Annotated in this window: 842 protein-coding genes, 9 tRNA genes, 7 rRNA genes, 1 other RNA gene, 3 pseudogenes and 1 riboswitch (2 of these 863 only partly in view); of the genes and pseudogenes, 367 read left to right on the top strand and 495 right to left on the bottom strand. The window is 59.0% G+C overall.

The annotated features are described in order from the left end of the window. Both ACMXYI_RS03275 and ACMXYI_RS03280 read left to right on the top strand, forming a co-directional pair. Window positions 1-1,633 carry the 3' portion of a C13 family peptidase gene (locus ACMXYI_RS03275; protein WP_415771639.1) on the top strand. Its footprint begins 86 nt before the window's first position, so the window shows 1,633 of its 1,719 coding nt (coding positions 87-1,719); its start codon lies beyond the left edge, outside the window; it ends in the stop codon at window positions 1,631-1,633. A 27-nt stretch (window positions 1,634-1,660) separates the two neighbouring features. After that, the gene (locus ACMXYI_RS03280) at window positions 1,661-2,302 is read left to right on the top strand and encodes an oxidoreductase (protein WP_415771640.1); all 642 of its coding nucleotides are present in this window, start codon (window positions 1,661-1,663) and stop codon (window positions 2,300-2,302) included. A 120-nt stretch (window positions 2,303-2,422) separates the two neighbouring features. Here ACMXYI_RS03280 and ACMXYI_RS03285 read toward each other — a convergent pair whose 3' ends face one another. The 4 genes from ACMXYI_RS03285 to ACMXYI_RS03300 form a co-directional block, all read right to left on the bottom strand. Beyond that, window positions 2,423-2,707 carry a YceK/YidQ family lipoprotein gene (locus ACMXYI_RS03285; RefSeq protein WP_046055560.1) on the bottom strand — a complete coding sequence of 95 codons (285 nt, stop codon included), beginning with the start codon at window positions 2,705-2,707 and terminating at the stop codon, window positions 2,423-2,425. After that, window positions 2,700-3,332, bottom strand: coding sequence for a flavin prenyltransferase UbiX (gene ubiX / locus ACMXYI_RS03290; RefSeq protein ID WP_046048695.1), 633 nt, complete (start codon window positions 3,330-3,332; stop codon window positions 2,700-2,702). Before ubiX ends, ACMXYI_RS03285 begins: the two co-directional genes overlap by 8 nt. Beyond that, window positions 3,329-4,678: a UDP-N-acetylmuramate:L-alanyl-gamma-D-glutamyl-meso-diaminopimelate ligase gene (gene mpl, locus ACMXYI_RS03295; protein WP_046055562.1), complete on the bottom strand. Its 1,350-nt coding sequence runs from the start codon at window positions 4,676-4,678 to the stop codon at window positions 3,329-3,331. The genes ubiX and mpl overlap by 4 nt, the downstream gene beginning before the upstream one ends. A gap of 181 nt (window positions 4,679-4,859) precedes the next feature. Then, the gene (locus ACMXYI_RS03300; RefSeq protein ID WP_415771643.1) at window positions 4,860-6,779 is read right to left on the bottom strand and encodes a sigma-54-dependent Fis family transcriptional regulator; all 1,920 of its coding nucleotides are present in this window, start codon (window positions 6,777-6,779) and stop codon (window positions 4,860-4,862) included. Window positions 6,780-7,213: 434 nt separating this feature from the next. Here ACMXYI_RS03300 and exaC point away from each other — a divergent pair, with 434 nt between their 5' ends. From exaC to ACMXYI_RS03355, 11 genes are all read left to right on the top strand, one after another. Then, window positions 7,214-8,734 (top strand): acetaldehyde dehydrogenase ExaC, encoded by a 1,521-nt coding sequence (gene exaC / locus ACMXYI_RS03305; RefSeq protein WP_033054129.1) that lies wholly within the window; start codon window positions 7,214-7,216, stop codon window positions 8,732-8,734. Window positions 8,735-9,000: 266 nt separating this feature from the next. Next, complete coding sequence (gene eat / locus ACMXYI_RS03310; protein ID WP_033054127.1) at window positions 9,001-10,371, top strand: ethanolamine permease; 1,371 nt, start codon at window positions 9,001-9,003, stop codon at window positions 10,369-10,371. A 202-nt stretch (window positions 10,372-10,573) separates the two neighbouring features. Beyond that, a complete protein-coding gene (locus tag ACMXYI_RS03315; protein WP_415771645.1) occupies window positions 10,574-11,968 on the top strand; it encodes an ethanolamine ammonia-lyase subunit EutB in 1,395 nt (464 codons plus the stop codon). A gap of 8 nt (window positions 11,969-11,976) precedes the next feature. Beyond that, a complete protein-coding gene (gene eutC / locus ACMXYI_RS03320; protein WP_415771647.1) occupies window positions 11,977-12,801 on the top strand; it encodes an ethanolamine ammonia-lyase subunit EutC in 825 nt (274 codons plus the stop codon). Between the two features lie 112 nt (window positions 12,802-12,913). Beyond that, entirely contained in the window at window positions 12,914-13,375 is a 462-nt protein-coding gene (locus tag ACMXYI_RS03325; RefSeq protein WP_008153569.1) for a GNAT family N-acetyltransferase, read from the top strand. A gap of 218 nt (window positions 13,376-13,593) precedes the next feature. Beyond that, complete coding sequence (locus ACMXYI_RS03330) at window positions 13,594-14,250, top strand: DedA family protein (protein WP_415771649.1); 657 nt, start codon at window positions 13,594-13,596, stop codon at window positions 14,248-14,250. 6 nt (window positions 14,251-14,256) lie between these two features. Beyond that, window positions 14,257-15,069: a zinc-dependent peptidase gene (locus ACMXYI_RS03335; protein WP_415771651.1), complete on the top strand. Its 813-nt coding sequence runs from the start codon at window positions 14,257-14,259 to the stop codon at window positions 15,067-15,069. A gap of 114 nt (window positions 15,070-15,183) precedes the next feature. Then, a complete protein-coding gene (gene ppa, locus ACMXYI_RS03340) occupies window positions 15,184-15,711 on the top strand; it encodes an inorganic diphosphatase (protein ID WP_028620880.1) in 528 nt (175 codons plus the stop codon). A gap of 223 nt (window positions 15,712-15,934) precedes the next feature. Further along, window positions 15,935-16,687 carry a S24 family peptidase gene (locus ACMXYI_RS03345; RefSeq protein WP_415771653.1) on the top strand — a complete coding sequence of 251 codons (753 nt, stop codon included), beginning with the start codon at window positions 15,935-15,937 and terminating at the stop codon, window positions 16,685-16,687. A gap of 457 nt (window positions 16,688-17,144) precedes the next feature. Then, the gene (locus ACMXYI_RS03350; protein WP_415771655.1) at window positions 17,145-18,359 is read left to right on the top strand and encodes a tyrosine-type recombinase/integrase; all 1,215 of its coding nucleotides are present in this window, start codon (window positions 17,145-17,147) and stop codon (window positions 18,357-18,359) included. A gap of 39 nt (window positions 18,360-18,398) precedes the next feature. Beyond that, a complete protein-coding gene (locus tag ACMXYI_RS03355; RefSeq protein ID WP_415771657.1) occupies window positions 18,399-19,055 on the top strand; it encodes a hypothetical protein in 657 nt (218 codons plus the stop codon). A gap of 1 nt (window position 19,056) precedes the next feature. Here the strand turns inward: ACMXYI_RS03355 and ACMXYI_RS03360 are convergent, their stop codons facing one another. Then, window positions 19,057-20,142 (bottom strand): YagK/YfjJ domain-containing protein, encoded by a 1,086-nt coding sequence (locus ACMXYI_RS03360; RefSeq protein ID WP_415771659.1) that lies wholly within the window; start codon window positions 20,140-20,142, stop codon window positions 19,057-19,059. Between the two features lie 313 nt (window positions 20,143-20,455). After that, a complete protein-coding gene (locus tag ACMXYI_RS03365) occupies window positions 20,456-20,695 on the bottom strand; it encodes a helix-turn-helix transcriptional regulator (RefSeq protein ID WP_415771661.1) in 240 nt (79 codons plus the stop codon). A gap of 329 nt (window positions 20,696-21,024) precedes the next feature. On the opposite strand from ACMXYI_RS03365, the gene ACMXYI_RS03370 reads away from it, so the two are divergent. Continuing rightward, on the top strand, window positions 21,025-21,402 hold the full coding sequence (locus ACMXYI_RS03370; protein ID WP_415771663.1) for a hypothetical protein: 378 nt from the start codon (window positions 21,025-21,027) through the stop codon (window positions 21,400-21,402). 77 nt (window positions 21,403-21,479) lie between these two features. Then, on the top strand, window positions 21,480-22,448 hold the full coding sequence (locus tag ACMXYI_RS03375) for a DUF932 domain-containing protein (protein WP_415771665.1): 969 nt from the start codon (window positions 21,480-21,482) through the stop codon (window positions 22,446-22,448). Between the two features lie 172 nt (window positions 22,449-22,620). Here the strand turns inward: ACMXYI_RS03375 and ACMXYI_RS03380 are convergent, their stop codons facing one another. Then, window positions 22,621-22,866, bottom strand: coding sequence for a helix-turn-helix domain-containing protein (locus tag ACMXYI_RS03380; RefSeq protein WP_083221202.1), 246 nt, complete (start codon window positions 22,864-22,866; stop codon window positions 22,621-22,623). Window positions 22,867-22,991: 125 nt separating this feature from the next. Between ACMXYI_RS03380 and ACMXYI_RS03385 the strand changes: the two genes are divergently transcribed. From ACMXYI_RS03385 to tnpC, 7 genes are all read left to right on the top strand, one after another. Further along, a complete protein-coding gene (locus tag ACMXYI_RS03385; RefSeq protein ID WP_415771667.1) occupies window positions 22,992-23,351 on the top strand; it encodes a hypothetical protein in 360 nt (119 codons plus the stop codon). Window positions 23,352-23,398: 47 nt separating this feature from the next. Next, window positions 23,399-24,175: a hypothetical protein gene (locus tag ACMXYI_RS03390; protein WP_415771668.1), complete on the top strand. Its 777-nt coding sequence runs from the start codon at window positions 23,399-23,401 to the stop codon at window positions 24,173-24,175. A 707-nt stretch (window positions 24,176-24,882) separates the two neighbouring features. Then, window positions 24,883-27,873 carry an HsdM family class I SAM-dependent methyltransferase gene (locus ACMXYI_RS03395; protein ID WP_415771669.1) on the top strand — a complete coding sequence of 997 codons (2,991 nt, stop codon included), beginning with the start codon at window positions 24,883-24,885 and terminating at the stop codon, window positions 27,871-27,873. Beyond that, complete coding sequence (locus ACMXYI_RS03400; protein WP_415771671.1) at window positions 27,870-28,373, top strand: hypothetical protein; 504 nt, start codon at window positions 27,870-27,872, stop codon at window positions 28,371-28,373. The genes ACMXYI_RS03395 and ACMXYI_RS03400 overlap by 4 nt, the downstream gene beginning before the upstream one ends. Window positions 28,374-28,468: 95 nt before the next feature. After that, entirely contained in the window at window positions 28,469-28,786 is a 318-nt protein-coding gene (gene tnpA, locus ACMXYI_RS03405) for an IS66-like element accessory protein TnpA (protein ID WP_140682490.1), read from the top strand. Then, entirely contained in the window at window positions 28,783-29,118 is a 336-nt protein-coding gene (tnpB, locus tag ACMXYI_RS03410; protein WP_140682487.1) for an IS66 family insertion sequence element accessory protein TnpB, read from the top strand. The genes tnpA and tnpB overlap by 4 nt, the downstream gene beginning before the upstream one ends. Before the next feature lie 61 nt (window positions 29,119-29,179). Next, entirely contained in the window at window positions 29,180-30,784 is a 1,605-nt protein-coding gene (gene tnpC / locus ACMXYI_RS03415) for an IS66 family transposase (protein ID WP_415769331.1), read from the top strand. Between the two features lie 789 nt (window positions 30,785-31,573). Here the strand turns inward: tnpC and ACMXYI_RS03420 are convergent. The 10 genes from ACMXYI_RS03420 to ACMXYI_RS03465 all read right to left on the bottom strand — a co-directional run bounded on the left by ACMXYI_RS03420 (window position 31,574) and on the right by ACMXYI_RS03465 (window position 51,351). Then, entirely contained in the window at window positions 31,574-32,755 is a 1,182-nt protein-coding gene (locus ACMXYI_RS03420; RefSeq protein WP_415771672.1) for a GIY-YIG nuclease family protein, read from the bottom strand. Beyond that, a complete protein-coding gene (locus ACMXYI_RS03425) occupies window positions 32,748-34,868 on the bottom strand; it encodes a DEAD/DEAH box helicase (protein ID WP_415771673.1) in 2,121 nt (706 codons plus the stop codon). The genes ACMXYI_RS03420 and ACMXYI_RS03425 overlap by 8 nt, the downstream gene beginning before the upstream one ends. Beyond that, complete coding sequence (locus tag ACMXYI_RS03430; protein ID WP_415771674.1) at window positions 34,865-37,630, bottom strand: class I SAM-dependent DNA methyltransferase; 2,766 nt, start codon at window positions 37,628-37,630, stop codon at window positions 34,865-34,867. The genes ACMXYI_RS03425 and ACMXYI_RS03430 overlap by 4 nt, the downstream gene beginning before the upstream one ends. Before the next feature lie 669 nt (window positions 37,631-38,299). Then, window positions 38,300-40,774, bottom strand: a complete 2,475-nt coding sequence (locus ACMXYI_RS03435; RefSeq protein ID WP_415771675.1) for a DEAD/DEAH box helicase — start codon at window positions 40,772-40,774, stop codon at window positions 38,300-38,302. 389 nt (window positions 40,775-41,163) lie between these two features. Then, entirely contained in the window at window positions 41,164-41,979 is an 816-nt protein-coding gene (locus ACMXYI_RS03440; protein ID WP_415771676.1) for a YfaP family protein, read from the bottom strand. 3 nt (window positions 41,980-41,982) lie between these two features. Beyond that, window positions 41,983-43,602, bottom strand: coding sequence for a DUF2300 domain-containing protein (locus ACMXYI_RS03445; protein WP_415771677.1), 1,620 nt, complete (start codon window positions 43,600-43,602; stop codon window positions 41,983-41,985). A gap of 1 nt (window position 43,603) precedes the next feature. Then, window positions 43,604-48,178 (bottom strand): alpha-2-macroglobulin family protein, encoded by a 4,575-nt coding sequence (locus tag ACMXYI_RS03450; RefSeq protein WP_415773852.1) that lies wholly within the window; start codon window positions 48,176-48,178, stop codon window positions 43,604-43,606. Continuing rightward, complete coding sequence (locus tag ACMXYI_RS03455; protein ID WP_415773853.1) at window positions 48,175-48,777, bottom strand: DUF1175 domain-containing protein; 603 nt, start codon at window positions 48,775-48,777, stop codon at window positions 48,175-48,177. Before ACMXYI_RS03455 ends, ACMXYI_RS03450 begins: the two co-directional genes overlap by 4 nt. A gap of 32 nt (window positions 48,778-48,809) precedes the next feature. After that, the gene (locus ACMXYI_RS03460) at window positions 48,810-50,522 is read right to left on the bottom strand and encodes a DUF2138 domain-containing protein (protein ID WP_415771679.1); all 1,713 of its coding nucleotides are present in this window, start codon (window positions 50,520-50,522) and stop codon (window positions 48,810-48,812) included. A gap of 37 nt (window positions 50,523-50,559) precedes the next feature. Next, a complete protein-coding gene (locus tag ACMXYI_RS03465; RefSeq protein WP_046047362.1) occupies window positions 50,560-51,351 on the bottom strand; it encodes a YfaP family protein in 792 nt (263 codons plus the stop codon). A gap of 278 nt (window positions 51,352-51,629) precedes the next feature. Here ACMXYI_RS03465 and ACMXYI_RS03470 point away from each other — a divergent pair, with 278 nt between their 5' ends. The 5 genes from ACMXYI_RS03470 to ACMXYI_RS03490 all read left to right on the top strand — a co-directional run bounded on the left by ACMXYI_RS03470 (window position 51,630) and on the right by ACMXYI_RS03490 (window position 58,196). After that, window positions 51,630-52,775: a Fic family protein gene (locus ACMXYI_RS03470; RefSeq protein WP_415771680.1), complete on the top strand. Its 1,146-nt coding sequence runs from the start codon at window positions 51,630-51,632 to the stop codon at window positions 52,773-52,775. Between the two features lie 259 nt (window positions 52,776-53,034). Next, entirely contained in the window at window positions 53,035-53,277 is a 243-nt protein-coding gene (locus ACMXYI_RS03475) for an exodeoxyribonuclease VII small subunit (RefSeq protein WP_056743654.1), read from the top strand. Further along, window positions 53,274-54,161: a (2E,6E)-farnesyl diphosphate synthase gene (gene ispA / locus ACMXYI_RS03480; protein WP_415771681.1), complete on the top strand. Its 888-nt coding sequence runs from the start codon at window positions 53,274-53,276 to the stop codon at window positions 54,159-54,161. The genes ACMXYI_RS03475 and ispA overlap by 4 nt, the downstream gene beginning before the upstream one ends. A gap of 91 nt (window positions 54,162-54,252) precedes the next feature. Continuing rightward, window positions 54,253-56,151: a 1-deoxy-D-xylulose-5-phosphate synthase gene (gene dxs, locus ACMXYI_RS03485; protein WP_415771682.1), complete on the top strand. Its 1,899-nt coding sequence runs from the start codon at window positions 54,253-54,255 to the stop codon at window positions 56,149-56,151. A gap of 161 nt (window positions 56,152-56,312) precedes the next feature. Further along, window positions 56,313-58,196, top strand: a complete 1,884-nt coding sequence (locus ACMXYI_RS03490) for a TonB-dependent receptor domain-containing protein (protein WP_415771684.1) — start codon at window positions 56,313-56,315, stop codon at window positions 58,194-58,196. Window positions 58,197-58,335: 139 nt separating this feature from the next. Here ACMXYI_RS03490 and ACMXYI_RS03495 read toward each other — a convergent pair whose 3' ends face one another. The 12 genes from ACMXYI_RS03495 to nrdR form a co-directional block, all read right to left on the bottom strand. After that, the gene (locus ACMXYI_RS03495) at window positions 58,336-59,136 is read right to left on the bottom strand and encodes a cobalamin-binding protein (RefSeq protein WP_415771685.1); all 801 of its coding nucleotides are present in this window, start codon (window positions 59,134-59,136) and stop codon (window positions 58,336-58,338) included. After that, a complete protein-coding gene (locus tag ACMXYI_RS03500) occupies window positions 59,136-59,555 on the bottom strand; it encodes an MFS transporter (RefSeq protein WP_415771686.1) in 420 nt (139 codons plus the stop codon). Before ACMXYI_RS03500 ends, ACMXYI_RS03495 begins: the two co-directional genes overlap by 1 nt. Then, complete coding sequence (ribA, locus tag ACMXYI_RS03505) at window positions 59,552-60,169, bottom strand: GTP cyclohydrolase II (protein ID WP_033059420.1); 618 nt, start codon at window positions 60,167-60,169, stop codon at window positions 59,552-59,554. Before ribA ends, ACMXYI_RS03500 begins: the two co-directional genes overlap by 4 nt. Window positions 60,170-60,457: 288 nt before the next feature. Continuing rightward, window positions 60,458-61,195 (bottom strand): substrate-binding periplasmic protein, encoded by a 738-nt coding sequence (locus ACMXYI_RS03510; RefSeq protein WP_415771688.1) that lies wholly within the window; start codon window positions 61,193-61,195, stop codon window positions 60,458-60,460. Between the two features lie 22 nt (window positions 61,196-61,217). Then, the gene (locus tag ACMXYI_RS03515; protein ID WP_003228639.1) at window positions 61,218-61,721 is read right to left on the bottom strand and encodes a phosphatidylglycerophosphatase A family protein; all 504 of its coding nucleotides are present in this window, start codon (window positions 61,719-61,721) and stop codon (window positions 61,218-61,220) included. After that, a complete protein-coding gene (gene thiL, locus ACMXYI_RS03520; protein WP_415771690.1) occupies window positions 61,718-62,683 on the bottom strand; it encodes a thiamine-phosphate kinase in 966 nt (321 codons plus the stop codon). The genes ACMXYI_RS03515 and thiL overlap by 4 nt, the downstream gene beginning before the upstream one ends. A gap of 18 nt (window positions 62,684-62,701) precedes the next feature. Next, entirely contained in the window at window positions 62,702-63,202 is a 501-nt protein-coding gene (gene nusB / locus ACMXYI_RS03525; RefSeq protein WP_008153530.1) for a transcription antitermination factor NusB, read from the bottom strand. Beyond that, window positions 63,199-63,675, bottom strand: a complete 477-nt coding sequence (gene ribH, locus ACMXYI_RS03530) for a 6,7-dimethyl-8-ribityllumazine synthase (RefSeq protein WP_003185938.1) — start codon at window positions 63,673-63,675, stop codon at window positions 63,199-63,201. Before ribH ends, nusB begins: the two co-directional genes overlap by 4 nt. 91 nt (window positions 63,676-63,766) lie before the next feature. Then, window positions 63,767-64,858: a bifunctional 3,4-dihydroxy-2-butanone-4-phosphate synthase/GTP cyclohydrolase II gene (gene ribBA, locus ACMXYI_RS03535; protein WP_403102729.1), complete on the bottom strand. Its 1,092-nt coding sequence runs from the start codon at window positions 64,856-64,858 to the stop codon at window positions 63,767-63,769. A gap of 16 nt (window positions 64,859-64,874) precedes the next feature. Then, window positions 64,875-65,540, bottom strand: a complete 666-nt coding sequence (locus ACMXYI_RS03540; RefSeq protein ID WP_090179336.1) for a riboflavin synthase — start codon at window positions 65,538-65,540, stop codon at window positions 64,875-64,877. 46 nt (window positions 65,541-65,586) lie between these two features. Further along, complete coding sequence (gene ribD, locus ACMXYI_RS03545) at window positions 65,587-66,720, bottom strand: bifunctional diaminohydroxyphosphoribosylaminopyrimidine deaminase/5-amino-6-(5-phosphoribosylamino)uracil reductase RibD (protein WP_415771693.1); 1,134 nt, start codon at window positions 66,718-66,720, stop codon at window positions 65,587-65,589. Further along, entirely contained in the window at window positions 66,717-67,181 is a 465-nt protein-coding gene (gene nrdR, locus ACMXYI_RS03550) for a transcriptional regulator NrdR (RefSeq protein WP_003228656.1), read from the bottom strand. Before nrdR ends, ribD begins: the two co-directional genes overlap by 4 nt. A 128-nt stretch (window positions 67,182-67,309) precedes the next feature. Between nrdR and ACMXYI_RS03555 the strand changes: the two genes are divergently transcribed. From ACMXYI_RS03555 to trxA (ACMXYI_RS03565), 3 genes are all read left to right on the top strand, one after another. Further along, window positions 67,310-67,774, top strand: coding sequence for a YbaY family lipoprotein (locus ACMXYI_RS03555; RefSeq protein WP_283184638.1), 465 nt, complete (start codon window positions 67,310-67,312; stop codon window positions 67,772-67,774). Then, window positions 67,771-68,427, top strand: a complete 657-nt coding sequence (locus ACMXYI_RS03560; RefSeq protein WP_415771695.1) for a class I SAM-dependent methyltransferase — start codon at window positions 67,771-67,773, stop codon at window positions 68,425-68,427. Before ACMXYI_RS03555 ends, ACMXYI_RS03560 begins: the two co-directional genes overlap by 4 nt. Window positions 68,428-68,614: 187 nt before the next feature. Beyond that, window positions 68,615-69,487 (top strand): thioredoxin, encoded by an 873-nt coding sequence (gene trxA / locus ACMXYI_RS03565; protein ID WP_415771697.1) that lies wholly within the window; start codon window positions 68,615-68,617, stop codon window positions 69,485-69,487. Window positions 69,488-69,501: 14 nt separating this feature from the next. Here the strand turns inward: trxA (ACMXYI_RS03565) and ACMXYI_RS03570 are convergent, their stop codons facing one another. After that, window positions 69,502-69,843 (bottom strand): hypothetical protein, encoded by a 342-nt coding sequence (locus ACMXYI_RS03570; RefSeq protein WP_415771699.1) that lies wholly within the window; start codon window positions 69,841-69,843, stop codon window positions 69,502-69,504. Window positions 69,844-69,978: 135 nt separating this feature from the next. On the opposite strand from ACMXYI_RS03570, the gene ACMXYI_RS03575 reads away from it, so the two are divergent. From ACMXYI_RS03575 to ACMXYI_RS03595, 5 genes are all read left to right on the top strand, one after another. Next, window positions 69,979-70,557: a DUF2796 domain-containing protein gene (locus tag ACMXYI_RS03575; protein ID WP_415771701.1), complete on the top strand. Its 579-nt coding sequence runs from the start codon at window positions 69,979-69,981 to the stop codon at window positions 70,555-70,557. A 23-nt stretch (window positions 70,558-70,580) separates the two neighbouring features. Continuing rightward, entirely contained in the window at window positions 70,581-71,291 is a 711-nt protein-coding gene (locus tag ACMXYI_RS03580; RefSeq protein ID WP_415771703.1) for an ABC transporter ATP-binding protein, read from the top strand. Between the two features lies 1 nt (window position 71,292). Further along, the gene (locus tag ACMXYI_RS03585) at window positions 71,293-72,558 is read left to right on the top strand and encodes an ABC transporter permease (protein WP_415771705.1); all 1,266 of its coding nucleotides are present in this window, start codon (window positions 71,293-71,295) and stop codon (window positions 72,556-72,558) included. 11 nt (window positions 72,559-72,569) lie between these two features. Beyond that, window positions 72,570-73,088 (top strand): DUF3299 domain-containing protein, encoded by a 519-nt coding sequence (locus tag ACMXYI_RS03590; protein ID WP_415771707.1) that lies wholly within the window; start codon window positions 72,570-72,572, stop codon window positions 73,086-73,088. A gap of 103 nt (window positions 73,089-73,191) precedes the next feature. Beyond that, the gene (locus ACMXYI_RS03595; protein WP_415771709.1) at window positions 73,192-73,890 is read left to right on the top strand and encodes an OmpW/AlkL family protein; all 699 of its coding nucleotides are present in this window, start codon (window positions 73,192-73,194) and stop codon (window positions 73,888-73,890) included. Between the two features lie 147 nt (window positions 73,891-74,037). On the opposite strand, the gene ACMXYI_RS03600 is transcribed toward ACMXYI_RS03595, so the two are convergent. Next, window positions 74,038-74,967 carry an NAD-dependent epimerase/dehydratase family protein gene (locus tag ACMXYI_RS03600; RefSeq protein WP_415771711.1) on the bottom strand — a complete coding sequence of 310 codons (930 nt, stop codon included), beginning with the start codon at window positions 74,965-74,967 and terminating at the stop codon, window positions 74,038-74,040. Then, window positions 74,960-75,844, bottom strand: coding sequence for a sugar nucleotide-binding protein (locus tag ACMXYI_RS03605; protein WP_415771713.1), 885 nt, complete (start codon window positions 75,842-75,844; stop codon window positions 74,960-74,962). Before ACMXYI_RS03605 ends, ACMXYI_RS03600 begins: the two co-directional genes overlap by 8 nt. A 295-nt stretch (window positions 75,845-76,139) precedes the next feature. Here ACMXYI_RS03605 and ACMXYI_RS03610 point away from each other — a divergent pair, with 295 nt between their 5' ends. Continuing rightward, window positions 76,140-80,456 carry a DEAD/DEAH box helicase gene (locus tag ACMXYI_RS03610; RefSeq protein ID WP_415771715.1) on the top strand — a complete coding sequence of 1,439 codons (4,317 nt, stop codon included), beginning with the start codon at window positions 76,140-76,142 and terminating at the stop codon, window positions 80,454-80,456. Between the two features lie 129 nt (window positions 80,457-80,585). On the opposite strand, the gene ACMXYI_RS03615 is transcribed toward ACMXYI_RS03610, so the two are convergent. Next, complete coding sequence (locus tag ACMXYI_RS03615) at window positions 80,586-82,715, bottom strand: mechanosensitive ion channel family protein (RefSeq protein ID WP_415771717.1); 2,130 nt, start codon at window positions 82,713-82,715, stop codon at window positions 80,586-80,588. Between the two features lie 299 nt (window positions 82,716-83,014). On the opposite strand from ACMXYI_RS03615, the gene ACMXYI_RS03620 reads away from it, so the two are divergent. From ACMXYI_RS03620 to ACMXYI_RS03640, 5 genes are all read left to right on the top strand, one after another. After that, a complete protein-coding gene (locus ACMXYI_RS03620; RefSeq protein WP_415771718.1) occupies window positions 83,015-84,217 on the top strand; it encodes an MFS transporter in 1,203 nt (400 codons plus the stop codon). 211 nt (window positions 84,218-84,428) lie between these two features. Continuing rightward, window positions 84,429-85,355: a DUF72 domain-containing protein gene (locus ACMXYI_RS03625; protein WP_415771720.1), complete on the top strand. Its 927-nt coding sequence runs from the start codon at window positions 84,429-84,431 to the stop codon at window positions 85,353-85,355. Then, window positions 85,352-86,149, top strand: a complete 798-nt coding sequence (locus ACMXYI_RS03630) for an endonuclease/exonuclease/phosphatase family protein (RefSeq protein WP_415771722.1) — start codon at window positions 85,352-85,354, stop codon at window positions 86,147-86,149. The genes ACMXYI_RS03625 and ACMXYI_RS03630 overlap by 4 nt, the downstream gene beginning before the upstream one ends. Continuing rightward, entirely contained in the window at window positions 86,146-87,429 is a 1,284-nt protein-coding gene (clsB, locus tag ACMXYI_RS03635; RefSeq protein ID WP_415771723.1) for a cardiolipin synthase ClsB, read from the top strand. Before ACMXYI_RS03630 ends, clsB begins: the two co-directional genes overlap by 4 nt. Continuing rightward, window positions 87,429-88,418 (top strand): lysylphosphatidylglycerol synthase domain-containing protein, encoded by a 990-nt coding sequence (locus ACMXYI_RS03640; RefSeq protein ID WP_415771725.1) that lies wholly within the window; start codon window positions 87,429-87,431, stop codon window positions 88,416-88,418. Before clsB ends, ACMXYI_RS03640 begins: the two co-directional genes overlap by 1 nt. Before the next feature lie 12 nt (window positions 88,419-88,430). On the opposite strand, the gene ACMXYI_RS03645 is transcribed toward ACMXYI_RS03640, so the two are convergent. The 3 genes from ACMXYI_RS03645 to ACMXYI_RS03655 form a co-directional block, all read right to left on the bottom strand. Next, on the bottom strand, window positions 88,431-89,189 hold the full coding sequence (locus ACMXYI_RS03645; protein ID WP_415771727.1) for an alpha/beta hydrolase family protein: 759 nt from the start codon (window positions 89,187-89,189) through the stop codon (window positions 88,431-88,433). Continuing rightward, window positions 89,179-90,282, bottom strand: coding sequence for a DUF3182 family protein (locus ACMXYI_RS03650; RefSeq protein ID WP_415771729.1), 1,104 nt, complete (start codon window positions 90,280-90,282; stop codon window positions 89,179-89,181). The genes ACMXYI_RS03645 and ACMXYI_RS03650 overlap by 11 nt, the downstream gene beginning before the upstream one ends. A gap of 177 nt (window positions 90,283-90,459) precedes the next feature. Then, window positions 90,460-91,446 carry a GlxA family transcriptional regulator gene (locus ACMXYI_RS03655; RefSeq protein ID WP_415771731.1) on the bottom strand — a complete coding sequence of 329 codons (987 nt, stop codon included), beginning with the start codon at window positions 91,444-91,446 and terminating at the stop codon, window positions 90,460-90,462. Window positions 91,447-91,547: 101 nt separating this feature from the next. On the opposite strand from ACMXYI_RS03655, the gene ACMXYI_RS03660 reads away from it, so the two are divergent. The 10 genes from ACMXYI_RS03660 to ACMXYI_RS03705 all read left to right on the top strand — a co-directional run bounded on the left by ACMXYI_RS03660 (window position 91,548) and on the right by ACMXYI_RS03705 (window position 100,758). Next, a complete protein-coding gene (locus tag ACMXYI_RS03660; RefSeq protein ID WP_415771733.1) occupies window positions 91,548-92,102 on the top strand; it encodes a cysteine hydrolase family protein in 555 nt (184 codons plus the stop codon). A 270-nt stretch (window positions 92,103-92,372) separates the two neighbouring features. Next, entirely contained in the window at window positions 92,373-92,954 is a 582-nt protein-coding gene (locus ACMXYI_RS03665) for a YjfI family protein (RefSeq protein ID WP_415771734.1), read from the top strand. Between the two features lie 24 nt (window positions 92,955-92,978). Beyond that, a complete protein-coding gene (locus tag ACMXYI_RS03670; protein WP_046047328.1) occupies window positions 92,979-93,677 on the top strand; it encodes a PspA/IM30 family protein in 699 nt (232 codons plus the stop codon). Between the two features lie 72 nt (window positions 93,678-93,749). After that, complete coding sequence (locus ACMXYI_RS03675) at window positions 93,750-94,313, top strand: rhomboid family intramembrane serine protease (protein ID WP_415771736.1); 564 nt, start codon at window positions 93,750-93,752, stop codon at window positions 94,311-94,313. Window positions 94,314-94,386: 73 nt separating this feature from the next. Then, window positions 94,387-95,421, top strand: a complete 1,035-nt coding sequence (locus ACMXYI_RS03680) for an ion channel (RefSeq protein WP_415771738.1) — start codon at window positions 94,387-94,389, stop codon at window positions 95,419-95,421. Continuing rightward, the gene (locus ACMXYI_RS03685) at window positions 95,408-96,082 is read left to right on the top strand and encodes a DUF2491 family protein (protein WP_415771740.1); all 675 of its coding nucleotides are present in this window, start codon (window positions 95,408-95,410) and stop codon (window positions 96,080-96,082) included. The genes ACMXYI_RS03680 and ACMXYI_RS03685 overlap by 14 nt, the downstream gene beginning before the upstream one ends. Before the next feature lie 14 nt (window positions 96,083-96,096). Continuing rightward, complete coding sequence (locus ACMXYI_RS03690) at window positions 96,097-96,525, top strand: DUF350 domain-containing protein (protein WP_415771741.1); 429 nt, start codon at window positions 96,097-96,099, stop codon at window positions 96,523-96,525. Between the two features lie 19 nt (window positions 96,526-96,544). Beyond that, on the top strand, window positions 96,545-97,273 hold the full coding sequence (locus tag ACMXYI_RS03695) for a DUF1190 domain-containing protein (protein WP_415771742.1): 729 nt from the start codon (window positions 96,545-96,547) through the stop codon (window positions 97,271-97,273). 12 nt (window positions 97,274-97,285) lie between these two features. Next, window positions 97,286-98,443, top strand: coding sequence for a glutathionylspermidine synthase family protein (locus ACMXYI_RS03700; protein ID WP_415771744.1), 1,158 nt, complete (start codon window positions 97,286-97,288; stop codon window positions 98,441-98,443). Between the two features lie 110 nt (window positions 98,444-98,553). Next, a complete protein-coding gene (locus ACMXYI_RS03705) occupies window positions 98,554-100,758 on the top strand; it encodes an OsmC domain/YcaO domain-containing protein (RefSeq protein ID WP_415771745.1) in 2,205 nt (734 codons plus the stop codon). A gap of 63 nt (window positions 100,759-100,821) precedes the next feature. Here ACMXYI_RS03705 and ACMXYI_RS03710 read toward each other — a convergent pair whose 3' ends face one another. Both ACMXYI_RS03710 and ACMXYI_RS03715 read right to left on the bottom strand, forming a co-directional pair. Continuing rightward, window positions 100,822-101,352 carry a single-stranded DNA-binding protein gene (locus ACMXYI_RS03710; protein WP_008145505.1) on the bottom strand — a complete coding sequence of 177 codons (531 nt, stop codon included), beginning with the start codon at window positions 101,350-101,352 and terminating at the stop codon, window positions 100,822-100,824. Between the two features lie 9 nt (window positions 101,353-101,361). Next, the gene (locus tag ACMXYI_RS03715; RefSeq protein ID WP_415771747.1) at window positions 101,362-102,759 is read right to left on the bottom strand and encodes an MFS transporter; all 1,398 of its coding nucleotides are present in this window, start codon (window positions 102,757-102,759) and stop codon (window positions 101,362-101,364) included. A 191-nt stretch (window positions 102,760-102,950) separates the two neighbouring features. Between ACMXYI_RS03715 and uvrA the strand changes: the two genes are divergently transcribed. Beyond that, window positions 102,951-105,785 carry an excinuclease ABC subunit UvrA gene (gene uvrA, locus ACMXYI_RS03720; RefSeq protein WP_415771749.1) on the top strand — a complete coding sequence of 945 codons (2,835 nt, stop codon included), beginning with the start codon at window positions 102,951-102,953 and terminating at the stop codon, window positions 105,783-105,785. Between the two features lie 65 nt (window positions 105,786-105,850). Here uvrA and bfr read toward each other — a convergent pair whose 3' ends face one another. The 56 genes from bfr to tyrS form a co-directional block, all read right to left on the bottom strand. Beyond that, complete coding sequence (gene bfr / locus ACMXYI_RS03725) at window positions 105,851-106,315, bottom strand: bacterioferritin (protein ID WP_007943775.1); 465 nt, start codon at window positions 106,313-106,315, stop codon at window positions 105,851-105,853. 149 nt (window positions 106,316-106,464) lie between these two features. Beyond that, window positions 106,465-107,919 carry a catalase gene (locus tag ACMXYI_RS03730; protein ID WP_415771751.1) on the bottom strand — a complete coding sequence of 485 codons (1,455 nt, stop codon included), beginning with the start codon at window positions 107,917-107,919 and terminating at the stop codon, window positions 106,465-106,467. Window positions 107,920-108,158: 239 nt separating this feature from the next. Then, entirely contained in the window at window positions 108,159-108,545 is a 387-nt protein-coding gene (gene rplQ, locus ACMXYI_RS03735; RefSeq protein WP_008145500.1) for a 50S ribosomal protein L17, read from the bottom strand. A gap of 42 nt (window positions 108,546-108,587) precedes the next feature. Then, window positions 108,588-109,589 carry a DNA-directed RNA polymerase subunit alpha gene (locus tag ACMXYI_RS03740; protein WP_003186012.1) on the bottom strand — a complete coding sequence of 334 codons (1,002 nt, stop codon included), beginning with the start codon at window positions 109,587-109,589 and terminating at the stop codon, window positions 108,588-108,590. Between the two features lie 22 nt (window positions 109,590-109,611). Beyond that, entirely contained in the window at window positions 109,612-110,232 is a 621-nt protein-coding gene (gene rpsD, locus ACMXYI_RS03745; RefSeq protein WP_003210056.1) for a 30S ribosomal protein S4, read from the bottom strand. An 18-nt stretch (window positions 110,233-110,250) separates the two neighbouring features. Further along, window positions 110,251-110,640, bottom strand: a complete 390-nt coding sequence (gene rpsK / locus ACMXYI_RS03750) for a 30S ribosomal protein S11 (protein WP_002555466.1) — start codon at window positions 110,638-110,640, stop codon at window positions 110,251-110,253. A gap of 30 nt (window positions 110,641-110,670) precedes the next feature. After that, complete coding sequence (gene rpsM / locus ACMXYI_RS03755) at window positions 110,671-111,027, bottom strand: 30S ribosomal protein S13 (protein WP_003186020.1); 357 nt, start codon at window positions 111,025-111,027, stop codon at window positions 110,671-110,673. Between the two features lie 130 nt (window positions 111,028-111,157). After that, on the bottom strand, window positions 111,158-111,274 hold the full coding sequence (gene rpmJ / locus ACMXYI_RS03760; RefSeq protein ID WP_002555468.1) for a 50S ribosomal protein L36: 117 nt from the start codon (window positions 111,272-111,274) through the stop codon (window positions 111,158-111,160). Between the two features lie 27 nt (window positions 111,275-111,301). Beyond that, window positions 111,302-112,630, bottom strand: a complete 1,329-nt coding sequence (gene secY, locus ACMXYI_RS03765) for a preprotein translocase subunit SecY (protein ID WP_003228718.1) — start codon at window positions 112,628-112,630, stop codon at window positions 111,302-111,304. Continuing rightward, window positions 112,631-113,068: a 50S ribosomal protein L15 gene (gene rplO, locus ACMXYI_RS03770; protein ID WP_007896782.1), complete on the bottom strand. Its 438-nt coding sequence runs from the start codon at window positions 113,066-113,068 to the stop codon at window positions 112,631-112,633. Window positions 113,069-113,071: 3 nt separating this feature from the next. Then, window positions 113,072-113,248 (bottom strand): 50S ribosomal protein L30, encoded by a 177-nt coding sequence (gene rpmD, locus ACMXYI_RS03775; RefSeq protein WP_003186033.1) that lies wholly within the window; start codon window positions 113,246-113,248, stop codon window positions 113,072-113,074. A 2-nt stretch (window positions 113,249-113,250) separates the two neighbouring features. Beyond that, a complete protein-coding gene (rpsE, locus tag ACMXYI_RS03780) occupies window positions 113,251-113,751 on the bottom strand; it encodes a 30S ribosomal protein S5 (protein ID WP_007943782.1) in 501 nt (166 codons plus the stop codon). 3 nt (window positions 113,752-113,754) lie between these two features. Continuing rightward, on the bottom strand, window positions 113,755-114,105 hold the full coding sequence (gene rplR, locus ACMXYI_RS03785; RefSeq protein ID WP_003186037.1) for a 50S ribosomal protein L18: 351 nt from the start codon (window positions 114,103-114,105) through the stop codon (window positions 113,755-113,757). A gap of 10 nt (window positions 114,106-114,115) precedes the next feature. Continuing rightward, the gene (rplF, locus tag ACMXYI_RS03790; protein WP_007896774.1) at window positions 114,116-114,649 is read right to left on the bottom strand and encodes a 50S ribosomal protein L6; all 534 of its coding nucleotides are present in this window, start codon (window positions 114,647-114,649) and stop codon (window positions 114,116-114,118) included. A gap of 12 nt (window positions 114,650-114,661) precedes the next feature. Further along, the gene (gene rpsH, locus ACMXYI_RS03795; RefSeq protein ID WP_003186040.1) at window positions 114,662-115,054 is read right to left on the bottom strand and encodes a 30S ribosomal protein S8; all 393 of its coding nucleotides are present in this window, start codon (window positions 115,052-115,054) and stop codon (window positions 114,662-114,664) included. A gap of 209 nt (window positions 115,055-115,263) precedes the next feature. Further along, entirely contained in the window at window positions 115,264-115,569 is a 306-nt protein-coding gene (gene rpsN / locus ACMXYI_RS03800; RefSeq protein ID WP_003176414.1) for a 30S ribosomal protein S14, read from the bottom strand. Window positions 115,570-115,582: 13 nt separating this feature from the next. Continuing rightward, window positions 115,583-116,122 (bottom strand): 50S ribosomal protein L5, encoded by a 540-nt coding sequence (rplE, locus tag ACMXYI_RS03805; RefSeq protein WP_003176415.1) that lies wholly within the window; start codon window positions 116,120-116,122, stop codon window positions 115,583-115,585. A 20-nt stretch (window positions 116,123-116,142) separates the two neighbouring features. Further along, window positions 116,143-116,457, bottom strand: coding sequence for a 50S ribosomal protein L24 (gene rplX / locus ACMXYI_RS03810; RefSeq protein ID WP_008145498.1), 315 nt, complete (start codon window positions 116,455-116,457; stop codon window positions 116,143-116,145). 11 nt (window positions 116,458-116,468) lie between these two features. After that, entirely contained in the window at window positions 116,469-116,837 is a 369-nt protein-coding gene (rplN, locus tag ACMXYI_RS03815; RefSeq protein ID WP_002555479.1) for a 50S ribosomal protein L14, read from the bottom strand. Window positions 116,838-116,860: 23 nt separating this feature from the next. Further along, the gene (gene rpsQ, locus ACMXYI_RS03820) at window positions 116,861-117,127 is read right to left on the bottom strand and encodes a 30S ribosomal protein S17 (protein WP_003176419.1); all 267 of its coding nucleotides are present in this window, start codon (window positions 117,125-117,127) and stop codon (window positions 116,861-116,863) included. Between the two features lie 2 nt (window positions 117,128-117,129). Continuing rightward, the gene (gene rpmC, locus ACMXYI_RS03825) at window positions 117,130-117,321 is read right to left on the bottom strand and encodes a 50S ribosomal protein L29 (RefSeq protein WP_008030901.1); all 192 of its coding nucleotides are present in this window, start codon (window positions 117,319-117,321) and stop codon (window positions 117,130-117,132) included. After that, window positions 117,321-117,734 carry a 50S ribosomal protein L16 gene (gene rplP / locus ACMXYI_RS03830; protein ID WP_008145497.1) on the bottom strand — a complete coding sequence of 138 codons (414 nt, stop codon included), beginning with the start codon at window positions 117,732-117,734 and terminating at the stop codon, window positions 117,321-117,323. The genes rpmC and rplP overlap by 1 nt, the downstream gene beginning before the upstream one ends. A 12-nt stretch (window positions 117,735-117,746) precedes the next feature. Beyond that, window positions 117,747-118,433 carry a 30S ribosomal protein S3 gene (rpsC, locus tag ACMXYI_RS03835; RefSeq protein WP_003176422.1) on the bottom strand — a complete coding sequence of 229 codons (687 nt, stop codon included), beginning with the start codon at window positions 118,431-118,433 and terminating at the stop codon, window positions 117,747-117,749. 13 nt (window positions 118,434-118,446) lie between these two features. Beyond that, window positions 118,447-118,779, bottom strand: coding sequence for a 50S ribosomal protein L22 (rplV, locus tag ACMXYI_RS03840; RefSeq protein ID WP_003103908.1), 333 nt, complete (start codon window positions 118,777-118,779; stop codon window positions 118,447-118,449). A gap of 13 nt (window positions 118,780-118,792) precedes the next feature. Then, a complete protein-coding gene (rpsS, locus tag ACMXYI_RS03845; protein ID WP_002555486.1) occupies window positions 118,793-119,068 on the bottom strand; it encodes a 30S ribosomal protein S19 in 276 nt (91 codons plus the stop codon). A 16-nt stretch (window positions 119,069-119,084) separates the two neighbouring features. Further along, a complete protein-coding gene (rplB, locus tag ACMXYI_RS03850; RefSeq protein WP_003176423.1) occupies window positions 119,085-119,909 on the bottom strand; it encodes a 50S ribosomal protein L2 in 825 nt (274 codons plus the stop codon). 14 nt (window positions 119,910-119,923) lie between these two features. Then, complete coding sequence (rplW, locus tag ACMXYI_RS03855) at window positions 119,924-120,223, bottom strand: 50S ribosomal protein L23 (protein WP_002555488.1); 300 nt, start codon at window positions 120,221-120,223, stop codon at window positions 119,924-119,926. Beyond that, window positions 120,220-120,822, bottom strand: a complete 603-nt coding sequence (gene rplD / locus ACMXYI_RS03860) for a 50S ribosomal protein L4 (RefSeq protein ID WP_007896707.1) — start codon at window positions 120,820-120,822, stop codon at window positions 120,220-120,222. The genes rplW and rplD overlap by 4 nt, the downstream gene beginning before the upstream one ends. 12 nt (window positions 120,823-120,834) lie before the next feature. After that, window positions 120,835-121,470 carry a 50S ribosomal protein L3 gene (gene rplC, locus ACMXYI_RS03865; RefSeq protein WP_003186059.1) on the bottom strand — a complete coding sequence of 212 codons (636 nt, stop codon included), beginning with the start codon at window positions 121,468-121,470 and terminating at the stop codon, window positions 120,835-120,837. Between the two features lie 80 nt (window positions 121,471-121,550). After that, window positions 121,551-121,862 (bottom strand): 30S ribosomal protein S10, encoded by a 312-nt coding sequence (gene rpsJ, locus ACMXYI_RS03870; protein ID WP_003186070.1) that lies wholly within the window; start codon window positions 121,860-121,862, stop codon window positions 121,551-121,553. A gap of 141 nt (window positions 121,863-122,003) precedes the next feature. Next, complete coding sequence (tuf, locus tag ACMXYI_RS03875) at window positions 122,004-123,197, bottom strand: elongation factor Tu (protein ID WP_008145495.1); 1,194 nt, start codon at window positions 123,195-123,197, stop codon at window positions 122,004-122,006. A gap of 31 nt (window positions 123,198-123,228) precedes the next feature. After that, window positions 123,229-125,334 (bottom strand): elongation factor G, encoded by a 2,106-nt coding sequence (gene fusA / locus ACMXYI_RS03880; protein ID WP_033059466.1) that lies wholly within the window; start codon window positions 125,332-125,334, stop codon window positions 123,229-123,231. A 30-nt stretch (window positions 125,335-125,364) separates the two neighbouring features. After that, complete coding sequence (rpsG, locus tag ACMXYI_RS03885; protein ID WP_002555493.1) at window positions 125,365-125,835, bottom strand: 30S ribosomal protein S7; 471 nt, start codon at window positions 125,833-125,835, stop codon at window positions 125,365-125,367. 118 nt (window positions 125,836-125,953) lie between these two features. Then, window positions 125,954-126,325: a 30S ribosomal protein S12 gene (rpsL, locus tag ACMXYI_RS03890; protein ID WP_002555494.1), complete on the bottom strand. Its 372-nt coding sequence runs from the start codon at window positions 126,323-126,325 to the stop codon at window positions 125,954-125,956. A gap of 216 nt (window positions 126,326-126,541) precedes the next feature. Next, window positions 126,542-130,741 carry a DNA-directed RNA polymerase subunit beta' gene (rpoC, locus tag ACMXYI_RS03895; RefSeq protein WP_007896632.1) on the bottom strand — a complete coding sequence of 1,400 codons (4,200 nt, stop codon included), beginning with the start codon at window positions 130,739-130,741 and terminating at the stop codon, window positions 126,542-126,544. A 64-nt stretch (window positions 130,742-130,805) separates the two neighbouring features. Continuing rightward, complete coding sequence (gene rpoB / locus ACMXYI_RS03900) at window positions 130,806-134,879, bottom strand: DNA-directed RNA polymerase subunit beta (protein WP_095131480.1); 4,074 nt, start codon at window positions 134,877-134,879, stop codon at window positions 130,806-130,808. 221 nt (window positions 134,880-135,100) lie between these two features. After that, the gene (gene rplL, locus ACMXYI_RS03905) at window positions 135,101-135,466 is read right to left on the bottom strand and encodes a 50S ribosomal protein L7/L12 (RefSeq protein ID WP_008145490.1); all 366 of its coding nucleotides are present in this window, start codon (window positions 135,464-135,466) and stop codon (window positions 135,101-135,103) included. An 80-nt stretch (window positions 135,467-135,546) separates the two neighbouring features. Continuing rightward, on the bottom strand, window positions 135,547-136,047 hold the full coding sequence (gene rplJ, locus ACMXYI_RS03910) for a 50S ribosomal protein L10 (RefSeq protein WP_010467255.1): 501 nt from the start codon (window positions 136,045-136,047) through the stop codon (window positions 135,547-135,549). 198 nt (window positions 136,048-136,245) lie between these two features. Continuing rightward, window positions 136,246-136,941, bottom strand: a complete 696-nt coding sequence (gene rplA / locus ACMXYI_RS03915) for a 50S ribosomal protein L1 (RefSeq protein ID WP_415771754.1) — start codon at window positions 136,939-136,941, stop codon at window positions 136,246-136,248. Then, window positions 136,941-137,372: a 50S ribosomal protein L11 gene (rplK, locus tag ACMXYI_RS03920; RefSeq protein WP_003210097.1), complete on the bottom strand. Its 432-nt coding sequence runs from the start codon at window positions 137,370-137,372 to the stop codon at window positions 136,941-136,943. Before rplK ends, rplA begins: the two co-directional genes overlap by 1 nt. Window positions 137,373-137,489: 117 nt before the next feature. After that, entirely contained in the window at window positions 137,490-138,023 is a 534-nt protein-coding gene (nusG, locus tag ACMXYI_RS03925) for a transcription termination/antitermination protein NusG (protein WP_007896622.1), read from the bottom strand. 9 nt (window positions 138,024-138,032) lie between these two features. Beyond that, window positions 138,033-138,401, bottom strand: coding sequence for a preprotein translocase subunit SecE (gene secE / locus ACMXYI_RS03930; protein ID WP_008145488.1), 369 nt, complete (start codon window positions 138,399-138,401; stop codon window positions 138,033-138,035). 45 nt (window positions 138,402-138,446) lie between these two features. Further along, window positions 138,447-138,522: transfer RNA gene (locus ACMXYI_RS03935), tRNA-Trp, on the bottom strand. 53 nt (window positions 138,523-138,575) lie between these two features. Continuing rightward, window positions 138,576-139,769: an elongation factor Tu gene (tuf, locus tag ACMXYI_RS03940; RefSeq protein WP_007896619.1), complete on the bottom strand. Its 1,194-nt coding sequence runs from the start codon at window positions 139,767-139,769 to the stop codon at window positions 138,576-138,578. An 84-nt stretch (window positions 139,770-139,853) separates the two neighbouring features. Then, window positions 139,854-139,929, bottom strand: a tRNA-Thr gene (locus ACMXYI_RS03945). A 26-nt stretch (window positions 139,930-139,955) separates the two neighbouring features. After that, window positions 139,956-140,029: transfer RNA gene (locus ACMXYI_RS03950), tRNA-Gly, on the bottom strand. Between the two features lie 23 nt (window positions 140,030-140,052). Continuing rightward, window positions 140,053-140,137, bottom strand: a tRNA-Tyr gene (locus ACMXYI_RS03955). 142 nt (window positions 140,138-140,279) lie between these two features. Then, entirely contained in the window at window positions 140,280-140,720 is a 441-nt protein-coding gene (locus tag ACMXYI_RS03960) for a hypothetical protein (protein ID WP_415771756.1), read from the bottom strand. A 7-nt stretch (window positions 140,721-140,727) separates the two neighbouring features. Beyond that, complete coding sequence (locus ACMXYI_RS03965) at window positions 140,728-141,477, bottom strand: pantothenate kinase (protein ID WP_415771758.1); 750 nt, start codon at window positions 141,475-141,477, stop codon at window positions 140,728-140,730. Beyond that, the gene (gene birA, locus ACMXYI_RS03970) at window positions 141,467-142,426 is read right to left on the bottom strand and encodes a bifunctional biotin--[acetyl-CoA-carboxylase] ligase/biotin operon repressor BirA (protein ID WP_415771760.1); all 960 of its coding nucleotides are present in this window, start codon (window positions 142,424-142,426) and stop codon (window positions 141,467-141,469) included. Before birA ends, ACMXYI_RS03965 begins: the two co-directional genes overlap by 11 nt. A gap of 135 nt (window positions 142,427-142,561) precedes the next feature. Continuing rightward, a 5S ribosomal RNA gene (gene rrf / locus ACMXYI_RS03975) occupies window positions 142,562-142,677 on the bottom strand. Between the two features lie 156 nt (window positions 142,678-142,833). Beyond that, window positions 142,834-145,725 (bottom strand): 23S ribosomal RNA (locus ACMXYI_RS03980). Between the two features lie 252 nt (window positions 145,726-145,977). Further along, window positions 145,978-146,053, bottom strand: a tRNA-Ala gene (locus ACMXYI_RS03985). 27 nt (window positions 146,054-146,080) lie between these two features. Continuing rightward, window positions 146,081-146,157 (bottom strand) — tRNA-Ile (locus ACMXYI_RS03990). Window positions 146,158-146,318: 161 nt separating this feature from the next. Next, window positions 146,319-147,857 (bottom strand): 16S ribosomal RNA (locus ACMXYI_RS03995). A 495-nt stretch (window positions 147,858-148,352) separates the two neighbouring features. Continuing rightward, entirely contained in the window at window positions 148,353-149,552 is a 1,200-nt protein-coding gene (gene tyrS, locus ACMXYI_RS04000) for a tyrosine--tRNA ligase (RefSeq protein ID WP_056741332.1), read from the bottom strand. A 212-nt stretch (window positions 149,553-149,764) separates the two neighbouring features. Between tyrS and ACMXYI_RS04005 the strand changes: the two genes are divergently transcribed. Continuing rightward, on the top strand, window positions 149,765-151,189 hold the full coding sequence (locus tag ACMXYI_RS04005; protein WP_415771762.1) for a peptidoglycan DD-metalloendopeptidase family protein: 1,425 nt from the start codon (window positions 149,765-149,767) through the stop codon (window positions 151,187-151,189). A 3-nt stretch (window positions 151,190-151,192) separates the two neighbouring features. Further along, entirely contained in the window at window positions 151,193-152,284 is a 1,092-nt protein-coding gene (locus tag ACMXYI_RS04010; protein ID WP_415771764.1) for an anhydro-N-acetylmuramic acid kinase, read from the top strand. 67 nt (window positions 152,285-152,351) lie between these two features. On the opposite strand, the gene erpA is transcribed toward ACMXYI_RS04010, so the two are convergent. Both erpA and argC read right to left on the bottom strand, forming a co-directional pair. Beyond that, complete coding sequence (erpA, locus tag ACMXYI_RS04015) at window positions 152,352-152,702, bottom strand: iron-sulfur cluster insertion protein ErpA (RefSeq protein ID WP_007947969.1); 351 nt, start codon at window positions 152,700-152,702, stop codon at window positions 152,352-152,354. Window positions 152,703-152,870: 168 nt separating this feature from the next. Beyond that, window positions 152,871-153,905: an N-acetyl-gamma-glutamyl-phosphate reductase gene (gene argC / locus ACMXYI_RS04020; RefSeq protein ID WP_415771766.1), complete on the bottom strand. Its 1,035-nt coding sequence runs from the start codon at window positions 153,903-153,905 to the stop codon at window positions 152,871-152,873. Between the two features lie 135 nt (window positions 153,906-154,040). On the opposite strand from argC, the gene hemJ reads away from it, so the two are divergent. The 6 genes from hemJ to coq7 all read left to right on the top strand — a co-directional run bounded on the left by hemJ (window position 154,041) and on the right by coq7 (window position 158,611). Next, window positions 154,041-154,469: a protoporphyrinogen oxidase HemJ gene (gene hemJ / locus ACMXYI_RS04025; RefSeq protein WP_046045400.1), complete on the top strand. Its 429-nt coding sequence runs from the start codon at window positions 154,041-154,043 to the stop codon at window positions 154,467-154,469. 33 nt (window positions 154,470-154,502) lie between these two features. Further along, the gene (locus ACMXYI_RS04030; protein WP_415771768.1) at window positions 154,503-155,471 is read left to right on the top strand and encodes an NAD(P)H-dependent flavin oxidoreductase; all 969 of its coding nucleotides are present in this window, start codon (window positions 154,503-154,505) and stop codon (window positions 155,469-155,471) included. A gap of 87 nt (window positions 155,472-155,558) precedes the next feature. After that, window positions 155,559-156,524: a DUF805 domain-containing protein gene (locus ACMXYI_RS04035; protein ID WP_415771770.1), complete on the top strand. Its 966-nt coding sequence runs from the start codon at window positions 155,559-155,561 to the stop codon at window positions 156,522-156,524. A gap of 62 nt (window positions 156,525-156,586) precedes the next feature. Then, complete coding sequence (locus ACMXYI_RS04040; RefSeq protein ID WP_033056193.1) at window positions 156,587-157,375, top strand: SDR family NAD(P)-dependent oxidoreductase; 789 nt, start codon at window positions 156,587-156,589, stop codon at window positions 157,373-157,375. An 81-nt stretch (window positions 157,376-157,456) separates the two neighbouring features. Further along, window positions 157,457-157,795 (top strand): histidine triad nucleotide-binding protein, encoded by a 339-nt coding sequence (locus ACMXYI_RS04045; RefSeq protein WP_008147240.1) that lies wholly within the window; start codon window positions 157,457-157,459, stop codon window positions 157,793-157,795. A 168-nt stretch (window positions 157,796-157,963) separates the two neighbouring features. Next, on the top strand, window positions 157,964-158,611 hold the full coding sequence (gene coq7 / locus ACMXYI_RS04050; RefSeq protein WP_008147238.1) for a 2-polyprenyl-3-methyl-6-methoxy-1,4-benzoquinone monooxygenase: 648 nt from the start codon (window positions 157,964-157,966) through the stop codon (window positions 158,609-158,611). Between the two features lie 68 nt (window positions 158,612-158,679). Here the strand turns inward: coq7 and speD are convergent, their stop codons facing one another. Together speD and ACMXYI_RS04060 are read right to left on the bottom strand one after the other, a co-directional pair. Then, entirely contained in the window at window positions 158,680-159,474 is a 795-nt protein-coding gene (gene speD, locus ACMXYI_RS04055; protein WP_415771772.1) for an adenosylmethionine decarboxylase, read from the bottom strand. 182 nt (window positions 159,475-159,656) lie between these two features. Further along, the gene (locus ACMXYI_RS04060; RefSeq protein WP_008061600.1) at window positions 159,657-160,079 is read right to left on the bottom strand and encodes an OsmC family protein; all 423 of its coding nucleotides are present in this window, start codon (window positions 160,077-160,079) and stop codon (window positions 159,657-159,659) included. Between the two features lie 231 nt (window positions 160,080-160,310). On the opposite strand from ACMXYI_RS04060, the gene crp reads away from it, so the two are divergent. After that, window positions 160,311-160,955: a cAMP-activated global transcriptional regulator CRP gene (gene crp / locus ACMXYI_RS04065; protein WP_046045393.1), complete on the top strand. Its 645-nt coding sequence runs from the start codon at window positions 160,311-160,313 to the stop codon at window positions 160,953-160,955. Here crp and ACMXYI_RS04070 read toward each other — a convergent pair. From ACMXYI_RS04070 to ACMXYI_RS04085, 4 genes are all read right to left on the bottom strand, one after another. After that, window positions 160,952-161,653, bottom strand: a complete 702-nt coding sequence (locus tag ACMXYI_RS04070; protein ID WP_415771774.1) for a lipoate--protein ligase family protein — start codon at window positions 161,651-161,653, stop codon at window positions 160,952-160,954. The two genes, crp and ACMXYI_RS04070, sit on opposite strands and share 4 nt — an antisense overlap. A 67-nt stretch (window positions 161,654-161,720) precedes the next feature. After that, the gene (trpC, locus tag ACMXYI_RS04075; RefSeq protein WP_415771776.1) at window positions 161,721-162,557 is read right to left on the bottom strand and encodes an indole-3-glycerol phosphate synthase TrpC; all 837 of its coding nucleotides are present in this window, start codon (window positions 162,555-162,557) and stop codon (window positions 161,721-161,723) included. Beyond that, window positions 162,554-163,603: an anthranilate phosphoribosyltransferase gene (gene trpD, locus ACMXYI_RS04080; RefSeq protein WP_056741323.1), complete on the bottom strand. Its 1,050-nt coding sequence runs from the start codon at window positions 163,601-163,603 to the stop codon at window positions 162,554-162,556. Before trpD ends, trpC begins: the two co-directional genes overlap by 4 nt. A gap of 9 nt (window positions 163,604-163,612) precedes the next feature. Beyond that, entirely contained in the window at window positions 163,613-164,206 is a 594-nt protein-coding gene (locus ACMXYI_RS04085) for an aminodeoxychorismate/anthranilate synthase component II (protein ID WP_033056198.1), read from the bottom strand. A gap of 405 nt (window positions 164,207-164,611) precedes the next feature. Here ACMXYI_RS04085 and estP point away from each other — a divergent pair, with 405 nt between their 5' ends. Continuing rightward, window positions 164,612-166,519: an esterase EstP gene (gene estP / locus ACMXYI_RS04090; protein WP_415771778.1), complete on the top strand. Its 1,908-nt coding sequence runs from the start codon at window positions 164,612-164,614 to the stop codon at window positions 166,517-166,519. A gap of 82 nt (window positions 166,520-166,601) precedes the next feature. Here estP and trpE read toward each other — a convergent pair whose 3' ends face one another. From trpE to ACMXYI_RS04140, 10 genes are all read right to left on the bottom strand, one after another. Then, window positions 166,602-168,083 carry an anthranilate synthase component I gene (trpE, locus tag ACMXYI_RS04095; protein WP_415771780.1) on the bottom strand — a complete coding sequence of 494 codons (1,482 nt, stop codon included), beginning with the start codon at window positions 168,081-168,083 and terminating at the stop codon, window positions 166,602-166,604. 71 nt (window positions 168,084-168,154) lie between these two features. Continuing rightward, entirely contained in the window at window positions 168,155-168,973 is an 819-nt protein-coding gene (locus tag ACMXYI_RS04100) for a phosphoglycolate phosphatase (protein ID WP_415771782.1), read from the bottom strand. Then, window positions 168,970-169,644, bottom strand: a complete 675-nt coding sequence (gene rpe / locus ACMXYI_RS04105; RefSeq protein ID WP_008027088.1) for a ribulose-phosphate 3-epimerase — start codon at window positions 169,642-169,644, stop codon at window positions 168,970-168,972. The genes ACMXYI_RS04100 and rpe overlap by 4 nt, the downstream gene beginning before the upstream one ends. A gap of 80 nt (window positions 169,645-169,724) precedes the next feature. Further along, the gene (locus tag ACMXYI_RS04110; RefSeq protein ID WP_415771784.1) at window positions 169,725-170,873 is read right to left on the bottom strand and encodes an iron-containing alcohol dehydrogenase; all 1,149 of its coding nucleotides are present in this window, start codon (window positions 170,871-170,873) and stop codon (window positions 169,725-169,727) included. Between the two features lie 224 nt (window positions 170,874-171,097). Continuing rightward, window positions 171,098-171,922, bottom strand: a complete 825-nt coding sequence (locus tag ACMXYI_RS04115; RefSeq protein ID WP_149629957.1) for an ABC transporter permease — start codon at window positions 171,920-171,922, stop codon at window positions 171,098-171,100. Between the two features lie 12 nt (window positions 171,923-171,934). Continuing rightward, window positions 171,935-173,182 carry an ABC transporter permease gene (locus tag ACMXYI_RS04120; protein WP_150658515.1) on the bottom strand — a complete coding sequence of 416 codons (1,248 nt, stop codon included), beginning with the start codon at window positions 173,180-173,182 and terminating at the stop codon, window positions 171,935-171,937. A gap of 197 nt (window positions 173,183-173,379) precedes the next feature. Further along, window positions 173,380-174,423 carry an ABC transporter substrate-binding protein gene (locus tag ACMXYI_RS04125; RefSeq protein ID WP_095127226.1) on the bottom strand — a complete coding sequence of 348 codons (1,044 nt, stop codon included), beginning with the start codon at window positions 174,421-174,423 and terminating at the stop codon, window positions 173,380-173,382. A 49-nt stretch (window positions 174,424-174,472) separates the two neighbouring features. Beyond that, window positions 174,473-175,597, bottom strand: a complete 1,125-nt coding sequence (locus ACMXYI_RS04130; protein WP_415771786.1) for an ABC transporter ATP-binding protein — start codon at window positions 175,595-175,597, stop codon at window positions 174,473-174,475. Window positions 175,598-175,890: 293 nt separating this feature from the next. Beyond that, complete coding sequence (locus ACMXYI_RS04135) at window positions 175,891-176,520, bottom strand: response regulator (RefSeq protein ID WP_003210977.1); 630 nt, start codon at window positions 176,518-176,520, stop codon at window positions 175,891-175,893. Next, a complete protein-coding gene (locus ACMXYI_RS04140) occupies window positions 176,521-178,920 on the bottom strand; it encodes a PAS domain-containing sensor histidine kinase (protein WP_415771788.1) in 2,400 nt (799 codons plus the stop codon). Between the two features lie 73 nt (window positions 178,921-178,993). Between ACMXYI_RS04140 and ACMXYI_RS04145 the strand changes: the two genes are divergently transcribed. After that, window positions 178,994-179,983, top strand: coding sequence for an alpha/beta hydrolase family protein (locus tag ACMXYI_RS04145; RefSeq protein ID WP_415771790.1), 990 nt, complete (start codon window positions 178,994-178,996; stop codon window positions 179,981-179,983). Between the two features lie 48 nt (window positions 179,984-180,031). Here the strand turns inward: ACMXYI_RS04145 and ACMXYI_RS04150 are convergent, their stop codons facing one another. Genes ACMXYI_RS04150 through ACMXYI_RS04160 form a run of 3 tightly spaced genes read right to left on the bottom strand, consistent with a single transcriptional unit; the run spans window position 180,032 to window position 182,488 of the window. Continuing rightward, window positions 180,032-180,799, bottom strand: coding sequence for a TerB family tellurite resistance protein (locus tag ACMXYI_RS04150; RefSeq protein WP_415771792.1), 768 nt, complete (start codon window positions 180,797-180,799; stop codon window positions 180,032-180,034). 1 nt (window position 180,800) lies between these two features. Next, window positions 180,801-181,472 (bottom strand): N-acetylmuramate alpha-1-phosphate uridylyltransferase MurU, encoded by a 672-nt coding sequence (gene murU, locus ACMXYI_RS04155; RefSeq protein ID WP_415771793.1) that lies wholly within the window; start codon window positions 181,470-181,472, stop codon window positions 180,801-180,803. Then, window positions 181,469-182,488 carry an aminoglycoside phosphotransferase family protein gene (locus tag ACMXYI_RS04160; protein WP_134420442.1) on the bottom strand — a complete coding sequence of 340 codons (1,020 nt, stop codon included), beginning with the start codon at window positions 182,486-182,488 and terminating at the stop codon, window positions 181,469-181,471. The genes murU and ACMXYI_RS04160 overlap by 4 nt, the downstream gene beginning before the upstream one ends. Window positions 182,489-182,618: 130 nt before the next feature. Between ACMXYI_RS04160 and ACMXYI_RS04165 the strand changes: the two genes are divergently transcribed. The 11 genes from ACMXYI_RS04165 to ACMXYI_RS04215 all read left to right on the top strand — a co-directional run bounded on the left by ACMXYI_RS04165 (window position 182,619) and on the right by ACMXYI_RS04215 (window position 196,824). Next, the gene (locus tag ACMXYI_RS04165) at window positions 182,619-185,435 is read left to right on the top strand and encodes an LPS-assembly protein LptD (RefSeq protein ID WP_415771795.1); all 2,817 of its coding nucleotides are present in this window, start codon (window positions 182,619-182,621) and stop codon (window positions 185,433-185,435) included. After that, window positions 185,416-186,732 carry a peptidylprolyl isomerase SurA gene (gene surA / locus ACMXYI_RS04170; RefSeq protein ID WP_415771797.1) on the top strand — a complete coding sequence of 439 codons (1,317 nt, stop codon included), beginning with the start codon at window positions 185,416-185,418 and terminating at the stop codon, window positions 186,730-186,732. Before ACMXYI_RS04165 ends, surA begins: the two co-directional genes overlap by 20 nt. Then, window positions 186,729-187,718, top strand: a complete 990-nt coding sequence (gene pdxA / locus ACMXYI_RS04175; protein WP_415771799.1) for a 4-hydroxythreonine-4-phosphate dehydrogenase PdxA — start codon at window positions 186,729-186,731, stop codon at window positions 187,716-187,718. The genes surA and pdxA overlap by 4 nt, the downstream gene beginning before the upstream one ends. Beyond that, window positions 187,715-188,533: a 16S rRNA (adenine(1518)-N(6)/adenine(1519)-N(6))-dimethyltransferase RsmA gene (gene rsmA / locus ACMXYI_RS04180; protein ID WP_415771800.1), complete on the top strand. Its 819-nt coding sequence runs from the start codon at window positions 187,715-187,717 to the stop codon at window positions 188,531-188,533. The genes pdxA and rsmA overlap by 4 nt, the downstream gene beginning before the upstream one ends. A 121-nt stretch (window positions 188,534-188,654) precedes the next feature. Continuing rightward, window positions 188,655-189,035: a Co2+/Mg2+ efflux protein ApaG gene (gene apaG, locus ACMXYI_RS04185; RefSeq protein ID WP_415771801.1), complete on the top strand. Its 381-nt coding sequence runs from the start codon at window positions 188,655-188,657 to the stop codon at window positions 189,033-189,035. After that, complete coding sequence (locus ACMXYI_RS04190) at window positions 189,035-189,916, top strand: symmetrical bis(5'-nucleosyl)-tetraphosphatase (RefSeq protein ID WP_415771802.1); 882 nt, start codon at window positions 189,035-189,037, stop codon at window positions 189,914-189,916. Before apaG ends, ACMXYI_RS04190 begins: the two co-directional genes overlap by 1 nt. 33 nt (window positions 189,917-189,949) lie before the next feature. After that, entirely contained in the window at window positions 189,950-190,279 is a 330-nt protein-coding gene (gene glpE / locus ACMXYI_RS04195; RefSeq protein WP_415771804.1) for a thiosulfate sulfurtransferase GlpE, read from the top strand. Window positions 190,280-190,575: 296 nt separating this feature from the next. Beyond that, a complete protein-coding gene (locus ACMXYI_RS04200; protein ID WP_033056218.1) occupies window positions 190,576-192,498 on the top strand; it encodes a PrkA family serine protein kinase in 1,923 nt (640 codons plus the stop codon). A 202-nt stretch (window positions 192,499-192,700) separates the two neighbouring features. After that, the gene (locus ACMXYI_RS04205) at window positions 192,701-193,972 is read left to right on the top strand and encodes a YeaH/YhbH family protein (protein ID WP_033056219.1); all 1,272 of its coding nucleotides are present in this window, start codon (window positions 192,701-192,703) and stop codon (window positions 193,970-193,972) included. Then, on the top strand, window positions 193,969-195,531 hold the full coding sequence (locus tag ACMXYI_RS04210; RefSeq protein WP_129440697.1) for a SpoVR family protein: 1,563 nt from the start codon (window positions 193,969-193,971) through the stop codon (window positions 195,529-195,531). The genes ACMXYI_RS04205 and ACMXYI_RS04210 overlap by 4 nt, the downstream gene beginning before the upstream one ends. Before the next feature lie 63 nt (window positions 195,532-195,594). Next, the gene (locus ACMXYI_RS04215) at window positions 195,595-196,824 is read left to right on the top strand and encodes a multifunctional CCA addition/repair protein (RefSeq protein ID WP_415771806.1); all 1,230 of its coding nucleotides are present in this window, start codon (window positions 195,595-195,597) and stop codon (window positions 196,822-196,824) included. Between the two features lie 82 nt (window positions 196,825-196,906). Here the strand turns inward: ACMXYI_RS04215 and folK are convergent, their stop codons facing one another. Together folK and folB are read right to left on the bottom strand one after the other, a co-directional pair. Next, window positions 196,907-197,425, bottom strand: a complete 519-nt coding sequence (gene folK / locus ACMXYI_RS04220) for a 2-amino-4-hydroxy-6-hydroxymethyldihydropteridine diphosphokinase (RefSeq protein ID WP_415771807.1) — start codon at window positions 197,423-197,425, stop codon at window positions 196,907-196,909. Further along, window positions 197,416-197,772 (bottom strand): dihydroneopterin aldolase, encoded by a 357-nt coding sequence (folB, locus tag ACMXYI_RS04225; RefSeq protein WP_008008297.1) that lies wholly within the window; start codon window positions 197,770-197,772, stop codon window positions 197,416-197,418. Before folB ends, folK begins: the two co-directional genes overlap by 10 nt. A gap of 74 nt (window positions 197,773-197,846) precedes the next feature. Here folB and plsY point away from each other — a divergent pair, with 74 nt between their 5' ends. Further along, the gene (gene plsY / locus ACMXYI_RS04230; protein WP_415771809.1) at window positions 197,847-198,416 is read left to right on the top strand and encodes a glycerol-3-phosphate 1-O-acyltransferase PlsY; all 570 of its coding nucleotides are present in this window, start codon (window positions 197,847-197,849) and stop codon (window positions 198,414-198,416) included. Window positions 198,417-198,451: 35 nt separating this feature from the next. On the opposite strand, the gene tsaD is transcribed toward plsY, so the two are convergent. Next, window positions 198,452-199,477, bottom strand: coding sequence for a tRNA (adenosine(37)-N6)-threonylcarbamoyltransferase complex transferase subunit TsaD (tsaD, locus tag ACMXYI_RS04235; RefSeq protein WP_046045367.1), 1,026 nt, complete (start codon window positions 199,475-199,477; stop codon window positions 198,452-198,454). A 199-nt stretch (window positions 199,478-199,676) separates the two neighbouring features. On the opposite strand from tsaD, the gene rpsU reads away from it, so the two are divergent. The 5 genes from rpsU to ACMXYI_RS04260 all read left to right on the top strand — a co-directional run bounded on the left by rpsU (window position 199,677) and on the right by ACMXYI_RS04260 (window position 208,221). Beyond that, entirely contained in the window at window positions 199,677-199,892 is a 216-nt protein-coding gene (rpsU, locus tag ACMXYI_RS04240) for a 30S ribosomal protein S21 (RefSeq protein ID WP_002551877.1), read from the top strand. 482 nt (window positions 199,893-200,374) lie between these two features. Beyond that, window positions 200,375-202,342: a DNA primase gene (dnaG, locus tag ACMXYI_RS04245; RefSeq protein WP_056741298.1), complete on the top strand. Its 1,968-nt coding sequence runs from the start codon at window positions 200,375-200,377 to the stop codon at window positions 202,340-202,342. A gap of 67 nt (window positions 202,343-202,409) precedes the next feature. Continuing rightward, entirely contained in the window at window positions 202,410-204,260 is a 1,851-nt protein-coding gene (rpoD, locus tag ACMXYI_RS04250) for an RNA polymerase sigma factor RpoD (RefSeq protein WP_415771811.1), read from the top strand. A 122-nt stretch (window positions 204,261-204,382) separates the two neighbouring features. After that, window positions 204,383-208,129: a bifunctional diguanylate cyclase/phosphodiesterase gene (locus ACMXYI_RS04255; RefSeq protein ID WP_415771812.1), complete on the top strand. Its 3,747-nt coding sequence runs from the start codon at window positions 204,383-204,385 to the stop codon at window positions 208,127-208,129. Window positions 208,130-208,144: 15 nt separating this feature from the next. Next, window positions 208,145-208,221, top strand: a tRNA-Ile gene (locus tag ACMXYI_RS04260). 219 nt (window positions 208,222-208,440) lie between these two features. Here ACMXYI_RS04260 and ACMXYI_RS04265 read toward each other — a convergent pair. Beyond that, window positions 208,441-208,986, bottom strand: a complete 546-nt coding sequence (locus ACMXYI_RS04265) for a hypothetical protein (protein ID WP_415771814.1) — start codon at window positions 208,984-208,986, stop codon at window positions 208,441-208,443. Window positions 208,987-209,256: 270 nt separating this feature from the next. After that, entirely contained in the window at window positions 209,257-209,937 is a 681-nt protein-coding gene (locus ACMXYI_RS04270; RefSeq protein WP_415773854.1) for a peptidase M41, read from the bottom strand. 242 nt (window positions 209,938-210,179) lie between these two features. Here ACMXYI_RS04270 and ACMXYI_RS04275 point away from each other — a divergent pair, with 242 nt between their 5' ends. The 10 genes from ACMXYI_RS04275 to ACMXYI_RS04320 all read left to right on the top strand — a co-directional run bounded on the left by ACMXYI_RS04275 (window position 210,180) and on the right by ACMXYI_RS04320 (window position 221,076). Next, complete coding sequence (locus ACMXYI_RS04275; RefSeq protein ID WP_415771816.1) at window positions 210,180-210,641, top strand: Lrp/AsnC family transcriptional regulator; 462 nt, start codon at window positions 210,180-210,182, stop codon at window positions 210,639-210,641. Between the two features lie 156 nt (window positions 210,642-210,797). Continuing rightward, on the top strand, window positions 210,798-212,480 hold the full coding sequence (locus ACMXYI_RS04280) for a flavin monoamine oxidase family protein (RefSeq protein WP_415771818.1): 1,683 nt from the start codon (window positions 210,798-210,800) through the stop codon (window positions 212,478-212,480). A 12-nt stretch (window positions 212,481-212,492) separates the two neighbouring features. Then, window positions 212,493-213,287, top strand: a complete 795-nt coding sequence (locus tag ACMXYI_RS04285) for a carbon-nitrogen hydrolase family protein (protein ID WP_415771820.1) — start codon at window positions 212,493-212,495, stop codon at window positions 213,285-213,287. Window positions 213,288-213,335: 48 nt separating this feature from the next. Then, window positions 213,336-215,756, top strand: coding sequence for a pyrroloquinoline quinone biosynthesis protein PqqF (gene pqqF / locus ACMXYI_RS04290; RefSeq protein WP_415771822.1), 2,421 nt, complete (start codon window positions 213,336-213,338; stop codon window positions 215,754-215,756). Window positions 215,757-215,911: 155 nt separating this feature from the next. Beyond that, entirely contained in the window at window positions 215,912-215,986 is a 75-nt protein-coding gene (gene pqqA, locus ACMXYI_RS04295) for a pyrroloquinoline quinone precursor peptide PqqA (RefSeq protein WP_009045898.1), read from the top strand. Window positions 215,987-216,061: 75 nt separating this feature from the next. After that, on the top strand, window positions 216,062-216,973 hold the full coding sequence (gene pqqB / locus ACMXYI_RS04300; protein WP_415771824.1) for a pyrroloquinoline quinone biosynthesis protein PqqB: 912 nt from the start codon (window positions 216,062-216,064) through the stop codon (window positions 216,971-216,973). A 139-nt stretch (window positions 216,974-217,112) separates the two neighbouring features. Further along, window positions 217,113-217,865 (top strand): pyrroloquinoline-quinone synthase PqqC, encoded by a 753-nt coding sequence (pqqC, locus tag ACMXYI_RS04305; protein ID WP_415771826.1) that lies wholly within the window; start codon window positions 217,113-217,115, stop codon window positions 217,863-217,865. Beyond that, window positions 217,862-218,137 carry a pyrroloquinoline quinone biosynthesis peptide chaperone PqqD gene (pqqD, locus tag ACMXYI_RS04310; RefSeq protein ID WP_415771827.1) on the top strand — a complete coding sequence of 92 codons (276 nt, stop codon included), beginning with the start codon at window positions 217,862-217,864 and terminating at the stop codon, window positions 218,135-218,137. Before pqqC ends, pqqD begins: the two co-directional genes overlap by 4 nt. Continuing rightward, window positions 218,130-219,284, top strand: a complete 1,155-nt coding sequence (gene pqqE, locus ACMXYI_RS04315; RefSeq protein ID WP_415773855.1) for a pyrroloquinoline quinone biosynthesis protein PqqE — start codon at window positions 218,130-218,132, stop codon at window positions 219,282-219,284. The genes pqqD and pqqE overlap by 8 nt, the downstream gene beginning before the upstream one ends. Beyond that, on the top strand, window positions 219,250-221,076 hold the full coding sequence (locus tag ACMXYI_RS04320) for a S9 family peptidase (protein WP_415771828.1): 1,827 nt from the start codon (window positions 219,250-219,252) through the stop codon (window positions 221,074-221,076). The genes pqqE and ACMXYI_RS04320 overlap by 35 nt, the downstream gene beginning before the upstream one ends. A 65-nt stretch (window positions 221,077-221,141) precedes the next feature. Here ACMXYI_RS04320 and ACMXYI_RS04325 read toward each other — a convergent pair whose 3' ends face one another. The 4 genes from ACMXYI_RS04325 to ACMXYI_RS04340 all read right to left on the bottom strand — a co-directional run bounded on the left by ACMXYI_RS04325 (window position 221,142) and on the right by ACMXYI_RS04340 (window position 223,590). Beyond that, a complete protein-coding gene (locus tag ACMXYI_RS04325; RefSeq protein ID WP_007904205.1) occupies window positions 221,142-221,300 on the bottom strand; it encodes a YqaE/Pmp3 family membrane protein in 159 nt (52 codons plus the stop codon). A gap of 83 nt (window positions 221,301-221,383) precedes the next feature. Further along, window positions 221,384-221,704: a helix-turn-helix domain-containing protein gene (locus ACMXYI_RS04330; RefSeq protein WP_046052388.1), complete on the bottom strand. Its 321-nt coding sequence runs from the start codon at window positions 221,702-221,704 to the stop codon at window positions 221,384-221,386. Further along, window positions 221,697-222,053: a type II toxin-antitoxin system RelE/ParE family toxin gene (locus ACMXYI_RS04335; protein WP_415773857.1), complete on the bottom strand. Its 357-nt coding sequence runs from the start codon at window positions 222,051-222,053 to the stop codon at window positions 221,697-221,699. The genes ACMXYI_RS04330 and ACMXYI_RS04335 overlap by 8 nt, the downstream gene beginning before the upstream one ends. Before the next feature lie 253 nt (window positions 222,054-222,306). Then, window positions 222,307-223,590, bottom strand: a complete 1,284-nt coding sequence (locus ACMXYI_RS04340) for an aspartate aminotransferase family protein (protein WP_415771830.1) — start codon at window positions 223,588-223,590, stop codon at window positions 222,307-222,309. Window positions 223,591-223,759: 169 nt separating this feature from the next. Between ACMXYI_RS04340 and ACMXYI_RS04345 the strand changes: the two genes are divergently transcribed. Next, window positions 223,760-224,689 (top strand): LysR family transcriptional regulator, encoded by a 930-nt coding sequence (locus ACMXYI_RS04345; RefSeq protein ID WP_415771831.1) that lies wholly within the window; start codon window positions 223,760-223,762, stop codon window positions 224,687-224,689. Window positions 224,690-224,916: 227 nt separating this feature from the next. Here the strand turns inward: ACMXYI_RS04345 and ACMXYI_RS04350 are convergent, their stop codons facing one another. The 10 genes from ACMXYI_RS04350 to bioB all read right to left on the bottom strand — a co-directional run bounded on the left by ACMXYI_RS04350 (window position 224,917) and on the right by bioB (window position 237,367). Continuing rightward, window positions 224,917-226,695, bottom strand: a complete 1,779-nt coding sequence (locus tag ACMXYI_RS04350; protein ID WP_415771833.1) for an acyl-CoA dehydrogenase C-terminal domain-containing protein — start codon at window positions 226,693-226,695, stop codon at window positions 224,917-224,919. 187 nt (window positions 226,696-226,882) lie between these two features. Further along, on the bottom strand, window positions 226,883-228,679 hold the full coding sequence (locus ACMXYI_RS04355) for an acyl-CoA dehydrogenase C-terminal domain-containing protein (RefSeq protein ID WP_415771835.1): 1,797 nt from the start codon (window positions 228,677-228,679) through the stop codon (window positions 226,883-226,885). A 90-nt stretch (window positions 228,680-228,769) separates the two neighbouring features. After that, on the bottom strand, window positions 228,770-230,059 hold the full coding sequence (locus tag ACMXYI_RS04360) for a GGDEF domain-containing protein (protein WP_415771836.1): 1,290 nt from the start codon (window positions 230,057-230,059) through the stop codon (window positions 228,770-228,772). 198 nt (window positions 230,060-230,257) lie between these two features. After that, on the bottom strand, window positions 230,258-232,063 hold the full coding sequence (locus ACMXYI_RS04365) for a phenylacyl-CoA dehydrogenase (RefSeq protein ID WP_415771838.1): 1,806 nt from the start codon (window positions 232,061-232,063) through the stop codon (window positions 230,258-230,260). 277 nt (window positions 232,064-232,340) lie between these two features. Beyond that, window positions 232,341-232,637: a pyrroloquinoline quinone biosynthesis protein PqqE gene (locus ACMXYI_RS04370; protein WP_150658478.1), complete on the bottom strand. Its 297-nt coding sequence runs from the start codon at window positions 232,635-232,637 to the stop codon at window positions 232,341-232,343. Window positions 232,638-232,757: 120 nt separating this feature from the next. After that, complete coding sequence (gene bioD, locus ACMXYI_RS04375; protein ID WP_415771840.1) at window positions 232,758-233,438, bottom strand: dethiobiotin synthase; 681 nt, start codon at window positions 233,436-233,438, stop codon at window positions 232,758-232,760. Beyond that, a complete protein-coding gene (gene bioC, locus ACMXYI_RS04380) occupies window positions 233,435-234,247 on the bottom strand; it encodes a malonyl-ACP O-methyltransferase BioC (protein WP_415771842.1) in 813 nt (270 codons plus the stop codon). Before bioC ends, bioD begins: the two co-directional genes overlap by 4 nt. Further along, a complete protein-coding gene (locus ACMXYI_RS04385; RefSeq protein ID WP_415771844.1) occupies window positions 234,240-234,971 on the bottom strand; it encodes an alpha/beta fold hydrolase in 732 nt (243 codons plus the stop codon). Before ACMXYI_RS04385 ends, bioC begins: the two co-directional genes overlap by 8 nt. Beyond that, window positions 234,964-236,142: an 8-amino-7-oxononanoate synthase gene (bioF, locus tag ACMXYI_RS04390; protein ID WP_415771846.1), complete on the bottom strand. Its 1,179-nt coding sequence runs from the start codon at window positions 236,140-236,142 to the stop codon at window positions 234,964-234,966. The genes ACMXYI_RS04385 and bioF overlap by 8 nt, the downstream gene beginning before the upstream one ends. A 169-nt stretch (window positions 236,143-236,311) precedes the next feature. Further along, window positions 236,312-237,367, bottom strand: coding sequence for a biotin synthase BioB (bioB, locus tag ACMXYI_RS04395; RefSeq protein WP_059407420.1), 1,056 nt, complete (start codon window positions 237,365-237,367; stop codon window positions 236,312-236,314). 92 nt (window positions 237,368-237,459) lie between these two features. Between bioB and ACMXYI_RS04400 the strand changes: the two genes are divergently transcribed. The 5 genes from ACMXYI_RS04400 to rarD all read left to right on the top strand — a co-directional run bounded on the left by ACMXYI_RS04400 (window position 237,460) and on the right by rarD (window position 243,217). After that, window positions 237,460-238,200, top strand: a complete 741-nt coding sequence (locus tag ACMXYI_RS04400; RefSeq protein WP_415771848.1) for a ComF family protein — start codon at window positions 237,460-237,462, stop codon at window positions 238,198-238,200. A 63-nt stretch (window positions 238,201-238,263) separates the two neighbouring features. Beyond that, window positions 238,264-239,028, top strand: coding sequence for a TOBE domain-containing protein (locus tag ACMXYI_RS04405; RefSeq protein WP_415771849.1), 765 nt, complete (start codon window positions 238,264-238,266; stop codon window positions 239,026-239,028). A 58-nt stretch (window positions 239,029-239,086) separates the two neighbouring features. Continuing rightward, window positions 239,087-240,988, top strand: coding sequence for a PhoX family protein (locus ACMXYI_RS04410; RefSeq protein ID WP_415771850.1), 1,902 nt, complete (start codon window positions 239,087-239,089; stop codon window positions 240,986-240,988). A gap of 191 nt (window positions 240,989-241,179) precedes the next feature. Further along, the gene (locus ACMXYI_RS04415) at window positions 241,180-242,154 is read left to right on the top strand and encodes a serine/threonine protein kinase (protein WP_008147144.1); all 975 of its coding nucleotides are present in this window, start codon (window positions 241,180-241,182) and stop codon (window positions 242,152-242,154) included. Window positions 242,155-242,329: 175 nt separating this feature from the next. Continuing rightward, the gene (gene rarD / locus ACMXYI_RS04420) at window positions 242,330-243,217 is read left to right on the top strand and encodes an EamA family transporter RarD (protein WP_129440583.1); all 888 of its coding nucleotides are present in this window, start codon (window positions 242,330-242,332) and stop codon (window positions 243,215-243,217) included. Window positions 243,218-243,432: 215 nt separating this feature from the next. Here the strand turns inward: rarD and ACMXYI_RS04425 are convergent, their stop codons facing one another. Further along, entirely contained in the window at window positions 243,433-243,951 is a 519-nt protein-coding gene (locus tag ACMXYI_RS04425) for a glycine cleavage system protein R (RefSeq protein WP_007947710.1), read from the bottom strand. 479 nt (window positions 243,952-244,430) lie between these two features. Here ACMXYI_RS04425 and ACMXYI_RS04430 point away from each other — a divergent pair, with 479 nt between their 5' ends. Continuing rightward, window positions 244,431-246,608, top strand: a complete 2,178-nt coding sequence (locus ACMXYI_RS04430; protein WP_415771851.1) for a malate synthase G — start codon at window positions 244,431-244,433, stop codon at window positions 246,606-246,608. Window positions 246,609-246,678: 70 nt separating this feature from the next. Here ACMXYI_RS04430 and ACMXYI_RS04435 read toward each other — a convergent pair whose 3' ends face one another. After that, window positions 246,679-247,125, bottom strand: coding sequence for a response regulator (locus tag ACMXYI_RS04435; protein WP_415771853.1), 447 nt, complete (start codon window positions 247,123-247,125; stop codon window positions 246,679-246,681). A 252-nt stretch (window positions 247,126-247,377) separates the two neighbouring features. Between ACMXYI_RS04435 and ACMXYI_RS04440 the strand changes: the two genes are divergently transcribed. From ACMXYI_RS04440 to ACMXYI_RS04475, 8 genes are all read left to right on the top strand, one after another. Then, window positions 247,378-249,318, top strand: a complete 1,941-nt coding sequence (locus ACMXYI_RS04440; protein WP_415773858.1) for a putative nucleotidyltransferase substrate binding domain-containing protein — start codon at window positions 247,378-247,380, stop codon at window positions 249,316-249,318. Next, entirely contained in the window at window positions 249,315-250,022 is a 708-nt protein-coding gene (locus ACMXYI_RS04445) for a 3'-5' exonuclease (RefSeq protein WP_415771855.1), read from the top strand. Before ACMXYI_RS04440 ends, ACMXYI_RS04445 begins: the two co-directional genes overlap by 4 nt. A 277-nt stretch (window positions 250,023-250,299) precedes the next feature. Next, window positions 250,300-250,818, top strand: coding sequence for an RNA polymerase sigma factor (locus ACMXYI_RS04450; protein WP_033053398.1), 519 nt, complete (start codon window positions 250,300-250,302; stop codon window positions 250,816-250,818). Then, window positions 250,815-251,786 (top strand): FecR domain-containing protein, encoded by a 972-nt coding sequence (locus ACMXYI_RS04455; protein ID WP_415771857.1) that lies wholly within the window; start codon window positions 250,815-250,817, stop codon window positions 251,784-251,786. Before ACMXYI_RS04450 ends, ACMXYI_RS04455 begins: the two co-directional genes overlap by 4 nt. Window positions 251,787-252,004: 218 nt before the next feature. Then, the gene (locus tag ACMXYI_RS04460; RefSeq protein ID WP_415771859.1) at window positions 252,005-254,434 is read left to right on the top strand and encodes a TonB-dependent siderophore receptor; all 2,430 of its coding nucleotides are present in this window, start codon (window positions 252,005-252,007) and stop codon (window positions 254,432-254,434) included. Window positions 254,435-254,506: 72 nt separating this feature from the next. Next, window positions 254,507-255,637, top strand: coding sequence for a PepSY-associated TM helix domain-containing protein (locus tag ACMXYI_RS04465; protein ID WP_415771860.1), 1,131 nt, complete (start codon window positions 254,507-254,509; stop codon window positions 255,635-255,637). After that, on the top strand, window positions 255,634-255,813 hold the full coding sequence (locus ACMXYI_RS04470) for a hypothetical protein (protein WP_129440566.1): 180 nt from the start codon (window positions 255,634-255,636) through the stop codon (window positions 255,811-255,813). Before ACMXYI_RS04465 ends, ACMXYI_RS04470 begins: the two co-directional genes overlap by 4 nt. Before the next feature lie 288 nt (window positions 255,814-256,101). Beyond that, on the top strand, window positions 256,102-256,731 hold the full coding sequence (locus tag ACMXYI_RS04475; RefSeq protein WP_415771862.1) for a glutathione S-transferase: 630 nt from the start codon (window positions 256,102-256,104) through the stop codon (window positions 256,729-256,731). 181 nt (window positions 256,732-256,912) lie between these two features. On the opposite strand, the gene creD is transcribed toward ACMXYI_RS04475, so the two are convergent. From creD to ACMXYI_RS04495, 4 genes are all read right to left on the bottom strand, one after another. After that, on the bottom strand, window positions 256,913-258,283 hold the full coding sequence (creD, locus tag ACMXYI_RS04480; protein WP_415771864.1) for a cell envelope integrity protein CreD: 1,371 nt from the start codon (window positions 258,281-258,283) through the stop codon (window positions 256,913-256,915). Between the two features lie 88 nt (window positions 258,284-258,371). Next, window positions 258,372-259,790 (bottom strand): two-component system sensor histidine kinase CreC, encoded by a 1,419-nt coding sequence (gene creC, locus ACMXYI_RS04485; RefSeq protein WP_415771865.1) that lies wholly within the window; start codon window positions 259,788-259,790, stop codon window positions 258,372-258,374. Continuing rightward, entirely contained in the window at window positions 259,790-260,470 is a 681-nt protein-coding gene (gene creB / locus ACMXYI_RS04490; RefSeq protein ID WP_008147111.1) for a two-component system response regulator CreB, read from the bottom strand. Before creB ends, creC begins: the two co-directional genes overlap by 1 nt. 74 nt (window positions 260,471-260,544) lie before the next feature. Continuing rightward, the gene (locus ACMXYI_RS04495; RefSeq protein WP_415771866.1) at window positions 260,545-261,051 is read right to left on the bottom strand and encodes an ATP-dependent zinc protease family protein; all 507 of its coding nucleotides are present in this window, start codon (window positions 261,049-261,051) and stop codon (window positions 260,545-260,547) included. Window positions 261,052-261,320: 269 nt separating this feature from the next. Between ACMXYI_RS04495 and ACMXYI_RS04500 the strand changes: the two genes are divergently transcribed. Continuing rightward, window positions 261,321-262,253, top strand: a complete 933-nt coding sequence (locus tag ACMXYI_RS04500; protein ID WP_415771867.1) for an acyltransferase — start codon at window positions 261,321-261,323, stop codon at window positions 262,251-262,253. Here the strand turns inward: ACMXYI_RS04500 and ACMXYI_RS04505 are convergent. Next, window positions 262,203-262,754, bottom strand: a complete 552-nt coding sequence (locus ACMXYI_RS04505) for a DUF2780 domain-containing protein (RefSeq protein ID WP_415771869.1) — start codon at window positions 262,752-262,754, stop codon at window positions 262,203-262,205. The genes ACMXYI_RS04500 and ACMXYI_RS04505 overlap by 51 nt on opposite strands. Before the next feature lie 214 nt (window positions 262,755-262,968). On the opposite strand from ACMXYI_RS04505, the gene ACMXYI_RS04510 reads away from it, so the two are divergent. From ACMXYI_RS04510 to ACMXYI_RS04520, 3 genes are read left to right on the top strand one after another with little or no spacing between them, the layout of a single operon-like run. After that, on the top strand, window positions 262,969-263,559 hold the full coding sequence (locus ACMXYI_RS04510; protein ID WP_415771871.1) for a fasciclin domain-containing protein: 591 nt from the start codon (window positions 262,969-262,971) through the stop codon (window positions 263,557-263,559). Window positions 263,560-263,613: 54 nt separating this feature from the next. Further along, complete coding sequence (locus tag ACMXYI_RS04515; protein WP_415771872.1) at window positions 263,614-264,249, top strand: sigma-70 family RNA polymerase sigma factor; 636 nt, start codon at window positions 263,614-263,616, stop codon at window positions 264,247-264,249. Further along, the gene (locus tag ACMXYI_RS04520) at window positions 264,246-264,920 is read left to right on the top strand and encodes an anti-sigma factor (RefSeq protein ID WP_415771873.1); all 675 of its coding nucleotides are present in this window, start codon (window positions 264,246-264,248) and stop codon (window positions 264,918-264,920) included. Before ACMXYI_RS04515 ends, ACMXYI_RS04520 begins: the two co-directional genes overlap by 4 nt. Window positions 264,921-265,083: 163 nt before the next feature. Here the strand turns inward: ACMXYI_RS04520 and fdhA are convergent, their stop codons facing one another. The 8 genes from fdhA to ACMXYI_RS04560 form a co-directional block, all read right to left on the bottom strand. After that, window positions 265,084-266,283, bottom strand: a complete 1,200-nt coding sequence (gene fdhA / locus ACMXYI_RS04525; protein WP_415771875.1) for a formaldehyde dehydrogenase, glutathione-independent — start codon at window positions 266,281-266,283, stop codon at window positions 265,084-265,086. Between the two features lie 206 nt (window positions 266,284-266,489). Beyond that, window positions 266,490-267,347 carry a formyltetrahydrofolate deformylase gene (gene purU, locus ACMXYI_RS04530; protein WP_008147101.1) on the bottom strand — a complete coding sequence of 286 codons (858 nt, stop codon included), beginning with the start codon at window positions 267,345-267,347 and terminating at the stop codon, window positions 266,490-266,492. A gap of 244 nt (window positions 267,348-267,591) precedes the next feature. Then, window positions 267,592-268,224 (bottom strand): sarcosine oxidase subunit gamma, encoded by a 633-nt coding sequence (locus ACMXYI_RS04535; RefSeq protein ID WP_129440544.1) that lies wholly within the window; start codon window positions 268,222-268,224, stop codon window positions 267,592-267,594. A 167-nt stretch (window positions 268,225-268,391) separates the two neighbouring features. Beyond that, window positions 268,392-271,409 (bottom strand): sarcosine oxidase subunit alpha, encoded by a 3,018-nt coding sequence (locus tag ACMXYI_RS04540; RefSeq protein ID WP_415771876.1) that lies wholly within the window; start codon window positions 271,407-271,409, stop codon window positions 268,392-268,394. Next, window positions 271,406-271,735 (bottom strand): sarcosine oxidase subunit delta, encoded by a 330-nt coding sequence (locus tag ACMXYI_RS04545; RefSeq protein ID WP_008147095.1) that lies wholly within the window; start codon window positions 271,733-271,735, stop codon window positions 271,406-271,408. Before ACMXYI_RS04545 ends, ACMXYI_RS04540 begins: the two co-directional genes overlap by 4 nt. A gap of 14 nt (window positions 271,736-271,749) precedes the next feature. Further along, complete coding sequence (locus tag ACMXYI_RS04550; RefSeq protein WP_007947735.1) at window positions 271,750-273,000, bottom strand: sarcosine oxidase subunit beta; 1,251 nt, start codon at window positions 272,998-273,000, stop codon at window positions 271,750-271,752. Window positions 273,001-273,023: 23 nt separating this feature from the next. Beyond that, complete coding sequence (gene glyA, locus ACMXYI_RS04555) at window positions 273,024-274,277, bottom strand: serine hydroxymethyltransferase (RefSeq protein ID WP_214379345.1); 1,254 nt, start codon at window positions 274,275-274,277, stop codon at window positions 273,024-273,026. A gap of 284 nt (window positions 274,278-274,561) precedes the next feature. After that, window positions 274,562-275,281 carry a TraX family protein gene (locus ACMXYI_RS04560; protein ID WP_415771878.1) on the bottom strand — a complete coding sequence of 240 codons (720 nt, stop codon included), beginning with the start codon at window positions 275,279-275,281 and terminating at the stop codon, window positions 274,562-274,564. 131 nt (window positions 275,282-275,412) lie between these two features. Here ACMXYI_RS04560 and ACMXYI_RS04565 point away from each other — a divergent pair, with 131 nt between their 5' ends. From ACMXYI_RS04565 to ACMXYI_RS04575, 3 genes are all read left to right on the top strand, one after another. Continuing rightward, window positions 275,413-276,453 (top strand): low specificity L-threonine aldolase, encoded by a 1,041-nt coding sequence (locus ACMXYI_RS04565; RefSeq protein WP_046045314.1) that lies wholly within the window; start codon window positions 275,413-275,415, stop codon window positions 276,451-276,453. Window positions 276,454-276,704: 251 nt separating this feature from the next. Beyond that, window positions 276,705-277,238 (top strand): REP-associated tyrosine transposase, encoded by a 534-nt coding sequence (locus ACMXYI_RS04570; RefSeq protein WP_415771879.1) that lies wholly within the window; start codon window positions 276,705-276,707, stop codon window positions 277,236-277,238. A gap of 214 nt (window positions 277,239-277,452) precedes the next feature. Beyond that, window positions 277,453-278,277, top strand: coding sequence for an SDR family oxidoreductase (locus ACMXYI_RS04575; RefSeq protein WP_415771881.1), 825 nt, complete (start codon window positions 277,453-277,455; stop codon window positions 278,275-278,277). Window positions 278,278-278,320: 43 nt separating this feature from the next. Here ACMXYI_RS04575 and gbcB read toward each other — a convergent pair whose 3' ends face one another. Further along, window positions 278,321-279,421 carry a glycine-betaine demethylase subunit GbcB gene (gene gbcB, locus ACMXYI_RS04580; RefSeq protein ID WP_056739089.1) on the bottom strand — a complete coding sequence of 367 codons (1,101 nt, stop codon included), beginning with the start codon at window positions 279,419-279,421 and terminating at the stop codon, window positions 278,321-278,323. A 282-nt stretch (window positions 279,422-279,703) separates the two neighbouring features. Between gbcB and gbcA the strand changes: the two genes are divergently transcribed. After that, complete coding sequence (gene gbcA / locus ACMXYI_RS04585; RefSeq protein ID WP_415771883.1) at window positions 279,704-280,999, top strand: glycine-betaine demethylase subunit GbcA; 1,296 nt, start codon at window positions 279,704-279,706, stop codon at window positions 280,997-280,999. 118 nt (window positions 281,000-281,117) lie between these two features. On the opposite strand, the gene ACMXYI_RS04590 is transcribed toward gbcA, so the two are convergent. From ACMXYI_RS04590 to ACMXYI_RS04640, 11 genes are all read right to left on the bottom strand, one after another. Beyond that, on the bottom strand, window positions 281,118-282,368 hold the full coding sequence (locus tag ACMXYI_RS04590; RefSeq protein WP_415771885.1) for a metallophosphoesterase family protein: 1,251 nt from the start codon (window positions 282,366-282,368) through the stop codon (window positions 281,118-281,120). 27 nt (window positions 282,369-282,395) lie between these two features. Continuing rightward, window positions 282,396-284,264 carry a hypothetical protein gene (locus ACMXYI_RS04595; protein WP_415771886.1) on the bottom strand — a complete coding sequence of 623 codons (1,869 nt, stop codon included), beginning with the start codon at window positions 284,262-284,264 and terminating at the stop codon, window positions 282,396-282,398. A 155-nt stretch (window positions 284,265-284,419) separates the two neighbouring features. After that, complete coding sequence (locus ACMXYI_RS04600; protein ID WP_415771888.1) at window positions 284,420-287,872, bottom strand: GMC oxidoreductase; 3,453 nt, start codon at window positions 287,870-287,872, stop codon at window positions 284,420-284,422. 978 nt (window positions 287,873-288,850) lie between these two features. Continuing rightward, complete coding sequence (locus tag ACMXYI_RS04605; protein WP_415771890.1) at window positions 288,851-290,050, bottom strand: retropepsin-like aspartic protease; 1,200 nt, start codon at window positions 290,048-290,050, stop codon at window positions 288,851-288,853. Between the two features lie 79 nt (window positions 290,051-290,129). Next, window positions 290,130-290,696, bottom strand: a complete 567-nt coding sequence (locus ACMXYI_RS04610) for a GNAT family N-acetyltransferase (protein WP_415771892.1) — start codon at window positions 290,694-290,696, stop codon at window positions 290,130-290,132. A gap of 114 nt (window positions 290,697-290,810) precedes the next feature. Then, window positions 290,811-291,581, bottom strand: coding sequence for an electron transfer flavoprotein subunit beta (locus ACMXYI_RS04615; RefSeq protein WP_415758825.1), 771 nt, complete (start codon window positions 291,579-291,581; stop codon window positions 290,811-290,813). 15 nt (window positions 291,582-291,596) lie between these two features. After that, on the bottom strand, window positions 291,597-292,817 hold the full coding sequence (locus ACMXYI_RS04620; RefSeq protein ID WP_415771894.1) for an electron transfer flavoprotein subunit alpha/FixB family protein: 1,221 nt from the start codon (window positions 292,815-292,817) through the stop codon (window positions 291,597-291,599). Next, a complete protein-coding gene (gene dgcB, locus ACMXYI_RS04625; protein WP_415771895.1) occupies window positions 292,817-294,766 on the bottom strand; it encodes a dimethylglycine demethylation protein DgcB in 1,950 nt (649 codons plus the stop codon). Before dgcB ends, ACMXYI_RS04620 begins: the two co-directional genes overlap by 1 nt. A 162-nt stretch (window positions 294,767-294,928) precedes the next feature. After that, complete coding sequence (gene dgcA, locus ACMXYI_RS04630; protein ID WP_046052432.1) at window positions 294,929-296,989, bottom strand: dimethylglycine demethylation protein DgcA; 2,061 nt, start codon at window positions 296,987-296,989, stop codon at window positions 294,929-294,931. Between the two features lie 15 nt (window positions 296,990-297,004). Then, window positions 297,005-297,535: a DUF5943 domain-containing protein gene (locus ACMXYI_RS04635; RefSeq protein WP_008033249.1), complete on the bottom strand. Its 531-nt coding sequence runs from the start codon at window positions 297,533-297,535 to the stop codon at window positions 297,005-297,007. A gap of 162 nt (window positions 297,536-297,697) precedes the next feature. After that, complete coding sequence (locus tag ACMXYI_RS04640) at window positions 297,698-298,675, bottom strand: dipeptidase (RefSeq protein WP_008033250.1); 978 nt, start codon at window positions 298,673-298,675, stop codon at window positions 297,698-297,700. A 236-nt stretch (window positions 298,676-298,911) separates the two neighbouring features. On the opposite strand from ACMXYI_RS04640, the gene ACMXYI_RS04645 reads away from it, so the two are divergent. Further along, complete coding sequence (locus tag ACMXYI_RS04645) at window positions 298,912-299,313, top strand: lysozyme inhibitor LprI family protein (protein ID WP_415771897.1); 402 nt, start codon at window positions 298,912-298,914, stop codon at window positions 299,311-299,313. 4 nt (window positions 299,314-299,317) lie between these two features. Here the strand turns inward: ACMXYI_RS04645 and ACMXYI_RS04650 are convergent, their stop codons facing one another. The 3 genes from ACMXYI_RS04650 to ACMXYI_RS04660 form a co-directional block, all read right to left on the bottom strand. Then, complete coding sequence (locus ACMXYI_RS04650) at window positions 299,318-300,556, bottom strand: type II toxin-antitoxin system HipA family toxin (RefSeq protein WP_415771898.1); 1,239 nt, start codon at window positions 300,554-300,556, stop codon at window positions 299,318-299,320. Then, window positions 300,553-300,849 (bottom strand): XRE family transcriptional regulator, encoded by a 297-nt coding sequence (locus tag ACMXYI_RS04655; protein ID WP_415771899.1) that lies wholly within the window; start codon window positions 300,847-300,849, stop codon window positions 300,553-300,555. Before ACMXYI_RS04655 ends, ACMXYI_RS04650 begins: the two co-directional genes overlap by 4 nt. A 256-nt stretch (window positions 300,850-301,105) precedes the next feature. Further along, on the bottom strand, window positions 301,106-302,077 hold the full coding sequence (locus ACMXYI_RS04660) for a tyrosinase family protein (protein ID WP_415771901.1): 972 nt from the start codon (window positions 302,075-302,077) through the stop codon (window positions 301,106-301,108). A gap of 248 nt (window positions 302,078-302,325) precedes the next feature. Between ACMXYI_RS04660 and ACMXYI_RS04665 the strand changes: the two genes are divergently transcribed. Then, window positions 302,326-302,742, top strand: a complete 417-nt coding sequence (locus tag ACMXYI_RS04665; protein ID WP_415771903.1) for a DUF3010 family protein — start codon at window positions 302,326-302,328, stop codon at window positions 302,740-302,742. 137 nt (window positions 302,743-302,879) lie between these two features. Here the strand turns inward: ACMXYI_RS04665 and ACMXYI_RS04670 are convergent, their stop codons facing one another. Next, the gene (locus ACMXYI_RS04670; protein WP_415771905.1) at window positions 302,880-303,839 is read right to left on the bottom strand and encodes a GlxA family transcriptional regulator; all 960 of its coding nucleotides are present in this window, start codon (window positions 303,837-303,839) and stop codon (window positions 302,880-302,882) included. 209 nt (window positions 303,840-304,048) lie between these two features. Here ACMXYI_RS04670 and choX (ACMXYI_RS04675) point away from each other — a divergent pair, with 209 nt between their 5' ends. From choX (ACMXYI_RS04675) to ACMXYI_RS04700, 6 genes are all read left to right on the top strand, one after another. After that, the gene (gene choX / locus ACMXYI_RS04675; protein ID WP_415771907.1) at window positions 304,049-304,993 is read left to right on the top strand and encodes a choline ABC transporter substrate-binding protein; all 945 of its coding nucleotides are present in this window, start codon (window positions 304,049-304,051) and stop codon (window positions 304,991-304,993) included. A gap of 75 nt (window positions 304,994-305,068) precedes the next feature. Continuing rightward, window positions 305,069-305,956 (top strand): 3-keto-5-aminohexanoate cleavage protein, encoded by an 888-nt coding sequence (locus ACMXYI_RS04680; protein ID WP_140674841.1) that lies wholly within the window; start codon window positions 305,069-305,071, stop codon window positions 305,954-305,956. A gap of 27 nt (window positions 305,957-305,983) precedes the next feature. Beyond that, window positions 305,984-306,949 carry an L-carnitine dehydrogenase gene (locus ACMXYI_RS04685; RefSeq protein ID WP_338920995.1) on the top strand — a complete coding sequence of 322 codons (966 nt, stop codon included), beginning with the start codon at window positions 305,984-305,986 and terminating at the stop codon, window positions 306,947-306,949. A gap of 144 nt (window positions 306,950-307,093) precedes the next feature. Next, window positions 307,094-307,570 carry a thioesterase family protein gene (locus ACMXYI_RS04690; protein WP_415771910.1) on the top strand — a complete coding sequence of 159 codons (477 nt, stop codon included), beginning with the start codon at window positions 307,094-307,096 and terminating at the stop codon, window positions 307,568-307,570. A gap of 14 nt (window positions 307,571-307,584) precedes the next feature. Further along, a complete protein-coding gene (locus ACMXYI_RS04695; protein WP_415771912.1) occupies window positions 307,585-308,748 on the top strand; it encodes a gamma-butyrobetaine dioxygenase in 1,164 nt (387 codons plus the stop codon). A 256-nt stretch (window positions 308,749-309,004) separates the two neighbouring features. Further along, the gene (locus ACMXYI_RS04700) at window positions 309,005-309,268 is read left to right on the top strand and encodes a hypothetical protein (RefSeq protein ID WP_415771914.1); all 264 of its coding nucleotides are present in this window, start codon (window positions 309,005-309,007) and stop codon (window positions 309,266-309,268) included. 120 nt (window positions 309,269-309,388) lie between these two features. On the opposite strand, the gene ACMXYI_RS04705 is transcribed toward ACMXYI_RS04700, so the two are convergent. Both ACMXYI_RS04705 and ACMXYI_RS04710 read right to left on the bottom strand, forming a co-directional pair. Beyond that, window positions 309,389-310,492 (bottom strand): GlxA family transcriptional regulator, encoded by a 1,104-nt coding sequence (locus tag ACMXYI_RS04705; protein WP_201198415.1) that lies wholly within the window; start codon window positions 310,490-310,492, stop codon window positions 309,389-309,391. A gap of 515 nt (window positions 310,493-311,007) precedes the next feature. Continuing rightward, complete coding sequence (locus ACMXYI_RS04710) at window positions 311,008-312,384, bottom strand: L-serine ammonia-lyase (RefSeq protein WP_415771916.1); 1,377 nt, start codon at window positions 312,382-312,384, stop codon at window positions 311,008-311,010. A 435-nt stretch (window positions 312,385-312,819) separates the two neighbouring features. On the opposite strand from ACMXYI_RS04710, the gene ACMXYI_RS04715 reads away from it, so the two are divergent. The 3 genes from ACMXYI_RS04715 (at window position 312,820) to choV (ending at window position 315,854) form a co-directional block, all read left to right on the top strand. Next, entirely contained in the window at window positions 312,820-313,767 is a 948-nt protein-coding gene (locus ACMXYI_RS04715) for a choline ABC transporter substrate-binding protein (RefSeq protein WP_415771918.1), read from the top strand. A 66-nt stretch (window positions 313,768-313,833) separates the two neighbouring features. Continuing rightward, window positions 313,834-314,679 (top strand): choline ABC transporter permease subunit, encoded by an 846-nt coding sequence (gene choW / locus ACMXYI_RS04720; protein WP_008151932.1) that lies wholly within the window; start codon window positions 313,834-313,836, stop codon window positions 314,677-314,679. Beyond that, a complete protein-coding gene (gene choV, locus ACMXYI_RS04725) occupies window positions 314,676-315,854 on the top strand; it encodes a choline ABC transporter ATP-binding protein (RefSeq protein ID WP_415771920.1) in 1,179 nt (392 codons plus the stop codon). The genes choW and choV overlap by 4 nt, the downstream gene beginning before the upstream one ends. Window positions 315,855-316,057: 203 nt before the next feature. On the opposite strand, the gene ACMXYI_RS04730 is transcribed toward choV, so the two are convergent. Next, entirely contained in the window at window positions 316,058-318,007 is a 1,950-nt protein-coding gene (locus ACMXYI_RS04730; protein ID WP_415773859.1) for a BCCT family transporter, read from the bottom strand. Window positions 318,008-318,386: 379 nt separating this feature from the next. Here ACMXYI_RS04730 and betI point away from each other — a divergent pair, with 379 nt between their 5' ends. From betI to yccS, 9 genes are all read left to right on the top strand, one after another. Beyond that, the gene (gene betI / locus ACMXYI_RS04735) at window positions 318,387-318,980 is read left to right on the top strand and encodes a transcriptional regulator BetI (protein WP_033060362.1); all 594 of its coding nucleotides are present in this window, start codon (window positions 318,387-318,389) and stop codon (window positions 318,978-318,980) included. A gap of 107 nt (window positions 318,981-319,087) precedes the next feature. After that, the gene (gene betB / locus ACMXYI_RS04740) at window positions 319,088-320,560 is read left to right on the top strand and encodes a betaine-aldehyde dehydrogenase (RefSeq protein ID WP_415771922.1); all 1,473 of its coding nucleotides are present in this window, start codon (window positions 319,088-319,090) and stop codon (window positions 320,558-320,560) included. 155 nt (window positions 320,561-320,715) lie between these two features. Continuing rightward, on the top strand, window positions 320,716-322,419 hold the full coding sequence (gene betA, locus ACMXYI_RS04745) for a choline dehydrogenase (RefSeq protein ID WP_415771924.1): 1,704 nt from the start codon (window positions 320,716-320,718) through the stop codon (window positions 322,417-322,419). A gap of 286 nt (window positions 322,420-322,705) precedes the next feature. Then, the gene (locus ACMXYI_RS04750; RefSeq protein WP_415771926.1) at window positions 322,706-324,148 is read left to right on the top strand and encodes a TldD/PmbA family protein; all 1,443 of its coding nucleotides are present in this window, start codon (window positions 322,706-322,708) and stop codon (window positions 324,146-324,148) included. After that, window positions 324,148-325,485, top strand: a complete 1,338-nt coding sequence (locus ACMXYI_RS04755; protein WP_415771928.1) for a TldD/PmbA family protein — start codon at window positions 324,148-324,150, stop codon at window positions 325,483-325,485. The genes ACMXYI_RS04750 and ACMXYI_RS04755 overlap by 1 nt, the downstream gene beginning before the upstream one ends. Before the next feature lie 144 nt (window positions 325,486-325,629). Next, window positions 325,630-327,057 carry a multidrug transporter subunit MdtD gene (mdtD, locus tag ACMXYI_RS04760; RefSeq protein WP_415771930.1) on the top strand — a complete coding sequence of 476 codons (1,428 nt, stop codon included), beginning with the start codon at window positions 325,630-325,632 and terminating at the stop codon, window positions 327,055-327,057. A 230-nt stretch (window positions 327,058-327,287) separates the two neighbouring features. Beyond that, complete coding sequence (gene dbpA, locus ACMXYI_RS04765; RefSeq protein ID WP_415773860.1) at window positions 327,288-328,625, top strand: ATP-dependent RNA helicase DbpA; 1,338 nt, start codon at window positions 327,288-327,290, stop codon at window positions 328,623-328,625. Between the two features lie 133 nt (window positions 328,626-328,758). Beyond that, window positions 328,759-329,937: an NAD(P)/FAD-dependent oxidoreductase gene (locus ACMXYI_RS04770; RefSeq protein WP_415771932.1), complete on the top strand. Its 1,179-nt coding sequence runs from the start codon at window positions 328,759-328,761 to the stop codon at window positions 329,935-329,937. A gap of 236 nt (window positions 329,938-330,173) precedes the next feature. Next, complete coding sequence (gene yccS / locus ACMXYI_RS04775; RefSeq protein ID WP_415771934.1) at window positions 330,174-332,357, top strand: YccS family putative transporter; 2,184 nt, start codon at window positions 330,174-330,176, stop codon at window positions 332,355-332,357. 143 nt (window positions 332,358-332,500) lie between these two features. On the opposite strand, the gene ACMXYI_RS04780 is transcribed toward yccS, so the two are convergent. Further along, window positions 332,501-333,238, bottom strand: coding sequence for a substrate-binding periplasmic protein (locus ACMXYI_RS04780; protein ID WP_415771936.1), 738 nt, complete (start codon window positions 333,236-333,238; stop codon window positions 332,501-332,503). Window positions 333,239-333,495: 257 nt separating this feature from the next. On the opposite strand from ACMXYI_RS04780, the gene ACMXYI_RS04785 reads away from it, so the two are divergent. After that, the gene (locus ACMXYI_RS04785) at window positions 333,496-333,948 is read left to right on the top strand and encodes a GNAT family N-acetyltransferase (protein ID WP_046045281.1); all 453 of its coding nucleotides are present in this window, start codon (window positions 333,496-333,498) and stop codon (window positions 333,946-333,948) included. A gap of 123 nt (window positions 333,949-334,071) precedes the next feature. Here the strand turns inward: ACMXYI_RS04785 and ACMXYI_RS04790 are convergent, their stop codons facing one another. From ACMXYI_RS04790 to ACMXYI_RS04800, 3 genes are read right to left on the bottom strand one after another with little or no spacing between them, the layout of a single operon-like run. Then, a complete protein-coding gene (locus ACMXYI_RS04790) occupies window positions 334,072-334,368 on the bottom strand; it encodes a winged helix-turn-helix domain-containing protein (protein ID WP_007894945.1) in 297 nt (98 codons plus the stop codon). A 31-nt stretch (window positions 334,369-334,399) separates the two neighbouring features. Then, entirely contained in the window at window positions 334,400-334,891 is a 492-nt protein-coding gene (locus tag ACMXYI_RS04795) for a M48 metallopeptidase family protein (protein ID WP_033060381.1), read from the bottom strand. A 45-nt stretch (window positions 334,892-334,936) separates the two neighbouring features. Continuing rightward, a complete protein-coding gene (locus tag ACMXYI_RS04800) occupies window positions 334,937-337,060 on the bottom strand; it encodes a putative bifunctional diguanylate cyclase/phosphodiesterase (protein ID WP_415771938.1) in 2,124 nt (707 codons plus the stop codon). 322 nt (window positions 337,061-337,382) lie between these two features. Between ACMXYI_RS04800 and ACMXYI_RS04805 the strand changes: the two genes are divergently transcribed. Further along, window positions 337,383-338,051 (top strand): polysaccharide lyase family 7 protein, encoded by a 669-nt coding sequence (locus ACMXYI_RS04805; protein ID WP_415771940.1) that lies wholly within the window; start codon window positions 337,383-337,385, stop codon window positions 338,049-338,051. Window positions 338,052-338,274: 223 nt separating this feature from the next. Here the strand turns inward: ACMXYI_RS04805 and fba are convergent, their stop codons facing one another. The 6 genes from fba to tkt all read right to left on the bottom strand — a co-directional run bounded on the left by fba (window position 338,275) and on the right by tkt (window position 344,493). Then, window positions 338,275-339,339 (bottom strand): class II fructose-bisphosphate aldolase, encoded by a 1,065-nt coding sequence (gene fba, locus ACMXYI_RS04810; RefSeq protein ID WP_219095091.1) that lies wholly within the window; start codon window positions 339,337-339,339, stop codon window positions 338,275-338,277. A gap of 129 nt (window positions 339,340-339,468) precedes the next feature. Further along, window positions 339,469-339,801 (bottom strand): MliC family protein, encoded by a 333-nt coding sequence (locus ACMXYI_RS04815; RefSeq protein WP_008151977.1) that lies wholly within the window; start codon window positions 339,799-339,801, stop codon window positions 339,469-339,471. A gap of 56 nt (window positions 339,802-339,857) precedes the next feature. Next, window positions 339,858-340,079 carry a hypothetical protein gene (locus ACMXYI_RS04820; RefSeq protein ID WP_415771941.1) on the bottom strand — a complete coding sequence of 74 codons (222 nt, stop codon included), beginning with the start codon at window positions 340,077-340,079 and terminating at the stop codon, window positions 339,858-339,860. A gap of 34 nt (window positions 340,080-340,113) precedes the next feature. Further along, window positions 340,114-341,277: a phosphoglycerate kinase gene (locus tag ACMXYI_RS04825; protein WP_415771943.1), complete on the bottom strand. Its 1,164-nt coding sequence runs from the start codon at window positions 341,275-341,277 to the stop codon at window positions 340,114-340,116. Window positions 341,278-341,294: 17 nt separating this feature from the next. Then, complete coding sequence (gene epd / locus ACMXYI_RS04830; RefSeq protein WP_415771944.1) at window positions 341,295-342,344, bottom strand: erythrose-4-phosphate dehydrogenase; 1,050 nt, start codon at window positions 342,342-342,344, stop codon at window positions 341,295-341,297. 151 nt (window positions 342,345-342,495) lie between these two features. Then, the gene (tkt, locus tag ACMXYI_RS04835; RefSeq protein WP_415771946.1) at window positions 342,496-344,493 is read right to left on the bottom strand and encodes a transketolase; all 1,998 of its coding nucleotides are present in this window, start codon (window positions 344,491-344,493) and stop codon (window positions 342,496-342,498) included. A 273-nt stretch (window positions 344,494-344,766) separates the two neighbouring features. On the opposite strand from tkt, the gene ACMXYI_RS04840 reads away from it, so the two are divergent. The 4 genes from ACMXYI_RS04840 (at window position 344,767) to ACMXYI_RS04855 (ending at window position 349,314) form a co-directional block, all read left to right on the top strand. Continuing rightward, window positions 344,767-345,762: an ArsR/SmtB family transcription factor gene (locus ACMXYI_RS04840; protein WP_415771948.1), complete on the top strand. Its 996-nt coding sequence runs from the start codon at window positions 344,767-344,769 to the stop codon at window positions 345,760-345,762. An 18-nt stretch (window positions 345,763-345,780) separates the two neighbouring features. Then, window positions 345,781-346,971: a methionine adenosyltransferase gene (gene metK / locus ACMXYI_RS04845; protein ID WP_192409197.1), complete on the top strand. Its 1,191-nt coding sequence runs from the start codon at window positions 345,781-345,783 to the stop codon at window positions 346,969-346,971. Between the two features lie 159 nt (window positions 346,972-347,130). Further along, the gene (ligB, locus tag ACMXYI_RS04850; protein ID WP_415771950.1) at window positions 347,131-348,810 is read left to right on the top strand and encodes an NAD-dependent DNA ligase LigB; all 1,680 of its coding nucleotides are present in this window, start codon (window positions 347,131-347,133) and stop codon (window positions 348,808-348,810) included. Between the two features lie 108 nt (window positions 348,811-348,918). Beyond that, window positions 348,919-349,314 carry a DUF1090 domain-containing protein gene (locus ACMXYI_RS04855; RefSeq protein WP_415771951.1) on the top strand — a complete coding sequence of 132 codons (396 nt, stop codon included), beginning with the start codon at window positions 348,919-348,921 and terminating at the stop codon, window positions 349,312-349,314. Window positions 349,315-349,329: 15 nt separating this feature from the next. On the opposite strand, the gene ACMXYI_RS04860 is transcribed toward ACMXYI_RS04855, so the two are convergent. After that, window positions 349,330-349,779 carry a c-type cytochrome gene (locus ACMXYI_RS04860; protein WP_415771953.1) on the bottom strand — a complete coding sequence of 150 codons (450 nt, stop codon included), beginning with the start codon at window positions 349,777-349,779 and terminating at the stop codon, window positions 349,330-349,332. A gap of 128 nt (window positions 349,780-349,907) precedes the next feature. On the opposite strand from ACMXYI_RS04860, the gene mltA reads away from it, so the two are divergent. Then, complete coding sequence (gene mltA / locus ACMXYI_RS04865) at window positions 349,908-351,080, top strand: murein transglycosylase A (protein ID WP_415771955.1); 1,173 nt, start codon at window positions 349,908-349,910, stop codon at window positions 351,078-351,080. 45 nt (window positions 351,081-351,125) lie between these two features. Here the strand turns inward: mltA and ACMXYI_RS04870 are convergent, their stop codons facing one another. Both ACMXYI_RS04870 and ACMXYI_RS04875 read right to left on the bottom strand, forming a co-directional pair. After that, window positions 351,126-351,509, bottom strand: a complete 384-nt coding sequence (locus ACMXYI_RS04870; protein ID WP_415771957.1) for an MAPEG family protein — start codon at window positions 351,507-351,509, stop codon at window positions 351,126-351,128. Window positions 351,510-351,549: 40 nt separating this feature from the next. Next, the gene (locus ACMXYI_RS04875) at window positions 351,550-352,383 is read right to left on the bottom strand and encodes an EamA family transporter (protein ID WP_008152002.1); all 834 of its coding nucleotides are present in this window, start codon (window positions 352,381-352,383) and stop codon (window positions 351,550-351,552) included. A gap of 219 nt (window positions 352,384-352,602) precedes the next feature. Here ACMXYI_RS04875 and ACMXYI_RS04880 point away from each other — a divergent pair, with 219 nt between their 5' ends. Together ACMXYI_RS04880 and ACMXYI_RS04885 are read left to right on the top strand one after the other, a co-directional pair. Beyond that, window positions 352,603-353,772: an MFS transporter gene (locus ACMXYI_RS04880; RefSeq protein WP_415771959.1), complete on the top strand. Its 1,170-nt coding sequence runs from the start codon at window positions 352,603-352,605 to the stop codon at window positions 353,770-353,772. Window positions 353,773-353,972: 200 nt separating this feature from the next. Next, the gene (locus tag ACMXYI_RS04885) at window positions 353,973-355,238 is read left to right on the top strand and encodes a cation:proton antiporter (RefSeq protein WP_415771960.1); all 1,266 of its coding nucleotides are present in this window, start codon (window positions 353,973-353,975) and stop codon (window positions 355,236-355,238) included. Here the strand turns inward: ACMXYI_RS04885 and ACMXYI_RS04890 are convergent, their stop codons facing one another. Both ACMXYI_RS04890 and ACMXYI_RS04895 read right to left on the bottom strand, forming a co-directional pair. Continuing rightward, window positions 355,239-356,126, bottom strand: coding sequence for a formate/nitrite transporter family protein (locus ACMXYI_RS04890; protein WP_415771962.1), 888 nt, complete (start codon window positions 356,124-356,126; stop codon window positions 355,239-355,241). Between the two features lie 64 nt (window positions 356,127-356,190). Further along, on the bottom strand, window positions 356,191-356,604 hold the full coding sequence (locus tag ACMXYI_RS04895; RefSeq protein WP_415771963.1) for an acyl-CoA thioesterase: 414 nt from the start codon (window positions 356,602-356,604) through the stop codon (window positions 356,191-356,193). Between the two features lie 198 nt (window positions 356,605-356,802). Then, a riboswitch (S-adenosyl-L-homocysteine riboswitch) is annotated at window positions 356,803-356,905 on the top strand. A 23-nt stretch (window positions 356,906-356,928) separates the two neighbouring features. Between ACMXYI_RS04895 and ahcY the strand changes: the two genes are divergently transcribed. The 4 genes from ahcY to ACMXYI_RS04915 all read left to right on the top strand — a co-directional run bounded on the left by ahcY (window position 356,929) and on the right by ACMXYI_RS04915 (window position 362,393). Beyond that, the gene (gene ahcY, locus ACMXYI_RS04900) at window positions 356,929-358,338 is read left to right on the top strand and encodes an adenosylhomocysteinase (protein ID WP_046045260.1); all 1,410 of its coding nucleotides are present in this window, start codon (window positions 356,929-356,931) and stop codon (window positions 358,336-358,338) included. A gap of 89 nt (window positions 358,339-358,427) precedes the next feature. Continuing rightward, entirely contained in the window at window positions 358,428-359,273 is an 846-nt protein-coding gene (gene metF / locus ACMXYI_RS04905; RefSeq protein ID WP_415771965.1) for a methylenetetrahydrofolate reductase [NAD(P)H], read from the top strand. A 197-nt stretch (window positions 359,274-359,470) separates the two neighbouring features. Further along, window positions 359,471-360,286, top strand: a complete 816-nt coding sequence (locus ACMXYI_RS04910) for a substrate-binding periplasmic protein (RefSeq protein WP_415771967.1) — start codon at window positions 359,471-359,473, stop codon at window positions 360,284-360,286. A 223-nt stretch (window positions 360,287-360,509) separates the two neighbouring features. After that, window positions 360,510-362,393: a DEAD/DEAH box helicase gene (locus ACMXYI_RS04915; RefSeq protein ID WP_415771969.1), complete on the top strand. Its 1,884-nt coding sequence runs from the start codon at window positions 360,510-360,512 to the stop codon at window positions 362,391-362,393. A gap of 249 nt (window positions 362,394-362,642) precedes the next feature. On the opposite strand, the gene ACMXYI_RS04920 is transcribed toward ACMXYI_RS04915, so the two are convergent. The 3 genes from ACMXYI_RS04920 to ACMXYI_RS04930 all read right to left on the bottom strand — a co-directional run bounded on the left by ACMXYI_RS04920 (window position 362,643) and on the right by ACMXYI_RS04930 (window position 365,832). Beyond that, window positions 362,643-363,227, bottom strand: coding sequence for a YceI family protein (locus tag ACMXYI_RS04920; protein WP_415758779.1), 585 nt, complete (start codon window positions 363,225-363,227; stop codon window positions 362,643-362,645). A gap of 32 nt (window positions 363,228-363,259) precedes the next feature. Further along, window positions 363,260-363,811, bottom strand: a complete 552-nt coding sequence (locus tag ACMXYI_RS04925) for a cytochrome b (protein ID WP_415771971.1) — start codon at window positions 363,809-363,811, stop codon at window positions 363,260-363,262. A gap of 263 nt (window positions 363,812-364,074) precedes the next feature. Then, window positions 364,075-365,832: a flavin monoamine oxidase family protein gene (locus tag ACMXYI_RS04930; protein ID WP_415771973.1), complete on the bottom strand. Its 1,758-nt coding sequence runs from the start codon at window positions 365,830-365,832 to the stop codon at window positions 364,075-364,077. A 222-nt stretch (window positions 365,833-366,054) separates the two neighbouring features. On the opposite strand from ACMXYI_RS04930, the gene ACMXYI_RS04935 reads away from it, so the two are divergent. Further along, entirely contained in the window at window positions 366,055-367,461 is a 1,407-nt protein-coding gene (locus ACMXYI_RS04935; protein WP_415771975.1) for an adenosylmethionine--8-amino-7-oxononanoate transaminase, read from the top strand. A 134-nt stretch (window positions 367,462-367,595) separates the two neighbouring features. Continuing rightward, complete coding sequence (locus ACMXYI_RS04940; RefSeq protein ID WP_123369139.1) at window positions 367,596-368,315, top strand: 16S rRNA (uracil(1498)-N(3))-methyltransferase; 720 nt, start codon at window positions 367,596-367,598, stop codon at window positions 368,313-368,315. 115 nt (window positions 368,316-368,430) lie between these two features. On the opposite strand, the gene ACMXYI_RS04945 is transcribed toward ACMXYI_RS04940, so the two are convergent. The 3 genes from ACMXYI_RS04945 to ACMXYI_RS04955 are packed head-to-tail and all read right to left on the bottom strand — an operon-like array spanning window position 368,431 to window position 370,971. Then, on the bottom strand, window positions 368,431-369,333 hold the full coding sequence (locus ACMXYI_RS04945; protein ID WP_111448479.1) for a transporter substrate-binding domain-containing protein: 903 nt from the start codon (window positions 369,331-369,333) through the stop codon (window positions 368,431-368,433). 27 nt (window positions 369,334-369,360) lie between these two features. Then, entirely contained in the window at window positions 369,361-369,711 is a 351-nt protein-coding gene (locus ACMXYI_RS04950; protein ID WP_046053647.1) for a RidA family protein, read from the bottom strand. A gap of 18 nt (window positions 369,712-369,729) precedes the next feature. Beyond that, window positions 369,730-370,971, bottom strand: a complete 1,242-nt coding sequence (locus ACMXYI_RS04955) for a D-amino acid dehydrogenase (protein ID WP_415771977.1) — start codon at window positions 370,969-370,971, stop codon at window positions 369,730-369,732. Between the two features lie 107 nt (window positions 370,972-371,078). On the opposite strand from ACMXYI_RS04955, the gene ACMXYI_RS04960 reads away from it, so the two are divergent. Further along, on the top strand, window positions 371,079-371,987 hold the full coding sequence (locus ACMXYI_RS04960; protein ID WP_415771979.1) for a LysR family transcriptional regulator: 909 nt from the start codon (window positions 371,079-371,081) through the stop codon (window positions 371,985-371,987). Between the two features lie 5 nt (window positions 371,988-371,992). Here the strand turns inward: ACMXYI_RS04960 and trhA are convergent, their stop codons facing one another. Then, on the bottom strand, window positions 371,993-372,610 hold the full coding sequence (trhA, locus tag ACMXYI_RS04965; RefSeq protein ID WP_415771981.1) for a PAQR family membrane homeostasis protein TrhA: 618 nt from the start codon (window positions 372,608-372,610) through the stop codon (window positions 371,993-371,995). 171 nt (window positions 372,611-372,781) lie between these two features. On the opposite strand from trhA, the gene ACMXYI_RS04970 reads away from it, so the two are divergent. Then, window positions 372,782-373,702 carry a LysR family transcriptional regulator gene (locus ACMXYI_RS04970; protein WP_109785615.1) on the top strand — a complete coding sequence of 307 codons (921 nt, stop codon included), beginning with the start codon at window positions 372,782-372,784 and terminating at the stop codon, window positions 373,700-373,702. Window positions 373,703-373,808: 106 nt separating this feature from the next. Here ACMXYI_RS04970 and madM read toward each other — a convergent pair whose 3' ends face one another. The 9 genes from madM to mdcA form a co-directional block, all read right to left on the bottom strand. Beyond that, a complete protein-coding gene (gene madM, locus ACMXYI_RS04975; RefSeq protein ID WP_415771983.1) occupies window positions 373,809-374,573 on the bottom strand; it encodes a malonate transporter subunit MadM in 765 nt (254 codons plus the stop codon). Between the two features lies 1 nt (window position 374,574). Beyond that, entirely contained in the window at window positions 374,575-374,991 is a 417-nt protein-coding gene (gene madL / locus ACMXYI_RS04980; RefSeq protein ID WP_046045246.1) for a malonate transporter subunit MadL, read from the bottom strand. A gap of 65 nt (window positions 374,992-375,056) precedes the next feature. Further along, window positions 375,057-375,968: a malonate decarboxylase subunit epsilon gene (gene mdcH, locus ACMXYI_RS04985; RefSeq protein ID WP_415771985.1), complete on the bottom strand. Its 912-nt coding sequence runs from the start codon at window positions 375,966-375,968 to the stop codon at window positions 375,057-375,059. Then, entirely contained in the window at window positions 375,965-376,585 is a 621-nt protein-coding gene (locus ACMXYI_RS04990) for a malonate decarboxylase holo-ACP synthase (protein WP_415771987.1), read from the bottom strand. Before ACMXYI_RS04990 ends, mdcH begins: the two co-directional genes overlap by 4 nt. Then, a complete protein-coding gene (gene mdcE / locus ACMXYI_RS04995) occupies window positions 376,579-377,382 on the bottom strand; it encodes a biotin-independent malonate decarboxylase subunit gamma (RefSeq protein ID WP_415771988.1) in 804 nt (267 codons plus the stop codon). Before mdcE ends, ACMXYI_RS04990 begins: the two co-directional genes overlap by 7 nt. Then, on the bottom strand, window positions 377,379-378,233 hold the full coding sequence (locus tag ACMXYI_RS05000) for a biotin-independent malonate decarboxylase subunit beta (RefSeq protein ID WP_415771990.1): 855 nt from the start codon (window positions 378,231-378,233) through the stop codon (window positions 377,379-377,381). The genes mdcE and ACMXYI_RS05000 overlap by 4 nt, the downstream gene beginning before the upstream one ends. Next, window positions 378,226-378,525 carry a malonate decarboxylase subunit delta gene (locus ACMXYI_RS05005; protein WP_008026217.1) on the bottom strand — a complete coding sequence of 100 codons (300 nt, stop codon included), beginning with the start codon at window positions 378,523-378,525 and terminating at the stop codon, window positions 378,226-378,228. The genes ACMXYI_RS05000 and ACMXYI_RS05005 overlap by 8 nt, the downstream gene beginning before the upstream one ends. After that, window positions 378,525-379,400 carry a triphosphoribosyl-dephospho-CoA synthase gene (locus ACMXYI_RS05010; protein ID WP_415771991.1) on the bottom strand — a complete coding sequence of 292 codons (876 nt, stop codon included), beginning with the start codon at window positions 379,398-379,400 and terminating at the stop codon, window positions 378,525-378,527. Before ACMXYI_RS05010 ends, ACMXYI_RS05005 begins: the two co-directional genes overlap by 1 nt. Then, window positions 379,400-381,070 carry a malonate decarboxylase subunit alpha gene (gene mdcA, locus ACMXYI_RS05015; protein ID WP_046053657.1) on the bottom strand — a complete coding sequence of 557 codons (1,671 nt, stop codon included), beginning with the start codon at window positions 381,068-381,070 and terminating at the stop codon, window positions 379,400-379,402. Before mdcA ends, ACMXYI_RS05010 begins: the two co-directional genes overlap by 1 nt. 796 nt (window positions 381,071-381,866) lie before the next feature. Between mdcA and ACMXYI_RS05020 the strand changes: the two genes are divergently transcribed. Then, window positions 381,867-382,241, top strand: coding sequence for a DUF6124 family protein (locus tag ACMXYI_RS05020; RefSeq protein ID WP_415771992.1), 375 nt, complete (start codon window positions 381,867-381,869; stop codon window positions 382,239-382,241). A 127-nt stretch (window positions 382,242-382,368) separates the two neighbouring features. Here the strand turns inward: ACMXYI_RS05020 and ACMXYI_RS05025 are convergent, their stop codons facing one another. From ACMXYI_RS05025 to pilG, 6 genes are all read right to left on the bottom strand, one after another. Then, window positions 382,369-382,827 (bottom strand): chemotaxis protein CheW, encoded by a 459-nt coding sequence (locus ACMXYI_RS05025; protein ID WP_415771994.1) that lies wholly within the window; start codon window positions 382,825-382,827, stop codon window positions 382,369-382,371. After that, a complete protein-coding gene (locus ACMXYI_RS05030) occupies window positions 382,820-388,726 on the bottom strand; it encodes an Hpt domain-containing protein (protein ID WP_415771996.1) in 5,907 nt (1,968 codons plus the stop codon). Before ACMXYI_RS05030 ends, ACMXYI_RS05025 begins: the two co-directional genes overlap by 8 nt. 37 nt (window positions 388,727-388,763) lie before the next feature. Then, window positions 388,764-390,821 (bottom strand): methyl-accepting chemotaxis protein, encoded by a 2,058-nt coding sequence (locus tag ACMXYI_RS05035; RefSeq protein ID WP_415771998.1) that lies wholly within the window; start codon window positions 390,819-390,821, stop codon window positions 388,764-388,766. A 210-nt stretch (window positions 390,822-391,031) separates the two neighbouring features. Next, the gene (locus tag ACMXYI_RS05040) at window positions 391,032-391,580 is read right to left on the bottom strand and encodes a chemotaxis protein CheW (protein ID WP_415772000.1); all 549 of its coding nucleotides are present in this window, start codon (window positions 391,578-391,580) and stop codon (window positions 391,032-391,034) included. A gap of 10 nt (window positions 391,581-391,590) precedes the next feature. Beyond that, window positions 391,591-391,956, bottom strand: coding sequence for a twitching motility response regulator PilH (gene pilH / locus ACMXYI_RS05045; RefSeq protein ID WP_033060460.1), 366 nt, complete (start codon window positions 391,954-391,956; stop codon window positions 391,591-391,593). A gap of 57 nt (window positions 391,957-392,013) precedes the next feature. Next, window positions 392,014-392,418, bottom strand: a complete 405-nt coding sequence (gene pilG / locus ACMXYI_RS05050; RefSeq protein WP_415773861.1) for a twitching motility response regulator PilG — start codon at window positions 392,416-392,418, stop codon at window positions 392,014-392,016. Between the two features lie 234 nt (window positions 392,419-392,652). Between pilG and gshB the strand changes: the two genes are divergently transcribed. The 7 genes from gshB (at window position 392,653) to ACMXYI_RS05085 (ending at window position 398,702) form a co-directional block, all read left to right on the top strand. Then, window positions 392,653-393,606, top strand: coding sequence for a glutathione synthase (gene gshB, locus ACMXYI_RS05055; protein WP_008152603.1), 954 nt, complete (start codon window positions 392,653-392,655; stop codon window positions 393,604-393,606). Window positions 393,607-393,683: 77 nt separating this feature from the next. Beyond that, window positions 393,684-394,583 (top strand): TonB family protein, encoded by a 900-nt coding sequence (locus ACMXYI_RS05060; protein ID WP_415772002.1) that lies wholly within the window; start codon window positions 393,684-393,686, stop codon window positions 394,581-394,583. Window positions 394,584-394,804: 221 nt separating this feature from the next. Next, on the top strand, window positions 394,805-395,377 hold the full coding sequence (locus ACMXYI_RS05065; protein ID WP_046045231.1) for a YqgE/AlgH family protein: 573 nt from the start codon (window positions 394,805-394,807) through the stop codon (window positions 395,375-395,377). Next, window positions 395,377-395,814, top strand: a complete 438-nt coding sequence (gene ruvX, locus ACMXYI_RS05070) for a Holliday junction resolvase RuvX (RefSeq protein ID WP_005792259.1) — start codon at window positions 395,377-395,379, stop codon at window positions 395,812-395,814. Before ACMXYI_RS05065 ends, ruvX begins: the two co-directional genes overlap by 1 nt. Window positions 395,815-395,898: 84 nt before the next feature. Continuing rightward, complete coding sequence (gene pyrR / locus ACMXYI_RS05075) at window positions 395,899-396,402, top strand: bifunctional pyr operon transcriptional regulator/uracil phosphoribosyltransferase PyrR (protein ID WP_033060467.1); 504 nt, start codon at window positions 395,899-395,901, stop codon at window positions 396,400-396,402. Between the two features lie 27 nt (window positions 396,403-396,429). Then, on the top strand, window positions 396,430-397,434 hold the full coding sequence (locus tag ACMXYI_RS05080; protein ID WP_007897943.1) for an aspartate carbamoyltransferase catalytic subunit: 1,005 nt from the start codon (window positions 396,430-396,432) through the stop codon (window positions 397,432-397,434). Next, the gene (locus tag ACMXYI_RS05085; protein ID WP_008152614.1) at window positions 397,431-398,702 is read left to right on the top strand and encodes a dihydroorotase; all 1,272 of its coding nucleotides are present in this window, start codon (window positions 397,431-397,433) and stop codon (window positions 398,700-398,702) included. Before ACMXYI_RS05080 ends, ACMXYI_RS05085 begins: the two co-directional genes overlap by 4 nt. A gap of 94 nt (window positions 398,703-398,796) precedes the next feature. On the opposite strand, the gene ACMXYI_RS05090 is transcribed toward ACMXYI_RS05085, so the two are convergent. Continuing rightward, window positions 398,797-399,216, bottom strand: coding sequence for an NINE protein (locus ACMXYI_RS05090; RefSeq protein WP_415772004.1), 420 nt, complete (start codon window positions 399,214-399,216; stop codon window positions 398,797-398,799). Window positions 399,217-399,466: 250 nt separating this feature from the next. On the opposite strand from ACMXYI_RS05090, the gene ACMXYI_RS05095 reads away from it, so the two are divergent. After that, the gene (locus ACMXYI_RS05095; RefSeq protein WP_415772006.1) at window positions 399,467-400,087 is read left to right on the top strand and encodes a C40 family peptidase; all 621 of its coding nucleotides are present in this window, start codon (window positions 399,467-399,469) and stop codon (window positions 400,085-400,087) included. Window positions 400,088-400,214: 127 nt separating this feature from the next. On the opposite strand, the gene ACMXYI_RS05100 is transcribed toward ACMXYI_RS05095, so the two are convergent. Continuing rightward, window positions 400,215-401,249, bottom strand: coding sequence for a type IV pilus twitching motility protein PilT (locus ACMXYI_RS05100; protein ID WP_095127084.1), 1,035 nt, complete (start codon window positions 401,247-401,249; stop codon window positions 400,215-400,217). 55 nt (window positions 401,250-401,304) lie between these two features. Between ACMXYI_RS05100 and ACMXYI_RS05105 the strand changes: the two genes are divergently transcribed. The 10 genes from ACMXYI_RS05105 to ACMXYI_RS05150 all read left to right on the top strand — a co-directional run bounded on the left by ACMXYI_RS05105 (window position 401,305) and on the right by ACMXYI_RS05150 (window position 408,231). Next, window positions 401,305-402,003, top strand: a complete 699-nt coding sequence (locus ACMXYI_RS05105) for a YggS family pyridoxal phosphate-dependent enzyme (RefSeq protein ID WP_415772008.1) — start codon at window positions 401,305-401,307, stop codon at window positions 402,001-402,003. 35 nt (window positions 402,004-402,038) lie between these two features. Further along, window positions 402,039-402,857: a pyrroline-5-carboxylate reductase gene (proC, locus tag ACMXYI_RS05110; RefSeq protein ID WP_415772010.1), complete on the top strand. Its 819-nt coding sequence runs from the start codon at window positions 402,039-402,041 to the stop codon at window positions 402,855-402,857. A gap of 10 nt (window positions 402,858-402,867) precedes the next feature. Continuing rightward, on the top strand, window positions 402,868-403,458 hold the full coding sequence (locus ACMXYI_RS05115) for a YggT family protein (RefSeq protein ID WP_150658372.1): 591 nt from the start codon (window positions 402,868-402,870) through the stop codon (window positions 403,456-403,458). 4 nt (window positions 403,459-403,462) lie between these two features. Next, a complete protein-coding gene (locus ACMXYI_RS05120) occupies window positions 403,463-403,753 on the top strand; it encodes a DUF167 domain-containing protein (protein WP_415772012.1) in 291 nt (96 codons plus the stop codon). A gap of 108 nt (window positions 403,754-403,861) precedes the next feature. Further along, the gene (gene metX, locus ACMXYI_RS05125) at window positions 403,862-405,001 is read left to right on the top strand and encodes a homoserine O-succinyltransferase MetX (protein WP_415758752.1); all 1,140 of its coding nucleotides are present in this window, start codon (window positions 403,862-403,864) and stop codon (window positions 404,999-405,001) included. Window positions 405,002-405,008: 7 nt separating this feature from the next. After that, window positions 405,009-405,629, top strand: coding sequence for a methionine biosynthesis protein MetW (gene metW, locus ACMXYI_RS05130; RefSeq protein ID WP_150658370.1), 621 nt, complete (start codon window positions 405,009-405,011; stop codon window positions 405,627-405,629). A 26-nt stretch (window positions 405,630-405,655) separates the two neighbouring features. After that, window positions 405,656-406,090 (top strand): DUF4426 domain-containing protein, encoded by a 435-nt coding sequence (locus tag ACMXYI_RS05135; protein WP_415772014.1) that lies wholly within the window; start codon window positions 405,656-405,658, stop codon window positions 406,088-406,090. Further along, window positions 406,087-406,683: an RdgB/HAM1 family non-canonical purine NTP pyrophosphatase gene (gene rdgB / locus ACMXYI_RS05140; RefSeq protein ID WP_415772016.1), complete on the top strand. Its 597-nt coding sequence runs from the start codon at window positions 406,087-406,089 to the stop codon at window positions 406,681-406,683. The genes ACMXYI_RS05135 and rdgB overlap by 4 nt, the downstream gene beginning before the upstream one ends. After that, window positions 406,680-407,885 carry a radical SAM family heme chaperone HemW gene (hemW, locus tag ACMXYI_RS05145; RefSeq protein WP_415772018.1) on the top strand — a complete coding sequence of 402 codons (1,206 nt, stop codon included), beginning with the start codon at window positions 406,680-406,682 and terminating at the stop codon, window positions 407,883-407,885. The genes rdgB and hemW overlap by 4 nt, the downstream gene beginning before the upstream one ends. 22 nt (window positions 407,886-407,907) lie before the next feature. Then, window positions 407,908-408,231: a DUF3392 domain-containing protein gene (locus ACMXYI_RS05150; RefSeq protein WP_046045220.1), complete on the top strand. Its 324-nt coding sequence runs from the start codon at window positions 407,908-407,910 to the stop codon at window positions 408,229-408,231. 133 nt (window positions 408,232-408,364) lie between these two features. Here ACMXYI_RS05150 and trmB read toward each other — a convergent pair whose 3' ends face one another. The 4 genes from trmB to ACMXYI_RS05170 form a co-directional block, all read right to left on the bottom strand. Continuing rightward, a complete protein-coding gene (gene trmB / locus ACMXYI_RS05155) occupies window positions 408,365-409,090 on the bottom strand; it encodes a tRNA (guanosine(46)-N7)-methyltransferase TrmB (protein WP_415772020.1) in 726 nt (241 codons plus the stop codon). A gap of 9 nt (window positions 409,091-409,099) precedes the next feature. Continuing rightward, window positions 409,100-409,894 (bottom strand): thiazole synthase, encoded by a 795-nt coding sequence (locus tag ACMXYI_RS05160; protein ID WP_415772021.1) that lies wholly within the window; start codon window positions 409,892-409,894, stop codon window positions 409,100-409,102. A 60-nt stretch (window positions 409,895-409,954) separates the two neighbouring features. After that, the gene (gene thiS / locus ACMXYI_RS05165) at window positions 409,955-410,155 is read right to left on the bottom strand and encodes a sulfur carrier protein ThiS (protein WP_007897898.1); all 201 of its coding nucleotides are present in this window, start codon (window positions 410,153-410,155) and stop codon (window positions 409,955-409,957) included. A 90-nt stretch (window positions 410,156-410,245) separates the two neighbouring features. Continuing rightward, window positions 410,246-410,617 (bottom strand): DUF423 domain-containing protein, encoded by a 372-nt coding sequence (locus ACMXYI_RS05170; protein WP_415772022.1) that lies wholly within the window; start codon window positions 410,615-410,617, stop codon window positions 410,246-410,248. A 74-nt stretch (window positions 410,618-410,691) separates the two neighbouring features. Here ACMXYI_RS05170 and mtgA point away from each other — a divergent pair, with 74 nt between their 5' ends. Beyond that, on the top strand, window positions 410,692-411,414 hold the full coding sequence (gene mtgA / locus ACMXYI_RS05175; protein WP_415758746.1) for a monofunctional biosynthetic peptidoglycan transglycosylase: 723 nt from the start codon (window positions 410,692-410,694) through the stop codon (window positions 411,412-411,414). A gap of 209 nt (window positions 411,415-411,623) precedes the next feature. On the opposite strand, the gene rpoH is transcribed toward mtgA, so the two are convergent. The 4 genes from rpoH to ftsY all read right to left on the bottom strand — a co-directional run bounded on the left by rpoH (window position 411,624) and on the right by ftsY (window position 415,811). Next, window positions 411,624-412,478: an RNA polymerase sigma factor RpoH gene (gene rpoH / locus ACMXYI_RS05180; protein WP_007897890.1), complete on the bottom strand. Its 855-nt coding sequence runs from the start codon at window positions 412,476-412,478 to the stop codon at window positions 411,624-411,626. A gap of 113 nt (window positions 412,479-412,591) precedes the next feature. Then, window positions 412,592-413,614 carry a permease-like cell division protein FtsX gene (gene ftsX, locus ACMXYI_RS05185; RefSeq protein ID WP_008152652.1) on the bottom strand — a complete coding sequence of 341 codons (1,023 nt, stop codon included), beginning with the start codon at window positions 413,612-413,614 and terminating at the stop codon, window positions 412,592-412,594. Further along, complete coding sequence (gene ftsE, locus ACMXYI_RS05190; protein ID WP_008152655.1) at window positions 413,611-414,282, bottom strand: cell division ATP-binding protein FtsE; 672 nt, start codon at window positions 414,280-414,282, stop codon at window positions 413,611-413,613. Before ftsE ends, ftsX begins: the two co-directional genes overlap by 4 nt. Beyond that, the gene (gene ftsY, locus ACMXYI_RS05195) at window positions 414,279-415,811 is read right to left on the bottom strand and encodes a signal recognition particle-docking protein FtsY (protein ID WP_415772024.1); all 1,533 of its coding nucleotides are present in this window, start codon (window positions 415,809-415,811) and stop codon (window positions 414,279-414,281) included. Before ftsY ends, ftsE begins: the two co-directional genes overlap by 4 nt. Window positions 415,812-416,155: 344 nt before the next feature. On the opposite strand from ftsY, the gene ACMXYI_RS05200 reads away from it, so the two are divergent. From ACMXYI_RS05200 to ACMXYI_RS05220, 5 genes are all read left to right on the top strand, one after another. Beyond that, the gene (locus ACMXYI_RS05200) at window positions 416,156-417,511 is read left to right on the top strand and encodes a M16 family metallopeptidase (RefSeq protein WP_415772026.1); all 1,356 of its coding nucleotides are present in this window, start codon (window positions 416,156-416,158) and stop codon (window positions 417,509-417,511) included. Then, window positions 417,504-418,994, top strand: coding sequence for a M16 family metallopeptidase (locus ACMXYI_RS05205; protein WP_415772028.1), 1,491 nt, complete (start codon window positions 417,504-417,506; stop codon window positions 418,992-418,994). The genes ACMXYI_RS05200 and ACMXYI_RS05205 overlap by 8 nt, the downstream gene beginning before the upstream one ends. Then, window positions 418,994-419,605 carry a 16S rRNA (guanine(966)-N(2))-methyltransferase RsmD gene (gene rsmD, locus ACMXYI_RS05210; RefSeq protein WP_415772030.1) on the top strand — a complete coding sequence of 204 codons (612 nt, stop codon included), beginning with the start codon at window positions 418,994-418,996 and terminating at the stop codon, window positions 419,603-419,605. Before ACMXYI_RS05205 ends, rsmD begins: the two co-directional genes overlap by 1 nt. Before the next feature lie 63 nt (window positions 419,606-419,668). After that, window positions 419,669-420,667, top strand: a complete 999-nt coding sequence (locus tag ACMXYI_RS05215) for a hydrolase (protein WP_415772031.1) — start codon at window positions 419,669-419,671, stop codon at window positions 420,665-420,667. A gap of 4 nt (window positions 420,668-420,671) precedes the next feature. Further along, a complete protein-coding gene (locus ACMXYI_RS05220) occupies window positions 420,672-421,502 on the top strand; it encodes an AraC family transcriptional regulator (protein ID WP_415772033.1) in 831 nt (276 codons plus the stop codon). A gap of 5 nt (window positions 421,503-421,507) precedes the next feature. Here the strand turns inward: ACMXYI_RS05220 and ACMXYI_RS05225 are convergent, their stop codons facing one another. Further along, window positions 421,508-422,362, bottom strand: a complete 855-nt coding sequence (locus ACMXYI_RS05225) for a sulfurtransferase (protein WP_415772035.1) — start codon at window positions 422,360-422,362, stop codon at window positions 421,508-421,510. A gap of 33 nt (window positions 422,363-422,395) precedes the next feature. Next, on the bottom strand, window positions 422,396-423,067 hold the full coding sequence (locus ACMXYI_RS05230) for a TetR/AcrR family transcriptional regulator (RefSeq protein ID WP_415772036.1): 672 nt from the start codon (window positions 423,065-423,067) through the stop codon (window positions 422,396-422,398). A gap of 146 nt (window positions 423,068-423,213) precedes the next feature. Here ACMXYI_RS05230 and ACMXYI_RS05235 point away from each other — a divergent pair, with 146 nt between their 5' ends. The 5 genes from ACMXYI_RS05235 (at window position 423,214) to ACMXYI_RS05255 (ending at window position 427,826) form a co-directional block, all read left to right on the top strand. Then, the gene (locus ACMXYI_RS05235; RefSeq protein WP_415772038.1) at window positions 423,214-424,644 is read left to right on the top strand and encodes a coniferyl aldehyde dehydrogenase; all 1,431 of its coding nucleotides are present in this window, start codon (window positions 423,214-423,216) and stop codon (window positions 424,642-424,644) included. A 28-nt stretch (window positions 424,645-424,672) separates the two neighbouring features. After that, the gene (locus tag ACMXYI_RS05240) at window positions 424,673-425,218 is read left to right on the top strand and encodes a twin-arginine translocation pathway signal protein (protein ID WP_415772039.1); all 546 of its coding nucleotides are present in this window, start codon (window positions 424,673-424,675) and stop codon (window positions 425,216-425,218) included. A gap of 43 nt (window positions 425,219-425,261) precedes the next feature. Continuing rightward, on the top strand, window positions 425,262-426,857 hold the full coding sequence (locus ACMXYI_RS05245; RefSeq protein WP_415772041.1) for a GMC family oxidoreductase: 1,596 nt from the start codon (window positions 425,262-425,264) through the stop codon (window positions 426,855-426,857). Window positions 426,858-426,972: 115 nt separating this feature from the next. Beyond that, complete coding sequence (coaD, locus tag ACMXYI_RS05250) at window positions 426,973-427,452, top strand: pantetheine-phosphate adenylyltransferase (RefSeq protein WP_123368514.1); 480 nt, start codon at window positions 426,973-426,975, stop codon at window positions 427,450-427,452. Between the two features lie 122 nt (window positions 427,453-427,574). After that, complete coding sequence (locus ACMXYI_RS05255; protein WP_003195146.1) at window positions 427,575-427,826, top strand: YfhL family 4Fe-4S dicluster ferredoxin; 252 nt, start codon at window positions 427,575-427,577, stop codon at window positions 427,824-427,826. Between the two features lie 93 nt (window positions 427,827-427,919). On the opposite strand, the gene ACMXYI_RS05260 is transcribed toward ACMXYI_RS05255, so the two are convergent. The 3 genes from ACMXYI_RS05260 to ACMXYI_RS05270 are packed head-to-tail and all read right to left on the bottom strand — an operon-like array spanning window position 427,920 to window position 429,953. Then, the gene (locus ACMXYI_RS05260) at window positions 427,920-428,243 is read right to left on the bottom strand and encodes a multidrug transporter (protein WP_415772043.1); all 324 of its coding nucleotides are present in this window, start codon (window positions 428,241-428,243) and stop codon (window positions 427,920-427,922) included. A 53-nt stretch (window positions 428,244-428,296) separates the two neighbouring features. Next, a complete protein-coding gene (gene mutM, locus ACMXYI_RS05265; RefSeq protein WP_415772045.1) occupies window positions 428,297-429,109 on the bottom strand; it encodes a bifunctional DNA-formamidopyrimidine glycosylase/DNA-(apurinic or apyrimidinic site) lyase in 813 nt (270 codons plus the stop codon). Between the two features lie 28 nt (window positions 429,110-429,137). After that, window positions 429,138-429,953 carry an HDOD domain-containing protein gene (locus ACMXYI_RS05270; protein WP_415773862.1) on the bottom strand — a complete coding sequence of 272 codons (816 nt, stop codon included), beginning with the start codon at window positions 429,951-429,953 and terminating at the stop codon, window positions 429,138-429,140. Window positions 429,954-430,186: 233 nt separating this feature from the next. Here ACMXYI_RS05270 and ACMXYI_RS05275 point away from each other — a divergent pair, with 233 nt between their 5' ends. The 5 genes from ACMXYI_RS05275 to ilvD all read left to right on the top strand — a co-directional run bounded on the left by ACMXYI_RS05275 (window position 430,187) and on the right by ilvD (window position 437,159). Then, a complete protein-coding gene (locus tag ACMXYI_RS05275) occupies window positions 430,187-431,383 on the top strand; it encodes a class I SAM-dependent rRNA methyltransferase (protein ID WP_033060516.1) in 1,197 nt (398 codons plus the stop codon). A gap of 424 nt (window positions 431,384-431,807) precedes the next feature. Continuing rightward, window positions 431,808-432,887, top strand: coding sequence for a SagB family peptide dehydrogenase (locus ACMXYI_RS05280; protein WP_415772047.1), 1,080 nt, complete (start codon window positions 431,808-431,810; stop codon window positions 432,885-432,887). Further along, on the top strand, window positions 432,884-433,861 hold the full coding sequence (locus ACMXYI_RS05285) for a diiron oxygenase (RefSeq protein ID WP_415773863.1): 978 nt from the start codon (window positions 432,884-432,886) through the stop codon (window positions 433,859-433,861). The genes ACMXYI_RS05280 and ACMXYI_RS05285 overlap by 4 nt, the downstream gene beginning before the upstream one ends. Continuing rightward, window positions 433,854-435,059 carry a multidrug effflux MFS transporter gene (locus ACMXYI_RS05290; RefSeq protein ID WP_415772049.1) on the top strand — a complete coding sequence of 402 codons (1,206 nt, stop codon included), beginning with the start codon at window positions 433,854-433,856 and terminating at the stop codon, window positions 435,057-435,059. Before ACMXYI_RS05285 ends, ACMXYI_RS05290 begins: the two co-directional genes overlap by 8 nt. Window positions 435,060-435,317: 258 nt before the next feature. Further along, window positions 435,318-437,159: a dihydroxy-acid dehydratase gene (ilvD, locus tag ACMXYI_RS05295; RefSeq protein ID WP_415772051.1), complete on the top strand. Its 1,842-nt coding sequence runs from the start codon at window positions 435,318-435,320 to the stop codon at window positions 437,157-437,159. A 186-nt stretch (window positions 437,160-437,345) separates the two neighbouring features. Here the strand turns inward: ilvD and ACMXYI_RS05300 are convergent, their stop codons facing one another. After that, on the bottom strand, window positions 437,346-438,401 hold the full coding sequence (locus ACMXYI_RS05300; RefSeq protein ID WP_415772052.1) for a haloacid dehalogenase-like hydrolase: 1,056 nt from the start codon (window positions 438,399-438,401) through the stop codon (window positions 437,346-437,348). 241 nt (window positions 438,402-438,642) lie between these two features. Between ACMXYI_RS05300 and ACMXYI_RS05305 the strand changes: the two genes are divergently transcribed. Continuing rightward, a complete protein-coding gene (locus ACMXYI_RS05305; protein ID WP_046045195.1) occupies window positions 438,643-440,034 on the top strand; it encodes an L-cystine transporter in 1,392 nt (463 codons plus the stop codon). Between the two features lie 111 nt (window positions 440,035-440,145). Here the strand turns inward: ACMXYI_RS05305 and ACMXYI_RS05310 are convergent, their stop codons facing one another. Then, window positions 440,146-440,658 carry a dihydrofolate reductase gene (locus ACMXYI_RS05310; protein WP_415772054.1) on the bottom strand — a complete coding sequence of 171 codons (513 nt, stop codon included), beginning with the start codon at window positions 440,656-440,658 and terminating at the stop codon, window positions 440,146-440,148. Between the two features lie 85 nt (window positions 440,659-440,743). On the opposite strand from ACMXYI_RS05310, the gene ACMXYI_RS05315 reads away from it, so the two are divergent. Together ACMXYI_RS05315 and ACMXYI_RS05320 are read left to right on the top strand one after the other, a co-directional pair. Continuing rightward, window positions 440,744-442,123: a DUF2868 domain-containing protein gene (locus ACMXYI_RS05315; RefSeq protein WP_415772055.1), complete on the top strand. Its 1,380-nt coding sequence runs from the start codon at window positions 440,744-440,746 to the stop codon at window positions 442,121-442,123. Next, window positions 442,116-443,492: a GTPase/DUF3482 domain-containing protein gene (locus tag ACMXYI_RS05320; protein ID WP_415772056.1), complete on the top strand. Its 1,377-nt coding sequence runs from the start codon at window positions 442,116-442,118 to the stop codon at window positions 443,490-443,492. The genes ACMXYI_RS05315 and ACMXYI_RS05320 overlap by 8 nt, the downstream gene beginning before the upstream one ends. A gap of 103 nt (window positions 443,493-443,595) precedes the next feature. Here ACMXYI_RS05320 and ACMXYI_RS05325 read toward each other — a convergent pair whose 3' ends face one another. The 7 genes from ACMXYI_RS05325 to ACMXYI_RS05355 all read right to left on the bottom strand — a co-directional run bounded on the left by ACMXYI_RS05325 (window position 443,596) and on the right by ACMXYI_RS05355 (window position 452,580). Next, window positions 443,596-444,153 (bottom strand): phosphonate degradation HD-domain oxygenase, encoded by a 558-nt coding sequence (locus ACMXYI_RS05325; RefSeq protein WP_415772057.1) that lies wholly within the window; start codon window positions 444,151-444,153, stop codon window positions 443,596-443,598. Further along, window positions 444,153-445,286, bottom strand: coding sequence for a TIGR03364 family FAD-dependent oxidoreductase (locus ACMXYI_RS05330; protein ID WP_415772058.1), 1,134 nt, complete (start codon window positions 445,284-445,286; stop codon window positions 444,153-444,155). Before ACMXYI_RS05330 ends, ACMXYI_RS05325 begins: the two co-directional genes overlap by 1 nt. A 61-nt stretch (window positions 445,287-445,347) precedes the next feature. Then, window positions 445,348-446,373, bottom strand: a complete 1,026-nt coding sequence (locus ACMXYI_RS05335; RefSeq protein WP_129440272.1) for a putative 2-aminoethylphosphonate ABC transporter substrate-binding protein — start codon at window positions 446,371-446,373, stop codon at window positions 445,348-445,350. Window positions 446,374-446,404: 31 nt separating this feature from the next. Then, on the bottom strand, window positions 446,405-448,129 hold the full coding sequence (locus ACMXYI_RS05340; protein WP_415772060.1) for a putative 2-aminoethylphosphonate ABC transporter permease subunit: 1,725 nt from the start codon (window positions 448,127-448,129) through the stop codon (window positions 446,405-446,407). Next, complete coding sequence (locus ACMXYI_RS05345) at window positions 448,129-449,205, bottom strand: putative 2-aminoethylphosphonate ABC transporter ATP-binding protein (protein WP_415772062.1); 1,077 nt, start codon at window positions 449,203-449,205, stop codon at window positions 448,129-448,131. Before ACMXYI_RS05345 ends, ACMXYI_RS05340 begins: the two co-directional genes overlap by 1 nt. 221 nt (window positions 449,206-449,426) lie before the next feature. Further along, window positions 449,427-450,290, bottom strand: coding sequence for a LysR family transcriptional regulator (locus tag ACMXYI_RS05350; RefSeq protein ID WP_415772064.1), 864 nt, complete (start codon window positions 450,288-450,290; stop codon window positions 449,427-449,429). Between the two features lie 16 nt (window positions 450,291-450,306). Then, entirely contained in the window at window positions 450,307-452,580 is a 2,274-nt protein-coding gene (locus tag ACMXYI_RS05355) for a heavy metal translocating P-type ATPase (RefSeq protein ID WP_415772065.1), read from the bottom strand. An 85-nt stretch (window positions 452,581-452,665) separates the two neighbouring features. On the opposite strand from ACMXYI_RS05355, the gene cadR reads away from it, so the two are divergent. Further along, complete coding sequence (cadR, locus tag ACMXYI_RS05360) at window positions 452,666-453,115, top strand: Cd(II)/Pb(II)-responsive transcriptional regulator (protein WP_056738877.1); 450 nt, start codon at window positions 452,666-452,668, stop codon at window positions 453,113-453,115. A gap of 123 nt (window positions 453,116-453,238) precedes the next feature. Here cadR and ACMXYI_RS05365 read toward each other — a convergent pair whose 3' ends face one another. The 3 genes from ACMXYI_RS05365 to ACMXYI_RS05375 all read right to left on the bottom strand — a co-directional run bounded on the left by ACMXYI_RS05365 (window position 453,239) and on the right by ACMXYI_RS05375 (window position 455,929). Further along, on the bottom strand, window positions 453,239-454,210 hold the full coding sequence (locus tag ACMXYI_RS05365; protein WP_033060541.1) for a thymidylate synthase: 972 nt from the start codon (window positions 454,208-454,210) through the stop codon (window positions 453,239-453,241). Between the two features lie 48 nt (window positions 454,211-454,258). Continuing rightward, window positions 454,259-455,065, bottom strand: coding sequence for a prolipoprotein diacylglyceryl transferase (gene lgt, locus ACMXYI_RS05370; protein ID WP_415772068.1), 807 nt, complete (start codon window positions 455,063-455,065; stop codon window positions 454,259-454,261). Window positions 455,066-455,146: 81 nt separating this feature from the next. Beyond that, the gene (locus ACMXYI_RS05375) at window positions 455,147-455,929 is read right to left on the bottom strand and encodes a sulfite exporter TauE/SafE family protein (protein WP_415772070.1); all 783 of its coding nucleotides are present in this window, start codon (window positions 455,927-455,929) and stop codon (window positions 455,147-455,149) included. Between the two features lie 120 nt (window positions 455,930-456,049). Between ACMXYI_RS05375 and ACMXYI_RS05380 the strand changes: the two genes are divergently transcribed. Further along, window positions 456,050-456,796, top strand: a complete 747-nt coding sequence (locus tag ACMXYI_RS05380) for an NRDE family protein (RefSeq protein ID WP_415772071.1) — start codon at window positions 456,050-456,052, stop codon at window positions 456,794-456,796. A 212-nt stretch (window positions 456,797-457,008) separates the two neighbouring features. On the opposite strand, the gene ptsP is transcribed toward ACMXYI_RS05380, so the two are convergent. Then, window positions 457,009-459,288, bottom strand: coding sequence for a phosphoenolpyruvate--protein phosphotransferase (gene ptsP, locus ACMXYI_RS05385; RefSeq protein WP_056738869.1), 2,280 nt, complete (start codon window positions 459,286-459,288; stop codon window positions 457,009-457,011). Between the two features lie 22 nt (window positions 459,289-459,310). Next, window positions 459,311-459,790, bottom strand: a complete 480-nt coding sequence (locus ACMXYI_RS05390; protein ID WP_008150514.1) for an RNA pyrophosphohydrolase — start codon at window positions 459,788-459,790, stop codon at window positions 459,311-459,313. A 143-nt stretch (window positions 459,791-459,933) separates the two neighbouring features. On the opposite strand from ACMXYI_RS05390, the gene ACMXYI_RS05395 reads away from it, so the two are divergent. Then, entirely contained in the window at window positions 459,934-460,590 is a 657-nt protein-coding gene (locus tag ACMXYI_RS05395) for an HAD family hydrolase (RefSeq protein ID WP_415772073.1), read from the top strand. A 119-nt stretch (window positions 460,591-460,709) separates the two neighbouring features. Here ACMXYI_RS05395 and ACMXYI_RS05400 read toward each other — a convergent pair whose 3' ends face one another. Together ACMXYI_RS05400 and ilvA are read right to left on the bottom strand one after the other, a co-directional pair. Continuing rightward, complete coding sequence (locus ACMXYI_RS05400; protein ID WP_415772075.1) at window positions 460,710-461,135, bottom strand: DUF2269 domain-containing protein; 426 nt, start codon at window positions 461,133-461,135, stop codon at window positions 460,710-460,712. A gap of 39 nt (window positions 461,136-461,174) precedes the next feature. Further along, window positions 461,175-462,689, bottom strand: a complete 1,515-nt coding sequence (gene ilvA / locus ACMXYI_RS05405) for a threonine ammonia-lyase, biosynthetic (protein ID WP_415772077.1) — start codon at window positions 462,687-462,689, stop codon at window positions 461,175-461,177. 147 nt (window positions 462,690-462,836) lie between these two features. Between ilvA and rpiA the strand changes: the two genes are divergently transcribed. After that, complete coding sequence (gene rpiA / locus ACMXYI_RS05410) at window positions 462,837-463,511, top strand: ribose-5-phosphate isomerase RpiA (protein ID WP_415772079.1); 675 nt, start codon at window positions 462,837-462,839, stop codon at window positions 463,509-463,511. Window positions 463,512-463,638: 127 nt separating this feature from the next. Here the strand turns inward: rpiA and ACMXYI_RS05415 are convergent, their stop codons facing one another. The 4 genes from ACMXYI_RS05415 to ACMXYI_RS05430 form a co-directional block, all read right to left on the bottom strand. Next, entirely contained in the window at window positions 463,639-464,556 is a 918-nt protein-coding gene (locus ACMXYI_RS05415) for an SdiA-regulated domain-containing protein (RefSeq protein ID WP_415772081.1), read from the bottom strand. Between the two features lie 104 nt (window positions 464,557-464,660). Then, window positions 464,661-465,590 carry an SdiA-regulated domain-containing protein gene (locus tag ACMXYI_RS05420; RefSeq protein ID WP_415772083.1) on the bottom strand — a complete coding sequence of 310 codons (930 nt, stop codon included), beginning with the start codon at window positions 465,588-465,590 and terminating at the stop codon, window positions 464,661-464,663. Window positions 465,591-465,758: 168 nt separating this feature from the next. Next, a complete protein-coding gene (locus tag ACMXYI_RS05425; protein ID WP_046053735.1) occupies window positions 465,759-466,424 on the bottom strand; it encodes a fumarylacetoacetate hydrolase family protein in 666 nt (221 codons plus the stop codon). 36 nt (window positions 466,425-466,460) lie between these two features. Continuing rightward, window positions 466,461-467,855, bottom strand: a complete 1,395-nt coding sequence (locus ACMXYI_RS05430) for an FAD-binding oxidoreductase (protein ID WP_415772085.1) — start codon at window positions 467,853-467,855, stop codon at window positions 466,461-466,463. Window positions 467,856-468,059: 204 nt separating this feature from the next. Between ACMXYI_RS05430 and serA the strand changes: the two genes are divergently transcribed. Then, window positions 468,060-469,289, top strand: a complete 1,230-nt coding sequence (gene serA / locus ACMXYI_RS05435) for a phosphoglycerate dehydrogenase (protein WP_008150498.1) — start codon at window positions 468,060-468,062, stop codon at window positions 469,287-469,289. Window positions 469,290-469,352: 63 nt separating this feature from the next. Here serA and ACMXYI_RS05440 read toward each other — a convergent pair whose 3' ends face one another. After that, complete coding sequence (locus ACMXYI_RS05440; RefSeq protein WP_415772087.1) at window positions 469,353-469,778, bottom strand: DUF4399 domain-containing protein; 426 nt, start codon at window positions 469,776-469,778, stop codon at window positions 469,353-469,355. 136 nt (window positions 469,779-469,914) lie between these two features. On the opposite strand from ACMXYI_RS05440, the gene ACMXYI_RS05445 reads away from it, so the two are divergent. Further along, complete coding sequence (locus tag ACMXYI_RS05445; protein ID WP_415772088.1) at window positions 469,915-470,502, top strand: transporter substrate-binding domain-containing protein; 588 nt, start codon at window positions 469,915-469,917, stop codon at window positions 470,500-470,502. Window positions 470,503-470,538: 36 nt separating this feature from the next. On the opposite strand, the gene ACMXYI_RS05450 is transcribed toward ACMXYI_RS05445, so the two are convergent. Together ACMXYI_RS05450 and ACMXYI_RS05455 are read right to left on the bottom strand one after the other, a co-directional pair. After that, on the bottom strand, window positions 470,539-471,024 hold the full coding sequence (locus tag ACMXYI_RS05450; protein WP_415772090.1) for a DUF523 domain-containing protein: 486 nt from the start codon (window positions 471,022-471,024) through the stop codon (window positions 470,539-470,541). A 2-nt stretch (window positions 471,025-471,026) separates the two neighbouring features. Then, a complete protein-coding gene (locus tag ACMXYI_RS05455; protein WP_415772091.1) occupies window positions 471,027-471,659 on the bottom strand; it encodes a 2OG-Fe(II) oxygenase in 633 nt (210 codons plus the stop codon). A gap of 108 nt (window positions 471,660-471,767) precedes the next feature. Here ACMXYI_RS05455 and ACMXYI_RS05460 point away from each other — a divergent pair, with 108 nt between their 5' ends. Next, window positions 471,768-472,520, top strand: coding sequence for a DUF2059 domain-containing protein (locus tag ACMXYI_RS05460; protein ID WP_415772093.1), 753 nt, complete (start codon window positions 471,768-471,770; stop codon window positions 472,518-472,520). A gap of 85 nt (window positions 472,521-472,605) precedes the next feature. Here ACMXYI_RS05460 and ACMXYI_RS05465 read toward each other — a convergent pair whose 3' ends face one another. Continuing rightward, window positions 472,606-473,553, bottom strand: a complete 948-nt coding sequence (locus tag ACMXYI_RS05465; protein WP_415772095.1) for an alpha/beta hydrolase — start codon at window positions 473,551-473,553, stop codon at window positions 472,606-472,608. Window positions 473,554-473,650: 97 nt separating this feature from the next. On the opposite strand from ACMXYI_RS05465, the gene ACMXYI_RS05470 reads away from it, so the two are divergent. From ACMXYI_RS05470 to ACMXYI_RS05480, 3 genes are all read left to right on the top strand, one after another. Next, window positions 473,651-474,232: a DUF6436 domain-containing protein gene (locus ACMXYI_RS05470; RefSeq protein ID WP_415772097.1), complete on the top strand. Its 582-nt coding sequence runs from the start codon at window positions 473,651-473,653 to the stop codon at window positions 474,230-474,232. Between the two features lie 108 nt (window positions 474,233-474,340). Next, complete coding sequence (locus tag ACMXYI_RS05475) at window positions 474,341-476,752, top strand: penicillin acylase family protein (protein ID WP_415772098.1); 2,412 nt, start codon at window positions 474,341-474,343, stop codon at window positions 476,750-476,752. Window positions 476,753-476,871: 119 nt separating this feature from the next. Next, complete coding sequence (locus tag ACMXYI_RS05480) at window positions 476,872-478,041, top strand: IS4 family transposase (protein ID WP_415768078.1); 1,170 nt, start codon at window positions 476,872-476,874, stop codon at window positions 478,039-478,041. A gap of 137 nt (window positions 478,042-478,178) precedes the next feature. On the opposite strand, the gene ACMXYI_RS05485 is transcribed toward ACMXYI_RS05480, so the two are convergent. Next, window positions 478,179-479,144 carry a GlxA family transcriptional regulator gene (locus ACMXYI_RS05485; RefSeq protein ID WP_415772099.1) on the bottom strand — a complete coding sequence of 322 codons (966 nt, stop codon included), beginning with the start codon at window positions 479,142-479,144 and terminating at the stop codon, window positions 478,179-478,181. Window positions 479,145-479,519: 375 nt separating this feature from the next. Here ACMXYI_RS05485 and ACMXYI_RS05490 point away from each other — a divergent pair, with 375 nt between their 5' ends. Next, entirely contained in the window at window positions 479,520-480,161 is a 642-nt protein-coding gene (locus ACMXYI_RS05490) for an HD domain-containing protein (RefSeq protein WP_415772101.1), read from the top strand. 44 nt (window positions 480,162-480,205) lie between these two features. Here ACMXYI_RS05490 and ACMXYI_RS05495 read toward each other — a convergent pair whose 3' ends face one another. The 8 genes from ACMXYI_RS05495 to ACMXYI_RS05530 all read right to left on the bottom strand — a co-directional run bounded on the left by ACMXYI_RS05495 (window position 480,206) and on the right by ACMXYI_RS05530 (window position 489,440). Beyond that, window positions 480,206-481,099 (bottom strand): ABC transporter permease subunit, encoded by an 894-nt coding sequence (locus tag ACMXYI_RS05495; RefSeq protein WP_415772102.1) that lies wholly within the window; start codon window positions 481,097-481,099, stop codon window positions 480,206-480,208. Next, window positions 481,096-481,977 carry an ABC transporter permease subunit gene (locus ACMXYI_RS05500; protein ID WP_415773864.1) on the bottom strand — a complete coding sequence of 294 codons (882 nt, stop codon included), beginning with the start codon at window positions 481,975-481,977 and terminating at the stop codon, window positions 481,096-481,098. The genes ACMXYI_RS05495 and ACMXYI_RS05500 overlap by 4 nt, the downstream gene beginning before the upstream one ends. 35 nt (window positions 481,978-482,012) lie before the next feature. After that, entirely contained in the window at window positions 482,013-483,155 is a 1,143-nt protein-coding gene (locus ACMXYI_RS05505) for an ABC transporter ATP-binding protein (RefSeq protein WP_008150457.1), read from the bottom strand. 73 nt (window positions 483,156-483,228) lie between these two features. After that, window positions 483,229-484,326 carry a polyamine ABC transporter substrate-binding protein gene (locus ACMXYI_RS05510; protein WP_415772105.1) on the bottom strand — a complete coding sequence of 366 codons (1,098 nt, stop codon included), beginning with the start codon at window positions 484,324-484,326 and terminating at the stop codon, window positions 483,229-483,231. Window positions 484,327-484,563: 237 nt separating this feature from the next. Continuing rightward, the gene (locus ACMXYI_RS05515) at window positions 484,564-485,676 is read right to left on the bottom strand and encodes a polyamine ABC transporter substrate-binding protein (protein WP_415772107.1); all 1,113 of its coding nucleotides are present in this window, start codon (window positions 485,674-485,676) and stop codon (window positions 484,564-484,566) included. A gap of 168 nt (window positions 485,677-485,844) precedes the next feature. Beyond that, entirely contained in the window at window positions 485,845-487,209 is a 1,365-nt protein-coding gene (locus tag ACMXYI_RS05520) for an aspartate aminotransferase family protein (protein ID WP_415772109.1), read from the bottom strand. Between the two features lie 58 nt (window positions 487,210-487,267). Continuing rightward, entirely contained in the window at window positions 487,268-488,626 is a 1,359-nt protein-coding gene (locus tag ACMXYI_RS05525; RefSeq protein WP_415772110.1) for a glutamine synthetase family protein, read from the bottom strand. 37 nt (window positions 488,627-488,663) lie between these two features. Beyond that, window positions 488,664-489,440: a gamma-glutamyl-gamma-aminobutyrate hydrolase family protein gene (locus ACMXYI_RS05530; RefSeq protein WP_415772111.1), complete on the bottom strand. Its 777-nt coding sequence runs from the start codon at window positions 489,438-489,440 to the stop codon at window positions 488,664-488,666. Between the two features lie 278 nt (window positions 489,441-489,718). On the opposite strand from ACMXYI_RS05530, the gene ACMXYI_RS05535 reads away from it, so the two are divergent. From ACMXYI_RS05535 to ACMXYI_RS05545, 3 genes are all read left to right on the top strand, one after another. After that, window positions 489,719-491,095, top strand: coding sequence for a glutamine synthetase family protein (locus tag ACMXYI_RS05535; protein WP_008150449.1), 1,377 nt, complete (start codon window positions 489,719-489,721; stop codon window positions 491,093-491,095). Window positions 491,096-491,321: 226 nt separating this feature from the next. Further along, a complete protein-coding gene (locus ACMXYI_RS05540) occupies window positions 491,322-491,954 on the top strand; it encodes a TetR/AcrR family transcriptional regulator (RefSeq protein WP_415772112.1) in 633 nt (210 codons plus the stop codon). Between the two features lie 15 nt (window positions 491,955-491,969). Continuing rightward, window positions 491,970-492,734, top strand: coding sequence for a hypothetical protein (locus ACMXYI_RS05545; protein ID WP_415772113.1), 765 nt, complete (start codon window positions 491,970-491,972; stop codon window positions 492,732-492,734). A 94-nt stretch (window positions 492,735-492,828) separates the two neighbouring features. Here ACMXYI_RS05545 and ACMXYI_RS05550 read toward each other — a convergent pair whose 3' ends face one another. The 9 genes from ACMXYI_RS05550 to ACMXYI_RS05590 all read right to left on the bottom strand — a co-directional run bounded on the left by ACMXYI_RS05550 (window position 492,829) and on the right by ACMXYI_RS05590 (window position 501,801). Then, window positions 492,829-493,044 (bottom strand): TOBE domain-containing protein, encoded by a 216-nt coding sequence (locus ACMXYI_RS05550; protein ID WP_003229256.1) that lies wholly within the window; start codon window positions 493,042-493,044, stop codon window positions 492,829-492,831. Window positions 493,045-493,077: 33 nt separating this feature from the next. Continuing rightward, entirely contained in the window at window positions 493,078-493,884 is an 807-nt protein-coding gene (gene ssuB / locus ACMXYI_RS05555; RefSeq protein ID WP_415772114.1) for an aliphatic sulfonates ABC transporter ATP-binding protein, read from the bottom strand. Next, the gene (ssuC, locus tag ACMXYI_RS05560; RefSeq protein WP_008150441.1) at window positions 493,881-494,663 is read right to left on the bottom strand and encodes an aliphatic sulfonate ABC transporter permease SsuC; all 783 of its coding nucleotides are present in this window, start codon (window positions 494,661-494,663) and stop codon (window positions 493,881-493,883) included. The genes ssuB and ssuC overlap by 4 nt, the downstream gene beginning before the upstream one ends. Window positions 494,664-494,671: 8 nt before the next feature. Further along, window positions 494,672-495,820: an FMNH2-dependent alkanesulfonate monooxygenase gene (ssuD, locus tag ACMXYI_RS05565; RefSeq protein ID WP_154856029.1), complete on the bottom strand. Its 1,149-nt coding sequence runs from the start codon at window positions 495,818-495,820 to the stop codon at window positions 494,672-494,674. Window positions 495,821-495,845: 25 nt separating this feature from the next. Further along, on the bottom strand, window positions 495,846-496,811 hold the full coding sequence (locus tag ACMXYI_RS05570) for a sulfonate ABC transporter substrate-binding protein (protein WP_415772117.1): 966 nt from the start codon (window positions 496,809-496,811) through the stop codon (window positions 495,846-495,848). Window positions 496,812-496,900: 89 nt separating this feature from the next. After that, the gene (gene ssuE, locus ACMXYI_RS05575) at window positions 496,901-497,494 is read right to left on the bottom strand and encodes an NADPH-dependent FMN reductase (protein ID WP_415772118.1); all 594 of its coding nucleotides are present in this window, start codon (window positions 497,492-497,494) and stop codon (window positions 496,901-496,903) included. A 310-nt stretch (window positions 497,495-497,804) separates the two neighbouring features. Further along, on the bottom strand, window positions 497,805-498,443 hold the full coding sequence (locus ACMXYI_RS05580) for a peroxiredoxin (protein WP_129440176.1): 639 nt from the start codon (window positions 498,441-498,443) through the stop codon (window positions 497,805-497,807). A 296-nt stretch (window positions 498,444-498,739) separates the two neighbouring features. Further along, a complete protein-coding gene (locus ACMXYI_RS05585) occupies window positions 498,740-500,101 on the bottom strand; it encodes an OprD family porin (protein WP_415772120.1) in 1,362 nt (453 codons plus the stop codon). A 350-nt stretch (window positions 500,102-500,451) separates the two neighbouring features. Continuing rightward, entirely contained in the window at window positions 500,452-501,801 is a 1,350-nt protein-coding gene (locus tag ACMXYI_RS05590) for an OprD family outer membrane porin (protein ID WP_415772122.1), read from the bottom strand. Between the two features lie 351 nt (window positions 501,802-502,152). Between ACMXYI_RS05590 and tauA the strand changes: the two are divergent. Next, window positions 502,153-503,139 (top strand): annotated as a pseudogene (gene tauA / locus ACMXYI_RS05595) (taurine ABC transporter substrate-binding protein). A gap of 114 nt (window positions 503,140-503,253) precedes the next feature. Here tauA and argA read toward each other — a convergent pair. After that, window positions 503,254-504,552 carry an amino-acid N-acetyltransferase gene (gene argA / locus ACMXYI_RS05600; RefSeq protein ID WP_074871805.1) on the bottom strand — a complete coding sequence of 433 codons (1,299 nt, stop codon included), beginning with the start codon at window positions 504,550-504,552 and terminating at the stop codon, window positions 503,254-503,256. Between the two features lie 136 nt (window positions 504,553-504,688). After that, complete coding sequence (argE, locus tag ACMXYI_RS05605) at window positions 504,689-505,846, bottom strand: acetylornithine deacetylase (protein WP_415772124.1); 1,158 nt, start codon at window positions 505,844-505,846, stop codon at window positions 504,689-504,691. Between the two features lie 157 nt (window positions 505,847-506,003). Here argE and ACMXYI_RS05610 point away from each other — a divergent pair, with 157 nt between their 5' ends. After that, window positions 506,004-507,371, top strand: a complete 1,368-nt coding sequence (locus ACMXYI_RS05610) for an inorganic triphosphatase (RefSeq protein ID WP_415772126.1) — start codon at window positions 506,004-506,006, stop codon at window positions 507,369-507,371. Window positions 507,372-507,491: 120 nt separating this feature from the next. Here the strand turns inward: ACMXYI_RS05610 and ACMXYI_RS05615 are convergent, their stop codons facing one another. Continuing rightward, entirely contained in the window at window positions 507,492-507,962 is a 471-nt protein-coding gene (locus tag ACMXYI_RS05615; RefSeq protein ID WP_415772128.1) for an Lrp/AsnC family transcriptional regulator, read from the bottom strand. Window positions 507,963-508,088: 126 nt separating this feature from the next. Here ACMXYI_RS05615 and ACMXYI_RS05620 point away from each other — a divergent pair, with 126 nt between their 5' ends. The 3 genes from ACMXYI_RS05620 (at window position 508,089) to ACMXYI_RS05630 (ending at window position 510,693) form a co-directional block, all read left to right on the top strand. After that, on the top strand, window positions 508,089-508,427 hold the full coding sequence (locus tag ACMXYI_RS05620; protein WP_415772130.1) for a hypothetical protein: 339 nt from the start codon (window positions 508,089-508,091) through the stop codon (window positions 508,425-508,427). A 90-nt stretch (window positions 508,428-508,517) separates the two neighbouring features. Then, window positions 508,518-510,302, top strand: a complete 1,785-nt coding sequence (locus ACMXYI_RS05625; RefSeq protein ID WP_415772132.1) for a GspE/PulE family protein — start codon at window positions 508,518-508,520, stop codon at window positions 510,300-510,302. 73 nt (window positions 510,303-510,375) lie between these two features. Next, window positions 510,376-510,693, top strand: coding sequence for a DUF2388 domain-containing protein (locus tag ACMXYI_RS05630; protein ID WP_415772133.1), 318 nt, complete (start codon window positions 510,376-510,378; stop codon window positions 510,691-510,693). Between the two features lie 178 nt (window positions 510,694-510,871). Here ACMXYI_RS05630 and gcvP read toward each other — a convergent pair whose 3' ends face one another. From gcvP to ACMXYI_RS05675, 9 genes are all read right to left on the bottom strand, one after another. After that, entirely contained in the window at window positions 510,872-513,745 is a 2,874-nt protein-coding gene (gene gcvP / locus ACMXYI_RS05635; protein WP_415772134.1) for an aminomethyl-transferring glycine dehydrogenase, read from the bottom strand. A 135-nt stretch (window positions 513,746-513,880) separates the two neighbouring features. Beyond that, a complete protein-coding gene (gcvH, locus tag ACMXYI_RS05640) occupies window positions 513,881-514,264 on the bottom strand; it encodes a glycine cleavage system protein GcvH (protein WP_074871817.1) in 384 nt (127 codons plus the stop codon). Between the two features lie 50 nt (window positions 514,265-514,314). Continuing rightward, window positions 514,315-515,397, bottom strand: coding sequence for a glycine cleavage system aminomethyltransferase GcvT (gene gcvT, locus ACMXYI_RS05645; RefSeq protein WP_415772135.1), 1,083 nt, complete (start codon window positions 515,395-515,397; stop codon window positions 514,315-514,317). 156 nt (window positions 515,398-515,553) lie between these two features. Further along, entirely contained in the window at window positions 515,554-517,170 is a 1,617-nt protein-coding gene (locus tag ACMXYI_RS05650) for an ABC transporter permease (RefSeq protein ID WP_415772136.1), read from the bottom strand. 119 nt (window positions 517,171-517,289) lie between these two features. Next, a complete protein-coding gene (locus ACMXYI_RS05655) occupies window positions 517,290-518,294 on the bottom strand; it encodes an extracellular solute-binding protein (protein WP_415772137.1) in 1,005 nt (334 codons plus the stop codon). Between the two features lie 118 nt (window positions 518,295-518,412). Continuing rightward, a complete protein-coding gene (locus tag ACMXYI_RS05660) occupies window positions 518,413-519,630 on the bottom strand; it encodes a 2-octaprenyl-3-methyl-6-methoxy-1,4-benzoquinol hydroxylase (protein ID WP_415773865.1) in 1,218 nt (405 codons plus the stop codon). Between the two features lie 66 nt (window positions 519,631-519,696). Continuing rightward, window positions 519,697-520,884 (bottom strand): 2-octaprenyl-6-methoxyphenyl hydroxylase, encoded by a 1,188-nt coding sequence (gene ubiH / locus ACMXYI_RS05665; RefSeq protein WP_033060622.1) that lies wholly within the window; start codon window positions 520,882-520,884, stop codon window positions 519,697-519,699. Beyond that, window positions 520,881-522,215, bottom strand: a complete 1,335-nt coding sequence (gene pepP / locus ACMXYI_RS05670; RefSeq protein ID WP_415772139.1) for a Xaa-Pro aminopeptidase — start codon at window positions 522,213-522,215, stop codon at window positions 520,881-520,883. The genes ubiH and pepP overlap by 4 nt, the downstream gene beginning before the upstream one ends. A gap of 27 nt (window positions 522,216-522,242) precedes the next feature. Next, on the bottom strand, window positions 522,243-522,803 hold the full coding sequence (locus tag ACMXYI_RS05675) for a YecA family protein (protein ID WP_033060626.1): 561 nt from the start codon (window positions 522,801-522,803) through the stop codon (window positions 522,243-522,245). A 141-nt stretch (window positions 522,804-522,944) separates the two neighbouring features. Here ACMXYI_RS05675 and ACMXYI_RS05680 point away from each other — a divergent pair, with 141 nt between their 5' ends. The 4 genes from ACMXYI_RS05680 to ACMXYI_RS05695 all read left to right on the top strand — a co-directional run bounded on the left by ACMXYI_RS05680 (window position 522,945) and on the right by ACMXYI_RS05695 (window position 524,369). After that, window positions 522,945-523,154, top strand: coding sequence for a TIGR02449 family protein (locus ACMXYI_RS05680; protein ID WP_046053948.1), 210 nt, complete (start codon window positions 522,945-522,947; stop codon window positions 523,152-523,154). Continuing rightward, entirely contained in the window at window positions 523,151-523,468 is a 318-nt protein-coding gene (locus ACMXYI_RS05685) for a cell division protein ZapA (protein ID WP_007942435.1), read from the top strand. The genes ACMXYI_RS05680 and ACMXYI_RS05685 overlap by 4 nt, the downstream gene beginning before the upstream one ends. 30 nt (window positions 523,469-523,498) lie before the next feature. Then, window positions 523,499-523,677, top strand: a non-coding RNA gene (gene ssrS, locus ACMXYI_RS05690) — 6S RNA. Window positions 523,678-523,763: 86 nt separating this feature from the next. Beyond that, window positions 523,764-524,369 (top strand): 5-formyltetrahydrofolate cyclo-ligase, encoded by a 606-nt coding sequence (locus ACMXYI_RS05695; protein ID WP_129440141.1) that lies wholly within the window; start codon window positions 523,764-523,766, stop codon window positions 524,367-524,369. A gap of 34 nt (window positions 524,370-524,403) precedes the next feature. On the opposite strand, the gene ACMXYI_RS05700 is transcribed toward ACMXYI_RS05695, so the two are convergent. Continuing rightward, window positions 524,404-524,556 (bottom strand): hypothetical protein, encoded by a 153-nt coding sequence (locus ACMXYI_RS05700; protein WP_415772141.1) that lies wholly within the window; start codon window positions 524,554-524,556, stop codon window positions 524,404-524,406. Window positions 524,557-524,757: 201 nt separating this feature from the next. Here ACMXYI_RS05700 and ACMXYI_RS05705 point away from each other — a divergent pair, with 201 nt between their 5' ends. Beyond that, the gene (locus ACMXYI_RS05705) at window positions 524,758-525,210 is read left to right on the top strand and encodes an EVE domain-containing protein (RefSeq protein ID WP_415772143.1); all 453 of its coding nucleotides are present in this window, start codon (window positions 524,758-524,760) and stop codon (window positions 525,208-525,210) included. A 140-nt stretch (window positions 525,211-525,350) separates the two neighbouring features. On the opposite strand, the gene ACMXYI_RS05710 is transcribed toward ACMXYI_RS05705, so the two are convergent. Next, window positions 525,351-525,758, bottom strand: coding sequence for a flagellar basal body-associated protein FliL (locus ACMXYI_RS05710; protein WP_033060630.1), 408 nt, complete (start codon window positions 525,756-525,758; stop codon window positions 525,351-525,353). Window positions 525,759-525,908: 150 nt separating this feature from the next. Between ACMXYI_RS05710 and ACMXYI_RS05715 the strand changes: the two genes are divergently transcribed. Then, window positions 525,909-526,886 carry an NADPH:quinone oxidoreductase family protein gene (locus ACMXYI_RS05715; RefSeq protein WP_008150352.1) on the top strand — a complete coding sequence of 326 codons (978 nt, stop codon included), beginning with the start codon at window positions 525,909-525,911 and terminating at the stop codon, window positions 526,884-526,886. Window positions 526,887-526,936: 50 nt separating this feature from the next. Here ACMXYI_RS05715 and ACMXYI_RS05720 read toward each other — a convergent pair whose 3' ends face one another. Then, complete coding sequence (locus ACMXYI_RS05720; protein WP_415772145.1) at window positions 526,937-527,551, bottom strand: energy transducer TonB; 615 nt, start codon at window positions 527,549-527,551, stop codon at window positions 526,937-526,939. 327 nt (window positions 527,552-527,878) lie between these two features. On the opposite strand from ACMXYI_RS05720, the gene glpT reads away from it, so the two are divergent. Then, window positions 527,879-529,228 carry a glycerol-3-phosphate transporter gene (gene glpT / locus ACMXYI_RS05725; RefSeq protein WP_415772147.1) on the top strand — a complete coding sequence of 450 codons (1,350 nt, stop codon included), beginning with the start codon at window positions 527,879-527,881 and terminating at the stop codon, window positions 529,226-529,228. On the opposite strand, the gene ACMXYI_RS05730 is transcribed toward glpT, so the two are convergent. From ACMXYI_RS05730 to ACMXYI_RS05755, 6 genes are all read right to left on the bottom strand, one after another. Beyond that, a complete protein-coding gene (locus tag ACMXYI_RS05730) occupies window positions 529,204-529,872 on the bottom strand; it encodes a gamma-glutamylcyclotransferase (RefSeq protein ID WP_129440131.1) in 669 nt (222 codons plus the stop codon). The two genes, glpT and ACMXYI_RS05730, sit on opposite strands and share 25 nt — an antisense overlap. Before the next feature lie 208 nt (window positions 529,873-530,080). Beyond that, window positions 530,081-531,049 (bottom strand): CDP-6-deoxy-delta-3,4-glucoseen reductase, encoded by a 969-nt coding sequence (locus ACMXYI_RS05735; RefSeq protein ID WP_415772148.1) that lies wholly within the window; start codon window positions 531,047-531,049, stop codon window positions 530,081-530,083. Continuing rightward, on the bottom strand, window positions 531,049-532,515 hold the full coding sequence (gene ubiD, locus ACMXYI_RS05740) for a 4-hydroxy-3-polyprenylbenzoate decarboxylase (RefSeq protein WP_056738783.1): 1,467 nt from the start codon (window positions 532,513-532,515) through the stop codon (window positions 531,049-531,051). The genes ACMXYI_RS05735 and ubiD overlap by 1 nt, the downstream gene beginning before the upstream one ends. Window positions 532,516-532,654: 139 nt before the next feature. Then, window positions 532,655-533,914, bottom strand: coding sequence for a transcription termination factor Rho (gene rho / locus ACMXYI_RS05745; RefSeq protein ID WP_007942421.1), 1,260 nt, complete (start codon window positions 533,912-533,914; stop codon window positions 532,655-532,657). Window positions 533,915-534,162: 248 nt separating this feature from the next. Further along, window positions 534,163-534,492, bottom strand: a complete 330-nt coding sequence (trxA, locus tag ACMXYI_RS05750) for a thioredoxin TrxA (RefSeq protein WP_008150340.1) — start codon at window positions 534,490-534,492, stop codon at window positions 534,163-534,165. A 120-nt stretch (window positions 534,493-534,612) separates the two neighbouring features. Then, window positions 534,613-535,320 (bottom strand): FadR/GntR family transcriptional regulator, encoded by a 708-nt coding sequence (locus ACMXYI_RS05755; protein ID WP_415772150.1) that lies wholly within the window; start codon window positions 535,318-535,320, stop codon window positions 534,613-534,615. A gap of 256 nt (window positions 535,321-535,576) precedes the next feature. Here ACMXYI_RS05755 and ACMXYI_RS05760 point away from each other — a divergent pair, with 256 nt between their 5' ends. The 5 genes from ACMXYI_RS05760 to ppx all read left to right on the top strand — a co-directional run bounded on the left by ACMXYI_RS05760 (window position 535,577) and on the right by ppx (window position 540,134). Next, complete coding sequence (locus tag ACMXYI_RS05760) at window positions 535,577-536,362, top strand: transporter substrate-binding domain-containing protein (RefSeq protein WP_033060641.1); 786 nt, start codon at window positions 535,577-535,579, stop codon at window positions 536,360-536,362. Between the two features lie 21 nt (window positions 536,363-536,383). Then, entirely contained in the window at window positions 536,384-537,052 is a 669-nt protein-coding gene (locus ACMXYI_RS05765) for an amino acid ABC transporter permease (protein ID WP_415772152.1), read from the top strand. Then, window positions 537,049-537,699, top strand: coding sequence for an amino acid ABC transporter permease (locus tag ACMXYI_RS05770; RefSeq protein ID WP_415772154.1), 651 nt, complete (start codon window positions 537,049-537,051; stop codon window positions 537,697-537,699). Before ACMXYI_RS05765 ends, ACMXYI_RS05770 begins: the two co-directional genes overlap by 4 nt. Further along, window positions 537,686-538,423 carry an amino acid ABC transporter ATP-binding protein gene (locus ACMXYI_RS05775; RefSeq protein ID WP_415772156.1) on the top strand — a complete coding sequence of 246 codons (738 nt, stop codon included), beginning with the start codon at window positions 537,686-537,688 and terminating at the stop codon, window positions 538,421-538,423. Before ACMXYI_RS05770 ends, ACMXYI_RS05775 begins: the two co-directional genes overlap by 14 nt. Window positions 538,424-538,631: 208 nt before the next feature. Further along, complete coding sequence (gene ppx, locus ACMXYI_RS05780; protein WP_415772158.1) at window positions 538,632-540,134, top strand: exopolyphosphatase; 1,503 nt, start codon at window positions 538,632-538,634, stop codon at window positions 540,132-540,134. A 146-nt stretch (window positions 540,135-540,280) separates the two neighbouring features. On the opposite strand, the gene ppk1 is transcribed toward ppx, so the two are convergent. Together ppk1 and hemB are read right to left on the bottom strand one after the other, a co-directional pair. Continuing rightward, on the bottom strand, window positions 540,281-542,503 hold the full coding sequence (gene ppk1, locus ACMXYI_RS05785; protein WP_415772160.1) for a polyphosphate kinase 1: 2,223 nt from the start codon (window positions 542,501-542,503) through the stop codon (window positions 540,281-540,283). Window positions 542,504-542,521: 18 nt separating this feature from the next. Continuing rightward, window positions 542,522-543,535, bottom strand: coding sequence for a porphobilinogen synthase (hemB, locus tag ACMXYI_RS05790; protein WP_008150323.1), 1,014 nt, complete (start codon window positions 543,533-543,535; stop codon window positions 542,522-542,524). A gap of 208 nt (window positions 543,536-543,743) precedes the next feature. On the opposite strand from hemB, the gene ACMXYI_RS05795 reads away from it, so the two are divergent. Then, window positions 543,744-544,367: a DedA family protein gene (locus ACMXYI_RS05795; RefSeq protein ID WP_415772161.1), complete on the top strand. Its 624-nt coding sequence runs from the start codon at window positions 543,744-543,746 to the stop codon at window positions 544,365-544,367. On the opposite strand, the gene ACMXYI_RS05800 is transcribed toward ACMXYI_RS05795, so the two are convergent. After that, the gene (locus tag ACMXYI_RS05800) at window positions 544,348-545,583 is read right to left on the bottom strand and encodes a sterol desaturase family protein (RefSeq protein ID WP_415772163.1); all 1,236 of its coding nucleotides are present in this window, start codon (window positions 545,581-545,583) and stop codon (window positions 544,348-544,350) included. The two genes, ACMXYI_RS05795 and ACMXYI_RS05800, sit on opposite strands and share 20 nt — an antisense overlap. Before the next feature lie 115 nt (window positions 545,584-545,698). Between ACMXYI_RS05800 and elbB the strand changes: the two genes are divergently transcribed. After that, entirely contained in the window at window positions 545,699-546,367 is a 669-nt protein-coding gene (elbB, locus tag ACMXYI_RS05805; protein ID WP_033060653.1) for an isoprenoid biosynthesis glyoxalase ElbB, read from the top strand. Between the two features lie 49 nt (window positions 546,368-546,416). On the opposite strand, the gene ACMXYI_RS05810 is transcribed toward elbB, so the two are convergent. From ACMXYI_RS05810 to ACMXYI_RS05820, 3 genes are all read right to left on the bottom strand, one after another. Next, window positions 546,417-547,586 (bottom strand): IS4 family transposase, encoded by a 1,170-nt coding sequence (locus ACMXYI_RS05810; RefSeq protein WP_415768078.1) that lies wholly within the window; start codon window positions 547,584-547,586, stop codon window positions 546,417-546,419. A gap of 192 nt (window positions 547,587-547,778) precedes the next feature. Then, window positions 547,779-548,234 (bottom strand): YaiI/YqxD family protein, encoded by a 456-nt coding sequence (locus tag ACMXYI_RS05815; RefSeq protein ID WP_095126973.1) that lies wholly within the window; start codon window positions 548,232-548,234, stop codon window positions 547,779-547,781. 108 nt (window positions 548,235-548,342) lie between these two features. After that, window positions 548,343-550,241, bottom strand: a complete 1,899-nt coding sequence (locus ACMXYI_RS05820) for an FTR1 family protein (protein ID WP_415772165.1) — start codon at window positions 550,239-550,241, stop codon at window positions 548,343-548,345. Between the two features lie 152 nt (window positions 550,242-550,393). Here ACMXYI_RS05820 and ACMXYI_RS05825 point away from each other — a divergent pair, with 152 nt between their 5' ends. The 5 genes from ACMXYI_RS05825 (at window position 550,394) to ACMXYI_RS05845 (ending at window position 555,154) form a co-directional block, all read left to right on the top strand. Further along, entirely contained in the window at window positions 550,394-551,794 is a 1,401-nt protein-coding gene (locus ACMXYI_RS05825) for a COG3014 family protein (protein WP_415772167.1), read from the top strand. 207 nt (window positions 551,795-552,001) lie between these two features. Beyond that, window positions 552,002-553,393 (top strand): COG3014 family protein, encoded by a 1,392-nt coding sequence (locus ACMXYI_RS05830; protein ID WP_415772168.1) that lies wholly within the window; start codon window positions 552,002-552,004, stop codon window positions 553,391-553,393. Between the two features lie 15 nt (window positions 553,394-553,408). Continuing rightward, window positions 553,409-553,780, top strand: a complete 372-nt coding sequence (locus ACMXYI_RS05835) for a YcfL family protein (RefSeq protein WP_283182138.1) — start codon at window positions 553,409-553,411, stop codon at window positions 553,778-553,780. Window positions 553,781-553,819: 39 nt separating this feature from the next. Beyond that, a complete protein-coding gene (gene lpoB / locus ACMXYI_RS05840) occupies window positions 553,820-554,407 on the top strand; it encodes a penicillin-binding protein activator LpoB (RefSeq protein WP_282376149.1) in 588 nt (195 codons plus the stop codon). A gap of 3 nt (window positions 554,408-554,410) precedes the next feature. After that, window positions 554,411-555,154: a penicillin-binding protein activator LpoB gene (locus tag ACMXYI_RS05845; RefSeq protein ID WP_415772171.1), complete on the top strand. Its 744-nt coding sequence runs from the start codon at window positions 554,411-554,413 to the stop codon at window positions 555,152-555,154. A 53-nt stretch (window positions 555,155-555,207) separates the two neighbouring features. Here ACMXYI_RS05845 and ACMXYI_RS05850 read toward each other — a convergent pair whose 3' ends face one another. The 3 genes from ACMXYI_RS05850 to ACMXYI_RS05860 all read right to left on the bottom strand — a co-directional run bounded on the left by ACMXYI_RS05850 (window position 555,208) and on the right by ACMXYI_RS05860 (window position 558,447). Beyond that, window positions 555,208-555,840 carry a LysE family transporter gene (locus ACMXYI_RS05850; RefSeq protein ID WP_008150302.1) on the bottom strand — a complete coding sequence of 211 codons (633 nt, stop codon included), beginning with the start codon at window positions 555,838-555,840 and terminating at the stop codon, window positions 555,208-555,210. A gap of 115 nt (window positions 555,841-555,955) precedes the next feature. Continuing rightward, window positions 555,956-556,537 (bottom strand): mechanosensitive ion channel domain-containing protein, encoded by a 582-nt coding sequence (locus tag ACMXYI_RS05855; protein ID WP_415772173.1) that lies wholly within the window; start codon window positions 556,535-556,537, stop codon window positions 555,956-555,958. Next, window positions 556,537-558,447, bottom strand: a complete 1,911-nt coding sequence (locus ACMXYI_RS05860) for an ATP-binding cassette domain-containing protein (protein ID WP_046045102.1) — start codon at window positions 558,445-558,447, stop codon at window positions 556,537-556,539. Before ACMXYI_RS05860 ends, ACMXYI_RS05855 begins: the two co-directional genes overlap by 1 nt. Before the next feature lie 50 nt (window positions 558,448-558,497). Between ACMXYI_RS05860 and ACMXYI_RS05865 the strand changes: the two genes are divergently transcribed. Further along, the gene (locus tag ACMXYI_RS05865) at window positions 558,498-558,962 is read left to right on the top strand and encodes a TIGR02444 family protein (RefSeq protein ID WP_415772175.1); all 465 of its coding nucleotides are present in this window, start codon (window positions 558,498-558,500) and stop codon (window positions 558,960-558,962) included. Here ACMXYI_RS05865 and ACMXYI_RS05870 read toward each other — a convergent pair. Further along, entirely contained in the window at window positions 558,959-560,095 is a 1,137-nt protein-coding gene (locus ACMXYI_RS05870) for an AlgP family protein (protein ID WP_415772176.1), read from the bottom strand. The two genes, ACMXYI_RS05865 and ACMXYI_RS05870, sit on opposite strands and share 4 nt — an antisense overlap. 192 nt (window positions 560,096-560,287) lie before the next feature. On the opposite strand from ACMXYI_RS05870, the gene ACMXYI_RS05875 reads away from it, so the two are divergent. Next, complete coding sequence (locus ACMXYI_RS05875) at window positions 560,288-560,953, top strand: FKBP-type peptidyl-prolyl cis-trans isomerase (protein WP_415772178.1); 666 nt, start codon at window positions 560,288-560,290, stop codon at window positions 560,951-560,953. A gap of 63 nt (window positions 560,954-561,016) precedes the next feature. Here the strand turns inward: ACMXYI_RS05875 and ACMXYI_RS05880 are convergent, their stop codons facing one another. From ACMXYI_RS05880 to ACMXYI_RS05915, 8 genes and pseudogenes are all read right to left on the bottom strand, one after another. Next, complete coding sequence (locus ACMXYI_RS05880; protein ID WP_046045098.1) at window positions 561,017-561,475, bottom strand: Rsd/AlgQ family anti-sigma factor; 459 nt, start codon at window positions 561,473-561,475, stop codon at window positions 561,017-561,019. 179 nt (window positions 561,476-561,654) lie between these two features. After that, on the bottom strand, window positions 561,655-562,206 hold the full coding sequence (locus ACMXYI_RS05885; protein WP_415772180.1) for a disulfide bond formation protein B: 552 nt from the start codon (window positions 562,204-562,206) through the stop codon (window positions 561,655-561,657). A 229-nt stretch (window positions 562,207-562,435) separates the two neighbouring features. Then, window positions 562,436-563,674 carry a heme biosynthesis protein HemY gene (locus ACMXYI_RS05890; RefSeq protein WP_415772182.1) on the bottom strand — a complete coding sequence of 413 codons (1,239 nt, stop codon included), beginning with the start codon at window positions 563,672-563,674 and terminating at the stop codon, window positions 562,436-562,438. Further along, window positions 563,671-564,834 carry a uroporphyrinogen-III C-methyltransferase gene (locus ACMXYI_RS05895; protein WP_415772184.1) on the bottom strand — a complete coding sequence of 388 codons (1,164 nt, stop codon included), beginning with the start codon at window positions 564,832-564,834 and terminating at the stop codon, window positions 563,671-563,673. Before ACMXYI_RS05895 ends, ACMXYI_RS05890 begins: the two co-directional genes overlap by 4 nt. 16 nt (window positions 564,835-564,850) lie before the next feature. Next, window positions 564,851-565,618: a uroporphyrinogen-III synthase gene (locus ACMXYI_RS05900; protein ID WP_415772186.1), complete on the bottom strand. Its 768-nt coding sequence runs from the start codon at window positions 565,616-565,618 to the stop codon at window positions 564,851-564,853. Beyond that, complete coding sequence (hemC, locus tag ACMXYI_RS05905) at window positions 565,615-566,556, bottom strand: hydroxymethylbilane synthase (protein WP_415772188.1); 942 nt, start codon at window positions 566,554-566,556, stop codon at window positions 565,615-565,617. Before hemC ends, ACMXYI_RS05900 begins: the two co-directional genes overlap by 4 nt. 136 nt (window positions 566,557-566,692) lie before the next feature. Then, entirely contained in the window at window positions 566,693-567,439 is a 747-nt protein-coding gene (locus tag ACMXYI_RS05910) for a LytR/AlgR family response regulator transcription factor (protein ID WP_033060674.1), read from the bottom strand. Further along, a pseudogene (locus ACMXYI_RS05915) lies at window positions 567,436-567,755 on the bottom strand (sensor histidine kinase); the annotation flags it as partial. The gene ACMXYI_RS05910 and the pseudogene ACMXYI_RS05915, both read right to left, overlap by 4 nt. A gap of 143 nt (window positions 567,756-567,898) precedes the next feature. Here ACMXYI_RS05915 and argH point away from each other — a divergent pair. Beyond that, window positions 567,899-569,293, top strand: coding sequence for an argininosuccinate lyase (gene argH / locus ACMXYI_RS05920; protein WP_010465079.1), 1,395 nt, complete (start codon window positions 567,899-567,901; stop codon window positions 569,291-569,293). A 102-nt stretch (window positions 569,294-569,395) separates the two neighbouring features. On the opposite strand, the gene ACMXYI_RS05925 is transcribed toward argH, so the two are convergent. Further along, entirely contained in the window at window positions 569,396-570,055 is a 660-nt protein-coding gene (locus ACMXYI_RS05925) for a glutathione S-transferase family protein (RefSeq protein ID WP_415772190.1), read from the bottom strand. A gap of 124 nt (window positions 570,056-570,179) precedes the next feature. Between ACMXYI_RS05925 and ACMXYI_RS05930 the strand changes: the two genes are divergently transcribed. The 3 genes from ACMXYI_RS05930 to ACMXYI_RS05940 all read left to right on the top strand — a co-directional run bounded on the left by ACMXYI_RS05930 (window position 570,180) and on the right by ACMXYI_RS05940 (window position 574,087). Further along, the gene (locus tag ACMXYI_RS05930; RefSeq protein ID WP_415772192.1) at window positions 570,180-570,464 is read left to right on the top strand and encodes a hypothetical protein; all 285 of its coding nucleotides are present in this window, start codon (window positions 570,180-570,182) and stop codon (window positions 570,462-570,464) included. 324 nt (window positions 570,465-570,788) lie between these two features. Next, on the top strand, window positions 570,789-571,034 hold the full coding sequence (locus ACMXYI_RS05935; protein ID WP_008150272.1) for a TIGR02647 family protein: 246 nt from the start codon (window positions 570,789-570,791) through the stop codon (window positions 571,032-571,034). A gap of 206 nt (window positions 571,035-571,240) precedes the next feature. Then, window positions 571,241-574,087: a class I adenylate cyclase gene (locus tag ACMXYI_RS05940; RefSeq protein WP_415772194.1), complete on the top strand. Its 2,847-nt coding sequence runs from the start codon at window positions 571,241-571,243 to the stop codon at window positions 574,085-574,087. 5 nt (window positions 574,088-574,092) lie between these two features. On the opposite strand, the gene rnk is transcribed toward ACMXYI_RS05940, so the two are convergent. From rnk to cyaY, 3 genes are all read right to left on the bottom strand, one after another. Then, window positions 574,093-574,503 (bottom strand): nucleoside diphosphate kinase regulator, encoded by a 411-nt coding sequence (rnk, locus tag ACMXYI_RS05945; protein WP_046045088.1) that lies wholly within the window; start codon window positions 574,501-574,503, stop codon window positions 574,093-574,095. Window positions 574,504-574,629: 126 nt separating this feature from the next. After that, the gene (locus ACMXYI_RS05950; RefSeq protein WP_415772196.1) at window positions 574,630-574,854 is read right to left on the bottom strand and encodes a DUF1289 domain-containing protein; all 225 of its coding nucleotides are present in this window, start codon (window positions 574,852-574,854) and stop codon (window positions 574,630-574,632) included. 4 nt (window positions 574,855-574,858) lie between these two features. After that, complete coding sequence (cyaY, locus tag ACMXYI_RS05955; protein ID WP_309676550.1) at window positions 574,859-575,191, bottom strand: iron donor protein CyaY; 333 nt, start codon at window positions 575,189-575,191, stop codon at window positions 574,859-574,861. A 239-nt stretch (window positions 575,192-575,430) separates the two neighbouring features. Between cyaY and lptM the strand changes: the two genes are divergently transcribed. The 6 genes from lptM to ACMXYI_RS05985 are packed head-to-tail and all read left to right on the top strand — an operon-like array spanning window position 575,431 to window position 580,041. After that, window positions 575,431-575,607, top strand: coding sequence for an LPS translocon maturation chaperone LptM (gene lptM / locus ACMXYI_RS05960; RefSeq protein WP_415772197.1), 177 nt, complete (start codon window positions 575,431-575,433; stop codon window positions 575,605-575,607). 9 nt (window positions 575,608-575,616) lie between these two features. Further along, window positions 575,617-576,864: a diaminopimelate decarboxylase gene (gene lysA, locus ACMXYI_RS05965; RefSeq protein ID WP_415772198.1), complete on the top strand. Its 1,248-nt coding sequence runs from the start codon at window positions 575,617-575,619 to the stop codon at window positions 576,862-576,864. A gap of 4 nt (window positions 576,865-576,868) precedes the next feature. Then, window positions 576,869-577,699, top strand: coding sequence for a diaminopimelate epimerase (gene dapF / locus ACMXYI_RS05970; RefSeq protein ID WP_415772200.1), 831 nt, complete (start codon window positions 576,869-576,871; stop codon window positions 577,697-577,699). Between the two features lie 13 nt (window positions 577,700-577,712). After that, on the top strand, window positions 577,713-578,438 hold the full coding sequence (locus tag ACMXYI_RS05975) for a DUF484 family protein (protein ID WP_046045082.1): 726 nt from the start codon (window positions 577,713-577,715) through the stop codon (window positions 578,436-578,438). Window positions 578,439-578,440: 2 nt separating this feature from the next. After that, window positions 578,441-579,340, top strand: coding sequence for a tyrosine recombinase XerC (xerC, locus tag ACMXYI_RS05980; RefSeq protein WP_415773866.1), 900 nt, complete (start codon window positions 578,441-578,443; stop codon window positions 579,338-579,340). Continuing rightward, a complete protein-coding gene (locus ACMXYI_RS05985) occupies window positions 579,337-580,041 on the top strand; it encodes an HAD family hydrolase (protein ID WP_415772202.1) in 705 nt (234 codons plus the stop codon). Before xerC ends, ACMXYI_RS05985 begins: the two co-directional genes overlap by 4 nt. Window positions 580,042-580,237: 196 nt before the next feature. Here ACMXYI_RS05985 and sutA read toward each other — a convergent pair whose 3' ends face one another. From sutA to glnK, 4 genes are all read right to left on the bottom strand, one after another. Then, a complete protein-coding gene (gene sutA, locus ACMXYI_RS05990; protein ID WP_415758644.1) occupies window positions 580,238-580,561 on the bottom strand; it encodes a transcriptional regulator SutA in 324 nt (107 codons plus the stop codon). Window positions 580,562-580,663: 102 nt separating this feature from the next. Next, window positions 580,664-581,089, bottom strand: a complete 426-nt coding sequence (locus ACMXYI_RS05995) for a secondary thiamine-phosphate synthase enzyme YjbQ (RefSeq protein ID WP_111448318.1) — start codon at window positions 581,087-581,089, stop codon at window positions 580,664-580,666. Between the two features lie 215 nt (window positions 581,090-581,304). Continuing rightward, window positions 581,305-582,642: an ammonium transporter gene (locus ACMXYI_RS06000; RefSeq protein ID WP_415772204.1), complete on the bottom strand. Its 1,338-nt coding sequence runs from the start codon at window positions 582,640-582,642 to the stop codon at window positions 581,305-581,307. A 35-nt stretch (window positions 582,643-582,677) separates the two neighbouring features. Next, the gene (gene glnK / locus ACMXYI_RS06005; protein ID WP_002555808.1) at window positions 582,678-583,016 is read right to left on the bottom strand and encodes a P-II family nitrogen regulator; all 339 of its coding nucleotides are present in this window, start codon (window positions 583,014-583,016) and stop codon (window positions 582,678-582,680) included. 418 nt (window positions 583,017-583,434) lie between these two features. Here glnK and ACMXYI_RS06010 point away from each other — a divergent pair, with 418 nt between their 5' ends. Both ACMXYI_RS06010 and ACMXYI_RS06015 read left to right on the top strand, forming a co-directional pair. Then, entirely contained in the window at window positions 583,435-583,695 is a 261-nt protein-coding gene (locus ACMXYI_RS06010) for an accessory factor UbiK family protein (RefSeq protein ID WP_008007559.1), read from the top strand. A gap of 413 nt (window positions 583,696-584,108) precedes the next feature. Next, entirely contained in the window at window positions 584,109-584,636 is a 528-nt protein-coding gene (locus tag ACMXYI_RS06015) for a BRO-N domain-containing protein (RefSeq protein WP_415772206.1), read from the top strand. On the opposite strand, the gene ACMXYI_RS06020 is transcribed toward ACMXYI_RS06015, so the two are convergent. Further along, entirely contained in the window at window positions 584,633-584,911 is a 279-nt protein-coding gene (locus ACMXYI_RS06020; RefSeq protein ID WP_415772208.1) for a HigA family addiction module antitoxin, read from the bottom strand. The genes ACMXYI_RS06015 and ACMXYI_RS06020 overlap by 4 nt on opposite strands. Window positions 584,912-585,204: 293 nt before the next feature. Here ACMXYI_RS06020 and ACMXYI_RS06025 point away from each other — a divergent pair, with 293 nt between their 5' ends. After that, window positions 585,205-586,698: a YifB family Mg chelatase-like AAA ATPase gene (locus tag ACMXYI_RS06025; RefSeq protein ID WP_415772210.1), complete on the top strand. Its 1,494-nt coding sequence runs from the start codon at window positions 585,205-585,207 to the stop codon at window positions 586,696-586,698. 7 nt (window positions 586,699-586,705) lie between these two features. Here the strand turns inward: ACMXYI_RS06025 and ACMXYI_RS06030 are convergent, their stop codons facing one another. The 3 genes from ACMXYI_RS06030 to ACMXYI_RS06040 form a co-directional block, all read right to left on the bottom strand. Beyond that, window positions 586,706-587,920: an aldose 1-epimerase family protein gene (locus ACMXYI_RS06030; protein WP_415772211.1), complete on the bottom strand. Its 1,215-nt coding sequence runs from the start codon at window positions 587,918-587,920 to the stop codon at window positions 586,706-586,708. Between the two features lie 111 nt (window positions 587,921-588,031). Continuing rightward, on the bottom strand, window positions 588,032-590,008 hold the full coding sequence (locus ACMXYI_RS06035) for a methyl-accepting chemotaxis protein (RefSeq protein ID WP_415772212.1): 1,977 nt from the start codon (window positions 590,006-590,008) through the stop codon (window positions 588,032-588,034). A 183-nt stretch (window positions 590,009-590,191) separates the two neighbouring features. After that, entirely contained in the window at window positions 590,192-591,112 is a 921-nt protein-coding gene (locus ACMXYI_RS06040) for a LysR substrate-binding domain-containing protein (protein WP_046053830.1), read from the bottom strand. A gap of 159 nt (window positions 591,113-591,271) precedes the next feature. Here ACMXYI_RS06040 and ACMXYI_RS06045 point away from each other — a divergent pair, with 159 nt between their 5' ends. After that, window positions 591,272-592,669 (top strand): NorM family multidrug efflux MATE transporter, encoded by a 1,398-nt coding sequence (locus ACMXYI_RS06045; protein ID WP_415772214.1) that lies wholly within the window; start codon window positions 591,272-591,274, stop codon window positions 592,667-592,669. A gap of 107 nt (window positions 592,670-592,776) precedes the next feature. Here ACMXYI_RS06045 and ACMXYI_RS06050 read toward each other — a convergent pair whose 3' ends face one another. Continuing rightward, entirely contained in the window at window positions 592,777-594,450 is a 1,674-nt protein-coding gene (locus tag ACMXYI_RS06050; RefSeq protein WP_415772215.1) for a putative bifunctional diguanylate cyclase/phosphodiesterase, read from the bottom strand. Window positions 594,451-594,713: 263 nt separating this feature from the next. Between ACMXYI_RS06050 and rep the strand changes: the two genes are divergently transcribed. Both rep and ACMXYI_RS06060 read left to right on the top strand, forming a co-directional pair. Then, window positions 594,714-596,723, top strand: coding sequence for a DNA helicase Rep (gene rep, locus ACMXYI_RS06055; protein WP_415772217.1), 2,010 nt, complete (start codon window positions 594,714-594,716; stop codon window positions 596,721-596,723). Window positions 596,724-596,778: 55 nt separating this feature from the next. Beyond that, window positions 596,779-597,351, top strand: coding sequence for a xanthine phosphoribosyltransferase (locus ACMXYI_RS06060; RefSeq protein ID WP_020799401.1), 573 nt, complete (start codon window positions 596,779-596,781; stop codon window positions 597,349-597,351). Between the two features lie 127 nt (window positions 597,352-597,478). Here ACMXYI_RS06060 and ACMXYI_RS06065 read toward each other — a convergent pair whose 3' ends face one another. From ACMXYI_RS06065 to dadA, 6 genes are all read right to left on the bottom strand, one after another. Then, on the bottom strand, window positions 597,479-599,401 hold the full coding sequence (locus ACMXYI_RS06065) for an acetyl-CoA hydrolase/transferase C-terminal domain-containing protein (RefSeq protein WP_415772219.1): 1,923 nt from the start codon (window positions 599,399-599,401) through the stop codon (window positions 597,479-597,481). A 134-nt stretch (window positions 599,402-599,535) separates the two neighbouring features. After that, on the bottom strand, window positions 599,536-599,961 hold the full coding sequence (locus tag ACMXYI_RS06070) for a c-type cytochrome (protein ID WP_415772221.1): 426 nt from the start codon (window positions 599,959-599,961) through the stop codon (window positions 599,536-599,538). A 169-nt stretch (window positions 599,962-600,130) separates the two neighbouring features. Next, a complete protein-coding gene (locus ACMXYI_RS06075) occupies window positions 600,131-600,679 on the bottom strand; it encodes a cupin domain-containing protein (RefSeq protein ID WP_008150195.1) in 549 nt (182 codons plus the stop codon). A gap of 127 nt (window positions 600,680-600,806) precedes the next feature. Beyond that, window positions 600,807-601,880, bottom strand: coding sequence for an alanine racemase (gene alr, locus ACMXYI_RS06080; RefSeq protein ID WP_415772223.1), 1,074 nt, complete (start codon window positions 601,878-601,880; stop codon window positions 600,807-600,809). 96 nt (window positions 601,881-601,976) lie between these two features. After that, window positions 601,977-602,330 (bottom strand): RidA family protein, encoded by a 354-nt coding sequence (locus ACMXYI_RS06085; protein ID WP_008150191.1) that lies wholly within the window; start codon window positions 602,328-602,330, stop codon window positions 601,977-601,979. Beyond that, window positions 602,302-603,606, bottom strand: a complete 1,305-nt coding sequence (gene dadA / locus ACMXYI_RS06090; protein ID WP_415772225.1) for a D-amino acid dehydrogenase — start codon at window positions 603,604-603,606, stop codon at window positions 602,302-602,304. The genes ACMXYI_RS06085 and dadA overlap by 29 nt, the downstream gene beginning before the upstream one ends. 157 nt (window positions 603,607-603,763) lie before the next feature. Between dadA and ACMXYI_RS06095 the strand changes: the two genes are divergently transcribed. Beyond that, window positions 603,764-604,252: an Lrp/AsnC ligand binding domain-containing protein gene (locus tag ACMXYI_RS06095; protein ID WP_010465173.1), complete on the top strand. Its 489-nt coding sequence runs from the start codon at window positions 603,764-603,766 to the stop codon at window positions 604,250-604,252. 14 nt (window positions 604,253-604,266) lie between these two features. Here the strand turns inward: ACMXYI_RS06095 and ACMXYI_RS06100 are convergent, their stop codons facing one another. Then, window positions 604,267-604,620 carry a YkgJ family cysteine cluster protein gene (locus ACMXYI_RS06100; protein ID WP_007947437.1) on the bottom strand — a complete coding sequence of 118 codons (354 nt, stop codon included), beginning with the start codon at window positions 604,618-604,620 and terminating at the stop codon, window positions 604,267-604,269. A 147-nt stretch (window positions 604,621-604,767) separates the two neighbouring features. On the opposite strand from ACMXYI_RS06100, the gene ACMXYI_RS06105 reads away from it, so the two are divergent. Beyond that, complete coding sequence (locus ACMXYI_RS06105) at window positions 604,768-606,081, top strand: NAD(P)/FAD-dependent oxidoreductase (protein ID WP_415772227.1); 1,314 nt, start codon at window positions 604,768-604,770, stop codon at window positions 606,079-606,081. Between the two features lie 144 nt (window positions 606,082-606,225). Here ACMXYI_RS06105 and ACMXYI_RS06110 read toward each other — a convergent pair whose 3' ends face one another. Beyond that, window positions 606,226-606,471: a DUF1127 domain-containing protein gene (locus ACMXYI_RS06110; RefSeq protein ID WP_415772229.1), complete on the bottom strand. Its 246-nt coding sequence runs from the start codon at window positions 606,469-606,471 to the stop codon at window positions 606,226-606,228. Window positions 606,472-606,650: 179 nt separating this feature from the next. Here ACMXYI_RS06110 and ACMXYI_RS06115 point away from each other — a divergent pair, with 179 nt between their 5' ends. After that, window positions 606,651-608,072, top strand: a complete 1,422-nt coding sequence (locus ACMXYI_RS06115; protein ID WP_415772231.1) for a PLP-dependent aminotransferase family protein — start codon at window positions 606,651-606,653, stop codon at window positions 608,070-608,072. A 56-nt stretch (window positions 608,073-608,128) separates the two neighbouring features. After that, complete coding sequence (locus tag ACMXYI_RS06120; protein ID WP_415772232.1) at window positions 608,129-609,709, top strand: phospholipase D family protein; 1,581 nt, start codon at window positions 608,129-608,131, stop codon at window positions 609,707-609,709. A gap of 166 nt (window positions 609,710-609,875) precedes the next feature. Here ACMXYI_RS06120 and ACMXYI_RS06125 read toward each other — a convergent pair whose 3' ends face one another. Next, window positions 609,876-611,021 carry an MFS transporter gene (locus ACMXYI_RS06125; protein ID WP_415772234.1) on the bottom strand — a complete coding sequence of 382 codons (1,146 nt, stop codon included), beginning with the start codon at window positions 611,019-611,021 and terminating at the stop codon, window positions 609,876-609,878. 160 nt (window positions 611,022-611,181) lie between these two features. After that, a complete protein-coding gene (locus tag ACMXYI_RS06130; protein ID WP_415772236.1) occupies window positions 611,182-612,675 on the bottom strand; it encodes an aldehyde dehydrogenase in 1,494 nt (497 codons plus the stop codon). A 238-nt stretch (window positions 612,676-612,913) separates the two neighbouring features. On the opposite strand from ACMXYI_RS06130, the gene ACMXYI_RS06135 reads away from it, so the two are divergent. After that, window positions 612,914-613,276, top strand: a complete 363-nt coding sequence (locus ACMXYI_RS06135; RefSeq protein ID WP_415758628.1) for a cupin domain-containing protein — start codon at window positions 612,914-612,916, stop codon at window positions 613,274-613,276. A 163-nt stretch (window positions 613,277-613,439) separates the two neighbouring features. Then, window positions 613,440-613,649, top strand: a complete 210-nt coding sequence (locus ACMXYI_RS06140) for an I78 family peptidase inhibitor (protein WP_415772238.1) — start codon at window positions 613,440-613,442, stop codon at window positions 613,647-613,649. Between the two features lie 73 nt (window positions 613,650-613,722). On the opposite strand, the gene rpmG is transcribed toward ACMXYI_RS06140, so the two are convergent. Together rpmG and rpmB are read right to left on the bottom strand one after the other, a co-directional pair. Then, the gene (gene rpmG / locus ACMXYI_RS06145) at window positions 613,723-613,878 is read right to left on the bottom strand and encodes a 50S ribosomal protein L33 (protein ID WP_007894709.1); all 156 of its coding nucleotides are present in this window, start codon (window positions 613,876-613,878) and stop codon (window positions 613,723-613,725) included. 11 nt (window positions 613,879-613,889) lie between these two features. Beyond that, window positions 613,890-614,123 (bottom strand): 50S ribosomal protein L28, encoded by a 234-nt coding sequence (rpmB, locus tag ACMXYI_RS06150; protein WP_007894701.1) that lies wholly within the window; start codon window positions 614,121-614,123, stop codon window positions 613,890-613,892. Between the two features lie 445 nt (window positions 614,124-614,568). Here rpmB and ACMXYI_RS06155 point away from each other — a divergent pair, with 445 nt between their 5' ends. After that, complete coding sequence (locus tag ACMXYI_RS06155; RefSeq protein ID WP_415772239.1) at window positions 614,569-616,155, top strand: ABC transporter substrate-binding protein; 1,587 nt, start codon at window positions 614,569-614,571, stop codon at window positions 616,153-616,155. Between the two features lie 130 nt (window positions 616,156-616,285). Here ACMXYI_RS06155 and radC read toward each other — a convergent pair whose 3' ends face one another. Beyond that, window positions 616,286-616,960 carry a RadC family protein gene (gene radC, locus ACMXYI_RS06160; RefSeq protein WP_415772240.1) on the bottom strand — a complete coding sequence of 225 codons (675 nt, stop codon included), beginning with the start codon at window positions 616,958-616,960 and terminating at the stop codon, window positions 616,286-616,288. A gap of 136 nt (window positions 616,961-617,096) precedes the next feature. On the opposite strand from radC, the gene coaBC reads away from it, so the two are divergent. The 7 genes and pseudogenes from coaBC (at window position 617,097) to ACMXYI_RS06195 (ending at window position 622,701) form a co-directional block, all read left to right on the top strand. Continuing rightward, entirely contained in the window at window positions 617,097-618,305 is a 1,209-nt protein-coding gene (gene coaBC, locus ACMXYI_RS06165) for a bifunctional phosphopantothenoylcysteine decarboxylase/phosphopantothenate--cysteine ligase CoaBC (RefSeq protein ID WP_008150165.1), read from the top strand. Window positions 618,306-618,310: 5 nt separating this feature from the next. After that, window positions 618,311-618,766 (top strand): dUTP diphosphatase, encoded by a 456-nt coding sequence (dut, locus tag ACMXYI_RS06170; RefSeq protein WP_140675509.1) that lies wholly within the window; start codon window positions 618,311-618,313, stop codon window positions 618,764-618,766. Between the two features lie 267 nt (window positions 618,767-619,033). Then, a pseudogene (locus ACMXYI_RS06175) lies at window positions 619,034-620,410 on the top strand (phosphomannomutase/phosphoglucomutase); the annotation flags it as partial. 25 nt (window positions 620,411-620,435) lie between these two features. Continuing rightward, window positions 620,436-621,341, top strand: a complete 906-nt coding sequence (gene argB / locus ACMXYI_RS06180) for an acetylglutamate kinase (RefSeq protein ID WP_010465204.1) — start codon at window positions 620,436-620,438, stop codon at window positions 621,339-621,341. Window positions 621,342-621,531: 190 nt separating this feature from the next. Then, on the top strand, window positions 621,532-621,741 hold the full coding sequence (locus tag ACMXYI_RS06185) for a hypothetical protein (protein ID WP_415772242.1): 210 nt from the start codon (window positions 621,532-621,534) through the stop codon (window positions 621,739-621,741). Between the two features lie 17 nt (window positions 621,742-621,758). After that, window positions 621,759-622,328, top strand: coding sequence for a hypothetical protein (locus ACMXYI_RS06190; RefSeq protein WP_415772243.1), 570 nt, complete (start codon window positions 621,759-621,761; stop codon window positions 622,326-622,328). After that, window positions 622,318-622,701 (top strand): hypothetical protein, encoded by a 384-nt coding sequence (locus tag ACMXYI_RS06195; protein WP_415772245.1) that lies wholly within the window; start codon window positions 622,318-622,320, stop codon window positions 622,699-622,701. Before ACMXYI_RS06190 ends, ACMXYI_RS06195 begins: the two co-directional genes overlap by 11 nt. Window positions 622,702-622,744: 43 nt before the next feature. On the opposite strand, the gene pyrE is transcribed toward ACMXYI_RS06195, so the two are convergent. Then, entirely contained in the window at window positions 622,745-623,389 is a 645-nt protein-coding gene (pyrE, locus tag ACMXYI_RS06200; RefSeq protein ID WP_007934609.1) for an orotate phosphoribosyltransferase, read from the bottom strand. 82 nt (window positions 623,390-623,471) lie between these two features. On the opposite strand from pyrE, the gene ACMXYI_RS06205 reads away from it, so the two are divergent. Further along, on the top strand, window positions 623,472-624,251 hold the full coding sequence (locus ACMXYI_RS06205; protein WP_007934608.1) for an exodeoxyribonuclease III: 780 nt from the start codon (window positions 623,472-623,474) through the stop codon (window positions 624,249-624,251). 60 nt (window positions 624,252-624,311) lie between these two features. On the opposite strand, the gene ACMXYI_RS06210 is transcribed toward ACMXYI_RS06205, so the two are convergent. Beyond that, window positions 624,312-624,680, bottom strand: coding sequence for a DUF4870 domain-containing protein (locus ACMXYI_RS06210; RefSeq protein ID WP_415772247.1), 369 nt, complete (start codon window positions 624,678-624,680; stop codon window positions 624,312-624,314). A 28-nt stretch (window positions 624,681-624,708) separates the two neighbouring features. Next, the gene (rph, locus tag ACMXYI_RS06215) at window positions 624,709-625,431 is read right to left on the bottom strand and encodes a ribonuclease PH (RefSeq protein WP_046045041.1); all 723 of its coding nucleotides are present in this window, start codon (window positions 625,429-625,431) and stop codon (window positions 624,709-624,711) included. 269 nt (window positions 625,432-625,700) lie between these two features. Between rph and ACMXYI_RS06220 the strand changes: the two genes are divergently transcribed. From ACMXYI_RS06220 to ACMXYI_RS06245, 6 genes are all read left to right on the top strand, one after another. Further along, a complete protein-coding gene (locus ACMXYI_RS06220; RefSeq protein WP_415772249.1) occupies window positions 625,701-626,564 on the top strand; it encodes a YicC/YloC family endoribonuclease in 864 nt (287 codons plus the stop codon). A 12-nt stretch (window positions 626,565-626,576) separates the two neighbouring features. Next, a complete protein-coding gene (gene gmk, locus ACMXYI_RS06225) occupies window positions 626,577-627,197 on the top strand; it encodes a guanylate kinase (protein WP_050681654.1) in 621 nt (206 codons plus the stop codon). A 167-nt stretch (window positions 627,198-627,364) separates the two neighbouring features. Next, on the top strand, window positions 627,365-627,628 hold the full coding sequence (gene rpoZ / locus ACMXYI_RS06230; RefSeq protein WP_007894670.1) for a DNA-directed RNA polymerase subunit omega: 264 nt from the start codon (window positions 627,365-627,367) through the stop codon (window positions 627,626-627,628). Between the two features lie 57 nt (window positions 627,629-627,685). Further along, window positions 627,686-629,791 carry a bifunctional GTP diphosphokinase/guanosine-3',5'-bis pyrophosphate 3'-pyrophosphohydrolase gene (gene spoT / locus ACMXYI_RS06235; protein WP_038980727.1) on the top strand — a complete coding sequence of 702 codons (2,106 nt, stop codon included), beginning with the start codon at window positions 627,686-627,688 and terminating at the stop codon, window positions 629,789-629,791. A 24-nt stretch (window positions 629,792-629,815) separates the two neighbouring features. Continuing rightward, a complete protein-coding gene (locus tag ACMXYI_RS06240; RefSeq protein WP_003229509.1) occupies window positions 629,816-630,196 on the top strand; it encodes a RidA family protein in 381 nt (126 codons plus the stop codon). 57 nt (window positions 630,197-630,253) lie between these two features. After that, window positions 630,254-630,994 (top strand): hypothetical protein, encoded by a 741-nt coding sequence (locus tag ACMXYI_RS06245; protein ID WP_415772252.1) that lies wholly within the window; start codon window positions 630,254-630,256, stop codon window positions 630,992-630,994. 142 nt (window positions 630,995-631,136) lie between these two features. On the opposite strand, the gene ACMXYI_RS06250 is transcribed toward ACMXYI_RS06245, so the two are convergent. Further along, entirely contained in the window at window positions 631,137-631,994 is an 858-nt protein-coding gene (locus tag ACMXYI_RS06250) for an SDR family oxidoreductase (RefSeq protein ID WP_415772254.1), read from the bottom strand. 189 nt (window positions 631,995-632,183) lie between these two features. On the opposite strand from ACMXYI_RS06250, the gene exbB reads away from it, so the two are divergent. The 3 genes from exbB to ACMXYI_RS06265 are packed head-to-tail and all read left to right on the top strand — an operon-like array spanning window position 632,184 to window position 634,339. Beyond that, a complete protein-coding gene (exbB, locus tag ACMXYI_RS06255; protein WP_415772256.1) occupies window positions 632,184-633,158 on the top strand; it encodes a tonB-system energizer ExbB in 975 nt (324 codons plus the stop codon). 6 nt (window positions 633,159-633,164) lie between these two features. Next, window positions 633,165-633,593, top strand: coding sequence for a TonB system transport protein ExbD (exbD, locus tag ACMXYI_RS06260; RefSeq protein ID WP_415772258.1), 429 nt, complete (start codon window positions 633,165-633,167; stop codon window positions 633,591-633,593). Next, window positions 633,590-634,339 (top strand): TonB family protein, encoded by a 750-nt coding sequence (locus ACMXYI_RS06265; protein ID WP_415772260.1) that lies wholly within the window; start codon window positions 633,590-633,592, stop codon window positions 634,337-634,339. Before exbD ends, ACMXYI_RS06265 begins: the two co-directional genes overlap by 4 nt. A 70-nt stretch (window positions 634,340-634,409) precedes the next feature. Here the strand turns inward: ACMXYI_RS06265 and ACMXYI_RS06270 are convergent, their stop codons facing one another. Further along, window positions 634,410-635,246, bottom strand: a complete 837-nt coding sequence (locus tag ACMXYI_RS06270; RefSeq protein WP_415772261.1) for an IS3 family transposase — start codon at window positions 635,244-635,246, stop codon at window positions 634,410-634,412. Then, a complete protein-coding gene (locus tag ACMXYI_RS06275; RefSeq protein ID WP_415772263.1) occupies window positions 635,243-635,548 on the bottom strand; it encodes a transposase in 306 nt (101 codons plus the stop codon). The genes ACMXYI_RS06270 and ACMXYI_RS06275 overlap by 4 nt, the downstream gene beginning before the upstream one ends. 305 nt (window positions 635,549-635,853) lie before the next feature. Between ACMXYI_RS06275 and ACMXYI_RS06280 the strand changes: the two genes are divergently transcribed. The 3 genes from ACMXYI_RS06280 to ACMXYI_RS06290 all read left to right on the top strand — a co-directional run bounded on the left by ACMXYI_RS06280 (window position 635,854) and on the right by ACMXYI_RS06290 (window position 640,347). Further along, window positions 635,854-636,783: a hydrogen peroxide-inducible genes activator gene (locus tag ACMXYI_RS06280; RefSeq protein WP_008150125.1), complete on the top strand. Its 930-nt coding sequence runs from the start codon at window positions 635,854-635,856 to the stop codon at window positions 636,781-636,783. A 9-nt stretch (window positions 636,784-636,792) separates the two neighbouring features. After that, window positions 636,793-638,868 carry an ATP-dependent DNA helicase RecG gene (gene recG, locus ACMXYI_RS06285; protein ID WP_415772265.1) on the top strand — a complete coding sequence of 692 codons (2,076 nt, stop codon included), beginning with the start codon at window positions 636,793-636,795 and terminating at the stop codon, window positions 638,866-638,868. 78 nt (window positions 638,869-638,946) lie between these two features. After that, window positions 638,947-640,347, top strand: a complete 1,401-nt coding sequence (locus ACMXYI_RS06290) for an aminoacyl-tRNA deacylase and HDOD domain-containing protein (protein WP_415772267.1) — start codon at window positions 638,947-638,949, stop codon at window positions 640,345-640,347. A 99-nt stretch (window positions 640,348-640,446) separates the two neighbouring features. On the opposite strand, the gene ACMXYI_RS06295 is transcribed toward ACMXYI_RS06290, so the two are convergent. Beyond that, window positions 640,447-640,836, bottom strand: a complete 390-nt coding sequence (locus ACMXYI_RS06295; protein WP_008150118.1) for a hypothetical protein — start codon at window positions 640,834-640,836, stop codon at window positions 640,447-640,449. A gap of 577 nt (window positions 640,837-641,413) precedes the next feature. On the opposite strand from ACMXYI_RS06295, the gene ACMXYI_RS06300 reads away from it, so the two are divergent. Further along, window positions 641,414-641,812, top strand: a complete 399-nt coding sequence (locus tag ACMXYI_RS06300) for a DUF6124 family protein (RefSeq protein ID WP_415772269.1) — start codon at window positions 641,414-641,416, stop codon at window positions 641,810-641,812. A gap of 74 nt (window positions 641,813-641,886) precedes the next feature. On the opposite strand, the gene ACMXYI_RS06305 is transcribed toward ACMXYI_RS06300, so the two are convergent. From ACMXYI_RS06305 to ACMXYI_RS06465, 33 genes are all read right to left on the bottom strand, one after another. Beyond that, window positions 641,887-642,432, bottom strand: a complete 546-nt coding sequence (locus ACMXYI_RS06305) for a hypothetical protein (protein ID WP_415772270.1) — start codon at window positions 642,430-642,432, stop codon at window positions 641,887-641,889. 13 nt (window positions 642,433-642,445) lie between these two features. Continuing rightward, window positions 642,446-643,021, bottom strand: a complete 576-nt coding sequence (locus ACMXYI_RS06310) for a lysozyme inhibitor LprI family protein (protein ID WP_415773867.1) — start codon at window positions 643,019-643,021, stop codon at window positions 642,446-642,448. A gap of 88 nt (window positions 643,022-643,109) precedes the next feature. Beyond that, window positions 643,110-644,192, bottom strand: coding sequence for a tetratricopeptide repeat protein (locus ACMXYI_RS06315; RefSeq protein ID WP_415772272.1), 1,083 nt, complete (start codon window positions 644,190-644,192; stop codon window positions 643,110-643,112). After that, window positions 644,189-644,650, bottom strand: coding sequence for a hypothetical protein (locus ACMXYI_RS06320; RefSeq protein WP_415772274.1), 462 nt, complete (start codon window positions 644,648-644,650; stop codon window positions 644,189-644,191). Before ACMXYI_RS06320 ends, ACMXYI_RS06315 begins: the two co-directional genes overlap by 4 nt. Further along, window positions 644,626-645,063, bottom strand: a complete 438-nt coding sequence (locus ACMXYI_RS06325; protein ID WP_415772276.1) for a hypothetical protein — start codon at window positions 645,061-645,063, stop codon at window positions 644,626-644,628. Before ACMXYI_RS06325 ends, ACMXYI_RS06320 begins: the two co-directional genes overlap by 25 nt. Window positions 645,064-645,123: 60 nt before the next feature. Continuing rightward, a complete protein-coding gene (locus ACMXYI_RS06330; RefSeq protein WP_415772278.1) occupies window positions 645,124-645,717 on the bottom strand; it encodes a hypothetical protein in 594 nt (197 codons plus the stop codon). Window positions 645,718-645,719: 2 nt separating this feature from the next. After that, complete coding sequence (locus ACMXYI_RS06335) at window positions 645,720-645,869, bottom strand: hypothetical protein (RefSeq protein WP_415772280.1); 150 nt, start codon at window positions 645,867-645,869, stop codon at window positions 645,720-645,722. 163 nt (window positions 645,870-646,032) lie between these two features. Next, complete coding sequence (locus ACMXYI_RS06340; RefSeq protein ID WP_415772282.1) at window positions 646,033-646,554, bottom strand: lysozyme inhibitor LprI family protein; 522 nt, start codon at window positions 646,552-646,554, stop codon at window positions 646,033-646,035. A 108-nt stretch (window positions 646,555-646,662) separates the two neighbouring features. Next, entirely contained in the window at window positions 646,663-648,972 is a 2,310-nt protein-coding gene (locus ACMXYI_RS06345) for a hypothetical protein (RefSeq protein ID WP_415772284.1), read from the bottom strand. A 49-nt stretch (window positions 648,973-649,021) separates the two neighbouring features. After that, complete coding sequence (gene tssI / locus ACMXYI_RS06350; RefSeq protein WP_415772286.1) at window positions 649,022-651,055, bottom strand: type VI secretion system tip protein TssI/VgrG; 2,034 nt, start codon at window positions 651,053-651,055, stop codon at window positions 649,022-649,024. A 28-nt stretch (window positions 651,056-651,083) separates the two neighbouring features. Further along, window positions 651,084-652,085, bottom strand: coding sequence for a serine/threonine-protein kinase (locus ACMXYI_RS06355; protein ID WP_415772288.1), 1,002 nt, complete (start codon window positions 652,083-652,085; stop codon window positions 651,084-651,086). Further along, a complete protein-coding gene (locus ACMXYI_RS06360) occupies window positions 652,082-652,810 on the bottom strand; it encodes a PP2C family protein-serine/threonine phosphatase (RefSeq protein WP_415772290.1) in 729 nt (242 codons plus the stop codon). The genes ACMXYI_RS06355 and ACMXYI_RS06360 overlap by 4 nt, the downstream gene beginning before the upstream one ends. Next, window positions 652,810-656,334, bottom strand: coding sequence for a type VI secretion system membrane subunit TssM (tssM, locus tag ACMXYI_RS06365; RefSeq protein ID WP_415772292.1), 3,525 nt, complete (start codon window positions 656,332-656,334; stop codon window positions 652,810-652,812). Before tssM ends, ACMXYI_RS06360 begins: the two co-directional genes overlap by 1 nt. 13 nt (window positions 656,335-656,347) lie before the next feature. Beyond that, complete coding sequence (icmH, locus tag ACMXYI_RS06370) at window positions 656,348-657,223, bottom strand: type IVB secretion system protein IcmH/DotU (protein WP_149631550.1); 876 nt, start codon at window positions 657,221-657,223, stop codon at window positions 656,348-656,350. Window positions 657,224-657,228: 5 nt separating this feature from the next. Then, window positions 657,229-658,560, bottom strand: coding sequence for a type VI secretion system baseplate subunit TssK (tssK, locus tag ACMXYI_RS06375; protein ID WP_046045022.1), 1,332 nt, complete (start codon window positions 658,558-658,560; stop codon window positions 657,229-657,231). 2 nt (window positions 658,561-658,562) lie between these two features. After that, entirely contained in the window at window positions 658,563-659,063 is a 501-nt protein-coding gene (gene tssJ, locus ACMXYI_RS06380) for a type VI secretion system lipoprotein TssJ (protein WP_090177940.1), read from the bottom strand. Window positions 659,064-659,068: 5 nt separating this feature from the next. Beyond that, window positions 659,069-660,265 carry a type VI secretion system-associated FHA domain protein TagH gene (tagH, locus tag ACMXYI_RS06385; protein WP_415772295.1) on the bottom strand — a complete coding sequence of 399 codons (1,197 nt, stop codon included), beginning with the start codon at window positions 660,263-660,265 and terminating at the stop codon, window positions 659,069-659,071. A gap of 17 nt (window positions 660,266-660,282) precedes the next feature. Next, window positions 660,283-660,423 carry a hypothetical protein gene (locus tag ACMXYI_RS06390; RefSeq protein ID WP_008150087.1) on the bottom strand — a complete coding sequence of 47 codons (141 nt, stop codon included), beginning with the start codon at window positions 660,421-660,423 and terminating at the stop codon, window positions 660,283-660,285. A gap of 93 nt (window positions 660,424-660,516) precedes the next feature. After that, the gene (locus tag ACMXYI_RS06395) at window positions 660,517-662,037 is read right to left on the bottom strand and encodes a sigma-54 interaction domain-containing protein (protein WP_415772297.1); all 1,521 of its coding nucleotides are present in this window, start codon (window positions 662,035-662,037) and stop codon (window positions 660,517-660,519) included. Between the two features lie 10 nt (window positions 662,038-662,047). After that, window positions 662,048-664,696: a type VI secretion system ATPase TssH gene (gene tssH / locus ACMXYI_RS06400; RefSeq protein ID WP_415772299.1), complete on the bottom strand. Its 2,649-nt coding sequence runs from the start codon at window positions 664,694-664,696 to the stop codon at window positions 662,048-662,050. A 13-nt stretch (window positions 664,697-664,709) separates the two neighbouring features. After that, window positions 664,710-665,717: a type VI secretion system baseplate subunit TssG gene (gene tssG / locus ACMXYI_RS06405; protein ID WP_033059313.1), complete on the bottom strand. Its 1,008-nt coding sequence runs from the start codon at window positions 665,715-665,717 to the stop codon at window positions 664,710-664,712. Next, the gene (gene tssF / locus ACMXYI_RS06410) at window positions 665,681-667,468 is read right to left on the bottom strand and encodes a type VI secretion system baseplate subunit TssF (protein ID WP_415772301.1); all 1,788 of its coding nucleotides are present in this window, start codon (window positions 667,466-667,468) and stop codon (window positions 665,681-665,683) included. The genes tssG and tssF overlap by 37 nt, the downstream gene beginning before the upstream one ends. A 24-nt stretch (window positions 667,469-667,492) precedes the next feature. Continuing rightward, window positions 667,493-667,864 carry a hypothetical protein gene (locus ACMXYI_RS06415; protein ID WP_415772303.1) on the bottom strand — a complete coding sequence of 124 codons (372 nt, stop codon included), beginning with the start codon at window positions 667,862-667,864 and terminating at the stop codon, window positions 667,493-667,495. A 136-nt stretch (window positions 667,865-668,000) separates the two neighbouring features. Beyond that, complete coding sequence (locus ACMXYI_RS06420) at window positions 668,001-668,345, bottom strand: hypothetical protein (RefSeq protein ID WP_415772305.1); 345 nt, start codon at window positions 668,343-668,345, stop codon at window positions 668,001-668,003. Then, on the bottom strand, window positions 668,335-669,159 hold the full coding sequence (locus ACMXYI_RS06425; protein ID WP_415772306.1) for a hypothetical protein: 825 nt from the start codon (window positions 669,157-669,159) through the stop codon (window positions 668,335-668,337). Before ACMXYI_RS06425 ends, ACMXYI_RS06420 begins: the two co-directional genes overlap by 11 nt. Window positions 669,160-669,173: 14 nt before the next feature. Beyond that, the gene (locus tag ACMXYI_RS06430) at window positions 669,174-669,674 is read right to left on the bottom strand and encodes a PAAR domain-containing protein (protein WP_415772307.1); all 501 of its coding nucleotides are present in this window, start codon (window positions 669,672-669,674) and stop codon (window positions 669,174-669,176) included. A 10-nt stretch (window positions 669,675-669,684) separates the two neighbouring features. Beyond that, on the bottom strand, window positions 669,685-670,092 hold the full coding sequence (tssE, locus tag ACMXYI_RS06435; protein ID WP_008150080.1) for a type VI secretion system baseplate subunit TssE: 408 nt from the start codon (window positions 670,090-670,092) through the stop codon (window positions 669,685-669,687). Between the two features lie 13 nt (window positions 670,093-670,105). Beyond that, entirely contained in the window at window positions 670,106-671,581 is a 1,476-nt protein-coding gene (tssC, locus tag ACMXYI_RS06440; protein WP_415772309.1) for a type VI secretion system contractile sheath large subunit, read from the bottom strand. 26 nt (window positions 671,582-671,607) lie between these two features. Beyond that, window positions 671,608-672,123, bottom strand: a complete 516-nt coding sequence (gene tssB, locus ACMXYI_RS06445) for a type VI secretion system contractile sheath small subunit (RefSeq protein WP_129439931.1) — start codon at window positions 672,121-672,123, stop codon at window positions 671,608-671,610. A gap of 32 nt (window positions 672,124-672,155) precedes the next feature. Then, complete coding sequence (tssA, locus tag ACMXYI_RS06450) at window positions 672,156-673,712, bottom strand: type VI secretion system protein TssA (RefSeq protein WP_415772310.1); 1,557 nt, start codon at window positions 673,710-673,712, stop codon at window positions 672,156-672,158. A 648-nt stretch (window positions 673,713-674,360) separates the two neighbouring features. Continuing rightward, the gene (locus tag ACMXYI_RS06455) at window positions 674,361-674,636 is read right to left on the bottom strand and encodes an HU family DNA-binding protein (protein WP_003213368.1); all 276 of its coding nucleotides are present in this window, start codon (window positions 674,634-674,636) and stop codon (window positions 674,361-674,363) included. Between the two features lie 192 nt (window positions 674,637-674,828). After that, window positions 674,829-675,977, bottom strand: coding sequence for an NAD(P)/FAD-dependent oxidoreductase (locus ACMXYI_RS06460; protein WP_415772311.1), 1,149 nt, complete (start codon window positions 675,975-675,977; stop codon window positions 674,829-674,831). Between the two features lie 20 nt (window positions 675,978-675,997). Then, window positions 675,998-676,165, bottom strand: coding sequence for a rubredoxin (locus tag ACMXYI_RS06465; protein WP_007954349.1), 168 nt, complete (start codon window positions 676,163-676,165; stop codon window positions 675,998-676,000). 200 nt (window positions 676,166-676,365) lie between these two features. Here ACMXYI_RS06465 and ACMXYI_RS06470 point away from each other — a divergent pair, with 200 nt between their 5' ends. Next, on the top strand, window positions 676,366-676,929 hold the full coding sequence (locus ACMXYI_RS06470; protein ID WP_415772312.1) for a chorismate--pyruvate lyase family protein: 564 nt from the start codon (window positions 676,366-676,368) through the stop codon (window positions 676,927-676,929). Next, the gene (ubiA, locus tag ACMXYI_RS06475; protein WP_415772313.1) at window positions 676,929-677,819 is read left to right on the top strand and encodes a 4-hydroxybenzoate octaprenyltransferase; all 891 of its coding nucleotides are present in this window, start codon (window positions 676,929-676,931) and stop codon (window positions 677,817-677,819) included. Before ACMXYI_RS06470 ends, ubiA begins: the two co-directional genes overlap by 1 nt. A 150-nt stretch (window positions 677,820-677,969) precedes the next feature. Here the strand turns inward: ubiA and ACMXYI_RS06480 are convergent, their stop codons facing one another. After that, complete coding sequence (locus tag ACMXYI_RS06480; RefSeq protein ID WP_415772314.1) at window positions 677,970-678,362, bottom strand: COG4315 family predicted lipoprotein; 393 nt, start codon at window positions 678,360-678,362, stop codon at window positions 677,970-677,972. Window positions 678,363-678,515: 153 nt separating this feature from the next. On the opposite strand from ACMXYI_RS06480, the gene phoB reads away from it, so the two are divergent. From phoB to ACMXYI_RS06495, 3 genes are all read left to right on the top strand, one after another. Continuing rightward, window positions 678,516-679,205 carry a phosphate regulon transcriptional regulator PhoB gene (gene phoB, locus ACMXYI_RS06485; protein ID WP_008150066.1) on the top strand — a complete coding sequence of 230 codons (690 nt, stop codon included), beginning with the start codon at window positions 678,516-678,518 and terminating at the stop codon, window positions 679,203-679,205. 81 nt (window positions 679,206-679,286) lie between these two features. After that, window positions 679,287-680,573 carry a phosphate regulon sensor histidine kinase PhoR gene (gene phoR, locus ACMXYI_RS06490; protein ID WP_415773868.1) on the top strand — a complete coding sequence of 429 codons (1,287 nt, stop codon included), beginning with the start codon at window positions 679,287-679,289 and terminating at the stop codon, window positions 680,571-680,573. A gap of 123 nt (window positions 680,574-680,696) precedes the next feature. After that, a complete protein-coding gene (locus ACMXYI_RS06495; protein ID WP_218536562.1) occupies window positions 680,697-682,037 on the top strand; it encodes a hemolysin family protein in 1,341 nt (446 codons plus the stop codon). A gap of 158 nt (window positions 682,038-682,195) precedes the next feature. Here ACMXYI_RS06495 and ACMXYI_RS06500 read toward each other — a convergent pair whose 3' ends face one another. From ACMXYI_RS06500 to ACMXYI_RS06535, 8 genes are all read right to left on the bottom strand, one after another. Then, window positions 682,196-683,092, bottom strand: a complete 897-nt coding sequence (locus ACMXYI_RS06500) for a peptidoglycan DD-metalloendopeptidase family protein (RefSeq protein ID WP_415772316.1) — start codon at window positions 683,090-683,092, stop codon at window positions 682,196-682,198. A 208-nt stretch (window positions 683,093-683,300) separates the two neighbouring features. Then, a complete protein-coding gene (locus tag ACMXYI_RS06505) occupies window positions 683,301-684,251 on the bottom strand; it encodes a response regulator (RefSeq protein ID WP_123367519.1) in 951 nt (316 codons plus the stop codon). 166 nt (window positions 684,252-684,417) lie between these two features. Continuing rightward, window positions 684,418-685,179: a phosphate signaling complex protein PhoU gene (gene phoU / locus ACMXYI_RS06510; RefSeq protein WP_008150055.1), complete on the bottom strand. Its 762-nt coding sequence runs from the start codon at window positions 685,177-685,179 to the stop codon at window positions 684,418-684,420. A 71-nt stretch (window positions 685,180-685,250) separates the two neighbouring features. Beyond that, the gene (pstB, locus tag ACMXYI_RS06515; RefSeq protein ID WP_033059285.1) at window positions 685,251-686,084 is read right to left on the bottom strand and encodes a phosphate ABC transporter ATP-binding protein PstB; all 834 of its coding nucleotides are present in this window, start codon (window positions 686,082-686,084) and stop codon (window positions 685,251-685,253) included. A gap of 83 nt (window positions 686,085-686,167) precedes the next feature. Beyond that, window positions 686,168-687,838, bottom strand: coding sequence for a phosphate ABC transporter permease PstA (gene pstA / locus ACMXYI_RS06520; protein WP_415772318.1), 1,671 nt, complete (start codon window positions 687,836-687,838; stop codon window positions 686,168-686,170). Window positions 687,839-687,853: 15 nt separating this feature from the next. Continuing rightward, window positions 687,854-689,887: an ABC transporter permease subunit gene (locus ACMXYI_RS06525; protein ID WP_415773869.1), complete on the bottom strand. Its 2,034-nt coding sequence runs from the start codon at window positions 689,885-689,887 to the stop codon at window positions 687,854-687,856. Window positions 689,888-690,360: 473 nt separating this feature from the next. After that, window positions 690,361-691,362: a phosphate ABC transporter substrate-binding protein PstS family protein gene (locus tag ACMXYI_RS06530; RefSeq protein WP_415772319.1), complete on the bottom strand. Its 1,002-nt coding sequence runs from the start codon at window positions 691,360-691,362 to the stop codon at window positions 690,361-690,363. 228 nt (window positions 691,363-691,590) lie between these two features. Then, window positions 691,591-692,889 (bottom strand): MFS transporter, encoded by a 1,299-nt coding sequence (locus tag ACMXYI_RS06535; RefSeq protein ID WP_415772321.1) that lies wholly within the window; start codon window positions 692,887-692,889, stop codon window positions 691,591-691,593. A 363-nt stretch (window positions 692,890-693,252) separates the two neighbouring features. Here ACMXYI_RS06535 and ACMXYI_RS06540 point away from each other — a divergent pair, with 363 nt between their 5' ends. Both ACMXYI_RS06540 and ACMXYI_RS06545 read left to right on the top strand, forming a co-directional pair. After that, window positions 693,253-693,657, top strand: a complete 405-nt coding sequence (locus tag ACMXYI_RS06540) for an acyl-CoA thioesterase (protein WP_003177184.1) — start codon at window positions 693,253-693,255, stop codon at window positions 693,655-693,657. Between the two features lie 57 nt (window positions 693,658-693,714). After that, complete coding sequence (locus tag ACMXYI_RS06545) at window positions 693,715-694,614, top strand: D-hexose-6-phosphate mutarotase (RefSeq protein WP_415772322.1); 900 nt, start codon at window positions 693,715-693,717, stop codon at window positions 694,612-694,614. A 132-nt stretch (window positions 694,615-694,746) separates the two neighbouring features. Here ACMXYI_RS06545 and ACMXYI_RS06550 read toward each other — a convergent pair whose 3' ends face one another. From ACMXYI_RS06550 to ACMXYI_RS06570, 5 genes are all read right to left on the bottom strand, one after another. Next, the gene (locus ACMXYI_RS06550) at window positions 694,747-695,283 is read right to left on the bottom strand and encodes a DUF3299 domain-containing protein (RefSeq protein WP_415772323.1); all 537 of its coding nucleotides are present in this window, start codon (window positions 695,281-695,283) and stop codon (window positions 694,747-694,749) included. An 88-nt stretch (window positions 695,284-695,371) separates the two neighbouring features. After that, entirely contained in the window at window positions 695,372-695,617 is a 246-nt protein-coding gene (locus ACMXYI_RS06555; RefSeq protein WP_033059272.1) for a GlsB/YeaQ/YmgE family stress response membrane protein, read from the bottom strand. 106 nt (window positions 695,618-695,723) lie between these two features. Then, complete coding sequence (locus tag ACMXYI_RS06560) at window positions 695,724-696,806, bottom strand: 5-(carboxyamino)imidazole ribonucleotide synthase (RefSeq protein WP_415772325.1); 1,083 nt, start codon at window positions 696,804-696,806, stop codon at window positions 695,724-695,726. Between the two features lie 11 nt (window positions 696,807-696,817). Further along, window positions 696,818-697,309: a 5-(carboxyamino)imidazole ribonucleotide mutase gene (gene purE, locus ACMXYI_RS06565; protein WP_008150032.1), complete on the bottom strand. Its 492-nt coding sequence runs from the start codon at window positions 697,307-697,309 to the stop codon at window positions 696,818-696,820. 241 nt (window positions 697,310-697,550) lie between these two features. Further along, window positions 697,551-698,468, bottom strand: a complete 918-nt coding sequence (locus ACMXYI_RS06570) for a LysR substrate-binding domain-containing protein (protein WP_415772327.1) — start codon at window positions 698,466-698,468, stop codon at window positions 697,551-697,553. A gap of 180 nt (window positions 698,469-698,648) precedes the next feature. On the opposite strand from ACMXYI_RS06570, the gene aspA reads away from it, so the two are divergent. The 6 genes from aspA to ACMXYI_RS06600 all read left to right on the top strand — a co-directional run bounded on the left by aspA (window position 698,649) and on the right by ACMXYI_RS06600 (window position 706,585). Further along, complete coding sequence (gene aspA / locus ACMXYI_RS06575) at window positions 698,649-700,073, top strand: aspartate ammonia-lyase (RefSeq protein WP_010465341.1); 1,425 nt, start codon at window positions 698,649-698,651, stop codon at window positions 700,071-700,073. Window positions 700,074-700,576: 503 nt separating this feature from the next. After that, window positions 700,577-702,028 carry an alanine/glycine:cation symporter family protein gene (locus tag ACMXYI_RS06580; RefSeq protein WP_415772329.1) on the top strand — a complete coding sequence of 484 codons (1,452 nt, stop codon included), beginning with the start codon at window positions 700,577-700,579 and terminating at the stop codon, window positions 702,026-702,028. A gap of 97 nt (window positions 702,029-702,125) precedes the next feature. Next, window positions 702,126-703,130 (top strand): asparaginase, encoded by a 1,005-nt coding sequence (locus ACMXYI_RS06585; RefSeq protein WP_415772331.1) that lies wholly within the window; start codon window positions 702,126-702,128, stop codon window positions 703,128-703,130. Window positions 703,131-703,294: 164 nt separating this feature from the next. Then, window positions 703,295-704,287, top strand: a complete 993-nt coding sequence (locus ACMXYI_RS06590) for an AraC family transcriptional regulator (RefSeq protein WP_415772333.1) — start codon at window positions 703,295-703,297, stop codon at window positions 704,285-704,287. 138 nt (window positions 704,288-704,425) lie between these two features. Next, window positions 704,426-705,457 carry a histone deacetylase family protein gene (locus ACMXYI_RS06595; protein WP_415772335.1) on the top strand — a complete coding sequence of 344 codons (1,032 nt, stop codon included), beginning with the start codon at window positions 704,426-704,428 and terminating at the stop codon, window positions 705,455-705,457. A gap of 12 nt (window positions 705,458-705,469) precedes the next feature. Continuing rightward, window positions 705,470-706,585: a polyamine ABC transporter substrate-binding protein gene (locus ACMXYI_RS06600; protein ID WP_415772336.1), complete on the top strand. Its 1,116-nt coding sequence runs from the start codon at window positions 705,470-705,472 to the stop codon at window positions 706,583-706,585. A gap of 15 nt (window positions 706,586-706,600) precedes the next feature. On the opposite strand, the gene ACMXYI_RS06605 is transcribed toward ACMXYI_RS06600, so the two are convergent. Beyond that, on the bottom strand, window positions 706,601-708,151 hold the full coding sequence (locus ACMXYI_RS06605; RefSeq protein ID WP_415772337.1) for a PLP-dependent aminotransferase family protein: 1,551 nt from the start codon (window positions 708,149-708,151) through the stop codon (window positions 706,601-706,603). 90 nt (window positions 708,152-708,241) lie between these two features. Here ACMXYI_RS06605 and ACMXYI_RS06610 point away from each other — a divergent pair, with 90 nt between their 5' ends. From ACMXYI_RS06610 to ACMXYI_RS06620, 3 genes are read left to right on the top strand one after another with little or no spacing between them, the layout of a single operon-like run. Further along, window positions 708,242-708,865 carry an FMN-binding negative transcriptional regulator gene (locus tag ACMXYI_RS06610; protein WP_415772338.1) on the top strand — a complete coding sequence of 208 codons (624 nt, stop codon included), beginning with the start codon at window positions 708,242-708,244 and terminating at the stop codon, window positions 708,863-708,865. A gap of 9 nt (window positions 708,866-708,874) precedes the next feature. Then, entirely contained in the window at window positions 708,875-709,321 is a 447-nt protein-coding gene (locus ACMXYI_RS06615) for a GNAT family N-acetyltransferase (RefSeq protein WP_415772340.1), read from the top strand. A gap of 17 nt (window positions 709,322-709,338) precedes the next feature. After that, complete coding sequence (locus ACMXYI_RS06620; RefSeq protein WP_415772342.1) at window positions 709,339-710,010, top strand: GNAT family N-acetyltransferase; 672 nt, start codon at window positions 709,339-709,341, stop codon at window positions 710,008-710,010. 133 nt (window positions 710,011-710,143) lie between these two features. Here the strand turns inward: ACMXYI_RS06620 and ACMXYI_RS06625 are convergent, their stop codons facing one another. Continuing rightward, the gene (locus ACMXYI_RS06625) at window positions 710,144-711,043 is read right to left on the bottom strand and encodes a homocysteine S-methyltransferase family protein (RefSeq protein ID WP_415772344.1); all 900 of its coding nucleotides are present in this window, start codon (window positions 711,041-711,043) and stop codon (window positions 710,144-710,146) included. A gap of 112 nt (window positions 711,044-711,155) precedes the next feature. On the opposite strand from ACMXYI_RS06625, the gene ACMXYI_RS06630 reads away from it, so the two are divergent. The 3 genes from ACMXYI_RS06630 (at window position 711,156) to ACMXYI_RS06640 (ending at window position 715,279) form a co-directional block, all read left to right on the top strand. Next, window positions 711,156-711,977, top strand: coding sequence for an ABC transporter substrate-binding protein (locus tag ACMXYI_RS06630; RefSeq protein ID WP_415772346.1), 822 nt, complete (start codon window positions 711,156-711,158; stop codon window positions 711,975-711,977). Beyond that, window positions 711,974-712,810 (top strand): amino acid ABC transporter permease, encoded by an 837-nt coding sequence (locus ACMXYI_RS06635; RefSeq protein ID WP_415772347.1) that lies wholly within the window; start codon window positions 711,974-711,976, stop codon window positions 712,808-712,810. The genes ACMXYI_RS06630 and ACMXYI_RS06635 overlap by 4 nt, the downstream gene beginning before the upstream one ends. Window positions 712,811-713,032: 222 nt before the next feature. Then, window positions 713,033-715,279 carry an autotransporter outer membrane beta-barrel domain-containing protein gene (locus ACMXYI_RS06640; protein WP_415773871.1) on the top strand — a complete coding sequence of 749 codons (2,247 nt, stop codon included), beginning with the start codon at window positions 713,033-713,035 and terminating at the stop codon, window positions 715,277-715,279. A gap of 78 nt (window positions 715,280-715,357) precedes the next feature. On the opposite strand, the gene oadA is transcribed toward ACMXYI_RS06640, so the two are convergent. Together oadA and ACMXYI_RS06650 are read right to left on the bottom strand one after the other, a co-directional pair. After that, window positions 715,358-717,166, bottom strand: a complete 1,809-nt coding sequence (gene oadA / locus ACMXYI_RS06645; protein ID WP_415772349.1) for a sodium-extruding oxaloacetate decarboxylase subunit alpha — start codon at window positions 717,164-717,166, stop codon at window positions 715,358-715,360. Between the two features lie 11 nt (window positions 717,167-717,177). Next, window positions 717,178-718,593, bottom strand: coding sequence for an acetyl-CoA carboxylase biotin carboxylase subunit (locus ACMXYI_RS06650; protein WP_008156643.1), 1,416 nt, complete (start codon window positions 718,591-718,593; stop codon window positions 717,178-717,180). Between the two features lie 190 nt (window positions 718,594-718,783). Here ACMXYI_RS06650 and ACMXYI_RS06655 point away from each other — a divergent pair, with 190 nt between their 5' ends. Next, window positions 718,784-719,746 carry a LysR family transcriptional regulator gene (locus tag ACMXYI_RS06655; RefSeq protein ID WP_149628534.1) on the top strand — a complete coding sequence of 321 codons (963 nt, stop codon included), beginning with the start codon at window positions 718,784-718,786 and terminating at the stop codon, window positions 719,744-719,746. Here ACMXYI_RS06655 and ACMXYI_RS06660 read toward each other — a convergent pair. Then, on the bottom strand, window positions 719,688-719,897 hold the full coding sequence (locus ACMXYI_RS06660; protein WP_415772350.1) for a PA3496 family putative envelope integrity protein: 210 nt from the start codon (window positions 719,895-719,897) through the stop codon (window positions 719,688-719,690). The two genes, ACMXYI_RS06655 and ACMXYI_RS06660, sit on opposite strands and share 59 nt — an antisense overlap. Window positions 719,898-720,021: 124 nt before the next feature. Then, window positions 720,022-720,888: a transcriptional regulator HexR gene (gene hexR / locus ACMXYI_RS06665; RefSeq protein WP_008156648.1), complete on the bottom strand. Its 867-nt coding sequence runs from the start codon at window positions 720,886-720,888 to the stop codon at window positions 720,022-720,024. 354 nt (window positions 720,889-721,242) lie between these two features. On the opposite strand from hexR, the gene ACMXYI_RS06670 reads away from it, so the two are divergent. Further along, window positions 721,243-721,611, top strand: coding sequence for a hypothetical protein (locus ACMXYI_RS06670; RefSeq protein WP_415772351.1), 369 nt, complete (start codon window positions 721,243-721,245; stop codon window positions 721,609-721,611). Window positions 721,612-721,670: 59 nt separating this feature from the next. Here ACMXYI_RS06670 and ACMXYI_RS06675 read toward each other — a convergent pair whose 3' ends face one another. Beyond that, on the bottom strand, window positions 721,671-724,541 hold the full coding sequence (locus tag ACMXYI_RS06675; RefSeq protein ID WP_415772353.1) for an EAL domain-containing protein: 2,871 nt from the start codon (window positions 724,539-724,541) through the stop codon (window positions 721,671-721,673). 258 nt (window positions 724,542-724,799) lie between these two features. Here ACMXYI_RS06675 and uvrD point away from each other — a divergent pair, with 258 nt between their 5' ends. The 3 genes from uvrD (at window position 724,800) to ACMXYI_RS06690 (ending at window position 728,711) form a co-directional block, all read left to right on the top strand. Next, window positions 724,800-726,983 (top strand): DNA helicase II, encoded by a 2,184-nt coding sequence (gene uvrD, locus ACMXYI_RS06680; protein ID WP_415772354.1) that lies wholly within the window; start codon window positions 724,800-724,802, stop codon window positions 726,981-726,983. 311 nt (window positions 726,984-727,294) lie between these two features. Continuing rightward, on the top strand, window positions 727,295-728,167 hold the full coding sequence (locus ACMXYI_RS06685) for a Tim44 domain-containing protein (protein WP_415772356.1): 873 nt from the start codon (window positions 727,295-727,297) through the stop codon (window positions 728,165-728,167). A 136-nt stretch (window positions 728,168-728,303) separates the two neighbouring features. After that, window positions 728,304-728,711, top strand: a complete 408-nt coding sequence (locus ACMXYI_RS06690) for an SMI1/KNR4 family protein (protein WP_008156656.1) — start codon at window positions 728,304-728,306, stop codon at window positions 728,709-728,711. 150 nt (window positions 728,712-728,861) lie between these two features. On the opposite strand, the gene ACMXYI_RS06695 is transcribed toward ACMXYI_RS06690, so the two are convergent. After that, window positions 728,862-730,625 (bottom strand): cation:proton antiporter, encoded by a 1,764-nt coding sequence (locus ACMXYI_RS06695; RefSeq protein ID WP_415772358.1) that lies wholly within the window; start codon window positions 730,623-730,625, stop codon window positions 728,862-728,864. A gap of 205 nt (window positions 730,626-730,830) precedes the next feature. Here ACMXYI_RS06695 and ACMXYI_RS06700 point away from each other — a divergent pair, with 205 nt between their 5' ends. Then, the gene (locus ACMXYI_RS06700; RefSeq protein WP_074872148.1) at window positions 730,831-731,313 is read left to right on the top strand and encodes an acyl-CoA thioesterase; all 483 of its coding nucleotides are present in this window, start codon (window positions 730,831-730,833) and stop codon (window positions 731,311-731,313) included. A 53-nt stretch (window positions 731,314-731,366) separates the two neighbouring features. Here the strand turns inward: ACMXYI_RS06700 and pdxY are convergent, their stop codons facing one another. Beyond that, entirely contained in the window at window positions 731,367-732,239 is an 873-nt protein-coding gene (pdxY, locus tag ACMXYI_RS06705) for a pyridoxal kinase PdxY (RefSeq protein ID WP_415772360.1), read from the bottom strand. Between the two features lie 120 nt (window positions 732,240-732,359). On the opposite strand from pdxY, the gene ACMXYI_RS06710 reads away from it, so the two are divergent. Next, window positions 732,360-732,773 (top strand): DUF3301 domain-containing protein, encoded by a 414-nt coding sequence (locus ACMXYI_RS06710; RefSeq protein WP_348125050.1) that lies wholly within the window; start codon window positions 732,360-732,362, stop codon window positions 732,771-732,773. Between the two features lies 1 nt (window position 732,774). On the opposite strand, the gene ACMXYI_RS06715 is transcribed toward ACMXYI_RS06710, so the two are convergent. Beyond that, window positions 732,775-733,746: a CobW family GTP-binding protein gene (locus tag ACMXYI_RS06715; RefSeq protein WP_415772362.1), complete on the bottom strand. Its 972-nt coding sequence runs from the start codon at window positions 733,744-733,746 to the stop codon at window positions 732,775-732,777. Window positions 733,747-733,773: 27 nt separating this feature from the next. On the opposite strand from ACMXYI_RS06715, the gene ACMXYI_RS06720 reads away from it, so the two are divergent. Beyond that, on the top strand, window positions 733,774-734,130 hold the full coding sequence (locus ACMXYI_RS06720) for a hypothetical protein (protein WP_008156668.1): 357 nt from the start codon (window positions 733,774-733,776) through the stop codon (window positions 734,128-734,130). A gap of 4 nt (window positions 734,131-734,134) precedes the next feature. Here ACMXYI_RS06720 and ACMXYI_RS06725 read toward each other — a convergent pair whose 3' ends face one another. Then, window positions 734,135-734,785 (bottom strand): DUF1826 domain-containing protein, encoded by a 651-nt coding sequence (locus ACMXYI_RS06725; protein WP_415772363.1) that lies wholly within the window; start codon window positions 734,783-734,785, stop codon window positions 734,135-734,137. Beyond that, complete coding sequence (zigA, locus tag ACMXYI_RS06730; protein WP_415772365.1) at window positions 734,785-735,993, bottom strand: zinc metallochaperone GTPase ZigA; 1,209 nt, start codon at window positions 735,991-735,993, stop codon at window positions 734,785-734,787. Before zigA ends, ACMXYI_RS06725 begins: the two co-directional genes overlap by 1 nt. Window positions 735,994-736,135: 142 nt before the next feature. On the opposite strand from zigA, the gene ACMXYI_RS06735 reads away from it, so the two are divergent. Continuing rightward, window positions 736,136-736,513, top strand: a complete 378-nt coding sequence (locus tag ACMXYI_RS06735) for a glutamine synthetase (protein WP_415765998.1) — start codon at window positions 736,136-736,138, stop codon at window positions 736,511-736,513. Here ACMXYI_RS06735 and ACMXYI_RS06740 read toward each other — a convergent pair. Further along, window positions 736,510-737,706 carry an N-acetylmuramoyl-L-alanine amidase gene (locus ACMXYI_RS06740; protein WP_415772367.1) on the bottom strand — a complete coding sequence of 399 codons (1,197 nt, stop codon included), beginning with the start codon at window positions 737,704-737,706 and terminating at the stop codon, window positions 736,510-736,512. The two genes, ACMXYI_RS06735 and ACMXYI_RS06740, sit on opposite strands and share 4 nt — an antisense overlap. Before the next feature lie 86 nt (window positions 737,707-737,792). Here ACMXYI_RS06740 and folE2 point away from each other — a divergent pair, with 86 nt between their 5' ends. From folE2 to ACMXYI_RS06775, 7 genes are read left to right on the top strand one after another with little or no spacing between them, the layout of a single operon-like run. Then, window positions 737,793-738,689 (top strand): GTP cyclohydrolase FolE2, encoded by an 897-nt coding sequence (folE2, locus tag ACMXYI_RS06745; protein WP_415772368.1) that lies wholly within the window; start codon window positions 737,793-737,795, stop codon window positions 738,687-738,689. Then, window positions 738,686-739,354: a metal ABC transporter ATP-binding protein gene (locus tag ACMXYI_RS06750; protein ID WP_415772370.1), complete on the top strand. Its 669-nt coding sequence runs from the start codon at window positions 738,686-738,688 to the stop codon at window positions 739,352-739,354. The genes folE2 and ACMXYI_RS06750 overlap by 4 nt, the downstream gene beginning before the upstream one ends. Beyond that, window positions 739,354-740,220 (top strand): metal ABC transporter permease, encoded by an 867-nt coding sequence (locus ACMXYI_RS06755; RefSeq protein WP_415772371.1) that lies wholly within the window; start codon window positions 739,354-739,356, stop codon window positions 740,218-740,220. Before ACMXYI_RS06750 ends, ACMXYI_RS06755 begins: the two co-directional genes overlap by 1 nt. An 11-nt stretch (window positions 740,221-740,231) precedes the next feature. Continuing rightward, window positions 740,232-741,107 (top strand): metal ABC transporter substrate-binding protein, encoded by an 876-nt coding sequence (locus ACMXYI_RS06760; protein ID WP_415772372.1) that lies wholly within the window; start codon window positions 740,232-740,234, stop codon window positions 741,105-741,107. After that, window positions 741,104-741,664, top strand: coding sequence for a DapH/DapD/GlmU-related protein (locus tag ACMXYI_RS06765; protein WP_056738548.1), 561 nt, complete (start codon window positions 741,104-741,106; stop codon window positions 741,662-741,664). The genes ACMXYI_RS06760 and ACMXYI_RS06765 overlap by 4 nt, the downstream gene beginning before the upstream one ends. A gap of 2 nt (window positions 741,665-741,666) precedes the next feature. After that, complete coding sequence (locus tag ACMXYI_RS06770) at window positions 741,667-743,004, top strand: dihydroorotase (protein WP_415772374.1); 1,338 nt, start codon at window positions 741,667-741,669, stop codon at window positions 743,002-743,004. Window positions 743,005-743,021: 17 nt separating this feature from the next. After that, the gene (locus tag ACMXYI_RS06775) at window positions 743,022-743,903 is read left to right on the top strand and encodes a His/Gly/Thr/Pro-type tRNA ligase C-terminal domain-containing protein (RefSeq protein ID WP_415772375.1); all 882 of its coding nucleotides are present in this window, start codon (window positions 743,022-743,024) and stop codon (window positions 743,901-743,903) included. A 22-nt stretch (window positions 743,904-743,925) separates the two neighbouring features. Here the strand turns inward: ACMXYI_RS06775 and ACMXYI_RS06780 are convergent, their stop codons facing one another. Beyond that, window positions 743,926-744,447: a DUF3617 domain-containing protein gene (locus tag ACMXYI_RS06780; RefSeq protein WP_415772377.1), complete on the bottom strand. Its 522-nt coding sequence runs from the start codon at window positions 744,445-744,447 to the stop codon at window positions 743,926-743,928. A gap of 132 nt (window positions 744,448-744,579) precedes the next feature. Between ACMXYI_RS06780 and cls the strand changes: the two genes are divergently transcribed. Beyond that, entirely contained in the window at window positions 744,580-746,019 is a 1,440-nt protein-coding gene (gene cls, locus ACMXYI_RS06785; protein ID WP_415772378.1) for a cardiolipin synthase, read from the top strand. Here cls and cfaB read toward each other — a convergent pair. From cfaB to hflK (ACMXYI_RS06810), 5 genes are all read right to left on the bottom strand, one after another. After that, on the bottom strand, window positions 746,016-747,200 hold the full coding sequence (cfaB, locus tag ACMXYI_RS06790) for a C17 cyclopropane fatty acid synthase CfaB (RefSeq protein WP_415772379.1): 1,185 nt from the start codon (window positions 747,198-747,200) through the stop codon (window positions 746,016-746,018). The genes cls and cfaB overlap by 4 nt on opposite strands. A 226-nt stretch (window positions 747,201-747,426) precedes the next feature. Next, complete coding sequence (locus tag ACMXYI_RS06795; protein ID WP_415772380.1) at window positions 747,427-749,337, bottom strand: cation-translocating P-type ATPase; 1,911 nt, start codon at window positions 749,335-749,337, stop codon at window positions 747,427-747,429. After that, a complete protein-coding gene (gene hflK / locus ACMXYI_RS06800; RefSeq protein ID WP_415772381.1) occupies window positions 749,334-750,392 on the bottom strand; it encodes a protease modulator HflK in 1,059 nt (352 codons plus the stop codon). The genes ACMXYI_RS06795 and hflK (ACMXYI_RS06800) overlap by 4 nt, the downstream gene beginning before the upstream one ends. Further along, entirely contained in the window at window positions 750,389-751,423 is a 1,035-nt protein-coding gene (gene hflC, locus ACMXYI_RS06805; protein ID WP_415772382.1) for a protease modulator HflC, read from the bottom strand. Before hflC ends, hflK (ACMXYI_RS06800) begins: the two co-directional genes overlap by 4 nt. Continuing rightward, the gene (gene hflK / locus ACMXYI_RS06810) at window positions 751,420-753,378 is read right to left on the bottom strand and encodes a protease modulator HflK (protein WP_415773872.1); all 1,959 of its coding nucleotides are present in this window, start codon (window positions 753,376-753,378) and stop codon (window positions 751,420-751,422) included. The genes hflC and hflK (ACMXYI_RS06810) overlap by 4 nt, the downstream gene beginning before the upstream one ends. Window positions 753,379-753,595: 217 nt before the next feature. Here hflK (ACMXYI_RS06810) and lpdA point away from each other — a divergent pair, with 217 nt between their 5' ends. Next, window positions 753,596-754,996 (top strand): dihydrolipoyl dehydrogenase, encoded by a 1,401-nt coding sequence (gene lpdA / locus ACMXYI_RS06815; RefSeq protein ID WP_415772383.1) that lies wholly within the window; start codon window positions 753,596-753,598, stop codon window positions 754,994-754,996. A 51-nt stretch (window positions 754,997-755,047) separates the two neighbouring features. Here the strand turns inward: lpdA and ACMXYI_RS06820 are convergent, their stop codons facing one another. Then, window positions 755,048-755,524: an Lrp/AsnC family transcriptional regulator gene (locus ACMXYI_RS06820; protein ID WP_415772385.1), complete on the bottom strand. Its 477-nt coding sequence runs from the start codon at window positions 755,522-755,524 to the stop codon at window positions 755,048-755,050. Window positions 755,525-755,669: 145 nt separating this feature from the next. Between ACMXYI_RS06820 and ACMXYI_RS06825 the strand changes: the two genes are divergently transcribed. Further along, window positions 755,670-756,296, top strand: coding sequence for a LysE family translocator (locus ACMXYI_RS06825; protein WP_415772386.1), 627 nt, complete (start codon window positions 755,670-755,672; stop codon window positions 756,294-756,296). Here ACMXYI_RS06825 and ACMXYI_RS06830 read toward each other — a convergent pair whose 3' ends face one another. The 26 genes from ACMXYI_RS06830 to rpmH all read right to left on the bottom strand — a co-directional run bounded on the left by ACMXYI_RS06830 (window position 756,297) and on the right by rpmH (window position 783,919). After that, the gene (locus ACMXYI_RS06830; protein WP_415772387.1) at window positions 756,297-758,417 is read right to left on the bottom strand and encodes a hypothetical protein; all 2,121 of its coding nucleotides are present in this window, start codon (window positions 758,415-758,417) and stop codon (window positions 756,297-756,299) included. Beyond that, complete coding sequence (locus tag ACMXYI_RS06835; protein WP_415772388.1) at window positions 758,404-759,597, bottom strand: DUF3142 domain-containing protein; 1,194 nt, start codon at window positions 759,595-759,597, stop codon at window positions 758,404-758,406. Before ACMXYI_RS06835 ends, ACMXYI_RS06830 begins: the two co-directional genes overlap by 14 nt. A gap of 184 nt (window positions 759,598-759,781) precedes the next feature. Then, window positions 759,782-761,812 (bottom strand): pyridoxamine 5'-phosphate oxidase family protein, encoded by a 2,031-nt coding sequence (locus tag ACMXYI_RS06840; RefSeq protein WP_415772389.1) that lies wholly within the window; start codon window positions 761,810-761,812, stop codon window positions 759,782-759,784. A 63-nt stretch (window positions 761,813-761,875) separates the two neighbouring features. Next, window positions 761,876-762,502 carry a glutathione S-transferase family protein gene (locus tag ACMXYI_RS06845; protein ID WP_415772391.1) on the bottom strand — a complete coding sequence of 209 codons (627 nt, stop codon included), beginning with the start codon at window positions 762,500-762,502 and terminating at the stop codon, window positions 761,876-761,878. Window positions 762,503-762,633: 131 nt separating this feature from the next. Continuing rightward, window positions 762,634-763,536: a LysR family transcriptional regulator gene (locus ACMXYI_RS06850; RefSeq protein WP_415772393.1), complete on the bottom strand. Its 903-nt coding sequence runs from the start codon at window positions 763,534-763,536 to the stop codon at window positions 762,634-762,636. 78 nt (window positions 763,537-763,614) lie between these two features. Continuing rightward, window positions 763,615-765,447, bottom strand: coding sequence for a glutamine--fructose-6-phosphate transaminase (isomerizing) (gene glmS, locus ACMXYI_RS06855; RefSeq protein WP_415772395.1), 1,833 nt, complete (start codon window positions 765,445-765,447; stop codon window positions 763,615-763,617). Between the two features lies 1 nt (window position 765,448). Beyond that, on the bottom strand, window positions 765,449-766,225 hold the full coding sequence (locus ACMXYI_RS06860; protein ID WP_056738517.1) for a DeoR/GlpR family DNA-binding transcription regulator: 777 nt from the start codon (window positions 766,223-766,225) through the stop codon (window positions 765,449-765,451). A 226-nt stretch (window positions 766,226-766,451) separates the two neighbouring features. Then, complete coding sequence (gene glmU / locus ACMXYI_RS06865) at window positions 766,452-767,819, bottom strand: bifunctional UDP-N-acetylglucosamine diphosphorylase/glucosamine-1-phosphate N-acetyltransferase GlmU (protein ID WP_415772397.1); 1,368 nt, start codon at window positions 767,817-767,819, stop codon at window positions 766,452-766,454. Window positions 767,820-767,936: 117 nt separating this feature from the next. Then, the gene (locus ACMXYI_RS06870; RefSeq protein WP_008155716.1) at window positions 767,937-768,362 is read right to left on the bottom strand and encodes a F0F1 ATP synthase subunit epsilon; all 426 of its coding nucleotides are present in this window, start codon (window positions 768,360-768,362) and stop codon (window positions 767,937-767,939) included. 45 nt (window positions 768,363-768,407) lie between these two features. Continuing rightward, window positions 768,408-769,787, bottom strand: coding sequence for a F0F1 ATP synthase subunit beta (gene atpD / locus ACMXYI_RS06875; protein WP_033059678.1), 1,380 nt, complete (start codon window positions 769,785-769,787; stop codon window positions 768,408-768,410). Between the two features lie 27 nt (window positions 769,788-769,814). Further along, on the bottom strand, window positions 769,815-770,675 hold the full coding sequence (gene atpG, locus ACMXYI_RS06880) for a F0F1 ATP synthase subunit gamma (protein ID WP_033059680.1): 861 nt from the start codon (window positions 770,673-770,675) through the stop codon (window positions 769,815-769,817). 50 nt (window positions 770,676-770,725) lie between these two features. Beyond that, window positions 770,726-772,270 carry a F0F1 ATP synthase subunit alpha gene (gene atpA / locus ACMXYI_RS06885; RefSeq protein WP_033059681.1) on the bottom strand — a complete coding sequence of 515 codons (1,545 nt, stop codon included), beginning with the start codon at window positions 772,268-772,270 and terminating at the stop codon, window positions 770,726-770,728. 21 nt (window positions 772,271-772,291) lie between these two features. After that, window positions 772,292-772,828 carry a F0F1 ATP synthase subunit delta gene (locus ACMXYI_RS06890; protein WP_008155712.1) on the bottom strand — a complete coding sequence of 179 codons (537 nt, stop codon included), beginning with the start codon at window positions 772,826-772,828 and terminating at the stop codon, window positions 772,292-772,294. 12 nt (window positions 772,829-772,840) lie between these two features. After that, the gene (locus ACMXYI_RS06895; protein ID WP_008027535.1) at window positions 772,841-773,311 is read right to left on the bottom strand and encodes a F0F1 ATP synthase subunit B; all 471 of its coding nucleotides are present in this window, start codon (window positions 773,309-773,311) and stop codon (window positions 772,841-772,843) included. Between the two features lie 56 nt (window positions 773,312-773,367). Continuing rightward, entirely contained in the window at window positions 773,368-773,625 is a 258-nt protein-coding gene (gene atpE, locus ACMXYI_RS06900; protein WP_002555987.1) for a F0F1 ATP synthase subunit C, read from the bottom strand. Between the two features lie 133 nt (window positions 773,626-773,758). Then, window positions 773,759-774,628: a F0F1 ATP synthase subunit A gene (gene atpB, locus ACMXYI_RS06905; RefSeq protein WP_347803508.1), complete on the bottom strand. Its 870-nt coding sequence runs from the start codon at window positions 774,626-774,628 to the stop codon at window positions 773,759-773,761. Between the two features lie 16 nt (window positions 774,629-774,644). Then, entirely contained in the window at window positions 774,645-775,052 is a 408-nt protein-coding gene (locus ACMXYI_RS06910; protein WP_007948092.1) for a F0F1 ATP synthase subunit I, read from the bottom strand. 148 nt (window positions 775,053-775,200) lie between these two features. Continuing rightward, window positions 775,201-776,073: a ParB/RepB/Spo0J family partition protein gene (locus ACMXYI_RS06915; protein ID WP_008027541.1), complete on the bottom strand. Its 873-nt coding sequence runs from the start codon at window positions 776,071-776,073 to the stop codon at window positions 775,201-775,203. Between the two features lie 9 nt (window positions 776,074-776,082). Next, a complete protein-coding gene (locus ACMXYI_RS06920) occupies window positions 776,083-776,880 on the bottom strand; it encodes a ParA family protein (protein WP_008155709.1) in 798 nt (265 codons plus the stop codon). Window positions 776,881-776,898: 18 nt separating this feature from the next. Next, window positions 776,899-777,543, bottom strand: a complete 645-nt coding sequence (gene rsmG, locus ACMXYI_RS06925; protein ID WP_129439756.1) for a 16S rRNA (guanine(527)-N(7))-methyltransferase RsmG — start codon at window positions 777,541-777,543, stop codon at window positions 776,899-776,901. Further along, window positions 777,540-779,438: a tRNA uridine-5-carboxymethylaminomethyl(34) synthesis enzyme MnmG gene (gene mnmG, locus ACMXYI_RS06930; RefSeq protein WP_415772399.1), complete on the bottom strand. Its 1,899-nt coding sequence runs from the start codon at window positions 779,436-779,438 to the stop codon at window positions 777,540-777,542. Before mnmG ends, rsmG begins: the two co-directional genes overlap by 4 nt. Before the next feature lie 552 nt (window positions 779,439-779,990). After that, the gene (gene mnmE / locus ACMXYI_RS06935; protein ID WP_415772401.1) at window positions 779,991-781,361 is read right to left on the bottom strand and encodes a tRNA uridine-5-carboxymethylaminomethyl(34) synthesis GTPase MnmE; all 1,371 of its coding nucleotides are present in this window, start codon (window positions 781,359-781,361) and stop codon (window positions 779,991-779,993) included. 79 nt (window positions 781,362-781,440) lie between these two features. Further along, on the bottom strand, window positions 781,441-783,126 hold the full coding sequence (yidC, locus tag ACMXYI_RS06940; protein ID WP_123367459.1) for a membrane protein insertase YidC: 1,686 nt from the start codon (window positions 783,124-783,126) through the stop codon (window positions 781,441-781,443). A gap of 2 nt (window positions 783,127-783,128) precedes the next feature. Then, complete coding sequence (gene yidD, locus ACMXYI_RS06945) at window positions 783,129-783,374, bottom strand: membrane protein insertion efficiency factor YidD (RefSeq protein ID WP_074872215.1); 246 nt, start codon at window positions 783,372-783,374, stop codon at window positions 783,129-783,131. Then, window positions 783,367-783,768 (bottom strand): ribonuclease P protein component, encoded by a 402-nt coding sequence (rnpA, locus tag ACMXYI_RS06950; RefSeq protein WP_031319201.1) that lies wholly within the window; start codon window positions 783,766-783,768, stop codon window positions 783,367-783,369. Before rnpA ends, yidD begins: the two co-directional genes overlap by 8 nt. A 16-nt stretch (window positions 783,769-783,784) precedes the next feature. Then, a complete protein-coding gene (rpmH, locus tag ACMXYI_RS06955) occupies window positions 783,785-783,919 on the bottom strand; it encodes a 50S ribosomal protein L34 (RefSeq protein WP_003213577.1) in 135 nt (44 codons plus the stop codon). Window positions 783,920-784,486: 567 nt separating this feature from the next. Here rpmH and dnaA point away from each other — a divergent pair. The 4 genes from dnaA to gyrB are packed head-to-tail and all read left to right on the top strand — an operon-like array spanning window position 784,487 to window position 790,703. Next, a complete protein-coding gene (gene dnaA / locus ACMXYI_RS06960; protein ID WP_415772402.1) occupies window positions 784,487-786,007 on the top strand; it encodes a chromosomal replication initiator protein DnaA in 1,521 nt (506 codons plus the stop codon). A 39-nt stretch (window positions 786,008-786,046) separates the two neighbouring features. Further along, the gene (gene dnaN, locus ACMXYI_RS06965) at window positions 786,047-787,150 is read left to right on the top strand and encodes a DNA polymerase III subunit beta (protein ID WP_008155702.1); all 1,104 of its coding nucleotides are present in this window, start codon (window positions 786,047-786,049) and stop codon (window positions 787,148-787,150) included. A 20-nt stretch (window positions 787,151-787,170) separates the two neighbouring features. Then, on the top strand, window positions 787,171-788,274 hold the full coding sequence (gene recF / locus ACMXYI_RS06970; RefSeq protein ID WP_415772403.1) for a DNA replication/repair protein RecF: 1,104 nt from the start codon (window positions 787,171-787,173) through the stop codon (window positions 788,272-788,274). Window positions 788,275-788,279: 5 nt separating this feature from the next. Continuing rightward, window positions 788,280-790,703 (top strand): DNA topoisomerase (ATP-hydrolyzing) subunit B, encoded by a 2,424-nt coding sequence (gyrB, locus tag ACMXYI_RS06975; protein WP_415772404.1) that lies wholly within the window; start codon window positions 788,280-788,282, stop codon window positions 790,701-790,703. A gap of 286 nt (window positions 790,704-790,989) precedes the next feature. Here the strand turns inward: gyrB and ACMXYI_RS06980 are convergent, their stop codons facing one another. The 4 genes from ACMXYI_RS06980 to glyQ all read right to left on the bottom strand — a co-directional run bounded on the left by ACMXYI_RS06980 (window position 790,990) and on the right by glyQ (window position 795,399). Then, a complete protein-coding gene (locus ACMXYI_RS06980) occupies window positions 790,990-791,769 on the bottom strand; it encodes a lysophospholipid acyltransferase family protein (protein WP_415772405.1) in 780 nt (259 codons plus the stop codon). 81 nt (window positions 791,770-791,850) lie between these two features. After that, window positions 791,851-792,390: a D-glycero-beta-D-manno-heptose 1,7-bisphosphate 7-phosphatase gene (gene gmhB / locus ACMXYI_RS06985; RefSeq protein WP_197281768.1), complete on the bottom strand. Its 540-nt coding sequence runs from the start codon at window positions 792,388-792,390 to the stop codon at window positions 791,851-791,853. A gap of 4 nt (window positions 792,391-792,394) precedes the next feature. Then, entirely contained in the window at window positions 792,395-794,449 is a 2,055-nt protein-coding gene (gene glyS / locus ACMXYI_RS06990) for a glycine--tRNA ligase subunit beta (RefSeq protein WP_415772407.1), read from the bottom strand. Beyond that, window positions 794,446-795,399, bottom strand: coding sequence for a glycine--tRNA ligase subunit alpha (glyQ, locus tag ACMXYI_RS06995; protein ID WP_003213601.1), 954 nt, complete (start codon window positions 795,397-795,399; stop codon window positions 794,446-794,448). The genes glyS and glyQ overlap by 4 nt, the downstream gene beginning before the upstream one ends. 81 nt (window positions 795,400-795,480) lie before the next feature. On the opposite strand from glyQ, the gene tag reads away from it, so the two are divergent. The 3 genes from tag to ACMXYI_RS07010 all read left to right on the top strand — a co-directional run bounded on the left by tag (window position 795,481) and on the right by ACMXYI_RS07010 (window position 797,278). Beyond that, entirely contained in the window at window positions 795,481-796,038 is a 558-nt protein-coding gene (tag, locus tag ACMXYI_RS07000; RefSeq protein WP_415772409.1) for a DNA-3-methyladenine glycosylase I, read from the top strand. A gap of 40 nt (window positions 796,039-796,078) precedes the next feature. Further along, window positions 796,079-796,966: a lysophospholipid acyltransferase gene (locus ACMXYI_RS07005; protein ID WP_129439735.1), complete on the top strand. Its 888-nt coding sequence runs from the start codon at window positions 796,079-796,081 to the stop codon at window positions 796,964-796,966. A 72-nt stretch (window positions 796,967-797,038) separates the two neighbouring features. After that, a complete protein-coding gene (locus ACMXYI_RS07010; protein ID WP_415772411.1) occupies window positions 797,039-797,278 on the top strand; it encodes a PilZ domain-containing protein in 240 nt (79 codons plus the stop codon). Here ACMXYI_RS07010 and ACMXYI_RS07015 read toward each other — a convergent pair whose 3' ends face one another. The 5 genes from ACMXYI_RS07015 to def form a co-directional block, all read right to left on the bottom strand. Beyond that, window positions 797,279-797,593 (bottom strand): tetratricopeptide repeat protein, encoded by a 315-nt coding sequence (locus tag ACMXYI_RS07015; RefSeq protein WP_223431361.1) that lies wholly within the window; start codon window positions 797,591-797,593, stop codon window positions 797,279-797,281. 104 nt (window positions 797,594-797,697) lie between these two features. Continuing rightward, complete coding sequence (gene trkA / locus ACMXYI_RS07020) at window positions 797,698-799,071, bottom strand: Trk system potassium transporter TrkA (RefSeq protein WP_046044916.1); 1,374 nt, start codon at window positions 799,069-799,071, stop codon at window positions 797,698-797,700. Between the two features lie 22 nt (window positions 799,072-799,093). Beyond that, window positions 799,094-800,404, bottom strand: a complete 1,311-nt coding sequence (gene rsmB / locus ACMXYI_RS07025) for a 16S rRNA (cytosine(967)-C(5))-methyltransferase RsmB (protein ID WP_415772413.1) — start codon at window positions 800,402-800,404, stop codon at window positions 799,094-799,096. Further along, window positions 800,401-801,360: a methionyl-tRNA formyltransferase gene (gene fmt, locus ACMXYI_RS07030; RefSeq protein ID WP_415772415.1), complete on the bottom strand. Its 960-nt coding sequence runs from the start codon at window positions 801,358-801,360 to the stop codon at window positions 800,401-800,403. The genes rsmB and fmt overlap by 4 nt, the downstream gene beginning before the upstream one ends. Before the next feature lie 57 nt (window positions 801,361-801,417). Further along, a complete protein-coding gene (gene def / locus ACMXYI_RS07035; protein WP_008155676.1) occupies window positions 801,418-801,924 on the bottom strand; it encodes a peptide deformylase in 507 nt (168 codons plus the stop codon). A gap of 172 nt (window positions 801,925-802,096) precedes the next feature. Here def and ACMXYI_RS07040 point away from each other — a divergent pair, with 172 nt between their 5' ends. The 3 genes from ACMXYI_RS07040 (at window position 802,097) to ACMXYI_RS07050 (ending at window position 804,915) form a co-directional block, all read left to right on the top strand. Beyond that, a complete protein-coding gene (locus ACMXYI_RS07040) occupies window positions 802,097-803,122 on the top strand; it encodes a LysM peptidoglycan-binding domain-containing protein (RefSeq protein WP_415772417.1) in 1,026 nt (341 codons plus the stop codon). 79 nt (window positions 803,123-803,201) lie between these two features. Then, a complete protein-coding gene (gene dprA, locus ACMXYI_RS07045) occupies window positions 803,202-804,302 on the top strand; it encodes a DNA-processing protein DprA (RefSeq protein ID WP_415772419.1) in 1,101 nt (366 codons plus the stop codon). Between the two features lie 55 nt (window positions 804,303-804,357). After that, complete coding sequence (locus tag ACMXYI_RS07050) at window positions 804,358-804,915, top strand: L-threonylcarbamoyladenylate synthase (RefSeq protein ID WP_046056609.1); 558 nt, start codon at window positions 804,358-804,360, stop codon at window positions 804,913-804,915. 87 nt (window positions 804,916-805,002) lie between these two features. Here ACMXYI_RS07050 and ACMXYI_RS07055 read toward each other — a convergent pair whose 3' ends face one another. Continuing rightward, entirely contained in the window at window positions 805,003-805,980 is a 978-nt protein-coding gene (locus tag ACMXYI_RS07055) for an NADPH:quinone reductase (protein ID WP_415772421.1), read from the bottom strand. A 171-nt stretch (window positions 805,981-806,151) separates the two neighbouring features. On the opposite strand from ACMXYI_RS07055, the gene hemF reads away from it, so the two are divergent. Together hemF and aroE are read left to right on the top strand one after the other, a co-directional pair. Next, on the top strand, window positions 806,152-807,066 hold the full coding sequence (hemF, locus tag ACMXYI_RS07060; protein ID WP_033059730.1) for an oxygen-dependent coproporphyrinogen oxidase: 915 nt from the start codon (window positions 806,152-806,154) through the stop codon (window positions 807,064-807,066). 13 nt (window positions 807,067-807,079) lie between these two features. Further along, the gene (aroE, locus tag ACMXYI_RS07065; protein WP_415772423.1) at window positions 807,080-807,901 is read left to right on the top strand and encodes a shikimate dehydrogenase; all 822 of its coding nucleotides are present in this window, start codon (window positions 807,080-807,082) and stop codon (window positions 807,899-807,901) included. Between the two features lie 127 nt (window positions 807,902-808,028). Here aroE and ACMXYI_RS07070 read toward each other — a convergent pair whose 3' ends face one another. The 3 genes from ACMXYI_RS07070 to betC form a co-directional block, all read right to left on the bottom strand. Next, window positions 808,029-809,597 (bottom strand): SulP family inorganic anion transporter, encoded by a 1,569-nt coding sequence (locus ACMXYI_RS07070; protein ID WP_415772425.1) that lies wholly within the window; start codon window positions 809,595-809,597, stop codon window positions 808,029-808,031. A 171-nt stretch (window positions 809,598-809,768) separates the two neighbouring features. Continuing rightward, complete coding sequence (gene choX / locus ACMXYI_RS07075; RefSeq protein ID WP_415772427.1) at window positions 809,769-810,689, bottom strand: choline ABC transporter substrate-binding protein; 921 nt, start codon at window positions 810,687-810,689, stop codon at window positions 809,769-809,771. 16 nt (window positions 810,690-810,705) lie between these two features. Then, window positions 810,706-812,220: a choline-sulfatase gene (betC, locus tag ACMXYI_RS07080; RefSeq protein WP_415772429.1), complete on the bottom strand. Its 1,515-nt coding sequence runs from the start codon at window positions 812,218-812,220 to the stop codon at window positions 810,706-810,708. 114 nt (window positions 812,221-812,334) lie between these two features. Between betC and ACMXYI_RS07085 the strand changes: the two genes are divergently transcribed. Further along, entirely contained in the window at window positions 812,335-813,285 is a 951-nt protein-coding gene (locus ACMXYI_RS07085) for a choline sulfate utilization transcriptional regulator (RefSeq protein WP_415772431.1), read from the top strand. On the opposite strand, the gene ACMXYI_RS07090 is transcribed toward ACMXYI_RS07085, so the two are convergent. Then, on the bottom strand, window positions 813,272-813,943 hold the full coding sequence (locus ACMXYI_RS07090) for an NAD(P)-dependent oxidoreductase (protein WP_415772433.1): 672 nt from the start codon (window positions 813,941-813,943) through the stop codon (window positions 813,272-813,274). The two genes, ACMXYI_RS07085 and ACMXYI_RS07090, sit on opposite strands and share 14 nt — an antisense overlap. Before the next feature lie 82 nt (window positions 813,944-814,025). Here ACMXYI_RS07090 and ACMXYI_RS07095 point away from each other — a divergent pair, with 82 nt between their 5' ends. After that, window positions 814,026-814,352, top strand: a complete 327-nt coding sequence (locus tag ACMXYI_RS07095; protein ID WP_415772435.1) for a DOPA 4,5-dioxygenase family protein — start codon at window positions 814,026-814,028, stop codon at window positions 814,350-814,352. Between the two features lie 5 nt (window positions 814,353-814,357). Here ACMXYI_RS07095 and ACMXYI_RS07100 read toward each other — a convergent pair whose 3' ends face one another. After that, window positions 814,358-814,759, bottom strand: coding sequence for a GFA family protein (locus ACMXYI_RS07100; RefSeq protein WP_415772436.1), 402 nt, complete (start codon window positions 814,757-814,759; stop codon window positions 814,358-814,360). Window positions 814,760-815,078: 319 nt separating this feature from the next. Here ACMXYI_RS07100 and ACMXYI_RS07105 point away from each other — a divergent pair, with 319 nt between their 5' ends. The 9 genes from ACMXYI_RS07105 (at window position 815,079) to ACMXYI_RS07145 (ending at window position 825,373) form a co-directional block, all read left to right on the top strand. Beyond that, the gene (locus ACMXYI_RS07105; RefSeq protein WP_415772437.1) at window positions 815,079-816,386 is read left to right on the top strand and encodes a CitMHS family transporter; all 1,308 of its coding nucleotides are present in this window, start codon (window positions 815,079-815,081) and stop codon (window positions 816,384-816,386) included. An 84-nt stretch (window positions 816,387-816,470) separates the two neighbouring features. Further along, window positions 816,471-817,238, top strand: coding sequence for a TerC family protein (locus tag ACMXYI_RS07110; protein ID WP_415772439.1), 768 nt, complete (start codon window positions 816,471-816,473; stop codon window positions 817,236-817,238). A 213-nt stretch (window positions 817,239-817,451) separates the two neighbouring features. Continuing rightward, window positions 817,452-819,110 (top strand): Na/Pi cotransporter family protein, encoded by a 1,659-nt coding sequence (locus ACMXYI_RS07115; RefSeq protein WP_415772441.1) that lies wholly within the window; start codon window positions 817,452-817,454, stop codon window positions 819,108-819,110. Between the two features lie 56 nt (window positions 819,111-819,166). Beyond that, window positions 819,167-820,555 carry a M16 family metallopeptidase gene (locus tag ACMXYI_RS07120; RefSeq protein ID WP_415772443.1) on the top strand — a complete coding sequence of 463 codons (1,389 nt, stop codon included), beginning with the start codon at window positions 819,167-819,169 and terminating at the stop codon, window positions 820,553-820,555. A 221-nt stretch (window positions 820,556-820,776) separates the two neighbouring features. After that, window positions 820,777-821,808, top strand: coding sequence for a DUF5924 family protein (locus ACMXYI_RS07125; protein ID WP_415772445.1), 1,032 nt, complete (start codon window positions 820,777-820,779; stop codon window positions 821,806-821,808). Window positions 821,809-821,861: 53 nt separating this feature from the next. Beyond that, the gene (locus ACMXYI_RS07130) at window positions 821,862-823,010 is read left to right on the top strand and encodes an ABC transporter permease (RefSeq protein WP_415772447.1); all 1,149 of its coding nucleotides are present in this window, start codon (window positions 821,862-821,864) and stop codon (window positions 823,008-823,010) included. Further along, window positions 823,007-823,810 carry an ABC transporter ATP-binding protein gene (locus tag ACMXYI_RS07135; protein WP_415772449.1) on the top strand — a complete coding sequence of 268 codons (804 nt, stop codon included), beginning with the start codon at window positions 823,007-823,009 and terminating at the stop codon, window positions 823,808-823,810. Before ACMXYI_RS07130 ends, ACMXYI_RS07135 begins: the two co-directional genes overlap by 4 nt. Before the next feature lies 1 nt (window position 823,811). Then, window positions 823,812-824,750 (top strand): MlaD family protein, encoded by a 939-nt coding sequence (locus ACMXYI_RS07140; protein ID WP_415772451.1) that lies wholly within the window; start codon window positions 823,812-823,814, stop codon window positions 824,748-824,750. Next, the gene (locus ACMXYI_RS07145) at window positions 824,747-825,373 is read left to right on the top strand and encodes an ABC-type transport auxiliary lipoprotein family protein (protein WP_415772453.1); all 627 of its coding nucleotides are present in this window, start codon (window positions 824,747-824,749) and stop codon (window positions 825,371-825,373) included. The genes ACMXYI_RS07140 and ACMXYI_RS07145 overlap by 4 nt, the downstream gene beginning before the upstream one ends. Before the next feature lie 51 nt (window positions 825,374-825,424). On the opposite strand, the gene ACMXYI_RS07150 is transcribed toward ACMXYI_RS07145, so the two are convergent. The 4 genes from ACMXYI_RS07150 to ACMXYI_RS07165 form a co-directional block, all read right to left on the bottom strand. Continuing rightward, window positions 825,425-826,654 (bottom strand): nucleoside recognition domain-containing protein, encoded by a 1,230-nt coding sequence (locus tag ACMXYI_RS07150; RefSeq protein WP_046044891.1) that lies wholly within the window; start codon window positions 826,652-826,654, stop codon window positions 825,425-825,427. A gap of 132 nt (window positions 826,655-826,786) precedes the next feature. Then, on the bottom strand, window positions 826,787-828,118 hold the full coding sequence (gene gltP / locus ACMXYI_RS07155) for a glutamate/aspartate:proton symporter GltP (protein ID WP_008155623.1): 1,332 nt from the start codon (window positions 828,116-828,118) through the stop codon (window positions 826,787-826,789). Between the two features lie 792 nt (window positions 828,119-828,910). Then, entirely contained in the window at window positions 828,911-829,075 is a 165-nt protein-coding gene (locus tag ACMXYI_RS07160) for a DUF1328 domain-containing protein (RefSeq protein WP_003177151.1), read from the bottom strand. An 81-nt stretch (window positions 829,076-829,156) separates the two neighbouring features. Beyond that, entirely contained in the window at window positions 829,157-829,444 is a 288-nt protein-coding gene (locus tag ACMXYI_RS07165) for a hypothetical protein (RefSeq protein ID WP_415772455.1), read from the bottom strand. 432 nt (window positions 829,445-829,876) lie between these two features. Here ACMXYI_RS07165 and algB point away from each other — a divergent pair, with 432 nt between their 5' ends. Continuing rightward, window positions 829,877-831,223: a sigma-54-dependent response regulator transcription factor AlgB gene (gene algB / locus ACMXYI_RS07170; protein WP_415772457.1), complete on the top strand. Its 1,347-nt coding sequence runs from the start codon at window positions 829,877-829,879 to the stop codon at window positions 831,221-831,223. Between the two features lie 10 nt (window positions 831,224-831,233). Next, window positions 831,234-833,024, top strand: a complete 1,791-nt coding sequence (locus tag ACMXYI_RS07175) for a KinB sensor domain-containing domain (protein ID WP_415772459.1) — start codon at window positions 831,234-831,236, stop codon at window positions 833,022-833,024. Window positions 833,025-833,036: 12 nt separating this feature from the next. Here ACMXYI_RS07175 and ACMXYI_RS07180 read toward each other — a convergent pair whose 3' ends face one another. The 7 genes from ACMXYI_RS07180 to ACMXYI_RS07210 form a co-directional block, all read right to left on the bottom strand. Continuing rightward, on the bottom strand, window positions 833,037-834,650 hold the full coding sequence (locus ACMXYI_RS07180) for an EAL domain-containing protein (protein WP_056738443.1): 1,614 nt from the start codon (window positions 834,648-834,650) through the stop codon (window positions 833,037-833,039). 75 nt (window positions 834,651-834,725) lie between these two features. Next, a complete protein-coding gene (locus ACMXYI_RS07185) occupies window positions 834,726-835,505 on the bottom strand; it encodes an N-acetylmuramoyl-L-alanine amidase (RefSeq protein ID WP_415772461.1) in 780 nt (259 codons plus the stop codon). Window positions 835,506-835,608: 103 nt separating this feature from the next. After that, on the bottom strand, window positions 835,609-837,657 hold the full coding sequence (locus ACMXYI_RS07190) for a GGDEF domain-containing protein (protein WP_415772462.1): 2,049 nt from the start codon (window positions 837,655-837,657) through the stop codon (window positions 835,609-835,611). Continuing rightward, window positions 837,654-838,532: an endonuclease/exonuclease/phosphatase family protein gene (locus ACMXYI_RS07195; protein ID WP_033059783.1), complete on the bottom strand. Its 879-nt coding sequence runs from the start codon at window positions 838,530-838,532 to the stop codon at window positions 837,654-837,656. The genes ACMXYI_RS07190 and ACMXYI_RS07195 overlap by 4 nt, the downstream gene beginning before the upstream one ends. A 14-nt stretch (window positions 838,533-838,546) precedes the next feature. Next, on the bottom strand, window positions 838,547-839,188 hold the full coding sequence (locus ACMXYI_RS07200; RefSeq protein ID WP_123367420.1) for a thiol:disulfide interchange protein DsbA/DsbL: 642 nt from the start codon (window positions 839,186-839,188) through the stop codon (window positions 838,547-838,549). Between the two features lie 200 nt (window positions 839,189-839,388). Next, the gene (locus tag ACMXYI_RS07205) at window positions 839,389-840,000 is read right to left on the bottom strand and encodes a c-type cytochrome (RefSeq protein ID WP_008156009.1); all 612 of its coding nucleotides are present in this window, start codon (window positions 839,998-840,000) and stop codon (window positions 839,389-839,391) included. 46 nt (window positions 840,001-840,046) lie between these two features. After that, on the bottom strand, window positions 840,047-840,337 hold the full coding sequence (locus tag ACMXYI_RS07210) for a c-type cytochrome (protein ID WP_129439668.1): 291 nt from the start codon (window positions 840,335-840,337) through the stop codon (window positions 840,047-840,049). Window positions 840,338-840,528: 191 nt separating this feature from the next. Here ACMXYI_RS07210 and yihA point away from each other — a divergent pair, with 191 nt between their 5' ends. Further along, the gene (yihA, locus tag ACMXYI_RS07215; protein ID WP_033059788.1) at window positions 840,529-841,173 is read left to right on the top strand and encodes a ribosome biogenesis GTP-binding protein YihA/YsxC; all 645 of its coding nucleotides are present in this window, start codon (window positions 840,529-840,531) and stop codon (window positions 841,171-841,173) included. Window positions 841,174-841,460: 287 nt separating this feature from the next. On the opposite strand, the gene polA is transcribed toward yihA, so the two are convergent. Further along, window positions 841,461-844,232: a DNA polymerase I gene (gene polA / locus ACMXYI_RS07220; protein ID WP_415772465.1), complete on the bottom strand. Its 2,772-nt coding sequence runs from the start codon at window positions 844,230-844,232 to the stop codon at window positions 841,461-841,463. 74 nt (window positions 844,233-844,306) lie between these two features. Between polA and ACMXYI_RS07225 the strand changes: the two genes are divergently transcribed. Both ACMXYI_RS07225 and ACMXYI_RS07230 read left to right on the top strand, forming a co-directional pair. Next, window positions 844,307-844,597: a DUF2782 domain-containing protein gene (locus tag ACMXYI_RS07225; protein WP_046055305.1), complete on the top strand. Its 291-nt coding sequence runs from the start codon at window positions 844,307-844,309 to the stop codon at window positions 844,595-844,597. Window positions 844,598-844,655: 58 nt separating this feature from the next. Continuing rightward, a complete protein-coding gene (locus ACMXYI_RS07230; RefSeq protein WP_046044879.1) occupies window positions 844,656-845,606 on the top strand; it encodes a homoserine kinase in 951 nt (316 codons plus the stop codon). Between the two features lie 40 nt (window positions 845,607-845,646). Here ACMXYI_RS07230 and znuA read toward each other — a convergent pair whose 3' ends face one another. After that, complete coding sequence (gene znuA, locus ACMXYI_RS07235; RefSeq protein ID WP_415772467.1) at window positions 845,647-846,567, bottom strand: zinc ABC transporter substrate-binding protein ZnuA; 921 nt, start codon at window positions 846,565-846,567, stop codon at window positions 845,647-845,649. A gap of 66 nt (window positions 846,568-846,633) precedes the next feature. Here znuA and zur point away from each other — a divergent pair, with 66 nt between their 5' ends. The 4 genes from zur to ACMXYI_RS07255 are packed head-to-tail and all read left to right on the top strand — an operon-like array spanning window position 846,634 to window position 849,436. After that, window positions 846,634-847,116: a zinc uptake transcriptional repressor Zur gene (zur, locus tag ACMXYI_RS07240; protein WP_033059798.1), complete on the top strand. Its 483-nt coding sequence runs from the start codon at window positions 846,634-846,636 to the stop codon at window positions 847,114-847,116. Continuing rightward, window positions 847,116-847,901: a zinc ABC transporter ATP-binding protein ZnuC gene (gene znuC / locus ACMXYI_RS07245; protein ID WP_095126769.1), complete on the top strand. Its 786-nt coding sequence runs from the start codon at window positions 847,116-847,118 to the stop codon at window positions 847,899-847,901. Before zur ends, znuC begins: the two co-directional genes overlap by 1 nt. Beyond that, a complete protein-coding gene (znuB, locus tag ACMXYI_RS07250; protein WP_056738429.1) occupies window positions 847,894-848,682 on the top strand; it encodes a zinc ABC transporter permease subunit ZnuB in 789 nt (262 codons plus the stop codon). The genes znuC and znuB overlap by 8 nt, the downstream gene beginning before the upstream one ends. 37 nt (window positions 848,683-848,719) lie before the next feature. Then, entirely contained in the window at window positions 848,720-849,436 is a 717-nt protein-coding gene (locus ACMXYI_RS07255) for a PA5502 family lipoprotein (protein ID WP_415772469.1), read from the top strand. A 120-nt stretch (window positions 849,437-849,556) separates the two neighbouring features. On the opposite strand, the gene katE is transcribed toward ACMXYI_RS07255, so the two are convergent. Further along, window positions 849,557-851,695 (bottom strand): catalase HPII, encoded by a 2,139-nt coding sequence (katE, locus tag ACMXYI_RS07260; protein ID WP_415772470.1) that lies wholly within the window; start codon window positions 851,693-851,695, stop codon window positions 849,557-849,559. A gap of 263 nt (window positions 851,696-851,958) precedes the next feature. Here katE and ACMXYI_RS07265 point away from each other — a divergent pair, with 263 nt between their 5' ends. The 3 genes from ACMXYI_RS07265 (at window position 851,959) to ACMXYI_RS07275 (ending at window position 854,512) form a co-directional block, all read left to right on the top strand. Further along, window positions 851,959-852,966 carry a methionine ABC transporter ATP-binding protein gene (locus ACMXYI_RS07265; protein WP_415772472.1) on the top strand — a complete coding sequence of 336 codons (1,008 nt, stop codon included), beginning with the start codon at window positions 851,959-851,961 and terminating at the stop codon, window positions 852,964-852,966. Continuing rightward, a complete protein-coding gene (locus ACMXYI_RS07270; protein ID WP_008152458.1) occupies window positions 852,966-853,661 on the top strand; it encodes a methionine ABC transporter permease in 696 nt (231 codons plus the stop codon). The genes ACMXYI_RS07265 and ACMXYI_RS07270 overlap by 1 nt, the downstream gene beginning before the upstream one ends. Before the next feature lie 77 nt (window positions 853,662-853,738). After that, complete coding sequence (locus ACMXYI_RS07275; RefSeq protein WP_415772474.1) at window positions 853,739-854,512, top strand: MetQ/NlpA family ABC transporter substrate-binding protein; 774 nt, start codon at window positions 853,739-853,741, stop codon at window positions 854,510-854,512. Between the two features lie 177 nt (window positions 854,513-854,689). On the opposite strand, the gene ACMXYI_RS07280 is transcribed toward ACMXYI_RS07275, so the two are convergent. Genes ACMXYI_RS07280 through ACMXYI_RS07300 form a run of 5 tightly spaced genes read right to left on the bottom strand, consistent with a single transcriptional unit; the run spans window position 854,690 to window position 858,598 of the window. After that, window positions 854,690-855,325 carry an SCO family protein gene (locus ACMXYI_RS07280; protein ID WP_415772475.1) on the bottom strand — a complete coding sequence of 212 codons (636 nt, stop codon included), beginning with the start codon at window positions 855,323-855,325 and terminating at the stop codon, window positions 854,690-854,692. Beyond that, a complete protein-coding gene (cyoE, locus tag ACMXYI_RS07285) occupies window positions 855,322-856,221 on the bottom strand; it encodes a heme o synthase (protein ID WP_415772477.1) in 900 nt (299 codons plus the stop codon). The genes ACMXYI_RS07280 and cyoE overlap by 4 nt, the downstream gene beginning before the upstream one ends. Next, window positions 856,209-857,288: a COX15/CtaA family protein gene (locus ACMXYI_RS07290; protein ID WP_415772478.1), complete on the bottom strand. Its 1,080-nt coding sequence runs from the start codon at window positions 857,286-857,288 to the stop codon at window positions 856,209-856,211. The genes cyoE and ACMXYI_RS07290 overlap by 13 nt, the downstream gene beginning before the upstream one ends. Before the next feature lie 10 nt (window positions 857,289-857,298). Next, the gene (locus ACMXYI_RS07295) at window positions 857,299-857,892 is read right to left on the bottom strand and encodes a hypothetical protein (RefSeq protein ID WP_415772480.1); all 594 of its coding nucleotides are present in this window, start codon (window positions 857,890-857,892) and stop codon (window positions 857,299-857,301) included. After that, complete coding sequence (locus ACMXYI_RS07300) at window positions 857,858-858,598, bottom strand: SURF1 family protein (RefSeq protein WP_415772482.1); 741 nt, start codon at window positions 858,596-858,598, stop codon at window positions 857,858-857,860. The genes ACMXYI_RS07295 and ACMXYI_RS07300 overlap by 35 nt, the downstream gene beginning before the upstream one ends. Window positions 858,599-858,668: 70 nt before the next feature. On the opposite strand from ACMXYI_RS07300, the gene ACMXYI_RS07305 reads away from it, so the two are divergent. Beyond that, the gene (locus ACMXYI_RS07305) at window positions 858,669-858,872 is read left to right on the top strand and encodes a twin transmembrane helix small protein (protein WP_008152470.1); all 204 of its coding nucleotides are present in this window, start codon (window positions 858,669-858,671) and stop codon (window positions 858,870-858,872) included. A gap of 3 nt (window positions 858,873-858,875) precedes the next feature. Here ACMXYI_RS07305 and ACMXYI_RS07310 read toward each other — a convergent pair whose 3' ends face one another. From ACMXYI_RS07310 to coxB, 4 genes are all read right to left on the bottom strand, one after another. Then, window positions 858,876-859,763: a cytochrome c oxidase subunit 3 gene (locus ACMXYI_RS07310; protein ID WP_415772484.1), complete on the bottom strand. Its 888-nt coding sequence runs from the start codon at window positions 859,761-859,763 to the stop codon at window positions 858,876-858,878. Window positions 859,764-859,796: 33 nt separating this feature from the next. Then, window positions 859,797-860,354: a cytochrome c oxidase assembly protein gene (locus ACMXYI_RS07315; protein ID WP_415772486.1), complete on the bottom strand. Its 558-nt coding sequence runs from the start codon at window positions 860,352-860,354 to the stop codon at window positions 859,797-859,799. Between the two features lie 27 nt (window positions 860,355-860,381). After that, window positions 860,382-861,974, bottom strand: a complete 1,593-nt coding sequence (gene ctaD, locus ACMXYI_RS07320) for a cytochrome c oxidase subunit I (RefSeq protein ID WP_008152477.1) — start codon at window positions 861,972-861,974, stop codon at window positions 860,382-860,384. Window positions 861,975-862,056: 82 nt separating this feature from the next. Beyond that, window positions 862,057-863,184, bottom strand: a complete 1,128-nt coding sequence (gene coxB / locus ACMXYI_RS07325; protein ID WP_415772488.1) for a cytochrome c oxidase subunit II — start codon at window positions 863,182-863,184, stop codon at window positions 862,057-862,059. Window positions 863,185-863,555: 371 nt separating this feature from the next. Here coxB and ACMXYI_RS07330 point away from each other — a divergent pair, with 371 nt between their 5' ends. Continuing rightward, window positions 863,556-864,206: a hypothetical protein gene (locus tag ACMXYI_RS07330; protein WP_415772489.1), complete on the top strand. Its 651-nt coding sequence runs from the start codon at window positions 863,556-863,558 to the stop codon at window positions 864,204-864,206. A 43-nt stretch (window positions 864,207-864,249) separates the two neighbouring features. Here the strand turns inward: ACMXYI_RS07330 and ACMXYI_RS07335 are convergent, their stop codons facing one another. The 3 genes from ACMXYI_RS07335 to ACMXYI_RS07345 form a co-directional block, all read right to left on the bottom strand. Then, the gene (locus tag ACMXYI_RS07335) at window positions 864,250-865,779 is read right to left on the bottom strand and encodes a SulP family inorganic anion transporter (protein ID WP_415772491.1); all 1,530 of its coding nucleotides are present in this window, start codon (window positions 865,777-865,779) and stop codon (window positions 864,250-864,252) included. A gap of 92 nt (window positions 865,780-865,871) precedes the next feature. Next, entirely contained in the window at window positions 865,872-866,603 is a 732-nt protein-coding gene (locus tag ACMXYI_RS07340; RefSeq protein WP_415772493.1) for a carbonic anhydrase, read from the bottom strand. 243 nt (window positions 866,604-866,846) lie between these two features. Continuing rightward, a complete protein-coding gene (locus ACMXYI_RS07345; protein WP_415772495.1) occupies window positions 866,847-867,905 on the bottom strand; it encodes a PA0069 family radical SAM protein in 1,059 nt (352 codons plus the stop codon). Window positions 867,906-868,136: 231 nt separating this feature from the next. Between ACMXYI_RS07345 and ACMXYI_RS07350 the strand changes: the two genes are divergently transcribed. Next, window positions 868,137-868,442, top strand: coding sequence for a hypothetical protein (locus tag ACMXYI_RS07350; RefSeq protein WP_415772496.1), 306 nt, complete (start codon window positions 868,137-868,139; stop codon window positions 868,440-868,442). 103 nt (window positions 868,443-868,545) lie between these two features. Here the strand turns inward: ACMXYI_RS07350 and ACMXYI_RS07355 are convergent, their stop codons facing one another. From ACMXYI_RS07355 to ACMXYI_RS07365, 3 genes are read right to left on the bottom strand one after another with little or no spacing between them, the layout of a single operon-like run. Next, complete coding sequence (locus ACMXYI_RS07355; protein ID WP_415772498.1) at window positions 868,546-869,847, bottom strand: c-type cytochrome; 1,302 nt, start codon at window positions 869,845-869,847, stop codon at window positions 868,546-868,548. A 12-nt stretch (window positions 869,848-869,859) separates the two neighbouring features. Continuing rightward, window positions 869,860-871,644, bottom strand: a complete 1,785-nt coding sequence (locus ACMXYI_RS07360) for a GMC family oxidoreductase (protein WP_415772500.1) — start codon at window positions 871,642-871,644, stop codon at window positions 869,860-869,862. Between the two features lie 2 nt (window positions 871,645-871,646). Continuing rightward, window positions 871,647-872,387, bottom strand: coding sequence for a gluconate 2-dehydrogenase subunit 3 family protein (locus ACMXYI_RS07365; RefSeq protein WP_415772502.1), 741 nt, complete (start codon window positions 872,385-872,387; stop codon window positions 871,647-871,649). A 298-nt stretch (window positions 872,388-872,685) separates the two neighbouring features. On the opposite strand from ACMXYI_RS07365, the gene ACMXYI_RS07370 reads away from it, so the two are divergent. After that, window positions 872,686-873,330: a phosphatase domain-containing protein gene (locus ACMXYI_RS07370; protein WP_415772504.1), complete on the top strand. Its 645-nt coding sequence runs from the start codon at window positions 872,686-872,688 to the stop codon at window positions 873,328-873,330. A gap of 9 nt (window positions 873,331-873,339) precedes the next feature. Here the strand turns inward: ACMXYI_RS07370 and ACMXYI_RS07375 are convergent, their stop codons facing one another. The 3 genes from ACMXYI_RS07375 to prlC form a co-directional block, all read right to left on the bottom strand. Further along, on the bottom strand, window positions 873,340-875,382 hold the full coding sequence (locus ACMXYI_RS07375) for a M3 family metallopeptidase (RefSeq protein WP_415772506.1): 2,043 nt from the start codon (window positions 875,380-875,382) through the stop codon (window positions 873,340-873,342). A 114-nt stretch (window positions 875,383-875,496) separates the two neighbouring features. Next, a complete protein-coding gene (locus ACMXYI_RS07380; RefSeq protein WP_008152496.1) occupies window positions 875,497-875,784 on the bottom strand; it encodes a YheV family putative zinc ribbon protein in 288 nt (95 codons plus the stop codon). Next, a complete protein-coding gene (gene prlC / locus ACMXYI_RS07385; protein WP_415772508.1) occupies window positions 875,781-877,832 on the bottom strand; it encodes an oligopeptidase A in 2,052 nt (683 codons plus the stop codon). The genes ACMXYI_RS07380 and prlC overlap by 4 nt, the downstream gene beginning before the upstream one ends. A gap of 89 nt (window positions 877,833-877,921) precedes the next feature. Here prlC and ACMXYI_RS07390 point away from each other — a divergent pair, with 89 nt between their 5' ends. Together ACMXYI_RS07390 and ACMXYI_RS07395 are read left to right on the top strand one after the other, a co-directional pair. Then, entirely contained in the window at window positions 877,922-878,467 is a 546-nt protein-coding gene (locus tag ACMXYI_RS07390; protein WP_150657840.1) for a gamma carbonic anhydrase family protein, read from the top strand. 26 nt (window positions 878,468-878,493) lie between these two features. Next, on the top strand, window positions 878,494-879,144 hold the full coding sequence (locus ACMXYI_RS07395; protein WP_415772510.1) for an HAD family hydrolase: 651 nt from the start codon (window positions 878,494-878,496) through the stop codon (window positions 879,142-879,144). 105 nt (window positions 879,145-879,249) lie between these two features. Here the strand turns inward: ACMXYI_RS07395 and ACMXYI_RS07400 are convergent, their stop codons facing one another. Next, window positions 879,250-880,341 (bottom strand): aminopeptidase, encoded by a 1,092-nt coding sequence (locus tag ACMXYI_RS07400; protein WP_415772512.1) that lies wholly within the window; start codon window positions 880,339-880,341, stop codon window positions 879,250-879,252. Between the two features lie 59 nt (window positions 880,342-880,400). Here ACMXYI_RS07400 and ACMXYI_RS07405 point away from each other — a divergent pair, with 59 nt between their 5' ends. Both ACMXYI_RS07405 and ACMXYI_RS07410 read left to right on the top strand, forming a co-directional pair. Then, a complete protein-coding gene (locus ACMXYI_RS07405) occupies window positions 880,401-880,823 on the top strand; it encodes a hypothetical protein (protein ID WP_415772514.1) in 423 nt (140 codons plus the stop codon). 40 nt (window positions 880,824-880,863) lie between these two features. Next, a complete protein-coding gene (locus ACMXYI_RS07410; RefSeq protein WP_415772516.1) occupies window positions 880,864-881,286 on the top strand; it encodes a hypothetical protein in 423 nt (140 codons plus the stop codon). Between the two features lie 6 nt (window positions 881,287-881,292). Here the strand turns inward: ACMXYI_RS07410 and ACMXYI_RS07415 are convergent, their stop codons facing one another. Continuing rightward, window positions 881,293-881,526 carry a DUF1161 domain-containing protein gene (locus ACMXYI_RS07415; protein WP_258698414.1) on the bottom strand — a complete coding sequence of 78 codons (234 nt, stop codon included), beginning with the start codon at window positions 881,524-881,526 and terminating at the stop codon, window positions 881,293-881,295. A 157-nt stretch (window positions 881,527-881,683) separates the two neighbouring features. Beyond that, window positions 881,684-882,115: an OsmC family protein gene (locus ACMXYI_RS07420; RefSeq protein WP_415772518.1), complete on the bottom strand. Its 432-nt coding sequence runs from the start codon at window positions 882,113-882,115 to the stop codon at window positions 881,684-881,686. Between the two features lie 241 nt (window positions 882,116-882,356). Between ACMXYI_RS07420 and ACMXYI_RS07425 the strand changes: the two genes are divergently transcribed. Beyond that, on the top strand, window positions 882,357-883,358 hold the full coding sequence (locus ACMXYI_RS07425) for an LLM class flavin-dependent oxidoreductase (RefSeq protein ID WP_076029117.1): 1,002 nt from the start codon (window positions 882,357-882,359) through the stop codon (window positions 883,356-883,358). 64 nt (window positions 883,359-883,422) lie between these two features. Here the strand turns inward: ACMXYI_RS07425 and ACMXYI_RS07430 are convergent, their stop codons facing one another. Together ACMXYI_RS07430 and ACMXYI_RS07435 are read right to left on the bottom strand one after the other, a co-directional pair. Continuing rightward, complete coding sequence (locus ACMXYI_RS07430) at window positions 883,423-883,647, bottom strand: DUF1161 domain-containing protein (RefSeq protein WP_415772520.1); 225 nt, start codon at window positions 883,645-883,647, stop codon at window positions 883,423-883,425. A 122-nt stretch (window positions 883,648-883,769) separates the two neighbouring features. Further along, window positions 883,770-883,985 carry a dodecin gene (locus ACMXYI_RS07435; protein WP_008027736.1) on the bottom strand — a complete coding sequence of 72 codons (216 nt, stop codon included), beginning with the start codon at window positions 883,983-883,985 and terminating at the stop codon, window positions 883,770-883,772. Between the two features lie 155 nt (window positions 883,986-884,140). On the opposite strand from ACMXYI_RS07435, the gene ACMXYI_RS07440 reads away from it, so the two are divergent. After that, window positions 884,141-884,467: a DUF883 family protein gene (locus tag ACMXYI_RS07440; protein WP_008152522.1), complete on the top strand. Its 327-nt coding sequence runs from the start codon at window positions 884,141-884,143 to the stop codon at window positions 884,465-884,467. Here ACMXYI_RS07440 and ACMXYI_RS07445 read toward each other — a convergent pair. Beyond that, window positions 884,464-885,357, bottom strand: coding sequence for a LysR family transcriptional regulator (locus ACMXYI_RS07445; RefSeq protein WP_415772522.1), 894 nt, complete (start codon window positions 885,355-885,357; stop codon window positions 884,464-884,466). The two genes, ACMXYI_RS07440 and ACMXYI_RS07445, sit on opposite strands and share 4 nt — an antisense overlap. A gap of 112 nt (window positions 885,358-885,469) precedes the next feature. On the opposite strand from ACMXYI_RS07445, the gene trpB reads away from it, so the two are divergent. From trpB to ACMXYI_RS07460, 3 genes are all read left to right on the top strand, one after another. Next, entirely contained in the window at window positions 885,470-886,705 is a 1,236-nt protein-coding gene (gene trpB, locus ACMXYI_RS07450; protein ID WP_134421205.1) for a tryptophan synthase subunit beta, read from the top strand. Continuing rightward, window positions 886,705-887,517, top strand: a complete 813-nt coding sequence (trpA, locus tag ACMXYI_RS07455; RefSeq protein WP_415772524.1) for a tryptophan synthase subunit alpha — start codon at window positions 886,705-886,707, stop codon at window positions 887,515-887,517. Before trpB ends, trpA begins: the two co-directional genes overlap by 1 nt. Before the next feature lie 121 nt (window positions 887,518-887,638). Then, a complete protein-coding gene (locus ACMXYI_RS07460; RefSeq protein WP_415772525.1) occupies window positions 887,639-888,094 on the top strand; it encodes an anti-virulence regulator CigR family protein in 456 nt (151 codons plus the stop codon). Window positions 888,095-888,142: 48 nt separating this feature from the next. Here the strand turns inward: ACMXYI_RS07460 and ACMXYI_RS07465 are convergent, their stop codons facing one another. The 11 genes from ACMXYI_RS07465 to ACMXYI_RS07515 form a co-directional block, all read right to left on the bottom strand. Continuing rightward, window positions 888,143-890,104, bottom strand: coding sequence for a DUF4105 domain-containing protein (locus ACMXYI_RS07465; protein ID WP_415772527.1), 1,962 nt, complete (start codon window positions 890,102-890,104; stop codon window positions 888,143-888,145). Beyond that, on the bottom strand, window positions 890,101-890,421 hold the full coding sequence (locus ACMXYI_RS07470; protein WP_415772529.1) for a DUF2388 domain-containing protein: 321 nt from the start codon (window positions 890,419-890,421) through the stop codon (window positions 890,101-890,103). Before ACMXYI_RS07470 ends, ACMXYI_RS07465 begins: the two co-directional genes overlap by 4 nt. A gap of 27 nt (window positions 890,422-890,448) precedes the next feature. Next, on the bottom strand, window positions 890,449-890,766 hold the full coding sequence (locus ACMXYI_RS07475) for a DUF2388 domain-containing protein (RefSeq protein ID WP_415772531.1): 318 nt from the start codon (window positions 890,764-890,766) through the stop codon (window positions 890,449-890,451). Between the two features lie 107 nt (window positions 890,767-890,873). Continuing rightward, entirely contained in the window at window positions 890,874-891,191 is a 318-nt protein-coding gene (locus ACMXYI_RS07480) for a DUF2388 domain-containing protein (RefSeq protein ID WP_008044656.1), read from the bottom strand. A gap of 145 nt (window positions 891,192-891,336) precedes the next feature. Beyond that, window positions 891,337-891,546, bottom strand: coding sequence for a DUF1127 domain-containing protein (locus tag ACMXYI_RS07485; RefSeq protein ID WP_415772533.1), 210 nt, complete (start codon window positions 891,544-891,546; stop codon window positions 891,337-891,339). Window positions 891,547-891,801: 255 nt separating this feature from the next. Further along, window positions 891,802-892,017, bottom strand: coding sequence for a DUF1127 domain-containing protein (locus ACMXYI_RS07490; RefSeq protein ID WP_008154465.1), 216 nt, complete (start codon window positions 892,015-892,017; stop codon window positions 891,802-891,804). A 319-nt stretch (window positions 892,018-892,336) separates the two neighbouring features. Continuing rightward, on the bottom strand, window positions 892,337-893,830 hold the full coding sequence (locus ACMXYI_RS07495) for an acetyl-CoA hydrolase/transferase family protein (RefSeq protein WP_415772534.1): 1,494 nt from the start codon (window positions 893,828-893,830) through the stop codon (window positions 892,337-892,339). A 181-nt stretch (window positions 893,831-894,011) separates the two neighbouring features. Then, window positions 894,012-895,448 carry an NAD(P)(+) transhydrogenase (Re/Si-specific) subunit beta gene (locus tag ACMXYI_RS07500; protein ID WP_415772536.1) on the bottom strand — a complete coding sequence of 479 codons (1,437 nt, stop codon included), beginning with the start codon at window positions 895,446-895,448 and terminating at the stop codon, window positions 894,012-894,014. After that, the gene (locus ACMXYI_RS07505; protein WP_003187010.1) at window positions 895,448-895,771 is read right to left on the bottom strand and encodes an NAD(P) transhydrogenase subunit alpha; all 324 of its coding nucleotides are present in this window, start codon (window positions 895,769-895,771) and stop codon (window positions 895,448-895,450) included. The genes ACMXYI_RS07500 and ACMXYI_RS07505 overlap by 1 nt, the downstream gene beginning before the upstream one ends. A 15-nt stretch (window positions 895,772-895,786) precedes the next feature. Continuing rightward, window positions 895,787-896,908 carry a Re/Si-specific NAD(P)(+) transhydrogenase subunit alpha gene (locus ACMXYI_RS07510; protein WP_046044834.1) on the bottom strand — a complete coding sequence of 374 codons (1,122 nt, stop codon included), beginning with the start codon at window positions 896,906-896,908 and terminating at the stop codon, window positions 895,787-895,789. 436 nt (window positions 896,909-897,344) lie between these two features. Next, window positions 897,345-898,244, bottom strand: a complete 900-nt coding sequence (locus ACMXYI_RS07515) for a LysR family transcriptional regulator (protein ID WP_415772538.1) — start codon at window positions 898,242-898,244, stop codon at window positions 897,345-897,347. Between the two features lie 157 nt (window positions 898,245-898,401). Here ACMXYI_RS07515 and ACMXYI_RS07520 point away from each other — a divergent pair, with 157 nt between their 5' ends. After that, a complete protein-coding gene (locus ACMXYI_RS07520; RefSeq protein WP_076029106.1) occupies window positions 898,402-899,583 on the top strand; it encodes an acyl-CoA dehydrogenase in 1,182 nt (393 codons plus the stop codon). Between the two features lie 13 nt (window positions 899,584-899,596). Continuing rightward, window positions 899,597-900,817: a CaiB/BaiF CoA transferase family protein gene (locus ACMXYI_RS07525; protein WP_415772540.1), complete on the top strand. Its 1,221-nt coding sequence runs from the start codon at window positions 899,597-899,599 to the stop codon at window positions 900,815-900,817. Window positions 900,818-901,034: 217 nt separating this feature from the next. Here the strand turns inward: ACMXYI_RS07525 and ACMXYI_RS07530 are convergent, their stop codons facing one another. Then, on the bottom strand, window positions 901,035-901,427 hold the full coding sequence (locus tag ACMXYI_RS07530; protein ID WP_415772541.1) for a hypothetical protein: 393 nt from the start codon (window positions 901,425-901,427) through the stop codon (window positions 901,035-901,037). A gap of 32 nt (window positions 901,428-901,459) precedes the next feature. Here ACMXYI_RS07530 and ACMXYI_RS07535 point away from each other — a divergent pair. The 6 genes from ACMXYI_RS07535 (at window position 901,460) to rrf (ACMXYI_RS07560) (ending at window position 906,898) form a co-directional block, all read left to right on the top strand. Then, window positions 901,460-902,998, top strand: a 16S ribosomal RNA gene (locus ACMXYI_RS07535). Between the two features lie 82 nt (window positions 902,999-903,080). Beyond that, window positions 903,081-903,157: transfer RNA gene (locus ACMXYI_RS07540), tRNA-Ile, on the top strand. 27 nt (window positions 903,158-903,184) lie between these two features. After that, window positions 903,185-903,260, top strand: a tRNA-Ala gene (locus ACMXYI_RS07545). A 252-nt stretch (window positions 903,261-903,512) separates the two neighbouring features. Beyond that, window positions 903,513-906,404: ribosomal RNA gene (locus ACMXYI_RS07550) — 23S ribosomal RNA — on the top strand. Between the two features lie 156 nt (window positions 906,405-906,560). Next, a 5S ribosomal RNA gene (gene rrf, locus ACMXYI_RS07555) occupies window positions 906,561-906,676 on the top strand. Window positions 906,677-906,782: 106 nt separating this feature from the next. Beyond that, window positions 906,783-906,898: ribosomal RNA gene (gene rrf, locus ACMXYI_RS07560) — 5S ribosomal RNA — on the top strand. A gap of 162 nt (window positions 906,899-907,060) precedes the next feature. Here rrf (ACMXYI_RS07560) and ACMXYI_RS07565 read toward each other — a convergent pair. The 3 genes from ACMXYI_RS07565 to ACMXYI_RS07575 all read right to left on the bottom strand — a co-directional run bounded on the left by ACMXYI_RS07565 (window position 907,061) and on the right by ACMXYI_RS07575 (window position 911,164). Further along, entirely contained in the window at window positions 907,061-909,562 is a 2,502-nt protein-coding gene (locus ACMXYI_RS07565) for a TonB-dependent siderophore receptor (protein ID WP_415772543.1), read from the bottom strand. A gap of 88 nt (window positions 909,563-909,650) precedes the next feature. Next, complete coding sequence (locus ACMXYI_RS07570) at window positions 909,651-910,664, bottom strand: FecR domain-containing protein (RefSeq protein ID WP_415772545.1); 1,014 nt, start codon at window positions 910,662-910,664, stop codon at window positions 909,651-909,653. Then, window positions 910,664-911,164 (bottom strand): sigma-70 family RNA polymerase sigma factor, encoded by a 501-nt coding sequence (locus ACMXYI_RS07575; protein WP_415772547.1) that lies wholly within the window; start codon window positions 911,162-911,164, stop codon window positions 910,664-910,666. Before ACMXYI_RS07575 ends, ACMXYI_RS07570 begins: the two co-directional genes overlap by 1 nt. 313 nt (window positions 911,165-911,477) lie before the next feature. Here ACMXYI_RS07575 and ACMXYI_RS07580 point away from each other — a divergent pair, with 313 nt between their 5' ends. Next, window positions 911,478-911,786: the beginning of a methyl-accepting chemotaxis protein gene (locus tag ACMXYI_RS07580; RefSeq protein ID WP_415772548.1), read on the top strand. It continues 1,572 nt past the right edge of the window; the window shows 309 of its 1,881 coding nt (coding positions 1-309); its start codon is at window positions 911,478-911,480; its stop codon lies beyond the right edge, outside the window.

Below are 911,786 nucleotides of genomic sequence, written 5' to 3' on the forward strand. Positions count from 1 at the left end.
GCCGGACGGCGGACGCTATCGCGGTGAACTGGTCAACGGATTGCTGCAAGGCCAGGGCCGTATCGATTACCCGAACGGCAGCTGGTACGCCGGCGACTTCGACAAGGGCCAGTGGCATGGCCAGGGCGAATGGCACGGCAGCAACGGCGAAGTCTATCGCGGGGGATTCAATCTAGGGCTGTTCGACGGCAAGGGCACACTGACCACCAGCGGCAGCAGCTTCACCGGCGGATTCAAAGCCGGTCGACGGGACGGCGAAGGCACCCTCAAAGAAAACGGTATGACCTACCGCGGTGAATTCAAGGCCGATCAATATTCAGGGCTCGGTCGTCTCGAGCTCGAAGACGGCAGCTCCTATCAGGGCCAGTTTGCCCACGGCAAACCCAACGGCGAAGGCCAGCGGGGCGACGCCAGCGGCAATCAGTTCACCGGGCATTTCGTCGACGGTCAGCTCGAAGGCAACGGGACTTTCAACAGCGCCGATGGCGATATCTATGTCGGCGGCTTCAAGAACAACCAACTGCACGGTAAGGGCCGTTACGAGAACGCCGACGGTGATGTCTGGCTCGGTCAATTCAAGGAAGGTTCGCTGAACGGCAAGGGCGAGTTGATCGGCGCCGACGGCAGCCATTACATCGGCCAGTTCAGTGACTGGCGTTTCACCGGCCAAGGTCGATTGAACCTGTCCGACGGCAGCTTCTACATCGGCCAGTTCGACGGTGACAGTTACTCGGGGCACGGCACCCTGGTGCTGACTGACGGCACGGTGCAAAGCGGTACGTGGATCAATGGTCAGCGCGTTCGCGATGCCGATGGCAAGCTGCTGCCCGACAGCCTGGAACTCGGTTTGCTGGCCCAGGGCCGTTTGCTCGACGATGCACTGTCCAACGTGCCGGCTTCAACCCCGGCGGTCGAGTTGTATACCTTGACCCTTGGCGGTGACGGCAAGCAAAGCGTGTTCCTGCGCGAGTCCGATTACGTCAGCAACATGCTCAGCAGCCGCTTTGGTGCGTTTGGCCAGATCCGCCTGGTGAACCATCGCGACCACCTCGTCGACCGGCCGATGGCCACCCGGGAAAACCTGCGCCGCGCCGCCGCCGCCCTGGCCGAACGCAGTGGCCCGGAAGACTTGATCTTTATCTACATGACCAGTCACGGCACCAGCGAACACGAACTGGTGCTCGACCAGCCGCGCATGGAACTGTCCGATCTGCCGGCCGACGAACTCGCCGCGGTGCTCTCTCCGCTGAAAAACCGCGACAAGATCATCGTGATTTCGTCCTGTTACTCCGGTGGCTTCATTCCCGCGCTCAAGGATGAACGCACCCTGATCATGACCGCCTCGCGCGCTGACCGCGTGTCCTTCGGCTGCTCGGAAGAAGCCAACTTCACCTACTTCGGCGATGCGCTGTTCGCCCAGGCACTGAACCAGACCGACGATCTGGAGCAAGCCTTCAAACTGGCCAAGGCCACCGTCGCCGAACGTGAACTGGCGGACAGCTTCGAAGCCTCTGAACCGCAGATCTGGGCGCCGAAAACCGTTCTCTCTCACTGGCAGCTGTTACGCAAGCAGCAGGCACGAAAAGCACTACAAAGTGTCTCTATCAGCAACAAGGATGCAAAGAGCAACTAAGCTGAATAGTATCAAGGGGGAAACACTATGTACTTGACGCCTCAGCACGTACTGCTTGCCGGAGCTACCGGTTTGACCGGTGAACATCTTCTTGACCGTCTGCTCAATGAGCCAACGATTTCACGGGTATTGGCACCCTCACGCCGGCCATTGGCCGAGCATCCCCATCTGGAAAACCCGGTCGGCGACCCTGCGGTGTTTCTGCCGCAATTGAATGGTCGCGTCGACATCGCCTACTGCTGCCTGGGCACCACAATCAAGAAAGCCGGCTCGGAACAGGCGTTTCGCGCGGTAGACCTGGACATGGTGGTGGCGTTCGCCAAACGTGCACGGGAGATGGGCGCGCGGCACCTGATCGTGATCAGTGCCCTGGGGGCCGATCGCAGGTCCTCTATTTTCTACAACCGGGTCAAAGGCGAGATGGAATATGCATTGCGTGCACAGGACTGGCCGCAACTGACCATTTGCCGACCTTCGCTGCTGCTGGGCGAGCGCATGGAACCGCGTATGGCTGAGCAATTCGTCGGGCCTTTGTCCCGCTTGATCCCCGGCAAATACCGCGGCATCGAAGCCTGCCAACTGGCCCGCGCCATGTGGCGACTGGCGCTGGAAGAGCAGGATGGGGTGCGGATTGTCGAGTCGGATGAGTTGCGCAAGCTTGGCAAATAATTCCCTCGCACAGATCGTTCCCACGCTCTGCGTGGGAATGCCTCAATGGACGCTCTGCGTCCGCTTTGGGACGCAGAGCGTCCCGGGCCGCATTCCCACGCAGAGCGTGGGAACGATCAGTCAGAGACCACCCGTCGCCTGAAAACTTACCCCGATCACCGTAAGCACCGACAGCGGCAACAGCAGCGTGTCGAGCAACGCACTGGCCGGCAGGTCGACGCCCGGATAGCTCGGAGCTTCTGCGCCGAAGCGGTCCATGGCGCAGCAGCCGCCGTTCATGGCATACAAATCCAGACGCGTCCCCGAATACACCACTGGCGCCCCTGGCTTGGCGGCATCCAGCGTTCGCGCCGTGGCGCAGCCAGCCAATTGCAGCGCCAGCACAATCGCCAGCAGCTTATTCATCGCTGGTCAGATGGTGTTCGCCCCAACGCGGCAGCATGTCCTGGGGAATGTTCAGAAGATTGAGAATTCGCGCCACGACAAAATCGATCAAGTCGTCGATGGTTTGCGGCTGATGATAAAAGCCTGGCGACGCCGGCAAAATCGTCACGCCCATGTTCGACAACTTGAGCATGTTCTCCAGATGGATGCTCGAATACGGCGCCTCACGCGGCACCAGAATCAGCTGACGACGTTCCTTCAAGGTGACGTCGGCGGCACGCTCGATCAGGTTGTTGCAGGCCCCCGTCGCAATAGCCGACAAGGTCCCGGTGGAACACGGCACCACCACCATCGCCGCCGGCGCACCGGAGCCCGAGGCCACCGGCGACATCCAGTCTTCCTTGCCATACACCCGAATCTGTCCGGCGGCAGCGCCGGTGTATTCGGTGAGGAAGGCCTGCATCATCTGGGTTTTCGGCGGCAACGTAACGTCAGTCTCGGTGGCCATCACCAGTTGCGCAGCCTTGGAGATCATGAAGTGCACCTCGCGGTCTTCACGAATCAGACAGTCAAGCAGGCGCAAACCATATTGGGCGCCGGAAGCGCCGGTCATCGCCAGCGTGATGCGTTCCGGGCCGTTGTTCATTGCAGCGCCTCGGCGAGTTTGCCATGCAGGCCGCCGAAGCCGCCGTTGCTCATGATCACCACGTGAGTACCGGGCTGGGCCTGGCTCTTCACGCGCTCGATGATGCCTTCCAGCGAATCACTGACGATCGACGGCACCGTGCACAACGCAGCGGTCGCGCCCAGATCCCAACCGAGGTTGGCCGGCGCGTACCAGATCACCTGATCGGCATCGACCACGCTTTCCGGCAAGCCGTCGCGGTGAGCACCGAGCTTCATGGAGTTGGAGCGCGGCTCGATGATAGCAATCAACGGTGCATCGCCGATGCGCTTGCGCAGACCGTCGAGGGTCGTCGCAATAGCCGTCGGGTGGTGAGCGAAGTCGTCGTAGATGGTGATGCCGCGCACTTCCGCGACTTTCTCCATCCGGCGCTTGACGCTTTTGAATGCGCTCAGCGCAGCGATGCCCATGGACGGCACAACACCGACGTGGCGCGCCGCAGCCAGCGTGGCCAGAGCGTTGGCGACGTTGTGTTGGCCGGTCATGTCCCACTCGACCACACCTTGGGCAACACCTTCGAACATCACTTCAAACTTCGAACCGTCTTCGCTCAGCAGTTTGACCTGCCACTGACCGCCGGCACCGGTGGTTTGCACCGGGGTCCAGCAGCCCATCTCGATCACTCGCTGCAACGCAGGCTCAGTGGTCGGATGGATCACCAGGCCTTCGCTCGGAATAGTCCGCACCAAATGGTGGAACTGCCGCTCGATGGCGGGTAGATCGGGGAAGATGTCGGCGTGATCGTATTCCAGGTTGTTCAGGATCGCCGTGCGCGGGCGGTAGTGAACGAACTTGGAGCGCTTGTCGAAGAACGCGCTGTCGTACTCGTCGGCTTCGATCACGAAGAATGGGGTGTCACCCAGACGAGCGGACACCGAGAAGTTTTGCGGCACGCCGCCGATCAGGAAACCCGGGCTCATGCCCGCGTGTTCCAACACCCAGGCGAGCATGCTGCTGGTGGTGGTTTTGCCGTGAGTACCGGCGACGGCCAGCACCCAGCGACCTTGCAACACGTGATCCGCCAGCCATTGCGGGCCGGAAACGTAGGGCAGGCCTTTATTCAGCACGTATTCGACAGCCGGGTTGCCGCGGGACATGGCGTTGCCGATCACCACTAGATCCGGTGCCGGATCGAGCTGCGCCGGGTCATAGCCTTGGGTCAACTCAATGCCCTGAGCCTCCAGCTGAGTGCTCATCGGCGGATAGACGTTGGCATCAGAGCCCGTCACGTGATGGCCCAGCTCTTTGGCCAGAACCGCCATCGAACCCATGAAAGTGCCGCAGATACCAAGAATGTGAATGTGCATTAGTCGACCTCGTAAAACATGGCCGCAGGTTAGCGTAGGGTGGGAAAATTCGCACTCTTTAGGTGAGACCATAAATCGTTCCCACGCTCCGCGTGGGAATGCAGCAAGGGACGCTCTGCGTCCCAGAAGCGGACGCGGAGCGTCCGGGGAGGCATTCCCACGCGGAGCGTGGGAACGATCATTACGCGGAACGGGCGATGCCGTGTTTACGCAGTTTTCGATAAAGGGTGTTACGGCTGACGCCAAGTTGTTCAGCCGTATGAGTCATATGCCAACGCGTCTGTTCCAGCGCATTCAGCAACGCCAGCCGCTCAGCATCATCCAGCGGATGCTCCGAAGGCTCTTCAACGGCAACAACCGGAACCGGCCGAGCCTGACGAATCATCACCGGCAAATCCTCCAGCCCGATCCTCCCGCCGTCACACAACGCCGCTAACGTGCGCAGCACATTGCGCAACTGCCGCACGTTCCCTGGCCAGGCGAAAGCCAGCAACGCCTGGCGTGCCGGACCGTCGATCAATACGGTTTCCCCGCCCGCCTCTTCGGCCAGCAAAAAGTCGAGCAGCTGGGATTTATCACTGCGATCACGCAACGCCGGCAGCGCAACTTCCAGCCCATTGAGCCGGTAATACAAATCCTCGCGGAAGCTGCCGTCCTGCACCCGCTCCAGCAGATTACGGTGAGTGGCGCTGATGATCCGTACGTTGACCGATTCCGGCTCGCCGCCGATCGGCACCACCTGACGATCTTCCAGCACCCTTAATAGCCGGGTCTGCAAGGCCAAGGGCATGTCGCCGATTTCATCGAGGAACAAAGTCCCGCCATCAGCCTGCTGCAACTTGCCGCGCATGCCTTCCTTGCGAGCACCGGTAAAGCTTCCGCCGCGATAGCCAAACAGTTCGCTCTCGATCAGGCTTTCGGGGATGGCGGCGCAGTTGAGGGCGACGAAGGCTTTTTCTGCTCGCTGGCTGGCCTGGTGGACGGCTTTGGCAAACGCTTCTTTGCCGGATCCGGTTTCGCCGTTGATCAGTAGCGGTACGTCCCGCTCGAACACGCGCAAGGATTTGCGGAAGTCCTCTTGCAACCCCGTGTCGCCCAGACAAATGCCCGACAAGCGCGAAGGTTCGGCGATCACCGGACTTTGCACCACCGGCACCGGAATGCTGCGTGGCTGCCCGCGCAACAGCGCAAACAGACTCCGTCCGTCGCGCGTGCGCAAAGGCCAACTGGCGCTGGCATTGACGCTGGCGCGGCCGAGCAATTCATCCAGCGAGCAGTCGAAAAACGCCTCCACCGGCTTGCCCAGCAGCCCACCGCGAATATGCCCCAGCAGGTTCAGCGCACTCTGGTTGACCGCGCTGATCCGCCCTTCCCCGTCAAACGCCAGTAACCCTTCGCTGAACAGCCCGACGGATTCGGCCTGAAGGTGAAAACGCAGCAACCATTGATTGTCGAAATAACGCAGGAAGTAGCAGCTCTCGATCATCTTCGCCGAAAGATTGACCAGGGCCATGGTGTGGAACTGGCTTTGACGAGAGACCTCATGGCGCGCCGAGGACACGTCGAGCACCGCCAGCAGTTCGCCATGTGGGTCGAACACCGGGCTCGCCGAGCAGGTCAGGCCGGTGTGACGGCCGCGAAAATGCTCGTCCTGATGGATGGTCAGGGACTGACGCTCCACCAGACAGGTGCCGATGCCGTTGGTGCCTTCGCAGGCTTCGCTCCAGTCCGCACCGAGCCAGAGGCCGGCGCGTTCGAAGATTTTGCGTTCGGCAGGTGCGGTAACGCAATTGAGGATCACACCGCGGGCGTCAGTCAGCAGCACCGCGTGGCCGGCACCGGAGAGTTGCTGATGAAGGCTGGTCATTTCGCTGCCGGCGATGTGCAGCACTTGCTGCAAGCGCTCGCGGCTTTCCAGGACGCGGCCATGTTCCAGCACCGTCGGCGCCATGGTCAGGGCCGGGTCGAGGTGATAGTCCTCAAGACAGCGCAGCCAGGAACGGGCAATCGACGGATCGCTGCCGGGGCCGTGCAGATGGGATTTGCCCTGGGTGACGGTCAGGACCTGCTGGGCATGGCGACTCAAATGGTTGTCGTGCATTTCTTATTGTTCTCCCCACAGGATCTGGCTCGCTTCCATGTAGCAGCTGCCGAAGGCTGCGTCCGGCTGCGAAGCGGCCGTAAACCTGAACATCGGATTTGTTGCAGAAACCGAGGCGAGTGCTTCGCCCTCGAACGCAGCCTTCGGCAGCTGCTACAAGGGCAATGCGTTCACACGAACGCCGAGCATCCTCCAGCCTAGCCTTCATTGCAATGCTGGCAAGACCGCCCGGTCACAGGTTGCGCCAGAAGCGGTACAAAGTGTCACGGCGACCGTACCGAAACCGTCACAGACAGAGTCCGTCGGTCCGACAAAAACTGCGTAAGGCCTTGATTTTCCTGACCTGCAAGGCAGTGGCCCGACCTTTGCTCTACGCTTATAGCAAGCGCACATGCGCTCTCCCTTATAAGCACAAAAGCCAAGGAGAAATCACCATGCGTTACGCTCACCCCGGTACTGAAGGCGCTATCGTTTCGTTCAAGAGCAAATACGGTAACTACATCGGCGGCGAGTTCGTCGCGCCTGTTAAAGGTCAGTACTTCACCAATACCTCGCCAGTAAATGGCCAACCGATTGCCGAATTCCCGCGCTCCACGGCCGAAGACATCGAAAAAGCCCTGGACGCTGCCCACGCGGCCGCCGATGCCTGGGGCGCCACGTCCGCCCAGGCTCGCTCGCTGGTGCTGCTGAAAATCGCCGACCGCATCGAACAGAACCTCGAAGTCCTGGCAATCACCGAATCCTGGGACAACGGCAAAGCCGTGCGTGAAACCCTCAACGCCGACATCCCGCTGGCTGCCGACCATTTCCGCTACTTCGCCGGTTGCATCCGCGCTCAGGAAGGCAGCGCCGCCGAGATCGATGGCAACACCGTGGCGTATCACATCCATGAACCACTGGGCGTGGTCGGGCAGATCATCCCGTGGAACTTCCCGATCCTGATGGCCGCCTGGAAACTCGCCCCGGCCCTGGCGGCCGGTAACTGCGTGGTGCTCAAGCCTGCCGAACAAACGCCGCTGGGCATTACCGTGCTGATGGAGCTGATCGGCGACCTGCTGCCGCCGGGCGTGCTGAACGTCGTGCAAGGCTTCGGCAAAGAAGCCGGCGAAGCCCTGGCCACCAGCAAACGCATCGCCAAGATTGCCTTCACCGGCTCGACCCCGGTCGGCTCGCACATCATGAAATGTGCCGCCGAAAACATCATTCCGTCCACCGTGGAGCTGGGTGGCAAGTCGCCGAACATCTTCTTCGCCGACATCATGCAAGCCGAAGAAACCTTCATCGAAAAAGCCGCCGAAGGCCTGGTGCTGGCGTTCTTCAACCAAGGCGAAGTCTGCACCTGCCCTTCCCGCGCATTGGTGCAAGAGTCGATCTACGACGACTTCATGAAAGTCGTGATGAAGAAAGTGTTGTCGATCAAACGTGGCGACCCGCTGGACACCGACACCATGGTCGGCGCCCAGGCGTCCGAGCAGCAATTCGACAAAATCCTTTCGTACCTGGAAATCGCCAAGGGCGAAGGCGCCGAGCTGCTGACCGGCGGCAAGGTGGAAAAACTCGAGGGCAACCTGGCGACCGGGTATTACATCCAGCCGACCCTGCTCAAGGGCACCAACAAAATGCGCGTGTTCCAGGAAGAAATCTTTGGCCCGGTGGTGAGCATCACCACGTTCAAGGACGAAGCCGAAGCCCTGGCCATCGCCAATGACACCGAGTTCGGCCTGGGTGCCGGCCTCTGGACCCGCGACATCAACCGCGCCTATCGCATGGGCCGCGCCATCAAGGCCGGTCGTGTGTGGACCAACTGCTACCACCTGTACCCGGCGCACGCCGCGTTCGGCGGTTACAAAAAATCCGGCGTCGGTCGTGAAACCCACAAGATGATGCTCGACCATTATCAGCAGACCAAAAACCTGCTGGTGAGCTACGACATCAATCCGTTGGGCTTCTTCTAAAAAGCGTGGGCGATGCAGATGTTTCTGCGTCGCCCTTTCAATAGTCATCGCGAGCAAGCTCGCTCCCACAGTGATTTGGGCTAGCCCCAACAAGTGAGCTCACCCCAAAACCCTGTGGGAGCGAGCTTGCTCGCGATGGCATCCTTAGCGACACATCAAAACCATCCCCCTGCCCCTCTGGCACGGGCTTTGCGTGCCCGCTCCACACCTAAATGACGTACCTGAAAGTCCAACAGATCAAAAAATAAAAAAGACAGCGAGGACTTATGACTTCTACTACACAGCTCAAACCCACACTCGGCACCCTGCATTTATGGGGCATTGCCGTCGGCCTGGTGATTTCCGGCGAGTATTTCGGCTGGAGTTACGGCTGGGGCACCGCAGGGACCCTGGGTTTCCTCGTCACCGCATTGATGGTGGCGACGATGTATACCTGTTTCATCTTCAGCTTCACCGAATTGACTACCGCGATTCCCCACGCGGGCGGGCCGTTTGCCTACAGCCGGCGAGCCTTTGGTGAGAAAGGCGGACTGATCGCCGGCATCGCCACCCTGATCGAATTCGTCTTTGCGCCCCCGGCGATTGCGATGGCCATCGGCGCCTACCTCAACGTGCAATACCCGGAACTGGACCCGAAGATCGCCGCCGTTGGCGCGTATTTCGTGTTCATGGGCTTGAATATCCTCGGCGTCAGCATCGCCGCCACTTTCGAACTGGTGGTCACCGTGCTGGCGGTCGCCGAATTGTTGGTGTTCATGGGCGTCGTTGCGCCGGGCTTCAGCTTCAGTAATTTCGCGCTTAACGGCTGGTCGGGCGCCAACGAGTTCACCATGGGCTCGATTCCCGGCATCTTTGCGGCGATCCCCTTCGCGATCTGGTTTTTCCTCGCCATTGAAGGCGCGGCGATGGCGGCCGAAGAAGCCAAGGACCCGAAACGCACGATTCCCAGGGCTTATGTCAGTGGCATTCTGACCTTGGTGTTCCTGGCCATCGGCGTGATGGTGATGGCGGGCGGCGTCGGCGACTGGCGTCAACTGGCGAACATCAACGATCCGTTGCCTCAGGCAATGAAAGCCGTGGTCGGCAACAATTCGAGCTGGATGCACATGCTGGTGTGGATCGGCCTGTTCGGTCTGGTGGCGAGTTTCCACGGGATCATTCTCGGTTACTCGCGGCAATTCTTTGCGCTGGCCCGGGCCGGTTACCTGCCTCGTGGTCTGGCCAAGCTCTCGCGCTTCCAGACTCCGCACCGGGCGATCCTGGCCGGCGGCGTGATCGGCATCGCGGCGATCTACAGCGACGGTCTGGTCAACCTGCAAGGCATGACCCTGACGGCAGCAATGATCACCATGTCGGTATTCGGTGCCATCGTGATGTACATCATCAGTATGCTGAGCCTGTTCAAACTGCGTAAAACCGAGCCGAACCTTGAACGCACCTTCCGCGCGCCGGGCTACCCGATCGTGCCGGGGATTGCGCTGTTTCTGGCGGTGGTGTGCCTGGTGGCGATGGCCTGGTTCAATACGCTGATCGGGTGTGTGTTCCTCGGGTTCATGGCTGCCGGTTACTTGTATTTCCAATTGACCGCCAAGCAGCGCTTCGATGCGCCGGCGGACGCGATGCTCGAAGGCGTCTGAGTTGCACCGGCGCCGGGCTGATTCCCGGCGCCTGCCTTATTGAAGTGCACAACAATCCCCTGTGGGAGCGAGCTTGCTCGCGATAGCGGTGTGTCATTCAGCATATTTGTCGGATGTAAGACCGCTATCGCGAGCAAGCTCGCTCCCACAGTGGTTCGGTGGTGTATTTGAGTTATTTATAGAATCAGGAGGACTCCGTCCCATGGCCGCATTTGCCCATTCCGTCGGCGCCCAGACCTATCGCTTCGAGAGTCTCAAGGACGTCATGGCCAAGGCCAGTCCGGCGCGCTCCGGGGATTTTCTGGCCGGCGTCGCCGCCCTCAACGATGGCGAGCGTGTGGCCGCGCAGATGGCCCTCGCCAACATCCCGCTCAGCCACTTTCTGCAAGAAGTACTCATTCCTTACGAAGCCGATGAAGTCACCCGACTGATCATCGACACTCACGACAAACAAGCCTTCGCCGCCGTCAGCCACCTCACTGTCGGCGGCTTTCGCGACTGGCTGCTCAGCGATGCCGCCGACGAACAGAGCCTGCGCGCCCTCGCGCCAGGCCTGACCCCGGAAATGGTCGCCGCCGTGTCGAAGATCATGCGCGTGCAGGATCTGGTGCTGGTAGCGCAGAAAATTCGCGTGGTCACCCGGTTCCGCGGCACGATGGGCCTGCGCGGTCGGCTATCCACCCGCCTGCAACCCAACCACCCCACCGACGAACCGGCCGGTATCGCCGCGAGCATTCTCGACGGTCTGCTGTACGGCAACGGGGACGCGATGATCGGCATCAACCCGGCCACCGATAGCATCTCCTCGATCTGCGCCATGCTGGAAATGCTCGACGCAATCATTCAGCGCTACGAGATTCCGACCCAGGCCTGCGTGCTGACGCATGTCACCACGTCCATTGAGGCCATAAATCGCGGTGTCCCGCTGGACCTGGTGTTCCAGTCGATCGCCGGTACCGAGGCGGCCAACGCCAGTTTTGGTATCAACCTGAATGTGCTGCAGGAAGGTTACGACGCCGGTTTGAGCCTGAATCGCGGCACGCTGGGCCAGAATCTGATGTATTTCGAGACCGGCCAAGGCAGCGCCCTGTCAGCCAACGCCCACCACGGCATCGATCAACAGACCTGCGAAACCCGCGCCTACGCCGTGGCGCGACATTTCAAACCGTTCCTGGTGAACACGGTCGTAGGATTCATCGGCCCGGAATACCTCTACAACGGTAAACAGATCATCCGCGCCGGCCTCGAAGACCACTTCTGCGGCAAGCTGCTGGGCGTGCCCATGGGTTGCGACATCTGTTACACCAACCACGCCGAAGCCGACCAGGACGACATGGACACCCTGCTGACCCTGTTGGGCGTGGCCGGGATCAACTTCATCATGGGCATCCCCGGCTCCGACGACATCATGCTCAACTATCAGACCACCTCGTTCCACGACGCCCTTTACGCACGCCAGACCCTGGGCCTGAAACCGGCGCCGGAGTTCGAACAATGGCTGGCGAGAATGGGCATTTTCACCCAGGCAGACGGCAAGATTCACTTCGGCGACAGCCTGCCGCCAGCTTTCCGCCAAGCGATGGCGCAACTGGGATGAGTGTTGAAATGGATAAACCACCCGTTGATCCACAGAACCCGTTGCTGGAACTGCGGCGCCTGACGCCGGCGCGGATCGCCTTGGGAAGAACCGGCACCAGCATGCCGACCAGCGCGCAGCTGGATTTCCAGTACGCCCACGCTCAGGCACGGGATGCGGTGCACTTGCCGTTCGACCATGTGGGGCTCAGCTCACAACTGGCTGAACGCGGGCGTGCCAGTTTGCTGCTACACAGCGCCGCTACGGACCGGAACAGTTATTTGCAACGCCCCGATTTGGGGCGAAAGCTGAGTGATGAGTCGGCGCAGACACTGCGCGATTACGCATTGGCCAATCCCGGCGGTGTCGATCTGGCCATTGTCGTTGCCGATGGCTTGTCGGCGTTGGCCGTTCATCGCCATACCCTGCCGTTTCTGGCGCGGATGGAAGATCAGATTGTGAATGACGGCTGGTCCGTCTCACCGGTCATTCTGGTGGAACAGGGTCGAGTCGCCATAGCCGACGAGATCGGCGAACTGCTGGGTGCGAAAATGGTGGTAATCCTGATCGGCGAACGCCCTGGCCTCAGCTCCCCGGACAGCCTGGGGCTGTATTTCACCTACAATCCAAAGGTCGGGCTGACGGATGCCTATCGCAACTGCATCTCCAACGTCCGACTCGAAGGCCTGAGTTACGGCATGGCGGCACACCGTTTGCTGTATTTGATGCGCGAGGCCTGCCGGCGGCAGCTGTCAGGGGTCAATCTGAAGGACGAAGCCCAGGTTCTGACACTGGAGTCGGACGCAGGAGCGGACACGAAAGGTAATTTCCTACTGAGTCAGTCGGATACCTGAACCGTTTCCGCATTGCGTTTCTGATTCAGTTTCAGGCAGGATCGATGCACGGCCGCCAGGGTTTCCCGTCGCCGTCACCATGTAAGACAGCCACTTGAAGACGAGACCTACCATGCGGATTATTCAAGCGACCCTCGAACACCTGGACCTGTTGACCCCGTTGTTCGTTAAATATCGCGAGTTTTATGGCTCCCTGGCTTATCCGGACTCGTCCCGGGCGTTCCTTGAAAAGCGCCTGCGTCGCAAGGAGTCGGTGATCTATCTGGCCCTGGCCGATGACGACAGCAACAAACTGATGGGTTTCTGTCAGTTGTATCCGAGCTTTTCGTCCCTTTCGCTGAAGCGCGTGTGGATCCTCAACGACATCTACGTCGCCGAAGAGGCCCGCCGCCAGCTGGTGGCCGACAACCTCATCCGCACCGCGAAGAAAATGGCCAAGGAAACCAACGCTGTACGCATGCGCGTTTCCACCAGCAGCAACAACGAAGTCGCGCGGAAAACCTACGAATCCATCGGATTCAAGGAAGACACCGAGTTCAAGAACTACGTGTTGCCGATTAGCGACGAGCTATAAGTCGAAAAGATCGCAGCCCTTACGGGTACGGCCAGAGGCTGCGATCTTCTCTCACTGCACGCCGAAATCCCCCGCTACAAACTCAACGCTCTTTTCACCTCTCAGCCCGTATAATGCCGACCTTTCCGGCTTGTAAGAAAAACTACACCCGTCTGTAGCCTTTCGCGAAGTCATCCGCACAGGCCTGCCGAGTCGGGCCGTCACCTCAGGTGCTCTCCATGGATTTCAACCCGCTCGACCTTATCCTGCATCTCGATGTTTACCTCGATTTGCTGGTAAACAACTACGGGCCATGGATTTACGCCATTCTGTTCCTGGTGATCTTCTGCGAAACCGGTCTGGTGGTGATGCCGTTCCTGCCGGGCGATTCCCTGCTGTTCATCGCTGGCGCAGTAGCCGCCGGCGGCGGCATGGACCCGGTGCTGTTGGGCGGCCTGCTGATGCTGGCGGCGATCCTTGGCGACAGCACCAACTATGTGATCGGACGAACGGCGGGTGAGCGTTTGTTCAGCAACCCGAACTCGAAAATCTTCCGACGCGACTACCTGCAGCAAACCCACGACTTCTACGACAAACACGGCGGCAAAACCGTGACCCTGGCGCGTTTCCTGCCCATCATCCGCACCTTTGCACCGTTCGTCGCCGGCGTCGCCAAAATGCCTTACCCGCGTTTCTTCGCCTTCAGCATCCTCGGCACCATCCTGTGGGTCGGTGGCCTGGTGACCCTCGGTTACTTCTTCGGCAACGTACCGTTCATCAAGCAAAACCTGTCGCTGCTGGTCGTAGGCATCATCCTGCTGTCGCTGGTACCGATGATCATCGGCATCATCCGCAGCCGCTTAAGCAACGCCGCGTCCAAAGCTCAATCGCGCTGATTCACCATGTGGTCCCTTAGCGCCTGGCGTCGCCAGCGCATCCTGGCCAAGCATCCGATTGCCGACGACATGTGGCAGCGGGTGCGCCATCACTTGAGTTTTCTCGATGGCCTTAGCGCTGCTGAAGACCAGTGGCTGCGTGAAGCCAGCGTGCTGTTCCTCCAGGACAAACACCTGACCGCCCTGCCCGGTGTTGATCTCCACCAGGAGCAACGCCTGCTACTCGCCGCCCAGGCGCAATTGCCGTTGTTACATCTGGGCGATCTGAACTGGTATCAGGGTTTCCACGAAATCGTCCTCTACCCCGACGACTTCCTCAGCCCCCAGCGCCATCGCGATGCCAGCGGCGTCGAGCACGAATGGGACGGCGAACACAGCGGCGAAGCCTGGCAGCAAGGCCCGATCATCCTCGCGTGGCCCGGCGTGATGGCCAGTGGTGGCTGGGAAGGCTACAACCTGGTGATCCACGAACTCGCGCATAAACTCGACATGCTCAACGGCGACGCCAACGGCCTGCCGCCGCTGCACGCCGACATGCGGGTCAGCGACTGGGCCAAGGTCATGCAAGAGGCCTACGACGACCTTGATCGGCAACTGGAGCGCAATCCCGACGCTGACACAGCCATCGACCCGTACGCTGCGGAAAACCCGGCCGAATTCTTCGCAGTCACCAGCGAATACTTCTTTAGCGCCCCGGATTTGCTGCACGAGGCGTATCCTCAGGTCTATGAACAGCTGAAGTTGTTTTATCGTCAGGACCCTCTGGCCCGGCTGCGGCAACTTCTGGCCGAAGACCCGGTCTATCAGGCACGCGACTAAGGTCTCTACGACCTCTGGTACATAGCAACGGCGGCGGAATATGCCTATAATCGCCGCCACTTTTTGGTCAATCCGGCCAAGTGTTTTTTGGTCAACTAACGGGGGCACCGCCCAATGAGCTACAGCAAGATTCCGGCTGGCAAAGACCTGCCGAACGACATCTACGTCGCGATCGAGATTCCGGCCAACCACGCCCCGATCAAATACGAAATCGACAAAGACAGCGATTGCCTGTTCGTTGACCGTTTCATGGCCACCCCGATGTTCTACCCGGCCAACTACGGTTTCATCCCGAACACCCTGGCTGACGACGGTGACCCCCTCGACGTGCTGGTCGTGACCCCTTACCCGGTTGCTCCAGGTTCGGTCATCCGCGCCCGTCCGGTCGGCATACTGCACATGACCGACGACGGCGGCGGCGATGCCAAAGTCATCGCAGTCCCACACGACAAGCTGTCCCAGCTGTACGTCGACGTGAAGGAATACACCGATCTGCCACCTCTGCTGCTGGAACAGATCAAGCACTTCTTCGAGAACTACAAAGACCTCGAAAAAGGCAAATGGGTGAAGATCGAAGGTTGGGGCGACGCAGAAGCCGCTCGCACCGAGATCATGAAGTCGGTTGCTGCCTATAAAGGCTGATAGCCGCGGATAACGATCAGCTTCAACGAAAAACCCCGGTTGATCCGGGGTTTTTTGTGGGCGCTTGTAAAGCACCTTAAACGTCGCGTTGAACGCTCGGCCGCATTGGTTTTTTCTTGTTTAATTTCCACTAAAAGCGTCTTACATCCGGTCGTAAATTTCCCTCGCAATTTGAACGAGTCGTTTATTCAAAGCCCCGCGCTGCGCCAGTAGACTCGTGTTTATGAAAAAGAACAAAACCTGCGGTTCACGATTCAAAATGCTCCTCGAAGAGGCGAAGATCACGACTACGGAATTTGCCGATTTCCTGAAGATTTCACAGGCACAAAACGTCCACAACTGGTACACCCGCGGCGTGCCCGACTACCGCATAGAAGAAGTCGCCAGAAAACTGTCCGTAAACAGCGAATGGCTGAAAACCGGCGAAGGTCCGAAAGACGCCAGGCACCTGCGCCTGGTCGACGAAACCGGCAACACCTTCGACGCTCAGGCCATTCGCGGCCTTTATACGGTCATCGAGCCTACCGATGTCGAGTTGCCCTTTTTCAAAGAAAAGCCTGTCGCTCCGGGCTCTAATAAAACGCACGTCATCGAGGACACCAGCCACCCCATCCGTCTGCCCCGCAGTCATCTCGACTCCCTGGAAATCAACCATGCGGATGCCATCTGCGCCTACATGATCGGCAACAGCATGGCCGAAAAGATTGAAGACGGCTCAACCATTGCCATCGATCGCGGCCTGACCCAGATTATTGACGGGGAGATTTACGCGATCGAGCATGACGGGATGCTGCGAATCAAATACCTGCACCGGATGCCCGGGAATGGATTGCGGTTGCGTAGCCACAACAGCGCCGAGTACCCGGATGAGATCTTCAGAGCCGCGCAAATCGAAGAGCAGAACATCAGGGTATTGGGCTGGGTGTTCTGGTGCTCCACGCTCAACAAACGCCGCCCGCCCGTGCCGTTCCTGTGAGATCGCAACCCTGTAGCAACCGAACGCAGGCTCCGCCAGCTGCTACACGTAACCGCAATCGCTCTAGGGCGCACGCCAAGCTGGGAATTCCCCCAAAAAATCAGTATGCTGCGCCCCACATTTGCGCATCGACCCGCCCCGCGGCTCTGATCGCACCGACAAGGCAGATGACTTTCTCGCCGAGTCCCACAGCCGGACGCAAGATCCGGGTGTACGTTTTGAAGGCTGGCGCGGTTTACCAAAAATGAACCAAGCCAGTCCCCGAGAAGCCGGCCACAAGCCGGCTTTTTAATTGTCCGAAATAATCCTATCCCATCCAAGAATCTTCCTGATAGCTTAGCTATTCCGGGGGTTTCAGGCATACCCCTGTCCGATGGTGTTCTACGCCATTTGACCTCATCCAACGATGAAGTGGGGGGACAGGTGGGGGGATAAAACGGACGACAGGGGAAATCCAATGAGTAAGCTGAATCCGAAACAAGTCGAAAACCTGACCGACCCCGGCACCTATGAAGATGGTGATGGGCTTCGCTTGGTCGTCAAACCCACCGGGCGTAAATCCTGGCTACTTCGCTTTCAACTGGCGGGGCGTCGTAGGGAGATGGGCTTGGGCTCATTCCCTGAAGTCAGTCTCAAGAAAGCTAGACAAGCAGCCAGCGCCAAACGCAGTCAATTGAACGATGGAATTGATCCCCTGGCAGCCAGAGACGTAGAGCGCGCCGCTCAACGAGAAGCGCAGCGTGCAAATGAAGCCAAGCAACTGAAGTTCGAGACACTCGCAACGGAATACCGTGATGCTCACGGCGCGACATGGTCGGATAAGTGGCGTAAAGGCTGGCTGCGAAAGTTGGAGCTGTATGCGTTTGATCACATAGGCAAGCTGTCTGCCGGAGACATCGGCACCCCCGAAGTGCTAAAGGTTCTGCAACCGATCTGGGCCACCAAGACCAGAACCGCTGACGAGGTACGTGGCCAGATTGAACAAGTTCTGGATGCAGCCAAGTCACACAACCTGCGAGAAGGTGAGAACCCTGCACGGTGGCGTGGTCACTTAGAGAACCTGCTAAGTCGCGCTGAAAAGAAGAAGGCTCGCAAACGCGAGCACTTTGAAGCCATGCGCTGGCAGGATGTGCCAGCGCTCATGGCCAAGCTCAGTACAAACACGACACCGGCCTCCCTTGCAGCTCAATTGCTGATCATGACCAGCGCACGCGCTCACATGGTGAGGTTCGCTCGTTGGGATGAGTTTGATTTGGAAGCTGGTACTTGGTCGCTGCCAGATGAGCGGATGAAGATGCGGGTAGCATTCGTAATTCCACTTGCCGAAGAAGTCGTGACGCTGGTGAAGAGCTTAGAGCGAGGAGAGAGCCCGTTTCTATTTCCAGGTCAGGGCAAGTCAGGAGTCATGCACGCAAACGCCATACGAACGCTCCTACACGGCATGAAATACGAACACATCACACGACACGGCTTTCGTTCATCATTTAGAGACTGGGCCGGGGAATGTACCCATTATCCTCGTGAGGTTTGCGAGATGGCGCTGGCGCATGATGAACGCGATCAGACTGAAGGGGCCTATTCGCGTTCGGACTTTCTCGATAAACGCCGATTGCTCATGAGAGACTGGGCAGGTTTTCTCAAACCAGCGCTCAATAATAATCTCGAAGTCTGAATGCTGATTATATCAAGCCTGCATGACTAAGGAATCGATATGACTAATTCGTCGCAACCTCAAGCTCAAGCCATGTATGAATTAGAGCGTCTGACAGAAGAGCTACGCGCTAATTGGAAGAACGAAAGACTTCGAATAGAAGAGTCCTTGAAACATCTGATAACATACGACCTTCACGACGATTACGACCACATTAAAAACATCATAACAACCCAAATAAAAACTGGAGAAAAGCACAAAGACCAGAAAACCTCGCAATGGGTGATAAGTGAGTCTTCCTCGCAAATCACCCATGAACGAAAGAACACCTTAATCGCATTCACCTATCTCCTGTTGTCCGAAGCCGAATACCGTCAAAATTTAATAGCCAGCGCTTCAAAACTTATATGCCACGCTAGCTACTTCGAGGGATATGCAAGTGGCCTGGTCCAACCCCGAATTAATGAAGGGGCTCGCGGGCGATCAAAGAACAGTCAAGAGAATCAGAATAAAATAGCGGCTTTAATCAGTTCGCATCGTCCGGAAGGGGGCTGGAAGAAAGAGCGAGACGCTGCGAACTGCATTTACGAAGAAGCCGTAAAACTAAATAAAAGTGCGAACATGAATCTTACCTCATCACACCTTGCCAACCTCATGACAGAGTGGATGAAGAAAGACGGTTCCGCATGCCGGGCTGCCTTTCTGGGTAACAAATAGGCTATTCACTTGGTAACGCCTCAGGCTGCTTTCTGGGCCTACCTCGTTTTGTTTCCTTGGGAGATGCCTTCCCTCCCTTCCCGAAGCACCTGCCTCCGTCAGGTGCGATCATCCGGATAAAGTAATCCGGCTTGGTCAGATACGCCGCCACAAGGTTTAGCCCCGCCCTTAGACCGGTCTGATGATGGCTAATCATACCAACCCCTAAGATCCCTTTCTTTTCAAACGCCGCTTTGTTTTTGTTGCAGTTATAATAAATTCCTTTCCCTTCAGTCACCGTCTCTACCCAGTAATCACCCAGGAGCTTGGCAATGACGATATCTTCCCGATGATCAGCCCCATTCAAATACAACAAAAAGTGATAGTGGTAGGATTTATCAAGGCCATACTCCAGTTTCCACGCATACCCTACGACACCTGGTGACTTAGGGCTCCTGAGATACTTCAGCAAGGCTTTGCGATGTCTTTTAGCTTCGGCATGAGTGATGGCCGTATCACCGCGAGGAACACAGTACTGGCTCCTATAGGTGAAATCGACACGAATCACTAGCATCCTGGCATAACGCACGAACAACGCTTCATTATACTCAATCAGACTTTTATAATTCTTATTGGCAGGCCGGCTAAACCCTTTCAAAACCTTTTGGAACTCCACCCCTCGGATTTCCTGTTTGACCGTTTCGGTCAAGTCATGGAGCAGGGACAACTCATCAGGTCGAAGCAACTCAACCTTATACAGATCCGATTTTAGATCCACCCCAACAAAGTACTTCATAAAGACTCTCAGCAGCGGATTAAACTCATGACAGGGATAAACCTCCTTGATCATCCCAAAATCCACCTTTAGCAAGCATAGACAGTCCTGCTCCAGCGTTCTGACCTTCTTCTGTTTAGACATCGCTGTTGTACGAGGAAGAAACAACCCTTTCTCAAAGGCCTTTAGGCGCGCCATTACATCGACAATTGAACGAATATCACTCGCCAATAGCGCTTGATCGGTATATTGCTCAACCGTCTCGCCGTTGATGTCCGCGTGCATGTACGACTCATGCTCAAAATAGAACTCTAACCCATCATCGAACTTCATACACTTACCTTATAAGGGTAAGCGCTCTACTGATCACTCACGTAGAGCACTCACTAACAATACACATGCTGGAACTACCTATAGCTACTGCTCTATTCATCGCAGCATACAACCCCTACAGACCAATGCATCTAGCATGATGTGCATTGGACATGGTTATTAGATGTAGATATTAGGTATATATATTAGATATAACATAGATACCAATATTCAGGATCTCCGCTTCCTCCGGTCACCCCAACGAATCGGGTAGACAATATCAACGCGCGCCGGGAATATTTACAAATTGAAAAGTGAAAGTTAGTGCTTGTGGCTATTTCGGATTAGCACCAGCACAGGAGGAGCTAGCGCACCGATGTAGCCAAGCATTTACGTCTTCCTCCAGCCATCCCACAGCAAAGCTGCCCAATTTAAAAGGCCTAGGAAACGTTGCGTCATATCGCGAAGATCTTGGATTGATACGATCGTAAATGGTTGATCGCGACAGCCCCACCCTAACTGAGAGCTGTTTGAGCCTGATAACACTTGGATGCACTGCCGAAGCTTGCTGCATGGTAGATACCTCGGGTTGTAATGAAACCCAACGGTAAAAGATCTTCTGCCTGTACTCACTCGACTTAACACCCAGTAAAAAATTCCCAGGGGATAAACCAGAATTCCCAACTGACGACCATGACACGGACGGACGGACGCATGCACAAGCCAACCTGCCAGTGCAGAAAGTTGGTTCCCCGCTCTGAAATGTTGGTCCCTCTTTCGCTGGGAACTAACTTTGGCTCTCTTTACTGATGTCATGACTCAACTCGAAACAATTTTGGTCATACATGACACTCAGGAGGCAACAATAGTCTTTGACATATTCAACAACCTGGAAGCTGAAAAATGAATAAATGTCCAAGCTGCGGCTCATCAGCCGTGGCGAAGCAGGCCATAGCCAAGAAAGCAGGTGCCGCAATCGGCGGCGTGAGCGGTGTGCTCAGAGGATTATCCGCCACGTCTATCGGCGCCAGCATCGTCTTGATAACCAGTAGCCCAACTGGTGGGCTGACCACCACAATCGGGCGGTTAGCCTCAGCTATTACAGCGGCATTTGTAAGTGGCGCAGCAGGATGTATTGCAGGAGCGAAGATAGGAACAGTGATTGATCACTATGTCTTCGACGCCTACCAATGCAACCAATGTAATTGCTCTTTCCGCATGCACTTACCCACAACACCCCTACCAGTTCAACGCACATTCGAAGCATCTCAAGAAGACTGACAACTAAATCACTTCTGCACGCTCCCTGCTGATACCTCAGCAGCGCTGCCGTGTGCCTATCGAACGAGAAAAAACCTATGGCTCACTATGTTGAACAAATGGCCTATGTCGGGCAGGCACCTTGGCATGGCCTCGGCTCCGCGCTTTCACCTAAACAACCTATTGAGGTCTGGCAGAAAGAAGCCGGTATGAACTGGCGCATAGAAGACAGCCCCGTCCATTTCAAGGCCAACACGGTAGGTAACCTGGGATCAATTTATACATTCCCAGAACAGAAGGTTCTTTACCGCTCTGACACCAAAGCAGCGCTTTCAGTAGTCTCACAGCGTTACCAAGTAGTGCAGCCTCGCGATGTGCTGGAATTTTACCGCGACCTCACTGAGGTCTCCGGGTATGAACTGGAAACTGCGGGAGTGTTGAAAGGAGGCCGTAAGTTCTGGGCGCTGGCTCGGACAGGGCAAACCGCTGCGTTGGCGGGTAATGATGAAGTGAATGGTTATCTGCTACTGGCAACCTCGTGCGACGGTACGTTAGCTACCACCGCCACACCCACCACCGTTCGAGTCGTCTGCAACAACACACTGACCATTGCCCTGGATGGGGCAAGCCGCGCTATCAAGGTTCCGCACAGTACTCGGTTTGATCCACATGCAGTAAAGAAGCAGCTGGGTATCGCGGTATCGCACTGGGACGAATTCATGCATCGGATGCACATGCTCGCAGAGCGCAGGGTGCAGTGGCCGGAAGCGATGAGTTTCTTCCTCAGCGTGCTGTGCGACACCCCTGCTGACAGCCCCATTCCTGAAGTACTACCGAACGAACGAGCACTACGCAAAGTACAAAGCCTGTATGAAGGACAAGGCCGAGGCTCAACCTTGCAGTCTGCTAAAGGTACCGCATGGGGACTGCTCAACGCCGTGACCGAATATGTCGACCACGAGCGGCGGGCAAGGAGTTCTGAGTACCGGATGGACTCGGCATGGTTTGGACAAGGTGCAGTCATTAAGCAGAGAGCACTGGATGCGGCTCTGCGCCTCGCGGCCTGAACCGTTTCGCACACCAACACCGCCCAGCCAGTGCCTACTGGCTGGGTGCTTTATGCCCGATGGGAACACCATTGAGATCCGGCCAGTCCCTACCCAACTGAACTATGCAAAGGATGGGCAGATCCAGGAATTAAGAACGGCTTACGCAAACAAACCGCTGATTGATGAAAGGTCATAGGCCTGCGTCGATGAGCAAATCTGACGGTTTGCAATGCAAAGCAGTCGCGATCCGAAGGATATTCAAAAAGGTAACGTTCCTCTCCCCTCGCTCTATTTTCCCCATGTGAGAACGGTCGATCCCGGCAGCATCCGCCAAAGCTTCTTGCGACAGCGTATGCCCTAGTCTTCGTGCGCGTACCGCCGCACCAAGCTGTACCAGGTCGCCGTCTTTATCGTGAGTTGCAGAGATTCTTGCCATGGCGGAAATCGTCGCGCTATGATGCTTTAACGGCCACGGTATTTACGACCTATTTAGAAACGCATGGCATCACGCTATTTCAGCGTGAGAGTCACCTCCTACGCTTAGCAAAGAGAACTTTAAACATGCCACTCAAGACAGTTAATGGCCTTAACGAAACTGAAATAGATATTCTTCTACGAGCCAAAGCATCTTTCGTGATTGTAGGTTTACGAGGTCAATTTACGAAGAGCGTACTGAAAGTCGAGAAAAAGATAGAGAGCCTAGGACTTAAATGTCGCGTCAGTAGCGACTTAAAAGGCGTAGTAGCCAAAGGCGGAGTACTAGGGGTATTTGGAGCCGTTGCATCCATATCAACGCTACCACTACTAGCTATCTCCGCAGCTACGATCACGGCTCATAAGCTGGCCACCTATAACCCTGATTACGAAATAATAAAGGACTTTGTAAATAAAAAAATCACAGTCAACTACAAACCTAACTGATTTCTTCCACAGCCCGAAGCCAGCCCCACACCTAAAAAGGACTTCCCATGACACAACTCATTCGCAATTTGGTAGTAGCACTACCGCTTCTTGTATTTGGCACATTAGCAAATGCAGCAGTAGACTATGGTTATACTTACTCACCAATGTTTCCGAGTGAGGTAACAATGGAGGGGCTGCCCTATGCAATCCCTTGTGCCAAAGCGAAAAATCAATATGGTGCTGAATTTTATCGGTGTACCTGGAAAGTATTGCCACGGTTGATCAGGGCATTCGATGCAACCCAACAACAAAACGTCACCTACAACAACCAACTCAGCGGGATATGCCGTCGAGGCAAGTGTATTGTGCAAGGTGCTGATGGTGTATTCGGTTTAATTGACCAAGACATGAGTTTTACGGTATCTCGCCATTACTACATCTATCCGAGCAATGATGGCTTACCTATCGCGTACCGCATGGATGGTGGACCATATCAAAAAGGTAAGGATGTCTCTTATGCCCAAGCTCGTGGATTGCTCTCCGACTTCCTATTAGATCATGGTCAGTTGGAGTCCATCGTGAAAGACGATCTTGCGGCATATACCTTGGACTCAGGTACCAAGCAGTCGGCTGCGACACTCAAGTCGAAAGTAGATGTGAAAGAAGCATGGTGCAATCCCCAAATGGACGACGACTGCCATATAAACAAGAAAAAAGTTGCTATGGCTGATTTGGTCCAATTCCTCCCTAGCGTCAAAGTGGATGATGTGGAACGCTCCGGCGGATACTGTGAATACCCGATTTGCTACGACAAGGAAGATAAACCTATAGGCATTCGGTAATTCTTAGTCGAAAAAGCGTATGGAGACATTTATTCCATACGCTGGCGGAATAATAGAAAATAAAACGACCAAAAGTCGTGCGCAAAGGCATCATAGAGGTCCGTTGCCTACCTTTCAATTTATTCTAGAGAAGCCATTGTTTTTTTTGCTTCCGACCAGCAAATAGTTAGTTTTCAAAGATTGATATTGCTCAGTAAAATTCACTGATCAGGTAGGGCAGGAAGAGCTTTTGTTACTACGAGCAGCGCTTGGTGAATTTCTGGCGTAAGCCAATTATCACCATATTCAGGCTGAGACTTTACCAAGGCAAAACCTTCGCCAGCTAACAACCAGTGCAGATTCACAGGTGTGCCCCGGGCTTTGGACCATGAAGCCAGCAAAGCGAGTCTATTCAAGTCTACCCCACAGCGCCCCGTCATCGCCGATCTCAAGGTAGAAGGATCTTGATACCCCAACGCTGCCGCAACCTCAGCTACGGGCACCTTCAGCTCGGTATCAATCAGTCTTTTCAACCGATTGCCAAATGCCCGTCTAAAGCCACTATCCCGCTGACCTCTACTCACTTTTCCGCTCTTCTTTGGAGGCTCTTTTTCGAGCAATAATCTTTGTATTTTATCCCTACATAAATTATATTATAACTATTACTTTTGCCTGTTGCATCCACATTCAATGGGTTAGGATCAACATTAAAACTGGAGCCGAGTTTCATGGAAGCATCTCTCACTGCCACAGGCGTCGCCACTGCGCTGAGCTTGTCGGCCGAGAATGTGATCGGCCTCCGATCTCCATCCTTGTCTCCAGAGCATCTGGACTTCGTCGGCCTTGTGCGCGCTGGGGAGCTCCGCCAGTTAGTACCTGAAGCAGTGGTCCTGCATGAGGGGCAACCCTTCATCTATATCGTCGACTATCAAGAAGCTCGCGGAATTTCCGAACGAGAACTTCAGAGTGGGATGAGATTTCTTGGCCTGCGAGCGGATGCACCCTATGTGGCTGTGGTGAGACCGGGCACGGTGCAGGTTTATGCTTTAGCCAACATCCGCGAAGGTCGCCCTCCGGTACTTGAAACCGACGAGCTGGAGCCGGGAATACTCGCCCGCTTGATCGCAGGCTCTATACCTGTCAGGAATAATCGGGAAATTGATTGCGGCGCGCATGAGTTAATGCTCGCGTTGCTCAACTCCGTAACAGATCACCTTATAAAAGTAAGAATGAGGGCACCGGAAGAGGCACTTGCCTTGGTCGGTCGTGCGCTTTTTATGCGTTTTTTGGGTGATCGAGGCATCGTGCCCTCCACAAACCCATTACCTGGCGTGGAGGAAGTCACCGAGTGCTTCACTACTCCGAAAGCCTCTGCCGCTACTTGCGCGTGGTTAGATGCCACATTCAACGGCGATTTACTTGAATTGCCTGATGACGGTTCACTCTCTTACTTCGAGGCAATTCACAGCAGTGAGTGCGGTTCGGCACTTCACGACTTAACTGCGATCATGCGACAGGACAAACCCTTAGGGGACGGTGCCTACCAGACGCAGTTTTCGTGGGGAGACCTGCACTTTTCCTACCTTCCCGTAGGGCTACTCAGCCAGGTATATGAAGAGTATGCCCACCGGTTTGACCCTGACTCGGCAAAAGTCCAAAGCGTTTACTACACGCCCAGACACCTTTCGGAGTATATGGTCGACCACGCATTCAAGATGCTCGGTAATGAAGCGCACAAAGCAAGAATTTTGGACCCGGCGTCGGGAGGCGGAGTCTTTTTGCTATCTGCTTTCCGACGACTAGTTAAGGCTCGATGGCAAGCAACTGGCATCAAGCCCAATACTCAGGTGATTCGCAGCATTCTGAATAATCAGATTGTGGGGATGGATATCAACCCAGCGGCGAGACAGCTTTCTGCACTGGCGCTCTATCTCACTGCATTAGAGCTAGATTCCGAAGCCGGCACACTGAAAAACCTATTGTTTACCCCCCTTCAAGGACAAGTCCTAATCCCCGCAGAAAATTGGCGAGACGGGGAGAAACAGATAAAACTCGGAAGCCTTTCTTCGGAAGCGATTAATGCTTACGAAGGCCAGTTCGATTTGGTGATCGGCAACCCACCATGGACATCTGTTCAAAACACTGAACGCTTGAAGGCCATGAATTTACTAGTGGCTGAGCACATGGCTAAACGGGAACTCCCGCCTAGCCCCAATCCTGACGGTGTGCCCGATCTCCCATTTCTTTGGGCGTCAACACGATTAGCCAAACCCGGTGCAGTCTTAGCATTCGCTTTGCATGGTCGCTTGCTGACTAAGATGTCTCCCAGCGGCCATGCCGCTCGGGCGCAGATCTTCCGAGGAGTGGAAGTGAAATATGTACTGAATGGAATGGAACTGCGTAACACACCCGTATGGCCAAACATGAGCGCCCACTTCTGCTTGTTGCTAGCCCATAACAAGCGATCAGACGATACCAGCGAATTTTTCGCTGTGACGCCAGTGCGGGACCTAAGCCTCAATCGCGAAGGCCGTGTTCGCATTGATAGTAAAGACGCCTGGACATCCGATGTTGGCATGGTGGAGCGAAACCCCCATCTATTCAAAACACTCGCAAAGGGCAATGCACTCGACGTTGAGCTGCTTGAGCGCATCGGGGATCTTTCCTATCCGAGCCTAGGGAACTACATAGAAGAACTGAAGCTACCAGCGACTCATGGCTACCAGACTCTTCAGAAGGACACACTAGGCGTTGACGCTGACTTTCTGCGAGGGATGAAGGTCATGCCCGTAGCGCAAAAAGCAACCTGGAGCGTTGTGCCCGTCAATGACCTGGAGACTTTCACGCTGGAACGAGTACATCGTTTGCGAAGGAAGGAAAACTATGAGGCTCCCCTAGTTTTGCTTAGACAATCCCCGAGTTCGAAAGCAAATTGTCCAATGGCTATGCTCGCACTTAGCGACGTGGCTTACAGCCGCTCTTACATTGGATATAGCTGCAAAGGTGCATCAGAGCCTGAACTGCTCGCCACCTACATAACAGTCATATTCAATAGCCCGCTTTATCTCTACTTCGTATTGATGACTAGCAGTTTTTTTGGATGCGAGAGAGAAACCCAACAAAAGGCTGAGGCAGAGCTGTTTCCAGTTCGCCCGCTTGAAAAGCTTACGACTGATCAGAGAGCTGATCTCTGCGACATTCAGCAGAGTTTGGCTAATGGAGATAGCCCATCCACGGAACAAGTTGAAGCGTTCGTTCGCAAGCTCTACCGTCTGCGCATCGCAGACATGAATTTGATTAGGGATCGCTTGGCACTGAGCCTTCCCTTCTCCACGATAAAAACTAACGCTACCAAGCCTGCCGAAAATAAAGTCGTAGAAGCTTACCGTGAGGCCCTTGCGTCCGCGCTATCGCCGTTCGATATGAGCCCGACGCCATCCATAGTCGAAGTGTATGCACAAAGCGCACTCTCCCCATGGCGCTTTCTTCGTGTTGGCCCCGAGCACAATGCCCACCCGCTGAGAGCCGCTGACATGATGGCGATGATCGCGAGCGCGGACCTTCTGGACGCGTCACTGGCTCAACTTCCGCAGGGCGACTCTCTGTACGTAGGGATACTCAATCAGCGTAGATATTGGTCTCGTACCTCCGCTAGGACCCTTGCCATTGACCTCATTAAGAGGGGGCACCCAGTCCTAAGTCGAGGTGACACTGTATGAGTTCACTCGTAGGAAACCCAATTCCCCTAGTAACGACTAAAGCCGGATTTCCTGTCCCACTCCCGGTCAATATCGTCCGCGTCGTTGCAAAAGCTATCAAGCATGCGTGGAAAGAGATTGAGGCAAACCCATCCGCACATCTATTGCAAAAGGGTCCAGCGGCACCAGAAGAGGACGTTTATACCGACGCAATCTGCAACATGCTTGATCAGATGCTGGCTTCGGACGAGCCTATTATCGACGGTTTTACCAGCGACTACTTTCATACCGTCTGTCGTGGGGAGGGTCTTCCCAATTTCAGTGGTGTCGCACTAAACAAACAACCTGACCTGATCATAAGACTTGCCAACAGCCCACTGGTGGATACCAGAAGGCTAGTAGGCGTCTTTATCGAAAGTAAGGTAGTCACAATGTCTAAACCAATCACTAAGTACACAACAGAGGGATTATCGCGCTTTGTTGTAGGTGATTATGGATGGGCTATGCAAGCCGGAATGTAAGGGGCCGGCGAACACACCTTCCGAACTCCAGCATTAAGGGCGATGGTGTCCGCGTATTTTTAAGCGGACGCGATAGCCCTTACGTCAGGATTTCCATGCGCCAACGAAGCTCTTACCCGAAACCCTTCAAGGCCCAGGTTGTGCAGGAATGCCTGCAACCGGGCGCAACCCTATCCAGCGTTGCCATCAGCCACGGCATCAACGCCAACGTTATCCGCAAGTGGCTACCACTTTACCGAGACCAGCCGCCAGCGGCGTTGCCGGCTTTCGTTCCGTTGAGAGCTACGCCCAAACGGCAGGCGGAAGCGTTGGCGATTATTGAGCTGCCGCTTGGCGAGCAATCGATCACAGTGAAATGGCCAACTTCCGATCCTGAAGGCTGCGCCCGCTTTGTCCGTGGACTCGCGCAATGATTCGCGTCGATGCCATCTGGCTCGCCACCGAGCCCATGGATATGCGTGCCGGCACTGAAACTGCGCTGGCCAGGGTGATTGCGGTGTTCGGCGCGGCGAAGCCGCACTGCGCTTATCTGTTCGCGAACCGCCGCGCTACTCGTATGAAAGTGCTGGTGCATGACGGGATTGGCGTCTGGCTGGCTGCTCGCAGGTTGAATCAAGGCAAGTTTCACTGGCCAGGCATTCGACAAGGCTGCGAGATGGAGCTGGATACTGAGCAACTTCAGGCCTTGGTGCTCGGCCTACCTTGGCAACGCGTTGGGGCTGGCGGTGCAATCACACTGCTTTAACACCCGCCATTAGCCCATTAGTCTATCGCCGCGAACGGCCTGCTCTGGCAAAGTTCGCGGCATGACGTCCTCACCCAACCTCGACCAAATGTCCCCCGACCAACTGCGTGCCCTCGCGGTGCAGTTGCTGTCCCAGGTTGATTCTCTTGGGCAGCAAGTCGACAGGATGGGCAAAAAGAACGATCGCGACCAAACCATCATTGAGCAACTCACTCACGAAATCGCCTGGTTCAAACGTAACAAGTTTGCCAAGCGCAGTGAGCAATTGAGCCCTGTTCAAGGCAGCCTGCTCGACGACCTGCTCGACACCGACATCGCAGCCATCGAAGCCGAGCTGAAGGCGTTGAATCCGCCGGCTGCGCCGGCCGAACCACGCAAGCAGCCCAAGCGTGTTTCCTTGCCCGCGCAGTTTCCGCGTACTGTGATTTATCACGAACCCAACAATACCCAGTGCCCCTGCGGCTGCCAGCTCCAGCGCATCGGCGAGGACGTCAGCGAGAAGCTGGATTACACGCCGGGCGTGTTCACCGTTGAGCAACATGTGCGCGGGAAGTGGGTCTGCCGCGAGTGCGAAACGCTGACTCAGGCACCGGTTCCGGCCCAGGTAATCGACAAGGGCATCCCGACCGCAGGGCTGCTCGCTCACGTGATGGTGGCCAAATTCGCCGACCATTTGCCGCTGTATCGGCAAGAGAAAATCTTTGGCCGCGCCGGCCTGGCTATCGCCCGTTCGACACTGGCGCAATGGGTTGGCCAAACCGGTGTGCAGCTCCAGCCCTTGGTCGATGCGCTGCGCGAAACAGTGCTTGCTCAAGGCGTGATCCACGCTGACGAAACGCCGGTGCAGATGCTCGCACCGGGCGAGAGGAAAACCCACCGTGCTTACGTCTGGGCCTACTGCACCACGCCTTTTTCGGCACTCAAAGCTGTGCTTTACGACTTCAGCCCAAGCCGTGCGGGCGAACATGCACGCAACTTTCTTGGCCAGTGGAATGGCAAGCTGGTTTGCGATGATTTCGCAGGTTACAAAGCAAGCTTCCAGCAAGGCATCACTGAAATCGGCTGCATGGCCCACGCCCGCCGCAAGTTTTTCGATCTGCACGCGACGAACAAAAGCCAACTGGCCGAGCAGGCGCTGCACTCAATTGGCGGGTTGTACGAAATTGAACGGCAAGCGCGGGAGATGACCGTTGAAGATCGCTGGCGAATACGGCAGGAAAAAGCGGCGCCCGTTATCGACGCACTGCATACCTGGATGATGGCCCAGCGCGACCTTGTGCCCGAGGGGTCGGCTATCGCCAAAGCTCTGGATTACAGCCTTAAGCGCTGGACGGCACTGACTCGATATCTCGAAGACGGCGCTGTACCCATCGATAACAACGCGGTCGAAAATCAGATAAGGCCGTGGGCACTTGGACGCTCGAATTGGTTGTTCGCAGGTTCGCTGCGCAGTGGCAAACGGGCGGCGGCGATCATGAGTTTGATCCAATCGGCGCGGCTCAACGGGCATGATCCGTATGCTTATCTGAAAGACGTTCTGACGCGCTTGCCGACGCAGCGGGCGAGTGAAATCGAAGAGCTTCTACCTCATAAGTGGAGCGAATCACACTCGGACTGGATTGGTGAGCGCTACGTCTCGAATAGGGCCATTCCAAGCGATGGGTGAGAGTAGGAATACTACGATAAGAAAAGCTACCTGGGACAGGTAGAACGGCTCCAGCCACTGCTGCTTCAATGCGACGTAAAAAGTGTTATGAGTTACGTCGACCAAAATAATCGCTACCGTAAGCACGATTCCGGCTCTTGGTTTGATGAAAAGTAGCAGTGCTGCAAGCGGGTCAAAAAACGTAAGCGCCCCCCAGAAAATACGGCTAGCCAAGTAAGTGCTAGGCCCGTATCCGTAGTCCCAGAGCAATCCATGCGAAACGTCTGCACGGATGTGATTAGCGGTTGCGATGAAAAGGCAGCATGCGAACAAAATTCTGACGGCGAATGACAATCTTGGCATAGCGTTATCTACATTCGTGATCTACGCCCTGCATGATAGCGGGATCGATCAACGGCGCCAGCAGTTGCAATGGGAAGGTGTGATCGCTGAACGCTTACGCCGGAATTATGCTGGCATACCAAAAAAACAAGCATCGGGCCGCCAGTTGCTTGGAAGACCAGCTAGCGGTAGAAACTGGCCTCTTGAGCGTTCCAGGGAGCGGCGCGCATCTCGAATCTCGCCCTGAGTACGCCCCAATTACTGGTGTCAGCTCTCATGATCGGACTTGGCTTTACAAAAATGGCGATAAGCCTGGAGCCATACGTGTGTGGCACATCTGGGACCTACACACTCCAGAGTTGTCTACCCCGTAAACGTCGTAAATCCAACTTGCACTTTGCGCCTGACGACCGAACTCTCGTGTAGAGACATAGGGGCTTTTACACACCTTATGCCTCTACATCTCCCCTAGCTGACCAGGCGAGCAGTTTGTGGATCGTAGATCACTTCGGTAATAGATCCATTTCGAATCCGCTCAACCGCTTCGTCAATCACATGGAGCGGTACTAGGAACCACTCTCTCGGTTTGACCGGATTTCCGAAGCGGTCTTCGATGGTCAGATCAAGCTGTACTGCACCAAATAAGCGGTGGAAAATATTCTCTAACCTAGTCCGATTCAGGTTGTGCAGCGTGTAGGCGGCGACCACCTCCACGCCGGCCAGCATATAGGTGGCGTCTTTTTCCGCACCTGCGATGCGGGCTTCTATCTTGCCGCCTGTCACGCCGATCTTGTGGATCAGCTCGCGGTGCTCGGCTACGAATGGGTGGCTAGACAAGCTCCGCAGTACATAGATAGTCCCGCTCTCAATGTCGTCAGACTCTTGAGCATCGCCAAACAACGGCCCCATGTCCGGGTCGGTCAGTCGGCGACCGGTGTCGTCCTTGTAAAGAGCCCGTTGTAGCGAGCGGCGCAGCAAGTTGCTTTCCGTGCCGTTAGCGTAGATGACGCGCAAGCGTGCATCGCTTTCGCCATTTGGAGCCTTGATGGTTTCTCCAATTTCGGCCACATACGCTAGCTGCCCACCTACGATGAAGTAGTTTCCGGTTTCAACGCTGGTATCGCGTCCAAAACGTAGGGTTTTGCGGACGCCAGATTTCAGATCCCTCTCAGCCAGCTCAAATAACGGTTGGAACTTGTCAAAATCCGCGCAGGGAGCACGGTCGGCGATTTCCTCCGCTGCACGTTTTTCAGTGCTCGAACGTACGTGGCGCAGCACCGTGATGTCGTCCTGGTCGGCGGATTCACCGCCGATACCCAGCTCGGCCAGCAATGCGTCTTCATCCAGCTCATCCACATCTACCGAAGCCACTAAGGCACCAGACAGCAGGCCGGGGCCATCCAACTCAGCCAGCAGGGTCTGCGCTTCCGGCAACTTCCGTAACTGATCCAGGCGCACAGCATACAAACGCTCGAAGATGTCGCGTTCTTCACCATGCAGTGGTGTGCGGCCGTGGATCTGATAAAAGCTCAGGATTTCCTCGAAGCCGGCGATGATACGTTCTTCACGCGGGGTTCGGTTTGCTGCCTTGAGCGGAGTGACTTCTATGCCAAGCGCGTCCAGCAGTTCGTCATCGTTCATATCAGCCATTGTCGGATTCTCTAAGAGCCTGCGCTGCCTTGGCCTGCGCACGGTAACGCGCTAGCACAGCCACTCCTTCAGCCATACGCTTTTCCCACGAATCGGCAGAATTGATGTCTGGCAGGCGACCACGTTCATTCTTGAACTGCAAGGCCCGCCTTGCCAGCTCGCGGGCTTCGTCTTCGGGAATACTCAACTTCTTGGCGGCAATGCTGGCCTGCACCTGGCGTAATGATTTCTCATCCATCGCTTTCGCCAGCACCGCATAAGCGGCATCGAAGGGATTGATACGGTCGATCAGGTCAATGTCCAGTTCGCGCACATTAACGAACTTGCGCACGCCATCCAGCAACGCTGTACTTCCTTGCACGGTGTCACCACCGTTTGCATCGGCCTGCCCCAACACCAACTTGGCCTGCTGGGTAATGTTCATGGCAGCGATGGCGTGCTGGCGGATGGCTTCCTGATCGACTTCGCTCAAGTCTGGGTAACGCTCGCGCACGATCTTGCCCATGCGCAGTTGGGTCAGCTCTTCGGGCAGGGTGTTTTCCTTGTCGAACAAGCCGCGCTCTAACACGGTTTTGTCCTGCAAGAAGTTGGTCACCACTTCATTTAAATCTTCTTTGCAAATGCGCGTAGCTTCTGCGCTTTGCGGCGTGGTCAGGCCGTTGATTTCGACATGAAATTGGCCTGTGGTTTCATTTACGCCCAGGTTAGTGCCGCCTGGCTGGTACCCATCGACGCCATAATTGAAGCCCTCTTTTGGCCCTGTATCTTTTGGGGTGAACTCATATCGGGGAGCCAGCACCTGTTCCATCAGTAAACTGGCGGAAATGGCCTTGAGCATATCGTTAACTGCCTCAGCAACAGCGGCTTGATCGGCTGTGGGTTCTGCGATTAGGTTCGTGAAGCGTGAACGCTCCTTACCCTCAGCATCGCGGGTTGCACGGCCGATGATCTGCACAATTTCGGTCAGGCTCGAACGGTAGCCAATAGTTAGCGCATGTTCGCACCAGATCCAGTCAAAGCCTTCCTTCGCCATGCCCAGTGCGATGATCACGTCCACGTTGTCGCGATTATCCTTCTGCGCTGGGTCTTTCAGCGCGGCGAGCACTTTGGAGCGTCTGGCCGCGTCGCTGTCATCCACCAAGTCGGCTAGTTTCAGCGTGCGACCGTCCTTAGCCTTGATCAGGTGAAAGCCGGTAGCCGGATCGACGCCCTGCCAATCCCCCAGCGAGCTCATTATTTCGTTGACCTCGCGCTCCTTGTCTTTGAGGCTCTCGCGGGCATTCACATTGGGGATATGAATAATGGTTTTCAGCGCCGGATCCAGCACCTTGGCGATAGCATCCACATACTTGCCGGTGTAAAAGAAGTAACCGATGTCTAGAGACTTGAGCCAACGGTATCCGTTGAGCTGCTCGTAATAGGTATAAGTGATCGTCTCAAATTTGGCCTCTTCCGCCGGAGCAAGTACAGCCTCGCTGTCGCCACGAAAATAAGAGCCCGTCATGGCTACAAGATGTACTTTATCGCGTTCGATGAACGCGCTCAGTTGGCCGCCCAGCTTGTTGTCTGGGTTGGCAGAAACGTGATGGAACTCATCTATAGCGATCAGACGGTTGTCGAAGGCTTCGATCCCCAACTCCTCCACCGCAAAGCGGAAGGTGGCATGGGTACAAACCAAAGCCTTATCAGTACTTTCCAAAAACTTGCGCACTGCATCCACCTTGGACTTAGCCACACGAAGCTCGTCGATGCCAGGCGCATTGCAAAGGTTCCATTGCGGAGCCACCTTCCAATCCCAGTAAAAGCCCCCCCTGCTGAGCGGTTCATCGGCAAAGCTGCCACCAATGGAGCGCTCTGGCACCACGACAATGGCCTGCTGCAAACCCTGATTATGGAGCTTGTCCAGTGCAATAAACATCAGCGCGCGGGACTTGCCCGAGGCCGGTGGCGACTTGATCAGTAAGTACTGTTCGCCACGCTTGGTATAGGCTCGCTCCTGCATGGCGCGCATGCCCAGTTCGTTGGCTTTACTAGATGCCCCCGTGCGCGCTGTGCTGATGGACACCGACGGCACGGTGTAGGAGTTAGTTGGATTGCTGGCTAGTTCCGTCACGCTTTCACTTCCCTTTTAGCTTTGGGTGCGGTCTTGCCTACACCTGCCGTCATCTTGGTGTAGAGGTCAAACAGTTTTTCCAACCGTTCGGTGTCGTTCTTGAAGCGGCGTCCGATGTAGATGCGCTCGAGGACTTCGTCGTTGCGCTCATGAGCTCGGCGCAAGTTATCAGGCATTGCGTCCGGGGCGTACAGATCGGCGATGGTGGCGGGATAATGCACTTCTCGGGCTAGCAAGATGTCTTCGGAGCAACGAGTCAAGTCGGCCTTGTTCTGTTCTGTGAGCAGCGGCACAGGAAAGCCGTTGTAGCAAATCCCGGCCGAGTAGCGAAAGTCAGATTTCATCCTTCCGGCGGTGAGGGCTACCCACGATAAATGTAATCGTGAGCAAATGATCGAAAACACGAACAGAGGGGCGTCGTAGATAGCCTGAGCGGCATCTGAAATGACAATGTCGCTCTTCAGTAGGCCAACAGGTATGAAGTCCCGTCTTTCTGAGGAGACTCGCGGAACGATGATTTGAGTTTTCTGCCCCGTGATCGTTCGCTCAAATCTGTGAGGCGTATCAACACCCAGTTTTCCTCGCTCGCTGCCGGACTTGCGGTACTGAACTATTGCATCAAGGCGGCTCTTAACAAATGGAATTGACTGGGCAAGTTCAGCATGGACATCCTCAATCCAAAGACAAGACCTCTCAATTCCGTTGATGAACTCCATTGAGCCCATAATCTTTCTAACAAGTACAGATGCTTCAGGATGGTTTTTTAAAAGGCGATCTCTCTCATCGAAAGTCAACATAAAGTTGCCTTTATCGCGAGGAATGTTACCAGCAACCATCGGTGGGATGGCCGAGATAGCGGTCGGATGTTTGTCGATGATGACGTTAGGACCGCCGACCAGATAGGCGTTGATCCCTTCGACTGTTTGACGCTGCCCCCCCCCGTAAATGTGCTTGGGCCTGCTGCTCCGCTTTGATACGCCAACAACGATACAAATCACATTTGCGTTATGGGTTGCATTGTTCGACCAGTAAAAGTCTTTATGAGCAAAGAAAATCTCTTGATCTCTGGAAAAAATTGGCGGCCAGATGATAGGAACCTGAACACCTTGGCAAATTGAATTTGTAGAGACAAATGCAAATGATCCCTCTCTAGCAATGTATTCGGACGCTTTCCAGAGCCAACCCGCGATGTAGTCCATTGCTTTGTGACTACTGCCTTTAGCTAGCACATTTTTCAGATCGGCCTTCTGATCATCGCTCTGGAACTTATCTCCCACATATGGAGGGTTACCGCAGATGTACGTTTCGCCACCTTCGTTCTGAAAATCGATTTCCGTCTGATTGAGCGGTGTTCCGAATAAGTCATCTGCTATCACCTTTACACCTGTCCCCGCCGGGGGGCAGATACTTAGCCAATCGAGCCGCAGCGCATTGCCACAGATGATCCAGTTCTGCGCATCCAGTGGCAAAAACTCCGCTAACGCATCCTTTTGTCCGCGATACAGAACATCGCACTGGAACTCGGCAATAATCAGCGCGAGGCGAGCGATCTCGGCCGGAAAGTCGCGCAACTCGATGCCCCTGAAATTAGTGAGCGGTATCTCGCTGCCAAGATGTGGTTCGCCCCGGCGAAGATTGATTTCTGCTTCGATCTCACGCATCTGCTTGTAAGCAATGACTAGGAAGTTGCCAGATCCACAAGCCGGATCAAACACGCGGATACGGGCCATGCGCTTACGTAGGTTCAACAGTTTGGCTTTGTTGTCTTCAGCAGCGTCCAACTGCGCGCGAAGGTCGTCCAAAAACAGAGGATTCAACACCTTTAAGATATTGGGCACACTGGTGTAGTGCATACCCAAGGAGCCGCGTTCGTCGTCATCTGCAACAGCCTGGATCATGCTGCCGAAGATATCCGGATTGATCTGTTGCCAGTTGAGATTACCGGCATGTAGCAGGTAGGTGCGCGCCATGCGGGTAAAGCGCGGCACCTCGGTGCTGCCAGAGAACAAGCCCCCGTTTACGTAAGGAAAGCCGCTAACCCATTTTGGCAGCCGAGGCTGAGCACCAGCACGGTCGGTCAGATTGATATTCATGGAGCGGAAAATCTCGGACAACACCTGGTGAGTGTTGGAGCCGTCGCGCTCGCTCATCTGTTCTATGGTCTGGGTAAACAGACCTTCGCCGTTAAAAATGTCGGTGTCTTCGGCGAAAAACGAGAAGATTAGCCGCGCCATGAAGTGGTTCATGTCATGACGTCGCTCGGCGGTCGCCCAGTCAGGATTCTCATTTAGAAGTTCGACGTACAACTTGTTCAGGCGGCTCGTTGCGCGCACATCGATGGGATTGTCCTTGATCTCCTTGATGGTGGAGATTCCGGCCAAAGGCAAGAGGAAACCGAAGTGATTCGGAAAATCCGAATAGGCGCAGGTGATGGTTTCTCCGCTGGAAAGCTCTTCGGCCTCAAGGGTTTGACCATCTGTGGCGAGTATGAACTTAGCTTTCGCTTTTGTGGTGGTCGGGCTGGCGCGCAACGCCTTGAGGGTATCTGCCACAGTGTCAGCGTCGCATGCGGCGATATGAATGTTGTTTCGCAGCAGCACGGCACCGGGTATATCCGATGCATTGTTGTTGCCTGCTCGCAAGCGTTTAAGGGCCGTGTCCTTGCTGCCGAAAGCGGCTAAAAAGGCGAATGGGAATTCCGCCTTGTCAAAGGGATAAAGGGCCAACTCCGAGATTGCGGACTCAATTTCTACAGCATTCATATTTTACCAGTGTCCAAATCACCCATAAGCGAGTGGGGCGACTTCAGCCGTTAATGTTGATGGTTTGGCTAGTCCGACAACCTCGAACGAGGTGGCGTAGCGTGCGACGGAATCAGCCAAAGCTATTGACACGGGCGATTACCGCATCGCAACTGGGACAAAACGCATCGGTTCAATGCAGGGGGGCGCTACCAGCGGCGTCAGAAGAAAAATCGATATCCAGAGTCATTTTCAACCCCTACACGGCGGCACGGATTGTAAAGGAAGGTTCTTCCTTGTGGTAAATAACCGTAGGTCGCACGAACCATCGGCTCAAATCATTAAACCGGAAGAGAGTCAAAGAAACTCAGTGAAAGCGAAGGCTGAGACCCCTTCTCCAGGCATCTGCTGATGCCTCCACTGATTTCTGGAGGAGTATCAAGGCTTGACCTTAGGTCCAGTCGCCCCAACCCATCCGATACATGGGTGGCCATCCGTCCGTCAATGTTGCGGATGGGTTGGGACCGTCTAGAAACTAGCTTGGCGCAGAAAGTCTCCAAACACTGTCACAAGAGCCTATTTTCGAACGCGAGAAAACGCCCCTTTCGGGGCTTTTCTTGCTCTGAATCCACAGTAGAAAACAACCGGCCGCGAACAGCCAGGCTGACACGAAGCGAGTGCTCGGGACTTCTACTTCGCGCCTTGGGCTACGGTACAAAGACCTACAATCGTAGCGACGGAAAGCTTGTGGTATTGAAGCTGCTTTTCGACCGCCCTGGCATCATTGAAACCTCCCGTAGTAGCTAGCGAAACCGAATATGCACGGACTGCATCTCGCAGTTTTTTCAAGCCAGCTCCATTCACGATCCGAATGTCAGCATGCGGGGAAGCCGCATGCTCGAAAACAGTCTTCGGGTGAACCATGATAGGAGTCATAGAGCACGTTTTATCGTACTTCTCAGTGAACCAGACTATCGAGCCATTCAGCTGATTTGTGTCACCTTTTGAGATTTTGGGTGCAGACACTGCCCCGCTCTTACATTCGATTACGAGGTATTGGAGCCCCCCAAGAGCCCAAAGATTGTCCGGACCGCGACCAATCTGATCCTCAGGTCGCTGCGATCCGAATCCCAGGAAGGCACCTAGTTCAGCCATGGCGGCTTCAAACCGCTTTGAACCTTCTTCCCCCCAATCCAAGTCGTCAAGTAGGCCGTTCACCCAGATTACTAGATCATTGCTTTCGAGGAATTTGTCCATGAAGCGCACAGCGGCGGCGGCTTGGCCAGCAACCGGTGCACTGAGTTTTGTATAAGTAGCGCCGGCGATGGGCTTTAAGAGACGCGAGTTATGACTCAAAGCAGCCAATTGCATTGCCTGCGCCCCGGCGGGGTTAGTGAAATTGGTGTACTCAGCAAGTTGCTGCTTCAGATACCCCTTAAACTTGACCTCAGCAGTACCATTCACCGCATCCTGCGTCTTCGCCGTAGCAATGTCGTACCTCTCGATGCGGGCAGCGTCAAATGCCTCCCGAAGCTTCACTTGGTTCCCGTCGAGATGACCGCCATTGATTGGTGGTGCATTCACGACCGCGTTCCGGCCAGCTTGTACCCAATCGTCATCCTGTCTTAGACATAAATCCAGAATCGGTTTCAGTTCTTCGATTGGTTTCCCACGGATCTGTGCGGCGACCTCCTTGCCTAGGGCAATTTGAGCGCGGGTCGCTGTCGAAAACATTTCCTCTGCATCCGGCTGATGTAGTCGTTGGGTTAACCTTCCGCCAAGCAGCAGTACCACACAGTGATCATCGCTTGAACGCACCCCCCGGCCCATGCCTTGCTCGACCCTTTGGATCTGGCGAACCAATTGTCTCTTGGTTCCATCGAGAAGTAGCATCTCAAGTCGCTCGCCCAAACCATAAACTTCCGGAAGGCCATCAATGACGAGCAACTCACATGCCGTTCCCGGCAGATCGATGCCGTCATATTTATTTATCAAAACCGTCAGACCAACATGTCCACGTTTAAGACGCTCCACGCCATCGCGGATGTTGTCTTTATCCAGGACTTGGTCGGCAACGCCTTTCCAAAAATCGACTCGCTGCTTTGAAGGAACGATGACGACGACATTCAGTTCTTCCGATATCTCCGATACCAGAGTCCTGATCTGCTCGACGGAGTAGTCAGGATTTATCTCCTGTGGTGCTAGGATCATTCGATCCCCAATGTCTCCACCACCTTTTGGCCTGATCGGTTCAACAACCTCAGATGCTTCAGCCTGGAAATGATTTACCAAAATTGTGTCGTCGGCGAGGGTCGCCGTCATGTAGATGCGTCTTTTCGCAGAATCGAAGGATGGGATCCGATCGATAGGCACAAAGCGGGGAGCGATTTCGAGCCGACCGCCCCCAAAAACACAGGTACATAATGGAATTGAATCATTCAGTAATGGCCAGTTCCACTCCAGCTCATTGCTATTCCTGTTGGCATGAAGGAGACGTAGAACTTCATCTTGATGAGCCTGCCATGCCCAATACGGAACAGTCATTACGACAGAGAAATCTTCAGCCTTGATGTCAAGTAGCCCTGAAGGCGATTGCACCTTCAAATCTTTCTCGAAAAGCGCTAGCAGGCCGTCGTAGATGGGGCTTCCAGCTTTCGATTTTATACAGAACTGGTCGTGTACAACGCCCAAGCAAGCATGGGCGTCATCGATTACGATGCACCCAATCGGGATCTTCCTCTCGCCAACTCCAAACACCGAGCGTCCGTTAAAGAGTTTGTGGACGTTGGCGACCAAAATGGCGCGTCCGGCAATGAAGTCTGGATCTTTTTCGTCATCAGTAGCGGCGATACCCAGGGCATCGGCTTCTGCAAGCACCTGCGCCACGAGGAAACTATCGGGAGTGATGTAAACGGCGGGTTTGACGTTTTCGTTAAGTGAACTCTGAAGGCACAGTAGGCCGACTACGGTCTTTCCACCCCCGGTATTCATCTTTAAGGTCAAGTCCCGTGCCGACCTCCGGGCATACCAGGCGTCTAGAACGTCAGATTGTTCATCGAGCGGGCGCCGGAAACGCCCATCTCGTTTCAGAGTGGTAAAGATCTTTCGCGGATCCGTTTGCTTCAAAGCGGTTCCAGCGTTCAGCTTTCCGAAATCTAATGCCATTTCCCTCTCCCTAGCGTGCATTCCTCGAATGCGATCTACCTTATTCGAAGGATCAGAGATTCGGTAGTAAGTATCGATCCGAGATAATAATTTCTCTTTCGCCAGGAGCTATGGCAGCATTTTCAGATGCAGGGAAAATAGCTGTTGGCGTCGACCAACTTATTCTCTGCGACCCCACCCTACGCAGGACCCAGGTGGGGGGACAAATGGGGGGACAAAAACATCAACCGCCTTCAAACCCAACAAAACAGGGTAAAAATCAAAAAATAACGCCGCCCACAAGCCGGCTTTTTAATGCCTGCGTTTTGAGTCAAGACCACCCTTTCATGCAATTAGTCGGCAACCTGCTGACCAATTTAATAGTCTCAGCACTGCTGAGACTATTTCCCTCACGGATAACTAAACCCCTTAACCAACGTCAATTCCCCCACCGCCCGCATCGGCACCAGGAACGTCTCCATCTTCTCATTCGGCGTCCCCTCCTCCGTAATCACCGTCACCTGTGCCGTCGTCAGCGGCTGAACCGCATCCTCCTGCCCCTCGTCATCACTGCGATACCCGCCTCCGAAGTAATTCACATAGACGAGGTATTGGCCTTTTATCGGCGCCGGCATGGCGAAGATTTCCGGGCCGTATCCCGTCGTCACGTCAACATCGAGCGCAGCACCATTGGGAACAACGCGGTCGCCGTACCAAATGTGGGCGCCGTCGGGCGTGATGAGGTGCAAGTCGAGGTCGGTGTTGTCGCTGTCCCAGGAAAGCAGTACTCGCAGTTTGGCCGGGGTGGCGCCGCCGCTGGCGTTGAGAAATTGGGTTCGGTGGCGCTGCTGGCCATCGGGGCTGCGAACTTCGACGCTGTTGCTGCCATTGGGGAATGAGAACGGACGATCAAAGCGACCAGCGGCGTCAATCTTCAGTGGCATGCTGACGCCGTTGACGATCAACCGGCCCGGCTCACCGGACTTGGGCGTCGCGTTGATTTGCCCGGTGATGCGTGCAGTGTTGGCCTGCCCCACCGGGGTGTTCACCGAGGAGGCCGGGTAGTTGACGATCTGGCGAAAGTTTTCGCCTTCGCCTTCAGGCGCGCCAGTGCGCCAGCCGCCAACGGGTGTGTCGAGTTTGGCGGAGCTTTCAGCGGCGAACGTCGTCGGCCATACGCAAAAGGAGCAGAGGAACAGGAGGACCTGTGGATAACGGAGTTTCATGGCCTATTCCAGCAAGAGGTGGCGGGCGAGCCCTTCGATGTAGGTTTCATCCTGGCCGTTGGGGTGTGCTTCAAAGGCCAGGTGCAGGTATTCGTGGGTCAGGTCGAGGCGGTCTTGCAGCGACAACACGCCGCGCACGTAGATGCGCTGGCGTTCGCGGTCGACATAGGGGCGGCCGAAGGCCAGGCGGCAGACGGCGAAGGTGCTGACTTCGTTGTAGCCGGTTTCGTTTTCGAGGCGTTGGCGCCAGCCACGACGTTGGTTTTGCAGCCAGTCTTGCGCGGCGGGGAGTGTCTCGCAGGAGGCGACGGGGTTGTCCCAGCGACTAAGGCTGGCGCGCGGGTAAGCGTGGAGCAGGATGGCGTCGTAGCGTTGGCCAGCGTTGGCTTGTTCGACGGCTTGCTGCCAGGAGAGCTTGTCCGGGCCGGGTTGGTCAGAGTGGTAGGTGACGGTGCTGCCGGCGAGGACCAGGTCGCTGGTCCAGGCAGCGATGTTGCGTGATTCGGCGGTGGCCGGGCGTGGTGCGACGCGTTGCCGGCTGCTGCTGTCGTCGATGCTCAGGCAGTCGCCGTTGCGGGTGGCGTTTTGCAGCAGGTACGTGCGGATGGCGACGGCCAGGGCTTTGGCAGCTTCGGCGGGTTCGGATTTGGCTTCGCGCTGGAGGACGCGGGCGACATATTCTTCACGGTCCAGACGGGCGATCAGTTTGTCTTTCACCAAAAACAGTTCGCCGTCGCTGTGGATATCGAGTTGATTGCCGTTGGTGAATTCGACGCGGTAGTCGCCCTGCAAGGGCCCGGGCTCAACAACACGATCCCCCGCCAGAACGCGCCCGACGGGATAGCGTGAAAACAGTCCCACCTCGACACAACGTCCCGCATCCAAAGGCCAATCCACCGGCAACACCGAAGCCAACGCCCCACCATAATTGCGCAAGACCATCTGACTGGTCCCACGCCCACTGGCCCAAATCGGCGTACCGTCCGCCGTCCACCCGGCAAAACCACCCTGACGCGACGAAGGATCCTGATCCCCCAACCAGCTCCAGGTTTTCACCCGCAACCGGCCACCGAGTTCGCCCACGACATTACCGTCAGCCGCATTCAACACCACATCCAGCAATACCCGCCGCGCCGAATCCTGCGCTGGCATCATGGCCAGCACCTTAAGTAATTCAGCCACCGATACTCGCGTAGAAGGCTGCAACGAAGGCAAGTTCAGCAACCACTCCGGTGCCTTACGTGCCTGCCAATACTCCCGCCAACCAGCATCAGAAATACCCAACCGCGCAGGCTCAAAATACAAACCACAAGACTTCACCAAGGCCTGATCGCGCTCAATCTTGCCGCCCGCCGTGCAGCAATAAATTTCCTCTTTCGACTGCCCGCGACATTCGTAAGGCGATTCATGGGCGCCGGTATCCACCAGCCAGCCGTACACAAACAACTTCCACACGCTGCCCAGCGGCGTCTGCAAATCAACAGGCAACGGCTCGCGCGCGATCACCTGAGTCCGGCTCAACGACAGCAACTCACCTTTGAAAGCCAGCCGCAGCGGCTCCTCCTGCGCTGTCGCCAGCGCAGGGATCAAGCACAGCAGCAACCAGACCAGAGGTCGGGTCATGTCAGTTGACCGTGACCTGGCCGAGGGCCGGTTTTTGCTCTTGCGCCTGGTGCTGCGGCGCGTAGACCTGAGTGAAACGCGCCGGCGGCAGGTTGAACTGGCCTTTCTGCGAGAAACGCACCAAATGACGCAGACGCAATTCGCCGCTCAAGGCGTCGACCGGAATCGCGTAAGCCATTTGCCCCGGCTCGAAACGCGCCTTCTCCAACGCGGACGGTTCGGTGCCGGCCTTGCCCATGAGCTTGATGCCCCATGTGGTGCGCTCGACATCGGCACCCGGTGGCAGCGGCACTTCGAGCATGCCGTAGCGTAGCGGTTTGGCCGCTTTGCTGGTGATGATCACTTCGTCCAGATACAGGCTGTCGCTGGACAACGGTTTGTTGCCGACCGCTTCCAGTTTGAAGGTGAAGGCTTCGTCGCCCGGCACCAGACGCGACAGGCGACGGGTGATGGTCACGGCCATCGGATCAACCAGCGGTTGTTTGGTCTGGAAGCTCAAAGCCGCTCGCAATGGACGCTCTTGCGCACCGGTCAGCGACAGCACTGCGGGCACTGGCGAAGCACCCTGCCACGTCCAATAAGTCTCCCCGGTATCACCGTATTTTTTCTTCCAGCCTTCACCCGGTGCCAGTGCGATGGTAGGCGAAGCCTGCTCGATGCTGCGTTGCAACCAGGTCAGCGCCAACGCACGTTCCAGGGTCGATTGCTGTGGCAGCAGACGTTGCAACAACGCTTGCGCGTGAGCCTGATCGAAGGCTTGCAGTGACAGGTTCAAGACTTCGGCAAACGGCTGCGAACTGACCGCCAAACGTTGTTGCGCGTCTGGCAATTGACGATTGAATGCGTCCGGCAGAGTCACCTTCGATTGCTTCGCCAAAGAGGCCGTCAACACACGCGCCGCCGCCAGCCCCAGCGCCGAATCAGGATCGCTCATGACGATGCTGTCTTCGCCATCGTCCATCAGGTTCGCCGCACTGCCCTCGCCCGCTTTCGCCAGATCATCCATCAAACCGCTGAGCAAGGTGTTCACCGGCAATTGCATCTGCTTGGCGAACGACAGGATCAGCGCGCGCTGCAACAGCGGCGTGTTTTTGGCCTGCTTCGAATAGACTTCCAGCACCCGCTGCCAATGCTCCGGCGGCAGGCTCAACTCCAGCGCTTTGCTGGCGTGCCAGTCGGCGTAGTAAGCGTAAGCCGTGAGGAACGCATCCGGTTCACCGTCCATGCCCCACCAGGTGAAACTCGCCGAAGGCCCGGCCATTTGCACCAGCCGCAGACGGCTATTTTGCATGATCAGGCGCAAGCGATCGCGAATCTGCGGATTCGACGACAAGGTCGGATACGCAATGCTCAGCGGCAGCAAACGACTGGCCGTTTGTTCGACGCCGCCGTACGGATAACTCAACAGGTCGTCGAGCGCCGAACGGAACAGCGCTTGCGGACTGTCGTCCAGACGCAGGCGAATATCGCTGGCGTCTGCCGGCAGAGTCAGCGGTGTATCACCACTGGCCACGTCCAGGCTTTGGCTCTGAGTCACCTGCCAACCTTCGCCGCTCGCGGTCAGCCGCACAGCCAACGCATCTGCCGTTTTGCCGTCCTGCACCAGCTCGGCGGTCCACTCGCCACTGGCCAACGCGAACGCCGGCAGCGCGATGTAGTTGATGCCGTTGTTCAGCGTCACGGGGACGCGTTGTTCGGTACCGCCGAAATGAATCACCAACTCAGCCTTGGCCGGTTTTTCCGCTTGGCTGAAAGCAAACACACCCAGATCGGGTTTGTCGCCAGCGCGGAATTTGGTCGGGCCGCTCCACTTCAGGTACAGCGGTTTTTCCGAGCGCACGAATTGCTTTTTCTGCCCGACCTGACCGTCATCGGCGATGGCCCGGGCGGTGATGCGCCAGCGGGTCAGCGAGTCCGGCATCTTGAAGGTGAAGCGGGTTTTGCCGTTGGCGTCGGTGATCAATTCCGGTTGCCACGCGGCAGTGTCGACGTCTTCACGACGCGGCCGCTCCAACACTTTCACGCCCCGCTCGCTGCGATTGGCTTTGCCCGGCGCGCCAGGGCTGCCCGGCAATGCCACGTCGTAGCTGATAAACGACAGACTGGCGCTGGTGCGCACGTTGTTGCGGCGCGGGTGGTAGAAAAACTGGTCGATGGTCGGCGCAACTTCCGGTTGCAGCGCGTAGATCATTTCGTCCACCACGCTGACCGTCAGGTGCGCTGGAATAGGCTTGCCAGCGAACTGCGTGGTCAAGTCCACCGACACGGTATCGCCCGGCTGATACGCCTCTTTATCGGTGGCGATGGCCACGTCGATTTGCGGCGCGATCACCTTGATGCCGGCGTTCTGGAAGCTGTACTGACCGCCTTTGGTGTAGAGCACGGAGAAGGTCAGGTTCGGCGCGAAACTGTCCTTCACCGGAATCCGCGCGCGGTATTGGGTCTCGCTGAGTTTTTCCATCTTCAGCCAGTCACCGCCCTTGGACAGCAGCGCTGTGGCCTCGACCTTGTCGCGCTCCAGCGACAACAGTGCATCGCTGATCGGTTCAGGGAACGTGATCAATGCCAGGGCTTCGTCGCCGGCCTTGTACTCGGGTTTATCGAGGACAATTTCCACGGTGCCCGGCACGGCTTTGACGCCGTCGCCAGTGACCGAATGACCGGTGGCACCCACCACGCGGCCATGGTCATCCTTCAACGTCAGGTTGTAAGTCCCCGGACGGTCGAAGGCCAGGGTGAAGCCTTTGTCTTTCGCGGCGAGTTTGCCTTCGCCAACCGTCTGATCTTCCAGACGCACCCAGCTATAGCTGCTCGGCGTGACCGCTTTGCTTTGCTCACTACCGCCTTCATTCAAATAACTGAACGCAACCTTGTCGCCCACTGCACTGAACCGCTGAGGCGCGCGCAGGCTGAAACTCGCAGCGCCGCGGTCGATGAGGATTTCCTTGGTGGTCTTGACCCGATACGCCGCGCCATCGCTGGCGAATACGGTGAGCATGTAACGGCTCGGCTTCTCGGCCGCCGGCAGATCGAGTGTCGCGTTGCCCTTGGAATCGGTGGTCAGTTCGGTGCTGGTCAGCTCCACCGGGAATTGCCCGAGGTATTGCAGTTCGTTGTCGACCATCGACAGTTGTTGGGCGCGCAGGCTAAGGCTCACCTTGGCGTTGACCACTGGTTTGCCGTCCGGGTACAGCAGCACGAGGCTGCCTTTGACCGGTTCGCCGGTGCGGTAATCCTGCTTGGCCAGGTTCAGCGAAATTTCAAAGTGCGGCTTGATGTATTCGGCCACGCGGAAGGCGCTGCTGTAGGCCTGATCCTTGTAGCTGAAACGCAGCTCATAACCACCAGCCACGGCGTTGTCCGGCAACTGGAAACGGCCTTGAGTACCGGCCTTGGAATCGAGTTTCAGCGCCAACGATCGCAGCGCCGTGCCGGTCGCATCGAGCACAGTCACGTTGACGTCGGCTGCAGTCGGCAATACCGAGTCACGGGCGTTCTTGAACTCACGACCGACGATTTTCAGCGACACCCAATCCCCCGGCCGGTACAGCGGCCGGTCGGTGAAGGCATAGAGTTTGGTGTCGTAGATTTCGCTGTCGTAATAGAAGTTTTCGGAGACAAACACCCCGCCCTCTTCGTCCTCGCCAATCACGAACGAACGCTCAGGGCTGACGTGCTTCAGACGCAGCAAACCATCTGCATCGGTCGCGCCACTGCTCATCACGCCGAGGCCATCGGTCCACAGCACATTCACCTTCGGCACCGAACTGCCTTCGTGTTTGCGCGCGGCCCACACCAGCAATTCATCACCGGCAATCTTGCTCACGGCCACGGTGTTGGAGACGAAGACCATGGTGGTCGCACGGTACTTGCCGATCAGCGCTTCCACCAGGTACAGACCCGGCTTCAGGTTGCCCAACGGGATGTAAACGTTACCCGGCGCAACGCTGACGAATTCGCTGGAAGAGCCGGCCAGGTTCACGCCCTCAGGCGGCTGGATCGGCTTGGCTTGCCACAGCGGATAGCGGAATTGGCTGACCACCGGCAAGCCCGGAATCAAAGCGAATTGCGGCTGGGCGTCGTAGGGCGTTGGCGCGACCATCGCGGTGCCCATCTTCAGTTCCGGCACTTCCTCGGTGACTTGTTTACGCGACTCGTAGGAAAACGCCCGCTGCATCACGCGACGGGATTTGCGGTACCAGTTGTCCCACAGGTACGCGAGGGTATTCGACAGGCCTTCGCCCTTGAACTGGCCGTCGCTGACCACGCGGTGCAGGTTCTTCTGGCGCTTGAGAAAATCCAGCGGTTTGTCGATGCGGTACACGCGAATGTCGGCGCCGCCGTAAGGCTCCATGCGGAACCGACGGTAGTCGCGGCCCGGCGCTTCGAGGCGAACCATGGCCTGTTCGTCGCTGGCAAAACTGCTGTCAGCCAGCAGGAAAAAACTTTCACCGGCCACCGGCGTGTAGCCGCTCGGCTCGACGGTGTCTTCGGCATTCACCGCCGACAGAGGCAGAAGCAGCGCCAGCAACAGAGGCAGTTTTGAACAGATACGCAGCATGCGGGCACCGATCATTGGGAGAGAAAGTTCAGTCGATAGACGCCGATGAAGTTGGGGTTGGCTGCGTCGGGTATCCATCGGGTGTCCTTCCATGTCATGAGTTGCTGCAGGCTTGCGGAGCGCATGCCGTTGTTAGTCGGGGTGGTGGTGCCGGTGTGATAGGCGATGTAGCGGCCCATCCAGATCATCAGGTGCTGGTCGTCGCCCTGATCGAAAAACATCAGGTCGCCGGGCCGGGCTTGCGCCAGATCGCGGCCGACCAGATGGCTGTTGAACTGAATCAGTTTGATCGCGTTGACGTACGGCCCGACCTTGCCGCCGCCCTGCTGCCATTGCTGGGCAAGGCCGCGTTGGGCCTCGCTCAGTTGCAGCTCTGGCGGCAGGTAGCGGTTGGACAGTCCATTGCTGCGCAGCCATTTGTCGTCATGAACTTTCAGCGCTTCGTTGGCGGCGAAACGGACCAGGCCGGCGCAGTCCTGCTGATACCAGCGCGGGCTCGGACCTTGGGTCAGTTGTTCCTGGGCGATGCGCACGAACCAGGCACGGAACACCTGGGATTGCTGCACGTCCAGCGGCGGCGCCTCAGTGGCAAATGCCCGGGTGCCCAGCAACATCGCCAGCAGGCCGAGGCCTCGGATAAGTGCTGTCACAGGGCTTTCCATTCCAGCGGCAACCATTGCCAGTGGCCGTCAGGTTCGCTGCCTTCCGGCAAGGTCAGGGCGTATTTGCCGTAGCCGCCGAGCTTGCGCAGTTTGGGGATCAGGTAGGTTTGCGCGGCGTTGTAGAACACCGGTTCCATGTCCTGCGGCAAGCTGTCGAGGGTTTCCTGTTGCATCAGTTGCGCCATCGAATCCGGGCCGAAGTAGACCGGCATCAGCAAATCTTTTGGTACCACGTCGGCCATCGGCGGGAAGCGTTTGTCGAGGGTGCCGAGGGCCTTGTCCACGAGCTTGTCGTCGAGGGAGAACAGCAGTGTCGAACCGTGGCGCGCCAGGCTGACTTTCATGAACGCCTTGCCGGTGATCGCGTCCGGGTTCTCGGCATCCTTGGCCTTGTAAGGACCGAAGTTGGAGCTGACCTGACGCTGCCACTGATGGGATTGGCCTTCCTGTTTTTCCACGACCAGGAATGCGTGTTCTTCGACGTTGCCTTCGTAGGCACCGACCATCGAGCCGAACAGGTTGCCCAAGTCGCCGTCGAGTTTGGCGCTGTCATCATCGTTCAGGCTGGCCACCAACAGCGGCGTGTACAACCGCGAATCGGCGTACCAGCACAGGCCGGCGGCACCGGCCATGTGTTCGGTCAGGGCCTGGGCCACCGACTCTTCGGCGCCAAGTTTCACCAGCAGCGGTTTTTGTTGTTCGGCAGCGAGGGGTAAGGCGACGCAGGCACTGGCGCCCATCGGCATGGCTTGCCAGATCGGCTTGAAATCGAAGTCCGGCTGGTCGTCCAGTTCGTCCATGGCGAGGAAGCTGTGCCAGCCCTTGTCGTCCATATCGAAACGCAGCCCGGCGAAGTTCGGGATAAAGCGCTGATAACCCATGGCCAGGACGCTGGAATTCACCGAGAGGCGTTGTTTCACTTCAGGGGCGCGGGGTGGCAGGCCGAAGGCTTCGGGGAACAGTTTCTGGCCGCCGAGCAGTGCTTCCAGCGACTCAGTCGACACCATGCCGGGTTCGTCGACCGGACCGTGGCCGGCCTCATACAGCTTGGCAGGGTTGGACAGCACAACCAGTTTGTCGCCATGAGAGGCGAACAGCAGCGCCTTGCTATGGTTGTAGGTGAGTTGATAAAGCGGCACCACATCACCGCCGACCTTGATTTCACTGAGCTGGGTCAGCTGCGAATCATCCAGCGCCACTTTCGCCAGCGGCTCCAGCACCTTGGCCAGTCCACCGCGATCCATCACCAACAAAAAGTCTTTCAGGCGACCATCCGCCCCACGCCACAGCGCCACATCCGCCGGCTGATCAAAAAGCTGCTCGATCAAACTGTCCTGCAACTTCAGGTCATGCTCGTAAATGATCCGCCGCAAACTGCCGATCAAACCGAGGCGATCGGCATGCGCTTCGTAATAGAAGACGAAATCTTCGGTCAGGGTTTCCTTGAGGAACGGCACCGCCAGCAAGTCCTTGGGCAACTGGCTCAAGGAATGGGTTTCGAGCAGACCGTCCGGCCGGCTCATGCCCAGTTTGTCGCTGACCAACGCCGCCGGGGGTGCCTTGGGTTTGTGCATGAACCAACCCAACCCGGCCGCGACACCGGCCACCAGGACCAGCCCGACCAGCAGCGCCGGCCAGCGACGAGGAGTTTTGGCTGCAGGCGTTTCGGCGGCCGGAGAAACAGTGTTATCGCTCATGTTCACAAAACCCGATGTCATCCGTGGAGCGGGATGCTTAATAGTTGAAAGTCTTGACCAGCAGCAGGTCACCGATGGCCCGCAGGGGTACGATGAAGGTCTCGCGTTTTTCGTCGACGGTGTTTTCGTTGAGCACCAGGTTGATCTGCGAGGTGATCACCTCGTTCTGGTTGCTGGTCTCATCGAAGTTATAGCCGCCACTGCCGAAGTTGCCCCAATAGTTCACGTAAACCAGATAGGTGCCATGCATCGGCGCGGTCATGGTGAACATTTCCGGGCCGGGGCCATCGACGCCGTCCGGGTCCAGACCGCCGCCGTTGCTCATCGCCGGGCGAGCCCAGAACGCATGCTGGCCGTCGGGGGTAATGATGTGCAGATCGAGTTCGGCTTTCGGGTCATCCCAGCCCAACACCACGCGAATCCGCGCCGGGGTGCGCAGGTTGTTGGCTTCATAGAATTGAACGCGCTTGAGCGATTGGCCTTCGGAGCTGCGCACTTCGACGCTGTTGGAGCCAGCGCCAAACGCATACGGCCGGGCGAAACGCCCCTGATCGTCGGTATACAGATTCAGCGGGTTGCCGTTGACCGCCAGGGTGTGCGGCCCTCGCTGAGTGCCGATGGCCTTGAGCTGGCCCTGGATCATGGTGCGATTGCGCTGCACACCGCGATCGATGGGTGGCGTGGGATAGGCGACTTGAGGATTTTCACTGCGGTCCAGCAGGCCGGAATAACGCCAGCCACCCACCGGCTCCGACACCTCGGCCGAAGGCTCGGCCAACGCCGCGGTCGCGCAGACGAGCCCCATCAGCAATAGAAGAAATGAACGCATGTGACGCCTCCTGCCATGCATAACGAAACCTTGCGCCCGATCCTCGGCGCGTTACAGATCCAAAAACTGCGTTTCGTCAGAAAGCCCCGTGACTATCGGGCCCTTGAAGGCGCGAAGATTAGCCATTCGGCGGTTTTTTAACAATCGGATACCTCTACATTTGCGGTGGGAATCACGCTGGCAGGTGGACGGTGAGCCGAATAGGCGTCATATTCGGCTCACCATATGAGCCGAATAACGTTTTTATTCGGCTCACCCACTCCAAGAGCACCGAGTTCATGGCACCTCACTGGATCTGGCAACAGCCCGATTGGCCGAATTTCAACTGGCAAGCAGAGCGGTTGGGGCCGCATTTGCGCGAGTGTGTCCAAGCACAAGGGCGATTGATGGGCATGGCTAGCTCAGTGGGCAGTTCGCTGAGCGCTCAAAGCGAACTGGATGCGCTGTTGCAGAACATCGTGACCTCATCCGCCATTGAGGGTGAGCAGCTGAATGTAGGCTCGGTTCGCTCGTCATTGGCGCGACGGCTGGGCCTGGAGCTGGTCGATGGCAATAATGTCAGCCAGCGCAGTGAAGGGTTGGCGCAATTGATGCTCGACGCCACCCAGCATTTCGCTGAACCGCTGACGCTGGAGCGACTACTCGATTGGCACGAATGGCTGTTTCCCGAGCAAGAGACCGATCTCGCTGCCCGGCCGATCCGTGTCGGCGCGTTACGCGGCGATGATCCGATGCAAGTGGTTTCCGGGCGTCTCGACAGACCCACCGTTCACTTCGAAGCTCCGCCTCGTCAGGGCCTTGAGCGACAGCTCGACACCTTCCTCACCTGGTTTACCGCCAGCCGAAATCAGGCGGGGCTCGATCCATTGCTGCGGGCCGGCATCGCGCACTTCTGGTTTGTCACTCTGCACCCTTTCGACGATGGCAACGGGCGCCTGACGCGAACGATCACCGATCTGGCATTGGCTCAGGGCGAAGACCAAGCCATCCGTTTCTATGCCATGTCGGCGAGCATTCTCGAAGACCGGTCCGGCTATTATCGAGTGCTCGAAACCTGCCAGAAAGCCACACTGGATATCACCGAGTGGCTGGAATGGTTTCTGCAAACCCTGCTGCGCAGCTTGCAACAGGCCATGGTTCGGATCGAAAGCGTGCTGGGCAAGGCGCGTTTCTGGCAGACGCACCGGGAATCAGAGCTTTCAACCGAGCAAACCAAGGTGCTGAACCGTTTGCTCGATGGTGGGGAGCGAGGTTTCTCGAAGGGCATCAGTGCGGCGCAGTATCAGGCTGTGGCGAAGGTATCCAAAGCTACCGCAACCCGTCATTTGGCCGAGTTGTTGGAAAAAGGATTCCTCATACGTCTGCCCGGCGGCGGGCGCAGTACTCGATACCAGATCAACTACTCCGATGTCTCACCACTTTAATTGAACCAAACCGCGATCTGTAGCAGCTGGCGAAGCCTGCGTTCGGCTGCGCAGCAGTCGTCAATCCTGCTGCGCGGTATACCTGATGTACCGTGCGCTCTGGTTTTACGACTGCTGCGCAGCCGAACGCAGGCTTCGCCAGCTGCTACATAGAGTGTGTTGCTGCTGAAACCAATGGCCGAAATGCCCCGCTCATTTGCCCATAACCCCCATGTCTGCTAGTGTCGCGCCGGTTTAACGTCAACCGGAAATAGCCGCCATGGCCCGCAAAAAAGCTGCACTGGATTTCGAACAATCTCTCGCTGACCTGCAAACGCTGGTGGAGCGTCTGGAGAACGGCGAATTGTCGCTGGAAGACTCGCTGACGGCTTTCGAGCAAGGCATCGGTCTGACCCGCGATTGCCAGGCGGCGCTGGCCCAGGCCGAGCAAAAGGTTCAGGTGCTGCTCGAGCGTGATGGCGAGCTGGCCGAGGAACCCTTCGAAGCGGATCAGCCAGAATGATTGCAGCGTATTCGGCGACCAGCCAGGCCCGCGTCAATGCTGCACTGGAAACCCTGTTCAACGCGCCGAGCCCTGAGCTCGCGCGTCTGTACGAGGCCATGCGCTACAGCGTGATGAATGGCGGCAAACGGGTCCGCCCGCTGCTGGCCTACGCCGCGTGCGAAGCGCTGGGCGGCAAGGCCGAGCACGCCAACGGCGCGGCTTGCGCGGTGGAGCTGATTCACGCTTATTCCCTGGTGCATGACGATTTGCCGGCCATGGACGACGACGATCTGCGTCGCGGCCAGCCGACCACTCACAAAAAATTCGATGAAGCCTGCGCGATTCTGGCCGGTGACGGTTTGCAGAGCCTGGCCTTCAGCGCCCTGCTCGACCCGCGCCTGAGCACGTCGGACGCTGAAATCCGCCTGCAAATGGTCAGTGCTCTCGCATTGGCCGCAGGCCCGGCAGGTATGGTCGGCGGTCAGGCCATCGACCTCGGTTCGGTCGGTCTGAAACTCGATCAAAAAGCCCTCGAAACCATGCACAGGCACAAGACCGGCGCGCTGATCGAAGTCAGCGTCAAGCTCGGCGCCCTGGCCAGTGGTCGCGCCGAAAAAGACGAACTGAAGTCTTTGCAGACTTATGCACAGGCCATTGGCCTGGCATTCCAGGTGCAGGACGACATTCTCGACGTCGAAAGCGATACCGAAACCCTCGGCAAACGCCAGGGCGCCGACATCGCACGCGACAAGCCAACCTACCCGGCCCTGCTCGGTCTCGACGCTGCCAAGGCCTACGCCCTGGAACTGCGCGATCAAGCCCTGCATGCGCTGCGACCGTTTGACGCGGCGGCCGAGCCGTTGCGCGACCTGGCCCGTTATATCGTCGATCGGCGCAGCTGACGGCGTATCCGCCAAAAAATACCAACGCGTGGGCAGGGGGCGATGCATCAGGTAAACTGCCGCATCTTTTATACCTATAACGATTCGCCTGATGCCCACGACGTTTCATGAGATTCCCCGCAAGCGCCCGACCACGCCCCTGCTCGACCGTGCCAACACGCCGGACGGCCTGCGCCGGTTAGGCGAAGCCGAGCTGGAAACCCTGGCCGATGAGTTGCGCCTGGAATTGCTCTACACGGTCGGTCAGACCGGCGGGCATTTCGGTGCCGGCCTGGGCGTCATCGAGCTGACTATCGCGTTGCATTACGTCTTCGACACCCCGGACGACCGGCTGGTATGGGACGTGGGTCATCAGGCCTATCCGCACAAAATCCTCACCGGCCGTCGCGAGCGCATGGGCACCCTGCGCCAGAAGGACGGTGTCGCAGCCTTCCCGCGTCGTTCCGAGAGCGAGTACGACACCTTTGGCGTCGGCCACTCCAGCACCTCGATCAGCGCAGCGCTGGGCATGGCCATTGCCGCCCGCCTGCAAAACAGTGATCGCAAGGCGATTGCCGTGATCGGCGATGGCGCACTGACCGCCGGCATGGCCTTCGAGGCGCTGAACCATGCGCCGGAAGTGAACGCCAACATGCTGGTGATCCTCAACGACAACGACATGTCGATCTCGCGCAACGTCGGCGGGCTGTCGAACTATCTGGCGAAAATCCTTTCCAGCCGCACTTACGCGAGCATGCGTGAAGGCAGCAAAAAGGTCCTGTCGCGCCTGCCCGGCGCCTGGGAAATCGCCCGTCGCACCGAAGAATACGCAAAAGGCATGCTGGTCCCCGGCACGCTGTTTGAAGAGCTGGGCTGGAACTACATCGGCCCGATCGATGGCCACGACCTGCCGACCCTGATCGCCACCCTGCGCAACATGCGCGATCTCAAAGGTCCGCAGTTCCTGCACGTCGTCACCAAGAAAGGCAAGGGCTTCGCCCCGGCGGAAGTTGACCCGATCGGTTACCACGCGATCACCAAACTCGAACCGCTGGATGCTCCGGCCGCCGCGCCGAAGAAAGCCGGCGGGCCGAAGTATTCCGGTGTGTTCGGTGAATGGCTATGCGACATGGCCGCGTCTGATCCGCGTTTGGTGGGCATCACCCCCGCAATGAAAGAAGGCTCTGATCTGGTGGCCTTCAGCGAGCGTTTCCCGCTGCGCTATTTCGATGTGGCGATTGCCGAACAACACGCCGTGACCCTCGCTGCCGGCATGGCCTGCGAAGGCGCGAAGCCGGTGGTGGCGATTTATTCGACGTTCCTGCAACGTGGCTACGATCAACTGATCCATGACGTCGCGGTGCAAAACCTCGACGTACTGTTCGCCATCGACCGCGCGGGCCTGGTAGGCGAAGACGGCCCGACTCACGCGGGCAGCTTCGATCTGTCGTTCCTGCGCTGCATCCCCGGCATGCTGGTGATGACCCCGAGCGACGAAAACGAACTGCGCAAAATGCTCACGACCGGCCACCTGTTCAACGGCCCGGCGGCGGTGCGTTATCCGCGCGGCTCTGGCCCGAACGCAACGATCGAGAAAAACCTCGAACCGATCGAAATCGGCAAGGGTGTGGTTCGTCGCCAGGGCAGCAAAGTCGCCCTGCTGGTGTTCGGCGTGCAACTGGCCGAGGCGCTGAAAGTCGCCGAGACGCTGGATGCGACTGTGGTCGACATGCGTTTCGTCAAACCGCTCGATGAAGCACTGGTTCGCGACATCGCCGGCAGCCACGAGCTACTGGTGACCATCGAAGAGAACGCGATCATGGGCGGTGCCGGTGGCGCAGTCAGCGAGTTTCTCGCCCGCGAAAACATCCTCAAGTCAATGCTGCACCTGGGCTTGCCGGACAGTTACGTCGAGCACGCCAAGCCTGCGCAAATGCTGGCCGAGTGCGGGCTGGATGAGGCCGGGATCGAAGCTTCGGTGCGTGAGCGCCTGCAACTGCTGAACATCTAAAGACACATACAAAACCCTGTGGGAGCGAGCTTGCTCGCGATAGCGGTCTGACAGTCGACATATTCGTTGACTGACACACCGTCATCGCGAGCAAGCTCGCTCCCACATTGATTTTCATGCCTATCAAAAATGTATTTCGCTCCCAAGTTAATGGACTGCCCGTGAAACTCTCCCCCCTCGCCCTGACGCTGACCCTGCTGCCGGCCGGCCAACTGCTGGCCGACACCTTCGAACGCGATCAGGCCCTGAAGCTTCCCGACGTGCTGATCAGCGCCAACCGTCAGGTCGAAGCGCGCAATGACAGCAGTGCCGCCAACACCGTGTTCACCCGCGAAGACATCGATCGTCTGCAACCGAGCAGTGTCACTGACTTGCTGCGTCGTGTGCCGGGTGTGCAGGTCGGACAAACCGGCGGGCGCGGGAGTCTGCCGGGGATTTACATTCGGGGCACCAAATCAGCCCAAAGTCTGGTGCTGGTCGACGGCCAGCGCATCGGCAACTCCACCTCCGGCGACAGCAACCTGCAACACATCAACATCGAACAGGTCGAGCGCGTGGAAGTGTTGCGTGGTTCCCGCTCGGTGATTTATGGCAGCGATGCGATTGGCGGGGTGATCCAGATCTTCACTCGTCGCAGCGGCGAGCAAGGCCTGCAACCGCGAATGCACGTGGGCTTTGGCAGCAACCAGACCTGGGAACGCAGCCTCGGGCTGTCCGACGGCGACGAGCAGACCCGATTCAATCTCGGCGCCAGCCTCGATGAAACCGCCGGAATCAATCGCACCCGCGAGTCGTATCCCAGCGATGGCGACCATGACGAATACCGCAACAAATCGATGAGCTTGAGCCTGAGTCACGCCCTCACCGATGACCTCGAAATCGGTGCCAACCTGCTGGATAACCGTGGCAAAAGTGAGTTCGACAATCCGTTCGGCCGCTTCGACATGGACACGTTCGAGTCAGTCCAGCAGCAGCCCTACAGCGAATTCGCGGTGAGCAGCGTCAGTAGTTACGTCGATGCGCGTATCAATGACCTGTGGAAAACCCGCATCGAGTTCGGCCACAGCGAAAACCGCGAGAAGACGCTCGACAAGCTCAGCGCTGAGCGCAGTGTGTTCAACACGTATCGCGACTCGCTGAACTGGCAGAACGACCTGACCCTCGACGAGCGCAACAGCCTGATCCTCGGCGGCGACTGGTACGAGGACCGGATCAACAGCAGCACGCCATTCGACGAGGACAGCCGCTGGAACCGTGCTGCGTTCATTCAACATCATTACCAGGCGGACAGCTTCTCCACCGAGCTGGGCCTGCGCCGGGACCAGAACCAGCAGTTCGGCGGCCAGAACAGCTGGAGCGGCACCTTCACCCTGCCGCTGAATCCGGACAACGATGTGCTGCTGACCTACAGCGAAGGTTTCCGCGCGCCGACGTTCAATGACCTGTATTACCCCGATTTCAGTAATCCGGATCTGAAACCCGAAACGTCGAAAAGCTACGAGCTGCAATGGCGCAGTCAACTGACCGACACCGCTCGCCTGGAAGCTTCTCTGTACCGTACAGACCTGGAAGACGCGATTATTTTCGGTAGTAACTCACGGCCGCAGAACGTGGCCTCGGCGAGGATCAACGGGTTCGAAGCGGCATTGAAACAGGAACTGTTCGGCTGGCAGAGCAACCTCGGCGTCGCGATCATCGACCCGCGCGATCGTGACAGCGGTCACACCCTGGCTCGTCGCGCGCGGCGGACGTTGAGTCTGGATCTGGATCGGCAGTTTGACCGGCTAGGACTCGGCGCCAGTTGGCAGGCCGTGAGCAGCAGCTATGACGATGAGAACAATCAGCAGCCGTTGGGCGGGTACGCGTTGCTGGGGCTGCGCAGCAGTTGGGAATTGAATCGCGAGATCAAGCTTGAGCTGAAGGTCGATAACTTGCTGGACAAGGGTTACAGCCGGGCGCTGTACAGCCATGACGGCAGTCAGTATGGGTATCGCGAGGAAGGTCGGGCGTGGATGTTTGGGGTGACCTGGACGCCGGAGCTCTGACCTGAAAACTGTGGTGTTTGAACTGACCTCTTCGCGAGCAAGCCCGCTCCCACATTAAATCGGGTTCAGACATACAGTTTTTTGCACGACACAGATCCAATGTGGGAGCGGGCTTGCTCGCGAAGCAGGCACCTCGGTCTCAGCGATCAGGCGCAATCAACTGGCACAACTTCGCCGTCGCTTCGATCATCTGCCCGCTCGGCCGCTCCAACCCCTTATCCGTTACCAACAGCAAGTGCCCCTGTGCCACTGCTGCAACCTGCGGCCAGGCTTTCCACGCATCGAGTTGCACCTGATCGCTGGCCAGAATCACTTCTGGATTACGCTGCAATACCGCCTCAATACTGACCTGTGGCGCCGGCAGGGCCAGGTCGGCAAACACATTGCGCGCCCCGCACACTTCAAGCGCATCGCTGATGATCTGCCCGCCGCCAACGGTGTACAGCGGCCGATCCCAGACCTGATAAAACACCCGCAATGGCACATCCCGACGATACCGCTGACGCAACGAATCCAGTCGCTGACGCAACTTTTCAGCCAATGAAACGCCACGCTCCGGACGGCCGAGCTGCGAGGCAATCGCCTCAATCTGCGATGTGAGTTGTTCGAGGTTGTGGGGTTCAGCAACGTAGGTCGGGAGGTTCAACCGCTTGAGCTGTTCACGCTGGGCCGGGCCAACGCTGCCGGGCCAGAGCAACAACAGATCAGGCTTGAGACTGAGCAGCTGCTCCATGTCCAGCTGGCCATAGCGGCCAACCGAAGGCAGATCTTTGAGCTCGGCAGGACGCTCACCGGCATCCAGCACACCCGCCAGCAGGTCGGCTGAACCCAGCTCAACAACGATTTCAGAGAGCGATGGCGCGAGGCTGACAACGCGTTCGACCGCAGCCGCCGGGCCACTGACGGCCAGCAGCAAAACCGCCAGCCAGACGGGTCGCATCAGCCGAGTTGACGCGGGATACGGTAGAGGTAAAACAACACCAGGGTCGACAGCGACAGCAGCATCAACGGCACGGCTTCGAGGCCGACGAATACCGCCAGCGCGCCGATCCAGGCTGGCAGGCCGGCAGCCAGGAACGCCGTGCGACGCTTGGCAGCCAGGACGATCCAGGCAGCAGGTTCTTCAGGGGTGTCGAGGGCTTTTTGAGTGGCGATCAACGCGTGCTTGTAGCCGCCAAAGAATTTCAGACTGACAAACATCGACGCCACACCGGCGATGAACAGCGGCATCGCCAGCACCGGCAGGATCGCCTCGCTCTGGCCAAACACGCCATTGATCACGAACAGCGGTACCAAGGCCAGCGCCAGGTATTGCCACCAAATGACGGACAGTCGCCGCCGAACCTGACCGCGGGTCACGCCCGGTCAGCCTCACCCTGGTGCTCGTTGCCCATCATGTGGTCGAGCTTGCTGGCCTTGGTGGCCAGGTAGAGTTTGTTGTGCGGATTGTGGCCAGTGTGCAGCGGCACGCGCTCGGCGACCACGATGCCCATGTCGGTCAAGGCTTTGACCTTGCGTGGGTTATTCGTCATCAAACGCAGGGACTTCACGCCCAGGTGCTCCAGCATCGGCAGGCACATGGCGTAGTCGCGCTGGTCGGCGGCAAAGCCCAGACGTTCGTTGGCTTCAACGGTATCGGCGCCGCCATCCTGCAATTCATAGGCGCGGATCTTGTTCAGCAGGCCAATGCCACGGCCCTCTTGACGCAAGTACAGCAACACGCCACGGCCTTCACGGGCGATGGCCTGCAAGGCGGCCTCGAGCTGCGAGCCGCAGTCGCAACGCTGGCTGAACAAGGCATCGCCGGTCAGGCATTCGGAGTGCAACCGGCCGAGTACCGGGGCACCGTCAACGAACTCACCCAGGCTCAGCACAACGTGCTCGCGCCCGTTTTCTTCATCGAGAAAGCCGTGCATGGTGAATTGCGCAAAAGGCGTTGGCAGCTTGGAAGCGGCGACAAAAACGACAGGCACCGGTGTGCTCCTGATCAATAAGTACTGGAGATTCGCAGACGCGGCATTGTAACAGCACGTTCCGACAGACGCTTAGGCTGAATTATGGGGCATAACAATCAAAAAGTTAGATCACTGGCGCCTAAGGCCCAGCCTACGCACGCCCTGTAGCAGCTGGCGAAGCCTGCGTTCGGCGGCGAAGCCGTCGTGAAACCTGCCGACTTGGTCAGTCTGATACACCGCGGTGCCTGAATTTACGACGGCTTCGCCGCCGAACGCAGGCTTCGCCAGCTGCTACAGGGTTCGCGCTTAGTTTGAGTCGAATGGATAAGGTTGTTTCCAGCGTTCGAAAATCGGTTTCAACTGGCCGCTTTTCACCAACACTTCCATGCGTTGATCGAACAGCGCCATCAGTATCCGGGCCTTGGGGGTCTTGGCAAAGCACAGATACAGCGGTAATTCCGCGATGTGGGTACGACGGAACTGCGACGGATCCTTGGCCCACCTGAGGACATAGTCGACCTCGGTCAGCGCGTCGATGTAAAAGTCGGCGCGGTTGCGAGTCAACATCGACAAAATTCCAGTACGCCGCATGACTTCGTTATAGCGGCGTACGTTGGGCAGGTAATCCTGATAATCGTAGCCGCGGACCCAGGCCAGTCGATAGTTGCCCAGGGTTTCCGGGGTCGGCGCGGGGTTGCTGGCCAGGCCCAAGGCATAGATGTGATCGGTATCGAAGTTCCAGTGCGGATAGAGCAGATCGCTGGACTCATCAAGATAGGAGCCGACACAGGCATCCACTTCGCCGCGCTGGGCCAGGCCCATGGAGCGGACGTAGGGTTCGCTGCGGATGTCCAGTTTGACGCCTGCCGGCTCGAAGACTTCCCGCAACACGTCCCAGCCCAGACCGTGGCCATCGGCGGCGGTGTAGTCTTCCCAGTCTTCGCTGGCCAGATGAATCACCGACGGCGTTGTGCCCTCGTCACTCGCCCGGGCGAGCGAGCAAAACATCGCGAAAATCATCACAGCCAACCAGCGTCGAGCCATCCCTAGTCCCCTGTTTTGCCCGTCAGGCAAAAATCCATACCAGCCCCTGCATCGCCAACCACGCAAACACCCCGGCCAATACGTCATCGAGCATGATCCCGACGCCGCCATGCACATGCCGGTCGATCCAGCGAATCGGCCACGGCTTGAGGATGTCGAAGAAGCGGAACATCAAAAAACCCGCCAGCAACCAGTACCAACCTTCCGGCACCAGCCACAAGGTGATCCACATCCCGACCATTTCATCCCAGACGATGCCTTCGTGGTCGTGCACCCGCAAATCGTCGGCGACCTTGCCGCACAGCCAGAAGCCAAACAGCATGGTGATGCCGAGCATCAGCCAGTAGCCCCAATCGGGCAGCATCTGCCACAACGGGATAAAGGGTAGCGCAACTAACGAACCCCAGGTGCCCGGTGCTTTTGGCAAGGTGCCCGAGCCGAAGCCGAACGCCAGGAAATGCCACGGATTGCGCCAGACCGAAGGCGGTACGAATTCCGCCGGGACCTGTTTGGGATGATCTGTCACGGTGTCTCCCGAAAATGTTGATAGCCCCGGGCTTGCGGGGTGATGTCTTGTCCATCGGCGTCCAGCAGAACCACGCCCTGCCCCATCACAACACGGCCGACCACATGGATCGGCCAGCCATCGGCCACCAGTTTCGGCAACTCGACGGACGGCAAGGTAAAGGCCAGCACGTAATCATCACCGCCGCTCAGGGCCGCGACTTCTGCACCCGATTGGCCGAGGAAGGCGACCAAAGCTTTCGACAATGGCAGCGTGTCCCGGTCAACCTGAATGCCGACCTTTGACGCGAGAGCAATATGCCCGCAGTCCGCGAGCAGGCCGTCGGAGATGTCCAGCGCCGAGGTGGCTTTGCCGCGTAGCGCCTGGCCCAATGCGAGTTGCGGCTGCGGCGACCAATAATGCGCCAGCAGCGGATCGGCGATGGCGGCTTCAGTCGTCCGCTGGCCGAGCACCAGCGGCAATGCCCCCGCCGCGTTGCCAAGCTCACCGCCAACGCACAGCAAATCGCCTGGCTGCGCACCGCTGCGGGTCAACGCCTGACCGGTCGGCACACGCCCAAACACAGTCATCGTCAGGCTCAATGGCCCACGGCTGGTATCACCGCCTACCAGCGCCACACCGCAGCTCTGCGCCATGGTGTTCAAACCACGGGCGTAGGCGTCCAGCCAATCGGCGGTCACCGTCGGCAAGGTCAGGGCAAGGGTAAAGGCAACGGGAGTGGCGCCCATGGCAGCCAGATCGCTGACGGCCACGGCCAGCGAGCGCTGACCGAGCAGAAACGGGTCGCAAGGATCTGCGAAATGCACACCGGCAACCAGTGTGTCGGTGGAAATCGCCAACTGCTCCCCGGGGGGAACAGCCAGCAAGGCGCAGTCATCGCCGATCCCGAGGGCAACGCCTTCGCCGCCCTGCGCACAAGGCGCGGCGGCGAAGAAATTGCGGATCAGCTCAAACTCACCCATAGCGATTGCAAGCGCCGATTAGCGCTTGAACGCCTTCACTTCAGCTTCACGCAGACGCGGGGCCAGCTTGTCGAGTACACCGTTGACGAACTTGTGGCCGTCGGTGGAACCGAAGACTTTCGCCAGCTCGATACCTTCGTTGATCACAACGCGGTACGGCACGTCGACGCGCTTGAGCAGTTCCCAGGTCGACAGACGCAGAACGGCCAGTTCAACCGGGTCCAGCTCTTCGATGGTGATGTCCAGGCACGGCGTCAGTGCAGCGTCGATCTCAGGCTTGTGAGCCGGAACGCCGTGCAGGATGTCGTGAAAGTAAGCGGCATCGACATCGCTGAAATCGTTATCGACCCGAAACTGCGCTTCGATCTCGTTCAAAGATTGCTTGGCCATGTGCCATTGGTACAGCGCCTGAGTCGCGAGCTGACGGGCTTCGCGACGCTTGACGCTTTTCGATGGCTTGCCGGCATCCGCAGGCTTTGGATCGCGCGGGTTGAAACGATCGCTTTCGTCGCTAATCACTTGGCCTCCAACTGCGCCAGCAGGCTGACCATTTCCAGAGCGGACAGGGCAGCTTCAGCACCTTTGTTGCCGGCCTTGGTGCCGGAACGTTCGATGGCTTGCTCGATGGAATCAACGGTCAGCACGCCAAATGCGACTGGAACGCCGAACTCCATGGACACCTGGGCCAGGCCCTTGGTGCATTCGCCAGCCACGTATTCGAAGTGCGGAGTACCGCCACGAATGACCGCGCCCAGGGCGATGATTGCCGCGTATTCGCCCTTCTGAGCGACTTTCTGCGCAACCAGCGGGATTTCGAAGGCGCCAGGTGCGCGGATGATGGTGATGTCGCTTTCGCTCACGCCGTGGCGAACCAGGGCATCAACTGCACCGCTGACCAGGCTTTCAACGACGAAGCTGTTGAAACGGCCTACTACCAAAGCGTAGCGGCCTTTAGGGGCGATGAAGGTACCTTCGATGGTCTTCAGGGTCATTCGTTAGATCTCTTAAAGAGCCGGGACGCGTTTTCTACGCGTCCCTCAGTGATGTGTTAACCGCGAATCAAGGACTGGAAACAACCGGTCATTATTCGGAGGGCACGTATTCTACAACTTCCAGATCGAAACCGGATATCGCATTAAATTTCATTGGCGCACTCATCAGGCGCATTTTGCGCACGCCCAGGTCCCGGAGGATCTGCGAACCGGCACCGACGATGCTGTAGGTGGTCGGTTTTTTCGCCGGAGCGTGCTCCGCGGTTTCGCGGATGTGCGCCAGCAACACGTCGCCATCGAGCGGGTGACCGAGCAACAGCACGACACCGCTGCCAGCCTCGGCAACCGCAGCCATCGCGGCGCGCAGGCTCCAGCGGCCAGGCTGCTTGACCATCAACAGGTCGCGCAGCGGGTCCATGTTGTGCACCCGAACCAGGGTCGGCTCTTCGGCGCACACGGTGCCCAGGGTCAGGGCCATGTGCACGTCGCCTTCCACGGAATCACGATAGGTCACCAGGTTGAATTGGCCCAGTTCGCTGTCCAGCGGCTGCTCGGCAATCCGCTGAACGGTACGTTCGTGAATCATCCGGTAGTGAATAAGGTCAGCGATGGTGCCGATCTTGATGTTGTGTTCGGCGGCAAACGCTTCCAGTTCCGCGCGGCGGGACATGGTGCCGTCGTCGTTCATCACTTCGCAGATCACGCCGCTCGGCTCGAAACCGGCCATGCGCGCCAGGTCGCACGCCGCTTCGGTGTGGCCGGCGCGAGCGAGAGTGCCGCCAGCCTGGGCCATCAGCGGGAAGATGTGGCCGGGGCTGACGATGTCTTCAGCCTTGGCGTCTTTCGCGGCAGCGGCCTGCACGGTACGCGCACGGTCGGCGGCGGAAATGCCGGTGGTCACGCCGGTGGCTGCTTCGATGGACACGGTGAACTTGGTGCCGAAGCCGGAACCGTTGCGCGGCGCCATCAGAGGCAGCTTCAGCAGTTCGCAGCGCTCGCGGCTCATCGGCATGCAGATCAGGCCACGGGCGTGCTTGGCCATGAAGTTGATGTGTTCAGGCTGGCAGCACTCGGCGGCCATGATCAGGTCGCCTTCGTTCTCGCGGTCTTCGTCATCCATGAGGATGACCATCTTGCCTTGGCGGATGTCTTCAACCAGTTCTTCGATGCTATTGAGCGCCACAAGGCACCCCCTTGGGTCAGGATTTGAGGTAGCCGTTGGCGGCCAGAAAGCTTTCGGTAATGTTCCCGGATTTTGTCGGCTCTGCGGCCTTGTCGCCCAACAACAGGCGCTCCAGATAACGTGCCAGCAAGTCGACTTCAAGATTCACCCGGCGACCTGGCTGGTAAGACGCCATGATGGTTTCGCTCAGGGTATGCGGAATGATCGTCAGCAGGAACTCGGCGCCATCGACCGCGTTCACGGTCAGGCTGGTGCCGTCGACGGTGATCGAGCCTTTATGGGCGATGTACTTGGCCAGTTCTTTCGGCGCGCGGATGCGGAACTCCACAGCGCGAGCATTCTCGGTACGGGCAACCACTTCGCCCACGCCATCGACGTGCCCGCTGACCAGATGCCCGCCGAGGCGAGTGGTCGGGGTCAGGGCTTTTTCCAGGTTGACCGGGCTGCCGCTTTTGAGGTCGTTCATCGCGGTGCAGTCGAGGGTTTCGCGACTGACGTCCGCCGCAAAGCCGTTGCCCGGCAATTCAACCGCGGTCAGGCACACGCCGTTGACCGCGATGCTGTCGCCCAGTTTGACGTCGCTCAGGTCGAGCTTGCCGGTTTCTACGTGTACCCGCACATCTCCGCCTTTTGGGGTCAATGCACGAATACTGCCGATGGATTCGATGATGCCGGTAAACATGGAGTCCTCCTCGAGAACAGGGCCGTCGCGTGGCGCAGGCCCGGAATTATACGCTCGCCGCTGGCGAAGGAATGGCGATGACTCGCCAGTCATCGCCAACCGCGCGAATTTCGATGATTTTGAGTTCAGGCGCATCCTTCATTTGCGCGAGCGGCCAATCCAGCAGCGGGCGCGCAGACGAACCTAAAAACTTGCCAGCGATGAAAATCTGAAACTCGTCCACCAGCCCTTGCTGAGCGAAAGCCCCGGCCAGACGCGGCCCCGCTTCGACCAACACTTCGTTGACCCCGCGATTGGCCAGTTCGACCAGCAGTTTGCGCAGGTCGACCAAGCCATCCTCGCCCGCCACAATCAAGCACTCAGGGCCATGGGCGTATTGCTCTTCGATCGCCATGCACGTGGCGACCAGCGCCGGGCCCGCCTTGAAGAACGGCGCGTCCAGCGGCACGCGCAGGCGGCCGTCGATCAGCACGCGAAGCGGCGGACGGCTCATGGCCAGGGCCGTTTGCTCAGGATCCAGGCCCAACTCATCGGCACGCACAGTGAGACGGGCGTTGTCTGCCAGCACCGTGTCGGCGCCGGTCAGCACTACGCTGGCCTGAGCGCGCAGGCGTTGTACCGCCGAACGCGCCGCAGGACCGGTGATCCATTGGCTTTCGCCGCTTTCCATCGCCGTGCGACCGTCGAGGCTCATGGCCAACTTGACCCGCACGAACGGCAAGCCGTGTTCCATGCGCTTGAGGAAACCTTCATTAAGCTTTCGTGCTTCGCCTTCCAGCACGCCGCTTTCGGTAGCGATGCCGGCCTGGGCCAGGCGCTGCATGCCACGACCGGCAACCGACGGATTCGGGTCTTGCATCGCCGCGACGACTCGAGCCACACCCGCATGTACCAGCGCATCGGCGCAGGGCGGCGTCCGTCCGTGGTGGCTGCAAGGTTCGAGGGTCACGTAAGCGGTGGCGCCTCGAGCCTTATCACCGGCGGCGCGCAGGGCGTGGACTTCGGCGTGGGGTTCGCCGGTGCGCACGTGCCAGCCTTCGCCGACAATTTGCCCGTCACGCACGATCAAGCAGCCAACCCGAGGGTTGGGGTGCGTCGTGTAATGACCTTTGCGCGCCAGTTCCAGGGCACGGGCCATGTAATGGGCGTCGAGGATGGCTTGTTCGGAAGAGGTGGTCATTCTTTCACCGGCTCTCTGGCCAGGCGATCGATCTCTTCGCGGAACTCGTTGAGGTCCTGGAAGCGCCGATACACGGAGGCGAAACGAATGTAGGCGACTTCGTCGAGCTTTTGCAGCTCGGCCATCACCAGTTCACCGACGACAAGGGATTTAACCTCTCGCTCACCGGTGGCGCGCAGTTTGTGTTTGATGTGCACCAGCGACGATTCCAGGCGCTCGACACTCACCGGGCGCTTCTCCAGCGCACGCTGCATGCCGGCGCGGAGTTTTTCTTCGTCGAACGGCTGGCGGCTGCCGTCGGTTTTGATCAGGCGCGGCAACACCAGTTCAGCCGTCTCGAACGTCGTGAAACGCTCGCCGCAGGCCAGGCATTCGCGCCGGCGGCGCACCTGTTCGCCCTCGGCGACCAGACGCGAGTCGATGACCTTGGTGTCGTTGGCACCGCAGAAGGGACAGTGCATGGTGGCAGGCAACAAAAAAAGGGAGGGCCATGGTAGCGCATCCCCGTGGCAAGACAAGCCATAGGGTTTGCGGTATACAGACGGGCTATAGAGCTAGATCCATGGATTTCACCTTGCTGGAGCCGAAAATGTCCCTAAGACCGCTCGTTTTGCTCAGTCTTTTCAGCCTGCTGGTGGCCTGCAGCAGCGATGCGCCCAAGCCCCAGCCGCCGACGCCAGGCCCCGCGCCACAACAGGCACAGAAGAAAGCCAGGGAATCGGCCAACCTCGGCCCGCTGCCCGCTTATCAGCGTGAATTGAGCGGCACCCTGCAAGGCGTGCCGGCCGGTGCCGAAGTCGAACTGGCGCTGCTGGTGATCGACGACAAGGACCGCCCGCAACAATTGCTGGCCAGTTCCAGCCTGATCGGCACCAATCAGATTCTGCCGTTTCACCTGCGTTTCAACCCGGAATCCTTCCCGGTCGGTGCCCGCGTTGAACTGCGGGGCCGCGCCAGCCAGTCCGGCCAGTTGATTTTGCATCTGCCGTCGCAAGTCATCAGCCAGCCAACGACGCAAGTGCTGGGTCAGCTGCAATTCGTCAAAGCGCCATGATTGCACCGCTCGACCTGCAACAGGCGTTAGGCGAACTGCTCGGTGATGCGCAGCTTGTGCCTGTCGCATTGCCGGACACCGATCTGAAGCTTTGGCTGATCGACGGAGACAACATGGACCGCGCGTTCAGCCCGGAAGAAACCCGGCGGATTCTGCATGAGCCGCCTTATTGGAGTTTCTGCTGGGCCAGTGGCCTGGCGGTTGCCCGCTATCTCGCCGAATTCCCCGAGTGGGTCATAGGCAAACGGGTGCTGGATTTCGGTGCCGGTTCCGGGGTGGCGGGGATTGCGGCGGTGAAGGCCGGAGCGCTGGAAGTGGTGGCCTGTGATCTCGATCCGCTGGCGATTGCCGCGTGCCGGGCGAATGCCGAACTCAATGACGTACACCTCAACTACTCGACAGATTTTTTCGCCGAAGCGGATCGCTTTGATCTGATTCTGGTGGCCGACGTGCTGTACGACCGGGCGAATCTGCCGTTGCTCGATGAATTCCTGAGTCGCGGCCAGCAAGCCCTGGTGGCCGATTCGCGCGTGAGGGATTTTCGCCACCCGTTATATCAACGCATCGAGATGCTGGAAGCGATGACCTTGCCCGATCTGGCCGAACCCGAAGAGTTTCGGCATGTGAGCCTCTACCACGCGCGGCGCGGCTAGCCTGATCGTTCCCACGCTCCAGCGTGGGAATGCAGCCCGGGACGCTCCGCGTCCCTTGTCGCCGCGTGACGCAGAGCGTCACAAGAGGCATTCCCACGCAGAGCGTGGGAACGATCGGTACTCTGGCTTCCGGCCACCCCCTACCAAGCCGTATAGTTGCTCCATTCACGCTTCCAAGAGATCCCCCATGAGTCAGGAAACGCCGTACATCTTCGACGCCACGACTGCCGATTTCGAGCAGTCGGTGATCGAGAACTCATTCCACAAACCGGTGCTGGTGGATTTCTGGGCCGAATGGTGTGCGCCGTGCAAGGCGTTGATGCCGATGCTGCAAACCATCGCCGAGAGCTATCAGGGCGAGTTGCTGCTGGCCAAGGTCAACTGCGACGTCGAGCCGGACATCGTTTCGCGCTTCGGCATTCGCAGCCTGCCGACGGTGGTGCTGTTCAAGGACGGTCAGCCGGTGGATGGTTTTGCCGGTGCACAGCCGGAATCCGCCGTGCGCGCCATGCTCGAACCTCACGTGCAAATGCCGCCACCGGCTGCTGCCGATCCGTTCGAACAGGCTCAGGCGCTGTTTGATGACAACCGCTTTGCCGACGCCGAAGCCACCCTGAAAGTGCTGCTGGGCGAAGACAACACCAATGCCAAGGCGCTGATTCTCTACGCCCGCTGCCTCACCGAACGTGGCGAGCTGGGTGAAGCGCAAATCGTGCTCGACGCGGTCAAGAGCGACGAGCACAAGGCCGCCCTCGCCGGCGCCAAGGCGCAGATCCAGTTCCTCGGCCAGGCCAAGGATTTGCCGGATGCGGCAGACCTGAAAGCACGCCTGGCAAAAAATCCGCAGGACGATGAAGCGGTTTATCAGTTGGCGATCCAGCAACTGGCCCGTCAGCAGTACGACGCGGCTCTGGATGCGTTGCTCAAGCTGTTCGTGCGCAATCGCAGCTACAACGAAGGCTTGCCGCACAAGACCTTGCTGCAGGTGTTCGAACTGCTGGGCAACGATCACCCGCTGGTGACCATGTACCGCCGCAAGTTGTTTGCTGCGCTTTATTGAAAGATCTTTGCGATTTACTCGATCCAACTGTAGAGCGGCGTATCTCCGCCGCTCGTCACCTTCACACCCGAGCAATGGCGCAAACGCACCAGCAACCGCTTGCCCGACACCGCGCTGCCGGTCAGCCCTTCCAACTGATCCAGCAGATCCGGCCCGCTCAATTGCCCGGCCTTGCGCAGCAAATCCTTGGCGATCTGCCACAGCGCATCATCCTGATTGATCGGTTTTGCCGGTGCAGCACTGGCCTCCGGTTTCACCACCTGCAACTGCGCACCGAGCCGTGCCCAGTCGCCGTCATCCATCTCCAGCGTCAAATCCACCGGCCAGTCGCCGATGCTTCCGCGTATACGCAACATAAGTCTGCTCCTGCACATTTCTGACTTGCATGCTCCCATGGGACTTGTGCAACGCCAAGCAGGCGGTCAAACTCTCGCCACTTACGTTATAAGATTACATTACAAATTCTTCATTTTACTTTTCGGAGACCCGCCATGCGCCGTCTGCTTCTTGCTCTGCCGTTTGCCCTGTTGCCGCTGGCCGTCGCCCACGCCGCTGATGAACACGACCATGAGCACGGCAGCCTCGGCGCCCACGAACATGGTGTCGGTCGCCTGAACGCAGCGCTGGACGGTCAGACCCTGGAGCTGGAACTGGAAAGCCCGGCGATGAACCTGGTGGGTTTCGAACACGCCGCCACCACCGACGCCGACAAGGCCAAAGTCGCCGCCGTTCGTGCGCAGCTTGAGAAACCGCTGGTGCTGTTCAACCTGCCGAAAGCCGCTGGCTGCGTGGTTGCGACTCAGGAACTGGAAAGTCCGTTGTTCGGCGACAAGCCCGATGCCGATGATGATCACGATGAAGAGGCCAAGGACGGGCATCACCATGACCACAGCGAAATCCATGCTCATTACCAGTTCAGCTGCTCGGCACCGGGCGCGCTGAAAAACCTGGACTTGGCGAACATCTTCAACACCTTCCCGGCGACCCAGAAGATTCAGGTACAACTGATCAGCCCGAGCGGGCAGCAAGGGGTCGAAGTGACGGCCAAGGCAGCCGCCCTGAAATTCTGACATTCTCATAGAAATTGGCTCACATGACCCAAGCACTCATCGAACTGTCCGACCTGGGCTTCAGCTGGCCCGGTCATCCGCCGCTGCTGGATATCCCGGCGTTTCGCCTTATGCCTGGCGAAACCCTGTTCCTTAAAGGCCCCAGCGGTAGCGGCAAGACCACCCTGCTCGGTCTGCTCGGCGGTGTGCAGAAGCCCGATCGCGGCAGCATCCGATTGCTGGGCCAGGAGCTGACCGAACTCTCAGCCGGCGCTCGCGACCACTTCCGGGTCGATCACACCGGCTACATCTTCCAGCAGTTCAACTTGCTGCCGTTTCTCTCGGTGCGCGAGAACGTTGAGTTGCCCTGCCACTTTTCCAAACTGCGCGCGGAACGGGCGATCCAGCGTCACGGCAGCGTCGATCAGGCGGCGGCCACCCTTCTCGCCCACTTGGGTTTGAAGGATCAAAACCTGCTCAGCCGTCGCGCCGATTCACTGTCCATTGGTCAGCAGCAACGGGTGGCCGCTGCGCGCGCGTTGATCGGTCAGCCGGAACTGGTGATCGCCGACGAACCGACTTCAGCCCTGGATTACGACGCCCGCGAGAACTTCCTTCGCTTGCTGTTCGCCGAATGCCGCGAAGCCGGATCGAGCCTGTTATTCGTCAGCCATGACCAAAGCCTCGCGCCGCTGTTCGATCGCCACTTGTCGCTGGCCGATCTCAATCGCGCCGCCACTCCGTCCGAGGTCTGAGATGTATTTGTTTCGTCTAGCCATGGCCAGCCTGGCTAACCGCCGCTTCACCGCGATCCTCACTGCGTTCGCCATTGCCCTGTCGGTCTGCCTGCTGCTCGCGGTGGAACGGGTGCGCACCGAAGCCAAGGCCAGTTTCGCCAGCACCATCAGCGGCACCGACTTGATCGTCGGCGCACGTTCCGGTTCGGTGAACCTGCTGCTGTACTCGGTGTTCCGCATCGGCAACGCCACCAACAACATCCGCTGGGACAGCTTCGAACACTTCGCCAACAACCCAAAAGTGAAGTGGGCAATCCCGATGTCCCTCGGCGACTCCCATCGCGGTTATCGGGTGATGGGCACCACCGAGGCGTACTTCGAACACTATCAATACGGTCATCAGCAACACCTGGAACTGGCCGACGGCCGCGCCTTCGCCACCGACCCGTTCGAAGTGGTGCTCGGTGCCGAAGTGGCCGACGCGCTGCACTACAAACTCGGTGACAAACTGGTGCTGGCCCACGGCGTGGCGGTGATCAGTCTGGTCAAGCACGACGACAAGCCGTTCACCGTGGTCGGCATTCTCAAACGCACCGGCACCCCGGTGGACCGCACGCTGCACATCAGCCTCGGTGGCATGGAAGCCATTCACATCGACTGGCACAACGGTGTGCCGGCGCGCGGCAACGGTCGGATCAGTGCCGATCAGGCACGCAACATGGACCTGACGCCGCAAGCGATCACCGCGTTCATGCTCGGCCTCAACAGCAAGATTTCGACCTTCGCGCTACAGCGTGAGATCAATGAATTTCGTGGTGAACCGATGCTGGCGATCCTGCCGGGCGTGGCGTTGCAAGAGCTGTGGAGTTTGATGAGCACGGCGGAAAAAGCCTTGTTCGTGGTGTCGCTGTTCGTGGTGCTGACCGGGTTGATCGGCATGCTCACGGCAATCCTCACCAGCCTCAACGAACGCCGGCGGGAGATGGCGATTCTGCGTTCGGTGGGAGCCCGGCCGTGGCACATCGCGACGTTGTTGGTGCTGGAGGCGTTTGCCTTGGCGCTGTCCGGGGTGATCGCCGGTGTAGCGCTGCTTTACGCGTGCATTGCCGTGGCTCAGGGTTACGTGCAGGCGAATTACGGCTTGTACTTGCCGCTGGCCTGGCCGAGCGAATATGAATGGACGCTGCTCGGTGGCATCCTGATCGCCGCGTTGCTGATGGGCAGCGTGCCGGCATGGCGCGCGTATCGCCAATCCCTGGCCGATGGCCTGTCGATCCGTTTATGAGGACGTTGAACATGCCCCGCGCTGTGCTTGCACTGTTGATGCTGGTCGCCTTGCCCCTGTGGGCAGCCGAGCCGAAAGACCTGACCTGGTCGGAAATGATCCCGCCAGACGCCGCACCGGAAGTGCCGAACATGACGCCGCTGCACGACCTGTCGCAGATGGGCAACGCGTTGGCCGCCGAATCGGCACCCGCGGCCAAGCAAGACATGCCCAATGCGCCGGTGGTGAAAAGTCTCGACGGTCAGAACATTCGACTGCCGGGCTACATCGTGCCGCTGGAAGTCAGTGAAGAAGGTCGCACCACCGAGTTTCTGCTGGTGCCGTATTTCGGCGCCTGCATCCACGTGCCGCCACCGCCGTCGAACCAGATCGTACACGTCAAAAGCGAGGTGGGTGTGAAGCTCGACGAGTTGTATCAGCCGTACTGGATCGAGGGTGCGCTGCAGGTCAAGGCATCCAGCAGCGAATTGGCCGATGCCGGGTATCAGATGCAGGCTGACAAGATTTATGTGTATGAGCTGCCGGAGTGAATGACGTCCCCATCACTGTTTCATTGAGCTGAGTCAAAAGACCGTACCAGACGGCTCCGTACCATTGGACATCGAACATTTTTAACGTCCTTTGGAGCTCTCCATGCACAAGTCTTTGCTCAGCGCTTCGCTGTTTGCCCTCGCGCTCGCAGCACCGCTAGCCTACGCCCACGAAGCCGGCGATATCATCGTTCGTGCCGGTGCAATCACCGTCAACCCGAAAGCCGACAGCTCCAGCGTAAAGGTTGATCAAGGTCCGCTGAAGGGTGCCGATCTGGGTGGCAAGGCCACCATGAGCAGCGACACGCAACTGGGTCTGAACTTCGCTTACATGCTCAACAGCCACTGGGGGATCGAGCTGCTGGCGGCCTCGCCGTTCGAGCATGACGTGAAGCTCAAAGGCACCGCCCTGGGCGCAGCCAACGGCAAACTCGGTACGCTGAAACACCTGCCACCGACGCTCAGCGTTGTGTACTACCCACTGGACTCGAAGTCCGCGTTCCAGCCGTATGTCGGCGCCGGTATCAACTACACCTGGATCTACGACGAGCACGTTGGCAGCGAAGCCAGCGCCAACGGCTTCAGCAACTTCAAAGCGGATAACTCTTGGGGCATGGCGTTCCAGGTCGGCGCCGACTACATGCTGACCGACAACATCATGATCAACGCCCAGGTGCGCTACATCGACATCGACACCACCGCGACAGTGCAAAATAACGCAGTGGCACAGGGCACTCGCGCCAAGGTCGATGTGGACGTAGACCCGTTCATCTACATGGTTGGCCTGGGTTACAAATTCTAAAATTGCCGCACAAAAAAGGCGCCTCGAAAGGCGCCTTGATCGTTCCCACGCTCTGCGTGGGAATGCAGCCAGGGACGCTCCGCGTCCCATGCCGAAGCGGACGCGGAGCGTCCATTGAGGCATTCCCACGCAGAGCGTGGGAACGAACTATCGCCCCAACAACCGCGCCAGGCCGACACTCATCGGTGTCTGCTCCGGGTAGGTAAAGCGCTCCAGCAAACGCTGATTGTTCGCTCGCGAGTGGCGGATGTCACCGGAGCGTGCCGGGCCATAGCTCACCGGCGGCAATTGACCGACCACCGCTTCAAGGGCTTCAAGCATTTGCTTGAGGGTCGTGGCCTGGTTCCAGCCGACGTTGACCGCGCCGACTTCGACCTGCGGTTTCTCGATCGCTTGCACCAGCAAGACGACCAGGTCTTCGACATAGACGAAATCGCGAGTCTGCTCACCGTCACCGAATACCGTGATCGGCAGGCCCTTCTGCGCGCGCTCGCTGAAAATGCTGATCACCCCGGAGTACGGCGAGGACGGATCCTGGCGTGGACCGAAGATGTTGAAGAAACGGAAAATCACCGGTTCCAGACCATGCTGGCGACGATAAAAATCGAAGTAGTGCTCGCCCGCCAACTTGTCCGAAGCATAGGGCGTCAACGGTGCCTTGGGCGTGTCTTCGTCGATCGACTCGCCTTCGCCATTGTTGCCGTAGACCGCTGCGCTGGACGCGTACAGCACCCGTTTGACGCCGGTCTGGCGCATGGCTTCGCAGACATTCAGCGAGCCAATGAAGTTGCTCTGGTGAGTCTTCACCGGATCATCCACCGACGCCTGCACCGATGCCACTGCGGCCAGGTGCGCCACAGCGCTGCATCCGACCATCGCCCGCGTTACCAGCGCGGCATCGGCGACATCGCCCACGATCAGTTCGACGCCGGGATTGTCCAGCGGCAAGTTGCTGCGTTTGCCGGTGGAGAGGTCATCGAGGATGCGCACCGAATGGCCCTTGGCGAGCAAGGCATCGGTGAGGTGCGAGCCGATGAAACCGGCGCCGCCGGTGATTAAAACAGGGCCGTCAGCCATGGCGATAAAACCTATCCAGTAAGCCCGGGAGTGCCGCACGCCAGGCGCGGGGCTTGATCCCGAAAGTGTGCAGAATTTTCTTGCAGGCCAGCACCGCGTGTTGCGGCTCTTCGGCAGCGTCCGGTCGCGAGGCGTGAGCCTGGGCGGTGGGCGCTTCGATGGCCAGCGGATGCAGCGCGCGTGCTTCGGTGAGGATCGCCTGCCCAAGCGCCAGCGGCGTGGTCGCCTCATGCCCGGCGTAATGGTAGGTGCCCCACAGCGGCGCCGAGCAATCGAGTTGCTTGAGGACCGAGATGATCACCCGCGCGGCGTCATCCACCGGCGTCGGATTGCCCCGGCGGTCATCGGCCATCAGCAATTCTTCAGGCAGTTCGGCGCGACCGAGAAAACGCCCGAGGGTGCCGTCAGGGCTGTCATCCAGCAGCCAGCCAAATCGTAGCAACACGTGTTGCGGGCAGGTGGCGCGTACGCTTTGTTCGATCCGCCACAAGGCCTGACCGCGCAGGCCCAAGGGCACCGGTTCGTCTTTTTCGCTGTAGGCCGTCGCCCGGGAACCATCGAACACGCGATAGCTCGACGGTTGAAGCAGCACGATGTTGTGATGCTGGCACAGTTCGGCCAGACGCTCGATCGCCCGCTCCTGCCCGGCCAGACGTTGTTCGCTGACCGTCTCCGCCTGAAACCAGTCGAAGTAATAGGCGAGGTTGATCAACGCGTCCGGACGGGTGTCGTCGAGCAGTTGCGTCAGGGTCGCGGCGTCCCAGCCGTCTTGCGGTGGGCGGGGGGCGAGGAAGCCGATGTCTTCCTCCGCACCGAGGCGAATCAGCGCCTGCCCAAGGGCATTTCCGCCGCCCAGTAACATAAGGCGCATTCGCATAGAGTCAGCAGGCCCAGTCTGATTGATGGCTTTATCGACACCGCTCGCGGGCGATGCCGTCGATAGTTGCCGGAATCGTTGCATTTTGCGGGTTTAGTGCGCAACCGTCATCCGTAAAGTGTAGATACCTGAGATCTGCGGCGCCTGTTCCGGCCCTATCGCGAGCAAGCTCGGCTCCTACAGTTGACGCAAATCCACTGTAGGAGCTGAGCTTGCTCGCGATGGGGCCCTGAAGACCAGCGAAGGTCTTGAGCGGTACTTGCATCTTCAGCCCCCCGCCCGCATAAATTGCTGCATGAATCTGCCAATCCCGACGGACAGCGCCCTGGCAGGCTTCCACCCCGCCGTCAGCGCCTGGTTCAGCAGCACCTTCCCGACGGTCACCGCCGCCCAGGCCCGGGCGTGGCCGTTGATCCGCCAGCACCGCTCGACCCTGGTCGCCGCACCCACCGGCTCCGGCAAGACCCTCACCGCGTTCCTCGCGGTCATCGACGACCTGGTCCACCGCGCAATGGCCAACGGCGGCCATCTGCCGGATGAAACCCTGGTGGTCTACGTTTCGCCGCTAAAGGCCCTGTCCAACGACATCCAGATCAACCTGCAAAACCCGCTGGCCGGCATCACCGAGCAATTACGCGAGATGGGCCTGCCGCAATTGCAGATCAACACCGCCGTGCGCACCGGCGATACCCCGCAAAAAGACCGCTCGGCGATGCGCAAGACCGCGCCGCATATTCTGGTGACCACCCCGGAATCCCTTTACGTGTTGCTCGGTTCCGATTCCGGCCGACAAATGCTCAGCACTGCTCGCACGGTGATCGTCGACGAAATTCACGCGATCGCCGCCAGCAAGCGCGGCAGCCATCTGGCTTTGAGCCTCGAGCGACTGCAAGCGTTGTGTCCGGAACCGCTGATGCGGATCGGCCTGTCTGCCACGCAAAAACCCATCGAAGCCGTCTCGCAGTTTCTGGTTGGCCGTGATCGCGCGTGCGAAATCATCGACATTGGCCACACCCGCCCACGGGATCTGGGCATCGAAGTGCCGCCCGTGCCGTTGTCGGCGGTGATGGCCAACGACATCTGGGAACTGGTCTACGACCGCCTCGCCGCCCTCGCCCGCGAACACCGCACCACGCTGATTTTCGTCAACACCCGACGCCTCGCCGAACGCCTGAGCCGTCACTTGAGCGAACGCCTCGGCAAGGACGCGGTGGCTGCCCACCACGGCAGTCTGGCCAAGGAGTTTCGTCTCGACGCCGAACAGCGCCTCAAGCGCGGCGACCTGCAAGTGCTGATTGCCACGGCATCCCTGGAACTGGGGATCGATATCGGCGATGTCGACCTGGTCTGCCAGATTGCCTCGCCACGTTCGATTGCCGGGTTTCTGCAACGGGTCGGCCGCTCCGGGCACCAGGTCGGCGGCACGCCCAAGGGCCGTTTGTTCGCCACCACCCGCGACGACCTGATCGAGTGCGCCGCCCTGCTCGACTGTGTGCGTCGCGGCGAACTCGACACCTTGCTGATTCCCAAGGCACCGTTGGATGTACTCGCGCAACAAATCATCGCCGAGGTCAGTTGCCAGGAATGGCAGGAGCAGGCGCTGCTGGAGATGTTCCGCAACGCCTCGCCCTACCGCGAACTCGACGAAAAACACTATCAAGCGCTGCTGCAGATGCTCGCCGAAGGCTACAACGGTCGCCTGGGCATCCGCAGCGCTTACCTGCACCGCGACGCCGTGACCCGCACCCTGCGCGGTCGTCGGGGCGCCAAGCTGACGGCCGTGACCAGCGGTGGGACCATCCCGGACAACGCCGACTACAGCGTTTTACTCGAACCCCAAGGGCTGAACATCGGCAGCGTCAACGAAGACTTTGCGGTGGAAAGCATCGCAGGGGATGTCTTCCAGTTGGGCAACACCTCCTACCGAATTCTGCGCGTTGAAACCGGCAAGGTCCGGGTCGAAGACGCTCAGGGCCAACCGCCGACCATTCCATTCTGGCTCGGCGAAGCGCGGGGCCGCAGTGCTGAACTGTCGTTCGCCGTGGCGCGCCTGCAAGCGCAACTCGATGAGCTGCTCGGCGCCACACCCGGTCACTTGCAGCCCGCAATCGACTGGCTGACCGACACCCTCGGTCTGAACCTCTCCAGTGCCGAACAATTGGTCGATTACCTGGCCCGTGCGCGCCTGACCCTCGGCGCCCTGCCGTCACAAGACACGCTGCTGATGGAGCGGTTTTTCGACGAGTCCGGCGGCACGCAATTGATCATTCACACGCCGTTCGGCAGCCGCATCAACCGTGCCTGGGGCCTGGCCCTGCGCAAGCGTTTTTGCCGCACCTTCAACTTCGAATTGCAGGCCGCCGCCAGCGAAGACGCCATCGTGCTGTCGCTGTCCACCAGCCACAGTTTTGAACTCGATGATGTCTGGCGTTATTTGCACAGCAACAGCGCCGAGCACACCCTGATTCAAGCCGTGCTCGATGCGCCGCTGTTCGGCGTGCGTTGGCGCTGGAATGCCGGGGTTGCTCTGGCGCTGCCGCGCTACAGTGGCGGACGCAAAGTCCCGCCGCAGATCCAGCGGATGAAAAGCGAAGACCTGATCGCCAGCGTGTTTCCCGACCAGATGGCCTGCGTGGAAAACCTCGCCGGCGAACGGGAAATTCCCGACCATCCACTGGTGGAACAAACCCTCGACGATTGCCTGCACGAAGCCATGGACAGCGAAGGCTGGCTGGCGTTGTTGCGGCGCATGGAACATGGCGACATCCGCTTGATCAGCCGCGACCTGCCGGCGCCCTCGCCGCTGGCCGCGGAAATTCTCAGCGCCCGACCCTACACCTTTCTCGACGATGCGCCGCTGGAAGAGCGCCGCACTCAAGCGGTACTCAACCGCCGCTGGAGCGATCCGCAGTCCACCGACGACCTCGGCGCGCTGGATGCGGAGGCGATTCAAGCCGTGCGCGAGGAAGCCTGGCCAACACCGACTGGCGTCGATGAAATGCATGAGGCATTGATGAGCCTCGCGTGCATCTCCGACGCCGAGGCCCTGGCTAATCCAGACTGGCTCGATTGGCTGAACGCCCTGGCCGACAGCGGTCGCGCCAGCCGCTTGCAAGTCAATGCCGGGCAAGCGCTGTGGTTGGCACTGGAGCGGCTGACTTGCCTGCAAGCGATTTATCCACAGGCGATTTTGCAGCCACCGCTGGAGGCGTTGCCCGGGTTCGATGAAGTCTGGACGCCGGACGACGCGGTGCTGGAATTGATTCGTGCGCGGCTCAGCGCGTTCGGTCCGCTGCCGCTGAACGCGATTGCCGAACCGCTCGGTTTACCGGCGACTCAAGTCACCCAGGCGTTGGCGCAACTGGAACGCGAAGGCTATGTGTTGCGCGGCCAATTCACGCCCGGCACAGCTGAGGAAGAATGGTGCGAACGGCATTTGCTGGCGCGAATTCACCGCTACACCGTCAAGCGTCTGCGGCGGGAAATCGAGCCCGTGGCGTTGCAGGATTTCATGCGTTTCCTGTTCGACTGGCAGCATCTGTCTGCCGCGACACAAGGCCAGGGCAGCGCAGTGTTGCCAGCAATAGTCGGTCAGTTCGAAGGTTACCCCGCCGCCGCTTCAGCCTGGGACAGCGATATTTTGCCGGCGCGAATAAAAGGCTATTCAGCGAATTGGCTGGATGACCTGTGCCGCAGCGGCAAACTGGTGTGGACTCGCCTGACCGCGCGCAACAAGAGCGCCAGCACGGCATTGCGCAGCACACCGATTCTCCTGCTGCCGCGCAGTCAGGTCGGGCTGTGGAGCGGGTTGACCGAGCAGACGCCTGTCAGCGAACTCTCGCCTAAGACGCAAAAAGTCTACGAAGCCCTGAGCCAACACGGTGCGCTGTTTTTCGATGAGCTGACTCACGAAGCCCACCTGCTGCGCTCGGAACTGGAAATCGCCTTGCAGGAATTAGTCGGAGCCGGGTTGGTGAATGCCGACAGCTTCGCCGGTCTGCGGGCGCTGATCACGCCGGCCAGCAAACGCCAGAATCGCAGCAGCCGACGCGGGCGCGGAGCGTTTGTCGGCGGGATGGACGATGCCGGGCGCTGGGCCTTGCTACGACGCGGCGCGCAAGTTCCGGTTGTGGATAACAAACGTCCGGCACCCACGCCGACCGACACCCTTGAACATATCGCCATGACCTTACTCCGGCGCTACGGCGTGGTGTTCTGGCGCTTGCTGGAACGTGAAGCGGATTGGTTGCCGAGCTGGCGGGAATTGTTGCGCACGTTCCATCGGCTGGAAGCTCGCGGCGAGATTCGCGGCGGGCGGTTTGTCAGTGGTTTGGCCGGTGAACAGTTTGCGTTGCCTGAAGCCATTCCGTTACTGCGCGAGGTGCGACGACGGCCGCATGACGGGAGTTTGATTGCCGTGTGCGGGGTTGATCCGCTGAACCTCGCAGGGACGCTTCTACCGGGAGTAAAAGTGCCGGCACTAGCGAGTAATCGATTGGTGTATCGCGATGGATTACCCGCCGCTGCCGAGATTGCCGGCAAGCAGATTTTCTGGCTGGAGCTGGATCAGCAATCGACTGCCGAGCTACACAACAAACTCACCCGACACTGATCACCTATCACCGATCGTTCCCACGCTCCGCGTGGGAATGCAGCCCGGGACGCTCCGCGTCCCAAGAGCGGACGCTCCGCGTCCGGTGAGGCATTCCCACGCAGAGCGTGGGAACGATCGGTACACAAATCATTGGGTACGCGGCTGATCCGGCAGGAACACCGATGAATGTTCCGATGCAATCCCATCACTTTGCATCGGCTCAACAGCCTGTCTGGGCATCAAGACCTGCTGTGGATAAGTCTGCGCGAAATGCACCCACGGGCTGTTATCCACAAGCTTTTTCAAACGCTGGTTGAACGCCCGACTCACCGCGTATTGCCCTCCCGACACGGTGCGGAACTGTGCCGTCAGCACCACGCCGTTAAGGTCCATCTTGTCGACACCAAACACATCCAGCGGCCCTTGCAGGTTGTACTTGAGGAACGCATCGTCGCGGATGGAATCCCCGGCCTCGCGGATCAACTCGATAGCCTTGTCGACATCGGTGTCGTAAGTGAATTGCACCGAAAAGAACGCATAGGCGAATTGCCGCGATTGATTGGTCACGGCCTTGATCTGACCGAACGGCACCGAGTGCACAAACCCCTTGCCGTCGCGCAGGCGCAAGGTGCGGATCGTCAGGCCTTCGACCGTGCCGGCGTGGCCAGAGTCGAGCACCACCCAATCGCCAATCGACAACGTGTCTTCGATGATGATGAACAACCCGGTGATCACATCCTGCACCAGTTGCTGGGAACCGAAACCGATGGCCAGCCCCACGACACCGGCACCGGCCAGAAAGGGCGCAACGTTGATCCCCAGGTTCGCCATGGTGGTGATGGCGCAGATCACCACCAGGATGATTTTGATCGCGTTGCGCAGCAGCGGCAGGATGGTTTTGGTTCGGGTACTGGGTTGGCGCGCCGAGCGTTTGCTGACTGGTGGTTTCAGGGCTTCCTGAATCGCCGTATCCAACACCACCCAGCCCATCCAGGTCACCAGGAAAATCAAACCGATACGGCTCAGGGAATCACTGATCGCCCGGCCGACCGAATTGCTCACCGCAAACTCAAACAGCGACACGCCCCAGATGCGCCCCAGGATATCGATGAAAACAATCGCCAGGGCGATGCGCAGCAACGCGTGCGAAAGGCTGAGAAAGCGTTCTTTGTAGGCACTGCTGCGGCGCACGGCCAACTCACTGCGCGACTTGAACAGGTGATGAAGCGACGTGCTGAGAAACACCATCGCAATCAGCAACACCGTGGTAAACAGCGCACAGCGCAGTACTTTCTGGTTGTCATCGCCAATGCCGATCAGGTTGATCACCGACACCAGCACCATCAACAGAATCGGCCAGTACCAGAGCCCGGAAAAGACCCGCAGCATTTCACGCACGGCCGGCTGACTGAGGCGCTGGGCCAACGGCAAAATGCGGATCAGATGGGCGACCGGACGGCGCATCTTGATCACCAAAAAGCCAAAGGTGATCGAGGCCGCCACCCCAGTGAACACCGCGACACTGCTGGTGAGATTGCCGCCGAGCAGACGGGCGATCTGCGGACTGGTCAAGGCGTCGCTCAGGGCCACGAGGAAGCCCATCAAAAACAGCGGTCGTGGGCTGTACTGACGAATAATCTGCACTGCCCGGCGCTTGTGGCCGGCGTTGAACAGCACCACCAGCGACAACAGCAACGACGCGGCAAAAATGCCGCTGCTGGTGGCATAGGCGAAACACAATGCCAGCGCCCGGCCGGCGGACACTTGCAAGAAGTGGCTGACATACAGCGTCAGCGGCAGGCTGATCAGCGCCGGAACCGTGTAGGGCAACACATAACCCAGCAAGGCCTGACCGCGCTCGCGAGTGAGCAGCAGGCGGTTCTGGCACAGACGTTTGGCGAGCAGCCCTCCCAGCAGCCAGAGCAGCGCGAAAACACCCATCCACACACCGGACAACAGCAGGAAATCCCCCGCCACGCTCCAGCTCGAGCGGGCCGATGGACGATTGACCAGTTGATCCACCTCAACGGCCGCCCGGTCTGCACGCAGACGCCAAGCGTCGAGCAAGTCTTCGTTGAGATCGAGTTTGCCCTGGACTTCCTCAATGCTCGAACTGATGGCACCCAGCAAACCACCCTGTACCAGCGGTTCGGGGTGTGCCAGTGGTGTCGCGGCGGTGGCTGCCGCCGGCACACCCGGTAGTGCGGCAGCCTCCAGCTCGTTGCTGCCCAGAATCAGCAATGCCCCCAGTAGTATCGCGGTCTTGAACTTGAACAAACGCGGTGCTCCTGCAAATGGGTCTGTAAGGAACTGATCGGGGAATTGCAGGCAAGTTCGGTTATTGGGGTGAAATCAGGGATAGCTTACCGATCGTTCCCACGCTCTGCGTGGTAACGCCTCAACGGACGCTCCGCGTCCGCTTTAGGGACGCGGAGCGTCCCGGGCTGCATTCCCACGCAGAGCGTGGGAACGATCTTTGCGCACAACGCAAATATCAAATGCCCATCCCTGTATTTTTCTACACAACCCAAACCCCGACACTGCGCTCCATCAATCAATCCTCCGGAGTTGCAGCCATGCCCATTGCCTTGCTCGCGCTGACCCTCAGTGCCTTCGCCATCGGGACGACCGAGTTCGTCATCGTTGGCCTGTTACCCACCATCGGCGCCGACCTTGGCGTCAGCCTGCCGTCCGCCGGCCTGCTGGTCAGTCTCTACGCATTGGGCGTTGCCATTGGCGCCCCGGTGCTGACCGCCCTCACCGGCAAGGTCCCGCGCAAAATGCTGCTGTTGTCGCTGATGGTGCTGTTCACCCTCGGCAACCTGCTGGCCTGGAAAGCGCCGAGTTACGAGTCGCTGATCATTGCGCGGATCGTCACCGGCCTGGCCCACGGGGTGTTTTTCTCGATCGGCTCGACCATCGCCACCAGCCTCGTGCCGAAGGAAAAAGCTGCCAGCGCGATCGCCATCATGTTCACCGGCCTGACCGTGGCTCTGGTCACCGGCGTTCCACTGGGGACGTTCATTGGTCAGCATTTCGGCTGGCGTGAAACCTTCCTCGCGGTGTCTGCACTGGGTGTGATCGCGTTCATCGGCAGCCTGCTTTACGTGCCGAAAAACATTGCCCACAGCAAACCGGCTTCACTGTTGCAGCAACTGCAAGTGCTCAAGCAGCCACGTCTGCTGCTGGTGTACGCCATGACCGCGGTCGGTTACGGCGGCTCGTTCATTGCCTTCACCTTCCTGGCACCGATTCTTCAGGACATTTCCGGCTTCAGCGCCAGCACCGTCAGCCTGGTGCTACTGGTCTACGGCATCTCGGTGGCCGTCGGTAACATCTGGGGCGGCAAACTGGCGGACAAACGCGGCCCGATCAGCGCCCTGAAAATCATCTTCGCCCTGCTCGCTGCCGTGTTGTTCGTACTGACCTTTACCGCCGGCAACCCATGGCTGGCCCTGGGCACTGTGCTGGTCTGGGGTGCAGTTGCGTTCGGCAACGTGCCGGGCCTGCAAGTTTACGTGGTGCGTCAGGCCGAGCATCACACCCCGCATGCGGTGGACGTAGCGTCGGGCCTGAACATCGCCGCGTTCAACCTCGGCATTGCTGGTGGTGCGTGGGGCGGTGGCTTGATCGTTGCTCACATGGGCCTGATCCACACCGCGTGGATCGGTGGTCTGGTGGTGTTGGTCGCATTGGCCCTGACCGCGTGGAGCGGTCGTCTTGATCGGTTGGGTCCGGTGTATGCCGAGAGCTCGACCCAGGTTGTTGCCGGTCACTAAACCCTGTGGGAGCGAGCTTGCTCGCGATGACGGCAGCACATCCAGCATTGATGTAACTGACACACCGCTATCGCGAGCAAGCTCGCTCCCACATTTTGATCGGTGGTGTTTTGTCGAGCGTGTGCCGTCCGTAGTCCCGTCGAAACTTTCTCGCCCGCCCCGCAGTCATCAAAAGACAGGGCAGTCCGAGAACCATTAGACGGGAGGCGACATGGCGGCGATCCACATCGGCATTTCAGGCTGGCGCTACACGCCCTGGCGGGGGGATTTCTACCCAAAGGGGCTGACCCATAACCGCGAATTGCAATTCGCCTCACGGGCGGTCAACAGCATCGAAATCAATGGATCGTTTTACGCCCTGCAATGGCCCGAACGTTATGCCCAGTGGTACGCCGAAACCCCGAGGGGCTTCGTTTTCAGCGTCAAGGCCCCGCGTTTCATCACCCACATCAGGCGACTGCGGGACGTCCATAAACCCTTGGCGAATTTCTTTGCGTCCGGGGTGCTGGAACTCAAAGAAAAACTCGGCCCGATCCTCTGGCAATTCCCGCCCAACTTCAAATTCGATGCCGAGCTGTTCGAAACCTTTCTGGAGCAGTTGCCCCACAACACCGAAGAGGCCGCCGCCCTCGCCCGCCAGCATGATTCGCACGTGAACGGTCACGCCAGCATGAAGGCCTACGGGAAAAAGCCTGTGCGCCATGCCGTAGAAATCAGAAACGAGAGCTTCGTCGACCCCGCCTTCATCCGCCTGCTCAAACGCCACAATGCTGCACTGGTTATCGCCGACACCGCCGGTAAATGGCCGTACCGCGAAGACCTCACCAGCGACTTCGTTTACCTGCGCCTGCACGGTGCCGAAGAACTCTATGCCAGCGGTTACACCCCCGAGGCGCTGAAACGCTGGGGCGACCGGATCGAAGCCTGGTACCACGGCCAGCAACCGCCCGACCCGCAGCTGATCGCACCCCGGCAAAAGCCCAAGGCGCGCAAGTCCCGTGAGGTGTTTTGCTACTTCGACAACGACATCAAAGTCCGCGCGCCCTTCGATGCCCGCCGCTTGCTGGAGCGCTTTCATCTGGATAAAGACCTCGCTACCCGTCCCGGTGAACTGGCCGCCGAAGGAGTGCTGTCATGAGCATTTCCGAACCGGTCGGCACCACCGACGAACAGCAACCCATCATCACCTCCGTGCGCCGCTTCACCGTGCTGACGGTCAACACGCACAAGGGGTTCACCGCGCTCAACCGGCGTTTCATCCTGCCCGAATTGCGCGAAGCGGTGCGCAGCGTGTCCGCCGACGTGGTGTTTTTGCAGGAGGTCCACGGCACCCACGAGCAGCACCCCCAGCGCTACAGCAATTGGCCGGCGATGCCGCAATACGAATTCCTCGCCGACACCCTGTGGCCGCAGTTCGCCTATGGGCGTAACGCGGTCTATCCGGCGGGCGATCACGGCAATGCGTTGCTGTCGAAATTCCAGATCATTCGCCACGACAACCTCGACGTTTCCATCAGCGGTCACGAGAACCGCGGCATCCTGCATTGCGTGCTGCGCCTGCCCGGTGACGGCCAGGAAGTGCATGCCATTTGTGTGCACCTGGGCCTTCGCGAAACCCACCGGACCGAACAGCTCAAGTTGCTGGCCCAGCGCCTCGAAGAACTGCCCAGCGATGCCCCGGTGATCGTTGCCGGTGACTTCAACGACTGGCGCCAGCGTGCCGATGCGCTGCTCAAACCCAGCGGTCTACGGGAGGTTTTCGCCGAACTCCACGGCAAACCGGCGCGCAGTTTTCCAGCGCGATTGCCAGCGCTGCGCCTTGACCGCATCTACGTGCGCAACCTCAAGGCCAGCCAGCCGCAAGTGCTGGCCGCGCGACCCTGGTCACACCTTTCCGACCATGCACCGCTGTCGGTGGAGATCGAGCTATGAGCAGCCCGTCGATGGATAAAACCAACGTGGAGCACTTATCCACAACCCCGCCGGTCCGTGAGCCGGGCGTGGTCGACGTCGAATATGGCTGGCAAGGCAACAACCGCGTAGAGCTGCTGGAGAATGGTGAAGATTATTTCCCTCGGGTGTTCGAGGCCATGCGTCAGGCCAAGACTGAAATCCTGCTGGAAACCTTCATTGTGTTCGAGGACAAGGTCGGTAACGAGCTGCAGGAAGTCCTGATCGCCGCCGCTCAACGCGGCGTGCGGATCACCGCCAATCTCGATGGCTTTGGCTGTGGTGAACTGGGCACGGGATACCTCACCGCCCTGAGCGAGGCCGGCGTGCGCATCCAGATCTTCGACCCTGCGCCCAAACATCTGGGCATCCGCACCAACTGGTTCCGCCGCCTGCACCGCAAGATCGTGGTGGTCGACGGCACGATTGCGTTCATCGGCGGCATCAACTTTTCTGCCGACCATCTGGCTGACTTCGGCCCTGAGGCCAAGCAGGATTATTCCGTTGAAGTGCAAGGCCCGGCGGTGGCCGACATCCATCACTTCGCCTTGCTGCAATGCGGTCGCCCGGCTCGCGCCAAATACTGGTGGCAACGACGCAGACAACGGCGCTCGGAACTGGCATTCACCGATCATGACGGCCAGGTTCGCCTGGTGTACCGCGACAACGGCGAGCATCCGACCGACATAGAAGAGGTTTACCGACAGGTGCTGCGCAGTGCCCAGCGCCGGGTGGTGATCGCCAATGCCTACTTCTTTCCGGGCTATCGCCTGCTGCGCGAGATCCGCAACGCGGCACGTCGTGGCGTTGATGTGCGGCTGATCCTGCAAGGTCAGCCCGATATGCTGGCGGCCAAACTCGCCGCGCGCATGACCTATGACTACCTGCTCAAATCCGGCGTGCAGATTTACGAATATTGCGACCGTCCGCTGCACGGCAAAGTCGCGCTGGTGGATGAGGATTGGAGCACGGTCGGTTCGAGCAACCTCGACCCGTTGAGCCTGTCCTTGAACCTGGAAGCCAATGTGTTGATCCGCGATCGCACCTTCAACCGCGACCTGTTCGAGCGCCTCGAAGACCTGAGTAACAACCATTGCAAGGTCATGTCCACAGACAAGTCCCCGCGCGGGCGGGTCTGGCACATGACCGTCGGCTTTCTGGTGTTTCACTTTCTGCGGCACTTCCCGGCCTGGGCCGGTTGGCTGCCGGCGCATAAACCGCGCCTGAAACCTTTTACCCATTCCGCCGGGAGTGACACCTGATGAACCACTCTGATACACAACCGGCGACCCACGCCGAAACGCCGGGCAAATCCCGCTGGAGCCGCTGGAAACGGCCACTGACAATGCTGTTTTTCCTGGCGCTGATCGTGCTGTTCACGATGCTTGCCCAGCGCATCGAATGGGATGAAGTGTTCGACAACCTCGCAGATTTCAAGGTGCGCACGCTGATCATCGCGTCCGGTCTGACCTTGGTGAGTTTTCTGGTCTACGCCTGCTTCGACCTGATCGGCCGTACCTACATTCGCCAGGACCTGACGTGGAAGCAGATCCTGCCGGTAGGGATTATCAGCTATGCCTTCAACCTCAATCTGAGCGCGTGGGTCGGCGGCATTGCCATGCGTTATCGGCTGTATTCGCGACTCGGGGTGAGCAAGGGCAACATCGCGAAAATTCTCGGGTTGAGCCTGGCGACAAACTGGTTCGGTTACATGGTGATTGCCGGTGCCGTGTTCAGCAGCGGGCTGGTGCGAATGCCGCCAGGCTGGAAGCTGAGCAGCGGTGCGCTGCAAGGTGTGGGCGTGTTGTTGCTGCTGGTGAGTGCCGGGTATCTGGCAGCGTGTCAGTTTTCCAAGCGTCGGGAGTGGGCGATACGCGGGGTGGAAATCGACCTGCCGTCCCTGCGCATGGCAGTGCTGCAACTGGCCCTCGGGGCGCTGAACTGGTCGCTGATGGCGGCGGTGATTTTCACCTTGCTGCCGAGCAAGCTGGATTACCCGCTGGTGCTCGGGGTGTTGCTGATCAGCGCGATTGCCGGGGTCATCACGCACATTCCTGCCGGGCTTGGCGTGCTTGAAGCGGTGTTCGTGGCGCTGCTGCAACATGAAGTGTCCCGAGGCAGCCTGGTGGCCGGATTACTGGCCTATCGGGCGATCTATTTCATCCTGCCGCTACTGATTACCCTGGTGATGTACCTGATCGTGGAAGCCAAGGCCAAGTCGTTGCGAATCGAGAAGAAACCGAGACATTAGCAGCCGATGTTTTTACGATGACTGAATAATGCTCAACCGCTCGCCCACCACCATCTCGGTGATCCAGCCCACCAGGATCGAAGTGTATGCCTGTTGCGAAACAGGTTCGCTCAAGGCGTGATCGGCGCCGTCGATAATCCGGTGGGTCAGCGAGTGAGTCTGCTGACACGCAGCGCGGTAACTCATGATGGTTGAGTGGGGCACATGGTCGTCGGTCTCGGACTCCACCAGCAGCACATCCCCGGTAAATTGCGAACAGGCATGCAGCGCACGATTGCTGTCGGCGCGGACTAACGTGCTGCGGTAATCACGTAAATCGAGCTTATCCAGGTCACGCTTGGGTGTGTGCCATTGATCATCGCGATACAGCGCCGGCACCCGCAGCGCCAGCCAACGCACCGGACGCAATGACGTCAGGATCGAGGCCAGATAACCGCCATAACTGGTGCCAACCACGGCAATCGCCGATGTATCGAGCGCCGGGTGCGCGAGTAAGCGGTCATACGCCGCCAGCAAGTCGCGCAGGTTGTCGTCGCGCGTGACTCGACCCAGCGCAATTCCGGCCCCGCCGGTGTGCCCACGCAAGTCGAACGTCAGGCACACGCAACCCAAACCGGCGATGCCTTTGGCCCGCTCCAGGTCCCGCTCCTGACTGCCGCCCCAGCCGTGCACAAAGAGCACGCCGGGCACTTTTGATTTGGGGCTGAGAAAAGTCCCGACCATCTGTTCATCGTCGATGTCGATTTGAATGGTTTCGCTTCTAGCCGTCATAGGATTTAACCGTTACGTACTTGAGAAGAAAGTCACTGTTTTGCGCCGGCCCGCGATACACCTCGATGGCGTCCGCCGGCAGCGGCTGGTCGATGTAGGTCTCGACCGAAGACACGCGAATCGCGCGCATCCCGGGGTCGTTGACGAAGCTCTGCAAGGCGGCGACTTCGGCACTGCTGGCGCCGCCCATCCGCCAGGACTGCTCGAGCACGCCGCTGCGCTGTTTACCGTTACTGTCCACACCTTGGGCGATATCGTAGTTGCGCCGCGAGGCGTAGAAACCGGGATAAGCCTCATCCGCGGCACGGTCGAACACTTGCGCCTGACGGATTGCCAGCCGCACATCGTCCGGCAGTTCCAATTCGAGCAAATCGTCGTAGTGACCCCGTACGACCAGCAAGTTGGACCCTCCATAAACCTGCTCGCCCTCACCGTCTTCAGTCAAGTATTGATCACCGCAATAACTCAGCACCGTGTCGCCGATAAAACTCTGACCGACGCTGTGGGTGATCACTTGGTCCTGCTCCAGCACCACGCCTTCAGTGAACAGCGCTTTGGCCTCGGGTCTGGCGAGGATGGCATCGAACTGGTCGAGGCTTTTGATCACTTCCTGACCGCGTCCGGCGCAGGCATGAATCGGCTTGATGCGGATCGGGCCGCTGTAGAGCAGATGCTCCGCCGCAGGACGCGCATCGTCCATGGAAAAAACACTGAGGCCGTCGAGCACCACGCTGCGCACCCGTTCGGAAAACAACGGTGACCAGCCTTCCGGTGCGTGAGCATCTTTGTTGCGCAGCCCGTGACTGATGGCTTTGGTGCAGATGAAATCATGGTCGACGTAACCGCCCCACAAATCCTCCGGCCCCTTGACGCCCAATTGCCGGGCGGCAGCGACGCCAACAAGCGTCTGGGTCGGCAACAGATAAAGGTCTCGACCGTTGTGCAGTTCGGGGTCGTAACTGCCGCCGTATTTAAGCCCCAGGATCTGCGCCAGCCAACGGGCCAGTGCACGATTGGTTTCTACTTCGTGCAACGGAGCCTCGGGGCGCACCGAGTGGGCGACCACCAGTTTGTTGCGATTTGTTGGGGTCATGCGTCACCCTTCAATCTGCGTTTGATGAATGTAGTAGAAGGGGTGCAGAGATCAGGCCAAGGGGATTCAAAGAAAAACGCATTTAAAATCAGCCAGTTACGAAAAACTTGATGGCACCGTGCCTGTTTGATTCTGCACGACAAGGGTTTCAACTCTGGCATTTTGCACGACTGGCGCTCAGCCCTGACTCGTGCCCACCCCAAACCGTGTCCGGTAATCACTTGGCGCCAACCCGGTAATTTTCTTGAACGTCGCCCGAAAGGCACTCGGATCCTGATAACCCACCGTCCAGGCAATGTAATCGATGGTGCCGTTGGTGAACTCGAGCATTTCCCGGGCCTTGCCGACCCGCAGGTGCTGGCAGTACTCAGTGGGTTTGAGTCCGGTTGCCGCGCGAAATCGACGCAGGAACGTGCGCTCTTCCAGCCCTGCCCGCTCGGCCATCGTTGCCAGCGACACATCGGTCGCTCCGGTGCTCTGCAGCCAATGCTGGACCTTGAGAATCGAAGCATCGCCATGGCTGAAAATGGGCGAAAAATTGCTGCCGCATTCACTCGCGCTGTCGCTGTGTTCCACCACCAGAAACCGCGCGGTACTGGTGGCGATGCTCGGCCCCAGCAGACGGTTGACCAGACGCAAGCCCAGTTCGGACCAGGCCATTAGCCCGGCGGTGGTGATCAGGTCGCCGTCGTCAACGATGGGTGTGTCGGCCTTGAGGTTGATCGCCGGGTAACGCTCGGCGAAGGTTTTGGCAGAGGTCCAGTGGGTGGTGGCGCTGCGACCGTCGAGCAGGCCACTCTCGGCCAACAGAATCGACCCCACACAAACCCCGCCGAGTGTCGCGCCATTGGCGTGTTGCTGACGCAACCAGCGAATCAGCCCCTGCGGTGCCTGGCCTTCGGAAAAACCGGCAATCGACGGCGGGATCAACACCGCCACCAACGCACCATCAGCAGCGGGATGACTGTCGTAGGCCCGCTCGGGCGTCTGATCGCCATCAACCTGCCAATGGCTGACTCGCAGCAGCGGCAACTGCGCCGCCTGATGCTCGGCGGCAATCCGGTTCGCCACCCCGAACAAGTCCGTCAGTCCATGCACCGCCGCCATCTGCGCACCGGGATAGATCAGCACGCCCAACTCGGCGATTGGCCTTTCTGCGTCCATTGTCAGTTTTCCCCCTTCTATTGTCGGTGCGGCCAATCCTCGGACGGCCTGCCAGACCCAATACTTCATTCCACACCAACAAGCTCTTCGAGGAAACAGTCATGGCCAAGCAAGCACTCATCGTAGTTGATATCCAAAACGACTACTTCCCCCAAGGCAAGTGGTCGCTGGTCGGCGCCGATGCCGCGGCGGACAATGCCGTTCGTCTGCTCAAAGCCTTCCGCGATGCCGGTGATTCGGTGGTGCACATCCGCCACGAATTCACCTCCGACGAAGCGCCTTTCTTCACCCCGGGCTCGGAAGGCGCGAAGCTGCACCCCAAAGTCCTGAATCGCGCCGATGAGCCTGTGGTGCTCAAGCATTTCGTCAACTCGTTCCGCGAAACCGATCTGAAATCGATCCTCGACGAACAAGGCATCAAGGAATTGGTGGTCGTCGGCAGCATGAGCCACATGTGTGTCGACGGCATCACCCGCGCCGCCGCCGATCTTGGCTACACCGTCACGGTGATTCACGACGCCTGCGCTACCCGTGATCTGGAGTTCAACGGCGTCACTGTCCCGGCAGCCCACGTTCATGCCGCCTTCATGTCGGCCCTGGGTTTTGCCTACGCCAGCGTGGTGTCTGCCGACGAGTTTCTCGCGGCCAGCCGCTAACGCCCCCCTGAAACAACTCGATAAACAAAAGGCCCGCCGCGCTTTCGCGTTGCGGGCCTTGGCGTTTCCGGTCGCTAAAAATCTCACGCGTGAGCTATTGAGAGGCGTAAAAAATCACTGTAGTGTTTCTCACGCGTGAGATTTCACAACGGAGTCACCAGTATGAAAAGCCGCTCTCCATCAGGTCCGCCTGCCGAGCCTGATACCGATACAGTGAGCCGCAAGGGAGAGCGCTCGAAACCGTCCGCGAAAAAACCGTCGAGCTTCTACATGAAGCAGATGCGCGCGGGCCTGGGTGCCGCCGGTTATGTGAAACACGAGACTTGGGTGCTTCCCGAAAACCGAAGCCTGCTCAAGCAGATGGAGAAACAGCTACGCCAACCGATCCTGGCTGGCTCATTCATGTCGGAGAATTACATGAGCGCAGGTAACAACTGGAACATCGACCGCCTCTTCAGCGCCCTGCAGGCCCTTGATGAAGTGGTTTCGAACGACATCACTCTGTCCCTCGTCCAGGGTTCCGAGTCGAGCATCAAGCTGGAAATGAACGACTTCGGTGGCCTGCCGATTTACATCGCAGTCGTGGGCGAGCAGATCATCGTCGACACCGTACTGGTGGACGTCGAGTCGATCAAGGACGTACCGGCCTTCAACGATGCCGTCCTGCGCAGCCGTGAGTTGTTCCCGCTGTCCTCGATCGGTATCGAGTCGATGCCCAACGGACAGGTTGTCTACAACATGTTCGGCGCACTGAGCTCCGACTCCAGCCTGACCAATGTCGTGACCGAGGTCAAAACCCTCGTCGACAACGTCCAGCGCGCCAGCGAAGCCTTTGAACGTTTCTTCATCTAATTTTTCGGGAACAGGAAATATCCAATGACTCAGTCCATCTGGAGCAAATTGTTCACCGCGCTGCGTGGCGGTGCCAATGAAGTCGGCGAATCAATCGTCGACCAACAGGCCCTGCGCATCCTCGACCAGGAAATCCGCGATGCTGACAGCGCCCTGGCCAATGCCAAGCGTGAGTTGGTCACCATCATGGCCAAGCACAAGCTGTCGGCTGATCGTGTGGCCGAGTACAACGCCAAGATCAAGGACCTCGAATCCAAGGCCATGGCCGCGATCCAGGCCAACCGCGAAGACTTGGCTTTGGAAGTGGCCGAAGCTATTTCGACCCTCACCAATGAGCTTGATGTCGAGCAAAAGCAGGCCACCGAATTCGGCGGTTACGCGGACAACATGCGCAAAGACATCACCAAGGCCGAAAGCCGCATCAAAAGCCTGCGTCAGCAAGTGGACATGGCCAAGGCCCGCGAAAGCGTACAGAAAGCCCAGGTCAGCGCTTCGATCGCCAGTGGCGGCGCCAACGGCAAGCTGGAAACCGCCGTCGGTACACTGAACCGCCTGCAGGCCAAGCAGCAGCAACGCGCCGCTGAACTGGAAGCACAGGATCAACTGGCCGATGCATCGACCGGCACTGATCTGGAACGCAAACTGCGCGAAGCCGGCATTACCCCGGATTCGGGCAGCGCCAACGCAATCCTGGATCGCCTGAAGAAAAAATCAGCCGAGTAACCGGGCCGGGCACAAGCTGAACAGGAAGGGCATTCATTGCCCTTCCTTTTTTTTGTCGAGAAGAGGTCAAGGATGGATGCCCTGAAGGGTTTCAAGACAATTGCCGGCCTGGCAATCTTCATGGTCGCGCTGCAAGTACTCAACACCGCGACTGGCTACAGCCTTGTTGTATTTGGCCTGGTCCCGAGGACATTGCACGGGCTGCTCGGCATCATTACCTCGCCTTTTCTGCACGCGTCCTTTGCGCACCTGAGCGCCAACCTGATTCCCTTTTTGATCCTTGGCACGTTGGTCATTGTCGATGGGCTCAATCGCTTCATCGCCGTGAGCGCGATCATCATTGGTCTGGGCGGCTTGCTGGTCTGGCTGTTCGGGTTTTCCGGGATGCACATCGGTGCCAGCGGATGGGTGTTCGGGCTGTGGGCGTACATTCTGTCGCGAGCCTGGTTCCAGCACAGTTGGGGCAACTTGATCACGGCCGCGGTCGTCGCCCTGCTATATGGCGGCCTGGTGATTGGCTTCCTTCCGCGCCAGGGGGTTTCCTTCGAAGGCCATATCGCCGGGGCATTCGCCGGATTTATTGCAGCCAAGGTACTTCTCTCGGCGTCCGGCAACAGGTTTAATGCCGCCCGGTAAAGGCAATTGAACGTTCAGGGGTTCAGGCCTGCGCATTGCCAGGAACGAGTCATCCCACGGAGTCAGGGACGTCATGTCTATTTTTCTTTTATTACGCGTGTATGCCTCGTCCTTCTTCCACCGTTTCGGCTGGGCGGGACTGGCGATTGCCTTGGGCATCCACCTGAGCACGGCCTGGCTCGGCCTGGTGCTTCTGGGCGAACAACACCTCACCGCCCCCGCCACATTTACCTATTTCTACCTCACCACCACGCTGACGGTCGGTTACGGCGATCTTGCGCCCCAAACCTCGGCGGGACGAATTTTCGTGGCTACCTGGGTCATGCTCGGGGGCATTGCGCTGCTGACGGCAGCCATCGGCAAAACCACCAGCAGCGTCATTGATGTATGGAGAAAAGGCATGAAAGGCAAAGGTGATTTCACCGGCAAGGTCGGTCACACCGTTCTCATCGGCTGGGAAGGCGCGTCCAGCGAGCGAGTCATTGAATTACTGCTGCAGGACGAAACGTCCAATGACAACCTGATCGTCATTTGCGATTGCGACCTCGAAGAAAACCCCATGCCGGGCAAAGCCGATTTTATCAAAGGCGAAAGTCTGTCCTCTGCCGCACTTTTGCTGCGTGCCGGCGTTCGCGGTGCAGAGCGCGTCCTGGTGCGAACCCATTCAGACGATCTGACCCTGGCCACCGTGCTGGCGATCAATCAACTGAGCCCTGCCGGGCATGTGGTCGCCCACTTCAATGACAGTGAAATCGCCGCGCTCGCCAGCGCCTATGCGCCCAGCCTGGAGTGCACCTCAAGCATGGCCATCGAGATGTTGGTGCGCGCCTCTCAGGATCCGGGCTCGTCAGTAGTCATCAATGAGTTGCTGTGCGTGGGTCAAGGCGCCACCCAGTACCTGATGAAACTGCCCGAGGCTTTTGAAGCAACATTCGGCGATCTGTATGCGCAGATGAAAGAGCATCACAACGCGACCCTTATCGGTTACCGCGCCAAAGGCGCCCGACACCCTTCGATCAACCCGCCCGGCGCCACTCGGGTTGAGGGCGGTGAACTCTTCTACATCGCCTCCACTCGCCTCAAGGAAATCTCCAATGGGATGGTTTAAACAGTTGATGGGGCTTGAGGCCCCGAAAGCGAATACGGAATCGAAATGGACAGCCAACGAAACCCTGCCCGCCATCGGTCCGCTGGGTCTGGCATTTGGCAAAGAGGTGATGTTCGACACCTCCCTGAAGTTGTTGCTCGACGGCAACACTAGCGTGGTCATCCCTGGCTCCCACCAGATCTGGAGCGCTGGCGCTGTTGATCTGGGGCAGTCGAACTGGCTGTCGCGTTATTACATGAACGACGAAGACTACTGGCTGCAAGTGCACACCAGCGGTGACATCGCCGGACAGGTCGAGTCGGTGATCCTGTTCAATTACCTCAGTTACGTCACCATCAACAGTGAAGCGGAGTTGCGCCGACTGGCCGGCCCTCAAAGCTTGATCGGCCTGCCGACCTACAACCACAACGGTGTCGAGTACACCCGCGAATGGGGCACCGAGACCGGCCAGACAGAACTGGTGGCGTTGAGCGAGCGCCTGACCAATCCGAATGAGTCCTACAGCATCGAGCACCGTTCGATGCTGTACGCCCGCGAAACCGGTCTGACCGATCGCCGGGAATTCCTGCTGTTTTCCGTCGAAGAGGATGCCGAAGGCACCGTCAGTTTGAGTACTTCGCTGGGCATTTCGCTGTACACCACTGACCTGAACACTTTTTAACAAGGAAGAAGTCCATGCTTGAAGCGCTCTCCATCTCCCTGAACAAAGCCGCCGTGCTCGGGTTTGTTTCGTACATCCTCGGCGCCGCCGTGCTGTTCGCGCTGTTCCAGTTCATCTACACCCGAATCACGCCGCACAGGGAGTTCGAACTGATCCGTTCGGGCAACGTTGCCGCCGCGATCGCGCTGGGAGGCGCCATCATCGGTTTCGCCATCCCGGCCAGCAATGTGATTGCCTACTCGATCAGCATTCTGGACTTCGTCGTCTGGGCAGTGATTGCCGCGTTCGTACAACTGCTGGGGTTTCTGATGACTAGCCTGGTGCTTAAAGGCGCCTCTGAACGCATTAAAAAGGGTGAAATCGCCGCGGCCATCTATGTCGCGGCAGTGGCCATTAGCGTCGGTATGCTGAACGCCGCGTGCATGACCCCTTCCCCGAACTGATTGCGCCACGGAGACTCCGATGAAACGAAGCAAGTACGTTCAGCTCTCGCTGGCCGCATCGGTCGCCATGGCGATCTCAGGCTGCGGGCCGACGGAAGAAACCTACGAGATCCACAAAAAGTACAACTTTCAGTCCGTCCAGCAGTGCGCCGATGAAAAGCTCCCGGTCGATATCTGTTCTGATGCCTACATGAAGGCCATGACTCAGCATCGAAGCATTGCGCCGGTGTATGACAACAAGGCCGATTGCGACGCCGACTTCGTTGCCGACTGGTGTCAGCAGGATTCCGCCGGCAAATTCATCCCCAAGCTCGGCGGTTTCGAGCTGAGCGCCGATGGCGAGGTCACGCAAGCCGAAGTGGACGCGGCCAGGGCCAAACTGCCCGCGTCGGAAGCGAACGCCGCAGGGTCGGGCTTCTCCGGCAATAGCCTGCTGATGGGACTCCTGATCGGCAACATGCTCAGCAACAACCGCAACAGTTACTACTCCGAACCGGTCTACCGCTATCGCGATGATCGCGGCAGCTATTCGTCCTCGACACTCAGCCAACGGGTCTCGTCAGGCTCGACCTTCAACAGGTCCAACCAGGCGCGCTACGGCAGTAGCAGCAGTTACACCGACACCATCGCCCGCAGCAAGCCGGTGTCCGTTGCATCGTCCACCTCCCGTGGCGGCTTCGGCAGCCAGGCCAGCGCACGCAGTGGCTGGGGTGGATCGAGCAAGAGTTCTGGCGGCTCGAGCAGCTAAGGGAACAGAGCCATGAAGAAAATCCTCTGCGCAGAGCGTCATGACTGGAAACAGACCGCCGAAAGTCTCGGCTTTCTGTTCCATACCATCGACGACGAACCCTATTGGGACGAGAGCGCGTATTACCAATTCACGCTCAAGCAAATCGAAAACGATCTGGAAGACCCGACCACCGAGCTTCATGACATGTGCATGGACCTGGTGGCTCGCGTGGTGCAGAGCGAGGAATTGCTGGAGCGACTGAGCATTCCCGAGCCGTTCTTTGACCTGGTTCGCACTTCATGGCTCGAAGGCCATCCGCACCTGTATGGTCGTATGGACTTCTCTTACAACGGCACCGGGCCGGCCAAGTTGCTGGAGCTCAACTACGACACGCCGACCAGCCTCTATGAGGCGGCGGCGTTCCAATGGGGCTGGCTGGAACAATGCATCGAACGTGGCCTGCTGCCCAAGCACGCCGACCAGTTCAATAGCATCGACACCAAACTGCATCAGGCCTTCGCTCAACTGCAGCTCACGCAGCCGTTCTATTTCGCCTCGATGAAAGACTCGGTCGAGGACAAGGGCACCACCGACTATCTGCGCCTTATCGCAGAAAAAGTCGGCATCGAATCACGCCACATCGATCTTGAAGACATTGGCCTCACCAGTGACGGACGCTTCGTCGATCTGGAAGATCGCTGGATTCCTCACCTGTTCAAACTGCACGCCTGGGAGTTCATCTTCCACGAACCGTTCGGAGCAGCGATTGCCCAGAGCGATACGCAGTTTTTTGAGCCCGCGTGGAAATCCATCATTTCCAACAAAGGCATCCTGCCGCTGCTGTGGGAGTTCAACAAAGGCCATCCGAACCTGCTCGCGGCGCACCTGGATACCGAACCTGGCAAAGCCGTGTCGAAAGGCTGGGTGCGCAAGCCGTTCTTCTCCCGGGAGGGGGCCAACATCGAGCTGCAAACTGCCGAAGGTCTGATCGTGAAAGAGGACGGTCCCTACACCGACGCGCCGTTTATCCTTCAGGAATTCGCGCCGCTGCCGCGTTTTGGCGACAGCTTCACGCTGATCGGATCCTGGGTGATCGGCGATCAGGCGGCCGGCATCGGAGTGCGGGAAGACAACAGCTTGATCACCAAGGATTCGAGCCGGTTCCTGCCGCATCTGATACTCGACTGACCACTAAAAAAAGGCCCGTTGGGGACATATCGCAAGACGCCCGCAAGACTTACGGCTGAAATGCCGGATAATGGCGGCCAAATGTCTAGCCGTTATTCTGGTAATCCCCCATGGAAATCAAGGTCAACTTTCTCGACAACCTTCGACTTGAAGCCAAGTTCGACGACTTCACGGTGGTGGCCGATCAACCTATCCGCTACAAGGGCGATGGCTCGGCACCCGGTCCGTTCGACTACTTCCTGGCGTCGTCGGCGTTGTGTGCGGCTTATTTCGTGAAGCTGTACTGCGACACTCGCAGTATTCCCACCGAAAACATCCGCCTGTCGCAGAACAATATTGTTGATCCGGAAAACCGCTACAACCAGATTTTCAAGATCCAGGTCGAGTTGCCGGCGGATATTTCCGACAAGGACCGCCAGGGCATCCTGCGTTCCATCGACCGTTGCACCGTGAAAAAAGTGGTGCAAGCCGGGCCTGAGTTTGTGATCGAAGAAGTGGAAAACCTCGACGCCGATGCCCAGGCGTTGCTGATGCCTGCTTCTAATTCAGAGGCGCACACCTATATCGCGGGCAAGGATCTGCCGCTTGAGCAGACCATCGCCAACATGTCGGCCATTCTGGCGGACCTGGGCATTAAGATTGAAATCGCTTCGTGGCGCAATATCGTTCCCAACGTGTGGTCGCTGCATATCCGCGATGCGCACTCGCCGATGTGTTTTACCAACGGCAAGGGCGCAACCAAGGAAGGCGCGCTGGCGTCGGCGTTGGGCGAGTTTATCGAGCGACTCAACTGCAACTTCTTCTACAACGATCAGTTCTGGGGCGAAGAGATCGCCAACGCGCCGTTTGTGCATTACCCGGACGAACGCTGGTTTAAGCCTGGCCGTAAAGATGAACTGCCGGCCGAAATCCTCGACGCGTATTGCCTGAAGATTTACAACCGCGACGGCGAGTTGCGTGGCTCCCACCTGATCGACACCAACTCGGGCAATGAAGAGCGCGGCATCTGCTCGCTGCCATACGTGCGCCAGTCGGACGGCGAAGTGGTGTATTTCCCGTCCAACCTGATTGAAAACCTGTTCCTGAGCAACGGCATGAGTGCCGGCAACACGCTGGCCGAAGCCCAGGTGCAATGCCTGTCGGAGATCTTCGAGCGTGCGGTGAAACGCGAAATCATCGAAGGTGAATTTGCACTGCCGGATGTGCCCGCCGATGTGCTGGCGAAGTACCCCGGGATACTGGCTGGTATTCAGGCACTGGAAGAGCAAGGGTTCCCCGTATTGGTGAAGGATGCATCCCTGGGCGGTGAATTCCCGGTGATGTGCGTCACGTTGATGAACCCGCGTACCGGCGGTGTGTTCGCCTCGTTCGGCGCGCACCCGAGCCTGGAAGTGGCGCTGGAGCGCAGCCTGACCGAACTGCTCCAGGGCCGCAGCTTCGAAGGCCTCAACGACTTGCCCCAGCCGACGTTTGAAGGCCATGCGGTGACCGAGCCGAATAACTTCGTCGAGCACTTTATCGACTCCAGTGGCGTGGTGTCGTGGCGCTTCTTCAGCTCCAAGTCGGATTACGAATTCGTCGAGTGGGACTTCTCCGGCCAGGGTGAAAACTCGAATACCGATGAAGCCGCGACTTTGTTCGGCATTCTCGAAGGCATGGGCAAAGAAGTGTATATGGCGGTCTACGAGCATATCGGCGCGACGGCCTGCCGCATCCTGGTGCCGGACTACTCGGAGATCTATCCGGTGGACGACCTGATCTGGGATAACACCAACAAAGCGCTGTTCTTCCGCGCCGATATCCTGAACCTGCATCGCCTGGACGAAGAGGAACTGCGAGCGTTGGTTGAGCGTCTGGTGGAAAGTGAGCTGGATGACTACACCGACATCACCTCCCTGATCGGCATCGAATTTGACGACAATACGGCCTGGGGTCAGCTGACGATCCTGGAGTTGAAGCTGCTGATTTATCTCGCCTTGCAGCAATTTGAAGAGGCGAAAGAGGCGGTAGAAATGTTCCTGCAGTACAACGACAACACGGTTGAGCGCGGCTTGTTCTACCAAGCCGTCAACGCGGTGCTGGAGATGAAGCTGGACGAAGACCTGGAACTGGAAGACTACGAGGCCAATTTCCGCCGGATGTTTGGCAACGAACGAATGGATGCAGTGATCGGCTCGGTCGATGGCAGCGTACGCTTCCATGGTTTGACGCCGACCAGCATCAAACTGGAAGGGCTCGATAGACACTTGCGCTTGATCGAGAGCTACAAAAAACTGCATACCGCGCGGGCTAACGTGACTGCTTTATCCAGTTAACCGCGCCCACAAAAAAGCGAAGCCAGATGGCTTCGCTTTTTTTACTGACTGGATTGCTGCTTTTTAGAACGGGATATCGTCATCAAAGCTGTCGAAATCCGGAGCCGGTTGCGGAGCAGCCTGCTGTGGAGCCGGAGCCTGACGCGACTGTTGCGGTGCTGCCGACTGCTGCGGACGCGGAGCCTGTTGGCGCGGGGCCGGGGCGGACTGCTGGTAGTTATTGCCCCCGCCTTGTTGGTCGCCCTGCTGTGGACGGCCGCCCAGCAGTTGCATGGTGCCTTGCATGTCGACCACGATTTCAGTGGTGTAACGCTTGATACCGTCTTTTTCCCACTCGCGGGTCTGCAGCTTGCCTTCGATGTAGACCTGCGAACCTTTACGCAGGTACTCGCCGGCGATTTCGGCAACTTTGCCGAACATCGACACACGGTGCCATTCGGTCTTCTCGACTTTCTGACCGGTTTGCTTGTCGGTCCACTGTTCGCTGGTCGCCAGACTCAGGTTGGTCACGGCGTTACCGTTAGGCAAGTAGCGAACTTCGGGATCCTGGCCGCAAGTGCCGACCAATATGACTTTGTTAACCCCACGGGCCATAACGTTCTCCTAGGCTACGCACGCTGCCCCGGCCGGGTTGTTCACCAGGCGTTCAAGGGTGGTGCGATCCAATAGTTCTGTGTCCAATTTGATGTAAATCGCCGCTTCATCTTCGACGATCACTGCATCTGTTACCCCTACGACGGCCTTCAGGCGCTCGACCAGACCCGCTTCGCGGATCGCCTCGGGCGACAACGGCAAGCGCAGGCTCGTCACGTAGGGAGGTTCGCGCATGGTAACAGCAAAGGCCAGCCAGAGGGCAGCCAGACCGGCGCATCCAAGGAACACAACCGACAGACCGCCATGCTGGAACAACCAGCCGCCGAGGATGCCGCCCAGTGCCGAACCGAGGAACTGGCTGGTGGAATAAACGCCCATCGCCGTGCCCTTGCCGCCTGCCGGTGAAACCTTGCTGATCAGCGATGGCAACGAAGCTTCCAGCAAGTTGAACGCGGTAAAGAACACCACCGTCCCGATCACCAGAGCTCGCAAGCTATCGCCGAACTGCCAGAAGAATAGCTCAGTGAGCATCAGCGTCGCGACGGCGCCGAGTAAAACTCGTTTCATTTTGCGTTTCTTCTCGCCGTAGATAATGAACGGGATCATGGCGAAGAAGGAAATCAGCAGCGCGGTCAGGTACACCCACCAGTGCTGCTCTTTGGGCAATCCGGCTTTTTCGACCAGCGCCAAAGGCAACGCAACGAAGCTCGACATCAACATCGCGTGCAACACAAAAATGCCCAGATCCAGACGCAGCAGGTCTGGATGCTTGAGCGTCGGTATCAGTGCCTGGCGCGCAACGCCGGATTCGCGGTGCTGCAACGGCCCGGTTGAGCGCGGCACCATGAACATCACGATCACGATCCCGAACAAGGCCATGCCACCCGTGGCGAGGAACAACCCGGACAGGCCAAACGCGCGGGTCAGCAACGGTCCTACAACCATCGCGACAGCGAACGACAGACCGATCGTCATGCCGATCATGGCCATGGCTTTGGTCCGATGCTGTTCGCGGGTCAGGTCTGACAGTAACGCCATTACCGCCGCAGAAATCGCCCCGGCGCCTTGCAGGATTCGTCCGGCGATCACGCCCCAGATCGAGTCGGCATTGGCCGCCAGCACGCTACCGAGGGCGAAGACGATCAGCCCCAGGTAAATCACCGGACGACGACCGATACGGTCGGAAATGAAGCCGAAAGGAATTTGAAAGATCGCCTGGGTCAGGCCGTAAGCGCCAATCGCCAGCCCGATGAGGGCCGGGGTCGCTCCTGCCAGATCCATCCCATAGGTCGCCAGTACCGGCAACACCATGAACATGCCAAGCATACGGAAGGCGAACACCAGGGCCAGACCGCTTGCTGCGCGGGTCTCACTGCCACTCATGCGTTCGCTGTGGGGATCGTGCATGGAAAAACCTCATGTGAACCGGCGGCGATTCTACCAGTCCCATCGATTGACGGGGTATATCGCGACGCTTTGACGCGCTCTGCTGACAGACTCTTCATGTAAGGCTGTAACCCGCTCATTCGATAGTGTGCATCCATCCAGTATTTGGCCGTATACTCCTACGTTTTCGACGCCCGCCGAGCGAGGCCACTTTGGACAAGATCCTGATTCGTGGGGCCCGAACCCACAACCTGAAGAACATCGACCTGACCCTGCCACGGGACAAACTGATCGTCATCACCGGCCTGTCCGGCTCCGGAAAATCATCCCTGGCATTCGACACGCTGTACGCCGAAGGCCAGCGTCGCTACGTCGAATCGCTGTCGGCCTATGCCCGGCAATTTTTGTCGATGATGGAAAAGCCTGACGTCGACACCATCGAAGGTTTGTCGCCAGCCATTTCCATCGAGCAGAAATCGACCTCGCACAACCCGCGTTCGACGGTCGGCACCATCACCGAAATCTACGATTACCTGCGCCTGCTTTACGCTCGCGTGGGTATTCCGCGTTGCCCGGATCACGACATTCCGCTGGAAGCCCAGACCGTCAGCCAGATGGTCGACCTGGTCCTCGCCCAACCGGAGGGCAGCAAGCTTATGCTGCTTGCCCCGGTGATCCGCGAGCGTAAAGGCGAACACCTTTCGGTCTTCGAAGAACTGCGCGCCCAAGGTTTTGTGCGAGCCCGGGTCAACGGTCGGCTCTGCGAGCTGGACGAGTTGCCGAAGCTGGACAAGCAGAAGAAGCACACGATCGATGTCGTGGTCGACCGCTTCAAGGTCCGCGCCGACCTGCAACAGCGCCTGGCCGAGTCGTTCGAGACCGCTTTGAAGCTCGCGGACGGCATTGCCCTGGTCGCGCCGATGGACGATGAACCCGGCGAAGAAATCATCTTCTCCGCGCGTTTCGCCTGCCCGATCTGCGGCCATGCCATCAGCGAGCTGGAACCCAAACTGTTCTCCTTCAACAACCCGGCCGGCGCTTGCCCGACTTGCGATGGTCTGGGCGTTAAGCAGTTCTTTGACATCAAGCGACTGGTGAACGGCGAGCTGACGCTGGCCGAGGGCGCGATTCGCGGATGGGACAGGCGCAACGTCTATTACTTCCAGATGCTCGGGTCGTTGGCTTCGCACTACAAGTTCAGCCTGGAAGTGCCGTTCAACGAACTAATGGCCGATCAGCAGAAGTTCATCCTGCACGGCAGCGGTTCGCAGAACGTCGACTTCAAATACCTGAACGACCGTGGCGACATCGTCAAACGTTCGCACCCGTTCGAAGGCATCGTGCCGAATCTGGACCGTCGCTACCGTGAAACCGAGTCCGCCTCGGTGCGTGAAGAGCTGGCCAAGTTCCTCAGCACCCAGCCTTGCCCGGATTGCCGCGGTACTCGCCTGCGTCGTGAGGCGCGGCATGTGTGGGTGGGCGAGAAGACGCTGCCGGCGGTGACCAATCTGCCGATTGGCGATGCCTGTGAATATTTCGGCGTGCTGAAACTCACCGGCCGCCGTGGTGAAATTGCCGACAAGATTCTCAAGGAAATTCGCGAGCGACTGCAGTTCCTGGTCAACGTTGGCCTGGACTATTTGTCGCTGGATCGCAGTGCCGACACGTTGTCTGGTGGTGAGGCTCAGCGTATTCGTCTGGCCAGCCAGATTGGCGCCGGACTGGTTGGCGTTCTGTACATCCTCGACGAACCGTCGATTGGCCTGCACCAACGGGACAACGATCGGCTGCTCGGCACCCTCAAGCACCTGCGGGATATCGGTAATACGGTGATTGTGGTCGAGCACGACGAAGATGCGATTCGCCTGGCTGACTACGTGGTGGATATCGGTCCTGGCGCAGGTGTACACGGCGGGCATATCGTCGCCGAAGGTACGCCGGCCGAGGTCATGGCTCACCCTGATTCGTTGACCGGCAAATACTTGTCGGGCCGGGTGAAAATTGCAGTTCCGGCCAAACGCACGCCGCGTAACAAGAAATTGTCGCTGTCCCTCAAGGGCGCCCGCGGCAACAACTTGCGCGATGTCGATCTGGACATTCCGATCGGCCTGTTGACCTGTGTAACCGGCGTGTCCGGCTCGGGCAAGTCGACGCTGATCAACAACACCCTGTTCCCGCTTAGCGCTACGGCGTTGAACGGAGCGACGACGCTGGAAGCGGCCGCCCACGACAGCATCAAAGGTCTGGAGCATCTGGATAAGGTTGTCGACATCGACCAGAGCCCGATCGGTCGAACGCCACGCTCCAACCCGGCGACCTACACCGGGTTGTTCACACCGATTCGCGAACTGTTCGCCGGCGTGCCGGAGTCCCGCTCACGTGGGTATGGTCCTGGACGTTTCTCCTTCAACGTGAAGGGCGGACGTTGCGAGGCCTGCCAAGGTGATGGCCTGATCAAGGTGGAAATGCACTTCCTGCCGGACATCTATGTCCCGTGCGACGTCTGCAAGAGCAAGCGCTACAACCGCGAGACTCTGGAGATCAAGTACAAGGGCAAGAGCATCCACGAAACACTCGAGATGACCATCGAGGAAGCACGGGTGTTCTTCGATGCGGTTCCGGCGCTGGCGCGCAAGCTGCAGACGTTGATGGATGTGGGGCTGTCCTACATCAAGCTGGGGCAATCGGCCACGACGCTGTCGGGTGGTGAAGCCCAACGGGTCAAGCTGTCCCGCGAACTGTCCAAGCGCGACACCGGCAAGACGCTGTATATCCTCGATGAGCCGACGACCGGCCTGCACTTCGCGGATATTCAGCAACTGCTCGACGTTTTGCATCGATTGCGCGACCACGGCAACACTGTGGTGGTGATCGAGCACAATCTGGATGTGATCAAGACCGCGGACTGGTTGGTCGACCTTGGACCAGAGGGTGGCTCCAAAGGCGGGCAGATCATTGCCGTCGGCACACCGGAAGAAGTGTCCGAGATGAAACAGTCTCATACCGGCTTCTACCTCAAGCCGCTGTTGGCACGCGACAAGGCCTGAATCACGGCCATGAAAAAGCCCCTGTCACTTTCTCGGTGACAGGGGCTTTTTCGTATCCGGTGGAATCAGGCGTGCGATTGCAGGTAATTTTCCAGACCGATCAACTTGATCAGACCCATCTGCTTTTCAAGCCAGTAGGTGTGGTCTTCTTCGGTGTCATGCAATTGAACCCGCAGCATCTCGCGACTGACATAGTCCTTGTGCTGTTCGCAGAGCTTTATGCCCTTGCAGAGCGCGGCGCGGACTTTGTATTCAAGTCGCAGGTCAGCGGCAAGCATGTCCGGCACGGTAGTGCCGACATCAAGGTCGTCCGGACGCATCCGCGGCGTACCTTCGAGCATCAGAATTCGGCGCATTAGGGCATCAGCGTGCCCGGCTTCTTCTTCCATCTCGTGGTTGATACGTTCGTAGAGCTTGGTGAAACCCCAGTCCTCATACATCCGCGAATGGACGAAATATTGATCACGCGCCGCCAGTTCGCCGGTCAGCAACGTGTTGAGGTAATCGATTACGTCTGGGTGGCCTTGCATCGCCCTACATCTCCCTGCTTGAAAGTCTGTAGTTTGAACCAAGCAGACTCTTTGGTCACTCTGCTTGGGCGATAAAAGCGAAGACATTCTGAGAAAAGTGGTTTAAATAACGCAAAAACCGCCCAAATGAGGGCGGTTCTGCTTCTCGTTTAGACTTCGTTAAGCTGTACGTTGAGCAGCTTTGCGATTGCTTCTCCATACGCCGGGTCGGCCTTGAAGAAATGTTGCAATTGGCGATCAACCACGTCGCTGGAAACCCCAGCCATCGCACCCGCAATGTTGTTGATCAGCAGCGTTTTCTGCGCATCGCTCATCAGACGGAACAGCGCCCCCGCGTGGCTGTAGTAGTCAGTATCTTCGCGATGATCGTATCGATCAGCTGCACCACTCAGCGCCAGCGCCGGCTCTGCATAACGAAGTGCTTGTTTCGGCGACTCGATGTAGCTGTTCGGCTCGTAGTTAGGTGTCGCACCGCCATTGCTGCCAAACGCCATCGAACCGTCGCGCTGATAGCTGTTCACCGGGCTGCGAGGCGCGTTCACCGGCAATTGCTGGTGGTTGGTGCCAATACGGTAGCGGTGAGCATCAGCGTAAGCGAACACTCGCCCTTGCAGCATGCGGTCAGGCGACAAACCGACACCCGGGACCATATTGCTCGGACCGAAAGCGGCTTGCTCGACTTCAGCAAAGTAATTCTGCGGGTTGCGGTTAAGCTCCAACTCGCCCACTTCGATCAGCGGAAACTCTTTCTGCGACCAAGTCTTGGTCACGTCAAACGGGTTCTCGTAGTGCGCTGCGGCCTGTGCCTCCGTCATGATCTGGATGCACACGCGCCATTTCGGGAAATCACCGCGCTCGATCGCGCCGAACAAATCACGCTGTGCGTAATCCGGATCGGTACCGGCCAGGCGTGCTGCTTCTGCCGGCGTCAGGTTTTTAATCCCTTGCTTGGTCTTGTAGTGCCATTTCACCCAGTGACGCTCGCCACTGGCGTTGATCAGGCTGTAAGTGTGGCTGCCGAAGCCGTGCATGTGACGGTAGCCATCGGGAATGCCGCGGTCCGAGAACAGAATGGTGACCTGGTGCAACGCCTCAGGTGAGTGCGACCAGAAGTCCCACATCATTTGCGCGCTTTTCAGATTGCTTTGTGGCAGACGTTTTTGGGTGTGAATAAAGTCCGGGAATTTCAAAGGATCGCGGATGAAGAACACTGGCGTGTTGTTGCCGACGATGTCCCAGTTGCCTTCTTCGGTGTAGAACTTCAGGGCGAAACCACGTGGATCGCGCTCGGTGTCGGCCGAACCACGCTCACCACCCACGGTGGAAAACCGCAGGAAGGTTGGGGTTTGCTTGCCGACGGACTCAAACAGTTTGGCGCTTGTGTACTCGGTGATGTCCCGAGTTACGGTGAACGCACCGTAAGCACCCGAACCTTTGGCGTGTACACGGCGCTCAGGGATGTTTTCACGGTTGAAGTGGGCAAGCTTCTCGATCAGGTGAAAGTCGTCGAGCAGCAGCGGGCCACGGGGGCCGGCGGAACGGGAATTCTGGTTATCAGCGACAGGAGCGCCACTGGCGGTGGTCAGTGTTTTATTTTGGCTCATGCGATCTCTTCCTTTGTCAGTTTTTGAACTGCCGGCTAATCGGCTTGGGACGGAGTATTGACCATTGATCAGGAAGGCTACAAATTCATTAATTTGCAGAGATCAATAGAAAAATACTACCAACAATCCCGTTCGCATCATGACGGCATGGACCGCAGGGAAGCTTGTATAAACAGCGCGTTTCTTACGGGCACAAAAAACCGGGCACTAGGCCCGGTTCTTCGTTTCAGACTGACGTCTTACTCAGCGGATACAGCTTCACCACCGGCAGGACGATCAACCAACTCGACGTACGCCATAGGCGCGTTGTCGCCAGTGCGGAAACCGCACTTGAGGATGCGCAGGTAGCCACCCTCACGGGTAGCGTAACGCTTGCCCAGGTCGTTGAAGAGCTTACCAACGATAGCTTTCGAACGAGTACGGTCGAAAGCCAGACGGCGGTTAGCCAGGCTGTCTGTCTTGGCCAAAGTGATCAGCGGCTCAGCAACGCGACGCAGTTCTTTAGCTTTCGGCAGTGTAGTTTTGATCAGCTCGTGCTCGAACAGCGACACTGCCATGTTTTGAAACATGGCCTTGCGGTGCGAGCTAGTGCGGCTCAGGTGACGACCACTTTTACGATGACGCATGGTTCATTCCTTACCAAACACAACGTTCGGTGATTACGACGATCAGGCAGTCGCCTTGTCGTCCTTCTTAAGACTTGCAGGCGGCCAGTTGTCGAGGCGCATGCCGAGGGACAGACCGCGGGAGGCCAGAACGTCCTTGATTTCAGTCAAGGATTTCTTGCCAAGGTTCGGAGTCTTCAACAGCTCTACTTCGGTACGCTGAATCAGGTCACCGATGTAGTAGATGTTTTCCGCCTTAAGGCAGTTAGCCGAACGTACAGTCAGTTCCAGATCGTCAACCGGGCGAAGCAGGATCGGATCGATCTCGTCTTCCTGCTCGACAACCACTGGCTCACTGTCACCTTTGAGGTCGACGAACGCAGCCAACTGCTGTTGCAGAATGGTTGCAGCGCGGCGAATTGCCTCTTCAGGATCCAGAGTACCGTTGGTTTCCAGATCAATAACCAGCTTGTCCAGGTTAGTACGCTGTTCGACACGGGCGTTTTCCACCACGTATGCGATACGGCGAACCGGGCTGAACGAAGAGTCAAGCTGCAAGCGACCGATGCTGCGGCTTTCGTCTTCATCGCTCTGACGCGAGTCTGCCGGTTCATAACCACGACCACGAGCTACGGTGAGCTTCATGTTCAGGGCGCCGTTAGACGCCAGGTTAGCGATTACGTGATCGGGGTTAACGATCTCGACATCATGATCCAGCTGAATATCGGCAGCGGTAACCACCCCCGAACCCTTCTTCGACAAGGTCAGCGTAACTTCGTCACGGCCGTGCAGCTTGATAGCCAGACCTTTAAGGTTCAACAGGATTTCAATTACGTCTTCCTGTACACCTTCGATGGCGCTGTACTCATGGAGCACACCGTCAATCTCGGCCTCGACTACTGCGCAGCCGGGCATTGAGGACAACAGGATGCGGCGCAGCGCGTTGCCCAGGGTGTGGCCAAAACCACGCTCGAGAGGCTCGAGAGTGATCTTGGCGCGGGTTGGACTGACAACCTGCACATCAATATGGCGGGGTGTCAGGAACTCATTTACCGAAATCTGCATGGATGCACCTATTTTCTAGCCCTTACTTGGAGTAGAGCTCGACAATCAGGCTTTCGTTGATGTCGGCGGACAGATCACTGCGAGCAGGAACGTTCTTGAAAACGCCCGACTTCTTCTCAGTGTCTACTTCTACCCATTCTACGCGGCCACGTTGGGCACACAGATCGAGAGCTTGGACAATGCGAAGTTGGTTCTTTGCTTTCTCGCGAATCGCGACCACGTCACCAGCACGAACCTGGTACGACGGCACGTTTACGGTCTGACCGTTAACGCTTACGGATTTGTGCGATACCAGCTGACGGGATTCGGCACGAGTAGAGCCAAAACCCATACGGTATACAACGTTGTCCAGACGGCATTCGAGCAGTTGCAACAGGTTTTCGCCAGTTGCACCTTTCTTGCCAGCAGCTTCTTTGTAGTAGCCGCTGAATTGACGCTCGAGAACGCCGTAGATACGACGGACCTTCTGCTTTTCACGCAGTTGGGTGCCGTAATCGGACTGGCGACCGCGGCGTTGGCCGTGGATACCAGGTGCTGCTTCAATGTTGCACTTCGATTCGATCGCGCGCACGCCGCTCTTCAAGAAGAGATCGGTGCCTTCGCGACGAGCGAGTTTGCATTTTGGACCAATGTAACGAGCCATTCTTTACAATCTCCTGGATTACACGCGGCGCTTCTTCGGCGGACGGCACCCGTTGTGCGGGATTGGCGTCACGTCGGTGATGCTGGCGATCTTGTAGCCACAGCCGTTCAAAGCGCGGACTGCAGATTCACGACCTGGACCTGGACCTTTGACGTTAACGTCGAGGTTTTTCAGGCCGTATTCCAGCGCAGCTTGACCAGCACGTTCAGCAGCTACTTGAGCAGCAAACGGGGTGGACTTGCGGGAACCGCGGAAACCCGAACCACCGGAGGTAGCCCAGGAAAGAGCGTTGCCTTGACGGTCGGTGATGGTCACGATTGTGTTGTTAAAAGATGCATGGATGTGGGCGATGCCATCAACCACTGTCTTTTTAACTTTTTTACGAGGACGAGCAGCAGGTTTAGCCATGATTAATTTCCTGTCGATTCGCTGGGGCGATTACTTGCGGATCGGCTTACGCGGACCTTTACGGGTACGCGCGTTAGTCTTGGTACGCTGACCGCGCACTGGAAGACCACGACGATGACGCAGACCGCGATAGCAACCGAGGTCCATCAAACGCTTGATTTTCATGTTGATTTCGCGACGCAGGTCACCTTCAGTGGTGAACTTCGCCACTTCGCCACGCAGCTGTTCAATCTGCTCGTCGCTCAGATCTTTGATCTTTGCGGCTGGGTTTACCCCAGTCACTGCACAGATCTTCTGTGCAGTAGTGCGACCAACACCATAGATGTAGGTCAGCGAGATAACAGTATGCTTGTTATCTGGAATGTTAACGCCTGCAATACGGGCCATTCAGTGGGACTCCAATTGACAGCTACCTACGCCCCGGAAGCCAAGAAATAGGGCGCGAGATAATATCGCTGTAATAACAAATAATCAACCCGGCAGCGCACTAGCTGCCGGGCTTGAAGCACAATCACACTCAGCCTTGGCGCTGTTTGTGACGCGGTTCCGCGCTGCAAATTACTCGAACAACACCTTCGCGGCGAATAATCTTGCAGTTACGGCACAGCTTTTTCACCGATGCACGAACTTTCATCACCAACTCCTCGAACCTTATGGGTACTCAGCGCAACATGCCGCTGCCGTAACCCTTCAGGTTGGCTTTCTTCATCAGGGATTCGTACTGGTGCGAAACGAGGTGCGATTGTACTTGGGACATGAAGTCCATCACAACCACGACGACGATCAGCAACGAGGTCCCGCCAAGGTAGAACGGTACGTTTGCTGCAACCACCAGGAACTGGGGCAGCAGGCACACGGCCGTCATGTAAAGAGCACCGAACATGGTCAAGCGAGTCAGAACGCCATCAATGTAGCGCGCGGACTGCTCACCTGGACGAATGCCCGGAATAAAGGCACCGGACTTCTTCAGGTTTTCCGCTACGTCTTTCGGATTGAACATCAACGCCGTATAGAAGAAGCAGAAGAAAATAATCCCTGCACTAAACAGCAGAATATTCAACGGCTGACCAGGAGCGATCGACTGCGAGATGTCCTGCAACCAGCCCATACCTTCAGACTGGCCGAACCAGGCACCTAACGAAGCCGGGAACAGCAAAATGCTGCTCGCGAAAATGGCCGGAATAACGCCGGCCATGTTCACCTTCAACGGCAAGTGGCTAGTCTGCGCAGCGAAGACCTTGCGGCCCTGCTGACGCTTGGCGTAGTGAACAGCAATACGACGCTGACCACGCTCAATGAACACCACGAAACCGATAATCGCTACTGCCAGCAAACCGATGGCAACCAGGGCGAAGATGTTGATATCACCCTGACGCGCAGACTCGAAAGACTGCCCGATCGCTCTCGGAAGACCGGCGACGATACCCGAAAAAATCAACATCGAGATACCGTTGCCAACACCACGCTCAGTAATCTGCTCACCCAGCCACATCATGAACATCGCACCAGCCACAAAAGTGGATACCGCGACGAAATGGAAGCCAAAGTCACCAGTGAACGCAACGCCCTGCCCTGCCAGACCAATGGACATGCCAATTGCCTGAACGAGAGCGAGAACGACAGTGCCGTAGCGGGTGTACTGGCTGATCTTGCGACGGCCAGCTTCACCTTCCTTCTTCAACTGCTCCAGCTGCGGGCTGACGGCGGTCATCAGTTGCATGATGATCGATGCCGAAATGTACGGCATGATCCCCAGTGCAAAGATACTCATCCGTTCCAGCGCGCCGCCAGAAAACATGTTGAACAAGCTAAGAATGGTCCCCTCATTCTGTCGAAACAGGTCCGCGAGTCGGTCCGGGTTGATACCTGGAACCGGGATGTGTGCGCCTATTCGGTAGACGATAATCGCCAGGAACAGAAAACGCAGACGAGCCCAGAGTTCAGACATACCGCCTTTGCCGAGCGCAGAGAGAGCACCTTGCTTAGCCATTTATTCCTCGAACTTGCCGCCAGCTGCTTCGATAGCCGCACGCGCACCTTTGGTGGCGCCGATTCCCTTTCCGATGGTAACAGCGCGAGTAACTTCGCCGGACAGCATGATTTTCACACGCTGTACGTTGACGTTGATCACGTTGGCATCTTTCAGGGACTGCACGGTGACGATGTCGCCTTCCACTTTAGCCAGCTCGGACAAACGCACTTCTGCGCGATCCATGGCTTTCAGGGAAACGAAACCGAACTTCGGCAGGCGACGATGCAGCGGCTGTTGACCGCCTTCAAAGCCTGGAGCAATGGTGCCACCGGAGCGGGAGGACTGACCTTTGTGGCCACGGCCACCGGTCTTGCCCAAACCACTACCGATACCACGGCCCGGACGATGCTTTTCGCGACGGGAACCCGGCGCTGGACTCAGATCATTGAGTTTCATCGATTAACCCTCGACACGCAGCATGTAGTAAGCCTTGTTGATCATCCCGCGATTCTCGGGAGTATCAAGTACTTCTACAGTGTGACCGATGCGACGCAGACCCAGACCCTTAACGCACAGTTTGTGGTTAGGGATGCGGCCGGTCATGCTTTTGATCAGCGTAACTTTAACGGTAGCCATGATCAGAAGATCTCCTTGACGCTTTTGCCACGCTTGGCGGCAATGGACTCAGGAGACTGCATAGCTTTCAAACCTTTGAAAGTGGCGTGAACCACGTTTACCGGGTTAGTCGAGCCGTAGCACTTGGCCAGAACGTTCTGAACGCCAGCAACTTCGAGGACAGCACGCATAGCGCCGCCAGCGATGATACCGGTACCTTCAGAAGCAGGCTGCATGTACACCTTCGAAGCGCCGTGACCGGACTTCATTGCGTACTGCAGAGTGGTGCCGTTCAGATCAACTTGGATCATGTTGCGGCGAGCAGCTTCCATTGCCTTCTGGATCGCAGCAGGCACTTCACGTGACTTGCCACGGCCGAAGCCAACACGCCCTTTACCATCACCAACCACGGTCAACGCGGTGAAAGTGAAGATACGGCCGCCTTTTACGGTTTTGGCTACGCGGTTAACTTGAACCAGCTTCTCAATGTAGCCTTCGTCGCGCTTTTGGTCGTTATTTGACATAACTTAGAACTCCAGCCCAGCTTCACGAGCAGCATCAGCCAGCGCCTTGACGCGGCCGTGGTACTTGAAGCCAGAGCGGTCGAAAGCCACCTGCGAGACGCCAGCGGCTTTAGCACGCGTAGCGACCAGCTGGCCAACCTTAGTGGCCGCGTCGATGTTGCCAGTGGCGCCATCACGCAGTTCTTTATCCAAAGTCGAGGCAGATGCCAGGACTTTGTTGCCGTCGGCCGAAATGACCTGGGCGTAGATGTGCTGCGACGAGCGGAACACGCAGAGACGCACGACTTCGAGTTCGTGCATTTTCAGGCGTGCTTTGCGAGCGCGACGCAGTCGAGTAACTTTTTTGTCGGTCATTTGCTATGCCCTACTTCTTCTTGGCTTCTTTACGACGGACGACTTCGTCCGCGTAGCGCACACCTTTGCCTTTGTACGGCTCTGGTGGACGGAAGTCGCGGATCTCGGCGGCCACTTGACCTACCAGCTGCTTATCGATACCCCGGATCAGGATGTCGGTCTGGCTAGGAGTCTCAGCGGTGATGCCTTCCGGCAGTTCATAATCCACTGGGTGCGAGAAGCCAAGAGCCAGGTTCAGCACTGTGCCTTTTGCTTGCGCTTTGTAACCAACACCGACCAGCTGGAGCTTGCGCTCGAAGCCTTGGCTTACGCCTTGGACCATGTTGTTTACCAACGCACGAGTGGTACCAGCCATTGCGCGAGTTTGTTGATCGCCATTGCGAGCAGCGAAACGCAGCTCACCAGCTTCTTCAACGATCTCAACGGACGAATGGATGTTCAGTTCGAGAGTGCCCTTGGCACCCTTCACCGAAAGCTGTTGGCCTGCGAATTTGACTTCGACACCGGCTGGCAGCTTAACGGGGTTCTTAGCGACGCGTGACATGCTTATCCCCCCTTAGAACACAGTGCAAAGAACTTCGCCGCCGACACCGGCAGCGCGCGCAGCACGATCCGTCATCACACCTTTGTTGGTGGAGACGATAGACACACCGAGACCGCCACGAACTTTTGGCAGATCATCGACGGACTTGTACTGACGCAGGCCTGGACGGCTAACGCGCTTCACTTCCTCGATGACCGGACGGCCTTCGAAGTACTTCAGCTCGATGGACAGCAGTGGTTTGATTTCGCTGCTGATCTGATAACCCGCAATGTAACCTTCGTCCTTCAGGACTTTGGCAACAGCTACCTTCAAAGTAGAAGATGGCATGCTTACGACGGACTTTTCAGCCATCTGGGCATTACGGATTCGAGTTAGCATGTCCGCTAACGGGTCCTGCATACTCATGGGCTAGACGCTCCTAATACAAAAAAATTAGCCTTGCGGCTACTACTTGTCGCCGAGCTCATCCATGCGAAAAAAGCACGGGCTCAGGCGAGCCGGGTATTCTAGACACACCCCACAAATGAATCAAGCCCCAATAGGGGCTTGATTCAAGTTCAAGGTCACCGGTGGTCAGGATCTCGCGATCCCGAACACCGAGACTTTGACAGTGCTTACCAGCTGGCTTTAACCAGACCAGGTACGTCACCACGCATTGCAGCTTCACGCAGCTTGTTACGGCCGAGGCCGAACTTGCGGTAAACGCCGTGTGGACGACCGGTCAGGCGGCAGCGGTTACGCATGCGCGAGGCGCTTGCGTCACGTGGCTGCTTCTGCAGAGCTACTGTAGCTTCCCAACGTGCTTCTGGACTTGCGTTCAGATCAACGATGATAGCTTTCAGTGCTGCACGCTTTTTGGCGTACTTGGCAACCGTGAGCTGACGCTTCAGCTCGCGGTTTTTCATGCTCATCTTGGCCATTTTCCTACTCCAATCAGTTGCGGAACGGGAATTTGAAAGCACGCAGCAGCGCGCGACCTTCATCATCGTTCTTGGCAGTGGTGGTCAGGGTAATGTCCAGACCGCGGAGAGCATCGATCTTGTCGTAGTCGATTTCCGGGAAGATGATCTGCTCTTTAACGCCCATGCTGTAGTTACCACGACCATCGAAGGACTTGGCATTCAGGCCGCGGAAGTCGCGGACCCGAGGCAGGGAGATCGACAGCAGACGATCCAGGAACTCGTACATACGCTCACGGCGCAGGGTCACTTTGACGCCGATCGGCCAACCTTCACGGACTTTAAAGCCAGCGATGGATTTCCGAGCGTAAGTCACAACAACTTTCTGACCGGTGATCTTTTCCAGATCGGCAACAGCGTGCTCGATGACTTTTTTGTCACCGACCGCTTCGCCCAGACCCATGTTCAGGGTGATTTTGGTAACGCGTGGAACTTCCATCACGTTCGAAAGCTTAAGTTCTTCCTTAAGCTTCGGTGCGATTTCCTTCCAGTAAATCTCTTTTAGTCGTGCCATGGTCTTCTACCTAGCAGTGTTCAAGCATCAACCGCTTTTTGGGTCGACTTGAAGACACGAATTTTCTTGCCGTCTTCTACTTTGAAACCAACGCGGTCAGCCTTGTTGGTTTCGCCGTTGAAAATGGCGACGTTAGAAGCGTCCAGTGGAGCTTCTTTTTCGACGATACCGCCTTGTACGCCCGACGCCGGGTTAGGCTTGGTATGACGCTTAACCAGGTTCAGACCACCAATAACCAGACGGTTATTAGCGAGAACCTTAAGCACCTTACCGCGCTTACCTTTGTCTTTGCCGGCGATCACGATGATCTCGTCGTCACGACGAATCTTTTGCATGTCGGATCTCCTTACAGCACTTCTGGGGCGAGCGAGACGATCTTCATGAACTTCTCAGTACGAAGTTCACGAGTCACTGGCCCAAAGATACGGGTGCCGATCGGCTCTTGCTTGTTGTTCAGAAGAACAGCAGCGTTGCCATCAAAGCGGATAATGGAGCCATCAGCACGACGTACGCCGTGACGAGTGCGGACTACAACAGCAGTCATCACTTGGCCTTTTTTCACTTTACCGCGAGGAATTGCTTCCTTGACGGTAACTTTGATGATGTCACCGATACCAGCGTAACGACGATGGGAGCCACCCAGCACCTTGATGCACATAACACGGCGAGCGCCGCTGTTATCGGCCACATCGAGCATGGATTGAGTCTGAATCATATAATTTCTCCGACCCCTAGTCCTTAGACTTCCACAGCGCGTTCGAGAACATCAACCAGCGCCCAAGACTTGGTCTTGGCCAAAGGACGAGTTTCACGAATAGTGACTTTGTCGCCGATGTGGCACTGATTGGTTTCGTCGTGCGCGTGCAGCTTAGTCGAACGCTTAACGTATTTACCGTAGATCGGGTGCTTAACGCGACGCTCGATCAGAACGGTGATGGTCTTGTCCATTTTGTCGCTGACAACACGGCCAGTCAGCGTACGGACGGTTTTTTCGGCTTCAGCCATGATTACTTACCTGCCTGCTGTTTGAGCACAGTCTTCACGCGAGCGATGTCACGCTTAACTTGCCGGAGCAGGTGAGACTGCCCCAACTGGCCAGTTGCTTTCTGCATGCGCAGATTGAACTGGTCGCGCAGCAGGCCGAGCAGTTGCTCGTTAAGCTGCGGCGCGTCTTTTTCACGAAGTTCGTTCGCTTTCATCACATCACCGTCCGTTTAACGAAGGCAGTGGCGAGCGGCAGCTTTGCAGCAGCCAAGGCAAAAGCCTCACGCGCCAGCTCTTCAGTAACACCCTCGATTTCATACAGGACTTTGCCTGGCTGAATCTGGGCAACCCAGTACTCCACACTACCCTTACCTTTACCCATCCGAACTTCGAGTGGCTTTTTGGAAATAGGCTTGTCCGGGAATACACGGATCCAGATCTTGCCGCCACGTTTAACGTGACGGGTCAGAGCACGACGCGCTGACTCGATCTGACGAGCGGTGAGACGACCACGAGCTACAGACTTCAGCGCGAACTCGCCGAAGCTGACTTTGCTACCGCGCTGTGCCAGACCACGGTTGTGGCCTGTCATCTGCTTGCGGAACTTCGTACGCTTTGGTTGCAACATTTGGCGTACCCCTTACTTAGCAGCTTTTTTACGAGGCGCTGGTGCTTGTGGTTTCAGTTCTTCTTGGCGACCACCAATTACTTCGCCTTTGAAGATCCAAACCTTTACACCGATCACACCGTAAGTGGTGTGAGCTTCGTAGTTGGCATAGTCGATGTCGGCACGCAGGGTGTGCAGTGGCACACGACCTTCGCGATACCATTCAGTACGTGCGATTTCAGCACCGCCGAGACGACCGCTCACTTGGATTTTGATGCCTTTGGCACCAATGCGCATGGCGTTCTGAACAGCGCGCTTCATAGCGCGACGGAACATTACGCGACGCTCCAGCTGCTGAGCTACGCTCTGCGCAACCAGCATACCGTCGAGTTCCGGCTTGCGGATCTCTTCGATATTGATGTGCACAGGCACACCCATTTGCTTGGTCAGGTCCTGACGCAGTTTCTCAACATCTTCACCTTTCTTCCCGATAACGATACCTGGACGAGCGGTGTGGATGGTGATACGTGCAGTCTGAGCCGGACGATGGATATCGATACGGCTTACGGACGCGCTTTTTAGTTTGTCTTGGAGATACTCACGCACCTTCAGATCAGCGAACAAATAGTCCGCATAAGTCCGACCGTCTGCGTACCAGACGGAGGTGTGCTCCTTGACGATTCCCAGGCGAATGCCAATGGGATGTACTTTCTGACCCATCTCTTCGACTCCGTTACTTGTCAGCAACCTTGACAGTGATATGGCAAGACCGCTTGACGATGCGATCAGCACGGCCTTTGGCACGTGGCATGATTCGCTTCAGCGAACGCCCTTCGTTGACGAAAACGGTGCTGACTTTAAGGTCATCAACGTCTGCGCCTTCGTTATGCTCGGCGTTGGCTACGGCCGACTCCAGCACTTTCTTCATGATCTCGGCGGCTTTCTTACTGCTGAAAGCCAACAGGTTGAGCGCTTCGCCCACCTTCTTCCCGCGGATCTGGTCGGCGACCAAGCGGGCTTTCTGGGCGGAGATTCGAGCGCCCGACAACTTAGCGGCTACTTCCATCGTTCCTTACCCCTTAACGCTTGGCTTTCTTGTCTGCCACGTGCCCACGATATGTGCGGGTACCGGCAAACTCGCCCAGTTTGTGGCCGACCATGTCTTCGTTCACGAGAACTGGAACATGTTGACGACCGTTATGCACTGCAATGGTCAAACCGACCATTTGTGGCAGGATCATCGAACGACGCGACCAGGTTTTAACTGGTTTGCGATCGTTCTTTTCCGCCGCCACTTCGATCTTCTTCAGTAGGTGAAGATCAATAAAAGGACCTTTTTTCAGAGAACGTGGCACTGTCGTATCCCTCTATTTACTTGCGACGACGGACGATCATTTTGTCGGTACGCTTATTACCACGAGTCTTCGCGCCCTTAGTCGGGAAGCCCCATGGCGATACCGGATGACGACCACCAGAGGTACGACCTTCACCACCACCATGTGGGTGGTCAACCGGGTTCATGGCAACACCACGAACGGTTGGGCGAACGCCACGCCAGCGTTTGGCACCAGCTTTACCCAGCGAACGCAGGCTGTGCTCGGAGTTCGAGACTTCACCCAGGGTCGCGCGGCATTCAGCCAGCACTTTACGCATCTCACCAGAACGCAGACGCAGGGTCACGTAGACACCTTCACGAGCGATCAGCTGAGCCGAAGCACCAGCGGAACGAGCGATTTGCGCGCCTTTACCTGGCTTCAATTCGATGCCGTGTACGGTGCTACCAACTGGAATGTTACGCAGTTGCAGAGCGTTGCCCGGCTTGATCGGTGCCAGAGCACCTGCGATCAGCTGGTCGCCAGCACTCACGCCTTTAGGGGCGATGATGTAGCGACGCTCGCCATCTGCGTACAGCAGCAGAGCGATGTGAGCAGTACGGTTTGGATCGTATTCAATACGCTCGACAGTGGCAGAGATGCCATCTTTGTCGTTGCGACGGAAATCGACCAGACGATAATGCTGCTTATGGCCACCACCGATGTGACGAGTGGTAATACGACCATTGTTGTTACGACCACCAGTCTTCGATTTTTTCTCGAGCAGCGGTGCGTGAGGAGCGCCTTTATGCAGCTCCTGGTTGACCACCTTGACCACAAAACGGCGGCCAGGGGAAGTCGGTTTGCATTTAACGATTGCCATGATGCACCCCTTCCTTACTCAGCACTGCTGCTGAAATCGAGATCTTGGCCTGGCTGAAGGGAGATAACTGCCTTCTTCCAGTCATTACGCTTGCCCAGACCGCGAGCAGTGCGCTTGCTCTTACCCAGAACATTCAGGGTAGTAACACGCTCTACTTTCACGCTGAACAGGCTTTCGACGGCCTTCTTGATTTCCAGCTTGGTTGCGTCAGTTGCAACCTTGAAAACGAACTGGCCTTTCTTGTCAGCCAGAACCGTAGCCTTCTCGGAAACGTGCGGGCCAAGCAGAACTTTAAATACGCGTTCCTGGTTCATCCCAGCAGCTCCTCGAATTTCTTCACGGCCGACACGGTGATCAACACCTTGTCGTATGCGATCAGACTAACTGGATCGGAACCTTGCACGTCACGTACATCAACGTGTGGCAGGTTACGAGCAGCCAGGTACAGGTTCTGATCAACTACTTCAGACACGATCAAGACGTCAGTCAGGCCCATGCCGGTCAGTTTGTTCAGCAGATCTTTGGTCTTCGGTGCATCAACAGCGAAGTCCTGAACCACAACCAGACGATCAGTACGCACCAGCTCAGCAAGGATGGAACGCATTGCTGCGCGATACATCTTCTTGTTCAGCTTCTGGGTGTGATCCTGAGGACGAGCTGCGAAAGTGGTACCGCCGCCACGCCAGATTGGGCTACGGATAGTACCAGCACGAGCACGGCCAGTACCTTTCTGACGCCATGGGCGCTTACCGCCACCACGAACGTCGGAACGGGTCTTTTGCTGCTTGCTACCTTGACGGCCGCCGGCCATGTAGGCCACGACTGCTTGGTGAACCAGCGTCTCGTTGAATTCGCCGCCAAATGTCAGTTCGGAAACTTCGATCGCTTGAGCGTCATTTACATTTAATTGCATGTCAGCTTCCCCTTAACCGCGAGCCTTGGCTGCTGGACGTACAACCAAGTTGCCGCCAGTAGCGCCAGGAACAGCGCCCTTGACCAACAACAGATTGCGTTCAGCGTCCACGCGCACTACTTCGAGGGACTGCACGGTCACGCGCTCAGCGCCCATATGACCGGACATTTTTTTGCCCTTGAATACACGACCAGGAGTCTGGCACTGGCCGATAGAGCCTGGAACGCGGTGGGATACGGAGTTACCGTGGGTATTATCTTGCCCGCGGAAATTCCAACGCTTGATCGTACCCTGGAAGCCTTTACCTTTGGACTGACCGGTTACATCAACCAGTTGACCCGCGGCGAAGATTTCAGCGTTGATCAGATCGCCGGCCTGGTACTCGCCTTCTTCAAGACGGAATTCCATTACGGTACGACCAGCGGCAACGTTCGCTTTAGCGAAGTGGCCAGCTTGAGCAGCTGTAACACGCGAAGCACGACGCTCGCCTACAGTGACTTGCACTGCACGATAGCCATCGGTCTCTTCAGTTTTGAACTGGGTGACGCGATTCGGTTCGATCTCAATGACCGTGACCGGAATGGAGACACCTTCTTCGGTGAAAATACGGGTCATACCGCATTTACGACCGACTACACCAATAGTCATGTTGTAAACCTCATGAGTGTACGGGGCTTTCACCCGCTATGGCCGCCCATTTCAGAGCGTTACACGACTAAGACCGAGTCTTAGCCGAGGCTGATCTGCACTTCCACACCGGCCGCAAGATCAAGCTTCATAAGAGCATCAACGGTTTTATCCGTTGGCTGGACGATGTCCAGAACGCGCTTATGAGTACGGATCTCATACTGGTCACGCGCGTCTTTGTTGACGTGCGGGGAGACCAGAACGGTGAACCGCTCTTTACGGGTAGGCAGTGGAATTGGACCACGCACTTGAGCACCAGTACGTTTCGCGGTTTCCACGATTTCCTGGGTGGATTGGTCGATCAGGCGATGGTCAAAAGCCTTCAACCTGATACGGATTTGCTGATTTTGCATTGGATTTCAGACTCCGGCTGCTATTCCCAGCGAGCGCAATACGCCCGTTAAAAGGAGGCGCAATTCTATAGACGGGCTACTACAGTGTCAACCCAATAAAAAAGCCCCCGCTAGGCGGGGGCTTTTTCAAGTCATCACTTATTAAGCGATGATTTTGGCTACGACGCCAGCGCCGACGGTACGACCGCCTTCACGAATAGCGAAACGCAGACCATCTTCCATTGCGATGGTTTTGATCAGGGTGACAACCATTTTGATGTTGTCGCCTGGCATTACCATTTCAACGCCTTCCGGCAGTTCGCAGTTACCGGTCACGTCAGTGGTCCGGAAGTAGAACTGTGGACGGTAGCCTTTGAAGAACGGAGTGTGGCGACCGCCTTCTTCTTTGCTCAACACGTACACTTCAGCTTCGAAGGTAGTGTGCGGCTTAACCGAACCTGGCTTGACCAGAACCTGGCCACGCTCAACGTCGTCACGCTTGGTGCCGCGCAGCAGCACGCCGCAGTTCTCGCCAGCACGACCTTCGTCGAGCAGCTTACGGAACATTTCAACACCGGTGCAGGTGGTGACGGTAGTGTCACGCAGACCAACGATTTCCAGTGGATCCTGAACCTTGACGATACCGCGCTCGATACGGCCAGTTACAACAGTACCGCGACCGGAGATCGAGAATACGTCTTCGATTGGCATCAGGAACGGCTTGTCGATAACACGAACTGGATCCGGGATGTAGCTATCCAGAGTCTCAACCAGTTTACGAACGGCAGTGGTGCCCATTTCGTTGTCGTCTTGGCCATTCAGAGCCATCAGAGCCGAACCGATGATGATCGGAGTGTCGTCGCCCGGGAAGTCGTAAGTGCTCAGCAGATCGCGCACTTCCATCTCAACCAGCTCCAGCAGCTCAGCGTCGTCAACCATGTCAGCCTTGTTCAGGAAGACAACGATGTACGGAACGCCAACCTGACGGGACAGCAGGATGTGCTCACGGGTTTGTGGCATCGGACCATCAGCGGCCGAGCAAACCAGGATAGCGCCGTCCATTTGAGCAGCACCGGTGATCATGTTCTTCACGTAGTCAGCGTGACCTGGGCAGTCAACGTGAGCGTAGTGACGGATCAGCGAGTTGTATTCAACGTGCGCGGTGTTGATGGTGATACCACGAGCCTTTTCTTCTGGAGCGCTGTCGATTTTATCGAAAGCAACAACAGCCGAACCGAAAACTTCGGAGCAGACGCGAGTCAGAGCAGCGGTCAGCGTGGTTTTACCGTGGTCGACGTGACCGATGGTGCCAACGTTGACGTGCGGGAGGGTACGGTCAAATTTTTCTTTAGCCACGACAATTAACTCCTAGCCTAAAGGGGCTGAATCAGCCTTGTTTTTTGGTAACAGTTTCGACGATATGCGACGGAGCTGTATTGTATTTTTTGAATTCCATAGAGTAGCTTGCGCGACCTTGGGACATGGAACGAACGTCGGTTGCGTAACCGAACATCTCACCCAACGGAACCTCGGCGCGAATCACTTTGCCGGAAACCGTGTCTTCCATACCCAGGATCATGCCGCGACGACGGTTAAGGTCGCCCATCACGTCACCCATATAGTCTTCAGGCGTAACAACCTCTACCGCCATGATCGGCTCAAGCAACTCACCACCGCCCTTCTGGGCCAGTTGCTTGGTCGCCATGGAAGCAGCCACCTTAAACGCCATCTCGTTGGAGTCGACGTCGTGGTAGGAACCATCAAACACGGTAGCCTTCAGGCCGATCAGCGGATAGCCGGCAACAACGCCGTTCTTCATCTGCTCTTCGATACCCTTCTGGATAGCCGGGATGTATTCCTTAGGAACCACACCACCCACTACTTCGTTCAGGAATTGCAGACCTTCCTGACCTTCGTCAGCAGGAGCAAAACGAATCCAGCAGTGACCGAACTGGCCACGACCGCCGGATTGGCGAACGAACTTGCCTTCAATTTCGCAGCTCTTCGTGATGCGCTCACGGTACGAAACTTGAGGCTTACCGATGTTGGCTTCGACGTTGAACTCACGGCGCATCCGGTCAACCAGGATGTCCAGGTGCAACTCGCCCATGCCGGAGATGATCGTTTGACCAGTCTCTTCATCAGTCTTGACGCGGAAAGATGGATCTTCCTGAGCGAGTTTGCCCAGAGCGATACCCATTTTTTCCTGGTCGTCCTTGGTCTTAGGCTCTACGGCAACCGAAATAACCGGCTCCGGGAAGTCCATGCGAACCAGGATGATTGGCTTGTCAGCGTTGCACAAAGTCTCACCAGTGGTGACGTCCTTCATGCCGATCAAGGCCGCGATGTCACCAGCGCGTACTTCCTTGATTTCTTCACGGGCGTTTGCGTGCATTTGCACCATACGACCCACGCGCTCTTTCTTGCCTTTAACCGAGTTGATCACGCCGTCGCCGGAGGCCAACACGCCCGAGTAAACTCGAACGAAGGTCAAGGTACCCACGAATGGGTCGGTAGCGATCTTGAACGCCAGAGCCGAGAACGGCTCGCTGTCGTCTGCGTGACGCTCCATTTCCTTGGTCTCGTCATCCGGGTCAGTACCCTTGATGGCAGGAATGTCGGTTGGAGCAGGCAGGTAGTCGATAACGGCGTCGAGAACCAGGGGAACACCCTTGTTCTTGAAGGAAGAACCGCAAACAGCCAGAACGATCTCACCAGCGATAGTACGCTGACGCAGAGCGGCCTTGATTTCCGCGTTGGTGAGCTCTTCACCTTCGAGGTACTTGTTCATCAGCTCTTCGCTGGCCTCGGCCGCAGCCTCAACCATGTTGCCGCGCCACTCGTCAGCCAATTCCTGCAGTTCAGCAGGGATAGGCTTGCGAACTGGAACCATGCCTTTGTCAGCGTCATTCCAGTAAACAGCTTCCATGGCGATCAGATCGATCTGACCCTGGAAGTTGTCTTCGGAACCGATAGCCAACTGGATTGGCACCGGAGTGTGACCCAGACGCTGCTTGATCTGACCGATCACGCGCAGGAAGTTGGCACCAGCACGGTCCATCTTGTTTACGTAAACAAGACGTGGAACGCCGTATTTGTTGGCTTGACGCCATACGGTTTCCGACTGAGGCTCAACACCCGAGGTACCGCAAAACACAACGACCGCGCCGTCGAGAACACGTAGGGAACGCTCAACTTCAATAGTGAAGTCAACGTGGCCCGGGGTGTCGATGACGTTAAAGCGGTATTGATCTTTGTGCTGCTTCTCGGAACCCTGCCAGAAGGCGGTAATAGCAGCAGAAGTAATGGTAATACCACGCTCCTGCTCCTGCACCATCCAGTCTGTGGTCGCGGCGCCGTCATGCACCTCGCCCATTTTGTGACTTTTGCCAGTGTAAAAAAGGACGCGCTCGGTGGTGGTGGTTTTACCAGCATCCACGTGAGCAACGATACCAATGTTACGGTAGCGATTAATCGGTGTAGTACGAGCCATAAAGCCCTCGCAAAATTAGTGACGCTAAAATTAGAAGCGGTAGTGCGAGAAAGCCTTGTTGGCTTCAGCCATACGGTGCACGTCTTCACGCTTCTTAACTGCAGCACCTTTACCTTCGGCAGCGTCCAACAGTTCGCCAGCCAAACGCAGAGCCATAGACTTCTCGCCGCGCTTGCGGGCGAAGTCTACCAACCAGCGCATTGCCAGGGCGTTACGACGGGACGGACGAACTTCAACCGGAACCTGGTAAGTAGCACCGCCTACACGGCGCGACTTTACTTCGACCAGCGGAGCGATGGCGTCGAGAGCTTTCTCGAAGATTTCCAGGGGGTCGCTGTTCTTGCGTTCTTTAACCTTCTCCAGCGCGCCATAAACGATACGCTCGGCAACGGCTTTCTTGCCGCTTTCCATTACGTGGTTCATGAACTTGGCCAGGATTTGGCTTCCGTATTTTGGATCGTCAAGCACTTCGCGCTTGGCTGCTACGCGTCTTCTTGGCATGGATAAGCCCTCAAACGGTCTTCAGGTTCGCTCGGAATCGGTGCCCTTTCGGGACGCCTCCGACCTTACTCTTATCGACTCAGAAAAATAGAAAATCAGTTTTTACAAAAAGCCACTACTACTTAGGCTTCTTGGTACCGTACTTCGAACGACCCTGGTTACGACCTTTAACGCCGGAAGTATCCAAAGAACCGCGTACGGTGTGGTAACGAACACCTGGCAAGTCTTTTACACGACCGCCGCGGATCAGCACCACGCTGTGCTCTTGCAGGTTGTGGCCTTCACCGCCGATGTACGAGGAAACCTCGAAACCGTTGGTCAGACGCACACGGCATACTTTACGCAGTGCCGAGTTAGGTTTTTTCGGCGTGGTGGTATACACACGGGTGCATACGCCACGACGTTGCGGGCAGTTCTGCAGCGCAGGCACGTCGGATTTCTCGACGATACGCTTACGCGGCTGACGTACCAGCTGGTTGATAGTTGCCATCTACTAGCTCCACTGTTGTCTTGCGACGCTATTGTCTTGCAAGAAAAGCAAAATGGCAGGAACGAATTCCCGCCAAATTTAGGGGTACAAGAGTCTAAAGAGGATCTTGCCCCCAGTCAAGGCAAGGCCCCGACCTCCCCACTCATCCAACCTCGACAAATTGTCTCGATTCGATGAACGGAATGGCCAGGGCCTTACGCTCATTTACCGCAGAACTCAGTTACCGCTTGAGTTCAGCGCTTCGGTCAGTGCAGCTTCCACTTCACTGGCGCTTACGCGCAACGGTTTGTCAGCATCACGGCGGCGCTTGCGCTCGCTGTGATAAGCCAGACCGGTACCAGCCGGGATCAGACGACCCACGACCACGTTTTCTTTCAGGCCGCGCAGGTAATCGCGCTTGCCGGTTACCGCCGCTTCGGTCAGTACACGAGTGGTTTCCTGGAAGGAAGCCGCCGAGATGAACGATTCGGTGGACAACGACGCCTTGGTGATACCCAACAGCACGCGAGTGAACTTGGAAACGAATTTCTCGTCGCCAGCCAGACGCTCGTTCTCTACCAGAACGTGAGTCAATTCCATCTGGTCGCCCTTGATGAAACTGGAATCGCCAGATTCAGCGATTTCAACTTTACGCAGCATCTGACGCAGGATGGTCTCGATGTGCTTGTCGTTGATCTTCACGCCTTGCAGACGGTAAACGTCCTGGATCTCGTTCACGATGTACTTGGCCAGCGCACTCACACCCAGTAGACGCAGGATGTCGTGTGGATCGCTCGGGCCGTCGGAGATAACTTCGCCGCGGTTTACCTGTTCGCCTTCGAAGACGTTCAGGTGACGCCACTTCGGAATCAGCTCTTCATACGGATCGCTACCGTCGTTCGGGGTAATGACCAGACGGCGCTTGCCTTTGGTCTCTTTACCGAACGCGATGGTGCCGCTGACTTCAGCCAGAATCGAGGCTTCTTTCGGACGACGGGCTTCGAACAAGTCGGCAACACGCGGCAGACCACCGGTGATGTCACGAGTCTTCGAAGTCTCTTGCGGAATACGAGCGATAACATCACCGATCGCGATTTTCGCACCGTCCGCTACACCGACCAGGGCGTTAGCAGGCAGGAAGTACTGAGCAATTACGTCGGTACCCGGCAGCAAGAGATCCTTGCCGTTGTCATCAACCATCTTCACAGCAGGACGGATATCTTTACCGGCAGCTGGACGGTCTTTGGCGTCGAGTACTTCAATGTTGGTCATACCGGTCAATTCGTCAGTCTGACGCTTGATCGTGATGCCTTCTTCCATGCCCACGTAGGTCACGGTACCTTTCATTTCGGTAACGATTGGGTGAGTGTGCGGATCCCACTTGGCCACGATTGCGCCAGCGTCGACCTTGTCACCTTCTTTAACCGAAATCACAGCACCGTACGGCAGCTTGTAACGCTCGCGCTCACGACCGAAGTCATCAGCGATTGCCAGCTCACCGGAACGGGACACAGCAACCAGGCAACCATCCACTCGCTCAACGTGCTTCAGGTTGTGCAGACGGACTGTACCGCCATTCTTCACCTGAACGCTGTCGGCTGCGGAGGTACGGCTTGCCGCACCACCGATGTGGAACGTACGCATGGTCAGCTGGGTACCCGGCTCACCGATGGACTGGGCAGCGATAACGCCGACCGCTTCACCGATGTTCACCTGGTGACCACGAGCCAAGTCGCGGCCGTAGCACTTGGCGCAAATGCCGTAGCGGGTTTCGCAGCTGATCGGCGAACGCACGATCACTTCGTCGATGCTGTTCAGCTCGATGAACTCGACCCACTTCTCGTCTACCAGCGTACCGGCAGGAACGATGATTTCTTCGGTACCTGGCTTGAACACGTCACGGGCAATGACACGACCCAATACGCGCTCACCCAACGGCTCAACAACGTCACCGCCTTCAATGTGCGGAGTCATTACCAGGCCATGTTCGGTGCCGCAATCGATCTCGGTCACAACCAGATCCTGCGCCACGTCTACCAGACGACGAGTCAGGTAACCGGAGTTCGCAGTTTTCAACGCGGTATCCGCCAAACCTTTACGAGCACCGTGAGTGGAGATGAAGTACTGAAGTACGCTCAAACCTTCACGGAAGTTCGCAGTAATCGGCGTTTCGATGATGGAACCGTCCGGCTTGGCCATCAGGCCACGCATACCGGCAAGCTGACGGATCTGCGCAGCAGAACCCCGTGCGCCCGAGTCGGCCATCATGTACATCGAGTTGAAAGACTCTTGATCGACTTCGACGCCATGACGGTCGATGACTTTCTCTTTCGAGAGGTTGGCCATCATCGCCTTGGATACTTCGTCGTTGGCCTTGGACCAAAGGTCGATCACTTTGTTGTACTTCTCGCCCTGGGTTACCAGGCCGGAGGCGTACTGACTTTCGATCTCTTTCACTTCGTCGGTAGCAGCACCGATGATGCGGGCTTTTTCATCCGGGATAACGAAGTCGTTAACACCGATGGAAACGCCGGAAATGGTCGAATAGGCAAAACCGGTGTACATCAACTGGTCAGCGAAGATCACGGTCTCTTTCAAACCAACCACGCGGTAGCACTGGTTGATCAGCTTGGAGATCGCCTTTTTCTTCATCGGCTGGTTGACGACGTCGTACGACAGGCCAGGTGGAACAACCTGGAACAACAGCGCACGGCCGACAGTGGTGTCGACGATACGGGTGTTCTTGACGCTGCCACCATCACGATCGTTGACGGTTTCGTTGATCCGCACTTTGACTTTAGCGTGCAGTGCGGCTTCGCCAGCACGGAACACACGGTCAACTTCTTGCAGATCCGCGAACACACGACCTTCGCCCTTGGCGTTGATCGCTTCACGAGTCATGTAGTACAGACCCAATACAACGTCCTGCGACGGAACGATGATTGGCTCACCGTTGGCTGGCGACAGAATGTTGTTGGTCGACATCATCAACGCACGCGCTTCCAACTGGGCTTCCAGTGTCAGCGGTACGTGCACGGCCATTTGGTCGCCGTCGAAGTCGGCGTTGTACGCAGCACAGACCAGAGGGTGCAGCTGGATAGCTTTACCTTCGATCAGTACTGGTTCAAACGCCTGGATACCCAGACGGTGAAGGGTCGGTGCACGGTTGAGGAGAACCGGGTGTTCGCGGATTACTTCAGCGAGAACGTCCCAAACCTCTGGCAACTCGCGCTCGACCATCTTCTTGGCAGCTTTGATGGTGGTAGCGAGACCACGCATTTCCAGCTTGCCGAAAATGAACGGCTTGAACAGCTCGAGAGCCATTTTCTTCGGCAGACCGCACTGGTGCAGACGCAGGGTCGGACCTACGGTAATTACCGAACGACCGGAGTAGTCAACACGCTTACCGAGCAAGTTCTGACGGAAACGACCTTGTTTACCCTTGATCATGTCAGCCAGGGATTTCAGAGGACGCTTGTTGGAACCGGTGATAGCGCGGCCACGACGACCGTTATCGAGCAGTGCGTCGACAGCTTCCTGCAACATACGCTTTTCGTTGCGCACGATGATGTCCGGAGCGGACAGATCGAGCAGACGCTTCAAGCGGTTGTTACGGTTGATCACTCGACGATACAGATCGTTGAGGTCGGAAGTCGCGAAGCGACCACCATCCAGCGGGACCAGTGGACGCAGATCTGGCGGCAGAACCGGCAGAACGGTCAGCACCATCCATTCTGGAAGGTTGCCGGAACCCTGGAAGGCTTCCATCAACTTCAGACGCTTGGACAGCTTCTTGATTTTGGTTTCGGAGTTGGTTTGCGGAATTTCTTCACGCAGACGGCCAATCTCGTGTTCCAGGTCGATAGCGTGCAGCAGTTCACGGACAGCTTCGGCACCCATGCGGGCATCGAAATCGTCGCCGAACTCTTCCAGCGCTTCGAAATACTGCTCGTCGTTAAGCAGCTGACCTTTTTCAAGGGTGGTCATGCCCGGGTCGATAACGACATAGCTCTCGAAGTAGAGAACACGTTCGATATCACGCAGGGTCATGTCCATCAGCAAGCCGATACGGGACGGCAGCGATTTCAGGAACCAGATGTGGGCAACTGGCGAGGCCAGTTCGATGTGCGCCATGCGCTCACGACGAACTTTGGCCAGCGCGACTTCAACGCCGCACTTCTCGCAGATCACACCACGGTGCTTCAAGCGCTTGTACTTACCGCACAGGCACTCGTAATCCTTTACCGGGCCAAAGATCTTGGCGCAGAACAGGCCGTCACGCTCAGGTTTGAACGTACGGTAGTTGATGGTTTCCGGCTTTTTAACTTCACCGAACGACCACGAACGGATCATCTCAGGCGATGCCAATCCAATACGGATGGCGTCGAACTCTTCGACTTGACCCTGGTTTTTCAGCAAATTCAGTAGGTCTTTCAAGGCCTTTCCTCCTGGCGGAGCAGAGAGCGGGCAATCCTGCCCCGCTCTCGATTCGCGTCACGTGTTATTCGGTTTCCAGATCGATATCGATGCCGAGGGAACGAATTTCCTTGATCAACACGTTGAAAGACTCGGGCATGCCCGGCTCCATACGGTGATCGCCATCCACGATGTTTTTGTACATCTTGGTACGGCCGTTCACATCGTCCGACTTCACTGTGAGCATTTCTTGCAGAGTGTAAGCAGCACCGTATGCTTCCAGTGCCCAGACCTCCATCTCCCCGAAACGCTGACCACCGAACTGCGCCTTACCACCCAGCGGCTGCTGAGTAACCAGGCTGTACGAACCGGTAGAACGAGCGTGCATCTTGTCGTCTACCAAGTGGTTCAGCTTCAGCATGTACATGTAGCCAACAGTAACCGGGCGCTCGAACTTGTTGCCGGTACGGCCGTCGGTCAGCTGCATCTGGCCGCTTTCTGGCAGGTCTGCCAGTTTCAGCATGGCCTTGATTTCGCTTTCCTTGGCGCCGTCGAACACTGGAGTGGCCATTGGAACGCCGCCACGCAGGTTCTTCGCCAGATCCAGGATTTCCTGGTCGGAGAAGCTATCCAGATCTTCGTTACGACCGCCGATCTGGTTGTAGATCTCGTCCAGGAATTTACGAAGCTCAGCGACTTTGCGCTGCTCTTCGATCATCCGGTTGATCTTCTCGCCCAAGCCTTTAGCCGCGAGGCCCAGGTGGGTTTCAAGGATCTGACCAACGTTCATACGCGAAGGTACGCCCAACGGGTTGAGGACGACGTCGACCGGGGTGCCATTGGCATCGTGCGGCATGTCTTCAACCGGCATGATCACGGAGACCACACCTTTGTTACCGTGACGACCGGCCATCTTGTCGCCCGGCTGGATGCGGCGACGGATTGCCAGGTAAACCTTGACGATTTTCAGCACGCCTGGAGCCAGGTCATCGCCCTGCTGCAGTTTGCGCTTCTTGTCTTCGAACTTGTCGTCCAGCAGACGGCGGCGATCAACGATGTAGGCCTGAGCCTTCTCGAGCTGCTCGTTCAGAGCATCTTCAGCCATGCGCAGTTTGAACCACTGACCATGCTCAAGACCGTCGAGAACTTCGTCGGTGATTTCCTGACCTTTCTTCAGACCGGCGCCGCCTTCGGCTTTGTGGCCGACCAGAGCGGAACGCAGACGTTCGAAAGTTGCGCCTTCAACGATACGGAACTCTTCGTTCAGGTCCTTGCGGATCTCGTCGAGTTGAGTCTTCTCGATCGACAGTGCACGAGCATCACGCTCAACGCCGTCGCGGGTGAAGACCTGTACGTCAATGACGGTACCCTTGGTGCCGGTAGGCACGCGCAGGGAGGTGTCTTTAACGTCGCTGGCTTTTTCACCGAAGATGGCACGCAGCAGTTTTTCTTCCGGAGTCAGCTGGGTCTCGCCTTTCGGAGTGACCTTACCAACCAGGATGTCGCCTGCGCCAACTTCAGCACCTACGTAAACGATACCGGCTTCGTCCAGCTTGTTCAGTGCAGCTTCACCCACGTTCGGGATGTCTGCAGTGATTTCCTCTGGCCCAAGCTTGGTGTCACGTGCCACACAGGTCAGTTCCTGAATGTGGATCGTGGTAAAGCGGTCTTCTTGAACAACTCGTTCCGACAGGCAGATGGAGTCTTCGAAGTTGTAACCGTTCCAGGCCATGAACGCGATGCGCATGTTCTGACCCAGCGCCAGTTCACCCATGTCGGTGGACGGGCCGTCAGCCATGATGTCACTACGCTGAACCCGATCACCTTTACGCACCAGCGGACGCTGGTTGATGCAGGTGTTCTGGTTGGAGCGGGTGTATTTGGTCAGGTTGTAGATGTCGACACCAGCTTCACCGGTTTCAACCTCATCATCAGCAACACGAACCACGATACGGCTGGCGTCTACGGAATCGATAACGCCACCACGACGAGCCACGACGCAAACGCCGGAGTCACGAGCTACGTTACGCTCCATGCCAGTACCGACCAGCGGCTTGTCAGCGCGCAGGGTTGGTACAGCTTGACGCTGCATGTTCGAACCCATCAACGCACGGTTGGCGTCATCGTGCTCGAGGAACGGGATCAGCGACGCTGCAACCGAAACTACCTGCTTCGGCGATACGTCCATCAAGGTGACGTCTTCCGGCGCCTTGACGGTGAACTCGTTCAAGTGACGAACAGCTACCAGCTCGTCGATCAGCATTTTCTTGTCGTTCATCGTGGCCGAAGCCTGAGCGATCACGTGATCAGCTTCTTCGATGGCGGACAGGAACACGATCTCGTCGGTGACCAGAGCGTCTTTCACCACACGGTACGGGCTTTCGAGGAAGCCGTACTGGTTGGTGCGCGCATAAGCAGCCAGGGAGTTGATCAGACCGATGTTCGGACCTTCCGGCGTTTCAATCGGGCATACACGACCGTAGTGAGTCGGGTGTACGTCACGAACTTCAAAGCCAGCACGCTCACGAGTCAAACCGCCAGGGCCGAGTGCAGAAACACGACGCTTGTGGGTGATCTCGGACAGCGGGTTGTTCTGGTCCATGAACTGGGAAAGCTGGCTGGAACCGAAGAACTCTTTCACCGCCGCAGCCACTGGCTTGGCGTTGATCAGGTCTTGCGGCATCAGGCCTTCGCTTTCAGCCATCGACAGACGCTCTTTGACCGCACGCTCAACACGTACCAGGCCAACGCGGAACTGGTTCTCGGCCATTTCGCCTACGCAGCGAACACGACGGTTACCCAGGTGGTCGATGTCATCGACGATGCCTTTACCGTTACGGATGTCGACCAGAGTCTTCAGCACTGCAACGATGTCTTCTTTGCACAGCACGCCCGAACCTTCGATCTCGGTACGACCGATACGACGGTTGAACTTCATCCGGCCGACCGCAGACAGGTCATAGCGCTCAGGGCTGAAGAACAGGTTGTTGAACAGAGTCTCGGCAGCGTCTTTGGTTGGCGGCTCGCCTGGACGCATCATGCGATAGATCTCGACCAGCGCTTCCAATTGGTTGCTGGTGGAGTCGATCTTCAGAGTGTCGGAGACGAACGGACCGCAGTCGATATCGTTGGTGTACAGGGTTTCGATGCGAACAACCTGGGACTTGGCGATTTTTGCCAGGATCTCGGTGTTCAGCTCGGTGTTGCACTCTGCCAGGATTTCGCCGGTTGCCGGATGCACGATGACCTTGGCGGTAGTGCGACCCAGGACGTAGTCCAGAGGCACTTGCAGCTCTTTGATCCCGGCTTTTTCCAGCTGGTTGATGTGGCGAGCAGTGATACGACGACCTTGCTCGACAATAACCTTGCCTTTGTCATCCAGGATATCCAGGACAGCAATTTCACCACGCAGGCGGTGAGGCACCAGTTCCAGGCTGAGGTTTTCACCTTGCACGTGGAAGACGTTGGTGGTGTAGAACGCGTCGAGCACTTCTTCAGTGGTATAGCCGAGCGCGCGCAGCAGCACCGATGCAGGCAGCTTGCGACGACGGTCGATACGCACGAATACGCAGTCTTTCGGGTCGAACTCGAAGTCCAGCCACGAACCGCGGTAAGGAATGATACGAGCCGAGTACAACAGTTTGCCGGAGCTGTGCGTCTTGCCACGGTCGTGGTCGAAGAACACGCCCGGGGAACGGTGCAGCTGGGAAACGATTACACGCTCGGTACCGTTGATTACAAAGGTACCGTTCTCAGTCATCAGGGGGATTTCACCCATGTAGACTTCTTGCTCTTTGATGTCCTTGATCGCTTTGTTCGACGATTCTTTGTCGAAAATGATCAGGCGCACTTTTACCCGCAAAGGTACGGCGTAAGTTACACCGCGCAATACGCATTCTTTGACATCAAATGCCGGTTCGCCCAGGCGATAACCGACGTACTCCAGCGCAGCATTGCCGGAGTAGCTGATGATCGGGAAAACGGATTTGAAGGCCGCATGCAGGCCCACGTCGCGGAACTGATCTTTAGTCGCTCCCGCTTGCAAGAATTCACGATACGAATCCAGCTGGATGGCCAGGAGGTACGGCACATCCATGACGTCCGGCAACTTGCTAAAGTCCTTGCGGATACGTTTTTTCTCAGTATATGAGTAAGCCATCAGCGTTCCCCAGCTTGGTCACCTGCTTGTTTGGCCCCTCCCGACGGGAGCAGCCAGAAAATCGTGCAAACCCCATGGTTTGCGCCACCGCATCGGGTGGTTACAGCTCCGTTATCAACACCGACCCAGTCGGCTGCCAATAACGGAAAAAGGCCGGTGGCAAGAGCCACCAGCCATCAGCCTTTCGCTTAACGCTCGGGCTGGAGACGCAAAGTCGATGCTTACTTCAGCTCGACTTTAGCGCCCGCTTCTTCCAGAGTGGCTTTTGCTTTGTCAGCTGCGTCTTTCGAAACAGCTTCCAGAACAACGCCTGGAGCGCCGTCAACTACAGCCTTGGCTTCTTTCAAGCCCAGACCGGTCAGTTCACGTACTGCCTTGATCACGTTAACTTTCTTCTCGCCAGCTTCCAGCAGCATGACGTTGAATTCAGTTTGTTCTTCAACAACGGCAGCGACAGCAGCTGGACCAGCGGAAGCAGCGGCAGCGGAAACGCCGAACTTCTCTTCCATGGCCTTGATCAGCTCAACGATTTCCAGAACGGATTTTTCGCCGATTGCTTCGATGATTTGGTCGTTAGTCAGAGACATGACTATAAATTCCTGTATTGGGGTGACAGCCTACGCGGCCATCGAAATAAACAATAAACGCTGAAAGGAGTCGCTCAGCCTTAGGCTGCGGCAGCTTCTTTCTGGTCGCGAAGAGCCGCCAGAGTACGAGCCAATTTGCTGGTTGCGCCTTGAATCACGCTCATCAGCTGAGAAATTGCTTCGTCACGGGTCGGCAGGCTTGCCAGTACGTCGATCTGATTAGCTGCGAGGAACTTGCCCTCGAACGCAGCTGCCTTGATCTCGAACTTATCCTGACCTTTAGCGAACTCTTTGAAGATACGAGCAGCAGCGCCCGGATGTTCTTTGGAGAATGCAATCAAGGTCGGGCCGGTGAACACGTCGTTGAGCACGTCATATTGAGTGCCAGCAACGGCGCGCTTGAGCAGGGTGTTACGTACAACACGTACGTAAACGCCAGCTTCACGAGCCTCTTTACGGAGTCCGGTCATAGCGCCTACTGTTACGCCACGGGCATCAGCCACGACAGCGGACAGAGCAACTTGGGCAGCCTTGTTGACTTCAGCGACGATGGCCTTCTTGTCTTCAAGTTTAATTGCCACGGGAAAAACTCCTGCTTGTTACCGTTTCATCCAACCGAGGCCAGATGTCGTTTTGGTGTCTGATTCGGTAAGGAACCGGGAGCACCATCTGCGTAGGCTTGAGGTTTAAGACTTGCGTCGCCTACGGTCTTGGATAGCCCCCGCCAGGCAGGGACCCCAATCTTTCAATTGGCACAATCGCTTGCGCCAACCTGTGTCTTACGCGTCGAGCGAACCTTGGTCGATGACCAGGCCTGGACCCATGGTGGTGCTCAGGGTAACGCGCTTGACGTAAATACCTTTCGAGGAAGCTGGCTTGATACGCTTCAGATCAGCGATCAGGGCTTCAACGTTTTCCTTCAGCTTGACGGCGTCGAAGCCAACCTTGCCAACGGAGGTGTGGATGATGCCGTTTTTGTCGGTGCGATAACGAACCTGACCAGCCTTGGCGTTCTTAACCGCGGTAGCTACGTCCGGTGTTACGGTGCCGACTTTAGGGTTAGGCATCAGGCCACGTGGACCCAGGATCTGACCCAACTGACCAACAACGCGCATTGCATCCGGGGATGCGATAACTACGTCATAGTTCAGGTCGCCGCCTTTCATTTCGGCAGCCAGATCGTCCATACCTACACGGTCAGCGCCGGCAGCCAAAGCGGCCTCAGCAGCTGGACCTTGAGTGAACACAGCAACGCGAACGGTCTTGCCAGTGCCGTGTGGCAGCACAGTAGCGCTACGAACGACCTGGTCGGATTTACGCGGATCAACACCCAAGTTTACAGCAACGTCGAACGACTCGCTGAACTTGACGGTCGACAGCTCAGCCAGCAGAGCAGCAGCGTCTACAAAGCTGTAGGACTTGCCTGCTTCGATTTTGCCGGCGATAGCCTTTTGACGCTTGGTCAACTTAGCCATTACACACCCTCCACGTTAAGGCCCATGCTACGAGCGGAACCGGCGATAGTACGCACGGCCGCATCCATATCAGCTGCAGTCAGATCCGCGTTTTTGGTTTTCGCGATTTCTTCCAGCTGAGCACGGGTAACGGTGCCAACCTTAACGGTGTTCGGACGAGCGGAACCGCTAGTCAGACCAGCAGCTTTCTTCAGCAGAACCGAAGCAGGCGTGGATTTGGTTTCGAAAGTGAAGCTACGGTCGCTGTAGACAGTGATGATCACTGGAGTCGGCAGACCTGGCTCAATACCCTGAGTACGGGCGTTGAAAGCCTTGCAGAATTCCATGATGTTCACGCCGTGCTGACCCAGAGCAGGACCAACAGGTGGGCTTGGGTTAGCCTGAGCGGCCTTCACTTGCAGCTTGATGTAAGCGGTAATCTTCTTGGCCATGAGGCACTCCAATTACGGGTTCGAGCGCCTCGAAAGGCTCCCCGGTTACTTGCGCGTTTATCCCAGTGACGACAAAACCCCACAGCCTAGGGCTGCGGGGTTGGGATGCTTGCTCAGCTAGACTTTTTCGACCTGGCTGAACTCTAGCTCTACCGGAGTAGAGCGACCGAAAATGAGCACTGCCACTTGGATCCGGCTCTTCTCGTAGTTAACTTCTTCGACCGTGCCGGTAAAGTCGGCAAACGGACCGTCATTGACACGTACCGACTCACCTGGCTCGAACAACGTCTTCGGCTTGGGCTTGTCGCTACCATCAGCAACGCGACGCAGAATCGCTTCTGCCTCTTTATCTGTGATAGGTGCAGGCTTATCAGCAGTACCGCCGATAAAACCCATCACCCGAGGAGTATCCTTGACCAAGTGCCAAGTCCCCTCATTCATGTCCATCTGAACCAGCACATAACCTGGAAAGAACTTGCGCTCGCTTTTGCGTTTCTGGCCATTACGCATTTCAACCACTTCTTCAGTGGGAACCAGAATTTCGCCGAAGCCATCTTCCATGCCAGCCAGCTTTACGCGCTCTACCAACGAGCGCATGACATGCTTCTCGTAACCGGAGTAAGCATGCACAACGTACCAACGCTTAGCCACGGGACACCCTTAGCCGACAATCAAGGAAACAAGCCAGCCGAGCAGGGAATCAAGCCCCCACAACAGCAACGCCATAACCAGAACAACAGCCACAACAATCAACGTGGTCTGCGTGGTTTCTTGGCGAGTTGGCCATACGACTTTACGAATCTCGGTGCGAGCTTCCTTAACCAGTACAAAGAAAGACTTGCCCTTGACCGTCTGCAGGCCTACAAAGGCAGCTACAGCAGCAATGGCGAGCAAAGCAAGTACGCGGTACAGGATCGGCGAAGCAGAGTAATACTGATTGCCAACAACGCCAACAACCACCAAAGCAACTACTACTAGCCACTTGAGCAGATCGAAGCGAGAGCCTTGAGCTTCAGCTTTAGGAGTCATCTATGAAGATCCTGTGAAAAGAAAGCCAGACACACCAAGTGAATCTGGCAGGTCAGGAGGGAATCGAACCCCCAACCTACGGTTTTGGAGACCGTCGCTCTGCCAATTGAGCTACTGACCTAAAACAAAATCAGGCCGACCATTATGCCGGCCCGAAAAAGACATTACAACAATTTACTCGATAACCTTAGCAACGACACCAGCACCGACGGTACGACCGCCTTCACGAATGGCGAAACGCAGACCATCTTCCATTGCGATGGTTTTGATCAGAGTAACCGTCATTTGGACGTTATCACCTGGCATCACCATTTCAACGCCTTCCGGCAGCTCGCAGTTACCGGTCACGTCAGTGGTCCGGAAGTAGAACTGTGGACGGTAGCCTTTGAAGAACGGCGTATGACGACCACCCTCTTCCTTGCTCAGAACGTAAACTTCAGCAGTGAACTTGGTATGCGGCTTGACGGTCCCCGGCTTGACCAGAACCTGGCCACGCTCAACATCATCACGCTTGGTACCACGCAGCAACACACCACAGTTCTCGCCAGCACGACCTTCGTCGAGCAGCTTGCGGAACATCTCAACACCAGTGCAAGTAGTTTTGACAGTGTCACGAAGACCAACAATCTCAACTTCTTCCTGAATGCGGACAATGCCACGCTCAACACGACCAGTCACAACAGTACCGCGACCGGAGATCGAGAAAACATCCTCGATCGGCATCAGGAACGGCTTATCAATAGCACGCTCAGGCTGCGGAATGTAGCTATCCAGAGTCTCGACCAACTTCTTGACGGCAGTAGTGCCCATCTCGTTGTCGTCTTGACCATTCAGCGCCATCAGCGCCGAACCAATGATGATCGGAGTGTCATCACCTGGGAAATCGTAAGTGCTCAGCAGGTCGCGCACTTCCATCTCAACCAGTTCCAGCAGCTCCGCATCATCAACCATGTCAGCCTTGTTCAGGAAGACAACGATGTACGGAACGCCAACCTGACGGGACAGAAGAATGTGCTCACGGGTTTGCGGCATCGGACCATCAGCGGCCGAGCAAACCAGAATCGCACCATCCATCTGGGCAGCACCGGTAATCATGTTTTTTACGTAGTCAGCGTGACCTGGACAGTCAACATGCGCGTAGTGACGCACAGCCGAATCGTACTCAACGTGAGCGGTGTTGATGGTAATACCACGAGCTTTTTCTTCAGGGGCGCTATCGATCTTGTCGAAGTCAACCTTTGCCGAACCGAAAACCTCGGAGCAGACACGGGTCAAAGCAGCAGTCAGAGTAGTTTTACCGTGATCGACGTGACCAATGGTACCAACGTTGACGTGCGGCTTATTACGTTCGAACTTTTCCTTAGCCATCAAAATCACCCCTAGGAGAAGAATTGAGCAGGTCAAACAAGCCATTAAAACAAAGGCAGATATTTTCATATCTGCCTTGTTATATGGAGCTCTTGAGCGGATTTGAACCGCTGACCTCACCCTTACCAAGGGTGTGCTCTACCAACTGAGCTACAAGAGCGTAACGCTATGCAGGATCTGCAAACTTGGAGCGGGTAGCGGGAATCGAACCCGCATCATCAGCTTGGAAGGCTGAGGTTCTACCACTAAACTATACCCGCGAGCTTGCAGCTCTCGCTAAAAATGGTGGAGGGGGAAGGATTCGAACCTTCGAAGTCGTAGACGTCAGATTTACAGTCTGATCCCTTTGGCCGCTCGGGAACCCCTCCTAAGCGAGCCGGCATTCTATATCATGCCAGCCTTCTGTCAAGCATTTTCTCATTAAAAACCTGAGGTTAGCTGCGTTGACATCACTTTGCGGTGTTAACCATTAAAGGTCTTCACTGCGAAGCGGGCGCCATTCTATGCAAACTATTCGGCGGGTGCAACCCCCTCGCATGGCATTATTTTATGTTTTAACTCATTGAATTCTCTAGAAAGGTTTTTCAGCTGCGAGTCATCCAGCCAACGGCGGCTTTCTGGTGCCACACGCACCCAATAACCATCAGACCCGGCGGGAGGCCTCAGCAAGGACTCGAACTTGATTTCCATGCCACTCAATCGCCGCTCAACCGCCTGAGCCGCCTCCTGACGAGTAAAACCGCCAAGATAGAGGCATCCCTCGTCTGCCTGGGCAGGCTTTCCTTTATCACGAGCCGCGTCAGTCGTTTCACTCAACAAGCGAATATCCTGCTGCGCCCCCCTATACAAATTCAAAGGGGTTACATCCTTCGCACGCAGAGGAGCCTCCTGTTGGTGCCAGATGTAATAAAACACATTGAGAACAAGCAGCAGCAAAAACAACCAACGCATAAAAACCTCACGACAAGGGACACGCCATAGCCAAACCTACAAACACCAGATCAGGAACCACCCTGGCCTCAGGCACGATCTCGGAAACCAGGTCTGCATCTCCTCCTGTGAGGAACACAGCAAAATCATCCCCCCAATAGCTACGCGCCAACTCCAGCTGTGTCAGGACAAAGCCTCTCAGCATCAACGAGCATCCCCGCTCGACTGCTTCGACAGTTGTCCGACCAGGCACAAGACGCTCCAGAGCGCGCTCAGCTGCTAGATCGCCATAACGAATTCTACGGGTGTGGGTACGCAACTGGTTTCGCATCAGAGGCATTCCCGGGCATATAAATCCTCCGAGGTGCTCTCCATCCCTAGAGATGAAGTCCGCAGTAACAGCCGTACCAAAATCAAGCACAAGGCACGCACCCGAAGCCAGCTGGAACCCCCCAAGCATCGCCAGCCAACGGTCAAGCCCTAACCGCTCGAACTCCTCATAACCATTACGAACCCCGGACATTTCGCGGGACGGCGCTGCACATACCACCGACACACCAAAAGCCTCTGTCAGCAGAGAAATCAGTGCACTGGTTTCTTCGGCAGTCCTGACACTGACCAACCGACAAAACTTGAGAGCGAGACCCTTGAGCGCTTTCAAGCTCTCCAGCAAAGCGAGATCCGAATCAACGACGCCCTCGCCAACCACCCACCGAACATCCGCGTCGAGCACACGCCACTTGATAAAACTGTTTCCGCAGTCGAGCTCAAGAATCATCACGCAACCTCAGACTGAGCTCACCACCACTAAAGACTTTTTCCACACCACCCACCTTCAAGCGCAGAGCACCCTGACTATCAATACCCAGCACTTCGCCATCTATATGGTTAACACCTGCGATCAACGACACGGCCCGGCCCTGCCAGAGATGATTTTGCTCCCACTCTGCCTGGATAGCTGAAAATCCGTCGACTTGATGACGAGACAGATATGCCTGGAGCGTCGCACCCAACGCCCCGACCAAGTGATTTCGATCAAACACCTTGCCCGACTCTAGCCGCATGGACGTCCACTGCTGATCTACCTCATCGGTAATCTGCATGTTCACATTAATTCCCACACCCAGCACAACGTGACACACATCAGCAGGATCCCCCACCAGCTCGAGCAATATCCCGGCTATCTTCTTCTGACCAACCAGTACATCGTTGGGCCACTTCAATCCAGCCCCCGAAATACCGAGCTCTCGCAGGGCCTGCATGACGGCAAGCCCAACAACAAGACTCAAGCCTTCCAGCTGACGCATTCCACCTTCAATACGCAGCACGAGGCTGTAATAGATGTTTTCCGCGAATGGACTCACCCATTTACGTCCGCGCCGCCCACGACCTGCAGTTTGCCGTTCGGCAAGCACCAGAAAGGGTGCCGCCTGCCCCCGCTCTATGGCGCGCAAGGCCTCGGCATTAGTGGAGTCAATTGAATCGAAAACCAGGATGGGCCAATCACAAGAAGGCGCCTGCTCTCTTATCTCGACAGGATCAAGCAGCGTCAATGGCGCAGCCAGTTGATAGCCGCGACCCCGCACCTTATGAATGGATAATCCCAGCTCAGCTTCTAAATGCTGAAGCTGCTTCCAAACGGCACTACGACTGACACCCAAGGCGACGCCCAAGGCCTGACCCGAATGGAATCGGCCATCTTTAAGAAGCTTTAACAATGTCAGCATGCAAGTCTCGCCTCACAATGAGGCCCGCATGATAGCCATGCCCTGCGCCATTGCATAGAAACCCTACAGGTCAGTTTTCCTGCGGACAAAACAAAACCCCTACCTGCATACGCAGATAGGGGTTTCGGAATTTAATCTTGACGATGACCTACTCTCACATGGGGAAACCCCACACTACCATCGGCGATGCATCGTTTCACTGCTGAGTTCGGGATGGGATCAGGTGGTTCCAATGCTCTATGGTCGTCAAGAAATTCGGTAGCCAGGTCGTGAGCCTTTTCAGGTTCACGCTCCAGCGAATGGGTAGGTGATAGATTTGTGTGTTGCCTTGCGAATTTTCGACTGCTGTCGTCTTCACACACCGCAATCTGGTGCCTCTTCAGGTCAGCAAATTGCTTGGGTGTTATATGGTCAAGCCTCACGGGCAATTAGTATTGGTTAGCTCAACGCCTCACAGCGCTTACACACCCAACCTATCAACGTCGTAGTCTTCGACGGCCCTTCAGGGGACTCAAGGTCCCAGTGAGATCTCATCTTGAGGCTAGTTTCCCGCTTAGATGCTTTCAGCGGTTATCTATTCCGAACATAGCTACCCGGCAATGCCACTGGCGTGACAACCGGAACACCAGAGGTTCGTCCACTCCGGTCCTCTCGTACTAGGAGCAGCCCCTCTCAAATCTCAAACGTCCACGGCAGATAGGGACCGAACTGTCTCACGACGTTCTAAACCCAGCTCGCGTACCACTTTAAATGGCGAACAGCCATACCCTTGGGACCGGCTTCAGCCCCAGGATGTGATGAGCCGACATCGAGGTGCCAAACACCGCCGTCGATATGAACTCTTGGGCGGTATCAGCCTGTTATCCCCGGAGTACCTTTTATCCGTTGAGCGATGGCCCTTCCATACAGAACCACCGGATCACTAAGACCTACTTTCGTACCTGCTCGACGTGTCTGTCTCGCAGTCAAGCGCGCTTTTGCCTTTATACTCTACGACCGATTTCCGACCGGTCTGAGCGCACCTTCGTACTCCTCCGTTACTCTTTAGGAGGAGACCGCCCCAGTCAAACTACCCACCATACACTGTCCTCGATCCGGATAACGGACCTGAGTTAGAACCTCAAAGTTGCCAGGGTGGTATTTCAAGGTTGGCTCCACGCGAACTGGCGTCCACGCTTCAAAGCCTCCCACCTATCCTACACAAGCAAATTCAAAGTCCAGTGCAAAGCTATAGTAAAGGTTCACGGGGTCTTTCCGTCTAGCCGCGGATACACTGCATCTTCACAGCGATTTCAATTTCACTGAGTCTCGGGTGGAGACAGCGCCGCCATCGTTACGCCATTCGTGCAGGTCGGAACTTACCCGACAAGGAATTTCGCTACCTTAGGACCGTTATAGTTACGGCCGCCGTTTACCGGGGCTTCGATCAAGAGCTTCGCGTTAGCTAACCCCATCAATTAACCTTCCGGCACCGGGCAGGCGTCACACCCTATACGTCCACTTTCGTGTTTGCAGAGTGCTGTGTTTTTAATAAACAGTCGCAGCGGCCTGGTATCTTCGACCGGCATGGGCTTACGCAGTAAATGCTTCACCCTCACCGGCGCACCTTCTCCCGAAGTTACGGTGCCATTTTGCCTAGTTCCTTCACCCGAGTTCTCTCAAGCGCCTTGGTATTCTCTACCCAACCACCTGTGTCGGTTTGGGGTACGGTTCCTGGTTACCTGAAGCTTAGAAGCTTTTCTTGGAAGCATGGCATCAACCACTTCGTCACCCAAAGGGTAACTCGTCATCAGCTCTCGGCCTTAGAATCCCGGATTTACCTAAGATTCCAGCCTACCACCTTAAACTTGGACAACCAACGCCAAGCTGGCCTAGCCTTCTCCGTCCCTCCATCGCAATAACCAGAAGTACAGGAATATTAACCTGTTTTCCATCGACTACGCTTTTCAGCCTCGCCTTAGGGACCGACTAACCCTGCGTCGATTAACGTTGCGCAGGAAACCTTGGTCTTTCGGCGTGGGTGTTTTTCACACCCATTGTCGTTACTCATGTCAGCATTCGCACTTCTGATACCTCCAGCAAGCTTCTCAACTCACCTTCACAGGCTTACAGAACGCTCCTCTACCGCATCACCTAAGTGATACCCGTAGCTTCGGTGTATGGTTTGAGCCCCGTTACATCTTCCGCGCAGGCCGACTCGACTAGTGAGCTATTACGCTTTCTTTAAAGGGTGGCTGCTTCTAAGCCAACCTCCTAGCTGTCTAAGCCTTCCCACATCGTTTCCCACTTAACCATAACTTTGGGACCTTAGCTGACGGTCTGGGTTGTTTCCCTTTTCACGACGGACGTTAGCACCCGCCGTGTGTCTCCCATGCTCGGCACTTGTAGGTATTCGGAGTTTGCATCGGTTTGGTAAGTCGGGATGACCCCCTAGCCGAAACAGTGCTCTACCCCCTACAGTGATACATGAGGCGCTACCTAAATAGCTTTCGAGGAGAACCAGCTATCTCCGAGCTTGATTAGCCTTTCACTCCGATCCACAGGTCATCCGCTAACTTTTCAACGGTAGTCGGTTCGGTCCTCCAGTTAGTGTTACCCAACCTTCAACCTGCCCATGGATAGATCGCCCGGTTTCGGGTCTATTCCCAGCGACTAGACGCCCTATTAAGACTCGCTTTCGCTACGCCTCCCCTATTCGGTTAAGCTCGCCACTGAAAATAAGTCGCTGACCCATTATACAAAAGGTACGCAGTCACCCAACAAAGTGGGCTCCCACTGCTTGTACGCATACGGTTTCAGGATCTATTTCACTCCCCTCTCCGGGGTTCTTTTCGCCTTTCCCTCACGGTACTAGTTCACTATCGGTCAGTCAGTAGTATTTAGCCTTGGAGGATGGTCCCCCCATATTCAGACAAAGTTTCTCGTGCTCCGTCCTACTCGATTTCATGACTAAGAGATTTTCGCGTACAGGGCTATCACCCACTATGGCCGTACTTTCCAGAACGTTCCGCTAATCTCAAAGCCACTTAAGGGCTAGTCCCCGTTCGCTCGCCACTACTAAGGGAATCTCGGTTGATTTCTTTTCCTCAGGGTACTTAGATGTTTCAGTTCCCCTGGTTCGCCTCTTAAGCCTATGTATTCAGCTTAAGATAACCATCTTATGATGGCTGGGTTCCCCCATTCAGACATCTCCGGATCAAAGTCTGTTTGCCGACTCCCCGAAGCTTTTCGCAGGCTACCACGTCTTTCATCGCCTCTGACTGCCAAGGCATCCACCGTATGCGCTTCTTCACTTGACCATATAACCCCAAGCAATCTGGTTATACTGTGAAGACGACATTCGCCGAAAATTCGCATGCTTGCTCAATTAAGAGCTACTCACAAATTTTACCTTAGCCTGATCCGTTACCAGTGAAAGTAACGTCCAGTCTATCTTTCTATCACATACCCAAATTTTTAAAGAACGATCTAATCCAAAGACTAGAAATCAACATTCACCATCATCACGATGGAATGCTCATTTCTAAGCTTTCAACAAACAGAAGCAGTAGTGGTGGAGCCAAACGGGATCGAACCGTTGACCTCCTGCGTGCAAGGCAGGCGCTCTCCCAGCTGAGCTATGGCCCCGTATTTCTACAGGTTCCCACACAAAATTGGTGGGTCTGGGCAGATTCGAACTGCCGACCTCACCCTTATCAGGGGTGCGCTCTAACCAACTGAGCTACAGACCCAATTTCGAGCTTTAAGGCCGACCTCACCCTGCTCTTTACCACAGAGCATGGGGTGCGCTCCAACCAACTAAGCTACAACCTGTTAGGGCTGCTTCTTATCGTCTTCTTCAATGAATCAAGCAATTCGTGTGGGAGCTTATGGAGCAGCTGATGTCGTCGATTAAGGAGGTGATCCAGCCGCAGGTTCCCCTACGGCTACCTTGTTACGACTTCACCCCAGTCATGAATCACACCGTGGTAACCGTCCTCCCGAAGGTTAGACTAGCTACTTCTGGTGCAACCCACTCCCATGGTGTGACGGGCGGTGTGTACAAGGCCCGGGAACGTATTCACCGCGACATTCTGATTCGCGATTACTAGCGATTCCGACTTCACGCAGTCGAGTTGCAGACTGCGATCCGGACTACGATCGGTTTTCTGGGATTAGCTCCACCTCGCGGCTTGGCAACCCTCTGTACCGACCATTGTAGCACGTGTGTAGCCCAGGCCGTAAGGGCCATGATGACTTGACGTCATCCCCACCTTCCTCCGGTTTGTCACCGGCAGTCTCCTTAGAGTGCCCACCATGACGTGCTGGTAACTAAGGACAAGGGTTGCGCTCGTTACGGGACTTAACCCAACATCTCACGACACGAGCTGACGACAGCCATGCAGCACCTGTCTCAATGTTCCCGAAGGCACCAATCCATCTCTGGAAAGTTCATTGGATGTCAAGGCCTGGTAAGGTTCTTCGCGTTGCTTCGAATTAAACCACATGCTCCACCGCTTGTGCGGGCCCCCGTCAATTCATTTGAGTTTTAACCTTGCGGCCGTACTCCCCAGGCGGTCAACTTAATGCGTTAGCTGCGCCACTAAGAGCTCAAGGCTCCCAACGGCTAGTTGACATCGTTTACGGCGTGGACTACCAGGGTATCTAATCCTGTTTGCTCCCCACGCTTTCGCACCTCAGTGTCAGTATCAGTCCAGGTGGTCGCCTTCGCCACTGGTGTTCCTTCCTATATCTACGCATTTCACCGCTACACAGGAAATTCCACCACCCTCTACCATACTCTAGCTTGTCAGTTTTGAATGCAGTTCCCAGGTTGAGCCCGGGGATTTCACATCCAACTTAACAAACCACCTACGCGCGCTTTACGCCCAGTAATTCCGATTAACGCTTGCACCCTCTGTATTACCGCGGCTGCTGGCACAGAGTTAGCCGGTGCTTATTCTGTCGGTAACGTCAAGACACCAACGTATTAGGTTAATGCCCTTCCTCCCAACTTAAAGTGCTTTACAATCCGAAGACCTTCTTCACACACGCGGCATGGCTGGATCAGGCTTTCGCCCATTGTCCAATATTCCCCACTGCTGCCTCCCGTAGGAGTCTGGACCGTGTCTCAGTTCCAGTGTGACTGATCATCCTCTCAGACCAGTTACGGATCGTCGCCTTGGTGAGCCATTACCTCACCAACTAGCTAATCCGACCTAGGCTCATCTGATAGCGCAAGGCCCGAAGGTCCCCTGCTTTCTCCCGTAGGACGTATGCGGTATTAGCGTCCGTTTCCGAGCGTTATCCCCCACTACCAGGCAGATTCCTAGGCATTACTCACCCGTCCGCCGCTCGCCACCAGGTACAAGTACCCGTGCTGCCGCTCGACTTGCATGTGTTAGGCCTGCCGCCAGCGTTCAATCTGAGCCATGATCAAACTCTTCAGTTCAAACATCTTTGGGTTTTTAAGAAACCCTAAACTTGGCTCAGCAATCGTTGGTTACATCTTTGATTTCTCGCGGAGTAACTTGTGATGCTGATAATCTTGTTGACTATCAGTCTGACTCCACAAGCACCCACACGAATTGCTTGATTCAGTTGTTAAAGAGCGGTTGGTTAAGAGCTTTCGTCTCAACCGAGGCGCGCATTCTACAGCAGCCTCTGTTGCTGTCAAGCGGTTATTTTCCGAAGTTTTCAAAGTTTCCTTTGCAACTTCAACCACTTGCGCTTGCGATCTCTCGTTAGCGGGAGGCGAATTCTACAGCGTTACTCGCTGCTGTCAACACCTCTTTTTCAACCCCTTTCGCGCTTCGATGATCTGAAGCAACTCACTGTCGAAAACTGCGTAACTCATTGTTTACCAAGGAGTTTTCCGTTTCGACTGCGCCGGAAGTGGGGCGAATTATAGACTTCCAGCATCTGCCGTCAACCCCTAATTTGAGCTTTACTCGGATTTGAGCGTAATACGCGCAAATGCCTTCTTCCCGGCCTGGCAAACATGGGTCGCGCCCAGTACGTATATAAAGGTGCGATCGACAACCTCACCATCTATACGTACACCGCCAGAACCTAGAAGGTCCCGCGCGACAGCCGAGTTCTTGACCAAACCTGCCTTATTAAGGACAGCAGCGATCGGCATGTCTTCAGTAGCAGTCAATTCGATCTCCGGCAGATCGTCCGGCAGCTCGCCTTCCTTCATCCGGTTACCCGCCGCACGGTGAGCATTGGCCGCAGCCTCTTCACCATGGAAACGCGCAACGATCTCTTCGGCCAGCTTGATCTTGATATCACGCGGATTGGCACCCGCCTCGACATCGGCACGGAATGCATTGATCTCATCCATGGAGCGGAAACTGAGCAATTCGAAGTAGCGCCACATCAGCGCATCCGGAATTGAAACCAGTTTGCCATACATCACACCCGGCGCTTCCTGAATACCCACATAGTTGCCCAATGACTTGGACATCTTCTTCACACCATCCAGACCTTCGAGCAGCGGCATGGTCAGAATGCACTGAGCCTCTTGACCATATCCACGCTGCAGTTCACGCCCCATCAACAGGTTGAACTTCTGATCAGTACCACCCAGCTCGACATCCGCGCGCAAAGCTACCGAGTCGTAACCCTGAACCAGCGGGTAGAGAAACTCATGAATGGCGATTGGCTGGTTGGTGGTGTAGCGCTTATAGAAGTCGTCGCGCTCGAGCATGCGAGCCACGGTGTACTGAGAAGTCAGGCGAATGAAATCGGCCGGCCCCATCTGATCCATCCAGGTGGAGTTGAACGCAACTTCGGTTTTCGCCGGATCAAGAATCTTGAAAACCTGGGTCTTGTAGGTCTCGGCATTCTCGAGAACCTGCTCGCGGGTAAGAGGAGGACGTGTCGCACTCTTGCCACTCGGATCGCCGATCATCCCGGTGAAGTCACCTATAAGGAAGATCACCTGATGCCCCAGCTCCTGGAACTGGCGCAGCTTATTAATAAGCACGGTGTGACCCAGGTGCAAATCCGGCGCGGTCGGATCGAAGCCTGCCTTAATACGTAGCGGCTGGCCACGCTTGAGCTTTTCGATCAGCTCGGACTCGACCAACAGTTCTTCCGCACCACGTTTAATCAGCGCTAGCTGCTCTTCAACCGACTTCATAACAGACCCGCAAGGCTCGAATTCAAAGGGAACCAACCATACAAGATCGCGCGTCAAATACAAGTTTTGCCCGGCGCACGGACGCCAATCCACGGACACAGCGTTCGCGGACTTGCTTCAGAGATGATTTGGTTATATTTTATACAGTTATTTCATCTTCATCATGTCATTCATCTTTTCCAATTCATCTTTTTCAAAGTCAAAAATTACCTATGACCAAAGAATCGTCTAAAGCGCCGCCGCTTTACCCGAAGACCCACCTGCTCGCAGCAAGTGGCATCGCAGCCCTGCTGAGCCTGGCGCTTCTGGTATTTCCTTCCAGTGATGTTGAAGCCAAAAAGACGACCCTGAGTCTTGAACTGGAAAGCCCTGCTGAACAACTGACACAAGATCAAGACGCTGCCGAAGCGGTCCAAGCCACAAATGAGCCAGCAGCTTCCCCTTTCGCGCAGATCGAAAACAGCGCCGAAGAACCTCAGGAAACCGCTCAGGCCGCGCCAGCGCCGGCGCCCGTGATCGAAGAAAAAAAGTCTCCAAACCACAGGGAAGTGATCGTCTCTAAAGGCGATACCCTCTCCACCCTGTTTGAAAAAGTCGGACTTCCAGCAGCTTCGGTGCATGAAGTGCTGGCCAGTGACAAGCAAGCCAAGCAGTTCAGCCAACTCAAACACGGCCAGAAACTCGAATTCGAACTGGGCCCCGATGGCCAGCTGACCAATCTGCATAGCAAAGTCAGCGACGTTGAAACCATCACCCTGACCAAGAATGACAAGGGTTATGCATTCAACCGCATTACCGCCAAGCCGACCGTGCGCTCTGCCTACGTTCATGGCGTGATCAACAGCTCGCTGTCGCAGTCCGCTGCACGCGCCGGTTTATCCCACAGCCTGACCATGGACATGGCCAGCGTGTTTGGCTATGACGTCGATTTCGCCCAGGATATTCGCCAAGGTGACGAGTTCGATGTCATCTACGAACAGAAAGTCGTCAACGGCAAGGCTGTCGGCAATGGCCCGATCCTTTCCGCTCGCTTCACTAACCGCGGCAAGACCTACACCGCCGTGCGTTACACCAATAAACAGGGCAACAGCAGCTACTACACTGCTGACGGCAACAGCATGCGCAAGGCGTTTATCCGTACCCCGGTAGACTTCGCCCGCATCAGTTCGAAATTCTCCATGGGCCGCAAGCACCCGATCCTGAACAAGATCCGCGCCCACAAAGGCGTCGACTATGCAGCGCCGCGTGGCACTCCAATCAAGGCAGCCGGTGACGGCAAAGTGTTGTTGGCCGGTCGCCGTGGCGGCTACGGCAACACCGTGATCATCCAGCACGGCAATACCTACCGCACGCTGTACGGCCACATGCAGGGCTTTGCCAAAGGTGTGCAGACTGGCAGTAGCGTCAAACAAGGCCAGGTGATCGGCTACATCGGTACCACCGGACTTTCCACCGGACCGCATTTGCATTACGAGTTCCAGGTCAATGGCGTGCACGTCGACCCACTAGGCCAAAAGGTAGCGATGGCCGATCCGATCTCCAAAGCTGAACGCGCACGTTTCCTCGCGCAGAGCCAACCGCTCATGGCGCGCATGGATCAAGAGAAATCCACGCAGCTAGCTTCGAGCAAGCGCTAAGTCATGACGCTCTATATAGGTGTGATGTCCGGGACCAGCCTCGATGGCCTGGACATTGCGCTGGTCGAGCTGGCCCCGACGATCAACCTGATCGCCACGCACTACACCCCAATGCCTGACTCTCTGCGCGCCGAGCTGCTTGGCTTGTGCGCCAGCGGTCCGGACGAGATTGCCCGCTCCGCCATCGCCCAGCAAAACTGGGTGAAATTGGCAGCACAGGGCATTCATACCCTCCTCGACCAACAAAACCTGAAACCCGAAGACATTCGCGCGATTGGCAGCCACGGCCAGACCATTCGCCACGAACCGGCGCGCGGCTTCACCGTGCAGATAGGCAACCCTGCCCTTCTGACCGAGTTGACCGGCATCACCGTGGTCAGCGACTTCCGCAGCCGCGATGTTGCGGCAGGCGGACAAGGCGCCCCACTGGTCCCAGCCTTTCACGAAGCGTTGTTTGAAGAGCGCGCAGGCAATCGTGCGGTATTGAACGTCGGCGGTTTCAGCAACCTCAGCCTGATTGAACCTGGCAAGCCTGTTGCGGGTTTCGACTGTGGCCCGGGCAATGTCTTGCTGGATGCATGGATTCACCAGCAACGCGGCGACAACTTTGATCGCGACGGCCAATGGGCTGCCAGCGGCAAGGTCGAACCGGTTCTGCTGAACGAACTGCTGAGTGATCCATTTTTCGTGACCAAAGGCCCCAAGAGCACCGGCCGCGAAGTGTTCAACCTGCCATGGCTGACACAGCATCTATCGAAACTGCCGACCTTCGCCGCCGACGATGTACAGGCAACCCTGCTCGAACTGACCGCCCTGACCATCGTCGAGTCGCTGCAAAGCGCTCAATCAGATACCCAGGAACTGTTGGTCTGCGGCGGTGGCGCGCACAACGCCACGCTGATGAACCGCCTGGCCAGCTTGCTGCCGAACGCCAAAGTCAGCAGTACCGCGGCTTACGGTGTAGACCCGGACTGGGTTGAAGCCATGGCCTTCGCCTGGCTGGCCCATTGCTGCCTTGAAGGCATCGCTGCCAATCGCCCAAGTGTCACTGGCGCCCGCGGCCTGCGCGTACTCGGCGCCATCTACCCCGCTTAATCTGCACACAACAAAACGCCGCAGAGCCCTGAGGCCATGCGGCGCTTGGTGATGCGGTAACTTGCGATCAGATCGAGAACGAAGAGCCGCAGCCACACGTGGTGCTGGCGTTCGGATTCTTGATCACGAAGCGCGAACCTTCCAGACCTTCCTGATAATCCACTTCGGCACCTGCCAGGTACTGGAAGCTCATCGGATCAACGACCAGACTCACCCCTTCGCGCTCGACAATGGTGTCGTCATCGGCCACTTCCTCATCGAAGGTGAAGCCGTACTGAAAACCTGAACAACCGCCGCCCGTAACGAATACGCGCAGCTTCAAGCGATCATTCCCCTCTTCATCGACCAGGCTCTTCACCTTGTGCGCGGCACCGTGGGTGAATTGCAAAGCCGTGGGGGTGAAGGATTCGACGCTCATGCTAACTATCTCCCGGCGTTACGCCGCCATAATGCGTGATGACGCGCATTATCCGCTTCTCCTAGAAAATCGGTCAACTATTGTTACGGTATATCAATAAACCCGATTGCCGGCTCGAAATGCAAAAAGGCCCGTCAGACGGGCCTTTTTGCTGAGCAGGATAAAGCCTTACGGCAGCATGCCAGCGTGAGACAAGCCCAGGCGCTCATCCAGCCCGAACAGGATGTTCATGTTCTGCACCGCCTGCCCCGACGCGCCTTTGACCAGGTTGTCGATCACCGACAACACCACCACCAGGTCACCATCCTGTGGACGATGCACCGCAATACGGCAAACGTTGGCACCGCGCACACTGCGGGTTTCCGGATGGCTGCCAGCGGGCATGACATCGACGAACGGTTCGCTGGCATAACGCTTTTCAAACAGCGCCTGCAGATCCACCGAGCGATCCACGACGGTCGCATAGAGCGTCGAGTGGATGCCACGAATCATTGGCGTCAGGTGCGGAACGAACGTCAGACCGACGTCCTTGCCCGCTGCGCGACGCAGGCCCTGACGGATTTCCGGCAAGTGACGGTGACCTTTGACGGCGTAAGCCTTCATGCTTTCCGACGTCTCGGAGTACAGCGAACCTACAGACGCGCCACGACCGGCACCACTGACACCGGATTTGCAGTCAGCAATCAAGCGAGTGGTATCGGCCAGACCTGCTTCCAGCAATGGCAGGAAACCCAACTGCGTAGCAGTCGGGTAGCAACCCGGCACGGCGATCAGACGAGCCTGCTTGATTTGCTCGCGATTGACTTCCGGCAAACCGTAAACCGCCTCTTCCAGCAGCTCCGGCGCACCGTGCGGCTGACCGTACCACTTGGCCCACTCATCAGCGTCTTGCAGACGGAAGTCCGCCGACAGGTCAATGACCTTGGTGCCTGCAGCCAACAGTTCACCCGCCAGCGCATGAGCCACACCGTGAGGCGTGGCGAAGAACACCACGTCGCAAGCGCCCAGCGTCTTGATGTCCGGAACACTGAACGCCAGGCCATCGTAATGACCGCGCAGGTTCGGATACATATCAGCCACGGCCAGACCGGCCTCGGATCGGGAAGTGATGACGACCACTTCAGCTTGCGGATGCTGCGCCAACAGACGCAGCAGTTCGACACCGGTGTAACCCGTGCCGCCGACGATACCGACCTTGACCATAAACCTGCCCTCAACGAACCCACTGGAAAGCCGTCGATAATAGGGCCCGTATCGTCCTGCGACAACCGGCAAGGTGACGTGCGGACGCTCAAGCCCCTACTATTCGGGCTACCGTGAACCTGGGAATAACTAAAAATGCTTTATCTGTGGCTCAAAGCGCTTCACATCGTCAGCATGGTCTGTTGGTTTGCCGGCCTGTTCTACCTGCCGCGGCTGTTCGTTTATCACGCCCAAAGCGAGGACACCGTCAGTAAAGAACGCTTCAGCATCATGGAGCGCAAGCTGTACCGCGGCATCATGGGGCCGGCGATGATCGCCACCTTGATTTTCGGCATCGCACTGATTGGCCTGAACCCAAGCATATTCAGTCAGGGTGCGTGGATTCACGCCAAGTTGACCCTGGTGGTCATCCTGATCGGCTACCACCACATGTGCGGCGCCCAGGTGAAACGTTTTGCCCGTGGCGAGAACACCCGCAGCCATGTCTTTTATCGCTGGTTCAATGAAGTGCCGGTTCTGATATTGCTGGCCATTGTAATTCTGGTCGTCGTTCGGCCGTTCTAACTCCAATAAGCACAACTCACCGGGGTACTTCCAATGTCGCTGCCCGCTCTGCTCGAACAACGCTTGCGTCTGCCTGTGGTGGCAGCGCCAATGTTCCTGATCTCCAACCCACAACTGGTCCTCGCCTGCTGCCGTAATGGCGTGGTGGGCAGCTTTCCTGCGCTGAACCAACGCGAGAGCAGCGGCTTCAAGGCCTGGCTGGAAGAGATCGAAGCAGGGTTGGCGGCACTGGAAAACCCGGCACCTTACGCGGTTAATCTGATCGTGCATGACACCAATCCACGACTGCAGGCAGACCTTGCGATCTGCATCGAGCACAAAGTGCCGATCGTGATCACCAGCCTCGGGGCAGTGAAAGAAGTAGTCGACGCCGTCCACAGCTATGGCGGTCTGGTGTTCCATGACGTGACGACTCGTCGCCATGCAGAGAAAGCTGCCGAGGCCGGGGTCGACGGTTTGATCGCCGTGGCAGCTGGCGCCGGTGGACACGCCGGAACCTGGAGCCCGTTCTCGCTGATTGCCGAGATCCGCCAATTCTTCGACAAGACCCTGCTGCTGGCCGGTTGCCTGAACCACGGTCACGAGATTCTCGCGGCACAATTGCTTGGTGCGGATCTGGCCTACTTCGGTACGCGATTTATCGGCACCACCGAAAGTCATGCGCCTGACGCCTATAAAGAGATGCTGCTGACTTCCAGAGCCGCGGACATCGTCCATACTCCAGCGGTGTCGGGAGTACCGGCGAGCTTTATGCGTCAGAGCCTTGAGGCTGCAGGTTTCGACATGAAAGCGCTGCAAGGCAAGGGTGAGGTGGACTTCGGCTCCAAACTCAAGCCCATAAGCGATGAAGCCAAAGCCTGGAAAACCGTCTGGTCCGCAGGCCAGGGTGTTGGCGAGATCGATGACCTGCCGAGTGTCGATCAATTGGTCGCTCGCCTTGATGCCGAGTACCGCAAAGCGCTGGAGCTGGCGGCAGCGCTGCCCAAGCGCTGGCCACGCTGACAAGTAAACGTTGGCCAGCCCATTCCGGCTGGCCTTACACTCCACCCGCAATACTCTCCAACACTCTCGCGACAAGGATGCCTCGCAATGAGCGAAAACCGTTTCAAGATCGTATTCGACGGCGCTCTGTTGCCGGGTGTTGACGTCACTACCGCCAAGCTCAATCTCGCCGAATTGTTCAAAAGCGATGTGGCTGCCATCGAGCAACTGTTCAGTGGCAAGCCGGTTGCACTCAAACGCGACCTGTCACAGGTCGATGCGCAGACTTATCTTCGGGCACTGACCAAAACCGGTATCGATGCCCGGATCGAATCCGAACCCTCGATCGAGCTGAACCTGTCTGACGTTCATGAACACGCCCCTGCCGTCGCGGCAGATCCCGAATCCCCTTACGCACCACCCCAGGCTACCGTCGGCGAAGCCTTGCCTGCGTTTTCCACACTCAAGCCGTTCAGCTTCGAGGGCCGCATCGGCCGCTTGCGTTATCTGGCCTGGACTATGTCCCTGACGCTGGTGACCCTTAGCGTTGGCGCTGTGCTTGCTGTTTTCGGCTTGGCCCTCATCACTACGGACTCGACCGCCGGCCTGATTCTCGGTGGCTTGCTGGCCTTTATTCTCTTCGTGGTGCTCGCGTTCGTCAGCATCCAGTTCAGCGTCCAGCGCCTGCACGATATCGGCTGGTCTGGCTGGCTCTGGCTGCTGACCCTCGTTCCATTCGTGGGCAGCATCTTTCCGTTCGTGATGGTGATTGTGCCGGGTAATAACACCGCCAATCGATACGGTGCGCCACCACCGCCCAACAGCACGGCGGTCAAAGTCCTGTCTTCATTGTGGCTGGTGTTTATCGCGATCCTGTTCATCGGCGGACTGACCGGTGGCCTTACTACCATTCAGAGCGAATACGAAAGCGCCACCCAGAACAGTTATGAAAGTGACTCCGTGACCACCGAAGAGATCGAAGATCAAACCGCCGTGGAAGCAGAGCCAGCGCCAAATTCAGCCGACGATGCAGCCGAAGAAGCCCAGCCCCCTGTAGACTCTGCGAAAGAATGAACAGCGCTCCCCGCCCGTGACACCTGCGTCGCCGGCGCGGAGCTGTTGCGATGGAGAAATGCATGACCCGTTACGCTCTGATCACTGGCGCTTCCAGCGGCATCGGCCTGGCGATGGCCGAAGCGCTGGCCCGGCGCGGCCGCAGCCTGATTCTGGTGGCCCGTCAGCGTGATCAGCTGGAAAGTATTGCGATTGAACTGACTCAACGTTTTGGCGTGGAAGTGCTGTTCCGAGCCTGTGACCTCGGCGAGCCGCTACGGCTGTCCGGTTTTCTGCTGGAACTGGAGGAAGGTGACCGGCAGATCGATTTGCTGGTCAACTGCGCTGGCATCGGCACCTGCGGCCCTTTTCTGGCTCAGGACTGGATGACCGAGCAGGACCTGATCGAAGTGAACATCCTCGCGCTCACTCGCCTGTGTCACGCGATCGGCAACAGCATGGCGCTGCAGGGCGGCGGGCAGATTTTGAATGTCGCCTCGGTGGCCGCGTTCCATCCCGGCCCTTGGATGAGTACTTACTACGCCAGCAAGGCTTATGTGCTGCACTTTTCCGAAGGGTTGCGCGTCGAACTGAAAAAATGCGCGGTCAAGGTGTCGGTGCTCTGCCCCGGCCCTACCCGCACGGCGTTTTTCCGCACCGCGCAATTGGACACCGGCAAACTGATCGACAGCAAAATGCTGATGAGCCCCGAGGAAGTCGCGCTCTACACCGTTCGGGCGCTGGAGAAAAATCGCGCCATCATTATTCCGGGTCGACGCAACCGCTGGCGCGCCTTCCTGCCGCGGCTCGGCTCACGCTGGTTGACCCGGACAATCGCCGGCATGGTCAACAAGGCTTACTGCCCGCGCTGATTGCACCCTCAAGGTAAAAGGCTGGGCTCGGGCATAACCCATGGTTACACTCAGGCCAGCCCAAACAACGGAGAAACAGCTGTGGATACTCTGTTCACCAAGATCATCAACCGGGAAATCCCGGCGAAGATCATTTACGAGGACGACCAGGTACTGGCCTTCCACGACATCGCCCCACAGGCACCGGTGCATTTTCTGGTGATCCCGAAAAAAGCGGTGCGCACGCTTAACGACCTGACCGAGGACGACAAGGCATTGGCTGGGCATATTCTGTTCACCGCCCAGCGTCTGGCCCTGGAACTGGGCTGCGAAGAGGGCTTCCGTGTAGTGATGAACTGCAATCCACTGGGTGGGCAGACCGTCTATCACATTCATATGCACGTGCTGGGTCAGCGCCAGATGCATTGGCCGCCGGGCTGATTCATTACCCGCCCTTGTAGGAGCACAGCTTGCTGGCGATGGCGTCATTGAAATCGCCATCGCCAGCAAGCTGTGCTCCTACAGAAGAAGCCTGCGTCGCAATGACCCGCAAACCTTCCCCGGCCGATTGGGTTAAACTGGCCGCCGAGATTCTTCCCGGAGGTCAGCATGACTACCCAACGTCACTACTCGCCGATTGACCGCCTTCTGCTGCAAGCCGATGCCGCGATGCGTACCTTGTTGCCCTTCAGTGGCCAGCCGTACCGTCCTTCGCCCGCTATCGTTCAGCCGGATGCGCAAATGAGCGACGAAGACACCCGGCACGTCGCCGGTCTGATGCGTATAAACCATACCGGCGAAGTCTGTGCCCAGGCGCTGTATCAGGGTCAGGCCCTGACCGCCAAGCTGCCGCAAGTGCGCGCCGCCATGGAGCATGCCGCCGAAGAAGAAATCGACCATCTGGTCTGGTGCGAACAACGCATAAAACAGTTGGGCAGCCACACCAGCATTCTCAATCCGCTGTTCTATGGCATGTCGTTCGGGATTGGCGCGGTGGCCGGGTTGATCAGCGATAAAGTCAGCCTGGGGTTCGTTGCCGCGACCGAGCATCAGGTGTGCAAACACCTCAACGAGCACCTTGAGCAGCTGCCGGCCGAGGACGAAAAGTCCCGGGCGATCCTCGAGCAGATGCGCATTGATGAAGAACACCACGCCGAAAGCGCGCTGGAGGCTGGAGGTTTCCGCTTTCCGGCGCCGGTAAAGTTCGGCATGAGCCTGATGGCCAAGGTCATGACCAAGAGCACTTACCGGATCTGATCCCCCCAAAAAATCCCGGGCACAAAAAAGGGCGCTTTTCAGCGCCCTTTCTTTTTGCTCGCAGAAAATCAGCTCGACATGTTGCGCGCGTAGAAGATTTCCAGCATTTCGTGTTTCACCCGCTCGGTCACCTGGGCACGCTGCTCAGAAGACAGGTTGCTGGTAGCGTCGCCGAACAGGTAGTTATCCAGTTCGAAGTTCTTCAGCAGCATTTTGGTGTGGAACAGGTTTTCCTGGTACACGTTCACGTCGGTCATCTGGTACGCGTCGCGGGTGTCTTCGGAAAGGTAGTTCTGAATCGAGTTGATCTCGTGGTCGATAAAGTGTTTTTTGCCTTCCACGTCACGGGTGAAGCCGCGCACGCGATAATCCACGGTCACGATGTCCGAATCGAACTGGTGGATCAGGAAGTTGAGCGCCTTGAGCGGTGAAATCACGCCACAGGTCGACACATCAATGTCCACACGGAATGTCGCGATGCCATCGTCCGGATGGATTTCCGGGTAGGTGTGCACCGTGATGTGGCTCTTGTCGAGGTGGGCCAGGATAATTTCAGGCAGCGGGCCCGGGGACTCTTCGATCTGACTGTCGGTCGGGGTCACCGGCTCTTCGGAGATCAGAATCGTGACGCTGGCGCCCTGGGGTTCATAGTCCTGACTGGCGATGTTCAGGATGTTGGCACCAATGATATCGACAACTTCTGTGAGGATCTGCGTCAGGCGCTTCGCGTTGTACTCTTTATTGATGTACTCGACGTAAGCCTGTTGGTCTTGCGGGGTTTGCGCGTAGCAGATGTCATAGATGTTGAAGCTCAAGGTCTTTGTCAGGTTATTGAACCCGTGGAGCTTGAGTTTGCTTTTCACCGTTAGACGCTCTCTGTGTATTGCGGACCGGCCGCGTGATCAAGCATGCCCGTCAGATGCGAACAACGCACCTGCGTAGGACGGATTAACACCTCTTCGCGTTTTTGGTTATCTGTTCGGGTGCAGACGCGAGCTTTAGATCGCCAGAGTCTGCACTGCCTTTATGATAGTTGAATGTCGATTCAACCGAGCTCGATGATCTCGTAGTCGTGGGTGATCTCTACGCCCGCCGCACCGAGCATGATCGACGCCGAGCAATACTTCTCGGCAGACAGCTCGATGGCGCGTTTGACCTGGGCTTCTTTCAAGCCTCGGCCCTTGACCACGAAGTGCATGTGGATCTTGGTGAAAACCTTCGGATCTTCGGTGGCGCGCTCGGCTTCGAGGAAGGCTTCGCAGCTTTCAACAGCCTGACGGGACTTCTTGAGGATGCTGACCACGTCGAAATTGCTGCAACCGCCAACACCCAGCAGGAGCATTTCCATCGGCCGGACACCCAGGTTGCGACCGCCGGCATCGGGCGGACCGTCCATGACCACGACATGACCGCTGCCGGATTCGCCGAGGAACATGGCTTCACCAGCCCATTGGATGCGTGCCTTCATCGCCAAGACTCCACTGTATAAAAAAGGGTCGCCAGCTTAGCACAGGGGCCTTGATTGACGGCGTCTCGCCTTCCTACGACGCAAGCCGCTGCGCTGTAGGTAAATTCTCGAATATTGCAGGAAGTGTCTGTTAAGCTGGCGCCAATTCACTGGCGCATAGCCAGCTTTGTAGCAACCTCAGCGACTCATAAGAAAACCAAACACACCGTGAAGTCTTTTCGGGATACAACCATGGTTGCTATTACCCCAACACCCAAAATCAAGAACCTCGACAAGCTGCTGATGCACTGCCAGCGCCGTCGTTATGCGGCCAAAAGCAACATCATTTGTGCCGGTGATCGCTCGGAAACCCTGTTCTTCATCATCAAGGGTTCGGTCACCATCCTGATCGAGGATGACGATGGCCGCGAAATGATCATCGCCTACCTGAACTCTGGAGACTTTTTCGGCGAGTTGGGCCTGTTCGAACAGGCCGGCCTGGAACAGGAACGCAGCGCCTGGGTGCGCGCCAAGATCGAATGCGAAGTCGCGGAGATCAGCTACGCGAAATTCCGCGAGCTGTCCCAACAGGATCCAGACATTCTTTACGTGCTCAGCGGACAAATCGCACAGCGCTTGCGCAATACCACCCGCAAAGTAGGTGACCTTGCCTTCTTCGACGTTACCGGCCGCGTCGCACGCTGCTTGCTCGAACTGTGCAAACAGCCAGATGCCATGACCCATCCCGATGGCATGCAGATCAAAGTGACCCGTCAGGAAATCGGGCGGATTGTCGGTTGTTCACGTGAGATGGTCGGTCGCGTACTCAAGGACCTGGAAGAACGCAACCTGGTGGACGTCAAAGGCAAGACCATGGTGGTCTTCGGTACGCGCTAAACCCTGAACATGTCTGCCAGCAACTGGCGGTACAACGTGTCGAGGCGCCCCAACGCATCAGGTGCTGCATATTTTTCATGAAGAGCAATGTGGCTTTCGGCGCGAACTCGCTGCTCCAGGCCACAGGCTTCATTGAAACGGTTAACCGCCGCAACCATCGACTCACGCTCGTTATCGAGCAACAAAGCACCGTGCACCAACCCTACCGGACGCGTACCGCCCTTGCTCTGGCGCCAGCGTTGAGCCGTGCCGACCATCTTGCGCCCATCAAGGTTGACGTTGAAACGCCCATCACAGAACGCCCCCTCTATTTCGCCCAAAGACGAAACGCCGCCCAGTTCATCGAGTAACTGACAAATCGGATCGCAAAGCCGGCGATAACCGGTTTCGATGCGGTTCTGGTCACCCTCGCTACGCGGTGGCGCGTAGACCAGTGCGATGTTGATCGTCGACGCCGATTGTGGCACCGGCTCACCGCCGGTCTCACGCAACAACACCGGCCAACCTGCCGCTGCCGACACTTCGCACGCGACCTCGAACCCAGGCAGACGATTCAACCGTCGCGGCATGACCAGCGCCTTATCACTGGGTTGCCAGAACAGCAGGCCAAACTCCGAATCGCCGGTGCACACATGGGCCAACAGATCCTGTTCGGCGAGCAGGCCGGCTTCGACGGTCAAGGCGATGGGCTGGGTCATGGCAGTAGACATCCTTTGTTTGGGGTATAAAAAAGCCGGCATCGCCGGCTTCTTCATTAAGTCACGTTCAGTCGAGTGTAGAACCGCTCACCGCGATACCACGCTCAGGAAAGAACAGACGCTGCAGTTCGGTGCCCGGGCTTTCGGCGCGCATGAATGCTTCGCCAACCAGGAACGCGTACACATCGCTGATTTCCATCAGCTCGACATCGGCCCGGTTGAAAATGCCACTTTCGGTGATCACCAAGCGATCACGCGGGATACGCGGTAACAGATCGAGGGTGGTTTCCAGATTGACGTCGAAGGTGTGCAGGTTGCGGTTGTTCACGCCGACCAACGGAGTGTCGAGGGTTTTCAAGGCCCGCTCCAGTTCGTCGCCATCGTGAACTTCCACCAGCACATCGAGGCCGACACTTTTGGCGACGGCAGCCAGCTCGGCCATTTTCACGTCATCCAGTGCAGAGACGATCAGCAGCACGCAGTCGGCGCCCAACGCACGGGCTTCAATGATCTGGTACGGGTCGATCATGAAATCCTTGCGGATCACCGGCAGTTTGCACGCCGCCCGCGCCTGTTGCAGATACGCATCGGCGCCCTGGAAGTAATCGATATCGGTGAGCACTGACAGACAGGTCGCGCCGCCCTTCTCGTAACTCTTGGCGATGTCGGCGGGAATGAAATTCTCGCGGATAACGCCTTTGCTCGGTGAAGCTTTCTTGATTTCTGCAATGACCGCTGGCTGCTTGAGCTTGGCCTGAGCCAACAATGCCTTGGCAAAACCACGGGGTGCATCGGCCGCCTTGGCCAGACTTTCCAGCTCCGCCAGGCTTACGCGAGCGCTACGCTCGGCGACTTCCTGGACTTTACGGGCCAGTATGTTTTCCAGAACCGTCGGTACACTCATCCCTCATTCTCCACTTTGAATACCGCGGTAAATGCACCCAACTCCTCCAGTTTTTCCCGAGCGAGGCCTGTGTGCAGCGCATCGTGCGCCAGGGCAACGCCTTCTTTCAAACTGCTGGCATGGTCGGCGGCGTACAGCGCGGCACCGGCATTGAGCATAATCATTTCCGCGGCTTTCTGACCGTTCTCGGTCTTGCGCTTGCCCAGGGCATCGCGAATCAGCTCCAGCGAGGCCGCCGGGCTATCCACTGCCAGACCGTGCAGGCTCTGGCTCTTCATCCCCAGGTCTTCTGGCTCGACCCAATACTCAGTGATCTGGTCATCCTTCAATTCCGCCACAAAGGTTGGCGCTGCCAGACTGAATTCGTCCAGGCCATCCTTCGAGTGCACCACCAGCACGTGCTTGCTGCCCATGCGTTGCAAGACTTCAGCCAGCGGCCGGCACAACGCCTGATTGAACACGCCCACCACCTGATGCTTCACGCCGGCCGGATTCGTAAGCGGGCCGAGCATGTTGAACAGCGTGCGCAAACCCAGCTCCCGGCGCGGGCCGGCGGCGTGCTTCATGGCGCTGTGATGGGTCTGGGCGAACATGAAACCGATGCCGACGTTGTCGATGCAGCGTGCGACCTGAACCGGCGTCAGGTTCAGGTAGATACCCGCCGCCTCCAGCAGATCGGCGCTGCCGCTTTTGCCCGAGACCGCACGGTTACCGTGCTTGGCCACCGTGCAACCGGCCGCCGCGACCACGAACGAGGAAGCAGTCGATACGTTGAAGATGTTCGCGCCATCGCCGCCAGTGCCGACCACATCAACAACGCCGTCGAGGGTCTTGAGTTCGACCTTGTCCGCCAGCTCGCGCATGACCGACACGGCACCGACGATTTCGTCGATGCTTTCACTCTTCATACGCATGGCCATCATGAACGCGCCGATCTGCGCATCAGTGCATTGACCGGTCATGATCTCGCGCATCACATCGCGCATCTCATCGGTGCTGAGGTCGAGCTGTTCGACGATACGGCTCAGGGCTGTCTTGATATTCATGAAAAGTCCTTAGCGCGTGCCGCCGGTTTGTTTGAGGAAATTAGCGAACAGCTCGTGGCCCTGTTCGGTGAGGATCGACTCAGGGTGAAACTGGACACCCTCGATGTTCAGTGTCTTGTGGCGCAGGCCCATGATCTCGTCGACCGAGCCGTCTTCAAGCTGGGTCCAGGCGGTCAGCTCCAGGCAATCGGGCAGGGTTTCGCGCTTGACGATCAGTGAATGATAGCGGGTGACTGTCAGCGGATGGTTCAGGCCTTCAAAAACGCCCTTGTCCTCGTGGAACACCGGGCTGGTTTTGCCGTGCATGACCTGACGGGCGCGGACCACATCGCCGCCAAAGGCCTGGCCGATGGACTGATGCCCCAGGCAGACGCCCAGAATCGGCAATTTACCGCCAAAATGTTTGATCACATCAATCGACACGCCGGCTTCGTTCGGCGTGCAAGGGCCGGGGGAAACGACGATCCGCTCAGGGTTGAGGGCTTCGATTTCGGCAATGGTGAGCTCATCGTTGCGCACGACTTTGACCTGGGAGCCAAGCTCACCGAGGTATTGCACAACGTTGTAGGTAAAAGAGTCGTAGTTATCGATCATCAGCAACATGGCGTTAAGAACCTCTTGAATTCACTGACTTTAATACAGCCTTCGAATGATTTACCCGCAGCGTCCTGCACTTTGTCAGTCGCTGGAGTCGCGCTGCAAAGCGGTTTGTCTTACGGGTAAAGAAGGCAAAGCGGTAAAGATCCGGCCGGGCCGGCAGAAGGATTCAGGCGCGCCAACGCCAACGGGCGTGTGCCTTGATGACTTGATCCAGAAGTTTGCTGACGATCAACACGGGGAAGGTCTCATTTATACGTCTTGGCACAGTAACTTAGCTGGGCAGAGCGTGCAATATGGGGCGATGGAAGCTCTTGAAACAATTGACGGGTTCGCGCCGAACGGCAACAGGCTCTATAGTTTTTGGCACTGTCGTTTTGCTCACTACAACAATAACAAACGGACTTGCACATGATCAGACAGACGTTGGCTGTACCGCTTGCCGGCTGCTTGCTCGCCATGGCCTGCACCCAGGCGATCGCGGCGCCCAACCCTTATTCGAATTTCATCGTCTTCGGCGATAGCCTCAACGATGCCGGGCAGTTTACCGACACGGGCGGCCCTCCTGGCTCGACCCTGCGCTTCACCAACCGCACCGGACCGGTTTACCGGGACGGCAGCGGCGAAGTCTATTCCGCCAACTCGACCCAACTGCTGGGTGAAAGGCTCGGGTTTTCACCGGACCAAACGGCCGCTTCAACCTCGGCGGCGCGTGCGAACCTGGGCCTGCCGGACGGTAACAACTGGGCCGTTGGCGGATACCGCACCGACCAGATCCTCACCTCGATCACCAGCGTATCCGCCACGGGTGAACGCACGCGTTCGGGCTACCTGCCTACAAACAACTTCAGCGCCGATCCGAATGCGCTGTATTACATTTCCGGGGGTGGTAACGATTTTCTTCAGGGACGTGTACAAAGTGGCGCTCAAGCGAATGCCGCTGCGGACCGACTGGCCAACAGCGTCCAGGTCCTGCAAACCGCCGGCGCCCGGTACATCGTGGTATGGCTGCTGCCCGACCTGGGTTTGACGCCTGCCATCAATGGCACACCCCAGCAGACACCCACCTCACTACTGAGCTCTGCCTTCAACCGGCAACTGGTCACCCGTCTCGCGGGAATCGATGCCGAAATCATCCCGCTGAACATTCCGTTGCTGTTGCAGGAAACCTTCGCTGATCCGGCTCGATTCGGTTTTGCTACCGGCCAGAACCTGACGGCGACTTGCTTCAGCGGTAACAGCTGCACCGAAAACCCTACGTATGGCATCAACAGTGCCACCCCGGACCCCAGCAAGCTGATTTATAACGATGGGGTTCATCCGACCGAAGCCGGGCAAAAACTGATTTCCGACTACGCCTATTCCTTACTGGCAGCGCCTTGGGAGCTGACGTTGTTGCCGGAAATGGCCCACGCTACCTTGCGTGCGCACCAGGATGAACTGCGCAGCCAATGGCAATCGGACTGGGAGAACTGGCAAGCGATCGGCCAATGGCGCGCGATTGTCGCCGGTGGCGGCCAGCATCTGGATGTCGATAGCCAAAGCAGCGGAGCCAGCGCCGACGGCGGCGGTTACAACCTGAACATCGGCGGCAGCTATCGTCTCAATGACGCCTGGCGCGTCGGTGTGGCGGCGGGTTTCTATCGTCAGAATCTGGAAGCAGGCAATAACGATTCGGACTACAAACTCAACAGCTACCTGGCCACCGCCTTCGCCCAGTTCCAGCAGAATCGCTGGTGGGCCGATGCCGCACTGACCGGCGGCAAGCTGGATTACGACAACCTCAAACGCAAATTCGACCTGGGTGCCGGCCAAGGTGCGGAAAAAGGCGATACCGATGGCGATCTCTGGGCCTTCAGCACTCGCCTTGGCTACGACATTGCCCAACCGGGCAGCGAGTGGCACCTGTCGCCGTTCATCAGCGCCGATTACGCAAAAGTGGAAGTCGACGGCTACTCGGAAAACAGCACTCGTTCCACAGCGCTGACCTTTGATGATCAGACTCGCGATTCAAAACGTCTGGGCGCCGGTCTGCAGGGTAAATACCAGATCACCGCGCAGACTCAAGTGTTCGGCGAATACGCGTATGAGCGTGAATACGAGGATGACACTCAGAAAGTAAACATCGCGCTCAACAGCCTGCCGTCCCTGGACTTCAAACTGGACGGCTATACACCGCAAAGCCACTTGAATCGCGTGAGCCTGGGGGTCAGCCACAAGTTGACGGCCGATCTGGCGCTACGTGGCGGATACACGTTCCGCAAGGATGATGACTTTACCCAGCAAGGGCTTACCGTTGGGGTTGCGCTGGACTTCTGATCCGACAATCAGCAGGCATAAAAAAACGCGGCACCCTCACAGGTGCCGCGTTTTTTTATGGTGGTGAGTTCCCTGTGGGAGCTCAGGCGTCCGGGGTTTGTTCGGCAAGGGCCACTGCACGGAACATCGCGCGGCGCTTGTTCAGGGTTTCTTCCCATTCCAGCGCCGGCACCGAGTCGGCAACGATGCCGCCACCGGCCTGCACATGCAGTTCGCCGTTCTTGATCACCGCGGTGCGGATGGCAATCGCGGTGTCCATGTTGCCGTTCCAGGCGAAGTAGCCGACCGCCCCACCGTAGACACCACGTTTGACCGGTTCCAGTTCGTCGATGATTTCCATCGCGCGAATCTTCGGTGCGCCAGACAAGGTGCCCGCCGGCAGAATCGCGCGCAGTGCGTCCATCGCTGTCAGCCCGGCCTTCAATTGACCGGTGACGTTGGAAACGATGTGCATCACGTTGGAATAACGCTCGATGACCATTTTTTCAGTGAGTTTCACCGAACCGATTTCCGAGACCCGACCGGTGTCGTTACGGCCAAGGTCGATCAGCATCAAGTGCTCGGCGATTTCCTTGTCGTCGGACAGCAGGTCTTTTTCCAGTGCCAGGTCGGCCTCTTCGTTGGCGCCCCGCGGACGGGTGCCGGCGATCGGGCGTACGGTGATCAGGTTGTCTTCGACCCGCACCAGCACTTCCGGCGAACTGCCGACGACGTGGAAGTCGCCGAAGTTGAAGAAGTACATATAAGGCGTCGGGTTGAAGCAGCGCAGCGCCCGGTACAGATCGATCGGTGCGGCCTTGAAGTCGATCGACATGCGCTGGGACGGCACGACCTGCATGCAGTCACCGGCCAGGATGTATTCCTTGATGGTGTCGACGGCTTTTTCGTAATCGTCCTGGGTGAAGCTCGAACGAAACACCGGATCAGCAGACTGTTGCTTGCTGAAATCCAGGCCACGGCGCGGGGTAATCGGCTGACGGAGTTTTTCCAGCAGCTCCTCCAGACGCGCCTGACCCTGCTCGAAAGCATCTTCCTGCGAGGGATCGGCCAGGACAATCGCGTGCATCTTGCCGGCGAGGTTGTCGAACACGACCACCGCGTCAGAAACCATCAGCAGAATGTCCGGCACGCCCAACGGATCCGGGTTCGGGCACTTGCCCAGACGCTTCTCCACATAGCGCACGCAGTCGTAACCGAAGTATCCCACCAGGCCGCCGTTGAAACGCGGCAGGCCAGGGATGGTCGGCACGTTGTAGCGAGCTTTGAATTCTTCGACGAAGGCCAGTGGATCTTCGGCTTCGTGGCTTTCGATCTCGATGCCGTCGTGGGTCACGCTGACGTGATGGTCGTGAACTCGCAGCACGGTGCGGCACGGCAGGCCGATGATCGAGTAACGCCCCCACTTCTCCCCGCCCTGCACCGATTCCAGCAGGTAGGAGTTGGGCTCGTCGGCCAGTTTCAGGTAGATCGACAGCGGTGTGTCGAAGTCGGCCAGGGTTTCACAGGCAAGCGGGATGCGGTTGTAGCCGGCAGCGGCCAAACGCAGGAATTCTTCGCGGATCATGGGGTAGCCTCGTGGCTTGAGGGTCTAACAGTCAGGTATGCAAACGCGCCGGTATGCCGGCCAGGAACAAGTCAGGCGCGCCAACGCCAGCGGGCCAGGGCCTTGATGACTTTCATCCAGAGTTTGCGAGTGACCACCACGATGGCGTTTCCAGAAGGGGGTTGAACAGCGTCGGGCAACGTTATCTCAGCGGCTGGATCCAGGCAACCGCGAATTAACTTGCGCAGATCGTCGATCACCAGCGCCGGCGACTCTTCGGCAATCGGCCGGCCATGGTTATAGCCGTAACTCAGCGCCACGCATTTGACCCCCGCCGCTTTCGCCGCCAGCACATCGCTGCGCGAATCGCCGACGAACAAGGATTGCGACGCCGGGATGTTGGTCATTTTCATCACGAAAAACAGCGCTGCCGGGTCCGGCTTTTTCTGTGGCAGGGTGTCGCCGCCGATGATCAAGCGGAAATAACGACCGATTTTCATCTGATCCAGCAGCGGCGCGACGAAGCGCTCCGGCTTGTTGGTGATCAGCGCCATCTCGACACCCTGCTTGTGCAGCCATTTCAGGGTGTCGCGCACGCCGGGGTAAACCACCGTCAGCTCGTGACCGTCCTCATAAAAACCGTTGAACAACTCCAGGGCATGTTCGGCCTCGACCTCATCGACACCCTCGGCGTCGATGTGGTTGGCCAAGGCCCGGCGTACCAGCGTGTGCACGCCGTTGCCCACCCAATCACGCACCGATTCGATGCCGGCAGGTTGACGCCCGAGTTTGAGCAGCATGTTATCCACAGCCGCTGCGAGGTCGGGGACTGAATCGACCAGCGTGCCATCCAGATCGAACATCACCAGCCGCGGCAGAGACCCCGGGAACAGCTGCTCAAAGCCACTCATGGGCGGGCCAGCGCCAGTTCGGAACGCATCTTTTCAATCACCTCTTGGTAGTTCGGTGCATTGAAGATCGCCGAGCCGGCGACGAAGGTGTCGGCGCCAGCAGCGGCGATTTCACGAATGTTGTTCACGTTCACGCCGCCGTCGATTTCCAGGCGGATGTCACGGCCGGAAGCATCGATCAGCGCCCGCGCCTCACGCAGCTTATCGAGGGTGCCGGGGATGAACTTCTGCCCGCCGAAGCCCGGGTTGACGCTCATCAGCAGGATCATGTCGACCTTGTCCATCACGTACTTGAGCACGTCCAGCGGCGTCGCCGGGTTAAACACCAGGCCCGACTTGCAGCCACCTTCGCGAATCAGTTGCAGGGAGCGATCGACGTGCTGCGAGGCTTCCGGGTGAAACGTGATGTAGGTCGCGCCGGCTTCGATGAAGTCACCGACGATGCGGTCCACCGGGCTGACCATCAGGTGCGCGTCGATCGGCGCGGTCACGCCGTACTTGCGCAGCGCGGCACACACCATCGGGCCGATAGTCAGGTTCGGCACGTAGTGGTTGTCCATGACATCGAAGTGCACGAAGTCGGCGCCAGCGGCCAGGACGTTGTCCACTTCTTCACCCAGGCGGGCGAAGTCGGCGGAGAGAATCGACGGAGCAATTACGAAGGGCTGCATGACGCACCTTTTTTGAGCAGAATCACGATGGCGCGCATTGTATACCTCATGCTTTGACCCGCGCGACGTGGCCGCGATGATCAGTACGCCGCTCGGTAGATCTTCTCGATATCGACGGCACTCAATTTGCGCGGATTGTTGCGCATCAGGCGCTCAATTCCCGCCGCCTCCACGGCCATGGCCGGGATGGCGTCTTCGGGAACGCCGAAGCTGCGCAGGCCCGGCGGGATTTCCACCGCAGCGCACAACTCGGTCATCGCCTCTACGGCCTTGTCCGCCGCGGCGTTGGCGCTCAGATGAGTGGTCTTCACCCCCATGGCCTCGGCGATATCTTGCATGCGCTCCACGCAGGCCATTTTGTTCCAGGTCATGACATACGGCAGCAGCAAAGCGTTGCTGACGCCATGGGCAATGTTGAAACGGCCGCCGAGCGGATACGCCAGCGCGTGCACCGCGCCGACCCCGGCATTACCAAACGCCATACCGGCCATCAGGCTGGCGGTGGCCATGTCTTCGCGGGCCTGGAGATTGGACGGATTGGCATAGGCCTTCGGCAGCGCCTTGGCGATGAGCTTGATGGCGCCGATGGCCAGCGCGTCGGTAATCGGTGAGGCGTTGAGCGACAGATAGGATTCGATGGCGTGCACCAGTGCATCGACGCCACTGGCGGCAGTGACACTGCGCGGACAGGTCAGGGTCATTTGCGGGCTGACCAGCGCCACGTCCGGTAATAGATAGTCGCTGACGATGCCTTTCTTCAGCTGCGCGACCTTGTCGGAGAGGATCGCCACGTTAGTGACTTCCGAGCCGGTACCGGCGGTGGTCGGAATGGCGATCAGCGGCGGGCCTTTGCGCGGCACCTGATCGATGCCGAACAGATCCTCCAGTTCTCCGTGGTAACCGGCGTAGGCCGCGACGCTTTTGGCAATGTCGATCGCACTGCCGCCGCCCAGGCCGATAAGCCCGTCATGCCCGCCCTCGCGGTAGACCCGCATGCAGTCTTCGACGATGGCGATTTCCGGGTCTGGCAACACACGGTCGAAGATTTCGTAGGTTCGGTCGCCCAGCTGCGCCAGCGCCAGCTCGACCGTGCCGGACTTGACCAGTGCGGCATCGGTGACGATCAGCGGGTTGTCGATGTCCAGGCGAGTCAGTTCAGCCGCCAGTTGCTCGATGGCACCGGCGCCGGTGATCAGTTTGTGAGCGATTTTGAAAGAGGAAAGACCCATGTGCGCAGCCTCTTATAGATAGGGGAGCTGGGCACAAGAGTAGCTGGGGATTGGAGTTTGTCTGCTATTCAGGCCATGAATGACCATACCCGTAGCCTACCGATCGTTCCCACGCTCTGCGTGGGAATGCCTCAACGGACGCTCCGCGTTCGGCTCTCGATGGGACGCGGAGCGTCCCGGGCTGCATTCCCACGCGGAGCGTGGGAACGATCATTGCGGGTGGGTCAGACCTGGGCGGTACGCAGTTTCTCGCTACGGCCACGCAGCCATTCCAGGGTCAGCAGCAGGATCACCGAGAAGGCGATCAGCAGCGTTGCGGCGGCGGCGATGGTCGGGCTGAGGTTTTCACGAATCCCGCTGAACATCTGCCGTGGCAATGTCGCTTGTTCAGGTCCGGCGAGGAACAGCGTCACCACCACTTCATCGAACGAAGTGGCGAAGGCAAACAGCGCACCGGAGATCACGCCAGGCGCAATCAGCGGCAGTGTCACCCGACGGAACGCCGTCAGCGGCGAAGCACCCAGGCTCGCAGCAGCACGCACCAGGTTCTGGTTGAACCCCTGCAAGGTCGCCGACACCGTGATGATCACAAACGGCACACCCAACACCGCATGCACCACGATCAGCGAGAAGAAGCTGTTACCCAGACCCAGTGGCGCAAAGAACAGATAGCTGGCCACACCAATGATCACCACCGGTACCACCATCGGCGAAATCACCAGCGCCATCACCAGCGCCTTACCGGGGAAGTCGCCCCGCGTCAGGCCGATGGCCGCCAGCGTACCGAAGATCATCGCCAACACAGTCGCCGCCGGAGCAACGATGATGCTGTTCTTCAGCGAACGCATCCACTCGGCCGAAGCGAAGAAGTCCTGGTACCAGTGCAGCGAAAAGCCTTGCAACGGGTACACCAGAAAGCTCCCGGAGTTGAACGACAGCGGGATGATCACCAGCACCGGCAGAATCAGGAACAACAGGACCAGCCCGCAGAGAATGCGCAAGCTGTAGAACCACACCCGCTCAATGGGCGACATATAAGGACTCAGCATTTCGTTCTCCCCTTAGCTCAGGCGCAGGCGACTGGCGCCCACCAGCCAGCTGTAAATCAGATAAAGCACCACGGTCGCCAACAGCAGCAGCCCACCGAGTGCGGTCGCCATGCCCCAGTTGATGCTGGTGTTGGTGTAGAAGGCGACGAAGTAACTGACCATCTGATCGTTCGGGCTGCCCAGCAAGGCCGGGGTGATGTAGTAGCCAATCGCGAGGATGAACACCAGCAGGCAACCGGCGCCGACACCGGCATAGGTCTGCGGGAAGTACACCCGCCAGAAACTGGCAAACGGATGGCAGCCGAGGGAAATCGCCGCACGCATGTAGGTCGGCGAGATGCCTTTCATCACGCTGTAGATCGGCAGAATCATGAACGGCAGCAGGATGTGCACCATGGAGATGTAAACCCCGGTGCGGTTGAACACCAGCTCCAGCGGTTTATCGATGATGCCCATGGCCATCAGACCGCTGTTGATCAAGCCACCCGATTGCAGCAACACGATCCATGCGGCGACCCGCACCAGAATCGAGGTCCAGAATGGTAGTAGCACCAGGATCATCAGCAGGTTGCTTTGACGTGATGGCAAGTTCGCCAGCAAGTAGGCCAGCGGATACGCCAGCAGCAGGCAGATCACGGTGATGATCAGCCCCATCCAGAAGGTCCGGGCGAAGATGTCGAGGTAGATCGCCTGATCGGGCGTGGCCGGGGCGATTTCGCCGAGGTCGTCGATACGGTGATCGACCGCCGCCAGCAAGTAATAAGGCGTGATGCTGCTGGTGTTGCGGCGCACGGCTTGCCAGTAGGCCGGGTCGCCCCAGCGCTCGTCGAGACCTTCCAGCGCTTCTTTGTAAGAGGCCGGCTCGGTGGCGAACGGTAAGGCACGTGCAGTTTTGGTCAGCAGGCTCCGGTAGCCGGCCAACTCCATGTTCAAGCGCTTGGACAGGTCGCCCAGGGTCTGATTCTTGCGGGCTTCAGCGAGGTCTTCGCTGGCCGCCTTGTAAACCGGTTCAGCGGGCAGGCCTCGGCCATCCCAACTGGCGATAGCCGCCACGGTGCGCGGCATGCCGCCGACCACTTCCGGGTTACCAACGCTTTTGTAGAGCAGCGCCACGATGGGCACCAGGAACACCAGCAACAGAAACAGCACCAACGGCGCGATCAAGGCTTGTGCTTTCCAGCGGTTGATCCGCTCGGCGTGCTTGAGCCGCTGCTTCAAGGTGGGGTCGGTGCCCGCGTTCAGGGGAATGGCGGTGGCCATGGCGTACTCCGGAAATCTTTGGTCATTGCAAAGGTGGCAACGCCACCTCGAACTTTTGGTACTGATCGTTCCCACGCTCTGCGTGGGAACGCATCCAGTGACGCTCTGCGTCACAGGGACGCGGAGCGTCCCGGGCGGCATTCCCACGCAGAGCGTGGGAACGATCATCCGGTGAACCGTCGTCCCGTGTGACTTGCTTACTTCGCAGCCCAGGAATTGAAGCGCTGTTCCAGTTGCTCACCGTTGTCAGCCCAGAAGCTGACGTCGATCTGCACCTGGTTGGCGATGTTTTCCGGGGTGGTTGGCATGTCTTTCAGGACATCCTTGGCCAGCAACGGTACGGCTTGAATGTTGGCCGGGCCGTAGGCGATGTTTTCCGAGTAGGTCTTTTGCTGCTGCGGCGCCACCGAGAACGCGATGAATTTCTTCGCCGCTTCAGCGCGTGCTTTATCCAGACCTTTCGGGATAGCCCATGCGTCAAAGTCGTAGATACCGCCGTTCCACACGACTTTCAGGTTGCTTTCTTTCTGCACGGCAGCGATCCGGCCGTTGTAGGCCGAGCTCATGACCACGTCGCCGGAAGCGAGGTATTGCGGCGGTTGCGCGCCGGCTTCCCACCACTGGATGCTTGGCTTCAGCTCATCAAGCTTCTTGAACGCGCGGTCCTGACCATCCTTGCCGGCCAGTACTTTGTAGACGTCTTTCGGCGCAACGCCGTCGGCCATCAGAGCGAATTCAAGGGTGTATTTGGCGCCTTTACGCAGGCCACGTTTGCCCGGGAATTTCTTGGTGTCCCAGAAATCCACCCAGCTGGTCGGTGCGGAAGCCAGTTTGTCGGCGTTGTAGGCCAGCACGGTCGACCACACGAAGAAGCCCACGCCGCATGGCTGGATGGCGCCTTTGACGTAGTCTTCGGACTTGCCGAACAACTTCGGATCAAGCTGCTCGAACATGTCTTCGTCGCAACCACGGGACAATTCTGGCGATTCAACTTCTACCAGGTCCCAGGACACGCTCTTGGTGTCGACCATGGCTTTGACCTTGGCCATTTCGCCGTTGTACTCGCCCGCCACGATTTTGCCGTTGCCTGCCGCTTCCCACGGTGCATAGAAGGCTTTGACCTGCGCGGCCTTGTTCGCCCCGCCAAAGGACACCACGGTCAGGTCCGGGCCCGCCGCCATTGCGTGTGCCGCGCCGATCATGCCCATGACCAAAGCGGTGAATTTCAGGGATCTCAACATTTATTGTTCTCTCCACGTGCAGGGTTGGTGTTGGTGTAGCAGGGGGCGATCAGTTCGCCTCTAGAAGTGGGTCGAGCGCGCGAACGTGTTCGACCTGCCAGCCAAGCGGTACCACGTCGCCGACGGTCAGCGCGGGATCGAGCTCGGCAATCGGTTGTTTCACAAAAAAATCGGTCTTGCCGCAGACTTCCAGGCGAACCCGGACGTGGTCGCCCAGATAGATGAATTCCTCCACCCGCCCAGAGAAGCGGTTGACGCATTGATCGCTTGCGCCGTTGAGGCTGATGCGCTCGGGGCGAATCGACAGCGTGACGGGTTCGCCGGTCTTGCCGACGTTGACCGCCAGGGCTTCAACCTTTTCACCGCGCCCCAACTCAACCACGCAGCGATCGCCGGTGTGGCTGTGCAAGCGGCCGTTGAGGCGGTTGTTCTCGCCGATAAAGTTGGCGACGAAGGTGTTTTTCGGCTCTTCGTAGAGGGTGCGCGGCGGCGCGATCTGCTGGATCTCGCCCTGGTGGAACACGGCCACGCGATCGGACATGGTCAGGGCTTCGCCCTGGTCGTGGGTCACGTAGACCACGGTCACGCCGAGGCGCTGGTGCAGGTGCTTGATCTCCATCTGCATGTGTTCACGCAGTTGTTTGTCGAGTGCACCGAGGGGTTCGTCCATCAGCACCAGTTGTGGTTCGAACACCAACGCCCGGGCCAGGGCCACACGCTGCTGCTGACCGCCGGACAGTTGCGCCGGATAACGCTGGGCGAAGGTGTCGAGCTGCACCATGCTCAGGACTTTTTTGACCTTGTCGCTGACATCGCTCTTGTTCAGGCCGCGCACGGTCAGCGGGAATGCCAGGTTTTCGGCAACGGTCATGTGCGGGAACAATGCGTAGTTCTGGAACACCATGCCGATGTCGCGCTTGTGCGGCGGCACGTTGTTGATGGAACGCCCGGCCAGCTGGATTTCGCCAGCAGTCGGCGTTTCGAAACCGGCGAGCATCATCAGGCTGGTGGTCTTGCCGGAGCCGGACGGCCCGAGCAAGGTGAGGAATTCGCCTTTGCGAATCTCCAGGTTGAGGTCTTTGACGATCAGGTTCTCGCCGTCGTAGCTTTTTTGTACTCCACGAAAGCTGACCAGAATATCGCTGGCCCCTGCGTTTGAATCGACCTGGCTCATACCCACACCTTTGTTGTGATGACTGCTGTGGACTAAGCCTAGTGGACACTGCTGACCACGCAAATCGGGGCGCAGGAGAGAATGGCCTCAGCAGGATGGAAGGTTGGGGGTAGGGATTGCCCTACAAGGATGGCGGGGATGGATAGGGGCAGCGGCAATCTTGAAGCTGCAAAGCCGCAAGAACGGGCAAAAGCGGCTTTGCAGGATGTCGTAAATGGGCATGCGACCACTATCCCTGTGGGAGCAAGCTCGCTCCCACAGGGGGTTGCAGTGAATCAGCGGAATACGATGTGTTAGAGGAGTTTGTGCTCCATCGCGTACTTCACCAGCTCCGCCAGGGAGGTGATGTTGAGTTTCTGCATCAGCCGCGCTTTGTGGGTGCTGATGGTTTTGCTGCTCAAGGCCAGTTGCTGGGCGATGTCGTTGACGTTGGCGCCCTGGGCCAGGCGTTCGAACACCGAGAATTCGCGCTCAGACAGCAACGAGTGCAACGGCCGCGAATCAGTCAGACCGACTTCAAAGACCATGCGGTCGGCCAGGTCCGGGTCGATGTAGCGCCCGCCCGCCGCGACCTTGCGGATCGCCGTCAACAGCAGCGCCGGATCGCTATCCTTGGTCGCGTAGCCCGCGGCGCCGACCTTCAACGCACGGGCGGCCATTTGCGCTTCGTCGTGCATCGACAACACCAGAATCGCCGGCGGATTGTTCAGCGCGCGAATCCGCGGAATCGCCTCCAGGCCGTTAACCCCAGGCATGGAGATGTCCAGCAAGACCACTTCGCAAGGAACATGGCGCAACGTCTCGAGCAACTGCTCACCATTGCTCGCCTCCCCTACCACCAGCAAATCCTTGGCCAGGCCGATCAATTGCTTGATGCCTTCGCGGACGATGGTGTGGTCTTCAGCTACCAGTACACGGATCACTTACTTCTCCTCATCCAGCGGCACTCGCACGCTCAAGGTCGTGCCTTCACCCGGTTCACTCTCAAGCGACAACTGCCCGCCCATGATCAACACTCGTTCGCGCATGCCGACCACCCCGAAGGATGTTGACCTACCGGTGGCGGGGACAAATCCTACGCCATCATCGCTTACGGTCAGACACAACTCGTCGCCTTCCAGCGCCAATGTCAGCTCGACAGTATGCGCCTGGGCATGGCGCATGACATTGGTCAGCGCTTCCTGAAGGATCCGGAACAGGCCAATCGCCTTGGCATCACTGAGCACTGGCAGATTCTCCGGCACCTGCACCAGACACGGAATCTGCGTGCGCGCCTCGAATCGACGGGCCTGCCACTCGATGGCCGAGGCGATCCCGGCGTCGAGAATCGGTGGCCGCAGTGCCGTGGCGACATCGCGAACCAGTTGGAACAGCTGCGCTATCAGTCGCTTCATGCTGTTCAAGCGTTCATTCAGACCGGGATCGAGCTGGGCGTAAGCCAGTTCACACATGGAGGTTTCCAGCTTCAGCACGGTGAGCATCTGACCCAGTTCGTCGTGAACTTCCCGGGCGATTCGCGCCTTTTCCTCTTCCCGCACGCTCTCCAGGTGCGCGGACAACTCACGCAACTGTTCGCGAGAGCTGGCCAGTTCCAGTTCGATGCGTTTGCTCTCGCTGATGTCCCAAACGATCCCGTCCCAGACATAGGCGCCGTCTTCGAGTCGGCGGGTGATGGCTTTGATTTCGGCCCAGCGCTGTTCGCCGGATCGAGTCAGAATCCGTCCCTGCCACGACCAGTCACTGTCGGTATCCAGCGCATGGTCCTGGGTTTGGTGATAACTGGCCTTGTCGTCCGGGTGCACCAGGCTGCGCAGGCCTTTGTCGCGATGGGCCAGAGTGGCCGGCGAGTAACCGACCAGGCTCTCGCTGCCTTCACTGATGTAGGCAAAGTCGATCTGCCCCGTCACCGGTGCCCGTTCCAGACGAAAGACCAGCCCTGGAACGTTGGCGGCAATCCCTTGCAGGCGCGCCTCGCTTTCCTGCAAGGCGGCCAATGCACGACGGCGCTCGGTGACGTCGTTGAGGTAAACCACCAGGTATTCGCCGTCGCGAAACCGCAAAAAACTCAGCGAAACGTCCACCGGCAGATTGCTGCCATCCGCCCGTATGCAGTTGGTTTCGAAACTTTGCGGGCCTTCCTCGCTGGCCCGGGCGCGTTTCCACAGATTCAGCCAGCGATCCATGTGCAAACCAGGCTCGAAGTCGATCAGCGGCCGATCAATGATCCCGCCCGCCGGATACCCCAGCATGGTTTCGGCAGCGCGATTGGCGTAGCGCACATGGCTGTCCCAGTTGACCCAAAGGATGCCGACGGTGCTCTGGTCGATGGAAAACTGCGTGAGGCTCAAGGCTTCTTCGCTGGCGACACGCAGGGCAATGTCTTCGCGCGCGGCCCGCAAACGATGCTCAAGACTGTGCTGCTGCCGACGCTGCCAGAACACGATGGCCATGCTGCTCAGCATCAGCACCGCCAACAACAGACAGAGGTTTTGCCAGAAACCCGGGGACTCAGTCAGCCGCGGGTATTTGGGTTGAAGCCATTGGTTATGCAGCTGCTCCAGGTCCTTGGCCGGGATCGCCCGCAACGCGCTTTCGACGATGCCGGCCAGTTCCGGCCAATCCCGGCGCGTGGCCACCCGCAACAGTTGCGGCAGGCCGATATCACCGACCACCACCAGCCCGGCGAACTCAGGTTCGGCGGACAAACGTCCCAGCTGCGCTTCGTCGACCACGGCGTAACTGGCCTGCTGACTCAACAACAGTTGCAGTGCCTGGCGCTCGATCGGCACGCCTTGAAGGTTCAAGTGTGGGTAATTGCTGCGCAGGTAATCAGCGGTGGCGCCGGGCATGCGCACGGCGACGCGGGTCTGGCTGTCGAGTTTTTCCAGCTCTACCACGCCGGTGCTTTTCTGGTCGCTGACCACCAATTGCGGCACCCGCATATACGGGTCGGAAAACTGCCAGAGCCGCAGACCGCCGGGGGTTTGGGTCAGCCCCGGAGCGATGTCGATTTCACCCTCGCGCGCGGCGGCTTCCAGCTGCGCCAGGTCGGGAAAGTTGCGCCAGCTCAGCTCGACTTTAAGCGCCTTGGCCAGCCACTTCATCAGCTCGACATTGACCCCGGACAAACGCTGCAAGCGGCGATCGTATTGGGCGTAGGGCACCTGCAACACCAGCCCCACACGCAATTCGCCATGCTGCGCCAGCCATTGCTGCTGGCCCGCGGACAATTGCGCGACATGCGCCGGTGGCGCGGGAGCCGCCCAGCCCATCAAGGGAAACCACAAACAGCCGATAACCCACAGGCAGCGAAAACGCATCATCGAAATCTCACACACTGACAAATACTGACCAACCCATTAGGCTGCCGGAATAACTTCTGGCCTGGAATATCCGATGCCCCCTGTCTACCGCCTGGCACTGCCAGCATTGTGCCTGTCGCTGATCCTGCCTTGCGCCTTTTCTGTCGAGGCCGCCGACCCGGTACCTGCCGCAACGGAAACACCCACCGAAGAAAAACCGGTCGAGCGCCAGCCACTGCTTGAGCGTAGTCAGGAAGAAGCAAACGCCCTTGAGCGACAGATTCCTGCCCAGGAGCAGCAGCAACTGCAAGCGGGCAGCGACACGTTTCTGGCCTTGTGGAAACCGGCCAATACCGGCGACCCCAAAGGCGCGGTGATTATCATCCCGGGCGCCGGCGAAACCGTTGACTGGCCGCAAGCAATAGGTCCATTGCGACGTAAATTGCCGGACGCCGAGTGGAGCAGCCTGAGTATCACCTTGCCGGACCTGCAAAGCGATGCCATTGCGCCGCGTATCGTAGAAGTGGCACCCACACCAAAAGCCCCTGACACCAGCAGCAAAGACTCGACCACCGCCGCGCCCATCGAACAAGCGGCAGGCGGTGAAGCGGAGGTGGCGGACAAGGCGATCACCGAAACCACCGAGGAACAGGCCAAAGCCGACGCCGAACGAATCTTCGCCCGCATCGACGCCGCGATTGCCTACGCCGAACAGCAAAGCGCTCGCCGCATTGTCGTGCTGGGGCATGGCACTGGCGCCTACTGGGCCGCGCGCTACCTGAGCGAGAAGCAGCCCTCGCAAGTGGAGAAGTTTGTGATGGTCGCCGCTCAGATGCCGGCGAAAGCCAAGCCAGAGCTGGTCGAACTGACACCGACCCTGAAGCTGCCCACCGCAGACATCTTCTATATGGACAAGCCGCTGGATCGCAACCTGGCGCTGGAACGCTTGCAAGCCAGCAAACGGTTGAAGACTTCAGGGTTCAGCCAGGTCTCGCTCAAGGCTTTGCCGGGTAATTCCAAGGCTGAGCAAGAGCAGCTGTTCCGTCGGGTACGGGGCTGGTTGAATCCACAGAACGCGAATTAAGCAAAAGCAAAAGACCGCAGCCTGCGATCTTCTGATCTTCCGGGGCCACTACCGAAAATCCCGCCGCTCGCGAATCAATGTGTAGGCGCTATGCAGTTCGCGAGTCTTGTCAGTGGCTTCGCGCACCTGCAGCGCCGTCGCACCGCTGCCAGCGATCTTGTCCGGGTGATGGCGACTCAGCAGGCGTCGATAAGCATGCTTGATCTGCGCCGGCTCGCTGGTCGCCGAAACGCCCAAAAGCCGCAGAGCATCTTGATAGGTCAACGCGCTGCTGGCCTGTGCAAACTTGTGCTGCTCGTAATCGGCCGACAGCGCCTGCACCTGCCGCGACGTCCAGCCCAGCCATTTACCCCACTGCCTGATCAGCTCTCGCTCAGCGCTACCGGCGCGGCCATCCGCCCAGATCATCCGCCAACAGGCGCGCAAGACGCCTTCGGCCGCATGGGGCTGGGCGCTCAAGCGGCGCAAATAACCGCGCAACCGGTCATCTCCCGACTTGCCGCGATTGAACGCGGCAATGGCCCGGAGTTGGGCCGACTCGGTCATGTCCAGAGAACGCATTTCCTGGCGGGCCTGCTGGATGTGGCCTTCCACCACCCGTCCATCGCTCTTGGCCAGCCGTCCCAACAACACAAACAGCAGCTCATCGTTGCGCAGCACCGAGCGGCCACCGAGCTTTTCTCGCAAGTGCGCCCAGCTCTGTATGTGCAAGTGCCGATCCAGCACCTGCCCCAGCAAGGCGCCCAGCATGGCCCCCGGAATGCTGGCGATGTAAAAGCCCGCTCCGGCTCCAATCAGAGTCCCTGGCCACAACATGTCAGCGTCTCGCTTCTAACAGGGTTTCGACTTCAGCCAGACGCTCGTGAGTGCCAACATCCACCCAATGTCCATTCAAGTGCTCGCCGGTGACTTGTCCATCGGCCATGGCCTTGCGCAGCAACGGTGCAAGCTTGAAGGCGCCGGCGGAGCAACCGTCGAACAGCTGCGGGTGCAGGACCGCGATGCCGCTGTAAGTGAGGGTTGCAGTGTCCGGTTGACCGTCGCGGACTTGCCCGTCGATCAGGCTGAAATCGCCGGTCGGATGATGTGCAGGGTTATCCGCCAACACCAAATGCGCCAGCCCGGTGATGGGTTGGTGCAACGCGCTGAAGTCGTAGTCGGTCCAGATGTCACCGTTGACCACCATAAAGGCCTCGTTACCCAGCAACGGCAGCGCGCGGAAAATCCCGCCTCCGGTTTCCAGTGGCTCACCTTCCGGCGAATACTGAATACGCACGCCGTATTGCGAGCCATCACCCAGGTAGTTTTCGATCAACTGGCCGAGCCAGGCATGGTTGATCACCACCTCGGTAAACCCCGCCACCGCCAAGGCTTTCAAGTGATACTCGATCAACGGTATACCGCCCGCGCGAACCAGCGGTTTCGGCGTGGTCAAGGTCAGCGGGCGCATGCGTTCGCCTTTGCCTGCTGCCAGAATCATTGCCTTCATGCATTCGCTCCAGCACGCAGACTCAGCAGCAACACATCCAGCTCGGCCAGTTCAGGACGGCGGGCGATCACGGCGTCTATATAAGCAAAGAAGCGCGGTACATCGCCAAGATAGCGCGGCTTGCCGTCGCGGTGGCAGATGCGGGCAAAGATGCCGATCACCTTCAGGTGGCGCTGCACGCCCATCAAGTCACTGGCACGCAGGAAATCTTCGAAGTCTGGCTGAACCGGGATCCCGAGATCACCCGCTTGCTGCCAGTAAGCTTCCAGCCAACCACGCACACGCTCCTCGGGCCAGCTGAGGAACGCGTCCTTGAACAGGCAGGTCACGTCGTAGGTCACGGGACCATAGACTGCGTCCTGGAAATCCAGCACACCGGGATTTGGCTCGCTGAGCATCAGGTTGCGCGGCATGTAGTCGCGGTGCACCAGCACTTTGGGCTGGGCCAGCGCGCTGTCGATCAATAGCTCAGTCACGTTCTGCCAGAGCATTTGCTGCGCCGAGTCGAACTCGATGCCCAACTCGCGCTTCACGTACCACTCGGGGAACAATTCCAGCTCGCGACGCAGCAGCGCCACGTCATAACTTGGCAGCGGTGCAACCATCGGCAACTGCTGAAAAGCCAGCAGCGCTTGCAGGGCATCCTTGAACAAATCGTCGGCATTTTCGCTGTCGATCACGTCCAGGTAAGTCTTGTTGCCCAGGTCATTGAGCAAAAGAAAACCACGTTCGAGGTCTTCGGCATAAATTTTCGGAACATTTATTCCGGATTTCGCCAGCAAAAAAGCGATATCCACGAAGGGTTTACAGTTTTCCTGGGGGGGTGGCGCGTCCATAACGACGAAGCTTCTGCCCTCGCCTTCCCAGCGGAAATAACGTCGAAAACTCGCATCGCTACTGGCCGCGGTCAACGTGGCCGGGGGTACGGCACCCCAACCCTGTTCTGCAAAGAGGGCAGCCAATTGCTCATCGAGCCAAACTTTCAGGTGTTGCAAACGTACATCTTGGTCAGGCATTGCAAGGGTCTCCGACGGCGCTAGCCGTCAAGCGGGTCATGCTTTATTATCCAGCATCTTTTTCAGACCATCGAGAGGCGTGCGGCCCACACCGCGGGCAGATGGCACGCAGGAAGCCCGGACTAATAAGATGGCATTGAAATCCCCCGCGTTTCGTAAAAAATTTCCGTTGTTGGTTACCGGCAGTCTGCTGGCCCTGCAACCTCTAGCCACTTCGTTCGTGGTCGCCGCGGAACAGTATGACTGCTCAGTCTCTGCTTCGGGTGCCTGGAACTGTGCGCCAAAATCTCCAGCAGCTGCGCTGCCACCGCGTCCCGTCCATGACGGCAGTGCGGCGGTAAGCACGAGCGGTGAGACTCCGGCCGACAGCGGTTCCAGTCAAGACACCGGCGCCAAGCCTGTGCTGGTGACCGAATCCAAGGGCCGTGGCCTGAAGTCGCGTAGCGAAGACTACAGTCACCTCGACTGGGTTCCGCGCGAGAAGCTCACTGCAGCGCAATTGGCCGAAACCGGTCCTTACTGCGCTGGTTCCTATATCGAACCGATTCGTCCTGGCATGAATGACAAGACGAATAAAAGTGACGCTCCGACCTTTCTCGGCGCCAAAGCCTCTCGCTATAAGCAGGATGAGCAGGTCGCGACCCTGGCGGGTGACGTGGTCATGCGTCAGGGCAGCATGCAGGTTGAAGCCGACGAAGCGAACCTCTACCAGGCCGAGAGCCGTGGCGAACTGAGCGGCAACGTCCGAGTTCGCGACAACGGCGCGCTGATCGTGGGCGACCACGCCGACGTGCAGCTCGACACCGGTGAAGCCAAGGTCGACAACGCCGAATACGTCATGCACAAATCCCGTATCCGCGGTAATGCGCTGTACGCCAAACGTGCCGAGAACGCGATCATCCGCCTCAAGGATGGTACGTACACCACGTGCGAACCGGACAGCAACGCCTGGCAGCTCAAGGGCAACAACATCACCTTGAACCCGGCCACCGGTTTCGGTACCGCGACCAACGTGACGCTGCGGGTCAAAGACATTCCGGTTCTGTACACGCCATACATCTATTTCCCGATCGACGACCGTCGCCAGTCCGGCTTCCTGCCGCCGACCATCGGCACCGGCAGCGATACCGGCTTCATGCTGGTCACACCGTATTACTTCAACCTGGCACCGAACTACGATGCCACGTTGTACCCGCGCTACATGAGCAAGCACGGGCTGTTGATGGAAGGCGAATTCCGTTACCTGACCCCGTCCAGCGAAGGTCAGTTCGGCGCCGCGTACCTCAACGACGAAGACACCGATCGCAGTGGTCAGACCGATTACCAAAAAAACCGCTACATGTACAACTGGCAGCACAAGGGCGGTCTCGACTCGCGCGTTCTGACTCAAGTCGATTACACCAAGATCAGCGATCCGTATTACTTCCAGGATCTGGAAACCGACCAGATCGGGGTTAAAAGCTCCGATTATGTGAACCAGCAGGGTTCTGTCACCTACCGTGGCGACAGCTACACCGCTCGTGTGAACGCCCAGGCTTATCAGCTCGCGACCGTTTCGGACATCACGCCGTATGACCGCTTGCCGCAGATCACTTTCAATGGTCAGTTGCCGACTCACCCTGGCGGCTTGAATTTCGACTACGAGACAGAAGTCGTACGATTTGACCGTGATTTGAAGGACGGTAACTTCGTAAACGAAGATGGTAGCGTTGCACCGCGTCTTGATAACAACGTTCAAGGCCTGGCACGTGCCAACGGCGACCGTTTGAATCTCAAGCCAGGTGTCAGCCTGCCGATGGACTGGACTTATGGCTTCCTGAAGCCATCGCTCAAGTACCAGTACACCCAGTACCAACTGGACCTGGACGGCACCGGCAAAAACCAGATCGTGGCCCAGGATCAAGCCGCAGCTGCAGCCGGGACTGAAAATCTCAATGGTCATTTCGGTAGCAACCAGAACCGTGGCGTGCCGATTGCTAGCATCGACAGCGGCCTGTACTTCGATCGCAACACCCAATGGTTCGGCAAAAATTATCGCCAGACCCTCGAACCGCGCCTGTTCTACCTGTACGTCCCTGAAAAGGATCAGGAAGACATTCCGGTCTTCGACACCAGCGAATACACCTTCAACTACGCGTCGCTGTTCCGTGACAACCGCTTCTCCGGCTCCGACCGCGTCGGCGACGAGAACAAACTGTCTCTGGGCATAACCAACCGCTGGATCGAAGACAATGGCTTCGAACGTCAACGCATCAGCGTCGGCCAGGCCATGTATTTCAAGGATCGTGAAGTTCAATTGCCGGGTATTGATGCAAAAACCCGCCAGGACGCGCAGGCTAATGTCTCGCCGTATGCGCTGGAATACGAATATCGCTGGAACCGCGATTGGCGCACCACGGCCGATTACAACTGGGACCCGGACAGCCGCAGCCCTCGCTCGGGCAGCGCGATGTTCCACTACCAACCTGAAGACAACCCGAACAAGGTTATCAACGCCGGCTATCGCTATCGCAATGACCAGGTCCGTTACGACCAGAACACTGGTAAGTGGCAAGTCGGCGGTGGTGACTATGGCACCCCGGGCCAACCTGGCTACGTGAAGGACTACTACAAGATCCAACAGCACGACTTCTCGGTGATCTGGCCGATCGTGCCGCAATGGAACGCCATCAGCCGCTGGCAGTATGACTACAACCGCAACCGTACTCTGGAAGCATTCGGTGGTTTCGAGTACGACAACTGCTGCTGGAAACTGCGCCTGATCAACCGTTACTGGGTTTCGTATGACGAGTTCAGTCAGAACGCCCCGGAAAACGAAAAAGGCGACCACGGCATTTTCCTACAAATTGTTCTGAAGGGACTCGGCGGCCTCACCGGCGCCAAAGTAGAGAGCTTCCTCGACAAAGGCATCCAAGGTTATCGTGAACGTGAAGACCAAGCTTTCTGATTGTCTGCGCCCGCTGATGCTGGGCGCGCTGTTCCTGGGTACCGCGGCGAACGCCGCGGTACAGTCCATCGATAAAGTGGTGGCCATTGTCGATAACGACGTGGTCATGCAGAGCCAACTGGACCAACGGGTTCATGAAGTTCAGCAAACCATCGCCAAACGTGGTGCCTCCGCACCGCCGGCCGGCGTGCTGGATCAGCAGGTGCTCGAGCGTCTGATCGTCGAAAACCTGCAACTGCAGATCGGCGAACGCTCTGGCATCCGCATTACCGATGAAGAGCTGAACCAGGCTGTCGGCACCATTGCCCAGCGCAATAACATGTCGATTGAACAATTCCGCGCCGCCCTGACTCGCGACGGTCTGTCTTATGAAGACGCCCGCGACCAGATTCGCCGCGAGATGGTCATCAGCCGTGTGCGTCAGCGTCGTGTGGCCGAGCGTATTCAGGTTTCCGAACAGGAAGTGAAGAACTTCCTCGCTTCCGACCTTGGCAAAATGCAGCTGTCCGAAGAATTCCGTCTGGCCAACATCCTGATTCCTACGCCGGAAAGCGCCAACTCCGACGCGATTCAGAATGCAGCCAAACAGGCAGACGCGGTTTACCAGCAGCTCAAGCAAGGCGCTGACTTCGGTCAGTTGGCAATCGCCAAATCCGCCAGCGAAACCGCACTGGAAGGTGGCGACATGGGCTGGCGTAAAGCCGGTCAACTGCCACCTCCGTTCGATCGCATGCTGAGCACCATGACTGTCGGCGACATTACCCAGCCAATGCGCACGCCGGGCGGCTTCATCATCCTGAAGATCCTCGACAAGCGTGGCGGCGAGACTCAGACGCGTGACGAAGTTCACGTGCGTCATATCCTGGTCAAACCTAGCCCGATCCGCGACGAAGCAAAAACCAAGGCTCTGGCTGAGTCGCTCTACACCCGTATCGAATCGGGCGAAGATTTCGGTGAACTGGCAAAAAGCTTCTCGGAAGATCCGGGTTCCGCCCTCAACGGCGGCGACCTGAACTGGATCGACCCGAATGCACTGGTTCCCGAGTTCCGCGAAGTGATGGCCAAGACCCCACAAGGTCAGCTGTCCAAGCCGTTCCAGACCCAATATGGCTGGCATGTCCTGGAAGTCCTTGGCCGTCGTGCCACTGACAGCACCACCCAGGCCCGCGAGCAGCAAGCAATGACCGTATTGCGTAACCGCAAATATGACGAAGAGCTGCAAACCTGGCTGCGTCAGATCCGTGACGAAGCGTACGTAGAGATCAAACTCCCTGGTGCAGACCAGGCAGCGCAGTGAAACCAAAACGTTTCGCGCTGACACCCGGCGAACCGGCCGGCATAGGTCCCGACCTGTGCCTGCTGCTCTCCTCGCAAGCCCAGCCACACCCCCTGATTGCCATTACCAGCCGCGACCTGCTCCTCGAGCGGGCCGCGCAGCTGGGGGTGGTTGTCGATTTGCTGCCGGTCACCCCGGACAACTGGCCGGATGTACCCGCGCCAGCCAACAGCCTGTATGTCTGGGATACACCGCTCAACGCCAAGGTCACCGCCGGGCAACTGAACAAGGCCAACGCGGCTTTCGTTCTCGAAACCCTGACCCGAGCTGGCCAAGGCTGCCTGGACGGGCATTTTGCCGGCATGATCACGGCCCCTGTGCACAAGGGTGTGATCAATGAATCCGGGATCGCCTTTTCCGGGCACACCGAATTTCTCGCCGACCTGACCCATACCGCCCAAGTGGTGATGATGCTCGCCACTCGCGGATTGCGCGTGGCGCTGGTCACCACTCACCTGCCTCTTCGCGAGATTGCCGATGCGATCACGCCGGAGCGTCTGGAACGGGTCACGCGCATCCTGCACGCCGATCTACAAGACAAATTCGGCATTGCCCGGCCACGCATCCTCGTGTGTGGGCTCAACCCCCATGCTGGCGAAGGCGGACACCTGGGCCATGAAGAAATCGACATCATCGAACCTACATTAGAGCGCCTGCGCGGCGAAGGAATGGACCTTCGTGGCCCCCTGCCCGCCGACACTCTGTTTACCCCCAAGTATCTGGAGCACTGCGATGCAGTGCTGGCGATGTACCACGACCAGGGCCTGCCTGTGCTGAAGTACAAAGGCTTCGGCGCGGCAGTCAACGTGACCCTCGGCTTGCCGATCATCCGCACATCGGTCGACCACGGCACTGCCCTGGACCTGGCCGGCAGCGGCAAAATCGATACCGGCAGCCTGCAAGTCGCCCTGGAAACCGCCTACCAGATGGCCGAGACCCGTTTATGACCGAGCATTACCAACACCGTGCGCGCAAGCGCTTCGGCCAGAACTTCCTGCACGATGCCGGCGTTATCGACCGCATCCTGCGCGCCATCCACGCCAAGCCCGAAGACCGCCTGCTGGAAATCGGCCCTGGCCAGGGTGCGCTGACTCAAGGCCTGCTTAACAGCGGCGCCCAGTTGGACGTGGTGGAACTGGACAAGGATCTGATCCCGATCCTCAACCAGCAATTTGCCAGCAAGAGCAATTTCAACCTGCATCAGGGCGACGCGCTGAAGTTCGACTTCACCAGCCTGAACGCCGCGCCGAACAGCCTGCGGGTGGTCGGCAACCTGCCGTACAACATCTCTACGCCGCTGATTTTTCACCTGTTGCATAACGCCAGCCTGATTCGCGACATGCACTTCATGCTGCAAAAGGAAGTGGTCGAGCGCCTGGCAGCAGGCCCTGGTGGTGGTGACTGGGGTCGCTTGTCGATCATGGTTCAGTATCACTGCGGGGTTGAACACCTGTTCAACGTTGGCCCGGGCGCGTTCAATCCGCCGCCCAAAGTCGATTCGGCCATCGTGCGCCTGGTGCCTCACGCGGTGCTGCCGCACCCGGCCAAGGATCACAAGCTGTTGGAGCGTGTCGTGCGTGAAGCCTTTAACCAGCGCCGCAAGACCCTGCGCAACACCCTCAAGCTGCTGCTGAGCAACGCTGAAATCGAAGCCGCCGGCGTTGATGGCAGCCTGCGCCCCGAACAGCTCGATCTGGCCGCCTTCGTGCGCCTGGCCGACAAGCTCAGCGAACAAGTCCTACAGACGCCCGCCGCCGACTGACAGGCAATGAGCGTTATCGGGTAGGACACCAGCCTTCATGTCTGGTTTACTACCCGATACTTGGCCTAGACTGAGTTCTATCAGCTACGCCCCGCGTTCCGCTTCGTTTAAGGCCTCTTGCATGTCCGATCCTCGTTACCAGGTCGACGTCAGCGTCGTCACCCGCTATCTGGCAGAACAATCGCAACCCGAGCAAAACCGCTTTGCCTTCGCCTACACCATCACCGTGCACAATAATGGCCAGCTACCGGCCAAGCTGTTGTCGCGGCACTGGGTGATCACCGACGGTGACGGGCATGTCGAAGAGGTTCGCGGCGCGGGCGTGGTTGGCCAGCAGCCGTTGATCGACGTGGGCGAAAGCCACACCTACAGCAGCGGCACCGTCATGACCTCCAAGGTCGGCACGATGCAGGGCACTTATGAAATGGTTGCCGATGACGGCAAACACTTCGACGCCATCATCGCCCCATTCCGTCTGGCGGTGCCCGGAGCCCTGCACTGATGGCAACGTATGCCGTCGGCGATCTGCAAGGCTGCCTTCAAGCATTGCAATGCCTGCTCAAGCAAGTCGCCTTCGACCCGACACGGGATCGTCTGTGGCTGGTCGGCGATCTGGTCAACCGTGGCCCGCAGTCCCTGGACACCTTGCGCTTCCTCTATAGCATCCGCGAATCGCTGGTGTGCGTGCTCGGTAACCATGACCTGCACTTGCTGGCCGCCGGGAAAAACATCGAACGCCTGAAGAAGTCCGACACCCTGCTCGAGATTCTCGCAGCGCCCGATTGCGCGGAACTGCTGGAGTGGCTGCGTCAGCAAAAGCTCATGCACTACGACGAACAGCGCGATGTCGCCCTGGTACATGCCGGCATTCCGCCCCAGTGGTCATTGCGCAAGGCCTTGAAGCATGCCGCTGAAGTCGAGACGGCATTGCGCGATGACAACCTGTTGCCGCCCTACCTCGATGGCATGTACGGCAACGATCCGGCGAAATGGGACAACGACCTCAAAGGCGTGACACGCCTGCGGGTGATCACCAACTATTTCACCCGCATGCGGTTTTGTACCGCTGAGGGCAAGCTTGACCTCAAAAGCAAGGAAGGCCTCGACAATGCGCCACCGGGCTACAAACCCTGGTTTCAGCACAAAGAGCGCAAGACCAAGGGCCTGAAGATCATCTTCGGTCACTGGGCCGCTCTGGAAGGCCGATGCAATGAGCCGGGCATCTCGGCCCTCGACACAGGTTGTGTCTGGGGTGGCGCCCTGACCCTCATGAATGTCGACAGCGGTGAACGCCTGTCTTGCAAATGCGACGAGCATGGCCTTGCACTGCCACCAGTCGCCGCACTTATCCCCGAACCATCGTCAGCAAGCGCCCCGCGCTAGACTGCGCTTTCAGCCGAGCCACAGGAGCCCGCCATGAGCGAATTCAAACGTATCCCCCCGGAACAGGCCCAGGCCCTGCGCGAACAAGGCGCGGTGGTGGTCGATGTCCGCGACCCTGCGACCTTTGCCGCGCTGCACATCGCCGGCTCGAAGCATCTGGACAACCACTCCATCTCGGATTTCATCCGCGCTGCCGACCTCGACGCACCGACAGTGGTGGTCTGCTACCACGGCAATTCCAGTCAGAGTGCCGCTGCGTATCTCATTAGTCAGGGCTTCTCCGACGTCTACAGCATGGATGGCGGTTTTGAGCTGTGGCGTACGACTTATCCTTTGGAAACGGCGCAAGGCACTTCCGAATAATTTTTTTGTAACGCGCAAGCCCCGGCCCCCGCGGGCTCGCGCGGTGGCAGACGAACGGTCTGCCACAACTAATTACGTATCTCGCCTTTACCTGCCGAATAAGCAACTATCCTTAAGCGCAGGCCATCCAAAACAGGGGAGAGCCGGTACACCGGCGCGCGGGTCATCGGGAGTAGCTTTCGGGGTAGTCAGCTTCGAAAGAGTTCTGGGGGGTAAACAGCGACTGCATATTCGGTCGCTGCCAGCATCGACTGAATGATCCGGCGTCGGCTCCACGTATCGAGCGAGGTGACGTCATGAGTATCTTTAGCCACTTCCAACAACGCTTCGAGTCCACACGCCAGGAAGAACTCTCGCTGCAAGAGTATCTGGAGCTGTGCAAAAGCGACCGCAGCGCCTACGCCTCCGCCGCCGAGCGTCTGTTACTGGCCATCGGTGAACCGGAGCTCCTCGACACCTCGGCCAACTCGAGGCTGTCGCGAATCTTTTCCAACAAGGTAATCCGCCGCTATCCGGCCTTTGAAGACTTCCACGGGATGGAAGAATGCATTGACCAGATCGTGTCGTATTTCCGCCATGCCGCTCAGGGCCTGGAAGAGAAGAAACAGATTCTCTATTTGCTCGGCCCTGTGGGTGGCGGTAAATCATCCCTGGCTGAGAAGCTGAAACAGCTGATCGAAAAAGTGCCCTTCTACGCGATCAAGGGCTCGCCGGTATTTGAGTCGCCTCTGGGTCTGTTCAACGCCACCGAAGATGGCGCGATCCTCGAGGAAGACTTCGGCATTCCACGGCGCTACCTCAACACCATCATGTCGCCATGGGCTACCAAACGCCTCGCCGAATTCGGCGGCGACATCAGCCAGTTCCGTGTGGTGAAGCTGTATCCGTCGATCCTCAACCAGATCGCCGTGGCCAAAACCGAGCCGGGAGATGAAAACAACCAGGACATCTCGGCGCTTGTGGGCAAGGTCGATATCCGCAAACTCGAAGAATTCCCGCAGAACGATGCCGATGCCTACAGCTACTCGGGCGCACTGTGCCGGGCCAACCAGGGCCTGATGGAATTCGTCGAAATGTTCAAGGCGCCGATCAAGGTGCTGCACCCACTGCTGACCGCCACCCAGGAAGGCAACTACAACAGTACCGAAGGTCTGGGGGCGATTCCGTTTACCGGGATCCTGCTGGCCCACTCCAACGAATCGGAATGGCACACCTTCCGTAACAACAAGAACAACGAAGCCTTCATCGACCGGATCTACATCGTCAAAGTGCCGTACTGCCTGCGGGTCAGCGACGAAGTGAAGATCTACGACAAGCTCTTGTTCAACAGTTCCCTGGCCAAGGCTCACTGCGCGCCTGACACCCTGAAGATGCTTGCCCAGTTCACCGTACTCTCGCGACTGAAAGAGCCGGAAAACTCCAACATCTACTCCAAAATGCGCGTGTATGACGGCGAAAACCTCAAGGACACTGATCCGAAGGCCAAGTCGATCCAGGAATACCGCGACAACGCGGGTGTCGACGAAGGCATGAACGGCCTGTCGACCCGTTTCGCGTTCAAGATTCTGTCGAAAGTGTTCAACTTTGATCCACACGAAATTGCTGCCAACCCGGTGCACTTGCTTTACGTACTGGAACAACAGATCGAACAGGAACAATTCCAGGCGGAAACCCGCGAACGCTATCTGCGCTTCCTCAAGGAGTACCTGGCACCGCGTTATATCGAGTTCATCGGCAAGGAAATCCAGACCGCCTACCTCGAGTCTTACAGCGAGTACGGCCAAAACATCTTCGATCGCTACGTTCTGTACGCCGACTTCTGGATCCAGGACCAGGAATACCGCGACCCGGAAACCGGCGAGATCCTCAACCGCGTAGCGCTGAACGAAGAACTGGAGAAAATCGAAAAACCGGCCGGCATCAGCAATCCGAAGGATTTCCGCAACGAAATCGTCAACTTCGTACTGCGCGCCCGGGCCAATAACAACGGCAAGAACCCGACCTGGCTCAGCTACGAAAAACTGCGGGTGGTCATCGAGAAGAAAATGTTCTCCAACACCGAGGACCTCCTGCCAGTCATCAGCTTCAATGCCAAGGCCAGCAAAGAGGACCAGCAGAAGCACAACGACTTCGTCACACGGATGGTCGAGCGGGGCTACACCGACAAACAGGTACGACTGCTGTCCGAGTGGTACCTGCGGGTCAGAAAATCACAATAACCCGCTGCCGGTCAGACCGGTTGTCGTCAGCCAGAGGCCTGTGTACGCATTTTCTGTTACACAGACCTCTGGAAGGTGTTCGAAAGTCGGTAGCGAGGTTCAGGCAGCGTCCAAAAGCGCTTGGGGGAGCGTGAACATCCCTTGGCACCGTCGATGCTGCATAACCGCTCGCCCCTTTCAGGACAGCTTCTAAGGAGCAGTCATGAGCTATGTGATCGACCGACGTCTCAATGGCAAGAACAAGAGCACGGTGAACCGTCAGCGGTTTCTGCGGCGTTACCGTGATCACATCAAAAAGGCTGTCGAAGAGGCGGTCAGCCGGCGCTCCATTACCGATATGGAACACGGCGAACAGATCAGTATTCCCGGCCGCGACATTGACGAGCCGGTGCTTCACCACGGTCGCGGTGGCAAGCAGACCGTCGTGCATCCGGGCAACAAGGAATTCACCAGTGGCGAGCACATTGCCCGCCCGCCCGGAGGTGGCGGTGGCAGAGGCCCCGGCAAGGCTGGCAACTCGGGCGAAGGGATGGACGAATTCGTCTTCCAGATCACCCAGGAGGAATTCCTCGAATTCATGTTCGAGGACCTTGAGCTGCCGAACCTGGTCAAGCGTAACCTGACCGGCACCGACACCTTCAAGACCGTTCGTGCCGGGATCAGTAACGAGGGCAATCCGTCGCGGATCAACATCATCCGCACCTTGCGCTCGGCCCATGCACGGCGAATCGCCCTGTCTGGCAGCAGCCGGGCAAAATTACGCGAAGCCAAAGAAGAACTGCTGCGACTCAAGCGTGATGAGCCAGACAACTTCGGCGATATTCAGGAAGTCGAAGCCGAAATCGAAAAACTCAGTGCGCGCATTCATCGCGTACCGTTTCTCGATACCTTCGACCTTAAGTACAACCTGCTCATCAAGCAACCCAACCCCAGTTCCAAGGCGGTGATGTTCTGCCTGATGGACGTGTCCGGCTCCATGACCCAAGCGACCAAGGACATCGCCAAGCGCTTCTTTATCCTGCTGTACCTGTTCCTCAAGCGTAACTACGACAAGATCGACGTCGTGTTCATCCGCCACCACACCAGTGCCAGGGAAGTGGACGAAGAAGAGTTTTTCTATTCTCGCGAAACCGGCGGCACCATCGTTTCCAGCGCCTTGAAACTGATGCAGGAGATCATGGCCGAACGCTATCCGAGCAATGAGTGGAACATCTATGCCGCCCAGGCCTCCGACGGCGACAACTGGAACGACGACTCGCCAATCTGCCGCGACATTCTGATCAACCAGATCATGCCGTTCGTGCAGTACTACACTTACGTTGAGATCACCCCGCGCGAACATCAGGCCTTGTGGTTCGAGTACGAACGCATCGCCGAAGCCTTCTCTGACACTTTTGCCCAGCAACAACTGGTCTCGGCCGGGGATATCTATCCGGTCTTCCGTGAACTCTTCCAGCGCAGGTTAGTGACATGACCGCCAAAGAGCAGAAGCGCCAACCCATTTCCACCGGCTCCGAATGGACGTTCGAGCTGATTCAGGCCTACGACAAAGAAATCAGTCGTCTGGCGGCCCGCTACGCGCTCGATACTTACCCCAACCAGATTGAAGTGATCACCGCCGAGCAGATGATGGACGCCTATGCCTCCGTCGGCATGCCGCTGGGTTATCACCATTGGTCCTACGGCAAACACTTCCTCAGCACCGAAAAATCCTACAGCCGTGGGCAGATGGGGTTGGCCTACGAAATCGTGATCAACTCGGACCCGTGCATCGCCTATCTGATGGAAGAAAACACCATCTGCATGCAGGCTTTGGTCGTCGCCCATGCCTGCTACGGGCATAACAGCTTTTTCAAAGGCAACTACCTGTTCCGCACCTGGACTGACGCCAGCTCGATCATCGATTACCTGGTCTTCGCCAAGCAATACATCATGCAGTGCGAAGAGCGCCACGGTATCGACGCAGTCGAAGACCTGCTGGATTCCTGCCACGCCCTGATGAACTACGGCGTTGACCGCTACAAACGCCCATACCCGATTTCCGCCGAAGAAGAACGTCGCCGGCAAAAGGATCGGGAAGAGCATCTGCAGAAACAGATCAACGATCTGTGGCGGACCATTCCAAAAGGTGCAGACAAGTACAGCGACAAGGACAACGCGCGCTTCCCCGCCGAACCTCAGGAAAATATCCTCTACTTCATCGAAAAACATGCACCACTGCTTGAGCCATGGCAGCGGGAAATCGTGCGGATCGTGCGCAAGATCGCTCAATATTTCTACCCGCAGCGTCAGACTCAGGTGATGAACGAGGGCTGGGCCACGTTCTGGCATTACACCCTGATGAACGACCTGTATGACGAAGGCCTGGTGACCGACGGCTTCATGATGGAGTTTTTGACGTCCCACACCAGCGTGGTCTACCAACCCGGCTTCGACAGCCCCTACTACAACGGCATCAACCCCTACACCCTGGGCTTTGCCATGTACCGCGACATCCGCCGCATGTGTGAACACCCTACCGAAGAGGACTACCGCTGGTTCCCTGAGATTGCCGGCACCGACTGGCTGTCGAGCATCAAGTTCGCCATGAGCAGCTTCAAGGATGAAAGCTTCATCCTGCAGTACCTGTCACCCCAGGTGATCCGTGATCTGAAGCTGTTCAGCATTCTTGATGACGACCAGAAGGACGATCTGCTGGTTCCGGCCATTCATGACGAAGGTGGCTACCGCATCATCCGTGAAACCCTGGCGGCGCAGTACAACCTCGGTAATCGTGAACCCAACGTGCAGATCTACAGCATCGACCGGCGTGGTGACCGCTCGCTGACCTTGCGTCACCAGCAACACGACCGCAAACCGCTGGGCGAGTCCACCGAGGAAGTGCTCAAACACCTGCACCGGCTCTGGGGCTTCGACATTCATCTGGAAACCCTGCAAGGCGACCAGGTGATGAAAGTTCATCATGTCCCACCCAGAGGTGAACACGCCGAGGGGGATTACGGCCGGCTGGACTTGGCTGTCATCCATCTTTGATCCTGTTTCTGCCTCCGGAGGTTCGACGCAAAGGTTATTCTGTCGGGCTAACGGAGGTTTTTTATGCAGATTTATAAAGTCGGCGGCGCGGTACGTGATCGCCTGCTGGGCAAGCCTGTCACCGACATCGACTGGGTTGTGGTTGGCGCTACCACTGAAGAAATGCTCGCCAAGGGTTTTCGCCCGGTAGGTGCGGATTTCCCGGTTTTTCTTCACCCGAAAAGCGGTGAGGAATACGCCCTCGCCCGCACCGAGCGCAAAAGCGGACGCGGTTACGGCGGCTTTACCTTTCACGCCAGCCCCGAAGTCACCCTCGAAGAAGACCTGATCCGTCGCGACCTGACCATCAATGCCATGGCCGAAGACGATCAGCAGAACCTGACCGATCCTTATCATGGCCAACGGGATCTTGAGGCGCGCCTGCTGCGTCACATTTCCCCCGCGTTCGCCGAAGATCCGCTCAGGGTTCTGCGCGTTGCCCGCTTCGCTGCTCGTTATGCGGGGCTCGGTTTCAGCGTTGCGCCGGAGACACTGGAGCTGATGCGCCAACTCAGCGAATCAGGTGAACTTGAAGCCTTGACCGCCGAACGCAGCTGGAAGGAAATTTCCCGCGCCCTGATGGAAGATCAGCCACAGGTGTTCATCGAAGTCCTGCGCGAGTGTGGCGCTCTCAAGGTATTGATGCCGGAAGTCGATGCCCTGTTCGGCGTACCGCAACCGGAAGCCCACCACCCGGAAATCGACACGGGCGTGCACACCCTGAGCGTGCTGGAGCAAGCGGCGAAGCATAAACAACCACTCACCGTGCGCTGGGCCTGCCTACTGCACGACCTCGGCAAGGGACTGACACCTGAGGAGGAGTGGCCCCGACACATTGCCCACGAGCACAAGGGCTTGAAGCTGATCAAAGCGGTCAACGAACGCTTCAAGGCGCCGAAGGACTGTCAGGAACTGGCTCTGCTGGTGGGCGAATATCACACCCACGGCCATCGCGCCCTGGAGCTGAAACCGTCGACATTGCTGGAGCTGCTGCAAAGTTTTGACGTTTACCGTCGGCCGCAGCGATTCGAGGAATTTATCGCGGCGTGCGAAATGGACGCCCGAGGACGCAAAGGCCTGGAACAGCGAAGTTATCCACAGGCGGAATATTTGCGTGGGGCGGCAAATGCTGCCCGGACCGTAGCGGTTCAGCCGTTGCTGGAGAAGGGATTCAAGGGGCCGGAGCTGGGTGAGGCGATCAAGCGTGAGCGGCTCAAGGCATTGAAGGCTTACAAAGAGGCGGCGGCAGCCTAAAAGCTTCACGAGCAAGCACGCTCCAACAGGCCGTACCAAACCCTGTGGGAGCGAGCTTGCTCGCGATGGCGTCAGCAGAGGATCACAGCAAATCTGAGGGCGTCAGCTGCTCTCCACGCCACTCAAACGCCACCGGCGCCAACACCTGATCAATCTGTGCCTCGCCCCACAACGTCGCAAAGCTCTTGCCTACACCCGGATGCACGCGATCCGGCGCAATCAGCGACAACGGCCACAACACGAAGGCATTTTTCAGAATTTCTGCCCGCGGCAAGATCAAGCCATCGAAGTTACCCACCAGATCGCCGAACAGCAGTACGTCGATATCCAGCGGCAAACCCTTGCGGTCCGGCGCATACCGTCCATTGTCCGCCTCGATGAATTTCAGCCGGCGATCGAGCTCCATCAGCGGCAGATCGGTAAAAGCCGACACCACAAAATTGAAGAATGGCCCGCTCTTGATCCCCACCGGCTGGCTTTCGAACACCGCCGAGCAGCGTATATCCACCAGGAAACCTGCCAAGGCTTCCAGGCCAGCCTGCAAATGGGATTCGCGCTCGATATTGCTACCGAGCCCGAGAAACACCTGAGTCAGCGACATCCGCGCTCGATCTCCACGCCCACACCGCCCGTGGCAGCCGGGATGGCGCCTGGCTTGGTCAGCTTGAGGCGCATCCAGGTGATGTTGAATTCGCTCATCAGGACCTCAGCCAGACGCTCGGCGAAGGTCTCGACCAGCTGGAACTGCGCCTGCTCGGCAAAGGCCTGGATTCGCGACGACACACTGGCGTAATCGAGCGCCAGCGTCAGGTCATCCCCGGCGGCGGCCGGGCGATTATCCCAGGCGAAACTCAGATCAAGACGCAAGCACTGTCGGATGCCTCGCTCCCAGTCGTAGGCACCAATCACGGTGTCGACTTCCAGGCCCTCGATAAACACTCTGTCCAAGCACTTTTCTCCGCTGCACGACAAGGGCGCAATGCGCCGTTAGAATCAGGGCGTCCTCGCCCGGAATAGTTAGCATGTTTTGGTTACTGGCGACCCTCGCCTACCTGCTCGGCTCTCTGTCCTTTGCCATTTTGCTCAGCCGCCTGACCGGTAAACCCGATCCGCGAATGAGTGGCTCGGGCAATGCCGGCGCCACCAACATGTTGCGCCTGGCCGGCAAAAAACTCGCCGTCCTGACCTTGATCGGGGACCTCTTCAAAGGCCTGCTACCCGTACTTATCGCCAGCGTTTTAGGCCTTTCGCTTCAGGAACAGGCCTGGATCGGCGTCTGTGCCGTCATCGGTCACCTGTTCCCGTTGTACTTTCGCTTCCGCGGCGGCAAGGGCGTCGCCACCTCGGCCGGCATGCTGCTGGGGCTGTACCCGCCCGCCGCACTGCTGGCGGTCTGCGCCTGGCTGCTGACGTTCTACCTGACTCGCACCAGCTCACTGGCAGCCTTGATCGCCACACCGCTGACCCTGCCGCTGCTGGCCTGGCAAGAACCGGCGGCACTGCTACCCATGAGCGCACTCACGGGAATGATCGTCTGGCGTCATCGGGGCAATCTACGCGACCTGTTTGCCGGGCGCGAACGGCATTTTTAAATACCGGACATGAGCGCGGCTCATCCCGCACATCATCACAGCGCCGACAATTGCTCCATCGGCCAACGCGCCTGCACGCTGATCGCCAGGCTTTCATGCTGACCGGCCTGCAAACGCTGGCAGCCGGCAAAGGCAATCATCGCGCCGTTGTCGGTGCAGAACTCCGGACGGGCATAAAAAACATCGCCCTTCATGTCGCCGAGCATCTTCTCCAGAGAGGTACGCAGTGCCTTGTTGGCGCTGACGCCGCCAGCGATCACCAGACGCTTCATACCGGCCTGTTTCAGGGCACGCTTGCACTTGATGGTCAAAGTCTCCACCACGGCCTGCTGGAACGCCAGCGAGATGTCGCAACGGGCTTGCTCGCTGTCGTCCCCGGCGCTGACGCTCTGCTGCCAGGTGTTCAGGGCGAAGGTTTTCAAGCCACTGAAACTGAAAGCCAGCCCTGGACGGTCGCACATCGGGCGCGGGAAAGTGAAACGTCCTGCAACCCCTTGCTCCGCCAGCCGAGCGATTTCCGGACCACCCGGATAATTGAGGCCCATCATTTTCGCGGTCTTGTCAAAAGCTTCACCGGCGGCATCGTCGAGGGTCTCGCCCAACAACGTGTATTGACCGATCCCGTCGACCTGAACCAGCTGCGTATGACCGCCCGACACCAACAAAGCGACGAACGGGAATTCCGGTGGCTGCGACTCCAGCATCGGCGCCAGCAGGTGACCTTCCATGTGGTGCACACCCAGCGCCGGAATACCCCAGGCGAAGGCCAGCGCCTGAGCGCAGGAAGCGCCCACCAACAAGGCACCGACCAGGCCAGGACCCGCGGTATAAGCAATGGCGTCGATCTCGGTCGGCACGCAGTCAGCTTCGGCCAACACCTGACGAATCAAGGGCAGCATGCGTTTGACGTGGTCACGCGAAGCCAGCTCCGGCACGACCCCGCCATAGGCGCGGTGCAGGTCGATCTGGCTGAACAGCGCGTCGGCCAGCAGGCCGCGCTCACTGTCATATAATGCGACACCGGTTTCGTCGCAGGAGGTTTCTAATCCCAGTACTAGCATGGGTTTGCGCCTTGTTTAGGCTGAATTCGAAGGCGCGCATAATAGTCGCCATGGGATGCCCCGACTAGCGGTTTTCGATCAGAGGCTTTGCATTCCGGTCGATGAGGAGTTAACATCCGCAACCCTTAAAAACCGACGTCTTCAAGTGCTCTTTTGCCACGAGGATGTTGACCCCGGTAATGAATGAAGGTAGCTCTGGATGCCAGCCGTCAAAGTAAAAGAGAACGAACCCTTCGACGTAGCTCTGCGTCGTTTCAAGCGCTCCTGCGAAAAAGCCGGTGTACTGGCTGAAGTTCGTAGCCGCGAATTCTACGAGAAGCCTACTTCTGAGCGTAAGCGCAAAGCAGCAGCCGCTGTTAAGCGTCACGCCAAGAAAGTTCAGCGCGAACAGCGCCGCGCGGTTCGTCTGTACTAATACACAGACGTTCGTAGCAAGCTTCTGCCAAGCCCGGCCCTCAGCCGGGCTAATGGCATTTGCGGACAACGCTTGATGCTTCACCGTCAAAGCCGCACACGCGACCGAGACAAATCTGCTTCACAGCGTCAGACCTGGCTCTTTTGCCAGCGGTGCACGTCTTTTCTGACGAGCCTTCCAAGGCTACTGACGAGCACACCCACTGATTCCTCTCACGACGATCAGCCCAAGGCACCTTCTTGCGTGCCCGCTTATGAGCTATCCGAAGCCACCGACTGGCCGCAGCGGATTTCAGCGCAACACTTTCAAATAGTCGAATACTGATTGGTACTAACGTCAGTGGATTTTCGGCAGATACACTTCCCGACAGCGATTACGCAGACGACACTGGTCGAGCCGCACATTTTGCGCGCCTCAAACAACGACCCGCGCTCAGCCGCTCTTCGTTTCGGATCAATTGCAGCGCAGATGACGAGAACGCCATGGCCGGGCTAATTCCCCAGAGCTTCATTGACGACCTTCTGAACCGCACCGACATCGTCGATGTGGTCAGCTCGCGCCTGCAAATGAAAAAGGCCGGCAAGAATTACACCGCTTGCTGCCCGTTCCACAAAGAGAAAACCCCCTCCTTCAGCGTCAGCCCCGACAAGCAGTTCTATTATTGCTTTGGCTGCGGCGCTGGCGGCAACGCCCTCGGTTTCATGATGGACCACGACAATCTGGATTTTGTCCAGGCTGTCGAAGAACTGGCCAAAGCCGCCGGCATGGAAATCCCCCGCGAAGAAAGCGGACGGCCGCACAAACCGCGGCAGCCGACCGATTCGCCGCTCTACCCGCTACTTACCGCCGCCGCCGACTTTTACCGCCAGGCACTGAAAAGCCATCCATCGCGAAAAGCAGCTGTGGATTACTTGAAAGGTCGCGGACTGACCGGCGAAATCGCCCGAGACTTCGGCCTCGGCTTTGCCCCGCCTGGCTGGGACAACCTGTTCAAGCACTTGAGCAGCGACACTTTGCAACAGAAAGCCATGATCGATGCCGGCCTGCTGATCGAGAACGCCGAAACCGGCAAACGCTATGACCGCTTCCGCGATCGCGTGATGTTCCCGATCCGCGACAGCCGCGGGAGAATCATCGCCTTCGGCGGCCGGGTATTGGGCGACGACAAGCCGAAATACCTGAACTCACCGGAAACCCCGGTATTCCATAAGGGCCAGGAACTCTACGGCCTTTATGAAGCACGCAAGAACAACCGCAACCTCGACGAAATCATCGTCGTCGAAGGCTATATGGATGTTATCGCCCTCGCCCAGCAAGGCCTGCGCAATGCTGTCGCGACCCTGGGCACCGCCACCAGCGAAGAGCACTTGAAGCGCCTGTTCCGCGTCGTGCCCAACGTGCTGTTCTGTTTCGACGGAGATCAGGCAGGTCGAAATGCCGCCTGGCGGGCATTGGAGGCAGCGCTGCCGAGCCTGCAGGACGGGCGGCGCGCACGCTTTCTGTTCCTCCCCGAAGGCGAAGACCCGGATACGCTGGTCCGCTCCGAAGGCACTGATGCCTTCCGCGCACGGATCAACCAGCACGCCCAACCATTAGCAGATTATTTTTTTCAACAGCTGACCGAGGAATCGGACCCACGCTCGCTCGAAGGCAAGGCCCACATGGCCACCCTCGCCGCACCGCTGATCGACAAAGTCCCGGGGGCGAACTTGCGCATCCTGATGCGTCAGCGCCTGACCGAAATTACCGGGCTTAGCGGTGAAGCCGTGAGCCAACTGGTACAAAGCGCACCTCAGGAAGCACCGCCGGCGTACGACCCGGGCATCGATTACGACGCCATGCCGGATTACAGCGACTACCATCAGCCGCAGGCACAAGAGATGTATGTGCCGCAGCAGGAATGGACGCCGAAGAAACCCGGCGCCGGCGGCAAGAAATGGGACAAAAAGCCGTGGGACAAAAATGGCAAACGCGGTGGTGATCACGATCAACCCCGCGCGCCACGGGTGCCGGCCGCTGTAGAGCCGCCGACCCTGGCCGCCTTGCGCACGCTATTGCATCACCCGCAATTGGCCGAGAAAGTCGAGGATGCCGGGCACTTTGCTGCCGAGGATCACACCAACACGCAATTACTGGTGGCCCTTCTCGAAGCCGTACAGAAGAATCCCAAGCTAAACTCATTTCAGTTGATTGCACGCTGGCACGGTACGGAGCAAGGACGTTTGCTCAAGGCGCTGGCGGAAAAGGAATGGCTGATTGACGGAGATAACCTTGAACAACAGTTTTTCGACACCATTACTAGCTTGTCAGCCCGCCAACGCGAGCGAAACCTGGAACAACTTCTCAGGAAAGCACGTCAAAGTGAACTGAGTGCCGAAGAGAAAAATCAACTGCGCGACCTATTAAGTCGCAATGTTTCCGCAACAAGCCCGACCTCAACTGGCGCGTGAGGTCATAGCTCAGGTATAATCCTCGGCTTGTTTTTTGCCCGCCAAGACCTTCAGTGGATAGGGTGTTATGTCCGGAAAAGCGCAACAGCAGTCTCGTATCAAAGAGTTGATCACACTTGGTCGTGAGCAGGGTTACCTGACTTACGCGGAGGTCAACGACCACCTGCCGGAGGATATTTCAGATCCGGAACAGGTGGAAGACATCATCCGCATGATCAATGACATGGGGATCAACGTATTCGAGGTTGCGCCAGATAAGGATTCCCTTATGCTGGCCGACGCCGATACCGACGAAGCCGCGGCCGAAGAGGCAGCAGCAGCGTTGGCAGCGGTCGAGACCGACATTGGTCGCACCACCGACCCAGTGCGCATGTATATGCGTGAAATGGGTACGGTAGAGCTCCTCACACGTGAAGGCGAAATTGAAATCGCCAAGCGTATTGAAGAGGGCATCCGCGAAGTGATGGGCGCAATTGCGCACTTCCCTGGCACGGTTGACCACATTCTGTCCGAATACACTCGCGTCACCACCGAAGGTGGCCGCCTGTCCGACGTCCTGAGCGGTTATATCGACCCGGACGACGGCATTGCGCCGCCTGCTGCAGAAGTGCCGCCGCCTGTCGACCCGAAAGCCGTGAAAGCGGACGACGACACCGACGACGACGACGCTGAAGCCAGCACCGACGACGAAGAAGAAGCCGAAAGCGGTCCGGATCCGGTCATCGCAGCTCAGCGCTTTGGCGCTGTCTCCGATCAGATGGAAATCACCCGCAAGGCGCTGAAAAAGCACGGTCGTGGCAACAAGCTGGCAATTGCCGAGCTGGTGCTTCTGGCTGAGCTGTTCATGCCGATCAAACTGGTTCCGAAGCAATTCGAAGGCCTGGTCGAGCGTGTTCGCAGTGCCCTGGATCGTCTGCGTCAGCAAGAGCGCGCGATCATGCAACTTTGTGTTCGTGATGCCCGCATGCCGCGTGCCGACTTCCTGCGCCAGTTCCCGGGCAACGAAGTCGACGAAAGCTGGTCCGACGCACTCGCCAAAGGCAAAGGCAAATACGCCGAAGCCATTGGTCGCCTGCAACCGGACATCATTCGTTGCCAGCAGAAGCTGATCGCACTGCAAACCGAAACCGGTTTGACGATCGCCGAGATCAAGGACATCAACCGTCGCATGTCGATCGGTGAGGCCAAGGCCCGCCGCGCGAAGAAAGAGATGGTAGAAGCGAACTTGCGTCTGGTGATCTCCATCGCCAAGAAGTACACCAACCGTGGTCTGCAATTCCTCGATCTGATCCAGGAAGGCAACATCGGTTTGATGAAAGCGGTAGACAAATTCGAATACCGCCGCGGCTACAAATTCTCGACTTATGCCACCTGGTGGATCCGTCAGGCGATCACTCGCTCGATCGCCGACCAGGCCCGCACCATCCGTATTCCGGTGCACATGATCGAGACGATCAACAAGCTCAACCGCATTTCCCGCCAGATGTTGCAGGAAATGGGTCGCGAACCGACCCCGGAAGAGCTGGGCGAACGCATGGAAATGCCTGAGGACAAGATCCGCAAGGTATTGAAGATCGCTAAAGAGCCGATCTCCATGGAAACCCCGATCGGTGATGACGAAGACTCCCATCTGGGTGACTTCATCGAAGACTCGACCATGCAGTCGCCAATCGATGTCGCCACTGTTGAGAGCCTTAAAGAAGCGACCCGCGAAGTTCTGTCCGGCCTCACTGCCCGTGAAGCCAAGGTTCTGCGCATGCGCTTCGGTATCGACATGAATACCGACCACACCCTCGAAGAGGTTGGTAAGCAGTTCGACGTGACCCGTGAACGGATTCGTCAGATCGAAGCCAAGGCGCTGCGCAAGCTGCGCCACCCGACGAGAAGCGAGCATTTGCGCTCCTTCCTCGACGAGTAATAACAAAACCCCCGGCCCAGGCCGGGGGTTTTGCTTTTATACAGATTAAATCCCCCGCACCTCCCTCCCTCCGAATTGCCCGTCTACACTCGAAACATTCCCCGAGCCATAACGAGACCGTTATGCCCAGACTGCCGACCGTGCTTTTTTTGCTGTCGCTATTGACCTGGACCGCAACGGCTGGCGCGCTGACTCTGACTGACGAAGAACGTAGCTGGCTGGCGGCTCACCCGGACTTGCGCCTGGGTGTCGATGCGTCATGGCCACCCTTCGAGTTTCGCGACGATCAGGGCCGCTATCAGGGCCTTGCAGCAGACTATATCGACCGGATCCGTCAACGCCTGGCCATCAAGCTCACGCCCATCGAGCCCGTCAGCTGGACCGTCGTACTGGAGCAGGCCAAACAAGCCAAGCTGGACCTGTTGCCCGGCATCATGTCGACCCCGGAGCGCCAGACTTACCTGTCATTCACCCGCCCCTACCTGGACTTTCCGATTGTCATCCTTGCCCATGTCGGAGGCCCCCAGCCACGCAAACTCGAAGAGCTGTACGGTCTGAAAGTCGCCGTGGTGGAAAACTACGCACCCCACGAGCTGTTGCGCACCCACAATCCCGACCTCAATCTGGTAGCGATGCCCAACGTCAGCTCAGCGCTCCAGGCGCTGGCTACCGATGAAGTGGATGCGGTGGTCGGCGATCTCGCCTCCAGCGTCTGGAGCTTGCGTCAGCTCAAGCTCGACGGGCTCTACGTCAGCGGCGAAACCCCCTATCGCTATCAATTGGCGATGGGCGTGCCCCGGGACAACAAAATACTGGTCGGCATTCTGGATAAAGTCCTGGCGGACATGACCCCGGACGAAATCAATGAGATTCAGGAACATTGGGTCGGCAACGTCCTCGATCATCGAACATTCTGGAGCGATCTACTGGTTTACGGTCTGCCGGGATTGCTGCTGCTGATCATCGTGCTGGCGATGGTTATCCGGATCAACCGCCGGCTGAGTTCAGAAATTGCCCGCCGGGTCGACCTGGAACAAGAACTGCGCAGTAGCGAATACCATTACCGTGGGCTGGTGGAGAGCCTTTCGGCCATCGCCTGGGAAGCGCGGATCAGCGATTTCACCTACAGCTATGTGTCGCCCCATGCCGAGGACCTGCTCGGTTACCCCTTGTCTCATTGGCTGATTCCGGGCTTCTGGCGCAACATTATCCACCCGGCCGACCTGACCCGCGCCCAGACCTTCTGCGATCACGAAGTACTGGCCGGACGCGATCACAGCCTCGATTACCGGGTCATCACCGCCGATGGCCGCTGCATTTGGGTACGCGATATCGTCAGCCTGATCGAGCACGGCCATGAACCGGTGATGCGCGGGCTGATGATTGATATCAGCGAAGCCAAGCGCACCGAAGAGGCATTGCGCCTGTCGGAACAGAAGTTCGCCTCGGTGTTCCAGCAATGCCCGGATATTCTTGTCATCGCACGGCTCTCCGACGGCTGCCTGCTGGAGGTCAACGAAGCGTTCGAAGAACAGATCGGTCTCAAGGCCGAAGACGTCATCGGCCAGACGGCCACCGACCTGAACATCTGGGGCATACCCGGCGTCGGGCCGGGCTTGTTGCAACGGTTGCAGGCCGGCAGCATCCGTAACCTGGAGATGCCCTTTCGCCGCAACAATGGCCAAGTGTTTACCGGCCTGATCTCGGCTGAACCGTTTGACCTCGATACCACTCCGGCGCTGGTCGTGGTCGTGCGGGACATCAGCCAGCTCAAGGAAACCCAGAAACAGCTGCAAACCTCCGAAGAGAAATTCGCCAAAGCCTTCCATGCCTCACCCGACGGCTTGCTATTGTCGCGACAAAGCGACGGTTTGCTGCTGGAGGTCAACGAGGGGTTCAGTCGCATTACCGGTTTCAACAGCGCAATGTCCGTGGATCGCTCCGCCCTCGAGCTGGGAATCTGGGTGAATCTCAACGAACGCAAACAGATGCTCGATCTGCTGCACCGGGACGGTTTTGTCCGCGACTTCGGTTGCCATATACGCCGCAGCGACGGGCAGATCCGCCTCTGCGAGGTGTCCAGCCGTCCGCTGCCGATCGGCGATGAAGATTGCATGTTGACCATCGCCCGCGACATCACCGAGCGACACCTGATGCAGGAGAAACTGCAACAGGCTGCCACGGTATTCGAGAGCACCGCCGAAGGTGTATTGATCACCGACACCCAACAGCACATCAGCGCGGTCAACCGTGCGTTTACCGAAATCACCGGCTACAGCGAGAGCGAAGCATTGGGCCATACCCCTCGCCTGCTCGCCTCGGGCCTGCACGACAGCGCGTTCTATGCCGCCATGTGGCATCAACTGACCGCCGAAGGTCATTGGCAGGGTGAAATTTCCAACCGGCGCAAGAATGGCGAACTCTATCCGAGCTGGCTGACCATCAGTGCGGTGCGCAACCGGGACAGATTCGTCACCCACTTTGTCGCGGTGTTCGCGGACATTTCCAGCCTCAAACACGCCCAGGCCAAGCTCGACTACCAGGCACACCACGACCCGCTGACCGGCCTGCCAAATCGCACGCTGTTCGAGAGCCGATTGCTGACTGCGCTCAACAACCAACAGGAAAACGGCGGCCAGGGCGCGGTGCTGTTCCTGGACCTGGACCGTTTCAAACACATCAACGACAGCCTGGGCCACCCGGTCGGCGACCTGCTGCTCAAGGGCATTGCCGTGCGCCTCAAGGAGCAGTTGCGCGACATCGACACCGTGGCGCGGCTGGGCGGCGACGAATTCATCATCCTGCTGCCCGGGCTGCAGCAATCCAGTGACGCCGACAACATCGCGACCAAGTTGCTCAATTGCTTCGGCGCACCGTTCCAGGCTGGCGAACATGAGTTTTTTATCAGCGCCAGTATCGGCACCAGCCTGTATCCCAAAGATGGCTGCGACGTCGCCACGCTGGTCAAGAACGCCGATGCGGCGATGTACCGCTCCAAGGCCAAGGGTCGCAACCGGGTCGAAAGCTACACCCGCGACCTCACCGCTCAAGCCAGCGAGCGAGTCGCACTGGAACATGAGCTGCGACGCGCTATCGAGCGCAACGAGCTGCACCTCCATTATCAACCGAAGATCAGCCTGGTCGACCATCGCCTGGTCGGCGCAGAAGCGCTCATTCGCTGGCGCCACCCGACCTTCGGCGATGTGCCACCGGAGCACTTCATTCCACTGGCCGAAGAAAACGGCATGATCCTGCAAGTCGGCGATTGGGTACTCGAAACCGCCTGCCGGCAGATGTTCGAGTGGAATCAGGTTTACGAACCCGTCGGCCCGCTGTCGGTCAACCTCGCGGGCGCTCAATTGCGCCAGCCGAACCTGCTCGGCCGGATCGAACAATTGCTCAAGGACAACCGCCTCAAACCCGGTTTCCTGCAACTGGAAATTACTGAAAACTTCATCATGAGCCAGGCTGAAGAAGCGCTGGCAGTGCTGCATCAACTCAAGCACCTGGGTGTGCAACTGGCGATCGACGACTTCGGCACCGGTTACTCGTCCCTGAGTTACCTCAAACGTCTGCCGTTGGACATTCTCAAGATCGACCAGTCTTTCGTCCGCGGCCTGCCGGATGATCCCCACGACGCAGCCATCGTTCGCGCCATCATCGCCTTGGGCCGCAGCATGCAATTCACCATCATTGCCGAGGGCGTCGAAACCCTCGCGCAGCAGCAATTCCTCGCGGCCGAAGGCTGTGAACAGATCCAGGGCTACATCGTCAGCCTGCCCTTGCCACCGGAAGAATTTGCCGCGACGTTTCTTCGTATAGCCATTTCAGACTTTTCGGATAGCACAGCCGAGAAACCGTCGCTATAATCCGCGGCCTACTGAGGGCCTATAGCTCAGTTGGTTAGAGCAGAGGACTCATAATCCTTTGGTCCACGGTTCAAGTCCGTGTGGGCCCACCAAACAAGAAAGCCGCGCATTGCGCGGCTTTCGTCAAACATCATGATTGACGTGGATATCAACTTTCATTAGATTTGCCTCATCGAAGCGACTGACCGGATGAGATTGAGCGCTTCCCAGCGGCGAAAGCCGTAACCGCGCAAGGCGGTTCGTAAGTGGTGTCCGGATCTGCTTTACCGAAACGAAGAAGACGCCTATGGCGTCTTTTTTCGTTTCTGCCCCTAGCGTTTGGTCGAGCTCGGTTGCCGCAAGTAGACCTCGCCGCACAGCAACATAAAGCCCATCTTGCCCAGCAACCTCGGCGGCTGCTCGGTTTGGTGATAAGCACTCTCAATCACCAGATTAAGATCCTGCGCCTTTTCATTGGCGGCACGACGTATTTCAAAGAACACGTGGTAAGGCCCGGCCGGGTCCTGAATCGTCATAGAGTATGCCCAATTGCGCCGCGTCGCAGTCTCACGGACCTTGGACTGGGGATGGTTCAGCCCTTGGATCACCGCCGGCAAACCCAATGACAGCCGATAACGAATTGCACAGAAGGTGCGCGGTCGTCCAGCACCGTCGAGAATGATCGGCTCCACAGCCGGGTGCGTCGCCGCGTCATAACCCTGGCTGAAACAGTGGCTCGAAAAAGTGGCATGTACGCGCAAATCACGCTTGGCCAACTGGCTCGCAATCGTGAAATTGAATGGTTCAAGGTGAGCAAAATCGTAGGTCTGATCGCCAATAGTCAGCGCTGGAAAATAGGCGGTCACTTCGATCTCCATTCCGCCAACCTCGAACCAGGGCCCGACGCCACGAGAAAGAATCAATGATCGATTAGAGACCGCCGCTGTGTATGTCAGACGCTTCTGAAAATCATGCTCATCACTCGTCCTGAAATAGATTTACATCTGATTTCAGGACGAGGCAGACCCAACAAGAAAGCCGCGCAATGCGCGGCTTTCGTGTATCTGACGTTTAACTTTGTTTGCTGAAGGTGTCGAAATATCGGATGACGCCCGAGGACCTTGTAGGCAAACTCCTTTGGCCCGTCGCTACTTTCTGTGCTGAGCGGTATCACTGCCACTATTTGCCTGGATACTTAACGCTGGAATGTCCTGCACCGGCCGCAACCGCTCAAGCATTTCCCCCGTCAACACGACCTCATACGTATCCGCCGCCCTACCCCACTGCTCCTTGATGACCATGCCGTCTACCAGCACGCTTCCCAATCCGGTAATCGTATCGGCCAATTCCTCTACGATTTTTTGAGTCCGAAACCACACGCGGTCAGTTATCTCTTTCAGCTCAGCCGTGATGCGGTCAGACGACGCCGGATCCGTATCGGGGTAGGCGATATTGCGCAGCAAATGCCGTAACTCCCTTATTTTTGCGTAATCCTGTTCCGCCCCAAGCTCTCCTTTGAGGATGGCTGTCGCTTTCGACTTATCGACGCGTTTCTCGGGCGAAGGCTTTGAAGCTAATGTCTGCCCCATAGCGCCAGCAAACAGCACCATCATCCGCGCTTGCAGATGTTCCTTCATGTCTTCCATCGACGAAATTGACCGCACCAAGCTAATGGACGCCCCGCCTTGATGCCTTAAATCCATGGTCACTGTCAGGGTCACGCCGCCCGTTGCAAACCCCAAGGCTCGGGCCATGACGTAGTGCCCCATTTCGTGATTGGCAATCTGCAATGCATGGTCCCGTATAGCGGGAGGCATCTTGTTCGTCATTTCCATCGCCTCGCATCCCTCGATTTCGCATTCGACTACGAGTGACTGTTGCTGTCCATCCTATCGTCCTGTTGATGGCGTAGCGCGCAGCTATCGCCAGGGGAAGGACAGACGGGTCAGTTCGCTCAGCCAAAGTGACAGGTGAAAATGTCCCGAACGGTACAGAGGCCAGATCAAACATCCGCTGCGCGAGCCGTGCTGTAACATGCCAACCCATTGATCTGTGCCGCCGGAGACGACCTTTGCCTGACACTCGCCCGCCCATTCTTGACGAAATCGACCGCCTATTGATTGCAGCCCTGCAGATCAATGCCCGCGAAAGCGTGGCCATGCTCGCCCGCCAACTGGGCATCGCCCGCACCACCGTGACTTCGCGGCTGGCACGGCTGGAAAAGGCCAAAGTGATCACCGGCTACGGCGTGCGTTTGGGTCAACGTGTCGTGGATGGCGGCTTACAGGCGTACGTCGGGATCACGGTGCAACCGCGCTCGGGCAAGGAAGTGTTGCGACGTCTCAGCGCGATGGCTCAGGTGCAGCAGTTGTGTGCAGTCAGTGGCGAATTTGATTACGTGGCGTGGCTGCGCACCGACTCACCTGAGCAGCTGGATCAGTTGCTGGATCAGATCGGCAGTGTGGATGGGGTGGAGAAGACCACGACCTCGATCATTCTCAGCAGCAAGATTGATCGCGGCCAGCCGGTTTAATACATTTTGTTCGTCACGCTCGTCAAATTGCAGTATTAACAAGCAAAACGACGACACATTGCGTCTTATTAACGTGTTCTACGCTCTCTAGAATGGCTGCCATCTTTTCCTATACTCAGACGCGCATGCCGCGTCCGGTCGCCAGCAAGGTCAGCCATGAACAAGAACAATCGCCATCCTGCAGACGGTAAAAAACCAGTCACCATTTTCGGGCCGGACTTTCCCTTCGCCTTCGACGACTGGATCGAGCACCCGGCCGGTCTGGGCAGCATCCCTGCGCACAACCATGGCGCCGAGGTAGCGATTGTCGGTGCCGGCATCGCAGGTCTGGTGGCAGCGTACGAATTAATGAAACTGGGCCTCAAACCCGTCGTCTACGAAGCCTCGAGAATGGGTGGCCGTCTGCGCTCCCAGGCATTCAACGGCGCTGAAGGCATCATCGCCGAGCTCGGCGGCATGCGCTTCCCGGTGTCTTCCACCGCGTTTTATCACTACGTCGACAAGCTTGGGCTGCAAACCAAACCTTTCCCGAACCCGCTGACACCTGCCTCGGGCAGCACGGTGATCGACCTCGAAGGCCAGACCCATTACGCACAGAAACTGGCGGATCTTCCTGCACTGTTCCAGGAAGTCGCCGACGCCTGGGCCGATGCGCTGGAAGCCGGTTCTCAGTTCTCTGACATCCAGCAAGCGATCCGCGACCGGGATGTACCGCGCCTCAAAGAGCTGTGGAACACCCTCGTTCCACTGTGGGACGACCGCACGTTCTATGACTTCGTTGCCACTTCCAAAGCCTTCGCCAAGCTCTCGTTCCATCACCGCGAAGTGTTTGGTCAGGTCGGTTTCGGCACCGGCGGCTGGGACTCGGACTTCCCGAACTCGATGCTGGAAATCTTCCGTGTGGTCATGACCAACTGCGACGATCACCAGCATTTGGTGGTCGGCGGCGTGGAGCAAGTACCGTTGGGGATCTGGCGTCATGTGCCGGAACGTTGCGTGCACTGGCCTGAAGGCACCAGCCTCAGCTCCCTGCACAACGGCGCACCGCGTGCCGGCGTGAAAAAAATTGCCCACGCGGCAGACGGGCGCTTTGCCGTCACCGATAACTGGGGCGACACCCGCGAATATGCAGCGGTGCTGACCACGTGCCAGAGCTGGCTGCTGACCACCCAGATCGAATGCGACGAAACCCTGTTCTCGCAAAAGATGTGGATGGCCCTCGACCGCACCCGCTACATGCAATCGTCGAAAACCTTCGTGATGGTCGACCGGCCATTCTGGAAGGACAAGGACCCGGAAACCGGCCGCGACCTGATGAGCATGACCCTCACCGATCGCCTGACCCGCGGCACCTACCTGTTCGACAACGGCGACGACAAGCCCGGCGTGATTTGCCTGTCGTACTCGTGGATGAGCGACGCGCTGAAAATGCTCCCGCAGCCTGTGGAAAAACGCGTGAAACTGGCGCTGGATGCGTTGAAAAAGATCTACCCGAAAGTCGACATTGCGGCGCGGATCATCGGCGATCCGATCACCGTGTCCTGGGAAGCCGACCCGCATTTCCTCGGGGCTTTCAAGGGCGCCCTGCCCGGCCATTACCGCTACAACCAGCGCATGTACGCGCACTTCATGCAGGCTGACATGCCGGCCGAGCAGCGCGGGATTTTCATCGCCGGCGACGATGTTTCGTGGACGCCTGCCTGGGTCGAAGGCGCGGTGCAGACCTCGCTCAATGCGGTGTGGGGCATCATGAAACACTTCGGCGGTGAAACTCACGCTGAGAACCCGGGTCCAGGAGATGTGTTCAACGAGATCGGTCCGATCGCCCTGCCCGAGTAAGAGGAATCCGAAATGCGCGTAGCCCTTTACCAATGTCCACCACTGCCCCTGGATGTCGCAGGCAATCTGCAACGTCTGCATCAATTGGCGCTGGAAGCCAAGGGCGCGGATTTGCTGGTGCTGCCGGAGATGTTTTTGACCGGCTACAACATCGGCCTCGATGCCGTCAGCGTGCTGGCGGAAGTGCACAACGGTGAGTCGGCGCAGCAGATCGCGCGCATCGCCAAGACGGCGGGGATCGCCATTTTGTATGGCTATCCCGAGCGCACCGAGGACGGTCAGATTTACAACGCCGTGCAGTTGATCGATGCCAATGGCGAACGCCTGTGCAACTACCGCAAGACTCACCTGTTCGGCGACCTCGATCACTCGATGTTCAGCGCCGGACCGGATGAGTTTCCGCTGGTTGAACTCAATGGCTGGAAACTCGGCTTCCTGATCTGCTACGACCTGGAGTTCCCGGAAAACGCCCGACGCCTGGCCCTGGCCGGCGCCGAGCTGATCCTGGTGCCGACAGCGAACATGATTCCCTACGACTTCATCGCCGACGTCACCGTTCGCGCCCGGGCCTTCGAAAACCAGTGCTATGTGGCTTACGCCAACTATTGCGGTAACGAAGGCGAGATCCAGTATTGCGGCCAGAGCAGCATCGCCGCGCCGGATGGCAATCGCATCGCCCAAGCCGGCCTCGATGAAGCACTGATTGTCGGCGAGCTGGATCGTCAGTTGATGGTCGACTCCCGCGCCGCCAATCGCTACTTACTCGATCGCCGTCCCGAGCTTTATGGCGAGCTGAACAAGCGCTGATCCATCGTTATCCGCTAGCATTGGCACTTCTCTGCTCTGGAAGTGCTCATGCCTGCGCTGAACCACCCCCACCTTCACACTGAAACCCTGGCCAACGGTCTGCGGGTGACGCTGCGTCATGTTCCCGATTTGAAGCGCAGTGCTGCGGCGTTGCGCGTCGCGGCAGGCAGCCATGACGTGCCGGCAGCCTGGCCTGGGCTGGCGCACTTTCTCGAACACCTGCTGTTTCTCGGCACAGAGCGCTTTCCCGCAGACCAAGCACTGATGGCATACGTCCAGAGTCATGGCGGTCAGGTAAATGCGCGGACCAGCGAACGCACCACGGACTACTTTTTCGAGTTACCGCCTCAGTCGTTTACCGGGGGACTGGAACGTCTGTCGGACATGCTCGCTCATCCGCGTATGAATCCAGACGATCAGCGGCGGGAACGGGAAGTGCTGCACGCAGAGTTTGTCGCATGGTCTCGGGATACGGCCGCTCAGCAGCAATTCGCGCTGTTCGACGGTCTTTCAGCAGCGCATCCGCTGCGGGCGTTTCATGCCGGCAACCGCTACAGCCTGCCGGTGCCGCAACCTGAGTTCCAGCAAGCCTTGCAGGGTTTCTATCAGCGGTTTTATCAGACCGGGCAGATGACCTTGAGCCTGGCCGGGCCGCAGAGTCTCGATGAGTTGAGGGCGATGGCTCAGCGCTTTAGCGCTGCGATTCCCGTAGGGGAAAAAGTCCCGCAACAAGCGCCTACATCGCTGGTGGATTCTTCGGACAAAAGTTATCAACAGGCTGGAGCACGTCGACTGGACCTGCTGTTTGCCTTCGAAGCGTTGCCCGATTCATCGTCCGAGGCGCTGGCGTTCCTGTGTCATTGGCTGAACGCCGCGAAATCCGGTGGTCTACTGGCGCAATTGCGCGAGCGCGGGCTGGCTGACAGCCTGAAAGCTGCGCCGTTGTATCAGTTCGCTGGGCAAGCCTTGTTACACATCGAGTTCACATTGCCCGCCAACGGGATCCGCGAGCAGCTACTGGATTGGCTTGGATTCTTTGCCTCACAGCAACCCTGGACCGGGTTGCGCGATGAATACGCTGCCCTGCTGCAACGTCAGCAGCAAGTCAGCGGCGCTCTGCAACTGGCCCGACTGGACAGCGAACAGCGTGAAACAGGGTTATCCGAATCGGGCGTTGCAGCCCTCAAGGAAGTCCTGAAACAAATCGGCGCTGTGGATAACTTCACCGGCCAATGGCAACTGCCAACACCTAATCCGTTTTTACGCGCTGAGGTTCCGGCCCCGAGCGCCGGACTGATCCGCGGCCAGACCAGCAAACACCGAGGTTTGCGGACCTTTGCCCAGGATCGCTCACGCGGTCGTCGCGAACGTTCGCCCATGCAGTTCAGTCAGGCGTTGCCCGATAGCAGTGCCGAAGGCGCCGTTTACCTGCGCTGGCGTCTGGACGCTGCACCTCATAGCAATCTTCAGGCAAGCCTGGAACACCGCCTTCAGCCGTTGCGTGAAGACGCTCGTCAGGCAGGTGTCGATTTTTCCTTCAGCGCATCGGGCAATGAATGGCTGCTGAAAATGACCGGGCTACAGGAGCCGATGGCGACCGTCCTCGAACATGCGCTGAAAGAACTGACAATACCTGATGCCGGTTTCTCGCAAGAAGAGCCGCCGAGCGTTGCGTTGATGCCGATTCGACAGTTGCTCAAAGCGCTGCCTGATCACTGCCTTGAGCGCAGCGCTGACTCGGACGATTTGATGCAGCTTTGGTCGAGCGCACGCTGGGACGGTCTGGCGACCGGCCTGTCCGCCCAGACACAAGCGGCGATGGGCCTTGCCTTGAGTCGTGTGCCAGGCACTGCGGACAATCAACTGACGCCGCCCTCCCCGATAAACGCGCAGCATCTGTGGAGCGCGGTCGATACCGGGTCCAGCGAACACGCCTTGTTGCTCTTCTGCCCGACCGCAACCGCAGACATCGCTGACGAAGCCGCCTGGCGCTTGCTGGCTCACGTCTGCCAGACGCCGTTTTACCAACGCCTGCGGGTAGAACTGCAGCTCGGCTATGCGGTGTTCAGCGCCCTGCGGCAGATCCATGGGCAGACCGGGCTGCTGTTCGGCGTGCAATCACCCAGCGTCGCCCCTCTGTATCTGCTGGAACACATCGAACACTTCCTGAGCGGATTGGCCGGGATGATCGAAGACATCAATGACGAGACCTTCATCGACCAGCGCCAGGCACTGGCCGATCAATTCGATAGCGCGGCACTGCCCAATGCGCAGGCCGCCGAACTGCTCTGGCAGGGCAAACTGGCCGGCCGCTCGTCGGATTATCTGGAGCTTCTACCTCAGACGATTCTGATGATCGACCGCGAAACGTTACTGGCCGCAGCACAACGACTGAATCAGGCCGAAGGCGGTTGGCGCTGTCTGGCCAGCGGACCGTGCCCGGCCTCGCCTTGGCAAGCGGCAAAATGATCATTACTGGTGCTGCAATTAGCTTTCTCAAAGATTCCCGGCCAATCGCCCTGTAATTTTGAGTAACATAGCCACCTAACTATCTGAACATCTCCGGCTGGAGGTGGACTATATGTATAGATCTCAACTGTCCCATCACCTGAAGGAGCGCTTCTATGTCCTGGTCCAAACCTGCTTACACCGACCTGCGTATCGGCTTTGAAGTCACCATGTACTTCGCAAGCCGCTAATCTTTTTGTAGCGTAGTGCAACGCCTCGGCTCGCCGAGGCGTTTTTATTTTCAGTTTTCGAATGATGGAGCGGCCATGTTTGTCCAGATTCTAGGTTCCGCCGCTGGCGGTGGTTTCCCCCAGTGGAACTGCAACTGCGTGAACTGCGCCGGTTTTCGCGATGGCAGCCTGAACGCCAAAGCGCGGACCCAGTCGTCCATCGCAATTTCCGATAACGGCGTGAACTGGGTGTTGTGCAACGCATCGCCGGACATCCGCGCCCAACTCCAGAGCTTCGCCCCGATGCAACCGGGCCGCGCCCTGCGCGATACCGGCATCAACGCGATCATCCTGATGGACAGCCAGATCGACCACACCACCGGCCTGCTTAGCCTGCGCGAAGGTTGCCCGCACCAGGTCTGGTGCACCGACATGGTCCACGAAGACCTGAGCACCGGTTTCCCGCTGTTCACCATGCTGACCCACTGGAACGGCGGGCTGACCTGGAACCAGATCGAGCTCGACCGCAGCTTCACCATCCCGGCCTGCCCGAGCCTGCGCTTCACCCCGCTGCCGCTGCGCAGCGCCGCCCCGCCGTACTCGCCGCATCGTTTCGACCCGCACCCGGGCGACAACATCGGCCTGATCGTTGAAGACCTCAACACCGGTGGCAAACTGTTCTACGCACCGGGCCTGGGCAAGGTCGACGCACCGCTGCTGGAGATCATGGCCGGCAGCGATTGCCTGCTGGTGGACGGCACGATGTGGGATGACGACGAAATGCAGCGCCGCGGCGTCGGCACCCGCACCGGTCGGGAAATGGGTCACCTGGCGCAGAACGGCCCCGGCGGCATGCTGGAAGTGCTGGAACAACTGCCCAAGCAGCGCAAAGTGCTTATCCACATCAACAACACCAACCCGATTCTTGATGAGGATTCGCCAGAGCGTGCAGAACTGGCTCGGCACAATGTTGAAGTGGCCTACGACGGCATGAGTATTGTGCTGTAGCGGATGGCCCCATCGCGAGCAAGCTCGCTCCCACAGTTGATCGCATACCCATGTGGGAGCAGCCGGTCGACGCTCGATTGCTCGCGATGACGTCCGAACTGACACATCAGAATCCACCGGTCGTACCCGGAGTACCGAAATGACTGACAAAGCAATGTCCCCCGGCGAATTCGAAGCGGCCCTGCGCGCCAAGGGCGCCTATTACCACATCTATCACCCGTATCACGTGGCGATGTATGAAGGCCGGGCGACGCGCGAACAGATCCAGGGCTGGGTGGCCAACCGCTTCTACTATCAAGTGAACATCCCGCTCAAGGACGCCGCGATCCTCGCCAACTGCCCGGACCGCGAGATTCGTCGTGAGTGGATTCAGCGTTTGCTCGACCATGACGGCGCCCCCGGCGAAGACGGCGGCATCGAAGCCTGGCTGCGTCTGGGCCAGGCCGTAGGCCTCGACCCGGATCAGCTGCGCTCGCAGGAATTGGTACTGCCCGGTGTACGTTTTGCCGTCGATGCCTACGTCAACTTCGCCCGCCGTGCCAGTTGGCAGGAAGCCGCCAGTAGCTCGCTGACCGAACTGTTTGCGCCGCAGATCCATCAGTCGCGCCTGGACAGCTGGCCGCAGCATTACCCGTGGATCGACCCGGCTGGTTACGAGTATTTCCGCACGCGTCTGGGTCAGGCACGTCGCGACGTGGAACACGGCTTGGCGATCACTTTGCAGCACTACACGACGCGGGCCGGCCAAGAGCGCATGCTGGAAATTCTCCAGTTCAAACTGGACATTCTTTGGAGCATGCTCGATGCCATGAGCATGGCCTACGAACTGAAACGCCCGCCGTATCACAGCGTGACCGAGCAACGGGTCTGGCATAAAGGAATCACCTTATGAGTTTTGATCGCAGCAAGACCCCGACCTGGCGTCAGGGCTACCGCTACCAGTACGAACCGGCGCAGAAAGGTCATGTGCTGCTCTACCCGGAAGGCATGATCAAACTCAACGAAAGCGCCGCGTTGATCGGTGGTTTGATCGACGGCGAGCGTGACGTCGCGGCGATCATCGCCGAACTGGACGCGCAGTTCCCCGGCGTACCCGAGCTCGGTGACGACATCGAGCAATTCATGGAGGTCGCCCGTGCTCAGCACTGGATCGAACTTGCCTGATTCCGCGACAGACAAGTTACCGCCCAAACCGGAAATCGGCCTGCCCTTGTGGCTGCTGGCCGAGCTGACGTATCGCTGCCCGCTGCAATGCCCGTACTGTTCCAATCCGCTGGACTTCGCCGAGCAAGGCAAAGAGCTGAGTACCGAGCAGTGGATCAAGGTGTTCCGCGAAGCGCGGGAGATGGGCGCGGCGCAATTAGGCTTCTCCGGCGGTGAACCGCTGGTACGCCAGGACCTCGCCGAGCTGATCACCGAGGCGCGCAAGCTGGGTTTCTACACCAACCTGATCACCTCCGGCATCGGCCTGACCGAGCAGAAAATCAGCGACTTCAAGAAGGCCGGCCTGGACCACATTCAGATCAGTTTTCAGGCCAGCGACGAACAAGTGAACAACTTGCTGGCCGGCTCGAAAAAAGCCTTCGCCCAGAAGCTGGAAATGGCCCGCGCGGTGAAAGCCCACGGTTATCCGATGGTGCTGAACTTCGTGACCCATCGGCACAACATCGACAAGATCGACCGGATCATCGAGCTGTGCATCGCCCTTGAGGCAGACTTCGTCGAACTCGCCACGTGCCAGTTCTACGGTTGGGCGCAGCTCAACCGAGTCGGTCTGTTGCCGACCAAGGAACAACTGGTCCGCGCCGAACGCATCACCAACGAATACCGCGCCAAACTGGAAGCCGAAGGGCATCCGTGCAAGCTGATTTTCGTCACCCCGGACTATTACGAAGAACGCCCGAAAGCCTGCATGAATGGCTGGGGCAGTATTTTTCTGACCGTCACACCGGACGGAACCGCCCTGCCCTGTCACGGCGCCCGACAGATGCCTGTGCAGTTTCCCAACGTGCGCGACCACAGTATGCAACACATCTGGTACGACTCGTTCGGCTTCAACCGCTTTCGCGGTTACGACTGGATGCCCGAGCCGTGCCGTTCCTGCGACGAGAAAGAAAAAGACTTCGGCGGCTGTCGCTGCCAGGCATTCATGCTCACGGGTGACGCGAGCAACGCCGACCCGGTGTGCAGCAAGTCGGAACATCACGGCGTGATCCTGAAGGCTCGCGAAGAAGCCGAACACGCGACCCAGACCATTGAACAACTGGCCTTTCGCAATGAACGAAACTCACGACTCATCGCTAAAAGCTGAACCCTTCAGCGCTGCCAAGGCTGTTGCGGCCGGCATCGACTTTGCCGAGTTGCAGGTCGGCCCACATGGCTTGTTCTGGAACGAGTACCGGCCCGAGGACGCCGCCTGCCGGATCTGGCATTGGCGTGACGGCCAGGCGCATTGCCTGACGCCTGCGGGCTTCAGTGTGCGCAGTCGGGTGTACGAATATGGCGGCGGCGCGTTCTGTCTGACCGATGACGGGATAGTGTTCGTCAACGAGGCGGACCAACAGCTGTATCGGCAGTCGCTGGCCGGCGAGACGCCTGAGTTACTGAGCTCAGGCGACTGCCGATACGGCGATTTGCAGTTCGCTAACGGGCAGGTATTGGCGGTTGAAGAAAACCGCGATCGACATCGACTGGTGGCTATCGATGTGGCTGACGGGGTACGTCATCTACTGGCCGAAGGCGCCGACTTCTATGCCGCGCCGACCTTGAGTCCCGACGCACAACGATTGGCGTGGATCGAATGGAGCCGCCCGGATCAGCCATGGACCGCGACTCGCCTGATGGTTGCCGAACGCCAGAACGATGGCCGTTTTGTTCTGCCGCGTTGCGTGGCGGGCGAAGACGCTGAGGAATCGCTGCAACAACCGAGGTTCGATACCAGCGATCGTCTGTTTTGCCTGACTGATCGCGGTGGCTATTGGCAGCCCTGGGTGGAGTCGGCAGACGGTTTGAACCCGCTGCCAAGTGCCGCAGCGGATCATGGACCAGCGCCGTGGCAGCTGGGTGGCTGCACCTGGTTGCCGCTGAGCGAAGGCCGCTATCTGGCGAGCTGGACCGAAGACGGGTTTGGCAAACTGGGCCTTTGTGGTGACGCCTGTGAAGATTTCACGGGCGATTACAGCCGCTTCCGGTCTCTCGCACTGGATGAGCAGTTCATTTACTGCATCGCCGCTTCGCCACTCAGTTCATCGTCAGTCATTGCCATCGACCGCCAGACCCGGCAGGTCAAAACACTGGCTGGCGGTATTGCACCGTTGCCTGCCGAACAGATCAGCGTCCCGCAAACCCTGCGCTACCCGAGCGGGTCGGGCGAGGCGCACGGCTTCTTCTACCCAGCAATGACCGGTGACGCAAAACCGCCTCTGGTGGTGTTCATCCACGGCGGTCCGACTTCGGCCTGCTACCCCATGCTCGATCCGCGTATCCAGTACTGGGCGCAACGTGGCTTCGCCGTGGCCGACCTCAACTACCGCGGCAGCAGCGGCTATGGCCGGGCTTATCGGCAAGCGCTGCATTTGAGCTGGGGTGAAGTAGATGTGGAAGACGCTTGCAACGTCGTCGCTCATCTTGCCGAGCGCGGACTGATCGACGGCGACAAGGCGTTTATTCGCGGTGGCAGTGCCGGTGGTTACACGACCCTGTGCGCATTGGCCTTCCACAACGTCTTTCGCGCCGGCGCCAGCCTGTATGGCGTCAGTGACCCTGCGGCACTGGGCCGGACGACTCACAAGTTCGAAGGCGATTATCTGGATTGGCTGATCGGCGACCCGGTGCAGGATGCCGAACGCTACGCCGCACGAACGCCGGTGCTGCATGCGGGCAACATCCGTGTGCCGGTGATTTTCTTTCAGGGAGAACTGGACGCCGTCGTGGTGCCGCAACAGACCCGCGACATGGTCACGGCGCTACAGGACAAGGGCATTCTGGTTGAAGCGCATTACTACGCCGACGAACGCCATGGCTTTCGCAAGGCAGGCAATCAGGCCCATGCACTGGAGCAGGAGTGGTTGTTTTATCGAAGGGTGATGGCGTTGGCGGACTGAGATCGCAGCGTTCCATTCGCGGGCAAGGCTTGCCCGCGAATGCAATCTATCTGACGCCGCGAAACTCAGCGCTTGGCGATGATGTACACCGCATGCACGATCCCGGGGATGTAACCGCACAGCGTCAGCAGAATATTCAGCCAGAACGCCCCGGCGAAACCGACTTGCAGAAACACACCCAGTGGCGGCAACAGAATGGCGATGATGATGCGAATAAAGTCCATGGGGTCAGCTCCTGATTAAAGTTGGCTCGCGTGAGCCTACAGCTAATCGACCTTTACCGTTCGTCAGGGTTCAGTGCGGTTCTTCAGGCCAGTATCTCAAGACCGTGTTTCTGAACGATGCTCAGCAACTTCAGCGCCATGCCGCTGGGGTGCTTGTCTCCCGCTTCCCATTGTTTAACTGTCGAGGCGCTGGTGTTCAGATAACGCGCAAATACTGGCTGGCTTACGTTGTTGCGTTCGCGTAGCGCTTTGATCTGCTCAGCGGGGATCGCGTCTGGAACCGTTGCAAGACATGATTCATCGAATTCGCGCATGGTTGCTTTGCTGATTGCACCGATTGCAAACAAGGCACTGGCTGACTCGTGTATCGATTCCGACATTTCACTTTTGAATTTTTTACTCATGAGGTATCTCCACAAACTCCTTCATATCCAACAAGCGCTGGATATCCATCTCGGTCAGCCCTCCATATATCTTGGCTAACTCGCGCAAGTCGGCCAACTGCCTCGGACTGATATTGCTCTGGTCTTTCTTGGCATACAGAAACTGATAAATCCAGTAACGGCCACCTCTGGCCAAAACAATCGACCGATGGCGGTTGGCATTCAAACGTTTTTTCCAGACCCCTCCACCGAGATTGTCTGCCTGGCCATCAAGCATTTCAGTGAATGCCTCCCGAAGCTCTTCATCACTGACCCAGGCCTTACCGGCCTGCATCGTAAAACGCTTTGTCTTGAACAACCTTGGTGACATTGGCATCCCTTCCACAAAACATACCACCTAGTGGTATAGAAATCAAAGCCAGCTCCACCAAAATATTGTTTCGCTGGCCGCGGCACTCCTTGCCGATACCCTCTAAAAAGCCATTTATCCCACTAGCGCTCAAGCACTGAAATGCATTTGGCAAAACGCAGAGACAAAAAAACGCCCCACGCCAAAAGAATCAGGCATGGGGCGATGCGCTATACCGCGAGACGGTTCGGGAATTCGTGTAGGGCAGGTCTGATCAGACGGCAATCCCTTTGCGGCACTGCAGTTGCGCAGTGCGCACACGGGAGAAAGCGCGGGCCAGGCGCAGGAGCATTTCGTCGATGTTGGTTTTGCTGACGGTCAGGGCCGGGGTAAAGCGCAGGCAATCAGGCTGCGGAGCGTTGAGCAGCAAGCCTTCGTACAACGCCGCTTTGACGACGGCGTCAGCCGATTCGTCGGGCAAGGTAAGCCCCCAGAACAGACCTCGCCCGCGCAACTCGCCGTGACCATAGCGATGGGATAAACGCCGCAGACCTTCGCCCAGGTGCTGACCGGTTTCCCTGACATGATCGAGAAACCCCTTGTCCTGCACGCTGTCGAGGATGGCAAGACCGGCCGCCGTCATCAGCGCATTGCCATGATGAGTTCCTGTCACTTCACCGACGTCGAAACAGCAGGCTTTACCCCGCGCCAGCAACGCTGCCAATGGCACGCCACCGCCCAGCCCTTTACCCAGAACAACGATATCCGCCCGCACGCCGTAGGATTGTTCGGCAAGCAAAGTGCCGCAACGACCGATACCGGTTTGCACTTCGTCAAAGATCAGCAGAATGCCCAGCTCACGGCACAGGCGCTCGACCCCTTTGAGGTAATGCTCGGTGGCCGGTATCACCCCGGCTTCGCTCTGGATCGGTTCGAGCATGATCGCCACGGTCCGGGCGTCGACAGCCGCATGTAAGGCCGCAAGGTCATTGAACGGCACGTGACTGAAGCCCGGAAGCAGCGGCTCGAATCGGTTAGTCAGATTCGAACTGTCCGACGCCGAAATCGTCCCCAGACTACGACCGTGGCAACCGTTGTGGGCAACGATGATCCGCGAAGCCCCGCCACGATGCCGTTGGCCCCATTTGCGCGCCAGTTTGATCGCCGCTTCACAGGCTTCGCTACCGCTGTTGAGCAGGTACGCCTGATCACTCCCGGTGCCGGAACACAGTCGCTCAGCAAGATTGAGCATGCCGCGGTTATGCAGGCCGAAACCGGGGTTGATCAGCGACTGAGACTGCGCCGCGATGGCGTTGACCAGCACCGAAGGGCTGTGTCCGAGGCTATTGGCCCCGCCACCCTGTGAGAAATCCAGATAAGCGCGGTCATCGCTGTCCCACAACCATGAGCCCTGGCCGCGCACGAATATCTGTTTCGGTCGCTCGACACTGGGCATCAGGCACTCGCTGGAAAGATTGTCGTCTTTGGACGGCCAGGAGGTGCCCACCGCTAGGTCATCAAGACTCGGAGGATTGCGCCGCAAATTAAACAGGTTCATCTGAGCAAACCTCGCGCGAGGTTTTTTGCCTTACCTATGTAAACACCCTCGAAGCAAACGGTATTCATCGCACTCTGTGGCCCTGTAAGCCTTGTGAATGCGGTTAGACTAGGCCCAGCAAAGGCCTTGAGCCATTTCGATTTCCCAGCATTTTCGATAAGCATTACTTATGGATTTCAAGCAACTGCGTTATTTCGTCGCGGTCTACGAAGAAGGTCATGTGGGCCGGGCTGCCGAGCGGCTTTCAATCTCCCAACCGGCGCTGTCCCAGCAGATTCGCCACCTCGAACAAAACCTCGATGTGAGCTTGTTCGAACGCAGCAGCAAACGTCTGCTGCCAACCCTGGCTGCTCATACTTTGTACAACCATGCACTGCCCTTGCTGGATGGATTGCAGCGGGCACGGGAAGCCTTGGGCAATTTCAAGGGACAGGCACTGCGCACGTTGGCCATCGGTGTATTGCAAACCGTCCACACCAGCCTGGTACCGCAGATGCTCGAACGCGTGCGCAAGGCGCAGCCGCATTTGGTGGTGCAGATCTATGAACTGACGGGGCTGGAAATCGAGCGGCGCTTGCTCAATGGCTCGCTGGACATTGGCATCAGCTATCTGCCTCCTCGTCAGCCGGGGTTGCACGGCGTGATGCTGTACGAAGACGAACTGACCCTGGTCATCCCGGCGGATCACCCGTTGCGGGAATTCAAGAAAGTGTCCATGAGTCAGGCCGCCGAGCTACCGATGTTGCTGTTGGGTGAAGAGTTTCAGGTGCGCCAGATGTGGCAGACACAACTGGCCAGCCTGGGTCGACGCCCGCAAGTGCAGGCCGAGCTGAATAACATGGCGGGGATTCTCGACAGCCTGCCGCATACGCGATTGGCAACGGTGCTGCCGGGGCGATCGCAACAGGCTCACGGTAATAAGGAACTGCTGTGGAAGCCGCTGACCGAACCGCGAGTGCCGCTGAAAGTTGGACTGGTGTGTCGCGATGTGCAGCGCCAACAAGCCTCGCTGGGCTTATTGCGGACATTACTCGAGGAAGTGATGAATCGACCGGATGAGCGCTTGAACAACTCGACAACCATCGATGGGCTGAGCTGAACACTTTTCTGCAGACAAAAGAAAACCCCGCCGAAGCGGGGCTTTGCAGACTGTTTCCCTGACATCCATTTCACTCCGCCATCCTGGCAGAATCCTACGTGTCCGTGTTGTTGCTTTGCGCTTCCTGCGCGACGTCCATGTGAAGTAGATTAGCTGTGGATCCAATCTTCATCTATGGGAGAAAAGCAGCACGTTATGTAAGAGAATGCTTACATAACGTTACATCGTCAGAACTGCCCTGCGTCCAGCAGGAACAACGACTCGCTACCGGCCTTCACCGATGCGCTCAACGAGTGAATGCGCGGCAGCAGACGTGCGAAATAGAAGCGCGCCGTGCCCAATTTGCTCGCGTAGAAATCGTCCTGCGCCTCTTTGCCAAAAGCGGCCTTGGCCATCAGTGCCCACATGTAGGCATACGACACGTAACCGAATGCTTGCAGATACTCGACCGAGGCAGCGCCGATTTCGTTCGGGTTGCTTTTCGCCCGGTCGAGCAGCCAGGCGGTCAGTTCGTCGAGGGTGGTCACGGCATCGTTCAGCGGTTTGGTGAACTCGGCCAGATCAGCACTGGCGGTCGCGGTGAAATGGCGGATCTCGTCGGCAAACAGGTTGTAGAACGCCCCACCGGTACCGACGATCTTGCGTCCGACCAGGTCCAGTGCCTGAATGCCGTTGGTACCTTCGTAGATCTGGGTGATGCGCACGTCGCGAACCAGTTGTTCCTGGCCCCACTCACGGATGTAACCGTGACCACCGAAGATCTGCTGGCCATGCACTGTGGTTTCCAGACCGAGATCGGTCAGGAACGCCTTGGCCACCGGAGTCAGCAAGGCCACCAGGTCTTCCGCACGTTTGCGCGTGGTGGCGTCTTCGCTGAACTTGGCGGTGTCCAGTTGCATGGCAACGTACGTCGAGAAGGCACGACCGCCTTCGTTCGAGGCTTTCATGGTCAACAACATGCGACGCACGTCCGGGTGGACGATGATCGGGTCAGCGACCTTATCCTTGTTCTGCGCGCCGGTCGGCGAACGGCTTTGCAGGCGGTCGCGGGCGTATTCGACGGCGTTCTGGTAGGAGCGCTCGCCGGTCGCCAGGCCTTGAATACCCACGCCCAGGCGCTCGTAGTTCATCATGGTGAACATCGCCGCCAAGCCTTTGTTTGGCTCGCCGACCAGGTAACCCACGGCCTCGTCGAAGTTCATCACACAGGTCGCGGACGCCTGGATGCCCATCTTGTGTTCGATCGAACCGCAGTTCGCCGGGTTGCGTGCGCCCAGGCTGCCATCGGCATTGACCATGAACTTCGGCACCAGGAACAGCGAAATGCCTTTCGGCCCCGCCGGTGCGTCCGGTAGCTTGGCCAGCACCAGATGAATGATGTTCTCGGTCAGGTCGTGCTCACCGCCGGTGATGAAGATCTTGGTGCCGCTGACTTTGTAGGAACCGTCGGCCTGAGGCTCGGCCTTGGTGCGGATGATGCCCAGGTCAGTACCAGCATGCGGCTCGGTCAGGCACATGGAGCCGGCCCAGACGCCGGCGTACATGTTCGGCAGGTATGCGGCTTTCAGCTCTTCGCTGGCGTGGGCGTTGATCGACAGGCAGGCGCCCGCGGTCAACATCGGATACAGACCAAACGACAGGCTCGCGGAGTTGACCATTTCTTCGACCTGAGCCGAAACAGCCTTGGGCATGCCCATGCCGCCGTAGGTCGGATCACCACCGACACCAACCCAACCGCCCTCAGCGTAAGTCTGATAAGCCTGTGGGAAACCGGCCGGCGTGGTGACGGCACCGTCCGCCCAATGGCAACCCTCTTCGTCAGCCGCACGGCTCAGGGGCGCGATGCTTTTGCTGGTGACCTTGCCGGCCTCTTCAAGAATGGCTTCGACCGTTTCAGCATCGACAGTCTCGGCCAGCGCTGGCAGCTCGGCCCAGAGTTTGGCGACCTCGAAAACTTCATTGAGGACGAAGCGCATATCGCGCAGGGGCGCTTTGTAGTCAGCCATGGCAAACCTCGCAAGATCTAAACAGGTGATTCGTAGGAGTGGTGCTTTCGTTGGGTTTGAGTGTAACCCAACAACTTTTACGACACATAGGGTCAGCTCATGACCGTTTTGTTATTTTTAGTCACTGGAAATCGAACCATTAAAGAAGCCCGCAACTCGGCGGGCTCTTTTATGTCGGCTTGAAACACTATAGTGCGAATAACTCCGCAGGCAGGTTCATCAGACAATCGCTGCCCGCCTCGATGGCCGCCCGATGAGCCGCCGTGCGTGGCAGCAAACGCTTGAAGTAAAACTCGTTGGTTGCCAGTTTTGCCTGGCAGTAATCGGCCTCGCCGCTGCCAGAATCGAGCTGCGCCTGAGCGACCAGCGCCATGCGCAGCCACAGATAGCCGAGGATGATGTAACCGCTGTACATCAGGTAATCCACCGAAGCCGCGCCGACCTCATCCGGATTTTTCATCGCCGCCATGCCGACCTTGGTGGTCACCTCTCCCCACTGCTGATTCAGATCGTTGAGCTGCGCCACGTAGCTGGCGAGTTGCGGATGTCCCGCGTTTGCCGCACAGAACTTGTGAACGATTTTGGTGAATCCGCGCAGCAATTTCCCCTGGCTGCCGAGGACTTTTCTGCCAAGCAAGTCCAGCGCCTGAATGCCATTGGTGCCTTCGTAGATCGGGGCGATCCGGCAGTCACGAACCAACTGCTCCATCCCCCACTCGCGGATAAAACCGTGACCACCGAATACCTGCATGCCGTGGTTGGTCACTTCCAGTCCGGTATCGGTCATGAAGGCTTTGCAGATCGGCGTGAGAAACGCCAGCAGGTCTTCGGCATCCTGACGCGCCGTTTCATCCGGGCTCAGATGCGCCACGTCCAGCAGCTGCGCAGTGAAGTAAGTCAGTGCCCGGTTGCCTTCGTTGAAGGCCTTCATCGTCAGCAACATCCTGCGCACATCAGGATGAACGATGATCGGGTCGGCAGGTTTATCCGGTGCTTTCGGGCCGGTCAGCGCACGCATCTGCAGACGGTCGTTGGCGTACTTGATCGCGCCCTGAAAGCTCGCCTCCCCCAGACACAAACCCTGCATGCCGGTGCCCAGTCGTGCATGGTTCATCATGGTGAACATGCAATTCAGGCCCTTGTTCGGCTCACCGATCAAGAAGCCCTTGGCGTCGTCGAAATTCAGCACGCAGGTGGCCGAGGCCTTGATGCCCATTTTGTGTTCGATCGAGCCACAGGAAACGCCATTACGTTCGCCCGCCTCACCCTCGTCATTGGGTAGGAATTTAGGAACGATAAACAGCGAAATGCCCTTGGTGCCTGCCGGAGCATCCGGCAGTTTCGCCAGCACCAGGTGAATGATGTTTTCACTCATGTCGTGCTCGCCGGCGGAGATGAAAATCTTGCTGCCGGAGATCGCGTAGCTGCCGTCGGCCGCAGGCACGGCGCGGGTTTTGATGATGCCCAGGTCAGTGCCGCAATGGGCTTCGGTCAGGCACATGGTGCCGGTCCATTGGCCTGCGGTGAGTTTGCTCAGGTAAGTCCGTTTCTGTTCATCAGTGCCATGGGCGTGGATCGCCGACATCGCGCCGTGAGTCAGGCCGGGGTACATGCCCCAGGAGGTGTTGCTGGAGCCGACCATTTCGCTGATGACCAGCCCCAGTGAGCTCGGCAAACCCTGGCCACCGTAATCCGGATCAGCCGCCAGACCGTGCCAGCCACCTTCAACGTATTGTGCGAAGGCCTGCTTGAAGCCTGTAGGCGTAGTCACCACGCCATTGTCGAAATGGCAGCCTTCTTCGTCGCCGCTGCGGTTCAGCGGTGCGAGAACGTTCTCACAGAATTTTGCACCTTCTTCGAGGATCACATTGACCATGTCTGGACTGGCGTCGGTGGCGCCCAGCGCGGCGTAGTTGCTGTGAAAATCGAAGACGTGGTCGATCAGAAAGCGCATGTCGCGCAGGGGAGCTTTGTACTCAGGCATGGTCATTTCTCCGTCAGCAGATTCCCCAAACCTACTGCCGCACACCCGGCCTCACAATCACAGTCCAGACGCTGAATGCGCCATCATCACTCAATCAGTAGCGGCGTCCATGCGCACCGCGCCACGACGGTTTTGACCGAATGCCACCACACAGTTGCGCCCCGCGCCCTTGGCACTGTAGAGCGCCTCGTCAGCGGACTTGAGCACTTTTTCGGGGGTGCGCTGTTCCAGTCGTTCGGCCACGCCGATGCTGACGGTGACCGACACACTTGAGGCACCCGAGCCTGCGCGACGTTGACGACCTTGCTGGTCGTCCTGAGGACGGCTGTCCTGATTGCGCAGTTGAATGTTGTAGGTGGCGATGGATTCGCGGATGACTTCCAGGTGCGGCATACACTCTTCAAGAGTCTTGCCTGCGAATACCAGGGCGAATTCCTCACCGCCGTAGCGATACGCCCTACCGCCTCCACCGATTTTCGACAGCTTGCTGGCGACAAGTCGCAGTACCTGATCGCCGACATCGTGACCGTGGGTGTCATTGAATTTCTTGAAGTGATCGACGTCACTCATCGCCAGCACATAATTGCGCCCCAACCGCTGCATACGCTCGTTCAAGGCGCGGCGCCCCGGCAGGCCGGTTAGCTCGTCGCGAAAGGCCATTTGATAGGCCTCATGGGCGACCGCTGCGGCAATCATCAACATCACCTGGCTGCACATGATGTTCAGGGTGAACGGCAGGATGAAGGTTTTCGGCAACATCCAGAACAACCCGAGCAAGCCCACCAGTTGGGCAGCATGCAAGGGTCTCGGGTTGCGCCAGTATTGCCAGGCCAGTAAGGCAAACGAGGCGAAGAACACTGGATAAGACAACTGGATCAGGCTCATCCAGGCGCCATGCAACGCTGGCCAGCGGATCTCCGACAGCCACATCAACAGCGCCTGCGGGTAACTTTGTTCCAGTCCCAACGCCACGCTACCGAAGGCCAGCAACACGGCGAAGCGCGCCACCATGTCCTGGAACAAGTGCGTGCGTTCCTGCCAGCCGGCGAACACACCATAGAGCAACGGCAGCAACAGGCAGCACAGATGGAAGACTACAGCGGCGTCTTCACGAACCTTGCCGTTGTCGCGGTAATAGTCGGTCTGGGTGTCGAGCAGGAAGTAGGCGATGTACACCGTGACCATCAGAAACAGTTCACGCTGACGTCGGTAAACCGCGCAGTAAGCACCGCCGAGCAACAGCACCAGGGTTGGCAGGACGTTGAACAGCGAGGTGAAAAAGACGTTCAAATCCTTCACGTACGCAGCCGCCAGCCCCGCGAGCAAAAGCAGTAATGACGGCAGGAAATGGCTGAAACGTACAGCGGAGGAACGCGGCAAGGGTAAAGCTCCGACCCGGCAAACAAGGATGGCATTGTGCCTTCTCTTCGAGCGACATGTCACATCGCCACCCTCTTTAACGGCAGCAAAGGCATTCTTCTTAGCGTTTTAGTCGGGAATATTTACGCGTAGATATCGCGCACAAAAAAGCCGCTGCTCCCGAGGAAGCAGCGGCTTTATGAAGCGACAGCGTGGGACTTAGTAACCCAGCGCGAAGTCTTCTTCTTTCATGTCCATCAGGTTGTTAGCGCCCGACAGCATGGTTACAACGTGAGTGCGGGTACGCGGCAGGATGCGCTGGAAGTAGAAGCGCGCAGTCTGCAGCTTGGCGGTGTAGAACGCCGTTTCGGTGGTGCCGGCAGCCAGTTTCTCGGCAGCCAGACGCGCCATGTCAGCCCAGAAGTAAGCCAGGCAGGCGTAACCGGAGTACATCAGGTAGTCCACCGACGCCGCGCCGACTTCTTCGCGGTCTTTCATGGCAGCCATACCGACCTTCATGGTCAGCTCGCCCCACTCTTTGTTCAACGCAGCCAATGGCTCGACGAACTCTTTGACTGCTTCGTTGCCTTCGTTGGTCTGGCAGAACTTGTGGACGATCTTGGTGAAGCTTTTCAGGGCTTCGCCTTGAGTCATCAGCACTTTACGGCCCAGCAGATCGAGAGCCTGGATACCGGTGGTGCCTTCGTACAGCATCGAAATACGGCTGTCGCGAACGTTCTGCTCCATGCCCCACTCGGCGATGAAGCCGTGGCCGCCGTAGATTTGCACGCCGTGGTTGGCGGATTCGAAGCCGACTTCAGTCATGAAGGCTTTGGCGATCGGCGTCATGAAGGCCAGCAGTGCGTCGGCTTTCTTCTTCTCTTCTTCGTCCACGCCGTATTTCACGATGTCGACTTGCTTGGCGGTGAAGTAAACCATCGCGCGGTTGCCTTCGGCGAACGCCTTCATGGTCAACAGCATGCGACGTACGTCAGGGTGAACGATGATCGGGTCAGCCGCTTTTTCTGGCGCTTTCGGGCCAGTCAGGGAGCGCATTTGCAGGCGATCGCGAGCGTATTTCAGACCGCCCTGGAAGCCGATCTCGGCGTGAGCCAGACCTTGCAGCGCGGTGCCCAGACGTGCGGTGTTCATGAAGGTGAACATGCAGTTCAGGCCTTTGTTCGCCGGGCCAATCAGGTAACCGGTGGCCGCGTCGAAGTTCATCACGCAGGTGGCGTTACCGTGGATGCCCATCTTGTGTTCCAGGGAACCACAGGTCACAGCGTTGCGTGCGCCGACCGAACCGTCTTCGTTCGGCATGAACTTGGGAACGATGAACAGCGAAATGCCTTTGGTGCCAGCCGGTGCATCCGGCAGACGTGCCAGCACGATGTGGACGATGTTGTCGGCCATGTCGTGTTCACCGGCCGAGATGAAGATCTTGGTGCCGGAGACTTTGTAGGAACCGTCGGCCTGAGGTTCAGCCTTGGTGCGCAGCATGCCCAGGTCGGTGCCGCAGTGCGGTTCGGTCAGGCACATGGTGCCGGTCCATTCGCCGGAAACCAGTTTGGTCAGGTAAGCCTCTTGCTGCTCAGGCGTGCCGTGCTCGGAAATGGTGTTCATCGCGCCATGGGACAGGCCTGGGTACATGCCCCACGACCAGTTGGCTTCGCCAACCATTTCGCTGACAGCCAGACCCAGAGACTCCGGCAGGCCTTGGCCGCCGTGCTCTACGTCGTGAGCCAGGCTTGGCCAGCCGCCTTCGACGAATTGTTTGTAGGCTTCTTTGAAGCCTGTCGGGGTTTTAACGCCGGACTCGCTCCAGGTGCAGCCTTCGGTGTCACCCACGCGGTTCAGCGGAGCCAGCACCTGCTCACAAAACTTGGCGCCTTCTTCGAGAATGGCGCTAACCATGTCAGGAGTTGCGTCTGCACAAGCCGGAAGGCTCTGATAGTGCGCTTCGTAGCCGAGCAGTTCGTCACGAACGAAGCGAATATCACGCAAGGGGGCCTTGTAGTCAGGCATAGCGATAAACCTCTGCTGATGTAACCGGGAATGAACGACCGCGTTGATTTGTTGTTGCGGTCAAACAGTTGTTTGAAACATACGTTTACGCCTAAATCTTGTCAAGCGCCGATCTTTTGCCGTTCGTCATCACCTGAGGCAAATACCAGACCCACAGCCACGCAACACCGTCGCCTGAGCAATACGCTGTGCAAAAGAGATTAGTTGAGCGAGAAGGACTTACGCAGAAAAACGCCGCGAATAGTCGCGGCGTTGAGGGAACGGATTCAGCGAGGGATCAAGCGAAAGTATCAATCAGCGTACCGAGCACTTCGTCGGATGCCTTGGCGACTTTGACACCCAGTTCAACCTGAAATTTGCCTTGGGACATCTCGACCATATTGCTGGCCAGGTCCGACTGCTGACTGCGATCTACCGAACGCAGACGATCAACCTGAGCCTCGGAAGACTGGCTGGTCACCGAACGCTCGATCGTCGTGTTGGCGATCTGGCCAGAGGCCTGATCGACACGGTTCTGCCCTGTCTGAATAGTGCTCAGACCGGCATAAAAAGCGGTGTTTCCTGAGATTTCCATGGGAGAACTCGTCCTACAAAGGATCAACAGCGGCCATTGAAGCAGACCCACTGACAAAAGGCCCGACAAAAACACTAATGGCACAGTGCCTTGTCATAGTTAAAACCCTTGCCAGAAAACTCAGTCCAGTAGATCCAGTTGCAGATGCTCCGCCACCGCTTCAGCCGTCACCAACTTGAGTTTCGGCACTCGCCCAAGGCACGGTGCCGGGATCCGCTCAGCGAGTGTCGCGAGGTTTTCTTCCAGACGCGAAGTCTTCGGATCGATGATATTGGCCACCCACCCCGCCAACTGCAAACCGTCCTGAGCAATCGCCTCGGCCGTCAGCAGCGCATGGTTGATGCAACCCAGGCGCACGCCCACCACCAGGATCACCGGCAGATCCAGCGCCATCGCCAGGTCCGACAGATTGTCCTGGTCCGCCAACGGCACTCGCCAGCCTCCAGCACCTTCGATCAAGGTGAAGTCCGCCTGCATATCGAGAATTTCCTGCATGGGCGTCAACAGTGATTGCACCGTCAATGCCACGCCGGCCTCCCGCGCTGCCAGATGCGGTGCGATCGGTGGTTCGAACGCCATAGGGTTGACCTGTGCATAAGTCAAAGGCACGGAGCACTGCGCCAGCAACGCCAAGGCATCGGCATTGCGCAAGCCCTTGGGCGTCACATCGCAACCGGAGGCGACCGGCTTGCCCGCCGCCGTGCTCAAACCGGCTGACCGCGCGGCATGCAACAAACCTGCGGCAATGGTGGTCTTGCCGACATCGGTGTCAGTGCCAGTGATGAAATAGGCTGCGCTCATAAAGGTTTCTCCAACACGGCGTAGACCACTTGATAAGTCGCCGGCAATCCTTCGGCCTGACGAAACTGCTCATAAGCCTCGATCAATCCGAGGATCCGCGCCCTGCCGGTCAAACCACCCGGCCGACCGGGGTTCAGGTTGTGTGCACCCAGCGCCTTCAGCTCATGGGTCAGGCTGCGCACATCCGGGTAATGCAACACGTGCGGTCGGGTTTCCAGGCTCGCGACGCTCAGCCCACTGTCCGCGCAAAGCTGTTGATAAACCCCGAACTCGCGGAAGCGATTGACGTGCACCATGCCATCCACCTGACGCCAGCTGTCCCGCAGCTCGAACAGTGTGCCCACGCACAGACTAGCAAACGCGAAAATTCCGCCAGGTTTTAATACGCGATTGGCTTCACTGAGCACCGAAGCGAAGTCCGAACACCACTGCACCGCCAGACTGGAGAAGATCAGATCGCAGGTCGAATCCTGCAACGGCAACCGCTCGGCATCGCCGGCGATGAAATGCGTTGCACCGCCCAATGGCCGGGCGTGATTGAGCATGCCTTCGGCGATGTCCAGCGCCAGTCCGTGACCGGCAGGAAATCGCTCGCCCAATGCACGGCTGAAATGCCCGGTGCCGCAGCCCAGATCCAGCCAGACACCCGGCACGAAGCCCTCCGGCAAACGACTCGACAATTCACTGCCAACATCGCGCTGAAATTCGGCCACGCTGTCGTAGCTTGCCGCCGCGCGGGAAAAGGATGCCGCCACCTGGCGTTTGTCGGGCAAACCGCCGGGCAGGTTGGGAAGGGATAAATCAGTCATCACCGGACTCATGCAAAAAGGCCTGAATCCCCCCCGCCACACCGTGAGGGTCTTCCAGAAGAAACGCGTGACTGGCCTGCTCGATCAGACCAATTTCAACATCCGGCAGCAACGTCAGCAGGTCGCCCGCCGCTTCGGCTGGTACCAGTCCATCGAGGCCGGCGAACAAGTGCAGTTGCGGGCCGCGGAACACCTGCAAAGCCTGGCGGGTATCCAGTTGTGCGAGCAACTCCAAGCCGCTCATCAATACCTCTGCCGAAGTGTGTGGCGCGCCACCGAGCAACAGCCGAGACAACCCGCGCGGGTCTTCGGCACCCTGAGCGCAGAGCAGCGAGAAACGTTTCAACGTCATGCGCGGGTCAGCCTTGCAGCCGGCCAGAAACGCATCGAAGGTTTCGGCAGGCATCGCGCTTGGCCATTGCTCATGGGCGACAAAAGAAGGATTGCTCGCCAGGGTCAGCAAGCCGCAGCAGCGATCGCCGCGCCGCGCCGCCAACTCTGAAGCGAGCATGCCGCCGAGCGACCAGCCGCCGAGCCAGGCGTCCTGAGGCAACGTCGAATCCAGCTCATCGAGCCACTCCTCAAGATCGCTCGATTCCAGTTCCGGCAACGGCTCGATCTCGACCCGCAAGTGTTCATCCAGCCCTTGTAACGCTGCCGCCAAGGGCTCAAGGGGAGAAATTCCGAGGCCCCAGCCGGGCAGCAGAATCAGACGATCACGCATGGCTTGGCTCCGGTCCCAGTTGTTGAAAACAATCGGCCAGTCCATTTAACAATAGCTGTACCTGCGCCTCGCTGTGCGCGGCGGTCAGGGTCACCCGCAGTCGAGCGCTGCCGGCGGGCACGGTCGGGGGACGGATCGCCGTCACCATCAGACCGCGTTCGCGCAGCATCTGCGACAGTCGAACTGCACGACCGGCATCACCGATCATGATCGGCTGGATCGGCGTGAAGCTGTCCATCAACTCCAGGCCGATTTGCTCGGCGCCATGGCGGAATTGGGTAATGAGCGTCTTCAGATGCTCACGACGCCAGTGTTCAGTGCGCAGCAATTCGAGGCTTTTCAGCGTCGCGCAGGCCAGCGCCGGTGGCTGGCTGGTGGTGTAAATGTAGGGACGGGCGAACTGGATCAGGCTCTCGATCAGCTCTTCGCTGCCGGCGACAAAAGCCCCGGCCGTACCGAATGCCTTGCCGAGGGTGCCGACCAAAACCGGCACGTCTTCCTGACTCAGACCGAAATGCTCGACGATCCCGCCGCCATTGGCGCCCAGCGGGCCAAAGCCGTGAGCGTCATCAACCATCAACCATGCGCCTTTGGCTTTCGCCTCCCGAGCCAACGCCGGCAGGTCGGCGATGTCGCCGTCCATGCTGAACACGCCGTCGGTGACCACCAGGGTATTTCCGGTCGCCTTCTCGAGACGCTTGGCCAGACTCGCCGCGTCGTTGTGCAGATAGCGATTGAAGCGCGCTCCGGACAACAGACCCGCATCCAGCAGGGACGCGTGATTGAGCCGGTCTTCCAGCACCGTATCGCCCTGCCCGATCAGCGCGGTGACCGCGCCGAGGTTGGCCATGTAACCGGTGGTGAACAACAGAGCGCGCGGACGACCGGTGAAATCGGCCAGGGCCTCTTCCAGCGCGTGATGCGGGCTGCTGTGGCCGATGACCAAATGCGACGCCCCGCCGCCGACGCCCCAACGGGCCGCACCGGCGCGCCAGGCTTCGATCACTTGCGGGTGATTGGCCAGCCCCAGGTAGTCGTTGTTACAGAACGCCAGCAACGGCTGACCATCGACCACCACTTCCGGGCCTTGAGGGCTTTCGAGCAATGGGCGTTGGCGGTAGAGATTTTCGGCACGACGGGCAGCAAGGCGTGCGGCGAGATCGAAAGACATGCAGGCCTCACGGGTCAGAATTCAAAAGCAATGTTGCAGAACCTGTGGGAGCGAGCTTGCTCGCGATGAGGCCATAACATTCAACATTGATGTCGACTGTACTGACGCTTTCGCGAGCAAGCTCGCTCCCACAGTGTTTTGCATTCCTTCAGAGGAATCGGTGGAGGCTTCAAACAGCAGCGTTATAGAACTGCTCGCTGCTCTTCTGCTCAACCAGCGCTTGTTCGATCGCGGCCTGATGCACTTCGTCCGCGTGCTCTTCGCGCGCTTCCGGCAGGATGCCCAGACGCGAGAACAGTTGCATGTCCTTGTCGGCCTGCGGGTTGGCGGTGGTCAGCAGTTTGTCGCCGTAGAAAATCGAGTTCGCGCCAGCGAAGAACGCCAGGGCCTGCATCTGCTCGTTCATCGCTTCGCGGCCGGCGGACAGGCGCACGTGGGATTGCGGCATCAGGATGCGTGCGACAGCCAGCATGCGGATGAAGTCGAACGGGTCGATGTCGTCAGCATTTTCCAGCGGCGTACCGGCGACTTTCACCAGCATGTTGATCGGCACCGACTCTGGATGCTCTGGCAGGTTGGCCAGCTGGATCAGCAGATTGGCGCGGTCATCAAGCGATTCGCCCATGCCGAGGATGCCGCCGGAGCAGATCTTCATCCCCGATTCACGCACGTAGGCCAGGGTTTGCAGGCGCTCGCTGTAAGTACGGGTGGTGATGATGCTGCCGTAGAACTCAGGCGAGGTATCGAGGTTGTGATTGTAGTAGTCGAGGCCGGCGTCAGCCAGAGCCACGGTCTGGTCCTGATCCAGGCGACCGAGGGTCATGCAGGTTTCCAGGCCCATGGCTTTCACGCCTTTGACCATTTCCAGCACGTAAGGCATGTCTTTGGCCGACGGATGTTTCCACGCCGCGCCCATGCAGAAACGGGTCGAACCGATGGCCTTGGCGCGAGCGGCCTCTTCGAGGACCTTCTGCACTTCCATCAGCTTTTCTTTTTCCAGGCCGGTGTTGTAGTGACCGGACTGCGGACAATATTTGCAATCTTCCGGGCAGGCACCGGTTTTGATCGACAGCAGCGTCGACACCTGGACCCGATTGGCGTCGAAATGCGCACGGTGCACCGTCTGCGCCTGGAACAACAGGTCGTTGAATGGCTGAACGAAGAGTGCTTTGACTTCGGCCAAAGACCAGTCATGACGCAGGGTTGCAGTGGTGCTGGCGCTCATGGGCGTTTCCTTTGTTTTATGCTTGGCAAGCGACTGGGGAATGGAATACCCACAGACGCGACACGGATGTTCGGCATATTTAAGGAAGACTCATGCGCTGTCAACCACGATACGATGGACCGGTTTACATCTGGTTAAAAAACAACCAATTTTGTTTGCTCTGTTCAGAACCCGCCGATGAAAACACACCCATCTGCATGGCCTGTGAAACGGAGTTGCCCTGGATCGGCGATCAATGCCAAACCTGCGCCCTGCCGTTGCCCGCCGCTCGTCTGACCTGCGGCCAATGCCTGAAACAACCGCCAGCCTTTGAACGGGTCGCTACGCCCTGGACTTACAGCTTTCCGGTGGACACGTTGATCACTCGTTTCAAACACTCTGCGAAGTGGCCGTTTGGTCGCCTGCTCGCCGAACTTCTCGCTCAGTTCCTGCAACATCGCTTCGATGAAGACCTGAATCGACCCGATGCGCTCATCCCGGTTCCGCTGGCCTCCAAACGACTGCGCAAACGGGGTTTCAACCAGGCCGCGATGCTCGCCCGCTGGCTTAGCACCAGCCTCGACATTCCGTGCGATGAAACGCTGTTGCTGAGGATTCAGGACACCAGCGCACAACAGGACCTGAATGCCGAGGCCCGCAAAAAGAACCTGCGCAACGCCTTCGCTCTGGCACCCGATGCTGTCATCAACGGTCGTCATCTGGCGTTAGTGGATGACGTACTGACCACCGGCGCCACAGCGCAAGCCCTGGCTCGCCTGCTGATGAACGCCGGCGCCAAACGGGTCGATGTCTATTGTCTGGCCCGCACACCCAAACCCGGCGATGCGCCCTGACTTGACTCCCGGGCCCCAAGCCGCCAACGTCCTTCCCATCGCCACAGCCCAAAGCGTCTTGCCATGTCCTTGCCTACGTTGTTGTCCCAGCACATTGTCCGTCGTCCGCAGCGCATTGCGTTGCTGCAACACATCGCCGAACAGGGCTCGATCACCCGCGCCGCGAAAAGCGCGGGGCTGAGTTACAAAGCGGCCTGGGACGCCATCGATGAGCTGAACAACCTCGCGCAAAAACCGCTGGTGGAGCGCAGTGTCGGCGGCAAGGGCGGTGGTGGCGCCAAACTCTCCAGCGAAGGCGAGCGCGTATTGCGCCTGTATCAAAAGCTGCAAGCCTTGCAGGCTCAGGTGCTGGAAGCCGCCAAAGATGCCAGCGATCTCGACCTGCTCGGCCGACTGATGCTCAGAACCAGCGCGCGTAATCAACTGCATGGCAAGGTTGTGGCGATTGATAACCAAGGGCACAACGACCGGATACGTCTCGAATTGGCCGAAGGCTTGAGCATCGATGCGCAGATCACTCACGACAGCACCACGCGTCTGGAACTGGAAACCGGCACCGAAGTGGTCGCCCTGATCAAGGCCGGTTGGCTGGAGTTGCTGGGCATCGATCAAGGAGCAACACCCGGCAATAATTGCCTTAAGGGCATCATCGAAGAAATTCTCGACGCCGAGGACGGCCCCAGCGAAGTGCGCATCGGCCTGCCCAATGGCCAGACACTCTGCGCGCTGGCCGAACCGCTGCACTTGAGAACCCTTGGTCTGGCCGCCGATAAACCGGTGCTGGTGCAGTTCGCGCCATCCAACGTTTTACTCGGTACACCGCTTTGAAACACAAGCGTCATTAACGCTCATTAAGGTGACTGCAAAAACCCGCAGGGAGCCTGATGTGAGCCTATTAGAAGACAACCAATCCACTGACCTCGAGAAAATGGTCGGCCTCAGCCGTCGTGGCTTCATCAGTGCGGGCGCCCTTTGCGGTGCAGCAATGTTCCTGGGCGGCAACCTGCTGAGCCGCAGCGTGCTGGCCGCCAGCGTCAGCGCCGGCTCCAGCAAACTGTTGGGTTTTGACAGTATTCCCGCCGCCACCAGCGACGCCATCACCCTGCCCCCAGGTTACAAATCTTCTGTGTTGATCAGCTGGGGCCAACCCCTGCAGAAGAACGGCCCGGCGTTCGACCCAAGTGGCAACGGCTCGGCCGAGCATCAGGAAGTCCAGTTCGGCGACAACAACGACGGCATGAGCCTGTTCGAGTTTCCCGGCGATAAAAACCGCGCGCTGATGGCGATCAACAACGAATACACCAACTATCGCTACCTCTACGCCCACGGCGGCATGCCGCAATCGGCCGCTGACGTGCGCAAGGCACTGGCCTGTGAAGGCGTGTCGGTGATCGAAGTGCAGCGCAAGAACGGCCAGTGGCATTTCGTCCAGGGCTCGCGCTACAACCGACGCATTCACGGCAACGCGCCGATCGGCCTGAGCGGTCCGGCCGCCGGCCACGAACTGCTGAAAACCAGCGCTGATCCGCACGGCAAGAACGTCCTTGGCACCTTCCAGAACTGCGCCAACGGCAAGACGCCGTGGGGCACTTATCTGACCTGCGAAGAAAACTTCACCGACTGCTTCGGCAGCAGCAATGCCGAACAAAAATTCGATGCCGCACAGAAACGCTACGGCGCGGTAGCGGCCAGTAAAGAGATCAACTGGCACCCACACGATGAGCGTTTCGACCTGGCGAAAAACCCCAACGAACTCAATCGTCATGGCTGGGTCGTGGAAATTGACCCGTTCGATCCGCAGTCGACGCCGGTCAAACGCACCGCGCTGGGCCGCTTTAAACATGAAAACGCCGCTCTTGCCGAAACCAAAGACGGTCACGCCGTGGTGTACATGGGCGACGATGAGCGCGGCGAATTCATCTACAAATTCGTCAGCCGCGACAAGATCAACCACAAAAACCCCAAGGCCAACCGCGACCTGCTGGACCACGGCACCTTGTACGTGGCGCGCTTCGATGCGGGCGACAGCAACGCCGATCATCCGAAAGGCCAGGGCGAATGGGTCGAACTGACCCACGGCAAAAACGGCATCGACGCCAGCAGCGGTTTCGCCGATCAGGCCGAAGTGCTGATTCATGCGCGCCTCGCCGCCAGCGTGGTGAAAGCCACGCGCATGGACCGCCCGGAATGGATCGTCGTAAGCCCCAAGGATGGCCAGGTCTATTGCACGCTGACCAACAACGCCAAGCGTGGCGAGGATGGTCAGCCGGTGGGCGGACCGAACCCGCGCGAGAAGAACGTCTACGGGCAAATTTTGCGTTGGCGCACCGACCGTGACGATCACGGTGCCAAAAGCTTTTCCTGGGATCTGTTTGTGGTCGCCGGTAACCCGGGCGTCCACGCCGGCACGCCGAAGGGCGGTTCGTCGAACATCACACCGCAAAACATGTTCAACAGCCCGGACGGCTTGGGTTTCGACAAGGCTGGGCGGTTGTGGATTCTCACCGATGGCGATTCGAGCAATGCCGGTGATTTCGCCGGTATGGGTAACAATCAGATGCTCTGCGCTGATCCGGTCACCGGCGAGATTCGCCGCTTCATGGTGGGGCCGGTGGGCTGCGAAGTGACGGGGATCAGCTTCTCGCCAGACCAAAAGACCTTGTTTGTCGGGATTCAGCATCCGGGGGAAAACGGTGGGTCGACGTTCCCTGAGCATCTGCCCAATGGCAAGCCGCGGTCTTCGGTGATGGCGATTTCACGGGAAGATGGCGGAATCGTCGGCGCCTGACATGGCCTCTTCGCGGGCAAGCCCGCTCCCACATTGGATCTGCGACACACCGCAAATCACCTGTGGGAGCGAGCTTGCTCGCGATGGCGTCGGTGTGAACAACACTTACCTCAAGCCCACCCCCTAAAGAAGCCCCGTCTGCGCTACCATGCTTGGCCGGACGCGGCAGCCTGCTGCGCGCAGGAGTCAGCATGGCCCACCCGTTTGCAACCCTCACCCCAGACCTCGTGCTCGATGCCGTCGAAAGCATCGGCTTTCTCAGCGACGCGCGCATCCTGGCGCTCAACAGCTACGAGAACCGTGTCTATCAGGTCGGTATCGAAGACTCCGAGCCGCTGATCGCCAAGTTCTACCGTCCGCAGCGCTGGACCAACGAAGCGATTCTCGAAGAGCATCAATTCACCTTCGAACTCGCCGAGTGCGACGTACCGGTGGTCGCGCCGATGATTCACAACGGTGCCAGCCTGCACGAACACAACGGTTTCCGTTTCACCCTGTTCCCCCGTCGTGGTGGCCGTGCGCCGGAGCCGGGCAATCTCGATCAGCTGTATCGCCTGGGGCAACTGCTCGGTCGTCTGCACGCCGTCGGTACTACAAAACCGTTCGAACACCGCGAAGCGCTGGGCGTGAAAAACTTCGGTCATGACTCGCTGACGACATTGCTCGAAGGCAATTTCGTACCCAAAAGTCTGCTGCCGGCCTACGAGTCCGTGGCCCGCGACCTACTCAAGCGGGTGGAAGAGGTCTACAAGGCCACGCCGCACAAGAACATCCGCATGCACGGCGACTGCCACCCCGGCAACATGATGTGCCGCGACGAGATGTTCCACATCGTCGACCTCGACGACTGCCGCATGGGCCCGGCGGTGCAGGACATCTGGATGATGCTTGCCGGTGATCGTCAGGAATGTCTCGGTCAGTTGTCGGAATTGATGGACGGCTACAGTGAGTTCCACGACTTCGATCCGCGGGAACTGGCGTTGATCGAACCGCTGCGCGCCTTGCGCCTGATGCACTACAGCGCCTGGCTGGCCCGCCGCTGGGACGACCCGGCGTTCCCGCACAGTTTTCCGTGGTTTGGCAGTGAACGGTATTGGGGCGACCAAGTGTTGGCCTTGCGTGAACAACTCGCCGCACTCAACGAAGAGCCATTAAAACTTTTCTGACTCACCCGGAAACCCTGTGGGAGCGAGCTTGCTCGCGATGACGGCATTACATTCAGTACATCTGTGACTGACAGACCGCCATCGCGAGCAAGCTCGCTCCCACAAGGTCCGCGACATATTCCGAATAATCTCCTTACAATCCCCACTTTGTTAGCTGCCTAAGCAAGGATTCTGCATGCAAGCCGCCAACCCGCGTCGCGGGTACATCCTGGGCCTGAGTGCCTACATCATCTGGGGACTTTTCCCGCTCTACTTCAAAGCCATCGCCAGCGTGCCCGCCGTGGAGATCATCATCCACCGAGTGCTCTGGTCCGCGCTGTTCGGCGCCTTGCTGCTGATGGTGTGGAAACATCCGGGCTGGTGGCGCGAGTTGCGTGACAACCCCAAACGCCTGGCGATCCTGGCCCTGAGCGGCACGCTGATCGCGGCCAACTGGCTGACCTACGTCTGGTCGGTGAACAACGGGCGCATGCTCGAAGCCAGTCTCGGTTACTACATCAACCCCCTGGTGAACGTGCTGTTGGGCATGCTGATCCTTGGCGAACGACTGCGGCGCATGCAATGGCTGGCGGTTGGCCTGGCGGCGGTCGGCGTCGCGCAGCAGGTCTGGCAAGTCGGCAGTCTGCCGTGGGTGTCATTGGTGTTGGCGCTGACGTTTGGTTTCTACGGACTGATCCGCAAGCAAGCACCGGTCAAGGCGCTGCCCGGCCTGGTGGTGGAAACCTGGATGCTGGTGCCGATTGCCATTGCCTGGCTGCTTTTCAATCAGACGGCCACAAGCGCTCAGCCCGAGTTCTGGACCACATCCGAAGCCTGGTGGCTGGTAGCCGCCGGTCCAGTGACGCTGGTGCCGCTGGTGTGTTTCAACGCCGCTGCACGGCATTTGCCCTACACGACGTTGGGATTTCTCCAGTACCTGGCGCCGACGCTGGTGCTGTTGCAAGCCGTTCTGCTGTTTGGCGAGCATTTGTCGTCGAGCACACTGGTAGCGTTCATCTTTATCTGGGCGGGCCTGGCGGTTTACAGCATCGACGCGTGGATAAGTCTGCGCCGCCGCAGCTGATCAAAAAACGCACAAACCTCTGCAGGCCACGGCAACCGTGGCCTGCATCGATCCTTCCCAAGGTTATCCACAACGTGATCCCCGGCGTTTGTGCGCAAGTCCCTGAAACTGCTGGTTTTTTGATCAAATCCTGAAGAACCCCGGCCGACGAGGCCTGGCGGGCTGTCTCTACAGGTTATCCACAGGCAGGTGCACGTATAACTTGGATAACCTGCTCAGGGTTCACTGCGCAGCACCAATTCGACCATCAAATCGTCCGCCAGGGTTTCCAGGCGCGATTGCAGCACGTCCAGGGACAACGTCAGCGGCACGGCGAGAATCGCTTCAGCGTGGAATAAAGGCTCGCTGCTCATCGGCGCCGGACGTACTTCGGTCACCAGACGCTCCAGGTTCACCCCCTGCTCACTCAGCAAACGCGTGATGTCGCGTACGATCCCCGGGCGGTCATTGCCCACTAATTCCATGGCAATCGGTTTCCAGGTGCAGGATTGCTCGATGCCGCTTTCGGCAATCAGCACGCGAATGCCATGGGCGGACAATGCCTGTAGGGCATCCACCAATTCATCGTAGGCCTCGGCCGGCACACCCACACGAAGAATCCCGGCGAACTGCCCGGCCATGCGTGACATGCGGCTCTCCAGCCAGTTACCGCCGTGCTCGGCGATGCATTGGGCAATGCGCTCGACCTGCCCAGGCTTGTCTGGAGCGAAAACAGTGAGTACGAGGTGGTCCATGGCGCAGCCCTCTTGTCATGACTTTTGTTATAGAAGACCAAGTATAGGCAAGGGTCGAGAATCGGCTCGGTGCCTCGAAAAGCAAAGCCCCATAGCAGGGCATCGAAGATTATGTGTACAAGTTTTTATATTTAACTGGAACAATCCAATAGTTTTTTGAGAACATCCCGTTCCCCGACGTGACTGCAATGCGTCATGGCGTCGCAGAACGACGTAATTAGTCTAATTTTCACAAGCGCAATTCATCATGTAGTATGCCGCAGCGCGCACTACATAACGTTGGATCGATGTCTGCCACAGGCACAATCGCAGCCCTGAAAGCCCTATCAGCAAGGCCTCAAAGCCGTTGATCGGTTCCATCCCAGCCGCCCGAAATGGCATGTACTGGTGGAAAGGGGTTTGTGGTTTAAATAGCCAGAGGCTTCATTGTTAAATTGAAGAGCTGAAAAGCGAAATAGCTGAGCAGAGTGAGGCAAGCAATGACTGAACACGTTCAAGTCGGTGGCCTGCAGGTCGCCAAAGTCCTGTTCGACTTCGTGAACAACGAAGCCATTCCCGGTACCGGCCTCACCGCCGATAAGTTCTGGGCCGGTGCCGACAAGGTCATTCATGACCTGGCGCCGAAGAACAAAGCCCTACTCGCCAAACGCGATGATTTCCAGGCTCGTATCGATGGCTGGCACCAATCCCGTGCCGGTCAACCACACGACGCCGTGGCTTATAAAGCCTTCTTGCAAGACATCGGTTATCTGCTGCCAGAAGCGGCTGATTTCCAGGCAACGACGCAAAACGTCGATGACGAAATCGCCCGCATGGCCGGTCCACAGCTTGTGGTTCCGGTGATGAACGCCCGTTTTGCGCTCAACGCCTCGAACGCCCGTTGGGGTTCGCTGTATGACGCGCTCTACGGCACCGATGCCATCAGCGAAGCTGACGGCGCGGAAAAAGGCAAAGGCTACAACAAGGTTCGCGGCGACAAGGTCATCGCCTTCGCCCGTGCCTTCCTCGACGAAGCGGCGCCATTGGCTGCCGGCACTCACGTCGATTCCACCGGCTACAAGATCGTTGACGGCAAACTGGTGGTCGCCCTTAAAGGCGGCAGCAATACCGGCCTGCGCGACGATGCACAGCTGATCGGTTTCCACGGCGATGCAGCCGCGCCGACCGCGATCCTGCTGAAAAACAACGGCCTGCACTTCGAAATCCAGGTCGACGCCAGCACCCCGGTCGGCCAGACCGACGCTGCCGGCCTCAAAGACATCCTGATGGAAGCCGCGCTGACCACCATCATGGACTGCGAAGATTCCGTCGCCGCCGTCGATGCCGATGACAAAGTGGTGATCTACCGCAACTGGCTCGGCCTGATGAAGGGCGATCTGTCGGAAGAAGTCTCCAAGGGCGGTCAGACCTTTACCCGCACCATGAATGCGGACCGCACCTACACCGCCCTCGATGGCAGCGAATTGAGCCTGCACGGGCGCTCGCTGTTGTTCGTGCGCAACGTCGGTCACCTGATGACCATCGACGCGATCCTCGACAAGGATGGCAACGAAGTGCCAGAAGGCATCCTCGACGGTCTGGTCACCAGCCTCGCGGCAATCCACAGCCTCAACGGCAACAACTCGCGCAAGAACAGCCGCACTGGCTCGGTCTACATCGTGAAGCCGAAGATGCACGGCCCGGAAGAAGCGGCGTTCACCAACGAGCTGTTCGGTCGCATCGAAGAAGTACTCGGTCTGCCGCGCAACACGCTGAAAGTCGGGATCATGGACGAGGAACGCCGTACCACGGTCAACCTCAAGGCCTGCATCAAGGCTGCCAGCGAGCGTGTAGTGTTCATCAACACTGGTTTCCTCGACCGCACTGGCGATGAAATCCACACCTCCATGGAAGCCGGCCCGATGGTGCGCAAGGCGGACATGAAGGCTGAGAAGTGGATCGGCGCCTACGAGAACTGGAACGTCGATATCGGTTTGAGCACTGGCCTGCAAGGTCGTGCGCAGATCGGTAAAGGCATGTGGGCCATGCCGGACCTGATGGCAGCGATGCTCGAACAGAAAATCGCTCACCCGATGGCCGGTGCCAACACTGCGTGGGTTCCATCGCCGACCGCTGCCGCGCTGCACGCACTGCACTACCACAAGGTCGATGTGTTCGCCCGTCAGGCCGAACTGGCCAAACGTGCCCGCGCTTCGGTGGATGACATCCTGACCATCCCGTTGGCCGTCAATCCAGACTGGACTGCAGAACAGATCAAGAACGAACTGGACAACAACGCCCAGGGCATTCTCGGTTATGTAGTGCGCTGGATCGACCAAGGCGTGGGCTGTTCGAAAGTGCCGGACATCAACGACGTTGGCCTGATGGAAGATCGTGCGACGCTGCGGATTTCCAGCCAGCACATCGCCAACTGGCTGCGTCACGGCATCGTCACCGAAGATCAGGTCATGGAAAGCCTCAAGCGCATGGCGCCGGTGGTTGACCGCCAGAATGCCAACGACGCGCTGTACCGTCCGCTGGCACCGAACTTCGACAGCAACATCGCCTTCCAGGCGGCGGTCGAACTGGTGGTCGAAGGCACCAAACAGCCGAACGGCTACACCGAGCCGGTCCTGCACCGTCGTCGCCGCGAGTTCAAGGCTGCCAATGGCCTGTAACTAAGCGCTGACGCCGGACAAAAAAAAGCCCTGATCGAAAGATCAGGGCTTTTTTGTTTCAAATCGGAACCTACACATCCATTCCCAACTCATGCTTGACCAGCTCCAACAGCTTGCCGGTATCGACAGGCTTGAGCAGGAAGTCGACCACGCTCAAGTGCATCGCAGCGATCGCATCTTTCACGTCGGCGTCACCGGAAACGATGATGAACGGCATTGCCGCCCGAACCGATTCACGGACCTGCCGGATCAGGTCCAGACCATCGACATTTCCCATCCGCAGATCGGTAATCACCAAGCCAATCGATGGCATCGTCTCCAACATCTTGAGTGCCGTTTCGCCACTGGCGGCGGTCATGCAGCGTACTCCGTCCAGCGCAAGAATTTCTGACAGCAACTCGCGTGAGTCTTTATCGTCATCGACGATCAGCACCCGCTGCGGCGGCAGGTCAGGTTCCAGCATGACGTCACTCAGCGCCTTGCGCTCGGCGTCACTCAAAATATCGTGGTCGGACATGACTTACTCTACGTTTTCAATTCAATTGCTATCACTTCCGTGTGACATCACCCGGTAGACCTTCAGGGTGCATTTCGTCGGAAAGTTCTCCTATAGCCAATGTAGGAGGTTTTTCCCACAGTTGCGTCAGACATTTCCCAAATACCGACAGCTTCACTGCCTACCTAGACTTACGTCCAATGGGCACCCCGCGCCCAGGGGCCGACCATGGCTAAGTCATCCGACAACAACAATTCAAAAAAGACTGCGGTAATGGTTATGAGTAAAGCGGACGCCTTCACACAGGCAGGGAAAACCGCGGTGTTGCAGAACATCCAGGGCACTTTGCAATTCCTTCAGCGCTTCCCGCCCTTCAATCAAATGGAACATGCCCACCTGGCGTACCTGGTCGAGCAGTGTCAGCTGCGTTTTTATGCGCCCGGCGAGAGCATCATCAAGCCCGCCGACGGCCCGGTTGAACATTTCTATATCGTCAAACAAGGCCGGGTCGTGGGTGAACGTCCCCATACGGCCAAGGGCGGCACCGAAACCACTTTCGAAATCACCACCGGCGAGTGTTTTCCCCTCGCCGCGCTGCTGGGGGAGCGTGCAACCCGCACCGAACACCTCGCGGCCGAAGACACCTTTTGCCTACAGCTGAACAAGCTGGCGTTCATCAAACTGTTCGCGATTTCCAACGCGTTTCGCGACTTTTCCCTACGTGGCGTGAGCAGCCTGCTGGATCAGGTCAACCAGCAAGTCCAGCAAAAAGCCGTGGAAACCCTCGGCACCCAGTACTCGCTCAATACCCGCCTGGGCGAATTGGCCATGCGCCATCCGGTGACCTGCAGCCCGGCCACGCCACTGCGTGAAGCCGTGACCCTGATGCATGAGCAGCAGGTCGGCAGCATTGTGGTAGTCGACGAACATAAAGTGCCGCTGGGCATTTTCACCCTGCGCGACCTGCGCCATGTGGTGGCCGACGGCACTAACGACTTCAACGAAGCTATCGAGCGCCACATGACACAGGCGCCGTTTTACCTGTCGCCAGACCACAGCGCCTTCGATGCGGCGATTGCCATGACCGAGCGGCATATCGCCCACGTCTGCCTGGTGAAGGATCATCGCCTGTGCGGCGTGGTTTCGGAACGTGACCTGTTTTCCCTGCAGCGGGTCGATCTGGTGCATCTGGCGCGGACTATCCGCAGCGCCCAGAAGGTAGAAAATCTGGTCGCGATGCGCGGCGAAATCGGCCAACTGGTGGAGCGCATGCTGGCCCACGGCGCCTCTTCAACCCAGATCACGCACATCATCACCCTGCTCAACGACCACACCGTGTGCCGGGTGATCGAACTGACCCTCGCCGAGAAAGGCGACCCCGGTATTCCGTTCAGTTGGCTGTGCTTCGGTAGCGAAGGCCGCCGCGAACAGACGCTGCACACCGATCAGGACAACGGCATTCTGTTCGAAGCCCGGGACGCGGCCCACGCCGCCGAAATTCGCGGCAAATTGCTGCCCATTGCCCAGCAGATCAACCAGAGCCTGGCGCTCTGCGGTTTCACCCTGTGCAAGGGCAACATCATGGCCGGCAACCCGGAGCTGTGTCTGTCCAGGGCCGAATGGTCACGACGTTTTGCGGCGTTTATCCGCGAGGCAACGCCGGAGAACCTGCTGGGCTCGAGCATTTATTTCGACTTGCGCGTGGTCTGGGGCGACGAGCAAGGCTGCGAGCAGCTGCGTCAGGGCATTCTCAATCAGGTGAATGACAACCGACTGTTCCAACGGATGATGGCCGAGAACGCCCTGCGCAACCGTCCGCCCGTAGGACGTTTCCGTGAGTTCGTTCTGGCTCGCAAGAATGGCGAGAAAGCCACTTTGGATTTGAAAGTCCAGGGGCTGACGCCTTTTGTCGACGGTGCCCGACTGCTCGCGTTGGCCCACGGGGTTGAGGCGAACAACACGCTGGAGCGCTTTCGCCAACTGGTGGACAAAGAAGTCATCGAGCGGCTGGACGGTGCGGCATACGAAGAGGCCTATCACTTCATCCAGCAAACCCGCATGCAGCAACATCAGCTACAGACCCGGGAGAACTTGCCCTACTCCAACCGGGTCGATCCGGACAGCCTCAATCATCTGGATCGACGGATCCTGCGTGAATCCCTGCGCCAGGCACAACGCCTGCAAAGCAGCCTGGCCCTACGGTATCAGCTATGAGCCTGTTTTCATGGCTGCGCCCGGCAGGTCCGAGCCTTCCCGGCGAACTCCAACAACGTCTGCAACGCTTGCCCCCGGCGGCAGAGCTCGGCGAGTGCAGCCTGCGCGAACAACGCTGGGTGGTGCTCGACCTGGAAACCACCGGGCTGAACCTGAACAAGGACCGGGTGTTGTCCATCGGCGCGGTAGTGATCGAGGACGGCGCGATCGATTTCAGCCAGCAGTTCGAACGCACGTTGCAATGCGCCGACATGAAGTTGGCTCCCAGTGTGTTGATCCATGGCCTGGGGCCGAGTGCGATTGCCGCTGGCAGTGATCCTGCTCAAGCCCTGGTCGAATTCATGGAGTTTGTTGGCGACAGCCCTGTGTTGGCGTTTCATGCGCCGTTCGATCAGCACATGCTCGGGCGCGCACTGAAAGACCATCTGGGCTACAAGTTGCAGCATCCATTTCTGGATGTGGCTGATATCGCGCCGTTGCTTTGCCCTCAGGCGCACATTCGCGATGCCGGGCTGGATCAGTGGATCGACTGGTTCAAACTGGAAGTGTTCGAGCGCCACAATGCCAGTGCCGATGCGTTGGCCACCGCTGAGCTGGCGTTGATTTTGTTCAGCCGGGCGCGGCAGATGCAGATTCATAGCCCGTTGAATCTGCAGCAGCGGATGAATCAGTGGAAGCGCAGACAGCGCGCGCCTTCTTTCTAACAGCCACCACAATCCTTTGTAGCAGCTGCCGAAGGCTGCGTTCGGCTGCGCAGCAGTCGTAAAATCAGCGAATGCGGTGCATCAGGCAGACCGAGGTGGCCGGTTTGACGACTGCTGCGCAGCCGAACGCAGCCTTCGGCAGCTGCTACAAAGTACCGTGCGGGTCCAAAAAATCTGGTTTCCCCCACCCGACCAGCGCCAATTGCTTACCTCCCCCGCCTCTGCCACAATCGCGAACAATTCTCGTTAGTTAATACTTCCCAATCGGTGATGCTACGTGTCGTCAGTCCAAAGCCCTCAAAGTGAGCTCGTTGGTGCGTTGTATCGCGACCACCGCGGTTGGCTATTGGCCTGGCTGCGACGCAATGTAGCTTGTCCGCAACGGGCCGAAGACCTGAGTCAGGATACTTTCGTGCGTTTGCTGGGTCGTGAAGAGTTGAAGGAGCCGCGTGAACCGCGCGCGTTTCTGGTGGCGATTGCCAAAGGTCTGCTGTTCGACTATTTCCGCCGCGCCGCGTTGGAGCAGGCCTATCTCACCGAACTGATGCTGATCCCCGCAGGTGAACAACCGTCGGTGGAAGAGCAGCAACTGATCCTCGAAGACCTCAAAGCCATCGACCGCCTGCTCGGCAAGCTCTCAAGCAAGGCCCGGGCAGCGTTTCTCTATAACCGTCTCGACGGCCTCGGCCACGCCGAAATCGCCCAGCGTCTGGGCGTGTCAGTGCCGAGGGTGCGTCAGTACCTGGCCCAGGGCATTCGTCAGTGCTACATCGCGTTGTACGGTGAGCCGGTATGAGTCCGGTCAGCTCCAAACCCGTCTCGGCGCAGGTGTTGGATGCCGCGATTGCCTGGCAATTGTCCCTGGACTCCGGCAACCCGGTGGAGCGCGAAGAGTTCGCCAAATGGCACGCCGCCCACGAAGAGCATGCGCGGGCCTGGCGCCAATTGGGCATGCTCGACCAGCGCTTCAGCGTCGCCAGCGGCCCGGCTCGCACTGCTCTACTGCAATCGCGCGAAAGCATTCGCCGGCGCGTGCGCAAACTCGGCAGCGGCGTGGCCAGCATCGTCGCGGTGATCGGGTTGGCGTTGTTCGCCGGTGATCGTTATCTGCCGATCGACTATTGGCTGGCCGATCAGCGCACCGCCACCGGTGAGCAACGCACCCTGCGCCTGACCGACGGCACGCTGATCAACCTCAACACCCACAGTGCCGTGGATGTGCGTTTCGATGAAAAACAACGGCTGATCATCCTCCAGGAAGGGGAGATCCTCGTCGAAACCGGCCATGGCGACACCCGGCCGTTTATCGTCGAAACCCGCGAAGGCAGCATGCGCGCGTTGGGGACAAGGTTCCTGGTCAAGCGTGAAGAAGAAGGTACGCGCCTGAGCGTGTTGAAATCGGCGGTGGCCGCCCATCCCGAGTCGAGTCCTGAAGAACAGATTCTGCATGAAGGCCAGCAAGTCATGATGCGCAGCAATGGCCTCGGGCCGATCCTCGCGCTCAACCTCGGCGCCGATGCCTGGACCCGCGGCATGCTGGTGGTGGACAACACGCGGCTGGAAGACCTGGTTCATGAACTCGGTCGCTATCGCCGCGGGTATTTGGGGGTTGCACCCGAGATCGCCGACCTGCGAATCACCGGCAGCTTCCCGCTGCACGACACCGATCTGGCCCTGAGCGCCCTGCTGCCGACCCTGCCGGTGCAGATCGAACAGCACACGCCGTGGTGGGTGACGGTGGCGGCAAAGACTGAGGCTAAATGATCGTTCCCACGCTCTGCGTGGGAATGCAGCCCGTGACGCTCCGCGTCACATGCCGAAGCGGACGCAGAGCGTCCATTGAGGCATTCCCACGCAGAGCGTGGGAACGATCCTGATAAAGACTTTACTGAATCGAAATTATTTTCAATCAGCCCTATCACTTTTGAATTCTCGTTCGGCACCTAGGCAATTGAGAAATATTTCCATTCAGGAGCCGCTGTATGTCCCGTTCGCTCGACACCTTGTTGCGCCCCAGTTTGCTGGCGATTGCCATTGCCCTTTGCGCCCCTTTGGCCAGCAGTCAGCTGATCGCCGCTGAACAGGCATCCAACGTTCGCGCCTACAACCTGCCGGCCGCGCCATTGGCCAGCACCCTGAACCAGATCGCCAGCCAGGCCGGCCTGGCGCTGTCGTTGAATCCTTCACTGGCGGCAGGCAAGACCTCGGCGCCGGTCAAAGGCCAGTTCGACGCAGCCGGCGCCCTGCGCGAAGCCTTGCGCGGCACCGGTCTGCAACTGGAACAAAGCAGCGCTGGCACTTACAGCCTGGTGGCCGTGCCTGAAGGCGTGATGGCTTTGCCGGAAACCGCCGTCATTGGCGTGGAAAACACCGAAAGTGCCTGGGGACCGGTGCAAGGTTACCTGGCGACCCGCACTGCCGCCGGTACCAAGACCGATACCGCACTGGTCGAAGCACCGCGCTCGATTTCGATCGCCACCCGCGAGCAAATGGACGACCGCAGCGTGCACAGCCTCGATGACGCGGTGCGCTACATGCCGGGCATCACCGCCAGCAGCTACGGCAGCGACACCCGCGCCGACTGGTTGCGCGTACGGGGTTTCGAACCAACGCAATTCCTCGATGGCCTGCCACTGCCAAAAGGCGTGTACGCCAACCCAAAACAGGAAACCTGGAACCTCGATCGCCTCGCCCTGCTGCGCGGCCCGGCCTCGTCGGTTTACGGCCAGACCCCGCCAGGTGGCTTGCTGGACATGGTCAGCCGTCGTCCCAGCGCCGAGTCGAGCAGTGAAATCCAGGTGCAATACGGCAGTGACAACCATCGCCAGATCAACTTCGCCAGCACCGGCAAGATCGACGACGAAGGCCAGTTCCTCTACGGTCTGAGCGGTGTGGTGCGCGACAGCGGCACGCAGATCGATCACGTCGACAACAAACGCTACAACATCGCGCCGAGCCTGACCTGGAACATCGACGAAGACACTAAATTCACCCTGCTGACGCAATTCACCCGCGACGATACCGGCATCACCAGCCAGTTTTTGCCGGTGCAGGGCACCAAGATCCATTCGCCGCTCGGCAAGATTTCCCATCACAAAAACCTGGGCGACCCGGACTGGGAATTCTACGACCGCACCTACTACGCACTGGGCTACGCCTTTGAACATCGCTTGAACGATGTCTGGCAGTTCAAACAGAACCTGCGCTACACCAAATCGGACCTGTCCTTCCAGGCCCTCACTCCCGGCGCCTACCCGTTCACCAAGGTCGATGCCGAAGGCAACGTTGGTCGCTCGAGCACCAGTGTCGACGAGGACATCAGCCAGTTCGCCGTGGACAACAACTTCCAGGGCGACTTCGCGACCGGCGACATCCGTCACACCCTGCTGATCGGCCTCGATCACCAGCGCACCAACACCAACTACACCTCGATCTTCGGCGACGGTCTGACCACCAACGTCAACAACCCGATCTATGGTCAGCCCATCGTTCGTCCGCCACGCTCAGCGGCGTTTTACGACTACAACCAGAAGACTTACCAGACCGGACTGTACATCCAGGACCAGATGGCCCTCGACCAATGGCGTCTGACGTTGGGTGGTCGTGAAGACTGGGTCCACACCGGCACCAAATTCTTCAACAAAGGCGATGCCACCAACACCGAGCGCGACAAGAACTTCAGCGGCAACGCGGCGATCAGCTACGTGTTCGAATCGGGCTTCGTGCCCTACCTGTCCTACGCCGAGTCGTTCCAGCCGACCAGCAACGCCACGGCATCGCCGACCGATTCGTTCAAGCCGACCGAAGGCAAACAGTGGGAACTGGGCATCAAGTACCAACCGCCAGGCAGCAGCACCCTGCTGACCGCTGCGGTCTACGACCTGACCCAGAAAAACGTCTCCGTCACCACGACCAACTCGGACAACGTTTCGGTCACCAGCCAGACCGGTGAAGTGAAAGTCAAAGGCCTGGAACTGGAAGCCGTCTCCGACGTGACCGAGAACCTCAAGGTGATCGCCGCTTACACCCTGGCCAAATCCGAAGTGCAGAAAGGCAACTTTAAAGGCAATCGTCTGCAACTGATGCCAAACCAGCAGGCTTCGCTGTGGGCCGATTACACCTGGCACAACGGCGTGCTGGACGGTTTCGGGATCGGCGCCGGCGCTCGCTACACCGGCAATACCTACGGCGACCAGGGAAACACCTCACTCGGCAAGGCTGACGCCTACACCGTGTTCGACGCCGCTGTTCACTACGACCTGGGCCGTCTGGACAACAGCCTCAAAGGCGCCTCCCTGGCCCTGAACGCCACCAACCTGTTCGACAAGGACTACATCTCCACGTGCGACAGCTTCTACTGCTACTACGGCGACCAACGCAGCGTCGTCGCCAGTGCCACTTACAAGTGGTAATGGCCTGACCTGACACGCCCAAGACCCGAGCCGTCCGACATGGACGGCTTTGGTATTTCTGAAGGCTATGAAATGAAAAGCAAAACAATTCGCCGCTGGTCCTTCGTCCATACCTGGACCAGCCTCATCTGCACCGTGTTCCTGCTGATGCTCGCGCTGACCGGCCTGCCGTTGATCTTCCATCACGAGATCGACCACCTGCTGGGCGATGCCGCTGAATTGAAGGCAATGCCGGCGGACACCCCGCAGCTGAATTTGCAGCAGTTGGTGCAGGCGGCTGAAAAGCATCGTCCCGGAGAGGTCTTGCAGTATTTCGGCTTCGACGAAGACGAGCCCAACGCCGCGATTACGATCATGGCAGCCACCGCCGGCACTGAACCGAATTCGTCTCACACCTTCATGCTCGACGCCCGCATCGGTGAAGCGCTGGAGATGCCATCGGCCAATGGCGGCTTCATGATGATCATGTTGCGCCTGCACGTGGACATGTTCGCCGGTCTGCCGGGCAAGTTGCTGCTGGCGTTCATGGGCATTCTGTTCGTGGTGGCGATTGTCTCCGGGACGGTGCTGTACCTGCCGTTCATGCGGCGGTTGAAATTCGCCACCGTGCGCCAGGACAAATCCACCCGTCTGCGCTGGCTCGATCTGCATAACCTGATCGGCGTGGTGACCTTGACCTGGGCCTTGGTGGTCGGCGTCACCGGCGTCATCAGCGCCTGCGCCGACCTGTTGATCGCCGCCTGGCGCAACGACAGTCTGAGCGCGATGGTCGCGCCGTACCGCTACGCACCGCCACTGACACAACTGGCGCCCGCGACCCGTTTGCTCGACATCGCCAAGGAAGTCGCACCGGGCATGCAGCCGGACTTCATCGCCTTCCCCGGCACACGATTCTCCAGCGAACACCATTACGCGGTGTTCATGAAAGGCAGCACCCACCTGACTTCGCACCTGCTGACACCGGTGCTGATCGACGCCAGTACCCTGCAAGTCACCGCCGTGGCCGAACGCCCGTGGTACATGGACGCCATGGGCATGTCGCAACCGTTGCACTTCGGTGATTACGGCGGCATGCCGATGAAGATCCTCTGGGCGACGCTGGATGGGCTGACCATCATCGTGCTCGGTAGCGGGGTTTACCTGTGGGTGGTGCGGCGCAAGGCTGCCAAACCTGTGCTCGAGAACACGGAGAGTCCAGCATGAGGCCGCGGCAGTCGAATTTCTGGAAGGTCTTCTCCACCCCCACCGTGATCGCCCTGCTCAGCGCTGCGGGGCTGTTCGCCGCATTACTGGGCGATGGCGTGTGGGACGCATTGAGCTGGCTTGGCCTGGGCGTTCCCGCCATCCTCGCCCTGCGCGGCCTGCTGCAACGCCGCTGATCCAAATCGATTGGCAGACTTCTGTAGCAGCTGTCGAGCAGCGCGAGGCTGCGTCCGGCTGCGCAGCAGTCGTGAATCCTGCGACCGAGTTGTTTCAGACAAGTCGCGTTTGCCGCACTGCGGCCGCTGCGCAGCCGGACGCAGCCTCGCGCTGCTCGACAGCTGCTACAGAGCCACAGATCGCTGCAGTCACACGACGACATCCGCGTTGGGTTCGATTGCCAACCGCTTGAGCTACCGGACCAACGCGCTATGCTGCCCAGCACTGTCCCACACCGAGACGCTGCCATGTCCGCCCCCAGCATGACCCTGTTCCACAACCCTTTGTCGCCCTTCGTTCGCAAAGTCATGGTGCTGTTGCACGAAACGGGTCAACAGGACCGCGTGGCGCTGCAGGCCAGCGTGCTCACTCCGGTCAGCCCGGACCTGATACTCAACGAAGACAACCCGCTGGGTAAAATTCCGGCCTTGCGCCTGGCCGATGGCAACGTCATCCATGACAGCCGGGTGATCCTCGATTACCTCGACCACCAGCACGTCGGCAACCCGCTGATACCGCGCGACGGCTCGGCCCGCTGGCGGCGCCTGACCCTGGCCTCCCTGGCCGACGGGATCATGGACGCTGCGGTGCTGATTCGTTATGAAGTCGCCCTGCGTGCCCCGGAAAAACACTGGGACGAATGGCTTGATGGCCAGCGCGAGAAGATTCGTCGCGGTCTGGCATTGCTGGAAGTGGACGCAATTGCCGAGCTGACCAGCCATTTCGATGTGGCAGCGATCAGTGTTGCCTGTGCGTTGGGCTACCTGGATTTGCGCCATCCGGATCTGGAATGGCGCACGACGAATCCGAAGCTGGCGAACTGGTACTTTGAGGTGAGTCAGCGGCCTTCGATGGTGGCGACTATGCCGAAGGTCTGATCTTTGGCCGGCCATGCCGGCCTCAGAAGATCGCAGCCTACGGCAGCTCCTACGCCGAACGCGTACTCCTGTAGGAGCTGCCGCAGGCTGCGATCTTTTGATCTTTCGGGAAACAACCCGCAAATCAGCGTCGCCAACACCTCGCCTTCCCGCTGATCCTCGCGCAACCCCAACGACCGGCTCATTCCACCGCTCCAATATCAAACGCCAACGGCTTGGCCGACTTCTGCCCAATCCCATACCAGTCCAGCTTGCGGGTCAGCACCATAAACACGCCCAACAACCCGAACAACAGCAGCGAACCCATCAACAACGCGTAATCCTCTGCACTGAGCAAGCCATAGAGCAAACCATACAACGCCGCCAATCCCGCCGAAAAACTCAAGCCGTGACGCACGCTACGCAGCACATGGCAGACATAAAAACCGATCAACAACACACAGCCGCCCGCCGACAGCAGGTACGCCAGGGCAAAGCCGATGTGCTCGGACAGCGACAGCAACAGCAGGTAGAAAAATGCCAGGGCCACGCCCACCAGCGCGTATTGCACCGGGTGTACCGCCAGGCTTTTCAGCACTTCGAAGAGGAAGAAACCGGCGAAGGTCAGGACGATAAACAGCAACGCATATTTGATGGCCCGATCGCTCTTCAGGTACTGATCCACCGGGTCGATGAAGCTCACCCCGAAACTGCGGCCGGTATAGGCTTCGCAACCGCCGCCGGACACGCAGCTGCTCAAGGCTTCTTGCAGGTTGGTGGAGAAAAACGAGGTCTGCCAATTGGCGGTGAAGCCCTGATCGCTGACTTCACGTTGGGCCGGCAGGTAGTTGCCGATGAAACTCGGATGCGGCCAATTGGCGGCCAGCGAAACCTTGCTGGTTTTGCCCACTGGAAGAATCTGCAACTGACCGGTGCCTTGCAGGCGCAGGTCGAAACCGAAGGCCATTTCTGTGGCTTGCTTCGCGTCGAGCGCCGGCAACGTCACATGTACACCCTCCCCCAGCCAACCCACCTGGCTACCGGGGACGAAGTCGAGTTTCTGGCCATTGAGCTCGAGTTTCAGAGCATTTTCGATGCCGCGAATGTCGCTGATCCCGACCGCCAAAAACGGTTGGTCGAACTGGTAATCGGCGAAATCCTCCTTGATACCCAATTGGGCCGGGAGCGAGAAATGCCCGCTGATGCGGTTGTCCGCATGAAACAAACGCGCCTCGTAAATGCCCCGGGAACGCAGTTCGGTCTGGACCTGGCCGTCGAGTTCGAAGCGTTCCGGGAGGAAATACAAACGACCGCGTTCTTCACCCACTTCCTGGTAACGCTCGTTGGTTTTCTCGTTGAGCTTCCAGGTGCGCACCACTTTACGATACGGCACCACCATCAGCGGCCCGCTTAGTTGCTGGCTGTAGCTGGAACTGCGGGCGATGTCTTCGAGGACACCGTCGCGCAGTTGCTGACGGTCCTGAATCACGCCGTTAATCATCAGCAACGGGATGAGCAATAGCAGAATCAGAAGGGCAATTGCCCCGAGTTTTATGGTCAGGCTGCGGTTCATGGGACTCTCCCTGTTTGGATGGGGAGAGTCTGGGAGGGGTGTGTGGGGAATTTATGGGCGAAATGTGGAGAGTGTGTGGAGACTGACGCTAAGGCAGGTGCAACATGACCTCTACGCCGTCATCGACATTACCGATGCTCACCGCTCCACCATGCAACTTGACCACCTCTTCAACGAAGTTGAGCCCCAACCCCGTGCTCTTGCGCCCGCTGTCCGGTCGCGGCAGGGAATAAAAACGTTCGCTCAAACGCGGCAACGCATAGTCGGGAATCGCCTCAGCCTGATTGAACAACCTGAACTCGATCTGCTCCCCAATGCGCTCGGCACTGAATCGCAACAAACCCTGAGCCGGGGTGAAATCCAAAGCGTTCTCCAGCAGATTGCCCAGCGCCTGACGCAACAGGAACGGTTCACCGGTCAGCACCAGGTCCGCTGCAATGGTTTGTTCCACGCGCAACTGCTTGCCTTCGATGCGCGCCGCCTGAGCGCTCAGCAATTCATCGACCAACTTGGCCAGCGGCACCGCCACCCGCTCTTCCAGCCCTTGGCGTTGCTCGACCAGGGCCAGATTCAACAGCCGTTCGATCAACTGCTGCATCCGCGCGCTTTCGCTGTCGATGTTGCTGACAAAACGCTGCTGCTGAGCCAGCGGCATCTGGCCTTGCAGCAACTCCGCCGCGCCGCGAATAGCCGCCAGCGGGCTTTTCAGTTCGTGGGTCAATGTGTGCACGTAACGCTCGACGTAGGCTTTGCCTTCGAGTTGCGTACGCATCTGCTCCACCGCCGTCGCCAATTGTTCCAGCTCGCCGCCACGGTAGTGCGGAACCTCGACCCGCCGGCCTTCACTCACGGCCTGTGCATAAGCCGTCAATCGCCGCAGCGCCGCGCTCAACCACCACGACAACAGCGCGCCGAACAGCAGACCGAGGCCAATCAACCCCGCACCCCAGGCAAGCAATCGCCGCTCAGTGCGATCAACGTATGGCTGCAACGAGCTGTTGGGTTTGGCAACGGTAACCACGCCGATGATCTGGCCGTTGTCGCGAATCGGGGCGCCGACGTGCATCACTGAGGAGTTCGGATCGTCCGGATTGCTGCGGCTGGAACGAGCGCCGTATTCGCCTCGCAGGGTCAGTAAAACGTCGTTCCAGCGCGAGTAATCCTGCCCCACTGCCACACCGCTGGAATCCAGCACCACAACGCCCTTGGCATCGGTGACGTAGATCCGGTGGTTGACCTGATTCTTCGGCAATCCCCAGATGCTCGCCTTCGGTTGCCGTTCGCCATAAGCCTTGAGCAGTTCGGGCCAGCGGTTCTGATTCAGGGTGCCCGCCTTGAAGTCGTCGCGCAGGATTTCGGCCATCAGGTTGGCGGTGTCGACCAGCGTTTCTTCGGTGGACTGGCGCACGCCGGGACGGATTTCTTCCATCACGGTGTTCAGCACGAAGTAACCGGTCAGGCCGATAAACAGCACATAGACCAGAAAAATCCGGATCCCCAGCGGCATCAGCTACGCCCCGGACTGTAGCTGTAACCGAGGCCGCGATGGGTCTGGATCGGTTCCGCGTCGGCCTTCACCTGGCGCAGTTTGGCGCGCACGCTTTTGATGTGGCTGTCGATGCTGCGCTCGTACCCGGCATCGGCGGCGACGCCCAGCGCATCGAGCAGCTGCTCGCGGCTGAAGACGCGTTCGGGTTGGTCCAGCAGGCATTGCAGCAGACGGAATTCATGGCGTGTCAGGGTTAGCAACTGACCGCGGTAGCTGATCTGCACCCGTTCGCTGTCAATGCGAAACAGCGCCGATGCCACCTCGGCGGTCGCTCGCGGCGCCATGCGTTTGAGAATCGCCCGGACCCGCGCCGCCACTTCCCTTGGGCTGAACGGCTTGACCACATAATCGTCGGCGCCGATTTCCAGGCCCACGACGCGATCGATTTCGGCATCACGGGCGCTGAGGAAGATCACCGGCACTTCGCTGAAACGGCGCAATTGCTTGCAGGTCTCGAAGCCGCTGATGTCCGGCAGACCAATGTCGAGAATGATCAGGTCGGCCGGGGTCTGGCGCTGATGCTCAAGCGCAGCGGCGCCAAGGCTCAGCCAGGTGGTAGTGAAGCCCTCGCCCTGCAAGGCGAAAATCAGGGTGTCGGCAATCGCCGCTTCGTCTTCGACAATCAGGATATGAGGCATGGCGTCCGAGCCCGGGAGTTAAGTGGGCGAACGGTGCCCCAAGGCTCACGTCACGTCAATGAGACCACTTGAATTCAGCAGTCGGGTTTGTCCGCCGTAAAGCGCCGTGCCGGGTTCACCGCCGCGCCGAACTCACGCAAGGCTTTGGCACCGATCAACAAAGGGTAGTTGAAGCTGCTGCGGTCGGTGAGGTTGACCTCAACGGTGCGCTTGACGTTGCCCAGGCACAGTTCCAGATCGACCACCGGACGCTTGGTGGGTTCGACGGCTTCCTTGTCATCCTCGTCTTCTTCGGAGCGGGTCTTGATCTTGCTGATCCGCGCGATCTTGTGTTCGTAGACCTTGTTGCTCGCGCCTTTGGTGGCGAGGCGGAAGCGCACCCACTCATCGCCATCGCGGGTAAAGGTTTCGATGTCTTTGGCCGACAGCGACGCGGTCAGGGCGCCGGTGTCCATCTTGGCCTTGAGGACTTCACCGCCGATTTCCGGCAGCGCGATGTATTCGTAGCGCCCGTACAGGGTTGGCTCAGCAGCCAGGACCGGCAGGGCCATGAGGGAAAGCAGTGCAAGGAGAGATTTCACGTAATGGGCTTCCTTGAGGAGTGGGCAGCGGAATTTTAGACCGTTATACGCATGATCGTTCCCATGCTCCGCGTGGGAATGCCTCATGTGACGCTCTGCGTCACGCTTCTGGGACGCAGAGCGTCCCGGGCTGCATTCCCACGCAGAGCGTGGGAACGATCGGAGTGAGGAGGTTAGCGGTTTAAAGGTGAAACATTCGTCGTCGCCGATTTGGCCTGCCGTCCGAAGCTGCTTATCATTGCGCGCCAAAATGCTTTCAAGAGTTATTTATGCGCCGCCTGCTCACCGGCTGTTTCGTTACCCTGCTGCTGTTGCTCAACACCCTGGTCCTGTTCGGGCCGCTGATGGTGTTCGCCTTGCTCAAACTGCTCCTGCCCGGCCGCTTTCGTGATTACGCGTCATGGACGGTGATGGGGATCGCCGAGACCTGGGCCGAAATCGACAAGCTGATTTTCCGCCTGTGTATCCCTACGCAATGGGATATCCGTGGCGGCGATGACCTGCGGGTCGACACGTCGTATCTGGTGATCAGCAACCATCAATCCTGGGTCGACATCCCGGCGTTGATCCAAACGCTGAACCGGCGCACGCCGTTCTTCAAGTTCTTCCTCAAGAAAGAGCTGATCTGGGTGCCGTTCCTGGGGTTGGCGTGGTGGGCGCTGGATTATCCGTTCATGAAACGCTACACCAAGGCATTCCTGGCGAAGCACCCTGAGTTGGCCGGCAAGGATCTGGAGATCACCAAAGCGGCGTGCGAGTTGTACAAGCGTCAGCCGGTGACGGTGGTCAATTACCTGGAAGGCACACGCTATACCGCGGCGAAAAGTGCCCAGCAGCAATCACCCTTCACCCACCTGCTCAGGCCCAAGGCTGGCGGCGTGGCGTTTGTACTGGCGGCAATGGGCGAACAGCTGGACGCCGTCCTTGATGTGACAGTGGTGTATCCGCAGCAGGCGATTCCGGGGTTCTGGGATTTGCTCAGCGGCAACGTGCCGAGGGTCATCATCGACATCAAGACCCGCGAACTCGACCCGGCGCTGTGGCAGGGCGATTACGAAAATGATCCGCAGTTTCGCGAAACCATCCAGAACTGGGTCAACCAGCTCTGGATCGAGAAGGACCTGCGCATTGACGCCTTGCGCGCCGCTGGATCAGGTTCCGGTGCCTGCGCCCCAGATCCCGCCGAGGTTTTGCAGCAGTGAACCGCCGACGCCCTGCTGACCGAAAAATTGCAGAAGCACGGGGGCAAACAGGCCGATCATGCTGGTGTCCATGCCCAATGCGCTGAAGGCACTGTTCAGGTCGTTGGCGTTCTTCACGTTGCCCAAGACGTTGTCCAGACCTGCCGCTTGACCGGACGAGCCAAGCAAGCCGCTGAGGACACCCAGTCCACCGCCACCGGACAGTAAGTCGATTCCGGGCACGCTTTTGGCCAACTCCGAGTAGTCGGTCGAACTCAGTTGATTCTTCGCCAGGCCGAGCATCGCCCCGGCACCGCCAATGGCTTGTTGTGACGTCACGTTCAATTGGCTGAGCGCACTCAGCAGATCGGCCGTCTGCGCGGTCGGCGCGGCCGCGGCGGCGTCATCGCCCTGCGTGCCGGAGATGGCATTGGCCGCATCGAACAGGCTGAACTGAGCAAAGACCGGACTGGCTGCCAGACACATCAGCGAAGCCAGTGCAAAACCGCGTGAAATCTTCATTCAGACATCCTCATGTGCCATGAAAACCGCCCGGCAATGGGCGGCGCAAAACCGTGTGTTGGACTGGCATCCCGGGGGATTGTTCCGAGTCTTGGCGAGCCCCCGACGAACAGCAGAAAAACAATTGACCGGCGCTGCATCCGGTCTGGTCCCGCCCGCGTATATCAAGCACGGACAGACATTACTGGCCGATTCCCTTACGAGGATCATCACCATGAAACGCACTTCGATCAAAACGCCGTTGATTGCCAGCCTGCTGACCCTGGCCCTTGGCGGCGGATTCGTCCTGAACACCGTGCAAGCGGCAGACACGAGCCACGCTGTCATTGTCGGCGGCCAGAGCATGATGCCGAGCAAAGACATCATCGATAACGCGGTGAACTCCGCCGACCACACCACCCTGGTCGCCGCCGTGAAAGCCGCTGGCCTGGTGGACACCCTCAAGGGCAAAGGCCCGTTCACCGTGTTCGCCCCCGTCAACTCGGCCTTCGCTGCGCTACCGGCCGGCACTGTCGATACCCTGCTCAAACCCGCCAACAAAGCGACCCTGACACACGTCCTCACCTACCACGTGGTCGCCGGGAAACTCGACATGACGACCCTGGCCGAGAAGATCAAGGCCGGTGGCGGCAAAGCCGAACTGACCACCGTCGCAGGCGGCAAGCTGTGGGCGATGATGAACGGCCCGCACAACATCACCATCAAGGATGAAAAAGGTGACGTCGCCGACATCACCACCTATGACGTGTACCAGTCCAACGGCGTGATTCAGGTCATCGACAAAGTACTGATGCCGAAAAGCTGAGGGGTGCCGCCGACCCCGCCCATCGGGGTCGGTGGTTGTCCGAGGTGGCCGCCCGTGAATGGAACAACGACGCACCGTGAACTAACCTCTGCCTGCAACCGGCACCTCACGCAGCCCACCTTGATTGCCTGGAGAACTGCCATTCCCATCGCCGACGCCGATCAGCTCAGGCAGCTTCTGGCCCAGTGTTCACTGGGCGACCGCCGCGCGTTCGAGACGCTTTACCGCAGCGTCGGCCCACGGCTGCATGGCGTAGCGCTGCGTTTCATGGGGCGGCCGGATCTGGCTGAAGAAGTGCTGCAGGAAAGCTTCGTGCGCATCTGGAACAACGCCTCGCGCTACGAGGCGCATCTGTCGGCACCGCTGACCTGGATGATCAACATCACCCGTCATCAGGCCATCGATCAATTGCGCAAACACCGCGACCGGCCGTTAAGCGACCTTGAAGAACAAGCGCTGGTGGATGAAAGCCCTTCGGCCCACGAACAACTAAGCAGTGCCCGCGAGGCCAACGCCTTGAACCGCTGCCTGGAAAGCCTGGACGGCATGCAGCGTCAATCGATCACTGTGGCTTACTTTCAGGGATTGTCCTGCTCCGAGCTCGCCGAACACCTGGCCGCGCCGCTGGGTTCGGTGAAATCCTGGATCCGCCGCGGTATGGAGCGACTGCGCAGGTGCCTTGAATCATGAACTATCAAACCCCGTCCCTGCGCCGCGCCCTCGCCGCCGATTACGCCATTGGCTTGATGCCTTCTGCTGCTCGTCGGCGGTTTGAACAGTTGTTGTTGGAGGACGCCGCATTGCGCGCGGAACTGGCGCAGTGGCAGGAAAACCTGACCAGTTTGACCGACGCACTGCCCGAGCAGCCGGTGCCGGAGCGGGTGTGGCAGGGCATTACGGCGCGGATTGAGCCGCAAGTGCTGCATATGCCGGAAAAACGTCCTTTCTGGAACTGGTTACGGGTGACGGTTGCGGTTTGCTCGCTGGTGATCGCCGTGACGTTGGGTGTGATCTATAACCGCGACAATGCGCGTTACAGCGCCACGTTGCTGACCGCCGACGCGCAGCCTGCGCTGAAGGTTGAGGCCCATGAGGATTATTTGAACGTTGAGCCACTGACTCTGGCGGCGGTTGATCCGGGGCGCAGTCTGGAGTTGTGGGCGATTCCGGCGGATGGCAAGCCGATTTCCCTTGGGGTGATTCCGGCTGAAGGCAAGGGGCGCGTAGAGCTGAGCGATGCGCAGAAAGCGCTGATTGGCAAACCGATTGCGTTGGCGGTCAGTCTTGAACCGAAGGGTGGTTCGCCGACGGGGCAACCGACGGGGCCGGTGTTGTATCAAGGGGCGCTGGCGGCCCTCTAATGATCGTTCCCACGCTCCGCGTGGGAATGCAGCCCGGGACGCTCCGCGTCCCAAAGCGTGACGCAGAGCGTCACAGGAGGCATTCCCACGCGGAGCGTGGGAACGATCGGTGGCTCAACAAAAACGGCGACCCGAGGGTCGCCGTTTGGTTTTGCGTGAAGCCTTACGCCGCGCTGAACAGCTTGTGCGGATCAATCACAAACTTCTTCGGCACGCCCGCATCGAACTCGCCATAACCGCGTGGCGCGTCATCCAGGCTGATCACCTCAACACCCACGATGTCGGCAATGTGGATACGGTCCCACATGATCGCCTGCATCAGCTGGCGGTTGTACTTCATCACTGGTGTCTGACCAGTGTGGAAGCTGTGGGATTTGGCCCAGCCCAGACCAAAGCGGATGCTCAGGCTGCCCATTTTTGCCGCCGCATCGACTGCACCCGGATCTTCAGTTACGTACAGGCCAGGGATACCGATTTTGCCGGCAACCCGAACCACGCCCATCAGCGAGTTCAGCACGGTGGCCGGAGCCTCGTGTTTCACGCCGTCATGGCCGTGACCGCGCGCTTCGAAGCCTACGGCGTCGATGGCGCAATCCACTTCAGGCTCGCCCAGCAGTGCGGCGATCTGTTCGTGCAGCGGGGTGTCCAGGGACAGGTCGACGATTTCGAAACCCTGCGCCTTAGCGTGTGCCAGGCGAACAGTGTTGACGTCACCGATGATCACCACTGCCGCGCCCAACAGGCGAGCGGAAGCGGCGGCCGCCAGACCGACCGGGCCGGCACCAGCGATGTACACGGTGCTGCCCGGGCCAACGCCGGCCGTCACTGCGCCGTGGTAACCGGTCGGCAGGATGTCGGAGAGGCAGGTCAGGTCACGGATTTTTTCCATGGCCTTATCACGGTCAGGGAGTTTCAGCAGGTTGAAGTCGGCATACGGCACCAAGGCGTATTCAGCCTGGCCACCGGTCCAGTCGCCCATGTCGACATAACCGTAAGCACCGCCCGGACGCGCCGGGTTAACACTCAGGCAAACACCGGTGTGCATTTCCTTGCAGGAACGGCAGCGCCCGCAAGCGACGTTGAACGGTACGGACACCAGGTCGCCGATCTGCAGGTTCTCGACGTCGCTGCCCTTCTCGATCACTTCGCCGGTGATTTCGTGACCCAGTACCAGGCCGGTTTGAGCAGTGGTACGACCGCGCACCATGTGCTGATCGGAACCACAGATGTTGGTGGACACTACGCGCAGGATGACAGCGTGATTAATCTTCCTGCCGCGCGGGTCCTGCATTTTGGGATAGTCGATTTTCTGTACTTCGACCTGGCCATTGCCGAGATACACGACACCACGATTACCAGACATGCTTTCACCTCGCTGTTGTTTTTATGTAGCGGTCGCGTCGCCATGGAGCGGCGGCGCGTTGATTGCTCGGGTTATTGCTTGTGTCTTGTGTTGTTTGTTTTGGCCTCTTCGCGAGCAAGCCCGCTCCCACATTGGTTTTCGGGTGTAACCGGGATTTGTGTACGGCACAATTCCTATGTGGGAGCGGGCTTGCTCGCGAAGGCGATCTAAAGAACGACTGTTCTGTTCGCGTTCAAAAACACTCGTCTTTCAATGTGATAACCAACGGCCCGCGCCAGGGTCAGCCCTTCGATATCCCGCCCTTTGGCGATCAAATCTTCGGGGTAATGACTGTGGTCCACGGCCTCTACGCCCTGGGCGATGATCGGGCCTTCGTCCAAGTCGTTGTTGATGTAGTGCGCCGTGGCGCCGACCAGTTTCACGCCCTTGTTGTAGGCCTGGTGATAAGGCTTGGCGCCCTTGAAACCCGGCAGCAGGGAGTGATGGATATTGATCGCCTTGCCGTCGAGTTTGCGGCACAGCTCTGGCGACAGGACTTGCATGTAGCGGGCAAGGATCACCAGTTCGGCGCCGGACTCTTCGATCACCTGCCAGACCTGACGCTCCTGGGATGGCTTGTCGTTCGGGTCCAGCGGGAAGTGGTAGTACGGAATCTGATGCCAGTCCGCCAACGGCTTGAGGTCCGGGTGGTTGGAAACCACGGCGGCGACGTCCATCGACAACTGGCCGATGCGCTGGCGGTAGAGCAAATCGTTGAGGCAGTGATCGGCCTTGGAAACCATGATCACCACTTTCGGGCGGTAGTTCGGCGCCGTGAGTTCGAAGATCATGCCGAAGGCTTGGCCGCGTTCTTCGAGGCCGGCGCGGAAGGCTTGTTCGTCGAAGCCGTCGGGCTGACGGAATTCCACGCGAATGAAGAAACGGCCCGAGAGCCGATCATCAAAGGAATGGTGCTCGGTGACGTAGCAGCCCTGCTCGAACAGAAAGCGGGTCACCGCGTCCACGGTGCCGAGAACGCTTGGGCAGTCGGCGGTCAGAATCCATGTGTCTGGGGCGCGGCTCATAGTGCGGTGACTCCTGTTCATTGTGCTGGGTGTCAGGGAAATCCACCCCTCACCCTAACCCTCTCCCCAAAGGGGCGAGGGGACTGACCGAGTTGTTCCTGGAGCTACATCGACCTGAAATACCGAGTTGAACTCAGGTTCTAAAAAAGCAATTTCGAGTCGAACACAAATAGCGATAACGCTGGAGATCTGCCCCCTTTCCCCCTCTCCCCTCTGGGGAGAGGGTTGGGGTGAGGGGTGGCTTTTAAGCCTGAACACTCAACCCGTACTCAGCCGCCGCATCCTGCAACCACAACCACCAGTAATCCGAGAAGCTGCGACGAATCAGCAGTTCCCAGGTGTCTTCGGCGGTGTGGCGGATCACCAGTTGCGACTTGGCAAACACGGTGCCCACAGCCTTGCCCACCGGGAAACTGTTGGGGTGCACGTCGTAGCTGGTGGACTTCATCAGCACCTGGCGCACGTTCGGGCCGCTCAGTTCGAGGAGCTGCTGGCCGCCGCTGACGTTGGTGATCGCGATGTGCAGGTCGCCCAGAGCTTCACGCAGTTTCTTCTCGGCGGCGAATTCTTCACCGGTCGGAACGATCAGCAGCCATTCATCCGGCCCCATCCATTGCAGACTGGTTTCGCCCTTGACGACGACAGTCAGCGCGCCCGGCAATTCGATACCGAGGGCTTTGTGCACGCCGGCAGCGAACGCCGCATCGTGGCCATCGCCACGAATGGTCAGGTGGCCGAGGAGTTTTTTCTCACGCACGATCACGCCGGCGCTTTTGCGACCCTTGCCCACCAGGCTTGGCAGGCCTGCGTGATGCAGCGACGACTCGGCCTTGGCCCCAGTGGTTGGGCGTTGTTGGTAAACATTGGCTGCGGTCATAAAGCACCTGTTCCTGAATTCTGTATGTTCCGGCCTTCGTGGTGGCTGGTCTGGCGCCTTCGCGAGCAAGCCCGCTCCCACATTTAGACCGCGTTCCCCTGTGGGAGCGGGCTTGCTCGCGAATGGGCCGACGCGGAGTCATTGCCCATCCACAAGATCTAGAGCCACTAGATGTTCTGGCGATCACCCTTTGGATCGAAGAACACCGAAGAAACGATTTCCGCCTCGATCACGCTGCCATCGGCCAGCGGTGCGAACACGCGCTCACCGATACGCTTCAAGCCGCCCTTGACCACACCCATGGCAAACGAATAACCGAGGGAGTTGTGCAAGTAGCTGGAGGTGACGTGACCGACCATGGTCATCGGGATCGCTTGCTTGGTGTTGAACACCAGTTGCGCACCTTCCGGCAGCCATTTGGTCGGATCGATCGGCTTCAGACCGACCAACTGTTTGCGTTGATCACGCACGCAGTCTTCGCGGTTCATGCCACGCTGGCCAATCCACGAGAATGGTTTGGTGCGACCGACACACCAGCCCATGTTCAGATCGTCCGGGGTCATCGAGCCGTCGGTGTCCTGCCCAACGATGATGAAACCCTTCTCGGCCCGCAGCACGTGCATGGTTTCAGTGCCGTACGGGGTCAGGTTGTACTTCTTCCCGGCCTCGACGATTTTCTCGAGCACGCCCATGGCGTAGTCGGCTTGCACGTTGACTTCGTACGACAGTTCACCGGTAAACGAAATCCGGAACACCCGCGCTGGTACGCCACCAACCAGACCTTCTTTCCAGGTCATGAACGGGAACGCTTCGTTGCTCAGGTCGATGTCAGTGACTTCGCTGAGCAGCTTGCGGCTGTTCGGCCCGGACAGGGTCATGGTTGCCCAGTGATCCGTCACGGACGTGAAGTACACCTTCAAGTCTGGCCATTCGGTCTGGTGGTAGATTTCCAGCCATTGCAGCACGCGTGCAGCGCCGCCGGTGGTGGTGGTCATCACGAAGTGGTTGTCGGCGAGGCATGCAGTTACGCCGTCGTCGAAGACCATGCCGTCTTCTTTGCACATCAGGCCGTAGCGGGCCTTGCCCACGTCGAGCTTGGTCCAGGCGTTGGTGTAGATGCGGTTGAGGAACTCGCGCGAATCCGGGCCCTGAATATCGATTTTGCCCAGGGTCGAAGCGTCCAGCAGACCGACGCTGTCGCGCACGGCTTTGCATTCGCGTTTCACGGCAGCGTGCAGGCCTTCACCGTTTTTCGGGAAGTACCAAGGACGCTTCCACTGACCGACGTCTTCGAACTCGGCGCCGTTCTTCACGTGCCAGTGATGCAGCGCGGTGAAACGCACAGGTTCGAAGATGTGCCCGCAGTGACGGCCGGCCACGGCGCCGAAGGTCACCGGCGTGTAGTTCGGACGGAACATCGTGGTGCCCATCTCCGGGATGGTCACGTTCAGCGAACGGGCGGCGATGGCCAGACCGTTGACGTTGCCGAGCTTGCCCTGGTCAGTGCCGAAGCCCAGTGCGGTGTAGCGTTTGACGTGCTCGACCGACTCGAAGCCTTCGCGGGTCGCCAGTTCGATGGCGGCAGCGGTGACGTCGTTTTGCAGGTCGACGAATTGCTTCGGCGCACGTGCGGTGTTCTTTTCGTGCGGCACCTGGAACAGCGCCAGTGTTGGCTCTTCCAGACGGCTCAGGGCTTTCGGCAAGGTGCCTTCGACCACGCTGAAACCGGCTTCGCTGGCTGCGCGAGCGCCGCCTTCAAAACCATCGGCCAGGGAATCGCCGAGGCCATAGACGCCGTTGATGCCACCGACGCACACGCGTTTCTGCGGTGCTTCGCCCGGTACGAAACCGAGAATGTCTTCACGCCAGATCGGCTTGCCACCCAAGTGCGACGCCAGGTGAACCACCGGGCTGTAACCGCCGGAGCTGGCAACCAGGTCGCATTCAAGCCACTCACCTGGGCTGGTCACGGTGTGCGCTTTGACATCGATCGCGGCAACGCGAGCGGCGGTCACGTGCTTGCTGCCACGCGTCTCGATCACGGCGCTGCCGGTCAGGATGCGGATGCCTTTGGCGCGCGCTTCTTCAACCAGCGCACCGCGCGGATTGCTACGGGCATCGGCGATGGCGACAACTTGCAGGCTGGCGTCGAGCCAATCCAGAGCAACGCGATAGGCGTGATCGTTGTTGGTCGACAGCACCAGTTTTTTGCCCGGTGCCACGCCGTAACGACGAATGTAAGTCGACACAGCGCTGGCGAGCATGTTGCCCGGCACGTCGTTGTTGCCGTAAACCAGTGGACGCTCGTGAGCGCCGGTCGCCAGCACTACACGCTTGGCGCGAACGCGGTGGATGCGCTGACGGACCTGGCCGATCGGGGCGCGGTCGCCGAGGTGATCGGTCAGGCGCTCGTGAATGGTCAGGAAGTTATGGTCGTGGTAACCGTTGACCGTGGCGCGCGGCAACAGCAGCACGTCCGGGGTGTCCTTGAGCTCGGCGATGACGCTGGCGACCCATTCGGCGGCCGGTTTGCCGTCGAGGCTTTCGCGGGAGTCGAGCAGGCTGCCGCCGAACTCTTCCTGTTCATCGGCGAGAATTACGCGCGCACCGCTGCGGGCAGCCGCCAGTGCAGCGGCCAGGCCAGCAGGGCCACCGCCGACGATCAGCACGTCGCAGTGCTGGTTCATGTAGTCGTAGGTGTCCGGATCGTTCTCGGTCGGCGAGCGGCCAAGACCGGCGGCTTTACGAATGTACTTCTCGTAAGTCATCCAGAACGATTGCGGGTACATGAAGGTTTTGTAGTAGAAGCCCGGCGGCATCAGCTTGCCGCCGACCTTGCCGAGAATCCCCATCATGTCGTTGTTCACGCTCGGCCAGCCGTTGGTGCTGGTGGCGACCAAACCTTGATACAGCGCTTGTTGCGTGGCGCGTACGTTCGGGATCTGCGTGGCTTCGGTCGCGCCGATCTGCAGCACGGCGTTCGGCTCTTCGGCACCGGCGGCGAAGATGCCGCGCGGACGGGAATACTTGAAGCTGCGACCGATGATGTCGACACCGTTGGCCAGCAAGGCCGCGGCCAGGGAATCGCCCTCAAAGCCTTTGTAGGTCTGGCCGTTGAAGGTGAAGCTCAGCACTTTGTTGCGGTCGATCCGTCCGCCGTTGGACAGGCGATTGATCTGGCTCATACCTTCTCTCCCAGAGCCGTGGCGGCCGCTTTCGGGCTATCGGTCTTGTCGGTGAATTGTGGCTTGGTGCCGATCTTGTAAGTTTCGAGAATCTCGTAGGTCACGGTGTCACGGGTGGCGTTGAAATACTGACGGCAACCGGCGACGTGATCCCACAGCTCGTGGTGCAGACCGCGAGGGTTATCGCGGAAGAACATGTAGTCGCCCCACTCCTCGTCGGTGCAGTTGGTCGGATCCAGTGGGCGCGGGATGTGCGCCTGGCCGGATGCGTGGAATTCCTCTTCGGAGCGCAGTTCGCCGCAGTGAGGACAGAAGATATGCAACATGGGGATTTCTCCTGTTAGTGGGCAACCGCAGCAGCGCCGTGTTCATCGATCAACGCACCGTTGTGGAAACGGTCGATGGAGAAAGGTGCAGCCAATGGGTGCATTTCACCCTTGGCCAGACTCGCGGCAAATACGTTGCCCGAGCCAGGTGTTGCCTTGAAGCCACCGGTGCCCCAACCGCAGTTGAAGAACATGTTCGGGACCGGGGTTTTCGAGATGATCGGGCAAGCATCCGGAGTGGTGTCGACGATGCCGCCCCACTGACGGTTCATGCGCACGCGGGACAACACCGGGAACATCTCGACGATGGCCTGAATGGTGTGCTCGATCACTGGGTACGAACCACGCTGGCCGTAGCCGTTGTAGCCGTCGATACCGGCGCCGATCACCAGGTCGCCCTTGTCGGACTGGCTGATGTAACCGTGTACGGCGTTGGACATGATCACGCTGTCGATAATCGGCTTGATCGGCTCGGACACCAGCGCTTGCAGCGGGTGCGATTCGATCGGCAGGCGGAAACCGGCGAGTTTGGCCATGTGCCCGGAGTTACCGGCGGTCACCACACCGACGCGTTTGGCGCCGATGAAGCCTTTGTTGGTTTCAACACCGATGCACACGCCGTTTTCCTTGCGGAAGCCGATCACTTCGGTCTGTTGAATCAGGTCCACGCCCAGTGCGTCAGCGGCACGAGCAAAGCCCCACGCCACGGCATCGTGACGGGCCACGCCGCCGCGACGCTGGACGGTAGCGCCCATCACCGGGTAGCGAGTGTTCTTGGAGCAGTCGAGGTACGGGATCTCATCCGCCACTTGCTTGGCATCGAGCAGTTCGCCGTCCACGCCGTTGAGGCGGTTGGCGCTGACCCGACGCTCGGAATCACGAATGTCCTGCAGGGTGTGGCACAGGTTGTAAACGCCGCGCTGGGAGAACATCACGTTGTAGTTCAGGTCCTGGGACAGGCCTTCCCACAATTTCATCGCGTGTTCGTACAGGTGCGCCGACTCGTCCCACAGGTAGTTGGAGCGAACGATGGTGGTGTTGCGCGCGGTGTTACCGCCGCCCAGCCAGCCTTTCTCGACCACGGCCACGTTGGTGATGCCGTGCTCTTTGGCGAGGTAGTAGGCGGTCGCCAGACCATGCCCGCCACCGCCGACGATGACCACGTCATAGACCTTTTTAGGGGTCGGCGTGCGCCACATTTTCTGCCAGTTTTCGTGATGGCTGAGGGAGTGTTTGAAGAGGCCGAAGCCCGAGTACCGTTGCATAGTCATTTACTCCAAAACCGCGCTCAGCGATAAACCGGGAAGTCCGCGCACAGGGCTGAAACTTGCTGCGCAACATTGGCCTCGACATCGGCGTCGCCGAGGTTGTCGAGGATGTCGCAGATCCAGCCGGCAAGCGTGACGCACTGGGTAACCTTGAAGCCGCGAGTGGTCACCGCCGGGGTGCCGATGCGCAGGCCGGAGGTCACGAACGGCGACTGTGGATCGTTCGGGACAGCGTTCTTGTTCACGGTGATGTGGGCGCGACCGAGTGCTGCATCCGCCTCTTTACCGGTGAGGCCCTGACGGATCAGGCTGACCAGGAACAGGTGGTTATCGGTGCCGCCGGACACTACATCGTAGCCGCGTTTGATAAATACGCCGGCCATGGCCTGGGCGTTGTCGATCACTTGTTGCTGGTAAGCCTTGAAACCTGGCTCCAGCGCTTCCTTGAAGCACACCGCTTTACCAGCGATCACGTGCATCAACGGGCCGCCCTGGGCTCCCGGGAAGACTGCCGCGTTGAGCTTCTTCTCGATTTCTTCGTTGGACTTGCACAGGATCAGGCCGCCACGTGGACCGCGCAGGGTCTTGTGGGTGGTGGTGGTCACAACGTCGGCGTAAGGCAGCGGGTTCGGGTACAGGCCGGCAGCGACCAGACCTGCGACGTGAGCCATGTCGACGAACAGCAGGGCACCGACCTTGTCGGCGATCTGACGGAAACGCGGGAAGTCGAGGGTCTTGGAGTAAGCAGAGAAGCCGGCGACGATCATCTTCGGCTTGCATTCGACCGCAAGGCGCTCGACTTCGTCGTAGTCGATCAGCCCGGTTTTGGTGTCGATGCCGTACTGCACGGCGTTGTACAGCTTGCCCGAGGACGACACTTTGGCGCCGTGGGTCAGGTGACCACCGTGGGCCAGGCTCATGCCGAGGATGGTGTCGCCGGCCTGCAGCAGAGCCAGGTAAACGGCGCTGTTGGCCGAGGAGCCGGAGTGCGGCTGCACGTTGGCGTAATCGGCGCCGAACAGTTGCTTGGCGCGTTCGATGGCCAGTGCTTCAACTTTATCGACGTGCTCGCAGCCACCGTAGTAGCGCTTGCCCGGATAGCCTTCGGCGTATTTGTTGGTCAGGCCACTGCCTTGCGCTTCCATGACGCGTTTACTGGTGTAGTTCTCTGACGCGATCAGCTCGATGTGATCTTCCTGGCGTTGCTCCTCGGCATTCATCGCCGCCAGCAGTGCATCGTCGTAACCCTTGATCTGGTCTTGCTTGCTGAACATCGCGTCTCTCCCAGCGGCATCTATGCGCCATTCGTCTCGGTAAGGCACTGGCGTTTCGGCAGTGCCCTTTGGATGCGATGGTATGACCGGCGCAGACAGGCCAAATGCCTACGGACGCCACGCAAAGGTGCGTTTACGACATGGGCTGAAATGGCTGACCGGACACAATCTTCAATTCAGTGAAGATCCCCTGTGGGAGCGGGCTTGCCCGCGATAGCGGTGGGTCAGTCGACACCTTTGCCGGATGTGACGCCGTCATCGCGGGCAAGCCCGCTCCCACAGGGTTATGAGGCGACTTGGCGGACGAGTAGTAACAGCAAAAAATGCAGCGGATACAGGGCATACGCCCAGCGACGCATCGGCGGTGGAGGGTTGAGCCGACCGGCGTGGCGCAACAAAAACAGGCCGGCCAGTGGCGCGATCAGACAAGTGGCGATGCCGAGGATGGCTTCAACATTGTGAAACTGCGCGGAGGAATACAGCACTGGCCACTGATTGGCTGCCAGGCAGACCAGCCCCGGCAACAGGCTGAAGTACCAGGGACGCCTGATCACCACCAACATCGCCAGTGGCAACAACACGCCGAAGAAGCCGAACATCAGGCGTTCCGGGAACAGCGCCGCCAGCAACAAGGCGCCTGCCGCTAATAGTCGCGCTTGCAGGGTTCGGTCCTGCCAGCCACGGGCCACCAGCAATCCCAGCACCAAGGTGGGCAGCACGTTCAAGGTGTCGGGATCGGGAATGTACATCCGGTAGGGAATTTCGCTGATGACGCTAAACAGCAGCAACCTGCCCAGATAACGCCACTGGCCGTTCGTCGTCACCGCGGGGGCCCGCGCCAGGTTTGCGGCCATCGCCAGACAGAACCACGGAAAGGCCAGTCTGCCCGGAACATACAGAATATCGACGGAATAACCGACATATCGCAGGTGATCGAGCACCATGCTCAACAGTGCCAGCCACTTGAGCAGATCCAGTGCCCCATCCCTTTGCGTCATGTGCATAATTGCCCGGCGTCTTTGTATTTTTCTGACAGCATCATCGCGTGTGCTCCCCGGACGATCTTCGGTAAAGTGCGCACCATCATTGACCACGAGGCCCTTCACCATAAGAGCCTCGACCACGGAAGCCGGCCATGACCGATAAGAGCCAACAATTCGCCAGCGACAACTATTCCGGTATCTGCCCTGAAGCCTGGGCCGCCATGGAACAGGCCAACCACGGCCACCAACGCGCCTATGGCGACGACGAATGGACCGCACGCGCGTCCGACGATTTCCGCAAACTGTTCGAAACCGACTGCGAAGTATTCTTCGCCTTCAACGGCACCGCGGCCAACTCATTGGCCCTGTCGTCGCTGTGCCAGAGTTACCACAGCGTGATCTGCTCGGAAACCGCCCACGTCGAAACCGACGAATGCGGCGCACCGGAATTCTTTTCCAACGGTTCCAAACTGCTCATCGCCCGCACTGAAAACGGCAAGCTGACCCCGGAATCGATCCGCGAAATCGCGCTCAAGCGCCAGGACATCCACTACCCGAAACCGCGCGTAGTCACCCTGACCCAGGCGACCGAAGTCGGCAGCGTCTACACCCCGGAAGAAATCCGCGCCATCAGCGCCACGTGCAAAGAGCTGGGCCTGAACCTGCACATGGACGGCGCGCGGTTCTCCAACGCCTGCGCGTTCCTTGGCTGCTCGCCGGCCGACCTGACGTGGAAGGCCGGCGTCGACGTGTTGTGCTTCGGCGGCACGAAAAACGGCATGGCGGTGGGGGAAGCGATTCTGTTCTTCAACCACAAACTGGCTGAAGACTTCGACTACCGCTGCAAACAGGCCGGGCAGCTTGCTTCAAAGATGCGCTTCCTGTCGGCGCCGTGGGTCGGGATTCTGGAAAACGACGCCTGGCTCAAATACGCCCGCCACGCCAACCACTGCGCGCAGTTGCTGGCTGAACTGGTGAGCGACATTCCAGGCGTGGAACTGATGTTCCCGGTGCAAGCCAACGGCGTGTTCCTGCAACTCTCGGAACCGGCCATCGCTGCACTGACGGCCAAGGGCTGGCGCTTCTACACCTTCATCGGCAACGGCGGCGCACGCTTCATGTGCTCGTGGGACACCGAAGAAGAACGCGTACGGGAATTGGCAGCGGATATTCGCGAAGTCATGTCCCGCTAATCCCCCCGCCACTTATCGTTCCCACGCTCCGCGTGGGAATGCCTCTCGGGACGCTCCGCGTTCCAGCCTCACCTCTGTCGCAGAGTCGGACACCGTTGTGACGCAGAGCGTCACGGGCTGCATTCCCACGCAGAGCGTGGGAACGATCACTGGTGGCGTGTCGCAATTTCCCACCAACTCCGTGGCCCTCTCTTCTAGCCCCGTCATTCAACCGCGCCCACCCTGTCATTCCCGCGCAAAGGAATGCACCCATGGGCCGAAGCCGCTACACCATCACCGAACCCGACAAACCGCACTTCCTCACCTGCACTCTCATGGAATGGCTCCCGCTGTTCATCCGGCCGTACATCGTCGATCACCTGCTCAATTGCTGGCTTTATCAGCAAACCCATGGAGATCTAAAGCTGTACGGCTATGTCGTCCTGGAAAACCATCTGCACTTCATTGCCGAGGCTCCAGACCTAAGCAAATGCCTCAGCCAATTCAAATCCTTCACCGCGCGACAAATCATCGACGACCTGCAAAGCAAAGGCGCCGATCGCGCGTTGCAACGCCTGCGTTTCAGCAAACGCGCGCACAAGCAGGACCGGGTGTATCAGCTGTGGCAGGAAGGTTCGCACGCAGAAATGGTGTACAGCGAAACAGTGATGCGCCAGAAGCTGGATTACATCCACTACAACCCGGTGAAGCGTGGGTATGTGGATTTGCCGGAGCACTGGCGCTATTCCAGTGCCCGAAATTACGCAGGCATGGAAGGACTGATCGGGATTCAGCGCTGGTATTGAGGCGTACGCCCCATCTGATCGTTCCCACGCTCCACGTGGGAATGCCTCTCGGGACGCTCCGCGTTCCTGCCTCACCGCCCGTGTAGAGCCGGACACCGTTGTGACGCGGAGCGTCACGGGCTGCATTCCCACGCAGAGCGTGGGAACGATCAATCGTGGCGCACGCCTTGGTCTACATTAATCTGCTCAGACAACAACAATCAGGAGCGTACGCATGTCCTTACAAGGCAAAACCCTGTTCATCACCGGCGCCAGCCGCGGGATTGGTCGTGAGATCGCGCTGCGGGCTGCGCGGGATGGGGCCAACATTGTGATTGCTGCTAAAAGCGCCGAGCCACACCCCAAGTTGCCGGGCACGATTTTCAGCGTGGCCAAGGAAGTCGAAGCCGCGGGCGGCAAGGCGTTGGCCTTGCAGGTGGATGTGCGCGATGAAGTCGCGGTGCGTGAGGCATTGGCCAAGGCCAACGAGCATTTCGGCGGCATCGATGCGCTGATCAACAATGCCGGGGCGATCAAGTTGACCGGGGTTCAACACATCGAACTCAAGCGCTTCGACCTGATGCACCAGATCAACACCCGCGCCGTGCTCCTGTGCAGCCAGGCCGCCCTGCCCTATCTGAAGAAAAGCGGCGGACACATCCTCAGCCTTTCCCCGCCACTGAATCTGGCGAGCAAATGGTTTGCCCAGTACAGCCCCTACACGGTGACCAAATACGGCATGAGCATGCTGACATTGGGCATGAGCGAGGAATTCAAGAACTACGGCATCAGCGTCAATTCGTTGTGGCCGCAGACGATGATTGCGACTGCAGCGATCGAGTTTCAGCTCGGGTCACGCGAGTCGTTCAAACATGCGCGCACGCCCGCGATCATGGCCGATGCCGCCCATTTGATTCTGAGCAGCAGCGGTCGCAGCATTACCGGGCGATTGCTGATTGATGAGGAAATTCTGGGTGAAAACGGGATGACGGATTTTGAACAGTATCGGTTTGCGCCCGACACCACCGACCCGCTGATGCCGGACCTGTTTGTCGACTGAATGGAAGGTGCCCATCCCGATCTCGGGATGGGCACGACGTTGCTTAAAACTCGATGCGCACGTCGCCCTTCGGCACGCTGCAGCACGAAAGAATAAACCCTTCCGCTTCGTCTTCCTCGGTGATCCCGCCGTTGTGGTCCATTTCGACCTCGCCGCCAAGCTTCATCACCTTGCACGTCCCGCAGATCCCCATCCCGCAAGCCTTCGGAATCAACAGACCCAACTTGGCAGCCGCCGCATGAACGGTTTCCCCCGGTGCAACACGAATGCTCTTGCCGGACGCAGTGAATTCCACTTGGTGCAGGTCCGCAACGTCGATGTCCGGTGCGTCTGCGGCGATTTCGGCTTGCTCCACCGCATCGGCACGGGCTTCCGCTGGCGTAGCACCGAACGATTCCTCGTGATAACGCGACATGTCGAAGCCGACCGCTTCCAGCATGCGCTTGACCGCGTTCATATACGGCGTCGGGCCGCAGCAGAACACTTCGCGCTCCATGAAGTCCGGCGCCATCAGTTCGAGCATCTTGTGGTTCAGGTAACCGCGATAACCGGCCCACGGTTCGCCCAGACCATGCTTCTCGCAGATCAGGTGCAGGCTGAAGTTATCGATCCGCGACGCCATGTGTTCCAGCTCACGGTGGTAAATGATGTCTTTGGGCGAACGGGCGCTGTGGATAAACACCATGTCGACGTTGCCGTTGGTGTCGTAGAACCAGCGAGCCATCGACATGACCGGCGTGATACCGACACCGCCACTGAGGTACAACACCTTCGGCGCGGTGAAGTCCATGGCGTTGAACAACCCGACCGGCCCGTGCACCGCCAGTTCCTGGCCTTCATGCAGGGTGTCGTGCAGCCAGTTGGAGACCTTGCCGCCCGGTACGCGCTTGATGGTCACCGAAAAGCTGTACGGCACCGATGGCGAGCTGGAAATGGTGTAGGAGCGCATGATCGGCACGCCTTCGATTTCCAGCTCCAGGGTGACAAACTGCCCCGGCTTAAAGAAGAACAGAATTGGCTGGTCGGCCATAAAGCAGAAGGTGCGCACATCCCAGGTTTCCTGGATGACTTTGACGCAACGGACGATGTGTCGACCATTGGCCCAGGTCTGGGTGGTTACCGGATTCAGGAAGCTGTTGGACATGCTGTTCTCCACCGCCGATGGTCGGCCTTATGTTGGCAATTCTGCGTATAGCGCGAACCACCCATTTACCTATCTGCGACATTCACATACTTATCGCGACCAGCCTGCATCTACCGGGGGTTGCGCGTCGGGAACAGATTGGGCCATGTCGCCCATGGATAAGGTTCTGCCCAGCGCCGGCCCCACACTCGCCCCATACCAAGACACAATCTTTACACCTTGCGTAGCAAACCTGATTAGCCACTTTCGCCGGCCACACAGAATGGCCTTGAGGATTAAATGATGGACGTCACCACTACCCTGAGCCTGGGCGATCCGCTGGAACCCGCACGCAAGGCCACCGCGCAGATGCTGCAAGAGCGCGAGCGCACTTTCTCGCTGCCGCAGCCGTTTTACTCTGACGAGCGACTGTTTGATATCGATATGCAGGAGATCTTCCAGAAAGAGTGGTTGATTGCCGGCATGACCTGCGAGATCCCGACCAAGGGCAACTACCTGACCCTGCAAGTGGGCAAGAACCCGATCATCGTGATTCGCGGCGCCGAAGGCGTGGTGCATGCGTTCCACAACGTCTGCCGTCACCGCGGTTCGCGGCTGTGCACCAGCGAAAAAGGCAAGGTCGCCAAGCTGGTCTGCCACTACCACCAGTGGACCTACGAACTGGACGGTCGCCTGCTGTTCGCCGGCACCGAGATGGGCGCCGACTTCGACATGAAGGAGTACGGCCTCAAGCCGGTGAACGTGAAGACCGCCGGCGGCTACATCTTCATCAGCCTGTCGGAGAACCCGCCAGCCATTGATGACTTCCTGTCGACGCTGACCCATTACATGGAACCGTACGACATGGAGAACACCAAGGTGGCGATCCAGACCACCTTGTTCGAAAAAGCCAACTGGAAACTGGTGCTGGAAAACAACCGCGAGTGCTACCACTGCAACGCGGCGCACCCGGAACTGTTGAAAACCCTGCTGGAATGGGACGACGTCACCGACCCGCGCGCGGACCAGGCCTTCAAGGACCACGTCGCCGCCTCCGCCGCTGCCTGGGAAGCCGAAAAGATTCCTTACGCCCACGCCAGCTTCGGCCTGCGTAACCGCATCGTGCGCATGCCGCTACTCAAGGGCACCGTGTCGATGACCCTGGACGGCAAACAAGGCTGCGCCAAACTCATGGGCCGCATCAAGAACCCGGACCTGGGCTCGATGCGCATCCTGCACCTGCCGCACTCGTGGAACCACTGCATGGGCGACCACATCATCGTGTTCACCGTGTGGCCGATCAGCGCGCAGGAAACCATGGTCACTACCAAGTGGATCGTGCACAAGGATGCGGTCGAAGGCGTGGACTACGACGTGGAGCGCATGCGCAAGGTCTGGGATGCGACCAACGACCAGGACCGTCGCCTGGCCGAAGAGAACCAGCGCGGTATCAACTCCACCGCTTACCAGCCAGGGCCTTATTCCAAGACCTATGAGTTTGGCGTGGTGAACTTTGTGGATTGGTACAGCGAGCGTTTGCTGAACAACCTGGGGGCTGAGCCTGCGGCTTACCTCAAAGGGGTTCCGGTTCAGGGCTGATACCACCCGCATGATCGTTCCCACGCTCTGCGTGGGAATGACTCAACGGACGCTCCGCGTTCGGCTTTTGGGACGCGGAGCGTCCCTGGCTGCATTCCCACGCAGAGCGTGGGAACGATCATTGGGCTGACGAAGACCACCGCACACTGCCATCCTCACCAATAAACGTCTCTTCGATGTTCTCCCCCACCAGCCGCACCTTCACATAACCGTTCAGCACCCTGTCCGGGTACGCCTCATCCCGCGCATTTTGGGTCTCCGACCACAACACCCGCGAATGCCCGTCCAGCTCGCTGGCATTGCCATACGGAATCGCTCCGTGCCCGGCGCAACGCGCATGCAACCCACCCTGGGCCGCGTAGCAGATGCCATTGTGCAAATGCCCCCAATACCAGTAATCCGGCTCACGCCCCAAGGCATCACACACTGTTTGATACAGCGCCGTCTTGTTGTGCCCGGAGATATCAAAACCCTGATGGTGACTGAGCACCATTAACTTCTTGCGCTGGGGCAAGTCTTTCATCCAGGCGATCTGCTCCTTGTTCAGCGTGCCGTCCATGTACAGATTGATCGCATCGGAGGCATAAGCACTGTCGAGCCCGACGACCAGCCAGTCGTCGTTGTACAACGCGAAATAACTGGTGCCCTGTTGCGCCGGGAAGCGTTTGGCCAGCTCCTTGAAGTAGCCATGGGCGCCGTTGTACATCTCATGGTTGGAATTGAGGGTGAACGAACCGTGCTTGCCCATGGGCCAACCCACCATGTCGACGTCTTCCTGAGAGTGGGTGCCGGCGTAATACACATCCCCCAGGTGAATGGTGAAATCGGCCTGAGCCAGTTGCATCTGATTGGCTACCGCCACCGCCGGTGCATGACTGTCGAATGGCCCGGTGCCCCAGTCCCCGGCGATTGCCAGCACCACGTCGCTGTCCATTTTCATCAGCGCCGGGTTGGTGGCAAACGGGGCGTGATGACGCAGGTTTTCGATCCACTTCAGCAGCGCCTCGCTCCACAGCAAATCCAGCAGCTCCCATTTGCGACAACCGAGCAGGCTGCCGTCCTTGAGTACCCGGGTTTGCAATTCGTCTACCGATTGCGGCAAGGGCGTGGCGTTGCCGATGTGCAGGATCGACAAACCGTGGGACAACTCCCACGGCACGCTCGGCTGATCGTCCGGCAAGTCGCCGTGTTTGAGCACGTATTGCGCCTGATCGTGGCCCCGTTGCAGCAGCGCGACGATGGCCTCGAACTCCTCCGGTTCAAGCTCGCTGACGAGCTTCTTCCAGGACATTTCCAGTCGTGTGAACAACCCGTGCACGCGCAGTTTGACCTTGTCGTATTCATGTTCCCAATGAGTGACGAGTGACATGTCGGTATTCCTCCATCCGTAGTGGGATTACAGGGTTTTCATGAACTCGATGAGCGCCCGTTTATCGAGTTCCGACAGCTGCGTGCCGTACAGGTGGCCGCCGTTGTGGTTGCCTTCAAGACGCGTGTCGTATTTGAAGTCCGCCGAGGCTTTCATTTGCTCGCCACTGGTGACGAAGCCGACCTTCTGCGGGTCGTACACGTCGGAGCCGGTGAAGAACACCTGCGGCCGCTGTTCCGGTGGTTGCAGCAAATCCCACAGGGTCGGCACCGAACCGTTGTGCAAGTACGGCGCCCGCAACCAGATACCGTCGGTAGGCGTGTTGCTGTAGCTCTGGGTCTTGCGATAGGCGCCAAAGTCGAACGGCGATTTCTTGAAGCCATGGAAGGCCGTCACCAGACCTGTGGTGAACGAGTTCAGCCGATGGGGATCGGTGCCCAGTTCATCAATGTTGGTAGTGACCTGACCGGTGTCGGTGCGGCCGAAGTCATGGCAACCGGCGCAGTTGCTTTCCCAGACCGGCTTGCCCCTGGCAACCTTGGCCTGATCCAGCGCGAACGGCCAGGCCGGTGGTTTGTGGCCCAGCAGCCAGTCGGTCACCCGGTTGAAACTGGCCGGCAGTACCGACTCCGGCGTCGCGCCCACGGCCATGGCCGCCGCGTAGTTGCGCTCATGGATGTCGTTGTTGTTGCCGTCCCAGTGCAGATACAGCGACTCTCGGGGTTTCTGGTTCCAGACTTGCGGCAAGTCGACAGTGCCGATGGTCGAGTCATCCGGGAAGCCGAACACCACCATTTTCGTCGGGTTGAAGGTGTCGGTGCGCCCCGGCCCTTGAGGTGCGCGCAGTTGCTGCCAGGCATAGGCCTGTTTCTGCTTGACCAGCGCGCTCGTGGCCATCGGAATGATCAGATAGCGGTTGTACAACCGCTCGAAAAACCCGAGCTGGAATTTGTTGTTGATCGCGGTCATCACCGCCTCGGTGGTGAATGTCGGATCGCTGGCGCAATCGTAGGCGAACCACTGGAAAGCCTGCAGTTGCAGGGTATTGGCTGGCGCGGTGGCCACCGGCGTGGCGACGTCGCTGGCATTGGCCCGGTAGGAACCGGTGTGACACAACGCACAGTTGGGCTCTACGGTCGGGTAACCGATCTGCCGCTTGGCCATGCCAATCGGCAGGTCCTTGCCGTTTTCGTAAAGGAAGCCGAAGACTTCATAACCGCCGGGCTTCGGCAGCTTCTCCGGACACATCTGCGGTAATACGGCGAACAGGTAATAAGGAATCCGCGCTTCGATACCGAGGCCGATGGCGGCGTATTTGTAGTGATCTTCGTCAGAAGCGTATTGCGCTGCCGGCACGACCCGCAGCATCTGGTACCAGGTTTCGTAGCCGATAAACCCCAGTGCCAGTACCACGATCAGCGTGCCCACCTTGAAACTGTGGCGTTGCCAGCGCAGCGCCCAACCTGCACGCCATCGCCGCCAGCCGTCGCAGATTAACGCCAACGGTCGATTGGCCGGCGAGGTGCCGAGGTACAGCAGAATCCCGAGGATCAGGAACATGCTCAGATCGCCCATCAGCATCGGCACGAACACCTGAGCCTGGTTGCTGGTGTTGATCAGGTAGATCCAGAACGCCACGGCCACCAATCGCGACAACACGCACAGCCACGAATGCACGACGTATCGCGCCGCGTTGAAACCTGACGGCATGTAGAACAAGCTGATCCCCACCAACAACATGCCGGCATTTTCCAGCCAGGGATCGGAGAGTTGCGGTGGCATGCCGAGCATCGAGGTCAGCAGCGCCGGGGCAAAAAGCGCCGGGATCGCGAAGACCATGTTCATCACGATGCCTAGCCAGATGAAGCGTTGAAACCAGCGGATGTAACTGTCCATATCATCCATTTCCTTCTAATCCTGAACACCGCAAACCGTCGAGCGAGCCCCCCTGTGGGAGCAGGCTTGCTCGCGAAAGCGGTGTGTCAATCAACAATGATGTTGAAGCTGATGGCCCCTTCGCGAGCAAGCCCGCTCCCACAAGGGGAGTTGTGCTAACCGAGGGCAGTTTTCTCCAGGTGTTGCAGGATGATCGGGTACACATCGACCACCGCGTCTTTGCCAAACATGCAGTCGATATGGCCGTACCCCGGCACCACATGCCGGCTATAGCGCTCCGGCCCATGCACCTCGCACACACGCTCAAAAGTCTTGAGCGTGCTTTCCGGCAGGTAGCACTGGTTGTCTGCGCCGCTGATAAAGCAGATCGGCATGCTCAGCCGGTCGAAGTGCGGCATGTAGACGTCCTCGCCCTTGAAGTCCACCAGATGCCCTTTGCGCACAATCAGCGCCAGATGCTCGAAGGTGTGCATGTTCGACTCGCCGAACAGCTCGTGCAGGTTGTCGTGCAGGGTTTCGTTGAGGGTGTCGTGGCGATACAACGATGCGTACATGAAGGTAATGCGATGGCACACCGGGTTGGTGCAGTAACCCTGAGCCTCGATCCGGGCGTAGCCGTTGAGGGCTTTGTCATAGAGTTTGTTGAACCAGTTTTCCTTGTTGTCGGCGTACGCCGTGAGGGATTTGATGCCAATGGCGTCAAGCATGCCTGGCAGGTGCAAACCGGCCTTGAGCCCGGTCGCCGTGGCAACCACGGCATCTGCCGCGATCTGCGAGCAGACCACCGAACGCACGCCCTGCAACCCGGCCAGCAATGACATGAAGAAGGTTGTCGCACCGTAGCAGTGCACCACGCATTGCACGTCTGACGCTTTGGTTTCCTGCTGGATCTGCGCGATGGCAGCCTTGAAATCGTACTGGGCGATCTGGTCGCCGTTCCATTCCTTCTTGCTCGCCGGCAGCAAGATACTCACCCGCAAATCCAGCAGCCAGACGTCATACTCGTGCTTGCACAAGTACTCCAGCAGATTGGTCTGGATGGTGTCGGTGGAGAAAATATTCGAGCCCACGCCCAAGCCGTGAACCAGCATCACCGGCCCTTTGCTGCCGCCCTGATAACGGGTCAGGCGCAGTTCGACGTTGTCTTCGGTCTGGAAGAAATGCACTACGGGCGACGGCGCATCCAGCGGTCGTTTCAGCCGTGGCGGTGCGTCGGGATTGAAGTAGATGTCGCCCGCGAACACGCCACCGTAGCTCTCCCAGAGAATCCCGGCGAAGAACTTCCCAAACCGCGCCAGGCCTTCGATGCGTTCGCGCTCGTTGCGGGCGTTGAGCACCTTCATGGTGGTCATCTGCTTGGCGAAATCGGTCGGATGGATGTGCATCACCCCGGTGCCAATCACCTCGCCGCTCTTGTCAGGCCCACGATACAGCGTCACGTAGAGGGTGCTGGTGTCGTGCCAGATGTTCAGCACGCCGTTGTCTTCGGGTACGGTTTTGAAGGCGCTGAAGTAATAGTCGTTGCCGTCCTCGGCGGTCAGTCTCATGTCGTACTTCATGTGCCGCACGCCGACCTGTTCCTGATACTGCTCGAACAGGTTGAACACGCCGTTGCTGGCGGTCAGCGGCTGCGGTGACAGGCTCGGTGCGTTGACCGTGCCGACCAGAGTGGCCGCATGTTCCGGCTCCTTGATCATGCGATTGAGGTCATTGGCGGTGATGGTCAGGGTGAAGTCGATGGGCGAGTTGTCCGCCTCGCCACGCTTGGCCGCCGCTTCGTAGACCTTCAGGTCAGTGCTCTGGGCCGCCGTGAAGGCCCGGGAAAAGTAGCCTTTCATGGTTTCGGTGAATTGCACGCCAAGGGTCGGTGGCGCCACTTGTTTGCGCGGCGCCGAGGGCAGCGTGTAGTCGATCTGCCAACCGCGATCGGCGGCCAGCAGACCCATGTTGCGCTCACTCACGGCGGAAATGGTCAGCAGCGGATTGACCGCCAGGGAGGTCGGAATCACTGCGCCGTCGGTCACGTACAAACTCGCATACACGTCGGTCCCGTTGTCCCCGCTGAACACCTGGCCCTTGTGGTTGACCACGCCCTGCCCCGCGTCTTCGCCCATGACGCAACCGCCCAACGGGTGAACCGAAACGATGCTGTGCTTGAGCAGCTTGGTCCAGATCGGGTTCTCGACCCAGATCCCACCCAACGCCGTGGTGCTCAGGTGCAGCCGCTCGTTGCCGATCTTGACGTTTTCCTGCTCGCCGACGCCCGGCCAGTCGATGCGCAATTGATCCTTGCTGTCCAGCACCATGCGGCCCTTGCCGTCGTCGTGACTCATGATCAGGTACGTCTGCATATTGTGCAGTGCGCCGTAGTACGGGCCACGGAGGAAGCTTTCGGCTTCGCGCTCCTTGTACTTCAACTTGCCGGTAAAACTGTCATCGGTGGGTTTGCCGATCAGCTCGGCGAACCCGGCCATGCTCGGCACCATCGGCCGGCCGAGGGCGCCGGGGATCGAACCTTCTTCGATGACCATGCGGCTGCGCCAGTCGCCTTCGGTGCGCATGTCGATGACCGAGGTGATGCACGGGCCGACCGGCTGCAGTTCCTTGGCTGGATGGGCACCAAAACCAATGCCGTTGATCGGTTGTTCACAGTTGTGACCGAAGCCAAGGATGTCACCGTTGCCGCTCATGTTTTCACCGAGCTGGCCGGACATCGACAGGCCTTTATCTCGGGAGCGCAGAAGGATTTCAGTGGACCCCAGAGTGCCGGCGGACACCACCACGATGTCGGCTTTGACGAACAGCGTCGGCGCCGAGAACTTCTCGCGACCGCTGTCCAGGTACTGGAAATGCACGATCCAGCCATCGCCGTCGCGCTCCAGATGTCGCACCTCGGCCTGACAGAAAATCTCTGCGCCGTGATTCCAGGCGTCCGGCAGGTAGTTCATCAGCGTGGTGTTCTTGGCCTTGTTGTTACAGCCCGACACGCAGTCGCCGCAGTGATTGCAAGGCAGTTGCTCGACGCCGACGTGGTTGAGATTGTTCGGCAGTTTGTCGAAGGTCACGTTGATCGGCGGCTGGTAGAAATGCGCGCCTTGCTTGAGGTAATCCGCCGACTTCTTGTTGGCTTCGAGTTTCGGCAACACCGGTGAGGTGCTGGGGTACGGCGTGGGTTTGAGCATTTCCCGAGCCCGGGCGTACCCGTCCTTGAGCAAGGTGTCGCGATGTTCGCGCACTGCCAATGGCCAGCGCGGGTCGTCGAACACGCCGGGTTCAGGCTCCAGGGCAACGTTGGCGTTGATCAGTGATGTACCGCCCAGACCGCAACCGACCACCACGTTCTGCTGGGCGTTGACGTGCAGATCGAATAACCCGGTGCGCGAGCCGATGTGGCCATCCGGGTCATGCACCTGCAACTCCTCGGTTGCCGCCAACATCGTGTTGGGATACTCGCCGGGCTGCATTTCGCGACCGCGTTCCAGCAGGCAGACTCGCTTGCCGGCGCGGGACAGGCGCGACGCAGCGATTCCGCCGCCGTAACCCGAGCCGATAACGATCACGTCGTAATGTTCCTTGATGTCGCTGATGGGCGTTGCGATCCGTGTCATGGGTCTATTCCTCTCTCAGGCAGTTGGGACAACTCTGCGGTCGCCTGCAATCGATGGGCGAACGAACACCTGGCCGCTGAGTAAACTCAGCGGCAGCCAGCGGGGGCATTGAAAATGTCAGGCGCTATAGACGAGCGCGCTGATTGGTGGCGTGTCGGTGAATGCGTCTGCGCAACAAAGCCGCCGGTGTGGGCACGCAGGTCGCGCAGAGAATGGGGGGCGAGCGATGTGGCTGGCTATCCATCACGCGTTCTCCCTGAACCAGATGTGGATAAGTGACGGCTGTCCTTGTGCCCTGTGAGTGAAGACAGCCGACAGATCGAAGTCAAGGATCCGACTTAGAACTGTATGAAATCTGATCTATTGCGTTTACGCCTATGCGGGACGTGGCTTGCAGGGTTTAGCGAACAACTTATCCACACCTCCACCCACAGCAAATGGGGACAAGTGTGGATTTACAGAAAATTTTCTCCACAGAAACTGAAGAAAATCCGTGACTTATCCAGAAGCAGGGTTTTGAGCAACGATTGGTTGTTTTTTGATCGAAAGCTTGAACGGCACGTTACACGTGGCTTGCAGAGGATGGCGAACACCTTATCCACAGAAGCGCCAACAGACTTTGGGGGCAACTTGGGCGGTTCTGTGGAAAACCGTTGGAAGCCGCGATAAATCGGGGTTTGCGCGAGGTTTATCGGCTTAAAACGATGATTTGATCGTTTTTTGATCATCCGCCTGACAAGCCCGTTTTATATGGCCTGTAGAGGACAGCGAACATCTTATCCACAGATGCGCTAACAGAGATTGGGGGCAAGTATTGGCTCGGGTACAAAGTTATCCTCTGAAAAAAGCCTGAAAAAACCGCAAGTTAGGCTGGTTGTTTTTTGTACGAAGGGTTGCAGGGCTTGATTTGTATGGGGTGTAGCGAAGGGCGAACATGTTATCCACAGAAGCGCTAACAGGGATTGTGGGTAACCGCGATCAGGTCCTGTTGAAACATGACCAGCCCGAGTCGATATCCATATTCAACTCATAGTCATTGAATGCACCCCACCCAATCAAAAGCGAAGGCACGTATTGGCCCAGCAACAACGACGGAGGAATCGTGTAGTCCGGGTAGTAGTTGTAGGTGATCGATTGGATATGGCCCGACAGGCTCAATTCCCCCTTGAAGGTTTGGGAACGCGGCTTATCGGTGACATGAACGGGTGAGTTGCCCGGCGAGGACGACGTCAGGTAATCAACATTGCCGGTGTCGATAATCGCCGGCGTGGCCCGACGATCCAGGCGTGCGGCAATGGTCAGTCTTTGATTGATGTCGATACGCGCATAGTTAATTCGCGAATCACATCGAGCAGGAGGTTCGGCGTTAAGTTCCAGGGTCTTTTTGGTGACCTTTAAACGCCCCAACTTACCAAGTAAATCGAGCCCCAGTAAGTTATCCCGGTCGCTGACAAACACCAGGACGTTTCTGAACTCGCTTGAGCCTATCTTTAAAGACTCAAAGATCCCGAGTTTGGCAGACAGGTCACGTTCACCATAAAACGTGCTGTAGCCATAGTGAGAGTCGGTTAATAACCTGATTCCCATCAGCTTCGCGGTTTCGTGGTTGACCCGGGTTTGCGGGGCGCCGGTGTCCAGAATGAAGCGCGACGAGACACCATTGGCCGCTTTGACATCGAGGTAGGGCAGCACCTCGTCAGTCCCGTGACCGTCGGTGGCGTAAGGATGAATCGCCAGCACCTCGCGCCGCTTCGTTCTTGTCACCGAAAAATCGCCGACCGCCCGCAGGGTCGCGAGGGATTCGCTGCCGAACATGGAAAACATCGCGTTGAGTTCAGTTTCATTCGCGATTGCCTGAGCATGACGACGCTTGATCGCCAAATAGTATTCGGGGATCTGGTTTGCGGTTTTGGCCTCGAACATTCGGGCGAGAACGGAGACTGAACAATTCAGGTTGTCTTCAGCATCCAATACCTTGTCGCATTGCTGTTTCAGCTGTACCAAGGACGCTTTTTGTCCCTGTTCGGACTCTATCCATGTGTAGAAATCCGGAGCTGCCTGCTGGGTATCAGCCATCGAACTTGATGCTGCACACATAAAAAATGCAAACAGCACCAGAGACGACTTTGAATTCACGCCGCCGATCAGACATGTCTCACGCCGACTGACCGCCCTCATGTTCAACCCATTCTTGAAAACGAGTTTTATGAACTAACGCTGCGGCAACCCTGAGCAGCTCATAGAGAAATGTAGCTCACTAGGGCCGATACATCAGATAGGCCTCACCCGTGACCCGAATCATCGGATGGGGAGTGATCTGGCAGGTATCGACGATACGAAAACCATGTCGCTCGTAAAACCGACGGGCGCCGGTGTTCACGGCGTAGTCGATCAGGCTCAAGCCGTTGAGTCCGAGCTGGTTAGCACGGTCGTAGGCGTAGGCCAGGAATTGCTTGCCCAGCCCCTGGTTTCGCCAGCCCTCATGCAGCGCCAGGCTGGAAATGTAGAGGGTGTCGGGGATTTCCATCTTCGCGTAGGGCGCCAGGACCGGATCGGTCGTCGGCTCTGCCAGAGGATCGTGACGCATCACGTAGCAGTGCATCATGCCGATGACCGTCCCGTCCGCTTCGGCGATCAGGCAGTTCTGGTAAGAAAAATCCACATCTTCGCGAGCGTAGCGAATCGCGCCGACGTCCAGCAGATCCTGGCCGGGCTCTGCTATCTGGCTCCAGATGTAATCCGAACAGCCCTCAGAAGAAATCTGAAACAAGCGAGCAATCTCTCGCGCATCCGCGCGCACTGCCGAACGAAACTCAACGGCCATTGAACAGCACCCCATGAAAACAAAAGAGCGCCCGATTTAACGCGAGCGCTCATGGCGCGGCAACGCACCTGATGGAAGGTTGTATATCCAGATGTTGCAACCTGATGCCCAGCGTCAGCGGACCACGCCTTCTTCAATCAGCAACTTGAGAATGGCTTCAGCCCCCGCCTGCGCCGTGACGCCCTTGAGCACTTGCCCGCCACCACCACTGGCCTTGGCCGTCGCGGCTTTCATGCGATCGGCACCACTCTTGGCCTTGATCACCTTCAAGCGTTTAGGCCGTGGTTTTGCGGGTTGCAGCGTGGCGACCGCCAGCAGTTCATCGTCGATCACTTCGACTTCATCCGCCTGCAGCACACCGCGTCGGGCCGGGCCATAAGCGCTCTGCCGAGGCTTCGGCGCGGCGTTATCCACAGTCGCGAGAAACGGCAGCCGTACTTTCAAGCGACGGCGTTGACCACGAGGCAAGGCTTGCAGCACCAGCGCTGAATTACCGTCGATGGATTCAACTTGAGCCAGTCCTACCACCAGCGGCCAGCCCAGGTTTTCCGCCAGCAGGAACGGCAACATGCCCGAGCCTTCTCCGGTTTCCGCCTGGCTGCCGGTCAGCACGACCTGAGCCCCGGCGTCACGCAAATACGCGGTCAATGCCGGCAGTGCATCGGCGCCTTCCGGCTGCTCAAGCACATGTAACTGTTCCAGGCCCATGCCCAGATACGCACGCAACGCCGGTTCCGCGACGTCGCCGGCATGCAGCACTTGCAGGTTATCCCCAGCGAGTTGCAGGCCCAGCTCCACCGCCCGCGCATCCTGCTCCGCGCGACGTGGCCGGCCGGAGGTCGGGTGGGCGCCGATGGACACCAGGCTGATGATTTTCGTGCTCATAACCCTTTCCTTTCCTTAAGCCGCATCGCGCTTGGCTTCGTTGCGGTAAGCCTCTACCGCGTCGATCAAGGCTTGAAGAATCTCGGCGCTCTCACCGATCACCGACAGGTCGGCCCGTTTGATCATGTCGCAGCCAGGATCGAGGTTGATCGCCACCACCTTGTCGCAGGCACCGATGCCTTGCAGGTGCTGGATCGCCCCGGAAATCCCCACCGCCACGTAGACCCGCGCGGTGACCCAGGTGCCGGACGCACCGACCTGACGGTCGCGCGCCATGAAGCCATCGTCCACCGCCACTCGGGACGCGCCTTCGGTAGCGCCCAACGCTTCGGCGGTCCTGTGGAAAAGTCCCCAGTCCTTGACCCCGTTGCCGCCGGAGAAGATGAACTCGGCTTCGGCCATCGGAATCGCCGCCGGATCCACTGCCACGGCGCCCAAATCCTCGATGCGCGAGAGACTGCGCGCCACCGCTGTGGATAACTCCACCGGCGAGGCTTCGTGACGGGTTTCGCTGACCGGTTCGGCGCATTCGACGGCAGCCAGAATCAAGCGCGCAACCGGGCGCGCAAGGTCTTGCAAACCGGCACCGGCGCGGCCGATGCATTCCTGATCCTTGACCTGCCAGACCCGCGTGGCCGGGCGTTCGCCCAGTGCGGCGGCAAAGCGTCGACCCAGTTCACCACCGCCGCTGCGGCTGTCCGGCAGCAGCCAGTGACGAGGGCTGAACTGGTTATCCACAGCCCGCAGGCCCTGGACCCGTTGTTCCGGTGCATAACCGCTGAACTCTTCACCATCCAGCACCAGCAAGCGATCGACGCCAGCGGTGGCGAAGGCGTTTTCTTTATGTTCACCGAATACCACGGCCAATACCGCGCCGTCCTTGCCGGCCAACTGATGAGCCAGGCCGAGCAAGTCGCGGTCATGGCTGCTCAAGCGGCCGCCGACCATGTCTGGCACCACGCTGATGTAAAACGCAGGTGCAGTCACTTGATGCAGCGGCAATTGCACTTCAACGGCGGCCGAGCGTTTGCTCGCCCCGCCCTGTTGAGCGCCGCTGCGGTCGATTCGCTTGATCCCGTTGGGACCGATAAAACCGATGCCATGGGGATTTTTGCGGATAACGCCGTTAGGCCCCATCCAGCTGTGTTGCGCCGGTTGCATGGCCGCGTGCAGCGGGTGCAGACGGTTGCGGGCGATCCATTCGGCGCGTGGGTCGCGGCGGATAATGTCGCTCATCAGTGGGCCTCCGCAGGTTCACGTTGGGCCGGTTTGGTCGGCTTGCTCGGGGCAGCGTCTTCGAGCAACGCGTCCGCCACCAGTTCGGCGATGTCTTTGATCAGCGGCCGGGGTTCGACCACGCCTTCGAGCATCGCGGTGCACTGTGGACAACCCACGGCCACCAGTTCGGCACCGGTTTCGCGGATGTCTTCCATGCGCATGTCGGGAATCCGTTGCTTGCCCGGGATGTCGGTGATCGGCGCACCGCCGCCACCGCCGCAGCAGCGCGAGCGGAAACCGGAACGTTGCATTTCCTTGATCTCGATCCCCAGGGCGCGCAGCACTTCACGCGGTGCCTCGTATTCGCCGTTGTAGCGGCCGAGGTAGCACGGATCGTGATAAGTCACGCTGCTGCCTTTGTGCTGGCCGAGGTTCAGGGCGCCAGCGCCGATGATTTCCGCCATGTAGGTGCTGTGGTGCTGCACGAGGTAGTTGCCGTCGAAGGCGCCATACTCGTTTTTCAGCACGTGGAAGCTGTGCGGGTCGCAGGTGACGATGCGGTTGAAGCTGTACTTGGCCAGGGTCTGGATGTTGCGTTTGGCCAACAACTGGAAGGTGGCTTCGTCGCCCAGACGTCGGGCCACGTCACCGCTGTCACGCTCTTCGAGACCCAGTACCGCGAAGTCGACCTTGGCCGCTTTCAGCACTTTGACGAAGGCGCGCAGGGTGCGTTGGTTGCGCATGTCGAAGGCACCGTCGCCGACCCAGAACAGCACGTCGACGGATTTCTTTTCGCTCATCAGATTGAGGTTCAGGTCCGCCGCCCAGTTCATCCGCCCGCCCGGCGCGAAACCGCCAGGGTTGTCGGTGGCGATCAGGTTTTCCAGGACTTCGGCGCCCTTGTTCGGGGTCGCGCCTTTTTCCAGGGTCAGATGGCGACGCATGTCGACGATGGCATCGACGTGCTCGATCATCATCGGGCATTCCTCGACGCAGGCACGGCAAGTGGTGCAAGACCACAGGGTTTCAGCGTCCACCAGACCGTTGACGATCGGTTGATGCGGGTTACCGGCGTGTTCGCCGATGGCCTTGCCCGGATACGGACTGCCGGCGAACTTGGCATCGGTGCCACCGGCCAGGCCAACGACCATGTCTTGAATCAGTTTTTTCGGGTTCAGCGGCTGGCCGGCGGCAAACGCCGGGCACGCGGCTTCGCACTTACCGCACTGCACGCAGGCGTCGAAGCCGAGCAGTTGGTTCCAGGTGAAATCCTTGGGTTTTTCCACGCCCAGTGGCGCGTTTGGATCGTTCAGGTCCAGCGGTTTCAAACCGGTGGAACGGCCGCCACCAAAGCGTTCGGCGCGACGGTGCCAGGCCAGGTGCAGGGCACCGGCGAAGGCGTGCTTCATCGGCCCGCCCCAGGTCATGCCGAAGAACAGTTCGCTAACGCCCCACAGCACACCGACGCCGAGGATCGCCGCCACCACCCAACCGCCGAAGTTTTCCGGAAGGATCCCGGCGACCGGCAGGGTCAACAGGAAGAACGACGCCGAGAACGCCAACAGGCTTTTCGGCAGACGCATCCATGGCCCTTTGGACAGGCGGGCCGGTGGATTGCGACGACGCAGGAACATGAAAATCGCACCGACGAACATCACCGCCGAGGCAATCAACAGGGCAACACCGAGAATGCGATTGTGCAGGCCGAAACCGTGAACCAGGATCGCCAGCACAATCGACGCCACCGCACCGCCAGCCGTGGCGACGTGAGTGTTGGCGATGTATTTGTCCCGCGCGACGACATGGTGCAAATCGACCATGTAACGCTTGGGCATGGCGAACAGGCCGCCGATCAGGTCGACTTTCGAAGCCCGGCCTTGGCGCCACATAGCCACCCGCCGCAACGCGCCCAGGACAGCGAGGCCCAGGGCTGCGAACAACAGGATTGGAAGAAGGGTGTTCAACATGGTGGAGCTCCCAAAGACCGCAGGGTCTTGCAGGTCGAGATGCCTGACTCGGTTCCTGTGGGAGCGGGCTTGCCCGCGATTGCATTTTGTCAGTCACATCTGCATTGACTGACCCACCGCTATCGCGGGCAAGCCCGCTCCCACAGGGTCATGTGCAAGCCGTTAGAAGTCTTTGCACAACCGCAGCGCGTCGTAGATCGCCGCGTGGGTGTTGCGCTGCGCCACGCAGTCGCCGATGCGGAACAGCAAGTAGCCGTCGCCCGCCTGGCTCAGCGAAGGTTGCGGCTTGATCGCGAACAAGGCTTCGATGTCCATCTGGCCTTTGTTGCGCGAGCCTTCCTTCAGGGCGTAGTAGATTTCTTCGTCCGGACGCACGCCGTTTTCGACGACGACCTGGTCCACCACCCGCTCCTCTTTGGCGCCGGTGTATTCGTTTTCCAGCACCGCCACCAGCTTGTCGCCTTCGCGGTAGACCTTCTCCAGCATCATGTCCCCGGTCATGATCACTTCTTTCGGGTACATGCTGCGGTAGTAGGTCGGGAACGAGGTGCCGCCAATCGCCACGCCCGGTTTGATGTCGTCAGTGACGATCTCGACCTGGCTGCCTTTGTCGGCGAGGAAGTCCGCGGTCGACATCCCGGTGAACTCGCAAATGGTGTCGTAGACCAGCACGTTTTTGCCCGGTGCGACCTTGCCGTCGAGGATGTCCCAACTGCTGACGACCAGGCCTTCAGCCGCGCCCCAATGCTCGTTCTGCTCCAGGAATGGATGACCGCCGACGGCGAGTACCACCACGTCTGGACGCAGGTCGAGAATGGTTGCCGCATCGGCCGCCACGCCCAGGCGCAGGTCGACTTTCAAACGCGCTAATTCCAGTTGGAACCAGCGGGTGATACCGGCAATCTGGTCCCGTTGCGGAGCTTTCGAGGCGGTCGTGATCTGGCCGCCAATGAATTCTTTCTTCTCGAACAACGTCACGTCGTGGCCACGTTCGGCCGACACGCGAGCGGCTTCCATCCCGGCAGGGCCGGCACCGACCACCACAACTTTGCGCTTCACACCGGTCGATTTCTCGATGATGTGCGGCACGCCCATGTATTCACGGGAGGTCGCAGCGTTCTGGATGCACAACACGTCCAGACCCTGATATTGACGGTCGATGCAGTAGTTGGCGCCGACGCATTGTTTGATCTGGTCGACCTGACCCATTTTGATCTTGGCGATCAGGTGCGGGTCGGCGATGTGGGCGCGGGTCATGCCGACCATGTCCACGTAGCCGCCTTCCAGAATCCGCGTTGCCTGGTTCGGGTCCTTGATGTTCTGCGCGTGCAGCACCGGGGCCTTCACCACTTCTTTGATACCGGCGGCCAAGTGCAGGAATGGCTCCGGTGGATAACTCATGTTCGGAATAACGTTGGCCAGGGTGTTGTGGGTGTCGCAACCCGAACCGACCACGCCGATGAAGTCGATCATGCCGGTGTCGTCGTAGTACTTGGCGATCTGCTTCATGTCCTCGTGGGACAAGCCATCCGGGTGGAATTCGTCACCGCACAGACGAATGCCGACGCAGAAATCCGGGCCGACTTCAGCCCGCACAGCCTTGATTACTTCCAGGCCAAAACGCATGCGGTTTTCGAAGCTGCCGCCCCATTCGTCGGTACGTTTGTTGACGCGCGGACTCCAGAACTGGTCGATCATGTGCTGGTGCACGGCGGACAGCTCGACGCCATCGAGGCCACCGGCCTTGGCCCGTGCCGCAGCGCTGGCGTAGTTGCCGATCACCCGCCAGATTTCTTCCGGCTCGATGGTTTTGCAGGTCGCGCGGTGCACCGGTTCACGGATGCCCGACGGCGACAGCAGGGTTGGCCAATGCTCGCCGTCCCAGCGGGAACGACGCCCCATGTGGGTAATCTGGATCATGATCTTGGCGCCATGCTTGTGCATGGCATCGGCCAGGTTCTGGAAGTGCGGAATGATCCGGTCGTCGGCCAGGTTGACCGACTTCCACCAGCCTTGCGGGCTGTCGATGGCCACGCTGGAGGAGCCGCCGCAAATCGCCAGGCCGATCCCGCCCTTGGCTTTCTCTTCGTAATACTTGACGTACCGGTCGGTGGTCATGCCGCCGTCGGTGGCATAGACCTCGGCGTGCGCGGTGCTGAGCACGCGGTTGCGGATGGTCAGTTTGCCGATCTGGATCGGCTGGAACATTGCTTCGAAAGCCATGGCGGGTTCCTCGACTTACAACGGCTTGACGGTGAACAGGCCGTCGTCGTGGCCTTCTTCGGAGCCACCGTAAACCTGTTCGGCAACGGTGCGGATCTTGCTGCCGCGGGCTTGCAGAATCTGGTCCATGGCACCGGCAAACCAGCCAGTGAACATGTAGTCGACCTTGCGCCCGACCTTGCCGTACACGTAGACGAACGCCGAGTGTTCGAGCTTGACGCTGGCAGTGCCTTTGTCGAGGTCGATGTCCTGGATCTTGAACAGGCCCCAGCCGCGCTGCGACAGGCGCTTCATGTAGTGCTCGAACACCGCAACGCCTTCCAGGCCGTGGCATTCAGCTTCTTTTTCACACCAGTGCCAGGCGGATTTGTAGCCGGCCTTGTAGAGGATTTCCGCGTAGGCGTCGGCGCCCAGCACTTCCTCGATGCCCATGTGGTTGTTGACGAAGAAATGACGCGGCACATACAGCATTGGCAGGGCGTCGGAGGTCCAGACACCGGTTTCGCTGTCGACTTCGATTGGCAATTGCGGGGCGATCTTGGCCATGGAAACTTAACTCCAGAAAATTCGTGATGTGTTTTGCGTAGCAGCTGCCGAGGTACGAGGCTGCGTTGCGTGTCCGTAGGACCGCCCTCGGGGGCCGCTTCGCAGCCCGACGCAGCCTCGTCCCTCGGCAGCTGCTACAAGGGATCGTTGTTCAAAGTGGGCTTACTCGCCCCAGACGTCCTTGAGGACGTTGACCCAGTTCTCGCCCATGATCTTGCGGACCACGCGCTCGGAATGGCCGCGCTTGAGCAGGGTTTCGGTCAGGTTCGGAAACTCGCCGACGGTGCGGATGCCCAGCGGGTTAATGATCTTGCCGAAGCTGGTCAGGCGGCGGGCGTAGCCCTTGTCATGGGTCAGGTATTCGAAGAAGTCCTGGCCATGGCCCTGGGTGAAGTCGGTACCGATGCCGATCGCGTCTTCGCCAACGATGTTCATGGTGTATTCGATGGCTTCGGCGTAATCGTCGATGGTCGAATCGATGCCCTTGGCCAGGAATGGCGCAAACATGGTCACGCCGACGAAACCGCCGTGATCGGCGATGAATTTCAGTTCTTCGTCGGACTTGTTGCGCGGGTGAATTTTCAGACCCGACGGCAGGCAATGGGAGTAGCAGACCGGTTTCTTGGATTCGAGGATGACTTCTTCGGAAGTCTTCGAACCGACGTGGGACAGGTCGCACATGACGCCGACGCGGTTCATCTCGGCAACGATTTCACGACCGAAGCCCGACAGGCCACCATCACGCTCGTAGCAACCGGTACCGACCAGGTTTTGGGTGTTGTAGCACATCTGCACGATACCGACGCCCAGCTGCTTGAACACCTCGACGTAGCCGATCTGGTCTTCAAAGGCGTGAGCATTCTGGAAGCCGAAGAGGATGCCGGTCTTGCCCTGCTCTTTGGCCTTGCGGATATCGGCGGTGGTGCGCACTGGAATCACCAGGTCGCTGTTTTCGCGGATCAGCTTCTGGCTGGCGGCGATATTGTTGACGGTGGCCTGGAAGCCCTCCCACACCGACACGGTGCAGTTGGCCGCGGTCAGACCGCCCTTGCGCATGTCTTCGAACAGCTCACGGTTCCACTTGGCAATAATCAGACCGTCGATAACGATGCTGTCGGCGTGCAATTCGGCTGGGCTCATCAGGCTGTCCCCTATTAGCGATTCATGCGCCGAATCGTGTGCCGGCGCTTTGGGGCCAGCATATGCCTGAGGGAGGGGGCAGCCGGGTGCAAAAACGACAGGGGGTTTGCCGAAAGCGTCAATCCGCGACAAAGGGTCGTCGACGGACGTCATGAGCCACCTGTTCAAGGGCCTGCGCATGAGCCAGAATTCGCGCCACTACTGGATGCTTTACTGGAAAAAGGGGCGGCGGCGCAATGAAATCGATCTTCCTGGCTTTGGCACTGATAGCGACCGGCGTACACGCGGCTGAAGAGGCCGACGACAACCCCTGCGACAAAGTCGAAAACGAGGTCCAGACCCTGGAATGCTCGGTCTACAGCAGAAGCACCGCCGAAGACCTGCTGAAAGACAACTACCAAACCCTGACCGAACGCATGCAATCGCTCTACGGCAAGAACCCGGCACAACTGACCGACATCACCGCCAAGCTCAAGGCCGCACAACAGCAATGGCTGAAGACCCGGGATGCGGATTGCGCGGTTGAGGCGTTTCCGGCGACGACCGGTAGCAAGGCGTTCACGATTGCGCAGAATGATTGCGTGGCGCGGATGAGTGACGAGCGATCGGAGTTTTTGGAGTCGATTGGGCAGGAATAAGCCGTTAGAGCGTCTGCCACACTGACTCAAGAGCGATCAGCATTTTTTTGCTCGCCGCTTTATCGATCTCCAGATCGTCGCAACAGATACTCCACTCGGAAAAAGCATCAAGTGTCTGTTCGATGTAGCGATCAGGCTCAAGGAAACTGAAAGGTTTGCACACCTCGATAAGCGCCTTGCGTGTGGGTTTACCTCCTCCCGCGAAGGCTGTGGTGTGCTCGTTTCCGCGCCCTGCGGTGCTGGAAAAGGTCAGATCGTAAGCCGGAGCCATTTTCCAGCCGTCCTTGCCGCCAAAAAACGAGAAGTTCTTCGCGTGATCGTCGTGGTTATGAGCGAGAGCGTTGAAGACCATCAATCTGGCCATTTTCTCGACCTCGGTCGCATCCTTGCTCATTGTCCAGGTGGCTCGCAGTAAATCACTGTAATCGAGGCTTGGCGCACGGAAGTCAGCATAGAGAATCGCCGCAGCGGTAAGCATGTGGCGCTTGGAACCTGCCTCTCGATCGAAGCGTTTCGTGGCGAAGAATTGCTCGACCCCCTTGGTGGTTTCTACCTGAAAAAGCTTCGACTCGGAAATTTCGACCCCTGCCCGATGGGCCATCAGAGCATAAGCCTGCTCTATAGCGCCGCTATCACGATGCTCTTCTTCGCAGCGAAACTTGATCAACCAGTGCTCATAACCCTTGGGCATTTCACCGAATGACGAAACAGCGCGGCATTTGTCCGGCGACAGACCGATCACTGCTTTGGGCCGAGCACCACCGGGGGACCCTCCCGCCAGGCGCAGGGATGTGATGACCTCATCAGCACTGCCTGAAAGTATCGTTTGTGATGCCTCATAGAGCGCGGCCAGATCGAGGTCTTCGTCTGCGTCAACGGTCTCGAACATCGGCACATACTCGAGCGCCCCCATGCTTCGGTTGCCCATATAGGCCAGACGATCCAGCGGGCCGATTGCGTGGCGCTCGATTCCCAACTGACTTCGGAAAAATCGATCCATGAGCAACAACCCCCAGCCATCGGGCAACGAATCGCTGAAAGCGCCGTGCAGGCCATCAAACAGCAGCGCGTCGGCAGCCTTCTGGGGGGTGATAGAGAAATCCATGTGAAACGGGGTGAGGTTGAATCCTTTCGCCAGCCACCCGGGATCATAGGAAAAAAACAGGCCTTGACGAGGAATCGCAACCAATTCGCCGACCCTTGATTCCTGAAGCATGACGCTGAGTGCCTTAACGGATTTCATTGTCGGCCACGAGCCCTTTCGTAGTTTTTCAGTTGTTCGAGTGTCAGCGATTGAGCCGAGGCGAACAAATTCGTCAGTGGTTCTTCTGCCCCGAGGCAGATCGCGATCAGTAACAAGCCATCCAGAGAGATTTTGCCGGTGGTTTCAAAGCGCTTGATGTTCGATTCGGGTACGCCGGATTTTTGCGAGAGGGAGCGCCGCGAAAGGTTTTTGCTGAGCCTCAGACGCTTGGCATTACCGGCGATCTGCAGGGTGATCTCTCCGGGGGAATAAAGAATATGGGTCAGGGCCATGATTCGACCTCAAGTTGAGTGTGAGCAAGTGTAGCAGCGTAAAAATATTATTGATTTTAATGGGCAACATTTTACCCATTAATCAATAAAATCTACTTAAATAGACAATTTTTAGTCTTTTAAACATGCTCACGCTGTATGCACTGTAAGAAAAATCGGGGAACGCCTTGGCGCTATTGGCGGCGTGCCTGAGCCTGCTTGTTCAGAACGGGATGAAACAAGGCAGTACATCAGGCAGCCTGGTCTGAACCTGTCGTCACTCAATGAAAGGTGATTTGTTGAGTCGCTCCCGAACCACCGTCAGGCTTGGCGGCTGTTCGTATTCATAATCCAATGCAGCAATATCCATGACTTCACTGATCTTCAACGTCCAGGGCTTGAGCACATCAGGGTAGTTGTGGCCTGTCGGTCCATCCCGTAAAGGGGCGTAATGGGGAGCCCATTGCGGGTTAACTACGCCCATCTTTTTCTGCCAGTCGGCCCAAACCTTATCAATGAAACAGTGGTGGAGAAAAAAAACCGGATCGTCCGGAGAAGTCATCGGCAACATGTTGCCACCGATCCAAAGATGAACCCGATTGTGCAACTGGGAACTCGAGGTTTTGACCTGAGGATCGCCTCGCTGCGTGATCCAGCCCTCCAGACGGTTTCTGAAACCGCGCACGCAATGGCTGGAGTCATACGGCGGTGTGTCATACAGACTTTCGCGCATCGCCATCTGCAAATCCTCAGGCGTGGGAAGCGAGTCGACAACGAGACCGAACTGACGCTTCAAACCTGGCCCCGGCAGACCGTCATCCGGATATGACGGAACTGGCCATCGCCCGTTCTTGTACGCAAAAGGACCACTCGCCACCCTCCAGTCATCACCCTCCACACCATTGCCGCCCATGAAGTTGTCTGCCCACACCGGGGAGTTATGCGGATCGGCAGAGTCTTGGGTCCAGTTCCAGTAGGGAATGGTGATCGAGGGGTCGATGGCTTGAAGGTCAGCTTCAAATTGAAGCAAAAACGCTCGATGCCACGGCAGGAATGAAGGCCCCCGATGTGCGCCGTTTCTGTAGTTGGGGTCGTGTGGCTCATGGGGCAGAACGGTGGGCACCATCACATGGTGATGTTGATGCACATATCGGTCGTATTGCCCCGAGAGCTTGAGCTGGAGGCAGGCGTCGATAAATTTTGTCTTTTCAATATCTGTCAGCGAACGAATATTCTTCCGAAGTTTCATTTGGACACGTCCTTGAGAGGGGTAACGGACTGAGTGCCCCAAACCAGGTACCTACTCAGTCATCCGCCGACAAAACCTAGGCTGGATGCTGAGCGGTGTCTACTGTCATAAATGACAGGCCGAACGCCGTTTCCGATGGACGGTTACTGCCTGTCAAACGGCTGAGCCACCCCGTGTCTGGATGACTTCCTACCTCAAGTAAGTCAACATCCACGACCAAACCGGTTCGCTCACAGGGTCATACGCTCATGAAAATCTGCGGCATCGAAATCAAAGGCAGCGAAGCGATTATTGCCGTGGCCTCCCTCGACGACCAGGTGCTGAGCCACGTCGCGCGGAACATCAAGAAAATTGCTCTCGACGATGACGATGAAGCGGCGAATGTGAAAGTTTTTGCCGCTCAGGTAGCGTCGTTTGTACGCGAGAACTCCATCGACCGGATTGCGATCAAGAAGCGCAGCAAGAAAGGCGAATTCGCCGGTGGGCCGACCACGTTCAAGATCGAGGGAGTTTTCCAGTTGCTGGAAAATTGCGAGGTTACGCTGTTGTCGCCACAGACCATCAATGCGCAGAACAAGAAGTTCGACTTTGCACTGCCGGATACGCTGAACAAGTATCAGCATGAAGCGTTTAAAGCGGCCTGCTCGGCGCTGATGAAGAAGTAAAAGCGAGCGCGGAACAAAATGTGGGAGCGAGCTTGCTCGCGATAGCGGTGTATCAGACACATAGATGCTGACTGTTGCGACGCCATCGCGAGCAAGCTCGCTCCCACAGGGTTTTCTATTGCTGTCGAAATCTGCGCTTAGACCAGTTCCCGACCATCCCCCAACCGCCGGCGGTCTTCACGCGGACACCGTTCAAACCGCGCCCGATAGCTTCGGGTGAAATACGACGGCGATTCAAACCCGCACGCAATACTCACTTCCAGCACACTCATATCCGTTTGTCGCAATAACTGTCGTGCCTTCTCCAGCCTCAAACGCAGGTAGAAATTGCTCGGCGTGTCGTGCAAATGCAGCCGAAACAATCGCTCCAACTGCCGGCGCGTCACCTTGATCGATTCGGCCAGTTCCAGCGTGCTCAGCGGCGGTTCGCTGTGCTGCTCCATCTCTCCAATCACATGCACCAGTTTCTTATTGCTGATGCCATAACGCGTGGCGACTTCCATGCGCTGGTGGTCTTTGCGCGGGCGGATGCGGCCGAGTACAAATTGTTCGCTGACCTGAATCGCCAGTTCCGGGCCGTGGGCCTGGCTGATGAGGTCGAGCATCAGGTCGATGGAAGCGGTGCCACCGGCGGAGGTAATGCGTCGGCGGTCAATCTCGAACAGCTCCTGGGTGACGCTGAGCTGTGGATAAGATTCCTTGAACGCGTCGATGGCTTCCCAGTGCAGGGTCAGGCGATGGCCGTCGAGCAGGCCGGCTTCGGCGAGGACGAAACTGCCGGTATCGATGGCGCCGAGGGTCACGCCTTCGTTGTCCAGGCGGCGCAGCCAGTGCTCCAGCGCGGGCGTGGCGAATTTCAGCGGTTCGAAGCCCGCGATCACCAATAAGGTCGCCCCTTTTTTCAGCGGTTCCAGCGCCGCATCGGCGTTGACCGACATGCCATTGCTGGCCAGCACCGCCCCACCGTCCGCGCTGAGCACATGCCAGCGGTAGAGCTCGCCACGAAAGCGATTGGCGACCCGCAGCGGCTCGATGGCCGAGATGAAACCGATGGCCGAGAAACCCGGCATCAACAAGAAGTAGAAATCCTGGGACATGGAGCGCACTCGACTGGCAGGTAACGAGAGGGCGGGAAGCGTGTGGACGTTGATACGCCACTTGTCGATGGCATTCAAGAGTGCAGGTCGCTGCAGTGCAAGAGCTGGTCGCCGCAGTGCGCTTTAGCGGGCCTCAAGCTGCGTAACTTGGCATCACCGGCGCACAAAGACGACCGGACCCACAATAATGACCTGCCGAGGAACCTGAGATGAAACGACTGATCAGCAGCTGTGTTCTTGCACTCAGCGGTACCGCTTTCCTGAGCGCCAGCGTCATGGCGGCCGAACCTGCTTCATGCCAGAACGTACGCATGGGCGTCGTGAACTGGACCGACGTGATCGCCACCAGTGCCATGACCCAAGTCCTGCTCGATGGCCTCGGCTACAACACCAAACAAACCAGCGCTTCCCAGCAAATCATCTTCGCCGGGATCCGCGACCAGCGCCTGGACTTGTTCCTGGGCTACTGGAATCCGCTGATGACCCAGACCATCACCCCGTTCGTAGCGGCCAATCAGGTCAAGGTGCTTGAGGCGCCAAGCCTGAAAGACGCCCGCGCCACGCTCGCGGTACCGACATACCTCGCCGACAAGGGCCTGAAAACCTTTGCCGACATCGCCAAGTTTGAAAAGGAACTGGGCGGCAAGATCTACGGCATCGAGCCCGGTTCGGGCGCCAATACCCAGATCAAGGCGATGATCGCCAAGAACCAGTTTGGCCTCGGCAAGTTCCAGTTGGTCGAGTCCAGTGAGGCCGGCATGCTCGCGGCGGTGGATCGCGCCGTGCGACGCAAAGAGGCCGTGGTGTTCTTCGGCTGGGCGCCGCACCCGATGAACGTCAACGTGCAAATGACTTACCTCACCGGCAGCGACGACGCTCTGGGCCCGAACGAAGGCATGGCCACCGTCTGGACCGTCACCGCGCCAAAATACGCCGAGCAATGCCCGAACATCGGTCGTTTGCTAAGCAACCTGACCTACACCGCCGAAGACGAGAGCCGGATGATGCAGCCGCTGCTGGATCACAAGGACGCTTTCGAGTCGGCCAAGCAATGGCTGAAAGATCACCCGCAAGACAAGCAACGCTGGCTCGAAGGCGTGACCACCTTCGATGGCAAACCCGCTGCTGAAAACCTGCAACTGACCACTAAATAAACCCGATTGAACCACCGACTCGCAGCCCGACAAGGGCTGCGAATCGACTAATCACGCCTGCAAGGAACCCGCCTCATGAACCACGACGTCATCATCACCTGCGCACTCACCGGTGCTGGCGACACGACCAGCAAAAGCCCACACGTGCCGGTCACCCCGAAACAAATCGCCGCTGCCGCCGTGGAAGCCGCCAAGGCCGGCGCCACTGTCGTTCACTGCCACGTTCGTAACCCCGAAACCGGCAAATTCAGCCGCGACGTCGCGCTGTATCGCGAAGTGATGGAGCGCATCCGCGAGGCGGACGTCGACATCATCGTCAACCTCACCGCCGGCATGGGCGGCGACCTGGAAATCGGCGCGGGCGAGAACCCGATGGAGTTCGGCCCGAACACCGACCTGGTCGGCCCGCTGACCCGTCTGGCGCACGTTGAAGAGCTGCTGCCGGAAATCTGCACCCTCGATTGCGGCACCCTTAACTTCGGCGACGGCGACACCATTTACGTGTCCACCCCGGCCCAGCTACGCGCTGGCGCCAAACGCATTCAAGAGCTGGGCGTGAAAGCCGAGCTGGAAATTTTCGACACCGGTCACCTGTGGTTCGCCAAGCAGATGATCAAGGAAGGGTTGCTCGATGACCCGCTGTTCCAACTGTGCCTGGGCATCCCGTGGGGCGCGCCGGCCGATACCACCACCATGAAAGCCATGGTCGACAACCTGCCTGCCAATGCGGTCTGGGCCGGTTTCGGCATCGGTCGCATGCAAATGCCGATGGCCGCGCAAGCGGTGCTGCTCGGTGGCAACGTGCGGGTCGGTCTGGAAGACAACATCTGGCTGGACAAGGGCGTATTGGCGACCAACGGCCAACTGGTCGAACGCGCCTCGGAAATCCTCAGCCGTCTCGGCGCCCGTGTTCTGACACCGGCTGAAGGCCGGGCAAAAATGGGCCTGACCAAGCGCGGCTAATCGACCTTTTCAAATTCTGGAATTGCCATGACTTTTATCACTGAAATCAAAACCTTCGCAGCCCTGGGCAGCGGTGTCATCGGCAGCGGTTGGGTGTCCCGCGCCCTCGCCCACGGCCTCGACGTGGTGGCCTGGGACCCGGCGCCCGGTGCCGAAGCCGCGCTGCGTAAACGCGTCGCCAATGCCTGGGGTGCTTTGGAGAAACAGGGCCTTGCGCCGGGTGCATCGCAGGATCGGTTGCGCTTTGTCGCCACCATTGAAGAATGCGTTCGCGACGCGGATTTCATTCAGGAAAGCGCCCCTGAGCGTCTGGACCTGAAACTGGAACTGCACAGCAAAATCAGCGCGGCGGCCAAGCCCAATGCCTTGATCGGCTCCAGTACTTCCGGCCTGTTGCCGAGCGAGTTCTATGAGAGCTCGACGCACCCGGAACGCTGCGTCGTCGGGCACCCGTTCAACCCGGTTTACCTGCTGCCCCTGGTGGAAGTGGTTGGCGGCAAAAACACCGCCCCGGAAGCCGTTCAAGCGGCAATGAAAGTCTATGAATCCTTGGGCATGCGTCCGCTGCATGTGCGCAAGGAAGTACCCGGTTTTATCGCCGACCGCTTGCTCGAAGCGCTGTGGCGTGAAGCGCTGCACCTGGTCAACGACGGTGTGGCGACTACCGGTGAAATCGACGACGCAATTCGTTTTGGCGCGGGTCTGCGCTGGTCGTTCATGGGCACGTTCTTGACCTACACCCTGGCGGGTGGCGATGCGGGCATGCGCCACTTCATGGCGCAATTCGGGCCGGCGTTGCAGTTGCCGTGGACTTATTTGCCGGCGCCGGAGCTGACGGACAAGTTGATTGATGATGTGGTGGATGGCACCAGTGATCAGTTGGGCACACACAGTATTTCGGCGCTGGAGCGCTATCGTGATGATTGCTTGCTGGCGGTGCTGGAGGCGGTGAAGACCACCAAAGAGAAGCATGGGATGGCGTTCAGCGAATAACCCCTTGCACTGATCGTTCCCACGCTCTGCGTGGGAATGCCTCAATGGACGCTCTGCGTCCGCTTTGGGACGCGGAGCGTCCCGGGCTGCGTTCCCACGCGGAGCGTGGGAACGATCATATACCCACCTGCCGGAACCCCAATCATGCCCATCCTCACCACCTACAAAACCAAAATCATCCCCGACTGGGTCGACTACAACGGCCACCTGCGCGACGCCTTCTACCTGCTCATCTTCAGCTACGCCACCGACGCGCTGATGGATCGTCTGGGCATGGACAGCAACAACCGCGAAGCCAGCGGCAACTCGCTGTTCACCCTCGAACTGCACCTCAATTACCTGCACGAAGTGAAGCTCGACGCCGACGTCGAAGTGCACACCCAAATCATCGGCCACGACAGCAAACGCCTGCACCTCTATCACAGCCTGCATTTGGTAGGCGATGACAAGGAGCTGGCGGGTAACGAGCAAATGCTGCTGCACGTCGACCTCGCCGGGCCGCGCTCCGCACCGTTCAGCGAAGACACCTTGAGCAAGCTGCAAGCCATCGTCGCCGAGCAAGCCGACCTGCCCGCCCCTGCCTACATTGGCCGAGTGATCGCGTTACCCCCTAAAAAATAACAAGGAGATCGCCATTGAACACCGCCGCCGCTTTTGCCGACTTCCGTACCTACCCGTTGATCAGTGCGTTGACCGCCGTACACACCCTGGCGGACCGAATTCAAGTGAAGTGGGCCGATGACCGTGTCAGCCCGTTTCATCATCAGTGGTTGCGGGACAACTGTCCGTGCCCGCTGTGCGTCTACACCGTGACCCGCGAGCAAGTGCTGGAAATCGTCGACGTCGCCGAAAACCTGAAGCCCTCGGACGTCAGCATTGATACCGAAGGCTGCCTGCGTGTCGACTGGCAGGACGGCCATCTCAGCCGCTTCAATCCAGGCTGGTTACGGGCCCACGCCTACGACGATGAGTCCCGCGCCGAACGCCGGGCTGCCAAGCCGAAAAGCCAGCTCTGGAACAGCGACCTGAAGCTGCCGGTGTTCGACTACCAGGCGTTGATGAACGACAACGATGCCTTGCTGCAATGGCTGCTGGCCGTGCGCGATATCGGCCTGACCCAGGTCCGCGGCGTGCCCACCGAGCCGGGCTCGTTGAAGTTGATTGCCCAGCGGATTTCCTTCATCCGCGAGAGCAATTTTGGCGTGCTGTTCAACGTGCAATCCAAGGCCGATGCCGACAGCAATGCCTACACCGCTTTCAACCTGCCGCTGCACAGCGATTTGCCGACCCGGGAGTTGCAACCGGGACTGCAATTTCTGCATTGCCTGGTCAATGACGCCGACGGTGGCGAGAGTATTTTCGTCGACGGTTTTGCCATTGCCGAAGCCTTGCGTCAGGAAGATCCCGAAGCGTTTAAAAGCCTTTGCGAAATCCCTGTGGAGTTCCGCAACAAAGACCGCCACAGCGACTACCGCCGTCTCGCGCCGATCATCGCGCTGGATGCCTTTGGGCAGGTTTCGGAAATCCGCATGGCGAATTTTCTGCGTGGGCCGTTCGATGCGTCGGCCGAGCAGATGCCCGCTCTCTATCACGCCTACCGCCGCTTTATTGCGATGACCCGAGAAACGCGATTCCGCGTGATGACGCGGCTGAATCCCGGCGAAATGTGGTGTTTCGACAACCGCCGCACCCTCCACGCCCGCAACGCCTTCGACCCCGCCACCGGCGCCCGGCACTTCCAGGGTTGCTATGTCGACCGCGATGAATTGCTGTCGCGCATCCTTGTCCTGCAGCGTTAAACCTCAGCCAAAAAAAGCCCCGATCAAGCCGTGACAGGATCGGGGCAGAAGGTACTGTTGAGGAGCCGTTGCGCGAGGGTGACCAAACCTTCGTGAAGCCAGCTGACCCCAGTGTGCCCACTCCCATCCGCGGCAAGTTAGCCGAAAACGACCTGTTCATAGGTATTGCGGCCATTGCGACAAATCGTCCTTGCCGCCACTCCGTACCCCTACGAGAATCGAGCCACGACACCGTTCCCTGAAGAAGGATTGCGTCATGATGCACGCCGATTTGATTGACCAGGAAGACCTGTTGGGCCAGCTGAAATCGTTGGGTTTTCAAGTACCGAACGGCGCCACCGCCGAGCAAGCTTGCGAGTGCGCGGTGCGAGGCTTGAACGATGAACGGGCGATAGTCCTGCGGACCATGGTCAAGCAGATGTACACCAGTAGCGCGACCATTCTGCCGGCGGTGCGCCAGGCCATTGATAGGCAATTGCTGCCCGCGTTGGCGGAATATCAGCAGAGCCGTAGCGCCTGATAGTGATCGTTCCCACGCTCTGCGTGGGAATGCAGCCCGGGACGCTCCGCGTCCCTGCCGAAGCGGACGCAGAGCGTCCATTGAGGCATTCCCACGCAGAGCGTGGGAACGATCAGAGCATTAGAGCCTTACGCTGGCAAACGTCGACTCATTGCGCGCCTGACTCAACGCCGACAACGGCCCGGACAACGGTGACAACACCAGCGCTTGCGGCAGCGGCATCATCGCCACTTGTTGCGTGGTGTTGGAACCTACGCGTTCGTCACGCGGAGGAATGCCGAAGTATTCGCGGTAGCACTTGGAGAAGTGCGGCGTGGACACGAAGCCACACACCGACGCCACTTCGATGATCGACATCGGCGTTTGCTTGAGCAGCTGCCGGGCGCGGATCAAGCGCAGTTTCAGGTAGTAACGCGACGGCGAGCAGTGCAGGTATTTCTGGAACAGCCGCTCCAGCTGACGACGGGACACGGCGACATACACCGCCAGCTCATCGAGGTCGATCGGCTCTTCCAGGTTGGCCTCCATCAGCGCGACGATTTCCTGCAACTTCGGCTGGTTGGTGCCGAGCATGTGCTTGAGCGGCACACGCTGGTGATCCTGCTCGTTGCGGATGCGTTCGTAGACAAACATTTCCGAAATCGCGGCCGACAGTTCACGGCCATGATCGCGGCTGATCAGGTGCAGCATCATGTCCAGCGGCGCGGTGCCACCGGAGCTGGTGAAACGGTTACGGTCGAGGGTGAACAGACGCGTACTCATGGCCACACGCGGGAAAGCTTCCTGCATCGAGGCCAGACATTCCCAGTGCACGCTGCAATCGAAACCGTCCAGCAGGCCGGCGCACGCCAGGGCCCAGCTGCCGGTGCAGACTGCACCGAGACGGCGCGACTGACGCGCCTGGCTTTGCAGCCACGAAACGTGTTCACGGGTAACAGTGCGCTGGATGCCGATACCGCCGCAGACAATGATGGTGTCCAGGGCAGGGGCTTTGTGCATGGAGCAGTCGGGAGTGATCTGCAGACCGTCACTGGCCCAGACCTGACCACCGTCGACGGTGAGTGTGGTCCAGCGATACAGCTCGCGGCCGGACAATTGGTTGGCCATGCGCAGGGGTTCTACTGCGGAGGCCAAAGAAATAAGCGTGAAATTGTCCAGCAGCAAAAAGCCGATGGATTGAGGCGCACGGTTCTGGGGTTGGGCCCCGGAGTTGAACGTCGTCATCGCGGTATCTCCTCACACAAAGCGGGTGATGGCCTCAGGCGGAGGCTCTTGTTATTGCCATCGTTCTCGCGTGGGAGACGGGCTTTGTAATGACAGAGCAAATGCCATGCCTAAAGTTGAATGGCCGTTCAATAACTCCTGAAAACGACGTCGGAATGTGTCTAAATATGACTCGCGTGGAGTGGGGGGTATAAGTGCCATCAATGGCAGCAAGCGCTCTGCCCCGTTACGTGTGAGCAAATCGGTAGCACTTGTGGGAACAGGGCTGCGACGCACTGAGGAAGAGTGTCACCACAAGCACGGGTGACAGGCGGTAATGGCCAACTTGGATCCCGGATCTGGGACAAGTCGCTTATCTGTAAGCGACGCGCCAAAACGTGGCGCGTTTTGATTCCTGTGTTCACTTACCGCGCAGTTTTGACTGGTCTGACGCCTTCGCGGGCAAGCCTCGCTCCTACAGGGATCGCGTGATTCTGTAGGAGCGAGGCTTGCCCGCGAACGGGGTCAACTCGGTATCAGCACTCAACCGCGCTAACCGCCAATCCACCGCGCGATGTCTCTTTATATTTGTCATGCATGTCGGCACCGGTATCACGCATTGTGCGGATCACCCGATCCAGCGAGATAAAGTGCTGACCGTCGCCACGCAGCGCCATCTGCGCCGCGTTGATCGCCTTCACCGCAGCAATCGCATTGCGCTCGATGCACGGCACTTGCACCAATCCGCCCACCGGGTCGCAGGTCAGGCCGAGGTTATGTTCCAGACCGATTTCCGCCGCGTTACACAGCTGCTCCGGTGTCGCACCCAGAATCTCCGCCAGCCCGGCCGCCGCCATGGCGCAGGCCGAACCGACTTCGCCCTGGCAACCGACTTCGGCACCGGAAATCGAAGCGTTCTTCTTGCACAGAATCCCGACCGCCGCCGCACTGAGGAAATAGTCGACGACGTTGGCGTCAGTCACCACCTCGCTGAACTTCATAAAGTAGTGCAGCACCGCCGGAATGATCCCCGCCGCACCATTGGTCGGTGCCGTGACCATGCGCCCGCCAGCGGCGTTTTCTTCGTTGACCGCCAGGGCGAACAGGTTGACCCACTCCATGGCGCTCAAGGTCGAGCCGATCACATTGGGCTTGTTCAGCTCTTGCAGGCTGCGGTGCAGTTTGGCCGCGCGACGACGCACATTCAGGCCGCCGGGCAAGATGCCTTCGTGCTTGAGGCCTTGTTCGACGCAATCCTGCATGGCGCGCCAGAGTGTCATCAGGCCGGCGCGGATTTCCTCTTCGCTGCGCCAGACTTTCTCGTTGGCCATCATCAACTCTGCAACGCGCAAGTTGTGCTGCTTGCAGAGGCTGAGCAGTTCGACGGCGCTGGAGAAATCGTACGGCAGCACGGTGCGGTCCAGATCGACCACGCCGCTTGAAGCCTGTGCCTCATCGACGACAAAACCGCCGCCGATGGAATAGTAGGTGTCGCGATGCAGCTCACCGTCATCACCTTCAACGATCAGCGTCATGGCGTTGGGGTGGAATGGCAGGTTCTCGTCGATCAGGCGCATGTCCCGGGCCCAGATGAACGGGACCGACAAACGACCGTCGAGCAACAGCGTGTGGGTTTCACGCAGGGTTTCGATGCGAATGCCGATTTGCGACGGATCGATCGCGTCCGGCCACTCGCCCATCAGGCCCATGATCACTGCATTGTCGCTGCCGTGACCGATTCCGGTGGCCGACAACGAACCATAAAGCTGAACTTCGACGCGCCGTACTTGTTCCAAAAGACCCTGCTCACGCAAACCTTGCACGAACAACGCCGCGGCCCGCATAGGTCCCACGGTGTGCGAACTGGAAGGGCCGATGCCGATTTTGAACAGGTCGAAAACACTGATAGCCATTACTGCCGAACTCCTGGATGTGCCAACTCCAGACGCAAAAGCGCCCAGTGACGGAGCTGCTACGCTCAAGCTGCAATCCGCCGAGATGGCCGCATCATCAGGCTTTTGTCATGTCGTTCGACGTCTCACACCGACGCACTCATGCCCACCAACGCCGCGAGGCTTTGACGCTGCGTTTTCGCCGTTTTTTTGCGGATCAGAGGGTCAAACGGGGCTGAAAAAAGCTGTAAACGACGTCACCGACACTGGATGCGACCATCCCTGTACTGGTTACGACGCACCCTGTAGGCGTCAGATTTTCACTGGTACATGATCGTATCGACTCGATTGCAAGGCGCCGTGGTAGAGATGTCTCCAAAACGCCATCCAACCGCAACCTATAAGTGCGGTGGTCCAGTCGGAACACTGCCAAAAAAAACACCAAGGAGTCCATCCATGAAAGGTTCCCCGTCGTTGTTGTTGGCCGCCATGCTGAGTCTGCCGTTACTGGCTCAAGCTGCAGAACCCGCTCAGTGCAGCACCGTAAACTTCTCCGATGTCGGCTGGACTGACATTACCGTCACCACCGCCACCACCAGCGTCGTTCTCGATGCGCTCGGCTACAAGACCAAAACCACGATGATTTCCGTTCCGGTGACCTACAAGTCCCTGGCCGACGGCAAGAACATGGACGTATTCCTGGGTAACTGGATGCCAACCATGGAAAACGACATCAAGGCCTACCGCGATGCCGGTACCGTGGACACCCTGCGCGCCAACCTGGAAAACGCAAAATACACACTCGCCGTGCCCGAAGAGTTGTATAACAAGGGTCTGAAAGATTTCGCCGACATCGCCAAGTTCAAGAAAGAACTCGACGGCAAGATCTACGGCATCGAACCAGGCAACGACGGCAACCGCCTGATCCAGAGCATGATCGACAAGAACGCCTTCGGCTTGAAAGACGCCGGCTTCAAGGTGGTCGAGTCCAGCGAGGCAGGCATGCTCTCGCAAGTCGATCGCGCCCAGCGCCGCAACACCGCCGTGGTGTTCCTGGGCTGGGAACCACACCCGATGAACACGCGTTTCAAGATGAAGTACCTGACCGGCGGCGACGACTATTTCGGCCCGAACTTCGGTCAGGCGACCATCTTCACCAACACCCGCAAGGGCTACGCGCAGGAATGCAGCAACGTGGGCCAGTTGCTGAAAAACCTGGTGTTCACCCTCGACATGGAAAGCACGCTGATGGGCAACGTCCTGGACGACAAAATGAAGCCTGACGCGGCCGCCAAGGCCTGGCTGAAAAAGAATCCACAGGTCCTCGATACCTGGCTCGCTGGCGTGACCACCATTGACGGTAAACCAGGCCTGGAGGCCGTGAAAGCCAAGCTCGCGCAGTAATCGCTTACGCCGGGCGAGTTCGCTCGCCCGGGCTGTTTATTTCCTTGCATGCGGACGTTCACTACCATGCTGATTGATCAGAAAATACCTTTAGGCCAGTACATCGCGGGCTTCGTTGAATGGTTGACGCAAAACGGCGCCAGCACCTTCGACGCAATCGCCGTGTCACTGGAAACGATGATCCACGGCGTGACTTTTGCGCTGACCTGGTTCAACCCGCTGGCATTGATCGGCCTCATCGCGCTACTGGCACACTTCATTCAACGAAAGTGGGGCCTGACCGTTTTTGTCATCGCCTCCTTCCTGCTGATCCTCAATCTGGGGTACTGGCAGGAAACCATGGAAACCCTTGCCCAGGTGTTGTTCGCCACCCTGGTCTGCGTGGTCATCGGCGTGCCGTTGGGCATTGTCGCCGCGCATAAACCGATGTTTTACACACTGATGCGTCCGGTGCTCGATCTGATGCAGACCGTACCGACCTTCGTGTACCTCATTCCTACCCTGACCCTCTTCGGTCTGGGTGTGGTCCCGGGTCTGATCTCCACGGTGGTGTTCGCGATTGCCGCGCCTATCCGCCTGACTTACCTGGGTATTCGCGATGTCCCGGAAGAATTGATGGACGCTGGCAAGGCCTTCGGCTGCTCGCGACGTCAGCTGCTCTCGCGAATCGAACTGCCCCACGCCATGCCAAGCATCGCGGCCGGTATCACCCAGTGCATCATGCTGTCGTTGTCGATGGTGGTGATCGCGGCACTGGTGGGCGCCGATGGCCTGGGCAAACCCGTGGTCAACGCACTGAACACTGCTGATATCGCCCTGGGCTTCGAAGCAGGCCTGGCGATCGTACTGCTGGCGATCATGCTCGACCGTATCTGCAAACAACCCGAAGCCAAAGTAGGGGGTGACGCATGAGCATTATTCGCTTCGATAACGTCGACGTAATCTTCTCCAAGGATCCACGCGAGGCACTCAAGCTGCTGGATCAAGGCATGACCCGTAACGAGATCCTGAAAAAGACCGGACAGATCGTTGGGGTCGAAAAGGCCAGCCTGGACGTCGAAAAAGGTGAAATCTGCGTACTGATGGGCCTTTCCGGCTCCGGCAAGTCCAGTCTGCTGCGCTGCATCAACGGTCTTAACACCGTCAGCCGCGGCAAGCTGTTCGTCGAGCACGAAGGCAAGCAGATCGACATCGCCTCCTGCACCCCGGCAGAACTGAAAATGATGCGCACCAAGCGCATTGCGATGGTGTTCCAGAAGTTCGCCCTGATGCCTTGGTTGACGGTGCGCGAGAACATCAGTTTCGGTCTGGAAATGCAGGGTCGCCCTGAGAAAGAACGCCGCAAACTGGTGGATGAGAAGCTTGAGCTGGTGGGCCTGACCCAATGGCGCAACAAGAAACCCAACGAACTGTCCGGTGGCATGCAACAACGCGTGGGCCTGGCCCGTGCCCTGGCGATGGATGCCGACATTCTGCTGATGGACGAACCGTTCTCGGCACTCGACCCGCTGATCCGCCAAGGCCTGCAAGACGAACTGCTGGAACTGCAACGCAAGCTGAACAAAACCATCGTGTTCGTGAGCCACGACCTCGATGAAGCCCTGAAGCTCGGCAGCCGTATCGCAATCATGAAAGACGGTCGCATTGTTCAGTACAGCGTGCCGGAAGAGATCGTGTTGAACCCTGCGGACGATTACGTGCGGACCTTCGTGGCCCACACCAACCCGCTGAACGTACTGTGCGGTCGCAGCCTGATGCGCACCCTCGACAACTGCAAACGCATCAACGGTTCGGTGTGCCTGGATCCGGGCGGCGATTCGTGGCTGGACCTGGCGGAAGGCAACACCATCAAGGGCGCTCGTCAGAACGGCGCGAGCCTGGATCTGCAGAACTGGGTGCCGGGTCAAGCGGTTGAAGGCTTGGGTCGTCGGCCAACGGTAGTGGATTCGAACATCGGCATGCGCGAAGCGCTGCAGATTCGATATCAAACGGGTAATAAGCTGGTGCTGCACGACAACAACAAAGTTGTCGGGATTCTGGGTGACAGCGAGCTGTATCACGCATTGCTCGGCAAGAATCTGGGTTAAGGCAACACACACAAAAACGCCGCGAGAGGATCGCGGCGTTTTTGTTTATCGAGATATCCGGTCAAGCAGCTTTGAAGCTGATGGCCCCATCGCGGGCAAGCCCGCTCCCACATTTGATCTGTGTCGTTCACAGAACCTGTGGGAGCGGGCTTGCCCGCGATGAAGACGACGCGGTGCATCTGATGCACCGCGCCCTTCAACGTTTAGCTATAGACACGGCCAAGGAGCTGCCGATGGCTTTCAAACTGATCGAGCACGTCACGGGTGATCTGATCCTGAGTGAAGCCCATCAAGTCGTAGTCCTGGCTGCCGTTATGCAGGTACACCTCGGCGCGGTAGTAACGTGCACGCGGTTCATCAGCACTTTCCGCCGAAACCATGTCGCTCGCCGCTGCCAGATAGCCGTCCAGGCTCACTTCGTAGACAAAAGGGTTGCCCTCTTCCATCTCGATCCGCAGGCCCATGCAACGCTTGGCCTTGCCCAGCAACGTTTGCACGTCCAGACCCTTGCCACGCAATTGCACCACGGCCTCTTCCAGCGCCGGGCTGACTTGCTTGTCCATGAAACGCTGAACAATCGACTGATTCGGCTGCAAGTCCAGCTGCGTCAAACGCTCGCTGAAACCACGACGACCACGCGCTGCGAGCTCCGCTTGCTCCTGTTCGATCTGCACGTCCTGGCGCATCGCCTTGTGCAAGCCGAACATGAAGAACACCAGCACCACCGAGAACGGCAGACCGGCCAGCACCACCATGGTTTGCATGGCTTCGAAGTTACCGGCGAACAGCAGGCCGATGGTCACCAGCGTGATCACCGCCGACCAGAAGATCCGCAGCCAGTGCGGGGCGTCTTCGTCGACATTGCCTCCCTTGCACGAAAGGTTCGCCATCATCACCGCACCGGAATCCGCCGGGGTCAGGAACAGCACGAAACCGACAAAGATCGACACGCCGATCACGATTTTCGACGCCGGGTAGTGCTCAAGCAGTTGGTAGATCGCCATCGACGGCTGTTGCAGCGCCGTCTTGCCGAGCTCCACCGCCCCATGGTTCATCACCAGGTCCAGGGCCGAGTTACCGAAGATCGACAGCCACGCCAAGGTGAAGCCCAGTGGAATCAGCAACACGCCGGCCACCAGCTCACGCACCGTGCGACCACGGGAAATACGCGCGATGAACATACCCACGAATGGGGCCCAGGAAATCCACCAGGCCCAGTAGAACAGGGTCCACAGGCCCAACCAGCGGTCAGACTTCTCACTGTCGCCTTCGTACACATAGAGGTCGAAGGTCTTCAGCACCACGCCGTTCAGGTAGTCGCCGATGTTTTGCACGAAGCCGTTGAGCAAGTGCAGGGTCGGGCCGAACAACAGCACGAAAATCAGCAGGCCGCTGAACAGCACGATGTTCAGGTTGGACAGACGGCGGATGCCGTTTTCCACGCCGGACACAGCTGCGATGGTCGCCACGGTGCTCATCACGATGATCACGATCAGCAAGTTGGTGTTGCTGTGTTCCATGCCGAACAGGTTTTCAAGGCCCGACGACACTTGCAGCGAACCAATCCCCAGGTTCGTCACCAGACCCAGCAGGGTCACGAACATGCCGAAGCCGTCCACCGCATGACCGGCGGCGCCTTTGACCCAACGCTCGCCGACCAGCGGATACAGCGCCGAACGCAACGCCAGCGGCTGGTTATGGCGGTAAGCAAAATAGGCCACGGCCAGGCCGACCAATGCGTAGATCGCCCAGCCATGCAGGCCCCAGTGCAGGAACGTCAGCTGAACGGCCTGACGGGCGGCCATGTTGCTGGCAGCCACACCTTCCGGCGGATTGAAGTAGTGGTCCAGCGGCTCGGAAGCACCGAAATACAGCAGCGAAATGCCGATACCCGACGAGAACAGCATCCCCGCCCAGGCGCCGTAGCTGAAGTCCGGGGTGTCGTCCTTGCTGCCCAGCTTGAGCTTGCCGTAGGACGAAAACGCCAGGCCGACCACGAAGACCAGGTAAGCGGCGATCACCACCATGTAGTACCAGCCGAAGCTGCGGGACAACCAGGCCTGGGCAATACCGAGCAATCTGCCGGCCTCTTGCGGGGCGATGATCAGAATGGCGGTCAACAACAGGATCAACGCGGTAGAGGTGTAGAACACCCAACCGTTGACCGTCACCTTCTCGGGTGGGGTCTTTATAAGAGAGGCAGAACTCATGGCACAGATGCTCCAGGCAGTGCGAGAGAAGAACACAAGGCAACGCGTTACCCGACCAATCGGTTAGTTGGCAGCCGACCGGCGGGTGATATAAAGACACCCCGAAAAAAGCCCGAAGCCCGGGAGCGCCAGTGCGCGTGGGTTTCGAGCGTTTTTGGATGTCGTTTTTCCGCCAACTACATGTAGGAAAAACCTGTAGGCAGCGACGAATTGTCGCAGATCTTATTCTTTGTTGATTGAACGTTCAATCAAAACAAAATAGACTGGCCTTCAATCCGATAGACGTTTCACGTCCGCCGGAAGGCCTAAGGAGATGTGCAAGATGCCCAAGGTCGGTATGCAACCCATCCGCCGCCAGCAGTTGATCGAAGCCACATTGCAGGCGGTAGATCAGGTCGGAATGGGGGACGCCAGCATTGCGCTGATCGCCCGTTTGGCCGGTGTCTCGAATGGCATCATCAGTCACTATTTTCAGGACAAGAACGGCCTGATCGCGGCCACCGCGCAGTATCTGATGAGTGTCCTCAGCGAGAACGTCACCGCGCGCCGTCAGGCGCTGGAGGACAGCAGCCCGCGGGCTCACCTCCAGGTGATTATCGAAGGCAACTTCGACGCCAGCCAGGTCAATGGCCCGGCAATGAAAACCTGGCTGGCCTTCTGGGCCACCAGCATGCACCACCCGTCTTTGCACAGGTTGCAGCGGATCAACGATCACCGTCTGTATTCCAACCTGTGCTGCCAGTTCCGCCGTGTATTGCCGCTCGATGACGCGCGCAGTGCAGCCCGCGGCCTGGCAGCCCTCATTGACGGTTTGTGGTTGCGCGGCGCGCTGTCGGGAGATGCTTTCGACACCGGGCAGGCGCACCAGATCGCTTACGAATACATGGATTTCCAACTGGCCAAGCAGGTGAGTTAGAGCACACAGAACCGCTCAGCACCTGAACCGCCACTGACCAGCGTTGCCCAAGCTATAAGGCACGCCCAGTGGTCAACGCCAACCACTTATGCACTTGCGAGGACACTATGGCCCGTTTCGAACTGCAAAAACTCTACATCGATGGCGGCTACTCCGACGCCAGCAGCGACGCCACCTTCGAAGCCATCAACCCGGCTAACGGTGAAGTCCTCGCAACCGTACAACGTGCGACCAAAGAAGACGTTGAGCGCGCCGTCGTCAGCGCCGAAAAGGGCCAGAAAATCTGGGCTGCGATGACCGCCATGGAGCGTTCGCGCATCCTGCGTCGTGCCGTTGACATCCTGCGCGAGCGCAACGATGAACTGGCCGCCCTGGAAACCCTGGACACCGGCAAGTCGTTCTCCGAAACCAAGTACGTCGACATCGTCACCGGCGCTGACGTGCTGGAGTACTACGCTGGCCTGGTTCCGGCCATCGAAGGCGAGCAGATCCCGCTGCGCACCACTTCGTTCGTCTACACCCGTCGCGAGCCGCTGGGCGTCGTGGCCGGTATCGGCGCGTGGAACTACCCGATCCAGATCGCCCTGTGGAAATCCGCACCTGCCCTGGCGGCCGGTAACGCGATGATCTTCAAGCCAAGCGAAGTCACTTCCCTGACCACGCTGAAACTGGCCGAGATCTACACCGAAGCCGGCGTTCCGGCTGGCGTGTTCAACGTACTGACCGGCAGCGGCCGTGAAGTCGGCACCTGGTTGACCGAACACCCACGCATCGAAAAAATCTCCTTCACCGGCGGCACCGACACCGGCAAGAAGGTCATGGCCAGCGCTTCTGCCTCGTCGCTGAAAGACGTGACCATGGAACTGGGCGGCAAATCCCCGCTGATCATCTTCGACGACGCCGACCTCGATCGCGCCGCCGACACCGCCATGATGGCCAACTTCTACAGCTCCGGTCAGGTCTGCACCAACGGCACTCGCGTGTTCGTGCCGAGCCACCTGAAAGCCGCTTTCGAAGCCAAGATCGTTGAGCGCGTTGCGCGCATCCGCGTCGGCAACCCGGAAGACGAGAACACCAACTTCGGCCCACTGGTCAGCTTCGCCCACATGGAAAGCGTGCTGGGTTACATCGCCAAAGGTAAGGAAGAAGGCGCTCGCGTCCTGTGCGGCGGCAGCCGTCTGACCGACGGCGAATTCGCCAAAGGCGCGTTCGTGGCACCGACCGTGTTCACCGACTGCACCGACGAGATGACCATCGTTCGCGAAGAAATCTTCGGCCCGGTGATGAGCATCCTGACTTACGAAACCGAAGAAGAAGTGATCCGTCGCGCCAACGACACCGACTTCGGCCTGGCCGCTGGCGTTGTCACCAAGGACCTGAACCGCGCTCACCGCGTGATTCATCAACTGGAAGCCGGTATCTGCTGGATCAACGCCTGGGGCGAATCCGACGCCAAGATGCCGGTTGGCGGCTACAAGCAGTCGGGCGTGGGCCGTGAGAACGGCATCAGCTCGCTGAACAACTTCACACGCATCAAATCGGTACAGGTCGAACTGGGCGATTACGCCTCGGTTTTCTAAGCCCCGGCTGAAAACCCTGTAGCAGCTGCCGAGGCACGAGGCTGCGTTGCGTGTCCGCAGGACCGCCCTCAGAGGGTCGCTGCGCGACCCAACGCAGCCTCGTGCCTCGGCAGCTGCTACAGGTGACCTGACCAACTTCAAAGAGGGTGCATTCAATGTCCCAAGAATTCGATTACATCATCATCGGTGCCGGCTCGGCCGGTAACACCCTGGCGACCCGTCTGACTGAAGACGAAGGCGTCACCGTCCTGCTGCTTGAAGCAGGCGGCCCGGACTACCGTTTAGACTTCCGCACGCAAATGCCGGCTGCTTTGGCGTTCCCGCTGCAAGGTCGTCGCTACAACTGGGGCTACGAAACCGATCCAGAACCACACATGGACGGTCGCCGGATGGAATGCGGTCGCGGCAAGGGCCTGGGTGGTTCTTCGCTGATCAACGGCATGTGCTACATCCGCGGCAACGCGATGGACTACGACAACTGGGCCAAACTGCCAGGTCTTGAAGACTGGGACTACTTGAACTGCCTGCCGTATTTCCGCAAGGCGGAAACCCGTGACATCGGCCCGAACGACTATCACGGTGGCGAAGGTCCGGTCAGCGTGACCACGCCAAAAGCCGGCAACAACCCGCTGTTCAACGCGATGGTTGAAGCCGGCGTACAAGCCGGTTACCCGCGCACCGAAGACCTGAACGGTTACCAGCAGGAAGGTTTCGGTCCGATGGACCGCACCGTGACGCCGAACGGCCGTCGCGCCAGCACCGCTCGCGGTTACCTGGACATCGCCAAGAAGCGCTCGACCCTGACCATCGTCACCCACGCCCTGACCGACAAGATCCTGTTCGAAGGCAAGCGTGCGGTCGGCGTGCGTTACTTGATCGGCGCCGCTGAAGAGCGCGTTGAAGCCCGCGCCCGCAAAGAAGTGCTGCTGTGCTCCGGCGCCATCGCTTCGCCGCAGATTCTGCAACGCTCCGGCGTCGGCCCGGCCGAGCTGCTGAAAAAACTCGACATCCCGGTGGTCCACGACCTGCCGGGCGTGGGTGAAAACCTGCAGGATCACCTCGAGTTGTACCTGCAATACGCGTGCACCCAACCGGTCTCGCTGTACCCGTCGCTGCTCTGGTACAACCAGCCGGCCATCGGTGCCGAGTGGCTGTTCAACGGCACCGGTATCGGCGCCAGCAACCAGTTCGAAGCCGGCGGTTTCATTCGTACCCGTCCGGAATTCGATTGGCCGAACATCCAGTACCACTTCCTGCCGGTCGCGATTAACTACAACGGCAGCAACGGTGTGAAAGAGCACGGTTTCCAGGCGCACATGGGCTCCATGCGTTCGCCGAGCCGTGGTCGTGTTCAGGCCAAGTCCAAGGATCCGCGCGAGTACCCGAGCATCCTGTTCAACTACATGGCCACCGAGCAGGACTGGCAGGAATTCCGCGACGGCATCCGCCTGACCCGTGAAATCATGCAACAGCCTGCGCTGGACGCTTTCCGTGGCCGCGAAATCAGCCCGGGCATCGACGTGCAAACTGATGAGCAGTTGGACAAGTTCATCCGCGAACACGCCGAAACCGCGTTCCACCCGTCCTGCTCGTGCAAGATGGGCACCGACGAAATGGCGGTAGTTGACGCTGAAGGTCGTGTGCACGGCATGCAGAGCCTGCGTGTGGTCGATGCCTCGATCATGCCGATCATCACCACCGGCAACCTCAACGCGCCAACAATCATGATCGCCGAGAAAATCGCCGACAAGATCCGTGGTCGCAAGCCGTTGCCGCGTAGCAAGGCCGCCTACTTCGTGGCCGGCGATGCGCCGGTGCGTGGCAAGCCGTTGCGTGATGTGAGCCTTACCGCTCAGTAAGTCAGCGACACCGCGTCACGGCCAATCGCGAGCAAGCTCGCTCCCACAGGTTTCCGGTTGGATTACAGATTTGTGATCAACCCCGGCCTGTGGGAGCGAGCTTGCTCCGGGCGGCGTTCCGACGATGGGGCCTTAACAAACACTACACCTCTCTCGGCATTCCTTTTCCTACACCGATCCAAGCTTGATCCTACCCCCCACGCAGGCCTAATCTAGCGCCACGCAAACGTTTCACCCCCCCTCGCAACATCGATACACCGCCACTCCATACCAAGGAGGTTCCCGAATGTTCGATTTCCACCCCCAGCTCAAGCAGCGCTTCGCTGCCTTGCGCACGGGCGCTGAATTCTTTTCGCTGCGTTATGTGCGCGAGTCCGGCCAGTACCTGTCAGTGCGCAAGAATGTCGCCGAACCTCCCAGCCTGAGCCGTGACGAAGGCGCGATGCTGACCGTTCGGGTCAACGGCGTCGAAGCCTACGCCGCGACCAATGACCTGTCGCAATCCGGCCTGCAAGCCGCGCTGGAGCGAGCCGAGCAGCAAGCCCGCCGACTCAAGCCCCACGCCCTGCTCGACCTGCGCGAGCAAGCCGTCTCCAGCGACCGCGCCGATTACTTTTCGCCGAACCTCGACCAGTCCTTCCCGTCCCTGAGTGACTGCTACCAACTGCTCGGCGCCGAATCCGCCGCCGTGCCCAAGGATGAGCGACTGGTGAACTGGCAGGTGAGCATCGGCATCACCAATGTCGAGCAGATCTACCTCAACAGCGCCGGCGCCGAACTGCGCCAGGCCCAGCGTTTCGTCTACCCGAGCGTGGACGTCACCGCCTACGACGGCAATGACAGCCAGACCCGTACCCTGGGTCGCGAAAATTTCGGCCAACAAGGCGGCTTTGATGTGATCAGCCGCTGCGGCCTGGTCGGTGCCGGCCCGAAAGTCGCCGATCAGGCGCTGCAATTGCTGCTGGCGCCGAACACCCCGCAAGGCCCGCGCGACCTGCTGTTGATGCCCGACCAGATGATGCTGCAGATCCACGAATCCATCGGTCACCCGTTGGAGCTGGATCGCATCCTCGGCGACGAACGCAATTACGCCGGCACCAGCTTCGTCAAGGCAGAAGACTTCGGTAGCCTGCAATACGGCTCCAGACTGCTCAACGTGACCTTCGACCCGGACATTCCCGAACAACTCGCCAGCTACGGCCATGACGACGACGGCACGGTCGCGAGCAAACAGTTTTTGATTAAAGAAGGTTTGCTGCTGCGTCCGCTGGGCGGTGCGCTGTCGCAATTCCGTGCCGGCATGGACGGCGTCGCCAACAGCCGCGCCTGCGGCTGGAACCGTCCGCCGATCGACCGCATGGCCAACCTCAACATCGAACCCGGCGATCAACCGCTGGAGCAACTGATCGGCAACATCGAACACGGCATCATGATGTCGACCAATCGCTCGTGGTCCATCGACGATGCGCGCAACAAATTCCAGTTCGGTTGCGAATGGGCTCAGTTGATCGAAAACGGCGAGCTCAAAGGCGTGGTGAAGAACCCCAACTACCGGGCTATTTCCGCGCAGTTCTGGAAGAGCCTCAGTGCCGTCGGTGATGCCAGCACCCTCAAGGTCCTGGGCACACCGAACTGCGGCAAGGGCGAACCGAATCAGGTGATCCGTGTCGGCCATGCTTCGCCGGCGTGTGTGTTCAGCAATGTTGATGTATTTGGGGGAGACGTCTGATGAGCACGTCGAAAAGTCAGGCCGATGCGTTCAAGGCCTTGGTCAATTGGCTGCGCGATGCGATTCGCGAGCCGGAGCAATTCACTCTGAGTTACGCCGCCGAATCCTCGGCCTTCGTGCGCTTCAACCACGCCAAGGTGCGTCAGGCCGGTCAGGTGCAGCAGGCGAGCGTCGGTTTCAAACTGATCAACGACGGTCGGCATGCCGACCTGAACATCACGCTTTCCGGTGATGCTGAAGTCGACGTTCAGCGTCTGGCCGAAGGTCTGCAACAGTTACGCGAAACCTTGCCGCTACTGCCGCAGGATCCGTACCTGCTGCTCAACTACAACGGCTGGCAGAGCAAGAACGTTCAGGCGCACCCGCTGCCGGACACCGAGCAAGTGGTCGCTGAAATCACCCAGGCGGCCGAAGGGCTGGATCTGGTCGGTTTCTACGCCGCCGGCCCGATCAGTCGCGGTTTCGCCAGCTCTTCGGGCGCGTTCGGCTGGCATCAGGCCAACAGCTTCAACTTCGATTTCAGCCTGTTTCATGAGAACGGCCAGGCGGTGAAAGCCAGTTACGCCGGGCACGACTGGAACAGCGAAGGGTTTGCCAAACGCTTTGCGCAGGCACGCGAGCAGTTGGCGTTTCTCGGCAGACCGCAACACACCCTGGCGCCCGGTCAGTACCGCGCCTATCTGGCACCGGCAGCCCTGGGAGAAATCATGGACATGCTGGGCTGGGGTGGTTTCTCGGCGCAGTCGATTGCCAGCAAAAACAGTCCGCTGCAGAAGCTTTACGCGGGCGACAGTTCGTTCAGCCCGTTGGTGTCCGTTGATGAAAAGGTCAGCGGTTCGTTGAGCCCGGCATTCTCCGGCGAAGGTTATCCGCGCAGCGATCTGGGGTTGATCGTCAATGGCAAGGCCGGCGCGCAGATGGTCAGTTCACGCAGTGCGGCCGAGTACGGCCTGACCGCCAACGGCGCCAGCGGCGGTGAAATGCCAAGCGCAGTGAACATGGCCGCCGGTACGTTGCCTGATGCAGAGATTCTCAAGCAATTGGGCACGGGCTTGTACATCAGCAACCTGTGGTACCTGAACTACTCGGATCAACCGGCGGCACGCCTGACCGGCATGACGCGGTTTGCGACCTTCTGGGTCGAGAACGGCGAGATTCAGGCACCGGTGAGCACCATGCGGTTTGATGACAGTGCATACAGTTTGTTGGGATCGCAGTTGGAGGCGTTGACCGAGGAGCGCGAGCTGATGTTGTCGGCCAGTACCTACAGCCAGCGGGCCACTGCATCGGCGTTGTTGCCGGGGGCGCTCGTCAGCCGATTGACCTTGACCCTCTGACACCGATCGTTCCCACGCTCCGCGTGGGAATGCCTCAATGGACGCTCCGCGTCCGCTTCGGCAGGGACGCGGAGCGTCCCGGGCTGCATTCCCACGCGGAGCGTGGGAACGATCATCGTCGTCGTTTAAATCAAATGAGGTCCCATGCCCAACCGCCCGCCTCTCGACGCTGTCACCGCCCGCTGGGTGCCGTGGGTTGTCGCCATCGCGTTCTTCATGCAATCCCTCGACGGGACCATCCTCAACACCGCCCTGCCCGCCATGGCCCGAGACCTGGCCGAAGACCCGCTGCGCATGCAAGGCGTGATCATCGCCTACATGCTCACCGTCGCCTTGCTGATCCCCGCCTCGGGCTGGATTGCCGACCGTTTCGGCACCAAGAAAATCTTCTTCGGCGCGATCCTGCTGTTCAGCCTCGGCTCGTTGCTCTGTGCGCTGTCGAGCACCCTGAGCATGCTGATTGGCGCGCGGGTGATCCAAGGCCTGGGCGGCGCGCTGATGTTGCCTGTCGGGCGACTCGTGGTACTCAGAGCCTACCCGCGCTCGGAGCTGGTGCGAATCATGGGTTTCATCACCATCCCCGGATTGCTCGGCCCGTTGATCGGCCCGACCATGGGCGGCTGGATGGTGGAATACCTGACCTGGCACTGGATCTTCCTGATCAACCTGCCGGTGGGCGCTGTCGGTTGTTACGCGGTGTGGAAGTTCATCCCTGACCTGCGCGGCACCGAACGCACGCGTTTCGACAGCCTGGGCTTTTTGCTGTTTGGTGCGGCGATGGTGCTGATCACTATCGCCATGGAAGGTCTCGGCGAATTGCACCTGCCGCACTTGCGCGTGATGTTGCTGCTGTTCGCCGGCATGGCCTGTCTGGCGGCGTATTGGTTGCGGGCCGGGCACATCGAAAATCCGCTGTTCGCACCGTCGTTGTTCAAGACCCGGACGTTTGCCGTGGGCATCCTCGGCAACCTGTTCGCCCGACTGGGCAGCGGCGCCCTGCCGTTTCTCGTGCCGTTGCTGCTGCAAGTGGCGCTGGGTTACTCGCCGTCCCAGGCCGGGATGAGCATGTTGCCGCTGGCGGCGGCAGCGATGGTCGCCAAGTCGGTGGCGCGACCGCTGATCGAACGTTTGGGCTATCGCATCGTGCTCACCGGCAATACGTTGGCGCTGGGGTTGATGCTGGCGAGCATGGGGCTGGTCAGCGAGCAGACGCCGTACTGGCTGCTGTTGGTGATGCTGTCGATTCTCGGCGCGATCAACTCCTTGCAGTTCACCGCCATGAACACCGTAACCCTGATCGACCTCGACGACGCCAGCGCCAGCAGCGGCAACAGCCTGCTGTCGGTGGTCGCGCAATTGTCCCTGAGCCTTGGCGTTGCCTGTGCCGGCGCCTTGCTCGGCGGGTTCACGGCGGAGATCGGCAACGACGGCGTAGACACGGTTCTGGGCGCATTCCAGCTGACCTTTGTCACGGTCGGAATCATGGCGATGCTGGCCGCGACGATCTTTTCCCAGCTCTCACCAAAGGATGGCCGACGGACGGTCAGCCGCGAGCACGATATAGAGCACTGATCTGTAGCAGCTGCCGAGGCACGAGGCTGCGTTGCGTGTCCGCAGGACCGCCCCCGGGGGCCGCTTCGCAGCCCAACGCAGCCTCGTGCCTCGGCAGCTGCTACGACTATTCGTCCAGAATTTGCAGGTGAAGAGAGCGAGACTGGTACACTGCGCGACATTTTGTTTTGCAGGCCAGTCCCGTGACCACCATCGCCACCGCTTTTAATACTTTGCCGCTGTCCGCCGCCATGCTGGCTAACCTCGACTCCCTCGGTTATGCCCAGATGACGCCGATCCAGGCGCAAAGCTTGCCGGTGATCCTCAAGGGGATGGACCTGATCGCCCAGGCCAAGACCGGCAGCGGCAAAACCGCCGCCTTCGGTATCGGCCTGCTGAACCCGATCAATCCGCGCTTCTTCGGTTGCCAGGCGCTGGTCATCTGCCCGACTCGCGAGTTGGCTGACCAGGTCGCCAAGGAAATCCGTCGCCTGGCCCGTTCCGAAGACAACATCAAGGTCCTGACCCTGTGTGGCGGCGTGTCCTTCGGCCCGCAGATCGGCTCTCTGGAGCATGGCGCGCACATCATCGTCGGCACCCCGGGCCGCCTTCAGCAGCATTTGCGCAAAGGTTCGCTGGTGCTCCATGGCCTGAACACGCTGATCCTCGACGAAGCCGACCGCATGCTCGACATGGGCTTCTACGACTCCATCGAAGAAATCATTGCCCAGACCCCAGAGCGTCGCCAGACCCTGCTGTTCTCCGCCACGTACCCGACGGGTATCAAGCAGTTGGCGGCGAAATTCATGCGCACCCCTCAGATCGTGAAGGCCGAGGCGTTCCACGACGACACGCAGATCGAGCAACGTTTCTACGAGATTTCCCCGGAAGAGCGCATGGACGCCGTGGTCAAAGTCCTCGCGCATCATCGTCCGGCCTCCTGTGTCGCCTTCTGCTTCACCAAGCAGCAGGTTCAGGAAACCGTCGATCACCTGAGCTCCAAAGGCATCTCCGCCGTCGGCCTGCATGGCGATCTGGAACAGCGTGACCGCGACCAGGTACTGGCCATGTTCGCCAACCGCAGTACTTCGGTACTCGTTGCCACCGACGTCGCCGCGCGCGGTCTGGACATCGATGCGCTGGACATGGTGATCAACGTCGAGCTGGCCCGTGATTCGGAAATCCACATCCACCGTGTTGGCCGTACGGGCCGCGCCGGTGAGAAAGGGATTGCGATCAGCCTGGTCGCACCGTCCGAAGCCCACCGCGCCCAAGCCATCGAGCTACTGCAGAAGTCGCCGTTGAGCTGGGATCAGCTGGACAACCTCAAATCCCAGGGCGGCGCACCGCTGCTGCCGGTAATGAGCACGCTGGTCATTGGTGCTGGCCGTAAAGACAAGGTTCGTCCGGGTGACATTCTTGGCGCACTGACTGGCGATGCGGGCATTCCTGGCGCTCAGGTTGGCAAGATCGCGATTTTCGATTTCCAGGCCTATGTGGCTGTGGAACGCGGGATCGCCAAGCAAGCCTTGCAGCGTCTGAACGATGGCAAGATCAAAGGCCGTTCGCTGCGCGTTCGCATCCTCTGATCAGTGATCGTTCCCACGCTCTGCGTGGGAATGCATCCCGTGACGCTCCGCGTCACAAAGCGGACGCAGAGCGTCCATTGCGGCATTCCCACGCAGAGCGTGGGAACGATCGAGTACTGTTGAGGACACCGTTTTGCGCTCTACCGAAGTCGTGATCATTGGCGCTGGCGCCGCAGGTTTGATGTGTGCGCTGACTGCCGCCGGGCGCGGGCGCAAGGTGATGTTGCTCGACCATGCGAACAAGGCCGGCAAGAAAATCCTGATGTCGGGCGGTGGCCGCTGCAATTTCACCAACATGTACACCGAACCGAGCAATTTCCTCTCGCAGAACGAACACTTCTGCAAATCCGCCCTGGCCCGCTACACCCAGTGGGATTTCATCGGCATGGTCGCCAAACACGGCGTGCCGTACCACGAGAAGAAACTCGGCCAGTTGTTCTGCGATAACAAATCCAGCGACATCCTTGAAATGCTGATCGACGAGTGCAATCAGGTCGGCGTCAGCCTGCACCTGGACACCTCTATCCAGCACATCGAGAAAATGGAAAGCGGCTACCTGCTGCAAACCACCCTCGATCAGATCACCTGCGAATCGTTGGTGATTGCCACTGGCGGCTTGTCGATCCCGACGCTGGGTGCGACCGGTTTCGGCTATCAGGTGGCCAAGCAGTTCGGCCACGACCTGCTGCCGACCCGGGCAGGTTTGGTGCCGTTCACCATCACCGATCAGCTCAAGGAGCTTTGCACCGAACTGTCCGGTACGTCGGTGGATTGCCTGGTGAGCTGCAATGAGCAGAGTTTCCGCGAGAACATCCTGTTTACCCACCGCGGCCTCAGCGGTCCGGCGATTTTGCAGATTTCTTCGTTCTGGGAATCCGGCGATACGGTAGAAATCAACCTGATGCCGGACCATGACGTGCCGACCTGGCTGCAACAGCAGCAAGCCGAACGTCCGAACAGCGAGCTGAAAACCCTGCTGGGGGAAATCTTCACCAAGAAGATGGCCAACCTGCTGGCGGACAACTGGTTCGCCTCCAAACCGATGAAGCAGTACACCCACGCAGAAATTGCCGACATCGCCGAAAAACTGGCGAGCTGGAAAGTGGTTCCGGCCGGCACTGAAGGTTATCGCACCGCTGAAGTGACATTGGGCGGCGTCGATACCAACGAGGTGTCGTCCAAGACCATGGAATCGCTCAAAAGCCCAGGGCTGTATTTCATCGGCGAAGTGCTCGACGTGACCGGGCATTTGGGCGGGTTCAACTTCCAGTGGGCCTGGGCCTCGGGTTACGCCGCCGCGCAGTACGTCTGATTGACCGCGTTATTGTTTCCCCCTGTAGGAGCCGAGCTTGCTCGCGATAGCGGTCTAACCGCCAACATCATTGTTGAATGTTAATCCGTCATCGCGAGCAAGCTCGGCTCCTACATTTGCGGGGGGAGTTCGCCAGGGAAGGAACAGATTTTGCTGTCAGATGTGATCGGCGCCATTGCGTCGACGTCATTACTGGCTCAATTTAGCGTCATTGCCTCGGAAGGCCCTCGCACTTCATGTCATCGACCCCCTTTAGTCAGTCTCTGCGTCGCCTCTGGGCGCTGGATAAATTCAGCTACAGCGTGCGGGTGTTCATCGCCCTGACCGGCAGCATGGCGCTGTGTTGGTACAAGGATGAAATGGGGCTGCTGATCCCGCTGTTCCTCGGGATCATCGCCAGCGCCCTGGCCGAGACCGACGACAGTTGGCAAGGTCGCCTTAACGCACTGGCCGTGACGCTGGTGTGCTTCAGCGTCGCCGCCCTCTCCGTCGAACTGCTCTTCCCCTACCCCGTCGTTTTTGTCATCGCCCTGGCACTGGCCAGTTTCGGCCTGACCATGCTCGGCGCCTTGGGTGAACGCTATGGCGCGATTGCCTCGGCGACGTTGATTCTGTCGGTTTACACCATGATCGGCGTGGACCAGCGCGGCGGTGCAGTCACCGATTTCTGGCACGAACCGGTGCTGCTGGTGGCCGGTGCAGCGTGGTACGGTTTGCTCTCGGTGCTGTGGCAGGCGATGTTTTCCAACCAGCCGGTGCAGCAAAGCCTGGCGCGTTTGTTCCGCGAATTGGGTTACTACCTGAAGCTGAAATCGTCGCTGTTCGAGCCGATCCGGCAGATGGACGTGGAAGCGCGTCGACTGGAACTGGCGCAGCAAAACGGTCGTGTCGTGGCAGCACTGAACGCCGCCAAGGAAATCATCCTGCACCGGGTCGGCAACGGTCGACCGGGTTCGAAACTCAGCCGTTACCTGAAGCTGTACTTCCTCGCTCAGGACATCCACGAGCGCGCAAGTTCCTCGCACTACCCTTACAACGCCCTGGCCGATGCCTTCTTTCACAGCGACGTGATGTTCCGCTGTCAGCGCCTGCTGCGCCAGCAAGGCAAGGCCTGCCGGGCGCTGGCCGAGTCGATCCAGATGCGCCAGCCGTTCATCTATGACGCGAGCTTCGCCGAAGCCCTGAGCGACCTGCACGCCTCTCTCGAACACTTGCGCATTCAGAGCAACCCGGCGTGGCGCGGACTGTTACGGTCGTTGCGAGCACTGGCGGCCAACCTCGGCACGCTCGACCGTTTGCTCAGCGATGCCAGCAATCCCGACGCCTTGGCCGACGCCACCGACAGCAGCCTGCTCGACCGTTCGCCCCGTAGCCTCAAGGATGTGTGGATTCGGTTACGCACGCAGCTGACACCCACTTCATTGCTGTTCCGTCACGCACTGCGTTTGCCCCTGGCCTTGAGCATCGGCTACGGGATGGTGCATTTGATCCACCCGTCTCAGGGTTACTGGATCATCCTCACCACGCTGTTTGTCTGCCAACCGAACTACGGCGCCACCCGCCGCAAACTCGGCCAGCGGATCATCGGCACCGCCATCGGCCTGACCGTGGCCTGGGCGCTGTTCGATCTGTTTCCGAACCCCTTGGTCCAGTCGTGCTTCGCAATCGCCGCCGGGGTGGTGTTCTTTATCTACCGCACCACCCGCTACACCTTGGCGACGGCCGCGATCACCTTGATGGTGCTGTTCTGTTTCAACCAGGTCGGGGATGGTTACGGGCTGTTCCTGCCGCGGTTGTTCGACACCTTGCTGGGCAGCCTGATCGCCGGGCTGGCGGTGTTCCTGTTCCTGCCGGACTGGCAGGGCCGACGCCTGAACAAAGTGCTGGCCAACACCCTCACGTGCAACAGCATTTACCTGCGCCAGATCATGCAGCAATACGCCGCCGGCAAAAGCGACGACCTGGCGTATCGCCTGGCCCGGCGCAATGCGCACAACGCCGATGCGGCGCTGTCGACGACGCTCGCCAACATGCTGATGGAACCGGGGCACTTCCGTAAGGAGGCGGATGTCGGGTTCCGCTTCCTGGTGCTGTCGCACACCTTGCTCAGTTATTTGTCCGGGCTGGGCGCACACCGGGAAACCCAGCTACCGCCCGACGTGCGCGAGCATTTGATCGACGGTGCCGGCGTGAAACTGGCCACCAGCATCGATGAAATTGCCCAAGGGTTGGCGAGCAAACTGCCGATTACGATTCAAAGCGATGAGGAAGAGGCACTGGCCAATACGCTTGAACAGATGCCGGACGAAATCGATGAAGGCCAACGGCTGGTGCAGACACAGTTGGCGTTGATCTGCCGTCAGCTTGGGCCATTGCGCACGCTGGCAGCGCACCTCATCAAGGAAACGAGCGAGGACTGAGATGTGCGGCGGCTGAGCCGGCCCCTTCGCGAGCAAGCCCGCTCCCACATTTGATCTGCAGTGGGTACGGATTTTGTGTACGACAGAGACCTAATGTGGGAGCGGGCTTGCTCGCGAAGGGGCCATCAGCCACACCACAAAGCTCACAGTCCGTGCTGTTTTATCAACCGCTGATAACTCCCATCCACTTTCATCGCCGCGATCTCGCGGTCGAAACCGGCGACGATCTGTTCATGCCTGGGGTTCTTCAGGCTGACCAGAATGTGCAGGCTGTTCTCGCTCAATGGATTGGGCAAAAACTCCACGGCATTGCGCACCTTGGCTGATTCCCGGGCCAGGTAGTAACGCGCGACGTATTCATCTTCCAGCGTCAATTTGACCCGGTCGGCGGCGACCATGCGCACCGCCATGGAAAAGCTGTGCACCGGGACTTTCTGCAGCGATACGTCGTCATCGAACTCCGGCGAATAGGCGTAACCGCGCACCACCGCTATCGGGTAGGTGTGCAGTTGTTGCAGGTTGTTGTATTCGATCGGCGTGTCTTTGCGCTTGAGAAAGCGCACCCGGTTGAGCAGGTATTCGCCGGAAAAATGGCCAAATTTCGTACGATCGTCGGTGTACCAGGCGTTGACCAACACGTCGTATCGACCCTCGCCAACCCCCAGCAAGGCCCGCGCCCAAGGCACTTGTTCAAAGTCACTGGCATAACCGGCCCGAGCCAGCGCTGTGCTGACGATGTCCGTGGCCAACCCACCGTTGACCAGCGTGGCGTCGGTAAAGGGTGGCCAGGCATCGGCTACCAATCGCAGCTTTTCCGCTGCCGCGCCTTGAGTCAGCAACAGCAATCCAATCAAAGCAAAGGCTCGATGCAATCGCGGCATGCTAGAAAATCCTTAGCGGGCGGGACGCCCGACGTGTTTTCAGCCAAAACTCCAAGGCCCCCGTACTGCCAAACCCAGGTACTAACATTAGCTCATCGAAGCCACTGCACAGCGCTTCATCCCAGATTACACAAACAAGACAAGGCCGCGCGAAATGAATGATGGCATTTTGGCCTTTGTCACAGATTTCTCTGCCATAAAGACATCTTTCGCCTGGGCGCTTAGTATCGGAGTGACGATGTTCAAGGAGTGTGAAGATGACAATCGATTGGGTCTGCAAACACCACAGCGATCTGGGCAAAGAGCAGCTGTACGCCATTCTGCAGCTACGTGCAGAGGTGTTTGTCGTTGAGCAGAAATGCGTCTATCAGGATGTCGACGGCCAGGATCTGGAAGGTGACACCTGTCATTTAATGGCTTGGGACGGGGATCGGCTGGTGGCGTACCTGCGGTTGCTCGACCCGGAGTTACAGGGTGGCGACGTGGTCATCGGGCGGGTGATCATTGCCCCGCAAGCGCGCGGCACCGGGCTTGGGCATGAGTTGATGGCACAGGCGTTGAAGCAGGCTGAAAAGCGCTGGCCTGAAGTACCGATCTATCTCTCGGCCCAGGCGCATTTGCAGGGGTATTACGGGCGGTACGGGTTTGTCGTGGCGGGCGAGGAATTTCTCGAGGATGACATTCCGCATATCGGGATGCGCCGTCCGTAATGATCGTTCCCACGCTCTGCGTGGGAATGCAGCCCGGGACGCTCCGCGTCCCTGCCGAAGCGGACGCAGAGCGTCCATTGAGGCATTCCCACGCGGAGCGTGGGAACGATCGGAGTCGGTAGTTCAGGGATATTCCAGCACCGCTTTGATCTGCCGAAGATTGCGCTCGATCCACCCCCGATCTATCGCCCCCCACTCGCGAATCCGATAGCGCCCGGCATGATTGCGCGCGCCTTCTTCCTGCTCGAACTCGCAAACAATATCCAGATCCGCCAATGCTGCGATGGTGTCCTGCGCCGTACGCCGGGGCATGCCGGTGACTTCGGTCAACGCCGGGACGCTACTGGCCAACCCGCTATCAATCAGGTACGCCACGTACAACCGACGATAGAAGCTGCTCTTGGTCTTGCTTACATCCATCTAAACACTCCCGGTTGCGATATTTTGATCGCTATTGCATATCCCGCCACGTCAGGTACACCCGCACATCGAACTCCACCTGGTGATACCCCGGCAACATGTGTTCGCAAAGCTTGTAGAACGCCTTGTTGTGATCCGACTCTTTGAAATGCGCCAGTTCATGCACCACGATCATTTTCAGAAACTCGGCCGGCGCCTCCTTGAACAACGAAGCAACACGAATTTCTTTCTTGGCCTTGAGCTTGCCGCCCTGCACCCGGGATATCGCGGTGTGCAATCCGAGGGCGCGGTGGGTCAGGTCCAGGCGGTTGTCGAACAACACTTTATCGATGGCCGGGGCGTTACGCAGGTACTCCTGCTTGAGGTCCAGCGTATAGGTGTACAACGCCTTGTCGCTCTGTACCCGGTGTTTTTCCGGGTAACGCTGGCTCAGGTAGTCGCCCAGCCGACCGTCGGCGATCAGCTGGCGCACTTGGTCCTGCAGTGCTGCAGGATAGGCCTGGAGGTATTTCAACGCGGTCATTGGGGTGGCAACACGATTCACCAAAAGGTCGCCAGTGTAGCGAATTCAGCCGGTCAGCGTGTTCCAGTCGAACGGCCGCACAAAGTCGCCGACGTCCTCGGCCATCATCGGCCGTGCGACCAGAAACCCTTGCACGTACTCGCAACCATTGGCTTGCAGCCATTGATATTGCGCAATGGTTTCCACCCCTTCGGCAATCACCAGCATCCCGTACTCCTTGCACAGCCCGATCACATTGCGCACCAGCGCCGCATCGCGTGAGGACTCCAGAAGCCGGGCAATCAAATGCCGGTCGAACTTGAGCGTGTCCAACTCCAGATCCCGCAGATGAGACAGCGAACACAGCCCGGAACCAAAGTCATCCAGGGCCACGCGCACACCCAGGTTACGCAGCAGGCGCAGCTGTTTGCGGGTTTCCTCGGGGTTTTGCAACAAGGCCTCTTCTGTGACCTCGACTTCCAGATGGCGCGCCTGCAAGCCATGGCGCTCCAGTACCTGGCGCAACTCAGTGACCAGATTGGGCATGCCGAATTGCGTACTGCTCAAGCTGACGCCCAGCACCAGGTCGTCGGGAAACAAGGTTTCCCAGGCTTTTCGCTGGCTCGCCCCTTGTTGATAGATCCAGCTGCCCAGGCGACTGATCAACCGCGCCTCTTCCAGCAATGGCAAAAACAGCCCCGGCGGTACATCGCCGACGCTCGGGTGCTGCCAGCGGATCAGCGCTTCAAACCCGCGAACCTGCCCACTGGCAATGGCCACCTGAGGTTGATACACCAAATTGAAATCACGGTTCTCGATCGCCGCGCGCACACTTTCTTCGAGCATCAGCCGCGAGCGCGCCCGGCCGTTCATTTCGTGATCGTAGTAACGATATTGCTGACGGCCGGCGCGCTTGGCTTCGTACATGGCGATGTCAGATGCGCGCAACAAACCGTCAAGATTGGAACCGCAATCCGGGTACGTCGCAATGCCGATGCTGGCGCCCAACGCGATATCCAGACCATCAATCTGCTGACAGATCGACACCCGCTCAATCAGCTTCTCGGCAATCTTTGCCGCTTGCTCGGGGAACTCCAGATCCAGCAAAGCGGTGAACTCATCACCGCCCATGCGAGCCAGAATGTCGAAGGGCCGCAAACAGGCCTTCAACTGCTCGGACACCCACCGCAGCGCCCGGTCGCCGGCATCGTGACCGAGGGAATCGTTGACCCGTTTGAAGCCGTCGAGGTCCAGATACAGCAGCACCCAGGCACTGTCGGAGCGGTCGCCACGCAGCAGCAGGTTTTCCGCCGTCTGGTAAAAACCGCGACGATTGAGCAGCCCGGTCAATGGGTCAGTGACGGCCTGGAACTCCAGTTGCTGATGCAGATGGCGCACCACCGACATGTCCAGCACCGTCACCACCATCGCATGTTGTTCGCTGGGCAACGGTGCGCAGGACAGCGCCACGGGCACCTGCTGGCCGGGCGCCGTACGCAGCAATGCATCATGCAGGCGCAGGGTTTCGCCGCGCTTGTAACCGGCGAACAGCTCGGAGTCGGCCCAGATCGGAATGTGCGGATTTTGCAGGAAATCCAGGAATTCTTTGCCTTGCAGGTCTTGCAACGTGGCATTGAGCAGCCGCGATATCGCCGGATTGGCAAAGCGGATCAGACCGTCCTCACCGACCACCAGGATGCCTTCGGCGGCATTGTCGAGCACCGAGGCATTAAATGCGCGCGCGACCTCCAGATCGTGGCTCAGGCGCTGCAACGCACGGCGATTGCGCTGATGCTCGAGCAGCGCCTGGACCTTGGGCTTGAGAATTTGCGGGTCGAACGGTTTGAACAGGTAATCCACCGCGCCGCTGGCATAGCCCTTGATCATAGCGTCCTGGGACTGTTCGTTGGCGGTAAGGAAAATGATCGGCGTGTGGCGGGTTCGTTGGCTGCCGCGCATCAAGCGTGCCACTTCAAAACCGTCCATGCCCGGCATCTGCACATCCAGCAGCACCAGGTCGACATCGTGTTCGAGTAACAGACTGAGCGCCTCGAAGCCCGAGGCGGCGGTCATGACCTGCCAGTCCTGGCGCTGCAACAACGCGCGCATGCTGATCAGGTTTTCAGGATAATCATCGACGATTAAAAGAATTGAACTGCCTTCAGCTGGCGTGGGTTGCGCGCATTCCATGCTGCTTCTCTTATGCGGGACGTCAGGCCGATTTCTCGTGAAAACCGGACAAATACCAAGCCTTCACTCTAGACCGGGTTCTGCAAAAGCAGAAGCTATCAGTACGCCATCATTTAACCAAAGAGTCCATTTGCCGACTAACGGTCGGCGCCACAGGCCCCGGAAACCGGGAAAGATGGCCTTTTAACAGGATTTTGACGTCACCCGTTTGTCATTTACGCATTAACAAATTGAACTTCTACGATTATAAGGATTGCCCCCAAGGCGCGTGCCAGAGCTTCTGGTACGTCCGTGCAGTAAAAATTCGTGGAAGCTTTTGTCTATGATCGATCTCGCAACCTGGAACCTCAGCGTTCCCGTCGGCAATCCGCCATACACTGTTGAAACGTCAAAACTGGTGGATGGCTTCAAGGACCAATACTTCCACTCCGACACCGGCACCTTGTTTTTCTGGACCCCGGTCACCGGCTCTACAACTGAAAACGCAAAGTATCCCCGTACCGAACTTCGCGAAACCTACAGCAATGGCACCCTGAAAAACTGGCTCTACCCGGACGCCGACAACTCCCTGCGTGCCACCCTGGCGGTGAACCAGGTACCGACCTCGGGCAAGATCGTCATCGGCCAGATCCACGCCTATGAAAGCCAGAAGCCCATGGTGAAGCTCGAGTATCAGTACTCGACCAGCACACAGTCAGGTAGCATCGTCGCCAAGGTTCGTATGCACCCTGATGACGATGCAGCACGGATAATCACCATTGCCACCGGGGTGAAACTGGATCGGGAGTTTTCCTACCTCATCCACCTGAGCCCGCGCGGCGCGCTGGGCATCAGTGCGGCGGGCTACCAATGGGACACCGACATCAGTAAAACCTGGAGCGTCAAGCCGCTGTACTTCAAGGCCGGTGTTTATGTGCAGGACCACACCGGGTACACCAGCGAAGGCGGGAAAGTGACGTTCAGCAAACTCGATATTGATCACGATAAATAATCTCCCCTCACTCTGATCGTTCCCACGTGGAGGCATCGAACCGTCCGCGTGATAACGCATCCCGGGACGCTCCGCGTCCCATCCAGAGCCGACGCGGAGCATCCGTTGAGGCGTTCCCACGCGGGAGCGTGGGAACGATTTTAAAGAGTCAGTAGTTAATTCCCAGACAATAAAAAACCCGCATCGCTGCGGGTTTTTTAATACCGGTAAAAACGCTGAACGCTTAGTTGACCTTAGCGTTCAACTCACCTTTCAGGTAACGCTGATACATCGCTTCCAACGAGATCGGTTTGATCTTCGAAGCATTACCCGCCGTACCAAACGCTTCATAACGTGCGATACACACATCACGCATGGCAGTAACAGTCGCGCCGAAGAATTTACGCGGATCAAACTCGCTCGGGTTGGTGGCCATCAGGCGACGCATCGCACCGGTGGACGCCAGGCGCAGGTCGGTGTCGATGTTGACCTTGCGCACGCCGTGCTTGATGCCTTCGACGATTTCTTCAACCGGTACGCCGTAGGTTTCTTTGATGTCGCCGCCGTACTGGTTGATGATTGCCAGCCAGTCTTGCGGAACCGAAGAAGAACCGTGCATCACCAGGTGGGTGTTCGGGATGCGTTTGTGGATTTCTTTGATACGGTCGATGGCCAGCACGTCGCCGGTAGGCGGCTTGGTGAACTTGTACGCGCCGTGGCTGGTGCCGATGGCGATGGCCAGGGCGTCGACCTGAGTGCGTTTGACGAAGTCAGCGGCTTCTTCCGGGTCGGTCAGCATTTGGCTGTGATCCAGGACGCCTTCGGCGCCGATGCCATCTTCTTCACCGGCCATGCCGGTTTCCAGCGAACCCAGGCAGCCCAGCTCGCCTTCTACCGATACGCCGCAGGCGTGAGCCAGGGCTACAGTTTGTTGGGTGACGCGGACGTTGTAGTCGTAATCGGTCGGGGTCTTGCCGTCTTCGCCCAGGGAACCGTCCATCATCACCGAGCTGAAGCCCAGTTGGATGGAGCGCTGGCAGACGTCAGGGCTGGTGCCGTGGTCCTGGTGCATGCACACCGGGATGTGCGGGAATTCTTCGATTGCAGCGAGGATCAGGTGACGCAGGAACGGTGCACCGGCGTATTTGCGAGCACCGGCCGAAGCCTGGACGATCACCGGGGAGTCAGTCTTGTCAGCGGCTTCCATGATGGCGCGCATCTGCTCAAGGTTGTTGACGTTGAAGGCTGGAACGCCGTAGCCGAACTCGGCTGCGTGGTCCAGCATCTGGCGCATGCTGATAAGTGCCATTGTGTGTGTATCTCCCGGTTGAGGGTCGTTAATCGTGCCAGCCTGCCGTAGCGGCGGCGGCTATTCAAGTTATTGCAGATCGGGGGTCAGCCCTGCCTGCCAATTCGGTGTTGCCTCAATCTTGCGGCGTTACTGCGCTTTGCAACCGCGGCCGATCAAATCATTGGTGGCGACCCAGTACACCAGGCCTTCCTCACCTTTTATGTGAAACGCCAGCATGTCATTGCTGTACAGCGAACCTTCGGCGCCCGGTTCATGCTTCAAGCGGTAGACCTGATCGGCACCGCCCAGGCGAACGTCGACTTCCTTGCGGCTTTCGTCGGTGTAGCGCCAGAGCACTTTGGCCTGACTGTCGCAGGTCCAGGTGGTCCAGCTGTCCGTCGATTCGGCAGGCTTGAACAGGTTCAAATTAGCGCAACCTGCCAGCAGAGCCAGCGCCGTAACGGCGATAAAACCTTTCATCCATGTTCCTCGACTGACGACGCACGCCGCCAGCCCTGAGTAAAGTGTCAGACCCGTCAAGGGCAACCATGTTCCTTGGCCGGGGTCTGTGTCTCATATTTGTCCAGGCCATCAGGCCCGGAACGCTTGTTGATCACCGGGTTGGTTTCGGCCTGCCAGTCGGCCTGGTAGCAGCCTTTGTCCTGTTCAGGCGTCTCGGGTACCTTCGGGGCTTTCGGGTTACTCCCGCAAGCTGCCAACGACCCCGCGATAATCAACAGCGCAAATGTTTTGACCATCTGAACACTCCTTTGCCTGGTCAAATGGGCGGCCTCAGGCCTTGGCCCGGCTTTCCAGGACTTCAACGGCTGGCAGCACCTTGCCTTCGACGAACTCGAGGAACGCGCCGCCACCGGTAGAAATGTAGGAGATCTGATCGGCAACGCCATATTTATCGATGGCGGCCAGGGTGTCGCCGCCGCCAGCGATGGAGAATGCCGAGCTTTCTGCGATGGCCTGGGCCAGGACTTTGGTGCCGTTACCGAACTGATCGAATTCGAACACGCCCACCGGGCCGTTCCACAGGATGGTCCTGGACGACTTCAGCAGCTCGGCGAAATTCGCCGCGGTCTGTGGGCCGATGTCCAGGATCATGTCGTCTGCAGCCACATCAGCGATCAGCTTGACGGTAGCGGTGGCGCTTTCAGCGAATTCCTTGGCAACCACGACGTCTACCGGCAGCGGCACGCTGACCTTGGCGGCGATGGCGCGAGCGGTGTCCAGCAGGTCCGGCTCGTACAGGGACTTGCCGACCGGGTGACCGGCAGCAGCCAGGAAGGTGTTGGCAATGCCGCCGCCGACGATCAGCTGGTTGCAGATCTGGCTCAGGCTGTTCAGCACGTCGAGTTTGGTGGAAACCTTGGAGCCGGCAACAATCGCCGCCATTGGCTGGGCCGGGGCGCCGAGGGCTTTGCCCAGTGCGTCCAGTTCGGCTGCCAGCAATGGGCCAGCGGCCGCGACTTTGGCGAACTTGGCCACGCCATGGGTCGAACCCTCGGCGCGGTGAGCGGTGCCGAAGGCATCCATCACGAACACGTCGCACAGGGCGGCGTATTGCTGGGCCAGTTCGTCAGCGTTCTTTTTCTCGCCTTTGTTGAAGCGCACGTTTTCGAACAGCACGATGTCGCCGGCCTTCACGTCAATGCCGTTCAGGTAATCGGCCACCAGCGGCACTTCGCGGCCCAGAGCCTTGCTCAGGTAGTCAGCGACTGGCTTGAGGCTGTTCTCGGCCGAGAACTCGCCTTCGGTCGGACGGCCAAGGTGCGAGCAGACCATCACGGCCGCGCCTTTTTCCAGGGCCAGCTTGATGGTCGGCAGCGAGGCCAGGATTCGCGCATTGCTGGTGACAACACCGTCCTTGACTGGGACGTTGAGGTCTTCGCGGATCAGTACGCGCTTACCTTGCAGATCGAGGTCGGTCATCTTCAACACGGTCATGGGTCGCATTTCCTGGGTTACGGTTTTTTGATAGCTGTTTGCAGATAGTGCTCTGCAACATCCAGCATTCGGTTGGCAAAACCCCATTCGTTGTCGAACCAGGCCAGGATGTTCACCAGCCGTGGGCCGGAAACTCGAGTCTGACTGGCATCGACGATGGCCGAATGTGGGTCATGGTTGAAATCACAACTGGCGTGAGGCAACTCGGTGTAGGCCAGAAGGCCCTTGAGCGGGCCGCTGGTGGCAGCCTCGCGCAAAATCCGGTTGACCTCGGTGGCGTCGGTGTCGCTCACGGTCTGCATCGTAATGTCGAGGCAAGACACGTTAACCGTCGGCACCCGCACGGCTTTGGCCTGAATTCTCCCGGCAAGTTCCGGTAACAGCCGTTCGATGCCACGTGCCAGACCAGTGGACACCGGAATCACCGACTGAAACGCCGAACGGGTGCGGCGCAAGTCTTCGTGATGATAGGCGTCGATCACCGGCTGATCGTTCATCGCCGAGTGAATGGTGGTGATCGACACGTATTCCAGACCAATGGCCTGATCCAGCAGGCGCAACAGCGGCACGCCGCAGTTGGTGGTGCAGGACGCGTTGGACACCAGCAACTCATCACCGGTCAGGCAATCCTGGTTCACGCCGTAGACGATGGTGGCGTCGACATCCGCCTCGCTGGCCATCGGCTGGGAAAACAGCACGCGCGGCGCGCCGGCGTCGAGGAAACGCTGGCCGTCTTCACGGGTGTGGTAAGCGCCGGAGCACTCCAGCACCAGATCGACGCCCAGTGACGCCCAATCGATGCCTTCGGGGGTGGCACTGCGCAGGACCTTCACGCAGTCGCCATTAATATGCAGACAATCGCCGTCGACCTTCACTTCCCCGGGAAAACGCCCGTGAGTGGAGTCGAAGCGTGTCAGGTATTCGATGCTGGCCATGTCAGCCAGATCGTTGATCGCAACAATTTCAAACCCGGCCTTATCGCCTCGCTCAAACAACGCACGCAAGACGCAACGACCAATCCGGCCGTAGCCGTTGAGTGCAACTTTGTAAGGACGCGGTTGAGGCATGGGGTTCTCGATTACCGTGGTGAATCCGTCATTGCAGTGTTGCCTGACCGACCGCTATCGCGGGCAAGCCCGCTCCCACAGGACCGATGGAGATCCTTGTGGGAGCGGGCTTGCCCGCGATAGCGTCAGTCCAGACGACACACTTTCTGGATCAGTCTTCCAGCAGCTCTTCAGCCTGACCCAGGATGTTTTCCAGGGTGAAGCCGAACTCTTCGAACAAGGCAGGCGCAGGCGCCGACTCGCCGTAGGTGGTCATGCCGATCACGCGGCCTTCCAGGCCCACGTACTTGTACCAGTAGTCCGCGTGGGCGGCTTCGATGGCGATACGGGCACTGACCTGCAACGGCAGAACCGCTTGCTTGTAGCCAGCATCCTGAGCATCGAACACGCTGGTGCAAGGCATCGAAACAACACGCACCTTACGACCTTGTTCGGTCAGCTTGTCGTAGGCCTGAACCGCCAGGCCCACTTCCGAACCGGTAGAGATCAGGATCAGCTCAGGCTCGCCATCGCAGTCCTTCAACACGTAACCGCCACGGGCGATGTCGGCGATCTGGAACGCATTACGGGTTTGGTGCTGCAGGTTCTGACGCGAGAAGATCAGCGCCGAAGGGCCGTCCTTGCGCTCCAGAGCCAGTTTCCAGCACACCGCCGATTCAACGGCATCGGCTGGGCGCCAGGTGTCGAGGTTCGGCGTGCTGCGCAAGCTGGTCAGTTGCTCGATCGGCTGGTGAGTCGGGCCGTCTTCGCCCAGACCGATGGAGTCGTGGGTGTAGACGAACACGACACGCTGCTTCATCAGCGAGGCCATGCGCACGGCGTTGCGGGCGTATTCCATGAACATCAGGAAGGTCGCGCCGTAAGGCACCAGACCGCCGTGCAGGGTTACGCCGTTCATGATCGCGCTCATGCCGAACTCGCGAACGCCGTAGTACATGTAGTTGCCGCTGGCGTCTTCAGCCGAAACACCTTTGCAACCTTTCCACAGGGTCAGGTTGGAACCGGCCAGGTCAGCGGAGCCACCCAGCAGTTCAGGCAACAGCGGGCCGTAGGCATTCAATGCGTTCTGGCTGGCTTTACGGCTGGCGATGGTTTCGCCCTTGGCGGCGACTTCAGCAATATAAGCATCGGCTTTTTCAGCGAAGTCTTCCGGCAGTTCGCCGCTCAGACGACGAATCAGCTCGTTGGCCAACTCAGGGAAGGCAGCAGAGTAGGCCGCGAAACGCTGATCCCATTCGGCTTCGGCCGCGCGACCGGCTTCCTTGGCGTCCCACTCGGCATAAATGTTGGCCGGGATTTCGAACGGACCGTGGTTCCATTTCAGCGCAGCGCGGGTCAGAGCGATTTCCGCGTCACCCAATGGGGCGCCGTGGCAGTCTTCTTTGCCTTGCTTGTTCGGCGAACCGAAACCGATGGTGGTCTTGCAGCAGATCAGCGTCGGCTGATCGCTTTTACGCGCGGTATCGATCGCGATCTTGATCTCTTCAGGGTCGTGACCGTCGACGTTGCGGATGACCTGCCAGTTATAGGCTTCGAAACGCTTCGGGGTGTCGTCGGTGAACCAGCCTTCGACTTCGCCGTCGATGGAGATGCCGTTGTCGTCGTAGAAGGCGATCAGTTTACCCAGGCCCAACGTACCGGCCAGGGAGCCGACTTCGTGGGAAATGCCTTCCATCATGCAGCCATCACCCAGGAACACGTAGGTGTGGTGGTCGACAACGTTGTGGCCCGGACGGTTGAACTGCGCCGCCAGGACTTTTTCTGCCAGGGCAAAACCAACGGCGTTGGCCAGGCCCTGACCCAGTGGACCGGTGGTGGTTTCAACGCCTGGGGTGTAGCCGAATTCCGGGTGACCCGGTGTGCGGCTGTGCAACTGGCGGAAATTTTTCAGGTCATCGATCGACAGGTCATAGCCGGTCAGGTGCAGCAGCGAGTAGATCAACATCGAACCGTGACCGTTGGACAGCACGAAGCGGTCACGGTCGGCGAACGATGGATTGCTCGGGTTGTGCTTCAGGTAGTCACGCCAAAGTACTTCGGCGATATCCGCCATACCCATAGGGGCACCGGGATGGCCGCTGTTGGCTTTTTGCACGGCATCCATGCTGAGGGCACGAATGGCGTTGGCACGCTCACGACGGCTGGGCATCGCTGTTCTCCTGCGGATATTGAATCGAGAGTGAATAAAACGAAACGGAAAAAAGGCGAGCATTTTCCCTCACCCACCCGCCTCGGGGCAATGACAGATAGTCATCTGAAGGCGTTTTTCCGGTGGATAAAGTCGCATTCGCCTGGTGAAACCTTTCCGCTGACGAGTTGTAGAGTGACCCTTCCCCCGAGAAGTGCCATCTATCGAGCAATATCAAAACTTTTTGATATTGCTCTTGCGGTGTTTTCTGACCGTCACTAGACTGCTGGCCTTATGAATTTACGTGTGCCTTCCATTCGACATGACGATTGCGATGAGCTGGCGGCCCTGTGCAAGGCCGGCGGCGATCCTCTGCGGCTGAATGTATTGCGCGCGCTGGCCAACGATTCGTTTGGCGTACTGGAGCTGGCGCAGATCTTTGGCATCGGCCAGTCCGGCATGAGTCATCACCTCAAGGTATTGGCCCAGGCCGACCTGGTGGCGACGCGCCGTGAAGGCAACGCGATTTTCTACCGTCGCGCCCTGCCCCACACCGACCTGCTGGGCGGCAAGCTGCATGCCGCGCTACTGGAAGAAGTGGACAACCTGACCCTGCCTGCCGAGGTGCAGTCGCGGATCGCTCAGGTCCATGGGCAACGGGCGGCGGCCAGCCAGGACTTTTTCTCACGGGTCGCGGAGAAGTTTCGCGCCCAGCAAGACTTGATCGCCGGTCTGCCGCAATACCGCGAAAGCGTGGTGGCATTGCTCGACAAGCTGAGTTTCAGCGAAGGCGCCACGGCCATCGAAGTCGGCCCCGGAGATGGCGCATTTCTGCCGGAACTGGCGCGCCGCTTCACACAGGTTACGGCGCTGGACAACAGCCCGGCGATGCTCGAACTGGCGCGCCAGGTTTGCGAACGTGAAACGCTGACTAACGTCAGCCTGCAATTGGCCGATGCATTGAACGGTGTCCGCCTCAAGGCTGACTGCGTTGTACTGAACATGGTGCTGCACCATTTCGCCGCGCCGGCCGAAGCACTCAAGCACATGGCCAACATGCTGCAACCGGGCGGTAGCCTGCTCGTGACAGAGTTATGTAGCCACAACCAGAGTTGGGCCAGGGAGGCCTGCGGTGATCTATGGTTGGGGTTTGAACAGGACGATTTGGCCCGTTGGGCCACCGCTGCGGGACTCGTTCCCGGGGAAAGCCTCTATGTAGGCTTACGTAATGGTTTCCAGATCCAGGTCCGCCATTTTCAGCGACCGGCTGGCGACACTCACCATCGGTAAATTCAGGAAAAAATCGAGATGAGCGAATACTCCCTCTTCACCTCCGAGTCCGTGTCCGAAGGGCATCCGGACAAAATCGCCGACCAGATTTCCGATGCTGTGCTGGACGCCATCATTGCTGAAGACAAGTTCGCCCGTGTAGCGGTCGAGACACTGGTCAAAACCGGCGTTGCAATCATCGCAGGTGAAGTCACCACGTCGGCCTGGGTCGACCTGGAAGAGATCGTGCGTAACGTCATTCTGGACATCGGCTACAACAGCTCCGATGTCGGCTTCGACGGCGCCACTTGCGGCGTGATGAACATCATTGGCAAGCAGTCTCCTGACATCAACCAGGGTGTCGACCGTGCCAAGCCTGAAGATCAGGGCGCCGGCGATCAGGGCCTGATGTTCGGCTACGCCAGCAACGAAACCGACGTGCTGATGCCAGCACCGATCACCTTCTCGCACCAGCTGGTTCAGCGTCAGGCCGAAGCCCGTAAATCCGGCCTGCTGCCTTGGTTGCGCCCGGATGCCAAGTCGCAAGTGACTTGCCGTTACGAAGGCGGCAAGGTTGTCGGTATCGACGCCGTTGTACTGTCGACCCAGCACAACCCTGACGTGTCCTACAAAGACTTGCGCGAAGGCGTGATGGAGCTGATCGTCAAGCACGTACTGCCTGCCGAGCTGCTGTCCAAAGACACCCAGTTCCACATCAACCCGACTGGCCAGTTCATCATCGGTGGCCCGGTAGGCGACTGCGGCCTGACCGGTCGCAAGATCATCGTCGACAGCTACGGCGGCATGGCCCGTCACGGCGGCGGCGCGTTCTCCGGTAAAGATCCATCGAAGGTTGACCGTTCGGCCGCCTACGCGGGTCGTTACGTGGCTAAAAACATCGTGGCGGCCGGCCTGGCCGAGCGTTGCGAGATTCAGGTTTCCTACGCAATCGGTGTTGCTCAGCCGACGTCGATCTCGTTGAACACCTTCGGCACCGGCAAGATCAGCGACGACAAAATCGTCAAACTGGTTCGCGAAGTGTTCGACCTGCGTCCATACGCAATCACCACCATGCTCGACCTGCTGCACCCGATGTACCAGGAAACCGCTGCGTACGGCCACTTCGGTCGCACCCCGACAACCAAGACTGTGGGCGATGATACTTTCACCACTTTCACCTGGGAAAAGACCGACCGCGCCGATTCCTTGCGCGCGGCTGCCGGCCTGTAAGACTTCCCCGGCGGTACCAAAAGCCCCGCACGGTTCGCCGTGCGGGGCTTTTTATTGTCCGTTTTCCAGAGGCCGACACACGCTGAAAAACAGCCGGCCTTCTGATCCTGAAAATCCGTCCTAGCCTTCAAGCATTCCACTTGAGCAAGGACGCTCACGATGCCGCTCCACCTGCGCGTGTTTTTCGGTTTTCTACTGATCATTTTCTGTCTGACCACCCATGCCGGCGAGTGCCCCGACTGGCCGCCCGCACGCGCCCTGGACGAAATCACGTCACTGCAAAAACAAATCGACCTCTGGGACGACAGCTACCACCGGGGCGGCCGCTCATTGGTCGCCGATGAACTCTATGATCAGTCCCGTGCACGACTGACCGAATGGCGCACTTGTTTCGACCTGGACCCATCCGCAGAACCGCTACGTACCGCGGGCGGCACGATGCCTCATCCCATCGCCCACACAGGCCTGGAAAAACTCCACGATGGTCGCGCCGTCGAAGCCTGGCTAAAAGGACGGAGCGATGTCTGGATTCAGCCCAAGATCGACGGCGTGGCGGTGACGCTGATCTACCGCAAAGGCCTACTGACTCGGGCTATCAGCCGCGGTGACGGAGTAAATGGCCAGGACTGGACGGCTTCGGCGCGCCAGATCACCGCCATCCCCCAACAATTGCCGCAGCCACTGGACCTGCTGCTGCAAGGTGAACTCTATTGGCGCCTGACCGACCACGTACAGGCCCGTGCCGGCAGCCTCAATGCACGCGCCACAGTGGCCGGTTTGATGGCCCGCAAAAAATTAAGCACTGAGCAAGCCGCCGGGATCGGCCTGTTTGTCTGGGACTGGCCTCAAGGCCCGGCCAGTTTGCCCGCCCGCATCGCAGTCCTGGATGAGTTGGGTTTCCCGAGCACCGCACCTTACAGTCACTCGATCAAGGTATTTGCCGACGCTGAACGCTGGCGCGATCACTGGTATCGCTCGCCCCTGCCCTTCACCAGTGATGGCATCGTCCTGCGCCAGGATCAGCGCCCACCCGCCGAGCGCTGGCAGGCTAAACCGCCTTACTGGAGCGTCGCCTGGAAATACCCTTTTACCCAGGCCCTGGCCGAGGTGCGCAAGGTCCATTTCAAGATTGGACGGACCGGACGGATCACGCCGGTATTGGAACTGACACCGGTGATGCTCGATGACCGGCAGATCAAGCGAGTCAGTGTGAGCTCACTGCAACGCTGGGAAGCACTGGATATCCGGCCCGGAGATCAGGTCGCCATCAGCCTGGCAGGCCTGACCATTCCCAGGCTTGACGGTGTCATGCTGCGCAGCACCGAACGCGCTGAATTGAGCGTACCGCTGGCGGAGGACTTTCATCATTTGAGTTGTTGGCAGCCGACACCGGGGTGCGAAAGCCAATTCCTCGCCCGACTGACCTGGCTCAGCGGCAAGCAGGGACTGGCCTTGCCGCATGTCGGCCCTGGCACTTGGGAGAAACTTTTCGAAACAGGCCGTCTGAATGGCCTGCTGGATTGGTTGACCCTCGATGCTCAAGAGCTTGCTAACATTGACGGCTTCGGCGAACGCAGCAGCGCTCGTCTGTTGAGCAGTTTCAACGGTGCCCGACAACGCCCTTTCGCTCGCTGGCTCAAAGCCCTGGGTTTACCGCCGACCGGCCAGGCGCGGCTTGCCGATTCATGGCAGGAACTGGCACAACGAAATATCGAACAATGGCAGACAGAAGCCGGCATCGGCCCGGGACGCGCAGCGCAATTGAGCGCATTTTTCCGTGACCCGCAGGTCCTGGCCTTGAGAGAAACATTACGTCTTGCGGGGATTGACGGTTTTTAGCGGCCGGCGATGCCCGTCAACCCGGGAACCCGGGAACCCAATGGTGCCGCTGGGCTCAAACACCCCATCGCCACATCGACCCGATTGCCTTATTCACATGGAGCCTTTATGAAACTTCTTTCACCGCTCGCCCTGTTGACCCTTTGCAGCGTGCTGGCCGCTCCACTGATGGCCGCCGAAGAAGCTCCGGGCCTGACCGGCTGCGCCGCAAAGAAGCAGGGCCTCATCAACCAGATTGAACTGGCCAAGTCTCACGGTAACGCCGATCAGCAGGCAGGCCTTGAAACGGCCCTGAGCGAAGTCACTGCTCATTGCACCGATACTTCCCTGAAGAAAGAACGGGAGAACAAGGTGCTCGACGCCAAGCACGAAGTCAGCAAGCGTCAGGCTGATCTGGACAAGGCCATGAAGAAAGGCGACGCCGAGAAGATCAACAAGCGCAAAGACAAGCTCGCCGAGTCCCGCAAGGAATTGCAGGACGCACTCGACGAGCTGGATAAGTAAGGATCAGTTCAGGATTCAATGATCCCGAAACTCTTTATGGCAGGCACTGCAGGCATCTTCGACCTTCTGCACCGCCGGCCCAAGGTTACTGGCCTTGTAGGGCTGGACCTTGCTGGCAGTCACCAATTCACCGGTGGCGGCTTCAAGGGTGCGGGCCATGTCCTGGAAGTGTTCCTGTTTCTGCCAGACATCGCTCTTGGCGCTGGTGTGATCTTCTTCGCGCACCTGCGGAAAATGTTTCCAGGGTTCACGGGACAACGCATCGAGTTTCACGGCACCGTCAGCGAATTTCGGCCCGTCAAACGGGATGCGACCACGCAACATGCCGCCCAGGTCTTCGCCGGTCTTGAGCATTTGCTTGAAGATCGCCTTGCGCTGGCCCAGCGGCGAGTTGGGATCGACACCACCGCAGGCGGACAACGTCAGGCAGGCCAGCAATACAACAGAAAGTCTTTTAAGAGTCATGGTGGCTTCAGGTCACGGGAAACGGCGGCCAGTATCCTCGCGTCATCGGCAAAGACCAATAGCCCTATTATCAATACGGGTTGTTTGAGCGCATGGAGCACTCAGGCAACCGACAAAGGAATTACTCCATGAACAGCCGTTTCAAGGCATGGCGTCACAACCTCGCCTGGACCCTTCCGATGGTGGCCGTGCTTGCGGGCTGCACCGGTGGCGACAACAACCAACCGAAAACCCACGCCCTGGCGACCTACTCCAGCGCCACGTGGGAAGCACTTCCGACGGTGTCCGACAACGACCTGGTCGCCGGCTTCGGTTCGTGGCGCAGCGCCTGCACCCGACTCAAGGCCGACCCGGTATGGGGCTCGACGTGTGCGGCTGCCGCCAACGTGCCGCAAACCGCCAGCGACATTCGTGGCTTCCTCAAGCAGAACCTCGACGTCTACGGTCTACGCGCCGCCAATGACAATCCCAACGGCTTGATCACCGGCTATTACGAGCCGGTCTACCCCGGCAGCCTGACCCAGACCGAAGTGGCGAACATCCCGGTGTACGGTGTGCCCGAAGACATGATCATTGTCTCTCTAGACAGCATCTACCCGGAACTCAAAGGCAAACGCCTGCGCGGACGACTCGAAGGTCGCGTGCTGAAGCCTTACGACGATGCGGCCACGATTGAAACCAAAGGGGTCAAGGCACCGGTTGTTGCCTGGCTGACCGACCCGATGAATCTGCAATTCCTGCAAATCCAGGGCTCGGGTCGTATCCAGCTCGATGATGGCCGACAGTTGCGCATCGCGTATGCCGATCAGAACGGTCACCCGTATCGACCGATCGGCCGCTGGCTGGTGGACCAGGGCGAGCTGAAAAAAGAAGAAGTGACCATGGCCGCCATCAGCAATTGGGCCAAGGCCAATCCGACGCGCATTCCGGAACTGCTGGGCAGCAACCCCAGCTACGTATTCTTCACCCGCAATCCGGACAGCAACGAAGGGCCTCGCGGCTCGCTGAACGTACCGCTGACCGCCGGCTACAGCGCGGCGGTGGATCGCAAAGTGATTCCGCTGGGCAGTCTGCTGTGGTTATCGACCACTAAACCGGACGGTACCGCACTGGTACGCCCGGTTGCCGCTCAGGACACCGGCGGCGCAATTGCCGGCGAAGTCCGTGCAGACCTGTTCTGGGGCACGGGCGAGGCGGCCGGGCAATTGGCCGGCGACATGAAACAGCAGGGGCAGATCTGGATGCTCTGGCCTAAAGGCGCAGCCCTGCCTCAAGTGCCTCAGGTGACCGACAAGCTTTAAAGTCAAAAGATCGCTGGCTTTGCCAGCGATCTTTTGATCTGGCTCTTAAACAGAAACCACAAAGAAACTGACAATCAACCCCATCCCCACCAACCACACCAGCGACCGTAAAATCGCCCAGTCCGCCAAGTAGCAAATGATGTACAGCAGCCGACTGGTGATGAACAACACCGACAGCACATTGATCGTCACCAGTTCGGCATTGCCGGCCAGGTGCGCAACGATCACCGCGGCCGCGAACGCGGGAATCACTTCAAGACTGTTCAGATGCGCCGCATACGCGCGTCGGCCAAAACCATTCAGTGACTCGAGAAAGTCGCGGGGGTCATGGTTGTCTTTCAGCCTGAACCCGCCGCTGACCCTGGCGATGCCCGTGCAGATACAGGGCAGGAAAATCGCGATCAAAATGCACCACAGAGCAACCGTCATAACGCAATCCCTTCTTCAAGTTTCAAGAGTCGAGCTCCAGTCAAAACTTCATCACCAGCATGCCGATCAGCACCAGCCCACAGGCTAAGAGCCGTGGCCTGCCGAAAGGTTCTTTCAGGTAACGCATGCCGAACAGCACCACCAGAATCACGCTGATCTCGCGCAATGCCGCCGCTTCGGCAATCGAGCCCAGCTGCATGGCCCAAAGCACCAGAGCGTAGCTGAACAACACGCAAAACCCGACCGCCAACCCCAGTCGCCACTGTTCCCGCCAGAACAACATGAAGGCCGGTCGCTTACGCACCAGTGCCAGTAACGGGAACGGCCAGGCGCTGAGCAACGTGACCCACACCAGGTAATCCAGCGGATGCGACCAGCGCCGCAACGCCTGGCCATCGATGAAGGTGTAGCAGCCGATGCACAGGCCGATCAACGCCACCACCGGCAGCATCGACCACGGCAACCGCGCACCGCCGCCGCCCTGCCAGAGCAGGCACAGCATGCCGAACGGGATCAGCAGAATCCCGAAGATCTGCTGGTTCGTCAGCACTTCCCCGGCAAAAATCAGCGTCAGTGCCAGCACTACCAGCGGCGACAAGCCACGCATCAGCGGATAGACCAGCCCGAGATCGCCGACCCGGTACGCCTGGATCAGCAAATAGCGATAGAGCAATTCGAACGCCGCCGACGCCAGAATCCACGGCCAGATGTCCAGGGGTGGCAACGCCACGAACGGCAGCATCAGTGCGACAAACAGCATTGCAACGCTGTCCATGCAGGCCACCACCAGCAGCCGTTCCGCACTGAATTTGATCAGGGTATTCCACGCCGCGTGCAACAGCGCCGCTACCAACACCAGTGCTGTTGCAAGCACGGCACACTCCTTTATTTGTTGTTGTTCCCTACGGCAAGCGCCCAGATAATTGATTCGCCATATGTCAGCAGCTGTTTATACTGCAAGCGACCACGCCGCACTCAGTTGCGCACAGACTAATTCCAATAAATTTTTGTCACCGCCCGCTCTCGTCGAGAACGGGCGTCGGCATGCGTATGCCTGATCAGAGCGTCAAGACTACCGACAGAGACCTTGCGCATGCCACTCGCCTTGCTTGCCCTCGCTGTTGCCGCGTTCGGCATCGGCACCACTGAATTCGTCATCATGGGTTTGCTGCCCGATGTCGCCCGCGACCTCGCCGTGAGCATCCCCCACGCGGGCTTGCTGATCACCGGCTACGCCCTGGGCGTGGTCTTCGGTGCGCCGATCCTCGCGATTGGTACAGCCAACATGCCGCGCAAAGCCACGCTGCTGGGCATGACCCTGATGTTCATCCTCGGCAACATTCTTTGCGCATTGGCGCCGAACTACGCCACGCTGATGGCCGCACGAGTGGTCACCGCGCTCTGCCATGGTGCGTTCTTCGGCATCGGTTCGGTGGTTGCCGCCGGTTTGGTGGCCCCGAACAAACGCGCCCAAGCGATTGCGATGATGTTCACCGGCCTGACCCTGGCCAACGTGCTGGGCGTGCCTTTGGGCACCGCGCTCGGGCAATACGCCGGCTGGCGCTCGACGTTCTGGGCGGTGTCGGTGATCGGTGTGATCGCGGCCATCGCCCAGTGGGTCTGGCTGCCGAAGGACATCGCGATGGACAAGGCTAACCTCGCCAGCGAGTTCAAAGTGCTGGGCAAGGTCAACGTGTTGTTGGCGCTGGGCATGAGCGTGCTGGCGTCGACCAGCCTGTTCAGCGTCTTCACTTACATTGCCCCCATCCTGCAAGACATCACCGGTGTCAGCCCGCATGGCGTGACCATCATGCTGCTGCTATTCGGGGTCGGACTGACGGCGGGCAGCATGCTCGGTGGTCGCCTGGCTGACAGTCGATTGCTGCCGTCGCTGGTGGGTATGGCGCTGGCCGTACTGGTCGTGCTGGCCGCGTTCTCACAGACCAGCCACTCAGTGATTCCAGCCGCAATCACGCTGGTGCTGTGGGGCATCTTCGCCTTTGCCCTGTGCCCGATTTTGCAACTGCTGATCATCGATCAGGCCCATGAAGCGCCGAATCTGGGTTCAACGTTGAACCAGAGCGCGTTCAACCTCGGCAACGCAGCCGGTGCGTGGATTGGTGGGCTGGTCGTCGCCAGTGGCGCGGACCTGGCGGATTTGCCGTGGACCGGCGCGCTGGTCAGTGGCTTGACGGTGCTGACGGCGCTTTTCTACATCTATCTGCAACGTCGCGGTGCTGCTGCGGTCAATGTGTCCGGCTGAATAACTGCATTGCTGCTGACACCGCTATCGTCGGAACGCCGCCCGGAGCAAGCTCGCTCCCACATTGGTTCTCGCCGTGCGCAAAGTCTGTGTTCACTGGCGATTAAATGTGGGAGCGAGCTTGCTCGCGATGAAGCTGACGCGGTGAACCTGCCGAATACCCAATCACTATCTACCACCTCCCATCCAAAGGACCCCGGATGCTTGAACTTGTCGCTGCGTTTATCTGCCTCACCACACTCCTCACCTACGTGAATTTCCGCTTCATCGGCCTGCCCCCGACCATCGGCGTCATGGTCACCGCGCTGATGTTTTCCCTGCTGCTGCAAGGCTTGAGTTTCATCGGCTACCCCGGTCTCGAAGAACGTGTGCAACAGCTGATCGGCCAGATCGACTTCGGCGATCTGCTGATGAACTGGATGCTCTCCTTCCTGCTGTTTGCCGGCGCCTTGCACGTCAACCTGAATGACCTGCGCAGCTATCGCTGGCCCCTCGGTTTGTTGGCAACCTTCGGCGTGTTGATCGCCACCGCCGTGATCGGCAGCCTCGCCTATTACATTTTTGCCCTGTTCGGCTGGCACGTGAGCTTCCTCTATTGCTTGCTGTTCGGCGCGCTGATTTCCCCCACCGACCCGATCGCGGTCCTCGGCGTACTGCGGACCGCCAACGCATCCAAGCCACTGAAAACCACCATCGTCGGCGAGTCCTTGTTCAACGATGGCACCGCCGTGGTGGTGTTCACCGTGCTGCTGGGCATCGCGCAACTCGGCGAAACCCCGACCGTCGGCGCCACGGCCATGCTGTTCGCCCACGAGGCGATTGGCGGCGTGCTGTTTGGTGGGCTGATCGGTTACCTGGTGTACCTGATGATCAAGAGCATCGAACAGCATCAGATCGAGGTGATGCTGACTCTGGCACTGGTGATCGGCGGCTCGGCCATGGCGTCGGAACTACACGTCTCCGCGCCGATCGCGATGGTGGTCGCCGGCCTGATCATCGGCAATCTGGGCCGCAATCTGGCGATGAACGACATGACTCGCAAGTACCTGGACGGTTTCTGGGAATTGCTCGATGACATGCTCAACGCCCTGCTGTTCGCTCTGATCGGCATGGAGTTGTTGCTGCTGCCGTTCAACTGGTTGCATGTGCTGGCGGCGAGTTTGCTGGCGCTGGCGATTCTGCTCTCGCGCCTGCTGACGGTGGCGCCGGCCATCGTGCTGCTGCGGCGTTGGCGTACGGTCCCGCGCGGGACGATCCGGATTCTGACCTGGGGTGGTTTGCGCGGTGGTGTTTCGGTGGCACTGGCCCTGGCCTTGCCGCTGGGGCCGGAGCGTGACCTGCTGCTTAGCATCACCTACATCGTGGTGCTGTCGTCGATCCTGTTGCAGGGCTTAAGCATCGGCAAACTGGTCAAGCACGTGACCAAGGATGAGCCTGCGCCAGCGGCACAGGCCGAGCATCACTGATTACTTTTTGGTCTTCTGCGGGTCGGGCTCCCGGCCTTGATCCGCAGTCTTCTTCGGCGGCCCGCTCTCGCTGCGAATCTGCGCATGGCTGATCAGCGCGAAGATGAAGCTGCCGCCGATGATGTTCCCCGCCAGCGTCGGCCCGGCGAACACCAGCCAGAAATCCTTCCACGGCAACTCGCCGGCAAACACCAGATACGAGACCTCCGCCGAGCCGACCACGATGTGGGTGAAATCCCCCAGTGCCATGAGGTAGGTGATGAGGATGATGATCCACATCTTCGCGCTCTCCATGGACGGAATCATCCAGACCATGGTGGCGATCATCCAGCCCGACACAATACCCTTGGCAAACATCTGGCTGGCGTCGTTCTCCATGATCTTGCGCCCGATATCAAGGAAGGCCAGGTCGGTCTTGCTGTCGAAAATAGGCAGATTCAGCATCACATACGCCACCAGCAACGTGCCGCAGAGGTTGCCCACCAGCACCACCGACCACAGGCGTAGCAATCGACCGAAATTGTTCAGTGTGGGTTTTGTCATGATCGGCAGCACCGCCGTCAACGTGTTCTCGGTGAACAACTGCTGTCGGGCGAGGATCACCGCGAGAAAGCCTGCGCAGTAACCGAAACTGGCGATCACCTTGAAGCCTTCGCCGTCCGGCAGACGGGAATTGAGCAACCCCATGGCCATCAACGACAGGCCCATGGTCAGGCCGGCGGCCAGCGCCGACCACCACAAGGCGGCGACACTGCGCTCAAGCTCCTGATCGCCCTGGGTGCGGATGATTTCGTGCAGCACCGCGGCGCGCGGCGGCTGGCTCTTGTCGACGTCGTGCCGTTCTTCCGGCGACAGGTTTGGGGTTTTGCCTTCTTTCTTGGCGTCCATAAAGCTCCGGAACCGGTGGTGTGTCATGTAGGTACGACACGCGGGGTTCGGAGCTGTTCAGTGGTCAGCCAATATCACTCGCGACGTCGTCATCCTTGAACTGGTCTTTGACGTACGTGATCTCGGTCCGGCCGTGCGGCGCGGGCAAGCCGTCTTCACCCAGATTGACGAAAACAATCTTCTCCACCGTCAGGATGCTTTTGCGGGTGATCTTGTTACGCACTTCGCACTTCAGGGTGATGGAGGTGCGACCGAATTCGGTAGCGGTGATGCCCAGTTCAATGATGTCGCCCTGGCGCGAGGCGCTGACGAAGTTGATTTCGGAAATGTACTTGGTGACCACACGCTGATTGCCCAATTGGACGATGGCGTAGATCGCCGCTTCTTCGTCGAGCCAGCGCAACAGGCTGCCGCCGAACAGCGTGCCGTTGGGGTTGAGGTCTTCGGGTTTTACCCATTTGCGGGTGTGGAAATTCATATTCACTCCTGACCGTCTTGCCGATTGATGCCGGCCATCATGGCAGAGCCCGATCTAGAGCTCTATCAAGCATCGGCTATGGCCTCGATTACCGTTCAGACATTGACCAACAGAAACGCTTTGGAAGTATCGCTCACACGGCTATAATCGCCACCGTTTCAAAACGGTAACGTTCCATTGATACCGTTTTCCCGCCACCTGTCCGAGGGGCGCTGCAGCAGGCTCGACCTGTCAGGCTCGGATGGGGCGTTGCTTGACCGTTATCGGTCAGACACTAAACGCACAACGGCGCCCATTCGCATACATTACGAATGGAGGCTCATCATGAGCGCTGTTATCACGCCTGCAGATTTTAACGATTACAAAGTTGCCGATATGTCCCTGGCTGCCTGGGGTCGTCGCGAAACCATCATCGCCGAATCCGAAATGCCGGCCCTGATGGGTCTGCGCCGCAAGTACGCTGGTGAGCAGCCGCTCAAAGGCGCGAAAATCCTCGGCTGCATCCACATGACCATTCAGACTGCCGTGCTGATCGAAACCCTGGTTGCCCTGGGTGCCGAAGTACGCTGGTCGTCCTGCAACATTTTCTCGACTCAGGACCAGGCCGCTGCCGCTATCGCTGCTGCCGGCATCCCGGTTTTCGCCTGGAAAGGCGAAACTGAAGAAGAGTACGAGTGGTGCCTGGAGCAAACCATCCTCAAAGATGGCGCGCCTTGGGATGCCAACATGATCCTCGACGACGGCGGCGACCTGACCGAGCTGCTGCACAAGAAATACCCGGCGATCCTGGACCGCGTCCACGGCGTGACCGAAGAAACCACCACTGGCGTTCACCGCCTGTTGGACATGCTGGCCAAGGGCGAGCTGAAAATCCCGGCCATCAACGTCAACGACTCGGTCACCAAGAGCAAGAACGACAACAAGTACGGCTGCCGTCACAGCCTGAACGACGCGATCAAGCGCGGTACCGACCACCTGCTGTCCGGCAAGCAAGCGCTGGTCATCGGTTACGGTGACGTGGGCAAGGGTTCGGCCCAGTCCCTGCGCCAGGAAGGCATGATCGTTAAAGTCTCCGAAGTTGACCCGATCTGCGCCATGCAAGCCTGCATGGACGGCTACGAGCTGGTTTCGCCGTTCATCGACGGTATCAACAACGGTACTGAAGCAAGCATCGACAAAGCGCTGCTGGGCAAGATCGACCTGATCGTGACCACCACCGGTAACGTCAACGTTTGCGACGCGAACATGCTCAAAGCCCTGAAGAAGCGCGCTGTTGTCTGCAACATCGGCCACTTCGACAACGAAATCGACACCGCTTTCATGCGCAAGAACTGGGCTTGGGAAGAAGTGAAGCCGCAGGTTCACAAGATCCACCGTACCGGCCCTGGCGCATTCGACGCTCAGAACGACGACTACCTGATCCTGCTGGCCGAAGGCCGTCTGGTTAACCTGGGTAACGCCACCGGTCACCCAAGCCGCATCATGGACGGTTCGTTCGCCAACCAGGTTCTGGCTCAGATCTTCCTGTTCGGCCAGAAGTACGCCGACCTGTCGCCAGCCCAGAAAGCCGAGCGCCTGACCGTTGAAGTACTGCCGAAGAAACTCGACGAAGAAGTGGCCCTGGAAATGGTCCGCGGTTTCGGCGGCGTCGTGACTCAACTGACCAAGACCCAGGCCGACTACATCGGCGTGACCGTTGAAGGTCCGTTCAAGCCGCACGCTTACCGCTACTGATTGGACCCGGCGGGCTTTGCGCCCGCCGATCCTGACCAGGCGGACCGGCCATCACCGGCCCGCCTTTTGCGATTGCAAAGGGTATTCCCATGTCCCAAGAACGTCGCTACAGCTTCGAGTTCTTCCCTACGAAGACCGATGCTGGGCATGAAAAACTGATTGCTACGGCCCGTCATCTGGCGACCTACAATCCTGACTTCTTCTCCTGCACCTACGGCGCTGGTGGTTCGACCCGTGATCGCACCCTAAACACCGTGTTGCAGCTCGAAAGCGAAGTCAAAGTCCCTGCCGCACCGCATTTGTCCTGCGTTGGCGACAGCAAGGACGACTTGCGCGGCCTGCTGACCCAATACAAGGCGGCCGGCATCACCCGTATCGTTGCCCTGCGCGGCGACCTGCCTTCCGGCATGGGCATGGCCAGTGGCGAAATGCGCCACGCCAATGACCTGGTTGAATTCATTCGTGAAGAAACCGGCGATCATTTCCACATCGAAGTCGCCGCTTACCCGGAAATGCATCCGCAAGCGCGCAATTTCGAAGACGATCTGAAAAACTTCGTGCGCAAGGCCAACGCCGGCGCCAACAGTGCGATCACCCAGTACTTCTTCAACGCCGACAGCTACTTCTACTTCGTCGAGCGTGTACGGGCGATGGGCGTGAACATCCCGATCGTTCCGGGAATCATGCCGATCACCAACTACAGCAAGCTGGCGCGCTTCTCCGATGCCTGCGGTGCGGAAATTCCGCGCTGGATCCGCAAGCAGCTGGAAGCCTACGGCGACGACACCCAGAGCATTCAAGGCTTTGGTGAGCAAGTCATCACCGAGATGTGCGAACGCCTGCTGCAAGGTGGCGCTCCAGGGCTGCACTTCTACACGCTGAACCAGGCCGAACCGAGCCTGGCGGTGTGGAACAATCTGAAGTTGCCGCGCTAAAAGCAAGATCAAAAGATCGCAGCCTCGTTTCACTCGACAGCTCCTACAAGGGATTGCGTACTTTGTAGGAGCTGTCGAGTGAAACGAGGCTGCGATCTTTTGCGTTCAACGCAATTTTATTGTGAAGCAACACACGGAGTTAGAGCTTCTGGATCCCGTTTCTGGCTCTTTCCGGTTTCTCGTCGTAATCTCAAGCCATGCCTTTGATCGCGCAGTTACTGACCGTGTTTCTTTTTACTTGCCTGAGCTTCGCCGCTCGGGGCGAGAAGCTGCGCATTGTCACCGAACCTTGGGCGCCATACGTGTATGAGGAAAACGGCAAATCCCTGGGACTGGACTACGAAACCACCGCCATCGTCTTCAAACGCCTGGGCATCGAAGTGGAATGGCAGTTCCTGCCGTGGAAACGCTGCCTGTCGATGCTCGAAACAGGCCAGGCAGACGGCGCGCTGGACATCTTCCACAGCAATGAGCGCGACGCCACCCTGCTCTACCCCGGCGAGCCGCTCTCGGAAGTGGAGTTCGTGATGTTCTACGCCAATGAGCGGCCCCACCCTTTTCGCACCCTGGCCGACCTGAAAGGGCTGACCATCGGCACTTCCCCAGGCTATCTGTACAGCCAGGACTTCAGCGAATCGACCCTGTTCACTCGCGAACCGGCGCCGACCCATGAAGCCAACTTCGGCAAACTGGTGCGCGGGCGGATCGACCTGCTGATCACTGATCGCAGGGTTGGTCAGCACTTGCTCGATGAATTGGGCATCCGCGACAAGATTACCGAGAACCCGACCGTCATCAGCCACCAGAGCCAGTTCCTGGCAGTACGCCGCAACGCCGGCATGGACTTGTTGGTGCAGCGCTTCGGCGCCGAACTCAAACGCTTCAAGCGCGAGCCTGCGTACGCAGAACTGAGCGCCCGTTATGGCGCCGATCCGGCTGCCGAGGTCAAAGCCACCAGAGCCACCGCCGCCAGCGGAAAAACCGTTGAGCAGCAGGAAAGCGGCGCGCAGTGATTGCTCTGTTATACTCCGGCCTTCCCGCCAGGCTCACGCCCGGACGCTCGGACTTGTTCAAGGCATCTCGACCCCGCTACAGCGCAGCTTTTCAGCCCGCGCGAGCACTCCAGATGAGCCTTCTTGGCCCAGCAGGACCGGACGGGATTGCGTTCCTCTTAAACGCCATTCGCGCCAGGCAAGACTCCCATTGGGCCAAGCCCTAACTAAAACAGGATTACTCATGTCCTTTGCTTCCCTCGGTCTCTCCGAGGCTTTAGTCCGCGCCATCGAGGCAGCGGGCTATACCGAGCCTACTCCGGTGCAACAGCGGGCCATTCCCGCCGTGTTGCAAGGTCGCGACCTGATGGTCGCGGCTCAGACAGGTACTGGTAAAACCGGCGGCTTCGCCCTTCCGATTCTGGAGCGGTTATTCCCCAACGGTCACCCGGACAAATCCCAGCGTCACGGCCCGCGCCAACCGCGCGTACTGGTCCTGACCCCTACCCGCGAACTCGCGGCTCAAGTACACGAGAGCTTCAAGGTCTATGCTCGTGACCTGAAGTTCGTCAGCGCCTGCATCTTCGGCGGTGTCGGCATGAACCCACAGGTTCAGGCCATGTCCCGCGGTGTTGACGTGCTGGTGGCCTGCCCCGGCCGCCTGCTCGACCTCGCTGGTCAAGGCAGCGTCGATTTGTCCCACGTGGAAATCCTCGTGCTGGACGAAGCCGACCGCATGCTCGACATGGGCTTCGTCCATGACGTGAAAAAGGTCCTCGCCCGTCTGCCGAGCAAACGCCAGAACCTGCTGTTCTCGGCGACTTTCTCCAAAGACATCACCGACCTCGCCGGCAAGCTGCTGCACAACCCGGAACGCATCGAAGTCACGCCGCCGAACACCACGGTCGAGCGTATCGAACAGCGTGTTTTCCGTCTGCCAGCCAACCACAAGCGTTCGCTGCTGGCGCACCTGATCACCGCAGGCGCCTGGGAACAGGTTCTGGTGTTCACCCGCACCAAGCACGGTGCCAACCGTCTGGCCGAGTACCTGGACAAACACGGCCTCAGCGCCGTAGCGATCCACGGTAACAAGAGCCAGAACGCTCGCACCAAAGCCCTGGCCGACTTCAAGGCGGGCGAAGTGCGCATCCTGGTCGCCACCGACATCGCCGCTCGCGGCCTGGACATCGACCAGTTGCCACACGTGGTCAACTTCGAATTGCCAAACGTCGACGAAGATTACGTTCACCGTATCGGTCGTACCGGCCGTGCCGGTCGTTCGGGCGAGGCGATCTCGCTGGTCGCTCCGGACGAAGAAAAGCTGCTGAAAAGCATCGAACGCATGACCAAGCAGAAGATTGCCGACGGCAACCTGATGGGCTTCGATTCCAGCGCTGTAGAAGCCGAGAAACCAGAAGTCCGCGAGCGTCCGGATGTGCGTAACCCGCGCAACCCACGTGGCCCGCGCGGCGACGGTCCGAACGGCACTGGCGGTGGCGGCGGTCGTAAAGACAAAGGCAAGGACAAGGGCGGCAAGGAAAAACCTGCAGCCACTGGCCGCGGTGATCGCCCGGCGCGTGAACACAAGCCACGCGAAGGCACTCCGGCTCGCGAGCAACAGCGTCCAGCACCACGCGCTGCTGCTGCAGACCGTGCTCCGGACGAGTTCCTGGATGACGATATCGATAACTTCGGTAACCGCGTCGACTACGTTCCTCAAGCCAAACCGGCTCAGGGCCGTGGTCGCCGTCCGGGTGCTCCGGCACAAGGCACGACAGCTGGCGCAGGTGCTCCGCGCACCGGCGGCGGCAAGCCTCAGGGTCGTCAAAGCGGCCCACGCAGCAGCGATGGCGCAACCACCGGCACGCCGCCGGCCAAGCGCAGTGGCCCACGCAATGGCGCTCCACGTGACGGCCAGGCCCGTCGCGAAGAGTCCCGCAACCGCCGCCCTGCCCGCACCGACGACCAGCCGCGTTCGGAACCGGCCGTGCAAAACCCGCGCGGCCCGGCACCGAAGATCATTCACAAGGAGTCGAAAACCGATCGTTTCCCGACTCCTGAGCAACTTGATCAACTGCCAGGCCGTCCGCGCGGCGAGAAACCAGCCTTGCTGACCCGCAACCGCTGAGTTAACGCAGCCATAAAAAATGCCCCTGATCGCGAGATCAGGGGCATTTTTTTGAACTCATGTAAACCCTGTGGGAGCGAGCTTGCTCGCGATGGCGCCTGTTCAGTCAGATCTGCTGCGACTGACACACCGCTATCGCGAGCAAGCTCGCTCCCACAGTAGATTTGCGGGGATCGTGCAGATTGCGCCAGGCAATAAAAAACGCCCCCAATCGTGAGATCGGGGGCGTTTTTGTTTTAGCGGCGAAAGTTACTTCGCTTTCACACCTTCAAACGAAACATACAGCTCGACCGCGTCGGACTGTGGGCCCAGGTCTTTCTGCTTGCCGAAATCGGAACGCTTGATGCTGGTGGTGCCTTCGAAGCCGGCACGGTAGCCGCCCCATGGATCCTTGCCTTCACCCAGGAAAGTGGCCTTGACCACGACAGGCTTGGTCACGCCAAGGATGGTCAGGTCGCCGGTCACGTCGGCAGTGTCTTTGCCAGCGGCGTTTTTGCCGGTGGATTTGACGCTGGTGGAGACGAACTTGGCTTTAGACCCGTTCAGGAAGTCTTTGCTGGCGATGTGCTTGTCGCGCTCGGCATGGTTGGTGAACACGCTGGCGGTGTTCACGTTGAACTCGATCTTGCTGTCTTCTGGCTTGGCAGCGTCGAAGCTGAACTTGCCGTCGATGTCCTTGAAGGTACCGGTGATGAAGCTGTAGCCCAGGTGGCTGATCTTGAAGTCAACGAAGGCGTGCTGGCCTTCCTTGTCGACAACGTAGTCAGCTGCCATCACGTTGGCGGACAACAGGGCAGAACCGATTGCCAGAGCGGCGAGCGTCTTTTTCAACATGCTTTCTATTCCTTTGGAGTCGAGGTTGAACATCAGGTTTTGCGCCCCAGCATTCGCGTCAGGGTCGCATCACGATCAATAAAGTGGTGTTTCAGTGCTGCCAACGCATGGAGACCGGAAAAAATTACCAGCGCCCAGGCCAGGTACAAATGAATCACACCGGCTGTGTCTGCCTGATCCGGTAGTCCGGATATCAGTGCAGGAACTTCAAACAGGCCAAACACCGGAATCCCGACACCGTCTGCGGTGGAAATCAGGTAACCGGTAATCATCACAGCGAACAGACTGAGATACAGGAACGAGTGCCCGAACTTGGCGCCAATGCGCGTCATGCGGTTATAGCTTTCCAGTACTGGCGGCGGCGGGCTGATGAAACGCCACAGCACCCGTAGAACCATGACGGCTAACAACACCAGGCCAATGCTCTTGTGCAAGTCGGGCGCGTCTTTGCGCCAGGTGCTGTAGTAGTCGAGACCGACCATCCACAAGCCCAACGCAAACAGACCGAAGACCACCAGCGCCACGCCCCAGTGCATGAAAATGCTGACCCAACCGTAGCGCGAAGAAGAATTACGTAACTGCATTGCCCAAATCCTGTGAGAACTGCGACCAAGACTATCGAGTTATCTATCGAGTTAAAGCGGAAAATTTCGCTTTGAAATATCGAGAAATACGATCAAGAGTCTGAAATGGGTGAGTTAAGGAAAGATTAAAGACCAATGTGTAAGAAAAAATGAAGTCCAACTAACGAACACCTACGCCCCAGGATTTATTCGATTCTTGATATTGGTTTTCTTCGGGCATAAAAAAACGCGGCATTTCTGCCGCGTTTTTTTAGTCCCAAAGCTTACTGCGCTTTGGTATCCGTCGCCGGAGTCGCAGCAGACTTGGCCACTACTTTCTTCGCTGGTTCAGCCTTCTTCGCCGGGGCCTTTTTAGCCTCGGCTTTGGCCGCAGGTTTTTTCGCTGCAGCTTTGACCGGGGCTTTTTTGGCGGGCTCGGCTTTCACCGGGGCCGCTGGTTTCGGCGCTTCGACCGGCGCTGCCGCTGGGGCCGGCGCAGGTGTTGGAGCCGGTGCCGGAGCAACCGGAGCTACTGGCTCTGGCGCCTTGACCGGTGCCGGTTTGTCGTCCGACCCACCGAACAGATTGGTGAAGAAGTTGCCTTTCTTCGCCGCCACCGCGCCAGCGGCCGCAACGGTCGCTGCCGGAACAACTTTCGCCGGTTCAAACGACTTGCCGGCCGCCAGGTCTTCGACCTGACTGGCTGCCCGCTGACCGGTGCGCAATGCGCCTTCCAGCGTGCCCGGGTACAAGGTGTCGGTGTGTTCGCCGGCAAAGGCTACACGCTGAATCGGCCGTTCCCACAGACGCCAGTACTTGCTGATCTGGCCAGGGCCGAACGCCAGGTAAGCGCCGCCCATGGATGGGTCGGTGCTGTAGCGGCGGATTTCATAACCGGTGAACGAACCACGCGCCTCTGGATAAAAGGCGTGCAGACGGATCAACACCTGATCGGCCATCTGCTTGTCGCCGAAAGCCTGCATCACGCGCGCGTTGTCGCCGGACAGGTTGATCACCACGTTGGCGCCGCCCTTCAGCGCCGGCTCAACCCACAACATGCCCAGACCGGTGTTGCTGTAGATCTCACCGGTCATGCGCGCCTTGCTTTCCCATACCGGAGTTTTGAACTTCAGCATGATCTGGTCGCGCCAACCGTAGTTGGTGCCCTTGATCGCGCCCATGTGCTGGGCATCCAGCGACGGAGTCATCTGGATCTTGTTCAGTGCGCGCAATGGCACGGCCACGACGACGTAGTCAGCCTGATAGCCAACGCTGCCGACTTTGACGGTGACGCCGTCCTTGTCTTGGGTGATCGCCGAGACCGGGGAACTGGTCTTGATGGTTTTCAGTTGTTTAACAAAAGCCTGGGCCAACACCGGGCTACCGCCGAGCAGACGCGAAGCACGCAGATCACGATCGGCAACGCCACGGTAAACACGGCTTTGCTGTGCGAAGTACAGCAGCGACAGGCGCGATGGTTCGTCATAACGGGAACGAATCTGCTGATTCACCAACTGACGTGCCGTGGCCGGTAGATTCAGACGGTCGAGCCAGTTGGCCACGTTGATCTGATCCAGCGCGAACAGTGTGCTGTTGGCCGCCGGGTTCTGCGGGTCTTCGATCGAGCGCGCCAGATCATCCACAGTTTTTTCGTAGCGCTTGAGCGCCTCGGCGGTGGCTGGCTGTTTGGTCGCCAGATCGGCGGCGGTGAAATATTCACCGTCGATCAGATAGCTCGGGGTCCGCACGAATTCAGGGGCCGGCGTGGTGCTCAGCTTGAAGGTCGATACGTACTTGTTCAGAACCGGTTGGGTCTTGTCGTTGCCGATCCACTCACTGGTGGCCATGCCGGAGCGACCGCCCATGCCCGGTTTGGCTTCCAGCAGGGTGACCTGCCAGCCCTTGTTTTGCAGTTCGTAAGCCGCGGTGAGGCCAGACAGCCCTCCGCCGATCACGATCGCCGTTTTATCCTTGGCCAGCGCAGACACGCTGAACAGCCCCAACATCACCAGCGCACAGGCGCGCAGCCAACCAGCAGACATTCAGCGAACTCCGGAAATATACGAGGAAATAGCGGTTTTACGAGCCAGACGGCTCAAAGAACCGCGAAGAATACGTCAGCCATCAAAAGGCCGCCAGCGACGTCTATCCACCTATACAAAGTAGCTCAATCCACACAATGGGTTGTCCCCACGTCACGCATTGCATAGGCTTGCGCGATTGTTTGCCCGCGCACGTCGCGAGCCGCCTCGAGGAGACTGAAAATGGGCCTGAATAATCAGTGGATGCAACGCGATCTCGCGGTGTTATGGCATCCCTGCACCCAGATGAAAGACCACGAACAGCTGCCGCTGATCCCGATCAAACGCGGTGAAGGCGTTTGGCTGGAAGACTTCGAAGGCAAACGCTACCTCGACGCCGTCAGCTCCTGGTGGGTCAACGTGTTTGGCCACGCCAACCCGCGGATCAACCAGCGCATCAAGGACCAGGTCGATCAGCTGGAGCACGTGATCCTTGCCGGTTTCAGCCATCAGCCAGTCATCGAGTTGTCCGAGCGTCTGGTGAAGATGACGCCGGAAGGCCTGACCCGATGCTTCTACGCCGATAACGGTTCGTCCTGCATCGAAGTCGCGCTGAAAATGAGCTTTCACTACTGGCTCAACCGCGGCCAGCCAAACAAGAAGCGCTTCGTCACCCTGACCAACAGCTACCACGGCGAAACAATGGCGGCGATGTCGGTGGGCGACGTGCCGTTGTTCACCGAAACCTACAAGGCGCTGCTGCTGGACACCATCAAGGTGCCGAGCCCCGATTGCTACCTGCGTCCGGAAGGCATGAGCTGGGAAGAACATTCGCGCAACATGTTCGCTGCGATGGAACAGACCCTGGCCGAGAACCATGACACCGTCGCTGCCGTGATTGTCGAGCCGCTGATCCAGGGCGCCGGCGGCATGCGCATGTACCACCCGGTGTACCTGAAATTGCTGCGCGAAGCCTGCGACCGCTATGGCGTGCACCTGATCCACGACGAAATCGCCGTCGGCTTCGGCCGTACCGGGACAATGTTCGCCTGTGAACAGGCCGGCATCCGCCCGGACTTCCTCTGCCTGTCCAAGGCCCTGACCGGCGGTTACCTGCCGTTGGCGGCCTGCGTGACCACTGAAGATGTCTACAGCGCGTTCTACGACGACTACCCGACCCTGCGCGCCTTCCTGCATTCCCACAGCTACACCGGCAATCCGCTGGCGTGCGCGGCGGCATTGGCGACGTTGGATATCTTCGAAGAAGACGACGTTATCGAGAACAACAAGGCCCTGGCTCAGCGCATGGCCAGCGCCACCGCGCATCTGACCGATCACCCGAACGTTTCGGAAGTGCGCCAGACCGGCATGGTGCTGGCCATCGAGATGGTCAAGGACAAGGCCACCAAGGAAGCTTATCCGTGGCAGGAACGTCGCGGCTTGAAAGTGTTCCAGCATGCGTTGGAGCGTGGTGCTTTACTTCGACCGTTGGGCAGTGTGGTGTACTTCCTGCCGCCGTACGTGATCACGCCTGAGCAGATCGACTTTCTGGCTGAAGTGGCCAGTGAAGGTATCGACATTGCGACTCGCGATAGCGTTAGCGTGGCGGTGCCGAAGGACTTTCATCCCGGTTTCCGCGATCCGGGCTGATTGAATAGCGCTCGTTCCCACGCTCTGCGTGGGAATGCAGCCCGGGACGCTCCGCGTCCCAAAAGCGGACGCGGAGCGTCCGGTGAGGCATTCCCACGCAGAGCGTGGGAACGATCAAATTAAAGAGAATCCGCATGAGACTGTCCCGCTTCTTTATCGACGCCCCCTTGAGCACTGGCGAACACGAGTTGCCCGAGGCCCAGGCCCATTACATCAGTCGCGTGCTGCGCATGGCCGAGGGTGATGCGTTGCAACTGTTCGACGGCTCGGGCCATGAGTTTCGCGCCACGCTGGTGGAGGTCGGCAAGAAGCGCGTCGTCGTGCAGATCGATGAAAGCTTCGCCGGGCAAGTCGAGTCGCCCTTGCAGATCCATCTCGGTCAGGGCTTGTCCCGTGGCGAGCGGATGGACTGGGCGATTCAGAAAGCCACCGAACTGGGTGTCACTGAAATCACCCCGATCTTCAGCGACCGCTGTGAAGTCCGGCTGAAGGACGAACGCGCCGACAAACGCCTGATGCACTGGCGCCAGGTTGCGATCAGCGCGTGCGAGCAATGCGGGCGTTCACGGGTGCCGGTGATTCATCCGCCGCTGCTGTTGGCGGATTGGTTGAAGCAGACCCAGGCAGAATTGAAGTTGGTGCTGCATCCGGTGGCCGAGCCATTGGTGAGCCATGCGAAACCGGCGACGCTCGCGTTTTTGATCGGCCCGGAAGGCGGGTTGTCCGACGCTGAAGTCGAGCAGGCCAAGGCTGGTGGTTTTCACGCCGCCCGCCTCGGTCCTCGAGTGCTGCGCACCGAAACCGCGCCCGTCGTGGCATTGGCGGTGGCGCAACAACTTTGGGGCGACTTCTAGGTTCTGATCGTTCCCACGCTCTGCGTGGGAATGCAGCCCGTGACGCTCCGCGTCACTGGACGCAGAGCGTCCCTAGAGGCATTCCCACGCAGAGCGTGGGAACGATCATTCGGAACTATTGCACCGGATCACTCACCGGCTTGGCGATGATTGCTTTCAACTCGCTGGTCATCGGGAATTCCAGGTTCAGGCCTTTGGGCGGAATAGGTTGCTGGAACCAGCGCTGATAGATGCCGTTGATCTCGCCCGAGCTGTACAGATCGGCGAGGGTCGAGTTCACCAATTCGAGAAACTGCGGGTCGCCCTTGCGCACCATGCAGCTGTAGATTTCCCGCGACTGCTCCTCCCCCACCACCACCCAGTTATGCGGATCGCGGGCCTTGGCGCGTTCGCCGTAAAGCAGCGCATCATCCATATAGAACGCCGCCGCCCGACCTGACTGCAGCATCTGGAAGGCTTCGCCGTGGTCCTTGGCGCTGATCACGAACATATCGATCTTGTGATCGACGTTGTAGCTCTTCAGAAACCGCTCGTTGGTGGTGCCGGCGGTGGTCACGACGTTCTTGCCGCGCAGGTCGGCGAAGCTTTTGATGCCGCTGTCCTTCGCCGTGAGCAACTGCCCCTTCACGTAGATAAACCCGTAGGAAAACGCCACTTGCTGCATGCGCTCGGCGGTCACGCCGGTGGAACCGCACTCAAGGTCGACCGTGCCGTTCTGCACCAGCGGAATGCGCGTTTGCGAGGTCACCAGGTTGTACTTCACCTGCAGATCCGGCAGTTCAAGTTTTTGCTTGATGCGCTCGACAATCTTGCTCGCCAGGTCCACCGAATAGCCCATCGGCTGCCCCGTGTGATCACCCACGTAGGAGAACGGCACCGACGCGTCGCGATAGCCCAGCGTGATGCTCTTGGCATTGGCGACCTTGTTCAGCGTGCCGGTCAGCGGCGCTTCGTTGGCCTGGACCTGACTGGCGAGCAGCAGGCCGAGGGTGCAGCCGATCAACGTGATTTTTTGCATTGTTATTCTCCGTTGTGGGTAAGGCGATTAGCGGCGGGCGGCGATCACGGTGATTTCCACCAGCACTTCTGGACGGGCCAGTTGCGCCTGCAAGGTGGTGCGGGTCGGCGCTTTGCCCGGTGACAGCCACTGCGACCAGACCTCGTTCATGGCGGCAAAGTCGCGGCCAATGTCGTTCAGGTAAATGGTCGCGTTGAGCAGATGATCCTTGTCGCTGCCAGCTTCGGCCAGCAACGCATCGATCTTCGCCAGCACTTCGGCGGTTTGGCCGGTGACGTCGGTGCTGTCACCCGGAACCTGTCCCGAGAGAAACACCAGATCGCCAAAGGTCACCGCGCCAGAGAGGCGGCTGTTGCTGTTGATTCGGTTGATGTTCATTCGATCTTCCTTTTCAAGTCAGGCGACGCGGGGGGCGAGGCCCTGCATTTCGATTGAAGGTGTGCGCCGGGCGATCAACTCGCTGAGCACCCGGGCGCTGCCACAAGCCAGGGTAAACCCCAGGGCACCATGGCCGAGGTTGAGCCAGAGATTGCGGTACGCCGTGGCGCCGATCAACGGTACGCCGCTGGGGGTGGCCGGGCGCATACCAGCCCATTCGATGGCAGCATCGTAATCGCCGGCATTGGGTAAGGTTTCCTGCGCCTGGCGCTTGATCAGCGCCAGGCGTTTGGGGTCGAGCGCCGTGTCGAAACCGACAATGTCGACCATCGCCGCCACGCGCAATTGTTCACCGATGCGGGCGTAAACGATCTTGCGGTTGTAATCGGTGATGCTCAGCTCCGGCGCGCGATGTTCGGCGCGGATCGGCAAGGTCAGGCTGTAGCCCTTGAGCGGATACAGCGGCAGGCTCATGCCCGGCAACGCCAGCGCCGGACTGCGATGACCGGCGGCAATTACCAGTTGCTCGACCGGCAGCACTTGCGAACCCATTTCGACGGCCTGCACCGCGCCGCCCGCGTGGCGAATACCGGTGACCTTGCGCCCGAGCAAAAACTCGCAACGCCCCGACGCCTGGAGTCGAGCCAGCAATTGCAGGCAGAAGGCATGGCAATCGGCGACTTCTTCGTCAGGGGTATAAATCGCGCCCACAAACGGCGCCTCGGCCAGTGCAGGCTCCAGCTGCGCGCATTCGGCCCGCGACAACACCTGTTGCTGTTGCGGATCGGCCAGGCCATGGCGCGCATGTTCAAAACTCGCGGTTTCACGAAACGTCACCAGTTTGCCGTTACGCCGCCAGTCGAAACCGTCGAGGCGGTCTTCGTCGCGCCAGCCTTGCAGCGTGGACTGGCTCAGCAGCGCCAGACGCAGCAGGTGCGCGCCGTTGCGCTGATTCACCGAACGACGGCAGGCCGCCAGGAAGGACGCCATCCAGCGCCATTGCGCCGGGTCCAGGCGCGGGCGCAGCTTCAACGGCGAGTCACCGCGCAGCATCCAGCCAAGCGCCTGCAACGGTACGCCGGCATCGGCCAGTGGCGCGACGTAGCGGTAGGACAACTGCCCGCCGTTGGCGAAACTGGTCTCGCTGCCCAGCGAGTCCCGGGCCTCGATCAGTGTCACGTCGATGCCGTCGCGAACCAGTGCGTAAGCCGTCGTCAGCCCGATGACGCCGCCACCGATGATGCAAACCCGCTGAGCCATGTCTGTCCTTAACCGTTGTTGAAACAGGCTTCAGGTTAGGACCAGGTGACAGGCGTTGAACAATGCATAAAGATGCCTGACCCATAAACAAAGGTTATGGACTTGCCATGCGACTGCGACACATCGAGATTTTCCAGGCCATTCGCCAGACCGGTTCGGTCAGTGGCGCCGCGCAGTTGCTGCATGTATCGCAGCCGGCGGTAAGCAAAGTGCTGCAACACGCCGAGCAGCAACTGGGCTTCCCGTTATTCCTGCGGGTGCGCGGTAAATTGCAGGCCACACCCGAAGCGCTGGAGCTTGAGCGCGAAGTCGACAAGGTCACCGAAAGCCTGCAAGGCGTGCGGCGTCTGGCCCAGAGCCTGCGTCGCGAGCCGGGGCACAGCGTACGGATTGGCGCGATCCCGGCGCTGGCCCTGTCACTGCTGCCGCCGGCCATCAACGAGTGGACGCAACGTTACCCGGACATTGTCTGCGAACTGTCCAGCGCCCACAGCCGTGAGCTGATGCAGAATTTGTTGATGCGCGAAGTGGATGTCGCGCTGACCTTGCAACCACCGGATCACCCGGGCCTGAAGGCGCAGGTGTTGGCCTGCGGGGTTTTGGTGGCGCTGGCGCCTTTGGGTTATTGGGCCGACGACGCCTTGAGCCAACCGTTGCCTTTGATCGAACTGGCTGGTGCGCCGCTGATCGGCCTGTCCAGCGCCGACCCGCTGGCGGCCAGGCTCGACAGCTACCTTGAGGCGGTCAATCCGCCGCCACGGGTTCGCATCGCCGTGCAGACCTATTCGCTGGCGCGGGCGATGGTTGAATCCGGTGCCGGGCTGGCGGTGATCGATCCGTTTACCGCACTCGGCGCGTCCCCCGCCGCCACGGCGATTCGACCTCTGGCGCCAGCACTACCGATCACCCTGTACGCGGTAACCCGCGCCGACGAACCGCCACCCCACACCTTGAGCGACTTGTTGCAGGTGTTCAGCCGACGGGCGCAGGCGCAGCTGGATCGCTTGATCCCGTAGAGCTCTCAAAGGACATAAAACAGAATCGCCACGAAGTGCAGCAAACTCCCGGCGATCACGAACAGGTGCCAGATCCCGTGGGCATGGCGCAAACGACTGTCCAGCGCAAAAAAGACAATGCCCACGGTGTACAGCACGCCGCCCGACGCCAGCCAGGCGAAACCCGTACTGCCCAACGCCGCCAGTAACGGCTTGACCGCCACCAGCACGATCCAGCCCATCACCGCATAGATGACGATCGACAGAATCCGCGCTTCCGAACGCGGCTTGATCTCTTGCAGGATGCCGATCAGCGCCAGCCCCCAGACAATCCCGAACAGCGTCCAGCCCCACGGCCCGCGCAATGTCACCAGACAAAAAGGCGTGTAGCTGCCAGCAATCAGCAGATAGATCGAATAGTGATCGACCTTCTGCATGATCTCTTTCTTGCGCCCACGCACGCTGTGGTAAACGGTCGACGCGCTGTAAAGCACCAGCAAGGTAAACCCGTAGATCGCCACGCTGACGATCTTCCACGGGCTGCCGTCCATGCCGGCGATCACCAGCATCCACACCACCCCGACCACCGCTGCCACCGCCCCGACCAGATGCGTCCAGGCGTTCAATCTTTCCCCGTGATACATGTGTTGCTCACCTCAAAATTCACTGCAACATCGCGCAAACTGTAGGAGCTGTCGAGTGAAACGAGGCTGCGATCTTTTGATCTTGAAAAATCGCAGCCTCGTTTCACTCGACAGCTGCTACAAAAGATCGCATACGTGCACAATCGAGCCATTCGAATAAGAGTCTGCATCATGCTGATCGATGAAGAGTTGACCCTGAAAAAACTCGAGGTGTTCCTGGCCTTCATGCGCACCGGCAACCTGGCCCGGGCTGCCGCCGAATTGCAGACCAGCAACGTCAGCGTGCACCGGGCGATCCATTCCCTGGAGAGCGCCCTGCGCTGCCCGCTGTTCAAGCACGAAGGCCGCAATCTCACGCCGCTGGAAAGTGCTTATGTGCTGGAAGAACGGGCGCAGAAGCTGATTCAGGACGTGGTCGAAACCGTGCGCCTGACCCGCGAAGCCGCCGGGTTCTCTGCCGAGCGTTTCAAGCTCGGCTCGTTGTATTCGCTGACGGTGAAAACGGTGCCGCAGCTGATCATGGGCCTGAAGATCCGCCGCAGCGAACTCAACATCGACCTGATCCTCGGCTCGAACTTTGACCTGCTGTACAAGCTCAAGAACATGGAAGTCGATGCGATCCTGGTGTCGCTGGACGAGAGCGTCAACGACCCGGACTGCGAGCAGATCCCGCTGTTTTCCGACGACATCTTTCTCGCCACACCGGCGGATTCAAAGTTTGCCCAACGGACCGAGGTCGACCTTGCCGAAGTGCGCGACGAGACATTCATTACGCTGACCCAGGGCTTTGCCACGCATCAGGACGGTAATCGGGTGTTCAAGCAGGCGGGGTTCGAACCGAAGGTGGCGATGCAGGTCAACGACATCTTCACCCTGCTGAGCATGGTCAGCTCGGGCGTGGGTTATGCGTTGCTGCCGGGACGGATTGCGGCGGTGTATGAGAATCGGGTGAAGCTGATTCCGTTGCAGGAAAAGTATCGGTTGCAGCAGCACATTGGGGTGGTGTTCTTGAAGGCCAAGGAGCGGGATCCGAATTTGCTGGCGTTGTTGGCGGAGTGTCGAATGTATGCCAATCGCCAGGCCACCCAATGATCGTTCCCACGCTCTGCGTGGGAATGCAGCCCGGGACGCTCTGCGTCCCAAAGCGGACGCAGAGCGTCCATTGAGGCATTCCCACGCAGAGCGTGGGAACGATCAGTCAGCCAACAATCCCGCGAACAATGAAGTACAACAACGATGGCCCAAGCAAGCACCCAAGCCCGGTGTGAAACGTCGCCGTCAACGCCCCATAAGGCACCAACCGCCGATCCGTCGCCGCCAACCCGGCTGTCACACCGCTCACCGTCCCGGCCAACCCACCAAACACCATCGCCGAGCGCGGGTTATCCAGCCCCATCCAGCGCGCCGCCATCGGTGTGCCGACCATCACGAAAATCGCCTTGATCAACCCGGTGGCAATCGACAACGCCACCACATCGGAACTCGCGCCAATCGCCGCCCCGGTCACCGGCCCGACGATGTAGGTCACCGCACCCGCGCCGATGGTAGTCATGCTGATCGCATCGCGATAACCGAACACCCAGGCCATGCTTGCGCCGACAATGAACGGCAGGATCGTGCCCAGCAGCAGCGCAATCACACCGATCAAACCGGCCTTTTTCGCTTCGGTGGCTTGCACTTCGAACGCCGTGGCGACGATCGCAAAGTCCCGCAACATGGCGCCGCCCATCAAACCGATGCCGGAAAACAGCGTCAGGTCCGCCAGGCCTTTTTGCCCGCCCGTCATGGTGCCGCCGACCCAGGCCAGTACAAGCCCGATGACGATGGCAATCGCCGAACCGTGAATCCGTCCGAACGTCAGGCGCTTGGACAACACCACCGACACCCACATGATCACGCCGACGAACGCGAACGCCGTCACCAGACTGTTATTGGTCAGCCCCTTCTCAATGTGTTCCCACATATCAGCGACCTCCTACTGGAGTGCCGACCGGCGTTATTTCCGCCGGTTCATCGGGCAACGGTTCGCCTTTGTGAGTCCGGCTGATCAGCGCAATGGTGCAACCGCAGATCACTACCGAACCGATCGCCGCCAGCACCGCCACCGGGCCACCGTGCAGAGCGGTGACAACGTTTTGTTGCGCCGCCATCGCCACCACCACTGGAATGTACATGGCGCCCCAGAAACCGACGCCCATCTCGCAATCCTTGGTCATGCCGCCGCGTTTTTGCATCCACAATCGCGCGCAGATCAACAGGATCATCGCGATCCCGACGCCGCCGACGTTTGATTTCACACCCAGCAACACGCCGAGCATGTCTCCCACGATTACCCCTGCCAGCGTACAAATCGCCAACAGCGCCACACCGTAAATAATCATTGTTGTTGTCCTCAAAGTGCATCGTCGAATGTTGTTTTTGTTGTTCGAAGGCCTGAGTCGGTGTTCTAGAGGTGGCGGCTTCCCTCCTCACGCAACAGCGCCTGCAAGGTATCGAGCCGCGCACCGTCGAAGGCAATCACGGTGCCCTGCTCGAACACCCGGCGCGCCAGCCCGGTCAGCACCGCACCGGGCGGCAGTTCGATCTGTAGACGTACGCCGCGCTCGTAGGCGCTTTGTACCGTGCCGCGCCAATCGACGACGCGGCACATGTTGAACGCCAGGTCGTCACGCAAGGCGTCGGTGTTGATGACGGGCCGAGCACGACTGCCGCTCAGGTAACCCACCGATGGTGTTTTCAGCTGCACCTTGGCGAAGGCTTCGGCCAAGGTTTTCGCCGGTGCGTCCAGCAGCGGGCAATGGGACGGCACGCTGACGGCCAGACGTTTGGCCAGACCTGCACCGCGACCTTTCGCCAACTCGGCCACCGCTTTCATCGCGCCATCGCTGCCGGCAATGACCACCTGGTTATCGGCGTTGATGTTGGCCAGGTAAACCGGCGTGTCGACGCTGTGCACCTGAGCCAGCAAGCCTTCCACAGTGGCCAGATCCAGACCGATGATTGCCGTCATTCCATAGCCTTGTGGATAAGCCTGTTGCATCAACTCACCGCGCAGGCTGACCAGATGCAGCGCATCGCTGAAGCTCAAGGCGCCGGCGACCACCGCTGCCGGGTAAGCGCCGATGGAAAGCCCGGCCACGTAATCCGCCGCCAACCGCAACTGGCGTGAAGCCGCGACGCCGGCAATCAGCAAGCAAAGCTGAACAGCCCTTGTCGACTTCAATGACTCGGCAGAATCCAGCAGCAATGTATCTTCGCCAAGCACTTCACTCGCCTCGATCACTGTTTCCCGAGGCAAACGATGGAGCATGCCCGGCTGCTGCGCGCCCTGGCCGGGGAACACCAGCAAGCTGCTCACGCTGCTTGCTCCTGCGGGTTCCAGGGATTGCTTACCAGACAGGATTCACTGGCGTTTTTTAGCAGGACCCGTTGCGAGGGACCGGCCCATTCGCGCAGGGCGACAGCGCCGTTTGGCGTTTGCAGCTGCATGTCCACCAAGCACACCGCGGCATCGAGAAGTTTCACCAATGCCTGCGCCTGGACACGATCCAACGGCTGCGGTGTACGCAGGATCAAGTCGAGATCGCTGCCCTCATGCAACGCCTGAAAACCGCTGGCCAATTCAAACCCGGCACTGCCGCTGACACCCCAGACCCACTCACAGGAATCGAGCATCGGCCGCAGTAGATTGAGGGCGCGCACTGCCGGCAAATCCCGATCAATCGAGACATGGCAAAGCGCTTCCGGCCGTACGTGACGCTGGATCGCATCGACCGACATCACCGTTGCATACCGCTGCTCACGCAAACGCCCACGCACCCCGACCGAGATGTGATCCGCCGCACTCAACGCACGCCGAACCACCACCGGTTGACCCGCACTGATCGACTCGATCACCCACGAAGGCGCATCCGCAGGCAACTGCTCCGGGGTCATCCCCCAGAGCAGGTCGTGGGCCAGAAGCGTGTTCACCACTGCTCTCTCAGCAATCGGCGAACCTGGCTCGACGCCGCACGGTTGCTCGCGCCCAAGCGGCTGCTCAGGTCTCGGCCGCTGGTTGCGACATCGCCAATCGCCTGGCTCAGGCATTCAGTCACCCGCGTCAGATCCGCCGCCGTCGGCTGCTCGATCTGTTCCACCGACAAGGTTTCCCAAAGCAGTCCAAGGCTCGCGTAACTGTCGATGTCGTACGCCATCGGCGGCACGCTGGCGGCCAAGGCTTCGAGTTCTTCGACGCTGCGCAACGTCACCCGCGCGGCCGAAGCCTTGCCCATCGCGTGAACCATCACGCCGGGATCGCGCAGGGCGATCAGCCGATTGGCCTGATACCCATGAGCCAGAAACGCCCCGGACATCGCCTTGCCCACCAGCAAACCGATCACCGCATGGCCGGCCAGTCTGGCGCGGGCATAACTGTCCGCGGCACCGGCCAAAGCTTGATGAATGCCGAGCGCTTCTTCGCGCCGACCGTAGGCCTGGCTCGGCACATCGACAATGGCGATCAAGGCGCGTTTCTGCGGTTTATCCAGATCTGCTGCGATGACGTCATCCACGGCTTTGGCCAAGCCCCAGCCTTCCAGCAGACCGACCTCGCCATTGCGGGCGCGGACAAAACGGTTGTCGGGATCAGCCACCACCGCGATAAAGCGAACGGGCTGGTCACCCACTACGCCGTCGGCAACCTTCAATGAAGCGGGCAAGCCATCAACCGGTTTCGCGCCCGTACTCAAGGCGTTGAACCAGTTCAAACCTCTCAGGGAATACGAACTCATGAGCGCTCTCCTTGATACAGATCGCGAACCGTTGACGGCTCGATTTGCGGCTCGGCGTCCAGACGGGCCAAGCGTTGCAGGAACAGCTCGGCCTGACGGCTGCGTTGTTGCGCAGGCAAACCTTGCTTAAGCAATTCGCTGACCTGCTGCTGAACCTGCGCCACATCGTCGGCGGCAAAACGATCCACCAAACCACTGGCGAAACGTTGCTCACCACCGGTCAGGCTCCAGATGAAGGGACGATCACGGGAGTCGTATTCTTCAAGCCCGGCTTCCTGTTCGATCACTTGCGGACCGTTCAGGCCAAGCCGCGCTTCCTGAGTCACCAGCAAATAGCTGCACAACCCGGCAGCAATCGACATCCCGCCAAAGCAACCCACGCTGCCCGCCACCACACCAACCACTGGCTGGTATTGGCGCAGATCGACAATCGCCGCATGAATATCGGCAATCGCCGCCAGCCCGAGGTTGGCTTCCTGCAAGCGCACGCCACCGGTTTCCAGCAGCAACACGGCGCGGGTCGGAACGCCGTGGCGGTTGTCTTCGGCCGCCAGCTCCAGCGCACCGGCAATCTTCGCCCCGCCGACCTCACCGAGGCTGCCGCCCTGGAATGCACCTTCGATGGCGGCGATCACCACCGGCAAACCGCCGATACTGCCCTTGGCGATCACCACGCCGTCATCGGCTTGCGGCACCACACCCTGGCGCGACAGCCATGGCGACATGACGCGCTGAAACGGGTCGAGCAGTTCGCGGAAGGTGCCGGCGTCGAGCAAGGCTTTCGCCCGTTGCCGGGCACCGAGTTCAACGAAGCTGCGTCTTTGTAGGGATGGCTGTAAGAGATCAGTCATGGCCGATCTCCTCAAAGCCTTGTTCCAGACGCAAGCGCACCACGCCCGGCGTGGCGCCGAAATCGTGGATATCGATCGCCATCGCAGGCGGTGTCTGACCGTCGAACATCCGCGCGAACAGATGCTGCCAGCGCTGTTCGGCGCCGTTGACCGAGGTCTGCACCTTGATCGTCAGCTTGCCAGCCTGACCCGGTTCGATCAGCACTTCCAGATCGCCCGAGCCGACACAACCCACCAGCGTCCGGCCGCGTGGCGGCTGCCCGGCGGGGAATTCAAAAGATAAGGTTTCCATCAAAAAGCTCCCTGGATGAGGCCGTCGCCAGACTCGATGCGGTCGATGAACAGGCAGGCTGCGAGCAAGTCGGCAGCACCGCCGGGCGAGGCATTCAACGCGATGAGTTGTTGGTCCAGCTCATGCAAACGGCGGCGGCCGGCGAGGCTGGCACTGCCGCCCGCATCGAGCACGGCTTGGGCGCCGAGTTGCATGGTGTGCAGGCCTTGTTCGCCTGCGCGGTAAAGCACGCAGGTGTCGGCCAGATTCGTCATGATCGCCAGCAAGGCATCGAGCCGGGCGTTCTGCTCGCCATGACCGGCGGCGCGGCTGCGTTTGAGTTGTGGCAGAGCACGCTGAATCACTGCTGGGAAACCGAGCTGTGCTTCTTCACGGGCACCGCGTGCGCCGTAACGCTGAGCGACTTGCGCGCCGTGGCTCAGAGGACGCGGCGCGTAACGGTCGTCGAGCAAGGCCAGACGTGCGGCGCGCAAGGTAATGGCGCCTGCGCCAGTGGATTCGGGTTCCAGTGCAGCCGACGCGACCAACAGACCCAAGGCCCAGATGGCTCCGCGATGAGTGTTCACGCCGCCCGTGGTGGCGAGCATCACTTCCTCGCCTTCACGACCGATCAGGCCAATGGCTTCGCGCAGCGGCAGACCGACTTCACCAAACTCGGTGGCGGCTTCAGCCATTTTCTTGAACGCAGGCCACAGGGACAGCGCCGAAGCGTGCATCAGCCCAAGGTGCAAATCGGTGTGCGCGCCATTGCCGCGACGGTCGACCAGCGCCGGTTTCGGCGACAGGTCCGCTTCGTCGATCAGCGCGTCCACTGCCAGATCCGCCAGCCGCTCAGCCAACGACAGGGTTTTCGGTTGCAGGTTAAATGCGTGCATTACCAGCTCCTGAACTTGGCGGGCGGGTTGTAGAGGCCACCGGACCACTCGACCAGATCAGCCACGCTTTTCGCCGCCAGCAATTCGCGGGTGGCGTCAGTGCGGCGGATGCCGAGGTCTTCGGGCAAGGCGATCAGCCCTTCACGGCGCATGCGCGCGGTGTCTTTCGGGTTGTGGCGCAGACCGATCACGGTGACTCCGGCGACGGCGGCAATCATTGCCTGACGTTCTTCCAGCGAACGCGCTTTGTAGAGATAGGCGATGCCTTCTTCGGTGAGCAGGTGGGTCACGTCGTCGCCGTAGATCATGATCGGCGCCAGCGGCATGCCGCTTTTCTTCGCCACTTCCACGGCGTCGAGGGTTTCGACGAAGGTCGGTTTTCCGCCCTCCTGGAAGGTCTCGACCATTTGCACTACGAGTTTCTTGCCTCGCTCCAGCAGCGCTTCGGGCGCATCGTCGTGACGCATGTCGAGCCAGGCCGGTGTGCCGTGACGACGGCCACGCGGGTCGTGGCCCATGTTCGGCGCACCACCGAAACCGGCCAGGCGGCCGCGCGTCACGGTGGAGGAATGGCCGTCGCCGTCGACTTGCAGCGTGGCGCCGATGAACAGGTCCACCGCGTATTGCCCGGCCAGTTGGCAGAACATGCGGTTGGAACGCAGAGAGCCGTCGCGTCCGGTGAAGAACACATCGGGCCGGGCGGCGATGTAGTTTTCCATGCCCAATTCTGTGCCGAAGCAATGCACGCTTTCGACCCAGCCGCTTTCGATGGCCGGGATCAAGGTTGGATGCGGATTGAGCGTCCAGTTGCGGCAGATCTTGCCTTTCAGGCCGAGGGATTCGCCGTAGGTCGGCAGGATCAATTCGATGGCGGCGGTGTTGAAACCGATGCCGTGGTTCAGGGACTGGACGTTGTGTTTTTCGTAGATCCCGCGGATCGCCATCATCGCCATCAACACATGCACAGGCTTGATGTGGCGTGGGTCGCGGGTGAACAGCGGTTCGATGTAGAACGGTTTGTCCGCCACCACCACGAAGTCGACCCAGGAGGCCGGGATGTCGACACGAGGCAACTCGCTGACATCGTCCACCAGTTGATTGACCTGAACGATGACGATGCCGTCGCTGAAGGCGGCCGGTTCGATCAATGCGGGGGTGTCTTCGGTGCTCGGGCCGGTGTAGATGTTGCCGGCGCGGTCGGCCATGAAACCGGCCGAGAGCACGACGTTAGGAATCAGGTCGACCACCAGCCGCGCATAGAGCTCGATGTAGGTGTGAATCGCGCCGATTTCCAGCAGGCCGTCTTCCAGCAGCTGGCTGATGCGCAGGCTCTGGGTGCCGGCGAAGGAGAAATCGAGCTTGCGGGCGATGCCGCGTTCAAACAGATCCAGATGCTCGGAGCGTCCGACGCTGGGCATGATCATGTGCAGGTCATGCAGCTTCGCGGGATCAGCCTTGGCCAGGGAGCGGGACAGGAAATCCGCCTGCTTCTGGTTATTGCCCTCCAGCACCACACGGTCGCCGGGCAGGATCAATGCCTCCAGCGCCGCAACGATTTTGTCGGTGGGCAGGACCACACCGTCGGCGAGACCCCGTACCAGCTCGAGACGCCGCTGCTTTTCGCTGCGCCGCCGCGTCCATCGCGAGTCGGGGGATATTGTTGTTGTCATGACCACTCCACGGGTTCGCTGTCGTGGGAGTCACCTTAGGAGCGTTGGGTGGGGGGCATCAATCAAGCAGAGAGACGGATCGTTACGGTCAGGGTAATGATTTGAAATATTGGGTGGCTGTTAGATCCACCCCTCACCCTAACCCTCTCCCCAGAGGGGCGAGGGGACTGACCGAGGTGGCTTTCGCTATACATCGACCTGAGATTCCGAGTCGAACTCAGGCTTTGAAAAGCATGGAGATCTGCTCCCTTTCCCCCTCTCCCCTCTGGGGCGGTCCGACGTTTCGGGAGGGCTGGGGTGAGGGGTGGATTTCGAACACACCTGGTTTTTGTGTTGAAACATCTGTCCTGAGAAAGCTCCACAGCAATCATCGACAAGTCCCAAAAAAGGACCAATCAGTCCCTTTTTGGGACTCTTCAACCTTCGCCAGCCAAATGGGGATTTGTGTTTAAAAGTTTCTCCGCAGGAAGGGTGAGCGGCTACGCAGTCTGGCGTCGCTGCCTACAGCAATGCCGGAACCCGCCGACTGGTGCGGTTTTGCGTTGATCTTTATCGTTTCCGGGTCGCTGCCAATTCAGCGATCGGGTCTGGAAAACCCGAAGAACAGGATCAATGCACATGACATAATGCGGCGCTTTTTTTGCTCCGTAGTTCTAAGTTATGGCGGCTGTGCGTGGGAGACCTTCGGGTCTGCCGGGTTTGATCCTTTCTCGGTTTTTCCAGTCCGCGTACAGCTGCCACCCTTTTCGTCTGGAAAACGAAAAACGGCAGCTCCATCACTACAAGGATCTTTGCCATGTTCAAACCAACTCCCAACCCGCCGGAAACCGACACCGGTTCCGAAGCATCCCTCGAAGCTGAAAAACTCAAGGAAGCCGCCGACCGCGTCTTTTCCTACTACTTCCCACGCCATGAAAAACCGGGCAAGCGCCGCAAACATCACCTATTCAGCGTCTCCCCCGATATCGACACCGAAGCCCTTCTGGCCAATTCATCCGAAGACCTGCTGTCCATCAGCGCCATTGCTGCCGATCTGGCGGACGATGTGGAAGGCTCACGCCGCTCTGTAGCCTTGGCGCTCAGCCGCATGGCGGATGGGGTGCAGTTGTTGGTGGAGCGGGCGCTGGATCATCATGAGACGGCGCAGATGGCAGCTCAGGCCAGGGTTTAGCGCAGAAACCCTTGTCATGATCGTTCCCACGCTCTGCGTGGGAATGCAGCCCGGGACGCTCCGCGTCCCATCCAGAGCCGAACGCGGAGCGTCCGTTGAGGCATTCCCACGCAGAGCGTGGGAACGATCAGTTGGCTAACCCGGCCGTAATGAGTAACTCCTCCAACGCCAGCAAGTCAGGCACCTTCGCCACTTGCTCCCCCACCTGCACCGCCGCCTGTTCCAGCGAACACAACGGCACATCCACATAGCTCAACTGACTATCAAGCTTGTAAGACCGCGGAATCCCCTGCACCAGCAAGGCAATAAACTTCAATTCAGGCCGCCCACCGAGCGCATTGAGGATGACAATCCGCGCCCGCTCACCGATCACGATTTTCTGCCCACACGCCGACTCGAAACTCAGCAACGGTATCTGCCGGTTCCGCCACATGACCCGCCCGAGGTACCACGGCGGCGTGTCGAGGTCGAAGGCGCTGGGTTGGTAATCAATAAGCTCCGCAACAGCGACGTTGGGCAGGATCAGGTTACGGTCAGCCAAGGGCAGCAGCAGGCCGGTGAGGTTGCTGGTGCGGTGTTCAAGCATGGGTTTTGCTCCACAGGGCGATGCTTTCGAGCAGCACCGATTCCTGGTACGGCTTGCCGAGGTAGTCGTTGACGCCGATGGCCATGGCGCGGTCGCGGTGTTTCTGCCCGGTGCGGGAGGTGATCATGATGATCGGCAGGTGCTGCAAACGTTCGTCGGCGCGTACCTGGGTCGCGACTTCGAAGCCATCCATGCGCGGCATTTCGATGTCCAGCAGCATCACGTCAGGCTTGTGGTCTTCAAGCAGCAGCATGGCGTCGACACCGTCCTTGGCGGTCAGCACGTTCATGCCGTGGCGTTCCAGCAGACGGCTGGTGACCTTGCGCACCGTCACCGAATCGTCGACCACCAACACCAGCAGTGGCTTGTGCGGCTCGACTTCCGCCTCCTGAGTCACTGGCTGTTGCGGCACACGGGCCTGCATCGCGCGGATCGGTGCCAGCAAATCAAGAATCAGCACCACACGCCCATCGCCGAGAATCGTGGCCCCGGACAAACCCTGCACCGCCGCGAATTGCGGGCCAAGGCTTTTGACCACGATCTCGCGAGTGCCAGCCATGGAGTCGACTTGCACCGCGATGTGCCGCTCGTTGCACTGCACCAGCAATACCGGCAGCGGCAAGCTCTGGCCGAGTAGTTTCGGGCGATGGCTGGTTTTCAGCAGTTCGCCGAGGTAACACAGTTCATAGTGTTGCCCGGCGTATTTGTAGGTCGGCGGATCAAGCCGGTAATGCCCTTCAAGTTCGTTGGGCAGCACGCGAACGATGCCGTCGATGGTGTTCAGCGGGATCGCGTACTGATCATCAAAGCACTGCACCATCAGCGCCCGGTTGACCGACACGGTAAACGGCAAGCGAATCCGGAAGTGCACGCCCTGCCCCGGCACAGAGTCGATGCTCATGCTGCCGCCGAGCTGCCGGACCTCTTCATGTACCACGTCCATGCCGACGCCGCGCCCGGAAATCTGGGTGATTTTCTCAGCGGTGGAGAACCCCGGTTGCAGGATAAATTGCAGGACATCGCGGTCGCTGATGTCGCTGTCCGGGGCCAGCAACCCGCGTTTGATCGCCTTGCGCCGCACCGCGTCCAGCGGCACGCCGGCACCGTCGTCGCGGATGTCGAAAATGATGTCGCCGCCCTCTCGCGACAGGTCGAGCGTGATTCGACCCTGAGCCGGTTTACCCGCAGCGATACGCACCTCGGCGGATTCCAGGCCATGATCCACGGCGTTGCGCAGCATGTGTTCCAACGGCGCGGCCATGCGTTCGAGGACGTTGCGGTCCATCTCGCCTTCGGCATTGCCGACGATGAATTCCACATCTTTGCCCAACTCGCCGGAGACCTGACGGACGATCCGCTTCAAGCGCGGCAGCATCCGCTCGAACGGCACCATGCGTGTACGCATCAGGCCTTCCTGCAATTCGGTGTTGATGCGGCCCTGCTGTTGCAGCAGGTTTTCCGCGTCCTGATTGCGTCGGTCGAGGGTTTCCTTGAGGTCGAGCAAGTCGGAGGCGGATTCGAACAGTGCGCGCGACAGTTGCTGCAACTGCGAGTGGCGGTCCATTTCCAGCGGATCGAACTCTTCGTAGCCCAGGCGTTCGGCTTCGACTTGCTGGCGGCTGAGAATCCGCCCCTGGGTTTCGGTATCGAGTCGCCGCAACTGGTCGCGCATGCGCTCGATGGTGGTTTCCATTTCGCTCAGGGTCACCCGCGCATCGTTGACCTGTTGTTCGATCCGGCCACGGAAGATCGACGTTTCGCCGGCCAGGTTGACCAGATCATCGAGCAGTTCTGCCGAGACCTTGACCATGTCCGCGCCGGCATCGGGTTGCGGTGCCGGCGGCTCGACTTTCGGCGTAGCGGATACCACGACCGGTGCCGGTGCTTCGGGTACTGCCGGATGAATGAAATTCTTGATCGCGTCGATCAGTCGATCGGCGGGCGGCAATGGCTGACCGGCACGGGCCGCGTCGAGCATCTGCGCCAGTCGGTCGTGGCTGCTTTGCAACAAGCCGAACAACGCGGCGGTAGGTTGCAGCACGCCAGCCGACAGGCCTTCGTAGAGGAATTCCAGCTCATGGGCGAGGTCGCCAATCGGCGCGATTTCCACCATCCGCGCGCCACCCTTGAGGGTGTGCAAATCACGCAGCAGGGTTTCCACTTCCTGACGATTCGACGGCTCGGCCTGCCAGCGCACCAGCGCCGCGCCGGAGTTTTCGATGATGTCGAAACCTTCCTCGAGGAAGATCTCCAGAAGCTCCGGATCATGGCCTGGCGAATCCTCGGCCCGTGCCGGCTCGACCGTTTCAACAGTGCTGGAGTTTCCCTGGCGAAACTCGCGAATGGCCTCGATCACCTCACCCGGATCGCCCAATGGCCGCTGGTTCTGCAACTGATCAAGCAGCTGCGCGAGCCGGTCATGACTGTGTTGCAGCAAGTGCGCCAAGGCTTCGCTGTAGGCGTAACGACGGTCCACCAGACCTTCGTAAAGGCTTTCCAGTTCATGGGCCAGCTCACCGACCGGCTCGACCTCGGCCATCCGCGCACCACCCTTGAGGGTGTGCAAATCTCGCTGCAACGACAACAACGGCGCAGCGTTGTCCGGGTCGCTCAGCCAGCGCTGCAAGGCCTGGCCGGCGCTCTCGAGGATATCCACCGCCTCTTCGAGGAAGATCGAAACGATCTCATCGTCCAGTTCAACCTGGGTCGCAGTCTGCTCCAGTTCGGCCGTGGCGCTGCCCAGTTCCCGAATGCTCAACGTGCGGCTGCCATCGCTGCGGATCAGCCCCATCGCCGACGGATCCAGGCTCTCATCGAGCAACCCGCGCAAGGCCCGGATGCGTTCCGGTTGCGGGCTGACTTCCTGGCCGGCGGCCAGTTCGTCGAGCATGTTGATCAGCGCTTCGTGAGCACTTTGCGCTTCATGGAAAAACGCCTCACTGACCGCCAGGCTGCTTTCTTCCACCGCGCCGTAGAGGTCGAGCAAGGCTTCGCAGAGTTCATCCACCGGATGCAGATCAGCCAGGTGCGCGCCTTCGCCGAGGGTAGTCAATTCATCCAGCAATGCACTGAGCTCCTGACGCTCGCCGGGATGTTGCTGCCAGCGTTGCAACAGGCTTTCGGCGTCCAGCAGGATGTCCATGCCTTGCGCGAGAAAGTTATTGATCAGTTGCGGATCACGCTTGATGCGCAACCCGCTATTGGGTGCACTCAGGAGGACTTCCAGACGCTCGGCCAGCAATGCCTGGGTTCGCTCGATCAAGGAGCGGGCGCCGGGAATCTCCGCCAGTGGATCACTCTTGAGCTGTCGCAGCCCGAGACGGAACAGTCCTTCGGCTTCGAGTAACAGTTCGACTTCGTCGAGGTCGAGGGCGAGCAGGTGCGCCTTGTATTCCCGGGCCAGATGATCCAGCGGTGTTGCCAGCTCGGCGATCGGCAATACGCCAGCCATGGAGGCGCTGCCCTTGAGGGTATGCAGCGCCCGCTGCAACTCGTCGCTGGCCTGCAATGGCACGTGCTCGGCGGCTTTATCGAGGAAACGGTTGAGGCTGCCCAAATGGGTTTCGGCTTCGTTGCGGAAGATCTCAAGCAGCAGCGGATCGAGGGCTGCGACGTCCTGCGCATCCTCGTCGGGTATCGGCTCATTGCCCTTGGCCAAGGCGTGGGCGCGCGCGGCCAATTGGTCGACATCGTTGCGCTGGCGCTGGGCATGGTTGGCAAACTCGGCCACCAGTTCCGGCAGCAGATTCAGCGCATCGCCCAGCAGTTGTTGCACCGCCGGCCCCGGCGGAACGCTGCGTTCCAGTACGCGGTTGAGCAGGTTTTCCATCGCCCAAGCCAGTTCGCCCAGCACCAACGCGCGGACCATCCGGCCACTGCCTTTCAACGTATGGAAGGCCCGGCGCAGTTCGCTCAGGGCCGACTTGCTGTCGGGATCGGCCGACCAGCGTGGCAGGTACTCCCGGAGGATTTCCAGGACTTCATCGGTTTCTTCGAGGAACACTTCCCGCAGGTCATCGTCCACCGGTTCTTCACCGGTGGGCGGCGGCAACAGGCTTCCCGGGATAGTCAGGGCGGGCGGGTTGACGGAAGACACAGGGCTGGCCAAGACATCGGCCAGTGACTTGACGGTCTCAGGGTCATCCAGTTCCTGCAGATCCTGCATGACCTGCGCTTCACTCGGGCTGAGCACATCTTCAAGCACCGGCACCTGTTGCTCGCTGGGGAAAAAGCCGAGTGCGGCCAGGCTTTTTTCCGCGACGTCGAGCAATTTTTCGCCCGGCGCTTCGGGGTCGTCGTTGAGGCGCTCCAGGTAATACTCGATGCTGGTGATGACGTCGGCCAGGCTGTCCAGTTCCTGCCAGCCGGGATGATCCGGATCCAGCAGCAGGTGCTCGCGGATGAAGTGGTTGCACGTTTCGATCAGGCTCGCCGCACGGCTCAACGGAATCATCGCCAGCGCACCGCGCACCTGGGTCAGCAAGGCCGGCAGTGGCTGCAAGTGCTGGCGGTCCCAGTCGGCGTCGATGTAGTCGACGATCATGTCCTTGGCCTGTTGCAGGCAGATACGCGCTTCCTTGATCACGATCTGATGGATCTGTGTCAGGTCGGTGGTCGGCAGGCGGCTTTCTTCCTGGCTTTCCGGCTCGACGGTGCCGACCATGCCGGCGAGGGTCGCTTCGACGTAGAGCAAGGCACCGGCGACGTCCATAAGGATTGCGTCGTTGGGCTCACGCTGGCCCTGGGCGAGGCTCAGCACCACCGCCAGTTGATCGATGATGACCTTGCGTGGCTGGCCGAAACCGAGCACCGCCAGGGTGTCGGCGATTTGCCGCAGGGGCGCCAGCAGGCTTTCGAGGTCCGAGGTGTGTTGGCGGTCGCTGCGCACGAACAGGTCCAGGCGCTCCTTGACCCGCACCAGCTCTTCACACAAAGCGGCCAACACCGAGCGCATGGCATCGCGGTCGGGACCGGCCAGCCGTGCGCGTTCTTCGTCGACCATTGCGCTGTCAGGCAGCGCGTCGTCCAGTCCGTAGCGATCTTTCATGGTCAGCATCTGCCCGGTGGGATGTTCGGCCTTGGCAATGTAGAACAGCAAACTCTTGAGCAACTCCAGCGGCGCCGGCTGATTGATTCCGGGTATGCCCTGTTCGAGCAGGCGCTTCAGTTCTTTGTCGGCCTCCTTGAACAGACTGCGCAACGCCGGACTGTTAGCAATCGAGCCGCCGCGCATGCCTTCGACCAGCGCCGAAGCGACTTGCCACAACGGGCTCAAGGGCGCGCTGCCACACAGCCCTTCAAGGCGCGCAAAAACCTTGGTCAGGTAACCGAGATTGGTTTCGCCGTCCTGTTCACGCAGTAACCCGACCAGGGCCATCTGCAACATCTGCCGCAACTTGCGCAGCACATTTGGTAAATCCGGCGGCTCCAGCAGCGCCAGCGACTCTTCGTCCAGGGGCGGCAGGTCCGGCAATTGCGGGCTGAACAGGCTGGTTTCCGACAACAGGCTTTCGCCACGGGCGCTGCGCAGATCGTTGATCAGTGGCAACACCACCAGCGGCAGGTCGCGGCGCGCACCTTGCACCCGGTCTAGGTAAATCGGCAGCTGCCCAAGGGCTTGCAGCATCAGGTGGAGCGTCTCATCGCGATGACTGACGCGGTTCTGTTGCAAGGCGGTGGTCAGATGTTCCATCTCTTCGGCGAGCAGCGCCGCGCCGTAGAACTCGACCATCTGCAAACTGCCGTGAACCTGATGGATGCACGCCAGGCATTCACTGAGGGCGTGCGTCGCCTGCGGGTCATCAAGCAACGTTTCAATCGCCTGGTGAGCCACTTTCAGCGTTTCGGCAATCTCGCCTTTGACCCACTCGAGGGCCACATAGTCGTGCCGATCACCCATAACCACTCCACTCATAATTCGCGCGCCTCAAGGCGCATCACACTTTATCCGCAGCCTGCGCCTTGGCGGCCGGCAAGGTGAAACCGGATACCGAACGCCGCAGCTGGCTGGCCATTTTCGCCAGGTTGCCAATGCTCTCGGCGGTGGCGGTGGAGCCGGACGAGGTCTGCGTGGTGATCTGCTGGATCACGTTCATCGTCAGGGAAATCTGACCGGCCGAAGACGTCTGTTGCTGCGCTGCGTTGGAAATACTCTGGATCAACGCGGCGAGGGTCTTCGACACGCCTTCGATTTCTTCCAGGGCCACTCCGGCATCCTGCGCCAGACGCGCGCCGCGCACCACTTCGGTGGTGGTCTGCTCCATGGAAATCACTGCTTCGTTGGTGTCGGTCTGAATCGCCCGCACCAGGGTTTCGATCTGCCGGGTGGCGGCGGACGAGCGCTCGGCCAGCCGCTGGACTTCATCGGCGACCACCGCAAAACCGCGCCCGGCATCACCGGCCATGGAGGCCTGGATCGCCGCGTTGAGCGCAAGGATGTTGGTCTGGTCGGCAATGTCATCGATCAGGCTGACAATGTCGCCGATTTCCTGAGAAGACTCGCCGAGGCGCTTGATACGCTTGGCGGTGTCCTGAATCTGCTCGCGAATATTGTCCATGCCGTGGATGGTGTTGTGCACCACCTCGTTGCCCTTGTTGGCGATTTCCACCGAACGCTCGGCCACCGCTGAGGATTCGGCGGCGTTGGCCGAGACCTGATCGATGGACTCGGCCATGTCATTGATCGCGGTGGAGGCTTCGGCAATCTGCTGCGCCTGATGCTCCGAAGCCTGCGCCAGGTGCATGGCGGTGGCCTGGGTTTCCTGCACGGCGGCAGCGACCTGGCCAGCGGTGAGGTTGATGGTCGCCACCAGATCGCGCAATTGGTCCACGGAATAGTTGATCGAGTCGGCGATGGTCCCGGTGAAGTCTTCGGTCACCGAGGCGGTCACGGTCAGGTCACCGTCCGCCAGGTCCTCAATCTCGTCGAGCAGGCGCATGATCGCGTTCTGGTTACGCTCGTTCTTCTCGGCCGTTTCGCGCAGCTGACGATTGGTTTCCCGAACCATCACCAGACCAATGAGGATGATCGACATCAGCGCCAACAGCCCCAGCACGTAGCCGCCAATGGTGTCGGTGTTGCGCCCGCCGGCCAGGTTTTCGAGACCGCTGGCCAGGTGCGAGGCTTCCTCGAGCAGGGTCTGCGACAGGGTGAAAATATTGGTGGCCGATTCACGGACCTTGAACAGCTCCGGCGAGGTTTCAAGGATTTCATCCACCGAACCCGAGACGAACTCGAACAGCTCGGAAATCTCGATCAACCGCGCGCGAGCATCGCGGTCTTCAACCTGGCTGACTTTCAGTGACGGATTGCCCTGGAGCATGCCGTTGAGCACCTGACCGAATCGCGCCGCATCGCGACCGAAAGCGTCGGCGGCCTGCTGCGAATTTTCATCACCGGACAGCACGGTATTCACCGCACCGAGAATCCGCTCAGCCAATAGCGACTGGCGCTGGGCCATGGCCACCTGCGCGGCCGGGGCACCGCGCTGAAGGAGGGTTTCGACGACTTTTTCGTACTCGACCTGCAACTGCGGCACGGTTTCGGCCAGGGTCGCGGCGACTTGATGCAGCGACAGCACGGTCTGTTCGCTGGAGAGGATCGCGTCGGTGTTTTTCAGCAAGCGTTCCCAGTCCAGTTGCACGGCGCGCATTTCCGGGCGCACGGTGGACGGCGCCGGCGGCAGGCCGGTGGCGGGATCGCCTTTCTTCAGATAGCCCCAGCGTTGGGCGAAGTCATTGCGCGCATCGCTCAGCAGTTTGAAAGCCGCAGCCTTGCCGGCAGCAGCTTCGGTGGCGTTCTTGGCAATGCGCTGGGATAACACGCGCAGCTCACCGGCGTGGCCGATGTACTGTTTGTCGTACGTGGCCTGGGTGTTGAGGTACGCGAAGTTGGCGAACAGCAGCATGATGAAGACGATCAGCGCAATGAACAGCGCGATGATCTGTGACCGGCTGCGCGACCCTTCTGGCTTGCCTGTTTTTGCTTTTATCATCGGTCCTCGCCTGAACAGCTGAATTCTTTGTGACCGCCAATCCTCGACACCTGCTCGATCCCTTGTAGCAGCTGGCGATGCCTGCGTCCGACTGCGAAGCGGTCGTAAACTCTGGCGCTACGGTGCATCTGAAAAACCGCGCGGCCTGATTTTGCGAGAGCTTCGCCCTCGAACGCAGCCTTCGGCAGCTGCTACATAAGGCGTTCGCGTTTACAGCGCGACGTGCATGAAGCTTTGGGACTGCACCAACGCAAACGGGCTGAACACCTGCCAGTTCTGCTCACGCTGAAACTGGCCCTGGATGAAGGGTGCTATCGCGCCGCTCAAGCTATCTACCGGTTCCAGACTGTCCTGGGCAAAGTGCTGCAAGCCGAAAACCTCATCGACCATCAAGCCGGTAAACACATCGTTATGCTCGACCACCAATACCCGGCGCTGCTTGCGCACGGCTGACAGCTCATGCCCAGGCTCATTACCAGAAAAGAAGCCGCACAAGTCGATGATCGGCAACAGACGCCCGCGCAGGTTGGCCACGCCCTTGACCCAGGGTCTGACCCCCGGCAGCTGGGTGAACCGCGGCTCGTGCAACACTTCGCTGACCTCGCCCATCGGCGCGACGTACCAGTGCTCGCCCAGACGGAAGCCGATGCCGCTCCAACTGTCTTGTCGGGCCGGCTGGGACGGCAAGTCCGCCGCCAGCAGACGACAACGCTGGTCGATCTGCAGCAGCAGTTCGAAAGCCGTCAGCGACTCGGTCATGGCTGGACGATCAACCGGCCAGCACGTTGTTCAGGGTCTTGATCAGGGTTTCTTCGTCGACCGGTTTGGTCAGGTAGTCCTTGGCGCCCTGGCGCGTGCCCCAGACTTTGTCGGTTTCCTGATCCTTGGTGGTGATGATGATCACCGGGATGTGCCCGGTTTCCGGGTCTTTGGTCAGCTGACGGGTCGCCTGGAAACCATTGAGGCCAGGCATGACGATGTCCATCAGCACGGCGTCGGGTTTTTCCTGACGGGCCAGGGCCACGCCGTCGGCGCCGTTTTCGGCTTTCAACACTTCATGACCGTTCTTTTCCAGCATGCCGGTCAGTTTGTACATTTCAGTCGGCGAATCATCGACGATCAGAATACGTGCCATGGTCTTCCCCATTCTTGTCGACGCCGGGCCCGCTGGCCGAGCGTCACTGTGCGTGTCCTACTGCGGCAAAACGGCGGCGAAGCCCGGTACATGGGCCTGGATCGCGTTCAGCAGTTCTTCCTTGCTGAAAGGCTTGGTCAAAAACTGGTCGGAGCCGACGATGCGCCCCTTGGCCTTGTCGAACAGCCCGTCCTTGGACGACAGCATAATCACTGGCGTGGACTTGAACGCACTGTTGCTCTTGATTAAAGCGCAGGTCTGATAACCATCCAGACGCGGCATCATGATGTCGACAAAGATGATGCCGGGGTGATTGTCGGCAATCTTGGCCAGGGCATCGAAACCATCGATGGCCGTGATCACTTCACAACCCACGTTTTTCAAAAGCGTTTCGGCGGTGCGGCGAATCGTTTTCGAATCGTCGATCACCATGACCTTCAAGGCGCTGGAATGCTGTTCCATAAATGCTCTGCCGTCGCCTTTGCGAATCAAATTGTCCATTTCCGATAACCGGAGGCTCGAAACCCTTGATGTTCAAGGGCCAGCGCGATATGGCAGCCTTTTTAGCACAGTCTCCAAAACCAATCTATCGGCCAACCCTGGCAGTGGTTTTTCCTTGACCGGGAACACACTCAGCGCCACTCTGACGCCACTTTTGCAGGTCACTGCGACCCACCCAATTTCGAGGAAAAACCCATGAGCGTTCGCGTCGGGATTGTCATGGACCCTATCGCCAGCATCTCCTATAAAAAGGATAGCTCGCTGGCCATGCTGCTGGCCGCACAGAAGCGCGGCTGGGAACTGTTCTATATGGAACAGGGCGATTTGTACCAGGCTGAAGGTGAAGCACGGGCGCGGATGCGTCCGTTGAAAGTCTTCGCCAACCCGGAAAAATGGTTCGAACTCGAAGCCGAGACCGACGCGCTGCTGAGCGATCTGGACGTGATCCTGATGCGCAAGGATCCGCCGTTCGATATGGAATTCGTCTACTCCACTTACCTGCTGGAGCAGGCCGAACGCGCGGGCGTGCTGGTGGTCAACAAGCCGCAAAGCCTGCGTGACTGCAACGAAAAGCTGTTCGCCACGCTGTTCCCGCAGTGCACGCCGCCGACCATCGTCAGCCGTCGCCCGGACGTACTGCGTGAATTCGCCGATCACCACGGCGACGTGATCCTCAAGCCGCTGGATGGCATGGGCGGTTCATCGATCTTCCGTCACACCGCTGGCCACCCGAACCTGTCGGTGATCCTCGAAACCCTGACCCTGCACGGCAAACAGCAGATCATGATCCAGGGTTACCTGCCGGCGATCGTCGATGGCGACAAGCGCATCCTGATGATCGACGGCGAACCGGTGGATTACTGCCTGGCGCGGATTCCTGCCGCCGGTGAAACCCGTGGCAACCTCGCCGCCGGTGGCCGTGGCGAAGCCCGACCGCTGACCGAGAAAGATCGCTGGATCGCCGCACAAGTCGGTCCGACCCTGCGCGAAAAAGGCCTGCTGTTCGTCGGCTTGGACGTCATCGGCGAGCATTTGACGGAAATCAACGTCACCAGCCCGACCTGCATTCGCGAGATTGATAATGCGTTTGGCACCGACATCGGCGGCCTGTTGATGGATGCCATCGATCAGAAGCTCAAGGCCCGTTGATATAGAACAGCCAAGAAACGACCAACATTGCGTTATCATCCGCGGCCTGTGAAAAACGCGATGTTGGTTTTTTTGTCATGACGCTCCCGTCCGATCTGCCCGCTGAACTCGCCCATCGTGGCGTGCGCCCGGCTGATCGCCTCGGTTTTACCCTGTTTCTCGCGGCGCTGATTCACCTGGCCTTGCTGTTGGGCGTCGGCTTTACGATGGTCGAACCCAAGCAAATCAGCAAAACCCTGGAAATCACCCTCGCCACCTTTAAAAGCGAAAAGAAGCCTGATAAAGCCGATTTCCTCGCTCAAGAGAATCAGCAAGGCAGCGGCACCCTGGATAAAAAGGCAATTCCCAAGACCACCGAGGTCGCGCCTTTCCAGGACAACAAGGTGCAGAAAGTCACGCCACCGCCGGCGGCCAAGCCTCAAGTGCCGGAAGCCGCACCGAAGGCAGCTGTGACGACCGTCGCGCCCAAGCCGAAAAAGGCCGCCACCAAAACCGAAGAACCCAAGCCCGTCACCAAACCCGCCGTCGCCGCGCCGACGTTCGACAGTGAACAGCTGTCCACCGACATCGCCAGCCTGGAAGCGGAGCTGGCCAACGAACAGCAGTTGTATGCCAAGCGCCCGCGCATCCACCGCCTGAGCGCCGCGTCGACCATGCGCGACAAGGGCGCCTGGTATAAGGACGAGTGGCGCAAGAAGGTCGAGCGCATCGGCAACCTGAATTACCCCGACGAAGCGCGACGCAAGCAGATCTACGGCAATTTGCGCCTGATGGTTTCGATCAACCGTGACGGTTCGCTCTTTGAAGTGCTGGTGCTGGAGTCGTCCGGGCAACCGCTGCTGGATCAGGCGGCGCAGCGCATCGTGCGACTGGCGGCGCCGTTTTCACCGTTTACCGGGGATTTGTCGGATATCGATCGTCTGGAAATCATCCGGACCTGGAAGTTTGCCCGCGGGGACCGGTTGTCCAGTAATTAACGGACGGCATGCTCTCTGTAGCAGCTGGCGAAGCCTGCGTTCGAGGACGCAGTCCTCGCAAACCCGCAAAACACGGTCATCCTGAATAAATGACGTATGGCGATTGACGACTACTTCGCAGTCGGATGCAGGCTTCGCCAGCTGCTACAGGGGCGTGCGCCAGCATTTTCCTGCGCATCCTCAGCTTGTCAGTTCGCCCCTCCAACGCCACACTAGCGCTCATGAAGAACGTCAGCCCCAGCTACCTCAAGCATCAATTCCTGATCGCCATGCCTCACATGGTCGACCCGAACTTTGCGCACACCTTGACCTACATCGTCGAGCACACGGCCAATGGTGCCATGGGCCTGGTGGTCAATCGTCCGCAAGACCTCAACCTGGCCGATATCCTCGAGCAACTGCGCCCCGACATCGAACCGCCGGTGCTCTGCCAGCATGTGCCGATCTTCATCGGCGGCCCGGTGCAGACTGATCGCGGTTTTGTTCTGCACCCCTCGGGGCAGAGTTATCAGGCCACCGTTGAGCTTGATGAGAAACTGGCCCTGTCGACCTCACAAGACGTGCTGTTCGCCATTGCCGACGGCGTCGGTCCGGCGAAAAGCCTGATCGCCCTCGGGTACGCTGGCTGGGAAGCCGGGCAGCTGGAAGCCGAACTGGCCCAGAACGCCTGGCTGACCTGCCCGTTCGATGCCGATATTTTGTTCAACACCAGCAGCGAACTGCGCCTGGAAGCAGCGGCCAAGCACCTGGGCGTCAATCTCAGCCTGCTGACCAGCCAGGCGGGACACGCCTGATGGCCCTGCGCCTGATTTTGGGTTTCGACTACGGCACCAAACAGATCGGCGTTGCGGTCGGCCAGGTGATTACCGGCCAAGCCCGCGAGCTGTGCACCTTGAAGGCACAAAACGGTATTCCCGACTGGAATCAGGTCGAAGCCCTGATCAAAGAGTGGAAACCCGATGCCGTGGTGGTTGGCCTGCCCTTGAACATGGACGGCACGCCGAGCGACATGTGCCTGCGCGCCGAGAAATTCGCCCGCCGCCTCAACGGCCGCTACAACCTGCCCTTCTATACCCACGATGAGCGCCTGACCACCTTCGAAGCCAAGGGCGAACGGCGTGATCGTGGCGGACAAAAGGGCAGCTACCGCGACAACCCGGTGGACGCCATCGCCGCCGCCCTGCTGCTGCAAGGCTGGCTCGACGAAAACACCGCACTGTTCGAATCCTGAAGAGCCGCAACAAGCGTCTCTACTTAGCTACAACCCGAGCCGCCTCTCCAGCAGAACCCGGCTCGGGCCCAAGAAGGAGCAACCATGAGCCTGCCCAATCCCGTTGAACTGATCAGCCAGATGGCGACCCGGCTTGACGCCTATCTGGCCAAACGTGGCATCAGCGAACCGCGCTACATCGGTATTCGTACCGGTGGTGTCTGGGTCGCCCAGGCGTTGCTCGATGAACTGGGCAGCGACTCGCCCCTCGGTACCCTGGACGTCTCCTTCTACCGCGACGACTTCAGCCAGAACGGCCTGCACCCGCAAGTGCGCCCTTCGGCTCTGCCGTTCGAGATCGAAGGCCAACACCTGGTGCTGATCGACGACGTACTGATGAGCGGCCGGACGATCCGCGCCGCCCTCAATGAGCTGTTCGACTACGGCCGCCCGGCCAGCGTGACATTGGTTTGCCTGCTGGACCTGGACGCCGGCGAGCTGCCGATCCGCCCGAATGTGGTCGGCGCGACCTTGTCGCTGGCCGCCCACGAACGGGTGAAACTGTCCGGCCCGGAACTCAAGCTCGAACTGCAAGACCTCGCCCTTTAATTCGCCCTATTGAGAGTCCCCCTCGCGATGACGCCTCTAGAAACCAAGCGCCCGCTGCAGCTCAATGATCAGGGCCAGCTGCGCCACTTCCTCTCGCTCGACGGTTTGCGCCGCGAGCTGCTGACGGAAATCCTCGACACCGCCGACTCGTTCCTCGAAGTCGGCGCCCGGGCGGTGAAGAAGGTCCCGTTGCTGCGCGGCAAGACCGTGTGCAACGTGTTCTTCGAGAACTCCACCCGCACCCGCACCACCTTCGAACTGGCGGCCCAGCGGCTGTCGGCGGACGTGATCACCCTGAACGTGTCCACGTCGTCGGCGAGCAAGGGCGAAACCCTGCTCGACACCCTGCGCAACCTGGAGGCCATGGCCGCCGACATGTTCGTCGTGCGCCACGGTGATTCCGGCGCGGCGCACTTCATCGCCGAACATGTCTGCCCGCAAGTGGCGATCATCAACGGTGGCGACGGCCGTCACGCCCACCCGACCCAGGGCATGCTCGACATGCTCACCATCCGTCGGCACAAGGGCGGCTTCGAAAACCTTTCCGTAGCCATCGTCGGCGACATCCTGCACTCGCGGGTGGCGCGTTCGAACATGCTCGCGCTGAAAACCCTCGGCTGCCCGGACATCCGCGTGATCGCGCCGAAAACCCTGCTGCCGATCGGCATCGAGCAATACGGCGTGAAGGTCTACACCGACATGACCGAAGGCCTGAAAGACGTCGACGTGGTGATCATGCTGCGCCTGCAACGTGAACGCATGACCGGCGGCCTGCTGCCGAGCGAGGGCGAGTTCTACCGCCTGTTCGGCCTGACCACCGCGCGCCTGGCCGGGGCCAAACCGGATTGCATCGTCATGCACCCGGGGCCGATCAACCGTGGGGTGGAAATTGAGTCGGCGGTGGCCGATGGCCCGCACTCGGTGATCCTCAACCAAGTCACCTACGGTATTGCGATTCGTATGGCTGTGCTGTCCATGGCCATGAGCGGGCAGACTGCCCAGCGCCAATTCGAGCAGGAGAACGCCCAGTGAAGCTCAGCATTCTCGGCGCCCGCGTCATTGATCCGGCCAGCGGCCTGGATCAAGTTACCGATATTCATATTGAAGCCTGCAAGATCATTGCCCTTGGCGCCGCGCCAGCCGGTTTTGTCGCCGTCGACACCCTCGATGCCAAAGGCCTGGTCGCCGCCCCTGGGCTGGTTGACCTGAACGTCGCTCTGCGCGAGCCGGGCTACAGCCGTAAAGGCTCAATCGTCAGCGAAACCCGCGCCGCCGCGGCCGGTGGCGTCACCAGCCTGTGCTGCCCACCGAAAACCAAACCGGTGCTGGACACCTCGGCCGTGGCCGAACTGATCCTCGACCGCGCCCGCGAGGCCGGCAACACCAAAGTCTTCCCGATCGGCGCCCTGAGCAAAGGCCTGGACGGCGAACAGCTTGCAGAGCTCGTTGCCCTGCGCGATGCCGGTTGCGTGGCCTTCGGCAACGGCCTGGACAGCTTCCGCAACACCCGCACGCTGTGCCGGGCGCTGGAATACGCCGCGACATTCGACCTGACGGTGATTTTCAACTCTCAGGACCATGACCTGGCCGAAGGTGGCCTGGCCCACGAAGGCCCGACCGCCAGCTTCCTCGGTTTGCCGGGCATCCCTGAAACTGCCGAAACCGTGGCTCTCGCGCGGGATCTGCTGTTGGTCGAGCAAAGTGGCGTGCGCGCGCACTTCAGCCAGCTCACCAGCGCCCGTGGCGTGGCCTTGATCGCTCAGGCCCAGGCTCGCGGTCTGCCGGTGACGGCCGATGTCGCTCTGTATCAGCTGATCCTGACCGACGAAGCGCTGATCGACTTCAGCAGCCTCTATCACGTCCAGCCGCCGCTGCGCACCCGCGCCGACCGCGATGGCCTGCGTGAAGCGGTGAAATCGGGTGTGGTCTCGGCCATCTCCAGCCATCACCAACCCCACGAGCGGGACGCCAAACTGGCGCCGTTCGGGGCCACCGAGCCAGGCATCAGCAGCGTTGAACTGCTACTGCCATTGGCGATGACGCTGGTGGAAGACGGTTTGCTGGACCTGCCAACGCTGTTGGCGCGCTTGAGCACCGGACCTGCCGAGGCGTTGCGCCTGCCGGCGGGCAAACTGGCGGTAGGTGGACCGGCGGACATCGTGCTGTTCGATCCGGCGGCGTCGACCGTGGCCGGTGAGACCTGGCTGTCCAAAGGCGAAAACTGCCCGTTCATTGGCCACAGCCTGCCAGGCGTGGTGCGTTACACCCTGGTGGATGGACGCATTAGCCACCAGGCGTAAAAACGAAAAGATCGCAGCCTGCGGCAGCTCCTACACGGGAATATGCGTTTCCCTGTAGGAGCTGGCGAAGCCTGCGATCTTTTGATCTTTGCTGTTATCGGTTCTGCGCATTGCGAATCGACACCTGATCATTCAGCGTCCAGAAGTCATACAGCACCCCCAGAAAGAACAACCCGCCCGTCACCAGGTACAGCAACCCGCTGATCCACTTCCCCTGATACATCCGGTGTACGCCGAATACCCCAAGAAACGTCAGCAGAATCCACGCGACGTTGTATTCGATAGGCCCCGCGGTGAACCGCAGGTCTGCTTCACGGTCCATTGCCGGGATCAGAAACAGGTCGATCAGCCAGCCGATACCCAACAAACCGAAGGTGAAGAACCAGATCGTCCCCGTCACCGGCTTACCGTAATAGAAGCGGTGAGCGCCGGTAAAACCGAAAATCCACAGCAGGTAACCGATCACTTTGCTGTGCGTGTCTTGATGCGGAACGGGCTGTTGATAGGTGTTCATGAAGGACCTCGATTCACACGATAGATAAATATTCTTTAAATCTTTGTGACTTTTTTACGAGTTGCCGACGTATGGCAAATGGTACTGTCTCTCCCGTCAAAGCCTTATAACACCTGACGTCTGTCCGACAATCGCGTCCATTTTCCGCTTATTTGGTTCCGTTGACCCCAAGGTTGAATCGACCAACGGCCTCGGAAAGGCCAAAAAAGCTGTTATAAAGTTGCGCGCTAACTTATATGAGCCTTGCCTAATGCGTCCATTTTTCAAGACATGGCTAACCATTTGCCTTTTGATGCCACTGGCCGCCCACGCCACCAATCGTGAGCAACGTCTTCCTAACGTTAATGGTTACACCCAAAAATCCCATGTTTCTGCTCCTTCGAGCAAAAACAAACAATCCGTAAAACGCGCTCCCCAGTTGAGCAGCAGCAAAAGCAGCCTTGTACCGCCGATGGCGAGCAAGGAAAGCAGCAACGTGCTGAGCCGCGCCGTAAACGTCCTGGGTACTCCGTACCGTTGGGGCGGCAGCAGCCCAAGTAAAGGGTTCGACTGCAGTGGCCTGGTGAAATACGCGTTCAACGACGCCACGTTTGACCTGCCGCGCACTTCCAACGCCATGGCCAGCGGTCATGGGGAGAAAGTCGATCGCAAGGATCTGAAGCCTGGCGACCTGATTTTCTTCAACATCAAGAGCCGTCGGGTCAATCATGTTGCCATCTACCTGGGCAACGACCGCTTCATCCACGCACCACGTCGTGGCAAGTCGGTGAGCATCGATACGCTGAAGAAACCCTACTGGGAAAACCACTACGTGGTTGCCAAGCGGGTTATGCCGAAAGAGAAGAACACCCTGCAGGTTGTTCAGCGCTAACCCGACACTGATCGTTCCCACGCTCTGCGTGGGAATGCAGCCCGGGACGCTCCGCGTCCCTGCCGAAGCGGACGCGGAGCGTCCATTGAGGCATTCCCACGCAGAGCGTGGGAACGATCTACTCCCCTCAAAAACCATCCGGCGTGCGCGCCTTCTCCCGCGCATGCTCGCGACTGATCAAGCCCTTGCTCACCAGCTCCTTCAAGCACATATCCAGCGTCTGCATCCCCAGGTTTCCCCCGGTCTGAATCGACGAGTACATCTGCGCCACCTTGTCTTCTCGGATCAGGTTACGGATCGCCGACGTGCCGAGCATGATTTCGTGGGCCGCGATCCGCCCGCCGCCGATCTTCTTGACCAGCGTCTGCGACACCACCGCCAGTAGCGACTCGGAAAGCATCGAACGGACCATCGACTTCTCGTCCCCCGGAAACACGTCCACCACCCGATCGATGGTTTTCGCCGCCGAGGTCGTGTGCAGCGTGCCAAACACCAGGTGACCGGTTTCGGCGGCGGTCAATGCCAGGCGAATGGTCTCGAGATCCCGCATCTCCCCAACCAGAATCACGTCCGGGTCCTCCCGCAGGGCCGAGCGTAGAGCCGTGGCGAAACTGCGTGTATCGCGATGGACTTCACGCTGGTTGATCAAGCATTTGCGCGACTCGTGGACGAACTCGATCGGGTCTTCGATGGTGAGGATGTGTTGATGGCGATGGGTGTTCAGGTGATCGATCATCGCCGCCAGGGTGGTGGATTTTCCGGAACCGGTCGGCCCGGTCACCAGCACCAGCCCCCGCGGCGCTTCGGTAATCTTGCGAAACACTTCCCCCATACCGAGGTCGTCCATGCTCAGGACCTTGGACGGAATGGTCCGGAACACCGCGCCAGCACCACGATTGTGGTTGAACGCGTTAACCCGAAAACGCGCCACGCCGGGCACATCAAAGGAGAAGTCGGTCTCCAGGTGCTTCTCGAAGTCCACCCGCTGCGTGTCGTTCATGATGTCGTAGATCAGCGCCTGCACCTGTTTGTGGTCCAGGGCTGGCAGGTTGATGCGCCGCACATCGCCGTCGACCCGAATCATCGGTGGCAGGCCGGCAGACAGATGCAAGTCGGACGCGCCCTGTTTCGCGCTGAAAGCCAGCAGCTCAGTGATATCCATAGCGTTCCTCAATTCCAGTAGAATGCCGCGAACCTTCAGCCGCCGGCGCCTCTTGATGTCCACGATAGCAGACAACATCGCTCAGGTTAGTTCACGCATCCACGCCGCTGCCGTCGCCGCAAAGCGCGACGAAGACAGCGTCCAGCTGCTGGCTGTGAGCAAGACCAAGCCCGCCGAAGCCCTGCGCGAAGCGTATGCCGCCGGGCTGCGCGACTTTGGCGAGAACTACCTGCAGGAAGCCCTGAGCAAACAGCTCGAATTGGCCGACCTGCCCTTGATCTGGCACTTCATCGGCCCCATTCAATCGAACAAGACTCGCGCTATCGCCGTGCACTTCGCCTGGGTGCATTCCGTGGATCGTTTGAAAATCGCACAACGCCTGTCCGAACAACGTCCTGCCGATTTACCGCCACTGAACATTTGCATCCAGGTCAACGTCAGCGGTGAAGCCAGCAAGTCCGGCTGCACCCCGGCCGATCTTCCGGCCCTGGCCAATGCCATCAGCGAACTACCGCGCATCAAGCTGCGCGGGTTGATGGCAATTCCCGAGCCGACTGAAGATCGCGCCGCCCAGGATGCCGCTTTTGCTGCCGTACAAAGCCTGCAAGCCAGCCTGAACCTGCCGCTCGACACACTTTCCATGGGCATGAGCCACGACCTTGAGTCAGCCATCGCCATGGGCGCCACGTGGGTCCGCATCGGTACAGCCCTCTTTGGCGCTCGCGGCTCTCAACAAATGCATGGCCAGCCTTGAAAAATGGCTGACTCCTCTCTCTATAAGGACCTGACATGAGCAAGACTCGTATTGCCTTTATCGGTGCCGGCAACATGGCCGCCAGCCTGATCGGCGGCCTGCGCGCCAAAGGTCTGGACGCCGCGCAGATCCGCGCCAGCGATCCGGGCGCTGAAACCCGCGCTCGCGTGAACGCTGAACACGGTATCGACGTGTTCGCCGACAACGCCGAAGCCATCCAGGGCGCCGAAGTCGTCGTACTGGCGGTCAAACCTCAAGCGATGAAAGCCGTCTGCGAAGCGCTTCGCCCAAGCCTCAAGCCAAATCAACTGGTGGTCTCGATTGCGGCCGGCATCACCTGCGCCAGCATGAACAACTGGCTCGGCGCCCAACCGATCGTGCGTTGCATGCCCAACACCCCGGCGCTGCTGCGCCAGGGCGTGAGCGGTTTGTTCGCCACGGCCGAAGTGAACCCCGAGCAACGCAAACAGGCGCAAGAACTGCTGTCCGCCGTCGGCACCGCATTGTGGCTGGATGAAGAGCAGCAACTGGACGCGGTCACCGCCGTTTCCGGCTCGGGCCCTGCGTACTTTTTCCTGCTGATCGAAGCCATGACCGCCGCTGGCGTGAAGCTCGGTCTGCCAGCAGACATCGCTGCACAACTGACCCTGCAAACCGCTTTGGGCGCCGCTCACATGGCCGTGGCCAGTGACGTCGACGCTGCGGAACTGCGTCGCCGCGTGACGTCGCCTGCGGGCACGACGGAAGCGGCGATCAAGTCGTTCCAGGCCGGCGGCTTCGAAGCCCTGGTAGAAAAAGCACTTGGCGCCGCTGCGCACCGCTCGGCCGAGATGGCCGAACAATTGGGTCAATAAGGAGCCTTACATGATTGGATTGAACACTGCAGCGGTCTATGTGCTGCAAACCCTCGGCAGCCTGTACCTGCTGATCGTGCTGCTGCGCTTCGTGCTGCAACTGGTACGCGCAAACTTCTACAACCCGCTCTGCCAGTTCGCCGTGAAAGCCACCCAGCCGCTGCTCAAGCCATTGCGCCGGATCATCCCGAGCATGTTCGGCCTGGACATGTCCTCGCTGGTGCTGGCGATCCTCGTGCAACTGGCGCTGATGGCCCTGACCCTGCTGCTGACTTACGGCACCACCGGCAACCCGCTGCAATTGCTGATCTGGTCGCTGATTGGCGTGACCGCGCTGTTCCTGAAGATTTTCTTCTTTGCCCTGATCATCAGCGTGATCCTGTCCTGGGTCGCACCGGGCAGCCATAACCCTGGCGCCGAGCTGGTGAACCAGATATGCGAACCGGCCCTGGCGCCGTTCCGCAAGATCCTGCCCAACCTTGGCGGTCTGGATATCTCGCCGATCCTGGCGTTCATGGCGCTCAAGCTGATCGACATGCTGGTGATCAACAACCTCGCCGCCATGACGATGATGCCGGAAATCCTGCGTCTGCTGATCTGACCCGGTGAGCTACTTTCGCTGGGATGGTGACGACCTGATTCTGGAGTGTCACCTGCAACCGGCGGCCCGCAGCGATGATTTCTGCGGGCTGCATGGGGATCGATTGAAGATCCGCCTGACGGCGCCGCCGGTTGAAGGCAAGGCCAATGCGTATTTGATGGCGTTTCTGGCCAAGGCGTTTGGGGTTTCCAAGAGCCAGGTGAGTTTGATTAGCGGGGAGCTGAACCGGCAGAAGCGGGTGCGGATTTGCTCGCCGAAGAAGTTGCCGGATTTGCCTGGATTGAGCCGTCCTTGATCGTTCCCACGCTCCGCGTGGGAACGATCGTCAGCAGTGGGGAAGTTAGCTTGCTGCTAGGGGCAGCGGTCTTTAGACTTACGCCTCATTTCAACGAGAGCAGGGTCGATGCCAGCTGCCTTTCCCCCCGATTCTGTTGGTCTGGTGACGCCGCAAGTGGCGCACTTCAGTGAACCCCTGGCCTTGGCCTGCGGCCGTTCGCTCCCAGCTTATGACCTGATCTACGAAACCTACGGCACGCTGAACGCCGCGGCGAGCAACGCCGTGCTGATCTGCCACGCCTTGTCCGGTCACCATCACGCTGCCGGTTTCCACAGCCCCGACGACCGTAAACCCGGTTGGTGGGACAGCTGCATCGGCCCCGGCAAGCCAATTGATACCAACAAATTCTTCGTGGTCAGCCTGAACAACCTCGGCGGTTGCAACGGCTCTACCGGCCCGAGCAGTACCAACCCGGAAACCGGCAAGCCGTTTGGCGCCGACTTCCCTGTGTTGACTGTGGAAGACTGGGTTCACAGCCAGGCGCGCCTGGCTGACCTGCTGGGCATCGGCCAATGGGCCGCCGTGATTGGCGGCAGCCTCGGTGGCATGCAGGCGATGCAGTGGAGCATCACTTACCCGGATCGCATTCGCCATTGCCTGGCCATCGCCTCGGCACCCAAGCTGTCGGCGCAGAACATCGCGTTCAACGAAGTGGCGCGCCAGGCAATCCTCACCGACCCCGAATTCCACGGCGGTTCGTTCCAGGAAGCGGGCGTGATCCCCAAGCGTGGCTTGATGCTGGCGCGGATGGTCGGGCACATCACGTACCTGTCCGATGACTCGATGGGTGAGAAATTCGGTCGTGGCCTGAAGAGCGAAAAGCTCAACTACGACTTCCACAGCGTCGAATTCCAGGTCGAAAGCTACCTGCGTTATCAGGGCGAAGAGTTCTCCGGGCGTTTCGACGCCAACACGTACCTGCTGATGACCAAGGCACTGGACTACTTCGATCCGGCGGCGAACTTCGACGACGACCTGGCGAAAACCTTCGCCAACGCCCAAGCCAAGTTCTGCGTGATGTCTTTCACCACCGACTGGCGCTTCTCCCCTGCCCGCTCGCGGGAACTGGTGGACGCGCTGATGGCAGCCAAGAAAGACGTCTGCTACCTCGAGATCGACGCTCCGCAAGGCCACGACGCCTTCCTGATTCCGATCCCGCGCTACTTGCAGGCATTCAGCAATTACATGAACCGCATTACGTTGTGAGAAAGCCATGAGAGCTGATCTGGAAATCATCCAGGAATGGATCCCCGCCGGCAGCCGCGTGCTCGACCTCGGTTGCGGCGATGGCGAATTGCTGACCTGGCTGCGCGATAACAAGCAAGTCACCGGCTATGGCCTGGAAAACGACCCGGACAACATCGCCGAGTGCGTGGCCAAGGGCATCAACGTGATTGAGCAAGACCTGGACAAGGGCCTAGGCAACTTTGCCAGCAACAGCTTCGACGTCGTGGTCATGACCCAGGCGCTGCAAGCCGTGCATTACCCGGACAGAATCCTCGACGAAATGCTGCGCGTCGGTCGCCAGTGCATCATCACCTTCCCCAACTTCGGTCACTGGCGCTGCCGCTGGTACCTGGCGAGCAAGGGCCGGATGCCGGTGTCCGATTTTCTGCCGTACACCTGGTACAACACGCCGAACATCCACTTTTGCACCTTCGAAGACTTTGAAGCGTTGTGTCGCGAACGTGAAGCCAGGGTCATTGATCGGCTTGCCGTGGATCAACAACACCGACACGGGTGGGCCAGTAAGCTATGGCCTAATCTGTTAGGTGAGATCGGTATTTACCGCGTCAGCAGCCCCGGGCTGCAAGACCACAAGGTCGCGGTCTGAGTCACGACACTTCGAGGAGAACGATCATGGGTCGTCTAGCGCTGTTTGTACTTACTGCCTGCCTGAGCGTCACCGCCATGGCCGCCGACGTCATCAAAGGCGAGCGCAAGGAAACCTTTGGCGATGTAACGGTGCACTACAACACCTTCAACTCCACCTTCCTGACACCGGATATCGCCAAAGCAGCCGGGCTGACACGCAGCAAGAACCAGGGCGTGATAAACGTCTCCGTGCTCAAGGATGGCAAGCCACTGACCGCTGAAGTCAGCGGATCAGTGAAAGACCTGACCAGCCAGATCGTACCGTTGAAGTTCAAACAGATCACCGAACAAGGCGCGGTTTACTACATCGCCCAGTTCCCGGTCGATCAGCAGGAAGTCCGCACCTTCGACATCAAGGTGCAGAACGGCGATAAAATCAACACCATCAATTTCAACCAAGAGCTCTTCCCCGGCGAATGATCAACTTCACGCAACTCGTACTGGCCAGCCACAACGCCGGCAAACTCAAGGAACTTCAGGCCATGCTCGGCGAATCGGTGCAACTGCGCTCGATCGGCGAGTTCAGCAGCGTCGAACCTGAAGAAACCGGCCTGTCGTTCGTCGAAAACGCCATCCTCAAGGCTCGTAATGCCGCGCGCATCTCCGGCCTGCCAGCGCTGGCCGACGATTCGGGGTTGGCCGTGGATTTCCTCGGCGGTGCGCCGGGAATCTACTCGGCTCGTTACGCCGACGGTCAGGGCGATGCGGCGAACAACGCCAAACTGCTTGATGCCTTGAAAGACGTGCCGGAAGCCGAGCGTGGCGCGCAGTTTGTCTGTGTGTTGGCGCTGGTGCGTCACGCCGACGATCCATTGCCGATCCTCTGCGAAGGTCTGTGGCACGGCCGCATCCTGACCCAGGTCAGCGGTGAACATGGGTTTGGCTACGACCCGCTGTTCTGGGTGCCGTCGCGCGATTGCTCCAGCGCCGAACTGAGCCCGAACGAAAAGAACCTCATCAGCCACCGCGCCCGTGCAATGGATCTGCTGCGCCAGCGTCTAGGCCTGATATGACCCATGAATCATCCGCGTCGCCGCTGATTTTCGGTGGTGCCGCGCAATCGCCTCGGGCCGCGCTGCCAACGCTGCCGCCCCTGGCGCTGTACATCCACATCCCGTGGTGTGTGCGTAAATGCCCTTATTGCGACTTCAATTCCCACACCGCCAGCCCGGTGTTGCCGGAAGAAGAATATGTGGACGCGCTGCTGGCCGACCTCGATCAGGACCTGCATGCGGTTTACGGCCGTGAGCTGAGTTCGATCTTCTTTGGTGGCGGCACGCCGAGCCTGTTCAGCGCCGAGGCTTTGGGCCGTTTGCTCAAAGGTGTCGAGCAGCGCATTCCGTTCGCCAGCGACATCGAAATTACCTTGGAAGCTAATCCCGGGACGTTCGAACAAGAGAAGTTCGTCGCCTACCGGGCGCTGGGCATCAATCGCCTGTCGATCGGCATCCAGAGCTTTCAGGAAGAGAAACTCAAAGCGCTGGGGCGGATTCACAACGGTGACGAAGCGGTACGTGCCGCCGGCATGGCCCGTCAGGCCGGGTTCGACAACTTCAATCTGGACTTGATGCACGGTTTACCCGATCAGTCCCTGGACGACGCCCTGAGCGATCTGCGCCAGGCCATCGCCCTGAAGCCGACGCACTTGTCCTGGTATCAGCTGACTCTGGAGCCGAACACGGTGTTCTGGAACCAGCCGCCGACGCTGCCGGAAGACGACACGCTGTGGGACATTCAGGAGGCCGGTCAGGCACTGTTAGCCGAGCACGGTTACGCGCAATACGAAGTCTCGGCGTATGCCCAGCCCGGTCGTCCGGCGCGGCATAACCTCAATTACTGGAGTTTCGGCGACTTCATCGGCATTGGCGCCGGGGCTCACGGCAAGCTCAGCCACCCGGACGGGCGCATCGTCCGTACCTGGAAGACCCGTCTGCCGAAGGACTACCTCAACCCGGCCAAAAGCTTCAAGGCTGGGGAGAAAGCCCTGACCAATGAAGAACTGCCGTTCGACTTCCTGATGAACGCCTTGCGCCTGACCGAGGGCGTGGAATCGCGACTGTATCCGGAGCGCACCGGGCTGAGCCTGGAAAGCCTCGCCGAAGGCCGCCGGGTCGCCGAACAAAGTGGCTTGTTGCAGGTCGAACCGTCACGTCTGGCGGCCACCGAACGCGGCCAACTGTTTCTCAATGACTTGCTGCAGACATTTCTGAGCTGATTTCAGCCTTAAGGGAAAACGAATGGATTTGATACTCGACCTGCTCGCCACCGCGTCCCGCTGGAGCCGTAGCAACCTGTCTGAAATCGCTCTGGCACTGGTGGGCTGCCTGCTCGTGTTGTTTGGCGCCGATATCAAAGGCTGGGTCGACCAACGCCTGGGCAGCATCGCTGGCGCCTTGCGCGTCCCACTGATGGCCCTGCTGTGCATGATAGGCAGCGGCGTCGCGCTGATCTACGCCACGCCGTGGATCATCAAAGGCCTGAGCCAGTTCAACAACTACAGCCTGGCGCCGGTGTTGTTGGTGGTGCTGGTGCTGATCGGCGTCGTCGCCGACCGCCGCTGACTTCAGCGACAACCGAAAACAACTGTGGGAGCGAGCTTGCTCGCGATGGCGGCTTAACAGTCAACATAGATGTTGAATGTGATGGCCTCATCGCGAGCAAGCTCGCTCCCACAGTTTTTTATTGCGTTAGGGCTTAGGACTGTTTTTCGAACTTCAAATCCCACACGCCATGCCCAAGACGTTCGCCGCGGCGTTCGAACTTGGTGATCGGGCGCTCGACCGGGCGCGGGACGCATTTGCCGTCTTCGGCCAGGTTGCGGTAACCCGGCGCAACGTTCATCACTTCCAGCATGTACTCGGCGTACGGTTCCCAGTCAGTGGCCATGTGCAGCACACCGCCGACCTTCAACTTGCTGCGCACCAGCTCGGCGAACGATGCCTGAACGATACGACGCTTGTGGTGGCGGCTCTTGTGCCATGGGTCCGGGAAAAACAGCATCAGGCGATCGAGGCTGTTGTCGGCCACACAGCGGTTGAGCACTTCGATCGCATCGCAATCGTAGACCCGCAGGTTGGTCAGGCCCTGAGTGAGCACGCCATTGAGCAGCGCGCCAACACCCGGACGGTGAACTTCCACGCCGATGAAATCCTGCTCCGGCGAGGCAGCGGCCATTTCCAGCAGCGAATGGCCCATGCCAAAACCGATTTCCAGCGAGCGCGGCGCCGAACGACCGAACACCTGATCGAAGTCCACCGGCGCATCGGCCAGAGGCAACACGAACAGCGGCGTGCCCTGCTCCAGACCTTTTTGCTGGCCTTCGGTCATGCGCCCGGCGCGCATCACAAAACTCTTGATGCGGCGGTGTTGGCGCTCTTCGCCTTCTTCCGGCTGGATAGGCGTTTCGTTTGATTCAGTCATCAATGGCTCTTACTTGATCAGACCATCCAGCGGCGAGGAGGCGCTGGCATAGAGTTTTTTCGGCATGCGGCCAGCGAGGTAGGCCAGACGACCTGCAACGATGGCGTGCTTCATGGCTTCAGCCATCATGATCGGCTGCTGGGCGTGGGCGATGGCCGAGTTCATCAGCACCGCTGCGCAACCCAGTTCCATAGCGATGGTGGCGTCGGAGGCGGTACCGACACCGGCGTCCACCAGCACAGGAATCTTGGCTTCTTCGAGGATGATCTGCAGGTTGTACGGGTTGCAGATCCCCAGGCCCGTGCCGATCAGACCGGCCAGCGGCATCACCGCGATAACACCAATTTCCGCCAGTTGACGGGCGATGATCGGGTCATCGCTGGTGTAGACCATCACGTCGAAACCTTCCTTGACCAGCACTTCGGCGGCCTTGAGGGTTTCGATCACGTTGGGGAACAGGGTTTTTTGGTCCGCCAGCACTTCCAGCTTCACCAGGTTGTGGCCGCCGAGCAGCTCACGGGCCAGGCGGCAGGTGCGCACAGCCTCGGTAGCGTCGAAGCAACCGGCGGTGTTCGGCAGGAAGGTGTAGCGATCCGGCGACAGGACTTCGAGCAGGTTCGGTTCGCCCGGGTTCTGGCCGAGGTTGGTGCGGCGCACGGCGAAGGTGACGATCTCGGCACCCGAGGCTTCGATGGCCAGGCGGGTTTCTTCCATGTCGCGGTACTTGCCGGTACCTACCAGCAAACGCGACTGGTAAGTACGACCGGCCAGGACGAAAGGCTTGTCGCTACGAACGATGCTCATGGGAAATCCTCTGTAGGGGTGAGGTTCTTGCAGAATTCTGTGCCCTTGAGGGCCGGACGACTAGCCGCCGCCGATGGCGTGTACCACTTCGACGGAATCGCCGTCGTTCAGCGTGGTTTCTGCGTGCTGGCTGCGCGGGACGATATCCAGATTGAGCTCGACCGCCACCCGGCGCCCGGTCAGTTCCAGACGGGTCAGCAGGGCCGCAACGGTTTCACCGTCGGGCAGTTCAAGGGATTCGCCGTTCAACTGAATGCGCATGCCGAATGCCGCCATCATTTTTAGGGGCTGGCATTCTAGCCCGATCAGTCTTGGCGACCCAAGCCATTCGTCATGAAATGGACTGCTCGGTCAGCTCAACCGCCAGGCGGCAAGCCCCAGGCACAACCAGCCGACCAGAAATGCCAACCCGCCGAAGGGGGTGATGATCCCAAGCTTGCTGACGCCAGTTATGGTCAACAGGTACAGACTGCCGGAAAACAGCAGGATACCCACGACAAACGATGCACCTGCCCACGTTATCAGTCGACCGGGAATCTGCGTAGCCAGCAGCGCAACGCCCAACAAGGCCAAGGTGTGCACCAATTGGTAGGTCACGCCGGTGTGGAAAATCGCCAGGTACTCCGGCGTCAGACGGCTTTTCAAGCCATGGGCGGCGAACGCGCCAAGGGCAACCCCGGTGAAGCCGAAAAAAGCGGCCAGCATCAGAAAGCCACGCAGCATGAAGAACTCCAGTCAGACTCGATCCACAGGGTCTGTATAATGGCCCGCTCAACGGGTTCGGCCAAGCCATCTCTATGCTGCGTTTATTTTTGCGACGATTCACGAAGGCCCTGCTCTGGTTCGCCGGTGGCAGCGTACTGCTGGTGCTGATCTTTCGCGTGGTACCGCCACCGGGAACCGCGTTGATGGTCGAGCGCAAGGTCGAATCCTGGTTCGACGGCGAGCCCATCGATCTGCAACGCACCTGGAAACCCTGGGATGAAATCTCTGACGACCTGAAAGTCGCGGTGATTGCCGGCGAAGATCAGAAATTCCCGGAGCATTGGGGTTTTGACTTTGGCGCGATCCAGGCCGCACTGGCCCACAACGAGCTCGGTGGAACGATTCGCGGCGCCAGCACCCTGAGCCAGCAGGTCTCAAAAAATCTGTTTCTGTGGTCCGGCCGCAGCTGGTTGCGCAAAGGCCTGGAAGCCTGGTTTACCGGGCTGATCGAAGTGTTCTGGCCCAAGCAGCGAATTCTTGAGGTGTACCTCAACAGTGTCGAGTGGGATGACGGTGTGTTTGGCGCTGAAGCAGCCGCCAGGCATCACTTTGGCGTCGGCGCTCGCTCGCTGTCCCGGCAGCAGGCCAGTTTGCTGGCGGCGGTGCTGCCTAACCCGCGAGTGTGGAGTGCCAGTCATCCGACTAACTACGTCGCACGGCGAGCGGGATGGATTCGACAGCAGATGAGTCAGCTCGGTGGCGATAGCTACCTTGTAGGGATCAATGATTCACGCCGCGCGCCTTGGGCGCAGTGATTGAACGCGATTCACCTGATCACTGAAGATCCCCTGTGGGAGCGAGCTTGCTCGCGATAACGGTAGATCATTCAACATTTATAGCGGCTGACCCAACGCTATCGCGAGCAAGCTCGCTCCCACAGGGGACCAGAGTGACGCAGAAAGTTGAGCACAAACAAAAACGCCCCGATCAATGATCGGGGCGTTTTTTATTGCCAGTTCGTAGGTTATGCGGCGATCGACAACTTGAGCTTGTTCATCGCGCTCTTCTCGAGCTGACGAATACGCTCGGCCGACACGTTGTACTTCTGCGCCAGGTCGTGCAGCGTGGCTTTTTCTTCCGCCAGCCAGCGCTGGTAGAGGATGTCACGACTGCGGTCGTCCAGCACTTCAAGCGCTTCGTGCAGGTTGTGGTTCGAGTTGTCGCTCCAGTCAGCATCTTCCAGTTGACGGGCCGGGTCGTACCGGTGGTCTTCCAGATAGTTGGCTGGCGATTGGAAAGCACTGTCGTCGTCCGCTTCCGCGGCCGGGTCGAAGGCCATGTCATGGCCGGTCAGGCGACTTTCCATCTCACGCACTTCCCGAGGCTCTACACCGAGGCTTTCCGCCACACGATGGACTTCCTCGTTGTTCAGCCACGCCAGACGCTTCTTCTGGCTGCGCAGGTTGAAGAACAGCTTGCGCTGGGCCTTGGTGGTCGCGACTTTCACGATCCGCCAGTTGCGCAGGATGAACTCGTGGATTTCCGCCTTGATCCAGTGCACAGCGAATGAAACCAGACGCACACCCATTTCCGGGTTGAAGCGTTTCACGGCCTTCATCAGGCCGACGTTGCCTTCCTGGATCAGGTCAGCCTGAGCCAGACCGTAGCCGGAATAGCTACGGGCGATATGTACGACAAAACGCAGGTGGGCGAGCACCATCTGCCGAGCCGCCCCCAAATCCTGCTCATAATAGAGACTCTCGGCCAGTTCACGCTCCTGCTCCGGCGTCAGCAATGGAATGCTGTTCACGGTGTGCACATAGGCCTCCAGGTTCGCACCCGGGACCAGAGCATATGCAGGTTGCAAAGAATTGGTCATACGAAAAAACCTCCGACTTACATAACTCGTGCAGTTCAGCACTGCGAAAATTGACCGGAAACCGAAAGACAAGTTCCCATAAACGCTGAAAGGTCAATACGAGCAAAATGATACTACTTAGGCGCAAGCTCCCTCAGGTGGCGTGCGACTGCAATCCATGCACCGATATACCCCAACAGCACCGCGCCAAGCAAGAGAGACAGACCGTCGGCAACTGGCACTCCGGCCAGCGCAAAATCACTGCCATACAGACCGGCCAGCCCAACCACCGCGTCGTTCAGCCAATCAAGGCCGAACGCCAATACGCCCCAGGAAAGAATCCCCGCACCGAAGCCATAAAGCGCACCCATATACAGAAAGGGCCTGCGCACATAGCTGTCAGTACCGCCGACGAGTTTAATCACTTCTATCTCTGTGCGGCGGTTTTCAATATGAAGACGAATGGTATTGCCTATCACCAAAAGTAATGCAGAAACCAGAAGCACGGTCAGACCGAAGACAAAACGGTCACCCAGCTTGAGGATGGCTGCCAGACGCTCGACCCAGACTAGATCAAGTTGCGCCTGTTGTACCTTGGGTAACTCGGAAAGTTTTTGTCGTAATGCTTCAAGCGCGGGCTTGTCGACTTCGTTCGGAGTCACCAGAACCACGCCCGGCAGCGGGTTTTCCGGCAGCTCCTTGAGCGCCTCGCCCAGACCGGACTGCTGCTGGAACTCTTCCAGCGCCTGATCGCGGCCGACATACTCAGCATCAGCTACGCCAGGCATGCCTTTGATCTGCTCGCGCAACGACTCGCCTTCAGCAGGGCTGGCCTCGATTTGCAGGTACAGGGAAATCTGCGCCGCACGCTGCCAAGACCCGCCGAGACGCTCGACGTTACTTAGCAAAAGTGACAGGCCCATCGGCAAACTCAGGGCAACCGCCATCACCATGCAGGTGAAGAAGCTGCCGATGGGCTGCTTGCCCAAACGACGCAAGCTATCGAGCAAGCTGGCACGATGACTCTCGACCCAGGCACGAAACAGTGTGGCGAAATCCGGGCCGTCATCATCGTCGCGTTTTTTCTTCTGCGGTTGCTGATCGGCAGCCTTTGGGGCCACGCGCTCGGAAACCTTGGGGCTGCGTGTCGCACTCATACGCCAGCCTCCCCGTCGCCGATCAATCGACCGCGTTGCAACGTCAGCATGCGGTGGCGCATGCGGGCGATCAGTGCCAAGTCGTGACTGGCAATCAACACGCTGGTGCCCAAACGGTTGATGTCTTCGAACACGCCCATGATTTCTGCCGCCAGACGGGGATCGAGGTTACCGGTCGGTTCGTCCGCCAGCAGCAAGGCCGGGCGGTGAACGATGGCGCGGGCGATGCCGACGCGCTGTTGCTGACCGGTGGACAGGTCGCCGGGGTACAAATCGGTCTTGTCCGACAGCGCTACGCGCTCCAGTGCCGAATCCACGCGCTTGGCGATCTCGGCCTTGGACAGCCCAAGGATCTGCAAGGGCAGTGCGATGTTGTTGAACACCGTGCGATCGAACAGCAGTTGGTGATTCTGGAACACCACGCCGATCTGCCGGCGCAGGTAAGGAATCTGCGCGTTGCTGATGGTGCTCAGGTCTTGCCCGGCCAGCAGCAATTTGCCTGTGGTCGGACGCTCCATCGCCAGCAGCAGGCGCAACAAGGTGCTTTTACCAGCGCCAGAGTGGCCGGTCACAAACAAGAACTCGCCCCGACGGACTCGAAAGCTCAGCTCATGCAAGCCGACGTGACCGTTCGGGTAGCGCTTACCGACCTGTTCGAAACGAATCATGAACGCTCCCGCTCGGCAAACAATGCCTGGACAAAGGGTTCTGCTTCAAAAGTACGCAAATCATCGATGCCTTCACCGACGCCGATGTAGCGAATCGGCAGGCCAAACTGCTTGGCGAGGGCGAAAATCACCCCGCCTTTGGCGGTGCCATCGAGCTTGGTCAGCGCCAGGCCGGTCAGTTCGACGGTCTGGTTGAATTGTTTGGCCTGGCTGATCGCGTTCTGGCCCGTACCGGCATCGAGCACCAACAGCACCTCGTGAGGCGCGTCGGCGTCGAGTTTGCTGATAACCCGGCGAACCTTTTTCAGCTCTTCCATCAAATTGTCTTTGGTATGCAAACGACCGGCGGTGTCGGCGATCAACACGTCGATGCCACGGGCCTTGGCGGCTTGCACGGCATCGAAGATAACCGAAGCCGAGTCAGCGCCGGTGTGCTGGGCGATGACCGGGATCTTGTTGCGCTCGCCCCAGACCTGCAATTGCTCGACGGCGGCGGCGCGGAAGGTATCGCCGGCCGCGAGCATGACTTTCTTGCCTTCGAGCTGCAGCTTCTTCGCCAGTTTGCCGATGGTGGTGGTCTTGCCGGCGCCGTTGACACCGACGACCAGAATCACGAACGGCTTGTTCTGCGAAGTGATTTTCAGCGGTTGCTCAACGGGCTTGAGCATCGCCGCCAGTTCCGCTTGCAGGGATTTGTACAGCGCATCGGCATCGGCCAGTTCTTTGCGGGCGACCTTCTGGGTCAGACGCTGAATGATCACCGAAGTCGCCTCGACGCCAACGTCGGCGGTCAGCAGGCGGGTTTCGATGTCTTCGAGCAGCTCGTCATCGATGATCTTCTTGCCCAGGAACAGGCTGGCCATGCCTTCGCCGATGCTGGCGCTGGTCTTGGACAAGCCTTGTTTCAGGCGCGCAAAGAAACCGGCTTTGGTTTCTTCGGTACGCGCGGGCTCGGCAGGCGCTTCGACGGGAACGACAGGTGCGGCGATAACGGGAGCGACGGGAGCGACGACCGGTGCCGGCGCTTGAACAACCGGAGCAACCGGAGCAACCGGGGCAACGAATGCGGGCACCACAGGTTCTGGAACAACCGGTTCAGGCTCGGCCACCACCACTGGCGCGACAACCGGCTCAACCACTGGCGCTTGAACGGGCTCAGGAGCAAACGCGGTCGGTGCTGGAATCGGCGGTGTAATGTGCGGTGCCAGCTCATCTACGACCAATGCCACCGGTTCTTCCGCCACTGGCAACGTCAGCCATGGCTCGGCAACGGGCGTGAGCGGCACCTGGGCCACGACTTCGGCGACCACATCCGGCTCTGGCTCGGCGACCGGTTGCAGCACCGGCTCGGCGATCGGCAAGACAACCGGCGCGGGCTCTTCTTCTATTACCGGCGCAGGCGTGGGCTCAGGAAGTGGCTGTGGCTGTTCGACGACGGGTTCCTGCGGCTTTTTGCGCAGCCATCCGAACAGGCTTTTCTTCTCACCAGCCGCAGCTGGGGCTTTCTTGTCGTCGTTGGAACCAAACATGGATGACGGCTATCTCACGGTAGCGACGCGCCAAAGGGCGCCCCGGCAAATAAATATTCGATGCAGAACAGACTGCGATTGACCCAGCTTGTTCACGCGCAACATTTTGTCGAGGTGCAAACAGCACCTCAAAGGTCGACTAATACGAAGGACTGGAACGGCATCGTCGGCGAAAACGCAGAGTTTAGCTGACAAACTCAAAGCTTCCGCCGTAAACCCAAACAACCTGCTGACCGATCAAAGGCCTGATAGGCGTGGCCGCCAGTAAAACGGATCAGTATCCTAGCACCCTCTCGCCCGCCGACGCTAAGACCAAGCGGGCAGCCCCAAAGGTTTAAAAACGAATGAATGCTCTAGCCCGCCGCGCTGCAGGCCTGCTGCTCAGCACAGTTTGTCTGCCCCTCTCGGCCCTGGCTGCCGATCCACAACCCACCCACGAATTCACCCTCGATAACGGCCTGAAGGTCGTCGTGCGCGAAGACCATCGTGCGCCGGTGGTGGTTTCCCAAGTCTGGTACAAGGTCGGCTCTAGCTACGAGACCCCGGGTCAGACCGGTTTGTCCCACGCCCTGGAACACATGATGTTCAAGGGCAGCGAGAAAGTCGGCCCCGGTGAAGCCTCGCTGATCCTGCGCGACCTCGGTGCCGAAGAGAACGCGTTCACCAGCGATGACTTCACAGCTTATTACCAGGTGCTGGCCCGCGACCGTCTGGGCGTGGCCTTCGAGCTGGAAGCCGACCGCATGGCCAGCCTGCGCCTGCCGGCCGACGAGTTCGCCCGCGAGATCGAAGTCATTAAAGAAGAACGTCGCCTGCGCACTGACGACAAGCCGATGTCCAAGGCCTACGAACGCTACAAGGCCATGGCTTACCCGGCCAGCGGTTACCACACGCCGACCATCGGCTGGATGGCTGACCTGGACCGCATGAAAGTCGAAGAGCTGCGCCACTGGTACCAATCCTGGTACGTGCCGAACAACGCCACGTTGGTGGTGGTGGGCGACGTGACCCCTGACGAGGTCAAAACCCTGGCCCAGCGCTATTTCGGCCCGATCGCCAAACGTGATGTGCCATCGGCGAAAATCCCGCTGGAACTGGCTGAACCCGGCGAACGGCAGATCACCCTGCACGTGAAGACCCAACTGCCAAGCCTGATGCTGGGTTTCAACGTGCCAAGCATCGCCACCGCTGAAGACAAACGCTCGGTCAACGCCTTGCGCCTGATCTCGGCCCTGCTCGACGGCGGCTACAGCGGCCGTATCCCGACACAACTGGAACGCGGCGAAGAGCTGGTGTCCGGCGGTTCGTCGAGTTACGACGCCTATACCCGAGGTGATAGCCTGTTCACCTTGTCCGCAACACCCAATACCCAGAAAAACAAAACCATGGCCCAGGCTGAAGCTGGCCTGTGGAAGCTGCTCGAACAGTTGAAAACCACCGCGCCGTCCGCGGAAGAGCTGGAACGTGTCCGCGCACAGGTCATCGCTGGCCTGGTTTACGAGCGTGACTCGATCACCAGCCAGGCCACCGCCATTGGCCAACTGGAAACTGTCGGCCTGTCGTGGAAGCTGATGGACACCGAACTCGCCGAGCTGGAAAGCGTGACCCCGGAAGACATCCAGAAAGCCGCCAAGCTGTATTTCACCCGCGAACGTCTCAGCGTCGCCCATGTATTGCCAGAGGAGACGACTCATGAGTGAGCGTAAAAAACCGCGCCTGGCCCTGATGGGCCTGATCGCTGTCGCATTGATCGGGTCTGCCGCGTTTTACTTCTCGAAGACCGACGAATCCAAGGCCAGCGAAGCCCTCGACAAGGCCAAGGCCAGCCAGAAGCTGCAATCGCTGGCAGAACTCGACGGCAAGGCGCCAAGCCACCGCACCCTGGACGTGCAGACCTGGAAAACCGCCGAAGGCGCCAAGGTGCTGTTCGTTGAAGCCCGGGAGCTGCCGATGTTCGACATGCGCCTGATCTTCGCCGCCGGCAGCAGCCAGGACGGCGATGCACCTGGCCTCTCCGTGCTGACCAACGCCATGCTCAACGAAGGTGTGGCCGGCAAAGACGTTGGCGCTATCGCTCAGGGCTTCGAAGGCCTGGGCGCAGACTTTGGCAACGGCGCATTCAAGGACATGGCCCTGGCGTCCCTGCGCAGCCTCAGTGCCGCGGACAAACGCGAACCGGCCCTGAAGTTGTTCTCTGAAGTCATCGGCAAACCGACCTTCCCGGCCGACTCCTTTGCGCGCATCAAGAACCAGATGCTCGCCGGTTTCGAATACCAGAAGCAGAACCCGGGCAAACTCGCGAGCCTGGAGCTGATGAACCGTCTGTACGGCGATCACCCGTACGCGCACTCCAGCGACGGCACGGCGAAAACCGTTCCAGCCATCACACTGGCTCAACTGAAGGCGTTCCATGAGAAGGCCTACGCGGCTGGCAACGTGGTGATTGCGCTGGTGGGCGACCTGTCTCGTGCCGAGGCGGAGGCGATTGCTGCGCAAGTCTCCAGCGCGCTGCCAAAAGGCCCTGAGCTGGCGAGAATCCCGCAACCGGCGGAACCGAAAGCCAGCATCGGTCACATCGAATTTCCGTCCAAGCAGACCAACCTGATGCTCGCGCAATTGGGCATCGACCGTGACGACCCGGACTACGCGGCACTGTCCATGGGTAACCAGATTCTTGGCGGCGGTGGATTCGGCACGCGGTTGATGAGCGAAGTGCGCGAGAAGCGCGGCCTGACTTATGGCGTGTATTCGGGCTTCACCCCGATGCAGGCACGCGGCCCGTTCATGATCAACCTGCAAACCCGCGCCGAGATGAGCGAAGGCACGCTGAAACTGGTGCAGGACGTGCTCGCCGACTACCTTAAAACCGGCCCGACCCAGAAAGAACTCGACGACGCCAAGCGTGAACTGGCCGGCAGCTTCCCGCTGTCCACCGCCAGCAACGCCGATATCGTTGGCCAACTCGGCGCCATGGGTTTCTACAGCCTGCCGCTGAGTTACCTGGATGACTTTATGCGCGAGTCCCAGAGCCTGACGGTCGAGCAGGTCAAAACCGCACTGAACAAACACTTGAGCACGGATAAAATGGTCATCGTCAGCGCTGGCCCGACCGTGCCGCAAAAGCCGTTACCGGCCCCAACTGATAAACCTGCCGAGCAACCGCTCGGGGTTCCGGAGCATTAATGGCCACTCGTCCAAAAAAACCCGTACACAACGTCCATAACGGCGTGAACCAACTGCGCATTATCGGCGGCGAATGGGGCAGCCGGAAGCTGAGCTTCCCGGATGCCCCGGGCCTGCGTCCGACCCCGGACCGGGTGCGTGAAACCCTGTTCAACTGGCTCGCGCCGTATGTCGCTGGCGCCAAGGTTCTAGACCCGTTCGCCGGCAGCGGCGCGTTATTCCTCGAAGCCTTGTCCCGTGGCGCGGCCATGGGTCAGGCGCTGGACGCCAGTCACATCGCGGTCGCCAGCATCAAGGAACATCTGGGCACGCTGCGCTGCACCACCGGCCAGATTCAGACCGCCGATGCCCTGCGCTACCTGGAAACCCAGACAGCGACTGCCTACGACCTGGTGTTCCTCGACCCGCCGTTCAACCAGAACCTGTTGCCGGGCGTTTGCGCATTGCTTGAAGAGCGTCAGTGGCTGGCCGATGAAGCCTGGATCTACACTGAAAGCGAGAATGCGCCATCGAGCCTTGGCTTACCAGGCAACTGGCGCCTGCACCGGGAGCAGAAATCCGGGCGGGTGTATTACGCGTTGTGGCAACGTATGGCAGAGATTGCCGGTTAATCAACCGGCCTGAAAAAGGTGCGCGCCTCAAACGAGGCTCGCACCGCTGCATCGAGAACCATCGTGTCCCATCTGCCAGAACGTTTCACCCCCGCCTTCGGCCTCGGCAACCCGCACTTGCAAACCTTGTGGGGACCGCTGTGGCGCAAAACCACGCACATCGAACGCCAGCGCGAACGCTTGTGGCTTGAGGATGGCGACTTTCTCGACCTCGACTGGCACGGCCCGCACAGCGCCAATGCACCACTGGTGCTGGTGTTGCACGGCCTGACCGGCTCTTCAAATTCGCCTTACGTGGCCGGGGTGCAAAAAGCACTGGGCGCCCAAGGCTGGGCCAGCGTCGCACTGAACTGGCGCGGCTGTTCGGGTGAACCGAATCTATTGCCGCGCAGCTACCATTCCGGTGCCAGTGAAGACCTGGCCGAAACCATCAAACACCTGAAGGCCCAACGACCGCTCGCGCCGTTGTATGCGGTCGGCTATTCCCTGGGCGGCAATGTGTTGCTCAAGCATTTGGGCGAATCCGGCAGCAGTAGTGGCGTGGTCGGTGCGGTGGCGGTGTCGGTGCCGTTTCGTCTCGATCAATGCGCCGACCGTATCGGCCAGGGTTTCTCCAAGGTCTATCAGGCGCATTTCATGCGCGAGATGGTGGCCTACATCAAGAACAAACAACGCAAGTTTCAGCATGACGGGCGCGAGGATGGACTGGCGGCATTGGCCGCGCTGGGCTCGCTGGAAAACATGCGCACGTTCTGGGATTTCGATGGCCGGGTCACGGCGCCGCTGAACGGTTTCGTCGATGCCGAGGATTACTATCGCCGCGCCTCGAGTCGCTATTTCCTTGGCGAGATTCGTACACCGACCCTGATTATTCAGGCGGCCGATGACCCGTTTGTCTTTCCTCATAGCCTGCCGCACGCCGACGAATTGTCCGCCTGCACTCAATTCGAGTTACAGACCAAGGGTGGGCATGTCGGCTTCGTCGAGGGTTCGTTCAGGCAACCGGGTTACTACCTGGAACGCCGCATCCCGCAATGGCTGACCGCCGTGGGTCGTCAGTAAGGCCATGGACGTCAATCAGGGCGAGTCGATCCGATTCTGGCAAACAGCGCCGCTGGCCGGCGTCGAGTTATTGTCCGCACGCTACATCGAACACCGTTTCGCACCTCATGTGCATGACGGTTACGTGATCGGCATGATCATGGCCGGCGCCCAGCGTTATCGCTACCGTGGCGCCGAACACCTGGCGGGCAGCGGTACGCTGGTGCTGATCAATCCGGATGAACTGCACACCGGCCATAAAGGCACGGAGGATGGTTGGTTGTATCGAGCGTTCTATCCGGACAGCGGTCAGATTCTCTCGCTGTTGGCGGAGCTGGAACTGCCGACCAACAACTTGCCGGCGTTTGGCGCGACGCTGTATCGCGATCCGGATCTGTTGAAGGGGTTCTGCCAACTGCATCGTCTACTGGAAAGTCCGTCCACTGCATTACAACAACAAACGGTCTGGCGGGAAATGATGCTGTCGCTGCTGCAACGGCACGCGGCCGTGCCGGTTGCCGGCAAGCCGGGCAAGGAACATCGGGCGGTGACACTGGCCAAGGATTTGCTGCAAGCACAACTGGCGACGCCGCCTTCGCTGGAAGAACTGGCAGCGGCGGTCAACCTTTCACCCTTCCACTTCGCCCGGGTGTTCCGCCGCGCCACGGGCATGCCGCCGCACACCTGGCTGATGCAGCAGCGCATCGCCCGGGCGCGGGCGCTGTTACAGAGCGGTTGCCTGCCGCTGGAAGTGGCGACGCAGTTGGGGTTTGCTGACCAGAGTCATCTGAGTCGGCAATTCAAGCAGGTTTACGGCGTGGGACCGGGCGCGTATCGCAGCGCCCGGCTGTTCTGAGGAGATTACTCGCCCTTGGCGACGCCCCGCGCAGGATCGTTGATCCACTCGCTCCATGAACCGGCATACAACGTTCCCAACGGATAACCCGCCAGGCACAGCGCGAACAGGTTGTGACAGGCCGTCACGCCAGAACCGCAGTACGCCACCAGATCGGTCGGCGAACGATCACCGAGCTTCTCGGCAAAACGCTGTTTGAGCTGATCGGCCGGCAGAAAACGCCCGTCGCTGCCCAGGTTGTCGGTGAACGCTGCACATTGCGCGCCGGGGATGTGTCCGGCAATCGGGTCGATCGGCTCTACTTCGCCCTTGAAACGCGGCAAGCCGCGGGCATCGAGCAGGGTCAGTGCGGGCTGACCGAGACGTTGCTGGAGCTGTTCGGCGCTCAAGATCAGCGCGTTGTCCGGTGTCCCTGTGAAGGTGCCCCGTTCAATCTGCGGCGCATCAAGACTCAGGGGCAAACCGGCCGCGTGCCAGGCCTTGAGCCCGCCATCGAGGATGAACACGCCGTCACGTTTGCCCAGCCAGGCCAGTAACCACCAGGCCCGCGCCGCGTAGGCACCCGGACCGTCGTCGTACAAAATCACATCGCTGTCGGCGTTGACGCCCCAGGCTTGCAGACGTTCGATCAAGTCTTCAGGTTCAGGCAACGGATGGCGCCCGGTCACACCCTTGACCACTGTCCCGCTCAAATCACGCTCAAGATCGGCAAAGCTCGACCCGGCAATATGCCCTTCGGCATAGCTGCGCTGACCGTAATCCGGGTCTTCGAGGGCAAAACGACAATCCAGAATCACCAGCCCCGGCTGCTCCTTTTTCAGGTCCAACGCTTGCGGGCTGATCAGTTGCGCAATGGGCATAACGGGCTCCTGTGATTAAGTCTGTTTTGAATCCTACTGCACTTCTTCCAGCGCTTGGGCCAGCGGCACGTAAAACTCCTCGAACAGCGCATTCACCGCCTCGCGAGACTGATCCGTGACAAAACCGGCCTCAAGCACCAGCACCTGATATACACCACGTTTAATGGCCCGCTCGCTCAGGTGATTGGAATTTTCACGCGTGGTGCAGAGAAAACGCACCCAGGACGTCAGGATGATCCAGGCATTGAGCGTCAGGGATTCGATCTGAACCTTGTCCATTTGCAGGATGCCGGCCTCGACGAAGCCCGCGTAGATGTGCGTGCCATGGATCAGGCAGCGTTGGGAAAAGCGCCGATAACGGGCGGCCAGCTCCGGGTCACTGTCGAGCAGGTGCTCCAGATCGCGGTGCAAAAACCGGTAGCGCCACATGGCGGCCAGCAATTCCTGAAGGTAGAAGCGCTTGTCTTCGACCGTGGCGGCACGGCCCTGGGGCGGGCGCAGAAAGCTGTCCACCAGGCTTTCGTACTCACTGAACAGCACGGCGATGATCGCCTGCTTGTTGGGGAAGTGGTAGTACAGGTTGCCCGGGGAAATTTCCATGTGGGCAGCAATGTGGTTGGTGCTGATGCTGCGCTCACCCTGCTGATTGAACAGCTCCAGGCTGTTCTGCACGATGCGCTCGCTGGTTTTGATCCGAGGGGCCATGGCTTGGGCTTTAATTCAAAGTGCGTTGACCGGCATCTTACGACCTATCCGCGGGTGGATAAAACAAAGCTGCGCCAGGATGTCATTTGACTTTCTAGAGCATGGACTCTAAATAGTCCCTCATTACAATAAATCCGGAGCCGACCATGACTGCTGACATCGCCTACCTGCAGAACCTGCAGCAGCCTCTGGAAGAGCTCCAGACCCTGTTCGACGCTCAACGCGCGGCGTATGCCGCCAATCCGATGCCGCCCGCCGCACAGCGCCAGCAATGGCTAAAAGCCCTGCGCGATCTGTTGAGCAATGAGCGTCAGGCATTGATCGATGCCATCAGCCAGGATTTCAGCCATCGCAGCGCTGATGAAACCCTGCTCGCCGAACTGATGCCCAGCCTGCACGGCATTCACTACGCCAGTCAGCACCTCAAAGGCTGGATGAAGGCGTCGAAGCGCAAGGTCGGGGTTGCCTTTCAACCTGCGGCGGCCAAAGTCATTTATCAACCGTTGGGTGTGGTCGGGGTGATCGTGCCGTGGAACTACCCGCTTTATTTGGCCATCGGGCCATTGGTCGGCGCGTTGTCGGCAGGCAATCGGGTGATGCTCAAGCTCAGCGAATCGACCCCCGCCACCGGTTTGTTGCTCAAGGAACTGCTGGGCCGAATCTTCCCGCAAGACCTGGTCTGCGTGGTACTGGGCGAAGCCGATATCGGTGTCGCGTTCTCCAGGTTGCGTTTCGATCACCTGCTGTTCACCGGCGCCACCAGCATCGGCAAACACGTGATGCGTGCGGCGGCTGAGAACCTGACCCCGGTGACCCTCGAACTCGGCGGTAAATCCCCGGCCATCGTGTCCCGCGACGTGCCGCTCAAGGACGCTGCCGAACGCATCGCCTTCGGCAAGACGCTCAACGCCGGGCAGACCTGCGTGGCCCCGGACTATGTGCTGGTGCCGGAAGATCGCGTCGGAGCGTTCGTCGAAGCCTATCGCCAGGCAGTTCGCGGGTTTTATCCGACCCTGACCGACAACCCGGACTACACCGCGATCATCAATGACCGGCAATTGGCGCGCCTCAACGGCTACATCAGCGACGCCACCAGCAAGGGCGCGCTGCTGATTTCATTGTTCGACAAGGGCCAGGGGCGTCGCATGAGCCACAGCCTGCTGCTCAACGTCAGCAACGACATGATGGTGATGCAGGACGAAATCTTCGGCCCGCTGTTGCCGATCGTTCCCTACAAGGATCTGGATCAGGCTTTTGCCTATATCAATGAACGACCTCGTCCACTGGCCCTGTATTACTTCGGCTACGACAAGCGTGAGCAACACCGCGTACTTCACGAAACCCATTCCGGTGGCGTGTGCCTGAACGACACCCTGCTGCACGTCGCTCAGGACGATATGCCATTCGGCGGGATCGGCGCCTCGGGCATGGGCCATTACCACGGCCACGAAGGTTTCCTGACGTTCAGCAAAGCCAAAGGTGTGCTGATCAAACAGCGGTTCAATGCGGCGAAATTGATCTACCCGCCGTACGGAAAATCCATACAGAAGCTGATTCAGAAGCTGTTTATCCGCTAACGATCATCCCCTTCGGGTAATAACAATAATGAGCCCAAGTCTGTCCGATACACCCGCGCTGTCACGGCGCGGCTTGCTTAAGTTCAGCCTGGGAGCCAGCGCTTTTCTCGCCACCGCCGGTTTGGGCGCGAGCCTCAGCGGCTGCTCATCGAGCGTGCCGGCCAAGGGTTTCGCGATTCTGCGCAGCGGTGACTTGCTGTTTTTGCGAGCACTGATTCCGGTGATGCTCGACGGCGCTGTGGCCGTCAAAAAAATGCCGACGGCCGTCGGTGAAACCCTGCACTGCCTGGATAACGGTCTGAATCATCTGTCGCCGGAAATGCTCAAGCTGACCCGGCAGTTGTTCGATGTACTGGGAATGAGCATCACCCGCGGCCCACTGACCGGGATCTGGGGCAGCTGGGAAAACGCCAGTGCCGACGAGATCCGGCACTTTCTCGATCGCTGGGAAAACAGCTCGTTAAGTCTTCTGCGCATGGGCCACAGCTCGCTGCTGCAAGTGGTGATGATGGCGTGGTACAGCCGGGCGGAATCATGGGCGCATTGCGGGTATCCCGGGCCGCCTACCGTTTGAGATCGGCCCGCCCACACCTCCAATAATAAAAAGAGAACTGAAGATGCCCGTACCCGATCCGTTCCGCGAAGGCCTGGCCCGTGGCTGGAAAACCTATAACGGTTCACAACTGACCCAGGACCTGACCCTCGAAGCGGACGTGGCAATTATCGGCAGCGGCGCGGGCGGCGGCACCACCGCCGAAATCCTCAGCGCCGCGGGCTACAAGGTATTACTGATCGAGGAAGGCCCGCTCAAGACCAGCAGCGACTTCAAGATGCTCGAAGACCAGGCCTACACCAGCCTCTATCAGGAAGGTATCGGCCGCATGAGCAAGGACGGCGCGATCACCATCCTTCAGGGCCGGGCGGTGGGCGGCACCACGCTGATCAATTGGACCTCAAGCTTTCGCACGCCGGACCCGACCCTCGACCACTGGGCCAAGGAACACGACGTCAAAGGCCACACGCCGACCGAGATGGCGCCGTGGTTCGAGAAAATGGAGCAGCGCCTGGGCGTCGCCCCCTGGATGATCCCGCCCAACGCCAACAACGACGTGATCCGCAAAGGCTGCGAAAAACTCGGCTACGCCTGGCATGTGATCCCGCGCAACGTGCGTGGCTGTTGGAACCTGGGCTATTGCGGCATGGGCTGCCCGACCAACGCCAAGCAATCGATGCTGGTCACGACCATCCCGGCAACCCTGGAAAAAGGCGGCGAATTGCTCTATCTGGCTCGCGCCGAAAAGCTCTTGATCAGCGGCGACAAGGTCACGGGCTTGCATTGCGTAGCGATGGACGACCGCTGCGTCGCGCCTACCGGACACACGATCACGGTCAAGGCGCGGCATTACGTACTGGCCGGTGGCGGGATCAACAGCCCGGCGCTGCTCATGCGCTCCGAGGCGCCGGATCCGCACAAACGGCTGGGTAAACGGACTTTTCTACACTTGGTGAACATGTCGGCCGGGCTGTTCGACGAAGTGATCAACCCGTTTTATGGTGCGCCACAGTCGATCTATTCCGACCATTTCCAATGGCCGGACGGCACCACCGGGAAAATGTCTTACAAACTCGAAGTACCGCCGCTGCATCCGGCACTGGCCACGACCCTGCTCGGCGGTTTCGGCAAGGAAAACGCCCAACACATGGAAAAACTGCCCCACACCCACGCCATGCTGGCCTTGCTGCGGGACGGTTTCCACCCGGACAGCCCCGGCGGCAGCGTCGAGTTGCGCGGTGACGGCACGCCGGTGCTCGACTATCAGGTTTCACCCTATGCCTGGGACGGATTACGTCGGGCGTTCCACAGCATGGCCGAGATCCAGTTCGCGGGCGGTGCCAATGCGGTAATGCCAATGCACGCCGACGCTCGCTACGTGAAAACCCTGGCCGAAGCGCGCACGCTGATCGACGGCCTGAGCCTTGAGCTGTACCGCACACGCCTGGGCAGCGCCCATGTGATGGGCGGTTGTGCCATGGGTGAAGACCCGAAAAACGCGGTGACCGACAGCCTCGGCCGGCATCATCAGTTAGGCAACCTGTCGATTCATGATGGCTCGCTGTTCCCCACCAGCATTGGCGCAAACCCGCAATTGTCGGTCTACGGGCTGACAGCGCAGTTGGCAACTTCTTTGGCCGAACGTTTGAAAAACCCATGAAAATGGAGAATATTCCAATGGTCTATAGTGCTTTCTTACCCAAAAGGCGACTTGGCCGACCGGGAAGGCTGCGATACCATCCGACTCCCCAACGGACTCCCGCCAGGACGACGCGATGAACCGAGTGTTGTACCCAGGTACCTTCGACCCTATTACCAAGGGCCATGGCGATCTGGTCGAACGCGCCGCGCGCCTGTTCGATCATGTGATCATCGCCGTCGCCGCCAGCCCGAAGAAAAACCCGTTGTTTCCCCTGGAACAACGTGTGGCGCTGGCCCGCGAGGTCACTAAACATCTGCCGAACGTTGAAGTCGTCGGCTTCTCGACGTTGCTGGCGCATTTCGCCAAAGAGAAGAACGCCAACGTGTTCCTGCGTGGTTTGCGTGCGGTATCGGACTTCGAATACGAATTCCAGCTGGCCAACATGAACCGTCAGCTGGCACCGGATGTGGAAAGTCTGTTTCTTACCCCGTCCGAGCGTTATTCGTACATTTCCTCGACGCTGGTGCGTGAAATCGCAGCCCTGGGCGGTGATATCACCAAGTTCGTCCACCCTGTGGTGGCGGACGCCCTGAACGAACGCTTCAAAAAGTAGGAGCTGCCGCAGGCTGCGATCTTTTCCCTTGATCGCGCCCGCGTGCACTGCGGGCGCCAATGCGGCACAATTGTGCGCATTGGTTTATTGCGCCCGGGCCTTCCGCCCTGGCTGGAGTTAGCATGTCCCTGATCATCACCGACGATTGCATCAACTGCGACGTCTGCGAACCCGAGTGCCCGAACGCCGCCATCTCCCAGGGCGAAGAGATCTACGTGATCGACCCTAACCTGTGCACCCAGTGCGTCGGCCACTACGACGAACCTCAGTGCCAGCAAGTGTGCCCGGTGGATTGCATTCCGCTGGACGAGGCGCATCCGGAGACTGAAGAGCAGTTGATGGAGAAGTACCGGAAGATTACTGGTAAGGCTTGAGGGCCCCAAAAGATCGCAGGCTTCGGCAGCTCCTACATGGAATCGCATTCCCCCTGTAGGAGCTGCCGAAGCCTGCGATCTTTTGATCTTGATTCACTCCCGCTGCTCAAACCCATCCCCAATACACCCCAAGCACCGCACAAACGCCGCTTTCGCCGGGTCGACCACCAACGCCTGCCCCGCATCGCCGACGCCGCCACCCAACGCGGTAAACGGCAACGACACCACAAACGCCCCTGCACCGATCACCGTCGCCACGACCAGCAAAGGTCGGGCGATCAGCAAATCGCCGAGCATGGCGTACGCCGGGGGATTCTGGATGGTGTAACGCGGGTCGCCGCTGCCCGTGTTTGCTGCCAGCGCTGGCGCACCGACGCTCAGCAGCAAAACGACGACAACGGTTCGAAACAGGTTCATGGCACGGTCCTTGGGTTAGGCAGTCAGAACACTGACTATAGACCCTTGGCGTATCAGCTCTGACAACGCGGGCAAAAGACGCTGGCGCGCTGCCCGAGCTTCACTTCCCGCAACTCCGTGCCACAGACCTTGCAGGGCGCGCCGCCACGGCCGTACACGAACAGCTCCTGCTGGAAATAACCCGGCTGACCGTCACCGCCGATAAAGTCGCGCAGTGTGGTGCCGCCGCGCTCGATAGCGGCCGCCAGGATGCGTTTGATCTCGATCGCCAGTTTCAGATAACGCGCCCGAGAGATGCTCTTGGCCTCACGACGCGGATCGATACCGGCGGCGAACAACGCTTCGGTGGCGTAGATATTGCCCACGCCAACCACCACCGCGTTGTCCATGATGAACGGCTTGACCGACATGGATCGCCCGCGGGACTGCTGGAACAAGCGTTCGCCGTCGAACAGGTCGGTCAACGGCTCCGGCCCCAGGCGAATCAACAACTCGTGGTTGAGCGGATCGAGGCTCCAGAGCATCGCGCCAAACCGTCGCGGGTCGGTGTAACGCAAGGCCAGGCCGGATTCCAGTTCGATGTCCACATGCTCATGCTTGGCCACCGGCGTGCCGACTTCCACCAGACGCAGATTCCCCGACATCCCCAAATGGCTGATCAGCGTGCCGACTTCGGCATTGATCAGCAGGTACTTCGCGCGTCGCTCCACCAGCACGATGCGCTGGCCAGACAGCCGCACATCCAGGTCTTCGGGAATGGGCCAGCGCAAGCGCCGCTCACGCACGATCACCCGGCTGACGCGCTGGCCTTCCAGGTGCGGCGCAATTCCGCGGCGGGTGGTTTCGACTTCAGGCAGTTCCGGCATGGTGCTCTCGAATCAGGCTGTACAACGCTCAGCGGTGCGCGCCAAGGTCGCGAATCGTTTGTTTGAGGGTCTCGAAGTCATAGTCCGAGAGACCGACATAATCGAGCACCAGCGGTGCGATGCTGTTCCACTCGTGGTCATCACGCTGGTTGCCCAGCACCCGGAAAGACGCACAAATGTGCTCGGCCATTTTCAGGATCGCCAGCAGGTTTTTCAGCTGACTGTTGCGCGACGACTCATCGCTGAAGATCGCCAACGCATTGTGGTGATTGGCGATGGCGGCGGTCACATGCTCCGGCAGGCGCCAGGATTTGGCGGTGTAATAACCCACCACCGCATGATTGGTATTGAACACCCGATTCTCAGTGTCCACCACCCGACATTCGGCGCCGGCGCTGGCATAGGCCTCTTCCAGAACGGTCATGTAGTTGGGGAAGCGCTGGAGCATCAGCGGCACGCCGCAGTCATGGAACAGGCCCAACGCGTACGCTTCATCGCCAGCCTGGACGCCGATGCGCTTGGCCAGGGTCAGGCAGGTCATCGCCACGTCCTGAGCGGTGTCCCAGAACCGATTCAAGGTGACAATGGTGTCGTCGTTCATCTCGCCCTTGATCGACTGCGCGTTGATCAGGTTGATGATCGAGCGGCTGCCCAGCAGATTCACCGCACGCTGAATCGAGGCGATCTTGTTGCTCAAGCCGTAATACGGCGAGTTGACGATTTTCAACAAGGCGCCAGAGAGGCCCGGGTCCTGGGAGATCAGCTTCGCGATCACCTCCAGATCCGGATCGGGCATGTACTGTTCCATCTGCAAATCCACCATGATTTGCGGCTGGGCCGGCACGCTGATGCCTTGCAGGGACTGTTGAATCTGTTCGGTAGTCAGCTCTGGGGACATAAGTACACACTCTGGGACAGGCGGCGATTCTAACCCTTATAAAGTTGGATCCGACACCTTGGCCGATCCATCGCCTGAAGTTTCATCAAATGCCGGCCCTTCCTCACCGCATGTCCATCCGCCAAACCGTGGCCGTGCGCAACACGCTATACTCCCGCTCTTTTTTCCGGAGCGACGTCATGTCCCTGCCTAGCCTGCGCCTCAAAGCCAACGCCGACCGTCGCCTGCGAAACGGCCACTTGTGGGTCTACAGCAACGAAATCGATGTAGCCGCTACTCCTTTGCACGGCTTCAAGGCCGGCGACCAGGCGATCCTCGAAGCAGCCAGCGGCAAGCCGTTGGGCATCGTTGCCATGAGCCCGAACAACCTGATCTGCGCCCGCCTCTTGTCGCGCGACATCAAGTTACCGCTGGACAAGTCGTTGCTGGTGCATCGCCTGAACGTTGCCCTGTCCCTGCGCGATCGCCTGTTCGACAAGCCGTTCTATCGCCTGGTCTACGGCGATTCCGACCTGCTGCCAGGTCTGGTAGTCGACCGTTTCGGCGACATCCTGGTGGTACAGATCGCTTCGGCAACCATGGAAGCCCATAAAGAAGACGTGATCGCAGCGCTGACCCAAGTGATCAAGCCTAGTGGCATTCTGTTCAAGAACGACTCCGCTGCCCGTGATGCCGAAGGCCTCAACCGCTACGTCGAAACCGTGTTCGGCCTGGTGCCGGAGTGGGTTGCCCTGGAAGAAAACGGCGTGAAATTCGAAGCCCCCGTTATCCAGGGACAGAAAACCGGCTGGTTCTACGACCACCGCATGAACCGCGCACGCCTGGCACCTTACGCCAAAGGCAAACGCGTGCTGGACCTGTACAGCTACATCGGTGGCTGGGGCGTGCAAGCGGCTGCGTTCGGCGCCAGTGAAGTGTTCTGCGTCGACGCATCGGCCTTCGCCCTCGACGGCGTCGAGCGCAACGCCGCGCTGAACGGCTTCGCCGACAAGATGACCTGCATTGAAGGTGACGTGTTCGAAGCCTTGAAAGAACTGAAAGCCAGCGAAGAGCGTTTCGACGTGATCGTTGCCGATCCTCCGGCGTTCATCAAACGCAAAAAAGACATGAAGAACGGTGAAGGTGCCTACCGTCGCCTGAACGAGCAAGCCATGCGCCTGCTCAGCAAGGACGGCATCCTGGTCAGCGCTTCGTGCTCGATGCACCTGCCGGAAGACGATCTGCAGAACATCCTGCTGACCAGCGCCCGTCACCTGGACCGCAACATCCAGATGCTGGAGCGCGGCGGTCAGGGCCCGGATCACCCGGTTCACCCGGCCATCGCCGAAACCCGCTACATCAAGAGCATCACCTGCCGTCTGCTGCCAAACAGCTGATTACGCTGGTTTGACGGGGAGCCAGCCGGCTCCCCGTTCTGTTATCTGTTATTGAATTCTCCAACTTCCTACTCCAGCGGTCTTAATGACTTGCAGGACGTTTCGCTTTGTCTTTTATTTTAGCGGACAGAACTTACAAGATTCATCCAACCCTAAGATTGATCCGACAAGATTACTGGAACATTCCTACTCAATCTCCCCTTGATAAGAACTCATTACAAACTATGATTAGGGTGTCACAACGGAGTGACACTCACTATCAATTACAAGGAGTTCAAAACATGAAAGCAATTACTCTGGAAGCCAACAAAATCGCTAACCTGGCTTTTCTGGTTGCGCCAAAAGTCCGCTAAGTAAATGAAACGCTGGGGAGTGCCGGCTACCCAGCGTTTTCTATGGCAAAGACCAGAGTGAGTCGCCAATCATGCAGATAAACCCCTATATATTCATACTTCCTCGCACGCCCGACCAAATAGTCTGGGATTACAAGAACCACAAACAGTTCGAATTGAATTTTGAATATTCAACCCGTCTCGCACACCTTATCGACAACCCTGAAAAGTTTGATGACAACAACATCATAGACACGCAACTCCTGAACGCGGGAATACTCACAACTTCAATACAAGCCCCCCTTGAATGGGGCTGGGATGAACTGTCGAAGATATTTCATATCGGCACCAAGAACATTCCTTGTGAATATGTCCCCCAAGATATTAATGAATGGTCGAGACACTATCTGGACCATTGTGCCGAAGTACTGGCCACTCCTGCCCCGGAGGCCAGACTCACAGAACGCCCGACAAGCGAGCGGATTGCCCTGCCCCCACCTTCCTGTCTGCCGCAAAGCGCACTTGCAAAGATCTTGATCGACCGAAAGACCTGTCGCTCCTTCACGGGTGAAGGGGTCTCCCTCGACGATGTGGGCACTCTTATATATTTCTCCCTTGGTTATCTGCGTGAGCGCGATAACGACATCGACGAAACCATCGCCGAAGGTCTTGGCGCCCGGCGTAGCAGTCCATCCGGTGGTGGGCTGAATGCCTGCGAAGGTTTTCTGCATGTTCAGAACGTCAGCGGCCTGAATCCCGGGCTCTACGCCTACCACCCCGACGAACATGCGTTGAGCTTCGTCAATCCGGTGCCTGACTCACCCTTGGGCCAGTTGTTGTGTGGGCAGCATTTCATCAACAACCTGCCAGTCGGCCTGTTCATCACCGCTCGCTTCGACAAACTGTGGTGGAAATATGAACACTCGCGAGCCTACCGAATGGCTTACGTCGAGGCAGGTCATATTTCCCAGACCTTTCAACTGGTGGCCACCGCACTTGGGTTAAGCACCTGGCTGACCGGTGCGTTGGCGGACGATCAGATCGAAACGTTGCTGGGGATCGAAGACAGCGCCGAACAACCGTTGTTTTTTGTGGGCTGCGGTCAGAGTGACGGGCAAGTGATGTGCAAGGAATTGAAAGCACTGCTAAGCAGCCGAGGCTCACAACAATGACCGAGCCCCGTACAGGCGACCTGTCACTGCCCGACGCCTGGGCACAGCGCTTCACCCTCGGCGACTGGAACACTCGAGCCTCGGTACGAACCAGCGAGCACACCTATCAATTGCCATCAAATCTGGAACGGCAACTGGAAACACGACACTGGTTCCCGCCCGCCTTTCTGTCCTACCTGAATCACCCGGCCATCGAAGCAGCCGGCAGCGCGATCACCCATCGATTATCAGCCAACCATCTGGTGTATTTCCTCGACTACACCACCCGGCTCGAACATCGGATCGTCAACCGCTCCGTGGAAACCATCGTCCACGATGAGCTCGGTGCATCTATCCCCCGACGGATGAAAACGGCCGCCCTCCAGCTCTATACCGATGAGGGTTATCACGCCCTGTTCTCCAATAGTCTCGCCGAGCAGATTGCCGACCTTTACGGCATGACCCAACGCCCGGTGCTACCGCACCGCATTACCCGACTGAACGCCCTGCTTGACCACGCACCTGACAGGCATAAGGCGCTGGCCTGGTTTCTCGTTGGCTTCGTGTCCGAGACCATCATCGCTAGGGAACTGCTCGAGGTTTGCCGCAACGAGTTGGTGTCCAGCGTCCAGGAAATGCTCAGGGACCACCTCACCGACGAGGCCCGACACAGTCGTTACTTTTGCGAAGTGTTCCATTATCTGTGGCTGACCCTGAACAGCAGCCAACGCACGTTCGCCGCGAAGCTGCTGGTGGACATCATCCTGATTTTCTTTGAGGTCGATGAGCGATGGTTGAAGGAAAGCCTGAACAGCGTGGGCCTCAGGGAGAGTTGCGTCGCAGAAATCCTCAGGGCCCTGACCGGCCCGCAAGCCTGCCTACAGCGCGCCCGATCAGGTGCAGGCGCGACGCTACAGGCAATGGAAAAGGCAGGTTTTTTCGACCTGCCTTTTAACCAGCAGCTCTTCGCACAGGCAGGACTTGTCGATGGATGAAGGAAAATCTGCGGTCAGTGTCAAACACCGCCGCTCTGCGATCACCCTATTAATGACCATGGTGATGCTCGGGGTCTTCCCTCTGGATGTCCTGCTGCCATCGTTCCCGGCGCTGGCCGAACACTTCCGGACCACGCCAGGCGACATCGCGTTTTCCATCAGCCTGTTTGCCATCGGGATCGCACTTTCCCAACTACTGGTCGGGCCGCTCTCGGATGTCATCGGGCGCAAAAGTCTGCTGCTGGCGGGAATGGCGGTCTCGATTGTCGGTGCGACTGGTTGCGTGCTGTCCACCGACTACGCCTGGTTCCTGATGTTCCGAGTAGTACAGGCCATCGGCTGCGGTTGCTTCGTACTTTCACAGGCGCTGGTCCAGGACCTGTTCGACGGCAAGGAGCGGGATCAACTGCGGATTCTGATGGTCACCGCCAGCGGGATCTTCATTTCCGTCTCGCCACTGGCTGGCACCCTGTTGCAACAGGCACTGGACTGGCCCGCAAGCTTCATTGTCTTTATTGCCCTCGCCGCCGCCGTGTTCCTTAAGGCCTGCTTCTTTCTTGATAACCGGCACACCGCCACAACCCCGCGCCGAAGCATTCTTCAGTCCTACCGGTGCGTCTGTCGCGATGCGGGTTTCCTCGGCTATTGGCTGATCGCCGCAATCGCCTTCACCTGCCACTTTTCCTTCATTGTCATCTCGCCCCTGATCTTCATGGAGCAGTTGCAGCTTTCGGCCTACGAGTTTTCCCTGACACTGCTGCTGTATGGCGTGGCCTACATCATCGGCGGCATTGTCGCTCGAGTCCTCGATGGGCGGATCTCGCCCAATACACAGATCATCGTCGGCCTGGGCCTGATCTTTATTTCGGGGCTGGTGATGCTCTTACTCTCAAACCTGCTGGGGCTTTCTACCCTGACGGTGCTGATCCCGATGATTATTTGCACCGCCGGCACAACCATCGCTCGCCCTGTTGCCACCTCCAAAGCAATGGAAGTGTTCCCGGACATGGCCGGCACCTCGGCGTCGGCCGGGAACACGCTGGTCTTCATCTTCGGCGGGTTAATCAGCGCCCTGATCACCCTGAGCGCAACCCACCCCCAAACGACTCTGGCACTGAGCTTCCTCGTCCTGAGCACTACCGGCGTTTCCCTCAACACACTGATCACACGTCGGCGGCTGGCGCTGAATCGCGGGTGATCACTGCCGGTCGTCATCCCACACACCCAGTCAGCGCCGGTTCAACATCTTCCGGCATTCCCTCCTGACGCCAGCCGTGTAGAATCGCGACATTCATCGCCAGTCATCCCCCGGCGGGTTTATGAGCTCAAGCTGAAGCGCGCGGCGATCCCGCAAAGTTATCGGCAACTTCCGGACACACGGCCATTTCTGAGTGTTCCAGACGTCAATAGAAGCTCACTTCCCTTTTGATACCTGATTAGCCGCCCGGAGTGCTTCATGCCTGATTACCGCTCGAAAACATCCACCCATGGCCGCAACATGGCCGGCGCCCGCGCACTGTGGCGCGCAACGGGGATGAAAGATGACGACTTCAAAAAGCCGATCATCGCCATTGCCAACTCCTTCACCCAGTTCGTACCGGGCCACGTCCACCTCAAGGACCTGGGCCAACTGGTCGCCCGCGAAATCGAACGCGCCGGCGGTGTCGCCAAAGAATTCAACACCATCGCCGTGGATGACGGCATCGCAATGGGCCACGACGGCATGCTGTATTCGCTGCCGAGCCGCGAGATCATCGCCGACTCCGTCGAGTACATGGTCAACGCCCACTGCGCCGACGCCATCGTCTGCATCTCCAACTGCGACAAGATCACCCCAGGCATGCTGATGGCCGCCCTGCGCCTGAACATCCCGGTGATCTTCGTTTCCGGCGGCCCGATGGAAGCCGGCAAGACCAAACTGGCCAGCCACGGTCTCGACCTCGTCGACGCCATGGTGATCGCCGCCGACTCTAGCGCTTCTGACGAGAAAGTCGCAGAGTACGAGCGCAGCGCCTGCCCGACCTGCGGTTCTTGCTCCGGCATGTTCACCGCCAACTCGATGAACTGCCTGGTTGAAGCCCTCGGTCTGGCATTGCCGGGCAACGGTTCGACCCTCGCGACCCACAGCGATCGCGAACAACTGTTCCTGCAGGCCGGCCGCACCATCGTCGAGCTGTGCAAGCGTTACTACGGCGACAACGATGAGTCGGTATTGCCGCGCAACATCGCCAACTTCAAGGCGTTCGAAAACGCCATGACGCTGGACATCGCCATGGGCGGCTCCACTAACACCATCCTGCACTTGCTGGCCGCGGCCCAGGAAGCCGAGATCGATTTCGACCTGCGCGACATCGACCGTCTCTCCCGCCACGTGCCGCAACTGTGCAAAGTCGCGCCGAACATCCAGAAGTACCACATGGAAGACGTGCACCGTGCCGGCGGGATCTTCAGCATCCTCGGCTCGCTGTCCCGTGGCGGTCTGCTGCACACCGACCTGCCGACCGTGCACAGCAAAACCCTGGCCGAAGGCATCGCCAAGTGGGACATCACCCAGACCAACGACGAAGCGGTGCATCACTTCTTCAAGGCCGGTCCGGCGGGCATCCCGACGCAAACCGCGTTCAGCCAGTCGACCCGTTGGGAAACCCTGGACGACGACCGTGAAAACGGCTGCATCCGTAGCGTCGAACACGCCTACTCGAAAGAAGGCGGCCTGGCCGTTCTCTACGGCAACATCGCGCTGGACGGCTGCGTGGTGAAAACCGCCGGCGTCGACGAGTCGATTCACGTGTTCGAAGGCAACGCGAAGATCTTCGAAAGCCAGGACAGCGCCGTACGCGGCATCCTCGCGGACGAAGTGAAGGCCGGCGACATCGTGATCATTCGTTACGAAGGCCCGAAAGGCGGCCCGGGCATGCAGGAAATGCTGTACCCGACGTCGTACCTGAAATCCAAAGGCCTGGGCAAAGCTTGCGCCCTGCTCACCGATGGCCGTTTCTCCGGCGGCACCTCGGGCCTGTCCATCGGCCACGCTTCGCCAGAAGCCGCTGCCGGCGGCGCAATTGGTCTGGTGCAGGATGGCGACAAAGTGCTGATCGACATTCCGAACCGCTCGATCAACCTGTTGATCAGCGACGAAGAAATGGCCGGCCGTCGTGCCGAGCAGGATCAGAAAGGCTGGAAGCCTTTGGAAAAACGTCCACGCAAGGTGACCACCGCGCTGAAAGCCTACGCCCTGCTGGCGACCAGCGCCGACAAGGGTGCCGTGCGTAACAAGGCAATGCTCGACGGGCTGTAAGCGTCAGTCGCAGAAATAAAAATGCCCCGCCATGTGCGGGGCATTTTTTTGACCAAAATTCCCCAAACATAGGAGATCAACTGTAGGAGCGAGCCTGCTCGCGATAGCGGAGTGCCAGGCAACATCTATGGTGACAGGCACTTCGCTATCGCGAGCAGGCTCACTCCTACACTGGATTTTCGGTGCTTACTGGATTTCTGCCGGCGTCACAATCACCCAGTTCTTGTCCGCCGTAACCTGCAACCCTTCCTTGGCCTGAGCTGCGGCGTGCTTGGCCATCATGCCGTTAATCTGGGTCATGTATTTGTCTTTGCGGTTGACCCACAAGTGGATGCCGCCCTTGGCCACGTCGACATCGTGGAACAGCATGTAACCATCGCTGGTCGGCGTATCGCCGCCCACCAGTACCGGTTTTTTCCACTCGTCGATGTAGGTCAGGATCGCCGCGTGCTTGCCGGCCATCCAGGTCGCCGGGGTCCACAGGTACGGGGTCAGTTCGAGGCCAAGGTTAGCCTTCTCGTCATACTTGCCTGCGGTGATCTGCTTGCGCGCCGTGGTCAGCTCGCCGGTCTTCGGGTCCTTGAGCAACAAGCTCACGCCGATCACGTTCTGCGGTTTCACGTTGTAGCCGTACTTCGGATCGGCGGCGACCATGCGTACCAGTTCTTCGGAGGCGGCGGTCATCACGTAGACCTCGATGCCGTTCTCCATCAGCTTGTTGTACAGCTCTTTCTGGCCAGTGAAGATTTTCGGCGGGTTGACGTCGAGGTTCTTGACCACGTCGCCTTCGTAATACGTCGCCGGCACCGGTTTACCGGAAGCCATCAACTCATCGACGTAGCCTTTGAGTTCCTGGAGGGTGAAGCCGGAGAACACTTGCGCGACCCATGGGTAGCAAACCATATCGTCGACTTCGCAGAGGCGATAGTAGTAGCTGAACAGGCTTTCCTTGTGGTCCGCGGTGTCTTTGAACGGCATCAGTTTCAGGGAGGGGTCGAGCTTCTCGCGGGTGATCAGGCCCTTGTTTTCCATGAACGGCAGCAACGACTCTTCGAGGTCGTAGCGGTAACTGGTGTTGTCCATGTCGAACACCGCGTAGTTACCTTTGTTGGCGTTGGCGGCAATCATTGCGTCCAGCGCCTTGGCCTGATCGGCTGGCCAATGCTTCAAATCCGTGGCGAATACCTGGCCGGCAAGGCCCAGGCAGAGTGCTGCGGCCAGAAATTTCGGTGCTAGCTTCATTGACGCTTCTCCCTGATTCAAAGATATCGACGCTAACAAATTAGTGTGACAGTCCCCATCTGCCTGCGACCGCCCTCGTCCCTTTCGCGTCAGCTGCATCTCCGACAACGACACCCTCTTATTCCAAAAACGACAGTTAACAGACCTTTTTGATATTAAATCATTAGTTTTCAAGCTGTTAGGCTTGCCGGTTCGCAGCTGCCCCGGAAGGTGGCTGGCACAAGTCTCTCTCGGAGTTCACATGAATCTGCCGCTGATCCTCAATCTGCTGGTATTCCTCGCCCTGCTCTTCGGCTTGGCGCAAACCCGTCACACGACGTGGAGCTTAGCTAAAAAAGTCCTGCTCGCATTAGTGTTGGGCGTGGTCTTCGGTGTGGCTCTGCACACCGTTTACGGTGCCGGTAACCCGGTATTGAAAGCCTCGATCGGCTGGTTCGATCTGGTGGGCAATGGCTACGTGCAGTTGCTGCAAATGATCGTGATCCCGCTGGTGTTTGCCTCGATCCTCAGCGCCGTGGCCCGTCTGCACAACGCCTCGTCTCTGGGCAAGATCAGCTTCCTGACCATCGGCACGCTGTTGTTCACCACCGCCATCGCGGCCCTGATCGGTATCGGCTTGACCAACCTGTTTGGTCTGACCGCCGAAGGCCTGGTGGCCGGCACTCAGGAAATGGCCCGTCTGCAAACCATCCAGACCGACTACGCGGGCAAGGTTGCCGACCTGAATGTGCCGCAGCTGTTGCTGTCGTTCATTCCGCAAAACCCCTTCGCCGACCTCGCTCGCGCCAAGCCGACCTCGATCATCAGCGTGGTGATTTTTGCTGCGTTCCTTGGGGTCGCGGCGTTGCAACTGCTGAAAGATGACGTGGAGAAAGGTCAGAAAGTGATCAACGCCATCGACACCCTGCAAGCCTGGGTGATGCGTCTGGTCCGCCTGGTGATGAAGCTGACTCCGTACGGTGTATTGGCGCTGATGACCAAAGTGGTCGCCGGCTCCAACCTGCAGGACATCATCAAACTCGGCAGTTTCGTGGTGGTTTCCTACATCGGGCTGGGCCTGATGTTTGTGGTCCATGGCCTGCTGGTCTCGGCCGCCGGGATAAACCCGCTGCGCTTCTTCCGCAAGATCTGGCCGGTGCTGACGTTTGCCTTCACCAGCCGTTCCAGCGCTGCGACTATTCCGCTGAGCATCGAAGCCCAGACCAGCCGTTTGGGTATTCCACAATCCATCGCCAGTTTCGCCGCGTCGTTCGGCGCGACCATTGGCCAGAATGGCTGTGCTGGTCTGTACCCGGCGATGTTGGCGGTGATGGTTGCGCCGACTGTGGGCATCAATCCGCTGGACCCGTTGTGGATCGCGACGTTGGTGGCGATTGTGACGCTGAGTTCGGCCGGTGTGGCCGGCGTGGGCGGTGGCGCGACGTTTGCCGCGTTGATCGTGTTGCCGGCGATGGGCTTGCCGGTGTCACTGGTGGCGTTGCTGATTTCGGTTGAGCCGCTGATCGACATGGGCCGTACGGCGTTGAACGTGAGTGGTTCGATTACCGCCGGTGCGATCACCAGCCAGATCATGCAGCAGACCGATAAAGAGCTGTTGGATGCGGATGAGCATTCGGAGTTGGCTCACGCTTAACCCGTACTGATCGTTCCCACGCTCCCGCGTGGGAATGCCTCAAGGGACGCTCCGCGTCCAGTGACGCGGAGCGTCACGGGCTGCATTCCCACGCAGAGCGTGGGAACGATCTCAGGTGCGCTCCCACACCTCAAAGTTGTACGCCGGCTTATCCCCTTCGGCCGGATTCTCGGTGTTCGACACCAGTTTCCACTCTTTCAAATCAAACTCCGGAAACCACGCATCCCCTTCCGGGCTCAGCGCCACGCGCGTCAAATACAACCGATCAGCCTGAGCCATCCCCTGCGCATACAACTGCGCGCCGCCAATCAGCATCAGCTCATCGACGCCCTGTTCCCGAGCCCACTCTTCGGCCCGAACAACGGCAGCCTCCAGCGACGGATAAACCTCCGCGCCTTCCAGCAGCAGATCCGCCTGACGGCTGACCACGATGTTCAACCGGCCCGGCAACGGACGACCGAGGGAATCCCAGGTCTTGCGACCCATGATGATCGGCTTGCCGAGGGTCGTGGCCTTGAAGTATTTGAAGTCCCCCGGCAAGTGCCAGGGCATGCTGTTGTCGACGCCGATCACACGGTTTTCACCGAGGGCTGCAATCAGGCTGAGGGGGAGTGATTTAGTCATGCCGGCGAGGATACCAGAGCCTCCCGTACCCCGATAAGCGCCACAGCGGTTATGCTCACCACTGAATTGAGCGACGGGATGCCGCGTGACTGAACTGACTCCACTGCAAAACCTCTGGCTGACCGAGACGGTGCGCCTGCGCGAAGAACACGCCGGTCCCCTGGATGATCTGGAAGCCAACCGACTGGCCCGCAGCGCGGGCGGTGATCTGCCGACACGCATTCAACGCCGTGCCCTTTGGCTGGCCGAGCGCGATGGACTGACCAGCGCCCTCAAACATTGGCTGCAAGGTGCGCGGCTGGCACTGTTGGTACTGGCTGTTCTCGCCGTTGCCAGCGGCGCCGGCCTGGCGTTTGCCGCGCTGGGCGACGGACAAACCCCAGTGAATGTGTTCTGGGCCTTGGGCAGTTTGCTTGGACTGAACTTGATTCTGCTACTGAGCTGGGCGTTGGGCCTGGTCTTCGCTGGCGAACACGGCACCACCCTCGGCCGCTTATGGTTATGGCTCAGCGAAAAACTCGCTCGCGATGCCAAAGCCGCACAACTGGCGCCGGCCCTGCTGCTCTTGCTGCAACGACAGAAACTCAATCGCTGGGCGGTCGGTGTACTGGTCAACGGTTTGTGGTTGTTGGCGATGCTCAGTGCGCTGGTGATGCTGTTGATGCTGATGGCGACCCGGCGTTACGGCTTCGTCTGGGAAACCACGCTCCTGGGCGGCGACACCTTCGTCGCCATGACCCAGGCCCTCGGCGCCCTGCCGGCCATGCTTGGTTTCAACGTACCGACCGTGGAGATGATCCGCGCCAGCGGCGATGCCGCGCTGAACATCGAAAGCGCCCGTCAGGCCTGGGCAACATGGCTGGTCGGCGTGCTGGTGGTCTACGGTGTTTTGCCGCGACTGTTGCTGGCGCTGTTCTGCCTGTGGCGCTGGAAAACCGGGCAAGCGGCATTGCGTCTGGATTTGAACCTGCCCGGTTATGCCCAGTTGCGCGAACGGCTGATGCCGACCAGTGAACGCCTGGGCATCAGCGACGCGGCGCCAGAGCAACTGCACCGTATTGAAAGCGGCGTCAGCGACCTGCAAAGCGATGGCGCGTTGTTGGTCGCCATCGAGCTGGACGATCAACGTCCATGGCCGCCGCAATTACCGAAAACCGTGGGCAACGCCGGGATTCTCGACAGTCGCGAATCGCGCAACAAACTTCTCGAACAGCTGAGCCGTTTCCCCCCGGCCCGTATGGCCATCGCTTGCGATCCGCGCCGTTCGCCGGACCGCGGAAGTCTGGCATTGATCGCCGAACTGGCCCGCAGCGCCAGCGCCACGCGCGTCTGGCTGCTGCAAGCTCCGCCGGGCGAAGCGCTGGATGCCGAAAGGCTGGGTGACTGGCACGTGGCGCTGCAACAGCTGGACCTGCCGTTCGCCGATTGCGCGCCGTTGAACTGGCTGGAGAGCGGTCATGACTAATCCCTGGAAACCGCCCTTGAAGCTCGCCGTGGTCGGCCACACCAACGTCGGTAAAACCTCGTTGCTGCGAACGTTGACCCGAGATGTCGGCTTCGGCGAAGTCTCCCATCGCCCCAGCACCACTCGACACGTGGAAGGCGCACGGTTATCGGTAGACGGCGAGCCCTTGCTCGACCTTTTCGATACCCCGGGCCTGGAAGATGCCATCGCCCTGCTCGACTATCTCGAACGTCTTGAACGGCCGGGTGAACGCCTCGACGGCCCGGCGCGTCTGGCGCGCTTTCTTGAGGGCAGCGAAGCCCGGCAGCGTTTCGAACAGGAAGCCAAGGTGCTGCGGCAACTGCTGACCTGCGACGCCGGTCTCTACGTGATCGACGCCCGGGAACCAGTGCTGGCCAAGTACCGCGACGAACTGGAAGTGTTGGCCAGCTGCGGCAAACCACTGCTGCCGGTGCTGAATTTTGTTAGCAGCGCCAACCACCGCGAGCCGGACTGGCGTGAAGCACTGGCGCGTCTGGGCTTGCACGCCTTGGTGCGTTTCGACAGCGTCGCACCGCCTGAGGATGGCGAACGTCGACTGTATGAAAGCCTCGCGCTGCTGCTGGAAAACGCCCGCCCGCAACTGGAACGCCTGATCGCCGATCAGCAAGCCCAACGCCAGGCCCGGCAACAGAGTGCGGCGCGGCTGATTGCCGAATTATTGATCGACTGCGCCGCGTGCCGGCGCAGCGTGGTCAGCGAAGCCGAGCAAGAACAGCAGGCTATCAACGAACTGCGCAAAGCGGTTCGACAACGGGAACAACGCTGCGTCGAAGCGCTGCTCAAGCTCTACGCCTTCCGTCCGCAGGACGCGGCAGCCAGTGATCTGCCATTGCTCGATGGCCGCTGGGGTGACGACCTGTTCAACCCGGAAACCCTGAAACAACTCGGCGTGCGAGTCGGTGGCGGTATCGCGGCCGGCGCGGCAGCCGGGGCCGGGGTCGACTTGTTGGTGGGTGGCCTGACCCTTGGCGCGGCGGCACTCGCCGGCGCAATTGCCGGCGGCGCCCTGCAAACCGCGCGCAGTTATGGCAGTCGGTTGATGGGCAAGATCAAGGGCCAACGGGAGCTGACCGTCGATGACGGCGTGCTGCGACTATTGGCATTGCGTCAGCGGCAACTGCTGCAAGCGCTCAATGCGCGTGGGCATGCGGCGATGGACAGCATTCAGGTCGCCACGCCACAGGACAAGACCTGGCGCGAAGGCAAACTGCCCGAGGCACTGAACAAGGCTCGGGCGCATCCGCAGTGGTCGTCGCTTAATCCGCATCCGAAGTTGAATCAGGCGGAGCGGCAGGAGCAGATTGAGGTATTGGCGCAGCAACTCTGAGTTGATCGTTCCCACGCTCTGCGTGGGAATGCCTCAAGGGACGCTCCGCGTCCAGTGACGCGGAGCGTCACGGGCTGCATTCCCACGCAGAGCGTGGGAACGATCATGCAGCCAGCAGGCGCAACGCCTTTTCTTTCAAGAGACCAAGATCAATCACCGGCACGCCCATTTCCTTAGCCTGTTCATCCCACTGGCGCATCCGCAAACTCACCGCACACAACGGGTCCTGCTCGAAGGCTGCAGCCTCGGCTGCGGTCATTACCCCACCCTGATACTCCAGGGTCCGGCGACTGGCTTCACTCAATCGCTCGTAGTACCCCGGTTCCTTGAGCGTCAGATAACGCTTGGCCTGAACGTGGTATTCCACAAGCCGCGCCATGCGCTCGCTGAAACCTGCGCGGCGTAAATAATCCGCGCCCAACCGCTCGTGACTGACCACGCCGAAGCTGCCCATGTTCTCGGCACTCTCTGCGCAGATATGCCCGATGTCGTGGAAGAACGCGGCCAGCACCACTTCGTCATCGAAGCCCTCGGCCATGGCCAGTTCGGCGGCCTGGGACATGTGCTCGATTTGCGACACCGGCTCGCCGATGTAATCGCTGTCGCCAAAGCGCTCGTACAGACCGAACACCTCGGCGATCACTTGCTCATTGCGGTCCATCAACGCTCTCCCAACAACGTCGCTACGTTGCGTTCAGCCATCGCCGGCCCGACGCTCATGCCGACACCCGTGTGCATCAGCGCCACGCTCACGCCCGGCATCGGACGCAGGAACGAGAACGGCCCCGGTCCCCGTGAACCATAGACACCCTGCCAGCGTTCGACCACTTGCACCTTGCAACCCAGGGTGTGTTCCGCGAGCTCAATCATCCAGTTGTCCACTTGTTCGGCATTGAACGGTGATGGATCGCTGCCGTAGTGATGAGAGTCGCCGATGATTAATTCGCCATAAGGAGTCGGGCTGATCAGCAGGTGAATGCCGTGTTCATGCAGGTGCGGCGCGTCCCGCAGGATTTGCGCCTGCACGGCGGCGGCCTCCGGAAGATCGGCAAACGCGCCGTAGTGCACGCAGCTCAAACCGGTGAGCAACGCGTGTTGCAGGTTGAGATTGATCTGCGGTCGGGCGCGAAGCATTTGCAGGCGGCAGATTTGCGGGTTGAGTTCGGCGATTGGCTCGGCCAGCAACGTCTGATAATCGTGACCGGAACAAACGATGATCTGTTCGGCACTGAAGGATCCGGCGGTGCTGTGCAAGCGGCCCGGTTCGATGTCGCGCACCAGCGTGGAGAAGTGAAACGCGACGCCGAGTTCGCGGTGCAGGCAGTCGACCAACGCCGGAATCGCTTCACGGGAATACAGTTGCTGATCGTCCATCCCGTGCAACGCGGCGCGATGATGGCTGAATTGGCCGCCGTACAAGTCGCGCAATGCAGCGCCGCGCAACAGGTCGACGCGGTAACCGTGTTCCACGGCGCGACCGGCGCAGAAGGCTTCCAGCAGGTGTTCTTCGGCTTCGGTGCGGGCAAACAGATACGAGCCGTTGCGCTTGAGTTGCAGACCGACGAGCTGCGCCCATTGGCCCCAGATCTCGCGGCTGACCTTGGCCAGTTCAAGCATCGGGCCCGGTGGTTGGCCGGTGACCAGGGCCTGGCCGAAGTTGCGTACCGATGCGCCCAGAGGCGTTTCGCTGCGTTCGAAAACGGTGACCTTCAGACCGCGCTTGGCGGCGGCATAGGCGTGGGACAGGCCGAGAATGCCTGCGCCGACGATCAGCATGTCGTTGTGTTGTGTCATGGAGTTCCCCCAATGATCGTTCCCACGCTCCGCGTGGGAACGATCGGTAGATCGGTGGTGCTTACTTGGCAGCCACTTTCTCGGACTTGCCGTCATAGCGTTTGCGCCACTCGGTCAGGATTTCGTCGCGATTCTTCGACGCCCAGGCAAAGTCGTTCTTGATCAAACGCTGCTCATAATCCGCCGGCAATTCGGTCTGCGGCTTGGCGATACCTGGCTGCGCGAGCACCGCGAAGTTCTCTTTATAAAGCTCCATCGCCGCCGGGCTGGCGGAGAAGTCAGCCAGTTTCTTCGCCGCGTCTTCATGCGGTGTGCCCTTGATCACGGCGGTGGCTTCGATCTCCCAGCCCAGGCCTTCTTTCGGCAGGATGATGTCCAGCGGCGCGCCCTGGCGTTTCAACTGAACGGCCGGGTATTCAAAGGAAATTCCGATCGGGAATTCACCCGCCGCCGCCAGTTTGCAAGGCTTGGAACCGGAGTGAACGTACTGGCCGATGTTCTGGTGCAGATCGTCCATGTACTGCCAGCCCTGCTTCTCGCCGAAGGTTTGCAGCCAGGCGCTGACGTCGAGGAAACCGGTGCCGGACGAGGCCGGGTTGGGCATGACGATCTTGCCTTTGTACTCAGGCTTGGTCAGGTCCTGCCAACTGACCGGTTTGCTCAAACCCTGTTTCTCGGCTTCAACGGTGTTGAAGCAAATGGTCGCAGCCCAGACGTCCATGCCGACCCAGGCTGGCGGGTTGGCGGCGTCGCGGTAGTTGCCGCCGATTTTGCCCAGGTCCTTCGGCGCATAGCTTTGCAGCATGCCTTGTTGATCGAGAATCGCCAGGCTCGACGCAGCCAGGCCCCAGACCGCATCAGCCTGTGGGCGGGCTTTTTCGGCCAGCAGCTTGGCGGTGATGATGCCGGTGGAGTCGCGCACCCACTTGATCTCGACATCCGGGTTGGCCTTTTCGAAGGCTTCTTTATAGGTCTTCAGTTGTTCGGCTTCGAGGGCGGTGTACACCGTCAACTCGGTTTTCGCCGCGAAGGCGTTCAGGCTGAAAGCGGTGAGGACAGCAGCGGCCAGGGCCATAGGCTTGAACATGATCTTTTCCTGTTTGAGTTGAGGGGTTGAATCAATGGCCCGGCGCGGTCTGCCGCCAGGCTTGGGAGCGGCGCAGCAAACCGCGCGAGGCCCAGGCCAGCAGCAGGGACACGCCCGCCGAGGTGAACAGAATCAGGGTCGACATCGCCGCCGCGCCGCCGACGTTGCCGGCGTCGTCCATGTTCAGCACCGCCACCGCCGCGAGGATGGTGTCGGGGCTGTAGAGGAAGATCGCCGCCGAAACGGTGGTCATGGCCGAGACGAACAGGTAGCGCACGATGTCCAGCAGTGCCGGCAGGCAGATCGGCACGGTGACGCGCAGGTAATGCCGATACAGCGGCGCCTTGAGCGACAGCGCGGCGGCTTCGAACTCAGCGTCGAGTTGGCGCAACGCGGTGGTGGCGGTCATTTGCGCGGTGGTCAAATAGTGAGCAATGGTGCACACCACCAGCAGCGTCATGGTCCCGTAGAGCACATGCAGCGGGTTGCCGCTGAGGTTGAAGAAGAAGACGTAACCCAGGCCGAGCACCAAACCCGGCACCGCCATCGGTACGAAACTGAGCATGCGCAGTATCAGATTCAGCCCGCGCTGGCCCTTGGTTTTTTCCATCAGGTACGCGCCGGTGAAGATCAGCACGCTGCCGATCAGCGCCGTGCACAACGCCATCTTCACGCTGTTGCCATAGGCCAGCCAGCCGCCGCCCGCCGTGTCATTGAACTGGTAATGATTGAGCGACAACGACAGGTTGTACGGCCAGAATTTCACCAGCGACGAATACACTGCCATGCCGAACACCAGCAGCAACACCGCGCAGATCAGCAGCACGATCGTCAGGTAGCAACCGTCCCGCAGTTTCGACGGCGCCGGTTGAAAGACCTGCGCCCGACCACTCATGGAATCGCCGTGACGCCGACGCAGCCAGGCGTCGACACCGAAGCTGAACAGCGCCGGCAACAGCAGGACCATGCCGATCAACGCGCCGCGACCGAACTGTTGTTGGCCGACCACGGCTTTGTAGGCTTCCAGCGCCAGCACCTGATAATCGCCACCGACCACCACGGGCACGCCGAAGTCGGTGATGGTCAGGGTGAACACCAGACAGAACGCGGCGAACACAGCCTGACGAGTCGCAGGCCAGGTGATGCTACGGAAAGCTTTCGCCGGACTGGCGCCCATGCTGGAGGCGGCATCGAACAGTCGCGCATCCGCCAGGGACAGCGCCGACAGCAGAATCATCAACGCGTGTGGGAAGGTGTAGATGACCTCACCCAGAACAATGCCCCAGAAGCCGTAGATATTGTCCGAGAGCAAACCGCGCAACATGCCCTGGTTGCCGAACAGATAAACCAGCGCAATGCCCGGCAACATCGACGGCGCCATCAGTGGCAACAGCGACATGCCGCGCCAAATGCCTTTGCCCGGTATCAACGTGCGTTGCAGGGCGTAGGCAAACAGGTAGGCCAGCGGTACGACAATCGCCGCCACGCTGAGGGAAACTTTCAGGCTATTGCCGAGCAACCAGTGGAAATTGACACTGGTCACCAATTCACGGGCGGCCACCAGACCGCCGCCCTGCCCGGCTTCCGAGCTGAAACCACGCCAGAAGATCGCCAGCAACGGCATCAGCACCGCAACGCCGAGCAACACCAACAACAGGACCTTGCCACCGACCACGAACACCCGGTCGCCGATTTCGGCACGGGAGGTCTGCCGAACCTGCTTGTGCGGTATCGGCAGCGCAAGGTTCGCGCTCATCAGGCAAACACCTGCAGGCTGCGCGGAGGCAAGGCGACCATGATCTGCTGGGCGCCAAGGCGCGGCATGGCTTCTGGCGCCAGTTCTGCGAGCAGTGCATGACCCGGCAGTTGATCGAGTTCGAAGCTCATGCGGCAGCGGTTGCCGAGGAAAGTGATCTCGCGAACCTTGGCTGGGAACAGGTTTTCTTCATGCACCGGCGGGTTCACGTTGATCGCTTCCGGGCGGCAAAACAGACGACCCGATGCGGCGTTGCCCGAGCCGGCGGCCAGGCGCATGTTCATCCCGCCAACTTGCGCATGGCTGTCGCTGCTGCGCTGGAATGGCAGCCAGTTGCCCTGACCGACGAACTCCGCCACAAACGGCGTGGCCGGGCGGTCGTAGATTTCCTGCGGTGTGGCGTATTGCTCGACCTTGCCGTTGTTCATCACGGCAATACGGTCAGCCATCAACATGGCCTCGTCCTGATTGTGGGTGACCATCAGGGTGGTGATGCCAAGGTTGCGCTGTAGCTGGCGCAGTTCGGTGCACAGATGCTCGCGGACCCGGGCGTCGAGGGCGGACATCGGTTCGTCGAGCAGCAGCAACGAAGGCGCCGGCGCCAGGGCCCGAGCCAGTGCGACGCGCTGCTGTTGGCCGCCAGACAATTGGCCGGGGTACTTTTTCTCACTGCCGATCAGGCCGACCAGCTCCAGCATCTGACCGACACGCTTGCGCACTTCATCGCGACCACTGCCGGCGAGGCCGTAGGCAATGTTCGCTTCGACGGTGAGATTGGGAAACAGCGCGTAGGACTGAAACAGAATGCCGTAGTCCCGAGCCTGAGGTGCCAGGTGGGAAACGTCGCGATCGCCGAGGTATAACTCGCCGCTGTCCTGTTTCTCAAGACCGGCGATGCAGCGCAGCAAGGTGGTTTTTCCGCAGCCCGACGGACCGAGCAGGCACACCAGTTCACCAGCCGCCACATCGAGGGAAACGTTATCCAGGGCGGTGAAGGCGCCGAAGCGTTTCTGCACGCCGCGCACTTTCATCGGAGCGCCGGGGTTGGTCAGGGCAGTTGCGATCGAGTGATTCATGGACAGGCCTCATCAAGCAGATGAAGGCCATCCTAGATTTGTAATGCGTCCGTCATGTGGCAGTGAGGCAAAAACGGCTGATAGTGGTATTCGAGGATTTGGGTTCACCGCCGATCGTTCCCACGCTCTGCGTGGGAATGCCTCAACGGACGCTCCGCGTTCGGCTCTTGGGACGCAGAGCGTCCCGGGCTGCATTCCCACGCGGAGCGTGGGAACGATCATTACGCGGGAGCCATTTCCTGCGCCAACCCCAGAAACGCCGCCGGCAGCCGCGCGCCTTTTCGCTCTTTGAGGCAGTACAAATACTCGCGAATCTGGGGCGCATTCTCGATGGTCAGCACGCGCAGTTGCGGATCATGCGGCACTTCCTGCCGGGCAATGATGCTGATGCCGATATTGCGCAACACCGCCTCACGAATCGACTCACGGCTGCCAATCTCCAGCAGCGGCCCGAAACTCACCCCGGCACTGGCCAGCAATTCCTCGGTCAGGCGTCGAGTGGTCGAACCCGATTCGCGCATCAATAACGTATGCCCGGCCAACGCACTGAGCGGCACATGGTCGTGGACCGCCAGCGGATGATTGCGATGCACCGCCAGCACCAGCGGATCGCTGCCGAGCACCCGGCGAATCAGCCGCGCATCGTCGAGCAACTGCGACGACGCCGCGACATCCACCCGGTAATCCTCCAGCGCTTCAAGTACCTGCTGGGAGTTGCCGATCTCCACCGACACTTCCACCTGCGGCAAGCGCTCGCGAAAGGTCTTCACCAGATCGAGGATGTAATACGGCGCGGTCGCCGCGATGCGCAACGTGCCCTGAACCTGTCCGCTATTGCGCAGGAAAAACTCGATGTCGGCCTCCTGCTGCAACAGCGTCTTGACCATCGGCAGCAACCGCGCGCCTTCATCACTGACACTGAGGCGGCGGCCACCACGGTAGAACAGCTCAACCGAGTACTGACTTTCCAGATTGCGAATCTGCGTGGTCACGGTGGGTTGGCTCAGGCCGAGTTTTTTCGCCGCCAGGGTAATGCTGCCCAGGCGGGCAACCATGTAAAACGCCTTCAGTTCGGCACTCAGCACACCCTTCCCTCATCGTCTATTTGCGCAGCAGGCGCAAACCGTTGAACACCACCAACAGGCTCACACCCATGTCGGCGAACACCGCCATCCACATGGTGGCGATCCCGGCGAAGGTTACCCCAAGAAAGATCGCTTTGATGACCAATGCCAGGGCAATGTTCTGTTTGAGGATGCTTGAGGTTTGCCGTGACAGCCGGATGAAGGTCGGGATCTTGCGCAGATCGTCGTCCATCAGGGCGACATCGGCGGTCTCGATGGCGGTATCCGTGCCCGCCGCCGCCATGGCAAAACCGATCTCGGCTCGCGCCAGCGCCGGCGCGTCGTTGATGCCGTCGCCGACCATGCCGACGTTATGGCCCTGTGCATAAAGGGCTTCGATGGCTTGCAGCTTGTCGGTCGGCAACAGATCGCCCTTGGCCTCGTCGATGCCGACTTGCGCGGCAATCGCCTGAGCGGTGTGGACGTTATCGCCGGTCAGCATCAGGGTTTTGATGCCCAGGTCGTGCAGTTGCTGGATCGCCTCGCGGCTGGACTCCTTCACGGTGTCGGCCACGGCGAACAGTGCCAGCGGGCCGGATTTGTCGAGCAGCAGCACCACGGACTTGCCCTGTTTCTCCAGCGCGAACAGCTTTTCCTCCAGCGCAGGCGAGCACAGGTTCAGGTCTTCCACCAAACGGTGATTACCCAAGTGGTAAACCTGACCGTTAATTTCGCCGCGCACACCGCGACCGGCCAGCGCCTCAAAGTTATCCACAATCAGCGGTGCGAGTTGTTTATCCACAGCCGCGTTGGCAATGGCCAAGGACACTGGGTGATCGGAGCGACCAGCGAGCGATGCTGCAATCGCCGGAGCTGTTGCGTCAGCGGTTGGATCAAGCGACAGATAATCGGTCTGCACCGGTTTGCCGTGCGTGATCGTGCCGGTCTTGTCGAGCGCCAGGTAATCGAGCTTGTAACCGCCCTCCAGATAGACGCCGCCCTTCACCAGAATGCCTTTGCGCGCCGCCGCCGCGAGGCCGCTGACGATGGTTACCGGGGTGGAAATCACCAGCGCACATGGGCAGGCGACCACCAGCAACACCAGCGCCCGGTAGATCCAGTCGAACCACAGCGCACCCATAAACAGTGGCGGAATCACCGCCACCGCGAGTGCAAGGATGAACACCGCCGGGGTGTAGATTTTCGAGAAGCTGTCGACGAAACGCTGGGTCGGTGCCCGCGCGCCTTGGGCCTGTTCCACGGCGTGGATGATTCGCGCCAGGGTCGAGTTGTTGGCCGCCGCGGTTACCGAGTACTCCAGAGAGCCGGCCTGATTGATGGTGCCGGCGAACACTTTGTCGCCGAGCGTTTTCTCAACCGGCAGGCTTTCACCGGTGATCGGCGCCTGATCGATGCTCGAACTGCCAGCCACCACTTCACCGTCCAGACCAATTCGCTCGCCGGGGCGCACCCGCACCCGTGCGCCGAGCTCGATGGTTTTGACATCCCGCTCGATCCAACTGCCGTCGGTCTGCTGCACCGTGGCCTGTTCCGGGGTCATCTGCATCAAGCCGCCAATGGCGTTGCGCGCCCGGTCCAGGGATTTGGCCTCAATCAACTCGGCCACGGTGAACAGGAACATCACCATCGCCGCTTCCGGCCACTGACCGATCAGGATCGCGCCGGTCACCGCGATGCTCATCAGCGCGTTGATGTTCAGGTTGAGGTTTTTAAGCGCGATCCAGCCCTTTTTATAGGTGCCGAGGCCGCCGCTGAGGATCGAGATCAACGCGATGACCGCTACGACCCAGTTCGGTGCAGCGTTGGTGAAGTGGATAACTTCGGCGGCCAGCGCACCAATACCCGACAGCGCCAAGGGCCACCAGGGCTTTTTCTCGGGCGCCGGCGCTGGCGGTTCAGCGCCCTGCTCCAGCGGCTCGGCCTGCATGCCGAGGGACTTGATGGCGTCGATGATCGGCGCGGTGCTCGGCAGGTCATGGGTGACGCCCAACACACGGTTGATCAGGTTGAATTCCAGTTGCTGCACGCCCACGAGTTTGCCGAGTTTGTTCTCGATCAGCGTCTGCTCGGTCGGGCAATCCATGGCGTTGATGCGAAAGCTGCTCAGTCGTGCGCCAGCGGTCGGCGTTTCGCTGAGTTTGATCAGCGACGCTGCCGCCACTTTGGAAGAACAGCAGGAATCCCCGTGGCCGCCATGGTCATGCTTCTGTACGGGCTGCAGCTTGTGGCTGTGATCGTGATCGTGATCGTGATCAGCCTCGGGTTTGTGCGTGTGAAGGGAATCGCTCATTGGGTCGCGTCCGGAAAGGTGCCTGTTGCCAAGTAAAGACCCTGTAGCCACTATAGGGTCAAGCACCCTTTTGGAGATTGCCGTCATGAAGATCGGAGAACTGGCCAAACTCACCGACTGCGCCGTGGAAACCATTCGCTACTACGAGCGCGAAAACCTGCTGCCGGAGCCGGCCCGCAGCGACGGTAACTATCGCGTCTACACCCAGGCCCATGCCGAGCGCCTGACTTTCATCCGCAATTGCCGCACCCTCGACATGACGCTTGAGGAAATCCGCAGCCTGCTGGCCCTGCGCGACAGTCCGCAGGATCAGTGTGAAAGCGTGAATGCGTTGATCGACGAACACATTCATCACGTGAAGGCGCGGATCGATGGGTTGATGGCGTTGCAGACACAACTGCTCGACCTGCGCCAACGTTGCAGCGAAGGGCCGGATATTGATCAGTGCGGGATTTTGCAGCGGCTTGAAGTGAGCGGCGGGGTTGTGGCGACGGAGGTTGAGCATTCCCATGTTGGCCGCAGTCACGGCCATTAAGAACACCACAAAACCCTGTGGGAGCGAGCTTGCTCGCGATGGCGGCCTGACAGTCAACATAGATGTTGAATGTGATGGCCTCATCGCGAGCAAGCTCGCTCCCACAGGGTCAGCGGTAGTTCTTCAGACCGCCATCGGCGCGGTCATTGGGGCATGGTGCTCGTAGCCTTCCAACGAGAAATCGCTCGGTTCGATCAACTCCAGCCATTCCGGCTGATAAACACCGGTCTTGGCAAACTCCGGCACACGATCACTAATCACCAGTTTCGGCATCGGGAACGGCTCGCGCTTGAGCTGTTCATTCAGCATGTCCAAGTGGTTTTCGTAGACGTGGGCATCACCGATGAAATAGGTGAACCAGCGCGGCGTGTAACCGGTCAGGCGACCGATCAGGCTCAGCAGCGCGGCGCCTTCGGTGAGGTTGAACGGCGTGCCCAGGCCCAAATCGTTCGAACGGATGTAGAGGGTCAAAGAAATCTCTTTGGTCTCGACGTTCGGGTGGAACTGGTACAGCAAGTGGCACGGCGGCAAAGCCATTTCGTCGAGCTGGGCGACGTTCCAGCCGTGGAACAGGATGCGGCGGCTGCCCGGGTCTTTGATGATGGTGTCGACGCACTGGCGGATCTGGTCGATCGCCTTGTACAGCACCACGTAAGCCTGACCGTCCTCTTCGCCCTCAGCAATCTGACGATAACCTTGGCTCAGGGTCTGTTCGATGGCGGCCTGGTTGCTGACCGGAATCTGCTTGTACGCCGGCCATTTGCGCCATTGCACGCCGTAGATCTCGCCGAGGTCGTCTTCGCCCTGACGGAACGGGTTGGCCAGCCACTGGGCGTTTTCGTTGGCGTTCTGATCCCAGACCTTGCAGCCCAGCGCGCGGAATTCGGCGGCGTTGTTCACCCCGCGCAGAAAACCACACATCTCGCCGATGGCCGATTTGAAGGCCATCTTGCGAGTGGTGATCGCCGGGAAACCTTCCTTCAGGTCATAACGCAGCATCGCGCCAGGGAAGCTGATGGTGTTCACGCCGGTGCGATTGGCCTGTTTGGTGCCGTTCTTGATGACGTGGGCGACCAGTTCGAGATATTGCTTCATGAGTTACCTGTGTCCTTGAACCCGGGACCGTCGCCCCGGGGTTCGAATTTATACAGCCGCCGCTGGAGCCGCCGGTGCACGGTGATACGCCAGCCAGATCAGAAACAGACCGCCGACGATCATCGGTACGCACAGCACCTGACCCATGGTCAGCCAGTTCCAGGCCAGATAGCCCAGTTGCGCGTCCGGCACCCGGACGAATTCGACGATGAAACGGAAGATGCCATAGAACAGCGCGAACATCCCGGACACCGCCATGGTCGGCCGCGGCTTACGCGAGAACAACCAGAGAATGGCAAACAGCGCGACGCCTTCGAGCGCGAACTGGTACAGCTGCGACGGGTGACGCGCCAGTTGCGCCGGATCGGTCGGGAAGACCATCGCCCACGGCACATCGGTCGCCTTGCCCCACAACTCGGCGTTGATGAAGTTGCCGATACGTCCGGCGCCCAGACCGATCGGCACCATCGGCGCGACGAAATCCATCAGCTGGAAGAACGACTTGCCGTTCTTTTTACCGAACCACAACGCGGCCAGCATCACGCCGATGAACCCGCCGTGGAACGACATGCCGCCCTTCCACACTTCAAAGATCAACAGCGGGTTGGCGATGTAAGCACTCAGATCGTAGAACAGCACATAGCCCAACCGGCCGCCGACAATGACCCCCATAGACATCCAGAACACCATGTCGGAGAGCTTCTCTTTACTCCAGGTCGGGTCGAAGCGGTTCAGCCGGCGCGATGCCAGCAGCCAGGCGCCGCCGATGCCGATCAGGTACATCAAGCCGTACCAGTGGATTTTCAGCGGACCGATGGCCAATGCCACCGGGTCGATCTGCGGGTAAGGCAGCATTGCGACTCCTCGTTAGAGTTGAAACCTTTAAAATTCCCGGGCGACGCTGTCACGCCAGGATTAAGTCAGGATTGCGCTGCGTCAGAGCAGGAAATTCAGGCCCACGCAGAACAGCAAAGCGGCGAACAGTCTTTTCAGCAACTTCGGCGACAGGCTGTGGGCCAGTCGTGCGCCGAGGCGGGCGAAGAACATGCTGGTCAGGGCGATCCCCAGCAGCGCCGGCAAATAAACAAAACCGAGACTATGGGCCGGCAGCAATGGATCGTGCCAGCCCAGAATCATGAAAAATAATGCACTGGACAAGGCAATCGGCAGGCCGCAGGCGGATGAAGTCGCCACGGCTTGCTGCATCGGTACGCTGCGCCAGGTCAGGAACGGCACCGTCAGCGAACCACCGCCAATCCCGAAAATCGCCGAGGCCCAGCCAATCACACTGCCGGCCACGGTCAGACCGACTTTACCCGGCACCGTTCGACTGGCCTTGGGTTTGAAATCCAGCGCCAGTTGCACAGCGATGACCAGGGCGAAGACGCCAATGATTTTCTGCAGGTTGGGCCCGGAAATCGCTTCAGCCGTCAGCGCGCCGAAACCGGCGCCGATGAGAATACCGAGGGTCATCCAGGCAAAAATCGGCCAACGCACGGCACCGCGACGGTGATGCTCGCGGATCGCATTGACCGAGGTAAATATGATTGTCGCCAGGGACGTGCCGACCGCCAGGTGCGTGAGGATCGACGGATCGAACCCTTGCAGCTTGAAACTGTAAACCAGCACCGGAACGATAATGATCCCGCCGCCGACCCCGAACAGCCCGGCCAGCACACCTGCACAGGCGCCGAGCGCCAGATAGAGCAGAAATTCCATGCGCATCCCCAAATGAGAGCGGCATGGTAACGGATGCATGGCCTCAAGCTCCACTGGATGGCGATGGATACCCACACGATGACTGAGTAGAGTGGGCAGAAAACACACAAGGACTACCTTATGTGCCTGATTGTTTTCGCTTGGCGACCGGGTCACGCCCAGCCGCTGATCGTGGCGGCCAACCGCGACGAATTCTATGCCCGGCCCAGCCTGCCGCTGGCGCAATGGCCCGAAGCACCGCACGTGCATGCCGGTCGCGATCTGGAGGCCGGGGGCACCTGGCTCGGTGTTGGCGCCAATGGACGCTTCGCCGCACTGACCAATATCCGCGATCCGCATCAGCCTCCATCGCGCAAATCGCGAGGTGAGCTGGTGGCGGGTTTTCTTTTAGGCAACATGTCGATTGATGATTACTTAAGCGACATTGTCGGACGTTCGCTGGAATATGCCGGATTTAACCTGCTGGTCGGCAATGCCAACGAGTTGTGGCACTTCAATGCCCGGGAGACTGAGGCGGTGATGCTGCCACCGGGGGTTTATGGGTTGTCGAACGCCGGGCTGGATACGCCGTGGCCGAAACTGCTCAAGGCGCGGGCAGCGCTGGAGGAAGTGCTGGACGATCCGCAACCCCAGGCTTTATTGGCGTTGCTGAATGATCCGCAGACGGCGCCATTTGCCGAACTGCCGGATACCGGAGTCGGGTTGGCCACCGAGACGTTGCTGTCGAGTGTGTTTATTGCCAGTCCGACTTATGGGACGCGAGCGAGTACGGCGTTGATTGTTCAGGCGGATGGGACGCGGTGGATGGTTGAGCGGAGTTTTGGGCCGTATGGGGGGCATTTGGGGGAGGTTGAGGTGCGGGTTTAGATTTGTGGGGTGTCAGTTAGAACCACCCCTCACCCTAACCCTCTCCCCAAAGGGGCGAGGGGACTGACCGAGGTGTTTTTTCGAACTACATCGACCTGAAATTTCTGAGTCGAACTCAGGCTTTGAAGACGATAGAGATCTGGCTCCCTTTCCCCCTCTCCCCCATGGGGAGAGGGCTGGGGTGAGGGGTCGATTTTAGAGTCGCCGCAGGTTTAGAGAGTTTTAGCCGAAGCCGGATTAATCATCCGCGCCAACCCAAGGTTCTTCAGCGCCAATTGCAACGAACTGTGGATAACTTGCGGGTTGTCGATGGTCATCAGCTCCGCGAGTAATTCCTTGGCCTTGCTCAGGTTGATCTGACGCAACATCCACTTCACTTTCGGCAAGTTGGTGGCGTTCATCGACAGGCTGTCGAAGCCCATCGCCATCAACAGCACTGCCGCCGCCGGGTCACCGGCCATCTCACCGCAGATACTCACAGGCTTTCCTTCGGCATGAGCGTCACGCACCACGCTCTGAAGGGCTTGCAGTACCGCTGGGTGCAGGTAGTCGTAGAGGTCGGCTACCCGCGGGTTGTTTCGATCCACGGCCAGCAGGTACTGGGTCAGGTCGTTGGAGCCGACCGACAGGAAGTCCACTTGCCGCGCCAGTTCCTTGGTCTGATAAACAGCCGCCGGAATTTCGATCATCACGCCGATCGGCGGCATAGGCACGTCGCAGCCTTCGTCGCGGACTTCGCCCCAGGCCCGGTGAATCAGGTGCAGGGCTTCTTCCAGCTCGTGGGTGCCGGAGATCATCGGCAGCAAAATCCGCAGGTTGTTCAAGCCTTCGCTGGCCTTGAGCATGGCGCGGGTCTGCACCAGGAAGATTTCCGGGTGGTCGAGCGTGACCCGAATGCCGCGCCAGCCGAGGAACGGGTTGTCTTCCTTGATCGGGAAGTACGACAGCGACTTGTCGCCGCCGATGTCCAGGCTGCGCATGGTCACCGGTTGCGGGTGGAACGCGGCGAGTTGCTCGCGATAAATCGCCAGCTGCTCTTTTTCACTCGGGAAGCGTTGATTGATCATGAACGGCACTTCGGTGCGGTACAGACCGACGCCTTCAGCGCCACGCTTCTGCGCCCGTGCCACGTCCGCCAGCAGGCCGGTGTTGACCCACAGCGGCATGCGGTGACCATCGAGGGTCACGCACGGCAAGTCCCGCAGTGCATCCAGCCCGAGGGCCAGTTGCTTCTCTTCCTCGACCACTTCGGCGAACTGCTTGCGCAGCACTTCGCTGGGGTTGGTGTAGACCTCGCCGTGGTAGCCATCGACGATCATCTGGATGCCGTCGACCTTGGAATACGGCAGGTCGACCAAGCCCATCACCGTCGGGATACCCATGGCTCGCGCCAGGATCGCCACGTGGGAATTGCCGGAACCGAGTACCGACACCAGACCGACCAGCTTGCCTTCCGGCACCTCGCCGAGCATTGCCGGCGTCAGTTCTTCGCTGATCAGGATAGTGTTGTCGGGGTAGACCAGGGTCTGCTGACGCTCTTCCTGCAGATAAGCCAGCAAGCGCCGGCCGAGGTCTTTGACGTCCGACGCGCGCTCACGCAGGTAGGCATCGTCCATCAATTCGAAACGGTTGACGTGTTCGGTGACCACCTGACGCAACGCGCCCTGGGCCCACTGACCGGTCTTGATCACGGTGGTGATTTCGCTGCCCAGCGAGGCATCGTCGAGCATCATCAGGTAGACATCGAACAGCGCGCGCTCTTCCGGGCGCAACTGGTTCGCGAGCTTGGCGGACAAGGCGCGCATGTCGGCGCGCACACCTTCGATGGCAGTCTTGAACAACCCAAGTTCGGCGGTAATGTCGGTGATGGTTTTGTCGGGCACCACATCCAGATCGGCCGGCGGCAGCATGACCACCGCGGTACCGACCGCCGCACCCGGCGAACCCGGTACGCCGATGAACTTGGCTTCCTGGATGCCCTTGCCCTGACGACCCAGACCCCGGATCGAACCGGTGGCCTCGGCGTGGGCGATAACGCCGGCGAGCTGCGCGCTCATGGTCACGAGGAAGGCTTCTTCACCCTCATCGAACTGGCGGCGTTCTTTTTGCTGAATGACCAACACGCCGACGACGCGGCGGTGGTGAATGATCGGCGCCCCGAGGAATGAGGCGTAGCGCTCTTCACCGGTCTCGGCGAAGTAGCGGTAGCGCGGGTGATCCGCGGCGTTTTCGAGGTTCAGGGGTTCTTCACGCGTGCCGACCAGGCCAACCAGACCTTCGTTGGGTGCCATGCTGACTTTGCCGATCGAGCGCTTGTTCAAGCCCTCGGTGGCCATCAGCACGAAGCGGTTGGTTTCAGGGTCAAGCAGGTAGACCGAGCAGACCTGGCTGCCCATGGCCTCTTTGACGCGCAACACAATAATCCCCAACGCCGCCTTGAGATCCTTGGCGGAGTTAACTTCCTGGACGATCTTGCGCAGCGTATTGAGCATGGCTCGGGGTCGAACTCCGTCGTCAGTCGCGCGATAAAAGGCGCGGGGCAAGCTCTTTGAGAGCGCGTCGATACACCTCGCGCTTGAATGTCACCACCTGGCCCAACGGATACCAATAACTGACCCAGCGCCAGCCATCGAATTCCGGTTTACCGGTCAAATCCATCCGCACCCGCTGCTCGTTGGAGACCAGGCGCAGGAGAAACCATTTCTGTTTCTGGCCGATGCACAGCGGTTGGCTGTGCGTCCTGACCAGACGTTGCGGCAAACGATAGCGCAACCAGCCCCGGGTGCAGGCGAGAATTTCAACATCTTCGCGCTCAAGACCCACTTCTTCGTTCAACTCGCGGTACAAGGCGTCTTCCGGCGTCTCCTGGGGGTTGATCCCGCCCTGTGGAAACTGCCAGGCATCTTGATTGATACGGCGAGCCCATAGCACCTGTCCGGCATCATTCGTGAGAATGATCCCGACATTGGGGCGGAAACCATCGGGGTCGATCACGGCAACAACCTCGCAAACGCATGTCGCCGCATTGTTCCACAAAGGTTGTGATAGCAGCAACGAGCCGGTCTACCTTATGTGCACTCTTGTGAAAAGTCCGTATTCTGGACGCCTTTCTACAGACTTTTCAGCGAGTAACTGCAATGCGGCTGGCTTTATTCGACTTGGACAACACGCTCTTGGGCGGTGACAGTGACCACGCCTGGGGCGATTACCTGTGCGAACGCGGCTTCCTCGACGCCGTCGCCTACAAGGCGCGCAACGATGAGTTCTATCAGGATTACCTGGCCGGCAAGCTGGATAACGATGCCTACCTGAACTTCTGTCTGGAAGTGCTCGGCCGCACCGAGATGGCCACACTGGATCAATGGCATCTGGATTACATGCGCGATTGCATTGAGCCGATTGTGTTGCCCAAGGGTCTCGAACTGCTGGCCAAGCACCGCGAGGCCGGCGACAAACTGGTGATCATCACCGCCACCAACCGTTTTGTTACCGGGCCAATTGCCCAGCGTCTGGGCGTCGAAACCCTGATCGCCACGGAATGTGAAATGGTTGATGGCCGCTATACCGGGCGCAGCACCGACGTCCCGTGCTTCCGTGAAGGCAAGGTGACGCGGTTGAATCGCTGGCTGGAAGAAACCGGGTATTCGTTGGAGGACAGCTATTTCTACAGCGACTCGATGAATGATTTTCCGCTGCTGGAGCGGGTGACACATCCGATCGCTGTCGATCCAGACCCGAATCTGCGTGCTGAAGCCGAGAAGCGTGGCTGGCCGGTGATTACTCTGCGCGACTGATATCGCCTGTAGCAGCTGCCGAGAGGTACGAGGCTGCGTTGCGGTCCGCAGGACCGCCCATGGGGCCGCTTCGCAGCCCATCGCAGCCTCGTACCTCGGCAGCTGCTACAGATTCTGCGCTAAACAGGCTTCGCACCCATCAACCCTGCAATCGCGATAAAACAGACGAAGCTGAACAGTGCGAGGGCGAAGGTGAACTTGCCGTTGCCTCCCGGGACAGTGCGCAACTTGTTAAGCCGCACCAGCAACCAGAACCAGCCCAACGCCGCCACGGTGTAAAGCACGCTGGAAGCCAACAACCAGATCTGACCCAGCGGCCAGCCCACCAGATGCACCATCCACCAACCCGTGAACGGCATGCTCAGCAATGCCAGGCCCATCAACAGCCAGATAAATACCCGTGGCCGTTGCAGCGTGCGACTTCCAGCCGTTGCGTCACCATTACGTCGTGCGCGCCAGACCCAGATCGCCAGACCCAGTGCGCTGACCAGCAGCAACACCGTCGCCACCATATGAGCGACTTTCAGGGCGGTTAACGTTTCCATTGTTCGATTTCCTTATGGCCTGGCCATCAGCGTAGTCGTTCAGCCGAGAAACAGCTGATAGGCCGGGTTGTCGCTTTCGTCCCAGTATGGGTAGCCGATTTCTTCCAGCGCTGCGGGCACCAGGTGGCGTTCATCGTGAGGCACTTGCAGGCCCGCGACCACACGACCATCCGCCGCGCCATGGTTGCGGTAGTGGAACATCGAGATGTTCCAGCGCCCGCCGAGCTTGTTGAGGAAGTTGAACAGCGCACCCGGACGCTCCGGGAATTCGAAGCGCAGAATCACTTCATCAACCACATGAGCCGCACGGCCGCCGACCATGTGGCGAATGTGCAACTTGGCCAACTCGTTGTCGGTCAGGTCCAGCACCGGGAAACCCTGTTCGCTGAGGCTGGCAATCAGCGCACTGCGCGGATCGTTTTCCGGGTGCGTCTGCACGCCAACAAAGATGTGCGCCTCGCTGCCGGTGTTGTAGCGATAGTTGAATTCGGTGATCTGGCGCTTGCCGATGGCCTCGCAGAACGCCTTGAAGCTGCCCGGCTTCTCGGGAATCGTCACGGCGATAATCGCTTCGCGGCCCTCGCCCAGTTCGGCGCGCTCGGCGACGTGGCGCAGGCGGTCGAAGTTGACGTTTGCACCCGAATCGATGGCCACGAAGGTGTGGCCGGTGACGCCGCGCTGCTCGACATATTTCTTGATCCCGGCCACGCCCAATGCGCCAGCTGGTTCAGTGATCGAGCGGGTATCGTCGTAGATATCCTTGATCGCCGCACAGATTTCATCGGTGCTGACGGTGATCACTTCATCGACATAGTCTTTGCAGATGTCGAAGGTGTGCTGACCAATCTGCGCTACAGCAACGCCGTCGGCGAAGAGGCCCACGGTCGGCAGGATCACGCGCTCACCAGCAGCCATGGCGGCTTGCAGGCAGTTGGAATCGTCCGGCTCGACGCCGATGATTTTGATTTCAGGTCGCAAATACTTCACGTACGCCGCGATCCCGGCGATCAATCCGCCGCCGCCCACCGGGACGAAGATCGCGTCGAGACGGCCAGGGTGCTGGCGCAGAATCTCCATCGCCACCGTGCCCTGCCCGGCAATAGTGTGGGGATCGTCGTAAGGGTGAATGTAGACGTAGCCTTTTTCGTCGACCAGTTTCAGCGAGTAGGCCAGGGCTTCCGGGAACGAATCCCCGTGCAGCACCACTTTGCCGCCACGCGAACGCACGCCTTCGACTTTGATTTCCGGGGTGGTCTTGGGCATCACGATGGTCGCTTTCACGCCCAACACCTTGGCCGCCAGGGCCAGGCCTTGCGCATGGTTGCCCGCCGAAGCGGTCACGACACCGCGAGCGCGCTCTTCATCGGAAAGCTGCGTGAGCTTGTTGTAGGCGCCGCGAATCTTGAACGAGAACACCGGCTGCAAGTCTTCGCGCTTGAGCAAAATACTGTTGCCCAGCCGCTCGGAGAGCTGGCGGGCAGTCTGCAATGGGGTTTCTACGGCAACGTCATAAACGCGCGAGGTGAGGATCTTTTTGACGTACTGTTCGAGCATCGGAAAGCATCACTGAGCGGGTTGGGCAGGGCCAACGAGTCTAACCCGGCTTTCGGGCGGGCGACCACACGAATCAAGAGGTTTTAGCCCGGCATGGGGCTATAATGCCGGCCTTTCCGTTCTCCCCTTGCCCGCTTCGGAGCCCGCATGACCCAGGATCAACTCAAACAGGCAGTGGCTCAGGCCGCCGTCGACTTCATCCTCCCGAAACTCGACGACAAGAGCATCGTCGGGGTCGGCACCGGCTCCACCGCCAACTGCTTCATCGATGCACTGGCCAAGCACAAAGGCGCGTTCGACGGCGCGGTCGCCAGTTCCGAAGCCACCGCTGCCCGCCTCAAGGGCCACGGCATTCCGGTGTATGAGTTGAATACCGTCAGCGACCTGGAGTTCTACGTCGACGGCGCCGATGAAAGCGACGAACACCTGAACCTGATCAAGGGCGGCGGCGCAGCCCTGACCCGCGAGAAGATTGTGGCGGCCGTGGCCAAGACCTTCATCTGCATCGCCGACGCCAGCAAACTGGTGCCGGTGCTCGGTGCGTTCCCGCTGCCGGTCGAAGTCATCCCGATGGCCCGCAGCCACGTGGCCCGCGAGCTGGTGAAGCTGGGCGGCGACCCGGTCTACCGTGAAGGTGTGCTGACCGACAACGGCAACATCATCCTCGACGTGTTCAACATGCAGATCACCAACCCGGTGGAGCTGGAGACGCAGATCAACGCCATCGTCGGCGTGGTCACCAACGGTTTGTTCGCGGCACGTCCAGCGGATTTGCTGCTGCTGGGCACCAGCGAAGGCGTGAAAACCCTGCGCGCTGAGTAATTAGACACGACACGAAACCTGTGGGAGCGAGCTTGCTCGCGATGAGGCCATGTCAGTCGACAGAGATGTTGAATGACAGACCGCTATCGCGAGCAAGCTCGCTCCCACATTGGTTTTGGGGCGTTTGTTAGGGTTGTGGTGGTTTTTTAAAGACGTAAAACAGGTTCGGCTCGCTCACCAGGTACATCGTACCGTCGTCATCCATGGCGATCCCTTCCGCTTGCGGCACCGTCTTCTGTAATCCCTGACGCCCCTTGCTCAGTGACAGGGTGCTCAGCGGTCGCCCGTCCACATCGAGTTCCAGAATCAGCCGCGACTCATCCGACAACGCCAGCAAATGGCCGCTGCGCTCGTCGTATTGCAGGCTGGACAGGTCTCGTACGAACATCCCGGCATCGCGCTTGGGATTGTTCACTACGTGCACCGCGTAGGATTTCTCCGGGTTGTAATGCGGAAAGCCGTGCACTTCGTAGATCAGCATCGGGTCACGCTCCTTGGCGACAAACAACCGCTTGCCCACCGAGTCGTAAGCCAGGCCTTCGAAGCCCTTGTTGCCGCTCATGTGCACGCCAAGAGTCATCTGCTCGGCATCCGCTGCGTCGAGGAACGTTGTATCACTCTCCAGATGAATCTTGATCAGCCGCTGCTGACGCTCGTCAGTGATCACGTAAGTGTCGGCGCTGATGAACTCAACCGCTTCCGGATCGCCAAACCCGACCAGCGCAATGCGTCGAATAATCTGGCCGTCCAGCGACAGTTCGATCAGCTCTGAGTTTTTGTTGGTGACGGTGAACAGGCTTTTGCGCACCGGATCGAAGGTCAGCGCAGACACATCGTCGTCCAGCCCCTCGATAACCCGGGCCTCGATCTCTACCCGGTATTGAGCCAGGCCGATGGACTCGCTGCTCAGCGGCTGCCATAGCGTATGCAAGTTGAACCAGGCTCGCTCGAACAGGCGCATGTTTTGGCCGACCGCTACCAGCATGATCAGTGCAAGGCCTGTGAGGATCAAAACGAAGAGTTTGGGACGGGCAAGTCGGCGCATTCAGGGGAAGCTCGGAAACAAAACAGGCGGATGAAATATCACGCCTGCATGAATTAAAGCTTAATGGCCAGTGGCCTTTGACCACAACGCCTGGAGTCGGGCACCTACTTCTGCTTTTCGAAGCGGTAGAACAAATTCGGCTCGCTAACCATGTACAGCGTGCCCGCCTCGTCCATGGTCACGCCTTCGGCACGTGGAATGGTCTTCTTCAAACCATTGAAGCCGCCCAGCAAGGTCATGAAGCTGACCTGCTCGCCCTTCTCGTCCAGCTCCAGCAACAAGTGGGAGTCGGCAGACAGCACCAGGGTGTGCCCGGTGCGCGGGTCGATGGCCAGGGCAGACAGGTTGCGGATGTCCAGTTCGTCACTGGCGAGTTTCTGCTTGTCACCGGTGAGTGTCTGGCCATCGTTGCTTTTCCAGGTGAACAACGCCGGTGGACGCTCTTCACCCAGCAACATTTGCTGATTGCGCGAATCCCAGACGATGGCTTCGAACGCCTTGTTCTGGTCTTTCGAAGGGCCGAGGTCGTATTTCGGGAAGTCGGCGATGTTCAGCTCGCGGGTATCAGCGTCAACCTTGACGATGGAGAGCATGTGGTCGCGCTCATCAACGATGGCCAGCAGACCGTTGCCCATCACGGTCACCCCTTCCGGGTTGCTCCAGCCCACCAGCGGCATCTTGCGTAGCACGTCGCCCTGCAGGGTCAGCTCGACGAGGAACGGGTTCTTGCCCATGACCGAGAACAGGGTTTTGGTTTGAGCGTTGTAGGCCAGGTCGGACGCTTCGTCCTTCTCCATGCCCGGCAGCACCTTGGCATCGATCACTGCCCGGTAATCCGGCAACCAGATGCTCTCCTGGCGTTCGGCGGGGCTTTCGAAACGCTCCAGCACCCAGAGCACGCCTCGGTCATCCCAGTGCATCGCAAACGCGAGGCCATACGCGGCGGCGGCCACCAGCAAAAGCCAGAAATACCAACGCATGACAAAGCGCGAACGGCGGGCAGTTTTAAGCTTGAGCAGTGGTTGGGTGGCCATTCAGGGATGCGTTCCAGAAATTCAGGCTAAGGGTAATAGCACAATTGGGACCGGCTAAGACGCCGCAAGTCCCGGAATTATCCGGACAAGATGTGAAAAAAACGGGAAATGGCGGGAAAGCCTTGCTCAGTGATCGTCCCCACTCTCCGCGTGGGAACGATCATTAGATCAGCGGACGCTGCTGGTGAAGCTGCTGGCGCCTGGCAATTCAATCACCAGTTCGTCACCGACATTCAGCGGACCAACACCCACCGGCGTCCCCGTCAGGATCACGTCACCAGCCTGCAACGAGAAGCAGCCGGCCATGTGCTGGATCATCGGCACGATCGGGTTGAGCATCGCGCTGCTGTTGCCGTCCTGGCGCACTTCGCCGTTGATGGTCAGGCGGATGCCAATGTCGGTCAGATCAGCGAACGTGCTGCCGGACACGAACGGCGCAATCACCGCCGCACCGTCGAAGGACTTGGCGATTTCCCACGGCAGGCCCTTGGCTTTCAGCTCGGCCTGCTTGTCGCGCAGGGTCAGGTCCAGGGCCGGAGCAAAGCCGGAGATCGCATCGAGCACTTCTTCACGGCTCGGTTTGGTCGACAAAGGTTTGCCGATCAACACCGCGATTTCCGCTTCGTAATGCACCGAGCCACGTTCGGTCGGAATGCTGAAACCACCTTCCAGCGGCACTACGCAACTGCCCGGTTTAATGAACAGCAGCGGTTCTGTAGGCACCGGGTTGTCCAGTTCCTTGGCGTGTTCGGCGTAGTTACGGCCAATGCATACCACTTTCCCCAGCGGGAAGTGAATACGCGTACCGTCGACATACTGGTGCTGATAGCTCATTACCGACTCCTGTTTCGTAGCTCTTAAATTCAAAAGTCAAACAGCGAAGATTTTGCCCGGGTTCATGATGCCGTTCGGATCGAACACCGCTTTGACGGCTTTCATGTACTCGATCTCGACCGGCGAGCGGCTGTAGGTCAAGTAGTCACGCTTGGTCATGCCCACGCCGTGTTCGGCAGAAATCGAACCGTTGTACTTCTCGACGGTTTCGAACACCCACTTGTTAACGGTCGCGCACTTGGCGAAGAACTCATCCTTGCTCAGGTTTTCCGGCTTGAGGATGTTCAAGTGCAAGTTGCCGTCGCCGATGTGGCCGAACCAGACGATTTCGAAATCCGGGTAGTGTTCGCCGACGATCGCGTCGATTTCCTTCAGGAATGCCGGGACTTTCGACACAGTGACCGAAATGTCGTTCTTGTACGGCGTCCAGTGGGAAATTGTTTCGGAGATGTATTCGCGCAGCTTCCAGAGGTTCTGCAACTGGGTTTCGCTCTGGCTCATCACGCCGTCCAGCACCCAGCCCTGCTCGACGCAGTGCTCGAAGGTTTCCAGGGCGTGGTTGGCCACTTCTTCGGTGGTCGCTTCGAATTCCAGCAGCGCGTAGAACGGGCAATCTGTTTCGAATGGCGCTGGTACGTCGCCGCGAGCCAAAACCTTGGCCAACGCTTTGTCGGAGAAAAATTCGAACGCGGTCAGGTCGAGCTTGCTCTGGAACGCGTGCAACACCGGCATGATCGAGTCGAAATCGGCCGTGCCGAGGACCATGGCAGTGAGGTTTTTCGGGGCACGGTCCAGACGCATGGTGGCTTCGACCACAAAACCGAGGGTGCCTTCAGCGCCGATGAACAGCTGACGCAGGTCGTAGCCGGTGGCGTTCTTGATCAGGTCTTTGTTCAGTTCCAGCAAATCGCCTTTGCCGGTAACGACTTTCATGCCGGCCACCCAGTTACGGGTCATGCCGTAGCGAATCACCTTGATCCCGCCGGCATTGGTGCCGATATTGCCGCCAATCTGGCTGGAACCTGCCGAAGCGAAGTCCACCGGGTAGTACAGGCCTTTTTCTTCGGCGACGTTCTGCAGGTGCTCGGTGACCACGCCTGGCTGGCAGACCGCGGTGCGGTCGGTCATGTTCACGTCGAGGATCTGGTTCATGTAGTCGAAGGACACGACGACTTCGCCATTGGCGGCCACGGCAGCAGCGGACAACCCGGTGCGACCGCCGGACGGTACCAGCGCAATTTTGTGCGAATTGGCCCAACGGACAATGGCCTGGACCTGCTCGGTGGTCTTGGGGAACACGATGGCGGTCGGGGCCGGGGCGAAATGCTTGGTCCAATCCTTACCGTAAGCATTCAGGGAGTCGGCATCGGTCAGCACCTTGCCAGGCTCAACCAGGGTCTTCAGCTCTTCAATCAGGGCAGGATTGGTCATCGACAGAACTCTCGAACAATTCATGGTCATCCTGAGAACGCTTCACGTCGCAGGAATGAGTGTTTAGCGGGGTGCATATGCTAGCATACCGACCCCGCAGGATAGTGCCCAACGGCTATTCTGTGGCGACGGCTTTCCTGCCGTCCGGGTCAGCGTCTGCTGGCTATTTCCTGCCATTTTTCTCCGGGATACAGGTTTACGCAGATGAGCAAGACTTCTCTCGATAAGAGCAAGATCAAGTTCCTTCTTCTCGAAGGCGTCCACCAATCGGCTGTCGACGTCCTCAAGTCGGCGGGCTACACCAGCATCGAGTACCTCACAGGTTCTCTGCCGGAAGCCCAGCTGAAGGAAAAGATCGCTGATGCGCACTTCATCGGCATTCGCTCCCGCACTCAACTGACCGAAGAAATCTTCGATCACGCGAAGAAACTGGTCGCTGTCGGCTGTTTCTGCATCGGCACCAACCAGGTTGACCTTAATGCTGCCCGCGAACGCGGCATCGCAGTGTTCAACGCTCCGTACTCCAACACTCGCTCCGTTGCCGAGCTGGTGCTGGCCGAAGCGATCCTGTTGCTGCGCGGCATCCCTGAGAAGAACGCTTCCTGCCACCGTGGCGGCTGGATCAAGAGCGCAGCCAACTCCTTCGAAATCCGTGGCAAGAAGCTCGGCATCGTCGGTTACGGCTCGATCGGTACGCAATTGTCGGTCCTGGCTGAAGGCCTGGGCATGCAGGTGTACTTCTACGACACCGTGACCAAGCTGCCATTGGGCAACGCGACTCAGGTCGGTAACCTGACCGAGCTGCTGGGCATGTCCGACATCGTCACCCTGCACGTTCCAGAAACCGCTGCGACCCAGTGGATGATCGGCGAGAAGGAAATCCGCGCCATCAAGAAGGGCGGCATCCTGATCAACGCGGCTCGCGGCACTGTAGTTGAGCTGCAAGCCCTGGCAGACGCGATCAAGGACAAGCACCTGATCGGCGCGGCCATCGACGTATTCCCGGTGGAGCCGCGCTCCAACGAAGAAGAGTTCGAAAGCCCGCTGCGTGGCCTGGACAACGTGATCCTGACCCCGCACATCGGCGGCTCCACCGCTGAAGCGCAAGCCAACATCGGTCTGGAAGTGGCAGAAAAACTGGTCAAGTACAGCGACAACGGTACGTCGGTGTCCTCGGTCAACTTCCCGGAAGTTGCCCTGCCGGCTCACCCTGGCAAGCACCGCCTGCTGCACATCCACGAAAACATTCCGGGTGTGATGAGCGAGATCAACAAGGTCTTCGCCGAAAACGGTATCAACATTTCCGGTCAGTTCCTGCAGACCAACGAGAAAGTCGGCTACGTCGTGATCGACGTCGACGCCGAGTACTCGGAAATGGCGCAAGAGAAGCTACAACACATCAACGGCACCATTCGTTGCCGCGTGTTGTTCTGATAGTGACTTGAGTGACAAAAAAAGGAGACCTTCGGGTCTCCTTTTTCATGGGCGCGACTGATGTTACTTAACGTTGACGGTGATTTTCTCCGACACGATCGGTGGATCGAAGGCCATATGGTTCATGTCGCCCAACTCCAACTGCAAGGTGTGCTTGCCAGGTGTCAGCGTCAGCTCGGTTTCTGTCTGCGCCTTGCCGAAATGAACGTGATTGGCATCTGCCGGGATGACTACCCCTGCTGCAACTACATCCTTGGCATCGACCAGCAAATGGTGGTGGCCAGTATTCTTGGTGGTATCGCCCGCTGGCGCCAAGGCAACGTTCTCAACAGCGAATTTGATTTTGAAAGTTTGCGGGACAGTCCCACCATCTTTAGGAGAAACGATGGACACTTCAGCACCCTTGGGTGCCGGCGTAGCCGCACTGGCCAGCACCGAAACGCCCATCAACAGGCCAGCCAATGCTGCTCGTGACATAAAGGTTTTCATTCTCTTCTCCAGTTTTTTCGTAAAATCCGTGTGGCCATGACAACTTCACGGCCAATCGTTGTCGAAGGCACTCGACAACCATAGCAAAGCGAGCCTGAATCAGAGCATCGCGATAAATGAATTCAAAGGAGTGACCATGCGTTTTTTGCCTGGCCTGATCTGCCTGCTACCCCTTCTGAGCCCTTTGGCTCATGCCGAACTGATTGACGATGTAAACGACCGTGGCGAATTGCGTATTGCCCTTGAGGCTAATACACCGCCCTTCAATTTCAAGGAAGACGGCAAACTCACCGGGTTCGAAGTCGAACTGGGGCAACTGCTGGCCAACGAACTGGATGTGCGGGCCGACTTCGTCGTTACCGATTCCAGCGATCTGTTGCAAGGCGTTGAAACCGGCAAGTACGACGTCGCCATCAACCACATAGCAGTGACCCCGGAGCTCAAGGATCGTTTCGACTTCAGCGAACCTTACATTCACGCTGATGCACAATTGATCGCGCAGAAGGAAGAGCAACCGCGCTCGATGCTGCTGGTGCAGTCGCTGACTGAAGAAAAGCCAAAAGACAGCTCGCCGGTTAGCCTGGCGATTCCGTTTCAGAAAGGTAACCCGGCGTTTCATGCCAGCCTGGAGAACGCGCTACAGCGGATCAAGGCGGATGGGCGATTGGAGGCACTGGAGCAGAAGTGGTTGGGGGCGGATACGAGTGTGGCGCCGAAACCCTGATTTCAGGCTGATGAGTAACCCTGTGGGAGCGGGTCGCTAGTCGAGTGTTGCCAGCGCTTGTACTGCTTCGGCCAGTTCCAGCTCGCTGAAGACCTGCACGCCATTGCGCTTGAGCAACGCCGCAGTAACCCCCTCGCCACTGACCTTCACTCCACTAAACGTCCCGTCATACGTCAGCAAATTCCCGCAAGACGGGCTGTTGGCCTTGAGCACGGCAATGCGGATGCCGTGCTTTTGCACCAGTTCCAACGCCTGATAAGCCCCCGAGAGAAACTCGGCGCTAACGTCCTCACCCTCGGTGGTGACCACGGAGGCGTGGCCATCAAGCACTTCAGCACCCTGCCCTCCCAGTATTTCCGCCGCTGCCCGTGGCGTCGGCAACCCGCCGGCAACCTCCGGACACAACGGCACCACCCGACCTTCATCAAGCCACTGCTGAAGCTGATCGAACGGCCCGCTCGCCCCGCCGTCATAACGTACGCGGTGGCCCAGCAGACAGCGGCTTACCAGAATTTTCTGCATGATCAGAACGGCTCGTTACCACGACGCCGGAACCAGCCGGTCAACGACAGGCGATCCCGGGTCGCGGGCAGGACTTCGTGGGGCACTTCACCCGACAGGAACACCACCAGGCATCCACCGGCAGGCACTACATCGTGCTCGACGTCTTCACCCAGGTACATACGCAACTGGCCGCCGTGCTCGGGCAGCCAGGCATCATTGAGATAGACCACCGCCGACACCATGCGCCGGTCGTCGTCGCGAAAGCGGTCGACATGTTTGAGGTAGAACGCGCCGGGCGGGTACAGCGCGAAGTGGCTTTCGAAATCTTCCAGGCCCAGAAACAAACCGCGATTCATCGCCTCGCGCAGGCTGTCCATCAAATCCAGATAGCTGTCGCACGCCAACGCCTGACCGGGCTCGATCCACTGGATATGGTCACCGCGAATCCCCTCGCGAATCTCGGATGTCGACCCGCGACCCACGGCGGCCGGGGCCAATTCACCCTCGGCAGCACGTTTACGGCACTCAGCCGCCAGTTCCCGGGTCAGACCCAGAGGAAGGAAAATATTCTGCTGCGACCAGCCGTGTTCGGCCAGGTCGTCGACGATACGTAACAGCAGCGGGTCATCAGAGGGTATTCGCATGCCGCGCATAGTATTCCTGTGCCTGAAAATCCGACAGAGCCGCGCAGCGGGTTGATACGAATTCTCGACAAGGACGAATGCCACACGGAGAATAGTCGCCTGCTGACAGGAGTCCCTATGCGCCGTTTGCTTTTTTCACTGTTGATGTTCTGTGTATTGCCCGCTTGGGCAGACGGCCACGACCAGTTGTACAAGGTCGCCGGTTGGCCAGAACAACGCGCGCATTTCAACGACGCTCTCTCGGCCGCTCAGCAGCGGTACCAGAACAGCCTGCCGCCGGCAGTGTTCCAGGCGCTGGTGAATAACAGCAATCAGCGCTTTGCCCCCCAGGCCGTCGACCAGCGCGCCGAAGCGCAATTGCGCAAGACCCTCGCCGATCCGAAACCTGCGCTGACGTTCTTTCAGTCACCCTTGGGCAAGAAAATCGTGGCCGCCGAATTGCTCGCGACCCGTCGTGATCAGTTGGCAAAAAACGCCAAGGGTTTGCCCAAGATCCAGGCCAGCGACAGCCGCATGCTGATCATCGGCCATCTGGCCCAGGCCCTGCCCGCCCGCGAGGCTGGCGCGGAAGTCAGTCTGGCGATTGCCGGCGTCGCGGCCGACAGCCTCAGTTCGATGATCCCCGGCCTGCTCGGTGGTGGTCAGGCTCAAGGTATGTTGAACGGCCAGCGTCAGCGCTTGATGGACCAGATCGGCAACGACCTGAACAACACGCTGTTGTACGTCTATCGCGACCTGTCGGATGAAGAACTGGAAGAGTTCGCGACCTTCGCCGAGTCCACCGAGGGCAAGGCTTATTACCAGGCAGCATTGGCGGCGATTCGCGCGGGGTTGGCGGTGGGGCAGGATCCTTCAAGTCTTCGCCAGTAATATTCGGCGCCTGTAGGCTCGCTCCCACAGGGAAATGCATTCCAATGTGGGAGCGAGCCTGCTCGCGAAGAGGCCATATCTGTCGCTAAAGATTCCTGCCCTTGATCCGCTTGCTCAAAAACCCGAAATACTCCCGCCGCAACGCCAGCGTCTCATTCGCCAGGTGATGCCGCGCCTCAGGCAACATCAGCACCTGCGGTCGATCGAACTTGCCACGCAATACTTCAAGGTTATGTTCCCAATCCACAGTCATGTCCGCCTGCCCCTGCACGATCAGAGGTCGCCGCGCGCTGTACGGTGCGGCTTCGATGCGTTTGATCCAGCGCGCCAGCGCACCGACCCAGGCGGTGGGTAAACGGAGCGGCTGCAACGGGTCCGCTTGCAGGAAGGGCAGAAAATCCGGGTCGTTGGAGTTCTCGCTGAAGCGCCGGGCGATGGCTTTGACGAAAGGCTTAAGCAGGTAATAGCTGAGCTGCGACCAACCCCAGGCCCGCGGCCTTACCAACGGAGACAGCAGAATGACCTGGCCCTGGGCCGGACTGCTGGCGCCCTGATTGAGCACATGATCGATCACGATCGCGCCGCCAGTGCTTTGCCCGCACAAGTGCCACGGCTGCGGCAGATCGAGGGATTGCGCTTCGGTGAACAACCCTTGCAGCGTGTCCTGATACTCGGTGAAATCCTTGATGCTGGCCCGTTCGCCGCTGGACAGCCCGTGCCCCGGCAGGTCGCAGGCAATCACCGCAAAATCCTGATCCAGCGCCCATTCGATCACATGCCGGTAAAGCCCGGTGTGATCGTAAAAACCGTGGAACAAAAACAGCGTGGCCTTCGCCCGCTCGGGCCACCAGACCTGGCTGACCACTTCATAACCATCGACCGCGAAACGTCCAAGGCCACTGCGCACGTTACGCCCCGCAAAATCCAGCCCGTAGAAACGCTGGTAAGCCAGCGCTTCCACCGACAGCGGCTGCCAGTCGGCCAGCGGCCGCAGGCTGGCACGCAGATGATCGGAGTCGAAAGTGGCAGACATGAGCAATTCCAGAACGCGAAACGGACTTTATGGGCCTGCGATATTCATCTGTTGGGGCAAGCATGGCAAGCTAGCGCACCTTCGAGGACTGAAATCCATGCGCTCGCCCTACCGCGCCACACTGCTTGCCAGCCTGCTCGCCCTCGTGTGTGCCGGCGCGCTGTGGGCTGCCTACGACTGGTTTCAGGGCCGCTACCTGCGAGCGTTCAGCGAGCACACCGCGGTGTTCTCCGGCGACCCGCTACGCCTGCCCGACAACCTCGCCGGCCCCGGCGCCATCCGCCTCGTGCACTTCTGGGACCCGGCCTGCCCGTGCAACGTCGGTAACCAACAACACCTGAGCGAACTGGTTGAGCATTATGCACCGCAAGGCGTGGAGTTTTATGCGGTACAAAAGCCTGGCAGCCACGGTCAGTTACCGAGCACCTTAAGCCGCCTGAAAAGCATCACCGTCCTGCCAGGTTCCGAACAGATCCCCGCCAGCCCGGCCGTCGCGATCTGGGATCGCAGCGGCAAACTGGCGTATTTCGGCCCATACAGCGAAGGCCTGACCTGCAATTCCAGTAACAGCTTTATCGAACCGATTCTGCAAGCGTTGAGCGAAGGCCGCGCGGTGAATGCCACGCACACACTGGCAGTGGGTTGTTACTGCCCGTGGCCTGTCGACGCAGCGAAGTAAGGCTGACAGGAGACGCGAATCCCTCCTAAGTGCGATGGCCATGGCGGCAAGCCATGTTAAACAGTGGCGCCAGGGAACTGCTGCCACTGATAACAACAAGGAATCACCATGAAACGTAGCCTGACCGTTCTCGCCCTGCTGATTGTTGCGCTCGCCGCAGGTGCAGGTTGGTACGTCTACAGCAAGCAGCCGACACGCCAGGGCATGGCGGAGCTGCAACACCTGCAAGGTTCGGTCACCGTGCGCTACGACGAGCGCGGCATCCCGCACATCCGCGCCGAAAACGAAACCGACCTGTACCGCGCCCTCGGGTACGTCCACGCCCAGGACCGGCTGTTTCAGATGGAAGCCCTGCGCCGCCTCGCCCGCGGCGAGTTGGCCGAGGTCCTGGGCCCGAAACTGCTCGACACCGACAAGCTGATGCGCAGCCTGCGCATTCGTGAACGCGCCGACACCTACCTGGCGAATATGGACAAACAGTCGCCGGCCTTTATCGCCATGCAAGCCTATCTGGATGGCATCAACCAGTATCAGGACAGTCATTCAAAACCTGCGGAGTTTGATGTACTGGGCATTCCCAAACGCCCGTTCACCGCCCAGGACACCATTAGTATTGCCGGTTACATGGCCTACAGTTTTGCCGCAGCGTTTCGCACCGAACCGTTGCTGACCTACGTGCGCGATCAGTTGGGCGCCAACTACCTGAACGTCTTCGATCTCGACTGGCAGCCCAAGGGCGTGCTGGCGAAAAACCGCAGCGGTGCCATGCCGCCCCTCGCCAGTACCGACTGGAAAGACCTCAACGCCCTCGCCCGCCTCAGCGAGCAGGCACTGGCCGACAACGGCTTGCCGCAGTTCGAGGGCAGCAATGCCTGGGCTGTCTCCGGCAGTCGGACCAAAAGCGGCAAACCGCTGTTGGCCGGCGACCCACATATCCGTTTTTCCGCACCGTCGGTGTGGTATGAAGCGCAACTCTCGGCGCCGGGTTTTGAGCTCTATGGCCACTATCAGGCATTGATGCCGTTCGCCTCCCTCGGGATGAACCGCGACTTCGGCTGGAGCATCACCATGTTCCAGAACGACGACCTGGACCTGATCGCCGAGAAGATCAACCCGGACAATCCCAATCAGGTCTGGTATCGCGGGAAGTGGGTGGACATGGTGACCAGCGAACAGCAGATCGCGGTCAAGGGCCAGGCGCCGGTGACACTGGTGCTGCGCCAGTCGCCGCACGGTCCTATCGTCAACGATGCGCTGGGCAGCGGCGTCGGCAAAACGCCGATCGCCATGTGGTGGGGTTTTCTCGAAAGCCAGAATCCGATTCTTGAGGGCTTCTACCAGCTCAACCGCGCCGACACCCTGGTCAAGGCGCGCAGTGCCTCCGCAAAGATCCAGGCGCCGGGCCTGAACATCGTCTGGGCCAACGCCAAGGGCGACATCGGCTGGTGGGCAGCGGCGCAACTGCCAAAACGTCCGGAGGGTGTGCGTCCGGGGTTCATCCTCGATGGCAGCACCGCCGACGCGGACAAGGAAGGTTTTTACCCGTTCAGCGCCAACCCACAGGAAGAGAACCCGGCACGCGGTTACATCGTCTCGGCCAACTTCCAGCCGGTGTCGCCGACTGGCATGGAGATTCCCGGTTACTACAACCTGGCCGATCGAGGTCAGCAGCTCAATCGTCAGCTCAGCGACAAAACCATCAAGTGGGATCTGGACGCCAGCCAGCAGCTGCAACTGGGCACCACCACCGCTTACGGCCCGCGCTTGCTCGCGCCGTTGTTGCCCGTACTGCGTGAAGTGGTGAGCGATCCTGCCGAACTCAAACTGGTTGAGCAATTGGCCCAATGGAAAGGCGACTACCCGCTCGACTCCACCAACGCCACGCTGTTCAACCAGTTCCTGTTCAACCTGGCTGACGCGACGATGCACGATGAACTGGGCAATGACTTCTTCGAGACTTTGCTGTCGACCCGGGTGATTGATTCCGCACTGCCTCGCCTGGCCGCGACGGCCGATTCACCGTGGTGGGATAACCGCAACACCCTCGGCAAGGAAACCCGCGCCGATACGGTCAAGGTTGCGTGGCAGGCGAGCATCGCTCACCTCAAGACCACCCTCGGCGCCGATTTCGCGCAATGGCAGTGGGGCAAGGCGCACACGCTGACCCATGGCCATCCGCTGGGGCAACAAAAGCCGCTGGACCGTATCTTCAATGTCGGCCCGTTCGCGGCACCCGGCACTCACGAAGTACCGAACAACCTTTCGGCCAAAATCGGCCCGGCGCCGTGGCCAGTAACATATGGTCCTTCGACCCGCCGCTTGATCGACTTCGCCGACCCGACCCACAGCCTGACCGTCAACCCGGTTGGCCAGAGTGGCGTACCGTTCGACAGCCACTATGACGACCAGGCTGAGGCGTATATCGAAGGGATCTACTACCAGGCGCATCTCAACGACGAAGAAGTCACGGCCAATACTCGCAGCACGTTGAAGCTGTTGCCGGCGCGGGCTGCGCAATAAATGATCGTTCCCACGCTCTGCGTCACTAGTGTCCGGTAAAAACCGAAGGGGGAGCTTGCTCCCCCTTGCTGTGCCTGCTTCGTAAGCAATAATCAGGTTTTCAGACTTGATTTTCGCCCATGTTCAGCAGCACTCGATTTGCGCAAATGCTTCAAGCCCTTCCTCATCAGCTCTTCAAAGCCGCCGTCAAACGCTGTGGCGCTGATCGTTACGCCAAACAATTCACGTCCTGGGATCTGCTCGTCACGCTGATTTACGGTCAGCTGACGCAAGCCAAAAGCTTGCGTACGTTGGCGACAGCCTCGCAGTCGCTGCAACCCCATCGCCACCACCTCAACGCCAAGAACATGGTGCGTTCGACCCTTTGTGATGCGTTGAACAAGCGCAGCTCAGAGCCGTTTCGGCTGGCCTGTGAGCACTTGCTTCAAGGCATTGGCCGCAAGCAGCGCAAGTCGCTCGAAGCCATGATCACCCTGATCGATTCGACCTCGATCAGCCTGCGCGGACCCGGTTTTGACGAATGGACCACCGCGACGAAAACCCGCATAACCCAAGGCTTGAAGGTACATGTGGCCATCGATCCACAGCAAACAGCCCCGACTTACGTAAACATCACCGCCGCCAACGTCAACGATCTGAGCGATGCCCTGACCATGCCGCTTGAAGCAGGTATGACGTACGTTTTCGACAAGGGTTACTGCGACTACAACTGGTGGCACCAGATTGATCAGATGGGTTCTTTCTTCGTCACCCGACTGAAGAAAAACGCCAATCTAAAGCCGGTAGAAAATTTGAGGGAAAAGGATGCACCCGAATTCATTGAGGCGGACGAATCGGTATTGTTCGGGAAGAAATACCTGAACACTCGACGTCCGAATCTCTACCAAAATCAGGCTGTGCGTCGGGTTCAGATCCGCCGAGAGGACCACGAAACGCCATTGATTCTGGTCACCAACGACTTCTCTCGCTCAGCGGAGGAGATCGCCGATCTGTACAAACAACGTTGGCAGATCGAACTGTTTTTTAAGTGGATCAAGCAAAACCTCAAGCTCAAACGGTATTTCGGCTTCTCTGAAAATGCCGTTCGTTTGCAGATCTACAGCGCCTTGATTACCTATCTTTTGCTGCATCTTTATCAGCGCCGTTCAGGTTGCTCGGGATCTATTTCAGACTTTGCCATTCGGCTAACCCACAGCTTGTTCGAACGCCCATTAAGCATTGAACACCTTGAACAGCGAAGGCAAAAGCGAACAAAGCTGAAGGCTGCCCAAGGCAGCCTTCAGCTTTGAAAAGGTTTTACCGGACACTAGTGACGCTCTGCGTGGGAATGCAGCCCGGGACGCTCCGCGTCCCTTTCTAGAGCTGGAACGCGGAGCGTCCCTTGAGGCATTCCCACGCAGAGCGTGGGAACGATCAAAATCCCTGCTCAAACCATCGCCGCAAAGTTCAGCCTGAACTGCTGCGGCGTCACGCCCAGCCTGCGGTTGAACACACTGCGCATGTGCTGGGCATCGCGAAATCCGCACTGATAAGCCACGGTCTTCAGCGGCGAGTGGGTGCTTTCAAGCAGCACCCGCGCCGCATCCACCCTGGCCCGTTCGACGAATTCCGCCGGGGTGACTTTCGCCTCTTTGGCAAACACCCGGGAAAAGTTGCGGGCGCTCATGTTGGCGGCGTTGGCCAGGTCGGCAATCGTCAGGTCACCCGTCAGGTTGGCCAACACGTAGAGCTGCACCAACGCCACGGCAGAAGTGGGTTCGGCGTGTGGCGTAAGGAATGGGCTGAACTGTGACTGCCCGCCCGAGCGCTGAGTGAACACCACCAGTCGCTTTGCCACACTCAGCGCTACTTCCGGCCCGTGATCCCTGGCCAGCAGGTACAGCGACAGATCAATCCCCGCCGTGACACCCGCCGAGGTGTAGAGGTTGCCGTCCTCCACGTAAAGGCGATCCGCCTCGACCTGAGTCGACGGACACAACTGCGCCAGCGCCGCGGCGTCGCCCCAGTGGGTGGTCACCGTTCGCCCTTCCAGCAATCCGGCCCGGGCGAGTATGAACGCGCCGTTGCAGATCGAGCCAAAGCGTTGCGCCCGCGCGCAGGCATCGCGCAGCCAGGCATCGAATGCCGCACCGAAATCCATGAACGGCAACTGCGGCCCACCGGCCACCAGCAGCAAGTCGTAGGCCTCCAGCGCTTCGCTGAAATGCCGATGGGCATTGAGTGACAAACCGTTGGAACACGCCATCACCCCGCGCTCGACGCCGATCACCTCCAGTCGATAGTGATCTGGAGGCCCGAGGAAACGATTGGCTTCGCAAAACACATCCATGGGACCGGTGACGTCCAGGGACTGGACGCCGGCGAAGACCACGATGGCAACGGTTTTACTCATGGCAAGATTCGCCTTCCAGGGATTGAAATGAAAGTCGGCCATCACACGATCTGTAGCAGCTGCCGAAGGTGGCGTCCGGCTGCGAAGCAGTCGTGAAATCAGGCACCGCGGTCTTTCAGGTGAATCGCGTACGCAGGGTTTACGACTGCTTCGCAGCCGAACGCAGCCTCGCGGGCTCGGCAGCTGCTACAGGGCGTGCGTGCATCCCGGATTATCTGGTTCAACCCTAGCCAATCCTCGCCCAACAAGCGAGGTTGGCGCGATATGCATGCTCATTGGCAAGGATCGCAGCCATGGATCGATTGTCCGGTTTCGGGTGCACGGACAGACTGAACTCATCAGCGCCGCCACGGCGTTCCCCACGAGGAAAGCACCATGAGCAGCACCATCGCCGGTATCAAAATCCCCGACAGCGCGTTGGCCAAGGCCACCACGGAATACATTCGCGACGTCGAATCAGACCTGCTGTATCACCACTCGCGTCGGGTGTTTCTGTTCGGTGCCTTGAGCGGTGAACGCAAGCAACTGGCCTACAACCCCGAACTGTTATACGTCGGCGCGATGTTCCATGACTTGGGTCTGGTGAAGGGTCATCGCACTGACAACGAACGCTTCGAAGTCGATAGCGCCAACGCTGCCAAAGCGTTCCTCAAGCCTTACGGTTTGTCCGACGACGATATCGAGCAAGTGTGGTTGTCGATTGCTCTGCACACCACACCGGGCGTGCCGCAACACCTGCGGCCTAACGTGGCGCTGGTGACTGCTGGCGTTGAAATGGATGTGTTGGGCATCGATTACGCGGCGTTCCCCAGCGCGCAACGCGAAGAAGTGGTGCATGTCCACCCGCGTGGCGAAGGGTTCAAGGAGTGCATCCTGTGTGCGTTTGCCAATGGTTTCAAACACAAACCGGACACCACTTTTGGCACCGTGAACGCGGATGTGTTGGTGGATAGCGAGCCAGGCTTCAAACCGATGAACTTCGTCGAGATCATCCGCAAGTCCCCTTGGGTTTCCTGATCTTGATCGTTCCCACGCTCCGCGTGGGAACGATCAGGTGTGGATCAAGCCGCTTCCGGCGCCTGCTGGGCGCGACGTACGTCCGGTTGTTTCCAGGAGTCGGCAGCGCCTTCTTCGATCGCCTGCTGAATCGCACGTTTGCGACTTTCTTCGGCACGACGGCTGAAGAACCAGACCAGGAAGGTCATCAGCGATACCGCCAGCAAAATCAGACTGGCCACGGCGTTGATCTCGGGTTTCACGCCCAGACGCACCGCCGAGAACACTTCCATCGGCAGAGTCGTGGAACCCGGGCCGGACACGAAGCTCGCCAATACCAGGTCATCCAGGGACAGGGCAAAGGACATCATGCCGCCGGCCCCCAACGATGGCGCGATCATCGGGATGGTGATCAGGAAGAACACCTTCCACGGTCGCGCACCAAGGTCCATGGCTGCTTCTTCGATGGACAGGTCCAGCTCACGCAAACGCGCCGAGACCACCACCGCTACATACGCCGCACAGAACGTGGTGTGAGCGATCCAGATGGTGATGATGCCGCGCTCCTGTGGCCAGCCGATCATCTGCGCCATCGCCACGAACAGCAGCAACAGCGACAGACCGGTGATCACTTCCGGCATCACCAGCGGCGCGGTGACCAGGCCACCGAACAGCGTACGACCCTTGAAGTGGGTTATACGGGTCAGCACGAATGCCGCCAACGTACCCAGCGCCACTGCCGCCACCGCCGTGTAGCAGGCGATTTCCAGCGAGCGCACCACCGAGCCCATCAGTTGGGTGTTGTCCATCAAACCGACGTACCACTTGATCGACCAGCCGCCCCACACCGTCACCAGTTTGGAGGCGTTGAACGAGTAGATCACCAGGATCAGCATCGGCGCGTAGATGAACAGCAAACCTGCTATCAGCATGAAGCTTGAGAAACGGAAGCGTTTCATTCTTTGCCCTCCATTTCTTTGGCCTGGCTACGGTTGAACAGGATGATCGGCACAATCAGGATCGCCAGCATCACCACCGCCAGGGCGGACGCCACCGGCCAGTCACGGTTGTTGAAGAACTCTTGCCAGAGCACTTTACCGATCATCAAGGTCTCCGGACCGCCGAGCAGTTCCGGGATCACGAACTCGCCCACCACCGGAATGAACACCAGCATGCAGCCCGCGACGATGCCGTTCTTGGACAGCGGAATGGTGATCTTCCAGAAGCTGTTGAACGTGCTCGAACCCAGGTCGGACGCGGCTTCCAGCAGGCTGTTGTCGTGCTTCACCAGGTTGGCGTAGAGCGGCAGGATCATGAACGGCAGGTATGAATAAACGACGCCGATGTACACCGCGAGGTTGGTGTTGAGGATCTGCAGCGGTTCGTCGATCCAGCCCATGCTCATCAGGAATCCGTTGAGCAGACCGTTGTTGCTGAGGATGCCCATCCACGCGTAAACGCGGATCAGGATCGCAGTCCAGGTCGGCATCATGATCAGCAGCACGAGTACCGTTTGCAGCTCTTTACGGGCACTTGCAATAGCGTAGGCCATCGGATAGCCGATCAGCAGACAGAGGACGGTGCTGATCAGCGCCATCTTCAGCGAGCCAAGGTAGGCGGCGATGTACAACTCGTCGCCGGCCAGCATCGCGTAGTTGCTCAGGTTAAGCAGCAACTGCACTTTTTGATCGAGGTAGCTGTAGATCTCGGTGTACGGCGGAATAGCCACATCGGCTTCGGCGAAGCTGATCTTCAGGACGATGAAGAACGGCAGCATGAAGAACAGGAACAGCCAGATGAACGGAACCCCGATGACCAGCTGACGGCCACCGGGAATTATTCGACTGAGGCGGCGTTTGAATTTGCGCATGTTCATGAGCGAAGTACCACGCCGCTGTCGTCTTCCCAATACACGTACACCTGGTCACCCCAGGTTGGGCGCTGGCCACGGCGCTCGGCGTTGGCGACGAAAGACTGGACGATCTTGCCGCTCGGCAGTTCGACGTAGAACACCGAGTGACCACCGAGGTAGGCGATGTCGTGCACCTTGCCGCTGGACCAGTTGTATTCGCAGGTCGGCATGGTCGGCGTCACCAGCAGTTTTTCCGGACGGATCGCGTAGGTCACGGATTTGTCCTGCACCGACGTGCTGATCCCGTGGCCCACGTAAATCTGGCGGTCCAGGTCCTTGCAGGTGATGGTCGCGTGACCTTCGGCGTCGTCGATCACTTCACCGTCGAAGATGTTGACGTTACCGATGAACTCGCAGACCAGACGGCTGGTCGGGGTTTCGTAGATGTCGATCGGGCTGCCGATCTGGGCGATCCAGCCCAGGTGCATGATCGCGATGCGCTCGGCCATGGTCATGGCCTCTTCCTGATCGTGGGTCACCATGACGCAGGTTACGCCGACCCGCTCGATGATCTCGACCAGCTCAAGCTGCATTTGCGAACGCAGCTTCTTGTCCAGCGCACCCATCGGTTCGTCGAGCAGCAACAGCTTCGGTCGCTTGGCCAAAGAGCGCGCCAGGGCCACACGCTGACGCTGGCCACCGGACAACTGATGCGGCTTGCGCTTGGCGTATTGCGTCATCTGAACCAGCTTGAGCATGTCGGCCACACGCGCATCGACTTCAGCAGCAGGGATTTTGTCCTGCTTGAGGCCGAAGGCGATGTTCTGCGCCACGGTCATGTGCGGGAACAGGGCGTAGGACTGGAACATCATGTTGATCGGCCGCTCGTACGGCGGCATGTCGGTGATGTCTACGCCATCGAGGAAAATGCGCCCCTCCGTGGGCCGTTCGAAGCCTGCGAGCATGCGCAGCAACGTGGATTTGCCCGATCCCGAACCGCCGAGCAGGGCGAAAATCTCGCCTTTCTTGATTTCCAGGGACACATCGTCCACGGCAATCGTCTCGTCGAACTTCTTCGTGACCCGGTCGATTTTGACCAACACCTGTTTAGGTGATTGGTCGCCCTCGAGGGCTTTCTTATAGGCGCCGGAGGCAACTGCCATTTACGAAACTCCCAGAAAAAAAGAGTGCAGTTCGCTCAAGGTGAGCCAACCTTGGATAGTTTGAGCCTTGTAGCTATTTACCCGACTTGACCTTGGTCCAGCTGCGGGTCATCAAACGTTGAATGTTTGGTGGTAACTCGATCGACACGTAGGTCTTGTCGAGGACTGCTTGCGGTGGATAAACCGACTCGTCGGTGCGAATGGACTGTTCCATCAGTGTGTCCGACCCGGGGTTCGGGTTGGCATAGCCTACGGAATCGCTGACCTGGGCAATCACCTCAGGTTTCAGCAAATAGTTGATGAAGGCATGGGCTTCTTTGACGTTGGCCGAATCCTTCGGAATCGCCAGCATGTCGAACCACAGCGCACCGCCTTCCTTTGGAATCGAGTAAGCGATGTTGACGCCTTTCTTCGCTTCAGCCGCACGGTTTCTGGCCTGGAACATGTCGCCGGAGAAACCGATCGCGATACAGATATCGCCGTTCGCCAGATCGGCGATGTATTTGGAAGAGTGGAAGTACGTCACATAAGGCCGCACCGCCAGTAACTTGGCTTCGGCCTTTTTGTAGTCTTCGGGGTTGGTGCTGTTGGCGTTCAGGCCCATGTAGTTGAGGACCGTGGGCATCATTTCATCGGCGGAGTCGAGGAACGCCACGCCGCAACTTTGCAGCTTCTTGATGTTCTCCGGCTCGAATACCGCAGCCCAGGAATCGATCTTGTCGACACCCAGCACAGCCTTGATCTTGTCGACGTTGTAACCGATGCCGTTGGTGCCCCACAGGTACGGTACGGCGTACAGGTTACCCGGATCGTTCTGCTCCAGACGCTTGAGCAATACGGGGTCGAGGTTCGAGTAGTTCGGTAACTTCGACTTGTCGAGTTTCTGGAAAGCTCCGGCCTTGATCTGCTTGCCAAGGAAGTGGTTGGACGGCACGACCACGTCATAACCGGTACGTCCGGCCAGCAACTTGCCTTCCAGGGTTTCGTTGGAGTCGAACACGTCATAAACCGGTTTGATGCCGGTCTCTTTCTGGAAGTCGGCCAGGGTGGTCTCGCCGATGTAATCGGACCAGTTATAAATATGCACAGTGCCAGCGGCCTGGACACTAACGGCAAACGTCAGTCCGGCGCCAACCAGCAGTGCATTGCGCAACAAAGAAAAAACAGGCACGTGGAGGTCCTCTAAAATTAGTTGGGCCCAAGTTGCCCAGCGTTACATGGCAGCCATGGCTGCCTGGCAACAAAACCGGCGCGCAACTTACCCTCGAAAAACCGTTCCAGCAAACTTTATGAAGATCCCTGTAGCAGCTGCCGCAGGCTGCGTTCAACTGCGAAGCCGTTGTGCTGTCGAGAAGCGGAGGTCCTTCGGACCTCAACGCAGCCATCGGCAGCTGCTACAGGGTTTTACTTATTTACCCGATTTGATCTTGGTCCAGCTGCGAGTCAGGAGTCGCTGGGTCGCGGCCGGCAAGTCGGCAATCGCGTACAGCTTGGCCTGCACGTCCGCTGGCGGGTAGATGCCTGGGTCGGCGGTGATGTCTTTATCGACCAGTGCGGTGGCTGCCGCGTTACCGTTCGGGAAGCGCACGGCATTGGTGATTGCAGCCATGACTTCCGGCTTCTGCAGGAAGGTCATGAACTTGTAGGCGCCTTCGACGTTTTCGGCATCTTTAGGGATGGCGACCATGTCGTAGAAGCTACCTGCACCTTCTTTCGGAATGTTGTAGCTGACTTTCACCTTGTCACCGGCTTCTGCCGCACGGGACTTGGCCTGGTAGATGTCGCCCGAATAACCCACGGCGACGCAGATGTTGCCGTTCGCCAGGTCGGAGATGTACTTGGACGAGTGGAAGTAGGCGATCGAAGGACGGACTTTCAGCAGCAGGGCTTCGGCCTTGTCGATGTCTTCTTTCTTCTGGCTGTCAGTTGGCAGGCCCAGGTAGTGCAACGCCGCCGGAATCATCTCGGTTGGCGAATCCAGCAGGCTGATACCGCACGACTTCAGTTTGGCGGCATTTTCAGGCTTGAAGATCAGGTCCCAGGAGTTGGTCGGTGCATCGGCGCCCAGTGCGGCCTTGACCTTCTCGGCGTTGAAGCCAATACCGATCGAACCCCACATGTAAGGGAAAGCGTGTTCGTTACCCGGGTCACTTACCGATACTGCTTTAAGCAGGTCAGGGTTCAGGTTTTTCCAGTTAGGCAGCTTGGACTTGTCCAGCTTCTGGTAAACGCCGGCCTTGATCTGCTTGGCCAGGAAGTTGTTCGACGGTACGACGATGTCGTAGCCGGACTTGCCTGCCAGCAACTTCGCTTCCAGGGTTTCGTTGCTGTCAAAAACGTCGTACACCACCTTGATCCCGGACTCTTTCTCGAAGTTCGCGATGGTGTCCGGCGCGATGTAGTCGGACCAGTTATAGACGTGCAACACCTTGTCGTCCGCCTGTACCGCGCCCGCCATCATGCCCATAAGGGACATGGCGAGGAGAGTCTTGCCAGCAACCTTTTTTCCTAATGCCTTCATGCGTAATGCTCCAAATTTTTCTTTTTTGAACCACTTTGTTCAGCGGCCGAACCCGGACAACTGGAACCGCGGCTAGTCTGGCAAGATCCGAGGCGGTCTTTCAAGGAAAGGCCGCCCTTCAGGACTGCTCTGAGCGAAAGTTTCATGAGCCCGCTCAGAGCCTAGCACTTAGCCCTGTAACGCACTCAGGGTCAGGTCCAGACACTTGCGTGCCTTGGTCACCAACTCATCGATTTCAGCCGGTGTAATCACCAGTGGCGGAGCGATGATCATGGTGTCGCCCACGGCGCGCATGATCAGGCCGTTTTCGAAGCAGAACGTGCGGCAAATCATGCCAGCGCCCTTGCCTTCGTAACGCTTGCGAGTGGCCTTGTCCTGCACCAGCTCGATCGCCCCCAGCAGACCCACCCCACGCACTTCCCCCACCAACGGGTGATCGTTCAGTTCCCGTAGACGCTTTTGCAAATAGGGTGCCGTTTCTGCATGAACGCGCTCGATAATTTTTTCTTCGCGCAGGATGCGGATGTTCTCCAGTGCCACCGCAGCGGCTACCGGGTGCCCGGAATAGGTGAAACCGTGGTTGAAATCGCCACCTTCGTTGAGCACCGCAACCACTTCGTCACGCACGATCAGGCCACCCATAGGGATGTAGCCGGACGTCAGGCCTTTGGCGATGGTCATCATGTCGGGTTTGAGGTCGTAGAAATCGGTACCGAACCACTCACCGGTACGGCCGAAACCACAGATCACTTCGTCAGCCACGAACAGGATGTCGTACTTGGCGAGGATTTCCTTGATGCGCGGCCAGTAGGTCTCTGGCGGAATGATCACGCCGCCGGCACCCTGGATCGGCTCGGCAATAAAGGCACCGACGTTGTCCACGCCGACTTCCAGAATCTTCTCTTCCAGCTGATTGGCCGCCCAGATACCGAACTCTTCCGGTGTCATCTCGCCGCCTTCAGCGAACCAGTACGGCTGCGCGATGTGGACGATGCCCGGGATCGGCAAGTCGCCTTGTTCGTGCATGTAGGTCATGCCACCCAGGCTCGCGCCGGCCACGGTGGAACCGTGATAACCGTTCTTGCGGCTGATGATGACTTTCTTCTTCGGCTGGCCCTTGATCGCCCAGTAGTGGCGAACCATCCGCAGCATGGTGTCGTTGCCTTCAGAGCCAGAACCGGTGAAGAACACGTGGTTCATGCCTTGTGGCGCGATATCGGAGATGGCCTTGGCCAGTTCCAGCACCGGCGGGTGAGCCGTCTGGAAAAACAGGTTGTAGTAAGGCAGTTCGCGCATTTGTTTGCTGGCGGCATCGGCCAGTTCATCGCGACCGTAGCCGATCGCCACGCACCACAGGCCGGCCATACCGTCGAGGATCTTGTTGCCTTCGCTGTCCCAGAGGTAAACGCCCTTGGCGTTGGTGATGATCCGTGGGCCTTTCTCTTTCAGCTGCTTGAAGTCGCTGAACGGGGCCAGGTGGTGATCGTTGCTCAGGGTTTGCCATTCACGGGTTTGCGGGTTGTTGCTGGTCATGCGAATTCTCCTAAGATTTCAGTGAAAGGCGCGGCAATTTCCAGCCGCGCCCGGCGCATCAGACGGCGAAGAGCAGGAATTCCCGCTCCCACGAACTGATCACGCGCTTGAAGTTTTCATGCTCGGCCCGCTTGACCGCGACGTAGCCAGTGATGAATTTCTTGCCCAGGTACTTCTCGATGGTCGCGCTGTGTTCCATGCGTTCCAGCGCGTCTTCGATGGTCAGTGGCAGGCGCAGGTTGCGGCGTTCATAGCCACGGCCCACCACCGGTGCACTCGGGTTCAAGCCTTCGACCATGCCGATGTAACCGCAGAGCAGGCTCGCGGCAATCGCCAGGTACGGGTTGGCGTCGGCGCCCGGCAGGCGGTTTTCCACCCGACGGTTTTGCGGCCCGGCATCCGGAACCCGCAGGCCCACGGTGCGGTTCTCTTCGCCCCACTCCACGTTCACCGGCGCCGAAGTGTCCGGCAGGAAGCGGCGGAACGAGTTGACGTTCGGCGCGAACAGCGGCAACAGCTCGGGGATCAGTTTCTGCAAACCACCGATGTGATTCAGGAACAACTGGCTCATGGTCCCGTCTTCATTGGAGAAGACGTTCTTGCCGGTCTCGATGTCGATGATGCTCTGGTGCAAGTGCATCGCACTGCCCGGCTCGCCGGTCATGGGCTTGGCCATGAACGTCGCCGCCACGTCGTGCTTGAGCGCGGCTTCGCGCATGGTGCGTTTGAACACCAGGATCTGGTCGGCCAGGGACAGGGCATCGCCGTGACGGAAGTTGATTTCCATCTGCGCCGTGCCGTCCTCGTGGATCAGCGTGTCGAGGTCCAGTTCCTGCAATTCGCACCAGTCGTAGACGTCTTCGAACAGCGGATCGAATTCGTTTGCCGCTTCAATCGAGAAGGACTGGCGACCGGTTTCCGGGCGACCGGAGCGGCCAATCGGCGGTTGCAGCGGGAAGTCCGGGTCTTCGCAGCGCTTGGTCAGGTAGAACTCCATTTCTGGCGCCACGATCGGCTGCCAGCCCCTGTCGGAATAGAGTTTCAGCACCTTTTTGAGCACGTTGCGCGGCGACAGCTCGATCGGGTTGCCTTGCTTGTCGTAGGTGTCGTGGATCACCTGAGCGGTGGGCTCGATGGCCCAAGGCACCAGGAACACCGCGTTCTGGTCGGGGCGGCAGATCATGTCGATGTCGGCCGGGTCGAGCAGTTCGTAATAGATGTCGTCTTCGACATAGTCGCCGGTCACGGTCTGCAACAGAACGCTTTCGGGCAGGCGCATGCCTTTTTCGGCAATGAACTTGTTGGTCGGCGAAATCTTGCCCCGGGTGATCCCGGTCAAGTCGGCGATCATGCATTCGACTTCTGTGATCTTGTGGTCTTTCAACCAATCGGTGAGCTGGTCGAGGTTGTTACTCATAAATGCCTCTTAGGCTTGGTTTCCTGACTCTTATAAGTCAGGCGTTGTTTGACGCATCGGCGTCGCGTTGTAATGCGTGCTTACGGCAGGCATCGCCAAATGCCTGGAAGATCGCAAGGTAATCCGGGTTTGAGCTTACCTGCCATTCGGGATGCCATTGCACTCCCAAAGCAAAACCCTTGCCCTGCGGGACCGAGACTGCCTCGATCAACCCGTCGGGAGCCAAGGCCTCGACGCAAAGGCCCGGCGCCAGACGTTCAACGCCCTGACCATGAATCGAATTGACGTGTATCTCGCTCGCCAGGCCCAGACCTGCGAGCACGCCACCCGGCTGAATGTGCACCGGGTGACTTGGCGCATACTGTCCTTCAAGCGGTAGGCTATCGTCTTCACGGTGATCCATGAATAGACCGGCTTCGTGGACTTTTTGATGCAGGCTGCCGCCGAACGCCACATTCATTTCCTGGAAGCCGCGGCAAATACCGAGCACGGGAATACCGGCCTCGACGGCGGCGCGGATCAACGGGAGGGTGGTGGCATCGCGTGCAGAATCATGAGCAGTGCCCGGCGCGCTGGCGGGGCCGCTATAGTGAAACGGTTCTATATTGGAAGGAGAGCCTGTAAAGAGGATGCCATCCAGACCGTCCAGAATATCGGACGGTGCCAGCAAATCAGCCAGGGACGGAAGAATCACCGGCAGCCCCTTGGCCGCTGAGGCCACGGCGCGGACGTACTTGTCGCCACTGATGTGATACGCATGCAGACCGATCTGCTTAGAGCAGGCGGTGACGCCGATTAACGGCAGGCGAGACATGAAGCACCCCGGTATTATTGGTGTTATGGGTTTGAATCGAGCTTAGCCTTGTTCATTTTTTTACACAACACCCCCGTAAAAAATACAACACGGCCCGCTCAAAGCCGCAGGCATTAAATCGCTCAAAGGCATAAAAACGCCCCAAAGTGCCTCAAAAAAGCCCCACGGGTGCTTTTTTAGGGCAAAAAAGGCCTCGCTTGACTTCGGCATGCCGTTCGGGTTGACTGGAATCCGAAGAGATCAATGATTGATATTTTTAACAACAAAGGTGTTGCATCATGTCGGTACCCCCGCGTGCCGTTCAGCTTAACGAAGCGAACGCGTTCCTTAAGGAACATCCTGAGGTTCTGTACGTTGACCTTCTGATTGCGGATATGAATGGTGTGGTGCGCGGCAAGCGCATTGAACGCACCAGCCTCCACAAGGTTTACGAGAAAGGCATCAACCTGCCGGCCTCTCTATTTGCTCTGGATATCAATGGCTCGACGGTGGAAAGCACCGGCCTGGGCCTGGACATCGGCGATGCTGACCGAATCTGCTATCCAATCCCTGACACCCTGTGCAACGAGCCTTGGCAGAAGCGCCCTACCGCGCAACTGTTAATGACCATGCACGAACTCGAAGGTGAACCTTTCTTCGCGGATCCCCGTGAAGTTCTGCGTCAAGTTGTTGCCAAGTTCGACGAGATGGGTCTGACCATCTGCGCCGCGTTCGAACTGGAGTTCTACCTGATCGACCAGGAGAACGTGAACGGTCGCCCACAACCGCCTCGCTCGCCGATCTCCGGCAAGCGCCCGCATTCGACACAGGTTTACCTGATCGACGACCTCGACGAATACGTCGACTGCCTCCAGGACATTCTGGAAGGTGCGAAAGAGCAAGGCATCCCTGCCGACGCGATCGTCAAGGAAAGTGCCCCGGCGCAGTTCGAAGTGAACCTGCACCACGTGGCCGACCCGATCAAGGCCTGCGACTACGCGGTGCTGCTCAAGCGTCTGATCAAAAACATCGCCTACGACCATGAAATGGACACCACGTTCATGGCCAAGCCTTATCCGGGCCAGGCGGGCAACGGTCTGCATGTCCACATCTCGATTCTTGATAAAGACGGCAAAAACATTTTTGCCAGTGAGGATCCCGAGCAGAACGCCGCACTGCGTCACGCGATCGGCGGTGTGCTCGAGACCCTACCGGCGCAGATGGCTTTCCTCTGCCCGAACGTCAACTCCTACCGTCGTTTCGGCGCACAGTTCTACGTGCCGAATGCTCCGTGCTGGGGTCTGGACAACCGTACTGTTGCGGTGCGTGTGCCGACCGGTTCCGCCGACGCGGTCCGTCTGGAACACCGCGTTGCCGGCGCCGATGCCAACCCGTACCTGCTGATGGCTTCGGTCCTGGCAGGCGTGCACCACGGCCTGACCAACAAGATCGAGCCGGGCGCCCCCGTGGAAGGCAACTCCTACGAGCAGAACGAGCAAAGCCTGCCGAACAACCTGCGCGATGCATTGCGTGAGCTGGACGACAGCGAAGTCATGGCCAAGTACATCGATCCGAAATACATCGATATCTTCGTCGCATGTAAAGAGAGCGAGCTGGAGGAGTTCGAACACTCCATCTCCGACCTCGAGTACAACTGGTACCTGCATACCGTGTAAGCGGTTGCAGTAAAAACAACGCCGCAGGCCTCACAGCTTGCGGCGTTTTTTTATGGCTGCCTTCGGCGGATCGCGAGCAAGCTCGCTCCCACAGGGGATTTCCTGTGTACGCGAAATCTGTGTTTCACATCGATCAAATGTGGGAGCGAGCTTGCTCGCGATAGCGGCCGGGCAGACAACATAGATGCCTGCTCGTACAATGCCCGCTGCCCCGCAGGAGACTTTGATGACCCGACTCGCCACCCCACGTAAACCCCGCGCCCGCAGCCAGGCCCGGATCGATTCGATACTCGATGCCGCCCGCACGCTGCTGGCTGCCGAGGGCGTGGCCAGTCTGTCGATTTACAGCGTCGCTGAACGCGCGGAAATCCCACCCTCCTCCGTCTACCACTTCTTCGCCAGCGTCCCGGCGCTGCTCGAAGCCCTGACGGCTGACGTCCACGCTGCGTTCCGTGCCTGCCTGCAAGCCCCCATAGACCATGACGCCCTCAACGGCTGGCGCGATCTGTCGCGACTGGTGGAACAACGCATGCTCGCGATCTACAGCGAAGACGCCGCCGCCCGTCAGCTCATTCTTGCCCAGCACGGGCTGACCGAAGTCACCCAGGCCGACCGTCAGCACGACATCGAACTCGGCGACCTGATGCACAAACTCTTCGACCACCACTTCGAGCTGCCGAGACTGCCGAACGATGTCGATGTGTTTGCCCTGGCCATGGAGCTCGGCGACCGCGTCTATGCGCGCTCGGTGCAACAACACGGACAGATCACCCCACGCATGGCCGAAGAAGGCATGCGGGTATTCGACGCCTACCTAGGCCTGTATTTGCCGCCCTACCTGTCCAAGCGCAACGCATAACGCAACGAGGTGTTCATGGCACACGTTCCAGACAACTACCTTGGCGTGTGGCAACGACGCCTGATCAAATTCCAGTCGGGGCGCGTCGACAGCGAAACGGCCGTGTACTGGCTGCAAACCCCGCGCTTGTTTGCCGACCTGCGCATCCCGCCGGCAACGCTTCCGGCGCTGCCGCTGGAACAACTGAGTCACGCTGACTTGCTGATCCTGAGCGAGCAAAAAGGCTTCGCTGGCGTAACCGAGGTCAACGGAGACATTTGCCAGTGGCATCGCAAGCTCGACTATCAGCCGGTCAGCACCGAAGAAGACATCGGGCGCATGCATTTTGAAACCAGCGAGCGCCTGGTCGAAACCGCCCTGGACGACAGCTACTACGAGATCTGGGAGCGGCTGCCGGACTCTCGCGGCAACTGTCGCGGTCAGTGGTTGCAGGCGGTCGATGATCCGGCGCGCGTTGCCTGCCTGGTGCTGGCCGGTGACTACTTTCTGTTCGCTGCCAGCCGTGCCGTTGCGCTGACACCTGGCGGCCATTTGCGTGAACACATCGACTCGGCAACCGCACCGCAACAGCTTGCCTGCGAACTCTCTTTTGGTCGCCACCATGCCGGACAAACCCCGTGGCACATCGACTATTCCACACTGCCGATGCAGGTCGGCCAACCATTGTTGTCAGCTGACATCGATCCAAACGCCAGCGAACTATTCAGCGACCCACGCCTATTGTCTTCACTCGGCACCTACGCGCCCGCCGCCGGTTGGCGCTGCGCACCCGAGCCCTGAGAGCCGGACGCAGAGCGTCCGTTGAGGCATTCCCACGCAGAGCGTGGGAACGATCAGGGTTCACACCCTTCGGGGTTGAGCGCAATGCACGCGCTTACAACTTGGCGATCGACACCTCGGTGGATTTCACAAACGCGATCACTTCGCTGCCGACCACCAGTTCCAGCTCTTTCACCGAGCGAGTGGTGATCACCGAGGTGACGATGCCGGAAGCGGTCTGTACGTCGATTTCGGACAGCACGTCGCCGAGTACGATTTCCTTGATGGAGCCTTTGAACTGGTTACGAACGTTGATGGCTTTGATAGTCATGATGTTGATTCCTGTCGTTGGATAAGGCTTGAGTTATTGAGCCCAACGCAATTGCGTAGGCAATGGTGAAACAGGTTCCGGTGCCGGCGGTTCGCCGGGTAACGCCAGCACGCGATTGAGGACTTCGGTTTCCAGCGCCGCCAGCCGATGGGAACCGCGAACCCGAGGGCGCGGCAGCTCAACGTGCAGGTCGAGGCCGACTTCACCCTCTTCAATCAGGATCACCCGATCGGCAATCGCCACTGCTTCACTGACATCGTGGGTGACCAGCAACACGGTGAAACCGTGCTTCTGCCAGAGCCGTTCGATCAGCTGCTGCATTTCAATTCGGGTCAGGGCATCCAGCGCGCCCAGCGGTTCGTCCAGCAACAGCAAACGCGGTTGATGGATCAGCGCGCGGGCCAGGGCCACACGTTGCTTCTGGCCACCGGACAAGGCAGCCGGCCAGTCATTGGCGCGGTCGGCCAGACCGACCGACTCCAACGCTTCCAGCGCTTGCGGACGCCAGTTGCCCTTGAGCCCGAGGCCGACGTTGTCGATGACCTTTTTCCATGGCAGCAAACGCGCTTCCTGGAACATCAATCGAGTGTCTTCCCGCGCCTCACTCAGCGGCGCTGAGCCTACGAGCAATTCACCGCCCGTGGGTTTGTCGAGACCGGCGAGCAAGCGCAGCAAGGTACTTTTGCCGCAACCGCTACGCCCGACCACGGCGACAAACTGACCGGCCGGGATGTGCAGGTCGATCTCACGCAGTACTTGCCGCGAGCCGAAGGTTTTTTGCAACTTGCGCACTGCCAGCGGAATCCCGCGCAGCAGGCGTGGAGGTTGTTGAGCCGTCATGCCGCACCTCCTTTAACAACCTGATAGGCCGGGTGCCAGCGCAACCACACGCGTTCAAGTCCACGGGCCGCGAGGTCGGCGAGTTTGCCGAGCACGGCGTACAAAAGAATCGCCAATACCACCACGTCGGTCTGCAGGAACTCCCGGGCATTCATCGCCAGGTAGCCGATGCCGGAGCTGGCGGAAATGGTTTCCGCGACAATCAACGTCAGCCACATGAAGCCCAACGCAAAGCGCACGCCGACCAGAATCGACGGCAGCGCGCCCGGCAGGATCACCTGACGGAACAGGCTGAAACCGGACAAGCCATAACTGCGGGACATTTCCACCAGCGCCGGATCGACGTTGCGGATGCCGTGATAAGTGTTGAGGTAGATCGGGAACAACGTGCCCAATGCCACCAGGAAAATCTTCGCCGACTCATCGATGCCGAACCACAGGATCACCAGTGGAATCAGCGCCAGGTGCGGCACGTTGCGGATCATCTGCACCGAACTGTCGAGCAGGCGTTCACCCCATTTCGACAAGCCGGTGATGAAACCCAGGGTCAGGCCGATGCTACCGCCGATGGCGAAGCCCAGCGCTGCACGCCAGCCGCTGATGGCCAGGTGCGTCCAGATTTCACCGCTGCGCACCAGGCTGACGCCGGCTTCGATGACGGCGATTGGCGCCGGCAGAATCCGTGTCGACAACCAGCCCGCCGACACCGACAACTGCCACACCGCCAGCAGCAAAACAGGTAACGCCCAGGGCGCAAGGTTATGGATAAGTTTCTTCATGGCGCGCCTCAGCTCTGCGACGCGGCTTTGGGGAGGATGTCGTTGGCGACCATCTCACCAAACGGGCTGACGTAACCGGCGCTTTTCGGCAATTCCGGACGCTCAATATCGAGGTGCGGGAACAGCAATTCGGCGACGCGGTACGACTCTTCCAGGTGTGGGTAACCGGAGAAGATGAACGTGTCGATGCCCAGGTCCGCGTATTCCTTCACACGAGCGGCCACGGTTGGACCGTCGCCCACCAACGCTGTGCCGGCACCGCCGCGCACCAGACCTACACCGGCCCACAGATTGGGGCTGACTTCCAGGTTGTCGCGGCTACCGCCGTGCAGCGCGGCCATGCGTTGCTGGCCCACCGAGTCGAAGCGCGCCAGAGAAGCCTGGGCACGAGCGATGGTTTCGTCATCCAGATGAGAGATCAGCCGATCCGCCGCTTGCCAGGCTTCGGCATTGGTTTCACGAACGATCACATGCAAACGAATACCGAAGCGCACGGTGCGCCCGAGCTTCGCGGCTTTGGCGCGTACTTGTTCGATCTTCTCGGCAACGGCTGCGGGTGGTTCGCCCCAGGTCAGGACCATTTCCACCTGCTCTGCCGCGAGGTCTTGCGCCGCTTCCGAAGAACCGCCGAAGTACAGGGGCGGACGCGGTTGCTGGATCGGCGGGTAGAGCAACTTCGCGCCCTTCACGCTGATGTGCTGACCGTCGTAATCGACGGTTTCGCCCTCCAGCACGCGGCGCCAGATGCGGGTGAACTCCACCGAGGCTTGATAGCGTTCTTCGTGAGTCAGGAACAAACCGTCGCCGGCCAATTCTTCCGGATCACCGCCGGTTACCAGGTTGAACAACGCACGGCCGCCGGACAGGCGATCCAGCGTCGCGGCCTGACGCGCTGCCACCGTCGGGGAAATGATCCCGGGGCGCAGGGCGACGAGGAATTTCAAACGCTGGGTCACCGGGATCAACGACGCGGCCACCAGCCACGAGTCTTCGCAAGAGCGCCCGGTGGGAATCAGCACCCCGCCGAAGCCCAGACGATCCGCCGCTTGCGCGACTTGTTGCAGATAACCGTGGTCGACGGCGCGAGCGCCTTCGGCGGTGCCAAGGTAATGGCCGTCGCCGTGGGTAGGCAGGAACCAGAAGATATTGAGGCTCATGGAGTGGTCTCCTTAGGGATTCGAATTACTGAGCTTTGGCAACGGCCGCCGGAGGCGTCCAGATCACGTCTTTGATGCTCAGTGGCTTTGGAATCAGCTTGAGCTGGTAGAAGCTGTCGGCGATTTTCTGTTGCGCGGCGACCACTTCAGGCGTGAGGAACAGTGCGCCGTAACCCTGGCGTTTTACCGAGGTCAGGGTGATATCTGCCGGCAGACCGAGCAGTGGCGAGACTTGTTTGGTCACGTCTTCGGGATTGGCCTTGGACCACTCGCCGACTGCGCGCACTTCTTCCACCAGGGTCTTGATCACTTCAGGATTTTTCTGTGCGTAAGGCTTGGTCGCCAGATAGAACTGGTGGTTGTCGACGATGCCCTGGCCATCGCGCAGGGTGCGTGCCTGCAGCTGTTGTTCGGCGGCAGCCTGGTACGGGTCCCAGATCACCCAGGCATCGACGCTGCCACGCTCGAACGCAGCGCGGGCATCGGCCGGCGGCAGGAATACGGTCTGGATGTCGGTGTATTTGAGGCCGGCATCTTCCAGTGCGCGGACCAACAGGTAGTGAACGTTGGAGCCTTTGTTCAGGACGACTTTCTTGCCCTTGAGGTCCGCTACGGATTTGATCGCCGAATCCTTCGGCACCAGGATCGCTTCGCTGTGAGGCGCAGGCGGTTCGTAGGCGACGTACAGCAGATCGGCGCCGGCTGCTTGAGCGAATACCGGTGGGGTTTCACCCGTAACGCCGAAGTCGATGGAGCCAACGTTCAGGCCTTCGAGCAGCTGCGGGCCGCCGGGGAATTCAGTCCATTGCACGTCCACGCCTTGGGCGGCGAGGCGTTTTTCCAAAGTGCCTTTGGCTTTGAGCAGCACCAAAGTGCCGTACTTTTGATAACCGATCCGAAGCGTCTCGGCTTGAGCTTGAGTAATGGCGCCGAAGGTTACAGCCGCAGCAAACAGAGCGACCAGACCACGACGCAAAATGACAGTGCGCATGGCGCTCTCCTTTTTGCAGTTGGGTTTTGGCTGCACCTGCTTGGCCGTTGGCGGCTGAGTAAGGTGAGTACTTCAAATTGGGGTAAGGCTTAAATGCTCCAGCGAGCACTCAACAAACGTTCATTCAACAGGCTCGGATCGATCGGCTTGGGCCGTCGGGCCATGGCGCTGAAAAACAGCTCCAGTGATTCATTCAGTCTTTCTTCCAGCTCCGGTGCCAACTGCGCCTGGGCACTGCCTTCGCCGTAAGCGATCTGGCTGTCTACGGCGAAAATCCCATGAAGCATTTCCTGGGCTTTCAACGCCGACAACACAGGCTTGAGCGCGTAATCCACCGCCAGCATGTGGGCGATGCTGCCACCGGTGGCCATTGGCAAAACTACCTTGTGAGCCAGGGCACGTTCGGGCAGCAGATCCAATACAGTTTTCAATGCGCCGGAGAACGACGCTTTGTAGACCGGCGTGGCGATCAGCAGGCCATCGGCGTTTTCAATCTGCTGCAGCAGGTCGATCACCTTCGGGCTGTCGAAGCGTGCATGCAGCAAGTCTTCGGCCGGGAAGTCCCGTACCTGGTAACTCACCACTTCCACACCTTGCTCCTGCAACCAGCGTTGGGAGCGCTCCAGCAGCACCCCGGAACGGGAGCGTTGGCTGGGACTGCCACCGAGTGAGACGACCAGCATTCAGAGGATTCCTTGAACGGTGTTGGCGATTCGCGGTTTGCGATCTCGCTTTGATGGAAGTGACCTTAACAGGTGATTGTTATATCCATAAATCATATTTATTCATTTGGTTATTCCTTACAGATCTATATGAAATGACTTTTCCCGGGCAAAAAAATAGGCCGTAAAAACGGCCTGAAATCCCCTGCTTTGTGTATACGGTGGTGATCGTTCCCACCCTCCGCGTGGGAATGCAGCCCGTGACGCTCCGCGTCACTGGACGCGGAGCGTCCCTAGAGGCATTCCCACGCGGAGCGTGGGAACGATCAATTCAACGATTAGGTTGCGGCGTCAGACGCAGGTACGGCTTCACCGCGCGATAGCCCTTGGGAAAGCGTTTCTTGATTTCGTCTTCGTCCTTGAGCGACGGCACGATCACGACTTCATCACCGTCCTGCCAGTTGGCCGGGGTGGCCACCTTGTAGTTGTCGGTGAGTTGCAGCGAGTCGATCACCCGCAGAATTTCATGGAAGTTACGGCCGGTGCTCGCCGGGTAGGTGATGGTCAGTCGAACCTTTTTGTTCGGGTCGATCACGAACAGCGAACGCACGGTCAGGGTGTCGTTGGCGTTCGGGTGGATCAGGTCGTAGAGGTCCGAGACCTTGCGGTCGGCGTCGGCAAGGATCGGGAAGTTGACGAGGGTGTTCTGGGTTTCGTTGATGTCTTCGATCCACTTGTGGTGCGAGTCCACCGGGTCCACGGACAGGGCAATGGCTTTCACACCACGTTGGGCAAATTCGTCCTTGAGCTTGGCAGTGAAGCCCAACTCGGTGGTGCACACCGGGGTGAAGTCCGCCGGATGGGAAAACAGCACGCCCCAGCTATCGCCCAGCCATTCGTGGAAACGGAGGGTGCCGGCGCTGGAATCCTGTTCAAAGTCGGGGGCGATATCGCCCAGTCTGAGGCTCATGGTGCTGCTCCTGGTGAGTGCTTGTTGAGGTCAACTGTGCCTGCATTTCTTATTCATGAAAAAGAATAAATATCGATTTGTTTAGATCGCAAATGAATATTAAAAATGTGTTCACTGGACCTCGGCAGCAGTCAGGACGACTATCACCCACAAGGTTCGAGAAGGCCTTGAGTTGCTATACAAAGAGGGAAAACTTCGAGGAGGGTTTACGGGGGTGAGCCTGACTTGAAAACGCAAAAGCCCCGCCCGGCGAGATGCCGGGCGGGGCTTTTTTTTCGGCGGTTACGCGAGCGCTATTACAACAGCGGGATCGAGTAGCTGACGATCAGACGGTTTTCGTCCTGCGAACGAGTGTTCGGCAGGTCGGTACGCCACATAGCGTTTTTCCACATGACACCAAGGTTTTTCAGCGCGCCTTCTTGTACGACGTAAGCCAGAGTCAGGTCGCGTTCCCACTCGGAAGCACCGTTAGCCAGCTCGCCACCGCGAGCGTTGACCGTATCAATTTCATCACCTTTCAGGTAGACCACACCGGCCGTCAGACCTGGTACACCGACCTTGGCAAAGTCATACGAGTAGCGTGCTTGCCAAGTGCGCTCGCCGGCACGGGCGAACTTCTGGATCTGCATGTCGGTAGTCAGGTAAGCCGAAGCGCCGTCACCCTGGTTCAAGTAAGGGAAGTCGCTGCTACCGTTGCTGACCTGATAGCCGCCGCCGAAGGTGTGGCCGGCAACGGTATACAGGAACAGGCCGCTATACAGGTTGTTGTCGACCTTGCCTTTACCGCTTGGCGCATTGTAGTTGCCAGAGGTGAAGTAGTTAGCGTCGTGACCGTTGGCACCGTCATCCCGGCTGTTGAAGTAGCGCAGGTCGGATTTCAGAACGCCCGGGCCGATTGCCCAGTTGTGAACCAGACCCAGGAAGTGCTGCTTGTAGAAGTCTTCGAGGTTGCCGTAGTAGTACTGGGCAGTCAGGTCTTTGGTGATTTTGTAGTCACCGCCACCGTAATAGAATTTGTTGCTGTCGCGACCAGTCGCAGTGCGACCGTTGGCACCAACGATCGACAACTCTTCGTTGTTGCTGGAGTTACGGCCCTTGGCGTGCTCGATCTGACCACCGACCAGTGTAAGGTCCTTGATCTCGCCCGAAGTGATCTGACCGCCCTGGAAGGTTTGTGGCAGCAGACGACCGTCGTTGGTCACGATCACCGGCAGTTTTGGCTGCAAGGTACCCAGCTTCAGTTCAGTCTGGGAGATCTTGGCTTTGGCAGTCAGGCCCAGGCTGGAGAAATTATCAACCGCTTCGCCGTTGGACTTGCTCGGGAACACAGTGCCGCCATAAGCGTTACCAGGGGTGCCATTGGCGTTAACGTTGCCATTAGTGCCACCGCCCGAATCCAGACGTACACCCAGCAGGCCGATGGCGTCGATACCGAAGCCGACAGTGCCTTGGGTATAACCGGAAGTGAAGCGCAGATCGAAGCCTTGGCCCCACTCTTCGTTTCGACTTGGTTTGGCAGTGCCGTCACGGTTATCCGTGTTGATGTAGAAGTTACGCAGCCCCAAAGTAGCTTTGCTGTCTTCGATGAAACCGGCGGCGCCTGCCTGCTGCGCCAAAACCCCTACGGCCACAGCCAGGGCCAAGGTGGACTTGTTCATTGTTTCGCTCCTATCGTTTCTAATTTTTGAGGTCCTGGGTCGAATGCCCTGGATCCTGAAGTGCTCGGTGAGTGCCAGACCGGGTGACTACGGCGATAGCCTGAGCCCTATGATTTTTGCCCGCATGATAAACACAAAAAGAATTATTTCATCATTTTTCATGCCATTCAGGAATATAGCTTCGCGCTATTACTCTGAGTCGGGACCCAAGGTATCGGCTCGTAGGCCACTCACTTTAGGTGTTTGGCTTAAAAGCTAAAAAGAATAAAAAATTACTACTAAAGCTCAATTTGGAATATGGAGAAACACAAAAAAGCCTCGCTTGTAGGCGAGGCTTTTCTTGGTGGTTTTTACAGGAAGCTGTAGGTGTAGTTGAAGATCAGACGGGTCTGGTCTTGATCAAGGGTGCTGGTGTTGCCACGGTAGGTACCGTGACGCAGTGTTGTACCAAACCCTTTAAGTGCACCCGTTTGAATCACGTAATCAATACGCGCGTCGGTCTCGTGCTCACTCAGGTCTTTACCAGTACCGCTGGTAGCCTTGATGTCTTGGCCATTCAAGTAAGAAATCGAAGCTTTCAAACCTGGCACGCCCAGTGAGGCGAAGTCATAGGAGTACTGACCGTACGTGGTGTTTTCACCGGCACGGATGAAGCTGCCAACCGTGGCGTCGGTAAACGAGTAGAAACTGGAGCCGCCCGCCCCTTCGTTGCGACCGTTGCCATCGACAACGTTACCTTGGTTCAGGAAAACGAAGCCGCCGTCGTCGCTGACACGCTGATGCCCGAGCAGAAACGCGCTGCCACCCAGGGTATAGGTGAACGTACCGCTCCAGGTCTTGTTATCGACCACGCCCCTTTCCTTGGCGAAGCCATTGTTGTTGTTGAATAGGTAGCCGGCATCGCCGTTCTTGCCGTCGGAGCTGCTGTCGAAATAACGAAGATCGGTCTTGAACGACTGATTGCTGGCGATCGGGTAGACGTGCACCAGGCCGAGGAAGTTTTGCTTGTAGTAGTCTTCCAGGTTCGCATAGTAGTACTGCAGCGTCAGGTCTTTGGTAACCTTCCAGTCAGCACCGGCGTAACGGAATTTGTTGCTCTCTTTGGCATTGCCAATGGTAGAGACTGCCAGGCCAGTGCTGTTGGAGGAGGCACGACCCACCGCGTGCTCCAGCTGACCCACGTTGAAGGTCACGTTGTCGATTTCCTTCGAGGTGATGGTGCCACCCTCAAAGGTTTGTGGCAGTAAACGGCTGTCGTTCGCGATCAGGATCGGCAAGTTTGGCTGCAGAGCGCCGCCCAAGTGGGCCTCGGTCTTCGAGAAGCGCGCCTTGACGTTGCCCGCTACACGGCTCCACTCATCCACCGCCGAACCATCGGAATCACTAGGGATGAACGTATTGTTGTCCGGGTGATGGCCCTTGCCTCCATCCAGATGGATGCCGACCAGCGCCTGGGCGTCGAAACCGAAACCAACGGTACCTTGGGTGAAACCAGACAGGTAGTCGAACTTGAGACCCTCACCGGCTTCTCGCTGTCTGTTACCAGGAGTGCTCGGACCTTCACGCATATCAGCGTCGTAATACATGGTGCGAGAACTGACGGAAGCCTTGCTGTCTTCCAGGAAACCCGCGGCGCCTGCCTGCTGCGCTAAAACCCCGACGGCCACGGCCACACCCAGAGCCAAGGTGGACTTGTTCATTGTTTCACTCCTCTCGTTTCTAATTCTTGTGTTCCTGGCCCTGGGTCGTATGCCCGGGATCCTAAGATGCGCGATTAGCGCCAGACCGTGACTCACAAGTCAATCGTAACTTTGTGTGTCTACGACCATAGTCTAATCCCCAGTAAATTCATTCCTTGCCGGGCCATAAACCCAAAAAGAATCATCCAATTCTTTTTCATACCGTTTAGGAATTTAGCTCCGCACTATCCCTTGAGCCGGGACACGGGCACCGGCTCTTAAGCTAATTCCTAAATGGTATTGGCTAGAATTTTTTTAGATCGATTAGCTTTGATGCAATTCACGATCAATCCCTATCGAAGGCAGCGCATGATGACCAAACGCGCACTATCCGGCCCAATTGTTACAGTTTGTGTATCGCTAATAATATCTTTTAGCGCTCACGCGGCGAACCTCACGATCGGTTATCAAACCGGTATCGACCCCAGCAAAGTCCCCCAGGCAGACGGCCTGTACGAGAAAACCATAGGCCAAAAAATTGATTGGCGTCGTTTCAATAGCGGCCCGGAAGTGGTTACAGCCCTTGCTTCCGGCGACGTGCAGATTGGCAACCTCGGCTCCAGTCCGTTGGCAGCCGCGGCTTCGCGCAATCTGCCGATCGTTGCGTTCATCGTTTCCGCCCAGATCAACGCCGCTGAAGCACTCGTGGTGCGTAACGGCAGCGGCATCGATAAACCGGAAGATCTGATCGGCAAGACCATCGCCACACCCTTCGTTTCAACCTCCCACTACAGTTTGCTGGGTGCGCTGAAGCACTGGGGCCTGGACGCCTCGAAAGTCAAAGTGGTGAATTTGCAACCGGCGGAAATCGCGGCGGCGTGGAAGCGTGGTGATATCGATGGTGCGTTTGTCTGGTCACCCGCGCTGGGGGAGATTCGCAAGACCGGCAAGAACTTGACCGACGCGGCACAGGTCGGGCAATGGGGTGCTCCGACCTTCGAAGTCTAGGTCGCTCGCAAGGATTACGCCGAGAAGCACCCAGAGGTTGTGGCCAAATTTGCCAAGGTCACACTGGACTCGTTCGCCGACTATGCCGCGCATAAAGACAGCTGGACCGCTGACTCGGTACCGGTGCAAAAAATCGCCAAACTGACCGGTGCCAATGCCGTCGATGTGCCGGAGTTACTGGCCGGTTCCACGTTCCCGGATGCTAAAGCCCAACAGACCACCGTGCTGCTGGACGGCGGCACGGCCAAGGCGATTGGCGAGACGGCGAAGTTCTTGAAGGAACAAGGAAAGGTCGAGACAGTGCTGCCGGATTATTCGCCGTATGTCAGCGCGAAGTTTGTGCAGGATTAAGATCGTTCCCATGCTCTGCGTGGGAATGCCTCTACGGACGCTCCGCGTTCGGCTCTAGATGGGACGCGGAGCGTCCCGGGCTGCATTCCCACGCAGAGCGTGGGAACGATCAGGTCAGAGGGTTTTTTCGAAGATCTTCGAATTACGTTGATAGTTGTACAGCGACGCCCGCGCCGACGGCAGACGCTCTACGCTGCTCGGCACAAACCCACGCTCTCGAAACCAGTGAGCGGTCCGGGTCGTCAGTACGAACAAGGTTTTCAGCCCCTGCGCCCGGGCGCGGGTTTCGATGCGCTCCAGCAGCTCATCACCACGACCGCCATGGCGGTATTCCGGGTTCACCGCCAGACACGCCAACTCCCCCGCATCCGAATCAGCAATCTGATACAGCGCCGCACACGCGATGATCATGCCTTCGCGTTCGACCACACTGAACTGCTCGATCTCACGCTCCAGCACCTCGCGGGAACGCCGCACCAGAATGCCCTGCTCTTCCAGCGGGCTGATCAAATCCAGCAAACCACCGACGTCTTCGATCGCCGCTTCGCGAACAATTTCAAATTGCTCCTGGGCCACCAGCGTACCGCCACCGTCACGGGTGAACAGTTCGGTCAGAAGCGCGCCGTCTTCGGCGTAGCTGACGATATGACTGCGCGCCACGCCGCCGCGGCAGGCCTCAGCGGCCGCATCCAGCAGCTCAGCTTGATAGTTGCTGCCCAGGCGCTGCAGATGCGCCGGCACTTGTTGCGGACGCAACTCACGAACCAGGCGACCGTTTTCATCGATCAGACCCAGGTCGGCGCCAAACAACAGCAGCTTGTCCGCCCCCAGATCGATGGCCGCGCGGGTGGCGACGTCTTCGCAGGCGAGGTTGAAAATCTCACCGGTCGGCGAGTAACCCAGTGGCGACAACAGCACGATGGAACGCTCATCCAGCAGGCGATTGATGCCCTTGCGGTCGACCCGACGCACTTCGCCGGTGTGGTGATAGTCCACGCCTTCGAGCACGCCGATCGGCCGCGCCGTCACCAGGTTGCCGCTGGCCACCCGCAGACGCGAGCCCTGCATCGGCGATGAAGCCATGTCCATGGACAGTCGTGCTTCGATGGCGATACGCAGCTGGCCGACCGCATCGATCACGCACTCAAGGGTCGCGGCATCGGTGATGCGCATCCCGTGGTGGTAATGCGGGGTCAGGCCGCGCGCCGCGAGGCGGGTTTCAATTTGCGGACGGGAACCGTGAACCAGCACCAGTCGCACGCCCAGGCTGTGCAACAGCACCAGGTCGTGGACGATATTGCCGAAGTTCGGGTGCTCCACGCCGTCGCCGGGCAGCATGACGACGAAGGTGCAATCGCGGTGGGCGTTGATGTAAGGCGAAGCGTGACGAAGCCAATTAACGTATTCGGGCATGAACCTGGGCCTGTAATAAATAGCAGCCAAAAAATGGGCGAAACAGAAAAACGCACAGCGGGCTGATGGTTATCGTCGGAACAGGCTTGGCGACACGCGCGCTCTCCTCATGAATACGGGTTTGAATGCCGGCAATTTATACGGCTTGGGCCGGTGTCAGGCAGTAATGTTCAATCAGTTGTCGTAATAGATGCACGGTAGGCTGCAAACGTGACATTTCGAGGTATTCCCCCGGTTGGTGCGCACAGGCGATGTCGCCAGGGCCGAGCACCAGGGTTTCGCAGCCAAGACGCTGAAGATAAGGCGCTTCGGTGCCGAACGCCACTGCTTCGGCACGATGGCCGGTGAGCTTTTCAGCGACCCGGACCAATTCAGAGTCCTCGGCCTGCTCGAAGGGCGGCACTTCGGGGAACAGCGGCGCGTATTCGATCTTCACCTGATGCCACTCGGCAATCGGCTTGAGCTTCTGCAGAATCTCCGCGCGCAGGGCGTTAGGGTCCATGCCCGGCAACGGGCGCAGATCGAACTCCAGCGAACACTGGCCGCAAATACGATTGGGGTTATCGCCGCCATGGATGCAGCCGAAATTCAGGGTCGGCGTCGGCACGCTGAACTGCGGATTACGGAATTCGCGCTGCCACAGCAGGCGCAAACCGCGCAGTTCACCGATAGCGTCGTGCATGGCTTCGAGGGCGCTGTGGCCAAGGCGCGGGTCCGAGGAGTGGCCGCTCTGACCGAGGATATCGATGCGCTCCATCATGATGCCTTTGTGCATGCGGATCGGCTTGAGCCCGGTCGGCTCACCGATCACCGCGGCACGACCCAGCGGCCGCCCGGCTTCGGCCAACGCACGCGCACCGGACATCGAGCTTTCTTCATCGCAGGTAGCGAGGATCAACAGCGGTTGCTTGAACGGCTGATCAAGCAGCGGTATGACGGCTTCGATGGCCAGCGCGAAAAAGCCCTTCATGTCGCAGCTGCCAAGTCCGACCCAGCGGCCGTCGACTTCGGTCAGCTTCAGCGGATCGGTCTGCCACAACGCACCATCGAACGGCACTGTGTCGCTGTGACCAGCCAGCACCAAGCCACCGGGGCCGGAACCGAAACTGGCCAGCAGGTTGAATTTTCCGGGGCTGACCTGCTGGATATCACAGGCAAAACCCAAATCACCGAGCCACGTTGCCAACAGGTCAATCACTGGCCGGTTGGATTGATCGAGGCTGGGCTGGGTGCAGCTGACGGACGGCGCAGCGATCAGCGCAGCGAATTGATCTTTCATGGACGGCAAAAGCATCGCTGACTCCCAACTCCCGATTTGAACTCCATCATAGAACCATCCGGCGACAGGAATAAACCGCCGCGGCGCGTAGGACGGGTGAGTCCTGTACACTGCACGACCTTGGCAGCCACACATTCCCCCGGCTGCGCTCCCGATCCTGGATTTTCCGGCCATGCAGAAAGAAACCGAAATCAAACTCCGCGTCAGCCGCGAAACCCTCGCCGCCCTGCGCGAGCACCCGTTACTGAAAAAACGCAACAAAAGTGGCTGGGAACGCCGTGAGTTGATGAACCAGTACTTCGACACGCCTGAGCGCGACCTGGCCCGCGCCAAGGTTGCCCTGCGCCTGCGCCGCGATGGCGAAGAAGTGATTCAGACCCTCAAGACCCGTGGCCAGAGCGTCGCCGGTTTGTCCGAGCGTAACGAATACGACTGGAACCTGCCCAAAGCCAAGCTCGACGTGAAGAAACTCGACGGCGAATGCTGGCCTGAAGAATTGGCCGAACTGGACAAGAAAACCCTGAAGCCGATCTTCACCACCGATTTCGTCCGCGAACGCGCTGAAATCGCTTGGGGCCGTGGCAAGACCAAAGTGGTTATCGAAGCCGCGCTGGACCTGGGCCACGTGGTGGTCGGCAAGCAGAAAGAAGAAATCTGCGAGCTGGAACTTGAACTGCGCGAAGGCGAGCCGGCCGCTCTGCTGGAACTGGCCGCCGAACTGGCCGCGACCCTGGCCCTGATGCCGTGTGACATCAGCAAGGCCGAGCGCGGTTATCGCCTGTACGACGCCAACAGCTATTCGTTGAGCCTGCCGGCGCCGCAGATCACCGCTGAAACCCCGCTGGACGACGCTTTCGCCGCGCTGAGCTGGCACTTGCTGAGCAGCAGCCAACGCCTGGCCGAGCAGTATCGCTTCAATGGCCACTGGCGCCTGTTGCAGGACTGGGTCGAAAACCTGGCTGAATTGCGCGCGCTGCTGAGCAGCCTGGGTCAAGCCGCGCCACGTCAGTCGACGCACGATCTGCGGGTTGCGCTGGATGCCTTGCTGGAAGACTGGCGTCCGCTGGTACAAGCCGGTGTCGACGACGAAGATGTGCGCAAAGCCGCGCCGGAGCAGTTCCTCGAAGAACTGGAAGATCCGCGTTGGGGCCTGTTCTCGCTGAACACTTCGCGCTGGTTGCTGGCCCGCACCTGGGCGGCCGATCGCAATGTCCGTGGCAATCGTCAGGGCGCTGCCCAATTGGGTAGCTGGCTGCCGCGTTTGCTGGGTGAAGAAGCGACTTCCCTGCAACTGCAGCGTTATCAGCAACAGCCGGAAGACCTGGCCGAACAACTGCCGCGCATCGAGCGCATTCAGGCCTGGCTACACCACGCCCGCAGCGTGCTGGACATCCCGGAAATGGATCGCCTGTACGGTGAGCTGAAACAGCTTGCTCTGCTTGCTAACGAGCCGATCACCGACGAATCGCTGGATGCGCGTAAGCAGCAGGCGATTGCTGTGTATCAGAATCGTGCCTGGAAAATGCTGCTGCGCATGTAACCCTGTGATGATCGTTCCCACGCTCTGCGTGGTAATGCCTCAAGGGACGCTCCGCGTCCAGGTGACGCGGAGCGTCACCGCTGCATTCCCACGCGGAGCGTGGGAACGATCAGTGTAGGGTCAGCGCAACACTGGCAAACTCGTCGTGGACTTTATCTCCGATAAAGCCACGATCGAGTTCACCTCCTGAATCCCCGGCACCATCGACAGCTTCTCGAAGAAAAACCGCTCATACGCCTCGATGTCCGCCGTCACAATCCGCAGCAAGAAGTCCACCGACCCCATCAGCACATAACACTCCAGCACTTCGGGAAAACCGCGAATCGCCTCGGTGAACTCGGTGAAGTTCGAGCGCCCGTGAGCGTTGAGTTTGATTTCGGCGAAGATCTGCGTGTTAAGCCCGATTTTCTTCCGGTCGAGCAAGGTCACCTGCCCCCGAATGACCCCTTCCTCCTTCATCCGCTGTATCCGCCGCCAGCACGGCGACTGCGACAGCCCCACCTGCTCGGCGATCTGCGCGCTGGAGAGTGAAGCGTCCTCTTGCAGCAACGCGAGAATCTTGCGGTCGTAGCCATCCAGCTCGCTATGCATAAAAAAACCTTTGATTGATAACTTACCGAATCAAGCAATTCAAATAATCGCCAATAAGCCCAATCATAGATAAGAAATGCCCGGCACCGAATGTAAAAATTCCTCCAGTGATTTTGGAGACCGACCATGCCGCACCTAGAAGCCGTGAATACCCCGCACACCCGCGCCGATGTCTGGAACGTCAGCAACGCCCACTGCCGCGTTCACTATCAACTGCTGGCCGAGGCCGAACCGGATCTGCTGTGCCGGGCACTCAACCTGTTCGCTTTGCAGTTTTTGACGCCGCAACAGGTCAACGTGCAGCGGATGGACGATCTGTTGTCGATCGACATCGTGATAGACGGCCTGAGCTGGCACCGCGCCCAGGTGATCGCGGAAAAATTACGTAACCTGATCAGCGTCTGTTCGGTTGATCTGCAAGCGGTTGATTGCATGTGGGAAGAACCGGCTCAGGCGGCAGGCTGAAAAAACTCGACACGGCTTCGTCGGGTAGTGGCCCAACGGTCAGCGGCTCCGCGACTATCCTTTGCGAACTGTTGTTCATGAGGAGCCCGCATGTCCGTTCAACTTGCCATTCAGGACCGCTGGCTGGATCTCAATGATTTGCTGCGTGAACTGGTCGCCCAAGGCTTTATCAATCAGGACTCGGCCGAACACGCGCTCAATGCTCGACGCCGTCACGCTGCCAATGGCCAGATGCACCCGCTGGAATTCATCGCCAGCCAGCTCCTGGACGATCTCAGCCGTCCCGGCAAACACCTCGACCTGGAAAGCCTGACGCTTTGGCTGTCGCAGCAAGCCGGCCAGCCTTACTTGCGTATCGACCCGCTGAAAATCAACGTTGCAGCGATTACGCCGCTGATGTCCTACGCGTTCGCCCAGCGTCACAAGATTCTTGCGGTGTCTATCGACCGCGACGCCGTCACTGTGGCCAGCGCCCAACCCTACGTCACCGGCTGGGAAGCCGACCTGACCCATGTGCTGAAATTGCCGATCAAGCGTGTGGTGGCCAACCCGGTCGACATCCAGCGCTTCAGCGTGGAGTTTTTCCGCCTGGCCAAATCGGTCAGCGGCGCGACCAACGCCGATCAGCAGATGAACACCCTGGGCAACTTCGAGCAGTTGCTCAACCTCGGCGCCAGTGACCAGGAACCGGACGCCAACGACGCGCACATCGTCAACATCGTCGACTGGTTGTTCCAGTACGCGTTCCAGCAGCGCGCCAGCGATATCCACATCGAACCCCGGCGCGAACAAGGCACGGTGCGCTTTCGCATCGACGGCGTGCTGCACAACGTCTATCAATTCCCGCCGCAAGTAACCATGGCGATCGTCAGCCGCCTGAAAAGCCTCGGGCGGATGAACGTCGCGGAAAAACGCAAACCCCAGGACGGCCGGGTCAAGACCAAAACCCCGGACGGTGGCGAAGTCGAGTTGCGGCTGTCGACATTGCCTACCGCATTCGGCGAAAAAATGGTCATGCGGATCTTCGACCCGGAGGTACTGCTCAAGAATTTCGATCAGTTGGGCTTCTCCGCCGATGACTTGCGTCGCTGGCAAGACATGACGAGCCAGCCCAACGGCATCATCCTGGTCACCGGCCCGACCGGTTCCGGCAAGACCACCACGCTGTACACCACCCTGAAAAAACTGGCGACGCCGGAGGTCAACCTCTGCACCATCGAAGACCCGATCGAAATGGTCGAGCCGGCGTTCAATCAGATGCAGGTCCAGCACAACATCGACCTGACCTTCGCCGCCGGTGTGCGCGCGCTGATGCGACAGGACCCGGACATCATCATGATCGGTGAGATCCGTGATCTGGAAACCGCTGAAATGGCGATCCAGGCTGCGCTCACGGGCCACTTGGTGCTGTCGACGCTGCACACCAACGATGCGCCGAGCGCGATCAGCCGCTTGCTGGAGCTGGGCGTGCCGCATTACCTGATCAAAGCCACGGTGCTCGGCGTCATGGCCCAGCGCCTGGTCCGCACCTTGTGCCCGCATTGCAAGGCACCGCTGACACTGGGAGAAGAAGACTGGCAAACCTTGACCCGGCCCTGGCAGGCACCGTTGCCGAGCAACGCACATCGCGCCATCGGTTGCCTGGAATGCCGCGATACCGGTTACCGCGGCCGCGCCGGGGTCTATGAAATCATGCAGCTGACGGACGGCGTCAAAGCGCTGATCAACCCCGACACCGATTTGCTGGCCGTGCGGCGTCAGGCCTTCAAGGAAGGCATGCGCAGTTTGCGGTTGTCGGGGGCGCAAAAAGTCGCAGCGGGTTTGACGACGATCGAGGAGGTGCTGCGAGTAACGCCGCAGAGCGAGCAAAAGTAGGCGCGGCCGTTACGGAACTCGATTGGGGAATTGGCAATCCAACGCCGTAGTTAACCCAGTGGAGTCACCCAATATGCGTCTCAAACTTGCTGTCGCTACCATCGCCTTGTTGTCCCTTCCTGTCGGTTCGGCGATGGCCGATAGCTTTTGGCGTAACGTCATCTCGTCCGGTGCGACCACCGGTTCGACCTATCTGACCTTCAAGGATCACAAGCTGATCGTTGCTGCCCAGGACGATGCTGGCAGCTTTGTCGCCAGTGACGGCGGCATTCGCGGCCCATACCTGGAGGCCGCGATGCAGAAAGTCCGCGCCGACAACCCTGGCCTGCAGGTCACGGACATGGAGCTGGCGAACGCGATCCTGGCGAAGAATGCCGTCGCTTCGGAATAAGGTTTACTGCTGAACAAAAATGCCGCTCACATGGGCGGCATTTTTTATGCCTGATACAAAACCCCTGTGGGAGCGAGCTTGCTCGCGATAGCGGTGCAACAGTCATTGATGATTTCGACTGACCCACCGCTATCGCGAGCAAGCTCGCTCCCACATTGGACTTGTATCTCTCGCGAGGTCAGCGGTAATCGTCTACCGGCACACAGGCGCAGAACAGATTGCGGTCACCGTAGACATTGTCCACCCGATTCACCACCGGCCAGTACTTATGCGCCTTGGTGTGAGCATCCGGCGTCACTGCCTGCTCGATGCTGTAGGGCCGCTCCCAAACCCCGGTGATATCCGCCAGGGTATGCGGCGAACGTTTCAGTGGGTTGTCATCGGCCGGCCAGTTGCCGTTCTGCACCTCGGTGATTTCCGCGCGGATACTCAGCATCGCCCCGATAAACCGGTCCAGCTCCGCCTTCGATTCACTTTCGGTCGGTTCAACCATCAACGTCCCCGGCACCGGAAACGACATGGTCGGCGCATGGAAGCCATAGTCCATCAGCCGCTTGGCGACGTCCTCCTCGCTGATCCCGGTCAGCGTCTTGAGTGGCCGCAGGTCAAGAATGCATTCGTGCGCCACCCGCTCGTTGCGCCCGGTGTACAGCACCGGAAACGCCCCGGACAAGTGTTGCGCCAGGTAATTCGCGGCGAGGATCGCCACCTCACTGGCATCCGCCAATTGCGGGCCCATCATCACAATGTACATCCAGCTGATCGGCAGGATGCTCGCACTGCCCCAGGGCGCCGCGCTGACTGCGCCGTTTTGCGCCAGCGGCCCTTCGATCGGCACAACCGGGTGATTGGCCACGAACGGCGCCAGATGCGCCCGCACACCAATTGGCCCCATGCCCGGCCCGCCGCCACCATGTGGAATGCAGAAAGTCTTGTGCAGGTTCATGTGGGACACGTCGGCGCCAATGTCCGCCGGGCGCGCCAGTCCGACCTGAGCGTTGAGGTTGGCGCCATCCATGTACACCTGGCCGCCGTGGCTGTGGATAACTTCGCAGATTTCGCTGATGCCTTCCTCGTATACGCCGTGGGTCGAAGGATACGTCGCCATCAGGCAGGCGAGTTTGTCTCCGGCCTCTGCGGCCTTGCCTTTGAGGTCATCCAGATCAACGTTCCCCGCCTCGTCGCATTCGACGATCACCACGCGCATACCGGCCATCTGCGCCGAAGCCGGGTTGGTACCGTGGGCCGAGGACGGGATCAGGCAGATATCCCGCGCGCCCTCATGACGACTCTCGTGATATTTACGAATCGCCAGCAACCCGGCGTATTCACCCTGGGCGCCGGAGTTGGGTTGCATGCAGATCGCGTCGAAACCGGTAATCGCGCAGAGCCAACGCTCCAGTTCTTCGATCATCAGCGAATAACCGACCGCCTGCTCTTTCGGCACAAACGGGTGCAGGTTGGCGAACTGCGGCCACGTGATCGGGATCATCTCGCTGGTGGCATTGAGTTTCATGGTGCAAGAACCCAGCGGGATCATCGATTGGTTGAGCGCCAGGTCCTTGTTCTCCAGTTGCTTAAGGTAGCGCAACATCTCGGTTTCGCTGTGATGGGCGCTGAACACCGGGTGGCGCAGATAAGGCGAGGTACGCAGCAGACCTGCGGGAATGCCGGAAGCAAGGGTTTCAGCATCCAGTTCGTCGACGTTAAGCCCATGATCGGCACCGAGGAACACATCAAACAACTTCGCGACGGTGGACTCGTCAGAGGTTTCGTCGAGGCTCAGCCCCAACTGCCCGCGCCCGAGAATGCGCAGGTTGATCTGTGCAGCCTGGGCACTTTCGATGATTGCTGTCTGAGTACCACCGACTTCCAGCGTCAGCGTGTCGAAAAAGTGTGTGTTGAGGCGGGTGATGCCGTGGCGCTCCAGGCCAGCGGCGAGGATGCTGGTCAGCCGATGGACGCGTTGGGCAATGCGTTTGAGCCCTTCCGGACCGTGGTAGACCGCATAGAAACTGGCAATGTTGGCCAGCAGCACCTGAGCGGTGCAAATGTTCGAGTTGGCTTTCTCCCGGCGGATATGTTGCTCGCGGGTTTGCAGGGCCATGCGCAAAGCGACGTTGCCGCGAGCATCTTTCGAGACGCCGATGATCCGCCCGGGAATCGCCCGTTTGTACTCATCGCGACTGGCAAAAAACGCCGCGTGAGGCCCGCCGTAACCCATGGGCACGCCGAAACGCTGGGATGAACCGAACACCACGTCAGCGCCCAACTCCCCCGGAGGCGTCAGTAACAGCAGACTCAGCAGATCGGTTGCGACACACGCCAAGGCTTGCTGCGCATGCAGATGATCGATCAATGGACGAAGATCGCGGATCTCACCGTGGGTATCGGGATATTGCAGGAGCGCGCCGAACACTTGGTGCTGTTTCACGTTATCCACAGAGTCGATGATCAGCTCGAAGCCGAACCCTTCTGCTCGGGTCTGCACCACGGAAATGGTCTGCGGATGACAGTTTTCGTCGACGAAGAACAGATTGCTTCTGGACTTGGCGACACGCTTGGCCAATGCCATGGCTTCCGCCGCCGCCGTGGCTTCGTCCAGCAGCGAGGCGTTGGCCAGTTCCAGGCCGGTGAGGTCGATGGTCAATTGCTGGAAGTTCAGCAGCGCTTCGAGTCGCCCTTGGGCGATCTCTGGTTGATACGGCGTGTACGCGGTGTACCAACCGGGATTTTCCAGCACGTTGCGCACAATGACGGTCGGCGTGAGGGTGCCGTGGTAGCCCATGCCGATCAGGCTGGTCCAGACCTGGTTTTGCTCGGCGTAACCGCGCAGTTTGGCCAGTGCGGCTTCTTCGTCGAGGGCGGGCGGCAGGTCGAGCGGCCTGTTCAGGCGGATTCCCGGCGGCACCGTCTGCTCGATCAACTCGACCCGGCTGCCGAGGCCGAGGCTGTCGAGCATCGCCTGTTGCTCGGCGGCATCGGGCCCGAGGTGGCGGCGAAGGAAGGCATTGGGGTCGCGTAACTGGCTCAAGGACGGCAACTGGGACATGACGGGCTCTCTCTTGACTGGCGCTCAACGTCGATGCAACACGGTCAAACCAGCATAGCAGTCGATGCCGGTGAGTCCTGAGCGGACACAAAAAAGCCCCGACAAGTCGGGGCTTTGGGAGATGACGCTTAAGGCTTACTCGCCGATGGCGGCCTTGTAGCCGGCTGCATCGAGCAGCTTGTCCAGATCGCCAGCGTTGCTTGGCTTGAGCTTGAAGATCCAGGCACCGTACGGGTCGGAGTTGAGCAACTCAGGGTTGGCGCTCAGTTCTTCGTTGATGGCAATCACTTCACCGGCAACCGGGGAGTAGATGTCCGAAGCGGCTTTAACCGACTCCACCACACCGGATTGATCACCGGCAGCGAAGACTGTTCCGACTTCGGTCAGCTCAACGAACACCACGTCGCCCAAGGCTTCCTGAGCGTGATCGCTGATGCCCACGGTGACGCTGCCATCGGCTTCAAGACGGGCCCATTCGTGACTTTCGGCAAAACGCAGGTCGGCAGGAATATCGCTCATGTTCTGTGTCCTCAAGAGAATTGTCAGCGGTCGTTGCCCGCCAGAAAAGGTTAGATCAAGGTTTTGCCATGGCGTACGAAGGTCGGTTTGACCACTCGGACCGGGTACCACTTGCCACGGATTTCCACTTCTGCGCGGTCGGCAGTCGCCATCGGCACGCGCGCCAGTGCTATCGACTTGCTAAGCGTAGGAGAGAAACTACCACTGGTGATCTCTCCTTCGCCAACATTGGCGATGCGGACCACTTGATGAGCGCGCAAAACCCCACGCTCCTCAAGGACCAGACCGACCAGTTTGTGCTGCACGCCACCCGCCCGTTCGGCTTCAAGAGCGCTGCGACCGATGAACTGGCGAGTGGCCGGCTCCCAGGCAATGCTCCAGGCCATGTTGGAGGCCAGCGGTGAAACGTCTTGATGAATGTCCTGACCGTAGAGATTCATGCCGGCTTCAACCCGCAGAGTATCGCGCGCCCCGAGGCCGATCGGCGAGATGCCCGCGCCCACCAGATCGTTGAAGAATCCTGGCGCTTGATTGGCCGGCAGAACGATTTCCAGGCCATCTTCGCCGGTGTAGCCCGTGCGCGCGATGAACCAGTCACCATCAGCCTGGCCTTCGAAGGGCTTGAGCATCTGAATCAGGTTGCCGCGGGACTGAGTCACCAGTTCGGAGATTTTGTGCCGGGCCTGGGGACCTTGAATGGCCAGCATCGCCAACTCGGAGCGCTCGTTGAGCTGCACATCGAAACCATCGATATGGGCCTGCATCCAGGCGAGGTCCTGATTACGGGTGGAGGCGTTGACCACCAGCCGATAACCTTCGTCGAGACGGTAGACGATCATGTCGTCGACGATGCCGCCGCGCTCGTTGAGCATGGTGCTGTACAAGGCACGGCCAGGGCTGTGCAGACGTTCGACGTCATTGGCCAGCAAATGCTGGAGCCAGGCCTTGGCCTGAGGGCCGCTGACATCGATCACGGTCATGTGGGATACATCGAAAACCCCGCAATCGCGACGCACCTGATGGTGTTCCTCGACCTGCGAGCCGTAATGCAAAGGCATATCCCAACCGCCAAAATCGACCATCTTCGCGCCGAGGGCGAGATGAAGGTCATACAGAGGCGTGCGCTGTCCCATGGGTTTCTCCTTCCGGGCGTGGCGAAGGTGCGGGCCGGTGCTGCACGGGGTGAAAGCCTTGAAATAGAAGGCTTCCAGCCGATTTCAGCTACCTGGTCTGTAGGACGGACCGCACCGAATGCCGCGCATTGTAGCCTCAAGGTGTAGGACTGGCACCTAGGCGTTTCGATGCGCTGAACGTCGAATCAATCCGATGACCGGTAGCAGCCCGACCAAAACCAGAGTCAAGGCCGGCAAAGAGGCCCTCGCCCACTCGCCTTCGCTGGTCATTTCAAAGATGCGCACCGCCAGCGTGTCCCAGCCAAACGGGCGCATCAGAAGGGTCGCGGGCATTTCCTTGAGTACATCGACGAACACCAGCAACGCAGCGCTCAACGTTCCTGGCAGCAACAACGGCAGATACACTTTGAAAAAAAGTCGTGGCCCACTGACGCCAAGGCTACGTGCCGCTTCGGGCAAAGATGGCCGTATTCGCGCCAGACTGCTTTCCAGCGGCCCATAAGCCACCGCGATGAAACGCACGAGATAGGCCAGCAACAACGCCGACAGGCTGCCCAGTAGCAATGGCTTGCCGGCGCCCCCCAGCCAACCCGACAACGGGATCACCAGTTCACGATCCAGGTAACTGAACGCCAGCATGATCGACACCGCCAGCACCGAACCCGGCAAGGCGTAGCCGAGATTGGCCAGGCTGATGCCGGAGCGGATCGCTCGGGTCGGGGCCTGGCGCCGGGCAAACGCCAGCACTAAAGCAACACTGACGGTGATCAGCGCCGCCATGCCGCCCAGGTACAACGTATGGACGATCAACCCCGCGTAACGCTCATCCAGGTCGAAGCGCCCGCGCTGCCAGAACCACACCACCAGTTGAAGCACTGGAATGACGAAAGCGCAGGCGAACACCAGACCGCACCAACTCATGGCCGCCAGCGCCTTGAAACCGCTCAGGTGATACAGCGCCTTGACCCGTGGTCGTTCGTTGCTCCCCCGGTTGGCCCCGCGAGCACGGCGCTCGCCGTACAGCACGACCATCACCACCAGCAGCAACAGGCTGGCCAGTTGCGCGGCGGTGGAGAGGCTGAAAAATCCGTACCAGGTCTTGTAGATGGCGGTTGTAAACGTGTCGAAGTTGAACACCGACACCGCACCGAAATCCGCCAGGGTTTCCATCAGCGCCAGCGCCACGCCAGCGCCGATGGCCGGGCGTGCCATGGGCAACGCGACTCGCCAGAACGCTTGCCATGGGGATTGCCCCAGGACTCGCGCCGCTTCCATCAAGCCTTTGCCCTGAGCCAGGAACGCGGTTCGCGCCAACAGGTAAACGTAGGGATAGAAGACCAGCACCAGGACCAGAATCACGCCGCCGGTGGAGCGCACGCGCGGCAACCTCAAGCCCGTGCCGAACCATTCGCGCAACAGGGTTTGCACGGGGCCGGCAAAATCCAACAGGCCGACAAAGACGAATGCCAGCACATAGGCGGGAATGGCGAATGGCAGCATCAGCGCCCAGTCCAGCCAGCGCCGACCGGGGAATTCGCAGAGACTGGTGAGCCAGGCCAGGCTCACACCCAAGAGCGTCACCCCGATACCGACGCCGAGCACCAGGGTCAGGGTATTGCCGAGCAGGCGCGGCATCTGGGTATCCCAGAGGTGGGACCAGATTTGATGATCGATGGTTTGCCAGGACAACAGCAAAACGCTGAGGGGCAGCAGGACCAGCGCAGCGATGGCGAAGACCAGGGGATACCAGCGGCGTTGGGCGGAGTGGGCCAAGGAAAAGCTCTCAGGGGTGTGAATCAATAGAAATGATTGTGCCCACGCTCTGCGTCACGCTTCGACGCGGAGCGTCGGTGGATGCATTCCCACGCAGAGCGTGGGAACGATCAGCAGACTCAGTTCCAGCCAGCCCGATCCATCATCCGAATCGCTTCAGCCTGACGCTTGCCCGCAATTTCCACCGGCAGCGTATCAGCCACAAACTTGCCCCAGCTCGCCACTTCCGCCGAAGGCTGAACCGCAGGGTTGGCCGGGAATTCCTGGTTCACGTCAGCAAAGATCTTCTGTGCTTCAGGTGTGGTCATCCATGCCACCAAGGCCTTGGCCGCTTCCGGGTGCGGAGCATGTTTAGTCAGGCCGATGCCCGACAGGTTCACATGCACGCCACGGTCGCCCTGGTTCGGCCAGAACAGCTTCACCGCCAGATCAGGCTTCTGCTTGTGCAGACGACCGTAGTAGTACGTATTGACGATGCCGACGTCGCATTGACCCGCGTTGATGGCCTCCAGCACCGCGATGTCATCCGAGAAAACGTCGGTGGACAGGTTACTCACCCAGCCCTTGAGAATCTTCTCGGTTTTGTCGGCACCGTGGACTTCGATCATGGTGGCGGTGAGTGACTGGTTGTAGACCTTTTTCGCTGTGCGCAGGCACAGGCGGCCTTCCCAGTTCTTGTCGGCCAGACCTTCGTAGGTGGTCAGTTCACCCGGCTTCACCCGGTCGGTGGAGTAAGCAATGGTCCGCGCCCGCAGGCTCAGGCCGGTCCAGGCATGGGCGGACGAGCGGTATTGCAGCGGGATGTTGGCGTCGATCACCTTGGAAGTGAACGGTTGCAGGATGCCCATTTGCTCGGCCTGCCAGAGGTTGCCGGCGTCGACAGTCAGCAGAAGGTCAGCGGTGGCATTCTCGCCCTCGGCCTTGATCCGCTGCATCAGCGGCGCTTCCTTGTCGGTGATGAACTTCACCTGCACGCCGGTTTTCGCGGTGTAGGCATCGAAGACCGGTTTGATCAGCTCGTCGATACGCGAGGAGTAAACCACCACCTCGTCAGCGGCCTGGGCTGCGGTGCTGCCAATCAGGGTCAGGGCGAATGCGGTCAGTAGACGCTTCGGTACCAACATGGGAGCGATCTCTCGATTGAAAAATTGAAGCCAAATGATATGGACTCACATTTACCTTCTCAATCGAACAGTTCGCGGAGGCGTTACCAGATGTTGCGCGCAGCCCTGCAAGGGTGAGTCAGGCCTTGGCCAACGCCGGTAGATCCCCGGTCAATCCCAGCGCCTCACGCACGAACAGCGCCTTGGCTTCGGGCATCTGGTCGACCATCTTCAACCCGGCATTGCGCAACCAGCGCACCGGCAACGGATCAGCCTGGAACAGGCGTTCGAAACCCTCCATCGCCGCCATCAACGCCAGGTTGTGGGGCATGCGCCGACGTTCGTAACGGCTGAGCACTTTCACATCCGCCAGACGCTCGCCACGCGTGGCCGCTTGCAACAGCACTTCGGCCAGCACGGCGGCATCGAGAAAACCAAGGTTCACGCCCTGCCCGGCCAATGGGTGAATGGTGTGCGCCGCATCACCGATCAACGCCAAACCTTCAGCCACATAACGCTTGGCATGACGCTGACGCAGGGGCACGCACAGACGCGGGTCGGCGCTGAGCACGGTACCCAGTCGGCCTTCGAAGGCCCGCTCCAGCTCTTTGCAGAAACCCTCCTCATCCAGCGCCATCAGGCGTTCGGCCTCGCTCGGGGTGGTCGACCAGACGATCGAACACCAATCCTGCTGACCGTCACGCTCCAGCGGCAGGAACGCCAATGGACCGTTGTCGGTGAAACGCTGCCACGCGGTCAGTTGATGAGGCTTGGCGCTGCGCACGCTGGTGACAATCGCGTGATGCATATAGTCCCACTCGCGCGTCGCCATGCCGGTCAGACGCCGAACGGCGGAATTAGCGCCATCCGCTGCGATCACCAAAGGTGCACGCAAGGTGCGGCCATCGGCCAGGGTCAGCAGCCAGTCGTCACCGGAGCGACGCATTTGCTCCAGGCGCGCGTTGGCCAACATTCCGAGGTCGCAATCGTGCAAACGGTCGAGCAGGGCGTCCTGAACCACGCGGTTCTCGACGATATGCCCCAGCACGTCGGCATGCACACTGGCCGCCGAAAAATGGATTTGCCCGGTGCCGCTGCCGTCCCAGACGTGCATGTCGGTGTAGGGGCTGCTGCGCCGATTGGCGATGCCGTCCCAGACGCCCAGACGTTCAAGAATCCGCTGGCTGGCAGCCGATAAGGCGCTCACTCGCGGCTCGAACGAAGCCTGGGCATCGAAGGGTTTGACGCTCATGGGGCTGCCGTCCAGCAGCAGGACTTCCAGCCCGCTGTCCTGCAACGCCAGCGCCAGGGCGCTGCCGACCATTCCGGCCCCGACAATCAGCAGATCTGCGCGCATTTCCATGCTTTAAGCCTGTCTCGCTTGCGGCTTGAGCCGCCTATAAAGGGATTTTCCGACCGCCACTCAAGCATCGGGACGCGTACCCAAACCCATGGCCTGCCGCGCGAACCAGCGTTTGGCCGGCGGCAGCAGATCGAGGCCGAGCAGACCAATGTTGCGGCCCAGGGAAACCAATGGTTGAGTGCTGCCGAACAAACGGGTGACCTGATCGGAGAAACCCACGGTCAGGTTCTGATCCAGACGCTGGCGCTCGCGGTAGGCCTGCAAGGTCGCAAAGTCGCCGGGAGATGTTTCGCTGGCCAACAGCGCATCGGCCAGCGCTTGAGCATCACGCAAAGACAGGTTGAAACCTTGCCCTGCAATCGGGTGCAAGCTGTGGGCAGCATTGCCGAGAATCGCCAGATGCGGACGCACCTGCTCTTCGGCCTCGATCAATGTCAGCGGGTACAAATGCCGCGCACCAACCTGCTTCAAAGTGCCGAGGCGATAACCGAACACGCCTTGCAACTCGCTGAGGAAGCTCTTTTCATCGAGGGCCGCCAGCCGTTGCGCGTCCATTCCCAATCGGGTCCAGACCAGTGCGCAGCGGTTTTCCGGCAACGGCAACAAGGCCATCGGCCCGTCATCGGTGAAACGCTCGAAGGCCATGCCGTTGTGCGCTTCACTCGGCGTGATGTTGGCAATAAGCGCGCTCTGGTTGTACGGGCGCTTTTTGATGCCGATCCCCAATTGCTCACGCAGGCCGGAACGACCGCCATCGGCGAGTACCGCAAGATCGCATTCCAGAGTGGTTTCGTCGTTGAGGGTCAGGCGATAACCATCGATCAGCGGCTCCATGCGCGTGACTTCCGCCGGGCAACGCCAGCTGATCACGTCCTTGTCCAGACCTTGCCAGAGACATTGGCCGAGCCAGGCGTTTTCCACCACATAACCCAGCGCCGGAACGCCCTCTTCCATCGCCGACAATCGCGCGGTGGAGAAGCGCCCGCGGTCGGAGACATGAATCTGCTTGATCGGCTCGGCGCGGCGGGAAATTTCCTGCCACACGCCCAACCGTTGATAAATCTGCTTGGCGCCATAGGACAACGCCGAAGAACGGGCGTCGTAGCTCGGTTGGTAGGTGTCGCCCGGGGCGAACGGTTCGATCAGCACGATCTTCCAGCCACGAGCCTTGGCTCCGGCCTGCAGGGCCAACGCCAGGCTGGCGCCGACCAGACCGCCACCGATGATTGCCAGATTGACTCGACTCATGCCGCTTGTGTCCGCGCGGCGGCCATCAAGGCCTCGATCTCGGCGACCGTTTTCGGCACGCCTTTGGTCAGGATTTCACAGCCGGTTTTGGTGACCACTACGTCATCCTCGATTCGTACGCCAATGCCGCGCCATTTCTTCGCCACATTCTGGTTGTCCGGGGAAATGTAGATACCCGGTTCCACGGTCAGCGCCATGCCGACTTCCAGCACGCGCCATTCGCCGCCGACCTTGTATTCGCCGACATCATGCACATCCATGCCCAGCCAGTGGCCGGCGCGGTGCATGTAAAACGCTTTATAGGCTTCGCTGGCGATCAACTCGTCGACGTCGCCCTGCAACAGGCCCAACTTCACCAGACCGGTGGTAATCACCCGGACCGTGGCTTCGTGGGCTTGATTCCAGTGTTTGTCCGGGGCGATTTCCGCAAATGCAGCTTCTTGCGACGCCAGCACCAACTCGTAAATTGCCTTCTGTTCCGCTGAATACTTGCCGTTCACCGGCCAGGTGCGGGTGATGTCGCTGGCGTAGCAGTCGATCTCGCAACCGGCATCGATCAGCACCAGATCGCCGTCCTTGAGCACCGCGTCATTCTGCTGGTAATGCAGGATGCAGCTGTTGCGCCCAGCGGCGACGATCGAGCCGTAGGCCGGCATTTTCGCCCCGCCCTTGCGGAACTCGTAGTCGAGCTCGGCTTCAAGACTGAACTCATGCAACCCCGCACGGCTGGCCTGCATCGCGCGGATGTGCGCCTGGGCGGAAATCCGTGCGGCTTCGCGCATCACCTTCACTTCTGCCGCCGATTTATACAGGCGCATGTCGTGAAGCAGATGATCCAGGGCAACGAATTCGTTCGGCGGCTGGGCGCCGAGGTGCGCTTTAGAGCGGATCACGTTGATCCAGTCCATCAGGTGCCGGTCGAATTCCGGGTTGCTGCCCATGGCCGAATACACCCGGTCGCGACCTTCGATCAGGCCCGGCAGGATGTCGTCGATGTCGGTGATGGGGAAGGCGTCGTCGGCGCCAAAGTCGCGCATCGCGCCTTCCTGCCCGGCGCGCAAGCCGTCCCACAACTCTCGTTCGGCATTGCGTTCACGGCAGAACAGTATGTATTCGCCATGTAAGCGCCCAGGCATCAAAACGATGACCGCCTGGGGCTCGGGAAAACCGCTGAGGTACTGGAAGTCGCTGTCCTGACGGTAGACGTGCTCGACGTCGCGGTTGCGGATCGCAACGGCAGCGGCGGGCAGGATGGCGATGCTGTTGGGTTCCATCTGCGCCATCAGGGCCTTGCGGCGACGGCTGTATTCCGATTTCGGGATATGAATCATGGGCAGATGGCTTTCCCTGGCACGCGATTAATGCAACGACGGTTTGGCGGCAGCCGGCGCGTCCGGCTTTTTGGTTTCGGTGAACAGCAGCAGCGGCGCGACGCGCAGGTACTCCATCACTTCCATGTAATCGCTTTCGCCGTCGTCGGACTCTTCCAGGGCGTCTTGCACCTGTGAAATAGCCGCCAGATCCTGAAGTACTTCGGTGGCCTCGGTGCTCAGCATGCTGCTGTCACGGCAGTTCAGGCCAAAACCGCTGAGGAAACCCTGGCACCATTGGCCCAGTGCGGCGGCGCGGTCAGCCAGTGGCTCGTCATCGGTCGGCAGCAGCAGCACGACGGTCACGTCGTCGCCGGTGAGCTCGCCCTTGACCATCTCCTGCAAGCCGATCAAGGCGTTGCGGACATTATCCTGCGGCTCGCTTTCGAGCAGCTCGGCGGCATCAATCAGCCAACCTTCGGCATCGAAACCGGCACCGGCGCAACTGCGGCCGAGCAGCAGGCCATGCAGTTCGGCAGGCGAGACGTTATGACCGCTGGAAGTCAGCAGTTTGGCGAAGGCTTGGTACGGGGAATTCTGAATGGGCATGGGCAGCTAGGCGCCAGACGGCGCTATGTCTAGAATGAAGGCCTTGTATCCTACATCGACAGACTCGCCAAGACTATTAAAGGCTGTCCGCCAGCCAGGGTGCAGACCCTGCCACTCATCAGACACAATTCAGTGGACACAATGGAAGACACCGACCTGCAAGCGCTGATGACCAGACTCGAACTGCTAATTACCCGCGTCGAGCAACTTAAGAGTCAAAACGGACTCCTATTAGCTCAGGAAAAAACCTGGCGCGAGGAACGCGCTCACCTCATTGAAAAGAACGAAATCGCCCGGCGTAAGGTCGAATCAATGATTTCGCGCCTCAAGGCCCTGGAGCAAGACTCATGAGTTCAAGCAATAGCGTTACCGTGCAGATCCTCGATAAAGAATATTCGATCATCTGCCCGCAGGAAGAGCGCAGCAATCTGGTGAGCGCCGCCCGTTACCTGGACGGCAAAATGCGCGAAATCCGCAGCAGCGGCAAAGTCATCGGCGCCGATCGCATCGCCGTGATGGCCGCGTTGAACATCACGCACGACCTTCTGCACAAAGAAGAACGCCCGGATGTGCAGGCCAGCGGCTCGACCCGTGAGCAGGTTCGCGACTTGCTGGATCGCGTCGATCTGGTGCTCGCAACCGATCCGGACGTCACCAAGGGCTGAAACGCGAAACCGCTTGGGGTATACTCGCATCACTCCCTGGGGTGCTTGCCAGTTGGCGATGTCCCTGAGCCGATTTGCTATACCCTGGAGGTTGCACGTTGGGCTGGTGTGCATGTCCGCTAGACGGAAAGCCTTAAAGCCTACTGCATCTTCCACCTTGAACTTTCGGGTTCAAGGGCTAAGTCGACAGCGGTACATCCGGGGAGCCTGATTCCAGTCCGATGCCGGTTTAAATACCGGCATCGGCTTTTTTACGGGTACGCTTTATGTACCCGCACTGCCGAAGCCCGAATTCATGACCGAACCTGCGCTGCTGCCCCGCCCGCAACTTCGACGCATGCTGCGCAAGGCCCGCCGCGCACTGACACCCAGTCAGCAGCGCCAGGCCGCTCGCGGGCTGTACACGCAATTGGCTCAGCACCCGCTGTTTCGCCGCGCAAAACATATCTCTCTCTATTTGCCCACTGACGGTGAAATCGACCCGCGTGTTTTGCTGCGTGCCGCTCAACGTCGGGGCAAGGCGACTTATCTGCCGGTGCTCAGCGCCTGGCCGCGAACCAAAATGGTGTTCCAGCGAATTCGCCCCGGCGAAAAACTGAAACCCAACCGCTTTCGTATTCTCGAACCCCGGCACAACCTCGCCCGGCAACGCAAAGTCTGGGCGCTCGATCTGGTGCTGTTGCCATTGGTCGGGTTTGACGATGTCGGCGGACGCCTGGGCATGGGCGGTGGTTTCTATGATCGAAGCCTGGCGTACCTGGCACGACGTAAAAACTGGCGCAAGCCGACGCTATTGGGGTTGGCCCATGAATGTCAGAAGGTCGAACGATTGGCTCAAGCGAGCTGGGATGTGCCGTTACAGGGAACGGTGACAGACAAGGCGCGGTATTTCGCCGGCTAGACGCCACTGGACTCAGCGGCGTCCGAAGACAGGTTCAGCGCTTGAAGGCCGTCGGCTGTTGTTGCTGCGCGATTTCGATCGGAGCGTCGGTCTTGTTGCTCCACAGGCTTTGGGCATAGCCGGTGGTCACGACGCCGAGGCCGAACAAAATAACCAAAATCCATAGTAAATCCGGTTTGCGTTTCATCGATTGCCCCCCAAAGGCACATCAACACGATGACAGCAGCGGTTTCCGTTGTAGGTGTAGGCCGTGCAGCAGCGTCAAGCTTAGAAGGCCGGCATTTTGCGACAACGTGAACCGACACGCAAACGCTGGCGTCAACCGACCGTCGGTTTGTCATAAAATCCCCCGACAACTTGCCCACCCACTTCGCAAGGAGCAAAAACCATGGCTTATTGGCTAATGAAATCCGAGCCCGACGAGCTCTCGATCAAGGGCCTGGAGACGCTTGGCAAAGCGCGCTGGGACGGGGTTCGCAACTATCAGGCGCGTAATTTCCTGCGGGCCATGGCCGTGGGCGACGAGTTTTTCTTCTATCACTCCAGCTGCCCCGAACCGGGGATCGCCGGGATCGGAAAGATCGTCGAAGCCGCGTATCCGGACCCGACGGCGCTGGAGCCGGAGAGTCATTACTACGATCCGAAAGCCACGGCAGAGAAAAACGCCTGGAGCGCGATCGATGTCGCGCATGTCGAGACGTTTCCCAAAGTGCTCAAGCTGGATTATCTGAAACAGCAGGCGGCGCTGGCCGAGATGCCGCTGGTGCAAAAAGGCTCGCGACTGTCGGTGATGCCGGTGACGGCGGAGCAATGGGCGGCGGTGATTGCGCTCAAGCCGTAAAATTTTCTGCGCCTCTCAGATTGTCATCGCGGGCAAGCCCGCTCCCACAGGGTTCTGCAGTGAGCACATGATTGCGCGTCACCATAAGTCCTGTGGGAGCGGGCTTGCCCGCGATAAGGCCCGCCCGGACAGCGAAGGACTTACTGGATAATGAGGTTGTTGAACAACAGATCCTCAACCACAGGCTTGCCGGTTTCATCGTTCATGATTTGCTGGGTCTGTTTCAGGGCTTCCTGACGCAGCTTTTCCTTGGCCTCGACGTTGTTCATCGCTTCAGTGGTCTGCTGGGCAAACAACGCCACCAGTTGATTACGAATCAACGGCTCATTGGCTTTCACCAGTTTGGTCGCCTCATCACCGGTCACTCGCAACGCCACATCGGCCTTGTAGACCTTGAGCTTCGGCGTGCCGTCCAGCCCGTAGTTGCCCACGAACGGCGGGCTCAGGGTGATGTAATTGACCTTCGGAGCTGCACCTTCTTTGGCTTCTTCGGCCATCGCTGCCACAGGCAGAGACAGGGCCAGCAACAACATGATCCACGCTTTCACAATTCGCTCCTTATCCGGTTTGCGGCCTAGCATAACGACCCGCCGCTCAAGCACAAGCTTATGGCTGACTATCAGGGCCGGGCATGCTCGTTGACCCATCGACTCACACACCTACACTTATCGGCCATCACTCCCAAAGGAATAGCCCTGATGAAAGCCGTGCTGTGCAAAGCCTTCGGCCCCGCCGAATCGCTGGTGCTGGAAGACGTCGCCAGTCCTGTCGCGAAGAAGAATGAAATCCTCCTGGACGTGCACGCCGCCGGGGTGAATTTCCCGGACACGCTGATCATCGAGGGTAAATATCAGTTCAAACCGCCCTTCCCGTTTTCCCCGGGCGGCGAAGCGGCTGGCGTGGTCAGCGAAGTAGGCGAAAAGGTCAGCCACCTCAAGGTCGGTGATCGGGTCATGGCGCTGACCGGCTGGGGCAGTTTTGCCGAACAGGTCGCGGTGCCGGGCTACAACGTGCTGCCCATCCCGCCATCGATGGACTTCAACACCGCCGCCGCGTTCAGCATGACCTACGGCACTTCGATGCACGCGCTTAAGCAACGGGGCAACCTGCAACCGGGTGAAACCTTGCTGGTACTCGGCGCTTCCGGCGGTGTCGGTCTGGCCGCTGTGGAAATCGGCAAAGCCATGGGCGCCCGCGTGATCGCCGCCGCCAGCAGCGCCGAAAAACTCGCGGTGGCAAAGGCTGCCGGTGCCGATGAGCTGATCAACTACAGCGAAACCAGCCTCAAGGACGAAATCAAGCGCCTGACCGATGGCCAGGGCGCCGACGTGATCTACGACCCGGTGGGCGGCGACCTGTTCGATCAAGCCATCCGCGCCATTGCCTGGAACGGCCGTCTGCTGGTGGTCGGCTTTGCCAGCGGTCGCATCCCTGAATTGCCAGTGAACCTGGCGCTGCTCAAAGGCGCAGCGGTGGTGGGTGTGTTCTGGGGCTCGTTCGCCCAGCGCCAACCTCAAGACAACGCGGCAAACTTCCAGCAATTGTTTGGCTGGTTTGCCGAAGGAAAGCTGAAACCCTTGGTGTCGCAAGTGTATCCACTGAGCAATGCGGCGCAGGCGATCAATGATCTTGGCCAGCGCAAAGCGGTCGGGAAAGTGGTGGTTCAGGTTCGCTGAGCCCAATGAAGCGGTCTGGTTTATCCAGACCGCTTTTTTATTGCCCGGTGTTAAAGCAACTTCCGAATTTCCTCCGGCAGCAAACTCATGTACTTGCGAACCGGACTCGCCCGGCAGTCCCTGACGATTTTCGGTACTCGCTTATTGAGCTTGGTAATCAAAGCCAGACGCTGCTCATTCGATAATTGATGTTTGATAAACGTATTCGACAGATAAGCACGAGTGTAATGAAACACGGATGAATCAACCCAGCCGTGCTCTGGGAAATCAACCAGTGATTCGTTGAGATCGCGGCACCTCAATTCTTTAAGCCATTGGTTGGTATGAAGCGAAGTATCCGAACCGAGCGAAAACGCCATTGGCGCAATCACCACCAGCTCAGTGGGCTTGTCCCCTTCAACCGCCCAAGATTTGAACCGCCACTGCTCTATCGCGACCCTGACCGCTTCAGCCAGATCAGGATGGTCGCTTTGTAAAATGCTGACCTTGCTGACTGAGCCATCGGAACTGACGGTAAATCTGACTCGGACATCACCGGTGATACCGGCTCTTTGCAATGCTGGAGGGTAAATCGGTCTGGGATTGTTTTCCGGTATCAGAAACACTTCCTCGGCCCGAACACCAACCGCCACAACCAACAAAAGCACGCACGCAAACCACCGCATAACCCCTCCCCTTCACAACTGAAATGCCAGAGCTGGCAGCTGCGTAAAGGTTAAGGCTCGACGACTGGGAACAGAACGCCACGACTTCCCATTCACACGAAGGACATTTCCCAAAGACTCGTCCTACCCTGGACCGAAATGCGGCATGTCGACCTGCAAGTAACGTTTCCCACAACGCCCTACATTTATACCTGAGCGACATGTTCATAAAAGAACATGCATTCTCCAGCATTTCCGCTATTTGGCCGATGCGCACCGGTGCTATTTTCGGTAACGAAACTGTAACATTCGCATCCGCAGTCAAAACAAGAAATCTGGAGCTCTTGAATGTTTGCTTTCTTTCGTCCTGCCGCACATCAGGCTCCATTGCCTGAAGAAAAAATAGACAGCACCTACCGACGCCATCGCTGGCAGATCTTCGCCGGGATTTTTATCGGCTACGCCGGCTATTACCTGCTGCGCAAAAACTTCTCCCTGGCCATGCCCTATCTGATCGAAGAGGGCTATACCCGCGGCGAGCTGGGCCTGGCGCTGTCGGCCATCGCCATTGCCTACGGCCTGTCCAAGTTCCTGATGGGCATCGTATCCGACCGTTCCAATCCGCGTTTCTTCCTGCCCTTCGGCCTGTTGGTATCGGCCGGTGTGATGTTCATTTTCGGCTTCGCACCCTGGGCGACGTCCAGCGTGACCATCATGTTCATCCTGCTCTTTATCAATGGCTGGGCCCAAGGCATGGGCTGGCCACCGAGTGGGCGGACGATGGTGCACTGGTGGTCGCAGAAGGAACGCGGAGGCGTAGTGTCCTTGTGGAACGTGGCGCATAACGTCGGTGGCGGCCTGATCGGCCCGCTGTTCCTGCTCGGCATGGGCCTGTTCAATGACTGGCACGCAGCGTTCTACGTGCCGGCGGCGGTCGCCATGGCGGTGGCGGTTTTTGCCTTCGTCACCATGCGCGATACCCCGCAATCGGTGGGCCTGCCGCCTATCGAGAAGTATAAGAACGACTACCCGGAAGGCTACGACGCCAGCCACGAAGAAGAATTCAGTGCCAAGGAAATCTTCGTCAAATACGTGCTGCGCAACAAAATGCTCTGGTACATCGCCCTGGCCAACGTCTTCGTCTACCTGTTGCGCTACGGCGTGCTGGACTGGGCACCGACCTACTTGAAAGAAGCCAAGGGCTTCACCGTGGATAAAACATCGTGGGCCTACTTCTTCTACGAATGGGCAGGTATTCCGGGCACGCTGTTGTGCGGCTGGATGTCGGACAAGATCTTCCGTGGCAACCGTGGCCTGACCGGCATGGTGTTCATGGCGTTGGTGACTGTGGCGACCCTGGTGTACTGGCTCAACCCGGCCGGCAACCCGACGGTCGACATGATCGCGCTCATCTCGATCGGCTTCCTGATTTACGGCCCGGTGATGCTGATCGGCCTGCAGGCGCTGGAATTGGCACCGAAGAAAGCCGCCGGTACGGCAGCGGGCTTCACGGGTCTGTTCGGTTATCTGGGTGGTTCGGTCGCGGCCAGTGCAGCGATGGGCTACACCGTGGACCACTTCGGCTGGGACGGCGGTTTCGTGCTGCTGATCGGCGCATGCTTACTGGCTATGGCCTTCCTTGCGCCGACGCTGTGGCACAAACAAGTCGCCAGTCAAAGTCGCGAAGCAATCGCCTGATCGGCCTTTGATTTGCAGCGCTTGAGCCGCGCCTCCAGATTCCGGTCTGGCATGGCGTGGCTACGCAGGGCGTGGGCGGTCTGCTCGACATAATCGCGAGTGGTGCCGTAACGCCCGCAAGCGTTTTCGAACACGTGGCTCAGCACGTGATCCGGCAAGTTGCCCGCATAGCTGGGCAGATGCCGCTCCAATACAAACCCCAACGCCTGAACCTGACTTCCGTCTTCAAGACGGCAGTTGAGCCAGTGCGGGCGATAGGACGGGAATGGCATTTCGCGCTGCCAAAGTGCGTAAAGGGATGCTTCAAGTTGTTCTTCAGGCAAGCGATAGGCGAAGCCGCTGCAAGAACCACCGCGATCCAGGCCGAATACCAGCCCAGGCACTTCGGGTGTGCCGCGATGTTCGTGGGACCACAAATACAAACCGCGATGGTAGCCATGCACACGACCGCGCACTCGCTCCACCGCTGCGCATTCAGGACGCCAAATCAGCGAACCGTAAGCGAACAGCCACACCGGCCCGCCCTTGTGGCGCGCCATGGTCGACTGCATTGAGCTGAGCAATTGTTCGTGCGTGAGCTGCGGCCCCAGATCGAGCCGCGGAGGGTAAGCCAGATTCAAAAAAGCAGATTCAATGGCGCTCATGGCGATTAGCGTTCAGCTCCCCGCGGGTGAAGAATTACTTAATAGAACGCACCGCTGTAACAATAAGGCACATATGTTTTAAGGCAATTTAAGTGCCATGGCACAGTTCTTAAATATTTGCCTGGATGACATATAACCTACCGGCATTTATATAATTTTATAAATACCGATCGGCTATATAGGGAGTTATAACGATTAAGAGCGGGGATCAAGATCGAGGCGCGTACGCAAATACATCCGCACGCATTTGATGAGCGTCCATCCCGGCTTCGACCAAAGCATCCAGCGTGCCGTAGACCATGGCCGGTGAGCCGCTGGCATACACATGCAAAGACTTCAGATCAGGGAAGTCCTCACACACCGCCTCATGCAACATCCCGCAGCGCCCCTGCCAGCCGCATTGATCGCTGACGACTTTATGCAGGAATAGATTGGGCAGTTTCAGCCATTCATCCCAATGTTCGATCTCGTAAAAATCTTCGGGACGACGCACACCCCAATACAGATGCACCGGATGTTTGAAGCCCGTAGCGCGGCAATGTTCGATCAGGCTATGGATCTGGCCCATGCCGGTACCCGCGGCGATCAGCACCAGCGGACCGTCCGGCAACTCAGCCAGATGGGTGTCGCCGAATGGCATTTCGATTCGCACCATCGGGTTGCGTTGTAACTGGTCGATCAGGCTCAGCGCACTGCTTTCGCGCGCCAGCACATGGATTTCCAGATCACGCCCGCCATGTGGCGCCGAGGCCAGGGAGAACGCGGACTTCTCACCGTTCTCGCGCTCGATCATCAAGTACTGACCGGCGTGATAACGCGGTGGCTTGCCGGCCGGTGCTCGCAGACGCACACGCCAGGTATCGCCGCCGACATCCCTGCATTCAATGACCTGACACGACAAGCTGCGCACCGGCAATTCTCCCAGCGCGAGCACGCCATCCCACAGCACGATGCAGTCTTCCAGCGGCTCTGCTATGCAAGTGTAGAACTCGCCATGGTCGCGCACACCGCCTTCCTGTTCGACCCGCCCTTCCACCAGCAGTGCAGCGCACACGTGGCAATTGCCGTTTCGACAGCTTTGCGGGCATTCATAGCCCAGCCGCCGCGCGCCATCGAGAATCCGCTCGCCGGGCAGAATCTGTAGCACTGCTCCGGAGGGCTGCAAGGTTACACGCATCAATCTATTCCTAACTGATTCCAGATGGCATCGATCCGCTGGGTAACGGCTTCGTCCTTGACGATCACCCGGCCCCACTCGCGAGTGGTTTCGCCCGGCCATTTATGCGTGGCATCGAGCCCCATCTTCGAACCCAGACCGGAAACCGGCGAGGCGAAGTCCAGGTAATCGATCGGCGTGTTGTCGATCATCACCGTGTCGCGCTTGGGGTCCATGCGCGTGGTGATGGCCCAGATCACGTCGTTCCAGTCGCGTGCGTTGATATCGTCGTCAGTGACGATAACGAACTTGGTGTACATGAACTGTCGCAAAAACGACCAGACACCGAGCATTACCCGCTTGGCATGGCCGGGATACGACTTCTTCATGGTCACGATGGCCATGCGGTACGAGCAACCTTCGGGCGGCAGGTAGAAGTCGGTGATCTCGGGAAACTGCTTCTGCAGGATCGGCACGAACACTTCGTTCAGCGCCACGCCGAGAATCGCCGGCTCATCCGGCGGACGGCCGGTGTAGGTGCTGTGGTAGATCGGTTTGATCCGGTGGGTGATGCGCTCGACGGTGAACACCGGGAAGCTGTCGACTTCGTTGTAGTAACCGGTGTGGTCACCGTACGGGCCTTCATCGGCCATTTCGCCCGGATGGATCACGCCTTCAAGGATGATCTCGGCGGTCGCCGGAACTTGCAAGTCGTTGCCACGGCACTTCACCAGCTCGGTGCGGTTGCCGCGCAACAAGCCAGCGAAAGCATATTCGGAAAGGCTGTCCGGCACAGGAGTCACCGCGCCAAGAATCGTCGCCGGGTCGGCGCCCAGCGCCACGGACACCGGGAACGGCTGGCCAGGATGCTTCTCGCACCACTCACGGTAATCCAGCGCGCCGCCACGGTGACTGAGCCAGCGCATGATGACCTTGTTGCGGCCGATCACTTGCTGACGGTAGATGCCGAGGTTCTGGCGATCCTTGTTCGGACCTTTGGTGACGGTCAGCCCCCAGGTGATCAGCGGGCCGACGTCGCCCGGCCAGCAGGTCTGCACCGGCAGCATCGCGAGGTCGACGTCGTCGCCTTCGATGACCACTTCCTGACACACCGCGTCTTTGACCACTTTCGGTGCCATGGCGATGATCTTGCGGAAGATCGGCAGCTTGGACCAGGCATCTTTCAGGCCTTTCGGCGGCTCGGGTTCCTTGAGGAACGCCAGCAGTTTGCCGATCTCGCGCAATTCGCTGACCGCTTCTGCGCCCATGCCCAGCGCCACGCGCTCAGGGGTGCCGAACAGGTTGCCGAGCACCGGGATGTCATAACCCGTGGGCTTTTCGAAAAGCAGAGCCGGACCTTTGGCACGCAGGGTGCGGTCGCAGACCTCGGTCATTTCGAGCACTGGGGACACCGGAACCTGGATGCGCTTGAGTTCGCCGCGCTTTTCCAGGCCGCTGATAAAGTCGCGCAAGTCGCGATACTGCATGCGTGAGCCTCGTGTTGGCCGTGCCGTTCGGGGGTGGCAGTTTAGCGCCGAACCCCTCTATTCAGAACCACGAACTGCCGGTTCATCAAAAATCAGATAGCAAAAAGCCGGGTTTCCCCGGCTTTTTGGCCCGTTCGACTTACTTGCGTTTCATCGACAGGAAGAACTCATCGTTGGTCTTGGTCGTTTTCAGCTTGTCGACCAGGAACTCGATGGCAGCGATTTCGTCCATCGGGTGCAGCAGCTTGCGAAGGATCCACATGCGTTGCAACTCGTCGTCGGCTGTCAGCAACTCTTCGCGGCGGGTGCCGGAACGGTTGATGTTGATGGCCGGGAAGACGCGTTTTTCGGCGATACGACGATCCAGCGGCAGTTCCATGTTGCCCGTGCCTTTGAATTCTTCGTAGATCACTTCGTCCATCTTCGAGCCGGTTTCAACCAGCGCGGTGGCGATGATGGTCAGCGAACCGCCTTCTTCGATGTTCCGCGCGGCGCCGAAGAAACGTTTCGGTTTCTCCAGGGCGTGGGCATCGACACCACCGGTGAGTACTTTGCCGGAGCTCGGGATCACGGTGTTGTAGGCGCGAGCCAGACGGGTGATGGAGTCGAGCAGGATCACCACGTCCTTCTTGTGTTCGACCAGGCGCTTGGCCTTCTCGATCACCATTTCGGCAACCTGCACGTGGCGGGTTGGCGGCTCATCGAACGTCGAGGCAACCACTTCGCCGCGCACGGTGCGCTGCATTTCGGTCACTTCTTCCGGACGTTCGTCGATCAGCAATACGATCAGATGAACTTCAGGATTGTTACGAGCGATGTTCGCTGCGATGTTCTGCAGCATGATCGTTTTACCGGCTTTCGGCGGTGCAACGATCAGACCGCGCTGGCCTTTGCCGATCGGGGCGCACAGGTCGATGACACGACCGGTCAAGTCTTCGGTGGAACCGTTGCCGGCTTCCATCTTCATGCGCACGGTCGGGAACAGCGGGGTCAGGTTCTCGAAGAGAATCTTGTTTTTCGCGTTCTCGGGACGATCGTAGTTGATCGTGTCGACCTTGAGCAGCGCGAAATAACGCTCGCCTTCCTTTGGAGGACGGATCTTGCCAACGATGGTGTCACCGGTGCGCAAGTTGAAGCGACGGATCTGACTCGGCGAGACGTAGATATCGTCTGGGCCGGCGAGATAGGAAGCGTCAGCGGAGCGAAGGAAGCCGAAGCCGTCCTGGAGAATCTCCAGCACGCCATCACCGGAGATTTCCTCGCCGCTTTTAGCGTGCTTTTTGAGCAGGGAGAAAATCACGTCCTGCTTGCGCGAACGGGCCATATTTTCTATGCCCATCTGTTCGGCCAATTCGAGCAGTTCGGTAATCGGCTTTTGCTTGAGTTCAGTCAGATTCATATAGGAATGACGTAATCATTTATGGAGGGGGGGAAATTAAGCTTTTGGCTTAATGAGGCCGCGCCGCAGAGAAGGCGACAGGATCGCGTACTTATTCGAAAAGGAGTGCGTCGGCGACGGCTAGCAGGGGGCAGTGGAGAAACCAGTGCGGGGCCGAATGTACCACCTGAGTTTCGGAGCGTCTAGCCCTCAATAACGAAAAGGCCCCGCGATGTGCGGGGCCTTTTTGATGACGCTTTAAACGACGCTTAGATGTTGGCGTCGAGGAAGGCAGCCAGTTGCGACTTCGACAGTGCGCCAACCTTGGTCGCTTCAACGTTGCCGTTCTTGAACAGCATCAGAGTCGGGATACCACGCACGCCATGCTTGGCCGGAGTTTCCTGGTTTTCGTCGATGTTCAGTTTGGCAACGGTCAGCTTGCCTTTGTAGGTTTCAGCAATTTCGTCCAGAACAGGAGCGATCATTTTGCAAGGGCCGCACCATTCAGCCCAGTAGTCGACCAGTACAGCGCCTTCGGCCTTGAGGACGTCGACGTCGAAGCTAGCGTCGGTGACGTGTTTAATAAGATCGCTGCTCATGGAAGTCTCCAGGTTGTAAGCAAAAAAACGTGGCCCATCATAGCCGCCCTTCCCTCGTTCAGGAAGGTGCAGATGATTGAGTCTCGCTATGGTGCCGCATGAGTTTGGGTATAGCCCAAGTCACGAGGTGGCGGGAGCGACGAAGGCAATTCCTGTGCGCAGTGCCGCGTTACGCACATGTTCGTGCATGGCCTTCTGCGCAGCGCCAGACGCACGCCGGGCTAGTGCCCGGAGGATTTTGCGGTGTTCCTGCCAGGTTTCCATGGCCCGTTCCGCCCGGATGAACGGTAGTTTCTGGCTCTCTAGAAAAATGTCGGCGCTGGCCGTCAGGATACTCAGCATCGCCTGATTGCCGCTCGCCAGCAGAATGCGTCGGTGAAACTCGAAGTCCAGTCGCGCCGCGGCCTCGAAGTCGCCGGCCTTCAATTCGATGCGTATGGCGGCGACGTTATCTTCCAGGGCATCGAGTTCGTGAGTACTCAGGGTCACCGCCGCCAAACCGGCGGCAAAGCCTTCCAGGGCATAGCGCAACTGGAAGATATCGAGCGGTGAGGCTTGCGCCGCAAATGGCCAACTCAGCGCCGCATCACCTCGCGGTAAATCAACCGGTGACTGCACGAACACGCCTTTGCCCGGCTGGATGCTGATCACCCCCAACGCACTTAATGACGACAACGCTTCGCGCAGCGACGCCCGACTGACCCCCAATTGCACCGCCAGGTCCCGTTGCGAGGGCAAGGCATCGCCCGGCCCAAAACCTTGCTCGGTGATCAGTTTGCGGATGGCTTGCAACGCCACTTCAGGTACGGCTCGGGAGATCGAGTTCATGGTTTTTCAGAGAAACCGGGCTAATGAGCGGCTAGTTGTAAAGCTATTCGCGACGCCCGGCAAGTCGTGCCCCATGGGGGTTCGGCGAATTCCGGCGATGCGCTATCGGGGTGCGAAACCGCGCCTGACTGTTCAGACCAGTAAGACCGAGTGATACCAGCAAAACCGTGGCCTTGCGCCCCCAAAACCCGATGTTGGCACGGCCCATGCTCTGTCGATCCGCAGAATTCACTTCTCGCCGATTCGGAGATTTGCCATGACCCAGCGTTACAGCGCCCTCCTCGCCGCCCTGTTTGCCAGCCTGATGCTGAGCCAGGCGCCCGCCCACGCCGACGGTCTGGAGGATGTGGTCAAGCGCGGCGTCCTCAAGGTTGCCGTGCCTCAGGACTTCCCGCCCTTCGGCTCGGTCGGCCCGGACATGAAACCGCGCGGCCTCGATATCGACACCGCCAAGCTGCTGGCCGACCAACTCAAGGTCAAACTCGAGCTGACGCCGGTCAACAGCACCAACCGCATTCCGTTCCTGACCACCGGCAAGGTCGATCTGGTGATCTCCAGCCTCGGCAAGAACCCCGAGCGCGAGAAAGTCATCGACTTCTCCCGTGCCTACGCGCCGTTCTACCTCGCCGTGTTCGGTCCGCCAGACGCCAGCATCAAAAGCCTGGACGACCTCAAGGGCAAAACCATCAGCGTCACCCGTGGCGCCATCGAAGACATCGAGCTGACTAAAGTCGCGCCCGAAGGCGTGACCATCAAGCGCTTCGAAGACAACAACTCGACCATCGCCGCATACCTCGCCGGACAAGTTGATCTGATCGCCAGCGGCAACGTGGTGATGGTGACCATCAGCGAGCGCAACCCGAAACGCATTCCGGCGCTGAAAGTGAAGCTCAAGGACTCGCCGGTCTACGTCGGCGTGAACAAAAACGAGCCGGCGCTGCTGGACAAGGTCAATCAGATCCTCGCCACCGCCAAGACCGATGGCGCGCTGGAGAAGAACTCCCGGACCTGGCTCAAAGAGCCGCTGCCGGCCGATCTCTGATCGTCGTTGCGGAGACTGAACATGGCTTATCAGTTCGATTTCATACCGGTGGTGCACAACACCGACCTGCTGCTGCGCGGTGCGCTGTTCACCCTTGAACTGACGGCCATCGGCGCAGTGCTTGGGGTGGGTCTGGGCATCGTCGGGGCGCTGGTGCGGGCGTGGAACATCCGTCCGTTCGCCGGCATTTTTGCGGTCTACGTCGAGTTGATCCGCAACACGCCATTTTTGGTGCAGTTGTTTTTCATCTTCTTCGGCCTGCCGTCACTGGGCGTGCAGATTTCCGAGTGGCAGGCGGCGGTGCTGGCGATGGTGATCAACCTCGGCGCCTATTCCACCGAGATCATCCGCGCCGGCATCCAGGCAATCCCTCGAGGACAGCTGGAAGCCGCTGCGGCGCTGGCAATGACGCGCTTCGAAGCCTTTCGCCATGTGGTGCTGCTGCCGGCGCTGGGCAAGGTTTGGCCGGCATTGAGCAGCCAGATCATCATCGTGATGCTGGGTTCGGCGGTCTGCTCACAGATCGCCACCGAAGAGCTGAGCTTCGCCGCCAACTTCATTCAGTCGCGCAACTTCCGCGCCTTTGAAACCTACGCCCTGACCACATTGCTCTACCTGTGCATGGCGCTGCTGATCCGCCAATTGCTGAACTGGATTGGCCGCCGTTTTGTCGCAAGGAGCAGCCAATGAGCGATTTCACCTTCTGGGACGTCGTACGCAACCTGCTTACCGGCCTGCAATGGACCCTGGCGCTGTCGCTGGTGGCATTTATCGGTGGTGGACTGATCGGTTTGCTGATCATGGTCATGCGCATCTCGAAAAAATCCCTGCCGCGCAATTTCGCCCGCACCTACATCGAACTGTTCCAGGGCACGCCATTGTTGATGCAGCTGTTTCTGGTGTTCTTCGGCGTGGCGTTGGCCGGCGTGGAGATTTCGCCGTGGATGGCCGCGGCGATTGCCCTGACGCTGTTCACCAGCGCCTACCTGGCGGAGATCTGGCGTGGTTGCGTCGAATCGATTCCCAACGGCCAGTGGGAAGCCTCGTCGAGCCTGGCGCTGAACCCGCTGGAGCAACTGCGTTACGTGATCCTGCCGCAAGCCCTGCGGATCGCCGTGGCACCGACCGTGGGCTTCTCCGTGCAGGTGGTCAAAGGCACCGCCGTCACCTCGATCATCGGCTTCACCGAACTGACCAAGACCGGCGGCATGCTCGCCAACGCGACCTTCGAACCGTTCATGGTCTACGGCCTCGTGGCCCTTGGTTACTTCCTGCTCTGCTACCCCTTGTCCCTCAGTGCCCGCTACCTGGAAAGGAGACTGCATGCCTCTGCTTAGAATTTCGGCGCTGCATAAATATTACGGCGACCACCATGTGCTCAAAGGCATCGACCTCAGTGTCGAGGAAGGCCAAGTGGTGGCGATCATCGGCCGCAGCGGCTCGGGTAAATCCACATTGCTGCGCACCCTCAATGGTCTGGAATCGATCAACGACGGCGTGATTGAAGTCGACGGCGACTACCTCGACGCCGCCCGTGCCGATCTGCGTAGCTTGCGACAGAAAGTCGGGATGGTGTTTCAGCAGTTCAACCTGTTCCCGCACCTGACGGTCGGCGAAAACGTGATGCTCGCGCCGCAAGTGGTACAGAAAGTGCCGAAAGCCAAGGCGGCCGAACTGGCGCGGGAGATGTTGGAACGGGTCGGGCTGGGGGAGAAATTCGACGCCTTCCCGGATCGGTTGTCTGGCGGGCAGCAACAGCGAGTGGCGATTGCCCGGGCGCTGGCGATGTCGCCGAAGGTCTTGCTGTGCGATGAGATTACCTCGGCGCTGGACCCGGAATTGGTCAATGAAGTGCTGAGCGTGGTCCGGCAACTGGCCAAAGAAGGGATGACGTTGATTATGGTCACCCATGAGATGCGTTTTGCCCGGGAGGTTGGGGATAAGTTGGTGTTCATGCATCAGGGCAAGGTGCATGAGGTGGGGGATCCGAAGATTCTGTTTGCGAATCCCCAGACCACGGAGCTGGCGAATTTCATTGGCACCGTGGAACACGCCATCTGATCGTTCCCATGCTCCGCGTGGGAATGCCTCAATGGACGCTCTGCGTCCGCTTTTGGGACGCGGAGCGTCCCGGGCTGCATTCCCACGCGGAACGTGGGAACGATCAGGCGGACCAGGCTGCTCTGGATCAACGCTTTAAGCTCTGCGCGTTGGCGGCAGCGTTTGATCGTGGCACGATGTCGAGGTTATCGACCGAGACCCCCTGACCATGCCGCAATCCCAAGCCAAGAATCTGTCCCTGATCGCCGCAATCGACCTGGGCTCCAACAGCTTTCACATGGTCGTGGCCAAGGCCCAGAACGGCGAAATCCGTATTCTCGAACGACTCGGGGAGAAGGTTCAGCTGGCCGCCGGCATCGACGATGAGCGCCAGCTCAGTGAAGAATCCATGCAACGCGGGCTCGATTGCCTGAAGCGTTTTGCCCAACTGATCAACGGTATGCCGACCGGCGCCGTGCGGATCGTCGGCACCAACGCCCTGCGTGAAGCCCGTAACCGTGGCGAATTTATCCGCCGCGCTGAAGAAATCCTCGGCCACCCGGTGGAAGTCATCTCCGGCCGTGAAGAAGCACGCCTGATTTACCTCGGCGTGTCCCACACCCTCGCTGACACCCCGGGCAAACGCCTGGTGGCCGACATCGGCGGCGGCAGTACCGAATTCATCATCGGCCAGCGCTTCGAACCGCTGCTGCGCGAAAGCCTGCAAATGGGCTGCGTCAGCTACACCCAGCGCTATTTCAAGGACGGCAAGATCACCCCGGCCCGCTACGCCCAGGCGTACACGGCGGCGCGGCTGGAGATCATGAGCATCGAACACGCCCTGCATCGCCTGACCTGGGATGAAGCCATCGGCTCCTCGGGCACCATCCGCGCCATCGGCCTGGCGCTGAAGGCCGGTGGTCATGGCACGGGCGAGGTGAACGCCCAAGGCCTGGCCTGGCTCAAGCGCAAGCTGATCAAGCTCGGCGACGTCGAGAAGATCGACTTCGAAGGCATCAAGCCTGACCGTCGGGCGATCTTCCCGGCGGGCCTGGCGATTCTCGAAGCGATCTTCGACGCACTCGAACTGCAACGCATGGACCACTGTGAAGGCGCCCTGCGCGAAGGCGTGCTCTATGACCTGCTAGGTCGTCATCATCACGAAGACGTCCGTGAGCGTACCCTCAGCTCGTTGATGGAGCGTTATCACGTCGATCTGGAACAAGCGGCGCGGGTTGAGCGCAAGGCGTTGCATGCCTTCGATCAAGTGGCTGAGGATTGGGATCTGGATGACGGCGTCTGGCGCGAATTGCTCGGCTGGGCCGCCAAGGTCCATGAAGTGGGCCTGGACATCGCTCACTATCACTACCACAAGCACGGCGCCTACCTGATCGAGCACTCGGACCTGGCCGGATTCTCCCGCGAAGACCAATTGATGCTTGCACTACTGGTGCGTGGCCACCGCCGCAACATTCCCCGGGACAAGTTTGCCGACTTCGGCGATGAAGGCATCAAGCTGATTCGCCTGTGCGTGCTGCTGCGCTTTGCGATTCTGTTCCATCACATCCGCGGTACCCAGGAAATGCCTCAGGTCGTACTGCAGGCCAATGGCGACAGCCTGGATGTGCTGTTCCCGGAAAACTGGCTGGATGAAAACCAGCTGACCCAGGCTGACTTCGGTCTGGAAGCGGAATGGCTGACCCGCGTCGGCTTCGTGCTCAACGTTCGCTGAAACACGGTCCTGTAGGAGCACAGCTTGCTGGCGATGGCGATCTCACGGGCACCATCGCCAGCAAGCTGCGCTCCTACAGGAGACGACGGTGAAAACAAAAATGGCGATCCGCAGGGATCGCCATTTTTTATTACCCGACGTCAGCGTTAACGAACGGTCAGAATCGGGCTGCCCAAACGCTCCAGCAAAGTCGCCTGCGCACTACGCGGGTTCTGGTTACCCGTCGGCGTGTTGCGGATGTAACGACCGTCCGCCTGCAGGCTCCAGCTGTGGGTGTTATCGGTGAGATACAGCTCCAGCTCTTTCTTGACCCGCATGATCAGCTTCTTGCCCTCGACCGGGAAGCAAGTTTCGACGCGCTTGTCGAGGTTGCGCTCCATCCAGTCGGCGCTGGACAGGAACATCTGCTCTTCGCCGCCATTGAGGAAGTAGAAGACCCGGGTGTGTTCCAGGAAACGCCCGATGATCGAGCGCACGTGGATGTTGTGCGAAACCCCGGCAATGCCCGGACGCAGGCAGCACATGCCGCGCACCACCAGATCGATACGCACCCCGGACTGACTGGCCTTGTACAGCGCGCGGATGATCTTCGGATCGGTCAGCGAGTTGAACTTGGCGATGATGTGCGCCGGTTTGCCGTCGAGGGCGAACTGGGTCTCGCGGGCAATCATGTCGAGCATGCCCTTCTTCAACGTGAACGGCGCGTGCAGCAGCTTCTTCATGCGCAGGGTTTTACCCATGCCGATCAGCTGGCTGAACAGTTTGCCGACGTCTTCACACAAGGCGTCATCCGAGGTCAGCAGGCTGTAGTCGGTATACAGACGGGCGTTGGCCGCGTGGTAGTTGCCGGTACCCAAGTGGGCGTAACGGACAATCTCGCCAGCCTCGCGACGCAAGATCAGCATCATCTTGGCGTGGGTCTTGAAGCCGACCACGCCGTAAATCACCACCGCACCGGCCGCTTGCAGACGGCTGGCCAGTTGCAGGTTGGACTCTTCGTCGAAGCGTGCACGCAGCTCGATCACCGCAGTGACTTCCTTGCCGTTACGCGCCGCATCGACCAGCGCATCGACGATTTCCGAGTTGGCGCCGGAGCGGTACAGGGTCTGACGGACCGCCAAAACATGCGGATCCTTGGCAGCCTGGCGCAACAGGTCGACCACCGGGGTGAAGGACTCGAACGGGTGCAGCAACAGGATGTCCTGCTTGCTGATCACGCTGAAGATGTTCTCGCTGTTCTGCAGCAGTTTCGGGATCTGCGGGGTGAACGGCATGTATTGCAGCGCCCGCTGACTGTCCAGGCCGGTGATGCTGAACAGGCGGGTCAGGTTGACCGGACCGTTGACCTGATACAGCTCGGTTTCGTGCAGGTTGAACTGCTTGAGCAAGTAGTCGGACAAATGTTTCGGGCAGGTGTCGGCGACTTCCAGGCGCACCGCGTCACCGTAGCGACGCGAGAACAACTCGCCGCGCAGGGCGCGGGCCAGGTCTTCTACATCTTCGGTGTCGACGGCGAGGTCGGCGTTTCGGGTCAGACGGAACTGGTAGCAGCCCTTGACCTTCATGCCCTGGAACAGGTCATCGGCGTGAGCGTGGATCATCGACGACAGGAACACGTAGTTGTCGCCCGAGCCGCCCACTTCTTCCGGCAACTTGATGACGCGCGGCAACAGGCGTGGCGCCGGGATGATCGCCAGACCGGAATCACGGCCGAAGGCGTCGATACCTTCGAGCTCGACGATGAAGTTCAGGCTCTTGTTCACCAGCAACGGGAACGGGTGCGTCGGGTCGAGGCCGATCGGGGTAATGATCGGCGCGATCTCGTCGCGGAAATAGCGACGCACCCAGGTCTTGATCTTGGTGGTCCAGTGACGCCGACGGATGAAGCGGACCTGATGTTTCTCCAGTTCCGGCAACAGAATGTCGTTGAGGATCGCGTACTGGCGGTCGACGTGACCGTGTACCAGTTCGCTGATGCGCGCCAGGGCCTGGTGCGGTTGCAGGCCATCGGCGCCCGCCTGTTCACGAGCGAAGGTGATCTGCTTCTTCAGGCCGGCCACACGAATCTCGAAGAACTCGTCCAGGTTGCTGGAGAAGATCAGCAGAAACTTCAGCCGCTCCAGCAACGGGTAGGACTCATCCAGCGCCTGCTCCAGCACGCGGATGTTGAACTGCAGTTGCGAGAGCTCGCGATGGATGTACAGGCTGCTGTCATCCAGGCCGGGAATGGCAATCGCTGGCGCCGCTATTGCGGTCTCGGTCACCGCCGCGGGAGCGGCAGGCTCCAGTTCCGGCGGGGTTTCGGCGATTTGCTCCACCACAGGTTGAGCGTCTTTTACGGCAACTTCAGTGAGCACTTCGGTATTCATCGAATGTTCCTGGGAGGGCTATTTTTGCTCTCGTAACAATTGAGCAGCACGGACGGCAAAGTAAGTCAGGATGCCATCAGCGCCTGCACGTTTAAAAGCGGTCAGGGATTCGAGGATAACCCCTTCGCTCAACCAGCCATTCTGGATTGCCGCCATGTGCATGGCATATTCACCGCTGACCTGATAAACAAAGGTCGGCACTTTAAATTCTTCTTTGACCCGGTAGAGGATATCCAGATACGGCATGCCTGGCTTGACCATGACCATGTCCGCGCCTTCTGACAAGTCCGCCGCCACTTCGTGCAGGGCTTCGTTGCTGTTGGCCGGGTCCATCTGATACGAGGCCTTGTTGGCCTTGCCCAGGTTCAGCGCCGAACCGACCGCATCGCGGAACGGGCCGTAATAGGCGCTGGCGTACTTCGCCGAGTAGGCCATGATCCGCACGTTGACGTGATCGGCCAGCTCAAGCGCTTCGCGGATCGCCTGGATGCGACCGTCCATCATGTCCGACGGGGCCACCACCTGAGCGCCGGCTTCGGCGTGGGACAGTGCCTGCTTCACCAGTGCGTCGACGGTGATGTCGTTCTGCACGTAGCCTTCTTCGTCGAGGATACCGTCCTGGCCATGAGTGGTGAACGGGTCCAGGGCGACGTCAGTGATCACACCCAGTTCAGGGAATTGCGCACGCAACGCGCGAGTGGCGCGCTGGGCAATGCCGTTGGGGTTCCAGGCTTCGGCGGCGTCCAGAGACTTGAGCTCCGGCGGCGTCACCGGGAACAACGCCAAGGCCGGAATCCCCAGCTCGACCCACTTGGCCGCTTCTTCAAGCAACAGATCGATGGTCAGGCGCTCGACGCCTGGCATCGACGCCACCGCTTCGCGACGGTTTTCACCGTCCAGCACGAACACCGGCAGGATCAGATCGTCGACGGTCAGAACGTTTTCACGGACCAGTCGACGCGAAAAATCATCACGGCGATTGCGACGCAGGCGGGTTGCTGGAAACAAACGGTTGGCGGGGGTAAAGCTCACGGCAGACTCCTGAGCCCGCGCTGGCGGGCGAGCGTGACAGTTATAAGCGGCCATTATGACGAACGTATTACAGTTATGTGCACCCCTGTGACAGGTAGTCGCATTCCATTGTCGTTGTAGGAAATGTTCACGTCGAGACACATTTGGACACTTTCATGAATGTTCCCGAAGGGTTAGGCTGCGCGTTCATTTCGCCAGCATCCAGACAATGCTCCAACAATTTCTTCAGGAATTCGGCTACTTCGCCCTCTTTCTCGGCACGTTTTTCGAAGGCGAAACCATTCTGGTGCTCGCAGGCTTCCTCGCGTTCCGCGGATACATGGACCTCAAAGTGGTCATGATCGTGGCGTTCCTCGGCAGTTATGCCGGTGATCAGCTGTGGTATTTCCTGGGGCGCAAGCACGGCCGCAAGTTGCTGGCGCGCAAACCGCGCTGGCAATTGATGGGCGACCGGGCGCTGGAACACATCCGCAGGCACCCGGACATCTGGGTACTGAGCTTCCGCTTTGTCTATGGCCTGCGCACAGTGATGCCGGTGGCGATCGGCCTGTCGGGCTATCCGCCGGGACGTTATCTGCTGCTCAACGGGATTGGTGCCGCGATCTGGGCCGCGGCGCTGGCTGCCGCTGCCTATCACTTCGGTGCGGTACTCGAAGGCATGCTCGGCAGCGTCAAGAAGTACGAGCTGTGGGTGCTTGGCGCCCTGCTGATACTGGGCTTTTGCCTGTGGTTGCGCCGACGCCTCAAGAACGCCCGTCTGGCGAAGAAGATCTACGCCGACGAGCAGGCTGAACTGGCCAAATCTGCCGAGACTAAGACGCCAGCCGAGTGAAACGGTTTCTGCAACAGTAGAGACCGATTCCACTGAGCAGGCTGTAACTCAACAGGCCCACCCAACCTGCCGCGCTGGCCGGCCACAGCCCAACGACCGGCGCCAGCCACACCAGCGGTACATTCGACGCCAGGCGCAGCAGCTCCAGCTTCAGCGCCCACGGGCGATTCTCCAGGGCCACGCCCAACGTAAACAAACCCAGCGCCACGGCACTCCAGCCGAGCACCAGCGCGGCGGTTGGCAAACTCTGCTCCAGGTTCATCAAGTAGCTGCCCAGCGCGATGTAGACGCAGAACTGCAACACGACGTAAAGCTGCTGACGCCCGTCCAGCGGCACCTCGAATTTCCGGAACTGACTCAGGTCTGGCTTATTCATCGGGTATTTGGCGGCCACATCCGCCGGCCGCCAACCGGTGCGCATGAACCAGATGCGCAGCTTGTCCCATTTGCTTTGCGCACGCCGCGCGTCATCCCATAGCTGCGCGTAGAACTGCACATTCGCCCACAACGGATTCCAGCTCGCGAGCGGCGTGGTGACACCGAAAATCACCGGCTCGTTATCGTCCTCTTCCTGGAACGAGCCAAATAGACGGTCCCAAATAATGAACACCCCGCCGTAGTTGCGATCCATGTAAAGAGCGTTCTGTGCATGGTGGGCCCGATGATTGGACGGCGTGACGAAGAACCACTCGAACCAGCCGAGCTTGGGAATGTGTTTGGTATGCACCCAGAATTGGTACAGCAAGTTCAGCGACGCAACGCTGATGAACACCAGCAACGGCACGCCGAGCACGGCCATCGGCAGGTAGAAGATCCAGCTCAGCAGGAAGCCGGTACTGGTCTGGCGCAGGGCCGTGGACAGGTTGTAGTCCTCGCTCTGGTGATGCACCGAATGCGCCGCCCAGAGGATGTTGCGTTCGTGGCCCATGCGATGCAGCCAGTAGTAGCAGAAGTCGTAGAGGACGAAGGCGAAAACCCAGACCCAAACGCTGTCAGCCGAAAGTTCGAACAGCCCCAGATGCTTGAGGGCAAACGCATATGTCACCAGGCCGACGCCTTTGGTCAACAGGCCGGTGGTGGTCGACAGCACGCCGGTGCTCATGCTGTTGATCGCGTCCGCCACACGATAATTGCTCACTCCGCGCCAACGGTCGGCCAGCAGTTCGACGGCAATCAGCACAAAGAAAAACGGCACCGCATACAGAATGAAGTCCATGACGCGCCCTGATCGGAATCTTGAGGACAGATCCTAGGTGTAGCCGCGAATTAACCCTATGGCAACGAGTGACAAATTAGTGGACATTTAACGCCATGAATCTGGAGAAAAGCCCATGAGCAAAAAAATTGCAGTGATCCTATCCGGCTGTGGCGTGTACGACGGCGCCGAGATCCACGAAAGCGTGATCACCCTGCTGCGTCTGGACCAACGGGGGGCTCAGGTACAGTGTTTCGCACCGAACATCGCGCAGCTACATGTGATCAATCACCTGACCGGCGAAGAAATGCCCGAGTCGCGCAACGTGCTGGTGGAATCGGCGCGGATCGCCCGAGGCAACATCAAGGATATCCGCGAGGCGGACGTGGAAGACTTCGATGCGCTGATCGTTCCAGGCGGTTTCGGGGCGGCCAAGAACCTGTCGAACTTCGCCGTCGAAGGCGCCGGCTGCACCGTGCAACCGGAAGTCCTGGCGCTGGCTGAGGCCTTTGCCGAGGCCGGCAAACCAGTCGGGCTGATCTGCATCTCGCCGGCGCTCGCGGCGAAGATCTATGGACCGGGCGTGACCTGCACCATCGGCAACGACGCCGATACTGCCGCCGCCATGAACAAGATGGGCGCTACACACGCAGACTGCGCGGTAACTGACATCGTTGAAGACAAAGCTCGCAAACTGGTCAGCACCCCGGCGTACATGCTGGCGCAGAGCATCAGTGAAGCGGCTTCGGGCATCAACAAACTGGTCGACCGCGTCCTCGAACTGACCCACGAAAACGACGCCTGACCCCTGATCGTTCCCACGCTCTGCGTCACTAGTGTCCGGTAAAACCTTTTCAAAGCTGAAGGCTGCCTTGGGCAGCCTTCAGCTTTGTTCGCTTTTGCCTTCGCTGTTCAAGGTGTTCAATGCTTAATGGGCGTTCGAACAAGCTGTGGGTTAGCCGAATGGCAAAGTCTGAAATAGATCCCGAGCAACCTGAACGGCGCTGATAAAGATGCAGCAAAAGATAGGTAATCAAGGCGCTGTAGATCTGCAAACGAACGGCATTTTCAGAGAAGCCGAAATACCGTTTGAGCTTGAGGTTTTGCTTGATCCACTTAAAAAACAGTTCGATCTGCCAACGTTGTTTGTACAGATCGGCGATCTCCTCCGCTGAGCGAGAGAAGTCGTTGGTGACCAGAATCAATGGCGTTTCGTGGTCCTCTCGGCGGATCTGAACCCGACGCACAGCCTGATTTTGGTAGAGATTCGGACGTCGAGTGTTCAGGTATTTCTTCCCGAACAATACCGATTCGTCCGCCTCAATGAATTCGGGTGCATCCTTTTCCCTCAAATTTTCTACCGGCTTTAGATTGGCGTTTTTCTTCAGTCGGGTGACGAAGAAAGAACCCATCTGATCAATCTGGTGCCACCAGTTGTAGTCGCAGTAACCCTTGTCGAAAACGTACGTCATACCTGCTTCAAGCGGCATGGTCAGGGCATCGCTCAGATCGTTGACGTTGGCGGCGGTGATGTTTACGTAAGTCGGGGCTGTTTGCTGTGGATCGATGGCCACATGTACCTTCAAGCCTTGGGTTATGCGGGTTTTCGTCGCGGTGGTCCATTCGTCAAAACCGGGTCCGCGCAGGCTGATCGAGGTCGAATCGATCAGGGTGATCATGGCTTCGAGCGACTTGCGCTGCTTGCGGCCAATGCCTTGAAGCAAGTGCTCACAGGCCAGCCGAAACGGCTCTGAGCTGCGCTTGTTCAACGCATCACAAAGGGTCGAACGCACCATGTTCTTGGCGTTGAGGTGGTGGCGATGGGGTTGCAGCGACTGCGAGGCTGTCGCCAACGTACGCAAGCTTTTGGCTTGCGTCAGCTGACCGTAAATCAGCGTGACGAGCAGATCCCAGGACGTGAATTGTTTGGCGTAACGATCAGCGCCACAGCGTTTGACGGCGGCTTTGAAGAGCTGATGAGGAAGGGCTTGAAGCATTTGCGCAAATCGAGTGCTGCTGAACATGGGCGAAAATCAAGTCTGAAAACCTGATTATTGCTTACGAAGCAGGCACAGCAAGGGGGAGCAAGCTCCCCCTTCGGTTTTTACCGGACACTAGTGACGCTCTGCGTGGGAATGCAGCCCGGGACGCTCTGCGTCCCAAAAGCCGAACGCGGAGCGTCCGTTGAGGCATTCCCACGCGGAGCGTGGGAACGATCAATGGGAACGGGAAAGTCGCGTGAGGATCCGGTCCAGCGCATTGGCAAATGCCTGCTTCTCACGCTCGCCAAACGGCGCTGGCCCGCCGCTCATCTGCCCCTGTTCACGCAAATCGGTGAACAGGTTTCGCACCGCCAACCGATCGCCCATGTTCTGCGCATCGAACTCTTTGCCCCGCGGATCCAGCGCCGCAACGCCCTTTTTCACCAGACGGTCGGCCAGCGGCACATCGCTGCAGATCACCAATTCGCCGGGGACCGCGTATTCCACCAGATAGTCGTCAGCGGCATCCGGACCGCTTGGCACCACGATCAGCTTCACCAGGGCCAAACCCGGTTTGATCTGCGGCTGTCCGGCCACCAACACCACTTCGAACTGGCGCTTGAGGGCGAACTTCACCACCAGATCCTTGGCCGCCCGGGGGCAGGCATCGGCATCGATCCACACACGCATTGTGTTTTCCTCTGTTAAAAAGCATCGCGGGCAAGCACGCTCTCACAAGGTTAACGCTAAACCTGTGGGAGCGTGGCTTGCCCGCGAATGTGAGCGCAGCGAATGCTCTTAAGAAACCTGCACCCGCCGCTTCTCAGCCAGCCGACTACGGCTATACAGCACGATGATCGCCATGATCGCCACCGCCTGCGCACTCAGCGAATACGCATCAGCGTGGATCCCCAACCAGTCGAAGTCAAAGAACGGCACCGGCCGGGTGCCGAAGATCCCGGCTTCCTGCAACGCCTTCACGCCATGCCCGGCAAACACCACCGACAACGCGCACAGCAGGCCGGCGTTGATACTGAAGAACAACGACAGCGGCAGCTTCGCCGAACCGCGCAGGATCACCCACGCCAGACCGACCAACAACACCAACGCCGTCGCGCCGCCAGCGAGCACCGCGTTATGGCCCGCTGGACCTGCCTGCAGCCACAGGGTCTCGTAGAACAGAATCACTTCAAACAGCTCGCGATACACCGAGAAGAACGCCAGCGTCGCAAATCCGAAACGCCCGCCGCCGCCCACCAGGCTGCTCTTGATGTAATCCTGCCAGGCCGCCGCGTGACGACGGTCGTGCATCCACACGCCGAGCCAAAGCACCATGACAGCGGCGAACAACGCCGTCGCACCTTCCAGCAATTCGCGTTGCGAGCCGCTGACATCGATCACATACGCCGCCAACGCCCAAGTCCCGAGACCGGCCAGCAGCGCCAAGCCCCAGCCGACGTTGACGCTGCGCACCGCCGATTGCTGGCCGGTATTGCGCAGGAACGCGAGGATCGCCGCCAGCACCAGAATCGCTTCCAGGCCTTCGCGCAACAGAATCAACAAACCGGAGATGTAGCTCAGGGACCAACTCAAACCATCGCTGCCCAGCAGGCCGGCGGATTCCTTCAACTTGGCCTTGGCTGCGTCCAGGCGCTCCTGAACCTGGGCCACCGGCAAACCGTCCTGCAACGACTGACGGTAAGCCATCAGCGATTTTTCAGTGTCTTTACGCACGTTGGCGTCGACGTTATCCAGAGAGCTTTCGACCAGTTCGAAACCCTCCAGATAAGCCGCCACCGACAGGTCATAGGCCTGATCGTGATCACCGACACGGTAGGCTGCGATGCTCTTGTCCAGCGTTGCGGCGGTGTAGTCGAGCAACTGCGCCGGGCCACGCTTGACCTGCGGCGGTTGCGCTCGCTGCTCACGGAAGGTCGCCGCCGCTTGCGGCCCCTCGGCGGCCTGCACTTCTGCGGGAGTCTGACGGGCCAGGTCGGCGATGTTGTAGGTCTTCTCGGCTTTTGCAGCCGCCGGGTCGGCGCTGAAGCTGGCGATGTAGGTCGCCAGGTCCCAACGCTGACGATCGTCCAACTGATCGGCGAAGGCCGGCATGTCGGTGCCTTCGACACCGAGGCCCAGTGTGCTGTAGATCGCGTAGAGGCTCAGGTGATCCAGCCGCGCCGTGTCACGCAGATTGGACGGTGGCGGTGTCAGACCGACACCCGCCGGGCCATCCCCGGCACCCGCGTCACCGTGACACACCGAACAATGCTGAGCGTATAGCGGCGCACCACGGGTCGGATCCGGCGTAATGATCGGTGCCTGGCTGACTTCATAGGCCACCGCCAGCTTGGCGCCGAGTTGCCGTGCCTGACGGCCGACGTCCGCGCCGTCCTGACGCGCAGTGATCGCGTTGCGCAGTGTGCTGACGCCCTGCTCCAGTCCGGCTTTTTCCGGTTTGGCCGGCATCGCGGCGATCAAGCCTTGCAGCGCCTTGATAAATTCCAGCTGTTCTTGGTATTCGGCCTTATTGATGACCTTGCCCGCTTGCACCGTTTCCGGGTAATCCGCACCGATGTAATCGAGCAAATGCAGCGCTTGCGGCGCGCCTTCCACGGTGTCGGCCAGCAGGTTGAAACTGCACAGGGCAAACAACGGCAACATCAGCCAGGCCAGGAAACGGGACGGGGCAGTCATGAATGAATCTCAATTGGAAATACGAAGTAACACATTGTTCACTTCCAATGACTTTCACTCAAGCTTTGTTGGTGTTTCAAGCGCTACGGCGGGTACAGTTAGCGGCAAATTGCCATCCTCCGCCGGTTTCGTTCAGGGAAGAATCTTCGATTATGCGTTCACGCCTATTTTTCTCGCTGCTGCTAAGCCTTGCCTTGCAGCTGAGCGGTTGCGCTGCCTACCGCAACTACGACCTGGAACTGGAACAAACCACCCTTCAGTTGAAATCAGGCAATCCCGATGACGCGCTCGCGCTGCTTGAGCTGCACAATCCGGCGGAAGAAAGGGATCTGCTCTACTACTTCGAGAAAGGCGCAGTGCTGAGTGCCGCTGGCGCGCTACCCCAGAGCCAGATCGCCTGGCGCAGTGCCGAGCAAATGGTGATCCAGCGTCAGGACACCGTCGAATCGACCGGCACCCAACTCTTGTCCGCGATGGGCAATCACTGGGGCAGCATCATCAACGACAAACTGCGCCGCTACGATGGCTACGACTACGAAAAAGTCATGCTGACCACGCAAATGGCCTTGAACCAGTTGGCGGTCAACGACTTCGACGGCGCACGGGCCGACATCAAAAAAACTCACGAACGTGAAGCATTGATCGCCCGACAACGGGAGCAGGAATACGAGCGGCTCGAAGAAGAAGCCAAGGCGCAGGGCGTGCGCGTGCGCTACAAGGATCTTCAAGGCTACCCCGTGACCACCCTCGACGCCCCCGCCGTGATTGCACTGAAAAACGGCTATCAAAGTGCGTTCAGTCACTACCTGGCGGGGTTTACCTATGAAGCGCTGGGTGAGCGGGATCTCGCCGCACCGGGTTATCGCCAGGCCATTGAGTTGCGACCCGACCTGCCCTTCTTCGAACAGGCATTGCGCGAACTCGACAAACCCAGGGCCAAGGCTGGCGAAAGCGACGTGCTGATCATCGTACAAAGCGGACTGGCGCCGGCGCGCAGTTCGGTTCGCGTTCCCTATCCGGTGCGCCTGGAGGACGACCAGGTGATCGTCGCCAACGTGTCGTTTCCAGTGATGGTCCCCGATACCTCGACCCCGGTCTTCACGCAGATGAGTATCGACGGCCGCAAACAAAAACTGATTCCCGTCAACAGCATCACCGATATGTCGCTGCGCACGTTGCGCGACGACATGCCGGGAATCATTCAACGCACGGCCCATCGCGCCTTTCTGGCGGCTTCCGTCCAGGGCACGGACAACCGACGCAACCCGAGCAAAGCCTCTTACGTGACCCAGCATGATGGCTTCGAGCACGCGGACACCCGCACGTGGCGCACCTTGCCCAATATCACCCTGGTGGCGCGCCTGCGCCTGAAAAAAGGCGAACACCTGATCAGCCTGCCGAACGTCCCGGGCACGACGCCTCTGAAAATCCGGATCGACCAGAACCACCAGGTCATTGGCCTGCGGGCGTTAGGTGATCGGATTTACAGCAGCGGTGTAGCCTTCGAGCCCTCCTCTATGCCTGAAAACAAGGGGGTATCCGGCCTGAAATAAGTAATGGCACCAAACACCTTCCATGGAATTAAAAAGCCATTACATGGCCAGCATCCTTGCTTATAATGTCGCGCCTTCGTTATTGCGAAACGGCATTTAAGCTCCTCTTTTTATGAGGAATTGGCAGGAGGCCAACATGCCCGCCAGTAGGTCCCATCAGCCCGACCAGCATTTGCGGCTGCTTACATTCAGGGAAGAAGTACCCCAATGGCATCCCGCGCCCTTACCTCGATCGCGCTCAGCGCCGTCACCTTGCTCTCCGGCTGCTCGGCGTTTCGCAACTACGACTCCGAACTGGCCCAAACCAACCAGCAACTGGCGGCCGGCAATGTCGATGCCGCGTTGACCCTGCTGGAAAAGAACAACACAAGCCCGGACAAAGACCTGCTCTATTACTTCGAAAAGGGTGAATTGTTGCGCGCAAAAGGTGACCTGTCCGGCAGCCAGAACGCCTGGACCAGTGCCGATCAGGTAGTGGGCAAGTGGGAAGACTCGGTCAAGCTTGATACCGGCAAATACCTCGCCCAGTTCGGCAGTTTCGTGGTGAACGACAAGGTCCGTCGCTACGAAGGCTACGACTACGAAAAAGTCATGCTGACCACGCAGATGGCCCTCAACCTGCTGGCAGTAAACGACTTCGACGGCGCGCGCATGTCGATCAAAAAGACCCACGAACGCGAAGCAGTGATCGCCGACCTGCGCGACAAGGAGTACCTCAAGAGCGAAGAGGAAGCCGAGAAAGAAGGCGTCAAAACCCAGTACAAGGATTTGCAGGGTTACCCGGTCGCCAGCCTCGACGCACCGGAAGTGGTCAGCCTGAAAAACAGCTACCAGAGTGCGTTCAGCCACTACCTGGCCGGCTTCGTCTACGAAGCCCTGGGTGAAAAAGACCTGGCTGCACCGGGCTATCGCAAAGCCGCCGAACTGCGCCCGAACACGCCGCTGCTGGAACAGGCGCTGGTCAATCTCGACAAGCCAAGTAAGAACGAGGACAGCGACATCCTGATCGTCGTGCAAAGTGGTCTGGCGCCGTCGCGCGATTCGATCCGCATCCCATTGCCCTTGCCGATCAGCAACCAGTTGGTGATCACGCCACTGTCGTTCCCGATCATCAAGCCAGATACCTCCACCGCCACGCTCACTCAGATTGGCGTGGACGGTCAGCAACTGAACCTGACCGCACTCAACAGCACCACCGCCATGTCCCGTCGCGCCCTGCGTGACGATATGCCGGGCATCATCCTGCGTACCACCGTGCGTGCCGTGACCAAAGGCGTGGCGCAGAAGCAGATCAACGAAACCAACCCACTGGCGGGCCTGGCGGTCGGAATCTCTTCAGCCGTGCTCGAAGGTGCCGATACCCGTACATGGCGCACCCTGCCGGACTACACGCAAGTGGTGCGTCTGCGCTTGAAGAAAGGTGAGCACCAAGTCACCCTGCCGAGTGCCGTGGGCGGTTCGGTGGTCAAGGTCACCGTCGATCAGCGTTACCAGGTCATCAGCTTGCGCGCCGTGGGCAATCAAGTGTTCGCCAGCGGCCTGGCTACGCATGTGATCCCGAGCGCCAACCCGACCGCCGTGGCCAGCCTCAAACCTTAAGAACGGAGTCTTTGCATGCGTTTCAAACTCATCGCTGTTGTCGCCCTGGCCCTGCTGGCCGGGTGCGCCACCCCGCCACCGCCGGAACCTGGCAGCGCCGCCAGCAAGGTCGTGGCCATGGGCAAGCTCAAGAACATCGTGGTCGGCGCCATGCGCGTTGCCCGGGAAAATGGCTTCATGACGGTCAACGCGCAGCTGAGCAACACCAGCTTCAACAACAAGACCTTTTACTACCGTTTTGCCTGGCTAGGCCCTGAAGGCTTCCCCGTCGCCGAAGAAGAAACCTGGAAAAGCCAGATGATGTACGGCGAGCAGACCAGCTTCATTCAGGCCATTGCGCCAACCGCCAAAGCCGTGGATTTCCGTCTCGAAATCAAAACGCCTTAAGCCCGACACCCTATTCGTTCAGTTCTAGAGAGCATTCCCATGTTTGCACGCTTTTCGTTCATTGCCGTTATCGCCCTTCTGGCCAGCGGTTGCGCCAACACTTCGCCGACCCTGGGCAGCAAAAGCATCAGCTATGGCGACACCAAGGCTGTAGAAACCGTGACCAACGAGTTCGGTTCCACCGACCTGCAGATGATCGCTGAATCCATGACCCGCTCCCTGGCCCAGTCCGGCATTCTGCAAGGCCGCCCGGTGGTTCAGGTCTACGACGTGAAGAACAAGACCAGCGAGTACATCGATACGCGTGAAATCACCACCAGCATCAAGACTCAGCTGATGAAGACGGGCACCGCCCGTTTCGCCAGCGACAACACCGCCATGCAGAGCCAGGTCGACCAGCTCAAGCTGCAAAACCAGAGCGGTCTGTACAAGAAGAACACGGTGGCCAAGACCGGCAACATGATCGCCGCCAAATACCGTATCGAAGGTTCGATCAGCTCGATCGTCAAGCGCAGCAGCGACTACAAGGACGTTTTCTACAAATTCAGCCTGCAATTGATTGACGTTGAAAGCGGTCTGGCCGAGTGGATGGACGAGAAAGAGATCCGCAAGACCACGGAGCGTTAATCAATGCGCGCATGGATTGGCATAATGGCCCTGGCTTGCGCGTTCAGCGTGCAAGCGGCCCCGAAAGTCGCGGTGACGGACCTCGCGTACCAGGAGCGAGTGGAGCAGTACATCCACATCGTTTCGGCACAGAGCAACCACAGCCAGAGTTACTACGGCGCCAGCGGGTCTTCGAGCTACAACGAAATCGAAGCCACCACCAGCTACATCGAACAAGGTGAATTGCGCAAATTCACCGGCGACATAAAGGGCGAGATTCTTCGTACCGGCATGTTCCAGCTGGTCCAGGGCACGCCTTATACATCGGCGTCCAAGGGTGACGTCTATGACGTGATCAAGCGGATCAAGGCCGGCAACTTCAAAGGCGCCGACTACGTGTTGTTCGGCACCGTGTCGGACATCGACTTCAACAACGACATCAACGAGCTCGCCAACACCGACAGCTATTCGGCGGTGCTGGCGTTGACCCTGGTGGCGGATTTCAGCCTGATCAATACCAAGACCTTCGAAATCACCTCGGCCTTCACGGCGATGGGCGAAGGTCAGGACACCAAACTGATGAACCATCGGGACATCCGTGTCTCGCTGAACCGCCCGCGGGTGGTGCGTGACGTGTCCAAGTCCTTGGGGGAAGACGTGGCAGGGCAACTGAGCCAACAGCTCGGTGGCGGCGGTTACGAACAACCGGGCCAGGCCCCGCTGCGCAATAATCTGCCAGCGGACATAGCGCCGGTCATTCTGCGCTGAACCCTGAAACTAGTAAGGCGACCCAAGGGTCGCCTTTTTTGTGCCTGGCGGCTTTACACCACCGCTTTGCGAAGGGTCGCCATGAACGCCGCCGCACCGATGAACAGCCCGGCAAACGTGCGGTTCATGCGTCTCTGCTGCTTGGGCGTGCGCAACATCCGCAACACCTTCGATGCAAGTCCGGTGTAACCAGCCATGACGATCAGGTCGACGCAGATCATGGTCACACCGAGGATCAGGTACTGCGCCACCAGCGGTGCATGCGGATCAATGAATTGCGGCAGCACCGCGAGCATGAACACCAACGCCTTGGGGTTGCTGACGTTCACCAGGAAACCCCGGAACACCAGCGCCATCGGCTTGCCGATTTGCCGGACGGCCGCATCGTCGCTCATGTCATGGGGCAGCGCGCGCCACTGCTTGACCGCCAGGTAAACCAGATAGGCCACGCCAAACCATTTGATCGCGTAGAAAGCGGTGGCCGACGCCGCGAGGATTGCACCGACACCGGCGGCGACAATCGCAATCTGTAACGCCAGACCCAGTTGCAGGCCCAAGGCGTTCCAATAACCGCGCCAGAAACCATATCGCAGACCGCTGGACATCGACGCAATGGCGCCGGCACCGGGAGACAGACTGATCACCCAGCAGGCGGCAAAAAACGCCAGCCATGTTTGAAGCACCATCGCACACCTCGACTCAGACTCGTGACAGACGTCTAAGCTAATGCGGCTTTGGGCCGATGACTACCGATTTTTTGCAGGACAGAACAGCTGCCGACCAGTGTGGTCGGTATTCAGGCTACTTTTCGAAACCGCTGGAAGGGAATACATCGCTGCCGCGCCAGCGTCGCACCGAGCGCTGGAAGAACAGGCTGTTGGGCACTTGCACCATGGCGCTGCCTGTGCCGAGTTCTTCGGCTTCGATCAGCGTGGTGTAGAGCAGATTGATCGCAACGACCCGGCCTTTGACGCCAGGCTTGTCGGTGGTGTCCACCAACTCGACCACGTCGCCGAGGCGAAACGGGCCGACGGTGAAGATCAGGATTGCGCAGAGCAGATTGGAGAGCACGCTCCACATGGCGAAGAACGCCACTGCCGCTACCGCGACAAACCCGGACAACGCGGTCCAAAGCACCGTCGCCGACACCCCGAGGCGTTCCAGCACGAAGATCAGCGCGCTGCCCATGATCAGCCAGCGCAGACCACCGCGCAGTGGCATCAGCAATTGTGGCGGAAACGGATAACGCTCACCCAGGCGAGTCAGGCACTTGGCGACGCAACGCTGGGCAACATAGCCCGCCAACAGAATCAGCAGGATCTTCACGAAGAGCCAGATCGGCTCAATCCACACGGCAGGCAATGGCAGCTTGAAGGCTTCCATCAGGACAGCGCCTCCAGCTCCGCCTGCATGCTTTCGAGCAGTTCCAGCGCTTCCATCCAGGCTTCTTCCAGCTCGGCTTCACGGACCTTCAGCTTGGCCTGTTCGGCCAGCAGATCACGCAAGTCGTTCTTGCGCGCCGGCTCGTAAATGTCGCTGTCGCCGAGGCTGGTATCGATCTTCGCCAGTTTCTCGTGCAGCTTGCCCAGCTCGGCTTCGAGCTTGTCAGCCTCGCGCTTGTGCGGTGCCAGTTGCTGACGCAACGCAGCCGCCGCCTGGCGCTGGGCCTTCTTGTCGGTCTTGTCCGGATTGACCGGGGTGTTGCTGACCGGGGCGTTGCGCTGGCGGTAGTCCACCAGCCAACGGGTGTAGTCTTCCAGGTCGCCGTCGAATTCCTCGACCTTGCCGTCCGCCACCAGATAAAAATTGTCAGTGGTGCTTTTGAGCAAATGACGATCGTGGGAGACCACCAGTACCGCGCCACTGAATTCCTGAAGGGCCATGGTCAGCGCCAGGCGCATTTCCAGGTCCAGGTGGTTGGTCGGTTCGTCGAGCAGCAGCAGGTTCGGCCGGCCCCAAGCGATCAACGCCAGCGCCAGACGGGCCTTTTCGCCACCGGAGAAATTCAGCACCGGCTCATCGATCCGCGCGCCGCGGAAGTCGAAACCACCGAGGAAGTCGCGCAGCGTCTGCTCGCGCTCGGTCGGCGCCAGGCGCTGCATGTGCAGCAACGGGCTGGCCTTGGAGTCGAGGGAGTCCAGCTGATGCTGGGCGAAGTAGCCGACGACGGTGTTCTCGCCACGGGTCAGGCGACCGGACAACGGCTCGAGTTCACCGGCAAGGTTTTTGATCAGGGTCGATTTACCGGCACCGTTCGGGCCAAGCAAACCGATCCGCGCACCAGGGGTCAGTTGCAGCTTGACCTTCTCCAGCACGGCTCGCTCGCCGTAACCCAGTCGGGCGTCGGAGAGGTCAATCAACGGGCTGGAGATTTTCACTGATTCGCGGAAAACGAAATCGAACGGCGAATCGACGTGGGCGGCGGACAGTTCTTCCATCCGCTCCAGCGCCTTGATCCGGCTCTGAGCCTGACGGGCCTTGGTGGCCTGGGCCTTGAAGCGGGCGATGTAGCTTTCCATGTGCGCACGTTGCGCCTGCTGCTTCTCGTAGGCCTGCTGTTGCTGGGCCAGACGTTCGGCACGGGCGCGTTCAAAGGCGCTGTAACCACCGCGATACAGGGTGATCTTGCGCTGATCGACGTGGGCCACGTGATCGACCACGGCATCGAGGAAGTCCCGGTCGTGGGAAATCAGCATCAAGGTGCCGGGATAGCTTTTGAGCCATTCTTCGAGCCAGATGATGGCGTCGAGGTCCAAGTGGTTGGTCGGTTCGTCGAGCAACAACAAGTCCGAGGGGCACATCAAAGCCTGCGCCAGGTTCAGACGCATCCGCCAACCACCAGAGAAATCTCCTACCTGGCGATCCATCTGTTCATTGGTGAATCCAAGGCCGGCCAGCAGTTTTCGGGCCCGGGCATCGGCGGTGTAACCGTCGGCGCTGTCGAGTTCCGAGTGCAGGCGGGCCTGAGCGGTACCGTCATGGGCCGCTTCGGCTGCCGCGAGGTCGCGTTGCACCTCACGCAGGCGCAGGTCGCCATCGAGCACATAGTCGACCGCCACCCGATCGAGGGTGTCGATCTCCTGGCGCATGTGGGCGATGCGCCAGTCCGCCGGCAGGAAGCAATCACCCGAGTCCGGGTGCAGGTCACCCAGAAGCAAGGCGAAGAGGCTCGATTTGCCGGCGCCGTTGGCACCGATGAGGCCAGCTTTGTGGCCGGCGTGCAGGGTCAGCTCGGCGTCTTCTAGCAGACGTTGAGGGCCACGCTGTAAAGTCAGGTTCTGAAGTCGAATCATAATGGCGGCGGAGTCTACCAGCTTCGCTCGCAACTGGCGCGAGTAGCACTATGTCCTCTGACCTGTGGAGCTTTTCCCTTAGTACTTACGCCCGTCCCGGCGTTGAGCCCGCATGCCTGCAATTACAGTCGGCGGGGATCAATGTGTGCTTGCTGCTCTGCGGGCTGTGGCTGGGAGAACGTGGCGTCGCCTGTAACGAACACCGATTGCAGCAACTGCGCAGCGTCGCCGAGCCGTGGGACGCAGACGTGGTGCGCCCGCTGCGAGCCTTGCGGGTGAATTGGAAAGTCGTCGCCGCCGACGATGGCGAACTGAATGCTTTGCGCGAGCAAGTGAAGGCACTTGAACTGGAAGCCGAGCGGCATCTGTTGGTGCGACTGGAACGATCGGCGCAGAGTTGGCCGCAAGGTGAGGCGACCGATCTATCGGCCTGGCTGGAAGGTGTAACGGCAGGCGCCGTCCACCTGGACCGCGACGCGCTGCATCAGCTGCGCGTCGCGGTAAGCAGCACTTAGGAAGCGCTGGTTGGGGTGGTTGCTGCGATCGATGCGGCGGCCGGCGTTGGCGCTGGCGTGGCTGTCGAGGTAGCTGCTGCTAAAGCAGACGTTGCTGCCGGAGCCGGGTTGGCTGGCTTGGCAACTGGCGCGGTGGCCGGCTTGGCAACTGGCGCGGCGGCCGGCTTGGCGGCAACCGGTTTTTTCACGGCTGGTTTTGCAGCTGGCTTGGCGGCTGGTTTTGCAGCCGGTTTGGCAGCGGCAGGTTTGGCTGCTGGTTTCGCTGCAGCAGGTTTTGCAGCAGCAGTTTTGGCAGCCGGTTTGGCTGCAGCTTTTGCAGCTGGTTTTGCAGCTGGCTTGGCAGCAGTTTTAGTCGCGACTGATTTCGCGGCAGGCTTGGCAGCAGGTTTCGCAGCGGCAGTTTTAGCCGCTGGTTTTGCAGCCGGTTTGGCAGCTGGTTTAGCCGCTGCAGTTCTCGCCACCGCCGGTTTGGCAGCAGCGGTTCTTGCAGCCGGTTTAGCGGCAGCTGTTTTGGCAGCGGCTGGCTTGGCGGCAGGTTTGGCTGCGGCTGTTTTAGCAGCCGGTTTTGCAGCGCTAGCAGCGACTGGTTTTTTTGCCGCAGGTTTAGCGGCAGGTTTTGCTGCGGCTTTCACCGGTGCTTTGGCGGCCGGTTTGGCGGCAGACTTGACCGGTGCTTTTGCAGCAGCCGGTTTGGAAGCGGCTTTCTTGGCAGGAGCCGCAGCAGGCTTGGCCGAACGCAGGGACAACGCCTTGCCGACAGCCTCTTGTACACGACCGACGCCCTGGGCCAGTTTCAGGCTTTCTTGAGCGTCGCGCTTGAGTTGCAGAATGTAGCTGCGAGTTTCGGATTGACGATCCTTGAGGGCATCGAGCAGGTCCTCAAGCTCCTTCACCGCGCCCTTGGCTTTGGCTTGTGCCTTGGCCTTGCCGGCCGCCGCAGCGTCCTGCAATTTGGTACGGGACTTGTGCAGTTTTTCTTGCGCTTTTCCGCGTTGCTTTTCCAGTTTGGCGAGCAGTTTTTCAGCATCAGCCAAGGCTTGGGAACAAGCGTTTTCCAGATGCTCGAGCAAGCTGCCCGAGAGTTGTTGGAGTAAGTGCAACGGAGTATTTACAGGCTTCTTGGTGGCCGACATGATTTACCTCCTGGCTGACGTGGGTGCGGCTCATACTAGACCTCTGCTGCTACCGCCGCTAGGGCATGTTGACAGTATCCAAAGCGCTGCGTTGCAACGGATTGAAATTCTTCTGCGCTTGCGCAAAACCAGTTCACCGTCGAGCGCATTCACACTGGCATAATCCCCCGCATCTCAGGTCGGAGAGTGCCCATGTCGCGCTACCTTTTTTTATCACTGTGCGTGTTTTTTTCCGTGGCCCAGGCCGCCGAAAAAACCAAAGAAAATGACACTCATGATCTCTCTTACAGCCTGGGCGCAAGTCTCGGTGAACGCCTGCGCCAGGAGGTTCCCGATCTGCAACTTCAGGCGCTGATCCAAGGCTTGCAACAAGCCTATCAAGGCAAACCCCTGGCGCTGAAAGATGAGCAGATCGAACAGATTCTTGCCGAGCATGAAGCCCAGGTCGCCTTGCAAGCGAGCACGCCGCAAAGTGAAATCGCCCTCAAAAAAGAGCAGGCCTTTCTCGCCGAGGAAAAAGCCAGACCGGGCGTTCGTGAACTGGCAGATGGAATATTGCTAACGGAGTTGGCGCCGGGCACTGGCGCCAAAGCTGGCCCCAACGGCAAAGTCCAGGTGCTGTATATCGGTCGCCTTCCCGACGGCACGGTGTTCGATCAGAACAGTCAGCCGCAGTGGTTCAGTCTCGACAGCGTGATCAGCGGATGGCGTAGCGCGTTGCAGCAAATGCCGGTCGGTGCGAAATGGCGTCTGGTGATTCCATCGGCCGAAGCCTATGGCGCCGAGGGTGCCGGCGACCTGATTGCGCCGTTCACACCGCTGGTATTCGAGGTCGAATTGCGCGGTGCCACAAGCTGAATACCGGAAACGAAAAACGGCGCGCATAGCGCACCGTTTTTGGAGGTCTTGCAGGAAGGGGGTTCAGGCCTGAACCGAATCCTCTTCCTTGTGAGCGGTGTGCAGCACTTCGATCAGGCAGTCTTCCAGTTCGAAGCGTTCGTGCAACAGGCCACCCAGCTCTTTGAATTTCTCTGCCACGCATTGACCTGCATCACACAGGTCGTTGAACGCGAGCAGCTTCTCGGTGATGACGTCGATGCGAGGGTAGATGGTCTCGGCCAGCTCGAGCCCGCGAGTGTCACCAAACGCTTTGGCTTCGCCGGTCAGCTGTTCGTAGATCTCGAAGTGCCCGGCAGACACGTAATCGACCAGCACGCCGCAGAACTCCTGCAACGGCTTACGGTTCTCACCCAGTGCCTCAGGCTTGGCGCCGAGAGCATCATAGGCCCGAACCAGTTCGTGACGCTCCTGCAACCAGCGATCGATCAGCAGATGCACTCCACCCCAACGTTCCTGAGCATTCTGACAACTTTCGAGCATGGTGATCTCTCTTCCCTTGTGGGTCATGCTGCCCTACACCCGTCGCCACACTTGAAGGTCAAGTATCGGCCAGGCAGAGCGTCATTCGAGCAACATAATTCCAATGACACGTGCGGGCCAGATTATGCCCGCGCGACAATGGCTTCAAGGTACGCAGGAGATAAAGTTCATACAAGTGTTTAATCACCCGCCAGCGCCCGGTGCGACGAACCGCCGCTGAGCGGTCGCAGACAGGCTTTCCAGACAACGCGCAGCAGCTGATAAATGCCCAGAATTGTCATCGCCAAGAAGAACAGCAGACTCCATTCAGGAATGCTCAGGTCGAACAGTGTCCAGGAAATCTCCGCGCACTCCGCCTCGCCTTTGAACATCTGCGTGGCCTGACACAACCACGGCATGTCCTCGTACTGAACTGCCAGATTGGGCGAGCACGTCAACAGCTGATGCATTGGATCGCTCTGCAGCAATACCTGCCGCCACGCCGTGACCGTACCCGCCAGACTGCAAAACAGCCCGAGCATCCAATACAGGAAAGAGCCAAAGCGGCCCGGCCCATGTACCGAAGCCACCAGGTAGACGCCCGTGAGCAACGCGAGGCAAAAGCGCTGCAACAGGCACAACCCGCAAGGCTTGAGGCCGACCGCATATTCCAGGTAATAAGACACGCCCAGGGCCAGGGCACCTGCAATGAAAGCCATGAAAAACAAGGAGCGTGAACAGGCCAAAGACATGGCATTTCCGTAACAGTAGAGACAGGCGGTTACGGTAGAGGAAAGCGCGCCAGCCTTTCAAGGCAGGCCAGCGGGGACACTTCAACAGAAGTGTAGGGAAATCCCGACAGGAACGAGAGGATTAGGTGTAGTCCTCTGTAGGACTCGGCCGTTGACGGACTACAAAGGTAGAATTCCGGCAGTTTGCAGGCGACTGGATCGCTCCTTCGAGCGACCCGTCATCCACTCTTCAAGCGTGAACAGGAACCGGCAACGGTGCCGCCAGCAAGCGCTCGTCCAACAAGCCCAAGCCCTCCTGGAACAACTGATTGCTTCGTTCTGTATCACCCAACTGCGCCAGCAGCCGCGCCAGTTCCGCACAGGCTTCCGGGTTGCGCTGCACTCGCAGGCTGCTTTCCAGATAGTCCCGGGCCTTGCCCCAAAGGCTGCTTTGCAGACACAAGCGCCCCAGGGTCAGCAACAGGCTTGGGTCGGCCGGATGTTCCTTGAGCCAGCTCTCGGCGGTGTGCAGTTGACGTGCCGGATCACTGCCGCGAACGAGTCCGTAGAGGCGCGCCAGATGAGTGTCGTAGTTGCGCTTGAGCGCCGTTCGCAGGATCTCTTCGGCCTCGACCTGAGCACCCAGTTGCCGAAGTTGCTCGGCATAAGCGAGCACCAGTTGCGGCTCCTGACGCTGAGCTGAGGTCAACTGCTGCCAGGCGCGATTAAGCGACTGCAAGCCGACCGTCCCGTCTTCTTCCTGATGCGCCGCCAGGGACAGGTTCTCACCCCAGGCCCGGCGCTCCAGTTCGGCCAGCTCGGCCGGTGGCAGGACCTTGTCCTTGCGTAGCTCCGGCAGCAGACGAATCACCGCCGACCAGTCGCCCCGCTGTTGGTGCAAGCGCTGCAACTGGCGCAAGGTCTGGACGTTGTGAGGATGACGCTCGTGCATGGCTTGCAGGGTCACCAGGGCGCCTTCGGTATCGCCGCGGTCGGTCTGCAATTGTGCGTGGCTCAGGGCAATCGCCAACTCCGCCTGGGGTTGTCGCTCCAGAGCGCGCTCCAGCAGGTTGTCGCTTTCCTCGTATTGACCTTGTTCGTTCGCGGCCCGGGCAGCGCCGAGGTAGTAAAGCAAAGGCTGGCGCTCGGCTTCCGCAGCCCGATGCAGATGGCGCTGCGCACTGGCCCAGCGACCTTCGGCCAGATCCAGCTGACCGTGTTCAATTGCCACCTGTACCCGGCGACTGCGATTGCGCCGCGACCAGGGATTGACCACGCCGCTGGAGGTCGTCACCAATTCGATCAACGCCTTGATGCCCCAGAACACCAGCCAGAGCACGGCGACCAACGCCAGGGTTGCCCACAGGCTCGATTCATAACGAAAGCTTTTGTAGGCGATCAGCACGTAACCGGAATGCTCGGCAATCGCCAGCCCGAGTGCGGCAGCAGCGGCGATCACCAGGAACACGATCACATAGAGGCGTTTCATGGCGTCGCCTCCTGAGCGGTGTCCGCGGCAGGTTTGGCCATCGGTTTGATCGAGTCCTCGGCATTGACATTACGCCGCTCCAAATACCCCTGAACCGCACTCAGCGTGCCGGTCAGGTCTGGCGTGACGACGGTGACCGGTTGCTTGCTCAACTCGCCAACCTGCTCAAGCATCACTTTGCTCTGAGGGTTGTCCGGGTTGAAGTTGCCCTTGAGCACGTCCCGCGCTTCGGCAAGCGCCTGGGTATAAACCGCGGCCTGGCCATTGAGCGCGGCCCATTGCGCCTGCTCCAGCACCAGGCTCAGGGCCAGGCGCACCTGGCTCAGGCTCTGCCCGGCCAGCAACGGACGCACATTCTTGTCGGCGTTAAAGTCGATGCGGATGTAGCGCGAGACCTGATCCCACCATTGCGCCCAACGACTGGCGCCGTCGCCATCGGCGGTGAGACCCAACAGGGATTCACCACGGTCCTTGTACTCGGGTGCCAGCTCGGTGAGGCTGATTACCTGATCGCGCAGCGCCCCCAGTCGCAGGAACAGACCGGTGCGATCGGGCTGTTGGGTGCTACGCAATGCCACCAGCGTTTTGGCCACTTGCTCGCGAGCGGCAAAGGAACCCGGATCGTTCTGTTCGCGCAGAATTTCATCGGCGCCCTGCACCAAAGCCTGGGCACTGCTGATGTCCTGCAACGCGGAAAGACGCAGGCTGGCCAGACGCAGCAGGTGCTCGGCCTCGGCCAGACGCCAATCCTTGCGGCTGGCGCCGAGAACCGTTTCCAGACGTTGATTCAAGCGTTGCTGATCGCCTTGAAGTTGAGTGACCAAACGACTGCGCGCATCGAGCACGTCAGCGGCAGGCATTTGTTCCAGGCGAGCAGTCAGGCGTTGTTCATTGAGCTTCAGGTCCTGCGCCTGATCGCTCAATGCCTGGACCTGACTCAACTGCAGTTGAGTATTGGCTTGCAGGTGACGCACCTGCCAGACTCCCCAACCGCCCACGGCGACACCGGCAGCGCCGAGCAGCAGCGCGACGATTGCCAGCCCATTGCCTCGGCGCTGCACTGCAGCAGGCCCAGTTTCAACCGGTGCTTCAACCGGTGCTTCAACCGGTGCATCGAGCACTGGCTGGACGTCATCTTTAGGCAAGGCTGTTTCGCTCACGTATCCATCCTTTGCATTAGAAAACGGGTCCGGGATGCTCCCGTAACGCCGTCAGCAAAGCCGCGGCACTGGCGCCGCGACAATCCACAACTGTTTGGGCCCCGGCGGCACGTGCCAGCTCGGCGACCCTGGGGCTTGGAACAAACAACGGCAACCGCGCCAATTGCGGCCAGGCATCGCCGGCCAATTGATGCAGGTGCTCAAAACCCTGTCCACTGCTGACCACCAGCCCGTTCAAGCGTTCCGCTTCGATCCGGTCAGGTAGCGCTGCCGGCGGGTAGTGCGGCAGGTCGCGGCGGTACAACTCCAGATACTCGACACTAGCACCAAGCTCGCGCAAACGCTCAGCCAGCAACTCGCGCCCGCCCTCCCCGCGCATGATCAGCACGCGTGGACCGGGCCGCGCGATTGCCTCACGCAACTGAGGAAGTTCAAGCAAGGCTTCGCTGTCATCGCCATCCACCGGAAAGCTGACGTCCAACCCGTGATCCTCAAGGATCTGCGCGGTGGCTGCGCCCACGCTGAACCACTTCAAACGAGGGGGTTGCGGCCGATACCTGTCGAGCAGATCCACAGCAATTCTGGCGGCCGGCTTGCTGACCACGATCACCGCGCAATAGCGATCCAGACCCTGAATCACCTCGCGCATTGTGTCAGAGGCAGGAATCGGCTCGATCTCCAAAAGCGGCAAACTGCTGCTGAAAATCCCCTTTTCGACCAAAAGACTGCTCAGCGCCGCCGACTCATCCGCGGGACGCGTCAGCAGCAGGCGCCAACCCGTCACTCGTGACCTGCCTCGCCGTAGACTGCTTTCAGGATGTCGTTGGCGCCTTGACTCAGCAGGTCTTCAGCCACTTGCACGCCCAGGGCTTCGGCGTCGCTGCGTGGCGCACGAGCCTCGGCGCTGAGCAGCAGACCGCCGTTCGGATCACCGACAAGACCACGCAACCAGATCTGCTCGCCTTCAAGCACGGCATAGCAGGCGATCGGCACTTGGCAGCCGCCATTCAAATGTTTGTTGAGAGCACGTTCGGCGGTCACGCGGGTGGCGGTATCCTGATGGTGCAGCGGTGCCAACAGCGCGTGAATTTCGCTGTCGACGCTGCGGCATTCGATACCCACCGCGCCTTGGCCACCGGCCGGCAGACTGTCGTCGACGCTGATGGCCGAGGTAATCCGATCTTCAAAGCCGAGACGAATCAGGCCGGCAGCAGCGAGGATAATGGCGTCGTATTCGCCGGCATCGAGCTTGGACAGCCGAGTGTTGACGTTGCCACGCAGGAAGCGAATTTCCAGGTCCGGACGACGGGTCAGCAACTGGGCCTGACGGCGCAGGCTGGAGGTGCCGACGATGCTGCCTTGCGGCAACTCGTCCAGGCTGGCGTAGGTATTGGAAACGAAGGCATCGCGCGGGTCTTCTCGCTCGCAGATGCAAAACAGACCGAGGCCTTCAGGGAAGTCCATCGGCACGTCTTTCATCGAGTGCACTGCGATGTCGGCTTCGTTTTCCAGCAGCGCGGTTTCCAGCTCTTTGACGAACAGACCCTTGCCGCCGATTTTCGACAGTGGCGAGTCGAGCAATTTGTCACCGCGACTGACCATGGGCACCAACGTCACGAGCAGACCCGGATGGGCCTCTTCCAGACGGGCTTTGACGTATTCGGCCTGCCACAGGGCGAGTGCACTTTTACGGGTGGCGATGCGGATTTCGCGAGAGGACATGGATCAATCCGTACTGAATAGATACGGCGGATAATAACAGCTCAGCCAAATCCACTTTGACTTGTATCAGAAACCGCGTGGCCTCCCTGGCCTCAGACATCCAGCAATCGGGATGAAACCCGCCCGTAATGGCGGATTAAAGCTGTTGCATCATCTTGCGCACGCCGGCCACATGCCGTCGGCTGACGATCAGGGCGTCGCCGTTCAAGCCTTTGAGGAACAGCTGAAAATGCCCCAGAGGCGTGCGCTGCAGGCGTTCGATGCGTTCGCGGGCGACCAGCGCATTGCGGTGGATTCGCACGAAGCGGTCGCCGAATTCATCTTCAAGGGCCTTGAGCGGCTCATCCAGCAGCACTTCGCCGCCTTCGTGGCGCAAGGTCACGTATTTGTGATCCGCAATGAAGTAGACCACCTGACCCAACGGGATCAGTTCGATACCTTTACGGGTACGGGCGCTGATGTGGCTGCGCGGACCGCTGCCGCTTTCGGCGGCGGGACGGGTCAGGGCCGCGAGCTGGACGCGATTGGGCCGCTCGGCTTTTTTCAACGCTTCATGCAATTGTTCTGTACGCACAGGTTTCACCAGATAGCCTACGGCGCTGGCCTGTAAGGCTTCCACGGCAAATTCATCGGGCCCTGCGCAAAACACCACGGCGGGCGGGGTTTCGCGTTCGCACAATCGTGCAGCCACTTGCAGGCCATCGAGGCCCGGCATGCCGATATCGAGCAGCACGATATCGGGTTTGTGGCTGTCGATCAGAGCCAACGCCTCATCGCCGTTCGTGGCGCTAGGCTCCAGGACACTGTATCCCTCGAGTTCGCCAACCATTCGGCTCAGGCGCTCGCGGGCAAGGGGTTCGTCATCAACGATCAGGACATTCATATTGCGCTGGATTCCTGCGTGAGTCTCGCACAAGGATAGCGTAGACAGGTGAAGTGACGTCCGTCACCGCGATCCACGCTAAGACTAGCGCGAGGGCCAAAAAGTGCCGCCCGTCCGACGGCTAAATTTTCATCTGTCGTGCGTTTGGCGGCCCAGGCCCGCGTTGGCGAGGCATCGCCGTAGGGTTTGTTGATACACAATACGAACACCCCCTCTTCTTATAGTCAGCTGCAGCGTCTGGAACTGCGCTGGTCCTACTGTCCAACTGTAGACGGTTGCCGGCACGATATTGCTCAATTGAAAAATATCGTTGCGCAAATCCCCTCGGCGTTGATTCGAGTATGGACCGCCGCCTGAGAAAAAAACGTATCGACCAGTGCCAGCGACAGGATTGGCAACCCTGTTATTATCCGCGACAGCTTTCTACGCCATCTTTCTTCAGCCGACACGAGCGAATTCATGAGCACTGACAAGACCAATCAGTCCTGGGGCGGCCGCTTCAGTGAACCCGTCGACGCCTTCGTCGCCCGCTTCACCGCCTCCGTCACTTTCGACCAGCGCCTGTATCGCCACGACATCATGGGCTCGATCGCTCACGCCACGATGCTGGCCAAGGTCGGCGTGCTGACCGATGCCGAGCGCGACAGCATCACTGATGGCCTGAAGACCATCCAGGGTGAAATCGAGGCCGGCCAGTTCGACTGGCGCATCGACCTCGAAGACGTGCACATGAACATCGAGGCGCGTCTGACCGACCGCATCGGCGTCACCGGTAAAAAACTGCACACCGGCCGCAGCCGTAACGACCAGGTTGCCACCGACATCCGCCTGTGGCTGCGTGACGAGATCGACCTGATCCTGAGCGAAATCACCCGCCTGCAAAAAGGCTTGCTGGAGCAGGCCGAGCGAGAAGCCGGCAGCATCATGCCGGGCTTCACCCACCTGCAAACCGCGCAGCCGGTGACCTTCGGGCACCACATGCTGGCCTGGTTCGAGATGCTCAGCCGCGACTACGAGCGTCTGGTCGACTGCCGCAAGCGTACCAACCGCATGCCGCTGGGCAGCGCCGCACTGGCGGGTACCACCTACCCGATCGACCGCGAATTCACCGCTCAACTGTTGGGCTTCGACGCCGTGGGCGGCAACTCGCTTGACAACGTCTCCGATCGTGACTTCGCCATCGAGTTCTGCTCGGCCGCGAGCATCGCGATGATGCACCTGTCGCGTTTCTCCGAAGAGCTGGTGCTGTGGACCAGCGCGCAGTTCCAGTTCATCGATCTGCCGGACCGTTTCTGCACCGGCAGCTCGATCATGCCGCAAAAGAAAAATCCGGACGTTCCAGAGCTGGTGCGTGGCAAGACCGGCCGCGTATTCGGCGCGCTGATGGGCCTGCTGACCCTGATGAAAGGCCAGCCCCTGGCCTACAACAAGGACAACCAGGAAGATAAAGAGCCCCTTTTCGACGCCGCCGACACATTGCGCGACTCGCTGCGGGCCTTTGCCGACATGATCCCGGCGATCAAACCCAAGCACGCGATGATGCGTGAAGCGGCCCTGCGCGGTTTCTCTACCGCCACCGACCTGGCCGACTACCTGGTTCGCCGCGGCCTGCCGTTCCGGGACTGCCACGAAATCGTTGGCCATGCCGTGAAGTACGGCGTGGAAAGCGGTAAAGACCTGGCGGAAATGAGCCTGGAAGAGCTGCGCAAGTTCAGCGACCAGATCGATCAGGACGTGTTTGCCGTGTTGACGTTGGAAGGCTCGGTGAATGCCCGTGACCATATCGGCGGGACTGCGCCGGCACAGGTCAAGAAGGCTGTGGCCCGCGGCCAGGCATTGCTCGCCAGCCGCTAAACCGTCAAAAGCTTCGCGAGCAAGCCCGCTCCCACATTTGGAATGCGTTCCCCTGTGGGAGCGGGCTTGCTCGCGAAAGCGGTCTTGAAGACGCTGTAAAACCTACTTCTTGGACGCGACCATCGCCAAAAACGCTGGCATCGCCGCGTCCTTGTCCTTTGCGATCCGCTGCACATTCGGATTCTGCTCCAGACGCTCCAGCAACGCCTTGGCCGCCGGCATCTCGGCCAGCAAATCCAGGTCAAACAGCTTCTGCGCCACCGCACAGGCCAGCGGTACGCTGTAGAGGAAATACAAATCCGCAATGCTCAGGCTGTCGCCTGCCACATAAGGGGCGAACTTGCCGTGCCTGCCCAGTGAGGCAAACCCCAGCAGCAACTCGGCTTTGGTCTTGTCCTTGATCGCCTCCGGCACAGTCATGCCGAAAAATGCTTCGGCGTAGCAGGCACGCCCTGGCAATTCGATGTACAGCTCGATTTCCTTGGCCAGAGCCAGGGCCTGTGACCGCTCAAAGGGGTCGCTCGGCAACAGCGGCGTGCCTTTCTGGCTTTGTTCGAGGTATTCGAGAATCACGCTGGTTTCGTTGATGAAACCCTGTTCAACGCCCAGCACCGGCACCTTCCCGCGCGGGCTGATGGCTAATGCCTCGGGGCTCGGCCCCGGGTAAAACAGCACCTCTTCAAACGGCAGTCCCTTCTCGAGCAGCGCCAGCTTGACCATGTTGTAGTAGTTGCTGACGGAAAATCCATAAAGCTTGAGCATCACATAGCCTCCAGGCCGTGCGGGGTTGGCAGGTGCCTTTTATAGAACGCAGCGACGTTTCTTGCCAGCAGCATCACAGCGCTGAATGCAGGTAAACTGGCCGCCTTAACTTGAGGAGCCTGCCATGAGCGAGCCAACTGATATCGATATCGACGAAGAAGAGTTCGCCGAAAACACCCTGGTCGAAGCCATCGAAAACCAGATCGAAAGCGACAACCCGCCGGCTGCCAAGGCGACCTTCAACAAGCTGACCCTGGTGGGTTACGAGCGTGAAGAAATTCTCAATTTGATGGCCCACGTTCTGGCAGTGGAAATCGACGCGATCCTCGAAGAAGACCGCGCGTTCAACACCGAATGGTACGAAACTGCGTTGCGTGCATTGCCGGAGTTGCCGCCGGAAAAGAAATAAGCGCTATTTATTGGACGCAGGCTTGTATGGCGAGGGAGCTTGCTCCCGCTCGAGTGCGAAGCAGTCGCAAAGCTTTTGGGGCCGCTTCGCGCCCCAGCGGGAGCAAGCTCCCTCGCCACAAAAACAGGCTCAACACAGAATGTAACCAATCAATCCTGCCTTCCTCCAGACCCTGTCTACACTGATTACCACCCCGCTGCCGCGTCACCCACCGGGGAATGCTTCCCAAGGCGAAAAAACCCTGTCGCGAGCACTGGACATGCCGCCCGAGTGGGATCACCTTAGGGACGCTGTCGTCCAATTCCTAGAAAGTCTGGAGTCCTTATGTCGCTTACCCCTGAGTTGGTTGCCGAACTGGAAATCCTCGCACTCTTCAACCTGGACAGTTCCCAGGAAGGTTTGAAAATTCATCAGACCGCTGCCCCGAAAGCCATTGCTGCCGCCCAAAGACTGTTCGACAAAGAACTGATCACCCAGCCAGATGGTGGTTATCTGACCAGCTTGGGCCGTGACGCCGCGCAAAATGTGCAAACCGTTCTGACCATTCTCAACGTCCGGGAAACTGCCTGAGCATTACCGTAGCGCCCACGGAAACCCCTGCTACGGGATTTCCGCGGGCACATTTCGTTACCTGCCCTGTTGCCTGCCGTCGCCCCGCGATAAAAATCTGACGCCAGAAAAACAAAATCAGCTTAAAAGTACTGGAGCCGAGGCGCTAAACTGCCCCTCATCCGCAGACACCCACGTCTGAGCCCCGCGAGCCGGTTTGAGCTGACATGACCCGCACCCATGAAATCCGCCCCGATCTTGACGAGGGAATCGACCGCAAGGTTCTCAGCCAGCTGCGCGCACGTTTTCTGAAGCTCAATGAAGGCCGTATGGCCCGCGCCATGGAAGGGTTGTCGACCCGCCAGCAAGCGGTGCTGACCTTGTTGCCGCTGTTTTTCCACGTCAATCATCCGCTGTTGCCAGGGTATGTTTCGGGCAGCACGCCGGCCGGGCTGTCGAATTACGAACCCGACGCCAACACCCTCGCCGAAACCCAACGCCTGACCCGCTCGTTTTCCTATAAGCCTCGCCATGGCAGCAATCCGCCGCGACCGATTCACGGTCTGTTCCTGATGGGCAGCCTCGGCACCCTCGCCCAAGCCGACCAGAGCGACATGGATGTATGGGTCTGTCATGGGCCGGACTTGAGCGAAAGCGACCTCGCTGAACTGCGCAAAAAATGCCAACTCCTCGAAATCTGGGCCGCCGGTCAGGGCGCCGAGGCGCATTTTTTCCTGATCGACCCGACCCGTTTCGTACGCGGCGAACGTGATACGCAATTGAGCTCGGAAGACTGCGGCACCACTCAGCACTATCTGCTACTCGACGAGTTTTATCGCACTGCGATCTGGCTGGCCGGACGCACGCCCGTCTGGTGGCTGGTGCCGGTCTATGAAGAAGCGAGCTACGACCGTTACACCCACACGCTGATGTCCAAGCGCTTCATCCGTGCCGACGAAACCCTGGACCTGGGGCATTTGGCCTATATCCCGCCGGGCGAATTCATCGGTGCCGGACTCTGGCAGTTGTTCAAGGGCATCGAGTCGCCGTACAAATCGGTACTCAAACTGCTGCTGATCGAGGTCTATGCCAGCGAACACCCCAAGGTCCATTGCCTGAGCCTGCGCTTCAAGCAAGCGGTGTTTGCCAATCGGCTCGACCTTGATGAGCTGGACCCGTACGTCGTGGTTTACCGGCGCATCGAGGAATACTTGACCGCCCGTGGCGAGCCGGAACGGCTGGAGCTGGTACGCCGGGCGTTGTACCTGAAGGTCAATCGCAAACTCACCGGCAGCAACAGTCGCACTCAGAGCTGGCAGCGTTCGTTGCTTAAACGCCTGGCCCACGAATGGCAGTGGGATCATCGTCAACTGGCCCTGCTCGACAGCCGCAGCCAGTGGAAAGTCCGCCAGGTCGGCTCTGAACGAAGGGCCTTGGTCAACGAGCTCAATTACAGCTACCGCTTCCTGACCCAGTTCGCCCGCAACGAACAGACCGTCAGCCTGATCAACAAGCGCGACCTCAATGTGCTGGGTCGACGGCTGTACGCGGCTTTCGAGCGCAAAGCCGACAAGGTCGAGTTCATCAACCCTGGCATCGCCCCGGATCTGGCCGAAGACACCCTCACGCTTGTGCATGCGCCGAACAAAAAAGAATCGGGTCAAACTCAGTGGGGGTTGTACAACGGCAGCCTGACAGCCCTCGAATGGGAGCATTTCGCACCGATCAAGCGCAGCCGCCAATTGCTGGAACTGCTGACCTGGTGTCACCGCAACGGCGTGATCGACAGCAGCACTCGCCTGGCCTTGCATCCCGGCAGCAGCGACCTGAGCGAGTTCGAACTGTTCAACCTGCTCGGCAACCTGCAACAGAGCATCGCCCTGCCGCTGACGACCGTCGCCGAAGAACCGTTACTGCGCGCCAGTGTGCCGAGTGAAGTGCTGATTCTGGTAAACGTCGGCGTCGATCCACTCAAGCACCACCGCGACCTCAACATCCTGATGACCACCGAGCGCACCGATTCCCTCAGTTACGCCGGTGTCCGGGAAAACCTGGTGCTGACCCTGGATCAGGTCACGCTCAATAGTTGGAACGAAGTGCTGGTCAGCCGCTTCGACGGACCTCACGCGCTGCTCGACTGCGTGCGTGATTACCTCAACAACCTGCCCGGTGGGCTACAACAACCCACGTTGCGGGTTCGGTGCTTCTGCCACAACCGCGCACAATTCATCGCCCGGCGAGTCGAAGAAATCCTCGACACCGCGCAGAACCTGCTGTTGAGCAAACTCAATCATCGCTACCTGATTCAGGTCCAACAGCACTACCACGTGTTGGAACTGGTGCCCGGCCAGGTGAATCATGTCGCCCTCGCCACGCTGCCGGCGCTGGTCGATTACCTGGGCGAAGAGCGGGCAAGCTACAGCCCGCTGCACCTGGACCCGATGGCACTTGAAGACCACGACCTGGCGCTGGTCCTGCCGATGGGCCAGCCCGATTGTATTCAGGTGTTCTACCGGATCAACGAATACCGCGCCGACCTGTACGTGCTGGATGAATTCAATGCCCTGTGGCAGCAGCGTTTGCCCTACCACGACGAGCAAAGCCTGCTGGTGCCGCTGCAACGTTTCCTGCAATCGATCCAGTACCGGCGCGACGCCTTGCTGCCGATGGACGTCGCCCAGCCGCTGAATCCGGACGTCTTGTATTACCAACTGCTGCCCTCCGGCCCCGTACGGGCGCGTCGGGTCGAAGCTCGGCCAGCGCCGCAAACCCCGGTCAACAAACCGTTCTACGACGTACAGGCGATTGTCGGCAAAGCCGCACCGGGGCAGGTGCAGGTCACGTTGTATTGCAATCAGCGGGAGTTTTCAGAGCTGGAGCATGGCGACCAACTGTTCAGTGTGGTCGCCCGGGAAATCGTCGAGCAGCGCCGTGAAACCGAACGCTATCGCTGCTACATCACCGACCTGGACCTGACGGGCCTGCTCGGTGATGGTCAGGGTTCAAGCATTTTGTATTTGCGCTACAAGGCTGACCTGGAGCGCGCATTGAACGAGGCGCTCGAGCAGGTCTGAGGGGTTTATTCCGGAAAGTGGCCGCCCTCGGCCGGCTGCGATTCGACTTCCAGCAGGGTCAGTTTCAGTGTCTTGCCACCCGGTGCCGGCCAGTCGATGTGCTGACCAACCTTGAGACCGAGCAGTGCGCTGCCGACCGGCGCCAGAATGGAAATCTTGCCTTCGTCGGCATTGGCATCCTTCGGATAAACCAGCGTCAGGTGATAGTCCTTGCCGCTGCCTTCTTCGCGGCAATGCACACGGGAATTCATGGTCACGACATCGGCGGGTACTTCATCGTGACCGACCAGGGTATCGGCGCGGTCCAGTTCGGTTTGCAGCGCGATAACGCCCGGCAGCGTGTCATCCAGGCTGTCGATCAGGCGCTCCAGACGTTGCACGTCCAGACGGGTAAGGGTGATTGAAGGTGCGGTCATGATTTGGGCAGACTCCTTTCTTCTGCACAGAAAAAGCAAAACCCCGCCAGAAAAAGGCGGGGTTTTCACGAGCCTCGATGGGTTGAGGCGTTTCTCGACACTATCACAGCTCAATAAATATACAAGTCAGGCCCCGCCGACCTGTTTACGCTGTGTGGCCTGGGCGCAGATAACCCGGCGCCGATCGTCATCGGCCGAGCGCCATTCGCGGATGTCTTCGACATGGCGAAAACACCCAAGGCAGACCTTGTGCTCGTCCAGCCGACACACACCGCTGCACGGCGAAGGGACGGTCGGGCTGACATTGCTGTAGAGCGGTTTTGGCGGACGAACGGGCGCAGGCTGGGTCACGATCTCACAGACCTTCGAAATCGAGCTCGGCGTCAGCTTGCTGCTTGACGATGCGCTCAAGCATTTCGCCGAGTTGTTCGTCGCTCTTGTCACACATCCAGCGCTTGCTCTCTTCGTCGTAATCGAAGTGGAACCCGCCGGACACGGCCGCCAGCCACAGCTGCCGCAGCGGTTCCTGACGGCTGAAAATCAACTGGCTGCCGTTTTCGAACTTGACGGTGAGCACACCGGCCGAGCTCTCCAGATCGATATCCAGGTCACACTCGTCAAAAATATCCTCCAGCATCTGCTGGGTGGCATCGACCAGATCGTGGAAACGGGCTTCAGTCAAACTCATTGCGGGAACCTCAAAAAGTGTCTACTCACGCTCAAGCGCCGCAAGATACGGGCGAGCCCCGGTGATTGCAAAGGATAACGACCAAGCGCCCGATAGCGTTACGAAATATCCGTGTACGGTGCAGGATAAGTTACCGCGCCACGGCCCAAGCCCCGCCGGACGGGAGCCCCGTCGCATAGGCAAGCTGCCGGGTGGCCGGTATACTCCGGCGCAATTAATGCATTTTCAAGGATTTCGCCATGAAGCGCCTGATCTCTTCCCTTGCTGCGCTCGTCGCGGTTGCCTGCCTTGTGTCAGCCTGTGGTCAAAAAGGCCCGCTGTACCTGCCCGATGAAGACCAGGACCCTGCAGAGCAGGCCAAGTCCTCGCAAAAGCAGCCTGCCTCCAAGGCACACAAGCACGACGTCTACCAATAAGGGAACGCCATGGACGCTTTTAACTACCGTGACGGCGAGCTGTTCGCGGAAGGTGTTGCCCTGTCCGCCATCGCCGAACGCTTTGGCACACCGACCTACGTCTACTCCCGTGCGCACATCGAAGCCCAGTACCTGGCTTACGCCGATGCGCTGACCGGCATGCCGCATCTGGTCTGTTTTGCGGTCAAGGCCAACTCCAACCTGGGTGTTCTGAATGTCCTGGCGCGTTTGGGCGCCGGTTTCGACATCGTCTCCCGTGGTGAACTGGAACGCGTACTGGCCGCTGGCGGCAGCGCCGACAAGATCGTCTTCTCCGGTGTCGGCAAGACCCGTGACGACATGCGTCGTGCCCTGGAAGTCGGCGTGCACTGCTTCAACGTCGAATCCACCGATGAGCTGGAACGCCTGCAAGTGGTCGCCGCCGAGCTGGGCGTTCGCGCACCGATCTCGCTGCGCGTGAACCCGGATGTCGACGCCGGCACCCACCCGTACATTTCCACCGGTCTTAAAGAGAACAAGTTCGGCATCGCCATCGCCGACGCCGAAGACGTGTACATCCGCGCCGCGCAACTGCCAAACCTGGAAGTGGTCGGTGTCGATTGCCACATCGGCTCGCAACTGACCACTCTGCCTCCCTTCATCGACGCCCTCGACCGCCTGCTGGGCCTGGTCGACCGCCTCGGCGATTGCGGCATTTACCTGCGCCACATCGATCTCGGTGGTGGTTTGGGCGTGCGTTATCGCGATGAAGAGCCGCCATTGGCTGCCGACTACATCAAAGCCGTGCGCGAGCGTCTCGACGGTCGTGACCTGGCGCTGGTGTTTGAGCCGGGCCGCTTTATCGTCGCCAACGCTGGCGTGCTGCTGACCCAGGTCGAGTACCTCAAGCACACCGAACACAAAGACTTCGCCATCGTCGACGCCGCCATGAACGACCTGATCCGCCCGGCGCTGTACCAGGCCTGGATGGACGTCACCGCCGTGCGCCCGCGCACTACCGTTGCCCGTGCCTACGACATCGTCGGGCCGATCTGCGAGACCGGCGACTTCCTGGCCAAGGATCGTGAACTGGCCCTGGAAGAAGGCGACCTGCTGGCCGTGCATTCGGCCGGTGCCTACGGGTTTGTCATGAGTTCCAACTACAACACCCGCGGCCGTGCCGCTGAAGTGTTGGTGGACGGTGATCAGGCATTTGAAGTGCGTCGCCGTGAGACGGTAGCCGAGTTGTTTGCTGGCGAAAGCCTGCTGCCGGAGTAAAACCATGCTGCTGCGTTTTACCAAGATGCACGGCCTGGGCAATGACTTCATGGTCCTCGACCTGGTCAGCCAGCATGCGCACATCCTGCCCAAACACGCCAAGCAATGGGGCGATCGGCATACCGGTATCGGTTTTGACCAGTTGCTGATCGTCGAAGCGCCAAGCAACCCGGACGTGGATTTCCGCTATCGGATCTTCAACGCCGACGGCTCCGAAGTGGAACAGTGCGGCAACGGCGCGCGCTGTTTCGCTCGCTTCGTGCTCGACAAGCGTCTGACCGCGAAGCGGCAGATCCGCGTCGAGACCAAAAGCGGCATCATCGAACTGGATATCCGCAGCGACGGGCAGATCGGTGTCAACATGGGTGCACCGCGCCTGGTGCCGGCCGAGATTCCATTTGAAGCGTCGGAGCAGGCCACGAGCTATCAGGTCGACGTCGACGGCACCCCGGTCGACCTGGCCGCCGTGTCCATGGGTAACCCCCATGCCGTGCTGCGGGTCAGCGACATCAATAATGCACCGGTGCATGAACTGGGGCCGAAAATCGAAAACCATCCGCGCTTCCCGGCGCGGGTCAATGTCGGTTTTCTCCAGGTCATCGACCGCAACCGCGCGCAGTTGCGCGTCTGGGAACGCGGGACCGGGGAAACCCAGGCGTGCGGAACCGGCGCTTGCGCTGCCGCAGTGGCCGCGATCAGCCAGGGGTGGATGGATTCGCCGCTATTGATCGACCTGCCCGGCGGGCGTCTGTCCATTGAATGGGCAGGCCCAGGCCAACCGGTCATGATGACCGGCCCGGCAGTGCGCGTTTATGAAGGACAAGTGCGTCTTTGAGAGAGTCGAATCCATGAAAGATAAGCCCCAGGTTCCCGCCCTACAGCCCGACGAATCCCCTTCCGAAAGCCTTGAGGCGGCGGCGATTGCCGCGTACCTGGAGGCTCATCCGGATTTCTTCGTCGAGCATGAAGAACTGCTCGCAACCTTGCGCATTCCGCACCAGCGCGGCGACACCATTTCGCTGGTCGAACGCCAGATGAGCATCCTGCGCGACCGCAATATCGAGTTGCGTCATCGCCTCTCGCACTTGATGGACGTGGCCCGCGACAACGACCGCCTTTTCGACAAGACCCGCCGCCTGATTCTCGCGCTGATGGACGCCACCAGCCTGGAAGACGTGGTGATCAGCGTCGAAGACAGTCTGCGCCAGGACTTCCAGGTGCCCTTCGTCAGCCTGATCCTGCTGGGTGACAACCCGATGCCGGTGGGTCGCTGGGTCACGCATGCCGACGCGCAAACAGCCATCGGCGGCTTGCTCTCGGAAGACAAAAGCGTCAGCGGTAGCCTGCGTGAACACGAACTGGACTTCCTGTTTGGCGAAGAACAGCGCAAACAGATCGGCTCCACCGCCGTTGTCGCCATCAGCTACCAGGGCATCCACGGCGTCCTGGCCATCGCCAGCCGTGACCCGCAGCATTACAAGAGTTCGGTGGGCACGCTGTTCTTGAGCTACATCGCCGAAGTCATGGGCCGCGTGCTGCCACGGGTCAACACCTCCCTGCGCTCGGTACGCTGATGATGGAACGGCAACTGGACGCTTACTGCGAACACCTGCGCAGTGAGCGGCAGGTGTCGCCTCACACGCTGTACGCCTACCGTCGCGACCTCGACAAAGTGCTGGGCTGGTGTTTCAAACAGAACATCAGCAGTTGGGCGGCCCTGGACATCCAGCGCCTGCGCAGCCTGATCGCACGCCTGCATTCACAGGGCCAATCTTCGCGCAGCCTGGCGCGGCTGCTGTCGGCGGTGCGCGGGCTCTATCACTATCTGAACCGCGAAGGCCTCTGCGACCACGACCCGGCCAACGGCTTGGCACCGCCGAAAGGCGAACGTCGGCTGCCAAAAACCCTCGACACCGACCGTGCACTGCAACTGCTTGAGGGCGCAGTGGAGGATGATTTTCTGGCGCGTCGGGATCAGGCGATTCTGGAGCTGTTCTATTCCTCAGGTTTGCGGCTGTCGGAGCTGACCGGGCTCAATCTGGATCAGCTGGACCTGGCCGACGGCATGGTTCAAGTGCTCGGCAAGGGCAGCAAGACCCGACTACTGCCGGTCGGCAAAAAAGCTCGCGAAGCGCTGGAGTTATGGCTACCGCTACGGGCCATGACCAACCCTGCGGACGACGCGGTGTTTGTCAGCCAGCAAGGCCGGCGCCTCGGCCCACGGGCGATTCAGGTGCGGGTTAAAGCCGCTGGCGAGCGTGAGCTGGGACAGAACCTGCATCCGCACATGTTGCGGCACTCCTTTGCCAGCCATTTGCTGGAGTCGTCCCAGGACCTGCGGGCGGTTCAGGAATTGCTCGGCCACTCGGACATCAAAACCACCCAGATCTACACCCACCTGGACTTCCAGCACCTGGCGACGGTTTACGACAGCGCCCATCCACGGGCCAAACGCATCAAAGGCGATGAGTCATGAGAATTCAATTGATCACCTTCGACCTCGACGACACCCTGTGGGATACCGCCCCGGTGATCGTCAGCGCCGAAGCCGTATTGCGTGAATGGCTGACCGAGCATGCACCGAATCTGGGCGCCGTGCCGGTGGAGCATTTGTGGGCGATTCGCGAACGGATCCTGAGCAGTGAACCGGGCCTCAAGCACCGCATCAGCGCCCTGCGCCGCCGAGTCTTGTTCCATGCGCTGGAAGAGGCCGGTTACGGCCATGATCAGGCCTCAGACCTGGCCGATCAGAGTTTTGAAGTGTTTCTGCATGCGCGGCATCAGCTGGAAATCTTCCCGGAGGTGCAGCCGACCCTGGAGACTCTGGCCAATCACTACGCCCTCGGCGTGGTCACCAATGGCAACGCCGATGTGCGCCGCTTAGGGCTGGCGGATTACTTCAAGTTTGCGTTGTGCGCCGAAGACATCGGCATCGGCAAACCGGATGCACGACTGTTTCATGAGGCGTTGCAACGGGGTGGTGCGACGGCTGAAACGGCCGTGCATATCGGCGATCATCCGGGTGACGACATTGCCGGCGCCCAGCAGGCGGGATTGCGGGCGATCTGGTTTAACCCGGCGGGCAAGGTTTGGGAAGCCGAGAAGGCACCGGACGCCGAGATTCGCAGCCTGAGCGAGTTGCCGGCGTTGTTGGCCCTCTGGAACGCCCAACACTGATCCTGAAAAAACCACCGAACCTGTGGGAGTGGGCTTGCCCGCGATAGCGGTGTGTCAGCGACATCAATTTCGGATGTGATGCCCTCATCGCGGGCAAGCCCGCTCCCACAAGGATCACCGCAGATTCCGAACTTTTGTTTTACCCATGAAAAAGCCCGCAGCGACGGCGGGCTTTTTCAGCAAGCAAGTAGCAGGCTCAGATAGGCCGGCTGCCGTACTTGTTGTCAGGCTTCTTGGGCGGATCGGCGACCACATTGGCCTCCACTTCCTGCACCTTGCCGCCCTTGGCCAGGAACTCTTCCATGGCCCGCGCCAGAGCATCACGCTCCTTGTTTTTCGCTTCGACGCTCGGCAGCTCATCGACCGATACCGCTGCCTTGGCTTTGCCTTTGGCGGTCGGAACGGGCGTTTCACCGCCATCGTCGTCAGCAACGTCTTCCGCTGCTGTTTCCAGACCTTCTTCGGTTTCGTCGTCGTCGCCTACTTCGAGGTCGTCGTTTTCCAGATCATCGTCGCTCATGTTCTACCTCATGACTTGCGAAAAGCAGATTAGTTATAGCCCAGCTTCACCGTCTGTCGAAGGCCGCCGGAAAAAATTCTACAACCGCTGGCAACCAGCGGCTTATGCCTCTTCACCGTGCACGGTGGCGAGGACTTTACGGGCACCGCCAAAATCACGGTGCTCGCCCAGATAAACGCCTTGCCAGGTTCCCAACGCCAGTCGGCCTGCCGAAATCGGCAAACTGAGCTGACAGCCAAGCACGCTGGCCTTGAAGTGCGCCGGGAGGTCGTCCAGGCCTTCGTCGTTATGCTCATAGCCGTCTGCTCCTTGTGGGATCAGACGATTGAAAAATCGTTCGAAGTCGCGACGTACCGCCGGATCGGCGTTCTCGTTGATGGTCAACGACGCCGAGGTATGCTGCAGCCACAAATGCAACAGACCGACCCGACATGCCTTGAGTTCAGGCAGGCCGGCGAGTAACTCGTCCGTTACCAGATGAAAGCCCCGGGGCCTCGCCCGCAGGGTAATCAGAGTCTGTTGCCACATACAGTTCTCCGCACGTTCGGGGCGCATTCTAGCGCGCTCTGGGAAAAAACAAAGGCCCTAATATTCCTTCTATCATGTAAGCCATTGGCCGCAGAAAAACGCTCGTCGTAAACGCCACTAAACGTGTACGAAAAAACCTTTCAGCAGTTCCTTCACTGACAAACTCCAGACAAAAAAATGCCCGGCAAGCCGGGCAAGTTTTTTTGTGCGCGTACTTACAAGTTGTAGCCGCGTTCGTTGTGAAGTGCCAGATCGATGCCGACTGCCTCTTCTTCCTCAGTGATACGCAGACCCATGACGGCGTCCAGGACCTTGAGGATGATGAAGGTGACGATCGCGGTGTAGATCACCGTGAAGCCCACGCCTTTGCACTGAATCCAGACTTGTGCGGCGATGTCGGTGACGGTGCCGAAGCCACCCAGCGACGGTGCAGCGAAGACACCGGTCAGGATCGCGCCGAGGATACCGCCGATACCGTGAACACCGAAGGCGTCCAGGGAGTCGTCATAGCCGAGTTTGCGTTTCAGGGTGGTGGCGCAGAAGAAGCACACCACGCCGGCTGCCAGACCGATGACCAGAGCGCCCATCGGGCCCACGGTGCCAGCGGCTGGGGTGATTGCAACCAGACCGGCCACGACACCCGAAGCGATACCCAGGGCACTTGGTTTGCCGTGAGTGATCCACTCGGCGAACATCCAGCCCAGTGCCGCGGCGGCGGTTGCGATCTGGGTCACCAGCATCGCCATACCGGCAGTGCCGTTGGCCGCTGCGGCGGAGCCGGCGTTGAAGCCGAACCAGCCAACCCACAGCATGGCAGCGCCCATCAAGGTGTAACCGAGGTTGTGCGGCGCCATCGGGGTGGTCGGAAAGCCTTTGCGTTTGCCCAGTACCAGGCAGGCAATCAGACCGGCCACACCGGCGTTGATGTGCACCACGGTGCCGCCGGCGAAGTCCAGCACGCCCCAGTCCCACAACAGGCCGCCGTTACCGGACCAGACCATGTGCGCAATCGGTGCATAAACCAGGGTGAACCAGACGCCCATGAAGATCAGCATGGCGGAGAACTTCATCCGCTCGGCAAAGGCACCGACGATCAGCGCAGGGGTGATGATGGCGAACGTCATCTGGAAGGTGACGAACACCGCCTCAGGGAACAGCGCCGCGGGACCGGTCAAGCTCGATGGCGTGACACCGGCGAGGAAAGCCTTGCCCATGCCACCGAAGAACGAGTTGAAGTTGATGACGCCCTGTTCCATGCCGGTGGTGTCGAACGCAATGCTGTAGCCATAAATGACCCACAGGATGCTGATCAGGCCGGTAATGGCGAAGCACTGCATCATCACGGAAAGAATGTTTTTGGAACGAACCATGCCGCCGTAGAACAGCGCGAGGCCGGGAATGGTCATGAACAGCACGAGGGCTGTCGAGGTCATCATCCAGGCGGTGTCGCCGGAGTTGAGGACTGGGGCTGCCACTTCGTCTGCCGCCATAGCCAGGCCGGGCATTACGAGGGACAACAGGGCTCCTAGCCCTGCGAATTTACGCAGAGTCATATTGTTTTCTCCTGGGGCGTTGGGTTTGTGGCGGCTTAGATTGCGTCGGTATCGGTTTCGCCGGTACGGATGCGAATCGCCTGTTCCAGATTGACCACGAAGATCTTGCCGTCACCGATTTTACCGGTGTTGGCCGCCTTGGTTATCGCCTCGATAACCCGGTCAAGATCCTTGTCGTCAATGGCGACATCGATCTTCACCTTTGGCAGGAAATCGACCACGTATTCCGCGCCGCGATACAGCTCGGTGTGACCCTTCTGCCGGCCGAAGCCTTTGACTTCAGTAACGGTAATGCCCTGCACGCCGATCTCGGACAGCGACTCGCGTACATCGTCCAGTTTGAACGGCTTGATGATGGCAGTGACTAGCTTCATGAAAACTCTCTCCCGAATTGGTGGACTTGCCCCAGGAAAACAAACCCGACTCAAGTCTAAGCGCAGTGCCTGGCTTTGTAACGCACCGTCGGCCTTACCTGCCCGTCCGACGCCTGCTAACCACTCCGCACGAAACACTTCCCCCGTTCCGCTTGGCGCACTGCATTCGTCACAGCGACTGTATCAGTGCATGGGTTACTACTGACTAAGCAGAAAGCTTGCCATCTCGCCAAAACCCCCTGATTTCAAGCCTTTGGTCGCTGCCGCAAGCAGCTTCACGCAAATGGCCCAACGGATACGCACAACAACAGTGCGCGGCCGTCCATCCCCATGCGCGAAAAGCGTGCACCCCTGACTACGAGATTGACTATAGACACTGCGTGATACACTGCCCGCCATTGTAGACAGGACATTTCCCATGCTCGCGCCCAAAGACTTCCTCGATGCCCTGAGCGGCACCGCCTCCCGCCTCTTCAGCGGCGACACCCCACTGCCGAAAAGCGAAATCGAAAGCCAGTTTAAAGCGCTGCTGCAGAGCGGCTTCAGCAAGCTGGACCTGGTGAGTCGTGAAGAGTTTGATAGCCAGATGGTTGTGCTGGCCCGGACGCGGGCTCGGTTGGAGAGTCTTGAGGCGAAGGTGGCGGAGCTGGAAGCGAAGCTGAATCCCCCAACCGAATAACACTGCAAATCCCTGTGGGAGCGGGCTTGCCCGCGAATAAGGTCACCTCGGTCCTCCAGCCATCCCACACTGGACAGACCACCCTTGTAGGAGCTGCCGAAGGCTGCGATCTCCTGATCTGCCGCCCCGCCACCATCTCGGCAACGTCCTACAAAGATCACCACCGCCGTCCGATAGCGTCGCAAAGCCCAGGTTCCTAAGCTCATCCTCAGCTGAATTATTCAGCGCTGGGTTTGGCGACCTGGAAGCTTAAGGCGCACGACGACCATCTCTCGAGTCATGGCGGCTGTGCGTGGGAGGTCTTCGGATCTGCCGGGTTCCTTTTGCTCCGGTTCGCCAACCCGCGTACAGCTGCCACCCCAATCGTTTGGCGACGATTGACGGCAGCCCCTTTAGCAAAAGGAGCTGTATCAATGAATAGCGATGACGCTTATCTGTCCCCCCACGTCTTCACCCGCCACAAACTCCACCTCCACGCCCTCCTCCTCGAAAACCAGGCCTGGTTCAGCGCCCGAGACCTAGGCCGTCTGCTTCGCCTCTACCTCGACGAACGCGCCGTCCGCAAACTCGACCCCGATCAACATCAGTCCGCGCGAGTCCTCACCCACGGCACCATCGAAAACACCCTGCTAATCAGCGAGTCCGGCGTCTACGCCCTACTCGTCTACCACTACTGCCCCGAATACCGAGGCCTGCGCGAATGGCTGACCCACGACGTAGTGCCAGCCCTCAGAGATGCCCAACAACCGACGTCAAGCGAACGCCCGATACTGAGCCTGCTGAACTGGCCGGAGATGTCGCTGAGTTTGCTGCACTGGAATAACCAGCCGTGGATTCGGTTGCAGGATGTTCCGCACATGCTTGCGGAAGGGAAACGGCCACAGCGTTCGGAGAGTGCGCCCTGGTGGAAGCGTGCTTCGCGGATGCTGCAATCGCTTTAGGTGGCCAAAGCGCGACCACGTTCGATTTCGGCTTTACGCAGATCGTAAGTCGATTGCAGGTTCAGCCAGAATTCGGGCGTGGTGTTCAGGTAGCCAGATAGCTTCTCCGCTAGATCAGCACTGACACAACGCTGTTGCATCACGATTTCGTTGACCACATTTAACGGTTCGTTCAACGAATGGGCGAAAGCCGACTCTGAAATGCCCAACTGTTCAAGAAACTCCTCCTGAAGAATTTCGCCAGGATGAACGGGGCGCATTCCATTACTGTTCATTTTCCTCTCCGAAGCCAGCGATCAATTAATGATCATAAGCAGCCTTTGCAATCAAGCAAGGGCGCCCGCACCCTTTCGCCGCCGTCCTTCATTGATCTAGGCAAGGTCCTACAAAAACCTCATCCCGCGACTGATTACATACGCAATCCACACTCGCTTACGCTTCATCACCTCAAGGACACTCGCAACATCCAGTGAAAGTTTGTCGCCTCATTCGCCACGCCGAAACCCAACGCCCCAACTACCCTTCAAAAACCGCAGGAAGCGGTTCCCGTAAAGCTCAAGGAACGACCATGTCACTCTCCATCGTCCACAGCCGCGCCCAGATTGGCGTGGATGCGCCCGCCGTCACCGTAGAAGTCCATCTGGCCAACGGTTTGCCGTCATTGACGATGGTTGGTTTACCCGAAGCGGCAGTGAAGGAAAGCAAGGACCGGGTACGTAGCGCGATCATCAATTCAGGCCTGCAATTCCCTGCGCGGCGCATCACGCTTAATCTCGCACCCGCGGACTTACCTAAGGATGGCGGACGGTTTGATCTGGCGATTGCCTTGGGGATTCTGTCCGCCAGCGTGCAGGTGCCGACGTTGACGCTGGATGACATTGAATGCTTGGGAGAGTTGGCGTTGTCAGGCGCGGTACGTGCCGTGAGAGGCGTGTTGCCGGCGGCGCTGGCCGCACGCAAGGCCGGACGCTCGCTGATGGTGCCGCGGGCGAACGCCGAGGAGGCGTGCCTGGCGTCGGGGTTGAAGGTGTTTGCCGTGGATCACCTGCTGGAAGCCGTTGCGCACTTCAATGGACATACGCCGGTCGAGCCCTACGTTTCCAACGGGTTGCTCTATGCAAGTAAGCCCTATCCGGACTTGAATGAAGTGCAGGGGCAAATCTCGGCCAAGCGCGCATTGCTGATTGCGGCGGCTGGAGCTCATAACCTGCTGTTCAGCGGACCGCCGGGGACCGGAAAAACACTGTTGGCGAGTCGGTTACCGGGGTTGCTTCCCCCGTTAGCCGAAAACGAGGCGCTGGAAGTTGCTGCCATTCAATCCGTCACCAGTTGCGTGCCCTTGAGCCACTGGCCGCAAAGACCCTTCCGCCAGCCCCACCACTCGGCGTCCGGCCCTGCATTGGTGGGCGGCGGTTCGAAGCCACAACCCGGCGAAATCACCCTCGCCCATCATGGCGTACTGTTCCTCGACGAACTTCCGGAATTCGATCGCAAAGTGTTGGAGGTTTTAAGGGAGCCGCTGGAGTCCGGCCACATCGTGATTTCCCGCGCCAAGGATCGCGTAAGGTTTCCGGCGCGCTTTCAATTGGTGGCCGCGATGAACCCGTGTCCCTGTGGATATCTTGGCGAACCCAGCGGCAAATGCAGTTGTACACCAGACATGGTGCAGCGTTATCGCAACAAATTGTCTGGGCCGCTGCTGGATCGGATCGACCTGCACCTGACCGTCGCTCGGGAGGCCACGGCGTTGAATCCTGCGCTCAAACCCGGCGATAACACCGCCACTGCCGCGGTTCTGGTCGCCGATGCACGAGAGCGGCAACACAAACGCCAGGGCTGCGCCAACGCCTTTCTCGATCTGCCAGGCCTGCGCCACCACTGCAACTTATCCACAGCCGACGAAACCTGGCTGGAAACAGCGTGTGAACGACTGACCTTGTCGTTGCGGTCAGCCCATCGACTGCTCAAAGTGGCGCGCACCCTGGCGGACCTTGAGCAAGTCGATGGCATCACCCGCGAGCATCTGGCCGAGGCACTGCAATACCGGCCGAGCACAAATTAGCGGGGGATTATTCCTTGGTGAGATCCACCAACGGCGTTTGCCGCACCTCGGTCTGCCGCCCGCCCTGAATCTCGTTCACTCGCTTCAACGCGTTATCCACAGCCCCCTTGTCCGCCAGCAAGCTGTAGCTGATCTGGAACTGCTTCTGCTCCTTGGCCGCAATCGTCGGCACTAAACCGAGTGGCCGCTGATACCGGCGGTTGTAGGAAAAGCTCGTTCCCGGTTCAAGGCCTGTGACATAACCCTGCCCTTGGGTGTCCGTGTTTTTCCACAGGGAGAACACCGGCAACTGTTGAGTATTGAAACCCACCGAAACCCCGAGGCTGCCTGCCTTGTTATGCAGCACGGTCAGCGTATCGCCCTTGGCGTCGGCATACGGCACAACGTTGTAAACCGTTTCGTCGTAGTCCTTGGTCGGCGCGCGGTAGGTTTGCCAGTCCGGCAGATCGCCTTTGGCCTTGTCATTGAACGGCGACACCTGTTTCACCGGTGCGGCGAAGCGGGCGCCCTGCTCCAGGAATGGGGTGCTGAAGTTACTGTGGTACAGCGCCTGGTATTCCTTCGGATAGTCGCCGTTGTTGGTGAGGGTGTCGTTGAGGGCGAACGCTGCGCTGCCGGGTTCGGTGACCAGTTCGGTCGCGACGGAGAAGTCGACTTTCTTGAACGCCTGCTCTTTCAGCTCGCCGCGCAGACTGATGTTGTAAGGCGCTTTTTCATCGATGTGCAACGTGACTTTGCTGGCCGGGATGTTGGCGGCGCGACCGTGGAGCGTCAGCAGTTCACCGTTGTCCATGCCTGGGTGACCGACCCACTCGTAGCCGCAGCGAGTGACCAGTTCGTTAAAGCCCTCAAGCCAGCCCAGCCCGCCGCGGCCATTGAGTTCGATGAAAGACGGATTGACCACGTCCTTGACCGGCGAATCCCAACCCATGCGCACATCGCCAACCGACGCCTGCAGGACGTTCATCCCGCGGGTAGGCACCACCGAGAGTTTCATCGTGCCGTTATCGATGTCGACGATGCTGACGCCCTCCTGCCGACCGCCGTGCAAGGTGCGCAGGGTGACCGAGAAGGGTTTGCCGGTTTTGATCCCGAGCTGCTGACTGGTGATCTGCCAGTTCTGGGCCGCTTTGTCGGTGTCGAGCAACACGTAGTCCCAAGCCATGGCGTGGGAGGTAGCCGACAGCGCACCGAGAGCGATGATGAGTTTGAGCGGAGTCATGACAGGAGCCTTTCTTGGAGTTGTGTCGTTTTTATAGTCTTGCTGAAACGATTCATCAAGCTTAAAAACAACACAACTCAGCTCATGGGAGAGAAAGAATGCGGCGGTGCCTCAGCGGAACCGGTCAACCTCATGCCGCAAATCCGCCGCCAGCTTCTCCAACTCTTTGGCAGTGATCGCCAGATTGGACACCACTTCGCGCTGCTCACTGTTCGCCAGGGCAATGCTTTGCAGGTTGCTGCTGAGCAAGGTGGCGGTACTGCTCTGTTCTTGAGTGGCGGTGGTGATCGCCGCGAATTGCTGACCGGCAGAATGGCTTTGCTCATCGATCCGTGCCAGGGCACTGGCGACGTTGGCGTTGCGCGACAGGCCTTCCTGCATCAACAGGTTGCCTTGTTCCATGGTGCTGATGGCGTTGCCGGTTTCCTGCTGGATGCTTTGAATCATTCCGGAAATTTCATCTGTCGCCTGGCGGGTACGCGAAGCCAGGTTGCGAACCTCATCGGCTACCACGGCAAAACCACGGCCCTGCTCGCCGGCACGAGCGGCTTCGATGGCGGCGTTGAGCGCCAGCAGGTTGGTTTGATCGGCAATCGAGGTAATCACACCGACAATGCCGCCGATTTCCTGGGAGCGCTGACCCAAAGTATTGATCACTGTCGCCGTGCTGTTCAGCGCGCCGGCGATTTGCTCCAGAGACGAGGACGCTTCGTCCATCGACGTACGACCGATCTGGGTTTGCTGTGCGTTTTCCTGGGCCAGACGCTGGGTGTTGCCCATGTTGTCGGCGATGTTCAGGGAGGTGGCGCTGAACTCTTCCACGGCGCCGGCCATGCTGGTGATTTCGCCCGACTGCTGCTCCATCCCCTCATAGGCGCCACCGGAAAGACCGGACAAGGCCTGGGCGCGGCTGTTGACCTCTTGCGAGGCCTTGCGGATGTGCTCGACCATGGTCGACAGCGCCTGGCTCATCTGGTTGAACGCGCGGGCCAATTGACCGATCTCGTCGTTGCTCGATACGTTCAGACGCACGCTCAAATCACCGGCGCCCAGGGCTTCGGCCTGACGCACCAGATCACCCAAAGGTGCGAGTTTGCTGCGTAGCAACCAGACCGCCGCCCCCACAGCAATCAACATCGCCAGCAGACTGCCAATCGCCAATTGAATGCCGACACTCCAAGTCACGGCACGGATTTCGGTTTTCGGCATGCTCGCCACCACCGACCATGGGCCGCCTTCAAACGGTACGGCAATGCTGTAGAAATCTTCGGACTTGTCGCTCCAGAACTCGCCCTTGCCCGGCGTTTTCGCCAGACTGACGATGGTCGGAGTCGCCTGATCCAGCGCTTGCACGCCCGCGATCGGCACCAGCCATTTGCTCTGTTCATCCAGCAGCGCCAGGGAACCGGTCTGGCCGATACGGAAGCGCTTGAGGTTGGCAAACTGCGCGTTCTGCGCGTCGGTGTAGTCGAATCCTACAAACAGAACGGCAATCACCTTACCGCCGCTGTCACGTACGGGGGTGTACTGAGTCATGTAGGAGCGGTCGAACAGCAAGGCGCGACCGACGTAGGCCTGCCCCGCCATCAAGCGGGCATAGGCCGGGTTCGCGTGATCAAGCAGCGTGCCGATGGCTCGGGTGCCGTCCTGTTTGCTCAGGGACGTGCTGACCCGAATGAAGTCTTCGCCGCTGCGCACAAACACCGTCGCAACGCCGGCGGTCATTTGCTTGAACTCGTCCACTTCCTTGAAATTGTTGTTCAGCACTTCGCTGCCCAGGTGCAGGCCTGGCGTCTGTGCGCCCGCTACCGCCACCGGTTCATCCGGGTGCACGCTCAAACCGGCGCTGAAGCGCTTCTCGAACAGACCGCTCAGGCGCTGGGTACTTTCACGCAACGTGCCGTGAAAGGTACTCAACTGATCGGCCAGCAACCGGGCTTCACTGGCCAGGTGCTCTTCGCGGGTGGCGAGGTTGGCGGTGTCCAGCGAACGCAGGGCGAACACGGTACTGCCGCTGATGACAATCGCCAGTATCACGGCAAGCGCAAGACCAAGCTGTGAGGCGATCCGGGCACGAGGTTGAGACATGACAGCTCCTGGCCGAGCGCCCGGATCTTCCTTGATCTGGCTGCACACTCAGCAAAATTCTAATAATGGGAATTGCGTCGAACCTGCACGAAGGTTCCACCTGCATTTTCGGCGGACAATCGGAATACTTGAGTAATTAACCGGGATATGGCTCAAGGCCGCCATTGCGGCGGCTCTATCGATTCAGCCCAAGTGTTGAACGTCGGGCAATTCCATTGCTCGGGCTTCGCCTTGCAGGAAGTCGCTGAGCCTGCGCAAACGTTCACCACCGGGGCGAGTTTTCGGCCAGACCAGGTAATATTTCTCACCGCTGGCAACGGCCGTTGGCCACGGCAAACTCAGACGTCCCTGAGCCACATCTTCCGCCACCATCAGCAGATCGCCCATGGACACGCCATAGCCTCGGGCGGCGGCGATCATGCCCAGTTCCAGCGTGTCGAACACTTGCCCGCCCTTGAGCGACACCTGATCCGCCAGCCCCATGCGTTCCAGCCAACTGCGCCAGTCGCGTCGGTCCGGCGTCGGGTGCAACAGTTCGGCATTGGCCAGCCGTGCGACATCCCACGGTTGATCCTGCAGAAGATTCGGCGCGCCGACTGGAATCAGCTCTTCCGGGAACAGAAAACTCGCCTCCCAGTCCGGCGGAAAATGCCCGTTGCTGAGGATGACGGCGCAGTCGAACGGTTCATGGTTGAAGTCCACCGAGTCGACGTCCATCCAGGCGCTGGTCAATTGCACCTCGTTGCCCGGTTGCAGGTGCCGAAAGCGGCTCAGCCGTGCCAGCAGCCAGCGCATGGTCAGGGTCGACGGCGCTTTCATGCGCAGGATGTCATCTTCGGCGCGCAAGGTATTGCAGGCCCGCTCCAGGGCCGTGAAGCCTTCGCGAATGCCGGGCAGGATCAACCGCGCCGACTCGGTCAGTTGCAGATTGCGCCCACTGCGGTGAAACAGCCGACAGGCAAAATGCTCTTCTAGCGTACGAATGTGCCGACTGACCGCGCTTTGGGTGATCGATAGTTCTTCGGCCGCACGGGTAAACGAGCTGTGCCGCGCCGCCGCTTCGAATGCGCGCAGGGCATACAAGGGAGGAAGACGACGAGACATTCGGAAAGCTCCTATAGCGGGATTCGGTCACCCTAGCAGAAACTCTTCAGCATGAGTTTGACTCATGCCACCCATCCTTTTTATCCCTTTGTGAAAACCCCGTAGAGCGCCGAGAATCGGCTCTCTCCTGTTCACTCTGATAATCGAGGCGTGATGACCATGCAGCATCCAGCACGTACCGAACTCTGGGCCATCCTGCGGCTGGCGGGGCCGTTGATTGCCTCGCAGTTGGCGCACATGCTGATGGTTCTCACCGACACCTTGATGATGGCGCGCCTGAGTCCAGAGGCGCTGGCCGGTGGCGGCCTGGGCGCAGCAACTTACTCGTTCGTGTCGATCTTCTGCATTGGCGTGATCGCCGCGGTCGGCACCCTCGTGGCGATCCGTCAGGGTGCCGGCGACATCGTCGGCGCCGCCAGGCTGACCCAGGCCGGGTTATGGCTGGCGTGGTTGATGGCGTTGGTGGCCGGGTTGCTGCTGTGGAACCTCAAGCCGGTGTTGCTGCTGTTCGGCCAGACCGAAACCAACGTCCACGCGGCCGGGCAATTCCTGCTGATCCTGCCGTTCGCCCTGCCCGGCTACCTGAGTTTCATGGCCCTGCGTGGCTTCACCAGCGCCATCGGCCGGGCAACACCGGTGATGGTCATCAGCCTCGGCGGCACCGTGGCCAACTTCCTGCTCAATTACGCATTGATTACCGGCATGTTCGGCCTGCCGAAACTGGGGTTGATGGGCATCGGACTGGTTACCGCTGTTGTCGCCAACTGCATGGCGCTGGCGCTGGCCTGGCACATCCGTCGGCATCCGGCCTACGACGCTTATCCCTTGCGTCAGGGCCTGTCGCGGCCTAACCGCCAGTATCTGAAGGAACTGTGGCGCCTGGGCCTGCCGATTGGTGGCACCTACGCGGTGGAAGTCGGACTGTTTGCGTTCGCCGCGCTGTGCATGGGCACCATGGGCAGTACGCAAATGGGCGCACACCAGATCGCCCTGCAAATCGTCTCGGTGGCGTTCATGGTTCCGGCGGGGATTTCCTATGCGATCACCATGCGCATCGGGCAGCACTACGGCGCCGGGCAGTTGCTGAATGCACGGCTGGCCGGACGGGTCGGGATCGCCTTTGGCGCGGCGGCGATGCTTGCCTTCGCCATGGTCTTCTGGTTGCTGCCGAATCAGTTGATCGGTTTGTTCCTGGACCACAACGACCCGGCGTTTCGCGACGTCATCAACCTGGCCGTGAGCCTGTTGGCGGTCGCCGCGTGGTTCGAGCTGTTCGACGGCACGCAAACCATCGCCATGGGCTGCATTCGTGGGCTCAAGGATGCCAAGACCACGTTCCTGGTGGGGCTGGGTTGCTATTGGCTGATTGGCGCGCCCGCCGCCTGGTGGATGGCCTTCCATTTGAATTGGGGGCCGACAGGCGTCTGGTGGGGATTGGCGTTGGGGCTGGCGTGCGCGGCGGTGAGTCTGACGTGGGCGTTTGAGTGGAAAATGAAAAAGATGATTCGTCAGGAGCCTGCGCCGCGGAATAGTTTCCCGGTCGCCCAGCCTGACTGAGATCCCTTGTGGGAGCGAGCTTGCTCGCGATGACGGCGGCACATCCAACATACATGTGACTGACAAACCGCTATCGCGAGCAAGCTCGCTCCCACATTTGTCCGTGTTTAGTTCACGACTTCCTGTGCAGGCTGCTGACTGCTGCCAAAGGTCAAATACTCAACCAGCTCCGCCAACGGCAATGGCTTGCTGATCAAATACCCTTGCACCTGATCGCAGCCAAACCCGCGCAACAGATCCAGTTGCTCCGGCGTTTCTACACCTTCGGCGACCACTTCCAGATTGAGGTTGTGCGCCAGATTGATCATCGCGTGGACCAGTTTGCGATTCTCTTCGCGCTGTTCCATGCCGCCGACAAAGCTCTTGTCGATCTTCAATAAGGCAATCGGCAGGCTGTTGAGGTGCACGAACGAAGAGAAACCGGTGCCGAAGTCGTCGAGGGAGAAGCGCACACCCAGACGCCCCAGGGCATCCATGGTCTGTTTGACCAGATCGCTGCGGCGCATCACGGCGGTTTCAGTCAGTTCGAATTCCAGCCATTGCGCCTCGACGCCACGCTCGGCAATCAACCGACTCAACGTCGACAATAACTGGCTGTCCTGAAACTGCCGGAACGACAGATTGATCGCCATGTGCAACGCCGGCAAACCCCGTTCGCGCAACGCCTGCATGTCGCGCAAGGCGCGGGAAATCACCCAGTAACCCAGCGGCACAATCAAGCCGCTCTGCTCGGCCAGCGGCACGAATTCGCTGGGTGGCAGCAAGCCGCGCTCGCCATGACGCCAGCGCACCAAGGCTTCGAGGCCGACGATCTGCCCGTCCTCGAGGTTCAGCCGTGGCTGGTAATGCAGTTCCAGTTCATCCCGGCGCAACGCCCGGCGCAGCTCGCTTTCGAGGTCGGCCATGCTGCGAGCATTGCGGTTGATGCGTTCGTTGAAGATGTGAAAAGTGCAGCCTTGAGTGCTTTTGGCCTGCTGCATGGCGATGTGTGCGTGCCACATCAGCGGGTCGGCGCCGGCCTGGGCCCGGGCGTGGGCAATACCGAGGCTGGAACCGATCAACAGGCTTTCGCCGTCGACCCAGTAAGGCTCGGCCAGCGCTTCAGTAATGCGCTCGGCCATCCATTCGGCGCGCTGAGGCGCGCGGCGGGTGTCGATCAGCAGGGCGAACTCATCACTGCCCAGCCGCGCCAATTGATCGCTGGCCTCAAGCTGGCTTTTTAGCCGCGCGACCACTTGCAGGATCAACCGGTCACCGGCCTGGTGGCCCAGGGCATCGTTGGCGTGACGGAAGTTATCGAGGTCGAGGTGACCGAGGGCCAGGCCGCGGCCGTCGTTTTCCGTCAGGCGTGCCGCCAGCAAGGTCTGGAAACCCTGGCGATTGGCGATGCCGGTCAGTGGGTCTTGCTCGGCCAGGCGCTGCAGCGTGTTTTCCAGCAGGCCTCGCTCGCGCACATGCCGCAGGCACCGGCGCAACATACCGGGATCGAGGTGATCGCGTACCAGCCAGTCACTCACCCCATCGGGTGGCAACAGCGGCTCATGCTCGAGCAGCAATACCGTCGGCAGGCTGCAACGGCCAGGTAGAGGTTGAAGCGCTGGAATCGTCAACAACACCGCACCGCGGTTGTCATCGAACAGACTGCTGACCGACTCCCAACTCGGCGCGCTGATCAGCACGGTCGAGCTCCCCATCGGAGCCAGACACTCGCGCAACAACGCTGCCCACGCTGGCTCTTCGGCCAGTAGCAGCAAACGCAAGGGTTCGACAGGCGTAGACAAGCTAGCTCCCTAGACTCTGCAAAGATGTAGGCGGCGGGCATTATGCAGCGCCGGTAACCAATGACCAAATGACCTCGGTTATCAAACGCGGCTTTGTATCTTGAATAACGAACAATAGACGCACATTCATCGCGCATCCTGCGTGAAAGTATCAAAACCGGCAAATATAGATAGCGTGCTGCGTCACAAGTCGGAGAGAGCAGCACAATTCGCTGAGCCTGTTAAAATGCCGGCCCATTTCGCAAACGACTCCCTGATTTCGTATGTCCCGACTCAATCCCCGGCAGCAAGAAGCCGTGAGCTACGTCGGCGGCCCTCTTTTGGTGCTCGCCGGCGCAGGCTCCGGCAAGACCAGCGTGATCACGCGCAAAATTGCGCATCTGATCCAGAATTGCGGCATTCGCGCCCAGTACATCGTCGCCATGACCTTTACCAACAAGGCCGCGCGCGAGATGAAGGAACGGGTCGGCACACTGCTCAAGGGCGGCGAAGGTCGCGGCCTGACCGTCTGCACCTTCCACAATCTGGGCCTGAACATCATCCGCAAGGAACACGTGCGGCTGGGCTACAAGCCGGGTTTCTCGATCTTCGACGAGACCGACGTCAAAGCCTTGATGACCGACATCATGCAGAAGGAATACTCGGGCGACGACGGCGTCGACGAGATCAAGAACATGATCGGCTCGTGGAAAAACGACCTGATCCTGCCGCCCGAGGCCCTGGAAAACGCGCGCAACCCCAAGGAACAGACCGCCGCCATCGTCTACACCCACTATCAGCGCACGCTCAAGGCGTTCAACGCGGTGGACTTCGACGACCTGATCCTGCTGCCGGTGAAGCTGTTCCAGGAACACGCCGACATCCTCGAGAAATGGCAGAACAAAGTCCGCTACCTGCTGGTGGACGAATACCAGGACACCAACGCCAGCCAGTATTTGCTGGTGAAGCTCCTTATCGGCATACGCAACCAGTTCACCGTGGTCGGCGACGACGACCAGTCGATCTACGCCTGGCGCGGCGCCCGGCCGGAAAACCTGATGCTGCTCAAGGAGGATTACCCGTCCCTGAAAGTGGTGATGCTGGAGCAAAACTATCGCTCCACCAGCCGCATCCTGCGGTGCGCCAACGTGCTGATCTCGAACAACCCGCACGAATTCGAAAAACAGCTGTGGAGCGAGATGGGCCACGGCGACGAGATCCGCGTGATCCGCTGCCGCAACGAAGACGCCGAAGCCGAACGCGTGGCCGTGGAACTGCTGACCCTGCACTTGCGCACGGATCGGCCGTACAGCGATTTTGCGATTCTGTACCGCGGTAACTACCAGGCCAAGCTGATCGAGCTGAAGTTGCAACACCACCAGATTCCGTATCGCCTGTCCGGCGGCAACAGCTTTTTCGGACGTCAGGAAGTGAAAGACCTGATGGCCTACTTCCGCCTGATCGTGAACCCGGACGACGACAACGCCTTCCTGCGGGTGATCAACGTCCCACGTCGGGAGATCGGTTCGACCACGCTGGAAAAGCTTGGCAACTACGCCACCGAACGCAAAATCTCGATGTACGCTGCCACCGACGAAATCGGTCTGGGCGAGCATCTGGATACGCGCTTCACCGATCGACTGTCGCGCTTCAAGCGCTTCATGGACAAGGTCCGCGAGCAATGCGCCGGCGAAGACCCGATCTCGGCGCTGCGCAGCATGGTCATGGACATCGACTACGAGAACTGGCTGCGCACCAACAGTTCCAGCGACAAGGCCGCCGATTACCGCATGGGTAACGTCTGGTTCTTGATCGAGGCGTTGAAGAACACCCTCGAAAAAGACGAAGAAGGCGAGATGACCGTCGAAGACGCCATCGGCAAACTCGTCCTGCGCGACATGCTGGAGCGTCAGCAGGAAGAGGAAGACGGCGCCGAAGGTGTGCAGATGATGACCTTGCACGCCTCCAAGGGTCTGGAATTCCCTTACGTGTTCATCATGGGCATGGAAGAGGAAATCCTCCCGCACCGCTCCAGTATCGAAGCCGACACCATCGAAGAAGAACGTCGGCTGGCTTACGTCGGAATTACCCGAGCGCGTCAGACGCTGGCCTTCACCTTCGCCGCCAAGCGTAAGCAATACGGCGAGATCATCGACTGCGCGCCGAGCCGCTTTCTCGATGAACTGCCGCCGGATGACCTGGCCTGGGAAGGCACCGACGACACGCCCGTTGAAGTCAAAGCCGTTCGCGGAAATACCGCATTGGCGGATATACGCGCGATGTTAAAGCGCTAGAATCGACTACTTTTTAACCAGCCTTAGACGCAAGCCGTCCTTAGAGGAAAGCTTCATGGAAGCACTGCACAAGAAAATTCGCGAAGAAGGCATCGTGCTTTCCGACCAGGTCCTGAAAGTCGACGCCTTTCTGAACCACCAGATCGACCCGGCCCTGATGAAGCTGATCGGCGACGAATTCGCCACGCTGTTCAAGGATTCGGGCATCACCAAGATCGTCACCATCGAAGCCTCGGGCATCGCGCCGGCGATCATGACCGGTCTGAACCTCGGCGTACCGGTGATTTTTGCGCGCAAGCATCAGTCCCTGACCCTGACCGAAAACCTGCTGTCGGCGACCGTTTACTCATTTACCAAGCAGACCGAAAGCACCGTGGCGATCTCCCCGCGCCACCTGACCAGCAGCGACCGCGTGTTGATCATCGATGACTTCTTGGCCAACGGTAAGGCGTCGCAAGCGCTGATCTCGATCATCAAACAGGCCGGCGCTACCGTCGCCGGGTTGGGGATTGTGATCGAGAAGTCGTTTCAGGGCGGCCGTGCGGAACTGGATGCTCAGGGTTATCGCGTTGAATCCTTGGCTCGGGTTCAGTCGTTGGCTGGCGGTGTCGTCACCTTCATCGAATAAAGCCACACCGCAAAACAACTGTGGGAGCGGGCTTGCTCGCGAAGACGGAGTGTCAGTCAACATTGATGTCGGCTGATACACCGCTTTCGCGAGCAAGCCCGCTCCCACAGTTGATCTCTGTTCGCCGTTAAATCGCGGTGGCCTTCAGGCCGGTGAGCAATAGCCGCTGAAACAAATCCTCTTTCAGCCCTTCCGGGCTGGTCAGTTGCATCCGTTCCAGATGTTCGGGATACGATGAAGGCTCCGGCGCATCCAGCGCTGCCTTGCCAAGCTCCAGAATCTCCGTGAGCTTGAACTTGCTCTTCAACCAGTTCAGCGCCCGCAATAGATCCTTCTCCTCGGCGGTGAAATCACACCCCAGCGGATACTCCGGAAACAACTGCGGATGCCGCGCCTGAATGGCCTGCAAGCGTTGCGGGCTGTTGTCAGCGAACCGTGGATCAATACGAAAATTCTTCGGTAACTTACCGACTGCCTGGGCCTGTTCGATCAACCCTGGCTGGAAACGTGAGTCGCTGATGTTCAGCAACGCCTCGATCACCGCCGCATCGGTCTTGCCCCGCAGATCGGCGATGCCGTACTCGGTGACCACGATGTCTCGCAGGTGTCGCGGGATCGTGCAATGACCGTACTCCCAGACGATGTTCGAACTCACCTCACCGCCCGACTCGCGCCAGCTGCGCAGAAGCAGCACCGAACGCGCGCCTTCCAGCGCGTGGCCCTGGGCGACGAAATTGTATTGCCCGCCGACACCGCTGAGTACTCGCCCGTCTTCGAGCTGATCGGCTACGCCGGCACCCAGCAAGGTCATGGTGAATACGGTGTTGATGAAGCGCGCATCGAGGCGCTGCAAGCGTTTGAGTTCTTCCTGACCGTAGAGCTCGTTGATGTAGCTGATGCGGGTCATGTTGAATTCGAGCCGCTTGCTTTGCGGCAACTCGCGCAGGCGCTCATAGAAACTGCGCGGCCCAAGGAAGAAACCGCCATGCACCGAGATGCCGTCAGTCTGCGCGGCTTCGTCCAGCGTGCCGGCATTCGCCTGTTCCTGGGTCGGTACATCGGGGTAGACCTTGCGCCGCACAATCCCGGCGTCGGCCAGCACCAGCAAGCCGTTGACGAACATTTCGCTGCAACCGTAAAGGCCCTTGGCGAAGGGTTCGACGCCGCCTTCGCGTTCGATCAACTGCGCCCACTGGCTCAGATTCACCTCCGCCAGCAACGCCTTGTAACCGCCATTGTCGGCCTGCCGTGCCAGCAACGCAGCGGTCAGGGCATCGCCCATGGCGCCGATGCCGATCTGCAAGGTGCCGCCGTCGCGCACCAGCGTGCTGGCGTGCAGCCCGATGAAGTGATCCTGGAAACCCACCGGCATGTTCGGCGTGGAGAACAGCGTGGTCGTGTCCTTCTCGTCGATCAGCAGATCGAAAGCGTCCATGCCGACTTCCGCGTCCCCGGGCATGTAGGGCAAATCATTGTGCACCTGGCCCACCAGCAGGATCGTCTCCCCCGCCGCCCGACGCTTGGCGATCATGGGAAACAGGTCGAGGGTGATGTCCGGGTTGCAGCTCAGGCTCAGGCGGTCAGGATGTTCGCTGTGGCTCGCCACCAATTGCGCCACCAGGTTCAAACCGGCGGCGTTGATGTCTCGGGCGGCGTGGCTGTAATTGCTGCTGACGTAATCCTGCTGGGCCTGTGCGCTGTGGAGCAGGCTGCCGGGCTGCATGAAGAATTGCTGAACATGGATGTTGGACGGCAGGCTATCGCGATGCAGGTCGGCCAGGAAATCCAGTTCCGGATAATCGCCGAAAACCCGCTCGATGAAGGGCTCAAGGAAGCGCTTTTGCAAACCGTCGCCCAAAGAAGGACGGCCCAGGCACAGGGCGGTGTAGATCGTCAGCTGCCGCTCGGGCAACTGCGCGATGCGTTGAAACAGCGCGTTGACGAAATGGTTGGGTTTGCCCAGACCGAGGGGCAGGCCCATGTGGATATGCGCCGGCAACCGTGCCAGGACATCATCGACCGCTTGCTCGATAGAACACAGCTGCACCATCTGATCCTCCCTTACATTCCGTGAACTGGGGTTGGACCGAGCTTGCCGGGTCTTTGCTGCAATGAACAGTCTCGGGCTTAAATCGCAGGCACAAAAAAGCCGCTCGAAAGCGGCTTTTTGATGAAGATGAAGGCTTATTTCAGGCCGGACATCTTCTGGATGGCGCCCTTGAGGTCGGCATCAGCGCAATCGGCGCAGGTGCCTTTTGGAGGCATTGCATTGATGCCGGAGATTGCTTTCGCCAGCAAACCGTCGAGGCCGCCTTCTTTCTTGGCGCGCTCGCCCCAGGCTGCGGCATCACCGATTTTCGGCGCGCCCAACAGGCCGGTGCCGTGGCAAGCGTTGCAATGTTTTGCAATCACTGAGTCTGGGGTTTTGGCATCTCCACCACCCGCAGATGCAGCGACTTCCATCCCCTTGCACTCTTTACCCTGAACGCAAACCTGGCCGACTGGCTCAAGGCGTTTAGCAATATCGTCGTTGGTCGCAGCTTGTGCGCTGACTGCCCAAAGGGCCAATACGGTTGCTGGTACGGCCAGCATTTTCATAATTAGATTCACGCGTTCACCCTCAATGGTGGCTAGTCACGCCCACGGCCACGGTTCGCAGGCGGGCGCAAGTATAACGGTAAGCCCGCCACACTGAAACAACCCTAAAGTCGAAGGGGTCTTATGCGTGGCGGAAAAACAACTCGGGCACCTCCGCAATGCTCGCGGGACGCCTCTTTTCTTAGAAATTCGCTGGAGTAGCTGCGCTGATTAGTCGCGCTGGCGCATCGAACGGATTACGGAAACGGTGCGGTTTGGTACTTTCAAAGTAGTAGCTGTCGCCGGCTTCGAGCACAAAAGTTTCAAGCCCCACCACCAGTTCAAGTCGACCTTCGAGCAAAATCCCAGTTTCCTCGCCCTCATGTGTGAGCATCTCGTCACCGGTGTCGGCGCCTGGCGGGTAGATTTCGTTGAGGAACGCGATAGCCCGGCTCGGATGAGCCCTGCCGACCAGTTTCATGGTCACTGCACCATCGGAAATATCGATCAGCTCGTTGGCTTTGTAGACGATCTGAGTCGGTTTTTCCTGCAGGATCTCTTCGGAAAAGAACTCGACCATGGACATGGGAATCCCGCCCAGTACCTTCCTCAGCGAACTGATCGAGGGGCTGACGCTGTTCTTCTCGATCATCGAAATGGTGCTGTTGGTGACGCCCGCGCGTTTGGCGAGTTCACGCTGGGAAAGTCCTTTGAGCTTACGGATGGATTGCAGTCGTTCACCGACGTCCAATGCTGGAGCCTCCAGGGATTCAGGTTGTTGGAATATTGAGCGTTATCATGGCGACAGCGTTCAGTATTTACAACACTTGGACCTGAATCCTGTTCGGTGAAGCGACTTTCGGTCGGGCCGCTTTGACCTAAACCCCGGAATAGAGCATTGGCACCCGGCGCAGGTTGCAGAAGATCTGGTAAGGAATCGTGCCCGCAGCCGCCGCCACGTCACTGGCGAGAATGTTTTTGCCCCACAACTCGACGGTCGAACCGAGGCCGGCTTGCGGCACATCGGTCAGGTCGATGCAAAGCATGTCCATCGACACCCGGCCAATCAACTGGCTGCGCTGCCCGGCGACCATCACTGGCGTACCGGTCGGTGCCTGACGTGGGTAGCCATCGGCATAACCCATGGCCACCACGCCCACGCGCATCGGCTTCTGGGTGATGAATGTGGCGCCGTAACCGATCGGCTCGCCGGCCGGCAGTTCACGCACGCAAATCACTTTCGATTCGAGGGTCATCACCGGTTGCAGGCGGGACGCTACGGTATTGGCTTCTTCAAACGGAGTCGCGCCGTAAAGCATGATGCCCGGACGAACCCAGTCACTTGGAATCTGCGGCCAACCGAGCACTGCCGGCGAGTTACGCAGGCTGACCTCGGCCGACAAGCCCTGGCGCGCCGCTTCGAACACAGCAACCTGTTCGGCACTGGCCTGACTGTGCAGCTCATCGGCCCGGGCGAAGTGGCTCATCAGAACAATCTTCGCGACCTTGCCGCTGGCCAGCAGCCGTTGATAGCCCGCCTGATAATCCTTTGGATGCAAGCCAACCCGATGCATGCCCGAATCGAGCTTGAGCCAGACCGTGATCGGCTTGCTCAGTGCAGCGTTCTCGATGGCTTCGAGCTGCCACAGCGAATGCACCACACACCAGAAGTCATGCTCGACGATCAGCGACAGCTCATCGGCTTCGAAAAAACCTTCCAGCAACAACACCGGCGCACGAATGCCCGCGGCTCGCAGCTCCAACGCTTCTTCGATACAGGCCACGGCGAAACCGTCTGCTTCGGCTTCCAGCGCCTGGGCGCAACGCACCGCGCCATGACCGTAGGCATCGGCCTTGATCACCGCGAGGGCCTTGGCCCCCGTGACTTCACGGGCGATTTGGTAGTTGTGACGCAGGGCTTGAAGGTCGATCAGGGCACGGGCTGGACGCATGGCGGCAGACTTCTAGGCGGTCATGGGAAGAAAAACCGGCGCTGGCTGACGGCGTGAACCGCCAGTAGCACCGGGAGAGGGATCTTTCTGACGGGTTTATGGCAGAGCGGCGACAACCGACAGCTCAACCAGGATTTCCGGTTCGCACAACTTCGATTCAACGGTGGCACGGGCCGGTGCGACGCCTTTTGGCAGCCACTTGTCCCAGACCGCGTTCATGCCTTCAAAGTGTGCATCAATGTCTTTCAAGTAAATCGTCACCGACAGCAGACGGCTCTTGTCGGTTCCGGCCAGATCCAGCAAACGCTCGATGTTGGCAAGCGTTTCACGGGTCTGCTGTTCAATCCCGGCGTTCATATCGTCGCCGACCTGCCCTGCCAGATACACGGTACCGCTGTGGACTACGATCTGGCTCATGCGCTCATTGGTGAGCTGGCGCTGGATTGACATGTTTTGCAGACTCCTGAAGTTTTTTTCCATAACGGGAAATATCGAGGCCTTCGGCGCTGATCTGCGGCGTTTTCTTCGCCATCAGATCGGCCAGCAAGCGACCGGAACCGCACGCCATGGTCCAACCAAGCGTACCGTGACCCGTGTTCAAAAACAGATTGCTGAACGGTGTAGCACCCACGATCGGCGTGCCGTCCGGGGTGGTCGGACGCAGACCGGTCCAGAAACTCGCCTGGGCCAGATCACCGCCCTGAGGATAGAGGTCGTTGACGATCATCTCCAGGGTTTCACGCCGACGCGGGTTCAGCGACAGGTCAAAACCGGCTATTTCAGCCATGCCGCCGACGCGGATGCGGTTGTCGAAACGAGTGATCGCGACCTTGTAGGTCTCATCGAGGATAGTCGATGTCGGGGCCATCGCCGGGTTAGTAATCGGCACGGTCAGGGAGTAACCCTTGAGCGGATACACCGGCGCCTTGATGCCCAGCGGCTTGAGCAGTTGCGGCGAGTAGCTGCCCAGGGCCAGCACGTAGCGATCAGCGGTTTCCAGCTTGCCGTCGATCCATACGCCGTTGATGCGATCACCGGCGTAGTCGAGGCGTTGAATGTCCTGGTCGAAGCGGAATTCCACACCGAGTTTCACGGCCATTTCGGCCAGGCGGGTGGTGAACATCTGGCAATCGCCGGTCTGGTCGTTCGGCAGGCGCAGGGCGCCGGCGAGGATGTCGGTGACGCTGGCCAGCGCCGGCTCTACGCGGGCAATGCCGGCGCGGTCGAGCAGTTCGAACGGCACGCCGGACTCTTTCAGCACGGCGATGTCTTTCCAGGCGCCGTCGAGTTGAGCCTGGGTGCGGAACAATTGGGTAGTACCGAGGCTGCGGCCTTCGTAGGCAATGCCGGTTTCAGCGCGCAATTCGTCGAGGCAGTCACGGCTGTACTCGGACAGGCGGACCATGCGCTCCTTGTTCACCGCATAACGGCTGGCGGTGCAGTTGCGCAGCATCTGCGCCATCCACAGGTATTGGTCGATGTCGGCGGTGGCCTTGATCGCCAGCGGTGCGTGGCGCTGCAACAGCCACTTGATGGCCTTGAGCGGCACACCCGGCGCGGCCCACGGCGAGGCATAACCCGGCGAAACCTGCCCGGCGTTGGCGAAACTGGTCTCCATGGCAGCGGCCGGCTGACGGTCCACTACCACTACTTCAAACCCGGCACGCGCCAGATAATAGGCACTGGTGGTACCGATGACGCCGCTACCCAAGACCATAACGCGCATTTTCATATCCCTCATCGCGGCTTGCCGCTGACGTTCGTAGTTGTCGAGCATTGATGTGCGCAGTGTAAAAAAGATTAGGCAGTGCTTTTCACTATATAAGTGCCTATATTTGGCGAGAATTCTCGGCAAAAACGCTTTTCACGGAGGCGCATCCCCTATGCGTACCAACACTCAGACCAAACGTGAGCTGGACAAGATCGACCGCAACATCCTGCGTATCCTGCAAGCGGACGGGCGGATCTCCTTCACCGAGCTGGGGGAAAAGGTCGGGCTCTCGACCACGCCGTGTACCGAGCGGGTCCGGCGGCTGGAGCGCGAAGGGATCATCATGGGCTACAACGCCCGGCTCAATCCGCAGCACCTCAAGGGTAGTCTTCTGGTGTTCGTCGAGATCAGTCTCGACTACAAATCCGGCGATACTTTCGAAGAGTTTCGACGCGCGGTCCTGAAGCTGCCCCACGTGCTGGAGTGCCATTTGGTGTCAGGGGATTTCGACTATCTGGTGAAGGCGCGGATTTCCGAGATGGCCTCGTACCGCAAACTGCTGGGCGACATCCTGCTCAAGCTGCCGCATGTGCGCGAATCCAAGAGCTACATCGTGATGGAAGAGGTGAAAGAGAGCTTGTGTTTGCCGATTCCGGATTGAGCCTGTGCCGATCGTTACACCAGCACCTGCCGCGTCGAAGCCATGTACTCATGAATCTGCTTCTCGACCCGCGGATGAATCAGCTCCACCGGCCCTCGCCCATTCGGGCACGGCAAGGTCTTTGTGGTGCCGAACAACCGACAGATCAGCGGCCGCTCGTCATACACCGTGCAGCCGTTGGGTCCGAGATGAACACAATTGAGCTCATCCATCGCAGCGTCCTGCTCGGCCCGGGTCTTGCGCGGCAGGCGGGACATTTCTTCCGGTGAAGTGGTTACCGGCCCACAGCAGTCATGGCAGCCGGGCACGCACTCGAACGAGGGGATCTGCTGCCGTAGCGTGCGAATTTTCTGACTGTTGCAGCTCATCGAAGCGGTGACCAAAAGCGGAATAGAGCGGGATTCTGACGTAAAAGCCCCGATCCAGACAGCACCAACCGACCAGTGTTGCCCGTGTCCGAAGGTCCGGCTTATGCTCCGTTAAATTTTCTAAACACACGAATCAGGATCACGCACATGAATGCCGGTGCTCAGCAACCTGCCCCGAACCACCAGCACACTGCCTCTTATTACGCCGCCAGCAGCCTGCCGCAGCCCAATCATCCGGTGCTCACAGGCGACCTGGTGGCTGACGTGTGCGTGGTCGGTGGCGGGTTCTCCGGGTTGAACACGGCGCTTGAACTGGCCGAACGCGGTTTCAGTGTGATCCTGCTCGAAGCGCACAAAATTGGCTGGGGCGCGAGCGGGCGCAATGGCGGGCAGTTGATTCGTGGCGTCGGCCACGGCCTCGATCAGTTCGCCAACGTGATCGGTGCGGACGGCGTGCGTCAGATGAAACTCATGGGCCTGGAAGCGGTGGAAATCGTCCGACAGCGTGTCGAGCGTTTTCAGATCCCTTGCGACCTGACCTGGGGTTATTGCGACCTCGCTAACAAGCCTCGCGACCTTGAAGGTTTTGCCGAAGACGCCGAAGAGCTGCGCAGTCTCGGTTACCGTTACGAAACCCGTCTGCTGCAAGCCAGTGAAATGCATTCCGTAGTGGGTTCCGACCGCTACGTCGGCGGTTTGATCGATATGGGTTCAGGGCATCTGCACCCGCTGAACCTGGCACTGGGCGAAGCAGCTGCGGCCCAACAGCTCGGGGTGAAGCTGTTCGAACAATCGGCGGTCACCCGCATCGATTATGGCCCCGAGGTCAAGGTCCATACCGCCCAGGGCTCGGTCCGCGCCAAGACGCTGGTGCTGGGCTGCAACGCCTACCTCAGTGAACTCAATCCCGAACTCGGCGGCAAGGTGCTGCCCGCCGGCAGCTACATCATCGCCACCGAACCGTTGAGTGAATCGCTGGCTCACTCGCTGCTGCCGCAGAACATGGCGGTCTGCGATCAACGGGTGGCGCTGGATTACTACCGGCTCTCGGCGGACCGACGCTTGCTGTTTGGCGGCGCCTGTCACTATTCAGGTCGCGACCCGAAGGACATCGCCGCCTACATGCGGCCGAAGATGCTGGAGGTTTTCCCGCAACTGGTCAGCGTGAAGATCGACTTTCAATGGGGCGGGATGATCGGCATCGGCGCCAACCGTCTGCCGCAGATCGGGCGGTTAAAGGATCAGCCGAATGTGTATTACGCGCAGGCTTATTCCGGTCACGGCGTGAATGCCACGCACCTGGCGGGGAAGCTGTTGGCTGAGGCTATCAGTGGTCAACAGGGTGGTGGGTTTGATCTGTTTGCCAAGGTGCCGCACATTACCTTTCCGGGCGGCAAGCATTTGCGCTCGCCATTACTGGCGCTGGGGATGTTGTGGCATCGGATGAAAGAGTTGGTCTGAGGGATTTGTTGCGTTCTCGCTGACACCATCGCGAGCAAGCTCGCTCCCACATTTGATCGTCGTTGCTCACAAGAATTGTGTTCACAGATGATCCCCTGTGGGAGCGAGCTTGCTCGCGATGGCGGCCAGAAGAACACCGCAAAATCAGATCCGCCAGAACGGTTTAAGCCCCTCCTCCCGCGCCTGCTCCCGACTCAGCCCCACATCCCTCAGCTGCTCAGTCGTGAGCTCCAGCAACGCCTTGCGCGTGTGCAGACGATGCCAGAACAGACCCCAGCGACCCAGGCCGGACGGTGCGTTGCGCATGACCGCCTCGCGTGCACCGTTGATTTGCCCTGCCGCCAGTTCCTGACTGTGTAATGTCAGCCGCACATCGCTCAAGCCGTTCATTTTGATTGCTCCTGTTTACTTGGGTAGCCAGAGCTTTCATGATGCGTCGACGGCAAAAAGCATTACAGATTCAACGAGACTGTATTAACTCCATACAGATTTTGCATTTCAGCGTCTGAATCCCATATTTTCGACCCATCTGTACTGGTCAACCGAACCACCCACACCGAGACTGCACCATGACCCTTTACGTCAACCTCGCCGAATTGCTCGGCACGCGTATCGAACAGGGCTTCTATCGCCCCGGTGACCGGCTGCCATCAGTGCGGGCGTTGAGTGTCGAACACGGCGTCAGCCTGAGCACAGTGCAACAGGCCTATCGCGTGTTGGAAGACAGCGGGTTGGCGACACCGAAACCCAAATCCGGCTACTTCGTTCCGGTGGGTCGCGAGCTGCCGGAGCTGCCGGCCATTGGTCGCCCGGCCCAGCGTCCGGTGGATATTTCCCAGTGGGATCAGGTGCTGGAGTTGATTCGCGCCGTGCCACGCAAGGACGTCGTGCAACTGGGCCGCGGCATGCCGGACATCACCACGCCGACCATGAAACCGCTGTTGCGCAGCCTGGCGCGGATCAGCCGGCGGCAGGACATGCCCGGCCTGTATTACGACAACATCTACGGCACCCTCGAACTGCGCGAACAGATTGCCCGCCTGCTGCTCGATTCCGGCTGCCAATTGACGGCCCACGACCTCGTGATCACTACCGGTTGCCACGAAGCGCTGTCCACCAGCATCCGCGCTATCTGCGAGCCGGGGGATATTGTGGCTGTGGACTCGCCGAGCTTTCACGGCGCCATGCAGACGCTCAAGGGCCTGGGCATGAAAGCCCTGGAAATCCCTACCGACCCGCTCACCGGGATCAGCCTTGATGCCCTCGAACTGGCCTTGGAACAATGGCCGATCAAGGCCATACAGTTGACGCCCAACTGCAACAACCCGCTGGGCTACATCATGCCGGAGTCGCGCAAACGCGCATTGTTGACACTCGCACAGCGCTTCGATGTCGCGATCATCGAGGACGATGTGTATGGGGAATTGGCTTATACCTACCCGCGACCGCGCACGATCAAATCCTTCGACGAAGACGGCCGGGTCCTGCTCTGCAGCTCGTTTTCCAAGACCTTGGCGCCGGGACTGCGCATTGGTTGGGTGGCGCCGGGGCGTTATCTGGAACGTGTGCTGCACATGAAATACATCAGCACCGGCTCCACGGCGCCGCAGCCGCAGATTGCCATCGCCGAATTCCTCAAAGCGGGGCACTTCGAACCGCATTTGCGGCGGATGCGTACGCAATACCAGCGCAATCGCGACTTGATGATCGATTGGGTCACGCGTTACTTCCCGGCCGGCACCCGCGCCAGTCGTCCACAAGGCAGCTTCATGTTGTGGGTTGAGCTACCGGAAGGCTTCGACACTCTGAAACTGAATCGTGCGCTGCATGATCAAGGCGTACAGATTGCGGTCGGCAGTATCTTTTCCGCCTCCGGCAAATACCGCAATTGCCTGCGGATGAACTACGCTGCCAAAACAACCCCGCAGATCGAAGAAGCAGTGCGCAAGGTCGGTGCGACAGCCATCAAACTGCTGGCGGAAACTGACTGATCTTTCTTCGGGATGCGGCGTCCATATGCAAACCGCCACCACCCGGAATACGCTCAGTGAGAATCAGACAGCCCCTGCTTGCTCTTCTGTTACTCGCCTCGCTCCTTGGTGGCTGCACAACGCTCCACGTCCCTAGCGAACCGAGTCAGGCCCTGCCGGCGGCTACTTCTGCGTTCGGCCGTTCGATCCAGGCCCAGGCAGCCCCCTATAAGGGCCAATCGGGCTTTCGCTTGCTCTCCGATAGCGCCGAGGCCTTTACCGCCCGCGCCGAGCTGATTCGCAACGCCCAAAGCAGCCTCGACTTGCAGTACTACATCGTCCACGACGGCATCAGCACACGGATACTGGTGAGCGAGTTGCTCAAAGCTGCCGACCGCGGCATACGGGTGCGGATTCTGCTCGACGACACCACCAGCGACGGCCTGGACCAGATCATCGCGACCCTCGCCGCACATCCGAAGATTCAGATCCGTGTGTTCAACCCGCTGCACCTGGGCCGCAGCACCGGCGTCACGCGAGCCATGGGCCGGTTCTTCAACCTGTCGCAGCAACACCGGCGCATGCACAACAAACTGTGGGTGGCGGACAACAGCGCGGCGATCGTTGGCGGGCGCAACCTGGGGGACGAGTATTTCGATGCCGAACCCAACCTCAACTTCACCGACATCGACATGCTCAGCGTCGGCCCGGTTGCAGAGCAGTTGGGACACAGTTTCGACCAGTACTGGAACAGCGCCCTGAGCAAGCCGATCGAACAGTTTCTCTCGACCAAGCCGACAGCCAGGGATCTGAGAAACACCCGGACTCGATTGGACGAGTCTTTGGAGGAAACGCGCAAACAGAACCACGCGCTTTATCAGCAGTTGATGGCCTACACCACTCACCCGCGCCTTGATGTCTGGCGCCGGGAGCTGATCTGGGCCTGGAACCAGGCGTTGTGGGACGCACCGAGCAAGGTGCTGTCCAAGGGCGAGCCGGATCCGCACTTGCAGCTGACCACCCAGTTGGCGCCCGAGCTCAATGGGGTCAGCAAGGAGCTGATCATGGTCTCGCCCTACATCGTACCCGCACAACCGGGCCTGGTGTACTTGACCGGTCGCGCCGATGCCGGCGTGTCGGTGAGTTTGCTGACCAATTCACTGGAAGCCACCGATGTACCGGCCACGCACGGTGGTTACGCACCTTATCGCAAAGCTTTGCTGGAGCACGGCGTGCAATTGTTCGAATTACGCCGCCAGCCAGGCGACAACGGTGACAGCGGCAGTGGACCGAGCCTGTTTCACAGCGGGAGCAGTTCCTCCCATGGCTCCGACTCCAGCCTGCACAGCAAGGCGATGATTTTCGACCGACAGAAAGCCTTCATCGGCTCGTTCAATTTCGACCCTCGCTCGGTACTGTGGAACACCGAAGTCGGGGTGCTGGTGGACAACCCGCAGCTCGCCGGGCGGGTGCGCGAACTGGCACTGGAGGGTATGGCGCCGGCCCTCAGCTATCAGGCCCGGTTGGAAAAGGGTCAGATCGTCTGGGTCACCGAAGATGACGGCAAGCAGCACACATTGACCAAAGAACCGGGGGGTTGGTGGCGGGCTTTCAATTCATGGCTCAGCAGCATGGTCGGACTGGAGCGGATGTTGTAGCCAGGAGGCCGGTGATAAATTTTGGCGAGGGAGCTTGCTCCCGCTCGGCTGCGCAGCAGTCGCAAATCGGCATATGCGTTCTGCCTGAACAAACGCGGCGCCTGAGTTTAGGGCCGCTTCGCGCCCCAGCGGGAGCAAGCTCCCTCGCCACAGGTTTGTGCAGCGCTCAGGCCGGTTCGGCCACCGTGCCAAATGCCCCTTGCCGCGACAGCAGAATCACCAACCCCAGCGCACCGGCCGCCATCAGCAGCGGCAACGCATGCCCGCTGACCCACTGACTGCCGGCACCGGCTGCCAGCGGTCCGACCAGGCAACCGATACCCCACAGCTGCGCGATATGCGCATTGGCGCGCACCAGTGCATCGTCGCGATAGCGCTCGCCGATCAGGATCAGTGACAAGGTGAACAAGCCACCAGCACTGGCACCGAACAACACCCACAACGGCCAGATCAGCAACGTATCGATCAGCAACGGAATGGCCAGGCTCGATACCAGCAGGACCACCGCACACCCGGTGAACAACGTACGTCGCGACAAGCGATCAGCCAGTGCGCCAATCGGCAATTGCAGCAAGGCATCACCCACCACCACCGTGCTGACCATCGCCAACGCAATTTCCGTCGTAAAGCCCTGACGCAGGCAATAAACCGGCAACAACGTCAGGATCATCGCTTCGAACGCTGCGAACAGCGACACCGCCCAGGCAATCGCCGGCAGGCCACGGCAGAAGCCCAGCAAGTCGCTGAAGGTCACGCTGCAGGCTTCACTGGTCGGCGCGCCGCTGCGGCCCAGCAACAGGAACGGTGCCGCCATCAGCAAACCGACGCCGACCCAGAATCCGTAATCGTGTTCGGTACCCACGACGCCAAGCAGCAACGGCCCGGCCAGCTGACTCAGCGCATAGCTGCTGCCATACAACGCCACCAATCGCCCGCGCCATTGTTCGATTACCAATTGGTTGATCCAGCTTTCGCCGAGGATGAAGACGAGGGTCAGGATCACCCCGATCATCAGCCGCAATACCAGCCAAACCGGATAGCTCGGCAACAGCGCCAGCAATCCGATGGACAACGCCCCGGCCCACAGGCACAAACGCATCAGATTGGCCGTGCCCAGACGCGCGGCCAGATGGCTGGAGATCTTTGCCCCCAGCAATACGCCAATGGCGGGCATCGCTGCCATCACGCCGATGGCGAACGAGCCGTAACCCCAGCTTTCCAGGCGAAACGACACCAACGGCATACTGACGCCCAAGGCCAGGCCGACACTCAAGACAGACGCCAACACGGCGAAATAAGTCGCCCAACGCATTTTCCACGCTCCTGTGGATATTATTTTTCACAGACAACACAAAACAAATGTGGGAGCGAGCTTGCTCGCGATAGCAGTTTCACATTCAACATTGACGTCGACTGTCATACCGCTATCGCGAGCAAGCTCGCTCCCACAAGGGATCTGCGTTGTATTGAGCTTACAACTTGATCCAGGTCGCTTTCAGCTCGGTGTACTTGTCGAACGCGTGCAGCGACTTGTCGCGACCGTTGCCGGACTGCTTGAAGCCACCGAACGGGGCCGTCATGTCGCCGCCGTCATACTGGTTGACCCACACGCTCCCAGCGCGCAGTGCCTTGGCAGTCAGGTGGGCCTTGGAAATGTCCTTGGTCCACACCGCTGCGGCCAGGCCGTAAGGGGTGTCGTTGGCAATCGCAATGGCTTCTTCGGCGGTATCGAAAGTGATCACCGACAGCACGGGGCCGAAGATTTCTTCCTGAGCGATTTTCATCGCGTTGCTGACGCCGTCGAAAATCGTCGGCTCAACGTAGGTGCCACCGGTTTCCTGAAGAATGCGTTTGCCGCCCGCCACCAGTTTGGCGCCGTCGGTGTGGCCGGATTCGATGTAGGACAGCACGGTGTTCATCTGCTGGGTATCCACCAGCGCGCCGACGTTGGTTGCCGGATCCAGCGGGTTACCCGGTTTCCAGGTTTTGAGGGCCTCGATCACCAGCGGCAGGAATTTATCCTTGATCGAACGCTCCACCAGCAGGCGTGAACCAGCGGTGCAGACTTCGCCCTGGTTGAAGGCGATGGCGCCGGCAGCCGATTCAGCGGCAGCTTGCAGGTCCGGCGCATCGGCGAACACGATGTTCGGGCTCTTGCCGCCGGCTTCGAGCCAGACACGTTTCATGTTCGATTCGCCGGAGTAGATCAGCAGTTGCTTGGCGATTTTGGTCGAACCGGTGAACACCAGGGTGTCCACATCATTGTGCAGGGCCAAGGCCTTGCCGACGGTGTGACCGTAACCTGGCAGGACGTTCAACACGCCTTTCGGGATACCGGCTTCAACGGCCAGCGCAGCAATGCGGATGGCGGTCAGCGGCGATTTTTCGGATGGCTTGAGGATCACCGAGTTACCGGTGGACAGTGCCGGGCCGAGTTTCCAGCATGCCATCATCAGCGGGAAGTTCCACGGCACGATGGCGCCGACAACGCCGACGGGTTCGCGGGTCACCAGACCCAACTGATCGTGCGGGGTCGCGGCGACTTCGTCGTAGATCTTGTCGATGGCTTCACCGCTCCAGCTCAGGGCTTGCGCCGCGCCTGGAACGTCGATGTACAGGGAATCGCTGATCGGCTTGCCCATGTCCAGGGTTTCAAGCAGGGCCAGCTCTTCGGCGTGCTGTTTCAGCAGGCCGGCGAAACGGATCATGGTGGCTTTGCGTTTGGTCGGCGCCAGGCGCGACCAGACGCCGGAATTGAAAGTGGTGCGGGCGTTTTCAACAGCGCGCTGGGCGTCGGCGGCGTCACAGCTGACAATCTTGCCCAGCAGACGGCCATCAACCGGGCTGATGCACTCGAAGGTCTCGGCGGAGACAGCATCGGTGTATTCGCCATCGATGTAGGCGCGGCCTTCGATCTTCAGATCGCGAGCCCGTTGTTCCCAATCGGCACGAGTCAGGGTGGTCATACGAGTGTCCTCCTCTTGTTGAATACGAGCGCCCCGCGGTCTTCGCGGGCGTCCTCAGGAATTCTGCCCAGCCGGCCTGATTTTTCGGCCCAAGGCAACTGCCACCCTAAACCAGCGACAGGTGAAGTTTCAATATATTTGACATAAGGCCGGCAAACGGCCTTGCGATGTTCATTTTAATAAACATAGACTTTGGGCTTTCCAGTCACTTGCGCCGCAATTGCGGGGGATTACAACAATGAGCATCCAGGACATCGTCGACTTCAACCAGGCCACCACACAGCCCGATCGCTATCGACCAGACCCGGCGAAAGTCCTCAAGGGCGACCCCGAACAAGCAGTGTACAACCACTACAACAGCCCTTGCGGCCAGATGAGCGCAGGCGTGTGGGAAGGCGAAGTCGGCCAGTGGCATGTGAACTACACCGAGCATGAATACTGCGAGATCGTTCAGGGGGTTTCAGTGCTGCGCGACAACGAAGGCAACGGCAAGACCCTGCGCGTGGGCGATCGCTTCGTGATCCCGGCCGGGTTCAGAGGCACCTGGGAGGTGCTGGAGCCGTGCCGCAAGATCTATGTGGTGTTTGAACAGAAGGCTTGAGTTGAAACAGACAGTCACGATACAGGCGGGACACGGTCAGTCCTCCTGAGCGAAGCTTCTGGACAGCGCCGAGCCATTCAACGTCAAAGCCAGTGGCGACACAGGGTGTGTCGCCGGCTCTTGGCCCTCGAGCGCCTCAACGCTTAACAAGCAAGGATGCGTCATGCCTGATCAATGCAACATCAACTCCGCACAATTCGCTATCGGCCAAGTGGCCACCCCTGAAACGCTGGACGCTATTCGCTTGGCTGCTGGTGTGCAAAAGCATCGACTGGAAAGGCCTGAGGATATGTTCAACCTCTTGCCTAAACCAGATCGCGTAAGGGTCCTGGTCAATGACCGCGACGAGATCCTGGAACTCATCTGCGGCTGACCGCCATTCCAAAGGCAACAAAAAAGGCCCGTATCTCGCGATACGGGCCTTTTTCGTAAGAGGGAAAAATCAATTACTTGATTTTGCCTTCTTTGTAGATCACGTGCTTGCGAACAACCGGATCAAATTTCTTGATCTCGATTTTGTCCGGAGTAGTGCGCTTGTTCTTGTCGGTAGTGTAGAAGTGACCAGTACCGGCGCTCGAAATCAAACGAATCAATTCACGCATGATTAGCTCCCTTAGATCTTGCCAGCTTTGCGGATTTCGGCCAGCACGACAGTGATGCCACGCTTGTCGATGATACGCATGCCTTTGGCAGATACGCGCAGACGCACGAAACGTTTCTCTTCTTCAACCCAGAAGCGGTGATGCTGCAGGTTCGGCAGGAAACGACGACGGGTTTTGTTGTTTGCGTGGGAAATGTTATTCCCAGTCACCGGACCCTTACCGGTAACTTGACATACTCTCGACATGCCTCAGCCCTCTAAAACCACATGCCCAACCCGGCATGGGTTGGCCGCTTAATCTCTCAGTCATTTGGCGCCAGGCGCCGCGTTTCTTTAGAGGTCTTACCGGCTACACCTACAGTGAAGGAACCGGGCCCCTAGAAAAGAGCGCTGCTTTATACCAGAAAGACTGGAGAGCAACAACATTCCGTGTGAACAGACTTGATAAAAAGCCCGTTTTTCTGGCTCTGAGCGCCTTGGATAAAGGCTATCGTCGATGAAGACCGCTCGTCGCAGAGAATCGGCCAATCGACCGATTCCGGGTTTTCCTCGGCCCGCATCACCGAAAACAAGCGCACATAGTCCCCTTAAAATGAAAAAGGGGATAGTCATTTACAAAAGAGCCCACTAGGGTAAGCCTTTTCCAGACTGCACTTGCAGATGGGCCTTCGATCTGTAAAGGAATCCGACCATGCGCCTCGCTGCCCTACCGCTGCTGCTTGCCCCGCTTCTGCTGAGCCCATTGGCCCATGCCGCCGCCCTGAGCGTCTGCACCGAGGCCAGCCCGGAAGGGTTCGACGTGGTGCAATACAACTCGCTGACCACCACCAACGCCTCGGCCGACGTGCTGATGAATAGCCTGGTGGACTTCGATACGGCCAGCGGCAAAGTGGTCGCCAGCCTTGCGGACAGCTGGGAAGTCACACCCGACGGTCTGACGTACGTGTTCAAGCTTCACCCACAGGTGAATTTCCACCGCACTGAATTTTTCAGCCCGACGCGCGAGCTGACCGCCGAAGACGTCAAGTTCAGTTTCGACCGCATGCTCGACCCGGCACATCCTTGGCACAAAGTGGCCCAGAGCGGCTTCCCGCATGCCCAGTCGATGCAGTTGCCGGCACTGATCAAGAAGATCGATGCCCTGGATCCGTTGACCATCAGGTTTACGCTTGACCACCCCGACTCAACCTTCCTCGCCACCTTGAGCATGGGTTTCGCCTCGATCTATTCGGCTGAATACGCCGACAAATTGCTGAAGGCTGGTACTCCGGAGAAGCTCAACAGCCAGCCGATCGGCACTGGCCCCTTCGTTTTCACGCGCTTCCAGAAAGATGCCTCGATTCGCTACAAGGCCAACCCGGACTACTTCCGCGGCAAGCCTTCGGTGGATCCGCTGATTTTCGCCATCACCCCTGACGCCAACGTGCGTTTGCAGAAATTGCGCCGCAACGAGTGCCAGATCGCCCTGTCGCCCAAGCCTCTGGACGTACAGGCAGCGCTGAAAGAACCGACCTTGAAAGTCGAAAAGACTGACGCGTTCATGACCGCGTTCGTCGGCATCAACAGCCAGCATCCACCACTGGACAAGCCTGAAGTACGTCAGGCGATCAATCTCGCGTTCGACAAGGCCAACTACGTCAAAGCCGTGTTCGAAGACACCGCCGAGCCCGCCAACGGGCCTTATCCACCCAACACCTGGAGCTACGCCAAAGGCTTGCCGGGTTACCCGCACGACGTCGAAAAGGCCCGCGCACTGATGGCCAAGGCCGGGCTCAAGGACGGTTTCCAGACCACCATCTGGACCCGACCTTCTGGCAGCCTGCTCAACCCGAACCCGAGCCTCAGCGCTCAAATGTTGCAATCCGATCTCGCGGAAATCGGCATCCAGGCCGAAATTCGGGTGATCGAATGGGGTGAACTGATTCGCCGCGCCAAGGCTGGCGAGCATGACCTGCTGTTCATGGGCTGGGCCGGCGACAACGGCGACCCGGACAACTTCCTCACGCCGCAGTTTTCCTGCGCCGCGGTCAAGTCCGGCACCAACTTCGCCCGCTACTGCAACCAGGACCTGGACAAGCTGATCAGTGCCGGCAAGACCACCGGCGAGCAAGGTGTGCGCACCAAGCTCTACGAGCAGGCTCAGGCGCAGATCCAGCAGCAGGCGCTGTGGCTGCCGCTGGCCCACCCGACCGCCTTCGCGCTGACGCGCAAGGACGTTGAGGGCTACTCGGTCAGCCCGTTCGGCCGCCAGGACTACTCGAAGGTCATCCTCAAGTAAATCCGCCCTACGCAAAACCTGTGGGAGCGGGCTTGCTCGCGAAAGCAGTGTGTCAGTAGACATTGCATTGACTGACACGACGCCTTCGCGAGCAAGCCCGCTTCCCCACAGGGGTTAGGAATCCCTCCCCTCACATCCACCCGTACTCGGCCATGGACAGCGGATCGCCGTCACCGATGATGAAATGGTCGAGCACCCGCACATCAATCAGATCCAGCGCCTCTTGCAGGCGCTTGGTCAGCGTTCGGTCGGCTTGACTGGGGTTGGTATTACCCGACGGGTGGTTATGGCAGAGGATCAACGCTGCGGCGTTGTGGGCCAACGCGCGTTTAACCACTTGTCTCGGATAGACACTGGTGCTGTCGATGGAGCCGCGAAACAGCACTTCAAAGATCAGCACTTGATGCCTGGAATCCAAAAACAGACAGCCGAACACCTCGTGAGGCTCATGGCGCAACATTGACTTCAGGTAATCACGAACCGCCTGCGGATTTTCCAGAGCCGATTTTTGGCGCGCACGTTCGGCCAAATGCCGCCGGCTCATTTCCTGGACCGCTTGCAACTGAGCGAATTTCGCCGGCCCGAGCCCCAATTGCCTGCTGAATGCTTCCTGATCGGCCTCGAGCAGTGCACGCAGACTGCCAAACTGATTCAACAGGTGTCGCGCCAGATCTACCGCGCTTTTACCCGACACGCCCGTTCGTAAAAAAATCGCCAGCAGTTCGGCGTCCGAAAGGCTCCCCGAGCCCAACTCAAGCAACCTCTCCCGCGGCCGTTCCGCCGCTGGCCAATCACGAATACTCATAGCACCTCCCTGGTCTGTGGGCGCCGCTGTTCCGTAGCGGGCGCTGTGATATCGTAGCCCATCTTTTTTGCGGGCGATTTCACTCCTGGGGAGGGGGTATCGCCATGCAGTCATCAACGAAATGAAAGGCAGACCTATGCAGCGGCTGTATCGGAAACGCATCGTTCTGGGCGTCGGCGGTGGCATTGCTGCCTACAAAAGCGCCGACCTGGTTCGCCGCCTGATCGACCAGGGCGCCGAAGTGCGCGTGGTCATGACCCGTGGCGGCAGCGAGTTCATCACGCCGTTGACCATGCAGGCCTTGTCCGGCCACCCGGTTCATCTCGACCTGCTGGACCCGGCGGCCGAAGCCGCCATGGGCCACATCGAGCTGGCCAAATGGGCCGACCTCGTGTTGATCGCCCCCGCCACCGCGGACCTGATCGCTCGCCTGGCCCAAGGCATTGCCGACGACTTGCTGACCACGCTGGTGCTCGCTACCGACGCCGTGGTCGCCGTTGCGCCTGCAATGAACCAGGCCATGTGGCGCGACCCGGCGACCCAGGCCAACCTGCAAACCCTCGAAAGCCGTGGCCTGAAAACCTTCGGCCCGGCCTCCGGCAGCCAGGCCTGCGGCGACGTCGGCATGGGTCGCATGCTCGAAGCCACCGACCTCGCCCAGTGCGCGGCGGACTGCTTCCAGCGTCAGGCGCTGACCGGCAAACACGTGCTGATCACCGCTGGCCCGACCCAGGAAAACATCGACCCGGTGCGCTACATCACCAACCACAGCTCCGGGAAGATGGGCTTTGCCCTGGCCGAAGCCGCGGTGGAAGCCGGCGCCCGTGTAACCCTGATCACCGGTCCGGTGCACCTGCCAACCCCGGATCGCGTCACCCGCATCGACGTGGTCAGCGCTCGCGACATGCTCGCCGCGTGTGAAGCCGCGATCCCTTGCGACCTGTTCATCGCCTCGGCAGCGGTCGCGGACTACCGCCCGGAAGTCGTCGCCCCACAGAAACTCAAGAAAGACCCTACGAACGGCGACGGCTTGTTGCTACAGATGGTGCGCAACCCGGACATCCTGGCCACCATCGCCACGCGCCCCGATCGTCCGTTCAGTGTGGGATTCGCCGCCGAAACCGAACACCTGCTCGACTACGCTGCCCGCAAGTTGAAAGACAAGAACCTCGATTTGATCGTCGCCAACGACGTCGCCAACCCGAGCATTGGCTTCAACAGCGAAGAAAACGCCTGCAGCGTGATCGACCGCCAGCTACACGCCACACTTTTCGCCCAGACCAGCAAGAGCAAGATTGCCCGCCAGCTGATCACTTTTATCGCCGAACGTCTGAACCAGGTTTAATTTACATGCACACTTTGCAAGCCAAGATCCTCGACCCTCGCATCGGTACCGATTTCCCGCTGCCGCAGTACGCCACGCCAGGCTCCGCCGGCCTCGACCTGCGCGCCATGCTGGAAAAAGACACCGTCATCAAGCCGGGCGAAACCCTGCTGATTCCTACCGGCCTGTCGGTGTACATCGGCGATCCGGGCCTGGCGGCGCTGATCCTGCCGCGCTCCGGCCTGGGCCATAAACACGGCATCGTGCTGGGCAACCTGGTCGGCCTGATCGACTCCGATTACCAGGGCCCGCTGATGGTGTCGTGCTGGAACCGTGGCCAGACCGACTTCAACATCGTGGTCGGCGAGCGTTTGGCTCAACTGGTTTTGGTGCCAGTGGTTCAAGCGCACTTCGAGATGGTCGAAGAGTTCGTTGAAACCGAACGCGGTACGGGCGGTTTCGGGCATTCCGGTAGCCATTGATCGAAAAGCTGACGACCTTGTGGTGAAGGAGCAAGCTCCCTCACCACAAATTGCACAGACGTCATCTGGAAGGTTTATTACTGAAAATCAAGGCATTGGCCATTCCATTACACGCTGATGTCGGGGTCATGGCCTTTACACACCACGAACTCTCAGTGGAAAAAGCCGTCATACCCTTCAGTTTGAGCCTGTCGACGAGTTCTTCGCGGCAGGTCCAGCCACTTTCGAGATGGAGCATTTCTACAGATGAGCACCCCAGCCCAAGTCGCACCCAAGTTTCCCGACAGCATCTTCCGCGCCTACGATATTCGCGGCACCGTCCCGGAATTCTTGAACGCTGAAACCGCTTATTGGCTCGGTCGCGCCATCGGCTCCCAGAGCCTGGCCCAGGACGAACCCAATGTGTCCGTCGGCCGTGACGGCCGTCTGTCCGGTCCGGAACTGGTCGAACAACTGATCAAAGGCCTCGCCGACAGCGGTTGCCACGTCAGCGACGTCGGCCTGGTGCCAACGCCTGCGCTCTACTACGCCGCCAACGTACTGGCCGGCAAATCCGGCGTGATGCTCACCGGCAGCCACAACCCGTCGAACTACAACGGCTTCAAGATCGTCATCGCTGGCGACACCCTGGCCAACGAACAGATCCAGGCCCTGCACGAACGCCTCAAGACCAACAACCTGAGCAGCGGCAAGGGCAGCATCACCCAGGTCGAGATCCTCGATCGCTACAACACCGAAATCGTCCAGGACATCAAACTGGCTCGCCGCCTGAAAGTCGTGGTCGACTGCGGTAACGGCGCGGCCGGCGTGATCGCCCCGCAACTGATCGAAGCCCTGAACTGCGAAGTTATCCCGCTGTTCTGCGACGTCGACGGCAACTTCCCGAACCACCATCCGGATCCGGGCAAGCCTGAAAACCTCGTGGACCTGATCGCCAAGGTCAAGGAAACCAACGCTGACCTCGGTCTGGCCTTCGACGGCGACGGCGACCGCGTCGGCGTGGTGACCAACACCGGCAGCATCGTCTACCCGGACCGTCTGCTGATGCTGTTCGCCCGTGACGTACTGGCGCGCAATGCTGCCGCGGAGATCATCTTCGACGTCAAATGCACCCGTCGCCTGACGCCGCTGATCAAGGAATACGGCGGCCGTCCGCTAATGTGGAAGACCGGTCACTCGTTGATCAAAAAGAAAATGAAACAAACCGGCGCCCTGTTGGCCGGCGAAATGAGCGGGCACATCTTCTTCAAGGAGCGCTGGTTCGGTTTCGACGACGGCATTTACAGCGCCGCGCGCCTGCTGGAGATCCTCAGCAAAGAAAAATCCACAGCGGAAGAGCTGTTTGCGACCTTCCCGAACGATATTTCTACGCCAGAAATCAATATCCATGTGACCGAAGAGAGCAAATTCAGCATCATTGATGCATTGCACGACGCGAAGTGGGGCGAAGGCGCCGACCTGACCACCATCGACGGCGTGCGAGTCGACTACGCCAAAGGCTGGGGCCTGGTGCGCGCGTCCAACACCACACCGGTGCTGGTGCTGCGCTTCGAGGCCGATGACGAGGCGGAATTGCAGCGCATCAAGGACGTATTCAAAGTCCAGTTGAAGCGTGTTGCACCTGATCTCCAATTACCGTTTTGATTTAACGAAGCACCCGGAGCCCTGAATGACCCTCGAACGCGAAGCCGCCGCCAACACCGCCAAGGTCCTGTCCGAAGCGCTGCCTTACATTCGCCGCTATGTCGGCAAGACGCTGGTGATCAAATACGGCGGCAACGCGATGGAAAGCGAGGAGCTGAAAACCGGCTTCGCCCGCGACATCGTGCTGATGAAAGCCGTCGGCATTAACCCGGTGGTGGTTCACGGCGGCGGCCCGCAAATCGGCGACCTGCTCAAGCGTCTGTCGATCGAGAGCCACTTCATCGATGGCATGCGCGTGACTGACGCGCAAACCATGGACGTGGTGGAAATGGTCCTCGGCGGCCAGGTGAACAAGGACATCGTCAACCTGATCAACCGTCATGGCGGCAGCGCCATCGGCCTGACCGGCAAAGACGCCGAGCTGATTCGTGCGAAGAAACTCACCGTGACCCGCCAGACGCCGGAGATGACCCAACCGGAAATCATCGACATCGGCCAAGTGGGCGAAGTAGTCGGCATCAACACCGACCTGCTGAACCTGCTGGTCAAAGGTGACTTCATCCCGGTGATCGCGCCAATCGGTGTCGGCGCCAACGGCGAGTCTTACAACATCAACGCTGACCTGGTGGCCGGCAAAGTCGCCGAAGCGCTGAAAGCTGAAAAGCTGATGCTGCTGACCAACATCGCTGGCCTGATGGACAAGTCGGGCACGGTTCTCACTGGCCTGACAACCCAACAGGTCGATGAGCTGATCGCCGACGGCACCATCTACGGCGGCATGCTGCCGAAGATCCGTTGCGCGCTGGAAGCCGTGCAAGGTGGCGTGGGCAGCTCATTGATCATCGATGGCCGGGTGCCGAATGCGATTCTTCTGGAAATCTTCACCGATACCGGTGTGGGTACCTTGATCAGCAATCGCAAGCGTCACTGATTCAAGAACGTCAAAAGATCGCACCCTTCAGCAGCACCTATGGATGTACGAATATTCCGTAGGAGCTGACGAAGTCTGCGATCTTTTTTATGCGCGCAGGAAATGCCTGACCTGATTAAGCGAAACGTCCGACATCCCGCCAGCACTAGTCCGCATAGGATCTTCCCTGTATCCACAGGAGAACGACCCCATGCAAAAAGTTTACGCACCTAACGGCAGCGACGTTTCCGCAGGTACCTACGAATGCGCCGACTGCGGCTACGAATATTCCAACCAATCGAAAAAATCCTTGCCACCCTGCCCGCAACACCTGGATTCATTGCACGTAGAAAATGGCTGGAAAATCCTCAGCGGCCAAGGAGACGCAACGGACGATCCTTATCCGAAATCCGGTAAGTGATCACGGGAGACTCAGCCATGCAGATCTCGTTCACGATCGACGCCCAGGCTTTCGAGCAGGAGCAGAAGGAACCGGTCAAAAAGACCCTGAAGATTTCCGACGGCGAAATCGCTCATGCCTTACAGCGTATCGCCAAGGCGAGCCTGACCGAATACTTGAAAATGCTGGTTGAAGGCGGCATGCCGAGTCGGGCCGATGAAGCGAAACAGGATCGCTTGCTGTATCTGATTCAAAGCTACTTCGGGCAAACATTGCCGACCGAATCTCAGATATCGACGATTTTTCAGCTGACCCAGAGCCAAAGCAAAACCCTGCTGAAAAATACGGTTTCGCGCTTTCGCAATCAGCTGGACGATATTCTGCAGCACAGCATGCGAGCCGTGATCGAGTCTGCGGAACATGCGCAGACGGTGTACCTGGTGGTGATCAGTTCGGACGTCATTCGTGATGAGCTGAACATGCTGATCACACAGAACGAACCGACCTTCAAACCCATCACAAAACGTAAAGGCAGCGCCGGGCAGTTCGAGATTAGCGAGGATTCCCACGACCTGCTCTGCGCAACGCTGGGGATCAATGCCGTTTAGTGACATCGTGGCGGTCAGTGGATTGCTGCTGACCTTGACCACCTTCATGTTCAACCTGGCGTGGCCGAGGCTGCATGAAGCACTGGAGCTGGATGAAAGCCAATCTGGCCCACTCGCCAGAAAACGCGGTCGAAAAAAGGTAACGAACGTTTTGTTCGCCTGCGCCCTCCCTCTGACCAGCGCCTTCCTGGCACTGTTTTACGTCAACTTGCCTGCCGCCGTGAAAATCATTGGCAGCAGCACGCTGAATCTTTGGGACTTTGACGTAGATCGCACGCTTTACGTGATGGTTGTGTTTGCACTGATGGTGTTTGCGCTGTTCAACGCACGGTTGACCCTGCGCCTGTGTGCTAAATGGCGCAGCCTGCGTTAATCGCCAGATGTAAAAAATGCCCTGTAAAAACAGGGCCTTTTCGTTAAACGCCGAACTGTGCGCGGTAAGCTTCAACCGCTGGCAGGTGTTGCTTGAGCTGCGGATCGTCCGCCAGGAATTCGAGCACCTGGTTCAGCGAAACAATGCTGATCACCGGGATGCCGAAGTCACGCTCCACTTCCTGGATGGCCGACAACTCGCCGTTGCCACGCTCCTGACGGTTCAGGGCGATGAGCACGCCCGCGGCCTTGGCGCCGTCCTGGGAAGCGATGATCTGCATCACTTCGCGGATGGCGGTGCCAGCGGTGATCACGTCGTCGATGATCAGCACGTCGCCGGTCAACGGGGCGCCGACCAGACTGCCGCCTTCGCCGTGAGCCTTGGCTTCCTTGCGGTTGAAGCACCATGGCAAATCACGGTCATGATGCTCGGCCAAGGCCACTGCGGTGGTCGCCGCCAAAGGGATGCCTTTGTAGGCTGGACCGAACAAAACGTCGAACGAAATACCGCTCTCGACGATGGCCGCCGCATAGAAACGACCCAGCTGCGCAAGGGCCGAACCCGAGTTGAACAGGCCGGCATTGAAGAAGTAAGGACTGGTGCGTCCGGACTTCAGGGTGAACTCGCCGAAGCGCAAAACGCCGCGATCGATGGCAAAACGAATGAAATCGCGCTGATACGCTTGCATGAAAAAAACCCCAAATACCACGGATTTAGCTAATTAGGTTGACGCCGTGTATCATACACGCACGCGATTTTTGGGGCCATTTATGCGGATCATCAGTGTGAACGTCAATGGTATTCAGGCTGCAGTGGAGCGAGGGTTGCTCAGTTGGCTGCAAGCACAGAATGCCGACGTCATCTGCCTGCAGGACACCCGCGCCTCCGCCTTTGAACTGGACGATCCAGCCTTCCAACTGGATGGCTACTTCCTTTATGCCTGCGAAGCCGAAGTTCCCGCCCAAGGTGGCGTGGCTTTGTATTCGCGGCTGCAACCGAAGGCAGTCATCAGCGGTCTCGGCTTCGAGACGGCCGACCGCTACGGGCGCTACCTGCAAGCCGATTTCGACAAGGTCAGCATCGCGACCTTACTGCTCCCTTCGGGGCAGAACGGCGATGAAGATTTGAACCAGAAGTTCAAGCTAATGGACGATTTCGCCCGTTATCTGGATAAACAGCGACGCAAACGTCGCGAGTACATTTACTGTGGCTCGCTGTACGTGGCGCAACAGAAGCTGGATATCAAGAACTGGCGCGACAGCCAGCAATCCCCGGGTTTCCTGGCACCTGAACGTGCCTGGATGGACGAGATTGTCGGCAACATGGGCTATGTCGATGCCCTGCGCGAAGTCAGTCGTGAAGGTGACCAGTACAGCTGGTGGCCGGATAACGAACAGGCTGAAATGCTCAACCTCGGTTGGCGTTTCGACTATCAGTTGCTGACTCCGGGCCTGCGTCGCTTCGTACGTAGCGCACGCTTGCCACGTCAGCCACGGTTCTCGCAACATGCACCGCTGATCGTGGACTACGACTGGACGCTGACCATCTAAGCGTCTTTTCGCACACACAAAAAAGCCGACATCGCTGTCGGCTTTTTTGTGGGCAACGATTTATTTGATCAACCGCCAAGTGAAAGGATACCGATAAGGCACCCCTTCATTGGCTTTCACGCCACCAATGATCGTCAGCACCAGCGCACCGATCGCCAACAGAGCGAACAGGAAGAACCCGACGATCACCAACATCAGCAGCAAGCAGATGGCGGAGGCAATGGCGACGGTGATCTGGAAGTTCAGCGCCTCCTTGCCTTGAGCATCAACAAACGGGTCCATCTCGCGCTTCATCTGCCAGAGAATCAGCGGGCCGATCAGCGTGCCGAACGGAACCCAGATCCCCAGCAAGGCGGACAGGTGACAAAACATTGCCCACTGCCGAACCTCTTTGCTCGGGGTGGGAAGCAGCTGTTGCTCGTCACTCATGGCGTCCTCCTTACTTGGAGCGGTCCAATCAGTCGGCCAGTGCAGCCTTTTGCAGCTCGAAGATTTCGCTCATGCCTTTCTTCGCCAACTCAAGCATAGCGTTCAGCTCTTCCGGCTGGAACGGCGCCCCTTCGGCAGTACCCTGAACCTCAATGAAACCGCCAGTGCTGGTCATCACCACGTTCAGGTCAGTCTCGGCAGCCGAGTCTTCCAGGTAGTCGAGGTCGAGTACCGGCTCGCCCTGATACATGCCCACCGATACGGCAGCAATCATTTGCTTGAGCGGGTCGCCGCCTTTCAGGCCGCCGCGCTTCTTGATCACTTTCAAGGCATCGACCAGTGCAACCATGGCGCCGGTAATGGACGCGGTGCGGGTACCGCCGTCAGCCTGGATCACGTCGCAGTCGACGTACAGGGTGACGTCGCCCAGCTTGGACATGTCCAGCGAAGCGCGCAGGGAACGACCGATCAGACGCTGGATTTCCAGGGTGCGGCCGCCTTGTTTGCCGCGGCTCGCTTCACGCTGGTTACGCTCGCCAGTGGCGCGCGGCAGCATGCCGTATTCGGCGGTCAACCAGCCTTGGCCCTGACCTTTGAGGAAACGCGGCACGCCGTTCTCGACGCTGACGGTGCAGATGACTTTGGTATCACCGAACTCGACCAGTACAGATCCCTCGGCGTGTTTGGTGTAGTTGCGGGTAATGCGGATCGAGCGGAGCTGATCGGCAGCGCGACCACTTGGACGTTTCATAGGGAATACCTGTACGGGGGACGGAAAACTGCGGAGCATTATAGAGCCGCAGGGCCACGAGTGGGCACTTCTAAAAAATCCCCCGACGACTGAAGGCCCTGAACAGCGCTTTGCCGACGACCTGCAGCCCTTTGTCACACCGTGTGTTTGGGCGCATTCGCCCCACTGCGCTACAATCCTGCGCCTTTGCTGCCTCTGGGCTTAAATTCATATAGATCAGGCCTGCGAAACCTTTGGTAACGCATGAACCTGCATTGCGAGGTACCTCCATGGTGCACAGCATGACCGCCTTTGCCCGCGTCGAAAAAGCCGGCGCCCAAGGCACCCTGAGCTGGGAACTGCGCTCGGTCAACAGCCGCTACCTGGAGCCGCACCTGCGTCTGCCGGAGTCCTTTCGCGACCTCGAAGGCGCGGTCCGCGAAGCACTGCGCCAGGGAATCTCGCGCGGCAAGCTCGAATGCACCCTGCGCTTCACCGAAGAAAATACCGACAAACCACTGCAAGTGGACCGCGAGCGCGCCGCACAATTGGTCGCCGCCGCCGAGACCATCGCCGGCCTGATCAAAAATCCGGCCGCGCTGAACCCGCTAGAAGTCCTGGCCTGGCCCGGCGTGCTGGTAGGCGATGCGACCGACCCGCAAGCCTTGAATGCCGAAGCCCTGGCGCTGTTCAACCAAGGTCTGAAAGAACTCAAGGCCGGCCGCGAGCGCGAAGGCGCAGAGTTGGCGCGGTTGATCAACGATCGCCTGACCTCCATTGAAGAAGACGTGGTGACGCTGCGTGAACTGGTCCCGCAGATGCTTGCCACCCAGCGCCAGAAAGTCCTCGACCGCTTCGCCGACATGAAGGCCGAAATGGACCCGCAGCGGCTGGAGCAGGAAATGGTCATGCTCGCGCAAAAGAGCGACGTCGCCGAAGAACTGGATCGCCTGAGCACTCACATCATTGAAGTTCGCCGGGTCCTCAAATCCGGCGGCGCTGCCGGTCGGCGCCTGGACTTCCTGATGCAAGAGCTCAACCGCGAAGCCAACACACTGGGCTCCAAGGCCTTCGACCCGCGCAGCACCCAGGCGGCGGTCAACCTCAAAGTGTTGATCGAGCAGATGCGCGAACAAGTGCAGAATATTGAGTAAGGCAACCCTGACATGACCCACAGCACCGGCACCCTGTACATCATTTCCGCACCTTCGGGCGCGGGCAAGAGCAGCCTGGTCAAGGCCTTGACCGACGCTGATCAGGAGATCCGCGTCTCCGTCTCCCACACCACCCGCGCCATGCGCCCCGGTGAAGTGAACGGCGTGAACTATCACTTCGTCGAACGCAGCGAGTTCGTGAAGATGATCGAGCATGGGGATTTCCTCGAGCGCGCCGAAGTGTTCGGCAATCTCTACGGCACTTCGCAAAGCCACCTGCAGCAGACCCTGGACGAAGGCCACGACCTGATTCTGGAAATCGACTGGCAGGGCGCCGAGCAAGTGCGCAAGTTGATGCCCCAAGCCCGTTCGATCTTCATTCTGCCGCCGTCCCTGCAAGCCTTGCACCAGCGCCTGACCAATCGCGGCCAGGACAGCGACGAGATCATCGAAGGCCGGATGCGCGAAGCCGTCAGCGAAATGAGCCACTACGTCGACTACGATTACCTGATCATCAACGACGATTTCGCCCACGCACTGCGCGATTTGCAGGCGATTTTCCGTGCCAATCAGCTGCATCAGAAGCGCCAGCAGCAGCGTCACGGAAAACTTTTGGCCGAATTGCTCGGCTAAACAGCTCTTCCCAAAACCGTTGCAAGGGCTTTACATTGGCACTTGCAGCGCGTTGAAGGGCTTGGTCAAAAAATCAGCGCTTCCCTAATCGCTGGTGATTTTTTAAACTGTTGAGTCCGCTCGCCCACCCGGGCAGCGCGCATATTGCATTCGCTCCGAGGAATACCATGGCCCGCGTAACTGTTGAAGACTGCCTGAACCACGTGGAAAACCGTTTTGAACTGGTCATGCTGTCCACCAAGCGTGCCCGTCAACTGGCCACCGGCGGCAAAGAGCCCCTGGTTCAGTGGGAAAACGACAAGCCTACCGTTGTAGCCTTGCGTGAAATCGCTGAAGGCCTGATGAGCTACGAGTTCATCGCCAATGCTGAAATCGTCGAAGACGAACCGCTGTTCGCAGCGTTCGAGGACGAGTCCAACGAGGCAGTATAAGTCCATGCCTGGTCGACGTAGCACGGCGCGGGGTCACAACGAACGGCAGGAATTATCATGCCGAGCATAGACGCCCTCGCCGATCGCTTATCGACCTACCTCGGCAAGGACCAGGTCAACCTGGTCCGCCGAGCGTACTTCTACGCCGAACAAGCCCACGACGGCCAACGCCGCCGTAGCGGTGAGGCGTACGTCACGCACCCACTCGCGGTTGCGAATATTCTTGCCGACATGCACATGGACCATCAGAGCCTGATGGCTGCGATGCTGCATGACGTGATCGAAGACACCGGTATTGCCAAGGAAGCGCTGCAAGCGCAATTCGGCGAAACCGTGGCCGAACTGGTCGACGGGGTCAGCAAACTGACTCAGATGAACTTCGAGACCAAGGCCGAAGCCCAGGCTGAAAACTTCCAGAAAATGGCCATGGCCATGGCCCGCGACATTCGCGTGATCCTGGTCAAACTGGCCGACCGCCTGCACAACATGCGCACGCTGGAAGTCCTGTCCGGCGAAAAACGCCGACGGATCGCCAAGGAAACCCTGGAAATCTATGCGCCCATCGCCAACCGGTTGGGCATGCACGCCATCCGCATAGAATTCGAAGACCTCGGCTTCAAGGCGATGCACCCGATGCGTTCCGCGCGGATCAACCAGGCGGTCAAACGCGCCCGGGGTAACCGCAAGGAAATCGTCAACAAGATCGAAGAATCACTCAGCCACTGCCTGGCCATCGACGGCATACAGGGCGAGGTCAGCGGTCGTCAGAAGCACCTCTACGGCATCTACAAGAAAATGCGCGGCAAGCGTCGGGCCTTCAACGAGATCATGGACGTCTATGCGTTCCGGATCATCGTCGACAAGGTCGATACCTGCTACCGCGTGCTGGGTGCTGTGCATAATTTGTACAAACCGTTGCCGGGTCGCTTCAAGGATTACATCGCGATCCCCAAGGCCAACGGCTACCAGTCGCTGCACACCACGCTGTTCGGCATGCACGGTGTTCCGATCGAGATTCAGATCCGCACCCGTGAAATGGAAGAGATGGCCAACAACGGCATCGCCGCCCATTGGCTGTACAAATCCAGCGGCGACGAGCAGCCAAAAGGCACTCACGCCCGCGCCCGTCAGTGGGTCAAAGGCGTGCTGGAGATGCAGCAACGGGCCGGCAACTCGCTGGAATTCATCGAGAGCGTGAAGATCGACCTGTTCCCGGACGAGGTCTACGTGTTCACGCCCAAAGGCCGGATCATGGAGTTGCCCAAAGGCTCCACGGCGGTCGACTTCGCTTACGCGGTGCACACCGACGTGGGCAATAGCTGCATTGCCTGCCGGATCAATCGTCGTCTCGCACCGCTGTCCGAACCGCTGCAAAGCGGCTCCACGGTCGAGATCGTCAGCGCCCCGGGCGCGCGGCCAAACCCGGCGTGGCTCAACTTCGTAGTCACCGGCAAGGCGCGGACCCACATCCGCCATGCGCTGAAACTGCAACGCCGTTCCGAGTCCATCAGCCTCGGCGAACGCCTGCTGAACAAGGTGCTCAACGGTTTCGACAGCTCCCTGGAAAAAGTCCCGGTTGAGCGCGTGCAGTTGATGCTCCACGAATACCGCCTCGAACTGATCGAAGACCTGCTCGAAGACATCGGCCTGGGCAATCGCATGGCTTACGTGGTCGCCCGTCGCCTGCTTGGCGAAGGCGAACAGCTGCCAAGCCCGGAAGGCCCGCTGGCGATTCGTGGCACCGAGGGCCTGGTGCTCAGTTACGCCAAGTGCTGCACACCGATCCCGGGCGACCCGATTGTCGGCCACTTGTCCGCGGGCAAAGGCATGGTCGTGCACCTGGACAACTGCCGCAACATCAGCGAAATCCGCCACAACCCGGAAAAATGCATCCAGCTCTCGTGGGCCAAGGATGTCACCGGCGAATTCAATGTCGAGCTGCGCGTCGAGCTGGAACACCAGCGCGGCCTGATCGCTCTGCTGGCCAGCAGCGTCAACGCGGCCGACGGCAATATCGAAAAAATCAGCATGGACGAACGCGACGGTCGTATCAGCGTGGTCCAACTGGTGGTCAGTGTGCACGACCGCGTGCACCTGGCTCGCGTGATCAAGAAACTGCGCGCCCTGACCGGGGTGATTCGCATCACTCGCATGCGTGCGTAAGCCACTCATTACAAGGAGTCATTCATGACCAAAACAGTTATCACCAGCGACAAGGCCCCGGCTGCCATCGGCACTTACTCCCAGGCGATCAAGGCTGGCAACACCGTTTACATGTCGGGTCAAATTCCTCTGGACCCAAAAACCATGGAACTGGTAGAAGGCTTCGAAGCCCAGACCGTCCAAGTGTTCGAGAACCTCAAAGCCGTGGCTGAAGCCGCTGGCGGTTCGTTCAAGGACATCGTCAAACTGAACATCTTCCTCACCGACCTGAGCCACTTCGCCAAGGTCAACGAGATCATGGGCAAGTACTTTGACCAGCCTTACCCTGCCCGCGCCGCCATCGGCGTAGCGGCCCTGCCAAAGGGTTCGCAGGTTGAGATGGATGCCATTCTGGTCATCGAGTAATACATCCGGCGCAGCTTTTTGAGGCTGCGCCGACTCCGTTTCTGAAAGGATTCCACCATGCGCCAAGCGCTAGCTCTCTCGCTGGTCGCCCTACTCTTGGGCGGATGTGCCAGCAACCCTGCCGATCGCGACATCAGCGGCACCTGGATCAATCAGGTGGCGATCGATGCTGCAGCCAAAGGCGGCCCCCTGCGCGAAGCGCTCCAGGCCTATGGTCCGAACCTGGAATGGGACGTCAACACCAAGGCCGGTCAGGCCCGCTACACCAATGGTTTTGAAAACGTCGACGGCAAGCTGCTGGGCGAAGAGTCCGGCGCCTGGAAAGTCGACTTTTATGGCAGCTCCGCCAGCGAGCTGAAGCGTGACGGCAAGCAACTGAGCCAAGTCGCCAGCGACAATGAGCCGGAGCAAGTCTTCGACCGCGCGCAGGTTACGGTGCCGGACGGCGCACCGATGGGTGCCAGTTTCGAACGCGCGCTGTATTCGGCCTACATGGGCGGCAGCTGGAAAGTCGTCAGCGGTCCGGGTGAAGGCAATACCGTGCAATTTCAGGCTGACGGCCAGGTTGCCGGCCTGCCGGGAGCGGATCGCTATGCCCTGTGTCTGGCGGGCGATTGCGCGTCGATGAGCGGCGGTAACGACAACATGTGGCTGCAACTCAACGGCCAGGGCAACACCTGGATCTTTGCGCGCAAGGGCAAGGAGCTGGAAATTGTGCAGGCTGTGAACACTGCTCAGGCGGACGAGATGCCTCAGTTCACGCCTGGTGAGCGCAAGTGGTTGCTCGAGAAGCAGTAACCCGCCCCTAAACAGCCAACACAAAACCAATGTGGGAGCGGGCTTGCTCGCGAAAGCGGCGTGACAGACAACAGAGATGTTGGATGTCATGGCCCCTTCGCGAGCAAGCCCGCTCCCACAATTGGTTTGTGGTGTTTGAGAGTTAGCAGCGGCCTTCGAGGATCGCAGCATAGCCTTCACGGAAACTCGGATACTTCGGTGTCCAGCCCAAGGCCTTCGCCCGGGCATTACTGCACTGCTTACTGCCAGTGCGACGCACGCTCGCGTCTTCGGCCCATTCGGTCACGCCCAGATACTCACGCAACCAGCCCACCACTTCGGCCAGCGGCGCAGGCGCATCGTCCACACCGATGTAGACGTCATCCAGCGCCACACCGCGTCGATCAGCCTCAAGCAGAAACGCCATCAACCCCGCCGCATCGTCGGCGTGAATGCGGTTGCCGTACAACGGTGGTTCGATGGCCACGCGATAACCCTGACGAACCTGCGTCAGCAGCCGTTCACGCCCCGGGCCGTAAATACCGGTCAAGCGCACGATGCTCGCCGGGATGCCGCTTTGGAGTGCCACTTGCTCCGCCTCCAGCATCAATCGACCCGAATAGCCTGTTGCAATGGTCGGCGAATTCTCATCGACCCACTCGCCATCCTGCTGGCCATACACACTGCTGCTGGAAACAAACAGCAGGCGATTGGGCTCCTGCCCGTAGTCATTCAGCCATTCCAGAACATGCTGCAAGCCCTGCACATAAGCAGCGCGATAACCGGCTTCATCGTGATCGGTGGCGGCCGCGCAATACACCAAGTAATCCACCGCACCGACTGGCCAGGTCGCCGGACAGTCTTCATTGAACAAGTCACCGGCAACGCCAATGACTCCCTTGGGCAGGCGTGAGACGTCACGCCTCAGGCCATGAACCTCCCACCCGGAAGCCAGCAATTGCGTAGCCAGACGACTGCCGACATCACCGCAGCCGGCGATCAAAACAGAAGGCGCGGACATCAGAAAACTCCCTCAAGAAAGGTACAGACTAGCGCCCGAAATGGATGAGCGGCTAGTAATGGAGGAAAAAAAGAGACGCTATTACTTTTGTTAACAAGAATTAATTGCAATAATGCCAGCCACTTTTGTTCTCGGCCTTACGAGGCCTGGAAGAGCATCTACCGTTTTTCTTTCTCAGGTCCGGCCAGCATGACACCCAATCAATTCCTCGCTTCGCCAACCAAACGACCTCGCGCCTGGAGCGCGGTGGCCGCCCTGCTGCTCAGCCTGATGCTGGCGCCGACCGCCGCTTTCGCTGACGCACAAGCGCCAGCCACTCCGGCAGCCACTGTTGCTCCAGCTCCTGCCGATCACGCCGCACCGGCCGTTACCCCGGCTGCGACCGACCCGGCCCACGCCGTAGACACCACTGCCGAAGACGTTCCTGAAGTCCTCGAAGCCGACAACTCCCTGGGCATGGCCCACGACCTGTCGCCATGGGGCATGTACCAGAACGCCGACATCATCGTGAAAATCGTGATGATCGGTCTGGCCATCGCCTCGATCATCACCTGGACCATCTGGATCGCCAAGGGTTTCGAGCTGATGGGCGCCAAGCGTCGTCTGCGCACCGAAATCTACCACCTGAAAAAAGCCACCACGCTTAAAGAAGCCAGTGTGACAGCCACCAAGCAAGGCACCCTCGCCAATTTGCTGGTGCATGACGCCCTGGAAGAGATGCGTTTGTCGGTCAACAGCCGCGAGAAAGAAGGCATCAAGGAACGCGTCGCCTTCCGCCTTGAGCGTCTGGTTGCAGCCTGCGGTCGCAACATGAGCAGCGGCACCGGCGTACTTGCCACCATCGGCTCCACTGCGCCGTTCGTAGGTTTGTTCGGTACCGTGTGGGGCATCATGAACAGCTTCATCGGCATAGCCAAAACCCAGACCACCAACCTCGCCGTCGTGGCTCCCGGCATCGCCGAAGCCCTGCTGGCCACTGCGTTGGGCCTGGTTGCTGCGATTCCAGCCGTAGTGATCTACAACGTCTTTGCCCGCTCCATTGCCGGTTATAAGGCACAAGTATCCGATGCCTCGGCTGAAGTCCTGCTGCTGGTCAGCCGTGACCTCGATCACCTGCCGACCACCGAGCGCTCCGCGCAACCCCACGTGGTCAAAGTAGGGTAATCAGCCATGGGCTTGCATTTGAAAGAAGGCGCAGACGACGATCTGGCCGAGAATCACGAAATCAACGTCACGCCGTTCATCGACGTGATGCTGGTGCTGTTGATCATCTTCATGGTGGCGGCCCCGCTCGCCACCGTGGACATCAAAGTCGACCTGCCGGCCTCCAGCGCCAAACCGGCGCCACGGCCAGAGAAACCGGTGTTCCTCAGCGTCAAGGCTGACCAACGCCTGTTCCTCGGCGAAGACGAAGTGAAAGCCCAAGCACTCGGCGCCACCCTCGACGCCAGGACCAAAGGCAAGAAAGACACGACGATCTTCTTCCAGGCCGATAAAGGCGTGGATTACGGCGACCTGATGAGCGTGATGGACAACCTGCGCTCTGCCGGTTACCTGAAGGTGGGTCTGGTCGGGCTCGAGACGGCAGTCAAGAAATGATCAGGACGCGCCAAAACCTGACGCGTTACAGCGGGAGCCTGGCCGTGGTGCTGGGCGTCCATGCGCTGGCCATTGCGCTGGCGCTGAACTGGACGTCGCGCCCACCGATCGAGCTGCCGCCGCAGGCGATGATGGTCGAGTTAGCGCCGGTACCGGCCCCGCCGCCACCAGCACCGCCGAAGGTCATAACGCCGCCACAGCCACCCGCCCCGGTGGAAGAACTGCCGATACCGAAGCTGGCTGAAGTGCCGAAGGCCGAGATCGCCGTGCCGAAACCGGTCAAACCCAAGCCAAAGCCTCAACCGCCCAAGCCTGTGGAGAAAAAGCCGGAACCGCCTAAAGAGAAGCCGTCCGAGGAAAAACCGAGCGACGCGCAACCGACTCAGGCGCCAACGGAAAAATCCGCTCAGCCGGCCCCGGGTCCATCACCGGCCCAGCAAGCGGCCAAGGCCAGCTGGCAAGGCACCCTGCTCGCTCACTTGGCCAAGTACAAGAAGTACCCGGCCAGTGCGCAGGCGCGGGGCAAGGAAGGCATGAACCGTCTGCGCTTCGTGGTCGATGCTGAAGGTAACGTGTTGTCGTTCGAACTGGTGGGCGGCTCTGGCACTGCCGATCTGGACCGGGCTACCCTGGAAATGATCCGCCGCGCCCAGCCGCTGCCCAAGCCACCGGCCGACATGTTGACCAATGGCGCCATCGAAATCGTTGCACCGTTTGTTTACTCGCTGGAAAAACGCCGGCGCTAAGACGTAATACAAAACCCTTGTAGGAGCCGAGCTGAACTGGTCAAGTAATTCCGGACACCGGTTACGGTGTTTATGCTGCCTTTTGCTCCATAGCTATCGGTGATAGGTAACCGTTGTAGCTGTGGAGCCTTGTGCGGTTGTAATACATGAAGAAGCGCACGATATCGGTTTGCGCTTCTTCTGTTGTGTCATAGCCTTTGCCCGGCACCCACTCCGATTTCAAGGTTCCGAAGAAGCGCTCAGTCGGCGCATTGTCCCAACATTGCCCACGGTGACTCATGCTCTGTTCGATTTCATATCGCTGCAGTTCATTCTGGAATCTTCGACTGGTGTATTGGCAGCCTTGATCAGAGTGAAACATCAGCCCAGATTCCCACGACCGAAGATCGGCCGCCATACGCAGGGCTTTGCTGACCAGGTTTGCGTCATTGACCAGAGAAAACGCCCAGCCAACGACACGGCGCGCATACAGGTCGATCACGATTGCCAGATGGAACCAGCGTTTACCGACCATCAGGCTCGTGACGTCGCCGCACCACACCTGATTGACGGTGTTGGGCGTGAAGTTACGTTCAAGCCGATTCGGCGCCACAAATGCCTCCACCCCTTTGGATCTGAATGGATGAGGTTGGCGCTGTTTACTGACGATGCAGGCTTCCTTCATCAAGGCCGCAGCAAGGCTTCTGCCCACCGGCAACTTCTCGGCCTTCAGACGTTTGGACATCATTCGCGACCTCATGCTCTCACGGCTTTCAGCGTGCAACCTGACCACCTGCGCCTTGAGCTCCTCCCGTCTGACCTTGGGCTGTGAGCGTCGCTGAATCCACTCATAAAAACTGCTGCGCCTGACTCCAAACACACGACATAAAGTGGCAGTCGGAAACAACTCTCTCAGCTCCGCAATCATCGAAAACGAGCGGGATCCGACATCAAGAGAGCGGTAGCCTTTTTTAAGATCTCTGCCTCCAGCTCCATCCGCTTGATTTTGGCTTTCAGCTCCTGGATCTCACGCTGATCCTCGGTAATCGCCTTGGTACCTTTGACTGGCTGTCCTTCGCGCTCCTTGCGAACCTGCTCAACCCACCGCCGCAACGCGGTCGGCCCGATATCCAGAGATGCACACACATCTGGAACCGGGCAGTTATCATCGAGCACCATGCTGGCAGCACGCAGTTTGAACTCGCGGGAATAGACCTTTCTTTCGTTCATGGAACCTCCAAGTTGGCGAAATCATATCGCCCTTAAGAGGTGTCCGGAATTATTAGGCCAGTTCAAGCTTGCTCGCGATAGCGGTATAACTGTTAACGATGATGCTGAATGTTATGGCCTCATCGCGAGCAAGCTCGGCTCCCACAGGGTTATGCCGCAGCCATAAAGGCACCGAAAGGTGCCTTTTGCATATCTGCCAGCGGCAAACCCGCTTTGCCCTGTGTCACTCAACGCACTCAGTCTGATAACGTGCGTCTATCGATTGCAGCCGGTATGCTTGGCTCGCAACTTCATGGACGCTTGCTATGACTCTTACAGAATTACGCTACATCGTTACCCTCGCCCAAGAGCAGCACTTCGGCCACGCGGCTGAGCGTTGCCATGTCAGCCAGCCGACCCTGTCGGTGGGCGTGAAAAAGCTTGAAGACGAACTCGGTGTGCTGATTTTCGAGCGCAGCAAGAGTGCCGTGCGCCTGACCCCGGTCGGTGAAGGCATTGTCGCCCAGGCGCAGAAAGTCCTGGAACAGGCCCAAGGCATCCGCGAACTGGCCCAGGCCGGCAAGAACCAGCTGACCGCGCCGCTGAAAGTCGGTGCCATCTACACCGTCGGCCCGTACCTGTTTCCGCACCTGATTCCACAACTGCACCGGGTCGCCCCGCAGATGCCGTTGTACATCGAAGAAAACTTCACCCACGTGCTGCGCGACAAACTGCGCAACGGCGAGCTCGACGCGATCATCATCGCCCTGCCATTCAACGAAGCCGACGTGCTGACCCTGCAGCTCTACGACGAGCCGTTCTACGTCCTGATGCCGGCCCAGCACCCATGGACCCAAAAAGAATCCATCGACGCCGCTCTGCTCAACGACAAGAGCCTGCTGCTGCTCGGCGAAGGCCACTGTTTCCGCGATCAAGTGTTGGAAGCCTGCCCGACCCTGGCCAAAGGCAACGACGGCGCCAAGCACACCACGGTGGAATCCAGTTCCCTGGAAACCATCCGCCACATGGTTGCGTCCGGCTTGGGTATCTCGATCCTGCCGCTGTCGGCGGTCGACAGCCATCACTACGCCCCCGGCGTGATCGAAGTGCGCCCACTGACACCTCCGGTGCCGTTCCGCACCGTGGCCATCGCCTGGCGCGCGAGCTTCCCGCGGCCGAAGGCGATTGAAATCCTCGCTGACTCCATTCGCCTGTGCTCGGTGGCCAAGCCGCAAGCACCGGTGGTTGCGGCCTAAGTCGCTGCCATGACCGAGTTGTCGCAAGTGTCGGTGACCGCACTCAAGGGTGTCGGCGAAGCCATGGCCGAGAAATTGGCCAAGGTCGGCCTGGAGAATCTCCAGGACGTGTTATTCCACCTGCCGCTGCGTTATCAGGACCGCACTCGCGTGGTCCCGATCGGCCATTTGCGACCGGGCCAGGACGCCGTGATCGAAGGCACCGTCAGCGGCGCCGACGTGGTCATGGGCCGCCGCCGCAGCCTGGTCGTCCGCTTGCAGGACGGCACAGGCGGGCTCAGCCTGCGTTTCTACCATTTCAGCAACGCCCAGAAAGAAGGCCTCAAACGCGGCACGCGCATTCGCTGCTACGGCGAAGCGCGGCCCGGTGCGTCGGGGCTGGAAATCTACCACCCGGAATACCGCGCCATCACCGGCGACGAGCCGCCGCCGGTGGACGAAACCCTGACCCCGGTTTACCCGCTCACCGAAGGCCTGACCCAACAGCGCTTGCGCCAGTTGTGCATGCAGACCCTGACGATGCTCGGCCCCACCAGCCTGCCCGACTGGCTGCCGACCGAACTGGCGCGGGACTATCAACTGGCGCCGCTGGCCGATGCGATCCGCTACTTGCACCACCCGCCCGCCGATGCCGATGTCGACGAACTCGCACTCGGTCATCACTGGGCGCAGCACCGTTTGGCTTTCGAGGAACTGCTGACCCATCAACTGTCCCAGCAGCGTCTGCGCGAGAGCATGCGTTCCCTGCGTGCGCCAGCGATGCCGAAAGCCACCCGGCTACCAGCCCAGTATCTGGCGAACCTCGGTTTCACCCCGACCGGCGCTCAGCAACGGGTCGGCAACGAAATCGCCTACGACCTCAGTCAGCACGAGCCCATGTTGCGGCTGATTCAGGGCGATGTTGGCGCGGGTAAAACCGTGGTCGCCGCCCTCGCAGCACTTCAGGCCTTGGAGGCCGGTTATCAAGTCGCACTGATGGCGCCCACCGAAATCCTCGCCGAGCAGCACTTCATCACCTTCAAGCGCTGGCTCGAACCGCTGGGTATTGAAGTCGCCTGGCTGGCCGGCAAGCTCAAAGGCAAGAACCGCGTGGCCGCACTGGAGCAGATTGCCAACGGCACACCGATGGTGGTCGGCACCCACGCCCTGTTCCAGGAAGAAGTGCAGTTCAAGAACCTCGCGCTAGCGATCATCGACGAACAGCACCGCTTCGGCGTGCAGCAGCGCCTGGCGTTGCGGCAGAAAGGTGTCGGCGGGCGGATGTGTCCGCACCAGTTGATCATGACCGCCACACCGATTCCCCGGACGCTGGCCATGAGTGCCTACGCCGACCTCGACACCTCGATCCTCGACGAACTGCCGCCCGGCCGGACCCCGGTAAACACTGTATTGGTCACCGATACACGGCGGGTGGAAGTCATCGAGCGCGTACGCGGCGCCTGCGCTGAAGGGCGTCAGGCCTATTGGGTGTGCACGCTGATCGAAGAGTCGGAAGAGCTGACCTGCCAGGCCGCCGAAACCACTTACGAAGACCTCACCGCCGCCCTCGGCGAATTGAAGGTCGGGCTGATCCACGGCCGCATGAAACCCGTCGAGAAAGCCGCCGTCATGGCCGAATTCAAGGCCGGCAACCTGCAACTGCTGGTCGCGACCACGGTGATCGAAGTCGGCGTCGACGTGCCCAACGCCAGCCTGATGATCATCGAAAACCCCGAACGCCTCGGGCTCGCGCAGCTACACCAGTTACGCGGTCGAGTCGGTCGAGGCAGCGCCGCCAGCCATTGCGTGCTGCTCTACCATCCACCGCTGTCACAGATCGGTCGTCAGCGTTTGGGCATCATGCGCGAAACCAACGACGGTTTTGTCATCGCCGAAAAAGACCTCGAACTGCGCGGCCCCGGTGAAATGCTCGGTACGCGTCAGACCGGCCTGCTGCAATTCAAGGTCGCTGACCTGATGCGCGACGCCGATCTGCTGCCCGCAGTGCGCGACGCCGCCCAAGCGCTGCTGGAGCGCTGGCCGGATCACGTCAGCCCGCTGCTCGACCGCTGGCTACGTCATGGGCAGCAATACGGCCAAGTGTGAGCACCGTCGCAGTTTCTGAACCACCGTTCTGAGCAAGCTGGTTATACTCCTGCCATTGTTTTAAAACGGATACAGACCATGACCGAAGTTGCCCTCGCACCCGCCACCCCGCACGCTCCGTCGGTTATTCGGCTGATGCTGGGCAAACTGGGTATCGCCTACGAAGAAGTCCTCGACCATCACGGCCTGAACGCCGCACGCAAAGTGCAGGCTGTTCTGCTTGATGACGCCGTGGGCACGCTCATGGTGCTGTTCCCGCAGAGCCAATTGCTGGACCTCAATAGCCTCGCCGAATTGACGGGTCGCCGCCTCACCGCCGTGTCGACCGAACGCCTGGTAAAAATGCTCGGCAAACACAACCTGAGCCTGCTGCCCGGTATGCCGGCGCTCACCAGTTCACCGTGCCTGTATGAAGAAAGCCTGCTGCGCGAGCCGAAGTTGCTGATCAACTCGGGCGAGCCGGGCGTATTGCTGGAGATCACCAGCGAAGACTTCAAGACCATGCTGACCAAGGCCAGCGCCGCCAACTTCGGCGAAGCCCTGACCAGCATTCGCCCGAACCTCGACCGCCCCCACGATGACCGCGAGGAAATCACCCAGGCCGTTCAAGCGTTCACCGCGCGGCGCATCCAGCAACGCCTGGAAGAGACCATCGAGATTCCACCGCTGGCCGAGACCGCGCAGAAAATCATCAAACTGCGCGTCGACCCCAACGCCACCATCGACGACATCACCGGCGTCGTCGAAACCGACCCGGCCCTGGCCGCACAAGTCGTGAGCTGGGCGGCGTCGCCGTACTACGCCTCGCCGGGCAAGATTCGTTCAGTGGAAGACGCCATCGTCCGGGTCCTGGGCTTCGACCTGGTGATCAACCTCGCGCTGGGCCTGGCCTTGGGCAAAACCCTGAGCCTGCCCAAAGACCACCCGCAACACACCACGCCGTACTGGCAGCAATCGATCTACACCGCCGCCGTCATCGAAGGCCTGACCCGCGCCATGCCGCGCGCCCAGCGCCCGGAAGCCGGCCTGACCTACCTCGCCGGCCTGCTGCACAACTTCGGCTACTTGCTGCTGGCCCATGTGTTCCCGCCGCACTTCTCGCTGATCTGCCGCCACCTGGAGGTCAACCCGCACCTGTGCCACAGCTACGTCGAGCAACACCTGCTTGGCATCAGCCGTGAACAGATCGGCTCGTGGCTGATGCGCTACTGGGACATGCCCGAAGAGCTGGCCACTGCGCTGCGCTTCCAGCACGACCCGGGCTACGACGGCGATTACGCCGAGTACCCGAACCTAGTGTGCCTGGCTGTGCGTTTGCTGCGTAGCCGCGGCATCGGCTCCGGGCCAGATGAAGACATCCCCGACGCACTGCTAGAGCGCGTAGGCCTGACCCGCGACAAAGCCAACGACGTGGTCAGCAAAGTCCTCGAAGCCGAAGTCCTGCTGCGTGAACTGGCTTCGCAATTCACCCAGGCCTAAAAGCTTCGCGGGCAAGCCTCGCTCCTACAAGGGACCATCGAAACCCTGTAGGAGCGAGGCTTGCCCGCGAAGAATCCAACTCGGTCTAACTGACAGACCTCAAGCCTTGGCTTTTGCCTTCGCCTTCCTCGGCTTCAAATACTTGGTCAGCCCCTGGAACCAGATCACCAGCGCCGGGTTGCCCTTGATCTGAATCGACTTGTCCTGAATCCCCGTCATAAACGCCAGCTGCTTGTTCTTCGCCTGCATCGTGGCAAAGCCATACGCCGCGTCTTTAAAGGCAATCGCAAACGCAGGCTCGGCATACACGCCGGACTTGCTGGTGATGCGCTGATCCTTCACAAAGAAATGCCGCGCCACCTTCCCGTCCAGGGTCTGTAGCTGAAACACCAATTCCTTGTCACCCAACTGCTGCTGAAACGCAGGATTAGTCCGACTGGCCTTACCCATCAACAAACCCAGCATCCACAGAAGAAAACGAAATTTCATGCGTGCAGCCTCAAGAGAAAAATGAACGGCCGGCGCAGTGTAGCGGCTTCGAGCGAGAACGCCACTGTCTGGTTGCGTTAGAAGAAGATGCGGTGCTTTTTGACGCCAATGACTACCAAGTCACGCTAACCTGATCGTTCCCACGCGCAGCAAAGGAATGCATCCAGTGACGCTCCGCGTCACCTCTCGACACCTCCCCTACACCTGAAGAAACACAATCCTGTAGGAGCTGCCGAAGGCTGCGATCTTTTGATCTTGTTCCCCTCAAACCTCTCGGATATTTCCTTCAACACGCCGGGCTGTTCGTGAACTAGGCAGTCTTCGGTATCACCGATAGTCTCTGGTGGTCGCCGCAAATCGGTGACACGGACGTGCAAGTCCGAATCCAGGTGCGCAATTGCTTATGGCTATTCGTCGAGCGTTTTCCTATGCTCGCGAATCGTTATGGCGGCTGTGCGTCGGAGACCTTCGGGTCTGCCGGTTCCTGGATCGGTCTTGCACACCAACGCACAGCTGCCACCTCTTTCGAAGTGCAAAGCGAAACGGTGTCGGTCTCTTAATTCCAGGAGATACATCTATGATCAAGCCAACACCGAATCCTCCAGAACACGAAGACACATCTCCCTACGAATCCCTCGATTCGAAGAAACTCCACGAAGCCGCCGAGCGCGCCCTAGATCTTCACCTCGGCACACCTGCGGATAAAAAACCTAAACGTCGCAATGGCGACCTCTTCAGCGTCTGCCCCGACATCAACACTGAAACCCTCCTCGCCAACGCCTCGGAAGACCTCTTGTCCATCAGCGCCATCGCCGCCGACCTCGCCGACGGTGTGGAAGGCTCACGCCGCTCCGTTGCCCTGGCGCTCAGCCGCATGGCCGACGGGGTGCGTTTGCTGGTTGAGCGAGCGCTGGATCATTTGGATGAGCCGGAAATGGCGGCGATTTTCGCCAAGCAAATAAGCCGAGTCAGCTGACCTGTAGGAGCCGGCAGTTGTAAAAAAGGGGACCTCGAGTCCCCTTTTTGAAAATCTGAAATTTCGTTTCATCACTACCCGCTAACCGCGTTAACCCCAATGGCACATCGGCCATCCTGAAGATCAGGGCGAATATTTCTATTCCCTGACTGATACCAGTCAGCAAGGGATTCGCTTTCGCAGAAAGCGTCTTTCTGAGCATCGTAATAAAACGCCACTGCATGGTTCACCATAGCGCCCCGGTTCGGTAGAAAAACCGCCAACTCAAATACGACATCGGGCACCGCCCCCTTCCTGTCATCCATCATTTTTGGTGGTCCTCGAAACGTACAAGGTGCTCCGGCAAACGCGGAGTTCAGCAGAGCGTTCTGGTAAGAGTAGATGGCACAGCTCGGTATTGAATCTTCAAACACCACCCCTCCAATAACGCCGCCCTTCCAACTTAACGCTCCGAGAGGGACTGGATGAACGTCCGTCGTACGTATCTCATTTTCCGCAGCGATAGCGGCAGTTACAGCGACAGGCAACGATTGCTCCGCTCTCAACATGATGGATACCGCGTGCGCATTGAGTGGGTAGACGAGCGACAGCGCAATAAAAAACGAAGACAAAATCTTCAAACCGATCGTTCCTCTAGCGGTTCATAGGTAACTGAAAGCGCATTCGTACAGCGCAGTAAGCTAGGTCTTCACGGAACAGACGGAAACTCATGTCGCACTGCCCGTCCGCATATTTCTTCCAAACCGGGTCGTCGAATTCACCCCCTCCCAGCAGATTGATCGAGGCCTTCAAGCCGCTTTCGCGATCCTGCCCTGCCATCAACGATGCAGCTTTGTAAAAGCCATCATTTGGCAGCCCTGTCTGTAGATAAATGAGCTCGCCCAACCGGGCATTGGTTGTCTGCGCCAAACACGCAAGATTCTCGATAGGCGCTTCGGCTCCCGGCAAAGCGGACTGGTAGATATCCTCGCAATACGCTTCTTTAAAGCGCACCCACTTTCGTTGCACATCGGTCAGTTGCTTCTTGTCTGACGGAGACAAGCTGGTCAGGGTTTTCTTGTATTGCTCATTCAAGACGGCATCGACTTTCTCGAGGCTTTGCTGACCGCAAATGATCAAATCGGGATTGGCAAAGCTGTCGTGGTTGCAGGTTTCCTGGGCTTTCGCCGAGATCATCGACGCCGCAAAAACGATGCCCGTCAACGCCATTGCAAGCCTCTTAAGTGTTGTGCTCACTGCTGGGCCTCCACGCTACTGCCAAGCTCCAATTTTTGATTCGCCACAGCCTGCCTGCCCATTACTCCACCGCTCCTTTACTGCGCTCAGCCACTCGATCAGGAATCTTCGACCCCTTGCCCGCGCCGGTCATCAACGATGCATACTGCTTGTAAGCCTGCGCCGCCCGCACTTTATCTTTCACGCCCCAGTAACTATCTGCGAGATTCAGATAGGTAACTGTTCTGCCGGGGTTTCTGGCAATAACCGCGTTCAACAGCTCAATGGACTCGTCGTAATAGCCGGACTCACCCAATAGAAAACCGACGTCGTTAGACCAGCCTGGCGATTGAGCGAAGTCATACTTTTGCGCGATGTAGCTGTGCGGATAGCAGTGGCCTTCGCCCCCATCCATCAGAAAATTCGCCATCACCGTCGAAACGGCCTCAGTCTGCCCTTTTCGATACAGCGCCAGCGCCTGGTCGAGCTGGTACGCGATATCCGACATCATCAGTTTTTTGTAGCCCTCGGCGGGTCGCTTAACGTGAAGGTCATGCAACTGCTCAAACACCTTGCGTCCATCGAAAGACGCCAACGAGGTTTCACCGATCATGCTTTTGGGTACTTCTTCAACACTGACTACCGAGTGATCACAGGACTCGTTGTTGGTTACCTGCGACACGCTTCTCAGTTCAAACCGTTTTGAGTTTTTGTCGTAGCGGAACACCAGATTGAAGTTGTAAACACCGTTATCTTCTTCGTTGCTGACCAGCACAAGCGCGTCCCCGGCTTCAGCCGAAGCCTGCTTAACTGACACGGGCTCCCCTTGTACATCGACAACCGTAAGCACACCCGCCGGACTGTTGATCACATTGACGCTGAAGCCTTCACTCATGGCCGCCGAGTATTGACTCTTGATCAACGGCAATGCCGTGGATGTGTCCAGCAGAATGTCATCGCTGGATCCTTGCTCAGGCGAGATCAGCAGTCGGTGATACGCCTCGTCAGCATCCCCGGTCAGCACAAAAACGTTTTGACGGGATGAATCGCCCAATAATTTGACCGGTATCTTCTTGATGACTTGAGGCGCGGCACCCGCGCTAGAACAACAAATCACCCACAAGAAAATCGAAAATTTCAATTTATTGACTGTAAATATCTTCACCACTGACAACCCATCTCAGGAGACGGATCCATATTCATATCGTACTGAAACGAATACTCCGCTTTAGTTTTGTAATTGGTATAGGTCATCCCATAGATACGGGCACCTTGGCTGACCATTTCATAATCCCCTGTCACCACGCCGTTAGAGACTTCTACCCAAGTGGTCGTAAATTGAGACGGCCGATCCGGGTCCATTACTTCCTCCTCAGAGCCTCGGTAGGCGAGAGTAATAGCCTCCTTTGACTTGCTGTACTTAACGCTCGCACCGCTCCATTTAGCGACCGAATCGTAATAGCTTCTGAACTCAAATTTGATGCTATTAGTTCCCAGAGATTGGAAACAATAGAGTTCAGTTGAGACTTCACTGTGCGCGGTCAGCGGACAGGCGAGCAGTAGCGCTAAAAAAAGCTTCTTCACAAACACCTCTGATTTCATTCCTTTGAAGGCTTCGCGCAACTCAACCCCTTGATCTTCGTCCCCTGCACCGGAATCACACACGCCCTACGCTCGTCGGCATCCGATCGAAGCGGCATCAGCTCCAATGTCAGATGGACACCGTCGGGCGCAACCTTCAAATCCTCAATTCCCACATAGGCATAGCCATCGTTGAACGACTTACCGTCGACGCTGCAGAAGTTGGTGGACGACAGCATCTTCCAATTAGCATCCGGTGCCAGCACCTGGATATCGAGGCACTGATCGCCAAACGTCAGCACATGGCGAACAACAACGTCCCCAATACGACCTACGCCAACCGCCCTGACGTTGCCAAGGTCGGTCACCTCGGCCATGGCAGGCAGCGCATTCAATAACAATACCAATGGGAGCAACGCTGTTCTGAACAAAGAAAACACAGACAAAGACTTCAAACCGATCATTCCTTTAATGGTTCATAGGTACTGAAAGCGCACTTTTGCGGCGCGCCAACGCTATGGCTTGTGACCCTCCACAGCCTTTTCATCAAGCGATGCCAGGCGTTTTTTAATACTCGCCGCGTCTTTATAAGGACACACCACGTCCGTCTCATTCTCCAAATCTCGGCCGTCACGGCAGTACTGCAAAACCGGATCCGGTGGATCACCCGAAAAGAATGCCAAAGACAACTGGTCACCGCGTTTAATCAGCGGCAACTCCATCGTCCAATAGGCTACCCCTTCAAATCCGCTGGTCGACTCTTTGCTTTTCATCAGCACATACATGGACTTCCCCACCTTACCCGGGGATTTGCGCTCAAAGAAAAACACCGATGCAATCTGCTCACTCTCGACCTTCCACACATAATTCAGCGTTGGCTTCGCCGTATTCGCGGGTGCGTAGAAAATTTCGGCGTAAGGGACGTGAACCTCTGTCACCTGATTTTTCAGGTTGTTTTTCAGGAAGAACACCGTGATCTCTTGCTCGCCCATGGAGGCCTCTACCGGCGGATGCAGCTCACCGATGGTTTGCGGGTCTTTTGCCGATGCAGTGAATGTCGACAAACCGAACATCGTCACCAGTGCAGAAGCTACAAAACGACCAAACATTTTCAATTCTTCAGTCCATGATTTAAAGATCGCTCAACGACACGCCGAGGAACCTCTTGCGTTTTTTCGGCGGCTTTCATCGCGCCGCTGTATTCGGTGTAGTAGTGCTGCGCCTCGTCCTTTCTGTTAAGCCGCCACAACGAATCAGCCATATTCAACATCAACACCGTGCGCTTACCACGAAAAAAGGGACACCCATTACGTCTGTGGCCTCGCTATGCGGAAAAATATGGGACAGATATATTTATGAGCACATCTAACCTCATAAATAAATCTGCCACTTTGTCGCTTCCACCACAGCCATCCTCATAGCTATTAACGTTCAGGTATTATCTTGTCCAAATATGTCGCGCGCTCCAAACTCATTCTTGCAACACATCTGTTCAACTCTGCGCTATACGCGAGCTTATCCCACTCATTCTCAAACCCTTCAAGCGGGCAATTCGTATCGCGTAATTTTATCCACGCACGTTGCGAGTCTTTCAATTTCGCCAAGAACGCTTTCTGCATCTCAGGCTGAGATTGATACTGAAAAATATATCGAGATTCGGCCCTATCGATTAGCGCCTTATAGCTATCATTAAGTTTGGTATCAGCCTCCTTTTTTGCGAGGTCTGCACATATAGAAACCTGCTGAATTGCGGTATTTTCATTACAGTCGACCTGCGCATAGGCCATTGAGGAAAGGAAAACTCCCGCCCAAATTAGAAAGTATTTATTCATGCGCACCAAAACAGCAGATAATATGCATACCTTCAACAGCAGACCGAATCGAGCAATCCCCTCACAGCTTTTGCGACAAACTATGCATATATCTCTCGCACCAGATAAAAACATCTCTTTTCCTCCCAGACACTCAACCATAATTGAAAAGTGCTCAACCAAATTTCTGTTATAGCACCCATCACGCAATAGCCTTATTCTCTGCAAATGCAGCTAGCTTCATCACTCCCGTCTAGGTTTAAAATTTTCCGGCTGTTCTTTAAGCTTCCCTGAAGCATCTGGATAGCTCATTTGCTCAGTCAGCACAGTCAACGCATTTGTATAGGCTTGGAAGCGTGCAGTAATGCCGTTTACACGATTAATACTTCCAGGATCCGCAACAGGGCGACCAAAGTTCACTGTAGCGGCCACTTGGCCAAAGGATTCACAGCTATAGTAAACGTGCTGTGACGTGCCAACTTGGATGGGAACACGCTTCATAACCGGAGTTTTGTCCGCAAATTTAGCAGCACCTGTCCACGCCCAATAAGCACCCGCACTCAAGGCTGCGTCTAGTCCTTTTGTTCCAATAGCATCTCGCCACTGAATCATTTCGACTGTCAGACCTTTCGGTTTCAAAGCAGTATCAGATAGATGGCTATTATTTCCGGTATTGTTTGCCAAACTTGCAGCGGCAGTAAGTGCCTTTGCCACTGTAGTAGGGATTGTACGCCCGCGAAATTTCCAGTACTTTACGCAATTATCTGGCCATGTTAACTGGAAGAATCCGCGGCCATCCCATGGGTAGTACTTAGCATTGGAGTTATTCTCATATATTTTTCCAAACCATTGAGTTTCTTGAGTTGAGTTGCCAAAAAAAGCAGCCATTCGCAAAGAGCTGTTGGCGACAGCAAATTTTCGCAACGCTATATTCAGGTCATCCTTCATTTGGGTAATGACTGTCTTTGAGGCCTTACCTAAAACTACTGCCTCTGATACCCAATTGTTATTACTCTTGCGCAATGCGCTCATCGGCAGTAGTTGTGTAAGCTCACGCTCACTGAGCCAACCACACTTCCTAAAAGTCTCGATAAATTCCCGTGGAGGAAAGTGCCAGTGCTTAGAGCCGATATCCGTTAAGCCGGCCTCCTCCCAAAAGGCCATAGCACTTTGGTGGGCCTTGATTTTGTCGTAATCGCCTCGCGGCATTGGGGGGCCAATTTCCGATTCTTGCAGGAGCCAACCATATCGAGTTTCGAAGTCATTTTTGGCCCATTCACTTGGGAATTTGAAAATGCAGCGCTTGAGTTGCTTCTGTGAATGTTCCTTGCGGATGATGGCTTCGTTGTATTTTTTTATCCGAAAGCTCTTGCTGTAGATATGCTCCTCTTCAGGTTTTAAAGGTGCGTGCTTGAAGTCAGGAGCCCGGGATATTTCGACCAGGCTTCTGGACTGAGGATAGAGGGGATCTTCATCCAGCTTCAGCAGCGCCCGCAAATATGGCGACTGACAGTGACTGTCTTCATCAGTGTCGTCGTCGATCAGTTTCCACCCTTGCCAGTGGGGAAAGTCAGCATCGCTGAAGCAAGTGACAGTGCTGCCGTTAAGGTTGAACCAGGCACTACCACCGGGAAGTGCAATCTGCCGCCAATGCGCCGCGTTGGCAGGTGTCAGGGAGTCTGGACCGATTACGCGCCCAAAACGCAGCAACTCGTACCCCGCGCTAGCACTGGCGGGATAACGAGTACTGGCGGTCTCATAAAGGTCATACTCAAAGTCGTTAGCTTCTTTGTGCTCGCCAATGCATTCACCATCAAGGGAGTAGGTGCTTAAAGTACATTGCCCTTGGCCATAGTGCATACGGATGAACAGATCTTCTGGCGGGCGGGATACACAATTACTCTTATTGTTCGAGTCGATCCATATAGCAGGCCGTTCTGAAAAACCAATGACTTCTGGCGGTAGGTAGAAATACATATCCCCCCAACAACTGTCGGTACGACCAGCTTTGGTCTGATAGGCCACTTCCCGCCCCGAACGACCGGTAAGATTTTTTATTTGGCTATCGGCAGCGATAATTTCAAAGTGAATTTTGTTGCGGTCACCGTATATTTGCCCGGCTTCCCCGAGAGTATCTTTGCGGTAAATCCGCATATCCTTTTTAGGTTCGACCAGAGTGATTTTAGAAAGGTGCATGTAGATCGAGTAGAAAATCACCTTAGAATTTGCACCGTCGCCAATCTCAGTTTCGTGACGTAGGACAACACACCCATTGTCCGTCCAACCACTGTAATTCAAAGGCGCGTCGGCTGCTGTGTCCACTGGGGTTGGTTGGCGGAAGTAAGCTAGCGTGCCATCAGCAATAGCTCGTACAGGCAATACATGCCCAGCCTCTGCAGGAGCTATTAAGTGGGTGCCACCATGCCAATTCAGGTCGAAACTGATCGGGAAAAAGCCATCCCCGGGTGCGCCACACAGCATGGCTCTGGCCAGAAATGCGTCGTCGCTTTCCCCAGCGGCAGGTGTAGGGATAAACGGAGGGCTAATCAACATAGGTGTGATCCATCTTTAATCAATTTTTCAAATCCATTGAGCGCTGACTTCACAGCGATAACAGGTACTTTGTCTTAGGTTTAGGTTCCTCAGGCGCATTCCCCAACGCCTGATCCATCAAACTCCCCGCCTTATCCTTATCCGCAGCCCCCGGCAGCACCGGCGGTTTAATACCAATCCCAGTCCCACTCCCCGCCGACCCGCCGGCATTAATCTTCACCACCGGTCCAACAACCGTAATCCCGCCAGCGTCGAGTTTGATAAAGCTCCCACCCGCCTTCACGGTGAGCTCCATCCCAGCCTCAATAACAATCTTGTCCCCAGCCTTCAGGTGAATCTCTTTCCCAACGCTAGTTAGCTGCGCAGTCCCCAGCTTTACATGCTGGTTCTGCCCAATCGTCAGGTGGTCATCCAGCCGCGCTTCAGTCTTGCGATCCGCAATCGTGGTCCGATGCTCTTCCGCCTTCAGCTCGGTGTAGGTGTTCTTCTCCACCGTGTCATGCCGCTCATTCCCGACCCGAATCTTCTGGTCATGCTCGATGTTTTCATCCCAATCCCGCTGGGCATGCAGGTAGATCTGTTCCGCGCCTTTCTTGTCTTCAATCCGCAGTTCGTTGTACCCGCCGCCGCCCGGTGAGCTGAGGGTTTTGAATACGCTGCGGGTTTTGTTCGCCGGCAGATCGTAGGGAACGAGGTTTTCCTTGTGATACAGGCACCCGGTCACCAGCGGCTGGTCGGGGTCACCTTCGAGGAAGGTGACGAGGACTTCCATGCCGATGCGCGGGATGGCGATGGCGCCGTAGCGGTCGCCGGCCCAACTCGATGAGACGCGCATCCAGCAGCTGGTTTTATCATCAGCCAACCCTTCGCGGTCCCAGTGGAATTGCACCTTGATGCGGCCGTACTGGTCGCAGTGAATCTCTTCACCTTTAGGCCCTGTGACCATGGCGGTCTGGCTGCCGAGCACACGCGGTTTCGGGTGTTCCAGCGCCGGGCGGTAAAACACGTCCCACGGCGTGGCGAGGAAGCGGTTGCGGTAGCCCTGGTGGAAGTCGTCTTTGTCGTCGGTGGTGTCGCTGGTCACCGACTCTTCGAGGACTTGCGGTTGTTTGCCTTCGTGGACGATTTCGGTGAGCAACCAGAGGTCGTTCCACTCGGTGCGTGGATGGTCGGACATTTCCAGGAAGTGGCCGCTGACCAAACGCGTCTGATCGCCTTTACCTTCGGCTTGTTGGTAATCGGCGCGGTGGCGTTCGAGGGCGCGTTGGCTGAGGAATTTGCCGCGCGCACGGTCGATGAAGCGGCCGGGGTAGTCGTAGTCTTCCAGGTCCGGCGCGTCGCTTTGCGCCTCGGGTTTGTAGGCGGATTCGAGTTGCAGGCGTGGTTTTTCGAAGTCGTAGTCGCGGCGGGTGACGCGGCCGGTGCGGGTTTCCAGGCGCAGTTTGAAGCCTTTGATCACTGGCTCGTCGGCGACCATGCCGCTGCCTTGCACGTACGCGGTGGGCTGCCCGAGTTTCGGAAACACGGTCTGGTCATCGCCGAATACTAAAAGATGACCTTTGGAACTGTGCTGGAAGTGGTAGTGAATGCCTTCTTCTTCGCACAGGCGCTGGACGAAGTGCAGGTCGGTTTCGTCGTACTGCACGCAGTAGTCGCGGTCCGGGCAGGGCTGGCTGAGCTGGAAGTTGTAGGCGTTGCCCTTGATGCCGTGTTCATCGAGGATCAGCGCGATGATTTTCGGCGCGGACATCTGCTGGTAGATGCGTTGGTTGGTGCGGTGGTGCAGGTATTGCAGTTGCGGCACCAGGGAGATTTTGTAGCGGGTCAGGCGTTTGCCGGCATCGCCTTGGGCGACGCGGTAGATCTGGCCGTGGATGCCGGAACCCTGCGGATCGAACGCCAAAAAAGCCTGCTTGTGCAGGAGCTTTTCCAGGTCGAGGTCGGGGTTTTCGCTGACCAGTTCCAGGTCGAAGCGATACGGCTGGCTGATGCCTTCGGTGCCGGTGAACGACAGCACTTGCAGGTCGCCGACATAGTCTTCAACGGTCAGGCTGAAATGCGTTTCGTTAGCTGGGTTGAACATTGCTTGCTCCCTGTTCGGTAGTCATCCGTTACGCCCGCAGTCGCAGGCGTTGCAGCAAAGACGAAGTGGCGCCCAAGGCGTCACGCAATTGGGCGGCGGTGATGGTGCGCTTGGCCGCATCGAAAGCCAGCGCCGTTCGCAGGGCTGGCCAGCAGTGTTTCGGTAGGTTCCGTGGAGCGTGCAGCTCGCGTTCGAGGTGGCCGTCGCGGGCTTCGGTCGAGGGCAAGCGGCGGAACGGGTGTTTGCCGCCCGCCAATTCGTAGAGCATGCAGGCCGCGCCGTAGACATCCGCACTGGCCGACAGCGGCTGGCCTTCGAGCAGTTCGGGGGCGGCGTAGCCGGGGGTCCAGGCGTTGAAGCGGTTACGGCTCAGGTGTGGCAGGCCGGGCAGGATGCCTTCCTCGGCCTGGCCCAGACCGAAGTCGAACAGGCGCACGCCTTCTTCGCTGAGCATCACGTTGCTCGGCTTCATGTCACCGTGCAGCACGCCGCGAGCGTGGGCGAAGGCCAGCGCGTCGAGCAGCGGCAGCGCGATGTCGCGCAGTTCTTTCCACGGCAGGCCCAGGGGCCGCTCGCAGAGTAATTTGTCCAGGGTCAGCCCACGCATGAGTTCCATGGTGATGAAGGCGCGCTGGCAGTCGGTGTCCACTTCAAAGCTGTGCAAACGCAGCACGTTGTCGTGGCGCAGGCGTCGGGTCAGGGCGAACTCGCTGTAGAGCAAGGCGCTGGCGTCCGGCGATTCGGCAAATTCTTCGCTGAGGATTTTCAGCGCGATGTAAGGGTCGGGATCGCCGAACTGTTCGCTCAGCAAGTCCCGTGCGCGGTAAACCGCACCCATGCCGCCAGCACCGAGCAGACGCTCGATGCGGTAACGGCCTGCAAGCACGTCGGGCATTTCGCCGATGCTGGCCTTGGTTGGCGCCAGCGCAGGCTCTGCCTTATGCGATTTGGCAAAGGCGAAGTAAGTCAGGTTACTGGCCTCTTCGTCGCTCACCAGCAGGTCGTCGAGCGGCGGCATGAGTTGGGTCATTGTCGGATCACCACGGCAGTCAGGTTGTCCCGGGCCGAGCCACGCAGGGCGCCGTCGAACAGACGCTCCAGCGCAACGTGCGGCGCGGTCAGGCTCAGGGCATTGCCCAAGGCATCGCTGCTGAGTCCTTGGTACAAACCGTCGCTGCACAACAGAAACGTATCGCCGGGGTAGACCTCGAGTTCGAGCACGTCCAGCGTCAGCACATCAGCCGCCCCGACCGCACGGGTCAGGGCATGGGCCGATGGATGCGCACGGGCGTCTTCGAGGCTCATGTTTTGCTCGTCGATCAGTTGCTGTTGCAGCGAATGGTCCTTGGACAGCTGATACAAACGCTGGCCGCGCCACAGGTAGCAACGGCTGTCGCCGGCCCAGATGCAGGCCGCGCGGTTGCCTTCCACCAGCAGCGCCACCACGGTGCTGCCCATGATGCTGTCATGGCGCCCGGCGGTGACGGTCAACTCCTGGCCCAAGCGGCGATTCAACCAGTGCAGGCACTGGCGAATGCCTTTGAGTCGTTCGTCGAAGTCATCCTGCACCGGCAATTCCGCCAGGCTGGCGACGATCAACTGGCTGGCGATGTCGCCACCCTGATGACCGCCCATGCCGTCCGCGACCACCCACAGCCCCTGCTGTGGACAGTCGAGGAAAGCATCTTCGTTGCGCGCCCGAACCTTGCCGGCGTCGGTACGCGCAGCGCTGCGCCAGGGACTGGCAACCAGCATCAGAGCTGCACCGGCATACGGAAGGTGCGCAGCACGCCCATGTCGAACGGGTTTGGCGTGCGCTGGCTGCTGAGCAGGTAATTGGCGCGCAGGCCGCCCACGTCAGCTTTCAGCACCAGCACGTCGCGACCGCTCAGGTACTCGGTCTGCATCAGGTCAAACAGACGGAACAGCGACCATGGGCCGGTGTTCTTTTCGATACCGATCGGGCGGCCGGCCATTTTGTCGAGGACCAGGCTGGTGCGACCGTCTTCAGCGTCGGTCGGCCATTTGAACGACACCGGCACGATCGGGCCGTGGCGGTATTCGATGGTCTTGTCGCCAAACTTGAACTCGGAACGGCTGACGGCCGGGTCGAGGGTGTACGGCTCCAGTTTGAACTGCACTTGCGGCTCGGCCGGATTGACCGAGAAGAAGCTCTGGCGGATCACTTGGGCCGCGGCCATCTGGTCGAGGTAGACCTTGGAGATCGGCATGCTGTGACCGTCGATGGTGCGCAGGCGGTAGTTGCCTGGATCGCCACTGACGAACGGACGCATGTAGGTCTCGAAGAAGCGATCGTTGATGCCCTGCGCCTTGAAGAACTCGCGGAAATCGCTGATCGCGACGTCGCTGGTGCTGTGGGCGCTGAACGGATAACGCTTGTTGATCGCCTTGCCGTAGAAGCTGTACAGCTCGCTCTGATAACGCTGGTTCAGGTACTGGTAGGAATCGTTCAACACCAGACGCCAGGTGTCTTCAGCCAGGACGTTGAACCACACGCTGACCGGACGCGGCAGACGGTTGGAGGCATTGCGCAAGTTGCTCAGCGCATCACGCTGGCCGCTCATGCGGGTCTTGGCCATTTCGAACGCAGCCTGATCCGGGGAGCTGGCACGCGCAAGGCTCGCCAGTTGCAGTTGCAGGTCGTTGAGCGCCGTCAGGGCCGGGGTCAAATCAGCGGCCGGGCCGTTGTTGTCATCCAGCAAACGGTGCAGCGGTTCGAAGCGACGTTGCAGGGATTTTTTCGCGGTGTCCGGCAGGTTCTTGGTCATGTCTGCGGCTTTGTCAGCCGCAGCCGCCGCGAGTTTGCCGAGCTTGCCGCCCTTCTCGCCCAGTTTGTCCGCCGCCTCGGCAGCTTCGTCAGCACTGTCGGCGATCACTTGGAAACGGGTGTTCTCGCGCACTTCCACCAGCAGTTGCAGCACGGGCGAGTTGGCGGACGTCAGGCCAGCCAATTGCTCGGCGCCTTCACCGGCATCGTTGATCGGTGGCAATGCCACCTGGCCGACCGCTTCACTCCAGAAGTTGGCGTAGTCGCGGAAGTACAGTTGCTCCAGTTCGACCATCAGGCGACGCAAGTCCATGCCGCTGATGCCCGAGCCTTCGCCCAGCACCCAGTTGTCACGCAGGATATCGGTGACCAGCGCACTGCCCTGAACCGAGAAGTACTGCTGATAGCCCTGTTGAGTGTAGAAACCCGGGATCACGTATTCGGTGCCGACAAACAGCGAAGCCTGCGGGCCGATGTGTTGGCTCAAACGGTATTCCGGCAGGTTACGGGCCTGCTCGCGCAGCATCCGGTAAACCACGTTGGCCAGCGACTCGCTGCGCAGCACCTGACGCGCTTGCGCCACCAGTTGATCGTTCAGCGGGTAGATAAACGGCTGCTTCAGCAAACGCTCGAAGTGCGTGTTCAAACCGTTCTGCACCGACGTGTTGCCGGCGTAACGCTGGGACCATTCGGTGGCAACCCAATCCTTGAGCCACGGGCCGTCGCGACGGTCTTTCATGTTCAACATCAGGTACGCGCGCAGGCTGTTGAGCAGGCGTTCGCGGTCATTCATGTTGGCGCGGATCTGCCCTTCCAGCAGGGTCGCAACCTTCGGCAGCAGTTGCGCTTCAAGCTCTCGCTCGTAGGCGTTCTTGACCACCGGAGTGACGTCTTCACCTTGGTACAAGCCGCCACGTTCGTGATACGACACGTCACCTTTGTTCGGGAAGACCTGAGTCGCCGCGTAGCTGGTGTCGAGGGGCTTGAGCACCGCCATGGAATCATCACGCGCGGTGAGGGCCGAGCGCTGTTGAGTCCAGTTGGTAGCCAGGTTACGCAGGTTTTCCAGACGCTCGTAGTTGGCCGAGAATCCGCCCGCCCACAGCATGCCAAACAGTGCCAGTGCCGCCAAAGCGCCCACGTACAGGGCACGTTGGCCCCAATGGATGCGGCTGCGCTCGCGTTTGTCCAGACCGGCCAGATCGGCCTCGGGGAAAATCACCCGGCTGAGCAAGTGGTGAATGAAGCGCGAACGGCCGCTGCGCAAAGTCGGCAGCACGCCAGCGTTCATGCCCAGATTGGCGCCGATGCCGGCGGTGGTCTGGTCCATTTCTTGAGTCAGGTGCGGAGCGCTGGTCAGGTAGAAACCGCGCAACTGGCTGACACGCTGGTAGCGGTTGCCGGTGAACGCCATGTCGACGAACAGGCACAGACGCTCGCCGATCTGCCCCAATTGATGCGGGAAGTCGAGGATGCGACCACGGCGCTGGGTGTCGCGCTCTTGGTGCATGCGCATGATCACTTGGCTGTTCAGGCGACGCAGCAGCTCTTCAAACTCGGCGCGCAGCACGGCGACATCGGTGCCGCTCTGCTCTTTGCGGAAACTGGTGCCGAGCACCTGATCGCTTTCTTCGCGGGTCAGTTGATCGAAGAACTCGTCGAAACCGAGCAGCTTGTCAGCCTTGCTCAGCACCAGATAAACCGGCACATCGACGTGCAGTTTCTGATGCACGTCTTGCAGACGGGCACGCACCTGGCGAGCCAGGGTATCGAGGTCTTGCTCGGTGTTGCCCAGCAGCATTTCCACCGGAATGGTCACCAGCACGCCGTTCAACGGACGGTTGCGGCGGCGCTTGCGCAGCAGGTCGAGCAAGGTGCTCCAGGCGCTGCCATCGACTTCGGCATCCGGCTGGGTCAGGTAACGCCCGGCGGTGTCGATCAGCACACCGTGGTCGGCGAAATACCAGTCGCAATGACGGGTGCCGAGGGTGTCGCGGGTCAGCTTGCGGTCGATCTTGTTGATCGGAAATTCAAGGCCCGAGAAGTCCAGCAGGCTGGTCTTGCCGCTGCCCTGCGGACCGATCAGCAAGTACCACGGCAAATCACTGCGCCAGCGTTCGCTACGACCGCGATAGAGGCTCGAGGTCTTCAGGGTTTTCAACGCATCCTTGAAGCGCACGCGAAGCTCTTTCTGCTCTTCGTCGATCAGCTCTTCACGGCGGATACGGTCCTGGCCGTCTTCAGTGTCTTCGATGGCTTTCTTGCGTACGCCAGCGCGCCAGCTGACGAAGACCATGGTCAGGCCCCAGATCAGGAACAGCACACTGATGGTCAGCAGGCGGGAGGTCGAGCCTTCCCAGAACTTGTAGTCATCGACTGCCAGCAGCGGCCCGACGAACCACACCAACAGCGCGACGAACAACACCAGCAGCAAGGTCCAGACCCAGGTCTGACGCAAGAATGCGCCGACTTTCTTGAAAAACTTTTTCATCACACGTCCCTGTTTACGGCTGCGACTGCGGCTGGACCGCGGCCGGATCTAGCTGCTGATAAGGTTGCAGAACGGTTTCGCGTTGCTCGCCCAATACCCAGGCAAAACCCGAATACATCACCACCAGGCAAACCACGGTGAACAGCACCACCATCCACGCCGGCACGATGCGCACCAGGCTGCGACGCTGATCGTTCAAGCCTTCCCAATGCGGCGACAGTTCGCGAGGCACGTCGCCGCGCAACTGACGAATCTGGCGATACAAGGCGTCGCGGATGCCTTCGAGCTCGAGCATGCCGCGGGCTTGCACCCGGTATTTGCCTTCGAAGCCCAGCGACAGGCACAGGTACATCAGCTCCAGCATCGGCAGGTGCTTGACCGGGTTTTTCGACAGGCGATCCAGCAGTTGGAAGAACTTCTCGCCGCCGAAGGTTTCGTTGTGGAAGCTGCTGAGCAGGCTCATCTGCGACCATTCGCTTTCGTTGCCCCACGGCGTGGTCACGACGGCTTCGTCGACCACGGTGCACAGCACGTAACGCGCGGCCATCACCTGGCTGCTTTCGGCGCCGTTGTGCAGCGCACGCACTTCAAACAGTTTCAGCCCGGCAGTCAGTCGCTCGTTGAGCGCGTACATGTCTTCGCGGGTGTCGCTGTGCTTGAGTCGCACCACTTCCGACAACAGGTCGGACGCCGCCGCGACCAGCGAATTGAGGCTGATGTTGAAGGCTTCGGCCGGGCGCAGGCGCGCGGCATAAATCATCCGTTCTTCCAGCTGTTCAAAACGCGGCGGTGCGGCGAAATCTGTCAGCGGACTCTGCGCCGGGCCGTGGCCCTGACGGTCGAGCAGGACGGTTTTATCGTCCTGGTTGTGTTCCATGTCCTTGATCATGTCGGTCAGTTCCTGATGGCCCAGAATTTCAGTTCAAGCTCGGCGAATTCGCCGGACACGTGGAACGCGAAGCCGCCGGAGCGCTCGAGTTGTGCCAGGTCTTCGGAACTGAGTTCGAGAATGAAATAGGTTTTGTTGGAGTGGAACGCGATCTGCCGCGGGGCCACCGGCAATGGTTTGACCTTGATGCCCGGCAGATGCAGGTTGACCAGTTGGCGAATGCGCTCCACCGGGCCGACCTTGAGGTGCGCCGGCAAGCGATGGCGCAGTTCCTCGGAGTCGCAGTTGGCACTGGCGGCGAGTACGAACGAGGCCGAGCCCAGCAGCTTGTGGTCGTGCAACGGCGAGACGATGATCCCGTACTGGCGCGCTTGCAGGACCAGTTCGATGGCGTGCTGTTCGAGCACCATCGACAGCACCTGACGAATCGCTTCCATCAGTTTGCGGAAACTCGCGCCCTGGTCGCTGTGCTGGTAGCGGCTGTCCAGGCGCGGGCGTTTGCTGTCGCTGGAGAAGGTCGCCAGATCGCCGAGCATGGTCAGCAGCGTGCGGTACAACTCTTCCGGGTGAACCTGCTCCAGGCCGAGGTAGTGGCGCAGCAGCAGTTCGGTGCGGTTGATCAGTTGCAGCATCATGAAGTCGCCGACTTCCGCGCCGCCGACTTTGCCGTTGGAACGAATCCGCTCGGCGATGGTGTCGCCCCGGTGGCCGAGCATGCTGATCACTTCTTTCAGGCACGACAGCAGGTAGCTGGACGAATGCGCCTGGATGTAGGTCGGCACGAAGTCCGGGTCGAGGCTGATCACGCCGTCGGGCGTGGTGTCGAGCACTTCGCAGATCTTCAGTTTCACGTAGGCCTGGTCGCTCTGCTGCTCGCCGAGCAACAGTTTGAAGTCCGGGCGGCCGCAACTGACCTGGCTGGCAGAATCGTCGCCGGCGTTGGAGTCGGCGACTTCCGCTTCGTACGCGGTGTAGCGCGCCAGCACGTCGGATTGCTCTGGACGGCGCGACTCGATGTGGTTGCCGGTGACCAGCGGCAGCGCCAGGTAGATCGGCGTGTTACCGGTGTTCGGCGGTACGTCGAGCGCCAGCGGTTCGGTGTTGCCGCCGAGTTCGAACAGGCTGCCGTCCGGCAGAATCCCCGAGGCCTGGCTGATCACCAGTTTGCCCATGTTGAGGAACTGCAAGTCGATGTCCAGGTTCAGGAAGCCCCAGGTGTAGCTGCCCAGCAACTGCGTGCGGGTCTTCATCTGGTGGTCGTAGTAGCGATCGTTGTGCTGGAAGTGCTGCGGGCGCAGCAGCATGCCTTCCTGCCAAATCACTTTATGGGAATTCATGATCAGTCATCCGCCTTGGCGAGCTTTTCGTTGCTGTTGCGAATACCGGCCTGGTCGAGGGTCAGATCAGCGTCGGTGACTTCCACCGGGGTGACTTGCACCGTGTAGCGCCATTTGGTTTCCGGCAGATCGCGGTAGGCGGCGAGGATGCCGACGTAACGACTGCCCTCCTCCACGCTGAGTTTCATTTCCACGGTTTCACCTGGACGCAGTTCAATTTCTTCGCTGGCCACCAGGTCCGGGGCCAGGGATTCCTTGGCGCGCTCGTACAGGCTGAAGAAGTCAGCGTTCTCGAACGTCACCGGATGCTTGAGCTCGAACAGACGCACAACGATCGGCGATGGACGTCCATTGAGGTCCGGGTTCAGCTGATCGCTGGCGGTCAACTTCAGGTTGAGCTTGGTGACGTGGGAATACGGCGACAGCGACGAGCAGCCGGCCAGCAGCACCAGGGCCGCGAACGCCGTCAGCGTCTTGAAAAAAGCGGTCGAGCAGCGAGACATGCGCATCATCCTTGGTGGTCGGTGTGAAGGGTGGAAATCAGGCGGATCTGCTCTTCGTAGGCCTGAGCAAAGTCGCGGGCCAGCAGGCGCTCGCTCCAGTCATCGTCCTGACGCAGGGCCTGGTGATAGCGACCGTAAGCTCTCCAGCGACTGCCGGACGTGGCGAGCAACGGCTTGTTGTCGCGCTCAAAACGCAGGGTCAGCTGTTGTGGCGAGAAGTGTTCCAGGGTGCCGCGAACGGCCGCGCGGCTGGCGGTCAGCAAGGCCACCTGATGCGCCTGCAAATCGCGGAACGCACGGGAGATCGCTTGCTCGGCCGGCAACTGGCCCGGCTTGTTCGGCTGCAACAAAATGCCCAGCGCTTCACCGGCATCGACGGCAAATTTCAGAGGATTTTTATGGGTGCCTTGCACGGTGGTCTGGGCCAGACGCAGCTCGTTTTTCAGTTCGCTTCGGGTGCGCAGGCTCTGCTGCAAACCGCCGACGCTTTGCTTGAGCAGGCGTGCAGCGTTCAGCGCCAGGGCTTCGCGGGCGTCGTGGTCGAGGCCTTTGAGGTCCACGCCCAGCGCCGCACCGAAGTGTTCCCAGAAACCTTCGCTCTGACGCTCGACCGCTTTGGGTGGTGGCGCGGGTGCTGGCTCTGCCGGGGCGTTGATCAGCTCCGGCACCATCAGGCTTTCCATGTCGATGCGCGCATAGTCGGCGCGTTGACGGCTGTCCTCGATGGTCGTGCTCGGGGAGATCAGCTCGTCGATTTCCGAATACACGCGCTCTTGCTGATCGAGGGCATTGAGCGGGTCGAGGTCGAGAAACGCATCGTCCGGAATGATGCTGCCCGCTGCTTGCGGACGGCCGACTTCGACGTCGAAGGTCGCCGGGTCGCGCACCAGCCGCGCACGGATCTCGAAGTCACCCAGCACGTAGACACTGCCGTGCTCGATGCGCATCGCTTCGCCCTTGCGCAGGCGCGCGCCGCTTTCGCTGTCCTGGATACCGTTGCTGCTGGTATCGGTCAGGAAAAACGTGCCTTCGCGGTAGCTGATCAACGCGTGGTGGTTGGACAGGTGACGCTTGCGGTCCGGGATGATCCAGTCGCAATCCTCGCCCCGACCGATCACGCCACCGGCCTGTTTGAAGGTCTTTTGGCACAAATCCGTGGGCACGAATTGCTTGGTGTTCAGCATTTCGAAAACCAGTTCCATGGTGATACTCCTTGCGGTCACTTGCCGCGATTGACCGCCTGCGGATCACCCAATGGGCGATAGGTGTTGTCGTTGTATTTGTAATTACCGCTACAGCCGCCGAGGCCGCATAGAACGACGAGGGTCAGCAGGACGGCTTGCCAGTGACGAACAGACATCAGAGGGTCTCCAGGGGTAGACAAAGTACAAAGCGCCGACCCGTTTGGGCGGCGCTATTAGAAGCGGATAAGGTGAAATCGACGGTCGTTTGCCTATCCATCGAAATCACCCAAATTGATATTCAGGCGCCCGAGGCGGTACAGCAGCGTGCGGCGTGGCAGCCCGAGTTCGCGGGCGGCGAGGGTCTGGTTGCCGTCGTTTTTGCGCAGGCAATCGAGCAGCAGACTGCGTTCGACTTGCTCCAGGCGTTCGCGCAGGTTCAGGCCGCTGCTGTCTTCCGGCATGGCTTCCATGCGCAGAGAGAAATGTTCGGCCAGTAACTCGCCGCCCTCGCACAGCAGCACCGCGCGTTCGACCAGGCCTTTGAGTTCACGCACGTTGCCGGGGAAGGCGTAACCGGACAGGTGATCCAGCGCCGCATCGGACCAACACACCGCATCGCGCTGCAAGAACGAGCACGCCTTGTCGGCGAAGTGCCGGGCCAGGTCGAGGATGTCGCCTTCGCGCTGACGCAGGGCCGGCAACTCGATCGGGAATTGCGCGAGGCGGTAGTACAAGTCCTCGCGGAATTTGCCTTCACTGACCAGCACCGACAAATCCCGGTGCGTCGCGGCGATGATGCGCACGTCGATCTTGTGGGTGTCGTTGGAACCCAGCGGACGGATCTCGCCTTCCTGCAGAACCCGCAACAACTTGGCTTGCAGGGACAACGGCATGTCGCCGATTTCATCGAGCAGCAAGGTGCCGCCGTTGGCCGCGTCGAACAGCCCGGCGCGATCACGGTCGGCGCCGGTGAACGCACCTTTGCGGTAGCCGAACAGTTCGCTTTCCAACAGGTTCTCGGGGAACGCCGCGCAGTTCTGCACGATGAACGCCTGGGAGCGTCGCGGGCCGCAATCGTGGATGGCGCGCGCGACCACTTCCTTGCCGGTGCCGGTCTCGCCGCGCAGCAGCACGGTATACGGGCTGTGCAGGACTTTGCTGATCAGCGAATAGGTCTGGCGCATGGCCGAACTCTTGCCGATCAATCCGTAACCGCTGGCGCTCGGGACGCTGACCTTCACTGGCCTCGCATCAGCGGTTGGCTGACGCAGACGTTGCAGCAAATGCAGTTGGCCAAGCACGAACGAACCCAGTTGACCGAGGGAATCGGCAAAGCCTTGCAGGTCGATGTGCCGGCGACTGGCGCACAGCAGCAAGCCTTCGACGGCTTTCTGCTGATTGACCAGTGGCACACACAACAGCGACTGCCAAGGCATGGCCTGAGGTGGCAGGAAACTGGTTTCGTGCAGGCTGCCGCTCAGCTCGCTCAGGCACACCACGCGGTTCTGACACAGGGCGAATTGCAGCAGTTGTTCACCGTTGTAATCCGCCGGCAGGCTCGCCGATTCCCGGGGTTGCAGGATGCCGTTGAGGCACTCGGCGTTCATCCCCAGGCACGTGTGAGTCGCGTCCAGCAGGTACAACTGAGTCAGTTCACAACCGCTGAGCTCGGCCAAGCCGCGCACGAAGTCACCCAGCAGCGCAGCACCGTCCGCCGCGCGCGACAGGCTGGCAAATTGCGCCAGCAAGGCTTCGGCATAGACCAGCGGTTGCGGCACTTGAGTGAACATCACGCCCACCTCAGACGAACTCGCAGGTCACGCTGGCGTTGCCGTCGAGCGTCGCGTGGACACGCTTGAGGCTTTCGCCGGTGGCCATCGCGTCCAGCAAGCGGTCGGCTACCAGCGGCAGAACGTGCAGGTCGAGCAAATGGTCGATCAGGCGCGCACCGCTGTCGCTCTGGGTGCAGCGTTCGGCCAGGTGATCGACGAGGTCTTGCGAGTAAGTGAAATCCAGCTGACGACGGTTCAAGCGCTCGCCCAAACGGCCGAGTTTGATTTCGATCAGTTCGCGCAGTACCGGGCCGCCCACCGGGTAGTAAGGCACCACACGCATACGCGCCAGCAGCGCCGGTTTGAAGTGTTTGCTCAGCACCGGGCGGATGGTTTCTTCGAGTACTTCGGCCGACGGCCGCGCGCCATTTTCACAGAGCTCGGCAATGCGGTCGCTGCCCAGGTTCGAAGTCATCAGGATCAACGTGTTGCGGAAGTCGATCTCGCGTCCTTCGCCGTCGTTGGCCACGCCTTTGTCGAAGATTTGGTAGAACAGGTTCAGCACGTCCGGGTCGGCTTTCTCGACTTCATCGAGCAGCACCACCGAGTACGGCTTCTGCCGCACGGCTTCGGTGAGCATGCCGCCCTCGCCATAACCGACGTAGCCCGGCGGCGCACCGATCAGGCGCGAGACGGTGTGTTTTTCCTGGAACTCGGACATGTTGATGGTGGTGATGAAACGATCACCGCCGTACAGCAAGTCCGCCAGGGCCAGCGCGGTTTCGGTTTTGCCGACGCCGCTTGGGCCGACCAGCAGGAACACGCCGACCGGCGCATCAGGTTTGTTCAGGCCGGCAGCGGTGGCGCGCATCGAGCGGTCCAGTGCGTGAACGGCTTGTTCCTGACCGCGGATGCGGATGCGCAGGTCGGTGGCGAAGCTCGCGACCTTGGCATTGTGCTCACGGGCCAGTTGCGCCAATGGCACCCCGGTCCAGGCGCTGATCACTTCGGCGACCAGACGCGGGCAGACTTCGAAGCTCACCAGACGTTCTTTGAGCTGAAGCTCAGTCAGGGCTTTGTGAGTTTCGTTGAGTGCGGCTTCCAGGGTTTCAACGCTTTGCGCCTCGTCCACTGGTAGCGTTTCGATCACGGTGCCTTCGGCATCTTCTTCAACCGTGACAGTGGGCTCGACGGCGGCAGCTTCGCGGGCCTTGGCCAGTTGCTGACGCAGGTCCAGCAGGCGCTCGGCCAGTTCTTTCTGCTCGGTCCACAGCGCTTCGAGGGCGACCATTTCATCTTCGGCTTCGGCCAGGCGATCTTCCAAAGCGTCCAGCGCTTCGTGATCGATCAGCAGACCGGCCTCGGCATCACGGCGCAGGGCCTGACGCTGACGGCCGCCTTCAGCCAGTTCGCCACGCAGGCGCTCCAGGTTTTCCGGGGCGGCGGCGAGGCTGATGCGTACGCGAGCGCACGCGGTGTCTAGCACGTCGACGGCTTTGTCCGGCAGCTGACGGCCCGCGAGGTAGCGAGCAGACAACTCGGCTGCTGCAACCACTGCGTCGTCGCGCAGGTAGATGCCGTGGCTCTTCTCGTAGACCTGAGCCAGGCCACGCAGGATGGTCACCGCTTCGCTGACGGTCGGTTCGTGCAGTTGCACCGGCTGGAAACGGCGGGCCAGGGCCGGGTCTTTTTCGAAGTACTTCTTGTACTCCGCCCAGGTGGTGGCGGCGATGGTGCGCAACTCGCCACGGGCCAGGGCTGGCTTGAGCAGGTTGGCCGCGTCGGAACCGCCGGCATTGCCGCCCGCACCGATCAGTGTGTGGGCTTCGTCGATGAACAGGATGATCGGTTTCGGCGAGGCTTTGACTTCGTCGATCACGCCTTTGAGGCGACGCTCGAATTCACCTTTGACGCTGGCGCCCGCCTGCAACAGACCCATGTCCAGCGACAGCAATTCAACGCCTTTCAATACTTGCGGCACTTCACCGGCCGCGATGCGCGAGGCCAGGCCTTCGACAATGGCGGTTTTACCGACGCCGGCTTCACCGACCACAATCGGGTTGTTTTTGCGGCGACGGGCGAGGATGTCGACCATCTGACGGATCGCGCCATCGCGGCACAACACCGGGTCGAGTTTGCCGTCGCGGGCCTGTTGGGTCAGGTTGTGGGTGAAGCGCTGCAGCAGCGATTCGCCGGGCACAGCGGGTTTACCGGTGGCTGGTTGCTCTTTCTGTGACAGGGCGAATTCTTTCAGGCGCTCGATGTTCAGTTTGGCCAGCAACGACTGGTAGCGGCTGCCGGCGTAGCGCATCGGGTTGCGCAACAGCGCGAGGATCAACGCGGCTTGCTCGACCTGGCTTTGGCCCAGTTCAAGGTTGGCCACCAGCAACGCATCTTGCAGCCACTGCACCAGTTCCGGGGCGAACACCGGGTTGCGCGAAGCGCTGTGCTCGACCCGCGATTGCAATGCAGCGCTCAGTTCACCGGCATCGACTTCGGCGTCTTGCAGCGCGCGTGCGAGCAAGCCTTGCGGGCGCTCCAGCAAGCCCAGCAGCAAGTCTTCGACGAGAATTTTGCTGCCGCCGCGGGCGACGCAGCGTTCGGCAGAACTTTCCAGGTCACGACGGGTTTCGGCGTCCAGCGCCTGGATAAGCTGTTGCAGGTCTACGTTGATCATTGGTCATCTGTCCTTAATGAATTTTGCTGCCCAGGGTCACCACGCCGTCCGCTTTTTCGCGGCCGAGCCAACTGGTCCATCCCAGGCGACAGGCGTTCTGCTCACCGATGCGCAGTTCGCGGATTTCTTCCTGGCGCAACACCAGGCGAATGTCGTAATCGAGCGGGTCACGCAGGGTGAACCGCACCAGCGCGCAGAGCGGCTGGTAGCCGAAACCGATCGGCAAGAATTCGTGGAAGCGTTGCCAGTCGAGTTCACGGATGTGGATACGAAACTTGCCGCTGCGGTCGCGCACGTGTTCGCCCAGCACCAGGTCTTCGCCGAGCAGGCTGTTGGCGCGGCCCAAGCGATTGCGCTGCTCGTCGAGGATTTCGACGCGACGCTCGATGCACTGCTCGATGGTCAGTTCGGCGTGCTTGAAGTAGTAACGCAGCACCGCTTCGATCAGTGCCGCCGAGTGCGCCCGCAAACTGAGCAGGCCGAGGTACGGCAGAAGGCGTTTCCAGTTCAGTTCCTGGGCCCTGCGGATTTCTTCGCCACCGAGGCCGATCAACGCAAACAGCTGCGACGAAAACGGGTCGAGGGCGCCGCTCTGGAAGCTTGCGCGGTAGCGGTATTTTTTCCAGATCGGCAGCATCAGCCGTTGCAGGCGATGGTGAAACAGGTCGAGGAAGTTGCGGGTCGGGTTGCCGTCTTCGCTATCGCCCAGGGCCTGTTCGCCGTAGAACGCCGGCAGTGGCGAACCGGAACCGACCAGGCCGATCAGGTTGAAACGCAGACGCGCGCGCATCTGCCCGTGCTCTTCGAAAAACTCCACGCGATCGACGTCACTGCCGGGGAAACCCAGGCTCGGATTGGCCTGGAATTCCAGCTGGTCGTACAGATCGTCTTCGCTCAGGTACGGGTGCGCCTCGCGCAGCCGGTCAACCACCAGCAGCACGGCCTGAAACAGCGAGTACTCGCGTATTACCCGGGTCAGCCCGCTTAAAGCAGGGGTTGCAGACCCATACGTGGTGTCCATTGGTACACCTCTCCCTGTGTGCTTTTTACCCGCAGCTCGTGGTACGAATTAAGACTGGCGTAAAGCGCGAAAAACTCGTTAAGAACTGAAGCGAAAACGAACAGGTCGCCCTCGCCGATATACCCTTCAGGGTCGATGGTCAGCTCGGTGCGCAACCCGCGTACCGGCAACCCTCGGTGCAAGCGATCGACGTGTTGGTGCTTGATCGACTTGAGCCCGCCCAGCAGGCGCTTGCTGACTTTTTCAGCGTGTTGGTCGTAGTAGCGCGGCAGGTCGTAGGTTTCGAGAATCACCTTCAACGCATTGACGTCGGCCAGCGACAGGTAGTTAAGCGACATGTTGCTGATCAGCTTCCAGAGGAAGTCACGGTTCAGCGGCGGCGCATAACTGGGCGTAGCCGGGGTGATGTTGCGGAAACTGAGGAACTCCGGCGTCTCTTCGCAGGCCATGCAGATGTCGCCGAGCTTGAGTTTTTTAGGCAGGTTCTGGTTGGTGCACATCAGTTCGATCGACAGGGTTTCGTGGGCTTCGGTGTGACGGATGCCGAAGCTCAGGTAAGTGTCGAGGCCGTCGTGCAACGAGGACGAACGCTGGCGAATGCTGTAGTGCGGACGGCTGTTGGGCACATCGAAACTCGGGTCGTGCTCGAACGATTCGAACGGCACGTACTCCTGATAACCAAGGCCACCGGGCTTCCAGCCGGTCACGGTTTCCACCGAAAACACACCGCAGTTTTCCAGGTCGTATTCGGCTGGCAGCAGCAGGTATTCGTCCTGTTTTCCGTCGAGGCGAATCGGCAGTGCATCGTGCTTGAACAGGTTGACGATCGGCGTGCAGTAGAGCTTCACGTTGTCCAGCGTCGGGCGCAGGCGCTGAATGCCGCTCTTGCGAATATCGAAGCGCAATTCCAGGCCGCGCATCTGCTTCAGCGTGTCTTCCGGCAGGGCCTTGAGCAGGTCCAGGCCGTTGATATCGACGAACAGGAATTTGTCCTGGAAGGCGAAATATTCCTGCAGGTAGCGGTAGCCACGGAAGGTGTTCAGCGGATACGGGATCAACGCCTCTTCTTCGGCAAAACCCACCGGCTGCACGCGGTCGCCGGGCATCTTGAATGCCATTGGCGTGCCGTTCACACCGTTAATGGGTTTGCCGGCGCCGTCCAGCGGGATCAGCTCGATGCCTTCCAGGTTGCGCAACAGGCTCAGGTACAGCATCTGGCTGATGTAGCGCTCACCGGCGAAGTGCAGACGCAGACGGCTCAGCTCCAACTCACCGAGGTGACCGTCAGCGCTCATCTCCAGACGCAGGCTCAACAGCGAACCATCGCCTTTCACCGAGTAATTCAGCGCGGCCAGGTCCAGCGGCAAGACTTCGGTCGGGTAGCACGTGCGGAAACGGCAACGCACGTCATCGATCAGCACACTCTCAACCGGCGTGTCGCGCTCGACCATCAACGCAGGTCCCGATCGCTTCAACGGATCGAACTGCAAAATGCTGAACGCCGGCAGCGGCCGCATGTAGTTGGGCCACAGCAGGTGCATCAGGGAATGGCTGAGCTCCGGCAGTTCATCATCGAGCTTCTGGCGCAGGCGCCCGGTCAGGAATGCAAAACCTTCCAGCAACCGCTCCACGTCCGGATCCCGCCCGGCCTGACCGAGGAAAGGCGCCAACGCCGGGCTACGCTCGGCGAATCGACGACCTAACTGGCGAAGTGCGGTGAGTTCGCTTTGGTAGTAGTGGTTAAAGGACACGGGTTACCTGCCTGGTATTGAATCTCATGAATAAAACGTCCTGTAGAGCGCAACCGTCAGCCCGGAAACCACGTAGCCTGCGATGAGCAGGTATGGCAAGAAGGCCAACCAACCGAACATCAGTGGGAACCCGGCAAGGTTTCCCAGCAGTACTAGCGCTACTCCGAAAATCACCCAAGGGACGGCGTAAAAAGGGATGAACATCAGCGGCGCGTACCAGATTTTTTTCAGAATCTGTTGTTCGGATAGTCCTCTCAGCGCTCGCGTTGCCCACAGGGCAAAAGCGATATAGGCAGGGGTGCCGAATGAGAGGACGTAAATCAATAGAAACTGCTGAAAATCCAAATCCACACTATTGCTAATACTGGGTTCAACCAACATCAAAATCAGCAGCACCGAGACCGGAAGCCAAAGCGCCACCCTGAAAAAAAGCGTATGTGCTCGGCACACCGCTAGTTACTGCCCATGAGTGTGTTCGACCCGGAATAAGGCACGTCCAAACAGGTGGCCATAAACCAAACCGAACACTCGATCACTTCTCACCGCCCGGCTTCGCCGTGCACCATGTTTTAAAATTCCGCTGATCAAAGCCCTGACACGCATTAGCCCTTGGAATATATATATACGGAGCCGTCGCCTCATAAGAAAAATAATAATAGTTTTCGCGATCTTGACCATAGATCCAATAAGAAGATGACCCTTGGTTTATCTCATAGGGTTCAAAAGAGAAAATTGAGGATTCCGCAGGAATGAAATTAACGCGATCCATGGCCAACATCAGTGCATTGGAAAAAAAGTTAGTCCACATGACGATCCCCAACACTAAAACGCAGGCTGCCAACACAAAAACGGTAGATCCCGAGATTTTATTTTTCATAGAAATATAGCCATGCGGTGCCTGCTTTTGCATTTTCCAGCAACGTCATTGCATCGCTCGAATACTTTTCGGCAAGCGGACCTGACCCGTTGTAAGACGCAATGACTTTTTTCACCAGTTCAGGTGTCAGTGACCCGGAATGACAGCGGGACCCTGTGGCCCGGTCGATGAGTTCACGCAGATGGCCCGCGGCATAATAGAGGTCTGCTTTCCAGTCATCGCCGGGGATTCGAGTGTCCTGGTTCCAGCCAAAAATCCGGTACTGAACATCTTCGGGCATTGGCTTTTTACAGTAATAATTCTCGGTATATTTAACGGAGTTTTGTAACGTCGCCCGGCTCATATTGGCAAAACCACTAGAGCCACCGGCCAACTTATCAGGAACAACGTCAAAAGCCATATTGTCAACAATAGCCAGCAGAGTCGTTAGCGATCGCTCGCCGAATTGCATTGTCTGAAGAAACTTACTGCCTTTAGGTCCATTTTCCTGCTGCAAAATGACCGCCAGCAAAATATGAGGAACACCATAATATTTGGAAGCCTGTTTTATCCATACACGTATCTCCGTGTCAGAAAAACTTGCTTTGAGCAGTTCTTTGGTTTTGGGCACATACCACATTATTTGTAGAGGAGAAGGCAGCTCCCCGGAGTAACTCGGAATACTGTCGTACCCGCTCAACGTAGTAATTTCTTTTCCATTACAACGACACACTTTTAATTCTACGGGGGCAACCTCGGAGGTCTTAGTGCTTGGAGCGGCGCCAGCAGGCACATATTCCTTTCCATCTTTATTGATTTTTTCAGGCTCTGCCATGAACGACTACTCCCTTAGCTCTCAATAAAGACTTCAATTTTTTCGGAACTCTTATGCGCAGCTACCCGATGAGTCAAACCCAACTCATTGGTGATTCCGCTTTCGAGCGAACCATCCTGACGGCGGATCAAATATTTGGTATCCGCCAACGGATTGCCCAAACCATTCTTCAGTTGGAATTGCGCATCGAATCCCGGGATCACCAATGGAATTGGCGGAACAAACGGCACCGCCGAATGTGAATTCCCGATAATCACCGTCCCGGACCCAGCCGTTACCTTGTTGCCATGAGTCCCGACGGAATCAACCGTTGCCGCCGGTTTGCCGTTAATCAAAACGGTCGTCGCCAACCCACCGACCATCGCACCACCACACGCCGAGGCATCGCCTTGGCGGGCGGCCGCGAGGCCGTCGAAGAAGACGTCGCCGGAACCGGCGGCGATCGGGTTGGTGCCGTGGCCGGGGAGCGGGCAAGCGGTGGGGTCGGATACGCGGGCTGCGGGTTTGCCGGACATACGAATCTCCTTAGTTGACCTTGACTTGACCGCTGCCATCCAGGCGCGCGGCGAAACTGACCTGGCGCTTGAAACCATCAACTTCCAGCAGGCCTTCGATGCTGAAGGACAGGCGAAGCTGATCGTGATCACGCGGCAGGGAGATGACACGCACATTGCTCAGGCGTGGCTCGTAGGCTTCGATGAAATTTTCGATGGCCAGACGGGCCTGACTCAGGGAGTCGTGCAGGCTCAGACGCATGTCATTGAGATCGGGTAGCCCGTAATCGGACAGCGTTTGCACGCTGCCCGCACGGGTGCTGAGCATCTTGGCCAGATGGGCAGCCACGGACGCCATGGCGGAGACCTCGCGGCTCCAGCCGACGCGTTTGTCCGCGTCGCCACCCAGGCGTTCGAAAAGGCTGCCGTATCCAGTCATGAGTTAGCTCCGCTTACTCTTTGTCCAGCTTGCCAACCAGCGACAGGGTGAAATCGGCACCCATGTACTTGAAGTGCGGGCGCACGTTCAGGCTGACGCGGTACCAGCCAGGCTCGCCTTCAACATCGCTGACGATGATCTGGGCAGCGCGCAGTGGACGACGGCCACGCACTTCGGCGCTTGGGTTTTCCTGGTCGGCCACGTACTGGCGGATCCACTTGTTGAGTTCCAGCTCGAGGTCGGTGCGTTCTTTCCATGAACCGAGTTGCTCGCGCTGCAGCACTTTCAAGTAGTGAGCCAGGCGGTTGACGATCATCATGTACGGCAGTTGGGTGCCGAGCTTGTAGTTCAGCTCTGCTGCCTTGCCTTCTGCGCTGATGCCGAAGAACTTCGGCTTCTGCACCGAGCTTGCGGAGAAGAACGCCGCGTTGTCGGAGCCTTTGCGCATGGTCAGGGAGATGAAGCCTTCCTCGGCCAGTTCGTATTCACGACGGTCGCTAACCAGAACCTCGGTAGGAATCTTGGTTTCGATTTCGCCCATGCTTTCGAAATGGTGCAACGGCAGGTCTTCAACTGCGCCACCGCTCTGCGGGCCGATGATGTTCGGGCACCAGCGGAACTTGGCGAAACTGTCGGTCAGCTTGGTGCCGAACGCGTAGGCGGTGTTGCCCCACAGGTAGTGCTCGTGGCTGTTGGCGACAGTTTCTTTGTACACGAACGATTTGACCGGGTTTTCTTCCGGATCGTACGGGTTACGCAGCAGAAAACGCGGCACGGTCAGGCCAACGTAACGGGAGTCTTCCGACTGGCGGAAGCTCTGCCATTTGGCAAATTGCGGGCCTTCGAAGTGATCTTTCAGATCCTTCAGGTCCGGCAGACCGGTGAAGCTTTCCAGGCCGAAGAATTTCGGGCCGGCCGCGGCGATGAACGGCGCGTGGGACATGCAGGCAACGCTGGACACGTACTGCATCAGTTTCACGTCCGGCGAGCTTGGGGACATGAAGTAGTTGGCGATGATCGCGCCAACCGGCTGACCACCGAACTGACCGTATTCAGCGGTGTAGATGTGCTTGTACAGGCCCGACTGCATCACTTCCGGCGAATCTTCGAAATCGTCCAGCAGGTCTTCTTTGGAGACGTTGAGGATTTCGATCTTGATGTTTTCGCGGAAGTTGGTGCGGTCGACCAGCAACTGCAGGCCACGCCACGACGATTCCAGCGACTGGAAAGACGGGTGGTGCAGGATTTCGTCCATCTGGCGGCTGAGCTTGGCATCGATCTCGGCGATCATGCGGTCAACCATGGCCTTCTTGACTGGCTCACCGTTGTTCTGCGGCTTGAGCAGCTCTTCGATGAAGGCCGACACACCGCGCTTGGCGATGTCGTAGGCTTCGTCGTCCGGCGTCAAGCGGGTTTCGGCGATGATGCTGTCGAGAATGCTGTATTCGCCGTTCTCTTTGCTCTTTTGCTGTGCTGCGCTAGTGCTCATTGTTGGCTTCCTTGACTGATGGTGGCTCAGACGTTCTGGGGGGCGTCCTGGGCTGCGGCGTTCAAACCCAGCTCACCCAGTACACGACCGCGGGATTCGTCGTCGGCGAGAACGCCTTCGATGGCTTTGCGGAACGCAGGCGCGTTACCCAGCGGACCTTTGAGGGCCACCAGCGCGTCGCGCAGTTCCATCAGTTTTTTCAGCTCAGGCACTTGCTCGACCAGGCTGGCCGGGTTGAAGTCCTTCATCGAGTTGACGCGCAGTTGCACGCCCAGCTCTTCAGTGCTGCCCTCTTCCTGAAGGCGGTTCGGCACGTTCAACGTCAGGGTCAGCTCTTGCTTGGCCAGCACTTCGTCGAAGGTCATCTTGTCGATGCTGATCGGCTTGCGATCTTCGACTTTACGTTCGTCCTTGCGGTGGGTGTAGTCACCGATTGCCAGTAGTTTCAACGGCAGTTCAATCTCTTCCTGAGCACCACCGGTGGCAGGTTTGAAAGTGACGTTGATGCGTTCCTTGGGGGCTACCGAGCCTTCTTTGGCCATGGCTATTCTCCTTGCGGTTGTGGCCCTGGGGCCTATTCGAGTACCACTTCGAGATCGAGGTGGCACAGCCTGCGATAAATCTCTTCCTTGCGTTCACGTACGGCATGGTTCTGCGGCAACAACTCGCAGCAGCTATGCAGTAAATGCAGCACTTCCAGCGCAAGATCGGGCTCCCAGGCGTTCAGGCCTGAGTCCTGTAATGTTTGGTCCAGCGTTTCGAGTTGGGTCCTGGCCAGTTCGTATTTCTTGGCCATGAAGCACAGCCGCGCGAGGGCGAACTGCCAGAAGAATCGGACGCGTCCGCCTTGGGCGCTTTGCAGGCCTTGCTTGAGGATCTGCACGGCGGCCTTGAGGCCGTCCTTGCGCAGGATCGGCAAGACTTCTTCCAGGGCCACTTCCCAGGCCGGCTGGGTGTCGGCGACTTCGACCTTGCGCGGCGCACTGGCACTTTGCAGGTGCGGCATGACGTGGGCGCTGACCCAGGCGCGGGTGGCCGGATCGGCAAACGGGGCGCCGTCATGGAAACGCAATTCGATGATGCCGGGCAGGCGCTGAATCAAAAGCGCGAAGTGGATTTCCACTTCGCGCATAGCCATCTCGGCGTTGAGCCCCTGGAGGCACTCCCAAACCATTCGCTGGCCATCGAACCAGAACGGCGCCTTCGCCAGGCTCGCCTCCAGTTCCACCAGCAGATCGGCGTATTTGGCCTGGTCGTATCGGTCCTGGTAGGCCTTGAGCTTGTCAGCCGGCAGCCCACGCAGAACGGTGATCTGCTCGGCGTTGCGCTCGGGCACCGCGTCGATGGGCAACCACAACAGTGTGCGATTGAGGCGCAAGGCGCGCAGGTCTGTGGCTTTCTGCTTGAGCCACCAGGCACACAACGGCCGCGCGCTTTCCTGCTGGGCGCGCAGGGCTTTATGGGCTTCTTTTTCGTTGTCGATCGGTGCGCCGGGGGTGAACAGTTGCGTGGCGGCTTGTTTGACCTGAGCCACCGCCGCGCCGACGACGCCAGGTTCCGGCTGATTGTCGGCGGCGCGCTGAACCATGTTTTTCAAGCGGCGGGAGATCGGCAGTAGCAACGGCGCATCGTCGCCCAAGTACTCGGTGCAAGCGGCATCGAGACCTTCAAGGTGTTCGACCAGCCGCCGGAACATCGGCAACTGCTCTTTGATCGCGACGTTTTCGGTCAGCACCTGCTCAAGACGCGGTACCAACCAACTGATGGCAGCGGAGCGGGTGCGGGCCTTGTTCGGGTGGACTTCGGCCCAGTGGCTTTCGCACAGGTAGTGCAGCAAACCGAGGCCGGCCAGCAGCCCCTGGAAGGATTCGCGCTGGTACAGGGCCCAGGTCAACCAGGCGCCAACCCGCAAATCCTTGGACTGGGTGCGCAGGAGGTTTTCGCTATTTTCGCGGATTTTCAGCCAGTCGATCTGACCGCTTTCGTGCATGGATTGGGCTTTGCCCAGCTCGCTTTCCAGCGCCTCATATTCGCTCGAAAAGCGAACATCCTCGCCCGCGAAATTCTCTTTGGAAACAGAGGCTTTTGCGAGTTCGAGGTAATGCGCGGAAAGTTTGCTTGAGTAGGACATCCATGGCCTTTAATTAGGATTACGGTCATACGCCTAATGGAGTTTCCGGGGCGCGGGACAGTATCAAAGAGCTGCGATGAGTCTCATCCAATTGAGTTCGTGCTCTTTCAAGTGCGCGCATCGTAATCACAATGATGGCCACTAGCAAGCATCTGATTAAACAACAAGACGAAGTGTCTCTATTGCTCGTAGGAGATCTCCCTATAAGTAGCAAGGGATACCCTGATGCCAGTTTAATGTTCATGCCATCGGCCAGCCGCCCCGAAACCATTGAGCTAGAGGCTTGCTTCAATCCTTCGAGGAATGAATGCTGATTCGCCCCCTGAGCCAGGCGTGAATCATGGCAAAAATAAGAAATGATAAATGTAGGATTCTTCTGAAATCTTTCGGTCATCTTTAAGCAAGACGACGATGACAACAAAGAACTAAAAAAGTGCCATTATAATGATGGCACTTTATATATCACGGATATTGAACGACAAGCCTCCGGCAACTCAAACCAATCACTTTGCATCCAGAGTGTATTAATCAGTCCAAAAAATTGTGTATATAGAACAAACCAATGCCCATAAAAAATGGGCATCCGACTTAATCGGTATGCCCATTTTTCAGTACGGTTCTCCCCGTTATTCAGGGAGTTCGCCGCAATTACGGATTAACGCTGTCTTTCAACGATTTGCCTGGCTTGAACGCAACAGTGTTGCTGGCCTTGATTTTGACGGGCTCACCGGTTTGCGGGTTTTTGCCGGTGCGGGCACCGCGATGGCGTTGCAGGAAGGTACCGAAGCCCACCAGCGTAACGCTGTCCTTGCGGTGCAGAGCGCCGGTGATTTCTTCGAGAACGGCGTTGAGAACGCGGTTGGCCTGCTCTTTGGTGAGGTCTGCTTTTTCAGCAATTGCAGCGGCGAGTTCTGGTTTACGCATTAGTGAAGCCCCTTTGACGGTTTTTTGTTGTTATGTCCGTGCTGTTCTCGTTGGAACAGCGCCCAAAGCGCCGCAGGTGCTCTACTCTGCGGCAGACGGGAGTGAGGATGGCACGCAGCGAAGAGCCGCGCCAGTCTCGGCGCGACCTTTGTAAGGGCAAAAGAGGGGTGATTCCGACAGAACGACCGGTATTTACGCCAGCAGTGCCGGAAGCTCTTTGTTCAGGGCCAGTTTTTCCATCACCGCCGCGCCTGTCAGGGCATAACCCAGCAGTTTGCCGCTGACATCGCGGCACAATACCTTGATGTCCGCGCCCTGCCCTTCGACCGTCCAGACGCCCTCCAAACCCCGTGGTGGCGGTGAAACCACCAATGGGCAGACTGGCGTTTTAACGGTGATGGGCATCGGGCCATAACTCACCGTCGTCGGGTTTCCGGCGAGGGTCTGGGCCAGCGCTCTCGCGCAGCTCATGAGGGGCATGACGTACAACAGATTCAGCCCATCGACTTCGGCGCAGTCGCCCAAGGCATAGATATTGGCGTGGGAGGTTTTCAGGTGGCGATCGACCACCACGCCACGATTGACCTGCACACCGGCCGCCGCCGCCAGATCGATGCGCGGACGCAGACCAATGGCCGACACCACCACATCGCAAGGGATCACCTGGCCATCGGACAGATGCGCTTCCAGTCCGTCAGCAACGCGCTGCAAGCGGTTGAGCACCGGCCCGAGGTGGAAGCGTGCGCCGAGGCTTTCCAGCCCGGCCTGGACCGCAGCGGCTGCCGCCGGGTGCAGCAGCGTCGGCATGACCTGCTCGCACGGTGCAACCAGTTGCACCTCGTAGCCGCCAAGGATCAGGTCGTTGGCGAACTCGCAGCCGATCAGGCCGGCGCCCAGCAACAACACCCGACGCTTGCCAGCCGCCGCTGCGCGAAAGCGCGCGTAGTCTTCCAGATCGTTGATCGGGAAAACGGCGTCCGTTGCATCGCCTTCGATCGGCACTCGCACGGTTTCTGCGCCCCACGCCAGGATCAGGTCACGGTAAAACACCGCTTCCTCACCGATCCACAAGCGCTTGTGGCCCGGATCGATGCCGCTGATGCGCGTGTGCGTGCGCACTTCGGCCTTCAATTGCTCGGCCATGGTGCCGGGTTCGGCCATGCTCAGGCCGTCGGCGTCTTTGTTTTTGCCGAAGCCGGTGGAGAGCATCGGCTTGGAGTAGGAGCGTCCGTCATCGGCGGTAATCAGCAGCAGCGGGGTTTCGCCATCGAGTTTGCGAAACTCCCGGGCCAGGTTGTAGCCAGCCAGGCCGGTGCCGACGATCACGACAGGTGCGTTCATTCCTTACTCCTCTAAATGTCTTAGTTGATTTCGATCATTTCGAAATCCATCTTGCCTACGCCGCAGTCCGGGCACAGCCAGTCTTCCGGCACGTCCTGCCACAGGGTGCCCGGCGCAATGCCGTCATCCGGCCAGCCGTCGGCTTCGTTATAAATCAGGCCGCAGACCACACATTGCCACTTTTTCATTCACGTACATCCTCAAGATTCAGGCTTTTGCCGGCGCGAACGGTCGATGGTTGGAGCGCTGCCGTCCGGCTCAGCGCGTTTTGTACTGATCGGGCCCGGCAGATGCAAGCCTGTTCGACGCAATGGCCGGCCGGATCAATCAAAATCGCAGGCTGACATGGTAAGCTCGCCGCCTCATTTGCTGCCAATAATGACTCACTGTGCCGCACTCAAAATCCCCCGCCGTGACCCCGCTTTGGCTCCCTCGAAGCCAACTGACGCCCCTCCCCGACGCCTCTACCCTCGACTGGTTGTTCGACGAAGGCTCTTTGACCCGACGGCTGATCCGTTTGTCGAATGATGGCTTTAGCGTCACGCCTCTCTTCGAAGGTTGGCAGCCCTTGCGCGCCGACGAATGTACCGCGCTGGATCTGGCCGAAGGCAGCGAGGGCTGGGTTCGCGAGGTGTACCTGCGCGGCCACGGCGAAGCCTGGGTATTTGCCCGCAGCGTGGCGGCGCGCAGTGCATTGCAGGGCGACGGTCTGCACATGGATGAATTGGGCAGCCGCTCCCTGGGCGAATTGCTGTTTTGCGATCAGGCGTTCCAGCGCCGCGCTATCGAGGTTTGTCACTATCCTCAGGAGTGGCTGCCGATGGAGTCCCGGGCACCTGAGCTGTGGGGCCGTCGCTCGCGTTTCGATCGCGGCGCCTTGAGCGTGCTGGTGGCCGAAATTTTCTTGCCAACCCTGTGGAACGCCACCCGCGCCCATCCGGAGAATTGCTGATGTACCAGAGCCTGCTCAAGTCCCTGAATCGCTTGAACCCACGGGCCTGGGATTTCATTCAACTGACGCGCATGGACAAACCGATCGGCATTTATCTGCTGCTGTGGCCGACGCTGTGGGCACTGTGGATTGCTGGCAAAGGGTCGCCCTCGTTGGCCAACATCGTGATTTTCGTCCTGGGCGTGGTGCTGACCCGCGCCGGCGGCTGCGTAATTAACGACTGGGCGGACCGCAAGGTCGACGGCCACGTGAAACGCACCGAGCAGCGGCCATTGGTCAGCGGCAAGATCAGCTCCAAAGAAGCGCTGGTGTTCTTCGCGCTGCTGATGGGCGTGAGTTTCCTGTTGGTGCTGTGCACCAATGCCACGACGGTCTGGCTGTCGTTCGGCGGTTTGGCACTGGCCTTCACTTACCCGTTCATGAAGCGCTACACCTATTACCCGCAAGTGGTGCTCGGCGCGGCGTTCTCCTGGGGGATGCCGATGGCGTTCACTGCCGAAACCGGTGAATTGCCGGCGGCGGCGTGGTTATTGTGGATCGCCAACCTGCTGTGGACGGTGGGCTACGACACCTATTACGCCATGACTGATCGCGACGACGACCTGAAGATCGGCGTTAAATCCACGGCAATTCTGTTCGGCGAAGCGGACCGAGTGATCATTCTGATTTTGCAGGGGCTGGCGCTGGGCTGCCTGCTGCTGGCCGGGTCGAAATTCGAGCTCGGTGGCTGGTTCCACTTGGGGTTGCTGGCGGCGGCGGGCTGTTTTGCTTGGGAGTTCTGGTACACCCGTGGCAAAGACCGGATGCGCTGCTTCAAGGCGTTTTTGCACAACCACTGGGCGGGGTTGGCGATTTTTGTCGGGATCGTGCTGGATTACGCGCTGCGTTGATGGGCACGCTTTTATGTAGCAGCTGGGGCAGCCTGCGTTCGGCTGCGAAGCAGTCGTAAATCCTGAGTACGCGGTTCATCTGATACACCGCATGAGCAGACTTTACGACTGCTGCGCAGCCGAACGCAGGCTGCGCCAGCTGCTACAGGTTCACATCTTCGGTCCGGAGTTGGTGATGACGTGCCAGACGTCCTTCATTTTGTCACCGGCCTTGTCTCCCGGTTTCGCGTCCTTCTTGAAGTAGTACAGCGGTTTACCCTTATAGGCCCACTGCATCGTGCCATCGTCACGCTTGACGATTGTCCAGTCACCTTCGGCCTTGGCACCCGCTTCCGCCTTGAATGGCGGCCAGTATTCTGCACACTCACCAGTGCACACAGACTTGCCACCCGTGTCTTTGTCGAAGGTGTACAGGGTCATGCCCTTGTGGTCCGCCATCACACCTTCTTTCATCATCACAGGCTCAGCCGCGAAGGCCATTGATGGCAACGCCAGGGCTGCGGTCAGCATCAGAGCCTTGAGGGAATGCGAGTATTGCTTCATGGAAACCTTCCTCTTGTGGTTGTCAGGATTCGGAATTAGAGCTTAGTTCAGGATCATGACAATCGCCGGGCGACTAAAATACTGTCACACGACTGCAATAATTCCGTTATCTAATGCGGCGCAAGACAGTTAAATGACAAGAGGATTAAAGGCATGGTTGGCAGGAGCATTCTGATCGTCGACGACGAAGCGCCCATTCGCGAAATGATCGCCGTTGCGTTGGAAATGGCCGGCTATGACTGCCTGGAGGCTGAGAACTCGCAGCAGGCCCACGCCATCATCGTCGACCGCAAGCCGGACCTGATCCTGCTCGACTGGATGCTGCCCGGCACGTCCGGCATCGAGCTGGCCCGACGTCTCAAGCGCGATGAGCTGACCGGGGACATCCCGATCATCATGCTCACCGCCAAGGGCGAAGAGGACAACAAGATCCAGGGCCTGGAAGTCGGCGCTGACGACTACATCACCAAACCCTTTTCCCCACGTGAGCTGGTTGCGCGCCTGAAGGCCGTGCTGCGCCGTGCCGGTCCAACCGATGGTGAGACGCCGATCGAAGTCGGCGGCCTGCTGCTGGACCCGATCAGCCACCGTGTGACCATCGACGGCAAACCCGCCGAGATGGGCCCGACCGAATACCGCCTGCTGCAATTCTTCATGACCCACCAGGAACGTGCCTACACCCGCGGCCAGTTGCTGGATCAGGTCTGGGGCGGCAACGTTTATGTCGAAGAGCGCACCGTCGACGTGCATATCCGCCGCCTGCGCAAAGCCCTCGGTGATGCTTACGAAAATCTGGTACAAACCGTGCGCGGCACCGGCTATCGCTTTTCTACCAAAGCCTGACCCGGACCTTTCCCGCCCGACAAGCTGACAAGGACGCGCGTTCAAGTGAACCAAAACTGGCATGGCACCCTGATCCGCCACATGCTTTTGCTGGTGACCGGTTGCCTGGTGATCGGCCTGATTACCGGCTACTACGGCTGGAGCCTCGCCGCGGGCCTGGGCCTTTACCTGGCCTGGACCCTCAAGCAACTGCTACGTCTGCACGAATGGCTGCGCCTGCACAAACCCGATGAGGCACCGCCCGATGGCTATGGCCTGTGGGGCGAAGTGTTCGACAGCATCTACCACCTGCAACGTCGCGACCAACGTGTGCGCGGGCGTCTGCAAGCGGTGATCGACCGGGTCCAGGAATCCACAGCCGCGCTGAAAGACGCGGTGATCATGCTGGACAGCGACGGTAACCTCGAATGGTGGAACCGCGCCGCCGAAACCCTACTCGGCCTCAAGACCCCGCAAGACAGCGGCCAACCGGTAACCAACCTCGTCCGCCATCCGCGCTTCAAGGAATACTTCGAGCAGGACAGCTACGCCGAACCGCTGGAAATCCCTTCGCCGATCAATGATCGCCTGCGCATTCAGCTGTACATCACCCGCTACGGTAACAACGAACACTTGATGCTGGTGCGCGACGTGACGCGCATCCATCAACTGGAACAGATGCGCAAAGACTTCATCGCCAACGTCTCCCATGAATTGCGCACGCCGTTGACGGTGATCTGCGGTTATCTGGAAACCCTGCTCGACAACGTCGAGGACGTCAACCCGCGCTGGACCCGTGCCTTGCAGCAAATGCAGCAACAAGGTGGGCGCATGCAGACGTTGCTCAACGACTTGCTGCTGTTGGCCAAACTGGAAGCCACCGATTACCCGTCGGACAACCAGCCGGTGGCCATCGACGGCTTGCTGCAATCGATCAAGAGCGACGCTCAGCAGTTGTCTGCTCAGCGCAATCAGAAGATCACCCTGGAAGCCGACCCGACGATTCTGCTCAAGGGCAGCGAAGCCGAATTGCGCAGCGCGTTTTCCAATCTAGTGTTCAACGCGGTGAAATACACCCCGGCCGAAGGCAATATCCGCATCCGCTGGTGGGGCGATGAGCAAGGCGCACACCTGAGCGTGCAGGATTCCGGCATCGGCATCGACAGCAAACACTTGCCGCGCCTGACCGAGCGCTTCTACCGCGTCGACTCCAGCCGCAACTCCAACACCGGCGGCACGGGGCTCGGACTGGCGATCGTCAAACACGTACTGCTGCGCCACCGCGCGCGGATGGAAATCAGCAGTGTGCCGGGTCACGGCAGCACGTTTACCTGCCATTTTGCGCCGGGCCAGGTCACCAAATCCCGGGTCATCAGCGCCGCCGACTGATACCGGCCGGCACGCGCCACTAGTCAATCACTTGGTCAGCCGCTACATTGGCTGACTTGTGCCTGCCCTTCAGGCACCGCATTTCCCTCTTTTTTGAATACACGGAACCCGCAAAACTCCATCATGGACCCATCCCCTGGCTTGACCCTCGCGACACTCTTCGCCGATTTCGGCATGATTCTTTTTGCTCTGATCCTGGTTTTGCTCAACGGTTTTTTCGTTGCGGCGGAATTTGCCATGGTCAAATTGCGCTCGACCCGGGTCGAGGCCATCGCTGAAAAAAACGGCTGGCGCGGACACATCCTGCGCACCGTTCACAGTCAGCTCGATGCGTACCTCTCGGCGTGCCAATTGGGTATCACCCTCGCCTCCCTCGGCCTCGGGTGGGTCGGTGAGCCGGCGTTCGCGCACATCCTCGAACCGATCCTTGAAGCCGTCGGCGTGCAGTCGGCCGAAGTGATCAAAGGCGTGTCGTTCTTCGCCGCGTTCTTCGTCATCTCGTACCTGCACATCGTGGTCGGTGAGCTGGCCCCGAAATCCTGGGCCATCCGCAAACCCGAGCTGCTGTCGCTCTGGACCGCCGTGCCGCTGTACCTGTTCTACTGGGCCATGTACCCGGCCATTTACCTGCTCAACGCCAGCGCCAACACGATCCTGCGGATCGCCGGCCAAGGTGAACCCGGCCCTCATCACGAGCATCATTACAGCCGTGAAGAATTGAAACTGATCCTGCACTCCAGCCGTGGCCAAGACCCGAGCGACCAAGGCATGCGCGTTTTGGCCTCCGCGGTGGAAATGGGCGAGCTGGAAGTGGTCGACTGGGCCAATTCCCGGGAAGACCTGGTGACGCTGGAGTTCAACGCACCGCTGAAGGAAATCCTGGCAATGTTCCGTCGCCACAAGTTCAGCCGTTATCCGGTGTACGACAGCGATCGTCAGGAGTTCGTCGGCCTGCTGCACATCAAGGATTTGCTGCTGGAACTGGCAGCCCTTGATCACATTCCCGAGTCGTTCAACCTCGCCGAACTGACCCGGCCGCTGGAGCGGGTTTCGCGCCATATGCCGCTGTCGCAGTTGCTGGAACAGTTCCGCAAAGGCGGCTCGCACTTCGCCCTGGTCGAAGAAGCCGATGGCAACATCATCGGCTACCTGACCATGGAAGACGTGTTGGAAGTACTGGTCGGCGACATTCAGGACGAACACCGCAAGGCAGAGCGCGGGATCCTCGCCTACCAGCCGGGCAAGCTGCTGGTGCGCGGCGACACGCCGCTGTTCAAGGTCGAACGCCTGCTGGGCATCGATCTGGACCACATCGAAGCCGAAACCCTCGCCGGACTGGTCTACGAAACCCTGAAACGGGTGCCGGAAGAGGAAGAAGTGCTGGAAGTCGAAGGCTTGCGGATCATCATCAAGAAGATGAAAGGGCCGAAGATTATTCTGGCCAAGGTGTTGATGCTCGATTGAGCAGGAGCTGGCGGGCTTTTGTGGTGAGGGGATTTATCCCCGTTGGACGGCGAAGCCGTCCCAAAGCTTTAGTTAAAGCGGGGTCGCTTCGCGACCCAACGGGGATAAATCCCCTCGCCACAGATAAATCCCCTCGCCACAATTAATCTCCATCAACTTCACTGTTTGCCGAGCGCAAAGTTCGGCAGGCTGCCGACCGGTTGATTGAACTGGTACGGGATCGACACCAGCCCCAATCCGGTATTGCGCTGCACCACGAAATGCAGGTGTGGCCCGCTGCTGTTGCCGGTATTGCCCGACAAGGCCAGCGGACTCCCCACCGACACCCGTTGCCCCTCGCGAACGCTCACCGAACCTTGTTTGAGGTGCAGATACACGCCCATCGTCCCGTCATCGTGCAGCACCCGCACGAAATTACCCGACGGATCGGTGCCGCGCCCGGTCTGGGCATTCTCGGTTTTCACCACCACACCGCCTCGCGCCGCGATGATCTGCGTGCCTTCGGGCATGGCGATGTCCATGGCGTAGCGGTTCTTTGGACCAAAGTGGCTGTATTGACCGTTGGGGCCCTGACTCAGCCGAAACGGTCCACCGCGCCACGGCAATGGGTATCGATAGGCCATGGCAGCCCCTGAGGGGTCGCCCAGGGAGTATTCAAATTTTGGGGTATACGCGAGCGGCCTTTCGGGCTGCGTGGCCGTGAGCAGCGCCAGACGAATACTGCTGCGTGCCGGCATCACCCGACGAATCGGTCGGCTCGGCGCACCACTGACGTTCTTCAGCCCGCCGAAGCTCAACTCGATTTCTACCGGCGCATACAGGTCATTACGCACGTAAACGCTGTCCACGCCCTTCTTCTTCGTGATGACGAGGTACACCTGGCGCTCAAGATTCTCGACCATGCGATCACGAAAAACGAACACCTTGGAGCCCGTCGTGGGGCGGTCGCTGTAGGAGACCACGCCATTGGCGTCGGTGGACTTGTAGATCGTCATGGCCATCGCCGAGGTGGATGCCATGAGAAGACCGCAGAAAAACAGCAGGCGCGCGAGCATGGGCAAGATTCTGTCGAGTAAGGCCTGGGTAGGAGCCTAGCAGCTGCAATGGACCCGGGTAGTCGGCAGATGTTTCAAATGATCGTTCCCACGCTCCGCGTGGGAATGCAGCAAGGGACGCTCTGCGTCCCACCGAAGCGGACGCGGAGCGTCCGGGGAGGCATTCCCACGCAGAGCGTGGGAACGATCAGCCGATCAGCGGTACAGATTACGCGCCTGGTACGAAATGCTTCTGCGCCGTACCACGTGCTATCAACCGCGAGATGTAATCAAGCTTCTGCGCGTCCTGGTCGACGAAGCGGAAGGTCAGTTGCAGCCACTCGCTGTCGGGCTTCTGCTCGTGGGCGACAATGGCGTGCAGGTAGCCGTTCAGACGGGCGGTTTCGGCGTTATCGCCCTGCTCCAGGTCGAGCACGGCGCTGTCGAGCACTTGCGGCAGGGTGTCGGTGCGTTTCACCACCAGCAGCGCTTCCTTGAGACTCAAGGCCTTGATCACACATTGCTGAATGCCGTTCGGCAGACGCAGTTGGCCCTGGCCACGACCGCCTGTTGGCGCCGCGGAGGACGCTGGAGGCTTGATCGGCGGGCTGTTGAGCAGACCGCGAGACGGAGCAGCCGCCGGGGCTGGCGCGGCGGCCGCAGGTTTGGCGAACGGATTGACCGGCGCCGCTGCGGGTGCGACCACGGCAGCCTTGCCGCCGGTCAATGCGCTCAGGGAGTCGTTGCCGAACGCCGAGTTCATTTTGGTCGGCGCGCTGTTCATCAAGGTGTCGAGCTTGCCGACCTTGTTCAGGGCCTGCTTGACCTTGGTCAGCAGTTGCTCGTTGGTGAACGGCTTGCTGACGTAGCCGGAAACCCCGGCCTGGATCGCCTGGACGACGTTCTCTTTGTCGCCTCGGCTGGTCACCATCACGAACGGCATGGTCTTGAGGTTGTCCTGCTCGCGGCACCAGGTCAGCAGTTCCAGACCGGACATTTCCGGCATTTCCCAGTCGCACAGGACCAGATCGAATGCTTCCCGAGCCAGCAGGGACTGAGCCTTCTTGCCGTTGACCGCATCTTCGATCCGGATCCCCGGAAAGTAATTGCGCAAGCACTTCTTCACCAGGTCACGAATGAACGACGCATCGTCCACGACCAACACACTGACCTTACTCATCCATCACCCCTTTAAAAAATCCCGGCAAGCATACCGCTTTGCTGATGGCACATTGCCAAAAACCTTCAGTCACGCCGGGACTTTCGTTCGCGGGTGCTGCTTTCGAATTCATCAACCACAAACAAAAACGCCCGGCCAAAAGGCCGGGCGCTTTTCTCAGGCAATCTTACTTATCGTCAGCTTTGCCCGGAACATTAGCGGTTTCGCCACTTGTGCCTTCAACTTCTTCTTTCATGCGCTTGAGGCCCAGGTGCCGCACGTCGGTGCCGCGCACCAGGTAAATCACCAGCTCTGAAATATTGCGTGCGTGGTCGCCGATCCGTTCCAGCGAACGCAGCACCCAAATGATGCTCAAGACCCGCGAGATAGAGCGCGGGTCTTCCATCATGTAGGTGGCGAGTTCACGCAACGCGGTTTTGTATTCGCGGTCGATGATCTTGTCGTACTGAGCCACCGACAACGCCAGGTCGGCATCGAAGCGGGCAAAGGCATCCAGCGCATCGCGAACCATGTTGCGCACCTGGTCACCGATGTGGCGAACCTCGACGTAACCCCGTGGGGCTTCGCCTTCTTCGCACAACTGGATGGCGCGACGGGCGATCTTGGTCGCTTCGTCACCGATACGCTCCAGGTCGATCACCGACTTGGAGATGCTGATGATCAAACGCAAGTCCGACGCCGCCGGCTGACGACGGGCCAGAATGCGCAGGCATTCTTCGTCGATGTTGCGTTCCATCTGGTTGATCTGGTCGTCGATCTCGCGAACCTGCTGGGCCAGGCCGGAGTCGGCCTCGATCAGCGCGGTCACCGCGTCGTTGACCTGCTTTTCCACCAGCCCGCCCATGGCCAGGAGGTGGCTGCGCACTTCCTCGAGCTCAGCGTTGAACTGCGCGGAGATGTGATGGGTAAGGCCTTCTTTGCTAATCATGTTGGCGTCCTTGGAGCGTCCGGTAAGGTGCGGTGGACCGCAGCGTCAGTTCAGTGAGCAACAACAGCTTCCTAGCCGTAGCGACCAGTGATGTAGTCTTCGGTCTGCTTCTTCGCCGGATTGGTGAACAGGGTGTCGGTGTCGCCGAATTCCACCAGTTTGCCCATGTACATGAACGCCGTGTAATCGGAAACCCGCGCGGCCTGTTGCATGTTGTGGGTCACGATGACGATGGTGAACTTCGATTTCAGTTCGTAGATCAGCTCTTCGACTTTCAGCGTGGAGATCGGGTCGAGTGCCGAGCACGGTTCGTCGAGCAGCAGCACTTCCGGCTCCACGGCGATGGTGCGAGCGATCACCAGACGTTGTTGCTGACCACCGGACAAGCCCAGCGCCGACTCATGCAAACGGTCTTTGACTTCGTCCCACAGTGCCGCACCTTTCAACGCCCACTCGACGGCTTCGTCGAGGATGCGCTTCTTGTTGATGCCCTGGATGCGCAGGCCGTAGACCACGTTCTCGTAGATGGTTTTCGGGAACGGGTTGGGCTTCTGGAACACCATGCCCACGCGACGACGCAGCTCGGCCACATCTTCGCCCTTACGGTAAATGTTGTTGCCGTAGAGGTTGATCTCGCCTTCGACACGGCAGCCATCCACCAGGTCGTTCATGCGGTTGAACGTACGCAGCAGCGTGGACTTGCCGCAGCCGGACGGGCCGATGAAGGCGGTCACGCGCTGTTTCGGGATATTCATGCTGACGTCGTACAGCGCTTGTTTGTCGCCGTAGAACAGGCTCAGGCCCGGCACTTCGATGGCCACGGTTTCCTGCTCAAGGCTCAAGCTCTGTTTGTCGCGGCCCAGGGCAGACATGTTGATGCCGTGGGTATGTGCTTCGTGCTGCATGGGAGGCTCCCTGTGCTAACAAATTCGGTTCAGTGAGCGGCTGGCATCGAGGCCAGCAGCCCATTCAATTTTTGCGGCAGCTATCAGCTATCCAGCGCTTTGTATTTTTCGCGCAGGTGGTTACGGATATAAACGGCCGACAGGTTCAATGTCGCGATCACCAGCACCAGCAGCAGCGCCGTGGCGTACACCAGCGGCCGCGCGGCCTCGACGTTAGGGCTCTGGAAGCCGACGTCATAGATGTGGAAGCCCAAGTGCATGATCTTCTGGTCCAGGTGCAAGTACGGGTAGTTGCCATCCACCGGCAGCGACGGCGCCAGTTTCACCACACCCACCAGCATCAGCGGTGCCACCTCACCGGCGGCGCGAGCCACGGCGAGGATCATGCCGGTCATCATCGCCGGGCTGGCCATCGGCAGCACGATCTTCCACAAGGTTTCAGCCTTGGTTGCGCCGAGGGCCAACGAGCCTTCGCGCACGGTGCGAGGAATCCGCGCCAGGCCTTCTTCAGTAGCCACGATCACCACCGGAACCGCCAGCAGCGCCAGCGTCAGGGACGCCCAGAGCAGACCCGGCGTACCAAAGGTCGGCGCCGGCAGCGCTTCCGGGAAGAACAACCGATCGACCGAACCGCCCAACACATAAACAAAGAAGCCCAGACCAAACACGCCGTAAACGATGGCCGGAACGCCCGCCAGGTTGTTCACCGCGATGCGGATCAAGCGAGTCATGGTGTTCTGTTTCGCATATTCACGCAGGTAAACCGCTGCCAACACGCCGAACGGGGTCACGATCATCGCCATGATCAACGTCATCATCACGGTGCCGAAAATCGCCGGGAAGATCCCGCCTTCGGTGTTCGCTTCACGCGGATCGTCGCTGAGGAACTCCCAGACCTTGCTGAAGTAGAAGCCAATCTTGGTGAAGGTGTTCATGCCGTTCGGCTGGTAGGCGTGAACCACTTTGCCAATGCCGATTTCGATCTCTTTGCCGTTGGCATCGCGAGCCGTCAGGCTGTCGCGGTTGAACTGGGCGTGCAGGTCGTTCAGGCGGGCTTCGATGTCCTGATAACGAGCGTTCAGTTCGGCGCGCTCAGACTCCATGTCCGCTTGCGCGGTAGCGTCCATCGTCCCGGCCAGTTCCAGCTTGCGACCGTGCAGACGCAGGCGCTCCAGCCCTGCGTTGATTGCGCCAATGTCGACTTTTTCCAGGGTCTTGAGCTGTGCCGCGAGCTTGTTGACGCGATCGACACGCGCCTGCAACTCAGGCCATGCGGCTTCGCCTTCAGCGATGACCTTGCCGTCCTGTTTGACGTTGACCAGGTAGCCGTAGAAGTTGCCCCACTCACGACGCTCGATGGCCATCAGCTCTGGCGGAGTCTTCTGGTTGGTCAGCCACTCGCCGACGATCCAGGTGAAGTCGTTGCCGTTCAGGTCACGGTTACCGACCTTGATCAGCTCGCGAGTCATAAACTCCGGGCCCTGATCGGGTACCGGCAGGCCAGCGCTTTTCAGGCGCTCGCGCGGCACTTCTTCTTTCTGCACCACTTCGCCGATGACGAGGTGGTTGGCCTGGCCCGGCACGTCGTAACTGGCGTGCACCAGGTCGGCCGGCCAGAAGTGGCCCAGACCGCGCACGGCAATCACTGCCAGCAGGCCAATGGTCATAATGACTGCGATGGACACCGCGCCACCGCTGATCCAGACGCCGGGGGCGCCGCTCTTGAACCATCCTTTCAGGGAGTTCTGTTTCACAGACTTCTACCTTTCTTAAAGCGACGAGTATTTCTTGCGCAGACGCTGACGAATCAGTTCCGCGAGGGTGTTCATGACGAAGGTGAACAACAGCAGCACCAGCGCCGAGAGGAACAGCACGCGGTAGTGGCTGCCGCCGACTTCCGATTCGGGCATTTCCACCGCAACGTTGGCCGCCAGGGTGCGCAGGCCTTCGAACAGGTTCATTTCCATGACTGGGGTGTTACCGGTGGCCATCAGCACGATCATCGTTTCACCGACCGCACGGCCCATGCCGATCATCAGCGCCGAGAAGATGCCCGGGCTGGCGGTGAGGATCACCACGCGAGTCATGGTCTGCCACGGCGTGGCACCGAGGGCCAGGGAACCGAGGGTCAAACCGCGAGGCACGCTGAACACGGCGTCTTCGGCGATGGAGTAGATGTTCGGGATCACCGCGAAGCCCATGGCCAGACCGACCACCAGTGCGTTGCGCTGGTCGTAGGTAATGCCCAGGTCGTGGGAGATCCACATGCGCATGTCGCCGCCGAAGAACCAGGTTTCCATGTACGGGCTCATGTACAGCGAGAGCCAGCCCACGAACAGGATCACCGGAATCAGGATCGCGCTTTCCCAGCCGTCCGGCACCCGCAGGCGCAGCGATTCAGGCAGGCGACTGAAGGTGAAACCGGCGACCAGGATGCCGATCGGCATCAACAGCAGCAGGCTGAAGATGCCCGGCAAATGTCCTTCCACATACGGTGCGAGGAACAGACCGGCGAAGAAGCCGAGGATCACCGTCGGCATCGCTTCCATCAGCTCGATCACCGGTTTGACCTTGCGGCGCATGCCCGGAGCCATGAAGTACGCGGTGTAAATTGCAGCGGCGACGGCCAGTGGAGCGGCCAGCAGCATGGCGTAGAACGCGGCTTTCAAAGTACCGAAGGTCAGCGGAGACAGACTCAGCTTGGGTTCGAAGTCGGTGTTGGCGGCGGTCGATTGCCAGACGTATTTAGGCTCGTCGTAGTTCTCGTACCAGACCTTGCTCCACAACGCGCTCCAGGAAACTTCCGGGTGCGGGTTGTCGAGCAGCAGCGGTTGAATCTTGCCACCCGCTTCCACGATCAAGCGGTTGGCCCGGGGCGACATGCCGAAAAGGCCTTGGCCTTCCACCACCTGATCCACCAGCAAGGTGCGGTGAGCGGTGCTGTGGAACACGCCGAGTTTGCCGGAGGCGTCGAGGGCAACGAAGCCTTTGCGACGTTCTTCAGCGGTGATTTCAACGATCGGCGCAGTGCCCATCTGGAAGTTACGAATCTGCTTCAGACGCAGTTCGCCATCGTGGTCGCGGGCCATGAACCATTGGGCCAGACCACCTTTGGAGTCGCCGAGGATCAGCGAGATGCCGCCCACCAATTGAGTACTGGCGGTAATTTCGGCATCGCCGTTTTCAAGCAGTTTATAGCGACCGTTCAGGCTCTTGTCGCGCAGGCTGAACACGTCGGCCTGGGCGCGACCGTTGATCACGTACAGCCATTGCTGACGCGGGTCGACGAAGATGTTCTTCACAGACTCAGTCATCTGCGGCAGATCGATACGCTTCTGCTCGTTGGTGACTTCACCGGTCATCATGTTTTCTTCGCTGGTCAGCGACAACACATTGAGTTGCGCACCGGTGGAACCGACCAGCATCAGCGTCGTATCGGTCGCGTTGAGGCTGACGTGCTCCAGGGCTCCGCCCGCCTCGTTCAGCGCAATCGGCGTTTCGCCATACGGGTATTCGATGGCCGGCGAGATGGTTTTCTTGCCGTCCGGGTAGCTGACTTTATAAGTGTGACGGAACACCAGTGCCTGGCCGTTGGACAAGCCCACTGCCACCAATGGATGGCCTGGTTGGTCTTCTCCGATGGAGGTCACGGTCGTGCCGGCCGGAATCGATAGATCGACACGCTTGAGTTCAGCGCCACTGTCGATATCGAAGAACAATGCCTGGCCCTTATCGGAAACCCGCATGGCGACCTGGTTCTGTTCTTCCAGGGAGATCATCAACGGCTTGCCGGCGTCTTGCATCCAGGCGGGCGTGATGGCGTCCTTGGCGGTCAGGTCGGCGCCCTGAAACAGGGGCGCGACAACGTAAGCAAGGAAGAAAAAGATCAGCGTGATCGCGCCGAGAACGGCGAGGCCGCCCACGAGGACGTACCAGCGGGTCAGGCGATCTTTGAGCGCGCGAATGCGGCGCTTGCGTTGCAACTCAGGCGTATTGAAGTCAATTCGCTTGGGGGGATTTGTAGTCATGGTGGAATTGGCCAGATCATTCATTCGCACACCCTAGCGATCCTGTATGACAGAAAGATGACAATGCAGTGACGCAACAAATCCGCCGCCCGTGGGAACTGGCAGCGGACCGAAAATTTGGGGAGGCCGGGTTACCTGTTTGGTAACCCTGACCCTTGTAGGAGCAAGGCTTGCCCGCGATGGTAGCGCCACGGTTTCAAAGGTGAAACGCGGCGCCCCCATCGCGAGCAAGCTCGGCTCCTACGGTTTTACTTTTTTGCGACTTCAGCGCCGCCTTCCTGCAGACCCAGGTCAGCCAGTGCTTTTGCAGCAACCTTGGCTGGCAGTGGGATGTAACCGTCTTTCACCACAACTTCCTGGCCCTGTTTGGACAGAACCAGTTTCACGAACTCGGCTTCCAGCGGGGCCAGAGGCTTGTTCGGGGCTTTGTTGACGTAAACGTAGAGGAAACGCGACAGCGGGTACTTGCCGTTCAGGGCGTTTTCTTCGGTGTCTTCGATGAAGTCAGTGCTGCCTTTCTTGGCCAGGGCCACAGTCTTCACGCTAGCGGTTTTGTAGCCGATGCCCGAGTAACCGACGCCGTTCAGCGAGGAGCTGATCGACTGCACGACCGAAGCCGAGCCTGGTTGTTCGTTGACGTTTGGCTTGTAGTCGCCTTTGCACAGGGCTTCTTCTTTGAAGTAGCCGTAGGTGCCGGATACCGAGTTACGACCGAACAGCTGAACCGGCTTGTTGGCCAGGTCGCCGGTCACACCCAGGTCGCCCCAGGTTTTCACGTCGGTTTTAGCGCCGCACAGACGAGTGGACGAGAAGATCGCGTCGACTTGTTCCATGGTCAGGTGCTGGATCGGGTTGTCTTTGTGAACGAAGACAGCCAGGGCGTCCACGGCAACCGGGATAGCGGTTGGCTTGTAGCCGTATTTGGTTTCGAAGGCTTGCAGCTCGGTGTCCTTCATCTTGCGGCTCATCGGACCCAGGTTAGCGGTGCCTTCGGTGAGCGCAGGTGGCGCGGTAGACGAACCGGCAGCCTGAATCTGGATGTTTACGTTCGGGTATTCTTTTTTGTAGTTCTCAGCCCACAGGGTCATGAGGTTGGCCAGGGTATCGGAGCCGACGCTGGACAGGTTGCCCGACACACCAGTGATCTTGGTGTAGCTCGGGATAGCAGGGTCAACAGCGGCAACCGCGTTGGCAGTCGCAACGCCAGCAGCGACAAAAGTCATTGCCGCCATCAAACGCTTCAGTTTCATGCCTTACTCCTAGCAGATAGGTGTGTTAAGTCGGGGCCAAGTATCAGCAGGCCGTGTGAACACTCTATGGCTGAAATATGACAATTAGATGAAAGGCCAGCATTGGGCTTATTGCAGGATAATTCGCGTCATCGTTCTTCGCGGGTAAGTCGGATCGCCGCACCGCTCGCTCCTACGGATCACACCGACCTGTAGGAGCGTGGCTTGCCCGCGAAGGCGTCAGTCGGCCTAGCGGTCTTTTTTCCAGAGGTAAGCACCCACCAGAATCCCGACACCGCAAATGATCGCCACGTAATAGGCAGGCCCCATCGGGCTTTCCTTGAGCAGCAGGGTGACAACCATCGGGGTCAGGCCGCCGAAGATGGCGTAGGCCAGGTTGTAGGAGAACGACAGCCCACTGAAGCGCACCACCGCCGGGAAGGCTTTGACCATCACATACGGCACCGCACCGATGGTGCCGACCAGCAAGCCGGTCAAGGCGTACATCGGGAACAGCCAGTCCGGGTGGTTGAACAGGCTGTGGTAGAAAGTCCACGAGCTGATGAGCAACGCGGCACTGCCGAACACGAAGATACGACCCGCACCGAAGCGGTCAGCCAATGCACCCGAGGCGACGCAGCCCAGGCTCAGAAACACGATCGCCAGGCTGTTGGCCTGCAACGCGGTGGTTGGTGAGAAGTGGTAGACGGTCTGCAGCACGGTCGGGGTCATCAGGATGACGACGATGATGCCGGCGGACAGCAGCCAGGTCAGCAGCATGGAAATCAGGATCGCCCCGCGATGGTCGCGCAACACGGCGCGCAGCGGCACTTCTTCTGCCAGGGCCTTGCGCAGTTGCAGCTCGGCGAATACCGGGGTCTCGTGCAGCCAGCGGCGCAGGTAAACCGAGAACAGGCCGAACACGCCACCCAGCAGGAACGGAATCCGCCAGGCGTAATCCGAAACTTCGACCGGGGTGTAAATGCTGTTGATCGCGGTGGCGACCAGCGAGCCCAGCAGGATACCGGCCGTCAGGCCGCAGGTCAGGGTGCCGCAGGCGTAGCCGATGTGCCGCTGGGGCACGTGTTCGGAAACGAATACCCACGCGCCCGGCACTTCACCGCCAATCGCCGCGCCCTGAATCACCCGCATCAGCAGCAACAGGATGGGCGCCCACATGCCGATCTGCGCGTAAGTCGGCAGCAAACCCATGATCAGGGTCGGCACCGCCATCATGAAAATGCTCAGGGTGAACATCTTCTTGCGTCCCAGCAGATCGCCGAAGTGCGCCATGACAATGCCGCCCAGTGGCCGCGCCAGGTAGCCGGCGGCAAAGATCCCGAAGGTCTGCATCAAACGCAACCACTCGGGCATGTCGGCCGGGAAGAACAGCTTGCCGACCACCGTGGCGAAGAACACGAAAATGATGAAGTCGTAAAACTCCAGCGCGCCGCCCAAGGCAGACAGCGATAACGTCTTGTAGTCGTTGCGAGTCAGCGGACGTGCGGACTGGGTTGGCTGCGCGATGCTCGAAGGCGCTGTGGTCATGGCAAGGCTTCTCTTATAGTCGGATCTGCAACCCCAACAACGCTGGCTGAGGCTTGGGCAGGTCCGGCACGATAGCAAATTGTTCGAAAAAGCACATAGAGGTGCGTATTTGACGGTCGAAATGAGAACCGGACGGTCGTCTCGGAGTCTACCGATCGATATACTCGCTATCTTGCGACAGCTTGCAAGGGTTGCTGTGCGAAGACGCTGCTGGCTCTACCAGTCGATTTCGCAGAGTCTCCCTTTAGGCGCCTTACGAAAAACGTGACGAACGTAGTATGTTCGGGGCTGAATCGTTTTTCTTGAAGACGGCTATTCACCTGAAGTACCAATGAAGAGTCACGGGTCAGAGGCACCCCCGGCATGATAGAGCTCGAACAAGAAGATCCAATCCCGCAAGGCGACCTTGCCCTGCAAATTACCGCGCTCCCTCGCGAAACCAACGGCTTTGGCGATATTTTCGGCGGTTGGCTGGTGTCGCAGATGGATTTGGCCGGCACCGCAATGGCCAGCAAAGTCGCGGGTGGTCGCGTGGCCACGGTTGCGATCGACCGCATGGCGTTTCTGGTTCCGGTAGCGGTGGGTGCTCAGCTCTCCTTCTATACCCAGGCGCTGGAAATCGGCCGCAGCTCGATTCAGATGATGGTCGAAGTCTGGAGTGACGATCCGCTGTCCAGCGAATGGCGTAAAGTGACTGAAGCCGTGTTCGTGTTCGTCGCCATCGATGGCAGCGGTCGCACCCGTTCAGTTCCGCCTAGAGCTCGTTAAACACTACGACCTTTCTGCGGTCCATTGCAGTCATTGTTCCTGATCGAGAGTTGCCCCATGAGCACGCCCAACGTTGAAGCCGTGAAACTGGATGAACTGAACTGCTGGCGCATCCGCCACGGTCAGGCCGAACTGCTGGTTGCCCAGCAGGGCGCGCACATCCTCAGTTATCAAGTGGCCGGGCAACCGCCGCTGATCTGGCTCAACGACGAGGCCGTGTTCAAGACTGGCAAGAGCATCCGCGCCGGGGTTCCGGTGTGCTGGCCGTGGTTCGGCAATCTGCCGCGCAACCCGCAGAGCGTTCAGGCCATGCGCGTCAGCAACGAAGCGCCGACCGCCCACGGGCTGGTAAGGGCGATGGACTGGGAACTGGGCGGCATTGAAACCGAGGGCGAAAGCCTCAAGGTGGAGTTTGTTCTGCCTTACCCTGAAGGTGGCTTGCCAGGCTGGCCGCATCAAGTGGATTTGAAGCTGAGCATTCGTCTGGATGAGCAACTGCACATCAGCCTGACCAGCCACAACCAGGGCACCGACAAAGTCACCATCAGCCAGGCGCTGCACAGTTATTTCGCGGTCAGCGATGTACGCGAAGTGCATGTCGAAGGGCTGGATGGCTTGAGTTACATCGAAACCCTGGACGACTGGAAAACCGTCACTCAGACCGGCGATCTGCGTTTTGTCGGCGAGACCGATCGTATCTATCTCAATACCCCGGCGAAGCTGAGCATTGTCGATCCGGCCTGGGAACGACGCATCGAGCTGACCAGCAGCGGTTCACGCTCGGCGGTGATCTGGAATCCTTGGATTGATCGCGCTGCGGCGTTCAGTGACATGGCCGACGATGGCTGGCAGCGCATGCTGTGCATTGAAACGGCGAACGTGATGGATGATGTGGTGACGCTGGCGCCGGGTGCGAGTCATACCCTCGGCGTCAGCATCGGCAGCAAACCTCTCTAGCACCACAAAACCAATGTGGGAGCGAGCTTGCTCGCGATGAGGCCATAACAGTCAACATTGATGTTGAATGTTATGGCCTCATCGCGAGCAAGCTCGCTCCCACAGTTGATCTTTGCCAGCCTAACTGGCGCTTTACAGGTCAGACTCTTTGACCACCCGCACCTTCGCCGCATCCAGCGCATACGCCGCATCAGCCAGGTCATTGTTGACCTTCTCGATCTTCAGCGTGCCGGTCACCCACAGCGGTGTATAGATGTCATTCAGCTTCAAACCTTTCGGATAACGCACCAGCACCAGTTGATTAGGCGGTGGCGGCGGCACGTGGATGCAGGCGCCCGGATACGGCACGAGGAAGAACAGCGTGCTGTGGCCCTTGGCGTCGGACTCCAACGGCACAGGATAACCACCGATGCGGATGTTCTTGTCGTTCATCGACGGCACGGTTTTGGTCGAATACATCACCGCCGGCAAGCCCTTGCTCTGCTTCATGCCACCTTTTTCGGTAAAGGTGCCATTGGCTTCGGGGGAGTTGTGGTCGATTTCGGGCATGGCTTCGAGGGCTTTCTGGTCCGACTTGGGCATCAGTTCGAGCCAGTCGGTTTCCGGCAGTTCGCCGGCGTGGGCAAGGCCCGTACCCAGTAATAGGAAAGTCAGCAAAAGACGGCGCATGGAGGTGCTCGGTTAAGGATAGGACTATGCAACGCCGAGCATTCTAGCCCTCCCCGGCTGCGCAGCAGAGAGGGCTTTGTCGCCTGAATCAGTTCTTTTTGATCAAGCCGTAGATCACCAGCAATATCACGGCGCCAACCAGCGCACCAAGGAAGCCTGCGCCTTGGCCAGCCTGATAGAAGCCCAGGGCCTGGCCGCCGTATGTGGCCGCCAGCGAACCGCCGATACCGAGCAGGATGGTCATGATCCAGCCCATGCTGTCGTCGCCCGGTTTCAGGAACCGAGCCAGCAGGCCGACGATCAAGCCGATAAAGATGGTTCCGATAATTCCCATGGCATTTCCCTCTGAGTAAGTGGCTATGCCAAAGCCTAGTCAGACTTTGGCATCCTGCCATGAGAGAACGGCGGCCCCTGAATGGTTCCGCCGCTGCCACATGAAACTATTCGGCGATGAGCGCTTCGACCTTGAGGATCTGCTGCTCCAGCGTGGCCTTGTCGGCGCAGCGCAGGTTGGCGTGACCGACCTTGCGACCGACCTTGAACGCCTTGCCATAGTGATGCAGATGGCAATCGGCAATGGCCAGGACTTTCTCGGTCTCCGGTACTTTACCGATGAAGTTGAGCATCGCGCTTTCGCCGACCTTGGCCGTCGAACCCAACGGCAGACCGGCAACGGCCCGCAGGTGGTTTTCGAACTGGCTGCACTCGGCGCCTTCAGTGGTCCAGTGACCCGAGTTATGCACGCGCGGGGCGATCTCGTTGGCCTTGAGGCCACCGTCGACTTCAAAGAACTCGAACGCCATCACGCCGACATAATTCAGCTGCTTGAGCACACGGCTGGAATAGTCTTCCGCCAAGGCTTGCAGCGGGTGATCGGAGCTGGCCACGGACAACTTGAGGATGCCGCTGTCGTGGGTGTTGTGAACCAGCGGATAGAACCTGGTTTCGCCATCGCGAGCCCGCACGGCGATCAGTGAAACTTCACCGGTGAACGGCACGAAGCCTTCCAGCAGGCAGGCGACGCTGCCCAGTTCAGCGAACGTGCCGACCACGTCTTCAGGCTTGCGCAGGACTTTCTGGCCCTTGCCGTCGTAACCCAGGGTGCGGGTTTTCAGCACGGCCGGCAGACCGATGGAAGCCACGGCAGCGTCCAGATCGGCTTGCGATTGAATGTCGGCGAACGCCGGGGTGGGAATCCCCAGGTCCTTGAACATGCTTTTTTCGAACCAGCGATCACGGGCGATGCGCAGGGCTTCGGCGCTCGGGTAGACCGGGACGAATTGCGACAGGAAAGCGACGGTTTCGGCCGGGACGCTTTCGAACTCGAAAGTCACCAGATCGACTTCATCCGCCAGCTGACGCAGGTGATCCTGATCGCCGTAATCGGCCCGCAGGTGTTCGCCCAACGCGGCTGCGCAAGCATCCGGCGCGGGGTCCAGGAAAGCGAAGTTCATGCCCAGCGGAGTGCCCGCCAGCGCCAACATGCGACCCAACTGGCCGCCACCGATTACACCGATCTTCATCGTCAACAACCTCAGGCGATGCGTGGGTCTGGATTTTCCAGGACGCTGTCAGTCTGCTCAGCGCGGAATTTTTTCAGCACCGCGTGGAACTGCGGGTGCTTGGCACCGAGGATGCTCGCCGACAGCAGCGCGGCGTTGATCGCGCCGGCCTTGCCGATGGCCAGGGTGGCGACCGGAATGCCCGCGGGCATCTGCACGATGGACAGCAGCGAATCGACGCCCGAGAGCATCGACGACTGCACCGGCACGCCCAGTACCGGCAGGTGGGTCTTGGCCGCACACATGCCTGGCAAGTGAGCCGCGCCGCCGGCACCGGCGATGATCACCTCGATGCCACGCGCCTCAGCCTCTTCGGCGTACTGGAACAGCAGGTCCGGGGTGCGGTGGGCAGAGACCACTTTCACCTCGTAAGGAATGCCGAGCTTTTCCAGCATATCGGCGGTGTGGCTAAGGGTGGACCAATCGGACTTGGAGCCCATGATCACGCCAACCAGTGCACTCATCGTCGTGCCTCTTCTCTCTGGGCGCCCGCAGGCGCGTCAAAAAACAACAAGCCACGCAAAATGCGTGGCTTGATTGTACGAATTATGGCCGGACGAACCGGCCGAAGGCCGCGCAGTATACCTCAATGAAGCAGATAAACAGCCCCCGATACGACCATCTGTCATTCGGCGCAAAGTACCGGTTTTATTGACTCGAAGGTCAGCCAAAAACAGCATAAATCTACCCGGCTCCTACCAAACATCATTGACCGGTTGTGCCTTGCGCGGCGCCGCCCTCGAGCTTGCGCCACAGCAACCGCACATTCGCCTTGCGCACCAGCGCGCAGCGGTACAGGCGAATCTCCAGCGGCACATGCCATTGCGGGCCGCCGCAAACCACCAGTTCACCCCGAGCCAGTTCGGCGCGCACGCTGAGCCGCGGCACCCAGGCAATGCCCAATCCTTCCAGCGCCATGCTTTTAAGGCTATCGGCCATGGCCGTCTCGTAGATGGTGGTGAAGCGCAGCGCGCGCTGACGCAGCAGCATGTTCACCGAACGCCCGAGAAATGCACCGGCGCTGTAGGCGAGCAGCGGCACACTGCCTTCGCCTTCCAGATCGAACAGCGGCTTGCCCTCGGCGTCCGCCGCGCAGACCGGGAGCATTTCGGTGTCGCCAAGGTGCAGCGACGGAAAGATTTCCGGGTCCATCTGCATCGCAGCATCCGGGTCGTAAAACGCGAGCATCAGATCGCAACCGCCTTCGCGCAGGGCATGCACCGCATCACCGACGTTGGTTGCCACCAGGCGCGTCGCGATGTTCAGGCCTTCATTACGCAACTGCGCAATCCAGCGCGGGAAGAACCCCAACGCCAGGGAGTGAGCGGCGGCGACCTGCATCACCTCCCCCTGCCCGCCTTCCAGGTGATGAAGGTGACGCAACACCTCACCGAGCTGCTCGACCACCGTCCGCGCGGTGACCAGAAACAACTGCCCCGCCGCCGTCAGTTCGATCGGCGTGCGCGAGCGGTTGACCAGGGTCAGCCCCAGCGCGGCTTCAAGGCTGCGGATTCGTCGACTGAACGCCGGCTGAGTCACGAAGCGTCGTTCGGCAGCCTGGGAGAAGCTGCGGGTGGCGGCCAGAGCACTAAAGTCCTCAAGCCATTTACTTTCAAGGTTCATCACGTCCTCCCGGACACGCACCAATTTAGGTCGCACGCTCGCCGCAGACACGGCGTCACATGGGCATTATGCCGAATGTGCATAGGCTAGTGTTTAACAGCATTGGCCCAAAATTCTCCACAAGCCTAGCATTTGCAGTGTTCCGGCACAGACCGGGTCCATATCGAGATGATTTCTATCATGTCCTCCGCTGCATCTTTCCGCACAGAAAAAGACCTGCTTGGCGTACTCGAAGTACCTGCTCAAGCGTATTACGGCATCCAGACCCTGCGAGCGGTGAACAACTTCCGTCTCTCCGGCGTTCCGATTTCGCATTACCCGAAGCTGGTTGTCGGCCTGGCCATGGTCAAACAGGCCGCCGCTGACGCCAACCGCGAACTGGGTCACCTGAGCGAAGCCAAGCACGCTGCCATCAGTGAAGCCTGTGCACGTCTGATCCGCGGCGACTTCCACGAAGAGTTCGTGGTGGACATGATTCAAGGCGGCGCTGGCACTTCAACCAACATGAATGCCAACGAAGTCATCGCCAACATCGCGCTGGAGGCCATGGGTCACCAGAAGGGCGAATACCAATACCTGCACCCGAACAACGACGTGAACATGGCGCAGTCGACCAACGACGCCTACCCGACCGCGATCCGTCTGGGTCTGCTGCTGGGTCACGACGCGCTGCTGGCCAGCCTCGACAGCCTGATCCAGGCGTTCGCTGCCAAGGGTGTTGAATTCAGCCACGTCCTGAAGATGGGCCGTACCCAGCTGCAAGACGCCGTGCCGATGACCCTGGGTCAAGAATTCCGTGCCTTCGCCACGACCCTGAGCGAAGACCTGGCACGCCTGAAAACACTGGCGCCTGAACTGCTGACCGAAGTGAACCTGGGCGGCACCGCGATCGGTACCGGCATCAACGCCGACCCGCGTTACCAGCACCTGGCCGTTCAGCGTCTGGCGCTGATCAGCGGTCAACCGCTGGTTCCGGCTGCCGACCTGATCGAAGCCACCTCCGACATGGGCGCCTTCGTGCTGTTCTCCGGCATGCTCAAGCGCACCGCGGTCAAGCTGTCGAAGATCTGCAATGACCTGCGCCTGCTGTCCAGCGGCCCACGCACCGGCATCAACGAAATCAACCTGCCGGCGCGTCAGCCAGGCAGCTCGATCATGCCAGGCAAGGTCAACCCGGTTATCCCGGAAGCGGTTAACCAGGTGGCGTTCCAGATCATCGGCAACGACCTGGCCCTGACCATCGCGGCCGAAGGCGGCCAGTTGCAACTGAACGTGATGGAGCCGCTGATCGCGTTCAAGATCTTCGACTCGATCCGCCTGCTGCAACGCGCCATGGACATGCTGCGCGAGCACTGCATCGTCGGCATCACCGCCAACGAAGAGCGTTGCCGTGAACTGGTCGAGCACTCGATCGGTCTGGTCACCGCGCTGAACCCGTACATCGGCTATGAAAACGCTACCCGTATCGCCCGTATCGCCCTAGAAAGCGGCCGCGGCGTGCTGGAACTGGTGCGCGAAGAAGGTTTGCTCGACGACGAAATGCTCGCCGACATCCTGCGCCCGGAAAACATGATTGCTCCGCGTCTGGTGCCTCTGAAGGCTTAACCGAACGCAACGCCGGTGCTTGCTCTTTTAACGAAGAGTACGAAGCGCCACGCTCACCAGGTCGAGGGACTAGACACCTCTCACCTTTTGAGGGCTTGGGGATTTATTCCCCGAGCCCTTTTTTTTAACCCTTTTGCGGATAGCGAATATGTCTGACACCGCAAAGATCGCAGCCTTCGGCAGCTCCTACAGCATTTGATGTACACCCTGTAGGAGCTGCCGAAGGCTGCGATCTTTTGATCCTGGCAGCACCTCGTTTCGATGCTTGCACCACAATCGTGCAGACGGACAGCACGCTCATCGGTATAGTGCCGCCCCTCTTCGCGTGAGCGGTCGTCGGTAACGAGGCCCAAACCCATGCGAAACCCGAACTAATAACAAACCCGCAATATGAAACCGGGACGAACCTTCGCCTCACCTGTTTTGCCACGCGCAATCCGGTGTAACGCGATGTTTCTGACCGCCAAGCATTTGCCTACACAAAAAATAGCGAGGAATAATCCATGCTCGAAGTCATCAACGACTTCCTCTCAGGGAAAGTACTGATCGTGCTCATTGTCGGGCTCGGTAGCTACTTCACGATCCGCTCGCGTTTCGTTCAATTGCGCCACTTTTTCCACATGTTCTCGGTGTTCCGCGACAGCCTGAAAAGCAGCGCCGGTCAACTCAGTTCGTTCCAGGCCTTGATGCTCAGCCTCGCCGGCCGCGTCGGTGCGGGTAACATCGCCGGTGTCGGTATCGCCGTAACCCTGGGTGGTCCAGGTGCGGTGTTCTGGATGTGGGTGACCGCGCTGGTCGGCATGTCCAGCAGCTTCTTCGAATGCTCCCTCGGCCAGCTCTACAAGCGCTGCGACTCCGACGGCACGTACCGTGGCGGCCCGTCCTATTACATCCAGCACGGCCTGCAGAAACGCTGGCTGGGCATGATCATGGCGTTCCTGCTGCTGATCACCTTCGGCTTCGCCTTCAACGGTCTGCAATCCCACGCCGTGACCCACTCGCTGAACAATGCTTTCGGCCTCGACACCACCTGGACCGGCCTGGCCCTGGCGGTGTTGCTGGGTCTGGTGTTCGTCGGTGGTATCAAGCGCATTGCCAAGGTCGCTGACCTGCTGGTGCCGGTGAAAACCCTGGTGTACATCGGCGTGACCATCTACGTGATCGTGCTGCAATTCGATCACGTACCGGCGATGCTGATGACCATCGTCAAAAGCGCCTTCGGTCTGGATCAAGCGTTCGGCGGCCTGATCGGCAGCGCGATTGTCATGGGCGTTAAACGCGGCGTGTTCGCCAACGAAGCAGGCCTGGGCAGTGCGCCAAACGTGGCTGCGGTCGCGTCGGTCGAGCACCCGGTGGCACAAGGTGTGGTTCAGGCGTTCAGCGTGTTCCTCGACACCTTCGTGATCTGCACCTGCACCGCGTTGCTGATCCTGCTCTCGGGCTTCTACACCCCGGGCTTCGAAGGCGACGGCATTGCCCTGACCCAGAACTCCCTGGCCGCCGTGGTCGGTGACTGGGGCCGGAGTTTCATCTCCGTGGCCCTGTCGTTGTTCGTGTTCACCTCGATCCTCTACAACTACTACCTGGGCGAGAGCAACCTGCGCTTCCTGATCGGTGAAAACCGCAAGGCGCTGATCGGCTACCGCGCACTGGTCCTGGTGTTGATCTTCTGGGGTGCTATCGAAAACCTCGGCACGGTGTTCGCCTTCGCCGACATCACCATGACCCTGCTGGCGTTCGTGAACCTGATCGCGCTGTTCCTGCTGTTCAAAGTCGGCATGCGCATCCTGCGTGACTACGATGACCAGCGCGCGGCAGGCATCAAGACGCCCGTGTTCGATTCGAGCAAATTCCCGGACCTGGACCTGGACTTGAAAGCCTGGCCAGCCAATCCGCCAGCTGCCGCCACCCAGGCTGAAGCTGAGCAGCAAGCCGTACCCGCAGCGCAACGCTGATCGGTAAAACCGGGCGCATCCCCTGCGCCCGGCGTGACACAGCGCGCGGTCAGCGTCATGCTCGACCGCATGCTGTCATCGTTCTCGGAGAACCCCCATGAATTCCTCGACCTACCCTGCCGCCCAGCACGTCATGGTGCTTTACACCGGCGGCACCATCGGTATGCAAGCCAGCGCTCATGGCCTGGCCCCGGCGTCCGGTTTCGAAGCCCGGATGCGCGACTATCTGCACAGCCAACCTGACCTTGTCGTACCGCAGTGGCGCTTTCGCGAGATGTCGCCGCTGATCGACAGCGCCAATATGACCCCCGATTACTGGCAGCAACTGCGTGAAGCGGTGGTCGACGCCGTCGATGTCCAGGGCTGCGACAGCGTGCTGATCCTGCACGGCACCGACACCCTCGCCTACAGCGCTGCGGCCATGAGTTTTCAATTGCTCGGCCTGCATGCCCGTGTAGTGTTCACCGGCTCCATGCTGCCGGCCGGCGTGACCGACAGCGATGCCTGGGAAAACCTCAGTGGTGCACTGGTTGCGCTAGGCCAAGGCCTGGCACCGGGCGTTCATCTGTACTTCCACGGCGAGTTGCTGGACCCGACTCGTTGCGCGAAGGTACGCAGTTTCGGTCGTCATCCGTTCAAGCGACTGGAGCGTCAGGGCGGCGGCGTGAAGGCGCCAGCGCTGCCAGTGGAGTTGCATTACCGCAAGATCAAGCAATTGGCGAAAGTCGCTGTGCTGCCGCTGTTCCCCGGCATTGGCGCCGAGCAGCTTGATGGTGTGCTGAACAGTGGCATTCAGGGCCTGGTGCTGGAGTGCTACGGCAGCGGCACCGGACCGAGTGACAACCCGGAGTTTCTCGCCAGCCTGGAACGGGCGCGGGACAAGGGTGTTGTGGTGGTCGCGGTTACGCAATGCCATGAAGGTGGCGTCGAACTGGATGTTTACGAGGCTGGCAGTCGGTTGCGCGGTGCAGGCGTGCTTTCGGGTGGCGGCATGACGCGCGAAGCCGCGTTTGGCAAGTTGCATGGATTGCTCGGTGCCGGACTGGACACCGCTGAAGTGCGTCGTCTTGTAGAGCTCGACCTGTGCGGCGAACTCAGCTGACACCACCCAAAACCCTGTGGGAGCGAGCTTGCTCGCGATAGCGGTGGGTCAGGCGACATTAATGCAGGATGATCTGCCGCAATCACGAGCAAGCTCGCTCCCACAGGTTCATTGTTGGGCACACAACTTGCTCTTCTTCCAGCATCCCAAGGCTGGAACACCCCATGCTCCACTCCCACCTCACCACCCTCAACGCTGTCTCCCTGGTGCTCAATACCTTCAAGGCCGAGGGCTTGTCCAGCGAAGCGCTGCTGGCCGGCAGCGGCATCAGCCCGGCGGACTTGAGCCGGGCGGACACGCGCATCACCACCAATCAGGAGATGCAGGTCTGCGCCAACGCCGTCGCGCTCAAGCGTGACATCGGCCTGGAACTGGGCCGGCGGATGCACGTTTCGTCCTACGGCATGCTCGGGTACGCCTTACTCACCAGCGCCACTTTAGGTGACGCCTTGCGGCTGGCACTGCACTATCCGGCGCTATTAGGAACACTGTTCGAGTTGAGCCTGGAAGAAGATAACGAGCGCATCTGGCTCACCGCTGACGACTATCGGGAAAACCCTGCGCTGGCGCCATTCAATGTCGAGTTTTGCCTGGTTTCGATGAAGGTCACTTGCGAAGACCTGCTCGGTCTACCGTTGCCGCTGCTTGGCGCCCGCTTCGAATACCCGGCACCGGACTATCAGGCACGCTACACCGAACGTTTCGATTGCCCCTTGCAGTTCGACGCTGCGTCCAACGCCTTTGCCTTCGACAAAGCCTGGCTGGATCACCCCCTGCCTCTGGCCGACGCCATCACCCATCAAGCCATGGCCGAACGGTGCCGCAAACAGAACACCGAGTTCACGGGTCGCCAGGTGTGGCTGGGACGAATCCGCCAGCTACTCAGCGCGCAGTTGAATGCAGCGCCCGGCCTGGAAGGTTTGGCCGAACAGATGAATTGCTCGGCGCGCACCTTGCGTCGGCACCTGAAGGACCTGGGCTGCAGCTATCAAGAGTTGCTCGATGAACTGAGGTTCGAGCGGGCCAAACGCATGCTCTGCGAGGACGAACTGCCTATCTATCGGATTGCAGAAGCGCTGGGTTTCAGCGAGACCGCGAGTTTCCGTCATGCGTTTGTGCGCTGGAGCGGAGTGGCGCCAAGTCAGTTCCGGCCCTGACCCGCCCCTGTGGCGAGGGGCGAATTCCGGTCAATTCTTTTGGCCATATTGATCCCCTTTTGGCCTTTCCTGCCGTTCTCTCAAACGCCGCGCGCCGCAAGACTGTGTTCAACCGAATCAGCCTGCGGAGAACAAGAAATGCTGACGATCTACTCGGACGATCACCACCTGCACCACGGCCGTTGTGAATTGATGGACGGGCAACTGATGCCCTGCTTCGAAATGCCTTCGCGAGCCGACCATGTTCTGCAGCGCGTGCAGTACCGCGACCTCGGTCCCGTCGAAGTGCCACAGGATTTTGGCCTCGACCCCATCGCGCGCGTCCACAGCCGCGACTACCTCGACTTCTTCAAAGGTGCCTGGGCGCGCTGGACCGAATTCGGTACCGACGGCGACTTGCTGCCCTACACCTGGCCCGCCCGCACCCTGCGCCGGATCATCCCCACCAGCCTGCACGGCCAACTCGGCTATTACAGCTTCGACGGCGGTGCACCAATTACCGCCGGTACCTGGCAAGCGGCATACAGTGCGGCGCAAGTCGCGTTGACCGCTCAAGCCGTCATTCAACACGGCGCCCGCAGTGCCTTCGCCTTGTGCCGTCCACCGGGACACCACGCCGCCAGCGATTTGATGGGCGGTTATTGCTACCTCAACAACGCCGCCATCGCCGCTCAAGCCTTCCTCGACCAGGGCCATAAAAAGGTCGCGATCCTCGACGTCGACTACCACCACGGCAACGGCACTCAATCGATTTTCTACGAGCGCAGCGACGTGCTGTTCACCTCGATTCATGGTCATCCGGAAGCGGAGTTCCCCTTCTTCCTCGGCTATGAAGATGAGCGGGGTGAAGGGGCCGGTGAAGGCTTCAACTTCAACTACCCTTTGCCCGCCGGCAGCGGCTGGGACAGTTGGAGCGCCGCGCTGGAACAAGCCTGCAAAGAGATCGAAAAGTACGGCGCCGATATCGTCGTCGTCTCCCTGGGCGTTGATACGTTCAAGGACGATCCGATCTCCCAGTTCAAACTCGACAGCCCGGATTACCTGGCCATGGGCGCGCGCATCGCAGGCCTCGGCAAGCCGACGCTGTTCGTGATGGAAGGCGGTTACGCGGTAGAAGAAATCGGCATCAATGCCGTGAACGTTCTCGAAGGTTTTGAAAGCGCCCAATGAGGAATTAGAACAATGATCAGTCTCAAGCGTTTTATCGCGCCAGCGCTCTTTCCCACAATGCTGTGCACCACGGTGCTCAGTGGTGCTGTCCACGCCGAAGAGCGAACGTTGCGCGTCTACAACTGGTTCGACTACATCACCCCCAAAGCGCTGGAAGACTTCAAGGCCCAGAACACCCAGACCAAACTGGTCTACGACATCTTCGACACCAACGAAGCACTGGAAGCCAAGCTGCTGACCGGCAACTCGGGCTATGACGTGGTGGTGCCGTCCAACGTGTTCCTCGCCAAGCAGATCGAGGCCGGTGTGTTCCAGCCACTGGATCGCAGCAAATTGCCGAACTGGAACCACCTCGATCCCAAACTGATGAAGCTGATCGAAGCCAACGATCCGGGCAACAAATTTGCCGTGCCGTACATGTACGGCACCATCCTGATCGGCTTCAACCCGGACAAGATCAAGGCTGCACTGGGTGACAACGCACCGGTGGACAGCTGGGACCTGATCTTCAAGGAAGAGAACATCAGCAAGCTCAAGCAGTGCGGCGTCGCCTTGCTCGACTCGCCGTCGGAGATCCTGCCACTGGCCTTGCAACACCTCGGCCTGGACCCCAACAGCAAGAAGCCGGCGGACTACGAAAAGGCTGAAGCGCTGCTGATGAAGATCCGTCCGTACGTCACCTACTTCCATTCTTCGAAGTACATGGCCGACATCGCCAATGGTGACATCTGCGTCGCGGTCGGTTATTCCGGCAGCTTCTCCCAGGCAGCGAACCGCGCCAAGGAAGCCAAGAACGGCGTGATCGTCGACATGCGCCTGCCGAAAGAAGGCGCGCCGATCTGGTTCGACATGCTCTCGATCCCCAAAGGCGCGAAGAACCCGGAAGACGCCTACACCTTTATCAACTACTTGTTGCAGCCGCAGGTGATCGCGCCGGTCAGCGACTTCGTCGGTTACCCGAACCCGAACAAGGACGCCACCGAAATGGTCGACCCGGCGATCCGCAACAACCCGAACCTGTACCCGACCGAAACGGCGATGAGCACGCTTTACACCCTGCAACCGCTGCCCCGCGATGCCGAACGGGCACGGACCCGGGCCTGGACCAAGATCAAGTCCGGGACCTGAAACCTGTCCTTGACCTCAGGGACGCCAGGCCTTTTGCAACCGCCCGAGCGCTGCGATGATCGCCGCCTCGGGCACCGCCGCAAAGCCCAGCACCAACCCGGCGCGTTCATCCACAGTGTTTCTCGAATCCGGTAGCCAGTAACTGCTCAGGCCATTGATCTCGACATCGACGCTGGCGGCGGCTTCGATCAGTTCGCGTTCGCGGGCCTCAGTATCGACCGCCACCGTCAGGTGCAGCCCTGCCGCCACGCTCGGCAAGCTGCCAACCCCGGGAATGTCCGAGGGCCAATTGGCCAGAAGTGTATTGCGGCGACTCAACGCGGCGCGGCGCATGCGGCGGATATGCCGCTGGAAATGCCCGGCCGCCATGAACTCGGCCATGACGGCCTGGGTGCTCACCTCGGAATGCCGCACATCGACCGCGCGACGCTGGGCGAAAGCGTCTACCAATGCCGGTGGCAGCACCAGATAGCCCAGGCGCAATGCCGGGAAAGCCACTTTGCCGAACGTGCCGACGTAGAGCACCCGCCCGTGACGATCAAGCGCAGCCAGCGGTGCCAGCGGCGCGCCGCTGTAACGATACTCGCCATCGTAATCATCCTCGACGATCCACCCCTCGGTTCGCTCGGCCCAGGCCAACAACTCCAGCCGCCGCGCCAGACTCATCACCACCCCGGTCGGGTACTGATGCGACGGCGTGACATAGGCCAATCGACAATCGTTAAGCCCATTCAATTCGCTGCAGTCGATGCCCTCGCTGTCCACCGCCACCCCGTGCAATCGCGCACCAGCCACGGCAAACGCATGACCCGCCGCCCGATACCCCGGATTCTCGATTGCCACGCTATCGCCCGGCTCTACCAGCAGCTGTGCACAAAGGCTAATCCCCTGCTGTGCGCCACTGGTGATCACTATTTGCTCAGCCGTGCACTGCATCCCCCGGGAACTGCGCAAATACGCGGCAACCAAGCCGCGCAAGCGCGCATCGCCCGCCGGATCGCCGTAACACAACTGCTGGAGATCCGGTTTACGCCAGAAAGCCGCATTCAGCTTGGCCCAGACCTCGAAAGGGAACAGGTCGAAAGCCGGAACTCCCACGCGAAATGCGCGGGGTGGGCCGGCGGGAGGCAGGGCCAAATGATTATTTTCAACCCGCCCCAACGCGCCGCTGTGGATAACTTTACTGGATGAAACCACAGGTAAATCGAGCCAATTTGTGGATAAGGCTGTGGGTAACCCTGTTGACAACCCTGTGGATACTTTTGTGGATAGTTTTTTCACCGGCAACACTGATTGAGGCAATTGCGCGACATACGTCCCGTCACCCACACGTCCTTCAATAAAGCCCTCGGCGTAGAGCTGATCGTAAGCCCGGACCACGCTGTTTCGGGAAATCGACAACGCCGCCGCCAGATCGCGACTGGCCGGTAATCGCGTACCGCTGGCCAGCCGACCGTCAAGCACTCGCACCCGCAAGGCTTGATAGAGCTGACGACTCAAACCCTGACGGCGATCGAGTTCGATACCGGCCGGGTTGAATGACAAGGACAGTGGCTCGCTGGTCATGACAATGGACCTATGAAATTGGTCGTTAATGGCTCTTACAACAGACCAATAGCCTGCCTAGGATGCAGGCATTCGCCAAGGAAAATCTCCATGTACACGCCAAGCAGCTTTGCCATAGATGATTTGCATGAACTGCACCAGCAGATACTCGGTACCCGCCTCGCTGTGTTGGTCACACACGGGGAACAAGGTCTGCAAGCCAGCCATTTGCCGCTGCTGTTGAGTTCAGACCAGGGCCCGAATGGCACCCTTTATGGACACTTCGCCAAGGCCAATCCGCAATGGAAGGCATTGCAGAACGGCGCCGAAGCCCTGGTGATTTTTGCCGGTGCCGACGCTTACGTCAGCCCAGGGTTTTACCCGAGCAAAGCCGAGCACGGCAAAGTCGTGCCGACCTGGAACTACGTCGCCGTGCACGCGTATGGCACGGCCGAAGTGTTCACTGACGCCGATCGCCTGCGCAATCTGGTCAGCGCGCTGACTGATCGTCATGAAGCGGGTCGCGCCAGCCCATGGAAAGTCGCCGATGCCCCCGCCGACTACATTGATGGGATGCTCAAGGCCATCGTCGGTTTTGCCTTGCCGATCCAGCGCCTGGAAGGCAAGCGCAAGCTCAGCCAGAACCGCAGCTCAGCAGACATCGCCGGTGTGCGCGAGGGGCTTTCCGCCAGCCCTGATGTGCACGACCAGGCCCTCGCCCACTTGATGCGTTAAGGAACGAACATGAGTCAGATCGACATCCGCCAGGTCACCGCCGACGACCACGCCGCCTGGTTGCCTTTGTGGCAAGCGTACCTGCGCTTCTACAACACCGAACTGCCTGAGGCCGTCACCCAAAGCACCTGGCAGCGCCTGCTCGACCCGAGCGAGCCGACCCATGCCGCGCTGGCCTGGGCTGACGGCAAAGCGGTGGGCATGGTGCACTTCATCTACCATCGTTCGAACTGGAGCATCGAAAACGCCTGCTACCTGCAAGACTTGCTGGTAGTGCCGCAAACTCGCGGCACTGGCGTCGGCCGACAGCTGATCGAGTTCGTCTACGCCACCGCCAAAAAGGACGGTTGCTGCAAGGTCCACTGGCTAACCCACGAAACCAACGCCACCGCGATCCAGCTTTATGAGCGCATCGCCGAACGCCCCGGTTTCATCCAGTTTCGCAAAGCCATTTAAGGTTCAAGGAGAACAGCATGTCGACTTCACTCGCCGACTGGAAAGGCGTCCCGCCACCGTCGGTTCAAACCCTCGAAGGGCGCTTCATCCGCCTGGAGAAACTTGACCCGGCGCGTCATGCCGACGGTTTGTGGAAGGCCCTGCAAGGCCCGGGTGCCGACCCGAAACTCTGGGACTATTTGCCATACGGTCCTTTCCCGGAGCGCAGCGCGTTCAACGATTGGCTGAACAATCATGCGGCCAATAGCGACCCGTATTTCTTTAGCGTGATCGACCGTGCCAGCGGCGATGTGCAGGGCATCCTCAGTTTGATGTCGATTGTTCCTTCACAAGGTCGGATCGAGATCGGCCATGTCACGTTTGGCGCGCCTATGCAGCGTTCGCCGAAAAGCACCGAGGCGGTTTATTTGCTGGCCAAGGAATCCTTTGCGCTGGGTTATCGCCGTCTGGAGTGGAAGTGCAACAACGGCAACGCCCGCTCCAAATACGCGGCCGAACGGCTGGGGTTCAGTTTTGAAGGCGTGTTTCGCCAGCACATGGTGGTCAAGGGTCAGAACCGGGACACGGCCTGGTACTCGATTCTGGATTCGGAATGGCCGGCGATCGGGGCGGGGTTTGAGCGCTGGCTATCCGATGAGAACCAGACAGATTCGGGGCAGGTGAAAACCCTGGCGGAGTGCCGCGGGTAATCTTCGGCGCCCGAACGGACGCCATCGTCGGAACGCCGCCCGGAGCAAGCTCGCTCCCACATTGGATAAGGGCTGATCACAATCTTGTGGCCAACCCGAAACCCTGAGGGAGCGAGCTTGCTCGCGATTGGCTTCACGCTAATTTCTGGGCAAGCACCGCAATATGTTCCGGCCCAATCCCGCAGCACCCGCCCAAATGGCTGGCCCCGCGCTTCTGCCAATCAGCCGCCCACTGCAAGTAACCCGGCGGATCAAGGTCTTCACGCAACGGGTCCAGACCGTCATTGGCCGTGGCCTCTTTCGGTTGCGGCGGGAAGGCATTGGCGTAAGCGCCGATGTGAATCTTCACCCCCAAACGCTCGAAGGTTTCCCGCGCGGCATCAATCGCAGCACCGATCACTTCCGGCTGGCTGCAGTTGAACAGCAACGTCTCGACGCCCAGCTCAGCCGCTACTGCTGCGGCTTCAGCCACCGGCTCACCCGAACGCAAGCGCGGCACCTCGTCCGTGTCCTCATCCTTCAAAGTAAACGACAGCCAGAACGGTTTTCCGTCCTTCGGCAGACCGGCATGGATCGCTCGCGCTTCAACGATCGAGCTCTGGGTTTCCGCCAGCCACAGATCGACATGAGGCGCGAGACCCTTCACCAGCGGCGCCAACAATTCAGTCGCCCGAGCAGCCTCGAAAAGGTCCGGACGATAGGACCCAAACAGCGGCGGCAATGAGCCGGCCACACGCACCGCTTTGCCCGAAGCCTCTACCGCGCGCCGAGCCAGCTCACCGGCCAACGCCGCGAGCGCCTGCCCTTCTGCTGCAAAACGCTCTTCGCCAATGTGAAACGGCACCACCGCGTAACTGTTGCTGGTGATCACGTTCGCACCGCTTTCGATATAAGCCGAGTGCACCGCCTCTACCGCTTGCGGCGCTTCGCTCAAGGCCAGCGCCGACCACTCGGGCTGTCTGAACGGCGCGCCTCGACGCTGCAACTCACGACCCATGCCGCCATCCAGAATTACTGTGCTTGCTGCGCCCATATGCTTTTCACTCATAAGCTTATGAAAATAACTCACTATCAGAGTCGTTCTTATAACTATTTAATACGCACCATCCGGTTAATAACAACCTCTTTTTTATCAGGAATCGACTGTGAAACTCCAACCACTCCTGGCCCTGGGCCTGACGATTCTGGCTGCCTCCACCCAAGCCTTTGGCGGCGCCACGCTGGATCGCGTCGAAAAAAAGAAAGAACTGGTCGGCGTGTTGATGGAGAGCTATCCACCCTTCTCGTTCCTCAATGATCAGAACCAGCTCGATGGATTCGACGTCGACGTGGCCAAGGCCGTGGCAGACAAACTGGGCGTCAAACTGCGCCTTGAAACCCCGTCCTGGGACGTGATCGCGGCCGGCCGCTGGAGTGGGCGCTACGACATCTGCATCTGCTCCATGACCCCGAGCAAGGCCCGCGCCGAGGTCTTCGACTTCCCGGTCGAGTACTACGCCTCGCCAGCGGTGATCGTGGTCAACGCCAAGGACGACAGCATCCACAGCGCCAAAGACCTGAGCGGCAAGAAAGTCGGCCTCACCAGCGCCTCCAGCTACGAAAGCTACCTGAACAAGAACCTGGTGATCGAAGGCGCCGAAGACACGCAATTGCAGTACCCGTTCGAAGATGTGCAGATCGCACCGTATGACACTGACAACGTGGCGTTCCAGGACCTGGGGCTGGGCGCTGGCGTGCGGCTGGATGCGATCCTCACCAACCTTGTCACCGCCCAACCGCGCCTGACCGAAGACAAACGCTTCAAGCTCGCCGGCGAGCCGCTGTACTCGGAGCCGAACTCGGTGGCCATTGAAAAAGGCGACGCCCAGTGGGACGCCAAAGTGCGTGACGTCTTCGCTCAGCTGAAACAGGACGGTACGTTGAGCAAGCTGTCGCAAAAATGGATCGGCGCCGACATCAGTAAATGACTTCTTTCCCAAAACCTCCCCAGCCGCCGCAACCGGTGGCTGAGTCGCTGTTGCAACGGATCTTCGGTTTCCGCACGCGGCTGTACCTGACCTGGGCAGCGATGCTCGGGTTGTTCGCCAGCTTCTTCCTGAGCTTCGACCTGAAGTTCTCGATCATCCTCGACAAACTGCCGAACCTGATCGGCCTGCAACTGGCGCCCAACGGCTTCCTGCAGGGCGCGGCGCTGACGCTGTTTCTGTGCCTGTGCTCGATCGTGACCTCCTCGCTCCTGGGCTTCATCACAGCTCTGGCGCGGCTGTCGAAAAGCGCCGTGGCCTTCGGAATCGCGAGCTTCTATGCCTCGTTCTTTCGCGGCACACCGCTACTGATCCAGATCCTGCTGATCTACCTCGGCCTGCCACAACTCGGCATCGTCCCGGGCGCCATCGCCGCCGGCATCATCGCCCTGTCGCTGAACTACGGCGCGTACCTCAGCGAAATCTTCCGCGCCGGCATCCTCGGCGTCCCTCACGGCCAACGCGAAGCATCCCTGGCCCTGGGCATGCGCGAAACCGTGATCTTCTGGCGCGTCACCCTGCCCCAGGCCATGCGCACCATCATTCCGCCGACCACCAACCAGTTCATCTCGATGCTCAAAGACTCGTCGCTGATCTCGGTGATGGGGGTTTGGGAGGTTATGTTTTTGGCGCAATCGTATGGGCGGTCGAGCTATCGCTACATCGAGATGCTGACGACGGCGGCGGTGATTTATTGGGTGATGTCGATTGGGCTGGAGCTGATTCAGGCGCGGATGGAGCGGCATTATGGGAAGGCGTATTTGAGCCGTAGTTAGCGAAAGGCAGATGAGTTTCCGCGTTTGCGATAGCCGACCGTGTCTCGATTTGTTGTAAGAAAAAGCGTCAGTCCGAACGGGTAAAAACAACCTTCCTCAGGAGGCTGGCAATTTTCTACACAACCTTCTGACAACCCCCTCAAGCCCGCCGGAAGTAACTGACATCGGCACCTATAGCCTGCCTCTTAGAGTATGGCCTCCTGTCAAAAGAGGCCGTACTCGATGCCCGTTCAACACAAATACAAACCTCAACACCTTGTCCTGGCCATTGCGATTGCAATCGGTTGTGCAGAAACCTCCCTGGCCGAGCAACTGACAGCTCAGGACAACTCCAACGCGAAGCCCACCAAAACCCGAAAAAAAACCGTCGCACCTGTTACCCCCACCGGCAATCAGTTTGAAGACATCGAGCCCATCGGCCCACTTGAACTTACAGCCCGACCAGCGGCCCCACCGAGCAAAGATCAGACAACTCTGCAGGTCGCGACAAAACCTGTCAGCGCTGCAATCGAGTTCGACGATACTTTCTATGAAGCCCTTGTGTTTCCCGAACCCTCCGCGACAGAAGAGGTAGTCGTTGCAGCCGAAGAGAACCCTTTTGACGAATTCCAGAATGCCTACACCACTCAGCACACAATCCTTTCAAAACCCCTCGAAAACATCGATGGTGTTTCCTTGCAGCTGGGTGAGGCCGACGACCTACTCGTGATCAACAATGGCACCCGATGGGACGGCCGTATAGACGGGGGTGAAGGAAAAAACGGCTTGCTGCTGAACGCCACCGAAGGCGGTGAGATTGGTGAAACAAGTAACTTTGAAGGTGTACGCGTCGCCCGAGGCGTTTGGACACTAAGCCATGATTTCAACGGCATCGCCGAGGTCAAGGCCGGAGCCACTCTATTTAACAACGGCTCGATAACGGGTGATGCCTACGTCGACCAAAGTGCAGTCTTTGGCGGTAAGGGCGACGTTGGAAATTTGTACGTGGACGGCAGCCTGCTTGTCAGAAAGGATAGCGCCCCCATCATCAGGAGCAACTTGGAGTTATCCCAAGACGCAGCTATCTACTACATCGTGTCGGCCACTGAAGACGCTTCAGCGCTTTCGGTCGCGGGTACGGCCACACTAGGTAACGCAAGTTTGAATGTTATTGGTATCCCCGGTAACTACGCCCAAAGCACCGTCCACACCGTGCTGAATGCCGGAAAGATTGAAGGTGAGTTCGGGCGAGTCAGCAACAATCTGGCGTTCATGACGCCGAAGGTTTCCTACAGTGACACTCAAGTGGCCCTGACCTATACGCGCAACGACGTGCCGCTCGAGACGTTTGCCACCTCTGACAGCGCGCAGGCCCTGGCCCGCAGTGTGGACACCCCAAAAGCCCCGACCGCCAACGCCGACAACGCCGCCGTCACCGCCGTGACCGCCAATGCCGCCGTCACCGCCCTGCTCGCCTCCACCACCGAAACAGCCTCCCTTGCCTTCGACCAGTTGGACGGCAGCCAGAACGCGAACCTCGCCAAGGCGACCCTGAGCAGTGACAGTCCGGTGAGCGCGACCATGCTCTCGGCCATGCGTCAGCTGGACAGCGCCAGTAGCTACAGCAATTCCACCAGGCGCAATGCACCACGCCTGGCCGCCGGCAGCGAAGACAATGGCCGAGTCTGGCTGCAAGCGCTGGGTCACGGTGGGACGCTGGATCGCGACTACGACGCTCTGAAACACTCCACCCAAGGCCTGGTATTGGGCGCAGATTGGGGCATCGATGAGGAATGGCGCATCGGTGTCTTGGGCGGGAAGTCCGAAACTCGCCTGGACAGCCGCGGACTCGACGGCGATCTCGACAGCTGGCATTTGGGAGCTTATGCCCTACGTCAAAACGGACCAATGTCCCTGCGCCTGGGTGCGACCTATAGCAACCACGACGGCAGCACTAAACGCCGGGTTGCCTTCAAGGGTTTCAGCGACCGCCCCGAAGGCCGTTACGATGCCAACACCCAGCAAGCCTTTGCGGAAGTGGGTTACAACCTCGGCCAGGCGAACGTCAGCATCGAACCGTTTGCCAGCCTGGGCTACCAACGCTATCAGCGCGACACCTACACGGAAAAAGGTGGTGCAGCGGCGCTGAAGGTACACGGTCAAACGCAGAACAATTTGAACAGCACATTCGGCTTGCGGATGGCAAAGCTCAACACTCTGGATAACGGCATGCAACTGACGCCACGGTTCAGTGCCGGCTGGAAACACACTTACGGGGACGTCTACAGCGATACCCGCCAACGATTGGTGACGGGCGGAAAAAACTTCACTGTTTCCGGTGCGCCGCTGGATCGGGACAGTCTGATGCTCGATGCAGGGCTGGACCTTGGATTGTCAGCAAAACACACCCTGGGCGTCGGCCTCACTGGCGAGATCGGCACAGACAGCCGCAACCATGGCGTAACGGGTCAGTGGCGAATGAGTTTCTAACAGCCACAAACCCGGGGCGAAAAAAAAGGGGGGCACGTGCCCCCCCGAGGTTTAAAGCGGTGTATCGAGGCTGTTAACTCAGCCTTCGATCTCGATCAGGATTTCGCCCGGGTTCACCCGGTCGCCCTTGGCCACGTGGATGGCGGTGACTTTGCCGGCGATGGCCGCCTGCACTTCGGTTTCCATCTTCATCGCTTCGGTGATCAGCACGGCCTGGCCGGCTTTCACGGTGTCGCCTTCCTTGACCAGCACGTCGACGATGTTGCCCGGCATGGTGGTGCTGACGTGGCCCGGTGCAGTGGCTTGCTTGCGCTTGCTGCTGCCGCCGCTGACGAATTCGTTGAGCGGCTCGAACACCACTTCTTCCGGCATGCCGTCGATAGACAGGTAAAAGTGACGCTTGCCTTCAGCCTTGACGCCGACACCGGTGATGTCGACGCGGTAGGTTTCGCCGTGGACGTCGATGACGAACTCGGTCGGTACGCCTTCACCACCGGCCGAGGTCACACCGCCAGCTTCAGGAATCGGCAGCAGCACTTCTGGAGTCAGGGTGCCGGCAGCGCGTTCTTCGAGGAACTTGCGACCGATGTCCGGGAACATGGCGTAGGTCAGCACGTCTTCTTCAGACTTGGCCACCGTGCCGATTTCGCCACGCAGTTTGGTCATCTCCGGCTTGAGCAGGTCGGCCGGACGCACGTCGATCACTTCTTCGCTGCCGATCGCCTGGCGACGCAGTTTTTCGTTCACGGTGCCCGGCGCCTTGCCGTAGCCACCTTGCAGGTAAAGCTTCACTTCGTTGGTGATGGTCTTGTAGCGCTCGCCGGCCAGCACGTTGAAGAACGCCTGGGTGCCGACGATCTGCGAGGTCGGGGTCACCAGCGGCGGGAAGCCGAGGTCTTCACGAACGCGCGGGATTTCGGCCAGCACTTCGCTCATGCGGTTCAGGGCGCCCTGCTCTTTCAACTGGTTGGCCAGGTTGGAAATCATCCCGCCCGGTACCTGGTTGACTTGAACGCGGGTGTCGACGGCGGTGAACTCGCTTTCGAACTGGTGGTACTTTTTGCGCACGGCGTAGAAGTACAGACCGATCTCTTGCAGCAGTTCCAGGTTCAGGCCGGTGTCGAACTCGCTGCCTTTAAGGGCGGCAACCATCGACTCGGTGCCCGGGTGGCTGGTGCCCCAGGCGAAGCTGGAGATTGCGGTATCGATGTGGTCGGCACCGTTTTCGATGGCCTTGAGTTGGCACATCGCGGCCAAACCGGCGGTGTCGTGCGAGTGAATGAACACTGGCAACGATTGCTCGGATTTCAATGCCTTGACCAATTCGCCGGTGGCGTACGGAGTCAGCAGGCCGGCCATGTCCTTGATCGCCACCGAGTCGCAACCCATGGCTTCCATTTGCTTGGCTTGCGCCACGAACGCCTCGATGGTGTGCACCGGGCTGGTGGTGTAAGCGATGGTGCCTTGAGCGTGTTTGCCGGCGGCTTTCACCGCTTCGATGGCGACTCGCAGGTTACGCACGTCGTTCATGGCGTCGAAGATGCGGAACACATCGATGCCATTGACCGCGGCCTTGGCGACGAAGGCTTTGACCACGTCGTCGCTGTAGTGGCGGTAGCCCAGCAGGTTCTGGCCACGCAGAAGCATTTGCAGGCGAGTGTTAGGCAGCGCCGCGCGCAGTTGGCGCAGACGCTCCCACGGGTCTTCTTTGAGGAAGCGTACGCAGGCGTCGAACGTTGCCCCGCCCCAGACTTCCAGCGACCAGTAGCCGACTTTGTCGAGCTTGTCGCAGATCGGCAGCATGTCTTCGGTGCGCATGCGGGTCGCGAGCAGCGATTGGTGGGCGTCGCGCAGGATTGTGTCGGTAACGTAGATTTGTTTGCTCATTGTTCTATTCCTCACAGGCCTGCGTGGGCGGCGATGGCGGCGGCGATGGCCAGGGCCAGCTCTTCGGGTTTGCGCTTGATCGAGTAGTTGGTCAGTTCAGGGTGGCTTTCAACGAAGCTGGTATTGAACTGGCCGCTACGGAATTCCGGGTTACGCAGGATTTCCTGGTAGTACGCGGCGGTGGTCTTGACCCCTTGCAGACGCATGTCGTCGAGGGCGCGCAAGCCACGGTCCATCGCCTCTTCCCAGGTCAGCGCCCAGACCACCAGTTTCAGGCACATGGAGTCGTAGAACGGCGGAATGGTGTAGCCGGTGTAGATCGCCGTGTCGGTGCGCACGCCGGGGCCGCCGGGTGCGTAGTAACGGGTGATCTTGCCGAAGCTCGGCAGGAAGTTGTTTTTCGGGTCTTCGGCGTTGATCCGGAATTGCAGCGCGAAACCGCGGTGCTGGATGTCTTCCTGTTTCACCGAAAGCGGCAGACCGGAGGCGATGCGAATCTGCTCGCGAACGATGTCGATGCCGGTGATTTCTTCGGTGATGGTGTGTTCCACCTGCACCCGGGTGTTCATCTCCATGAAGTACACCTCGCCCTCGGCGAGCAGGAACTCCACGGTGCCGGCGTTCTCGTAACCCACGGCCTTGGCTGCGCGCACCGACAGGTCGCCGATGTAAGCGCGCTGTTCAGGGGTCAGTTGCGGGCTCGGGGCGATCTCGATGAGCTTCTGGTTGCGACGCTGGATCGAGCAGTCACGCTCGAACAGGTGCACCACGTTGCCAAAGCTGTCGCCGAGGATCTGCGCTTCGATGTGTTTTGGATTGACGATGCATTTTTCCAGGAACACTTCCGCCGAACCAAAGGCCTTGGTGGCTTCGGAAATGACCCGAGGGAATGCTTGTTCAAGTTCTTCCCGGCTGTCGCAGCGACGGATACCACGGCCACCACCACCGGAAGTCGCCTTGAGCATCACCGGATAACCAATGCGGTCGCCTTCGATCAAGGCTTCCGCGATATCCGCGACGTTGCCTTCGGTCCCCGGGGTGACGGGTACGCCAGCCTTGATCATGCTGCGACGGGCTTCGGTCTTGTCGCCCATGCGGCGAATCACTTCAGCCGATGGACCGATGAACTTGATGCCGCGCTCTGCGCAGATATCTGCCAGTTCAGCGTTTTCCGAGAGGAAACCGTAGCCGGGGTGCAGCGCATCGCAACCGGTTTCTACTGCCAGATTCACCAGCTTGCGTGCATTCAGGTAACCGGCCAGTGGCTCGGCACCGATGCTGTGGGCCTCGTCCGCACGCTTCACATGCAGCGCGTGGCGGTCGGCGTCGGAATAGATCGCGACCGAGCGAATGCCCATCTCGGCGCAGGCACGTACGATTCGTACGGCAATCTCACCACGGTTGGCGATCAGGATCTTTTTTATCACTTGGAGGTTCCCTTGAGCCGGTGGTACCCACGACCTGCTAGACCAGGTCGACGCGTGACCAAATGTTTCGATTCAGTCGCAGCCCCACACTAGCCCCCACAAGGGATTAACAAAAATGATTAATTATTGGGTCAGCCATAAGTAAAGACTTATAGTTGACGCATCAGCCCGCGGCGAGAGCGTCTATAAAATGCGTAAGTCATTGATGCGTATGACATTGCGTCAATTACAGATCTTCAATGAGGTCTGTGATTTGCGGTCCTACAGCCGCGCAGCCGATGAAATGTCTCTCACACAACCTGCCGTGAGCCTACAGATTCGTCAACTTGAAGAGCTGATTGGTCAGCCTTTGTTCGATTACGTCGGCAAAAAGCTCTACATGACCGAGGCAGCCGAGGCCCTTCAGCGCGCCAGCCGGGACATTTTCGGACGCCTGGAAAACCTCGACATGCAGCTTTCTGACATGCAGGGATCGCTGCAAGGACAGCTGAAACTGGCGGTGGAATCCAGCGCCAAGTATTTCGTGCCGCACCTGTTTGCCGCGTTCAAGCGCCAGCATCCGGAAGTGAACTTGCACCTGACGGTGGTTAACCGCGGACAAGTGATTCGACGCCTGTCGGACAACCGCGATGATTTGGTGATCATGTCGATGGTGCCGCAAGACATGGGGCTGGAATTTCTGCCGTTTCTCAACAATCCAATCGTGGCCGTGGCGCCGCCGGATCATCCGCTGTCCCATATGGGACCGCTGCGCTTGCAGGATCTGGAACCTTACACACTGCTGTTGCGCGAACCGGGCTCCGGTACGCGACTGGCTTGCGAGGAGTATTTCAAGGAGAAGCGCGTGCACTTCACGCAAACCCAGGAGGTGGCGTCGGCCGAAGCCCAGCGTGAATGCGTACGGGCGGGTCTGGGCCTGGCGCTATTGACGCGCCACGCCCTGAACCTTGAGTTGGCGACCGGCGCACTCATAGAGCTGCCGGTCGAAGAGCTGCCGTTGTACCGCAGCTGGTGCCTGGTGCAAGCCAAGGCGAAACGGCTGTCACCGGTGGCGCACGCATTCCTTGCGTTTATTCGCAGCGAGCGGGTGCAGATCAGCGCGCTGGTTGAGCGTTTCGACGGGAAGTTGCCGGTGCCGCCTGCCAGTAGTTGAGCTCCAGCTCAGGGAAGTCACCGATCTCGGCCTGCAGTTGGCGACGCTCGCAGCGATCTTCGATGGCGCGGCGAAATTCCATGCGGCGCTGGTCTTCCTGCTGACGACGGGTTCTGACGGCGCTGTTGCGTTCTTCGTAGGGCTGGGCCATTTCGAGTCTCCCAAGGCGATTACGGGAGTTTCAAGATAGGCGCGAGGGATGACGGTTTGGCGGCGGGCGGGTTACAGAACGATGAAACTCACCGGCTGATCCCTCGCCACAATTCCAGCCAGAATCAATCGTCCAGCGCTTTTACCGATTTAGGCGACAGCCGCAAGCTGCGCAGGCTGCGCTTGACGCTCTTGAGGTGATTGACCAGGCTCGGCCCGCGCGCCATGGCCACGCCCATCGCCAACACGTCGATCACCACCAGGTGGGCGATGCGCGAGGTCAGCGGCGTATAGATCTCGGTGTCTTCGTGCACATCGATCGCCAGGTTGACGGTCGACAGTTCGGCCAACGGTGTCTGGCTCGGGCACAAGGTAATCAGCGAAGCGCCGCTCTCGCGCACCAGATTGGCGGTGATCAACAAATCTTTGGAACGCCCGGACTGGGAAATACAGATCGCCACGTCGGTCGGTTTCAACGTGACCGCCGACATCGCCTGCATGTGCGGGTCGGAATACGCGGCCGCCGTCAGCAGCAAACGGAAGAATTTGTGCTGGGCATCGGCCGCCACTGCGCCCGACGCGCCAAAGCCATAGAACTCGACCCGCTGGGCCTGAGACATGAGCGACACAGCACGCTGCAACTCCACCGGATCAAGCTTCTCGCGAACTTCCATCAACGTGTGCAGCGTGGTGTCGAAGATTTTCAGGCTGTAATCAGCGACCGAATCGTCTTCATGAATCGCGAACTGCCCGAAGCTCGCGCCAGCAGCCAGGCTCTGTGCCAGCTTCAGCTTCAAGTCCTGGAAACCGGAGCAACCGATGGCGCGACAGAACCGCACGATGGTCGGTTCGCTGATGCCCACGTTGTGGGCCAGGTCGGCCATGGAGCTGTGCATCACCGCCGCAGGATCAAGCAGCACGTGGTCGGCGACCTTGAGCTCCGACTTGCGTAAGAGGTGGCGTGACTGGGCGATGTGTTGCAGCAGATTCAAAGGGCTGGACTCTTTGTTATTGGCAGGTGCCGGGGATGTAGCACGCTTGTAGTTATACTACATGAATCGGCTTTTTGCCTGCTCAATGCGTAACCACATCCCTCGTCTTCAGGCGCGCGCGCTCGATGTAGCACTCATCGTCAGTGCTCAGACGCAAGATAAGCAATTCCACAAGGCCAACGGGGGCCACCAGTCACCCCGTTTTAAGTTGTGTCGCTTAGTTATTCAGAAAACAACAAACTTGAAACATACAACTTTACAATTACAACCAACACACACTACCCACAAACAAGTTTAGTTAGATATATTGCTCACGCAGGACGCAATCAACTTTAATTACAGGAGTTACACGTTATGAGCATTAAAACCGGGTTACACGCTTTTGGCATTATAGGCGAGTTACGCGCTACGAGCATTAAAACCAAAAACTGGACCGCACAAATTAACCGTATGCCAGGCGCAGCTTTTTTCCGCACCTTCGGCTACGTAACCGTTGCGCACACAGGTATCACCCCAAAATTGGTGATGGCTGAAGTACAAGATAAATCTTCTAACCTACGACTGGAGCTGCAACTTGAAACCTCCAATCAAGCTGCACTGCAAGTCGTGACAGACAAGTTTGTTGAATATAAAGTTAAGGGTGACTCCCATGTCACCGACGTGAGTATCTTCTATAAAGGCGAACAAATTCATCACATTAACAAAGTACTGATTACTCACTAATAAGTGTCATCACCCTCTCGCCACAGTATGTGACGGGAGGGTGTTATTTTGTCATTACTTCAGCCGGCGCCTTGCGCTTGTAGCAGAACCGCCAGTGCCTGCGCTTCGACCGGGCGACTGATCAGATACCCCTGAACCTCATCACAGTGCTCAGCCTGCAAAAACTCAAGCTGCTCCGGCCGTTCCACCCCTTCAGCCACCACCTTCAACGACAACCCGTGAGCCATCGCAATGATCGCCCGGGTGATCGCCGCATCCTCGCTGCCCTCCCCAAGACCGCGGATAAATGCCTGATCGATCTTCACGTAATCCACGGGGATGCGCTTGAGGTAGCTCAAGGACGAATAACCCGTGCCGAAGTCATCAATCGCCAACTTAACCCCCAGATCACGCAATTGCTGGAAGGTCGCGATGATGTGCTCGACGCTGTCCAGCAACTGACTTTCGGTGAGTTCCAACTCGAGGTAGTGCGGCGCCAGACCGGTTTCCTCCAGCACCTGACGCACCAGGCTGACCAGTTTGCCCTGACGCAATTGATGCACCGACAGATTTACCGACACCCGTATCGGTTCAAGCCCCTGACGCTGCCACTCACAGGCTTGCCAGCAGGCCTGACGCAACACGAACTCGCCGATCGGGCCGATTAACCCGGTTTCCTCGGCCAGGCCGATGAAGTCCCCCGGCGGCACACGGCCCATGGTCGGGTGATCCCAGCGCACCAGCGCCTCGGCGGCATTCAACCGGCCCGTGGCGAGGCACAGCTTCGGTTGATAAAACACCTTCAGCTGCTTTTCTTCGATGGCTTTACGCAGCTGATTTTCCAGCTGCAAGCGCTCCAGCGTGCTGGCTTGCAGGCTGTCGGTGTAGAACTGGAAGTTATTTCCGCCCAAGTGCTTGGCGTGCTGCATGGCCATATTTGACTGATGGACCAGCGCGGAAATTTCTCGCGCGTTGTCCGGCAACATACTGATGCCCATGGACGCGCTAACCACCAGTTCATGGCCCTCGACAGTGATCGGCAAGCGCAGCTTGGTCGACAGTCGGGTCGCCACCCGCGCCAGGCTCGACAGGTTGCCGTAGGCATTGAACAACACGGCAAACTCATCGCCGGATAAGCGAGCGATGGTGTCTGCTTCAGGCAACGCATTGACCAGCCGCCGGGCCATTTTCTGTAACAGCTGGTCGGCGATTTCATGGCCAAGGCTGTCATTGAGCAGCTTGAAACGATCCAGATTAATGTGCAGCAACGCCAGACTGCGGTAGCCGCCCTGGCGCACCCGCTGATGAGCTTCGCTTAGCCGTTCGCGGAACAGAGAACGGTTAGCCAGGCCCGTCAATTCGTCGTAATGCGTCAGGTAACGCATGCGCTCTTCAGATTCGCGCCGGGCCGATAAATCGGCGAAGAAGCCCACGATATGGCTTACATTTCCTCGATCATCGCGCACAGCGTTCAGTTGCAACCATTGCGGATACAACTCGCCATTCTTGCGGGTTTCTACCAGCTCGCCCTGCCAACTGCCGTGCTGCTCCAGCGCCTGATGAATCGCCGCGTAGTGCCGGCGGGCATCGCGGCTGCATGCCAACTCGACCACGTTGCGTCCGATCATGTCTTCAATGTCATAGCCAGTGACTCGGCTGAAGGCCTGATTGACCGCGATCAACGCGTAATTCGGATCGAAAATCACGATGCCTTCACTGGCGGCTTCGAACACCGTCGCGGCCAGTTGCCGTTGCTCTTCCAGAGCTTTGCTGGCGCTGATGTCGCGACGAGTGCCGACCATGCGGATCACCCGTCCATTTTCGCCACGCTCAACCGCTCGACCTCGGTCCTCGATCCAGACCCAATGACCATCGCCGTGGCGCACGCGGTACTCAATCTGGTAGTCCTCGCTGCGGCCCTTCAAATGCTCGACCAGCGCACGCTTGAGCGACGGCAAGTCATCGGGGTGCAGGCGCGGCTTGAGGTGGCGAAGCATCGCCGTCACGAATTCCGGCTCCAGGCCGAACAGCTCCTGAAGATGGGTGTGATGGACTTCGTCGGTTTGCAGGTTCCAGTCCCACAAGCCCAACTCACTGGCCTTCAACGCCAGCGCCAGACGCGCTTCGCTCTTGCTCAGGGCCTGGTTGGCGGCGTCCAGCTCCAGGCTGCGCTGGGCAACTCGGCTTTCCAGCTCGATCTGAATTTGCCGCAGTTCGTCCTCGGCACGACGGCGCTGGTCGATTTCCTTGGCCAGCTTTTGATTGAGTTGGTCGCTGCAGCTTTGAGCCTGCTGCAAGTGCTCGATCAGTGCCTGATTCTGGAAGCGCCGCAACAGTCCGCTATCGATGAGCCGATTGACCTGCCAGGCGACCACACTCAACGCGCCCAGCAAAATCAGGCCGAACCAGCCCCAGCCCTGACTTTGTTCATCGCCGCCCCAGAACAGATAGCCGATGGCCGGCAACAGACAGGGCAAGGTAAAGGACAGGAACGCCGGCAGGCTGACCGCGTAGGCCACGCTGGCCGAAAGCGCTGCGGCGCCGATCAGGCCGAACACCCAGGCTTGTTGAATGAAGTTGTCGGCGGGTACCAGCGCAATGCCGGCGCCGGCCAGGGTCAGGCCGGTCATGGCCGAACCCAGCAAAAACATACGGCGCCAGATCGGATGGGCCTGGCGATTGGGTATCGCCGAATCGAAGGCCGCGACTTGAATCACTCGCAACGCCACCAGTGACAGCAGCCACACCAGCCAGACGCTGACCAGGAAGTAACGCTGCGGACTCCAAAGCAAGCCAGCGCAGACCAGACCATTGATCAACATGAATAATGTGGGCAGCAATGAGCCCTGATAAAGCAGACGCGTGCGTTCGACCGCCATTTCCATGGCGTACTGTTTGCGGATAACCCGAGGCTCCACAACGGGGCCCGACAGGTCGGTGCTGAGGGTCATAGGCAATGTTCTTGTTCTTATAATGGTGAGCATGAGCCCGAAACGTCGTCGGAGCATACACAAGCAAATGCCCGGACCAAACTGCTCCAGATCATAAAGTAGACCAAAGTCTCGACTGCTTGCACCTTTGTAAAAGCAAGCAAGCAAGCCCCGCCAACGCTTGCAGCCAGTGACCGACCGGTCGTCCTGCACCTATCTTTCATCGGCTAAAGCAATGCGGGGTTTGCCCGGTGTGACGCCGCCCCCTAGAATGCCCCGATGCGCGATGATCTCTCCCTTCTGCTGAACTCCCTCAACGATGCCCAACGCCAGGCCGTAGCTGCCCGCGTGGGTCGTCAGTTGGTCCTGGCCGGTGCTGGTTCCGGTAAAACCCGAGTGCTGGTGCACCGTATCGCCTGGTTGATCCAGGTCGAAAACGCCTCGCCCCACTCGATCCTGTCGGTGACCTTCACCAATAAGGCCGCTGCCGAGATGCGTCATCGCATCGAGCAGCTCATGGGTATCAACCCGGCCGGTATGTGGGTCGGCACCTTCCACGGCCTGGCACACCGCTTGTTGCGGGCACACTGGCAGGAAGCCGGCCTGAGCCAGACGTTCCAGATTCTCGACAGCGACGACCAGCAACGGCTGGTCAAGCGGGTGATCCGCGAGCTGGGCCTGGACGAGCAACGCTGGCCGGCCCGTCAGGCCCAATGGTTCATCAACGGGCAGAAAGACGAAGGTCTGCGTCCGCAACACATACAAGCCAGCGGCGACCTGTTCCTGGCGACCATGCGCAGCATTTATGAAGCCTACGAGGCTGCGTGCCTGCGCGCTGGCGTGATCGACTTCTCCGAATTACTGCTGCGTGCCCTCGATCTATGGCGCGATCATCCGGGCTTGCTGGCGCACTACCAAAAGCGCTTCCGGCACATTTTGGTGGACGAGTTCCAGGACACCAACGCCGTGCAGTACGCCTGGTTGCGACTGCTGGCCAAGGGCGGCGACAGCCTGATGGTGGTCGGCGACGACGATCAGTCGATCTACGGCTGGCGCGGCGCGAAAATCGAGAACATTTATCAGTATTCCGACGATTTTCCGGATGCTGAAACCATTCGTCTGGAGCAAAACTACCGCTCCACCGCCGGTATCCTTAAAGCAGCCAACGCCCTGATCGCCAACAATACCGGGCGCATGGGCAAAGAGCTGTGGACCGACGGCGGCGAAGGCGAAGCGATCAACCTGTACGCCGCGTTCAACGAACACGATGAAGCACGCTACGTAGTGGAAACCATCGAAAGCGCGCTGAAAACAGGCTTGGCTCGCAGCGATATCGCGATTTTGTACCGTTCCAACGCCCAATCGCGCGTTTTGGAAGAAGCCTTGCTGCGTGAGCGCATTCCGTACCGCATCTATGGCGGTCAGCGCTTCTTCGAACGGGCAGAAATCAAAAACGCCATGGCCTACCTGCGCTTGCTGGAAGGTCGCGGCAACGATGCAGCGCTGGAGCGGGTGATCAACGTTCCGGCCCGTGGCATCGGCGAGAAAACCGTTGAAGCGATTCGCGACCATGCCCGTCACAGCGATGTGTCGATGTGGGAAGCCATGCGTCTGCTGGTGGCTAATAAAGGCCTGACCGGCCGTGCCGCTGGCGCGCTGGGCGCATTTATCGAGCTGATCGAGAACCTCGCCGCCAAGTGCATGGAAATGCCGCTGCATCTGATGACCCAGACCGTCATCGAGCAGTCCGGGCTGATCGCCTATCACGAAGCGGAAAAAGGCGAGAAAGGCCAGGCTCGGGTAGAAAACCTTGAGGAACTGGTCAGCGCCGCGCGCAACTTCGAAAACGCTGAAGAAGACGAAGACCTGTCGCCATTGGCGGCGTTCCTCGGTCACGCATCGCTGGAGGCCGGGGATACTCAGGCCGACGAGCACGAAGACAGCATTCAGTTGATGACGTTGCACAGCGCCAAGGGCCTGGAATTCCCTTATGTGTTCCTGGTGGGCATGGAAGAAGGCCTGTTCCCGCACAAGATGAGCCTGGAAGAACCCGGTCGTCTTGAAGAGGAGCGCCGCTTGGCCTACGTCGGAATCACCCGGGCGATGCAGAACCTGGTGATGACCTATGCTGAAACCCGACGCCTGTACGGCAGCGAGACCTACAACAAGGTTTCGCGTTTCGTACGTGAAGTGCCGAAAGGCCTGATCCAGGAAGTGCGGCTGTCCAACAGCGTCAGCCGTCCGTTCGGCGGTGGCCAGCAGCAGAGCTCCAGCAGTCTGTTTGGTGGTAGCGAGATCCCGGACACCGGCTTCAGCCTCGGCCAGGCCGTACGACATTCGGTATTCGGCGATGGCGTGATCCTGAACTTCGAAGGTGCCGGTGCACAGGCTCGGGTGCAGGTGAACTTCAGCGAAGGCAGCAAGTGGCTGATGCTGGGTTACGCGAAGCTGGAACCCATTTAGTACGGCCTGATCGTTCCCACGCTCTGCGTGGGAATGCATCCCGTGACGCTCCGCGTCACAGTGGACGCAGAGCGTCCATGGCGGCGTTACCACGCAGAGCGTGGGAACGATCTATATGCGCGATGCCCGCTGCGGGCATTCCTACAGAACTTATCCACTCGTCCTACGGACCAAAGTTAACAGGCCTTATTGCGCTGACTGAAGCTGAACACAACCTGTCAGGCAAAAGCCCGAAACACTCTGCCGCTAGCCAGTAACACTTCAGCTGTGCAACATGGCGCGCGTGCCATCCACAAATGGGAATTCCCTTTATGAAACGTTTTCTTAGCATCGCCATGGCGTTGTGCATCGGCCTGACGATGAGCCTCGACGCCAACGCCAAGCGCTTTGGTGGCGGCAAGAGCTCCGGCGCTGCGCCGACTCACCAGACCAGCCAAATGGCTCCTTCTTCTGCTGCAGGCGGCGCTGCTGCCACTGCGGGCGCGGCCGGTGCCGCTGGCGCTGCCGCCAAGGCCGGTGGTGCTTCGCGCTGGCTCGGCCCTCTGGCCGGTATCGCTGCCGGTGGCCTGCTGGCCTCCATGTTCATGGGCGGCGGCTTCCAGGGCATGCAGATCTTCGACATCCTGATCATGGCGGTTATCGCCTTCCTGATCTTCCGCTTCATCGCCGCTCGTCGTCGCAAACAGCAAGAGCACATGGCTCCAGCTGGCGCACCGATGCAGCGTGAAGTGTTCGAGCAGAAGCCAACGGCCATGGGTTCGATCTTCGGCGGTTCGGCAGCACCGGTTGCCGCTCGTCCGGTGATCAACGCTCCGGCCTGGTTCAATGAAAAGAACTTCATTGAAGCGGCCCGCAACCACTTCCAGTCCCTGCAGCAGCACTGGGACGCCAACGAAATGGACAAAATCTCCGAGTTCGTGACCCCGCAACTGCTGGAGTTCCTCAAGCGCGAACGTGCCGATCTGGGCGACGGTTTCCAGTCCACCTACATTGATAACCTCAATGTTCAATTGGACGGCGTGGATGATCGCGCCGACAAGACCATCGCCACCCTGACCTTTACCGGTGTGTCGAAGACCTCGCGTTTCGACCAGGGCGAAGTGTTCAGCGAAAGCTGGAACATGGAACGTCCGCAGGGCGAGAACCAGCCTTGGCTGGTCGCCGGTATCCGCCAGAACGGCTGATCCCTCCCGCGTTAAGCATGTTGTAATGAAAACCCCAGCCCTGGCTGGGGTTTTCTATTTCGCGGTTGCATCTATAGCGAGCTACTGTATAAACCGCCCCAACTAAACCGCGCCATCAAGCAAGAGGATCCCGGACGTGGAAGAAATCATCGAACAACTGCGTGAAGCCAACGAACCGGTACCGGTCCCCTTGGAGTTACCCGACGAAGATCAACTGGTGGAAATCGAAGAACAGCTGTTCATCGACATTCCATTTGTCTTCAGAGAGTTTTTGCTGACCGTCAGCGACGTCGTCTACGGCAGCCTGGAGCCGGTGACTGTCACCGACCCGCAATCCCACACCTACCTGCCGGACGTTGCCGCCAACGCCTGGGATGCGGGTGTTGATCGCAGCATGATTCCGATCTGCCAGGACGGTGACAACTACTACCTGGTCGAAGAAGACGGCACCGTGGTGCTGTGGTTGGCCGAAGAAGAGCTGATCGCCGAAGAAACCTGGGAATCGGTGTGGCACTGGGCGCGGGACGTCTGGCTGGAAAGCTGAGACGCCTCGACTTTGTAGCAGCTGGCGCAGCCTGCGTTCGGCTGCGAAGCGGCCGCAATATCAGACAACGAGGTGCGTCAGGAAAACCGAGTCATCCGGGTTTACGACTGCTGCGCAGCCGGACGCAGCCTTCGGCAGCTGCTACAGGTCTCAGTGGCTTGAGGAGTCCTTGTGGTTGTCCAATGTTTCGAGCAATGCCACCTGCATCCGCGTGTGCACGCGGATGAACCAGCGCCAGAGTAGCGCCGCTACAGCGGCCGCGACGACGACGATCAGCACCAGCAACTTGTTGGTCGGCAGAATACTGGCCGACAAGGCTGCCAGCAGCAGGAAAATCACCAGCAGCGAGAGGATCGGGATCACTTCGGCGATCACCCGACGCACTCGCTGCGTGTGGCGGCCGGCCATCTCCGGCTTCACGCCCATCTCCGCCAACAGCATCGAGAGCGCCTTGAGCTTGCGATAGGCGGCGATCAGGAACGGCAGCGACAACAGCAACGCCCCGCCCCAGATCAACGCTTTCTGCCAGCTCGGGTCGCTGATCCAGTCTTGCAGGTAAGCGGACATGCGCTCGGCGAAATAAGCGCCCGCGAAGAAGATCGCAATCACCAGCGCCAGATTGACGCCCACCTGCAACAGAATTCGCCGAATCATCGACGCCAGCAGCGCGCCCTCGCCCTGAGGCTGGATGCTGCGCAGCCATTCGCCGTACATCCCCAATACCCTGCCCAGTCGCTTCGGCATCACCTCGGCAAGCTTGACCGACAGCGGATCAGCCGCGCGGATCAGGTAGGGCGTCAGCAACGTGGTGATCACCGAGACGGCAACGGCGACCGGGTAAAGGAAGTTGCTGGTGACCTGCAACGTCATGCCCAGCGCCGCGATGATGAAAGAAAATTCGCCAATCTGCGAAAGCCCCATCCCGACTCGAAGTGAGGTGCGTCCATCATTGCCAGCGATAAAGGCGCCAAGACCGCAAGAAAACATCTTGCCGAGCACCACGGAAACGGTGATCACCGCAATCGGCCATGCATATTGCAGCAGGATCATCGGATCGAGCATCAGCCCAATGGCGACAAAGAAGATCGCACTGAACAGATCGCGAACCGGTTCGATCAAGCGCTCGATTTTCAGCAATTGCCGGGATTCAGCCATGATCGCGCCAATCAGGAAGGCACCGAGCACCATGCTGTATTCAAGTTTGACCACCAGCAAACAGAAGCCGAAACACAGCCCCAATACAGTGATCAGCAGCATTTCATTGCTTTCGAATTTCGCCACGTAGGCCAGCAATCGCGGCACCAGCAGGATGCCGATGACCAGTGCGACGATCATGAACAGCGAGAGCTTGCCGACCGTTGAAAACACTTCGCCGGAACTGACCGTGCCGCTGACCGCGATGCTCGACAGCAAGGCGATGATGCCGATGCCGAGGATGTCCTCGACGATCAGCACGCCGAAAATCAGCTGTGCAAAGCGCTCGTTCTTCATCTTCAGATCGTTGAGCGCCTTGACGATGATGGTGGTTGAGGAAATCGCCAGGATCGCGCCGAGGAACAGCGAGTCCATGGTGTTCCAGTCGAACCAGCGACCGATCTCGTAGCCGATCCAGATCATCAGCACGATTTCCAGGAACGCCGCAATGAACGCCGTGGCGCCAACCTTGAACAGCTTGCGCAGGCTGAACTCCAGGCCCAGGCAGAACATCAGGAAAATCACCCCGAGCTCGGCGAGGGTTTTGATGGTGTCTTCATCGTGGATCAGACTGAACGGCGGGGTGTGCGGCCCGATGATGAAGCCGGCGACGATGTAGCCCAGTACCACCGGTTGTTTGAAGCGATGAAACAGCACGGTCACCACACCCGCGATCAACATGATCACTGCCAGATCTTGAATGAAACTGATGGCGTGCATGGTGTGGGGCTCCTTAAGGGGGACTTTTGGAGGTTAACACCACGACTTCCGCTGCAAAGGCGGTGCAATATATGGAAACAGATCGATCCGGGCGTGACGGCAGCCACCCGCCCGGCGTCCCGATAACTGTTGGTTTGGAAAAGCTGACAAGGCCCCCGCAGAGGTGCCGCCCTCCCGAAATTCTGCCTTGAACCGTGAGAACGCTATGGAACCCGGAAACGCACAACTGTCGATGACGGTATTGATGACCCCCGACATGGCCAACTTCTCTGGCAATGTCCACGGTGGTACCTTGCTCAAATACCTCGACGAAGTGGCTTACGCGTGCGCCAGCCGTTATGCCGGCCGCTACGTGGTGACCCTGTCGGTGGACCAGGTGATTTTCCGCGAGCCGATTCATGTCGGCGAACTGGTGACCTTCCTGGCCTCGGTGAACTACACCGGCAACACCTCCATGGAGGTGGGCATCAAGGTGGTGACCGAAAACATCCGCGAGCGCTCGGTGCGCCACACCAACAGCTGCTTCTTCACCATGGTCGCTGTGGATGACGACCGTAAACCGGCTGCTGTCCCGCCCCTGCAACCGCAGAACAGCGAAGACAAACGCCGCTTCATGCAGGCCCAGCAACGTCGGCAGATTCGTCAGGAACTGGAAAAGCGCTATCAGGACATCAAGGGCGACGCCTGATATCGACAAAGTCGCAGCCAGCGCAAAGGCTGCGATTTTTTCCGCGAATGTTGTTACAAACTGATCGCCGTCGCCTCGAACCGCACCCGCGGGTGCGCGATCCGGTCCTGAGCCCGTACCAGCTCCAGCTCATAGCTGGAGCAAGCCTGGGTTTCCAGCAGCACTTCATGCACCGCCGACGCGGCGAATTCGAAAGCCGCCACCAGGCTATCGCCCAACAGCACGCGAGCCAGAAACAGTCCGGAGGTCAGGTCGCCGACGCCCACCGGCTGCCGCGGGAACGCCAGCAGCGGACGGCGCAAATGCCAGCTGTCTTCGGCCGTCACCAGCAACATCTCGAAAACATCCGCCGGTTTACCGGGATAGTCCAGATGCTTGACCAGCACAGCCTTCGGACCACGCGCCAGCAGCGCTCGCGCCATGGCCAGGCAATCGAACAACGATTGCGGTTTGCGCCCCGAAAAGCTGTCCAGCTCCAGCTGGTTCGGGCACATGAAGTCCGCCACGGCAGCCGCCTCCTCCAGCAGGAAATCACTGACTTCCGCGGGTACGCTGCAACCCTTCTCCGGATGGCCCATCACCGGGTCACACAGATACAGTGCCTTGGGATTCATCGACTTGATCCGCGCCACACCTGTCAGGATCGCCCGGCCCTGGGCAGCACTGCCGAGATAGCCGGACAACACGGCGTCGCAGTTGCCCAGTTCGCCAATCGCCGCGATGCCTTCGATCAGGTCGGGAATATGATGCGGCGCCAGCACTTCACCGGCCCATTGGCCGTACTGGGTATGGTTGGAGAACTGCACGGTATTGAGCGGCCAGACATTCACCCCGACCCGCTGCATCGGGAAAACCGCGGCGCTGTTGCCAGCGTGGCCGAACACCACGTGGGACTGGATGGCGAGCAGATGGGGCGTACGTTTCATGCGGTGGGTTTTCCGTCAAACGATTGAAATTCAAGCCGCGCAGTATGCGACTAAACGCAGCCTGTACGACAGACCGGCGACGCAGTTAAGCTGACACTATCTTGTTGGAGCAACGTGTTGATGCTGACCCTTGGAAATATCTTCGTCCTGATGCTGCTTGCCACCGGTGGCGCGTGGTTGTGGCACAACCATGGCCTGCGCGAGCGCGCGCTGGAGCGGGTCAAGCTGCATTGCGCAAAGCTCGGAATCGAGCTGCTGGACGGCAACGTGGCCTTGAAGAAGATCGCTTTCATTAAAGACGCCAACGGCCGGCGGCGCCTCGCCCGTGTGTATAACTTCGAATTCACCGTGACCGGTGAAAGCCGTCACAACGGCACCATCACCCAGTTCGGCGCCCACAGTGCGCAGATTGAGCTGGCGCCCTACCCGATGCCGTTCGACGACACACCTGCGGTGGCCGATGTAGTGAAACCGCGCGCCGAGGTGATCGAGATGAGTCAGTGGCGGCAAGAACACACTAAATGGCGTCCTTGATTCAAGTCGGGCTCGACCGGCAGTCGGCTAGATCTCTTTGTAATGAATCAACATCCTGCGGCTCACTGAAAATCAGCTCGATACGCGAATCACGCCGCCATTCGCTGGGTTGCCAATCCAGCACCGGGTTTTCCAGCGCATTCGCCGAAACCCATCCGTCGACGCTGTGGATAACCAGCTTCGCCCGCCGCCAGGCAAGGCTTTCAAGCCAACGGCCAACGAGCGTCGCATCGAACGTCTGACTCGGATGCCAGCGCCATCCCACGCTCCAGCCGCCCTCCTGTTCCTGGCTCAAGCAAATTGGCAGCGCAGGATCGGTCCAGATGGCCGGCAGCTGTGCCAATCCTTTGGGCGTGACGAAGTTATCCACACCCGCTACAGCCTGAACCCCAAACCCTGGTAACTCGCTCAACGGCAACGCGGCTTGCTGCGTCCAGTACAACGGACGCGTCGGAAACTGTGCGGCGATTCGCTGGCGATCAGCGTCGTCGATATTTTCGGCTTTATTCATCAGTAACAACCCGGCGCTCTTGAGCGCTTCCTGTTGCGCCACCGGTAGCGGTTTGCCGGCAGCAAGTGCCTGGGCGTCCAGCACCAGCACGCAGGGTTGAACAGCCAACACGCCTTGCCACGGCGCCTCACTCAACTGCCTGAGCAATTGCGCCGGATGTCCCAGCCCGGAGGGCTCGATGAATAGCCGATCCGGCCGCGCCTTGCGCAGCAAACGCCCGAGGCCGATCTGAAACGGCGCACCATTCACGCAACACAAACAGCCCCCGGCCACTTCACCCAGTGCGATACCATCGGCGTCCCGGGTCAGCAGCGCAGCGTCGAGGCCGATCTGGCCGAACTCGTTGATCAGCACCGCCCAACGCTCATTCGCCGGCCGCTGCGCCAGCAGATGCTTGATCAGGCTGGTCTTGCCGGCACCCAATGGGCCAGCAATGACGTGCGTGGGAATATTCTGCAACATGGTCGAAGTTTTCTGAGGAGGTAAAGGATGCGGTTGATGGGATTGTCGTTGCTCCTGGCGCTCACTTCAGGTGAGGCGCTGGCTCAAGCCTGCGTGGTACATAGCACGGCTGCGCGACTCGACGTGAAAGTCTGCCAGCAGAACCGCAACATCCCGGAAAAACTGTTCGCCGATGGTTTCTGCCAGCCGAATCTTCCTGGCCAGAAAGTCGAAGTGCAGTACGTCGATCAATGCCCTACCGGCGCGTTCGGCGTGTGCAGCAACGCTCAAGTCGCCAATATGCCTTACCGGCAGGATATTCACTATTACGGCGTAGCCACGGATGCGGCGTATTTGAAGCCGTTTTGCGAAGCCCAGAGCCAGGGAACCTGGCTCAAGCCATGAGCCGCTAGCTTAGCCAGTCGAGCGTCAGGATCAGCCGCCGCTCACCGCACGCAAGCTGTGGTGAACGGTGGATCAGGCCGAAGCCTTCGTTGCCATGCCATTTCTCGCCTTTGAGCAACGCGACTTCGCCGCTGACGATCTGCTCTATCCGCGAATCGTCCTGGGGTTCGGCTTCGACTTTGCCCAGTTGTCGGCGATCCATCGTACCTTCCTTCAGCCACTGGCTGCCGATCCCGCAATACGTGGTGATCAGCCGCACCGGCACGTGATCGACGTGGAAACGCGGGCACATGGCCTTGTCCAGGACCCGCAGGCGCAGGCCGACACGCTTGGCGCCCAGCAAACAGGCGAAAGCACTGACCAGCCAGGAGACGTCGGCGATGAAACCTTCGTAACCTTCCAGATCGCTGAAACCTGAGGCCAATCCCTGAAGATTGGGTTCGGTGTCATCGCTGGGCAGTTCCAGGACCAGCGACTCGGCCAACGGCTCGTTCAGGGACAGCAGCAAACGCCCGAAATCAGCGATGTGCGCCGGCAGATGGCGCTGCCAAACCGCGAGATTTACGCCGTCATCCAGTATTCGGGGCAGCGCTTGCGGCGTCTCACCTTGAACCTGATCAATGATCGGCCGCAGTTTCAGACTGGGTGCCAACATCAGGCTGCCGCCTCTTCATGCCACGGGCCAAATGGATCTGGCATTAATCGCCAGCCCTCGACACCTAACGCCATTTCATCGTCGGTCAGCAGGCAATTGTCGAGTTCGCTGGTGAGTTGCGCGAAGTCGATGTTCTGGCCGATGAACACCAGTTCCTGGCGGCAATCGCCGGTGGTTGCAGTCCAGTTTTCCATGATCCCGGCGGTGCTTTCTTCGTCTTGCGGCCACTGGGTTTTCGGCACGAAACGCCACCAGCGTCCGGCGAAACCATGGCGCATCAATCCGCCGGCCTGGGACCAGCTGCCGGCGTCCATGTGCTTACTGGCCAGCCAGAAGAAGCCCTTGGAGCGCAGCAGTTTGCCGTTCACCCACGGGCGGTCGATGAAGCTGAAAAAGCGCTGCGGATGAAACGGTCGGCGTGCTCGGTAGGCTGTCGAGGCGATGCCGTATTCATCGGTTTCGGGCACGTGTTCGCCGCGCAACTCCTGTAACCAGCCCGGCGCCTGGGCGGCCTTCTCGAAGTCGAAACGACCGGTATTCAGGATCTTCGCCAAGGGAATTTCGCCCATGACCATCGGGATGATTTCCGCATGGGCGTTGAGACGCTCAAGGATCGCGATCAGCTCCAGGCGTTCGCTGCTGCTGATCAAGTCGATCTTGCTGATCAGAATCACGTCAGCGAATTCGATTTGCTCGATCAACAGGTCGGTGATCGAGCGTTCGTCCTCCTCGCCCAAGGTTTCACCACGGGAGGCGAGGCTTTCGGCGGCCTGATAATCGAGCAGGAAGTTCATGCCATCGACCACGGTGACCATGGTGTCGAGCCGGGCGATGTCGGCCAGGCTCTGCCCTTCCTCATCGCGGAAGGTGAAGGTTTCCGCCACGGGCAGCGGCTCGGAAATGCCAGTGGATTCGATCAATAAATAATCAAAGCGACCCTCCTTGGCAAGTTTACTCACCTCTTCCAACAAGTCTTCGCGCAAGGTGCAGCAAATGCAGCCGTTGCTCATCTCCACCAGTTTTTCTTCCGCGCGGTTCAGGCTGACATCGCGCTGGACTTCGCCACCATCAATGTTGATTTCGCTCATATCATTGACGATCACGGCGACGCGCAAGTTGTCGCGATTGCGCAGCACGTAGTTGAGCAGCGTGCTTTTGCCAGCGCCGAGAAAGCCCGACAGGACGGTGACGGGGAGACGATTGGGCATCAGGTATTCCTCACAGAGATGCCCGTTCGCAGTGTCGGGCTTAACTTGATGTTATAGTATAACAACACAATCAAGCCACTCCCTCTTGCCCACGATGACAAAGGGCACGATGCTCAAGCCCGTTCGGTCCGAAAGAAACCCTATGCGTGTAGCCCTGAAAATAACCCTGATGAGCTTTTCGCTGCTGGTCGCTGTCGACGCCTGGGCGCAAATCCCGAGCCTGGCCAAATGCACCCGAAGCGCCAATCTGCTGGCCTGCGTGGATGGCGACGGCAACGCCTACAGCGTCAACACCGTCGGAAGCACGATCTATCTGCGGGGCTTCGAAGCAGCCGGAAAACGCCATTGGGCGCAGACCAATAGTCGCTACGGACAACTCACGTTCTTCACCGGCCTCGCTTCCGATGGCGAGGCCTGGGTCGGCTACAACCGTCGTGTCGGCTGGACCACGATCAATCGGTTTTCCAGTTCCGGTGGCAGCAGTGGCAAGTTCACCTGTAGCCGAATTACAGGATGTTAGGCCTGGGATTTTTTCTGCTCTTGCTGCCAAGCGATGTAACTGTTTACCGGCGGATTTTTCTGGAAATAGCGCTGTAATCCTTCGAACAAGCCATCGGCTACGGCCTGCTGGTGGCGCGCGGTGACCAGTCGCTGACTGTCGCGAGCGTTTGAGATGAAGCCGGTTTCCACCAGGATCGACGGCACATCCGGCGACTTCAGCACGGCAAATCCCGCTTGTTCCACGCGCTTCTGATGCAATGTGGTGATGCCCGCCAGACTGCCGAGCACCGTGCTGCCCAACTGCAAGCTGGCGGCGATGGTCGCGTTCATCGACATGTCGAGAATGACCCCGGCAAGCATCGGGTCCTTGTCTTTAAGATTGAGCAGGCTGGTAGCGCCCAGCAGGTCTGCGCCGTTCTCACGTTGCGCCATGAAACGCGCCGTCGCCGAGGTTGCTCCACCCTCAGACAGGCAGTAAACCGAAGCGCCTGATGCGGTGAGACGCGGTGCGGCATCGGCATGCACTGAGATGAACATGTCGGCGTTGTGCTTGCGAGCGATCTCCACCCGTTTGCGCAACGGCACGAAGAAGTCGTCGTTGCGCACCAGTTTCACGTCGAAGCCCTTCTCGCGTTTCAGCCGTTTGGCCAACAGTTGGGCGATGGACAGCACCACGTCTTTCTCACGCTCACCTTTGGCGCCGACCGCGCCGGGGTCTTTGCCGCCATGACCAGGGTCGACCACGACGATGATGTCGCGCTTGGGGTGAGACTTGTCGATGGCCGCTTCGGGCGCCGCCGCCATTTGTATCGGCGCAGCCGTCTTCAGATCGAGTACCAGTCGATGGCCCTGACCGTCCTGAGGCGGCAGTAAAAAACTGGCGAGCTGCACCGGACTGCTGAGGTCAAGGACGATCCGGGTATCACCAACGCCAAATTGTCCGGAGCGGATAGAGCGAATCACGGTGTTGCTGAGCGTCAACTGACTGAAATCGCCACTGAGGTTGGCGCCACTCAGATCGATGATCAACCGTTCGGGAGCGCTCAGGGAAAACGTCTTGTATTGCACCGGCCCGCTCAGATCGAACACCAATCGCAGCTTGTCATCCGAACGCCAGAGCCGCGCATTGCGAATCTGCGTGGCCGAGACGCCAAACGGTAAAGCGAAGGCCGCGCTGGCCAGGATCAGGTTGAGCAACTGACGTCTGTGCATGATGAAAGCCTGTTCATGAAAAAGGCATGGTCGATTTAGATGTAATAACATAACATAAGGCATCGACTCCCACGATGGACCTGCTCATGAATGCGCTGACTCTGCCGGATATTGCCGCGCAGGCCTCACGCCAAGCCCTGCCACTCGACTGGGTGGGCATGTGCGGCATTGCTCTTCCTGTTTTGTTCGATGGCCAACGACTGAGTGCGAAAGCCGACGCGGGCGTAAGTCTCGATGATGGCGAGGCGCGTGGAATTCATATGTCGCGGCTGTACTTGGCGCTGGAAATGCTCGAACAAGAAAACCTGACACCCGCCTTGTTGCGGCGAGTTTTGCAAAGTTTTCTCGAGACTCATGAAGGTCTGTCCAACAGCGCGTACTTAAAAATCCACACGGATTTACTGCTCAAAAGACCGGCGCTGGTCAGTCCATTGGCCGGCTGGAAAGCCTATCCAGTGAGCATCGAAGCACGTTTGAAAAACGCGATGTTCCACGTGGAACTAAAAATCGACGTGCCTTATTCCTCGACTTGTCCGTGTTCGGCCGCGCTTTCCCGGCAGTTGATTCAGCAGCAATTCATCGATGATTTCGCCAACAAGCCGCTGCAACACGCTGATGTGTTGACTTGGCTCGGCTCCACAAAAGGCATCGTCGCAACGCCTCACAGCCAACGGAGCAATGCGGAATTATGGCTTCGAGTGGACGACTATCTGGATGACTTGCCGCTGATCGCGATCATCAACGACGCCGAAGCGGCTCTCGGTACCGCCGTACAAACCGCCGTAAAACGCGCAGACGAACAAGCCTTCGCGCTGGCCAACGGTCAGAACCTGATGTTCTGCGAAGACGCCGCCCGACGTTTGAACCTGGCGCTGAAACGCTCCCCCGGCATCAACGCTTTCCACATACGAGTCGTCCACGCGGAAAGCCTCCACGCACACGATGCGGTCGCCGAAAGCCTCTGGAATTGGGAGGCAGCATGATCCATTGCCAAACCTTGCGTTGGGGTGCACCCGGCCAGCCATTGACTCCCCCCGTGGATTTCGAACTGGCCAAAGGAAGTCTGACCGCCGTAATCGGTGCCAATGGCTCGGGTAAAAGCAGCCTGCTGAAAGTCATCGCGGGTTTGCAAAAACCGCTGACCGGCAAAGTCATCTTGGATGTTCCACGCAAGGGCAAGCTCTCGTTCCTGCCTCAGCAACAACACCTGGATCGACAATTCCCCATCAGCTTGCAAGAGTTAGTCGCCGCCGGTTTCTGGGGTATCACGCAGTCTCCCGAGAGACGCAGACAACGCCTCAAAGCCGTCCTGGAAAACTGGTGTCTGAGCGGACTGGAACAGCGCCCATTGATGGCCTTGTCCGGCGGCGAATTACAGCGTGCCTTACTCGCCCGTTTGAGCCTCGCGGATTCGCCACTGCTATTGCTCGACGAACCCCACGCCGCCCTCGACGAACTCGGTCAGGCACTGCTCTGGAAACATATTCACGCCTGGCATGCCGAGGGCAGAACCCAGGTGATCGTGTGCCATGACCTGGCCGCCGTTCGCCAACACATTCCTCAAACGTTATTGATCAAAAGCGCCGGCTGCGTCCTCGGGTCGAGCGTTGATCTGATCCACCAACAACCACATACGCGGGTGGCCTGATGCTCGCGGTCGCTCATCTTTGGCAACCGTTCCACGAGTTCGTGTTCATGCGTCGAGCGCTGCTTGGTGGATTGGTCCTGGCGTGCAGTACCGCACCGTTGGGCGTATTTCTGATCCTGCGACGGATGAGTTTGATCGGCGACGCGGTGGCTCACGGCATTCTGCCGGGGGCCGCATTGGGCTTCTGGTTCGCCGGATTGAGTCTGCCGGCGCTGACCGTCGGCGGCCTCGGCGCCGGTCTCGGCATGGCCGGACTTGCTGCCTGGATCACCCGTCGCACCGGCCTGCGGGAAGACGCCAGCCTCGCCGCGATCTACCCGATCTCCCTTGCCTGCGGTGTGCTGATCCTCGGTATCGCCGGCAAACGTTTGGACCTGTTGCACCTGTTGTTTGGCTCGGCGCTGGCGGTCGATGGCCCGACGTTGACAGGCATGCTCTGGGTCTCCGGCTTCAGCCTGATCGCCATGGCCTTCATCTACAAACCGCTGTTGCTGGACACCCTCGACCCACTCTTTCTGCAAACCGTCAGCCGACTCGGCCCCTTGGCTCACGGCGTATTTCTAACCCTGGTGGTGCTGAATCTGGTGATCGGTTTTCAGGCCATCGGCGCGCTGATGGTCGTCGGTTTGATGATGTTGCCCGCCGCCGCTTCGCGCTTCTGGAGTCGTCGCTTGCCGACGTTAATGGCCATCGCCGCCCTGCTCGGCTGCCTCTCGGTGTGGCTCGGATTGTTGCTGTCGTTCTACTTCTCGCTGCCCAGTGGCCCGGCGATCGTGCTGGTGGCTGGCGGTTTATATCTGCTGTCCGTGGTGTTCGGATCGGTGCACGGTTTGCTGCGCCGCCCGCCTTTGCTCACATCCCAATGAGGTGTTACCCGATGCGCGTTTTACTCGTGCTGTTCAGTTTGATGCTGTCGATGTCGCTGTCTGCTGCGGAAAAACTTCAGGTAGTCACCAGTTTCAGCATCCTCGCCGACATGACCCATCAAGTCGGCGGCGACCATATCCAGATCATCAACATGGTCGGCGCGGATGCCGATGCTCACACGTACGAGCCGACGCCGGACGACGCCAAAGCGTTGCTCAAAGCCAAACTCATCATCCAAAACGGCTTGGGTTTCGAGCCATGGCTGGACCGCCTGGTGACCAGCACCGAGACCAAAGCGCCAGTGATCAGCGCGAGCCGCGGCGTCATCCCGCGCTCCCTGGATGAAGATGGCGAGACGATTCCCGACCCACACGCTTGGCACAATCTGGCGAACGCTGAGCTGTATATCAGCAACATCACCAAGGCACTGATCGCCGCTGACCCGACGAACAAACCCGACTACGAACGCAACAGCCAGGCCTACCTGAAACAGATCTACGCGCTGCTTGCCGAAGCCAAGGCCAAACTCGGTTCGCTGCCACCGGGCAATCGCAAAATCGTAACGTCCCATGACGCATTCGGTTATCTCGGTCAGGCTTACGGCATCGACTTCATGGCGCCTCAAGGCCTGTCCACTGAACGCGAACCGTCAGCCGCTGAAGTCGCTGCACTCATCACCCAGATTCGCCAGGCCAAGGTCAAAGCGGTGTTCATGGAAAACATCAAGGATGCACGCCTGCTCAAGCAGATTGCCGATGAAAGCGGCGCGCACATCGGTGGCACGTTGTACTCGGATGCGCTCGCGACGACCGGGCCGGCCAGCACCTTCATCGGGTTGTTCGAGTACAACCTCAACACCCTGTACGACGCGTTGAGCAAGCCATGATCCGCAAGAATCCTTCCGGTGATTTGCCGGTGATAGCGGAATCTGCCTACGTGGATAAAACCGCCATCATCTGCGGCAAAGTGGTGATCGGCGAGAACGTCTTCGTCGGTCCTTACGCGGTGATACGCGCTGACGAAGTGGATGCCTCAGGCGAGATGGAGCCGATCACCATCGGCGCCAACTCGAACATCCAGGATGGCGTGGTGATCCACTCCAAGTCCGGGGCGGCAGTGACCATCGGCGAGTTCAGTTCCATCGCCCACCGCTCGATCGTTCATGGTCCGTGCAAGGTTGGCGACCGGGTGTTTATCGGGTTCAACAGCGTGCTGTTCAACTGCGCAGTCGGTGACGGATGCGTGGTGCGGCACAACTCGGTAGTCGATGGTCGCGACTTGCCTGAAGACTTCTATGTGCCCTCCACCACCCGCATCGGCCCGAAGACAGATCTGTCGCAGTTCCCACCGGTGAGCGTCAGTGCCTCGGAGTTTTCCGAGGACGTGGCGCGCACCAACGTCGACCTGGTGCGCGGCTACAAAGCCCTGCAGAACGAGTTCTGACCATGAGCAGCGTGCTGATTCGCAATGCCCGACTGGTGAACGAAGGTCGTGAGTTTGACGGTGATCTGTTGGTGAGCAACGGGCGAATCGTGAAGATCGCCAGCAGCATTCACGGTGAAAATGCCGACGTGGAAATCGACGCACAAGGGCAATGGCTATTGCCCGGAATGATCGACGACCAAGTGCACTTCCGCGATCCAGGCTCGCCAGACAAAGGCAGCTTCTACACCGAATCGCGGGCTGCGGTGGCCGGTGGCATCACCAGCTTCATGGACATGCCCAACACCAATCCGGCGACCCTGACCCTCAGCGCACTGGCCGACAAAAAGCGTCGAGCGGCGATCAGCTCCGTCGCCAATTACGGTTTTCATTTCGGCGTGAGCAACGACAATCTCGACACCGTCGCCAGACTCAATCCTTGTGAAGTCGCCGGCGTCAAAGTGTTCATGGGCGCCTCGACCGGCAACATGCTGGTCGATGACCCGCAGATTCTGGAGCGGTTATTCGCCGAGGTGCCGACCATTCTGTTGGCCCACTGCGAACACACGCCCAGCATCGACGCCAACGCCGCGAACCTGCGTGACTTGTTCGGCGAACACATTCCTGCTGCGGCCCACCCGCTGATCCGCAACGCCGAGGCCTGCTTTCGCTCCTCCTCAATGGCCGTGGACCTGGCCAAGCGTCACGGCACCCGACTGCACGTTCTGCACCTGACCACCGCCCGCGAACTGGCGTTATTCGAAGACAAGCCGCTCGCCCAGAAACGCATCACCGCCGAAGTCTGCCTGCACCACTTACTGTTCGATGACCGGGATTATCCGAGCCTCGGCAACCTGATCAAGTGCAACCCGGCGATCAAAAGCCAAGCCGACCGCGATGCCTTGCGCGAAGCATTGCTGAGCGATCGGCTCGACGTGATCGGCAGCGATCATGCGCCCCACACCTGGGCCGAAAAACAGCGGCCGTACAGCCAGGCGCCTTCCGGTTTACCGTTGGTGCAACACGCCCTGCCCGCGTTGCTGGAATTGGTCGCGGATGAAGTGTTGCCGATCACTACACTTGTGGCCAAGACCAGTCACCGGGTCGCCGATCTGTTCGCCATTCCCGACCGCGGTTATCTGCGCGAAGGCTATTGGGCCGACCTCGTTCTGATCAAACCAGAACCCGGCGGCGTCGCCGTTTCTCAGCAGCCGATTCTGTCTCAATGCGCCTGGACACCCTTTGCCCGACAGCGTTTTCGCCACAGCGTCAGCACCACGATCGTGTCGGGGCAAATTGCTTGGCACGACGAACGTCTTAATGACAACTGCCAAGGTTTACCACTACGGTTTATGCGCTAGCACTCGAGAGCACCGACATGATTCACATCACCCTGAGCGATGGTTCATTGCGTGAATACGACCAGCCACTGTCGGTGTACGAGCTCGCCGCGAGTATCGGACCCGGGCTGGCAAAAGCGGCGGTGGCCGGCCGAGTGGACGGCATCCTGGTGGACTGTGAGTTCATGATCGAAGCCGATGCCAGGGTCAGCATCGTCACGCCTCAAGAGCCCGATGGGCTGGAGATCCTGCGACGCTCCTGCGCACTGATGCTGGCCATGGCCGTTAAACAACTCCATCCACAGGTGCAACTGCACGCAGGAACGGCGCTGGGCGACGGGTTCTTTCATGAGTTTTCTGTCGAGCGATCCTTAACGCCAGCAGACCTGCCACTGATCGAAGCCCGCATGCAGGCTCTGGCGGCGACCAATCACTCGATTCGCCGTCAAGGAAAGACGCCGCTGTACCGCCTCGGGAACGTCGAATCGACGACCGCTGGCCCGCATGTCCCCGCGACCAGAGTGCTGCAAGCGTTCACCCTCGACCACATCAGCAGTACGTTGCCGCAACGGATTTACGGTACGTGCTGGTCCTGCCAACAGGAGCTTGATAACTGGCGGACGCCGCCACACGTCATGATCGTCAGCATGGACCAACGTCAGGCGGATTACGCGCAGTCGGTAACCGAGGCATTACGCAGAAGTGGCGTGCGCGCCCGTGCGGATTTGCGCCACGAGAAAGTCCGCCAAAAGATTCGCGAGCACAGTCAGCACGTGCCGTATCTGGTGGTCATCGGGGAGAAAGAAAAAGCAGGCGGGTTTGTCAGTGTGCGCAGCCGCACAGGGGAAGACTTCGGGAGGATGGGTGTTGATACGGTGTGTGAGTGGTTGAATCAGGCCCGCTCCCACACAGCCATGTAGAGCGCGGGCCTGCTGGCGGGCTTTAAGCTCTTGGTTTAACGGTCCCGCAATCCTGCCCCAACCACACGGCGCGGCTATCGAGGCTGCCTTTCTGCTGAATGCCGGTGGCGTTGAACGTGCCATTAACCTTGGTGGTGAACTCACGATCACTGAGGAAAGTGGCGACACCAGTGCCCTGCGCTTTCGGACAGCTGAAGCGGAATTTCCACTGATTCCCGCTGCGGTCAGTGATTTCCTGCTTGCAGCCCGACTGTGGATCGGTCAGCGGAATGTCGTCGCTCTTCACCTGTTCTGGCGTCAGGCAAGCCCGAATCCCCTTGCCGCCCATGGTGATGCCCTGCTTCTCCAGCTGCGCACGCTGTGCCGGGGTCATCTGGCCCTGCAACTGGCCAAGGATCAGCTGCAAATCCGGGAGGTTCTGGTCATCGACCTTCATGTTGCTTGTGGTCAATTCCCACAACCCGGGCTGCAGCATCTGCGCCTGAGCAGCCACAGGAAGTGACAAACCAACAGCCATGGCCAAACCCAGCAGACGAACGTTCATCGAGTAACTCCTGATCAGTTGTGGCCGTTAGACGTCAGCCAGTGGCTTCGGTTCATGGGCCAATTAAATAGCGACATTCTGCACGGAACATGGTCTGTTAAGCATTGAATCTTCAGGAGCAAGGCTGCCCCCATGGATTACTTTGGACCGCATATTTTCGGCTACATGATTGCACTGCTTCACACGTTGGGCCTGATCGCTGCCATCCACGCCGTGCTCACCGTCCGGACCGCCCAGGGATCGATCGCCTGGGCCCTGTCGTTGCTGTTTATCCCCTACCTCACGCTCATCCCCTATCTTGTCTTCGGCCGCAGTACCTTCGATGGCTACATCAATGCTCGACGCCAGGCCAACGAAGAAATGCGCAAGGCGATCTCCGAGCTCAACTGGCGCCCCTGGGTAGAAGAGGCGCTGACCGCTCGCGCCTCAAATGCTTACGCGTCCTTGAGGGCCATGCCGAAACTGGGGCGTATGCCGTGCCTGGCGAACAACGAAGTGCGTTTGCTGATCGACGGCCAAGCCACCTTCAATGCCATTTTTGAAGCCATCAGCAACGCGAAGGAAGCGGTGCTGATTCAGTTTTTCATTATCCACGACGATCGCCTCGGCCAACGACTGCAAACCTTGCTGCTGCAGAAAGCCGCCGAAGGCGTGGCGGTTTATTTATTGTACGACCGCATCGGCAGCCATTCCCTGCCTCACAGTTACGTGCAGCCGCTGCGCGATGCCGGCGTCGAGGTCAAAGCCTTTGCGACCCGCAGCGGCTGGCTCAACCGCTTCCAGGTCAACTTCCGCAACCACCGCAAGATTGTGGTGGTCGATGGCGTATTGGGTTTCGTCGGTGGGCACAACGTCGGCGACGAGTACATGGGCGAGAAACCGCCCCTGTCGCCGTGGCGCGATACCCATGTGCAAGTACGCGGGCCGGTGGTGGCCTGCATGCAGGAATCGTTTGCTGAAGACTGGTTTTGGGCCGCCCGCTCATTGCCGCCGCTGATCCTGCCGGACGTTTACCCAGACGATGGCGTGCTCTGCCAATTGCTAGCCAGCGGTCCGGCGGATTCCTACGAAACCTGTTCGTTATTCTTCGTCGAAGCCATCCACGCGGCAACCGAGCGGGTATGGATCACCAGCCCTTATTTCATCCCCGATGAAGCTGTGTTCGCTGCGCTAAGGCTGGCGGTTCTGCGTGGCGTGGATGTGCGGCTGCTGCTGCCCTCTCGACCGGACCATCGAATCGTCTACGCCGCCTCCAGCCTTTATGCCTTCGAAGCCGTGCGCGCTGGCGTGCGGGTGTTCCGCTACGAGCCCGGTTTCCTGCATCAGAAAGTGGTGTTGATCGACAGCGAAATCAGCGCCATTGGCAGTGCCAATCTGGACAACCGATCGTTCCGGCTGAATTTTGAAGTGATGTTGTTGACGGTCGACAGCGCGTTTGCCGCCGAAGTAGAACAGATGCTCAATGATGACTTCGCCCAGGCTCACGAGATCGCCAAAGAAGAAAGCCGGGAGACCCGCCGCCTGCAACAGGTCGGCATGCGGGTCGCCCGGCTTATTTCACCGATACTTTAAGGGTTGTAGATATCGTCTCGCGTCCATGGCAATTCATGGCTGCCATCGGGGTGGGCTTTCACCGCGAGAATCTGGTGCAAGTTGATCCAGCCCTTGGCGAACGCATAAGCGCATCCCGCCAGGTACAGCCGCCAGATCCGTAAGGCTTGCTCTGGCACCAGCCGGGAAGCTGCTTCCAGATTGTCTTCCAGGCGTTCGCTCCAATGGTCCAGCGTACGCGCGTAGTGCAGCCGCAGACTCTCGACGTCGACAATCTCCAGCCCAGCTTCGCTGATCTCGGCAGAGATCATCGACAGGTGCGGCAACTCGCCATTTGGGAACACAAACTTCCCGATGAATTCACCGGCACCGCGCCCCACTGGACGGCCGTCGATGCGCTTGGCGGTGATCCCGTGGTTCATCACCAGGCCACCCTCTTTCACCGCCCCGAACAAGGTCTTGCAGTACTCGGCCAGATTGGCATGACCAACGTGTTCGAACATGCCGACACTGACCACTTTGTCGAAGCGTCCGTCCTGAGGCAGGTCGCGGTAGTCGAGCAGTTGCAGTTCGACCAGATCGTCCAGGCCTTCGGCAGTCACCCGTTCACGGGCGAGTGCCAGTTGCTCTTTACTGAGCGTGATCCCGAACACCTTCGCGCCAAACTCCCGGGCGGCATACCGTGCCAGCCCGCCCCATCCGCAACCGACATCCAGCAAGTATTCCCCTGGTTGCAGCCGTAGCTTGCGGCACAAGTGGCGGAATTTGGCTTGTTGGGCTTGCTCCAGCGTTTCACTGCCAGTCTCGAAATAGGCGCAGGAATACGCCATGTCACTGTCGAGCCACAGCTGATAAAACGCATTGGAAAGGTCGTAGTGGTAGGAAATCGCCTTGGCGTCTGCTTCTTTATCGTGAGCGGTGCGCACTGGCTGGCTGTCTTGATCACCGAGCAACGCCTGGCTCCACTCATCGCAGACGCGGATCACGTCGCTGATGGAGCCTTCCAGCTCAAGTTTACCTTCGACAAACGCCGCTCCGAGCGCGTCCAGGCTTGGATGAGTGAACTGGGTAACCATTTGTGGGTCCTTGACCACAATTGTGACGCTAGGCGTCGGCCCCAGGTTGAATTCATGGCCGTCCCAGAGTCGCAGGCGTAGCGGTATCTGCAGATTCTGTAAGGCCGGAGGAAGGTGCGCGAGCATGGATAGTCCCTCTAGTTTCAGACGTCTGATGTGAGGGTAGACCATCCATGAAAAATAGTTGGCTACCGAATTAATAGCCCTTTTCTATGATTCGTAACGCTCGAACCCACCGTCGCGAATTCACAAAATTGATTACCCTCACCTAGATGACTACGAATTCGTCGTACAGTTCTGAAAACTTGAAATCCCCCGTGATCGCGCTGTTTAGAGCATTCACCAGGCGTACTCAATCTTCATCCTCAAGCTTGAGCAATGGTTCCTGAAAACGCAGTAAACGCCCGGCGTTACCCAACACCAGCAACGTGCTGAAGTTGTGCAACAGCGCAGCAATCATCGCGCCCGCAGCACCGAGCCAGCCGAAGGCGGCGAAGGCGACAATCGCCAGCGTCCAGCCCAGACCGATGATCACGTTAACCTGCAACGTGTGCCGGCACTGGCGACTCAAGCGCACACACGTGCCGAGTCGACGCAGGTCGCTACCGATCAGGACGATATCGGCCGAAGCCAGCGCGATGTCCGCCCCGCCCGCGCCCATGGCTACGCCGACCACACCGGCCTTGAGCGCCAGCGAATCGTTGATCCCATCTCCCACGACCATCGGCCGGAAGCCGCTGCCGATTTCCTTCAGCACGCGATTGAGTTTGTCCTCGGGCAAGGCTTGAGCTTCAACGTCGCTGATCCCGACATCTCGCGCCAATGTGCGCGCGACGCTTTGCCGATCACCTGTCAGCAGCAACTGCCGGCCCAACCCCAACTCACGTAGCTCGCTCAAGGCAAATCGAGCCTCGGGTTTGACGCTGTCGGCCAGCAACAGCCAGGCGAGGAATTCACCGTTGAGCGCCAGCCCGGCAATCGGGCCATCGTGGTCGGGAACACTTGAAGTGGCGATACCCAATTGCGCAAATAGCTCCGGACGACCGAGCGCCGCCTCGCCCTGCTCCGTCATCGCCACCACGCCCAGCCCCTGACGTTCGTGAATGTCGGAGAGCAGCAGAAAATGTTCCTGAGTGACTAACCCGGCGAGCGCGCGGCTGACCGGATGACTGCTGGCAGAACCGAGGCTGGCAGCGAGCTTAAGGACGTAGCTGCGATCCTCGAGCGGACTGTCGATGGATTGCAAACGCAAGGTGCCGAAAGTCAGGGTCCCGGTCTTGTCGACCACCAGCGACGTCAGGTCTGCCAACTCTTCGAGGAACGCGGAGCTGCGAATCAGAATCCCGTGACGAGCCGCCACCGCCACACCGGCAATCGCCGTGGCCGGTGCCGACAACACCAGCGCGCAAGGACAGGCCGCCACCAACACCGCGAGCATGGCCTGGGCATCGTTAGTGACGAACCAGGTCACGGCGGCCAGCAGCAACACCAGCACCATGTAGCTGCCGGCGTAGCGTTCCAGCAAACGCGTGATCGGTGGTTTGGAGCGCTCGGCACTTTGCATCAGCGCAATGACTTTGCCGAGGGTCGACTCATTACCGGTGCGAGTCACTTCAATACGCAGCAGACCGTCGAGGTTGATCGCGCCGCCGAAGACTTGCATGCCGACGCCCGCCTCCATCGGCACCGATTCGCCAGTAATCGATGCGGTGTCCAGGCTCGCCTGACCGGACAACACCCGACCATCCCCCGGTACCCGATCACCCGCGCGCACCTCGACGAGGTCGCCGGCCTTGAGTGTGCCGTTATCGACTTCGACTATGGAGCCATCGGCCTGAACTTTGCGCGCGTGGCTGCGCGTCAGTTTACCGAGGGCGCGAATCGCCTCCTGGGAACCGATCACGCTGCGCTCTTCCAGCACGTGGCCGAAGATCATGATGATTGGCAGCAACGCCGCGGTCAGCAGATCACCCGTGGCCCACGCCCCGAGCATGGCCAGGGCGATCAATTGATCAGTGATCCCGTGCAGGCTCGGATAACGCAGGCTGTACCAGGCCGAACGCATCACGGGCACGGCCACCAATAACGAAGCAAAGCCCAGCAGCAATTGACTGACGCCCGTCTGCTCCGGCGACAACCAGCGCCAGGTCAGGCCGAGCGCGAGCAAGCCCAAAGCGAGCATAGCCAAGGTCAATTGGCGGGCGGCGCTGCGTTGTTCAGCCGAGGACAACATGCTCGGTGCGGCGGCGGTTTGGGTGGTCATTGTGCAGCTCCCTGAATGATCAGGCGGGAATCGTCTTTCGGGTTGACCGTGGTCACCGAACCGGCCTGACCGAGAATCTTCGGCATCCGCTCGCGGTAGATGCGCAGCAACATTTGCGGGTCGGTGCCCTGTTGCTGCGCCTTCGCCAGGCTCAATACGGTGGCGGTGTCGGCGGAGGCTTTGGCCAGACGTTCGCTCGCTTGGGCGTGAGCGACTTGCAGCGTGCGATCGGCTTGTTCGTTGGCGGTCTGACTCAGTTTCTCGGCTTCAGTGCGAGCATTGGCCACAGCTTTGTCGGCTTGTTGACTGGCGGTCAGAACAGCGTTGAAGGCGTTGACCGCCGGGCCGGGCAGACTCGATTGCACGTCGACTCGTGTCACTTCAATGCCTAACCCCTGCCCGGTCGCGGTCAGGTCAGCCAGGCGCTGATTGATGGCTTGCACCAGATCACCGCGCAACCGTTCGCGGCGTTCAGCAGCCTGACTATCGGCGCCGATCAGCTCCGGTCGAGCGACCAGAATAGTGTCCAGATCTCGTGCGGCAGTGAGGATCACCGCGCTGCGAGTCACCAATCGATCCAATGCTGGTAACACATGTTCGCCTTGAAGAACGAAGGCATACGGCTTGGTGACTTTGTAGAAAACACGCACATCCAGTTGCACAGCACCCGCGTCGCCGGTGAGCAAATAACCGGAGCCGGCGAGTGCATCGCTGATCGGTGTGGCGAAACTCGCCACACGGTCTGCCTGCAACGCGGCATCTGTGCGCAGCAGGTTTTCCACCCGACGCTCAATCACCCGATCCGCCGCGGGCAACAAAATCACCTGCTCAAACGGACGGGGCCAGGCCAATAGCAGGCCGGCATTCTGGATGCGATCCAGTGCGCCGAAGTGCAAAACCACCGCGCGATTTTGCGGATCGATCTGCCGCACATTGGAAAATGCCCACACCAATGCGGCCAGTACCGTCACGGCGTAAAGGGCCAAAAAAGCCAATCGCCCAGCCTGAATCCAGGGACTGCTTAACTCATTTGTTCCACGTGGAACTAATTTCATGGCTGCGACCCGGACTTGTTATCGAGGGTCGGCGGACCGTCAACCAACACCCGGAATGGCGCGGCGTCGGTGCGCAGAATCAGTTTGGTGCCAGGCGTGACGATAGTGCCCAGTGTGTCGAGGGAGCGCAGCAGGTTGTAGAGCTGCGGTGACCCGGCATAGGCGCGACCATAAATCTGCGCGGCTTCAACGCGCGATTGAGCTTCGATATCGGCAGCTTTCACCGTGGCATCGGCTTGTACGATTCGTGCATCACGCTCGGCGGCAGAACGGATTTGCGCCGCTTCGCGCTTACCGATGGCCGTGCGTTCGGTGGCGATTGTTTCACGCTCGGCACGCATGCGATCGACCGTAGCGGTGAGGGTAACCGACGGCAAGGTCAGACGCTCGACGCCGACCTGCAGCACCCGTACACCATAAGTCGTAAGCAACTGCTGATCGATTTGCTGACGCAACTGCGCTTCAAAATCAGCGATGTGTACTTTGTTGGCGTCGGTGTTCACCAGGTTAGCCAAGTCAAAACTGCTGGCCGTGGTTTCCAGCGCCGAACCCACAAACGTGCGAATTTGCCGCGCTGCTTCGTCCGGCTGATTCTGTACGGCGCGCATGAAGCGTTGCACGTTGTCCGGATCACCCTGAACCTGCCAGGCCACGTAAGCCTGAACGATGATGCGCAAACCGTCCCGCGTCCCTACATCCTGCAAACCACTCGAGGTTGTGCGCAGTCGCAGATCGACAGGAATGGCCGCTTCAAAAGGAGCAGGCCAACGCCAGCCAAGACCTGGTTCCAGCAATACCCGCGACGGATTACCAAAACGCGTGATCACTGTGGCCTCCCCCGAACGCACCTGCACCAGGCTCGCTGCCGCAATGGCGAACGCCACCAGCAACGCTGCCCAGCCCATTCGCCGCCACGGGAACGGGCCAGCTTCTTGCGGATCACCGTGATGGTGATGGCCGTGGTGATGCCCGCCATGGCCATGATCGTGGCCAGTATGGTCATCGTGATCGTGAGTGTGCGACTGGCTCAATTGGCAGCTCCTGGCTGAGCGGTTTTACGCGCCGGCGCAGGGTCAGCCGGCAGCGTGAATGTACGGAGGTCGATGGTCGGCGCGTTACTGCTGCCGCCCAGACGATGATCGAGCACCAGCAACCTGGCATTGGCCAAGCCCTGGGACAGTTGGCTGAAGTACTGCTCCAGCACGAAAGCCTGGCCGGCGCTGGCGTAGGCCTTTTGCTCGGCGCCGAATCTCAAGTCAGCCGCTTGGGCAGTGGCGTTGATTTCACGAGCGCTGGCCGTCGCTTGATCGCGTGCGATGCTGGCCTGCAATTGCGCCTGGTTGGTGGCTTCCGCCGCCGCACCGCGCTCGCGGGAAATCAATGCCTGGGCGCCAATCTGCGCAGCCTGAACGCCGTGATAAGCATTGGCGGCACCGGCCGGTGGATGAATTGCCTCGACCACGGTGGCGAGAATTTCCACGCCGCTGTCGAGTTTCTGCAAGTCGGCCTGTACCGCGCGACCAATCTCTTCGGCGAGCCCTACCCTGTCCTCGCCAAGTAACCCGTCGAGGGTACGCGAAGCGAAGTCATGAACCAGAATCCGGCTGGCGGTGCTGCGGATCAGCGTCGGAACGTCGGCGCTGTTGTAGGTTGCGGCCAACGCCGCTTGATCGCTCAGGCCAATGCGATAGACGAAACGCACGTCCATGTTGACGATCTGGAAGCTCTGCTTGTCGGCTCGGCTGCTGGCAATGACTTGGGATTTGTCATTCACATGGCTGGCGTCCCACAAGCGGTTTGCAATCGCGGGCGCCGGGCCTTCGGCGGGTTCGGCCACGACCGGCGCCGGTGTGTCGCCAACACTGGTGGCCAACTCGTGGACCACACCGTTTTCGACGCTCAACACTCGGCCCAGAGGCCAGGGCAAACCTGCGTGCAAACCAGGACCAAATACCTCCACCGGTTTGCCGAATCGCTCGTAGATGCCTCGCCCTTGCATGGGAATTTCGTGAATGCCCGTGAGTGACCAACCGACAACTGCCACCACCATCAGCACCGGAAAAAACGCCCGACGCATGTAAGTGAAGGCCCAGATTTGCCGCAGGTCGATGCCGAAGCGGTTGTGCAATTCGTGCTGCAACGCCAACAAGGGTTGCGGCGGCCAGCGCAGCATGTCGGCGACGAAGCTGCGCGCCAGCAAGGCAGGTTCGAGTTGTTCGCGCTGCGGACTGAACAACGACAGTAGGGCGCGCAACAGCAGCTCGGCGGCGACCAACCCTGGCAGCAAACCCATCAGCACCGCCAGACGCACCGGCCAGATTGAAGTTTCGCTACCGAACAACAGACACAAAGCGCTGAGCACCAGGCCAATGATCGCCACCCGTGTCAGCTGCGCCAACGACGCTGCTTCGGGCCATTGGGCGACGTTTTCCTGCGCCAGTTGACGCTCCAACACCAACAAACCGAAGGCCAGCAACAGCGACAGCGCCGCACCGACACTGGCCGACACTCCCAGTGCGGTTGGCGGCAGTGCAAGGTTCCAGACTTGTTCGATGCTCAACAACGTCACCAGCGACCAACCCGCGAGCCACAGCGTCGGGGCGCCGATCTGCACCAGCATTCGCAGCCATCGCTGGCTGAGCCGATCCAGCAGCTGTTCGTACCAGCCCACCGGGGCAACGACTTCGTCAGCAACGACGACCTGCACAACCGGGTTCAACGCCCGCGCGCGCCACTGCGTCACCCACCAGGCCGATTGCAAACCGGCGACCAGCACCAGCAAACCGGCGCTCTGATTGACCAGCAACGCGGGCCAGAGCGACTGCGGCGCAAACAGCCCGACAAAAAACGCCAGCAACCAACCTGCCGCCGCCAGAGCGCCCAGACCGATTGCGAACTGACGCAATCGTCGCCCTTGAAAAACCGCCTGCTGGAAACGCGGCAGCCCGGCTACTTGCGTCCCATCGACATCGAGATCGACTTGCATACCACCCCAGTGTTTATCGTTGCTCATATCGCAATTCGTTACGATATAACGAAAGCCGTGAAATTTCCGTTCTTAAATGCTGTATCTAAAGGCGCTCAACCTGTCGCTTGGCTGAAGCCTTGACCGAAATGCTGCGGAACGCACATATTACGTTCGTAATTTTACCTAAGGACTACGTTTACCCATTCCGGTCCCCGTTCACTCCAGGAGTACAACCATGAGCATCTATGACGTCGTGATTCTGGGCGGAGGCCCCGGTGGTTATAACGCGGCGATCCGCGCCGGTCAGTTGGGCCTCAGAGCGGTTTGCGTAGAAGGACGCGCCACGCTCGGCGGCACCTGCTTGAACGTCGGTTGCATGCCGTCAAAAGCGCTGCTGCACGCCTCCGAACTCTACGACGCCGCCATGGGCGCGGAATTCGCCAACCTGGGGATTGAAGTCAAACCCACACTCAATCTTGCGCAGATGATGAAACAAAAGGATGAAAGCGTTGCCGGGTTGACCAAGGGCATCGAGTTTCTGTTTCGCAAAAACAAAGTCCATTGGGTCAAGGGTTGGGGTCACATCGACGGGCCCGGCAAAGTGACCGTGACCGACAGCCAGGGCGGCAAGACCGAACTGAACACCAAGAACATCATCATCGCCACCGGCTCTGAGCCCACTCCCCTGCCCGGTGTGGACATCGACAACAAACGCATCCTCGATTCGACGGGCGCGCTGTCACTGACTGAAGTGCCCAAGCATCTAGTGGTGATCGGGGCCGGGGTGATCGGCCTGGAGCTGGGTTCGGTGTGGCGGCGTTTGGGCGCTCAGGTGACCGTGGTCGAGTTTCTCGACCGGATCTGCCCCGGTGTGGATGGTGAGGCCGGCAAAACCCTGCAACGTTCGTTGAGTAAACAGGGCATCAACTTCAAATTGAGTTCCAAAGTCACCAGCGCCACAACCTCCGCGACCGGTGTTCAGCTCAGCGTCGAGCCCGCGGCTGGTGGTACCGCCGAACTGCTTGAAGCGGATTACGTGCTGGTATCCATCGGCCGCCGGCCTTACACCCAAGGCCTGGGGCTGGAAAACGTCGGCCTCGCCACGGACAAGCGCGGTATGCTCGCCAACAAGGGCCATCGCACCGAAGCGGCTGGCATCTGGGTGATCGGCGACGTCACGTCCGGGCCGATGCTCGCCCACAAGGCCGAAGACGAGGCCATGGTCTGCATCGAGCAGATTGTCGGTAAGGCTGCCGAGGTCAACTACGACCTGATCCCCAACGTGATCTACACCAAGCCCGAACTGGCAAGCGTCGGCAAGACCGAAGAACAGCTCAAGGCCGAAGGCCGCGCCTACAAAGTCGGCAAGTTTCCCTTCACCGCCAACAGCCGGGCAAAGATCAATCACGAGACCGAAGGCTTCGCCAAAGTGCTGGCCGATGAGCGCACCGACGAGATTCTCGGCGTGCACCTGGTGGGTCCAAGTGTCAGTGAAATGATTGGCGAATACTGTGTGGCCATGGAGTTCAGCGCCTCTGCCGAAGACATTGCCCTGACCTGCCATCCACACCCGACCCGCTCCGAGGCCTTGCGTCAGGCGGCGATGAATGTGGAGGGGATGGCGACTCAAATGTGATGATGTTGCCCCTGATCGTTCCCACGCAGAGCGTGGGAACGATCTTAAATCCTAGGAGGCCGGTAAATGGTCCAGCGGCAACGCCCCCGGGGTCTTCACCGTATGAATCGCAAAGTTGCTGCGGATGTCGCTCACACCCGGCAATTTCAGCAAGCGCCCCGTAAGAAAACGGTCATAGGCACGCAGGTCCGGCACCACCACTTGCAGCAGAAAATCCGATTCCCCTGACACCAGAAAAGCCGAAATCACTTCGGGTAACGCCGTCACGGCCAAGCGAAAGGATTCGGCCTGCTCATCGTTATGCCGCTCGACCTTGACCCCGACAAACACCGTCAGCCCAAGCCCTACTTCGTCGTGATCCAGATTGGCCTGGTAACCGCGTATGACCCCGGCTTCTTCGAGCATTCGAACCCGGCGCAAACAAGGCGAGGCGGACAGACCGATCTCGTCAGCCAGTTGCACGTTGCTCAGGCGACCGTCCCGTTGCAGCGCAGCGAGAATCTTGCGGTCGTAGGCGTCGAGTTTCATGGTTTGGCAGATCCTGATGGTTTACCTGCAATTGAGTGGCAGGTTATGCCAACCAGAAGCATTTTAGAAGCGAACTACGCAACCACCTACCCTGCCCTTCAGCCCTAGACTGGCCGTACCGAATCGACAACGAATGGGGTGCAACGTGGCAGGACTCTGGGTGTTTTTCATGGCGTTGGCGGTGGTCTATCTGTTGCCGGGCCCGGACATGATCCTGTTGTTACAAACCGGTGCCCGTCAGGGCAAAGGCGCGGCGCTGGCGACTGCGGTGGGTCTGGGCATTGCCCGAGGATGCCATGTGGCCTTGGCAGCGTTGGGGTTGGCGGCACTGTTCAAGGCTGCGCCCTGGACGTTCGACGTGGTACGCCTGGCCGGGGCCGCGTATCTGCTATGGATCGGCATTCAATGCCTGCGAACCACCATGTTGCCGAACTTGAACGGAGATGCCACCACTGAAAAACCTCGCTGGCGTGCAGCGATCCAGCGCGGTTTGTTGACCAACCTGCTCAACCCCAAAGCATTGCTGTTCTGCTCGGTGCTGCTGCCGCAGTTCATCGATCCACACGCCGGGCCGGTGCTCGCGCAATTTGCGACCCTGGGCGTGGTGTTGGTTGGCGTTGGGTTGTTATTCGACAGCGCTTACGCACTGACCGGCGCAGCGCTTGGCCGTTGGCTGCAACGCAGTCCTTCGGCCCAGCGCCTGCAGCAGTGGCTGTTCGGCAGCCTGTTGATCGGCTTCGCCGTGCGGCTGACCTTTGTGCAACAGGCATGATTACGTCAGCGCTTTGCGCTTGCGGCGATTGATCAGCACCAGCGTTATCGCTGTAAACACCACGACGCCGCCCGCTTGCAGCCATTTTTTGTAAGGTCGCAAGGCCGAGCGAACAGGGTCCAATGCCTGGGTTACGTAACGTTTGTCAGCGTTCGGGAAATCCGGGTAAGGACATTGGCGGCCGAAGTTCACCGCCCAATCCACGTACGGCCCTTCTTTGACATAGCGTTGGTAGAAGGCGCTTTCTTCTTCAAGGCTGCTGTTCCAACCCGCCGCCGAACACAGCACCGCAGCAAAGGCCTGACTGCTCTGGGGCAGATGATCAGCGGCCTTGCTCGCCAGCGCCGTGGCGACAAAACGGTAGTGGAAACGCTCATCGGGTTGCGCCACGCTGGCTTGCTGGCGCTGCACTTCACCCTCGGCCATCAGCGGTCCGACCTTGAGCTCGGGCGCTTCCAGACTGTAATTGCCGCCGAAGGTGGCGTAATCCGGGGACAGCTCGTAGCCCAACAACTCCATTCCATCGAAACGGGCCAGTGTCGCGGCATGGTAATAAGCGAATGCCCGTTTGGTCGGCCACCATTTGGATTCGGCGTCGTGGCGCAACTGCCCGTACCACTTGGCCTTGGCCTGCAAATCGGTGCTATCGAAATAGGCTGGCGCTTCGTCGTACCGCTCTTCACGCAGCAAGCGCCGCCCGAGCAAATTGCGCAGTTTCGCCGCCACCGGTAATTGCACGTAGTTATCGCGATCCTGCTGAGTCAGAGGGGGCGGCGCCGGCACTTGAGTGTCGACGTATTGCTTGAGTTCATCGACGGTCAACACCCGCTCGGCCACCGTGGCTGCGTCGAACCAGTAGATATCTTTACTGCGATAAAGCTGATCGAACGCTTGCAGATAATCTCCGCGTTGCAGCGCCAGGATCGCGCTTTCTCCTTCAACCCGGCACTTGGGCTGAAGCGTTTCGAAGTCCCAGTCTGGCGTGCGCCGCTCACCCCACGACTCGTTCTGCGGGAAGGCCTGGGCAGCCTTGGCATACGCTGCGGCAGCCGCGTTTTTATCGCCATCGCGCAAGGCCAGTTTGGCCCGCAGCCACCACGCCAGTCCGCCATCACCGGCGTGTTCGAGAAACGCCTTGGCGCTGGCGTAATCACCCTGTTGATAATTCACCGCCGCCAGGCGATCAGCATTGTCGAGGCTACCGCGGGTGCTGTTTTGCAGCAATTTGATCAGTTTCAATTCGTTCGGCGGTTGATCACCGAATGACCAGCCCAGTCGGCTGATCAACGAAGCCGTCACCAGTTGCTGCACCGGTTTGCCCTTGAGCAACTCGGCCAGTTGATCGTCAGGCATCGCCGCGAGGTCGGCCACCAACAGTTTCAGCGAGGTGTAACCCACCGCCGAACCCTGAAGGTTTTGCGTGGCGTAGAGTTCGATGGCGCTGTTCCAGTCGCCGGCGGTGCGGGCCACGCGGGCCTCTTCACCGAGGCTGGCGACGCCGAGTTCCAGTGGATCACTGAAGCCGTCGATGCTCAGTTGACGGGTCTGCTCGAAGGCCTTTCGAGACTGTGCCAAAAGATCAGGGCCCGCGTCCGCTTCGGAGCTCATGGCAAACAGCGCCCGACCTAACGAGTAAGCCGCCCAAGTGCTGCGCAATGCCCGTTGATCCGCCGGCAATGCCAGCACCTTCTGTAAGTACTCGGCTGCCAGCCCATGATCACCGGCATTGAATGCTACCGCGCCGGCCAGATAGAGCTTGAGCTCAGCCGGAAGGCTCGCGCCCTGAAACTCGACCTCATGCGCATCAGTCAGGCTGCGTAACTGTTTCACCAGCACTTGCTGCTCAGCCGTCAAACCGGATTGTTCAGCCTTATCCCGCTGTTCTGCGTAGTCGGGCGCGTCCATGTTATAGGCGGTTTCGGTGACGTTCTTCAGCCCGGCGACCGCATGCCCGAGGCGACTGATTTCAAATCTGAAGTTACCTTCCGGCAGTTCCGCCAGCGACTGGCCGCGGTTGTCCAGCAGACGCATCGGAAAGTCCGGCCCGCAGGCCAGCGCCGAACCCAGCGGCAGGCTGAGGCTCAGGCAAAGCAGATGGCGGGGCCAGTTACGGGTCAACATTCGAACCTCCTTGATCAATATGTGCGCAACGAGCCCAACCCATGGCGCGCTGCCCGCCGGCCGGTATTCGACCGTCGCGCAGGCGGGTGAAGGTAAGCAGATCCGGACGCTGTTGCAACGCATAACCGGCCAGCGCATCGGCACCATCGCAGCCCTGCACCGCGAGTGTCAGGCGTTCGGGCCAGGCGCTGTCGAGGTTGCCCTGATTGCTGAGGCTGATGTCATACAGGCCTTCTTGCTCAGAGAGTTTCAGCGCCAGGTGACTGTCGAGGGCATCGCCACGCGCCACGGCGCTCAGGGTCGTCAGGCTCCAGGCCCGGCGATCGTTGGCCAGCGGCAGACGAAACCAGATCAGGCCTGTCAGATGCGCCGGTGGATCGTTGCGCAATTCGCTCCCGAGTCGGCTCAGCTGGCGCGGATCGGCGAGCAATTCCCGGTGCTTGCCGCCCCGTTCGATCGGCACTTCGCTTTCCACTACCGGCGCACCACGGCCCGGCAACAACGCCACACCATAGGCCGGCAGCGCCAGATAGAAAGGTTTGGAAGTGATGCGGTTCCAGGCCTTGGCCCATTTGCTGGCCTGATCCGGGTCGAACAAACCAAGACGCGGATCGCTCACCGCGTGTACCTGCAACACGCTGCTGTCGACTGTGGATAACAACGCCGGTAATTCGGGACTGTCGAGCCAGGCGGGCAATGCTGTGATGCTCAGCGGAATAGAAGCCGGCAGGACTGCGCGCAAGTGCGTAAGAAATTCACCGTAAGCCGGTAGCCGAGCATTACCGGCATCGTGGTCGATTTCCACACCGGATATATTCAGTCCCTGCCCTTGCCAATCGCCGAGCACCTGCAGGATCTGCGCGGTGACTTCGTCCCGATCCAGCGACTTGAGTTGGCCGTCGAGACGAATCACCGCGATCAGCGGCCGACCATCACGCTTGAGCAGCGCCGGATCAATCCGCGCCCGGCTCCAACCTGCCTCGGGGAATGCCTGCAAGGCCAGCACCCGCAGGGTGGAAAAGTCAGCACGGCTGTCCCTCAGCGCCGCTTCGTGGGCCGGTGTCCATTGCCGTTGCCAGACGTAGAGTTGCTGATCGAGCGCTGGCGCGTCCTGTCGTTCGCAACCGTTGAGCAACACCACCGCAACAATCAACGCCGACAGACGAGCGAAAAAATACATAAAGCCCCTTGAGCCGAATCAGATCCTTTGTAGCAGCTGCCGAGCCTGCGAGGCTGCGTTCGGCTCGGTCCGCGCTCGGGCGCAGCAGTCGCCAATACTACGTGCACGGTGTATCTGAAGAACCTCTGTGTCTGATTTTACGACTGCTTCGCAGCCGAACGCAGCCTCGCAGGCTCGGCAGCTACTACAAATCGAGGACCAAAGGCTGCGACCCCTGCGCCGGAATCGCACAGCAAATCAGCACTTGTCCGTCATCCGGCACTTCGGCCGGCGGCTGTGGATAATTCACCTGGCCGCTGATCAGGCGAGTCTTGCAGGTCCCGCAGGAACCGCCGCGGCAACTGAATTCCGGGCGCAACCCTCGGCTTTCCGCCAACTCCAGCAAACTGCCACCGTCGGGTTGCCAGCGGGCCTCTTTAGCCGAGCGCTGAAACACCACCGGCACCGAAGTCGTAGCAGCGGGCGGTTGCTCGATGACCACCGCGTCGGGGTCCGGCACCCGGCGCAAGGTCGAGGGGCCGAAGGTTTCGGCGTGAATCCTGGCATCACGGATATCCAGTTCCCGCAGGCCGTCGTACAGCCCTTGGGTAAAACTGCCCGGCCCGCAGAGGACAAAATCCAGCTGATCGTAGTCCTCCACTTCAAGGAGGGTCTTGAGCAGCGCGGTGTCGATCCGCCCCGTCAGGTCGAAATCCTCACCCTCCAAGGCCCCGGCTTCCGGCTGACTCACCAGACGCAGCACCCTGACCGCGTCACCAGCACCGTCGAGCAAGCGATCCAGTTCAGGACGAAACACTTGATCGGCCAACGTGCGCGAACTCTGGAAAAACCAGGTCGGCCGGATGCGGCGGGTGCGCAGGCCTTGATAAACCACCTCTCGCAGCATCGACAACAGCGGCGTGATGCCGACACCGGCAGCCAGAAGCACCAGCGGCCGACGCTCATTAGGTGCCACGGTGAAATGCCCTTGAGGCGCACGGGCCTGCAACAGATCACCGACGCGCACCTGTTCATGCAGATGCGAAGACACCAAGCCTTCACGCTTCACGCTGATGCGGAAAAAATCATCGGACGGCGCACTCGACAGGCTGTAAGTGCGGATGTGCACCTCGCCGGCAATGTTGAAGCGCAGCGGCAAATGCTGCCCGGCCTGAAACACTGGCAACCCCGCGCCATCGGCAGGCTCCAGATAGATCGAGCGGATGTTGTGGCTTTCCTCTTTGATGCGCGCCACCCGCAGCGGCCGCCAACGATCGCCCAAGACCTGGGCTTGCAGACGGGCGTTTGCCTGCTCCCAGGTGCCGGTCAGCAAACTGGTGGGCGACACACCGTCGAAGCGCCACCGCAGAGCAAGCGCAGCGGGCCGACGCACCACGCTTTCCACATCGACTGTCCACAAGCGCTCGGCCCCTTGAAACGCCTCGACCTGTGGGCCTTCAAGAATGACTTCGGTGCGACCACTGAGGTGCAGCAGGTCTCCCGAATTGAAATCGATAAACAGCAAACCGGCCCGGGGATTGAGCAGCAGGTTGCCCAAGGTGTTGAAAAACAGGTTGCCGGCGAAATCGGGAATGGTCAGGCGATTGCCTTCTACCTGAACGAAACCGGCCTGCCCGCCGCGGTGAGAAACGTCCACCGAACGGTGGCCATCGACGTCCACGTAACTGGCGACAAAGAACGTATCGGCTCCCGCGATCAGGGTTTTGGCCGCTTCATCCAGCCCGCTGAGGTGTTGCGCGATGCGAGTCGACGGGTCCGCCAACGGCACTGAGCGAAACTGCCGCAATTGGATGTATTGCGGGCAATTGCCGTAGGACTGCTCAACAGCCACATCGAAGCCGCTCGCCGTCATCGCGCCAACTCGGCCGTTGAGGCGGTTGCGGCGACGGGTGTGCAGTTCGATCCCCAGCAGGCCGATCGCCGCGCCCTTCGTCAATTGCGCCGGATCATCAGCGCCCGGCAGGCTGCTGAATTGCAGCGCACCCGGCGTGGGCGAGTGAGCAAAACCCGGTGGCCCTTCAAGAATACTGGCCCAGGGATTACCGTCGGCATCCACCGCGCCGTACAGCATAAACGGCAGTTGCTCATAGAACGTGCGGTGCTGATCCGGCATCTCGCTGCGAATCACCTTACGACCGAGCACCTCCATTCGTTCGGCAATGCCCACATGAGCCTGCAACTGTTTCTCGCCAGCGTGCCAGGGTGAACGGTCCACAACGACTTCTCCCCTGCGCCATCGGCGCAGTGTGAACGACCCGACAGTGTCGGGCCGTAAGCTTCAGGCAGTTTTTTGCAGACCGGCAACGGTGCGCGGCATGCCGACAAATCCTGGCAACGCTTCGATCCGTGCCAGCCAGGCGCGGATGTTGGCGTAGTCCTCCAGGGACACGTTGCCTTCTGGCGCATGAGCGATGTAGCTGTAGGCCGAAACGTCGGCAATGGTTGGCTCGGCACCAGCCAGATACGGCGTTGCTGCCAGTTCCTGATCGATCACTTTGAGCACGGTGTGGGAATAAGCGATCACTTCTTCAGCGTTGTAAGCCGCACCAAACACCGTGATCAGCCTCGCTCTGGCGGGGCCAAAGGCAATCGGCCCAGCGGCAATCGACAACCAGCGCTGAACCTTGGCCGCCCCGACCGGATCGGTTGGCAGCCAGCGGCCGTCGCCATATTTTTGCGCCAGGTAAACCAGAATCGCGTTGGAGTCGGCCAACACCACGCCTTGATCATCGATGACCGGAACCTGACCAAAAGCGTTGAGCGCGAGGAAATCCGGCTGCTTGTGCGCGCCCTTCGGCAAGTCGACAAAGATCAGCTCGGTCGGTAGCTGCAACAGGGACAGCATCAGCTCCACACGGTGAGCGTGGCCAGAACGAGGGAAGTTGTAGAGTTTGATCGCTTGCATGGTCGACTCCGCTGGGTGGTGGCGCTGTTGAAGAGAGATCAGCACCGATGGGGCGCTATCTTCCACCCGCAACCAAAACAACAGAATAACCAGCCAACGCAATCCATTATTTCATCAGGTGAAATAAACCATCACGCTTGCAAGGACGGATGCTCACGCAGCGCGCTCACCGCAAAATCCACAAAACTGCGGATCCGCGCAGGGGCCTTGCGCCCGCCCTGATAGACCACATGGATAGGCAATGGCGGCAGCTCGAAGTCCGCCAGAACGATTTCCAGCTCACCGGAGGCGACTTTACTCGCGACCTGATAAGACAGAACCCGGGTCAACCCCAAACCCAGGCACGCCGCCGTAATAGCCGCCTGATTCGCCGTCACCACCAGGCGCGGTGCTGGTCGAACACTCAGCGGCTCTCCCCCTTCGAGGAACGGCCAGGTTCTCGACTGACCGATAGAGGACGTCGCAATAACCGGCGCCTGAGCCAGATCCTGAGGATGTCGAGGTCGGCCATGGGCTGCCAGAAAGTCCGGCGAGCCGCAAATCACCCGCCGAACCTCACCCACGCGAATCGCATGCTGATTACTGTCAGGCAACTCACCGATGCGCACGGCGACATCAATACCCTCCTCGACCATGCTGACCACTCGATCGACCAGCAACCCATTGATGCTGACTTCAGGGAAGTGCGTCAGATAATTCACCATCACGGGCGTGACAAACAGCTCACCAAACAACACCGGCGCAGTAATCGTCAATTGCCCACGCGGTTGGGTGTGGCTGCCCGCCGCCGAGTCCTCGGCTTCCTGCACCTCGGCGAGAATCCTCCGACAGTCTTCCAGATAACGCTGACCCGCCTCGCTCAAATGCACGCTGCGGGTAGTGCGCGTCAGCAGCACCGTGCCGATGCGTTTCTCCAACGCCGCCACCGCGCGAGTCACGCTGGCTGCCGACAGGCCCAGACGCCGCGCCGCTGCCGAGAAGCCTTGGTCTTGGGCGACGGCAGCGAAGACCTGCATTTCCTGGAATCGGTCCATGGGCGTGTCCTCAATTCAGATAAAAAAAATCGCAACCGTAGGCTGCGATTTTTAATGTTTCCATCACCTGTGGATAACTTATTCCACCGTCACCGACTTCGCCAGGTTACGCGGCTGGTCAACATCGGTGCCTTTCAACACGGCAACGTAATACGAGAGCAACTGCAGCGGAATGGTGTAGAGGATCGGCGACAGGATGTCGTGGATGTGCGGCATTTGCACAACATGAGTGCCTTCGCCATTGGTCATGCCAGCTTGTTCGTCTGCGAAGACAATCAGCTCGCCGCCACGGGCGCGGACTTCCTGGAGGTTGGATTTCAACTTCTCCAGCAGCTCGTTGTTCGGTGCCACGGTGACCACTGGCATGTCGTTATCCACAAGCGCCAACGGGCCATGTTTCAGTTCGCCGGCCGGATAGGCTTCGGCATGGATGTAGGAGATTTCCTTAAGCTTGAGAGCTCCTTCCATCGCCACCGGGAATTGCGCGCCACGACCGAGGAACAGGGTGTGGTTTTTCTCGGCGAACAGCTCGGCGATTTTTTCGACGGTGCCGTCCATGGCCAGGGCTTCGCCGAGGCGGGTTGGCAGGCGGCGCAGCTCTTCAACCAATGTGGCTTCGACGTCTTTGGCCAACGTGCCGTGAACCTGCCCCAAGGACAGGGTCAGCAACAGCAGACCGACCAACTGAGTGGTAAAGGCTTTGGTCGAGGCCACTCCGATTTCGCGACCGGCCTGGGTCAGCAGAGTCAGATCGGATTCACGCACCAATGAGCTGATGCCGACGTTGCAAATCGCCAGGCTGGCGAGGTAACCCAACTCTTTGGCATTACGCAGAGCTGCCAGGGTGTCGGCGGTTTCGCCGGACTGGGAGATGGTTACGAACAGGGTGTCGGGCTGCACCACCACCTTGCGGTAGCGGAATTCGCTGGCGACTTCGACCTGGCACGGAATGCCGGCCAATTCTTCGAGCCAGTAACGGGCAACCATACCAGCGTGGTAGCTGGTGCCGCACGCGACGATCTGCACGTTACGCACTTTGGCGAACAGCTCGGCAGCCTGCGGACCGAACGCTTGCACCAGCACTTGATTCTGGCTGATGCGACCTTCCAGGGTGCGCTGCACCACAGCCGGTTGCTCGTGAATTTCCTTGAGCATGAAGTGGCGGAATTCGCCCTTGTCGGCGGCTTCGGCACCATCGCGGTACTGCACCGACTCACGTTCGACGACTTGGCCACTCAGGTCCCAGATCTGCACGCTGTCGCGGCGAATTTCGGCGATATCGCCTTCTTCCAGGTACATGAAGCGGTCAGTGACCTGGCGCAGGGCCAACTGATCGGAAGCCAGGAAGTTTTCACCCATGCCCAGACCGATGACCAGCGGGCTGCCGCTGCGGGCCGCAACCAGACGATCCGGTTGCTGAGCGCTGATGACCGCCAGACCATAAGCACCGTGCAGCTCTTTGACAGTAGCCTTCAAGGCCACGGTCAGATCAGGCAGATCCTTGAGTTTGTGGTTCAACAGGTGAGCAATGACTTCGGTGTCGGTATCCGAGGTAAACACGTAACCCAAGGCTTTCAGTTGCTCGCGCAGGGCTTCGTGGTTCTCGATGATGCCGTTGTGCACCACCGCCAGATCACCGGAGAAATGCGGGTGAGCGTTGCGCTCGCACGGCGCACCGTGAGTGGCCCAGCGGGTGTGGGCGATACCCAGGCGGCCGACCAGCGGTTCTTCGGCCAGCGCCAGTTCCAATTCACTGACCTTGCCCGGGCGACGCAGGCGCTCAAGCTTTTGGTCATTGGTGTAGACCGCTACACCGGCACTGTCATAGCCACGGTATTCAAGGCGCTTCAGGCCTTCGAGCAGGATGGCGGTGATATTACGTTCTGCGACTGCGCCGACAATTCCACACATGTTATTTCTCCTGACTGACAGCCGCGAGGATCAAGTTGATTCCGCGGGCCTGAATCTGATCCCGTGCCTCTAGCGGCAGGCGATCATCGGTAATAAGGGTATGGACGCTGCTCCAGGGCAGCTCCAAGTTGGGAATCTTGCGGCCGATCTTGTCGGCCTCCACCATGACAACCACTTCCCGGGCGACTTCAGCCATGACCCGGCTCAGCCCCAGCAGTTCGTTGAAGGTGGTGGTACCGCGAACCAGGTCGATGCCGTCGGCACCGATGAACAACTGGTCGAAATCGTAAGAACGTAGTACCTGCTCGGCCACCTGCCCCTGAAAGGACTCGGAATGCGGGTCCCAAGTGCCGCCGGTCATCAACAGCACCGGCTCATGCTCAAGTTCGCTCAAGGCATTGGCGACATGCAGGGAATTGGTCATCACGACCAGGCCCGGCTGCTGGCCGAGTTCCGGAATCATCGCTGCCGTGGTGCTGCCGCTGTCGATGATGATCCGCGCATGCTCGCGAATTCGTGTGACGGCAGCGCGGGCGATGGCCTGCTTGTATTTGGACACTGGTTGCCCAAGGTCGGCCACCAGCTCTTGAGGCAGGGTAATCGCTCCGCCATAACGGCGCAGCAACAAACCGTTGCTCTCAAGTGCCGCGAGATCCTTGCGGATCGTAACTTCCGACGTTTCGAAGCGCTTCGCCAGCTCATCCACACTGACTTCGCCCTGCTCATTGAGCAAGGCGAGGATGTTGTGTCGGCGTTGCGGTGTATTGCGTTTCGACATGGCTGGGTAAGTTTCGATTCGAAAGATAACGGAAGCAATCAAAACCTATTGTCGAAACTTCGTCAAGCGTGGGGCGATAAAAAGACCTGTGGATAAAAGCATCGCGGGCAAGCCATGCTCCTACAGGTTTTAGGTTGTTCACATAATTTGTGAACGAAGCTGACCTGTAGGAGCAAGGCTTGCCCGCGATTGTTATCTCAAGGACGCCAAATTATCTGTGGATAACTCAGCCCTTCTTGATTTTCTCAGGCCGCTTCCAGCCATCGATATTCTTCTGCCGCGCACGGCCCACGGCCAACTGTGCGTTATCCACATTCTGCGTAATGGTCGACCCAGCAGCTGTGGTCGCACCCGAAGAGATATCCACAGGCGCAACCAACGAGTTGTTGGAACCGATGAACACATCTTCACCCAGCACGGTTTTCCACTTATTGGCACCGTCGTAGTTGCAGGTGATGGTGCCCGCCCCGATGTTGGTACGTGCGCCGATCTCGGCATCACCCAGATAGGTCAGATGACCGGCCTTGGCGCCCTCGCCGAGATGAGCGTTTTTCAACTCAACAAAGTTACCCACATGGGCGTGTGCTTCGAGCACAGTACCTGGACGCAAACGAGCGAACGGGCCAGCATCGCTGCCTTCGCCAAGAATCGCGCCTTCGATATGGCTGTTGGCCTTGATCACCACACCTTTGCGCAGGGTGCTGTCCTTGATCACGCAGTTCGGGCCGATCACCACGTCGTCCTCGATAACGACCTTGCCTTCGAGGATCACGTTGATGTCGATCAGAACGTCGCGGCCGACGGTGATTTCACCGCGCACATCAAAACGAGCCGGGTCACGCAGGGTCACGCCTTGAGCCATCAAACGACGACCGGCGCGCAGCTGATAGTGACGTTCAAGCTCGGAAAGCTGCTTGCGGTCGTTAGCGCCCTGCACTTCCATGGCGTCATGCGGTTGTTCGGTGGCCACCACCAGGCCGTCGCTGACTGCCATCGCGATCACGTCGGTCAGGTAATACTCGCCCTGGGCGTTGTTGTTCGATAGACGACTCATCCAGCCAGCCAATTGCGCGAACGGCAGCGCCAGAATGCCGGTGTTGCCTTCAGTGATCGCTCGTTCGGCTTCGTTGGCGTCTTTCTGCTCGACGATGGCAGTCACTTTGCCGTCAGCGTTGCGGACGATGCGGCCATAGCCGGTCGGGTCGTTCAGTTCGACTGTCAACAAACCCAGTTGCTGCGGTGCTACTTGCTTGAGCAGACGCTGCAGGGTCTCGACTTCGATCAATGGCACGTCACCATAAAGAATCAGGACGGTGTCGGACTCAATGAAAGGCACCGCTTGAGCAACGGCATGGCCAGTCCCAAGCTGTTTGTCCTGCAGGACGAAATTCAGATCATCAGCCGCCAGACGCTCGCGCACTGCATCGGCGCCATGGCCGATCACTACGTGGATGCGCTGTGGATCAAGTTGCCGGGCGCTGTGGATAACATGGCCGAGCATCGAGTTGCCGGCAATCGGATGCAGAACTTTCGGCAGTGCCGAACGCATGCGAGTGCCCTGACCAGCAGCGAGGATAACGATTTCTAAAGACATGACTGGCTACCAATCCTGGATGGTCAGCGGCTGCGACCAGGTTATGAATATCTAAAAAGAAAAAAGGGTAGCCGAGGCTACCCTTTTTAATCAATCGCACAACAAGCAGTGGCCTAATTAGTGGCCGAACTTCTTGCGGATCTGCTGGACGGTGCGCAGCTGAGCTGCAGCCTCGGCCAGACGTGCGGCAGCAGAACCGTAATCGAATTCTGCACCACGGTCATGCAAGGCCTTCTCGGCAGCCTTAACGGCTTCCTGAGCGGAGGCTTCGTCCAGGTCGGCAGCACGTTGCACAGTGTCGGCAAGTACCTTGACCATGTTCGGCTGAACCTCGAGGAAACCGCCGGAGATGTAATACACCTCCTCTTCCCCGCCCTGCTTGATCAGGCGGATCGGGCCCGGCTTGAGATTAGTGATCAGCGGCGCGTGACCCAGGGCGATACCAAGATCACCCAGTGCACCGTGCGCAACCACCATCTCGACCAGGCCGGAGAAGATTTCCCCTTCCGCGCTGACGATATCGCAATGGACTGTCATAGCCATCTGATTGCCTCAACCTAAATTAGCGCCCGTTGCCGGGCGCCGGGATTACAGTTTCTTGGCTTTCTCGATCGCTTCTTCGATGCCGCCGACCATGTAGAACGCTTGTTCTGGCAGGTGGTCGTAGTCACCGTTGAGGATGCCTTTGAAGCCAGCAATGGTGTCTTTCAGGGAAACGTATTTACCCGAAGCACCGGTGAAGACTTCAGCCACGAAGAACGGCTGCGACAAGAAACGCTGGATCTTACGAGCACGGTTTACCAACTGCTTATCGGCTTCCGACAGCTCGTCCATACCCAGGATCGCAATGATGTCCTTCAGTTCTTTGTAACGTTGCAGAACATACTGTACGCCGCGAGCGGTGTCGTAGTGGTCCTGGCCGATTACGTTCGGGTCCAGCTGACGCGAAGTCGAGTCGAGTGGATCGACCGCTGGGTAGATACCCAGGGAAGCGATGTCACGGGACAGAACGACGGTGGCGTCCAAGTGGGCGAAAGTGGTCGCTGGCGACGGGTCAGTCAAGTCATCCGCAGGTACGTATACCGCTTGGATCGAGGTGATCGAACCGTTTTTGGTCGAAGTGATACGCTCTTGCAGAGTACCCATCTCTTCGGCCAGGGTCGGCTGGTAACCTACTGCGGAAGGCATACGGCCCAGCAGTGCGGATACTTCAGTACCGGCCAAGGTGTAACGATAGATGTTGTCGACGAACAGCAGAACGTCGTTACCTTCGTCACGGAACTTCTCGGCCATGGTCAGGCCGGTCAGTGCTACGCGCAGACGGTTACCCGGCGGCTCGTTCATCTGACCGTAAACCAGTGCCACTTTGTCCAGAACGTTGGAATCCTTCATCTCGTGGTAGAAGTCGTTACCCTCACGAGTACGCTCACCCACACCGGCGAACACGGAATAACCGCTGTGCTCGATGGCGATGTTACGGATCAGTTCCATCATATTTACGGTTTTGCCTACACCGGCACCACCGAACAGACCGACTTTACCACCCTTGGCGAACGGGCAAACCAGGTCGATAACCTTGATGCCGGTTTCCAGCAGGTCGTTGCCGCCAGCTTGTTCAGCGAAGGTTGGCGCAGGACGGTGAATGCCCCAGCGCTCTTCGGTGTCAATCGGGCCAGCTTCGTCGATCGGGTTACCCAGTACGTCCATGATCCGGCCCAGGGTCGCTTTACCGACCGGTACGGAGATGGCTGCGCCGGAGTCTTTGACTTCCAGACCGCGCTTCAAGCCTTCGGTGGAACCCATCGCAATGGTACGAACCACGCCGTCGCCCAGCTGTTGCTGAACTTCGAGAGTAGTCCCGGCCGCGCTTTGTACCAACAGCGCGTTGTAGATGCTCGGTACGCTGTCGCGTGGAAATTCCACGTCGATAACGGCGCCGATGATTTGAACGATACGTCCGCTACTCATAGCTGGATCCTCTGAATATTTGAACCGTTAAACCGCGGCAGCGCCGCCGACGATTTCCGAGATCTCTTGGGTGATCGCAGCCTGACGCGCCTTGTTGTAGACCAGCTGCAAATCGCTGATCAAATCACCGGCGTTGTCGGTAGCGTTCTTCATCGCGATCATCCGCGCAGCTTGTTCAGCCGCGTTGTTCTCGACCACCGCCTGGTAGACCTGCGACTCGACGTAACGGACCATCAAGCCGTCAAGCAGCTCTTTGGCATCCGGTTCGTAGAGATAGTCCCAGTGGTGCTTGAGCGATTGATCCGGGGTTGCCTCCAGTGGAATCAACTGCTCCACAGTAGGCTGTTGCGTCATGGTGTTGATGAACTTGTTGGACACCACGGACAGGCGATCAATACGGCCGTCCAGGTAGGCATCCAGCATCACCTTGACGCTGCCAATCAGATCATTGATCGACGGCTCTTCACCCAGGTGGCTGATAGCTGCAACGACGTTACCGCCGAAGTTGCGGAAGAAAGCCGCACCCTTGCTACCAACAACACACAGATCGATCTCGACGCCGTTTTCGCGGTTTACCGCCATGTCCTTGACCAGGGCCTTGAACAGGTTGGTGTTCAAGCCACCACACAGACCACGGTCACTGCTCACTACGACATAACCGACGCGCTTGATTTCACGCTCGATCATGAAGGGGTGGCGATATTCCGGGTTGGCGTTGGCCAAATGACCAATAACCTGGCGGATGCGCTCCGCGTAAGGACGGCTAGCAGCCATGCGCATTTGTGCCTTGCGCATTTTACTGACCGCCACTTTTTCCATGGCGCTGGTAATCTTTTGCGTGCTTTTGATGCTCGCAATCTTACTGCGAATCTCTTTTGCGCCTGCCATGTAACACCTATCAGGTTAGCAAGCGGGAGCCTTGCGGCTCCCGCTGCGGCTTACCAGGTTTGGGTGGCCTTGAACTTCTCGATACCGGCTTTCATGCCAGCGTCGATTTCGTCATTGAAGTCACCCTTCACGTTGATCTTCGCCATCAATTCGGCGTGATCGCGGTTGAAGAAAGCAATCAGCGCTTGTTCGAAGCTGCCGATCTTGGCGATTTCAACGTCAGTCAGGAACCCACGCTCAGCGGCATACAGCGACAGCGCCATGTCAGCGATCGACATTGGTGCGTATTGCTTCTGCTTCATCAGCTCGGTAACGCGCTGACCATGCTCAAGTTGCTTACGGGTCGCTTCGTCCAGGTCAGAAGCGAACTGGGCGAATGCCGCCAGTTCACGGTACTGAGCCAGAGCGGTACGGATACCACCGGAGAGCTTCTTGATGATCTTGGTCTGAGCGGCACCACCCACACGGGATACCGAAACACCGGCGTTCACAGCAGGACGGATCCCGGAGTTGAACATGGCCGATTCCAGGAAGATCTGACCGTCGGTGATGGAAATCACGTTGGTCGGAACGAACGCGGAAACGTCGCCAGCCTGGGTTTCGATGATCGGCAGTGCGGTCAGGGAACCGGTTTTGCCGGTCACTGCGCCGTTGGTGAACTTCTCTACGTATTCTTCCGAAACGCGGGATGCGCGCTCCAGCAGACGGGAGTGGAGATAGAACACGTCGCCTGGGTAAGCTTCACGGCCTGGTGGACGGCGCAGCAGCAGGGAAATCTGGCGGTAAGCCACTGCTTGCTTGGACAGATCGTCATAAACGATCAGCGCGTCTTCACCGCGGTCGCGGAAGAATTCACCCATGGTGCAACCGGAGTACGGTGCCAGGAACTGCAGTGCTGCAGATTCCGAAGCGCTCGCGGCAACGACGATGGTGTTAGCCAGTGCGCCGTTTTCTTCCAGCTTGCGAACCACGTTAGCGATGGTCGATTGTTTCTGACCGATCGCTACGTAGACGCAGAAAATACCGCTGTTTTTCTGGTTGATGATCGCGTCGATCGCCAGAGCGGTTTTACCGATCTGACGGTCACCGATGATCAGCTCACGCTGGCCACGGCCGACAGGAATCATGGCATCGACAGCCTTGTAGCCAGTCTGTACAGGCTGGTCTACCGACTTACGCCAGATCACGCCTGGAGCAACTTTCTCGACCGCATCGGTCTCGGTGTTGTTCAGTGGACCTTTGCCGTCAACTGGGTTACCCAGTGCGTCGACTACGCGACCCAGCAGTTCCTTACCAACCGGAACTTCGAGGATGCGGCCAGTGCACTTGGCGCTCATGCCTTCAGCCAGAGACTGGTAAGAGCCCAATACAACGGCACCTACAGAGTCTTGCTCCAGGTTGAGAGCCATACCGAAGACGCCGCCCGGAAACTCGATCATCTCGCCGTACATTACGTCGGCCAGACCGTGAATCCGCACGATACCGTCAGATACGCTGACGACAGTGCCTTCGTTACGGGCTTGGGAGGTCACATCGAGCTTGTCGATGCGGCCCTTGATAATTTCACTTATTTCGGAAGGATTGAGTTGCTGCATTGCTCTGCTGCCCCTTCAAACTCAAGATTTCAATGCTTCGGCAAGATTCGCGAGTTTGCCGCGAACCGAGCCATCGATTACCAGGTCGCCGGCGCGGATGACAATGCCCCCAATAAGGGATTTGTCTTCCTCGACTTGCAGGCGCACTTCCCGGTTGAGTCGTGCACTGAGAACCTTGGCGAGTTTGTCTTGCTGTTCTTGGTTCAATGCGAAAGCACTGGTGACTTCAACGTCTACCGATTTCTCTTGTTCGGCCTTGTACAGGTCAAACAGAGCGGCGATCTCCGGCAACAGCGGGAGACGGTCGTTTTCGGCAACGACGTTAATGAAGTTCTGTGCCTTCACATCAAACTTGTCGCCGCACACGTCAATAAACGTGGCGGCCTTGTCTGCGCTCGTCAGTCGCGGGGCCTTGAGCACGCGTTGCATGGTGTCGTCTTGCGACACTGCTGCAGCCAGGCCGAGCATGGCTGACCAAGAGGCCAGTTGCTGGTGGGCCTGGGCGTGCTCGAAGGCTGCCTTAGCGTAAGGTCGGGCCAACGTGGTCAATTCTGCCATGATCGCCCTCGCTTAAATTTCAGCAGCCAGTTTGTTTACCAGCTCCGCGTGCGCGTTTTGATCGATTGTGGCACCCAGGATCTTCTCGGCGCCGCCAACGGCCAGAGCACCCAATTGGGCACGCAGCGCGTCTTTGACACTGTTCAGTTCCTGCTCGATCTCGGCCTGAGCCTGAACCTTCACACGGTCAGCGTCGATACGGGCTTTTTCAACAGCCTCTTCGACGATCTGATTACCGCGTTTCTTGGCTTGCTCAATGATTTCGGCTGCCTGAGCTTTAGCTTCGCGCAGTTGTTGACCCGCTTTATCTTGGGCCAACTCCAGGTCGCGAGCTGCTCGGGCGGCAGCGTCCAGTCCATCCGCGATCTTCTTCTGACGTTCGTGCAAAGCCGCGATGACCGGAGGCCACACGAACTTCATGCAAAACAGTACAAAAATGAAGAACGCAACGGACTGGCCAATCAGGGTTGCATTAATGTTCACGCCAACACCTCGCTCGTTCGTTGCACATCAAACCAATCACTCGAAGGTTCGAGTGATTAGCCAGCGAGTTGACCAACGAATGGGTTCGCGAAGGTGAAGAACAGAGCGATACCAACACCGATCATGGTTACGGCGTCGAGCAGACCGGCAACGATGAACATTTTGACTTGCAGCATTGGAACCATCTCTGGCTGACGCGCTGCGCCTTCCAGGAACTTGCCACCCAACAGGCCGAAACCAATTGCGGTACCCAGTGCGCCCAGGCCGATCAACAGTGCAACAGCGATAGCGGTTAGACCAACTACAGTTTCCATCTTTCCTCCCGACTTTTACGTCGTATGGTTTAGGTTTTTTAGATTTTAAAGCGGTAAAACAAATCGTTTCATAGCCCTGTTCGGGCACCCACTCGCTTGACCGAGTGGGACATCAGACTAGTCGAGACTGGTCTTAATGGTTCTCTTCGTGCGCCATCGACAGGTAAACGATGGTCAGCATCATGAAGATAAACGCCTGCAGGGTGATGATCAGGATGTGGAACACAGCCCACGCCCACTGCAGAACTACGCCCAGGCCGCTAAGCCAGAGCAGACCACTGCCGAACATCACAGCGATCAGAATGAAGACCAGTTCGCCGGCGTACATGTTGCCGAACAGACGCAGTGCCAGAGAGATTGGCTTGGCGATCAGTGTCACGAATTCCAGCAGGAAGTTCACCGGAATCAGCAGGGCTTGAAGAAAGATGTTTTTGCTGCCGAAAGGGTGCAGGGTGAGTTCGCCGATGAAGCCGCCGATGCCCTTGACCTTGATGCTGTAGAAAATGATCAACGCGAACACCGACAGGGCCATGCCCAGGGTAGCGTTCGGGTCAGTGGTCGATACGGCACGGAACGGAATGTGCGAATCGCCAGTGATCAGGATGGCCAGCTGAGGAATCCAGTCGACCGGGATCAGGTCGACGGCGTTCATCAGGAAGACCCAGACGAAGATGGTCAGTGCCAGTGGTGCAATCACCGGGCTACGGCCATGGAAGCTGTCTTTCACGCTGCCATCGACGAATTCGACCAATACTTCAACGAAGTTCTGCAAAGCACCAGGCTGACCGGAAGTCGCCTTCTTTGCCGCCATGCGGAAAAGAAGAACGAAAATCAGACCCAACGCGACCGACCAGCCGAGAGTATCGACGTGGAAAGCCCAGAAGCCCATTTCTTTGGCTTCTGCTGCGGTGTGGGCAAAACCCCACCCGCCAGTTGGGTGCTGACCGAAGGTCAGGTTCTGCAAGTGGTGCTGGATATAGCCCGAAGCGGTTGTCTCTGCCATGGTTGCCTCAAACGCCCTAAGGTCTCGAAAGTCTTGTTCTCATCAGCAGGGGCGCGAACCAGCTGACCAGTTGGGTCAACACGAAGACGCCGAATACAGCTAGCGGCGCCAATGGCTTCACACCTGCAAACGTCAATGCAAAGAGCACTGCCGTCAAAATTAGTTTGCCCGCCTCGCCGGCATAAAAAGACCGGACGATGGCTTGAGCTGCTCGGGCGCCGGAAAACCGAAATGCCCTGTGAGCGAAATAAACATTGGGTAGCAAGGCTATCAGGCCTCCGCAGAGTCCTGAGTACCCGGCTACGACTCCATGCCAGTACCAGAGCGCCAAAGCGGCCAGTACCAAAACGACAAATTGAGCCAGTAGGACCGGAAAAACTGCCAGGCGATGGAACGGCAAGCGGTTTGGCGTGCGGCTCTCCATCGTTTTTGCTCCCCAATGATCGGCTGCCAGAATTCAATAACTTGGCATAATTTGTGCCGACAAAATGCGCGCAGAGTATAGGGGCGGTTCTGCCCCTATTCAACTGTCAGGTAGTGATTTCCGACTGCACGCTACATGAGGAAATGTTTCAGCGGATGTGTGCAAGTACACCTTGAAGCTCATCCAGGGAGTTGTAGCCGATCACCAACTGCCCCTTCCCCTTTTTCCCGTGGCGAATCTGCACCGCAGAGCCTAGGCGCTCAGCCAGACGCTGTTCGAGTCGAGCAATATCCGGGTCCGGCTTTACCGGTTCAGCAGGTTCCTGTTTACCACTCAACCACTGGCGAACCAGTGCTTCAGTCTGGCGTACAGTCAGCCCCCGTGCGACAACGTGTCGCGCCCCTTCAACCTGTTGATTTTCCGGTAAACCGAGCAAAGCACGGGCATGACCCATTTCCAGGTCGCCGTGGGACAGCATGGTTTTGATGACTTCCGGCAACGCGATCAAGCGTAGCAGGTTGGCCACGGTCACGCGGGATTTGCCCACGGCTTCGGCCACTTGTTGCTGCGTCAGCTGGAATTCCTGCTGCAAACGCTGCAAAGCCACCGCTTCTTCGATCGGATTGAGGTCTTCGCGCTGGATGTTCTCGATCAACGCCATGGCGATCGCAGTTTCATCCGGTACATCGCGAACCATCGCCGGGATGGTTTCCTGGCCAGCCTGCTGGCTGGCGCGCCAGCGGCGTTCACCGGCGATGATTTCGAAGCGACCGCTGCCAATCGGACGAACCACGATCGGCTGCATCACGCCCTGAGCCTTGATCGACTGCGCCAGCTCTTCCAGCGCCTGAGGATCCATATCCCGGCGCGGCTGGTACTTACCGCGCTGGATCAGGTCCAGGGGCAGGTGCTGCAGCTCACGCTGATCAGCCTGCACCGCTTGTTCTTCCAGCGAGCTGACAGTCGGACCACTCAGCAGTGCATCCAGTCCACGTCCGAGACCTCGTTTCTTGACGGCCATGGGAATTCCTTAAGTTGCCTGAGCAGCGGCAGTGCGTGAGTTTTTGCGTTGACGACGAACCATCTCGCCCGCCAATGCCAGATAGGCAATGGCGCCCCGCGATGATTTGTCGTACGCCAGCGCCGGCATGCCATAGCTTGGTGCTTCAGCCAGGCGAATGTTGCGCGGAATCACCGTGTCGTAGAGCTGCTCGCCGAAGTGTTCCTTGAGCTGCGCCGAAACATCGTTCATCAGGCTCAGACGCGGGTCATACATGGTCCGCAACAGGCCTTCGACTTTCAGGTTCGGGTTCAGCAACTCAGCGATGCGCTTGATGTTATCCACAAGGTCGCTCAAACCTTCGAGCGCGAAGTACTCGCACTGCATGGGGATAATCACCCCATCAGCGGCGACCAAAGCGTTCAGCGTCAGCATCGACAGCGAAGGCGGGCAGTCGATCAAAATGTAATCGTAGTTTTCACGGATCGGCGCCAACGCACTGCGCAGACGGCTTTCCTTCATCTGCATTTCCAGCAGAACCACTTCGGCCGCGGTCAGGTCGCGGTTGGCCGGCAGCAGCTGGTAACCACCGTGCTCGGAATAGTGCATGGCCTGGGCCAGATCGCATTCGCCGATCAGCAGGTCGTAGACCGAGTTCTCCAGGCCGTGTTTATCCACACCGCTACCCATGGTGGCGTTGCCCTGTGGATCGAGATCGATCAACAGCACCCGGCGCTTGGTAGCAACCAGGGAAGCTGCGAGGTTGATGCAGGTGGTGGTTTTACCCACACCACCTTTCTGGTTCGCTATCGCGAATACCTTAGCCATTCTTGCTTGTGTTCCCAATCATGCCGTGCGGCGCAGTATCAGCAGATGGCGTTGGCCTTGGCAACCGGGTACGGCCAGGGCGTGTTCGCTATCGAGGTGGAAGTCTGCCGGCAATGCTACCAGCTCATCGGCGGGATGAACGCCCTTCATTGCCAGCCAACGTGTATCGGTGTCGCCGAGGTGACGAGTCCAGTTGCTGAAGTTCTCCATGCTGCTGAACGCCCGGGAAATGATCCCGTTGAATGGCTGATCAGGCTGAAAAGCTTCGACGCGACTGTGGATAACTTGCAGGTTATCCAGTTTGAGTTCGAGTTTGACCTGGGTCAGGAAGCGGGTTTTCTTGCCGTTGCTGTCCAGGCAAGTCACTTGGGACTCTGGAAACAGGATGGCCAACGGAATGCCCGGCATACCGCCACCGCTGCCAACGTCCAGCCAGCGACCGTTTTCGACGAACGACATCACGCTCAAACTATCGAGCAAGTGACGGGAAACCATTTCATCCGGATCGCGTACAGCAGTCAGGTTGTAAGCCTTGTTCCATTTTATCAACAGGGCCAGATAACCCAGCAGCTGCGCGTGCTGGGTTTCTGTCAGCGTGACACCGAGCTGGCGAGCACCTGTGGATAACTCTTCTGCGTGTTGCGAAGTGACCAACGAACTCAAGCGCTTTGCTCCAACTGACGGCCCGCGCCGCGTTTTTTCAAATGAATCATCAACAGCGAAATCGCTGCCGGCGTCACACCCGGGATACGCGACGCCTGGCCCAAAGTCTCTGGACGGGTTGCACCGAGCTTGCTCTGAATCTCTTTGGAGAGACCGGAAATATTCGTGTAATCGATATCCACAGGCAGTTTTGTGTCTTCGCTGGCCCGCAGACGAGCGATTTCATCCTGCTGACGATCGATGTAACCGGCGTATTTGGTCTTGATCTCGACCTGCTCGGCGACTTGTGGATCTTCGGCACCGCCACCGGTCACGGCAATCAGACCAGCGTAGTCGATTTCCGGACGGCTCAGCAGATTGAGCAAGTTGTATTCGTGGGTCAGCGGCGTGCCGAACCTCTCGGAAATCGCATCGCCTTGCTCGGTGCCCGGGCGAACCCAGGTACTTTTCAGGCGTTGCTCTTCCAGCGTGATGCTTTCGCGTTTGGTGCAGAACGCAGCCCAACGCGCGTCATCCACCAGACCCAGTTCGCGACCTTTTTCGGTCAAGCGCAGGTCGGCGTTGTCTTCGCGCAGGATCAGACGGTATTCGGCGCGGGACGTGAACATCCGATACGGTTCCTGGGTACCCAGAGTAATCAGGTCGTCGACCAACACTCCGATGTACGCCTCGTCGCGACGCGGGCACCAGGCATCTTTGCCCTGTGCACGCAGTGCGGCGTTGGCCCCGGCCAGCAAACCCTGGGCGCCGGCTTCTTCGTAACCGGTGGTGCCGTTGATTTGCCCGGCGAAGAACAGACCGCCGATGACTTTGGTTTCCAGGTTGTACTTCAGGTCACGCGGGTCGAAGTAATCGTATTCGATGGCGTAACCCGGACGAACGATGTGCGCGTTTTCCATGCCGCGGATCGATTGCACGATCTGCAGTTGCACGTCGAACGGCAGGGATGTGGATATCCCGTTCGGGTACAGCTCGTTGGTCGTCAGGCCCTCCGGTTCGATGAAGACCTGATGGCTTTCCTTGTCGGCAAAGCGATGGATCTTGTCTTCGATCGACGGGCAGTAACGCGGGCCGATACCTTCGATCAACCCTGCGTCGGAATACATCGGCGAACGGTCGAGGTTCGCCGCGATGATCTCGTGGGTACGGGCGTTGGTATGGGTAATCCAGCAGCTGACCTGTTTCGGGTGCTGCTCTTTGGAACCCATGAACGACATCACCGGGATCGGCGTATCGCCTGCTTGCTCGGTCATCACCGAGAAATCCACAGAACGACCGTCGATACGCGGCGGTGTACCGGTTTTCAGGCGACCGACGCGCAATGGCAATTCACGCAAACGGTGAGCCAGGGCGATCGACGGCGGATCACCGGCACGGCCACCGGAAAAATTCTGCAGGCCGATGTGGATAAGTCCACCGAGGAAGGTGCCAGTGGTCAACACCACGGAATCCGCGAAGAAACGCAGGCCCATTTGGGTGACAACACCACGCACTTGTTCCTGCTCGACGATCAGGTCGTCGGCAGCCTGTTGAAATATCCACAGGTTCGGCTGGTTTTCAAGGATTTCGCGGACAGCGGCCTTGTACAGAACCCGATCTGCCTGAGCGCGGGTTGCCCGCACGGCCGGGCCTTTGCGGCTGTTCAATACGCGAAATTGAATACCACCTTTATCGGTAGCCATGGCCATCGCGCCGCCGAGGGCATCGATTTCCTTGACCAGATGGCTTTTGCCAATCCCACCGATAGCGGGGTTGCAACTCATGGCACCGAGGGTTTCCACGTTATGCGTCAGCAACAGGGTTTTTGCACCCATGCGTGCTGAGGCCAGTGCTGCCTCGGTACCGGCATGACCGCCGCCGATGACGATCACTTCAAAACGGGAAGGGAAATCCACCACGCACCTCGTGCCTGCTTCAGTTAGGTAATCAGGAATAGTTTGAGCTCAGGTTTTTGGACCTGGGCGGCAAGTATAGGGACTTCGCCCTTCCTAAAGAACCCTTTGCACAAAATTTAACCAGCTGTGGAGAAGTCGCGGTTATAGAAATTAAAAAGAGAGAAATTTATTAAATCTTTGTTTTTATGTTTATTTCTACTGAGGCACATTTCTGTGGATAGATCTCTACAGACCTTTATATTCAATATGTACAGAGATTCAAAACCCTGTGGTCATGTGCCAAGGAGGCCCTTGGATAACCGGTTTAAGCCTGTGGATGAAAGGGGTGCTTATCCACAGGGGCGGTTATCTTCAGTTTTGAGGCCCTGTTATCAACTGCCCTTAGAGGCAGTTATTCACAGGGCTTAATCCACAGAAAAACGCAGATTGAGCAAATCCCGGACACGGAAAAACCGCTTAAGCAGAAAGAATCAGCTCAGCACTGGAGGAGAATTCAAGAAAAGGAGGGGAACAGACAGGCACGAATGGCCTGTCTGTGGACAATGGGGAAGATTATTTACCGATACAGAAGCTGGAAAAGATCCGTCCCAGCAGGTCATCGGAGCTGAATGCGCCGGTGATTTCACCCAAAGCGTGTTGGGTTTGTCGCAAATCTTCGGCCAACAGTTCACCGGCACCCGCCAGGGTCAGTTGTGCACGACCGTGCTCCAGGGAAGCACTGGCGTGACGCAACGCTTCAAGGTGACGCCTGCGAGCACTGAAGCTGCTTTCCGAGGTCTGTTCATAGCCCATGCAGGCCTTGAGATGGTCACGCAGCAATTCCAGCCCTTCACCTGCAGATTTGGCGCTCAGGCTGATGGTGACGTGGCCATCCTCGCTGACTTCCAGGGCAATGGCTTCGCCAGTGAGGTCAGCCTTGTTCCGGATCAGCGTGACTTTCGCCGGATCGGGGCGGATTTCCAGAAATTCAGGCCATAACGCGAACGGATCAAGTGCCTCAGGAGCCGTAGCATCGACCACCAACAGCACCCGATCAGCCTCGCCGATTGCTTTCAGCGCCCGTTCGACACCGATTTTTTCTACCTGGTCGTCGGTATCTCGCAGACCTGCGGTGTCGACCACGTGCAGCGGCATACCATCGATGTGGATATGTTCACGAAGAATGTCCCGGGTGGTGCCGGCGATCTCGGTGACGATCGCGGCTTCACGACCAGCCAGTGCATTCAACAGGCTGGATTTACCGGCATTCGGCCGGCCGGCGATCACCACTGTCATCCCGTCACGCAGCAAGGCACCCTGCCCGGCTTCCCGTAATACGGTGGATAACTCGTCACGCACTTTGTCGAGCATGCTCAGTACGTGACCATCGGCGAGGAAGTCGATTTCTTCTTCAGGGAAGTCGATCGCCGCTTCGACATAGATGCGCAGGCCAATCAGTTGCTCGGTGAGGTTATGCACACGCTCGGAAAATGCGCCTTGCAAGGAACGCAGGGCATTTCGTGCAGCCTGTGCAGAACTTGCTTCGATCAAGTCGGCAATCGCCTCGGCCTGAGCCAGGTCGAGTTTGTCGTTGAGGAACGCGCGCTCGCTGAATTCACCCGGCCGGGCCAACCGACAGCCCAGTTCCAGGCAACGCTTGAGCAGCATATCCAGAACTATCGGACCGCCGTGGCCCTGGAGTTCCAGCACATCTTCACCGGTGAATGAGTTCGGGCCGGGAAAATACAGGGCGATGCCTTGATCCAGTACCTCATCGTTTTCACTGAGGAACGGGCCGTAGTGGGCGAATCGCGGCTTGAGTTCACGACCGCTGAAGGCCTTGGCCGCAACACTCGCCAGCGGCCCGGAAATACGGACGATGCCCACACCGCCGCGACCTTGAGCGGTGGCGACGGCGGCGATGGTTTCACGAGGAACGCTCATAAACCGTTATCCAGACAAAAGTGACAGATAGCAAAACGCCCCACTAGGGGGCGTTTTGAGTGGTTATCCACAGTGTAAATCAGGCAGCTGCTTTGGTAGCTGCTTCGATCTTACGAGTGATGTACCACTGTTGGGCGATCGACAGGCAGTTGTTCACTACCCAGTACAGCACCAGACCAGCCGGGAACCACAGGAAGAAGAAGGTGAAGATGATTGGCATCAGCTTCATTACCTTCGCCTGCATCGGATCCGGAGGAGTCGGGTTCAGCTGCTGCTGGATGAACATGGTTGCACCCATGATGATCGGCAGAATGAAGAACGGATCCTTGATCGACAGGTCAGTAATCCACAGCATGAACGGCGCTTGGCGCATTTCAACGCTTTCCAGCAGAACCCAGTACAACGAAAGGAAAACCGGCATCTGCACGAGGATTGGCAAGCAACCACCCAGCGGATTGATCTTCTCTTTCTTGTACAGCTCCATCATGGATTGCGACATTTTCTGCCGGTCGTCGCCATGTTGCTCTTTCAGCGCGGCCAGTTTCGGTGCCACTGCACGCATGCGCGCCATGGATTTGTAGCTGGCAGCCGACAGCGGGAAGAAGATCCCTTTGATCAGCATGGTCAGGAAGATGATCGACCAGCCCCAGTTACCGACCAGCGCGTGGATGTGTTGCAGCAGCCAGAAGATTGGCTGGGCAATGAACCACAGAATGCCGTAGTCGACGGTCAGTTCCAGACCTGGGGACAACTCTTTCAGCACGGCCTGACTTTTCGGACCCGCATACAGAACGGCGCTGGTCTCAGCTTTTGCACCTGGCGCGACAGTCATTGCCGGAGCGGTGTAGCCGATGATGTAGTTGCCTTTGCTGTCTTTACGGGTCTGGACGAGGTTGTTCTCGCCTTTCGCCGGAATCCACGCGGTCACGAAGTAGTGCTGCAACCATGCAACCCAACCACCGTTAACGGTTTCTTTCAGCTGAGCCTTATCCATGTCCTTCATGGACACTTTCTTGTACGGCTCGTTACTTGTCCACAGGGCGGCGCCCAGGTAAGTCGCGGTGCCGGTGGCAGTGCTGGAAGAAGGATCGGAGCTGGCGTCACGCTTCAATTGCGCGAACATTGCTCCGGACCAGGGCTGAGCACTCTGGTTATCGATCAGGTAGGAAACGGTTACGTCATACAGGCCACGTTTCAATGTGAAACGCTTGATGTAGTTGACGCCGTCCTTGCTGAACTTCAGGTCTGCGACCAATTGGTCCTGACCGTCAGCCAGTTGGTAAATCTTCTTCTCCGAGGAGTAAACCGGACGGCCGGCAGGACTTGCGTCCGGGCCGTTGGTGCCGATCAGACCGCTCTGGGCCAGATAAGTCCGCTCGTTGCCGTTATCGAACAACTGGAATGGAATTTCCGGATGGTCCTGGCGACGTGGATACAGCGGCAGCGTCAACTGCGCAACATCACCACCTTGTGGATCGATTGCCAGGTTGAGCACATCCGTTTTGATCTGGATGAGGTCTTTGTTTGCAGCTACTGGAGTTTCAGCAGGTGCAGTTGCACTGGTATCGCTTGCGGCGCGTGGAATGTCGTCACTGACAGAAGCATTATTGCCAGTCGCCGTATCCGGTAGGCCCGGTGCGGTAGTACTGGAAGCAACATTCTGAGTCGGCAGGGCAGCCTGGCCATAGTCCTGGTTCCATTTAAGAACCATAACGTAGGACACGATTGCCAGGGCGACGATCAGGATCGTGCGTTTGATATCCATGATTACTCGGCCATCGAAGAAGAACGGGAGGTAGGGATAGATGGAACCGGGTCATAACCACCGGGATTCCACGGATGACAGCGACCTAAACGACGAAAGGCCAGCCAGCCACCGCGCAGAAGGCCATGATTTTCTATGGCTTCATACGCGTAGCAGGAACAACTGGGGTAGAAACGACAGTGACTGGCCATCAGAGGACTAATGGCATAGCGATAAAACTGGATCGGAACGAGTGCCAGTTTACGCATCGGGACTGTCTACCCCTACAGTTTCGGTTTTAACTGCTGGTACCGGCGTGCTGCGTGCCAGACGCTTCCAGAGTTTGCCGAAATGCTGAATCAATTCGGGGTTTTCTACGTCACCCAAACCTTTGCGCGCGACGATAACGATGTCCCAGCCGGCCAGTGAGTCCTGGTTCAGACGGAACGATTCGCGCATCAGACGTTTGAGGCGATTGCGCTCGACGGAGAGCTTTACGCTCTTTTTCCCGATAACCAGCCCGAGACGGGGGTGATCGAGATCGTTGTTGCGCGCAAGGAGCAGGAGATTTTTCCCCGGAACCTTGCCGGTAGGGGAGTCAAAGACTGCCTTGAAATGCCGGGGAGTAAGCAGACGCTTTTCCCGACTGAAGTCCTGACTCACCTCCAGTGCCGGATTATCAAACTGCCAGACGCGCACGACCTTTGGCGCGACGACGCGACAGGACGGCACGACCGTTTTTGGTAGCCATGCGAGCACGGAAACCGTGGGTACGAGCGCGTTTGATAGTGCTTGGTTGGAAAGTACGTTTCATTGTCGTGTTACCTGGTTCGTCCACAACGGGCCGGAATGGCCCCCGTTTTAAGAGACCGGGGATTCTAGAGAAAGCAAGCCTCTAGGTCAATTTCCAACCAGCGTTTCCTTATAAATAGATCTCCAGACGTTTTTCCTGCCGAGCTCCTTGGCTAGATATAGAAATTAAGAAGGAAAGTATTTAAAGCTTTTCTGTAAAGCTTATAAAAGCTAGGGACACGATCATCTGTGGATAACTGCCATCAGCCCTTTAAAGTCGTGATGTACAGAGAATGACAACTACGGTGGAAAACGGTGGTAAGCCTGTGCTGCGCTGTCGGATAAGCTGTGTGTGAAAGGGGTACTTATCCACAGGGCGGTTATCCACCGAGTTCCCCCCCCACTTGTGCAACGACCTTAGACCCGGTTATCCACAGAGCTTATGCACAGACCGCTGGTCGTCTTTTTTTCGTATAAATCGCTGATTCTTCATGGATGGTGAACAACCTTCGTGTGGATAAGTCGGGGCTTGGTCGGCTACAATGGCCGCTTGTTTTTGCCTCACCGGCTTTCAACTTAGGGGATATCCGTGTCAGTGGAACTTTGGCAGCAGTGCGTGGAGCTTTTGCGCGATGAGCTGCCTGCCCAACAATTCAACACTTGGATCCGTCCACTACAGGTCGAAGCCGAAGGCGACGAGTTGCGTGTCTACGCACCGAATCGTTTTGTTCTCGACTGGGTCAACGAAAAGTACCTGGGTCGCGTCCTTGAACTGCTGGATGAGCATGGCAATGGCATGGCGCCGGCGCTGTCCTTATTAATAGGCAGCAAACGCAGTTCGGCACCACGTGCCGCCCCGAATGCTCCGTTGGCCGCCGCTGCTTCACAGGCTCAGGCTGCTCAAGCACCTGTCAGCGTCCCGGCGCCAGCCCAGGTAGCCGCTCCGACCAAGCGTGCGACGCAAAAAGTTGCCGAGGTTAATGAAGAGCCATCGCGTGACAGCTTCGACCCGATGGCCGGTGCCAGTTCGCAACAGGCACCGATTCGCGCCGAACAGCGTACGGTGCAGGTTGAAGGTGCGCTCAAGCACACCAGCTACCTGAACCGCACCTTCACCTTCGAAAACTTCGTCGAGGGCAAGTCCAACCAACTGGCCCGGGCTGCGGCCTGGCAAGTGGCGGACAATCCCAAGCACGGTTACAACCCGCTCTTCCTTTATGGTGGCGTTGGTTTGGGTAAAACCCACTTGATGCACGCTGTGGGTAACCACCTATTAAAGAAGAATCCGAATGCCAAGGTTGTGTACCTGCATTCCGAGCGGTTCGTGGCCGATATGGTCAAGGCCCTGCAGCTGAACGCCATCAACGAGTTCAAGCGTTTCTACCGTTCGGTGGATGCGTTGCTGATCGATGACATTCAGTTCTTCGCCCGTAAAGAACGTTCCCAAGAAGAGTTTTTCCACACCTTCAATGCCCTGCTTGAAGGTGGCCAGCAGGTCATTCTCACCAGTGACCGCTACCCGAAAGAAATCGAAGGCCTTGAAGAGCGCCTGAAATCCCGCTTCGGCTGGGGCCTGACGGTAGCCGTCGAGCCGCCGGAACTGGAAACCCGTGTGGCGATCCTGATGAAAAAGGCCGATCAGGCCAAAGTCGATCTGCCCCATGACGCGGCGTTCTTCATTGCCCAGCGTATTCGTTCCAACGTCCGTGAGCTGGAAGGCGCGCTCAAACGCGTGATCGCCCACTCGCACTTCATGGGCCGCGATATCACCATTGAGTTGATTCGCGAATCCCTGAAAGATCTGTTGGCACTGCAAGACAAACTGGTCTCTGTGGATAACATTCAGCGCACAGTCGCCGAGTACTACAAGATCAAGATCTCCGACTTGTTGTCCAAACGTCGTTCGCGTTCGGTAGCTCGTCCGCGTCAGGTTGCCATGGCATTGTCCAAAGAACTGACCAACCACAGCTTGCCGGAAATCGGCGACGTGTTTGGCGGCCGGGACCACACGACTGTTTTGCACGCCTGCCGCAAGATCAACGAACTTAAGGAATCCGACGCGGACATCCGCGAGGACTACAAGAACCTGCTGCGTACACTGACCACTTGATGAACACCAGCGCAGCTTATTAAGGCAAGGGACTAGACCATGCATTTCACCATTCAACGCGAAGCCCTGTTGAAACCCCTGCAACTGGTCGCAGGCGTCGTCGAGCGCCGACAGACCTTGCCGGTGCTCTCCAACGTGCTGCTGGTTGTCGAAGGCCAGCAACTGTCGCTGACCGGTACCGACCTGGAAGTCGAGCTGGTCGGTCGTGTACAACTCGAAGAGCCTGCCGATCCAGGTTCCATCACTGTGCCTGCGCGCAAGCTGATGGACATCTGCAAAAGCTTGCCGAACGATGCGCTGATCGACATCAAGGTCGACGAGCAGAAGCTCGTGGTGAAGGCCGGTCGTAGCCGCTTCACCCTGTCGACCCTGCCGGCCAATGACTTCCCGACTGTGGAAGAAGGCCCCGGCTCGCTGACGTGCAGCCTTGAGCAAAGCAAACTGCGTCGTCTGATCGAACGCACCAGCTTCGCCATGGCCCAGCAAGACGTTCGTTACTACCTGAACGGTATGCTGCTGGAAGTTTCTGAAGGCATCATCCGCGCCGTGGCCACTGACGGTCACCGTCTGGCCATGTGCTCGATGAAGGCCGATATCGGTCAGCCGGATCGCCATCAGGTCATCGTGCCGCGTAAAGGTATCCTTGAGCTGGCGCGCCTGCTGACTGAGCCGGACGGCATTGTCAGCATCGTCCTGGGCCAGCATCACATCCGCGCCACCACCGGTGAATTCACCTTCACCTCGAAACTGGTCGACGGCAAATTCCCGGACTACGAGCGCGTTCTACCGAAGGGTGGCGACAAGCTGGTACTCGGCGATCGTCAGGCCCTGCGTGAAGCGTTCAGCCGTACCGCGATTCTGTCGAACGAGAAATACCGCGGCATTCGTCTGCAACTGGCCAATGGTCAGCTGAAGATCCAGGCGAACAACCCGGAACAGGAAGAAGCGGAAGAAGAAGTGGGCGTCGAGTACAACGGCGGCAATCTGGAAATCGGCTTCAACGTGAGCTACCTGCTGGACGTGTTGGGCGTCATGACGACTGAGCAGGTTCGTCTGATCCTGTCCGACTCCAACAGCAGTGCGCTGGTGCAAGAGTCCGACAACGACGACTCGGCCTACGTTGTCATGCCGATGCGTCTGTAATCATGCTCAGCAGAAGCTAGATGTCCTTAAGTCGCGTCTCGGTCACCGCGGTGCGCAATCTGCACCCGGTGACCTTCTCCCCCTCCCCCCGAATCAACATTCTTTACGGCGCCAACGGCAGCGGCAAAACCAGTGTTCTGGAAGCCATTCATCTGCTGGGGCTTGCCCGTTCGTTTCGTAGCACCCGCCTGTTACCGGTCATCCAGTACGAGCAGCTCGCCTGTACGGTGTTTGGTCAGGTGGAGTTGGCGGAGGGTAGGCACAGCGCCTTGGGAATCTCCCGCGACCGTCAAGGTGAGTTCCAGATTCGCATCGATGGGCAGAACGCTCGCAGCGCGGCGCAACTGGCGGAAATCCTGCCGCTGCAGCTGATCAACCCTGATAGCTTCCGCTTGCTGGAAGGCGCACCGAAGATTCGCCGGCAGTTTCTCGACTGGGGCGTGTTCCACGTGGAACCACGATTCATGTCCACCTGGCAGCGCTTGCAGAAGGCCCTGCGCCAGAGAAACTCTTGGCTGCGGCATGGTACACTTGACGCCGTTTCGCAAGCGGTTTGGGACAGGGAACTGTGCCAGGCCAGCGCTGAAATTGATGAATACCGCCGCGCTTATATCAAAGCCTTGAAACCAGTCTTTGAACAGACCTTGAGCGAACTGGTTGAGCTCGAGGGCTTAACGCTCAGCTATTACCGAGGTTGGGACAAAGACCGAGAGCTGAGTGCAGTGCTCGCCGGGTCCCTTCAGCGGGATCAGCAAATGGGTCATACCCAGGCCGGACCACAGCGTGCTGATTTGCGTCTTAGATTGGGCGCACATAACGCCGCGGACATCTTGTCTCGCGGTCAGCAGAAGTTGGTGGTCTGTGCATTGCGGATTGCCCAAGGGCACTTGGTCAGCCAGGCCCGACGCGGCCAGTGTATTTATCTGGTGGATGACCTGCCGTCCGAACTGGACGAGCACCACCGCCGCGCGCTTTGCCGCTTGCTGGAAGACTTACGCTGCCAGGTGTTTATCACCTGTGTAGATCACGAATTATTGAGGGAAGGCTGGCAGACGGAAACGCCAGTCGCTCTGTTCCACGTGGAACAGGGCCGTATCACCCAGACCCACGACCATCGGGAGTGAAGGCATTGAGCGAAGAAAATACGAATACCTACGACTCAACGAGCATTAAAGTGCTGAAAGGCCTGGATGCCGTACGCAAACGTCCCGGTATGTACATTGGTGACACCGACGATGGTAGCGGTCTGCACCACATGGTCTTCGAGGTAGTCGACAACTCCATCGATGAAGCGCTCGCTGGCCACTGCGACGACATCAGCATCATTATCCACCCGGACGAATCCATCACCGTTCGCGACAACGGTCGTGGTATCCCGGTAGACGTGCACAAAGAAGAAGGCGTCTCGGCAGCCGAGGTCATCATGACCGTGCTGCACGCCGGCGGTAAGTTCGACGACAACTCCTACAAAGTATCCGGCGGCCTGCACGGTGTAGGTGTGTCGGTTGTGAACGCCCTGTCCGAAGAGCTGGTATTGACCGTTCGCCGCAGTGGCAAGATCTGGGAACAGACCTACATCCACGGTGTTCCGAAAGAGCCGATGAAAATCGTCGGTGAGAGCGAAACCACCGGCACTCAGATCCACTTCAAACCGTCCGACCTGACGTTCAAGAATATCCACTTCAGCTGGGACATCCTGGCCAAGCGGATTCGTGAACTGTCCTTCCTCAACTCCGGTGTCGGCATCGTCCTCAAGGATGAGCGCAGCGGCAAGGAAGAGCTGTTTAAGTACGAGGGTGGCCTGCGTGCGTTCGTTGAATACCTGAACACCAACAAGACCCCAGTCAACCAGGTGTTCCACTTCAACATCCAACGCGAAGACGGCATCGGCGTGGAAATCGCTTTGCAGTGGAACGACAGCTTCAACGAGAACCTGTTGTGCTTCACCAACAACATTCCACAGCGCGATGGTGGTACTCACCTGGTGGGTTTCCGTTCCGCTCTGACGCGTAACCTGAACACCTACATCGAAGCCGAAGGTCTGGCGAAGAAGCACAAAGTCGCGACCACCGGTGACGATGCCCGTGAAGGCCTGACCGCGATCATCTCGGTAAAAGTGCCGGATCCGAAGTTCAGCTCCCAGACCAAAGACAAGCTGGTTTCTTCCGAAGTGAAGACCGCGGTCGAACAGGAAATGGGTAAGTACTTCTCCGACTTCCTGCTGGAAAACCCGAACGAAGCCAAACTGGTCGTCGGCAAGATGATCGATGCGGCTCGCGCTCGTGAAGCGGCGCGTAAAGCCCGTGAGATGACCCGCCGTAAAGGCGCGCTGGATATCGCCGGCCTGCCGGGCAAGCTGGCTGACTGCCAGGAAAAAGACCCTGCCCTTTCCGAACTGTACCTCGTGGAAGGTGACTCTGCTGGCGGCTCCGCCAAGCAGGGACGTAACCGTCGGACCCAAGCCATCCTGCCTCTCAAGGGCAAGATCCTGAACGTCGAGAAGGCGCGCTTCGACAAGATGATCTCTTCGCAAGAAGTGGGCACCTTGATCACCGCGCTGGGCTGCGGCATTGGCCGCGATGAGTACAACATCGCGAAGCTGCGTTACCACAACATCATCATCATGACCGATGCTGACGTCGACGGTTCGCACATCCGTACCCTGCTGCTGACCTTCTTCTTCCGTCAGTTGCCGGAGCTGATCGAGCGCGGCTACATCTACATCGCCCAGCCACCGCTGTACAAGGTAAAGAAGGGCAAGCAAGAGCAATACATCAAAGACGACGACGCCATGGAAGAGTACATGACGCAGTCGGCCCTGGAAGATGCGAGCCTGCACCTGAACGAGGAAGCCCCGGGTATTTCCGGACCAGCCCTCGAGCGTCTGGTGAATGACTTCCGTCTGGTAATGAAGACGCTCAAGCGTCTGTCGCGCCTGTATCCACAGGAGCTGACCGAGCACTTCATCTACCTGCCTGCCGTTAGCCTGGAGCAATTGTCCGATCACGCTGCAATGCAGGATTGGATGGCCCAGTACGAAGTTCGCCTGCGCACCGTCGAGAAGTCCGGCCTGGTTTACAAAGCCAGCCTGCGTGAAGACCGTGAACGTAACGTCTGGCTGCCTGAGGTCGAACTGATCTCCCACGGCTTGTCGAACTACGTCACCTTCAACCGCGACTTCTTCGGCAGCAACGATTATAAGACTGTTGTTTCTCTGGGCGCTCAACTGAGCACCTTGCTGGACGACGGCGCGTATATCCAGCGTGGCGAGCGCAAGAAGCCGGTTACCGAGTTCAAGGAAGCCCTTGAATGGCTGATGGCTGAAAGCACCAAGCGTCACACCATCCAGCGATACAAAGGTCTGGGTGAAATGAACCCGGATCAGCTGTGGGAAACCACCATGGACCCAGCACAGCGCCGGATGCTCAAAGTCACCATCGAAGACGCCATTGGCGCGGATCAGATCTTCAACACCCTGATGGGTGATGCGGTCGAGCCTCGTCGTGACTTCATCGAAAGCAACGCCTTGGCGGTTTCTAACCTGGACTTCTGATCCAGCGAACCTGCCAAACGAAAAAGGCCAACGCTCAAGCGTTGGCCTTTTTTATTGTCCGTAAATGGCTTTGGTAACAATCAATCTTGCTGTTGTTCAACGATTGAAACACGTTATCGCAGGCATAAAAAAACCGGCTATATCAGCCGGTTTTTTTGCGCCCGAAAAAAACTTATGCACCTTTTTCGGTTTTTTATGGGTTTATGAAATATGTATATAAATCATAAACCTACAAACTAAATCAGACGCTTTTCAACGAAACGGTACACAGGTTATCCACAGAATCTCAGACAGCCATTTGATCGGTAGCAGTCGGGGCTTGCGGGGCGGGTGGCAGCGAGCCCATTTCACGTTGCATCTGCTCGTTCCAGGCCTGGACCCGATCATTCAGCTCGGCTACCGCGCGCGGCCCGCTACCCTCGGCATACATGGGCGCGCCGATGATCACGGTAATGACGCCCTGCTTCTTCGCCCAACCGGTTTTCGGCCAGAACTTGCCAGCATTGTGCGCAATCGGCAGCACTGGAAGTGCGGCGTTGACGGCTAAAGCGGTACCACCCCGAGAGAATTTTCCGATGGTGCCGTAAGGAACGCGCGTTCCCTCTGGGAATATCAGAACCCAGACACCATCCTTCAGCAGTTCATCGCCCTTCTTCGCCACATGCTTGAGCGCCGCTTTCGGGTTGTCGCGGTCGATGGCGATCGGTCGCAGCATGGCCATGGCCCAGCCGAAGAATGGAACGTAGAGCAGTTCGCGCTTGAGCACCTGGCTCAAGGGCTCGAAGTAAGCGGAGAGGAAGAACGTCTCCCAGGTGCTCTGGTGGTTCGACTGAATCACGCAGGGCTGGTCAGGCACGTTCTCGGCGCCCTTCACTTCGTAGCTGATGCCCAGGAAAACTTTGCTCAGCCACAAGGCGCAGCGGCACCAGTACACGTTGATGAAGCGATACCGCGCCTTGAACGGCAGAAACGGCGCGATAAAAAAGCTCAGGCTGCACCAGAGCAAGGAGCTGGTGCCCAGCAGCAGGTAAAAGAGGAAGGTTCTGATGGCCTGCAGTATCGACATGGCGACATTTACCGTTGCGGGCACTGCCCGCCTATTCAAGCGCACTCCCGATCAGTCCTTGGCCAGGATGTCAGAAGAGCCTTAGTTGTGGATAAGTTCTGCGGCAATCGCCGCCAGATCGTCAAAAATCAAGGTGCCTACCGGTAGGGTCTTGCCCAAAGTCTTTTCGCCTTTCCCGGTCTTTACCAAAACTGGCTGAGAATCGACGGCTTTGGCGGCCTCCAGGTCACCAAGGGTATCGCCGACGAACCAAAGATTGGTCAGCGATACGTTGTAATGCGCGGCGATGGTTTTTAACATCCCGGGCTTTGGTTTGCGGCAATCGCAGCCATCGTCCGGCCCGTGCGGGCAATAGACGATCAGCCCGACTTCACCGCCCTGCTCTGCCACCAGCGAGCGTAAGCGCTCGTGCATGGCGTCCAGGGTGGCGATGTCGTAATAGCCGCGAGCGATGCCCGACTGGTTGGTAGCGACCGCTACCGTCCAGCCGGCCTTGCTCAACTGCGCGATGGCTTCGATCGAACCCGGGAGCGGAATCCACTCCTCCACCGACTTGATGTAAGCGTCGGAGTCGTAATTGATCACCCCGTCCCGATCGAGAATCAGCAGTTTCAACAGCAGCCCCTCAGCCCAGCAGCGAAATGTCGGCGACGCCGAGGAACAGCCCACGCAGGCGCGACAGCAGCGCATAGCGGTTGGCGCGGACCTTGGCATCTTCCGCGTTGACCATTACGGCTTCGAAGAACGCATCCACTGGCTCGCGCAAGGCAGCCAGACGTGCCAGCGATTCGCTGTACTGACGCGCCGCAGCCATCGGCTGTACAGCCTGGTCAGCCTGCTGGATCGCCGAGTACAGGGAGAACTCGTTGGCGTTGTCGAAGTACTTGGCTTCCACGACCGAAGGAACAGAGCCTTCGACCTTGCTCAGCAAGTTCGAAACGCGCTTGTTCACCGCGGCCAGGGCAGCGGCTTCCGGCAATTTGCGGAAAGCTTCTACCGCTTGTACGCGCTGATCGAAGTCCAGCGCCGAACCCGGTTTCAGGGCACGGACCGACAGGTAAGTCCCGACATCCACGCCTTCGTCTTCGTAACGGGCACGCAGACGGTCGAAGATGAACTCCAGCACCGAGTCGTTGAGGCCGGCAACCTTGATCTTGGTACCGAACGCATTCACGGCGAAAGCCACGGCGTCGTTCAGGTCGAGGTCGAGCTTCTTGTCGATCAGGATGCGCAACACACCCAGCGCAGCACGGCGCAAGGCGTACGGGTCTTTGCTACCGGTTGGCAGCATGCCGATACCGAAAATCCCGACCAGGGTGTCGAGTTTGTCCGCGATGGCCACGGCCGCACCGGTCAAGGTGGTCGGCAGTTCAGCACCGGCACCGCGCGGCATGTACTGCTCGTTCAGCGCCAGAGCGACTTCTTCCGGCTCGCCGTCGTTGAGGGCGTAGTAGTAACCGGCGACGCCTTGCATCTCCGGGAACTCACCGACCATCTCGGTCGCCAGGTCGCACTTGGACAGCAGGCCGGCACGGGAAGCCCATGCGGCGTTGCCGCCAATGCGTTGAGCGATGAACGCAGCGAGTTTGGAAACGCGTTCGGCCTTGTCGTAGACGCTGCCGAGTTTTTCCTGGAACACCACGTTCTGCAGGCGCAGGTTGAAGTCTTCGAGTTTCTGCTTCTTGTCTTGCTTGAAGAAGAACTCGGCGTCGGTCAGGCGTGGGCGAACCACTTTCTCGTTACCGGCGATGATCTGTTGCGGGTCTTTGCTTTCGATGTTGGCCACAGTAATGAAACGTGGCAGCAACTTGCCGTCGGCATCCAGCAGGCAGAAGTACTTCTGGTTGTCCTGCATGGTGGTGATCAAGGCTTCTTGCGGCACGTCGAGGAAACGCTCTTCGAACGAGCACACCAGCGGCACTGGCCATTCAACCAGCGCGGTCACTTCGTCGAGCAGGGCTGGCGGAACGATAGCCGTCCCTTCCTGCATCGTCGCCAGCTCTTCGACGCGCTTGCTGATCAGCTCGCGACGCTCGTTGGCATCGGCCAATACGTAAGCGGCACGCAGGTCGGTCAGGTAGTTGGCCGGCGAGGTGATGCGTACGCTTTCCGGGTGGTGGAAGCGGTGACCACGGGAATCGCGGCCGGACTTCTGGGCAAGGATTGTGCAATCGATGACCTGGTCACCGAGCAGCATCACCAGCCACTGGGTCGGACGAACGAATTCTTCCTTGCGAGCACCCCAGCGCATGCGCTTGGGAATCGGCAGGTCGTTCAGGGAATCTTCGACGATGGTTGGCAGCAGGCTCGCGGTCGGTTTACCGGCGATGCTTTGGCTGTAACGCAGTTTCGGGCCGCTTTGATCGATTTCGCTCAGGTCGACGCCGCACTTCTTGGCAAAACCCAAAGCTGCTTGAGTCGGGTTGCCTTCGGCATCGAATGCGGCCTGACGTGGCGGGCCGTCGAGGTTGATGCTGCGATCCGGCTGCTGAATCGCCAGATCGGTGATCAGCACAGCCAGACGACGTGGCGCGGCGTAGACGGTTTTGGTCTCGTAGTTCAGGCCCGCGGCTTGCAGGCCCTTGTCGATACCGGCCAGGAACGCGTCGGCCAGGATGTTCAGGGCTTTGGGTGGCAGTTCTTCAGTGCCCAGTTCAACCAGAAAATCTTGAGCACTCATTGTGCAGCCTCCAGCTTAGCCAACACTTCGTCACGCAGGTCCGGGGTCGCCATCGGGAAGCCCAGCTTGGCGCGAGCCAGCAGGTAGGCTTGCGCAACGGAACGCGCCAGGGTGCGGACACGCAGAATGTATTGCTGACGCGCGGTCACCGAGATTGCCCGGCGCGCATCCAGCAGGTTGAAGGTATGGGAGGCCTTCAACACCATTTCGTAGCTCGGCAACGGCAGCGGCTGGTCGAGTTCGATCAGGCGCTTGGCTTCGCTTTCGTAGAAGTCGAACAATTCGAACAGCTTCTCGACGTTGGCGTGTTCGAAGTTGTAGGTCGACTGCTCCACTTCGTTCTGGTGGAACACGTCGCCGTAGGTCACCTTGCCGAACGGACCGTCAGCCCAGACGAGGTCGTAGACCGAGTCCACGCCTTGCAGGTACATGGCCAGGCGCTCAAGACCGTAAGTGATCTCGCCGGTCACCGGATAGCACTCAATGCCGCCCGCTTGCTGGAAGTAAGTGAACTGCGTCACTTCCATGCCGTTGAGCCAGACTTCCCAGCCCAGACCCCAGGCGCCCAGTGTCGGCGATTCCCAGTTGTCTTCAACGAAACGAATGTCGTGGACCAACGGGTCCAGGCCGACATGCTTGAGGGAGCCCAGGTACAGTTCCTGGAAGTTGTCCGGGTTCGGCTTCAGCACGACCTGGAACTGGTAGTAGTGCTGCAGACGGTTCGGGTTTTCGCCGTAGCGGCCGTCAGTCGGGCGACGACTGGGCTGCACATAAGCGGCGTTCCAGGTTTCCGGGCCAATGGCGCGCAGAAACGTGGCAGTGTGGAAAGTCCCGGCGCCTACTTCCATATCGTAGGGCTGAAGTACCACACAACCTTGCTCGGCCCAGTATTGCTGGAGGGCGAGGATCAAGTCTTGGAAGGTACGCACGGCTGGCGTAGGCTGGCTCACGAAATTCACCTGTTTCTTGGGCTGCGATTTAAAGAGCGGGAGTATACCCGATTCGGTCCTGCGCACGCCCCCTGGAGCCTTATGCCACGCTGCTTTTGGTGTTCCGAAGATCCGCTGTACATGGCTTATCACGATCAGGAGTGGGGTACGCCGCTACGCGATGCGCAGGGATTGTTCGAGTTGCTTTTGCTCGAAGGGTTCCAGGCCGGCCTTTCCTGGATCACCGTGCTGCGTAAACGTGAGCACTATCGTCAGGTAATGTTCGGCTTCGACGTACAACGCGTGGCGCAAATGAGCGACGCCGAAATCGATGAATTGATGCTCGATCCGGGCATCATTCGCAATCGCCTCAAACTCAATGCGGCCCGGCGCAATGCCCAGGCCTGGCTGGCGCTGGAGGATCCGGTGGAGTTTCTCTGGTCCTTCGTCGACGGCAAGCCTGTGATCAACCATTTCAAGGACCGCAGCGAAGTGCCGGCAGTGACGCCGACCGCCGTGGAGATGAGCAAAGGCCTGAAAAAGGCCGGTTTCACGTTCGTCGGCCCGACTATTTGTTACGCGCTGATGCAGGCCTCGGGCATGGTCATGGACCACACCCAGGATTGTGATCGCTACGCGGAGCTGGCGATCGGCGGTTAGAATAGCCGCCTCGCGCACAGCACAAGATCAGGAGTGACCTGTGGATAAGTTTAAAGGCGCCTTGCTGGTAGGCGCTCTACGGCTGTTTGCCCTGCTTCCGTGGCGGGCAGTGCAAGCCGTGGGCTCGGCCATCGGCTGGGTCATGTGGAAAACCCCCAACCGTTCCCGCGATGTGGTGCGGATCAACCTCGCCAAGTGTTTCCCGGACATGGACGCGGCTGAACGGGAGCGACTGGTAGGCCAGAGCCTTAAAGACATCGGCAAGTCCCTGACCGAAAGCGCCTGCGCCTGGATCTGGCCGGCCCAGCGCTCCATCGACCTGGTGCGTGAAGTCGAAGGTCTCGACGTATTAAAGGACGCCCTCGCCTCCGGCAAAGGGGTCGTCGGTATCACCAGCCACTTGGGCAATTGGGAAGTGTTGAACCACTTCTATTGCAGCCAGTGCAAACCGATCATTTTCTATCGCCCGCCGAAGTTGAAGGCTGTGGATGATTTGCTGCGCAAGCAGCGGGTGCAATTGGGTAACCGAGTGGCCGCTTCCACCAAGGAAGGCATTCTCAGCGTCATCAAGGAAGTGCGCAAAGGTGGTGCAGTGGGCATTCCCGCTGACCCGGAACCGTCCGAATCCGCCGGGATCTTCGTACCGTTCTTCGCTACTCAGGCCCTGACCAGCAAATTCGTACCGAACATGCTCGCGGGCGGCAAAGCGGTCGGCGTGTTTCTGCATGCGCTACGTCTGCCGGACGGTTCGGGTTACAAAGTGATCCTGGAAGCCGCGCCAGAGGCCATGTACAGCACCGATACCGAAACGTCCTGCGCGGCCATGAGCCAGGTGGTCGAGCGATATGTGCGGGCGTATCCGAGTCAGTATATGTGGAGCATGAAGCGCTTCAAGAAGCGTCCGCCGGGTGAAGAGCGCTGGTACTGAGTCGATTGGCATGATCTGTGGATAACCTGGGGGCCAGGGTTCTCCACAACCGTTCAATAAAGGGCGCAGAAGATGTCCGAACACCGCAAATCGTTTCGCATCAAGATCAGTCATCACAGTTTCGGCGAATGCCTGGGCCAGACGCGTAACCTGTCGGCGACAGGCGTCTACATCAAGCATCCGGGCCTGTCGACCTTGCCCAAGGGCGCGGTGGTGTACGGTCAGGTGCAGGACTTACCCACAGGCGCGCCGCGGGTGCGCATGGAAGTGGTGCTGGTGGATGCCGAGGGCATTGGCTTGCGATACCTCTGATCAGTGAGCCTGACGCTCAAGCTTCTTCAGAAACACGGTCATTTCCTTCTCGGCCTGCTTGTCGCCATGGGCACGAGCGGCTTCCAGACCCTGTTCCCACGCCTGACGTGCGGACGCGAAATCCTTCAGCCCCAGATGGGCCTTGCCCAATAGCTTCCAGGCTGCCGAATACTTCGGATCGAATTCGACGCAACGCTGGAAATGCTCAGCGGCCTTGGCGTTTTCCCCAAGATCCAGATAACCCTTGCCCAGGCCGAAGCGCAGCAATGAGTTATCCACACCCTTGGCGAGCATTTTTTCCAGGGATTCGAGCATGGTGAATTCCTTAATGAGTGGTGCCAGGGGGAAATCTGTCTTAGTAAGACCGCTATCGCGAGCTTGCTCGCGATGAGGCCAGATCGATCACCGCAGCTTCCGGATCAGAAAAAGCTCAATCCCACATGGAACAGCTTTTCCACATCCCGAATATGCTTCTTATCCACAAGGAACAGAATCACATGGTCGCCCGCCGCGATCACGGTGTCATCGTGGGCAATGATCACTTCTTCGTCACGGATGATTGCGCCGATGGTGGTGCCCGGCGGCAGGCCAATGTTCTCAATGGACTTGCCGATGACCTTACTCGACTTCTCATCACCGTGGGCAATCGCCTCGATGGCTTCCGCCGCGCCCCGGCGCAATGAGTGCACGCTGACGATATCGCCGCGACGCACGTGGGCCAGCAAGGTGCCGATGGTCGCCAATTGCGGGCTGATGGCGATGTCGATGTCGCCGCCCTGGATCAGGTCGACGTAGGCCGGGTTGTTGATGATGGTCATCACCTTCTTCGCACCCAGGCGTTTAGCCAGCAGCGACGACATGATGTTGGCTTCGTCGTCGTTGGTCAGGGCCAGGAAAAGGTCGGCGTCGGCGATGTTCTCTTCCATCAGCAAGTCGCGGTCGGAGGCGCTGCCCTGCAACACCACAGTGCTGTCGAGGGTGTCCGAGAGGTGACGGCAGCGGGCCGGGTTCATCTCGATGATCTTCACTTGGTAACGGCTTTCAATGGCCTCGGCCAGACGCTCACCGATCTGCCCGCCGCCAGCGATGACGATGCGTTTGTAGCTCTCATCGAGGCGGCGCATTTCGCTCATCACTGCGCGAATATTCGCCTTGGCGGCGATGAAAAAGACTTCGTCGTCGGCCTCGATCACCGTATCGCCCTGCGGCAGGATCGGCCGATCACGACGGAAAATCGCCGCCACACGGGTTTCGACATTCGGCATGTGTTCACGCAACTGTCGCAGTTGCTGGCCCACCAGCGGGCCGCCGTAGTACGCCTTGACCGCCACCAATTGGGCTTTGCCTTCGGCGAAGTCGATCACCTGCAAGGCGCCCGGATGCTGGATCAGGCGCTTGATGTAATTGGTGACCACTTGCTCCGGGCTGATCAGCACATCCACTGGAATCGCTTCGTTATCGAACAGCTCGGAGCGAGTCAGGTAGGCGGCTTCGCGAACCCGGGCGATTTTGGTCGGCGTGTGGAACAGAGTGTGGGCAACCTGGCAGGCCACCATATTGGTTTCGTCGCTGTTGGTCACCGCCACCAGCATGTCGGCGTCATCCGCGCCGGCCTGACGCAGCACCGTCGGCAGCGAGCCGCGGCCCTGCACGGTGCGGATGTCCAGTCGATCGCCGAGGTCGCGCAGGCGTTCGCCGTCGGTGTCGACCACGGTGATGTCGTTGGCCTCGCTGGCCAAGTGTTCTGCCAGCGAACCGCCGACCTGCCCTGCGCCGAGGATGATGATTTTCATCCAGTCACTCCCTTAAAACCCATTAACCGCGCGCGGCGGCGATCTTGATCAGCTTGGCGTAGTAGAACCCGTCGTGGCCGCCTTCCTGCGCCAGCAATTGGCGGCCATGTGGCTGCTTGATGCCGGCCGTCGTGGCGAGGTCCAGTTCACGGGCGCCCGGCGTGCGAGCGAGGAAGGCTTCGATGACTTCGGTGTTCTCGGTCGGCAGCGTGGAGCAGGTGGCGTAAAGCAGGATGCCGCCGACCTCCAAAGTTATCCACATGGCATCGAGCAGTTCGCCCTGAAGCACCGCGAGTGCGGTGATGTCGTCCGGTTGGCGAGTCAACTTGATGTCCGGGTGACGACGAATCACACCGGTGGCCGAGCACGGCGCGTCCAGCAGAATGCGCTGGAACGGCTTGCCGTCCCACCAGGTGGCGGTGTCGCGGCCGTCGGCGGCGATCAGTTCGGCGCTCAGGCCCAGGCGCGCGAGGTTTTCCCGCACCCGCACCAAACGCTTGGCTTCCAGGTCCACCGCTACCACGCCGGCGAGTGCCGGTTCGGCTTCAAGGATATGGCAGGTCTTGCCGCCCGGTGCACAGCAGGCGTCCAGCACCCGTTGGCCCGGAGCCAGGTCGAGCAGATCGGCGGCCAGTTGCGCGGCTTCGTCCTGCACGCTGATCCAGCCTTCGGCGAAACCCGGCAAGCTGCGCACGTCGGCAGCGGCGTCGAGAATGATGCCGTCCTGACTGTAAACACACGGCGTGGCGGCGATGCCGGCGTCGGTCAGCAACCCGAGGTAAGCATCGCGGCTGTGATGACGACGGTTGACCCGCAGGATCATCGGCGGATGCGCGTTGTTCGCCGCGCAAATGGCTTCCCACTGCTCCGGCCAGAAGGCTTTCAGGGATTTTTGCAGCCAGCGCGGGTGGGCAGTGCGCACCACCGGATCGTGTTCCAGCTCGGCCAGCAGCGCTTCGCTTTCACGCTGGGCGCGGCGCAGCACAGCGTTGAGCAAGGCCTTGGCCCAGGGCTTTTTCAGCTTGTCGGCGCAACCCACGGTTTCACCGATGGCGGCATGGGCCGGAACCCGGGTGTAGAGCAACTGGTAGAGTCCGACCAGCAACAGTGCTTCGACATCGGCGTCGGCTGCCTTGAACGGCTTCTGCAGCAACTTGGCCGCCAGCGCCGACAGGCGCGGCTGCCAGCGAGCGGTGCCGAACGCCAGGTCCTGAGTGAAGCCGCGATCACGGTCTTCAACCTTGTCCATCTGTGTCGGCAGGGAACTGTTGAGTGAGGCTTTTCCGTTAAGAACAGCAGCAAGTGCCTTGGCGGCGGCCAGACGTGGATTCATTGAGCGTCCGCCGCTTGACCGAGAACGGTGCCGACGGCGAATTTCTCACGACGGCTGTTGAACAAGTCGCTGAAGTTCAGCGCCTTGCCGCCGGGCAATTGCAGACGAGTCAGACACAGGGCCTGCTCACCGCAGGCGACGATCAAACCATCCTTGCTGGCGCCGAGGATTTCCCCCGGTGCGCCCTGCCCTTCGGCGAGGCTGGCGGCCAGCACCTTCAATGCTTCGCCATTCAGTGTGCTGTGGCAGATCGGCCATGGGTTGAAGGCTCGAACCAGACGTTCCAGCTCAACCGCCGGGCGACTCCAGTCGATGCGCGCTTCATCTTTGTTCAATTTGTGAGCATAAGTGGCGAGGCTGTCGTCCTGCACTTCGCCTTCCAAAGTGCCCGCAGCGAGGCCGGCTATCGCCTGAATCACCGCCGGTGGACCCATTTCAGCCAGACTGTCGTGGAGGCTGCCGCCGGTGTCTTCACCGGTGATCGGCGTAGTGACTTTCAGCAGCATCGGTCCGGTGTCGAGGCCCAGTTCCATGCGCATCACGGTCACGCCGCTTTCGCTGTCGCCCGCTTCAACGGCGCGCTGGATCGGCGCCGCACCGCGCCAGCGTGGCAGCAAGGAGGCGTGGCTGTTGATGCAGCCCAAACGCGGAATATCCAGCACCACTTGCGGCAGGATCAGGCCGTAGGCGACCACCACCAGCAAGTCCGGCTTGAGCGCGGCCAGTTCAGCCTGAGCGTCTTCGTTGCGCAGGGTTGGCGGTTGCAGCACCGGAATGTTGTTCTCGAGAGCCAACTGCTTGACCGGACTTGGCATCAACTTTTGCCCGCGACCCGCCGGACGGTCCGGTTGGGTGTAGACCGCGACGATCTCGTAAGGGCTGTCGAGCAGGGCCTTGAGGTGTTCGGCGGCGAATTCCGGGGTGCCGGCAAAGACGATGCGCAGTGGCTCAGTCATTCAAAAGGTCTCGCAAAAGAAAAAGGCTTGCCGCAGCAAGCCTTTGAAAGGAGGGCATCAAGCGTTCTGGCGATGGAGCTTTTCCAGTTTTTTCTTGATTCGGTCGCGTTTGAGATTGGACAGGTAGTCGACGAACAATTTGCCATTCAGGTGGTCGCATTCATGCTGGATGCACACGGCGAGCAGGCCTTCGGCGATCAGTTCGTAAGGCTGGCCGTCGCGGTCCAGGGCCTTGACTTTAACCTTCTGTGGGCGATCGACGTTTTCGTAGAAGCCTGGTACCGAGAGGCAGCCTTCCTGATATTGCTCCATCTCGTCGGTCAGGGTTTCGAACTCGGGGTTGATGAACACCCGTGGTTCGCTGCGGTCTTCGGAGAGGTCCATCACGACGATACGTTTGTGCACGTTGACCTGGGTCGCGGCGAGGCCGATGCCTGGCGCTTCATACATTGTTTCAAACATGTCATCGACCAACTGACGCACTTCGTCGTCCACTACGGCCACAGGTTTGGCGATAGTGCGCAGGCGCGAATCGGGGAATTCGAGGATGTCTAAAATGGCCATAAGCTTAATTGCTGCACGTTTGAGGTAATGTCGGGTCGATGGCCTGGCGGGTCCGAAGATGCAGGCTACCGTTGTAAAACGTAGCTTCCTTCTCTTTTTGGTAAAGAGTCGGGAGTGAGCCACGAGGGCTCTGGCGTTCTACGCGAATGCACATAATAAAGGGATTCACCGCATGAGGAAATCACTACTCGCCTTGCTCCTTCTGGCCTCGGCCGGTTTTGCGCACGGGCAAGTGCAACTCAAGGAAGGTTTTCCACAGCAATACACCGTGGTATCGGGTGACACACTCTGGGACATATCGGGGAAATTCCTTCGTGAGCCGTGGAAATGGCCGGAGCTCTGGCAGGCCAATCCACAGATCGAAAACCCCAATCTCATCTACCCCGGCGACTCGCTGTCGCTGGTCTACGTCAACGGGCAGCCACGCCTGACCCTCAATCGCGGTGCTTCCCGGGGCACCATCAAGCTTTCGCCACGCATCCGCCGCAGCCCGGTTGCCGATGCGATCCCGAGCATTCCGCTGCAATCGATCAACAGCTTTCTGCTGAGCAACCGCATCGTCGACACGGTCGAGGACTTCGACAAGGCGCCTTATATCGTCGCCGGCGACGCCGAACGCGTGCTCAGTGGCACCGGTGACCGAATCTTCGCTCGTGGCCATTTCGATCCGGCCCAACCGGTTTACGGCATCTTCCGTCAGGGCAAGATCTACACCGATCCTGTCAGTAAAGAATTTTTGGGGATCAATGCCGACGACATCGGCGGTGGCGAGATTGTGGCCACCGAAGGCGACGTCGCCACCCTGGCGCTGCAACGCACCACTCAGGAAGTTCGCCTGGGCGACCGCTTGTTCAGCGGTGAAGAGCGCTCCATCAATTCGACCTTCATGCCCAGTGCGCCAAAAACCGAGATCAACGGGTTGATCATCGACGTGCCGCGCGGGGTTACCCAAATTGGCGCGCTGGATGTGGTCACGCTGAACAAGGGCCAGCGCGATGGCCTGGCCGAAGGCAACGTGTTGGTGGTGATGAAAACCGGCGAAACCGTGCGTGACCGGATTACCGGGCAGCCACTGAAAATCCCGGATGAGCGCGCCGGTTTTCTGATGGTCTTCCGCACCTACGACAAGCTCAGCTACGGGCTGGTGCTCAATGCATCACGCTCCCTGGCGGTGCTGGACAAGGTGCGAAATCCTTAACAGGCTCCACAAGTTACCAACAGAGTTATCCACAGCTTATTCCCGTTTGAACGGGGCTCATAACGATCAAGGATGATCCATGTCGCTGTCTGCTTTTGCACCGGTTTCCCCTGCGGAACTGGAAGCTCGTTTACGTTTGCATCGCCTGCCGGAACTCGGTCCTGCGCGTTTCAAGAAATTGCTTGAGGCCTTCGGCTCGGCGTCCAAGGCTATCAGCGCGCCGGCCAGTGCCTGGCGATCGCTGGGTTTGCCCCTCGCTTGCGCGGAGGCCAGGCGCTCCAGTGAAATCCGTGATGGCGCGAGCCATGCATTGGCCTGGTTAGAGCGTCCGGGCCAGCATTTGCTGATGTGGGACCAATCTGACTATCCGGCACTGTTGGCGGAAATCAGTGATGCGCCGCCGCTGTTATTCGTGGCGGGCGATCCCGGCATTCTGGAAAAACCACAGCTGGCGATGGTCGGCAGTCGTCGCGCGTCGCGGCCGGGCATGGACACCGCAGCGGCCTTTTCCCGCAGTCTGGCCGGCGCCGGTTTTGTCATTACCAGCGGTTTGGCCTTGGGCATTGATGCCGCCGCGCATCAAGCCGCTTTGGACGTGGGCGGGCGAACGGTCGGTGTACTTGGCACGGGACTTGAAAAGTTTTATCCACAGCGCAATCGACGGCTGGCAGACGTGATGATCGCCTCGGGCAGCGCGGTGCTTTCGGAGTTCCCGCTGGACGCCGGGCCGACCGCCAGTAACTTCCCCCGGCGCAATCGGATCATCAGCGGTTTATCTCTCGGCGTGCTGGTGGTCGAGGCGAGTGTCGCCAGCGGTTCACTGATCACCGCGAGGCTGGCGGCGGAACAAGGGCGCGAGGTGTATGCGATTCCCGGGTCGATTCATCACCCGGGCGCAAAGGGCTGTCATCAGCTGATCCGCGACGGTGCGGTGCTGGTGGAAACCATCGAGCATATCCTCGAGGCTTTGCGTGGCTGGCAACAGTTGCCGTTATCCACAGCGACACCAGCGGTGACACATCCGTTGCTCATGCTGCTGCATGCCGCGCCCCACACCAGTGAAGCGTTGTCCGTCACCAGCGGCTGGGCCTTGCCGAAAGTGCTGGCAGCGCTGACGGAGCTGGAAATGGATGGCCGTGCGGTCTGCGAAAGCGGGCGCTGGTTTGCGCGGGTGAGCTAGGTTTTATAAGGAAGATGGGTAAACTGCGCAGAGCCTTATTCCGGAGAGTTTTTTCATGGTCAACAGTTGGCGTGTGCAACAAGCCGCACGAGCCATTCGCGCAGGCGCGGTGATTGCCTACCCAACCGAAGCTGTCTGGGGCCTGGGTTGCGACCCGTGGGACGAAGAAGCGGTGTATCGTCTGCTGGCGATCAAGGGTCGGTCGGTGGAAAAAGGGTTGATTCTGGTGGCGGACAACATTCGCCAGTTCGACTTCCTCTTCGAAGACTTTCCTGAATTGTGGATGGATCGCATGGCCAGCACCTGGCCGGGGCCGAACACCTGGCTGGTGCCGCATCAGAATATGTTGCCGCAGTGGATTACCGGCGTGCATGAAACGGTGGCGCTGCGGGTCAGCGATCACCCGTTGGTGCGGGATTTGTGCGCGGTGGTCGGGCCGTTGGTTTCAACGTCGGCCAACCCGCAGGGCCAACCGGCGGCGCGGACGCGGATTCGCGTCGAGCAGTATTTCCGTGGGCAAGTGGATTACGTGTTGGGTGGGAATCTGGGTGGGCGCAAGAACCCGAGCGTGATCCGTGATCTCGCGACCGGCAAGGTTGTGCGCCCGGATTAGGACCGCGTCATCGTTCATCGCGAGCAAGCTCGCTCCCACAGAATCACGCGGTCTCCTGTGGGAGCGGGCTTGCTCGCGAAGAGGCCCTCAAGGCAACAAAACAGTCGAGCCAGTCGTACGCCGCGCCGACAACTCGGTCTGCGCCTTCGCCGCTTCAGCCAATGGATACTTCTGGCTGATGTCCACCTTCAGCTTGCCACTGATGATCATCTCAAACAGCTCATCCGCCATACGCTGCAGGTTCTCGGCGTTGTTGGCGTAAGTCGCGAGCGTAGGCCGGGTGACGTACAACGAACCCTTCGCCGACAGAATTCCCAGGTTCACCCCGTCTACCGCGCCCGACGCATTGCCGAAGCTCACCACCAGACCGCGAGGCGCTGCGCTATCAAGCGAAGTCAGCCAAGTGTCCTTGCCCACGCCGTCGTACACCACCGGGACTTTTTTCCCGTCAGTCAATTCCAGTACGCGTTGTGCGACGTTTTCATGGCTGTAATCGATGGTCGCCCAAGCGCCGTTGGCCTTGGCCAGTGCGGCTTTCTCCGGTGAGCTGACCGTGCCGATCAACTTCACGCCCAAGGCTTTGGCCCATTGGCAAGCCAGGGAACCGACGCCACCGGCCGCGGCGTGAAACAGGATGGTTTCGCCACCCTTGAGTTCATACGTCTGACGCAGCAGATACTGAACGGTCAGGCCCTTGAGCATCACGCCGGCGGCCTGTTCGAAGCTGATCGCGTCCGGCAGAAGGACCAGGTTGGCCTCCGGCAACACGTGAACGTCGCTGTAGGCGCCCAACGGGCCGCTGCCATACGCCACGCGATCACCGATCTTGAACCGGGTGACTTCACTGCCCACCGCCTCGACCACGCCCGCGCCTTCCGAGCCCAGGCCCGATGGCAGGGCTGGCGGTGCATAGAGACCGCTGCGGTAATAGGTATCGATGAAGTTCAGGCCGATGGCCTTGTTGGTCACGCGAACCTGCTGCGGGCCAGGCTCGGCGGGTTGGTATTCGACATACTCGAGCACTTCGGGGCCGCCGTGGGCGCGGAACTGGATACGCTTAGCCATCAGAACTCTCCTTAGGTCTTGGCTACTAGAGTTGTAGCGCGAAGCTCCCTATCGAACTCCCATGCTTGATCTTCGTCAACTGCGACGGGGCAAGGTGCAGTGTTATCCTACGCAGCAATTTGCCGCCGGCCATTAAGCGCCGCGTAGCTTTGCCCGATTCAAGGTGATGACATGACGACCCGCACCGAGGCCGTAAAAGCCTACCTGCTCGACCTGCAAGACCGCATTTGCGCGGCCCTCGAAGCTGAAGACGGCGGCACGCAGTTCGTCGAAGACGCCTGGACCCGGCCTGCCGGTGGCGGCGGTCGCACCCGGGTGATCGAAAACGGCGCGGTCATCGAAAAGGGCGGCGTCAATTTTTCCCACGTCTTCGGCAGCGGTCTCCCACCGTCCGCCAGCGCTCATCGGCCAGAACTGGCTGGTCGTGGCTTTGAAGCCCTCGGCGTGTCGCTGGTCATTCACCCGCACAACCCATATGTGCCGACGTCCCACGCCAACGTGCGCTTTTTCATCGCTGAAAAAGAAGGCGAAGAACCGGTCTGGTGGTTCGGCGGTGGCTTCGACCTGACGCCTTATTACGGCAATGAAGAAGACTGCGTGCACTGGCACCGCGTCGCCGAGCAGGCCTGCGCGCCGTTCGGTCCGGATGTTTACTCGCGTTACAAGGCCTGGTGTGACAGCTACTTCCACATCAAGCATCGCCATGAGCCGCGCGGCATCGGCGGGCTGTTTTTCGATGACTTGAACGAGTGGGACTTCGACACCAGTTTCGCCTTCATGCGCGCCATCGGTGACGCATTCATCGACGCCTACCTGCCGATCGTGCAGCGCCGCAAAAATGATGCGTTTACCGCCAAACAGCGTGAATTCCAGGAATTCCGCCGTGGGCGCTACGTTGAATTCAACCTGGTCTACGACCGCGGCACGCTATTCGGTCTGCAATCGGGTGGGCGTACCGAGTCGATCCTGATGTCCCTGCCACCGCAAGTACGCTGGAGCTACGACTGGAAGGCCGAGCCGGGCAGCGAAGAAGCACGGCTGACCGAGTACTTCCTGCAAGACCGCGATTGGTTGGCCAAGGCCTGAACGAGGAATCCTGATGGACCGTTATGTCGTTTTCGGTAACCCGATTGGCCACAGCAAGTCGCCGCTGATCCACCGTCTGTTCGCCGAGCAGACCGCTCAAAAACTGGACTACAGCACGTTGCTGGCGCCCCTCGAAGATTTTTCCACCTGCGCCCGGACGTTTTTCCTCGAAGGTCGCGGGGCGAATGTGACGGTGCCGTTCAAGGAAGAGGCCTATCGTCTGGCGAACAGCCTGACGGCGCGGGCGCAGCGCGCCGGTGCGGTGAACACCCTGAGCAAACTCGCTGATGGCAGCCTGCTGGGCGATAACACCGATGGCGCCGGACTGGTGCGGGACCTGACGGTCAACGCCGGTTTCAGCCTCAAGGGCAAACGCATCCTGCTGCTCGGTGCCGGTGGCGCGGTGCGCGGTGCGCTGGAGCCGTTGCTGGCCGAGCAACCCGCCTCGGTGATCATCGCCAACCGCACGGTGGAAAAAGCCGAACTGTTGGCGGAATTGTTCGCGGACCTGGGGCCGGTGTCGGCCAGTGGTTTCGATTGGTTGAAGGAGTCGGTGGACCTGATCATCAACGCGACGTCCGCCAGTCTGTCAGGGGATGTACCGCCGATTGCCAGCAGTTTGATCGAGCCGGGTAAGACGGTTTGCTACGACATGATGTACGGCAAGGAGCCGACGTCGTTCTGTCGTTGGGCCACTGAACATGGCGCGGCCGTGTCGATGGATGGCTTGGGGATGTTGGCCGAACAGGCGGCAGAAGCCTTCTTCCTGTGGCGCGGCGTGCGCCCGGACACGGCGCCGGTGTTGGCCGAGTTGCGTCGGCAACTCGCGCTTTAATCCTTTGTGGCGAGGGAGCTTGCTCCCGCTCGGGTGCGAAGCGCCCGCAGATTTTTAGGGTCGCTACGCAACCCAGCGGGAGCAAGCTCCCTCGCCACAGGGATTGGTGTTTTATCCAAGGATTGGTTTAGTCCTCAAACCGGATCGGGCATTTCTCCGCCCCTTCCAGCTTCCTCAACTCTTCCACCACCTGCGGCCGCGCGCGCCGCAGGGTCAGGCTGCGATCCTGGCGCAATAGCCGTCGCGCTTCCTGGTGCAGCATCTCCACGCCTGAATAGTCGATGAAGTTGATTTGCTGCGCTTCAATCACCACGCGCGCGCCGTGCATCCGTTGCAGGCGTACTTGCAGGTAATGGCTGGCGCCAAAAAAGATCGAACCGCCGACCCGCAGAACGTCTTCATCCCCATCTCGCCAATGCTGGACCCGCGGTTGCGAGGTGCGTTTGAGGTAGAAGAACAGCGAAGCCAGCACCCCGGCGTAGATCGCGGTCTGCAATTCCAGCAGCAGTGTGGCGACACAGGTCAGCGCCATGACCAGGAACTCGGCGCGGCTGACCCGCAACAACGCGCGAATGCCGCGATGATCCACCAGCCCCCAGGCGATCAACAAAATGCTGCCGGCCATGGCCGGGATCGGAATGTGCGCGATCAAATTCGCGCCGAAGATGGCGAACAGCGCCACCCACAATGCCGAAAAAACGCCGGCCATCGGCGAGCAGGCACCCGCTTCGTAGCTCAAGCCCGAGCGGGTGAAGGAACCGGCTGACAGCGATCCGGAAAAAAACGCACCGACCATGTTCGACAAACCCTGGGCACGGACTTCCTGATTGGCGTCGAGCAACTGCTGGGAACGGGCCGACAAGGATCGGGCAATCGACAGACTGGTGACCAGCCCGAGCATGCCCACCGCCACCGCGCTGGGTAGCAAGCGCAGAATCAGCTCCAGATCCAGTGGCAGCGGGCTTAAGGGCGGTAGTCGGCCGACAAATGCGCTGACCAACTTCACATGGCCGAACATCGATGGCCAGAGCCAGACCAGCAATCCGCTCAGCGCCAAGGTGATCAATAGCGTCGGCCAGCGTGGCAGGAGCAATTTCAGGATCACGCCCACCACAACCGTCGCCAGGCCCAGCATTAGCGACGGTTTATCCACAGCGCCGAGGTGACTGAAGAGCATCATCAAACTGTTCAGCGCCGTTGCCTGGTTGGGCAATTCCAGCCCCAACAGATTCGGCAGTTGGCCGATGGCAATCACCACCGCCGCGCCGAGGGTGAAACCCAGCACCACCGAGTGCGAGACGAAATTCACCAAGGCGCCGAAGCGCAGCAAACCGAGCAGCCACTGGAAAATGCCGGCAAGCAGCGTCAGTAACAGGATCAGGGTGACGTAGTCCTCTGACGCAGGAACGGCCAGCGGACTGACGCTGGCGTACAAGACAATAGAAATCGCCGCCGTAGGACCGCAGATCAAGTGCCACGAAGAACCCCAGAGACAGGCGATCAGCACCGGGATAATCGCGGCGTACAGACCGTATTCAGGTGGGAGACCGGCAATCAGCGCGTAGGCAATGGATTGCGGCAACGCGAGAATCGCACCGCTGAGGCCGACGATCAGGTCTCGACCGACGCTGGCGCGGGTTTGCCGGGGCATCCAGCTGAGGAAGGGGAAGAGCGAATGGCGGCTTGGAAAGGCCATGGGTCCTCTCGGGTGGGATTTTGCGCAAGGGTAGCAGGACTAGCCGTTGATCGTTCCCACGCTCCGCGTGGGAATGCCGCCATGGACGCTCCGCGTCCGCTTAGAGATGTGACGCGGAGCGTCACGGGATGCATTCCCACGCAGAGCATGGGAACGATCGGCGTCGGAGGTTCAGAGTTTGGCTTTCACCGCCCCCAACGCATCCTTCCCATCCACTGTCTTCACCCCATCCAGCCACTTATCCAGCACAGCCGGATTAGCCTTGATCCACGCCTTGGCCGCATCAGCATTGCTGACCTTCTTGTTCACCACCTCGGCCATGATGCTGTTCTCCATTTCCTGGGTGAAACTTAGGTTGGTGAGCAGTTTGCCGACGTTCGGGCAGGCCTGTGCATAATCTTTGCGGGTGAGCGTATGAACGCTGCCTGTGTCGCCGAAGTACTTCTCGCCGCCCTTGAGGTAGTGCATTTTCAACTGCACGTTCATCGGGTGCGGGGTCCAGCCGAGGAAGGTCACGAACTTCTGTTTTTTCACCGCGCGAGACACTTCGGCCAGCATTGCCTGCTCGCTGGACTCGACCAATTTCCACTGGCCCATGTCGAAGTCGTTCTTCTTGATGATTTCCTGCAAGGAGATGTTGGCGGGAGCGCCGGAGCCGATGCCGTAGATCTTCTTGTCGAACTTGTCGGCGTATTTGTTCAGGTCGGAAAAGTTATGCACACCCGCGTCCCAGACATAATCGGGGACGGCGAGCGTGAATTCGGTGCCGTCGAGGTTCTTCGCCAATTGCGTGACATCGCCGGTGGCCACGAACTTGTCGTAGAAACCCTGTTGCGCCGGCATCCAGTTACCGAGAAACACGTCGACCTGACCATCTTTCAAGCCGCCAAAGGTGATCGGCACCGCCAGCGTGTCGACCTTGGCCTTGTAGCCCATGCCGTCCAGCAGAAACCCGGTGATGGCGTTGGTCGCGGCGATGTCGCTCCAGCCAGGGTCGGCCATTTTCACCGTCTCGCAACTCTGATCGGCATAGGCCGATGCACTGCCCAGAGCCAGAAGCCCGACCGTCATTGCTGTGGATAACCTACGCATGGCATTCCCCTTAACATTATTGGTTTTGGCAGGGTTGTGGATAACGTGCTTTACGCTCCAGATCGTCGAGGTCGATGTGGTTGCGCATGTACTGCTGACTGGCGTCCACCAGCGGCTGGTGATCCCAGCTCTTCAGCTTGCCGATGGTTAACGCATCGGCGACAAAACGTCGGCGCCGCTGGCTGGCGAGTACTTGTTGGTGGATCGCCGGGATATCCCATTTAGCCCGGGCTTCGGCGAGAAATTCATCGAAAAGCAGCTGATGTTGCGGCGATTGGCTGAGTTCTTCCAGTTCGCGCGGGTCGTTGTGTACGTCGAAGAGTAGGCAAGGGTCGTCTTCGCTGTAGATGAATTTGTAGGCGCCGCGGCGAATCATCATCAACGGACTGATGGTGCCTTCAGCCATGTACTCGCCGAAGACCTCGTCATGTCCGCCCTGCCCTTGCAGGTGCGAGACCAGTGAGCGGCCATCCAGCGGCAGCCCTGGCTCCAGCGAACCGCCGGCCAGTTCCACAAAGGTCGGCAACAGATCGGCAGTGGAGACCGCTGCGCTGACCCGGCCAGCCCCGAATTGCCCCGGCGCACTGATCAGCAGCGGCACGCGGGCGGCCATTTCGTACCAATGCATTTTGTACCAGAGCCCACGCTCGCCGAGCATGTCGCCGTGGTCGCCGGAAAACACGATGATGGTGTCATCGATCAGGCCGGTTTCCTCAAGTGTTTGCAGGAGTTTGCCGACGTTGCTGTCAATATAGCTGCACGCACCGAAGTACGCCCGGCGCGCATCACGAATCTTATCCACAGGCAGCGGTTTGTCCCACAGGTCGTAAACCTTGAGCAAACGCTGGGAGTGCGGATCGAGTTCGGACTGGGGCGGGGTTTCAGGCAACGGGATGTCGGCGTCGTCGTACATATCCCAGAAAGCTTTGGGAATGGTGTACGGGTCGTGTGGGTGAGTCATCGAAACGGTGAGGCAGAACGGCTGATCGCCATCCTCTCGGATGTGATCGAACAAATATTGCTGGGCCTTGAACACCACCTCTTCGTCGAAATCCAGCTGATTGGTGCGTACGCACGGCCCGGCCTGCAGCACCGAAGACATGTTGTGAAACCAGGTTGGACGCACGTCTGGCTCGTCCCAGTTCACAGACCAACCGTAATCGGCCGGGTAGATGTCGCTGGTCAGGCGTTCTTCATAGCCATGCAGTTGATCCGGGCCGCAGAAATGCATCTTGCCCGACAGTGCGGTGCGGTAGCCGAGTCGACGGAGGTAGTGGGCATAAGTCGGTACGTCGGCGGGGAAATCGGCCGCGTTGTCGTAGGCGCCGATCTTGCTCGGCAATTGACCGCTGACCAGGGTAAAACGCGACGGCGCGCACAACGGGCTGTTGCAATAAGCGGCGTCGAACACCACGCCTTGGGCGGCGAGGCGGCTGAGATTGGGCAGTTTGATGGGCGAAGGGCCGTAGAACGGCAACATTGGCGCGGCCATCTGATCGGCCATGATGAAAAGAATATTCTTGCGCTTCATGTGATCGCGGCATTCCATAGTAAATATTTATGCGAGAGTGCTGCGATCGAGCATGTAGCCCATGCCGTTTGTGGTAAAGCCCATGCACGGCAATGACTAGGATAAGCAAAGCTTATGTATGACGCCCTTGGTGATTTGTCTCTGGATTTGCTTCGCGCCTTTGAAGCGGCGGCCCGTCAGCGCAGCTTCACGGCTGCTGCGGTGGAACTCGGCACCACGCAACCGGCCATCAGCCAGCAGATCAAACGGTTGGAAGAGCAACTCGGGACGAGGCTGTTCGACCGGATCTATCGCGGCATCGAACTGACCGAGGCCGGGACGATCCTGTTTGAGCAGGTTCAGCTCGGATTGCAGAATATCGACGCAGGATTGAGCGCGATCAGCGCACAGCATCAACATGAAGTGTTGCAGGTCGCCACCGATTTCGCCTTCGCCGCGTATTGGCTGATGCCGCGCCTGCACCGCTTTCATGCCGCCAATCCTCAAGTGGATGTCAGCCTGGTCACCAGCGAACGCAGCCTCAACATGCTGCGCACCGATATCGATGTGGCGGTGTTGTTTGGGGATGGCCGATTCAAGCAGGGCGAAAGCCATTGGCTGTTCAGCGAAGAAGTCTTTCCGGTGTGCAGCCCACTGTTGTTGAAGGACCGTCCCCTGCCCTTGCCGGCCCAGTCATTACTCGAGTTCCCGCTGCTGCACCTTCGAGGCGAAAACAGCAGCAACTGGTTCGACTGGAGCGGCGTGTTTCGTGAGTTGGGGATCGCTTCGGCACCCGCGCCCGGACAATTGCGCTTCGACAATTACACGCTGTTGATTCAAGCGGCGATTGGCGGCCAAGGTGTGGCGATTGGATGGCGGCACCTTGTGGATAACTTGCTGGCGCAAGGTTTGTTGTGTCGACCGATTGCGGAAGCGGTGATTTCCAGGCTCGGCTATTACGTGGTCCTGCCCCAGCGGAAACGGCGTAGTGCGCTGATTCAACAGTTCGTGGACTGGCTGATGGCTGAGCAGGCCAGCAGTGCGCAATCGTTGAATGGCCTGCCGTTGCCGTCTATCGCTGTATAGCCTCGGTCGCGACAAAGGTCACGTGTTCGCCGACATGCAGGTTCAACCGCAACTCATCGGCAATCCCGACCGCCACCCGGCTCAACCGCTCAAGCGGTTCGGCGAGGCCCGGCTCCGGGCTGCGGCTGACGTGGCTGAAATGCTCGATGGTCAGCCCGGGCACCCCGTGCGGCGCATTCACCAGCGTCCAGTGCAAGGTGCTGCTTTGCAGGGCTTCGCGGATTTCTTCGGCGGCGTGGCGTTGCAGTCGATCTTCTATCTCCGGATCGTCCAGAGCCTCGAAATCTCCGACCAGAAACAGCCGGGCAATCCCTGAGGCCTGCATGCCATCGATCAGCGCATCCACCGCCAGCACTTGCTCGACCGGGCCGGGCACGATGGATTTTTCCACGTGCTCGCTGTTCATCGGCAACCCGGGTGCATCCAGCAGACAGATCACCGCCGAACAACCGGCGACGCTCTGCTTGACCCGCTTGGCGTCGAACAAATCGCCGGTCTTGGTCCGCAATCCCGGGCGCGGCGCGAGCGCCGTCAGGTCATCGAGAATCGCGATCACTTCATGTTGGCGCCGCAGCATTTCAGCCATCAGCGCACTGCCCAGGCTACTCATGGCACCATAAAGCACCACTTTCACCACCGGGGTTTCGGCATTTTTCATGTCCGTGCTCCGTTCTTCCTATTTCTATGGCGTGTGACCTGTGGGAAACAACGCCGGTTCGACTCGGTTCAGAGGGTTTCAAATGCAGCGGATCAAGGGCTACCACGCCCATGTCTACTTCGACGCCAGCACCCTTCCACAGGCGCGAGCCTTGTGTGAGCAGGCGGCACAACTGTTTCCAGTGAGGATGGGGCGCGTCCATGAACGCCCGGTGGGCCCGCACCCGGACTGGAGCTGCCAGTTGGCTTTCGAGCCGCAATACATCGGCGACGTGCTGCCCTGGCTTGCGCTCAACCGCAAGGGTTTGGTGGTGTTCCTGCACCCGGACACCGGCGACGATCTGCTCGACCACACTGAGCACGCCATCTGGATGGGCGCGATTCGGCCACTGGATCTGTCTGTTTTTTGATCAGTTTACAACTGTTCCTCGGCTTCGCCGGGCAAATGTTCGTCCAGATGCAGCCAGGGCAGTCGGTTGTCAGTCCAGATATGTTTTTCGGCGGGTGCCTGCTCGGGATGATCGAGAGTGGCGATGGTCACGTCGATGCTGTCCGGGCTCAGCTGCGTTATCAGCGCAAGTTGCGCCCCACAGTTGCCACAGAAATACCGCACGCAGGGTGTTGAAGAGTTGTACTGCGCGGGCACTCCTTTCACCCATTCAAAGGCCGACACGGGCACGGTGATCCAGGTAGTCACGATCCCGCCGCTGACCCGTCGGCAAATCGAACAATGACAGTGGGCGATATCGTGCAAAGGCCCGCTGAATTGATAGCGCAGATGTCCGCAATGGCAGCCGCCCGTATGAATTTCGGCCATGTTTTGCCCTCCTGCCCTGTTTTCAGGGACTTCAAACCCGTCCGACGACCGGTTGCACATCTGGTCAATGCTTTCATCCGCGAAAGCTGGGTGAAAGCTTCCCCGATTAGGATCGCCCCCACTACCGGCAACAGACCGGTCGGCCAATGCCAGTGTTTTATCGCTCGCACAGCCCATTTAACAACAACAATGGTGATCCTGATGTCCTCTGCTACCCGCCACTTCGCTGTCACTCCGCCCATACGCCTCGTGCTTCCCGTTCTGCGCTGACCCACCCGGTTCGCCCATTCCCTAGCCGCGCTATGCCTGGAGTATTCCCATGCTGACTTTCCTTGGCTTTGCCATGGTCATCACGTTCATGTTCCTGATCATGACCAAGCGCCTTTCCGCGCTGATCGCTCTGATCATCATCCCGATCCTGTTCGCGCTGTTCGGTGGTTTTGCGCCGAAGATCGGCCCGATGATGCTCGAAGGCATCACCAAGCTCGCACCGACCGGTGTGATGCTGATGTTCGCCATTCTGTACTTCGCCCTGATGATCGACTCCGGCCTGTTCGACCCGGCCGTGCGCAAGATCCTCAAACTGGTCAAGGGCGACCCGTTGAAAGTTTCGGTCGGCACCGCCGTACTGGCGCTCGTCGTCTCCCTCGATGGTGACGGCGCGACCACTTATATGATCTGCGTGGCCGCCATGCTGCCGCTCTACGCCCGTATCGGCATGAGCCCGCGGATCATGGCCGGCCTGATCATCCTCGCCGGTGGCGTGATGAACATGACGCCATGGGGCGGCCCGACCGCCCGTGCGGCCAGTGCGCTGCATGTGGACCCGTCCGACATCTTCGTACCGATGATTCCGGCGATGGCTTTCGGCGTTGTGGCAATCCTCTTGATTGCTTACTTCTATGGCAAACGTGAGCGTGCGCGCCTGGGTGAGCTGCATCTGGTGGGCGACGAAATCGACCACAGTGAAATCACCGTTTCGCAATTCCCGGATGCCCGTCGTCCAAAGTTGATCTGGTTCAACGGCGCCCTGACCCTGGCCTTGATGTGCACCCTGGTTGCCGGTCTGTTGCCGCTGCCGGTGCTGTTCATGGTGGCTTTCAGTATCGCGATGATCGTCAACTACCCGTGCCTGCAACAGCAGAAGGATCGCGTCGCGGCCCACGCCGGTAGCGTGCTGGCGGTGGTCGGTTTGATCTTCGCGGCCGGCATCTTCACCGGTATCCTGTCGGGCACCGGCATGGTCGATGCGATGTCGAAAAGCCTGTTGGCGGTCATCCCGGACTTCCTCGGCCCGTACCTGGCGGTGATCACTGCACTGGTGAGCATGCCGTTCACGTTCTTCATGTCGAACGATGCATTTTATTACGGCGTGTTACCGGTACTTGCGGAAGCCGCCAGCCATTACGGTATAACCGCGGTTGAAATGGCACGTGCCTCGATCGTCGGTCAGCCCGTCCACTTGCTGAGCCCGCTGGTACCATCGACCTACCTGTTGGTGGCCCTGGCCGGTATCGACTTCGGTGATCACCAGCGTTTCACCCTGAAGTGGGCAGTGCTGGTTTGCATGTGCATACTGATCGCCGCCTTGCTGATGGGGATTTTTCCGCTGTTCAGCACTCTATAAGCCCAAGACTCACCATGACGGGTCCAGGCTTTGTTGTTGAAGCCCGGGCCCTTCGTGGTTTAACACTCGCACAAAGGAATACACATGGAATGGCTGACCAACCCTGAAATCTGGGTTGCCTTCTTCACCCTGACCGCCCTGGAAATCGTCCTGGGTATCGATAACATCATCATGATTTCGATCCTGGTCAGCCGCATGCCCAAGCACATGCAACAGCGCACCCGGATTTTCGGCCTCGCGCTGGCCATGGTTACGCGGATCCTGTTGCTGCTGTCGATCACTTGGGTCATGCGCCTTACCGCCGACTTGTTCGTAGTGTTCGGCCAGGGTATTTCCGGGCGAGACCTGATCCTGTTCTTCGGTGGTCTGTTCCTGCTGTGGAAGAGCTCGCAAGAGATGTACCACGCGCTGGAAGGTGAAGACGAAACCAATGAGGAGCCGGGCGGCAAGGGCGGCAACTTCCTCTACACCATCATTCAGATCGCGATCATCGACATCGTGTTCTCGCTGGACTCGGTCATCACCGCCGTGGGCATGGTGTCCCATGTACCGGTCATGGTCGCGGCGATCGTCGTTGCCGTGCTGGTGATGATGTGGGCTTCCGGCACCATCAGCGAGTTCATCGACAAGCACCCGTCGCTGAAGATGCTGGCGCTGTCGTTCCTGCTGCTGGTCGGTACCGTGCTGATTGCCGAATCCTTTGAAGTGCACCTGCCAAAAGGCTACGTCTACTTCGCCATGGCGTTCTCGCTGGCGGTGGAAGCGATCAACATCAAGATGCGCACAGCGATGATGAAAAAGAGGAAGCAGCAAGACCCGGTGAAACTGCGCAAGGACGTTCCGGGTCAGTAACCCGAATGCCATGTGATGACAAAGGGGCCTTCGGGCCCCTTTTTCATATCCGCATCAAACTGTTTTCATGACAGTTTTGTTTCAATCACTTCTTTAGCTGTGCGATGCTGGCGCGCAGACCGTTAGCCAACTACAGCTTAAGTACAGAACGTAGAAGAACGCGCGGCGCCGTCAACTTGCCCCTTTGGGGCGCTACCACCACAGGGGGCCTGCATGCTCACCCTGCTCAATTTGTTATCTGCCGTGGCCTTGTTGATTTGGGGCACGCACATCGTCCGAACCGGCATTCTGCGGGTCTACGGTTCCAACCTGCGCCATGTGATTGGCCGGAACATGTCCAAGCGCTGGCTGGCGTTCATCTCGGGGATCGTCGTCACGGCGATGGTTCAGAGCAGCAACGCCACCGCCATGCTCGTCACCTCCTTTGTCGGTCAGGGCCTGATGGCGCTGACACCAGCCCTGGCGACCATGCTCGGGGCCGACGTCGGTACCGCGCTGATGGCGCGGGTGCTGACCTTCGACCTGTCATGGTTGTCGCCGCTGCTGATCTTTCTTGGGGTGATTTTTTTCCTGTCGCGCAAACAGACCCGACTGGGCCAGATGGGCCGCGTCAGCATCGGCTTGGGGTTGATCATTCTGGCGCTGCAACTGATCGTCGAGGCTGCCGCGCCGATCACCCAGGCCCAAGGCGTGAAGGTGATTTTCGCCTCGCTGACCGGCGACATCTTGCTGGATGCCCTGGTCGGCGCGTTGTTCGCAATGGTTTCCTACTCCAGCCTGGCCGCCGTCCTGCTGACCGCGACCCTGGCCGGCGCCGCAGTGATCAGCCTGCCCGTGGCCATCGGCCTGGTGATCGGCGCCAACATCGGCAGCGGCATCCTCGCCTTCCTCAGCACCAGCATGCAGAACGCCGCCGGCCGCCAGGTGGCGTTGGGCAGCCTGCTCTACAAACTGATCGGACTGCTGCTGATCATCCCGGTACTCGACCCGTTGGTGCACTGGATCGACAGCCTGGACTTCAGCCCTCAGGAAATGGTCATCGGCTTTCACCTGCTCTACAACACCGCGCGCTGCTTGATCTTGCTGCCGAGTGTCGGACCGATGGCCAGGTTCTGTGCGTGGGTGCTGCCGGAGCGCCCGCAAGTCAACGGCACCGCCAAACCGCGGCATCTTGATCCAACAGCGCTGGTCACGCCCAGTCTGGCGCTGGCCAATGCCGCCCGGGAAACCCTGCGCATCGGCGACCTGATCGACAACATGCTCGAGGCCATGCTCGACGTGCTGAACGGCAAGCAAACCGCCGTTACCCAGGAAATGCGGCGCCTGACCGATGATGTGGAATCGCTCTACGGCGCCATCAAACTGTATCTGGCGCAAATGCCCCGCGAAGACCTCAGTGAGCAGGACAGCCGGCGCTGGGCGGAAATCATCGAACTGGCGATCAACCTTAAACTCGCCAGCGACCTCATCGAACGCATGCTGCGCAAGGTTCAGCAGCAGAAAACCTCGCAGCGCCGGTCTTTTTCCGAGGTCGGCCTGGAAGAGTTGGCGGGGCTGCACAGTCAGTTGATATCCAACCTGCGCCTGGGGTTGTCAGTATTCCTCAGTGCCGATAAGGAAAGTGCCCGCCAGTTATTGCGTGAGAAACGTCGCTTTCGCGCACAGGAACGCCGCCTGGCCCATGCTCACGTCAGCCGATTGCAACGTAAGATCGTGCAGAGTATCGAGACCAGCTCGTTGCACCTGGAGTTGATTGCCGACATGAAGCGTCTGAATTCGCTGTTTTGCAGTAGCGCCTATGTGGTGCTGGAAACTTCCGACACCGGCGCCCTGGCGGTCGACGAATTCGCTGACATCACGCATTCACCCTGAACGTCCACAGTTGCCTGAAGTCTGTTGAACTTACGCTGGCCGTATGGAAACCCGTTATGCGTTGTCTGTTGTTCGCCTGTCTGTTGCTTGGCTCATTCCCTTCATTTGCCCTGGATCGCTTTCAGGTCGAGGGCTATACGCTGCCCAACGGCCTGCAATTAATGCTCAAACCCGGCACCGAGCGCGGGCATGTGGCGATTCGTCTGGTGGTCGGCGTCGGCATCGATGATTTCAGCTGCGCCGACAAGGAGCTGCCGCACCTGCTTGAACACTTGCTGTTCAGCGGCATCGACGCCACTGGCGAAGGCGGGCTGGAAGAGCGCATGCAGGCCTTGGGTGGCGAGTGGAACGCCTACACCAGCAATGCCGACACGACGTTCGTCATCGAAGCCCCGGCGAAAAACCAGCGCAAGGTCCTCGACCTGCTGCTGGCGCTGCTGACCCAGACCCGAATCGACGACAACGCCATCAACGCCGCCAAACAAGTGGTCGAGCGCGAAGACGGCGGCCATTACTCGCACCTGCAACGCTGGCTGGATCGCCAGGATCTTGGCCACACGGCGAGTAATCAGCTGGCGGTGGAACTGGGCCTCAAATGCCCCGAGCGGCCTGAGGTCGATCACCTGACCCGCGATCAGCTGGAAAAGGTACGCAAGGCCTGGTACGCGCCCAATAACATGACCCTGATCGTCGTCGGCGACCTCGACCGGTTGCTGCCGGCCTATCTGGAACGGTCTTATGGCGCGCTTGAAGCGGTCGACCCGACCGATCACCCGCCCCTGCCGGCCATCCAGGCCAGTGCCGCCCATGAGCGCACCCTGAGTCACGGTTTTGTCGGCGGCAGTGCCAAGTTGCATTGGCTGGTGCCGGAACCGGTGCTGGAAGATCAGCACGACGAAACCTTCGACTTGCTCAAGGACTATCTGGACTGGGCGCTCTACCGAAAATTACGTCTGACCCATGGCTTGTCCTACGGGCCTTCGGCCGAGCGCGAGGTGTTTGGCGGTGTGGGCTTCATGAGCCTGAACGCAGACCTTGAGCGCGATGACGTGTCCAAGGCCGAACAGGTGCTGGATGATCTCAAGGCCGGGTTGCTCAGGGACGGTCTCAATGCCAACACCTTCAACCGCCTCAAGCAGGCCGCCATTGCCCGTCAGGCCTGGGCCGTGCAAGGCAACAGCGCGTTGGCCGATTATTACTGGAGTGCCCTTGGTGACTACGAGGATGGCCGTTTTGCCAACCCGGCCAAGGAACTGCAAGGGGTGACGCTGGAGGAAGCAAACAAGGCCATGCGTGAATTGCTCATGCAGCCGGGCTACCTGCGGATCGAAAAGCCGTTGATCAGTGATGATCAGTTGATGTGGGCGATTGCCGGGGTGCTGGGGCTCATCGTATTGATGCTGATGGGTTGGCGCTTGCATCGAAGGACACCGAAACCCGTGTAGCAGCTGGCGCAGCCTGCGTTCGGCTGCGAAGCAGTCGCAAATCTGTTACGTCAGATATACCTGATGGACCGCGTTGAATGGTTTACGACTGCTTCGCAGCCGAACGCAGCCTTCGGCAGCTGCTACAGGGGTTTTGTGATCGGACCTTATCCCCTCGCCACGCCGCCCTCTCGGCGGTTACCCTGTCGAGGATTTTTCCCACGACTATTGCGAACCGCCGAATGCCTACTCTGACCCTATACGTCCAGCGCATCCTGGAATTGATGAAGCGCTACCCAGGGGTCATTGCGCTCGGTGGTTTCATTTCCGGGGTCGGCAGTTTCATTCTGGTGGATCGTCAGCAAGGTCTGGCGACCTGGATCACCACCATCATGCTGGTCAGCTGGATCTGGCTGATGCTGGAAAACAGCCTCACCAAGCTGTTCACCAGGATCTTCAAACGCGAAATCCCCCAACCTCTGCTGCGCTACGCCACGCAGATGATCCACCAGGAAAGCCTGTTCTTCGTCCTGCCGTTCTTTTTTATCACCACCACCTGGAACAGCGGCCAGCTGTTTTTCACCGGGCTGTTGGGCATCGCCGCGCTGATTTCCATCATCGACCCGCTCTACTACAAATGGCTGGCCCCCCGGCGCTGGGCGTTCCTGGCGCTGCATACCCTGACGCTGTTCGCTGCACTGCTGACCGCCCTGCCCGTCATCCTGCACCTGACCACCGCTCAGAGTTTCAAACTGGCCCTGGGCACCGCCGTCGTGCTGTCGTTCCCGAGCCTGGCGTCGATCTTCCCGATTCGTACCGTGCGCAACGCCTTGGCGATTCTCAGTATCACGCTGGGCATCGGCGCGCTCGGTTGGGTGCTGCGATCCTGGGTGCCGCCGGCGACCCTATGGATGACCGACGTGGCGATCAGCACGCAAATGCAGGACCGCACACCTGGCAAGAGTCTGGAAGAAGTCAGCGCCGACCAGATCCGTGGTGACGGGCTGTATGCCTACACCGCGATCAACGCCCCGCGTGGTCTGGATGAGCGGATCTATCACGTGTGGCAGTTCAACGGCAAAGAGGTCGACCGCATCCCGCTGGATATCCACGGCGGGCGCAAGGAAGGCTATCGGGCCTGGACCCACAAACAGAATTTCCCCGGCAACCCCGCGGGTAAGTGGCAGGTTCGGGTGCTGACCGAAGATGGCCAGGTCATTGGTGTATTGCGCTTCGTGGTAAAGGACAACAAGCCTGCGACTGCCGCAAAGTAACCCGTTCGTGCTATTACGTAGAGCTGCGTAATAGCCGATAAAGCACGGAGCTTATGACCAGCAGCACAATGCCCGGCAGTGCCCGACTGGACACCTCTCACTCCCCTGCTCAGTTGCGGGTCACGGGTGACTGGACGCTTGCCCATTACGCCGATCTCAAGCACCTGAGCGAAAAGCTCCGCGGCCAATACGACGACAGCACTCACATCGACCTCAATGGCCTCGGCGCGCTCGACACCGCCGGCGCGTCGCTGTTGGTGGAGTTGCTTGGGTCCGAGCGTTTGGGTCGATCCGCTGAGCATCCCGATTGCACATTGTCCTCGGCCGACCGTGCCTTGTTGCAGACCGTCTATTGCTCGCTGACCGACTTCTGCGTACCGATCAAGGAACCGGAAATCAGCGTCGGCATTCAACTGCTGACCCGCATCGGCCGCGCGGTCGACGCGGTCTGGCAGGACACCCTGCAACTGCTGGGTTTCGTCGGCCTGATTCTGGAAACCATCGCCCGTGGTCTGTTTCGCCCGAAATGCTGGCGTATTACGCCGATGGTGGCGCACATCGAACAGACTGGCCTCGACGCCGCCCCTATCGTCGCCCTGCTGACCTTTCTGGTGGGCGCCGTGGTGGCGTTTCTCGGCGCGACGGTGCTGGCGAGTTTCGGTGCGAGTATTTTCACCGTGGACCTGGTGGCGTTCTCCTTCCTGCGCGAATTCGGTGTATTGCTGACCGCGATCCTGATGGCCGGCCGCACCGCCAGTGCGTTCACCGCGCAGATCGGCTCGATGAAAGCCAACGAAGAAATCGACGCCATCCGCACCTTGGGCCTCGACCCGATGGAGCTTTTGGTGGTGCCGCGAGTGTTGGCCCTGCTGGTCGCGCTGCCGATGCTGACCTTTTTGGCGATGCTTTCGGGGATCGTCGGCGGCGGTGTGGTTTGCGCGGTGGCGCTGGATATCTCGCCGGCGATGTTCCTGTCGCTGCTGCAAACCGATATCGGTGTTCAGCACTTCTTGGTGGGGATCGTCAAAGCGCCGATCTTCGCGTTCCTGATCGCCGCCATCGGCTGTCTCGAAGGCTTCAAGGTCAGCGGCAGCGCCGAATCCGTCGGCGCGCACACCACGTCGAGCGTGGTCCAGTCTATTTTCGTGGTGATCGTGCTCGACGCCGTGGCCGCGCTGTTTTTCATGGAGATGGGCTGGTGAGTCGTCTACCCCGAGCGCCCTCCGAGGCGGTGATCGAAGTCCGCGGTCTGTGCAATCGTTTCGGTCGCCAGAGCGTGCATGAGAACCTCGATCTGGATTTGTACAAGGGCGAAATCCTTGCCGTGGTCGGCGGTTCCGGCAGCGGTAAATCGGTGCTGCTGCGCAGCATCGTCGGCTTGCGCCAGCCCAGCGACGGGGTGGTGAAGGTCTTTGGAAAAAACCTACCGACGCTGTCCGAACACGAGCGCTCAATGGTCGAACGGCGCTTCGGCGTGCTATTCCAGAAAGGCGCCCTGTTCTCTTCGCTGACCGTGACCGAGAACGTCGCCCTGCCCCTGATCGAGCATGCCGGTTTGAGCCGAGAGGACGCCGAACACCTGGCGGCAGTGAAAATGGCCTTGGCCGGGTTGCCGCTGTCGGCGGCCGACAAGTACCCCGCTTCGCTGTCCGGCGGCATGATCAAGCGTGCGGCACTGGCTCGCGCTCTGGCGCTGGACCCGGACATCCTGTTTCTCGACGAACCCACCGCTGGCCTCGATCCGATTGGCGCGGCCGCGTTCGATCAATTGATCCTGACCCTGCGTGATGCGTTGGGCCTGAGTGTGTTTCTGGTCACCCACGACCTCGACACGCTCTACACCATCACTGACCGCGTGGCGGTGCTGGCGCAGAAGAAAGTGCTGGTGGCGGATGCCATCGACAAGGTGTCGGAAACCGACGATCCGTGGATTCACGAATACTTCCATGGCCCTCGCGGCCGCGCGGCGCTGACCGCCGCTCAACAGCTTAAGGAGGTCTGACATGGAAACCCGAGCCCATCATGTATTGATCGGCCTGTTCACCGTGATTGTGGTGGCGGGCGCCCTGCTCTTCGGCTTGTGGCTGGCCAAGTCCAGTGTCGACACCGAGTTCAAGGATTACGAGATCGTCTTCAACGAGGCGGTCAGCGGCCTGTCCAAGGGCAGCGCCGTGCAGTACAGCGGGATCAAGGTCGGCGACGTGGTGACCCTGCGCCTGGACCCGAAAGACCCACGCAGGGTGCTGGCACGGATTCGTCTGGGCGGTGATACGCCGATCAAGGAGGACACCCAGGCCATATTGGCGCTGACCGGGATCACCGGCACCTCGATCATTCAGCTCAGTGGCGGTACTCCGCAGAGTCCGAAGCTCAGGGGCAAGGACGGTGAGTTACCGACGATTATTGCATCGCCCTCGCCTATCGCTCGCTTGTTGAACGACAGCGGCGACCTGGTGGCCGGTGTGAACATGCTGATGCACAACGCCAATCTGATGTTTTCTTCGGAGAACGTCGAGCGCATCAGCAAGACCCTTGAACATCTGGAACAAACCACCGGCACCATCGCCGACCAGCGCGGCGATATTCGCCAGGCGATGCAACAACTGGCCTCGGTCGGCAAACAGGCCGGCGCCATGCTGGAACAGACGTCGGCGCTGATGCGCAACGCCAATGGCATGCTCAACGATCAAGGCAAGCAGATGTTCGGCAGTGCCGAGCAGGCGATGAAGTCGCTGGAACAGAGCAGCGCGACCATCAACACCTTGCTCACGACCAATCAGGATTCGCTCAACAGCGGCATGCAAGGCCTCAATGGCCTGGCCCCGGCGGTGCGTGAACTGCGCGACACCCTGACGTCGTTGCGGGCTATTTCCCAGCGTCTGGAAGCCAACCCCGCCGGTTATTTGCTGGGCAATGACAAGAACAAGGAGTTCACGCCATGAAGCTGACTCACATCGCCCTCCTCGCTGGCTTCATCGTGCTCAGCGCCTGCTCGATCCTGCCCAAGTCCGAGCCGTCCGATGTCTATCGGTTGCCTTCGGCCCAGAGCAGCGCATCGGCCAGTCACGGGACGCCGCAGCGCTGGTCGTTGCGCCTGACCAAGCCCCAAGCCAGCGAGGCTTTGAACGGCCCCAAGATCGCCGTGATCCCTCAGGGTGATCTGATCAGCAGCTACAAGGCTTCGCGTTGGAGCGACCCGGCGCCGGTGTTGCTGCGCAATCGTCTGTTGGATGGTTTCCAGCGTGATGGACGGGTTTCATTGCTGAGCACCGACGACAGCAACTTTCAGGCAGACCTTGAACTGGGCGGTAGCCTGCAGGCGTTCCAGACGGAATACCAAGGAACGAACGCGAGCGTCGTCGTGCGTCTGGATGCGTTGCTGGTGCGTGGTTATGACCAACGAATTCTCGCCAGCCGCCGCTTTGAAGTGCGCCAGCCGTTGAGCGATGTGAAGGTGCCGGCGGTGGTGGCCGGGTTTGGCCAGGCCAGTGATCAATTGACGGCGCAGGTGGTGGCTTGGGCGGTGGAGCAAGGTCAAAAGCTCGCCCCGCCGCTGAGACCCTGAAGTCGACGCAAACCAAATGTGGGAGCAAGCTCGCTCCCACAGGTTTTTTGGTTAACCGAAGAACCAGTAGCAAACCCCGATGGCGCCCAACACCCCGGCCAATTCGGCCAGCAACGCACATCCCACCGCATGCCGCGCCCGCTGGATGCCCACCGCGCCGAAGTACACCGCCAATACATAGAAGGTCGTTTCGGTACTGCCCTGAATAGTCGCCGCCACCAGCGCCGGGAAGCTGTCCACGCCAGACGTTTTCATGGTTTCGATCAGCATCGCCCGGGCGGCACTGCCGGAGAACGGTTTGACCATGGCCGTCGGCAGCGCATCGACGAAGCGCGTGTCCCAGCCGGCCCATTCCACCAGATGCCGAATCCCGTCCAGGCCAAAGTCCAGCGCTCCGGATGCCCGCAGCACGCCGACGGCACACAGCATCGCCACCAGATACGGCAACAGGTTCTTGGCCACGTCGAAGCCTTCTTTGGCGCCTTCGACGAACGCTTCGTACACCTTCACTTTGCGCAGCGCGCCGATCACCAGAAACAACATGATCAGCCCGAACAGCGTCACGTTGCCGAGGATCGATGACAGGCTGGCCAGAGCGGTCGCTGAGAGCGTTGCCAGCAGCGCCATGAAGGCACCGAGGGCGAGGGCACCGGGAATCAGGTACGCGAGCACCACCGGGTCCCACAGGCGCAGACGCTGCATGAACGCCACCGACAGCAGGCCAACCAATGTCGAGCAACTGGTGGCGAGCAGGATTGGCAGGAACACCAAGGTCGGATCGGGCGCACCTTGCTGGGCGCGGTACATGAAGATCGTCACCGGCAGCAGGGTCAGGGAAGAGGCGTTGAGCACCAGAAACAGGATCTGCGCGTTGCTGGCGATGGTGTCGCTGGGGTTGAGCTCTTGCAGCGCCTTCATGGCTTTAAGGCCGATCGGCGTGGCGGCGTTGTCCAGGCCCAGGCCGTTGGCGGCGAAGTTCAGCGTGATCAGGCCGATGGCTGGATGCCCGGCCGGCACTCCCGGCATCAGCCGCAGGAACAACGGGCCCAGCGCTTTGGCCAGCCACTCGACGATCCCGGCCTTCTCGGCAATCCGCAGAAAGCCCAGCCAGAGCGTCAGGGTGCCGAACAACAGGACCATGACTTCGACCGACAACTTGGCCATGGCGAAAATGCTCTCCACCATCGCCGCGAAGATCCCGGCGTTACCGCCGATCAGCCATTGCGCCAGTGCCGAAACGGCAGCCACGATGAAGAAGCCAAGCCACAGGCCATTAAGCATCAGTCAAATCCCCCGAAGAATGCGGCGAATGATAGCGGGGTAGCCAGAAACGACAAACCCCGGATTTCTCCGGGGTTTGTTTTTGGCTCTTGTAGGAGCAAAGCTTGCTCGCGATACAGGCGACGCGGTCTATCAGTTGCTGGAGACTTCACCCACCGGCAATTTTTCCTTGCTGCGCCAGTGCGGCAGGGAGTTCCAGTAGCGCTGGCCTTTGGCGTCGTCGTACATACCCTCCCAACGGGAGATGACCAGCACGGCCAAGGCATTGCCGATCACGTTCAGTGCGGTACGGGCCATGTCCATGATGCGGTCGACACCGGCGATGAACGCCAGGCCTTCGAGTGGAATACCCACGCTGCCCAGGGTGGCCAGCAACACCACGAAGGAAACACCCGGTACGCCGGCGATGCCTTTGGAGGTGACCATCAGGGTCAGCACCAGCAGCAATTGCTGGCTGATCGACAGGTCGATGCCGTAGAGCTGGGCAATAAAGATCGCCGCGATGCTCTGGTACAGGGTCGAACCGTCGAGGTTGAACGAGTAGCCGGTCGGGACCACGAAGCTGCAAATGGCTTTCGGCGCGCCGTAGGCTTCCATTTTCTCGATCACGCGCGGCAGCACGGTTTCGGAACTGGCGGTGGAGTAGGCCAGCACCAGCTCATCCTTGAAGATGCGCATCAGCTTGATCACCGAGAAGCCGAACAGGCGAGCGATCAGGCCCAGCACCACGAAGGCGAAGAAGGCGATGGCGACGTAAACCAGGATCACCAGTTTGGCCAGCGGCAGCAGGGAGGCGAAGCCGAAGTTGGCCACGGTCACCGCGATCAGCGCGAAAACGCCGATCGGGGCGTAGTTCATGATCATGTGAGTGACTTTGAACATGCTTTCCGACACGCCCTGGAACATCTTCACCAGCGGCTCGCGCAGGTCCGATTGCAGGCTCGACAGACCGAGACCGAACAATACTGAGAAGAAGATGATCGGCAGCATCTCGCCGCGGGCCATGGCCGCGAAGATGTTCGACGGGATCAGGTTGAGGATGGTCTGGATGAACGCATGTTCATGCTGAACCTCGGCGGCGGTGGCCTGGTACTTGGAAATATCCACAGTACCCAGGGTGCTCATGTCGATGCCGGTGCCCGGATGGAACACGTTGGCCAACACCAGGCCGACCACGATGGCGATGGTGGTGACGATCTCGAAGTAAAGAATGGTCTTGAGGCCGATACGCCCGAGCTTCTTCGCGTCGCCGACACCTGCAATACCGACGATCAGCGAAGAGATCACGATCGGGATCACAATCATCTTGATCAGACGGATAAAGATATCGCCTGCCGGTTGCAGGACGTTGCTGACCCACCAGGCTTTTTCGGCACTGAAATGGTTGAGCAGCGCACCGATTGCAATCCCCAATACCAGACCGATGAGGATCTGCCAGGCGAGGCTAAGCTTTGCCTTCTTCATATCTTTACCCTTACTTGCGTTTGACTCAGACAGATGCAAGAACTGGAACGCTTGTGGCGAAAAAGTCTTGTGCATCTGCCCCCGTATAAGGTGCCCCGGAGCGCTTGTTATCGGCTCTCTGGCAGGCGAAAAAAGGCGCAACTATTCAGATGCAAGGAAGCAACGTCTAATGCCGTAAACGCCTACCCTATGCCGAATCGGCATGAGCTTTTTTAACTGAAACCCGCGTCCCAGCCGGTTCGAATACGACATTTCGGCAGGCATAAGTGCCGTGAACCGGTCATCGCAGAGGAGATTGGTTGTTTTTTGAGCGGAGGAATACGGGCTAAAACTCGGGAAAAAGCCTACGTTTAAGCGCGAAAATTCTCGGTCTTTGAGTCGCAGTTTTCTCGATATACGGTCACCAAGAAACACCGCGAAATGGTTTTGCGAGGGATTAGTGGAGGTGCAGAGGAGGAGGCGAGCAGAACGCTCTAGGTCAACGATTTTGCGCTGAGAAAGCTCTTCGCAAGTCCGTCGATCCATGAATGACCGGCGAACTTGCGTCGCAGCTTCTGCCTGACCCGGCCCTTGCGCAGGCACTCCCTGTACCCGTAGGTCACTCCGCCCCCTGAAACAGGCAAAACGTCCCGGCCCCTTGATCATGCGACTACCGTCCTCGGGTAGCGCAGTGGAAAGAAGCCATGCTGCTTCTTTCATGTTACGAATTCAGTACCCGTATGGATCTTTCTTCCATGGCACGGCCGCCCAGAAGAAGGGCGGCTGCCAGTGTCTTTAACAAAGCGCTCATATTCACCCTCGACCGCGACGGCCAAAGAAGAAGGAAGCAATGAACATCACCAGGAACACGACAAAGAGAATCTTGGCGATACCCGTGGCGGTGCCCGCGATACCACCGAAGCCCAGTACCGCAGCGATGATGGCAATGATCAAGAATGTGATTGCCCAGCTCAACATGGTGATTCTCCTTACGCTTCTATTTAGAGATGTTGCTTGTGGTGCTATTCCCGGCGCATCGAACGCGCCAAGTTCATGTGTTTAGAACACCCAACGTTCCTGGCGAGGCATCTCATCCACAGGCTGAGCCTGGTCGACGTCCATCATTCGCATTGGGGGGCTGTCAGCCTGGTTACTGCTGGCCGCGCTGAAATGGGTTTGGGTCGGGTGCTGAATCGACAAGCGTGGCGCTTCTTGCTGCTGGCTCTGCTCCCAACGCTGAAACTGCTGGCCGCCGATCAAGGTGATTAATAGCGCCAGAACAGCAAACAGACCTTGCTGGATATGCAGTGGCGAGATACGCAACTGGGCGGCACGTTGGCGACTCATCCTGAAGCTCCTCCCACACGGTGGTGATCTTGTTGGGGCGACGTCTAAATGCCCTGGTTACTCAGACCATTGCAGCCTGCATGCCAGCTTTTCATGATATTAAAAATCAATAAAATCAATCAGTTATGAATGATGTCGAATTCGGATCGGACGCATCCTGCACGATGGTCCTTTTGAGGTCGTGCGTAATGCACGATGGGTTCGTAGGAACTTTCAATATTTTTGAATTGCGAGGAGGGCGTGGATGTCACAAGGGGACACGGTAATCGCCTGCGAACCGGCTATCTGATAAAAAAACAACAAAATCAGGCGATTAGCCGTAGGGTGCGGAGAGAGCTACGCTGCTGTGGCTGGAATCGACCAGAATCAACCATGCAACTTGCCCGATTTTTCCGGGACTAACCAAGATCATTCTTTAAGGAGCGTAGGAAAATGGAATCAGCCACTGAGCATCAAGGCCGCATTCTGCTGGTGGACGATGAGTCCGCCATCCTGCGTACTTTCCGTTATTGCCTCGAAGATGAAGGCTACAGCGTCGCTACCGCCAACAGCGCCGCCCAGGCTGATGCACTGCTTCAGCGCCAAGTCTTCGACCTGTGCTTCCTCGACCTGCGTCTGGGTGAAGACAATGGTCTCGATGTGCTGGCCCAAATGCGCATTCAGGCGCCGTGGATGAGGGTGGTGATCGTCACCGCTCATTCGGCCGTCGATACTGCCGTGGATGCCATTCAGGCCGGGGCCGCCGACTATCTGGTCAAGCCTTGCAGCCCCGACCAATTGCGCCTGGCCACCGCCAAGCAGCTGGAAGTGCGGCAACTGTCGGCACGTCTGGAAGCCCTTGAAGGCGAAGTGCGCAAACCCAAGGATGGCCTCGACTCTCACAGCCCGGCGATGAAAGTCGTGCTCGAAACCGCCCGCCAGGTGGCCAACACCGATGCCAATATTTTGATTCTCGGCGAGTCCGGTACCGGTAAAGGCGAGCTGTCCCAGGCCATTCACGGCTGGAGCAAGCGCGCGAAGAAATCCTGCATCACGATCAACTGCCCGTCCCTGACCGCCGAACTCATGGAAAGCGAGCTCTTCGGCCACAGCCGTGGCGCGTTCACCGGGGCCAGCGAAAGTACTCTGGGGCGTGTCAATCAGGCCGACGGTGGGACGCTGTTTCTTGACGAGATCGGCGATTTTCCGCTGGTTTTGCAACCTAAACTGCTGCGTTTCATCCAGGATAAAGAATACGAACGGGTGGGCGACCCGGTCACCCGCCGCGCCGATGTGCGCATCCTCGCGGCCACTAACCAGAACCTCGAAGACATGGTGCGCGACGGCCGTTTCCGTGAAGATTTGCTCTACCGCCTGAACGTGATCACCCTGCATCTGCCACCACTGCGCGAACGCAGGGAAGATATTCTGACCCTGGCCGATCGCTTTCTGGCCCGTTTCGTCAAGGAATACGCGCGTCCGGCTCGGGGCTTCAGTGACGAAGCCCGTGAAGCACTGCTCGGCTATCGCTGGCCGGGGAACATTCGCGAACTGCGCAACGTTGTGGAGCGGGCAAGCATCATTTGTCCCCAGGAACGGGTCGAGATCAGTCACTTGGGCATGGCTGAAACACCGGTCAACAACGCACCTCGCATCGGCGCTGCGCTGAGTCTGGATGAATTGGAAAAAGCCCACATCGGAGCAGTCCTCGCCACTGCAGATACGCTGGACCAGGCCGCCAAGACCCTGGGTATCGATGCCTCGACGTTGTACCGAAAACGCAAGCAGTACAACTTGTGAGCAGTCTCCGATGAGACTGGCGATGAAGTTGCGCACGCGGCTGTTTCTGAGTATTTCCGCACTGATCACCGTGGCGCTGCTCGGGCTGTTGCTCGGGCTGGTCAGCGTGATGCAGATGGCGAGCTCCCAGGAAGCGCTGATTCGCAATAATTTCGCCACGCTCGACCTGGGACTGAAATTGCGTCAGACCCTGGGCGATCAGCTGATGATCATGCTCAGCGAGAAGCCGGATCCTGCAGCGTTCGAAGCGTCCAAGCAGCATTATTTCCAGCTGCTTGATGACGGCATTGTCCATGCCCAGGCTGGCGATGAGCGCCAGCACGGTTTCGAACAGGCCAAGACTGACTACCTGAGCTTTCTGCAGGCGTACGACCTGTCTCGTGACTCGACACTGGTGTTGAGTGGCAACAAAGAACTCACCGAAAAATTCAATGCGCTGCGCAATGGTTTGATCGTCGAGCAACAGCGTGCTCTGGATAACATCAATGCCACCGAACGGCAGGCTCGGGAGAGGGCGCTGCTGGTTGCCGGCCTGCTCGGGCTGGTGGGGTTGGCGGTGCTAATCATCGGCTTCGTCACCGCCCACGCTATCGCTCGACGTTTTGGTGAACCGATCGAGGCCCTGGCCCAGGCGGCGGACAACATCGGCCAAGGCAATTTCGAAGTGACGCTACCGATTTCCTCGGCCGTGGAAATGAACCTGCTGACCAAGCGCTTTGGGATCATGGCCGAGGCCCTGCGCGAGCATCAGGCCACCAATGTCGATGAACTGCTCGCAGGCCAGCAGCGTTTGCAGGCCGTGCTCGACAGCATCGATGATGGGCTGTTGATGATTGACCGCGATGGCCGTTTGGAACACCTCAACCCAGTGGCGCAGCGTCAGTTGGGTTGGGACAGCGAGCGTCTCGGTCAAGGTCTGGGTGCGGCGCTTGAGCGTCCCGAGCTCGATGACCAGCTTCAACTGGTATTGCGCGGCGGCACCCTGGAGCGAGCGCCTGAAGACCTGAGTATCGAGGTCGACGGTGAGTCGCGGTTGCTGACCTTTAGCCTGACGCCGGTCAGCCATACACAGGGTCATATTCTCGGCGCCGTAATGGTGCTGCATGACGTCACCGAACAGCGGGCGTTTGAGCGGGTGCGCAGCGAGTTCGTGCTGCGCGCCTCCCATGAATTGCGAACGCCGGTGACCGGGATGCACATGGCGTTCGGTCTGTTTCGCGAGCGCGCGCACTTTGCCAAGGACTCGCGTGAAGCTGATCTGCTGGACACCGTGAATGAAGAGATGCAGCGCTTGATGCAGTTGATCAACGACCTGCTGAACTTCTCCCGCTACCAGAACGGATTGCAGAAACTCACGTTGGCGCCGTGCTCAATCGAGGATTTGCTGGAGCAGGCCCGGGAACGTTTTGTCGGCCCTGCAGAAGAGCAGGGCATCGACCTGCTAGTGGAAGTGCAAGGGCCATTACCGCGATTGCAGGCCGATCAGCCGCAGCTGGACCGGGTGCTCGACAACCTGATCGACAACGCGTTGCGCCACACCGCTTCCGGCGGGCAAATACGTTTGCAGGCTCGACGCCATGGGGAGCGAGTGATTATCAGCGTCGAGGACAACGGCGAAGGCATTGCCTATGGTCAGCAGGGGCGGATTTTCGAACCCTTTGTACAGGTGGGTCGCAAGAAGGGCGGTGCCGGACTCGGTCTGGCGCTGTGCAAGGAAATCGTGCAGTTGCACGGCGGTCGGATGGGGGTTTATTCGCGGCCAGGGCAGGGTACTCAGTTCTATATGGCGCTGTCGGTATAAGCCGCAACCGCTTCAGGCCTCGTCATCGAGACGTCGGGCAGCCAATCGGCGACCACGGGTAATCAGCTCGATGAACTGCACCGCACTCAACGCATGGGCGAATAGCCAACCCTGACCGAACTTCACGCCTTCGCTGCTCAGAAGCGCGGCTTGGGATTCAAGTTCGATGCCCTCGGCAATCACCTTGAGTTGCAGGGCCTGGGCCATGTGAATGATGTGCGGGGCGACACCGCTACTTGCAGCGTCATGACCCAGCGCATCGATAAACGCCTTGTCGATTTTCAGGCAATCGACCGGCAGGGTTTGCAGATAGGCGAGGCTGCAATAGCCGGTGCCAAAGTCATCAATCAGCACTTGATGCCCGACATCCCGCAAGGCTTGCAGGTTTTCCCGGGCTACCACGACATCGATCAATCCCCGCTCGGTGACCTCAAAGGCAATTTGCTTTGCCGCGACGCGGTGCAAGGTCAGCAGTCGCGCCATTACCTGACCGATACGCGGCACCATGACGTCGCAGGCCGCCAGGTTGACCGAGATGTACAGTTGCGGATTGGCCCGCAACAATTGCCCCAGCTGCTCAAGCAGGCGTTGCAGGACGAAGTCGGTCATCTGGCGAATCTGGCCGGTGTTCTCCGCCATCGGAATAAACAGGTCGGGGCTGGTCAGGGTGCCGTCCGGCCTTCGCCAGCGCAGCAAGGCTTCTGCCCCGACACAGTTACGGCTGTCGAGGTCGAAGATCGGTTGATACAGCACCTGCAATTCGCCTCGTCGTATGGCGCCACTCAGTTCGGCGTCCAGCGACTGTCTCTGGCGCACCAGCAAAAGCACCAGAAAACCCACGCATAAGGCGAGTGCCAGGCTGGCCGGCAGCAGCCACCACCAGACTGCAGGTACATGCATACCGGTTCGCGGGCTGATCAGCACCAATTGGTATTCCGGATTGTTGGTGGGCATACGGTAAATCAAGCGGGAATGCGTCACTTGCAGCGCGTCGAGGCTTTTCGGGGGCCAGGGTTCGGTGGGTGGCCAGGCCTGCGAGACACCCAGTACCGGAATCGCGCGCGTGCCGTGGTCGAGCACCACCAGCAGGCTGCTTCCCGGTGGCAAGTCGACCATGTCGGTCAAATGCCCGCGAGACGTCGCGACACGAAAATTGCCGCGCCCGAGCATCAGCGCGGCGCGGTTTTCATCGGGTTCGGTGGTGGTGTTCAGCCAGTAGCTGTAGGTCGGCCCCTTGATGTCTGGCGGCCTTATCATCGACAGCCCTTCCTGGCGGGGGCGGTTGGAACAGATCCGCGAGGCGTCCATATAAGCGGCTTCGTAAACGAAGCGGTAATTGAAGCTGACCTGTTGCAAGGTCGCGATCATTTCGTCATCGCAGCCGCGTAACGGCTGGGCTTCCAGGTCGTCGAGGCTTTCACGCAACTGCCCGAAAAGTTGCTCAAGGCGAGCAAGGAAGCGCTCGCCCTGGGCATTCATTTCTTCGCTTTCGCTCTGCTCGACTTGATGCATGGCCACGAACAGGCTGCCGGCCATCAGGAGTGTCGCGCTCAAGGCAGCAGCCAGTATCGCCAAAAACCAAGGGCGAAAGAACCAACTACGTAGTGTCTCTCGAGCAGCAGGCATAGGGAATATCCGAAGAATTACCAATGAGTTATAGCTGCTGATTGGAAAAAAGCCCTGACCGTCGGGCGGGCGTCATTATTTTGTCTGGTTCAAGACTTGTAGAAGCGCCGCGGTTTGCGCATCCGGGGTGCCATCGAAACGTGACGGTCGGAAGTGCATCTGGAAGGCCGCAATCACATGACGTGTCGCAACATCCAGTTCGCCGGTTTGCGGCGTGGGATAACCCGCGCGGGCCAGTTGTGCCTGAAACCAGCTGATGGTTGGCAGTTGTACTTCGAACTGTGCTTGCTGACGCGTTACCGCCTGCTCGTTCGGCCAGACTCCCAGCCCTTCGGCAGCCAGGCGTTTCCAGGGAAACATCGGCCCCGGATCCAGCTTGCGCAGCGGTGCGATGTCGCTATGGCCGATGATGTTGCGGGGGCTGATGGCGTAACGCTTGCTGATGTCTTTGAGCAGGATGATCAAGGACTGGACCTGGGCTTCGCTATAGGGGTACCAGAGACGCCCTGTCGGGATGACTTTGAAGCCCGGATTGACGATTTCGATGCCGATAGAGCTGGAGTTCAACCAGGTCCGGCCTGCCCATTCGCTTTCGCCGGCATGCCAGGACCGCAGATTTTCATCCATCAGCTTATAGATAGTGGCGTTTTTGTCGTCGCCAATCAGGTAGTGGCTGCTGACCTCGCCGTGGGTCAGCAGTTGCAGCGAGCGCTCCAGTGACGCGGAGGTGTAGTGCACCACCACGAACTGAATGCGGCTGTCGTAATTGGCTGAAGGGTGACTAGTGTCAAACCGGGGGCCGCTGGCACAACCGGCCAACAGAATCAGCGACACGATGAGAGCTAAGTATTTCATGGCGGATGGCAATACACGCAAGGCAGTAATGCAACAGTGTAACGTACTGTCTTGCGCGCAGAAGGCCAACGCGAAGTTTTAAACAAAATGGAACAATTGACCGTCAGCCCAGTGCCACTTGGTTACGGCCGGCATGTTTCGCGCGATATAGAGCCTGATCGGCTCTTTTAAGGACCAGATCGCTATGTTCGCCAGGTTTGAATGCAGTCAGGCCCATGGAAATGGTGATGGTTACTGGCTCACCCTTGAAGTGGAAAGGGCAGGCTTCGATCGAGGCGCGCAGCTTTTCCAGCAGTTTCGCACCAGCAGCTGGCACTGTGTCTGGCATCAACAGGACAAATTCCTCACCGCCGAACCGGGCAATGAAATCCGTCCCGCGCAGGCGCTTGCGTAGCACGCTGGCGATAATTTTCAGTACTTTGTCGCCCGCCAGGTGACCATAGTTATCGTTAATGCGTTTGAAATGGTCGAGGTCGAGCATTGCCAGCAACAGGGTGTTGCCGTGTTGCTGCCATTGGTTGATTTCGTGATCCAGCCGTTCGCTCCAGGCTGCCCGGTTAGGCAGGCCGGTCAGCGGGTCGATCAAGGCCTTCTGACGCTGCTCTTCAAGATGCTCGCGGTAACCCAGGGCTTCCTGCTCCATGTGCGCAACGCGTTCGGCCAGACCATGGAGGCGGGCGGCGACTTCCTGCTCGCGCTCGTTACGCTGCTTCTGGTGCTGGTCCATGGTGCCGAGCAGGCCTTCCAGATGGTTTTCCAGGACGTGCTTGAGATCGTCCAGGTCGGCGGCTTCCTGCATGCTGCTCTGCAAGCCGTCGACCTGCTCGCGGATCTGCGTGTCCATCTCGCGTGCGGCGGAACGGTTGTCGGCATGGCCTTCGCTGGCGGCTTGCAAGTTGCTTTGGAACGACTCGAGGCGTTCGTTGAGCTGTTGCAAGTAGGCTTCGAATTCATGCTGGCCACTGTCGGTGATTGCCAGCATCAAGGTTGCCAGATCGTCGAGGATTGGCAGCAGTTCGTACCAATTCAAACCGTTTTGCAGACGATCACGCATCGCTTCGGCTTGCGGACGATGACGCTCGGGCAGCGTCAGGTCGTCGAGCAGGCCCAGTAACGTGTCTTCGATGTGCTTGGCCACCGAGCTGTAGGACGGCTCGGGTGAGTCCGGCAGGGCGTAGAGAACATCCGCCTCGGATTGTTCAGTGTCTACGGCGGCCAACACCTCCGCCATGGCCGGGGGCAACGGCAGGCTGTCGAGATAGACCGCCGGGGTCAGTTCGTCGGGATTGACTGCCGGTTGAGCCTGTATTTCTGGCTCGATGATTGATGGAGCGGGTTTTTCTGGATGTTCTATGTCCGGTTGCGGTTGCGTCTCTGGAGTCTGGGCGGGTGCTCGCTCCGGCTCAAGCACCGGCGGGACAAACGCTACAACTGCAGGAGAAGGCGCTGCTGCGGGCTGAGCCTCGATCGTCGGTGGCTCGGATGCAGTAGCGGGTGCGGCAACTTGTGCGGCGGCCACTTGCGGCTTATCAACCTTTGGCGCGAGATCGACAGCAACCGCTTCGGCTGGCTGCGGGGCGGGCGTCGGGAAGGTGCCGGCGGCAACCTGTAATGCCGCTTCATCCGCTTCACGGCTGCCAAACAGTCGCTGCAGCAAACCAGGGCGGCCGGGTTCTGCCGGGTTTTCAAGCTGATTCAGGGCCTTGCCTTGCAGGCCGCTCAGTTCGCTGAGCAGCAACGGAATTTCGCGCGCCTGCCCGACTCTTGCCTCCAGATGCTTGGCGAAGTTTTTCAGCGGCCGGCTTACTTCGCGGGGCAGCGGTAATGTTTGCAGCTGCGAGACCAGCGCGGTCAATGCAGCGCTGGTCTGATTAACCCGGGTTTCCCGGCGTTGTTCGGAGTCGAGTACAGCTTTTTCCAACCGCGGAAGCAGGGCGGCCAGGCCGGCGTCCATGTCGTCGGAGCGCACGACTTCACGCATTTCCTTCATGCATTGGTCAACGACGCGGTCGGTGCCCTCGGCTGCCAGCGTGCTGCGTACCAGGCCACGACGCAGCAGGTCGAGCCGGGCGTCCCATCGACGTTCGAGCTTTTCCTGTTGTTCGATGCTTTTGAGGTATTTCTCTTTCCAGCGCTGTGCTTCGTCGCTCATTCATGGGATCCGCGAGGGGCAGGACTCAGCGCGGGCAATGCATCAGCCGTGAGCGAACCCGGCAGACGAATCTCTACCGCGACCGGCAGGTGATCGGAAATGGGTTGTGCCAGCACCTCGACCTTTTCAAGGGTCAGGGTGGGGCTCAGCAGAATATGGTCCAGACAGCGCTGCGGGCGCCAGCTAGGGAACGTCGCTTCCAGTTGCGGCGCGAGCAGGCCGAGGTCACGCAACGGGGAGTTTTGCAGCAAGTCACTGGCGTGGGTATTCATGTCGCCCATCAGCACCTGGTGTTTATAGCCGCCAATCAGCTCGCGGATGTAAGCCAGTTGCATGCTGCGGGCACGAGCGCCCAGTGCCAGGTGCATCATGACCACCACCAGCGCCTCAGGACCTTCGCCAAAGCGCACCAGAATAGCTCCGCGACCCTTGGGCCCCGGAAGCGGATGATCTTCGATCGCCCACGGGCGCAGGCGGCTGAGCACACCATTGCTGTGCTGGCCGAGACGTCCGAGATTGCGATTGAGTTGTTGATACCAGTAGGGGAATGCGCCGAGCTGGGCCAGGTGTTCGACCTGGTTGACGTAGCCTGATCGCAAGCTGCCGCCATCGGCTTCCTGCAAGGCGACCAGATCGAAGTCGCCCAGCAGATTGCCGATCTTTTGCAGATTGTCGGCACGCCCGGTGTGCGGCAACAGATGCTGCCAGCCTCGAGTCAGGTAGTGGTGATAGCGCTCGGTACTGATGCCGACCTGGATATTGAAGCTGAGCAGTCGCAGACGACTGTCCGCGGGCAGGCCCGTCGATTCCAGATGATGTTCGTTGACCCGCGGATCATGCAGGCCAACGACGCGTTCAGTGCCCCAGCGGCGCATGGCAGTCGCCGCGCTTAGTTGGCAGCAGCCTTGTTAGCCGCTCGCTCTTTGTCGACCAGTTTATCGGCTAACTGCAGTGCTTGTTCGGCACCGCCGGCCGAGCCTACATCGAAGCGATACTTGCCGTTGACGATCATGGTTGGAACACCCGAGATTTCATACTTTTTGGCCAGTTCGCGAGCCTTGGTCATCTGACCCTTGATGGCGAAGGAGTCGAAGGTAGCGAGGAACTTGTCCTTGTCTACGCCTTGGGTCGCCAGGAAGTCAGCCATTTCGTTCTTGTCGGTCAGCTTCTTGTGTTCTTTCTGGATGGCGTTGAACACCGCGGCGTGCACGTCATGCTCGACACCCATGCTTTGCAGGGTCAGGAACATTTGCCCGTGGGCGTCCCAAGGGCCGCCGAACAGGGCTGGGATACGCACGAAATTGACGTCGGAAGGCAGCTTTTCAACCCAAGGATTGATCACTGGCTCGAATGCATAGCAGTGCGGGCAGCCGTACCAGAACAACTCCACCACTTCGATCTTGCCAGGTACAGCCACCGGAACAGCGTTAGTCAGTTCGACGTAAGGGGCGGCGGGTGCTTCGGCGGCTTGGGCGGTCATGCCGAACAGGCTGGCAGCGACGAGTGCGGCGCTGATGATCAGATTACGCATGCTTTACTCCTGGACAATTTTGGTCGCCTCGCGCGACCTGTTTTCAGACAGGTCCTGGCGGGCTTGAGTTCTGTAGTGTAACGGCAGCGGCCACAAAAAAGGGCGGCCTAAGCCACCCTTTTTATACTTGCTGCGACGGATTAATAGAGCGTTAACGTTGCAGGAGATGTAAGCCTCGCGCGACGCCCGATTCGCCGGCCTTAGTGCAGGCCTTGGATGTAGCTGGACACCGCTGCGATATCTTCGTCGCTCAGCTTTTTGGAGATGCTCTGCATCGGCTTGGTGTCGCCATCGTTGGTGCGGCCGGCTTCTTCCTTGCGGAAATCGGTCAGTTGCTTGGCGATGTATTGAGCGTGCTGGCCGCCCAGGTGCGGGAAGCCGGCGGCTGCGTTACCCGCACCATTTGGCGAGTGGCAACCGGTACAGGCTGGCAGGCCCTTGGCCAGATCGCCGCCGCGGAACAGTGCTTCACCGCGAGAAACGACTTTCGGGTCGGCGGCGCCAACACTGCCTTTCTGACTGGCGAAGTAGGCGGCGATATCGGCCAGGTCCTGATCGCTCAGGTTGGTCAGCAGGCCGGTCATTTCCAGTACCGTGCGTTTGCCGGACTTGATGTCGTGTAGCTGCTTGTTCAGATAACGCTCGCCCTGGCCTGCCAGTTTCGGAAAGTTAGGCGCCATACTGTTGCCATCCGGGCCATGACAGGCGCCACATACTGCGGCTTTCGCCTGACCAGCAGTCGCATCACCTGCAGCATGGGCAATGCCGGAGATCCCCACGGTCAACAGCAGACTCACGATCAATTTGTTCATCAGCTAATCCAACTACGGCTAAGGGTTAAAGAGTTATGGACCGGGATCACTCGCTCATCCACTGGATGATTGCTTGGTAATCCTCGGCACTGCAGTCCATGCACAAACCACGCGGCGGCATCGCCTTGAAACCCTGGGTCACGTGTTGCACCAGCGTCTCCATACCTTTCGCCAACCTCGGCGTCCAAGCATCCTGATCGCCCTTTTTGGGCGCCATGGGTAGTTGGCCGGAATGACAGGCACCACAAACACGGTTGTACACAGCTTCCGGATCCTGTGTAGCCTGAGCGCTGTAAAGCGGCATCAAGACACCGGCAGCTAGCAGCCATTTCGTCATAAAACGACCTTTTCAGGGTTGAGAGCGTTCTGCGTTCTAGTGCGCAATCAAGGTCATTCGCTCTCGTGAACTTCATCCTACGCTGGGACAAAGCGCACACAAAATCTGCGGCATTATATACTGGCGTCACTGAAACGGAAACGACACTGCTCGCCGCGTCCATTCCCGGCGCCGCCCACATCGGAAATCCCATGCAACTCAAGAACCCCATCCTCGGCCTGTGCCAACAGTCCACCTTCATGCTCAGCGCTGCTAAAGTCGATCAATGTCCCGACGACGAAGGCTTTGAAGTGGCCTTCGCCGGGCGTTCCAACGCCGGCAAGTCCAGTGCGCTGAACACCCTGACACACGCTAGCCTTGCGCGGACCTCGAAAACTCCGGGTCGCACGCAGCTCTTGAACTTCTTCAAGCTAGACGATGATCGTCGTCTGGTCGACCTGCCGGGTTACGGTTACGCGAAAGTACCTATCCCGTTGAAGCTGCACTGGCAGCGTCACCTGGAAGCCTATCTGGGTGGTCGGGAGAGTTTGAAGGGGCTGATTTTGATGATGGACATCCGTCATCCAATGACCGACTTCGACCTGCTGATGCTCGACTGGGCTGTCGCCAGCGGCATGCCGATGCACATTTTGCTGACCAAAGCCGACAAGCTGACCTACGGCGCGGCGAAAAACGTCCTGCTCAAGGTTCAGGCAGACATCCGCAAGGGTTGGGGTGATGCGATCAGCATCCAGCTGTTCTCGGCGCCAAAGCGCATGGGCCTGGAAGACGCCTACACTGTACTGGCAGGCTGGATGGAACTCGCGGACAAGGGCTCGGAGATTGCCGAGCAATAAATCGCGGGCAAAAAAAACCCCGGACTTCTTATGGGGAGGGGGAAGTTCCGGGGTTCAAGTTCCGGACCGCTAGGGCGGGGTCCAGATATCTGCCAACACTTAACACAACATTAGGAGCATCGAAGGGCTTCACCACCCATTCAGTAACTCTGAGTGGCGATTCAGGAGATTAGTTCAGAATTTTTTAAAAAGCCTTTGGAATAGGCCATCGAATTTTCCGAGCTAAGCGCCCTTCGGTCTTTCTGCCGCGGCACTATGCCGCAGCGGAAAACGCCCTTTCAGACGGTTCAGTGAGCCTCATCCCAGTTATTTCCTACACCAACCTCTACCAACAGCGGCACATCAAGCTTCGCTGCATCGCTCATGTGCGCGCGAATTTCATCGCGGACCTGGTCGACCAAATCTTCGCGCACTTCCAGTACCAATTCATCGTGCACCTGCAGGATGACTTTGGCGTCGAGGCCTGATGCTGTCAGCCAGCTATCCACGGCAATCATGGCTTTCTTGATGATGTCCGCCGCGGTGCCTTGCATCGGGGCGTTGATCGCTGTGCGTTCGGCACCTTTGCGCAGGGCCGGGTTTTTCGCGTTGATTTCCGGCAGGTACAGGCGACGACCGAAGATGGTTTCAACGAAACCTTGTTCGGCGGCCTGGGCGCGGGTGCGCTCCATATATTCCAGCACGCCTGGGTAACGGGCGAAGTATCGGTCGATGTAGGCCTGGGATTGCTTGCGATCAACACCAATCTGTTTGGCCAGGCCAAACGCGCTCATTCCGTAGATCAAACCGAAGTTGATCGCCTTCGCGCTGCGCCGTTGGTCGGTGGTGACGTCTGCCAGTTCAACCCCGAAAACTTCGGCGGCGGTGGCTTTGTGCACGTCTAGATTGTTGCGGAACGCGTGCAGCAAACCTTCGTCCTTGGCCAGGTGAGCCATGATTCGCAGTTCGATTTGCGAATAGTCCGCTGCCAGCAGCTTGTAGCCTTTGGGTGCGACGAACGCCTGACGAATCCGACGCCCTTCGGCGGTGCGGATCGGAATGTTCTGCAGGTTTGGATCGCTGGACGACAAGCGCCCGGTTGCCGCGACGGCCTGATGATAAGAGGTATGAATCCGCCCGGTGCGCGGGTTGATCTGCTCTGGCAGGCGATCGGTGTAGGTACTTTTCAGCTTGCTCATCGAGCGGTACTGCATCAGCACTTTGGGTAGCGGGAAATCCTGTTCGGCCAGCTCCGCCAGCACGGCTTCGGCGGTGGACGCCTGGCCCTTGGCGGTTTTGCTGAGGATTGGCAGGCCGAGTTTTTCGTACAGGATCACGCCCAATTGCTTCGGCGAGCCGAGGTTGAATTCTTCCCCGGCAATGGCGAACGCCTCACGCTCGAGGGCGATCATTTTCTCGCCCAGCTCAACGCTCTGAATGCCCAGCAGGTTGGCATCGACCAGCGCACCTTGGCGTTCGATCCGTGCCAGCACCGGCACCAACGGCATTTCGATTTCGCTCAGAACCTTGCTCAGGCTCGGGATAGCGTTGAGTTTTTCCAGCAGGGTTTGATGCAGGCGCAGCGTTACGTCGGCGTCTTCGGCAGCGTAAGGCCCGGCCAACTCCAGAGATATCTGGTCAAATGTCAGCTGTTTGGCGCCTTTGCCGGCGATGTCCTGGAAACTGGTAGTGGTGTGATTCAGGTACTTGAGCGCCAGGCTGTCCATGTCGTGGCGGGTCGCGGTGGAGTCCAGCACGTAGGATTCGAGCATCGTGTCGAAAGCGACGCCTTGCACGGTGATGCCGCAGCTCTGATCGCCACCGATGGCGCAGTTGGCCAGGATGTTCATGTCGAACTTGGCGTGCTGGCCAACCTTGAGTTTGCTCGGGTCTTCCAGAATGGGCTTCAGCGCGCGCAGCACGGTATCGCGATCGAGCTGATCCGGCACGCCCATGTAGGAATGGGTCAGCGGGATGTAGGCCGCTTCGTTGGCTTGTACAGCGAAAGACAGGCCCACCAGTTGCGCCTGCTGCGCATCGATGCCGGTAGTTTCGGTATCGAAGGCAATCAACTTGGCGCCGTTGAGCTTCTTCAGCCACAGGTCGAAATCAGCCTGGGTGAGGATCGTTGTGTACTTGAGTTCGGTATCGACGGCCGCTTCTTCGGCCACCGGAGCGACGACTTCCTGACCGGAACGCTTGGCGTCGCGCTGGTTCTCTTCGAACCAGCTCTTGAACTCCAGCAGGGTATAGAGCTCGGCGAGTTTGTCGTGATCCGGCTTGCCCATTTGCAGGTCGTCGAGGCCGATATCCAGCGGCACGTCGATCTTGATGGTTGCCAATTGATAGGAGAGAAACGCCATCTCCTTGTGCTCTTCGAGCTTGGCCGGCAGGGTTTTGGCCCCGCGAATCGGCAGGGTCGGGACGATGTCGAGCTGCGCATAGAGCTCGGTCAGGCCGCCGTTCACGCCGACCAACAGGCCGGAAGCGGTCTTCGGGCCAATGCCCGGAACGCCCGGAATGTTGTCGGAAGAATCGCCCATGAGTGCCAGGTAATCGATGATCTGCTCGGGAGCGACGCCGAATTTCTCCTTCACGCCCTCCACGTCCAGCGCGCTACCGGTCATGGTATTGACCAAGGTAATGTGGCCGTCGACCAGCTGCGCCATGTCCTTGTCGCCGGTGGAGATCACTACTGGGCGGTCGGCCGCAGCACTGCTGCGGGCCAGCGTACCGATCACGTCATCGGCCTCGACGCCTTCGACGCACAACAGCGGAAAGCCCAGGGCGATCACGCTTTGATGCAGCGGCTCAATTTGCACGCGCATGTCGTCGGGCATGCTCGGGCGGTTGGCCTTGTACTCGGCGAACATTTCGTCCCGGAATGTCCCGCCCTTGGCGTCGAACACCACGGCGAACGGACTTTCCGGGTACTGCTTGCGCAAACTCTTGAGCATGTTCAGCACGCCTTTGACCGCACCGGTCGGCAAACCTTTGGAAGTGGTCAGCGGCGGGAGGGCGTGAAAGGCGCGGTACAGGTAAGAAGAACCGTCCACCAGGACGAGGGGGGCTTGGCTCATGAGCAGGATCAACCTTTTCGGCGGGTCCGGCGCTAGAATAGCGGGACCGTTGACGACAAAGGGACAAGGTTATCATGCGCACACTAAATCGCCTGTTGCTGGCTGGGTTGTTTGCATCCGTTCCGTTGGCCGTCATGGCGGCGGACGATGCACCGACACCGGAGCCGGAAGTTACTATCCGCACGGAAGGGGATAAAACCATCCAGGAGTACCGTCAAAACGGTTTCCTGTATGCGATAAAGGTCACACCGAAAGGCGCACCACCGTATTTTCTGGTGCGCGCGGACGGGACAGATGCAAACTTCATCCGCTCGGATCAGCCGGATATGCTGATTCCGTCGTGGAAGATTTTTGAGTGGAAGTAGTTTCTTAATTTCAATCGGCGCTGGCTCAAGCAGCGGCGCCCGTACTGGCAGTTCAAACATGTCTGTGTTCACCCCGCTGGCTCGGCCCGAGCTGGAAACCTTTCTCGCCCCTTACGGGCTCGGCCGTCTGCTTGATTTCCAGGGGATTGCCGCTGGTAGCGAAAACACCAATTTCTTCATCAGCCTGGAGCAGGGCGAATTTGTCCTGACCCTGGTTGAGCGTGGTCCGGTTCAGGAAATGCCGTTCTTCATTGAACTGCTCGACGTGCTACATGACGCCGACCTGCCAGTGCCTTATGCCTTGCGCACCACCGATGGCGTCGCCTTGCGCGAACTGGCCGGCAAACCTGCGCTGTTGCAGCCACGCCTGGCCGGCAAGCACATCAAGGAAGCCAATGCGCAGCATTGCGCTCAGGTGGGCGAGTTGCTTGGCCATCTGCATCTGGCGACCCAGGCCAACATGATCAAGCGCAAGACCGATCGCGGCCTGGACTGGATGCTGGAAGAGGGCACGCAGTTGCTGTCGCACCTCAATGCCGAGCAAAGCGATCTGCTGCAACGGGCTCTGGACGAAATCACACAGCAGAAGACGAAAATTCTGGCGCTGCCGCGAGCCAATATCCACGCCGATCTGTTCCGCGATAACGCGATGTTCGAAGGGACTCACCTGACCGGGTTGATCGACTTCTACAACGCGTGTTCGGGGCCGATGCTCTACGACGTGGCTATCGCCTTGAACGACTGGTGTTCGGACGAGAGCGGGTTGATCGACGGGCCGCGGGCGAGGGCGTTGCTCGGTGCTTATGCCGCGCTGCGACCGTTCACGGCGGCCGAGGCGGAGTTGTGGCCGACGATGCTGCGGGTGGCGTGTGTTCGGTTCTGGCTGTCGCGGTTGATCGCCGCCGAGTCGTTTGCCGGGCAGGACGTGTTGATTCACGATCCGATGGAGTTTCAGCAGCGTCTGGCGCAGCGCCAGAAGGTCAGCACGCCGCTGCCGTTCGCCCTCTAAATCGTGGCGAGGGGGCAAGCCCCTCGCCACAGGGTGTCGCTTACAACGACTCCAGACACCCCGCCAAATCATTCCCCAACTTCTCCAGCACCTGCTCATACCCCTGAGCGGTCGCTGGCGTGTACCCGCCCAGCGCGTCCAGTTCCGCCAGCTTCACCGGCAGACCCGCCACCAGGGTTTCCGCCAGGCGCGGGCGCAGAGGCGGTTCGCTGAACACACAGGTTTTGCCGACTTCCTGCAATCGAGTGCGCATCGCCGCGACGTGCTGGGCGCCGGGCTGGACCTCGGCGGCGACGCTGAATACGCCGGCGTGCTTGAGGCCATAGGCATCTTCAAAGTAGTCGAAGGCCTCGTGGAATACGAAGTACGGTTTGCCCGCGATGCCGGCCAGGCGCGCTTTCAAGCGAAGATCCATTGCATCCAGACGCTCATCGAACGCCTTGAGGTTGCTCTGATAACGCGCGGCATTGGCCGGATCGGCTGCGCTCAGGTCTGCGGCCATTTTTGTGGCGATGACACGGGCGTTGACCGGCGAAAGCCACAAGTGCGCGTCCAGACTGCCTGGACGGTGATCGTGATCATGCTCGTCGGCTTCTTCAGCGTGGGAGTGGCTATCTTCGGCGAAATGTCGCAGTTTCAGTCCCGGTAAATCCTGCACGGCGACACTGGGCCGCGTACGACCATTCAGCACGCGGGGCAGGAAACCTTCCATGCTCGGACCGATCCAGTAAACCAGATCCACCGATTGCACCTTCCGTACGTCGGATGGGCGCAAGGCATAGTTATGAGGCGAGGCGCCGGGCGGCAGCAAGACTTCCGGAATCGCCACACCGTCCTGCACCGCAGCGGCGATCAGCTGCAGAGGCTTGATACTGGTGAGAACTTTGACTTCTGCGTGAGCTGAACTGATCAGCAGAAAACTTGCGACAAATGCGACAAAGATAGAAAAAAGTCGGGACACGATGACCACTCGAAGAGGCGAGAACGGGTAACATAATAACGTCTCTCACAATACTCGTCGCCGCTCATGCCTAAAACACCGATTGCCAGCCGTCCCCACGACCACTCTCATTGCGTCCATAGCGCATTGTCTGAGGCCGATGCTCTGTGCGCGCGTCAGGGCCTGCGCCTGACCGCCTTGCGCCGGCGGGTGCTGGAACTGGTCTGGCAAAGCCACAAGCCGTTGGGTGCCTACGACATTCTCGCGGTACTCAGTGAGCAGGACGGCCGCCGCGCGGCGCCGCCGACCGTGTACCGTGCGCTGGATTTCCTGTTGGAAAACGGCCTGGTACACCGCATCTCCTCGCTGAACGCCTTCGTTGGCTGCAATCACCCGGGGCACGCCCACCAGGGCCAGTTCCTGATTTGCCGCGAATGCCACGCCGCCATCGAGCTCGAACAGAAATCCATCAGCGACGCGATCATCAGTAGCGCCAAGGATGTCGGATTTGTCGTCGAGGGCCAGACCGTTGAAGTGGTCGGCCTCTGCTCGGGTTGCCAGGGGGTTTGATGAGCAACGCGCTGATCCGCCTCGAGCAGGTTGCCGTCACCTTTGCCGGGCAAAACGTGCTGGATAACATCGAGCTGAGCGTCGAGCCGGGGCAGATCGTCACACTGATCGGCCCTAACGGCGCCGGCAAGACCACGCTGGTGCGCGCTGTACTCGGTCTGTTGAAACCGGACAGCGGCAGCGTGTGGCGCAAGCCGAAACTGCGGGTCGGTTACATGCCGCAAAAACTTCACGTCGATCCGACGTTGCCGCTGTCGGTGCTGCGCTTCTTGCGTCTGGTGCCGGGCGTGGACCGTGCCATGGCCTTGGCGGCACTCAAGGAAGTCGGCGCCGAACAGGTGATCGACAGCCCGGTGCAAAGTGTTTCCGGAGGCGAAATGCAGCGCGTGCTGCTGGCCCGGGCATTGCTGCGCGAACCGGAGCTGCTGGTGCTCGACGAACCTGTGCAAGGCGTCGACGTGGCCGGTCAGGCCGAGCTCTACAGCTTGATCACACGATTGCGCGACCGCCACGGCTGCGGCGTGCTGATGGTGTCCCACGATCTGCACCTGGTGATGAGCACCACAGACCAGGTGGTCTGCCTCAACCGTCACGTCTGCTGCTCCGGGCATCCCGAGCAAGTCAGCGGCGATCCGGCTTTCGTCGAGCTGTTCGGAAAGAACGCACAAAGCCTGGCGATTTATCACCACCATCACGACCACGCCCATGACTTGCATGGCTCGGTGGTCAGCGCGGCCCCGTCGGCCCCTACCCACGTTCACGGAGATAGCTGCAAGCATGGCTGATTTTCTGCTCTACGCCCTGCTTGCAGGTCTGGCCCTGGCGTTGGTCGCGGGCCCGCTGGGTTCGTTCGTGGTCTGGCGGCGCATGGCCTATTTCGGCGACACCCTTTCCCATGCCGCGCTGCTCGGCGTGGCGCTGGGTTTTCTGCTGGATGTCAGTCCGACCGTTGCGGTCACCGTAGGCTGCCTGCTGCTAGCCGTGCTGCTGGTGACTTTGCAACAACGCCAACCGCTGGCGTCCGACACGCTTTTGGGAATTCTCGCACCCAGCACGCTCTCTTTGGGTTTGGTCGTACTAAGCTTCATGCACGAAGTGCGGATCGACTTGATGGCTTATCTGTTCGGCGACTTGCTGGCGATCAGCCCGACCGATCTTGCCTGGATACTCGGCGGCAGCGCGGCCGTTCTGGCCTTGCTGGTGACGTTGTGGCGGCCATTGCTGGCAATCACGGTGCATGAAGAACTGGCTAGGGTTGAAGGTCTGCCGGTGGCGGCGTTGCGCTTGACCCTGATGTTGTTGATCGCTGTGGTGATCGCGGTGGCGATGAAAATCGTCGGTGTGTTGCTGATTACGTCCTTGCTGATCATCCCGGCGGCTGCGGCACAACGTCACGCCCGGTCACCGGAGCAGATGGCACTGGGCGCGAGCCTGCTGGGTATGCTCGCGGTCTGTGGCGGGCTGTCGCTGTCGTGGTTCAAGGACACCCCGGCGGGCCCGTCGATTGTTGTGACGGCCGCCGCACTGTTTCTGCTGAGTTTTGTCCTGCCCCGTCGAGGGGTGTAGACTTGCTCGTTTTTTGCGCAAATAGAGAGTCGCAGGAATGAAGCTGTTAGCCTCCCGTTATCTGCTCCTTGTTGCATTTTCGCTGCTACTGGGCGCTTGTCAAAGCACGCCACCGGCGGCCACTGAGGCTACCGGTTCACGGGCCACGGCCATCGCACAGCTGCAACAAAGCCTGGCCAGCAGCGAACTGGCGACTGCCGAAGATCAGCTGGCTGCCTTGCAGGCCGAGTCGCCGAATGATCAATCCCTTGAGCAATACCAGCGGCAACTGGCCGAAGCCTATCTGCGCCGCAGTCAGATCGTGCTGCAAAAGGGCGATGTGAATGCGGCTGCCACGGCGCTGAGCCGCGCCCGGTCGTTGATGCCCAAGGCTCCGGCGCTGACTGGCGGGGTCAACAATGCCATCGTTGATGCCCGCAAAGCTGAACTGGATAGAGCCGAAGCTGCGCTCATGGCTGCCGAAGCCAAGCCACAGGCCAAGGTCATTGATCCAACGGCTGAAAGCACCACGGTTGCATTGAACCTGAGGGATATGACCAAGCTTCGTCGCCAACTGGATGCGATCGCCGCCGATGTGGTGAATTACCAGTGCGACGTGAGCATTCAGGCGCCACGCACCCAGGACTTCCCTTGGTTGACCACGTTACTGACCAAGCGCGTGAAGAAACTCGATGCGGATTTTGATCTGAATCTGGAGAAGCAGATTCTGCGCAACGTTCCGGCGCAGATGGTTCTGAGTCCTCGTAAGCCCTAAAAGCATCGCGGGCAAGCCCGCTCCTACAGGGTTTTGGGTTGACCACAAATAGGTGGCTACCCAGATCCAATGTGGGAGCGGGCTTGCCCGCGATGGCGTCCTCCCTACCAATAAAGAACTTTAGGCCGGAATCGCCTTGGCCTTCGGCTCCCGATCCCAAACCCGATGCTGACCGATCGCGGCAAAAAACGGTTTGATCAACTTCGCATCCGTACCCACGATCAACCCCGCATCAGCCTCCAGCTTCAACACATCCAGCAGCTGCTTGGCCTCGCCCTGCAGCGCAATCGCCTTCAAGTGCTTGTAAGCCTCCAACAGGTAATGCAGCGCCACACCGTCAGTGCTCAACGCCTTGATCGACGCCGCGCCACCGGGCACAAACACCGCATCGAACGCCACCGAAGGCAAGCCTTCCATCGACGCATCGACCGGCAATGCCTTGCCATCGGCGGTGGTCACCGGAGCAGAAGTCGGGCCGAGCAGCTTGGCGTGCGCACCTTCGGCCTTCAGCGCTTTCTTCATGGCATCAATCGCTGCACCATCGACGCCATTGGCTGCGAGGATTGCCACTTTGCGGGTTTTGATATCCGCCGGCAGCAAGTTGGCCTGACTCAGGGCCGGCGAGCGATCCGGTGAGGTTTTGCGTACTTCGACCGTCCCGGCTTTGGGCGCTGGCAAGCCCAGGTTCTGCGCCACGCGCCTAGCCAGTTCCAGATCGATGTTGGCCAGAATCTCATTCACCTGGCGCGCGCGGATGAACTCCCGCTCAACCTTGCCCAACTCGAAGCTGTAAGCCGAGATGATGTGCTCCTGCTCGTGCTTGCTCATGCTGTGGAAAAACAGGCGCGCCTGGGAGAAGTGGTCGCTGAATGATTCGCTGCGCTGACGGATCTTGTTGGCGTCGATGCGCTCTGGATAACTTTCGAAACCGCCATCTTGTGCTGCCGGCGGTGTTTCTTTCGGCCAACCGCTATCAATGGAGTTCGGCTCGTAGGACGCGCGGCCCTTGTCGATGGTGGTGCGATGCAATGCATCCCGTTGACCATTGTGGAACGGTGCCACCGGGCGATTGATCGGAATCTCGTGAAAGTTCGGCCCGCCAAGTCGGCTGATTTGCGTATCGGTGTAGGAAAACAGCCGACCTTGCAGCAATGGATCGTTGGAAAAGTCGATCCCCGGCACGATATGCCCGGGGCAGAAGGCAACCTGTTCAGTCTCGGCGAAGAAGTTATCGGGGTTACGGTTGAGGGTCATTTTTCCCAGCGGGGTGATCGGCACCAGTTCTTCCGGGATCAGCTTGGTCGGGTCGAGGATGTCGAAGTCGAATTTATGTTCGTTCTCCTCCTCGATGATCTGTACGCCCAGTTCCCATTGCGGGTAGTCGCCCATCTCGATCGACTCCCAGAGATCGCGACGGTGGTAATCCGTGTCTTTACCGGCGAGTTTCTGCGCTTCATCCCACACTAGCGAACAGGTCCCGGCAGTGGGGCGCCAGTGGAATTTGACGAAGCGCGATTTACCTTCGGCGTTGATCAGGCGGAAGGTGTGCACGCCGAAGCCTTGCATGCTGCGCAGGCTTTTCGGGATCGCCCGGTCGGACATGGTCCAGATCACCATGTGCGCCGACTCCGGTACCAGAGAGACAAAATCCCAAAAGGTATCGTGAGCTGAACCGCCGGTGGGTATCTCATTGTGCGGCTCGGGTTTCACCGCATGCACGAAGTCGGGGAACTTGATCGCATCCTGAATGAAAAACACCGGCATGTTGTTGCCTACCAGGTCGAAGTTGCCTTCGTCGGTGAAAAACTTCACCGCGAAACCTCGTACGTCCCGCACGGTATCGCCCGACCCACGAGGGCCCTGCACCGTGGAGAAGCGGACGAAGACCGGGGTTTTTTGGCTTGGGTCTTGTAGGAACCCGGCCTTGGTCAGCACGGAATGAGTTTCATAGCTCTGGAAGTAGCCGTGAGCACCGGTGCCGCGGGCGTGGACGATGCGCTCGGGGATGCGTTCATGGTCAAAGTGCGTGATCTTTTCACGCATGATGAAATCTTCCAGCAACGATGGCCCGCGGGCGCCGGCCTTCAACGTGTTCTGGTTGTCCGAGACTTTCACACCCTGGTTGGTGCGCAGGGCCTGTTCAGTGGCGTCGGAGCGAAATTGCTCCAGGCTGTCGAGCTTGGCATTGGTGTTACCGCGGTCCGGGGTATCGGTCCCGGCCAGTGCGCTTTTGGTTGCGGCAGGCTTTTTAGTACTCATCAGACAAAACTCCTCGTTGCGATTCCCGCCGTAGCCAGGACTCTTGAGCAATACCCCAGGCACGGACCGGGGGCGTTTTCGAGTTGCCTAATTAGTGACTGATGACGTTTTGCGCCGTTCCTTTTTTCTAACCTTTGATCGCGTTATTGCCAAATGGAAGGTTGAATGCGGAATAAATGCTAATAACCTCTATACGGACAGGCTAAAATGCGCGCCCGGCTAACCGCTGATCCTTTTCCAACGCGCCCCACAAGGTTCGCTACGTGATCGAGTTTCAAAACGTCCACAAAACCTACCGCGTCGCCGGTAAGGATATTCCCGCCCTGCATCCGACCAGTCTGACGATTGAGAACGGTCAGGTCTTCGGTCTGATCGGCCATTCCGGTGCGGGAAAAAGTACCCTGCTGCGTCTGATCAATCGCCTGGAAGAGTCCAGTGGCGGCAAGATATTCGTCGACAGCGAAGAAGTCACCGCGCTCGACGCCAACAGCCTGCGGCGCTTCCGTCAGCAGGTCGGGATGATTTTCCAGCACTTCAACTTGCTGGCGTCCAAGACCGTGGCCGACAACGTCGCGCTGCCACTGACCCTGGCCGGTGAACTGTCGCGCAGCGACATCGACCAGCGTGTGGCCGAGTTGCTGAAGCGGGTCGGCCTGTCCGACCACGCCAAGAAGTACCCGGCGCAGTTGTCCGGTGGCCAGAAGCAGCGAGTCGGCATTGCCCGCGCCCTGGCCACCAAGCCGAAAATCCTGCTGTGCGACGAAGCCACTAGCGCACTGGACCCGCAGACCACTGCGTCGGTCCTGCAATTGCTGGCCGAGATCAATCGCGAGCTGAAGCTGACCATCGTCTTGATCACCCACGAGATGGACGTAATCCGCCGGGTCTGCGACCAGGTCGCGGTGATGGACGCTGGCGTGATCGTCGAGCAAGGTTCGGTGGCCGAGGTGTTCCTGCATCCGAAGCACCCGACCACCAAGCGCTTCGTGCAAGAAGACGAGCAGATCGACGAAAGCGAACAGCGCGACGACTTCGCTCACGTTCCAGGCCGCATCGTGCGTCTGACCTTCCAGGGCGAAGCGACCTACGCGCCATTGCTGGGTACCGTCGCCCGGGAAACGGGTGTGGACTACAGCATCCTGGCCGGTCGTATCGACCGCATCAAAGACGTGCCCTACGGGCAGTTGACCCTGGCCGTTACCGGTGGCGACATGGAAGCGGCGTTCGGCCTCTTCACGGCAGCTGACGTCCATATGGAGGTTCTGCGCTGATGGAATCGTATGACGCATTTATTGAAGCGGCTAAAGAGTTCTTCAAAAACATCGATTGGGCGGAAATCGGCCTGGCCACCAGCGACACGATGCAGATGCTCGGTGGTTCGCTGCTGTTCACCATCCTGCTCGGCCTGCCGCTGGGGGTGCTGTTGTTCCTGTGCAGCCCGCGCCAGTTGCTCGAAAACCGTGTGGCCTATGGGCTGATGTCACTGATGGTGAACATCCTGCGTTCGCTGCCCTTCATCATCCTGCTGATCGTGATGATCCCGTTTACCGTGCTTATCACCGGCACTTCGCTCGGCGTCGCCGGTGCGATTCCACCGCTGGTGGTGGGCGCCACGCCGTTCTTCGGGCGACTGGTGGAAACCGCTCTGCGTGAAGTGGATCGCGGCATCATTGAAGCGACCCAGGCCATGGGCGCAACCACCAAGCAGATCATCCTCAACGCCTTGCTGCCAGAAGCCCGTCCGGGCATTTACGCGGCGATTACGGTGACGGCTATTACACTGGTGTCCTACACGGCGATGGCCGGTGTGGTCGGTGCCGGTGGATTGGGCGACTTGGCGATCCGTTTCGGCTACCAGCGCTTTCAGACCGATGTGATGATCGTCACCGTGGTGCTGTTGCTGGTGCTGGTGCAGGTTCTGCAAATGGTTGGCGACAAACTGGTCGTACACTTCTCCAGAAAATAAACAGTTCTCGTAAACAAGACATGAGCCGGCCATTCGCTGGCAGGCGCCAAACGGGCGCCTCACAAGGAGTTAGCTGAATGAAAAAACTACTCGTAGCGCTCGCAGCCGTTGCAGCGTTCTCTGCTCAGGCCGATGAAACCCTGACCGTCGCGGCTACCCCGGTTCCGCACGCAGAAATCCTCGAATTCGTTAAACCGGCCCTGGCCAAAGAAGGCGTGGACCTGAAGGTCAAAGTCTTCACCGACTACATCCAGCCGAACGTGCAGGTGGCCGAAAAACGTCTGGACGCCAACTTCTTCCAGCACCAGCCGTACCTCGATGAATTCAACAAGGCCAAGGGCACCAATCTGGTGGCCGTTGCTGGCGTGCACCTGGAACCGCTGGGCGCTTACTCCAGCAAGTACAAAGCACTGACCGAGCTGCCAGGCGGCGCCAACGTGGTGATCCCGAACGACGCCACCAACGGCGGCCGTGCGCTGTTGCTGCTGGCGAAGGCTGGCCTGATCAAGTTGAAGGATTCGAACAACATTCTCGCGACCGTCAAGGACATCACCGAGAATTCCAAGGACCTGAAATTCCGTGAACTGGAAGCCGCGACCATCCCGCGCGTGCTGACCCAGGTCGACCTGGCGCTGATCAACACCAACTACGCGCTGGAAGCCAAACTCGATCCGTCCAAGGACGCGCTGGTCATTGAAGGCAGCGACTCGCCTTACGTGAACATCCTCGTTGCCCGTCCAGACGATAAGGACAGCGAAGCGATGAAGAAGCTGATTGCTGCCCTGCACAGCCCGGAAGTGAAAGCCTTCATCCTCGAGAAGTACAAAGGCGCGGTATTGCCGGCGTTCTGATTTGAAGCTGTAACGAAAAATGGGACGCATTGAATGCGCCCCATTTTTTTGCCTGGGATACGGACCACTGTGGGAGCGAGCCTGCTCGCGAAAAGGCCATCACATTCAACATCACCGTTGACTGATAGACCGCTTTCGCGAGCAGGCTCGCTCCCACAGGGGGGTATGCGGTGTTAATTACTTGCGGTTAAGTATCACCGGCAACTGCGCCACCAATTTCACGTTGTTCAACGGTGCGCGAATGAACCCACGCTGCGTCCCGTCCGGTCCGATCACCGCCAGGTTGCCGCTGTGATCGACGGTGTAATTCGGTTTATTGGTATCCGCCGGAATGAACGGAATGCTCACCGCGTTGGCCAGTTTCTGGATGTCTTCCACCGACGAAGCCGTCAGCCCTTGGAACTGCGGATCGAAGTAGCCCAGGTACTGCTTGAGCTGCTGGGGCGTGTCGCGGTTCGGATCGATGCTGACCAGAATGATCTGCAACTTGGCCACAGCCTCTGGCGGCAATTCGCTCTTGATCTGGCGCAGCTGGGCGAGGGTGGTCGGGCAGATGTCCGGGCAGAAGGTGTAGCCGAAGAACAGCAGCGACCATTTGTCTTTCAGCTCGTTGACCGCCACTGGTTTGCCGTCCTGATCGGTCATCGTCACGTCCGGCAGGTTGCGGCTTTGCGGCAGCAGAATGATCCCGGCATCAATCAGAGCGGTCGGGTCGCCCTGGCCTTTTCCAGACAGCACTTTGTTGATGGTCAGGCCCAGGACCAGCGCGATCAGGGCAACGAGGATGAAGACGGTTTTCTGGGTTCGAGTCATAGGTTCAACAGTAAGTAGTGGTCTACGAGCAGCGCGATAAACAGCAGGAACAAGTAGTAAATAGAGTACTTGAAGGTGTTGATCGCCGCGTGCGGCCGAGTGCCACGGTACAGCACCACGGCCCATTGCAGAAACCTCGCGCCCAGTCCCAGCGCGCAAATCAGGTAGAGCACACCGCTCATGTGGATCACGTACGGCATCAGGCTCACGGCCAGCAGCGCGAAGGTATAAAGCAGGATATGGACCTTGGTGTAGTGCTCGCCATGGGTTACCGGCAGCATCGGAATGTCGGCCTTGGCGTATTCCTCTTTGCGGTGAATGGCCAGCGCCCAGAAGTGCGGTGGGGTCCAGGCGAAGATGATCAGCACCAGTAACAGTGGTTCGGCGCTGACGTGGCCGGTGGCGGCGGTCCAGCCGAGCAGCGGCGGGGCGGCGCCGGCCAGTCCGCCGATGACGATATTTTGCGGCGTCGCGCGTTTCAGGAAACCGGTGTAGACCACCGCATAGCCGAGCAGTGAGGCCAGGGTCAGCCACGCCGTCAGTGGATTGGTGAAGGCCAGCAGTACGGCTTGCCCAAGCACCGCCAATACCAAGGCAAACGTCAGCGCCGCTGCCGGTGACACTCGACCTTCGGCCAAGGGACGTTTGTGGGTGCGGGCCATGACTGCATCGATGCGTCGGTCCACCACATGGTTAACGGCTGCCGCACCACCGGCACACAAGGCGATCCCCAGATTGCCGAACACCAGCACCGTCCACGGCACCCCGGCGCGGGTCGCGAGGAACATCCCCACCAGCGAGGTGATGAGCATCAGCACCACCACTTTCGGCTTGGTCAGCTCCAGGTAGTCACGCCAGATCGCCTGACTGTGACGTGCGCCGATCAGAATCGCCATGGCATCTCTCCTTTTATTGTTATGGGCCCGGCTGAGTGTTTGCGCGGGCTGAACCGCCAGCGCGCAGGGGGTTGCTGCTTGACCCGAACCAGACTGGTTCGCGCGTGATAATTAACCAGCACCATCGTCAGCAACAGTGCCGCGCCGCCCGCGTTATGCGCGACGGCCACTGGCAGCGGCAGGTGAAACAGCACATTGCTGATGCCGAGGGTGATTTGCGCGGCGAGTGCAATCAGCACCAGCCCCGCCAGGCGCGTCATGCCGACCACCTTCAGTTGCCACGCCAACCCGAGCAGCACCAGCGTCACTAACAATGCGCCGATGCGGTGAGTCAGATGAATCGCCGTGCGGGCATCGCTGTCCAGTTGCCCTCCGAGGTAATTGGGGCCGATGTGTTGGGTCAGGTGAAAACCGTTGGCGAAGTCCGCGGGCGGCAGCCATTGCCCATGACAGGTTGGGAAGTCGATACAGGCCACCGCCGCGTAGTTGGAACTGACCCATCCACCCAGGGCAATTTGCAGGATCACCAGCAGCAACCCGGCGGTCGCCCAGTACTGCAAGCGCCGTGGCACGGTCAGCGCCGGCAACACCCCGGACAATCGCAACGTCAGCAAAAACAGCAGGCTCAACGTCGCAAAGCCGCCGAGCAAATGCCCGGTCACCACTTGCGGCCAGAGCTTGAGCGTCACCGTCCACATGCCGAATGCCGCTTGGGCAATCACCACTGCCAGCAAAAACAACGGCAACTTCACCGGCTGCCCCGGATGACGACGATGAACCCAGGCGCGGCCGGCCAATACCGAGATCAATAGCCCCAGCGTGCCAGCGAAGTAACGGTGAACCATCTCGTTCCAGCCCTTATGGGCTTCGACGGGAGCGTCGGGAAAATGCAGTTCGGCATGGGCCAATTGAACTTCGCTTTTCGGCACGCTGATAAAGCCATAGCAACCCGGCCAGTCCGGACAGCCGAGGCCGGCGTGGGTCAGGCGGGTGTAGGCGCCGAGCAACACCACAATCAGTGCCAGCAAGGTGGCAAACAGCGCGAGGCGAAATCCAGGTTTGGCCATGACGATGCCCTTATCCGATGTTCGACAGTTTCAGCAAATGGCGCAGGTCGTTGAGCAGATCCTTACCCTTCACCGTCGGGTCGTAGCGCAGCACCAGATTGCCGTGAGGGTCGATGATCCAGAGCTGCGGCACAGCCTTGTCGCCGGCAGTTTTTTGGAAATCGGTCAGGCTCAGTGGATAGCGCTGCAATTGAGGATACTCGCGCGTCAGCTTGGCGTCGTATTCACCGCTCAGCGGTTGAGCTGCGGCCAAGGCATGACTGGCGCGCCCGGCATCACGGCCGAGGCCGATCTGGATCTGCCGCGCCAGGTACACCAGTTGCTGGCAGTCCACCGAGCAATCCTTGGGCGCGGTCACCAGTATTTGCCAACGATCCTCCTGCGCCTGCACGCCGAGGTCGGCGCGGGTCTGGCCGTTGCCGATCAGTTCGCCGTGATAGCTGCGACCTTCCGGTACCCAAAACTGCAATTTGTACATGCCGGTGGCGAGGATCATCGGACCGATCACCCCAAGCAGGATCAGCAGCAACTGCAAGCGACCTTTACGCCGACTCGCCGGCGTTTTCGCCTCAGACATGCTGGGTGGATTCATGGCCGCTCCCATGGTGTTTCTCCTTTGCGTTGTGCCAGCCGAGATAGAGATAGAGGCCGAACAGGGCGATCGACATGGCGAACCACTGCACGGCATAAGCCAGATGCTTTTCCGGTCCCATGGCGACTACCGGCCAGTCAGCCTGGTAAGTCGCGGGGCCGTTTTCTGCGCGTAATTCGTAAGCAAAACCTTCGCGATTCAGCGCCGTCCAGAGCTTGGCCGGCTCGACCGCGGTGATCAGTTGTGGCCAGGTCGTGGTGTTCGGGTCTGCGTGCAACTGGAAAGTGGCGCCGGGGGAGACGTAGACCCAGGCAACGAGACTCAAGGCCTGAGTCGGTGTGGTGAATTGCGGTGGGGTGCGGCGATCCGGCCATGGCAGCCAGCCGCGATTGACCAGCAGCCAGAGCCCGGTCGCCTGATCCTGAAACGGTTGCAGCAGTTCGACGCCAACCTTGCCGTCGCGCTGACGGTTATCCAGCAACAGGCTGTGTGCGGCATCGAACTGGCCGTGCAGGTGAACCCGGCGGAAGGCCGGATCTGCGATGTGTTGCAGCTCGGTGCTGGCCATCGGTTCGGCGGCACGGCGCTCGGTGTAGCTTTGCAGCAGTGCGCTTTTCTCTGCGCCCCGGCTCAATTGCCAGAACCCGAGTGACACCAGCATGGGCAACAACACCGCGACCACCAGGGTCGGCACGATGCCCGGCCGGAAACGCTTCATGGCGTCGCCAGAAAGTCGGTAGTCGCGATAGCTATACTCAAGTGCATCGCCTTTCCCCCGGAGTCTCACCATGCTCAAAGCAGCCATCGTCCTGATGCTGATTGCCACGGTTGTCAGCCTGTTCAGCGGCCTGTTTTTTCTGGTCAAGGACGACAGCAGCTCGAACCGCCTCGTCATTGCCTTGAGTGTTCGTGTCGCGCTGGCCGCCATTACCGTCGGCTTGATTGCCTGGGGTTTTTTCAGCGGCCAGTTGGTGTCACACGTACCTTGGTAAACCTCAGAGCACGTAGACGAAAACGAAAAGACCGATCCACACCACGTCCACGAAGTGCCAGTACCAGCTCGCCGCTTCAAACGCGAACTGATGATCGGCGTCGAAGTGCCCGCGCATGATCCGCATCAACATCACAAACAGGATGATGGTGCCGATGGTCACGTGGGCGCCGTGGAAGCCGGTGAGCATGAAGAAGGTCGCGCCGTAGATGCCCGAACCGAGCGTCAGGCCCAGTTCGTGGTAGGCGTGCATGTATTCTTCGGCCTGAAAACCAAGGAACGCGCAGCCCAGTAACACGGTGAGTGCCAGCCAGATTTTCAGCGCGCCGCGATGGCCCTTTTTCAAGGCGTGGTGAGCAATGGTCACGGTGACGCTGGAACTCACCAGCAGAACGGTATTGAGCAGCGGCAGGCCCCAAGGGCTGATGACTTCCTTGGGTGGCGGGAAGAGTTTCGGGTCAGGGGTATGCAGCAATGGCCACGCAAACTGGAAGTTCGGCCAGAGCATGTGCGCGAGGCCTTTGGCCCCTTCACCCCCGAGCGCCGGGCCGGAAATGTTTCTCACATAAAACAGCGCGCCGAAGAACGCGATGAAGAACATCACCTCCGAGAAGATGAACCAGCTCATGCCCCAGCGGAACGAGCGATCCATCTGTGCGCTGTACAACCCCTGGCGGCTTTCCTTGATTACCGTACTGAACCAGCCGAACAACATGTAGGCCACCAGCAGGCCACCGACGAAAAAGATCAGCGGGCCGTGGGACTCCGGCCGCGCCGCCTTCAGGTCGTTGAACCAGGTGGCCAGGCCGAGCACGGTGACGAACATACCGACCGTGGCAATGATCGGCCATTTGCTCTGTGCCGGAACGTAATAGTGTTCATGAGTTGCCATTTATTGTTCTCCTTATCGGGCACGCTTTAACGCCTAGCCACCGGTGTTTGCAGCAACAGCCGCGGGTGGATGACGTGCGGTGATATCGAACAGCGTGTAGGAAAGCGTCAGGTGCTTCACATCCTTGGGCATGTCACGGTCAACGATGAAACGTACCGGCATCTCGATCCGTTGACCGGGCTGCAGCACTTGCTGGGTAAAGCAGAAACATTCGGTCTTGTGGAAGTACGCCGCCGCGGCGCTGGGTGCGATGCTCGGAACCGCCTGGGCGCTCATCGGGCGATCGGTGGGGTTGTGCGCGATGAAGATCATCTCGTTCACCGCCCCCGGATTAGCCGTCAGCTCATCGCTCTTGGGGTAGAAATCCCAGGACATGTCGGCGGCATTGGTCGACAGAAACTGCACGCGGACCTGCCGCGAGGTGTCGACCGTTTGTTCGCCCTCATACTGCCCGCCGGTCTTGCCGTTGATGCCGAACGCCTTGCACATCACGTCGTAGATCGGCACCAGGGCAAACCCGAAGACAAACATCGCCACCACCACCAGCAACAGGCGCGTGACCAGTTTCTTCAACGAGATGGAATCAGCCATGGTGGCGGGCCTCGAGGTCTACAGCGTTCATTTCACTTCCGGCGGCGTGGTGAAGGTGTGATACGGCGCCGGCGACGGGATGCTCCACTCCAGGCCTTCGGCCCCATCCCACGGTTTGGCCGGTGCTGGTGGGCCACCACGGATGGTCTTGATCACGATGAACAGGAAGAAGATCTGCGTGGCGCCGAACATGAACGCACCGATCGACGACACCATGTTGAAGTCGGCGAATTGCAGGTTGTAGTCGGGAATCCGCCGTGGCATGCCTGCCAGCCCCACGAAGTGCATCGGGAAGAACGCCATGTTCATGCCGATGAACGAGAGCCAGAAGTGCAGCTTGCCGAGGGTTTCGTCGTACATGTGGCCGGTCCATTTCGGCATCCAGTAGTAGGCCGAGGCGAAGATCCCGAAGATCGCCCCCGGTACCAGTACGTAGTGGAAGTGCGCGACCACAAAGTAGGTGTCCTGGTACTGGAAGTCCGCCGGGGCGATGGCCAGCATCAACCCGGAGAACCCGCCAATGGAGAACAGGATCACGAACGCCACCGCAAACAGCATCGGTGTCTCGAAGGTCAGCGAGCCTTGCCACATGGTGCTGGCCCAGTTGAACACCTTGACCCCGGTGGGTACGGCGATCAGCAACGTGGCGTACATGAAGAACAACTCGCCCACCAATGGAATGCCGACCACGAACATGTGGTGCGCCCAGACGATGAACGACAGGAACGCGATACTCGCCGTCGCATAGACCATCGAGGTGTAGCCGAACAGCGGCTTGCGTGAGAAGGCCGGAATAATCGAGCTGACGGCACCGAAGGCCGGCAGGATCATGATGTACACCTCGGGGTGACCGAAGAACCAGAACACGTGCTGGAACAACACCGGGTCACCGCCACCGGCGGCACTGAAGAAGCTGGTGCCGAAGTGGATGTCCATCAGCATCATCGTCACGCAGCCGGCCAGTACCGGCATCACCGCGATCAGCAGGAATGCGGTAATCAGCCAGGTCCAGACGAACAACGGCATTTTCATCAGCGTCATGCCGGGGGCGCGCAGGTTGAGGATGGTGGCGATCACGTTGATCGCGCCCATGATCGAACTGATCCCCATCAAGTGGATGGCGAAGATGAAGAAGGTCACGCTTTCCGGTGCGTAGGTCGTCGACAGCGGGGCGTAGAACGTCCAGCCGAAGTTCGGTCCACCGCCGGGGGTGAACAGGGTCGATACCAGCAGGATGAATGCTGCCGGCAACAGCCAGAAGCTGAAGTTGTTCATCCGTGGCAGGGCCATGTCCGGCGCGCCGATCATTAACGGGATCATCCAGTTGGCGAGGCCGACGAAGGCCGGCATCACCGCACCGAAGACCATCACCAGACCGTGCATGGTGGTCATCTGGTTGAAGAATTCCGGCTGGACGATTTGCAGTCCCGGCTGGAACAACTCGGCACGAATCACCATCGCGAACGAGCCGCCGAGCAAGAACATGGAGAACGCGAACCACAGGTACAGCGTGCCGATATCCTTGTGGTTGGTGGTCAGCACCCAGCGCATCAGGCCTTTGGCGGGGCCGTGGGCGTGGGCGGTGCCGGTATGAACATGGTCATCGACGACAGCAGTCATGTCCTGTCTCCTGCAAACAGATGGGCTGGGCAGGCCGGGGCGCGATGCCCCGACTGGTTCCTTACGTGCGCAATAGGCCGGGTCATTTGCTTTCCGCCTGTTTCAGCTCCAGCACTTCTTTAGGGGTGACCATGTCGCCCTTGTTGTTGCCCCAGGCGTTACGTTCGTAGGTCACGACCGCTGCGATATCGACTTCCGAGAGCTGCTTGCCGAACGCCGCCATGGCGGTGCCGGGTTTGCCGTGGAAGACAATGCCCAAGTGATCCTTGATCGGTCCGGTAGCGATTTTCGAGCCCTTGAGCGCCGGGAACATCGGCGGCAGGCCCTGACCTTCGGCCTGGTGACAGGCGACGCAGGTGGTGTGATAGATCTTGTCGCCGCGCTCTTTAAGCTCGTCGAGGGTCCATTCCTTGCTGGTCAGCTCTTTGAGCTGCAGGGCTTCAGCCTTGCGCTCGCCCAGCCATTTTTCGTAATCGGCCTTTTCCTTGACCTCGACCACGATCGGCATGAAGCCATGGTCCTTGCCGCACAATTCGGCGCATTGACCGCGGTAGAGGCCGGGCTTGTCGACGCGGGTCCAGGCTTCGTTGACGAACCCCGGAATCGCATCGCGCTTGACCGCAAAGGCCGGCACCCACCAGGAATGGATGACGTCGGCGGAAGTCACCAGGAAGCGCACCTTGGCGCCGATCGGCAGCACCAAAGGCTTATCGACCTCAAGCAAGTAGTGCTCGCTCTTGGCTTCCTTGTTGTGGATCTGATCGGCGGGCGTGGTCAGGTTGCTGAAGAACTCAACGTCCTGGCCCAGGTATTTGTAGTGCCACTTCCACTGATAGCCGGTGACCTGGATATCGATATCCGGCTCACTGGCGTCATACATCTTGATCAGGGTTGCGGTCGCGGGAACCGCCATGGCCACCAGGATCAGGAAGGGCACGATGGTCCAGAGGATTTCAACGGTGGTGCTTTCATGAAATTTTGCGGCCACCTGCCCGGTCGAGCGGCGGTGGAGAATCATCGACCAGAACATGGCGCCGAAGACGATGATGCCGATCACTACACAGATCCAGAAAATGGTCATGTGCAGGTCAAATACTGCGTGACTGATTTCAGTCGCTCCCGGCGCCATATTCACAGTCCAGGCCGCTTGTGCCTGACTGAAAATCGACCACAACAGGAGGCCCATCCAGACGTGTGGATGTCGCATCATTGCGGGTTCCCCTTATCGTTCTTTTTATCCCGCCGGCTTTCACCTGCGGCAAGGGAGCGGCATTTTCAGACTACGAACTTGAATCACCGAGCCTTGCTGCGTGTGCAGTCGGGCGTCATCACCTAACTCCATTCCCACCCGAGTATAGACAGCGACTGCCACCTCGCAATGTGAGGGCGTAAATCATCTGAAACAGCTGGGACTTGCGTTCCAGGGTACGAATGGAGAAGGATGCAGACGAGTGGTGGCAAACCGATATAACTTTGATGTCTCAAGGATGAAATAATTATGACAAATGCGTCTTAGCATTTTTCGTATGCCAGCTAAGTTATGTCTTCCCTATTTCATTGCCTTTGTTTCCTGGAGTTTTCATGAACACCGCCGCATTGCGCGAGCAGATCCAAAAAGCCCAACAACACGAAGCCGAAACCGGCCTGCTGACTCGTCAGCTGGAAACCCAACTGCCACACCTTCACTCCGCCATCCAATTGCCGGATGTCGACGCCAACGGCGTGATGACGCGTTTTGTGGCCGCGTATATAGAGCAAGTGCCGGACCTGCTGGACGCAGCCAATGAAGTCGCCAGGGAAGCGGGTATCGAATCACAGATCAAACCGGTGCTGAAAATCGCCGAGCAGTTCTTCCTTCAGCCGCCGGCGATCATGGCCGGTCATGTTGGTCTGGACAGCCTGCTGGACGAAGCCTATCTGGCGCATCGCCTGGTCGAAGAGGTCAATGACCTGTACATCAAGCATTTTGGCCAGCCGCTGATCCCACTGGACACGACTGTTGCCAACCTGATTGCTCACCAGCTGATAGGTGAGGAGTTCGCCAACCAACTGGATGAGGCGGTGCATCACGCCGTCGACGAGATGCTCAACGAAGACAGTTTCGCGCTGGAATCGGTAGAAGCCTACCGCGAGAAACTCAACAGCCCGGACACCGGCGCTGCATGGAAGCGCTGGCCGTGCCTGTCGCGCCAGCTGGGCGTAGAGCTGGAGCTGGATCAGCCGGCGGCTTGATATGTTGCCCATAAAAAATCGCAGCCTGTTGGCTGCGATTTTTTTAAGCGGCTGCGGAACCGACGCCCGTCGTGGTCCGCAATCGCCCTTCCAGCCTGCGCTTCAACCCCCGCGCTTCAATCAACAGTTTTGATCCCTTGGCTGCATTGGCCCGACCCCATTCCTCCAGCAATTCCAGACACGAGTGATCGATGTAGCTCAGGTTATTGAGCGGCACATGCACCGTCGCGCCTGCCGGAATGGTCCCCAGCACCTGGGTCAGCGCCGGCACTTTGAGAAAGGTCGCTGCACCTATCAATCGCAATTCCATTTCGCCGTCCTTGGGCAGATCGATCAGGCTGATTTTCAGCCGCGAAGCCTTCCAGGCCAGCTTGGCCAGGGTCAGGCCGAAGCCGATCAGCACGCCGGTCAGCAGGTCGGTGAAGATGATTGCCAGGGCTGTTGCCGCGTAGGTGAACATCGGCATCCGGCCATATCGGCCCAGACCGCGAAAAGCCTTGAGGTCGACCAGTTTGAAGCCGGTGTAAACCAGAACGCCCGCCAGGCTCGCCACCGGAATGCTTTGCAGTACGCTGGACAGCAGCAATACGAAAGCCAGCAGCCACAGGCCATGGAAGATCGCCGACAGTCGCGTGGTGGCGCCGGCCTGGACGTTGGCCGAACTGCGCACGATTACGCCGGTCATTGGTAGCGCGCCGAGCAGACCACAGAGCATGTTGCCGACGCCTTGTGCCGACAATTCCCGGTCGAAGTCGGAGCGCTGGCCGCTGTGCATGCGGTCCACCGCGGCGGCCGAGAGCAGGGTTTCGGCACTGGCGATGAAGGCCACGGCAAATGCGGCGATCAGCAAGGTTGGGTCAGCCAGATTGAGCAGATCCGCAGGTTTCAGCCAGTCGATGGCTTCCGCCAGGTTGGCCGGGACTTCCACTCGTTTGACTTGCAAGGCGAGCACCAGGCTGGCGACGGTCGCCAGGCCTACACCCAGCAGTGCGCCGGGAATGAAGCGCAGGGAATGGGGGCGGAATTTCTCCCACAACCACATCACCGCAATCGTCGACAGCCCGAGCAAACCGGCTTGCCAGCCGAAGGAGGGCAAGGCCTGGACGACGGCAGCCGGGAAGGCTGCCAGATTATCCAGCCCCGAGGGCTTGGGCACGGAGTCGAGCATCACATGCACCTGTGACAGCACGATCAGCACGCCAATCCCGGCGAGCATGCCATACACCACCGCAGGCGCCGTGACTCGAAACCAGCAGCCCAGTTTCAAACGCCCGGCCACCAGTTGCAGAAAACCGGCCAGCAGCAGGATTGGCCCGAGCATGGCGATGCCGTGCTGGCGCACGAGTTCGAACACCAGAACGGCCAAACCGGCCGCCGGGCCGCTGACTTGCAGTGGCGAACCGGCAATCCAGCCCACCACCAGACCACCGATGATCCCGGTGATCAAACCTTTGGACGGCGGCAGCCCCGAGGCGATGGCGATGCCCATGCACAAGGGCAGGGCGACGAGAAACACAACCACGGACGCCAGCAGCTCCCGTGGCAGAACAGCTTTAAGTTGAGCAGCACGCATGGTGACTCTCCCGAAGTTTTCTTCAGGCGTGGAGAAGCCAGGCTGCTTGATCAGCAGCCTCGGCTAACAACCACACAATGATTTAGGAGGATTTAGAAGCGCGCTTTGGGCGTCGCCACCGGAATCGGATGGGTGCCATCGAGCGGCAGGAAACAACCCTTGTCCGCGTCGTAAGCTCTGATTTCGCTGGTTTCGATGTTGTAGATCCAACCGTGGATAAACAGCTGACCATTGGCCATGCGCGAGGCCACCGACGGGTGCGTGCGCAAATGTTGCAGCTGAGCGATCACATTCTCCTCGGTGAGGACGTGCATGCTTTCGTTTTCGTCAGCGCAATGGCAGTTTTCCTGGACCATGGTTTTTGCCACTTCGGCATGACGCAGCCAGGCTTTGACCGTCGGCATTTTTTCCAGGCTTTGCGGGTTGAGCACTGCGCGCATCGCGCCACAGTCGGAGTGCCCGCAGATGATGATGTGTTGCACGCCGAGGGCAAGAACGGCGTATTCGATCGCCGTGGAAACACCGCCGTTCATTTGCCCATAAGGCGGCACAACGTTGCCGACGTTACGGGTCACGAACAGGTCGCCGGGGGCGCTTTGGGTGATCAGTTCAGGAACGATGCGCGAATCGGCGCAGGCGATGAACATCGCTCGGGGGCTCTGGGCCGTGGCGAGTTTTTTGAAGAGTTCTTCCTGCTGTGGAAAAACTTCGTGATGGAAATGCAAAAAGCCGTCAACGATATGCTGCAGCGCTGCATCGGCGGTTTCCGCCTCCGGTTGGGCTGAAGCCGACGCAGCCAACGGCTGTTTATCCTTGTCACTCATGATTCATCCTCTTTGGCGGAGTCAGGGGATTTTCCCGTTTTGTCCGGTGTGAAGCCAGTGGCTGTTTAAAAAACATCCAGGCCGAGAATCTCGACCCATCAGTCACTCGATGAACAAGGTAGCGCTCGAAACTTAACTCAAACTGAATGAAACGCTCTAGAACGTGTGTTCCAGGTCACAAAAAACGTGACCGGCGTAGTGGCAAAGTGCATTTCACCCTACTCAACCATAGGTCAATTGTCCTCAAATCAACGACATCTGGCGACCCGGCGGACAGAAGGCTTCGCAGTCCAGATTGAAACCTTCCCGATGATTGAGCCCCAGGCGTTTGATGGTTTTGGCAAATCGTTGCGCCAGCAGATCGGCAAACGGCCCTTCGCCACGCATCCTGGCACCGAAGCGACTGTCGTAGAGCTCGCCACCACGGCTCTGACGAATCAGGCTCAACACATGAGCGGCACGTTGAGGATAGTGGGCCGCCAGCCATTCTTCGAACAGCGGCGCAACTTCCAGCGGCAGGCGCAGCATCATGTAGGCCGCACTTTGCGCCCCCGCGGCATGCGCTTCGGTGAGCAGGCTTTCGAGTTCGCTGTCGTTGATCATCGGAATCATCGGCGAGCACAGAACGCCCACCGGAATGCCCGCTTCACGCATCACGCGGATCGCCCGCAACCGAGCCTTGGGTGCCGCGGCGCGCGGTTCGAGGATGCGTTTGAGCTCGTCGTCCAGGGTGGTGAGGCTGATCATCACCGCCACCAGCCTTTGCTCGGCGAGTTCGACCAGCAGGTCCAGATCCCGAAGAATCAGCGAGCCCTTGGTAATGATGGTCACGGGATGGCGATAGCGCAGCAGCACTTCGAGGGTTTTGCGGGTGATTTTGTGTTCGCGCTCGATCGGCTGATAAGGGTCCGTGTTGGAGCCCAGATTGATCGGCGCACATTGATAGCCGCGCTTGGACAGTTGTTCTTCCAGCACATCGGCGGCGTTGGTCTTGGCGATCAGTTTGGTTTCGAAGTCCAGCCCTGGTGACATGTCCCAATAAGCATGGCTGGGCCGCGCATAGCAATAGATGCAGCCATGCTCGCAGCCGCGATAGGGATTGATCGAACGATCGAAGGGCAAGTCCGGCGAGTTGTTGCGAGTGATGATGGTTTTCGCCGTTTCGATGCGCACCTCGGTGCCTTGGGTGATCGGCGCTTCCTGATACCAGCCGTCATCCTCGGCCACCGAGCGATTCGGCGCGAAGCGGTTGTGCGGGTTGGTGGCGGTACCGCGGCCGCGAGGTGGAAGGGGAGTAGCCATCGATAAGACCCTTTAGCTGTATACTTATACAGTATACGGCCTCGACAAATTCGGCCAGTGCCGTTCGGCGCCTGATCATTCTAAAAAAGCCTGGTTCTTTGTATTTCTACCGATTGGTTAAAACGTTCGTCACTATGAGATACATATAACGCCTGGCATAATTATAAGAGCTATAAGTAATATCCTCCTCACACGAAGTTCTCGTGTTCAACTATTAAAGGGAATTAATTAATGTCGAATTACAATCAGCGCGGTATTTTTTTGCAACTGTTGCCAGCGTCTATCGTTAGTCCAAAAGAAGTTCGGGTTTCCATGCAGTTTGCACTAAAGGAAGAGGGTTACGATCCGGAAAATCGTGCTGTCACTTACTCTCTGCTGGACTCGAGCACCCGCGAGGCCGTATCGAACGACGGCGGCAAAACTTTCACCATGGGGCCCGCCCGCGCTGATGTGGACGGTGATGGTGACATCGACGCACAAGACAAGGCCGTTCTGCTGGCCTTGGCGAGTGCCTATTCGAAGATCGTCAATCCGTAATCGCGATTGAACACATGCAGTAGGTAAATATTGAGTGCGCGGTAGGTTGTAACTGAACCTAAAAAAAACGGTATGGAGTTTCCATGCCGTTTTTTATTTTTATTTAATGAGTCGTCGCTTGGCCAATGTCATCATTTGAAGTCGTTTTCATATCGTCTTCCCTTAACGCCATTACATCACTGGCTTTAACAGTGGCACCTTTATTTCCCCAACTAGTGGCAATGAAACTAACCACATCCGCCACTTCCTGATCCGACAGGCGCCAAGCGAATCCTGGCATGGTAAAGGTCGAAGGCGTCGTATGAGTTGCCGGCAGCGTACCGCCCTTGAGCACGATGTGAATCAGCGACGTAGGATCCTCCGACTGCAACACCGGGTTGCCCGCCAGCGCCGGGAACACTTTGGTGTAGCCATGGCCATCGGTACGGTGACAGGCCGCGCAGTTGTCGATGTACACCGAAGCGCCGGGCTTGCTGTCATCGCCATTCCACAGTGCCTGTGCGATCTGTTTGTCGTACTGGTGCGGCTGGTCGTCGGGATCATTGGCCGGCAAGGACTTGAGGTAACGGGCAATCGCGGTCAGATCGTTGTCCGTCATGTACTGCATGCTGTGCGTCACCACATCACTCATGCCACCAAACACTGCGCTGCGATCACTGCGACCGGTCTTGAGGAACTGCACCAGTTGTTCTTCGCTCCAGCTGCCGAGGCCATCCTTGTGATCGCCGCGCAGACTTTTCGCGATCCAGCCTTCCAATGGCGCACTACCTGACAGAAATGCGCTGCCTTCGCCTGCATTCAGGGCTTTTTCCTGCATGGTCAGGGCACGCGGCGTATGGCATGCGCCGCAATGTCCAAGGCCTTCCACCAGATAAGCGCCACGACTGACAACCGCATCTTCGTCGGGTGCCGCTTTGTAGTCCGCCACGGCCGGGGCAAATATCCAGCGCCAGCCCGCAAGCGGCCAGCGCATGCTCAAAGGCCAAGGGATGTCGCTGGCCTGGTTCTCCTGAGCGACAGGCGCCACGCCGTGCATGAAGTAGGCGTACAAGGCTTTCATGTCGGTTTCGTTGACGCTGGCGTAGGACGGATAGGGCATTGCCGGGTACAAGGTACTACCGTTTTTGACGACGCCATGTCGGACGGCTTTGTCGAAGTCCTCGAAGCCGTAGTCGCCCAGGCCGGTTTTATCCGGCGTGATATTGGTGGAGTAGATCGTCCCGATCGGCGTTTCCATCGGCAAACCACCGGCGAACGGCTTGCCGTCCTTGGCGGTGTGACAGGCCACGCAGTCACCCGCGCGGGCGAGATATTCGCCTTGTTTGATCAGGTCTTGATCAATTTCTGCGGCGTTGATCGAGCCACAGCCGAGCAGCGCCAGGGTCGCGATAACAAGTGCTTTCATGGTCATCGCTCCTTAAGCCTGAACCAGCGGGCCGGGGTTTTTCAAGTACTGCTCGCGGATCGCCCGGGCCGACCAGTAGGTCAACGCTGCCACCAGGCCGGTAGGGTTGTAGCCCAGGCCTTGTGGGAAAGCTGACGCTCCGGGGACGAAAACGTTGTGCACGTCCCAGCTCTGCAAGTAACGGTTCAGGGCGCTGGTTTTCGGATGGGTACCCATGATCGCGCCACCGTTGAGGTGGGTGGTCTGGTAAGACGCGGTGTTGAAGTGATCGCCAACCTTCTTGCCAATCACGGCGATGGCTTTGGGGCTCATCGCTTCGGCGATCTTGCCCATTTTCTCGACCATGAAGCGGTTCATCTTGATGTCGTTTTCCTGCCAGTCGAAGGTCATCCGCAACAGCGGCAAGCCGTAGGCATCGCGGTACACCGGGTCCAGATCGAGGTAGTTGCCGCGGTAGGACTGATGCGCGCCGTGGGCATCCATCGACACTTGATGGGTGTAGTAATCGGCGGTGGCACGTTTCCAGGCACTGCCCCAGGCCGGGGTGCCCGGCGGGTTGGATGTGCCTGCAATCGGTCGGCTGCCGGCCTGGTTGACCCACATCGGCGAACCGCCGACGAAACCATGGGGCCCGTGATCGAAGTTGTCGGCGTTGAAGTCGTCCACCGCCACGCCGTTACCGCCGGCGCCAATAAAGTTATTGGTGTGGGTGTCTTTGTCGAAGTAGGCCTTGATGGTGGCCATGTTCTGGTAGGCAAAGTTCTTGCCGACTACGCCTTCGCCGCTGATCGGGTCGTACGGTTTGCCTATGCCCGAAAGCAACATCAGCCGCACATTGTGGAACTGGAAGGCACCGAGGATCACCAGGTCGGCGGGCTGCTCGATCTCCCGGCCCTGACCGTCGATGTAGGTCACGCCTGTCGCCTTGCTCTTGGTGCTGTCGAGATTGACCCGCAGTACGTGGGAGTTGGGCCGCAGCTCGAAATTGGGCAGCGGTTTGAGCGCCGGCAGAATGTTTACGTTCGGCGATGCCTTGGAATACATGTAGCAGACATAGCCGCTGCAAAAACCGCAGAAGTTGCACGGCCCCATTTGTGCGCCGTAGGGGTTGGTATAAGGGCCGGACGTATTGGCAGAGGGCAGGTTGTAGGGTTTGTAACCCACTGCGGTGGCCGCTTTCTGAAACAGCTGTGCGGAAACCGTGTTCTTCTGCGATTCCAGCGGGAAATGATTCGAACGATCCGGCGCATACGGGTTGCCGCCCTTGCCTTTGCCGACCAACTGACCGTTCACCGTCCAAGCCTGACCCGAAGTGCCGAAGACCTTCTCGGCGTAATCGAAAAACGGTTCCAGCTCTTCATAGCTGACGCCGAAGTCCTGGATGGTCATGTCCTTGGGGATGAAGCTTTTGCCGTAGCGTTCTTCATAGTGGCTGCGCATGCGCAACTCAATCGGGTCGACCCGAAAGTGCACGCCGGACCAATGCAAACCGGCTCCGCCGACACCATTGCCGGGCAGGAAGGCGCCCAATTGGCGGTTCGGCAGCGCGATGTCATTCACGCTATGGCGAATGGTCACGGTCTCCTTGGAAATGTCCTGGAAGAGCTTTTTCCGCACGCTGTAGGTGAGTTCGTCGATCACCTGTGGATAGTTGCCGTCGGGGTAAGTGTCCTGCATCGGCCCCCGCTCCAGCGCCAGCACATTCAGGCCGGCTTCTGTCAGCTCCTTGGCCATGATCGCGCCCGTCCAGCCAAAACCGACGATCACTGCGTCGACCTTCTTCATTACCGTTGCCATGCTTACGCCCTCTCGCCGCGAATCGAAACTGCCGGGAAGGGGTATTGCTCGTTGCGTTCCACCCAATCCATGAAATCGGCGCGGGCGCCGGGGAAGCCGATCATGGTCCAGCCGACCATGCCTTTATTGCCGCCGTGAATCGGGTCGCAGAAGAACCCTTCTTTGGTGTTTTGCAGCAGCAGGTTGAAGAAAATCTTCGCTGGAACACTGTCGAACTGAGGTTTTCCGGCCTCGAGTTGTTTGAGCAAATCGTCTCGGGTAGCGCTGTCTTGCTCAGCAAATACTTTACCGTTGAACGTTTTCGACCAAGCATCCGTCGCGGCGATGCCCAGGCGATAAATCTCTTTGGGCACCAGTTTGCTCTGCCAGCCCATTTCTGGAGCGGCGTCTGCGTTGAACGGTCCCTGCATGAACCACAGCGCGCCGGCCGCGTAAGGCGTGTTCATCTGGCGGTCGATGTATTCGGGCACACCGGCTTCCAGGGCGCCTGGTCCTTGGGCATCGCTTGGAATCAACTGGGCGACAGCCGCCTTGATGAACGTCCATTCTTCGGCGGTGAAGTAGCTTGGTTCATAGGTGCTGGTGCTGACCGGTGCTTTGCCGGAACTGGCCGGGGCTGCCTCGGGCGCGGCCATCAGGACCGTGCTGCCCAGACCGGTGCTGGCAACGGTGACCACCGGGATCAAGGTCAGGGATTTGCGCAAAAATTCACGCCGCGGGTTGTCTCGATCTTGATCGGACATAGGGTGGCACCTCATCTGGCATTAGCGGTTTTTCAGCCGTCTCACAGGACGACTTTTCGTTTTGACACCGATGCAGAACGCCAGCAAACGGGGAGCAATAGGGCGCATCGGTAATATGGGGTAACAAATGGTAGCAGGCTAAGCATCAAGATGAACCGATTCAGCTGAAAAACCTCGGTTTTGCGACGAAAGCGATCGACTGATTCACGATTCTTTGACAGACGGCTCACAGGCCTTTGACTGCTCGGGGGGGAAGCTGGGCGTCATCTTCCCGATTCTCCTGAACGGTCACCCGAGCATGTCTCTATCGCGTTGTATCCCAGCGATCTGCCTGTCGCTGGCCGCACTTTTGAACCTGACGCCGGCCCTTGCCGACGACAGCGCGTTGCCCCGCCCTGCGGAGTGGGCTCAATCGGTTGAGGTGCAATACAACCTCTTCAAAATGTCCCCGACGCTCTATCGCAGTGCATTGCCCGACAGAGGCGCCGTGCCGTTACTGGAAAAGCTCAAGGTCGGGACCGTTATCAATTTCCTGCCCGAGTCGGACTCCAGCTGGTTGTCGACACCAGGGATCGCACAGGTACAGCTGCCCTATCGCACCAACCATGTGGATGATGCGGATGTACTCAAAGCTCTTCGTACGATCCAGACTGCCGAAGCCAATGGACCGGTGCTGATGCACTGCAAGCATGGTTCGGACCGCACGGGCCTGATGGCGGCCATGTACCGGGTCGTGGTGCAGGGCTGGAGCAAGGAAGACGCCCTGAACGAAATGACCCAGGGCGGCTTTGGTGACAGCACTCATTTCAAGGACGGCGTCCGCTACATGATGCAGGTCGATGTCGACAAGCTCCGCACCGCGTTGGCCAACGGCGATTGCAGCACGAGTCCGTTCGCCAGTTGTTCGATGAAGAGCTGGTTCAAATCGGCCCACGTCGAGTAAACCGTTGCGTCAGCCGGCAACGGCCTCTGACGAAAGCGCGAAAAGGTCTTCGGCGATCGGCCGTTCAAGAAACGCTTCCAGGGCGGTCAGCAAGGAGCGCGAATCGCCCGGAGAAAAAAACGCCTCGCGAAAGGCTCGCCCTGTTTGCGCATTGAATACCCAATCCTGACGGAATCGCTTGAAGGCTTCGATGGCCAGTACGCCTGACCACGTGTAGGCGTACACGGAGGCTGCGTAACCGGTCACCATGTAGTCAAAGCTGTTCGCGAATCGGCAGTAGGACGGCAGTTGCAAGTGGGGAATCTCCCGCTGTACGTCTTCAAATACCTGCTGAACGCTACGACCATCGCCTTGGCTGTGGTGCACTTCGAAATCGAACATTGCACCCGTCAGCAAGAGTGCGGCTTGTCGGCTGGTCTGGGTTTCGAGGGCTGCCAGTGCCGCGTCTACCCGCGCCTCGGTCAAGCGTTCACCGCTTTGGTGGTGGGCACCCAGCCATAATAGAAACTCCCGTGACAGGCACCACTGCTCGAATACCTGCCCTGCGAATTCCGCACTATCGCGCCCCAGTTGGGAAATGCCGGAAAGGTTGTGATGCGGTGAATTCGTCAGTACGTGTTGCAGACAATGACCGAATTCATGAAAAAGCACCCGCAGATCCTCGTGCTCAAGCAGGCACGGATGGCCGTCGAGCCCGGGCGTGAAGTTGCAGTGAAGATTGGCAATCGGTAGCGCTACACGGCCTTCGGCGTTTATTCGTCGGTTTCGTAGCGTGCCGGTCCAGGCGTAATCCGGAGCTTCTTTGCGGTGGTACGGGTCAAGATAAATATGCCCGATGGTCTGACCATGCTCGCTGATCTCAAACAGGCGCACGTCGTTATGCCAGCGACTGAATTCTGCCTGCTCTAGGATCCGGATCCCGAACAGGCGTTCGCAGAACAGGCAGAGTCGTCGCAAGGTGCCGCCCAGGGGAAAATAGTCGCGCAGATTCTGCAGGGCTTCAGGGAAACGATGGTGGCGCAGTTGTTCAGCGAGAAATTCGTGGTCCCAGGCGCGTACTTCAGAGATGCCCCGTTCGAGCGCAAACGCTTGTAGCTCCTTTGAATCCCGTGCAAGGAGCGGTGTGTTCAATGTCACTTGCCGACGCAGGAAACTACGAACTTGATCGGTGGACTCGGCCGCTGCGGTGGCCAGACGCAGTTGCGCGAAATTATCGAAACCTAGCAGTTCGGCTTTCTGGTTGCGCAGCGAAAGCAGCAACGTCAGTACAGGATCATTATCGAACTCGTCGGCATGCGGGCCTTGATCGGAAGCGCGCGTGGAGTACGCCACGAAATACTCCTCCCGCAATGCCCGATTTTCGGCATACCTCATGATTTGCTGGTAGGTATTGTGATCCAGGGGAATCAGCCAGCCTTCATGTCCTGCCTCTTTAGCCAGGCGCATCAGACGATCTTTTACGGTGGGGTATAAACCTTCCACTACCGCAACGTTATCGACGTGCTTGGTCCATGCAGCGTTGGCGCTTTTCAGATGGATGAGAAACAGCTCTTCGAGCTGATCGATGTCAAGGTTCAATCGGGCCAGCTGTTCCCGTTGCGTCAGGGGCAAGTTGATTCCCGACAATTGAAACTTGCGCAGAATCTTGGCCAGCGCGGCCTTGCGCGGTTCATCGAAGTTGAGGGCGATCGAACTGTTAGCCAACCGCTGGTATGCATCAAACAACGGCCGATTGCTCATTTTTTCGGATAGGTACTGCGCCCCGGCGTCGCTGCATACAGCAGCTGCCGTGTTCCAGGCGGTATCGTTGTGTTTCGCCATCGACAGGATCTGGATGATGCCCAAAGCTTCGCCCAGGCGCGCATCGATTTCATCGATGGCCAGAACCAGGTCATCCCAATTGGGAAATACGGATTGGCTGATGATGGTTTCGGCAATGATCTGCCGGTTGTCGGTAATGATGGCTGTGATTGCCGGCACGAGGTGGTCGGTGCGGACCTCCGACCAGGGCGGCAGATCCCAGGCCTGCAAAAGCGGATTGGTATCGGGCATGGCGTCTTCCTTGAGTAGAGGCTGAATTCGGTCAGCCTATAAAGGAAGCGCAGGGGAAAGGTGGTAGATAGTTACCACCTTCCACTCCATACAGGAGTGGAAGGTGGTGTTGACTCAGTGTTGCTCGTCAGGCTTTTTCTTCAGCTTAGGGTTCGGGAAAAACTGCACGGCCTGAACCTTGGCGTCCGGCACCTTCAGCGCCGAGGTGTTGACCCGCGTTCCCAATTCCTTGGGTACCGACAGGCCTTGTTCATTCAGCGTATCGGAATAGCCACAGGCCACGCACTCACGATGTGGGACTTCGTCTTCGTTCCACATCATCAACTTGTCCGGTTCGCTGCAGGCCGGGCAGACTGCCCCGGCGATAAAGCGCTTTTTCGTGATCACAGGACCCTCGCTCATGCTGCCGCGACCTCACTCAGGCCGCTGTGGCGCAAGAGTGCGTCAATCGACGGCGGACGTCCGCGGAAGTCGACGAACAGCACCATCGGCTCCTGGGAGCCGCCGCGCGCCAGGATCGCTTCGCGGAAGGCACGACCGGTCTCGGCGTTGAGTACGCCTTCTTCTTCGAATTTCGAGAAGGCATCTGCCGACAGCACTTCAGCCCATTTGTAGCTGTAGTAGCCCGCCGCATAACCGCCGGCGAAGATGTGCGCAAAGCTGTTCGGGAAACGGTTATAGGCGGGTGGACGCATCACCGAGACCTCGTCGCGCACACCTTCAAGTACCTGCGCCACGCTACGGTCGTCACCGTGGGTGGCGTGCAGGTCGAAGTCGAATAGCGAGAACTCCAGCTGACGGACCATCATCAGACCGGACTGGAAGTTCTTCGCGGCGAGCATTTTCTCCAGCAGGTCCTGAGGCAGCGGTTCGCCGGTTTCGTAGTGACCGGAGATCAGCGCCAGACCTTCCTGCTCCCAGCACCAGTTCTCCATGAACTGGCTTGGCAGCTCGACCGCATCCCAGGCCACGCCGTTGATGCCGGATACGCCGGCGTGTTCAACGCGGGTCAACAGGTGATGCAGGCCGTGACCGAATTCGTGGAACAGGGTGGTCACTTCATCGTGGGTCAGCAGGGCTGGCTTGCCACTGTCGGCCGGGGTGAAGTTGCACACCAGGTTCGCCACCGGGCTCTGCAATACGCCGCTGATCGTGCGGCGACGGTCGCGGGCGCCGTCCATCCAGGCACCGCCACGCTTGTTGGCGCGGGCGTAGAGGTCGAAGAAGAAACGACCGACGTGCTGGCCGTTTTCCTTGATTTCGAACAGGCGAACATCCGGGTGCCAGGTGTCGAAGCCTTTCAGTTCGGCGATTTCGATGCCGTACAGACGCTGAACGATAGCGAACAGACCGCCCAGCACTTTGTCGATCGGGAAGTAAGCGCGAAGGGCTTCCTGGGCGACGCTGTAGCGCTGCTCGCGAAGCTTTTCACCGTAGAAACCGCTGTCCCAGCTTTGCAAGTCCGGGCAGCCTTGTTCGGCGGCGTAAGCCTTGAGCTGTTCCCGATCCTGGGCGGCGAACGGCTTGCTGCGCTTGGCCAGATCGCGCAGGAAACTCAGTACCTGATCGCTGGATTCGGCCATTTTGGTGGCCAGGCTCAGCTCCGAGAAGCTGGCGAAGCCCAAGAGTTTTGCAAGCTCCTGACGCAGGTCGAGGATTTCTTCCATGACCGGGCCGTTATCGTTCTGACCGGCATTCGGGCCTTGGTCCGACGCACGGGTGCAGTAGGCGGCGTAGACTTCTTCGCGCAGGGCGCGGTCCTGGGCGTAGGTCATCACCGCGTAGTAGCTCGGGAATTCCAGGGTGATCAGGAAGCCTTCCAGGCCTTTGGCCTGTGCAGCCGCGGCCATTTGCGCCTTGGCCGAATCGGTCAGGCCGGCGAGGGAGGCTTCATCGGTGACGTGTTTGGTCCAGGCTTGAGTGGCATCGAGCAGTTGGTTGGAGAAGCGGCTGCCCAACTCCGACAATTTGCTCTGCACTTCGGCGTAACGCTTCTGTTCGGCTTCCGGCAGGTCGATACCCGACAGACGGAAGTCACGCAGGGAGTGTTCCAGGATAGTTTTCTGCGCCACCTCGAAACCGGCAGCTTCGGGGCTGTTAGCCAGCGCTTCGAATGCTTCGAACAACTCGCGGTTCTGCCCCAGCTCGGTGGAGTAGGCGCTCAAGGCTGGCAGGCAGGACTCGTAGGCTTCGCGCAGTTCGGCGCTGTTGCACACGGCATTCAGGTGGCTGACCGGGCTCCAGGCGGCGCCCAGTCGATCATTCAGTTCGTCCATCGCCAGCACCAGGCCGGCCCAGGTCGGTTGTTTGCCCTGGGTTTTGAGGATCTCGATAATGGCGGCGCGGTTGTCAGCCAGGATCTGTTCAATAGCCCGTTGCACGTGTTCGGCACGGATCGCCGAGAACGGCGGCAGGTCGTAGGACTGCAAAAGAGGGTTGTTCACGCTCACGGTTGGCACCTTGGCTGGAAGAAACATTGCGCCATCTTAATTACAATCGACGCTCACCGCAGCTATCAGCAAAAGAGAGAGAGCCTATCGTGACCCTTCGCAAGTATCAGAACCACACGCCGCTACTGGGCAAAGGCGCTTTTGTCGACGGCTCGGCGGTGGTGATCGGCGACGTTGAAATCGGCGAAGACAGCTCGGTCTGGCCGCTGACGGTGATTCGTGGCGACATGCACCGCATCCGTATCGGCGCGCGCACCAGCGTGCAGGACGGCTGTGTGCTGCACATCACCCATGCCGGGCCGTTCAATCCCGATGGCTTTCCGTTGCTGATTGGCGACGATGTGACCATCGCGCATAAAGTCATGCTCCACGGCTGCACCGTGGGTAGTCGGATTCTGATCGGCATGGGCAGCATCGTCATGGACGGTGCGGTGGTCGAGGACGACGTGATTATCGGTGCTGGCAGCCTGGTGCCGCCGGGCAAGCGCCTGGAAAGCGGCTTCCTGTATGTGGGTAGCCCGGTGAAACAGGTCCGGCCGCTGACCGACAAGGAAAAAGCCTTTTTCACCTACAGCGCGGCGAACTACGTGAAGCTCAAGAATTTGCATCTGGCCGAAGGCTACGACCAGCTCTGACCCTGCGCCCTTATTCAGGATTCAAAATGCATTACCAAACCGTATTGTTCGACCTCGATGGCACCCTGACCGATCCACGTGAGGGCATCACCCGTTCGATCCAGTTCGCCTTGAGCAAACTGGGTATCGATGAACCTGACCTGACCAAACTCGAACACTTCATCGGCCCGCCTTTGTTGCAGGCGTTCATGCAGTTCTACGATTTCGACGAGCCCAAGGCCTGGGAAGCGGTGAACTTCTATCGCGAACGCTTCAAGGTCACCGGCCTGTATGAGAACCGCGTATTCGACGGCGTTACACCTTTGTTGGAAACCCTCGGCGGGCAAGGGCGACAGCTGTACATCGCGACGTCCAAACCGTGGATTTTTGCCCGGGAAATTGCCCGGCACTTCGACTTCGCCAAGCACTTCAAAGTGATCTATGGCAGCGAACTGGATGGAACACGGACCAACAAAGTCGAGCTGATCGCCCACTTGATGGCCGAAGAAGGCCTGGACCCGGCCAGCACCTTGATGATCGGCGATCGTAAACACGATCTGATCGGTGCGCGCAGCAATGGGCTGGATGCGGCGGCTGTTGGTTACGGTTTTGGCAGCCGGGAAGAGTTGAGCGCTGAAGCCCCGACCTGGCACTTCGAGACGCTGGAAGAGATGCATCAGGCGTTTTTACAGCGTTAATTGAACCGCCATCGCGAGCAAGCTCGCTCCCACATTGGATTTGTAAACACTGTTCCACTATGGGAGCTAGCTTGCTCCGGGCGGCGTTCCGACGATGAGGCCCGATCAGCCACCGCGACTTTTCAATTGAGCCAAAGCATTCAACGCCGCCTTGCGCTCACCCACCGGCAACGCGCCAAGCCTCTCGACTGCCGCATAAAACTTCACCCAATCCCCACCCACCTGTCTGAACAACGCCGCAAACGCCGGCACCCATTGGTCGTACAGCCCAAATGGCAACAGCCGGGCATTGTTCATCGGCGCATTGATCCATGCGTCATAGCGTTTGTCCCCGGCCCATTGGCTGTCGCGCAGCTGCCGGTATTCACTCCGCAATCGTTCGAACTCGTCGGCTTTGCGTTGGCGCGTCTGGTCGGCGGGCAGGGGCAGGGTGTACAGCCGTTCAAGTCGCGTGCGGGTATCCAGAACCAATTGAATGAACTGATCCCGTTGCTGCACCTGCGCGCCGCTGTCTGGCGCCAGGCCGCGGAATGCACGCCATTGGCGGGTGCCTTCCTGTTCGACGAAGGTGGCGAAAGACTCATTGAACTCGGTGTCGTCCTTCACATAAAAGCGTTGATGCGCCAGTTCATGGAAGATCAGCGTGGCCAATCGTTCGTCACCCCAGGACATCATCGAACTGATAATCGGATCGTTGAACCAGCCGAGCGTCGAATAAGCCTCGACGCCACCGATCGACACGTCCATACCTTGCAATCGTTGCAACGCAGCTTCACCGCGGGCCGCGCTCTGACTGTAATAACCGCGATAGGCGACGCAGCCGGCGATCGGGAAGCAATGGTTCTGTGGTGTCAGGGAAAATTCCGGCGTGGCAAACACGTTCCAGACTACGAACGGCCGGCCAATGTCGGCGTACAAACGGTAACTCTGGTTATCCGGCAGCTGCAGCTGTTGGCTGGCGAACGTGCGGGCCTTTTGCGATTGAGTCAGGTGCGCACGCAATAGCGGATCGCGACCGGGATCGGCAATCACTGTGGAAACAGGCTCCCGCACCCGCAGCAATTGCAGCTGACCACTGGCCAATTGGCCGTAATAGCTGACGCCGGCGCAACCATTGAGAAACAAAAACAACACGCCCGGAAACAAAATGCGTAAAACGCGATCAAGTAACCCAAGGCTTGGAAGCGGCCTGATCAAAATGAATCATCCTTGGAGAGTCTGCCCGCAAGACTATCCCGCCTGACTGGAGCTCCGCTATGCGCACGTTGATGCTGACAGGAAGCCTGCTGATGCTGGCAGGTTGTGCTGGATTCGGATTACCCCGCCATGATCCGGCTCAAGCGTGGATCGACCTGGAGTCGAAGCAGGAAGACACCGCGCTGCAAGCGCTGGAAGTCGATGACAAGGCCGCCACCGACAAGCGCTATTTCGAGGTTCAGCCGGGTAGCCATGAGCTCACCGTTCGTTACCAATTCCCGGTCGCGCCAAGCAACATCGGACCCGACGCCGAACCACTGTGGCGTGACTGTCAGCTAAACGTGAAATTCAAGGACTTCAACGCTGGCGAGCGGTATCAGCTGAAAGCAGGAAATATCGGCTTTCGGCCGTGGGCAAAGCTCTATGACCAGCAGCGAAAAGTGATTGGCCAGGGTGTACCGGCAGGCTGCCAACGCACCTGATCGGCGTTATTCTAAAGGACTAGTCCTTGAGAAAATCATCATGCGCAGGTTAACGCTGTTACTTGCTGCAAGCATCGTTGCTGGCTGTCAGAGCCCGTTACCAGCGGTTAATCCGCAGATGGCCTGGGTCGAGTTTTCTACGCCATTCCCCAACGATAAATTGCTGATGGCCGAACGACTGGACAATCAGCGATTGCGCGACGGGCGTTTTTTCCAGGTCACCCCCGGTAGCCATGAGCTGATCGTTCGATTCGACTTTGAAGTGCCCGGTGGTGGGGGCCTGGGCATGATAAACGGCCCCTCGGAACGCTTGTGCTACCTGACCATCAACTACGATCATTTCGAAGCCGGCCAACGTTATGTGCTGGTAGGCCAGTCGATAGCGTTTACTCCCGGTGCCCGGTTGTACAACGCCAAGCGTGAAATCGTCGCGGAAGATCGAGAGTCCTATTGCCTCATGTGAGGTGAATCAGCGGTCGTTCTTCTGGTAGATGATTTTTTTCGTGCCGCCTTCGCACGAGCCAACGACCATATTCTGATCGTGTACTTCGTCGTTGGTGACGATTTCCAGCGTGTAGGACGAGACGTTATTGGCCTGGATCTTGGCTTCAATCTCGGCCTTGAGTTCTTCACAGGATTTCGGTGCCGCCAGGGCCGATGTGGCCAGCGCGCAACAGATAACCGCCAAGGCAAAACGTTTCATGGTTGAAGCTCCTTTGAGGCAGCGCGCACGATGATGCGTTTTAGCTGCTGTCATTTATTCGACCACAATCTCGCCAGCCAGGTTTTGTTTCTGGGCAAAAAAAGAACGCAGCCCGCCGAGGCTGCGATCTTTTATCGGGGGAGCGCGACAACCCCTATCAGCTGACCAATGTTGCATCCAGGCTGATTTTCGCATTCAGCACTTTGGAAACCGGGCAGCCTTCTTTGGCTTTATTGCTCAATTCCTCAAATTGAGCCTGAGTCGCCCCAGGAATTTTCGCTTTGAGGATCAATTTCACTGCCGTGATCGCGAATCCGCCGTCCACCTGGTCCAGGGTGACTTCGGCATTGGTATCGATGCTGTCAGCCTTGAGACCGGCATCGCCGAGAATCATCGAAAACGCCATGGAGAAGCAGCCCGCGTGCGCTGCACCGATCAACTCTTCCGGATTGGTGCCCTTGCCGCCTTCGAAACGTGCCTTGAAGCCGTAGGGCGCTTCTTTGAGGACACCGGTTTCCGTGGAAATCGAGCCGATGCCGGTTTTCAGATCACCTTCCCAATGAGCCGATGCTTTCTTTGTGATAGCCATGAATGCCTCCTCAAGATCCGGCGCGAAGCGTCGCGCCTTTGTGGTTTTCGGTTGTTAGGGTTCTGAGGATAGACCGTGGTGCAAAGTTCACCTCATGTGATCGGTCCTCTTATTTCGTAGGAATTTTGGCTCTGCTATTGAAACTCGGGTATATGCCCTCATTGCATAAAACACGCTTATAGATTCGGCAGGTTTTCGTTTGTAAGAAAAAACCTGCGCCCTCAATTGGAGAAGCAGGCTTATGAAACGACTGTCCGATATCAAGTTCTCGACCCTCGATCTGGTGCCCGTGCGGGAGAACGGCAGCGCGGCCCAGTCGCTGCGCAATTCCCTGGACCTGGCTCAGCACGTCGAAAAATTTGGCTACAACCGCTTCTGGGTTGCCGAACACCACAACATGGACGGCATTGCCAGTTCGGCGACTTCGGTACTGCTTGGCTACCTGGCTGGCGGCACCTCGACCATTCGTGTCGGCTCGGGCGGTGTGATGCTGCCCAACCACGCGCCGCTGGTGATCGCCGAGCAGTTCGGCACGCTCGAAAGTCTATACCCGGGCCGGATCGACCTGGGCCTGGGTCGTGCCCCCGGTTCCGATCAGATGACCGCTCGCGCCTTGCGTCGTGAACGCTCCGGCAGCGCCGACGAGTTCCCGGAAGACGTGGCGGAGTTGATGCGCTACCTCGGCCCGCGCACCCCGGACCAGCGGATCATCGCAATGCCGGGCACCGGCACCAATGTCCCGGTCTGGCTGCTGGGCTCCAGCTTGTTCAGTGCACAACTGGCCGGTGAACGCGGTTTGCCCTACGCCTTCGCTTCACATTTCGCACCGCGCTTCATGCATGAGGCCATTCGCGTCTATCGCAATCACTTCAAGCCTTCAGCGGTATTGGATAAACCCTACGTGATGCTCGGTGTGCCGTTGGTGGCTGCAGACACCGACGAGCAGGCCGATTATCTGGCGACCTCGGTCTATCAGCGCATCCTGGCGTTGATGCGTGGTCAGAGCCTGGTACAACGTCCTCCGGTAAAAACCATGGACGGCCTGTGGCTGCCTCATGAAAAAGAAGCCGTCGGCGATTTCCTTGGCCTGGCCATGGTGGGCAGTCCGCAGAAAATTCGCGCAAAACTGGAAGTGCTGATCGAGCAGACCCAGGCGGACGAGCTGATTTTTACCTGCGACCTGTACGAACATGCCGATCGCGTGCACTCCTATGAGCTGCTGGCCCAGGTCATGAAGGGCTGACGCTCAAATAGCGGGCACAAAAAAGCCGACGTCATTGCGTCGGCTTTTTCCTTTTCGAGGGAGGTCAGCCCTGCTTGTAGACGATTTGCTTGGAGCCTTTTTCACAGGTGCCGACGATTTTCCCGCCAGTAGCAGCGCCTTTATCGACGATTTCCAGTGAATAATTAGAAATGCCCTTGGCATCAAGTTTCGCTGTGATTTCGGCTTTCAGCTCTTCGCACGACTTGCCCTGAGCCAGGGCTGTTCCCGCGAGACTCAACAAGCCTACCGCCAAAATAAAATTCTTCATCGGTCGCATTCCCTGGTCGGATCAATAGGGGCACCCAGCAATCAGCCGGATTTACATATGTAGCGCTTTGCCATTCCCTATGGCGCTCGGCCAGCGCGCAGGCTCAGAAGATTAGCTCAAACTCAGCTACTGGCAATCCGGAACCCGACTTTGAGCGTCACCTGAAAGTGCGCTGCCTTACCGTCCTTGATGTGCCCGCGGGTTTCGGTCACTTCAAACCATTCCATATATTTGAGGCTTTTGCTGGCCTCGGCCAGTGCGTTGTTGATGGCGTCTTCAATGCTGCTGGTGGACGAGCCGACGAGTTCGACTTTCTTGTAGGTGTGATGGTCAGTCATGGCGTTCTCCTCAGGGTGTGAAATACAGCCTAGCAGTGATTTTTCGTATTACTTCTGTCGGCCAATCCGAAGTGGAAGTTCAGATTTACTGCACTTTCTCGAACCCCTGAAGTCCCAACCAACACACGCAACTCAATCAATGCAGGAGAGCCACCATGGCCAACACCTCTTTACGTAAAGCCTCATTGCAAAGCATGGAAGCCGAGATCGAGAGTCTGCTGAAGTCTTTGGAAAACCTGAAGGACGACGCCTCGGACGAGTCGCGTAAAACCCTTAAAGCCTTGAAAAGCAACGCCGAGAACGCGCTGAAGCATTCGCGCCATCTGCTCAGCGATGCGTACGAAGAAGTCAAAGTCAAAACCCGTGAAACCGGGATTGCCACGCGGGACTACGCCCAGGAACACCCTTGGACGACTGCGGGTGTGGCTGTCGGTGCGTTGGGTCTGCTCGCGGCTTATCTGCTGTTCAAACGCGGTGACTAATCCGTCTGGCGCAGCTCGTTTTTGAGCCACTGCGCCAGTTGTCGAGCGCGCCCGTCCGCGGCGCGCTTGGGTAGCCACAACGCCAGTTGCGCCGGGGTTTCACTGAAGCCCCATGGCGCAACCAGGCGACCGGCCTTCAAGTCCTCGGCCACCAGCGGCTCGGGCGCAATCGCCACACCCAGGCCAGCCACTGCGGCCTCCAGCAAATAATACAAATGCTCGAAACCCTGTCCGTACTTCAATGCTTTGGCGTCGAGGTCGCTTTGCTGTGCCCAGCTTGGCCAGGCCTGCGGGCGTGAGGTGGTGTGCAGCAATGGCTCGCTCAGCAGCGCTGCGGGCGGTGCGTTTTGCAGTCGTTCGTAGCCGGCGAATCGCGGACTCATGACCGGGCCGATCCGTTCGCTCGCCAACTCATAGACCTGCATGTCCGCTGGCCACGGCGGCTCGGCAAACACCAGCAAGGCGTCCAGCCCAGGGCGACGTGGATCGAGATCACCCTCGCCAGCCGACAGGTGCAGGCGCAGGTCAGGCAGGTCGGTATTCAACCGTCCCAACCTGGGAATAAACCAGCGTGCCAGCAAACTGCCCGAGCAACCCAGTACGAACGGTGCGTCGGCGGTGCTTTGGGTCAGCTCTGCGCACACAGTCCGTAAACGCTCGAACGCTTCTCCGCTGGCATCGCGTAATCGAATGCCGGCATCTGTGAGTTTAAGGCCGCGTCCATCCTTGATGAACAGGCTCACCCCGAGGTGCTCTTCCAGCACCTTGAGCTGTCGGCTGACTGCGCCATGGGTGACGTGCAGCTGTTCGGCCGCCTTGCTGACGCTGTTCAGACGGGCAGTCGCTTCGAAGGCCCGAAGGGCGTTCAGCGGAGGAAGGTCATGGCTCATGGTATCTGTGAGTTTTCCTGACGGGTTGCAGCGATCTTATCGGTTTTCAGCTCAAGGCGTCAGGGGTAGAGTTAAGCGCATTGTCATCCCACGCATTCAACCGGAGCGACCCATGACCCAGACTAATCTGCGCAACGGCCCCGACGCCAACGGCCTGTTTGGCGCGTTCGGCGGCCGTTACGTCGCCGAAACCCTGATGCCGTTGATCCTCGATCTGGCCCGTGAATACGAATTGGCCAAGGATGATCCTGCATTCAAAGAAGAACTGGCCTACTTCCAGCGCGACTACGTGGGTCGTCCAAGCCCACTGTACTTTGCCGAACGTCTGACAGAGTTCTGCGGCGGCGCGAAGATTTACCTCAAGCGCGAAGAGCTGAACCACACCGGCGCGCACAAGATCAACAACTGCATCGGCCAGATCCTGCTGGCGCGGCGCATGGGCAAGAAACGCATCATCGCCGAGACCGGCGCTGGCATGCACGGCGTGGCGACCGCCACCGTGGCTGCGCGTTTTGGCCTCGATTGCGTGATCTACATGGGCACTACCGACATCGAACGTCAGCAGGCCAACGTATTTCGTATGAAGCTGCTGGGCGCCGAAGTGATCCCGGTCGTGGCCGGTACCGGCACCCTGAAAGACGCGATGAACGAAGCCCTGCGTGACTGGGTGACCAACGTCGACAGCACCTTCTACCTGATCGGCACTGTCGCCGGTCCGCACCCATATCCAGCCATGGTTCGCGACTTCCAGGCCGTTATCGGCAAAGAAACCCGTACTCAACTGCAAGACCAGGAAGGTCGTCTGCCGGACAGCCTGGTGGCGTGCATCGGTGGCGGCTCCAACGCCATGGGCCTGTTTCACCCGTTCCTCGACGACAAAAGCGTCGAGATCATCGGCGTTGAAGCGGCCGGTTACGGCATCGAAACCGGCAAGCACGCAGCCAGCCTGAACGGGGGCGTACCGGGCGTACTGCACGGCAACCGTACCTTCCTGCTGCAGGACGACGATGGTCAGATCATCGACGCTCACTCCATCTCTGCCGGCCTCGACTATCCAGGCATCGGCCCGGAACACGCTTGGTTGCATGACATCGGCCGAGTTCAGTACACCTCGGTAACCGACGACGAAGCCCTCGACGCGTTCCACAAATGCTGCCGCCTGGAAGGGATTATTCCTGCACTGGAAAGCGCCCATGCCCTGGCCGAAGTGTTCAAGCGCGCACCGACCCTGCCGAAAGATCACCTGATGGTGGTCAACCTGTCCGGTCGCGGGGACAAAGACATGCAGACCGTGATGCACCACATGGAACACTCTCAGCAAGAGCAATCGAAGCAGGAGAAACACTGATGAGCCGCCTGCAAACGCGTTTTGCCGAACTCAAGGAACAGAATCGTGCCGCCCTGGTGACCTTCGTGACCGCTGGCGACCCGAGCTATGACACTTCCCTGGCGATCCTCAAAGGCTTGCCCGGCGCGGGTGCCGACGTGATCGAGTTGGGCATGCCCTTCACCGATCCAATGGCCGATGGCCCGGCAATCCAGCTGGCCAACATCCGCGCCCTCGGCGCCAAGCAGAACCTGGCGAAAACCCTGCAAATGGTTCGCGAGTTCCGTGAAGGCAATACCGAGACGCCGCTGGTGCTGATGGGTTACTTCAACCCGATTCACATGTACGGCGTGCCGCGCTTCATCGCCGATGCCAAAGAGGCCGGTGTTGACGGTTTGATCGTGGTCGACCTGCCACCCGAGCATAACGGCGAGCTGTGCGACCCGGCCCAGGCTGCCGGTCTGGACTTCATCCGTCTGACCACCCCGACGACTGATGATGTACGTCTGCCGACCGTCCTGAACGGCAGCTCCGGCTTCGTCTACTACGTGTCCGTGGCCGGTGTGACCGGTGCCGGCGCAGCAACGCTGGAACACGTTGAAGAAGCCGTTACCCGTCTGCGTCGCCATACCGATCTGCCGATCAGCATCGGTTTTGGTATTCGTACACCGGAGCAAGCGGCGTCCATCGCGCGTCTGGCTGATGGCGTGGTGGTGGGTTCGGCGTTGATCGATCACATCGCCAATGCGTCGACTCCGGATCAAGCCATTGATGGAGTGTTGAGCCTTTGCTCGGCGCTGGCCGAAGGTGTGCGTAAAGCCCGCGTCAGCTGAAGGTAAAGTTCCTGATACAGAGGAATTAGAGCCTCGCGGCACAGACTAAACAGCAAGACCGAGGGCTTCAGGACTACGTTCTGAAGCCCTTTTTGCTGTATGTGCAGTGAGGAAAGACCCGATGAAAATGCCGAAACGTCTGATTGCCAGCCTGGGTGTGCTGATGCTCAGTGCCACCCCGTTGCTGAATGCGAGTGCTGATCAGCGCGACGATCACGACCGCGGCGGCCAGCAGCAAGGCCATTACGATAACCGCGGTGACAATCATGGCGACGATCACCGTGGCCCGCAGGACAATCATCGCGGTGGCCCTCCGCCACGAGACTTCGGCCCGGTGCGCCAGACTATCCACGATAACCATGGCTATTTCGTACGCGGTGCTCCGCCACCTCCGGGTATTCATCTGGTGCGTGGCCGGCCATTGCCTCACGGCTATTACGGCGAACGCCTCGATAACCGTGCCTTGGGGCGGTTGCCATATTACCCGGGGTACGAATGGCGCCGTGCGGGCGGCGACATTGTGCTGATCGCCGTAGGAACCGGGATCGTTTATGAAATTCTCGAAGGGGTGCTTTGAGGCAGGTAGGTGCTGAAGGCTTCGCGAATTAGCCGCGAAGCCTGTTGTTTACGGCAACTCCAGCCCGCCCGCAGCCTTGTGCAACTTCCTCAGATGCTCGCCAACCTGCTTCAGGTTGGCTTCATTGGCGGCCATTTCGGCCGCACGGCTTGGTTCGAGCAGCGCTCTCACTTCTTTGTCCAGATCGCCTGTCAGCGCCTGAAGTTGTTTCTGGCGCAGGCTGCTTTCCGACTCCAGACGTTGCCACTCACTTGGCTGCGGCAATCCATAACCACCGGTGCCGAGCAGCTCCGCCGGACGGCTGAGGAAGCCGCTGTTGGCAAGAATTTGCTGCAGGGTTGCGTTGGCCTTGTCCATGCCGCCGTTCTTCAGTTCCCGAGCGCCCAGATAGCGCTGCTTTACTTCGTCCTGGGCCAGCACCAATTGTTGGCGGAAGGCTGCCTGCTCCAGTAACAGCAAGGCTGCGCTGGTGCGCAAATCGGCTTGGTCGATCCATTGCCGGCGCTCTTCAGCTTTCAATGCGAGCCAGTCTTCGACCTTTTCCTGCTTGATCGGCAAGTGCTTCTTCAGCACTTCGAACATCGCTTGATAACGATCGCGGAAGGAGTCGAAACGATAGCCCAGACGCAGCGCTTCGCGGGGATCATCGAGCACGCTGGTGTCCGCCAGTCCGCGGCCCTTGAGCACCTCCAGCAAACCGTTTGGCATGATGCTGTCCAACCCGACCAGTTTTGTATTGTTGGTGCTGCTACGCAGTAACTTCAGGCCCTCTACAGCGCAGTTATTGGACAGGAAGAAGTAGTTGCCGTCGTAACTCCAGTGCATTTCGGCGGCGTGTTCCACCACGTCTTCGATCTCGCTACGCGACAGATTTAGCGGCACCGAAGCCAGGCTGCGCAGTTCGGTTTTGGTGTATTCGTCGATCACCTGGGCCAGTGGCAGGACAAACAGGCGCGACGGGTATTTGCCCACCAGTCCATCCCAACTCGACAGCTGTACGTCACCGACGAAGGCGCGGTAGGACAACACCAGATGCTGATCCAGGTCCAAGCGACAATCCGGCCCACGGGGGCGGCCGGGGGCGCAGATCACCAGCCGTAACATGCTGTGACCCCAGCGGCTTACCCAGTTCTGGTTGGCTTCAGCCAGCAGATAGTCGACGGCGTACACCCGTTCCGGATCGACCTGGCCCAGTGGCGTTTTGGCGAAATCGTTGCCGGCATTGAGGAAGGAGAAGGATTTGCCGCAGGTGTCTTTAGCGGCGGGCGCCCAGCCGAAATGTTCTTTGTAGTAGCGGTACAACGCAGGACGGCGACAGGCGTAGGCGGGGTCGAGAAGGAAATACTCCATGTTGACCGCGACGAACTCCTTGGGGCTGCTCGTCTCGTAAATGTCCGGGCTGCGGGCAATCTGCCGGTTGTACTGTTCGCGTTCGCCACGACGGCCTACATACTGTGGCCAGCCGGCGAGGTCGAGCAGGTGCGGGTCGTCGCTGAGTGTAAAGCGTCGGTCGGACTGGCCGCGGCATTGATCGGGAATGCCAATCAGCCCTGTGCTGCTGTTGCGCCGGGTGCAGCGCTGAATCAGCGTGCGATCTGCGTCTGGCCACAGGCGCGAGCGGTCATAGATGTGGGTAAGTTCGTGCAACACCGTGGCAAGCATTTCGCGGCGCACGGTGCCATGGGGACGATAAGTCTTTTTGGTCGCGGCGCTGCCGTCAGTGAGGCTGGCAAGCAGGTTGCGGTTCAGATCGAGCTCGGACACCAGCGACGCCTGGCCGTAAGCGTTGCTCGGCATGTCATCGGTCCAGCCGACGTCGATGCGTCGGTCAAGCTGCTCGATGAACCGCGGCGGCAGCGCCTGCATGGCTTCATCGAGCAACGCCTGACTGGCCTGTTGTTGAGCGGGGCTGAGGCCTTCGGTTTTAAGCCTTAATTGCAAGTCAGCCTGGGCCGTGTTGCCGAGCAGCAACATGACCCCGGCCAACAGCCAGGCGCCTGGCGACCTCACAGTGCGAGGATGGCTTCGGCGAGAACCTGATCACTGGCGTCGCGGGCTTCCGGCACGCGGGTGCGCAACGTGTTGAAGGCCGCTTCCAGGTGCGCGCCACGAATCTCGCCATTGCTGGCGACGAAACTGGCCGCATCGTCGTGGGCTTCACGAACGATCTTCGAGTCACGGATGGACGTCGTGGTATCGGAAGTGAAATCAAGGGTGCGTTGGGTGGCATTGATGATGATGTTACTGGTGGCGACCAGAGTGTGCGCCTGGGCAACATCGGCCAATAACAGAAGGCCAAGGGCGGCAACAATCAGAGGGCTACGCATGGAACGACTCCGCAAGAACAAGGATAACTATTGGACGAGAATTGCCTGCGCCAGTTCAAGGTCGCTGGCACGAAGTTTTGGCTGGGTCCGGCGCAGATAAATCAGGGCGGACTCCAGTTGTGCTCCTCGCAGTTGGCCGCCACTGGCGATGAACGCCGCAGCGTCATCTTGTGCCGCGACTAGCAGCTTACGGTCGAAGGGGGCGGAGGTCACCATGCTTGTGGCGTAGCCGGTAGCCACGATGCCTTGTGTAGATAGATTGAAGGCGTCATAGGCATGGACCGAGCCCGCCCAGCAGGCTGCCACGAAAAGCGGAGAGATCAACAGATTTGAAAGAAAACGCATGAGACTCGATAGTTGAAGGCGAGTCGCAAGGCTAGCGCAACGCCTGGTCTAGAGCCAGCGCCGAAACATTGGGACACGGCTGGCGTGTCCCACGTCAGTGATGTCGCTTAGATAGTCAGTATGGCTTGCGCCAGTTGTGCGTCAGTCGCGTTCAGCTGAGGTGCCTGGTGGCGAATATGGTCGAGTGCGCTTTCCAGTTTCACACCACGAATGGCGCCTTCGCTGGCCACGAAGCTGGCGGCGTCATCACGGGCAGCGCGTACGATTTTGTCATCGCGAAAGGAAGAAGTGACATCGGAGGTCGCATCGGACGTGGCCTTGAGCGCGCCGACGACGGCATCGGTGGTCACGATAAAGCTGGTAGCGTGGGAATTGGCGGCCACGGCAAGCAGGGCTGCAGCGCTGAGCAGACGAAGACGGGACATGGTGAAACTCCTTTGGGAAAACTGATTGAGAGGTGGCGCAGTGTCTGTTGAGTCAGACGCCAATCATGCAGCGTTCGCCACGTTTCATCTGGATATTAGGCCTATGAGTGTCGGTTCGAACAGTCCCCTCTGTTCAAGCAGGAAGCTAGCGCCAGAACGGTTTATCCAATTCGTTGAGACGATCCGCGTGGCTGATGTTCAGGTCTGAGAGTTGCCGGTCATCAAGTTGGCCCAGTAAACGCCGGGTTCGGGCCCTTCCCAGGTTATTGGCAACGCCCCTCAGTAATCTACGAAACCAGAGGAAACGAGGCGTTAATGGAGGCGTGGAAACGGAAACATCCAGTAAGTGATTCATGGCGCGGTCCTTTTGCCGGCAGTTCGGGATTTCATGGTGATCCTCCTCACTTTTGCAACAGACACACTGAGCTTAAATTGTACTGGTTAAGTTGTTGTGTTAGTAAAACTGTACTTGTCAGGCTGAGTCTCTACTGTATGACCCATGTTGAGGGTCCAAAACGACAAAACCCGTCGCGGTTTCCCACGACGGGCTTTGTTTTTTCAATTTGGTTGCTGGCGGTGGACCCGGTGGGTCAGAGCCAGCGACGCTAACTTAGCGCCAGAACGGCTTGCTCAGCTCTTCGTAGCGTTGTGCTTCGCTAATCCCTGCGTCAGCCAGCAGACGCGAATCCAGACGAGCCAGTTGATGGCGGCTGGAGATGCGGCGCTGCCACAGCATCAGGTTGGCGAGAACGCGAAGAGGCGTGGAAGCCTGGGTTTTTACAGCGTTGTCTTCGAAAAACAGCTCGGAACTGAGTGTACGTTCCATGGTTGACATCCTTCCGCTTATGGCGGGATTAGGTAGTGGTTTAACTGATGCCAATGATCCTCTCGTTTGGCCAGTCTCTCTAGATACAGTTCACCTGTATTGTGAGGGACCAGTTAACTGTTAAAGGATGGTGTACTGGTCGAAATTGAGGCAACTGTACTTGTCTGCACTAATATCGTGCGTTTTTGCTTGGTCGGCTCGAAAAGGTAGGCAATTACGGTAGGAAAAGACCGGTACAGCAGTACAGTTTTATTCAGGATTTGGTCTGGCAACAGCAAGCTGACGAAACTGTGTTTGCGTCAGCTGCTATCTGTACCAATTACACCGCCAGCATTCGCCCGGTTTCTTCCAGGTTGATGTGCCAGCTCAGGGCATCGCGCAGGATATGCGGCGTGTGCCCGCCGAGTGCACAAGCGGCTGTGAAGTAGTCATCCAAGGCCTGGCGATAGTCCGGGTGCACGCAGTTGTCGATGATGACCCGAGCGCGTTCTCGCGGCGCCAGGCCACGCAAGTCCGCCAGACCTATCTCGGTGACAAGGATGTCGACGTCATGCTCAGTGTGATCAACGTGGCTGACCATCGGCACCACGCTGGAGATCGCGCCGCCCTTGGCGATCGATTTGGTCACGAAGATCGCCAAATGCGCATTGCGCGCAAAATCGCCCGAGCCGCCGATGCCGTTCATCATCCGCGTGCCGCAGATGTGGGTGGAGTTGACGTTGCCGTACAAGTCGAACTCAAGCGCCGTGTTGATGCCGATGATGCCGAGCCGGCGCACCACTTCCGGGTGGTTGGAAATTTCTTGCGGGCGCAGGACCAGTTTGTCTTTGTAGCGCTCAAGGTTGCCGAAAACATCGGTATTGCGACGGCTCGACAAGGTGATCGAACTACCCGAAGCAAAGCTCAGCTTGCCGGCGTCGATCAGGTCGAAGGTCGAGTCCTGAAGCACTTCGGAGTACATCGTCAGGTCTTCGAACGGCGAGTCGATCAGCCCGCACATCACCGAGTTGGCGATGTTGCCAATCCCGGCTTGCAGAGGGCCGAGCTTGTTGGTCATGCGCCCGGCAGCCACTTCCTGCTTGAAGAAGTCGATCAAGTGGTCGGCAATGGCCTGGGTATCAACGTCCGGCGGCAGCACGGTGGACGGCGAGTCAGACTGATTGGTGATCACGATAGCGACGATCTTTTCCGGCGGAATCGGGATGGCAGTGCTGCCAATGCGATCGTCGACCTTTACCAGCGGGATCGGCGTGCGGGTCGGCCGATAGGTCGGGATATAGATGTCGTGCAGACCTTCGAGATTCGGGTTGTGCGCCAGGTTGATCTCGACGATTACCTGTTTGGCGAAAATCGCGAAGCTGGCCGAGTTACCCACCGAAGTGGTCGGCACGATATGGCCCTGCTCGGTGATCGCTACGGCCTCAATCACCGCGATGTCCGGCAGTTTGAGCTGCTGGTTGCGCAACTGCTCAACGGTTTCCGAGAGATGTTGATCAATGAACATCACTTCGCCGGCATTAATGGCCTTGCGCAGGGTGCTGTCGACCTGGAAGGGCATGCGACGTGACAATACGCCGGCTTCGGTGAGCTGTTTATCGAGGTCGTTGCCCAGGCTGGCGCCGGTCATCAGCGTGATTTTCAGCGGGGTGATTTTGGCGCGTTCGGCCAATGCGTGGGGCACGGCTTTGGCTTCGCCGGCGCGAGTGAAACCACTCATGCCGACGGTCATGCCGTCCTGAATCAGAGCGGCAGCGTCAGCGGCGCTCATCACCTTATCCAACAACGAAGGCAAGCGAATACGATCACGGTACATGGATTGTTATCTCGGGCAACGAAAGCAAGGTGTGCAGTTTAGTGATTTCAAAAAAAATCCTCCCGCTACCATGGTCGAATGCAGAGCCCTGATTTAGAGCCTTTGGTCGGTTTTTAGCGGGCAATAAAAAACCCCAGCCTACTAAAGGCTGAGGTTTTGGGTATTGCTGCTTCCGCAGGTTTTACTCGATGGCTTTGACCATGTCTTCGATAACTTTCTTGGCGTCGCCGAAGACCATCATGGTTTTGTCCAGGTAGAACAGTTCGTTGTCCAGACCGGCATAGCCGCTGGCCATCGAGCGCTTGTTGACGATCACGGTCTTGGCTTTATAAGCCTCGAGGATCGGCATGCCGGCAATCGGCGATTTCGGATCGTTCTTCGCCGCCGGGTTGACCACGTCGTTGGCGCCGAGCACCAGCACCACGTCGGCCTGGCCGAACTCGGAGTTGATGTCATCCATCTCGAACACCTGCTCGTAAGGCACTTCGGCTTCGGCCAGCAGGACGTTCATGTGCCCTGGCATCCGACCGGCGACCGGGTGGATCGCAAACTTCACAGTGACTCCCCGGTGAGTCAGCTTCTCCGCCAGCTCCATCAGTGAGTGTTGGGCGCGTGCCACCGCCAGGCCATAACCCGGAACGATGATCACGGTGTCGGCGTTGGTCAGCAGGAAGGTCGCGTCGTCAGCCGAACCGGATTTCACCGGGCGGGCCTCTTTCGAGCCTGCAGGGCCGGCCGCATCCGCGGTGTTGCCGAAACCACCGAGCAGTACGTTGAAGAACGAACGGTTCATCGCCTTGCACATGATGTACGAGAGGATCGCACCGGACGAACCCACCAGCGAACCTGCGATGATCAGCATCGAGTTGTTCAGCGAGAAGCCGATACCTGCCGCTGCCCAGCCGGAGTAGCTGTTGAGCATCGACACAACCACCGGCATGTCCGCGCCGCCAATCGGGATGATGATCAGCACGCCCAGCACGAAGGCCAGGGCCAGCATCAGCGCGAAGGCGTTCAGGTTACCGGTCAGCATGAAGGTCACGCCGAGGCCCAGAGTCGCCAGGCCCAGCAGCAGGTTCAGCTTGTGCTGGCCGCCGAACTGCACGGGTGCGCCCTGGAACAGGCGGAACTTGTACTTGCCCGACAGCTTGCCGAAGGCGATTACCGAACCGGAGAAGGTGATTGCACCGATGGCGGCACCGAGGAATAGCTCCAGGCGGTTACCGGCAGGAATCGCATCACCCAGTTGCTTGACGATACCCAGCGATTGCGGCTCTACAACAGCAGCGATCGCAATGAACACCGCGGCCATACCGATCATGCTGTGCATGAAGGCGACCAGTTCCGGCATTTTGGTCATTTCAACGCGCTTGGCCATGATCGACCCGGCGGTACCGCCGACCAACAGACCTACGATGACGTAACCGATGCCGGCAGTGGCCAACTCGGCGCCCAGCTTATAGACGAGGCCCACGGTGGTGAGGATCGCCAATGCCATGCCGAGCATGCCGTACACATTGCCGCGCCGCGACGTGGTCGGGTGCGACAGGCCTTTGAGGGCCTGGATGAAACAGATCGACGCGATCAAGTAGAGCGTCGTTACAAGATTCATGCTCATTACTTAGGCGCCTCTTCTTTTACTGCTTTTGGGGCTTTTTTCTTGAACATCTCAAGCATCCTGCGGGTAACCAGGAAGCCACCAAATACGTTCACCGCTGCCAGAGCTACCGCCAGGGTGCCCATGGTTTTGCCCAGAGGTGTGACGGTCAATGCCGCTGCCAGCATGGCGCCGACGATCACGATCGCCGAGATTGCGTTGGTCACCGCCATCAAAGGCGTGTGCAGTGCAGGGGTCACGTTCCAGACCACGTGATAACCGACATAAATCGCCAGCACGAAGATGATCAGGTTGTAGATACCGGGGGAGATAAGCTCTTCCATCGTCTGAATCCCTGCTTAGGCGTTTTTGCGGATGACTTGGCCGTCGCGGCACATCAGGCACGCGGCGACGATGTCGTCTTCGAGGTTGATCTCGAACTGGCCTTCTTTGTTGAAGACCAGCTTCAGGAAGTCCAGCAGGTTGCGCGCGTACAGTGCCGAAGCGTCTGCCGCGACTGCGCCGGCCAGGTTGGTCGGGCCGCAAATGGTCACGCCATTCTCGACGACCACCTGATCAGCCACGGTCAGCGGACAGTTACCGCCCTGGGCTGCCGCGAGGTCGATGACCACCGAGCCCGGCTTCATCTGCGCCACGGTTTCCGCGCTCAACAACGTCGGTGCCTTGCGGCCCGGGATCAGTGCGGTGGTGATGACAATGTCAGCCTGCTTGGCGCGTTCGTGCACGGCCAGGGCCTGACGTTGCATCCAGCTGGCGGGCATTGGTCGCGCGTAACCGCCGACACCAACGGCGCATTCGCGCTCTTCATCGGTCTCATACGGCACGTCGACGAACTTGGCGCCGAGGGATTCGATCTGCTCTTTTACCGCAGGACGTACGTCAGACGCTTCGATCACTGCACCCAGACGTTTCGCCGTAGCGATGGCCTGCAAACCAGCCACGCCAGCGCCGAGAATCAGCACGCGCGCCGCTTTCACGGTACCCGCCGCGGTCATCAGCATCGGCATGAAGCGTGGATAGTGGTGAGCGGCCAGCAACACGGCTTTATAACCGGCGATGTTGGCTTGGGAGGACAGCACATCCAGGCTCTGAGCGCGGGAGGTGCGTGGTGCGGCCTCCAGTGCGAAAGCGGTAATGCCGCACTCAGCCAGCTTGGCAATGGTTTCATTGCTGAACGGGTTGAGCATGCCCACCACAACGGTGCCGCTTTTAATCAGCGTCAGTTCGCTGTCGCTGGGGGCGACCACTTTGAGAATCAGCTCGGCACCAAACGCATCGTTGGCGCTGCCAATAATTGCGCCTGCCGCTTCATAGGCACTGTCGACAACGCTGGCGTTAATGCCGGCGCCGCTTTGCACAGTGACCTTATGACCCTGGCCGATCAGCTTCTTGATGGTTTCCGGGGTTGCAGCAACCCGCGTTTCACCGGTCTGGGTTTCGAGAGGAACACCAATGTGCACGTCAAATCTCCTGCGTGATCTTATTGAGTAAACCCAGGCACTTCGGATGGTGCGGCTGGGGGCGGCCGATCAGCACGATCCCGCCAAATCAGGGCGGGGCGCGGCATTTTGCAGGCGAACTTAATGCCCTTCAAGGGTTTATGACGGGTGACGGAAAATTAACTACAAGTCACCCCGTGACCGAATGTCGCAACTGACCGGTTCAATCCCTTGCAGGCCGTGACTTGTAAGGATTCTTGTAAAAATTGAAGAATTTTCACATCGGTCAGGTGAATGAGTCGTTATTGCTCCGCAATAGAGGCTCAAGGCCACGTTTTCAGGCTCTTGTGGGACGTTTGTACTGCTTGTCGGTACAGTCTTCGAATATGCGACAAATACTTATATCTGTAGTGCTTTGATTTTGCTGACTACGAGGTCAGCTAATAGCGCAAAGCCCTTATCCCTCTAGGCTGTAGCTCTGTGCCTGATTGACCAGCCAATCACGAAATGCCCTTAAAGAGGCCGATTCGACCTTTCGCTCGGGAATCATCAAGTAATACGCCTTGATGCTTGATAACGCTTGGGCGTTGGCAATGACCAAGCGCTTCTCGGCCAGTTCGCGTTGAATCAGGAACGGTGGAATCAGTGCTATTCCCATATCGTGCATGGCGGCTTGAGCAAGCATGGAGAATAGCTCGTAGCGCGGCCCTGTCATGTCTCGTGGGACATTTAGGTTTTGGGAGTTGAACCATTGACGCCAGGCATAAGGGCGGGTGGTCTGCTGCAGCAGGGGCAATTCGGCGATTTCACCGGGAGACAGGGTTGTCTTTTTCCCCAAGAGATTGGGGCTGCACACCGGCATCGGATTTTCCCCCATCAGCCTGTGGGATTCGGTACCCGACCAGTCCGCGTCGCCAAAATAGATCGCGGCATCGAAGTCGGTGTCGGCGAACAGGAAGGGGCGCGTTCGGTTGGTGAGGTTGACCGTCACTTCCGGGTGTTTTTGCTGGAAATCCTTGAGTCGTGGCAACAGCCATTGAGTGCCGAAGGTTGGAACCACCGCCAGCTCGATCACGTTGGCACCTTGCTGGCCCATCACCGACAAGGTGTCCCGTTCAACGGCATCGAGTTGGGTGGCCACCCGGCGGCTGTAGGAAAGACCGGCCTCCGTCAGCTTGACTCCGCGTCGTGAGCGTCGGAACAGTTCTACGCTGAGGAACTCCTCAAGGCTGGCTATCTGTCGGCAAATGGCGCCCTGAGTGAGCGAAAGCTCCTGGGCTGCCTTGGTAAAACTTTCGTGGCGAGCCGCCGCTTCAAAGCTGATCAGGGCTGTTGTGCTGGGGATTTTCCTGCGCATGTACGTCAACCTCACTAATACATCGCATAAAAGCTATTTTGCGATGTTTCGGAGTGAGAAATTAGCACAACAGTATGCAAAATCCTCGTTTGCCGTAACGCCGAACCCGGCCTAGGATCAGCCCACGTTATTTGACCCGATTCGAGAGGACACACTCATGGGCGGTAAAGCTAGCTTCAACTGGATCGATCCCCTGCTGCTGGATCAACAGCTCACCGAAGAAGAACGCATGATCCGCGACACTGCTGAACAATTCGCTCAGCAGAAGCTCGCGCCGCGTGTTCTTGAAGCTTTCCGCCATGAAAAGACCGACCCGGCGATCTTCCGCGAGATGGGTGAAGTCGGCCTGTTGGGCGCGACTATCCCGGAGCAGTACGGTGGCAGTGGCCTGAACTACGTCAGCTACGGCCTGATCGCCCGTGAAGTCGAGCGTGTCGACTCCGGCTATCGTTCGATGATGAGTGTGCAGTCCTCGCTGGTCATGGTGCCGATCAATGAATTCGGTACCGAAGCCCAGAAACAGAAATACCTGCCGAAACTGGCTTCAGGCGAATGGATTGGCTGCTTCGGTCTGACCGAGCCTAACCACGGTTCCGACCCGGGCGCGATGATTACTCGTGCACGCAAAGTGGAAGGCGGCTACAGCCTGACCGGCAACAAGATGTGGATCACCAACAGCCCGATCGCCGATGTGTTCGTGGTCTGGGGCAAGGACGATGCCGGCGACATCCGTGGCTTCGTTCTGGAGAAGGGCTGGAAAGGCCTGAGTGCTCCTGCGATTCACGGCAAGGTTGGCCTGCGTGCATCTATCACCGGCGAGATCGTCATGGACAACGTGTTTGTCCCTGAAGAGAACATCTTCCCGGATGTCCGTGGCTTGAAAGGCCCTTTTACTTGCCTTAACTCGGCACGTTACGGCATTTCCTGGGGTGCACTGGGCGCTGCCGAGTTCTGCTGGCACACCGCTCGCCAATACACCTTGGATCGTCAGCAGTTCGGACGCCCACTGGCCGCCACTCAGCTGATCCAGAAGAAACTGGCCGACATGCAGACCGAAATCACTCTGGCGCTGCAAGGCTGTCTGCGTCTGGGTCGTATGAAAGATGAAGGTACTGCGGCGGTCGAGATCACTTCGATGATGAAGCGCAATTCCTGTGGCAAATCCCTGGACATTGCTCGCATGGCGCGCGACATGCTGGGTGGTAACGGTATTTCTGATGAGTTCGGTGTTGCTCGCCACTTGGTCAACCTGGAAGTGGTGAATACCTATGAAGGTACGCATGACGTCCATGCACTGATCCTCGGCCGTGCGCAGACTGGCATCCAGGCGTTCTATTAATAGGAGAACGGCCATGGGCGCGCTTTCGCATCTACGGGTACTGGATTTATCGCGGGTGCTGGCCGGGCCCTGGGCTGGACAGATTCTTGCTGACCTCGGCGCCGAGGTAATCAAGGTCGAGCGCCCGGGCAATGGCGATGACACGCGCGCCTGGGGGCCTCCCTTCCTTAAAGACGCTTATGGCGAGAACACTAGTGAGGCCGCCTATTACTTGTCGGCCAATCGCAACAAGCAATCGGTGACCATCGACTTCACCCGGCCTGAAGGGCAGAAGCTGGTGCGTGATCTGGCGGCGAAGTCGGACATCCTGATCGAGAACTTCAAGGTCGGTGGTCTGGCGGCATATGGTTTGGACTATGAGTCGCTAAAGGCGATCAATCCGAATCTGATCTATTGCTCGATTACCGGGTTTGGCCAGACTGGCCCTTACGCCAAGCGCGCGGGTTATGACTTCATGATCCAGGGGCTGGGCGGCCTGATGAGTCTGACGGGGCGACCCGAAGGGGATGAGGGTGCCGGGCCGGTGAAAGTTGGCGTGGCGCTGACGGACATTTTGACCGGTCTCTATTCGACCGTGGCGATCCTTGCAGCGCTTGCGCATCGGGATCATGACGGCGGCGGTCAGCATATTGATATGGCGCTGCTGGATGTTCAGGTGGCTTGTCTGGCTAACCAGGCAATGAATTACCTGACTACGGGCAATGCTCCGAAGCGCCTGGGTAATGCTCATCCGAATATCGTGCCTTATCAGGACTTTCCTACGGCGGATGGAGACTTCATCCTCACCGTGGGTAATGACGGGCAGTTTCGCAAGTTTGCTGAAGTGGCTGGTCAGCCGCAGTGGGCAGATGATCCACGCTTTGCGACCAACAAGTTGCGGGTGGCGAATCGTGCAGTGTTGATTCCGCTTATTCGTCAGGCGACTGTGTTCAAGACAACTGCTGAATGGGTGCTGCAGCTGGAACAAGCAGGTGTGCCGTGCGGGCCGATCAATGATCTGGCTCAGATGTTTGCGGATCCTCAGGTTAAGGCGCGCGGGTTGGCGATCGAGCTGCCCCATGTGCTGGCCGGGATGGTGCCGCAGGTGGCGAGTCCGATTCGACTGTCCGAAACGCCTGTGGAGTATCGCAATGCGCCTCCTCTATTAGGGGAGCATACGCTGGAGGTTCTGCAGCGGGTGTTGGGTCTGGATGCCGGCGTTGTGGCTGCATTGAAAGAGGCCGGGGTGCTCTGAGGATTTCTTTTATATAGAGGGAGTGGTTTTACTCTCCTATATAGAGGGGAAGCGGGCTGTTTTCCGGCGTTCTGCAAGTGATTGATAGAAAAGCGCAATTAAGGGTTGACGGCAGATTCTGGAAGTCTATAATTCGCCCCACTTCCGGCGCAGTCGAAACGGAAAACTCCTTGGTAAACAATGAGTTAAGCAGTTTTCGGCAGCGAGTTGCTTCAGGTTATCGAAGCCCAGAAGGAGTTGAAAGAGCAGGGTGGTTTGGCTCTTTTAACGATTCGATCTTCTCGGTCGAAAGCGGGGTAAAAGAGGTGTTGACAGCAGCGAGTAACGCTGTAGAATTCGCCTCCCGCTGACGAGAGATCGCAAGCGCAAGTGGTTGAAGTTGCAAAGGAAACTTTGAAAACTTCGGAAAATAACCGCTTGACAGCAACAGAGGCTGCTGTAGAATGCGCGCCTCGGTTGAGACGAAAGCTCTTAACCAACCGCTCTTTAACAACTGAATCAAGCAATTCGTGTGGGTGCTTGTGGAGTCAGACTGATAGTCAACAAGATTATCAGCATCACAAGTTACTCCGCGAGAAATCAAAGATGTAACCAACGATTGCTGAGCCAAGTTTAGGGTTTCTTAAAAACCCAAAGATGTTTGAACTGAAGAGTTTGATCATGGCTCAGATTGAACGCTGGCGGCAGGCCTAACACATGCAAGTCGAGCGGCAGCACGGGTACTTGTACCTGGTGGCGAGCGGCGGACGGGTGAGTAATGCCTAGGAATCTGCCTGGTAGTGGGGGATAACGCTCGGAAACGGACGCTAATACCGCATACGTCCTACGGGAGAAAGCAGGGGACCTTCGGGCCTTGCGCTATCAGATGAGCCTAGGTCGGATTAGCTAGTTGGTGAGGTAATGGCTCACCAAGGCGACGATCCGTAACTGGTCTGAGAGGATGATCAGTCACACTGGAACTGAGACACGGTCCAGACTCCTACGGGAGGCAGCAGTGGGGAATATTGGACAATGGGCGAAAGCCTGATCCAGCCATGCCGCGTGTGTGAAGAAGGTCTTCGGATTGTAAAGCACTTTAAGTTGGGAGGAAGGGCATTAACCTAATACGTTGGTGTCTTGACGTTACCGACAGAATAAGCACCGGCTAACTCTGTGCCAGCAGCCGCGGTAATACAGAGGGTGCAAGCGTTAATCGGAATTACTGGGCGTAAAGCGCGCGTAGGTGGTTTGTTAAGTTGGATGTGAAATCCCCGGGCTCAACCTGGGAACTGCATTCAAAACTGACAAGCTAGAGTATGGTAGAGGGTGGTGGAATTTCCTGTGTAGCGGTGAAATGCGTAGATATAGGAAGGAACACCAGTGGCGAAGGCGACCACCTGGACTGATACTGACACTGAGGTGCGAAAGCGTGGGGAGCAAACAGGATTAGATACCCTGGTAGTCCACGCCGTAAACGATGTCAACTAGCCGTTGGGAGCCTTGAGCTCTTAGTGGCGCAGCTAACGCATTAAGTTGACCGCCTGGGGAGTACGGCCGCAAGGTTAAAACTCAAATGAATTGACGGGGGCCCGCACAAGCGGTGGAGCATGTGGTTTAATTCGAAGCAACGCGAAGAACCTTACCAGGCCTTGACATCCAATGAACTTTCCAGAGATGGATTGGTGCCTTCGGGAACATTGAGACAGGTGCTGCATGGCTGTCGTCAGCTCGTGTCGTGAGATGTTGGGTTAAGTCCCGTAACGAGCGCAACCCTTGTCCTTAGTTACCAGCACGTCATGGTGGGCACTCTAAGGAGACTGCCGGTGACAAACCGGAGGAAGGTGGGGATGACGTCAAGTCATCATGGCCCTTACGGCCTGGGCTACACACGTGCTACAATGGTCGGTACAGAGGGTTGCCAAGCCGCGAGGTGGAGCTAATCCCAGAAAACCGATCGTAGTCCGGATCGCAGTCTGCAACTCGACTGCGTGAAGTCGGAATCGCTAGTAATCGCGAATCAGAATGTCGCGGTGAATACGTTCCCGGGCCTTGTACACACCGCCCGTCACACCATGGGAGTGGGTTGCACCAGAAGTAGCTAGTCTAACCTTCGGGAGGACGGTTACCACGGTGTGATTCATGACTGGGGTGAAGTCGTAACAAGGTAGCCGTAGGGGAACCTGCGGCTGGATCACCTCCTTAATCGACGACATCAGCTGCTCCATAAGCTCCCACACGAATTGCTTGATTCATTGAAGAAGACGATAAGAAGCAGCCCGAAATTGGGTCTGTAGCTCAGTTGGTTAGAGCGCACCCCTGATAAGGGTGAGGTCGGCAGTTCGAATCTGCCCAGACCCACCAATTTTGTGTGGGAACCTGTAGAAATACGGGGCCATAGCTCAGCTGGGAGAGCGCCTGCCTTGCACGCAGGAGGTCAACGGTTCGATCCCGTTTGGCTCCACCACTACTGCTTCTGTTTGTTGAAAGCTTAGAAATGAGCATTCCATCGTGATGATGGTGAATGTTGATTTCTAGTCTTTGGATTAGATCGTTCTTTAAAAATTTGGGTATGTGATAGAAAGATAGACTGGACGTTACTTTCACTGGTAACGGATCAGGCTAAGGTAAAATTTGTGAGTAGCTCTTAATTGAGCAAGCATGCGAATTTTCGGCGAATGTCGTCTTCACAGTATAACCAGATTGCTTGGGGTTATATGGTCAAGTGAAGAAGCGCATACGGTGGATGCCTTGGCAGTCAGAGGCGATGAAAGACGTGGTAGCCTGCGAAAAGCTTCGGGGAGTCGGCAAACAGACTTTGATCCGGAGATGTCTGAATGGGGGAACCCAGCCATCATAAGATGGTTATCTTAAGCTGAATACATAGGCTTAAGAGGCGAACCAGGGGAACTGAAACATCTAAGTACCCTGAGGAAAAGAAATCAACCGAGATTCCCTTAGTAGTGGCGAGCGAACGGGGACTAGCCCTTAAGTGGCTTTGAGATTAGCGGAACGTTCTGGAAAGTACGGCCATAGTGGGTGATAGCCCTGTACGCGAAAATCTCTTAGTCATGAAATCGAGTAGGACGGAGCACGAGAAACTTTGTCTGAATATGGGGGGACCATCCTCCAAGGCTAAATACTACTGACTGACCGATAGTGAACTAGTACCGTGAGGGAAAGGCGAAAAGAACCCCGGAGAGGGGAGTGAAATAGATCCTGAAACCGTATGCGTACAAGCAGTGGGAGCCCACTTTGTTGGGTGACTGCGTACCTTTTGTATAATGGGTCAGCGACTTATTTTCAGTGGCGAGCTTAACCGAATAGGGGAGGCGTAGCGAAAGCGAGTCTTAATAGGGCGTCTAGTCGCTGGGAATAGACCCGAAACCGGGCGATCTATCCATGGGCAGGTTGAAGGTTGGGTAACACTAACTGGAGGACCGAACCGACTACCGTTGAAAAGTTAGCGGATGACCTGTGGATCGGAGTGAAAGGCTAATCAAGCTCGGAGATAGCTGGTTCTCCTCGAAAGCTATTTAGGTAGCGCCTCATGTATCACTGTAGGGGGTAGAGCACTGTTTCGGCTAGGGGGTCATCCCGACTTACCAAACCGATGCAAACTCCGAATACCTACAAGTGCCGAGCATGGGAGACACACGGCGGGTGCTAACGTCCGTCGTGAAAAGGGAAACAACCCAGACCGTCAGCTAAGGTCCCAAAGTTATGGTTAAGTGGGAAACGATGTGGGAAGGCTTAGACAGCTAGGAGGTTGGCTTAGAAGCAGCCACCCTTTAAAGAAAGCGTAATAGCTCACTAGTCGAGTCGGCCTGCGCGGAAGATGTAACGGGGCTCAAACCATACACCGAAGCTACGGGTATCACTTAGGTGATGCGGTAGAGGAGCGTTCTGTAAGCCTGTGAAGGTGAGTTGAGAAGCTTGCTGGAGGTATCAGAAGTGCGAATGCTGACATGAGTAACGACAATGGGTGTGAAAAACACCCACGCCGAAAGACCAAGGTTTCCTGCGCAACGTTAATCGACGCAGGGTTAGTCGGTCCCTAAGGCGAGGCTGAAAAGCGTAGTCGATGGAAAACAGGTTAATATTCCTGTACTTCTGGTTATTGCGATGGAGGGACGGAGAAGGCTAGGCCAGCTTGGCGTTGGTTGTCCAAGTTTAAGGTGGTAGGCTGGAATCTTAGGTAAATCCGGGATTCTAAGGCCGAGAGCTGATGACGAGTTACCCTTTGGGTGACGAAGTGGTTGATGCCATGCTTCCAAGAAAAGCTTCTAAGCTTCAGGTAACCAGGAACCGTACCCCAAACCGACACAGGTGGTTGGGTAGAGAATACCAAGGCGCTTGAGAGAACTCGGGTGAAGGAACTAGGCAAAATGGCACCGTAACTTCGGGAGAAGGTGCGCCGGTGAGGGTGAAGCATTTACTGCGTAAGCCCATGCCGGTCGAAGATACCAGGCCGCTGCGACTGTTTATTAAAAACACAGCACTCTGCAAACACGAAAGTGGACGTATAGGGTGTGACGCCTGCCCGGTGCCGGAAGGTTAATTGATGGGGTTAGCTAACGCGAAGCTCTTGATCGAAGCCCCGGTAAACGGCGGCCGTAACTATAACGGTCCTAAGGTAGCGAAATTCCTTGTCGGGTAAGTTCCGACCTGCACGAATGGCGTAACGATGGCGGCGCTGTCTCCACCCGAGACTCAGTGAAATTGAAATCGCTGTGAAGATGCAGTGTATCCGCGGCTAGACGGAAAGACCCCGTGAACCTTTACTATAGCTTTGCACTGGACTTTGAATTTGCTTGTGTAGGATAGGTGGGAGGCTTTGAAGCGTGGACGCCAGTTCGCGTGGAGCCAACCTTGAAATACCACCCTGGCAACTTTGAGGTTCTAACTCAGGTCCGTTATCCGGATCGAGGACAGTGTATGGTGGGTAGTTTGACTGGGGCGGTCTCCTCCTAAAGAGTAACGGAGGAGTACGAAGGTGCGCTCAGACCGGTCGGAAATCGGTCGTAGAGTATAAAGGCAAAAGCGCGCTTGACTGCGAGACAGACACGTCGAGCAGGTACGAAAGTAGGTCTTAGTGATCCGGTGGTTCTGTATGGAAGGGCCATCGCTCAACGGATAAAAGGTACTCCGGGGATAACAGGCTGATACCGCCCAAGAGTTCATATCGACGGCGGTGTTTGGCACCTCGATGTCGGCTCATCACATCCTGGGGCTGAAGCCGGTCCCAAGGGTATGGCTGTTCGCCATTTAAAGTGGTACGCGAGCTGGGTTTAGAACGTCGTGAGACAGTTCGGTCCCTATCTGCCGTGGACGTTTGAGATTTGAGAGGGGCTGCTCCTAGTACGAGAGGACCGGAGTGGACGAACCTCTGGTGTTCCGGTTGTCACGCCAGTGGCATTGCCGGGTAGCTATGTTCGGAATAGATAACCGCTGAAAGCATCTAAGCGGGAAACTAGCCTCAAGATGAGATCTCACTGGGACCTTGAGTCCCCTGAAGGGCCGTCGAAGACTACGACGTTGATAGGTTGGGTGTGTAAGCGCTGTGAGGCGTTGAGCTAACCAATACTAATTGCCCGTGAGGCTTGACCATATAACACCCAAGCAATTTGCTGACCTGAAGAGGCACCAGATTGCGGTGTGTGAAGACGACAGCAGTCGAAAATTCGCAAGGCAACACACAAATCTATCACCTACCCATTCGCTGGAGCGTGAACCTGCAAAGGCCCACGACCTGGCTACCGAATTTCTTGACGACCATAGAGCATTGGAACCACCTGATCCCATCCCGAACTCAGCAGTGAAACGATGCATCGCCGATGGTAGTGTGGGGTTTCCCCATGTGAGAGTAGGTCATCGTCAAGATTAAATTCCGAAACCCCTATCTGCGTATGCAGGTAGGGGTTTTGTTTTAGTAGAAGTCACCAATTTTGCTGGCACGTTACGCTGTAACGGGCTGGTCACAGAATTTCTTGACGACCATAGAGCATTGGAACCACCTGATCCCATCCCGAACTCAGCAGTGAAACGATGCATCGCCGATGGTAGTGTGGGGTTTCCCCATGTGAGAGTAGGTCATCGTCAAGATTGAATTCCAAAACCCCTGTCTGCTAACGCAGACAGGGGTTTTGTCGTTCTGGGCTCGCTAAACGCTCAGAAACGCCATCGCCAAACCAGTGGAATGTTCCCGCAGAAACGACAAAGCCAGCCCCCGGATTCAGGCGCTGGCTTTGTTGGAATGACGAGGGATTAGAACTGGTAGCTCACAGTCGCGGCGACATTGCGTTCTTCGCCCAGATAGCAGAAATTCAGGCTGGCACAGGAGGCCACATAGGACTCATTCGTCAGGTTGTTCGCATTCAGGCGAACATCCACGCCCTTCAACCCTACTTTGCCTAAGTCGTAACCAACAGACGCATCAAACAGCGTGTAGGACGGCACCTTCATGGTGTTTTCCGCGTCAGCCCAGCTATAGCCGACATATCGCACACCACCACCCAATCGCAGACCATCGAGTGCCGCGCTGTCGAACGTGTAGTCAGCCCAGATCGAGGCCATGTGCCGTGGCGCCTGGGTCGGCGAGTTGCCTTTGTTCTCGATTACGTCGGTAGCCGTGCTCAAGGTGCTGATCATCGACTTCGAGTACTCGATGTCGGTGAAGGTGTAGCTGCCGAGCACTTTAAAGTTGTCAGTCAGCTGCATGTGCGCTTCCAGTTCCAGACCCTGGGAGCGGACAGCACCTACGGCGCGATAGAAGTTTTCCTGCGGCAGTTTGGTCGCCAGGTTTTCCTGATCGATGCGGAACAGCGACGCGGTGAACAAGTTATCGGTGCCCGGCGGTTGGTACTTCAGGCCCACCTCCCACTGAGTGCCATCGGTCGGTGCCAGGGGATTTCCGGCACTGTCCGAGTAAGAGTTCGGGTTGAACGACTCGGAGTAGCTGATGTAAGGCGCAATGCCGTTATCGAACAGGTACAGCGCCCCGGCGCGACCAGTCAGCTTGGTGCGCTTGTCACTGATTTCAGTGCCCACCGGCCGGCCGGTTTCAGCCAGCCGATTCTCATCGGACGTTTCGACCCAGTCTTGGCGCAACCCGAGAGAGAAGCGCCACTTGTCCATCTCGATCAGGTCTTGCAGGTACACACCGGTTTGTTCCAGGCGACGCAGGTAGCTGGTCGGACTGTAGAAATCGATGTCCGAATTACCATACACCGGGTTGAACGCATCAATCGGTGCAAGACCACCGCTGGTCCAGTCGACCACGGTTTTGCGACGCTGGTAGTCCGCGCCCATCAGCACGGTGTGTTTGGTTGCACCGGTGAAGAACTCCGCTTGCAGCATGTTATCGACAATGAATGCATGAAGACTCTCGTCGCCACCGGTGTAATAACGATTCAACTGATTACTGGTCGGTGTGGTCCAGCCATAGGCATAGACCTGATCCAGCTTCACTTTGGAGTCGAGGTAACGAAAGTTCTGTCGTGCAGTGAAGACTTCGTTGAAGCGGTGCTCAAACTGATACCCGAAGGACTGCTGATCGCGCTGGAAGCCATCAATGCTCGGTTCACCTTCGAAGAAGTGCGGGGGAATCCGATTCCCATTGCGCTGATGAATTGTGCCGTCGGCCGGCACGCCGCCGTGATAACCGCCGTCCGGATCATGCTGCAGATAGGCTTGCAGGGTCAGCGAGGTGTCTTCGGTGAAATCGATGCTCACCGTAGGCGCGAGGGCGAAGCGTTTTTCTTTGTTGTGATCGAACTGTGTGTCGGACTGATCCGCCAGCCCTGTCAGGCGATAGGCGATGCGTTTGTCATCATCCACAGGGCCGCTGAAGTCGAAACCCATGCCGCGCTGACCCTGGGTGCCCGCCGTGGCTTGGACTTGGTGATAAGCCTCATACAGTGGCATCTTGCTGGTCAGCGCCACCAGGCCACCGGGTGAGCTGCGACCATAGAGTACCGATGACGGCCCTTTGAGAATATCGACGCGCTCGAGGAAATACGGGTCCACTTGCATGGTGCTGTAGGTGCCGCTGTCCCCCATGGACTTCAAGCCATCCAGATAGATGTTATCCACCGAACCATCGTTGAAGCCGCGTAGCGCCACGTAGTCATAGCGGTGGGTTGCGCCATAAGGGTTGGTCAACACGCCGGGGGTGTAACGCATGGCTTGGGACACGGTTTGCGAACCTTGATCGTCCATTTGCTCACGGGTTACCACGGAGACACTTTGCGAGGTTTCCAGTAATGCGGTACTGGTCTTGGTGGCGATCTGGCTATGCGTCGCGTTGTAGCCGTCCATGCTGCCCAGCGCATTGCCGAGGGCAAAGCCTTTGATGTCGGTAGTGGGTAATGCCAGCGCTTCGGTTTCGGCGACCGGGCGCAACACGTAGCTACTGCCATCCTGACTCACGGCCTCCAAACCCGAACCGCTGAGCAAACGACGCAGTGCCTGATCCGCCGAAAACTCGCCCTGCACGCCGGGTGACTGAAGGCCCCCGGTTTGCGAAGGCGTCGTCGACAAGGTAATCCCCGCCTGACGCGCAAACTGGTTGAGCACATCGCTCAATGGGCCCGCGGTAATGTTGTAACGGTGGCTGCTGACCTCGCTGCCCTCTGCCGCTACGCCCAGTGTCGGCAACACGCCGACACTCAGCGCGGTAGAGAACAACGCAACGCGTATGGCGTAGCGCAGGACGCCTGAATCGGCGGCGAAATGAAGAGGATTCTTACTGGTGGCGCGCACAGTCATTGTAGGTTTCCGTAGGAAGTCGCTGAGGTCAGGATTGAAGTGCTTACTGACTAAGCCGGACTTGCCCGGAAAACCCGCCAAAAATAATTCAGGCCTGTCGCTCCAACGTCACCCACCAGCGAGTGCGATAGCGCAGTTGCACCGGCAGGGTTTGCAGCAGGATGGCCAGCAACCTGTCGGTGTTCTCCAGTCGGAAAACCCCGGACAGCCGCAAGTCGGCAATGTCTGCTGAGCACGTCAGATACCCGTGGCGATAGCGTCCGACTTCATCAAGGAAATCCCCCAGCCGCATATTGCGAGTCACGATCAGTCCGTCGACCCAAGCGCCGGCATCCATGTTCAGCGGTGGCGCCAACCTCGCCTGGTGTTGATTGATCAGATAACTCTGCCCGGCCTGCACCTGGGTCGGTGTGCCATCGGCGGCAAGTGGTGAATGTATGAGGACCATGCCGCCGGTAACACTGAGACGCGTGCAGTCGCCGTCCTGCCGCAGGATGAAACGTGCCCCCACGCCTTCATACACACCCTGGCGACTTTGCACCCGCAGCGTTCGATCAAACGGAGATCCTTCGTCGATCCCGCCGCACGTCACGATGATCTCGCCACGAGTCAGTTTGATCAGCCGTTGCTGCGCGTTGTAATCCAGATCAACTGCACTGGCGGTGTTGAGCTCCAGTCGTGTGCCGTCGGGCAATTGGAAACCGCGCCGTTCGCCCGTGGCGGTGGCGAAATCGGCAGTCCACTGTTGCCAGCCCACTGCATCCTTGCCTAGCCACGCCGCCGACCCCATCAGCAACGCACCCGACAGCAGCTTCAAGGCCTGGCGTCGTCCCAGTCCCTGGGCGCTGTTTTCCAACGTATTGAAGGCCACTTGAGCACCGGGCACTGCCCGCAGGTTGCTGCTCAACTCGGCTTGCAGCGACTGCACCCGTTGCCAGGCCAATTCGTGTTCATGGTGTTCGGCCCGCCAGACCTCGCATTGCTGACGTAGCCTGGAATTAGCCGAGTTGTTTCGCAGGCGCAGCAGCCAATGGATGGCTTGCTTAACCACCTGCTGATGCGGTTCACCGCGCCGATTCAGCGACAAGTTATCCACAGGCATCACGTTTCATACCGCAGCACGTAGCAGTGATACAGCGCGTCGGCGACATAGCGCTCAACTGAACGCAGAGACAAACCCATCTGCTCGGCGATGTGTTTGTGGGTAAGCCCTTCGCACTGCGCCAGCAGAAACGCCTGACGTACTTTTGGCTTCAGGCCTTCGAGCATGCGCGCGATGCTTTCCAGCAACTCAAGCACTAATGCCCGCGATTCGACGCTCGGGGTTTCGGACTCGGGCAAATGGGCGATGGTTTCCAGGTAGGCGCGTTCGATTTCTTCACGGCGCCAATGGTCGATCACCAACCCACGGGCGATCGTTCGAAGAAAGGCGCGGGGAGCCTTGAGTTCCAGGCGTTCGGTTCTGTGCAGCAGACGCACAAAAGTGTCCTGGGCCAGATCCGCCGCATCGGCTGCATTACCCAAGCGCGCGCGCAGCCACGTATTGAGCCAACCGTGATGGCTACAGTAAAGCGCCTGTACTGCAAACTCAGGTGAGGACATGAACGCGACAGCCCGAACGTCACAAATGATAATTAGTCGCATTGTCATCAAGGGTTGGGGAATTTGCAACTGCCGCACGAATAACCGTCATAGCAAAAAGACTGAGCAGGCCCGCTGGCACGCCGTTCGGCGGGTATCTGACAGGAATGTCGACCATTTCGTACAAACGCCTAAGTTTTCTCCGATTTGTGCCGACAGCCTGAGGAGACATGCGTGCACCAAAGTAGAGCGGCCCCAGAGCCCTGCCTGCGCTGTACATGGAATGTTGCTACCCGGAACGCATCCCCACTTTTTGCATAAGAAGTCCCATGAAATGAATCTCAAATTCAGCCATAAAATCCTTCTGGCCGCCTCCGGCGTCGTGGTGCTGGCTTTTGCGTTGTTCACTTTGTACAACGACTATCTGCAGCGAAACACCATCCGTCAAAACCTTGAGTCGAGCGTCCAGCAGGCCGGCGATCTGACCGCCAGCAGCGTGCAGAACTGGATGAGCGGCCGCGTGCTGGTGCTGGAAAACCTCGCGCAAAACGTCGCCCATCAAGGCGCCAATGCCGACCTCCCGGGGCTGGTCAATCAACCGGCCCTGACCTCGAACTTCCAGTTCACCTACGTGGGCCAGGCC

Source organism: Pseudomonas lyxosi (genome assembly GCF_047758685.1).
GTDB classification, from domain to species: domain Bacteria; phylum Pseudomonadota; class Gammaproteobacteria; order Pseudomonadales; family Pseudomonadaceae; genus Aquipseudomonas; species Aquipseudomonas lyxosi.

What these genes read in the sequence shown, in the direction of transcription:
- ACMXYI_RS03280 (WP_415771640.1), top strand. Translation starts at nt 1,661, where the DNA reads ATGTACTTGACGCCTCAGCACGTACTGCTTGCCGGAGCTACCGGTTTG.
- ACMXYI_RS03285 (WP_046055560.1), bottom strand. Translation starts at nt 2,707, where the DNA reads ATGAATAAGCTGCTGGCGATTGTGCTGGCGCTGCAATTGGCTGGCTGC.
- ubiX (WP_046048695.1), bottom strand. Translation starts at nt 3,332, where the DNA reads ATGAACAACGGCCCGGAACGCATCACGCTGGCGATGACCGGCGCTTCC.
- mpl (WP_046055562.1), bottom strand. Translation starts at nt 4,678, where the DNA reads ATGCACATTCACATTCTTGGTATCTGCGGCACTTTCATGGGTTCGATG.
- ACMXYI_RS03300 (WP_415771643.1), bottom strand. Translation starts at nt 6,779, where the DNA reads ATGCACGACAACCATTTGAGTCGCCATGCCCAGCAGGTCCTGACCGTC.
- exaC (WP_033054129.1), top strand. Translation starts at nt 7,214, where the DNA reads ATGCGTTACGCTCACCCCGGTACTGAAGGCGCTATCGTTTCGTTCAAG.
- eat (WP_033054127.1), top strand. Translation starts at nt 9,001, where the DNA reads ATGACTTCTACTACACAGCTCAAACCCACACTCGGCACCCTGCATTTA.
- ACMXYI_RS03315 (WP_415771645.1), top strand. Translation starts at nt 10,574, where the DNA reads ATGGCCGCATTTGCCCATTCCGTCGGCGCCCAGACCTATCGCTTCGAG.
- eutC (WP_415771647.1), top strand. Translation starts at nt 11,977, where the DNA reads ATGGATAAACCACCCGTTGATCCACAGAACCCGTTGCTGGAACTGCGG.
- ACMXYI_RS03325 (WP_008153569.1), top strand. Translation starts at nt 12,914, where the DNA reads ATGCGGATTATTCAAGCGACCCTCGAACACCTGGACCTGTTGACCCCG.
- ACMXYI_RS03330 (WP_415771649.1), top strand. Translation starts at nt 13,594, where the DNA reads ATGGATTTCAACCCGCTCGACCTTATCCTGCATCTCGATGTTTACCTC.
- ACMXYI_RS03335 (WP_415771651.1), top strand. Translation starts at nt 14,257, where the DNA reads ATGTGGTCCCTTAGCGCCTGGCGTCGCCAGCGCATCCTGGCCAAGCAT.
- ppa (WP_028620880.1), top strand. Translation starts at nt 15,184, where the DNA reads ATGAGCTACAGCAAGATTCCGGCTGGCAAAGACCTGCCGAACGACATC.
- ACMXYI_RS03345 (WP_415771653.1), top strand. Translation starts at nt 15,935, where the DNA reads ATGAAAAAGAACAAAACCTGCGGTTCACGATTCAAAATGCTCCTCGAA.
- ACMXYI_RS03350 (WP_415771655.1), top strand. Translation starts at nt 17,145, where the DNA reads ATGAGTAAGCTGAATCCGAAACAAGTCGAAAACCTGACCGACCCCGGC.
- ACMXYI_RS03355 (WP_415771657.1), top strand. Translation starts at nt 18,399, where the DNA reads ATGACTAATTCGTCGCAACCTCAAGCTCAAGCCATGTATGAATTAGAG.
- ACMXYI_RS03360 (WP_415771659.1), bottom strand. Translation starts at nt 20,142, where the DNA reads ATGAAGTTCGATGATGGGTTAGAGTTCTATTTTGAGCATGAGTCGTAC.
- ACMXYI_RS03365 (WP_415771661.1), bottom strand. Translation starts at nt 20,695, where the DNA reads ATGCAGCAAGCTTCGGCAGTGCATCCAAGTGTTATCAGGCTCAAACAG.
- ACMXYI_RS03370 (WP_415771663.1), top strand. Translation starts at nt 21,025, where the DNA reads ATGAATAAATGTCCAAGCTGCGGCTCATCAGCCGTGGCGAAGCAGGCC.
- ACMXYI_RS03375 (WP_415771665.1), top strand. Translation starts at nt 21,480, where the DNA reads ATGGCTCACTATGTTGAACAAATGGCCTATGTCGGGCAGGCACCTTGG.
- ACMXYI_RS03380 (WP_083221202.1), bottom strand. Translation starts at nt 22,866, where the DNA reads ATGGCAAGAATCTCTGCAACTCACGATAAAGACGGCGACCTGGTACAG.
- ACMXYI_RS03385 (WP_415771667.1), top strand. Translation starts at nt 22,992, where the DNA reads ATGCCACTCAAGACAGTTAATGGCCTTAACGAAACTGAAATAGATATT.
- ACMXYI_RS03390 (WP_415771668.1), top strand. Translation starts at nt 23,399, where the DNA reads ATGACACAACTCATTCGCAATTTGGTAGTAGCACTACCGCTTCTTGTA.
- ACMXYI_RS03395 (WP_415771669.1), top strand. Translation starts at nt 24,883, where the DNA reads ATGGAAGCATCTCTCACTGCCACAGGCGTCGCCACTGCGCTGAGCTTG.
- ACMXYI_RS03400 (WP_415771671.1), top strand. Translation starts at nt 27,870, where the DNA reads ATGAGTTCACTCGTAGGAAACCCAATTCCCCTAGTAACGACTAAAGCC.
- tnpA (WP_140682490.1), top strand. Translation starts at nt 28,469, where the DNA reads ATGCGCCAACGAAGCTCTTACCCGAAACCCTTCAAGGCCCAGGTTGTG.
- tnpB (WP_140682487.1), top strand. Translation starts at nt 28,783, where the DNA reads ATGATTCGCGTCGATGCCATCTGGCTCGCCACCGAGCCCATGGATATG.
- tnpC (WP_415769331.1), top strand. Translation starts at nt 29,180, where the DNA reads ATGACGTCCTCACCCAACCTCGACCAAATGTCCCCCGACCAACTGCGT.
- ACMXYI_RS03420 (WP_415771672.1), bottom strand. Translation starts at nt 32,755, where the DNA reads ATGGCTGATATGAACGATGACGAACTGCTGGACGCGCTTGGCATAGAA.
- ACMXYI_RS03430 (WP_415771674.1), bottom strand. Translation starts at nt 37,630, where the DNA reads ATGAATGCTGTAGAAATTGAGTCCGCAATCTCGGAGTTGGCCCTTTAT.
- ACMXYI_RS03435 (WP_415771675.1), bottom strand. Translation starts at nt 40,774, where the DNA reads ATGGCATTAGATTTCGGAAAGCTGAACGCTGGAACCGCTTTGAAGCAA.
- ACMXYI_RS03440 (WP_415771676.1), bottom strand. Translation starts at nt 41,979, where the DNA reads ATGAAACTCCGTTATCCACAGGTCCTCCTGTTCCTCTGCTCCTTTTGC.
- ACMXYI_RS03445 (WP_415771677.1), bottom strand. Translation starts at nt 43,602, where the DNA reads ATGACCCGACCTCTGGTCTGGTTGCTGCTGTGCTTGATCCCTGCGCTG.
- ACMXYI_RS03450 (WP_415773852.1), bottom strand. Translation starts at nt 48,178, where the DNA reads ATGATCGGTGCCCGCATGCTGCGTATCTGTTCAAAACTGCCTCTGTTG.
- ACMXYI_RS03455 (WP_415773853.1), bottom strand. Translation starts at nt 48,777, where the DNA reads ATGTTGCTGGGCACCCGGGCATTTGCCACTGAGGCGCCGCCGCTGGAC.
- ACMXYI_RS03460 (WP_415771679.1), bottom strand. Translation starts at nt 50,522, where the DNA reads ATGAGCGATAACACTGTTTCTCCGGCCGCCGAAACGCCTGCAGCCAAA.
- ACMXYI_RS03465 (WP_046047362.1), bottom strand. Translation starts at nt 51,351, where the DNA reads ATGCGTTCATTTCTTCTATTGCTGATGGGGCTCGTCTGCGCGACCGCG.
- ACMXYI_RS03470 (WP_415771680.1), top strand. Translation starts at nt 51,630, where the DNA reads ATGGCACCTCACTGGATCTGGCAACAGCCCGATTGGCCGAATTTCAAC.
- ACMXYI_RS03475 (WP_056743654.1), top strand. Translation starts at nt 53,035, where the DNA reads ATGGCCCGCAAAAAAGCTGCACTGGATTTCGAACAATCTCTCGCTGAC.
- ispA (WP_415771681.1), top strand. Translation starts at nt 53,274, where the DNA reads ATGATTGCAGCGTATTCGGCGACCAGCCAGGCCCGCGTCAATGCTGCA.
- dxs (WP_415771682.1), top strand. Translation starts at nt 54,253, where the DNA reads ATGCCCACGACGTTTCATGAGATTCCCCGCAAGCGCCCGACCACGCCC.
- ACMXYI_RS03495 (WP_415771685.1), bottom strand. Translation starts at nt 59,136, where the DNA reads ATGCGACCCGTCTGGCTGGCGGTTTTGCTGCTGGCCGTCAGTGGCCCG.
- ACMXYI_RS03510 (WP_415771688.1), bottom strand. Translation starts at nt 61,195, where the DNA reads ATGGCTCGACGCTGGTTGGCTGTGATGATTTTCGCGATGTTTTGCTCG.
- thiL (WP_415771690.1), bottom strand. Translation starts at nt 62,683, where the DNA reads ATGGGTGAGTTTGAGCTGATCCGCAATTTCTTCGCCGCCGCGCCTTGT.
- ribH (WP_003185938.1), bottom strand. Translation starts at nt 63,675, where the DNA reads ATGACCCTGAAGACCATCGAAGGTACCTTCATCGCCCCTAAAGGCCGC.
- ACMXYI_RS03540 (WP_090179336.1), bottom strand. Translation starts at nt 65,540, where the DNA reads ATGTTTACCGGCATCATCGAATCCATCGGCAGTATTCGTGCATTGACC.
- ribD (WP_415771693.1), bottom strand. Translation starts at nt 66,720, where the DNA reads ATGACCACCTCTTCCGAACAAGCCATCCTCGACGCCCATTACATGGCC.
- nrdR (WP_003228656.1), bottom strand. Translation starts at nt 67,181, where the DNA reads ATGCACTGTCCCTTCTGCGGTGCCAACGACACCAAGGTCATCGACTCG.
- ACMXYI_RS03555 (WP_283184638.1), top strand. Translation starts at nt 67,310, where the DNA reads ATGTCCCTAAGACCGCTCGTTTTGCTCAGTCTTTTCAGCCTGCTGGTG.
- ACMXYI_RS03560 (WP_415771695.1), top strand. Translation starts at nt 67,771, where the DNA reads ATGATTGCACCGCTCGACCTGCAACAGGCGTTAGGCGAACTGCTCGGT.
- trxA (WP_415771697.1), top strand. Translation starts at nt 68,615, where the DNA reads ATGAGTCAGGAAACGCCGTACATCTTCGACGCCACGACTGCCGATTTC.
- ACMXYI_RS03570 (WP_415771699.1), bottom strand. Translation starts at nt 69,843, where the DNA reads ATGTTGCGTATACGCGGAAGCATCGGCGACTGGCCGGTGGATTTGACG.
- ACMXYI_RS03575 (WP_415771701.1), top strand. Translation starts at nt 69,979, where the DNA reads ATGCGCCGTCTGCTTCTTGCTCTGCCGTTTGCCCTGTTGCCGCTGGCC.
- ACMXYI_RS03580 (WP_415771703.1), top strand. Translation starts at nt 70,581, where the DNA reads ATGACCCAAGCACTCATCGAACTGTCCGACCTGGGCTTCAGCTGGCCC.
- ACMXYI_RS03585 (WP_415771705.1), top strand. Translation starts at nt 71,293, where the DNA reads ATGTATTTGTTTCGTCTAGCCATGGCCAGCCTGGCTAACCGCCGCTTC.
- ACMXYI_RS03590 (WP_415771707.1), top strand. Translation starts at nt 72,570, where the DNA reads ATGCCCCGCGCTGTGCTTGCACTGTTGATGCTGGTCGCCTTGCCCCTG.
- ACMXYI_RS03595 (WP_415771709.1), top strand. Translation starts at nt 73,192, where the DNA reads ATGCACAAGTCTTTGCTCAGCGCTTCGCTGTTTGCCCTCGCGCTCGCA.
- ACMXYI_RS03600 (WP_415771711.1), bottom strand. Translation starts at nt 74,967, where the DNA reads ATGGCTGACGGCCCTGTTTTAATCACCGGCGGCGCCGGTTTCATCGGC.
- ACMXYI_RS03605 (WP_415771713.1), bottom strand. Translation starts at nt 75,844, where the DNA reads ATGCGAATGCGCCTTATGTTACTGGGCGGCGGAAATGCCCTTGGGCAG.
- ACMXYI_RS03610 (WP_415771715.1), top strand. Translation starts at nt 76,140, where the DNA reads ATGAATCTGCCAATCCCGACGGACAGCGCCCTGGCAGGCTTCCACCCC.
- ACMXYI_RS03620 (WP_415771718.1), top strand. Translation starts at nt 83,015, where the DNA reads ATGCCCATTGCCTTGCTCGCGCTGACCCTCAGTGCCTTCGCCATCGGG.
- ACMXYI_RS03625 (WP_415771720.1), top strand. Translation starts at nt 84,429, where the DNA reads ATGGCGGCGATCCACATCGGCATTTCAGGCTGGCGCTACACGCCCTGG.
- ACMXYI_RS03630 (WP_415771722.1), top strand. Translation starts at nt 85,352, where the DNA reads ATGAGCATTTCCGAACCGGTCGGCACCACCGACGAACAGCAACCCATC.
- clsB (WP_415771723.1), top strand. Translation starts at nt 86,146, where the DNA reads ATGAGCAGCCCGTCGATGGATAAAACCAACGTGGAGCACTTATCCACA.
- ACMXYI_RS03640 (WP_415771725.1), top strand. Translation starts at nt 87,429, where the DNA reads ATGAACCACTCTGATACACAACCGGCGACCCACGCCGAAACGCCGGGC.
- ACMXYI_RS03645 (WP_415771727.1), bottom strand. Translation starts at nt 89,189, where the DNA reads ATGACGGCTAGAAGCGAAACCATTCAAATCGACATCGACGATGAACAG.
- ACMXYI_RS03650 (WP_415771729.1), bottom strand. Translation starts at nt 90,282, where the DNA reads ATGACCCCAACAAATCGCAACAAACTGGTGGTCGCCCACTCGGTGCGC.
- ACMXYI_RS03655 (WP_415771731.1), bottom strand. Translation starts at nt 91,446, where the DNA reads ATGGACGCAGAAAGGCCAATCGCCGAGTTGGGCGTGCTGATCTATCCC.
- ACMXYI_RS03660 (WP_415771733.1), top strand. Translation starts at nt 91,548, where the DNA reads ATGGCCAAGCAAGCACTCATCGTAGTTGATATCCAAAACGACTACTTC.
- ACMXYI_RS03665 (WP_415771734.1), top strand. Translation starts at nt 92,373, where the DNA reads ATGAAGCAGATGCGCGCGGGCCTGGGTGCCGCCGGTTATGTGAAACAC.
- ACMXYI_RS03670 (WP_046047328.1), top strand. Translation starts at nt 92,979, where the DNA reads ATGACTCAGTCCATCTGGAGCAAATTGTTCACCGCGCTGCGTGGCGGT.
- ACMXYI_RS03675 (WP_415771736.1), top strand. Translation starts at nt 93,750, where the DNA reads ATGGATGCCCTGAAGGGTTTCAAGACAATTGCCGGCCTGGCAATCTTC.
- ACMXYI_RS03680 (WP_415771738.1), top strand. Translation starts at nt 94,387, where the DNA reads ATGTCTATTTTTCTTTTATTACGCGTGTATGCCTCGTCCTTCTTCCAC.
- ACMXYI_RS03685 (WP_415771740.1), top strand. Translation starts at nt 95,408, where the DNA reads ATGGGATGGTTTAAACAGTTGATGGGGCTTGAGGCCCCGAAAGCGAAT.
- ACMXYI_RS03690 (WP_415771741.1), top strand. Translation starts at nt 96,097, where the DNA reads ATGCTTGAAGCGCTCTCCATCTCCCTGAACAAAGCCGCCGTGCTCGGG.
- ACMXYI_RS03695 (WP_415771742.1), top strand. Translation starts at nt 96,545, where the DNA reads ATGAAACGAAGCAAGTACGTTCAGCTCTCGCTGGCCGCATCGGTCGCC.
- ACMXYI_RS03700 (WP_415771744.1), top strand. Translation starts at nt 97,286, where the DNA reads ATGAAGAAAATCCTCTGCGCAGAGCGTCATGACTGGAAACAGACCGCC.
- ACMXYI_RS03705 (WP_415771745.1), top strand. Translation starts at nt 98,554, where the DNA reads ATGGAAATCAAGGTCAACTTTCTCGACAACCTTCGACTTGAAGCCAAG.
- ACMXYI_RS03710 (WP_008145505.1), bottom strand. Translation starts at nt 101,352, where the DNA reads ATGGCCCGTGGGGTTAACAAAGTCATATTGGTCGGCACTTGCGGCCAG.
- ACMXYI_RS03715 (WP_415771747.1), bottom strand. Translation starts at nt 102,759, where the DNA reads ATGCACGATCCCCACAGCGAACGCATGAGTGGCAGTGAGACCCGCGCA.
- bfr (WP_007943775.1), bottom strand. Translation starts at nt 106,315, where the DNA reads ATGCAAGGCCACCCAGACGTAATCGATTACCTCAACACGTTGCTGACC.
- ACMXYI_RS03730 (WP_415771751.1), bottom strand. Translation starts at nt 107,919, where the DNA reads ATGAGCCAAAATAAAACACTGACCACCGCCAGTGGCGCTCCTGTCGCT.
- rplQ (WP_008145500.1), bottom strand. Translation starts at nt 108,545, where the DNA reads ATGCGTCATCGTAAAAGTGGTCGTCACCTGAGCCGCACTAGCTCGCAC.
- ACMXYI_RS03740 (WP_003186012.1), bottom strand. Translation starts at nt 109,589, where the DNA reads ATGCAGATTTCGGTAAATGAGTTCCTGACACCCCGCCATATTGATGTG.
- rpsD (WP_003210056.1), bottom strand. Translation starts at nt 110,232, where the DNA reads ATGGCTCGTTACATTGGTCCAAAATGCAAACTCGCTCGTCGCGAAGGC.
- rpsK (WP_002555466.1), bottom strand. Translation starts at nt 110,640, where the DNA reads ATGGCTAAACCTGCTGCTCGTCCTCGTAAAAAAGTTAAAAAGACAGTG.
- rpsM (WP_003186020.1), bottom strand. Translation starts at nt 111,027, where the DNA reads ATGGCCCGTATTGCAGGCGTTAACATTCCAGATAACAAGCATACTGTT.
- rpmJ (WP_002555468.1), bottom strand. Translation starts at nt 111,274, where the DNA reads ATGAAAGTTCGTGCATCGGTGAAAAAGCTGTGCCGTAACTGCAAGATT.
- secY (WP_003228718.1), bottom strand. Translation starts at nt 112,630, where the DNA reads ATGGCTAAGCAAGGTGCTCTCTCTGCGCTCGGCAAAGGCGGTATGTCT.
- rplO (WP_007896782.1), bottom strand. Translation starts at nt 113,068, where the DNA reads ATGAAACTCAATGATCTGAGTCCAGCGCCGGGTTCCCGTCGCGAAAAG.
- rpmD (WP_003186033.1), bottom strand. Translation starts at nt 113,248, where the DNA reads ATGGCTACCGTTAAAGTTACGCTGATCAAAAGCATGACCGGCCGCATC.
- rpsE (WP_007943782.1), bottom strand. Translation starts at nt 113,751, where the DNA reads ATGTCAAATAACGACCAAAAGCGCGACGAAGGCTACATTGAGAAGCTG.
- rplR (WP_003186037.1), bottom strand. Translation starts at nt 114,105, where the DNA reads ATGACCGACAAAAAAGTTACTCGACTGCGTCGCGCTCGCAAAGCACGC.
- rplF (WP_007896774.1), bottom strand. Translation starts at nt 114,649, where the DNA reads ATGTCACGCGTCGCTAAGAACCCCGTTAAGCTGCCAGCCGGTGTCGAA.
- rpsH (WP_003186040.1), bottom strand. Translation starts at nt 115,054, where the DNA reads ATGAGTATGCAGGACCCGTTAGCGGACATGCTAACTCGAATCCGTAAT.
- rpsN (WP_003176414.1), bottom strand. Translation starts at nt 115,569, where the DNA reads ATGGCCAAGATGAGCATGAAAAACCGCGAGCTGAAGCGTCAGCTCACG.
- rplE (WP_003176415.1), bottom strand. Translation starts at nt 116,122, where the DNA reads ATGGCACGACTAAAAGAGATTTACTGGAAGGAAATCGCACCGAAGCTT.
- rplX (WP_008145498.1), bottom strand. Translation starts at nt 116,457, where the DNA reads ATGCAAAAGATTCGTCGTGACGACGAGATCATCGTGATCGCCGGCAAA.
- rplN (WP_002555479.1), bottom strand. Translation starts at nt 116,837, where the DNA reads ATGATTCAGACTCAATCCATGCTCGATGTGGCCGATAACAGCGGCGCT.
- rpsQ (WP_003176419.1), bottom strand. Translation starts at nt 117,127, where the DNA reads ATGGCTGAAGCCGAAAAAACCGTCCGTACGCTGACTGGCCGTGTTGTC.
- rpmC (WP_008030901.1), bottom strand. Translation starts at nt 117,321, where the DNA reads ATGAAAGCGAACGAACTTCGTGAAAAAGACGCGCCGCAGCTTAACGAG.
- rplP (WP_008145497.1), bottom strand. Translation starts at nt 117,734, where the DNA reads ATGTTGCAACCAAAGCGTACGAAGTTCCGCAAGCAGATGACAGGCCAC.
- rpsC (WP_003176422.1), bottom strand. Translation starts at nt 118,433, where the DNA reads ATGGGTCAGAAAGTACATCCCATTGGCATTCGCCTGGGAATCGTCAAG.
- rplV (WP_003103908.1), bottom strand. Translation starts at nt 118,779, where the DNA reads ATGGAAGTAGCCGCTAAGTTGTCGGGCGCTCGAATCTCCGCCCAGAAA.
- rplB (WP_003176423.1), bottom strand. Translation starts at nt 119,909, where the DNA reads ATGGCAATCGTTAAATGCAAACCGACTTCCCCTGGCCGCCGTTTTGTG.
- rplW (WP_002555488.1), bottom strand. Translation starts at nt 120,223, where the DNA reads ATGAACCAGGAACGCGTATTTAAAGTTCTGCTTGGCCCGCACGTTTCC.
- rplD (WP_007896707.1), bottom strand. Translation starts at nt 120,822, where the DNA reads ATGCAATTAAATGTAAATGACGCTCAAGCGATCGAAGTTTCCGAACTG.
- rplC (WP_003186059.1), bottom strand. Translation starts at nt 121,470, where the DNA reads ATGACTATTGGTGTAGTCGGTCGTAAATGCGGTATGACCCGTATTTTC.
- rpsJ (WP_003186070.1), bottom strand. Translation starts at nt 121,862, where the DNA reads ATGCAAAATCAGCAAATCCGTATCAGGTTGAAGGCTTTTGACCATCGC.
- fusA (WP_033059466.1), bottom strand. Translation starts at nt 125,334, where the DNA reads ATGGCTCGTACTACACCGATTAATCGCTACCGTAACATTGGTATCGTT.
- rpsG (WP_002555493.1), bottom strand. Translation starts at nt 125,835, where the DNA reads ATGCCAAGAAGACGCGTAGCAGCCAAGCGCGAAGTGCTTGACGATCCA.
- rpsL (WP_002555494.1), bottom strand. Translation starts at nt 126,325, where the DNA reads ATGGCAACTATCAACCAGCTGGTACGTCAGCCGCGTAAGCGTATCGTC.
- rpoB (WP_095131480.1), bottom strand. Translation starts at nt 134,879, where the DNA reads ATGGCTTACTCATATACTGAGAAAAAACGTATCCGCAAGGACTTTAGC.
- rplL (WP_008145490.1), bottom strand. Translation starts at nt 135,466, where the DNA reads ATGTCTCTGACTAACGACCAAATCATCGAAGCAATCGGCGAAAAATCC.
- rplA (WP_415771754.1), bottom strand. Translation starts at nt 136,941, where the DNA reads ATGGCTAAGTTGACCAAGCGTCAAAAGGCTATCGCCGGCAAAATCGAA.
- rplK (WP_003210097.1), bottom strand. Translation starts at nt 137,372, where the DNA reads ATGGCCAAGAAGATTACCGCTTACATCAAGCTGCAAGTGAAGGCCGCT.
- secE (WP_008145488.1), bottom strand. Translation starts at nt 138,401, where the DNA reads ATGACTCCTAAAGCTGAAGCTCAAGGCTCTCGCTTCGATCTGCTCAAG.
- tuf (WP_007896619.1), bottom strand. Translation starts at nt 139,769, where the DNA reads ATGGCTAAGGAAAAGTTCGAACGTAATAAGCCGCACGTCAACGTTGGT.
- ACMXYI_RS03960 (WP_415771756.1), bottom strand. Translation starts at nt 140,720, where the DNA reads ATGCGTTGGTTGTTTTTGCTGCTGCTTGTTCTCAATGTGTTTTATTAC.
- ACMXYI_RS03965 (WP_415771758.1), bottom strand. Translation starts at nt 141,477, where the DNA reads ATGATTCTTGAGCTCGACTGCGGAAACAGTTTTATCAAGTGGCGTGTG.
- birA (WP_415771760.1), bottom strand. Translation starts at nt 142,426, where the DNA reads ATGCTGACATTGTTAAAGCTTCTTAAAGATGGCCGATTCCATTCGGGT.
- tyrS (WP_056741332.1), bottom strand. Translation starts at nt 149,552, where the DNA reads ATGAAGTCGGTTGAAGAGCAGCTAGCGCTGATTAAACGTGGTGCGGAA.
- ACMXYI_RS04005 (WP_415771762.1), top strand. Translation starts at nt 149,765, where the DNA reads ATGACCAAAGAATCGTCTAAAGCGCCGCCGCTTTACCCGAAGACCCAC.
- ACMXYI_RS04010 (WP_415771764.1), top strand. Translation starts at nt 151,193, where the DNA reads ATGACGCTCTATATAGGTGTGATGTCCGGGACCAGCCTCGATGGCCTG.
- erpA (WP_007947969.1), bottom strand. Translation starts at nt 152,702, where the DNA reads ATGAGCGTCGAATCCTTCACCCCCACGGCTTTGCAATTCACCCACGGT.
- argC (WP_415771766.1), bottom strand. Translation starts at nt 153,905, where the DNA reads ATGGTCAAGGTCGGTATCGTCGGCGGCACGGGTTACACCGGTGTCGAA.
- hemJ (WP_046045400.1), top strand. Translation starts at nt 154,041, where the DNA reads ATGCTTTATCTGTGGCTCAAAGCGCTTCACATCGTCAGCATGGTCTGT.
- ACMXYI_RS04030 (WP_415771768.1), top strand. Translation starts at nt 154,503, where the DNA reads ATGTCGCTGCCCGCTCTGCTCGAACAACGCTTGCGTCTGCCTGTGGTG.
- ACMXYI_RS04035 (WP_415771770.1), top strand. Translation starts at nt 155,559, where the DNA reads ATGAGCGAAAACCGTTTCAAGATCGTATTCGACGGCGCTCTGTTGCCG.
- ACMXYI_RS04040 (WP_033056193.1), top strand. Translation starts at nt 156,587, where the DNA reads ATGACCCGTTACGCTCTGATCACTGGCGCTTCCAGCGGCATCGGCCTG.
- coq7 (WP_008147238.1), top strand. Translation starts at nt 157,964, where the DNA reads ATGACTACCCAACGTCACTACTCGCCGATTGACCGCCTTCTGCTGCAA.
- ACMXYI_RS04060 (WP_008061600.1), bottom strand. Translation starts at nt 160,079, where the DNA reads ATGAAGGCACGCATCCAATGGGCTGGTGAAGCCATGTTCCTCGGCGAA.
- crp (WP_046045393.1), top strand. Translation starts at nt 160,311, where the DNA reads ATGGTTGCTATTACCCCAACACCCAAAATCAAGAACCTCGACAAGCTG.
- ACMXYI_RS04070 (WP_415771774.1), bottom strand. Translation starts at nt 161,653, where the DNA reads ATGACCCAGCCCATCGCCTTGACCGTCGAAGCCGGCCTGCTCGCCGAA.
- trpC (WP_415771776.1), bottom strand. Translation starts at nt 162,557, where the DNA reads ATGAGTGTACCGACGGTTCTGGAAAACATACTGGCCCGTAAAGTCCAG.
- trpD (WP_056741323.1), bottom strand. Translation starts at nt 163,603, where the DNA reads ATGAATATCAAGACAGCCCTGAGCCGTATCGTCGAACAGCTCGACCTC.
- ACMXYI_RS04085 (WP_033056198.1), bottom strand. Translation starts at nt 164,206, where the DNA reads ATGTTGCTGATGATCGATAACTACGACTCTTTTACCTACAACGTTGTG.
- estP (WP_415771778.1), top strand. Translation starts at nt 164,612, where the DNA reads ATGATCAGACAGACGTTGGCTGTACCGCTTGCCGGCTGCTTGCTCGCC.
- trpE (WP_415771780.1), bottom strand. Translation starts at nt 168,083, where the DNA reads ATGATCCGCGAAGAATTCCTGCGTTTGGCCGCTGCCGGCTACAACCGC.
- ACMXYI_RS04100 (WP_415771782.1), bottom strand. Translation starts at nt 168,973, where the DNA reads ATGAGTGGCTTTGAGCAGCTGTTCCCGGGGTCTCTGCCGCGGCTGGTG.
- rpe (WP_008027088.1), bottom strand. Translation starts at nt 169,644, where the DNA reads ATGCAGCCCTTCGTAATTGCTCCGTCGATTCTCTCCGCCGACTTCGCC.
- ACMXYI_RS04110 (WP_415771784.1), bottom strand. Translation starts at nt 170,873, where the DNA reads ATGGGTCTTTCCTCTTTCAAAATCGCTCACAAACTGATCACCGGCGCC.
- ACMXYI_RS04115 (WP_149629957.1), bottom strand. Translation starts at nt 171,922, where the DNA reads ATGCTGAGTCCTTATATGTCGCCCATTGAGCGGGTGTGGTTCTACAGC.
- ACMXYI_RS04120 (WP_150658515.1), bottom strand. Translation starts at nt 173,182, where the DNA reads ATGGCCACCGCCATTCCCCTGAACGCGGGCACCGACCCCACCTTGAAG.
- ACMXYI_RS04125 (WP_095127226.1), bottom strand. Translation starts at nt 174,423, where the DNA reads ATGTTGAGATCCCTGAAATTCACCGCTTTGGTCATGGGCATGATCGGC.
- ACMXYI_RS04130 (WP_415771786.1), bottom strand. Translation starts at nt 175,597, where the DNA reads ATGAGCCAGGTCGATTCAAACGCAGGGGCCAGCGATATTCTGGTCAGC.
- ACMXYI_RS04140 (WP_415771788.1), bottom strand. Translation starts at nt 178,920, where the DNA reads ATGATGCGTTTTCGCTGCCTGTGGGTTATCGGCTGTTTGTGGTTTCCC.
- ACMXYI_RS04145 (WP_415771790.1), top strand. Translation starts at nt 178,994, where the DNA reads ATGCCCCCTGTCTACCGCCTGGCACTGCCAGCATTGTGCCTGTCGCTG.
- ACMXYI_RS04150 (WP_415771792.1), bottom strand. Translation starts at nt 180,799, where the DNA reads ATGTTGTGGCCAGGGACTCTGATTGGAGCCGGAGCGGGCTTTTACATC.
- murU (WP_415771793.1), bottom strand. Translation starts at nt 181,472, where the DNA reads ATGAAGGCAATGATTCTGGCAGCAGGCAAAGGCGAACGCATGCGCCCG.
- ACMXYI_RS04160 (WP_134420442.1), bottom strand. Translation starts at nt 182,488, where the DNA reads ATGCCTGACCAAGATGTACGTTTGCAACACCTGAAAGTTTGGCTCGAT.
- ACMXYI_RS04165 (WP_415771795.1), top strand. Translation starts at nt 182,619, where the DNA reads ATGGCATTGAAATCCCCCGCGTTTCGTAAAAAATTTCCGTTGTTGGTT.
- rsmA (WP_415771800.1), top strand. Translation starts at nt 187,715, where the DNA reads ATGACCGAGCATTACCAACACCGTGCGCGCAAGCGCTTCGGCCAGAAC.
- apaG (WP_415771801.1), top strand. Translation starts at nt 188,655, where the DNA reads ATGTCCGATCCTCGTTACCAGGTCGACGTCAGCGTCGTCACCCGCTAT.
- ACMXYI_RS04190 (WP_415771802.1), top strand. Translation starts at nt 189,035, where the DNA reads ATGGCAACGTATGCCGTCGGCGATCTGCAAGGCTGCCTTCAAGCATTG.
- glpE (WP_415771804.1), top strand. Translation starts at nt 189,950, where the DNA reads ATGAGCGAATTCAAACGTATCCCCCCGGAACAGGCCCAGGCCCTGCGC.
- ACMXYI_RS04200 (WP_033056218.1), top strand. Translation starts at nt 190,576, where the DNA reads ATGAGTATCTTTAGCCACTTCCAACAACGCTTCGAGTCCACACGCCAG.
- ACMXYI_RS04205 (WP_033056219.1), top strand. Translation starts at nt 192,701, where the DNA reads ATGAGCTATGTGATCGACCGACGTCTCAATGGCAAGAACAAGAGCACG.
- ACMXYI_RS04210 (WP_129440697.1), top strand. Translation starts at nt 193,969, where the DNA reads ATGACCGCCAAAGAGCAGAAGCGCCAACCCATTTCCACCGGCTCCGAA.
- ACMXYI_RS04215 (WP_415771806.1), top strand. Translation starts at nt 195,595, where the DNA reads ATGCAGATTTATAAAGTCGGCGGCGCGGTACGTGATCGCCTGCTGGGC.
- folK (WP_415771807.1), bottom strand. Translation starts at nt 197,425, where the DNA reads ATGTCGCTGACTCAGGTGTTTCTCGGGCTCGGTAGCAATATCGAGCGC.
- plsY (WP_415771809.1), top strand. Translation starts at nt 197,847, where the DNA reads ATGTTTTGGTTACTGGCGACCCTCGCCTACCTGCTCGGCTCTCTGTCC.
- tsaD (WP_046045367.1), bottom strand. Translation starts at nt 199,477, where the DNA reads ATGCTAGTACTGGGATTAGAAACCTCCTGCGACGAAACCGGTGTCGCA.
- rpsU (WP_002551877.1), top strand. Translation starts at nt 199,677, where the DNA reads ATGCCAGCCGTCAAAGTAAAAGAGAACGAACCCTTCGACGTAGCTCTG.
- dnaG (WP_056741298.1), top strand. Translation starts at nt 200,375, where the DNA reads ATGGCCGGGCTAATTCCCCAGAGCTTCATTGACGACCTTCTGAACCGC.
- rpoD (WP_415771811.1), top strand. Translation starts at nt 202,410, where the DNA reads ATGTCCGGAAAAGCGCAACAGCAGTCTCGTATCAAAGAGTTGATCACA.
- ACMXYI_RS04255 (WP_415771812.1), top strand. Translation starts at nt 204,383, where the DNA reads ATGCCCAGACTGCCGACCGTGCTTTTTTTGCTGTCGCTATTGACCTGG.
- ACMXYI_RS04265 (WP_415771814.1), bottom strand. Translation starts at nt 208,986, where the DNA reads ATGGAGATCGAAGTGACCGCCTATTTTCCAGCGCTGACTATTGGCGAT.
- ACMXYI_RS04270 (WP_415773854.1), bottom strand. Translation starts at nt 209,937, where the DNA reads ATGACGAACAAGATGCCTCCCGCTATACGGGACCATGCATTGCAGATT.
- ACMXYI_RS04280 (WP_415771818.1), top strand. Translation starts at nt 210,798, where the DNA reads ATGAACAAGAACAATCGCCATCCTGCAGACGGTAAAAAACCAGTCACC.
- ACMXYI_RS04285 (WP_415771820.1), top strand. Translation starts at nt 212,493, where the DNA reads ATGCGCGTAGCCCTTTACCAATGTCCACCACTGCCCCTGGATGTCGCA.
- pqqF (WP_415771822.1), top strand. Translation starts at nt 213,336, where the DNA reads ATGCCTGCGCTGAACCACCCCCACCTTCACACTGAAACCCTGGCCAAC.
- pqqB (WP_415771824.1), top strand. Translation starts at nt 216,062, where the DNA reads ATGTTTGTCCAGATTCTAGGTTCCGCCGCTGGCGGTGGTTTCCCCCAG.
- pqqC (WP_415771826.1), top strand. Translation starts at nt 217,113, where the DNA reads ATGACTGACAAAGCAATGTCCCCCGGCGAATTCGAAGCGGCCCTGCGC.
- pqqD (WP_415771827.1), top strand. Translation starts at nt 217,862, where the DNA reads ATGAGTTTTGATCGCAGCAAGACCCCGACCTGGCGTCAGGGCTACCGC.
- ACMXYI_RS04320 (WP_415771828.1), top strand. Translation starts at nt 219,250, where the DNA reads ATGAACGAAACTCACGACTCATCGCTAAAAGCTGAACCCTTCAGCGCT.
- ACMXYI_RS04325 (WP_007904205.1), bottom strand. Translation starts at nt 221,300, where the DNA reads ATGGACTTTATTCGCATCATCATCGCCATTCTGTTGCCGCCACTGGGT.
- ACMXYI_RS04330 (WP_046052388.1), bottom strand. Translation starts at nt 221,704, where the DNA reads ATGAGTAAAAAATTCAAAAGTGAAATGTCGGAATCGATACACGAGTCA.
- ACMXYI_RS04335 (WP_415773857.1), bottom strand. Translation starts at nt 222,053, where the DNA reads ATGTCACCAAGGTTGTTCAAGACAAAGCGTTTTACGATGCAGGCCGGT.
- ACMXYI_RS04340 (WP_415771830.1), bottom strand. Translation starts at nt 223,590, where the DNA reads ATGAACCTGTTTAATTTGCGGCGCAATCCTCCGAGTCTTGATGACCTA.
- ACMXYI_RS04345 (WP_415771831.1), top strand. Translation starts at nt 223,760, where the DNA reads ATGGATTTCAAGCAACTGCGTTATTTCGTCGCGGTCTACGAAGAAGGT.
- ACMXYI_RS04350 (WP_415771833.1), bottom strand. Translation starts at nt 226,695, where the DNA reads ATGGCTGACTACAAAGCGCCCCTGCGCGATATGCGCTTCGTCCTCAAT.
- ACMXYI_RS04355 (WP_415771835.1), bottom strand. Translation starts at nt 228,679, where the DNA reads ATGCCTGAGTACAAAGCTCCCCTGCGCGACATGCGCTTTCTGATCGAC.
- ACMXYI_RS04365 (WP_415771838.1), bottom strand. Translation starts at nt 232,063, where the DNA reads ATGCCTGACTACAAGGCCCCCTTGCGTGATATTCGCTTCGTTCGTGAC.
- ACMXYI_RS04370 (WP_150658478.1), bottom strand. Translation starts at nt 232,637, where the DNA reads ATGGAAATCTCAGGAAACACCGCTTTTTATGCCGGTCTGAGCACTATT.
- bioD (WP_415771840.1), bottom strand. Translation starts at nt 233,438, where the DNA reads ATGAGCGCAGCCTATTTCATCACTGGCACTGACACCGATGTCGGCAAG.
- bioC (WP_415771842.1), bottom strand. Translation starts at nt 234,247, where the DNA reads ATGACTGATTTATCCCTTCCCAACCTGCCCGGCGGTTTGCCCGACAAA.
- ACMXYI_RS04385 (WP_415771844.1), bottom strand. Translation starts at nt 234,971, where the DNA reads ATGCGTGATCGTCTGATTCTGCTGCCCGGCTGGGGCCTCGGAATTTCT.
- bioF (WP_415771846.1), bottom strand. Translation starts at nt 236,142, where the DNA reads ATGTCTTTCGATCTCGCCGCACGCCTTGCTGCCCGTCGTGCCGAAAAT.
- bioB (WP_059407420.1), bottom strand. Translation starts at nt 237,367, where the DNA reads ATGAGCGCCAGCACCACTGCAACCCTGCGTCATGACTGGTCTTTGGCC.
- ACMXYI_RS04400 (WP_415771848.1), top strand. Translation starts at nt 237,460, where the DNA reads ATGCGCTGTCAACCACGATACGATGGACCGGTTTACATCTGGTTAAAA.
- ACMXYI_RS04405 (WP_415771849.1), top strand. Translation starts at nt 238,264, where the DNA reads ATGTCCTTGCCTACGTTGTTGTCCCAGCACATTGTCCGTCGTCCGCAG.
- ACMXYI_RS04415 (WP_008147144.1), top strand. Translation starts at nt 241,180, where the DNA reads ATGGCCCACCCGTTTGCAACCCTCACCCCAGACCTCGTGCTCGATGCC.
- rarD (WP_129440583.1), top strand. Translation starts at nt 242,330, where the DNA reads ATGCAAGCCGCCAACCCGCGTCGCGGGTACATCCTGGGCCTGAGTGCC.
- ACMXYI_RS04425 (WP_007947710.1), bottom strand. Translation starts at nt 243,951, where the DNA reads ATGGACCACCTCGTACTCACTGTTTTCGCTCCAGACAAGCCTGGGCAG.
- ACMXYI_RS04430 (WP_415771851.1), top strand. Translation starts at nt 244,431, where the DNA reads ATGACTGAACACGTTCAAGTCGGTGGCCTGCAGGTCGCCAAAGTCCTG.
- ACMXYI_RS04435 (WP_415771853.1), bottom strand. Translation starts at nt 247,125, where the DNA reads ATGTCCGACCACGATATTTTGAGTGACGCCGAGCGCAAGGCGCTGAGT.
- ACMXYI_RS04440 (WP_415773858.1), top strand. Translation starts at nt 247,378, where the DNA reads ATGGTTATGAGTAAAGCGGACGCCTTCACACAGGCAGGGAAAACCGCG.
- ACMXYI_RS04445 (WP_415771855.1), top strand. Translation starts at nt 249,315, where the DNA reads ATGAGCCTGTTTTCATGGCTGCGCCCGGCAGGTCCGAGCCTTCCCGGC.
- ACMXYI_RS04455 (WP_415771857.1), top strand. Translation starts at nt 250,815, where the DNA reads ATGAGTCCGGTCAGCTCCAAACCCGTCTCGGCGCAGGTGTTGGATGCC.
- ACMXYI_RS04460 (WP_415771859.1), top strand. Translation starts at nt 252,005, where the DNA reads ATGTCCCGTTCGCTCGACACCTTGTTGCGCCCCAGTTTGCTGGCGATT.
- ACMXYI_RS04465 (WP_415771860.1), top strand. Translation starts at nt 254,507, where the DNA reads ATGAAAAGCAAAACAATTCGCCGCTGGTCCTTCGTCCATACCTGGACC.
- ACMXYI_RS04470 (WP_129440566.1), top strand. Translation starts at nt 255,634, where the DNA reads ATGAGGCCGCGGCAGTCGAATTTCTGGAAGGTCTTCTCCACCCCCACC.
- ACMXYI_RS04475 (WP_415771862.1), top strand. Translation starts at nt 256,102, where the DNA reads ATGTCCGCCCCCAGCATGACCCTGTTCCACAACCCTTTGTCGCCCTTC.
- creD (WP_415771864.1), bottom strand. Translation starts at nt 258,283, where the DNA reads ATGAACCGCAGCCTGACCATAAAACTCGGGGCAATTGCCCTTCTGATT.
- creC (WP_415771865.1), bottom strand. Translation starts at nt 259,790, where the DNA reads ATGCCGCTGGGGATCCGGATTTTTCTGGTCTATGTGCTGTTTATCGGC.
- creB (WP_008147111.1), bottom strand. Translation starts at nt 260,470, where the DNA reads ATGCCTCATATCCTGATTGTCGAAGACGAAGCGGCGATTGCCGACACC.
- ACMXYI_RS04500 (WP_415771867.1), top strand. Translation starts at nt 261,321, where the DNA reads ATGCGCCGCCTGCTCACCGGCTGTTTCGTTACCCTGCTGCTGTTGCTC.
- ACMXYI_RS04505 (WP_415771869.1), bottom strand. Translation starts at nt 262,754, where the DNA reads ATGAAGATTTCACGCGGTTTTGCACTGGCTTCGCTGATGTGTCTGGCA.
- ACMXYI_RS04510 (WP_415771871.1), top strand. Translation starts at nt 262,969, where the DNA reads ATGAAACGCACTTCGATCAAAACGCCGTTGATTGCCAGCCTGCTGACC.
- ACMXYI_RS04520 (WP_415771873.1), top strand. Translation starts at nt 264,246, where the DNA reads ATGAACTATCAAACCCCGTCCCTGCGCCGCGCCCTCGCCGCCGATTAC.
- fdhA (WP_415771875.1), bottom strand. Translation starts at nt 266,283, where the DNA reads ATGTCTGGTAATCGTGGTGTCGTGTATCTCGGCAATGGCCAGGTCGAA.
- purU (WP_008147101.1), bottom strand. Translation starts at nt 267,347, where the DNA reads ATGAGCCGCGCCCCAGACACATGGATTCTGACCGCCGACTGCCCAAGC.
- ACMXYI_RS04535 (WP_129440544.1), bottom strand. Translation starts at nt 268,224, where the DNA reads ATGACCGCAGCCAATGTTTACCAACAACGCCCAACCACTGGGGCCAAG.
- ACMXYI_RS04540 (WP_415771876.1), bottom strand. Translation starts at nt 271,409, where the DNA reads ATGAGCCAGATCAATCGCCTGTCCAACGGCGGACGGATCGACCGCAAC.
- ACMXYI_RS04545 (WP_008147095.1), bottom strand. Translation starts at nt 271,735, where the DNA reads ATGTTGCATATCTTCTGTCCTCACTGCGGCGAACTGCGCTCCGAAGAG.
- ACMXYI_RS04550 (WP_007947735.1), bottom strand. Translation starts at nt 273,000, where the DNA reads ATGCAACGGTACTCGGGCTTCGGCCTCTTCAAACACTCCCTCAGCCAT.
- glyA (WP_214379345.1), bottom strand. Translation starts at nt 274,277, where the DNA reads ATGTTCAGCAAGCAAGACCAGATCAAGGGTTACGACGATGCACTGCTG.
- ACMXYI_RS04560 (WP_415771878.1), bottom strand. Translation starts at nt 275,281, where the DNA reads ATGCACATGACGCAAAGGGATGGGGCACTGGATCTGCTCAAGTGGCTG.
- ACMXYI_RS04565 (WP_046045314.1), top strand. Translation starts at nt 275,413, where the DNA reads ATGACCGATAAGAGCCAACAATTCGCCAGCGACAACTATTCCGGTATC.
- ACMXYI_RS04570 (WP_415771879.1), top strand. Translation starts at nt 276,705, where the DNA reads ATGGGCCGAAGCCGCTACACCATCACCGAACCCGACAAACCGCACTTC.
- ACMXYI_RS04575 (WP_415771881.1), top strand. Translation starts at nt 277,453, where the DNA reads ATGTCCTTACAAGGCAAAACCCTGTTCATCACCGGCGCCAGCCGCGGG.
- gbcB (WP_056739089.1), bottom strand. Translation starts at nt 279,421, where the DNA reads ATGTCCAACAGCTTCCTGAATCCGGTAACCACCCAGACCTGGGCCAAT.
- gbcA (WP_415771883.1), top strand. Translation starts at nt 279,704, where the DNA reads ATGGACGTCACCACTACCCTGAGCCTGGGCGATCCGCTGGAACCCGCA.
- ACMXYI_RS04590 (WP_415771885.1), bottom strand. Translation starts at nt 282,368, where the DNA reads ATGTCACTCGTCACTCATTGGGAACATGAATACGACAAGGTCAAACTG.
- ACMXYI_RS04595 (WP_415771886.1), bottom strand. Translation starts at nt 284,264, where the DNA reads ATGGACAGTTACATCCGCTGGTTTCAACGCTTCATCTGGCTAGGCATC.
- ACMXYI_RS04600 (WP_415771888.1), bottom strand. Translation starts at nt 287,872, where the DNA reads ATGACACGGATCGCAACGCCCATCAGCGACATCAAGGAACATTACGAC.
- ACMXYI_RS04605 (WP_415771890.1), bottom strand. Translation starts at nt 290,050, where the DNA reads ATGAGGGCGGTCAGTCGGCGTGAGACATGTCTGATCGGCGGCGTGAAT.
- ACMXYI_RS04610 (WP_415771892.1), bottom strand. Translation starts at nt 290,696, where the DNA reads ATGGCCGTTGAGTTTCGTTCGGCAGTGCGCGCGGATGCGCGAGAGATT.
- ACMXYI_RS04615 (WP_415758825.1), bottom strand. Translation starts at nt 291,581, where the DNA reads ATGAGCACGAAAATCATCAGCCTGGTGTCCATCGGCGCCCACCCGACC.
- ACMXYI_RS04620 (WP_415771894.1), bottom strand. Translation starts at nt 292,817, where the DNA reads ATGAGCGACATTATCCGCCGCGACCCACGCGCCGAATGGATCGCCCGC.
- dgcB (WP_415771895.1), bottom strand. Translation starts at nt 294,766, where the DNA reads ATGTTGAACACCCTTCTTCCAATCCTGTTGTTCGCAGCCCTGGGCCTC.
- dgcA (WP_046052432.1), bottom strand. Translation starts at nt 296,989, where the DNA reads ATGGCTTTCGAAGCAATGTTCCAGCCGATCCAGATCGGCAAACTGACC.
- ACMXYI_RS04635 (WP_008033249.1), bottom strand. Translation starts at nt 297,535, where the DNA reads ATGGCCAAGATCGCCCCGCAATTGCCAATCGAAGTCGACAGCGAAACC.
- ACMXYI_RS04640 (WP_008033250.1), bottom strand. Translation starts at nt 298,675, where the DNA reads ATGAGCCCAGCCGAATTGCACGCCGACAGCATCGTTATCGACGGTCTG.
- ACMXYI_RS04645 (WP_415771897.1), top strand. Translation starts at nt 298,912, where the DNA reads ATGAAATCGATCTTCCTGGCTTTGGCACTGATAGCGACCGGCGTACAC.
- ACMXYI_RS04650 (WP_415771898.1), bottom strand. Translation starts at nt 300,556, where the DNA reads ATGAAATCCGTTAAGGCACTCAGCGTCATGCTTCAGGAATCAAGGGTC.
- ACMXYI_RS04655 (WP_415771899.1), bottom strand. Translation starts at nt 300,849, where the DNA reads ATGGCCCTGACCCATATTCTTTATTCCCCCGGAGAGATCACCCTGCAG.
- ACMXYI_RS04660 (WP_415771901.1), bottom strand. Translation starts at nt 302,077, where the DNA reads ATGAAACTTCGGAAGAATATTCGTTCGCTGACAGATATTGAAAAGACA.
- ACMXYI_RS04665 (WP_415771903.1), top strand. Translation starts at nt 302,326, where the DNA reads ATGAAAATCTGCGGCATCGAAATCAAAGGCAGCGAAGCGATTATTGCC.
- ACMXYI_RS04670 (WP_415771905.1), bottom strand. Translation starts at nt 303,839, where the DNA reads ATGTCCCAGGATTTCTACTTCTTGTTGATGCCGGGTTTCTCGGCCATC.
- choX (WP_415771907.1), top strand. Translation starts at nt 304,049, where the DNA reads ATGAAACGACTGATCAGCAGCTGTGTTCTTGCACTCAGCGGTACCGCT.
- ACMXYI_RS04680 (WP_140674841.1), top strand. Translation starts at nt 305,069, where the DNA reads ATGAACCACGACGTCATCATCACCTGCGCACTCACCGGTGCTGGCGAC.
- ACMXYI_RS04685 (WP_338920995.1), top strand. Translation starts at nt 305,984, where the DNA reads ATGACTTTTATCACTGAAATCAAAACCTTCGCAGCCCTGGGCAGCGGT.
- ACMXYI_RS04690 (WP_415771910.1), top strand. Translation starts at nt 307,094, where the DNA reads ATGCCCATCCTCACCACCTACAAAACCAAAATCATCCCCGACTGGGTC.
- ACMXYI_RS04700 (WP_415771914.1), top strand. Translation starts at nt 309,005, where the DNA reads ATGATGCACGCCGATTTGATTGACCAGGAAGACCTGTTGGGCCAGCTG.
- ACMXYI_RS04705 (WP_201198415.1), bottom strand. Translation starts at nt 310,492, where the DNA reads ATGACGACGTTCAACTCCGGGGCCCAACCCCAGAACCGTGCGCCTCAA.
- ACMXYI_RS04710 (WP_415771916.1), bottom strand. Translation starts at nt 312,384, where the DNA reads ATGGCTATCAGTGTTTTCGACCTGTTCAAAATCGGCATCGGCCCTTCC.
- ACMXYI_RS04715 (WP_415771918.1), top strand. Translation starts at nt 312,820, where the DNA reads ATGAAAGGTTCCCCGTCGTTGTTGTTGGCCGCCATGCTGAGTCTGCCG.
- choW (WP_008151932.1), top strand. Translation starts at nt 313,834, where the DNA reads ATGCTGATTGATCAGAAAATACCTTTAGGCCAGTACATCGCGGGCTTC.
- choV (WP_415771920.1), top strand. Translation starts at nt 314,676, where the DNA reads ATGAGCATTATTCGCTTCGATAACGTCGACGTAATCTTCTCCAAGGAT.
- betI (WP_033060362.1), top strand. Translation starts at nt 318,387, where the DNA reads ATGCCCAAGGTCGGTATGCAACCCATCCGCCGCCAGCAGTTGATCGAA.
- betB (WP_415771922.1), top strand. Translation starts at nt 319,088, where the DNA reads ATGGCCCGTTTCGAACTGCAAAAACTCTACATCGATGGCGGCTACTCC.
- betA (WP_415771924.1), top strand. Translation starts at nt 320,716, where the DNA reads ATGTCCCAAGAATTCGATTACATCATCATCGGTGCCGGCTCGGCCGGT.
- ACMXYI_RS04750 (WP_415771926.1), top strand. Translation starts at nt 322,706, where the DNA reads ATGTTCGATTTCCACCCCCAGCTCAAGCAGCGCTTCGCTGCCTTGCGC.
- ACMXYI_RS04755 (WP_415771928.1), top strand. Translation starts at nt 324,148, where the DNA reads ATGAGCACGTCGAAAAGTCAGGCCGATGCGTTCAAGGCCTTGGTCAAT.
- mdtD (WP_415771930.1), top strand. Translation starts at nt 325,630, where the DNA reads ATGCCCAACCGCCCGCCTCTCGACGCTGTCACCGCCCGCTGGGTGCCG.
- dbpA (WP_415773860.1), top strand. Translation starts at nt 327,288, where the DNA reads ATGCTGGCTAACCTCGACTCCCTCGGTTATGCCCAGATGACGCCGATC.
- yccS (WP_415771934.1), top strand. Translation starts at nt 330,174, where the DNA reads ATGTCATCGACCCCCTTTAGTCAGTCTCTGCGTCGCCTCTGGGCGCTG.
- ACMXYI_RS04780 (WP_415771936.1), bottom strand. Translation starts at nt 333,238, where the DNA reads ATGCCGCGATTGCATCGAGCCTTTGCTTTGATTGGATTGCTGTTGCTG.
- ACMXYI_RS04785 (WP_046045281.1), top strand. Translation starts at nt 333,496, where the DNA reads ATGACAATCGATTGGGTCTGCAAACACCACAGCGATCTGGGCAAAGAG.
- ACMXYI_RS04790 (WP_007894945.1), bottom strand. Translation starts at nt 334,368, where the DNA reads ATGGATGTAAGCAAGACCAAGAGCAGCTTCTATCGTCGGTTGTACGTG.
- ACMXYI_RS04795 (WP_033060381.1), bottom strand. Translation starts at nt 334,891, where the DNA reads ATGACCGCGTTGAAATACCTCCAGGCCTATCCTGCAGCACTGCAGGAC.
- ACMXYI_RS04800 (WP_415771938.1), bottom strand. Translation starts at nt 337,060, where the DNA reads ATGGAATGCGCGCAACCCACGCCAGCTGAAGGCAGTTCAATTCTTTTA.
- ACMXYI_RS04805 (WP_415771940.1), top strand. Translation starts at nt 337,383, where the DNA reads ATGATCGATCTCGCAACCTGGAACCTCAGCGTTCCCGTCGGCAATCCG.
- fba (WP_219095091.1), bottom strand. Translation starts at nt 339,339, where the DNA reads ATGGCACTTATCAGCATGCGCCAGATGCTGGACCACGCAGCCGAGTTC.
- ACMXYI_RS04815 (WP_008151977.1), bottom strand. Translation starts at nt 339,801, where the DNA reads ATGAAAGGTTTTATCGCCGTTACGGCGCTGGCTCTGCTGGCAGGTTGC.
- ACMXYI_RS04820 (WP_415771941.1), bottom strand. Translation starts at nt 340,079, where the DNA reads ATGGTCAAAACATTTGCGCTGTTGATTATCGCGGGGTCGTTGGCAGCT.
- ACMXYI_RS04825 (WP_415771943.1), bottom strand. Translation starts at nt 341,277, where the DNA reads ATGACCGTGTTGAAGATGACCGACCTCGATCTGCAAGGTAAGCGCGTA.
- epd (WP_415771944.1), bottom strand. Translation starts at nt 342,344, where the DNA reads ATGCCTCAACCGCGTCCTTACAAAGTTGCACTCAACGGCTACGGCCGG.
- tkt (WP_415771946.1), bottom strand. Translation starts at nt 344,493, where the DNA reads ATGCCCAGCCGTCGTGAGCGTGCCAACGCCATTCGTGCCCTCAGCATG.
- ACMXYI_RS04840 (WP_415771948.1), top strand. Translation starts at nt 344,767, where the DNA reads ATGAATTTACGTGTGCCTTCCATTCGACATGACGATTGCGATGAGCTG.
- metK (WP_192409197.1), top strand. Translation starts at nt 345,781, where the DNA reads ATGAGCGAATACTCCCTCTTCACCTCCGAGTCCGTGTCCGAAGGGCAT.
- ligB (WP_415771950.1), top strand. Translation starts at nt 347,131, where the DNA reads ATGCCGCTCCACCTGCGCGTGTTTTTCGGTTTTCTACTGATCATTTTC.
- ACMXYI_RS04855 (WP_415771951.1), top strand. Translation starts at nt 348,919, where the DNA reads ATGAAACTTCTTTCACCGCTCGCCCTGTTGACCCTTTGCAGCGTGCTG.
- ACMXYI_RS04860 (WP_415771953.1), bottom strand. Translation starts at nt 349,779, where the DNA reads ATGACTCTTAAAAGACTTTCTGTTGTATTGCTGGCCTGCCTGACGTTG.
- mltA (WP_415771955.1), top strand. Translation starts at nt 349,908, where the DNA reads ATGAACAGCCGTTTCAAGGCATGGCGTCACAACCTCGCCTGGACCCTT.
- ACMXYI_RS04870 (WP_415771957.1), bottom strand. Translation starts at nt 351,509, where the DNA reads ATGACGGTTGCTCTGTGGTGCATTTTGATCGCGATTTTCCTGCCCTGT.
- ACMXYI_RS04880 (WP_415771959.1), top strand. Translation starts at nt 352,603, where the DNA reads ATGCCACTCGCCTTGCTTGCCCTCGCTGTTGCCGCGTTCGGCATCGGC.
- ACMXYI_RS04885 (WP_415771960.1), top strand. Translation starts at nt 353,973, where the DNA reads ATGCTTGAACTTGTCGCTGCGTTTATCTGCCTCACCACACTCCTCACC.
- ACMXYI_RS04890 (WP_415771962.1), bottom strand. Translation starts at nt 356,126, where the DNA reads ATGGACGCCAAGAAAGAAGGCAAAACCCCAAACCTGTCGCCGGAAGAA.
- ACMXYI_RS04895 (WP_415771963.1), bottom strand. Translation starts at nt 356,604, where the DNA reads ATGAATTTCCACACCCGCAAATGGGTAAAACCCGAAGACCTCAACCCC.
- ahcY (WP_046045260.1), top strand. Translation starts at nt 356,929, where the DNA reads ATGAGCGCTGTTATCACGCCTGCAGATTTTAACGATTACAAAGTTGCC.
- metF (WP_415771965.1), top strand. Translation starts at nt 358,428, where the DNA reads ATGTCCCAAGAACGTCGCTACAGCTTCGAGTTCTTCCCTACGAAGACC.
- ACMXYI_RS04910 (WP_415771967.1), top strand. Translation starts at nt 359,471, where the DNA reads ATGCCTTTGATCGCGCAGTTACTGACCGTGTTTCTTTTTACTTGCCTG.
- ACMXYI_RS04915 (WP_415771969.1), top strand. Translation starts at nt 360,510, where the DNA reads ATGTCCTTTGCTTCCCTCGGTCTCTCCGAGGCTTTAGTCCGCGCCATC.
- ACMXYI_RS04920 (WP_415758779.1), bottom strand. Translation starts at nt 363,227, where the DNA reads ATGTTGAAAAAGACGCTCGCCGCTCTGGCAATCGGTTCTGCCCTGTTG.
- ACMXYI_RS04925 (WP_415771971.1), bottom strand. Translation starts at nt 363,811, where the DNA reads ATGCAGTTACGTAATTCTTCTTCGCGCTACGGTTGGGTCAGCATTTTC.
- ACMXYI_RS04930 (WP_415771973.1), bottom strand. Translation starts at nt 365,832, where the DNA reads ATGTCTGCTGGTTGGCTGCGCGCCTGTGCGCTGGTGATGTTGGGGCTG.
- ACMXYI_RS04935 (WP_415771975.1), top strand. Translation starts at nt 366,055, where the DNA reads ATGGGCCTGAATAATCAGTGGATGCAACGCGATCTCGCGGTGTTATGG.
- ACMXYI_RS04940 (WP_123369139.1), top strand. Translation starts at nt 367,596, where the DNA reads ATGAGACTGTCCCGCTTCTTTATCGACGCCCCCTTGAGCACTGGCGAA.
- ACMXYI_RS04945 (WP_111448479.1), bottom strand. Translation starts at nt 369,333, where the DNA reads ATGCAAAAAATCACGTTGATCGGCTGCACCCTCGGCCTGCTGCTCGCC.
- ACMXYI_RS04950 (WP_046053647.1), bottom strand. Translation starts at nt 369,711, where the DNA reads ATGAACATCAACCGAATCAACAGCAACAGCCGCCTCTCTGGCGCGGTG.
- ACMXYI_RS04955 (WP_415771977.1), bottom strand. Translation starts at nt 370,971, where the DNA reads ATGGCTCAGCGGGTTTGCATCATCGGTGGCGGCGTCATCGGGCTGACG.
- ACMXYI_RS04960 (WP_415771979.1), top strand. Translation starts at nt 371,079, where the DNA reads ATGCGACTGCGACACATCGAGATTTTCCAGGCCATTCGCCAGACCGGT.
- trhA (WP_415771981.1), bottom strand. Translation starts at nt 372,610, where the DNA reads ATGTATCACGGGGAAAGATTGAACGCCTGGACGCATCTGGTCGGGGCG.
- ACMXYI_RS04970 (WP_109785615.1), top strand. Translation starts at nt 372,782, where the DNA reads ATGCTGATCGATGAAGAGTTGACCCTGAAAAAACTCGAGGTGTTCCTG.
- madM (WP_415771983.1), bottom strand. Translation starts at nt 374,573, where the DNA reads ATGTGGGAACACATTGAGAAGGGGCTGACCAATAACAGTCTGGTGACG.
- madL (WP_046045246.1), bottom strand. Translation starts at nt 374,991, where the DNA reads ATGATTATTTACGGTGTGGCGCTGTTGGCGATTTGTACGCTGGCAGGG.
- mdcE (WP_415771988.1), bottom strand. Translation starts at nt 377,382, where the DNA reads ATGAGTTCGTATTCCCTGAGAGGTTTGAACTGGTTCAACGCCTTGAGT.
- ACMXYI_RS05000 (WP_415771990.1), bottom strand. Translation starts at nt 378,233, where the DNA reads ATGACTGATCTCTTACAGCCATCCCTACAAAGACGCAGCTTCGTTGAA.
- ACMXYI_RS05005 (WP_008026217.1), bottom strand. Translation starts at nt 378,525, where the DNA reads ATGGAAACCTTATCTTTTGAATTCCCCGCCGGGCAGCCGCCACGCGGC.
- ACMXYI_RS05010 (WP_415771991.1), bottom strand. Translation starts at nt 379,400, where the DNA reads ATGCACGCATTTAACCTGCAACCGAAAACCCTGTCGTTGGCTGAGCGG.
- mdcA (WP_046053657.1), bottom strand. Translation starts at nt 381,070, where the DNA reads ATGACAACAACAATATCCCCCGACTCGCGATGGACGCGGCGGCGCAGC.
- ACMXYI_RS05020 (WP_415771992.1), top strand. Translation starts at nt 381,867, where the DNA reads ATGTTCAAACCAACTCCCAACCCGCCGGAAACCGACACCGGTTCCGAA.
- ACMXYI_RS05025 (WP_415771994.1), bottom strand. Translation starts at nt 382,827, where the DNA reads ATGCTTGAACACCGCACCAGCAACCTCACCGGCCTGCTGCTGCCCTTG.
- ACMXYI_RS05030 (WP_415771996.1), bottom strand. Translation starts at nt 388,726, where the DNA reads ATGGGTGATCGGCACGACTATGTGGCCCTCGAGTGGGTCAAAGGCGAG.
- ACMXYI_RS05035 (WP_415771998.1), bottom strand. Translation starts at nt 390,821, where the DNA reads ATGATAAAAGCAAAAACAGGCAAGCCAGAAGGGTCGCGCAGCCGGTCA.
- ACMXYI_RS05040 (WP_415772000.1), bottom strand. Translation starts at nt 391,580, where the DNA reads ATGACCGAGTCGCTGACGGCTTTCGAACTGCTGCTGCAGATCGACCAG.
- pilH (WP_033060460.1), bottom strand. Translation starts at nt 391,956, where the DNA reads ATGGCACGTATTCTGATCGTCGATGATTCGCCGACTGAAATGTACAAA.
- pilG (WP_415773861.1), bottom strand. Translation starts at nt 392,418, where the DNA reads ATGGAACAGCATTCCAGCGCCTTGAAGGTCATGGTGATCGACGATTCG.
- gshB (WP_008152603.1), top strand. Translation starts at nt 392,653, where the DNA reads ATGAGCGTTCGCGTCGGGATTGTCATGGACCCTATCGCCAGCATCTCC.
- ACMXYI_RS05060 (WP_415772002.1), top strand. Translation starts at nt 393,684, where the DNA reads ATGACGCTCCCGTCCGATCTGCCCGCTGAACTCGCCCATCGTGGCGTG.
- ACMXYI_RS05065 (WP_046045231.1), top strand. Translation starts at nt 394,805, where the DNA reads ATGAAGAACGTCAGCCCCAGCTACCTCAAGCATCAATTCCTGATCGCC.
- ruvX (WP_005792259.1), top strand. Translation starts at nt 395,377, where the DNA reads ATGGCCCTGCGCCTGATTTTGGGTTTCGACTACGGCACCAAACAGATC.
- pyrR (WP_033060467.1), top strand. Translation starts at nt 395,899, where the DNA reads ATGAGCCTGCCCAATCCCGTTGAACTGATCAGCCAGATGGCGACCCGG.
- ACMXYI_RS05080 (WP_007897943.1), top strand. Translation starts at nt 396,430, where the DNA reads ATGACGCCTCTAGAAACCAAGCGCCCGCTGCAGCTCAATGATCAGGGC.
- ACMXYI_RS05090 (WP_415772004.1), bottom strand. Translation starts at nt 399,216, where the DNA reads ATGAACACCTATCAACAGCCCGTTCCGCATCAAGACACGCACAGCAAA.
- ACMXYI_RS05095 (WP_415772006.1), top strand. Translation starts at nt 399,467, where the DNA reads ATGCGTCCATTTTTCAAGACATGGCTAACCATTTGCCTTTTGATGCCA.
- ACMXYI_RS05100 (WP_095127084.1), bottom strand. Translation starts at nt 401,249, where the DNA reads ATGGATATCACTGAGCTGCTGGCTTTCAGCGCGAAACAGGGCGCGTCC.
- ACMXYI_RS05105 (WP_415772008.1), top strand. Translation starts at nt 401,305, where the DNA reads ATGTCCACGATAGCAGACAACATCGCTCAGGTTAGTTCACGCATCCAC.
- proC (WP_415772010.1), top strand. Translation starts at nt 402,039, where the DNA reads ATGAGCAAGACTCGTATTGCCTTTATCGGTGCCGGCAACATGGCCGCC.
- ACMXYI_RS05115 (WP_150658372.1), top strand. Translation starts at nt 402,868, where the DNA reads ATGATTGGATTGAACACTGCAGCGGTCTATGTGCTGCAAACCCTCGGC.
- metX (WP_415758752.1), top strand. Translation starts at nt 403,862, where the DNA reads ATGCCAGCTGCCTTTCCCCCCGATTCTGTTGGTCTGGTGACGCCGCAA.
- metW (WP_150658370.1), top strand. Translation starts at nt 405,009, where the DNA reads ATGAGAGCTGATCTGGAAATCATCCAGGAATGGATCCCCGCCGGCAGC.
- ACMXYI_RS05135 (WP_415772014.1), top strand. Translation starts at nt 405,656, where the DNA reads ATGGGTCGTCTAGCGCTGTTTGTACTTACTGCCTGCCTGAGCGTCACC.
- rdgB (WP_415772016.1), top strand. Translation starts at nt 406,087, where the DNA reads ATGATCAACTTCACGCAACTCGTACTGGCCAGCCACAACGCCGGCAAA.
- hemW (WP_415772018.1), top strand. Translation starts at nt 406,680, where the DNA reads ATGACCCATGAATCATCCGCGTCGCCGCTGATTTTCGGTGGTGCCGCG.
- ACMXYI_RS05150 (WP_046045220.1), top strand. Translation starts at nt 407,908, where the DNA reads ATGGATTTGATACTCGACCTGCTCGCCACCGCGTCCCGCTGGAGCCGT.
- trmB (WP_415772020.1), bottom strand. Translation starts at nt 409,090, where the DNA reads ATGACTGAATCAAACGAAACGCCTATCCAGCCGGAAGAAGGCGAAGAG.
- ACMXYI_RS05160 (WP_415772021.1), bottom strand. Translation starts at nt 409,894, where the DNA reads ATGAGCATCGTTCGTAGCGACAAGCCTTTCGTCCTGGCCGGTCGTACT.
- thiS (WP_007897898.1), bottom strand. Translation starts at nt 410,155, where the DNA reads ATGCGCATTCAGTTGAACGGCGAATCCCTTGAACTGCCCGACGGTGAA.
- ACMXYI_RS05170 (WP_415772022.1), bottom strand. Translation starts at nt 410,617, where the DNA reads ATGCTGCGTGGCTTTCTGATGCTGGCCGCTTTTTTCGGCTTCACCGGG.
- mtgA (WP_415758746.1), top strand. Translation starts at nt 410,692, where the DNA reads ATGCTGCGTTTATTTTTGCGACGATTCACGAAGGCCCTGCTCTGGTTC.
- rpoH (WP_007897890.1), bottom strand. Translation starts at nt 412,478, where the DNA reads ATGACCAATTCTTTGCAACCTGCATATGCTCTGGTCCCGGGTGCGAAC.
- ftsX (WP_008152652.1), bottom strand. Translation starts at nt 413,614, where the DNA reads ATGAGTGCGACACGCAGCCCCAAGGTTTCCGAGCGCGTGGCCCCAAAG.
- ftsE (WP_008152655.1), bottom strand. Translation starts at nt 414,282, where the DNA reads ATGATTCGTTTCGAACAGGTCGGTAAGCGCTACCCGAACGGTCACGTC.
- ftsY (WP_415772024.1), bottom strand. Translation starts at nt 415,811, where the DNA reads ATGTTTGGTTCCAACGACGACAAGAAAGCCCCAGCTGCGGCTGGTGAG.
- ACMXYI_RS05200 (WP_415772026.1), top strand. Translation starts at nt 416,156, where the DNA reads ATGAATGCTCTAGCCCGCCGCGCTGCAGGCCTGCTGCTCAGCACAGTT.
- ACMXYI_RS05205 (WP_415772028.1), top strand. Translation starts at nt 417,504, where the DNA reads ATGAGTGAGCGTAAAAAACCGCGCCTGGCCCTGATGGGCCTGATCGCT.
- rsmD (WP_415772030.1), top strand. Translation starts at nt 418,994, where the DNA reads ATGGCCACTCGTCCAAAAAAACCCGTACACAACGTCCATAACGGCGTG.
- ACMXYI_RS05220 (WP_415772033.1), top strand. Translation starts at nt 420,672, where the DNA reads ATGGACGTCAATCAGGGCGAGTCGATCCGATTCTGGCAAACAGCGCCG.
- ACMXYI_RS05225 (WP_415772035.1), bottom strand. Translation starts at nt 422,362, where the DNA reads ATGCCCATTGCGCAACTGATCAGCCCGCAAGCGTTGGACCTGAAAAAG.
- ACMXYI_RS05230 (WP_415772036.1), bottom strand. Translation starts at nt 423,067, where the DNA reads ATGGCCCCTCGGATCAAAACCAGCGAGCGCATCGTGCAGAACAGCCTG.
- ACMXYI_RS05235 (WP_415772038.1), top strand. Translation starts at nt 423,214, where the DNA reads ATGACTGCTGACATCGCCTACCTGCAGAACCTGCAGCAGCCTCTGGAA.
- ACMXYI_RS05240 (WP_415772039.1), top strand. Translation starts at nt 424,673, where the DNA reads ATGAGCCCAAGTCTGTCCGATACACCCGCGCTGTCACGGCGCGGCTTG.
- ACMXYI_RS05245 (WP_415772041.1), top strand. Translation starts at nt 425,262, where the DNA reads ATGCCCGTACCCGATCCGTTCCGCGAAGGCCTGGCCCGTGGCTGGAAA.
- coaD (WP_123368514.1), top strand. Translation starts at nt 426,973, where the DNA reads ATGAACCGAGTGTTGTACCCAGGTACCTTCGACCCTATTACCAAGGGC.
- ACMXYI_RS05255 (WP_003195146.1), top strand. Translation starts at nt 427,575, where the DNA reads ATGTCCCTGATCATCACCGACGATTGCATCAACTGCGACGTCTGCGAA.
- ACMXYI_RS05260 (WP_415772043.1), bottom strand. Translation starts at nt 428,243, where the DNA reads ATGAACCTGTTTCGAACCGTTGTCGTCGTTTTGCTGCTGAGCGTCGGT.
- mutM (WP_415772045.1), bottom strand. Translation starts at nt 429,109, where the DNA reads ATGCCGGAACTGCCTGAAGTCGAAACCACCCGCCGCGGAATTGCGCCG.
- ACMXYI_RS05275 (WP_033060516.1), top strand. Translation starts at nt 430,187, where the DNA reads ATGTCCCTGCCTAGCCTGCGCCTCAAAGCCAACGCCGACCGTCGCCTG.
- ACMXYI_RS05280 (WP_415772047.1), top strand. Translation starts at nt 431,808, where the DNA reads ATGCAGATAAACCCCTATATATTCATACTTCCTCGCACGCCCGACCAA.
- ACMXYI_RS05285 (WP_415773863.1), top strand. Translation starts at nt 432,884, where the DNA reads ATGACCGAGCCCCGTACAGGCGACCTGTCACTGCCCGACGCCTGGGCA.
- ACMXYI_RS05290 (WP_415772049.1), top strand. Translation starts at nt 433,854, where the DNA reads ATGGATGAAGGAAAATCTGCGGTCAGTGTCAAACACCGCCGCTCTGCG.
- ilvD (WP_415772051.1), top strand. Translation starts at nt 435,318, where the DNA reads ATGCCTGATTACCGCTCGAAAACATCCACCCATGGCCGCAACATGGCC.
- ACMXYI_RS05300 (WP_415772052.1), bottom strand. Translation starts at nt 438,401, where the DNA reads ATGAAGCTAGCACCGAAATTTCTGGCCGCAGCACTCTGCCTGGGCCTT.
- ACMXYI_RS05305 (WP_046045195.1), top strand. Translation starts at nt 438,643, where the DNA reads ATGAATCTGCCGCTGATCCTCAATCTGCTGGTATTCCTCGCCCTGCTC.
- ACMXYI_RS05310 (WP_415772054.1), bottom strand. Translation starts at nt 440,658, where the DNA reads ATGACTAAATCACTCCCCCTCAGCCTGATTGCAGCCCTCGGTGAAAAC.
- ACMXYI_RS05320 (WP_415772056.1), top strand. Translation starts at nt 442,116, where the DNA reads ATGACTAATCCCTGGAAACCGCCCTTGAAGCTCGCCGTGGTCGGCCAC.
- ACMXYI_RS05325 (WP_415772057.1), bottom strand. Translation starts at nt 444,153, where the DNA reads ATGGACCGCAATGAGCAAGTGATCGCCGAGGTGTTCGGTCTGTACGAG.
- ACMXYI_RS05330 (WP_415772058.1), bottom strand. Translation starts at nt 445,286, where the DNA reads ATGACACAACACAACGACATGCTGATCGTCGGCGCAGGCATTCTCGGC.
- ACMXYI_RS05335 (WP_129440272.1), bottom strand. Translation starts at nt 446,373, where the DNA reads ATGTTCAAGCCTATGGCCCTGGCCGCTGCTGTCCTCACCGCTTTCAGC.
- ACMXYI_RS05340 (WP_415772060.1), bottom strand. Translation starts at nt 448,129, where the DNA reads ATGAGCGCGAACCTTGCGCTGCCGATACCGCACAAGCAGGTTCGGCAG.
- ACMXYI_RS05345 (WP_415772062.1), bottom strand. Translation starts at nt 449,205, where the DNA reads ATGAATCACTCGATCGCAACTGCCCTGACCAACCCCGGCGCTCCGATG.
- ACMXYI_RS05355 (WP_415772065.1), bottom strand. Translation starts at nt 452,580, where the DNA reads ATGAGCGATTCCCTTCACACGCACAAACCCGAGGCTGATCACGATCAC.
- cadR (WP_056738877.1), top strand. Translation starts at nt 452,666, where the DNA reads ATGAAGATCGGAGAACTGGCCAAACTCACCGACTGCGCCGTGGAAACC.
- ACMXYI_RS05365 (WP_033060541.1), bottom strand. Translation starts at nt 454,210, where the DNA reads ATGAAGCAATATCTCGAACTGGTCGCCCACGTCATCAAGAACGGCACC.
- lgt (WP_415772068.1), bottom strand. Translation starts at nt 455,065, where the DNA reads ATGCTGCCTTACCCGCAGATCGACCCGGTGGCATTGGCCATCGGTCCG.
- ACMXYI_RS05375 (WP_415772070.1), bottom strand. Translation starts at nt 455,929, where the DNA reads ATGGAATTTCTGCTCTATCTGGCGCTCGGCGCCTGTGCAGGTGTGCTG.
- ACMXYI_RS05380 (WP_415772071.1), top strand. Translation starts at nt 456,050, where the DNA reads ATGTGCCTGATTGTTTTCGCTTGGCGACCGGGTCACGCCCAGCCGCTG.
- ptsP (WP_056738869.1), bottom strand. Translation starts at nt 459,288, where the DNA reads ATGCTCAATACGCTGCGCAAGATCGTCCAGGAAGTTAACTCCGCCAAG.
- ACMXYI_RS05395 (WP_415772073.1), top strand. Translation starts at nt 459,934, where the DNA reads ATGCGGCTGGCTTTATTCGACTTGGACAACACGCTCTTGGGCGGTGAC.
- ACMXYI_RS05400 (WP_415772075.1), bottom strand. Translation starts at nt 461,135, where the DNA reads ATGGAAACGTTAACCGCCCTGAAAGTCGCTCATATGGTGGCGACGGTG.
- ilvA (WP_415772077.1), bottom strand. Translation starts at nt 462,689, where the DNA reads ATGCTCGAACAGTACGTCAAAAAGATCCTCACCTCGCGCGTTTATGAC.
- rpiA (WP_415772079.1), top strand. Translation starts at nt 462,837, where the DNA reads ATGACCCAGGATCAACTCAAACAGGCAGTGGCTCAGGCCGCCGTCGAC.
- ACMXYI_RS05415 (WP_415772081.1), bottom strand. Translation starts at nt 464,556, where the DNA reads ATGCGCCGACTTGCCCGTCCCAAACTCTTCGTTTTGATCCTCACAGGC.
- ACMXYI_RS05420 (WP_415772083.1), bottom strand. Translation starts at nt 465,590, where the DNA reads ATGGCCACCCAACCACTGCTCAAGCTTAAAACTGCCCGCCGTTCGCGC.
- ACMXYI_RS05425 (WP_046053735.1), bottom strand. Translation starts at nt 466,424, where the DNA reads ATGAGCTATCAGCACCAGTATGTCGACGGTACGCGTATTCACTTCCCG.
- ACMXYI_RS05430 (WP_415772085.1), bottom strand. Translation starts at nt 467,855, where the DNA reads ATGACCAATCCTGCCCTGATTGAAGAGCTGAAGACCCTGGTTGAGCCT.
- serA (WP_008150498.1), top strand. Translation starts at nt 468,060, where the DNA reads ATGAGCAAGACTTCTCTCGATAAGAGCAAGATCAAGTTCCTTCTTCTC.
- ACMXYI_RS05440 (WP_415772087.1), bottom strand. Translation starts at nt 469,778, where the DNA reads ATGAAAACCTTTATGTCACGAGCAGCATTGGCTGGCCTGTTGATGGGC.
- ACMXYI_RS05445 (WP_415772088.1), top strand. Translation starts at nt 469,915, where the DNA reads ATGCGTTTTTTGCCTGGCCTGATCTGCCTGCTACCCCTTCTGAGCCCT.
- ACMXYI_RS05450 (WP_415772090.1), bottom strand. Translation starts at nt 471,024, where the DNA reads ATGCAGAAAATTCTGGTAAGCCGCTGTCTGCTGGGCCACCGCGTACGT.
- ACMXYI_RS05455 (WP_415772091.1), bottom strand. Translation starts at nt 471,659, where the DNA reads ATGCGCGGCATGCGAATACCCTCTGATGACCCGCTGCTGTTACGTATC.
- ACMXYI_RS05460 (WP_415772093.1), top strand. Translation starts at nt 471,768, where the DNA reads ATGCGCCGTTTGCTTTTTTCACTGTTGATGTTCTGTGTATTGCCCGCT.
- ACMXYI_RS05465 (WP_415772095.1), bottom strand. Translation starts at nt 473,553, where the DNA reads ATGTCTGCCACTTTCGACTCCGATCATCTGCGTGCCAGCCTGCGGCCG.
- ACMXYI_RS05470 (WP_415772097.1), top strand. Translation starts at nt 473,651, where the DNA reads ATGCGCTCGCCCTACCGCGCCACACTGCTTGCCAGCCTGCTCGCCCTC.
- ACMXYI_RS05475 (WP_415772098.1), top strand. Translation starts at nt 474,341, where the DNA reads ATGAAACGTAGCCTGACCGTTCTCGCCCTGCTGATTGTTGCGCTCGCC.
- ACMXYI_RS05480 (WP_415768078.1), top strand. Translation starts at nt 476,872, where the DNA reads ATGTTCAGCAGCACTCGATTTGCGCAAATGCTTCAAGCCCTTCCTCAT.
- ACMXYI_RS05485 (WP_415772099.1), bottom strand. Translation starts at nt 479,144, where the DNA reads ATGAGTAAAACCGTTGCCATCGTGGTCTTCGCCGGCGTCCAGTCCCTG.
- ACMXYI_RS05490 (WP_415772101.1), top strand. Translation starts at nt 479,520, where the DNA reads ATGAGCAGCACCATCGCCGGTATCAAAATCCCCGACAGCGCGTTGGCC.
- ACMXYI_RS05495 (WP_415772102.1), bottom strand. Translation starts at nt 481,099, where the DNA reads ATGAAACGCTTCCGTTTCTCAAGCTTCATGCTGATAGCAGGTTTGCTG.
- ACMXYI_RS05505 (WP_008150457.1), bottom strand. Translation starts at nt 483,155, where the DNA reads ATGGCAGTTGCCTCCGGCGCCTATAAGAAAGCCCTCGAGGGCGACCAA.
- ACMXYI_RS05515 (WP_415772107.1), bottom strand. Translation starts at nt 485,676, where the DNA reads ATGAAGGCATTAGGAAAAAAGGTTGCTGGCAAGACTCTCCTCGCCATG.
- ACMXYI_RS05520 (WP_415772109.1), bottom strand. Translation starts at nt 487,209, where the DNA reads ATGACCAGCAACAACCCGCAAACCCGTGAATGGCAAACCCTGAGCAAC.
- ACMXYI_RS05525 (WP_415772110.1), bottom strand. Translation starts at nt 488,626, where the DNA reads ATGAGTAACAACCTCGACCAGCTCACCGATTGGTTGAAAGACCACAAG.
- ACMXYI_RS05530 (WP_415772111.1), bottom strand. Translation starts at nt 489,440, where the DNA reads ATGTCTCGCCTGCCGTTAATCGGCGTCACCGCCTGCTCTAAGCAGATC.
- ACMXYI_RS05535 (WP_008150449.1), top strand. Translation starts at nt 489,719, where the DNA reads ATGTCGGTACCCCCGCGTGCCGTTCAGCTTAACGAAGCGAACGCGTTC.
- ACMXYI_RS05540 (WP_415772112.1), top strand. Translation starts at nt 491,322, where the DNA reads ATGACCCGACTCGCCACCCCACGTAAACCCCGCGCCCGCAGCCAGGCC.
- ACMXYI_RS05545 (WP_415772113.1), top strand. Translation starts at nt 491,970, where the DNA reads ATGGCACACGTTCCAGACAACTACCTTGGCGTGTGGCAACGACGCCTG.
- ACMXYI_RS05550 (WP_003229256.1), bottom strand. Translation starts at nt 493,044, where the DNA reads ATGACTATCAAAGCCATCAACGTTCGTAACCAGTTCAAAGGCTCCATC.
- ssuB (WP_415772114.1), bottom strand. Translation starts at nt 493,884, where the DNA reads ATGACGGCTCAACAACCTCCACGCCTGCTGCGCGGGATTCCGCTGGCA.
- ssuC (WP_008150441.1), bottom strand. Translation starts at nt 494,663, where the DNA reads ATGAAGAAACTTATCCATAACCTTGCGCCCTGGGCGTTACCTGTTTTG.
- ssuD (WP_154856029.1), bottom strand. Translation starts at nt 495,820, where the DNA reads ATGAGCCTCAATATCTTCTGGTTCCTGCCTACCCACGGCGACGGCCAT.
- ACMXYI_RS05570 (WP_415772117.1), bottom strand. Translation starts at nt 496,811, where the DNA reads ATGCGCACTGTCATTTTGCGTCGTGGTCTGGTCGCTCTGTTTGCTGCG.
- ssuE (WP_415772118.1), bottom strand. Translation starts at nt 497,494, where the DNA reads ATGCTGGTCGTCTCACTCGGTGGCAGTCCCAGCCAACGCTCCCGTTCC.
- ACMXYI_RS05580 (WP_129440176.1), bottom strand. Translation starts at nt 498,443, where the DNA reads ATGAGCCTCAGACTGGGCGATATCGCCCCCGACTTTGAACAGGATTCC.
- ACMXYI_RS05585 (WP_415772120.1), bottom strand. Translation starts at nt 500,101, where the DNA reads ATGAACAAGTCCACCTTGGCCCTGGCTGTGGCCGTAGGGGTTTTGGCG.
- ACMXYI_RS05590 (WP_415772122.1), bottom strand. Translation starts at nt 501,801, where the DNA reads ATGAACAAGTCCACCTTGGCTCTGGGTGTGGCCGTGGCCGTCGGGGTT.
- argA (WP_074871805.1), bottom strand. Translation starts at nt 504,552, where the DNA reads ATGCCCGAATACGTTAATTGGCTTCGTCACGCTTCGCCTTACATCAAC.
- argE (WP_415772124.1), bottom strand. Translation starts at nt 505,846, where the DNA reads ATGCTTTTGCCGTCCATGAAAGATCAATTCGCTGCGCTGATCGCTGCG.
- ACMXYI_RS05610 (WP_415772126.1), top strand. Translation starts at nt 506,004, where the DNA reads ATGCAGAAAGAAACCGAAATCAAACTCCGCGTCAGCCGCGAAACCCTC.
- ACMXYI_RS05615 (WP_415772128.1), bottom strand. Translation starts at nt 507,962, where the DNA reads ATGCATAGCGAGCTGGATGGCTACGACCGCAAGATTCTCGCGTTGCTG.
- ACMXYI_RS05620 (WP_415772130.1), top strand. Translation starts at nt 508,089, where the DNA reads ATGCCGCACCTAGAAGCCGTGAATACCCCGCACACCCGCGCCGATGTC.
- ACMXYI_RS05625 (WP_415772132.1), top strand. Translation starts at nt 508,518, where the DNA reads ATGTCCGTTCAACTTGCCATTCAGGACCGCTGGCTGGATCTCAATGAT.
- ACMXYI_RS05630 (WP_415772133.1), top strand. Translation starts at nt 510,376, where the DNA reads ATGCGTCTCAAACTTGCTGTCGCTACCATCGCCTTGTTGTCCCTTCCT.
- gcvP (WP_415772134.1), bottom strand. Translation starts at nt 513,745, where the DNA reads ATGTCCCAGTTGCCGTCCTTGAGCCAGTTACGCGACCCCAATGCCTTC.
- gcvH (WP_074871817.1), bottom strand. Translation starts at nt 514,264, where the DNA reads ATGAGCGATATTCCTGCCGACCTGCGTTTTGCCGAAAGTCACGAATGG.
- gcvT (WP_415772135.1), bottom strand. Translation starts at nt 515,397, where the DNA reads ATGGGACAGCGCACGCCTCTGTATGACCTTCATCTCGCCCTCGGCGCG.
- ACMXYI_RS05655 (WP_415772137.1), bottom strand. Translation starts at nt 518,294, where the DNA reads ATGTTGGTACCGAAGCGTCTACTGACCGCATTCGCCCTGACCCTGATT.
- ACMXYI_RS05660 (WP_415773865.1), bottom strand. Translation starts at nt 519,630, where the DNA reads ATGCGCGCAGATCTGCTGATTGTCGGGGCCGGAATGGTCGGCAGCGCC.
- ubiH (WP_033060622.1), bottom strand. Translation starts at nt 520,884, where the DNA reads ATGAGTCGAGTCAATCTGGCAATCATCGGTGGCGGTCTGGTCGGCGCC.
- pepP (WP_415772139.1), bottom strand. Translation starts at nt 522,215, where the DNA reads ATGATTCATATCCCGAAATCGGAATACAGCCGTCGCCGCAAGGCCCTG.
- ACMXYI_RS05675 (WP_033060626.1), bottom strand. Translation starts at nt 522,803, where the DNA reads ATGCCCATTCAGAATTCCCCGTACCAAGCCTTCGCCAAACTGCTGACT.
- ACMXYI_RS05680 (WP_046053948.1), top strand. Translation starts at nt 522,945, where the DNA reads ATGGAAGACACCGACCTGCAAGCGCTGATGACCAGACTCGAACTGCTA.
- ACMXYI_RS05685 (WP_007942435.1), top strand. Translation starts at nt 523,151, where the DNA reads ATGAGTTCAAGCAATAGCGTTACCGTGCAGATCCTCGATAAAGAATAT.
- ACMXYI_RS05695 (WP_129440141.1), top strand. Translation starts at nt 523,764, where the DNA reads ATGACCGAACCTGCGCTGCTGCCCCGCCCGCAACTTCGACGCATGCTG.
- ACMXYI_RS05700 (WP_415772141.1), bottom strand. Translation starts at nt 524,556, where the DNA reads ATGAAACGCAAACCGGATTTACTATGGATTTTGGTTATTTTGTTCGGC.
- ACMXYI_RS05705 (WP_415772143.1), top strand. Translation starts at nt 524,758, where the DNA reads ATGGCTTATTGGCTAATGAAATCCGAGCCCGACGAGCTCTCGATCAAG.
- ACMXYI_RS05715 (WP_008150352.1), top strand. Translation starts at nt 525,909, where the DNA reads ATGAAAGCCGTGCTGTGCAAAGCCTTCGGCCCCGCCGAATCGCTGGTG.
- ACMXYI_RS05720 (WP_415772145.1), bottom strand. Translation starts at nt 527,551, where the DNA reads ATGCGGTGGTTTGCGTGCGTGCTTTTGTTGGTTGTGGCGGTTGGTGTT.
- glpT (WP_415772147.1), top strand. Translation starts at nt 527,879, where the DNA reads ATGTTTGCTTTCTTTCGTCCTGCCGCACATCAGGCTCCATTGCCTGAA.
- ACMXYI_RS05730 (WP_129440131.1), bottom strand. Translation starts at nt 529,872, where the DNA reads ATGAGCGCCATTGAATCTGCTTTTTTGAATCTGGCTTACCCTCCGCGG.
- ACMXYI_RS05735 (WP_415772148.1), bottom strand. Translation starts at nt 531,049, where the DNA reads ATGCGTGTAACCTTGCAGCCCTCCGGAGCAGTGCTACAGATTCTGCCC.
- ubiD (WP_056738783.1), bottom strand. Translation starts at nt 532,515, where the DNA reads ATGCAGTATCGCGACTTGCGCGACTTTATCAGCGGCCTGGAAAAGCGC.
- rho (WP_007942421.1), bottom strand. Translation starts at nt 533,914, where the DNA reads ATGAATCTGACTGAACTCAAGCAAAAGCCGATTACCGAACTGCTCGAA.
- trxA (WP_008150340.1), bottom strand. Translation starts at nt 534,492, where the DNA reads ATGAGCAGCGATCTTATTAAACACGTCACCGACGCTAGCTTCGACGTC.
- ACMXYI_RS05755 (WP_415772150.1), bottom strand. Translation starts at nt 535,320, where the DNA reads ATGAACTCGATCTCCCGAGCCGTACCTGAAGTGGCGTTGCAAGCCATC.
- ACMXYI_RS05760 (WP_033060641.1), top strand. Translation starts at nt 535,577, where the DNA reads ATGACCCAGCGTTACAGCGCCCTCCTCGCCGCCCTGTTTGCCAGCCTG.
- ACMXYI_RS05765 (WP_415772152.1), top strand. Translation starts at nt 536,384, where the DNA reads ATGGCTTATCAGTTCGATTTCATACCGGTGGTGCACAACACCGACCTG.
- ACMXYI_RS05770 (WP_415772154.1), top strand. Translation starts at nt 537,049, where the DNA reads ATGAGCGATTTCACCTTCTGGGACGTCGTACGCAACCTGCTTACCGGC.
- ACMXYI_RS05775 (WP_415772156.1), top strand. Translation starts at nt 537,686, where the DNA reads ATGCCTCTGCTTAGAATTTCGGCGCTGCATAAATATTACGGCGACCAC.
- ppx (WP_415772158.1), top strand. Translation starts at nt 538,632, where the DNA reads ATGCCGCAATCCCAAGCCAAGAATCTGTCCCTGATCGCCGCAATCGAC.
- ppk1 (WP_415772160.1), bottom strand. Translation starts at nt 542,503, where the DNA reads ATGAATACCGAAGTGCTCACTGAAGTTGCCGTAAAAGACGCTCAACCT.
- ACMXYI_RS05795 (WP_415772161.1), top strand. Translation starts at nt 543,744, where the DNA reads ATGCTCCAACAATTTCTTCAGGAATTCGGCTACTTCGCCCTCTTTCTC.
- ACMXYI_RS05800 (WP_415772163.1), bottom strand. Translation starts at nt 545,583, where the DNA reads ATGGACTTCATTCTGTATGCGGTGCCGTTTTTCTTTGTGCTGATTGCC.
- elbB (WP_033060653.1), top strand. Translation starts at nt 545,699, where the DNA reads ATGAGCAAAAAAATTGCAGTGATCCTATCCGGCTGTGGCGTGTACGAC.
- ACMXYI_RS05810 (WP_415768078.1), bottom strand. Translation starts at nt 547,586, where the DNA reads ATGTTCAGCAGCACTCGATTTGCGCAAATGCTTCAAGCCCTTCCTCAT.
- ACMXYI_RS05815 (WP_095126973.1), bottom strand. Translation starts at nt 548,234, where the DNA reads ATGCGTGTGTGGATCGATGCCGATGCCTGCCCCCGGGCGGCCAAGGAT.
- ACMXYI_RS05820 (WP_415772165.1), bottom strand. Translation starts at nt 550,241, where the DNA reads ATGACTGCCCCGTCCCGTTTCCTGGCCTGGCTGATGTTGCCGTTGTTT.
- ACMXYI_RS05825 (WP_415772167.1), top strand. Translation starts at nt 550,394, where the DNA reads ATGCGTTCACGCCTATTTTTCTCGCTGCTGCTAAGCCTTGCCTTGCAG.
- ACMXYI_RS05830 (WP_415772168.1), top strand. Translation starts at nt 552,002, where the DNA reads ATGGCATCCCGCGCCCTTACCTCGATCGCGCTCAGCGCCGTCACCTTG.
- ACMXYI_RS05835 (WP_283182138.1), top strand. Translation starts at nt 553,409, where the DNA reads ATGCGTTTCAAACTCATCGCTGTTGTCGCCCTGGCCCTGCTGGCCGGG.
- lpoB (WP_282376149.1), top strand. Translation starts at nt 553,820, where the DNA reads ATGTTTGCACGCTTTTCGTTCATTGCCGTTATCGCCCTTCTGGCCAGC.
- ACMXYI_RS05845 (WP_415772171.1), top strand. Translation starts at nt 554,411, where the DNA reads ATGCGCGCATGGATTGGCATAATGGCCCTGGCTTGCGCGTTCAGCGTG.
- ACMXYI_RS05850 (WP_008150302.1), bottom strand. Translation starts at nt 555,840, where the DNA reads ATGGTGCTTCAAACATGGCTGGCGTTTTTTGCCGCCTGCTGGGTGATC.
- ACMXYI_RS05855 (WP_415772173.1), bottom strand. Translation starts at nt 556,537, where the DNA reads ATGGAAGCCTTCAAGCTGCCATTGCCTGCCGTGTGGATTGAGCCGATC.
- ACMXYI_RS05860 (WP_046045102.1), bottom strand. Translation starts at nt 558,447, where the DNA reads ATGATTCGACTTCAGAACCTGACTTTACAGCGTGGCCCTCAACGTCTG.
- ACMXYI_RS05865 (WP_415772175.1), top strand. Translation starts at nt 558,498, where the DNA reads ATGTCCTCTGACCTGTGGAGCTTTTCCCTTAGTACTTACGCCCGTCCC.
- ACMXYI_RS05870 (WP_415772176.1), bottom strand. Translation starts at nt 560,095, where the DNA reads ATGTCGGCCACCAAGAAGCCTGTAAATACTCCGTTGCACTTACTCCAA.
- ACMXYI_RS05875 (WP_415772178.1), top strand. Translation starts at nt 560,288, where the DNA reads ATGTCGCGCTACCTTTTTTTATCACTGTGCGTGTTTTTTTCCGTGGCC.
- ACMXYI_RS05880 (WP_046045098.1), bottom strand. Translation starts at nt 561,475, where the DNA reads ATGCTCGAAAGTTGTCAGAATGCTCAGGAACGTTGGGGTGGAGTGCAT.
- ACMXYI_RS05885 (WP_415772180.1), bottom strand. Translation starts at nt 562,206, where the DNA reads ATGTCTTTGGCCTGTTCACGCTCCTTGTTTTTCATGGCTTTCATTGCA.
- ACMXYI_RS05890 (WP_415772182.1), bottom strand. Translation starts at nt 563,674, where the DNA reads ATGAAACGCCTCTATGTGATCGTGTTCCTGGTGATCGCCGCTGCTGCC.
- hemC (WP_415772188.1), bottom strand. Translation starts at nt 566,556, where the DNA reads ATGTCCTCTCGCGAAATCCGCATCGCCACCCGTAAAAGTGCACTCGCC.
- ACMXYI_RS05910 (WP_033060674.1), bottom strand. Translation starts at nt 567,439, where the DNA reads ATGAATGTCCTGATCGTTGATGACGAACCCCTTGCCCGCGAGCGCCTG.
- argH (WP_010465079.1), top strand. Translation starts at nt 567,899, where the DNA reads ATGAGCACTGACAAGACCAATCAGTCCTGGGGCGGCCGCTTCAGTGAA.
- ACMXYI_RS05925 (WP_415772190.1), bottom strand. Translation starts at nt 570,055, where the DNA reads ATGCTCAAGCTTTATGGATTTTCCGTCAGCAACTACTACAACATGGTC.
- ACMXYI_RS05930 (WP_415772192.1), top strand. Translation starts at nt 570,180, where the DNA reads ATGAGCGAGCCAACTGATATCGATATCGACGAAGAAGAGTTCGCCGAA.
- ACMXYI_RS05935 (WP_008150272.1), top strand. Translation starts at nt 570,789, where the DNA reads ATGTCGCTTACCCCTGAGTTGGTTGCCGAACTGGAAATCCTCGCACTC.
- ACMXYI_RS05940 (WP_415772194.1), top strand. Translation starts at nt 571,241, where the DNA reads ATGACCCGCACCCATGAAATCCGCCCCGATCTTGACGAGGGAATCGAC.
- rnk (WP_046045088.1), bottom strand. Translation starts at nt 574,503, where the DNA reads ATGACCGCACCTTCAATCACCCTTACCCGTCTGGACGTGCAACGTCTG.
- cyaY (WP_309676550.1), bottom strand. Translation starts at nt 575,191, where the DNA reads ATGAGTTTGACTGAAGCCCGTTTCCACGATCTGGTCGATGCCACCCAG.
- lptM (WP_415772197.1), top strand. Translation starts at nt 575,431, where the DNA reads ATGAAGCGCCTGATCTCTTCCCTTGCTGCGCTCGTCGCGGTTGCCTGC.
- lysA (WP_415772198.1), top strand. Translation starts at nt 575,617, where the DNA reads ATGGACGCTTTTAACTACCGTGACGGCGAGCTGTTCGCGGAAGGTGTT.
- dapF (WP_415772200.1), top strand. Translation starts at nt 576,869, where the DNA reads ATGCTGCTGCGTTTTACCAAGATGCACGGCCTGGGCAATGACTTCATG.
- ACMXYI_RS05975 (WP_046045082.1), top strand. Translation starts at nt 577,713, where the DNA reads ATGAAAGATAAGCCCCAGGTTCCCGCCCTACAGCCCGACGAATCCCCT.
- xerC (WP_415773866.1), top strand. Translation starts at nt 578,441, where the DNA reads ATGGAACGGCAACTGGACGCTTACTGCGAACACCTGCGCAGTGAGCGG.
- ACMXYI_RS05985 (WP_415772202.1), top strand. Translation starts at nt 579,337, where the DNA reads ATGAGAATTCAATTGATCACCTTCGACCTCGACGACACCCTGTGGGAT.
- sutA (WP_415758644.1), bottom strand. Translation starts at nt 580,561, where the DNA reads ATGAGCGACGATGATCTGGAAAACGACGACCTCGAAGTAGGCGACGAC.
- ACMXYI_RS05995 (WP_111448318.1), bottom strand. Translation starts at nt 581,089, where the DNA reads ATGTGGCAACAGACTCTGATTACCCTGCGGGCGAGGCCCCGGGGCTTT.
- ACMXYI_RS06000 (WP_415772204.1), bottom strand. Translation starts at nt 582,642, where the DNA reads ATGACTCTGCGTAAATTCGCAGGGCTAGGAGCCCTGTTGTCCCTCGTA.
- glnK (WP_002555808.1), bottom strand. Translation starts at nt 583,016, where the DNA reads ATGAAGCTAGTCACTGCCATCATCAAGCCGTTCAAACTGGACGATGTA.
- ACMXYI_RS06010 (WP_008007559.1), top strand. Translation starts at nt 583,435, where the DNA reads ATGCTCGCGCCCAAAGACTTCCTCGATGCCCTGAGCGGCACCGCCTCC.
- ACMXYI_RS06015 (WP_415772206.1), top strand. Translation starts at nt 584,109, where the DNA reads ATGAATAGCGATGACGCTTATCTGTCCCCCCACGTCTTCACCCGCCAC.
- ACMXYI_RS06020 (WP_415772208.1), bottom strand. Translation starts at nt 584,911, where the DNA reads ATGAACAGTAATGGAATGCGCCCCGTTCATCCTGGCGAAATTCTTCAG.
- ACMXYI_RS06025 (WP_415772210.1), top strand. Translation starts at nt 585,205, where the DNA reads ATGTCACTCTCCATCGTCCACAGCCGCGCCCAGATTGGCGTGGATGCG.
- ACMXYI_RS06030 (WP_415772211.1), bottom strand. Translation starts at nt 587,920, where the DNA reads ATGACTCCGCTCAAACTCATCATCGCTCTCGGTGCGCTGTCGGCTACC.
- ACMXYI_RS06035 (WP_415772212.1), bottom strand. Translation starts at nt 590,008, where the DNA reads ATGTCTCAACCTCGTGCCCGGATCGCCTCACAGCTTGGTCTTGCGCTT.
- ACMXYI_RS06040 (WP_046053830.1), bottom strand. Translation starts at nt 591,112, where the DNA reads ATGTCTCGTCGTCTTCCTCCCTTGTATGCCCTGCGCGCATTCGAAGCG.
- ACMXYI_RS06045 (WP_415772214.1), top strand. Translation starts at nt 591,272, where the DNA reads ATGCAGCATCCAGCACGTACCGAACTCTGGGCCATCCTGCGGCTGGCG.
- rep (WP_415772217.1), top strand. Translation starts at nt 594,714, where the DNA reads ATGTCCCGACTCAATCCCCGGCAGCAAGAAGCCGTGAGCTACGTCGGC.
- ACMXYI_RS06060 (WP_020799401.1), top strand. Translation starts at nt 596,779, where the DNA reads ATGGAAGCACTGCACAAGAAAATTCGCGAAGAAGGCATCGTGCTTTCC.
- ACMXYI_RS06065 (WP_415772219.1), bottom strand. Translation starts at nt 599,401, where the DNA reads ATGGTGCAGCTGTGTTCTATCGAGCAAGCGGTCGATGATGTCCTGGCA.
- alr (WP_415772223.1), bottom strand. Translation starts at nt 601,880, where the DNA reads ATGCGTCCAGCCCGTGCCCTGATCGACCTTCAAGCCCTGCGTCACAAC.
- ACMXYI_RS06085 (WP_008150191.1), bottom strand. Translation starts at nt 602,330, where the DNA reads ATGTCAATCCAGCGCCAGCTCACCAATGAGCGCATGAGCCAGATCGTA.
- dadA (WP_415772225.1), bottom strand. Translation starts at nt 603,606, where the DNA reads ATGCGCGTTATGGTCTTGGGTAGCGGCGTCATCGGTACCACCAGTGCC.
- ACMXYI_RS06095 (WP_010465173.1), top strand. Translation starts at nt 603,764, where the DNA reads ATGCGTACCAACACTCAGACCAAACGTGAGCTGGACAAGATCGACCGC.
- ACMXYI_RS06100 (WP_007947437.1), bottom strand. Translation starts at nt 604,620, where the DNA reads ATGAGCTGCAACAGTCAGAAAATTCGCACGCTACGGCAGCAGATCCCC.
- ACMXYI_RS06105 (WP_415772227.1), top strand. Translation starts at nt 604,768, where the DNA reads ATGAATGCCGGTGCTCAGCAACCTGCCCCGAACCACCAGCACACTGCC.
- ACMXYI_RS06110 (WP_415772229.1), bottom strand. Translation starts at nt 606,471, where the DNA reads ATGAACGGCTTGAGCGATGTGCGGCTGACATTACACAGTCAGGAACTG.
- ACMXYI_RS06115 (WP_415772231.1), top strand. Translation starts at nt 606,651, where the DNA reads ATGACCCTTTACGTCAACCTCGCCGAATTGCTCGGCACGCGTATCGAA.
- ACMXYI_RS06125 (WP_415772234.1), bottom strand. Translation starts at nt 611,021, where the DNA reads ATGCGTTGGGCGACTTATTTCGCCGTGTTGGCGTCTGTCTTGAGTGTC.
- ACMXYI_RS06130 (WP_415772236.1), bottom strand. Translation starts at nt 612,675, where the DNA reads ATGACCACCCTGACTCGTGCCGATTGGGAACAACGGGCTCGCGATCTG.
- ACMXYI_RS06135 (WP_415758628.1), top strand. Translation starts at nt 612,914, where the DNA reads ATGAGCATCCAGGACATCGTCGACTTCAACCAGGCCACCACACAGCCC.
- ACMXYI_RS06140 (WP_415772238.1), top strand. Translation starts at nt 613,440, where the DNA reads ATGCCTGATCAATGCAACATCAACTCCGCACAATTCGCTATCGGCCAA.
- rpmG (WP_007894709.1), bottom strand. Translation starts at nt 613,878, where the DNA reads ATGCGTGAATTGATTCGTTTGATTTCGAGCGCCGGTACTGGTCACTTC.
- rpmB (WP_007894701.1), bottom strand. Translation starts at nt 614,123, where the DNA reads ATGTCGAGAGTATGTCAAGTTACCGGTAAGGGTCCGGTGACTGGGAAT.
- ACMXYI_RS06155 (WP_415772239.1), top strand. Translation starts at nt 614,569, where the DNA reads ATGCGCCTCGCTGCCCTACCGCTGCTGCTTGCCCCGCTTCTGCTGAGC.
- radC (WP_415772240.1), bottom strand. Translation starts at nt 616,960, where the DNA reads ATGAGTATTCGTGATTGGCCAGCGGCGGAACGGCCGCGGGAGAGGTTG.
- coaBC (WP_008150165.1), top strand. Translation starts at nt 617,097, where the DNA reads ATGCAGCGGCTGTATCGGAAACGCATCGTTCTGGGCGTCGGCGGTGGC.
- dut (WP_140675509.1), top strand. Translation starts at nt 618,311, where the DNA reads ATGCACACTTTGCAAGCCAAGATCCTCGACCCTCGCATCGGTACCGAT.
- argB (WP_010465204.1), top strand. Translation starts at nt 620,436, where the DNA reads ATGACCCTCGAACGCGAAGCCGCCGCCAACACCGCCAAGGTCCTGTCC.
- ACMXYI_RS06185 (WP_415772242.1), top strand. Translation starts at nt 621,532, where the DNA reads ATGCAAAAAGTTTACGCACCTAACGGCAGCGACGTTTCCGCAGGTACC.
- ACMXYI_RS06190 (WP_415772243.1), top strand. Translation starts at nt 621,759, where the DNA reads ATGCAGATCTCGTTCACGATCGACGCCCAGGCTTTCGAGCAGGAGCAG.
- ACMXYI_RS06195 (WP_415772245.1), top strand. Translation starts at nt 622,318, where the DNA reads ATGCCGTTTAGTGACATCGTGGCGGTCAGTGGATTGCTGCTGACCTTG.
- pyrE (WP_007934609.1), bottom strand. Translation starts at nt 623,389, where the DNA reads ATGCAAGCGTATCAGCGCGATTTCATTCGTTTTGCCATCGATCGCGGC.
- ACMXYI_RS06205 (WP_007934608.1), top strand. Translation starts at nt 623,472, where the DNA reads ATGCGGATCATCAGTGTGAACGTCAATGGTATTCAGGCTGCAGTGGAG.
- ACMXYI_RS06210 (WP_415772247.1), bottom strand. Translation starts at nt 624,680, where the DNA reads ATGAGTGACGAGCAACAGCTGCTTCCCACCCCGAGCAAAGAGGTTCGG.
- rph (WP_046045041.1), bottom strand. Translation starts at nt 625,431, where the DNA reads ATGAAACGTCCAAGTGGTCGCGCTGCCGATCAGCTCCGCTCGATCCGC.
- ACMXYI_RS06220 (WP_415772249.1), top strand. Translation starts at nt 625,701, where the DNA reads ATGGTGCACAGCATGACCGCCTTTGCCCGCGTCGAAAAAGCCGGCGCC.
- gmk (WP_050681654.1), top strand. Translation starts at nt 626,577, where the DNA reads ATGACCCACAGCACCGGCACCCTGTACATCATTTCCGCACCTTCGGGC.
- rpoZ (WP_007894670.1), top strand. Translation starts at nt 627,365, where the DNA reads ATGGCCCGCGTAACTGTTGAAGACTGCCTGAACCACGTGGAAAACCGT.
- spoT (WP_038980727.1), top strand. Translation starts at nt 627,686, where the DNA reads ATGCCGAGCATAGACGCCCTCGCCGATCGCTTATCGACCTACCTCGGC.
- ACMXYI_RS06240 (WP_003229509.1), top strand. Translation starts at nt 629,816, where the DNA reads ATGACCAAAACAGTTATCACCAGCGACAAGGCCCCGGCTGCCATCGGC.
- ACMXYI_RS06245 (WP_415772252.1), top strand. Translation starts at nt 630,254, where the DNA reads ATGCGCCAAGCGCTAGCTCTCTCGCTGGTCGCCCTACTCTTGGGCGGA.
- ACMXYI_RS06250 (WP_415772254.1), bottom strand. Translation starts at nt 631,994, where the DNA reads ATGTCCGCGCCTTCTGTTTTGATCGCCGGCTGCGGTGATGTCGGCAGT.
- exbB (WP_415772256.1), top strand. Translation starts at nt 632,184, where the DNA reads ATGACACCCAATCAATTCCTCGCTTCGCCAACCAAACGACCTCGCGCC.
- exbD (WP_415772258.1), top strand. Translation starts at nt 633,165, where the DNA reads ATGGGCTTGCATTTGAAAGAAGGCGCAGACGACGATCTGGCCGAGAAT.
- ACMXYI_RS06265 (WP_415772260.1), top strand. Translation starts at nt 633,590, where the DNA reads ATGATCAGGACGCGCCAAAACCTGACGCGTTACAGCGGGAGCCTGGCC.
- ACMXYI_RS06270 (WP_415772261.1), bottom strand. Translation starts at nt 635,246, where the DNA reads ATGATTGCGGAGCTGAGAGAGTTGTTTCCGACTGCCACTTTATGTCGT.
- ACMXYI_RS06275 (WP_415772263.1), bottom strand. Translation starts at nt 635,548, where the DNA reads ATGAACGAAAGAAAGGTCTATTCCCGCGAGTTCAAACTGCGTGCTGCC.
- ACMXYI_RS06280 (WP_008150125.1), top strand. Translation starts at nt 635,854, where the DNA reads ATGACTCTTACAGAATTACGCTACATCGTTACCCTCGCCCAAGAGCAG.
- recG (WP_415772265.1), top strand. Translation starts at nt 636,793, where the DNA reads ATGACCGAGTTGTCGCAAGTGTCGGTGACCGCACTCAAGGGTGTCGGC.
- ACMXYI_RS06290 (WP_415772267.1), top strand. Translation starts at nt 638,947, where the DNA reads ATGACCGAAGTTGCCCTCGCACCCGCCACCCCGCACGCTCCGTCGGTT.
- ACMXYI_RS06295 (WP_008150118.1), bottom strand. Translation starts at nt 640,836, where the DNA reads ATGAAATTTCGTTTTCTTCTGTGGATGCTGGGTTTGTTGATGGGTAAG.
- ACMXYI_RS06300 (WP_415772269.1), top strand. Translation starts at nt 641,414, where the DNA reads ATGATCAAGCCAACACCGAATCCTCCAGAACACGAAGACACATCTCCC.
- ACMXYI_RS06310 (WP_415773867.1), bottom strand. Translation starts at nt 643,021, where the DNA reads ATGGCGTTGACGGGCATCGTTTTTGCGGCGTCGATGATCTCGGCGAAA.
- ACMXYI_RS06330 (WP_415772278.1), bottom strand. Translation starts at nt 645,717, where the DNA reads ATGTTTGGTCGTTTTGTAGCTTCTGCACTGGTGACGATGTTCGGTTTG.
- ACMXYI_RS06335 (WP_415772280.1), bottom strand. Translation starts at nt 645,869, where the DNA reads ATGGCTGATTCGTTGTGGCGGCTTAACAGAAAGGACGAGGCGCAGCAC.
- ACMXYI_RS06340 (WP_415772282.1), bottom strand. Translation starts at nt 646,554, where the DNA reads ATGTTTTTATCTGGTGCGAGAGATATATGCATAGTTTGTCGCAAAAGC.
- ACMXYI_RS06345 (WP_415772284.1), bottom strand. Translation starts at nt 648,972, where the DNA reads ATGTTGATTAGCCCTCCGTTTATCCCTACACCTGCCGCTGGGGAAAGC.
- tssI (WP_415772286.1), bottom strand. Translation starts at nt 651,055, where the DNA reads ATGTTCAACCCAGCTAACGAAACGCATTTCAGCCTGACCGTTGAAGAC.
- ACMXYI_RS06355 (WP_415772288.1), bottom strand. Translation starts at nt 652,085, where the DNA reads ATGACCCAACTCATGCCGCCGCTCGACGACCTGCTGGTGAGCGACGAA.
- ACMXYI_RS06360 (WP_415772290.1), bottom strand. Translation starts at nt 652,810, where the DNA reads ATGCTGGTTGCCAGTCCCTGGCGCAGCGCTGCGCGTACCGACGCCGGC.
- tssM (WP_415772292.1), bottom strand. Translation starts at nt 656,334, where the DNA reads ATGAAAAAGTTTTTCAAGAAAGTCGGCGCATTCTTGCGTCAGACCTGG.
- icmH (WP_149631550.1), bottom strand. Translation starts at nt 657,223, where the DNA reads ATGATCAAGGACATGGAACACAACCAGGACGATAAAACCGTCCTGCTC.
- tssK (WP_046045022.1), bottom strand. Translation starts at nt 658,560, where the DNA reads ATGAATTCCCATAAAGTGATTTGGCAGGAAGGCATGCTGCTGCGCCCG.
- tssJ (WP_090177940.1), bottom strand. Translation starts at nt 659,063, where the DNA reads ATGTCTCGCTGCTCGACCGCTTTTTTCAAGACGCTGACGGCGTTCGCG.
- tagH (WP_415772295.1), bottom strand. Translation starts at nt 660,265, where the DNA reads ATGGAACTGGTTTTCGAAATGCTGAACACCAAGCAATTCGTGCCCACG.
- ACMXYI_RS06390 (WP_008150087.1), bottom strand. Translation starts at nt 660,423, where the DNA reads ATGTCTGTTCGTCACTGGCAAGCCGTCCTGCTGACCCTCGTCGTTCTA.
- ACMXYI_RS06395 (WP_415772297.1), bottom strand. Translation starts at nt 662,037, where the DNA reads ATGTTCACTCAAGTGCCGCAACCGCTGGTCTATGCCGAAGCCTTGCTG.
- tssH (WP_415772299.1), bottom strand. Translation starts at nt 664,696, where the DNA reads ATGATCAACGTAGACCTGCAACAGCTTATCCAGGCGCTGGACGCCGAA.
- tssG (WP_033059313.1), bottom strand. Translation starts at nt 665,717, where the DNA reads ATGGACACCACGTATGGGTCTGCAACCCCTGCTTTAAGCGGGCTGACC.
- ACMXYI_RS06420 (WP_415772305.1), bottom strand. Translation starts at nt 668,345, where the DNA reads ATGAAAAATAAAATCTCGGGATCTACCGTTTTTGTGTTGGCAGCCTGC.
- ACMXYI_RS06425 (WP_415772306.1), bottom strand. Translation starts at nt 669,159, where the DNA reads ATGGCAGAGCCTGAAAAAATCAATAAAGATGGAAAGGAATATGTGCCT.
- ACMXYI_RS06430 (WP_415772307.1), bottom strand. Translation starts at nt 669,674, where the DNA reads ATGTCCGGCAAACCCGCAGCCCGCGTATCCGACCCCACCGCTTGCCCG.
- tssE (WP_008150080.1), bottom strand. Translation starts at nt 670,092, where the DNA reads ATGACTGGATACGGCAGCCTTTTCGAACGCCTGGGTGGCGACGCGGAC.
- tssC (WP_415772309.1), bottom strand. Translation starts at nt 671,581, where the DNA reads ATGAGCACTAGCGCAGCACAGCAAAAGAGCAAAGAGAACGGCGAATAC.
- tssB (WP_129439931.1), bottom strand. Translation starts at nt 672,123, where the DNA reads ATGGCCAAAGAAGGCTCGGTAGCCCCCAAGGAACGCATCAACGTCACT.
- tssA (WP_415772310.1), bottom strand. Translation starts at nt 673,712, where the DNA reads ATGTCCTACTCAAGCAAACTTTCCGCGCATTACCTCGAACTCGCAAAA.
- ACMXYI_RS06455 (WP_003213368.1), bottom strand. Translation starts at nt 674,636, where the DNA reads ATGCGTAAACCAGAACTCGCCGCTGCAATTGCTGAAAAAGCAGACCTC.
- ACMXYI_RS06460 (WP_415772311.1), bottom strand. Translation starts at nt 675,977, where the DNA reads ATGAACGCACCTGTCGTGATCGTCGGCACCGGCCTGGCTGGCTACAAC.
- ACMXYI_RS06465 (WP_007954349.1), bottom strand. Translation starts at nt 676,165, where the DNA reads ATGAAAAAGTGGCAATGTGTGGTCTGCGGCCTGATTTATAACGAAGCC.
- ubiA (WP_415772313.1), top strand. Translation starts at nt 676,929, where the DNA reads ATGTACCAGAGCCTGCTCAAGTCCCTGAATCGCTTGAACCCACGGGCC.
- ACMXYI_RS06480 (WP_415772314.1), bottom strand. Translation starts at nt 678,362, where the DNA reads ATGAAGCAATACTCGCATTCCCTCAAGGCTCTGATGCTGACCGCAGCC.
- phoB (WP_008150066.1), top strand. Translation starts at nt 678,516, where the DNA reads ATGGTTGGCAGGAGCATTCTGATCGTCGACGACGAAGCGCCCATTCGC.
- phoR (WP_415773868.1), top strand. Translation starts at nt 679,287, where the DNA reads ATGCTTTTGCTGGTGACCGGTTGCCTGGTGATCGGCCTGATTACCGGC.
- ACMXYI_RS06495 (WP_218536562.1), top strand. Translation starts at nt 680,697, where the DNA reads ATGGACCCATCCCCTGGCTTGACCCTCGCGACACTCTTCGCCGATTTC.
- ACMXYI_RS06500 (WP_415772316.1), bottom strand. Translation starts at nt 683,092, where the DNA reads ATGCTCGCGCGCCTGCTGTTTTTCTGCGGTCTTCTCATGGCATCCACC.
- ACMXYI_RS06505 (WP_123367519.1), bottom strand. Translation starts at nt 684,251, where the DNA reads ATGAGTAAGGTCAGTGTGTTGGTCGTGGACGATGCGTCGTTCATTCGT.
- phoU (WP_008150055.1), bottom strand. Translation starts at nt 685,179, where the DNA reads ATGATTAGCAAAGAAGGCCTTACCCATCACATCTCCGCGCAGTTCAAC.
- pstB (WP_033059285.1), bottom strand. Translation starts at nt 686,084, where the DNA reads ATGCAGCACGAAGCACATACCCACGGCATCAACATGTCTGCCCTGGGC.
- ACMXYI_RS06525 (WP_415773869.1), bottom strand. Translation starts at nt 689,887, where the DNA reads ATGCAAGACGCCGGCAAGCCGTTGATGATCTCCCTGGAAGAACAGAAC.
- ACMXYI_RS06530 (WP_415772319.1), bottom strand. Translation starts at nt 691,362, where the DNA reads ATGAAACTGAAGCGTTTGATGGCGGCAATGACTTTTGTCGCTGCTGGC.
- ACMXYI_RS06535 (WP_415772321.1), bottom strand. Translation starts at nt 692,889, where the DNA reads ATGACCACAGCGCCTTCGAGCATCGCGCAGCCAACCCAGTCCGCACGT.
- ACMXYI_RS06540 (WP_003177184.1), top strand. Translation starts at nt 693,253, where the DNA reads ATGATAGAGCTCGAACAAGAAGATCCAATCCCGCAAGGCGACCTTGCC.
- ACMXYI_RS06545 (WP_415772322.1), top strand. Translation starts at nt 693,715, where the DNA reads ATGAGCACGCCCAACGTTGAAGCCGTGAAACTGGATGAACTGAACTGC.
- ACMXYI_RS06550 (WP_415772323.1), bottom strand. Translation starts at nt 695,283, where the DNA reads ATGCGCCGTCTTTTGCTGACTTTCCTATTACTGGGTACGGGCCTTGCC.
- ACMXYI_RS06555 (WP_033059272.1), bottom strand. Translation starts at nt 695,617, where the DNA reads ATGGGAATTATCGGAACCATCTTTATCGGCTTGATCGTCGGCCTGCTG.
- ACMXYI_RS06560 (WP_415772325.1), bottom strand. Translation starts at nt 696,806, where the DNA reads ATGAAGATCGGTGTAATCGGTGGCGGCCAGTTGGGTCGCATGTTGGCG.
- purE (WP_008150032.1), bottom strand. Translation starts at nt 697,309, where the DNA reads ATGAGTGCACTGGTTGGCGTGATCATGGGCTCCAAGTCCGATTGGTCC.
- ACMXYI_RS06570 (WP_415772327.1), bottom strand. Translation starts at nt 698,468, where the DNA reads ATGAACCTTGAAAGTAAATGGCTTGAGGACTTTAGTGCTCTGGCCGCC.
- aspA (WP_010465341.1), top strand. Translation starts at nt 698,649, where the DNA reads ATGTCCTCCGCTGCATCTTTCCGCACAGAAAAAGACCTGCTTGGCGTA.
- ACMXYI_RS06580 (WP_415772329.1), top strand. Translation starts at nt 700,577, where the DNA reads ATGCTCGAAGTCATCAACGACTTCCTCTCAGGGAAAGTACTGATCGTG.
- ACMXYI_RS06585 (WP_415772331.1), top strand. Translation starts at nt 702,126, where the DNA reads ATGAATTCCTCGACCTACCCTGCCGCCCAGCACGTCATGGTGCTTTAC.
- ACMXYI_RS06590 (WP_415772333.1), top strand. Translation starts at nt 703,295, where the DNA reads ATGCTCCACTCCCACCTCACCACCCTCAACGCTGTCTCCCTGGTGCTC.
- ACMXYI_RS06595 (WP_415772335.1), top strand. Translation starts at nt 704,426, where the DNA reads ATGCTGACGATCTACTCGGACGATCACCACCTGCACCACGGCCGTTGT.
- ACMXYI_RS06600 (WP_415772336.1), top strand. Translation starts at nt 705,470, where the DNA reads ATGATCAGTCTCAAGCGTTTTATCGCGCCAGCGCTCTTTCCCACAATG.
- ACMXYI_RS06605 (WP_415772337.1), bottom strand. Translation starts at nt 708,151, where the DNA reads ATGACCAGCGAGCCACTGTCCTTGTCATTCAACCCGGCCGGTATCGAA.
- ACMXYI_RS06610 (WP_415772338.1), top strand. Translation starts at nt 708,242, where the DNA reads ATGTACACGCCAAGCAGCTTTGCCATAGATGATTTGCATGAACTGCAC.
- ACMXYI_RS06615 (WP_415772340.1), top strand. Translation starts at nt 708,875, where the DNA reads ATGAGTCAGATCGACATCCGCCAGGTCACCGCCGACGACCACGCCGCC.
- ACMXYI_RS06620 (WP_415772342.1), top strand. Translation starts at nt 709,339, where the DNA reads ATGTCGACTTCACTCGCCGACTGGAAAGGCGTCCCGCCACCGTCGGTT.
- ACMXYI_RS06625 (WP_415772344.1), bottom strand. Translation starts at nt 711,043, where the DNA reads ATGGGCGCAGCAAGCACAGTAATTCTGGATGGCGGCATGGGTCGTGAG.
- ACMXYI_RS06635 (WP_415772347.1), top strand. Translation starts at nt 711,974, where the DNA reads ATGACTTCTTTCCCAAAACCTCCCCAGCCGCCGCAACCGGTGGCTGAG.
- ACMXYI_RS06640 (WP_415773871.1), top strand. Translation starts at nt 713,033, where the DNA reads ATGCCCGTTCAACACAAATACAAACCTCAACACCTTGTCCTGGCCATT.
- oadA (WP_415772349.1), bottom strand. Translation starts at nt 717,166, where the DNA reads ATGAGCAAACAAATCTACGTTACCGACACAATCCTGCGCGACGCCCAC.
- ACMXYI_RS06655 (WP_149628534.1), top strand. Translation starts at nt 718,784, where the DNA reads ATGCGTAAGTCATTGATGCGTATGACATTGCGTCAATTACAGATCTTC.
- ACMXYI_RS06660 (WP_415772350.1), bottom strand. Translation starts at nt 719,897, where the DNA reads ATGGCCCAGCCCTACGAAGAACGCAACAGCGCCGTCAGAACCCGTCGT.
- ACMXYI_RS06670 (WP_415772351.1), top strand. Translation starts at nt 721,243, where the DNA reads ATGAGCATTAAAACCGGGTTACACGCTTTTGGCATTATAGGCGAGTTA.
- ACMXYI_RS06675 (WP_415772353.1), bottom strand. Translation starts at nt 724,541, where the DNA reads ATGACCCTCAGCACCGACCTGTCGGGCCCCGTTGTGGAGCCTCGGGTT.
- uvrD (WP_415772354.1), top strand. Translation starts at nt 724,800, where the DNA reads ATGCGCGATGATCTCTCCCTTCTGCTGAACTCCCTCAACGATGCCCAA.
- ACMXYI_RS06685 (WP_415772356.1), top strand. Translation starts at nt 727,295, where the DNA reads ATGAAACGTTTTCTTAGCATCGCCATGGCGTTGTGCATCGGCCTGACG.
- ACMXYI_RS06695 (WP_415772358.1), bottom strand. Translation starts at nt 730,625, where the DNA reads ATGCACGCCATCAGTTTCATTCAAGATCTGGCAGTGATCATGTTGATC.
- ACMXYI_RS06700 (WP_074872148.1), top strand. Translation starts at nt 730,831, where the DNA reads ATGGAACCCGGAAACGCACAACTGTCGATGACGGTATTGATGACCCCC.
- pdxY (WP_415772360.1), bottom strand. Translation starts at nt 732,239, where the DNA reads ATGAAACGTACGCCCCATCTGCTCGCCATCCAGTCCCACGTGGTGTTC.
- ACMXYI_RS06710 (WP_348125050.1), top strand. Translation starts at nt 732,360, where the DNA reads ATGCTGACCCTTGGAAATATCTTCGTCCTGATGCTGCTTGCCACCGGT.
- ACMXYI_RS06715 (WP_415772362.1), bottom strand. Translation starts at nt 733,746, where the DNA reads ATGTTGCAGAATATTCCCACGCACGTCATTGCTGGCCCATTGGGTGCC.
- ACMXYI_RS06720 (WP_008156668.1), top strand. Translation starts at nt 733,774, where the DNA reads ATGCGGTTGATGGGATTGTCGTTGCTCCTGGCGCTCACTTCAGGTGAG.
- ACMXYI_RS06725 (WP_415772363.1), bottom strand. Translation starts at nt 734,785, where the DNA reads ATGTTGGCACCCAGTCTGAAACTGCGGCCGATCATTGATCAGGTTCAA.
- zigA (WP_415772365.1), bottom strand. Translation starts at nt 735,993, where the DNA reads ATGCCCAATCGTCTCCCCGTCACCGTCCTGTCGGGCTTTCTCGGCGCT.
- ACMXYI_RS06735 (WP_415765998.1), top strand. Translation starts at nt 736,136, where the DNA reads ATGCGTGTAGCCCTGAAAATAACCCTGATGAGCTTTTCGCTGCTGGTC.
- ACMXYI_RS06740 (WP_415772367.1), bottom strand. Translation starts at nt 737,706, where the DNA reads ATGCACAGACGTCAGTTGCTCAACCTGATCCTGGCCAGCGCGGCCTTC.
- folE2 (WP_415772368.1), top strand. Translation starts at nt 737,793, where the DNA reads ATGAATGCGCTGACTCTGCCGGATATTGCCGCGCAGGCCTCACGCCAA.
- ACMXYI_RS06750 (WP_415772370.1), top strand. Translation starts at nt 738,686, where the DNA reads ATGATCCATTGCCAAACCTTGCGTTGGGGTGCACCCGGCCAGCCATTG.
- ACMXYI_RS06755 (WP_415772371.1), top strand. Translation starts at nt 739,354, where the DNA reads ATGCTCGCGGTCGCTCATCTTTGGCAACCGTTCCACGAGTTCGTGTTC.
- ACMXYI_RS06760 (WP_415772372.1), top strand. Translation starts at nt 740,232, where the DNA reads ATGCGCGTTTTACTCGTGCTGTTCAGTTTGATGCTGTCGATGTCGCTG.
- ACMXYI_RS06765 (WP_056738548.1), top strand. Translation starts at nt 741,104, where the DNA reads ATGATCCGCAAGAATCCTTCCGGTGATTTGCCGGTGATAGCGGAATCT.
- ACMXYI_RS06770 (WP_415772374.1), top strand. Translation starts at nt 741,667, where the DNA reads ATGAGCAGCGTGCTGATTCGCAATGCCCGACTGGTGAACGAAGGTCGT.
- ACMXYI_RS06775 (WP_415772375.1), top strand. Translation starts at nt 743,022, where the DNA reads ATGATTCACATCACCCTGAGCGATGGTTCATTGCGTGAATACGACCAG.
- ACMXYI_RS06780 (WP_415772377.1), bottom strand. Translation starts at nt 744,447, where the DNA reads ATGAACGTTCGTCTGCTGGGTTTGGCCATGGCTGTTGGTTTGTCACTT.
- cls (WP_415772378.1), top strand. Translation starts at nt 744,580, where the DNA reads ATGGATTACTTTGGACCGCATATTTTCGGCTACATGATTGCACTGCTT.
- cfaB (WP_415772379.1), bottom strand. Translation starts at nt 747,200, where the DNA reads ATGCTCGCGCACCTTCCTCCGGCCTTACAGAATCTGCAGATACCGCTA.
- ACMXYI_RS06795 (WP_415772380.1), bottom strand. Translation starts at nt 749,337, where the DNA reads ATGACCACCCAAACCGCCGCCGCACCGAGCATGTTGTCCTCGGCTGAA.
- hflK (WP_415772381.1), bottom strand. Translation starts at nt 750,392, where the DNA reads ATGAAATTAGTTCCACGTGGAACAAATGAGTTAAGCAGTCCCTGGATT.
- hflK (WP_415773872.1), bottom strand. Translation starts at nt 753,378, where the DNA reads ATGCAAGTCGATCTCGATGTCGATGGGACGCAAGTAGCCGGGCTGCCG.
- lpdA (WP_415772383.1), top strand. Translation starts at nt 753,596, where the DNA reads ATGAGCATCTATGACGTCGTGATTCTGGGCGGAGGCCCCGGTGGTTAT.
- ACMXYI_RS06820 (WP_415772385.1), bottom strand. Translation starts at nt 755,524, where the DNA reads ATGAAACTCGACGCCTACGACCGCAAGATTCTCGCTGCGCTGCAACGG.
- ACMXYI_RS06830 (WP_415772387.1), bottom strand. Translation starts at nt 758,417, where the DNA reads ATGTTGACCCGTAACTGGCCCCGCCATCTGCTTTGCCTGAGCCTCAGC.
- ACMXYI_RS06835 (WP_415772388.1), bottom strand. Translation starts at nt 759,597, where the DNA reads ATGTATTTTTTCGCTCGTCTGTCGGCGTTGATTGTTGCGGTGGTGTTG.
- ACMXYI_RS06845 (WP_415772391.1), bottom strand. Translation starts at nt 762,502, where the DNA reads ATGCAAGCGATCAAACTCTACAACTTCCCTCGTTCTGGCCACGCTCAC.
- ACMXYI_RS06850 (WP_415772393.1), bottom strand. Translation starts at nt 763,536, where the DNA reads ATGGACCGATTCCAGGAAATGCAGGTCTTCGCTGCCGTCGCCCAAGAC.
- glmS (WP_415772395.1), bottom strand. Translation starts at nt 765,447, where the DNA reads ATGTGTGGAATTGTCGGCGCAGTCGCAGAACGTAATATCACCGCCATC.
- ACMXYI_RS06860 (WP_056738517.1), bottom strand. Translation starts at nt 766,225, where the DNA reads ATGTCGAAACGCAATACACCGCAACGCCGACACAACATCCTCGCCTTG.
- glmU (WP_415772397.1), bottom strand. Translation starts at nt 767,819, where the DNA reads ATGTCTTTAGAAATCGTTATCCTCGCTGCTGGTCAGGGCACTCGCATG.
- ACMXYI_RS06870 (WP_008155716.1), bottom strand. Translation starts at nt 768,362, where the DNA reads ATGGCTATGACAGTCCATTGCGATATCGTCAGCGCGGAAGGGGAAATC.
- atpD (WP_033059678.1), bottom strand. Translation starts at nt 769,787, where the DNA reads ATGAGTAGCGGACGTATCGTTCAAATCATCGGCGCCGTTATCGACGTG.
- atpG (WP_033059680.1), bottom strand. Translation starts at nt 770,675, where the DNA reads ATGGCAGGCGCAAAAGAGATTCGCAGTAAGATTGCGAGCATCAAAAGC.
- atpA (WP_033059681.1), bottom strand. Translation starts at nt 772,270, where the DNA reads ATGCAGCAACTCAATCCTTCCGAAATAAGTGAAATTATCAAGGGCCGC.
- ACMXYI_RS06890 (WP_008155712.1), bottom strand. Translation starts at nt 772,828, where the DNA reads ATGGCAGAATTGACCACGTTGGCCCGACCTTACGCTAAGGCAGCCTTC.
- atpE (WP_002555987.1), bottom strand. Translation starts at nt 773,625, where the DNA reads ATGGAAACTGTAGTTGGTCTAACCGCTATCGCTGTTGCACTGTTGATC.
- atpB (WP_347803508.1), bottom strand. Translation starts at nt 774,628, where the DNA reads ATGGCAGAGACAACCGCTTCGGGCTATATCCAGCACCACTTGCAGAAC.
- ACMXYI_RS06910 (WP_007948092.1), bottom strand. Translation starts at nt 775,052, where the DNA reads ATGGAGAGCCGCACGCCAAACCGCTTGCCGTTCCATCGCCTGGCAGTT.
- ACMXYI_RS06915 (WP_008027541.1), bottom strand. Translation starts at nt 776,073, where the DNA reads ATGGCCGTCAAGAAACGAGGTCTCGGACGTGGACTGGATGCACTGCTG.
- ACMXYI_RS06920 (WP_008155709.1), bottom strand. Translation starts at nt 776,880, where the DNA reads ATGGCTAAGGTATTCGCGATAGCGAACCAGAAAGGTGGTGTGGGTAAA.
- mnmE (WP_415772401.1), bottom strand. Translation starts at nt 781,361, where the DNA reads ATGAGCGTTCCTCGTGAAACCATCGCCGCCGTCGCCACCGCTCAAGGT.
- yidC (WP_123367459.1), bottom strand. Translation starts at nt 783,126, where the DNA reads ATGGATATCAAACGCACGATCCTGATCGTCGCCCTGGCAATCGTGTCC.
- yidD (WP_074872215.1), bottom strand. Translation starts at nt 783,374, where the DNA reads ATGCGTAAACTGGCACTCGTTCCGATCCAGTTTTATCGCTATGCCATT.
- rpmH (WP_003213577.1), bottom strand. Translation starts at nt 783,919, where the DNA reads ATGAAACGTACTTTCCAACCAAGCACTATCAAACGCGCTCGTACCCAC.
- dnaN (WP_008155702.1), top strand. Translation starts at nt 786,047, where the DNA reads ATGCATTTCACCATTCAACGCGAAGCCCTGTTGAAACCCCTGCAACTG.
- recF (WP_415772403.1), top strand. Translation starts at nt 787,171, where the DNA reads ATGTCCTTAAGTCGCGTCTCGGTCACCGCGGTGCGCAATCTGCACCCG.
- ACMXYI_RS06980 (WP_415772405.1), bottom strand. Translation starts at nt 791,769, where the DNA reads ATGTCGATACTGCAGGCCATCAGAACCTTCCTCTTTTACCTGCTGCTG.
- glyS (WP_415772407.1), bottom strand. Translation starts at nt 794,449, where the DNA reads ATGAGTGCTCAAGATTTTCTGGTTGAACTGGGCACTGAAGAACTGCCA.
- tag (WP_415772409.1), top strand. Translation starts at nt 795,481, where the DNA reads ATGCCACGCTGCTTTTGGTGTTCCGAAGATCCGCTGTACATGGCTTAT.
- ACMXYI_RS07010 (WP_415772411.1), top strand. Translation starts at nt 797,039, where the DNA reads ATGTCCGAACACCGCAAATCGTTTCGCATCAAGATCAGTCATCACAGT.
- ACMXYI_RS07015 (WP_223431361.1), bottom strand. Translation starts at nt 797,593, where the DNA reads ATGCTCGAATCCCTGGAAAAAATGCTCGCCAAGGGTGTGGATAACTCA.
- trkA (WP_046044916.1), bottom strand. Translation starts at nt 799,071, where the DNA reads ATGAAAATCATCATCCTCGGCGCAGGGCAGGTCGGCGGTTCGCTGGCA.
- rsmB (WP_415772413.1), bottom strand. Translation starts at nt 800,404, where the DNA reads ATGAATCCACGTCTGGCCGCCGCCAAGGCACTTGCTGCTGTTCTTAAC.
- fmt (WP_415772415.1), bottom strand. Translation starts at nt 801,360, where the DNA reads ATGACTGAGCCACTGCGCATCGTCTTTGCCGGCACCCCGGAATTCGCC.
- def (WP_008155676.1), bottom strand. Translation starts at nt 801,924, where the DNA reads ATGGCCATTTTAGACATCCTCGAATTCCCCGATTCGCGCCTGCGCACT.
- ACMXYI_RS07040 (WP_415772417.1), top strand. Translation starts at nt 802,097, where the DNA reads ATGAGGAAATCACTACTCGCCTTGCTCCTTCTGGCCTCGGCCGGTTTT.
- dprA (WP_415772419.1), top strand. Translation starts at nt 803,202, where the DNA reads ATGTCGCTGTCTGCTTTTGCACCGGTTTCCCCTGCGGAACTGGAAGCT.
- ACMXYI_RS07050 (WP_046056609.1), top strand. Translation starts at nt 804,358, where the DNA reads ATGGTCAACAGTTGGCGTGTGCAACAAGCCGCACGAGCCATTCGCGCA.
- ACMXYI_RS07055 (WP_415772421.1), bottom strand. Translation starts at nt 805,980, where the DNA reads ATGGCTAAGCGTATCCAGTTCCGCGCCCACGGCGGCCCCGAAGTGCTC.
- hemF (WP_033059730.1), top strand. Translation starts at nt 806,152, where the DNA reads ATGACGACCCGCACCGAGGCCGTAAAAGCCTACCTGCTCGACCTGCAA.
- aroE (WP_415772423.1), top strand. Translation starts at nt 807,080, where the DNA reads ATGGACCGTTATGTCGTTTTCGGTAACCCGATTGGCCACAGCAAGTCG.
- ACMXYI_RS07070 (WP_415772425.1), bottom strand. Translation starts at nt 809,597, where the DNA reads ATGGCCTTTCCAAGCCGCCATTCGCTCTTCCCCTTCCTCAGCTGGATG.
- choX (WP_415772427.1), bottom strand. Translation starts at nt 810,689, where the DNA reads ATGCGTAGGTTATCCACAGCAATGACGGTCGGGCTTCTGGCTCTGGGC.
- betC (WP_415772429.1), bottom strand. Translation starts at nt 812,220, where the DNA reads ATGAAGCGCAAGAATATTCTTTTCATCATGGCCGATCAGATGGCCGCG.
- ACMXYI_RS07085 (WP_415772431.1), top strand. Translation starts at nt 812,335, where the DNA reads ATGTATGACGCCCTTGGTGATTTGTCTCTGGATTTGCTTCGCGCCTTT.
- ACMXYI_RS07090 (WP_415772433.1), bottom strand. Translation starts at nt 813,943, where the DNA reads ATGAAAAATGCCGAAACCCCGGTGGTGAAAGTGGTGCTTTATGGTGCC.
- ACMXYI_RS07095 (WP_415772435.1), top strand. Translation starts at nt 814,026, where the DNA reads ATGCAGCGGATCAAGGGCTACCACGCCCATGTCTACTTCGACGCCAGC.
- ACMXYI_RS07100 (WP_415772436.1), bottom strand. Translation starts at nt 814,759, where the DNA reads ATGGCCGAAATTCATACGGGCGGCTGCCATTGCGGACATCTGCGCTAT.
- ACMXYI_RS07105 (WP_415772437.1), top strand. Translation starts at nt 815,079, where the DNA reads ATGCTGACTTTCCTTGGCTTTGCCATGGTCATCACGTTCATGTTCCTG.
- ACMXYI_RS07110 (WP_415772439.1), top strand. Translation starts at nt 816,471, where the DNA reads ATGGAATGGCTGACCAACCCTGAAATCTGGGTTGCCTTCTTCACCCTG.
- ACMXYI_RS07115 (WP_415772441.1), top strand. Translation starts at nt 817,452, where the DNA reads ATGCTCACCCTGCTCAATTTGTTATCTGCCGTGGCCTTGTTGATTTGG.
- ACMXYI_RS07120 (WP_415772443.1), top strand. Translation starts at nt 819,167, where the DNA reads ATGCGTTGTCTGTTGTTCGCCTGTCTGTTGCTTGGCTCATTCCCTTCA.
- ACMXYI_RS07125 (WP_415772445.1), top strand. Translation starts at nt 820,777, where the DNA reads ATGCCTACTCTGACCCTATACGTCCAGCGCATCCTGGAATTGATGAAG.
- ACMXYI_RS07130 (WP_415772447.1), top strand. Translation starts at nt 821,862, where the DNA reads ATGACCAGCAGCACAATGCCCGGCAGTGCCCGACTGGACACCTCTCAC.
- ACMXYI_RS07140 (WP_415772451.1), top strand. Translation starts at nt 823,812, where the DNA reads ATGGAAACCCGAGCCCATCATGTATTGATCGGCCTGTTCACCGTGATT.
- ACMXYI_RS07145 (WP_415772453.1), top strand. Translation starts at nt 824,747, where the DNA reads ATGAAGCTGACTCACATCGCCCTCCTCGCTGGCTTCATCGTGCTCAGC.
- ACMXYI_RS07150 (WP_046044891.1), bottom strand. Translation starts at nt 826,654, where the DNA reads ATGCTTAATGGCCTGTGGCTTGGCTTCTTCATCGTGGCTGCCGTTTCG.
- gltP (WP_008155623.1), bottom strand. Translation starts at nt 828,118, where the DNA reads ATGAAGAAGGCAAAGCTTAGCCTCGCCTGGCAGATCCTCATCGGTCTG.
- ACMXYI_RS07160 (WP_003177151.1), bottom strand. Translation starts at nt 829,075, where the DNA reads ATGTTGAGCTGGGCAATCACATTCTTGATCATTGCCATCATCGCTGCG.
- ACMXYI_RS07165 (WP_415772455.1), bottom strand. Translation starts at nt 829,444, where the DNA reads ATGAGTCGCCAACGTGCCGCCCAGTTGCGTATCTCGCCACTGCATATC.
- algB (WP_415772457.1), top strand. Translation starts at nt 829,877, where the DNA reads ATGGAATCAGCCACTGAGCATCAAGGCCGCATTCTGCTGGTGGACGAT.
- ACMXYI_RS07175 (WP_415772459.1), top strand. Translation starts at nt 831,234, where the DNA reads ATGAGACTGGCGATGAAGTTGCGCACGCGGCTGTTTCTGAGTATTTCC.
- ACMXYI_RS07180 (WP_056738443.1), bottom strand. Translation starts at nt 834,650, where the DNA reads ATGCCTGCTGCTCGAGAGACACTACGTAGTTGGTTCTTTCGCCCTTGG.
- ACMXYI_RS07185 (WP_415772461.1), bottom strand. Translation starts at nt 835,505, where the DNA reads ATGAAATACTTAGCTCTCATCGTGTCGCTGATTCTGTTGGCCGGTTGT.
- ACMXYI_RS07190 (WP_415772462.1), bottom strand. Translation starts at nt 837,657, where the DNA reads ATGAGCGACGAAGCACAGCGCTGGAAAGAGAAATACCTCAAAAGCATC.
- ACMXYI_RS07195 (WP_033059783.1), bottom strand. Translation starts at nt 838,532, where the DNA reads ATGCGCCGCTGGGGCACTGAACGCGTCGTTGGCCTGCATGATCCGCGG.
- ACMXYI_RS07200 (WP_123367420.1), bottom strand. Translation starts at nt 839,188, where the DNA reads ATGCGTAATCTGATCATCAGCGCCGCACTCGTCGCTGCCAGCCTGTTC.
- ACMXYI_RS07205 (WP_008156009.1), bottom strand. Translation starts at nt 840,000, where the DNA reads ATGAACAAATTGATCGTGAGTCTGCTGTTGACCGTGGGGATCTCCGGC.
- ACMXYI_RS07210 (WP_129439668.1), bottom strand. Translation starts at nt 840,337, where the DNA reads ATGACGAAATGGCTGCTAGCTGCCGGTGTCTTGATGCCGCTTTACAGC.
- yihA (WP_033059788.1), top strand. Translation starts at nt 840,529, where the DNA reads ATGCAACTCAAGAACCCCATCCTCGGCCTGTGCCAACAGTCCACCTTC.
- polA (WP_415772465.1), bottom strand. Translation starts at nt 844,232, where the DNA reads ATGAGCCAAGCCCCCCTCGTCCTGGTGGACGGTTCTTCTTACCTGTAC.
- ACMXYI_RS07225 (WP_046055305.1), top strand. Translation starts at nt 844,307, where the DNA reads ATGCGCACACTAAATCGCCTGTTGCTGGCTGGGTTGTTTGCATCCGTT.
- ACMXYI_RS07230 (WP_046044879.1), top strand. Translation starts at nt 844,656, where the DNA reads ATGTCTGTGTTCACCCCGCTGGCTCGGCCCGAGCTGGAAACCTTTCTC.
- zur (WP_033059798.1), top strand. Translation starts at nt 846,634, where the DNA reads ATGCCTAAAACACCGATTGCCAGCCGTCCCCACGACCACTCTCATTGC.
- znuC (WP_095126769.1), top strand. Translation starts at nt 847,116, where the DNA reads ATGAGCAACGCGCTGATCCGCCTCGAGCAGGTTGCCGTCACCTTTGCC.
- znuB (WP_056738429.1), top strand. Translation starts at nt 847,894, where the DNA reads ATGGCTGATTTTCTGCTCTACGCCCTGCTTGCAGGTCTGGCCCTGGCG.
- ACMXYI_RS07255 (WP_415772469.1), top strand. Translation starts at nt 848,720, where the DNA reads ATGAAGCTGTTAGCCTCCCGTTATCTGCTCCTTGTTGCATTTTCGCTG.
- katE (WP_415772470.1), bottom strand. Translation starts at nt 851,695, where the DNA reads ATGAGTACTAAAAAGCCTGCCGCAACCAAAAGCGCACTGGCCGGGACC.
- ACMXYI_RS07270 (WP_008152458.1), top strand. Translation starts at nt 852,966, where the DNA reads ATGGAATCGTATGACGCATTTATTGAAGCGGCTAAAGAGTTCTTCAAA.
- ACMXYI_RS07275 (WP_415772474.1), top strand. Translation starts at nt 853,739, where the DNA reads ATGAAAAAACTACTCGTAGCGCTCGCAGCCGTTGCAGCGTTCTCTGCT.
- ACMXYI_RS07280 (WP_415772475.1), bottom strand. Translation starts at nt 855,325, where the DNA reads ATGACTCGAACCCAGAAAACCGTCTTCATCCTCGTTGCCCTGATCGCG.
- cyoE (WP_415772477.1), bottom strand. Translation starts at nt 856,221, where the DNA reads ATGGCGATTCTGATCGGCGCACGTCACAGTCAGGCGATCTGGCGTGAC.
- ACMXYI_RS07290 (WP_415772478.1), bottom strand. Translation starts at nt 857,288, where the DNA reads ATGGCCAAACCTGGATTTCGCCTCGCGCTGTTTGCCACCTTGCTGGCA.
- ACMXYI_RS07295 (WP_415772480.1), bottom strand. Translation starts at nt 857,892, where the DNA reads ATGGGAGCGGCCATGAATCCACCCAGCATGTCTGAGGCGAAAACGCCG.
- ACMXYI_RS07300 (WP_415772482.1), bottom strand. Translation starts at nt 858,598, where the DNA reads ATGAAGCGTTTCCGGCCGGGCATCGTGCCGACCCTGGTGGTCGCGGTG.
- ACMXYI_RS07305 (WP_008152470.1), top strand. Translation starts at nt 858,669, where the DNA reads ATGCTCAAAGCAGCCATCGTCCTGATGCTGATTGCCACGGTTGTCAGC.
- ACMXYI_RS07310 (WP_415772484.1), bottom strand. Translation starts at nt 859,763, where the DNA reads ATGGCAACTCATGAACACTATTACGTTCCGGCACAGAGCAAATGGCCG.
- ACMXYI_RS07315 (WP_415772486.1), bottom strand. Translation starts at nt 860,354, where the DNA reads ATGGCTGATTCCATCTCGTTGAAGAAACTGGTCACGCGCCTGTTGCTG.
- ctaD (WP_008152477.1), bottom strand. Translation starts at nt 861,974, where the DNA reads ATGACTGCTGTCGTCGATGACCATGTTCATACCGGCACCGCCCACGCC.
- coxB (WP_415772488.1), bottom strand. Translation starts at nt 863,184, where the DNA reads ATGATGCGACATCCACACGTCTGGATGGGCCTCCTGTTGTGGTCGATT.
- ACMXYI_RS07330 (WP_415772489.1), top strand. Translation starts at nt 863,556, where the DNA reads ATGAACACCGCCGCATTGCGCGAGCAGATCCAAAAAGCCCAACAACAC.
- ACMXYI_RS07335 (WP_415772491.1), bottom strand. Translation starts at nt 865,779, where the DNA reads ATGCGTGCTGCTCAACTTAAAGCTGTTCTGCCACGGGAGCTGCTGGCG.
- ACMXYI_RS07340 (WP_415772493.1), bottom strand. Translation starts at nt 866,603, where the DNA reads ATGAGTGACAAGGATAAACAGCCGTTGGCTGCGTCGGCTTCAGCCCAA.
- ACMXYI_RS07345 (WP_415772495.1), bottom strand. Translation starts at nt 867,905, where the DNA reads ATGGCTACTCCCCTTCCACCTCGCGGCCGCGGTACCGCCACCAACCCG.
- ACMXYI_RS07350 (WP_415772496.1), top strand. Translation starts at nt 868,137, where the DNA reads ATGTCGAATTACAATCAGCGCGGTATTTTTTTGCAACTGTTGCCAGCG.
- ACMXYI_RS07355 (WP_415772498.1), bottom strand. Translation starts at nt 869,847, where the DNA reads ATGAAAGCACTTGTTATCGCGACCCTGGCGCTGCTCGGCTGTGGCTCG.
- ACMXYI_RS07360 (WP_415772500.1), bottom strand. Translation starts at nt 871,644, where the DNA reads ATGGCAACGGTAATGAAGAAGGTCGACGCAGTGATCGTCGGTTTTGGC.
- ACMXYI_RS07365 (WP_415772502.1), bottom strand. Translation starts at nt 872,387, where the DNA reads ATGTCCGATCAAGATCGAGACAACCCGCGGCGTGAATTTTTGCGCAAA.
- ACMXYI_RS07370 (WP_415772504.1), top strand. Translation starts at nt 872,686, where the DNA reads ATGTCTCTATCGCGTTGTATCCCAGCGATCTGCCTGTCGCTGGCCGCA.
- ACMXYI_RS07375 (WP_415772506.1), bottom strand. Translation starts at nt 875,382, where the DNA reads ATGCCCGATACCAATCCGCTTTTGCAGGCCTGGGATCTGCCGCCCTGG.
- ACMXYI_RS07380 (WP_008152496.1), bottom strand. Translation starts at nt 875,784, where the DNA reads ATGAGCGAGGGTCCTGTGATCACGAAAAAGCGCTTTATCGCCGGGGCA.
- ACMXYI_RS07395 (WP_415772510.1), top strand. Translation starts at nt 878,494, where the DNA reads ATGCATTACCAAACCGTATTGTTCGACCTCGATGGCACCCTGACCGAT.
- ACMXYI_RS07405 (WP_415772514.1), top strand. Translation starts at nt 880,401, where the DNA reads ATGCGCACGTTGATGCTGACAGGAAGCCTGCTGATGCTGGCAGGTTGT.
- ACMXYI_RS07410 (WP_415772516.1), top strand. Translation starts at nt 880,864, where the DNA reads ATGCGCAGGTTAACGCTGTTACTTGCTGCAAGCATCGTTGCTGGCTGT.
- ACMXYI_RS07415 (WP_258698414.1), bottom strand. Translation starts at nt 881,526, where the DNA reads ATGAAACGTTTTGCCTTGGCGGTTATCTGTTGCGCGCTGGCCACATCG.
- ACMXYI_RS07420 (WP_415772518.1), bottom strand. Translation starts at nt 882,115, where the DNA reads ATGGCTATCACAAAGAAAGCATCGGCTCATTGGGAAGGTGATCTGAAA.
- ACMXYI_RS07425 (WP_076029117.1), top strand. Translation starts at nt 882,357, where the DNA reads ATGAAACGACTGTCCGATATCAAGTTCTCGACCCTCGATCTGGTGCCC.
- ACMXYI_RS07430 (WP_415772520.1), bottom strand. Translation starts at nt 883,647, where the DNA reads ATGAAGAATTTTATTTTGGCGGTAGGCTTGTTGAGTCTCGCGGGAACA.
- ACMXYI_RS07435 (WP_008027736.1), bottom strand. Translation starts at nt 883,985, where the DNA reads ATGACTGACCATCACACCTACAAGAAAGTCGAACTCGTCGGCTCGTCC.
- ACMXYI_RS07440 (WP_008152522.1), top strand. Translation starts at nt 884,141, where the DNA reads ATGGCCAACACCTCTTTACGTAAAGCCTCATTGCAAAGCATGGAAGCC.
- ACMXYI_RS07445 (WP_415772522.1), bottom strand. Translation starts at nt 885,357, where the DNA reads ATGAGCCATGACCTTCCTCCGCTGAACGCCCTTCGGGCCTTCGAAGCG.
- trpB (WP_134421205.1), top strand. Translation starts at nt 885,470, where the DNA reads ATGACCCAGACTAATCTGCGCAACGGCCCCGACGCCAACGGCCTGTTT.
- trpA (WP_415772524.1), top strand. Translation starts at nt 886,705, where the DNA reads ATGAGCCGCCTGCAAACGCGTTTTGCCGAACTCAAGGAACAGAATCGT.
- ACMXYI_RS07460 (WP_415772525.1), top strand. Translation starts at nt 887,639, where the DNA reads ATGAAAATGCCGAAACGTCTGATTGCCAGCCTGGGTGTGCTGATGCTC.
- ACMXYI_RS07470 (WP_415772529.1), bottom strand. Translation starts at nt 890,421, where the DNA reads ATGCGTAGCCCTCTGATTGTTGCCGCCCTTGGCCTTCTGTTATTGGCC.
- ACMXYI_RS07475 (WP_415772531.1), bottom strand. Translation starts at nt 890,766, where the DNA reads ATGCGTTTTCTTTCAAATCTGTTGATCTCTCCGCTTTTCGTGGCAGCC.
- ACMXYI_RS07480 (WP_008044656.1), bottom strand. Translation starts at nt 891,191, where the DNA reads ATGTCCCGTCTTCGTCTGCTCAGCGCTGCAGCCCTGCTTGCCGTGGCC.
- ACMXYI_RS07485 (WP_415772533.1), bottom strand. Translation starts at nt 891,546, where the DNA reads ATGAATCACTTACTGGATGTTTCCGTTTCCACGCCTCCATTAACGCCT.
- ACMXYI_RS07490 (WP_008154465.1), bottom strand. Translation starts at nt 892,017, where the DNA reads ATGGAACGTACACTCAGTTCCGAGCTGTTTTTCGAAGACAACGCTGTA.
- ACMXYI_RS07495 (WP_415772534.1), bottom strand. Translation starts at nt 893,830, where the DNA reads ATGTACCGTGATCGTATTCGCTTGCCTTCGTTGTTGGATAAGGTGATG.
- ACMXYI_RS07500 (WP_415772536.1), bottom strand. Translation starts at nt 895,448, where the DNA reads ATGAGCATGAATCTTGTAACGACGCTCTACTTGATCGCGTCGATCTGT.
- ACMXYI_RS07505 (WP_003187010.1), bottom strand. Translation starts at nt 895,771, where the DNA reads ATGGAAGAGCTTATCTCCCCCGGTATCTACAACCTGATCATCTTCGTG.
- ACMXYI_RS07515 (WP_415772538.1), bottom strand. Translation starts at nt 898,244, where the DNA reads ATGCGCAGGAAAATCCCCAGCACAACAGCCCTGATCAGCTTTGAAGCG.
- ACMXYI_RS07520 (WP_076029106.1), top strand. Translation starts at nt 898,402, where the DNA reads ATGGGCGGTAAAGCTAGCTTCAACTGGATCGATCCCCTGCTGCTGGAT.
- ACMXYI_RS07525 (WP_415772540.1), top strand. Translation starts at nt 899,597, where the DNA reads ATGGGCGCGCTTTCGCATCTACGGGTACTGGATTTATCGCGGGTGCTG.
- ACMXYI_RS07565 (WP_415772543.1), bottom strand. Translation starts at nt 909,562, where the DNA reads ATGACTGTGCGCGCCACCAGTAAGAATCCTCTTCATTTCGCCGCCGAT.
- ACMXYI_RS07570 (WP_415772545.1), bottom strand. Translation starts at nt 910,664, where the DNA reads ATGCCTGTGGATAACTTGTCGCTGAATCGGCGCGGTGAACCGCATCAG.
- ACMXYI_RS07575 (WP_415772547.1), bottom strand. Translation starts at nt 911,164, where the DNA reads ATGTCCTCACCTGAGTTTGCAGTACAGGCGCTTTACTGTAGCCATCAC.